We start from the raw sequence: 922746 nt of genomic DNA, 5'->3' as shown, positions 1-922746 counted from the left end.
CGCGGGCTCACGGGTGAGAAGCGTTCCTACTCTAAGGACCGTTACTTCCAGGCGGATGTGCGCAGCGAGGACAAGCTGGTGCCGGAAGGTGTGGAGGGCCGCGTGCCGTTCCGCGGTGACATTGATGCCATCGTTCACCAGATTGTCGGCGGCCTGCGTGCCTCCATGGGCTACACCGGTTCCGCCACCTTGGCCGAGCTGAAGACCAAGCAGTTTGTCCAAATCACCGCTGCGGGCCTTAAGGAATCTCACCCGCACCACCTTCAGCAGATCGTCGAAGCTCCGAACTACCGTTAAGGACTCATCATGCGCGACTACGTAGAAATTGGCGTCGGCCGCGAGGCACGCCGCACTTATGACCTCAGCCAGGTGTCCCTGGTGCCCACCCGTCGTACGCGTTCCTCCAAGGACGTGGACACCTCGTGGAATATTGACGCCTACACCTTCGACGTTCCGTTCGTCTCGGCGCCGACTGATGCTCTTGCCACTCCCGAGTTCGTCATTGAGATGGGCAAGCAGGGCGGTCTCGGTGTCATCAACGCAGAGGGCCTGTGGGGCCGCCACGAGGACTTGGAGGGCGCGATTGCTCGCGTGACGGAGAACTTCGGCGACCTGTCGACGCTGCAGGAACTGCATGCCGCACCCCTCAATGAAGAGCTGCTGGCCGAGCGCATCGCGCAGGTGCGCGATTCCGGCGTCACCGTGGCCGTGCGCGTGTCCCCGCAGCATGCCCGCGAGCTCGCCCCGGTGGTCATCAAGGCCGGTGCAGAGCTGTTGTTCATCCACGGCACGCTGATTTCCGCCGAGCACGTGCAAACCGGCGGCGAGCCGCTTAACCTCAAGGAGTTCATCGGTTCGCTGGATACCCCGGTGATTGCTGGTGGCGTGGCCGATTACACCACGGCCCTGCACCTTATGCGCGCGGGCGCGGCCGGCATCATCGTCGGCTCCGGCGTGAACACTAACCCGGAGACGCTCGGCATTGATATCCCGATGGCGACCACCATCGCGGACGTTGCGGCCGCTCGCCGCGACTACCTGGATGAAACCGGGGGCCGCTACGTGCATGTGCTTGCCGACGGCGACATCCACACCTCCGCGGACATCGCCAAGGCCATTGCTTGTGGCGCCGATGGCGTCGTGCTGGGCCCGGTCCTCGCGCGTGCGGCGGAGGCAGGCGGTAAGGGCTGGTACTGGCCGTCGACGGCCGGCCACCCGCGTTTCCCGCGCGGCGTCATCGAGCCGGTTGGCGTGGCTGGCACCCTCCTCGGCGCTGCCGACGACGAGGATGTCCCCGCGGGATCGCCGTCCCTCGAGGTCGTCGTGCATGGCCCATCCAATGAGCCACTGGGTGAGCTCAACCTCGTCGGTGGCCTCAAGCGCGCCATGGCCAAGTGCGGCTACACGGACCTGAAGTCCTTCCAGAAGGTGGGCCTGGCCGTCCGTTAGTTCTGCGGGCGGCGGAAGCGCCACGGGGCTCGCGGGCGCAGTGCAATTGTGCGCAAAATGATGCGCCCGCGCGCCGGCACCATCGTTTGGACAACCGATGCCAACACCACCAAGGCAATGGCCGTGAGCTTTAGCGCGGTCACGCCCTGGGATAGGAGGAGCCAGCCGAAGAAGGCAGCGAACACCGGATCGAGGGCGATGAGGATGGAAAACACATTGGGGGCAAGGCGCTTGAGAGCGATGAACTCGAGTGAGTAGGGGATAAGTGATGCCAGCACGCCCGTTCCCAACGCCACGAACAGCAACGGGCCCACGAGCTCAATGGTTACCGCGGGGCCTAGCGGAACTACCTCGATGCCCGCGTAGAAGAAGCCATTCATCAACCCCCAATGACACACCAAACAGCGCAGCCGAAATCCACTTTTCCCGGTTCCACGTATGCACCTTGGGGCGCGCGATGAGCAACAGGATTGCCGAGGCCATCAGCAAACGCATCGACGCCGTTCCCCACGTGCCCGCATGAGGAAAGAGCTAGATGGCTAGGCTCGCGCCCAGCTGCAGCGAGATGCATGAGCCAATGACGCACAGGATAGCGAGCGGGTTGGTCATGCGGGCTATTGTCCTACATTCCCTCGACATTCACTGCGAAAGGGGCACTGCGTTAAACTGGTGGCCGTGACTACCCCAAATACAACCCCGCGTCCTGTCCTCGTGGTGGACTTTGGCGCCCAGTACGCGCAGCTCATCGCCCGCCGCGTGCGTGAGGCCAACATCTACTCCGAGGTTGTCCCCAACTCTGCGTCGGTAGAAGACATCAAAGCCAAAAACCCGGCTGCGCTGATTCTTTCCGGCGGGCCGTCTTCGGTGTATGCCGACGGCGCCCCGGAGCTCAAGCCGGAGCTGCTCGAGCTCGGCATTCCGGTCTTTGGTATCTGCTACGGCTTCCAGTCCATGACTCGCGTCCTCGGCGGCACGGTGGCCGCCACTGGTGCTCGCGAGTATGGCCGCACGGACATGACCGTGTCCGGCGGCGTGCTGCATAAGGGCTTGGAGGAAACCCACAAGGTGTGGATGTCCCACGGCGATTCGGTCTCTGAAGCTCCGGAGGGCTTTGAGGTGACTGCCTCTTCCGATGGTGCGCCTGTGGCCGCTATGGAGTGCTTGTCCAAGAAGATGGCAGGTGTGCAGTACCACCCGGAGGTCCTGCACTCGCCGCACGGCCAGGAGGTACTCACCCGCTTCCTTACTGAGGTGGCTGGTCTGGAGCAGAACTGGACTGCTGAGAACATTGCGGAGCGCCTCATTGAGGATGTGCGCGAGCAGATTGGTGAGGACGGCCGCGCGATTTGTGGCCTGTCTGGTGGTGTGGATTCCGCCGTGGCCGCCGCGCTGGTGCAGCGCGCTATTGGTGACCGCTTGACCTGTGTCTTCGTCGACCACGGCTTGCTGCGCGCGGGCGAGCGTGAGCAGGTGGAGAAGGACTTCGTGGCGTCGACTGGCGCGAAGCTCATCACCGCTGATGAGCGCGAGGCTTTCCTTTCCAAGCTGGCTGGTGTGACCGAGCCGGAGGCTAAGCGTAAGGCCATCGGTGCGGAGTTCATCCGTTCCTTCGAGCGCGCCGTCGACCAGGCGCTGGACGGCCAGGACGCTGCCTTCCTGGTGCAGGGCACGCTCTACCCGGATGTGGTGGAGTCTGGTGGCGGTGACGGTACCGCGAACATTAAGTCCCACCACAACGTGGGCGGCCTGCCTGACGACGTCGAGTTCGAGCTCGTCGAGCCGCTTCGCCTGCTTTTCAAGGACGAGGTCCGTGCGGTGGGCCGTGAACTGGGCTTGCCGGAAGAAATCGTGGCACGCCAGCCTTTCCCGGGCCCGGGCCTGGGCATCCGCATCATTGGTGAGGTCACCGAGGAGCGTCTTGAGACCTTGCGTCAGGCGGACCTCATTGCGCGTACTGAGCTGACCAACGCTGGCCTGGATGGCGAGATTTGGCAGTGCCCGGTGGTGCTGCTTGCCGACGTCCGCTCGGTCGGCGTCCAAGGCGATGGCCGCACCTACGGCCACCCAATCGTCCTGCGCCCGGTGTCTTCCGAGGATGCGATGACCGCGGACTGGACCCGCCTGCCGTACGACGTGTTGGAGAAGATCTCCACCCGTATTACCAACGAGGTCAAGGATGTTAACCGAGTCGTGCTCGACGTGACGTCGAAGCCGCCGGGAACGATCGAGTGGGAGTAAACGCGTGGGGATAAAAATCCCTCGCAGATGTGCGCGGCCGTGCCCTAATGACTCAAGGGCGCGGCCGCGCTGTGCATTGTGCGCGGCGGTGGTTGCTGGGCGGTTTAGGGAATGATGGTGGGCGGGCCGCTGATCATGTCGTTGTAGAGCGCGATGTCACCACTAATCGGCACGAGCTGGTCGCCGTGGATCTGGAGCTGAACGGTAGCGCGCTCCGTGATCCCTTCTGCCGTGGTGCCGCCGCGGCGGCCGAAGGTGGCTTGGAGGGTGTCGTCGCTTAGCACCTGCACATTCTCGATGCTGGCTGCCGTCACGCCGGTGTTGGCCAATGGGGTCGAACCCGACCAGACGATGAGGCCTTGGGCAATCGACGAACCGAGCCCGCCTGGCCCGTTGAGGTTGCCGTATGTACCGCTCAGCACGGAGTAGCTGATAGGTGCGCAGGGATTGTAGCCGCCATCGGTCACGGTGAAATAGAGTCGGGGCACGACGTCGCTGCGCAAAGCGGTGGCTCCCTCAGCGCCGAGGCCATAGCGCGTGTGGAAGTAAGCGTTTTCGGTGGCGCAGGTGTCTGTCGTGCCGGCATGTGCCCCGCCGGGGTTGAAGGCAACGGCGGCGGCAGGGGAGCAGGCGGCGAGTGCCGCGCAGCCGAGGATACAGGGAAGAATCAGGGAATATTTCATGACCCGAACGCTAGCAACAGGCCGTATTCAGTCGGAAGGGGATGATTCCCCAGCGCTCCAATAACGCATTAATTCCAGCCCGGTGAAGGCGAAGAAATAGCCCTCTGAACGGGTCTTTTAGAGTGGCGCGCACGTGTAGCCGCGCACCGAGGACTATTCCTCAGTGGGCGGCTGGTCGGAGGCTTGGACACGCGGTGCGCCGGCAAAACCCGCCGGTGATCCGGCGCGGGGAACGAGAATTAACCCGGCGGCGGATCGGGCGGGCGAGGGCTAGCCGAACCACCAGGCGGTGCGGACGAGCGCGGCGGGTGCGCGGGGCTGGGAATAGGAACGGGTGGGCCCGCCCACGGCGGCAGGTAATGCACGCGGCCGTCGATGCGGTCGAGGCGCCCGCGACCAGTTGGGTGCTGCGGGTCATCGTCGTTGACCGCATTGTGATACGCGCACAGCGGCACCATATTGGCCATGTTGGTCGGCCCGCCGTCTTGGAAGCGGATGAGGTGATGAATCTGTGAATCCTCAGCAGGCGCATTGCAACCAGGCCACGCGCACGTAGGATGTTCCGCCGATAAAGCAAGACGCTGCTTCGGGCTGGCGAAGCGGCTGGCCATGTAGAGGTTGACGGGGCCGTGGTGGGGATGGATAAGGGTGATGAGGCCGACGTCGGCAAGCTTTTCGCGCACAAACTCCGCACCGGTCATCGTGGCACCGTTGGTCAGCTGCAGCTCAATCTCCTCACCATCGCCGTCAATGATGCGGTCCATCTCATCGAGACGCACGATGACGTTGGATTGGAGCTTCTGACCCGAGCCGCCCCCGCCGCGGAACACGGTATGCGCCGCGGTGAGCAAGTCCTTATCGGTCGTCTTGAGCACGGCCAGCAGCTTGGAGATGTTCAGCGAGCTATCCGTGATGCTCAGCGTGTGGTTGCGGCCTTCCCGGCGCGTCACGCGCACGCCCGGGGCGGGGTCCTTGGGCGGGCGCCATTCCTTGAGCTTCGCCTTCGCCACCATGGCGATCTTCTCCCGCGGAGTGGCGGCCAGTAGTTGGCGCAGCTCCCAGGCCTTGCGTGCCTTGAGTCGAGAACAGTAACGCTCGATATCAAGGAGCGTGAACACATCGTGGCGCGTGCGGCGCGCTTTGCGCTGCCGGGAGCGGAACATGGTGTCGCCGAAGTACACCTCGTGCAGGTTGAGAAGCTTCGCCGCGAAGTCGGGCTGCGCGCCCATCTGAACCAGTTGCGCGCGCGTGACACCGGCGCACTGCTCGACCACGTCGAGCCCATGCGCTAGTGCCTGAATGTAACCCCCCAGTTGCATAGGCCACAGCCTAAACCAGGTCGTGTGATCGCGCTACTTGAGCGAAGAAATCGCAGTACACAGCTTATCGACGTCCCCCTCCTCCGTCGACCACGCCGTACAGAAACGCACCACGCGCTTGTCCTCATGTTCGCCGAAGAATTCGCACACAAAGTCTTTCTTGAGCTGGTCTTCCTGCTCGCGGGTAAGAAGTGCAAACTGCTGGTTGGTGGGGGAGTCTAAGAGCATGTCGATGCCGGCGGCGCGGAAAGCCTCCGCGATGCGTTGGGCCTGAGCATTGGCGCGGGCGCAGATCTGCTCGTAGAGCGTTGCCGGAGCTGCAGCCTCAGCGGGCGTGCTGAAGAGGGCGGAGAACTGTGCGCCGAGCAGCCAACCCTTGGCTAGGAGACCGCCGTGTTGTTTCATGGCGTGGCGGAAGCGCGGTGCACCTGCGGGTAAGACGATGGCCTCGCCGAAGAGGGCACCGCATTTGGTGCCGCCGATGGTGAAGACGTCGACAAGCGCGGCAAGATCCGGCAGGGTGACATCCGCGGCAGAAAGGCCGTAGCCGAGGCGGGCGCCGTCGACAAACAGGCGCAACTCGCACTCGTCACACACCTCGCGCAGGGCCACGAGCTCCGCGCGGGTATAGGTGGTGCCGTATTCGGTGGGCTGCGTGATGTAGACCAGCGCGGGTTCGGGCATATGTTCCTCAATCCCGGAGGCGCGGTACTCCTCCACGCACGCGCGGACCTGCGCGGCGGTGATTTTCCCCAGCTGGTTCGGCAGGGTTATGACCTTGTGGCCGGAGTGTTCGATGGCGCCCGTCTCGTGCGTGGCGATGTGCCCGCTATCGGCCGAGATGACAGCCTCCCAGGGGCGCAGATGGTAGGCGATAATCGTGGCGTTGGCCTGGGTGCCGCCGACCATGAAGTGCACCTCGGCATCCGGCGCCTGGCAGGCGGCGCGCAGGGTATCGGCGGCCGCGGCGCACAGCTCATCGGCCCCATAGCCGGAATGCACGCCGTCCGCCTCCGCGATGGTTTCCAGAACGCGGGGGTGGGCTGAGCGGTGGTAGTCGTTTCCGAAGTGAATCATGCGGGCAAGTTTAGCCGGTGACGGTGAGCTCGCCGATGCCCTCGTCGATGTGGATATCCAGCAGTGCATCATCGTCATGGCGGTCGGTGCAATTGCTTTCGCCCAAGCCGCCGTCGCAGGTGAGCGATACCGGGACGTCCTTCGGGAGGATGACCTCCACGGTGCCGATGCCGATATCGATGGTGACGTCGTGTTTGTCTTTCAGGTCGTGCAGCTGGCTCAAGTCCACCGTTGAGGTGCCGATACCCAGGTCATAGTATTCCTCGAGCTCCTCTGCGCTGGTAGGGGCGATGTGCTGAGAACCGACATTGAAGCGGGCGCGGAACCCGGACTCATCGCCGTCGACTTCTGACTGGAAGGAGACCCCGAGGAAGGCAACCGTCAGGGCGACTCCCACAGCACCAAGAGCAATCGCGGCCTCAGCCCACTGCGAACCACGCTTCTTTGTCGGTTCTTCCCGCGGGCCCGGCTCCGGCAGGTCCCAAGCTTCAGGTACCACGCCGAGCGGATCCCAGGACGGCGGGGTGGTGCGGCCGGGCGGGAAGGGGTGGCCTTCCGCAGGGCTATAACTGTTGAGGTTAACGGGCTCCTCACGCACCGGCTGCTCAGCGGCTAATAGCCCGCCGGGCGGCAGCGGCTCGCGGTGGTGAAGGGCGTACCAGGCTAGGGCACACAGCCCGAAGGTTAGCGTGGCAGAGGGAAGACCGGCGAAGTATTGCTCGCTCAGGAATAACGGGCCGGAGCCTAAAGTGAGAAGGACTCCGATAATCAGCATCCAGCCGAGCTCCTGCTCCTCCTTGGCGCCATCTTTGCCTAAGGCCGCATCGAGCGGACAGTAGGGCGAGCCATAGCGCGGCATGATTGCCCAGGCAGCGAGGTAGGCGGCGATGCCACCGCCGAAGGCGAGTGCTGCGACCACAAAAGCCACGCGCACGAGCGTGGGGTCAATCTGGTAGCGCACCGCGATGCCTTCGCAGACACCGGCGATGTGCGCGTCGCCGCCCTGTTTCTTGGGAAGGCGGACGGGGCGGGTCGTCCACATCTGGTTGAGTGTGTTGTTCTTCGTCATACTTTTATGGTGCCGTGCGGGGCCTCGCGGCGGTATCGGTAATCGCCCTGATTTTTCCACCTCGGGGTTGTCCCTGATGTGCATGCGAGGTTCGCCGTGCAACGATAGTTGGTATGACTTCGCCCTATGTGCCCGCAGAAAACGCGGCGCCTTATCCCGTGATGTCGCGGCCCCAGTCCGATCGCGTGGTCGCCGGCGTGGCTGCGGGGCTCGCCCAGCATCTGCAGGTTCCGGTTCTCTACGTACGCATCGCTCTTACCGTGCTGACGGTGATGGGCGGGGTGGGCGCGATGGTCTATGCCGGGTTGTGGATGTCCACGCCTGCGCTTGACGACGGCCCCTCCTCCCGCAACCCTTCCTCCCTCCTGCTGGTGTTCTTAGCGCTGGTAGGAGGGGTAATCGGGGTGTTGGGGGTATCGGGGGCGTCGCCAAGCGCATTGGTGCCGTTGGCTGCTGTGGGCGTCGGCGCGGTCTTGGCGTGGCTAGCTTACGACCGTGGCTTGAATACGCCGGTGGGCATGGTGAGCGTTGTGGCTGGTGCCGCGTTGGTCATCGTGGGCGTTGTGGTGGCGGCGGTGACGTGGGAGAGCGGATCCGGCTCAGCGATTGTGGCCACGGCGCTGACGCTGGTGGGTTTTGGCGCGCTGGTGGTGCCGCTGGTGCTCAAGCTGTGGCGGTCGTTGTCGCAGGAGCAAGCGGCGAAGGCGGTGTCGGAGGAACGCACGGAGATTGCCGCCCGTCTGCACGATTCGGTGCTGCAGACACTGGCACTCATCCAAAAGCGCGCGGAGGACCCGCGCGAGGTGACGCGTTTGGCGCGTGCCCAAGAACGCGAACTGCGGGCCTGGCTTTTCGACGCCCCTTCGTCCGCCCCCACCACCTGTTTTGGTGCTCTCGACGCGGCATGCGGGGAGGTGGAGGACCTTTTCGACCTGCGGGTCTCCCCGGTGACGGTGGGAGAGGACGCGGAACTGACGGAGTCCGCCAAGCTTGCGATCCAGGCAGCGCGCGAGGCGATGGTGAATGCCGGCAAGCACGCGGGCGTGGACACCGTGGACGTGTATGCGGAGCTGTTGGCCGGCGAGTTGAGCATTTTTGTCCGTGACCGTGGGGTAGGTTTCGAGGTGGAGGACATTCCCGCTGATAGGCACGGCATTCGTGATAGTATTCGCGCGCGCGTAGAAGGTGCTGGTGGGCGTGTGAGAATTTCCTCGACTCCGGGGGAAGGCACCGAGGTGGAGCTCACGGTAGCGTTATGAGCATGGTGAAGGTGTTTCTGGTTGATGATCACTCTGTCTTCCGCGCTGGCGTGCGCGCGGAGCTGGCGGAGTCCCCGGAGATTGAAATCGTCGGGGATGCGGGGACCGTTGCGGAGGCGCTGGAGGGGATTGCGCGTACCTCGCCGGACGTGGTGCTTCTCGACGTTCACATGCCCGACGGCGGCGGCCTCGCCGTCATGAACGCGACGGCGCAGCAGTCGTCGCGGCCGGTGTTTCTGGCGCTGAGCGTGTCGGATGCGGCAGAAGATGTCATTGCGCTAATTCGAGCGGGCGCGCGCGGCTATGTCACCAAGAATATTTCCGGCCCCGACCTAGCCCAAGCGATAGCGCAGGTCAACAGTGGAGATGCGTATTTCTCGCCGCGCCTAGCAGGTTTTGTCCTCGATGCTTTTGCCTCCGGCGCGCCCGCACCGGAGCCGGAGGAAGGTCATGACCCAGTGGTGGATGCGCTCACGAGGCGGGAGCTGGAGGTCTTAAGGCTGCTTGCGCGCGGCTATACGTACCGCGAGATTGGCAAGCAGTTGTTTATCTCTGTCAAGACCGTGGAGACGCACGCCTCCAACATTTTGCGCAAGACCCAGCAGTCTAACCGCCACCAGCTCACTCGCTGGGCTACCTCGCGCGATTTGGCTTAAGTCGCGCTAGGCGTAGGCGAGCTTGCGAGAGCCGTCCACGTGCGGGAACAGCAGGAACGCGGCCCCGAAGACTAGTGTCCACACTAGGGCGCTGCCCCAGGCTGGTAGAGCGATAAGTGGGGCAGCCATGATGGCGAGCCACAGCACCATGAGCGGTAGCAGCTGTGCCACGGAGGGCAGCAGGGAGACGTTGTGGTCCTCGGCGAACTCGCGCATGCGCTGGCGGTAGGGGTGCAAGAATACCAGCGCGCAGGCTGCCAGGATCAAGACCAGACTGAGCCCGAGCGCTAGGCCGAAGTGGATACGGCTCGTGCCCACCGCCACGGCGGCACCAGCCAGCAGCGAGGCGCCGAGGCGTACCCACAGTGGAGTGGGGATGGGGGTGGTGTGCGTGCGGAGGGGGTTCATGGCGCCTAACGCTACCAGTGCAATTGCGCGTGTCCGGTGAGAGGTTCATAATAGGAGCTATGAATCAAACAGGTGTTCGCGTCGCGGGTGGCTCACGGGCCGACCAGATCGCGGCTTTGCGCGCCCAGATTCAACGTCTGGAAACGCCAGACGTGGCAGCGGATGTCCAGCCAGATGTGGACATACTTACCGTCCCCGAAAGTCTATCTGCGCTGCTCCCAAGTGGTGGACTGCCCCGAAAGCGGGCCACCGCGTGCGCCGCATGTGCGGCCTTAGTGGTGGAGCTTGTCTCCCATGTTAGCGCGGCGGGCGGACATGTGGGCATCGTAGGCTGGCCGGACCTCTTACTCGCACAGGTGGCCGAGGAAGGGGATGTCTCCCGGGTCATCGTTGTGCCCGATCCGGGAGCCGAGCCGTGGGCGGTCACCGGGGTGTTGTGTGAGGGGCTGGACCTCGTCGTGCACAAAGGTCTCGGCGAGCTCAGCCCCACGCGAGCACGGCCGGTTCTGGCCAAGGTGCGCGGCGGACAAGCGGCACTGCTGACCGTCGGTGCACGGCTCCCGGGTACGGTCACGGAGATTGGCGCAGACGTCGTGGCGGTGCGCGGCGTAGGCCGCGGCAGCGGGCGTATCAGGGGAGTGGACATTGAGGTGCGGGTGGCGTCGAAAAGCGCACGCCCGCGCCGAGGGGTGCTCACCTGCGGTGAACGGGCTGAGCGCCCACGCCTGGAGGTGGTATGAGAGTCGCGGCCCTGTGGTTCCCGGATTGGCCTATCCAGGCGCTGCAGGACGCTGATAGGGCAGCGTGTGTGATTGCCTCCCAGCACCACGTGGCGGTGTGCAACGCGGCGGCGCGCCGGGCCGGAGTGCGCCGCGGGATGCGCGTGCGCCAGGCCCAGGCAGTGCTGCCGGACGTGCGAGTGGAGGAGGCTAACCCGGACCGCGATGGTGCGGTCTTCGCTGAGATTGCTGCCGGGCTCGATGCGGTGGCGTCCTCAGTGGAGGTCCTGCGCCCGGGCCTAGTCATTGTGGATGCGGGTGCTGCGGGGCGTTTCCACGGAAGTGAGGATAGGGCAGTGGAGATGCTTGTCGACGCCTCCTCGAGATCCCACCTCGACGCCACCGTCGGCGTTGCTGACGAGATCGCTACCGCGCTCATTGCCGCGCGCCACGAGAACCTCGGAGCGGTGGTACCGGCTGGTGGATCGCGGGAATTTCTGTCAGAGCAACCAGTGGGAGTACTCGCCGCGGAGGTGGCGTTGGGCTGTCCGCCTGAGACGGTCCATACCGTGCAGCGCCTCGGTGTGCGTACGTTGGGAGAGCTCGCGGGTTTGCCGCTGCGCCAGGTCACCACGCGCTTCGGGGAAGCCGGGCGGCGCTGTCACGCGGTGGCCTCGGCAGCGCCCGATCGGCGCGTGGCGCCGGAGCTTGCCCGCCCCGATCTGGGCGTGGAGCAGACCTTTGAGGAACCGCTCGAGCGCGTGGACGCGGCGGCCTTCGCTGCGCGCCAGCTGGCAGCACGCCTGCACGCGGTGCTGGATCGCGCGAGCCTTATCTGCATGCGTCTGCGCGTCATTGCCGAATTCGAGGGCGGTACGCGCCTCGAGCGCATCTGGCGCACGCAGGAAGCGCTGAGCGAGGCCGCCACGGCAGACCGCGTGCGCTGGCAGCTCGATGGGTGGCTGAGTAGTGCGCGGGCGGGCGAAGGTGGGGGCGTCGAGAAGCTTGTGCTGGAACCGGTGGAGGTCGCCCCACCTGGGGATAGTGTGCTGTGGGGCGCGGGTGAATCGACGGAGCAGGCCAAGCGGGTCATCGCGCGCGTGCAGTCGCAGCTCGGCGTGGACCGCGTGCTGCAGCCGCGCCCGGCGGCGGGCCGCGGGGTGGCTGAGCGTATCGAGCTGATTCCCTACGGCGAGCAGCGCGACCCTGCCCCGGAGGGCACGTGGCCCGGGCGCATCCCCGCGCCGCTGCCGGCAAGCCTGGCGCACCCCGCCGCGCGCATCCGGCTTATTGACTCTTCCGCCCGCGACATCATCGTCACCGCCGAGGCCCTCCTCTCCGGTGAACCTGCGGGCCTAGGGTGGGGGCGCCACCGCTACCGCGTGACCGGGTGGGCCGGACCTTGGCCAGTAGATACCGGCTGGTGGGATCCGAACGAGGCGCAGCGCTGCGCGCGCCTGCAAGTCGTGGGCGAAAACGACAACGGCCAGCGCGCCTGGCTCCTCGTGTGGGCAGGCGGGCGCTGGTCGGTGGAGGCGACGTATACCTAGTTCTGGATATCGATAACCAGACGCGTTGGTGCCTTGAGTACCTGGACGGAGTAGGGGTGGCGCCCGGCAAGGCCGATGACGAACTGCGAACGGGCCTCAAAGGTGCCGCCGTTGACCACTTGGGTCACTATGCCGCCAGCGCCCTTGACCGTGCCGATGTTCGGGTCTTCCATATCGAGCTGGAAAGGATACGCCGTGCCATCAATGCTGACGTTCAGCGCCGTGGTTCCCTCATAAGAAATCGGGTTGCCCGAGCCCTGCTGGGCGGGGGAGTCGGTGTAGTCAATAAACCAGCCCGGTGAGCCATTGCCGGTGAACTCGAAGACGACGCGGTCAAAACCGTCGTGTTTGCCCACGCGCACATCCGTGACCACCAGCTCGGACGGCACTGGTGGGCGGAGGGTTTTCATCTCCAGGTTGGCGTCACCCAGTGGGGTCAGCCCAGCGGGCGCCGTGGCGTTCTGAGCGGGAGCGGCGGTCGAGGTGGACACGCCGGACAAAGTGGCGTCGACGGTAGCGGTCGGCGCGGAGGTGTCGTCGGAGGAAGCGGAGCAGCCCTGCAGCACGAGCGCACTCGAGGCGACGAGTGCCGCCACGGAGGTGGCTGCGCGCGAGAGAGTGTGTTTCGGCATAACTTCGAGCGTAGCCGCCCAAGACGGAATTCTTGGAACCGAAGTGAACATCGTAACCACATTGTTGTGAAAGAAGTGATGACAGTTAAACTGGCGCCATGACCTTCTGCTCCGATATCCAGGTAGAACCCTTGGCTGGTACCGCTAAGCAAGAATCCGTCTATGTCCTCTTCGAGTGGCCCGCGGCGTGGTCCCGAGATGTGCTCGACGGCCACACTTTTGGCCCCGGCCTGACGGAGAAAATCAAGGCCAAGCTTAAGGGCGTAGCCGGCCTGCAGCTCATCCGCCGTCCAGGCCGCGCTGGGCGCGAGCGCGGTACGGGGCATTTCCGCTGCTTCGTGGTCTGGGCCCGCGAGGGCCTTGTGCAGGACTACATTCTCAACGGCCCAGAGGACATTCTGGACCTTGACTTGGAGAATCCGCGCGGCACGTGCTTGCCGTTGGTATTGGTGTGTACTCACGCCAAGCGCGATGCCTGCTGCGCGGTGAAGGGGCGTCCGCTGGCCGCCTCGCTCGCCTGTGAATACGAGGAGACCGTATGGGAGACCTCGCACACTAAGGGCCACCGCTTCGCGCCTTCGGTGTTGCTCATGCCGTGGGGCTACTCCTTCGGACGCCTCAACGTGGAGGCAGGCCGCGAGCTTGTGGGCAAGGCGTTGCGCGGCGAGTATTTCTACCCGGCTAACCGCGGCTCGGGGTTGAATACGCCGAAGGGCCAGGTGGCAGAACTCGCCGTGGCGCGCGAGCTTCTCGACGCCTCCGAGAACCTCCACTACGGCGACCTCCACGTCGCCGCGGCGGATGAGCCCGCGGCGGAGAAAACCGCGGCGGGGGAGAGCGTCACGGTGCGGCATACAGATGGCCGCGCGTGGGTAGTGGAACTCGAAGAAAAAGAGGCCTCCGGCGTCGTCTCCTCATGTGGAGACGAGCCCAAGACCTCTCGCTTTTATACCGCGCGTCGCGTCTTGCGGCGCGGTTAGCGGCGCATAATCTTCGCCGAGAGCCAGTTGCCGAAGAACTGGGCTGCCTGGACCAGCACGATGATGATGAGGGTAGCCACCACGGTGACTTCCCACTCGAAGGCGCGGTAGCCGTAGACGATGGCGAAGTCACCCAAGCCACCGCCGCCAACGTAGCCGGCCATGGCGGACATATCGACGATGCCGATGAACAGGAAGGTGTAGCCCAGCACCAGCGGGCCCAGCGCTTCCGGAATGATGACCGTAGTGATGATCTTCCACGGCGAGGCGCCCATGGAGCGGGCTGCTTCAATCACGCCCGGGTCGAGCGCCACGAGGTTCTGCTCCACGATGCGCGCCACCGCGAAGGTAGCCGCAATGACCATGACGAACGTGGCGGGTTCGCGGCCGATGGAACTTCCCAAGACCGCCACCGTGAGCGGCTGGACGAAGGCCAGCAAAATGATGAACGGAATCGGGCGAACGAAGTTCACCAGGATATTGATGATGAAGTAGATGACTTTGTTCTGCAGGATTCCGCCTGGGCGGGTGGTGTAGAGCAGGATGCCGAGAACCAAGCCGATGATGCCCGCAAGCACCATGGTGGTGGCGACCATGATGAGGGTGTCCTTGATGGCGTCGACAAGCGTGCCACTTAGACGGCTCCAGTTGGCCTCCGCGAGGTAGGTGACGTTCATCGTTGAATCTCCTCAATGTCGGTGGTGCGCTGCATGTGCGCGTAGAACTCTTCGATAGCAGCATCCGGGCCGTTGAGGCGCACGGTGATCTTGCCAAAGGAATGCTTCTGCAACGTCGTAATACCGCCGTGGACCACGGCAATGGACACGCCCTTGTCCGCGAGTTTGCCGGCGGCGCCGAAGAAGCCGGAGTTTTCGGTTAGGTTGATGGTGAACAGGCGGCCCTCGTGGGCGAGAAGGTCATCGGCCTCGACCACGTCCGGGGTATTGCGCAGCGAGGTGGCCACGAACTTTTCTGCCACGCTGGTCTGCGGATTGGAGAAGACCTCGTAGACGCTGCCGTCCTCAATGACGCGGCCATTTTCCATAACGACGACCTTGTCGGCGATGGAACGCACGACGTCCATCTCGTGGGTAATGACCACGATGGTGATGCCGAGGTCGCGGTTGACCTTGCGCAGTAGGTCGAGGACCTCGTGCGTGGTGGTCGGGTCGAGGGCTGAGGTGGCCTCATCCGCCAGCAGCAGGGAAGGGTTGTTGGCCAAAGCGCGGGCGATGCCGACGCGCTGCTTCTGGCCACCGGAGAGCTGCTCCGGGTAGTTATTGCCCTTGTCCGCCAGTCCGACGAATTCCAAAAGCTCCTGAACGCGCTTCTTACGCTCCTGCTTCTCGACGCCCTGCAGCTTCAACGGGTACTCAATATTGCCCGCCGCGGTGCGCGAGGACATGAGGTTGAACTGCTGGAAAATCATGCCGATGTTGCGGCGCAGACCGCGCAGCTGCTTTTCGGGCATGCCGACGACATCGGTGCCGTCGAGAAGCAGCTCTCCCGACGTTGGGGTATCGAGGCCGTTGATCATGCGCACCAGCGTGGACTTGCCGGCACCCGAGAAGCCGATGATGCCGACAATCTCGCCGGACTCGACGGTCAGTGAGACGTTATCGAGTGCTTTCGTAGTGGTCTTTTTGTTTGTGAAGACTTTGGTGATGTTGCGGAACTCAATCCGGGTGCCTCGAGGGGCGCCAGTGTGGTCAATCACGTGAGGTGTCCTTGTGGGGGGTTATGTGAATCGTGTGTAACGGCCAAATCCCCCGGCCACACACTGAAGCGTGAACGCGGGGGGACATGTGGAGTAGCGGGGGCTTAGGCTTCCTCTTCGAGGCGGTCCAGAATCTCCTGCAGCTCTTCCTGCGGGCGGTCCACAGCCACGGCGGTGTCGCCGGAGGACTTCAGGACAGCTTCGGTGACCTTCGGGTCCTTCCACAGCTTGGCCAGCTCGTGGAGGGTCTCGTTGTCAGCGTCCTCTGCACGCACGGCCCAGACGTTGATGTACGGCTCTGCCTCGGTGGAGTTCGGGTCATCCTCTGCCACAGCGGACTTCGGGTCGATGCCCGCGCGCTCCAGGAAGGAGTTGTTGATGACAGCCGGCTTGCCCTCGCCGTACGCTGCCGGGGTCTGTGCGGCGTCCACCGGGGTGACGGTGACCTTGGACTTCTTCTCGTCGATATCGAGCGGAGTCGGGATCAGCGGGCTGTCCTCCTTAAGAGTGACCAGGCCCTCCTGGGCCAGCAGGCCGATAGCACGGCCCTGGTTCGTGGAGTCATTCGGGATGGCCACTTCCTGGTCCTCAATGCCAGAGAGGTCCTTGTGGTCCTTCCAGTAGATGGCCAACGGGTAGATCTCGGTGGAGGCGAGCGGGACGAGGTCGGTGCCGTTGCCCTGGTTGTACTTGGCCAAGAACTGCAGGTGCTGGAACTTGTTGGCGGTCAGCTGACCCTGATCCAGAGCCTGGTTCGGGGTGTTGTAGTCCGCGAAGTTCTCCAGCTTCACGTCGTAGCCGGCCTCCTTGGCCAGGTCCTGGAAGACAGCCCACTCTTCCATGTTGGCATCGGTAGTGCCGATGGTGATGGTGGAGTCCTTGGTAATTTCTTCGCCGCCGCCTTTGGCTTCAGAGTCCGAGGAATCGGAGGAGCAGGCGACCAGGCCGGTAGCGGCGATGACAGCTGCCGAGGTGGCAGCAAGTACGCGACGGATGCTCATGATGGGTCTTAGTGTCCCTTCTTGGTTGTGCGGCACGTGGTGAGGTACCGCAGGTGATTACACTGCTCGAAAAACTAGCAACGATTGAACCGCTTTGTCTATTCCGATAATTGTTCAACGAAAACCTTGACGGGAATGCGTGTTCGAATATAAGGTGTGGGGCTATGAGGTTCAATGGGGGTGCAGCGCTACCGTGGTCCCGCGTCGAGCGGATCTTGTCTGGCCGCCCAGGCCCCATTCCCGTATCGGTGGAGCATCTGCCGGACGCTACGGACACCCCGAAGGCGGGGTACTCTGCCGTGCCCTTTGCGGAGCTGCATGCGGTGAGTTCCTATAGCTTCCTGCAAGGGGCCTCTGAGCCGGAGGAGCTTGTGGCGCGGGCGGTCGAGCTGGGGTTGCAGGGAATGGCGCTGGTAGATAGGGATGGCTTCTATGGGCTCATGAAGTTTGCAGAGGCTGCCGCGAAGGTCGGCCTCCCTGCTGTTTTGGGCGCGGAACTGAGCCTCGAACCGGCGCCGTTAACCGTGCTGGCGCGCACTCCGGAGGGGTACCGGCGTTTGTCGCGGCTCATCTCCCGCGCACGTATGGAGGCGGGGGAGAAAGACGCGGTGTCCTATCCGCCGTTGGCGGATATTGCGGCGGAGTTGCAGGAGCATTGTTTCTTTCTTGTGGGGTGGGAATGGGCAGAGAAGTTCGACTATCTGAGCGAAAGAATTAAAATAGACAGCATGGTTTTGGAGTACTCCTGTACCCAAATTCCGGAGGACGTTGACCACCACGCGCTGCTGGATTCCTGCCCGGTTCCGCGCGCTATCGCCACGGCCCGCCCGGCTGCCGCCACACGGGAACACGCGCGGTTGGCTGGGGCCAAACAAGCCTTGTCCCGGCGCCTCGCGCTTGCCGACGCCTCCCCCAACTCCCACCCCATGGGCTCGTCCTGGCTGCGCTCTGGGGAGCAGATGGCGCAGCTATTTCCAGACCGTCCAGAACTTATCGCGGAAACCGTCCGAGTGCTGGAGGAGTGCAGCTTCACCTGGGAAGCCCTAGCGCCCAACCTGCCGGATTTTGACGTGCCGGAGGGGCATACCGAGATGTCCTGGTTGGAGCACCTCACCTTCGAACGTGCGAAAGCGCGCTACGCCACGCGGCCTAAGGAGATTAGGGAGCGGGCGTGGGAGCAGATGAGGTATGAGTTGGGCGTCGTGAAGCAGCTCGGTTTTCCGGGCTACTTCCTTATCGTGTGTGACTTCGTGGATTTTTGTCGGCGGGAGAATATCCTGTGTCAAGGGCGTGGTTCGGCGGCAAACTCCGCAGTGTGTTTCGCGCTGGGGATTACGAACGCGGAGCCGATTTCCGCGGGTCTTCTCTTTGAGCGCTTCTTGTCCCCGGATCGCGATGGCCCGCCGGATATCGACATCGATATTGAATCAGGCCGCCGTGAGGAGGTCATTCAGTACGTCTATGCCAAGCATGGCCGCGAGCGTGCCGCGCAGGTGGCTAACGTGATTACGTATCGCCGCAAAGGTGCACTGCGGGATGCTGCGCGGGCGTTGGGCTATCCGCAAGGCTCGGCCGATGCGTGGTCGAAAGGTGTGGCGCCTGCGCCTAGCGACGTCGAATCCTTAGCCGAGCAGTTCCTCGGTCAACCGCGCCACCTGGGCATTCACTCCGGCGGCATGGTGCTGTGTGACCGGCCGATTGCGGATGTTGTGCCCGTGGAATGGGCGCGCATGGAGAACCGGTCGGTGCTGCAGTGGGATAAGGACGATTGCGCCGCAGCCGGGCTGGTGAAGTTCGACATGTTGGGGTTGGGCATGCTCGAGGCCCTGCACCACATGATGGACTTGGTGGAGGAAACCACTGGCCGGGAGGTCAACCTGTGGGAGCTGGACCTAGCGGACCCGGAAGTCTATGACATGCTCTGCCGCGCGGATGCGGTGGGTGTGTTCCAAGTGGAATCGCGCGCGCAGCTCAATACGCTGCCAAGACTCAAGCCGCGGGTCTTCTTCGACCTCGTCGTGGAAGTAGCGCTCATTCGCCCCGGACCTATTCAGGGCGGGTCGGTGCACCCTTACCTGCGCCGCCGCGATGGCATAGAAGCGGTTGAGTATGACCATCCGGTGTTGGAAAAGTCCTTAGGCAAGACGCTGGGCATCCCACTCTTTCAGGAGCAACTCATGCAGATCGCTGTCGATGCCGCTGGTTTCAGCGGCGCGGAGGCTGATGATTTGCGGCGCGCGATGGGCTCGAAGCGTTCGCCGGCCAAGATGGCAGCACTCAAACAGCGTTTCTACGACGGATTGCAGGAGACCAACGGGATTACCGGGGAGGTCGCGGACAAGTTGTGGACCAAGATTGTCGCCTTCGCCGCCTATGGTTTCCCGGAGTCGCACTCGCAGTCTTTTGCCTCCTTGGTGTACTTTTCGGCGTGGTTTAAGCGCTATTATCCGGCGCAGTTTTGCGTGGGTCTGTTGCGCGCGCAGCCGATGGGTTTCTATTCGCCGCAGTCACTTATCCAGGATGCGCGCCGCCACGGCGTGGAGGTGCTGCCGGCCACTGTCAACGATTCAGGCCGCGAGGCCCGCGCCGTGGTGGGCGAGGACGGCGAGGTTCGCATCCGCTTAGGCCTCAACCTCATCAAAGGCTTGGGGGATAAGGCTGCCGACCGCATTGAGGCGGCCGCGCCGTTTGCCGACGTCCCCGATCTCTCCCGCCGCGCCGACCTCACCGTCGATCACGTGGAGGCCCTCGCGGTGGCGGGGGCCTTGGAGGTCTTTGGGGTGAATCGTCGCCAAGCGCTGTGGCAGGCCGGTGTGGCCGCGACGGAACAGGCAGGGATGCTGCCAGGGCTTTCTGCTATCGAGGCGCCGTCTTTGCCGGGAATGAGTGCTTTCGAGCTCATGGCGGCGGACGTGGCAAGTACCGGCGTGACCCACAACCAGCAGCCCATGGAGCAGGTCCGTGGGGCGCTGCGTGCTCGTGGTGTCCTGTCGGCGGCGGACCTGCCGACCGTGGAGGACGGCACCCGCGTGCGCATCGCCGGAGTGGTCACGCACCGCCAGCGCCCCCAGACCGCAGCTGGTGTGGTGTTCTTTGGCTTGGAGGATGAGACCGGGCTGATGAACGTGATGGTCTCGCCCGGCCTGTGGGCTCGGGATAAGGTGACGGCTCGGGCGGCTCCTGCGCTCATCGTGCGTGGAATCGTGCAGAACGCCTCCGGCGCGGTCACCGTTGCCGCTGACCAGCTTGAGCCGCTGGCCTTCGGCGAGGCACTCTCGCGCGGCTCGCGGGATTTCCGCTAGGGGTGCTTATTCCTTTGAGATGAGCTCGTCGCGGTTCATTTTTCCGGCCAGGGAACGTGCCACGGAGAAGGGCACCCACACCATGAGCAGCAGGATGATCTTGAGGTAGAGCTGGGATACAAACACGCCGTCCATCATGGGCATGGTCCGCGCGCCCCAGGCGATAAGGCCTGTGACTGGCAGCAAGATAACGAGTGCAGCGAGGGAGAACTTGAGGCCGTCGTCGCGGGCCTCGAGGTGCTGCTGCATCTCGTATTCATCAAGTTCTGTCCTGGGCAGGTCAGCGGCACCTATCGCTCCTCGCAGGCGGGCGGTCAGTAGTCCGGTGAGCAGCGTTCCTAGGCAGGCCACCATGAGTGAGGTGAAGGAGTCCCAGAACTGCAGGGGGAGGGACAGGATGATGAGGCAGGAGGAGAGATCGGCCAGGGTGATGTAGCGCTTGCGGGTCTTAACGGAATCGGGAATAGAGGCGGACATGTGCGGGCTAGTCCTTTCGGTAGATTTCGGAGGACATGGGGGTGAATTCGGTCCGGGAGAACACGGCTTCCACGGGCAGATTAAAGACTTTGCAGATGTTGAAGGCGAGGTCCAAGCTGGGGGAGTGGTCGCCGCGCTCGAGTGCGCCGATGGTTTGGGGGTTGACCCCGATGGCGTCGGCAAGCTGTGCGCGCGTCATGTCCCGTTCAACGCGGAGCACGCGGACCCGGTTAAAGAGTGGGCGGGTAGGTTTTTTCTTTGGGGACATGCATCACAGTGTTGTATAAACCCAACGACTTGTCAAGAGTTTGTGTTAGTGTGTTGGCATGAACCCCGTATCCCCGTCACTCACGAAAGCCCGCTACATTACGAATTTAAGCTGGGATGTTATCCTCGCCGCCCTCGCTGCCGCGGCAGCGTATTTCTGGTGGGACTGGCTCTATTGGGTTGCCGGCGCGCTCGTTGTGTGGGCGCTCTACGAACTGTGGCTCATCCCCGCACAGGTCAAGAACTTAGGCTGGCAGGAAACCGCCGACGAACTCCTCGTCACCCGCGGCAAAATCTGGCACACCTTCACCGTCGTTCCTTATGGCCGTATCCAGTTTGTCGACGTCACGGCCGGCCCCGTGGAGCGGGCGATGGGGCTGAAGAAGGTGAAGCTGCACACGGCGTCGCCCAGCAGCGACGCCACCATCCCCGGCCTGGTTGCCGCGGACGCCGATGCCCTGCGCGAACGCCTCGCCATCAAGGCCCGCGAGAGGATGAGTGGACTGTGAAGGATCGCGCGCTTATCGACGCCGACGGCTATACCCGCGTCCACCGCCTCACCCCCCTGCTGCGCTTTTGGTCGCTGATTCTGGCGCTGCTCGCCATCTTTGTTCTCAATATCAACGCCTCGATGATCGAGGACGTTGTGTCCTACCTGCAGGGCGGACATCTGGGCGAAGTGGGCCGCGGCACTCTGCTGGCAATCGGTGGTTTTGTGCTGGTGTGTGCCGTGATCTGGCTGGTGTCCGGAGTGTGGTGGCGCAAGTTGGGGTACAAACTCACCGATGATGAAGTCGCGCTGCGTCACGGCGTGATTTCAACGTCTTTTCGCTCTGCGCGCTATGAGCGCATCCAGGCCGTGGATGTCGTTGAATCCATCATCGCCCGCCTGTTGGGGCTGGCCACGGTCCGAGTGGAAACCGCTGGCGGTAACGCCTCTGTAATCAAGATTGAGTACCTCACCAAGGCGAAGGCGGAGGAGTTGCGCGCTGAGCTGCTGCGCCGCACGAACGGTGGACAGGTTGAGCAGCCAGAACAGGCAGTGGAAGAGGAATCAGAACCGGCTCTTATTCCGGAGATTCCCATTCTGCGCACCATCGCTGCGGAAGCACTGCGCCTGCCGACGCTAATTACCGCACTCATCATCGGCGGCTTGCTCTTCGTCCCCGGCATGTGGACCGCATTGTTGCCCATCATCGTGGGCTTTGTGGGCCGTGTGTGGAGCCTGGTGGACTCCTCGTGGACCTTCACCGCGCTTCACGACGCCCCCTCCCACGCCCTCAACATCTCCTACGGCCTGGCTGACCGCCGCCGCCAGACCATCCGCATTGGCCGCATCCACGGCGTGCGGGTAAGCCAGCCTTTCCTGTGGCGGCGCCTCGGCTGGTATGAGGTGCACGTGTCCGTCGCCGGCTATGGCACTAAGGGCGGCGGCAAACAGTCCGGCTCGACGCGCATCCTGCCCGTGGGTACCCGTGAACAGGCGCTGGAGTTGCTGGCGCTCATCTCGGACCTGGATCGCGCGCAGATCGAGGACTATGCCCGGCCCGAGGGCCACACGCAGCCCACGTATACCTCGCCACGCCGGGCGCGGTGGGTCAGCCCCATCGACCGCAAGCAGCAGTCGGTAACGCTGGTGGATTCGCCTGAGCCTGTCACCATCGTGCATCGAGGCCGCATCAACCGCCGCGTCATGGTGATTGGCACCCCGCACATTCAGGAGCTCACGCTCAAGGTGGGGCCGCTGAGCCATCTTGCGGGCGTGCGTACCGTGCGCTTCGACCTCGTGGCGGGGCCAGTCAGGATGGCGGGTCAGGACCTCACGCCTGCCGACGCCTCCGAGCTCCTCACCCGCCTGCGCACCCGCCGCCTTCCGGTTCTGGAGGGCCCGCTTAACGGCCCGTTGGGCGGCGAAGCTTAAGCAACACCGGACCGCGGGAGCTGCTGGGGCCCGCGCATGCAGACGCCGCCGAGCAGGACCCGCAGCCGCCCGCTGGGCACGAGCCCAGCGGCTCCATGTCCAGCACCCCGCTGGCGGTGAGATGGTCCAGGATGAGGTCCACCGTGCCAGGTTCCAGCCCCGTCTCCGTGGCGATGGCTGCCCGCGAGCGCACGCCAGATTCGATGGCTTCCTGCACGGCCTGGATGGGGGAGGTGGGCATTAGATAAACACCTTCAGAATCTGGAAGGCGCCCACTGCCAGTAGCCATGCGGTGGCCAGCTGAATGCCGAAGCCAAAGAGCGTCCAGCGCCAGCCGATCTCGCGGCGCTGCGCGGCAATCGTGGCCACGCAGGGAGTGTAGGCCAGCAGGAAGAGCATGTAGGCCCACACCGCCGCCAAGGTATGCCCGCCGGAAGCCTGCTCGAAATCTTCACGCACGTGGTCGCTGAGTGCACTGTGGGATTGTTCTTCGGCAGAGGCGTCGGTGACGTCGTCGACGGCGTAGGTTTGCGCCCACGTCGAAATCAGCGCCTCCTTGGCCACGAAACCAGTGACCAACGGGCCGGCCAAGGACCAGGAATCGAAACCAGCCGGGGCAAAGGCTGGGGCGATAGTGCGCGAGACCGCGCCATAGGCAGAATCCTCCGGGGCCGGGGGCTCGCCCCAGGTAGTGTCGTGGGCGGCCGCGCCGACCGGAATGGCCATGAGCAGCCACACCACAACCACGGTGCTCACGATGATGCCGCCCGCGGTCTGCAGGAAGCCCTTCAAACGCGTCCACATCACACTCAGCGCTAGGCGCACCGTGGGCAGCTGATACGTCGGCAGATCAATAACGAGCGCTTCTTCCGGAACCGCACGCCACAGAGTCTTTCGGAGCGCCAACCCTACGAGCACGAGCAGCGCGATGGAGATGACGTACATAAGAAACACCACGCTGCCAGCATGTTCCGGGAAGAACGTGGCCGAGAGCATGACGAAGACCACCAAGCGCGCCGAACACGAGGTAAATGGGATAAGCAGCGCAGTCATGATGCGGTGCCGCGGGCTGCCGAGTACGCGCGTGGCCGAAATCGCCGGCACGTTGCAACCAAAGCCGACGACGATGGGGATAAACGCCTTGCCCGGCAAGCCGATGGCCCGCATCAGACGATCCGTGACCACCGCCGCACGCGCCATGTAGCCGGAATCCTCTAACACCGCCAAGCACAAAAACATGAGTGCCATAAGCGGGGCAAAGGTGAGGACCATGCCGACGCCGCCAATGAGGCCGTCGACAAGCAAGCCCGTAATGAGCGGGTGACCCAGACCGATAGCCCCGAGCCCCGCCCGCGCCCAGTCGCTCAAGGGGCCAGACACCAGCGCCTCCAAGCCATCCTGGAGGGGAGCTGCCACCGTCGTTGTGATTTGGAAGACCAGCCACATCACGGCCAGAAACAGCAGTGGCCCCACCACCGGGTGGAGGGCCACCGCATCGAGGCGGTGGGACAGGGGTGTGGCATGCTCGACCTCGCTTACTGAGGCCTTCGCCGCCGCATCCAGCTCCGCAAAGCGCCCCTCCAGGCCAGTGTCCTCGCGCAACTGCATGGGCGCAGACGCCAAAGACTCGAGCACGACCTCGCGCAGCTTCTCGACGCCCTCCCGCTTACGCCCATCCACAACCACCACCGGGATGGAGGTGGCCTCGGCCAGCGCGGTGGCGTCGACGACCTGCCCCTGGTTGAGCGCTACATCCGTCTTCGTCAACGCGATGATGAGGCGGTAGGGCTGTTCCGCTAGCTGGAGCGCCACGTTGAGACCGCGGGCCACGGCGGTGGCGTCGACGACCACAACGACGGCGTCGGGGCGCTCATCCTCCGCGCACTCGATGAGCATAGCGCGGGTCAGTGCCTCATCCGGGCTGAGCGGATCGAGCGAATAGGTGCCGGGGAAATCGATGAGATCGGCGGTGCGATCGCCCAGTTTCCACGCGCCGCGGCTGACCTCAACCGTGGTGCCCGGCCAGTTGCCGGTTTGCGCCTTCGCGCCGGTCAGTGCATTAAAGAGCGTGGACTTTCCGGAGTTAGGGGAGCCGACGAGAGCGAGGATAGGCGCGCCGGCAGGGGCAAGCGCGCCGCCCGGATCGCCGTGGCAGCTCGGGGAAGAGGCCATGGCTAGACCTCGATAGCTTTGAGCGTTGCCTTATCGATGGCATAGCGGCAGCTGCCCACCGACACAACACGTGCGCCGCCGGCTACGCGCGGACCCATGGTCAACGTAGCGCCGGGACGGATTCCCAGCTCCCCGAGACGTACTGCCAAAGCAGCGTCGCACGTGCAGGAAATACATTCTTTACCCAAGGTAACGGTGCATCCCATGGGGATGGCGTCGGCAGTTTGCCGTGGGCACCCAGACAACATATCGGTCGGCTCTCTTCCTATCCTGTTTACCCATATAGGGTACCCTAAGCAAAGATAGGCAGGTCTAGTCTTTGGGGTGAGAATCTTAGGTGATCCTCACCACGCGGCGCGTGGTGTTGAACTAGTTAGTCCAGCTGGTCACCTGACGCAGCATCTGGCGATTCTTCAAGCGCGAGCGGCCGAGCTTGCGCGACATTCGGTCCAAGATGCGGATGGCCTCCGTAATGTGCGGGCCCTTGTTGAGCATGACGCATTCCGCACGCAGCGCATAGCCGGCATCGGTGATTTCGGCACGCGAGGGAAGGCCGGTCTTCGCCAAGGTCTCCAGCACCTGTGTGGCCATGATGACGGGGATGTGCGCTGCCTCCGCGAGCTTCATGATGCGCCCCGGAACCTGCACCATGCGCTCAAAGCCCAGCTCCACGGCGAGGTCACCGCGAGCAATCATGATGCCGAATTTCTCGTGGCGCATGCCCTCCAACAGTACGGCGCCCAGCTGCTGGTACGCCGGGACCGTTTCGATCTTGAGCACAATTCCCAACTCACGCACGCGCTGCGCCAGCTCCTCCGACTCCTGCTCAGCAGCGATCTCCTCCACCGTGTCATAGAGGAAGGCCACATCGGAAGGTGTGCGGATAAAAGATACGGCCGCGATGTCGCAGTGCGTGGCCACAAAACGCAATGCCGCAATGTCCTCCTCAGTTAGGCTCGGCAGCGGAACCTCGGTATCAGGCAGGTTGATGCCCTTATACGCCGCCAAGTTCGTGCCGGTGGGCCCTGCATGGTCGATGGTGATGACAGCCTCGCGCTCTGCTTCGTTGTCCCGAATCTCGGTAACGCGGCCGGAGATGGCGCCGTCATCGAAAATAACGGCATGTCCCACCTCGAGCGCGGTGACCACCTCCGGGAGAGTACAACCAATCGTTGTCACCTCGCCCTCCACAATCCGCGCGGGCTCCTGCGAGGTGCTCAAGACCAGCTCGTCTCCGCGATGCAGGCGAATCTTCTGCTCAAGGGCCGGAACCCCGCGCACCTGCGTCGTCGCCGTTCCATGGCTAAAGACCGTGCCCTCAGCCAGATAGCAATTGCGCTCGCCGCGCAGCACGGCAACGCCGTCCTCGACAGACTCCACGGTGAAGCTACGCGAACGGCCGCGTGCCTCAGCAAACCGCACCTCATCGCCCGGCTCCAGCGCAGCTACCCACTCGGTGTCTACTTCGAGTGCTACAGCCGGACGCGCCGCGCTTGCCGACGCCCCTCTCGCCACCTCCTGAGCTTCCTCGGCCCGGGAGACGTCGGAAAGCACCAGCGTCGGGTAGGTCAGAGGCTCGCCCGCAGCGGTGCGCTCGCCGCGCACACGGACAACCTGCGGCCCCGGCTCAATGGCACCGGTGCGCACCTTGGGGCCTGCAATATCGCAGGAAATGAGAATCTCGCGCCCCACCTCCTCGGCGGCGCGGTGGACGTTCTCAACCATCTTTTCCCACGCAGCTTCGCCATCGTGGGCGCAATTGATGCGGGCCAGCTCCATACCGGCGCGGGCAAAGTCCAACACGAGGTCATAGTCCTCCGCCGCCTCAGAAGGAAGGGTCACCATGATGCGGGCATGCGTGCCGTCCTGTGTGGGGCCGAGAAGTGCCTGCGTGTTGGCGTCGAGGATGTCATCGGCATCGGCATACGCCGAGGCGATGGCCTGCATCGGGTAGGTGGGGGCTTTACCGTCGAAAGCATCAAGCACGTTGCGCGCCGCATGGAGGCGCTCCAGCACCGCCGGCTCCGGATGGCTCAAGCTCGTCGCGCCCAACGCACTGAGGCCTTCTTGCAGCTCCACGGCGTCTTGGGAGCGCAGTGCCATGTAGCGCACCAGGTTCACCGCGCCGGGCCGGTGAGTGGGCGCGACCTGGGCAATCTGCTCGGCGTACTCGTTCGCGGCGTTCTCAACGCGCAGGGTGAGGGAATCAAGAAGTGGGCGCAAGTTCGACATGGTGCTCCTTCGTCGTGGCTGTCACCCACATTGTGCCGCGACTTCCTAGACCGCGCCACGGAAGCCGAGCTGGCGCCAGGCCTCATACACGGCTGTCGACGCCGCGTTAGACAGATTCATCGAGCGCCGCGCCGGCATCATGGGAATGCGCACGCGTTCGGTGACGCGCGGGTGGAAGGCGTGCTCCTCCGGCAGGCCGGTGGGTTCGGTGCCGAAGAGAAGGACATCACCTTCCTGGTACTCGACGTCCGTGAACCACTTATCCGTGTGGGTAGTAAAGGCGAAGACCCGCGCGCCGGGAAGAGCGTCCATGCAAGCATCGAAGTCTTTGTGGATTGTCAGGTCCGCCAGGTCATGGTAGTCCAAACCTGCGCGCTTGAGGTGCTTGTCCTCGAAGTTGAAGCCCAGCGGCTCAATGAGGTGCAGGCTCGCGCCCGTGACGGCGGCGGTGCGGATGGCGTTGCCGGTATTGGTGGGGATCACGGGGTTGTCGAAGACGATGTGCAGGCGGCTCATAGGCATCAGTCTAGGATGGTGGGCATGAGCGCTACCAAACTAGATGGCAACCTGTACCGCGACGAGATTTTTGAGGACCTGGCCCAGCGCGTGGCCGCCCTCAAGGAGAAGGGGATTACTCCGGGGCTAGCCACGGTCCTGGTGGGCGATGACCCAGGGTCTCATTCCTATGTGAAGATGAAGCACCGCGATTGCGAGAAACTCGGTATTAATTCGATTCGCAAGGACTTGCCTGGCGACGTTACCCAGGAAGAACTCGAGCGCGTCATCGAAGAGCTCAACCATGACAATGCCTGCACCGGCTACATCGTGCAACTGCCATTGCCGAAGCACTTGGATGAAAACCGTGTGCTCGAGCTCATCGACCCGGCCAAGGACGCCGATGGTTTGCACCCGATTAACCTGGGCAAGCTGGTCCTCAACGAGGACGCCCCGCTGCCATGCACGCCAAACGGCTGCATCCACCTGCTGCGCCGCTTCGGTGTGGAGCTTAACGGTGCAAAGGTGGTCGTCATCGGCCGCGGCGTGACCGTGGGCCGCCCGATTGGTCTGATGCTTACCCGCCGTAGCGAGAATTCCACGGTCACGCTGTGTCACACCGGCACCAAGGATCTTGCCGCGGAGACCCGTGCGGCCGATGTCATCATTGCTGCGGCCGGCAAGGCACACATGCTCACCGCCGATATGGTCAAGGAAGGTGCCGCGGTTCTCGACGTCGGCGTCTCCCGCGTCGGCGGACAACTCGCCGGTGACGTCGCCGAGGACGTGTGGGACAAGGCCGGTTTCGTCTCCCCGAACCCGGGTGGCGTGGGCCCGCTGACGCGTGCGTTCCTGGTGAGCAACATCGTCGAGCGCGCTGAGAAGCTGGCCGCGCAATAAAGCCGCAGATGACTACGCAGGGTCCACGGGAGGGGCGTCGAGAAGCGCCGGCAGCGCCGCCGGTGTCCTTGTCGAACCCACACGACGCGCACCTGAAGCCTTCGGCATTGCCGCCCGTTCTCCAGTGGCTAGCCATCGGCCTGTTCGTGGTGGCGGTTGTGGTGTCGGGTTTTTATGCCGTGTTCGAGCACTGGCGGCGCGCCACGATGTTGCTGGGAGGGGCACTCCTGTGGCTCACCGTGGTGCGCCTGACCTGTGATTCCTCACGCGTTGGCGTGCTGGCGGTGCGCTCGCGGCGCTTCGATGCCTGTTTTACCGGCATCTTAGGTGCGGCGATGGTGTTCATGGCCTTGTCCATCGACGCGCTTGGATCGTGACGCGTTTGGCTCCTGGAAAGAACCAACCGGCTTCTTAAATGAAATACTCGTCGCCCACGTAGGCCGGTCCCACATCAAGGCCATTCGGAGCTGACAGCAACAGGAAGTTGCGCAGGATGCGGTTCATCTGGCGGGTTTCGGTGAGGAAGGCATCGTGGCCCACGGGGGAGACAATTTTGGCCATGGCTAGCAGCTGGTTGACGTTGCGGGAGATGTGCTCCTGTTGGTGATAGGGATAAAGGATGTCCGTGTCTACGCCCACGACCATGGTCGGCACTTGGGAGGCGGCCAAGGCCTTGATGAGCCCACCGCGCCCGCGGCCGACGTCGTGGCGGTTGAGTGCTTCCGTCAGTGTGACATAGGAACCAGCATCAAACCGTTCCGTGAGCTTTTTCCCCTGGTAATCCAGGTAGGAGTTCACCGCAAAACGCTGATTGAGCTGGCGGTGCGGGCCTAAGGGGTTTTCGCCTTGCTGGGCGGAGGCACCAAAGCGCTCATCGATTTCCTGCTCGCCGCGATACGTCAGATGCGCGATGCGGCGCGCGGCCGCCAAACCATCGCGAGGAGTCTTGTCCGTGAGGTAGTAATTGCCACCATGCCAGAAGGGGTCGCGCTCGATGGCGGAAATCTGCGCCGATTGGATGCCAATCTGCCAGCCGGACGCCCGGGCCGATACCGCAATCACGCACACCGCGGACACACTGTCTGGGTGCATGAGGCTCCACTCCAGCGTGCGCGCTCCTCCCATCGAGCCGCCGATGACCGCATGGACGCGGGAAATGCCGAGCTCCTGCAGGCACGCGTACTCGGCCTCCACCAAGTCCCGAATGGACAGCGCCGGGAAGCGCCCTCCCCACGGCTGGCCATCCGGGTGCAGGCTGCTCGGCCCGGTGGAGCCGTTGCAGCCGCCCAGCGCATTGGTCGCGATGACGCACCAGCGCGTGGTGTCCAGGGCCTTGCCGGGGCCGACCAGGTCGGACCACCAGTCCGCCACGTTGGAATCACCGGTCAGCGCGTGCTCAACCACAATGACGTTGTTGACGCCGTTCGGGTCGCCGGCGAAAGCGCCCCAGCGTTGGTAGGCCAGGGAGGCGTCGGCAAGCACGGCGCCGGCTTCGGTGGTGAAGTCGCCGATGGGGACGTGGGCGAGCTCGCCTTCGGGCGCGAGTTTCGGAATCGGGCTAGCCAATGGCCTCGAACCCACGCTCGAGGTCGGCGATGATGTCGTTGACATCCTCGATGCCCACCGACAGGCGCACCGTGGCCTGGGTAATACCCGCGGCCTTGAGCGCAGCTTCGTCGGACTGGGAGTGCGTGGTGGTGGCCGGGTGCACGACCAGCGAGCGGGTATCGCCGATGTTGGCCAGGTTGGAGTGCAGCTTCAGTGCATCGATGAACGCCCAGGCCTCCTCGCGGCCGCCGTCGATGTCGAAGGAAAGCACGGAGCCGGTGTAGGCGTACCCCAGCTTCTCCTTGACCTGCTTGTACGGGGAGGAGTCCAGGCCGGCGTAGTTGACCTTCGTGACTTTGGCGTGGGACTCCAGGTACTCAGCCACGGTCTGGGCGTTGGCATTGTGCTTATCGACGCGCAACTGCAACGTCTCAATACCATTCAGCGTCAGCCATGCATTGAAGGGGGAGATGGCAGCGCCCGTATCGCGGAGCAAGCCCGCGCGCGCCTTGATGGCGAAGGCCGGTGCGCCCAGATCGGCGTACTTGAGGCCGTGGTAGGCCTCGTCCGGGGTGACGAAGTAGGGGAAGACCGGCTCGCCGTCGCGGGTGACGGTCCAGTCGAAGGAACCGCCGTCGATAATCGCGCCGCCGATGGCGGAACCGTTGCCGGTGTAGAACTTCGTGGTGGAGACTACGACGATGTCCGCGCCCAGCTCCAGCGGGCGGGCCAGCGCGCCGGTAGCGATGGTGTTGTCCACGATGAGCGGGACCTGGTTCTTGTGTGCCACCTCCGCGATGGCAGGGATGTCGAGGACATCGGCGACCGGGTTGCCGAAGGTCTCGCCGTAAAAAGCCTTGGTGTTTGGCTGGACGGTGTCCTGCCAGGAGGCCGGGTCGTCGGGGTTCTCGACGAGGGTGACGTCGATGCCCAGGCGCTTCAACGTCACGGTAAACAGCGTGGAGGTGCCGCCGTAGAGGCGCGGGGAGGTGACGATGTGGTCGCCGGCGGAGGCGAGGTTCAGGATGGCCGCGGTCTCGGCGGCCTGGCCGGAGGCGAAAGCAACGGCGGCGACGCCGCCCTCGAGCGACGCCAACCGGGCCTCCAGGGCATCCTGTGTGGGGTTGGTCAGGCGGGTATAAATCGGGCCGGCATCCGAGAGGTTAAAGCGATTAGCGGCATGTTCGGCGTTGTTGAAGACATAAGACGTGGTCTGGTAAATCGGCACGTTGCGTGCGTTGGTGGAGCCGTCCAGGTTCTGGCCGGCGTGGAGGGCGCGGGTGGCAAAAGACCATTCGCCCACTGCGGAATTATCGTATTTGGTGCTCATGTGTGGCAACGGTAGACCAAGCGGTTCAGTGTCGTTAGTGGTTTTCCGGAAACTGCAGGCAAGCCCGAGAATAAAAATAGACCGAGCGGTTGGTTGATTATCGTCTAACCGTAGTCGATGCCCCAACGAGGTTGATAGATGTTGTCCAGTTTCGTGGTCGGATAAGCACGTAGGCGATAAAATCTAGAAAACCGGAGGAGCGTCTTTATGGTGTCTACTGTTGATCGCGGAGTGTTGCTGATACATAGGTTCGTGGTCGGCTTGGCAGTCATAGTGTCCTGCGGAGCGGCACTTGCCGCGTGGAGCGCAATGAGTCTTCTCTGGCTGCTGCTGGGTTTGGGGGTGGCTATCTCTAGTATTCGTCCACGTGCTTCCATAGCGATTGTTTTTGCTCTGTTTCTTATCCTTAACGCTCAAGGGCTCAATGGATACGCGTTGAACGCGGTCAGTGCATTGTTCATTTGTTGCTTAGCTGTTCTCGGTTTTGTGCGAACGGGGCTTGTAGGAATATTTCTCGTTGGATATGTTCCGCTGGTGTTTGTTCTTTTTCCTTCCTGGGCAGAACCAGGAGAACCATTTTCTACGTCCCTTTTTGCGGCGTCAACAACAGTGATGGGAATTGCTGGGCTCTTATGGGTACTAGGATTTGGCTTGCAGGCAACGGTGAAACGAAGCACCGATGTCCGGCGTGAACAAGAGGAATCACTGCGGGAGTACTTGCATGACAATGTGGGTAATCCATTAAGCATTGCCACGTTGGGTGCGCAATTGGCGGCAGCTCAGCATGGTGATTCGGGGCAGTTAAATCTTGTTATGCAGGAAGTTCAACGGGCTGCTGAGGCATTATCACATGTCGCAAGCCAAGCGGGGAAAGGCCGTAGACGCACTGTTCGAGGCGCGGCGATGGAATGGGCTGACAAGATGCAAGCATGTGGATTGTCCCCGTCAGTGTCGGTGGAGAGTAGCGCGGGAATTTCTGAAGTGCACAAAGCAGTTCTTCTCAGAGCAATGGATGAGCTGTGCTCTAACGTGATAAGGAATTCCGAAAAGGGAGCCGTAGTTTCACTCAGGCTTGAATCGAATCGGTCGACCCATGCTTTAACTGTCTCTAACGAGCTTTCATCATTGGGGCACCCTGCGGGTGTCAGTGGGATGGGAATTGGCTTAGACAATCTCGAAAAGGTTGTACGCGCGCACGGCGGAACAATGGTAGTGAAGAGGGAAGCACATCAATGGGTCAGTGAGATCCGGCTTGAACATGAAGAAAGCGGTGAAATCGGGTATGGGAATATCACTGCTTATCGTGGAAGATGAAAAGAAGTACGCTGCGCTTCTCCAGTCGATTTTTTGGAACCACCCCGATATTTCACATGTAGAGACAGTCCATGATGCTGAGACTGCCGCCGAAAAGCTGAGGGAGTCAACCTACGACGTTGTGCTTACAGATTTTCGCCTTCCAGGGGCTGATGGCTTTGAATTGATGTGCTCTCAAGACAGGAGCGAGAAGGCGCCTCCGTTCGTCGTAATGACCTCCTTTGACACCGATGAAGCGCTGCTTGAAAGCTATTCACTTGGGGCAATGGGATATGTTCCCAAGACGGCTGGCCCCGAAGCTTTCGTTTCTAGCGTTGTTAATGCGGCTGTGGGTAAAAAGACCATCGAGGCCGATGTGGCACAGCGGATTCTTGCGAACAGTTTTGGCTCACCGAGAGTGCAACATACTCAAAAAATGGTTCGACGATTAAAAACCGAAGATCAGAGGGTTCTACGCCTGCTGGTAGAGGGGCACTCAAACTCCGAAATTGCTCATCAGCTCCACTACGCGGAATCAACGATTAAACAAAAGGTACGCGTGCTGTTCGATCACTTTGGTGTGACCTCGAGAACCAAACTTATTGCCCGGCTCCAGGGTGTCCCTCTTGGACTTTTGCGCTGAGAGTTTGGGATTCTTGGTCCCGAAGCGGCAGTGGGTGGGACCCTTGTTCTGATTTAGGGCCTTTTCCTATTTTTCTTCCTCCGGCTGAGGTAATCAAGACCTTCTGCCGAATTGCCTACTTTCGTCGGTGAAAGGACGAAAACTCTTGCAGGGAGTTAATGGCGCCACAGATACTGTGCATGTCAGTTAATGAGTAAGTAATTACAAAGGAGGGTGACAATGCTAGGTCTGCTTTTCGGAGTTTTGCCACTATGCGCTGTACTCGGGCTGACATGGTTCGTTGTGGCTAATTCAAAGGAGTTTGTGCTCCGAGTCCCCTGGATTGGAGCCTTAGCAGGGCTAGGGATTGCCTTGTGGATTGTATTTGCTCCCGAATCCGTGAGTGGCTCTTGGTGGGAATACCTAGTGCCGCTTTTCCTTGTGGTGATTGCGGCTTTGGTGGGTGCAATACGTCGTCCTTCTTTGGCGCATTCTTTGGTCGAAACTTGCGCGGTTTCGGCAGTGGTTGTAGTAGGGCTCGTCATTTATTCGCTGGCTGACAAAGGCGATGGGACCGGATTGGACGCGGTGGCCTTTGTTCTTTATTGGTTCGCCATTTACCTGCCAGGCACTTTGGCCGGTACCCTTCTCGGCGGGCTTGCCAGCCGCCGGCGAGCCTAAACTTGGCTACACCGGAATGGGCTCGCCGAGCGCGGGGCGCTGATAGCCGGTCACACCGGCGCGCTGGAGCATGCCGTCGGTGATGTGCTTGCCGACGTCGGAAAGCACAGCGTCATGGATGGGGACCGTAAGGCGCGCGCCGATGCGTATGGCGTAATCCGCGGCGTCCGCCCCGCGCACCCACGGCCCCGCGATGGGGAGCAGCAGAACCTCAACCGTGCGCCCCTCGGGGACACACCACTGATCACCCGGGTGGAGGACACCGCCAAAGAAATAACCTAGGTTTTCTGGGCGCGGGATGTTCGGGTGGATTTCCTCGTGGAGGCCGCCCAGAGCCTGAATCTCAAGGCCCAGAACCGTAAACGCCTCACCCGCATGCACGACGGTGCCGGAGCCGAGGGCGTCGATAGCCTCCTGCGTTCCCCACACCGGCAGGTCGCTAGCGCGCACGGCATCGACGTCGAGGTGGTCTCCATGCGCGTGCGTGAGCAGCACCGCTTTGGCGTCCTCGAGACAGCTCAAGTCGGAGAAGGGGCCGGGGTCGATGACGATGCGTCCCTGGGGCGCCTCGACGGCCACTGTGGATTGTCCATGCAGCGAAATCTTCATGAGCCCCACGCTAGCCAAAAGTAAAGGAATACAGCGAGAGCCCTTCGCTGACTTCCAGCTCGATGGTTTCGGTGTGGTTTTCGGGGTCGCGGACGAGATCCACCGTGCCGTCCTCGGTGATGTCGAAGGTGCGAACCGAACCATCGGCGCGATGCAGGCGGATTGTCCCGCGCCCGGACGTGACCAGCTGTACCCATGCGGCGTGGTAGTTGAGGCGCAGGCGTGCGTTGGGGCCGGCAGTAATAGGTTGGTCAGCCAGCGTCCACGTGCCACCCAGCGAATACTGTTCCAGCAGAGGATTGCCCAGGGCGAACTGGTGGGTTCCGTTGCGATAATCGGCATGGGCGAAAAATTGCGCGCGAGCGGTGCCGAGGTAGGTCTCCGGCGAGCGCGGCGCGCTGTGAGCATCTGCGGCGGCCTCAATCGGTGCGGGCAACTCGACGGAAGGGTCGCGCTCGATGAGAAGCTCACGAATGAGGCGCTCGGTCTCGGCGTAGTCACCTTCGCCATGGTGGGAGTGGCGCAGCATGCCGTGCTTATCGACGACATAATGCGCCGGCCAGTACCGATTCTCAAAGTTCTTCCACGTGGCGAAGTCGTTGTCCTGGGCCACCGGATACTCGATTCCCTGTTCGCGGGCCGCTCGGCGCACGTTGTCGGCCTCGTGCTCGAAGGCGTACTCCGGCGCGTGGATGCCGATAATGTCGAAGCCGTAGTCCTTGTAGTGCGCATAAAGCTTGGTCAGGTGAGTGTTGTTGCGCTGGCAGTTGATGCAAGCGTAGGCCCAAAAATCGATGAGCGTGACCTTGCCGGAGGTGCGCGGATCGACGGGCGCATCCGTGTTGAACCAGCCGGTCAACCCCGCAAATTCAGGGACAGGGGTTCCTTCCGCAGAGAGGGCCGCTTGCTCAACCGGGGCAGCGTCGACGTTAATGCTGGGGAGTTTCTGTTGCAGCCAGGCGGGTGCGCCCAGGGAGATAGCGCCGGCCATAGCGATCACCACAATTCCCGCAGTGATGCGCACCCCGCGCTGGTGGGAGCGGAAAGCATCGACGCGTTTGCCCACCTCGTTGCCGCCTAGGGCGAAAGCTAGCAGCGGGATCGCCACGCCGAGGGCGAAGGAGAGGCAGAGGGTGAGGATGTGGGCGTCGACAGTCCCGGTGGCACCCGCCACTGAGATTGCGGCCAATACCGGGCCCGCGCAGGGAACGAAGACCACGCCCATAGTTAGGCCGACGATGAAGCCGCCCTTGTCGCGGGCTTTGGCCTGTAAGCTGCCGGCTTTCGGGAGTTTCTGAAAAGGCCACTCCAGGATTTCCTGTACGCGGGGAAACACCATTCCTAGGCCCACGAGGACCAGCAGCGCGATTCCTACTTTCCACACAAAATCGGCGGGCAGGCCAAGCGCGTTGAGCAATGTTGTGGCAAACAGCGTGACGAGGCTAAAGCTCGTCACCAACCCGCCCACGACTTGCCATGGCCGCCACCGTGAGCCGCCGCTGACTGCGAGGACCAAGGGTAAGACGGGCAGGATGCAGGGCGAAATGCCGGTAATCAGACCACCGGTAAACCCGATGAAGAGCGTTGATAACATGCTGTACTCCTTCGCTGTGAGTGCGGTGTGGGTATGCAACCAGTTCGGAGCGCAAGCAATAAACGGATTGCCACAAACTTTTTTTAAATCCGTCCAATCCGCATCGCGGGGTGGCTCCGAATGGTGAGTTACAGGGCCCCGGAAAGGCCGGGCCCGAACGCTTGAAAAGGAGCACCGAAATGAAGAAGCTTGTTACCACCGCCGCTGCACTTGCCATTGCAGCCAATGGGCTGGTTGCCTGCAACGACAAGAAGGACGAGGTGGACATGATGCCCAGCTCCGAGATGATGGCCCCCAGCTCGGACGCCATGATGTCGGATTCCATGAAGAGCGAAGAAATGAGCAAGTAAAACTGCCATGCCCGCCCCGCTGCTGGAGGTAAGCTCTACACCTGTGCCTGCGATGTCACCAGATGAACATGCACGGCTGAACCACCTTTTGGTTCAGACCGCTGCCGCAGACAAGCATGCCTTCAGCGCGCTATACGACGCCCTCGCGCCCACCGTCTACAGCGTGTGCCTGAGCGTTCTGCGCAATCCCGCCTTGGCAGAGGAAGTCGCCCAAGACGTTTTCGTTGAAGTGGGGACCTCCGCGGTGAAATTCGATCCGCAGAGAGGGAATGCGCGGTCGTGGGTGGGCAGGTTGGCGCATGGGAGGGCCGTCGATAAGCTGCGTAGCCACGTTGCCACAGTACAACGCGATGACCGCGACGCGATGCTCACCCAGGCCACCTTTGCTGAGACGCTTGAAGATGAAGCCCTCGGAAACGTCGAAGCGCAGCAGCTGCGCCAGGCCATCGACAAGATCGGGGAACCGCATTCCACCGCGGTGGCCCTCGCGTTTTTCGATGGCTTGACGCATGCCGAACTGGCAGAATCAACGGGAGTACCGCTGGGTACTGCGAAGACGCGCGTGCGCGACGGCATTAGGAAGCTAAAAGCGATTCTCGGAAAGGAGGGATGATGAGCAACACGCATGAGTTTTCGGATGAGACTTTCGATGATTTCCTCGATTCCCTCCCCGAGGTCGAACCGCCGGCGCGGATGAAAGATGCCGTCTTTGCGAACATCGACGCTACTGGTGATGCCGAGGTTGTGGAGCTTCCCCGCCGCCGCTGGCGGGCTTTCGTGGCAGTGCCAGCGGCCGCGGCAGTGCTCGTGGTGGGCGTGGTGGCCGCGCCGCAGCTTCTGCAGTTGGGCCAGCCCGATGCAGCGGATAGCGCGCGAGTAGAACCCGAATCGCCGGGCGAGAAATCGATGCACGACATCATGGGTGCAGAGGATCTCATGCAGGGCAATGCTGATGCTTCGGGCGCGCAACTGGATATTGTTTCTTCGGCGTCGATGGCGAAATCCGGCGCGATGGTGGATGGCCAGCCGCATCTCGCTGACGGCATGGGTGCCCAGGTGTGGGCCGTCAGCGCCGACGGTGAGATGGCCTCAGCAGGGGTTATCGGCCAGGACCCACACGATGGGGTGTGGATGCCCTTTGAAGGGGCGGCGGTCAAAGTCATGGTCACCGAGGAACCTGCGGGTGGCAGCGAGCAACCCACCGGTCGTACCCTCGCCACCGTTACCTTGGCCAGCGCTGGCTAGGACTCAGTCCGTAAGCGCCTGCTTCACCAACTCCAGCGCGGCGGCGAGTTCGACATCGCTTAAATGCCCGAAACCCAAAACCACGCCCTCCTCGACGGCCACGCCGCCCCAGTAGTCGCTGAGTGGGGTGAGCGTGAGACCCAAGTCGGCCGCGCGCTTGACGACGCCCTCCTCACACAACAACACCGCATGGAGCCCACCATGGATGGGCAGGAGGGTGGCGGGGGTATCCTCCAGCGCGGCGCGGACGAGGTCACGCCGGCGCTTGTACGCGCGGCGCATCCGGCCGGTATGCCTCCGTAGCGCGCCGCTGGCTAGATAGTTCGCCAAGGCTGCTTGGGGGATAGCTCCCACCGGCTGGCCAAAAACCTCCCGCACCTGATCCACCGCCGAGCGCAAGCCCGGTGGCACCACGAGGTAGCCACACGCAATCGACGGCGAAATCACCGAGGAAAAAGTACCCAGCAGCACCGTGTGCTCCGGGGCGAGCGCCGCCAGCGCTGGAAGCGGCTGGCCGACGTAGCGCAGCTCGGAATCGAAGTCATCTTCGATGATGAGCACATTATTGGCTCGCGCCCATTCCACGAGCTCCGCGCGCCGGGCTGCCGGCAGGGAGCCGCCATAGGGGTGCTGGTGGGACGGCGTGACGATGAGAACGTCGAGGTCCACGGTGGGGACGGTGACGCCGTGCGCGTCGGTGGGGACGTCGATAAGCACGTGGCCCAAAGCCTGGGGAACGCGGCGCAAACTGGGATAGCCCGGCGATTCCACGCCCACGCGAAGCTGGCCGCCCAGCGCGCGCAACAGCACCGACAACCCGTCGCGGGCGCCAGCGGTGATGACGACATACGCCGGGTCGACGGTGAGCCCACGCATGTGGCGCAGGTGAGTGGCCACCTCGCGGGGCAGGTCGCCGGAAGGATCCACGGCGGCTTTGCGCCACGCCGCCCTCCATTCGGGGGTGATGATTCCGGCCGTATCGGGCAAACCGGGAGTCAACTCCACGCGCGGTGGGGTGGGGGTGGACCGCGGCGCAGGAGCAGGCTGCGAGGCGCGCCCGTGCGGCAAGTGCGGATTGATGACGGTGCCCGAGCCAACTTCCGCGGTGAGGTAGCCCTCGGCGGTGAGCTGCTCGTAGGCGGTGACCACGCTGCCTCGGGAAATTCCCAAATCCCGGGCCAAGGAGCGCGTCGACGGAACCTGCTCACCGGGCAGCAGAATTCCGGCGGCAACTTGGGTGCGGAGGGCTTCGGCAATCTGCACTGGGAGCGCGCGCGTATCAGACGGGTCGAGGCGTAGGGACACCCACCCATCATAAGTGGTCTAATCCAACACTCGGAAAATGGCTCTTGTCTTGGACCAATTTTTGAGGCCATGATGTGAGCTATGACTGAACAGAAGAATGAACAGGGACGTGCCACCACGCGCGTCAAGCGTGGACTGGCCGATATGCTCAAGGGTGGCGTCATCATGGACGTTGTCACCCCGGAGCAGGCACGAATTGCGGAGGACGCGGGTGCGTCCGCCGTCATGGCGCTCGAGCGCGTGCCGGCCGATATCCGCGCCCAGGGTGGCGTGGCCCGTATGTCTGACCCGGATCTCATCGAGGGCATCGTTAACGCCGTTGACATCCCGGTGATGGCGAAGGCCCGCATCGGCCACTTCGTGGAGGCGCAGATTCTGGGAGAGCTGGGCGTGGACTTCATCGACGAGTCCGAGGTGCTTAGCCCGGCCGACTACGTCAACCACATCAACAAGTGGGACTTCGACGTGCCGTTCGTCTGTGGCGCTACCAACCTGGGTGAGGCTCTGCGCCGCATCACCGAGGGCGCGGCGATGATCCGTTCCAAGGGTGAGGCCGGTACTGGCGACGTCTCCGAAGCTGTCAAGCACCTGCGCACCATCAAGGGTGAAATTGCACGCCTTCAGAACCTGGACCGCGACGAGCTCTACGTGGCGGCCAAGGAACTACAGGCGCCATATGACCTCGTTGCCGAGGTGGCAGAGACCGGCAAGCTGCCGGTCGTGCTGTTCGTCGCCGGTGGCGTGGCCACGCCTGCCGACGCCGCCCTTGTCCGCCAAATGGGCGCCGAAGGCGTCTTCGTCGGCTCCGGCATCTTCAAGTCCGGTGAACCTGCCAAGCGCGCGGAGGCCATCGTCAAGGCAGCCACCCTCTATGACCAGCCGGCCGAGCTAGCCAAGATTTCCCGCGGCCTCGGCGAGGCCATGGTGGGCATCAACGTCAACGACGTCCCCGCCCCGCACCGCCTGGCTGAACGCGGATGGTAACAACGGTCGGCGTCCTGGCGCTGCAGGGAGGCGTCGAGGAGCACCTGCGCATCCTTGACGTGCTCGGCGTGGCGACGCGCCGGGTGCGCCTGCCCCAGGACCTCGACGGACTCGACGGCATCATTTTGCCCGGCGGCGAATCGAGCGCGATTGACAAGCTGGCACGCTCTTGTGGCGTCGCTGAGCCGCTGCGCCAGACTGAGTTACCGGTGCTCGCCACGTGTGCGGGCCTTATCTACAGCGCCCGCGAACTGGAGAACCCCGCACCGGGACAGCAGATGCTCGCGCTTATCGACGTCACCGTGCGCCGCAACGCCTTCGGCAACCAGCGCTTCTCGGAGGAGCGCACCGTGCCCGTCGCGATAGGCATGGAGACGCTCGAGGTGGAAGCGAGCTTCATCCGTGCCCCCATCGTTACCCGAGTGGGCGAAGGCGTGGAAGTTATCGCTACCGTGCCGCGGGAAGTTGGCGAAGCGGTGGTGGGCGTGCGGCAAGGCGCCGTCACTGCGCTGAGCTTTCACCCGGAGGAAAACGGGGACTCCCGCCTCCATGCCGCGTGGTTGGCGTCGCTCTAGGCGGAGGCGGCTAATTTAGCTGTTTAACTATCGCTCGATAGTGGTCTGGGCTACATTGAAGGCTAAACGCTGAATAGATCACGTCCAGAAAGGCCCGCTGTGAGCACACCCGCCCCAGAACAAGTCCGCGAAGATATCCGCCTTCTTGGCCGAGTGCTGGGCAGGGTCATCGACCAACAGGAAGGCGAAGACGTCTTCGACCTCGTCGAATCTACCCGCCGCATGGCCTTCGACGTCGCCCACGGCGATGCCAAGCCGGAAGACCTTGTTGCCATCTTCCGCGACCTCGACATCACCAAAGTCAACCTCGTGGCCCGCGCCTTTAGCTACTTCGCGCTCATTGCCAACCTTGCGGAGGACTTAGAAGACGAGTCTGTTGATGCACCGGTGTCGCTGCGCAAGACCTTCGCCAAGCTTAAAGCCGAGGGCGTCGCGCCTGCCGACGCCTCCTCCATCATCCGCGGCGCCCACGTCGCTCCCGTGCTCACCGCACACCCCACCGAAACCCGCCGCCGTACCGTCTTCGATACTCAGACGCGCATCAAAGACCTACTCAAGGAATCGCACCGCGGCGGCGACATGGCGGCGATCGAAAAAGAGATGTACCTGCGCATGACGCTGTTGTGGCAGACCGCGCTTATCCGCATCGCGCGCCCCACCTTGGAAGACGAGGTGGACGTTGGCTTGCGCTACTACAAGCTTTCCCTGCTCGACCAGGTCCCCGCCCTCAATCGCGCCATCCGCCATGCCATGCGCGAGACCTTTGGCCAGCAGCTGCCGGATTCCCCGGTCGTGCGCCCGGGCTCTTGGATCGGCGGCGACCATGACGGCAACCCCTATGTCACCGAGCACACCCTCACCTACGCCACCCGCAAGGCTGCGAAAACGGTATTGCGCTACTACGAAGAGCAGCTGGCCGAGTTGGAGCGCGAGCTTTCCCTCTCCGACCGCTACTCCTCCAGCTCCAAGGAACTGGGCGCGCTTGCCGACGCCGCAAATAACACCGAAGAATCCCGCGTCGACGAACCATACCGCCGCGCCATTTACGGTATCCGGCACCGTGTGAAGGCAACGCTGCAGGAGGTGAAGGGTGAGAAGAGGGGGACGTCGGCAAGCGCGTATGCCTCGCCGGAAGAACTCAAGCGTGACTTGGACGTGATCGACCGTTCGCTGCGCCAGTTCAATGACGACATCATCGCCGATGACCGCCTCGCACGTTTGCGCTCTGCCGTGACGACCTTTGGCTTCCACCTCTATTCGCTGGATATGCGCCAGAATTCGGAGTCCTTCGAGAACGTGCTGACGGAGATTTTCGCGGAAGCGAGCATCGTCGACGAGTATCGCGCGCTCGGCGAGGAGGAGAAAATCGAGCTGCTGGTGAAGGAACTGCAGACCAATCGCCCGCTGTTGTTCCCCGATGCGGAATTTGGCGAGGACACCGCCAAGGAGCTGGGGATCTTCCGAGCGGCCGCGCGGGCGGTGCGGGATTTGGGGCCGGAGTCGGTGTCGCACTGCATTATCTCCATGACGGGAACGGTCTCCGATATTTTGGAGCCGATGGTGCTGCTCAAGGAAGTAGGGCTGAAACAGGTGGACGTGGTGCCGCTGTTTGAAACCATCGAGGACTTGAAGGCCGGTGCGGGAATTCTGGAGAAGCTGTGGGCAGTGCCGGTGTATCGCGAGCACCTGCGCTCGCGTGGTGACATCCAGGAGGTCATGCTGGGCTACTCCGATTCCAACAAGGATGGCGGCTACCTGCAGGCCAACTGGGCGCTGTACGACGCCGAGCTTGACTTGGTGGAGCTGTGTCAACGCTTCGGTATTGGACTGCGCCTCGCGCATGGCCGGGGTGGGGCGGTTGGTCGCGGTGGCGGCCCGACCTATGATGCGATTCTGGCGCAGCCGAAGGGCGCGGTGTCGGGTTCGGTGCGTATTACCGAGCAGGGAGAGGTCATCTCCGCAAAGTACGGAGCGCCGGAAACTGCGCGCCGCCACTTGGAGGCGTTTGTTTCTGGTGCGTTGGAGGCCTCGTTGCTCGATACCGAGCCGATCGCGGACCCCGAGCGCGCCTACGACATCATGCGCGAGCTGGCTGCGTTGAGTGGTACGGCGTACCGCCAGCTTGTCGACGTCCCCGGCTTCATCTCCTACTTCACCCAATCCACGCCCCTGCACGAGATTGGCGAGCTCAACCTCGGCTCGCGCCCGACCTCACGCAAGCAGACCACCGCGATTTCAGACCTGCGCGCGATTCCGTGGGTGCTGTCGTGGTCGCAATCCCGTACCAACATCCCGGGCTGGTTCGGTGTGGGCAGCGCGGTGACGTCCTGGGTACAGCAATCCTCCAGAGGATCGACAGCCGAAGAGGGGGCAGCAGGAGTGGGGCAGGCCGGCGACGGAGAAGCAACAGCCACTGGAGACGTGGAGGCGCGCTGGGAGGAGCTGCGCGAGCTTTATCGCACGTGGCCTTTCTTCCGCTCCGTGTTTTCTAACATGGCCCAGGTGATGGCGAAGGCGGAGATGCAGTTGGCGCGCCTCTACGCCAACCTGGTCGATGATAAAGCCACCGCCGACCGCATCTTTACCCTCATCTCGGAGGAATTCGAGCGCACCCGCGAGGTCTATCTTAAGGTCACGTGCAACGCGGACTTGGTTAGTGAGAACCAGCGCCAGGCACGCTCGCTCAAGCGCCGTTATCCATACCTGCTTCCGCTCAATGCCGTGCAGCTGGAGCTGCTGCGCCGTTACCGTCAGGGCGATGACCAGTTCCTCGTGTCCAAGACCATCCAGGTCACCATGAACGGCCTCGCCACAGCGCTGCGCAGCGCAGGCTAATCAGCCCCCCAATTTGTCCAAACCCAGAGTAAACACGCGCAGGCCAATCGCGCCCGAATTCATCAAGCGCGCCGAAGCCCCCGCGAGGAAGGCTACCAAGCGGGGTGTCAGCAAGAGAAGCGTGGTGGTGGGCGAGCAACAGCAGACAGCGGTGCTGGTTGAAGGCGCTGGTGCTAGTTGAAAGGGCTGGTGAAGACTGGGGAGGCGTCGTAAGGCGGCAGCCATGCGGTGCGCCCACCGATGCGATCCATTCGGCCCCGTGAGGGCGGGGCATCGGGGTCATCGTCGTTGACGCCGTTGTGATACGGGCACAGCGGCACCAAGTTGAGGATGTTGGTCGGCCCGCCGCGGGCCCAGGCTTTGATGTGGTGGATCTGGCACTTCTCAAAAGGAACCTTGCAGCCCTTCCAGGCACAGCACGGATTCTCCGCGGCCAGCGCGAGGCGCTGCTTTGAGGTGGCAAAACGCTGGGAGCGGAAGACATCGAGCGGACCGTGCTCGCGGCTGACCGCCACGATGATGCCCTTGTCCAGCATGGTGCGTTCCACCAGCTGCGCGCCGGTCATCGTCGCGCCATCGGTAGTGCGGACAATGAATTCTTCACCATCTTTGTCTGTATTGCCCTTGAGCAGCTCGGCGTAGTCATCGAGCTGTAGGACTGCCATGGCAGTTACCTGAGTCTTCACGCCGCCGCCCTCAAGGTTTTCCAGGAAGCTTGCGCCGGGGCGGTCTTGGTCGATGCCCTTGAAGACGTCGGTAAGCTCCAGCGAATCCGCCGTCACCGTGAGCGTGGCCAGTCCGTTGTCGTGCTGGGTGAGCTTGGCGCGCTCGGCATACGTGCGAGGCTTACGCATCTCGCGCAGGCGCTTGCGGGCGACATTCTCCACCAGCTCCGCGCTGGTCTGGCACAGCTCTACGCGCAGGTCCCACGCTTTATTGTGGTCCCGGACCTTGGACACGAAGCTTTCGATGAGCTGCAAAGTAACCAATCCGTGGCCTCGACGGCGGGCGGATTCCGCGGCGGTGCGCTGCTTCCGGGTGGAGGTCGTGTGCCCGAAGTAGGTGTGGTGAAGGGAGAGGAGGAGGGAGGCGTCGGCAGGCGTAGCACCAAAAGACACGAGGTCGGATTCAGACAGGCCCGCGCACTCGGCCACCAGGTCAATGGCCCGGCCGAGTGCGGCGAAGAATGTCTGTAATCTCATGCCCCGCAGCCTAAAAGCACCCCATCCTGCCGCCAAGCCCCGGTCTAGCCATCCGACGAAATCTGTGGATAACTAGTCGGGACTCGGCTTGAGGCGCGCGGCATTAGGCGCCGAGCTCTTGGTGTGTGCTCGTCAGCGTTCTGCGCGGGTCAGGCTTCGTGGGTACTAGGCGCCGGCGAGGCCGCGGCGCTTGAGCAGCGGAGCGACGTCCTTGTCGCGGCCGCGGAACTCGCGGTAGGCCTCCGTGAAGTCGCGGGACGCGCCCTTCGACAGGATGAGATCGCGGAACCTCTGGCCGGCCGCGCGCGCAGCTTCGGCGGATTCCTCCGCTGTCGAGTCCGCAGCACCTTGCTCCTTGAACCACTCGAAACCATCGGCATCGAGGGCCTCGGCCCACAGATAGGAGTAGTAGCCCGCGGAGTAGCCACCGGCGAAGATGTGATTAAAGTACGTCGAGCGGTAGCGCGGCGCGATGAGCGGGTTATCCAAGCCAGCAGCGCGCAGGGCTTCGGCCTCAAATTCGGCGACGGCCTCCGGGGTGGTCTCGAGCTCGGCGGCATCGGCGGCGCTGAGAGAATGCCACGCCAAGTCGATGATGGATGCTCCCAAGTACTCCGAGGTGGCGAAACCCTGGCCGAATTCGGAGGCGGCGGTGATGGCGTCGAGAAGTTCGTCCGGGATGGGCTCGCCGGTGTCGACGTGGTGCGCATACTCCTTGACGAGAGACCTATCCAGCGCCCAGTTCTCGTTGATTTGCGACGGGAATTCCACCCAATCGCGCGGTACGTTGGTGCCGGCGAAGGTGGGGTAGTAGACGTCGGAAAGCAGGCCGTGCAGGGCGTGACCGAATTCGTGGAAGACGGTGCGGACCTCGTCCATGCTCAGCAGGGGCTGCGAGCCGTCGGCGGGTTTGGTGATGCCCATGACGTTGACGATGACCGGCTTGCGCTTCAGCAGGCGGGATTGGCCCACGAACTCGCTCATCCACGCGCCGCCGCGCTTGGTGGGGCGCCCAAAGTAGTCGGTGAGGAGGAGACCGATCCCTTTGTCCCCGTGATTGACGTCTCCGTCAATCACCTCCCACACGCGGACCCCCTCCGCGTAGCCCTCGAGGTCATCGCGCGGGGTCACGGTGATGCCGTAGAGGCGTTCGGCGGCGGCAAACACGCCCTTTTCCAGAACCTGGTCTAGCGGGAAGTATTTGCGCAGCTCGGCCTCGTCGAGGGAGAAGTCGCGGGCACGGACCTTGGATTCCCAGTAGGGCCAGTCGGCGGCGGTGAAGCCTTGGCCGTTGAGCTCAGCCTCTTCAGCGAGGAGTTTCTGCTCACCGGCGGCATTGGCCGCGGCGGCGGGGGCGAGGTCGAAGAGCATGGAGCGGGCGGCGTCGGCAGTCGCGGCGGTTTCCTCGGCGATGACGTAGTCGGCATGCGTGGCGTAGCCCAGCAGCTCGGCGCGTTCGGCGCGGAGTTGGACGGCCTCGATGAGCCCCGGGATGTTGTTCTCGGAGCCCCTGCTTGCCGACGCCCCGTACAACCTCGCCCTCGCATCCTCCCGCACCAGGCGGCTCAGCTCCGACTGCACGGTCGGCAACTCCAACGGGATGACAAAACCGTCGCGGCCTAATGCTTCGGCATCGACCTTGGCGGAGGCGATGCGCTCGGCGGGCAGGCCCTCGAGTTCCTCTTCGGTGAAGGAGACCGCGCGCTCGCGGGTAGACGCCATGAGGTTGCGGCCGAATTCCTCCGACAAAGCAGAGAGGCGCTGGTTGATTTCGGACAGGCGGGCCTTGCCATCCGCGTCGAGGTCAGCGCCTTTGCGCTTAAAAGTGCGCAGGAGGTGGTCGTGAAGGCGCTGGCCTTCCGCGTCGTCGGCAGGCGGTGTGGCCTCCTTGAGGCGCGCGTAGAGCACCTCGTTCTGGTACATCGCGTCGTAGTGCGCGGACAGGCGCGGGTAAATCTCCGCGGCGATGTCCTCCATCTCATCGGTGACGTCCGTGCCGGAGAGGTTGCCAAAGACAGCCATGACGCGGTCGAGGTCCTGGCCGGAGCGCTCGAGTGCCTCCACAGTGTTGCCCCAGGTGGGGTCGGCGGGGTTGTCGGTGATGGCGGCGATTTCGGCGTCGTGAAGCGCTAGCGCCTTGTCAAAAGCGGGGCGGTAGTGCTCGACGGTGATGTCCGCAAACCGCGGCAGCTGGTACGGCAGCGTGGAGGGAGTGAGTAGTGGGTTAGTCATAGGAAACTACCGTACCTATGCGCCCTGCTCTATGTGATGGCTTTCACTAGATCCTTCTGACGTGTCGCGCGCTTGCGGTGGATGAGGATGACGTCGAGAACCAGGAACGCCGCTAGCGTGATTCCCAGAAGCGGCAGGAAGACGCCCACGGTGGCGGCGAACAGCGCGCCCAATCCCGTCGTGGCCCACGAGAAGTGAGTGGTTGGCAGGAAACGCGGGCGGCGCTTCCACCACATGTAGTACCCCAGCACCACGAGGGCGGCGGTGGCGAGGCCCAGTGCGAGCAGCGCAATCTGCAGTGGTAGCCCGAACATGATGCCCATGTGTAGGTAGATACCCCAGCTGCTGAGCTTGCTAAACAGCGGCAGGCTGGAGAAAGGCTGGCGGTCGATGACCTCGCCGGTAGCGCCGTCTACGGAGACCGCATCGGAGGTGGTGCGCCATTCCACCCAGCGTTCGCTGACCTGCCAAGCGGAGTGGGCGTCCTCCGGCGGGTACAGGCGAAGTGGGCCGGTCAGTCCCTCGGCGCGGCCGGTGGCGAGGACGCGCTCGGCCTCGGCAGCCACGCTCACGCTTGGCGACGCCCCGACGGCCCCACCGTGCTCATGTCCTTCATGCCCGGTGTGCTCATGCGTTTCAGCGGTGGTGCCGGGGAGGGCAGTTTCGATGGGAGTGGCCTTCCAGTGCATGCGCTCGACTAGAGAATTGACGTTGTCGCCGGCCAGGCCCGACCAGGTGATGCCGGTGGCAGACAGCCCCAGCAGACCAATGAAAACCCACGCGCCGATGGTGGAATGCAGACGGGTAGCTTTCCAGCGTGCGGAGCGCTTGGGCTGGCGTTGCGTGGTGTTGGCGCTTGACATGCTCTTGGGGCGGCGGCGAATCCACCACATGTACAGGCCACCGCAGGCCATGACCCACAGCCAGGAGGCAGCTAACTCCGAGTAGAGCTCGCCGACCTTGCCCAGGTGGAAGCTTTCGTGCAGGGAGGAAATCCAGCGGCGCAGCGGCATCTCACCTAGACCGGAGTAAGTGGGGTAGTCCCCGATGACCTTGGCGCTTGCGGGGTCGATGAAGACGGTGCGCTGGAGGCTCTCATCGATGCTGTCATCGGACACCAGAACGCGCGTGGAATCCGTCGGTGTCGTGGCTGGCCACACCTGCGTGACCGGCATGTCTGGGTGCTCGTGCTGTGCGGCCTGGATTTGTTCCTCCAAGCTCACTGGGTGCTCGACCGCCGGAACGGTCATGACGTCGCGGTACACCACCTTCTCCAGGGAAGGCGCCACGGCATAAAGACAGCCGGTCAGGGCCGCGATGAGGATGAAGGGGCCGACGAACATGCCGCCATAAAAGTGAATGCGCTGAATAAAAGATCGCAGAGCCGTCCGACTCATATGTAGTGCTCTTTCGGGGGTCTAGGGGTAGAGGGCCTCTGCTGAACGTTCGCGGGACGCTCAGTAGGGGCGATGGACAGGCGCTGATATCAACTGCACTAGTAGTCGGAGGCGATGGTTTCTCGGTTCCCGAAAATTGAAAAACTTTTTACCTAACTGAGGTTCTCGGTGTTCAAAGGATGAAAACGCGCGAAGTAAGGCGCGAGAAGCAAGAAACAGTCAAGAAAAAGTTCTCGCAGCTCAACGGGTAAAAATAGCGCCCGAATCTGTGGTTTCGGGTCGGTTTTCGGCTAATGAAGCAAGAAAAGACCGCCTCGAACTCCAGGGAGGAGACGAAGCGGTCTTTTGTTAAGCGCCTAGCGCCGAATTACTTCTTCAGGCCATCAATGATGTCGTTGAAGGCAGCAACCGGGCGCATGGTTTGGTTAAGCTTCTCCTCGTTCGGGGCGTAGTAGCCGCCGAGGTCGACGGGGGAACCCTGGACGTCGAGAAGCGCCTGCTCAATCTCGCCAGCCTTGGCCTCGAGAGCCTCAGCGACCGGCTTGAAGGCCTCGGCCAGCTCGGCGTCGTCGGTCTGTGCAGCCAGCTCCTTGGCCCAGTTGAGGGTCAGGAAGAAGTGGGAGCCGCGGTTGTCGTTCTCGCCCACCTTGCGGGACGGGGACTTGCCCTCATCCAGCAGGGTCTCGGTGGCCTTGTCCAGGGCAGCGGCCAGGACGCCAGCCTTGGCATTGCCGTTGGTGTTGTGCTCGTGGCGGAAGGACTCAGCCAGGGCTAGGAACTCGCCGAGGGAATCCCAGCGCAGGTGGTTCTCCTCCTGGACCTGCTGGACGTGCTTCGGGGCGGAGCCGCCGGCACCGGTCTCGAACAGGCCGCCGCCAGCCATGAGCGGAACCACGGACAGCATCTTTGCGGAGGTGCCCAGCTCGAGGATGGGGAAGAGGTCGGTGTTGTAGTCACGCAGCACGTTGCCGGTCACGGAGATGGTGTCCTCGCCCTTGCGGATGCGCTCGACGGAGATCTTGGTCGCGGTGACCGGGTCCTCGATGGAGATGTCGAGGCCCTCGGTATCGTGATCCTCAAGGTACTTCTTGACCAACTCGATGAGGTTGGCGTCGTGGCCGCGCTCCGGGTCGAGCCAGAAGATAGCCTTCATGCCGGACAGGCGGGCACGGTTGACGGCCAGCTTGACCCAGTCCTGGATCGGGGCGTCCTTGGTCTGGCAGGCGCGCCAGATGTCGCCAGCTTCCACGTCGTGGGAGATGAGGGCCTCGCCCTGGGAGTTGCGAACCTCAACGGTGCCCGCAGCCGGGATCTTGAAGGTCTTGTTGTGGGAACCGTACTCCTCAGCCTTCTGCGCCATGAGGCCGACGTTCGGGACGGTACCCATGGTGGTCGGGTCGTATGCGCCGTTAGCCTTGCAGTCCTCAATAACCGCCTGGTAGACGCCAGCGTAGGAGGAATCCGGGATGACGGCGAGGGTGTCCTGCTCCTCGTCGTTCTTGTTCCACATGTGGCCGGAGGTGCGGATCATGGCCGGCATGGAGGCGTCGATAATGACGTCAGACGGAACGTGAAGGTTGGTAATACCCTTGTGGGAATTGACCATGGCGAGGTCAGGGCCGTCGACAAGCGCGGCGTCGAAAGCAGCCTTGATCTCAGCACCGTTCTCCAGCTTGTCCAGGCCCTCGTAGATAGCGCCCAGGCCGTTCTCGCCGTTGAGGCCAGCGGCCTCGAGCTCCTCGCCGTACTTCTCAAAGACGTCAGCGAAGAAAGCGCGCACGACGTGGCCGAAGATGATGGGGTCAGAGACCTTCATCATGGTGGCCTTGAGGTGAGCGGAGAAGAGAACGCCCTCTTCCTTGGCGCGGGCAACCTGTGCCTTGAGGAACTCATCGAGTGCCTTGGCGGACATGAAGGTGCCGTCGATAACCTCGCCCTTGAGCACCGGCAGCTTCTCCAGCAGGGTCTGCTCGCCCTCGGCGGTCTTCAGAACGATGGAGAGGGTGTCCTCCTCCGGCATGATGACGGACTTCTCGTTGTGGCGGAAGTCGTTAGCGTCCATGGTGGCCACGTTGGTCTTGGAATCAGCAGACCACGCGCCCATCTTGTGCGGGTTCTTCTTAGCAAAGTTCTTGACCGCAATCGGGGCGCGGCGGTCGGAGTTGCCCTCACGCAGAACCGGGTTCACAGCGGAGCCCTTGACGGCGTCATACTTTTCCTGAGCCTCTTCGTACTCCGGGAGATCAAAGCCAGCAGCCTGCAGCTCAGCAATGGCCTTCTTCAGCTGCACGAGGGACGCGGAGATATTCGGCAGCTTGATGATGTTAGCTTCAGGGGTCTTCGCCAGCTGGCCAAGCTCAGCCAGGGCGTCGGAGACCTTCTTGTCACCAAGGCGCTCCGGGAACTGGGCCAGGATGCGACCGGCCAGGGAAATGTCGCGGGTCTCTACCTCAATACCTGCGGTGGAAGCGAAGGCCTCCACAACCGGCTTGAAAGAGTAGGTCGCCAGCAGCGGCGCCTCGTCGGTGCGGGTCCAGATAATCTTAGCCATGGTTCTCCTCGATTAGTTGAAAACTGTTCAACCTAACAGGATACCTGTCTTGTTATCGCCGCGTGGCGGCCCCCGTGTGACACGTGCCACCTGTGGGGGAGGTGTGTTGACTTGGCGCAACCTGCCCGTCTGAGCTTACGGGCCCCGCAAGGGAAGTACTAAGGTCTGCCCACGTGAACCCGATGAAGCCAGCTACCCGCATCAAGCGCCGCCCTGTCCCACGCCAAACAGAGATTTCCCGATCGCGCCGCACCATCGTCATGATTGCCATGGCGCTGGGCGCTTTCGCCATCGGCACGACGGAATTTACGTCGATGGGCCTCTTGCCGCTCATCTCGGATGACTTCGGCATTACGGAAGATGCGGCGTCGGTAGTCATCTCCGTCTACGCGCTCGGCGTCGTCGTAGGCGCGCCGGTCATTGCGGCACTTACGGGCAAGCTTCCGCGCCGCCGCCTGATTATCCTGCTCATTGGCTTCTTGCTCGTGGGTAACCTGCTCACAGCCCTGGCCCCGAATTACGGAGTCCTCCTCGCGGCCCGCTTCATCGCGGGTCTGCCGCACGGCGCATATTTTTCCGTAGCAAATCTGGCGGCAGTGTCCATGGCGCCTCCTGGACGGCAGGGGTTTGCCATGTCGATGGTAGGCATGGGCCTGTCCGTTGCCACCGTGATTGGTGTGCCAGCAGCCCAGGCGCTGGGCCAAGAGTTGGGTTGGCATGCAGCGTACTTCTTAGTCGTGGCCATTGCTGGGCTGACGATGGTGCTGCTCTTTTTCCTCTTCCCGCACATGACGCGTATGCCGCAAACGGATATGTTTACTGAGCTTGGCGCGCTGAAAAACAGCCAGGTGCTTCTCACCGTGTTCCTCGGCACCGTGGGCTTCGGCGGAATGTTTGCCGTCTATACCTACATCACGTGGACTATGACGGAGGTCGCCGGCATGGACCCGAGCCACACGTGGCTTGTACTCATGGCGTATGGCATCGGCATGACCACCGGCAACGTCGCCGGCGGTGCGCTGGCGGACCGCAACCTGGAATTCGGCATCATTTTTGCGCTCATCTGCATGGTCGGTGTGTCCGTGACCTTCTACTTCGTGGCGCACAACGCGTGGGCGGGCACGATTGTCTTCGGCGTCTTGGCCTTCTTTGGCTCCATCCTCGTGCCGTCGCTGCAGCTGCGCCTAGTCAACGTGGCGGGGGATGCGCAGACTCTCGCGGCGGCGTTGAACCAGTCTGCTCTCAACATCGCGAATGCGGCCGGTGCTGCGATTGGCGGCGTGGTCGTGGGCGCGGGCTATTCCTATAATTCCACCGCGCTGGCGGGTGCTGCTTTGGCCGTGTCTGGCATTCTTACCTGGTTTGTCACCATGTGGGACAAACGTCGCCTGGGCCCTTCCGTAAAGATCATCGAACACCGTTAGACTGACCGGCATGAGTTTCACCATCGCCTCCGTTAACGTCAATGGCATCCGCGCGGCCTGCAAACAGCGCAATGACGACAACCCCGGTATGAATGCGTGGCTGGAGACTACGCCTGCCGACGTCGTCCTCATGCAGGAGGTGCGCGCCAACCCCGAGCAGACTCAGAAGGCCCTGGCCCCGGCTCTGGAGGCCGGATGGAACTTGGTCCAGGCCGAATCCGCCGCGAAGGGTCGTGCGGGCGTGGGCATCCTATCGAAGCATGCGCTTGGCGACGTCTCCGTGGGCTTCGGCTCCTTCGCCGAATCCGGCCGCTTCATCGCCGCCACGGTGGAAGGTGTGCGCGTTGCTTCTCTGTACCTGCCTTCCGGTGATGTGAATTCCCCGAAGCAGGACGAAAAGTACCTCTTCTTGGATGAGTTTTCGGAAGTTTTAGACGACATGGCTGCGGCTTACCCAGAAGCCGTTATTGGCGGCGACTGGAACATCTGCCACCGCGCCCAGGACTTGAAGAACAACAAGGCTAACGAGAAGAAGTCCGGCCACCTGCCGGAGGAGCGCGCCTTCATGGACCGCGTCTTTGGCGCCTTCCCGGATGCCGAACCACAGGCCAAGAAAGGGCTCGGGGACTGGCTCGGCGTGGTGGACTATGACACGAAGACCGCCTGGGAGGCGGCGGCGGACCCGCAGTGGTTTGACGTCGCCAGGCGCCTGCACCCGGAGGCGGAGGGGCCTTACACGTGGTGGACCTACCGCGGCCAAGCCTTCAACAACGATGCAGGCTGGCGCATTGACTATCAGGCCGCCACGAAGGCCATGCTGGAGCGCGCGCAGCGCACCTGGGTGGAAAAGGCGCCGACGGTGGAGCAGCGCTGGTCTGACCATTCCCCGCTTCTCGTCGAGTATAAGTAGCCGAATACAAGTAGTGGTACGATGAGTCCGAATTAACGTCCTTTCTATTTCGCAGGAGATCTTCATGACCCGCGCACTCATCTACTTCGTCCTCGGCGCCATTCTGCTTGCCCTGGGTATCTGGTGGTGGACCATTGTTGGCCCGTCCTTCGCCTTCCTTGGACCGATTGTCCTCCAGGGCGTCGGTGGTGCATTCATGGTGGCCGGTTTCGCGGTCATGATGGACGTTATTAGCCCGACTTCCCGCAAGATTTAAGGCCCACAGCGCCGCGCGGAGGCGGCGGCAGAGTAGAGTGGTCAACCATGACTGACTCCACTTCTGCATCGTCCTCCGCATCCCGAGTCCTCTCGGGAATCCAGCCCACGGCTGATTCCTACCACTTGGGCAATTACCTCGGAGCTCTCAAGCAGTGGATTGACCTGCAGGAGAGCTACGAGGCTTTTTATTTTATCCCGGACCTGCACGCCATCACGGTGGAGCAGAACCCGGAGGAGCTGCGTCACCGCACTATCGCGGGTGCCGCCCAGCTCATCGCCTTGGGTATTGACCCGGCGAAATCTACCCTCTTTGTGCAGTCCCACGTGCCCGCGCATGCGGAGCTGACCTGGGTGCTGCAGTGCCTGACCGGTTTCGGTGAGGCCTCGCGCATGACCCAATTCAAGGACAAGTCCTCTAAGCAGGGCCAAGACCGCACCACGGTGGGCCTGTTTACCTACCCCATGCTCATGGCCGCCGATATTCTTCTGTACTCCCCGCACTACGTGCCGGTGGGGGAGGACCAGCGCCAGCACCTCGAGCTCACCCGCAACCTGGCGGAGCGCTTCAACAATAAATACGGCGAGGTCTTCCGCATTCCGGAGCCCTTCATTCCGGAAGGCTCGGCCAAGATTTATGACCTGCAGGAGCCGACCTCCAAGATGTCGAAGTCAGGCGCGAACCCGAAGGGCATTGTCAATCTTCTTGACGCCCCCAAGACCTCCGCCAAGCGAATCAAGTCCGCCGTGACCGATGACCTCGGTGTGGTGGCTTTTGACCGCGAGAAGCAGCCGGGCGTGTCCAACCTGCTGGCTATTCAGTCTGCGCTGACGGGCGAGAGCATTGATGCCCTCGTGGAGAAGTACGCCGGCCAAGGTTATGGCCACCTCAAGGTCGATACGGCCGAAGCCCTAGAGGCGTTTACCACTCCGCTTAAGGCACGCTACGACGAGCTCATGGAAGACCGCGGCGAGCTCGAGCGCATTTTGGCCGAGGGTGCTGCGCGCGCGACGGAGATTGCTGCGCCACTCGTGGACAAGGTTTACGAGGCGGTGGGCTTCCTCCCCGCACGTCGCGGCTGAGTTGGTTAGCATATGAGGGACGTTTAATAGACAACATAAAAGGGGTGTGCCCGTGGCACCAACGACACGCACTGATGAGAAGAAGACCGATGAATACGGTATCGAGCGCGCGCATGCCGATGAACCGGGTGCGGTAGACAAGGTCCGTGAGAAGTCTGGCTTCATCGACCACATTATGAAGATGCTGGACCGCTACGGCAGCCAAGGCGGCAACCAGTTTGCCGCGGGTATTACCTACTTCTCGGTTCTGGCTATCTTCCCGATTTTCATGCTCGTTGTCGCCGGTGCGGCTACGGTGCTGGCCAACCGCCCAGACTTGATGCAGCAGCTGGAAGAGCAGATTGCCAACTCTGTTTCTGGTGATCTTGGTGATTCCATTACTGAGCTGCTGAAGACGGCCATCGATCAGCGCGGTGCCATGTACGGCATCGGTGGTCTGACCACCCTGTGGTCCGGCTTGGGCTGGATGAACAACCTGCGTATTGGCATTTCCGCCATGTGGATGCAGGATCCCAATGACGCTCCGGGCAACTTTGTGACCAAGAAGCTCAGTGACCTGCTGGGTCTTATCGGCCTGCTTCTTGCTTTGGTGGTTGCGTTCGGCGTTACCGCGGCTGGTTCTTCTGGTCTGACCCAGAAGGTCTTCGAATGGGTAGGCATTGAAGCCTTCCCCGGCATGGATGCGGTGCTTGTTGTGGCAGGTATTGTCATTGGTCTCATCGCGAACTTCCTTGTCTTCTGGTGGATGGTGGCCTTCCTGCCGCGCACCAAGGTGCCGACCAAATCTGGCCTGAAAGGTGCGCTTATCGGCGCTGTGATCTTTGAGGTCCTGAAGCAGCTGTCCACCGTCATCATGTCTTCGGCGACAGGCAACCCGGCGGGCGCGGTCTTTGGACCGGTCATCGTCCTCATGGTTGTCATGTACCTGGTGTGGCGCGTTGTGCTCTATGTATCTGCTTGGACCGCCACCACCGAGGAATCCCTTGAGTTGCTCGAGCCGCCTGTCCCAGCTCAGGCAGTCATCCGCGTTCGCAACGAAATCAAGAAGGGCCCGAACACGGGCGTGACCCTGGGCGCAGGTGCTGCACTGGGTGCGGTCGCTGCCGGCGCTGTCGCCCTGTTCCGTCGAAAGTAGGCTCGTGCTTCCCGAAACCCCTGCACCGAATCTGTATACCCACTTCACCCTTGAGCCACAGGCGACGTCGAACGAACTAGGCGAGCAGCTCGCGGCAGCCGATACCAACCTCGAGGACATCGGCTACATTCCCGAGGACGTCGAGCGCCAGGAGATAGCGGTGGCCGCCCGCATTCTGTGCGAGCCTTCGTCCCGCGCCATCTACGATCAGGGATTGGGCAGCGGGCGCCAGCCGACGTGGCGCCAACTGGAAGAGTTCGCGGAAACCGGGCGCTGGCGCACAGAAGCTCCGAGTACAGACGCTTCGAGTACACAAGCTTCCAGCGCAGAAAGCTTTAGCCCCGAATCTCAGCCGGTTTCTGTCGACCCCAGCCCGGCTCCGTTTCAGGACTCCCAGCGCGCTACCCCCGGCAACCGCGTGCTCATGGCAATTCTCGATTACATCATTGCAGCCGTCGTCGTCTCAGCCGTCGTGAGCTTTGGCCTCTCTGATCCCAATGCGCACGCCGCCCTCGTGATGGGGGCATCCAGCCTGTTTACCGTGGCCTACTACCTTGTCTCCGAGGTCTACCTCGGTGCCACGCCAGCAAAGCTGATCGCTGGTTACACCGTCCGTGACGTGACAACGCACAAGAATCTCAGCTGGCAGCAGAGCATTAAGCGCAACTGGTGGCGCGTGGCCTCCCTCATACCGCTCGTTGGGCCGGCCGTGACTATCCTTGGCGCGCTTTACGTGGTCACCACCATTGGCCCCAAGAACGCGCTGCGCGGCCAGCACGACATCATGGCTAACGCCGAAGTAGTGAAAAAGTAGCCACGACCACCACGAGCAGGGCAACGAGCCCCGCCACCATCCAACCGATCCAGCCCTGCGAGTCCTCGAACGATGAGGATGAGCGGGGCTGAGTCGTTTCTGGGGCCTCGGTAGGGGTAGGCGGAGTGGGCGTCGGAACGACTGTCGTTTCCTCAGCCGCCTGCGCTGAGAAATCCTCCAGCTGGCCTACGCCATGTCCGGGGGTGACGGTGGAGGATTCGTCGAGAAGCATCTGCGCCTGCTCCCAGGCCCTAAAGCCGTGCTCGACGGTGGTGTCCAGGATGACGGCCTGGAGGCGGCGCCCGTCGCGATCAATGGCACCGACGAAGGTGTGCTGCGCGTCCTCGGTATAGCCGGTCTTGCCGCCGATGCCATCGGGATCATTGAGATAAAGCCCGTTGTCATTCCAGAGCTCGTAGCCGGGCATCTCGCCCCAGCCGGGAAAATCCACATGTTCGGTATCGACAATGCGCGCAAAGGTGTCATTGGCAAAAGCCTCGCGATAGATGAGTGAGATATCCGCGGCAGACGTGGACATTCCCGCCGCATCGAGCCCTGAATAGCTCGCTGCGACAGTCGAGCGCGTGCCAATCTCGCGAGCCTTCTCATTCACCTTGCGCAGGGTGTCCTCGTCACCACCCAGCGCGGTTGCCAGAGCATGCGCGGCATCGTTGCCTGAGGCCATGAGCAGGCCCTGCAACAGTTGCTCCACCGTGTACGTACCCTCCGGCCCAATGCCAACGGCGGAACCTTCAACAGAAGCGTCTTCCATCGTGGCGGTAATGCGCTGGTCCAACGGGAGCTCCTCAATCACCACGAGCGCCAGCAGGGCCTTGATGATTGAGGCTGGGCGGTAGCGCCCATTGGGGTCCTTCATCGCGATGATCTCACCCGAGTCAAGGTCACTGACCATCCAGGCTGAGGCCACAACGTCTTTGTTGACCTTAAAACCACGCGGCGCCGTAACCCCGCAGGCGGCGCCGTCCACCGGCGGCAGGGGAGTAGGCGTGGCCTGGCCGGGGGCGAGCTCCTCAGAGGTCGTGCTCGGCTCAGCTGGGACGAGCGAGTGCGGGCAGGAATCAGTATCGGGTGCCGTGGTACGTGTGGGCAAAGACGATGATGTCTCGTCGGATTCCTCCGCGTACGCCGGTGGGGTGATGAGCAGCGTGAGGGTAGCGATAAGCGCGGAGACATGTTTCATAACGTGCTTAATCCTAGACCCCGCCCTAGGATGAACCCCATGCATGACGCACCTTTGATTAGCCCCGAAAACAAGGACTCTGGAGCCGAAATTTTCGCCTCCCTGCCCAAGGTCACGCTGCTCGTACCGCTGCCGGCGGATGCTTCCACCCCGGAGGAGCTGCGCGCGGCCACTCGCTCTGTGGTGCAGGCGCTTGTCGACGACCACGTGGTCTACGCCGAACTCCGCCTCCCCGCCGACTCGTTCCCCTTCTCACGCGATGAGGCCCTGGCGGCAGCCGCTCAAGGTCTTGAGGTGCCGGGGATCGATGCGCGACTGGTTGTGCACGGAGAAGCATCCGAGCATGCGGCGGGCGTAGTCCTGAGTGATCTCACGAAGGCCCCGGCGCTGCGCGAGGAGTTCATTCCGTGGGAGTTCGATGCTGCGTCTTATGACGACGCGGTGGCTGCCGTGCGTGCGGGTGCCACCCGCCTTGTTCACGCGACGGATCTCATTGATGATTTCAGCGCTGACCTTGATGGTGTTCGCCCGGGAAAGGCGTCAGCATGGGTACGTGATCGCCGCATTGCTCTGACTTTCGCGCCCCTTGAGGAGCTTCCGGCCGAGGAGCTCGCCGACCACCCCCTGCCGCTTTTGCAGCAGCTCGGCTTCACCTGCACCGTGGCGGGCAACAAGCTCAGCGATGTCTTCGTGGCACTCAGTGAGGCCTTTGGTTACGGCCTGGAGGAGTTCTTCGACCTGACCATCAAGGCTATCGAGAACTCCTTCGCCAGCGAGGAGGACCGTCAGCGCCTCATCGAAGAGGAAATCCTGCCCGCATATGAAGACCTCGCGGACCCGGAGTTTGCTGAAGACGCTGACGTTGCAGACGACGAAGAAGACCTCTCCGCCACTGACTAGGCGCTGATTAACGAGGCGCTCATTAGAAGCGCGAGAAGCGCTTGGTCAGCATCTCTTCCAAGCCCTTCCAGGACTCCGCATGCTCGGTGTAGGGCTTGGACGGCACATAGCCCGCATGCTCGGTGGAACCCAGCATGTAGCCCAGGTAGTCCTGGAAGCGCGGGTTCTGCAGCATGTAGGAGTTGATGGAATCATCGCCAGCCCAGTCGGCGGCATCGGCGCAGATTTCATAGCAGCGGCCCATCTGGTCGCTATCAACAGACTCGGGACCCTTCTCAATGTCACGGACAATACCGTTGAAGGTGTACTGGTTATCCGGGTGTACGGTGACCTCGAGCTCGCCCGCATTGGCTGCAGCAACTACTTCTTCCCAGGTGGAGACCTTCGCTAGGTCGTGGTCATCGTTTTCCATGATCCAGCGGGTGAGCACCTTGGAGGTAGGGAAGGTGAAGATTTCGCCCCACTTACCCAAGAAGACCGGCTTGCCATCCAAGTAGGTGCGCAGGGTATAGACCGACTTCTGGTTAGCGGTGATCTTGACCGGGTCAATACCGGCAGCAGCCCACGGGGAGCTGTCATACGGGTCAGCTGCCTCAGCGGCGGCCTTGCGCTCTTCTTCGGCCTTCTTGCGGGCCTCGGCAGCAGCTTCTGTGGCCGCGGAGATGCGGGTAGCAGCGTCTGCCGTGGCATCGTCAGCAAAGTCAGCGGAGGGCACGATCTTGACTACCTTGTCGAGGTCCTCAATAACCTCGCGCCAATTCGCGAGAACGACGCTGCCCACGCCAGACCACTCGTTCATACCTGCATCGCCGGCGTAATGATCCGCTCCGCGCGCAGGGTTGCGCAGGATAGAGTGCGAGGCAAAGAAAATAACCGTGTGCTCTGCGGCGGAGACCTCAGCGAGAGCATGCGCAATCTCCAAACAGCGAGCAACCGAGGATACGTTCTCGTGGCTGGGGCGGCCAGCCAGGTACTTCGGCATTCCGACGAGGTCATAGACGTGCTTCTTGTCCGGCACGACTCGGTCCGCAGCCTGGGAGTTAAAGACTTCCCACTTGGGGTGGTCAAGCAGGTCATGTTTCTTGTCTGATTCGAGGAAGCACAGCATGTCGGCTTCGGTGTGGAACAACAAGACAGACTCATCATCGCCAAGGAAGGCCTGCCATTCGGAACCATTCTGACGCCACTTCGGCGCCCACAGGGTATAGAAATCGCCCTCAGACAAAGAGAGCTGGACGGGGACAATCGCGCGTGTGTTCATGGGGAAACAGTCTACCCTGTGGGCCTCCAGAAGCCTTTGAAAGCCATCCCCATGTTGTTGGTGCGCAATGGCCCAGTCTGTACCGGGCTTCCCGCTTCAACGATTTGTCCGTCGCCGGAGTACATGGCGACGTGCCCGTCCCACACCACGAGGTCACCTGGCTGTAGCTCTTCGGCGCTGACTTGCCGGCCCACTGTCTGACTTTCCGCGGTTCGGGGCAGCTCCACTCCGGCTTGCCGCCATGCCCACTGCGTCAGCCCCGAACAATCGAAGCTCCCGTTGCCCGTTCCTCCCCATCCATAGGGTGTTCCCACCTGCGATAGGGCTGCCTGTGCTGCGGCCTGTCCCTGCTCGGAATCGCCTTCGACTGCAGGTTCCCGAAGTGCATGCCGAGCCACAGCGACATCAGTGCTGTCTTGGCGGCCGCGCACGGCAGGCTGAACCGCACGTTGGCCGATGGGCACTAGGGGAGCGGCTGCCTGGAGTAGTTCCCCAGCAAGGCGTTTAATGCGCACCATGGCTTTGCCTATGTACTCCATGGCCAGAGCCTGCAGCGCGGAACGCGCAGCGGCCTGCGCTGCTGGGTTCGGGATAAGTAATCCAAGGGTGAGCGGAAGGCCACGCTGTAACAGCTCGAATCCAAGCCCCACGAGATCCCGAATTGTTGCCGAAATCAAACTCCGCGCAGAGCCCAGTGCCGAACGCACGGTGGAGATGTCCTCGGCGGCCTGGCGGGAGACGTCGAAAAGCGCCTGCGGGTCTCCATGCGCAATCTCCGCCAAGGGGCCCGCAGCAGTGAGATCCGGAACGGTGGGCAATCCCACATTAGGCAGCTGTGCTGGCTGCATGCGAGCGATCTGGGCAATAGCTGATTCCAACATCACAGACCCCCACACGCGCTGGCGAGCGCATGATCGGCATCCTCAGCCTCACGCGCCATGAGGAAACTTGACTCCGCCACCGCAGCGGCATCAGCCCTAACCTGGGTAAGCCGAGCAGACAGGTTCTCTAAGGCTGCATCGAGTGCACTCGTAAAACCCTGTAGGACGGGGTCATTCGGCAACACAGGAGGGGGAGTAGGGGAGCCTTGAGAGGCCTCAACAAGCTCGTGCGCCAAGCGACGCGTGTATTCGGTATCAATGGCAAAGGTATCGAAGTCAGTCATGTCCTATTAGACTGCCCAACCTGCCAATCGGTTCCCGCCCAACTCTTATAGAGTGGTGGTCATGGATATCCACGTTGTAGACCACCCCCTCGCCACATCCCGCCTCACGCTTATGCGCGATGCCCGCAGCGACAACGCCGCTTTTCGCGCTGCCCTGCGTGACCTCGGCGCCATGCTTGTCTACGAGGCAGCCCGCGACCTCCCCGTTGAGCATTTCGACTGCACGACTCCCGTTGCTACTGCAGACGGCACGCGCCTGCAGGACCCGCCGATTGTCGTGCCCATCATTCGCGCTGGCCTGGGCATGGTCGACCCCGCCCTGTCGATGATTCCTGATGCCCAAGTGGGCTTCATCGGCATGGCGCGCGATGAGACGACGCACCAGCCAGTCCCGTACCTTGAGGCCTTGCCGGAGGATCTCAGCGGTCGCAGCGTTTTCGTCGTGGACCCCATGCTCGCCACGGGCGGCTCCCTTCTGCACTCCCTCAAGTTGTTGGCAGACCGCGGTGCCACCGATATCACCGCCATTTGCATGGTTTCCGCGCAGCCGGGTGTGGATGCCCTCGCTAACTCTGGCCTGCCGGTTCGTCTCGTGACTGCGGCCATCGATCCCGAACTCAACGACGATGCCTACATCGTTCCTGGCTTGGGTGATGCCGGCGACCGTCTCTACGGTCCGCGCAATATCGACCTTTAACAGGTGCCTTGGGAAACTGCAGACCACTCAGTATCTCTAGTGTCTGACCTGCCCGGCTAACTGAACCGCATGGTCTAGTTGTAGACTCTTCCCCATAGAAAACCATGGAGGAGGAAGCAGTGATCTCAGATTATGTGAGTGAGTGGTTCACCAACCACCGCGCAGAGGTCATCGCGTGGCGCCGTCATATTCACCGCCACCCGGAAACCTCCAATAATGAGGTGGAAACCACTCGCTTCCTCGCCCGCACCCTGCGTGAGTATGGCCTGGAGCCGCAGCTCTTTCCTGAGACAGGACTCATGGTGGACATCGGTCCTGACACGGAACTTGGCCGTTTGGCATTCCGTGCGGACATCGATGCTCTTCCGGTTACTGAGGTCACCGGGCTCGAGTACACCTCTGAAGTGCCCGGTGTCATGCATGCGTGTGGCCATGACATTCACACCACCATCGCGCTGGCCACTGCCTGTGCACTGGCCGACTTTCACCGCGAGCACCCCCTTTACTTTGGCATCCGCGTGATTTTCCAGCCCGCCGAGGAAGTGTGGGTCGGCGGTGCCACTGATGTCATTGAATGGGGCGCACTCGAAGGTGTGAACTCGATTTTCGCCGTCCATGTTGAGCCCAAGCTTCGCGTCGGACGCATTGGCGTTCGGGCGGGCGCTATCACCTCAGCTACCGATGTGGTTGAAATCAACGTGACGGGCCCTGGTGGTCACACGTCGCGCCCACACTTGTCGGCGGACGTCGTCTATGCGCTGGGCAAGCTTCTGACCGATTTGCCGGGGCTGTTGTCGCGCCGCGTTGACCCCCGTACCGGTACGGTGCTGGTCTTTGGTCAGGTCAATTCAGGATATGCGCCGAATGCCATTCCGGAGACCGGCACTGTGTCTGGCACCATGCGCACCGCCGACATTGGCATCTGGCGTGAGATGCAGACTCTGTTCTCTGAGCTCGTGGAGCAGGTTCTGGCGCCGTTGGGCGTTGAGCACGAGTTGGTCTACCACCGAGGGGTTCCGCCGGTGCTGAACGACGACGTCTCAACCGCCCTCCTCGCCAGTGCCGCCCAAGCAATTGATCCGCAAGCAGTGGTCCAGGCACCGCAGTCCTCAGGCGGTGAGGATTTCTCCTGGTACCTCGAAAAGGTTCCCGGCTCCATGGCCCGTCTGGGCTGCTGGTCTGGCGAAGGTGAGCAGCACGATCTCCACATGGGTGATTTGGCTCCAGACGAACGTGCAATCGGCGTAGGTGTCAAGCTCTTTGGGTCGGTGGCGGAACAGTTCGCCAACGTGGAGGATTAGGGCTTTAAGCATTACACTGTGACACGGATTTCCCAGAATTTAATTTAAGGAGCGACATTGTCACAGGAAGCCCCCCGCATCGTAATCATTGGTGGAGGCCCCGCTGGCTACGAGGCCGCGACTGCCGGCGCCAAGTACGGCGCACATATTACGTTGGTTGAGGAACAGGGCCCTGGTGGCTCCTCCGTTCTTTTGGACTGCGTTCCCTCGAAGTCCTTTATTGCAGGTGCCAACATCCGCACCGACTTCCGCCGCGCTGATGACATGGGCCTTGACAACCAGCTCAGCTCCCTGAAACTGAACCTGCAGGCGCTCAACGGCCGTGTGCAGGCGCTGGCGGCTAATCAGTCCCGCGACGTGCGCGCGGGCTTGGAAAAGATTGGTGTCACGGTTATCGATGGCCGTGCGGCCTTCTCCGAGGACCAGCACGGAGTGAAGGGTGCCGCCCACAAGGTCGATGTCACCCATAAGGATGGCACCACCGAAACCCTTGAGGCGGACCTTGTCCTCGTTGCCACCGGTGCCACCCCACGCATTCTGCCGGGCGCGCAGCCGGATGGCGAGCGCATCCTGACCTGGCAGCAGGTCTACGACCTCAAGGAGGAACCGGAGCACCTCATCGTGGTCGGTTCCGGTGTGACCGGTGCGGAGTTCGTGTCCGCCTTCGCGGAGATGGGCGTGCGCGTGACCATGGTGGCGTCCCGCGACCGCATTCTGCCGCACGATGACGCCGATGCTGCCGACGTCCTCGAGACTGTCCTGGCCGAGCGTGGCGTGGAACTGGAGAAGAACTGCCGCGTGGAGACCGTCTCCCGTACTGAAGACGGCAACGTTGTGGTCAAGACCCAGGACGGCCGCGAAATCCACGGCTCCCACGTCATCATGTCCATCGGTTCCATCCCGAATACCAAGGACCTAGGCCTTGAGCACGTCGGCGTGGCCACCACGAAGTCCGGCCACATCGAGGTGGACCGCGTCTCCCGCACCAACGTTGCAGGCATTTACGCCGCTGGTGACTGCTCCGACCTCTTCCCACTGGCTTCCGTTGCCGCGATGCAGGGCCGTATCGCCATGTACCACTCCCTGGGTGAGGGCGTGTCCCCGCTGCGTCTGAAGACCGTCGCCACCGCCGTGTTTACCCGGCCGGAGATTGCCGCTGTGGGCTTTACCCAGGCTGAGATTGAGGCCGGCGAGGTGGCTGCCCGCACCGTCATGATGCCGCTGAACACCAACCCGCGCGCCAAGATGCGCTCTCTGCAGCACGGCTTTGTCAAGCTCTTCTGCCGTGCGACCTCCGGCCGCGTCATCGGCGGCGTGATTGTTGCTCCGACTGCCTCCGAGCTCATCCTGCCCGTCGCGGTTGCCGTGACCAACCAGCTCACCGTGAACCAGCTGGCGGATTCCTTCGCGGTTTATCCGTCCCTGTCCGGCACTATCACTGAGGCAGCTCGCCGCCTGGTTGCCCACGACGACCTAGAGTAGAACCTCCTACTTCTCGGTTTAGAAGCCCAGTGTGCTTACCGCATGCTGGGCTTCTTCCATAGTGAACTTCTCGCCGTACTCGCTGGTGAGTTGCTCGAGCAGTGCTGGGCCCGACATCGGCATCATCTCTTGGTAGCTGTTCGCTGCTTCAACGGCCTCGGCCATCCAGTCACCGTTTACTGTGTCAACGGCGTACTGAGCCTGCTCTGGAGTAAAGCTGTCGCCATACTCAGAGGTGAGCTGGTCATATAGCTTGGCTTTAGAAAAGGCGGCGAAGTCGAGATAGTTTTCTGCGGACTCGAGAGCTTCAGCATTCCAGTCCACGTCGAGCTGATCGATCGAGTACTGTGCCGCCTCGGGGGAGAATTGCGAGCCGTAGTCGCTCGTGAGCTGGTTATACAACTTAGCTTCGGAAAAGGCTGAAAAATCCAGATAGCGCTTCGCTGCGCGTAGCGCATTCGTGTAATCCTGTGGCACGGCTTCGTCATTGTTGCCAGCGCCGGCATCATTGCCCGAAGTTGAGTCCAGTTCAGCTGCGGCGTTAGTGATATCAACCGTCGGGGTGCTGAGTTCAGCGTCCAGCGATTCGGTAGCCGTGATGCTGGAGCGTGGTTCCGGTGCGGCGGTGTTTGAGGAATCGCCATCAGAACCTGCGTTGAGAGCGGCGCTGCCAAGTACGAATACTGCGAGTGCACCCGCACCCCATTTGAGGCAGCCGCCCTTCTTCTTTTTCTTCGGCGCTGGCTGCGTCGGTGCTGGCTGCTCTGGAGTTGGTTCCGAAGGGAACTGCGGAGCTGCATAAGGGTTGGACATGAGAGAAAACCTCCTGCGTTAGAGAGACAGAGGCTCGGTGCGGTGCCGAACGAGTCCTATCTTGGCAAGCCCTCTGGACATGGCCGCAGGAAATTCGAAAGCCTAGGCGAAAAGGCGTACTAGGAGGTGGCGTAGGCAGAATCGGGAGAGACGTTGAGGTCGAGGCTGACAGGTCTGCCTGCCTGCGGGAAAGCGCGCTGCGGGCAGGCAGGGCGTGGGCATGCGGCGCAGCCGGGGCCGATGGGAGTGGCCTCGGACGGGGAGTGGTTCAGGGCGTCGGCATAGACGACGCGATCGGCTTGAGAGATATCGCAGCCGAGGCCCACAACGAATTCTTTGCGCGGGGTACCCCACGCTTGTGCTTGGCCTTGAACGAAGCGCGCGATCCAGAGGTAGGTGTGGTCGTCTGGCATGGAGGCCACTTGGCGTGTGATGCGGTTAGGGGTTTCGAAAGCGCGGTGCACAACCCACAGGGGGCAGGATCCACCGCTGCGGGCAAAGTGGAAGGCGGTGGAGGATTGGCGCTTGGAGATGTTGCCCGCGCGGTCGGTGCGGATGAAGGAGAAGGGGACACCGCGGTGGCCGGGGCGCTGTAGCGTCGATAAGCGCTGCGCGGTGGTCTCGAAACCGGTGCCGAAGGCGTTGGCGATGACATCAATGTCGTAGCGCGTCTCTTCCGCGGTGGCGAGGAACTGGGTATAGGGCATGGTCACGGCGGCGGCGAAGTATTGGGCAAGGCCGAGTGTGCCGATGGCTTGGGCTTCCTCACCGGGGAGCTCGGCAACGAGTTCGGCGCAATGCTCGGGGTAGGCCAACAAGCAGTATTGGAGCGCCATTTCAAAGACAAGCTGGGCTTCGGAAAGACCCGCCCGCAGGTGTAGCTCGCGGTTACGGAATGTGCGGCGGCGTGGGGACGGGGAGGAGAATCGTGTGCTGACACCGAACTCCTCCTGCAGAAGGGAGGCGAGGCGGCCACGGCGCAGGACGCGGTCGCCGAGGAGTTCCGATAGTTCCTCGGCGGCGACGTCGAGACTATGAACGTAGTTGTGGGCGTCGTAGAAGAAGTCACGGACTGCCTCGAAGGGGCCGGTTTCCGCGGGGGTGTGCGCGGCGGCGTCGACAAGCCGGGGCAGCAGTTCGGGGAAACGTCCGCTGAGGTCGGTAAGCGTTGCCTCGGGTGCTTCGGGGAAGAGCTGACGTAGTTCGGCGAGGGCGCGCAAGTCGCGGTCGCCGGCGAAATAGGTGGAGTCAATGTCGAAGCGCTGCGTGAGCTGCATGAGAACAGTGACGGTGAGAGGGCGCTGATCGTTTTCCAGTTGATTGAGATAGCTCGTGGACAGGCCAAGTTGCTTGGCCATGGCCGCTTGAGTGAGTCCACGTTCCTTGCGTAGCGCGTGGATTCTCGCCCCCGCGTAGTGCTTCGTCATCTCTCGAATCCTCCAAAAATGCTACGTGAACTGGGGTGTCCACAATGTTCGCGAATAACGCAAAGACTTGCAACAGATTTCCACAGTTTACACATGTGGCGGGCCGCACGTTCGGATAATTAGTGTGATGGCTATCGCAGTCGCAGTTATTGCCTAGGAGGAGAACACGTTGATTAACCACGAAGTACGGACCCACAAGTCCGCGGAGGATTTCCCCATCGAGGAGCACCTCGCACACAAGATTGCCAAGGTCGCCACTGATCCGGTCGAGGTCCCGGCTGAGACCACCGAGATGATCATCAACCGCATCATCGACAACGCCTCTGTTGCTGTGGCCTCTGCTACGCGCCGTCCTGTGACCTCGGCGCGAGTGATTGCGCAGGCCCATGAGACGTCGGAAAGCGGCGCCACCATCTTCGGCGTTGACGGTACCTACTCCGCCGAGTGGGCAGCGCTGGCCAACGGCACTGCCGTGCGCGAGCTGGACTACCACGACACCTTCCTTGCTGCGGATTACTCCCACCCGGGCGATAACATCCCGCCGATTCTCGCCGTGGCTCAGCACAAGGGCCTGACCGGCAAGGACCTCATCCGCGGCTTGGCCACCGGCTACGAAATCCAGGTCAACCTGGTCAAGGGTATCTGCCTGCACGAGTGGAAGATTGACCACGTGGCACACCTTGGTCCGTCCGTCGCCGCGGGTATCGGCACCATGTTGAACCTCGACGTCGACACCATCTACCAGGCCATCGGCCAGGCACTGCACACCACCACCGCCACCCGCCAGTCCCGCAAGGGCCTGATTTCCTCCTGGAAAGCCTACGCCCCAGCCTTCGCCGGCAAGATGGCCATCGAGGCAGTGGACCGCTCCATGCGCGGCGAAGGTGCCCCGGCCCCGATTTGGGAAGGCGAAGACGGCTTCATCGCCTGGATGCTCCACTCCCCGGAGCGCACCTACACCGTCCCACTGCCGGCCGAAGGTGAAGAAAAGCGCGCCATCCTGGACACCTACACTAAGGAGCACTCCGCGGAGTACCAGGCGCAGGCCCCAATTGATATGGCCTTTGCCCTCAAGAAGACCCTGGCGGAGAAGGGCCTGAAGACCGAGGACATCGAGTCCATCGTCCTCCACACTTCGCACCACACGCACTACGTCATCGGCACCGGCGCCAATGACCCGCAGAAGATGGATCCGAACGCCTCCCGCGAGACCCTGGACCACTCCATCATGTACATCTTCGCCGTGGCCCTGCAGGATGGCGAGTGGGATTACGAGACCTCCTACTCGGACGAGCGCAAGCACCGCCAGGACACCATCGATTTGTGGCACAAGATTTCCACCGTCGAGGACCCGGAGTGGACCCGCCGCTACCACTCCAACGACTTGGAGGAGAAGGCATTCGGCGGCAAGGCTGTCATCACCTTCAAGGACGGCACCGTGATTGAGGATGAACGTGCAGTGGCCGACGCCCACCCGCTCGGCGCCCGCCCCTTCGGCCGCGAGGAGTACATCAACAAGTTCAAGAAGCTCGCCGCCGGCAAGGTCTCGGAGGAAGAGCAGGAGCGCTTCCTTGCCGCGGTACAGGACCTGGAGAATCTCACCGACCTCAACGAGCTCAACGTTCGCCTCACCGACGAAGCACTCGCCACCGCACCAGAAACCCCGAAGGGACTGTTCTAAATGGCTGGTCTGTTTGGTTCCACCATCAGCAACGCAGAAAAGCGCAAGAATTTCCGCGAGGCGCTGAACGCGCCGGGAATCACCACCCTGCCGGGAGCGTTTAACCCGCTCACCGCGCGCCTTATCCAGGACCTTGGTGGCTTCGGCGGCGTGTACGTCTCCGGCGCGGTGTTGGCCAATGACTTGGGCCTGCCGGATATCGGCCTGACCACTCTCACCGAGGTGGCGCAGCGCGCCGGGCACATCGCTCGTGCCACGGACTTGCCGGTGCTTGTCGACGCCGACACTGGCTTCGGCGAACCCATGTCCGCCGCCCGCACGGTTGCCGCGCTGGAGGACGCTGGCCTGGCCGGCTGCCACCTAGAAGACCAGGTCAATCCGAAGCGCTGCGGCCACCTCGATGGCAAGGAAGTGGTGCCGACGGATCTCATGGTTCGCCGCATCACCGCCGCCGTCAACGAGCGCCGCGATGAGAACTTCATCATCTGTGCCCGCACGGATGCCGCCGGTATCCACGGCATTGATGACGCTATCGAACGCGCCAAGGCCTACGCCGACGCTGGCGCAGACCTCATCTTTACCGAGGCCCTGTACTCACCCGAGGACTTTGAGAAGTTCCGCGCCGCCGTGGATACCCCGCTGCTGGCCAACATGACAGAGTTTGGCAAGACCGAGCTGCTGTCGGCTAAGCGCATCGAAGACTTGGGCTATAACGCCGTCATCTGGCCGGTGTCCACCCTGCGCGTGGCCATGGGCGCTACCGAAGAATTCCTCCGCGACATGCAGGAAACCGGACTGCAATCCGAGGAGTGGCTCGAGCGCATGCAGCACCGCTCCCGCCTCTATGAGCTGGTGCGCTACGACGAGTACAACGCCTTTGACCAGAGCGTGTTCACGTACTCGAAGGACACCTACAAGCCCACTTTTGATTAATACCCCATAACTGCAAAGGAGAAATACCATGTCTGAGACCCCAGAGATCCGCAAGGGCCTGTACGGCGTTGTCGTTGATGAGACCGCCATTTCCAAGGTCGTCCCGGAGACCAACTCCCTGACCTACCGCGGCTACCCGGTCCAGGAGCTCGCCCGCTACTGCTCGTTCGAGGAAGTGGCGTACCTGCTGTGGAACGGCGAGCTGCCGAACCAAGGTGAGCTCGTGCGCTTCTCCGCTCGTGAGAAGGCACTGCGCCACCTAGACCGCCACCTCATTGATCTCATCACCTCCATGCCGAAGTCCTGCCACCCGATGGACGTTCTGCGCACGGCAGTCTCCTTCATTGGTTCCCAGGACCCGGAGGAGTACACCAAGGACTCCGAGCACATCCGCCGCACCGCGCTGGAGCTCATGGCGAAGCTGCCGACCATCGTCGCACTCGATATCCGCCGCCGTCGCGGTGAGGGCTACATCGAGCCTTCCCGCAAGAAGGGCTTTGCGGAAAACTTCCTGTGGATGGTCTTTGGTGAGGAGGAAGGTTCCCCGGCACTGTCGCGCTCCGATATTGAGGCCTTCGATAAGTCCCTCATCCTCTACGCTGAGCACTCCTTCAACGCCTCCACCTTCGCCGGCCGCGTGGTGACCTCGACGATGTCGGATACCTACTCCGCCGTCACTGCCGCCATCGGCGCTCTGAAGGGCCCGCTGCATGGAGGTGCCAACGAGGCCGTGATGAAGAACTTCCTCGAGATTGGTGACCCTGCCAAGGCCGAGGAGTGGACGCTCAACAAGCTCAAGAACAAGGAGCTTGTCATGGGCTTCGGCCACCGCGTGTACAAGAACGGTGACTCCCGCGTTCCGACCATGGAGGCAGCCTTCCGCGAGCTGGCCAAGGACCACGGCCAGGAGCAGTGGGTGGAGATGTACGAAATCATGGCCAAGACCATGTACGAGAACACCTCCATCAAGATCCAGCCAAACCTGGACTTCCCGGCTGGCCCTGCGTACCACATCCTGGGCTTCGACATTGAGTTCTTCACCCCGATCTTCGTGATGGCCCGCATCACCGGCTGGACCGCACACATCGTGGAGCAGAACGAGAACAACTCCCTCATCCGCCCGCTGTCTGCCTACAACGGCAAGGAGCAGCGCTCCGTGCCGCCGAAGGAAATCTAGTTAGCGGTTGCGCTTGACGACGGGCGCTGTAAGTAGCGAAGGCATGTCATACCAACGCCACTTGCAGCGCCCAGTGCTATTGCGCCCGCGGCAACAAGAAGAGCCTTCCAATCGATGGCAAAGGTGAGTCCATCTCCCATTGCGTAAACCATTCCGGCGAGTGGGAGGATTCCAGCGAGACAGCCGGCAATGATCGCAGTACATGCCAGTGTGGCCGTCGTGAGCACAACAATTTTTAAATGCCAGGAAGAATCGAGGCCCAATACTCTGAAGGTGGTCTGGATTGCTTCGGTAGCGCGAGCAAGTTGGCGCGAGAAAACAAAGGTTACGGCTAACGCGCTGAGCAGCGCGGCCGCCAAGCTGATATAGAATGCCCGCGGTGTCGAAGAGGTTTGAACCAGCGGCAGTAAAACGAGCTCGTGGGGGATATGGGCTTGTGCAGCGCTATCAAGAAAGCGCTTTTCTTCGTCTTCTTTGAGCCCCGTAAAGACCCACTGTGTCCCACGTGCCGGTGCGTTGAGTTTCTGCGCCGTGGATTCGAGGATAAACCCTCCAGCTAGTTTCTCCCAGTGAGGTCCAAAATCCGTGCTCAGCGCTGGAAGTGATGTAGGGTCCGAGTTTCCGCTTGTGCCGATTGAAACGTGCTCATGGTTGATGAATCGGTTATCGCGGACCAAAGCTCCCGTCTTAAGAACAACTTTTTCATGGTCCGTGAGCTCTCGGCCTAAGAGCTGCTCTACGTCATGAACGGATTCGACGGTCAGTACGCCAAAGGTTCCCGACATCTCCGTGGGCATGTCTAGCGTGGCCTGGACATAAGAGACTCGAACTGGGGCGGGAACGCCCAACGCGTGGGCTACGTGCTGAACGGATTCAGCACGTGTGGAAAGCCCGTTATCTGTTTTCTCTAGAATGTGTGCCTGGTTAGGGGCAATCGTTGACGTCAAACTGTCATTCTCACTGGCTGTGAAACTGGCTGACATCGAACTGCTAAACACGGCGGTTCCCATGCACAGGACCAACAACGTCAGACCCGTGCCAATAAGCTGTCGGTGCTTCTCTGCAAATCTCAGGGCCACGCCTGCTGGAGTGTAGGGCCGGCTGGTTCGCGGACAGCGTGCGAGAAGAAGGGAAAAGACGATGCACAATGCCACGGTTGGCAATGGCGCCCAAGTTTCGAACACGTCTGGCCCCAGCAGTGCTGAAGCGACCGTAAAGAGGGCGGCCACAAGGACAATAGCAATAGCACTCCAACGCAAGAATGATGCCGATAGGCCCGGCAGCGGGATGTCTTTCCAGAACGGATGCGGCTGGGTCGACGGCGCGGTGGCAATACCGCCAATCAGGAGTGCTGCTAGCGAGCTAGCGAGAAGAAGCACTAACCATTTCCACGGAATGAGGACTCCAGGATCAGGCAACCCTGCAAGTCCCGAAATGAAAGGGCGCACGCATTGCGCCAGGCCTGCACCTACAACGAGGCCTACGACGGAGTACATCAGGGCTGAACGAAGCAGGGTGGATGTGCTGGACTTCCACAACAGGAAGGGCGAGATTCCTAGCTCGAAGAACCGCCGGTTCAACGGGTGAAGAACTAGGTACGTGACTCGCCACAAAAAGAGGATCAAAGCACACGGTATGACAATGGCGAACAGGCCGAAGAAGAAAGAATAGCTATCGGCGAACCCTGAAGGCGGCGTGGCGAGCAGGCTTTCGCGGGTGAGGAGTGAGGTCGAGAAAGCGTCGTCAAGCGCGGCGCGATCAACGAGGTTTGTAGTTTCGAGCTGACGGCTAATGAAGTCGGTGAGCTCGGCAGGAGTCGTTCCTTCGGAACCGAACGCAATCGGCCGGACCGAAGCGGAGGTCATGGAATAAGCGTCGGCGTCGATGGTGTTCCATGTTCCCGATGCGCCGTACACCGCTTTCTCCTGGCTGTGGAAGGAATTCGATACAACGCCAACGATGCGGAGCGGTAGCGTGCCGTTGAATGCAGTTGTGTTCTCTCCGAGGCTAAGGTTAACGTCCTCAGTGACGATTACTTCCCCGGGGGCGCTTGGCCAATGGCCCTGAACCAATGCCAACCCAAAATCGGGAGCTTGCTCTTCCCAGTGAGACTCCTTGTAGACAAGGGAAGCTGATGGATTGCTATCGACATAGAGATCGTAAGTCTCGAGTTGGGTAGTAAAGCCCCTCTCTGGGGAATCAAGTTGCGGCAGCGTCTGTTCAACCACGCCCGCCCGCGTGTACACAGGCACGTCCACCCGCACGGCGTTGTTTCCCAATTCTGACTGCGCCTTCTGCTGCGGGGACAATGTCATGAAGAGATCAGCCGATACAGCAAATGCGAATAATCCTAAGCACACTGCGATTGCTGCTGCGCCGAAACGATACCGTTTCGACGAATGCACGACTTTCGTGATTAGTTCATTGAGCATGTGGGGCTGCTTTCCCAAGCTGGCCGTCGATCAGCGTGTAGGCCGTGCCGCAATAGTCCAACATGATGGGGTCGTGGCTGGTCGCTATCACGGTTGTGCCGGTTGATGCGAGCTTTTTGAATAGTTGAAAAATGCCATGGGAGTTCTCGGAATCGAGCGCAGCAGACGGCTCATCAGCCAAGAGAATTCGCCGGTTTCCAGACAGTGCTCGGGCGATTCCTACTCTTTGGCACTGGCCGCGCGACATCTCTGCGGGAAATCGTTGAGCGAGTTCTGCAAGTCCTACTTGGGCTAATGCCTCGGAAGCCTTATCGTGCGCCGTCGTCTCATCGACACCCGCTGCGGCAAGCACAAGCATGACATTTTCGAGCGCGGTGAGTTCGTTCATTAATAGGTCGTCTTGGTGGACGAAGCCGATTGTGTTGCGGCGCAAGGCGAGTAGTTCCTTGGGAGCAGCGGTGGATACACAGGTATCGAAGACCGAGATCGAGCCTTCATCGATAGGTAGAAGACCTGCAACCGCGCGCAGGAGAGTGGTTTTGCCGGAGCCGCTCTTTCCTGAAATGCCGAGAAACTCGCCTTCATCAACCTCGAGGCTTGTGCCTTTGAGAACATGCGTGCGCTGGGCACCTTCGCCCAAATACTTGTGGACGTTAGAAATAGTGACTGAATTCATGAGCTCTTTACAGTAGGGAAGCCCGCGCCATGCTCGTTGGCCGAGGCTCGGGTGGGAACAGGAATGGCTGGTGGCGAGAACGCAACCTACAGTTGGTATCCATCACCACTGCGGGTCCTTCGGAAATGGAGGATGAGGTTGGTTTATGTACTTTATCGAAATATTGCAACCCTGAAGAAGGCATGTCAAGAGGTTTATATCTTTTTGAAAGGGAAGTAATTTCCGCTCGCTTCGGTTCTGAAGTGATGTGGGTTGGGGTGTCAATGGCGTGCAAAGCGAGTCTAGGAAGAAACTAAACAATTTCTGTTGACCTATATGTCGAATTCCGCCTCACGTGAGTACGAAGGGCACTACTCTGAGATCTGTATCGTGCTTATCTGAAAGGATTACTCCCAGTGTCTGATACCGCCCACAAATCCTTCTCCAAGGTCTTGGTGGCAAACCGCGGCGAAATTGCCGTGCGTGCTTTCCGTGCGGCCTTCGAGGTTGGTGCCAAGACGGTCGCCATTTACCCTAAGGAAGACCGCAACTCCTTCCACCGCGCGTTCGCTAATGAGGCAGTGCGCATCGGTACCGAAGGCCAGCCGGTCAAGGCTTACCTGGACATCAATGAGGTGATTCGCGCTGCCAAGAAGTCCGGTGCGGATGCCATTTACCCAGGCTATGGCTTCCTCTCTGAGCGTGCGGATCTGGCCCGCGCATGCCGCGACAACGGCATAAAGTTTATAGGCCCCACCGCTGAGACCCTGGACCTGACCGGTGACAAGGCTGCCGCTGTGGCTGCAGCTGAGGAGGCGGGTCTGCCGACTCTGAAGGACTCGAAGCCTTCGACGGACGTCGACAAGCTGGCGGAATACTCCAAGGACTTTGAGTTCCCCGTCTTCGTAAAGGCCGTTGCCGGCGGTGGCGGCCGCGGTATGCGCTTCATTGAGAACGAGGCGGAGCTGAAGACCAAGTGTGCGGAGGCTTCCCGCGAGGCGGAGGCCGCTTTCGGTGATGGCAACGTCTACCTTGAGACCGCGGTGATTCGCCCGCAGCACATTGAGGTGCAGATTCTGGCTGACTCCCAGGGCAACGTCATGCACCTGTATGAGCGTGACTGCTCCGTGCAGCGTCGCCACCAGAAGGTCGTGGAGATTGCCCCGGCACCGACGCTGGACCCGGAGCTGCGAGACCGCATCTGTGCGGACGCCGTGAAGTTCTGTGAGCACATCAACTACGAAGGCGCCGGTACCGTTGAGTTCCTCGTTGATGAGAAGGGCAACCACGTCTTCATCGAAATGAACCCGCGCGTGCAGGTCGAGCACACCGTGACCGAGGAGGTCACGGGCGTGGACATTGTGAAGTCCCAGATGCAGATTGCCGCGGGCTTTTCCCTAGACGAGCTGGGGCTCAAGCAGGAAGACATCCACATCAACGGCGCGGCCCTGCAGTGCCGTATCACTACTGAGGATCCTTCCAACGGTTTCCGTCCGGATACCGGTACGCTGACCCAGTACCGTTCGCCGGGCGGCGCGGGCGTGCGTCTCGACGGCGCAACGGCCGTCGGTGCGGAGATTTCCCCGAACTTCGACTCCCTGCTGGTGAAGATGACCTGCCGTGGTGCCACCTTCGAGCAGGCGGTATCCCGCGCCCAGCGTGCGCTTAACGAGTTCACCGTGGCCGGCGTGGCCACCAACATTGGCTTCCTGCGCGCACTGCTGCGCGAGCCGGACTTCGTCAACACCCGCGTGGACACCAGCTTCATTCCGGAGCACCCGGATCTGCTCAAGGCTCCGCCGGCCGTGGATGAGTCTGGCCGCATCATCGACTACATCGCTGACGTGACCGTCAACAAGCCGAACGGTGAGCGCCCGACCACCCTGCGCCCCTTCGATAAGCTGCCGGATCTGGACTTTAACTCCGAGCTGCCGCGCGGTTCCCGCGATGAATTGCTGGAGCTCGGCCCGAAGAAGTGGGCAGAAAAGATCCGTAAGCAGGATGCTCTGGCGGTCACCGATACCACCTTCCGCGATGCTCACCAGTCCCTGCTGGCCACCCGCGTGCGCGGTACCGCTCTGGTCACGGCTGCTGAGGCCGTAGCCCGCATGACCCCGGAGCTCTACTCCGTCGAGGCTTGGGGCGGTGCCACCTACGACGTGGCTATGCGCTTCCTCAAGGAAGACCCGTGGGTCCGCCTGGACCTGCTGCGTGAGGCCATGCCGAACCAGAACATCCAGATGCTGCTGCGCGGCCGCAACACCGTGGGCTACTCGCCCTACTCCAATGATGTCTGCAATGGCTTCGTCCAGGAAGCAGCCAAGTCCGGCGTGGATGTCTTCCGCATCTTCGACGCGCTGAACGACGTTACCCAGATGCGCCCGGCTATCGACGCCGTCCTGGAGACCAACACCACCGTGGCCGAGGTTGCCATGGCTTACTCCGGCGACATGTGCTCCCCGGATGAGAAGCTCTACACGCTGGATTACTACCTCAAGCTGGCCGAGGAGATCGTCAACACCGGCGCCCACGTCTTGGCCATCAAGGACATGGCGGGTCTGCTGCGTCCGGAGTCCGCATCCAAGCTGGTCATGGCCCTGCGCAAGGAGTTCGACCTGCCGGTGCACGTGCACACGCACGATACCGCTGGTGGCCAGCTGGCCACCTACTACGCGGCAGCGCTTTCTGGTGCCGACATTGTCGACGGTGCCTCCGCACCGTTGGCAGGCACCACCTCCCAGCCTTCACTGTCCGCCATCATCGCGGCGTTCTCGAACTCCTCGCGTGATACCGGTATCTCCCTCAAGGCAGTCTCCGACCTAGAGCCGTACTGGGAGGCAGTGCGCCAGCTCTACCACCCGTTCGAGAAGGGTATTCCGGGACCGACCGGCCGCGTCTACCGCCACGAGATTCCGGGCGGCCAGCTGTCCAACCTGCGTGCGCAGGCTACCGCGCTGGGCTTGGAGGACCGCTTCGAGATCATCGAGGACACCTACGCAGCGGTGAACGAGATGCTCGGCCGCCCGACCAAGGTGACCCCGTCCTCCAAGGTGGTCGGTGACCTCGCCCTGCACCTCGTGGGCGCTGGCGTGGATCCGGCTGACTTTGAGGCTAATCCCACCAAGTACGACATTCCGGATTCCGTCATCGCCTTCCTACGTGGTGAGCTTGGTACGCCTCCGGGTGGCTGGCCGCCGCTGCGCGACAAGGTCCTCGAGGGCCGCGCGCCTGGCGACGTCACCGTGAAGCCAGTTCCGGAAGAAGAGAAGGCTCATCTAGCCTCGGATGATTCCACCGAGCGCCGCGCTTCCCTTAACCGCCTTCTTTTCCCGAAGCAGTTCGAGGAGTTCAACGAGTTCCGCCGCACCTTTGGCAATACCGAGGCGCTGACGGATACTGTCTTCTTCTACGGTCTGGAAGAAGGAAAAGACTACATCGTTCACTACTTCCCGGAGGGCTCCACCGACCGCGCGGATCTTAAGCCCGTCACCTTGCGTCTTGACGCGATGGGCGAGCCGGACGAGAAGGGCATCCGCAACGTGGTGCTCAACGTCAACGGCCAGATCCGCCCGCTCAAGGTGCGCGACAACAACGTCGAGTCCACCGTTGCCACCGTGGAGAAGGCTGACCCGTCCAACGATGGCCACGTGGCCGCACCGTTCGCTGGAGTGGTCAACCCGACCGCCAAGCCTGGCGACGAGGTCAAGGCCGGCGACCAGATCGCCGTCATCGAGGCCATGAAGATGGAAGCCTCCATCTCTGCCACCAAGGATGGCACCATCGAGCGCGTCGCCATCGGCGCCGCCACCAAGGTTGAGGGCGGCGACCTCATCGCCGTTATCAGCTAGAAGAGCCGCTAAACCCTCCTGCTTAGATAGAGCATCTAAACAGGAGGGTTTACTTTCTGTATTTAAGGGGCTAGGTCTTGTCCGGCGAGGAACGCAAGGCCATCGACCCACTGGACGTGGCCTGTCGGCGGTGGAAATCGGTCTAGTGTGATGAGTATGCAGCGTGAGCCAGCAGGAGTATGCGCGAAAGGGGCTAATTCGCGTTCCAGAGTAGATGGTTCTGAGGTGGCGTAAGCTACCTGCACGTAAAAGGTGTCATCCCCACGAGTTGCGATGAAATCTATTTCCCCGTCTGGGACTGAGCCAGTGGACACCTCATAATCTCGGCGAAGAAGCTCGAGAAACACCATATTCTCAAGGTCGTGGCCTAGGTTGAAATCACGGGAACCAAGTACGGCATTACGTAATCCTGGATCCACGAAGTAGTACTTACCGTTGCTTCGCAGCCATTGTTTTCCCTTCGTATCACGGCTACGACAGCGGTATAGCAGGTGGGCGTCCTCCATCAACTCGAGGTAGCGGTCGATGGTTTCAGAGGAGCTAGCGTATCCATCTGCTTTAAGGACTCCCCGGATTCGGCGGGTGGATAGTTCTGAACCAGAATTATCGAAGATGAACTGAGCAAGCCGTAGGAACGTTGATGTATCACGGATTTGGCCACGAAGAGCGATGTCTCGGGTAAAAATTGAATCGAAAAGTGCCCGATTGAAATCTGAGGCAACTCCGACATCGTTTGCCAACACACTTGCAGGGAACCCGCCGATTCGCATCCACGCCGAAAAGTCTTCGGCAGTCGGAATCGTTGGCGGTGATTTTTCACGATGGGCGAAGGCAGCGAACTCGCTCAATGACAAGGGGAGCATTCGAAGCTCTATGTAGCGGCCGGCAAGATATGTAAGGGATTCGCCAGCAAACATCGAGGCATTCGAACCAGTGAGAGTGATTTCGAGCTCATCATTGAGTCTTAGCGAGTTAATGATTCGTGCCCAGTCTTCGAGCTCTTGCACTTCGTCGACATGGAGATAACGAAGCCCTTGGCCTAGGGCTTCCTCGACGAAAGTGTGAAAGGCATGCGGCTCACGGAGCCGATCATTACGTGCGTCCTCAAAATTGATGACGAGAATGTCCTCGGCAGGCACTCCCGAGTTGAGTAGATCCTGTCGATATAAGGAAAGCAGTGCGGACTTTCCGCAGCGACGTACGCCCGTGACTATACGGACAAGGTCGCGATCCTCGATCGCGTGCAATTTTGCAAGATAGTTCGGGCGAGGAATGAGGTCAGACATAGTGTCGAGTATAGTCGACACTTTTAGAAGAAACCGAGGAAGTGTCGAGTATAGTCGACACCTTTTGTCGGCTTGCGTACTAGAAGCGCTTGAGCATCACGTGGGCATCCGGGCGGCCGGGGACATCGATGTCGACGAAGCCTTCGGATTCATACAGCTTGCGAGCGCTGGTGTTCTCCGGCTCAATCCACAGCGATACAGCGGGAGCCTCCTGTGCCTCGGCGAGATCGCAGGTGTTGCGCAGGAGGCGTCGCCCAGCGCCTAGGCCCCTGTAACGGGACTCCACGGCAAGAAAGAGCTCGGGGATTTCCTCCGGATCTAGCTCGGTGGCCCACTGGGATTCATCAAAGGGATCCGCTTCCGGATTGCCGGTGTAGGCAGCACCCTTAGCCTCGGTGGTGTAATAGCGCAGCCACGCACCGCCGACGGGGACACGGTGGCTGGAAACGGCGATGACGCCGCCGTCGACATGGGGCGACCATTCATCGACGTACAGCCCAACGTCAGGCGTGTGGAAATCCCCGATATGGGCGTCCTCGTCACCGAGGACATCGGCGAGGAAAAGGAGGCGGGAGAGGTAGGTACGGTCGTGCTCCTTGGCCAACCGTACGCCGAACTCGGAATCGTTAACGCTCATGCCTTCCGAGGCTACTTGATCTCGGAATTTAGGAAATCACTGAGCGGTTCGAGTGGTGGTGGCGTATTCCACTGGCTATCCTGACGCGCCATTTCTGCATCCCCCCCGGAGTGAAAAATCAGCACCCCGGTAAGTAGTATTCAGCGGGTCAGTAACCCGGAGCAGCGCTCCACCGGGGTATCACGTACAAAGAGTACGTAACGTTGCCGACTGAAGCAAGGTTATTGCAGTGCTCCCTGGCCGCAAGGAAGCATCGGCAAATTACTTGATCTCCAGAATCGGCTCGCCTTTGTTGATCTGCGTGCCGGTGGACACCTTGAGGTCAGTCACGGTACCGGACTTGTGGGCCTTGACGGGGTTTTCCATCTTCATGGCCTCGAGGACGACGACGACCTCACCCTCCTCGACTTCCTGGCCCTCTTCGACGGCGACCTTGATGACGCTGCCCTGCATCGGCGCGGTCACGGCGTCGCCGGACACGTTTGCCGCCGCGCCCTTCCCGCGACGCTTCTTCGACTTCTTGCGCTTGTTGCCCCCACCCAAGAGCAGGTTACCCGGCAGGGCCACCTCGATGCGGCGGCCTCCGACCTCGACGACGAACTTCTGGGAGGCATCCTGTTCCTCGTCTTCGGGAACGTCGGCGGTGTCGGTGTACTCGGGCAGCTCGTTGACCCACTCTTCCTCGATCCACTTGGTGTAGACCGTGAAGTTGCCGTCCTCGGCGGTGAAGGCAGGATCGGTAAGGATTGCCTGGTGGAAGGGGATAACCGTGGGCAGGCCCTCGATACGATACTCAGACAGGGCGCGGCGGGCACGCTCAATGGCGGTGGCGCGGTCCGGGCCCCAAACGATGAGCTTGGCCAGCATGGAATCGAACTGGCCGCCAATGACGGAACCTTCACGCACGCCGGAGTCCATACGAACACCGGGGCCAGAAGGCTCGGAGTAGGAGACGATGGTTCCGGGGGCCGGCATGAAGCCCGCGGCGGCGTCTTCGCCGTTAATGCGGAATTCGATGGCGTGGCCGTGCGGTGCCGGGTCCTCGGAGATAGAGAGCTCACGGCCCTCGGCGATGCGGAACTGCTCGCGAACCAGATCGAAGCCGGTGGTTTCCTCGGTAACGGGGTGTTCCACCTGGAGGCGTGTGTTGACCTCAAGGAAGGAGATGAGACCGTCAGAGCCGACGAGGTACTCCACGGTGCCCGCGCCGTAGTAGCCGGCCTCGCGGCAGATGCGCTTTGCTGACTCGTGGATGGAGGCGCGTTGCTCATCGGTGAGGAAGGGGGCAGGGGCTTCTTCGACGAGCTTCTGGAAGCGGCGCTGTAAGGAGCAGTCGCGGGTTCCCATAACGACGACGTTGCCGTGCTGGTCAGCCAAGACCTGTGCCTCAACGTGGCGGGCCTTATCCAGGTAGCGCTCCACAAAGCACTCGCCGCGGCCGAAAGCGGTGACGGCTTCACGTGTGGCGGACTCGTAGAGGTCCTTGATCTCCTCGCGGGTGTGGGCCACCTTCATGCCGCGGCCACCGCCGCCGAAGGCGGCCTTGATGGCAACGGGGAGGCCGTGCTCATCAGCGAAGGCCTCGACCTCCTCCGCGCTGGCAACGGGATCCTTGGTGCCCGGGGCCATAGGGGCATCGGCACGCTCGGCGATGTGGCGGGCGGTGACCTTGTCACCCAACTCCGCAATGGATTTCGGCGACGGGCCAATCCAGATCAGGCCGGCATCGATGACCGCTTGGGCAAAGTCGGCGTTCTCAGAGAGGAAGCCATAGCCGGGGTGGATGGCGTCGGCGCCGGACTTGGAGGCGGCGTCGAGAAGCTTGGTGAAGTCGAGGTACGACTCTGCGGAGTTCTGGCCGCCGAGGGCAAAGGCTTCGTCGGCAAGCGTGACGAATGGGGCATCGGCGTCAGGCTCTGCGTAGACGGCTACGGATGCAATGCCCGCGTCGCGGGCCGCACGGATAATGCGGACCGCAATCTCACCGCGGTTGGCCACGAGGACCTTGGTGATGTTCTTGGTTTCAACTGCCACGGCAGGAACCCTCCTCCATGATTTCTGATAGGACTGCGTACTATTCTTGCACACCAAAACATGAGGATACCGTCACATCTTGGTTTCGTGTCAAAAAATAAACCCGCACCGGTAAAGATGCGGGTTCATTTCGGCGTGTTGTTAGCGCTCAACCGGCATACGCACCATGTTGCCCCACTCGGCCCAGGAACCGTCGTAGACGCGCGGGTTGTCGAAGCCAAGCAGGTATTTAAGGACAAACCACGTGTGGGCCGCCTGGGCGCCAACGTGGGAGTAGAGGATGGTCTCGGTCGCTGGCTCGAGCTCGCCGTAGTTGACCTTGAGCTCGCTGAGCGCGCGGAAGCAACCGTTGGGGTAGACCGCACGGTCCCATTCGAGGTTTGCTGCACCAGGGATGTGGCCGTAGGTCATCGTGGTGCCGTAGGGTGACTCGCCATTGCCGGATTCGCGGGTAGCTTCGCCGCAGAATTCCTCTGGGCTGCGGGTATCTACCAACGTGGCTTCTGAGGAGCGCAGTTCGTCAACGAAGACGCGTGCGGAATCGTCGCGGGTGACCTCGGGGTAGGAGGAGGTGGTGGGCTCGGGCACCATGAAAGAGGTATCGCGTTCTTCAGACATCCAGGCGTCACGTCCGCCGTCCAGTAGCCGGACGTCCGGGTGGCCGTATAGTTCGAAGACCCACAGGGCGAAGGCGGCCCACCAGTTGGACTTATCGCCGTACAGGACGACGGTGTCGTCGCGCTCGATGCCCTTGGAGCGAAGAAGCTCGGCGAAAGCTTCTTCATCGATGATGTCTCGCGTGGTGCTATCGAGCAGTTCCGTCTGGAAATTAATACGGATGGCGGTTGGGATGTGGCCAATGTCGTAGAGGAGAGAATCCTCATCGACTTCGACGACGCGTAGGCCATTGACGCCCAGACGCGCGGATAGCCACGGGGCGGAAACGAGACGCTCGGGGTGCGCGTACTCCTGGAAAGGGGGATTCGGGTCGAACTCGGCCACGGTCCACCTACCTTTCTCGTTGCGAGGGGGACGGTCGTTTCAACCTTAGCGTGCTTCGCACATAAGTGGTCACTTAAGAGAAACTTTTGTGGTGTTGGATACATTTAGCTAGTGACATTTTCCACGGTGCAGGCACTGGTTATAACAAGAGCGCTGGTCAGGGGCTTTGCGGGGCGGATGAGCACGCCTTTTAGTGAAAAATGCTTGTTCAGCGCGCGACGCAAACCTGGGTTATTTTAAGAGGTGACCCCCACATAAGTACCCAACGAAAGGGAATCGCTGTGCATAAGGCAATCGTCGTCTTCGAGGTTGAGGGCGGATCCGACAAGCAGATCAACGGCCACCGCAAGGACACCATGCCCATCGTCGACAGCATCAAGGATGCTGGCTGGCACGCAGAGGTAGTTTTCTACCGCCCCGAGTGGTCTGAGCAGCTCTTCGAGTACGTCTCTGAGAACTTCGATGCCTACATTTCCCGCGTCAACCCGGGCAACATTCCGGGCGGCGAGAAGGGCTACTTCGACCTGCTCACCAAGCTGTCTGAGGCCGGCCTGGTTGGCATGTCCACGCCGTACGAGATGATGGCTTACGGCGCTAAGGACGCCTTGGTTAAGCTCAACGACACCGACCTTGTGCCGTCCGACACCGCTGCCTACTACGACGTCGAGTCCTTCCACAACACGTTCCCGACCTCCCTGTCCTACGGCGAGCGCGTGCTCAAGCAGAACCGTGGTTCAACTGGCTCCGGCATCTGGCGTGTGCGCCTGGCTGACGAAAAGCTGGCCGAGTCCGTCGAGCCGGGCACCGCACTGCCGCTCGACACCAAGATCAAGTGCACCGAGGCTGTGGACAACCACACCGAGGAGCGCGAGCTTGGCGAATTCATGGACTTCTGCGACCAGTACATCATCGGTGACAACGGCATGCTCGTGGATATGCGCTTCATGCCACGCATCGTTGAAGGCGAGATCCGCATCCTTCTCGTTGGCCCGGACCCAGTCTTCGTGGTGCACAAGAAGCCGGCTGAGGGCGGCGACGCCTTCTCCGCCACCCTGTTCTCTGGTGCCAAGTACACCTACCAGAAGCCGGAGGAGTGGCAGGAGCTCGTCGACATGTTCGCTGAGGTCCGACCGGTCATCGCTGAGAAGCTCGGCGGCGACAACATCCCGCTGATTTGGACCGCAGACTTCATGCTGGCTGACGGCGAGAACGGCGAGGACACCTACGTCCTTGGTGAAATCAACTGCTCCTGCGTGGGCTTTACCTCTGAGCTTGACATGGGCATCCAGGAGAAGGTGGCCGCTGAAGCCATCAAGCGCGTTGAGGCCAAGCACGCCTAAGCGTTCATCCGTGAATCCCTCGCCTTCGGCGGGGGATTTTCTTGTTTTGGGGCTTAGGGTGGATTCCAGCGTTGTGGGGCGCGTTCCCCAATGAGCGCTGCCAGTGAGCCGGATCTCAGGTACCTTCGGAGAAGTAAGAATTACACGAATGTGTACAGCTCTGCGATTTTCTCTGTGAAAGGACAACCGAGCGATGACTAACCCCAACCAGTTCGGCGAGAACGGCGACAACAACGATCCTTCCAACCAGGGTTTTGGTGGCGGCTTCGGCAGCGGCTTTGGCTCTGATTTCAACCCGAGCAATCCGGCGCCGGACCATTCCGCTGAGGGCTCCGCCGCAGCAGAGAACGGTTCCGCCACCGACAATTCCCAGCAGGGTTTCGGTGAAGGCTTTGGCAGTGGCTACGGCAATGACAATGCTGCTGCTGGTTGGGGCTACCCGGGTGCTCAGTCCAACTCCAACTCTGGCTTTGGTTGGGGCGGACAGGCTGGGTACGGCGATTACTCCCAGACTCCGTCTGAGCCTGCACAGACCAATGAGCCTGCTGATTCCGCTGCATCTGCGGATTCTGACTCCTCGTTCTCTGCGTCTTCCTCCTCTTCGGTGTCCGCCTCGTCTGATTCTGCGTTCGCCTCAGAGACTGCAGCACGTGACTCGGCTTCTTCCGACGCAGGAGCGTCTTTTGGTGATTCCGGTTCTGCTGTACCAGCTTCCGAGTCTTATGGGTCGGCTCAGGGCGCTTCCTACGACTCTTCCCAGGGCTTCGGTGCGGAGTCTTCCTCCAGCAATGCCGAAGGTGCCGCCAACTCCTCGAACGCTGACTACTCTGCACGTTCCGCTGACTATGGCTCGTCCAACCAGAGCTTTGGCGCTCAGAACGCAAGCTTCGGCAGCTCTTCGGCCTCCGGTCAGGGCTATGGCTTCGGCGGCCAGCAGCAGACGGAGAGCTTCGGTGCTCAAGCCTCTCAGGATTTCCAGGCAGCCCAGTCGTTTGAGTCCGCACAGGGCGAGCAAGCCAACCAGAACGCAGGTTTCGGCGGCTTTTCCCAGCAGCAGGGCTTTGCCGCACAGAACAACGGCTTTGGTGACGCGCAGAACAACGGATTCGGTGAGCAGCCGCAGAACCAAGGCTTTGGTGACCAGAACTCTGGCTTTGGCCAGCAGGACCAGAACCAGGGCTTTGCCGTACAGAACAATGGATTCGGTGAGCAGTCACAGAACCAGGGCTTCGGCGACCAGAACTCGCCATTCGCCGCCCCGGCACCGCAGCAGAACAATCAGTCCGCCGGTTCCTCTAGCAAGGGCTCTGGCTTCTTCAGCGCGCTGTTTGATTTCTCCTTCAAGGACTTCATCACCCTGAAGTTCGCTTCTGTCATTTACATTCTCGCCGTGGCTTTTGGTGCCTTCCTATGGGCAATCGCTCTAATCGGCGCTCTCATTTCATTCTCTAACGGCTTTGGAAGTGGTTTCGCTGCGCTGTTGGGAGCCGTCATCGTCGGTGGTATCGCCTTCCTCCTTTACATCATTCAAATCCGCTTGGTCTTGGAGTTCTTCGCGGCCAACATCCGTACCGCGCAGAACACCAGTGAGCTTGTAGCCAAGGCAGAAAACGATGACAAGGAGTAAATCCTTCGCACGGTACTGACTCCGATAACAGCAATCCCCGCGACCTCGAATGTGTGAGGGCCGCGGGGATTTTTTGCTAACAGTGTGCGTGCCGAGGGTGAACCGCAGTCGCCATAAAAGGTTTCAGTCAGAAGGTTTAGGTGAGATGGTTAGCTTGGGGGCAAATAAACCATCTGCGGTCTTCTAGAAGGTTTACTTGCCCCCAAGTAAGCTTTCTGAGTCGAGCCGTTTGAGTAGAACCATGTGTAGGGCGGGGGAAACGGTGCTGAGGGAGTGAAAGCGCCGCTGGGTGGGAAAGGTAATTAGTCCAGCAAGGTTGCGACGCACTCGGGGTCGGCATCGGAGAGCATCTGGCGGATGCGGTCATACTCTGCATCTTCGCCGATAGCCTTCGCGGCGTGGCCAAGAGCAGCGATGGCACGCAGCACGCCTTGGTTGGGCTCGTGGGAGAAGGGGACTGGGCCCCAGCCCTTCCAACCATTGCCGCGCAGGCGGTCGAGGCTACGGTGGTAGCCGGTGCGCGCGTAGGCGTAGGCGGTGATGAAGTCAGTGGGCTCAGCGCCCTTGTGCTTATCCAATTCTTGCTCCGCCAGCAGTGCCCACAGCAGTGGAGAGTCTGGGTGGGCGACGATTCCCGCGGTGAGATCGGAAGTGCTGTCAGCACCCGGATCGGCGGGCAGCTTGATGGGTTTTGGGGCGAGCATGTCTTTCATTTCCATGCCGCCCCACTGTAGCCCTGTGGCGTCACGACCACCACAGGGGGCGAAACTAGAAGGATTCGCCTGACACCGGGGCTAAGCCCAGAAGTCAGAAACGTTGAGCCCAAAGGAATACAGAGCGCGGCGCAGCACCGGCAGCGAAAGCCCGATAACGGAGGAAGGATCGCCCTCAATGCGGTCGATGAACCAGCCGCCGAGGGCCTCCAAAGTGAAGGCGCCGGCGCATTCCAGCGGCTCGCCAGTGCGGGCATAGGCCTCAATATCGGTGTCCGTGGCCTGGGCAAAGCGGACCGTCGTGCGCGAGGCCTCGACGAAGCGCTTTTCGCCGTGGAGCACGCAATGCCCGGTGATGAGCTCCGCAGCGCGACCGGCCTGCGCGTGCCAGCGCTCTACGGTGGCCTCGGGGGTGTGGGGTTTGCCTTGGAGGGAGCCGTCGAGAAGCAGCATGGAATCCCCGCCCACCACGACGTCCTCGGGATAGTTGGGGGAGATGGCCTCCGCCTTCGCAGTGGCCAAGGCGCAGACGATCTCGGCGGGCTCAGCACCCGCAAGGCGCTCTTCGATGGCCCGCTCATCCACGTCGGCCGGGGCGATGACGGGCTCCACGCCGGCGCTGCGCAGGATCGACAGGCGGGACGGGGATTGGGAAGCGAGGACGAGGCGCATGCGCTTAGTAGTAGCGGACGTTGCGGAAGGCCGACGGGTTGAACACATCGCCCGGCTGGCCCCACAGGTTGCGCTCGGAGCGGGTATCGGCGGCCTTGGCGCGCGCCTCAGAATCGAGCTGGGTGAGCACCGTGGACAGTGCCGCGACCTCGGCGTCAGTAGGGTTGCCGCGCAGGACGGTAAACAGGGAATCAGACATGGATACCTCTACAAAACGATATTGCCGTGCTTCTTCGGCAGAGTCGGGACAATCTTGCGGTCCAGCAGGCGCAGACCCTCAATGAGGGAACCACGAGTGGCTGCTGGGGTAATAACAGAATCGACGAGGCCGCGCTCAGCTGCCTGGTAGGGAGTCAGGTAATCGGCGGCGTCGTCTTCACTCAGCTCCAGCTCAGCGGCCAGCGCAGGGCCGTCGGCTACGGAAATCTCTGCTGTTGGCCACGCATAGGACAGGTCGGCGCCTAGGTCCTTGGAACCGAATGCGATGTAGCCGGTGCCGTGGGCGCGGCGCACGATGACGCTAATTTTGCCCACGCTGGCGGCGGAGTAGGCATGCACGAGCTTGGCCAGGGCGGCATTCTCCACCTCGAGGGCGGGGGAGTCCACGAACTCGATGATGGGGGTGTTGAAGGCATCGCACAGGCGGATAAATCGTGCTGCCTTGGCGGCGGCTGCGGCATCGAGGGTGTCGCGGTTGGCAATGATGCCCATCGTGCGGCCCTCAATGCGGCCGAAACCGGTGAAGACGCCGCTCACCTGAGAGGTGAGTTCGAAGACATCCTCGCAGGTCGCGGTGACAACATCGGCAAGGTCCACGGTGCCGTCGTCGGCCACGAGGCTATCGAGTTCGCGGTCAGCGTCGCTGATGTTGGCCTCGACCGAACCGGAGACGATGGTGGCCTCGGCACGGGGAGCAGCAGCACGGTTATTGGAGGGCAGGTAGGAGAGCACGCGCTTGGCGACGTCCACCTCATGCTCGCCCTCCGCCTGCAGGTCACCGTCGGGAGCAATGACGACATCGGAGAGTGCAGCGATAAGCGAGGCATCCTTCGAGTCCGCGTAGACCGCGGTGACCTGCGGGATGAGGCCGGACGCAGTGGTGGCGCGGGCGAGGATGCGCGCCTGCATGGCGGAAGAAATAATGCCCTCCTGGGCACGCGGCTTATCACCGGCGACCAGTGCGACGATGGGCACGCCGGTCTTAATGGCCAGGTCATAGAGTTTGGTGACCTTTTCGCCGTAGACCTCGCCCATGGTGCCGTCGAAAAGCGAGGCGTCCTGAGCATAAGCGCAGACCTTGCGCCCATCGACGGTGCCGAAACCAGTGATGACGCCGTCGGTGTAGGGGCGGTTGTGCTCGCGGCCGAAGTCGGTGGAGCGGTGGCGTGCCAGCGCGTCAGTCTCCACGAAGGAGCCGGCGTCAAAGAGCGCTTCGATGGCGCTGCGGGCAGCGGGAACCTCTCCCTGCGGCGCGCGGGACTCGGTGAGCTTGGCGCCCAGGTCCTCGATCTTGCCAGCGGTCGTCTTCAAGTCAGTCATGAAACACTAGTGTAATACAGCGCAGCCGTGCGCTTTAAGGCGTGCTGTTTACAGCGGAATGTTGCCATGCTTGCGGGATGGGCGCGGGACATTCTTATCGGCGAAGAAGCGCAGATTCTTGGCGATGGTACTGCGGGTTTCGGAGGGGAGAATGACGGCGTCGATAAGCCCACGCTCCGCTGCTTTATACGGATTGAGCATGTGGTCTTCGTATTCGCGCTCGAAAGACTTGGTGAGCTCCGCTACGTCGAGGCCCTTCTCGTGGGCGGCTTTGATCTCCTTGCGATAGATGAAACCCACGGCGCCGGCGGCACCCATGACCGCAATCTGGGCGGTGGGCCATGCTAGGTTGACGTCAGCGCCAAGGCCCTTGGAACCCATCACGCAGTAGGCGCCGCCGTAGGCCTTGCGCAGGGTGACGGTGATTTTGGGAACGGTGGCTTCGGCATAGGCGTAGAGCAGCTTGGCGCCGCGGCGCAGGATGCCGTCGTGTTCCTGATCGGCGCCGGGGAGGAAACCGGGGACGTCGACGAGCATGATGATGGGGATGTTGAAGGCATCGCAGGTACGCACGAAGCGCGCGGCCTTTTCAGAAGAATCGATGTCGAGGCAGCCAGCAAAGACCTGGGGCTGGTTGGCAACGAAACCAACAGTGCGGCCCTCGATGCGGCCGAAGGCGGTGACCACGTTATCTGCGCGATCGGCCTGGATCTCCAGGAAATCGCCGTCATCGGTGAGAGCCTCGATGACCTCCTTGACGTCATAGGGCTGGTTGGGGGAATCCGGGATGATGCTATCCAGCACGAGGTCATCGACGGTTTCTTCGCCGAGCTCTTCGTAGGGTTCTGCCGGGGTCAGCTGCCGGTTATTGGAAGGCAGGTAGGTCAGTAGATCGTGGACCCAGTCCAAGGCTTCTTCATCGCTGGCCGCGGTGTAATGCGAGGTGCCGGACTTGTGCATGTGGACGCCCGCGCCGCCGAGTTCTTCCTGGCTGACTTCCTCGCCAGTGACGGTCTTGATGACATCGGGGCCGGTGACGAACATCTTGGACTTCTTGTCCACCATGACCACGAAGTCCGTGAGGGCAGGGGAGTAGGCGTTGCCGCCGGCGCAAGCACCCATGATGACGGAGATCTGCGGGACGACGCCGGAGGCCATGACGTTCTGGTAGAAGGTCTTGGCAATCCAATCCAGGGAGACAGCGCCGTCTTGGATGCGTGCACCCGCGCCCTCGTAGAGGCCGATAAGCGGGCGGCCGGTGGTGATGGACAGCTCCATGATCTTGATCATCTTCTCGCCATAGACCTCGCCGAGCGCGCCGCCGAAGACGGTTCCGTCTTGGGAGAAGATGCAGACCTCGCGGCCGTCGATGGTGCCCCAGCCGGTGACGATGCCATCGGTCAGCGGGCGCTTCTTGCCCATGCCGAAGTCCGTGGTGTGGTGCACAGCGAGCATGTCCGTCTCCACGAAGGAGCCTTCATCGAGGAGGTAGTCCAAGCGCTCGCGAGCAGTAAGGCGGCCTTGTGCGTGGACCTTTTCGTGAGCTTTCTCGCCCATGGGTTGGGCCGCTGCTTCACGACGCCTCTTCAATTCAGCAATCTTGCCTGCGGTGGTGTCGGCGCTGAGGGAGTCCAGCTCTGACAAATGTGAGGAAATAGTCATGTTCGGCAGTGTAGAGAGGTTTTGGATAGGAATGTATAGCGGCGCGCGGGTGATTTCCCTCACAATTCACGTTTGTGCAGGTAAACCGTAGTGAAAAATATGAGGAAATCCTCGCGATTGGCGTGTTGGGGACATGCCTTCACAGTCTAGTGGGCGCGAAATGCACGCTGCGTAGGGTGGTCGCATAAGAAAACCCCGCCTATGGCTGGGCGGGGTTGGGTGTAGGGATCTAGGCAAGCCAGCCGAAGCTGTGGAGGAAGAGTTCTACCTCGGCAAGGTCGCCTTCCGTGGGGAAGTTGCCTGTGAGGACGGCATAAGACTCTTCGATGTCGGTGCGGGTGGCTGGGATGAGGTCGTGCTTGAGCAGGTCCTCGGCGATGTGTGTCACCAGGGGTGCTGGCTGCACGGGGTCAAGGTTGATTCCGGTGGCGCTTTTGACTGTATTGGTAATGGCGGAAAGGAATCCGTTCAGGGTATTCATTTTCCCACCTCTCTATTCTCTTGTAGTGATGATGCGACTGTCCACATCATTGGGTTGAACCAACTATATAGCCACTAAGGAGAAAAGTCCGCATTTTGTTCACCCTGAGTTAACTTTTGGGTAACCTGACGTGCGGGGTGAGGTAGGGCACAGTTCTCGTTTTAGACCTCGACCGGAAGCCAGGCATAGCCATATGGTCCGAGCTCCACCGGACCAAGGTCCACTGCTTCGTCGGTGAAGTTATGCAGACAAAGCAATCCCCCGCGTTGGAACCCCAGCACGCCCTTGTGACCAGTCTCCACGGCCTCGAAAGGGGCGGTGCCCAACTCTGGGTGCGCCTTGCGCTGCTGGATGAGTCCGCGCAGGCGGTGGAGAAGTGAGCCCTCATCCTCAAGCTGTTCCGCCACGGACACGCCTACTCCACCCACAATCGGACGACGTGGATGGGAGGAGGAAGTAAAACCAGCGCCCTCGCCGGGCTCCCACTGCATAGGAGTACGCACGGCGTCACGGTCCGGAAGCTCCGAGGCATCATTCATGCCAATCTCATCGCCGTAATACAGGAAAGGCGCACCAGGCAGCGTCATGAGCAGGGAGTAGAAGAGCTCGATCTTGCGGTAATCATTGCCCAACAGGGGTGCCAAGCGTCGCGCGATGCCCACGTGGGCACGCATCTGATCATCGGGCAGGTAGTGCTCGTACATGAGGGCGCGCTGGTCCTCGTCGACCATCTCCAGCGTCAGCTCATCATGGTTGCGCAGGAAGGTTCCCCACTGACAGCCCTGGGGTAGTTCCGGTAGCTCCGCCATGATGTCGTAGACCGGCGTGGCATCGCCCAGCGCGAGCGCCTGATACAACCGCGGCATGACCGGGAAGTTGAACACCATGTGGAAGCGATTGCCCGTGCCGTAGAACTCCATGGTGTCTTCTGGGGGCTGATTCGCCTCGGCGAGGATAACAGCCTCTGGGTAGTTCTCTTCCAGGAAAGTACGGATCTTCTCCACGAAGTCCACGGTCTCCGGTAGGGACTCGCCGCCCAGGCCATCGCGTTCATAGAGGTATGCAATCGCATCGAGCCGGAAAGCATCCACACCTTTGTCCAGCCAGAAGGAGAGGACTTTAAAGATTTCCTCGTGGACCTTCGGGTTGTCGTAATTAAGGTCCGGCTGGTGGGAGTAGAAGCGGTGGAAATAGTATTGCTTGCGCTCCGGATCCCATGCCCAGTTCGAGGTTTCCGTATCGGTAAAGATGATGCGGATCTCCGGGTAGCGCAGCGGATCATCGCCCCACACGTAGTAATCGCCATAGGGGCCTTCCGGATCGGTACGGGAAGCCTGGAACCACGGGTGGTCAGTAGACGTGTGGTTGAAAGCCAAATCCGTCATGAGGCGCATGCCGCGGGCGTGAAGCTCGGCAACGAGCTCGTCAAAGTCCTCCATGGTGCCGTAATCCGGGTGGATGGCGTAGTAGTCAGCGATGTCATAGCCATCATCGCGCAACGGGGAGGCATAGAACGGGGAGAGCCACAGGCAGTCCACACCGAGCCACTTGAGGTAATCCAGTTTTTCAATAACTCCGCGCAGCGTGCCAACGCCTTCGCCGCGGGTGTCCTTGTACGAGCCCACGAGGGCCTGGTAGAAAATGGCGTTATCGTGCCAGGTCATCGGAGATCCTTCCGTTTAGCCCGCCAGAGCAGGTACTCCGCCAGCATGAGCGCGCCGGCAAGGAGCCCCGGCCAGATGGCGGGGGAGGGGTGAAAAAGATTGAGGACTGCTTGCAGGAACGCTAGGGCGGCGAAGAAACCGACGAAGCCTAGCGCAGTATCCCACAGCAGTTCGCGCCGCATTAGGCCTTGACACCTCCGGCGGTGAGGCCGGCAACGATGCGGTGCTGGAAAATGAGAACCATGATGATGAGCGGAATCGTCACCAGCGCGCCGGCTGCCATCGTGGCGGCGTAGGGGTACTCGAAGGCCGAGGGGCCGGAGAAGCGCGCGATGGCCACGGTCACCGGCTCAGTGGCGGTGGTGGACAACTGCTTGGCCAGCATGAACTCGTTCCAGGTTGTGATGAAGGCGATGATGGCGGTGGTAAACAGTGCCGGTGCGGCCAAGGGTAGGAGCACGAGGCGGAAGGCCTGGCTTCGCGACGCCCCATCGACTCTCGCCGCTTCCTCCAACTCCCACGGCAGCTGGCGGAAGAAACTCAGCAAGGTGTAGACGGTGAGCGGCAGCGCAAAGGAGATGTTCGGAATGATCATCGCGCGGTAGGTGCCAATCCACTCAAGGTTGCCAAAAAGCTGGAAAAGCGGGGTAACGAGCGCGATAGCGGGGAACATCGAGGCCGCCAGGATGATGCCCGTGACGATTCCCTTGCCAGGGAAGTCATAGCGGGCCAGCGCATAAGCGGTAAACACGCCGATGAGTACGGCCACTGCGGTCGTGGCCAGGGAGATGATCAGAGAGTTGCCCAACGCATTGAGGAAGTCGTTGCCCTTATCCGTGGCCAGAGCGTCGCGGAAGTTGTCCAGGGTTACGTGCGTAGGCCACGGGGTGGTGTCAAAGGTATGGGCTTTATCGCGAAGCGCTGTGACAACCATCCAGTAGAAGGGGGCTAGGCCCCAGAACATGATGAAGAGGATGCCAAGGTAGTGGCCGAATTTTTTCATGCTGCAGGCTCCTTGTCCTTCTTAGTGCGTTTGTCACGTGCCGCACCGCCGACGTCCGCGCCCAAGAAGCGCACGAGGATGAAGGCCACGGTGAAGATGAGCAAGAAGATCAGCGTGGACAGTGCGGAGGCGGAGTTGAAGTTTCCTTGGCGCATATCTTCCACCACCAGCTGGGAAATCGTGGCGGTGGGCGAGTTGGAGGACGCCGAGATCATGATGACCGGCAGGTCGTACATGCGCAGTGCATCAAGCGTGCGGAAGAGAATAGCTACCATGAGCGCCGGCTTCACGAGTGGCAGGGTGATGGTGAAGAAAGTTTGGATACGGGAGGCGCCGTCGACGCGCGCGGCGTCGTACACATCACGCGGAATCATCTGCAGACCGGCCAAGATAAGCAGGGCCATAAATGGTGCGGTCTTCCACACGTCTGCGATGATGACCGCAAGGCGCGCATAAAACGGGTCCGTGGTCCACGCGATGCGCTCACCGATGAGCGAGTTGATGATGCCATCCGGAGCGAACATAAACTGCCACAGCTTTGCCGTAACCGCCGTCGGAATAGCCCACGGAATGAGCACCGCAGCACGAACGAGGCCACGGCCGCGATACTCGCCGTTCATGACCAGCGCCATGACCATGCCGAGGATGGTTTCCAGAGCCACGGTCACGACGGTGAAGAAAAGCGTAATCTTCACCGCCGGCCAGAAGTCCGTCGCAATAACGCCGTCGGGACACCTGGCGGCCTGGCCCGTAGCGGACATGCACCTGTTGGTAATCCAGTAGAGGTAGTTCTCTAGGCCCGCAAACGAGCCTTCCTCGAATACGCCCGTGGTGGGGTTGAGCCGCTTATTGCCTTGGAAGGACAACATGACAGCTCGCACGATGGGATAGCCAATCACCACGGCCAGCGCAATGAGCGCGGGCGCGATGAGGCCGGCTGCCTGCAGATACTGCTTGCGCGAATCCGCAGTACGCGTTCTACCAGCCATGCGGTGCCTGCCTTTCTACAGTGTGAAAGTTGTAGGGGGTGAAAGTTGTCAGGATATTAGGGGACAGTTGTGAAAATCATAGCGGGTGCTCCGGACATCGGTGTTATGCACGCAGTAGCCGCTACTTTGTAGCTCGGGTTGGCCAAGATCAACGAAGGGGGCGCGGGCAAGTCTCGGTGGACTTACTCGCGCCCCATACTCGCGGGGAGGATTAACCCTGCGACGCTGCCTCGATGGCTGCCTTCATGTCCTTCGTAGCGTCATCGACAGACTTGCCAGCGGTCAGTGCTGCGTAGGCGTTGTCCTGCACGGCCTTGGAAATGGCGGTGTAGAACGGGGAGACCGGACGCGGAGCGGCGTTCTCCAGGGACTCCTTCAGAGCCGGGAGGTATGGGAACTCCTCGACCAGGGATTCATCATCGTAGATGGAAGCCAGGACCGGCGGGAAGGATGCCTCAGCGAAGGACTTCTGGTTCTCTTCGTTGATGATGAACTTGATGAAGTCCAAGGCAGTGGCCTTGTTTTCCGAGTTGATGTTGATGCCGTTGTTGTAGCCACCCAGGGTGGATACACCGACGCCGTCCTTGCCCACCAGTGGCTGAACCTCGAACTTGATGCCCTTGTCCTCAGCGTTGGTGTACATGTACGGCCAGTTAATGGCGAAGGCGGTCTTGCCCTCGGTGAAGGCGAGGTTCGTCTCCTCCTCCGTTGTGGCGGTGGAGTCCTTGGAGATGGTGCCGTCCTCGTAGGCGTCGACAAGCGCCTGCAGGCCTTCCTTGGCCTCGTCGGAGTCGACGGTGACATTGCCCTCGTCATCCAGGATGGAGCCGCCCCAGCCCTCGATGAAGCCGGCGGTGTTCACGGTGAGGCCCTCGTACTGCTTGAGCTGGGTGGTCAGGCAGGCAGCATCGTCCTTGATGGCTTCACAGGCAGACGCGATGTCCGCGAACTTCTCCGGAGCCTTGTCAACGAGGTCGGTATTGCGGAAGAGCAGCTGGCCGTTGGTGTTCTGCGGCAGCGCGTAGAGGGTGCCGTTGTAGGTGGCGGACTCGACGGTGGGCTCCAGCAGGTCGGAGGTGTCCACCTCGAGGTCACCGGTCAGTGGCGCCAGCCACTGGTTAGCGGCGAAGTCAGCGGTCCACACCACATCGAGCGCCATGACATCGTAGTCAGAGTTGCCTGCCTGCAGGGACTGCACCAGGGTCTCACGCTGAGCGTCGGCCTCGCCAGCGAGCTCCTTGAGCTCGACCTTCTCGTCCGGGTGCTCGGCGTTCCACGCTTCGATAATGGGGGTGATCTTGTCGGTATCGTTCTTGCCCATGGCAAAGGTGATGGGCCCGCGGCCGTCCGTGTCCTTGGTGGCGGCGTCCGAGCCAGCGTCGGAGGAGGAGTCATCGCTGGACGAGCATCCGGCCAAGGTCAGCGCGAGTGCAGCTGTGGTGGCAATGACACCGCGACGAACCGTACACAGGGAGCTGGGAAGAAACGGCTTCTTCATGGAATATTCACCTTTCGGAAAACTTCTGGTGACTTCAAAATAAGGGATCAGGTCCACAGTGCATGTGGTTTTGGCGTTAATCTCACTAGAAACGGGGGTGAAACTACCCCCTATTAGCCGTGGGTGCGCTCGTTAGTCGTTAATGCGCTCACCGGTCTCCGGATCGAAGCGGTGCGCCTCGCGGGGATTGAAGGTCAGCACGACGTCGTCGCCGCGCTGGGGCGCCTCGCCCTGCGCCCGGGCTACGAAGCGCTGTTCGCCCACGGTGACATACACGAAGGACTCGGCGCCGAGCTCTTCCACGAAGTCCACGACACCCTGGAAGCCCAGCGGGCCCTTGTTGATGAACATCTTCTCCGGGCGCACGCCGATGCGGCCGCCGTTGTAGTCGAAGATATTCATGGCCGGGGAACCGATGAAACCCGCGACGAACTCGTTCGCCGGTGCGTCGTACAGCTCGCGTGGAGGGGCTACCTGCTGGAGCACGCCATCCTTGAGTACGGCAACGCGATCTCCCATCGTCATAGCTTCCACCTGGTCATGGGTGACGTAGATGGTGGTGGTGCCTAGGCGCTGCTGGAGGCTTGCCAGCTCCGCGCGGGTCTGCACGCGCAGCTTGGCGTCGAGGTTGGACAGCGGCTCATCCATGAGGAATGCCTTCGGCTCGCGCACGATGGCACGGCCCATGGCCACGCGCTGGCGCTGACCGCCGGAAAGGTCTTTGGGCTTGCGCTTGAGATAGTCGGTCAGCCCCAAGGTCTTGGCGGCTTCTTCCACCTTGGCCTTGATTTCTGCCTTCGGGCGCTTGGCCAACTTGAGGGCGAAGCCCATGTTCTCTGCTACAGTGAGGTGTGGGTAGAGCGCGTAGTTCTGGAAGACCATCGCGATGTCGCGCTCGCCCGGCTCGAGGCCGGTGACGTCTGTGTCGTCGATAAGAATGCGACCGCTGGAGATCGGCTCCAAACCAGCCAGTGCGCGCAGGGTGGTGGACTTACCGCAACCGGAGGGGCCGACGAGGACTAGGAACTCGCCATCTGCAATCTCGAGATTGAGGTCCTTGACCGTGGGGTTCTCGGCACGGGGATAGGTGATGCCGACGTTCTCAAATGTGACCTTTGCCATGCAGTAACCCTAACACTCGTTACTGACACTCAGCTGCAGTGAGGTGCTCGACAGCAGCGAGTAGGATCGGTCACCATGACTGCTCTTGATCTGGACCGTATCCGTGAAGCCGTGGCGGATGACTTCGCCGTCATTGAGTACACCGAGTCCACTGGCTCGACCAATACCGACCTCATGCAGGCAGACAAGGTGGCTGATGGCACTGTCCTGCTAGCCAATGAGCAACTCGCCGGCAAGGGCCGTTTGGGCCGTCACTGGGTCAGCCCGGCCGGCTCGCAGCTTATTTTCTCCGTGCTTATCCTCCCGGATTCGCTGGATCATTTAGGAACCCTGCCGCTGGCCGCGGGCCTGGCTGTGACCGATTCCGTCGAAGGAGCGGTACTCAAGTGGCCCAATGATGTCCACATTGACGGCAAGAAGCTGTGCGGCATCCTCGCCGAGGCCGGCCCAGTGGGCGAGGCTTTCAAGTCCGCGCCGAAGACGGAGGTCTCCAAGGCGGAAGTGAATAAGGCGGAAATCAACAAGACCGAGGTAGCGCCGAAGACCCAAGCGGCGAACCCGCCGTCCGCGCGCGTCGTCGTGGGGATGGGCATCAACGTCACCTTGACTCGCGAAGAGCTGCCTATTGAGGCCGCGACCTCTTTGGCGCTTGAGGGGCGGGATACTGACCGCACCGAACTCGCCATCACCGTGCTGAAGAACCTGCGCTGCCGCATCAACCAGTGGGAACAACAGGATCCGCAGCTCATGGCAGATTACCGCAAGGTCTGCTCTTCGATTGGCCAAGAAGTGCGCCTCGAAGCCCCGACCGGTGATGTTACCGGCACTGTTGAAGGCGTGGCTGATGATGGCCGCATCAATGTTGGTGGCGAATACTATTCCGCCGGCGATGTCATCCACCTGCGGCCCGCTGCACAGTAGCTTTTGAGCTTTTGTCGGGAGGGGGAGCGTCGTTAAGCACGCGCCCCTCTCTATCAGGCATCCGCTAAAAGGCATATCTCAAAGGGCGTTTTCATCCCTGAAAACGCCATATGGAGACCCCGCAAGGCGTTTTTAGAGGCAAAGATGCCCGTTGACTGATGCCGTCTAGAAGATGCCGTTTAGAAGGCGCTCTCTGCACCACCATGAACTGAGTGCCGCTTAGTCGGGTTGCGTGAGCAGGTGGGTATCATGTGCCCATGAACCTCATGGAGATGGGACGCGGCGAAGTGGCCCGCGCGGATATGACAGCGCCGTTTCGCACGCTGCTCTTCCCGTTTCTCGAGCTCGTCGTGGTCACCGGCGTGTGCTGGATTGCCATCGGCTGGTGCGATTACAACGGCATTGACTTGGCACTTCGCAATGGCCTTGTTGCCCTGTGGGCGCTGCTGGCGGTGTGGCGCTTTATCGTTCCTCTCATCAAAGCGCGCCGCAAGCGCTTCATCGTGACCAACCTGCGCGTCATCGCCCGCGAGGGCAAGCGCGTCGACTCGATTCCGCTAAGCGATATTCGCGGGGCTCGCCGACGCCGCGGCGGCATTTCACTCGCGCTGCATGGCTATGAGCGGCCGATGTACTTTCCGGCCATCCCCAAGGCCAAGCGCGTTGAGGATATCCTCAACGAACAGCCGGTCTGGGGCTAGTTCTTAATCTCAGTCGTGTGTAGCTGGGAATCGAGATCTTCCGGTGCCAGGTTCGCTGAGCGGAACTCGTGGGTCAGCGGCAGGCGCAGCTCCAAATCGGTTCCCGGGCACAGCTCAATCGTGGCTTCATCCACGGTGTAGTCCAGCACATGGCCGCCGGACGTACGCTCAGCGTCAATGAAGTGAACGTGGCAGCCTGGTACCGAAATGCCCTTCTCAAAGACCGGGGTACGGAAGCCGCCGATGATGCCATCGACGTCGCTAAAACGGAGCTCCTTATCGCCGCCGACCGCCTGGGTCAGAGGCGGATAGGGCTTGGATTGCTTGACCACCGTGCGGGTCACCACGGAGCTGAAACGGCCGGTGATGCGAACCGCATACATGTAATTGGCCGAGGGCTCCAGATCATCAATGAAGGAGGACAGCTCCTCGCGCTTGAGACCCTTGGGCGCGGCCACCTTAATGCGGGGTACGAAATTGGTGGCGACGGCGAAAGGGGTGCCCTGGTCAAGGTCGGCGACGGTTGCGGTGCCATCACCGCGCAGCTGGTAGCAGATGCCGTCGAGGATGATCATCTCCCCGTCCAGCGCATCGAAGGTGCCGATGCCGAAATTGCCCTTACCCAAAAGCTCACCAATGGTCATTTCGCCGTCGTAAATACCGTCCAACAGGGCGGTCATGAGCGAGTTTTGGAAGATGGTATGCCGGACAATCATGGCCCCAAGGCTAGTATTGAAGGAGTGAGTGAACAACACAAACCAACCGTTACTGTTTTTGGAGATGGCCAGCTTGCGCGCATGATGCAGCCGGCCGCGGCTGAGCTCGACATCCATCTGCGCCTCCTGGCATCCGAGCCGGGCAAGTCCGCCGCGCAGGTCATTCCCGACGTCGTTCTTGGTGATTACCACGACTATGACGTTCTGGTTAAGGCCGCAGAGGGCGCAGACGCGGTGACCTTTGAACACGAGCATGTACCGACGGAGCATGTGCGCGCGCTTATCGACGCCTCCTACAACGTCCAGCCCCAGCCTTCCGCACTCCTCTACGCGCAGGACAAGCTGCTCATGCGTCAGAAGCTTTCTGAATTGGGCGCCCCGGTGCCGCGCTTTGCCGCTATCGAGTCGGTGGAGGATGCGCGAGAGTTCGCCGCGCTTGTCGACGGGCACGTGTGCCTCAAAGCCCGCCGCGGCGGTTACGACGGCCACGGCGTATGGTTCCCCTCTGCGGAGGAGCTAGAACCGCTAGTAGAGGAGCTTCTCGTCGCGGATACTCCGCTCATGGCGGAAGAGAAAGTTGATCTGACTCGCGAGCTGTCCGTTCTTGTGGCTCGCCGCCCCTCCGGTGAGGTCAAAGCCTGGCCGGTCACCGAGTCCGTGCAGCGCGATGGCATCTGCGCCGAGGCCTTCGCGCCCGCTCCGGACCTCTCTCCTGAGCTTGCTGAGCACGCCATGCAGGTGGGTATCAAGGTAGCTACTGAACTCGGCGTGACCGGTGTGTTGGCCGTCGAGCTCTTTGCCTTCGCTGCCGAGCAAGACGCCGGTTCCATCATCGCTTCTGCCTCCGGCGCTCCGGGGCCGCACATCCATGAGGATATTGCCGTCAACGAGCTGGCCATGCGCCCGCACAACACCGGACACTGGACCCAGGATGGTTGCGTGACCTCGCAGTTTGAGCAGCACCTACGGGCCGTGCTGGACCTGCCGCTGGGCTCCACTGAGCCGCTGGCTCCGGTGACAGTCATGGCCAACGTCCTCGGCGCAGAAAAGGATCCAGCCATGCCGATGCCCGACCGCGTCCGCGAAGTCATGGAGCGCTACCCAGAGGCCAAGGTCCACCTCTACGGCAAGGACCACCAGACCGGCCGCAAGATTGGTCACGTTAATGTCATCGGCGAGGATGTCGCTGACACGCGCCGCATTGCCGCCGATGCTGCCCATTACCTCGTCCACGCTCAGTGGGCGGAGGATTCCAACGCTTAAAGGAGAGATGTCATGGAACCGCTTGTTGGCCTGATCATGGGGTCTGATTCGGATTGGCCTACCGTCAAGCCGGCCGCCGAGGTGCTCGCCGAATTCGGTGTGCCGTTCGAGGTCGGTGTGGTCAGCGCTCACCGCACCCCGGAGAAGATGCTGGCCTATGCCAAGTCCGCGCATGAACGCGGGCTGAAGGCCATCATCGCCTGCGCTGGTGGTGCCGCACACCTGCCGGGAATGGTGGCCGCGGCTACGCCGCTTCCGGTCATCGGTATTCCGCGCGCACTCAAGGATCTCGATGGTCTTGATTCTCTACTCTCCATCGTGCAGATGCCGGGCGGAGTGCCGGTAGCTACGGTGTCCATCGGCGGCGCGAAAAACGCCGGCCTGCTTGCCGTGCGTATCCTTTCCGCCGGTGATCCCGCGTTGGTGGAGAAGATGGCTGAGTACCAGGAAAACATGGCCGCTGAGGTGGAGAAGAAGGACGCGAACCTGCGTTCCCAGCTTCTGGGGGAGTAGTTAGCTAGGTAGCTCGGTGTCCCGGTCGGGGTAGGAGGCCTGCGCGCCCGCGCCGGTCACGGCGAAAGCCCCGACCCGGGCAGCATAGCGCGCCGCCTCCACCAGCGAATCGCCCTTCAGAAGTCGCGCGCACAGCGCGCCGGCGAAGGCATCGCCCGCGCCCGTGGTATCCACCGCAGTGACCTGCGGGGAGGGGACTGCCACGAGGGAAGTCCCCTCGGCGACGAGCGCCCCCTTCGCGCCCAGCGTGAGAACCACCGAGGCAAAGCCAGCCTCCCTTAAACGCTGCGCCAACTGTGCTGGCGCGCCTTCACCGCTCAACCCCAGCTGTTCCAAGATGAGACCGGCCTCGTGTTCATTGGCCAGCAGCGGATCTGCCTTCAGCAGTGCATCCCTGTCCACCTTCACAACGGGCGCCAAGTTGATCACCACCCGGCTCGTCGCGAGCTCGACGGCCTTGGCAAAGCCATCAGCGGGAATTTCTCCCTGGAGGAGAACCAGCTCCGATTCGGTGATGGGGGAGGAGTGGGCGGTGACGAAGGGGGCGTCGACAAGCGCATTGGCTCCCGGCACCACGATGATGGTGTTTTCGCCCTGCCCATCCACAGTGATGACGGCGAGGCCCGTGACCTCGTCGGTGCGGGCAACATGTTCAAGGTTCACGCCGCTGGCCTCAAGGTAGCGCATGGCGGGCGCCGCATAAGCGTCGCTGCCCACCGCGCCCACAAAGGTGACCGGCGCGCCCAGCAGTGCGGCCGCCACCGCCTGGTTAGCTCCTTTGCCACCCGCAGTAATCTCACCGCCGTGGCCCAACAATGTTTCGCCCGGCTTCGGATGCCGTGCGGTGTGGACCACGAGGTCAGCGTTGATGGACCCGACTACGCACATGCTCATGCAGACCAGTATGCACGTTAAGCTAAATGGCATGCAGTTTCCGGTTCTAGTGTTGGGCGCGCGCGTGGTGGATGGCCAGCCGGGATCGCTGCTGCGCAGCCGCCTTGACCGCGCGGTGGTGGCTGCCCGCGTGATGCCGGAGGAACCGGTCATCGTCTCCGGCTTCGGGGAAGCGGACGCCATGGCGCGCTACCTCATTGAGCGGGGAGTGAACGCGGGGCGCATCGTCGTTGAGCCGGTAGCGACCAGCACGAATGAAAACCTTGAGCGTGCCCATGTGCTGTGTCCTGACTACACCTATTTTCGCGTCGTGACGAATGATTTTCACGTTCTACGCACGCGGATGTGGGCATGGCATCTGGGGATTCGGGTTCACGTGCATGGCGTTCGTACCCCAGCAAAGGATCGCGCCTGGAATTATCTTCGCGAGGTCGTGGCCACACCCCATTCGCTGCTGCGCATCGTGTGGCGTCGGGTGGTTGCTTGGAAGCCGGCTTCGGCTCTGCGCAGCTAGCAGCTCTGCGCAGCTAGCCGCTCCGTGTAGATGGTCCCTCAACTTTGGTTTCTTTACCCTGTAAAGGGACCATGTGTGGCCTTTAAACCGACCCCAAGTGGTCCCTTTGCAGGGTAAAGGGACCGGACTACAGGGACCATCTGTGCAGAAGCTCAAGGCTGAGGCACAGACAGAGCTGGGACGAAAGGCTAGGTGCCGATGATTACCAGAAGAATCGCGATGAACCAGATGACAAACCAGTGGCGCTTTTGCGGGGTAGTTGGGTTGGTCTTCTGTTCCAGCGCCTTGATGAAGTACCACGCTCCGGGCAAACCGAAGCCGACACCGAAGAGTACGTCGCCACTGGTCAGGGCGGCAAAGCCTATCAAGAACGAGAACAGACTCAGCACGCCCTTGAAGATGGAGAAGCGGTGAACCCTGCCGCCCGTTGATTGCTGTTCGTGCTCGGGAGAATGAACCGGTGCATAGTCCGGCAATGGGGCCGGAGCGTTGGCGCGCTGAGGCTCGGCAAAAGACTGGGCGAAAGGGTCGGCAGCAGGATCTACGGAAGGGATTGTAGAAGGCTCCGCGAAAGGACTAGCCCCGCGGCCACGGAAAGGTTCGGCCGACTCCTCGAAGGGGTTTGAGTCAAAGGGATTGGTCATATGAATAACCCTAGGCCACAGGTGGTCGCAGCCCCGAATCAAAGCTTGGACAGCGCCTTGCTAATTCCTTCCATGAGCGTAGGCTGCGATTGCTTTCGTGGATGCGCAATGGCACGCAGACCCATGTATGCAATCTGGTCGGCAGCTCGGTTGAGCGGGTCACCGGCATGGCCCATCACGCGGCGAATCGTGACATCGCAGATGCCGTCAATGTCGTTCCAGGCCTGCTGGAAGCGCGAACGCGACCCCGCTGACAAGCCGCGCCACACGCCCCGTGAGCGCATGGCCTTCGAACCTTTCGTCCGGATCTGCTGCACCGCGTCCAACGCGGCGACGGAGTCGGATTCAATGATCGCCTTCGTGGCGTTGACCTTGAGCAGGTATTTCAGTGCCAAGGTGAGGGATTCGAGCTCCAACTCGTCGGTACTCGCGGAGGTTTCGCGGGTACGCAAGCGGTAGTCGCCATTGCCCGCCACGAAGCACATTGAGCCTTTAAATACGGTATCCGAGGAGGCATCGGTCGCGATGCGCACCGTGGTGCCCTTCGGCCAGGATGAGGCTTTAGAGAAGTTCGGCCACCAGCGTGCTGTGGGGGTTTCTACCTTTACGACCTCCTTCGTGCGGGGCGCCTCGCCTTCCTTTTTGGCGCGGCGCGCGGTAATGCCGGCTTCTTTGCGCCGTACGGAGCTCGCGCTTCGCGACGCCCTATTCTCCTCCGCAAAGCTTCCCGTCACCGTATAGCCACGCTCTTCGAGCGCGGCGCGCAATGCAGTTTGCCGGCGTCCCGTGACAATCCACTTCCGCCCTCGAATGTTCTTGGTGGCTTTCTCTAGCTCGCGGACAGCGACCTCTACGATGTCGCCGGTGCGGATTTGGCCCTTGCGCACGAAGCGGGTCTTTTTCGTGTTGACGGCGATGACCCAGCCGTCGATAGTCCCGTCCTCTGCGGAGTCCCAGCGCTCGTCCCACAGCGCGATCGCCACGTGCACCGGCGCCGAGACCATGTCTGCGGTGATCTTGCGGGTGCCGTACGTCCGCGACTGATTTCCCGTGAGGGCAGAGAGCTCGAGTGGTTCCATAGCCCTTCTAGTAAACCATTAGAGAAGTTCTGTGTAACGCTGGGCTATCAGTTGCCACATACCTAGTGAGCCCATCAGTAATCTGGAGATTTTTAGTGTCTGTTCTAACTTTGCCTGGTTCGCGGAAGCGGGAATTTTCCCGTCTCTTCCGCGAGCATTACCCGGCGGTGTTGGCCTATCTGCGCCGCCGTGTCCCACCGAGCCATGCCGAAGAGCTGGCTGCTGACGTCTTCGAGCGTGCCTGGGCCGGCTTCGATTCGATGCGCGGCACGCCCCTGCCCTGGTTGTATGGCATCGCCCGCAATGTCATGCGCGAGTTCTACCGCACCCGTAGGGAAACGGAGAACCTCGACGATCATGAGCTGGAATCCTATGCCGGCTATGACGCCGTCGACTTAAGCCTCGATATCAGCGAAGCTTTCCTGCGCCTTCCCTATGCCGACCAGGAAATACTGACCCTCCATGCCTGGGAGGGGCTCGACCACCCGGAGATCGCCGAGGTCCTGGGCATTTCCCGCAACAACGTCCGCGTGCGCCTGCACCGCGCTCGTACTCATCTATCTGAACTCACAGGAGAAACCGATGCCTAACTCTCTCGACCAGCTACGTCAGGCAAACCCCGTTCCAGACGCCGCGCTTTCCGACGATTCCCTCAAGCACTCCGAAGCCACCCTCGCCCGCATCACCAAGGGGCGCCCGACATGGACCTACGCTGCGGCCGGCGTGGCGGTCCTCGCGTTGGTCGGCGGAGCGTTCCCACTGCTGAATAACTCGGAGCCGGTGGCCTCGGCTTCGGAGATTTTGACCCAGGCTGGCGAGGCCGCCGGTGCGCAGCCGGATGCCGTAGATAAAGGTGTTACGGCCAAGGAGTACATGAAGCGCGTCGATACCCTCGGCGATGCCACCGCGATTACCGAATATGCGGTGGATGCGGGTGGTGCCGTGGAGGTCTCCTCGCAGGGAGAGGTCCCGGGCTTTGACCCGCAGCCTTCGGTGAACCCAGAGGACCTCGTCATCGCGACCGACCGTGCGCAGCTGGAAAAGCTTGCGGATACCTTCCCCAACCGCGCCCTCGGTGCGCTGGAATTGCTGCTCCAGCCTGGACTGAGCAGTGAACAGCAGAAGATCACCTACGACATTCTGGCGGATACCGACGGCAACGATGTGGGCAGCGTCGAAGGCGAAGGTGACGACGAACTTGTCACCGTGATTCGTGATGCTGATAAGGTCTCCTTCTCCGTCCTCCCTGCCAGCGGCCAGCTGGTGCGCGTGGTGGGGCTGGTAGGCCCAGACGTGGAAACCACCGTGGATGCCACGGCCATTCTTGACTGCGTCTCCGTCACAGGCTTGGAGGGCCCGGACCGCATCTCGCTGGCATGCGCTGACAATAACTACCTGGTTAACCAGCTGGAATGGAAGAACTGGGGAGCCGATTCCGCGGAGGCTGACGGCGTGGCCATCGAGAATGACTGCGACCCCAACTGTGCGGAGGGTAAGTTCAATGAGGAGAGGGTAAAGGTGGTCGTCGATAAGCGCGAGGCGTGTGGCTACCACGCTGAGGTCTACTCCCGCGTCCGCGTGCAGTACCCCGATGGCCGTGAGGAGGAACAGCCGATTGGCTGCGCTCCCTAAGTAAGTTGGCGCAAGGCGAACTGGCCGTACATATCCCCTAAAGCCTCGGCGGTGAACTCACCGTCGGGGTTAAACCATTGGGCCACACCGATGCCCATATCGATGAGCGACCAGCAGGCGATTTTCAAGTTTTCGGCGCGGAAGTCGCCGTCGTTGACGATGGCCATCCAGCGCGCGACATAGTCGCGGCGTAGCTGCAGGACGACTGACTTGTGTGGTTCTTCGAGGTTGGTGAGCTCGTTGTTGACCACGCGGACGCGCCGGGCGTGAGTGGCGTGGTAGATGACGTGGGCTTTCATGGTGGCGACGAGCTTCTCGCGTGGGTCTTTCAAGCCCGCGAGTCCGGCAGCGTTAGCGCGGAGGAGGTCCTCCATGGCGGTAATGGTGACCTCGGCGAGGAGTTCTTGCTTGGAGGAGAAGTGATTGTAGAGGCTGGAGGCCCGCATGCCGACGGCCCTAGCGATGTCCTCCATGCCCGTGGCGTGGTAGCCGCGCTGGTCGAAGAGGTCGAGCGCGGCGGCGGCGATTTGGGCGCGACGTTTTTGGTTGGCCACGGTGGGGCGTCCTCCTGTTCTAGCTAATGGTGGTTAGTGTACAGGGCAACTGCTTGACAGGTGTCGAGATTCACGTCACAATTGTGGCTAATCGCCATTCGTATTACCTGGAGAAGCAACCATGTCCCACAACCTCTTTGAGCGCACCACTGACTTCCTCGGCGTCTTCGACGACCTCTCTGAGGCCGATGCTGCTGGCTGGAAACGTGCTGCTCAATTCCGCGAGTACTCCGACCCGGTGATCAACAAGTACTGGCAAGCTTCTGAGTATCCGCTGGACCTGGTGGAGCGTTTGGGTTCCTTGGATGTGATGACTGATGGCCTGGCTGTGGAAGGCCACGAGCAGATGTCCACGCTTGGTGCTGGCCTAACACTTATGGAGATCACTCGTGCGGATGCCTCGATGGGCACCGTGATTGCGGTCCAGGCGGGGTTGGCTATGCGCTCTATTGCCATGTTGGGCTCGGCGGAACAGAAGGCTTCGTACTTGCCGCAGATGGCTGACTGCTCGCTGCTCGGCGCATTCGGCCTGACCGAGCCCGCGCACGGTTCGGACTCCATCGCACTCGAGACGACCGCGGTTCGCGATGGCGACGAGTGGGTTCTCAACGGCGAGAAGAAGTGGATTGGCAACGGTGCCTCTGGCGGCATCACCATCATCTACGCCCGTATGGAAGACGGCAACGTCAGCGGCTTCATCGTCCCGCAGGAAACCCCCGGCTACTCCGCCACCGTGATTGAGGGCAAGCTTTCTCTGCGTGCGATCCACCAGGCACACATCACGCTGACCGATTGCCGCATTCCTGCCGCCAACCAACTTCCGGGCTGCCGCAGCTTCAAGGATGTCTCCCGCGTCCTGACCTCCACCCGTATCGGCGTGTCCTGGATGGCGCTCGGCTCTGCGGTGGCTTGCTACGAGATTGCCCGCTCCTATGTGCTCGAACGCGTTCAATTCGGCCGTGAACTGGCCAAAGCCCAAATCATCCAGCAGCGCCTTGCCAACATGGTCTTGGATCTCAGCCAAATGATGCTCACCTGCCGCGAGGTCTCCCAGCGCGAGGAAGCTGGCACCTTGGCCCCGGAGCAAGCCTCGGCGGCCAAACTCCACAACACGCGTGCCGCGCGGCGCATCGCCGCTGACGCCCGCGACATGCTCGGTGGAGTCGGCATCCTGCTGGAAAACGATATCGCTCGCCACTTCGCGGACATTGAGGCCATGCACACCTACGAGGGCACCGACACTGTGCAGTCCCTCATCATGGGCAAGAAGATTACGGGCTTCTCGGCCTATAAGTAACCAGCCGGCCGGGGATGTGGAAAGGCTTGCTTGGTGGTCCTTCTAGTTTGGTCCTCTTACTTTGGTCCCTTTGCCCTCGATCGGCGCCTGCCTTTGAGTTGTGAACATCCCCCTGTTTGACGTGGTTGTTACTTTACGCGCTCGATGTCTCGGGCGCTAGGGGTTTGCCGTTGTTGATTTCTACCGTTTTAGGTGGTGGCTTGTAGACGGATTTCCGGGGTCTGGGTCTGCGGTGCGGGTGCGTCGCGTAGTAGACGGTTTCCTTTGCTCGGCGATGTTCAAGGATGTCACGCCACGTGCCTGAATACACTTCACTAGGTGTGTATCCATTCAGCCCGCTGTGGCGGTCACGGTTATTGTATTCGTCGATAATCCTGCCGATGACTTTCTGCGCATGCTGGATATCATCATAGGTTTCTAACGCATAGCGGTGATGCTTGATTGTGCGATGTGATGACTCTTCAAATGGGTTGTCATTCGAAACATTCGGCCGAATTAATGACAGCTGCACGCCGTGTTCATCCAGCATGTCCTTCATCATGTGTGAGGTCATGACTTTGCCGTTGTCGGTGTGTACGACTTCAACGCTGTGACCGTTGAGCTCCTGGTCAGCAATGACTTGTTCAATCAGGCGTGTAGCGATGGTCTTTTCCTGCCGGTGTTGGACAGTCCATCCCACAACCTTGCGCGAGTACAAATCCAACGCTGTGTAAAGATGAAAGCCTTTAGCTGGCATGTACTATATATGATAGGTGCTGTTGCAAAGTTGGGCGGAGAGCCGAGACGACCCAGTTTCTCATTTCCTGATGGCCGCTGCGTGCTGGCGTTCTCAGGCCGTCTCGAAGACCCGGTTGACGATCACCGCGTCCGGATTGGGGTGCCCATAAGCAAACATCGTGCCCTGACCTTTCCGTAATGAATGCATCGCTTCCATCCCTTTCAACGTCCGGTAGGCGGAAATTCGGTTTTTGAACGCCCCCTTCGGTCCCAGGATTCTTTTAAGTCGGCCATGATCTCCCTCGAGAACGTTGTTCAGGTATTTCACCTGCCGGTGCTCCACCGTCTGAGGGCAGATTCCCTCCGCCTTCAGCTCGGATATTGCCTTGGCCAGAGCTGGTGCCTTGTCGGTGTTGATGACCCGCGGGGACCCGGCTGTCGTATTCGATCGTAGCGTCTTGGCTAGGAAACGCTTGGCCGCAGCCACATTCCGTTTTGGTGAGAGGTAGAAGTCTAAGGTCTGCCCACCGGCGGTAATAGCCCGGTAGAGATAGCACCACGTGCCGCCGACCCGGATATAGGTCTCATCCACCCGCCAGGACCGGGCCTGCCAGTCGGGTACCTGCCGGTACCAGCGAGTGTGCTTATCCAGCTCAGGGGCGTATTTCTGCACCCAGCGGTAGATCGTGGTGTGATCGACTGGCACACCCCGCTCGGTCATCATTTCTTCGAGGTCGCGGTAGCTCACGCCGTAGCGGCAGTACCACCGCACCGCCCACAGGATGATGTCACGGGGGAAATGCCGACCGGAGAAGATGCCCATGGCTCTGATTATTTCACGTCGGTCTTTCTACTGCCCCAACTTTGCAACAGCACCGGCCACCGTTGCGTGAACAACGTTGATGGCGTTCGGCGAGCCGAGCGACTTGCAGAGAATGTCCTGGACGCCAGCGCACTCCAGCACCGGGCGGGCTGCGCCACCGGCGATAACACCGGTACCTGGTGCAGCCGGACGCAGCATGACGACGCCTGCTGCGGCCTCGCCCTGCACCGGGTGGGTGATGGTGCCGTTGATCATCGGGACACGGAAGAAGTTCTTGCGAGCTTCCTCGGCACCCTTCTGGATAGCAGCCGGGACTTCCTTGGCCTTGCCGTAGCCGACACCGACCATGCCCTGGCCGTCACCCACGATCACCAGAGCGGTGAAGCTGAAGCGACGACCACCCTTGACGACCTTGGACACACGGTTGATGGTGACGACGCGCTCGATGTACTGGTTGCGCTCGTCCTGCTGGTTGTTGCGACGATCGTTACGGCCACCGCGGTCGTTGCGGCCGCCGCGCTCGTTGCGATCGTTGCGGTTGTTATCGGCGGAGCGTCCGCCGTTACGGTCACGTTCCGACATCACGCGTTCCTTCCGTTGGAGTTCATGGTGTTGGTGGTCATTAGAACTTCAGACCACCTTCGCGGGCGGCGTCAGCCAGAGCGGCGACGCGGCCGTGGTACTGGTAGCCAGCGCGGTCGAAGACGACTGCCTCGATGCCAGCTTCCTTCGCACGCTGTGCGATCAGTTCGCCAACCTTGGCGCCACGTGCCTTCTTGTCGCCCTCGACTCCACGGACCTCTGCTTCGAGGGTGGACGCAGCGCACAGGGTGTGACCGACGGTGTCGTCGATGACCTGAACGTGCATGTGACGAGAGGTACGGTGCACAACGAGACGTGGAGTCTCTGGGGTGCCGGACAGGGTCTTGCGGATACGGAAGTGGCGACGTGCGCGAGCGTTTCGACGGCGGGTGGAGATGTCCTTGCCCACCGGCAAACGCTGGCCTTCCTTGTTCGTTGCGTTGTTGCTCATTACTTACCCGTCTTTCCATCCTTGCGACGGACCTGCTCGCCTTCGTAACGGATGCCCTTACCCTTGTATGGGTCATCCTTCCGCAGACGGCGGATGTTAGCGGCGATCTGTCCAACCTGCTGCTTGTTGATGCCTTCGATGGAGAACTTGGTGTTTCCGTCGACGGCAAACTTGATGCCCTCAGGCGCCTCAATCAGGACTGGGTGAGAGTAGCCCAGTGCGAACTCCAGGTTCTGGCCCTTGAGCTGCACACGGTAACCCACACCGAAGATTTCCATCTTGATGGTGTAGCCAGTAGTAACGCCCACGACCATGTTGTTGATCAGGGAGCGGGACAGGCCGTGCAGGGAACGGTTCTTGCGGCGGTCATCGGGGCGGGAGACGACGAGTTCTTCGCCTTCCTGAGCCACGGTGATTGGTGCCGGAATCTCTTCAGCCAGGGTGCCCTTAGGACCCTTGACTTCAACGTTCTGGCCGTTGATGGTGACGGTGACGCCAGAGGGGACGGTCACCGGTGCCTTGCCAATACGAGACATGGTTAAACCTCCTCTTACCAGACGTAGGCGAGGACTTCTCCGCCCACGCCCTTGTTGTTGGCCTCACGGTCAGTCAGCAGACCCTGGGACGTGGAGATAATAGCCACGCCCAGGCCACCGAGAACCTTTGGCAGATTAGTGGACTTTGCGTAAACGCGCAGACCCGGCTTGGAAACACGACGCACGCCAGCGATGGAACGCTCGCGAGATGGGCCGTACTTCAGGTTAAGCTCCAGGGTCTTGCCGACGGTCTCGTCGTTAACGGAGTAGTCGGCGATGTAGCCTTCCTGCTTCAAGATTTCGGCGATGTTGGCCTTGATCTTGGAGGATGGCATAGACACGGTGTCGTGGAACGCATTGTTTGCGTTGCGCACTCGTGACAACATGTCCGCAATCGGATCAGTCATGGTCATGTGAAGTGACCTGTTGCCTTTTTCGTTACGGTTCCCGTGCTCACCCTTGATGAATCGCGTGTACCGCACGATCGCTGGCTACTCACGCTCCGCCTAACTCAGTAGTTAGGGGTGCTCGCTGCCTTTATCCGTGCGGCCGCTTCGGGCGAGGGGCCTGTAACAAAGTGGATGTACAGTTTTTCTCCCTTGTAGCGGGAGACTCTTTCCGCAGGTCATGTGGCATTCCCGGGATTTTGACGCGTTAGCGTCGAAAAAAAGAACATGGGGGTACCTACCTACGGCAAGACCTGACTAGCCTAGCAACCAGCTAAAACATGTCCAAATCCCTGCTCAGAAGCATAGAGCTGAGGTGTAGGGTCGGCGCCATTCAGGGCCGACCGACCTCACTAGCCGCACCTGCTGGCTCACACACTCACCTGCACAGCTCCACAATCCCTCCTTGTAGTACTTTGATTAGGCTTACCTTGTTCATATAAGCTTGCTCCCGTTAAGATCATGGACTTTCACGCGTCAAGGAGGGATGCATGGCTATCTCTACCCCGCATGCGCAATCCCCTTCTCAATCACACCTGGGGTCTCGCGCGGACGCTACTGCGGACGCTTCTGCCAGCGCTCCATCAGGTAAAATCCCGCGTCGCCTCGTCGGCCTCGGCGTCCTTTTCCTCCTATTGCTCGCCAGCATCGTTGCCAGCATCGTGTTTGGATCACGGCAGATCCCTTTTGGAGAAGTGTCCGCCGTGTTCCGCGATCTCGGCACGGCGTTCGGCCACGCGGAGGGGCTGAATGTGGATCAGCGCGTGATCGTCGAGCTCCGCATTCCCCGCACCCTGTTGGGCCTAGTCGCCGGTGCTGCCCTTGGCGCCTCCGGTGCATTGATCCAAGGGCACACGCGCAACCCTCTCGCGGACACGGGCATTCTCGGCATCAACTACGGTGCGTCCCTGGCCGTGGTTGCCAGCTTCTCCTTGCTGGGTGTGACGTCCGTGTGGGCTACCAGCATGTGGGCGTTCGGTGGGGCCATCGCTGCTACTGCGTTGGTGTTTAGTTTGGCGTCCATAGGAGGAGGACAGGCCAATCCAATGACGCTGGTCCTCGGCGGCGCGGCTTTGTCCGCGGTCCTCAGCGCCATCATCAGCGGTTTTATCCTCACTGACGATGCCAATCTGGATCGCATGCGCTTCTGGACCGTCGGCTCCATCGCGGGCCGGGATCTCACCGTGTTCTACGGCGTGCTGCCGTTTATCCTGGTGGGCCTCCTGCTGGCGTTCATCACGGCACCGCAGCTAAACCTCCTGAATCTGGGCGATGACATCGCCTCCGGACTGGGCATCAACACCCAGCGCGCCCGCCTGATTGGCATGGCTCTGATCGCACTGCTGGCCGGTGCCGCGACAGCTGCCGCCGGCCCCATCACCTTCATCGGCCTGGTGGTCCCGCACCTCGTGCGCGCCATCACGGGCCCTGATTACCGCTGGATCCTCCCTTACTCTGCCCTGACGGGTGCGGTGATGATGCTGTTCGCAGACGTGGTGGGCCGTCTGATCGCTCGTCCGGGCGAGTTGCAAGTAGGCATCATCCTCGCGTTCGTGGGCGCGCCGTTCTTCATCGCCCTTATTTATCGACGCCGGGTGGTGGCCATTTAATGAGTTCCCTCCTTGCCCGCCCTACCTCTTCCACTATCCCTGGGCGCCCGCCATTCCGCGTGGGCTCATTTTCTGTGGTCTGGCGCCCTCGCGCGTTGACGGTGTCTCTATTGCTGCTCGTGGCGATCGTCTTGCTAGCGGCGGTCTCCATCGGCCTGGGTGACTATCCTGTGTCCCCGGCTCGTGTGCTGGAGGTGCTGTTCACCGGCCAGGGCACCCGCATTGAGCGTCTGGTGGTTTTGGATTGGCGCATGCCTCGTGCGCTGACGGCCATTCTGGTGGGCTGTGCGCTGGGATTATCCGGAGCCCTCACTCAGTCCGTGACTCGCAATGCGCTGGCCAGCCCGGATATCTTGGGCTTCACTACGGGCGCGTCCGCGGCCGCGGTCACCGTCATCACTCTGGGTGGTGGCGCTGGTGGTTTCCTCGGCTGGCTCAGCAGCATCGGCATTCCCTTGGCCGCGGTGCTTGGTGCGGCTGTCACCGCAACGGTGATGTGGGCTCTGGCGTGGAGGAGATCGACTGATTCCTTCCGGCTAGTGCTGTTCGGCATCATCATCTCTGCTCTGTTGACCTCGTATATCAACTTCCTGATGATCCGCACGGAGTTGCGCGATGCCGCGGCCGCGCAGTTCTGGCTTACTGGCTCCCTGAGCACTGCGGACTGGTCCAAGATGTGGCCCATCGCCATTGTTGTGTTGGTGTTTACACCGCTGCTGGCCTGGATTGGTCACCAACTTTTAGCCACCTTGCTGGGCTCGGATACTGCACGGGCTTTGGGACAAAACGTCCAGGGTGTGCAGGTGCTTCTGCTCGCCGCTGCCGTGGCTTTGGCAGCAGTGGCGGTCTCGGCCGCTGGCCCCATCGGGTTCGTCGCCTTCGTGGCCCCACAGGTGGCGCTGCGCTTGTGCAACTGCTCTGCACCACCGCTTCTGGCCTCTGCGCTGACCGGCGCTGCGCTACTCCTGCTGGCAGATATCAGCACCCAAACTCTTCTGCCCGTAGAGCTGCCGGTGGGCATTCTCACCTCGGCAATCGGCGGTGCGTTCCTTATTTATTTGCTGGTCCAACGGAATAGGTCAACCACGGCATGAGAAAAGATCCCACCCTGGAAGTTAGCAGTGCCGCGAACAAAGAAGGACACATGACTCAGAAGCACAGCATGAGCGCACGCGGCCTCGCCGTGGGCTACGGCGACCGGACGGTCATCGAAGGCTTGGACGTGGACTTTCCTCGCGGGCAGATCACCACAATCATCGGCCCCAATGGCTGCGGCAAATCCACGTTGTTGCGAGCCATGTCTCGTCTCCTTCCGGCGAATGAGGGCGAAGTGCTGTTAGACGGCGCCGATATCTCATCCATCAGGCGCAAGGACCTCGCACGGACCATCAGCGTGCTGCCACAAACCCCTACCGCCCCGGAGGGACTCAACGTGGCTGATCTCGTCTCGCGCGGTCGGCACCCACACCAATCGTGGATCCGTCAGTGGTCGTCCACGGACGAAGCCGAGGTGCACAAGGCGCTGGAAATGACTGGCTCGATGGGGCTGGCGGAGCGCACCCTGGATTCTCTGTCCGGAGGGCAGCGGCAGCGTGTGTGGATCTCCATGGTTCTTGCGCAGAACACGGACATCCTGTTCCTGGACGAGCCCACCACCTACCTGGATCTGGCCACGTCGGTAGAGATTTTGGAGCTGGTGCAGCGTCTACGCCGAGAGCTGGATCGGACTGTGGTGATGGTGCTGCACGATCTCAACTTGGCTGTACGCTACAGCGATAATCTCGTGGTGATGAAGGATGGACAGGTCCTCGCCACCGGGCGTCCCAGCGAGGTCATTACCCCAGAGCTACTGCTCGAGGCGTTTGCCCTCAACGCGCTAGTCATCGAGGATCCTGTCACCGGCGGTCCGCTGATCGTCCCCAAGTGACGATCAGGGCTTAGTCCTCCATCAGCTCCTGGGCGGGAGTCTTCTTGGACTTCCGCCAGTTGATCATCGCGGAAATCACCACCGGAGTCACAGACACCAGCACGATGACGATGGCGATCATGTCGATGCGATCCGCAATGCCCGGGATATCCCCCAGCAGCACGCCAATGCCGACCATGCTGACAATCCACAGCACTGCACCCGTGACGTTCCATCCCACGAACTTCTTGTACGGCATCTCCGCGGTACCAGCGGCCACGGGAATGTAGGTACGCACGATCGGGATGAAGCGCCCCAGTACCAGAGCCAACGGCCCGTACTTCAGGAAGAAAGCCTCGGCTTGTTCGAGGTGCTCGGTTATGAGGATCTTGGCGTCGGGCTTAAACAACTTGCGGCCAAAGCGGTGGCCGAGCCAGAAACCTACCTGGTCGCCCAAGAACGCCGCGACGATGGCCACGCCCACCAGAATCGGAACGTTCAAGCCCAGCTGATCGCGCAAGATTGCCGCGGTGACCAGCATGGAATCGCCGGGGAGGAACGGGAAGAGCACGCCGGATTCAATAAAGATAATCAGCGCAATGCCGCCGAGCGCCCAGCCGCCAAAGTTCTGGAGCAGGGTGGTGGCGTCCATGAGGTCGCTTAAGTGCACAGGGAATCCCTTCTAGAAAACAACTGGTCTATTCTTACCCCGGTTTCTGACCGGAATACAGGCAGCTCGCCCCTAGCGTGCATCCGTTATCCCCATGAGTGCCCGTCCCCTAGCCAGCAACAGCAAAACCGCCCCAGCACGTTCATGCGGGGCGGTTCGGCAGTTGATTCAGACTACTTCGTGGCGTCTGCCAACGGCTGCTCGATCTTGTCCAGCAGGTAGTTCAGGCTCAGCACGGTCTGCCATCCGAAGGCCTTTTCCAGGTCGCCTTCCAGGTAGACACTGTGTCCGTCCTTCACGGCGGGCAGCTTGCCCACGATCGGATCCTCGGTCACAGAAGCCTTGCTCTGCTTCGGAGAGTAAGACAGTTGATCCCACACCAGCACGTCAGAGTTGATCTGGTCTGCGTTTTCCTTGGAGACCTCACCGTAGAACTTGTCCTTGGTGATGCCCGCGTAGGCCGGGTTGATCTTGAATCCCAGCTCGGTGAAGAAGCGGCTACGCGGATCGCCCTCGGCAAAGACAGCCAGGCTCTCGTCGGAGACAGTGGCCACGCCGAGTTCCTTTTCGGCCCATTCTGGGTGGCGGCCCTTGAGCTCTGCGAACTTCTCCTTGACCTGCTCCACCTGGCGCTTTGCCTCTTCAGGCTTGCCCACGGCCTGCCCGATCTCTTCCGTGGTCACGTCCCATGGTTGCTGTAGTTCTTCGTATTCGCCCTTTTGTACGACGACAGGGGCGATCTCAGACAGCTTCTTGTACGTGTCTTCATCGATGTCCGAGTACACGGCCACGATGAGGTCTGGATTGTCCTTGGCGATGGCTTCCGCGTTGACTTCTGTGTCCTTGTCGATCCGAGGAGTGTCGCCCTCGATCTTGTCATTGGACCAGTTGCCCGCAGCCTGACCATCCGGGGTCATTCCGTCCCAGTACTTCACGGAGACAGGAGTAACTCCCAGCGCCAGCAGTGCGTCCTGATCCGTGTAGCCCAAGGAGACCACGCGCTGCGGGGCTTCCTTGATTTCGGTGGAGCCGTAGCGGTGCTCGATGGTGGTGGGGAATGCGCCCTGCTCGGCGTTGACTGCCTGGGAGTCCCCGGAATTTCCGGACTGGTCATCAGTCGAGCAAGCGGTCAGTGCCGCGCCCAAGGTCAGCACAGCAGCGGTGCTAACGAGAATCTTCTTGAGTGTCATTTTTCTCCGTTGTTACTGGTGACGGATTTCCGCGCGAGGCGTGGCCCGTACACAAAAGGGAAAGGTCAAACCTTTGGTTGGATATATCCAGCCCTATGTCCAAAGAATTCGGTGGCGGTCAGTTCCGAGTTGTCGTCGAGACGAACACGATCCAGAACAATCGCCGGCGCCGGCACGTTGGCACGGGGCGATCCACAGACCACCGCGATTCCTCCCTCGTGAGGGATGGTGACTCGGCCGGGGGTTCCGCCGAAGCGGCCCTGCGAGACGTGCGCGGAAAGCACGCGGACGCGCTGGCCTCGGAATTCAAAGTAAGCATTGGGGTACGGGTCGGACTGCGCCCTGACCAGCAAGGCGATATCTTCCGCAGGTTGGGTGAAATCTATGCGAGATTCCTGCTCGCCGCGCTTGTGGAAGTACGTAGCGCGGGTGGGATCTTGAGGTTGCGCAGTGGCGGTGCCTTGGGCGACGTCACTCAATGCGCGTTCCACGAGGGGCTCGATGAGGTCGATGGTCTTGGCCACGAGATCCGTGGTGGTGTCCTGCGGACCCACGGGGATCGCGCGCTGGGCAACGATGGGTCCGCCGTCCAGCACTTCATCCATCTCGTGCACAGTGACGCCCACGTGAGTTTCCCGGTTCAACAGCGCCCACAGGATGGGCGAAAATCCGGCGTACTCGGGCAGGAGACCATCGTGGACATTCAATGCGCCGTGCTTGGCCAGGCTGAAAACCTCGGGAGGAAGCCAGGTTCGCCAATTGTTGGCCACGATGATGTCTGGTGCAGCATCGCGCAACGCCTCAATGACGTCTTGACCCACGCGCTCAGTGACACACACCTGGAGCTCATGTTCGCTGGCGAGCTCCTCAACGGAGTCTGCCCACATTTGCTCATAAGGGTGATCGCTGGCAGGGTGCGTAACTACCAAAACTACTTCATGACCAGCATTGATGACCGCAGACAACGTCCGGTGTCCCCACGACTGATAGCCGAAAACAGCAACTCGCATGCAGGGGATGTTAGCTTAGGTTTACCTATGTAGTCAATGATGAAAGTGGCGCAATTTTCATGCCAGACTCCCCGGACGTGACCACCCTTCACCGAATCTCGGTGCCCGCGGATGCGGAAGCCCTCGTTTTCCCGGACCCCTACCGCTCGAACGTCGAGCTCACCGAATCGATGTCCACCGTCGATGTGCGCATCCCGGCGCACTCAGCAGTGACCTATAGCTTTCAATCCGGCGAGCTGAAATATCCCGATCCACATAACGCACACGGCGCAGGCCCACAGGCGAGCCTATTGAGCGGCGATTCTGTGGACCAGACACTCTGGCCGCCTCGCTCCCCAGAAGTCATCGCGGACTTGCCCGGCGCACGCCTGTCCATCGACCGGAAGGTATTCGGCAGGCGCTGCACCGCGCGCCTCGATGACCGCGGTGCGGATACCACCGTGGTGTTTTTGGATGGCGATGACTGGATCCATCTGCATGACCTCACGGGCGCACTGGACCGGGCAGTCACGGCAGGGCTTATCCCCCAGATCAACCGCGTCTTCCTGCCGGCAGCCAAAGACCGCAGCGAGGAGTACACCCTATTGTTACGCCGGTATGCGGCAGAGTGTTTCCTGTAAAATAGGGCCGTTCCTAGCATTGTTTTACACGTGTCTAGCGGGGTCTAGGTCTTATGTCTACAGAAAAGTGGTGAGTGTGATGTTGCCGTCGGATTGACACGAATCAAGGCCATCTTCGATGATGAGCACGGGCTTTATGGTGCTAAACGCATCGCTGCAAGCCTCAACGACGATACGGACTTTCCTCCGATCAATCACAAGAAGGTCGCACGCATCATGAAATCCATGGGCCTGAAAGGCTTTACTAAACGGCGTCGGTGCATCACCACCAGGCGCAAGCCTGGCCACCGCGTCATGCCAGATTTAGTAGGCCGCAAATTCACCGCTGATAAGCCGAACCAGGTCTATGTAGGCGATATCACCTACCTGCCGTGTAAGGGAGGCAAGAACATGTACCTTGCCACAGTCATCGACGTCTACTCGCGCAAACTCGTCGGACATGCACTCGCCGATCACATGCGGGTATCGCTGGTTATCGAGGCTTTGTCTCATGCCAGCAAGGTTCGCGGAAGCCTTAAAGGGGCAATTTTCCATTCTGATCATGGCAGTGTGTACACCTCACAAGCATTTAGGGACCACTGCGCCCAGCTTGGTGTACGCCAATCCATGGGCGCGGTGGGTACAAGTGCTGATAATGCCCTAGCAGAATCGTTTAACGCCGCCTTAAAGCGTGAAGTTCTGCGTGATCGGAAAGTCTTTGACAATCCCGTCGTCTGCCGTCAGGAAGTCTTCCGGTGGTGCATGCGCTACAACACGCGCAGACGGCACTCCTGGTGCAACCTTCTAGCCCCTGATGCCTTCGAAGCGCTCACATCAGCTACACTGACCCAAGCAGCATAGCTAACCCCCGACGTGTCTACTTTCCGGGGGTCAGGCCCTGCCGCTGGTCAGCACACGCACATGCAAAGAGCATCCCTGAATACGGCAACAAAGCAACGAAAATGGTGACTTTCACCCCCGGTGTGCTTGAAGGGTCGTACAGGCGCATTTTCGTACCTGCCCAATCCACCTGCATCGTATGCCCTGGTGCATGGGTGATCCGGGCGGTCAGCCCGGCCGCGTCGACATGGGAGGCAACCAGTTGGCGGAACCGGTCGTAGCTGTAGTGACGCTGGCCCGGCTGGGCCAGCGTTGTGGTGTAGCGAGCCCACAATACTTACAATGTTAGCTTCACACGTCTTGTGCGTGCTTTGACGACCGCGTCAAAGTCAATCGGGACGAACGTGCCTTGCCCGCTACTGCGCTTATCTACGAAAATCGCGTCCAACTCGTTATTGATGGGCATGTGAAATATGACGGAATCACCTACGGCAAACCGGTGGATGAGGTCATCCGGGCGGAGCGGCAGCGTGAAAAGCATATCCAGAATCTAGGCTTTGTTGTCTTGCGGTATTCCCCGAGCGAATTGCTTTATGAAAGACCACGAGTGGTCAGTGAGGTGCGGGCAGCGCTCAAGGCTGTGAGGTCGCACCGTAGCGCATAGTGGTGGGGTGGAAAGCGAGCCTCATCAAGCACCGCCGAGTTTAGATGGTCCTTCTACTTTGGTTTCTTAGCGCTGATAAGGGACCATCTCCACACCAAAAACCTCATACAAATGGTCCCTTTGCTGAGTAAAGGGACCAGAGTAAGGGGACCATTTGCGATGAGGTTGGCGCAGGCTAGTTGTTGAGCGGCTTGCGGGTCGCAGCCATGTGCTTGGCGCGCTCCACGTTGGCGGGTAGGAGGACTAGCGGCACGTCGTACTCCACTTCGCGCTCGCAGAACTCAGTGAAGCTCAGTGAGCCGGAGCCGGTGTACATCTCGGCGAGCTTGGCCACGATGACGTGGTCATTCTCGGTGGTGCCCTCGATAGGCCAATCGCGGTCGAGGGCGGGGGAGCCGGAGTACATCTCAATCTGCTCATCGGCCGGCGGGGTGTAGGAGCCGGCCAGGGTGGCGGCCTCCTCCATAGCGCGGGCGAGGACGTGGTCGTAGGACATGAGAACGACATCGTCGGAGGAGAGGAAACCGGCCTTCTGGGCCTCAAAAGCCGAGGAGAAGTTGCGGGCGGAGGCAACGAAGTCGAAGGCCTTCTGGTGGTAGTCCGAGATACCGGCCGCCTTGAGGCGCTCCAGCGAGGAGATGGTGCCGGTCCAGCCGGGGTAGAGGCCGACGGTGCGCTCGGGGAAGCCGAGGCGGGTATCGGCGTGGGCGACGATGCGGTCGCAGGCCAGAGCGGTTTCGAAGCCGCCGCCCAGGGCTACGCCGCGCACGGCCGCGACGACCGGAACCGGGGCGAACTTGAGGGCGCGAAGGGTAGTGGAGCCGTCCGAAAGGAGGGATTCCACGAGCGACGCGTCGCCAGACTCACCAGCGGAAGCGATAGAGCCCAAGTCAGCGCCCGCGCAGAAGACCGGCTTGTCGTTGCCGATGACCAGCGCGATGAGGTTCTCCGAGGTAACAGCGCCCAGAGCAGCACGGATGACTTCGAGGGCGGGCGTTGGCAGGGAGTTCATCGGCGTGTGCAGGTCAATGATGCCGATGCGGCCAGCCGGGGTGGAGACCGCGTGGACAGCGCCCGCCTCCTGAGACACGATGGTCTCTGCATCCAAGGAAGCCAGGGTGACAACGCCCTCGCGCGGAGTGAGCTCCTGACGCGAACCGGTCGAGGAGAGCACCGAGCCCTTGCCGTAAAAACCGCCCGCCGAAGCCGCGGCGGAGACCAAGGCCGGGACGTTGGAGCCGTAGGCGGAGGCGACGTGGTCGATCCCGATGGCGTCGGCAAGCGCGAAGATGCCCTTCTTCCAGCCGAAACCAAGAGTAAGGCCCTCGTCGATGAGGCCCACGTGGTCCGCAATGTCAGGTGCGACCTCGCAGCAGTACGCCAGCGTGTCGAGGAAGACGGCGCGGGCAAAACGGCCGCCGGGGGAGTCGGTCTCCATGACCTCGCGGGGATCCTTGAGGCCCACGACAGGATCGGTGGGCTGAGTGCGGGGCACGTACTCGTAAGAGGAGTTGATGACCTCGTCACGGCCGCGATAGAAGCCACCGTCACCGGTGCGGCCGGTCAGACCGCGGGAAACGAGACCCTCGATGAAGGAATCATCGCCAAGCGGAACGTCCAGGAGCGGATCGCCCTCGGGGAGGGCCGTCTCCAGAGACGTCCAAATGGGCTTAACCAGCTGGAGGCCGATGTAATCGAGCAGCCCGAAAATACCGGTGCGCGGAATGCCGAAGGCGCGGCCGAAGGAGGCGTCGGCAAGCTCGTAGCTCACGTCGAACTCGCGGGCGCGTGCCACACCGGCGGCCATCCAGTAGCAGCCCACGCGGTTGGCAATGAAACCCGGGGTGTCGCGGCATTCGAGCGCAATCTTGCCCAGGGTTTGCTCGATGGTCGTGCGCAGCGTGGCTTCCGTAGATCCGGAGGCGATGAGCTCTACCAGGCGCATGACCTTCGGAGGATTGAAGAAGTGCGTGATGGCGAACTTCTCGCGGCGAGCCTCCGGCACGCCCTCGAGGAGGGAGGCCAGCGGCAGGGTCGAGGTATTGGAGCTCAACAGAGCGTCCGCAGACAAATAAGGCTCGATGGCCTCGTAGAGCGAGTGCTTGGCGCCGAGGTCCTCGAAGATGGCCTCGATGACCCACTCGCGGTCCTCCAACAGCGCGTAGTCATCGCTGGCGCGCACGCGCTCGGCGAACTCCGGCAGGTGGAAGCCCTTGCGTTTGAGCTGGATATCGACGCCCTTCTGAGCGCCCTCCACATTCTGGTCAAGCAAGACCACGTCCATGCCTGCGGACGCGCAGAGTGCTGCGATGCCAGAACCCATAGAACCTGCGCCGATAACGGCTACCTTGGTGATGCTCATTTACTTCGCTCCATTCTCAATAATCATGGCGATTCCCTGACCGCCGCCGATGCACATGGTGACCAGGCCATAGCGCTTGCCCTGGTGGCGCAGCGCATAAGCCAGCTTGGTCAGCAGGATGACGCCCGTCGCACCAACCGGGTGGCCGTGCGCGACGGCACCGCCGTAGATGTTCGTCTTGGCCGGGTCGAAGCCCAGCTCGTCTTGGACAGCAATGGCTTGGGCGGCGAAGGCCTCGTTGGACTCGATGAGGTCGATATCCTCCAAGCTCAGGCCTGCTTTCTCTAGGGCCTTCGGGACTGCGGCGATGGGGCCGATCCCCATGCGCGTCGGGTCCACTCCCGCGATGGACCAAGACACAATCTTCGCCAGCGGGTCCAGGCCACGCTTATCCACTTCCTCCGCAGTAGCCAGCACCGCGGCCGCCGCACCATCGTTGATGCCGGAGGCGTTGCCGGCGGTAACGGTTCCGTCCTTAACAAAGACCGGCGTGAGCTTCGCCAGCTTCTCGACGTCCGTCTCCCGCACGCCCTCATCAAAGTCCAGCTCGCCGACCGGGACGATTTCCTCTGAATGCACGCCCTCCCCGCGGGCCTTGGCGGCGCGCTCCTGCGATTCAGCAGAGAACTCGTCCTGGCGCTCACGGGAAATGTTGTTATCCGCAGCGACGTTTTCTGCGGTGACGCCCATGTGGCCGGTGCCGAAGGGGCAGGAGAGTGCGCCGGTGAGCCAGTCGTAGAGCTTGCCGTCACCCATGCGCTTGCCAAAGCGCGCGCCTTCGACGGAGTAGGGCGCGTTGCTCATGGATTCCACGCCGACGGCAAGGGCCAGGGAGCCGTCGCCGGACTGCAGCAGCTGCGCCGCGCTGATGACGGCCTGGACACCGGAACCGCAGAGGCGGTTCACGCCCATGGCGGTCGAAGAGTCCGGCATACCGACGTTCTTAGCGATGGACCGCGAGAGGTAGAGATCCTTCGGCACGACGGGCATGACGTTGGAGGCCACGGCAGTATCGAGGTCGGCACCAGAAAGCCCCGAACGCTCAATAGCTGCTTCGGCGGCAAGTGAGCCGAGTTCGGTAAGCGAAAGGCGGGCGAGGCTGCCTCCAAATTTGCCGATAGGCAGGCGCGCAGCTCCTGCAATGTAGATGTCCTGAGTCATGGGGTCCTCCACACGTTAAGCGAATGGCTATTAGTTAACTCAGTATCCTAGGTCACTTTTTTACATCGTGCAACGATCTGTCACGTTCGGGGTGCGGGTGTACCCAATCACCAAGTTGTTTACAGATTGTTGAACAACCCTTATGCTTTGACCATTCAATAATGCGACCTGCGTCACGAAAGGTTCTCTCTAGTGAGCTCTGAATCAACCACCCCCTCCGCAGTTCCGGCCTCTGACCAGACACCTCAACAGGCTCAACCGCCCAAGGGTATTGGCGCCATGGCCGGTGCCATGTTCCTCATGGCTACCTCGGCCATTGGCCCGGGCTTTTTGACCCAGACCTCGGTCTTTACCGTCCAGATGGGCGCGGCCTTCGCGTTCGCCATTGCGTTGTCGATCATCGTGGACATCGCCATTCAGCTCAATGTCTGGCGCGTGCTGGCCATTTCCGGAATGCGCGCCAATGAGCTGGGAAACACCGTTCTTCCCGGCTTAGGCTGGTTCCTCGCCGTGCTTGTCTTTATCGGCGGCATGGTCTTCAACATCGGCAACATCGCTGGTTCGGCCTTGGGCCTCAATGCCATGATCGGCATCGAGGCGCGCTGGGGTGGCGTGATTGCTGCGGCGATCGCTGTCTTTATCTTCCTGTCTAAGCGAGCCGGCGTGGCCCTAGACCGCATCGTCGCGGCCCTCGGCGCGGTGATGATTCTCCTCATGCTTTACGTAGCCATTGTCTCCCAGCCCCCGGTAGGTGAGGCCCTGAAGAACACCGTCATGCCGGAGAGCATCGACTTCTTCGTCATCACCACCCTCATCGGCGGCACGGTCGGTGGCTACATCACCTTTGCCGGCGCGCACCGCCTCATCGATTCCGGCCTCTCCGGCCCGGAGAACGTTGGCGCGATTACGCGAACCTCCGTCCTCGGCATCATCGTCACCGGCATCATGCGCGTGCTGCTCTTCCTCGCGGTCCTGGGTGTCGTAGCTACGGGCGTTGCCCTGTCTGAGGACAACACGGCTGCCGACGCCTTCCGCCACGCTGCCGGCGAGTTCGGACTCCGCGCCTTCGGCGTCGTCCTTTTCGCCGCCGGCTTGTCTTCCGTCATCGGCGCGTCCTACACCTCGATTACCTTCGTGACTACCCAGAAGGTCAGCCCGCGGACCCGCAACTTCCTCACTGTCGGCTTCATCGTGGTGTGCACAATCCTCTTCGTGATTCTCAACTCCGCCCCGCAGAAGCTGCTCATCTTCGCCGGCGCCTTCAACGGCATCATCCTGCCCATCGCCTTCGCCATGGTCATGTGGGTTGCCTTCCGCCGCCACGACCTGACCCACGGTGTCAAGCAGCCGATGTGGTTGCTCATCGCCGGCGTGCTGGCCCTGGGACTGGAAATTGTTATCGGCGTCAAGTCTATTTCTGGAATCGTTGAACTATGGGCATAATGCACAGCCCAGCCGAGGTTCGTGCCTTCGCCCGCTCGCACGACATGACCACCACCGCTGGTCACGCACGTGGATATATGCAGGCCAACCTCATCGCCCTGCCCCGCGAGTACGCCTTCGACTTCCTCCTCTTTGCCCAGCGCAACCCCAAGCCATGCCCCATCGTCGGCGTGTTTGAGGCAGGGGAGTTCACGTCCGACCTCATCCCTGGCGGGGACATCCGCACCGACATCCCCGCCTACAACATCTACGAAGACGGCCAGCTTACGCACACGCTTAACGACGCCACGCCTTTCTACTCCCCCGACACCGTCTCCTTCCTCATCGGTTGTTCGTTCACCTTCGAGAACGCCCTTCTGGAGAACGGAATCTCCATCGCTCACATCGACCAAGGTCGAAACGTGCCGATGTATCGCACCTCTATCACCACCACCCCAGCCGGGGTCTTCTCCGGACCGATGGTCGTGTCCATGCGCCCGATCCCCGCGAACCAGGTTTCTGATGCTGTTCGCATTACATCTCGCTATCCGGCCGTCCACGGCGCCCCAGTCCATGTCGGCGACCCCGCCGCCATAGGCATCGACGACCTTTCCCAACCGGACTTTGGCGAAGCCATCGACATCCCCGAGGGCACCATCCCCGTCTTCTGGGCGTGCGGAGTGACCCCGCAGGCCATCGTCATGAACTCGCGGCCCAGCCTCGCCATCACACATGCGCCGGGCAAGATGCTGGTCACTGACATCCCGGACCGCAACTACCTTATCCCTTAATACAGGAGCGGAGACATCGCCTGGAGACAAGACCGAAGTAGGCGCATCTGGCGAGATGCTCACACTGAGTGCGATGAAAGAAGAGTGTCTTATAGAGGAAGCCAAAATCTCGTGCGCATAAATTCCCCGAGTAGGGGTGCTGGGCACCGGTAGCATAAAGAGTAAGAGGACCACATCAAATATGCGGTGCGATCCCTCGAGCACCCTGAACGTTATCGATTATTAAAGGAAGTAGACATGGGGAAAAAAGGGCGAGCGAAAGCAGAACGCGCTAGAAAAGTACAGTATGGTGTCAGCGACCTGCCGATTCAGCCCAGAGGCGACATGGCTATCGAGTCGTTGGATAAGCTCGAGCTGACTAACTACTACAAAGGTTTGTCCGAATTTATCCGAGGCTGCGTGACGCCGATGACGTTGGCAGTCCAAGGCGCCTGGGGGTCCGGAAAAACATCTGCGTTAAATAGCATTATGGACTCTCTAAAATCGGATTACCGAGAAAAAATTGACGTCGTTTATATCAACACGTGGCAATATTCGCTCTTTAATGCCGATGAAACACTCGTTTTTTCGGTGCTTCAACGAATTGTTGATACGTTCCAGTCCGAGGTTAGGGAATCCTCGAAGCCCTGGGAGAATCCACTTTCTGATTATGATCAGCTGGTGGAGGGAATTAAACAGACGGTGACGAAATTAGCTCGCTTTAGCTTTATCACATTAGGGGCGACGCAGGGCGTAGATCTGACTAATTACGTACAGTCAGGGGAAGTGAGGGCAAACTCTGACGAACTCTTAGATTTAAAGCAGCGCTTTAGTACTCTTGTAGAGAAGTACTGCGAAAAGCAGGGCAAAGAAAAAATCGTATTCTTTGTCGATGATCTAGACCGTCTCAAGCCGGAACTTGCAGTTGAATTGCTGGAAGTATTCAAAGTACTTCTTGATGTAAGTAACACTGTATTTGTGCTCGCTATTGACTTCGACATTGTGAAGCTCGGAATTAGCCAGAGGTACTTTCATGAAGCAGGTGAAGACGTTTCGAGCGAATGGAAAGCGCGTTCTTTTTTCGATAAAATCGTCCAAGTTCCGTTTAATATGCCGACAGCCGCTTATAATCCGGCCGAACTTATTCGAGAGCAGCTCGATACGGAAGTATCTCAGGATAGCGCGTTACTAAACCGCTATACCAAAGCGGTGCATCTATCTGTGGGTGTTAACCCGCGTGCAATCAAACGATTGTTTAATGCATATGCGTTGACGCGGATTATCACGTCTTCCCATCGCCGCGTATCCGAGGACTCCGATCATCTCTATCGTATTTTCCTTTTGATTGCGATGGAAATTGCTTATCCTAAGGCTTATCAGGAACTGACACTCGCTGCTACGACTTTTAGCCGCTTTAAAGAAGAGGCAACTGAAAACATTGCCGCGAAGGACGCGCAAGCTAGCGTGGAGCGAATACTTCTCATCAATGAAGAAAATGTCTTGAGTGACAGTGACTACCTCCGTTGGGATATTCGCCCCGATGATCTGAGCAAATTCACTAACTTCCTTTACCTTTTGAAGAGAGAGTTCGAGGATGATGACGAGGTTTCTGTTCAGTGGGACCTTCTGAAAGACACTCTGGAATACACGGTTGTTACCTCTGTTAATGTAGACCAAGCTTCGACTGGTGAAAGCAACGTGGATGAAGGATCTACAACTGGGAAACTCATTTACCAAGGTTTATATAAAGGGCTAGGTCATCCTAAGCCCCCAATCCTGCTTTTCCAAGATTCACTGAATAGTTTAATCCAGGAGAGGAGGAATGAGGACGCAAATGCGTTTAGACGCGGAGCTATTATTGCTCCCATTGGTTATCTTGAGCAGCCTGACTATTCGGCGTACATGGCCAATAGTGTCGAAGAACTAGAGGGGCTAAAGACGCGCAGTCGTCCGAAGTTTCTTTCGCTAAGGCAAAACAAAACTTCTCTCCAGATTGGATTCGGTTCGAGGAAAAATATTGACTTGGATGAAGAGTCCGAGGATAAGACAGCCCACGGCCCAGTCCCAGTAGAGGAACTTCTCCAATTTTTTGGGTCCGAGTGGTGGGATATCATTCGAAAACTGGAAGCTGATGAGAATATTCCCAGGCTCACTGACGCATCCAGCCGTAAGGTCGAATTCGGATTCACGCTCGAGAGCGCGGTCAATCCAATCCTGATAAAAGGCATTAGTTCGCAAGAACATGTGAATTGGGTTATTCCGTATATCGAGAGCATTTACGATTCTGTTCTGGATAACTCTCCTTTCTGAGCCGAACATCTGTCGAACGTTTCTCCAGTACACCTAGGAATGACTTGACTCGTCCAGTTTCAATAGGGACTGTGACGGATTTCGTGAGTGAGAGCTAGAGAACGCGGAGAATGGAGTCCATCGCGCGCATAAGGTCCGCTCGGCATGCATCTGCGGCGGCATCGCGCTCACCTCGGGCGATGAGGTGCGCTAGTTCGATGTTTGGCTGCACGTGGTTATCGTGGATCTGCGGGTAGCGCTCAAGTGTCAACAAGAAGGTTAAGCGCATTCTCGCGAGCAGGTGGGACATCGTGCGTTCGAGTGTTGAAGAGCCAAGCCCCGCGACCAGCTGCTGGTGGAAGCGCTGGTTGAGGAGGGGAAGGGGGGCGTCGCTAAGCACGGCGGATTCCGTGAGGCGAACGAGCTCGCCCGGGTCTGGGAACGTAGCGTAGCGCGCCGCAGCAGGTTCGATGGCGGCACGCGCGAGGTACAGGTCACGCACGAAATCTTCGTCCGGGGTCGCGATGAAGACGCCGCGGTGCGGGATGCGCTCGACGATGCGCTCCGCCGCCAACATGGCGAAGGACTCCCGCAGGGTGTTGCGGGAGCAGTCGAAGCGCTCGGACGCGCGGACCTCGTTGAGCTGCTGGCCGGGCATGTATTCGCCCTCGGAGATGGCGGCGCGCAGCGCGGCGGCGACGGAATCTGCAAGCATGCGACTTACAGTAGCCTGTCGGCTAGCTGATGGTGGCGATCACCGCGCCCGGCTCGAGTCGCGCGCCTTCCTTGGCCACGAGCGAGACCGTGCCCGCGGCCGGAGCCTTGACGGCGGATTCCATTTTCATGGCCTCGATGGTCGCGATGGCCTGGCCTTCCTCGACCTTGTCGCCCTCGGCGACGTTCCACGCCACAAGGTTGGCCTCGTACGGGCAGGTCACGTCGTTTCCTCCGGTACCGGAGCCTGCGCTTGCCGACGCCCCCGCCGCCTGCACCGCCGGCGCACCCGCCGCCAAGAGGTCGGAAGGGAAGCCCACACTGACGATCTTGCCGTCGATTTCCAGGGCTACACGCGTGCGCTTGGCATAGATGGCCTCGACGGGCGCGACGTGGCTCGTGGCCTCTGCAGACGGGCGGTAGTTGTGGTCGAGCCAGTCGGTGTAGATGCCGGCCGTGGCTTCGGGATCCCCATGGTCCACGAGGACCTGCGAGGCCACCATGTCGCGGTGGAACGGTAGCACGGTGCGCACGCCTTCAATGTCGAATTCCTTCAACGCCTGCTTGGCGCGGTTCAGGGCAATCTCGCGGGTGGGTCCCCACACCAGTAGTTTCGCGACGAGCGAGTCATAGTACGGCGGCACAATAGACCCGGAGCGCACGCCGGAATCGACGCGAATGCCGGGGCCCGTCGGCGGCTCGAAGCGCACGACCGTGCCCGGACACGGCGCGAAGCCGTTGAGGATGTCTTCGGCGTTGATGCGGAACTCGAAGGCGTGGCCGTTCGACTGCGGATCGCCATCGAAGGAGAGGGGTTCGCCGGAAGCGATGCGGAACTGCTCCGCAATAATGTCCACGCCGGTCACCATCTCGGTCACGGGGTGCTCCACCTGCACACGGGTATTGACCTCAAGGAAGGAAATGGTGCCGTCTTCGGAGACGATGTACTCCACCGTGCCGGCACCGGTGTAACCCACCTTCGCGCAGATGGCGCGGGCGCCTTCGTGGATGCCGTGGCGTTGGTCGTCGGATAGCGCGGGCGCGGGGGCTTCCTCGATGAGCTTTTGGAAGCGGCGCTGCGTGGAGCAATCGCGGGTGCCCAGGACGGCGACGTTGCCGTGGGTATCGGCCAAAATCTGTGCCTCCACGTGGCGCGGGTGGGTGAGGAACTTCTCCACGTAGCATTCTGCGCGGCCGAAGGCCTCCTTGGCCTCGCGGCCAGCGGAGTTGAAGGCTGCCTCGATGTCCTCGAGATTCTCCACCACCTTGAGGCCGCGGCCGCCACCACCGTAGGCGGCCTTAATGGCGATGGGCAGGCCGTGCTCCTCAGCGAAGGCGCGGGCTTCCTGCCAGTCATCGATGGGATCGGAGGTACCTGGGGCCAGCGGGGCACCGACCTCCTCAGCCACGCGTCGCGCAGCAATTTTGTCACCGAGCAGCTCGATGGACTCAGGCGATGGGCCAATCCACGTCAGGCCAGCCTCGGCCACGGTGCGGGCAAAGTCAGCGTTCTCCGAGAGGAAGCCGTAGCCCGGGTGGATGGCATCGGCACCGGCGCGCACGGCGATATCGAGGAGTGCTGGGACGTTCATGTAGGTATCCGCTGCGGTGTTGCCGGGCAGTGCATAGGCTTCGTCAGCCACCTGGGTATGCAGGGCGCCGGCATCGGCCTCCGAGTAGATGGCGACGGAACGAATGCCCAGGTCGCGGGCGGTACGGGCGATACGGACGGCGATCTCGCCGCGGTTAGCAATAAGGACTGCAGAAATCATGGTTAACCTTCTGGATGTTTAAGCGAGTTCAAAGCGGACCGTAGCCCCCGGCGGGAGCTGTGCGGCAATATCAATATCTTCTTCGAGGACGGTAGCAATGACCGGATAACCACCGGTGACGGCGTGGTCGCGGAGGAAAATAACCGGCTCGCCACTCGGCGGAACCTGGACGGAACCGGCCACCATGCCCTCCGACGGCAGTTCGCCTTCGCGGGAGCGCTGCAGGCCGCTGTCATCCGAAGGGCCCAACAGGCGCACTCCCACGCGGTTGGACTGTGAGGTCACCGTCCACTCGGTGGACACGAAAACGTTGAGGCTATCGGGCGTGAACCAGTCATCGCGCGGTCCCAGCACGCAGCGCAGGACGCCCTGAGTTTGGCCCTGCGCACCGGAACCCACACGCAGCGGATTGGCCAGCTGCGCATCGGTCATGGCGGTGGAGCGGGGGAGGACACCGATGACGTCGCCAAGCCGCACGGGTTGAGGTCCCAGCCCGGAAAGGACATCCGTGGACGCCGAACCTAGCTCCGCATCCGCCACAATGCCGCCGCGGATGGCGATGTAATTGCGCAGGCCCACCGTGGCCGGTTCCACCGTCACCGTGGACCCTGCCGTAACGAGGACCGGGCGGGCGAGGGCCACTGGCATATCGTCCAGCAGGACGCGGGACTGGGCGCCGGTGACGCACATGACGGCGTCGGTCAGCGCGCGGAGGCGAATGCCGCCGATGTTCTCCAGCACCGTCGCCCCGCGCGGATTGCCCACGGCCACATTCGCCGTGGCTGCGGCGGCCTGGTCTGCTGCGCCGGATGGTGTGACACCCAGATTGCCGCGGCCCGGGCGGCCTTGGTCCTGGAACAGCGTGAGCAAGCCAGCATCAAGGACCTCCATGCGGGGCAAGCGCGCCGGGGTACGGCGACCAAACGGCGTGGTCGACACGACATCCGGCAGCGAGCTCACCGCGCGATAGCGCACGCGGTCACCCGGCTGCACGAGCGCGGGTGGCTGGGCATCGGACTCCCACATGGGGGTCGTCGTGGTGCCCAGCAGCTGCCAGCCGCCAGGGGAGACGCGCGGGTACACCGCGGAGAAACCACCAGCAATGCCCACCGCGCCGGCCGGAACCGCGGTGCGCGGAGTAGCGCGGCGCTCGATGTTGAAGTTCTGTGCTGGGTCCGCTGGAGTGCAATATGTAAAGCCGGGCGCGAAGCCACCAAATGCCGCGAGCCACTCCGTCGACGTGTGCCACTCAATGAGCCCCTCACGAGACATGCCCACGAGTTCGGCGGCCTCATCCAGATCCTCGCCGTCGTACAGCACATCAATCTCCACCAGGCGCGGATCCTCGCCCGTATGCGCGGTGGGGCGGAAATCCTGCAACCTCTCGGCGGCCGCTGCAGCAGAGTTCGGGGTGGCAAAGGTTAACAGCAGGGTGGTCGCAGCCGCGATGGCGTCGACTTGGTCCTTGAGTGGATGGGCATCGAGCGCCGTATGCCACGCCATGACCTGGGACAAATCCTCCAGCTCAATGAGCAGCGCGCGGGTTCCCACAGGGTGGATATGCATTAGACAACGCTCCGAATCTCAATACCGCGCGCCTTCAGCTCCTCCACGACGCCGCGCAGAAGTGCTACCGCACCGGGCGAATCTCCATGCGTGCATACCGACTGCGCATCCACGTTGAGGACGGTGCCGTCGATGGCCGTGATGGATCCGGTTTCGGCAACGTCGAGCACGCGCTTGACGACGTCCCCCTCATCACCCATCACCGCATTCGCCTCTCGCCGCGAGACGAGCGTGCCATCGGGGTTGTAATTGCGGTCCGCGAAGGCCTCGCGGATGACGGTGAGGCCTTTCTTCTCTGCGATATCGACAGCCACGCCGCCTGGCAGGAGCATGACCGGCAGATCGCCGAAGGCCTTAATGCCGTCGATGACCGCATGTGCTTGGGCTTCGTGGTGAACGATGGCGTTGTACATCGCGCCATGTGGCTTAACGTAGGCGACCTTCGTGCCGTTGGCCTGGGCCAAAGCCTGCAGGGCGCCGATTTGGTAGGTGACCTCATCTGCCAGCTCAGCCGGGTTGTAATCAATGAAACGACGGCCGAAAGCAGCCGGATCGTTGTAGCCCACGTGCGCGCCAACCGTCACATCCGCCTCAGCGGCTGCTTTCAGCGTTCCTGCGATGGAGTGCGGGTCACCTGCATGGAAGCCAGTGGCCACGTTGGCGGAAGAGACCAGCTGGAGCATGGCCGCATCGTCGGCGACGGGGTTGCCCGCGGTGGTCTCGCCGAGGTCGGCGTTGAGGTCTATGTGCAGCGCGCTCATGGTTCTCCCTAAATCCCAAATTGTTGAACAATCTTAGGGTGTTTAGTGTAGCCCGCGTCACGTAGGTTTGTGAAGTGTGTCCCTCATTTGCGTGAAGATGGGGGAGTGACCTGCGCCGTCCGAGGTGCACCAAAGGCTCTCACTGTGGTGTTTCGTCGAGAGGTGTGCCCGCTGTGCCGCCGCCACTTCGCTGATGGTTCTCGTCACAAGATGTCACTCGTCAGGTTTGCCTGGCCCAAATGAACCGTATGAAGCGACCTAGATGCTCTCCATCTTTGCCATGTCGAGAGAAGAAGACGCCCGCTCCGCACGGACAGTGTGCGGGAGCGGGCGGGGAGTATCAGCCGCTAACTTTTAAAAAGGAAGCTTGATGTTGAGAGCGTCCTTGACGAACGGGAAGGCAGCTGCGATGGCAGCGAGTACGCCGCCGACGATTGCAAAGATGCCCAGCGTGGAAGGCTTGCCGTCCTCGGAAGACAGTGCGTCCTTAAAGGAGCTCTTCTTGTCCTTGTTCTGGTCGCCCTTGTCCTTGCCAGCATCAGCGTCGCCCTTGTCCTTGCCAGCATCAGCGTCGCCGTCGCCCTTGCCGGCATCAGCGTCGCCCTTGTCCTTGCCGGCATCAGCGTCGCCTTTGTCCTTGCCAGCATCAGCGTCGCCGTCGCCCTTGCCGGCATCAGCGTCATCATCCTCGCGCTTGTCACTTTCGGAACCGCTGTCGTTGTTGCCAGTCCCCCAATCGTCGAGGTCGATAGGCTCAGAAGAACACACGTCGGCCCCGTCCTTAGCCATCTGGAAAACGTCGGCGCGGTTCAGTGTGACATTTTCATCGTCGGTGGCCTGCCACAGGAATTCGGAGACCTTCTTGAAAGTGTGCTCCTTGCCTTCAACGGAGGCGGTGAACTCAGCAGACGGGGAGCCGCAGTCATTGGCGGAAGCGACAGCAGTGCCGGAAAGGGCGAGGGAACCAGTCAAGGTAGCGGCTAGCAGGCCGCGAGAGAAGGTAGACATAAAAACTCCAAGGATAGGTAGTAGGTGAAAAAGATCGTGAAAGGTGGATTGAACCTTTCCGTTAACCGATATCGGTTGGCTTCGGAGTGTAACCCAGTTCCCACGCCGGTGATTGGTGTTTGGCGAAAAACCCGCGATTTTTGGGACTGCTCCCCATGAACTCACAAAGGCACCCCCAATCCACGCGATGGTGGTGGGGGTGCCTACGCCTATCAACGTCCCTCAGGACGCTCAAGCTTCAGTAATTAGAATGGAAGCTTGATGTTCAGAGCCTGGGCAGCGGCCGGAACAGCAGCAGCGATTGCGCCAAGAACGCCGACGACGATGGCGGCGATGCCCAAGCCGGTCGGCTTGCCTTCCTCGGAGGACAGCTTGGCCTTGAAGTCGTCGAAGGAGCTCTTCTCCTTCTTGCCTTCATTGTCCTTGCCCGGCTTGTTCTCGCCCTTACCTGGCTTGTTCTCGCCGGTCGGCTTGGTTTCGCCGGTTGGCTTGTTCTCGCCGGTTGGCTTGTTCTCGCCGGTCGGCTTGGTTTCGCCGGTTGGCTTGGTTTCGCCGGTTGGCTTGGTTTCGCCGGTTGGCTTGTTCTCGCCGGTCGGCTTGGTTTCGCCGGTCGGCTTCTCATCGTTGCCCTCGGCAGGGGCATTGATGGGGACAATCGGGTCCTTGCTGTTCTCGCCCTCGGTTTCGTCGGCGTCCTCGGCGCCAGTCTCGCCCTCGGTGTCGTTCTCGCCGGCCGTTACTACGGCGTCAACGAGGTCGTTGCCGTTGAGCTCGGTGTTCTCCTCGGCAGAGGCAGCTGCAACGCCGGCCATGGTCAGGGAGCTGGCCAGAGCGGCAGCGGTGAGGTTGCGGGAAATGCGCTTCATATTTCTTCTCCTAGGGAATTCGGGGACGTTGTATGAAAATTCGATGCCGACGTCAGTGGGCGTAACCGCGTACTGAAATCGACTTCACACATGCTAACGAAGGTCGGCAAAGTATTGGCCAAGCTGTGAACAGTTATATGGGTATTCCACGGCAGCTACCAAGGGCTTGTCAGTGAGCAGTAATGTTCGCTGTCGCCGTTATGGTGCTACGAAAAAGTAAAAATGTCTGCATGATAGTGGTGCGGTCGGGGAGATGGTGTGGGGAAGGCGCCGAGGGTGTTGACAGGCTTTATGTAGGAAATGTGCGAATGGCTCCGACGTCGGAAGTGGGTTTAATGGGTGAAATGCGACATATTGAGATGTGATTATGAGACAATTCACACACCTGCACCCCCCTAAGGAGAACTCATGCAATGGACAAAAGTAGGTGCGAGCCTCGCCGTAGTTGTCGCAGTAGCTGGCCTGACTGCCTGCGGAGGAGACGGTTCCGGTGGCGCGGCGGATGTTGATTTCATCAGTACCAACTCCACCGAACCCCAAAAGCCGCTCATCCCCGCGGACACCAGCGATGTGCCGGGAGCAACGCTCATTGACCTCATCTACTCAGGACTCGTGTACTTCGATGAGAACGGCGAGGTTCACAATGATCAGGCAGAAAGCATTGAGAAGACCGATGACGTGACCTACAAGGTCACGCTCAAGGAGGATGCGGTGTTTTCCGACGGCTCCCCGGTGCGAGCCCAGGACTACGTCGACACATGGAACAACGCGGTAGAAAACAGCATGCTCTCTGCCTATTTCTTCGAACCCATCAAGGGCTATAAAGAAGGAGCAGCGAGCATGGAGGGGCTCAAGGTTGTCGATGAGAAGACGTTCACCATTGAGCTCGAAGAACCCACGTCGGACTTTGAGACCCGTTTGGGCTATTCCGTTTTCTTTCCCATGCACGAATCCGCCTTTGATGACATCGACGCCTACGGCCAAAACCCGGTGGGAAGTGGTCCCTATAAGCTGCAGGAATGGAACCACAACCAGAATGTGATCCTGGTCCCCAACGAGAAGTATGAAGGTGACCGCAAGGCGCAGAACGATGGCCTGAACTTCGTCTTCTATGCCGATGCCAGCGCAGCATATGCGGATCTACTCTCGGGGAATCTGGATGTTTTGGACTCGGTTCCGTCCTCGGCCATGGCCAATTTTGAAACGGACCTTGGCGAGCGTGCGGTGAATGAACCTGCTGCTATCTTTCAGTCCATCACTATTCCCGCAGGGGATGAGAACTTTAGCGGGGAGGCGGGGGTGTTGCGTCGACAAGCACTGTCCATGGCCATTGACCGCGACGAGATTACCCAGACCATTTTCCAAGGGACGAACACTCCAGCGGTGGACTTCACATCGCCCGTGCTTAACGACGGCGCCACGGACATCCCCGGCAACGACGTCCTGACCTATAACCCGGACAAGGCTCGTGAGCTGTGGGCCAAGGCGGAAGAGATGAAACCGTTTGAGGGGCCGTTTACCGTGGCGTATAACTCCGATGGCAGCCACAAGGAGTGGGTCGATGCCGTCGTGAATTTTATCCGGAACACCCTTGATATCGATGCACAGCCAGCGCCGTATCCGGATTTCAAATCGCTGCGCGATGAAGTGACAAACAAGACGATCGAGGGCGCCTTCCGCACCGGCTGGCAGTCGGTGTATCCGTCGCCGTCGAGCTTCTTGGAGCCGCTGTATGCCACAGGAGCCGCGACTAACGACGCCGACTATTCCAACCCCGAGTTTGATTCGCTTCTGAAGAAGGCTGCTGCGGCATCCAACGAAGATGAAAGTGTTGAGCGGGTCAATGATGCCCAAGCAGTACTCATGCAGGACCTTCCGGCAATCCCGCTGTGGTACACCAACTCCACCGGTGGCTACTCCGAACGTGTCGACAACGTGATCTTCACGTGGAAATCGAAGCCGCTGTACTACAAGGTGACGTTGAAGTAGAACGCCATACGCCCCGCTACGCGAAAAGCGTTCCTCAACGATTAGTGCTGAGGAGCGCTTTGGCGTGAGCGTTAGCAGCTGTTAGAAAGGCAGCTTGATGCCCAGGGACTTTGCCACGCTCGGAGCGACAGCGGCGATAGCACCCACCACGCCGAGGACAGCTGCGATGATGGCAGCAATGCCCAGGTCGGTCGGCTCGCCATCGGCGGAGCTCAGTTCCTCATCGAAGGAGCTGGATTCTGGAGTTGGGGTCTCAATCTGAGAGGGGGTCTCGGAGGGTGTTGACGGAGCTTCGGGTGCCGGGGTCTCCGAGGTCGTGGTCTCCGTCGTCGTTGTGGTGGTGGTGGAGGTCGGCGGGTTGTTGATGATGGATTCCTGGATTTGTGCTGCAGCCTCATCCTGAACACCGCAGGCCTGAGTATCAGCCTTGGTGATCTCCATGACCTCAGCGCGGTTGAGGGTTAGTTCCTCGTTGTCAGCAGCGCGCCACAGGCCGAAGGATTCCTGCGTGAAGGTGTGCTCTTCTTCGTCGATGGTGGTGGTGAACTCTGCGGCCGGTGCCCAGCAGAAGTTGATCTTGGTATCAGTCTCCTGAGTAGCCTCTTCATCAGCGGAAGCGATGGTGGTGCCGGCCAAGACGAGGCAACCGGTCAGAGCGGTAGTGGCGAGAGTGAGCGAAGTCTTCTTCATATTCTTCTCCTGGGAATAACAGCGATAGCCGCTGGGAAAATGAGACGATTTTAGATTAGCTGATACAGATGTGAATGGTGTGCTCAATGGCGGCTTGTTGTGCTCTGAGCGCCGAGGTGTCATCAAAAACACACAAACCGCATGCCACCGCTCCCGATAAAAGGGGGATGGCATGCGGTGCTCCCGCGGCTTAGCGCAGAAGTTGGCGCGTGAGTGTTTTAGATGAAGAGCTTACGGCGAGCAACGAAGGCGCCGGCAGCAATCATGGCTGCGATAGCCAGTGCAGCGAGGCCGCGAGCCACGGTGTTGGAGCCGGTCTCGGCGGAGATACCACGGGACTGCGCCTGGCCAGCAGATTCAGCCTGGCCCTGGGCCTTGTCGGCGGTGCTGTCAGCAATCTTGCCGCCCTGGGCGATGACCTCGTCCTTGTTGGCTTCGAGAAGCTGTGCGGACTCAGCCTTCTCCTCAGCGGTAGGAGCGTCCTTCTGGGCTGCCTCCTGAGACTTGACGTAGGTCTTGCCGTCCTTTGCGAGGTACCAGGTCACGCCACCGATAACGAGGGCTGCCGGAAGGGCGAGCCATGCCAGCTTGGTGGTGTCAAACTCAGATTCGGACTCAGATCCGTCAGCGATTGGGTAGTCAACCGAGGACGGCGCAGCTGGCTCGTCGCCGGGGACGCGATCGGAGGCGTCAACATCCGGAAGGAAGGTCTTAGTGGTGGAGGGGGCATCTTCCTCGTTGTCTTCCGGCTGAAGAGCAGCCAAGGCTTCGTCCACTTTGGAGGAGTCGAGCAGCGAGTCGTCGGTGGCAGACTTATAGGTGCCATCATCCTGCTTGTAGTAGGTAGTGCCTTCAACTACCAGCTCAGCCGGTGCAGGAACCTGTGCGGAAGCAACGGCGGTGCCGCCGAGAGCGAGGGCGCCGGAAAGAGTCACTGCGGTCAGTGTGCGGGTCATACGCTTCATGAGCGGGATTCTCCTTTGTGAGGTCTGCGAGAGGGAAAGTAATTCACTCCAGTCACAATAGTCGCAACTTTCACATCTGTCACGGGTCTTGTGCAAGTTCTCCTTCTTCAATAAGTGTTGCTGTCAGTAACAAGGAGCGCATTCACTGGAGGTTTGACGTGCTTAAGAAGCGACGTATGGCCTGCTCAGTTGGGAATGATGCGCTGAAGCACGATGAATGGATGCCCTGTTTTTCGTAGAAATTGAAGCTGAGAGAAATCCCCCTGGTTGGGGCTATAACATTGCTGCTCGCAAAGGAGATTAAGGATTAGTGAGCAGCTTCCGGCGCGTTGGTTACGCCTTCAAACTGCCAGCCCACGACCGCATTGCGCACGGCAGAAGCCAGCGGATTGGCCGGCTGGATGCAGCTGATGGTGAGTAGGCGGCCAGGCTTGGCATCCGCGCCCCAAATGCTTTCATCTTGCTCAAGGCCTTCCTTGGATGGGTCATGCAGATCTGTGGCGGTGTACACCAGCCACTGTTCGCCAGAGTTCTGTGTGCGCAGGAACAACTTGTCGCCCACGGAGGCCTTGTGCGTATCGGCGCGACCGTCGTAGAGGTTATTGAACACCGCTGGCACGCCCGCGCCGGTGTGCCCGGCAATGACGACGATGTCCGGCGAGTCCGTGCCGGGAAGCGCGTAAGGCTTATCGTCCGCAGTGTAAGTGCAGGCCTTATTCATCGAATCCGGGTTGATCTTATTGTCCTTGACCCGGCAGGAACCTTCCTCGAATTCTGCGCGCACATCAATCGCGGGGATGTACATCTCCAACGCGGGGGAGGGCTCGATGACGGCAGCGGGCTCCGCCACCACTTCTGTCGGCTGAGGCGCCGGTGCATCTGATTCCTTATTCAGGTTGAGCGCGGCGACGATACCGACAAAAACAAGCGCCAGAATAAGGAGCACCCCCATCCCGCGGCGACTGCTGGGCTTGCGGTGACGCGGCGCTTGGCGACGTCCCCCAGTTCCCCTCCTGGCCTCGCCTGACGCCGTACGGGCGGGCGCCTTACGAGCGGGTGTTGACGGGGAAGCGGACCGCCGGGACGAGGCCGACGTAGTCGGGGTAGAAGGGGAAGAAGCTATGCGCGTGTGGTCGGGACGCCGACGCGGCCGGTAGGGTGCGCGCTGCGTGGCAGGGTCCTCGCGGTCTTGGGAAGAACGGGCGCGACGGCGGGCGCGTTCCTTGTGAAGATCAATGCGGATCCCCTCTTCCGGCAGGCGGTAGTCGTCGCGCCGCGCCGAGTAGCGAGAATCCATGGGCAAGCTCCTGATAGTGAGGTGATTAAAGAAATAGGGTACTACTTCGTAGCAAGCTGATAACGCAGCGCATACGTGATGAGCCAGTGGGTAGACATGAAGTCGCTGTCGATAAGCTGAGGCTCCGCGCTAGCCGCCAGCGCCTGGGCGCGCGGTAGGGCGGAATCATCGAAATGCTCGGCGAGTTCAACAAGCATCCACGCCCTCGACAGCGCTAGGCCGTAGAGGTGGGCTAGGCGGCCATCGGTGGGGTCGAGGACTTCCGGGATCGTTGTCAGAAAGTCCAGTGCTTCGGCGCGGTGAGGAAGGAAGCCATCGAACCACTCGTCGAAATCCGGTAGCACGCGGGACATGAGTAGTGCTTCTGACAACCCGTTGGATAAGAAGTCGTGCCCGGAAAGCTCCCACTCGAGCGGATAGTTACGGTCATTACCGAACAGTCGAACTGCAGCTTCGCGCACCGAATTTGCCAGTGAATCCACCCCGAGTTTCTCTGCTGCTTCGAGGATGAGGAAGAGGTTGAAAGCGGTATTGGAATGCATGCCGTGGCGCACCGGTTGGTTAAGTGACGCGAGCCAGCTTTGGCAATGCTGCGCGGTCAGCGCAACGAGCTTATCCATCGCATCGCTGGGCCGGACCGACGCTAACTGGAGCAGCCACGCGCGCCCATAAGGCATTTCATAGCCCGGATGCTGCGTAAGGTACTCATGTTCCACGGCGAGGGCGTTGGGGCTGAGGCGTTCGTCGAGAAGCGCGGCAAGTTCGGCCGGGGACTCTGGGCCGAGAGTTGTGTCCAGAAGCACCCCTGAATACTGCATATGGACACTGGAATGCCAGTCGAAACACCCATAGAAACTCGGGTGCAGCTCCCGCGGGCGCACGTGGCAATCATCGGCGGACGCGCTCGTATGGTGCATGGCGGCGGGGAACTCGCGCTCGAGGACGCCCACAATCCCGCTTGCCCACGCACTAGCCATGGTCTCAAACTCTGTCATGAATCAAGTATGACAGAGACCCCGGACATCTATTGTGACCTGTAGTTTCCTTGGTTGTTCGCTACAGGGAAAGTGCAGCCTTCAACTGCGGGAGGAAAAACTCTGCTGCCTTAACAAGCCCAGCCACCGTCGCGGTGACGAGAGCAACGACGCCGCCGGCCGCAAGCAGTGAGAGACGCTTTTCCTTCGCATCAATCTGTTCAAGTTCGCGCTCGTTCTCCTCACGCAGCGCGTCTTTGACGTTGATATCCATGTTGAACTCGCCCCACGCCTGGGAGGCGAGCCGGTACTCCTCTTCGGCTGCTTTTATCTCTTCCGCTGACGCGCCGGAATTCTTCAATTCTTCTAGCCTGAGGCGGGCGTCTTCAGCCTCCTGCCACATTTCTTTGGCCCGGGCTTCATCTTCTTCAGATGGCTTGTACTCGTCGGTCTCGTCTGCCTTGCTGCTGAAAGCGCTGAAGCAGTCCTCGTGAAAGCATCGAGAGGACTCTACGTTGAGCTCCTGTGCGGTCGCAGTAGGAACCGCTACGAGGCCTGCGGCGATGACTGCTGCCATTCCAAGGCCGGGGCGACGATGCCACGAATTCATAGACGTCTCCTTCAATGGGGAAAGTAGGGAAGTGGCTTTACTGTATCGCGGGACGTGTCGGAGCGCTGAGAAATGGGAGGGTTCTGTTAGTCAATAACCCATTCGTTCCTGACTGTATATCCAGTATTCGGGTGGTATCTATCAGAGTAATCGAACGTGTGAGCGGTCGTGTGAGTTTTTGTCTTAGTCTCTTTCTAGTGTGTAAAGCAGACATCTGAAGCGTTGGGGAATCGGTTCATTGTGGGACGCAAGGGTGTCTAAAGCACAGGATGCAGTTCACAGAAACGGACTGCTGCACAATTCACGAGGGGGAGCCATGAGGTTCTTAGAACAAAAGCCGATAACTTTTAGTAGAGGGCAGATACATCGAATAGGCAGTGCGCTGCGAAATGGAGAGGAGATTGATGAGGAGAGGTTCGGGCTATTCCTAGATCAGCAATCGGCGCTTTGTGATGTGGTGGTTCGCGAAGCAGGTAAGACGATGGCAGGTCTTGAGAATCCACTGGAGCTGGCTTCAAACTCTTTCGTCGAGCCTGACTCCGACACTTATTTTTTAGGTTCACGTGTAAAGACGAGGGATACCCTTGTAGAAAAGCTACGCCGCATGCCCAGTTTTCCATTGGAGAACATTCAAGATGTTTCCGGGGTGCGAATGGATTTTGATGTGACTTTGACTGAACAGACAGTTCTAGCGCACCTCCTTTCTAAGTCCCTAAAAGCGGCTGGTGCGAAGAGAATTGAGATCCGCGACATGCGCGATGAACCGCATTCAGGCTATCGAGCTGTTCATTTGCATGTGATTTCGGAGGCGGGCCGTGCGGAGTTTCAATTGCGCACGGCACTTCAGTCTCAATGGGCGAACCTTTATGAAATGGCTGGAGACTTGTACGGAAGAGAAATTCGATACCTCGAGTTCGGAGGAGAAATTCCTGCAGAATTTGAAACTGAGACCCGTGTTTTGCATGAACTATCAGAAGTTGTCAACAGGGTGGAAAGGCTCGTTGATATTCTTACTGAACCTTTTGAACGCGGCGGAACTGTTGGAACCACTCAAAATGAAGCACGTCAACTGCGGCGGCGCATGTATAGGATGCTAGATAAACTGATGCGTGAATTCGAGGAACGTCGAATTCATCGTGACATGGAAGGAGAATAGTTCGATGCCGGCCTATCTCATCAAATATCACCGCCCGACGGGAGCGCTCGAAGTCACCGAGTACGAATCCCTGATTGAAGGAACCCGCGCTCGTCATGAATTGGATCAAGTGAATAAGGATCCTGATGTCGAGATCGTTGCTATTGGTGCTAAGAACTTGGAATCCGTCCGGCATACGCATGCGCGTTACTTCTTCCGTGAGAAAACCGCGCCGCCGTACCCTTTTGTGGCTTAAGTCCGGTCGCTCTGAATAATGCAGCGAGAAGAGATTAGCTGCGCAGGATCTTCTCCATGGCCTTGCCTTTGGCGAGCTCGTCAACGAGCTTGTCCATGTAGCGGATGTTTTGCATCAGCGGGTCCTCGATTTCTTGGACCTTGTACCCGCAAATGCTCCCGGTGATAAGTGAGCAGGACGGGTTGAGATGTGGTGCCTGTTCGAAGAATTCCTCGAGGGTGACCTTCTCCTCTCGTGCCCGCTCCAAGCCCTCAACTGAATAGCCAGTGAGCCAAGAGATAACTTCGTGGAGCTCGCTGACGGTCCTGTCTTTGCGCTCTACTTTGTTGACGTAGTGCGGGTAGATGTCGGCGAAGGGCACGGAAAAGATGCGGTGGGACATAGGGCGCAGTGTATCTTTCATCGCTGGTTTAGCCGTGCCACAGCGTGGAAATGGGCATTGCCCATAGGTTTTCGCCCATGGGTAGGACGTCTTTGCCCGTATACAGGACGATTCCTGCGCGGAAGGAAGCGCCTGCAACCTGCTGAAGGTAGCGCAGGCCGGCAAAGTCTTTCGGCTGGATCGACATTGCGGCTTTGACCTCGATGCCAACAATGTCCCGGGAGCGTGATTCCAATACGAGGTCCACTTCCTTGCCAGTGGACATACGAAAGTGGAAGAGGCGATAGTCAATCGAGGACCATGCCTTCTGCTTCAAGAGCTCGTTGGCGACGAAAGCTTCGCAGATACCTCCAGTAATCGTGCTGGAGGTATTCATCTCCAAAGCCTCTGGATCGAGTCCTGCAAGGCTTGTAGCAAGTGCGGTATCCGAAAGAAAGACCTTGGGCTTAGAAATAGCCCGCTTCTCTAGATTGGTTCCCCAAGACGGCAACTGGTTGAGCAAGAATACGTCACTCAATGCAGTCACATAGGTAGGGACCGAGCGTTGAGGAATATCGAGCGCGCGCCCAATGTGTGCCGCTACAAGCTCGGCAGTTCCTTGTGCTGCCAACTTGTTGAGAAGATTGTTTAAACGGTCAGGGAATTGAATGCCGTAGAGCTCGGCGGCATCTTTCGATAACACACGTTCAATGTAGGCGTCGAACCAGCGGTGCTGTCGCCGCCGGCTAGCGTCTCTGAGCCCTGGGAAACTTGGTGTGCAGAAGAGCTGAAAGTAGTCGCTCCGGGAAGGGGTAAAGGCGGGATTTAGCCCTGAATCACCTAATGACCACACTCGGCCAGCAAAGTCATCGTAGATGCCCAAGCGTTCACCCACGCTAAGGCCGTGAAGACGAATTGTTTCTGCACGGCCAGCGAGAGACTCTTCAGCTCCTGTGAGACTGAGGAGATTGGAGGAACCAGTGAGGACAAAGCGTCCGGGTCGTCGATCTTCCTCTAGTGCGCCTTTGATGGCACGAAAGAGCTCGGGCGCGCGTTGAATTTCATCAATGGCTAGTGTCCCCTCGGGGAACTGCCTGACAAACCCATCTGGGTCCGCTTGTGCAGATGCCAGCGAAGCGCTCTCATCAAGGTTAAAGAATCTATGCTCTCTATCTTCGAGCAATTGATGAACGAGGGTGCTCTTTCCCACCTGGCGTGCGCCAGAAATAGTCAGCACAGGCGTATCCGACAGGATTTCCTCCGCAAGATCTTGTGCGTTTCTATGTAGAAAAGAATCAGTCATGACACTCAATCTACCTGCGATGTTGCGGTTCTGCAAGGCTCTCGTTGCCGTTCTGCAAAGAACTCATTGCCATTCTACAATGCCAGCGTTGCCGTTCTGCAAGAGTTCCGTTGCCGTTCTGCAAGGCTCTCGTTGCCGTTTTATCACGCCGTAAAACGCCAAAAAGAGGGCACCCGCGGCCGTCGTAAAGCGGCGCGAGGGTGCCCTCTGTGGTGGGGCTCAGGGAGGTGAGCTAGTTCAGTTAGTTCCAGACGGGGGCGTCGCCAAGTTGCAGCTCGGAGTAGCGCGCCTCCGGAACCGTGGCGGAGTAGGGCTTGCCCACGGGCTCCCATTCTTGGTCGGAGTTGCAGCGCACGTCCTGGCCGTCCGTGTCGAGCATGGTGAAGCCCCACACCAGCTTGCCCTGGGAGTTGGCCGGCAGCTCGTAGGGGCCGACTTTTTGGTTGAGCTTCCAGTGCTGCTCGTTGACGTAGGTGAAACCGTAGGTCTGGGTCAGCACCTTGGCTAGCTCGCCCACGCCCTTGATGGAGCCAGAAACTTCGATGGTCTGCGTGCGGGCCTGAGTCACGGTGTGGCTGACCGGTACGGGTTCATCGTTGCGGTTGGCCACGCTCGTGGCGTCGGTTTGCTTAAACCAGCGGCGAGTAGTGGTGACGTAGGTGCCGTTCTCACCGGGCGTAGAGCAGTGCGTGCCCGGCTTGTGGTCCTCGTTCCAGCGCTGGGGCAGCTCGAAGTCCCCGCCGAAGTCCGCGGCGTGGGCAACGGGAGCGACCGCTAGCAGGCTCAGTGCGGCAAAGGTGCTCGCGATGGACTTCTTCAGCACGCCTTAACCCCAATCGTTGTTATCGCGCGTGGAGACCTCAATGTGGCGTTCCTTCGGCAGGGTAGCGGTGAAGGTCTCGCCGTTAGGCTGCCAGGTGTTATCGGAACCGCAGATGGTCTTCTGACCTTCAAAGTCGGAGACAACCCAGCCGGCACGCAGCACGGCGGTCTTACCCGGGGCGATGTTGTACGGGCCGACCTGTTCGCCGACCTCGTAGGACTGGGAGTCGGTGTAGCTGGAGGAGAAGGTGAAGTTGATCAGATCCAGCAGCTTGAAGTCAACGCCGGCGGAAACGTTCCAGGTCTTGGTCTTGGTTTCCTTGATGGAGCGAGTAACCGGAAGCGGCTCGTCGTTGTAGTTGGACACGGTCCAGGAGCCAGCAGAACCGTCGAAGTAGGTGCGCTTGATGTTCACGGTCTGGCCGGTGTCACCCGGGTTGGCGCAGTGCTCACCGATGGTCGTCGGGTTGGCCGGGCCTAGGTCGCGTGCCGGCAGGGCGTTAGCGGCCGGTGCGAGGATGAGGCCGGAAGCAACGGCCAGAGCAGCGGTGGTGGAAGCAATCTTGGTCTTGAACATGTGGGTCTTTCTCCTTGAGATGGTGAGGTTCGATTAGTAGATGGTCTGGGTAGGAACCGGAAGGTCGCGGTACTCGTCTGGGGTAACGTCTTCAGTGCGGGTGGAGCCGTCCTTGCTCGTGATGGTGGCCTCAGCCCAGAAGCCGCTGGGAGCGGTGGTCTGCTTGTAGTTGGAGGTCAGGCTGTACTTTCCGTCCTTACCGCAGTGGATCTCGCGGTAGTTGATGCGGGTCATGGTGGTGCCGTACTCCACGCGGACTCGCTCGCCCGGGGCGAGGTCGATGTGCTCGAGCTCAGTTCCCACCGGCATGTAGGCGCGCTTGACCGCACCGACGGATTCCAGCCAGCCCTTCGGGATGTCACCCCGGTTGCCACGCCAGTTGGTGTAGGGGGAGTGCTCCGCGCCCACGACGAAGTCCGTGACTGGTGCGTACTCGTAGTCGCCCTTGGACCAGTTGAGGAAGTCAGTGGAGTAGCCCGGCTTGCGGAACGTCGGGGTCACTGCGGTGATGTCCAGCGGGTACCAGGAGCTATCGCGGCCCTCGCAGGTCTCGCCCTCCTGAGGCCAGGACGGATCGCGCTGCAGCTCCTCAGACGGCTGCATGATTTCGTCCTTCTTCGGGTCCGCAATCTTCTCCAGGCTCGGGCCGGACACGGAGGTGTAGTTGCCCTCAATGGGCTTGGAGTTCGCACCCGGGGAGCGGGAGGGAATCTCCATGGCCAGGTCCGAAATGGAACCGTCTGCCTTGATGATGTAGGCAAAGGCATAGCGCTCAGCCGGGCCCTTGCCGCGGATGACGTTGGCGCCCGGCATGTTCTCTAGGCGGTCGTCGTTGCAACCGACGAACATGGAGATGAAGTCCTTTTCCACCACGCCATACTCCACGCGGAAAGATTCACCCGGCTTGAGCGTGATGGGGCCAAAGGTCTCTTTATCGTGCCAACCATTGCTCAGTTTCAATCCGATGTCGGACTTGGCCGTGGTGTCCCATCCGGAGGGCATAGCAGCCTTGGAGTTGGCCTCAATCTTGTGGTTGGTGCCAGTTTCCACGGAGGCGGTGTACGGCACCTCCTGGTTGGTGGTGTTCTTAAACTGCAGGGTGCCGTCGCTGACGTAGCGACGTCCCGTCTCAGCGAAGCGCCACTCCGGGGTGGCGTTGTCTTCGCCGGCTGCACTGCAGCTCTTGTAGAGGTTCGTGATGGGGTAAGCCTGCGGCATGGGCGGAATGTTAGCCGCCTGTGCTGCGGGCGCGATGATGGCCGCGCTCGCCATCGCGGCTGTAGCCGCCAGTGGCGCGAGTGCGCGGAGTCCCTTGATATGCACCTGGATACCGTCCTTAAAGAAACTTAAAGAATAATGGGTAACTTCTTGAAACCTGGGACAATCTTAAGTGTCGGAAACTTACGCCTCAATAAAAAGGGAAAAATATTTTGTACACCTGCAAGAAAGTTAGCAATGTTAAGCGCCTGGAGACCAGCGTTTTGACCGTTCGTGCACCATCGTTTGATTAACCCTGTTTGGAGGTGTTGACATTCCGGCTTTTCAATCGAAGGTGCTGGCAGCGAGCTTAAAGTTGAATGTGTACTGCTGGGGTTGTGCGCTACTGGCCGTCGCGCCCACGTCCACATTCCTCACCCTTGGGGTAGCGAACGCGCGGCCGCCACCTCGGTAAGGCCTACGCCGCGCTTGCCGACGTCCCCCTCATCCCCACCATCACCCCTTCCGCATGCCGAAAGGAGCGTCCGGTGAGGAGTGTGAAAATATGTTCCCAGGAGGCTTTAGTAATCCACGGCATCCCGAATGATGGGACACGTCATGCAGTGCCCGCCACCGCGACCTCGGCCGAGCTCTGCTGAGCCAATTTCCACGACCTCTACGCCCGCAGCACGCAGCTTCTTGTTGGTGCGCTTGTTACGGTCATAGGCCACCACTACGCCTGGCTCAATGGCCACGACGTTGTTGGCATCGTCCCACTGCTCGCGCGCAGCGGTGTAGGCATCGCCGCCCGTCTCGATGACTTCGAATGCTCCAATGCCAAGCGCCTGAGCGACAACGTTGAGGAACGATTCGGTGGGAAGCTCGACGTCGAAAGGCGCCGTGCTCGTTGAAGGGCGCAACACGATGGGGCGAATGGTGTCAACGACCTTGGGGTAGGCCGTCACCTTATCTGCATCCAGAAAGGTGAAGACGGTGTCGAGGTGCATCGATGCGCGATCCTTGGCCATGGCAGCGATGATGATCTGGGTGGCCGCTTCTTCCTCGAAGAGACGCATGGCCAATCGGCTAACTCCCTGCCACGTGGTGCGCTCACCCATGCCGACGAGCACAATGCCCTTACCAATCGGCATGATGTCACCGCCTTCAAGCGCGGCCAAACCCTGGTCTTCGTCAGTATTGCCGTACCAGAACTTGAAATCTGCGTTGGCGAACCGCGGATGGAAGTTGTAGATAGCGCGAGTCAGCAGCGTTTCCTGGTGCCGTGCCGGCATACGCATGGGGTTAAGGGACACACCGCCGTAAATCCACGCCGAATTATCGCGCGCGAACTGCGTATTGGGCAGCGGACGCAACGCAAACGCGGTTGGGCCGTATACCGCGCGCATCGTATCAGTGATGCCGTGGCCTAGGCCCTCGGGAATCTCAGCAAAGGGCACACCGCCGATGAGTAGCTCCGCGAGCTTTTTCGTGGGCAGCTCCTCGAACCAGTGGCGCAGCTCGCCACCAATTCCAGCACCGACGTTTCTATCCAGGAGCTTGTAATCCAGGATGAAATCGCGCCCACCTTCCGTGTCGAGGGTTTCCTCCAGGAGCGTGTGCATGTCCAGAACATCGACATCATGCTCACGCAGCTTGGCGACGAACTCCTCATGGTGCCTCTTAGCCTCATCAACCCACAGAACGTCATCGAAGAGCAGGTCTTTGCAGTTGCTCGGTGTCAGCCGCTCGTGTGCGAGCCCCGGCGCACACACCATCACTTGGCGGAGCTTGCCTGCCTCGGACCAGACGCCTGGTGGGGGAGTTGTCATGTTTGAACCTTTCTCTGCGCGCGGTGAACCGTGTCAGCAACTTGTGTAGTGAGAGGTAGCACCGCGAGAGGTGATTGTGAACTAGATGACAATTCTAAGATAAGTTTGAACCTTTTCAAGCTCCTGGCAGTGAGGAAAAGACCACGTAGGCGCAGGTTTTGCGGCGGCTTGCATACTATTATCCGCGTTTATTCACACGGCTATGGCGTGCGCGTGGTGCGGTTTCACGCCACGCTTGCCGACGTCCATCCCTCCACCACTGCGACAACACCGACGCCGAAGGGCATCGTGTCCTAGCCGGAGGCTGGATGAATAAATGCGGAGGGGATGAAACTCTACGCGAATAGTAGAAAAGGGAAGATTTCTCATGATCTCCTACGACCCTTTGCCCGAATCCAACCCAAAGAGCTTTGAAGTCTTGTGAAGTTTATGAATTTTGTGAATTCTTTGAAGTTTATGAAGAGCTTTGAAGTTTGAAGAAGGGGCCGCGCCGCTTTTGATGAGAAGTGGCAGCGCGGCCCCAGAGTGATAGGGAGGAAGGTAGGTTTTCTGCCTTCCTTGTAGGAGCATTTTTGACAATAGAGATGGGGTCGGACAACGGTGAGATTGATTCGAACATGCGGGTCAAACATCTCACTCGGTTTAAGAAACGAAACGTCGTTGAGGATTAAGTCAGCGCTGCTCTATTATCTAGGAACAGGGGGCGGTTAGTAAGCATTTAGACTTCCAAAATTCATCTCGATTTTCCCCTTATGTCTGAACTCCTCCAACCAGGCAAGACAAAATTCCTCTATGCGTAATCGTCATATCCTTCTTGCTTTGGCCTCCCTCTTCTCTCTTAACGCAGCAAATGCCGTTGCAGCTGAGGCTGTTCCCACTGATCGGGCTGTGGCTTCTGGGGACGTCGTCTACTTCCAAGACATGAAGGAGTTTGAACCGCGTTCGTGGGACGATGGAAGCCACCAGGGTGGTATCGCTTACTTGGCAACTGCACTCGACACTCTCCGGGAAAAAGAAGGCGATCCCATCGTTGCTTTCGGTGGGGAACTGGCCGCTGGAAGCCTATTCGGCTCGGTATTTCGCGGTGAGCCTTTTGTAGAGGCCTTTAATGAGCTTGGTGTGGACGTCGGTAATTTTGGCAACCATGACTTTGATTACGGCTTAGACCACACACGCAGCCTTATTAAAAAGGCTGAGTTTCCGTGGATTTCCAGCAATCTGACTACCCAGAATGGTGAACCGGTCAGTGAGGATGGAACCACCTTTATCGCCAAGTCTGGAGAACTTACCGTCGGGTTTGTGTCCCTTACTGCAGACCTTGATCGGACCGTAGCTGCCAAGGAAGTTATTACGGGGGATTTTGTTGAATCAGCGCGCGCCGGGGTCAACAGACTTCAAGTAGAAGACGTGGATGCAATCATTCTGCTGAGTCAGATTTCAAAAGAAGACACCACTCTGGTGATGGAAGAAATTCCCGAGCTTGCAGCAGCGCTGCGCGAAGAAAACGAGGCACAATCACCAGAAGAAGTAACCTACACCTCCGATAAACGCCCGATTGTTGCCCCGCGCGCTGATTACGGGACGCTGGTTCACCTTGACATTACTGTTGACCGTTCCACGCAGGAGCGCACAGTGAAGGTCGTGAATCATCCGGTCAATCCATCGCTCACCGCTAACGAAAAGTGGAAGGCTCGCTCCCAGGAACTTTATGGGGAGTTAGACCGCCAACTGGGTGAGAAACTCGGTACTGCGACTCAGCCCTTATCAAAGGCAGAACTCGGGCCTCTGGTAGCGGATGCGTACCGCGAACACTTTGATACAAAGCTTGGATGGCAGAACGGCGGCGGCCAGCGTGCCGACATGAAAGAGGGGACCCTGACCCGTCGCGATGCGCAGTCGGTGCTTCCTTTTGGTAACTCACCAATCGCGATTCAAGCAACCGGTGCTCAGATCAAGGATGCGTTGGAGAAAGGAATCGAATCCAATCCGGAAGGTGGGAACGGCTTTCCACGAACTGCTGGATTCACGTTTGAGTATGACATGTCGGCGCCATTTGGTGATCGTGTCACGGCGATAAAGCTCGATGACGGTACTCCTATGGAAATGCAGTCCACCTACTTGTTGCGCGGGGGTATCTAGTAACACCGTGGTGACTATCCAGTAACGGGATGGTGAGTATCGAGTAACACTTTGGGAGAAGATTCTTCTGACCGCGTGACAAAAGGGCTCGCGGCATAATCAGAGGAGTCCGATCGTGACTGATTACCGGGCCGTGATGGATCTTGTCTTACAAGGCTGGTCCGTCCGTCAAATCTGCTCGACTGTGCGTTGCTCGCATACCACAGTTCAAAAGGCCCGCCAGGCAATGGCGGCACACCAGATCGCAACCGATGAACAACTCGCCGGTATCACCGACGAAGAAATGGCCACATGGTTTGTTGATGGTCGAAGTCTTGCCCAAGGAGATTTCGTGCCCATCGACTTCGACGCGGTGGCTAAAGCACGCACCGGCCGAAACAAAGTCACTCTCCAAGTCTTGTGGGGTCGCTACACCACCCAACCTGCTCGTCCGTCTCAGCGTTACTACAGCTACGAGCGGTTCCGCCAGCTTGTCGCCGAACACGTTGATGCCACAGGACTTACCGCACGCATTACGCATATCCCGGCACACACTATGCAAGTCGACTGGGCCGGTACCACGATGCGGCTGTTTGACCCGATTGATGCCCGGGGTACAAAAGTCAGTATTTTCGTGGCGTCACTGCCATATTCGGGAATGCTGTTTGCCTGTGCTTGCCCGAACCAGCGGCAAGCGGCGTGGCTGTGGGCACATATCCAAGCGTTTGAATACTTCGGTGGCGTTGCTGAAGTCATTGTGCCTGATAATGCTTCGACAGCGTCACACGCAATTGGTGCTGCTGACCGCAACCGGCAGGTTAATTCCACCTACGAGGAATTCCTCGAGCATTACAACACTGCCGCGCTGCCTGCTCGTGCTCGGCGTCCGAAGGACAAGGCGAACGTGGAAGCGGCTGTCAAGATCATCACCCAAAAAGTCATCCATACCCTCCACGGGCATCAATGCGTTGGGCTTGATGAACTCAATGCACGCATCCGCAGCCTAGTTGACGATATCAATGACGCGGTCCCGTTTCGTGGCACCTACACCAGCAGAAGAATGCTCTTTAATGAGTTTGAACGTGATGTGCTTGGCCAACTTCCCACAACACCGTGGCAGCATACCGAATGGAAACGTGCGAAAGTCGCCCCCAACTTCCACATCACCGTCAATACTGCTCACTATTCGGTGCCCTACCAGCTCGTCGGCCGGACTGTCGATGTACGTATCACTGGCAACGAAGTTACTGTCTTTGACGCTGGGCAGCGTGTTGCCACCCACCGGCTTGCCCAAGCCCGGGGGATCTATGTCACTGACGTGGATCATATTCCTGCCAACATGGCTGATACCACAGGGCTGTGGACCAGTGACTACTTCTACCGTGAAGCGGCCAAGATCGGGCCAGCGACCCAGAAAGTCATCGCAGAACTCATCAGCGCAAAGGCAATCCCTGCCCAGGCGTATCAGTCGTGTCGAAACGTACTAAATATGGGCAAGCACGCCAACAAGGCGATTTTGGAACAAGCCTGTGCCCGCTTGATCGCACCTGATGGCGCAAGGAGGGCCGTGTCGTATACCGCGGTGAAAAACATGATGGCTGCGGTACGCAAAGACCAATCCACCCGCCCGACAGGCCATGATCTTGCGCCAACAACACCGCCTGAAACACCACCAGCAGTTCACGCACGTGATACCCGCGGCGCGTATCTGGGTGGGTCTGCCCAGTTCAGCATGGAAAACCTTAGGAAGAAAGGACCTTCGAAGTCATGACACAGCCACAACCAGCATCAGCATCAGCACGCTTTCTAGATGAATCGGTCCTGCCGATCTTTACCGATCTGCGAATGACGGCCTTCGGGCGAACCGTGATTGATATTGCCGCAGATCCTGTCTTCGACTCGTGGAGTTTTTCCGACAAGGTGCTCTACGCACTCGATAAAGAAGTCGCGGCCAAGCGTGAGAGACGAGTCAACAAATTACTCAAAGCATCCCGATCGCCAAATCTCGATGCATGTATCGAAGACATCACCTACGCGCCCAGCCGCAACCTCAACAAAGAGCAAATCACCAGACTCGCTCACTGCCAATGGTGTCAAAAAGCGCAAAGCATTGTCATCCTCGGCAAATCATCCGTCGGCAAAACCTACCTGGCCCAAGCACTGCTTACCGCCGCGTGCAGAAACGACTACTCCGCCCGTTTCTTCCGCACAGACACACTAGCCAACCAGCTAATGGTGCTACGCCATAATGACACAGCACGCATGGAGTTTCTTCAAGACCTGCACCTGGCAGACGTCCTCGTTCTTGACGACTTCCTAACAACCCCGATTGATGCTGCCACAGCACACCAGCTGCTCAATATTCTTGCCGAACGCGAACACCGGGGATCAACGATCGTGACCTCCCAGTTCACGCCCGATGAGTGGTACAAATCCATCCCGGACGCTGTCATCGCCGAGTCAATCCTGAATCGACTCGTCGTTGGCGCTGAGATCATCACACTGGAAGGACCCAACATGCGCCTAGAAGCCAACGCAGAATAGTTGCTCATAGTCAACGCCCGGGTGTTACTCAATACTCACCCGGGCGTTACTGCTTGCTCACCACGGCGTTACTAAATCCGTGGTCCTAACACCTACTCGCTAGCTATTAGCAACTACGTGGTGAATGGTGGCGACAAGGTCGATTCATTCGTCGATGCGCCTGTGACTTCTGAGGGCACGGCAATCGACGTGGATGTCTTCTCCGAGTACATCAAGCGGCACGGTGAACTTTCACCTTTGCAGACTCCTGAAAAGCCAAACGGTCCAGCAAACGGTGGAAAGGCAGAAGAATCGTCGATTGGCTCTTCGCATGCAGTGGCCATTGCCATCGGGGTGATTGCTGCACTGGCGGGTACTTTCGTCGCGTTTACTCCCAAGTCTGTACTGGATGGGATTGTTCGCTATCTGAAGACCTTCTTGCCGGGCTCGTGGCAACTAAATCTTCCTTCGGATCACTTCCCCTTGCAGGGACTGCATCAAAAACTAGGGCATTTCAGTTTTACGGAGTCATTCCCACGTATCAAAAGAGTGGCTGAGCTGCGAGTGTCCAGATATTTTTTATCAGCCTAGTCGGTAGACCTCATAGTCATCCGGCACTCCTGCGCCGGGGATGTGTTGAAGTCCGAGCTTCAAGGCTAGGGCAATCGACGCCTCGTTGGTGGGATCGATGATGGCAACGACGGGGAGCTGTGGGAAACGCTCACGCGCACTGGTAATCGCAGCGGTCGCGGCCTCCTTGGCATAGCCCTGGCCCTGCGATTCAGGTGCGAAGCGGTAGTAGAGGTTGAGTACCTCTTCACCGGCCTCTTTGCTATGTCGCACACCAACAAATCCTATGGTCGTGCCATCGAGCGTCGATACCACGTAGTAACCCAACTGCTTATCGCGCCAATTGGCTTGCCATGCGCGTGCCAGCTCCGTGGCTTCCTCCCTGGTCTTCATGGCAAGTTCAGGGCGGTGATCGTAGGTGCGGGCGTCCGAGTGAATGGCAAAGATGGCGTCAATATCGGCATCCGTCGGTACCGCAAGGTTGAGTCGCGGAGTGCTTAGGGAATAAGTGTCATTCATTGTCGGTCCTGACGTCGAAAGCTACGGTCTGCCAAGGTTACCCAAAATGGAAACGCGTGGTGCAGTCGTTCTTGCCCGAAGGCTGCGCTGCTGCGCCGGTCGGCAAGGAACCGATGCTGCTTCAGACCTCTGATGGGGGTTCGTCTGCTACCTGGCCTGGTTCTACCTGGCCTGGTTCCTCAAGGGCTTCTTCCTCGAAGAATGACGAGTCTTCCACGGCATTTCCTTCGCTGACATCGCGCTGAACCGTCTTCTTCAGAGCACCCTCAATGAGTGTGCAAATCGACTCTCGTCGAAGCTCGAAGAAAGCATCAAAGTTGTCCTGGCGCAGTGCTTCGGGCGAAATGAGGTGTCCGCGGAGAACACCGTCCACGCCATCGGCATCGAAGCCAGATTCGTTCTCAACCTTGGTCAGGTATGCCGATGGTGCGACGCCACCGATGACACGGTTCGTGCGTGCGCTTAGTGTCGTTTTATTGACGATTGACTCGCGGCGCTCGTTATCAATTCCGTTTTTCTTGCACCAGTCCTGAGGGAAAATATGGTGAATGTCCACGGCCATGTCCCTGTACTGGAATGCTCCGAATTGTTTTCCCTCGACCCAGTCTGTTGAGCCCTGTGCCATGATGAGTGCTGCGATGCCCTTGTAGGCAGCGGCATTGCGGGTGCGCAAAGAATGAAGGCGGGATTCAGCGAAGGTAGCGTCCTGCACGGTTCGTGGGGCGGAAGTTTCTTCACCCATCGCCCAAGCAGGTACCCCTTCGAGGTCACGTACGAAGCGCGTCTCAATGGCAGCGCCATAGAGCTCGCCCAAGACTCCACTCCAGAACCACTGCGTGATCTTTTCTTTCACGTGGTGTTTGTCTGCTTCCTTGCCAAGAACAACAGCAATGGCAGCAAGCGGAACCAATTGCTTCGGGTAGGGGACATCCCTGAACCGATAGATGTGCAGATCTGCGAGGAAGCCTGCCGCCCAGATGAATCCTTGACGCAGGGCGTCGCGCCAAGTGAGGTAGTCGTTCAACTCAAGCTTTAGAACGTCTTCTCTCTTGGCAGACAGGCCGACTTTGCGGCTTACCGAGGAATGCTTGCTTCGCTCAAGAGTCGTCAGCATGGTGATTGCTTGGAGGAAGTCAGTGTTCTCTACCTTGTGGAGGACATCGTGTTCTTTCCACAGCGCCTTAGTCTCCACCCAGTCATCGTTGAGGCGGAAATCGCGCTGGTACTTGTCGTAATACTCCGCATCGCCTGCAAACACTGCTGTGAGGAGCTCAAAAACGTTGAGCGGAAGTCCACCCACGTTGACCTTTTCGAAGACAGTGGCCACCGCTGCCTTGTCCGTCTCCTTGTCCAGCTCAATTGCGGGAATCTTGTATTCGTTGATCTGACGGATAATCCCATCGCTGAATGCAGTCATGAGCTCGGTGTTACCCAACTTGCCGAACCATTCGAAAAGACCCATCTGATCAAGGAGCAGCGAAACAGGGATGTAGCCTGCTTCGTGTTGCTTTTCCATGCTGCTGAGATCGAGAACAATATCGCGGTTAAAATTGGTTCGAATAACTCCATCAGCTGGCACGGAGATCACTGCTTCATCTAGCTCGAAGGGATCTTCAATAGACTTTTGGATATTGATGAAGTACCTACGGTCGAGGCGCTTGCCACGTGAGTCTTTGGTGTGAACTACGCCGTTGCCTTTGAGAGCTTGGGTGAGAGATGTCAGTCGTTGCTGGCCGTCGAGAAGCAAGAACTTGGGCTCGGAAGTGGCAGTAGCCTCGGTGCTTTCGATGGGGCGTGGCTTGAACCTGACAGAGGAGTTACCAGTTTCTAACAACATGATGATGCCCAGCGGATGTCCACGGAAGATGGTGATGAGAAGCTGGCGGACGCGCTCGTCCTCCCACTTGTACTTTCGCTGGAAATCGGGGAGCTGAATCTCCCCATTCTCGGTAGAACGCATCAGTGCCGATAGTTGGTGCATGTTGGTGTTGAAACCCATCGGTGCCTCCTCTGTGGTGAACAGTCATTTCTAGCATGCCTCAAAGCCTTTGATGTTAAAGAGAATTCGGGGCATTTGTTGCAGCACTACAGCTCGGAACTGTGCGTGCACGATACTGTAGGCATGTTTGCGCAGGTGCTTACCGACGAGGCCTTGCAGCGGGAGCGGGCGTTGCTTTACGTGGCGGCCCCGCGTGCGCGCGACGTGCTCGTGGTGAGTGTGGTGGTGGAGGCTTCAGAGTTATTGCCTGGGTAAGTCAGTCGGGTTTCTTCTTTCGCTTCCTTTCGCCAGAAGGAACTGCATCACAATCGCAGGAGACGTATGATGTCTTATGACTCAAGTGTGAAGGTGAGTAGGAAGGTTTCCAAACATGACTGCAAGCACACAGCTTCTGCGCGGTGTGGTGCCACCGCTGCTAACTCCGTTTAATGAGGACTATTCTGTTGACACTGATACCCTCAAGCGCCAGGCTGAACGCCTTATTAAGGCTGGCGTTCATGGTCTGTTTGTTCTCGGCTCTTCGGGTGAGGTTGCTTTCCTCACTCGAGAGCAGCGCAAGGAAGTCATCGCAACGGTGGTGGAACAGGCTAAAGGGCGCGTTCCGGTCATTGCCGGAGTGATTGATATGACGGCTCCGCGAGTCATTGAGCATATTGAAGATGCCGTCGCGCTCGGGGTGCAAGGGCTAGTTGCTACAGCACCTTTTTATGTTCGTACTCATGATGTAGAAATTGCAGAGCACTTCCGACTTCTTCATGAAGCCGCGCCAGAGACTCCCATCTACGCGTACAACATTCCGGTCAGCGTTCACTCCGTGCTGGATATTGTTACTCTCATTTCCCTTGCCAAGGAAGGCATTATCGCTGGCGTCAAGGATTCCGGCGGCAATGATGGATACACGCGTGCCTTGATTAGTGCTCGTAACAAGGCTGGGGTGACAGACTTTGTGGTCTTGACCGGCTCGGAAACTACGGTCGACTTTGCTTACCTGGCAGGTGCCGATGGCGTGGTACCTGGTCTGGGTAACGTGGACCCAGTTTCCTACGTGAAGCTGCATGAGCTCTTGGTTGACGGGGCGTATGCAGAGGCTGCGGAATTGCAGTCTAAGATTTGTGACCTTTTCACCATCGTTGGTGTTGGTGACGGCACGCGCATGGGCGGAAGCTCGCAGGGCCTCGGCAGTTTTAAGGCAGCGCTTCACCACCTGGGTGTCTTCCCGTCGGGGCTCATGTCCCGTCCGCATGTCGCTCTGAACGATGAGGAGCTGGCCAAGATTCATGAGATCGTCGATGCCGCTCACGTGATCGAGCCCTAATTCCCCTGAACTACGACGAAACGAGTGAAGAGTGACTAGTACGCTTGCGCTTGATGTCGGTGCAACAAAGATTGGTTGGGGCTTCGTGTCTGATGAAGACCCAATGCAGGCAGTAGCGCTGGGAAAGATGCCTACCCAGCCAGGCGGGGCTTCGCCACAGGAGCAGATCAAGAAGGCCATTCAGTTGGCGTTGGAGGAATCGGGCATTGCTCCGGCGAGAATCGGCATTGGCTCGCCAGGAGTGATTCAGGCGCCTGAGGGACTCGTCACCTACAACGGGGACACTATCAAGAATTGGGCTGGTACCAATCTTCGAGCGGTCGCGAAAGAGGTAGTTGACCTCCCGTGTGCTGTTCATAACGATGTGCGAGTCTGGGCGTACGGAGAGCTAATGCTCGGAGCCGCGAAAGATTTTCAGTCAGGCAGAGTTCTGTACCTTTCGTTGGGAACTGGAGTCGGCGGGGCAGTGAGTGATAACGGGAGTCTGCTCAGTGGACCTACCGGATCAGCCGGAGAGTTTTCGGAGCTATTGTGCGCTGATTTCCGGGGCTTTGCGGACCGCGCCGAGAACATTATGAGCGGCAATAGCCTGGCTGCGTATTACGAAGAATTTTCTACGAACCCGGCGAGCGAGCGGGTGCAGTGGAAGGAACGGGCCCAGTTAGCGCTTCCCCTCGAAAAGGTCGTGGAAAGAATGAACCAGGGAGATGAGCTCGCTTCCCGGATTATTCGAGGGAATTCCTATGGCCTTGGCCGCGCGGTGGCTGGTCTTGTTTCAGGGCTCGATCTCGACGCCGTTGTCTTAGGCGGCGGTGTGTGCCAGATTGGGGCCGCTGTCGAAGAACCATTCCGTCAGGCCATAGAGGATTTCGCGTTGAAGCCGAATCGCTCCATTGCAGTTCAGGTTACTGAATCCCCGGCGACAGCCCCGTTAGTAGGCGCAGCGGCTTTTGCTCGAGATAACGCTTTTTAGCACTGTTTATCTGCGATATATCCAGAGGAGGACTCAGGCATATGTTTAGGTATAAGAGTAGTGAACTGGCGGACCGCCGAGAAGAAGTTCACGACATGATTCGAAACTCGGTGATTGTCTCGGTGCAAGCGCCAGATGGTCACCCAATGCGCGATACCCACACCTTGACGCATGTCGCTCGTGCGTGTGTTGAGGGCGGAAGCCGCGCAATCCGGTGTGGCGGGTATGGCGGCATTGAGGATGTCGAGGCAATCGCAGCCGCAGTAGATGTACCAGTTTTCGGTCTGACAAAGGAGGGGAGTGAGGGGGTTTATATCACCCCTACCGTTGAGTCCGTACGCCAATTGGCTGAGGCGGGTGCAGCTGTTATCTGTGCGGATGCTACGGATCGCCCTCGGCCTGATGGCTCAAGCTTTTCCGACCTTGTCGCGGAGTGTCACCGACTTAATGTTCTGTCGATGGCTGACTGTTCTACCCCGGAAGAAATGCAGCGTGCCCACCAAGCGGGGGCGGATATCATTTCAACGACGCTGGCAGGCTATACAGAGTTCCGGACCAAGACCGAAGGCCCGGATCTTGAATGCTTGGCAGAGGCGCGACGGCTTTGTGGTGAGGATGCTTTTGTGATCGGCGAAGGCAGGTTTGCCTCGCGCGATGATGTGGCTGCAGGAAAGCGCGCCGGCGCCGACGCAATCATCATTGGCACTGCCATTACAGATCCTGCGTGGATTACGCGGAGCTTTAATAGCTGACGCGGACTGTCACAGCGAAGTCAGTAGGGGCTCGTAATGCCTGAGCACAGACTCTTGGTACTTCTTGAGGTCATTGTTCTGTAGTGCATCGATGATGTCTTGATGTGCGCGAACTGTTCTGCTTAAGTCCTGGGGTTCTTCCAATTTGCGGAGTGGAATGACGTTCATGTGCACTTGCCAGAAGGCATCATTGAGCTCACGGATAATCGGGTTATCTACTTCGGAAAGCAGAACCTGATGAAACTCCCGATCCTCCTCGGCAAAGTTGAGACCTTGCTCCCGCTTGACTGACATCTTTTCAACGATGGCGTTCAACTGATCTAGCTTGGAGGGATCGGGATCGGTAGTGATTTCTTGCCCGATAGCAAGATCAATTGCCTGCCGGATCTCCACCACATTACGTAGTGTTTCAAGGTTGTCATCATCGTCGAGAGTCGCTCGAAAGATGAGGCCTTGAACTAGGGCTTTGAGTGAGGTGTCAGAGACAAACGTTCCTGTTCCGTGCCTGACTTCGACGATATCTAACGTCGTTAGGATTCTGATGGCTTCTCGGACAGAAGAGCGAGAGAAACCGAGTTCCTCACAGAGCTCTGATTCGGTTGGCAAAGTGTCCCCAGGCTTGAGTGCGTTGTCCTGGATGAATTTCTTGATGCCCTCTACAGCCTGCTGTGTGGTTGAGGCAGGGCGATGTTCGGCTTCACTGAATCCCCACGTTCCGGTGTGCACTGGCTGTTCCCTCATTTCTGTTCCATGCATCTTAAGTTTCCCACCTCAGCTCGGTTTACAGAAAACGAGCGCTACTGGGGGAGGAGTCCTTCACTCTGACGATCAGGGGGTAGACGGCTTTATCGTAAATCCCTTCACACATCAGACGTCTGATGTATTGTATCTTTTAACATGCTTTGTTGCACAGACGAATCGGAGAGTGACTTATCTCTCTATATGGAAAGCCCTGAAGGGAAGGTCAAATGCAATCGTTCGGAACGCTTAACTGGATAGTTCTGCTCCTCTACCTCCTCGGAATGCTTCTTGTCGGCGCTTATTTTGCGCGTAGGGCCGGCAGTGATCAGGACGAATTCTTCAAAGCGGGTGGCAGGATTCCTGGTTGGGCGGCAGGATTTTCTATCTATGCCACGACGCTGTCTGCCATCACATTCATGTCGACGCCGGAAAAGGCATATCTGACTGACTGGGCCTACTCGGCTGGTAACCTCGCTATTTTTGCCATTGTTCCAATTTTGATTGGTTACTATGTTCCGTTCTTCAGGAAGCTGGATGTCACGACGGCATACGAATACCTTGAGGAGAGATTCTCCGTAGTCCTCCGAGTTCTTGGCTCGCTCCTCTTCGTTCTGTATCACGTTGGGCGCATCGCCATCGTTATCTATTTGCCAACATTGGCGATTACGGCGGTGGCAGATATCAATCCGCTGGTCGTCGCTGCATTTGTAGGAGTTCTTTGTGTTGTGTACACCTTCCTGGGAGGTATGGAAGGCGTGATTTGGTCTGATGTGATTCAGGGCATCCTGCTATTGGCTGGCGCTGCAACGGTAGTGCTGACGGCCATGGCCATGACTCCCGACGGATTTAGCGGTGCGGTGGTTAACGCTGCTGAAGAAGGAAAGTTCTACTCAGCGGACAACTTCACCACGAATGCAGTCTTCTCCTCGATACCATTCATCTTTATCGGAAATGTACTGAACAGCTTGCACCAATACACCTCTTCTCAGGACGTCGTTCAGCGCTACCAAACTACTCCTACGATTCAAGCGACGAAGAAGTCCCTCATCGTCAACGGAATTCTGGCGCTGATAACTATTCCGTTGTTCTACGGGATGGGAACGGCTTTGTATAACTTCTACGAAGCGAAGGGTGGTCTGCCTGAAGGAGTCAACACTTCTGCCGTAGTGCCGTATTTCATTCTTTCGGAGCTGCCTGCAGGCATTGCCGGACTCTTGATTGCTGCCATCTTGGCGGCTGCGCAATCGACAATTTCCTCTTCGCTCAACTCGATTTCCGCCTGCGTTGTCGTGGATATCTATAACCGCTTCTCCCCTAAGGAAGCGTCGGTTACTTTTTCTCGCCTAGTCATCATTGCTGCCGGAACCTTCGGGTTGGCCGTCGCGCTGTATCTCATCATCACCAACCAGTCGGACCTGTGGGACCTATTCCTCGCGATTACCGGTCTTTTTGGAGTTCCGCTCACTGCGGTATTTGTCTTGGGTATTTTTACGAAGTCCGCAAATTCCCATGGCGTTCTCATCGGGCTCCTTTGCGGAGCGATTGCTGCGTACTTCGCTGGAAAGCTGGACCAAGGCCCATTCTTGGTCTCGATTGTCGCCTTCGTAGGAACTCTCGTTATCGGATACCTGGCATCCTTCATCTTCAGGAAATCTGACCAGCACGACATCACGGGCTTGACTATTTACGGAAAGGACCTTGAATACACGCGGCGCAGCGTCAATCAAATACCCGTTTCGCAAAGTGAGTAAGCAATACGAATAGGCTGCCGCTAGGCTTGGTTTGCGTGTACACCGAAAGCAAGTGAAGGAAGCACAGTGACCACACACCCGATATCGAGGTTGACTACAACTCCGTCGATTCGATACTGGATGTAATCGGCCGATGCTTACGTGTGGACCGCAAGCTGAATCAGCGTAAACCGTGGGATGGCTTTGTGGTCGTGTCCGGTTACGAGAAGGGGCACTCGGCGCGCGAGGCATGGCGGGTCGTCGGTAACAAGACGCGGATCACCACGGTGTCCTCGCTCAACCCAGCGTTTAACCGTACGCTGATCGCACGGTTGCGAGAGCTCACCGCCGATCCGGAACGTGGTGAGTGGCAGACGTGGATCGCGCGGTACGATCTCGCCTCCGATAGCTTCGACCACACATTCCTTTGACCCGGAGAGGACGAAGGCTTTGACGTCCTCGGCTATGACACCCCGATGTCCACGATCGAAACCCTGAACCCGGCCTTTCACGCCGAATAATCGCGACCACGGTATTCGGTTCCAACATTGGTATCACTCCCGCAACGCTGACCCGTCTAGGGTGCTTGACGACTGAGTAGAAATATCATGCGAGCGTTACTACGGGGTCTCCGTATGAAGCGCTACACTCTGTCGGTTCTTGAATTCATGCTTGTGGGCGCCTTGGCCGGTTGGGGGTCTAAACCAAACAAGCGGGAGCCGCGGTGGAGGATTTAAGAGCTAAATAGAAAAAGGCTTCTTCGTGGACTTTTGTTGCCCGCGAAGAAGCCAACTACTAGAAGATTAAGATGCTCTTTCGGAAAGAATTAGCGAAGAGAGCCTGTGTGGCTCAATCTCAAAAGGCCATTCCGGTAGTGAACCATTCGGTGCCCAAGCGATGACCCACGATTCCCGTTCGCGGGCTGAGCTTCCGCCATGGCCGCCTTCGTCGACATGTCCGTGATCGGTGGTGACAACGACGAGCCAGTCTTCGCCGTGTTCAGTAGCGCGTTGTTCGACTGCCGAAGCGAGACGACCTACATGCTCATCAACGGATTTGATGGCGCCACGGTACTCATTTCCCATGAGTCCGTACACGTGTCCAGCGTCGTCAACACTGCAGCAGTACATAAACCCAACATCAAAAGACCCACCATGCACTGCCGCTAGGGTAAAGTCCGCTACTTCTGCATCGATGCGTTCGTAGCCGTATGTTTCACCGTCACGAACAATCACTCGGTGAAGTCCGGCGTACTGTTGTTCAACTCGGGGATGAATGATCGGCCCGAGGCCGCTGGGATCTACCAGAACGGGCCATCCAGCTGCGGCAAAGGTCCGCGTTGACTGATTCTGGTAAAAAGCTTGAGACAGGAAATCAGGACAGTTCCATGTCCTTCCACCAACACAGCTGTTGTCTTTCAGCCCGTGCTCCGCATGAGTAGAGCCGGTAAGAATGCTTGCCCAGCCAGGGGCAGAAATCGTGGGGACTTCCATTTGCATTGAATGCCAGCTTCCTTCTGCGGCCAGCTTCTGAAGGGTGGGGCCAACTCCCGACTCGGCAGCAATGTCCCAGCGAACGCCGTCTAAACCAATCAGTAGAATTCGTCGATTTGAATCGCCGGTATCTGGAGTTGTGCTGTTTCCTGGATTACGCATTCGCGTTCCTTTCTTTGACGAAAGCCTTGGCCTCGGCTACCTCATCGGGGGAGGCAAAATCCACAACAGCATCGTGTCGCAAGGTCTCCAGGCTCACCTGACTGCCGGTTGGGAGCTTACTGGCTTCGCGGTCCGACATATCAACGCGAATCACTGTGCTGCCAGGACCTGCGAGCATCACAGAGGTAAAAATTCCACGGAGTTGCTTATTGAGAATCCGGTAGCTCCCTTTGGCGTCAGGGAGAACACGTAGGTCTTCAGGGCGAATAAGGCATGTCAGGGTGTCCCCGTCGCGTGCATCAATTTCAGTGTTCGCAACATCCACACGTGTGCCGAGGACATCGACGGAACCTGCGTTGTACTCGCCGCAAATGCGGTTGACGACACCAACGAATTGAGAAATAAAAGGTGAACGGGGGTGATGATACAACTCAGAAGGGGAGCCGATTTGTTCGATAACGCCATTGTTCATCACGCCAATACGATCAGCCATCACGAGGGCCTCTTCCTGGTCGTGAGTAACAAGGAGGGTCGAAATACCTTCTGAGAGTTGGATACGCCGAATCTCATCGCGCAACTGGGTACGTACCTTCGCATCGAGAGCGGACAAAGGCTCATCGAGTAGCAGAAGCTGCGGTTCGATCGCTAAGGCGCGGGCTAGCGCGACACGCTGTTGCTGACCGCCTGACATCTGTCCGGGAAATTTGGTCGTATGTTCTGATAGCCCGACGAGTTCCAACAATTCACCTGCACGATTGCGTCGTTCGCGCTTGCTGCGACCTTTGATTTTAAGTCCGTATGCGACATTGTCTATTGCATCGAGGTGCGGGAACAGCGAATAAGCTTGGAAGACAATTCCCATGTTTCGCCGACGAGTAGGAAGGTAGGAGATCTCGTTGCCATCGATGCAGACTGAACCTTGATCGGCGTGTTCAAGACCGGCAAGGATCTTAAGCGTGGTCGACTTTCCGCATCCGGAAGGGCCCAACAGTGCAACAAGTTCGGCTTTGCCAATTTCCAGATTGAGGTTGTCAAGCACAGTCTTTGAACCGTACTGCTTAGTGATGTTTTTGAGTTCTACGTGAGAAGAATTCACTTTACTTTTCCTTTCGGGCGGAATCGATTTTTGCAATCGCGGAGATGGATGCCATCAATGCCCAAGTAATGAGAATTGTGATGAACGATAGCGCGGCAATACCTCGGGGATTGGTTCGGGATACCTCCACGATGAACACTGGGAAGGTGTAATGCAGAAGAAGAGAGGCGATTGCGAACTCGCCCAAAGTCATCGCAATGGAAAGGAGCGAAGCCGAAAGCATCGATACTCGAAGGTTGGGGAGTACGACGTTGAACAAGGTCTGCGTCGACGTTGCCCCGAGCGACGATGATGCAGCAAACATGGTTTTTAGATCCAATGCTTTAACACCGGCATCGATTGCTCGATAGCACAATGGCAGTGCCACGATCACGTACAAAGGAACCAATGACCATTTCGAGACCAGGAAAGAGGGTGCAACCGCGCGGTAGAATTCCGACACTCCCGACACCAGTGCCACTGCTGGAATAACGAGAGGAAGAACTGACAGAAACTCAGCTACGCGCGCCAACCGAGGCGATTTCAGATTCAAGAAGACAATCGTTGGGACTAATAGGATGAGCATCAGCAGAGTTGTCGCTACGGCAAGCAAAAGTGTGTCTATAACCGCGGATACTGCACGAGGGTTGTCAAAAGCGGAGATCAAAGGTTCGAAGGTAAAACCTTCGCCGGGGCGCGTGAACCCGAAGACTGCAGCAGCAATCCATGGGCCGAAAAAGAAAACCAGAGCAATGACGAAAATGGTGGTCACTACCCAGTTGATGTTCTGCCCGTTGGGCTTGGATGCTTTGATATTTTGGGCTGTGTCTGCGGTAGGTGAGGCTGCTGTGGCTAGTTGCTGAGCCATTTATCGCTCCTTCGTGTAAGTAGAAGACGCAACCCCATTGCAACGACAATGATGATCATCATCCATGTCACAAGTGCGGCTGCGAGCCCTGGGTTCAACAAGACGTTTCCGCTAATGAGGAAACCGATAATAATTGGAATGAGGTTTAACGAACCTCCTGAAAGTGCATATGCCGTGGCATAAGCTGCGAAGGCATTAGCAAAAAGGAGAAGCAGCGAACCCACAATTGGTGGCCACAGTACTGGTAGCGCAACATCACGGAGATACTGAGTGTTGGTAGCTCCGAGCGAGGACGCAGCATCGAACCATTCCTGCTTCAACGCGCTCATGGACGGGAGCATGAGGACAGTCATCAATGGAATCTGGAAGTACAGATAAACCAGAGCGACACCGGTGAAGTCCGTGATGGAGAAAATTTCACTGAAGCTCGGGAAAAATTTTTGGATGAAACCGGTGAGCAGCCCCTGAGCACCAAATAAGGCAGTAAACGCATAAGCTAATTGGACTCCACCTGATTGTGCGGCTAAGCCGGAAAAGCTGTTTACCAAATTGGCAAGCCAACTTGGACCAGCTTTTCTAGAGGTCAACGCCCAAGCAATAATGAGGCCAAAGAATCCGCCCACAATCGTCGTGAGAAGCGACAAATTTATTGTCAGAATAAAAGCGTCGCGGTAGGTTGGCCCTATCGCTTCAACCATCGTTTCCGTTGATGGTTGTCCTGTCGCGTCTTTGAACGCCGTGATGAGATTAGCGATAATGGGAACGATCAGGAACGCAGCTACGAACGCGAAGTACGGAAGAGCGCCCAATAGGGTCGTCAAGCTAATCCCACTGAAGCGTTGCCTCTCAGGTTTGTGGGTGTCCTGATTGGGTTCTTTCGAATGGGGCGTTTCCAGTGCCATTAGTACTTAACTTTCTGGGCCCACTGCGTAGCGATTACTGAATTCGCTTTGTCTCCTTGAGCAGAGTTCGGGAGCTTGACCTTCTTCACGATCTCCGGATCAGGGAGAGTTGCAAGAGCGTCGTCAGAGAGTTTTCCTGCTTCAGAAAGCTCGGTAAAGCGGGCTGGTACCGCACCGCCTAGAGCGTATTGCTCAGAACCTTCGTCAGAAGTCAGCCAGTCTATCCAGAGGCGAGCAGCATTCGGGTGAGGTGATTCGATGGTGCACGGCTGTGCGTAATAGTTGCCAAAAACACCGTCTTCAGGAACGAGCATTTCGAAGTCAACGCCATCCTTGACCAACTGATCTTGTACACCGATCCAGTTGTAGTTCCAGTCAAAGATAACGGAGGCTTCTCCAGTAGTCATACCTGGAGCCGGATCTAGAATTGGAACGAGGTGGCCCATCTCCGCAAGCTCGGCAAAGAAGTCGATGCCGGGTTGAATATCGTCCAAAGATCCGCCATTTGCTAGAGCCGCAGCGAAGACAGTTGCAATTGAGGATGCACCTTGGCGTGGATCGCCTGGCAGAGCGATTTTTCCCTTGTACTGTGGATCCTTGAGATCCTGGAACGTGGTGGGAACGTCGACGTTCTTCTTGTTAACACCGAAGGTGAGTACACCGTAGTAGGCACCCACCCACATGCCATCTTTGTCCTTGAGGTTTTCAGGGATGGAGTCCCAGTTAGACGGCTTATAAGGCTCGATGAGCTTTTGGTTAATCGCCGGGGTTGTGAATGAATAGCCGATGTCAAGGATATCCGGCTGGGTTGCCTGGCCACGTAGGTTCTTTACAGCTTCAAGCTCTTCTGCAGAGGAAGCGTCAGGTGAGTCTACCTTGATCATGACACCATACTTCTCTTCGAATTTCTGGAAGTGGCCCTCGTAGTTTGCCCATGTTTCGGGGTAAGCAATGAGACGAACCTCCCCCTCCTCTTGGGCGAGTTTGATGATCTCGTCAATATTGCTTCCGATGTTGCGGTTGGCAGAAGAATTGGAACCGTTGCCGCCACATGCTGTGATAGTTGTGCCGGTTACAGCAAGGCCTGCACCGAGGCCGAGTGCTTGGAGGACGGTGCGTCGGGACAGTGTGCTGGACATTTTGGAATCCTTTCGAGTCCGGATTGAGCTAGAGGATCTTTTCTGGACATTGGAAAGTCTGGCACCTGATTCTTTCTCATAGGTTCCGCAGAGGTTAACTCTAGTGGAAGATAATTTAATACCTTTAAGGTAGTGTTCCTGTCCTTTTGATGGCTTGCTTATCCTGATTGTCGCAAGACCGAAAATGGATGCTGATAGGAGCGAAGATGCCTTTTGTAGAGCGAGTACGTGAAGCTTCAGGTGTAATCTTTGATTTCAACGGAACGTTGAGTGATGATGAAGCTGTTCTGGAAAAGTCTTATAGTCTGGCTCTAAATGATCTAGATCTTGAACCATTAAAGTATGGCGAGTATGAATCATTGCTTGGCTTGAGCGACGTTGATATCTCGCGTCGTCTAGTTGATGCTCGAGGAGCTTCTTGCGATGTTGAAGAGCTCCTTCAAGCTTTGGCCGCAAGGTACTCAGCACTGAGCCACGGGGCAGAATTGATAGCGCCTAGCACTGTGGAATTGGTCAAAACGCTTCAGAGTGAAGGCAAAAAGGTAGGCATCGTTACTGGTACGTCAAGGCAACTCCTCGAACCTGTCTTGAAAGAAAACGGGTTAGATAGCCTTATCCCAAACTCAGTGACAATCGAAGACGTAACCGCTGGGAAACCAGATCCCCAGGGATTCTTGTTGGGCGCAAAATACTTAAAGGTTTCGCCCGAATCTGTGGTCGTCTTCGAGGATTCCGTCGCTGGCGTCAGAGCTGCACTTAGGGCCCAGATGTGTTCAGTTGCCGTAGGAGCTAATACCGCTGCGGCTGCTATTGCCGACTTTGCGTTTGATTCGATGGGTAGAGCTGCCGAGCAATATCTATGCGCCGGGTAGAGGCTTTGTTACGACTTCTACCTGGGCCAAGTCGCAACGCAGAACATCGAGCGAGAACTCTATCGGAGCGTCATTGGAGGTAAAGGTTGTCCTTTTGATTCTTAGTATCGGTTGGTCCGGCCGCATTTGAAGTTTCTTTTGCTCCCATGAAGTAGCGCGTGCAGGAACAATTGTCTCTCTTTTGTGGGTGGGTTTGATTTTGTAGCGGTTGGTCAAAAGCTCGTAAAGGGAACCCGTCAGGTCTTGGTCTAAGAGATCGGGTGCGACCGCAACTGGAAAGTACGAGTCTTCAATGAGCATTGGAACTCCGCTGACTTTGCGTAGTCTTACTAGGCGAAAGACTTGTGCCCGAGACTCGACCTTCAATGCATCTGCAATTTCAGAGTTCGCAGAGACTAAGTCGGTCACCAAGACTTGAGATTCAACAGTTCTCCCACGTTCCCTAAGCTGAGGAAGAAAGCCCTCCATCCGATTGATCTCGACTGTAGGTGGTGTGGATTTGATGAAAGTCCCGCCACCACGGCCACGCCGGCGCTCAATAAGATCCTCTGCTTCTAGGATGTCTAGGGCTCGGCGAAGTGTGATCCTTGAAGCCTCGAATTGGTGGGAAAGCGAGCGTTCCGATGGGAGTGCGTTTCCGGGGGTCAATTCGCCGCTAGTAATTCGAGAACGAAGCTCATCGGCAATATGAAGGTAAAGATGCGTCTGGCGGTCGAGGCTGTACACGGGCACTACCTTACCTGCTGGATGGAAATGGAAATTACGGATACAGCACTGAACTAGCGCGAGACTATCTGAAGTTCTTCTCTACTTTCTAGGTGGTCGATAAAAGTCTATTTCAGTCCCACAATCTGGTTACGGCAACCCCATTTTCATCATTCCTAATTGCTTACTTTTACGTGGCGGCCTCGCGTGCCCGTGACGTGCTTCTGGTGAGCGTGGTCGGGGAGGCTTCGGAATTGCTGCCGGTCCAAGAATCGAGCAGCCTGCGCGACCTGTTTCCGACGTGACCGGTCTATAGGACAGGTGCCATTAGAGAGTCCGAATTAGGTCTTCGCACCTTCTGTAGAGCTCTTCGAAAGAGGGACAGCCTTTGAGATAGCGAACATTGGTGATGTTTTGCAACCAAGTTGAACGATCCCGTTCAAAGCGGTCCCGGCGATTCCGTTTTCCTCCGCGATGTTCGGCCCATTTACTATGGATTTCGAAGAGTCGTTCCTTAGCTGAGCAATGCTCAATGGTCTTGTATGGAACCAGATCTGGTGAATCCATCCCCGGGATAGTGCTTCGAAACTCGGGGTGATGGAGAGCCCACAGGATCCAGGCTTCGGTTTCTTTAACTGGGATGACAGGGATCACCGGGGCATCTGTGGCGGTGTCGATACTGGCTTGGTTCGCAGCATCCTGGATTTCCTTTAGGCGGTCATCGGCACCGGCATTGTCGGCATCGCGGTGAACAAAAACAACATGAGGTTGGACTTGTTTGAGGAGATTGTTCAAACCACCGAGCACAGTCTTATCTCCACTGGGGTAAGGGGCAGTTTCAACCCGTGAATTGAGATCGCATCCGACAGACAAGAGGGTTGCCTCTAGGATCGATTGCAGGCCATCGTCACTGGAACCTTCGCGGAGGAGCTGCGCGTAGATATATGGCTCAGCCATTAAGCCACCTCGTACGGGCGTTTCAGAGACACGGTGAGGATTTCATCGACGGCAGTAGTGATGACTGCAGGGGTCGTGGGATCCTTAGTACGCCAATTCTTCCGGCTTTGAACTGGAAGTAGCCGAAGTGAGTTGTCTCGTCGACGGCCTTCGGCCACCAGCAACTCATCCCATTTCTTCTGGTGCAAGGAAAGATAGGCAGGGGAGTGAGAGTTAACAATCATTTGCTGCAGGGGATTTTCCTCCCCAACTTCTTCAGAAGGGTCTACCGCAAGTTCATGCAGCAACTCATACATTGCGTGGAGCTTATCGGGGTAGATTCCGTTTTCGGGCTCTTCGAAACACAGGACATCGCGTGCAGTGGGATCGATGGCAAGCAATCCCAATGCAATGAACCGGAGGGTTCCGTCGGAAAGTGCACGTGCAGGGAGCAAAGGAGCGTTGCCAATTTGAGCTTGCAAGGTAATCAGCTGACGTGAGTTGTCGATATCAAGGTCGAGCTTGCGAACATCGACGAGATCCAACAGCGTGTCTTCGAGCTGAACCGTGGCCTGAGAACCCATGACTTGGGAAAGTCGCGCCAATGTAGCTGGAAGATTGGAGCCGCGTTCATCGATTTCAGTTGGTCCGTTCATCGCGCTGGGTGAGCGCATAGCACTGGGCTCAAGACCGAGCAGTTTCCACGAACTCAGTTCCAAACAGGCAGCGTAAATCGCTGAGTAGTCTGAATTTCGCCCAAAGGCGTAAAGCACCGTGTTACCTGCTTCGCTGAGCGGACTGCGTGGATTCCTACCTCGTTGTCCGGACGTTGCTTCGATGAAACCGTCATCAGTTGGCCGTATGAAGGGCTTCGTGGAACCTTTACCTTTGATAGCGGTTTTCCTGAATTTGTCGCTTGCCCAGCCTAGTCGTGCTTTGGCGTCACCCTTTGTGAGTGGGGCGAGCCTCTCCCGCTCTAAGTGAATTTTTCGAACGATCTGACCTAGATTGCCGGTTTCCTCGATGAGCTTGATGTCGAGCTCATACCGAAGATAAGTCGTTGTGACATCAACCTCCTGCCCAAAATCGTCGTAAAACGCCGGCGGAACAATCATTTCCGCTGCGAAGCTGATGCGATTATCGTCGCTTCCAAAAATTTCACCAATGTCTCCGCGAAGACCACGAAGACTGACGGCTGCGTCATTGAGCTTCGAACTGGCGGTGGAGCCGAAGAAGGAAATGGCATCGAAGATGTTGGACTTTCCAACAGCATTCGGGCCGACGATGCACGTGTAGGGGCCAAAATCCACACTGAAATCCTTGAGGTTTTTGAAACCATCTACTTCGAGTCGCGTGAGCATAGGTTCACTATAACGTGGTTGCAGATAGTGAGCGCCGAAGTTGCACATCCCAATGGTGCTGCGCATTGCTTCATTTTGTTTGAGCGCGAAGTGAAGAATGAACCCTACTTTGTAGTTGACTACTGTGGTTGTGAATCTGCCGAACGTGAAAGGAAACCGGACCATGCCTGAGCAGCAACCTAAACGCCGCCCGCGTTATGCGCAGATTGTGGATGCGCTGCGCTCGGACATCGACAAGCAGGTGTTCCCTGTGGGCAGTTACCTGCCGTCGGAGGCGGCGTTGGCGGAGCGCTTTGGAGTCGCGCCAGGCACTATGCGTCAGGCCCTGAAGGTGCTTGTGGAGGAAGGCGTGCTCAGCGCGCGGCGCGGGGCGAAGAAGATTGTGCTGCGTGCGCCGCGGAGTTCGTCAGAGTTTGGGGAGTTTCGTAGCTTTGCACAGTGGGCGTATAGCCAGGGCAAGGAACCTGGGGGAGAGGTTCTGTCACAGTCTTGGGTGAAGGCTAGTGAGTTGGACGCTCGGTTGCTGCGCGTGGAGGAAGGCGCACCGGTGCTCAATGTAGTGCGCGTGCGCACGCTTGACGGTGTGCCGGTGATGCTGGAGCATACGCACTACCCGCAGAGTATCGGTGTGCTGGTGGCAGATTTGCCTAAAGATACGCCGTCGGTGACCAACGTCCTCCGAGCAGAAGAGGATGTTGAGTTCGTTGCGGCGGACCACGTATTTGGCGTGGGGGCCGTGACAGAAGCGGAGGCTGCGGCCTTGCAAGCGGTGGAAGGCACACCGCTGCTCGTCCATCGACGCGTGAGTCGTGACCGCTTTGGCACGCCACTGGAGCGGTCGGAGGATAAGTATTTGCCTAATTCGGTGTCTTTGGCGGTGTCGAATACGGAGGCAAGCAACTCGTTGAACTGGACGTCTGACCAGCGCTTCGATTTGTAGCTCTGAGGGCTGTTTCGGGTGTGCTGATGGGGGTCAGCGAAAGTGGGGAAGGGGTGTTAAACCGGGGGATCTGTTTTGTTGGTCAAATCTGCACGTGGAGTTAACCCGCCGTTCATGAGGTGCTGATTACCTAGTCGTTGGAAAGTTCACTAGTGAGGTTTTTAAACCTCGGCACAGAAAGCATCTATTCTCATGTTCAAGAAGTCACTTCGCACCATTCTCGCCGTTCCGCTGACCGCACTCACTGTCGTCACCATGACCGCCTGTTCCTCCGCTGGAGAGAGCGAAGAAAGCACCAACTGGCGTGAAGCCACCACTCTGGAAGAGGGTGGCGGAATGGATGCCCTCATCAAGGCCGCACAGGCCGAGGGTGAGTTCAACACTATGGGCCTCTACGAGGATTGGGCCAACTATGGTGAGCTGCTCAAGGTCTTCGGTGAGAAGTACGACATCAAGATCAACAACGACGTTTCCTCGGGTGCTTCCCAGGACCTCATCAACGCCGTCAAGAACCGCAAGGGACAGGACAACTCCCTTGATTACCTGGATACCGGCGTGGGTTTTGCCGAGCAGGCCTCCAAGGACGGTCTGCTGGCTGAGTACGCTCCGGAGACTGTCGGTGACATCGACAAGGACAAGCAATCCGCAGAAGGCACCTGGTACAACCACCTTGGTGGCAACATGGCTATCGGCTGTGATGCGTCCCAGGTTGAGGTCTGCCCGGAAGACTGGGATGACCTGCTGAAGCCGGAATACAAGGGCAAGGTAGCGATGGCTGGTGACCCGACCTCTGGTGAGGCCGGTTTCATGACCGTCATGGCTGCATCCTTGGGCAACGGTGGTTCTCTGGATGATGTTCAGCCGGGTATCGATTTCTTTGGTGAGTTGAAGAAGGCCGGTAACTTCCTGCCGGTAGCAGCCTCCGCTGGAACCATCGAAACCAACGAAACCCCAATTGTCATCAACTGGGACTACCTGCTGGCCCAGATGGCTCGTGACCTTGAGCCGTCCGGCGTGGATCTGCAAATTGCCCTGCCGGAGAAGACCGTCTCCTCCTACTACGCAGCCTCCATTAACGATGATGCCCCGCACCCAGCCGTTGCCCGTCTGTGGTTCGAATTCCTCTTCTCCGATGAGGGGCAGAACCTACTGCTTGAGGGCTTTGTGAAGCCGGTTCGCCTGCAGTCCATGATTGATGCCGGAACCGTTAACAAGGAAGCTCTCGACGCTTTGCCGGAAGGCTCCCGCAAGGATTACCCGCAGCCGTCACTGGAGCAGCGCGATGAGCTGCACCCGGTCATGGTTGAAGGCTGGGGAAAGGTCATGGGCTAGTCCATGACTGCAAAGACTGATACAGCGCACGCGGCCCCCGTGGGAAAAGCCAAAAAGGCTTCCACCTCGAAGGCCGCATGGGCCACGATGCTGCCACTCGGTATCATCCTTACCCTCTTTTTTGTCGTGCCGATTGTGGGCATGGCGATTACCTCGTTGCAAAGCGGTTCCGATGGTTCGTGGACCATGGAGAACTACCAAGCCATGACACAGGGCAACCGACTGCGCGCCATGTGGAACTCAGTTCTAGTGTCTCTGATTTCCTCGCTCGTAGCGCTGGTTATCGGTCTCATCGTGGCGTGGTGTATCACCCACATCAAGTCCCAGACGCTGGACTCAGTCACCGCGGTGGTGTCCTCGGTGCTGTCGAACTCTGGTGGCGCACCGCTGGCCTTCTCCTTCATCGTGCTAGCCGGTAACACCGGCTACCTCATCTCGCTGCTCGTGGCGGTAGACAAGGGGTTCTCCCTGTACTCCATCAAAGGCTTGGTCCTCATGTACCAGTACTTCCTTATCCCCACCGTGGTGCTGCTCATCCTTCCATCCATCAAAGCGATGCGTGCTGCGTGGAAGGAAGCGAACACCTCCCTGGGCGGTTCTGCACTGACCTTTTGGAAACGTGTGGGCCTGCCTATCCTGGCACCAACTATCCTTGGCGTGTGGATCCTGGAGTTCGGCGCGGCTTTCGCCACGCATGCCTCGGCAGCAGTACTCATCGGTACGGGTACTTTCCCGCTCATCGTGCTGCAGATTGCCGCGGAGATGGGCGCCTCTGCCACCAGTGGTGGTGAGCACATTGCTATGGCTATGGGTCTGACCACCACCGTTATCGCAATTATCACCCTCGTGGCTTTCAACGCCCTGCAGAAAAGGAGCGCACGATGGCTCAAGTAAGCCCTAAAACCGGCAAAGCTCTGGCCTGGATTCCGGTGGCGCTGCTTGGCGTCTTCATTGTAGCGCCCCAGCTGGCCATGATCCTCTATGCCTTCTTTGCCAACGGTCAGTTCACCCTCTCCGGGTTCCAAGGTCTGTTTGATGATTCCGCCTTTTACTCTTCGCTGGGTCTGTCAGTAATCATTGCGGTCACTACCGTGGTGGTCCTCGTTATGACCTTGGTGCCGGCCGTTGTCGCCGTGCACCTATGGGCGCCAAAGCTCAGCGGAACCCTGTCTATCCTGTGCACCCTCCCACTGGTCATCCCAGCCATTGCTCTAGTGGCGGGTCTGCTACAGATCCTGCGTACTATGTCTGCGACCGGCCGGGGTACCCCACTTAACGCCTTGTCGATGACGCTGCAGAACAATGATTTTCCCATCGCGCTCATCGGCACCTACGTGGTGCTGTGCCTACCGTTTACCTACCGCTCAATTAACGCTGCGTTGAGTTCGATTCCTCTGAAGGTGTTCTTTGAGGCGTCGTCAAGCCTCGGCGCCGGCACATGGAAAACACTGTTCTCCATCGTGCTGCCAAACATCCGTGGCTCCATCTTGTTCTCCGCATTCTTTGCCTTTGCACTGGGCTTCGCGGAGTACACCGTGGCCTCCGTGATGTCCGTGCGGACCTTGCCGGTGTACATGACCACGCTGTCGGCCACTAACTTCCGTGCATCCATTGCACTATCCATTCTGTCCAACTTCATCACGTGGGGACTGCTTGCACTGGCTATGGTGACCGCCGAGCGTGCGGGAAAGAAATCCGCGCGCAACGCACGCCGCTCGAAGGCCTCCGAGAAAGCAGAAACCCTCGACACAGCCGCCGCCGTTGCGACACCTGCGACGTCTCCTGCACAGTCCGCATCATGACAAGGAAAGATGACATGACTACACCAACGACAAAAGCCAGCGTTAAGAACGCGGACAACCGCGTCCACAGCCCGGCTCCCATCGCACCGAAGTCTGAGCCGCTGTCCGTGAGCTTTCAGGGCATCAACAAGTCCTACACCGCCAACGGCCCGCTTGTGCTCAAGGATATGAACCTCGACATCAAGGCCGGTGAGCTGCTCACCGTGCTGGGACCATCCGGCTGCGGTAAGACCACAACGCTGCGCATCCTTGCTGGTTTCGAAGCGCCGAACTCCGGCGACGTTCTGGTGGGTGGAAAATCCATCGTGCGTACCCCTGCAAATAAGCGCAACATGGGCATGGTATTCCAGTCCTATTCGTTGTTCCCCAACCTCACCGTGGCGGAAAACATTGAGTACGGTCTGCGTATTCGCAAGATGGACAAGGCAGCCTCGCACCGTCGTTCAGCCGAACTGCTCGAGGTTTGTGGCCTACCAGGTTTTGGTGACCGCTACCCAGATCAGCTCTCAGGTGGTCAGCAGCAGCGCGTGGCCCTGGCCCGTGCGTTGGCCATTGAGCCGCAGGTGCTGCTCCTAGACGAACCTCTCTCCGCACTTGACGCCACCGTGCGTTCCCAGCTGCGTGATGAGATTCGCCGTGTACAGCAAACAATGGGTACCACCACGCTGTTCATTACTCACGATCAAGCAGAGGCTCTCGTCATCGCGGACCGCGTGGCTGTCATGAACGGCGGAATTGTGGAGCAGCATGCCGCACCGGTAGAGCTGTACTCCCGTCCTGCCTCGCCCTTCGTGGCGCGCTTCGTGGGAACAATTAATGAATTTGCGGTGCCGAAGGCATGGACGAGCGCAGACGACCTGCCACTGAGCATGGACCCAGACAAGGGAGATGACATTGTCTTCATCCGCCCGGAGGCTCTGCAGCTCACTGAGGACGAGAAGTCCGATGCGATCGTCACCGATCACGCCTACATGGGTGATCACATCCGTGTATCCGTGAAGCATCCTTATGCCCGTGGCGGACACTGGACCGTTCAGATCCCATCCCGCGAGGCCTCTGAGACGCCGGTAGGTGCACGCGTGACACTGGGGCTTATTGACGACGTCGCGCTTCGCCTCCCCGCCTCCGAGGTCACCGATTAATGACGGAGCTTACTTGTTCTGCCGTGGTCTTTGACTGCGATGGAACACTTATTGATTCCGAGCGTGTTTGGCTCGATTTAATGACCCGACTCCTTGAAGAGCGTCACCTTCGTGTTGAGGACGTAGGTAGCCTGCGGGGTATCACCGCCGCCGAGGCTGCGGAACGTCTTGCTGTCTCCACAAGCTCGCGCCGCGACGAGTGTGAAGAGGAGATTGGCCGCCGCTATAGTACTGCGCTCGCCTCTATTACTGAGCCCATGCCTGGGGTTCTGGAGCTGCTCACAGCACTGGACGGCGTGATCCCCATCGCGGTGGCCACGAATGGGTGTCGAGTGGATGTGGAAGCGATGTTGGGCCGGGTGGGCGTCGCCAAGCATGTGCCCCATATGTTCACCATCGATGATGTGGAGTGTGGCAAGCCCGAGCCGGATCTATATATCAATGCCTGCGCCGCGATGGGACACAGTCCTGAGACAGTTGTGGCTTTTGAGGACTCCGCTGTGGGTGCTCGCGCTGCGTTTGCAGCCGGGTGCCGTGTCGTGGGCCTAGGCCCGGACGTGCCTTCTGAACTCATCGTTGCTCGGGCTGCGAGTCTCGCCGCCGTGGGCTTTGATGCTGCTCGACGCACTTTCACCCTGTAGAGAAAAGAGGAGATAAGATGTTTAGCTTGCAAACGTGGAACCTGTGGTGGGGCGGCACAAAAGTTGATGACGGACACCGCAAAATGGTGGAGATTGTGCGCAACCACGGCGCCGATATTATTTGCACTCAGGAGTGCTACAAGGATTGCGCCCGCGCGGTTTTCGAAGAAATCGGCCACCACCACGCGCAGCAAGACTTTGATTGCGCGGTGTCCACTGCCTTCGACGTGGAGCTGCTTGAGACCCCGACCGCGCCCTACGCTACGGCAGCATGGGTAGCGATACCTGCTGCATCGGGAGAGCCGCGCCGGGTACTGGTGTGGTCTGTGCACTTGGCACCGTGGGACTACGGGCCTTACGCCGCACTGAAGGGCGAAGACCCGACGGTAATTAATACGCAGCCGGAGGAACGCCAGCGACAGGAACAGATTGCAGAGATACTGAAACTGACTGCCCAGTTAAGTGACTCCTCCACGCCTGTCATTATCGCTGGTGATTTCAACAGCCCTGCCACTATGGACTGGACGCAGCGCAGTGATAGGCCGGATTACCAGTGGCTTCCTACGGATGCGCCTCTCAAGGCTGGCTTTACCGATGCCTACCGAGCTATCTACCCCGATGCCGCTACGGTGTGGGGTGATACGTGGTCTCCCATCGAGCCGCTGGACAAGGAACCGCGTGACCGCATCGATTTCATCTTTGTGAAGAACCTGGTGGTCTGTGGGGCTCTTACCCGCGGCGCCCTCGTGGAGAGGGAGGAGGGCTACTCAGAGCCTGAGCTCGGTAGCGTCTCCCGATCTTTTGCTCCCATTGGTACCTCCGCTCAGCTCATCCCGAACCAGTCCGGCAACGAGTATCCGAGTGACCACAACATTGTGGAGGTACAGCTCGACTTCGTGGATTAACACCGCGATGGCACCGAGGTAAAACGTGATCAAATTGACCGTGTGGAGATGCCGCCAGAGTGGCGTGGCGGCAGCGGTCGGCCGAGGGGTGTTCTTGATAAACGTGCGGTGCGTAATTATCGCCGTTTAGCGGCCGAAGTTCTGCACAGCGTACAGCTTGCCTTCGGGGGTGGTGGCCAAGCCGATACCCACGGACTTGGCGCGCGGGTCAAGCAGGTTCTTGCGGTGGCCCGGGGAGTCCATCCACAGCTGTACCAGGCGGGCATCGCTGTAGTCGGTCCATGCCTGGAGGACGTTCTCGCCACCAGCCGGAAGATTGGCAGGGTAGTGGGTCCAGTAGTTCGGGCGGTGGCGGGTGACGCCATCGTGGCTGAGGGTGTTGGCCCAGTCCTGTGCCAGGTTGGTTAGGTTGGCATCAACGCGCAGCGGAGCGAGGCCATTAGCCTTGCGGTGTGCATTAGTTTGATTAATGAGACCCTGGACGCTGGCGGAGGTGGACGGAGCCTGCGCAACCGGGCCAGCAGCGGCTGGGGTGGCGAAGCCGAAAGAGGCCGGATTGAAGGCGCCGAAGGAACTACCAGCCTGAGCAGGGGCGTTAATGGAACCTGCGAAGAGTGCGGCGGCTGCTGCGACCGGGGCAATGATCTTCGTGGCGGTGCGTCCAAGCTGAAGGCGGAACATTGTGGTTCCCCTTTCTATATCGGGCCTCAAGCGGCGGTATGAATCTCGCGTGGCGTGCGGTTGTTTCCACCTAAAATTAAAGCTCGCGATGTCTTGGAAATGCTAGCTGACCAGCGCCGTTAAGGATTACACTTAGGTTTGCGGCGCTTCTCCACCTGGTTCTAAGGGTTTATTGACTTTCGGGCTCTTTTTGCCTAGATTTGCATAGTTTGATTCAGAAACTAGGGCGAGTGGGGGTGCGGATCGGGGGTGGCTGCTCAGGGTCACAGTCGCGCATCCTGGGGCTTTAGTTGATGACGGGTCAACTATGTCTAAAACCTTGGGTGTTTCTATGGAAAATTATGGATTCTTCCTGGGAATGGATAGTTTGCACTTATGCGTGGCGGTTGAGGGAAGGGCGACGCCTTCACACACAGCGCCACTGTGGACGCAGTGCGGGGCATAGCTCGGCCACTGGATACAAGCAGCTGTTAGGCTCAAGCAGCATGGGACTCTTTGATGCGCCACTGCTTTTCGACGGCGGCCTCGGAACCCTTCTCGAAGCCCAGGGGTACGACATTTCAGGCCCGTTGTGGTCAGCGCGAGTGCTGCGTGAGAACCCCGCGCTTATCAAATCAGCCCATGCTGCGTTCTTCGCCGCTGGCGCCCAGGTGGCCACCGCAGCCTCCTATCAAGTCACCTTCGATGTTCTTGGCGAGGAGGCGGAGGCCCTTCTACGCCGCAGTGTTGAGGTGGCTCGTGGGGTGGTTCGGGAGGTCGTCGCTAAGCGCAGTGCTCATCCTCACCTGCTGGTCGCCGCATCCATTGGCCCCTATGGTGCGGGTCCGGGCAAGGGTACCGATTATGACGGGGCCTACGACCTCAACCGCAGTGAACTGCAGCGCTGGCATGCCCGCAGAGTAACGGTGCTCGCGGATACGGACGCGGATTTCCTCCTTGCAGAAACCATCCCCAACGTTGATGAAGTCGCAGCCCTGCTGGAACTTCTCTCGGATCAACCCAAGCCCTTTGCGCTGAGCATTACCGGTGCTATTGCTGCTGACCCGGCGAAGCTATCGCGCGTTATCGAATTGGCTCGACACGTACCACGGTTGGGTGCCGTGGGCGTGAATTGCGTGAGTCCGTCGCAGGCACTTGCGGTGGTGAATAGGCTTCGTGCAGGGACAGATAAGCCGCTAATGGCTTGTCCCAACAGTGGTGAGTCCTGGGATTACGGTGCTCATGACTGGGGGCCGGCTCCTGCCGAGACGATGAGCCTGCCCGAGGTTGCGGTGGAACTGCGCGCGGCTGGGGTTAACTTGCTGGGTGGTTGTTGCCGCGTGGGTCCTGCGGGGATTCGGCGGATACGCGAAGCTCTCTTTGTAGACAGCAAATAGCAAACGCTGAGACAATCCCTATGCCGTGGGGATACAGTATTCCTATGAAGAAGATTTCCCTCTATGCCGCAAGTGCTGCGTTGATCGTGGCGTCCCTTTCCATGCCAGTGGCCAACGCTGAGCTAACCCAGACTGAGCGGGACCAATTCCGCACAGATCCCGTCGGGGCGATTGCCTGGCAGGCTATCAAGGGCTCCTCGGAATACGTGCGCGCCGATGGCAACATCATGATGGCCGCGTCTTTCTTCTCCATGACGAGGCCGGGGCAGGACATCGGCCTGCCTGCGCTGCAGAACTGCGCTGAGCGTGTGGGCTCGTCCTCCCCGGAGGGCGGCGTGCGCTACGTGGCGGCCGCACTGTGTGCAACCTTTGACCCGAACGCTCGTGGCGAAGTGCAACGCGGCGACTTTGGCTACGCGCCACTGCGCTAAGCGCGCAGCGTTATAGCGCGCTACGTCAGGTAGCGCGCGGCATTCTTAAGGAGGATTGATGCGCAAGCACGTCGTGGTTATGGGAGTCTCGAGCTGTGGCAAGTCTACGGTCGGGGAGTTGCTAGCACAACGCACTGGCCTGCCCTTTCGGGATGGGGACGATATGCACCCGGCGGCGAACATCGAGAAAATGGCCTCTGGTCAGGCGCTCAATGACCTCGACCGGCAACCCTGGCTCGAGTCGATCGGGCGCTTCCTTGCGGAGCACGAGAATGGAGCCATCGTCGGTTGCTCTGCGCTCAAGCATTCTTACCGCGAGATCATTCGCGCCGCAGCGCCGGATACAGTTTTTGTGCATTTGCACGGATCTTACGAGTTGCTCAAGGAGCGCATGAGCCATCGCGTTGGGCACTTCATGCCAGTGTCCTTGCTTGATTCGCAATTCGAAACGCTGGAGGAACTGCGGCCAGAGGAAGCAGGGCTGGTGCTGGATGTCAGCGCCGCGCCGGAGGACCTTTCTGCCGCAGCGGCACAATACCTCCAGAGCTAGCTGTAGCTGCGACACTGTCCCGCATGATGTTGAGGCATCGCGGGGCCGCCCTTCGCGCTCACACAACTCCACCCCGCCCTTCGCGCTCACCGAGAGTGTCCGGAGGCTGCCGCGCGGGTTGCCGGTGAGCGCGAAGGGAGGTGTCCGCCAGGGGACCTGCTCTGATCTGACTTGAGTCACATTAGTGCCGAACACAACTACCCAGACGCTGAACCCGCAGACTGCATTGTCAAGGGTGGCTGGGTCTTCGGCACTTGATAGTGAGTTAAGTCGGGCTCGTGCTACGTGCCCGCACCCTTCGCGCTCACCGTGAGCGTCAGGAGGCTGCCCCGCGGGCTGCCGGTGAGCGCGAAGGGAGGTGAGCGCGAAGGGAGGTGAGCGCGAAGGGAGGTGAGCGCGAAGGGAGGTGAGCGCGAAGGGAGGTGAGCGCGAAGGGAGGTGAGCGCGAAGGGAGGTGAGCGCGAAGGGAGGTGAGCGCGAAGGGAGGTGAGCGCGCTAACTACACCGGATTAAGAAGGACTACAGCAAGGCGGCGGCGCCGTAGAAGATGAGGACAATGCCGAAGCCGATTGAGGAAATCAGCGCCTGGTTTACCGTCCAAGTCCGCAGAGTGGTCGATACGTCCATGCCCATGAGCCGGCCGACAAGCCAGAAGCCCGAGTCATTGACGTGGCTGCCAAAGACGGAACCAGCTGCGGTGGCAAGAGTGATGAGGACCAGCTGAATTTCGCTGAAACCGCCGGCCTCCACGGCAGGCACCATGAGCGCCGCGGCGGTGGTGAGGGCAACGGTGGCTGAGCCCTGCGCCAGGCGCAGGGCCACCGCAATGAGATAGCAGGCCAGGATGACCGGGATACCGAGGCCGGACATAGAATCCGCCAGCGCATCACCGATACCGCTAGTGCGCAGCACCCCACCAAACATGCCGCCGGCGCCGGTAATGAGGATGACGGAACAAATGGGGCCGAGCGCAGACTCCACTGTCTTTTCAATTGCGCTCTTGCCCTCGCCGCGGCGCAGACCCAGCACGGTCATCGCCACCAGAGTGGTAATCAGCAGTGCGATCGGGGTCTGGCCCAAGAAGATAAAGAAGCGCACCCACGTAGCAGAAGGATCGACAGCACCAGCCGTGCCCAGAGTGGTCAACCCGGTATTGCCAAAGATAAGCACCATCGGGATGAGCAGAACACTGATAACTGAGGCAGGGGAGGCCGGGCGATCCGGCAGTTCGGCATCGCTGACAAGCGCACCGGTCACCGTTTCTTCAAGACGGAAAGGGTATTTCTTTCCTAGGTGGAGACCGAAGCGGTAGCCGGAGAGATACCACGTGGGCAGTGCAACGAGGAGACCGAAGATGAGGATGAGGCCGATATCTGCGCTGAAGAACCCACCGGCCGCCACAGGCCCCGGGTGCGGCGGCACGAAGACGTGCATAACGGAGAAAGCGCCGGCGGCGGGGATGCCGTAGGCCAAGACTGGGCCATCCAGGCGCCTGGCGACGGCAAAGATAACCGGCAGCATTACCATGAGACCCGCGTCGAAGAAGATGGGGAAGCCCATGATGAGGGAGGCTACGCCCAGCGCTAGGGGTGCTTTGTTTTCGCCGAAGAGTTTCACGAGGGCGTCGGCAAGCGTTTTGGCTCCACCGGAGGTCTCTGCCAAGCGCCCGATCATGGCGCCCAAGCCCACCAGCAAAGCCACAGAACCCAAGGTCGAGCCGAAGCCACTCGTCATGGTGGGAACCACGCCGTCCAGCGGGATGCCAGCGGCGAGGGCAGTCAATGCGGAGACAGTGACGAGGGTGACGAAGGCGTGCACCTTGAAGTGGATGACGAGGATGAGGATGACGGCGATGGCCGCCACCGCAATTCCTAACAGTGGTCCGGTGCCCAATGTGGGCTCCCAAGTATCCATAACATTCATAAGCACTGACTTTAGTTCGACAGCGTGCGGTGTTCTAGAAGTTCACTGGTGGGGAACCTCACGAGAGGAGGGGGTGACGAGGGGTGCGTCGGCAAGCTCAGCGGACGCGCTACTCCACCCCGAGTACTGGGCCCACCGTGGCCCACGTGATGGCCAGCTCACGACGGAACAGGCCCCATGTGTGCCGTCCTGCCGGAAGCTCGTAGTAGTCAAGGTCGACGCCGGCGGCGGTGGCTTGCTTGGCGTAGTGGGCACTGCACCAATAGTCCAACCTTTCGTTGAGACCCAGTGCGGGTAGCGGTGAGTCCTCAATATCGACGTCAAAGTCTGCCGGACCACCGCGGGAGGCGATGACAAAGGACTTCCGGCCCTTTTGCTGATCGAGGTTGAGAACCGGTGAGTGCTGTGCCCAAGCCGGATCCCACGGCGCGCCGAAGGAGCGAGCCGGGTCCGTGCCGTAGTACGCCGCGCTGACCCACGCGAATCCCTGCGCGAGAACACCCGTGGTCGAGGGGCAGCCGGAAAAGGAACCAGCTACTTTGAACCGCGGATCAAAGGTGGCCAATTCCAATGCCGGGCCACCAGAGTTGCTGAGGCCGGCGATGCCGTCACGGCCGGTGCCATGAAACTCAGCGTCGATGAGCTGGGGGAGCTCTTTGGTCAGGTAGGTGGCCCACTTGTATTTTCCGTGGGTGTCGTGAGGCTGAGCCCAATCCGACATCATCGAGCCATAAGCACCGCGTGGCGATACGACGTTTACGTGCTTGTCGCGGAAGAACTCGGCGGCGCCGCCTCCATCCCACCACAGTGCGTCCTCACCGCCGCCCGCGCCACCGAGCAGGTAATAGGTCGGGCGGGGCTGTGTATTCTCCACTCCTCCCGGCGGGAGAATGATGTCATTGGTGATGACACGGTCCATGGCCGGTGAATAGGCCTTAAGTTCCCACACGTTGTCGTGGATTTGCCGTAGTTCGCGCAGCTGTGCCGGTGCTGTGGTTGCTGGCGGGCGAGTGGCTTCCGGTGGCACGACGGGAATTCTTAATTGCTGAAGCACGTGTCCCCATGTGGCGAAGACGTTCTCGCTGAAGAGGACTGGCGCCAACGGGCCCAACGCGATGGGATCGAACGCAGAGGCGTACTGATCGATATTGGCGATATCGCTGCTCATCGTATCTGGTGCCTGTGCATGTGCCGGTTGCACGTGGGTGGGGGAGAGGATCAACCCCACCGCAAGGAGGCCCGCTAGTGCGGTGCGAGTAAAATGCATTTGTTCACAATAGCCAATGTAGGTTGCACAGCGAAAATAGTATGTGCGTTGCGGTTCTTGACGCTAAGAGCTCGGTGGCGTTTTAAGAGGGAGCCATAAACAGAAAGCAACCCCGACCGTGCGGTCGGGGTTGCTCACTCTCTCATTACCGGACTAAGCGCCGGCGGGCTGCACACTCTCTGCTGCAGGGTGAGGCTGAGGAAGGGGCTGTTTTAGAACAGGCCCTCAGCCTTCTTGCCGGTGTCCTTCACGGTGATCTCGCGGGAGTCAACGTTCTGGTCGTTGTCGCTGGAGTCGTCACCCTTCAGGCGGGAAATCTGGGTGACCTCGATGTAGTTCTTGATGCGGCCTTCCTTGGTGTTGCCGTCGCCGAAGTCCAGGTTGGCAACGCGAGCGGAATCGCCAGCGTTAATCGGGTTGGCCAGGGTGACCTCGAAGGAACGGGTGGAGGTCTTCTCGTTGAAGCCCAGGTCACGGATGTGAGCACCGTTGGAGGAACGCGGGGTGATGAGGCGGTCAACGCCCTTCGGGCCCTCAGCGGTCTTCACGTCAACGCGGTACTGAACAGCCGGGAAGTCGCCGTAGTAGCGCTCGGTACCGACGTTCTCCAGGCGGAGAGCAACGGTGCCGGCGAAACCAGCGTGCTTAGCGCCAGAGGTGGTCAGAACCGGCTTGAGATCGAGCTTCTTCTGAGCCTCGGTAGCCTCGCCCTTGTCAACCTTGTCCTGAAGCTTCTTGTCAGCTTCCTCTTCCTTCTTGCCCTCGGCCTCGGAGACAACCTTCTCCTTCGGAGCAACCTCGTTGTCCTTCAGAACCTCTGCGTCAGCCTCCGGGGACTTCTCCTCCTCAACAACCTTCGGGTCGTTGACGTCGGTGGTGTTCTGAGCGTTCTTGTTCGGAGCGTAGGAGTCAGCGATGTCGTCGTAGAGCTTGACGCGAACTTCGTTCTTCATCGGCTGCATAGCGGACCAGAAGGTCGGGGTGGACCAGGTGCCGTTCGGCTTGCAGTACTGCTGGGTACCGGTCATGTTCAGAACGCGGAAGCCGTAGGTAGCCTCACCGGTGTGGTTCGGCGGAACGTCGTACGGGCCGATGGACTGGCCAGCCTCCCAGGACAGGGAGTAGGAAGCGGAAGCGCCGAGCTTGGTGGCAATCTGGTGGGAGACGCCGAAGGAGCCCTCAGCGCCCTTGCCGGAGCCCTTGCCGCCCATGTTCATGGAGGTGGTCTCGGTGCGGTCACCGTTGACGGACAGGGTGATGGACTGGGACTTGGACAGGTCCTGCTGCAGCGGGATGTCCTTCTTGGTCTGGTTGGTGGTGGAGATGGTGCCAGCCGGCATGAAGTTGTCGGTCACCTTGTAGACCACGGTGCGGTGGTCCTCCCACGGGTTACATACCGGACGCGGGTTGAGGACGTTGGCCTTCATGTGGTCGGAACCGTGGGAAGTGTGAACGATGGGGAGCTTGGCGTTGACAGCCGGGGTCTCCGGGTAGGACTCGGTGTGGGTTGCTGCGGATGCAGCCGGTGCGATGAGGGCGGTGCCTGCAATCGCGAGGCCGGCCACGAGGCCAGCGGTACGACGACGCATGGTCATGATTGTTCTCCTGGATGAAAATGCTTGAAAATGTTTGGGGCAATGTGGTGACGCACTGTGGTTGCGCTGTGCTGCGCTGTATCGCTCAGTGCGTGACGTGAAGCCACTCTAAGGGGACTTTCAGGATCCCGCATCCTGAGGATTGTTAATATTTTTGGGATGAAAAGCAAATTTCGATAGGGTGACACGCAGGTGAACAATTGACTAAGAAAATTGCGTTTACCTTGGTCTTGTTATCTAGACCGTATTCTGGGAAAACGTCTTCTTGACCGTTCGGACATCAACTAAAGTTTGACCCATTCAGGGGGTAAAAATCGTTCAACAAGAGCGGCTAGGAAGTTACTTTTCGTGTCGCAAGGTGCAAGCAAAATTGTAGAATTTGACGCTCTCTGCTTAAAACATGCTGAAGTTAACGGCGTCTAGTCCTCTTCGATTTCCGGATCCTCAGCGCGCGCTTGCTCAAAAACCTCAGCTGCTGCGCGCAGGTTGATAGCGCCAATGAGAATCCCCACCACGATGTCCGGCCAGGGACTTACCCACACCATCATGAGAAGACCCGCGCCGATGATGAGGATGTTGGCGGCCACGTCATTGCGGGCCGCGAGCCACGCGCCGCGCGTCAGGGCACCTCCATGGCGTAGCTGGATGAGCAATACCGCGCACACGAGGTTGATGATCATGGCCGCGATGGCGGTGCCCGACAAAGCAAGCGGCTCGGGCACGGCGCCGTTGATGATTTTCCATATCGCCATGCCAAACGACGCCAACGCAGGAATCAGAATCAGTCCTGCAAGGCCATAGCTCGCTTTTCGACGTCCCTCCATCGACCACCTCAATGCCGCGAGCACGAGCGCGTTGATGAGAAAGTCTTCGAGGAAGTCAGCTGCGTCAGCAAACAGCGACGCTGAGCCGATAATGCAGGCGATGATGAACTCGCCAAAGAAGCCGATGAGGTTTAGTGCTGCAACCCACGCGACGATGCGGCGGGCGCGCTGATCCAAGGTGGACGAAGAGAGCTCTTGAGACACAGCTCTCGAGCCTACTTGGCCAGCCCGCGCGACCTAACGGTGGCCCCTCGATCTAGTCCGCCTTCGCAGGTGGCGCTGCGCGAAAGAGGCAGAGAAGCGTCAGCGCCGCGCCTTTGGGTTGGGTGACGTCGAGGCAGGTGGCGGTAGTCACGTGGTGGAGGCGGTTGATAACCGTGTTGCGGTGGCAGTGGAGGGCCTCGGCGGTGTCTTTGATGGAGCCGGTGTCGAGGTAGGTCGTGAGGGTGTCGTAGACCGGAGGGTTGGTGCTGCGCAGTGTCGCGATGGCTTCCGTGACCTGGGTGACAGGGCTTCCCTCGAAGCTGGCGATGGCATCGCCGGCCACGGCCCAGAGGAGATCGGATGCGTCGATGAGTCGGGGGAGTGTGCCGGCAGCGGCGAAGAGGCGTGGGGCTTGGCGGGCGGCGGCGCGGACGCCGCCCAGGCCCTGCACGGAGGGGAAGCGTACGCCGGGGATTGCTGCAAGCTCGTTGCGGTTTTCCGTGGCCCCTGCGGGTGTTTCCGCAGTCCAAAAGGCCACGAACATGCCGCGTGTGCCGTGGCCAAAGGTGGTGCCGGAGGCGATGGGGGCGTCGAGAAGCGCGCGTAATTCCACCGCGGCGGTGGGGTGTGCGATGACGACGTGGAAGTGGGTATCTGCGTCCGTGTCGAGGGCGCGGGCGATCTCAGTGACGCCGAGTGGGTCAAGGTCGTCGGCGGCGAGAAGGCGCTCCAAGTGGCGCGCATGGGCCAAGCGCACGTCGTGCTGGCCGCGGGCCTCTTCCACGCGGTAGGCATCGCGCACCATGAGGTTGTACAACGTCACAACGGAATGTAGGTGGGCCACGTGTTCAATGAGGGTGGATTGATCCGTACCGGCGGCGGCGCGCAGGCGGGTCCAGAGGATGTCGAAGTCGAGCTGGATGGCGTCGATAAGCGAGGCCAACTCCACTCCCTGCCGTGCGCGCCGCCGGCCCAGATTCTGCGCGTGGGTACGCAATTCTGACTTGTCCATGGTGCCCACCAGCACTTCTGTGATTCGTGCGAAAACCTCGAAGGCTGTCAGCCGCAGCTCATCCTCGCTTACAAGCGAATCGCCATAGCGGCCAGTCGCGGTGAAAGCGGCAAGGAAGTCCTCCACCAAACGGGGGATATCGCTATGAACCTCCGTGACAATCTCACGCCACCGCTCCTCGTGCATATGCACAACCTTACACCGCTGGGGATAGGACAACGCCCTGCCCTTGCGGCATGCGTCACGGCGCACATTAATATGTGGTGAACAGCACAAGGAGGTCTCATGATTACGCTCATCGATAACGCCCACATTCTTACCCAGGACCCAGCCCGCCCAGTGGCGAGTGCCGTGGCTTTTGCTCACGGCCGAATCCTCGCGCTGGATGATGCTGCACGCGCCCTCCCCGCGGATACGACGTGGGATGCCGGCGGGCGAACCCTGACCCCGGGATTTAATGATGCGCACTCGCACACCGTGTGGTTTGGGCAAACACTGCTCGAAGTAGACCTCTCCCAGGCCGCCACCCCTGACGACGTCTACTCTGCCCTCACCAGCGCCGAGCCCAACCCGGATGGCTGGATCATTGCCTCTGGGTTTAGGCCGTCGGGGCTGGATACTCCGGTAACCATTGCGGGGCTGGACCGCGCCACGGACGGCAAGCCGTTGCTCATCAAACACAACTCTGGACATGCCTACACTGTTAATACTGCAGCCTTGCGCGCAGCGGGCATTGACCCGGCCGACCCGCCAGAGGTGGAGGGCGGTGAGTTTGTCCGCGATGAAGAAGGAAACTGCACCGGACTCGTCGATGAAAACGCCATGCGGCTCATCCAGAACGTCACACTTCCGGAATCGGGCGAGGAGATTGCGCGCGCCTTGGAGCTGGCCACGCGCCGCTACCTTGAGCGCGGGCTTACCTCAGTGACAGATGCGGGCGTGGCCGGCGGCTGGATCGGACATAGCCCCCGTGAAATCGCGGCCTACCAGAACGCCACGCTGCATACGCGCATGCAGATCATGGTGACCATGGATGTCCTCCACAAGATTGAGGGCCATGAATCGGATGGGCCCGGATGGGGACTCGATGGTGGTTTACGCACCGGCTTTGGTGATGAATGGCTACAGATTGGCCCTGTCAAGATGTTCAGTGATGGCTCCATCCTCGGCACCACCGCTGCGCTGACGGAAGAGTATGCCTGCTGCCAGCACCACGGCTACTTCCAGGGAGATCCTGAGCAGATGCGCGAGCGCGCCCTCAAGGCTGCGGCTTCTGGCTGGTCCCTGGCGATTCATGCCATCGGGGATGCGGCCGTGGACTTTGCGATTGAGACCCTAGAGATGGCCGTGGAGAAAAATGGCATTCCGGCTATGCCGCACCGCATTGAGCACGGCGGTATTGTGCGCCCAGATCAGATTGAGCGCCTGCGCGGCCAACCCATCGTGGTGGTGCCGCAGCCGCTGTTTATCTCGACATTTGGTGATGCGATGGCAAAGGCGCTGGGACCGAAACGCGCGGCATGGAGCTATCCGGGCAAGCGGCTTCTCGCCGCCGACCTCATCCTCCCCGGCAGCTCCGATCAACCCGTGGCTCCCGGCGTGCCGCTCGACGTTATGAAAGCAGCCATCGAACGCCGCACTGAGACGGGCCAGGACTTTGGTCCTGCCGACCGGCTTACGCCTGCGGAAGCGCTCTATGCCTACACCGCCGGTTCCGCTGCAGCAACAGGCTGGGCAGGCCGAAAAGGCCAGGTTATTCCAGGACAGCTTGCGGATTTTGTGCTGCTGTCCGCCGACCCACTGACGACTGATCTATCCACCATCGACGTGGCCGCCACCATCGTGGGCGGCGAGCTGCGCTACGGAAGCTTCTAAGGAGAAAAGCGATGCGAGCAACCACTGATGAACAGTTTCTAGCCGATTTCCAGGCCATGTCCGCCAACGGTGCTACCCCCGGTGGCGGCGTGGAGCGCCAGGCCGCCAGCGAGGGCGACAACCTCAACCGTGCCTGGTTCCACGAGGTCCTCGAATCTCTCGGCGCGCGCGTGATCTACGACGAGATTGGCAACCAATACGGGCTCTTCGAACTCAACTCCGGCGCTGAGTTTGTCGGCTTAGGCTCGCACCTGGATTCCCAGCCTTTGGCCGGCCGCTTCGACGGCGCCTATGGTGTGCTTGCGGCAGCGCATGCAGCAGGCCGCGTGGCCCAGTCGGGTGTGGACGCGCGCTACAACCTTGCGGTCATCAACTGGTTCAATGAGGAAGGCTCACGCTTCGCGCCGTCCATGATGGGCAGTTCTGTTTTCACCGGAACGCTCGCGCTTGCCGACGCCCACTCAGTCACCGACCTCGCCGGCGTCACCGTCGCCGAAGCGCAGGAGGCCGCAGGCTGGGCTCCGCGCGGCGAGGCGCCCACTCTGGCCTCCTATGCGGAGATCCATGTCGAGCAAGGCAAAGAATTAGAAGCCAACGGCAACACCATCGGATTGGTCACTGCCACGTGGGGAGCAAAGAAGTTCCAAGCGGTGGTCTCCGGCGAACAAGGCCATACCGGCTCTACCCTCATGGCTGATAGGAAAGACGCCCTTTTTGGTGCTTCCCTCATTATCGCGGAGGTGGAGCGTCTTACCCACGAATTCCCGGAGGGTCAGTTGCAGGCTTCGGTCTCCCAGCTCACACTGGAACCGAACTCACCGGTAACCATTGCCCGCGAGGTGCGCTTTAACATCGACGTGCGCTCACCCTCCACGGAGGTGCTCGATGCTGCCTTCGAGCGCTTGCAAGAGATCATTTCTGCTGCGGAGCAAGAATCCCGCACTTCGGTAGAGCTGACCCCGACCCACGAGTGGGCTCTGAACCCTTACCCGGCCGATGGTGTGGCGCTGGCGCGTGACGTTGTTGAAGAGCGTGGCTACCCCTACCAGGAGATCTATACGGTGGCCGGCCATGACTCGACCAACCTTAAGGAGATGGTGCCAACGGTGATGCTTTTCATCCCGTCTGTTGACGGCATCTCTCATAATGAGAAGGAGTTCACCACTGAGGCCGACTGCCTAGCGGGCCTCGACGTGTTTACTCATGTGGCGCAGCGCCTGGTCACCACCGGGTGCGGGGAAGAGTAAGCCAACCGTAACGAGAGCTGGGAGAACTAATCGTCATCTTTCCAGTTCTCGTAACCGAAAGCGGTCAGCGCGATCTCAAAGCCGCGCTTCATCGCTTCCAGCTCTTCTTCACTGACCTCATAGGTGCGCAGACGCGCTGGGCCGGTGAGCGGCACGTGAAGCAGGAAGTGACGGCCCTCTTCGGTGATAGCGCACAGACGGCGGCGAAGGTCTGCGGGGTCATCGACAATAGAAATAAGGTCATCGCGCACCAACCGCTTCACCGCCTGGCCAATGGTGGCCGGCTGCCAACCCAACTCCTTACGCAGCTGCAAAATCGGGATGGGGCCCTTCTTATCGATGAGCCGGAGAAGATTGAGATGGGAACCGGAGATGCCGTATTCACGGCGTGCTTCCGCATCAAACCGCGCGCGGGCTCGCTCTAGCCTGCGCCATTCAGCAATAGTCTCCGAAACCTTTTCGTTATCAGCCACGCGACTAAGCGTATGAGTTGGAGGATGGTGGCCGCAACCGGATTTCCATAAGGAATTTCAATAGGCGCTCTATCTCGTAGAGGGTGTTTCCCTGACTCTCCGCTACCTCTCCGGCATAGTGACTACCGCACGATGGGGGTAGCCCACGAAATCTTTTCAGAATTTTTCGACGCGACATTGTCAGTCAGTGGTGCTAAACAAAAATGCCAGATAGCCACGAATTTTCTATGGTTCCACGCGCGTAGGTTGAGCATTCTTTCTTTTTCGCTCACGGGGGTATAAAGCGAAATTTCTACGAAGCGACAGATGAATGTGACTATCGTTAGCTTCGGTCAAATCTTGGCTCCCTAGTATTCGAATCCCTATAGGAGATACTCATGAAGATTTCGCGCACCCTTGCTGCAGCTGCCCTGTCCGGCGCCCTCGTTCTTGGTGGCACCACTGCGGCTTTCGCCGCAAACGACGGCGTTTCACTGGCTGACACCTTGGTCTACAACGGTGTGACCTACTACAAGAACTCTGAGGGAAACTACGTCCCTGCTGCTAATTCGGGTTTAACGGACAAGGCAGATAAGCCTGTCGGGACCATCTCAAAGGCGGATATGGAGAAATACGTCGAAAGCGGCGAGGCCAAGGCTCCTGAGTCTGCAGAGGGGGAGTCCGAGTCTGAGGAGACCTCCGAGGAGACCACCGAGTCGAAGGAAACCACCTCCGAGAAGACCACCGAGGCGAAGGCATCCGAGAGCGCTTCCGCTACTAAGTCCTCTGAGGCTTCTTCTTCTGCAAGCACCACCAAGTCTTCCGATGCTTCTTCGTCTGCAAGCACCACCAAGTCCTCTGAGGCTTCTTCGTCTGCAAGCACCACCAAGTCCTCTGAGCCCTCTGAGAGCGCTTCCGCAACCACTACTCCTTCTTCTTCCAAGTCTGCTGAGCCGACCCCGACTAATGAGCCAGGTGACAAGAAGAGCTCCGCTCGCGATGCTCTGTCCTCCAAGGACGGCAAGCCGACCCCGCTGGCTATCTTCGGCATCGTTGCCGGCGTTCTGGCCGCTGTAGCTGCTGCCTTCCCGGTAATCGCCAAGACCCTGAACCTGAACATCAAGCTCCCTTTCTAAAATAGGAAGCTCCTAGGTTCATAGGTTCCTAGGTTCCTGCGCCCCTGCCTCATTGAACTGAGGCGGGGGCTTTTGCTTTTGCCGATCTTGGGGCCCGACGTGAAGGGCGAAGGGTGGGTTGCCTGAAGCAAAACTTCAGCGCCCGGGCCGCACGCTAAGGGGGCCACGAGCGCTGAAGTCTCTCTATCTCTCTCTGTGTGCGTTCTCTCCAACGCACGAAACTCAGTATGCAACTTTTTTATTAAAAATGCTCGTTCGTGGCCGGGATGGGTAGAGCGTGTGAGCTGTGTGTTCCCTGCAAGTGAACGATTGTGCAGGTAAGGGCTATTGAGGCTGCGGGGCATAAGGATGGGGAGTTGTCCCCGGGGTTAGGAACGGGGGTAAGGCAGACCTAAGGTAATCTCGGGAGCCATGAGAATAGGAATCATCGGCGCTGGTATTTCCGGTCTTGCACTAGGGGCAGCCCTTCACCGCCACGGTATAGACGTGCAAATTTACGAACGTCACCCGCGAGTTCGCAGCGGCGGCGCCGGCATCACCCTCGCCCCGAACGGCCTAGCCGCTCTCGATGCTCTAGGTATTGGGGCGGGCTTCCGTGAACTCCAAGAAAACCAAGTCCCCTTACAGGGTGGATTGCGTAGGCCGCAGGGAAACTGGCTAACGAACATCCCGGCCGAGATTACCAAGGCCTCACTTGCGCTCGATCGATCCGAGCTCCACGCGCTGCTCTTAGAGGATATTCCCGGGGCGCGTATTCACACGTCCGCCGATTCCGTGCACGTTGACGCGGGCTCCGGCGTCGTCAGCTTCGCCGACGGCTCACAGGAACAGTTCGACGTGTTGATTGGGGCAGACGGGATCCGCAGCTCGGTACGCCGCAGCTGCTTCAACGACCCCGGAATCAGCTACGCAGGCTACAACGCGTGGCGGGCAATCAGCGAAGCCCCAGCTCTGAACGTTGGCTTCGAAACCTGGGGCGTGGGCGCTCGATTCGGAGCCGTCCCGCTTCACAACGGTCGCGTCTACTGGTTCGCTGTCCTCTCCGGGCCGGAAGCTCAGCCAAGCGAGACCGGCCTGAGCCAGTTGAGGGACGCCTTCGGTCAGTGGCATGAACCCATTCCTGCCTTGCTTCACTCGACGCCGGAGGAGTCGATCCAGTACCTGCCGATCCAGGAGTTGGCGTCTCCCCTGCCGAGTTACCACACCGGCAAGGTGGTGCTGGTGGGCGATGCGGCCCACGCAATGACCCCGAACCTCGGGCAGGGGGCATGCCAGGGTCTTGAGGATGCCGCAGTTCTTGCCGCGCTTCTTCAGAACGGCAATGTGGATTTCGGGGCTTACGACGAGCACCGTCTCCGCCGAAGCCAGAACATTGCGCGTCGATCCGGGCTCGTTGGGCGCACTGTTCACACCGGAGGTGCTCGGATAGCAGCAGCGCGCAATTGGGTGCTCCAACGTATGCCGGATGCAGCTACTAACCGACAAGTGCAGGCGGTTACCAGCTGGGAAATGCCCGCGTTGTAGAGCAATTGTAGGCTGAGCCAGGTTTAGAAGTCATCGATGATGAGCTTCTTCATCTGCATCATGTAGGCGAACGCGTCGGGTCGCAGCAGAAGCTCTTCCGCGGTGGCAAGGATCATTGCAGCGACTATCGACCATGTCATCGCCCAACGCGTGATACGCCGCTACTCCATCGCGCAGCCTCGCACTGATGCTGGGCGCACCATCTACACACTTGCGCTGAAACTGACCCAGAGCACCACCTCGGACGAAGCAGCAGTATGGGGGTGCACAACTGCACGAACTCTCCACGATCTACCGTTCCTGGATGGACGAGAAAACGACACAGATTTGGCCCTTAACCCGAAAACGTCGACGAGCCCCCAAGGAATAGGGGGCTCGTCGGCGTCTCTATCAAGTCCCTCCGTGTATCGGCTTAAGCCGCCCTCCGGAGGGGGAGGGGTTCTCTCTCTCGCATGCGCTCTCTCAAACGCACAACAATGAGTATGGCGGGCCGTGCTGGCATCGCCATGGACTCAGCCTGGCAATCGTCTGTGCGTCTTTTCTAGTCGAACTTTGCTGGGCGCTTCTCCAAGAAAGCCATGACACCTTCCTTGTGCCCGGCAGAGGCCATCTGAGCGTACTGCGTGGGCTCTTCCCACGTCAGCTGCTCGTCCAGCTGTCTTAGCGCAGTGCGGTTGATGGCCTCCTTAGCCTTGGTCAGAGCATCGCGCGGGGCAATGTGCAGGCGCTCTACTACCTTCAGTGCGGCTTCCAGGGCTTGACCTTGGGGCGCGCGCTTAGCGACGATCCCTGCGTCCGCAGCCTCCTCGACCCCCAGCTTGTCCTGCAGCAGGGACAGCGCGAGCGCGCGGTGGCGGCCCAGTGAGGCCAAAGCAGTGAGGCTGACACCGCCGTCGGGGATGAGGCCAATCTTGCCGAAAGGCAGCGTGAAATAGGATTCCTCGCCGGCCACGATGAGATCGCAGGCAAAGGCCAGCGAGGCGCCGGCGCCGGCGGCAGCGCCTTCGACGGCGGCGATGACGGGCACCTCAGCGGCCTGGATCTCAGAGATGAGGGCGTTGAGCTGCGGCAGCATCGTCGACTCAGCCGGGTTGGGGGTCTCGTCCGACTGCTGTGCTGCAGCCGCGGCCTGGGCCGCCGCCACGATGTCCGCGCCTGCACAGAAGGCAGTCTCATCACCGGTGATGATGAGGGCGCGGATGGAGGGGTCCTGTGAGGCGTCGGAAAGCGCGGCGGAGAGTGCTACGCAGTGTTCCTTGGCAATGGCATTGCGGCGCGAGGAGTTGTTGATCTGGGCAATGAGGGTAGAACCTTCACGGCGGGTCAGGATGGCTTCGGTCATGGGTTAGTCCTTAACAAGCGTGGTGAGAGAGGAGATGATGCGCTCGGCGTCGGCAGTGATGCGGGAGACGATGTCGGCACACGAGGCGACGTCGTGGATGAGGCCCTGTGAGGTGCCACAGGTCCACACGCCGGCATCTAGGTCACCGGTTTCGTAGACTGCGCGGCCGCGCTTGCCGGCGACGAGATGGCGGATATCGCCAAACTCTGCGCCCTGGGCCAGGCGCTCGGCTACCTCATCACTGACGGCGTTCTTAGCCACACGGGTGGAATTGCGCAGCTCGCGGAGAATGAGTTGGGTATCGAGCTCGGAGCGCTCCACGATGGCCTGCTTGACGTTCTCGTGCACAGGCGCTTCCGTGGAGGCAACGAAGCGGGTGCCCATGTTGATGCCCTCGGCGCCCAAGGCGAGCGCGGCAGCCAAACCGCGGCCATCAGCAAAGCCGCCGGAGGCGATGATGGGGATATCCAGCTGGTCTGCAGCCGCCGGAATGAGGACGAGGCCCGGGATGTCATCTTCGCCGGGGTGTCCGGCACATTCGAAGCCATCGATGCTGACGATGTCGACGCCGACCTTCTGGGCGCTGAGCGCATGGCGCACCGAGGTGCACTTGTGAATAACGGTGACGCCCGCGTCCTTGAAGGCTGGCATATGGTCCTTCGGATTATTGCCGGCGGTTTCGGCAATCTTTATACCTTCTTCAATGATGACGTCGCGGTATTCCGCGTAAGGCGGCGGAGTAATCGCCGGCAGCATGGTGAGGTTGACGCCGAAAGGTTTGTCGGTGAGTTCGCGGGCGCGGCGAATCTCCTGACGCAGATCTTCTGGGGTGGGCTGGGTCAGTGCGGTGATGACGCCGAGGCCGCCGGCATTGGATACTGCGGCGGCGAGCTCGGCGCGGCCGACCCACTGCATGCCGCCTTGGACGATAGGGTGTTCGATGCCGAGCATTTCAGTGACACGGGTAGAAATCAAGGCTAACTCCTTAGGTGAATGGTTATTCGGTATAATGGGCGCTCATGCGCTCTTTGAGGTCTTCGGGGAGGGGTACGGGGCGGCGCCGTGAGACGTCGATAAGCACCAGCGTCGCCGTGGCGAACACGCAGGACGTCCCGTCCTGGATGAGCTCGTGGGAGACCTGGTAGGACGTAGTGCCAATGCGCGAGACCCACACGCGCGCCTCGATGGAATCGGTGTAGGTGAGCTCGGCGTCATAGACCACCTCGAGGGAACGGACCACGTGAGCGTAGGTATCCGTGGAGAAAGGCCCGGTGAGATCCTTTGCGGCGCGAACGCGGGCTTCCTCGATGAGGGTGACCATTGTGGCGTTGTTGACGTGGGCATTCGCGTCCTGGTCGGACCACCTCAGGGCGAGGGTGACCGGTATGGCGTTGTCGGGGGCGCGCATTGATCCTCCTTGAAAGGTAAAGTGTTGCGTATCACTATACAGACGAATTGTGGTTCGTAACGCCGGTTTGGAGGAAAGCGTGATGACAACGGATCTGCTGGGCATTGAATCCCTGTTGACGGATGAGGAAAAGGCCACGCGCGATCGTGTCGCTGCACTGGTGGATGAGCACATCCGCCCGCACGTGGCGCAGTGGTACGAAGACGCCGTTCTGCCAGAATCCATCTTCCCAGTGCTCGCGGAGGCCGGACTGTTTGGTATGCACCTTAACGGCTATGGTTGCGCCGGGCGCTCCGCGGTGGAGTATGGGCTGGCCATGCAGGAATTGGAAGCCGGCGATTCGGGCCTGCGCACGGTGGTCTCCGTGCAGGGGTCGCTGGCGATGTCCGCCATTTATAAGCACGGCTCGGAAGCTCAAAAGCAGGAGTGGCTTCCCAGAATGGCCTCGGGCGACGTGATTGGTTGCTTTGGGCTAACGGAGCCGACCGCGGGTTCGGACCCGGCAGGTATGGCGACGGTGGCGCGCTACCGCTCAGGCGAGTGGGTACTCGATGGCGCCAAGCGCTGGATTGGCCTGGCGAGCGTGGCCAAAGTGGCCATCATCTGGGCCAAGGTTGCTGAGGAGGATGCTGCCGCTGCCGGCGTGGAGCCCGGCGTGCGCGGCTTTATCGTGCCGACGTCCATCCCTGGGTTTGCAGCGACTCCCATCACGAACAAGCTGTCCATGCGCGCGTCCATTCAGTGCGATATTGCGCTGGACGGTGTTGCACTGCCTGGCGACGCGCTGCTGCCCAAGCACTCGGGGCTGAAGGGGCCGTTCATGTGTCTCAACGAGGCGCGTTTCGGCATCAGCTTTGGTGCTTTGGGTGCAGCGCGCGACTCCTTGGAGGTGGCATTGAAGTACGCCAAGGAGCGCACGCAGTTTGACCGCTCCTTGGCGTCCTTCCAGCTCACGCAGAAGAAGCTCGTTGACATGGCAGTGGAGCTCAACAAGGGCCAGCTTCTCGCTCTTCAGCTTGGTCGCGCCAAGGACGCTGGCACGTTGGAGCCTTATCAGATTTCCGTGGGCAAGCTGGCCAATTGCCGCACGGCCATCGAGATTTGCCGTGAGGCCCGCACCATCCTCGGTGGCAACGGCATCACCACGGACTACTCGCCGCTGCGCCACGCCGCCAACTTGGAATCAGTGCGCACCTATGAGGGCACGGATGAGATCCACACACTCATCCTGGGCCGCGTGCTGACGGGGGAGCAGGCGTTTAGTTAAGTACGCATCCTGGATGTGAGTGTTCTGGACTGAGTTTCTAAGAGTCAAGACTGAGCAAAAGCAGCTCCGCGCGGGTGACCGGGTTGCTGAGATCCACGCCGCAGAGTTGCTCTATCTTGTCCAAGCGGGCGCGCACGGTGTGCCGGTGAACGCCGAGCTCTGAAGCGGCGGTGGCCAAGTTGGCATTACCCACGAGGAAGGAACGCAGGGTGGCGCACAGGTCTGTGTTGTGCTGCGCATCGTGCTCGGTGAGACGGCTGACCGTCGCCGCGCGCCGAGCAGCGAGGGCCTCGGGGACTCCGGGTTCTGCCAGCCAGGTGGGGGCAGCTGAATCGAAGGCCTCCACAGCACCGAGGGGCAGGCTGCGCGCGTGGCTCTGGAGTGAGGACAACAGCGTCGGTGTCAACGCCTGCCATTGAATGTGCTGCAGGATGGACGTTCGGAGGAAGCGCGTATGTTTCCCACTTAAGTTCGGGTTCGCGGTGCCCGGGGGAAGGACGATAAGCGCCGAATCGTGCTCCGGGCGGATAAGGCTGAGTGGTTCGGCCTTTCCAATCTCGCTTAAAGCCCGTGCGAGGCGGGAAGGGGACGGTGCCGTGAGAAACAGAACATCCACGAGGTTATGGCTATCGACCATATGAAAGGCTGCCTGCAGGGCGGGGGAGTCAATGCCGGCAAGTTGGGTGTCAATCGCTAGCGCCCCGAGGATCGTGTGCGCAGTGGTGTCGGGGTGATCCAAAAGCAGGCTGGCCAGGCCCGCTAGGTGCCGGATCAGCGCGCGCGAGTAAGAATCAAACTTCTCCACGCGCGTTACCGCGAGAGTCCATCGCCGTCCTGCCGAGCCGAAGATGCTGGTGATGGTGGCGCCAGTGCTTGTCGACGTACCCGTTCCCCGCCCTGTCTGCTCCGCGGCCCCCACTGCGGCGTCGGCTGCGCTGAGCTGGCCGCGATCGCTGCGGGTAACTACCGCCCCGGAGGAACTGGCCACGGCTACCGCGGCGCCGAGTTCTTTACTGGCTTGCACGACGAGTGCCCCGATGCTCACGGCCGCGGCTTGATTGAGGCGCTCCTGCTGGCGGTGGAATGCAAACTGCGCGTTGTTGTCTAGGCGGGCCTGTTCTTGAGCCACGGCCGTGGTGATGGACACGAAACGGGTGGCGCGCGGGACCTCAAAGAGGGCGAGATTGTGGTGGGAGCAGGCGTGAATAAGTTCCGTGGGGACCTTGTCAAAGGCCAGCCCGGTACCGAAGCCGATGCCCTGCACGCCGGCCGCGGCAAGGGCTGCACCGTAGCGCTCGAACCCTTTCGTGTCATCCTGAAAGGCAAGTCCCAAAGTAAGCATGAGCGCGCCGGGGGAGGTGAATTCAGTAGGGTCCGCGAGTTCGGAGGCGTGGATCGTGTTGAACGTGGCGCTAGCGGTGACGATGCTTCGCAGGTTTAAAGAGCGCTGGTTGAGCAGCCAGCGGAAGGAAATCTCACGCATGATGGACAGACTACACAGTTGAATGGAGAAAATTTATACACTTTGTCCATATCGCGCAGAGGGTGGTGGAGGCCACACTAAAGGGCACACTATTCATCCGAGCACAAAAGGAAGACAATGCAGGAACTTCAGTACCACATTGAGCAGTCCCGCCACCTGGGCCAGCAGGTCCCTGGCCCGAAGAGCGCCGCCCTGGATGAGCGCCGCAAGAACGCCCTCCCTGCGGGCATGGCGCCGTCGCTTCCGGGCTACGTGGTGGATGCCGATGGCGGCATTCTTGCCGACGCCGACGGCAACCGCTTCATCGACCTCGCCTCCGGTATTGCCGTGACTTCCGCTGGTGCATCCAACCCAGCTGTCGTCGCTGCTGTCCAGGAGGCGGTAGCGCACTTCACCCACACCTCCTTCACCATTTCCCCGTACGAGTCTTATGTGGCCGTGGCAGAAAAGCTCAACGAGGTCACCCCGGGCGATCATCCGAAGAAGACCGCGCTGTTCAACTCCGGCGCGGAGGCCGTGGAGAACGCAGTAAAGATTGCCCGTAACTACACCGGCAAACGCGGCGTTGTGGTCATGGACCGCGCCTTCCACGGCCGCACGAACCTGACCATGGCGATGACCGCTAAGCAGTCGCCCTACAAGAACGGCTTTGGTCCCTTTGCTCCGGAAATCTACCGCGCGCCGATGTCCTACCCCTTGCGCGATGGCCTGAGCGGCGCTGAGGCTGCCAAGAAGACCATCACCATGATCGAGCAGGAGGTTGGCGCGACCAACCTGGCCTGTGTTGTTGCTGAGCCGATTCAGGGCGAGGGCGGCTTTGTCGTCCCAGCTGAGGGCTACCTTGCAGCAATCCAGAAGTGGTGCAACGACAATGACGTCGTCTTCATCGTCGACGAGATCCAGGCGGGCATGATGCGCACCGGTACCTGGTTTGCCTCCGACCATGAGGGCATCGTTCCAGATATGGTGACTATCGCTAAGGGTATTGCCTCCGGCATGCCGCTGTCCGCAGTGACCGGTCGCGCGGAAATCATGGATGCCCCGCAGCCAGGTGGCCTGGGAGGTACCTACACCGGTAACCCGGTGGCCTGTGCTGCTGCACTGGCAACCTTCAAGGAATTCGAGGAGAAGGACTTCGGTGCGCGCGCCCAGAACCTCGAGAAGATTGCCCGCGAGGAGCTGGAACCCATCCTGGGCGATGAGCGCGTGGCCGAGTTCCGCGGCCGCGGCGCCATGCTGGCCCTCGAATTTGTCACCGCAGAGGGCGAGCCAGACTCCGAGCTCGTCCACAAGATTGCAGATGCCGCAAAGGCAGAGGGCGTCCTCATCCTCACCTGCGGCCTTGACCACAACGTCATCCGCTTCCTGCCTTCTCTGGCCATCCCGGAGGATCTGTGGCGCGAGGCCCTGCAGGTAGTGGTCAAGCAGTTCAACGAGTACAAGTAAGTCCGGGCTGCAGCCAAAAGGGTAGAAGCAAATGACAAACTTTGATTACTCGCAGGTTTCTGAGCTGTTGGGTTCTCTGCCAACTGGCCTTTGGCTGGAGGGCAAGAACGTCGCAGCCACTGGCGGCGCCACTTTCGAGGTCCTCGACCCAGCAACGGAAGAAGTCATTGCCAACGTTGCAGATGGCACCTCCGCTGACTGGATGCGCGCGCTGGAGCTTGCCGACGCCGCGCAAAAGGAGTGGGCAGCTTTTGCGCCGCGTACCCGCTCCATCATCCTCACTGACATCTTCAACGCCATTATTGAGCGCAAGGAAGACTTCGCTCGCGTGATGACCCTGGAGATGGGAAAGCCCTACGCGGAAGCACTGGGTGAGGTGGCCTACGGCGCTGAGTACATGCGCTGGTTCGCGGAAGAAGCCGTGCGCATTCCGGGCCGCTACTCCCAGTCCCCGGCAGGCAATGGTTCCATTACCGTCTCCCACACCCCGGTGGGCCCAGTGCTGGCAATCACCCCGTGGAACTTCCCGCTGGCCATGGCCACCCGCAAGATTGCCCCGGCCTTCGCCGCTGGCTGCCCGGTCGTGGTCAAGCCCGCTGCGGAAACCCCGTTGACCATGCTGCTGTTGGGTGAGGTCATCGCAGAGGTATTCGCTCGCCACGAGGTGCCGGCTGGTGTGTTCTCCATCGTGACCACCACGCAGTCGAGCGCGCTGTCCTCCGAGCTCATGGCGGATCCGCGCCTGCGCAAGGTGACGTTTACCGGCTCGACCGGCGTGGGCAAGATTCTGGTGCGCCAGTCTGCCGATAATCTGCAGCGGACCTCCATGGAGCTCGGTGGCAACGCCCCGTTCCTGGTCCACGAGGACGCAAACCTCGACCTAGTGCTTGACTGTGCAATGCAGGCGAAGATGCGCAACGGCGGCGAGGCCTGCATTGCGGCCAACCGCTTCATCGTGCACGAGGCAGTGGCTGAGGAGTTCACAGAGCGCCTGACGGAGAAGATGGCTGCTATCCAGGCAGGCCATGGTTTGGAAGAAGACACCACCCTCGGCCCTCTGATTAGTGCGAAGCAACGCGACGGAGTGGCTCAGTTGGTCGAGCGCGCGCTTGAGCAGGGGGCCACCGCCACCACCGGCGGCGAGCGCCCGGATGGTGCCGGCTTCTTTTATCCAGCGACCGTTCTGGCGAACGTGCCTGACGACGCCGAGATTCTGCGCCAGGAGATCTTCGGGCCGGTAGCCACCGTGACCACCTTCTCCACCTTGGAGGAAGGAGTCGCCAAGGCTAACGACACCGAGTTCGGTTTGGCAGCCTATGCCTTCACCGAGAACTTCCACACCGCGGAGTACCTCGCGCACGCGCTGGAGGCAGGCATGGTGGGAATCAATCGCTCTGCTATCTCTGACGCTGCCGCTCCATTCGGTGGCATCAAGGAATCAGGCTTCGGCCGCGAAGGCGGCGCTGAGGGCATCGAGGAGTACATCTCCGTGCGCTACATCGCTAAGCCTTAGCGCTAACCAGCAAGCCTCAGCGAGCTGATTTTTCACAGGCATTGCCCCTCGGCGCCCTCACTTTTTGCAGAAAAAGGGCCCTATAAATGCAGAGCATAGAGAAATAAAACGAACCTTGCGGGAAGAGAGCTCTGAACGCCTAATCAATTTAGTGTGATTAAAGTCATATACTTTCCAGTGGCTGCTCGGCTAGGGATTGTTACTGTTATTGGGCAAGGGTTTTCCCAGAGATTTTGAAAGTTTTTGCCAAGGAGCTCGGTACGTCTACATAACATCCCGAGTAATTCGATCTCTATGCGAATAGTCAGCCTCCTCACGTACCTTGTTGTCGCTCTGTCTGTTCTACAGCCGCGACAACACCTGAATTAGAGAAAGTATTGGTCATGTCAAAGATATCTTTCCGGCCACCTCGTTCTGTAACTGCACTCAGCGGGCTTGATTTAAGCGGCCGCTGGCGCATGCTCACTGCCTCAGGCATGGCTGCTGCGCTAGTTATGGGCGGGGTCGTTGTTGTACCCAACCTCCTCGATAATGAGCCTGCAGCCCAGGCGGTGACCGCAGCGCCAGGTTCCTCCGAAGAAACCGCCATAAACACCACGGTTCCCGCGGGAAGCACCCGCTCCGTGAACGGCTTCGTGGGCCTGCAGACCGGCGGCACCATGCAATCGAACCTGAACGATCCAAACGTTGCGCCCATGTCTGGCGTGAAAGTCTTTGCCCAGTGGTTCGAAAAGGACGGCACGGCGTCGCCAATTTATACCACCACCACCGGCGCCGATGGTCAGTTCCACATCGGCATGACCTCCTTTACTGACGCCAAGGGTGTCCGACGCAACTTCGACGCAGACCCCAACTTGCCGGAGGGGGAGAAGCTCCGCGTCTGGTCCATTAATCCGGATACCTCACAGTACAACCTGCTCTACTCCTATGGTCAAGAGCAGATCATGCCGGAAGGCAACATCGCCAACACCGAGGCCGGCACTACCCAGTCCGTGGGGTCTGATACCTATAACGACATCAAGATCGCTTACTCGCCCATCGCTAACAACAACGTGATGCACAACCTGGCCGAAGCTGCTACCAACGATCCCGTGGGCTCTTATGGCCAATACTCCGGTACCGTCTTCTGGAACCAAACCAACGCCGCCGCCGGCGCCCTCTTGTGGCAGAACTACCAGTCCGTCAACGGTATCGACTCCGTGGCTCCAGACGTCACTGTGTATGGCTCCTACCTTTCTGATTACGCGCTTTCGCGCATCTACGATCCCGCAACCATGGCCGCCATCGGTTACAAGGGCCGCGTGCGCGATTCCAACTGGAGTACCCAGCAAGAACTCGCGCTGCAGCAGTGGATTAAGCAGCGGATGGCAGCGGAAGGCCAGCAGAAGTGGATTGCAGAGACCGTCAAGGCGGTAACAGACGCCAACGGTAGGTACACGCTGCAGTTCCGCGGTACCTGGGGAAATAGCTGGGACGATCGCGGTATTTTGTCCAAGGACTATACCTGGCACAACCTGGCTGATTCCGCCGAGGCAGGTTCTTGGGCCAACGGCAACATGAAGTCGAAGCACGTCAACGACGAGTGGATGTTCTTCTCAATGCAGGACATGCCGGGCATTTCCGTGAACACGCCGTTTAACTACAACGGTTACACCGGCAACACCACCAGCAACTTAACCTCCGCCGGCACCTTGGCCGGATGGCCATCTATCTGGGGCGGTACGCTGGATTACGCCACCAACATCAACTTTGCGCTGTACCCGGGCAACCTGAAGTTTGACGTCACCCCGTATGACTCTTTCTCCAACTTCGCTACAGCGGGTCAAGCCATCGAGACCACCACGACGGGCCTGCAGTACGACAAAATCGGTAACACGCGTTATCAGATCGCGTGGTTCGACGAGGCTGGCAATGAACTGACCCAGTACACCTGCCCGCCGGTAGCGCCGGACGCGAGTGGCAGGCTTCCTTCCTGCGGTTTTGTCACCGACCCTAACTTGAAGAAGACCACCACTTACACCGCACGCTTGTTTGCGGTCTCGCCCTCTGGCGTGCGCGATGGCCTGGCGATAACGCAGGATTCCTTCACCGTTAAGCCACTGCCGACGTCCGGGCGCTACGAGCCCACCTATGGTTCTACAACCGTGGCTCAAAGCAGCATTGGTTCCGTTGCGGCGCCGCTTTTCGACGACTCGACTACCGCAACAACCGTTGAAACCCTGCCGGCACCAGCCGGTACCACCTTCAAGCTGGCGGATGGCGCCCCAACGTGGGTAAAGATTGATGACCAAGGCACCATCACCGCCACACCGGGCACCGATGTTGCGCTGGAAGATTACACCGTCCCGGTCATTGTCACCTACGCCGATGGCTCGACCGACCTCGTCAATGCCAAGGTCACGGTCATTGACGGCATCCCGCCGGAGATTGCGCAGATCGATTCGCAGAACCTAGAGCTGGGCAAAGACATCGCGCCGATTCAGGTTAAGCCGACAGATAACGTCGGTGTGACCAGCGTTGAGGTCAGTGGCCTGCCAGATGGCGTCACCTATGATCCTGCGACCGGAACCATTAGTGGTACTCCGTCGGCCACCGGGGCGTCGACAGTTAACGTCCGCGTCACCGATGCCGCCGGAAATGTCACCGAAACTGCATTCAGTATCAGCGTCGTGGATTCTTCCGCGCCGGTTCTCACCAGCCCGGATGCCACCGTCCCAGAGGATAAGCCTGCTTCGATTCCGATCAAGGTGGACGATCCTAAAGCCACCGTCACCGTGGAAGGTGATATCCCGCCGGGCATGACCTGGAACGAGCAAAACGGTGCCCTCGAAGGTACCCCAACCGAACCGGGCATCTACACGGTCGCCGTATCGGCCACCGATCCCCAGGGCAATAACTCTGTATCCAACCTGGTCGTTACTGTTACCGACACCAAGGCGCCGACCATTGCCAAGATCAATGACGCCACCGCAGAGGCCGGTCAACCGATCACCGCAATTCCAGTAGACGTCACCGATAACTTCGACAAGTCCGTCAGCAACGTTGTAGTCGCGGGCCTGCCACCAGAAGTGACCTATAACCCGGAGACCCACAAGATCGAAGGAATCCCGCAGGCACCGGGGGAGTACCCAATTACGGTGACTGCGACCGATGCCGCCGGCAATACCTCGACCCAGGAATTCCTTCTCAAGGTAGTCGACACCACCGCGCCGAAGGTGGACGATATCGCTGATGTGAGCGTGGAAAACGGCACCGCCTTGGAGCCGATCCACGTGACCAGCAATGAGCCGAATTCTAAGTTCAGCGCGTCCGGGCTACCAGAAGGCGTCAGTATCGATCCCACCACGGGCATCATCTCTGGTACACCAAAGACTGAAGTCACGAGCCCAGATGGCAAGAACTTCCCGGTCACCGTCAAGGTAACTGATCCTTATGGAAACGTCACCGAGAAGACTTTTAACATCACGGTCACCGATACCGTTGCCCCGGCTCTGCGCCCGCTTCGCGACGTCTCGGTTCCTGAAGATCAGCCGCTCAACCTGGAGCCTGTTACCAGCCCGGATCCAACCGCGAAGATCACCGTTACCGGCTTGCCCGAGGGCGTGACCTTTGATAGCGAAACGGGGCTCGTCACGGGCACCCCAACCGCTCCGGGGCGCTACCTCGTTACCGTTACCGCCACCGACCCAGCCGGTAATTCCACGAGCGAGACCGTTGTCTTGCTCGTGGGCGATGCCACCGCGCCTACCTTCGATGATCCGGAGGATCAGACGATTAACCAGGGGAAGCCCATCAAAGATATCGATCTGATGAGCCTAAACCCGGCCGACAACTCCACCGCACCGCAGGATCTCGCCTGGACCGTCACCGGCCTGCCCGAGGGTGTGACCTACGATCCCGCGACCAAGAAAATCTCCGGCACCCCGAAGGAAACCGGCTCTTCCGTAGTAACCGTCACGGTTTCCGATGCTGCGGGCAATACAACGACTCAGACCTTCGTCATTGCAGTTAACGATGCAACGGCGCCTGGCATCACTCCGGTGGACAATGTCAGCGTCCCGGAGGGTGATAAAATCACTGAGATTCCGGTCGCTACCGATGATCCAGACGCGAAGATTGAAGTCACGGGCCTGCCTGAGGGCTTGAGCTACAACCCGGGAACCAAGCAGATCGAGGGCACCCCGACTAAGCCGGGTACCTATGATGTCGTTATTGCGGCAACTGATGCAGCGGGCAACGTGTCCCACGAACCGTTTACCATCACCGTCGAAGACAAGACCGCCCCAGTCATCGATCCGATTGAGAAGCAGGATATCGCTCTGAACGAGACGATTGAGCCGGTCGTGGTCTCGGTAAATGATCCGGATGCCACCGTCCAGGTTGATCCGGAGACCCTGCCGAAGGGGGTTAGCTTCGACCCCGCGACCAACACCTTTACCGGCCGCCCAGAGAAGCCGGGAACCTACACCATTAAGGTCACGGCTACCGATGCCGCCGGCAATACCTCGGAGCCCGTTGATTTTGTCATCACCGTCTCCGATAAGACCGCGCCGCAAATCGCGCCGATTTCGGATCCTACCGTTCCCGCGGATTCCCCGATTACGCCAATTGAGATTACCGCTGAGGACAACGTTGCGGTGACCTCCTTGACAGTCACTGGCTTGCCTGAGGGTTTGAGCTATAACCCCAATACCAAGCAGATTGAGGGCACCCCGACTAAGCCGGGAAGCTACCCAGTGACGATCACCGCTAAGGACGACGCTGGCAATACCACCGAAGAAGTCATCAACATCAACGTCAATGACGCCGGTGCACCAGTCATCCAGCCGCTGCCCGATAGCACGGTCGCTGCGGGAACTGAGGCCGACCCGATTCCAGTGCGCGTAGATGATCCTTCTGCGAAGGTAACGGTCGAAGGTCTACCTGATGGCATGACTTTTGACCCAGAGACGGGACTAATCACCGGTACCCCGACCAAGCCGGGCACCTACACCGTGACCGTGACCGCGGTCGACGAAGCGGGCAACAAGGCTATCGATACCTCGACCATCACCGTCACCGATGCCCAGGGGCCAAAGCTGGACGAGATCAGTGACCAAACCGTTGCTGCCGGCAGCGCCATTAAGGATATCGTTGTCAAGGCGGATGACCCCGATGCCAAGATTTCCGTAGTCGGCCTGCCAGAGGGCGTTCAGTATGACGCCGCTACCAACACGATTTCCGGCACGCCAACCACCGCGGGCACCTACCCAGTGCGCGTCCTGGCAACCGATGCAGCCGGAAACACCTCCTACGTTGACTTCACCATCACGGTCAGCGATTCCACTGCTCCGGAGGTCGCGCCCATCGCCGATCAAGAGGTAAAGAAGGGCGATGCCATCGCTCCTGTCAAGGTAGTCAGCGACGATCCGAGCGACACCGTGACGGTCATCGGCCTGCCTGCTGGTCTCAGCTTCGACCCAGAAACCCGGACCATCTCTGGCACGCCAACCACCGCTGGTGAGCACCCCGTGACCGTGGTTGTCACCGATGCCGCGGGCAACAAGACCGAAAAGTCCTTCACCATCACCGTCGTCGACCCTGGAGCGCCGGTTCTGGAACCAATTTCGGATCAGGAGGTGCCGCTGGGGAAGGCGATTGAGGAGGTTCAGCCAACCGTGACGGATCCGTCGATTTCTACGACGATCACCGTGACCGGGCTGCCGGACGGCGTTACTTACGACGCCGCTACCAATACGATTTCGGGTACTCCAACCCGCGCGGGGGACTTCCCCGTCGTGGTCACCGTAAAGGCCACTGACGCCAACGGTAAGTCTTCCGTCGAGAAGTTCACGATCCACGTGGTCGATTCTGGGGCGCCTTCCTTAGACGGCGTCGCCGATCGGACCGTCAAGGAAGACACCGAGCTTGACCCGATTCATATCACCTCGGATGACCCGCAGGCTACCCTGACCGTGACTGGCTTGCCTTATGGCGTTCGGTTCCTCCCGTCCACGGGCGAGATTTCCGGCGTGCCAACTACTCCGGGCACCTATAAAGTGACGGTGACCGCCACCGATGCGGCAGGCAATACTACCGAGAAGCAGCTGACCATCACCGTAAAGGATGCAACCGGTCCGCAGGTGGATCCGATTGCAGATCAGGCTGTCGATGCCGATACGCCGATTGAAACGATTCGGGTCTCTTCTGATTCGGACACGGATAAGGTAACGGCCTCCGGTCTGCCGGATGGCGTGAAGCTTGAGACCGTTGACGGCGTTGCCACCATCACCGGCACCCCGACCAAGCCGGGCACCTACGAGGTCACCGTGACGGTCACCGATGCCAACGGCAATGCCACCGACGAAACCTTCACCATCGTGGTCCGTGAGCCGGCCGATACCACCGCGCCGAAGCTTGACCCGATTTCGGATCAGACCGTGAAGCTGGGCGAAGACGTCACTGAAGTCACCGTTCACAGCGATGACCCAGCAGCAACGCTGAGCGCAACCGGCCTGCCTACTGGCGTCAAATTTGACCCAGCTACCGGCACCATCAGCGGCAAGCCGAGCGCCTTTGGCCGCAGCGAGGTTACTATTACGGCAACCAACGCCGCTGGCAACAAGGCAACCACTACGTTCATCATCGACGTCGTAGCAGCCCATCCGACCGATCCGACCGACCCGACGGATCCGACCGACCCGACCGACCCGACCGACCCGACGGATCCGACCGACCCGACCGACCCGACGGATGCGACCGACCCAACCCCGGATGATCCGGTCACGGCACCGGTGATTGCACCTATCGCTGACGTGAATGTTGAAACCAATAGGACGTTGATGCCAATCAACGTCGTGGTTGATAAAAAGGATGCAGACGTCACCGTCTCCGGCCTGCCGGATGGCGTGACCTATGATCCGGCCACCGGCCAGATTTCTGGCAAGCCAACCAAGGCTGGCGACTACACCGTGACTGTTAAAGCAACGGTGAATGGCGTATCTTCGACCAGCGAATTCCATATCGTGGTCAAGGATCCGCAGCAACCGCTAGCAGACGCAAATAACCCGGCCTACCCGCCGGTAGACGTCGCGCCGGGCAGCGAGGTCAAGGTCCCACAAACCGGCGATACGGTACTTCCTGAGGGCGCTAAGTTCTCCACCACGGATCTGAACGCGAGCGTTGACCCAGTAACGGGTGAACTGACCGTCAAGGTCCCGGAGAATGCAACCCCGGGTGAGACCATCACCATTCCGGTGACCGTGACTTATCCAGACGGCTCTACTGAAGAGGTAGAAGTTGTTGTCACGGTTGTTGAGCCGGCGTCTGCCGACGTCACGGATTACAAACCTGCTTATTCCGAACCCGTAGAGGTTGCATCCGGTGAGACTGGTTCTGCTGAAGTTCGGTACGGTTCTGATGATGCTCCGAGCGGCACGACCTATAAGATTCCTGCTGATTGGGCCGGCCAAGGTGGTTGGAACGTAAGTATCGATGAAGCCACCGGCAAGCTGACGGTTATCGCGCCGAAGGCAGGGACGGCAACTCCGGATGATCTCGAACTCGTTGTTCCGGTAGTCATCACCTACCCGGATGGGGCAGTGGCTGACACCATTGCGGCAACGTTCACCTTGGATACCTCCGGCGATACTCCGGAAACCCCGGATGCACCGTCTTGGAACGATGCGGAGGCCCCGGCTGGTGGCGCCGTGAAGGTTCCAAATGTCGGCGGCAAGGTACCGGCAGGTGCCAACGTCGATAAGACCACCGGCCCAGGTACCGCGACCTTGGAAGAGAACGGCGATGTCATCGTCACCATCAATCGAGACGCCAAGTCAGGCGATACCGTAACCGTCATCGTCCGCGATGACTCCGGCAAGGAAATCGGCAGCATCACCGTGACCGTCACCGAGCCGACGGATCCGACCGACCCGACGGACCCAACGGATCCGACCGACCCGACGGACCCGACCGACCCGACGGACCCGACCGATCCGACGGACCCAACGGATCCGACCGACCCGACGGATCCGACCGACCCGACGGATCCGACCGACCCGACCGACCCAACGGACCCGACCGACCCGACGGACCCGACCGACCCGACGGATCCGACCGACCCAACCCCGGATGCACCGTCTTGGAACGATGCGAAGGCCCCGGCTGGTGGCGCCGTGAAGGTTCCAAATGTCGGCGGCAAGGTACCGGCAGGTGCCAACGTCGATAAGACCACCGGCCCAGGTACCGCGACCTTGGAAGAGAACGGCGATGTCATCGTCACCATCAAGCCAGACGCCAAGCCAGGCGATACCGTAACCGTCATCGTCCGCGATGACTCCGGCAAGGAAATCGACAGCATCACCGTGACCGTCACCGAGCCGAACACCGACCCAGGTACTGATCCGGGTACTGACCCCGGCAAGAACCCAGGCAGCTCGGATGGGTCTTCTGATGGTTCCTCCGACGGTTCCTCCAACGGTTCTTCCAGCGTTGACCTGGGTCGTTGTATCCCAGCTGGCCTGGCTGTAGGCCTGCCGCTGCTGTTCCTGATTCCGGTTGGCATGGCTTCCCAGCTCAATGTTCCGGGTCTGTCCCCGTTCATCGAGCAGATTTCCGGCCAGATTGACAAGGCCAACATCGAACTGCAGAAGCAGCTGGGTGTCTACAACCCGGCTATTGCTAAGCAGGTTGCTGGCATCAACGCTCAGTTCGGTAAGTACGGCGAGTCAGCTGGCAAGGTTGCTGGCGGTGTCGCTCTGGTTGCCGCTGGTGCACTGGCTATCGGCCTGCTGGCAGATGCTTGCTCCCCGAAGAACTCCTCTTCCTCCAACGGTTCTTCTGACGATGCTTCCGATGGTTCCTCCAACGGTGGTTCCAGCAAGTAATCTCTCGCTGAGAAATTTCCCTACGAGCAGCCGAAGCTACTGCTTAAGGCAGCCGGTTAATCCCGGTTGCCACTAGCTTCACCACCAAGCGAAACGCCCGTCTTCTATTTCTTTCCAAGTAGAAGGCGGGCGTTTGGTGATCCCGCGGCCTTCGCTGTTGCCTGCGGCGGGTTAAGGGTCAAAAGGGGATGCGGACGAAATCTTGGAGGATTTCCCGTATGACTAATGTGCGATACACGGATACCCAGCGGCTCAAGGCATTAGAGGTATTCGACAGAACACAATCTGCTACCAAAACCGTTCGTGAGTTGGGCTACCCAGGCCGTTGGACACTCCATCGATGGATCAGAGAGCGTGATGAACCCCCAGCTGCCCCCATTCGGCGTACGACCTTAAAGCGCTACCAGCTTGCGACAAAGCTCAAAGCCGTTGAGCTCTTCACCGCCGGTATGTCTCCTGACGCCATCGCATCTGAGCTTTCGTTGAACTCGAAAATGAGCGTCTATGCTTGGGCCCAACGATTCCGCGAAGAAGGAAAGTGGGGCTTGATGAGCGCAACTGAACGCAAACGCTCTGCCGGCATTGTCACTCGTAAAGCCTTTGAGAAATCGCTTCCAGATGATGTGGCTGAACTCAAGAAGCTGGCAGCACGCCTATCAGCGGAAAAGGCGGTGTTAGAGAAAGAACTGGAAGAATTAAAAAAGACGACAGCATCGACCCAGCCAACTTCAGTAACAAGTTCAAAGCCATTGTGGGGCCTGAAACAGGGGCGATAACTTTGGCAGATAGGACAGTTGCGGCCTCAACTCGGTTCTAGAGCTACTGGGCTTCGGGCTTATGTGGAAAACGTGAAAGGCTGGGCCACTCCCGTATCAAGGAGTGGCCCAGCCTTTGGCGTGCAACCTAGGTTATGGCTTAGAAGATGCCGTGGCTATGAAGCGCCTCATTATCGGAGGGGACCTCAGAAATGGCATCCCACATTTCGACGAGCTTGCCGTCTTCAACGCGCCACAGCTCGCAGTAGGAGTGGCGCGCACCAGCGATGCTTCCTTCGGAATGCGTCAGAACGAACTGTCCCTGCGCAATCGTGCGGTGGATGCGCTCGTACTCCAGTCCTTCGCCGTCCTCCTTCAGCTTGGTGAGGAAATCGACGCAGTTTTGGGCGCCGTCGGCGATATCGGGGGAGTGCTGGGCAAACTGATCATCGCGTGTGTTGTCGATGAAGCCGGAGTAGTCACTGCCGATGAGCGAGCGCTCGAAGAATTTGATGACGAACTTACGGTTCTCCTCGGTAAGGCTCTCATCTCCCACATCGGTGGTGCCATCGAGCTGCGTGCGGCCGCTTTCATTCGGCTCTGCCTTAGGAACGAGGTTGTCCCAGTGCTCGACAATTTTGTCACCTTCGACGCGATAAATGTCGAAGCCGACGAAGGGCTCATCTTCGATACCGTCAAAACGACCGTGCAGTGCGACGAGGTTGTTTGCTTCATCGGCAATCACTCGGGCGTTGGTGTACTTTAATCCCTCGCCCAGATCCGTGACGAACTTCTTAAGGCCTTCTGCATCGTTAGCGATGAGGGGAGAGTGCTCCACGAAGTTATCGGCGAAGTGCTTGTCTAGGACGGAGGTATCGTGGCCGTCGAAAAGCGCGGTGTGTACCTCGAGGACAAAGTTTCCTAGTGAAGTCATGGAATCTCCTTAGTTGGCCACAAAGTAGGTGCGCTTGTTGACGAACTCATCCATGCCGTAGGGGCCCAGCTCGCGGCCATAGCCGGAGTTCTTGACGCCACCGAACGGCACCTCGGCGCCCTCAGCCGCGTAGGTGTTGACGTTGGACATGCCAACCTCCAAGCGCTGAGCAACCTTTTCTGCTCGCTCGACGTCCTTGGAGAAGACGCAACCACCGAGACCGTACTGGGTATCGTTGGCCAGCTTCAGTGCCTCTTCATCGCTGCTGACCTTGTATACGGTGGCGACGGGGCCGAAGAGCTCCTCGTAGTAGATGTCCGAGCCAACAGGGACGTCACTCAGCACGGCGGGGCTGAAGTAGGAGGACTTCTCATCAACGAGCTCACCGCCGACGTGAAGGGTGGCACCGGCTGCCACGGCGCGGTCGATCTGATCCTTGAGGTTCTCCGCAGCGCCGCGTGAGGACAGTGGGGTGTAGACGGTCTCGGAAGCCTCTTGCGGTGTGCCCGGCTTCATGGCCTTAGCCAGCTCAACCAGCTCTGCAAGGAACTCGTCATAGATGTCATCCATGACGATGAGGCGCTTGTTGGAGTTACAAGCCTGACCGGTGTTGTAGATGCGGGTTTCCCACGCATCCTTAGCTGCTTGTTTGACGTCATCCGTGTCGAGCACGATGTAAGGATCGGAACCGCCCAGCTCCAGTACGGCCTTCTTGAGGTTCTTCGCGGCGATAGCACCCACCGCGGCACCGGCGCGCTCGGAACCGGTGAGCGAAACACCACGCAGCCCCTTGTGCTCGATGATCTTCTCTACCTGCTCGTGGGTTGCGAAAAGGTTGGTATAGACGCCCTTGGGTACGCCGGCATCATCCATGATCTTCTGGATGGCGAGTGCGGAGCGCGGGCAAATCTCTGCGTGCTTCAGGATGATGGTGTTGCCCAACATGAGGTTGGGGGCGGCGAAACGCGCTACCTGGTAGTAGGGGAAATTCCACGGCATGATGCCAAGCAAGACGCCAATGGGGAGGCGCTGGATATAGCCCTTTCCATCCATTTCCACCGGGATTTCCTCATCGGCGGCGAACTTCGGGCCGTTATCTGCGTAGTAGCCAAAGATGGCACTGCTGAACTCGGCCTCCTCAAGGCCCTCGGAGATCGGCTTTCCCATTTCGGTAGCAATGATTTCTGCCAACTCGTCCTTGCGCTCTTCGAAAAGCTCAGCAACGCGGGTAACTACTTTGGCGCGCTCCTCAATAGGGGTCTCGCGCCAGCTGAGGAATGCCTCGTGTGCGGTATCTACAGCGGCAAGGGCTTCCTGCTCGGTGACGTGGTCAAAGGTTTCGAGCACCTCGCCAGTTGCAGGGTTTTCTACGCGAATTCCGGACATTGTTCATCCTCCAGTTTGTAGTGTGCGTATAAGAACACCTCCCATTATGCGGACGGTTGTGATGTAGGGCAACAATTATTCAATCTATGGAGCGCATCTCAATTTCAAGATGGTTTTAGCGAGAGTTGTTGCGGAAACCCTAGCTAGCCCCTCCAGGGCTCAATGCCCGCGCGCCGCCAGGCCTCCAAGAACTGGGTGGTCTCGTCCTCATCGGTGATGGACACGCGCACGCCCTCGTCGAGGTAGCGGCGGATGACCACGCCTTCATCGAGCATCTTCGTTTCCACCTCCGCGGCATCCGCGCGCGGCAGCCACACAAAGTTTCCGTAGGACTTCTCAGCACCCAGCTCCGCGCAGACGCGGTCGCGTTGTGCTTTGGTGATCTCGACGGCGTCGGCAAGCTCGTCGTGGCGCTTGAGCACCTCCACGGCGGCGGTTTCCGCCATGGCGGTCACCGTCAGCGGCAGGGACAGCAGCCGCAGCGCGTTGATGATCTCTTCGCCTGCCACCGCGTAGCCCACGCGCATGCCGGCCAAACCCCACGCCTTGGAGAAGGTGCGCACGCCGAGCAGGTTGGGGTAGCGCTGGTATTCCTCCACTGAATCCGGGGTATCGGGGGCGTCGTTGTACTCCCAATATGCTTCATCCAACAGCACGACGACATCCTTGGGCACCCGGTCCATGAAGGCGCGGAATTCACCGCACGTGATGACCGTGCCCGTCGGATTATTGGGGTTGCACAGGATGATGAGCTTGGTCTTCTCCGTCAGCGCGCCGAGCACCGCTTCCAGATCGACGCGGTAATCCTCCGTGAGCGGAACCAGAACCGGCTCCGCGCCGGCCATGCGCACGTAGAGGGGATAGGCCTCAAAGCTGCGCCAGGGCACGATCACCTCATCGCCGGTGTGGCAGGACGCCAAGATGGTGGCCTGCAGGATGGGCGTGGACCCCGCGGAGACGAAGATATTATCCGCCGGCACGCCCAGGTAGTTGCACAGAGCGTTGGTGAGCTCCGGGGAGCCCGGCTGTTGGTAACGGTTGGTGGTGCGGGCGGCGTCGGCAACCGCGGCGATGATGTCCTCCGCAGGAGGGAAGGGGACCTCATTGGAGGAGAGCTTGAGCGCGTTGGGGAAGTCCTTGCCCACCTTGTATTCGGGGAAGCTCGAGAGATCATTGCGAAGCATAATCACGTCCTTTCTAAATCAGATCCCAGATGGTCACGGCCATAATCAGCAGGCCCATGCCGAAGACGAAGTAGTTCCAGGGGTCGTTACGGAATTTCTTGTAGACGTCCAGTTTCTTGAACATGTAGACCGGCACGATGTAGACGATGAACGCCACGAACACGCCGGAGACCACGGAAATCATGGAAATGATTGATGGGTTGAAGACTGCCACGAGGGTGGTGCCCACGAAGGCGATGAGGTAGATGATGTTGAGAAGACTGCGGTGCGAAATCTTCTCTGCCAGCTGTGGCGCGGCGGTCTTGAGCAGGTACTCCGTGCCCTCTTCGGTGCCGAGCATGTGGCCGAAGTAGGAGGACACGATGGCGCAGATAACGACGATGGGCGCCATATACGCCATGAACGGTGTGCCGGTGACGTTGGCGAAGTAGGAGAGCACCGGAATGTTTTGTTCCAGCGCCTCATTCATGCCGTCCGCGCCCAAGGCAAGGACGCAGGACCACACGAAGAACATGGTGAACACCACGAGGAGGATGGCGGTGTAGAGCTCCGTGCGGGAGACGCGCTTTTCGGTCTTCTCGCCGTACTGCGGCTGCATATCGATGGCGAACTGAGACAGCGCCGCCATGTGGGAGAAGGAGAAGACCAGCACCGGCAGGATGAGGAAGATGCCTTTCAGCATCTGGCCCCAGCCATCGGCGCCGTCGTCGAAGTGGATAAAGCTCTGGAGATCCCAGCGCGGGATGAGGTACAAGGAGGTCACCGCCAGCGCGATGATGAGAGGGTAGACCAGCACCTGAGCCAGCCAGATCATGGGCTTGCGGCCGATGGCAAATCCACCGGTCATGATGCCAACGCAGATCGTGGCGAGCAGCCAGCGATTCAGCGAAGGGCCGCCGAGCTGGTTCACAATGAAGCTGTCCACGGCGTTGGTGATGGAGACACCATAAATAAGCACGGTGGAAAAGACCGTAATCCAATACAACAGGGCGAAGATGACTCCAGAGCCTTTACCTAGGTACTGGGTGACCAGCTCGAGGATGTCCTTGCCGTGGTTTTCCTTTGGGGCGCCGGCCACGATGCGCGCGTAGGTGCGGTGGGAGAAGTACACCAGCGGCAGGATGAAGACGGTGGCGAAGACCAGCGGCCAGAAGCCGAAGCCACCGGCGTTGAGCGGCAGGAAGAGGATACCAGCACCCACGGCGGTGCCGAAGAGGGTAATGATCCACGAGGCAGTAGAGGCAGCGGGGCGCTGCTTGGCCACGACATCATCACCGACGAGGTGCTCACCTTCTTTCAGCTCGCTGGCGGGCACGGACGATGTTGTCGGGGGATTGTGTGTGGTGCTCATGGTGAGCCTCCTCTATTCGATGGGCAGGGAGTGGTCTTGGTCTGTGATGACGTTGATGAGTGCGGGGATACCTTCTTTCTGGATGGCGGCTAGCGCACGGGCGACGGCCTCCGGTGCTTGAGAATCATCGGTGACGAGTTCGCCGTGAGCACCGAAGCCGCGGGCGACGGCCGCGAAGTCGGGGTTGACCAACTGCGTGCCGGAGACGCGATCGGGGAAGTGCTTCTTCTGGTGATCGCGAATGGTTCCGAATTCGCCGTTGGACATGACGATGATGAGGAAGGGGGCACCGTACTGAAGTGCGGTGGCGAGCTCTTGGCCGTTCATGAGGTATTCGCCATCGCCAGCAATGGTGACCACGGTGCGCTCGGGGAACTGTAGTTTGGTGGCTACCGCGGCTGGAACGGAGTAGCCCATGGAGCCATTGCGCACGCTGAACTGCGAGGGATAGATCGTCGAGCGCAAGAACTGTTGCGCCCAGATGCAGTGGTTGCCAGCGCCGAAGGTGTAGAGGGAATCCTTAGGCAGCTGCTCATGGAGCGCTGCGAGGATGGCCTCCATGTGGGCGGTGCCGTCCTTGCCGGGGCGGTAGTCTGCCGGCTCGGGGAGGGTGGCGAACTCAAGATGGTTGGCGTGGGCGGTGTCGAACCACTCGCCGCGCTTCTCTTCGCCCTCTACGTTCAGGCGTTCCAGGGCGTTCGCAAAGGCAACGGGGCTCGCCACGATGTGCTCTTCGAGGGCCACTGAGTGGCCGCGCAAGCTGGTATCGGGGTTGATGGCGATGTTGCGTGCCTGCGGGGACTGGCGCAGGGTGTAGCCGTCGGTGGGGACATCACCAAGAACGGCACCGACTTCGATGACGAGCGAGGCATCGTCGAGGAGCTGCGCCGCGCGCGGATCGCGTCCATAGCCCAACCAGCCAGCATTGGCGGGGGAGTTGAAAGGTACTCGGTCAGCCGCGCGGAAGTCCTGGATGATAGGAATACGGTGCTCTTCGGCGAAGCGAGCGATCTTTTCCGCGGCCTCCGGGGTCCAGCGCGGACCGCCGGCAAAAATTAACGGACGCTCTGCTTGGCTGAGTTCGCGAGAGAGGAGATCCAGGTGATCGTCGGAAAGCGCGCCCTCGGACACCGGGATGGGTGGGTGGATGGTGCCGGTGAACTCGCGGTGCAGGATGTCCTCGGGCAGGCCTACGATGACGGGGCCGGGGCGGCCCTGCTGTGCCTGGAAGAAAGCCTCGGCCACGACGCGGGAGGCGCGCGACGGGTCATCGAGGACGAAGACCTGCTTGGCCTGGGTGCCGAACCAGGCCTTGGGGTCAAATTCCTGGAAGGACTCGCGGTCGCGGTCGGCGTGGGGGATAAGTCCCACGAAGAGGACGAGCGGGGTGGCATCCTGCCAGGCGGTGTGGATGCCCACGAAGGCGTTGGCCGCGCCGGGGCCGCGGGTCACCATGGCAACGCCAGGCTGGCCCGTAGCCTTGCCGTGTGCCTCCGCCATGTAGGAGGCGCCGCCTTCCTGGCGGGTAACGATGGCCTCAACGGGGCTGTCATAAAGCCCATCGAGGACGGGCAAGAAGCTTTCACCGGGAACGAGGAATGCGCGGCTCACGCCGTGGGCGGCGAGGGATTCGGCAATGGCGGCGCCGACGTGTGACATGGAGGACCTCCCTGGAGTTGTTGTGGTGGTGGTCTCATTATTCTTTGGTGATGTCATGTTGTCTAATGCCTGGAAAGTTGGAAACCTATGCCTTGAAGGCATGAAGCGTGCTAAAAGTAGGGGAATGGACATGGTGAAAGCCACATACTTTCTCGCGCTCGCGGACGCCGGCACGGTGACCGCAGCCGCGGCACGCCTTGGAATAACCCAGCCGGCGCTGAGCCGGCAACTGCGGCGCTTTGAGAAGGAACTCGACTTGGAGCTTTTCGTGCGGGCTGGGTCCTCACTAGCACTGAGCGATGCAGCACACGCCCTCATCCCGACCTGCCGCCGTCTCCTCGCTGAATCCGCGCGTGCTGGGCGGTCGGTGGAGGCCCTGCGATCTGGGCATGTCGCCGCACTGCGGGTAGCGGCGACGCCAACAACAATCTCCACCTTGCTCGCACCGTTCATTGAGGCAGCCGGTTCCTCTATTCCCTTGCTCACCACGTTTCCGGTGTCGCACTACGATGTGTTCGCCGCATTGGAAGGCACCGCCGACCTGGTCATTGCTCCCATTCCGCCGGGGCCTGATGTGACCTCACTGCCACTGGGATCTGTTCCCGTTCGGGCTTGGGTCCCGCCAAGCCATCCTCTGGCATTGGAGTGCGCGGGTTCGACCAGCGTGGAGGTGGCCCGCTTGCTGCACGAGCGCCTCGCTTTGCCGTCGCGCAGTAGTGTTTCTCGTGGAGTGCTTGATTCCTTTATTGGAAGGGCAGGCTTGAGCCTCGGCTTTCACGTCGAGTGCGATGACACCGCAACCTTGAGTGCCTTAGCCCGCTCAGGCCAGGCCGTGGCCCTGATGACAGAGCTGCAGCCGGCGCGGCTGGTCGGCTTCGACGTAGTTGACGGCGGAAAGGCTCTGGGTGGGGTGCCACTGGTGGCGGCCTGGTCGCCAGGACACTATGCGGGGAAGGAGATTGCGCAGATTGCCCGGCGGTTTCGCAGTTTTATTGAGGGCTCTCTTCGCTAGAGCTGTTTTCTTGGCGCTGGGCGGTGCACTCCTAGTGTGCGGTGGATACAACTGCCCTTGTTGCCAAAGATCTGGCTGGATCTTGAGGCAGAGGCGGTAACTTTGGCAGGAAAGGCAGTTGCTCTGCGCTCAGCGGTGCGCCGTGTTAGCTTGGGGCCGAGCTATCCGGGGGGATGACATGAAACACGGCATTGTGCGCGGCTTATCTAAAGGTGCGCTTGCAACTCGGGTGCGCCGAGGAGAGATTACGCGTCTTGCCAAGGGGCTCTACGTATGGGGCAGGCCCGAGGCATTAGAACTATTGAAGCTGTTACAGGAGCACCGGCCATTCCTTAAGGCGACAGGTACAACGGCTGCTCAGGTACTCCTTGGCGAGACTGTCACTTTTCCACTGAAGCTCGCCAGTGTGGAGAGAATGCCGACATCAACCTTCTATGTGCACTCGCGGGTGAGTGTCGAAAGCTTTGTTACCTTGTCTGGGATCCGGGTCCTTAATCCTCTTGTCGCAATGAAGAAAGTTAGTCCTGAACTGGGAATTCGCGTTTTTGAGTCCATCTATTCCTCAAAGGCCGGGCGGGCGCGCCTGGATAATCACCGCGAAGCACTCAAGGTCACCCCTGTTGCAAGTCAACGGATGCTGGAGCAGGCCGCTTTGTTCACGGACTCTGGTGCGGAGGTCAAGGTGGCCAAGGGATTGAAAAGGCGTGGGCTCAAGGTTGAGTGCAACGTTGTTATCGGCCATTACACCTGGGACATTGTGCTCCCAGAGCTCAAAGTTGCAGTAGAAATCAACGGGATGAAATTTCATTCCCAGCAAGAGGCATGGCTGCGGGACCACTGGAAAAACAACGAAGGTGTACTGATTGGGTGGCTAACGCTGCGCTACACAGGTCATTGCGTGGCGCACCACCTGGACTATGTCATCGACCAGATAGCCAATGCCAGGAATCCGGATTTTGAGAAGCGCTATTTCAAGTTCATCGGCTTCTGGCACGAGGGAGTGTTGCCGCCCAAACCAAAGCCCTGGGAGTACAGCGAGCACTTGGGGTATCTTCCGCCGGACTTGCCTGAACCTCCCGACTTCCCACAGCCACCTAACTGCCCTAGTTGACGAAGTTATTGCCAGATCTTGAACCGGAGGCGGTGTTTTTGGCAGATCGGGCAGTGTGGAGCGTGATCCTGGCATTTGAGCCCGACAGCAGGGTGCGGACGCTAGGTTGCAACGATCCCCTCAACAATGAGCGCCAAGGCCGCGCTGATGGCCACCACTCGCACGATGCGGTTGAGTACCTTGGCGTTGATGAAGCGGTTGAGGTAGCTGGCGGCGATGAGCCCCACGATGGCCACCGGCAGGTAGGCTGCGGCGGCAGTGAGCTGCAGGCCGGTAATTTGCCCGCTTAACCCCAAGATGGCTAGTGAGATGGTGCATCCGATGATGAACGTGCCCGACAGGGTGCCGCGCACGCGGGCGGGGTCATAGCCTTTAAGCACTAGTGCTATGGGCGGGCCACCGATGGAAGTCGAAGTGCCCAGGAATCCGGAAGCAACGCCGGCCACCGCAAGGTTGGTCGTGGTGCGCTTGGGTGACCAGCCGAGGCTGGACAAGGTCATGGCGAAGATGACGGCGCAACCGATGAAAATGGACAGCCCGCGGTGGGACAGGGAGGCAATGGCCCATGCGCCGGCGAGTGAACCAGGGATGCGCGCGATGGAGGAAATAGCCACGATGTCCCAGGACACCGCGGTGCGGGCTTTGAGCATGGTGGTCGTGGAGATGACGAAAGCCAGTAGGAGAATGAGCGTGGGGACTAGCTCCGGTTTGATGAGCGCCAAGATAGGGGTGGCGATGGTGCCCAGCCCAAATCCGATGGTGCCCTGGCAGATTGTGCCCACGAGGATGAGCACACCGATGAAGACGTAGAGCCAGCTGAACATTGCGCCACTATCTCACGGCGCCGCCTAGGCGCGGACGGTGACCTTCTCGTTGTCCGCGATCTCCTCCAAACGGTCCGCCGAGCACAGGCCCGCCACAATGACGGCGGAGCCGCCCGCAGCGAGCGGTTCCAGTACCGAACGCTGGAAAGAGGCAGTATCGCTCCACCCTGGGGACAGCACGCGCTCAGCGCCTAAGTCGGCGGGGAAAAGCTCCGGTAATGGCGTAGTGGTGCCGTAGAAGTGATCGCCGTAGAAGCGAACCGTTGGGCCGAAGTCAATGGTGCCGACGGGCAGCTCACCACCGCTTTCCACGACGCCGCGCCCGAAGGGGTCCTGGGTTACGAGTACGGTATCGGCGCCGGAGATTCTGGAGCCTTCGCTAAAGGCCTCGGGGGAGGTGAACACCACGGCAATCTCGTCGGCGGGCGGCTGCATGGCAGCCGCCCCATCGGTGACGTCGAAGGGGACTCCGGCAGCGAGTGCGCCGAGGGCGATGACGGCTGCCTGCCAGGAGACCGGAAGGTCGATGAGAATGCGGGAGTCCGAGTCTGGCTCAAGATCGAGCTCCTCCAGCAGCATGTTGGCAATCTTGGAGGTCCAGTTCTCCAGCGTTTGCGCCGAGAAGTCCATGCGCGTGCCGTCGGCCTCGTTATAGACGCTCAGGCGCGGTGCGGAGGCATCGGCGGACAGGAGATGCTGAAGGAGTTCCATGTCCGCCCATCGTAGGTGGCGGGCACGAAGCCCGCCACGGGGTCTTTAGTTCACGCAGCGCGGGCCGTCGCCACCGGCGTCAATTTCCGGCGCCACCTCAGCAGTGCCAAAGTCATCGCCTGGGGTACCTACCTGCTGGTCCTCGGCCACCTGGTTCGATTCCGCTTCAGCTTCTTGCTCCATGGCGGAGTCATCCTTTGGGCCCGCGTAATCATCGGTAGCGACGACGATGAAAGTATCCGGTTCAAGCTCCTCGTTCGCGGTGACCGGCAATCCACCGAGCTGCTCAGCCAGGGCGAGGGCACGCTCGTCGTTGGCATCCGCAGCCACGACCTGGGATTCGGCGTAGATACCGGACTGCGCATTGGCCGTGCGCTCGACGGTATAGCCCACGTTCTTGAGCCATGTGCCAATGCCACCGGCCATGCCGTCAATCGTGCCAGCGTTGAGCACGTGGAGATTGAGGCCCTCAGCCACGGGTTTCTCACCGTCATTGGCGGCCTCGTCCGTGGCAGCTTCCTCGGATTTTTTGTCGTCTTCCGCAGCTTCTTGGGACTTAGCCAGATCATCCATAAAGCGATGCACCTCGGCCGCGTCGATGGTAACGACAGACTCGCCGTAATCGCCGGTGCCAGAAATAGAGGTCACCGGGATCGTCGTAAAGGTGACGTTGCCGCCGGCCAGACCCGCGAGCTGGGTTACGAAGCCCATGATGTCCCAGTCGTTGTCAATGACGACGGAACGCTCGACTGCATCGGCAATCTTATTGAGCTTGGCGGGCGAGGTCAGAGTGTCAGAATCCAGGACCTTCGATGTCAAGGAGGCCATGTAGGCCTGCTGGCGCACGATACGGTCGAGGTCGCCGCGCGGGAGCTCGTAGCGCTGGCGTACGAAAGACAGGCCTTCAGCTCCCTGCAGGGTTTGGCGGCCCTTCGGGAACTTCGCGCCGGACATCGGGTCGTCCACATCGTCGTTGAGGCAGACGTCGACGCCCCCGACGGCGTCGGTAAGCAGCACGAAGCCCAGCAGGCCCACCTCGGCATAATGATCGACGCTGACGTCAGTGAGGGTGCGCACCATGGAAATTAGGCCGGCGCGGCCAGCCTCAGTACTGGCCTTCTCCATCTCCTTTTCCGTATGCGGCGGCTTCTTCCCCAAGGCCTCCGCCTCGGCATTCTCCTGCTGCAGCTCCTCCATCTTCGCGGACTTGTGCAGCGCAAAGACAGCGTTGATTTTGGTGTTGCCAAATTCGCTGTCGTGCACATACGTATCACGCGGGATGGACACGGCCGTGGCACGGGAGCCGTCGTTCGGAATGCGGATGACCATGATGGTGTCCGTATTCTCCTCGCCCTCATCCACGCCGGCATGCAGGTCCGCAAGCTCCTGCTCAGATAGGGGATTGCCCTTGGCGTCGGTGCGGGAATCCTTGCCCACGAGCAGGATATCCACAGCACCATCAATGCCTTTGTCCTTGAATCCACCATCGTTGCCCAGGGCCAAATTGGACGCTGAAGAGATGTCATTGCCCAACTTGCCCACGGTGAAGTAGCCCACGCCGGAGAGCACGAGGACCACGGCGGAAAGGAAAGCTACGAGGGCCTTCACCGGCGTGGAGCCGTGCTGGGTAGCGGGCGCGGACTGCGACGGCGCGGCCTGGATATGGCGGGCGGCGCGCGGGGAGTTCGGGGAAGTCACGGCAATAGTTTAAGGGAGTAGGTGCCGAAAACGTGAAGCAGTGTCGCGTGCGCGTGCGCGCGTCGCCGTTGGGTACGCTCGATGCCATCGTGAAAGAATTACGCAAACCCCTGGCAGTGGTCACGGTGACGTTCTCCCCGGGCCGCTACCTTAGTGACTTTTTATCCTCGCTGTGCTTGGCGACGTCCCACCCAACCCTCACCATCCTCGCCGACAATGGCTCCACGGATGGTGTGCCCGAAGCCGCCGCGCGGGATCATGAGGACGTGGAATTCCTCGATACTGGAGGAAACAGTGGCTATGGTGCTGGCATGAACGCGGGCGCACGTTTTGCGCGTACACGGGGAGTGGATGAAGAGTTCTTCCTCATTGCTAACCCGGATGTGACGTTTAGTGAGGGCTCCTTAGACGAGCTCATCGCCTGCGCACGCCGCCATCCTCAGGCTGCGGCGGTGGGCCCGCGCATCGTGGAGCCGGATGGCACGAACTACCCCTCGGCACGTGCGGTGCCGACGCTGAGCACTGGAATTGGCCACGCGTTTTTCGGAACGGTGTGGCCTTCCAACCCGTGGTCGAAGGCCTACCGCAATGATGCGGACATGAGCAGCGAGCGTACAGCTGGATGGCTCTCTGGCTCCTGTCTCTTGGTGCGCTGGGACGCTTTCGATGCCATTGGTGGCTTTGATGAGCGCTACTTCATGTATATGGAAGACGTGGACTTGGGTGATCGCTTCACTCGGGCCGGGTGGAGCAATATTTTCTGCCCGTCGGCGGTCATTACGCACGCCAAAGGCCATTCGACGAAGGCGCACCGCGGCGCGATGCTACGAGCGCACCATGACTCCGCCTACCGTTTCCAGGCAGATCGGTACCCGCATTGGTTCGAGGCGCCCCTCCGCGCAGCGCTGTGGCTGGGATTGCGGTTACGTGGGCTGGCTTTGAGCGCGTGCCGTGACGGTTCCTAGGGCTCGTGGCCTATACACTAACGGTAACTTATCTGTGAGAGTTTAAGGATCGATATGACTGAATCAGCACCCCAGTGGGGATCGACGGCCGATGCCGTCATTCTGGTGGGAGGCCGCGGCACCCGCCTGCGCCCGCTGACGATTGGCACGCCGAAGCCCATGCTGCCGACGGCCAACTACCCCTTCCTCCAGCACCTTCTGGCCCGTATCAAGGAGGCCGGAATCGAGCACGTTGTGCTCTCCACGTCCTTTAAGGCTGAGGTCTTTGAGGAGTACTTCGGCGATGGCTCCGATATGGGCCTGGAGATTGAGTACGTGGTGGAGGAGACCGCGCTGGGCACCGGTGGTGGTATCCGCAACGTCTACGACAAGCTGCGCCACGACACCGTCATGGTGTTCAACGGCGACGTGCTCTCCGGCATGGACTTGAACGGCATCCTCGATACACACCACTCGAAGCAGGCCGACGTCACGATGCATCTGCTGAACGTGGCGGACCCGCGCGCGTTTGGTTGCGTTCCTACAGACTCCAATGGGCGAGTAACGGCCTTCTTGGAGAAGACCGAGGATCCGCCGACGAACCAGATTAACGCCGGCTGCTACGTGTTCAAGCGGGAGGTTATTGAGACCATCCCGGCTGATCGCGTGGTCTCCGTTGAGCGTGAGACTTTCCCGCAGCTCCTGGAGTCCGGTCACCTGGTCGTGGGCCACGTGGACAACTCCTACTGGCGCGATATGGGCCGCCCGGATGACTTCGTGCGCGGTTCTTCTGATCTAGTGCGCGGCATTGCGCACTCGCCGCTGCTGACCGGTCGCACCGGTGAGTCTGTGGTGGATGAATCCGCCGGCATTGCGGGTGGCGTGCTGTTGCTCTCTGGCACGGCTGTGGGGCGTGGCTCGGTCATCGGCGCGGGTTCGCGCCTTGATGGCACCGTGGTCTTCGATGGGGTGACCATTGAGCCGGGCGCCATCATTAGCAATTCCATCATCGCTTCGGGTGCGCACATCGGAGCTAATGCGCACATCGATAACTGCGTCATCGGTGAAGGCGCGACGATTGGTGCGCGCTGCGAGCTGCAGGGTGGCATGCGTGTCTTCCCAGGTGTGACCCTTCCGGATGCGGGAGTGCGCTTCAGTTCAGATGCCTAAGCGCAAAGCTGTAGCTAGCGCTTAGACGTACCTACGCAACGATTTCAAGCCTCGGCGCTGGGAAAATACCTTCCCAGCGCCTCTTTTTGCCGTGACGGATGGTTTTAGTGGTGCGGTTGAGATCCACGAGATCTGCGCGGGTGGGTGGCGACACGCCGGAGAAACCTTGGAATTGTTCACAGGGTAGGGGGTAGCCACTACATGTAGTACCCCCGATGTTCACCCCCATGGCTGGGGTGTTGTGACTGATGTGAAAGTTGAGGATCGTGTGCAGCGTTTTTGCCGGGATTGCGGAAAAATGACTCCCGACAGGTTGACGATATTTAGTGATCCGGTGTGAAATGACATCAGTGTAATCAACGGCACGGCGGGCACGGCACCGAGAACAACATTCGGTGTAGGGTCGGTGCCACCGACTTGAAGAGAGAAACGACCTCGGAGAAAGGAAGCGGCGTGGACAATACGACGAATAACAGCGCTATTCTCCGTGGCGGTGCTGCTGCAGAGATGTCGCTCGATGAACTCTTTGGTGCCGTCGAGCAGGAGTGGCAAGATCAGGCGCTGTGCGCCCAGACGGATCCGGAAGCCTTCTTCCCGGAAAAGGGAGGCTCAACGCGTGAGGCTAAACGCATTTGCCAGGCCTGCGCCGTGCGTGATGAATGCCTCGAATATGCGCTTGAGCACGATGAGCGCTTTGGAATCTGGGGTGGACTGTCAGACCGTGAGCGCCGCCGATTAAAACGTGAAATCGGTTAGCGCAGCGGATCTGGTAGTGCAGCATCTCCCTCTCCCCCGTCATACTTTGCTTCCCGCAGGGTGTGGCGGGGGAGAGTTGTGTTTTACCAGCTAAAACGCGGATCAATATCTTCTGGATCCACATTGAGGTAATTGGCCACAAGTGCGGTGAGCACAGTGGACAGCAATTCTTCGCGCTCCCGGGCTGAGCGCACGCGCTCCTCCACTGGCATGCGGAAGATGACAAGGCGGGCGCGGGTCGGTTGCCCCGCTGAATCGACTCCGGCAGGCACGATGCGCCCCAAGGGGACGGGACCGTCCGCAATGATCTCATCCGGCATGACTGTCATGTCCGCGGACAGGCGCATGCGGGGTACGGTGTCGACGGCTAGGTCTAGGCCAGCGAGCTGATCGGCGAAAGCGTTTTGGATGGGCGCGTAGGCTTCGAGTACAGCCATGTCGAAGCGCTCAGCGCTGCTGCGGTATCGGGGAATTGCATGGGGGAGTAGCGGCCCGCGAGCGCCGCGGCCATGACGGTGGCGGGCCGGGCGGATGTGGGGGCGGGGCGTGTTCATGCGGCTTAGTTTAAGGCGCGGTGGCGATGCTCGGGCAGGGGGCGCGCCGTGTAGGACTATCGAAATCTCAAGTTTGGGTTTAGACTTGGGGCCGTGAATAGCTCCCGCCGTTGCTCCCGCCCCGGCTGCGGCCGTCCCGCCGTGGCTACGTTGACCTATGCTTACGCCCAGCAAACCGCCGTTGTGGGCCCACTGTCTGAAGATACTGATCCCCATGCATGGGACCTGTGCGAGAAGCACAGCGAGCGCATCACTGCGCCCCAAGGGTGGGAGATGGTCCGTGTGGATCGCATCGAGCTCGATGAGGATGATGACCTCACCGCTCTGGCTGAGGCCGTGCGCGAGGCTGGCCGCGTGACCACCGGGCTTGTCGACGACTCCACGACCGGCTCCGGAGCTGACCCCATCGACTACTCCGCCACCTTCGACGGCGCGGATCCACGCAACTCCAACCATCCGGTCTTTCGCACCCGGCGAGTCCACGACGCCCGCCAACGCCGCCGCGCGCACCTGACGGTGGTGCCAGACGCCGACTAGCGCTCGGCGCGTGCCTCGTAGGTTTCCTTATCCACCGTGTTTCCCAGCGCAGAGGTGCCAGAGGACATGAGTATGCTGTAGGGCTATGCGAACTCGTGAACAGCTCAATGCAGTGATCAAGGCTTATGACGTCCGTGGCGTTGTGGGCGAGGACATCGACGAAACCTTCGTGCGGGATAACGGCGCAGCTTATGCGGCCATCCTGCGCGGCGAAGGCGAGAAAACCCTGGCGGTGGGCCATGACATGCGCCCGTCTTCCCCGCAGCTGGCAGCAGCCTTCGCCGAAGGTGCTGCGGCACAAGGCGTGAACGTCATTATGCTGGGCCTGACCTCTACCGATGAGCTCTACTTTGCTGCTGGTGACCTCAACTGCGCGGGTGCCATGTTTACCGCCTCCCACAACCCGGCGAAGTACAACGGCATCAAACTCTGCCGGGCCGGGGCTGTGCCGGTAGGCCAAGAGACCGGTCTGGAGCAGATCAAGGACATGCTCATCGACGGCACCCCGGCCTACGACGGCGAGCCGGGTACCATCACCGAGCGTGAGGTGCTGGGAGACTATGCCGCCTTCCTGCGTGGCTTGGTGCCGCTGGAGGGCTCCCGCCCACTCGTCGTGGCTGTCGACGCTGCCAACGGCATGGGCGGACACACCGTCCCGGCGGTCTTTGAGGGCCTGCCTTTCGACGTCCGCGATCTTTACTTTGAGCTGGACGGCACCTTCCCGAATCACGAGGCTAATCCGCTCGATCCGAAGAACCTGGTGGATCTGCAAAAGTTCACCGTGGAGCAGAAGGCGGATATCGGCCTTGCCTTCGATGGCGATGCCGACCGTTGCTTCGTGGTGGATGAGAAGGGCCAGCCGGTCTCGCCGTCCGCCATCTGCGCCCTGGTGGCGGAGCGCTACTTGGACAAGTTCCCGGGCTCCACGGTGATCCATAACCTGATTACCTCGAAGACCGTTCCGGAGCTCATCGCGGAGAAGGGCGGCAAGGCCGTGCGCACCCGCGTCGGCCACTCCTTCATCAAGGCTCAGATGGCCAAGGAGAAGGCGGTCTTTGGAGGCGAGCACTCCGCGCACTACTACTTCCAGGAATTCTGGAATGCCGATTCTGGCATGCTCGCGGCTATGCACGTGCTCGCCGCTCTGGGTGAGCAGGACAAGCCGTTGAGCGAGCTTATGGCGCAGTACTCGCGCTACGAGGCCTCGGGTGAAATCAACTCCACCGTGGAGGATCAGAAGGCCACGACGCAGCGCGTACTGGATGAGCTGGCGGACAAGATTGAGTCCGTCGACGAGCTGGATGGTGTGACCGTGCAGCTCAAGGGTACCGATGCGTGGTTCAACGTGCGTGCCTCCAACACCGAGCCGCTGCTGCGCCTCAATGTTGAAGCAAAGACCGCCGACGAGGTGCAGGCCATCGTCGACGAGGTCCTCGCCATCATCCGCGCCTAGCGTGAGGGCGTATGTCGTCACGCTAGGCCCTTGAGGCACGGCCTTCACACGCAGTACTTGAGACAAGAACTGCCCTAACTGACGATCTTCTCCGCGTTAATTGTGGCGGAGGCGAGAGTTTCGTCAGATAGGGCAGTTTTAGTTCAGGAGGCCTTGCCGTTGGCGGCGAGGAACTGCCGTCGGGGCTGTGGGCCCAGCCTTGAGACAGCAGCCTAGTCGCGCGAGTGGGTGACCATCTCTTCCCACTCGACAAACTTCTTGCGCTCGCGGCCCTCGGCCTCACCCAGGGCACGCTCGGCGGCGTCGAGCTTCTTCCAGCCCTCCCAGGTCAGGTGCTCCAGGCCCTTGGACTTGAAGAGCTCGACGATGTCCTCCTCGCGGTCGTGGGAGAGGTTGCCCGCTTCGGCGTCGTCAAGCAACATGCCGATGGTCTCCGTGGCGTCGGACTTGGTGTTTCCGATGAGCCCCACCGGACCGCGCTTGATCCAACCGGTGGTGTAGAGGCCCGGCACGATGGTGCCGTCGAGATCGACGACGTGGCCGCCGTCGTTGTTGATGACGTTCTTCTGCGTGTTGAAAGGCACGCCTTCGATGGCATCGGAGCGGTAGCCCACGGCCAGGTAGACGGCCTGCGCCGGCCACTCGGTGAACTTACCGGTGCCGGAGACGGAGCCATCGCCGTTGAGTGCGGTGCGCTCGGTCTTCACGGCAGTAACCTTGCCGTTTTCGCCGATGAACTCAACCGGCTGCTCGAAGAGGTGAATCTGCAGGGTGTGCGGGGCATCCTTGGGCTCGCGGATGGCGTAGCCCTCCAGGGTCTGGCACACCAAGTCGCAGGACTTGGCCTCTTCGCGAGCCTTGAGGGAGGCTTCGTCGTAGTCGATGTCCTCTGGGTCCACGACCACGTTGATGGTCGGGGAGTGGTCGAGCTCCTTGAGCTCCAGGGGGGTGAACTTGGCCTGCGCCGGACCGCGGCGGCCGAAGACGCGCACGGTGGTGGCCTGGTTCTTAGCCAGGGACTCGTAGACGTTATCGGGGATCTCGGTGGCTTCCTTAAGCTCGTCGCCAGTCTTGGCCAGGATGCGGGCCACGTCCAGGCCCACGTTGCCCACGCCAATCACAGCGACGTCGGTGGCGGAGAGGTCCCAGGAACGCTCGAAGCGCGGGTTGCCGTCGTAGAAGCCGACGAACTCGCCTGCGCCATGCACGCCCTCGAGGTCGGAGCCAGGGATGGTCATACCCAAGTCGCCGACGGCGCCGGTAGCGAAGACGATAGCGTCGTAGTACTCCTCGAGCTCGGCGACAGTAACATCGCGGCCCACAGTGATGTTGGACAGCAGACGGATCTGTTCGGAATCAAGCACGCGGTGCAGGGAGTTGACAATGCCCTTAATGCGCGGGTGGTCCGGCGCCACGCCGTAGCGGATGAGGCCAAACGGTGCGGGCATCTGCTCGATGAGATCGATCTGAACGTTGCCGCCGGTTTTCTTCACCAGGATGTCGGATGCGTAAATGCCGGCTGGGCCGGCGCCGATGACGGCTACTTTCAGGGGCTGCTGAGTCATGGATGACCTTTCGGAGTGTTGTACTAACTATCGAAAGCTTAGTTCTTTAACAAGTGTGGGCTTTATTGAACCGGCTTGTCTGCTGTAGGGCAACTATGCCTAATTACATTCGGAGATCATTGTGGCATAGACGCAGCGTGCTTTGCATATTGCTCAGAAAATAAAAAAGACTGCTTTGTCTGTTTCTCCTAGACCGGTAGGTTTTCACTAACCGACGAAAGGCAGCAGACTATGACCACCGCCACACAGCGGCCCGCGCGCACGAAGAAGCCGGAAGGCCAGTGGAAGATTGACGGAACCTCCCCGCTCAACGCAGACGAGGAGATTAAGCAGGCGGATGACGCCCTCGCGGTACGCCAGCGCGTCATTGATCTCTACTCCAAGCAGGGATTTTCCTCCATCCCACCCGAGGACCTTGCTCCACGCTTTAAATGGTTGGGCCTGTACACCCAGCGCAATCAGAACTTAGGCGGCGAGATGACCTCCAAGCTCTCTAACGCCGAGCTGCAGGACGAATACTTTATGATGCGCGTGCGCTTCGATGGCGGCTGCGCCGATCCCGCCAAGCTGCGCGCGGTTGGTGAGATTTCGCGCGACTATGCGCGCTCTACCGCGGACTTTACGGACCGTCAAAACATCCAGTTGCATTGGATTCAGATTGAAGATGTTCCCGCCATCTGGGAGAAACTGCGCTCCGTAGGATTGGATACCTTCCTAGGCTGTGGTGATGTGCCCCGCGTCATCCTTGGCTCACCGGTAGCAGGAGTGGCTGCCGACGAGATTATTGATGCGACTCCGGCCATCGAGGAAATCAAGAATGATTACCTCCTGCGCGATGAATTCCACAACCTTCCACGAAAGTTTAAATCCGCCATCTCCGGAAACGCCCGCCAGGACGTGACCCATGAGATTCAGGATGTTGCCTTCGTAGGCACAACTCATCCCGAGTACGGTCCTGGCTTCGACTGCTTTGTGGGCGGCGGCCTTTCCACCAACCCGATGCTGTCCCAATCCCTCGGTGCGTGGATTCCGCTCGAGCGGGTGCCGGAGGTCTGGGCTGGAGTAGCCCGCATCTTCCGCGACTACGGCTTCCGCCGCAACCGCAACCGTGCGCGCCTGAAGTTCCTCGTGGCGCAGTGGGGCATTGAGAAGTTCCGTCAGGTCCTCGAAGAGGAGTACCTGGACGAGCCGCTTCTCGACGGCCTCCCGCTCCCCGTCGCTCCCGGCAACCGTGACCACGTCGGCGTGCATCGCCAGCAGGACGGCAAGTTCTACGTTGGCGTAAAGCCCACCGTGGGCCACGCGACAGGCGAACAGCTCATTGCCATCGCGGACGTAGCGGAGAAATTTGGCATTACCCGCATCCGCACGACCCCGATGAAGGAGCTGCTCTTCCTCGACGTGGAGGAAAAAGACATTCCAGAGCTCTCTCGTGCGCTTGATGAGACGGGACTGTACTCCCAGCCCTCTGAGTTCCGCCGCGGCGTCATCTCCTGCACCGGCCTAGAGTTCTGCAAGCTCGCGCACGTGACCACCAAGGCTCGTGCCATCGAGCTCGTGGACATCTTGGAGGACACCTTGGGTGTTCTCGATGTTCCACTCTCTATCGCTCTCAACGGTTGCCCCAATGCGTGTGCTCGCTCGCAGGTGGCTGACATTGGTCTTAAGGGCCAGATTGTCACTGATGCGGACGGCAACCGCGTGGAAGGTTTCCAGGTCCACTTGGGCGGCGCGCTGGGTCTCTCCCCGGACTGGGGCCGCAAGCTGCGCGGTCACAAGGTCGTGGCCGACGAGGTGCCGGAGTACGTCATCCGCCTGGTGAACAAGTACAAGGAGCAGCGCGACGACGGTGAAGAGTTCCGCCACTGGGTCCTGCGCGCAGACGAGGAGGACCTGCAGTGAATTTCCGCCGCGAGCCCAACCCCAACCGCAACCACCCGGCGTATTGCCCCTACTGCGCCGGCACCGACCTTTTTCCGGATGAGGAAGACGATTTTGCCTGGAAGTGCCAGGAATGCCTCCGCATTTTCTCCTTGCGTTTCCACGGCCAGGACGACGCCCCGGTAGCTCCCGCGCCGGCAGTGTCCGCCAACGAAGCGCTCAAGCGTTCCCTAGCTCGACGCGGTCATTCCACCGCGCCGCAGGCCTAACTGTTGACCGAGGAAAGCCATCATGACCGCACTCATTACGTTGTCGCACGGCTCGCGTCACCCCGCAGCCGCACCACACGTGGAGGCCCTGACCCGTGCCGCCGGCAAACTCGCCGGCGTTCCGGCTTTGGCCGCGCACCTCGAATTCAACGAACCGGCCCTGGAGGCCGCAGCACAGGAGATGGCTCAGCGCGGAGTACGCGATGCAGTTGTTGTTCCGCTGCTCTTTACTGAGGGCTATCACCAGCGCGTCGACGTGCCCGCCGCGATTGATAGTGCCGCGGCGTCGTCCGGCTTGACTCTGCGCCGAGCATGCGGGTTCGGCACTGGTGAGGACATGGCCCAGCTTCTCGCCGCGCGGGTTCCTGCCGGTGCCGATAAGGTAGTGGTTTACTCCGTTGGTTCCTCCGACGAACAGGCTAATGCCGCTGTCGCGGGTCTTGCTCGTCGCGTAGGTGAGCTCACCGGATGTGAGGCTGAAGCCGCCTATGCCACGCGAGACGCGCGAGACGCTCACGCGTCTCGCGGGAAAAGTCGAAATCGCGGTGCCAGTTCTCAAAGTGAAGTGGTCGTGCCGCTCTTCGTCAGCCCTGGTTTGTTGCTCGACCGCCTTGCTCCCCATTCCGACAATCCATCGACCCCACAGCACCGAAAGATGCTGCCACCGTTAGGGGAGGCCCTAGCGGGCATCGTGTCCCAACGTTTCCAGGAGGTGGCTCATGCGTAGCCTCATTCTCATCGCCCTTGCGGGTGCCGCTGCACAGCTCGTTGATGGCGGCATCGGCATGGGCTTTGGAGTCACCTCCACGACCATCTTGCTCCTTGCGGGCCTCGGCCCAGCAACGGCGTCGGCCGTAGTCCACACCTCGGAGTTGGGAACGACCCTCGTCTCCGGTATCAGCCACTGGCGTTTCGGCAACGTGCACTGGCCAACGGTGCTCAAGCTCGGTGTCCCAGGCGCGATCTCAGCGTTCGTGGGCGCGACAGTTCTGTCCAACCTCTCCCTGGAATCCGCAGTGCCGGTCACCTCCACCATCCTCCTTATCTTGGGCATTAACCTGGTGTGGCGTTTCTCCCGTCTTCGCCCGAAGAAGACCTCCACCTCGCGACCGCACTCCACCCCATTCCTTACCGGACTAGGTATTGTCGGCGGCTTCGTGGATGCCTCCGGTGGCGGCGGCTGGGGCCCAATCTCCACGTCGACGCTCATGGCGGTTGGGCGTGAACAGCCGCGACGCATCGTCGGCACGGTGAATACTGCGGAATTCCTCGTGACTTTCGGTGCTACCGCCGGATTCATCGTGGGCTTGTGGCATGAGATTGTTGCCAATGCGGCAGCAGTGGTGGCGCTTCTTATCGGTGGCATGATCACTGCACCTATCGCGGCGTGGCTGATTTCCCGCATTAACCCCACGCTGCTGGGCGGCTTCGTCGGTACAGCTATCGTCACCCTCAACGTGCCCAAAGCCGTGGGCTGGGCGCTGCCGCACGGCGTTGTCGTGGGCCTGCAAATCGCCGCACTGGTGCTAGGCGTCTCCCTGACCGTCTGGGCCAACCGCCGCCGCAAGCGCCACGAGCGCGAAGAGAACTACGAGGGCCACCCCTCGAGCCCAACGCGTGGTGGCAGCCGCGTCGTGAGTTCCTCGGAGCCGAATGGCTCCGCCGCTAGCTCTGAGGATACGGCAGAAACAGCCCGCGTCGGGGCGTCGGCCGCGAGCTCGGATTAGAGTCCGGCGACCTCGCCGATAACGATGACGGCCGGCGGTGCCACGGAATGAGCCTCCATCGTGGTGCCGAGCTCGGCCAGCTCACACCTGAAAGCACGTTCCTCAGCTAGTGAGCCTTCTTGGATGATGTGGACGGGGGTGTGGGGGCTTAAGGAGGCGTCGATAAGCGCCGTGGCAATAGCTGCAGCGTTTTTCACACCCATGATGACCGAGAGCGTCGCCCCGGAGCGGGCAAGAGCTGCCCAATCCACCAAGGATTTCGGATGGCCCGGCGGGAGATGGCCAGAGACCACCGTGAAAGCATGCACCATGCCGCGGTGCGTGATGGGAGTGCCCGCCAGCGCTGGCACCGCCACGGCGGAGGTTACCCCGGGGATGACTTCCACGGGAACGCCGGCCTCCGTAAGCGCGGTCAGCTCCTCGAAGCCGCGGCCAAAGACATAAGGATCGCCGCCTTTAAGACGGACCACTCGGCGGCCCGCCTGGGCGTGTTCGATGAGGATTTCGTTGATTCGCTCCTGCGCAACCTGCTTGCGGTAGGGGATCTTGGAGACGTCGATAAGCTCCTTGGCGTCAACATCGCACAGCTTGTCCAACTGTGCAGTGGGGCCGAGGTGATCGGCCACAATGACGTCCGCAGCCTGTAGAGCTTGCATGCCGCGCACCGTAATGAGGTCCCACGCGCCCGGGCCGCCGCCAACGAGGACTACCGGATGAATGCTCATGGTCCCTCATCCTAGCTATGCTCGAGCTCATGACATCCTATGACCCCGAAACCGTGCGCTTCTTCGACGTTGCCCACGAAGGTGCCCAAGCCCGCGTCGTAGCCTCCGCCGTGCCAGACCTTGCCCGGTTATTGAGCGGCATGCGTCCGCGTTCCCTCGTCATCCTCGCTGCGGACCAGATATCCCGGGCCGCTGCGCACGTGGCAATGGGGCTTGCAGAACCTGCAGACGTGCCCATTGCGGTTAGCGAATCGTTGCCACGTTTCGTCGGCGCACTCGACGTGGTCGTCGTGGCGGGGGAGAGCCCGTGGGCAGAACGCGCGTTGCACGACGCTGCTCGGCGCGGCGCCACCACCATTCTCCTCAACGAGGCGGAGGATGCTCCTGACAACACCGTGGTGATAGACCAACTGCCCACGGTGGAAGGAGTCTCCCCAGTCCGGGCTATCGTGGCACTACATGCGGTACAGGCGGTGCTGAGCGAAGACCCCGAGCTGGTTGCGCGCCGTCTGGAGGACGTGGCGGAGGCCGTGGATCGAGAAATCGAAGCACTCTCCCCGCAGCGCGATTCCACCACGAACCCAGGCCGTGCGCTGCGTGAGTTTGCTGAGGGCGGCCGCGTTGTCCACAGTAGTGGTCCGGACCCCTATGCCTTCTCTGAGGAGCGAACGCGCGTGCATCTAGGTGCGCTCGTTGCCCGCATGGCAGGCGCTATCTGGGCAACGCATGGGCTGGGCGGCTCGGTCGTGGATGCGGAAGGCCTAGGGCCGATTTTGGAGGACGCGCCGACTGACATCTTCCACGACCCCTTTGAAGACGGGGAGCCTTTGGTACCCTTGAAAATTGTTTTATGGGGACAGGAAGAGGCGAACCTGCCCCATTCATTCGCTGCGGCGAGCGCCGACCCCTCCAGTGGGGATCTGGCCGGCGCGCTGCAGTTGATTACGCGGAGTTACGCCGCGACCGCCTATGACGTGAAATAGAGGATATCGATGAAGCTGCTCGAGAGCGCTGCCCGCAACTATTCCTGGGGTTCGCGCACACTGATTCCTGCCCTCCTGGGAGAACCTGAAACGCAGAGCCCCGTGGCGGAGCTGTGGTTTGGCGCGCACCCGGCGGACCCGTCCACAGTGGATGGTGAGCGCCTCGATGACATCATTGCCGCCGACCCAGCGAACCAGGTAGGCGCACGTGTGGCGGGTGAGTACGGGGAGAATCTTCCCTTCCTGTTGAAGATTCTTGCCGCGGCTGAGCCGCTCTCTTTGCAGGCGCACCCGTCGAAGGCGCAGGCGGAGGAAGGTTTTGCGCGTGAAAACGCAGCAGGCATTGAGCTGACTGCCTCCAACCGCAACTACAAGGACGACAACCATAAACCTGAGCTCATCGTGGCGCTGACAGAGTTCTACGCCATGGCAGGTTTCCGTCCTTTGGAGCAGACTCGCCGTCTCTTCACCGCCCTCGAGTGTCCGGAGCTCGATCACTACGTCAGCATGCTCGCGGATGAGCCGGAGGCAGAAGGCGATAATCTGCGCGCGTTGTTCACCACGTGGATTACCATCCCGGGCGCTAAGCGCAAAGAGCTTATCGCCGCCGTCGTGGCCGCCGGTGAGCGCCTCCGCGACCAAGGCGCAGGCGAAGAGTGGATGGGCATGGTCATGGGGACCGTGGCTAAGCTCAACGAGCAGTACCCGGGTGATATCGGCGTCCTCGGCGCGCTGCTCCTCAATCACATCGTGCTGCAGCCAGGCGAAGCGGTCTACCTCAATGCCGGTGAATTGCATGCTTACGTCTCCGGCCTCGGCGTGGAGATCATGGCCAACTCCGACAACGTGCTGCGTGGCGGTCTGACTCCAAAGTTTGTGGACGTTCCGGAGCTGGTCAAGGTTCTTACCTACTCCGCCGCGAAGGACCCGCGCGTGCCACAGGTAGATAAATCAACTCAGAGCAACGTCCACGGCGCTCAGGCATGGTCCTATCCGGTGCCGATTGAGGAGTTCGCTCTGGATCGTGTGGAACTAACCGGTGAGGAATCCGTGGACGTTGATTTTGACGGCCCCGTTATCGTGCTGTGCACCTCCGGCGCCGTTGACGTCAACAACGAGCGCGATGAGAGTGTTGCGCTCAGCGCCGGCCATGCCGCTTGGATTCCTGCCGGCGACCCAGTTGCCACTGTGCGTGCTGCGGAGAACGGCGCTGCGCAGGTGTTCATCGCCCGCGTATAAACACGGCGATTAAGCGCGGAGATTACTCAAAAGCTGCGGCGGCGACATTAGGCGCGGCCCGACAGCCCTGACAGTTCTTCCGGGGAGGAGGGCAGTTCCGGTGCTGCTGGAGCCTCGGCCTTCACGGGAGCTTTGTCCGCACCTGAGTCCGTTCGCGCACCTTCCGGTTCTGTGGACGCAATCCTGACGGATGGTTCCTCGTTCGCCGGCTGTTCCGCAGTGAGGGCGTCTGCTGCGGGGTCCTTCGCGGCAGGCTCAGTCGGTTCTGGCTGCTCAGCAGCAGCAGGTTCTTCGGCTGCCGGGGCACCGTCGGTAGGCGCAGCGGGTGTGGGTGCCTCATTCGTGCGGGAAGCGTCCTGCTCACGCTGGCGATCCAGCTCAGCGAGCTTGTCAGCAATCTCCTGCTGCCGTTGTGCCTCTGGGCCCCTTTCCTGCTCGGCGGTCGGTTCCTTGAACCTCACATCGGTGCGCGGCTCTTCCTGAGGCTTTGGGGCCTCCTGAGCTAGGCCCGCTGGCTGCGTGTCCTGAGAGTTTGCCGGGGCATTCGGGGCGTGGGTGTGCTCCGGTGCAGTGGACGCCTGGGGCTCAGCTCTGTCAGATTCAGTGTTGTTATCCTGTTGGGCATCCTGCGGAGACGCAGTGCGTGGCGCGGGCTGTTTGGTGGGCTCAGTGCCCGGGGTGCCGGTGGTGGTGGAACCCGGGGCCGGTGTACCAGGCGAAGAAGTAGTAGTAGCAGCAGGAGCAGAAGACTCCGGTGAGGTGTTATCCGGTGAAGTGTTAGGTGCCTGCGGATTATTCGGATCCTGGGGTTGCACGGTGCCCTGTGGTTGCTGATTCTGCAGTGACGAGACGTTATCAGGGCGATAGACAGCCGTGGGTTGAGCTGGTTCCGTGCGGTCCAAGACAGCGTTTGGTGCCAAGTAAGGATCTTCCGCGGGGGCTGCAATCGTTTCCTGCGACGTCTTCGGCTGCGAGGCTGAGGACGTGGTGGTGTAGGAGTGCTCAGAAGAGGAAGTCTGCGGCGCCGAAGAACCGGATTCAGCCGTGGCTGCCGAAGGTTCAGGGGCAACGGAATTTGGGGCACTTGTCCGCCACACCACCATGCCGATGGCTACGGCAAGGAGGAGACCGGCCGCAATAAAGGCGAGCACTCGGCGTGGGGTGCTGGTCATCCTGAGTCTCCTTTCCGCGCACAAGGTCACAAGTCGATAACAACGATAGCATGAAACCTGGTGTACCCACGGTTTCACCTTATAATCCCTGCTCGCACACAGGCTTCTGACAGAAATATGTAGGTGGACAAGTGTCCGCCCGTGCAGAGTAGCTGCATAGTAGTGCTTTACCGTGGCCCTCGACACGGAGCGACAGAGACCTGCGTGGCACTGTCTAAAGAATGGTAAAAAGTGGGTAAGAGACCTCACCTAGCGTCGCGGTGCCGTCGTGGCGCCTACGACCCCACAGTTTCAGATTTCAGCATCAGGCATTAGGCAATAAGGAGAAACCAATGAGCTCATGGGATGAAGATATCTTCACTGACGAGGCTAACGTCGAGTTTCTTGACGAGCTGTCAGATCTCGAAGACGAAGAGATTGTGGCTGCAGTCGATGACGCCTGCGCGCTGGCGGTATCCGGTGAAGACCAGACCGAAGAAGAACAGCGCAACGCGCTGGCTGCCGCCACCATCGCTGCCATCTGGGCAGGCGCTCCCTTCAGCGCTGGTGAAGTAGTGGAGGATTACCCCTTCATTCGTGACCTCGCAGGCTCTGGGAGTGAAAACCTCCACGAGCATGCTTTGGAACTGCTTGAAGGGGTCGAGGAAGATTACGATCTCGAAGCCTTCATTGAGGCGCTGTCCTAGGCATCCGTTGTTGAGGTCCGCATGCGTCTGTGCGGACCCTACGTTCTTAAGAGTTTTCACTCAAAGGGTTTTCACTCAGCATGCTGATTAGTATTGAGGGTATTGACGGCGCCGGAAAAAACACCGTCACTCAACGCCTGCGGAAGGAACTTGACTGCGACGTCTCAGTCTTGAGTTTCCCGCGTTATGAGGAGTCCATTCACGCGCAGCTAGCGCAGCAGGCGCTGTACGGAAAGATGGGTGATCTCATAGATTCCGCCTACGGCATGGCCACGTTGTTTGCGCTTGACCGCTGTGGTGCCAAAGAGCAGTTGCTCGCTGCCGCCGAAGACACGGGTTCTCTACTCATCCTTGACCGCTACGTGGCCTCCAACGCTGCGTACACGGCTGCCCGACTGAGCGAAGAATCCGTCGTAGACTGGATTTATGAGCTGGAGTTTGAGCGCTTTGGCTTGCCGGTTCCGCAGCTGCAGATTTTCCTCGATACCGACGTTGCCGTCGCTGGGCAGCGTGCCGTGTCCCGCGCTGCTGACGACGAATGCCGCAGCCGAGACCGTTACGAGCGCGATGCCGGGCTGCAGGCCCGCACAGCGGCAGCCTACCGGCGCCTCGCGCAGCAGGCGTGGGCAGGACGGTGGATCGCCACCGCGGATGCCGATATGATTATTCAATCTGTCAAGGACCTCGTAGGAGAACAGTAAAGTGGCACCGAAAATCTTGGTCGTGGATGATGACCCGGCAATTGCCGAAATGCTCACCATCGTGCTCGAAGCCGAAGGATTGGAACCTATCGCCGTTAATGACGGCAACGAGGCCATCCCGGCTTTCCACCACCATGACCCAGACCTGATTTTGCTGGACCTCATGCTGCCGGGCATGAATGGTGTGGATATCTGCCGTGCCATCCGTACCGAGTCGTCCGTGCCGATTGTCATGCTCACCGCGAAGACGGACACCGTTGACGTCGTACTGGGCTTGGAATCGGGCGCAGATGATTACATCACCAAGCCCTTCAAGCCGAAGGAGCTCATTGCCCGTATCCGCGCGCGTTTGCGCCGCTCGGATTCCTCCTCTGGTGAGATGATTGAGGTAGGGGACTTGCTTATCGACGTCCCCGAACACACCGTCACCCGCAAGAGCGGCGAGGAAATTTCCTTGACCCCGCTGGAGTTTGATCTCCTGCTGGAGATGGCTCGTAAACCTGGCCAGGTTCACACCCGTGAAGCTTTGCTGGAGTCCGTGTGGGGCTACCGCCATGCCTCCGATACTCGCCTTGTCAACGTGCACGTGCAGCGCCTACGCGCGAAGATCGAGCACGACCCAGAGGACCCGCGCATTGTGCTCACCGTGCGTGGCGTGGGCTATAAGACCGGCAAAGTTGGCGAGTAAAGGACAGCCGTTATTTTTGATGGGATGAGGCGAGTCAGGGATGGCGTCGTCGAGCGCTGGCGTACATCTCTGCAGACACGCGTCATCGGCATGATGCTCGTGGCCTCCGCAGTGGTCATGCTGATTTTGGCGTACGCGCTTGTGTCGGTGTTGACGCAGCAGCTGGTGAGCCAAAAGGAAGAGACTGCTCTGCAGGAGCTCGAACGTGCGCGCGTGGCCGTGGAACAGCAGATTGATGCTACGGGTACCGCAAACTCGACGCAGGTGCGCATCAACTCAGCGCGCGCAGCCTTGGGGCAGATGTCGGCGCAACAAAACGATGCCCAAGCGGTCTACGAACCTGTTGTTGTGGTGGACAATCCTGACGGCACCGCTACAACCTCGCCGGAGGGCTACCGCGTCCCAGAAGGAATGCGCGAGCTCGTAGGCCAAGGGCAAATTGTGCAGCAGTACGCCACCGTGGACCAACAATCAGGCGCGACCTATAACGCGCTGATGGTCGGCACGCCCATCGAGTGTGACATCCCGAATACGCAGGTCTACCTCGTGTTGTCGATGGAGTCAGAGGAATCCACGATGGCACTGATGCGCGGGTTGCTCTCTGCCGCCGGTGTGGTCGTCGTGGTGTTGCTCGTGGGTATTGCGTGGCTGGCTACTCAGCAGGTTATTACCCCGATTCGTTCTGCCTCTCGCATTGCGCAGCGCCTTGCCGCCGGTCACCTGCGTGAGCGCATGGTGGTCAACTCCGATGATGAGATGGGCCGCCTTGCGTCCTCCTTCAACGACATGGCAGACAAACTCTCCAAGCAGATTGCGCAGCTGGAGGAATACGGAGATTTGCAGCGTCAGTTCACCTCGGATGTGTCCCATGAGCTGCGCACGCCGTTGACCACAGTGCGTATGGCCGCCGATGTCATTGCTGCTGATGCCGATGATTTTAACCCCTACACCAAACGTTCGGCGGAGTTGCTCATCAAGGAGCTGGATCGTTTTGAAGAGCTCTTGGCAGACCTGCTGGAGATTTCGCGTCACGATGCCGGCGTAGCTGATCTGTCCACCGCGTCCATTGACATCCGTTCCTGCATTGATTCGGCGTTGAGCCAAGTGGAGCACTTAGCAGATGAGCTCGGTGTTGAGGTCCGTGTCAACGCACCAGCGGAGCCGGTGGCAGTGGAGTGCGATTCGCGCCGTGTTGAGCGAGTTTTGCGCAACCTCTTTGCCAATGCCATCGACCACTCTGAGGGCAATCCCGTCACGGTGGATGTCGCCACGACTGACGACGCCGTCGGAATCGCCGTTACCGACTCCGGCGTCGGCCTCAAGGAAGGCCAGGAGGAGCTTGTCTTTAACCGTTTCTGGCGCGCGGACTCGTCACGCAAGCGCCATTCGGGCGGTACCGGCCTCGGCCTAGCTATTGCGCGTGAGGACGCTATGTTGCACGGCGGCACTCTCGACGCCATCGGCTACTTTGGGGTGGGCTCGCGCTTCCGCCTCATTCTTCCGCGCACCCCAGGCCAATCCATAGAGTCCGAACCTATTGCCTTGGAAGTACCGGGAGCACCGCGTCCGACGGCCGTGGAAGCTGAAGAACAGGCTGCGCTGCCCTATGGCTTGAGCGCTAGTGGCATAGCCACTGACAGCTTGTCTGGGGCAGAAAGGGCCGGCCGTGGCGAGCACACAGTCGGCGAGAACACTGTCACTGTAGGCGCAGATTTCTCGCCTCACGACGAGCCCGACGAGAGCACTAAGGCCACGGGTGACGACGCTGGAATTGTCTGGCCCTCGGAACGCCAGTCTCGCTCTAAAATCATGGAGGGCGAGACGCCGTTTAACCAGGAGAACGTGCCCGATTTCGATGAGGAGGCCCAGCGATGATCCCCGCCCGTCGTACCTTGGCGGTACTCAGCTGTGTGTCGCTGACTGCACTCGTGGGATGTTCGACGCTGCCCAACAATACCGATCCCCAGGTTATTGGTACATTCGTCCCGCACGAGCGGGCAGAGGATGCCATTGTGGAGCCACGCACTGATAGCGACCCAGACCTGCTCATCCGTGACTTCTACTCCGCCGCTGCTATCCCGGCAGGCAACTATGCCGCTGCGCGTACCTTTTTGGCCTCTGATATTGCGAATACCTGGGATCCCACCAATACCGTCTTGGTTGTCGATTCCATTGACCTCGTGACGTCCAAGATGGAAGACGGTGCGCTGGAGTATTCGGTCCGCGGCAACATTATTGGTCGCCTCGCGGACGGCGGCGCCTATGTGCCCGATAACTCGCGTATTGAGGCGACCGTCCGCCTGCGCCAATTCGATGGTCAGTGGCGCATTACGGATCTTCCCACCGGTGCCGTTATCGAGCGCACGGAGTTACGCAACCGCTACCGCCCGCAGTCCTTGTATTTTTACGACGTCACCCAACGCATGCTCGTGGCTGACCGGCGGTGGCTCTACACCGGCAGGGATTCCATCGCTGCCGAATTGGTGACGTTGCTGCTACAGGGCCCTTCCTCCGATATTGCCCCCGCTATTTCCTCCCTAGTACCTAAGGACGCCACGTTCCTCGGCCTCAATGAGGGGGTCTATGAGTTCAGCGGCATGTCAGGGATGTCGCAAGAGGAACGCCTGAAGTTCGCGGCCCAGTTGGTGTGGACACTCAATAACGCGGAGGTGGCCAGCACCGTGCGGGCCACGATCGATGGCAGCCCATTGGTTGATGGCATGGAAGAGATGACCATCGATGACTTTGCGGAGTTTAACCCTGAGGTGGCAGCGCAATCGGTGGCAAAGCTCTACGCAGTCAACGATGGCTCTTTGCTCGATGTCGCCTCGGACGGGCCCGTGGAGCTTTCCGGCCCGACGGGACAGATCCATGACATCCAGTCTGCTGACATCTCCGACGAAGGTGTCGTGGCTGCAGTGCGCAAGCGCTCCAAGGACGAGTCTCAACTGTCGATGGGAGAGATTGGCCAGGAATTCGGTGATTCCGTCACCGGGTCAACGCTCGCTCGCCCCACCTTCGAGGTAGGCGGTCAAGTGGCCTGGACCGTCGTCGACGGCGAGCACGTTGTTCGCGTGACGCGTTCGCCAGCCACGGGTGAACTCAGTACTTCGGAAGTCGATACCTCTGCCTTGGACGCTATCGATGGCGAGATTTCCGTTATCCGCTTGTCAATTACGGGCGCGCGTATCGCCATGATTATTGATGGCAGCATTTACACCGGTGTCGTTGCCCGAGCCACCTCCGGTGAGCGGCGCATCGTTAACGTCCACCAAGTGGGTCCTGAGCTCACCGGTTCGGCACTGTCCGCGGAGTGGCAGTCTGATGGTTCGCTACTGGTCGGAACCTCTTCCTCCAACTCGCCAGTATGGCGTGTGGAGCAAGATGGTTCCGCAGCTACGACGCTGCCGACCGGTAACATCACCGCTCCTGTGGTTGCGGTGGCGGCGTCGCCATCGACTCTGTATGTCACGGATGCCCACGCCCTCCTCCAGTTGCCGGCAGGTGGCTCGGAGAGCTCCTACTGGCGCGAGGTTGATGGTCTGCGCGGCGTGCGTTCTTCTCCCATCATTCCGCGCTAAAGTCCAGCCCTCTGCGCGCCGCCGTGGCCGCGGCTAGAGTAGGCAGCATGCCGAAACAGTGGGGGATAGGGGAGCTTGCGGCCTCACTCGTGGAGTTGATTCTGCCGCGCCCTTGCGCTGGCTGCGGTGATGAGACTGAGGCCGGTGGGGTGCTGTGCCCGCGCTGCCAGGAACATCTTCGCGAGGTGCCGCGCCGAGTTGAGCGCCCCATCCCACTGGGGTTTCCTACGTGGGCCTTGGGCCCCTATTCCGATACCCGCCGCGGCGTGATCATCGCGATGAAAGAGCGCGGTAACCACGCGGTGCGTGGGCACATGGGTGCCGTGGTGGCGGCTGGTATTGAGTATTTGCGTGCGCGTGGCGATATTCCCGAGACAGCATTGCTCGTCCCGGCGCCGACTCGCGCGTCCTCGGCACGTTCCCGCGGTGGTGATCCGGTTACTGCGCTGTGTGAGTCGGCAGTGTCGCGGCTTCCCGGTTGGCGCACACTCCAAGCACTGGCTACGTCGGAATCGAGCGCGGATCAGTCGGAACTGACGGCAGGTGAGCGTGCGGATAATATGCGCGCGGCAGTGCTTCTTCGGCCCTGCGCGCAGCAGCTTACGGGACAATCGGTGGTGCTTGTCGACGATGTCGTGACCACCGGTGCTACCTTGCGCGCGAGCGCCGCGCGAATAAGGGCCGTCGGGGGTGACGTGGTTGGCGCGATTGTGCTGGCAGATGCCTAGCTAGGCGCACTGGCCGGAGCGTGAAGAGGGGGCCGGTCGATCCGTTGGTTATGACCAGTGGTAGCATGAGGGGTGTCACAGGGAAGCGGATGAGAAGCCCTCATCACAGGCCTTCTCAAGGTCCGCAGAATGTGCGTCATTCAGTCCCCACGAGTAAAGGGAGGCATTTACATGTCCCAGCAGACCAACGCTCAAATCACCATCACGGGCCGTAACGTGGAAGTTCCGGAACACTTCCAGGAGCGCGTCGCCGGTAAGCTGGCCAAGATTGAGCGCCTTGATCCGACTCTGACGTTCTTCCATGTAGAGCTGATGCACGAGCCGAACCCGCGCCGCGAGTCCGAGGCTGAGCGCCTGCAGATCACTGCCACCGGTAAGGGCCATATCGCTCGTGCGGAGGCTAAGGAAGACTCCTTCTACGCTGCCCTCGAGACGGCCCTGAGCAAGATGGAGCGCTCCCTGCGCAAGGTCAAGGTCCGCCGCGAGAACGTCAAGTCCGGCCACCGCGCCCAGAAGGGTACCGGCGAGATTGCCGCCGAGATGGTTGCTGAGGCTGAGGCGGCCAAGCTCACCAAGGAAGATCGCTACATCGATCCGTACGCAGAGACCGTCGAAGATGTCCGCCCGGGCCAGATCGTGCGCTTCAAGGAGCACCCGGCCACCCCGATGTCTGTCGATGATGCCCTCAGCGAGATGGAGCTGGTGGGCCACGATTTCTACCTTTTCGTCAATGTGGAGAACAATAAGCCGTCTGTGGTCTACCGCCGCCATGCCTACGACTACGGTCTCATCTCTCTGACTGAGGAGAACGAAGAGAGCTAAGCTCTCGCGCCTTCCCGTCTAGTTGCGTAAGTCAAGCGCATACTGGTCGCCGAAGAGCCAAAGGCCCTCGCTGCACTGTGGACTGTGCGGCGAGGGCCTTCTTACTCTGTACTGATAGGCGGATTCCTAGAGGGAGAATTGGCTCGATAGGCGGACTTCTTGCTCGGCCACGATTTGGAGTGGAATCAGCGCGATAGCTAGCGGGGCGACGATGAGCAAATCCGTGCCGAAGTTTTCGGTTGGATGCGTATTAGGGGCGTGAGAGCTTTTAGCGATTTCTAATGCTCCGGTCATAATGGTGCTATAGAGCCACATGGCACTTCCGCCTTGTGGGGTATCGTCTTCGGCAGCAAAGGCGGCAGGGGCGGTGAGCGTGCTGACCGCCAGGGCGGTGGAGGTGGCTGCGGCTACGGCAAACCTGGAAAGCTTCATGGTTTAGTCCTTTTCGTGTAGGGCGTGGAGTGGACATTCCTCGGGGCGAAGCGAGAGGAGCAAGATGAACATCGTTCACCTTTGTTAAGGAAATCGTTGTCCTCCACGGGATCGTTAACAGGGGGAACTGAGTGAACGTCGAACTCGCGGTGGAGTGGGGCAGTGTAGAGAGACTTTGGGCTAGCCCTGCAGCGAGGCTTAAACCCTAGTGAGTACAATGGCGACGAGTTAACTATATTGTCGCGACAAGAAGGACTATCTAGACGTGTTTGGACTTTCCAAGCTGCTCCGCGCCGGTGAGGGACGCACCGTAAAGCGCCTAGCCAAGATGGCTGATGATGTTATTGCCCTCGAGGATGATTTTGCCAAGCTCTCCGACGATGAGCTGAAGGCGAAGACGGAGGAGTTTAAGGAGCGCCTGAGCAAGGGCGAGAAGCTCAACGACATTCTGCTTGAGGCTTTTGCAACCGTGCGTGAGGCTGCCTGGCGCGTGCTGGATCAGAAGCACTACAAGGTGCAGATCATGGGCGGTGCTGCCCTGCACTTCGGCAATGTTGCTGAGATGCGCACCGGTGAGGGTAAGACCCTGACCTCACTGCTGCCGGCCTACCTCAATGCGCTTGAGGGCAAGGGTGTGCACATCGTGACCGTTAACGACTACCTGGCTAAGCGTGACGCGGAGATGATGGGCCGTGTGCACCGCTGGCTTGGTCTCTCCGTTGGCGTCATTCTTTCCGAGATGCGCCCGCCGGAGCGTAAAGAGGCCTATGCGTGCGATATCACCTACGGTACTAACAACGAGTTGGGCTTTGACTATCTGCGCGACAACATGGTCCGCTCGCTCGATGACACCGTACAGCGCGGCCACCACTACTGCATCGTCGATGAGGTGGACTCCATTCTTATCGATGAGGCCCGTACCCCGCTCATCATTTCCGGCCCAGTCGATGGTTCCTCCCAGTTCTACAGCGTCTTCTCCCAGTTGGCGCCGAAGATGCGTGAAGGCATCCACTACGAGGTAGACCATAAGAAGCGCACCATCGGTGTGTTGGAAGAGGGTGTCGAGTTCGTAGAGGATCAGCTCGGTATTGATAACCTCTACGCCCCGGAGCACTCGCAGTTGGTGTCTTACCTCAACAACGCGCTGAAGGCTAAGGAGCTCTTTACCCGCGATAAGGACTACATCGTCCGCAACGGCGAGGTCATGATTGTGGATGGCTTCACTGGCCGTGTCCTGGCTGGTCGCCGTTATAACGAGGGCATGCACCAGGCCATCGAGGCCAAGGAGCAAGTGGAGATCAAAAACGAGAACCAGACGCTGGCAACCGTCACCCTCCAGAACTACTTCCGTCTCTACGACAAGATTTCCGGCATGACCGGTACCGCTGAAACCGAGGCTGCCGAGCTGCACTCCATCTACGGCCTCGATGTGGTGCCGATTCCGACGAACAAGCCGAACCAGCGTATCGACCACTCCGACCGCATTTACAAGACTCAGGAGGCGAAGTTCGCCGCCGTGGTCGATGACATCTCTGAACATGTCGAGGCGGGCCAGCCGGTGCTGGTGGGTACTACGTCTGTGGAGCGTTCCGAGTACCTCTCCCAGCTGCTGAGCAAGCGCGGCATCAAGCACTCGGTGCTCAACGCGAAGCACCACGAACAAGAAGGCCAGATCGTTGCTCGCGCTGGTCGCCCCGGCACCGTGACGGTGGCTACCAACATGGCCGGCCGTGGTACCGATATTGTGCTCGGTGGTAACCCCGAAGTCATCCTCGACGAGAAGCTGCGCGAGCGCGGACTAGATCCCTTCGAGGACGAGGAGAAGTACCAGGAGGCGTGGGACGCCGAGATCGACGCGGAGAAGGAGCGCTCCAAGAAGCTTGGCGATGAGGTTCGTGAAGCCGGTGGTCTGTACGTCCTGGGTACCGAGCGCCACGAGTCTCGCCGTATCGACAACCAGCTGCGTGGTCGTTCCGGCCGTCAGGGTGACCCCGGTGAGACCCGTTTCTACCTCTCCATGCGCGATGAACTCATGGTGCGCTTCGTCGGCCAGTCCATGGAAAACATGATGAACCGCCTCAACGTGCCGGATGATGTTCCGATCGAGGCCAAGATGGTCTCTAACTCCATTAAGGGTGCGCAGGCGCAGGTGGAGAACCAGAACTTTGAGATGCGTAAGAACGTGCTCAAGTACGACGAGGTGCTCAACGAGCAGCGCAAGGTCGTCTACGCTACCCGTCACGACATTCTCGATGCCGGTGACATCAAGGACAACATCCGCTCCATGATCGATGACACCGTCTCTGCTTATGTATCCGGAGCGACGGCTACCGGCTATGTCGAGGATTGGAACCTCGATGAGCTGTGGAATGCGCTCGAATCCCTCTATGGTCCGACTATGTCGCACGAGTCGCTCGTCGACGGCACCGAGTATGGCTCCGCCGGTGAGCTTTCTGCGGAGCAGCTCCGTGACGCCTTGCTTGCCGACGCCAACTCGGAGTACGACAAGCTGGAAGACTCCGTCACCGCCATCGGCGGCGAGAGCCAGATGCGCAACACTGAGCGCATGATCATCCTCCCGATCATCGACCAGAAGTGGCGCGAACACCTCTACGAGATGGACTACCTCAAGGAAGGTATCGGTCTGCGTGCCATGGCACAGCGCGATCCTCTGGTGGAGTACCAGAAGGAAGGCGGCGAGATGTTCAACGCCATGAACGACGGTGTGAAGGAAGAAACTGTGCGCCAGCTGTTTATGTTGCGCAAGCAGTTCAAGGCTCAGGAAGAGGCTAATGCCGCTGAATCCGGCGAGGCTTAAAACCAAGCACACAACATCCTGAAAAGACGCTGCGGGGTCGGCTCCCCGTGGCGTGTTTTCATTGGAGGCACTTAGCTTTATACTGTCAGAATATTATTCGTTTCGTGTCTCGGAGGTTCTCATCATCATGCGCCGCTTCTCTATGCGAGTAGGTTTGTCCGTCTTTGCCTCCGCCACCCTGCTGGGCGGCGGCGCAGTTGCCTCCGCCTTTGAGGTAGCACCGGAAGAGCAATGCCAGCTGTCTTCCGTGCTCAGCTCTGAGGAGGGCTCCGGTGCTGAGGGGTCTGAGAGCCCGGCTGGCCTGAGCTCTCAGCACTCAGTTGCCACCGAGTGCGGTGCTTTTGCCGACGCCCCAGCAGTCGCGGGCTCTTCCGACCCCGTAGCAGGTGCCGCTACCCACGCCACCATGTTCGGGGGAATCAGCTTGGCGCTTATTAGCGCCTCCGCCGCCTTCGCAGGAATTGACTGGACCCCGATCCTTATCAAGCTGGGTTCCTGGTTCTAAGCGGACTTACAGTGGGGTTCGGGGGCCACTGTCAGCATGCGAAATGAACGTAAGTGCCGGCCGGACGCGGAGCCGGTAAAAGCGCGCTGCTGGCCGCCAATAACGGCGGAACCGAAGTATTCACCATTGGCCCGCGCATGCAAACTGCTGAGCGCGATGCGCCCGCGGCTCCTATCGGCGGGCTGAGCCTTCTTCCACGCCCGAATGTGCGTGGAGATTTCTGGCGCAAAACGTGCGCTGTCGAGATGGCTTAACGGCCGCAGGGATGCCGCAACCTCCACTACGATGACGACCAAACCGCGGATCTCCTCACGCGTCGCGAGGTCAGCGGCGGTAGGTTCGCTTTCATAGCGAATGCGCTGTGGAGCGGCGTAGAGCTGCAGATGGCTCATTCCGGGGATGGGGATGTACACAAGAGCTAACCTTCCCAGCGGTGAGCGGCGCAGACAGGGGAGAGGAGAGCTGGACGCCTCTTCATTGTGCCACGCTGACAGCCTTGGCTGCTAGCTCGCTGCAGGACGCGGGTGGTAGGAGCGTTCACACTGTAGGTTCGCTATACTTTCGGACGATATACACAGCTCAACGTGAAGGGTGAAGGATAGAAATTATGCGTGGACTCATCGTTGATTTTGTAGGTGTGCTGGACGGCACCGAGGAAGACGTCAAGCGCTGGCGTGCACTGTTTGCCGCTGCCAAGTCGAATGGTGTGGCCACCGCTATTCTCTCCAACGATCCGGGCGGCCCAGGCGCTGAGCACATTCGCGAATGGGAATACCGCGGCATCGTCGACGCCGTAGTCCTCTCCGGCGAGATCGGTGCCGAAAAACCGGATCGTGCCGCCTTCCAGGCAGCTGCCGATGCTATCGATCTGCCTATTAATGACTGCGTCATGGTGGATGATTCCATCGTGAATGTGCGCGCCGCTGTGGAAAATGGCATGGTCGGTATGCTCTACACGGTCTTTGACCGCACCAGCGTTGAGGTCCAGGCCGTCTTCGACATTGAAGGTGAGTTCTAAGTGTCCTCAGACGTGCGTGTCTTCTTGCCCGCCACGTTCGCTATGCTCAGCGAGCTGGAGGAAACCGGTCAGCTCGCTGCGCGCAGTGGATGGGGATTTATGGTGACTCCGGCGCTGCGGGAGTTCTATACCGAAGGCGGAGATGAAGAGGAGATTGCTTATTCGGCCTTCCTTGAAGCCTCCATGGCCTCTCTGCGCCTGCTGGCCATTGGTGATGAGGAGAAATTCCCGCATCGCCGCGTTGTGATCTCGGTGGATGTCGATGAGTCTGTCATTACCCCGAAGCCAGATATGGGCGAGCCCGTAGTGGCACTGAACCCGGCCATCATCACCAAGGACAACCTGCAGGCGATTCACGTCGACATCGAGGAATCCGAAGCAGCTACAGCAAAGGCCATTGAGGCCATTGATAACGCCGACTTGGGCGATGAGGACGCTGAGCTCGCCGTTGGTGATGCCCTGGATAATTTCATGGCGTTCTACGACCCGACGGAGCTACCGTTCCTCGTCGAGCTGCTCTAAACTCAACTCTATTCCACTATCCGTCCTATAAAGCCCTGCCCAGCAGGGCTTTATCCTCTAAGGAGTTACCTCCCCCTATGAAGGCATCCCGTCTTTCTGCCCTGATTACCGCTGCCGCATTGTCCACCGCTGCCCTTGGCACCCCTGCCGCCGGCGCGCAAGAAGCAGCCGCGTCCGTTGAGAAGGCAGTTGACACGTCGCACAGCAGCACCAACACCACTGCATCCGGTACGGACAAGCAGGACCCGAGTAATGCTGAGCAGTCCACTACGCCGTGGCTGCGCATCGTAGAAGGCTCTTCCCAAGGGCCAGCCGGTGTGATCATCGCGATTCTTTTCGGCATCATTAGCGTCGGCATGGCCATCTACCAGCAATTTGGGGAGTACCTCCCCAAGCTGGGCTAATTGTTGATAGTCTGCTTAGGTAAAACTCAGCTCGATCGAAAGGCTCTCACCAATGTCTTCCTCCCGTCTTCGCCGTGTGGTGGCTACCTCGACCTTGTCCGTCGCGCTTGTGGCTGGCAGTGTCGTTGCCCCGACTGCCGGTGCAGTGACCACCTCCATCAAGAACGATAAGTGCACCATCACTTTGAGTGAGAAGGAGTCGACCGACCTATCCAACGCCGAGTCCAAGGACAACGATGTGGATTCTGGTCTGCTCAAGGATGACTACGAGATTCTTCCGAAGGATGCCGAGGCGCGTGCGCGTGCTGTCCAGAACCAGTCCGATGAGCTGTACCGTGACCTCGCAGACTTCGAGACTGATGCCGAGCTTGGTGACGAAGACGCTGTAAAGCGCGCCAAGAACAACATCAAGGTAGCCGAGACCTTCCGCGACATTGCACCGGAGTATGTCAAGGCGCTCAACGCGTGTGCGAAGAAGGAAGAGTTCAACAAGAAGAAGGACTCGGACGGCGACAATACTTCTTCCAACATCGATAAGGGCGGTGCCATCATCCTTGGCGTGAGCGGTGCTCTCACCGTCATCCTGATGGCTCTGCGCGCTGCTGGCCCATTCCTCAAGACGGTTCTGCCGCCGCAGCTGGCAGACATGATTCCGGCTTAAGACTCTGGCTAGGCGGCTGAAGGCTAGGCCCAGTCCACGTTAGTGCGCAGGGCCGCCAGCAAGCCGCGGACGGCGTCGCGGCGGCGAGCTGAGGCGGTGCCGTCCGCGATGTTGAGGTCCAAGCCGCACTCGGGGTCTGCTGGGGGACCGGCGTGGGTGCAGCCACGGGGGCAATCCTCGATGGCCTCCGCGAGGTCTTCGAACACCTCGATGACGTTTTCCGCATCGATGTGAGCCAAGCCGAAGGAGCGGATGCCGGGGGTATCAATGATCCAACCGCCGTGTGGCGTATCTCCAGAGGCAGGCAGGCGCAGAGCGACTGACTGCGTCGAGGTGTGGCGGCCTTTGCCCACAGCAGAGACCTCACCTGTCTCTCGGTGGGCATCGGGGACAAGGCGGTTGACCAAGGTGGATTTGCCCACACCGGAGTGCCCGATAAGGGCAGTCACGTGGCCGTCGATAGCCTGGCAGACCTCTGTGAGGTCATCATCCACGCCGGCCTCCACGACGGTGACATTCAAGTCCTCAAACTCCTTGGCAAAAGGAGCGGGATCGGTGAGATCTGTCTTGGTCAGGCACAAAACCGGGTGAATATTGCCGGCGAAGGCGGCGATGAGCGCGCGCTCCACAAAACCAGAGCGCGGTGGCGGGTCCGCCACGGCAGACACAATGAGGAGCCGGTCGGCATTGGCCACGACGATTCGCTCGTAGGCATCGGTATCGTCGGCGGTGCGGCGCAGGACGGAGGTGCGCTCCTCCAATTTCACGATGCGTGCGAGCGTGTCTTTCTTACCCGAGGTATCGCCCACGACGCCGACCCGGTCACCGACCTCGACGGGAGTGCGGCCCATCTCTCGTGCGCGCATCGCGGTGACGACGGGACCATCATTATCGAGGGCCACGCCCCAGCGGCCGCGGTCCTTGGTGATGACCATGCCGAATTTGGCGTCCTTGTGCTGGGGGCGGTCTTTGGTGCGGGGGCGAGAGCCTTTGCCTGGGCGGATGCGAACATCGGACTCGTCATAACTGCGTGCGCGTCTAGCCACGAACCATGGCCTCCCACATTTCGGCAAAGCCGGGCAGAGTCTTTGAGGTGCATTCGATGTCATCGACCTCTACGCCCTCGACGACCAGTCCGATAATCGCACCAGCGGTGGCCATACGGTGGTCCGCGTAGGCACGCCACGTCCCGCCATGAAGTGGGGCAGGGGTGATGCGGAGGCCGTCGTCAAGCTCGGTGACGTTGCCTCCCAGACCGTTAATCTCCGCCGCGAGGGCCGCCAGGCGGTCCGTCTCGTGGCCACGCAGGTGCGCGATCCCCGTCAGCGTGGACGGGGTCGATGCCAGCGCACACAGCGCTGCGACGGTCGGGGTGAGCTCTCCGATATCACCCATATCCAGGTCAACTCCCCGCAGGCCAGCGGCACCTTCCGCTGGGCCGGTCACCGTGAGGTGCGGTTCCTTACGGGGAGCCTGCGGGACGTATTCGACGGTGGCGCCCATCTGTTCCAGGATGCCGCGGAAAGCATCGCCTGGTTGCGTGGTGTCCTCCGGCCAGTTCGGAATGCTCATGCTGCCGCCAGCAACGGCCGCAGCAGCGAGGAAGGGCGTGGCATTGGAGAGATCGGGCTCGATGTGCCACTCACGGCCCTTGATGGGCCCTGGATGGACGACCCACTTATTTTCTGCCGCGAAAGCATAAACGTCGGCCTCGCGCAGCATGGCAATAGTCATCGCAATGTGCGGCTGGGAGGGGACAGGGCCTCCCTTATGGTGCACGACGAGACCATTGCGGTAGCGCGCAGCAGCTAAGAGGAGGCCAGACACGAACTGGGAGGATGAGGAAGCGTCGATCGTAACCTCGTATACATCCGGCACATCGCGCGGCGTGATGCGTAGTGGCAAACTATCGCCTTCGACGTCGACGCCAATCTCACGAAGTGCCGCAGTCATGGTGGACATGGGGCGCTTGCGGGCGTAGGGGTCACCGTCGATAAGCACCGGCCCATCCGCCAAGGCAGCTACCGGCGGCAGGAAACGCATAATGGTGCCGGCCAGGCCACAATCTACCTGCGCGCCGTGCAGCGGGCGCGGTGTTACGCGCAGGTGCGGTCCCCACTCAGAGATGCCCACGCCCATGGCCGTGAGGGCTTTCTTCATGAGGTCAGTATCACGAGAGACGAGCGGGTTGTAGATGATGGAGGGGGAGTCCGCCAACGCGGCAAGGATGAGGGCGCGGTTGGTCATCGACTTCGAACCAGGGATCTCCTGCGTCCACGACAGGGGACCGGCGGGTTGTGGCGCACTCCAGAAATCAGACATGTAGTCCATAATAGGGGGCATGTGTGGAAGATTTGTACTGTTTACCGAGTCCCTCCTCGACGAGGTCGGTGAGTGGGAATCTATCACGGAGGTCCACGCGCCCGAGGGCTTGCCGCCCGCACGCTACAACATTGCCCCGACCCAGCCGGTAGCCATCGTCCGTGTTGAGGACACCACCGCGCGCGTCGAACCAGCGCGGTGGGGACTCCTCCCTCACTGGAAGAAGGACCTGGATGGGCCACCGCTGTTCAATGCACGCGCTGAGACGGTGGCGAAGAAGCCCTCCTTTCGTGATGCCTTCAAGGCCCAACGCTGCGTTATCCCCTTGGATGGCTACTACGAATGGAAAGCAGGCGATAACCCGAAGGCGAAGAAACAGCCCTTTTACGTCACCGGTCCCGAGGGGCTGCTGTGGGCAGCGGGATTGTGGGCCACGGGCGTGGACAGGTTATCGGCCACGATGGTGACCACTGAGGCTACCGAGGAAATGGCGTGGCTGCACCACCGTTTGCCCAAGTTCCTGCGCAGGGAAGAGATTGCGCCGTGGCTCGCCGGGGAAGCCTTGCTCGAACCGAGCTCGGTGGAAGGTTTCAACGCTCGCCCGGCGGATCCGGCGGTGGGTAACGTCCGCAATGACTATCCGGAGCTGATTGCCGAACAACCGCCGAGTACCTTGTTTTAAAACGAGCACCTTGTTTTAAAAGCTGTGTAGCGTGCCTGAGGCAGGATGCCTATTCGGCTAGGAGGTCGGCGAAGGAGACGTCGAGGACCTGGGAGAAATCTTCGGCGTTCATTTCGATGTCGAGGCCTCGCTTGCCGCCGGAGAAAAAGATGGTATCCCACAGCACCGCTGTTTCATCGATGACTGTGGGGAGGACGTGTTTGTGGCCGAGGGGTGAAATACCGCCGGGGATGTAGCCGGAAGACTTAGAAGCATCGGCAGGATCGGCCATAGAGGCTTTGGAGGCGCCGAAGGCAGCGGCGGCCTTCTTGAGACTGAGTTGGTGGGTTACTGGAAGGACACACACGGCGAGCTGGCGCTTGGGACCTTTACCGGCGGTGAGATCGATGACAAGAGTCTTGAATATGCGTTCCGGCTCGACATCGAGAGCCTTCATAGCCGCATCACCGAAGTGGTCGCTGCCACCGTCGAAGGTGGTGACGCGGTGCTCAACACCAGCCTCCTCCAAGAGCTTGAGGGCGGGGGTAGCTGCATGCGGGGTCTTCTTAGCCATAGGAACCACCCTAGTGCCGGGCGCTAGGATAGTTTCTATGGCCACAGACACGACGAGCGCGAGCGAAACCTCAGAAAAGCAGCGCGAACAGCAGAGGCTGTTTGAGGAACAAGCCCTGCCGTTGCTGGACCAGCTCTACGGTGGTGCAATGCGCCTGACCCGCAATCCGCAGGACGCAGAGGATTTGATCCAAGAGACCTACTTGAAGGCTTACAGCAATTTCGGCTCCTTCAAGCAAGGCACCAACCTCAAGGCCTGGCTCTACCGCATTATGACGAATACGTATATCAACTCCTACCGCAAGGCGAAGCGCCGGCCGACGGAGTCGTTGGCAGATGAGCTCAGTGATTTCCAGCTGTACACTACTGCGGGACACGATTCGACCGGCCTAGAATCCGCCGAGGTGGAAGCGTTGAAACAGATGCCCGACTCGGAAATCTCTGACGCCATGAACGACCTTCCCGAGGATTACCGCATGGTGGTCTACTACGCGGATGTGGTGGGTCTGGCGTACAAGGAGATCGCTGAGGTGATGGATACCCCGTTGGGTACGGTGATGAGCCGATTGCACCGTGGAAGAAAACTACTCCGCACTGCGTTGAAGGACGTGGCACGAGAAAAAGGCATTGGCCGCGACCACCCAGATATGAATTCAAAGACGGAGGAGAAGTAATGGAACGCGCAACAGGACGTAACTGCGGTGCGTGCAACTCTCCGGAGGTAAATGCACTCTTTCGGGAGCTGCTCGATGAATCGACGAGCTATGCACGGGCGCTCGCCATTCGCGAGCACATCGCGCAGTGCGACGTGTGCCAGGAGCGCTTGGAAAGCGAAGAAGTGGTGAGGGCTCTTGTTCGCAAGTGCTGTAGTGGTCAAGCCGCACCGCAGTCCTTGCGTCGGCGGATTTCTGTGCAGATTACGCGCACTGAAATTACGTGGGGATAAGGGGGATAATCCTCCGCGGCTTTCTGTGGATACAGCAAAGGCCCGTTCCCGCCGTGTATGCACGGTAATGGGGAACGGGCCTTAAATGCTGACGTTATGCGTTAGGACGCTTGCCGTGGTTAGCGGACTTCTTACGGCGATCCTTGCGCTTACGGCCACGCTTGCTCATCGCGTACTCCTTCTGTTAAGGGTAAATGAACTTATTTAACTGTAGCGGCAGGGTATGCCGAAGTGGAAATCGGGGGAGTGTTTAAGCAGACACGCGGGCGCGGCTGCGGCTGCGGTTACGACGCTTGATAGCGCGGCGTTCCTCCTCCGACAGGCCGCCCCAGACGCCGGCGTCCTGGCCGGACTCGAGGGCCCACTTGAGGCAAGAGGAAGCAACCGGGCAGCGGTTGCAGACCAGCTTGGCCTTTGCGATCTGAGTAAGTGCAGGGCCGGAGTTACCGACTGGGAAGAACAGCTCTGGGTCTTCGTCGCGGCAAACGGCTTCGTGGCGCCAATCCATGATTGAAATCTCCTAACAAAATTGTGACAGCAGTGGATCACTAAGAACAGTTCACAGCGGTAAGCACAGCAGGAAACTGCCCCGAGTGTTGAAGGGGGAAGGTGGACCGGTCTGCGGTCAGTGGGACCCTGTCTCGAGGTAGGGTCAGCGTCGCCGCCGCCATGATTCACCTTGTGTTTACTCGGATTTTCCTCCGAGTTTCGAACTGGTTTAACAGCTCGTTGTTTTTGCTACCTGAGAATAATGACATGTTTACTCCAAGTCCGCTAGGGGTAAACGCCAAAAAGTGGTCAACGTCACTAAAATAAACGCTCATCTTTACACTTACGCTTCCGTCGGTGCGCTGTAAGAATCCTGTCAAAAAGTCTTCTACCTGCAATATTATCTTTTCTGAGGTGAGTGTGGTGACCTGGATCCCGTCAAATCCATTTATGAGGATTTGCCCCCGTTATCGGCCCACCGGTTCAGTGAACGCCGCGGAAAGAAGAGGAAGTAGACAGGAGAAGTAGACTAAGCAGACGTGACTAAGAAGAAGAAAAACACTGGCAATTCGACGTCCTCCCGAAAGACCTCTCAAGCGGAGTCAAAGTCTGCGCCGAAAGAGGCCACGATTGCGAGCCCGCCGCGCTCGGTTGTCGTGTCTGCTGGCATTGCTGTGATTCAATCCGTCGCGGTCATCATTTTTGGCATCTTCCTTATTGTCCGCGAAGTAACTGGTGCTGAGAATGCCTCGATGGTCTCTGATTCCGGTGCAGCTGGCTACGTGGGGTTGGGCACGGCCATCTTCCTCTTCATCGTCTTCGGCTTCGTCATTGTGGCGTCTCGGGCCTTTGTGAAGGGGCGGCGCTGGGGGCGCGGTGCCATTGTCCTCGTTGAGTTCATTTTGGCAGCGATGGCGTTCCAAATGTTTAGCGGTGGATCCCCGGTCCTGGGGGCTGTGACCTTGGCCAGCGCGGCCGTTGTGCTCTACCTTCTCATGGCGGTGCCAGAAACGGCGCAGTGGGCCGAGCGGAACTTTTAAGGATTCGCTTGAAGTAGATGCCCGTCAGCGACGGCGGTGGTCCTAAGGCTAATCGGCCTTAAGCGCCACAGCCGTGTCGCCCCGCTGCTCAATAATCACTGTTCCTGAGAGCGTGAGCGAAATTGGGCCGGTATAACCTTCACGGTCCACAGGGATGGTGCGCTCGGTCTGACCGCTCGACCAGTTCACCACGTCGATGCCCTCCTCGGTGGGGACGAGGAGGCGTTCATCAAGGGCGATGCCGGTGCCCACGGCGTTATCCAGTACGTGGTCTACCTTCAACTCAGTCGGGGTGAACAAGTAGAGGCGCTCACCATCGAACCACGTCATGTGGTGGGGAAGGTCAGCGATGACCGGTGCAAAGGGCGAGGCTGAATCAATAATGGCCTGGGACGGTTCGACGTCCGTGGTGGATAGCTGCTCGCCGTCGAAATTGTAGGAGACAATGCGCGGTGAACCTGTGGGCAGGTAGACCGCGGCGGCTTCCTGACCAACGGCGACCAGACGCGCGCCCGGATCAGTAATCTCAATCTCTTTGGTAATTTCCGGCTTACGCGAGTCCTCCGGGGTAGCCTCCTGAATGCGCAGCCACGTCGACGTGGGGGAATCTGGGCAAGACTCGGTAACGGCGAGCGTTTCGGTACGCGTCAGAGCAGAGGAAATGGCACAGTCCTCGTGAGGCTGCATATTGGGTTCCTGCTTGGCGTCCACATCACCGTATTCCACCGTGCGGACCAGGTCTGAACGCCAGAGTTCGATGCGCTCGGTAGAGACAGTACCTACTCGGTCATTCGAGGAAATAGGGACAACCTCATCGGGGCTGCGTGCACTGCGGGTATCGGAGTACTCACCGGTTGCAGCGTCAATCGCTACGACATCACCGCAACCAACATTGGTGTGATAGGACGCCACGATCTTGTTCCACGCCGTGCCAAGTGAGCACAGGTCGGCATCACGGCGCTGATACGTCCACACCGTGTCACCTGCGGAATTAGTGGCGGTTAGGGTATCGCCCTCGTGTGCCACCACGAGCCCCTTTGACGACACTGCCCGCGTTTGGCCCGGCACCAAGGTATTAGGCAGTGAGAAGGACTTCGACAAGGCAGACGGGATGGAGGAGAGAGTTTCTGGGTCAGTATCGACGGACGATTCGACGGCTGGGGTGAGTTCCGCTTTGTGAATCGGGGCAGTGACAAACGCGCCGCCAACGGCAATGGCGCACACCGCGCTGATGACGCCCACAGCCGTCCAATCCGCCTTGGAGGAGCGCAGAATCGGGGCTTTCTGTGAAGCCTTCGCGGCCTTCTTCTCCGGCTGCGCGGAGCTATTCTCCTGTGCCTCCGAGTTCATCGGCGTCCTCCTTGGCGGGTTGAGCGTGTACGGGTGCGGGTGCGGGTGCGGCGGGATGCACGCGCGGAATCAGCGGCAGTGCGATGTTTCGAACTGGATCGGCGCGGTGCGCCCAACACCTTGGTGGGTGGTCCGACGGATTCTTCAACGTCTTCGGGAATATTGAGGGCTGCGGCAAGCTCCGGTGAGGTGCTAAACCACTGGGGCGGTTCCGGCTGATCCAAATCGAGCTCATCGTTGATAATGTGCCATTTGCTCAGTTCATCGTAGCCCACGAGGGTGACAGCAGTTCCAGTGTGTCCTGCACGACCGGTACGGCCGATGCGGTGCACGAACGTCATAGGATCATCGGGGACCTGGTGGTTGATTACGTGCGTGACGTCATCGACGTCGATACCGCGCGCAGCCACGTCGGTAGCCACAAGAATGTCCACGGTGCCCTCGCGGAAAGCGGTAAGGGAGCGCTCGCGTGCAGACTGATCCATATCGCCATGGACCGCGCCCACGTTGAAACCTCGCTGTGCCAGTTCCTCCGCTACGGAAGCTGCCGCGCGTTTGGTGCGGGTAAAGATAATGGTTCTTCCGCGTCCTTCGGCCTGCAGAATGCGACTCAACACCGCAACCTTATCCATGCGGTGAGCCTGGAAGGTGATCTTGCTGGTGGAGGAGTGAGTGTGCTGATCATCACCGGATTCGGCACGGATATGAACCGGTTTGGTGAGGAAGGTGCGCGCCAGCGTGACGATTGGCCCCGGCATCGTGGCGGAGAAGAGCATGGTCTGGTGTGGGTTTCCGTGCAGAAGAGTGAGAATCTTCTCGATATCCGGCAAAAATCCCAAGTCCAGCATTTCATCTGCTTCATCAAGGACGAGGACACTGACCTTGTCGAAGCTCAGGTGCTTCTTCTGGCACAAATCAAGAAGGCGTCCAGGCGTGCCCACGACAACATCCGCGCCGGCTTTGATCTGTTTAATCTGTTCCTCGTACGGCCTGCCACCACAGAGCGTGATCACACTGAGCGGCAAGTGCGCGGCGGCCACCTCGAGGTCACCGCTGACCTGGATCGCTAGCTCGCGCGTTGGGGCGATAACCAGCGCTCGGGGAGTGCCATCGAGTTCTGGGATATCGGCATCATCAAAGACCCGATCCAGCAGTGGGACGCCAAAGCCATAGGTCTTGCCCATACCGGTGCGGGCTTGACCAATGAGGTCCTGACCGCTGAGCGCGATGGGAAGAGTCAGTTCTTGGATGGCAAAAGTATGCGTGATTCCACGCGCAGCCAAGGCATCGCAGATTTCTGCCGCGACTCCTAGTGCGGCAAAGGTGGGCGATTCGCTGGTGTTCCCGCGGTGATCGCGGGAAGCGTTCGAGGATTTCGGGGAATGCACACCTTGATAGTAGAGGACGTAGCTATAGTGGGGCCATTAGAGCGCCGGAGCACGGGTGCTAAAACGCGCCCCTTCGGCAGGACGTTGAAGAATTATCGAAGGAGCATGCACAGCATGGACATTAAGTTTGGATTCGCCGATACCGCACGCGAGCTGGTTATTCACGCTGAAGGTGAGCAGGAGGAGCTGACTAAGACGATCAATGGTGCTTTGGCGGACAACTCCACTCTCGAACTAGAAGACTCTAAGGGGCGTAAGTTCATTGTGCGGACGGACCGCGTCGTCTACGTCGAAATCGGCACTGCCCGCGCCCATACCGTGGGATTCGCGGGTTAAGTACGCACGAGCTTCGCCAGCGGGTAGCCTAAATGGCCATGGACAATCCCGCGCACAGTGATCAGCGCCCTCAGCAGCATTCTCAGCACGCCTCAGCGCTGACGCGTTTTGCACGCGACTATGGCTGGTGGCGGGTGGTGGCAATTCCCGTCATGGTTGTCATCACGGTCTGGGTTCTCGTTGACGTGCTCCGCTCGCCGTCAGCAGAGTCGCCTGAACCGACGGCAGGGGAGGAGCAAGCAACGAGTAGTGTTGTTGCCACTACATCCGCACGGAAGGGGCCCGACCCGGCAAATGCCAGCGCTATTGCTGCTGCTAAGGATGAGCTTCCCGCAGGCGGGACCTTCACTGAGCAGGGCGAGGAAACCTACCGTGACGCCGGCCCATCGACGATGCATGCTGGCAAGGGCGGTGCACAAACCATCCGGTTTTCAGTCGAGATTGAAGATGGCGTGGATACTTCCACTTATGGGGGCGACAGTGCAGTTGTCGCGCTTGTCGACGCCACCCTGGCCGACCCCCGTGGGTGGACCGGCGCTGGGAATTACGAATTCATCCACGTGAAAGCGGATGACAACCCAGATACTCACATTCGCCTCACGTCACTAGGCACGACTGCAAAGCTGTGCGGCGCGCAGTTGCAATCAGAGACTTCCTGCCACACGACAATTACGGGCGAATCAGCGGTGTATCTCAATGAATCGCGCTGGGTACGCGGCGCAGTTCCCTTTGAAGGTGATCTAGGAAACTACCGCCAGTACCTCATCAACCACGAGTTCGGCCACGCTATCGGCTATGCCTCCCACCAGCCGTGCGGTGGCGATGGCAAATTGGCTCCGGTCATGATGCAGCAAACACTGAGCCTGAACAATGCTGAGCTTTATGCCAAGGATTCGGAAGAGGTTTATCCGGACGAGGATGTGACGTGTGAGCCAAATCCGTGGCCTTATCCCATCTCAGCCGACCACGATCACGCTAAGCCGGAATAGCTCTACGAGAAAGACGAAGACGTACTTATGCCGCTGCCGCCCGAACCTGTTCTAGCTAGCTTTAACGCTGAAACCCGACCCCGCCGTGTAACGGGCGAGCTGATGGGGTCTGCCTGGGATAATGGCATCCTCGTTGGGGATGTTATTTTTGCTGAGGCCCGCGAATGGTCAGGATGGTCTGCCAAAGTGCGTGACAAGCTCAGTGTCCCAGGGGTGCGGATTGCTCGTCCCGTACTGACCACTGATGGCCGCTACACGGCCGCCGGCTGGAAGGCTACGCAGTTCGTGCCCGGCCAGGTACGTGGGCGAATTGATGAAGCGGTGCAGGTGGCGCTGCGGCTCGATAGCGCCCTTGCGACTGCGCCACTGCCGAGCTTGGGTCAGCGTGACGATATCTTTGCCCGTGCCGAACGCGCCGCGTGGGAGGAGACAGGCGAGGCCTATTCCGACGAGGAGCTTTCCGAGCTTCCCCTGGCGACTGCGCACATGGACGTGCTGGGTACCACGGTTTTCTCTGGGGCGAACCCGCCAGCACTGACGGATATCGTCCCTTCCGCGGCACCGCGCCCACAGGGCTGGTCTGCGGCATTAGCGATGGTGGACGGGTTGATTGCGGATGCCGTCGATGCGGACATCTGTACTCGCTTCGAATCAATTCCTGGTGTCCACCAGCTCTTGTTACGTGCAGTGGCCTATCGACGATACGTGAACGTACTGCACCCGAACTCCAAATCGACCGTTCGTTCGAACATTGAAAAGGTGGAAGAGACCCTCGTGTCCGCCGCATCTGACAGACTATAAGGCGTGAATTACAGCAGTCAGTCCACCGTCCGCGCCGGCGTTAGCCTTCCTCCCTCGCCCGACGTTCGCCTAATTCCCCGAACTCGGAGCGCCATCCAGCGCTCCTGGGACGTGCCGCTGCCAAAGGAAGGCACGTGGCGTGTCCTGGGCACTGCGGGTTCAGGGGTGTCGAGCCTGCTTATCGATGTTGTCTTAGACCAACTCACCAGCGGTGCTGATGCCTCTGGAATTCTCGTTGTAGCGCCGTCGAAGGAGTCGGGCTCGTTGCTGCGGCAGGAACTGGCTGAGCATCTCGAGGACTATGCAGCACAGGCTTCCATGGTGCGCTCCGTGCACTCCTTGGCTTTCGCGTTGCTGCGCCGCGGCAGTGAGGAGGAGCTGCGCCTGATTACCGGTGCGGAGCAGGACGTTGTCATCCGGGAACTACTGGCGGGCCACGCGGCGGATGGCCGTGGTTCGTGGCCCGCGGAGGTGCGCCCGGCTCTGGAGTACGTTGGCTTCGCACGGCAGTTGCGCGACTTGCTGCTGCGCGCGATTGAACGCGGGCTTGGTCCAGGAGACTTGGAGGAACTTGGGGCCCGTTACCAACGTCCCATGTGGTCTGCCGCGGGTGACTTCCTCCGTGAGTACGAGCGCACCCGGGCCCTTGCTGGTTCGCATTCTTACTCTGCGGCGGAACTTGTCAGCCAAGTCCTCCTTCGACCTGAGTTACTCCAGGATCACCCATGGCACACCATCGTGGTGGATGATGCCCAACTGCTCGACCCCACCTCCGGCCGGCTCATTGCTGAGCTGGCCAAGACCGCTCGGCTCACTGTGGTTGGTGGCGACCCAGATCAGGCAGTCTTTGCTTTCCGCGGCGCCAATTCTGAATTCCTCACCTCGTGGGAGGCAGAAAACGAACTGCGCTTGGTAGCCCCGCACCGCAGGCCATCACCTGCTTGCGTCAGCGTTGTCGACTCCCGTGGAACCCTGCGTGATGTTCTGGCTAATACGGCCCGCCGCCGCCACCTGGAGGACGGGGTGAATTGGCGCGACATTGCAATTATTGTGCGCTCCACAGGAGATATTGGCCCAGCCCGAAGGACCTTGCTGGCGGCCGGCGTACCGGTGCATATCAATCCAACGGATGTGATTCTTGCAGAACAGCGTTTGGTTAAGGCCGTAATGCTGGCGTTGCGTGCACTGGAAACCGACCTTGACCCGGTGGAACTTGAGGACCTCATTACTGGCCCCGTGGGCGGTGCTGATCCGGTTACCTTGCGCCGACTTATCCGCGGCTTGCGCCGTTGGAAGCCGGAGCAGCGTGGCATGGACACCTTGCGTGAGTTGCTTGAGGGCGATGTGCCGGACTTCGACAACATGCTTACGGAGCGCGAGGAAGCCATTCTTGCCCGTATCCGCGGCGTCCTGTCTGCGGGGCGCGAGGTTCTGCGGGCAGGAGCTGCGGTGGAGGAAATCCTCTGGGAGGTGTGGCAGGCTACGGGGCTCGATACCCGCCTCCAAGCCGCGGCCCTGCGCGGAGGTGCTGCCGGTTCTCAAGCGGACCGAGATCTTGATGCCATGATGGCCCTTTTCGATGCCGCTGGTGACTATGCCGAACGCCGTCCTTCCGCATCTTTGGAATCTTTCATCCTCCACATCACCGAGCAAGAGCTGCCCACCGGCGTGCGTGATCGCCGCTCGGCTCTGCCAGATGCCGTGGAGATTCTCACCGCGCATGGAGCGGTGGGACGAGAATGGGACACGGTTATTGTCGCGGGAGTCCAGGAAGGTACCTGGCCCTCAGTGGGGGAGACCGGTTCCCTCTTCGGGCAGGAGGACCTGATTGACTTGCTGGATCGTGACATCACTCCTGGCACTCCGGTAAGCCATGTATCTGGGCGTTTGGCGGAAGAACGCCGCCTCTTCCACGTGGCTACAACCCGTCACCGCCACCGTTTGTTGGTTGTCGCGGTGGATTCTCCAGAGAGTGATGAAGTAGAAGAACCGTCGCGCTTTATTGAGGAGTTTCTGTCTGCCGGTGGTGTGGATGTACCTGGTGCACAGGCGCGCCGGGAGGCCAGTCAGCGGTGGGCACGTCAAACACTGCCACGCGAGTTAGGCCTTGAGCTTCCGGATCCGGGGCCAGTGACCGTACGCGGTGGTGCCGGCATTGATGAGGAGCTGGATCCGCTTGAGGTCTCAGTGCTCTCGGTCCCTTCCTTCGTGGCACAACTGCGTCGCTGTGCCACCGATCCAGAGTCTGGCGAGGCCGAGCGTTCTCAGGCAGTTCGGCAGCTTGCCCGTCTCGCAGAGGCCGGTGTTCCAGGCGCACACCCGGATCAGTGGTGGGCTGCGCGCTCGGTGGCGTCCGAGCATCCGCTGTCTGGTTCTCACAGCTTGTCTCCCTCCCGGGTGGAGGCACTCAGAGCCTGTCCACTAAACGCAGTGTTGGGCAATCTTGCTGAAGAAGAGACAACGAATATCAACCTTGTACGTGGCAACCTTGCCCATGCCTTCCTCGAAGCTTTAGGTCGTGGTGTTGAACCAGGTACTGCGAAGAAACTCGTGATAGAAGCCTTCGCTTCGATGCTCGACGGCCCCTTGTGGCGCCGCGATGCCGAGCTTGCTGATTTCGAGCGGCTCATCGATCGCACCCATAGCTGGTTGCTGTCCACCACGTTGGAACCGGTCGGTGTCGAAGTCCGTGTCTCCGTCGACGTTTCCCCGGATGTGACTATCCGCGGGTATATCGATCGACTCATGAAAGAGGGCGATGAGTACGCCGTAATCGATCTCAAGACAGGCTCGCAGGCAGCAACGAAGGAAGCTGCACGAGACAACACCCAGCTGTTGACCTATCAGTTAGCCCTTGCCCACGGAGAACTCGTCATGGAGGACTCTGCAGATGAGGAACAAGTAAAGGCAATTCGCACCGGCGAAGGTGTGCCCCGTGCCACGAGCCGGCTGGTGTATCCACGTACCTCAGCAGCAAGTGTGACGGAACGTGAACAAACAGCTAAGCCACCGGAGGAACTCGACGAGTTTGCAGCACAGCTACCAGCCCTCGTCGCAGAGCTGCGGGGGCCGGGTCTTACTGCCCGTGAGAACGACGGCTGTGATCGTTGCCCCATCCGCTCCATCTGCCCTGTCATGAACGAAGGAGGTCTGGTGACCAATGCCTAATCACCCTCAGAACCCCACTCACCACTTCAGTCCTGAGGAACTGGCTACTGCCCTAGGCAAGCCTTTCCCTCCTACCGATGAACAAGCTGCCGTCATCGAAGGTCCACTTGGACCGAAGCTAGTCGTTGCCGGTGCTGGCGCGGGCAAGACTGAGACGATGGCCTCACGCGTCGTGTCCCTAGTAGCCAACGGTCTTGTGCGTCCTGAACAGGTTCTCGGTTTGACCTTCACTCGTAAAGCGGCACAGCAGCTCGAGCAGCGTATTCGCCGTCAGTTGTTGACCTTGCGCTCTTCAGGCATCCTTCGCCCCGGTAGTCCTGCCGCCGAAGCCGTGGAGAATATCGTGCCAAAGGTGTCCACCTATGACTCCTACGCAGGTGACCTTGTCCGTGAATACGGGCTCCTCATGCCGGTGGAGCCGAGTGCACGCATCATTACGGAGGCTGAACGCTACGCCATTGCTCATGAAGTAGTGAGTAACTATGCCGGTTCCTTGAGCACTGATCACGCAGTGGCAACGGTGGCTGCCACCCTTTTGAACCTCGCGCAGACCATGGATGGCGAACTTAAGGATCCAGCTTCCTTGCGTGAGCACGAGGAGATTTTCCGCAAGACTGCGGAGGACCTTGAGAAGACTCGCAAGAATGGCAAGGAATTCAGCGACAAGGTGCAGAGCTACCTGGACACGCAGCGTCTTCGTTTGGAATACCTGCCTCTTGTGGAAGCTCTCAAGAAGGAGCAAGCTGAGCGAGGAGTCATAACTTTTGGTGAGCAGATGTCTATTGCTGCGACCTTGGCGAAGAACTTCCCACTCTTGGGCGAGCAGCAAAGCGCGCGCTATCGCGTCGTGATGCTCGACGAATACCAAGACACCTCCCACGCGCAACGTATTTTGCTGCGCTCTCTTTTCGGCGGGCCACGTGAGGGGCTATCGGTGACCGCAGTGGGTGACCCCATGCAGTCGATTTATGGGTGGCGTGGGGCCACCGCGGAAAACCTTGCGGCTTTTGTCACCGACTTCCCACAACCGGATGGTTCGGATGCGCCGAAGGACCAGCTCACCACCTCGTGGCGCAATCCCTCCTCGGCGCTCGAGCTGGCTAATGATGTGGCTGCGAAGCTTTTCTCTGAAAGCCCAGGGGAGCGCCCCGTTGATGAGCTTTCGCCCAAGCCGACTGCACCGGCAGGAACCGTCGAGTTGGGCTACTTTGCCACGGAAACAGAAGAACGAACCTTCATTGCGGAACACTTGCGCGAGCTTTATGAAGCCACTCCCGAAGGCGAGGAGTTTAGTGCGGCAGTGTTGGTGCGCACCAACAAACAATCACCTCTCATCGCGGCAGCCCTCGATGAGGTTGGTGTTCCGAATGAGATTTTTGGAGTCGGTGGCCTCCTGTGGCGCCCCGAAATTCAAGACCTCGTCGCAGTCGCGACGTTGCTGGTCCGTCCCCAGGACACCACAGCAGCTTTGCGCATGCTCACCGGGCCGATGTGTGGCCTAGGCATCTCCGATATTCAGGCCCTCCACTCACGTCAGCGCAATTTGGCCGGTACTACTGATGGCCGCCTGCGGTGGGAAGGGGGCGACCCGCTGGAGTACCTCACTGCTCAGGTGGAATCCATCACTGCTGAAGGGCCCGACCAAGTGTTGGGGCTCGCGGACGCCCTTGCTGATCTAGGCGAACGTGATCGCTACAGCGCTGAAGGCCTCGAGCGAATGGAGGAGGTCGCTGCCAAGCTGCGTTACCTGCGCACATATTCACTGGGCAAATCGTTGAATGACATTTTTGCTGACATTGAGCTCGTCTTTGGTGTGCGCACTGAGGTTCTCGCTGCCGGAAAGCCGGGAGGAGCAACGCACCTCGATGCCTTTGCTGACCTTGTAGCCGGTTTCCATGGAGATAGTTTGACCGCGTTGCTGGATTACTTCGAGCTGGCCAAGGAAAAGGAGGACGGACTCGCCTTGGGCGAGGTGCCGGTTGTACGCAACCGCGTACAGATTATGACCGTGCACAAAGCTAAGGGCCTGGAATGGGAGCACGTGTGCGTGGCACATGCAGACTCCTCGAGCTACAAAGCTCAGGCAGAGACCTTCCTTACGAAGATTGAGAAGGCGCCTGGCGATGATGACTACATCGAACTGCCCGATGATGCGGTGAAGCGCTCGGAGTTTGGTAAGGCTTGTGAGGCGTTCAAGGAGCTTGACCGTGAATTCCAAGCAGAGGAAGCAGCGCGTCTTTTCTACGTAGCGATGACACGCACAGAGTCCACGCTGACAGTGACGGGCTCCGGTACGAACAAGGCCAAGGGAAAGAGCAGGAAGGGCCCGTACTCTTATCTACAGTTGTTGGCAGATAAGCACCCAGAACTTGTCGTTCACTGGGAGGTACCGGACCTCCCCGTCGAGGCTGAGGAAGGCACGGAGCGTGAAGCTTACTTCCCATCGCTGACTCCACAGCCCCGGGCGGTTGATGCCGCCGCTGCGGTTCGCGCCGCGATGAAGGGGCTTCCAGCATTGCGAGATGGCGAGACCTTCGAGCTGTGGGAGCAGGAGGCCAGCGCGCTTATTGAGGAGCACAAGGCGCTGCACGCTCCAGTTGTCGATGTAGAGCTTCCGAGTGAGTTGACGGCCTCCGACATGGTGGCCATGTCAGCTGACCCGATTCAGTTCGCACGCCGTCAGCGTCGCCCCATTCCCTTCAAGCCGAATTCCTACGCCAAGCGCGGTACCGCCTTCCACGCCTGGCTCGAAGACCGCTTCGGCGCACCAGCGCTCTTGGGTGAAGATGAGCTACCAGGCTCCCACGATGAGCCCGACCACGACCTCGAATCCCTCAAGGAAGCGTTCTTGGCTTCCGAGTGGGCTCAGCGTACCCCAGCACATGTTGAGGCACCTTTTGAAATCACCATCGGTGATTCCGTCGTGCGTGGTCGCATGGATGCGGTATTCCAGCAGCCCGACGGAACTTGGCTCATCGTGGATTGGAAGACGGGCCGGCGCCCTCAGGGCTCTGCGCTGACCTCTGCGCAAATCCAGCTTGCTGTCTATGCAGAAGCATGGCGCCGTATCCACGACGTCGACTCTGTCCGAGCAGCCTTCTTCTACGTCCAAGAAAACTTCCTGCTAGAGCCGGAGAACTTGCCTACTGGCGCTCGCCTTGCTGAGCTTGTGGACTCTGCAGTTTCCACCCCGCCCGGGTTAAGTCTAAGGTAGTCTCACGGTACATTCGCTCCGTTTAAGGGAGGTTGGCGCTTAGTGGCCAAGCATTTAGGCAAACGCTTGACATCGCGTTTTTTGCCGCAGATTGAGTTAACCTCGCAGCCTGACCATGCGTTGATTGACGTCATTACTCTCCCGCGTACGGAGAGCACCAACCCGTGGAAGCAGCTGGCACGCCGCGTCCTGTGGGCTTTCGGCCTTCTCGTCCTCGTCACTATCGTCGTCTACTTTGACGGCGATGGATACAGCGAGGACCTGTCGCTGCTCGATGCTGCCTATTATTCGGCGGTCTCGCTGACCACAGTGGGCTATGGTGACATTGTTCCCGTTACTCCGCAGGCACGTTTCCTCAACCTCGCCGTTGTTACCCCGGCCCGTCTGCTCTTCCTTGTTTTGTTGGTTGGAGCGACCTTGTCGGTGCTCACTGACCGAGCCCGTCGCACATTTGAAATCCAGAATTGGAGAAAGCAATTGCGTAACCACACTGTCGTTATCGGCTATGGCACGAAGGGCGCCGGTGCGGTGGCGGCTCTTATCGCGGATGATGTTCCTGCCTCCCAGATCGTGGTCGTCGATACCAACCGCGCCGCACTGGCTAATGCTGAACACCACGGTCTGGTGACCATCTATGGTTCCGGTACCAAGCAGGATGTTTTGCGCATCGCCGGTGTGCAAAATGCCTCATCCGTTGTTGTGACTCCATCCACGGACGATACTGCCGTGCTGTGTACGCTTTCCGTGCGCGAGCTCAACCCCAAGGCCAAGGTGGTGGCTTCAGTCCGAGAATCCGAGAACCGCCACCTTCTCTTGCAATCGGGTGCAGACTCAGTGGTGACCTCTGCTGAGACCGCGGGCCGTCTGCTAGGTCTTGCCACCGTCACACCGACGGTGGTGGAAATGATGGAAGATTTGCTCTCCCCGAACGAGGGCTTCTCCGTCGCCGAGCGCGCTGTGCGCGAGTTTGAGGTTGGTTCTAACCCGCGTCACCTTGCAGATATTGTGCTCGCGGTCCTGCGCAATAATGAGCTGCACCGCGTTGATACCGCCGATGCCTATGCGCTCAAGCCGGGTGACCGCCTGCTCTACATCAAGCACGAAGTGAACCAATCCATCGACGATACCGATGAGGACGAGGACGACGACAAGTAATGTTCCTGCCAGTCACCGAGACCGGCCGCATCCCAGTTGATGCCGAAGGCCAGCCTGTCCTCGTGGCAGAACCTGCCGGTGACATTCTTGTTGAAGCTGGCGCTGTTTACGCCTTCCTGCTGGATACAGCGATTGCTGAGAAGCTCGGCACGTTGCAGGATGCCTCGTTCTTCAACGGCCAGAGTGACATCCTCAAAGCTGTACATGTGATCCGGAATCGTCGTGAAGCGCGCTTCGATCCGCGCACGGGCGAGGAATTGCAATACCCCGCTCCCGGCGTGGTAGGGCGCGCTGGAGATCGTTATGTCTTTCCCCGTCTTGACCCAGCGGTGATCGGCATTATTCACCACCCAGAGTCGGAGCGTATTCTTCTGGCGCGCAACCGCCACCGCCCAGAATTCTTTTCTCTCATTGCTGGCTACGTAGAGCCGGGCGAAACCCTCGAGGACGCCATGGTGCGTGAAGCGCTCGAGGAAACCGGTCGTCGTCTGCATACCGTGCGGTACTGGGGTTCCCAGCCGTGGCCGCCAAGTGGGTCCCTTATGGTGGGCTTTTCTGCCGTCACGGAGGATGTCGAGGCCGTGTGCGATACTGACGAAGAGCTCGCAGAAGTACGGTGGGTGTCCCGCGGTGACCTGCCGAGCATGACCATTGCCCGTAAGGGCTCAATTGCACACACGATGATTATGGAGTGGTTCCACGGTGATGAGACCGGATCTGTCCCTGCTCGATGAGGACCAGCGTGCCGCCGCTACGGCGCCGCGCGGCCCTGTGTGCATCTTGGCGGGCGCCGGAACGGGTAAAACCCGAACGATTACCTACCGCATCGCCCACATGGTGGACCAGGGCTTTGTTAATCCCCAGCGAGTCCTCGCTGTCACCTTCACCACCCGTGCGGCAAGTGAGATGCGCGAGCGGCTTAACCAGATGGGAGTGGGGGGAGTGCAGGCGCAAACCTTCCACGCCGCCGCCCGCCGGCAGCTGAAGTATTTTTGGCCGCAAGTAGCGGGGGACTTGCCGTGGCAGCTCATTGATAACAAATTCAGCCTTGTCGGACGCGCAGTCCGCTCATTAGGCCTCGACAATACCAAGGACACTATTCGTGATTTCCTGGGGGAAATCGAGTGGGCCAAATCATCGCTCATTGGCCCCGAGGGCTATCCGGGTGTCATCGAGAGCACAGACCGCGAGGCCCCGGGTGATGCGCAGGCCGTCGCCGAGGTCTTCCGCCGCTATGAGGACATGAAATCCACTCCGGATCTCATGTACCTCGATTTCGATGACCTCCTCATGCACATTGCCGGGGCCATTGAGAATGTGCCATCGGTTGCGGAAGTATTCCGTGAGCAGTACCGCACGTTTGTCGTGGATGAGTACCAGGATGTCACACCGCTGCAGCAGCGTGTCCTTGAAGCCTGGCTGGGGGACCGTGATGACCTCACGGTCGTGGGTGATGCCAACCAGACCATTTACTCCTTCAACGGCGCTTCACCGGAGTACCTGTTGGACTTTTCTCGCACCTATCCGCAGGCCACCATGATTAAATTGCAGCGAGATTACCGCTCCACCCCGCAGGTCACGCAGTTGGCTAATGAGGTCATTGCAAAGGCCACCGGACGTGCCGCCGGTACCCGGCTGGAGCTGCAAGGCATGCGCGAGCCCGGTCCAGAGCCCACCTTTAAGGCTTATGAATCCGAGGAGGTAGAAGCCAAGGAAGTCGCGGGGCAGGTGCTGACCTTGCTTAACCAGGGCGTGAAAGCTTCTGAGATTGCCATCCTCTATCGGATCAACGCGCAGTCGGAACAGTTTGAGCAGGCGCTGGCGGATGCCGGAGTGGTCTACCAAGTCCGCGGCGGTGAAGGTTTCTTCCGGCGCCCCGAAATCCTAGAGGCTATCCGTGTGCTTATCGCCGCATCGCGTCGTGATGACCTCCCGGATGATCCGGTTGCCGTTGCCCGCGCGGCTTTCGTGGAGCTGGGATTGACGGCTACGGAACCACAGGGTGCTCAGGCACGCGAGAGATGGCAGTCACTAAGCGCACTCGTGGATCTCATTGCCCAGATTGTGGAGGACCACGAGGGCATTGATCTCAACGGCGTGCTGGGAGAGCTGCACCGCCGCTCAGAAAACAAGCACAACCCCACCATGGAGGGGGTTACCTTGGCTACCATTCACGCTGCTAAGGGCTTGGAATGGGATGCGGTCTTCCTCGTCGGTCTCACGGAAAAGCTGTTGCCCATTAACCACGCCATCAAAGCTGGCGATGAGCAGGTGGAAGAGGAACGCCGCCTGTTCTACGTGGGCATTACTCGTGCCCGCGAGCACCTGGCCCTGTCGTGGGCGTTAGCAAAGACCACCGGTTCGCGGGCATCGCGCGAGCGGACCCGTTTCCTCGACGGCCTCGTGCCGAGCATCGAGGAAAGCGAGTCGAGCAATCGCCGTTATCGCCCGCGGCGCTGCAGGGTGTGCTCCAGCGAGCTCACCAGCCCTGCAGAAAAGGTGTTGGGCCGCCACGAATGGTGCGAGTACGAAGGGGATGAGGATGTCTTCAACGCGCTGAGGTCGTGGCGTTCCTCGGTGGCGAAGGACTCTAAAGTACCTGCGTACGTAGTCTTTTCTGACGCCACTTTGCAGGCCATCTCGGAGGCGCTTCCCGCCACGGAAGCGGAACTGCTCGATGTCTCAGGCGTCGGCCCGACGAAATTGGAGCGCTACGGCGCGGAAGTTCTGCAGATCATCGCTTCAACACGTTAAGCGCTCTTACGCGTATAACCAGCAATCAGGAGGCCTTAGCCCGAACAGTATGGGCAGCGTGGATGCTCCAGAACGAAGCGATGTTGGTCCATGCCGTAGGGATCAATCTCCCTGAGCTCCCCGGCTAGAGGCCGTGCTTGCGGAGCCCCAGGTGGGGAGGGGCGGCCCATGAGGCGGCGGATGGTGACCACCGCGTGCATGACAACTGCGGTGCGCACGATGGGATCCCCTGGCCGTGCGGCCGCATCAGCCCGTTGTGCCACCTCATGCCATTGCGCATCAGCATCAATACGGTGCAGGTGCGCACACATGGGGCAGGGGCCTGCACCATTGACACGTACCGGACCAATAATGCCCCGGGCGTCCAACATGGATACCGGCAGCCACGTCGCTGTGCTCCGGTGGAGTGCCCGTGCCCAGTCCACGGCACCACCGAGCATGTCTACCGCCACGATTGGAAGGTAGCCCGCCACGTTGTCGATGTAATCAGCGGCTGATTCGGTGTGGAGGGGAGTGCGGGGCTGGAAGTGGTCACCCAGAAGTGCGTCGCGAAGCTCATCGGCTAACACCGAGTTTCCAAGCACCGCGATGCGTTGGAGTCGCGGTTCCGGCCACAAGATGTGGTAGCTAATGAGGTCGTCGACAAGACTGCGCGCAGCAGCAGGTGATAGCCCCGTACGGGCAATCAAATTCTCAATCGTTTGCCTGGTCAGCGGCGTCCGAAGCCGGTTGAGGACACTCGCCAATTGTGGATGTGCTTCTAGCACCCCGACGCGCGTGGCGTCCATTCCGCATTGCACCATTCCCGGCTCGCGTTCGAGAACGACCACGTCCGGCGCCAGCGTATAGGCTTGTGCTGCCATATTTTCTTCCCCCCCGTCGCGCGGCATCCCTCCTAGCCGCGGTGGGTCTCTATTGCACCACAGGTAGAATGCCCTGTCATGTCGAGTCACCCCGAAGTCCGTGTCATTCGCTCAGCCCGGCGCCGGCGCACCGTCCAGGCCCGCAGCGTCGATGGTGTGCTGGAAGTCCGCATCCCGGCGTGGATGTCGGCGGCGGAGGAGGAGAAGGCTGTAGCGGACATCGTGGGGAAGGCGCGGAAGAAGCACTCTTCGGCGCAGCTTTCCGACGCCTCCCTCCAAGCCCGCGCCCGCTCCCTTAATGCGCGTTTTCTCGACGGCCGCGCGACAGTGGGATCCATTCGCTGGGTAAGCAATCAAAAATCCCGTTGGGGCAGTTGCACTACCTCAACGGGAGATATTCGCATTTCGGACCGGCTGCAGGACGTTCCCGAGTACGTTCTCGACGCGGTCATTATCCACGAGCTGACCCACACCTTCATTTCCGGTCATGGCCCGGAGTTTTGGGAATGGGCAGATCGTGCGCCCAAGGCGGAGCGCGCCAAGGGCTATTTGGAGGCCTATCAGCGCTTCCGCTAGTCGCGGGAGTCCTTACCGTCAGCGTCGTCTTCGTCCGTGTCCTCCGCAGAGTCCTTCCCAGAGTCCTCCGCAGTGTCCTCGGTCTGCTGCTTGAGCATTTCCTCCAGCTTGGAGAATTCCTCTTCAAAACCTTCGTCGGTGCTGTCATCGAGCAGGCCATCAATGAAGGAGGCAGGGTTGTCGATGTGCTCCGCAGTCGGCAGCAGGTCTGGGTGATCCCACGCGGAATCGCGCTTGTCTGGGCCCACGGCCACGGTGGCGCGACGCCACAGCTCCGCGGCAGCCTCCACCTTCGGGGCATTGAGCTCAATGCCGACGACCTGGGAGAAGGCCTTTTCCGCAGAACCGCCGGTGGAGCGGCGGTGTGCCCATGCCTCATTCATCGCCTTCGTCGACGGAATGCGCTCACTCAGGGCCTCGGTAACCACGTGCTCGACCCAGCCTTCGACGAGCGCCAGAAGGGTTTCCAGACGGGACGCGGCACCGGCGTTGCGCGAGGTGATGCGCGGGGAGAGGTCCATGCCCTGCAGCTTGCCCATCGCATCCTGAATAGCCTGCGGGTCACCGGATTCTAGGTTGAGCTCGCGGGTCGCTTCCTCAATGTGGGAGGTGTCAATGACGAGGCCCATGGCGTACTCCTCGACGGAGGACACGAGGCGCTCCACCAACCACGGCACGTGCTTGAACAGGCGCTGACGGGCGGCCTCACGGGCGCCGATGTAGACGAGCACCTCCTGTCCGGGAACGTTGAGGTTACGGGCGATGGCCTGAATATTGTGCGGCAGGAGCGCCGTGGTGCCAGCGGGGGAGACCGGCAGTCCGAAGTCGGAACCGGTCAGTGCCTGCGAGGCGAGATCACCAAGAGCATGGCCCAGTTTCATGCCGAAGTTCATGCCGGACATCGAATTCATCATTGAGGTCAGGGGGCCCATCATGTCGCGGGCCTCCTCCGGCAAAGACTCAAGCTGCGCGTTGTTCATGTGTTCCGCCACGGGGGTCACCATGCGCTGCCACATCGGGAGGGTTTCCTCGAGCCACTGAGCGGAGTTCCACGCGGTCACGGTACCCGAGGCCGTGGGAAGGTAGGTGGCGTCATCAAGCCACAGCTCGGCAAGGCGTACCGATTCTTGGACGGCGGTGCGGTCTTTATCATTGACCTCTTTATCACCGGAGATCTGCTGCAGGGCAATGCGCTTGGCCAAGTCATAGTTGACCGGGCCGGCGCCTTCCGGGGAGTTCATGGAGGAACCCATACCGGATAGCATCTGACCAAATTGATTGAGAAGATCGCCTAGGCCACCGCCACCGCCAGCGCCACCCGCGCTGAAGCCGAAGGCGCCGAACGGGTTCTGGTCGCGACGATCCTTGTCGTCGTCATCATCGTTGTTGGGGAAGGAAAAACCGAATCCGTTGCTCATGCGCCCCAATCTACCGGTTCCCAGGTCATGGATTCTAGGTCTTCGGCAACGCTGAGAGCGAACAGACCATCAGACGTTGTAGGCTGTTTCTCCGTGAATCAACAGCAGAACCTTCGAACTCGCCGCCTCCGTACCCTGACCTGGGGAGCGATTCCGGTGGTGCTTACGGGAGCTCTGCTCAGCGTGGACCACATCCCGGGGACGGACATTACTCTGACGGTTCCGTATGCCGCAGAAGGCCCGGGGCCTGTTGTGGACACGCTCGGTGAGCTAGAGGGAATGCAGGTCGTCGACGTGGAAGCGCCGGAGACGTACCAGCCCACCGGCCAGCTCAACATGACAACGGTATCGGTGCGCACCAACATGACGATGGCGCAGGCGCTGGGGCGTTGGCTGTTTACTGATGACACTCTCGTACCTATCGAAAACATCATCCCGCAGGGCAAGACCGACGAGGAGGTACAGGAGGCGAACCAGCAGGCCTTTACCCAGTCTGAGTCAGCTGCCACTGTGGCCGCCATGGACTACCTCAACAAACCCGTGCGTATCGAGGTGGCACAGGTGCTTGACGACGCCCCCGCGGCCGCCACGCTTCACGACGGCGACATCATCACCGCCGTCAATTCCGAACCCGTTACCGAACCCGGCGAGGTCCAAGAGAAAATCCGAGGACTGGCTCCCGGCGATGACGTCACGCTCGACATCACCCGCGACGGTAAGGACCGCACCGAGAAGGTCACTCTCGGCGCCCACCCGGAGGACAAGGGCATTCCGCTCCTTGGCATCCTCATGACGTCGGTTCCCACCGAAGACATCACGGTGGATTACAACCTGCAGGACATCGGTGGCCCTTCGGCGGGCATGATGTTTACCTTGGCGGTCATCGACAAACTTTCCACCGAAGACCTCACGGGCGGCACGACGGTTGCTGGCACGGGCACCATCGGTGAAGATGGAAAGGTCGGCCCTATCGGCGGAATTGTCCATAAAGTTCGTGCCTCCCGGGATGCGGGCGCACAGCTCTTCCTCTCCCCAGCAGAAAACTGTGCCGAGGCCATCAGTCGCGATACCGGTGACATGGTGGTAGCCAAGGTGCATACTCTCGACGACGCCATCACAGCCATGCACGACTTTGCTGCCGGCGACGAGGTCGAGACGTGCGCGAAATAATCGCACGCGGCCTGCCTGACCGCGCGCGGTGAGACTAGACGAGGCCTAGTTCCTTCAGGCGCTCCTCCGGATCGTCCTGGTCGGTGGAAATCATCTGCTGCATGATGAGACCTTCATCGTTATCCACGACGGTAAGGATGGCAGTGTTGCCCAACATGGACCAGCCCACGACGCGGTTGCCGCTGTCCTCCACGACGCGCGAGCTGCGCAGTTCCGTGAGCACCTGGGTGGTCTGGGAAGCCTTGGCCTTGGACTTGAAGAACTGGAACTGGCCCACCTTGGATCCAGAGCAATTGAAAGAATCCGTCACACCGTTCGGGTCGCAGCGATCAAACTCCTCAAAGATCTCCTCGGGAACCAAGCCGCCGAAAATTGCATAGGCTTTGTCCACCGAAGCCTCGAACTTCCCGTCCGATGCCGAGCTTGGCTCAGCGGATTCGGACTCGTCCGCGTCATCGGAGCTGGATTCAGACTCCGAGGCCGGTGCGGACTCCGAGTCCTTGGCGGACGTGGTTTCTTCCGCAGAGCTGGTCTCGCTCTCTTCTTCAGATGTCGAGGTAGCGGCCGCGGAGCTGGGCTCCTCTGAATCTGTTGACGCAACAGGCGAGGTAGCCGGCGACGGCTCGGGGGTTTCCTTATTCCCACATGCGCTCAACAGCGCGCCGGCGGCGAGCACGGCTGAGGCAGCGGCGGTGAGGCGGGTGGTCAAACGCACGGTGGGGTGGCTCCTCTACAAAGCGGTACTGCTGAATAACTCGATAATGCTTAATGCTATCTGCCCAGTTTAGACGATTAAATAAGCTCGTCTGGATCCTGCTCTAAACCGTAGCGCAGGGCAGCGATGACGCCCGGTGCTACGTTTGGCCCTCCGCGCAGTTGAATGTCGTCCTCGGCGAAGGGGCCAGCTGCTTCCAGCTCTTCCTCCGTGGGGCGCAGCTGCAGGAGGGTAAGCTCAGCGCCGTCCGAGCCGTCCTCGCCTACGCCGTCGCGGAGGACACCGGAGAAGAGGCGGGCGGGGTGGGCGTCGCTAAGCGCGGCGTCCTCCGTGTCTTTAAACATGATTTCCTGTGCCAGGATGACTCCGGCAATCTCGCGTGGCCATGCCAGGCGAGCTACGTATTCTGCTAAGTGCTCCGACCCTGGCTCAATGCCTTCCGGTAGCTCTTGGACGACAAGGGTAAGCGGCGACTCTTCATCCACATCACCCAACTGGGCAGCGAATAACTCGGTAGGTACGAGCGCAAACAGAGTAGGTGGGGCATCCCAGCCCTCGGCGTGAATGAAGTCGACGGCCTCGCGCATCGCCTTGTTGAGCGCGCGGTTGACAGCTGGCTGGGAATTGGGTTGGGAACTCATAAGCGTCCTTGTTCGTTGACGGGGTTAGTGCTTCTCTAGACTAGAAGCTTGATACCTCTATGTTCGCACGAGACCTGATTGGAGCTGGAGTTGGCTTCCGGACTGAACCGACCCACCGCCCCGATGAAACGTCCTCCCAGAGCACTGTCTTGGGTCGTCGCTATCATCGCTGTCCTCTTGTTCATCGGCCCCATGTTCGTGGGCTTCTACACGGACTGGAAGTGGTTCGGTGCGATTGATTACCGCGGGGTCTTCACCAAGACCCTGATCACTCGGATCGTGCTTTTCCTTGTCTTCGGACTCGTTGCCGCCGCTATCACCTACGTCGCCGGGCTACTGGTATGGCGTGGCCGTGGTGGTTCGCTGGATATGGCTGATCTCAACTCGCCGGTCTACCAGTACCGCAAGTCCATTGAGCGCACCATGGGGGTCTTCCTCAAGACCATCCCGCTGCTTATCGGTGTCGTCTCCGGTTTGCTGGGCCAGGCCAACTGGCGCACAGTCATGCTCTTCCTCAACTCGCATGACTTCGGATTTACTGACCCGCAGTTCCACCACGACTTGGGCTTCTACGCCTTCCGCCTGCCTGTATGGTCCATGCTGGTCAACGCTTTCTCAATGCTGTTTGCAGTGTGCTTCCTCATCGCGCTGGTGGGTCACTACATCCTGGGCGGAATCCGTATTGGTAACCGTGCGGCTGGTGTCCGCGGTTCGCTGTCGAAACCCGCGCGTACCCAGCTGGCTGTGACCGCCGGTATCTGGATGCTGCTGCAGGTGGCTGGCTACTGGCTGGAGCGCTACCAGCTGCTCTACAACCAGCACTCGCTGTTCACCGGTGGTTCTTATACCGATATCAATGCCTACCTGCCGGCAAAAATCATCCTCATGATCATCGGCATCTTTGTGGCGGTAGCAATCTTCTCTGCTGTGGTGATTAAGGACCTGCGCATCCCTGGTCTTGCCGTGGTGCTCATGGTGCTGTCCGCACTTGTCATTGGTCAGGGTTGGCCACTCATCATGGAGCGCTTCTCCGTTAACCCGAACCGCCAGGCTAAAGAAGCTGAATCCATCTCCCGCAATATCGAGTCCACCCGCTTTGCGTACGGGCTTACTGAGGACAAGGTGACCTACGAGGAGAACTGGGGAGCAGGAGACGTTTCCGATGACAAGGTGGGTTCAGATGACTCCACCATCTCAAACCTCCGCCTGCTGGACCCAGACATTCTGGCGCCGACGTTTACTCAGATGCAGCAGCTAAAGAACTTCTATGGCTTCCCGGAGACTCTGGCGATGGACCGCTACGAGATTGACGGCGAAATCCGTGACTTCGTGGTGGCCGCCCGCGAGTTGGATCCCAACGAGCTGCAGGAGAACCAGCAGAACTGGATTAACCGCCACACCGTGTATACCCACGGCAACGGCTTTATCGCCGCGCAAGCCAACAAGGTGGATGAGGTGGCCCGCGATGCAGGCTCTGCTCGTGGTGGTTTCCCCATCTTCACGGTGGCTGACCTGCAGACTCAGTCCGGCAAGGACGCTGAAGGCGAGGGTGAGACCCAAAACGCTGAAGAATCCTTGGGCATCAAGGTGGACGAGCCGCGTATCTACTATGGTCCGGTGATTGCGAGTGCACGTGATGGCATGGATTACGCCATCGTGGGCAAGACCGGTGACCAGCCGGTGGAGTATGACACCGATACCTCCACCTACACCTATGACGGTAAAGGCGGCGTTGATATTGGCAATATCGTTGACCGCACAGCCTTTGCCCTGAAGTATCAAGAGCTGAACTTCCTGCTGTCGGAACGCGTCGGTTCCGAATCCAAGCTTCTCTATGACCGTGACCCGCGTGAGCGCGTGGAGAAGGTCGCCCCGTGGCTGACGACGGATTCCTCCACCTACCCGGCAGTCATCGATGGCCGCATCAAGTGGATTGTGGATGGTTACACCACCCTGGATTCCCTCCCGTATTCGCAGCGCACCTCGCTGACGGAGACCACCCAGGATACCCAGAACCCGACGGGCACGACGCAGCGCTTGGTCAATGATCAGGTGGGCTACATTCGTAACTCGGTGAAGGCGACTGTCGACGCCTACGATGGCACCGTTGACCTCTACGAGTTCGACACCGAAGACCCCGTGCTCAAGGCTTGGGAGGGTGTGTTCCCGGGCGTCGTCAAGCCAGAGTCGGAGATTTCCGACGAGCTGCGCCAGCACCTGCGCTATCCGGAGGACATGTTCAAGGTGCAGCGCAACCTGCTGGCCAAGTACCACGTGGATGACCCGGGCGTCTTCTTCAACAACGACGCCTTCTGGTCCGTCCCGGAGGACCCGACCGCCGGCGAGTCCCAGGGCTTGAACCAGCCGCCGTACTACGTGCTGGCTTCTGACCCGGAGACCACTAAGCCGAGCTTCCAGCTCATCACCTCCTACCGTGGTCTAAACCGTCAGTTCCTCTCCGCGCACATGGCGGTGTCTTCTGACCCGGAGACCTACGGTGACATCACCGTGCGCGTGCTGCCGACGAACACCCAAACCCAGGGCCCGAAGCAGGCGCAGGATGCCATGATGTCCTCTGACCAGGTGGCTCGTGACCGCACGCTGTGGCAGGGCTCGAATGACCTGAAGAACGGTAACCTGCTGGCACTGCCGGTGGGCGGAGGAGAGATCCTCTACCTTGAGCCGATTTACTCGCAGCGTAAGGGCCAGGAATCCGCATTCCCGAAGCTGCTGCGCGTGCTGGTGTCCTACAAGGGCCGCGTGGGCTATGCCCCGACGATTGGTGAGGCCCTGGAGCAGGTCGGCATCGACCCGAAGGCAGCCCAAGACATCACGGAGATCGAGGGCGACTCGGGTGAGAAGACCGACAAGGATGACAAGGAGAAGTCCGACGGTGACCAGAAGGACGCCAAGGATGACAAGGATTCTGAGGCATCCGGACCGGCTTCCGCTCCGAAGGCATCCAACGAAGGTGAGGCCATCGACGCCATCAACAAGGCCCTCGACGGTGTGGACAAGGCCAAGGGCGGCTCCTTCGAGGAGTACGGCAAGGCCCTAGACGAGCTGGACAAGGCAGTGGAGGACTACCGCTCGCTGCAGTCCCAGTAAGTCGAAACCAGCGCCGGGAATCAAGCCTGGCGCCTCAGCGTAAGATGGCGCCTGCCCAGGGGATTTGGGTAGGCGCCATGGTGTCTGTATAGTTACATGAGTCGCCAGCGCACGGGACAGTGTGCAGAGCGCTTGATGTTTGGAAGTACATCTCGACGCGGGGTGGAGCAGCTCGGTAGCTCGCTGGGCTCATAACCCAGAGGTCGTCGGTTCGAATCCGGCCCCCGCTACCAACTTCCGAGACCCACCAGTCCCTTCGGCTGGTGGGTCTTCTCGTTTGCTGTCCTCGGACCGCTCGGCCCGAAGGCCGACTCCAAGGCTAGACCTTACCGTCACCGTAAATAAGCCCCGAAATCTTTTGCAGGTTCGGGGCACTATTTACCGTGAACGACGATCGTCGTGAGCGCGGCTAGGCTTAAGGGACATTTCAGCAAGGCACCACCGTTGTCTAGGGGGTGATTAGAACAGTCTGATGTAGATCCCGAAAATCGAGTTGAGCATGTGCTGAATGTTATCGCGAAGTGGGCTGTTCGGGGCCAGGGCAGCCGCGCCGCCGGCGACGACTAGTGCACTGATTGCACCGAGCAGGAATCCAATTACGCCGCCGCGCGAAGACATGCAATCCTCGTCCGAGGAGCTCTCAGAAGAGTGCGCCGAGCTTCCCGACGACCCCGAGGAAATCTCCTCGCAAGACACCCGCTCCTTAGACGGTTCCTCAGAGGGGCGTGGTTTCTGCTCGGACGGTTCCTGCGGCTTACCAGCCACAGTAGAGGTAATCGTGGTGGGCACTACCTTGGTCTCGGTCCGTGTGCCACCGGGGACCACGACCGTGGAGGTAAGCGTCGTTGGAACCTCCTTGGTAATCACCTTGGTCCCACCGTCTCCCTTAACAGTGGAAGTGACGGTAGTGGGAACGGCTGTGGTCTCTACTTTAGTTGTGCCTGGCTCTTTTACAGTGGACGTGACTGTAGTGGGAACTACTCTGGTCTCGACCTCGGCCGGTGCAGGCTCCTTCACAGTGGACGTGATCGTCGTGGGCACGTCCTTGGTTTCTGTCTTTACTTCGGTGGTCGGGACCGTCGTCGTGATGACTTTGGTCGTCTTCTCTGCGGGGAGAGTAGTGGTTACCGTGGTGGGAACCTCTTTGGTTTCGGTGGTGGTGATGTTCGTAGGGACCACAGTCGTGACGACCTCAGTGGTCGTGGCAGGTGCTGGAGTGGTGGGCTCCTCGTCACGAGGTTCAGGGATAGCGCGGTCATTGTTGTTGATGGTGACCTTATCCACCAGATACGGATTGTTGGCGTTGTAGGTGCGGAAGGTGAGGGTCTCACCGGTCACATCGACGACCATGTAGTCCTCGTCGTAGTCCTGGCGCCAGAACGCAGTGGAATCGTGCACTAGCGCTGGATCCATGTTCTCCATGCGGGCATTGGGGTACTTTTTGCCGTCTTCGCCCTGGAAATCATAGAACTTACCGCCACCGGCGGAGCTGGTGGTGATGTAAAGGACCTCGCCGTCGTTGGGGTCGAGGACGTCGCCACGCTTGCCCGGGGTTTCAACTGGGGTAAGGCCGTCCATGAGGTGGGTTCGGGTGTAGATGTGGTCATGGCCGCTGAGGACAACATCCACATCTAGATCTGACATTACGGGAGCTAGTTTTTCGCGGAGGGCGGTGACGTCAGTATCCGTGTAGTGGGTTCCCTGAGAGAAGAAGGAGTGGTGCATGCCTACGATGACCCAGTCGTTAAAGGCGCCACGGTTCTCAATGGTCTTACGTAGAAACTCCGCATGGCGATCAATATCGGCTTCGCTATGGGCGTTAGTGTCCAAACCGATGAATAGGACGTTGTTGCGCTCGAAGTAGAAGTTACGCAGATCTGAATCCTGATTCGGGTTGATGAAGTGCTCGTCGTAGTGCTTCATCGCCAAGTCTGACGGGTAGGTCTCGTGGTTACCTGGAATCGCATTTGTAGGGTAGTTGCGGATGGCAGGTGCAGAGAAAAAGCCGTCATACTGCGCCACGGTGGAGCCCCAGCCTTCGACCTGATCGCCCAAGGACCAAATCATGTTGGCGTCCGGGTAGTCTGCAGTGGCATTCTTGATAGTGGTGTTCCACTGATCCGTCTGCCCCTTTATATCTGTATCGACGCCGATCTGGGCGTCGGCAACGGTGATGAAGCGCCAGTCTTCCCCGAAGCTACCGGTGTTGAAGGTTTCTTCCGCAGACCAACCGCCTTCATCCGAACCAACACGGTACGTGTACTCGGTATTTTCTTTTAGCCCGGTCGCGGTGGCGTTGTTGGAGACATACGCCACGGCACCGGCATCCTTTTCCTGGGCATCGAAGGTCTGCGTGCCCTCCGGCCCGGTGATTTCGAGAACTTCCTTATCGGCTGGGCCCTTGGTGCGCCAAGACACGATCACAGAGCTCTCATCGGTTCCTGGCTGGAGCACCATGCGGAACGTCGGATCAGTCTGTGCTGAAGCTTCAAACGGTACGCCAACTTGTGCGGTGAACGTGAGCGCGGCTGCAGTGACGACGGCTACGCCTGCTGGTGCCGGAGAAAAACGGAAAAGTTTCATTATTGTCTTGTTATGCCTTTGTGTGAGAAATCTTAAGGGAGCTGTCCGTCAGCAGGGAACTCCGCCGAGAAAACGGAGAGTCGAAGATGACTTCCATACAGAAACACGCACAGATGAATCCTTGGTTAATCGGAGTAAAAATCTAGAGAAAGTCCCCTACAATGGGGGTTGCAACGGGTTTGTATGTGTTGAAGGCACCTTTTTGATGGGCTTAGGTTAAGCTTCATGTCCCACGAATTTGGGTCCATGAACGGGCCGTCACACTTGAGCAATTTCTCAGCTAATTCTTCAACTCCGTCTCGTATCAATCGTCGTACAGCACTGCGCTGGGGTGCTGCCAGCGCTACCACCGCAGCTGCTGGATTTGGCCTAGCTTCTGCCGCAGCGCAACGCACCGAAACAGGAACCGCACCGCTGGATACCTACAACCAGGATTCCGACGCACAACTCCCGTTCCTCCATGGCGTCGCTTCGGGTGATCCTCTACCCACGTCAGTGGTGCTGTGGACACGCGTCACCCCGGACAGAGATTGCCTGCCGGGGTCCGGAATGGGCGAGGACGTCGATGTCGACTGGGAAATCGCGACCGACGAGTCCATGAACTCCGTGGTAGCTCAAGGCAGGGTCACTGCGTCCGTTGATCACGATCACACCGTCCATGTCGATCCTTTTGGGCTCGCCCCTGATACCGAGTACTTCTACCGCTTCCGAGTAGCATCCGGCCCGCACGAAGGAGCAGTGTCCCCGGTTGGCCGAACGAAGACTGCTCCGGCGGTTGATGCTGAGGTGGAAAGTCTTACCTTCGCTGTGGCATCCTGCGCTAACTACGAGTCCGGATTCTTTAATGCTTATAAGGACATGGCGGAGCGCGGCCGCTCAGGAGAGATCGACTTCGTGGTCTTCCTCGGTGACTACATCTACGAGTATCCCACCGGTGAATATGCTGGTAAGAGCGGAGTTGCCCGCCCGCACCACCCAGTGTGGGAAATCGTCACTCTCGAGGATTACCGCATCCGCTATGGCCGTTACCGCACGGATGCGCACCTCCAAGCAGCGCATGCAGCAGCACCGTGGGTCGTGGTGTGGGATGACCATGAGACCGCCAATAACTCGTGGCGCGAGGGAGCGGAAAACCATACCCCGGGGTTTGTGGAAGGTGAATGGACAAGGCGTTGGAACGATGCGCTGCAGGCCTACTACGAATGGATGCCGCTGCGCCAAAAGCAGCTGAGTGAGGGTGGAAAACTCTACCGCAATCTGCGCTTCGGATCCCTGATGGAACTTACCATGATGGACCTTCGTACCTACCGTGACCAAGAGACCACCTCCGCCAACTTTGGCGATCCGAACCGAACCATCGTGGGCGATGAACAGCTGCAGTGGCTGCGCGACACCATCTCGATGTCGGACGCGACGTGGATGGTGATGGGCAACTCCGTGATGATGGCCCCGATGCGCATCATGACTTTTCCGGGCAACGACGCAGCGAACGAGGGCCTGCGCTTCGTCAAGGGAAATACCTCAGGTTTCGCTGTCAACTCTGACCAGTGGGATGGCTACACCGCGGATAGGGACCGCCTTCTCGAAGCCCTTGAGGCGCGTGAGGGAAATTCTTTGTTTATCACCGGTGACATTCACTCTGAATGGGCCAACGACATCTATCGCGGTGAGAACCGCGTGGCGTGTGAGATGGTGACCACGTCGATTTCGGCGCCGAACATCGACGAAATCCTCACCACTTACACTGGCATCTACCATGCAGAAGACAATTCCACGTCCCTGCTTATTGAGGATGCCATTAAGAGCGCCAACCCGTGGGTCAAGCACTTGGATTACGACTCTCATGGCTATGCCGTTGCCAACCTGTTCCCGGGACGAGTTGACATGAACTATTATCGCGTCTCTGACGTCGAAGACCCCGACGCTTCGGTGGCCTTGGCCGTGACAAAGACATGGACCCCTGAGGGCGGCTTTGACTCCTAATACCCGATCCGGGTGGGCGCCGTGGAGTGGTTAGCGGTTCAAGCTTCGAATAACCACAACCAGAGCAATGATGAGCCCGAGTAGGACTAACAATCCCAGACCACCGATGAGAGGAAGAGGGATAGCAGAGAACAAAGAAGAGTCATCTTTGCTCTGTGCCTGGTTATCGGCGTTGTCTCGTGTAGCTGGCTCCGGTGCCTCTGAGGGTTTCTCGGTCTCAACCTTGACAGGAGCAAAGGTTGGTTCCGGGACGGGATCGCCGAAGGCGTCCACCACGAGGTCATAGGTCAGCACCGGCAGTTGGGTGTTTTCGTCGATTTCTTGGTCGCTGAGGAATTGTTCATAGTTGACGGCGATATATTGCTCGCCGCCTTTCCATACGCGAACATTGTCCGGCCACCCAGAACCTTCGTTGCTAGAGCCACCATAACGGTTGGCAAAGAGGATCGGCGCTGGATAACTGAAGTCTTGGCTGCTGTCTTTCTGGACGGTCGCACGGTATCCTTCCATGCGAATCTCACTGCGCGCGTCGGTATAGGCAGTCAGAACAAGTCCATCACCAGCTCCAGAGTGCTCGAAATCTTCTGCCTCCTCAACCATGGATACCTTGCCCGCAAGTTGCTGGCCGTGCTCGACAGGGATTCGATAAAAGTGAGTTTCACCGGGGACGATCTGTGCTCGTACGGGTTGCTTCGGAGAAAGCTCGCTGGCATCGGTGAACCACGTACCGGGAGTAACCTCAGTGGGCTCTCCGGAGGCTGCAACGGGACCTGCTTCAGTCTTGTCTTCGGCTGCGTCGGGTTGACCCTGCAGGTCGGGTTTGCCGAAGCGAGTGATGGTTACTTCTGTACTGAGCTCTTCATCCTGCTTCCAGTCGCCGGAGCGATTAATGCTGAAGACCAGGTCTTCGGTGGGACAGCCGTTCTCACCACCTGCAACGCTGTATAACGTCGCAGTCTGATACTGGTTCACAGAGGAGTCGGTGGAATTAACTGCGTCGAGCTCACAAGACAGTTCTTGGGTGTCTATTGCAATGTGGAGATACTCACCACGGCGGAAGTTGTTGATGCTTGGTTCCTGCGCGGTGGTGGCGCTGATGACTACGTGCTCCCCTTCGGCCAGTGGCGTTGAGAAATAGTGAGCGGATTCATCCCGAGACTGTGAGCCTTCTTTAGGGCGAAGAGTGGTGGAAAAGGCCTCTACGTCACGGTCTACCTTGGCCGGGGAACCTTCGGTTTCGCCGCCTTCGATCTCCTCCAAGTCTGACTCGTAGGCGTTGTAAGCGCGCGGGGCGGCGCGGCGTAGTTCTTTGGCCAAGCTATCGGCGTCGGAAGCATCGGCGTAGGTGCCGCCGGTGGCGTCGGCAATGCACTGCAGTTCCTGTTGAGCCTCGGGCTCAACGTTGAAGCCCACCGTGTTAATGACGAGATCGATACCTTGTTCCTTAAGCTCCTTGGCTACGTCACACACTGGTGGCGGGGTGCAGGTGGCAACGCCGTCGGAGACCAAAATAATGCTGCGCTGGCCTTCCTTTGGCAGTTCGGCCGCGGCTTTTCGCAGGGACTCACCGATGGGGGTGAAGCCGCGGGGTTGCAAGCCGTCCATGTGGGCAATCATCTTCTCAGAGTTGCCCGCCTCGGGTGGTGTGACCACGGTGATGTCTTGGCAGCCAGCTGCCTCATCCTCAGGAGCCTCGCCAGTATTGCCGCCATAGGTGACAAGTCCCAGTGGGGCGTCGTCGCCGGCTTCTGTGATGAAGGTACGGGCGGCCTCTTTGGCAGCATCGATGCGGGTCTGGCCGCCGGCGTCGTTGGTGATCATGGAACCAGAGGAATCGAAGACCACCATGGTGGGGGCCATGGTAGTGGCGCTTGAGGGAGCACTCGACGTGGATGGAGAAGGGGATTCTGCCGTCTTATCGTCGGCGACGGCTACCGGAAAGAGTCCGGCTACAGAGGCGATAACGGTTGCGGCAAGGAAAGCAAGTGCCGCGGTGACTCGTGAGTTTGGTGAGAAGCGAGGCGGTGTGTTCATGTGAGTCAAGTTACATGCAGGGAGAAAGCTTTGCTGCCGAATAGAGGGCGCAAGGGGAGTGGCCCCCACTTTTAGTCATCCAACGCCCGCAGATAGAAGCACCGGATCAGTGCGCGCCGGGGAATATCGAGCAGCGGGCGTAGGAAGGTAAGGCGGGCGGGCTGGGAGGAGGCGTCGACAAGCAGCAGCGTGCGCCCATCCCGCAGGCGCTCTAGTGTGAAGGTTTCTTCGCCGCGCTCGATGTGGCCGGGGAGGGTGCCGTAGGTAAAGCCGCAGCGGCCTGGCTCCCTAAATACTTCCACCACTCGGCAGCGAAACTCCCAAGGCCCAAACCCCATGCTGACCTCTGCGCCTTCCTCCACGGCGTCATGAGTAGCGCGCACGCGGAAGGGGCCGCTGCGCTGCAGGCCCCAGCGGAAGAGCTTGTCTGCCGCGGCGTCGAAATCGGCATCGATGATGCGGGACATGTGCAGCTGTGGGAAGCCCTCAGTTGAAGAGTACGACAGTGGCTCAAGCATGGGATTTAGCCTAGTCAAAGCACCGTCAGGTGATGCTTTGACGAAGTAAAATAGGGTGTATGCAGGAGAAACGACAACGTCTGATCGTCCCTGACTTAGCGCGCGGTACGGCTCTATTGGGGATTGCCATGGCGAACGCCGTGCAAAGCTGGATTGTGAACGAGTGGTCCGTGGGGCCAAGCTCCTCCGTGGGCGGTGTGCGCCCCGATAGCACCTTCGACGTCGTGGCGGCGGTGTTTACCGGCATGTTTGTGCGAGTGCGTGGACTGCCCATGTTCTGCATGCTGGCGGGATTCGGTATTGGTCTTATTGCGGCCAGCCTGCATCGCAAGGGCTACACCGTGAAGGAATCCCGCCGCGTGCTCATCCGCCGCTACGGCTTGTTGGCAGTGTTTGGTCTGGTACATGGCTTCCTGCTGTTCAATCAAGACATCATGCTGGTCTATGGCCTCATGGCCCTCGCAATGGCCTGGTGCTTGACGCTCTCGACACGTACGCTTCGGCGCATCGCCTACTGGTTCTTCGGCGGCTATGCGGTTTTCGCCGGTTCGGGTGCGGTGGCTGCTTACTTTGGCTACTTGAATCTTCTGCCCAGTTCGCGGCCGATGACCAGGGAGCTTGTCACCTTCGGTGATTTCTTTGCCCGCAACGTGCGCGGTGAGGTCGCTGCTTTGGGACAGATCCCCTTGATGTTTTTTGGGCTGACCGGTGTTTTCCTCATCGGGTACATCTGGGCGCGGGAGGGCGTGCTGGCCAGCGTTTCTGCGCACCGTCGCACCCTAGTCACCTGGGTTGTCATTGCAGGCGTGATCATCGTCTTTATTGGGCTGCCGTGGGGTCTAGCTGCTGCTGGTGTTGTGCCAACCGAACTGGAACCGGTCTTCTTCATGCTGAACCAAGCCTTTGGCTTTCTCACTGGTCCGGGCATTCTGGCTGTACTGGCACTGCTCACGGAGAAACTCAACAACCGTGTTCCCAGGTGGGCCTATGCTTTTGTAGCGCTGGGCAAGCGTTCAATGTCGGGCTACATTGCGCAGTCGATCTTATTCATTGTCCTGGTTACCCCAGCTGGTTTGGGGCTAGGTGCGGATGCCTCGGTGAGTGGCAAGCTCGGAATCGGTCTGCTGGTCTTTGTCCTGACGCTGCTTCTTGCCGCTTTGCTTGAGGCTTGGGGCAAACCTGGCCCGTTCGAGTGGGCACATCGCCGGTTGGCGTACGGTCCAACGGGCCGCATCGAACCCAAATCAGCACCTGCACCGGCCTGACGTTGGTTTAAATGGCTGGTTCCTCGTGCAGGAGCCAGTCGCACAGTTGCTCCTGCGCGCGGACGACGCCTCCGGGGTAGCTTTCTTCGAGCTCCACCTTGACGCCATCAAAGATCCGTTCAGCGATAAGTTCGGCGCGCTGCCTACTGAGCTGCCCCCGCAGCTCATCTAGCGGCACCTTGAGCTCCGTGTACGGGCTCGGCCGGAAGTACCACGACCTCATGTCGTCGGCGTAGACGACGATAATCGTCTTCGTCATCTGCGATTCCAGCACAACATTTCCAAATACCAGTGACGTCAGCGTCTTCGATTCCATGCCCGCGATTGTAGGCCTGCGTAATGGAATATACGAGGCCTCATTTTTGAGGGACGAAGCACTTAGGATCTTAAGTGGCGGTGACGGGTTGGACGGAGAGGTAGTTTGCCTCGCCAGCGCAGCCCTGGAGGCCTTCGACGCGGACGAAGGCACTGGCGGTTTCGCCAGGTGGGTACACGCGGAGACCATCGGCGGGTTGTGGCTGGCAGGTGGCGGGATCTATCACGTCGACGACAGTCATCTTGAGGCCCGCACGAGCAGATTTGCCGGGTTCTAGGGTTACTGTCGCACTGGGGAGGCTGGTTTCGCGCTCAGCAGCTGCGCCTAGTTGCGTGCCATCGTCATTGGTCACTGCGGACACACCGGGAAATCCGGTGAGAGTGCACGGAGCGTTGGAGGTGTTGGTGAAGACGATATCAGCCAAGCGTGAACCGGCTGCGCCCTGCTCATTGTTGAGGCTGATGTCGAGCTGCGCTGTAGCGCAGGCGCCGTCCTCGGTGCTGGCTGGAACTGTTTCAGCTGTGTCCTCCTGCGTCGCCTTAGACGACGAAGCATCCGAGGCAGGACTGTCTGCTGACGCAAGCGGTGTGGACACGGCATCAGTGTCATCGGAAGCCTGCGGAGTGGCGTGGCTTTCGGGGCTCGGGGAGGGAGAAACGGGGGCGGGGGAGACGTCGGAAAGCGGGGCGTCCGTGCTGTCATCGGTGCTGCAGCCGGTCAACACGAGGGCAAGGGAACCGGCGGCGAGAACGGGGAGTAGTCGCTGCGTAGTCATGGGGTGGAGTCTAGGGTTTAGGAGGTTAGAGATCCTGCAAGGCGGGGAATACTCTCTCCTTGAGTAATGGCGCGATATCGACGTCCGGAGCGGCGGGATCGACCCATGCTAGCTCGGCAATCTCCTTGTCAGGGTGTGCAACAGAGATTTCTTCTTCGTAGACATACACGTGCGCGTGGATAGTCTGTGGGGCGTCGTTAGCGGCTGGGGAGATATAGGTGGCAAGCCGGCGCAGCTTGGACATATCGACCACCGCGCGTATGGCTTCGTGGGCAATGAGCTGGGCCGCGCGGGCGGGATTGAGGGTGCTGTCAATGGAGCCGAAAGGCAGGACGAATTCTGGGGTGGACGTAGCGCGAATGACAAGAACTCGGCCGTGAGTATCACGCAGGACAATGGCGACAATTTCCGAAATGTCTGCAGCTGATGATGGCGAGGTGGGGTTCTCAGACATACCTCCATTGTAGGTCTGGGCGGGGGTAGGGGGACTGTGGTGAAAGAAAAGAGGGGGCACCCGAAAGCTGTCAGTAATGTAACGGGTTGGACACAGTCCCACGCGGTTGAAACACACGCCACAGTGGGCGTGCCATCATGGGTAGGTCTTATAGACCAATACGAGAAGAAGTGAAAGAGGAATTGCGTAATGCGAAAAATCCCGCACCTTAAGAAAGTCCTTGTGGGCTCGGCTTTCGCAGGTGCGTTTTTCCTGGGCAACCCGGCGGCCGGCGCCCAGGAACTTCCCACCATCCCGGAGCTAGATTCGGCGGGCATCGTGGACCAGGTGCGAGCGGATTTGGCGTCTGTGGGTATTGAGACCAAGCCGGTAGACGCCGAGCTTACCGACGCCATCGATACCGCCGTCAACGGCGCCGCCGCTCAAGCAGCACAAGACGCTTCCGCAGCAGCGGCGTCCGCACAGAATTTTCCAGTGGCACGCGAGGTCGTAGACCAAGCGCAGATGCCGGTTTTCCCGGAGGCTCCTACCTACACCGGTGCTGACGCCATCACGGGCGACCCGCTGACCAACCCGGAGCCGATTGGGCTGTTGCAGGAGGCTACGCAGCCGGACTTCGTGCCGCAGGGCACGGATCCGAACTACGTGTGGAAGAACGACTCGTTCTCCAAACTAGCTGCAGGCAAGCCGCAGGCAGATTACGTGCTGCACCGTGTACCTGGTTCCTTCTACGATGCACCGCAGATCCCCGAGGAATCCAACACTGCGATGACCGAGGGCAAGTCCCTGTACGGCCCGGGCACCCCGCTGTATATCAGCGAGGACACGATGTGCACGCTGACTGCAGCAGGTACCGATGCCCAAGGCCGCAAAGTTGGCATCACCGCTGGCCACTGCGGCAACGTGGGTGATCCTGTGTCGTCGGCGGACTCCTGGCAGGTTGGCCCTACCGGCACCCTGGTGACTAAGAACACCTACCTGGACTACTCGGTTATTGAGTTTGGTTCCAAGGCTGAGGTAACCCGCAGCTACAACGGCGTGACCGCCTACGGTGTCGGCGGCGCGGCACAGCCGGGTGAGGTTGCCTGCAAGCGTGGCGTCGCCACTGGTACCACCTGCGGTATGACCTTCCAGCACGGCAAGGAGATCTCCGTGAACCAGGTCTGCGCCATGGTGGGGGATTCCGGTGCACCAGTTTTCCGTGATGGTCGCATCGTCGGTTCCGTCTCCCGTGGACTGTTCCCGGGACTGCCGTCCTGCCGTACTCCGTGGCAAGGAGCGCTGCACAACCCGACGGTCGTCTCCAACACCGATGCCATTGTTGCGGATCTGAACCGCCGCGGTGAGGTGGGTTCTGGATTCACGCTTCCGGAGAACTAGAAGTACGTTTCTAACAAATATGGCCCCAGATCTTTAAAGATCTGGGGCCATATTTGATCGAAGTGACCTACGCGGCGCGGCTCGCAGGGGAGCGAAGCCGGCGTGTGGCGTTGGGGCGCCGCGCGGCGTTAGGACAGAGCGGCGAGGGTGGCGTCGTGCAAAGTGCCGTTGGTGACCAGTGCCGAGCCGCCGTGGGGTCCGTCCTCGCCGCGAACGTTGGTGAAACGGCCGCCGGCCTCGGTGACAAGGAGAGCCGGAGCTGCTAGATCCCAGAGGGAAACCTCAGGCTCGGCAGCGATGTCGACTGCACCTTCGGCTACCAGGCAGTAGTTCCAGAAGTCTCCGTAGCCGCGCAGGCGCCAGACCTTGTCGGTCAGGGAAATGAAGGTGTCGCGGTGAAGCCCCCACCCGGCCAGGGAGCTCATGGCCAAGGAAGCATCCTCGAGATTGGCCACCTCGGAGACGCGCAGACGTTTCGGCTCGCCGCCGAAAACGCGGTAGGCGCCGCCGCCCTTGGCGGCGTACCAGCGTCGGCGCAAAGCGGGGGCGGAAATGACGGAGACGACGGGTTCACCGTCTTCGAGGAGAGCGATAAGCGTGGCCCAGACAGGGACGCCACGAACGAAGTTCTTGGTTCCGTCGATAGGGTCGATGACCCACTGGCGGCCCTCGTAGCAGGCTTCGCCGCCGAACTCTTCGCCCAAAACTTCATCGCGCGGGCGGGAACGCTTGAGCGCATCACGGATGGCCTTTTCGCAGGCTAAGTCCGCATCCGAAACCGGAGTCATGTCCGGCTTTTCCTTCACGGATAGGTCAGCAGCCTCAAAGCGGTGCATGGTGACAGCATCCGCGTGGCCCGCCATTTCCAAGGCTAAGCCGAGGTCTTCTTTGTACTTACCCACGGAGCCATTCCTCCATCTGATCGACTACCTGTTTATTACCCGCGATACACCATTCCACACCGCCGGCTTCAACCTTGCGCGCCGCGCCGCCGGCAGCGATGACCAGCGCTTGGCCCGGATACCAATCCCAGTCTTTGACGGAATGCTGCATCCATGCGCCCCACGTGCCATCCGCCACTGAGGACAGATCAACCGAGCCAGCGCCCAGCATGCGCACGGTAGCGAAGTGCGGGGCAACCTTCTCCCACGCTGCAGAAATCTTGGGATCGGTGATGCAGGAAGGATGGAGGTAAGTCGAGAGGCACAGGTCCTCCGCGGGGGCATCGGCCAGCGGGGTGACTTCCTTGCTATCCAGGGTGGTGGGGAAATCACGGCCACCAAACCAGGTGTAGCCCATGGCGGGGCGGTGGACGGCGCCAAGGATGACCCCGTTGGCGTCGATAAGCGCAAGTGCGGAGCACCAGTAGTCGAAACCGGAGGCAAAGTTGAAGGTGCCGTCGACGGGATCGATAACCCAGGTGCGGCCGGACTTCGATTCGCGGTTGGCGCCTTCTTCGCCCACGATGCCATCCTCGCCGCGCAGGGCCTCGAGGACGCCGGCGACGAAGCGCTCGGCAGCGAAGTCAGCGTCGGTGACAACATCCGAACGGTCGGTCTTCTGGGATACGTCTACGCCCTGCTCACGCAGGCGCCAGGCTAGGCGGCCGGCGTTGTAGACAAGCGCCTGGGCAAGGTGGGCATCGGTATCGTCCGCATGGGCGACGATGAAGGTCTTGATGATGGCATCGATCATCTCGGTGAGGCTTGGCTGGTCACTCATGCCGCCTATTGTCGCGCTAAATGCGGCCGATGGCTAATCAGAGAGTGAGAATAAGTAGAGTAGGGGGCTATGCGTCCGGAACAAACAGCACGACTTGAGGAACTCAGCGCCACCTTGACCTCGATTGAGAAGGTCATGGACCCGGAGGCGGTGTCCGAGCGCGTGCGTGAGCTCGAGGCCCAGGCAGGGGACCCGTCGCTGTGGGACGACCCCGACCACGCCCAGAAGGTGACCTCAGCCCTTTCGGCGGAACAGGCAAAGCTGCGCAAACTGACCTCCCTGCGGGGAAGGATCGAGGATCTGCCCGTCATGTCTGAGCTGGCGGAAGAAGAAGGCGATGAGGCCTCCCAGGAGTTGGTGGATACCGAGCTGAAGGAGCTGGGCGCCGCCATCGAATCACTCGAGATCACCACCATGCTCTCCGGCGAGTATGACGAGCGTGAGGCTGTCATCAACATTCGCTCCGGCGCCGGTGGCGTCGATGCTGCGGACTGGGCGGAAATGCTCATGCGCATGTACACCCGCTGGGCGGAGAAAAATGGCCACAAGGTAGATGTGTACGACATCTCCTATGCCGAGGAAGCCGGCATCAAGTCTGCCACTTTCGTGGTGCATGGTGAATACATGTACGGCCAGCTCTCCGTGGAACAGGGCGCGCACCGCCTCGTGCGCATCTCGCCCTTTGATAACCAGGGGCGCCGCCAGACCTCCTTCGCTGAAGTCGAGGTGCTGCCAGTGGTGGAGCAAACAGACTCCATCGAGGTACCGGATTCGGAGGTGCGCGTGGATGTGTATCGCTCGTCGGGGCCAGGTGGGCAGTCGGTGAATACGACGGACTCGGCAGTGCGCTTGACACACATCCCGACCGGCATCGTGGTGACCTGTCAGAACGAGAAGTCCCAGATCCAGAACAAGGCTTCTGCTATGCGCGTGCTGCAGGCCAAGTTGCTGGAGCGCAAGCGCCAGGAGGAGCGCGCGGAGCTCGATGCGCTGGGCGCGGGCGGCAATGCGTCCTGGGGAAACCAGATGCGCTCCTATGTGTTGCACCCGTATCAGATGGTCAAGGATCTGCGCACAAACTTCGAGGTCGGTGACCCGTCCAAGGTGCTGGATGGCGATATTGACGGCTTCTTGGAGGCAGGTATTAGGTGGCGCATGGAGGGCAACGAGGCCTAGGCTTCAGTGACAATTGTTGCTACTGTTGCTTAAGTGATCACTTTTGAGAATGTGTCCAAGGTCTATCCGACCTCCACGAGGCCCGCGTTGGACAATGTGTCTTTTGACATAGACGACGGCGAATTCGTCTTCCTCATCGGCCCCTCGGGCTCCGGAAAGTCCACCTTTCTGCAGCTCATGGTGCGTGAGACAAACGTGAGCTCCGGTGATATTCATTTCGGGGACTTCCACGTCAACGCGCTGAAGGGCCGCCAGATTAACCAGCTGCGCCAGTCCATCGGCTATGTCTTCCAAGATTTCCGCCTGCTGCCCAAGCTCAATGTCTACGACAACGTAGCGTTTGCCCTACAGGTCATTGGCAAGAAGAAGTCGCGCATTGCGAAGCAGGTTCCGGAGGTGCTCGACATGGTGGGCCTGGGCGCCAAGCAGCACCGCATGCCGCACGAGCTGTCCGGCGGTGAGCAGCAGCGCGTGGCCGTTGCGCGTGCCTTTGTGAACCGTCCCAAGCTGCTGCTTGCCGACGAACCCACGGGCAACCTCGATCCCGCCACTGCTGCGGAAATCATGGCCTTGCTCACCAAAATCAATCGCCGCGGAACCACCGTGGTGATGTCGACGCATAACGCGCGCGCGGTCAACGACGCCCGCCAGCGCGTCATCGAGCTGCACAACGGCACGCTCGTGCGCGATGAGAAGAACGCGATGTACGGGGAGGCGCTCTAGATGAACTTAGGCTTTGTTTTTCGGGAGGCCTTCAAGGGGCTCGGCCGCAACATCACCATGACCATCGCTATGGTGATCACCACGGCAATTTCGGTGGCACTGGTGGTCGCCGGCGTGCTCGTGGCCCAAATGACTAAGGACACCAAAGACATCTACCTTGAGCAGGTAGAGGTCATGGTGCAGCTCAACGAGGACATCTCCACCAACGATCCGGAGTGCAAGGACGCTGCCTGCGCTGGGCTGAAGAAAAAGCTGGAGGCAGACGATGAGATTGAATCCGTGGGCTATCGCAGCCAGAAAGAATCCTACGATCGCTTCGTTGAGCTGTTCAAGGAAACCGACCCCGTCATGGTGGAGGAAACATCACCGGACGCGCTGCCCGCAGCCTTCCACGTGCGGCTGAAGGACCCGACGGACACCGCGCCTATCGACGCCATCGCGGATGACCCCGCCGTTACCGACGTCATCGACCAGCAGGAAGATGTGCGCAGCGCCGCAGGCAACCTGGATGCGATCCGCAATGCCACCTTTATCCTCGCCGGGGTGGTGGCGCTGGCGGCCATCATGCTCATCGCCAACATGGTGCAGATTGCCGCCTTCCAGCGCCAACGCGAAACCGCCATCATGCGCATGGTGGGAGCATCGCGCTGGATCACACACGCACCGTTCATCGTTGAGGCCATCTTGGGTGCGCTTGGCGGCGTCATCCTCGCCGGTGCCGGCAGCATCTTGGGCAAGAACCTGGTCATCGACCCGGCACTCAAGGACCTGTACCAGAAGCAACTCTTGGCACCCGTGACCTCGTCCGATGTGTGGACGGTGCTGCCTCTCGTCGGCATTGTGGCGCTGGTTCTGGCGGCGCTCACAGCTCAGGTCACTATGCGTGCCTACGTTCGGACCTAAGCCCGCATACGCGATGTGGTTTTTGCCTGGCTGTGGCGTAATATAGTCCGAACTATGGCGAAGAAGGCAAAGAAGAAAAAAGGGGCAGTGGCCGATAACAATTCGACACTGGCCACCAACCGACGTGCCCGCCACGACTACACCATCCTCGACACCTTGGAATGCGGCATGGTGCTCGTGGGCACCGAGATCAAGTCGATGCGCGAAGGCAAGATTTCCCTAGCGGATGCCTTCGCCACTATCGACGACGGCGAGGTCTACATCCGTAACCTCCACATCCCGGAGTATTCCCAAGGCTCGTGGACGAATCACTCGCCCAAGCGCACCCGCAAGCTGCTGCTGCATCGCCGTGAGATTGACAAGCTCATGGGTCAGGTGCGCGATGGAAACAAGACGCTCATCCCCCTCAAGGTCTATCTCAAGAACGGTCGCGCCAAGTGCGAGCTGGGACTGGCCAAGGGTAAGCAGGATTACGACAAGCGCGAGGCCATCAAACGCCGCGACCAAGACCGCGATATCACCCGTGAGCTGGGCCGCCGCGTGAAGGGCATCAACGCCTAAGCTGCGAACGTCTAGCCTGGGTGCCATGATTTATACGGCCAAGGTTCATGACGTTATTCACGGTGATGAGGAGCTGCATGGGGAAGCGGTGCTCGTCGATAAGCTCTGGCCCCGCGGCGTGGCCAAAGAGCGCCTCGATTACGACCACTGGTTCAAACACGTGGCTCCCAGCGTAGAACTACGTAAGTGGTGGGGACACGATGCTGACAGCTTTGAAGAGTTCGCGCGGCGCTACCGTGCGGAGCTCGATGACAACGACAATGAGGAGCTGAAGCAGTTGCGCCAGTTTGCCGCGGCTGGCGACGTCACCCTCCTCTTCGCCGCCAAAGACCGCGAGGTGAACCACGCCGTCGTGCTCAAGGCGTGGCTCGACGAGCGCTAGACGAAAAGTCCCCAAACGGCGGCGCCCACAGCGATGAGGCCCGTGACGACAACGAACACGTTGCTCGGGCGGCCGCGGAACTGCTTGAGAGCATCAATTCGGTGGATGGCGTACATCGGCAACAGGTACAGGATCGAGGCGATGAAGGGGCCACCGATGGCCTCAATGAGGCTAAGAATCGATGGATCGATGATGGCAACGACCCACGCTGAGACAAAGATGATGCCATGCATGATGGAGGTCAACTGCTTTTCTGACAGCTTCTTCGTGGCACGAGGAGCTGCGGTGCGCAGGAGATAGTTACCGCCCTCGGTCGCGCCCAACACGTGGCCAAAGTAGGAGGAGATGATGGCCACCATCGCGACGATGGGGGAGATGAAGGCCAAGACCGGCACTCCGGTGACGTTGGCCAGGTAGGAGAGAACCGGCAGGTTCTGCTCGCGGGCCTCAGCCAGACCATCTGCGCCGAGGGTGAGCGTGCACGACCACACGAAGAACATGGTGAAGATGGTGAGTAGAATCGCTGTGAGCGCCAGTGCGCGCGAGGCATTTTCGGAGCTCTTCTCTCGGCCGTGTGCAGCGACCATAGCGAGGGAGAACTGCGAAATCGCCGGGGAGTGGTTAAAGGAGAAGACCAGCACCGGAATGATAAGAGCCACCGCGCCGACGACGCGCCAGTCATTGTTGCCCACCTCCATGAAGGAGGCGATATCCCAGCGTGGGATGAGATAAATAGACAGCGCGCCGAGGCAGAAAATCAGCGGGTAGACCAAGAACTGCGTGACGGTGAGCACGATGCGCTGGCCAAAGGCGAAGACGATGGTCATCACGCCCACCAGCAGGAAGGACAGCAGAGGACGGGAAATGGTGGGGCCATCCAGCTGATTGACGATGAAGCTGTTGACCGTGTTCGTAATAGATACGCCATAAATCAGCACGATGGGGAAAATCGCGCAAAAGTACACCACCGAAATGATAAGACCCGCGGTCTTGCCAAAGTAGTCCGTAACCACGGCGGTGATGTCCTCACCCTGGCGGGGCGACACACAAATCATGCGTGCGAGTCCGCGGTGGGAGAAGTACGTCATCGGGCCGATGAGAATGGTGGCCACCAGCAGTGGCCAAAAGCCGAAGCTGCCGGCATTGATGGGCAGAAACAGGATGCCGGCACCCACGGCGGTGCCGAAGAGCGAAATCGCCCATTCAGTGTTGCTGGCTTGTTTCTGGTCGGTGTGTACGGAGGCAGAGTTCTCGGTCGTTGAGCTCACTTCGCTACCTTTAACTGCTTTGACGGATGTGACTCACACACCTTAGCAACGTTGAATTTATTTCAGGTCACAAGGCGGGGTTGCATAGGGACTGTGGGGTGGATTGCTTGCGGGAATAGGCTTCAATGCACTAGCGTTGTACGAACCGTAGGGGAAGCGTGAGCTTCCTTTACAGCGCTTTTCACAGCAATGTTTCCGCACCACTGCGGACAAGGGGTCGACTTGGTTTCGACTTCGTACATTGAGCCAGGGGAAGCGTGCCGGTGCAGGCTAGAGACCACCGTTAAGCGTCGTAGCAACCAATAAACGCAGAGAAGAACTCTCAGCGTGACTACGCCCTCGCTGCCTAATTCCAGCGACGCGTGTCTGTCAGCCTAGGTTTGGTTCCTGACCTAGATCCTGGCATCGACTAGGGAACTTGCCTGACCGGTTTGTTGTTCGGCCGGTTGGGGACTTTTAGAGCAACTGGGCCCATCATCCGGAGCGTGTTTGCCCGAGCCGGAGGGCCGAGTAGAGATCCTGTGCAGACTGCGCACGGAGAAGCCCTGGCAAGATGACGAAGGACCCGGGTTCAATTCCCGGCGGCTCCACCGTGAAGCCCCAGCTAGATAGCGTTCTAGCTGGGGTTTCTTTTCGTTTATGGGATGTGGTGAGGGGAGGCCGCTTTAGTTCAGCTCTTCTCGGCACTGTTCCTTGGTCTTGCCGGAGTCGAGGCAGTTTGCCCAGTCAATTTGCCCCTGTACCCATGGGCTAGGCTTGCGCGGCTGTTGCTGTTCTGGCGTGGGCGGAACGCCTGCGTTTGCTTCGTCTTCGAGGTGCTGCTCACCACCCATGGTGTCGAAACACCATTGGGAATAGGAGACGGTGCCGTCAGACCAGCGTGCTGACCCTGGGGTGCCCTCGAGGCATTCCACAACGACGGGTTCTGCGGGGGCCTGCTCGACCGCGGGAGCCTCAGCTATTGGATTATCAGCTTGTGGGGAAGCCATGGTGGGATCGGGCTGTTTGGCCTCCGGCTTTGTGGTCTCTGTCGTGCTTGTGTGCTCCGCGCTCGAGGACGCATCGGACGTCTCAGGTGAAGATGACGCCGCGCTGCTCGGTGGGGTTGGAGCAGGCTCGGTGTTGGAGTTGCACCCAGCTACGGCGATAGCAAGTGCGGTAAGCGCGATGGTGAGCTTCTTCATGCTGATGTCCTTTCAGGAGGGAACTGCTAAATCTCGAGGTTTGGTGAGCGTCGTCGGATTTGTGTGCGGCAGTGGTTATGCCAGTCAGGTTAGCCATAACCGCCACGGCAACTGTTCCTCACGGGGAATGGTCATCGTCGGATATAGTATTGCTGCATGACTTTTGAGCCACAACGCGTCACTGTTGTCTTGTTCGAGGGCTTTGAGCTTCTCGACGTCTTCGGGCCCGTCCAACTGCTTCAAGCCGTCCCTGACGTCATCGTGGATTTCGCTGGGCCCACGGGCGAGCCAGTTGCTAGCTCTCAAGGCGTGGAAGTGGTGCCGACAATTTCTTATGAGCAGATTGAGCAGACTGACATCATTCTTGTCCCAGGCGGCAAAGGAACCCGGCAGCTCGTAACGAACAAATCTTTTCTGGCGTGGATTCGTGGCGTGGGCTCGCAAGCGCCTGTGGTTGCCGCCGTGTGCACGGGTTCTGCGGTCCTAGCGGCGGCGGGGCTCTTGGAGGGCTATGCCGCAACGAGCAACAAACGCGCGTTTGCGTGGGCGAGCTCCTTTGGCAAGAAGGTGGCTTGGCAGCCGGAAGCACGGTGGGTACACGACCGAAATCGATGGACTTCCTCAGGTGTTGCGGCTGGGATGGATATGGCGGTCGCGCTCATTGCGCATCTCAGCTCTGAAGATGTGGCGATGGCTGCTGCCAACTTTGCAGAGTATGAGCCGCACCGCGACAGCGCGTGGGATCCTTTCGCGCGACTTTATGGGCTGGCGTCGTCGAACGGCGACGATGCTGAGTGAGGGGGGCGTCGTGGCTCTCGGGCAGATTCTGTGACGCTCACGGTAGATAAGGGGCTAAAACCGGCGATTTTCTTGCCGCTATCTACCGTGACCGTAGCGGGGGAGAGAAGGCTTGTAATGGGGTAGGGGCCGGAAAAGCGGACTAAGGCAAGTCGGAGAAAAATGTGACGTGGGCCCGAATTATTTGTTACTTGAGTTACATTCCCGTGGTAGCCTTTTCCCAACAGTGTGACGTGGAGCACTGGGACTGACCCCTACGACAGGAGTACCCATGAACAGCCCGACCAACGCAGCGCCACAAGGCGGCGCTGGTACCGCGGAGAAGCCCAAGGCGAATTCCGTCAAGGCAGAGCAGAACAAGAGCCCACAGCCTAGCGGGGGAATGCTGGACAAGTTCCTCAACGGTGTGGAATACATCGGCAACAAACTGCCGGAGCCCTTCACCATCTTCTTAATCCTCTTCCTGATTACGGGCGTGCTGTCTACCATCATGGCGAAGATGGGCGTGGAGATTAAGATTCCAGGCTCAGATGAAATCCAACCGGTTAAGGGCCTATTCACCGGTGAGGGGCTGACGTGGTTCACCACGACGATGGGTGAGAATTACATCAACTTCCCGCCGCTGGTCACGGTGCTGCCTATCATGTTGGCCGTGGGTGTGGCGGAGCGCTCCGGCATGCTTTCTGCTCTTATCCGCAAGCTGTTCGGTTCGGCGAAGCCGTGGCTGCTTCCGTACGCCGTCGGCGTTATCGGCGTGACCGCCTCCGTCATGGCGGATGCAGCCTTCGTTATCGTCCCACCGCTGGCTGCCATGGTCTTTAAGGCTGCTGGCCGCCACCCCGTTGCCGGCCTTATTGGTGGTTTCGCCGCTGTGGGCGCAGGTTATTCGACGGCACTGGTGCCCACCTCGCTGGATGCCCTGTTCGCTGGAATTACGACAGCGGTCATGGACACGTTGCCGAACACGGAGTTCGCTCCCGTCAACGCGATGTCGAATTACTACTTCAACGTGGCCTCTTCCATCGTTTTGGGTGTGCTTGCCGGTTTCATCATCGACAAGGTGATCGAGCCGCGCATGTGGCAGCAGGAGGTTCCTACTGAGGAGGATATCGATCCCGAGGACGCCGCTGAGCGTGGTGATCGTGACGAGAACGGTGAAGAGCTGACCGCCGAGCTGCGCCCAGCTGAGTCCAAGGGCCTCATCTGGTCCGGTGTTGCCACAGTTATTCTCACTGCCGTCATCCTCTTCGCGGTCCTTCTGCCAGAATCCCCCTGGCGTAATGAGGAGGGCAGCTTCTTGCCCAAATCGCCGCTGCTGAACTCCATCGTTTTCATTGTCTTTGCCTACTTCTTGGTGCTCGGTGTGGTCTACGGCCGGGTTGTCGGCACAGTCAAGGGGATCACTGACGTCGTCAATATGATGATCGGCGCACTCAAGGACATGATGAGCTTCCTTATTCTGGCGTTCATCTTGGGCCAGTTTGTGGCGCTGTTTGCGTGGACCGGCATCGGTACTTTCACCGCGGTCAAAGGTGCGGCCTTCCTTGAATCCATCGGTCTTACCGGCTTCCCGGCCATCTTCGCCTTCATCGCGCTGGCCTCCTGCCTGAACCTGCTGATCATTTCCGGTTCCTCCATGTGGACGCTCATGGCGGCGGTCTTCGTGCCCATGTTTGCGCTGCTCGGTTACGAGCCGGCCTTCATCCAGGGCGCGTTCCGCGTGGGTGACTCGGCAACCCAGATCATTACCCCGCTCAACCCGTACATGATTGTTATGCTGGGCTTCCTCCAGCGCTATGAACGCGAGGCAGGCTTGGGAACGCTGATGTCGCGCCTCGTGCCCTTCGTGGTCCCATTCTTTACCGCGTGGGCGATCTTGCTGGCCATCTGGTTCTACGTGGATCTCCCACTGGGCCCAGGCAACAACGTCATGATTGGTTAAAAGTATGGATCAACGCAACAATCCATCGACAGCGTATCTGGAGGCGATGGAGGAGGGCGTCGCCAAGCGCGTGGCGTCTGCAGCACCACCGGAAAAACAGGGAGAGGACTACCCAGGCCAAGCGAAGCTCTGGGATGTGGTGGCCGCTCGCGCCGAGGCGCTGCGGGAGAAGGCCGCGCACATCGTCGCGGACCTGCACGCTCACCCTGAAACGGCCTTCGAAGAACATCGCTCCATGGCGGTGCTCGCGGACCTCGTTGAAGAGCATGGCTTCTCTACGCGCCGCGGGGTCTACGGTGTGGAGACCACGTTCGAAGCTTCCTGGCAGAGTGCAGATTTCGACCCTGAACGGCATCCCACTGTGGCCATCCTTGCGGAATACGATGCTCTGCCCCAGATTGGGCACGCGTGCGGGCATAACGTCATCGCCGCAGCGGGCGTTACTGGATTCTTGGCGGCTACTGCCGTGCTGGACGACGCCCCTCCCATGTCCGGCCGCATCCTCCTCCAGGGGACTCCAGCGGAGGAAGGCCATTCCGGCAAGGAATACATGATCCGCGGCGGCAGCCTCGAATGGGTCGATGCCGCGGTGATGATCCATGGCTTTGGCTATGACATCGGTGCGCATGCCTGGGTGGGCCGCCGCATTCTGCACGTTATTTATCGCGGCGTGGCCGCGCACGCCAGCTCCCAACCCTTCATGGGGCGCAACGCCCTTGATGCTGCGAGCCTGGCCTACCAGGGGATTGGACTGATGCGGCAGCAAATGCCGCCCTCGGATCGCGTGCACGCCATCATGGGCGGTGGCGATCGGCCTTCCATCATTCCGAGCGAGGCGGATATGACTATTTACGTGCGCTCGTTAGGGACGCGCACACTCATGGATCTGTCCGCCAGGGTGGAAGACATCGTCCGGGGCGCTGCACTCATGGCCGGTGTCGAGGTGGAAGTCGACTGGGATGAGCACCCGATGACCCTGCCCGTGCGCAACAACGCGGCGCTGGTGGAGCGGTGGTCGGCCACGCAGGCGCGCCGCGGACGCACCGCACTGCCCGCTGGGACAGTGCCGGATACGGTGGCTGCCTCGACTGACTTTGGCAATGTCTCTCACCTCGTGCCCGGTCTGCATCCGATGGTGAAGGTATCGCCAACTGACGTGGCTCTCCACACGGAGGACTTTGCGCGCTGGGCGGCTACTCCGCAAGCGGTGGATGCGGCCGTCGACTCGGCGGCGGGATTAGCGCAGGTAGCGCTAGATTTTTTGGCGGATAAAGAGTTCCGCCGGGCGGCGCGAGAGGAGTTCGATAGGCAAGGGCCTGTGGCGGTTAGCGATCTGCTTGCAGAGAAGGGGGAGGGCTAAGCGTAAATAATTTGTTCTAAAGGCATGTCATGGGCTATCGCGCGGCGGTCTGCTACCCCCGTCATGAATTAGGAAACATAAGCGTGCTTGAAAGGTAAACCTTACTTGGGTTAGGTTAGGCGCTGTATTTATTTGCCAACTGTGGTTAGCCACACCTAATATGCAAGGAAGCTATGTTTAACCTTTCTCGCCGTGCCTCGCGCACGACCGCCGCCAAAGTTGCCGCCACTCTCTCGGTCGCAGCGCTTGCTCTCACCGGCTGCTCCTCCAGCCAGTCTGAGGAGACCGCTGAGCCGACCGAATCCGCGGCGGCAGGCACCTCCACCATCACCCTGGAGGATAACTTCGGCTCGAAGGAAGTTACCCTCCCGGTGGAGAACCCTGCGGTGACGGATAACCGCGCCTTCTCTATCCTGGCGCAATGGGATATTGACCTTGCTGCCGCACCGCTGACGCTGGTGCCGAAGTCCTTGCGTGATACTTACAACAAGGACACGGTCGAGGTTGACTTGGGCACCCATAAGGAACCGGACCTTGAAGGTCTGGTAGCTGCAGAGCCGGACGTCGTGTGGAATGGCCAGCGCTTCGAGCAGCACCAAGAGGATATTGAGAAGCTGCTTGAGGATGTCCCGGTGCTTGACTTCGAGCCGCGCGATGACGAAGACTTTTTCGACGAGCTCAAGCGCCACACTGAAGCCCTGGGCCAGGTTTTCGGCCACGAAGAGGACGCCGCGAAGCTCATTGAGGACTTCGACGCCGCTGCTGAGCGTGCTAAGAAGGCCTACAACCCAGAGCAGAAGGTCATGGCTGTGAACACCTCCGGCGGTGAAATCGGCTACATCGCTCCCGGTATCGGGCGCGTGTATGGCCCGGTCTTTGAGCTGCTTGGCCTGACCCCGGCCCTGGAAGTGTCCAACGCCTCCGATGACCACGAGGGTGACGATATCTCCGTTGAGGCCATTGCCGAGTCCAACCCGGATTGGATCCTCGTTATGGACCGTGACTCCGCTATCTCCAAGGAAGGCCAGGATGTCACCCCGGGCGAGAAGCTGGTCAAGGACAACGCGGCGCTCAAGAACGTTACCGCTGTGAAGGAAGGCAACGTTTACGTGGCGCCGAATGACACCTACATTGATGAGTCCATCATTACCTACACCGAGATCTTGAACGCGCTTGCCGACGCCTTCGAGAAGGCCAACGCCTAAACAACTCTCTCGGCAGTCAAGGAGGAGACTAAGCCGTGACGGTGAAGAGCAGCGCTGCGGCCGAGCACTCAGCTGTCAGTCCGCGTAACTCCCGCGGACCTGTGCTGACCTGGAAGCTAGGCCTCGGCGTGCTCGGCGTCATCGCGCTGCTCCTCCTTTCCCTCATGGTGGGGGAGTACAGCATCCTCGATAATGAGGACGGCTGGTCCATGTTCTTCACCACCCGCATACCGCGAACCGTGGCGCTCGTCTTGGCGGGCGCCGCGATGGCGATGAGCGGCTTGGTGATGCAGCTGCTGACCCAGAACCGATTCGTGGAACCCACGACGACAGGAACCACCGAGTGGGCAGGATTGGGTCTGCTCTTTTCGCTTATCCTTTTCCCGCACTCATCCGTGCTGGTGAAGATGGTCATTTCGGTTTTCTTTGCATTCGTGGGAACCATGGTTTTCTTCGCGTTTCTGCGTCGCGTAGCGCTGCGCTCCTCACTCATTGTGCCGATTATCGGCATTATGTTGGGAGCTGTCGTTAGCGCAGTGTCTTCCTACGTGGCGCTAGCGACGGATACCTTGCAGCAGCTCGGAATCTGGTTCATGGGATCCTTTACCTCTGTCTATGAGGGGCAATACGAGGTCCTGTGGATCGTGCTGTTGGTTTTGGTGGCGGTATATTTCTACGCTGACAAGCTCACCGTCGCAGGTTTGGGGGAGGACATTGCCACCAATATCGGTCTGAAATACCAGCGGATGATCCTGGTGGGAACCGGGCTTATCGCGGTGGCGACGGGTGTTGTCACCGTCGTCGTTGGTTCCCTGCCGTTCCTTGGGCTCATCGTTCCCAACGCAGTGAGCATGTTGCGCGGTGATGACTTGCGATCTAATCTCCCGTGGGTCTGCCTGCTCGGCATCGCCACGGTGACCTTGTGTGACCTCATTGGCCGCACTATTATCTCCCCGTTTGAGATGCCCGTATCAGTCATCCTGGGTGTTGTCGGTGCTTTCGTATTCGTCGTCTTGATCGTGAGGTCGACCAAGTGAGTGTAAGTATCTCTATCCCTGCGACGAAGAAACCTGTGCAAACGTCACGTGCCCGGCGAAACGTGGGTAGCTTCCAGTCTGCTGCTGCGGCGCGAAAGTACTGGATTCTCCTGGGGGTACTGGTTGTCGCCGGTCTGGCTTTCGCCTTTGGACTTTTGGCCTATGACAACCCCATGGAGTTTGGCACCCGCAAATGGTGGCTCATTGCGCGCCGCCGCGCTGATGCAGTGACCGCCATGGCGATTGTTGCGGTGTGCCAGGCAGTAGCCACCGTGGCCTTCCATACGGTGACCAATAACCGCATCTTGACGCCCTCCATCATGGGCTTTGAGTCCCTTTATGTGGCGATTAATACTGCCACCATTTTCTTCCTGGGCGCTGCTGGGTTGACGCAATCCCGCAACGTGGGCATGTTCCTTGTTCAACTCGTACTCATGGTAGGGCTGTCGCTGATTCTGTACTCGTGGCTGCTCACCAGCCGCCGCAACAATATGCATGCGATGTTGCTGGTGGGCATCATCATCGGCGGTGGTTTGGGCTCGTTGTCTACCTTTATGCAGCGCATGCTCACGCCGAGTGAGTTCGACGTGCTCACCGCGCGTCTCTTTGGCTCAGTCAATAACGCCGAAACTGAGTACTATCCCATTGCTATTCCGCTCGTTATTGCGGTCACGGCGTTGATGTTCTTTAACTCGCGCCGCCTCAACGTGCTGGCCCTAGGCCGTGATGCCGCCACGAATTTGGGCGTGAACCACAAGATCAATGCCATCTATACGTTGATTTTGGTCTCCATTCTTATGGCGACGAGCACCGCGCTCGTTGGGCCCATGACCTTCCTCGGCTTCCTCGTGGCCACCTTGGCCTACCAGGCAGCGGAGACCTACGACCACCGCTATCTCTTCCCGATGGCCATGGCCACCGCCTTTGCTGTGCTCACCTGTGCCTACTTCCTCATGCAGCACGTCTTCTATGCCCAGGGCGTGGTGTCCATCATCATTGAGCTGGTGGGTGGCAGCGTCTTCCTCTTTGTCGTTCTGCGAAAGGGCAAGCTGTGATCAAGCTTTCCAAGGTCTCGAAGGCCTATTCCGGCGAGACCACCATCGGCCCCGTCGATCTGGAGATCCCCACCGGAGGTATCACCGCTCTTATCGGGCCGAACGGTGCGGGCAAGTCCACGATGCTCACCATGATTGGCAGGCTTCTCGACGCCGATGAGGGCACCATTGAGGTCGCCGGTTACGACGTCTCCTCCACAAAGTCTGAGGATTTGGCCAAGATCCTGTCTATCCTGCGCCAAGAGAATCACTTCATTACCAAGCTCACCGTGCGCCAGCTCGTCAGCTTCGGTCGCTTCCCCTATTCCAAGGGCCGCCTGACAGCCGAGGACGAAGACATAGTCTCGCGCTACATTGACTTCTTCCACCTTGGTGAACTGGAAAACCGCTACCTCGATGAACTTTCCGGTGGTCAGCGTCAGCGCGCATACGTGGCAATGGTGCTGTGCCAGGAGACGGACTACGTGCTTCTCGACGAACCCCTCAACAACCTCGACATCTCCCATTCCGTCGAGATGATGAAACATCTACGCAGGGCCGCCAAGGAATTTGGCCGCACCATCATCATTGTTTTGCACGACATCAACTTCGCTGCACGCTACGCCGACTACATTTGCGCCGCTAAGGACGGCAACATCGTGGCCTTCGGCGGGCCAGATGAGATTATGCGGGATGACATCCTCACCCCGATCTTCGAAACGCCTATCACAGTGATCGATGGTCCGGATGGGCTTTTAGCCTGTTACCACTAGAAAGTCCGAAAACTCATCGCCTGGAGTGCTGTGAAAAATGCGCACTAGCCAGGCGATTTGTTGTTTGTTGGGGGTGTGCGTATATTAATTCGAGTCGCCGCGAGGTAGCCGTTTGGTTAACTGGTGGTAGATGTTGGGACAATGTTTGTTCGGCGGGTTTGACTTTGGTTGGGCTTGTTGGGTAATGTTGTTCGGGCCGCTTGCGAGAGGTTAACGTTTGGTTAATTTTCTTGTGGTGTGCGGATGATGTGTGAGAACTCAATAGTGTGCCAATGTACTTTTTTGTGTTGGTTGATTGTAATCATTGTTGGCCGTGATGCATTGTATGTGTGTTGCGGTTGGTGTATGCCGGATGGCGCTTTTTCAAGCGGCGTCATTGTAAATAACAGTAAGTTGTTTGGGCGTATTGATGAAATCTTCTGACTAGGCCAGCCCTTCTTTTTGTGCCCCGTCGGGTTGGGGGTTGGTTGAAGTTTTTTTCTTTATGTAATTTTTGGATTTGCCAGTTCAGGCAGCATCGTTGTGGTGTTGTTTGTGTTGGTTTGTCTTTTTTGTCTAGGTTTGGGCTTTTCACGGCCTTTTTGTGGAGAGTTTGATCCTGGCTCAGGACGAACGCTGGCGGCGTGCTTAACACATGCAAGTCGAACGGAAAGGCCAGTGCTTGCACTGGTGCTCGAGTGGCGAACGGGTGAGTAACACGTGGGTGATCTGCCTTGCACTCTGGGATAAGCTTGGGAAACTGGGTCTAATACCGGATAGGAACCGTCTTTAGTGTGGTGGTTGGAAAGTTTTTCGGTGCAAGATGAGCTCGCGGCCTATCAGCTTGTTGGTGGGGTAATGGCCTACCAAGGCGTCGACGGGTAGCCGGCCTGAGAGGGTGTACGGCCACATTGGGACTGAGATACGGCCCAGACTCCTACGGGAGGCAGCAGTGGGGAATATTGCACAATGGGCGGAAGCCTGATGCAGCGACGCCGCGTGGGGGATGACGGCCTTCGGGTTGTAAACTCCTTTCGACAGGGACGAAGCGCAAGTGACGGTACCTGTATAAGAAGCACCGGCTAACTACGTGCCAGCAGCCGCGGTAATACGTAGGGTGCGAGCGTTGTCCGGAATTACTGGGCGTAAAGAGCTCGTAGGTGGTTTGTCGCGTCGTCTGTGAAATTCCGGGGCTTAACTCCGGGCGTGCAGGCGATACGGGCATAACTTGAGTGCTGTAGGGGAGACTGGAATTCCTGGTGTAGCGGTGAAATGCGCAGATATCAGGAGGAACACCGATGGCGAAGGCAGGTCTCTGGGCAGTTACTGACGCTGAGGAGCGAAAGCATGGGTAGCGAACAGGATTAGATACCCTGGTAGTCCATGCCGTAAACGGTGGGCGCTAGGTGTAGGGGGCTTCCACGTCTTCTGTGCCGTAGCTAACGCATTAAGCGCCCCGCCTGGGGAGTACGGCCGCAAGGCTAAAACTCAAAGGAATTGACGGGGGCCCGCACAAGCGGCGGAGCATGTGGATTAATTCGATGCAACGCGAAGAACCTTACCTGGGCTTGACATACACCAGATCGCTGCAGAGATGTAGTTTCCCTTGTGGTTGGTGTACAGGTGGTGCATGGTTGTCGTCAGCTCGTGTCGTGAGATGTTGGGTTAAGTCCCGCAACGAGCGCAACCCTTGTCTTATGTTGCCAGCATTTGGTTGGGGACTCATGAGAGACTGCCGGGGTTAACTCGGAGGAAGGTGGGGATGACGTCAAATCATCATGCCCCTTATGTCCAGGGCTTCACACATGCTACAATGGTCGGTACAACGCGCAGCGACACTGTGAGGTGGAGCGAATCGCTGAAAGCCGGTCTTAGTTCGGATTGGGGTCTGCAACTCGACCCCATGAAGTCGGAGTCGCTAGTAATCGTAGATCAGCAATGCTGCGGTGAATACGTTCCCGGGCCTTGTACACACCGCCCGTCACGTCATGAAAGTTGGTAACACCCGAAGCCAGTGGCTCAAACTTGTTAGGGAGCTGTCTAAGGTGGGATCGGCGATTGGGACGAAGTCGTAACAAGGTACCCGTACCGGAAGGTGCGGGTGGATCACCTCCTTTCTAAGGAGCATTAATTAAGACACCAGTTGGTGTTGATAGCACATGGGTTTGTTTCATGTGTGTGGTGGTTGAGTAAACAAAAGTTTTGCTGCCACCGTGTTTGAATCGGGTGGAGATACACCTTAACCAAGCTTTTTAATCTTCCAACACGTAATTTTTGTTGAAGTACTTTGGTGCATTGTTGGGTGTCTGGGGCATTATCCCCTGGATGTCAACCCATGCTGGTAGCACACTGTCGATGGCTTTTGCTTGGTGGTTGTGTTGTTGGTGTGGGGTGTTGTGTGAGAACTGTATAGTGGACGCGAGCATTAAACCATGTGCTTGCCATCTTTTTTTGTTGGTGGTGGGTGTCATGGTTTGTGTGATTTCTGTTCTTTTGTGTTTTGTGTAGTTCACGCCGACATGCGTTTGTGTGTTGGTTGTGTGTTCGTTATTTAGGGCGCATGGTGGATGCCTTGGCATGCTGAGCCGATGAAGGACGTGTAAGGCTGCGTTAAGCCTCGGGGAGTTGTCAATAAAGCGTTGATCCGAGGATGTCCGAATGGGGAAACCTGGCACCTGTTATGGGGTGTTACCCTTCAGTGAATTCATAGCTGTTGTGGGGGTTTACGCGGGGAAGTGAAACATCTCAGTACCCGTAGGAGGAGAAAATAAAATATGATTCTGCTAGTAGTGGCGAACGAACGTGGATGAGGCTAAACCGTGTGCATGTGATACTTGGTAGGGGTTGTGTGTGCGGTGTTGTGGGCCCCAATGTGAATCAGCTACCACTGGTTTGCTTGTGTGTTGTTGTTAGGTGAAGTGGTGTGGAAACGCCCGCCAAAGAGGGTGATAGTCCCGTAGTTGAAGGCTTCAATGCATGGGTTGTTGGGTTGCCCGAGTAGCAGCGGGCTCGTGGAATCTGCTGTGAATCTGCCGGGACCACCCGGTAAGCCTAAATACTTAGTGTGACCGATAGTGTATTTAGTACCGTGAGGGAATGGTGAAAAGTACCCCGGGAGGGGAGTGAAATAGTTCCTGAAACCATGTGCTTACAATCCGTCAGAGCACCGTGTGTGTGATGGCGTGCCTTTTGAAGAATGAGCCTGCGAGTCAGCGGCATGTCGCGAGGTTAACCCGTGTGGGGTAGCCGTAGGGAAACCGAATCCTAATGTGGTGTTTAGTGGCATGTCCTGGACCCGAAGCGGGGTGATCTACCCATGGCCAGTGTGAAGCAATTGTAAGAGGTTGTGGAGGCGCGAACCCACGTAGGTTGAAAACTGCGGGGATGAGCTGTGGGTAGGGGTGAAAGGCCAATCAAACTCCGTGATAGCTGGTTCTCCCCGAAATGCATTTAGGTGCAGCGTCGCATGAGCTTGGTGGAGGTAGAGCTACTGGTTGGTTGAGCGGGACTACAATCTTAGCAATGTCAGCCAAACTCCGAATGCCATCAATTGTGTTGTGCGGCAGTGAGACTGTGGGGGATAAGCTTCATAGTCGAGAGGGAAACAGCCCAGATCGCCGGTTAAGGCCCCTAAGGGTGTGCTAAGTGGAAAAGGATGTGGGATCGCGAAGACAGCCAGGAGGTTGGCTTAGAAGCAGCCATCCTTGAAAGAGTGCGTAATAGCTCACTGGTCGAGTGGTCCTGCGCCGACAATGTAGTGGGGCTCAAGCACACCGCCGAAGCCGCGGCAATACTTTGTATTGGGTAGGGGAGCGTCGTGCACGTGTGGAAGCGTTACCGTAAGGAGGCGTGGAGTGTGTGCGAGTGAGAATGCAGGCATGAGTAACGAATTGGAAGGTGAGAATCCTTCCCGCCGGATGACTAAGGGTTCCTGGGTCAAGTTCGTCTTCCCAGGGTGAGTCGGGACCTAAGGCGAGGCCGACAGGCGTAGTCGATGGACAACCAGTTGATATTCTGGTACCCGTATATCCGCGCCCATGATAAAGCACTGATACTAACCACCGCGGAAATAATTGATGCACTCTTTGAGTGCGTTGGTTGTTGATGTCGTGGGGCCTGAAGTGTGGTTCAAGCAATGGGGTGACACAGTGTAGTAGCCATGCCGCTTAGTGGATTGTTGGTGTAAGCGTGTGAGGTGGTGTGTAGGCAAATCCGCACACCGTAGAACCTGAGGCGTGATGCGTAGCCCAATTGGGGTGAAGTTGGTGATCTAGTACTGTCGAGAAAAGCCTCTAGCGATGTGGATGTATGGCCCGTACCCTAAACCGACACAGGTGGTCAGGTTGAAAATACTAAGGCGTTCGGGTGAACTGTGGTTAAGGAACTCGGCAAAATGCCCCCGTAACTTCGGAAGAAGGGGGACCACACGACTTAAGCCAACCTTGCGTTGGTGGTGGGTTGTGGGGTCGCAGAGAATAGAGGGAAGCGACTGTTTATCAAAAACACAGGTCCATGCGAAGACGTGAAGTTGATGTATATGGACTGACGCCTGCCCGGTGCTGGAAGGTTAAGAGGACCGGTTAGTAGTCTTTTGGCTGCGAAGCTGAGAATTTAAGCCCCAGTAAACGGCGGTGGTAACTATAACCATCCTAAGGTAGCGAAATTCCTTGTCGGGTAAGTTCCGACCTGCACGAATGGCGTAACGACTTCTCTGCTGTCTCAACCACAGGCCCGGTGAAATTGCACTACGAGTAAAGATGCTCGTTACGCGCGGCAGGACGAAAAGACCCCGGGACCTTCACTATAGCTTGGTATTGGTGTTCGGTTCGGTTTGTGTAGGATAGGTGGGAGACTTTGAAGCGTGCACGCCAGTGTGTGTGGAGTCGTTGTTGAAATACCACTCTGATCGGATTGGATATCTAACCTTGGCCCATGATCTGGGTTGGGGACAGTGCCTGGTGGGTAGTTTAACTGGGGCGGTTGCCTCCCAAAATGTAACGGAGGCGCCCAAAGGTTCCCTCAGCCTGGTTGGCAATCAGGTATCGAGTGTAAGTGCACAAGGGAGCTTGACTGTGAGACAGACATGTCGAACAGGGACGAAAGTCGGGACTAGTGATCCGGCACCTACTTGTGGATGTGGTGTCGCTCAACGGATAAAAGGTACCCCGGGGATAACAGGCTGATCTTCCCCAAGAGTCCATATCGACGGGATGGTTTGGCACCTCGATGTCGGCTCGTCGCATCCTGGGGCTGGAGTAGGTCCCAAGGGTTGGGCTGTTCGCCCATTAAAGCGGCACGCGAGCTGGGTTCAGAACGTCGTGAGACAGTTCGGTCTCTATCCGCCGCGCGCGTTGAAACTTGAAGAAGGCTGTCCCTAGTACGAGAGGACCGGGACGGACGTACCTCTAGTGTGCCAGTTGTTCCGCCAGGAGCATCGCTGGTTGGCTACGTACGGAAGGGATAACCGCTGAAAGCATCTAAGCGGGAAGCCTGTTTTAAGATGAGGTTTCATTTGAGGTCCCCTACAGACGATGGGGTTGATAGGCCAGACCTGGAAGCACCGCAAGGTGTGAAGGCTACTGGTACTAATAGACCAAAACAAACACACCAAACCCAACCAGGGTATTGGAGAACAAACAAACACCAAGACAAAAAATCACTGTTGCTCGCGTCCACTACACAGTATCTGACACAACACCAGCAACCAGAGTATGCTCTAAGTGTTTGTCGGTGGCCTATAGCAGCAGGGAAACGCCCGGACCCATTCCGAACCCGGAAGCTAAGCCTGCTAACGCTGATGGTACTGCAACCGGGAGGTTGTGGGAGAGTAAGAAACCGCCGACACCAAACAACAACAAACAACTCAATACACAACAAGGGGTCCTAGACAACGCCATGTCTAGGACCCCTTTCTTTTTTGTTTTCACCAGCATCATCGGGTCAAGGGTCAAAATGTGTGTTTGGTTCGGCGTGTCGCTGGGGCTAGATTTGGCCTTTTCGGACGCCGATTGAATGGGTGTAGTTGGTGTCGATAGCGTTGTCGTAGAGGGCTGGTCGTCCTGTTTCGTGGTCGGCTTGGTTCTCGTTGTGGGTCAGGGTTTGTACTTTGGCGAGTTGGTCCTGGCCCCATTTGGACTGTCTGGCGATTTCTACGGGGTCGTCGGGCAGTTCTGTTTTTTAGATACAGCCACCACTCCAGCATTCGTCGTTGGTGTTCTCCGCGTCTTGCGCGGTGTGTGCGTGCTAGTAGTTTCAGCTGGGAGTTGATTCCGCCTTCAAGGCTGTTGGTGGTGGCCTTGATCCGGTGTGCGTCAAGGACTCCATCGGGTGGGTTGAGGTAGACAAACAGCAGGTTGCTGCGCCAGAGGCGGTTGAGGCTGTTGTAGGCTGACCCCAATCTGAGTGTTCCCGATACTGCCCAGGAGCAGCGAGCCCATATAACTACTTGTTCAAGCCGGTTAGAATCCAAGCACTACCCGGATTATCCAGAGAAAAGCTGAGAGCAACTGTCGTTGACTCCATGATTAAAGAAGACGGACTTGATGGAGAACACAGATCGAGAGCCTGTCGAGAGAACCTCACCCATTGTTCGCTGTCGCCCTTTCCTCTAAGAAAGAGGAAGTTTTCGTGATCGGAGAAGCCGTGTTCTGGAACAGGGGGATCATCAGCCATAAGTGTTTCTTTGACTGTTTGATACGGAGTGTATGGGCACACGAGCGAAAACTCAGTCCACTCTGGTCCGTAGAGTTCCTCCAGTGTGATGGACTCAGTAACGGGGAATGCATGTCCCGATCGTCCTAGGGACGCGAGATGAGAAGCCAATGGGTCATCAAAACTACAAGAGGAGAGTGATAGGGAGACAATACTAGTGAACCCTATCCGTGCCATCATGCGTCTCATTAACATAACCGCCTTCTCGTGCCTATCCTAGGAAAGTGTAGATAGCAGTCCAATGTTAGCCCAGAGGGCGCACTGGTTCAGAGCAGAAGCTTCGTCGCCACTACTTGCGAAAGCAAATCCAAGAAATCGACCTTGGGCATTGTTATACAGGTCCATGCTGGTCTCATCCGCTGGCCCCTGAGCGACAGTTTCGTGGTTAGTAGCAATGCGTTCAGCTGCATCTGCACCGATTCTCATCGTCATCAGGGCATTCCACGAGCAGTGCCGAAAAGCATCGCCCTTTCCATTGTGGAGTGATGTGGCGCCAGGAAACCGGTTCTGCGCTTCCATACTCGCGGTTGTGGCTGCCTGATTGGCGATGCCGCATGATATTACATCGACCAGCGCGATGCAGGACAGCATTTCAAGGCCCTGGATATATATCCGGTAGGGGTCCGACTGGGCGGTCGCAAAAGGCGCTACCTGAGGATTGATGTCAGTGACCCTGGCACGTTCAACTGCAGCAATGATTGCGCGTTGTTCATTAGCTGACAGGGATGCGAAGTAACCGTACGGGTCGGCGGACTCGTTCATCACCTTGATCTCGTCTTGAACATTCATGATGTCCTCATCTGTGACATCACTGGTGTCTACGCGAATTTCAGCGTCTAAGTCAATTGTTGATGCGGGCAAGGGGGTAAGATTCCCCAGGTTTTGGGCAGCAGCACTTGGTGAAATGATTAAACCAAATGCGAGCTAGCGCAACACCCACCCAAAAGCCCCGGCACACCACCACCAGCAGGTCTGCACTTCCACGTCTGGCCAGATAGAAGCACAGCGAAAGCCCGCAAAGGGGACCAGGCTGGATACCAAGTGCCCACTAAGCAAAGGCCAGGCCCGTTCCGTTGACGGGAGTTATCGCTGCCGGACTGAATCGGTCCTACGCGGGCAGAGTCCTGGGATACTTCGTCACAGTCATTGGACGCTTCTCTGAAGGAATGACAAAACAGCCGCAGTGCTTAGGCACTGGGCGTATCGTTCGTGAGACGCCGGACTGCTTCGCGGATGACCTCGGGGCGCTTGCAAAAGGCGAAGCGTACTTTGTTCTTCCACGGCTCAGGATTGTCCGTGAAGGCGGCCAGCGGGATGGCGGCAACTCCCTTGGTTTCTGGTAGCTGCATGCAAAAGTCCACGCCGGTCATGCCGGTGGGGGAGACGTCGGCGACGACGTAATAGGTCCCGCCGGTGTCGTGGACGTGGAACCCTAGCTGTTCAAGACCTTCCACCAGGATGGTGCGGCATTCTGCGAGCTCAGACACCATGCCGTCCAGCCATTCTCGTTCGTAGCGCAGAGCGTGCGCTACGGCCGGCTGAAACGGCGTGGTGGAGACGAAGGTGGTGAATTGCTTGGCTTTGATGATGCCGTCGAGAAGCTTAGGTTCCGCAATGGCCCAGCCGGTCTTCCATCCAGTGCAGTTGAAGGATTTGGCCGCAGAAGACACCGTAACGGTGCGCGAGCTCATGCCCGGCAGGGAGGCGATGCTGACGTGCTCTGCGTTGCCGAAGGTGAGGTTCTCGTAGACTTCATCGGCCAAGACGATGAGGTCCTTCTCCACGCAGAGCTCGGCGAGCTCGGTAAGTGCTTCGCGGGAGAAGACTGAGCCGGTTGGGTTGTGCGGGGTATTGATGATGACCATGGCGGTCTTGTCCGTGATAGCGGCACGTACTGCAGCAACGTCTATGTCCCAGCTGTTGCCGGAGGCTTTGAGGGGGACGGGGATCCGGGTGGCGTCGGCAAGCGCGACGGCGGCGATGTAGGCATCGTAGTAGGGCTCAAGGATGATGACTTCCTGGCCCGGCTCCACGAGGCCCAGCACCGTGGCTGTGATGGCTTCGGTAGCTCCTGCGGTGATCACGACGTGGTCCTGAGGTACGGAGTAGGTCTCCGCGATGGCAGAGACAAGCTCCGGTACTCCGCGCAGGGGAGCGTACTGATTGTTGCCGCTCGCAATGTTCTCCTGGGCAATCTCCAGCATGCGCTGCGGGCCATCACTATCGGGGAAACCTTGGCCCAAATTCACCGCGTCATTCTCCACGGCAAGTGCGGTCATGGTGGCGAAGATAGTCTCGCCGAATTCTTGCAGCCTGTGAACTGTCATTTAGAGCACCAGAAGATCGTACTTTGTAGCTTTCACATCGGTTAGACGCTTACGGGCGCGCTCGAGGCGCTGCCACTGATCCTCCGGAATGGACTTGCGGGCAATCGTCACGGTCTCCGCGTCCGGGGTGCCCCAGGCAATGGGCATCGGAGTAATCTGCTGCCAGTGTTCTTTGTCGCTGGAGCTGCGCTGGCCAGAGACCGCGGCAACCGGCACCTTCGTGCCGACCGTGCGCTTGATGCCGGGAATGTTGCTGACGGTACGCAGACAAGCGCCCCAGCGCGGGGGGAGTTTGGGATCGACGTTGGTGTTTACCAAGGCGAGAAGAACCATGTCACGCTCATTGACCTCTGCTACCACCGCGGGTGCGAGAGGGTAGGAGTCATAGAGCTTTTGCGCCGAACCGATCTGACGGGAGGCCAGCACACCAATAACGGCGCAGAAAATACCGAAGAGTACCATGCCCAAGCCTACGGTGATGCGCCAGGTGGCATCAATCCCGAAGTACAGCGCAATGCCTCCAATGATGAGCAGCAGTCCCATAACCAGACCGGAATTGCGCAGGCGCGAAGAATCGCGCAGGAGCTCGTTGTTCTGCTTGGCAAAGTCCTCGTGGACATCAAACTTGAAGATCTTCATTTGGCTACAAGTCTACTGCGTCCACCAGCCGGTAGGCATAGCCTTGCTCCGCTAAAAAGCGCTGGCGGTGCATCGCGTACTCCGCATCGAGTGATTCACGGGCCACGAGTGTGTAAAACGTCGCTTCCTGGCCATCCTTTTTGGGGCGCAGCAGGCGGCCCAGGCGTTGGGCCTCTTCCTGCCGGGAGCCGAAGGTTCCTGAGACCTGGATGGCCAGGGCTGCTTCGGGCAGGTCGATGGAGAAGTTCGCTACCTTGGAGACGACGAGCGTGGTGAGTTCGCCCTCGCGAAACTGTTGGAAGAGTTTTTCACGTTTGGCGGTCGAAGTCTTGCCATCGATGACGGGCGCGCCTAAGTGCTGGCCCAGCTCCTCAAGCTGGTCCACGTAGGCGCCGATGATGAGTGCCTGTTGGCCTTCATGTTTCTTCAGCAGTGTGTCCACAGCGTGGAGCTTTGCGCTTGCCGACGCCGCAATTCTGTACCTATCCCGCGACTCTGCTGTGGCATAGAGCATGCGCGCTTCCTGCGTCATGTCCACGCGCACCTCAACGCAGTCTGCGGTGGCGATATAGCCGGCGGATTCCAATTCCTTCCACGGTGCGTCATAGCGTTTGGGTCCGATGAGGGAAAAGACATCACCTTCGCGGCCGTCCTCGCGCACGAGGGTAGCGGTCAAACCTAGGCGGCGGCGCGATTGGAGGTCGGAGGTCATGCGGAAGACAGGGGCCGGGAGCAGGTGGACTTCGTCGTAGATAATGAGGCCCCAGTCGTGAGAATCGAAGAGCTCAAGTGCTCGGTATTCGCCTTTGGTCTTGCGGGTAACCACCTGGTAGGTGGCGATGGTAATAGGTTTGATTTCTTTCTTCTCGCCGGAATACTCACCGATCTCATTCGGGGTGAGACTGGTACGGCGCAGCAGCTCATCGCGCCACTGGCGCCCAGCCACGGTGTTGGTGACGAGGATGAGGGTGGTGGCCTGGGCCTTGGCCATGGCGGCTGCGCCGACGATGGTTTTGCCCGCACCGCACGGCAGAACCACGATGCCGGAGCCGCCGGCCCAGAAGGACTCGGCGGCGTACTGCTGATAATCGCGAAGCTGCCAGTCCACTTCCTCCGTGCTCAGAGCTATGGGATGGGATTCGCCATCGACGTAGCCGGCGCGGTCATCTGCCGGCCACTTGGCTTTGAGAAGCTCTTGTTTTAACCGACCGCGCGCAGAAGGCGGCACGGCGATGGAGTTGTCATCGATGCGTTGGCCCAAAAGCTCGCCCACCTTCTTGTGGCGCGTGAGCTCTTCCAGAATAGCGGGTTCGTCCGATTCGAGGATGAGGCCGTAGGCCGGGTGGGCAAGCAGCCGGACGCGGCCGTAACGTGACATGGTCTCGGCGACGTCGATAAGCAGTGCCTGCGGGACTGGGAAACGGGAGAAGTTCTCCAATACATCGACAACTTGCTCCGCATCATGGCCGGCGGCGCGCGCATTCCACAAGGCCAGCGGGGTAATCCGGTAGGTGTGGATGTGTTCTGGCGCGCGCTCCAGCTCAGCAAAAGGCGCAAGCGCTGCTCGGGCCTGACTGGCCTGCGGGTGATCGACCTCCAGCAGGACTGTCTTATCCGACTGAACAATGAGCGGTCCGGACATAGTGTGGGAACGAGTCCTTTCTGGTCGGTTTTAATCGTCGCTGGCGAAGCGGACGGTGGAAATGCGGTGCACGGGGAATCGCACGGGCTTGCCCTCGGCGCCGAGGGCATCGATGTAGCCGCCTTCGACGGACAGCGGCTTCACCGTGACGGTACGGATGCTGCCGCCCTTATCGGCATAGGAAATCACGATATCAGCGTGGAAACGCGCGGCCGCACGGGCCAATGTGAGGGGATCCGGTTCTTCCTCGTCCTTCGGGGCAGGGCTCTGCGCGGACTTTTTCAACGTCTGCACGGCCTGGTCCACCGAGAACGGTTCGTGCGCGCGTGTCTGCTTGCGCGGCGTAGGCAGAAGGTAGGGTTCCGGGGCAGCAGTAAGCGAGGCGCCGGATTCATCCTCTGGGGAGGGAGAAAGGCCCTTGTTGCGGAGCTTCTCTAGCAGCTCGCCGACGCGCAGCTGCGAGACCGCCACGGTGGGCGCGAGCAGGCGCAGCCCCGGAACGGAGGCAACGGCGAGCTCGAGCAGCGCCGGGTCCTCGCTGCGTAGGTAGGACAGAGCAGGCCCGCTGCGGAGTGTGCCGTGGCGCTTGGCGACGTCCCCGATGGCGAACTGAAGCGCCTGTGGCACGCCCGTGGGCGAATGCTGCTTGAGGAAGTCCGTCATTTCTTCTGCGGTAAGTCCATGGTCCATGCCGCGCCGAATGGTGGATTCGCTGATGCGGTACACGCTGGCCAGACCTGGCGATTCGAGGTCCGCCAACGAGGCCAGTGTGCGGTGCGTGGCGGGTTCTAGCGGCCCCGGTACGAGAACGGTGAGATCTTGCTGGATGATGAACTCGGAGATGGTATCGGGGACGAGGTGGGCGGCGGTGGAGGCGTCGAGAAGCACCTGCGTAGCCTTGCCCAGAGCGACCGCACCAATCCATTCGGCCTCGGCGCGCAGCTTCTCAATGGTGCGGTTGCGGGTATGGCTGGCAAAAAGCGGGGAGCGGAAACGCAGGTCTTCCCAGAATTCCTCCTCGGTGAGTGCGACACCGGAGTGAGCATAGACGTCGAGGACGAATTTTCGGAAATGGCGCAGGCGGCGCACGTGGGTATCTTCCTCCAGCGCGCGGGTGCCTTCCCAGCTCGCCCAAGGTGAATCGCGCCAGGCCTCCAACAGAATGCGCCATTTCTCCCCAAGGCCGGCCTCGAGCCAATCCTGGGAGCCGGTGGTGGGCGCCAGAAAATGACCCTCGAGGCCGTCTGGCTCGCCGCGGTAGAGCAGCCGCGCGTGATAGCCCAGACCGATAAGCTGCGCGACGTCCTCTTTATCTAGGTCTAGCTCCTTCGCCAGCTGGGTAAGCGAGCGCACTCCTACGGAGGAGTCCTTGAGAAGGGATACTGGATGTGCTCCGAGAATCTCGATGAGCTGCTCCATGTTACGCACCACCCCCAGGCCGGCGGCTGCTCCGGCCTCATCCGCCTTTGAATCCGGCTCCGGGGTGCCGGCGCGTCCTGACGGCGTGGTGGGAATAGGTGGGGTGGCGTCTCCTGCCAGTGCACGGGCAAGTGCGCGCGGAAGGCGCACTGAGTGCGTATTGATGCGCTCGAGAAAGCCCTTGGCTAAGAGCCGCTTGGTGGGGTCATCAGAGTTGATATCCGGCTCAGTGTCAGTGGTGTATCCCACGCCCTCGCCGGCGGCCAAGGTCTCAAGGAGGCGGCGCTCGTCCTTGCTGAGCGCTTCGATGTCCTCTGCTTCGAAGCTTTCTTGGTTGAGCAGCGACCAGCCGGTAGGAAGCGAGCCCATCACTGCGGTGACGATGCGTACCTGCGGGGCATTGCCGAAGACCAGCCCGAGCTCTTTGAGCTGCTGCGTGACAATCGGATTGGTGTCCTCCACCATGCCCACCTCGCCGCCGCGCTGTGCAATGTCCTCCAAGGCCGCGAGCTGTTCTGCGTTGCTCGCGGACAGTGCATCCACCACGTACATGGGCAGCGTTAGACGGGTGGCCAATGTATCGAAATTCTCCGGCGTCGGTGCCACGACATCGCTGCGGCGCGCCAACAGCGCCCGCAGGTCCTCCTCGGGCAGCTGGCTGAGCCACTCGCGGTAGCTGTCGGTGATGCGGGCACGGCTTTTAGGAGAGGTCATGATGGACCCCAAGCTTAGTGCTTCGATGAACGGCAAGACGGGACCGGTCTGAGGCTCCGGAGAGCACTGCACCGATGTGGACGTTGATTGAGGCGCTAGCAGGCCATTGTGATTGTGCAGTAATTCTTGTACGGTTATTGTGCAAGAATTGCTGCACAATCTCTGGAGGCTTGATGTCACCTCGCGTTTACCGCCATCCGAGTACCGACGAAATCACTTTGGTTGGGGTGTTTGCCGCCTTGAGTGACCCGACGCGGCTGGAAATGATCCGACGGCTGGCAGACGGGGAGGAACATGACAGTCTGGAGCTGGCGGACGATCTGCCCCGGTCGACGCTGACGTATCACACACGCATGTTGCGGGAGGCAGGGGTGACGTGGACTCGGAGTGCGGGTCGCGCGTGTTTGATCCGGTTGCGGCGAGAAGACCTGGACCAGCTATTTCCGGGAGTGCTTGCAACGGCAATCGCCAACGCAGATTGCGGGGTGGATAAGCCATGATGCATCGGCTATGGCCATTCGTGCTAGGTAGCGTAGCGCTCGGCCTGGATGCATACGTTGTAGCGGGTCTCCTGCCTTTCATCGCAGAATCTCTTGATGCTAAGGAAGCCACGGTCGGACTGGGTGTTGCGGCTTTCACGGGCTCCTACGCGATCGTGGGGCCCTTACTGGCAGGACGAGCTGGGCAGAAGTCACGGGGCAGCCTTCTCGCTTCCTTGCTGGTATTTACTGTGGCGAACTTGGCTACGGCGCTTTCGCCTACAGTGGGGTTCTTTCTGGTCGCTCGTGTGGTGGCTGGCGCAGCAGCAGGTGTTTACTCGCCGCTGTCGTCCGCAGTCGCCGCCGAACTCGCGGGACAGGAACGTCGAGGGCGCGCTGTGGCGCTGGTGCTTGCCGGATTGGCGGTCGGCACCGTGTTCGGAGTCCCTGTCGGTTTGGCGCTGGCGCAGCGATGCGGCTGGCGCGCCGCGATGTTGTTGATCGTGGTCATCGGTGGTGCAGCGCTGGCAGGCATCGCGCTGCGTGGCGGGGAATTGCCAGCAATTCCAGCCTCAGTCCCCGCTGAACGGCTGCGGTCCATAACGCGTCCAAAAAATCTACTTACAGTCACCGTGACTCTACTGACAGGCGTCGCTTCTCTGGGTCTCTACACCTACCTGGCTGTCGTACTTTCCGCGGGAAGTCTCGCATCGCACCAGAACATGGCGATTTGGATGTGGGGTCTCGGCGGGGCGGTTGGGGCATTAGGAATCGGGTGGCTCGTGGACAGGTGTGACCCCCTTCGCTTGAGTGCTGTCATTCTTGCTGCCCTTGCATGTGCACTTGCCGGTATGACCCAAAGTGAGATTCCAGGAATACTGGTGGTTAGTTTGTTCATTTGGGGGTTGTGTGGTTGGGCGTCTCTCGCGCCTCAGCAGCATGTGCTGCTTCAGGCGAATCCCACCGATGGTGCTACGGCTGTGGCTGCGAATGCTTCGGCCAACTACCTGGGCTCAGCACTGGGGGCGACCATCGGTTCACTGTTAGTCGCTGCGCATGTGGCGCCGACTGTTCTGTGTGGTTCCGCCTCGGCCGTAGCCGTACTTGCATTGCTCTGCCAGCTTGCTCGACAGCGCATGGGTTTCAAGGCGTAGATATATGCATCTCAACGCCGTGGGGCGGAGGCTGATTCGAGCGATCAAGCAGTTCAACGCTTACGGTGTCACGGTCGGGGCTCGGTTTCGGGGGCCGATGAAAGCGTTGCAACGAGAGTCATTTCTTTATGGGGGAGGGGTGGGGCACTCGTTGCCCCGTTGAGTTACATTTTGCCGCGGGGTTTGGAATAATGAGAGGCATGTCGAACGAGAACAAGGGCCACATTTCCCCGGCTTGGCCTAAGAACAGCCCCCGCGAGCACGCCATTACTGAGATCTCCGCACCGTTTGCTGGCGCATCCAGCCCGTTTGGTGACGATCTGATTCTGCCGATGCCGGCAGAGAAGCTGAACTACGTTCACCCGTACACCCGCATTAACCGCTAAGCGGGCGCGCGGGTGCTACGCACCCCGGCATATGATGTGGCCGCGCTTTACGCGGCCTAGTAAGCCCCTCCGAGAATGTTCTCCTCGGTGGGGCTATACGTGTTTGTACTGAAAGTGTGCGGCGAAAGCGATTGTGCCGCACCTAAACAGCACGGGCTTGGGCCTTAAAACCGTCGAGCAACGTATCGATAAGGCTGACCTGGAGCTTCGAAAAGTACCCTGCGTCTATCGGCGCGCCGGGCAGTGGGCGGGTGATGAGGCCGATGCCGATGTGGAGTTCGAGTGGGGTGAGCGACTCGGGGTAGAGTTGTGCGCGTTGAGCGGGCTCGAGAATGGACTGGTAAATCGACTCAAGTTCTGTGGTGCGATGGGTGACGATCTTCTGCACGTCTTCGTCTGAGAACGTGGCCGCATTCACCTCGGCTGCCGCTGCCTGAACAACCGCAGCGAAGTTAAGGTTGGCGATGCGATGAATGGTGTCGCGCCACGTGCCCTCTGGGTTTTCGTCAAAGCTCTGTAGGTGGCTGTCAATTTCTTCCTTGATTCGTGCTACTTCGGCGCTACTGACAGCGTCAATGAGGGAAAGCCGTTCGGGGAAGTGGCGTGAGACTGTGGCGACGCCCACGCCGGCCTTCTTGGCGATTGCGCGCATGGACATGCCTGGTCCTTCGCTAATGAGCAGTTGCCGCATTGCGGCAACAATGGCTTGCTTGTTTTCTGTTGCATCTTGTCTCACAAATTGCATCATAGCAAATGGAACACTATGCTCCACTTTGTAAGTGAAACACTGTGATCCATTTTGGAGGGTGGAGAATGCCAAACGCGATACCTCAGGAAAAGAAAAAGCCGTCTGCTGTTGCGAAGTCGATTGCAGCGATCGTTGGAATTCCCATTGTCATTGGTCTTATGCTGTGGGCATTCCTAGCGCCAACCTTCGCTTCGGGGCCCGCAGGCGTTCCAATTGCGCTGTCTGCGCCGGAACCCATGCAGGACAGCATTGTGCAGAAAATTGAAGAAGGGGCAGGTGAGGACGCCCCGGAAATCGTCGTCAAGCACGGCGAAGAAGAAGTACGTGATGCGGTTCTCAATCGTGAGGCTGTGGGAGGATTGGTCCTTGCGCCAGAGGGGGCGAAGGCGTTTACGGCCTCCGGAAATGGTGCCCCCTATGTAGCGCTTATCGACGGCATTGCGAGCCAGCTTGAGGCCCAAGGTATGTCCGTGGAAAAGGAAGATATCGCGCCCACGACTACTGATGACCCGCAAACCAGCGGAATTGCGCTGCTTGGACTGCCGTTGGCATTTGGTGGTGTCATTTCCGCTGTGATTGCGACCTTTGGGTTCCGTGGCAAGAAGTGGACAAAGCTGGGAGTCCTGTGTGGCATTGCAGTGCTGGGTGCGCTCGTCGCCACGTGGATGCTGCACTCGGTTTATGGAACTCTGGGCGGCAGCTTTGTTGCTGAGTGGGCGGCCATTGCATCGGGTATTCTTGCAACGTCCCTGTTTACCGCAGGGCTTGCAGGCCTCATCGGTGCCGCGGGTATTGGTATCGGAGCGATCCTGACCATCTTCCTGTCTAACCCTCTCTCCGGTCTGGCCACAGGACCGTGGCTCTTGCCGGCAGGGTGGTCGACGCTGGGGCAGTGGATGCCGATTGGCGCAACCGGCTTCCTCGTTCGATCACTGTCCTTCTTTGATGGCCAGGGAAGCGGCAGCGCATGGTGGGTACTCGCACTGTGGATTGTGGTCGGACTGGTGCTGTTGGTCTTTGACCGTTCCAAGTCGAAGCCTGTGGTTGCAGAGGTGGCTGAATAAACAAAGGAACACGAAAGGGGGCCGACCGGATAGTGTCCGGTCGGCCCCCTTCAGTGTCTGCGCTGTTGTGAGCGCTAAGTCTTTTTAGGACTCCTGGGCGGCGGCGATGATGCTCAGGAACTGTGCCAGCGGGTCGATGACGTGGCGATTTGCGGAGTAGAACGCATCGTAGTCGTGGCGGTTAGCCTTGTACTGCTCGGTGAAGGATGCCGGGATGGTCAGGCCGTACTGGGTAGCGGTGTCCTCAACCAGGGTGTAGAGGGCGTCAACGGCCAGCTCGTCGGTCGGCTGCTCCTCGGCAGCTTCCTTCACGACCTCCGGTGCGTCAGCCGGAGCCTTCGGTGCGGTCTCTTCCTTAGCCGGAGCCGGGGTTGCGGCCGGTGCCGGAGCAGCGCTGACGTTGCGCGGGGTCGGAGCGGAGTTCAGGCCCAGGCTTGCGGAGCACGCCGGCCATGCGCCCCAGCCCTGCTGTGCCAGGGTGCGCTCAGCAACAGCGATCTGCTGCTCGCGGGTGGCCAGGTTAGCGGTCGGAGCGAACTCGCCGCCGCCGTATGCCTGCCAGGTCTGAGCGTTGAACTGCAGGCCGCCGTGGTAGCCGTTGCCGGTGTTGATGGCCCAGTTGCCGCCGGACTCGCACTGTGCGAGGCGGTCCCAGTCAGAATCCGGGGCAGCGGCAGCGTTCGGAGCCATGATGGCTGCGGCGGCGCCCACTGCAACGGTGGAAGCGGCGAACTTGGTAGCGATGGACTTGTTCTTAGCGGAGTGGCGTCCCATTAAAGTATTCCTTCTCTAGGTTGTCTCTTGCTTTCTCGCGCCCAGATGATGCCCAGTCCGGCAAATGTTTATGTGAAAGATGTTCATTTTCATGCACATCATCGTTGGCCGCTGTGTGGAAGCCCGGACTGTGTCTGGGGCGAGACTTCCACGGCCGGCGGCCGAAGTGCCTGAGGGAAACAGTAGCGGTTTATAACGAATCAGTCACGTTAAATGACTCAAAACGGTAACAAGAGCCGTGATATAAGCCTGTTTCCCCAGCTCGCGCACTTAATGTTAGGTATGTCACACATGTAACGGGTGTGGTGGTTGGGTCGATACCTAACGTGGGTTTCTTCGGTGGGGGCGCTAAGGGTTAGAATGAGTCTCTTTATTAGTTCCACCGGACAGTTCCTGTGCGCGGCCTGACAAACCTCAACCGAGCTTCGCCGCGCCTCCTCACCCCGGAAGTTGAACGCTCATGGGCTACGTGCCCCCGGCAGCGCTTAAACTTCTATAGAGGAGAGACGGAAAGAAAGTGAGTGAAGAACCATGCCTATCGGCAAAGTGAAGTGGTATGACGCCGACAAGGGGTTCGGCTTTGTGAGCAACCCCGGCGATGAAGACGTCTACGTGGGCCGCAACGTGCTGCCAAAGGGCGTTGATGAGCTATTCCAAGGCCAGCGCATCGAGTTCGACTTCGCCGCTGGTCGCCGCGGCCCGCAGGCCCTGCGCGTCAAGGTGCTCGACGCACCGCGCCGCCGCACTCCGGCCCGCAAGCCGGAGGAGCTGTCGAGCATGCTTTCCGACGTCATGACGTTGCTCGAGACCCAGGTCCAGCCGGTCTTAAGTCAGGGCCGCTACCCAGAGCGTAAGACGGGCCGCCAGGTGGCGGAGATTCTGCGTGCTATTGCGAAGGACTTGGATAGCTAGGGGCTCAAAGTCTTAGGCCCGTAACTGAAAAGTGCCCTAACTGACGAAAGTCTGGCTGATTTCTGAATGATCAGGCCTACTTTTGGCAGTTAGGGCACTTTTGTTTGTTCGGAAGGGAATGCTGCAGCGCGGCTACTTGTCTGTAGGAGCTTCTGCGGGTGTCTCTGCATCACCGGTGGCCTTGGATTCCTTGAGCTCCTCCTCTGTCATCGTGGATATCGACCACACCGTGTGCATCGGGGTTTCCTCGCCGTTGGCATCGTGGCCAATCATGAGGGTGGAAATCTCCACCACCATCAGCTGTGGGCGCTCGCCCGTGGAGGCTGCGATGGGATCGACGGAGCCGGGGATCTTCAGCGAGGTGGTCTCGTTGGCGCCGTGAGAGGTGCTGTCATTGGCGGCTGGGTCATCGTAAATCGAGAGCACGGACCACTCATGGTTGGAAATAGCCTCGGGGATCTCCAGTTCAAGAGTGTCATCGGGGCCTACCGTGAGGTTAGGAACCTCGCCTTCTTGGCATTCGGTGCCGGGCTCGCAGATGCTGTACGGCGAAACCTCCACGGTCTCATCACCCACCGAGGCAGTGATGGTGACATCCTGCGGCTCGGGGCCGGGGCGGTCATTCCACCATTTCTGGAATAGCACTACTGCCACGACGATCACCGCTACGGCGATAATGAGCGCCAGAAACTGCAGCAGTGACTTCTTCCTTGCTTGCTTCACGGTTGCCATGGCTGAGAATCCTACTCGAAGCGCACCCGGTACAAGTCATCCCAGAGCTTGCCGGTGATCCAAAACTCGTCAGTACCTGGGATATGGGCAATACCGTTGAGTACAGCATTAGGGTCGTCATAGGGGCGGTGGTTGAGGTTAGCGGTGTCGATCACTGCGGTGACCTCGCCGGTCTCAGGATCAATGCGCAGGATGTCCTCGCTCATCCACACATTGGCATAGACCTGCCCGTCAACGCATTCGAGCTCATTGAGGTTGTCCACGGGAGAACCTTCCAAGGTAACCGTGGTGCGGGAGCCACGTTCCTCAAAGGTCTCAGGGTCGAGGTGGCGCAACTCGGCGGAACCATCGGACATGATGAGTTCGGAACCGGCGTTGCACAGGCCCCATCCTTCGCCGTCGTAATCGGCGTGGTTGAGCTCAGCAAACGTGGTGGAATCGCGCAGAATGGCCGTGCCGGATTTCCATGTCAGCTGCCAAATACCGGCATCGGTTTGGGTAATGCCCTCGCCGAAGTGGGAGTTGTTCAGCGCAATCTCTTCCAACGGGTTGAGCGATCCCGGCCGCACACGCAGAAGCCTGGATTTGCCGTAGAGGCCGGTGCCGATGAGTAGGTTGCCATCAGGGTCTACTTCCAAACCCTGGGTAAAGGTGTGGGGGAGAAGCGGGACGGTGTCGAGGACAGCTACCCCTAGGCGTTCGGCCTCAGACGCGCTAGCGGAAGCATCCTGGGAGAGGGCCTGCGTACTCGGCGCAGTCTCCTCGCTTTCGGGGCTCGACGAGCAGGAGGAGAGGGATGCGAGAAGGGCCGTCGCGGAGAGTGCAGCGGCAACAAAGCGGGGCGCGAAGATGCGGGAAGAGAGGGCCATGTCTGTCATTGTGCACTATGGTGACGGCCGTGATGGATAATAGGAGGGTGACTCGCAAGAAAAAGATGCATTCCCCGCTCCTCGATTCCGCCGCAGTCGACCTAGCGCGCCGGGCTGTGGAAGAGGTGGGTGAGGGGGACGTCGGCAAGCACCGCGGCGTCGCCGGAGTCGGCCGCAACGTGGCTACCCACCGCTTTGAAGCGCACGTCCCTGGCTACCCTGGCTGGGAGTGGCATGCTGTTGTCGCCTGCGCTGAAGGGTCGCGCACGCCGACGGTCAACGAGGTGGCACTCGTCCCCGGTGGCCAGGCTCTTCAAGCCCCGGAGTGGGTTCCCTATTCCGAGCGGCTGCGCCCAGGTGACCTTGGCCCGGGGGACCTGATGCCGCCCGCGCTTGACGACGACCGACTCAACGACGGAGAGCTTTCTGAGACCGGTCTCAAGGAGGCTAAGGAGCGCTGGCGTAAGAAGTACGGGCCGAATTCGGAGATGGCCGCCCAGGCGCAGCTGCAGTGCAAAACGTGCGCTTTCTTTTTGAAGCTTCTGCCCAATTTTGGTGTGTGTGCCAATGAATACTCTGCGGATGGAAAAGTGGTGCATGCCACCTATGGATGTGGCGCGCATTCGGGTACGACCATCCGTGAAGAGAGATCGGAGCAGGAACGGCCCTTTGACGACGAGAAACCAATTTTCTAAAGAGCTCGTTACCTCCCGCTCGCAGCGATGATGCAGCGAGCAGGTTTTGCGTTTTAGTGGTCAGGTGGAGCACCCTTAGCAGGTAAAACTTCATTTCTCTAGATAGAAGGGGCGCTCTCTCACGATGAACGCAGCTATCGATCGCTATTTCAAGGTCACGGAACGTGGCTCCACTATCGGCACCGAGGTGCGTGCCGGTGTGGTCTCGTTCTTTGCGATGGCCTACATCATTCTCCTCAACCCTCTCATTCTGGGCACCTCGGAAGACTCCGCCGGCACTACTCTCGGCATCCCCCGGGTGGCTGCCGCTACCGCTCTCGTGGCCGGTGTCATGACCATTGCTTTCGGTGTTATTGCTCGCTACCCGTTCGCCATGGCGGCGGGCCTGGGCATGAACACCTTCGTGGCCGTGACCATGGTGTCCCTCAACGGCCTGGAATGGCGTGAGGCCATGGGCCTTGTCGTTATTGAAGGCATCATCATTGTCATGTTGGCCATCTCCGGTTTCCGCCAGGCCGTCTTTGACGCCATCCCGGCCTCCATGAAGGCGGCGATGGGTGTCGGTATCGGCATGTTCATCGCGCTCATCGGATTCGTGGACGGCCACTTTGTCACGCGTGTTCCGGATGCGGCGATGACGACGGTTCCAGTGGGACTCGGCGTTAACGGCTCCATTTCTACCTGGCCGGCCTTCGTTTTCATCGTGGGACTGATTCTCTCTGGTTTCTTTGTCATCCGCCAGGTGCGCGGTGGCCTTTTCATTGGCATCGTCATCACCACCGTCATCGCCATGATCATCCAGGCTCTCACGGGTAGTGAGGGCTGGGGCATGGCTACGCCGGAAATCCCGAGCTCCCTCGGCGGCATTCCGGATCTGTCGATCGTGGGCCAGGTCGATCCCATTGGTGCGTTCACCAAGCTCGGCGTGGTCTCTACCGTGCTGCTGATCTTCACCCTGCTGCTCACCAACTTCTTCGATGCCATGGGCACCATGAATGGTCTGGGCAAGCAGGCCAACCTCGTCGATGAGAACGGTAACCTGCCGGACATGAGGACCGCGCTGGTCGTCGAAGGCGTGGGTGCCGTGGCCGGTGGTGCCGGTTCGGTGTCCTCCAACACGGTCTTTGCGGATTCTGCTGCCGGTATCGGCGATGGTGCCCGTACTGGCCTGGCCAACGTCGTCACCGGTGTGATCTTCCTGCTGGCCATGTTCCTCACCCCGCTCTATGAAATTGTGCCGATTGAGGCTGCCGCACCGGTGCTCGTGATCGTGGGCGTCATGATGGCCGCGCAGCTGAAGGACATCGCCTGGACCCGTATGGAGGAGGCCATCCCGGCCTTCCTCACCATCGTGGTCATGCCCTTTACCTATTCCATTGCCAACGGTATCGGCGTGGGCTTCATTGCTTATGCGCTCATGGCTACCTTTGCCGGCAAGGCCAAGAAGGTCCACTGGATCATGTGGTTGGTGGCTGCGCTCTTCGTGGTCTACTTCGCCATGGGGCCGATTACCGCAGCGCTGGCCTAAGGGCCGATTCACGCGAACCCACCGCTAAACTGGGGCCCATGCGTTTTATCATCGATGACCCTGCAGACCCTCGCTTGGACGATATCCGCGATTTGAAACATGCGGATAAGTCCGGCGAGGGTTTCGTCTTTGGTGAAGGCCCCTTGTGCGTGGAGCGCCTGCTGGCCTCGCGCTTTCCGGTGCGCTGCATCATTGGTTTTGAGGCCAAGCTCGATACTTTCCTTGAATCACATGATGTAGGTGACATTCCCGTCTATCAGGTCACCCGCCACACCTTGGGGGAGGTCACCGGCTTCGATATGCACCGCGGCCTAGTGGCTGCCGCTGACCGCGCTGAAGCGTGGAGCGTAGATGAGGTCATCGACGGCGCCCGCACGCTCGCCATCATGGAAGGCGTGGGTGACCATGAGAATATTGGCTCGCTCTTCCGCAATGCAGCCGGAATGGAGGTCGACGGTATCCTGCTCGGCTCCGGCGCTGCGGACCCGTTGTACCGCCGTTCGGTGCGCGTCTCCATGGGGCACGTGTTGCGCCTTCCTTGGGCACGCTTCGAGGGCGGCTTCACCACCTGGCAGCGCGGGCTGGACAAGCTGCGCGACAAGGGCTTTAAGCTCGTTTCACTGACCCCGCACCCGGACGCCGTCCACATTGCGGAGGCCCTTGATGGCGCTGAGAAGGTAGCACTCCTCGTCGGCGCGGAGGGCCCAGGCTTGACCGAACATGCGATGAAGGCCACCGACGTGCGCGCCCGCATCCCTATGGCAGAGGGGACGGATTCACTCAACGTGGCAACGTCCGCGGCGATTGCCTTCTACGAGCGCCAGCGTTCCCAGAGGGCCCGGGACGTCGAGACTGCGTAACGGCGCATGAGCCCGCCCAAATGCTTGGCGGTGCGCACGATTTCCTCACCGGTGGATTCTGGCTCGAGGTCGTGCTCCTCGTAGTCGTCATAGTCATGGAGCCCGAGCTTAGCCACGGAGGTCGTCGCCACCTCGGCCACGCTACGCCGTGGGGGAGGGGTATCGACTTTTGGCTCGGGGCGGCCGTCGGTGGCATAGCCCACCACGTCCACGTCGGGGCCATCCTCGCCGACCTCGATGCCGAGCCAGTAGGCCTGGGCGGCTTCGGTAATGCTCTGCGGCTCGAAGGGCAGCGCGATGCCGCCAACCGGCTCATCCTTTTCACCTGCCCAGTAGGGCGCCTCGAAGGTTTCCGGCAGGCCGTGATCCTCATACAAGTTAAGGCGCGTTCCACATAGGGAGCGGCGCAGGCGCGCGCCTGTCCAGTGCGCAAATCCTGCGTAGCCGGTGTCCTTGTTCGAGGCAAAGGCATAGATTTCGTGGGCCGGTACGGCCTCGCGGAGCGACCGGGAGAGCTGCGAGAGGGTGAGCTGATCATCACGGATGATGGTCTGCACCACGGTCACGCCGGGGTAGCCGCCGATGTAGAACTCGCTCGTGCCGGGTTCGGCGGAGCGGTTCAGTGGGAACTGTCCAATAGGAGTGACAGGGAGTGCCGGGTTGAGCTGTGCTAGAAATTTTCGGCCGAAGCCGCGATCGGCCTTAGGCTCACCGCGCAGGACCTCGGCAGGGTCGGACGCAGTGACGTACCAGAGAGTGAGAACGGCGCTTTGGGTATCCACGGTGTGTTACCTGAATTTACTCGCGGGGGCGCTTCGTGTTGGCACGAACGCCGAGCAGAACATCCTCCCAGTGCGGGGTGACAGCCTTGCGGCGGCGCTTCGTCGGTTTTGGCTCCGGGTCAGGATTCTGCAGAAAGTCCTCGTCCACGGCGGAGTCCTTGTCCTGCGCGGCGTCAGGTTCTGCTGCCGATGCCGGAGCATTCTTCTCGCTCGTGCCGCGTGAAGCATCATCCTCGGCATCCGCAGCTGGTTCCTCGCCACCACGCGGCGACGGGAGCACCGAGGGCTCCGCATAGTGATCCTCGGACTCGGCATCGGAAGCGCTGCCGGAGTACACAGACAAATCCGTCACGCTCGGGTCACCGGCGCGAGCAGACTCAATATCGTCGCGCTGCTCTGCGTACTGTTCGCGGCCATCAATGGCTTCGTCGTAGCGCTCGCCGCGTCCCACCGAGGTCAGCGAGCGAACCGGCTGCACAAAGTCAGGGTCGGTCAGGTCCGCAGCCACGGAGTTGCGCGCCTCCACGGTAGCCGGGGAGGTCATGGTCTGCTTAAAGGTCCACTCCGCCTCATTAGAGGAAAGTCCGGCCTTCCACGTGATGCGCAGAATCCAGGGTTCGCCCTGGTGGCGGTACGCATCCCACGTGGACTCAGAGAGGGAATGCCCGCGTGCGGCGAAGGCCGTGGCGAGGATTTCCCACAAGGTAAGCTTGGCCGGTCCATCCTCGCGGATGGGGTGGGCTTGCTTGGCGACGTCCGCAATCCGCGCCCTTTCCAGCAACACCGGATGGGCAAAAGGCTCGATACGTGATTCGGGGACGCCGAGCTCTTCTGCGATGTCGGCAGCGGAGGCACCCGCGCGGATGCGTGCCTGAATCTCGTTTGGGCGCAGACTGATGGGCTGCGACGAGGCAGCCGAGGCTTCCGCTTCCTGGGTCTTGTACGAGGAGGGCATGACCGTGTGAAGGCCAGTGGAGTGTTCCTGTGTGGATGCCTGCGCCTCGGCATTATCCGCCCCAGCTTCGGTAGCGGATTGATTCGCGTCCTGGTCTGCTGCGGTGTCGGCGGACTCAGGGGAGTCTACAGCGCTGGTGGAACTGGCAGGCGCGAGCAGCTCACGAAGCTCGTCGGTGACTTCGAGGAAGAACTCCTCGCCATCCTCTGCTCGAAGGACGAGTGAGGTGTCAGTTGAGTCGCTGGGTGCGAGGAAAATCTCGCGCATGGTGGCGCTCCTTAGCCTGGTAGCGGACATGTGATGAAGTCCACTTTACCCAGAACATGCCCCAAACTCCGGCAAGAGCGCGGGGCATGTTGAGTGTCTCAACAATTCGTTGCAGCAGAAGTTGCTGTGCGGAGCAACAGGTAGCGAGCGAAGGCTAGCGGTTATCTAGCACGTAGTCGATGGACTTGGTGAGCTTCGTGATGTCCTCGGCATCGATGGCCGGGAACATGCCCACCCGGAGCTGATTGCGGCCGAGCTTGCGGTAGGGCTCGACGTCGAGAATGCCGTTGGCACGCAGGGTTGCGGCTACGGCGGCGGCATCGACAGATTCATCGAAGTCAATGGTGCCGACCACGAGCGAACGAGCGGACGGCTCCGCCACGAACGGTGTGGTCTCCGCGCGGGACTCGGCCCAGGTGTAGAGGATGGTGGAGTTGTCCGTGGTGCGCTTCACCATGCCGTCGAGGCCACCGTTGGCGTTCATCCATTGGACTTGGTTGTCCAGCATGAGCAACGTCGCCACCGCCGGGGTGTTGTACGTCTGGTTCTTGCGGGAGTTATCTACCGCGGTCTGCAGGTTGAGGAATGCTGGGATGAAACGGTCCGAGGCGTTGATTTTCTCGATGCGCTCAATGGCCGCCGGAGACATAGCCGCCAGCCACAGGCCTCCGTCGGAAGCGAAGCACTTCTGCGGGGAGAAGTAGTACACGTCTGCTTCAGCCATATCAACCGGCAGGCCGCCAGCGCCCGAGGTGGCGTCGACAACGACGAGCTGGTCAGTATTGTCCGGGTGGGGACGGGTCACCGGCACCATGGCGCCAGTCGACGTCTCGTTGTGTGCCCACGCAATGACATCCGCGCCGTCGGCATCGGCAGTCGTGGGGTCTGGGGCAGTGCCGACCTCAGCATCCGTAACGAGAGGAGTGTCGAGCCAGGGCGCTTTGTCAGCGGCTTTGGCAAACTTTGAGGAGAATTCGCCGAAGCTCAAATGTGCGGACTTGTTCTCAATCAGTCCGAAGGTAGCTGCATCCCAGAATGCCGTAGCACCGCCGAGGGAAAGGACGATCTCGTAGCCTTCCGGCAGGGAGAAAAGATCACAAAGGCCTTCACGAATGGAGCCGACCAGATCCTTGACTGCCGGCTGGCGGTGGGACGTGCCGATAATGGAGTCGGCGCCGTCGGTAATTGCCTCAATTTGGGCGGGGCGGACTTTAGAGGGGCCGCAGCCAAAACGACCGTCGTGGGGAAGGAGATCTGCTGGCAGGACGAGTTCTGTGTTGCTCATGTGGGCAGTCTAGCCCATTTTCATTCGCCCACTAGATATTTTGCCAGGATTGCCAATGTTGGCAGAGTCACAAATTTTGCTAAAGTGTGAAGAGGTTTAATTAGGTCGCGTCGGCGTGAGTCGGCGTTACATATTGAGAAAGGAAAGCTCGTGGCTTCTGACGCTAACAAGGTCGTACTGCACTACCCCGGCGGCGAATACGAGATGGACATCAAGCAGTCCACCGAAGGTGACTCTGGCTTCGATATTGGCAAGCTCCGCAACGAAACTGGACTGGTGACCTTCGACCCGGGTTATGCAGCTACCGGTTCGACCGAGTCCAAGATTACGTTCATTAACGGTGAGGAAGGCATCCTTCGCCACCGCGGTTATGACATTGCTGACTTGGCGGAGAACGCTTCCTTCAACGAGGTGTCTTACCTGCTTATTAAGGGCCACCTTCCCACCGAGGATGAGCTGTCCAAGTTCAACCTGGAAATTCGTCACCACACCCTGCTGGATGAGGACTTCAAGGCTGCGTTCAACATCTTCCCGCGTAATGCGCACCCGATGGCGGTTCTGGCTTCCTCCCTTAACATTCTCTCTGCTTACTACCAGGACCAGCTCGACCCGTTGGACCCGGAGCAGCTGGACAAGGCCACCGTTCGCCTTCTGGCTAAGGTGCCGATGTTGGCCGCTTATGCTTACCGTGCATCCCAGGGTAAGCCCTACATGTACCCGGATAACAGGCTCAACGCGCGCGAGAACTTCCTGCGCATGATGTTTGGTTACCCGACTGAGGAGTACGAGGTTGACCCGGTCGTGGCCAAGGCTCTGGACAAGCTCCTTATCCTCCACGCCGACCACGAGCAGAACTGCTCCACCTCCACCGTCCGCATGATTGGTTCCGCACAGGCCAACCTGTTCGTGGCCATCGCCGGTGGTATCAACGCCCTGTCTGGCCCGCTGCATGGCGGCGCTAACCAGGCGGTTCTGGAGATGCTCGAGGATATCCAGAACAACCACGATGGTGACGCTACCGACTTCATGAACCGCGTGAAGAACAAGGAAAAGGGCGTTCGCCTCATGGGCTTCGGTCACCGCGTGTACAAGAACTACGACCCACGCGCTGCCATCGTCAAGGAGACCGCACACGAGATTCTCGAGCACCTTGGTGGCGATCCGATGCTGGATCTGGCTATGAAGCTCGAGGATATTGCGCTGAACGACGACTACTTCGTCTCCCGCAAGCTGTACCCGAACGTCGACTTCTACACCGGCCTGATCTACCGCGCTATGGGCTTCCCGACGGACTTCTTCACCGTTCTCTTCGCCATCGGCCGTCTGCCGGGCTGGATCGCTCAGTACCGCGAGCAGCTTGAGCTCAACACCAAGATCAACCGCCCGCGCCAGATCTACACCGGCGAAACCCTGCGCAAGGTCACCCCGCGTAGCGAGCGCTAAACGGCGGTCTTCTACAGGCCACGCGTGCGCGGTGTAGGACCCCATACGCTGCACTTCTAGGGCCGAGCCACCCGTCACCCCTTATACTAGGAGCGATGTGGCTCGGCCTGACGTGCATGTGGCCACCAAAGAATAAAGATTTATCCAAGGAGGAGAACCCCCAATGGACAAGCCCGTAATCGAGCCGGCCACCGAGCCCGCTCCCCAAGACCTTGTCATTGAAGACATTGTGGTGGGTGACGGTGCCGAGGCCCAGCCGGGCGGCTTCGTTGAGGTCCACTACGTAGGCGTTGACTACGAGACGAACCAGGAGTTCGATTCTTCCTGGGGCCGCGGTCAGTCGATTGAGTTCCCGCTGACCGGCCTTATCGCAGGCTGGCAGGAAGGCATTCCGGGCATGAAGGTAGGTGGCCGCCGCAAGCTGGTCATCCCGCCGGAGAAGGCCTATGGCCCGGCAGGTGGCGCGCACCCGCTGTCTGGCCGCACGCTGACCTTCGTTATTGATCTCATTCGCGCCTAACGGCCGTTGGCGCAGCGCTTGCCCCACTTCGCTGTCCTCCGCACTCTTGGATTAAGGAATCTAGGATTGGAGGATAACGAGGTGGGGTCTTTGATTTGCTTCTGCCACTGGATTCCAGCTGAGCGCGCGCACGCGGCATATGGTGTCCCGATTTCTCATCGCGGCCCCACGACAGCGCAGAGTGGGGCACAATGGATGCTATGAGTGTCCCACAAACCACGTTCAATGATGACCGCGAGATGCCGCTGCTGGGTCTCGGAACCTACAAGTTGCGCGGTGAGGATCTCACCCGCTCCGTGCGCGAGGCGATCGACCTAGGCTACCGCCACTTCGATACCGCAACCCTTTACGAGAACGAAGAGGAGTTGGGGCAGGCGCTTGCCAGCGCCATGAAGGCCGGCGATGTCACTCGTGACGAGCTGTTCATCACCAGCAAGGTGTGGCACGACCACCACGGTAAAGGCAAGGTCGACCAAGCTTTCCGCGAGTCCTTGGACAAGCTGCAGCTGGACTACCTTGACTTATACCTCATTCACTGGCCGTGGCCGCAAGGCGGGCTCTATGTCGAGACTTTCGAAGAGATTGCGCGCCTCCAAGGCATGGGGCAGATTGCCTCTATTGGCGTGGCGAATTTTTATGAGGAGACTCTCCAAGAGCTCATTGCCAAGACAGGAATTGTTCCCGTTCTGAACCAGGTGGAACTACACCCAGGGTTCACTCAGCCGGAGCTGCGTGCGTTCCATGACAGCCAGGGCATCGTTACCGAGGCGTGGTCGCCGCTGGCCCGCGGCGTCATCCTCAACAACCCTGAGGTCGTATCCGTGGCCGAGAAGCATGAGATTACACCCGGCCAAGTTGCGTTGGCATACCTGATGGAGAAGGGGATCTCTGTCATTCCGAAGTCCAGCCGCCGTGAGCGCCTCGAAGAGAACTTCGCTGCCGCCGCGGTTGAACTGGATCAGGAGGACATCGCGGTGATCGACTCCCTCGATGGCAAGGAAGGCTTTGGCCGCATGTTCAAGGATCCGCGAGAATTCCCTGGCGCCGAATAGGGCAGCAATGGAGGGATTGGCGTAGCCCGTCTTTCTTCACTATTTCCAATTCGTTCCTGTCCGCTCGCGGTTGTCGTGAGGTAGGCAAGAAGGATTGAGCTGAGTGAAATGGGACGGGCTTTTTCCTATGCCTTGGGGTAGAGGAAGATGTGGGAAGTTCCTTCACAGACTACGAAGAAAACACCCGATTTCCTGCTAACTTTCGGTTAGCAAAATTAGATTTTGGGACATGGGGGATTTGCGGGGGTGTTATGATGCCTGTTAAAACCGCACGTCAAAACGGTTATTGGGGGTAGAGAAGCTAAACTGAGACAACTTTTCTTGGCAGGATTTACAACCTTGCATGACGTGTTCGGTAACTTACTAGGCAGGACAAAACGTGACTGAGGACACTATCTCTCGTCTCTCACATCGGTTTGTGCAGAAATGACCCCTACTAAGGAGAGCGACATGACTGACGCACCTGCTTCGCTTGACTCACGCCGCGAACCCACGCCGCAGGAGTTCATCGAGATGCGCGAAAGCCCGCAGTTTGCCAAGCTGCGCGGTACGTACCGCAAATTCACCTTCCCTATGACCGTGGCCTTCTTCCTCTGGTACGTGCTCTACGTGCTGGCGGCCGTGTTTGCCCCGGAGTTCATGGGAACCGAAATTGGTGGCGGCTGGAACGTAGGGCTTGTCTTCGGCTTGGCCCAGTTTGTGACCACCTTCGTCATCACGTACATCTACGTTAATTACGCCAACAAGAACATCGAGCCGCAGGCAGCGGCCATTCGCCAGGAATTGGAGAGCTAAACAATGCAGACCTTTACTTTGGCCGCAGCGGAATCCTCCGCCGGCAATCCGATTCTGAACATCGCCGTCTTCGCCGCATTCTTGGTTGTCACCATGTACGTGGTGCTTCGTGCCGGTAAGTCCACCAAGGAAGCTTCTGACTTCTACACCGGGGGCGGTAGCTTTTCCGGCCGCCAGAATGGCTTGGCTATCTCCGGTGACTACCTCTCCGCCGCGTCCTTCCTGGGTATCGTGGGTGCCGTCGCGCTCAATGGCTACGATGGCTTCCTTTACTCGGTGGGCTTCTTCGTTGCTTGGCTCGTTGCCCTCATGCTCGTGGCGGAGCCGATGCGTAACGTCGGCCGCTTCACCATGGCAGACGTGTTGTCCTTCCGCCTGAAGCAGCGCCCGGTCCGCGTGGCCGCAGCTATTTCGACGCTGTTCGTCTCGCTGTTCTACCTCATTGCACAGATGGCCGGTGCAGGTTCCCTCGTGGCTGTGCTGCTCAACATTCACGAGTTCAAGTGGCAGGCCGTTGTGGTCGGCATCGTGGGCATCCTCATGATCGTCTACGTCCTTGTCGGTGGTATGAAGGGCACGACTTATGTGCAGATGATTAAGGCCGTGCTCCTGGTTACCGGCGTGGTCATCATGTGCATCCTCACCTTCGTCATGATCAAGGGTGGCTTCAACACGCTGTTTAGCTCGGCCGTTGACATGCACGCGAGCTCCGCTGTCATCCAGGAAAAGGGCTACGAGGCCTCCCAGATTATGGAGCCGGGCCTGAAGTACGGCAAGAACCTCACCACCAAGCTTGACTTCATCTCCCTGGGTATCGCTCTCGTGCTGGGTGTTGGTGGTCTGCCGCACGTCCTGATGCGCTTCTACACCGTGCCGACCGCAACTGAGGCCCGCCGTTCCGTTACCTGGGCCATCGTCATCATTGGTGCTTTCTACCTCATGACCCTGGTTCTGGGCTACGGCGCTGCGGCCCTGGTTGGCCCAGACCGCATTCTCGCTGCACCGGGTGGTGCTAACTCTGCAGCTCCGCTGCTGGCGCTGGAAATTGGTGGCTCCGTCTTCATGGCGGTTATCTCCGCGGTCGCCTTCGCTACCGTGCTGGCGGTTGTTGCTGGCCTCGCCATTACCGCCTCGGCCTCCATCGCGCACGATATCTACCACTCGGTCATTCGCAACGGTGAGTCCACCGAGGCAGAGCAGGTCCGCGTCTCCCAGATCACCGTGGTTATCCTGGGCATCGCATCCATCATCCTGGGCATCCTCGCCATGACCCAGAACGTGGCCTTCCTGGTGTCCCTGGCCTTCGCCGTTGCGGCCTCCGCCAACCTGCCGACCATCCTCTACTCCCTGTACTGGCGCCGCTTCAACACTGCAGGTGCTGTGGCATCGATGTACACCGGCGTTATCTCCTGCCTGGTGCTCATCTTCCTGTCCCCGGCAGTGTCTGGCACCCCCACCTCGATGTTCCCCAACGCTGACTGGTCCATCTTCCCGCTGTCCTCCCCGGGTCTTGTGACCATTCCGCTGGCCTTCTTCGCCGGTTGGATCGTCTCCATCATGACTCCGCCGGATAACCTTGAAGAGCTCTCCGCTGAGATGGAGGTTCGCTCTCTCACTGGTGTGGGCGTTGAGGCTCCGGTTGACCACTAAAGGTCACCTGGATCAGTACTTTTAAGGGCTCAGCAGGTAAACTCACACGTCGTGTTTTACTCGCAGCCTTTACACAGGGCGGTATCAGCACGAGCTGGTGCCGCCCTTCTGGCGTGCGCACTTGGCGCATCGGCTCTCAGCGCCTGTACTCCGCCTAATGAACAGGACGCAGACTCCTCGCGTGCAACGAGCTCCGCTCCCGCTACACCGGCGCCCATCTCTCACCGGAAGGGAGCTTCACAGCTGGCGGCAGTCGACGATAAAGTGGGGCAGATCCTCAAGGGCGATGATAAGAAGGCGATAACGTACTACCGCATCGAAACCGGTATGCACATGGGCTCGCCCACTGAGCACACGCCGCGCTACGCGCTGAGCCTAATCAAGCTCTATATCGCCACCTACGTCATCGAGCATGGCTCTTTTGAAGACAAGTACGTGGCGCTGGACATGATCGCTGACTCTTCAGATGAGAGCGCAGGAGATCTTTTCCAGAAGTACCCTCGGTCCATAGACTCCATTGCCAAGGAGTACGGGCTGACTTCTACCAGCGCTGGGAAGGACTGGGGACACTCCAAGACGTCGACTTATGACGTCGTGCGCTTCATTGTCCAGCTCATGGAGGATGACCCGACCCACCCAGTGCTCGTGGCCATGGCCCACGCCGATGAGGTGTCTGCCGATGGGTACCAGCAGGATTATGGCACTGCTGTGCTTAGCGACGTCGTCGGCACGAAGTGGGGATGGTCTGACAGCAAGGACCGGCACTCCTCAGTCTCCTTTAGCGAGAACTTCGTTGTCGCGGCCTCTATCGAGGGTTCTGCCGACGAGCTGACCTCCTACGTCCGCAAAGAAATCACCGGTAAGAACCTAGTGAAGGGAAATAACCTCAACAAGGAAGCCTTGGCGAATCCGCAAGCCTTGTCCGCTACGCCCACACCTTCAAGCATCACGACGTCGCCCAGCACGACGTCCTCCGACATGCAGACGACGTCGGGATCAACGTCAACGACAGCGACAAAGGCGACGTCGACAGTCACGTCAACGTCGCCTGCAGCAGAAAAGAAGTAGGGAAGCGCTAGCCCATTGCTTTGCGTACGGTGTTGAGAACATCGATGGCACCGCGCACCTGGTCATTGCTCACCGAGGAGCCAGCAATGGTGATGCCATTGCCATCCACGCTGGAGCCGCGGCCGGTGGGGTCGGGGAGGGAAATGTTGGGCAGCGGGGCGTCGTTCGGCACTGCAGGAATGTCTTTGAGCTTCGGGCGTGAGGCAGCACCCTCACCCGGTGTCCACTGACCCCAGTCGCGGGCGTACACGGTGTTGATATCACAGGTGATGCCGTCAATGGTGGCCTGCGTCTTGGCCTTCTGGTGGATTGTGGTGCGCGGATGAATCCTGCCACCGGAGCCCCAATCGTGCATCCAGAAGAACTCACCAATGCCATCGGCAACGCACCAGTCGATGACGTTGTAGTTGCCATATACGCCGGTCTGGTAACCCGCGGCAGTCAGCGCTGCGGAGAAGGCCTTGAGGTAGGGGCGAATCTGCTTCTCATACTGTGCACGGGTGGGATTGTCATCGATGGCGATGTAAATCGGGCGGCCGGTCGGTCCGCCCGCGGCCTTATGGATAGCGATGGCCTGTGGCGCGTGGACACCGGCGCCGGCTGCACCATTGAGCCAGTCAGCGGTCTCGGCGCGACCAAACTGGTAGATGGAGGCGGTCTTAAGGCCCGCTGCGGCATTGGCCTTGGTCTCTGCCAAGGTTACGGGTTTGCCCTTCATCCATTGTGCGTCCGGGCGGCGTTGGGACACGTAGCGAATGGCGCCGAGGTGTCCGGCTGCCTTGATGGCGCTGGCCGAAGGAACGCCAGCGGAGAAATCAATGATCGTGCCGAGGGCCGGGCCCACGGCGAGGGCAGCAGGGGCCTGGCTGCCAACGGCACCAGCGGCTAGCGCAATGGCGCTGGCCTTGAATAGGGAACGACGGGACAGGGACACGGTTTTCTCCTCAAGGGGGATTGTGGATGACGGCGGCGACTGGTGTAGAAGGCTGTCGCGCGTCACTACAGTTGACGGTGAAAGTAGTATCTGCAATCACTGTAGTCACATTGGTTTAAAAATGCACCACGCGTAAGGGGAAATATGGCCTTTGTGATGCGCCACGCTTGGAGTGATGCTGACATTGCGCGGCTGCTTGATGACTACGAGGAGCTGGGCTTAAGCTTCCCTCGTACGGAAGGTGACGGTGGTGGGGTTCTCCACCGTGCGGGAGACGGTGCAGTCTTTCTCGTGGGAAATGCGGACCAGGCGCTCAATCATGGACTGTGCCTGGCGGCCGGCATCGGTGTCGGGGAAGCGGAGGGAGAACTCCACGTTGATGTCGCTCAGCCGTGAGGCACCGTCTTCGTTGATGCGGGTACCGTCCACGTGGACGTCGAAAAGCTCTGGTTCTGCGCGCCGGGAGGTGACCACGTCGACGTCGACCGCCGAGCAGCCCGCTACTGCGGCCAGGAGTAGCTCCACCGGGCTCAAAAGGCCCTCACCGGTTCCAAACTCGAGGCTTGCCCCGTCAGCATTGGTTGCGCGGTAATGGCCCGTATCTACGCGGGTGACATCGACTCCGTATTTTTTGGTGACTTCGCTCATGCCCGCCATCCTAGTGGCCGTTCGCAATTTAAAAAGAAATTAATATTGCGGCCACATGGGTGCAAACTGCGCAACATATCCTGTTCTTCGTCTCTTTCAATTCAATAAATCCACCCCCCTCACTCGTATAGGAAGAACTATGACTACTCGCCGCTTTCTCGGCACTTTGCTCACCGTTTCGGTGGCCGGAACCTTCTTGGTTGCTCCTGCTTCTGCTGATGAACCAAAGGAGGGCATGGGCTCGCGCTTCACCATCGGCGTGCTGCCGGATACCCAGTTCTACTCTCGTTACTCCACCCCGGAGACCGGCAACCTGGCCCAGGCGCGCTACGGCAGCGAGCCCTACGCCGCGCAGACCGAATGGCTGGTGAAGAACCAGAAGGCCCTCAACATGGACTTCGCTACCCACCTTGGTGACGTAGTGGACCAGCCGGACGTCGACGGCGAGTGGAAGGTCGCTGACAAGGCCATGAAGGTCCTCGATGATTCCGACCTGAACTACTCCATCCTGCCGGGCAACCACGACATGATTGAGGATGCCTCGGCGCACCCCTACAACCGCTACTTCAGCGCCGAGCGTGCCAAGGCCGCCAACCCGGATACCTTCCAGGAGCGCCACACCGCAGTTAACAACGACTCCGAGTACCACATTTTTGAGGCTGAAGGCCAGAAGTACCTGGTCTTGGCGCTGGCCTGGCGCGCGGATGACGAAGCGCTCGAGTGGGCCCAGGGCGTTCTCGACGCGCACCCAGACCTGCCGGTCATCCTCACCAGCCACGAGGTTCTCAACATCGATGGTGCTGGTGAAGTCTTCTATTCCGATGACTACGGCCAGGGTCTGTGGGACAAGTTCATTAAGAAGAATGACCAGATCTTCCTCACCATGGGCGGCCACCACCACGGCGCGGGCTACCGCGTGGACAAGAACGATGCTGGACACGATGTCGTAGGCATCCTGCAGGACTACCAGATGGCTTACCAGGGCGGCAACGGCCTGCTCGGTGTGCTTGAGTTCGATCTTTCCGGCAATGAGCTGGAGATGACCGCCCTGTCCCCGTGGGTCGCGCAGAAGCCGGCTAAGGAGCTCACGCAGTTCGACAAGCTCATCCTCGACGGCAAGGGTGATAGCTACCACGTGCCGCTCAACTTCAAGGAGCGCTTCGCTGACTTCGCTCCGGAGTGGACCATCGGCGATGAGAACGACGCCGATTTGGGTAAGAAGGCCCGCGACATCGTTGAGGAAGGCTACACCCCGTACACCATTCCGGAAGACCAGCTTCCGGAGGGCCCGAACGACTTCGTAAAGTCTGACAACACCGTCTTCCACTGGCGTCCGGGCCAGACCAAGAACAAGGACGGCAAGCAGCTTAGCGACGGCGACGTGGCCACCGAAGGCGCCATCATCCCTGATGCCTTTGGTGCCGACGGTGCTGGCGACCTCGTTCGCGAGGGTGGTCCTTCCAACACGGGTGAGCGCATCACCTACACCAAGGACCACCACCCGCTGTCTTCTGATTCTGGTTCCCTCTACTGGTCCGATCCGGCTGGCCAGGCCGCAATGGCGGAGTTCCGCTCTAAGGAGGGCGCTGAAATCAACAAGGTCGATACCTCCGAGGGCTACACCTTTGAGTCCTTCGTGAAGATTCCGAAGGATTTCAACGGCTCTGAGCACGGCTGGGGCAGTGCGCTTTCCCGTGACTCCAGCATCGCCGAGCTTGTCGACGGCTCCGACGACACCGACCCCACCGTCATGTTCGGCATCTCCAACCTGCGTGAGCTGCGCTGGTGGGCAGAGCCTAAGGAAGGCGAAGGCTCCACCGTCTGGTCCCACGAGGTGCCCACCGATGAGTGGATGCACATCGCCGTAGTCAACAAGCCGGATTCCGACACCGTTGAGATGTTCATTAACGGCGCACCCATCCTGCGCAACGCCAAGGGCGCTGAGGGCTTACTCCCGCGCGACCTGCAGTGGGTCATGGGCGCTGGCTTTGATAACCGCAAGCCGCAGGACCCGTGGTACGGCTGGATTGGTGAGACCCGCCTGACCCAGGGCGTTCTCGACTCCGACGAGTGGCTCACCGCCCGCCCTGCCGTGAAGGAAGAAGAGCCTTCCTCTTCCGCGACCACCTCCCCGTCTGAGTCGACTACCGAGCCGAGCAAGCCTTCTAAGCCGACCAACACGAAGGAGCCTTCCGCCAGTGATATCGGCCAGGCCTTCTTCGCAGGCTCCAGCCGCGGTGCGAAGATTATCCTCCCCATCGTCGCCGTCATCGCAGCCGTCGGCGGCGCCGCCTACGCCCTTATCCCGACCATCAACCAACTCTTCGGCCTCAACATCCCGCAGCCGAAGCTGCCGAAGATTCCGGGCCTGAACTAGCGCTCAGCCCACGAACCTCCGTCCCTCGTCTCACACTGAGGCGGGGGATTTTCTATTGCGTTGGCACTTTTAGCGGCGGCCTCTATTTGTTAGAAACATCGTTTTGTTCCAACGGCTTCGCTGTGTGGCCAACAGCGATCTAGTTATGGACAAACCATTCTGGAATGAGTAGTATGAAACTCATGGGACGGCCTCGTAAATTCAATGAAAGAGAAGTTCTTGCCGGCGCGATCACTCTATTTGGCACGAACGGATTCACTGCAGTCTCAGTGGATGATGTGGTGAATCAACTGGGACTTAACCGGTCCAGCTTCTACAACCTTTATGGCTCAAAGCATGGATTGTTTCGTGCTGCGGCAGAAACCGTGTGTGCTGAAGCTGAAGGTGGCCGCGTATCGGACGCTGCAAAGGACTTCGTGGTGGTGGCACTGGTTGAGGTGGCGCCAGTCAGTAAAGATTTACGCGAGCTTATTCAGCGAGCTTGTGAACTGTGCTTCGACAGTTCAGAAGCGCTAGGGAAGCACGTGCTGGCCCGTGCACAAGGAACCGAACACTAAGGAGAACCATCATGAACAACAAACTCACTCTGACAGATGCTGAGCTCATCGTCGAACCCCTCGGGCTAGACAAGCTTTGGTCTCTGACCGGCAGCATCACGATTCCGTGGGAGCATGTGCGCGGCGCTACTCATGACCCCGGCATGAAGCACGAACCAAAAGGTTTCCGTGCGCCGGGGCTGCGAAGTGGACAGAAGCTAGCGGGCACCTTCCACGCGGATGGTGGCCGACAATTCTGGAACGTCAGCGGCTATGAGAATGCCGTTGTCATCGAGCTTAAAGACGAGCACTTCGATCGGCTTATCGTGTCCTTGGAGAAACCGACTGAATGTGCAGCGCGCATCAACGAGAAAGCGCAAGCTGTCTGAGTCTGACGTGTCCGAGCGCCAATACTCGATGTCATCTACTGTAAGTAGTAGGTGAAAACTGCGGGCGAACTTTCGTCCACTAGTTACCGTGAATGACACGTTTATGCTGAACGGATCTCGGTTCTGGAGTTAAAGTGACCCAAGTCTTGTCCTATCTACTCGGACGGAACAAAACCTGGGACACCTCAGTCCTTGGATGTTGAGGGTTTGGCTGGTGCGTCGGCCGGCGGGGTCGGTGAGCCAGTCGGTGGGGGTTGGTGCAACTGTTGGAGGATGATAACCAACTCTATTTGTAGACCTCGGCTAAGTGTTAAGCGTTTTGCCGTTGTTGCCAGATACCAGAAAGTTGGGTTTCGGAGTAGGCGAATTCGGGGTCGATGCTGGTGACGGCGTGGGTGAGTCCGGACCTGACCCCTGTTAGGTAGACACCTGATATCCAGCCCGGTTGGGTTGGGAAGAAAGGTAATCTACCACCATGCCTAGGTATTCCGAACAGTTCAAACGTGATGCTGTGGCCCTCTACGAAAACAATGAGGACCTCTCACTCCACGCGGCTTCAGCAGAGCTTGGAGTCAATCGTTCCTCACTTTATTCCTGGCTTAAGCAGTACGGCACTGGCAAACGTGCCCGCACGAAGACCATGCGCGACAAGGCCCAAGCGACGACTGATTCTGAACGGATCCGCCAGCTAGAAAAAGAAGTCTCGAAGCTACGTGAAGAACGCGACATCCTACGCAAGGCCGCGAAATATTTTGCCGAAGAGACACGCTGGTAATCCGCTTCCAGTTTGTCTATGACCACCGAACCGAATACTCGGCTCACACGGATGTGCCACGTGTTAAAGCTCAATCGCTCCTCGTTCTACAAATGGGCCAACACTCGCGAAAAACGCAGGTTAAAGATATGTTCTGATGCTCTTATTGGTGCACGAATCAAGACCATCTTCGATGATGAGCACGGGCTTTATGGTGCAAAACGCATTGCTGCAAGCCTTAAAGCCGATACGGACTTTCCTCCGATCAATCACAAGAAGGTCGCACGCATCATGAAATCCATGGGGCTGAAAGGCTTTACTAAGCGGCGTCGGTGTATCACCACCAGGCGCAAGCCTGGCCACCGCGTCATGCCAGATCTCGTAGGCCGTAAATTCACAGCTGACAGGCCGAACCACGTTTACGTAGGCGATATCACCTACCTGCCGTGTAAGGGCGGCAAGAACATGTACCTGGCCACGGTCATTGATGCCTACTCTCGCAAACTCGTCGGACATGCACTCGCAGATCACATGCGGGTATCGCTGGTTATCGAAGCTTTGTCTCATGCCAGGAAAGTCCGCGGAAGCCTTAAAGGGGCAATTTTCCATTCTGATCATGGCAGTGTGTACACCTCACAGGCTTTTGGGGACCACTGCGCCCAGCTTGGTGTGCGCCAATCCATGGGAGCAGTGGGAACGAGTGCCGATAATGCCCTGGCAGAATCATTTAACGCCACCTTAAAGCGTGAAGTCCTGCGTGATCGGAAAGTCTTTGACAATCCCATCGTCTGCCGCCAAGAAGTCTTCCGATGGTGCATGCGCTACAACACGCGCAGACGGCACTCCTGGTGTAACCTTCTAGCCCCCGATGACTTCGAAGCACTCACATCAGCTACACTGACCCAAGCAGCATAGCTAACCCCCGACGTGTCTACTTTCCGGGGGTCAGGCCCTCCCGTGGTGCTTACCGTTGGAATGCAAATTTCACATGGCATTTTGACGGTGCTGGGCAAGGAATCCAACGAGATTTCTGGCATTGCAGGTTTGAGCCACACCTTTATCACGGTGGGGCTGACGGTCTTTCTCGTGAATTTGGGCCGGGCCATCAAGGAACCAGATGCAGGCAGCGCCAATGCTTCGGTGAACGCCTAACTATGAGCGAGCGCAGCGCTCAAGAACGCTCAAGAAAACGTCACGGAGCCTACTCGCCGCGATTGGATAAGCCTGGCGGTTCTTTCCGTCGGACTGGGCGTCATTGTTCTAGATGGCACTATCGTCGGCGTGGCATTGCCCTCGAACATCACTGACCTGCAGCTCAACCTGACGCAGGCGCAGTGGGTCAACAGCCTCTATGCGGTGCTACTGGCGGAGCTGCTCTGCGACGGGGCAGGATTGCGGATACCTGGGGACGCAAGCGAGCCTTCCTCACCGGCCTGACAATATTCGTGGCAGGCAGCGTATTGGCGGGATTTCCTACCTCGGCCGCCACGTGGATCTCCGCGCGCGCAGTACAAGCAATCGGTGCTGCGTTCATCATGCCTTCCACGCTTTCCACGGGTAAACCGTATTCCGCGGCAAATACCGCGCAGCAGCCTTTGGTGTGTGGGGCGCGGTGATTTCCGGTGCGGCAGCGGTCGGACCGCTTGCCGGTGGTGCACTGACGGAATGGGTGTCCTGGTATTCGCGATTATCGAGGACCCGACCTAGGCTGGTGGGAGCCCCAATCCTCATTCAGCTTCTTTGGCTGGACCTGGTTCGAAAACGCGGCTATTTCACCGGTTCCGCTAGGGCGCACGATTTCGGCCGTGGGCTTCGCGCTGTTAATCAGGTCGGAAAAGCACCGCGAGCGGGGTCACCGCTCGGCGCTGTTGCATCTTGAATTGTTTTCTTATTCCACGTTCTCGTGGGGCAATATCACCACTGGTGCGGTAGCAATCGGCGAGTTTGCCATCATCTTCGTGTTGCCGCTGTACCTGATTAATACGTTGGACCTCTGCACGATGTTGTCTGGCCTGGTGCTGGCAGCCATGGCAATCGGTGCATTCTTCTCCGTTGCAGCAGCCCCCACGTCGCGGCACGGTACGGGGCGCCTGGCACCGTGCTCATTGGGCTCGGCTTGGAAGCCGTCGGCGTCCTTATCCTCGTCCTGCTTATGGGGCTGGATACGAATGGTTGGATCATCGCCGCGCCGCTGACCCTGTACGGCTTGGGCCTGGGGTTCGCCTCCGCGCAGCTGACTGGCACGATGCTGCGGGATACTCCCGTCGATGACTCCGGGCAAGCCTCCGCAACGCAAACCACCGTGCGCCTGGGGCAGTGGTCGCTCGTAGCCGCTACCGCATTCTTCGCTCTGAGCTTTGTCGGTGCACTTAGGGCGCTCCGTGCTGCGGGGGAGAAGGGGGCCCGCAAACAACGCCGATCTCGGTGCCCGCGTTAATCGCGTCCCGAACTGATTTTCCACCCGCGTGCTGCTTTGCGTTGCTGCCAGAAGTGACGGTAGATACCGGGGACATCGGAAAGCTCAGAATGCGTGCCCAGCTGGCTGACTTGCCCGTGTTCATCCAAGACTACGATTTGATCAGCAGATTTGATTGTATCCAGCTTATGGGCGATGACAATAAAAGTAGATTGCTCCCGTAGCTCGTCCATCGCAGCAAGAATGTTTGCCTCATTTTCTGCATCGAGCGCGGAGGTAGCCTCATCAAAGAGTACAATCGGCGCTTGCTTGAGAAGCGCGCGAGCTACAGATACGCGCTGGCGTTCACCACCGGATAGAAGCCGCCCGCCTTCACCAACAGGAGTATGCCACCCTAGGCGGTTGGCAATAGAAGTCACGCCTGAAAGATCAGCTGCGCGGAAGACTTCCTCATCGGAGGCGTCGGGACGACCAACGCGGATATTAGCGATTAACGAGTCGTCGAAGAGGTAGACGTCCTGAAAGACCATGGACAGTCTGGACATTAACTGTTCGGTTCCAAGCTCGCGGATATCTACGCCGTCAACCATCACCGCCCCGGAATCTACATCCCAGAATCGCGAAATAAGGCGCGCAATTGTGGTCTTTCCGGAGCCAGAAGGACCGACAATGGCGGTAACGGTGCCTGATCGAGCATGGAAAGCGACATCTACCAATACTGGTTTATCGCCGTATCCAAACGTGACATTACGCAGCTCTACATTTCCCGAACCATCGCCTGGGCGCGGAGTAGTGGGTTCTGGCAGGGAAGGAGCATCCGTGATGAGCTCAGTTTCTGCGAGCGCGATACGACCGGCGTCTAAACCGACGAAAGAAGAACCCAGCTGCTCAAGCGTGCGGGTAAACCTCAAGCTGATTCCGATGATCGCAATTGTTTCTAGTGGCGATAGGGCGCCTTCAACGGCAAGATCCGCGGAGACCATAATGAGAGCCACGATGAAGATCTGCACTACTATGCCGTTGAGTAGCAAAGCTAATGTGGATACCCATAGCTCGCGTATTCGTGCTTTATGGTCGATTTCTAGCGCTTGCTCTAGTGGCGCAAAAACTTGTGATTGTCCTGCCGCGCGCAGGGCTGGTTGACGGTTAGCAAATTCTACGATGCGCTGGGAGAGCTCTTTACTCGGCCCCAGTGTGCGGTTCGATGCTTTCTCACGAATCCATGCAGCCAACTGCATCACCACGAGCGCCAATGGTGCGATGATAAGAAGGATCAAGCCCAGCTTCGGGTTCCAGAAACACGCTCCTACTAACAAGGTGACAAGTGCCGCGCTATCGCGGTATATCGTTCCTTGAACATGCGCAATGGTCTCGGACGCCACCATAAAGCGATCTGAAACGAGGCGAGATAGGCCGCCGGTATTAGCCGGTACGAACCAGCCGAGCGGTAGCGTTGCTAATTTATCGCCCACAGTCGTGTGCGCGGTTCGGATGAAATCCAAGGCCGTGTGGTAAGAGGCCAGGGTTGCGAAAAATCGTAGCGCAAAAGCTACGAGCGCAATTGCCAAAAGCGTCCACATCCATGGTGCGATTGTCGTATCCCCATCGAGTGTCTTTGTAAGTGGCACGAGCGTGAGAACGGCGAGGCCGTCAAGCACGCCAACGATAAGCGATAGACAAGCATACCTTTTATTTAGCTTATGGCCTACAGGACCTTGCAGCTTTTTGACACTGCGAGTGAGTAGCGGATCACGAAGACGCGAACTAGCAGGCGTAGTGGCATTAGACATGAGAATAATCCTTCATAGGCTTGAGGCAGATTATTTGGTCTGCTCCTTGGATGGACTCCGGCTTGTGGGCGATGACTAAGACGGTCTTGCCTCTGACGAGTGTGGCTAGAGCTGCTTGAATTTCTGCTTCGCAGTCAGGATCAGTTGCCGCAGTAGCTTCATCCAGGATCAAGATTGGGGCATTGGTAATAATTGCCCGGGCAATAGAAATGCGTTGCTGTTGTCCACCGGATAAAGAGATGTCCTCGCCAACAACGGTGTCGAGCCCAGCCGGTAAAGCGCGAATATCAGCAGCTATGTGCGCAGCCTCTGCGGCTTGCCAGATCTCTTCATCGCGGGCTTCTGGGCGTGCAAGGCGAATGTTTTCCCGAATACTCATACGCAGTAAGTGAGGATCTTGTAAGACGAAAGCCACAGTGCGGTACAAACTGTCGAAAGTGAGATCACGGATATCCACGTTGTTGATAGTGATTGTGCCCGAATCTGGATCCTGGAAACGCGCCAGCATCGTTGCTGCTGTGGATTTGCCAGACCCGGAGGGGCCAATCAATGCCGTGACAGTGCCTGCGTTTAGTTGCGCAGAAAAGTCTTGGAGGACTGGTGTGTCTGGGGCGTAGCTAAAGCTGACCTTATGGAACTCCACCTCCATGTCTTGACTACTGGCATCGAGGCTCTTTTGGCCTTCTTTCACGTGGGAAATTGTCATGACTTCATCAAGGCGCAACGCCGCATTGCCAGCGAGCTGGTAAGACCACATCATTTGGCCGACGGTTTGAATCGTGCCCGGTATCACCAGCGCAATTAACGTTGTTGCGATGACTTCAGCGACCGTGACATAGTCACCAGCTATCAGCAGGGAACCGGCTCCTACATTGATAAGGATGAGGACAGGAACCGCCACCACAGACTCTGAGATTGCGGAAACACGCAGAAGCGGACGTACCCACTCGTAATAGAATTCCGCGAATTTTTGGGTAGCTTCGCGATATCGAGCGTGGGCTTTGCCAACGGTGCCGAAAGCCTTGACGACGGAAATACCTTCGGAGAACTCCACCGCAGTCGCAGAGACCTCACCCAGATAATTATCCATTTCCGCAGTTTTTGTGCCCATATCTTTCATTGAATACGCTTGGATTGCTAGGAAAATGGGCACAGTGGCAATAGAAAGTAGACCAAGGCGCCAATCCAAGATAAAGGCATAAACCAGAAGCGCGAGGGGCGTAAAGATCGCGGCTACCTTCTCTACAGGAGCGTGGGCTGTCAGGGTGTGCAGAGTTAGCGTATCGTCCTCGACGGCTTTGCGGACTTTGCCGGAATTAGTCTGGCTAAACCACGAGAGTGGTGCTTTCGCAATAGCGGTAATAATTCGGCGCCGGTTAATCCCCACCAGCTTTGCATCAGCGAAGTGGGTGATCACAAGGGCAAGGAAATAGAAGAATAGCTGGCCCAAAAATGCAGCAAGTAGCCATTTCACAATGGACGCGACGTCATCAGTATTGCCGTCGATTAGAGCATTTCCCAGTGCCACCAACGCGACGTAGGGTGCTACGGCGAGTACCGAGGATATAAGCGCGAGAAACTGTGCGAAGTAGATGGTTGTTTGCACTGGGGCCAGTAGCTTTCTTAGAGCGACCTGCCCGGCTTTTAGTTTTGCGCGAGCCTCTTCTTCCGGTGACGCACCGTGTGATTCTGGTGCGTGGGTTCCGCTTGATTCTGTGGAACTTTGTTTTACTTCAGACATTACTTTCTCAATTCTTGTTGATGTCAGTCATATCGATGATTCTGGTGACTGATTCTTGGATGAATTCGTGGTCATGGGTGATGACGATGACCACTGCTCCGCTTGCTGCAAGAGATCGAAGGAGCGCAGAGATGGATTGCAGTTGGCGCCAGCCCACGCCAGAGGTAGGTTCATCGAAGATGTAGACCTCTGCTTGCTTGGCTTGGGCTGAAGCTATGGCTAAGCGTTGCCGTTGCCCACCGGACAGAGACTGCGGATGCCGTTGGGCCATTCCTGCCAGATCGAGGCGATGGAGAATCTCATTGACATCGATATGGTCCCGCTTCTTCTTTGCCAGTCCGAGCGTTACTTCTTCTTCGGTGGTGGCTGCGAATAACTGGCGGCCAACATCTTGCATCACCATGTACGCGGTACGTCTGCGGGCAGCCGCTCCTACTCGTTTGCTGTTCAAACGAAGACTACCGCCGCGTTTGGGAGAAGCAAGACCACAAATGATCCTGGCGAGGGTGGTTTTTCCAGCGCCGTTGGGCCCGATTAAGGCGGTGACTTCGCCGCTGGGGAAAAATACGTGGTCAATGTTTAGCACCTCATGCGTGCCATAAGAAAAACAGATGTTGCTTAACTCGAGTCCGCTCCGCTGGGGATCGGCGTTTTCGAGCGTGGGTGGTACCGGCACGCTCGCGGGCAGGGGAACGTGGTGTAAGCTGCGTAGCCCCAATTGTTTGCGTTCGGGTTCGTCTAAGGCATAAAACTCCTGAGCGTGGAAACTCCGCGTTATTTTTCCCTGAGTCAAGTAAATAACTTGGTCAGCGATATCTTTTAAGAAAAAGAGGCGGTGATCAGCGATAATGATCGTTGTGCCTAATTCCTTCAAGCGGTGTAGCGCGCGTGCAAGAATATCGATGCTTTCCATGGAGAGATTGGACGTGGGTTCATCGAGAAGCACGAGACTGCCCGGGGACACAAGCGCGCATGCGCATGCCACGTTTTGTAACTGTCCACCGGATAATTCTTTGAATCGCCGGCCCCGAAGATCGTTAATGCCTAGTAGCTCGACCGCTGATTGAATCCTCGACTCAATTTCTGTGGGATCCACACCAAGGTTTTCTAGCCCGAAGGCCAATTCTGCATTGACGCTTTCAGTGAAAAATTGTGTCCTTGGATTCTGGAATACTGAGGCGCTGAACTCGATGGCTCGGGACAGCGGTTCTTCCGCAGGGTTAAAAGCCTGGTCATCCTTTATAATAGTGATGGCGCCTAGTAGCTCTCCTGGATTGAAATGGGGGATGAGTCCGTTGATCAACTTGAGTACCGTGGACTTTCCCGATCCGGAATCACCGGTAATCAGTAGACACTGTCCTGGAGAGACAGAAAAAGACACATCAGATACACCTTGAATGCCTGGCCGAGCGCCCAATGGATATGTAAAAGAAGCGTTGTGGGCGTTTACACTGGTTGCGATACTGCGTTCGTTCATAAGTGGACCTCCGTGGGAAGCCAGACAGAGGCAACAATGAGGCCCAACCCAGCTAGTGCAGTTGCATCGACAAGCTTGAAGGAAAGATCGGCGGTAGTGGTTGGGCGTGTGGGGCCTCCCAATCCGCGGACAAGAGCAGAGGCAGCGAGCTCATCACCAGCGCGGACGACGGCGCCTAATAGGGGGATGATCAGCATCGCGGACGATTGTGTGGGCTGTGTGATCCAGCTTTTTACTCCAAGCTGGAGACCCCGAAGGACCATGGCATCGCGGATCGCTTTGGCTTCTGCCACGATTATCGGCAAAACGCGCAGGAAAACCGCCGGTGGAATGGTGGCCCAGCCTGGTAAACGCAGGTCCCGCAGTGCTGAGGTCAACGTGGATGGTGTGAGAGTGAGCAAGCCGAATGCGCCGATGGACATGCTGATGACAAAACGGCTTAGCCACGAAAAAATTGCCGCTGAAAAAGCGAAAAATGTGGAGCCAGGAAGCTGTAATAGGCCCCAATACCCTAGATAGGATAATGCAAAAGCGAACAGGCAAATAAGACCATAGTGTGGCTTTACTGTAGCTAGTGCGATGGAGCTGAAGGCGATAGAAATCAGCAGTGTCGGTAGGTGGCCGTGGCTGAGAGCTGCCGCATTGATTACTAGAACAGAAAGCAGCACGGTTCGTGGATCGATCGAAGATCGACGAAGCACGCCCTGTTTTTGCAGGCTCACAGGAGACCAGCGCTTTCAAAGTGTTTGCGGCTGACGCGAACTCCGACCTTTCCTCCGATAAAGCCGACGATGAGCGCACAAATGGCCAGTACTCCAATGGTCCATGGCTGGAAGATATCCGACATAGCATCGGCGTATTCTTGACCCATTTGGTCTGCGATATCGACGTAGTATGAGTCCGTATCCAGAATTAGCGGGATAAAAGGCAAAGAAATCCAGACACAGAAGATGCCGTAGGCAATAGGGAAGGACTTGGCAATACTGAGGTGGCTTTTTGTAATAATCAAATCTGCGATAAACCCAAGAATTATGCTTCCCAGCAAGGTCCAGAAGTAGTGTCCGGTGAGCATGAATGCTAATCCGTTAATACCACCGACGAGGGTGAAAGCACCCATTTTGGACGTGCGGACGGCATAAAGCGCTAGCACTATTCCGTTTGCGATTGCCGCGATAAACCATCCAACAAACATGAATTGTGGTCCTGCGAATCCAATCATTCCGCTTATAAAGGTGATTACAAAGTAAAGTGCAGCAAAGATGCCAGCGTTGATGAGATCTCTGGTGTTTAAACGTGCCGTCGACCCACTGGATGAGCTTGTACTCCGTGCGGGCGTAGAGGACTGTTTGGTCATAGTAAACCTCGATTCATGAAAATCAGGCAAGGTAAGGCTTGCCTAATACATATAACACTGTTTATAAACTATTTCTAGTTTTGATCTGAAGGTTCACCCTTAATGGGGGCGAATGCAGATAAGCGGACATCAAACCAGAGCACGACTGCCGACTACGCGCCGGCCAAGTAGGCACGAACGGCAAGACAACCCTGCGACGGGGCGACAAACTACGCCGCCTCTACATCGGACGCCGATGGGGCGGAGAACCCATCACCATGGTCTGCGTCGACAACCACGTCGACATCAAAATAACCGCCACCGGGGCACAAATCGCCGCCTACACACTCACCGAAGAAAAGATCTATTACAACAAGAAAGACAACGAACTCAACCCCCAACGGGGCAACTAAAAACTAAAAATCTCGAGACACCACCGGAACGATGTCTCGAGACTTCACAGCGTGCCCCAGAGAAGATTCGAACTTCCGACACCGGCTTTAGGAGAGCCGTGCTCTATCCCCTGAGCTACTGGGGCAGGGGGGTGCGTTGCGCACCTAGGTAAGACTAGCAGCCCTGCTTAGGGCGGCGGTAAACGCGTGGCCTTTGGTCGCGCTGGCTGCGGGGGCTTATTCGCCGGCCAGCTCCGCGTACTTGGCGCGGACCTCGCTAGCAGCGGGATTGGTGGCGTGGGTGCCGTCGGAGTAGAGGACGGTGGGCACGATGCGGTTGCCGTCGTTGACGGACTCGATCCAAGCGTTGATATCTTCGGTGCCTTCCGCTTCGGCGTCGACGAGCGCGTGCGGAGTCTCAGTGCGATTGAGGGCGGAAATCAGGCGTTGACAGAACGGGCACCAGTCGGCGTAGAAGATGGTGACGTGTTCGGTGGTTTCCGGGGCAATAGCCATTAAGCAGCAGCCTTTCGGTCGTAGGTAAGGAAGCGGTATTTCATGGGCAGCTCGCTCGGCGGCTGCCCGGGGATGGTGAGGTGTCCGGACTGTGAGGTCAGCCAGTCGCTATCGGCAGAGAGACTGAACTCCTCCGGTACGGAGGGGGCATGCACGGCATCGTCGCCGTAGGCGTCGCCGACCTGCACACCCATGAGGGTGAGCTCGATGGTATCGACGCGGTCGAGGGCGGAGTTGTAGAGTTGGCCGCCGCCGATAATCCAGGCGTCGCCAGGCGTGGCGTCGAGTGCCGCGTCGAGGTTATCCACCACGGTGGCACCCGCAGACCACTCGCCGGGTTCATGGCTGGACAGCACGATGTTCTCCCGGCCCGGCAGCGGGCGAAACTTGGGGTTGAGGGACTCCCACGTCTTGCGGCCCATGATGACGGGCGCTCCCATGGTGACCTCTTTGAAGTGCTTGAGGTCCTCCGGCACGTGCCAGGGCATCACGGCACCGTCACCGATGACCCCGTCGAGGGACTGGGCCCAGATTGCGCCCAGCATTAGACGGACACCTGTGCCTTGATGGTGGGGTGGGGGTCGTAGCCGATGACCTCGAAATCCTCGAAGTCGTAGTCAAAGAGGCTCGCGGCCTTGTGGAGCTTGAGCTGCGGGTATTCGCGCGGCTCACGGGAGAGTTGTTCCTTGACCTGCTCGATGTGGTCGTTGTAGATGTGGCAATCCCCGCCGGTCCAGATGAGCTCGCCCACCTCTAAACCTGCTTGCTGGGCAAACATGTGGGTCAGCGCGGCATAGGACGCCAAGTTGAAGGGAACGCCGAGGAACATGTCTGCGGAGCGCTGGTAGACCTGCATGGAGAGTTTGCCGTTAGCTACATAGAGCTGGAAAAGCAGGTGGCAGGGCATGAGCGCCATCTTGTCCAGCTCAGAGACGTTCCACGCGGAGACCAGGTTGCGGCGCGAATCCGGGTTGTTCTTCAGTGTGTCGAGTGCGACCTGAATCTGATCGATGTGCTGGCCATCCGGCGTGGGCCAGGAGCGCCATTGCACGCCATAGACGGGGCCCAGCTCGCCGTCCTCATCGGCCCACTCGTTCCAGATACGGACTTTGTTCTCCTGCAGCCACTTCACGTTGGACTCGCCGCGCAGGAACCACAGCAGCTCACCAATCACGCCGTGGAAATAAACCTTCTTGGTGGTGAGCAGCGGAAAAGACTCCGCCAGGTCGTAGCGCAGCTGGGCGCCGAACAGGGAGCGGGTGCCGGTGCCGGTGCGGTCGCCTTTGGGTGTGCCTTCTTCGAGGACGCGGCGGAGAAGATCCTCATATGGTGTTGTGAGGGCTGAAGAAGCGGTGGGAGTGTCACTCATGATGTCCAAGTGTAGAACGTTGGAGAAATCTTAGGTAGAGCGGTAGGGGTACTGGTGATGAGATTTGTTATTTCGATAGCTGGGCTTGATAAATAGCCTCTAGAGCTTCGTCGGTTGGGGTCGCCTGCCATGAGGACGTGGCGCCGGTAAGAATTGAGGGACGGTCCCACAGGTATCTCATTTCTTTCAGTCCTCGGAGGTCCGTGCTGGCAACGCCAGCTACTTTCAGCATCCATGGGTGAATAGTGATGGGGGAGTGTTGGCACCCGGCACGTCGAGCAAATTCAGCTTGAGTCAGAGCGGGAGCGCAAGGTGTGGAAATTATTGGGGGTGTTGAATCATCTAAAAGTGCGTCTGCCAACGCTCGTGCAAAGTCTGGAAGATACGTGACCGAGTGTTTAGCGTGTGCGTTAAAAAGAGCAAGGGGACGCTTCTTCCCAATGATGAGCTGATGGTAAACGCATCCGGGGCCGGCATCTGGTCCGTACAGATCGGCCGCTATTACCGAGGTAGTGCGCGAGGGGGAGGCTAAGCGGTTCTCGATTAGGGTCGCTCGAACACCGGGTTTTCCATTGCGAGATCGGGTGAGGGGAGTATCAGGCGAAATCACCTCGTAAGTCTGGTCGAACCCATACATCGATTCGGGAAAGACGACGGGGATGCCCCGTTGGGTGGCTACCTTCAGCACGGTTTCTTCAGCTGGAATGAGTAGGTCGCGCCACTTTTGTGCGTCATATGGGGCGTGGATGCAGTGGGCAATGCCGTCGATCTGGTCTGGGTAGGCGTCACTGTGTGTTGCGTCGCCCTTCTTGAAATCAACGTTTTCACTGGTGGCGAATCGGGGCTGTCGCCGCGTCATGATTGTGCATGTGTGCCCTCTTTTTGCGAGTTCACGTGATAGTGCACGGCCAACGGGGCCCGCGCCGGTGATGAGAAAGTGCATTGAGTGTCCTCTACTCTTATTAGTGACTGGTGCTCTCTAAGGTTATAGGTGCACTCGGCTGCCGTCAAGAGCAGTGCTCTCTTTTGTGTTGATATAGTTTTCATATGTCGATGACACCAAGAGCGCGTGCTCGCGAAGAGACGATGTCGCGCATTGTTGAGCTCGGACGAAAGCAGCTTGATGCAGGTGGCCCAGAAGCCTTGAATCTGCGTGCAATTGCTCGTGATTTGGGGATAGTTTCTTCGGGTATCTACCGCTATGTGCCCGACAGGGCCCACCTATTAACGATGCTGATTATCGATGCGTTTGAAGCGCTCGATGGCGCCGTTGCCCAAGGAGTGGGTACGGCTACTGGGACGCGAGCTAAATTCGTGAGCCTTGTGGCCGCTATGAGGATGTGGGCTTTGAAATTTCCTCAAAGGTGGGCGCTTATTTACGGCACGCCCATCATTGGATACGAAGCGCCCGCCTCAGAAACAACGGGTGCGGGTACAAAAGTTAGTCGGCGACTAGCCGTTTTGTTAACTGAGACCTCGGTTAAAGAGTTAGAACCGCGTTCCTCTCAGCTCTCGCAAGACCTTGCTGCGGCATCTGATGAGCTTGATGTGGAACTTCCCGCTGACGTCATGGAAAAGGCGCTTGAGGCGTGGATACAGATAATTGGCGTGATTAATGCCGAGGTTTTCGGTTACCTCGGCAAAGATACACTAAATGACTACCACGAGTTTCATGCTCGAATGGTTTCTCGTCTTGCAGACGAGTTGGGACTTTGACTTAGCGGCGCTGCGTAGGAGGGGAACGCCGCACAAGAAACCTAGTACCCGCCGTTGGCCTCCGCGTAGGCGGCGGCGTGTTCGAGGATGTCGTCAGCCAGCTCGGGGCGGCAGACCAGTAGGTCGGGGATGAAGGTGTCCTCGTTGTTGAACTTGATAGAGGAGCCATCCAGGCGCGAGCAATGCAGGCCCGCGGCCAAGGCAACGCCTACCGGGGCGGCCTGGTCCCATTCGTACTGGCCTCCGGCGTGAATGTAGGCGTCATAGTCACCCAACAGGACGTGGATGGCTTTCGCACCAGCGGAGCCCACTCCAACAGTGTCAAAGCCCATCTTCTCAGCGATGTAGTCCGCCACCTTCGGCGGACGATTACGGGAAACCACGATCTTCTTCGACAGCGGGCCGGTCACCGCGCGCACATCGGAGGACTTAAAGGTGACACCCATATCCGGCATGCCTACTGCTGCGTGGGTGGGGACGCCGTTTTCTACCAGCGCGATGTGGACGGCCCAGTCCTGGCGGCCGGTAGCGAACTCCTTGGTGCCGTCGAGCGGGTCCACGATCCACACGCGCTCCTTCTTCAGACGGCTCAAGTCATCGGAGGCCTCTTCAGACAGAACCCCGTCTTGTGGGCGGTGCTGCTCGAGGACGCGGGCGATCCATTCCTGAGCGGCTTCATCGCCGGCATCACCCAGCGCCAAGCCACGCAGCAGGCCACCGTTGCGCACGCCTTTGAGGATCTCACCGCAGCCATCGGCGAGGGAATTAGTTAGACGGGAATCAGAAATCTCAACGGTCATGCTGCCCAGATTACCGCGCGCGCTACAGTAGGGCATGCCCAAAAACGTTCTGGCGAAGTTCCGCCCGCAGGTAGCCGGTTGGTTCGCGGACGTTTTCGCTTCCCCCACCCCCGTTCAGGAGGAAGCCTGGCAGGCCATTTCCGCAGGTGACAATGCACTCGTGGTGGCACCGACTGGCTCTGGTAAGACGCTCGCGGCGTTTCTGTGGGCGCTGAATTCTTTGGTGGAGCGCGAGGGCCAGACCGCGCTGCCACTGAGCAATGAACCAGCCCGTGAAGGTGCCCACGATGGCGTGCGGGTTCTCTACATTTCCCCGCTCAAAGCACTGGGCGTGGACGTGGAGAATAACCTGCGCGCCCCGCTCAACGGTATTGCGCGGACCGCCGAGCGCCTTGGCCTAGATGTACCGGATATCACTGTGGGAGTACGCTCCGGCGATACCCCGCAAGCCGAACGCGCCCGCCAGGTGCGCAAGCCACCGGACATCCTTATCACCACGCCGGAATCGGCCTATCTTATGCTCACCTCCAAGGCTGCGGGAATCTTGAAGACCGTGGACACCGTCATCATCGATGAGATCCACGCGCTCGCCGGCACCAAACGCGGCGTGCACTTGGCCCTGACTTTGGAGCGCCTCGGGCTTATCGCGGGTGAGTTCCAGCGCATTGGGCTGTCGGCTACGGTGCGTCCGCTGAGTGCTGTTGCCAACTTCTTGGGCGGTGACCGTCCCGTGGATATCATCGCCCCGCCTGCCAAGAAGCGCTGGCAGCTCGACGTCCACGTGCCGGTCGAGGACATGTCGGACCTGCCCACCCCGGAGCAGGGCTCGCCCATCGGGGAAGCTACTGTCGACGACCCCCTTGGCATCACCGCAGGCCCTCAAGACACGTTGCGCCTACACTCGCAACGCGGGGAAGAGAGCGGGCCAGGAGACTCCGCTCTGCCCACAGCGAAATCCATCTGGCCCTTCATCGAAGAAGAGCTTTACACTGAAATCATGGAGCAGCGCTCCACCCTTGTCTTCGTCAACTCGCGGCGGACTGCCGAGCGGCTTACCAGCCGACTCAACGAGCTCTATGCTCAGGAGCACGATCCGGAGTCCTTGAGCCCGGCCACCCGGCGCGACCCAGCTCAGCTGATGAAGCAGGTCGACGTCGCCGGTAAAGCCCCTGCCGTCATTGCCCGCGCGCACCACGGTTCGGTGTCCAAGGATGAGCGTGCGCTGACGGAGACCATGCTCAAGGAAGGCACGCTCAAGGCCGTGGTGGCCACGAGCTCGCTGGAACTGGGCATCGACATGGGGGCGGTGGAGCTAGTGGTGCAGGTGGAATCGCCGCCCTCGGTGGCTTCCGGCCTGCAGCGTGTGGGCCGCGCCGGGCACTCCGTCGGCGCGGTCTCTCACGGCTCCTTCTATCCCAAGCACCGCGCGGACCTGGTGCAATCAGCACTCACCGTCGCCCGCATGGAGGAGGGCCTCATTGAGGAGATGCGCGCCCCGCGCAACCCGTTGGATGTCTTGGCACAGCAGACGGTGGCGGCGGTGGTGGCGTCGGCAAGCGCGGGCACGCGCGAGGGACTCGACGCCGACACGTGGTATGACACCGTACGCCGTGCCTGGCCCTATAAGGACCTAGCGCGCGAGGTCTTCGACTCCGTGCTGGACCTGGTCAGTGGTGTGTACCCCTCGACGGACTTTGCGGAGCTCAAACCCCGGGTGGTCTATGACCGCGTGACAGGCATCCTCACTCCGCGCCCCGGCGCGCAGCGCGTGGCGGTGACCAACGGCGGCACCATTCCGGACCGCGGCATGTTCGGTGTCTTCCTCGTGGGAACTGGTGAAGCCGGTTCTGCGCCGCGCCGCGTGGGCGAGCTCGATGAGGAGATGGTTTATGAGTCCCGCGTAGGCGATATCTTCACCCTCGGCGCAACGAGCTGGCGCGTGGAGGAGATTACGCGTGACCAGGTGCTCGTAACACCCGCGCCGGGACACACAGGCCGATTACCGTTCTGGAACGGCGACCAGGCCGGGCGGCCTTATGAGTTGGGCAAGGCGTTGGGGGCGTTTCGTCGTGAAGCATATGCGGACCCGTCCATCGTGCGCGACGCTGACGAGCTCGCCCGCCGCAACATCGCGGCCTACTTGCAGGAACAGAACGAGGCTACCGGGCTCATCCCGGATGAGAAGACGCTGCTGTTGGAGCGTTTCACGGATGAGCTGGGGGATTGGCGCGTGTTGTTGCACACCCCGTTCGGCCGGCCGGTGAATGCGGCGTGGGCGCTGGCGGTGGGACAGCGCGTGGCGGAGCGCACCGGGATGGACGCCCAGGCCGTGGCGGGCGATGACGGCATCGTGCTGCGCTTGCCGCAGGGGGAGGCGGATCCGGAGGCCTCGCTGTTCTTGTTTGATGCTGATGAGATAGCGGACATCGTCACCGAGCAGGTGGGAAACTCCGCGCTTTTTGCTTCCCGGTTTAGGGAGTGCGCGGCGCGAGCGCTGCTTTTGCCGCGGCGTAACCCGGGCAAGCGCGCGCCTTTGTGGCAGCAGCGCCAGCGTGCGGAGCAGCTTCTCGACGTCGCCCGCAACTACCCCTCTTTCCCCATCATCCTGGAGACCGTGCGCGAGTGCGTGCAGGATGTCTACGATCTGCCAGCGCTCACGGAGGTCATGCGGGAGTTGGCACACCGTCGCATTCGCATTGCGGAGGTCACTACGGAGCAGCCCTCGCCGTTCGCATCTTCGCTGCTGTTTAACTACACCGGCGCGTTCATGTATGAGGGGGATTCGCCGCTGGCGGAAAAGCGCGCGGCGGCCTTGGCCCTGGACCCGGCGCTGTTGGCGAAGCTGTTGGGCACGGTGGAGCTGCGCGAGCTTCTCGACGCCGACGTTATCGCCGAAGTCCACGCCCAGCTGCAGCGCACCACCCCGGAGCGCCAGGCGCGCACGACGGAGGAGGTCGCGGACTTGCTGCGTGTGCTCGGCCCCATCCCGGTGGAGGAGTTCGGCGCGCACGCCACGGTGCCATTGAGTGCACTCGATGCGCTCGGTTCGCGCATTATGCGGGTGCGTATCAACGGGTGCGAACACGTGGCGCAATCATTGGATGCGCCGCTGCTTCGCGACGGCCTGGGTATTCCCGTCCCGCCCGGCATCCCCGCCCAGCAGGCCACGATTACCGACGCCGTGGATCAGCTTGTCAGCCGCTGGGCGCGCACGCGCGGTCCGTTTGTGGCGCGCGATGTGCAGGACGCCTTTGGCCTCTCGGCCGCGCTGGCGCACTCGACGCTGAAGGGGCTGGATTCCATCCTGGCCGGGCACTACCGGCAGGGCGTGGAGGAGCAGGAATACTGCGCTGCGGAGGTGCTCAAGGTCATCCGCTCGCGCTCGCTGGCGGCAGCCCGTGCGGCCACGCAGCCGGTCTCGCCCGCGGCTTTCGGGCGTTTCCTGCCGGACTGGCAGCAGGTGGCCGCAGTGGGCCGGCGACCAGTGCTGCGCGGGGTGGACGGCGTCTTCGCCGTCATTGAGCAGCTAGCGGGGGTGCGCCTGCCGGCCTCGGCGTGGGAGAGCCTCATCCTGCCGGCGCGGGTAGGGGATTATTCGCCGACGATGCTCGATGAGCTCACCGCCAGCGGCGAGGTCCTCATCGTGGGCGCGGGCAAGGCCGGCTCCAACGACCCGTGGATCATGCTGTTGCCGGTGGATTATGCCGCACAGCTCGCCCCGCAGGTCTCTGCGGAGGAAGCGGGCTTGTCCCTGCTGCAAACGCAGCTGCTGGAGGCTTTGCAGGGCGGCGGCAGCTACCTCATCTCCGATATCCAACCGCAGCTTAGCGGCACGCCCGAGGAGGTCCGGGAGGCGCTCTGGGGACTGGTGGAGGCAGGCTTGGTTAGCCCTGATTCCTTCGCACCCATCCGAGCCCACTTGGCCGCAGGCGGCCGAGCCGGACGCGCCGCACACCGTGCACGGCGCCGGCCTACCCGCTCCCGGTTGCGCATGGGGCGCACGTCCTTTGCGCAAGCACACAATGCTTCCGGTACACCGACCGCGCCCGACGTGGTGGGACGCTGGTCGCTGTCTGTTCCAGCCGCCACGGACGCAACCTCGCGTTCCATCGCGCACGGCGAGGCCTGGCTGGACCGTTATGGCGTGCTTACCCGCGGTTCTGTGGTGGCCGAGGATGTCCTGGGCGGTTTCGCCTTGGCCTACAAGGTGCTCTCCGGCTTCGAGGAGTCCGGCAAGGCGATGCGCGGCTACGTCATTGAAGGACTGGGTGCCGCGCAGTTCTCCACGCCAGCGGTCATCGACCGCCTTCGCGGGCTGGCAGATTCGCCCGATGTCACCGGCTGGCCGTCCGGTACCCGCGAGCCGCAGACCTATGTGTTGGCCGCGACCGACCCGGCCAACCCGTATGGTGCTGCGCTATCCTGGCCGCCCTCCGACGGCCCCGACTCCGCCCGGCCTACCCGTGCTGCCGGCGCCTTGGTGGTGCTTATGGACGGCCTGCCCGTCGCCCATCTGACCCGCGGCGGCAAGACGCTCACGACCTTCCTGACAGCACTGCCGGAAGGCATCGAGCGCGCTGAGGTATTGACTGCGATTCTTAACGGCCTCAACGAACTTGTGGCTTCTGGACGGCTAAGCAAGCTCGTGATTGAAAAAGCCAACGGCCGCTCCATCTTCGAAACTGAGCTCGCCGGCGAACTGCGCGCCCTGGGCGCCGCGCTGACCCCGAAGGGAGTGCGCATGAGCGGCTCCGCACACACTTCTTCTTCCAGCCGTGCAGGACAGCACGGCGAACCTGGAGAGGACGCGCGCTCCGCCGAGCCGCACCGTCCCCTGCTCCGAGGCGGGCGCCGCGCTGTGGACGCCATAGAGGAGCTGACTTTCGACGACCCCGAGGACTCCTCTGAGCCTAACGACCCACCATCTGCGCCCAGCAGTCCCGTCGGCTTCCGCCCGCGTCGACGCCGACGCTGATTGCTCTTCATCGGCGTTTCGCCTGTGTCGGCGAATTATTCGCCGCCGAGATTTAGAACACTCTCCGCCTCCTTGGCATTCGGTGTGGGAAAGGACGCACCGGTAGAGTAGGCACCCGTTCGGTGAGGAGGTTCTACTGTGCCAGAGGGTGATTCCGTTCTGCAGCTGTCCAACCGTCTGCAGTTCATGGAAGACCGGCGCGTGACCTATTCATCCCTGCGCGTGCCCCGCTATGCCACCGTGCGCTTTGACGGGCTAGTGTGCGAGGAAGTCTGGCCTTATGGCAAACACCTCTTCATGGATTTTGGTGGCGAGCTCATCCTGCATACCCACCTTAAGATGGAGGGCACGTGGGCCATCCACTACGCCGGGGACCGCTGGCGCAAGCCGGGCCACAGCGCGCGCGTGGTGCTGCAGTTAGAGAACTCCCCGCGCGACATCGAGTTGGTGGGGCACTGGCTAGGGCTGGTCGAGGTTTTCCCCGCCCGCGAGTTTGAGCAGCGCATGGCGCACCTGGGCCCCGACATCCTCGCGCCGGAGTGGTCAGAAGGAGGCTTTGAGGAGGCCGTGCGCCGCATCGAGTCCCGCCCTGAGCGCAGCATCGGTGCGGCCCTCCTGGACCAGCGCAACGTGGCGGGCTTGGGCAACGAGTACCGCGCCGAAATCTGCTTCTTGGCCGGCGTTCATCCAGCGACGCCGGTAGCGCTTGTCGACGTTCCCCATATCCTCACCCTCTCCCGCCGCCTCATCTGGGCCAACCGGGACTCGCCGGTACGCGTGACCACCGGTGTGAAGCGGGCAGGGGAGACGACGTATGTCTTCGGGCGCAACCGTCAGCGTTGCCGGCGCTGCGGCACACTCATTGAGAAGGCCATGCTGGGCGGAGTGGATGCCGGCGGTGACGAAGGTGAGTTGGAACGTGTGATCTGGTGGTGCCCACACTGCCAGCCGCGCCGCTAGGCTGGGATGTATGAAGATCATTTTTAACATCATCTGGTTGGCAACTGGTGGCCTTGTCCTTGCACTGGGCTACTTCCTCCTTGGCATCCTGGCCTGCATCCCCATCGTGACCATCCCTGCGGGCGTGGCCTCGATGCGCATGGCGAACTTCGCGCTGTGGCCTTTCGGGCGCTCCGTCATTCAGCCGGTCAAGGGTACTGGTGGCATGTCGCGGTTCTCCAACGTTGTCTGGTTCCTGGTCGCTGGCCTGTGGCTAGCCATCGGTCACGTCACCACCGCAGCGGCCCAGGCCGTGACTATCGTGGGCCTTCCGGTTGCCTGGGCCAACCTGAAGATGATCCCGGTGACGTGCTTCCCGTTCGGCCGCAAGATCGTCGATTCTGATGAGATCCCCTTCGGCTGGGAGTCGATGATCAAGCTCTAAAATTTTCTCTCCGGTTGCGGGGTTTCCTGGGGTGTTTTAGGGTTCTGGGTCATGGGGGATTTAGAGACCTATTTCTCCTACCGCAACTCGGGGATCACGTTGGTGGAGCAAGCGGTAGGAGGCGAGAAACGTTTACGCACACTCGGCGCTTCGCTAGCTGATGCCACCGAACTGGCACGCTTAAACCACGTCTACTTCGGCACCACGAAATTCACGGGCAAACAACGCCAAGCCCGCCACCGGGCCGCAGAGCAAGGCCACGACTTAGCCACGCTCAGTCTGATTGAGTCCTACACCAAGAAGCTGAAAAATCAGCTGCATGCCTGGAACCTACGCCTCAAGCTTGTCGACACCCCAGCACCAAACATCCCAGCCGTAGCAGCCAAGCGCTTAAAAGAACTCAAGCCTAAACATGTGCCGAAACCTGGGGTGCGCATGACCTACCGCTCGGAAGGCCCGCATTCACTCACCATTACCGATGACCCCATGACCGTCACCGAGATGCGCGGCGTTCTAGAATCTCTCAACCAGGACAATCTGTTGGAGGCAGCCAAGCACGTCTTCTTCAACAAGTCCCACGGCGGAACCAAACCCGCCGTATTCACCAGCGTGGTGGTGACCTTAGACAAGCTCGACAAGATTATCTCCGGCGACGGGGATGACATCATCCTCGAGCTCACCAACGGTGGCCGGATGACCGGCACGCAGTTTTTGAACTACAAGTTTGCTGAGATCGGCTACGTCACCCTCATCCACCCCACCATCGGGCCGGTGTGGCTGCACCGCATGAAACGCCTCGCCGGGTTTGAGCAGCGCATCATGGCCAGTGCCGAGCACCCGACCTGCGCCAGGAAAGGCTGTAACAAACCGGCTGATTATGCCCACGTGCATCACCTGGTGCCGTGGAAAGCAGGCGGTACCACCGACCCGCCGAATCTGACCATGTTGTGTGCCTACCACAACGGTATTAACGATGATGACCCGGAGAAACCCACCGGTGCCGGCTACGTCTTCCGATTACGCGGAGAGGTGGACTACATCCCGCCCTGGGGAGAACCAATCACTGCCCAGGCGGCTTACCAACAAGCCCAGAACAACCTCCCCCGGCCAGGCTAACCCCATTACGTTGTTAGCAGTTCCGCTTGAAGGAGCCCAGGATTCGTACTCCTAGCCCCATGCTGGGGCAGGCTATGTTTATCTGCGTTCCTTCTGCCTTGTGGCAGCGGAACTAGTCGCTGGCTTCGGTATGGCTTGTTTTCGTCCCTGTCTGAAAATGATCCGGGGGGTGATGCCGCCGAAGGCAGTGACATACTCCAGACTGCTAATAGGAACCTGACCCACACAGGATGTGTGAGGTCTCAAGTAATGTGGATGCCAGCGTGAAGTATGTCCGACCACCAGCGATGAAATAAGTCTCATACTCGTTCAATTCGCTAGGAGGTCTGGCATGACCTACGACTATGTCATCGGCATGGACGTTGGCAAATACTTTCACCACGCTTGCGTCTTAGATATCGACGGCGCCCAAGTGCTATCAAAGCGTATCAACCAAAACGAAAAATCCCTGCGCACACTCTTTTCAACGTTTAGCGCAAACGACCACAAGGTCCTTGTCGTCGTGGACCAGCCCAATAACATTGGGCGACTAACTGTCGCGGTTGCCCAAGATATCGGAATCGATGTGCGCTACCTTCCAGGTTTGGCTATGCGTCAACTCTCACGTATCCACGCTGGTAATGCCAAAACTGATATCCGGGATGCATATATCATCGCCCACGCTGCAAAGAACCTTCCGGAATCCCTCCGCAGTGTCGACCGCGTCGAAGAAGCCTTTCTCCAGTTGAAAGTCCTCAACGGCATCGACGAAGACTTAGCGCGCTCCTACACCAGGCTCATCAATCAGATTCGAAGTGCACTAGTTGGCTGCTACCCGCAATTCGAGCAAGCCCTTCGCGGCCAGGTGATCCACCGCAAATGGGTTCTGCACCTACTTGCACGCTACGGCGGGCCGACCAAGATAAAGCGCCTCGGAAAAGCCAAAGCAGCTGCCTTCGCTCGACGCTATAAGGCACGCAATCCCGAGCCCGTCATCGATGCCATATTCGCTGCCATCTCTGAGCAAACAGTCGCCATTGCTGGTGCACAATATGCCGAAATGGGCGTAGCAATGTCGGCGAAGGACGCGCTTTTAAAGCTCGAGCACCGCAAACAAATCGAGCAGGAAGTCATCGAGCTCATCAACGACATCCCCCACACTCAAATCCTGCTATCCATGCCAGGAATCGGGCCGAAGACGGCTGCCCAAATTCTCATGACCGCGGGCGACATGTCCGACTTCCCGACAGCTGCGCACCTAGCCTCTTACGCTGGCTTATCACCCCGAACGAATCAGTCCGGAACCTCAATCATGTCGAACTCACTGAACAGAGCTGGCAATAAAAAATTAAAGAACGCCCTATGGCAATCATCTTTTGCATCCATCAGATTCCACGAGCGTTCACGGCAATTCTATGAACGAAAGCGCCGTGAAGGCAAGAGACACAACGCTGCAGTCGTAGCACTAGCCCGCAGACGGCTCAACGTCCTATACGCCATGATGAGCAACCACGAGTACTACCGCGATCCCGACCAATCACAGGAAGTCAAAGCAGCCTAAACCCCAAGAACCAAACAGCCGACTGGGAAACCCCAGTCGGCTAACAGCCATGCCAGAAAACAACACGGCCAAACAACCCCGGCTGAAAAATCAACCCCGGCTAATCCACCCGCGAGGTTGACAAACTATATAGGAACACCCCCCAAGCACCACACCGCCCACGCGGACGCCCCCACAAGGCCTCCGCGGCGGTGGCGATCCCACACGTCGATTGCCCGTTAAAAACGGGTGACCCCCCGACCGTTCGGCCGGGGGGGAGACGTCGCCAAGCAGTGCTTAACGGTGGCTGCGGTACCAGCCAATCAGGGCATCCGTGGAACCATCGCCGGATGCGGCCTCCTCCTTGCCGGAGACAGCCGGTGCCAGGTCATTGGCCTGCTGCTTGCCCAGCTCCACGCCCCACTGGTCGAAGGAGTTGACGTCCCAGATGATGCCCTGGGTGAACACGATGTGCTCGTAGAGCGCAATGAGCGCGCCAAGGGTCTGCGGGGTGAGCTCCTCCGCCAGAATGGTGGTGGTGGGGCGGTTGCCCGGCATGACCTTGTGCGGAACGTGGGCTTCGTCCACACCCTCGGCGGCGATTTCTTCCGCAGTCTTACCGAAGGCCAGGACCTTGGTCTGTGCGAAGAAGTTGCCCATGAGCAGGTCATGCATCGAGCCGGTGCCGTCCGCAGTGGGGAAGTCTTCCTTCGGGCGGGCAAAGCCGATGAAGTCCGCCGGGATGAGCTGGGTGCCCTGGTGCATGAGCTGGAAGAAGGCGTGCTGGCCATTGGTGCCTGGCTCGCCCCAGTAAATCTCGCCGGTACCGGCGCTGACTGCGGTGCCATCACGGCGAACGGACTTGCCGTTGGATTCCATGGTCAGCTGCTGCAGGTAGGCCGGGAAGCGGCCGAGGTCCTCGGAGTAGGGCAGAACCGCGTGGGTCTGCGCGCCGAAGAAGTTGGAGTACCACACGCCGAGCAGGCCCATGAGCACCGGAACGTTCTTCTCCAGAGGCGCGGTGCGGAAGTGCTCATCCATGGCGTGGAAACCCTCGAGGAAGCGCATGAAGTCCAACGGGCCGATGGTGCACATCAGGGACAGGCCGATGGCGGAATCGACGGAGTAGCGCCCGCCCACCCAGTTCCAGAAACCGAACATGTTCTGGGTATCGATGCCGAACTCGGCGACCTTCTCCGCGTTGGTCGAGACTGCAACGAAGTGCTTAGCGACGGCCGACTCATCACCATCAAACTGCTCGATGAGCCAGCGGCGCGCGGCATGAGCATTGGCCAGGGTTTCCTGGGTGGTGAAAGTCTTGGAGGCCACGATAAAGAGGGTGGAGCCGGCGTCGAGGCCGTCGAGAGTCGCGGCGAGATCCGACGGGTCAACGTTGGAGACGAACTCTGCGCTGATGCCCGCTACCTCGTAGGAGCGCAGGGCCTTGGCGGCCATGGCTGGCCCCAGGTCAGAGCCACCGATGCCGATGTTGACGACCTTCTTGATGGTGTGGCCTGTATACCCCAGCCACGCGCCGGAGCGCAAAGCGGTGGCGAAGTCGCGCATGCGGCCGAGCACCTCGTGGACATCAGCAGCAACGTCCTGGCCGTCAACGCTCAAGTCCTTCTCCACAGGCAAGCGAAGCGCGGTGTGCAGCACAGCGCGGTCCTCAGTGTTGTTGAGGTGCTCGCCGGCGAACATGGCATCGCGGCGCCCTTCGACGTCCGCGGCGCGGGCGAGGTCCACGAGCTTGGACACGACGTCCTCATCGATGAGGTTCTTCGACAGATCCACATGTAGGCCCGCGGCGTCGAAGGAGTAGTCGGTGGCGCGGGAAGGAGAGCTGGCGAAGAGCTCGCGCAAATTGAGGTCCTTCTTGCTCTCAAAAAGAGAGGTGAGCGCGGCCCATTGTGGCTGTGCGGTGATGTCCATTGCAAAAGCCTTTCTGGCAGGTAGCAGACAGGAAACTTACTGTTTCCACCGTAGTCCAGAACGTGCGATGCTGCTGGGGGAGTTAGATGTAGAGGGTAAGACCAAAATGCTGCATTGTGTTGCCAATTTCCATGGCGCCGGCTTCCTGATTATTGGGCTCATCAACGACGTATGACATGACGCCCACGGCGTAGAGCTCGTTATCGATGACGGCGTAGACGGGGCCGCCGCTGTCTCCACGGTCGCTGTCGTTACCGAAGGCAAACAACCCTTGGTCAGCATCTCGCCCAAGATAGTTACCACAAGAAACCCCTCGCGTGGAGCCAGCGCGGCAGATGGTGGGGTGTGCCAGGTCGACTTCGTCAAGGCTCATCCATCCGATCAACGGTGCGTTGAGAGCCGGGGATGTGGATACCTTGGCTGCAGGATTAGATACTTCGATTAGGCCGATATCGGCGGAGTTAATGTGTTCGGTGTTGGTGTTGCGCGCCTCTAGGACCATCTCACCAATTTTGACGCGGTTTCCGGCGCTGTCGTTGTAATAGAACGTATCGCCTTTATCGCCGCAGTGGCCTGCGGTGAGAATGAAGAGGCGCTGGCCGTCGCCCGCAAAATGGCCTGCGGAACAGCGTCCGCTATTTTCGAGGTTGTAGATTGCAACACCCGGGGTCAGCACTCCTGCCGTCATGAAGTATTCGGCCGCTTCCGGCTGGGCTAGGTCAACGCGCGGCTCTGGACGCTCGGCTTGGGGAATTTCGGTGGTGTTATCCCACAGCGCGTCGCCATCGAGGACCTTGTCCGAGCCTTTCTCCGAGGCCTGCGTATCGGGGTGCTGCTCATTATCAGGGGCGCCGCCGCCCTCCAGACCGGCGCCTGCACCCGGAAGGTTCAGCGTAGTCGTGGTAATCGTTGCGACCGTGGAAGAAGAACTGCCGCAGGCGCTGAGCACGACAGCGGAGGTGATGGCGAGGAGAGAAGCCGCGAGGCGGGAGGGAAGGCGCATGCCGTGAGCTTAGCGCATGCTGAACGCCTCTGTTCTCAGTTGGGGAGCAGTCCGCGGCTGTCCACGGGCACACCGAAAAGTTTGAGTGTGTGACGACACAGTTGGCGGGGTGGCGGACTCCCCACAGTGGCCTCAAACGCAGGGCTGATTCCTAGGAATAGACCTTGAGCCCGAAGTGATTCATGATGTGACCTAATTCCATAGCCATCGTAATCCGGTTATCTGTGGTCAGAGAGCCGGAGTAGATACCCACGGGGTAGTACTGACCATCAATGAGCGCATAGACTGCCCCGCCACTATCACCGAAATAGCCGTCGTTTCCGAAGAAGAAGGCACCGATCTCTGGTTTCGCAGTGAGGTAATTGCCGCAGGAGTACCCGCGGGTAGCACCAATGCGACAGATGGTTGGCTTTATCCGATCGACTTGTTCGAGGGACAACCAACCATTGACCTTGCCCTTGAGCGCTGGTGTCGCGGAGTACTGCGCGGCGGGGTTGGTGATCTGGATGAGGCCGATGTCGGGTGAAGAGATATAACCGTCCCGGTTGGTGTTGCGGGTCTCTACGGTCATCTGGCCGAAGAACACGGGGTTGCCCGCGCGGTCACGGTAGTAGAAGCGGTGACCGGGATTGCCGCAATGCCCAGCGGTGACAACAAAGACGTTGTGCCCATCGCCCACAATATGACCTGCAGAGCATTTCTTCTGTTCGTCGTGGTTGTAGATTGCAGATCCAGGCTCGACGCGTCCAGCGTTGGTGAAGTACTGAGCAGCATTCCGGTCGGAGACATAAATCTCCGGCTGCAGGTTTCCTGGAAGCGTGATGCTGCCATCCCCTGTGGGAGCAATGGCATCAGCGAGGCCACCTATATCAAGCTGCGATGACCCTGAGCTGAGCTGCGCCAAGCCCATCTGGGCCTGTGCTGCAGGAGCCCAGAGGCTCACAGCGATGGCAGCTGCGGTGACTGTAGAGAGAATGCGAGAGAGAATTTTCATGGTTGAGTGGTCCTGTTCGGCGGGTCTAGCCCAGCTTGCCGCGACCTAATCGGAGCAGAGCGGAGGCAATGGAGGGGCCTTCCTCACCGAGCTCATCACGGAACTCGTTGAGAATGGCGATCTCGCGGGTATGAACTAGGCGCGTACCGCCGGAGCTCATGCGAGTCTTACCTATTGTGCGCGAAATATCGGTGCGGCGCTTGATAGCGTCAAGAATGACGCGGTCAAGCCGGTTGATTTCTTCGCGGTAGCGTTGAATCTCGGCATCGCTCAACGGATCGTCCGTACCGGACGGCATACGGATGTCAAGCCCGTTATCGACCACGTTGGGGTTGTGGTGCTCTGGTTTTAGGCTCGCGGAGGAAGAATCAGCATGTGAAGCGCTCATGGCATCAGATTCTGCCACCCCGCCAAACAAAAAGGAATCGCTTCTGTTGGTTCCGTGGTTGGTGCAGGTGGCATGTGGTTTAAGGGGAATGTCTGGCGGGGCTAGTAGGTTGGAGAGCATTATGAACAACGAATCTCCTTTTAGCCCTCGTCCCTCCGCGCCACAGTCCTCTTCACCGTTTAGCCCTGCCCCTGCGGAACCTGCTGCCGACGATGCCTTGTTTGGTCTGCCGCCGGAGCCACCAATGGAGCCGGAACCGGAACCAGAAGAGCCGGAAAGGGGCGTTGACCCCTTGCTGGAAGGACTCAACCCACAGCAGGCAGAAGCCGTTACCCATTCGGGCTCGCCGCTGCTTATTGTTGCCGGTGCGGGATCTGGAAAGACGGCAGTGTTGACGCGACGCATCGCCTTTCTTATGCGCTCGCGCGGGGTAGCTCCTTGGCAGATTCTCGCCATCACCTTTACCAACAAGGCAGCTGCAGAGATGAAGGAGCGCGTCGGCCAGCTCGTTGGCCCAGTGGCTGAGCGCATGTGGGTGTCTACGTTCCACTCCATTTGTGTACGCATCTTGCGCAACAATGCGCAGCTCGTGCCGGGGCTGAATACGAACTTCACTATTTATGACGGTGATGATGCACGTCGGCTGCTCACCATGATTGCCAAAGACATGCAGCTGGACCTTAAGAAGTACTCTGCTCGCGTTCTGGCTAATCAGATTTCGAACCGCAAGAATGAACTTATCTCCCCGGAAGAGGCGCGTGCGGAAGCGGAGAAGACGAAGAATCCCTTCGAACTCACCGTGGCGAAGGTTTTCGAAGAGTACCAGCGCCGCCTGCGTGCAGCGAACTCACTGGATTTTGATGACCTCATTGGTGAGGTTGTGCGCATCTTCAATCAGCACCCACAGGTGGTGGAGTTTTACCGTCGCCGCTTCAAGCATGTGCTTATCGACGAATACCAGGACACCAACCACGCGCAGTACGCACTCGTATCTGCCTTGGTGGGCAGGGGAGAGCTTCCCCACGATGCTCCTGAATTGTGCGTGGTGGGTGACTCGGACCAGTCTATTTATGCCTTCCGTGGAGCCACGATCCGTAATATCCAAGAATTCGAGCGCGACTACCCGCAAGCGCACACGATTCTTCTGGAACAAAATTACCGCTCGACCCAAACCATTTTGAACGCAGCGAATGCTGTCATTGCCAAGAATGAGGGCCGCCGCAAGAAGAATCTGTGGACGGCACACGGCGAAGGCGAGCAGATTGTGGGCTACGTGGCTGACAACGAGCACGATGAAGCACGCTATATCGCCTCGGAGATCGATTCTCTTGCGGACAAGGGGAAGTCCTATTCCGATATCGCGATCATGTACCGCACGAATAATGCCTCCCGTGCGCTTGAGGATGTGTTCGTGCGTTCCGGCATTCCCTACAAGGTGGTAGGCGGAACACGCTTCTATGAACGCCGCGAGATTCGAGACCTCGTGGCTTACCTGCGCATTATGGATAACCCGGATGACACGGTGAGTCTGCGCCGCATCATCAACGTGCCTAAGCGCGCCATCGGTGACAAAGCCCAAGCACAGATTGCTCTCCACGCGGAGAACCTAGGCATCAGCTTCGGTGCTGCTCTGCGGGACGCTGCGGACGGACAAGTCGCTGGGCTGGGAACACGCGCAGTTAATGCGGTGAGCAAATTTAACGAGATGATGGACGGCGTGCGTGAACAGCTGCCCGGCATGACCAATGAGGTTACCGGCCAGCCAGACCTAGGAGAGCTGCTGAATGCACTGCTTGATGCCACCGGCTACCGCGCCGAACTGGAAAACTCTAACGACCCGCAGGACGGGGCCCGTCTGGATAACCTCAACGAGTTGGTGTCCGTAGCTCGTGAATTCAGCTCAGAGGCAGCCAACCAGATGGCGTTTACCGGCGCGGATGCACAAGAGACTCCTGAGCTTGCGGAGGGCGAAGCCGCGCCGGGTTCGTTGCAGGCCTTCCTTGAAAAAGTCTCGCTCGTGGCAGACGCGGACCAGATTCCGGACCACGAATCCGGAGTCGTCACACTGATGACTCTGCACACCGCAAAGGGCCTTGAATTCCCAGTGGTATTCCTTACCGGCTGGGAGGACGGCCAGTTCCCGCACATGCGCTCTTTAGGTGACCCGAAAGAGCTCAGTGAGGAACGCCGCCTTGCCTACGTGGGTATTACCCGCGCTCGGGAGCAGCTCTACCTCACGCGCGCGATTCTTCGTTCGTCGTGGGGTAACCCAGTGACGAACCCGGCCAGTCGCTTCCTCGCCGAGGTCCCGGAGGACCTCATCGACTGGCGCCGTGAAGAACCAGACAGCTCTCTGTCCAGCGCGTGGGGTGGAGATGACTCTTACTACTATGGACGCAGCTTTGGCTCGGACAGCGGGTTTTTCCGCTCCCGAGGACGAGGCGGCCAAGGCGGCTCGGGCTCGCGAGGCGCTACGTCTTCCCCTTCGCAGCGCACGCGCAGGCCAGCTTCGGCCACATCAATGCCGAAGAATAACCATCTCAATTTAGTTGTAGGGGACCGCGTCAACCACGCGAAGTACGGGCTGGGCACGGTCATCGAGGCCTCCGGAACCGGTGCGCGCGCAACGGTTACCGTGGACTTCGGTTCAGCGGGCAAAGTCCGCCTCATGCTCATCGGCGGTGTGCCGATGGAAAAGCTCTAAACGAGCTTCTAGATGAGGATGCCGCGCTCGGCGAACCACTCCACTGGGTCAACGGCTGCGCCGCCGCCTGGGTGAACCTCGAAGTGCAGGTGCGGGCCGGTGGAGTGGCCCTCGTTGCCGATGACAGAAATTTGGTCGCCGGCTTCCACGCGGTCGCCCACGTTGACCAGGAGCTGGTCGCTGGGCATGTGGCCGTAGACCGTGATGGTTCCGTCATCGTGCTGAATGCGAATCCAGTTGCCAAAGCCCTGGGCTGCGCCAGAGGAAATGACCTCGCCGTCCATGACGGCGTAGATCGGGGTGCCGATGGGGTTCGCCACATCGATACCGTTGTGGAAGGTACCCCAGCGTGGGCCGAAGCCAGAGGTGAACGTGCCGGACGTCGGGAACACCACGGTGTTGCCATCCGCATCCTCGCCGCGCATAGGGGTGAGGCCGGAGTGATCGCCATCGGGGGCGAATGCCTCTGCGAGTCCAGGAATGCTAGATGGGTCGAGAACGATGTCGTATCCGCTCTCGGTGGCATTGACGGTAGGGACGGATGCGCCGTTCATAGCGCTGGCCGTTGAGGTGAGCAGTCCCGTGACAGCCTTGAAGAGGTCTACTTTGGACTCTTCGTTGATGTCCGCCTCGACAGTCCCCTTGGAGGAGCCATCGGAAACGTCCACGCTCGCTGCGGGTTCGGCGGCGAACGCCGGTGCTGCAACGGTCGCGGTCGCGCTTGCGGCCACGGCGGCGAGTGCGCAGAGGGTGCGCTTCATAACTTCACGTCCTTTTGTGCTGCTCTGGCTTGCTGTATCGGTGTCTCTCAGCGAGGTAGTCCTCGCACAGAATCATGTGAGTGATGGGATGCGGCCATAACAGCCGCTGTGTGCCGCGCGGCCAGCGACACGCCAACGCTGAAGCGTTGATGTGTGAGCCCGTGTGGCAACGAGATACAAACTATCCTGGGCAGACCCCCTGCGCAATGGGAGAAATTGCAGGTAAACACAGGGATTGTTCGAAAAACTATCGAACAGCCCTGCATGTTACGCGTGTGACGGGAGTGAAAATTGTTACAAGGGTAAAGTAAAGGTTTAAAGAATGGGGGTGGGTGATGGGGGTGTCATCACGGCGAAAGCCCCGGCTACCTGATGGTGAGCCAGGGCAGAGGAGGAGAACCTTCGCGCGACCGTGAAGGCCACGCTGGAGCCTCTATGTCAGCGATCTACTTTCGCTGCGGTCGCGGGCGGTAAGTGCTGCCCCCTCGCGCGTTCGGTTCACGGCAGCAGCAAGTGCGGCAGCCACCAGCGGTACGAGGAGTACGGCGAGGAAGGACCACCAGTCTGGCACGAAGTAATCCTGCCCGCGCAGCGCATAGGGCGGCGGATCAAGTAGGTAGCGCGGGTTATCGGAGAAGACATACGTGCCAATGTGGCCAGCCAGCACACCGAAGAGCATGCTTGCCGTGGCCACCAGCCAGGTCTGCCACGCTGACACCCGTGACATGAGCCCCGGGTCAGCGCCGATGGACTGGAACACATTATTTTCCTGGCGCATGCTTGTCGCGGCATTGGCGATGATGAGCGCTAGAACCACCAAGCACACTACACCCATGCCGAGGGCCGGGTAGAAGCGAACGTCCTCCACGGGGCTCGAAGCCCAGGCGAGGTAGTACTGGGACTGGGAGGCTTGGGCGGCGGCGTCGTTAAGCTCCTCGCGCGTCGTGTCGTCTGGATCCTGGTTTAACGCAATAGCGCGACCCACATACATTGGCTCCATTCCCAAGGCCTCGCCTGCCTGCGGGCTGATGAGCACGATGTCACGTGCCATGGTCGGCAAAGCCTCGGCGATGGGCAGGTCGGCAGAACGTGTGTCGCTCTTTGCGGTGGCAGAATAATCCTTGTACGTATCCACGGTCACCGTGCCTTCAGTGTGCGCGCCGACATGAGAATTGTGGGCAAGGACAATGCCACCGGCATCGAGCGTGCGGGCGGCAGCCTGGCGGTCCTGGTCGGTATCGAACTGCCACAGGTCCAGCTGCGAAGAGTCAGCCTGGATGAGGCGGGTATCAGAGACCAACGAGTTGCTGACGAACAATGTCATCATCTCGTGCGCACACTCTTCGCGCGCTTCCTCTGATTCATCGGTACGGCGCCCCTGCGAGTCGATGAACACGGCCCTCTCAACCGGCACGGTGATATCAACCTGCTCGCACACAAAATCAAACTCGGTGCTGAGGTCGTAGACCTCTCGTTCTTCTTCACTCCAGAAGTAACCCTCATGGGAAGGGTACGTGTAATAGGGGTGAATGGAGCCTGGGGCGGTGTTGATGACGGCGTCGGCAGCCGCGCGCTCCGCCTCGTTTGATTCCTCCACAGGATCGCCGTACGTTCCACTCTGGATGAGCGCCGAGGTCCTCGGCATGATGATCTGCTCTTCGGCGCGGTGCTTGGCGGCCGCGGTCATGGTGGACACGCCGAGCACTGTTGCCACGAAAGAGACAGCAACAATAGCGATGGCTGTCGGCAACGCATGCATGCTGCGGCGGGTCAGACTGCGGCCAGCAAGACGCAGCGCCAAAGGCCCTCGCCGGGCAATCTTCGAGCAAAGGAAAACTAGTGCGGGGGCGGAGCCGGCGATGGCGATCATGCCGAAGAGCACGATGAGGGCGGAAAACGTCCTGCCAAACGGGGTGAAGCTGAGGAGTAACAGGAGCGGCAACGCCACAGGGCCGATGGCCATCCACGGCCGGAAGCGCAGCAGACGGTCGGGAGCGCCGCCCTGAATAGCCGCGGCCAAGGCGCTGCGTTGAGCCAGCCACGCCGGGACGATGGACACCACCACTGATCCCACGACTGCGACGAGCCAGGCAACGAGGCACTCAGCCCATGGCAGATGAACGGGGAAGTCCGGGTACCGCGCCGTCCACGCCAGCCATCCGCCACCCAGTCCCAGGGTCAAGCCGATCGTGGCGCCTAAAACGCCCATGAAGAAACCGTAGGCCATAACCGCCAACATGATGTGGCGCGGCATCGCTCCTTGACTGGACATAAGCGCGTACAGGCGTGTGTTGCGCCCCATGGCGAGTGTGAATACAGGAGCAAGGAGGAACAAAATGAGGAGGCCAGCGATGATATAGACACTGGCGAAGAACACGAAGAATACGACGGTTTCCAGTACTTCCGCAGGGGTGGGTGTTCTTCCCTGGTCTGGGAGTGATTCGCCTAGTTCGGGGCCCCACAGGTCGAGCCCCTGCTGCGCGGCGGCGTCCTCCATTTCAGAGGTGAGCTGGACATCGCCGTTGATGGCCCACGTCGATCTGGCAGATGTGTGATCCGGGGGATCTCCTAAGGCAGGGGCGGTGACGAAATCGAAGTTGTCTGGCCCGATGGCGGCTACGGTGGCGTGGTGCTCGCCGTCGATGGACCGCCCCAGGAACGTCACGGTATCGCCCACGGCGGCATCGAGCTCGCGGGCAGAGCTGCGGGATAGGACGATCTCGTTCGGCCCAAGCCCCAGCTTGTCGACGACTTCCCTCGCCTTCTCCGGTGGATTCTCCGCATCAAACTGCACCAGCCAGGAACTGGTTGACTGGTCGCCTAAGAGCACTGACGTGTTGGCGAAGCTAGTGATAGGTGAGACGGTTGTTCCTTCGGGGAGGATCTCAGCTGCGAGCTCGGGAACATCAGCGTTGGTGGTCTCCTTCTGGTCGCTGCGGACCTGGATGCTGCGATCGGGTGACAGAAGGAAAGTATTGAATGTGGAAGACGCCTCGAACAAGGAGAATCCCACCACGAGCGCAACCGGCAAAGCAATGAGGATGACCGCCGCGAACGTGCGCCACGGGTGACGCCAGAGGTCACGTCGTGTTGGGCGGGTGGCAGCATTAATGGCTGACATGTTAACGCGCCTCCTCGCCGGTGAGGCGGCCATCGCGAACCATGACAACGCGGTCTGCCCAGCCGGCGAAGCGTGGCTCGTGTGTGACCAGAAGCCCGGATGCACCGGCGTCAATGCGAGAGCGCAGGACCTTCATGATGTCCTCACTCGTTGCGGTATCGAGGGCGCCGGTCGGCTCATCAGCGAGCAGCACCTTGCGTGGGCCGATGAGCGCGCGAGCGATGGCGACGCGCTGCGCTTGGCCACCAGAGATCTCCTCGGGGAAGCGGTCGATGGTGCCGTCAAGGCCGACCTCACTGAGTGCTTCCTCAGCTGCTTCGCGGCATTGCGCAGGATTGAGGCCGTCCAGTTCTAGGGGAAGGGCGACATTCTCGCCGACAGTGAGCGAGGAGACCAGGTTGAAGTGCTGGAATACGAGGCCCAGATGGCGGCGGCGGGCAAGCGCGGCCTTGGATTTGGAGAGTTGGGAGGCATCGGCGCCGTCGAGAAGCACGCGGCCCGATGTCGGCGGCTGAAGCAGGCCAGCGACATTGAGCAGCGTGGACTTACCGGAACCAGACGGTCCCATTACGGCGACGAGTTCGCCGGGGGACAGTTGGAGGTTTACTGAATCCAGGGCAGTGACCTGGCGGGCACCGCTGCCAAAGACGCAGGTGATGTTCTCGAGTTCGAGCGGGTAGGGAGTGTTCCGGGATGCTGGCACTGATTCTGGGGTCATTTCGGGGCCTCCTCTGAAGACGTGGGGGCGGATGGGTTGGTGAGGGATTCCACGCGGTCGAGCCAGCGTGAGAGGGATTCCAGGTCGAAAATTTGCCGTTCAACAGCGAGGCGTTGAGCGCTGCGTTCGGCGGGAAGTTCAGCGGCCTGACGGTTGAGCTCGCGGAGTTGGCGAACGGTGGCGAAGCGCTGGGCGTCTAGCACGGCGATGACGTCGACGTCTGAACGGCGAGCCGCAAGCGTGACTTTGAGAACGAGTTCGTCGCGCTCGATGCTGTCCTTGTGGGTTGTGGATGTCCACCATTCGGCAAGCTCGGTGCGCCCGGCGTCGGTAATGGCATAGCTCGTGGCGCGGCGCCCAGTGGGCCCGGTGAGTTCACCATCGGTGGCGATGAGACCATCGCGCTCGAGGCGGCTCAAGGTCTGTGCTACCTGGCCCATGTTGAGTGGCCACAGGCCATCGAAGGAATCAGCAAAGCGGGTTTTGATGTGGCTGGCTGTAGCAGGTTCCTCGCTGAGAAGGGCGAGGACGGAGTGTTTAACGGACATGGTCACCTCCTGGCGGAGATGTGGAGAAAAGTTGGTGCATACCCGGTAAGTTACCCGGTAACCTTCGGTGCGGTCAAGGGTTTGGGGCAAGACGGGGGTAAAAGGTTAAAACGCCGAACGGCGGCCCAAGGCATGTCTGCCCGGAGCCGCCGTTCGGCGTAGTGGAAGGTCTATGAAGCGTTCAAAGATTTAGGAGATGTTGACGCCGCGCTCTGCGAGCCACGGGATGGGGTCTACAGCGCCTTCACCGGTGGGGTGAATTTCGAAGTGGAGGTGGGAGCCGGTGGAGAATCCCAGGGAGCCCATGCCAGCAATCTTCTGGCCGGCGTGGACGCGCTCGCCCACGGCAACATCGAGGGTCTGCATGTGGCCGTAGACGCTCATGGAGCCATCATCGTGCTTGATGCGAATCCACTGACCGTAGCCGGAGGCCGGGCCGGAATCGATAACGGTGCCGTCCATGACAGACAGGATGGGGGTACCTACGGCGTTAGCGATATCGATGCCGGAGTGGAAAGAACCCCAGCGCGGGCCGAAGCCGGAGGTGAAGACACCTTCTGCCGGGCGGGCAACGGACGGAGCGCGGTTTGCCTCATCGGCAGCAGCGCGGGCATCAGCGGCCTGGATGGCCTTATCGAGCTGAGCGGCCAGATCGGATACCGGCTTGGACTCAGCAATTGCAAGAATCTGTGGGGCAGCATCCTGGATGGAGGCCTGTGCGTCCTTCAACGGATCGGTATCTGCCTGCAGGGTGTAGTCGATGGACTGGGTCTTGGTCTCCTCAGTTCCGCTCGACTGGATGGTGCCGGCGGCTGCACCACCTACGCCAGCGGTGGATACGGCACCAGCGGCGACGGTGACGACTGCAATGCGTCCCTTCGCGGTCTGCGAGGTGGTGATCTTGCGGTGGCGACCTGCGCTCCGCTGAGTCTTGCTTCGCATGAACTCTACTTCCGTCTTCATTCACTATCGTCCGCCCGGCGCAAACGTTACGTTCTCTGCCGGTTGGTTACCCGATTGTGACCTTCCTGTTACCAACGGAATGTAACAGTAGCGTCTCAGGAAAGCGAGGGCAACCCGGTTTGCGGTTTTTCTTGTTTATGTGCCGTAAATCCTAACAGTAATGGTACTGGAGGTGATCTGTGTGAATACTGTGGTGACTAAGCGGGGGTAGTGCAATCGATTTTGCACTTATCTTAGAGTTTAAATCTCAAGGCTGAAAATTTGCAGTCGCCGCTGGGGCTTGTGCCCTACTTTTCACGTGTCAGCTGCAGCTTATTAATCATTTGGGTCTAGCCTCGCCGCGCCACCCCCGACGGGGGAGGGGAGCGTGGCAAAGTGGACGCCAATGAATAAGAACACGAGTCCCCAGTCACGGTCGGCGACGCGGCCGCGCACCCAGGTGCGTGGACATGGTCAGGATAGTGAGCGAACCGAGCGCCCCACCCGCCGCGATCGCCGCGCGCCTGCTCAGCGAATTAAAGGGGTGGAGTCCGCTAAGGCTAAGGCGCGCCGCGCCCAGGGGCCCACCACGCTGCGGGAGCGTATCCGTCGCATGCTCATGGTGGTCGCCGTCCCCAACCTGGTGGTCGTGTTGGGCATCATCGTCGTGGTCATTGCCGCGCTGTTGCTCACGAGCTCGCCCTCGGCGTGGTTTAACACCATCGTTGCGGAAGCCTGGATGGTCTTTAACCTCGCTCCTATTCGGGCGGGGGGAATTGACCTTGGTTTCTTGCCGGGATTACCTGCGGTACTGCTGGCGTGGTTGGTAGGACGTCGGGTGCGCGTAGCTATTAAAGACAAGGTCAGTATCAATGACCTCCTCGTGCTGACTGCCTGCGTCTTCCTGGTTCCTTTAGCGTTGACCTGCCTTGCGTGGCTCATGCTGTGGGACGCGGGCAAGGCCTATGATGTCTCCCCGCCGGCCCTGTACGTTGTGCTGCCCCGCATGCTGTTGCTCCATGCGGCTGCTCTAATTGGCGGTATGGGGACTCGCCTGTGGAAGGCTCTGGCCAAGCGCAGTGGGGTGCCGCGCGTGCTTGTCGACGCCTCCCGGATCGGCCTCAGCTACCTCGGCTACTTGGCCATCGTGAGCCTGGTCCTCGTTCTTGTTTTGTGGGCAGTGGGCTGGCAACGCCAAGCTGAGATGCTGGCGGAGTATCCGGTCCTTGACTCGGTAGGTACGGCTGGCCTGGTTTTGCTCAGCATTCTCTATATGCCTAACGCCGTTATTGCTGCCGCGTCCGTGCTGAGTGGCTCCGAGCTACACGTTGGGCCGGACACGAGTGTCAGCTTGTTCAGCAGCCATATGGTGCCGCTGCCTCCGCTGCCACTGGCTGCGGCAGTACCGCCGAGTATTAGCTCCTGGGCGGTTGCTCTCTTTGTGCTTCCCGCAATTGTTGCCGGCGTAGCTTTTGCACGGCGCCGAGCGCTGGTGAATTTCCAGGTGGCCTTGGTCGCTGCCGTCGTTGCCGCTGTCGCTGCTTTCGCTGCGATCTACGGCACCTCTGGTGCACTCGGTGTCTACGGCTATACCGGACCTGAGCTATGGACGGCCGTAGGGCTTAGTGCCTTGTGGTGCCTCGTCGTCGGTGCTGGCTTCGCCGCCGCCAATGCGCTCTTGTCCTGGCGCGCTCGCCGTAGTAGCGAAGGCGACGTCGAGGCCGCTGCGGACACTGAGAAGACAGCTGCGGACGCAGAGAAGGCAGCTGTGGACGCAGAGAAGGCAGCTGTGGACAACGAGAAGGCAGCTGCGGACGCAGAGAAAACAGAGGGCACCCGGCCTGCGAATGCCGTGCCGGTCTCAGCACTGCTCGGCGTCAACTCCGAGAGCCCGGAGGACTCGGACGTCATCGACGCTGAGGTGGACGACACTGATGAGGGGGATGAGGGGGACGTCGCCAAGCACGTGCCCGCAGACCCTGATCGTGATGAGGGCGCCTCCCAGGGTTAAGTAATTCTCTGTTTGCTCCCCGCAGGCGCTAGGCTGGAGCGCGTGACTACACCACGCCAGCCCGCTGCTTCTGCCCGTCTCAATGTCGTCGTTCTGGTCTCTGGAACCGGCTCTTTGCTGCAGGCCATCCTCCATGGTCAGGACGAACACTATGCCGTGGCGAAAGTTATCGCGGACGTGCCTTGTCAGGGCATCGAGCGTGCACAGGCAGCGGGAATCGCCACCGAAGTCGTGGAGATGGGTGAGGATCGCGCCGAATGGAATAGACGTCTGGTTGATGCAGTAGATGCTGCACAGCCAGACGTTGTTGTTTCTGCGGGCTTCATGAAGATCCTGGGCAAGGATTTTCTGGACCGCTTTGAAGGGCGCACCATCAATACTCACCCGGCACTCCTGCCAGCCTTCAAAGGGGCGCATGGCGTGCGCGATGCGCTGGCCTACGGTGCCAAGGTCACAGGCTCGACCGTCCACTTTGTAGATGCCGGCGTCGATACGGGCGCCATCATCGCCCAAGAACCCGTGCGGGTGCTGCCGGAGGATGATGAGGCCAGCCTGCACGAGCGCATCAAGGTGGTCGAAAGAGAACTCATTGTCACTGTCCTGCGTGCTATCCGCGTACAAGACGCAGCACTGACTATTGAGCTTTAACAATCGCTGCAACAAACGCAAGGAAGGCTAGAGTCCCCACACCATGAGCGAGGATCGTAAGAACATCAAACGCGCACTTATTAGCGTGTACGACAAGACCGGTTTGGAGGACCTTGCCCAGGCCCTCGACAAGGCCGGCGTGGAGATTGTCTCCACCGGTTCCACCGCGAAGAAAATTGCGGATCTGGGCATCGAGGTCACCCCCGTGGAAAAGCTCACCGGTTTCCCCGAGTGTCTGGAGGGCCGCGTGAAGACCCTGCATCCGCGCGTGCATGCGGGCATCTTGGCGGATACCCGCAAGGAAGACCACCTCAACCAGCTTTCCGAGCTGGAGGTAGAGCCCTTCCAACTCGTCGTGGTCAACCTGTATCCCTTCCGCGAGACCGTAGCTTCCGGCGCTGACTTCGATGGCTGCGTGGAGCAGATCGATATCGGCGGACCGTCCATGGTGCGCGCGGCTGCCAAGAACCACCCTTCTGTTGCTGTGGTCGTGGACCCAGCTCGCTACGGCGAGGTGGGTGACGCGGTGGCCAACGGCGGCTTTACCCTAGAGCAGCGCCGCGGTCTGGCTCGGGATGCCTTCCTACACACCGCTGATTACGACGCCGCGGTGTCCGCGTGGTTCGTGGACCAGCTCAGCGAAGAAGCAGAGACCACCCCGCTGCGCTACGGCGAGAACTCCCACCAAAAGGCGACCGTAACCCGCATTGGCACCACCGGTTTGGCCAATGCGAAGCAGTTCAACGGCAAGGAGATGAGCTACAACAACTACCAGGATGCCGACGCCGCCTGGCGCGCCGCCTGGGACCACGAGCGCCCCTGCGTGGCCATTATCAAGCACGCCAACCCCTGCGGCATCGCCGTGTCTGAGGAATCCATCGCGGCCGCTCACCGCGCTGCCCACGCCTGTGATCCGATGTCTGCTTTCGGTGGTGTTATCGCCGTCAACCGCGAGGTCACCGTGGAGATGGCCGAGCAGGTCAAAGACATTTTCACCGAGGTCATCGTGGCGCCGTCCTATGAAGAAGGCGCCATCGAGGTTCTTAAGGCCAAGAAGAACCTGCGCGTGCTGCAGGCAGAGCACGAAGCACCGGAGGAAGAAGTTAAATTCATCTCCGGCGGCATGCTCACCCAGGAGCCGGATACCTACCAGGCCGAGGGCGATAACCCGGCCAACTGGACCTTGGCTGCTGGTGAGGCGCTCAACGAGTCCGACTTGGCACAGCTTGAGTTTGCATGGCGCTCGGTTCGCGCGGTGAAGTCCAACGCCATTCTGCTAGCTAAGGACAACGCCACCGTGGGCGTGGGCATGGGCCAAGTCAACCGCGTGGACTCTGCCAAGCTGGCAGTCGAGCGCGCCAACACGCTGGCTGACGGTGCTAACCGCACCGAGGGTTCCTTCGCCGCCTCCGATGCCTTCTTCCCGTTTGCCGATGGCCTAGAGGTGCTTCTCGACGCCGGCGTGAAGGCCGTTGTTCAGCCGGGTGGTTCCATCCGCGACGAAGAGGTCATTGAGGCCGCTCAGAAGGCTGGCGTAACCATGTACTTCACCGGAACCCGTCACTTCTTCCACTAGAGCTTTGACGGTGGCGTCACTGCGCGTTCAGTGAGGCCACCGCAAAGCCGGTATTGTCGACGGGATTTCCGTCTTTATCTTTGTACGTAAAGGTAAACCGAAACTCTTGATGTTCGCCGACATGGATGGGCATTTCCAGGGCCTCATCCACGGGAACATCGAAGGCTGCGAGCTCAGTGCCGTCGCTACCGGTGACAGTCACGTTGGCGCTGGCGACATCCGTGTTGTCGCGGTCATCGATAAAACCAAAGACAGCATTGAGCTGGCTTTGGCCTTGAGCCAGATGAATATCGGCGATATTAGTGCTGCCCGAGCGGGACACATAGGAATCCGGGAACAGCGTACGAGCAATGACTGCGTTCTCCTCGGCGAGGTCGGTTGAAATGCCGTCGTGCGCACCTATGGGGGTCCCTGCGACAACGGCAGTTGTCGTCGGTTCTGCGGATGCGCCCGCTTGCTCACTTCCGGAGGAGTCACGTCCCCAGATAAACCAGGCGCCGACTCCCAATACAATGGCGAGGACCACCAGAATCGCGATGAGCGCTGCTATTGCGCCACTAAACTTTCCCTTGCCCTTCGGGGAAGGCGGGGCGGAGTACGGCGTTGCTTGTGGGGGCTGCGGTTGCTGCGGGGGTTGCGGCTGTTGCGCTTGGCCCGGGTAGTGGGATTGCCCTGGCGGTGGGGTAGGCGCGCCTCCGAAGGCCGGCTGAGACTGGGCGCCACCGCTTCCGGCAGGGGAGCCTGGATGAGGGCCCTGATACGAGTTCGGTGCTTGCGGGCGGCTGCCGAACGGCGGTGGTGTACCGAAACCGCCGGGCGTGCCGGGGTTATTGGTGCCGCCACCTGACTGGCCAAAGCCAGGGCGGGGAGCGCCAAATCCGGAGTGAGCCCCGGAGTGTCCTGGTGGTGTACCTGAAGGTCCAGGAGAAAAAGTCATGGGTACGCGAAAGCCTTTCCACAAGTGAGGGAAGTGTCTCTAACAATGTAAACCGTAGTGCGCAGAGGGCGCGGGCGTCTCGGCAGATTCGAGGGATACTCCCCGTCGGTTTGGGACTGGGCTAGAAGATTAATCACTATAGTCGGGTCAACACTGTGCAAAGATGGAAGACACCGTATATGCAGTAGCGGCAGGCGCTACAGACACTGTAGAAACGGAGGCTCCGGTGACTGACTCAGAACACAACCACGGTTTCGGCACGCCCCAACCGCAGGGACACGGCGGTCAACCGAACCAGAACCGCAAGGACACGCACCCGGATACCGTGGACTTTCAATCCCCGTTGTCCCAGGAGCGCCACTACTCCAATCCTTTCGCAACGCCAGCTGACCAACAGCCCACTCAGCACTTTTCCTCCCCGCAGGCACAGGCAGGACAGCCAAACCAGCAGGGACACCGGGGCCAGCAGAACCAGCAGGGCTGGGCTGGCAACCAAGGACAGCAAGATCAGTGGGGCAACCAACAGCAACCGGCCGGCGGTTACAACGCCGCGTACCCGCAGCAGGCAGCTGCCCACTCGGGGTCCTCTAACGGCGGAAAAATCATTCTCATCGCCGTCCTTATCTTGGCCGTGCTGCTCGTCATCGCCGCGCTGGCCTACCTCTTCTTCTTTAAGAACTCCACTACCGGAAACCAGGCCCAGCCGCCGCTGACCACTGAGGCACAGGTGTCTGAGGAGACCACGGGCGCCGACGAAGAAGCAACCTCCGCTGCAGAGACTACGACCTCCGAGGAAGAGACCACCAGCGCTGAACCGGAAAAGCGTCCCGAACACCCAGCGCTTCCCGACGGCGCGCAGCCAGTCAACGATGCTGCACGCAACAATGAGCCAGGCGGCGATTTCAACAACGTATACCGCGGCTCCGCTGTGACTTCGGAACCTTTTGCCAACATCGTGCGGGATGAGTACGTGAAGCACTACGTGGATACTAAGGAGCTCAACGCAACGATCAACGCCTACAGTCCGATAACCAAGCAGACCTACACAGTGGACTGCTCTGACAACGGCAAGTTTGTCACCTGCAAAGGCGGCAATAACGCGATTGTGTATATCGTCTAATGCGCCGCATCTATCGAATCCGCACCGCCGCGCTCGCCACAGCGACCGCCCTGTCGGTCGCACTGCTGAGTGCCTGCACTATTGGTGAAGTCTCCGGTAACAACGAGGCCGAGACCGCGTCCCAGGGCACCGAAGAAGAATCGGTACCGCAGCCCACGCTGCCTGAATCCGCACCTGCACCCGCACCCGCTACCACGGAGGACTTGCCCGTGATTGAGGCCACCGACCCGCAGGAAGCCCTGGAGTCCATCGCTGCGGACAACCCCGGAACGGGCATCGCCGTGGCGGGTGGGGGAACAGTATTCGCGGCTGGCATGACGGATCCCGTTGCCGCCTGGTCTACCGCGAAGGTCCCCCTCGCTATCGCCGCTGAGCGCGCCGGGGTAGCGGAAGACAGCACCGTCACCCAGGCAATTACGTACTCCGACAATGCCGCGGCTGACTCGTTATGGGAAGCCCTTGGCGGTGGGCAGGATGCTGCACGGGCTACACAAGAGGTCAGCGGCACAACCTCAGTGCCAGCCACCCCGCCACGCCCGGGGTTTAGCGCCGTTGGTCAGACACAGTGGACAGTAGCGCAGCAGGCAGAGTTCGTGGCATCCCTGGGCTGTATGGACGGCGCGGAGCCGGTTCTCGCCGCAATGGCCCAGCCCGATCCTGCCCAGAGGTACGGCCTGGGCACCCTAGAAGGCGCGGTCAAGAAAGGCGGCTGGGGCCCGGCCGAAGATGGATCCTATGAAGCTCGGCAGATGGGCCTTGTTACCCTTGGCGGCCACACCGTGGCTGTGGCCATCTACGCCAGCGCAGACTCCGGAGACTACGGCGATGCCCAACAGATGCTTACGCGCCTCGCTACCCAGCTCGAGTCGGCTGAGGTTGAGTGGCCGGCGGCTGGCTGTCAGCAGGGAGCGGTGTAGCTGCACGGGTGCTAGTCCCTTGGCTCAAGGGCGGTTTTACTTCGGCCAGTAGACGTCGAAGTCGCCGGACTTGCCATCAATGTCGTAGTGCCCGCCACGGATGGTGAGCACCGAACCGGTATCGGCACCACTCGTGGGATCGAGAATCGCCACGCTAAAGTCGGTCCCCTCGCCCTTCGCTGGGCCGAAGGCAGCACCACTGGACCAGATGCCGCGATAGAAAAGCGAATCCTTACCTTCGCAGATAACAATGTGCGAATCATCGTCCGCGCTGGCGGCGGCGAAGACCATTTCTTCGCCTTGCTGGCAGCGTGCCTCGGGGACATCAGACCACCCAGCAGCAGTCAGCCCAGGAGGCACGTCGGCAACACCAGCGGATTCCTGCGGTGCCTCCCCGGAAGCGCTAGGCTGGCCGCTTTCACCGTTATCTCCGGTATCAGCGCCGGACTCGGTTTCTGACTCCATCGTCATCGGAGCAGTGGCAGAAGCCTGCTCACTTGTTGGTACCTCCTGGCTGGTGGATCGCACGTCATTCCAAATAATGATGCCAGAGATCGTCAGCGCGATGAGGATGGCAATGGCACAGATAATTGGCACGTTGTTCCGCTGCTCAGAGGGAGCCGAAGCAGGGAGAGCAGAAGCCGGGCTTGGGCTAGGGCGCTCGGAAAAAGAGTTGTTGCCAAATCCTGGGGTGGTCATAGGGTCCTTGGAAAGACGATTGAGAACAACAGAAATCATAATCGTTGTGTACGAACCGCCATTATCCGAGGGGGAGTACCCTCCATTCGGGGGAGACGCGACACGGCAACATCATGAGACCTAATGCATATGGTGCAATGGTGCGGTGACTAGTTCCTATTTCGTTGAGTGGCTTACCCAGCATAAGCGCTACACCACGGTGTACCTGCTGGGTGAAGGCGGCATGGGTCAAGTCTTTCACGCGACGGATCCAGACCTCTCCCGTGAGCTTGCGGTCAAGGTGCTGCTGGACGACGTCCGCGATGAAGCCTCCCGCGCTCGTTTCCACAACGAGATGAAGGCGCTTACCCGCATTGGCAGCCACCCTGGCGTTGTCCAGTTCTATTCCAAAGAATCAACGCCACGCGGCGACGATGTCATGGTCATGGCGTTTATTGACGGTGGAACGCTGGCGCATGCAATCAAGGATCGCGCTCGAACTGGTCGAGGATTCACAGTGAAGGAAGTCGTGTATTTCCTGACGCCGATTGCCTCAGCCTTGGATTATATGCACCATGAGTTGCATCCCGGGTGGGTACATCGCGATGTTAAGCCCGCGAATATCCTGCTCAGGAAAAATCCCGGTAGTCTTCCGCCGGCTGTCCTCTCAGATTTTGGCATCAGTATCGAGGAAGGGCAGTCACGCCTGACCAAGATTGGCCACATCGTGGGCACAGAGAAGTACTTAGCGCCAGAGAATAAAGGTCATGCCTACGGTGATGATGATTTGTCGGCGCGTGCTGACGACTACTCTTTAGCGCTCATCGCCTTCGAAATGCTCACGCTCCATCACCTCAAGGACACGATGCCACGCAGCGAGTGGCGTGGTGAGCGCCGCCTTCCGGAGCTATCGAGTGCGGCCTTTTCTGATGTACTTGCCCCCGACACCGCCGCAGTGGTTAGTCAGGTGCAGGAGGTGCTCAGCAAAGCTCTCGATAGTGTTCCGATGCAGCGCTACGCCACGGCGGAGGAGTTCATCCAGGCATTGGAGAAGATATCCAACCCTTCTTCGTCTGCCGTACCGCAGAAATCGGGCACGGGACATCAAGAACAGACCGTGGAACAAGCATCCCATCTGGCCCCCACCCAAAAGTGGCCAGAGCCCCCGCGGCCTACTGAGAACATGCGGCCTACTGGGTTCGTGGCACCCTCGAATCCCATTTCCACCACGTCGCATGTGCGGCCATCAACTCCTGTGACTCCGCCAACGTCCGTAGCCCAGAATCAGTCAGGGGTTCCTTCGGCGCTGAGCTCGCCGCCGAAGAAAGATAACAGCAACGCGCTTATTATCACTGCGACCGTCGTGGTTATCATTCTTATTTTCCTGGTGACCTGGGCTATCGTGGCATAACCCGACGGTGGCCTAGAAGCCGAGCAGAAGTTCCCGCTACACTGAAGGACAATTTTTGCGGTACAACGTTCGCGTTGTGCCGGGAGTGTCGTCAACGGAGGTGACTATGAACACGCAACAGACACCCCAGCCGCAGTCGGCGGCACGGGGCCCAAGACTGCGTATCGATGACCTGATCGGCAGCGTGAGGATTGTCGCGCCAGGAGAAGAAGTTATCGTCGGCCGCGCAGGTGATTTCCGCGTGGGTGAGGGAGACCTTACCCTCCACCGCCACCTCTTCCAACTGTGGTACGGCGGGCAAGGATGGATGATCAGCAACATTGGTAGCCACATCCCATTGCGCATTGAATTACGCGGAGTGAAGGGATTCTCCCGTATCGATCTTGGTCCGCGATCTGTGGCTGCAGTTCCACCAGGACCTTCCCGAATCACGTTTGAGACTCCGGAATGCCCCTATGAACTGTACATTGACGTCGAGAACAGCAATGTTACGCGGCGTACGAGGCGCGAGCAGGAGCTGGAGGAGGAGCGCACCCGTACCCGGCATGTGCCCAATGATGAGCAGGAAGAGCTGTTGCGCCAGCTTGCCAGCTATCTGAAAAAGCCAGGCTCGTCGGATGCCGATATTCCGTCAGTGCGCGAGATCGCGGATGCCCTCGAATGGACTGAGAAGAAGACGAATCACAAGATGGATCGACTCGTCGACAGCCTGAAAGCCGACGGCGAGAAAGTCTACAAGCCCTACAAGACGTTCCTAGCGCACTACGCCATCCGCCACGGACGCTAAAAACTATCCTAAGGCTGTTGGGAGGCCTCGCTAGCGCGCGGCCTTCTTACGGTCCGCGGCGGCTGCAGCGGCTGCCGAGATGGAGTCGTTGCGGTTCTTGAGCAGCTCCAGGGTCGTGGCTTCTGCATTGTCCGGGGGAGTGGTGCCGAGGACGGCCAAGGCGGCGTCGGCAAGCATGGCGGATTGCTCCGGCACGCGCTGCGCGGCGTCAAACGGTGCAGTGCCATCGTTGGGGCGCATCTCAATCACTGACAGTGCGATGTGGAACGGCAGCTCGATGCGCGGGTCATCCGTGCCGACAATGCCGGCAGCGGCGGAGCGGAAATGCTCCTTCAAGCGGTCACGTTGCACGTGGTACTCACCAAAGTCCGGGGAGTTAGCCACCGGGAGCTGGTAGAGACGGCCCACATTCCACGCAGATGTCAGCAGCAGACGGGACTCCGCGGCAACGAGGGACCACAAGCGCTGCGCTGGTGCTGCATCGGAGGCAGCGAGCTCCTCTGCCAGTTCGAGCGAGGGCTCAATCGTGGAGTTGAGAAGGGTAAGGAAAATATCCGTCTTGGACGGGAAGTGATAGTACAGCGAAGCCTGACGGATACCCACGGCATCGGCGATCTGGTGCGTGGAAGTCGTGGCGAAACCCTGTGTCGTGAACAGCTCGGATGAGGCGTCGAGGATTTCTTCGCGCGCAGTGTTGCCTCGACGGCGCGGGCTATTCTTACGCGGCCTGCCAACGGTACCTGCCATCAGGCGGACTCCCTTCGGTGAGCGTCACTCATTAAATATTTTCAGCTTAACTATCGTACTCCCTAGAGCGGGAAGCGTTGAATTCACTACCCAGACGTAGTGCCTACCACCCTACCGTGCCGTGCCACGATGGATTCCACAGTTGCAGAAACTGTGCGGCACGCGGAACCATAGGCAGTGCGATCCAACGGGGGAAGGTCACCAAGGGCGACGCTGTGCTTGTCGACGCCCTCGTACCAGCGCCCCAACTCCAGCGCCATGCCCGTGCCCCACGCCAAACTCAGGCCCTCGGCCTCACTGGCGGTGAGCAGTTCGCGCTCGACACCGATGGCTAGGCGGTCTGGGGTCGGGCGCGGGGCCGGGGCAGCCCAGCGCGCAATAGCTGAGACGGGTGCCAGCAACGAGGTGCGGATGGCGACGTCTGCGGTGCGGTCAGGCAACCCATCAACGAGAGTAAGCGGGGCAGGGCGCTTCGCCAAGGCATCGGCGTACAGTTCTTCTTCACCACCATGGCCCACGGGCAGTCCGGCATCGGCCCGGGCGGACGTGGTGTCCGCCACCGCAGAACACCGCAGGCCGGCGTCAGTCACGACGCTTTCGAGTTGCTTATCCTCACCGAGCCACGTGATGCGCATGGAAGGAAGCAGGTCGCCGCGGGCAGCTGGCCCGGTCAGACGTACTGGGCTGGAGAGGCCCGGAGAGCGTACGAGATCCGTTACGATGCGGGAAAACCAGGCTGCGAGTTCGAGGCTATCGGCGCGGTGCGCTGTGGCATTGCGCAGGAGATCCTGTGCCTCTTCCAGAAGGCCGCGGGCATGCGCGGGGGAGTGGCAGTGGGCAGCAAGCTCGCTTAGATCAGTCAACGACTCGTGCAGCGACATAAGGTTCAAAGCCCCTTTCGGTCAGGGTGATTCTTGTTCTTCAATGTAGCAGTACGAGAGGCACAAGCAGCGCGGTGGGTGCCTAGAGCTAACCGGGGGGTGGCGGTGGCAACGAAAAGAAGGCGAAAGGGGAGGGGAAACGACAATCGCCGCCTCAGCTCCTCAAAATGAGGAACGAGGCGGCGATTGAGAAGCTCTTTTGTCCTGTCCTAGTGAGTCACGAGTACAGCGGCAAAAGTGCGCTGTTGAAACCAGCTAGTGTTTAGCGGGACGTGAACGGCAGGAGAGCCATTTCGCGTGCGTTCTTGACGGCAGTAGCAACCTGACGCTGCTGCTGCGGGGTCAGACCGGTGACGCGACGGGAGCGGATCTTGCCACGATCGGAGATGAACAGACGCAGGGTCTTGATCTCCTTGTAGTCAACCTGCTCGATGCCTTCGGCCTTGAGCGGGTTCTTCTTCGGGCGACGGGTCTGCTCCATACGGAACTTCTTGTGATTATTACGCTTGACAGCCATTGTGTGGTTACCCCTTTACCAGCTGGACTTGCGAACGCCCGGCAGCTCACCACGGTGAGCCATGCCGCGCATACGGACACGGGACAGACCGAACTTACGGAGGTAACCGCGCGGACGTCCATCAGCGGAGTCGCGGTTACGGACGCGGACGCGGGCGGCGTCACGCGGCTGACGGTTCAGCTCGAACTGCGCCTCGAGGCGCTCGTCGTCCGGGGTGTTCGGGTTCTTGATGATTGCCTTGAGCTCAGCGCGACGCTCCGCGTAGCGGGCGACGATTTCCTTGCGCTGCTCGTTCTTGGCGATCTTAGACTTCTTAGCCATAGATTATCGCTCCTCGCGGAATTCGACGTGCTTGCGGACAATCGGATCGAACTTCTTGAGCGTGATGCGATCCGGGTTGTTGCGCTTGTTCTTGCGGGTCACGTAGGTGTAGCCGGTGCCCGCGGTGGACTTCAGTTTGATGATTGGACGGATATCATTACGTGCCATCGTTAAATCTTCTCCCCACGTGCGCGAATCTTGGCCACGACGGACTCAATGCCGTCACGGTCGATGATCTTCATGCCCTTGGTGGAAACATTCAGGGTGATGGTACGGCCCTCGGAGGGCAGGTAGTACCGACGACGCTGCACGTTGGGGTTCCAACGGCGCGAGGTGCGGCGGTGCGAGTGCGAGACCTGCTTGCCGAATTCCGGCTTGCGGCCCGTTACCTGGCAAATAGCCGACATGGGTCTTCTTTCTCCTAGCCGCCCACATCGAAAGCGACTAACGGAGTGCCTTAGCCGCGGTGAGGCGCGGCGCTCGAAAAGTGAGGTTGAGCAGGAGGCATAATTCCGTTGAACACCAGTTGATGAGGGCGTAAAACGATTACTTTGACAACAGCAAGGGGAAATCTTACATGCCAGGAAGCTCAGAACCTAATCGCTGATTCGTGACCCAGAGATGCGCGCTGGGGAAACGGAGGCAACACGCCATTATAAAGGTAGGGGAGTGGTGCCGCCTTCTGCCGATTTAGGTTTTAGGGTCGGTGGCCTGTAGGATATTGCGAGTTGTCGGCGCGAGCCGCACAGTTTGTAAGAATTGAGACCCAACTCGGGCACGATCCTTACGCGCACAGTTAATCTTCGTAATCTGCGCCAGTTCAGCAATACGCATCATGGGCCGGCCTAGAACCTAGTGATTGTGTGGAGAGAAGGAACCGACCCGTAGTTCAACCCTGAGGGAATCGACATATGAAGAAAGATATCCACCCGGATTACCACCCGGTGGTCTTCAAGGACGCCGGTACCGGCCACTCCTTCCTGACCAAGTCCACCGCTACCTCCGACCGCACCGTTGAGTGGGAAGACGGCAACGAGTACCCGCTCATCGTCGTTGACGTGACCGCTGAGTCCCACCCGTTCTGGACCGGTGCACAGCGCGTTATGGATACCGCTGGTCGTGTTGAGAAGTTCAACCAGCGCTTCGGCGCAATGGCTCGCCGTAAGAAGAAGAACGCGTAAGGAGGATAGGAAAAGATGGCAACTCCTAAGTTTAAGAAGTCCCGCGCGAATACCCACTCTCGCCGTTCCCAGTGGAAGGCTGACAACGTCGCCCTCCAGGAAGTCACCATCGACGGCCAGACTGTGCGCATTCCGCGTCGCCTGGTGAAGGCTGCCAAGCTCGGCCTCATCGACGTCGAGCAGTTCTAAGGTATTAAGTGCCTGTCTAAGGTATTAAGCCGGCTGCGAGAACAGCATCCCCGAATCATTCATCTTGAGTGAATGCTTCGGGGATTTTTGCTTCTTTTACTCGTCTTTCCTCTCCTGTCAGCGGTGTTAACATCCGTGCAATGTCCGTGCAACGCATGAGGTTGGTGACTTTTCCCTTAAGGGGGGATATAAGGGGGCGAAAAAATTCTGCTCGCTTCGTGAAAATGCCCTTCGTAAGTCATAATTGGCTATATGAAGATTCTAGTCGTGGATGATGAGCAAGCCGTACGCGAATCGCTTCGCCGATCCCTGAAGTTCAATGGCTACGATGTAGCGTTGGCTGCTGATGGTGTGCAGGCTGTTGAGGCAGTGCACCGTGATAACCCTGAATTGCTCATCCTCGACGTCATGATGCCAAACATGGACGGCCTTGAGGTCTGCCGCACCCTGCGTAGTGAAGGGTGGGATCGCCCTATCCTCGTGCTGACTGCTCGTGATGGCGTGTCTGACCGTGTTGCTGGCCTTGACGCGGGCGCTGACGATTACCTGCCCAAGCCCTTCGCGCTGGAGGAGCTTCTTGCTCGCGTGCGTTCCCTGGTCCGCCGTGCGGCAGCTGACTCCATTGGGTCCAAGCAGCCGGCCGAGACTCAGCTGAGCTTCGAGGACCTTAAGCTCGATGCTGATACCCGTGAGGTAACCCGCGGCGATCGTCAGATTTCTCTGACCCGTACGGAGTTCGCTCTGCTGCACCTGTTGATGGAGAATCCGCGCAAGGTGCTGTCCCGAAACACCATCCTCGAAGAGGTGTGGGGCTACGATTTCCCGACGTCAGGCAATGCGCTGGAAGTCTACATTGGCTATCTGCGTAAGAAGACCGAGGAAGATGGCGAACCCCGACTCATTCATACCGTGCGTGGCGTGGGCTACGTCATGAGGGAGGCCACCGCGTGATTCTCCGAAGGCCCGCGCCTCCCGCGGTGCCTTCTGAAGCTTCAACGGCTACCACCGAGGTAGCCATGACACCTCGCCGACGTGGGTGGGCTTCACGGGCGCCACTGCGATGGCGCCTTTCTCTCGTTACTGGTGTCGTCGTGGCCGTTTCCGTGGCGGTCATGACGTTGGTGACCTACTGGTTAGTAGCGGTGTCGATGACCGCCAGCGTCGACAAGCACATGGCTCAGCAGGCGGACGTGTTGATCCGTCAGGCCCAAGACCCGAGCTTTGTTAACAACATTGACCAAGAGATCGCGTCCTTCAAGTTCTACAATCCAGACACTCGTGTCTCTATCTCCCCAGCGTCGGAAACCTTTGCGTATGGTGATGCGCTGCCGGTTGGCGGCGATTTCAAGCGCGACGGTGACACTACGGAAACCTCCATCCGCACGGTCGGTGGCGAGCGCGTCTTGGCCAGGTCCCATGATGGTGGGGCCACGGTGGTGGTGGCGCAGGATTTGGGGCCTACCGAAGAGCTTATTGCTGCCGTTGGTTCCGCCTTGCTCATGATCGTGGCGTTCGGCGTCCTGCTGTCTATTTTTGCGGGCATGGTGGTGTCGAAGACCGGTATGCAGCCGATCGCCCGCCTCAAGCGGGCCGCAGATTACGTCACCCAGACTAATGATCTGCGCCCGATTGAAGTTGTGAGCAACGATGAGATGGCGCAGCTGACGGTGTCCTTCAACCGAATGCTCAGTGCCCTCCAGCACGCACGTGTGCAGCAGTCCCAGTTCGTTGCGGACGCCGGTCACGAGCTGAAGACTCCGCTAACCTCGATGCGCACGAACATCGAATTGCTCATGATGCTGAATAAGTCTGGTGGCGGTTTCGGTATTAGTGAAGAGGATCGCCGTGACCTTGAAGAAGACGTCATGGCGCAGATGTCAGAGCTTTCCACGCTTATTGGTGACCTTGTTGACCTTGCCCGTGAGGATGCAACGGAGAAGGAGCCAGAACCAGTCGAACTTCATGAGGTTCTGGAAAATTCCCTCAACCGTGCTCGTCGTCGCCGCCCAGACGTTGACTTCCGTGTGCGCTTTATCCCGTGGGGGCTCGACGGTGACCCCTTCGCCTTGGGGCGCGCCACCCTCAACCTCATGGACAATGCTGCCAAATGGTCGCCGCCCACCGGCACGGTGCGTGTATCCATGCGCCAGGTGGCGGAGGATAAGGTGTGTCTGCGAGTTGATGACTCCGGTCCGGGTATTGCTCCGGAGGAGCGCGAGAAGGTCTTTGAGCGCTTTTATCGCTCCGCGGAGGCTCGTTCGATGCCGGGCTCCGGCTTGGGCTTGGCCATCGTCAAGGCCGTCGTTGAGCGACACAATGGCGTCATCACCATCAAGGAATCTGCTGATGGCGGCACACGTATGGAGGTCATTTTGCCCGGCTATCCGGTCGAGGGCGATGCCATGGTGGACGGCCTTGAAGAACAGCCCAATGATTTTCCGGCAGCGAGCCCTGCTGACCGCGGTAAAATCTTCGCGGAGCGCTGGTTCAACCAGGGCTAGTTTGAGCGTTCCACCCCAGTTCAGTACATACAGGAAACGTTCAGCATCTCGTAGCAGAATGACAGTACTGCTACAGAACGACGCCAGCACGGTAAGGCACACTAGAGAGCATGAACATGAGGAACTCGAACATGGATCACTCGCAGGATCCCCGCCGCACGCACGCGGGAAGCGAGTCTACTGGTTGGAACCAGCCCCGTACTGATGCTCAAGGCTCACAAGGTTCCAACGGTTTCGGCAACCGTCCCAGCGACGGGCCCCACATGAATCAAGGCGCGACGGGAGCTCCGTCCTCGCCCGCATTCCGCGCCGCCCAGGCCCCGTACGGTGGTCAAACCTCGGCTCACAACCAGGGTCCGGTTAGCGGTGCGGCCTCTGGCTTTGGCGGACAGCGCCCTCAGAACCAGCAGCCCTATCGTGGCCGCGGATTCGGTACTTCTCAGCCGGCGGCTCAGAACCAGCAAACATTCGGGAACCAGCAGGCACCCGGTGTGCACCTTGTACCGAATGAGCAGAACGAAAAGCCGAAGCGCAAAGTGGGGTTAGGAACTGCACTGGCGATGATGCTCGTGGGGGCGGTGGCACTCGGAGGCGTTACCGGCGCTGTCGTAGGCGCGATGGGTAATAATGGCGACTCCACCTCGACTGTCAACGAGGTCCTGCAAAATAAGCCGGTGGCCAACAGTACTGGCAAGGAACCTGCAGCAGGGTCGGTGGAGGACGTCGCATCGAAGGTGCTTCCGGCGGTGGTGTCTATCTTCAGTATCACCCGTTCCGGCGGTGCTGAAGGTTCCGGATCCATCATTTCTCCAGACGGCTATGTTCTGACCAACCACCACGTCGTAGCCGGTGCTGACCAAGGTGGACGTCTCGAGGTCACGATGAATGACGGTTCTCGTCATTCCGCTACCTTTGTGGCGTCGGATGCCACGACGGACGTTGCTGTCATCAAGATTGATGACGCTACGGATCTTCCTTTCCTGGAGTTTGGTGACTCCGAATCGGCAGCTGTAGGGCAGGAAGTTGTGGCCGTGGGCTCCCCGCTGGGCCTCAACGCAACGGTGACGTCCGGTATCGTCTCGGCGAAGAACCGGCCGGTGCGTGCCTCACAGGAGGGTGGTGAGTCATCGCTTATCGACGCTATCCAGACCGACGCCGCGGTTAATCCCGGTAACTCAGGTGGTCCTTTGGTGGACATGGAAGGCAACATCATCGGTATGAATTCGATGATTGCTTCGCTGTCGAGTGGTACAGGTTCAGAAGGCGGTTCAATTGGTCTGGGCTTTGCTATCCCGTCGAACTTTGCTAAGCGCATGGCCGATGAGCTCATCAACAACGGCAAGGTGAAGCACCCCACCTTGGGTGTAAAGGTACGTGCGCAAAGCGATGTCTACGGAGCCGAAATCGTTGACGTTGACCGCGATAGTCCCGCGGATAAGGCAGGGCTGAAGGCTGGCGATATTGTCACTCGTGTCGATGACCGCCTCATTGAGAGTTCTGATTCGCTCATCGCGGCTACGCGTTCCCAAGAATTTGGAGCGACTGTCACTCTTGAGGTGACGAGGCCAGATAGCGAAGATTCGCGACAGGTAGAGGTAACGCTGGCGAGCGAGTAAGTTTACAAATATCCACGCGGCCTAGAAGCCTCTGTGTCTCTAGGCCGCGCAGCGACCGCCAGACGCACGATCTAGAGACAACACAGCGACAACATCGAGACGACACTGAGATGACGATGGGCCTTCGGCCTTAAGGAGACACCGCCTTGGCAGAGAAAACCGACACCACAGACTTGTTGGGACGCGACGCTTCGCACGAGCTGGATGACGTCAACGAACCCGATGATGCGTTCCTGTTCGCCAGCGAACAGGAACAGAGCGTGCAGGCCCCGCGCCGTGCGCTAGTCGTCATCGTTACGGATCACCCGGATGACTCCGCACAGGATACTTCGCGCCTTGCAGGTGAGCTGCTGGTGGAAGCCGGCTTCACCGTCGATGGCGCGGTGATAGTTCGCTCGAAGAAGTCTAAGATCCGCCAGGCCATTGAAACTGGTGTTGTCGGCGGCGTGGATCTTGTTCTCACGATTGGCGGTACCGGCGTGGGCCCTCGCGATAAAACTCCGGAGGCGACCCGTGCGGTGCTGGATCAAATGGTTCCCGGTGTTGCTCAGGCACTGCGTTCCTCCGGCCAAGCCTGTGGAGCAGTGGATGCGTGCACGTCCCGCGGTATTTCTGGTGTGTCTGGCTCCACCGTGATCGTGAATGTGGCTTCCTCTCGCGCCGCTGTGCGTGACGGCATGGCCACGCTGACTCCGCTGGTGCACCACCTCGTCGACCAGCTCCAGAAGTCAAGCGTCTAATGGACCATTCTGAACAGCGCCCTGCGCGCCGTCGCCGCCGCGCGCAGCGCCCGTCCACTGCGGAGAATTATGACCGCAGTTTTGATGCTCCCAGCCTAAATGCTCGAAGCACCGAGCACACCGGGGGAGAAGATGAGCTACGCAGCGTCTCCTTTGACGAGGCTGCAGCTGTTGGCGGCGACGACGAGCCCACCGGCGAAGCTTTTTACCGCGAAAATATGCCACCTCACTTCGGCTCGACGCAGTAGGGAAGTAGAGGGGCCAGAGGAACGAACAGGACAAGAGGCACAAGTGCCACATACCTATTCGCAAAAGGCCGAAGGCCGCCCCAGAAAACGAAAGAAGGCCAGCCCTTTCTCCGCGAAAGGGCTGGCCTTACAGCAAGCGTGAACGCTTGTGAACAGCCGAACCTACTTGGTCGTCGTGTTGGTGGTGCCACCATTCTCAGCAGCGAGAAGGTCGCGGATTTCGGCTAGGAGCTGCTCGGAGGTCGGGGCAGCTTCCTCCGGGTCCACGCCCTGGCGGCGCTTAGCGCGCTCGGTCAGTGCGTTAATCGGCGCAACGATGCCGAAGTAGACCACAGCGGCGATGATGAGGAAGTTGATGGCGGCGGTAATCACTGCGCCGAAGTCGAGGAAGGTATCCGGGTTGTCAGTGATAGCGAATCCGAGAGCGCCAACGTCCGCAGAACCAAAAGAGTTGATGAGCGGCTGGATGAGGTGATCCGTCACGGCGGTGACAATTGCGGTGAAGGCAGAACCGATGATGACTGCTACGGCGAGTTCGATGACGTTGCCGCGCATGATGAAATCTTTAAAGCCCTTGAGCATAGGAATGTCCTTATCTGCTATAGCCTCGCGACTTACTGCGGCGCGGTCGAACGCAGGGCGATCGGTGCGGCAGTAGGAAAACTCTAGAGAAAGAGGCGAGGCTGAGTGGAAAATTACTGTGATGAGAGGCCACGTGGCGGCGCGGTGCCGTCAGCAGCGTCTGCGCTGTTGGGCTGTGGCGCCTAGGGTGGACAGAGATACCGTAGTCCGTTTGTGGTGATACCGGCAAGATGTAGAGACAGCGTTGCGCCTAAACGAGCCGACTATCACAGTTGTGGTCAGCTGTGTGCCCGGTCGCCCACAATGACGACCGTAAGCGGCTGGGCCAGGGAGGCTGCCGCGACGGCTTCTGCGGCATCTGCCGGGAGCGCAACGAGCAATGTGCGTCCCCTCGCACCGTCATCAGTTGTGCCTACGGAGATTACACGCGCACCGCTAGCGATAGTTGGACCATGTACGGCAGAGAACTCGACATCTAGTGCTTCTGCCTCACCTGTGCTGCTGCCACCAACGATGTTGACCGTATCGCCATGGTGCAGATTCGAAGCTATCTCAGGTTCAGCCAACGTGAGTGGGATGAGATGGGCATCTTCCATACCGAAATCTGCGATGAGATCTGAGCTCAGCAGGCGCGTCGTCGTGAGGATTTCTCCTGGGCTGGCGGAGGCCAGGAGCACTCGGCCCACCACGTCTTCCGGGTTGCTGCCCACAGCGGTGGCAGGAAGCAGGGAGGAAGGGACGCGGGCTAGGGAGACATCATCGCGTGTGAGTTTCTCACCCGCGCTGACCTCTCGAGCCATGACAACGGTATGGGGATGCTCACGTGTCGAGGCCACAGCGCTGAGACCAGCGGCCACGAGCAAAACGCAGGCCAGTACGCGGCGCAGGAGAACGCTGCGCCGGTGCCCCGGTGTGCGTAGAAGCTGGAGAAAGTCCATGCCTTCTTAGACTGGGCCTAGGTTCAGTCGGTTCCCAGAGTGCTATTCCCAGAGCTCTATAACCAACGCATCTCGCGCTCAGTAAGAATGCCGTCCACGGGGCGATCGTGCTCTTCACAAGGCACCTCGCGAACTTCTGTGGAGTGCACGAGCGCGACAACCGGCGGGTGCCCCGTTGGCAGTGGGCTAAGGGCTCTGTCGTAATAGCCGGCGCCTTTACCCAGCCGCATACCGGAGGGGCTCACAGCCATAGCTGGGGCCAGAATGAGGTCCAGTGTTGCCAGGATCGAACTCGAGTGGCGCTCGCCGATGGGCTCCGCAATACCTAGCGCGCCAGGGCGCATGGAGTGTGGGCCGTCGTACAGTGACCACAGTAACTGGCCCTGTGGAGCGGAAATAGGCAGATACACCTGCGCGCAGGCTGCCTGGACAGTGTCCACAAACGCCGAACCGCCAGGCTCCGTTCCCAGTGGATAGTAAGCAGCCACCTTCATTTCGGGAGTCAACAGGGAACGTACCCCTCTACACCAGGCTTGATTATCCTCCTCGCGCTGCTCGGCACTCCGTGTGCGTCGAGCGTGGAGAAGTTGGGCTCTGAGAGCATCCTTAGTGGAAGTTGTCATGGATATAAATCATAGAATGGTCGCGTAGCGCAGCGCAGTGACGCGGTGGACGCATTGTAAACTGGAATCTATGGCTATTGCACATGAGGATTCCTCGACAGGGATCGCCACGGTTGTTGTCCCCGCTGCCGGCATGGGCACCCGCTTTCTGCCCGCCACAAAAACTGTGCCGAAGGAGCTGCTCCCCGTCGTAGATACGCCGGGTATTGAGCTGATCGCGGAGGAAGCCGCGTCCGTCGGCGCCCAGCGCCTGGCTGTGATCACCGCGCCGAACAAACAGGAAGTGATGCGTCACTTCGAGGAGTTTCCTGAACTCGTCGATACTCTTGATTCCCGCGGCAAAGACGAACAGGTAGGCAAGGTTAAGCGCGCCTCCCAGCTAATCCACCCCATTTCCGTCCCTCAGGAGAAGCCACTGGGATTGGGGCACGCGGTGGGGCTGGCAGAATCCGTTTTGGGTGATGACGAGGAGTACTTCGCCGTCATGTTGCCGGATGACATTGTTCTCCCCGCCACCGTAATGGGGGAGATGGCGCGCGTGCGTGCTGCACTAGGCGGCAGCGTGCTGTGTGCTTTCGAGGTCTCCCGTGAAGAGACGTTTAACTATGGCGTCTTTGATGTGGAGGACACCAATGTCCCGGGTGTGAAAAAGGTCGTCGGCATGGTGGAAAAGCCCGACCCGGAGGACGCACCGTCTAATCTCGTGGCAACTGGCCGCTATCTGCTCGACCGTCAGATTTTTGATGCTTTGCGCCGAATTAAACCTGGTAAGGGCGGCGAATTGCAGCTCACTGATGCCATTGAGCTGCTCATCACCGAGGGGCACCCGGTTCATGTCGTCGTACACCAAGGTAAGCGCCATGACTTGGGTAACCCGGGTGGTTATATCCCAGCTAACGTCGATTTTGGTCTGCGTGATCATAAGTACGGTCCGGCACTGTACAAGGCGATTAAGCAGATCATGGATGAATATGAGGCAGAGAACGGCCTCAAGGGTTAGCCTCTGCGCATTATGATCTAGTTCATCCCTGAAGAGCCCACAACAAAGGTAGGCGGTTTATGCGTTCGGTCGATGACCAGATGGCATTTGTTCTTGATGCAGCGGTGACCCCGGAACCGGTGCGCATCGCTATCGCGAATGCTCTGGGTCTCAAGTGTGCCGAGGAGGTGCAGGCCAACCAGCCATTGCCGGGTTTTCCGCAGGCAGCGATTGACGGTTACGCTGTCCGTGCCGTCGACGTCGGTGGTGAAAGGGCGCTCAAAGCTCGCTCACGACAGTCCGAAGAGGACGTCGATGGCTCTGCTGCGGAGCCGGAAGTCGAGCGTTCCCTTCCGGTGGTGGGCGAGGTACCCGCAGGCTCCCGTCAGCCGCTTCGCTTGCAGCCTAAGCAGGCGGTTCGTGTCTATACAGGTGCGCCGTTGCCGACTCTCGCTGACGCCGTCCTTCCCCTTGAATGGTCAGATCGCGGCCGCAAGCGCGTCACCGCGCACCGTCCAGTGCGTTCGGGCGATTTCGTGCGCCGTGTGGGTGATGATATCCAGCCCGGCGATGTCGCGGTATCTTCAGGAACGATCCTGGGACCAGCGCAGATTGGATTGCTCGCGGCAGTGGGCCGTTCCAAGGTTCTGGCTTATCCGCGCCCGCGCGTGACCATCGTGTCCTACGGCAAAGAGCTTGTTGACATTGATCGCGAACCCGGTCTTGGGCAGGTGTTTGACGTCAACTCCTACTCCTTGGCGGCGGCCGCTAAGGAAGCAGGTGCCGACGTACAGCGCGTGGGTATCGCGGCCGGTGAACCGCGCCGCGTGCGCGAAGCACTGGAGACTTATCTGGCGCGTAGTGAAGTCCTAGTTATTTCAGGGGCCGTGGGCGGTGCCGGTGCGGAGGAGATCCGTGAGGTCCTTGATGAGCTTGGTGATGTCGATACCTCTCGCGTCGCAATGCACCCAGGCTCAGTTCAGGGCTTTGGGCTCTTGGGTGAGGAGCGCATTCCGACGTTCCTGTTGCCATCGAACCCGGTGTCGGCTCTCGTCATCTTTGAAGTCTTTGTTCGCCCACTCATCAAGCTGTCACTGGGCAAACGCTCTGGTCAGCGCCGCGTGGTGCGAGCACGAGTACTCAACCATGTGGAATCCCGTCCCGGCCGCCGCGGGTTTATTCGTGCGCGCCTCATGCGCGATGCAGAAACGTCCGACTACCTGGTGGAAGGTCTCGGCGGCGCCTCGGGTGCACCAGCCCACTTGCTTGCGGGTTTGTCCGAGGCCAACGCCATGATTCGCATTCCTGAGGATGTGACGGAGATTCGTCCGGGCGATGTCGTCGACGTCATGTTCTTAACCCAACGCAGCTAGGGCCATGCTCGATCCCTTTGGAACCGCCGCCGGACGGCTGTCGAGACCTGCCAGCGGTGCGGTCAATCCTGACCACCCCGGCTGGCCGGAGGCTACACCTTCGCTAAGAATGCGGGGCACCGCGGCTTTCCCTCAAGGCCTGAACGTGCGGCTGCGCCCATTGTTGCGCAGTGACGGTAGTGCGTGGCGTCAGCAGCGCATTGAGGACCGTGATTTTCTCAAACCCGTGGAGCCGACGCTGCCGACGGAGTGGGCCTCCGCGCATTCCCAGTCCGCTTGGTGGAACCATTTGATGTTCCTGCGCGAATCGGCGCGTTCAGGGACCGTCGTTCCCCTCGTCATTGAGGTCGATGGGCAGTTTCGTGGCCAACTGACCTTAGGCAATATCCAGCACGGTGGTGTCAGTGAATGCTGGATTGGCTACTGGGTACATTCGGGTGTGCATCGCGCAGGCATCGCTACCGCCGCCTGCGCCCTGGGGGTGGATCATGCCTTTTACCGCGTTGGCTTGCACCGCGTTACTGCGACGTACCTTCCAGAAAATCCTGCCTCCGGCAAAGTGCTGCACAATAACGGCTTCCGGGATGAAGGTTTCCTGCGCCGCAATCTTCATATCGATGGCGCGTGGCGTGATCATCACTTCTTGGCGCTTAACCGGGAGGACTTTGCGTCCAGTGCAGTGGAGCGTCTGCAGGCGGCCGGCCGAGTTGTCTAAAGCTTAACTACCTCTGCTTTCACATAAGTCACAACCTTGTAATTTTGCGGCCGACAATGCCCGAAATGAGCCCGTGGGCGGCTAGAGTGGGGGCCTAGTTGTACTCCCTTTTCGTCGACCCTGGAAAGTGGGACCCTCCTCATGATGACCACTGTGCCCATCATTCTCGTCATTGTGGTGTGGCTTTTCATTCTCGCGCCCTGGTTGCTACGCTCCCAGCGCCCAATGAGCCACACCGGTGAGGCATTTGAAGAGACGCGTGTGCTTTTTGAGGGGGACTCCGGTTCGGTTCTTGGGCGCCGCAAGCCGCGACTTGGTAAGGACGACGTGCGTCCGAGCAGTTACAGTTCGGCCGACGACGCAGACGCTGATTACGAACTGGTTATTGCTGATGATCCCGCTGCGGATAGCTCCCGCTCCGCGGAATCCTCCCGTGGGGAAGCGGAGGATGCTGATACTGTTGCGGCGACTATCGACGGCGAAGTGGTCGAAGCAGCCACGGAGTTTGAGGACGGCATCGATAGCGACGCTGGCACAGACGGTGCGGAAAATGCTCAGGCGGTGCCTGCCAGCGCTGCGCAGGCTGACGCGAAAGCCGACTTAGAAGATGAGGACGATGACGACGATGACGACGACGTGATCGTGGATGAGGAGCGCGCAGAAGACGCAGAGGGCGTGGAGAATGCCACCGGCCGCACTGATGCTTCCGCGGCTGAGGTCTTCACGGTTCCGGTTAATGCTTCCGTGGCTGAGGACGCTTATGAGCACGATGAAACCTACACCTCACCGGTGGACCTTCTGTACCCAGGAGCGATCGATGCGCCGGAGTACTCAGACGTGGCCGACGGCGCCAACGCTGCGGCCGGTTCTAACGGCTCTGAGGGAGCTGGAGAATCGGACGCCGCCGAGTCTAGAGTTGCCCTACCCGTGAGCGAGACCATCACGGCAGACTCGGACGCTGACAAGCGGATGACCAGTGACTCCGATACTGAACTCTCCGCGGAAGAACTTGCTTTCGCACAACGCCGGCTCGGACGCGGCGGTTGGGACCCTGTCAAGGAGAAGGAGGCCTCAGCAACTCGTTATCAGCGCCGTCAGCGCACGCTCATTGGCTTGGCCATCGCCGTGGTAGCCACTGTGTGCCTCGGCATCGTGGTGGGCGGATGGACGTGGTGGTTCGCCGGCATTACTGGTGCCATCACCACTATCTACCTGGTGGCCCTGCGCTCCCAGGTGCGCCGCGAGCAGGAGCTGCTGCGTCGCCGTGTTTACCACTTGCGCCGCGCACGCCTTGGCGTGCGGAACGCGGACAACCCCGCTGAGTCCCTGCCGCCGAACCTTCGCCGACCGGGCGCACTCGTCTTGGAAATCGACGATGAAAGCCCCGATTTCGACTACCTGCCGGTCTATGACGAGGACGATAGCGATGGCGGTTTTGACGGCCCCCACAGCTCACCACGTCAACGCCGTGATGACCTCGCCGCGCGCCGCGTGGGTTAACTCCCAAGGACTAGCCTGCCCTTAATCCTCTACCACGTCTGGTACCTGAGGCGACTCGGGCATCTCTGAGGAGGCTAGTTAAGCCGGCCAGATTCCGGAGGTCCCTCGACGGTGCGAGCCCACGAGGTGGGCATCGACCATACCGATGGCCTCCATGAGCGAAAAGCAGATCACAGGGCCGACAAATTTGAAGCCAGCTTTCTTGAGAGCCTTGGACATGTCTTGAGCTTCCTGCGTGTACTTGGGGATATCTTCCTCCCGTTCGGGGGCGATGGTCTCCTCCGGGAGGAAGCTCCATATAAACTCATCGAGCCCGCCTTCCTCGCGCAAGGCCACCGTAGCCCTGGCGTTGGTGAGCACGGCGGTAATCTTCAGCCGATTACGTATAATTCGCTCATTCTCCATGAGACGTTCAACTTCCTCATCACCAAAGCTGGCGAGTAAATCCGCATCAAATCCCACAAAAGCTTCCCGAAAAGCCTCGCGCTTGCGCAACACGAGCTCCCAGCTCAATCCAGCTTGAAAGCCCTCGAGGCAGAGGCGCTCCAGCAACCCCGATTCCTCGTGGATGGGCATGCCCCATTCCGTGTCGTAATAGTGCTTGAGCAGCGGTGAAGCCACTGCCCAAGCGGGGCGGCCGAGGCCGTCTTCGCCGTAAACAAGTCCCGTATCGTTCGTCATCTCAGGTGTGGGTGGTGTCATCTCTGTAACAGTCATACCTTATTAGACTGCGCGGGCAGCTCAGCGGTTCCCGCTGGTGTGCTCGCGAATGTGGCGTTGTTCATGCTTCAGGAGGAAGGTCTTGATATCTGGGCCACCGCGATAGGCGCCAATATGGCCGTCCGCGCGCACCACCCGGTGACAGGGAACCACGATGGGCAGCGGGTTGGTGGCGCAGGCACTGCCCGCTGCCCGAACCGCACCGGCGCTTCCCGCTGCCTGGGCTAGCTGGGCATACGTCCAGCGCCCGCCATAGGGAATTCTTTGTAGTACGTGCTGGGCACGGCTGCGGAAGGTGAGTGGGGGAGTGGGGACGTCGAGAAGCAGCTCGAAACTCTTGCGACTGCCCGCGAAGTACTCGGCGAGCTGCCGGGAGGCGTCGCTTAGCACCGTCAATGCTGTGTCCTCATTCTGATCGTCGTGGGCAAGCTCGACGTTCGTGACGCGAGTGGCTTTCGTGGCTTCGCTGAGGTCAGGTTCCTCGGTGCGAAAGTAGACGTGGGACAAGCCCTCAACGCTTGCGACGAGGGTAAGTGGGCCAACGGGCGAATCCACGCTAAGCCAAGCGCGCATGGTGTGGGGAGTCCTTTCGTGGGGCAGTGGGCATCCAGGGTAGTCTATGAAGCATGAATCGACCCGCCGTTCGCGATGCCGCACTGCTCATCCTCCGCGCAGTGCTGGGAATCATCTTTGTGGCACACGGCGTGGACAAAATGTTCTTTACCGGCATGGATGAAACCACCGGCCAATTCTCTGCACTGGGAATTCCGCAACCGCAACTGTCGGCCTACTTGGCCAGCATCGCGGAAATGATTGGTGGAGCGGCCCTTGTCGTGGGATTGCTCACCACGTTTGTTGCAGGTGCATTGGCTCTTCTTATGGCCTGTGCCCTGTATTTTGTGCACTTGGGCAATGGACTCTTTAGTGCGGATGGCGGCATCGAGTATCCGTTGGTCCTCATCGTGTCCCTGCTCATGATCGTCGTGTTCGGTTCCGGCCGCGCCAGCGTAGATGGAGTGTTAAGCCGTGCTGACGCATGAGCAAGTGCAGGCGGCTATCTCCGCACAGCTTGATGGTGAAGTCCCCCAACTATCGCCGGACGTCATTGAGGCGCATGTTTCTGGGTGCGCGGAGTGTGCCGCATTCCGCGATAAGGCCGCCTCGTTGTCACGTTCGTTGAGTCAGGTGGAACCGGCGGGGGCACCTCCGCGAGATTTGTCTGAGGTCATCCTCGCCGGCGTAGAACCAGAATGGCAGCGCGCCTCCAGCGCTCGTCAGGCATCGCTGACGCTGGCGCGGGTGAGTCTTGGTGTTCTTTCCGCTGTTTTCCTCGTATGGGCCATCGTGGTCGTCGTGAGTGCTGCCGGCTTGACCACCTCTGGTACCGAGGGAACCCTCGCGGAAGGAGCGGATCCGGAACGTGCCCGCCTGCTTATGGACGCAGCCGCTCTGCGTTTCGGTTTGGCTAGTGGATTAGGCTTTGCCGCATGGCGTCCAGCATCGGCGCCTGGCCTGTTGCCGGTGGTGTGCACCATGTTTGCCTTCCTCTTCGGATTTACCATGCGCGACTTCGCATTGGGCACCGTGGGCGCTGGCCAGATCTACATTCTCATCGCTACTGGTTTGGCTGCTGCCGGACTTGGCTGGGCGTGGGCTGCAGACCGAGGCTTTGTGTTGCGCGATGTGTACCGCGCGCTTACTGCGAGCCCCCGCTAGGGACTAGGTCCACGACGGTAGCCACATCATCGAGTGATACCAGGACTCGGGAATCATGAATCCGTAGAGGATAGGGGAGAAGTACGCGAACATGGCTACCACCAGCGCGGCGTAGCACACTGTGAGGAAGGTGCCCAGGGGGACCGCGGAGCCAAAGAGCGACGTAATCCACGGCCATGTGAGCTCGCGTCCACGACCAATCATTTGCCCCAAAGCGAGGGCGATAAGCACGATGACAAAGGGGATAAAAGCCGTGGCATAGAAGAAGTACATCTGGCGGTCAAAAACCATGAGCCACGGCAAGAAACCGGCTGCCGCGCCCACGAGTGGAATAAGGAAAGCTCGGTTGCGGCGCACGAGGAGCGACCACAGGCCCCACAGCACAGCGGGGATCACCAGCCACCAAATGGCGGGAGTACCAAAGAGGAACAGCATCTTGCGGCACTCGCCACCTCCCCGGCAGGTGAGGTCGGTGGAGGAGTAATAGAGAATGGGGCGCGCTGCCACCAGCCAGGCCCACGGCTTGGAGTCCCATGGGTGGCTGTGGCCGCCTGAGGATGTCAGTGAGGCGTGAAACTCCAATACTGAGGAGTGGTAGTAGAACCAGCCGGCAATCGGCTCTGGGAGGTGTAGGAGCCAAGAGCCCTCTTCGATGGTGCCGTCGACTTTGGCATGGCGGTATACAGCAGTCTCATCAGCAAACCACGCGCGCCATGACCACGCGTAGAGCGCCACGGGCACAGCAACGAGGGAAGCTAGTGCCGCCGGAGTATCGCGAATCAGAGTGCCGACGACATAGCGGCGAACGCCGTAGAGACGGCGTAGGGCCAGATCGGAAAAGACGCTCATGAGGCCGAAGAACATGATGTAGTACAGGCCAGACCACTTTATTGACAGGGTAAGGCCCAAGAAAACGCCGGCGGTGAAGCGCCACCAGCGGAAACCAAAACGCGGACCGAAGTCGGACGTTCCCATCGTCCCGGTGATGAATGCAGTGTGGAGGCGCTCACGCATCTGCTGGTGGTCGCGAGCTAGGGCCCACGCAGCGGCGACGACAAAGAAGACCTGGAAGATATCGAGCATGCCGAACTTTGAGGACACCAGCAGCACACCATCGCACACTGCTAGGAGACCCGCCAGGAAACCTACCTGCCAGGAACCAGAGAGACGGCGAGCCAGAGCCATGGTGAGCAGCACGGTGCCGACGCCGAAGAGGGCGGTCATGAACCGCCAGCCCATAGGGGTATAGCCAAAGACTGATTCGGAGAGCGCCACAATTTGCTTGGCGAGAGGCGGGTGCACCACAAGGCCGTATCCGGGGTTGGATTCGATGCCGCCCAAAAAGAGGTTATGCCAGCTGGTGACCATGTCCCAGGCTTGGGGAACGTAGTGCTTCTCATCGAAGACCGGGGTTCCTTCAGAGACTGGCGCCCGCAGGCCCGCGAAACGCGTGATGAACGCCAGCACGGCGATGATGGCCGTGCTGATGGTGTCCGAGCGGGTCCACACGTAGTGACGGGGTGCGGGCGGTGCCGGGCGGGTATAACGACCGGACACATCCTTGCGGTCCTGTCGGACGGGTCGGGCGATGGGCTCTGCGATACTCACTCGGAAGAGTTTAGCGTGCGTGTGCCATGCTGGGGAGTATGAGTCTTCAGCTTGAACCTTTGCCGCGCGGTGTCATTCTCGCCGCGACTCCTCTGGGCAATCCCGGTGATGCGTCCGCACGCCTCATTCAGGCGTTGGGCCACGCCGATATCATTGCCGCGGAAGATACCCGCCGCGTGCGCAATCTGGCCGCTGCCTTAGGGGCGGAGATCCGCGGCAAGGTGGTCTCCAATTTTGACCATAACGAGGCGGAACGCTCCCGCATGCTCGTGGACGCTGCCCGCACGGGTACGGTCCTCGTCGTCTCAGACGCCGGCATGCCGCTCGTGTCCGACCCTGGCCACTCCATTGTGGATGCTGCAGTGGAGGCGGGTGTTCCGGTCACCTGCTTCCCCGGACCTTCGGCAGTGCCTACTGCCTTGGCGCTCTCAGGCCTGGGTGTCGGGCACTTCCTTTTCGATGCCTTCCCTCCACGCAAACCTGGCCCCCGCAAGGCGTGGTTGGAGTCTTTGGTAGGTGAGCGCCGCGCGATTGCCTTCTTTGAGTCGCCACACCGCCTGGCGCAGACGCTTGCCGACGCCTCCTTAATCCTCGGCACCGAACGCCGCGCTGCCGTATGCCGCGAGCTGACTAAAACCTACGAAGAGGTCAAGCGCGGCACTTTGGGTGAGTTGGCGGAGTGGGCCGAAGAGAATGCGCGGGGCGAAATCACCGTGGTTATCGAAGGCGGCACGGCCGAACCGGCCTCGCTGGACGAGCTCGTAGCGCAGGTTCGCACCGAGGTCGACCGCGGTGTACGCGCCAAGGATGCGTGCAAGCAGGCGGCCGCCGGTACTGAGTGGTCAAACCGCGAACTGTATGACGCCTATCTTTCCGCCCGTGGTGAGCAGAAGCCGTAGGTGTGGGATTATCTAGCATCGACGGATGGTGGTGAGCACAGTCTCTTTTACGCCAATTGTTATCGCTTCGTTATAGATCCCGCCTGTGTTCACTCAGTGTGGTGGCCTAAAATGCGCCGTCATCTGCACAGTCGCGGGTGGTTGACGGCCCGGGATGGGGAAGGGGAGGCGTCGAAAAGCACAGGCCATGGCGCCCATTCCAGGCATATCTGCGGTCTACAGTGCATTTTTACGCAGTTCGCAGGTTGACTAGTTGGTGGGATAACACCAAGGTCTGAAGCTATGACAGACTCGACCAATGCAGACAAGCTAAAGGACACGGAGGTGTCGTCGGCCGTCCCAAGCGGAGCTAGCTCCCCGAACGCGGCGGATGGATACCATACCGTTGACGAGCGCCTCGAGGCTGCCTCGGCCACGAGCCAGCTCCAGGACATGCTCACCAACAAGTCCTTCAACCCAGACGACCACACGGTTCCGGCAGAAGAGAAGGACACGGCGGAGGAGGACTTTGGCCCCGGCGGTATTGACTCGCCAATCGATTGGACCATTGTGAGCTTCGCCGGCATCCTCGTCGCCGCGTTCGTGGCATGGGGACTTGCTGCACCGGATAACTTCGGTACTTTCGCCAGCAACGCGCTGAGCTTCGTGGTCAACAACTTTGGTTGGGCTTACGTGCTCTTCGGCACCATTTTCGTCGTCTTCGTGCTCTTCATCGCATTGTCGAAGTTCGGCACCATTCGCTTGGGTGAGATTAACGAAGAGCCCGAGTTCACCACGGTGTCGTGGATTGCCATGATGTTCGCCGCCGGTATGGGCATTGGTCTGATGTTCTATGGTGCGTCCGAGCCACTCAACTACTTCAAGAACGGCGTTCCCGGTCATGGTGAACATGAAGTCGGTACGGCCATGGCCACTGCTATGTTCCACTGGACGCTGCACCCATGGGCGGTCTACGCCATCGTCGGCCTGGCCATTGCGTACTCGACGTTCCGCATCGGCCGCAAGCAGCTGCTGAGCCAGACCTTTGTGCCGCTCATCGGTCAGCGCAATGCTGACGGTGCCGTGGGCAAGATCATTGACATCCTGGCCATCTTCGCCACTGTCTTCGGTACCGCCTGCTCCCTGGGTCTCGGCGCTACCCAGATCCAGGCGGGCCTTGAGGCATCCGGTCTCATTGAGAATCCGTCCCAGAGCGTGGTCATTGGCATCGTGCTCGTGCTGACCCTAGCCTTCATCCTGTCCGCGATGTCCGGCGTGGGCAAGGGCATTCAGTACCTTTCTAACGCCAACATGGTCCTGGCTGCCCTGCTGGCCATCTTCGTGTTCATCCTGGGCCCCACGGTGACGATCCTCAACCAGATCCCTGGCTCTATTGGTAACTACTTGGCCAACTTCACCGAGATGATCGCTCGCACCGCCGAGTCCAACAACGGTACTGCTGGTGAGTGGCTGTCCACGTGGACCATCTTCTACTGGGCATGGTGGGTCTCTTGGTCTCCGTTCGTTGGTATGTTCCTGGCCCGCATTTCCCGCGGCCGCTCCGTACGCGAATTCTGCATCGGTGTGCTCCTCGTACCGGCTGGTGTGTCCACCGTGTGGTTCGCCATCTTTGGCGGTACCGCCATCCACATGGAACAAAACGGCAACTCCATCTCGGGTGACTCGGCGGAGCAGGAGCTGTTTAATCTTCTGCAGAACCTCCCTGGTGGCTTCATCGCTGGCATTGTCGCCGCAATCCTACTGGCAACGTTCTTCATCACATCGGCAGACTCCGCGTCGACCGTCATGGGTTCCATGTCCCAGTCTGGTGCGACCACCGCTAAGCCGTGGCTGTCCGCCGTCTGGGGTGTGCTCACCGCTGCGGTTGGCCTGACCTTGTTGCTCTCTAGCGAGGATTCACTGTCCAACCTGCAGAATGTCACCATCGTGGCAGCCTTGCCCTTCCTTTTCATCGTCGTTGGCCTCATGTTTGCTATCTACAAGGACCTGAGCAATGACGTCATCTACCAGGAGTACCGCGAATCCCAGGCCTTCCAGCGCAAGCTGGCCCGCGAGCGTCGTCTGCACCGCGAGTTCCAGCGCGCACAGGCCTACAAGGAGCGTCGCCGCCAGCAGAAGCAGAAGCACTAACGTTTAAAACGCTGGCGAAGAGTCGCTCGTCAAGCGCCTCACCGCGCCCTCTTTTTACACCCCCTCACTGCACGTACGGTGAGGGGGTGTTCGATAGAGTAGAGGGCATGACTGAGACAGTTGTCGTTAATGTTGCTTGGCCTTATGCCAACGGACCCCGCCACATCGGACACGTGGCGGGCTTCGGCGTTCCTTCTGATGTGTTTGCCCGTTTCCAACGAATGCGCGGCAATGATGTTCTCATGGTCTCCGGTACGGATGAGCACGGCACCCCGCTGCTCGTTCAAGCCGATAAAGAAGGCGTGACCGTCCGCGAGCTAGCGGACCGCTACAACCGTCAGATTGTCACCGATCTGGCTGGGCTCGGCCTGTCTTATGACCTGTTTACCCGCACCACCACGCGCAACCACTACGCGGTAGTGCAGGAGCTGTTCAAGGGACTGTATGAGAACGGCTACATGATTAAGGAAACCACCAAGGGTGCCATTTCACCTTCCACCGGCCGTACTTTGCCGGACCGCTACATTGAAGGCACCTGTCCCATTTGCGGCGCCGACGGTGCCCGCGGTGATCAGTGCGATGAGTGCGGCAACCAGCTGGATCCGGTGGACCTCATCAACCCGGTGTCCAAGATTAACGGCGAAACGCCGGAATTCATTGAGACCGAGCACTTCCTGCTCGACCTTCCCTCCGTTAAGGACGCGCTTGAAAAGTGGCTCAAGACCCGTGAGGATTGGCGCCCGAATGTACTGAAGTTCTCCCTCAACCTGCTGGAGGATATGCGCCCGCGCACCATGACCCGCGATATTGACTGGGGTATCCCGATTCCGGTTGAGGGCTGGCAGGATAACGGCGCGAAGAAGCTATATGTCTGGTTTGATGCCGTCATCGGCTACTTGTCCTCCTCCATTGAGTGGGCCTACCGCACCGGCAACCCGGATGCGTGGAAGCAGTACTGGCAGAACCCGGAGGCTCGCCACTACTACTTCCAGGGCAAGGACAACATCACCTTCCACTCCCAGATTTGGCCGGCTGAGCTGTTGGGCTACGCCGGCAAGGGCTCCAAGGGCGGGGAGGAGCACACCTATGGTGAGCTGAACCTGCCCACGGAGATCGTGTCCTCGGAGTACCTGACTATGTCGGGCTCCAAGTTCTCCTCCTCCAAGGGTGTGGTCATTTATGTCAAGGACTTCCTCAAGGAGTTTGGTCCAGACGCCTTGCGCTACTTCATCTCGGTGGCTGGACCTGAAAACAATGACACCGACTTCACCTGGGATGAGTTCGTCCGCCGTATCAACAATGAGCTGGCGAATGGCTGGGGCAACCTGGTCAACCGCACTGTGTCCATGGCGTTCAAGAACTTCGGCGAAGTACCGGCACCGGCCGCTTTGGAACAGGCCGATAAGGATATTTTGGCGCTGTCTGAGGAGACCTTCGCCACCGCCGCGGAATTCCTTGAGCAGTCCAAGTTCAAGCAGGCTATGACTGCCATCATGCACGTTGTGGGTGAGGCCAATGCCTACGTTGCCGCCATGGAACCCTGGAAGCTGGCCAAGGATGAGACCCAGCGCGAGCGTCTGGCCACCGTCCTGTGGACGGCACTGCAGGTAGTGTCTGACTGCAACGTCATGCTCACACCGTTCCTGCCGTTTACTGCGCAGAAGGTGCACGAGACCCTAGGCCGCGAGGGCGAGTGGGCCGCGCAGCCACGTGTTGAGGACGTCGTTGACGATATTCCGGTTGAGCTCGTCGGCGTGAATCTCCCACCGGAGAACCACCCATACCCGATCATCACGGGTGACTACACAGGCCAGCAGGCAGTGTGGCAGCGCATCGACGTCACCCCCGGCACGGTGCTGCAGAAGCCGAAGCCACTCGTGGCCAAACTCGACCCTGAGCTCGGTGAAACCGGCCCGGAATGGGCCCCGGTCCAGAAGTAGTTCTCGTGGGTCAGGCGTTCCGGCGCACTCTTGCGCCTGCCTTGCTCTTTACCGTCGTGTGCCTCACTGCGGTAAATTTGCGATCCGGCATTGCATCAGTAGCGCCGGTTTTAGGGCAAATCCAAGACTACTTTGGCATTAGTTCCGGCGCAGCCGGTCTTCTTACCGCGCTGCCTGGATTGTGCTTTGCCGTGATGGGCCTAGCTGCCGTTCCTATTGCGCGCCGCGTGGGGTTAAGCCGGACTTTGGCAGCCGGAACGCTCTCGCTCGTTGTGGGGTTGGCGCTGCGCCCGTGGGTAGGTAGTTTCTCGCTGTTCGTCGCGCTCACCTTGTGCGTGGTGGCGGGGATTGCGTTGGCGAATATCCTGCTTCCGGCGTGGATTAAACAGCACGGCTCTGGCCGCACGCTGGTAGCGCTCATGACGACGTACACCACGATGCTGGGCGTCTCCAGCGCGTTGGGACCACTGTCGGCGGTGACGCAGCAGACTTGGCAAGGGGCATTGTGGGTATGGTGCCTGCCGGCAGTCGCTCAGCTTATCGCGTGGAGCGTGGTGCTGCCGCGCGCGGGACGCGATGTGGCACTCGGTGCGGTCGACGGTGCTGGCGCCCCACGCCCCATGTACACCTCGCCGACTGCTGTGGCGATGCTCTTCTTCTTTGGCCTGCAGTCCACCATGGCCTATGTCCAGATGGGTTGGCTGCCCCGCATGCTCGTGGACAAAGGCGTGGGGGAGAACACCGCGAGCGTGGCCTTAGCCATTATCGGTGTGTTCAATATTGTCGGCGGCGTGGTCATGCCGTGGCTCATTTCGCGGCTGGACCGGTTGGCACCTGTGCCCGTGGTGCTTGCCCTGTGTACGTGTGCAGGATGGGCCGGTGTGCTGCTGGCTGCCGACGCCGCCCCGCTAGCCTGGGCATCCCTCATGGGAATTGGCGGCATGTGCTTCCCCTTGGCACTGGCTCTTCTCACCGCCCGTACGCGCAGCGCGTTGACCACTGCGCGCTTGTCTGGCTTCGTTCAGCCCGGCGGCTACATCCTCGCGGGGCTCGTGCCGTTGCTTGTTGGCGTCGTGCGCGGCGCCACCGGCAACTGGACTGCCGTGCTTATCGGCCTCATGGTCCTCTCACTATGCATGCTGGTGGCAGGCCTGCGCGCGACGGCGCGGGTCTATATTGACGACGAGCTCGTGTCCTAGACGGCGCGCCACATCGCCGCGATGCACTCTGTATTCACTTCTTAAGGTGCCATCACGCCGCTGGCGGCACCGCACTAGGAACGGTCGAAGTCGCGCTGCAAGTGAACCAAGCCGAGGCGCACGCCGTCCTTAGTGTGGATGTTGGGCATGCGGCCGGTTTCTACGAAGCCGAACTTCTTGTGCAGGGCAATGGACGCCTCGTTGGTATCCACGATGTAGGTGATCATGGTCTGGACGTAGTCGTTGTCCTGCGCGTGATCCATGAGCGTGGCCATGAGCTCACTGCCCACGCCTTTGCCGCGTGCGGATTCAGCAATGTAGACGGAGTCCTCCGCAGTGCCGTAATAGATGGCGGGAGTAACGAACTGGAAGTACGCGGCCCAGCCGACGATTTCGTCGTCGTCCACGGCGACGAAAACGGGATAGTCGTCTTTCTCCATCTGTGCCAGCCACTGCTTGCGGTCCTCGACGGACTCCTGCCAGGTCACCAGGTTGGCCGCCGGCGTTGCGGCGGAAGCGGCGTTGTAGATGGTGGCGATGGAGGGGGCGTCGTCAAGCACTGCGGGGCGAACGTGCATACGGGTAATCCTTAAACCATGAGTTGCAAGTGGGCAAGGTCTAACCATTGCCCAGCTTTGCGGCTGACTTCTTTTAGAGTTACTACAGTGGCAAAGCCGAAGTTCTCATGCAACTTGATGGATGCGACGTCGCCCCGCCACGAGGAGTACCACTTTCCCAGCCGGGCCTTCGGAGCGAGGTGGGGGTGTGGTAGAGCGCCCAGCCCAACGTAGAGTGGCGGTCACTGCGGGGGACATCGGCGTTTACCGCTTCACCGATTAACCTGCGCGCAAGACTACACTCGCAGCCATGTCTAAAAAGAAGCCACGCCCCACGCCCGTGCCCGCCGAAGGTTTGAGCCAGCTTATCGACGCCCACACGCACCTCGCCTCCTGCCGCGACGCTGACGTCGACCTCGTTTCCCGCGCTCGTGCCGCTGGAGTTGAGCGCATCGTCACCGTAGGTGATGGTCTGGCAGAAGCGGAGAAGGCGCTGGCCGCGGCGCACGAGTTCGACAACGTGTACGCCGCGTGCGCGATTCACCCGACAAAGGCGCACGAACTAGATGAAGCTGCCCGCGCACGGCTGAGTGAGATGGCCGCGGACCCGCGCTGCGTGGCCATCGGTGAAACCGGCCTTGATACCTACTGGATCCACCACGAGCCGGAGCGCACTGCGCCGCTTGGCGTCCAGGAAGAAGCGCTGCGCTGGCATGCGGAGCTGGCGGCGAAGGTAGGAAAGACGCTCATGATCCACAACCGTGAGGCCGATGAGGACCTGATGCGAGTACTAGGGGAGTGTGCGGAGGCGCCGAAGGTGATGCTGCACTGTTTCTCCTCTCCGCTGGAGGTGGCCAAGGAAGCTCTTGAGCGCGGCTATGTGTTGTCCTTTGCCGGCAACGTGACCTTCAAACGCAACGAAGAGATGCGCCAAGCCGCGGCACTTGCGCCGGCGGGTCAGCTGCTTATTGAGACCGACGCGCCGTACATGACGCCAGAGCCTTTCCGCGGTGCGCGCAATGAGCCGTCGCTTATTGGCCACACTTATACCTGCATTGCTGAGGCGCGTGGTCAGGCCGTGGAAGAGTTGGCAGCTGAAGTGAAGGAAACCTTCGCGAGCGTCTTTGGAATCTAGCTACCTACCCGAGGTGTGACGATCTTCACTCCTTGAAAACCTGCTGCTCAGAGGTGGCGGGCGTGTTTGCTGTGACGAGTGTGCCGCCAGTGGTCGCGGCGTGTGAGGGCTTCTCGATCGTTACGCGCTGTTACCGTATTGTTATCCAAAGTTAGCCCGGTATCGATGTTGCCGGGGCGCGCATTCTGTCGCGCAGAATCAGCTGCCGGGCGGATGTCTGGCACGAAATACTGCAGAGACGAGTAGAGGTTTATGTCCCCGAAGAAGCAGATAAAGCGTATTAACAACTCCCGCTCCCTGCCGCTGCGTATGGCTACCGGCGGTGTCCTGGGCACCCTGGCTGTCGGCGGTGTTGTTGCTGTTGGCGCCCAGAAAGATGTCACCCTCGACATCAACGGTGAGACGACTACTCTGGCCACCTTTGCTGGTGACGTTAACAGCGCTTTGGAGGCCGCAGGCGTCGACGTGGCAGGCGATGACCTCGTCTACCCAGCGCTGTCCGAGGAGCTCGCTGATGGTGACTCCATCACGGTCCGTACTGCCAAGCCAGTAGCTGTGACCATTGATGGCGTGGAAACGCAGCTGTCCTCCACCGACCTCACCATTTCCGATCTGCTCGGTGGCCTCGACGGCATCGTGCCTGGCGCCGCGGTAACCTCCGGGTCGAAGACCGTTGAGGATGATGAGGTGGTGACCGAAGGTATGAACATCGAGGTAGTCTCCCCGAAGATTGTGAAGGTCTCCGATGCCGGCTCGGTCTCCTACGCCAGCATCGCTGCCAAGACCGTGGAGGACGCCCTCGAAGCTCGCGGCATCACCGTGGATAAGGATGACCGTGTCAGCCCCGCTCTGGATACCCCGGTCACCGCTGGCATGAGTATTACCGTGGACCGCGTTGAGGTCTCAGAGGAAGAGAAGACTGAAGACTTCGATGCTCCGGCTGACTACTTTGATGATCCGGAGCTTGAGGAAGGTTCCGAAGAGGTCCGCGAAGAGGGAACTCCAGGCTCGCGCACCGTGACCCGCAAGATCGTCAAGGTTAACGGTAAAGAAGAATCCAACGACGTCATCAAGGAAGACGTCCACACCGAGCCCGTAGCTGCACGTATTGCCCGCGGCACCAAGCCGAAGTCCACTGCCCCCGCCGTAGCTGAAGGTTCCGTCTGGGATGCTCTCGCACAGTGTGAGGCTACCGGTAACTGGTCTATCAACACCGGTAACGGTTTCTCCGGCGGCCTGCAGTTCACCCCGTCTACCTGGGCTGCCTTCGGCGGTAACGAGTACGCACCGCAGGCATGGCAGGCCACCCGTGAGCAGCAGATTGCCGTGGCTCAGAAGGTCCAGGCTGCTCAGGGCTGGGGCGCATGGCCTGCCTGCACCGCAAAACTCGGCCTGCGCTAAAATCTCGGCGCGCCGCGTATTAGTCTGGCAGACATGACACAACCCCACCTGCTGGGTCCAGTGGAGATCCGCGAGCTCGCTGCCGAGCTGGACGTCACCCCGACGAAGAAGCTGGGCCAGAACTTCCTCCATGACCCCAACACGATCCGGCGCATCGTTGCCTCCGCGGACCTTTCAGCTGAGGACCGCGTAGTGGAGGTTGGCCCGGGCCTCGGTTCGTTGACGCTGGGCCTGCTGGGGGAAGTCGCACACGTCACCGCAGTAGAGATTGATCCGCGCTTGGCTGCGAAGCTGCCGGAGACGGTGGCCCAGCGTGCTCCGGAGCAGGCAGATCGCCTCACCGTGGTGGAAAAAGACGCCCTTACCCTGGACAAAGGCGAGTTGGGCGAGCCCACAGCGCTCGTGGCCAACCTGCCCTATAACGTGGCCGTTCCAGTGCTGCTGCACGTGCTGGAGTTGTACCCTACAATCCGCCGTGTCCTCGTCATGGTCCAGCTGGAAGTGGCTGAGCGTCTCGCGGCTGCGCCGGGAAGCAAGGTCTACGGCGTGCCGAGTGTGAAGGCAGCCTTCTATGGGCCCGTGCGCCAAGCCGGCACAATTGGCAAAAACGTCTTCTGGCCCGCTCCTAAGATCGAGTCCGGTCTCGTGCGCATTGACTGCACGCGTCCCTATGACGAGGGACTGCGACCGCAGCTCTTCGCGCTTGTCGACGCCGCCTTTGCCCAACGCCGCAAGACTCTTCGGGCCGCGCTGGCCGGCCACTACGGCACCGCCGCAGCTGCCGAAGAAGCACTGCACGCAGCCGGTATCGATCCGCGCCTGCGCGGTGAGAAACTCGGCGTGGAGGACTTTGTCCGATTGGCGGGCGTATCATGAGCCAGCCACTCGCGCCGTCCTCACAGTTGTGGCAGGCCCGCGCACACGCCAAAGTCAATCTGCATCTTGGCGTCGGTGAAGCCCGCGAGGATGGATTTCATGAGCTAGCCACGGTTTTTCAGGCTCTTGAGGTGCATGACATCGTCAGCTATCGCTGGTCAGAAGACACCACGGTGGAGGTCACCGGCCGCCACGCACAAGGCGTGCCCGCCACGACAGATAACCTGGCTTGGCGTGCTGTGGAGCTGGTCGCCCAACGCCTCATGCTCCCAGCGACGGGCATCCTAACTATGGAGAAAAACATCCCTGCGGCGGGTGGCATGGCCGGCGGTTCGGCCGACGCCGCCGCAGCCTTGCTCCTTGCCAACCATGCATTAAGCACTGAATTCTCCCGAGAACCTGTAACCGAGGAGAAGCTTTTTGAACTCGCAGCGGAACTAGGCTCCGATGTTCCCTTCACGCTCCTGGGAGGTACTGCCTTGGGCCGGGGACGCGGCGAACTGCTTACTTCGATGATGTCGCGTGGTCGCTACATCTGGGCCATCATCACCAATGCCGAGGGACTCTCCACCCCAACGGTCTTCCACAAACTCGATGAGCTTCGTGCAGCTGGCCGCGGAAGCTCCCCGCACCTCGATACCGAAGCGGTTGGCCAAGCCCTTATTAGCGGCAACCCACGTGAACTTGCCGCAGCCATGCACAATGATCTCCAACCGGCCGCGCTGTCCTTGCGACCAGACTTGCGCAAAATCCTTGAGACCGGCGAAGCCGCTGGTGCTCTGAAAGGGATTGTCTCTGGCTCTGGCCCGACCTGTGCTTTCCTCTGTGAGGATGAGGAGACAGCCGTTGAAGTCGTGGCTCAGGTCTGTGCCGATAACCGCGGCACCCGCGGCCTGGTGACAACCGGCCCAGCTAGCGGCGCCACGCTGGTCTAAGCATCCGGCTAAAGGCGAATTGGAGGGGAGGCGCTACAGAACCGCCATTTCGACGGGTTTCATCTCTAGCGGAATGCGCTGTGGTTCCTTGTCTCCGAGCAGATCGACGATGACAAGCTCCTCTTTAGCGGCGTCCGTGATGTAGGCATAGCCATTGGCCGACTTCAAGATAGGTCCTGGCAGCTGCCATTCCTCATTTTCCTTCCACGGAGCAATAGCTTCGATCTTTTTCGTTACCTCGCCGGAGTCAGGGTCAATAATGTTGAGCTTGCCGTCGGTGGTGAGAACCAGTGCCTCCCCAAGTGGGCCGCGGGCCAAGGAGCGGAACCAATAAGATTCTCCGAGCTCGACTTTCTGGGCGGAGTAATCCTCGGTATTGATAAGAGCCACGGAGGTCGGGCGCTCGAACTCAGCGTCCTTTTCCGTCTTGTTGTCTGCCAAGATGACGTTGGACTCCTCGGAGCCGGCAGAGTTGCCTGAGCGCTGATAGCCGTCCTTGCCGGCATAGGCAGAAACATCCACTTTGTGGAAGTCACTGCCGTCGAAGACCACCGGTCCGTCTTCACATCCGAAGAAAAGCGTGCCGTTTCCGGCGGCTGCTTCGCCGTGTACGCCGGGGCATTCGGTAGTTTCTGCCAGGACTTTGCCGGACTTGTCTACGTGCTGAATGGTGTGGCGCTCGTCTTCAGTGCCCTTGGTGATGACCACCGAGCCATCCTTGAGCGGTACGGCCACGCCGTGATGAGCTGCACCAGTCTCAACGGTGTTGACCGGCTTGGCGTCCGCATTGCCTATCTCCTCCGTCGCGTAGATTTTCGCCACGCCGTCACCATCGGAGAAGAGCGCGGTAAAGCCGTCATGATGCACCACGTGCCCAGCATGAGGGGCGTCCACGGAAACGTCGCCAAGCTTCGGCTCCGCCGTGTAATAGTGCTTGTGGTCTCCGTGTGGTTTGGTGATGCGCCCAGTATCGAAGGTGAGGAAACTATCGCCCTTGGTCACCATGACATGGCGGTTATCGCCGGCATCGTTGAGGCGCAGGAAGGCCTTCATGTCTTCGCTGCCAATCACCTCGCCGCTCTCGGCATCGATAGTGGTGAGACCATCTTTGTGGGAAAGCACAATGCGCGTGGGTAGCTGCGCTACCTCGGTCTCACCTTCAGCGGACTCGAACCCATCGTGGCTGTGCTCTGAGCCAGCGGCCGTGGGCTCAGTGCTGTGTGGGGAAGCGCTCTCTTGGTCAGAGGCGGAGCAGGACGTGATGGCAAGTGTGGCTGCGGATAGTGCAGCGCACAGGGGTAGGGTGTGGTTCTTCATAGAGAACGACACTATTGAAAGCGAAAATCACATTCAATAAGTTTTGTGGTGCGGGGGTAATCGTAGCGAGGCACTAAGATAGATCCTCGTTATGGCGAACCTCATCAACCTCGAAAACGTAACCAAATCTTTTGGTCTCAAGACCCTTCTCAACGGGGTCTCCCTGGGTGTCCAAACCGGCGACCGGATTGGCATCGTCGGTGTCAACGGTGGCGGAAAGACGACACTGCTGGAGGTCCTTACCGGCATCGAGCCGCCGGACTCGGGCCGCGTATCTCATAACTCGGACTTGCGTATGGCTGTGGTGACGCAGCGTTTTGAGGTCGACGAGTCGCTCACCATTTCCCAGGTCATTATCGAGCCGCTGGGTTTGGAGACTTTCGAGTGGGCCTCCAATGCCAAGGTGCGCGATGTCTTGGGCGGACTGGGAATTGTTGACCTCGGCCTCGACACGCAGGTGGGTTCACTATCTGGTGGTGAGCGCCGACGCGTCAACCTGGCCGCAGCGCTCGTGCAGGATCTCGACGCCGTGGTGCTCGACGAGCCCACCAACCACCTGGACGTGGAAGGTGTGCAGTGGCTGGCCAATCATCTGCTGTCCCGCAAACTGGCGGTTATCGTCGTGACGCACGACCGCTGGTTCCTCGACACCGTGGCCACTACGACCTGGGAGGTGCACGACGGTGTTGTTGATGCCTATGAAGGCGGTTACAACGACTGGACTTTCGCCCGAGCTGAACGTGCCCGCCAGGCCGATGCTATCGAGCAGCGCCGTCAGAACTTAGCGCGTAAGGAGCTGGCGTGGTTGCGCCGCGGTGCACCTGCCCGCACGTCCAAACCGCGCTACCGCATTGAGGCCGCCGAGGCGATTATTGCGGACGTCCCAGCGCCGCGCGACAAGGTCGAGCTCATGGCCTTCTCCAAGCAGCGCCAGGGCCGAGTCGTTATTGAACTCGAGGATGCGAAAATCACGACGCCGGATGGCCGCACGCTGGTAGATCACCTCACGTGGAGGCTGGCTCCAGGCGAGCGCATTGGCCTCGTCGGCGTCAACGGCTCAGGCAAGACCACGCTGCTGCGCGCCCTCGCCGGCGAGGTGGAACTGGCAGCCGGCAAGCGCATTGAGGGCAAGACAGTGCGCCTGGGCTGGCTGCGTCAAGAGCTCGATGATTTGGATCCGGAGCGCAGGCTTCTCGACGCCGTCGAGGACGTCGCCACCTATGTCCAGTTGGGCAAGAAGGAGCTGTCTGCCTCCCAGTTGGCCGAACGTCTAGGCTTTTCGGCCAAGCGCCAGCGCACTCCGGTAGGCGACCTCTCTGGTGGTGAGCGCCGCCGACTGCAACTGACTCGTGTTCTCATGGCAGAACCAAACGTGCTGCTTCTCGACGAGCCCACGAACGACCTCGATATCGACACCCTCCAGGAACTGGAGTCCCTCCTGGATTCCTGGCCGGGCACCATGGTGGTCATTTCGCACGACCGCTACCTCATTGAGCGCATTGCGGATAACACCTATGCCTTGTTTGGGGATGGCAAGCTCACCAACCTGCCGGGCGGAATCGAGGAGTACCTGCGCCGCCGCCAGCAGATGGAGGCGGCTGCTTCCCGCGGCGTTATTGACCTTGGTGAGAAGTCCACGCCGACTGGCTCAGACACAGGTGGTGCCTCGACTGATGCGACTGTGTCTGAGAACGCAGCCCCAGTCAAGCGCTTGAGCTCTCAAGAAGAACGCGAGCTGACTAAGAAGATGAACGCGCTGGAGCGCAAAATGGCCAAGCTCGATGAGAAGACTTCACAGCTCAACGAGAAGATGGCCGATGCAGCCGAGAAGATGGCCTCCGGCGACGGCGACTCCGCAGAGCTCTCCCGGCTGGATTCTGAGCTCAAGGCTGTAGCCGCCGAGCGCGAAGAGTTAGAGATGGAATGGCTGGAGCTAGGGGAGCAGCTCGAGGGATAGAGACGGAAGCGGAAAGAGCGGGTTTAGCCGAAAAGCGCGGCAATGCCGAGCATGGCGGGTAAAGAGAGGAACGTGGTGAGGAAAACCGTATCGCGCGCGACGGTTTCTCCCACCTGGTAGGTGGCGGCGTAGTTGTAGACATTCTGCGCGGTCGGAAGCGCCGCCAAAATCAGCGCCGCGTAGAGCTCGTTGCCGCTGAGCCCGAAGGTTAAACCTGCGACGAGGGCGATGGCCGGCATGCCAATGAGCTTGAGTGCCGTTGCCACGATGGTGGGCAGGCGATCGTTGTTGAGCAACGAATCACCCTTCAGGGAAGCACCGAAGCTCATGAGGATCATGGGGATGGAGGCTCCTCCAAGGATTTCCATTGGGGCCATGATGACATCCGGTACCGTCCACCCGACAGCAGACACGATGAATCCCAAGACGGCAGCGATGACTACGGGTGCGGTAACACCTGACATCACCGAACTTATGACTGAGCACAGATTCGTTCCCTGCGCATTGAGACCAGCGATAATAAAAGGTGAGAGCACCGCCATCTGCAGCACCAACGCGGGCACGACGAAAGTGGCATCACCGATGACGTAGGTGGCGATGGGCAGGCCAATGTTGACGGAATTGTAGTAGCTCGAAGCCGCCGCACCCGCCATGGTTTCCGCGCCGCTGCGGCGAAAGAAGAACATGCTCAGAAGGCCGTAGACGCCCATTGTCGCCACCGACGCGACAGCGATAACTGCCACAACGGGCGAGGCAGATGCTGAGGTATCGGACTGCGCCACGCTGGAGAAAATCAGTGCGGGCGTTGCCGCCCAGAAAGCGACACGGTTGAACTGCAAGCGGGCTTCGCCTTTGCCGATGACACCTTTGTGTGCCAGTACGAAGCCCACAGCGATAACCACGAAGATAATCGCAAAGCCCGTTAGGACATCTAGCACTAGTGATCAACCTCTCGGACGCGTTCTAGGAGGCGTCATAGATTTCAGAAACAACGCCTTGGAGCATAACAATGCCATATCGAATGTCCTGTGGGACTGCGAGGTTAGTTCACACAGGAAGCGATTGTATGGCACGGTAGAGGACATGAATGCATTCCGTCGTGTTTCCCGTCTGTCTACCACCGCTGCCCTGACCGCAGTGTTGGCTGTTTCCGGCGCTTCCGCTGCGCAGGCGCAAGATATTAATCAGCTGTCCTCTCAGGCGACTGAGCAGATTAACTCCCTCCAGATTGAGCTGCCTGCTCAGGCTTATGACTTGGCCGAGCAGTACAACGTTAAGTTGCCGCCGTTCGTGAAGACACCGACCCCGTCCGTGGCGAACGAGCTCGTAGGTGCTACCCATTCTCACCTGCTGAAGCAGGGGCACCACGCTGATGACAACGCGAAGAAGATCGCTCAGGAGTGGGCTGACCAGGCGGCTGCCGGCAAGGTTACCTTCCATGACAACGCAGGTGACGGCCTGACCCACTTGGAGGAAGGCAGCGGCAATATTTACAAGCTCACCGAGTCTGAGGCTAAGGACCGCGTGAAGTGGCTCAACCGCGATGTTCCGGTTACCAAGACTGATGGCACCGGCTTCGGCGTTGCCCAGGCCTTCGACGGCAAGTACGTCTATGTGGCGGAGTACTTCTTCAACAAGTAATTCACCACGAGCCTTATTCTCCGGCCCTGCTTTACTATGGCGTGAATAAACCGCTATGGGCAGGGCCTTCTGCACGTTTTCAGGGAGATAGTTACAGTGGGGCCCATGGTTTTGATCAACGTACAGTTCCACGTCAAGCCCGAGTACGCCGAGACCTTCCTCGATGAGATCGACTGGTACACCAAGGCCTGCCAGGCTGAGCCCGGCTGCATCGACTTCAAGTGGTTCCGCGATCCGGAAGACAAACAGCGCTTCCTCCTGCTCGAGTCCTACAAGGATGGCACCGACGTTGACCACGTCAACACCGAGCACTTCAAGCGTTCCTGCGAGGAGCTCCCGAAGTACCTGGTTGAGACCCCGGACATCATCAATACCCACATTGATGGAAAAACTGAGTGGGACAAGATGAGCGAGTTCTCCGTCGACTAAGACGCTGCCTCAGACTCATTGAGGCCCATCACGGAGAAAAGCGCCGCTTTCGAGCGGCGCTTTTCAGCATTTCAAGGGCATAAGGCAGGTCTAACTCCGCTGAGGGTGGGTCAAGCTTCGCACGCGGTCTCGAGAGACGTGTCGCCGTTGGCGTACTGCTCAAGGGTCTCTTCAAAGGATTCGGCGTAGAGGTTCGCGCCTTCGGGCAGTGGATGCACGCCGTCGTCGTACATCAGCGCAGGGTTCTCTTGGGCAGTGCCGCACCAATCCGCCAGGTACACGTTCTCGCGCTGCGATGCTGCTTGCACGATCTCTGAGCGTGCTTGGCCCATCCAATCACGGTCGCCATAGGGCACAGCGAAGACCACGGTGCGCTCAGGGCCCACAATGTCGAGCAACTCATCCAAGCGTCCCGCATCTGCAGCGCCATTGGTTCCGAGCCCCAAGAAGACCGTTGAGCGCAGTTGCCCAGAATCCTTCAGAGCGCGCAGCGAATCAATGGCCTCAGAGTATTGGCGGGAGACTGCAGCATCAATGAGGATGCCTGGGAATCGCTCCGTGAGGGCTTCGGAAGACGCGAGCATGACGGAATCACCCAACGCAGTAATCTCTGCTCCGGTGGGCAGGGAGCGCTTCTCCTTCGGCTTGTCAGTAGGCTGAGCAGGCGCTGACGCTGCCGCCTGCTCATTGGCTTGCGCCATGCGCTCCAGTTCGCGCTCGAGCTCCGTTTTATCCTCAGAGGTCGCCACACCATAGACCACGCCAAGGGCAGAGAGCACAACGAGTGCTGGCACAACTGGCCACATGGCTTTGCCAAAGCCCACTTTTATCTCATGCAAACTGGGGCGGGCAGCCCAGTAATCGTGCCACGTCTTGACATAGCCGCCGCGGCGGAAGGGGTTCTCTACAAATTGGTACGTCACTTCCGCCAGAACGAAAGATAGCGGCAGGGCGAGAATGCCTAGTGCCCACGACGGCGCGTCGGATACGGCGACGAGAATCATGATGATGGGCCAGTGCCACAAGTACAGCGAGAAGGAACGCTGTCCCAGCCATCGCATGACGCGGGTACCGAAGAACCACGTCAGGGGGCCGGTTTCGCGCACCACTGCCCAGATCATCGCGGCGCCCAGCACGCTGGTGAGGACGAGGCCTCCGCGGTAGGTGAACTCGCGGTCCGCACCCATCCACACCAGCTGTGCAAGGTAGGCGAGCAAAGCAAGGGTTCCAACGGTACTGGCAAGGACGCCTTTGCTTGTCGACGCCCACGAGTCCGCCCCAGCCTCTTTCGACGTCGAGGTGAGCATGAAGGACAAAAGTGCACCGACCAGTAGGCCGAAGGCGTGGGTATCAGTGCCGTAGTACACGCGGGTGGGATCGTCGCCCGGTGCGAAGAGGAAAGCCATGGCCAGGGCAGACGCCGTCGCAAGCACCAGTGCCACCGCGATGGGCAGGCGTGTGGGCTTACGGCGCGAAACAGCGAAGACGCCTGTCATGAGCAGCGGCCAGATGAGGTAGAACTGCTCCTCCACCGCGAGCGACCAATAATGGGCAAAGACCTGCACTTCGTTGGGCGCGAAGTAGGTTTGGCTGGTGGCGATCTGAGTCCAGTTGTTGACGAAGAACAGGGTGCCGAGGAATTGCTCTCGGATACCAACAGCAAGGTCACCCCCAATGGCCGAAACCACCGCGGTACACAGACACAGAACCACAAGCGCGGCGGGAAGAATTCGCCGAAAGCGCCTTATCCAAAAATCTGTGAGGCTAATGCGCCCAGTAACGTTGAATTCGCGAATCAACAGTGACGTGATGAGGAATCCAGAGAGGACAAAGAACATGTCCACGCCCAGGTAGCCGCCGGGCAGCAGATCACCGAAGAAGTGGTAAATCACCACGGCTACCACTGCAAGGCCGCGCAGACCATCAAGCCCCGGAACTTGGCGCAAGCGGGCGCGCCGCTGCTGCTTGACGGTAGCTGATTCTTTCGGCACCGCCAGCACGTCGGTAGTACCGTCGTCAGCGTGCACACGGGCAGTAGCACGGCGCTGTTCGCGAGTAGCTTTGGTGGGCTTGAGTTGCCTTTCAGTAGGCGTCCCGACGGGTTGAGAGCGGCGTGCTAGTGCACGTGAAATCTCCGCGTCGGGTGCTTCCTTAGCCGGTTGCGGTTCGGGAAGTGCTGTTGCTTCCTTCGCAGTTGCTGCAGGCGTTGCCGTGTCCTTCGCTGCAGCGGACTGAGCTTTAGTAGGGGATTCGGCAGTGACAGGGCGCTGGGGTGTGACCGCCCGCGGGATGTGGCGGCGTCGGCGGGGTTTATTGTCCTCAGCCTCCTCGCGGGCCTTGGTGAGCTGTGCCTTCCGCACGGCGGAGGCCTTCGGGAGGGAGGCTGCGTTCAGCTCAAGTGAGGAATTATCGCTGCGCTGCGGGCGCCTGCGTTTCGGCGCAGGCGATAGCTTTGACGCGGACTTCGGCTCCGGCGCAGACTCTGCCTTCGGCGCCGACTTAGCCTTTGGCGCCGTCACTGTCGTCGGCACGGCCGGCGGGGGAGAGACAGGGGAAGAAGCAGTGGACTTTGAGGGACTTGAGGAAGACTTCTCGCGCTTCGTCGATCCAGACAACATCGACCGCAGAAAATTCTTCACGACAACACTCCGCACGTGGGGATCAGAGGGCTAGGGAACCCGAGTAATCCTACTCCGGAGAAGTGCCTGAACCAGGCAGGTTTCCTGGGAGCGTGTTAAGAGCTCAGAAGCTTACGCAACACCACGCTGACCCCGTTGTCTGTGTTAGCGGGTGCGACGATGTCCGCGACCTCTTTGAGTTGTGGGTGAGCATTCTCCATGGCCACAGCTGTGCCCGCAGCCCGAAGCATCTCTAGATCGTTGAGGTAATCGCCGAAGGCCGCGGTGGCGGCGATGGGAACCTCGGAGAGTTCGGCGAGCTTGGTTAATGCGGCGCCCTTATCCACCCCGCGGGCCATGACATCGAGCCATACCTTGCCGGAGACAGCGACGTTATCGTCCGGGACTGCTTGACGGATCGGTCCGTAGACATACGCTTCCGAGCCTGACTCGCAAAAGATAGCGATTTTGATGATGTCGGAGTTAGAGATGGCGGAAAGCTCCGGCACCCAGGTGACTGCCTTGTAGTATTTAGACAACTCAGCGCGAGCGGCGTCCGATACGTCGTCGGCCACGAAGGCAGTCTCCGGAGTACACAGCACCGTGGTGTGTGGTTCGGTGATGGAATCAGCCGCAGCGCGGGCGGCGCGCACTGTTTCCTCCGCAATGGGGAAGGTGGCGATGATGTCCCCGCCGTGCATGACCACCGAGCCATTTTCCGCGATGAAGGTGTCAATGTCAGGGAACATGTCCTTGAGCGTGGCCAGCTGACGGCCTGACGCCGGTACCAGCTCGCAGTGGCGCTCAGCGGCCAGTTTCTGAAGCTCAGAGAAATCAGCGGGAAGCTGGCCGTGGGTATCAAGGAGCGTGCCATCCATGTCGAGGGCAACAAGCTGTGGGAGCACGAAAAGTTACACCGTTTCTGTGGTCTGGTTTGTAGGCTCGGGCACCTCAAAAATGTGGTGGCCGAAAAATGTGTGATATGGAACACTGGTGCGTATGACTACGACTGATCCAGTACTCGTTTCCGTCCGCAACCATACCGGAGTCCTCGAACTCAATCGCCCTAAGGCATTGAACTCGCTGACCCCCGACATGATTGACATCATTCGCCGTTCCCTTGAGGAGTGGGCCAAGGACGACACTATCGAACAGGTCCTGATTCACTCTGCGAGTGAGAAAGCATTCTGCGCCGGCGGTGACGTCCGCCATGCCCGCGAAGGAATAGCGGAGGGCAAGCTCGAAGACGTCGATGCCTTCTTTGCCTCCGAGTACCTCACTAACGGTGATATCGCTGAGTTCCCTAAGCCCTATATTGCCGTGATTGATGGTGTCGTTATGGGCGGTGGCCTTGGTATTTCCCTCCACGGCTCGCACCGCGTGGTGACAGAACGTGCCTTTGCTTCGATGCCGGAGATGAACATTGGTTACGTCACGGATGTAGGCGTGGCTTATGCCGCACAGCGCATGGTGGGCACCCGTGGTGTGGCATCGCCTGGATTGGCTAAGTTCTGGGGCATTTCGGGCTACCGCATGTATGCCGCCGACATGTTGTGGACCGGCGTGGCGACCCACGTGGTGAAGGACGCTTCTGAGCTGATCGAGGCAGCAATCGACCGCGGCATTGATGCCGCCCTTGCGGACCTCGCCTTGCCTGCACCACAGGATCCGGCACCGCTGGAGCAGGTGGCGAAAGATTTGGAAGAGACCTTTGCGCTGCCGACGTGGAAGGAAATTTCTGCTGAATTGGAGACACGCCCCCAAATTGCGGGAGAAGTGAAACGACTCATGGCGGGCGCCTGCCCGGCAGCGATTATTGCGGCCAATGAGCTCTTTGAAGCCGAGGCGAGGTTGGATGATATCCGCGAAGCGCTCCTGTTAGAGCTCAAGCTCGGCATGCACATGTACCGTCGCCCGGATTTCTCCGAGGGCGTGCGCGCAGTCCTCGTTGATAAGACCCAGGACGCGAAGTTCGACCCCGCCACGACCCAGGAGGTCGATCCGGAGGAGTTCCGCGCGATCCTCAACGTTTAAGGAAAAGCTAGAAACCGCGCTGGCGCTGGTACGCGGCGCGGGCGCGCTGCTCGTCTACGCCCGGGGGAACCGCCACGTTGAGCGTGGCCTGCGTGGCGGCCGGGGATGGCGCAGGAAGGCGGAAGGCGGGGGCGTCGGAAAGCGCGAGGCCCAGACGGCCGTCCGGAAGGTGTACCGGCAACAGGGTCCACAGGCCCAGAATAGGCATAGCTAGTTGCGGCAAACGTGCCTGCCGGGCATCCGCAATAGGAAGCCGTGCGCGAAGGAGCTCCGGCACGGCGCGGTCATAAGCGAAGCGCCTCAGATTGCCTGCCGCCTGCGCAGACATGGAGGAGGCGAGTTCGTCAGCCCATGCCCACGTAAAAGTACCGGCAGACTCATCCAGGGTGGCAATCAGGTGTGCTGGAACAGTCAACGAACCGTGCGCTGTGCTCACCAGCGTGCGGGAGGTCCCGGGATCCAGTTCGGCCCTCAAGTTGGGGAAGCGGGCATCGAGGAAAAAGTTGTGCTCAGTGGCAAGGAAGTGAGCATCCGCAAGGATATCCCGCGCGCGAAGTCCCACCTGGCCATTCATTTGGGGAAGGGCAACGATGCGAGAACCCTCAAACTGTGCGAGCGCTTCCGGGTTATTGTCGGGCACATTCATATAGGAAGCGAGCTCAGTGGTGGCGATACGCTCGTCCACGCCGCCTTCGATATCCCCGCTCTTTTCCAGACCAGCGAGCACGGCGCTGGCGGGGTTCGGGTCAAGCTCTGTGAAGTCCACCGCTACGAGTGCTTCAGCATCGCCCTGCGGAACGCGGACGACGGGGCGATCACCTACAAGACGGCGCGCTAGGCCCTTGAGTAGAGCCGTATCGGGCTGGGGGCCGTGGAACTCAGGAAGATCAGCCTGCTGCGCCAAGCCGGTGGCCCAGTGGAACTGGCCATCCTGCATGGACGCTAAGCGCAGACCGTCAAAGTCATGAACGCCGCTGCTGGTGGTGAAACGCACCGTAGCGCGCTGGTCATGCTCAGACTGGTCGGACTCGACGGGGACGAAGTTGACCTCCACATCCGTGATGGGGCCGAGGCGACGGGCAAAGGCGGCGTCGATGCCGGCCTGAATAAACGCGCCGGCGGAGTACAGGTTTCTCGCTGAATCCATGCGTGCTCCTTGACTAGTACGGTTTAGTCCCTGCGGTAGGGGTGTTCAATGGCTTCCTCATAGGCCGTAAGAAGGGCTTGGGTGGATTCTACCCAGGAATACTTCTCCGCCTCGCGTCGGGCGGCTGCCCCCATCTCGGATCGCTGCGAAGGATCACGGAGAAGGCTCACAGCGGCGTCAGCCCACGCTGCGTCGTCAGCATCGGCGTCAATGAGATGGCCGGTGACTCCTTCCTCAATAACAAAGGGGATTCCGCCGGCGCGCGTTCCGATAACGGGAACACCCGACGCGAAGGACTCCAATGCCACGAGACCCAGGGTTTCTGTAGCGGAAGGGAAGAGGAAGACATCACCGACCGCGAAGGCGGCAGCAAGCTCTTCACCGGAAAGGTAGCCGGTAAAGACGGTGTAGGAGGGGTCGAAGCCTTCCTTGAGCTCGTCCAAGAAGGGGCCGTCGCCGACGATGGCGAGGCGGGCGTCGCTAAGCTCAGTGCGCACCAACTGCATGACGTGGTCGAGGCGCTCTAAGTCTTTTTCTTTGGAAACTCGGCCGATGTAAGTCAGCAGTGGCGCATCGGGGTTTCCGCCGGTGAGACGCTCCCGCATCGCCACGGTGGCCCGGGAAGGCTGATACGTTTCCGTATCCACGGCCTTGGGCCATAGCTTTACGTTGCGAATCCCCATGTCACCAGCCTTGTCCACCATGGGACCGGAGGTGCACAGGTTAACTGCTGCCTGGTTGTGCAGGTACTTAAGCGCGGCCTCTGTCAGCGGGCGAGTCCAGCCAATGCCCAGGGCATCGACGTACTCGGGCACGTTGGTGTGGAAGCTGGCCACGAGCGGAACAGCGTCTCGCTGCGCGGCAAAGACGCCGAGTGCCGCGGTCCAAATTGGGTTGACCGCGTGGATGACATCGGGGTCAAAATCCCGGATCTCTTTAAAGAACTTCCACGAGGGCAAGCCAAACTTGATTTCTGGGTAGACCCACAGCGACAAGCTGGGAATGCGGGTGACCTCGAAACCTGCATACGTGGCAGGTGCCTTGCCCGTGGCGAAGATGCGGACCTCGTGGCCCATCGCCGCCAACTGGTCCAGCGTGCGGGTAATGCGGGTGACCACGCCGTCGATTTTGGGCAGGAAAACCTCAGTAACAATCGCGATGCGCATGGAAGGAATGCTTATGCCTGTGCGGTGTCGGTAGCGTCGCTCGCCACGGAGTCAGGAACGCCGGCCTGCTGCTGCTTGGTCCACAGGGATTGCGCTGGAATCTTGGAGCGGTCCACGCGCTCGGCGTACTTGCGGGCCACCTCTTCAACCTCATGGAGCAGGCCTTCCGACAAGGTGGTCGGCTTTAGGCCGAGCTCGAGGAAGGTGTCATTGGTGACGTGAAGTTCATTTTCTGCAGACTCCTTGCGCGGGTTCGGTACGTAAGCTACCTCGGCACCGGAGATTTTCGCCAGCAGCTCCGCCAAGTCGCGCACGCGGTGGGTTTCGGTCATCTGGTTGATGATCTTGACGCGCTCGCCACGAGCGGGTGGATTATTCAGTGCCAGCTCAATGCAGCGCACCATGTCGCGGATATGGATAAAGGCGCGGGTCTGGCCACCAGTTCCGTGCACGGTCAGCGGGTAACCAATACCTGCCTGGATGAGGAAGCGGTTGAGTACTGTGCCGTAATCACCGTCGTAGTCAAAGCGGTTGATCAGGCGTTCATCCTTCTGGGTCTGCTCGGTGTGCGTGCCCCAAATGATGCCCTGGTGGAGGTCGGTAATGCGCAGCTCATCGTTCTTGGCGTAGTAGGCAAAGAGGTGCTGGTCCAGTACCTTCGTCATGTGGTAGACCGAGCCCGGATTGGAGGGGTAGAGGATCTGCTGCTCGACGATGCCGTTCTCACCAGCATCGACCTGCACATCCAGGTAGCCCTCCGGAATCTTCATGCCTGCGGTGCCGTAGCCGTACACGCCCATGGTGCCCAAGTGTGCGACGTGGATATCCTGCTCAGATTCCACGATGGCGGCAAGCAGGTTATGGGTAGCGTTGATGTTGTTATCCACCGTGTAGCGCTTGGTGCGTGAATTCTTCATGGAATAAGGAGCAGCGCGCTGCTCAGCGAAGTGGACAACGGCATCTGGGCGCTCCGTGGTGAGGAACTCCAGCAGGCCGTCATAGTCCTGAGCTACGTCGAGGTTGCAGAATCCAATGGTCTTGCCGGAGACCTCAGTCCATGCGGTCAAGCGCTCTTCGATGGACACGATGGGAGTGAGCGATTCTGCGCCGAGTTCCTCATCGATAGCGCGGCGGGAAAGGTTGTCCACGATGATGACCTCGTGGCCCTGATCGGAGAGATAAAGTGAGGCTGGCCAGCCGCAAAAACCATCGCCGCCGAGAATCGCTACCTTCATGTTTTCTCTCTCCACATCATGATTGGGGGCATTACCTATGGTGCCGCCGTCGACGGAGAACCCGGCGCGGCGGCACACACTTTTATCCACCTTACCGTTGACAGCGTTCACGCGGAGGGCATGCTGGGTAAACAGTGAGTGAATGTTTCCTAAGGCTGCACGATGACGTAGCAGGGAGACGACTGCTAGTAAACTAGCCCGCATGCTTGAAGCCGTGCTCAATGCCTTCGCCGATTCTGTCAACGCCCTGCTTATCGGCATCCTCGTGGCCATTGGCATCATGCTTCCGCGAAGTAGTTACCGCAAGATTGCTGCGCTTGTCATCGTCGGCGATTGGTTCGGTGTGCTCACCGCTGCCGCCGTGGTCATGTTCGTTTTCGTGGGGATTCAAGACAAAGTGGCCGCCGCCTTGGAGTCTCCGGTGATTGGCTGGGGCCTCATCGTCATAGGCGTGGGCCTCGGTGTGCTGGCGTGGCGCTCGAAGGGCGAGCCCAACGATATGGTTCAAAAGCTCCTCGGCCCGCTGCGTACGCCCTCGCCTAAGACCGTTGCGGTGGGCTTCCTTATGGGAGTCATCCAGTCGCTGACCTCCGTGCCCTTCTTCTATGGCCTCATGCACCTAGCAGCCGGGGATTTCAGTAATACCGTGAAATATGGCGGCCTTTTCTTCTATGCCAGCTTCGCGCTTTCCTTGCCTACCGTGTGCGGGCTCTTCATTGCGCTCGTGCGTGCCAAACCTCATTCCTGGGCTGGTCGGGCTTTCGCGTGGGCGCGGGAGAACTCAGCCGCCGTTGCGCTGTGGAGCGGCTATGGCGTGGCTGCCTTCTTGGTAATTATGGGGCTCGTCGCTCTGCTCTAGCACTTTAGCCTTGAGAACGTTCGATTAGGGGTTTAGCTCGCGGCCTTAGCTTGCGGAGTGGAACTGCCCTAGTTGCCAAAGATCTGGTCAGATCCCGCGGCGAGTTCAAGAGTTTTGGCAACAACGGCAGTTTGAAACAGTCTTGGCGCTAGTCGTAGAGGACTTCGTCGAGGGGGAGGGCGTCGCCAAGCAGCGCCTGATTCTTAGCAATGTCGACGTAGCGCGCGGCGTGCGGGATGAAGGCGGCGGATTCCTCCGAGCTCAACTCACGGCGCACCTTGGCGGGTACCCCAGCAGCTAGGGTGCCGGCGGGAATATTCTGGCCTTCCAGCACCACCGCGCCGGCGGCGACGAGAGAGCCTGGGCCCACGGTGGAGCCCGAGAGTAGGGATGCCTTCATCCCAACGAGCGTGCCCGCGCCCACGTGCGTGCCATGGAGCATGGCCATGTGTCCTACGGTGACGTCATCCTCGAGCACACAAGGTTTAGTTGCTTCAACGTGGATGACGCAGTTGTCCTGGATATTGGCGCGCGCCCCAAGGCGGATGGAACCGACGTCCCCGCGTAGCACGCTGCCATAGAACACAGAAGAATCTGGCCCGATGGTGACATCACCAATGATGGTGGCATTCGGTGCAATCCAGGCGCTGCGGTGAATACGCGGGGTCTTGCCTTGGAACGGGAGGATGAGCATGTTTTAGACTCCTTCAATCGCTATGGCCAGGGCCGTTGAGATTTCATAATCTCCAGGCTCCGGGCTGAGGGTTTTAAGAAGATCGAGCTCATCAGGCGAGAGCGGGATAACCCAGCCCTTCTTCGGATCATGCACTGGGCGTTCCTGCGCAGTCGTGGGGGACAGGTACACGGTAGTGTGTGGACCGCGCAGTTGGACGGCTTCGCCAGCACGAGCCACTTCTGCCAGCACCTTAGCGCCGGATGGGGACGTCTCCACGATGATGAGTCCGTCCGCCGTGTGCACGGCAAGGCGGTCCAGCTCTACCTCAACGGCATGCGGATCGGGGGAGGCCAAACGCGCGCCGGGGGAGCTGACAAGATTCTTCAGTGCGGAAAAGAGACCCATGGCGCGATCCTAGCCTGCGGGTACCATCGGGCACTGTGATTGACGCGAAAGATACAGCACTCGTCATTGAAGGTGGCGGCATGCGCAATTCCTATACTGCGGCATGCATCGTCAAACTACTTCAGGAGGAGGTGGAATTCGGCTGGGTCGGTGGTGTTTCCGCAGGCTCGTCGCACACCGTTAATTTCCTCTCCCGCGACGTGATTCGCTCCGAAGAATCCTTCGTAGACTTTGCCAAGAACCCCAGCTTCGGTGGTCTAGGTTCTCTACTGCGCGGCAATGGTTATTTCAACGCCGAATACATCTATGAGAAGTCGGCCGACAAAGATATGCCCTTCGATTGGGAGACCTTTGAAGCCAATCCAGCACAAATGTGTATTTCGGCTGCTCGAGCCGACACTGGGGAAAGCGTCTATTGGGGACGTGAGGATGTCGCGACCCTAGATGATCTCATGGTGCGCGTGCGAGCTTCTTCGACGCTGCCACTCATCATGCCGATGCGTGTCATCGATGGCGCACCTTATGTGGACGGGGCCATGGGTGAATCTGGCGGCATCCTCATTGAACAGGCCGAAAAAGCGGGGTTTGAGAAGTTTCTTTTTCTCGGCTCCAAGCCACGCGGCTATGTGCGCCCCAAAGTCAGCCGTCCCACGGCGCTGAGCCGCTTCTTCCGCAAGTACCCAGCCGTGGCAGAAGCTATGATCGAGCGTCCACCGAAGTACAACCGCTCCAAAGACCGTCTCCTTGAATTGGAAAAGGAAGGACGCGCCCAGCTCTTCTTCCCAGAAGATATGCAAGTGACGTCTACCGAACACGATGTGGCTAAGCTACGCTCCAATTTTGAGGCGGGCCGCGCACAGACGTATGCGGAGTGGCCGGCATGGAGGGAATTCCTCACCGCCTAGCCACGTGGAAGTGCCTGCTGTTAGTGATCACCGCGGGCCCACGGGTGTGAAACGTACCTCGTTTGCGGCCGTAGCAACATCCTGGAAAAGCCGATGCGCTGCAAGGATGCGGTTAACGGGTGATTGCAGGAAACGCCTTTCACATGGCTTTTTCTGTGCAGTTTCCTAGAATGACAGACCGTGTTGGCACTATTTGATGGAAATATTTGGCTGAGCATCTTTTTCATTGCTCTGCTCGGCACATTGTTTGGCATGATTCCCTTCGGCCCGCTGCGCTTTGGCGCGGCGGGAACGTTGTTCGTCGGTTTGGCTTTCGGCGCCTTTATTGAGCTCGATGGCGCAATCCTCAGCAGCTTGCAGGAAATGGGCCTTGGTCTCTTTATCTACATGCAGGGTTTGTCTGCCGGTGAGCGATTCTTTAAGGGATTCTCTGAACAGCTCAAGCACATGATCACCGCGGCGATCGCCGTGATTGCGGCCGCGGCTGTAGCGCTGCTTGCCGGCGGATGGCTTGGGTTGTCACCTTTGGCTTCGGTCGGCGTCTTCTCGGGTGCGACGACCTCGACGGCGTCGCTGGCGGTTGCTCAGCAGCAGACGGGCGAAGAGCTACCAGCTGTGGGTTATTCCCTGGGGTATCCGGTCGGCGTTGCGGTGGCCATTCTGCTTGTGGCGATGCTGTTGAAGCAGTCCTGGCCGGGGTCGAAAGACAAGGACAATTCTGCGGAGGAAATCTTTCGCTCCCGTACTATTCGCGTGACGAAGAACATCACCTACGACGAGCTACTGGAACGTTTCGAGGACCAGTTCGTCATCGCCACGATTCGCCGCGGGAATACGAGAACTGTGGCCGGTGACCACCCGGAGATTCGCAAAGGCGATATCCTTCGCGTCCTCGTAACGAAGGCGAAGAAACATGAGCTTACGGCCGCCCTGGGTAAGCGTCAGCCGCAGGTGCCCTTCATAGACAAGCGTCTCGTCATTGAAAACGTCGTGGTGTCGAACTCGGACATTGCAGGCCGCACCATCGAGGAACTTGATCTGTTTAAACGCTACGGTGGCCGCATCATCCGCATCCACCGCGGCGATGAAGAGTTCCTCGCCAGCTTTGACACGCACCTCGACTCTGGTGACCGTGTCGACATCATTGTTGACCAGGACCGTCTGGGCGATATCCGTAATTATTTCGGTAATTCGGTACAGGGCTACTCGCAGCTGAACTGGACCGCAGTAGCTGGCGGCCTGTTCTTGGGCTATCTCTTGGCACTCGTTGTTGTTCCGATGCCGGGCGGTGCGTCCTTCGAACTGGGCTTCGCGCTCGGCCCACTGATTACTGGTCTCATTCTGGGTGCACTACACCGCACGCGACGCGTGCCGTGGAAGGTTCCGGCCTCCATCAACACCGCCTTCCAGCAGTGGGGCCTCGTCATCTTTTTGGCCTCTGTGGGCCTTGCTTCCAGTGATGCGTTCCTCTCCACCGCATTCTCGTGGATGGGGGTGAAGTGCATGCTGCTGGCTGCCATCGTCACTGTGGTTGCCATCGCAATCTTCGCTGTGGCGAACCGCTTCCTTGGGCAGTCGGAGACCCGCACCGCCGGTGGTATCTCCGGTATATTCGGCCAGCCAGCCGTGGTCAACTACGCCACGGGAATGAGCTCTGACTCCCGCATCATGACCGGCTACGCAGCCACGATCGTGGTGGCGCAGATAGTCAAGATTGCGGTTATCCCCATCATGCTGACTTTCTAGTCAGCAACCAGCCATCTAATCCGCCACGAGCGTTTCGATGGTGAGTTCCGGGTGCTCCTTCTCAATGAAGGCCAGCTTCCACTTATCGCCAAACAGGGCGATGAGCTCGCCGTCGGTGCGGGTGAAGATCTCTACGCCGCGCTGGCGGCCCAGCTCTGGTGCGGACTCGGCGTCGGTGCGGCGTGCTACGGAGTAGGGGATGGGTTCGGTGACGGTTGGCACGTTGTATTCGACTTCCATGCGGGCCTGCATGACCTCGAACTGCATGGGGCCGACGGCGGCCATGACGGGGGCGGCGTCACCGCGGGTATCGTTGCGCAAGATTTGGACGACGCCTTCGGCCGCAAGCTGGTCCAAGCCTTTGCGGAAGGCTTTGTAGTCGCCCAAAGACTTGGCGCGCAGAATCTGGAATGACTCAGGGGCAAACTGCGGCATGGGCTTGAACTGGACCTTCTTGCCCGTATAGATGGTGTCACCCGGTGCCAGGGAACCGGCGTTAACCAAGCCCACGATGTCACCCGGGAAGGCGGAGTCCACGGTGTCGCGGGTACGGCCAAAGACCGTCAAGGCGTATTTCGTGGAGAAGCTGCGGCCGGACTGGGCATGGTTGACCTGCATGCCACGCTCAAACTCGCCGGAGACGACGCGCATGAAAGCCAGGTTATCGCGGTGCTTGCGGTCCATGCCTGCCTGCACCTTGAAGATGACGCCGGAGAATTCATCAGTAACCTCACGAACCTCATCGATGGCAGCTGCACCACCGGAGCCGGCAGCTTCAATGGCCTGAGGATCTGAATCGCGCGAGCGCGGAGCCGGGGCAATGGCGCACAGCGTATCGAGGATCTGGTGAACACCGAAGTTGAGCATGGCGGAAGCGAAAATGAGCGGGGAGGTCACGCACTGTTCAAAGAGCTCTTGGTCGTGCAGGGCGCCGTCGGCGGCCAGCAATTCGGCTTCCTCCACGGCCGTTTCCCAGGCGTCTTCTTCCTTCTCCGCGGCTGCATCAGGCGCGTAGTGTTCCTCTGGGGCAATGGTGGAGCCACCTGCCGTGCGCAGGAAGTGGATGTACTCGTCGGCCTCACCATCATCATTGATGTGGGCGAGACCGCGGAAGTCACCGGCAATGCCGACCGGCCAGTACAGCGGGGTGGGCTGCAGCTGGATTTCGTTGACGATTTCGTCGACAAGCTCCAGCGGCTCACGGCCCACGCGGTCCCACTTGTTGATCACCGTAACAATCGGCAGGCCACGGGCCTTACACACGCGGAAGAGCTTGAGGGTCTGTGGCTCGAGGCCCTTGGCGGCGTCGATAAGCATCACAGCAGCATCCACTGCCGTGAGCACGCGGTACGTATCCTCTGAGAAGTCCGCGTGGCCCGGGGTATCGACGAGGTTGATCATGTAGGGCTCGCCCTCATGGCCCTCCGGAGCGTACTCAAACTGCAGGGCCGAGGACGCGACGGAAATACCGCGGTCCTTTTCCATTTCCATCCAGTCAGACACCGTGGACTTGCGGTTGCCCTTACCGTGCACCGCGCCGGCCTCATTAATGACGTGGGCATGCAGTGCCAGCGCCTCCGTCAGCGTGGACTTACCAGCATCCGGGTGGGCGATGACGGCGAATGTGCGGCGGCGGGAAGCTTCGGAGGCAATACTCATGCGGGTTAGTTTAGCCGCTGGGTGCTACCACTCCACATCGAGCTGGCGGCCCAGATCATCAAAGATGCGACGCGCTACTGAGAGCTTCTTTGCAATTGGGCGCCGCAGTCCTGGCTTGCGCTTGTTGTTGTAGTACTCGCCGGATTCGAAATGGATGCCTGGGGTGCCGGTGAGGAAGAAAGCGAGATTCTCGCCACCCTGATCAGCCGTGCCGAAGCGCTGGCCCAGAGCACTGGAATACAGCGTGCTCGTCTTGCTCGTCGAGGTTTTCGCAAAACTGGTCTTGAGCACGCCCGGATGGAAGGCCACGGCGGTCAGCCCATGGGAGTCGAAGTAGCGGGTAAGCAGAATATCGCCGAGCTTGGCATTGCCATAGGCGCGCTCCGCGGTGAATTTCTCAAAAGTGTTCGGGTCACCAGGATCAAAGGAGGACATGAGCATGTTTGCTACCGAGGCGGTCTGCACTACCGTCGCGTCGTTGTCTCGCAAGATATCACGCAACAGGGACGTCAGCAGGAAAGGAGCCACAACGTTGACCTGCCACGTCCGCTCAAAACCATCGGCCGTGGCAAAGGGACCATCAAAAATGCCGCCAGCATTGTTGCCCAAGGCATGGATGTTCTCGTACTGGCGTAGCTCCTCCGCGAGGCGACGTACCTGACCCAAAGATTCAAAATCCGCCACGTGATAGTTAGCATCGATTTCCTCAGCCACGGCCTGTGTTTTCTGCGGGTTGCGGCCAACGAGCACGAGCGTGTCCTGTGGGTGACGCTTGTGCAGAATGCGGGCGGCGGAGGCCCCCACTCCGTCTGAGGCGCCAGTAATGACGATGGTCCGTGGATCCAGGTTCGATGAGAAGGCGTGGCTCATACTTCGATAGTCTAGGGCGATCCACGCGGACGCGCGGGTTTACTTTCCGCGCGAATGGATCTCGTTCTGTGCCTTGTTCATTCCCTCGGACACAATGAGGCGCGCGGCTTCCGCAGCGGTGGCGATGGAGCTTTCGAAGGCCGGGGAGGCGTCGACAGGCGCGAGCACCCAATCCGGAATGGAGCTACCTTTGGGCGGGCGGCCAATGCCCACGCGCACACGTAGATAGTCGCGGGTTCCCAGGCGTTCAGTCAGCGATTTCAGACCGTTGTGGCCATTCTCATTGCCGCCTTTCTTGATGCGCACGCTGCCAGCGGGCAAATCGAGCTCATCGTGGATGACAATAATGCGCTCCGCCGGCACCCCTAGTTGTGCAGCCAGGGGCGCAATGGGGTCCCCGGAAAGATTCATGTACGTGTGCGATCGCACGGCCAGAACCTGCGTGCCGTCGACGTCAACGGGCGCGGCGCTGAGCTTGTGTCCCGTGACCGGCTCAAGCACATCACCTGCATCAGCAAGGAGATCATCAACTGCCATGTAGCCCACGTTGTGGCGCGTCGACGCATACTTCGCGCCAGGATTGCCCAAGCCCACGATAAGCCACTCAGCGCTGAGCGCAGCGGGGTCCAGCCCAGCAGCCGGTTGCGGCGACGGTGCAGCGCTGTTGCCGAAAAGGCGGGCAAAGAAGTCACGGATGGAGGACACAACTACTCCCTTCTAGGAAGTTCTTTATTCTGGGACCATGAGTAAGCTTCTTGAGACTATCACTTGCCCGGTTCTACCTGCCCCGATGGCCGGTGGGCCCACCACGCCGGCTCTGGTCCGCGCGGCCGCAGCCGCCGGTTCTTTTAGTGCATTAGGGCTGGGCAGTGCGTCCGTTGAAACTGCCCGGGCAGCCATTAAGGACTGCGCCGGCACGCGCTTTGGTGTCAACCTCTTTTGCCCACAACGCGAGCTCACCGCCACTGAACGGGCTGCCGCGGAAGCCCTCGCAGCAGAAGAAAATGCCGTGCTTGGCGACGTCCCCCTCACCTTCGGCTGGCAGGAGAAACTTACCGCCGCGCTGGACGGCGGGGCAGCAGTGTTGTGGTCCATGTTCGGCGTCTTCAGCGACGCCGAAGTTCAGCGCATCCACTCCTCCGGCGCGGAAGCGTGGACCACGGTAACCACTCCGGAGGAAGCTCTCGTCGCCGCTGCCCGCGGCGTCGACGTGTTGTGCGTGCAGGGCCCAGAAGCCGGTGGGCACCGCGGCGTGTGGGACCCAGCTGCTGAACCAGATCAGCGCCCGTTGGCCGAACTGGTAGCCGCCGTTCACCAGGTTACGGAACGTCCACTTATAGCTGCAGGAGGTGTGCGCACCGCTGCGGATGTTGCTGAAGCCCTCTCTTGGCCTGGCGTGGCTGCGGTCAGCTGCGGCTCGGCTTTCCTGCTGAGTGACGAAGCTGGTACAAGCGAACACAACCGTGCGTTGCTTCGACGTGGTGGGCCCACCGTGTCCACACGTGCGTTTTCAGGGCGCTACGCCCGGGGACTCGAAACGGAGTACACCCGTACCCATCCCGACCTGCCCTTGGTGTATCCCTATCTCAACGCGTTGTTGAAGCCGCGCCGCGCCCGCCATGACGAGGAGGTCGGATACTGCCTCGTCGGGACCGCCGTAGAGAAACTGGGCGGGGGTAGTGTGGCGCAAATCCTCGCGCAACTATGCCCAAACGGACATCTTTAACAGTTAATATTTACGGTTGGATAGAGAAGTACACCCCTCTTTGAGAAGTAAAGGATACAGAGCACGTGACTGCAAACGCGCATATTGGGCACGAGGACTGGAACGAACGTCTGGAGCTGGCCCAGGAGATGATCCCGCTCATCCACCAGCTGCACCGCAATAACAACGTCGTGACCTCCATTTACGGTCGCATGCTTATCGGCGTGACCGATATTGACATCATCAAGGCTCACCGTTACGCCCGCCGCATTGCTGAGCGTGAGCTCTCCACCGCTGAGACTCTGCCCATCCTCAAGGAACTGTGCACGATGAACCTGGGCACCGCCTCGATTGACCTGGGCCGCTTGGTCATGGGCTTTGAGGAGTCTGGTTCCGATAATCTGCGGAACTACCTGGAGGAGACCTTGGTCGACCTCGTCGGTGCAGGCGTGGATAAGGAATCCACTGACGTCGTGCTCTACGGCTTCGGCCGCATTGGCCGCCTGCTGGCCCGCATCCTTATTGCCCGCGAAGCTGCCTACGGCGGCGTGCGCCTGCGCGCCATCGTTGTTCGCAAGAAGGGCGACATTGACATTCTCAAGCGCGCCTCCCTCCTGCGCCGCGATTCGGTCCACGGTGCCTTCAACGGCTCCATTGCTGTGGATGAGGAGAATGAGGTCATCTGGGCCAATGGCACCAAGATTCAGATGATTTACGCCAACAACCCGGCAGAAATCGATTACACCCAGTACGGTATCGACAATGCCATTGTCGTCGACAACACCGGTGTCTGGCGTGACCGCGACGGCCTATCCCAGCACCTGCAGTCCAAGGGTGTGGCTCGCGTGCTGCTTACTGCCCCGGGCAAGGGTGACCTCAAGAACATCGTGTACGGCATCAACCAGGGGGACATCGAGGAGTCTGACCAGATTCTCTCCGCCGCATCCTGCACCACCAACGGCATTACCCCGGTGCTCAAGGTCATCAATGACCGCTACGGTGTGGTTCACGGCCACGTGGAAACCGCGCACTCCTTTACCAATGACCAGAACCTCATCGACAACTTCCACAAGGGTGATCGCCGCGGCCGCGCAGCGGGCCTGAACATGGTCCTCACCGAAACCGGTGCGGCCAAGGCCGTGTCTAAGGCCCTGCCGGAGTTCGAGGGCAAGCTCACCGGCAACGCCATCCGTGTTCCTACCCCGGACGTGTCCATGGCTGTGCTCAACCTGGAGCTGGAAAAGGAAGTCGACCGCGACGAGGTCAACGACTTCCTGCGCAATGTTTCTCTGCACTCTGACTTGCGCCAGCAGATTTCCTACGTTGCTTCCCCTGAGGTTGTGTCCTCCGACTTCGTCGGCTCTACCCACGCTGGTGTCGTTGATGGTCTGGCGACCATCGCCTCCGGCAAGCACCTCGTGCTCTACGTCTGGTACGACAACGAGTTCGGCTACTCCAACCAGGTCATCCGCATTGTAGAGGACATCGCCGGTGCTCGCCCGGTGGTGTACCCGAAGCGCGTTGACGTCTCTGAGCTCTAAACGCTAGAAATACGAACACCGCCCGCGCTGCATGGCGCGGGCGGTGTTGCTGTTTTAGGGTCCTGCTCGGTCTGCGACCTAGCTTTGCCAGGATGCTTCAAACGCGCAACTGCCCGATCTGCCAAAAGTACGGGCCAAGATCGAAAAATCTAGACTGCTTTTGTCAGATTCGTCAGTTTTAGCGGGGAGACAGCGCACGCGTGTGGAGCAGACGCCGTGCAAGCAAAACGGCAATCACACAGAGCACCGCAGTCAGGGCCACAGCGATGGCATAACGCATAGGTGAGAGCGCAATCAAGGGCCAAGCCGGGAAGGCAAGGAGCCAGAGGCCGGTTTCTGCCAAGACATCGCCGCCTAACGTGATGGAGACGATCGTGCCTACGATGGTGAGGGCGATAGCACTCACAATGCCGAGGCGAATCATCAGAATGAGTGACACAGCCGCGATGACAAAGCCCACCCCAACTGAAAGGGGGAATGCCGAAATCTGGGCAGTGACATCGCTACCTGCGAGTGCACTGGCCAGGTAAGCGGCAGCGCATACCGCCACGATGATGCACAGGAACCAGAGGAGAATCCCGGATGCGCCGAACCGTGTTTCCATATGTACCAACGGCCATGATCCAGCTACACGGGGCCAAACGAGGACCGGCAAGATACCTGTGCCGACCGGTAGCAGAAAGAAGTGAAAGAAGCCTTCGACGTAGTTAGCGGGATAAAGCAGTGCTACGAAACCGAGCGTGAAAACGCTGAGCAACAGGCAAGAGAACACCGCTGGGCTAAAAGCCGCATGGTGCAGCCCCAACAATGTGGACCACGGCGAGGACTGCGCTGCGGCACGGGAATGCTCCGTTGGTTTCCATGGTTGGGCTTCTTCCACGGTGGCATTAGTTCGCGTCACCGTAGACTGTGTGAAGGCGAAACGCAGCGGGAATACTGGCCGGTATCGACGCGGCGTGTAGACCGCGGCTAATGACCCAAGCACGGCGAGGATGACACACAATATGAGAGCTGGAAATGGACTGCTGGTCAATAGTGGGTCGTTTGGCTCAAGGGGCACCGAGTTCTGATGAATACGCAGTGCGGGCAGAAGAAGCCGTTGCGGCCATGCTGGTAGAAAGGCCCACCACCTGCCTGTTTCGACAGTGCTCGGAAGAATGCTGACAAGCTGCCACAGAACCGCTGCCACGAGTGCTAATGCGAAGCCCAGTCGACGGGTACAGGCCGCGGAAAGTCCGGCAATGCCAAGCGCGCCAAGGAAGGAGCAGAGCCCAGCTACGAGGATAAGTTCATGATTCTCGCGCCCCTGGGCAGCGACAACGAACCAGGAAACACCAAAGTTCAGAATATGGAAGACCGCAAGGCTGACAATGACGACGATAAAGCGGGCAGCATTCTCGAGACGCGGGTTGAGGTTTCTCCATTGCGTTCCGCCGCTGCGAGTGATGGTCTCGCGGCGTTCTGGAATGGCAGCGAACAGCCCAATAAGAGGGGCATACATTCCGGTAACAAACAAGGACTGCCAAGCCAAGACGCCCGTGGCATCAGTGTGTGCTGAGGCCATTGATGAGAAAATGATTGTCATGATGACCAGCGGTAGTGCCAGCAAAGGCAACCACTGTAAGGTACTTCCGCGGCTGCGTAGTAGTTCTGCAGAAAGGTAACTCGGGCGAGGTGCTGTGGTGTGCTTAGTCACGTGATTCCCCTTCCCGAGAGATAGATGCTTGGGAGGCACGGCTCGGTGACGTGAGCCGGAAGAATTCCTCTTCCAACTGGCCACGGGGTGCTAGCTCGTGTAGGGAACCGGAATATCGAATCGTGCCCTCGGCCAAGACCGTGATGTCATGTGCAAGATGCAGAACTTCACCAAGCTGGTGGGAGCTGACGATAACGGTGTGCCCAGCCGCGGCCAGTTGCTGTAGCAGCTTTCGCAATTCCATGATGCCTTGGGGATCGAGGCCATTCTGAGGCTCATCAAGGACAAGAATCTCTGGATCACCGAGGAGTGCTTGTGCCAAAGCCAAGCGTGCTTTCATACCGGTGGAAAAGGATTTCGCCTTCTTGGCGCCAACGCCGCGGAGCCCAGCGATGGAGAGGACGCGGTCAATCTCAGAGTCAGGAAGCCCCAGCAGCCGGGCATGAACACGAAGATTTGCCTCGGCGGACAGATGGCCATAAAAAGCCGGTCCGTTGACTGAAGCACCAATCTGGCGAAGCACATCGCGTGTCCATGGTTGGCCAGCCACGCTCATGGAGCCAGAGTCAGCCGGCACGAGGCCTAAAAGAATGGAAAAGAGTGTTGATTTTCCTGCCCCGTTGCGTCCGAGGAGCGCATGCACGCGGCCAGGAGTGATACGGAAAGAGAGGCCATCGAGGACTCGTTGCTGACCAAAAGTCTTCGTGATGTTCTCAAAAGAGATGTCGCAATTCATAGGTTGCAGTATCGCCGGGGTGCACCATAAAGTAATCCGACTGCATGATGGTTTTCAGCGGGGAGATCTCCTACCGTGGTAGGAGATTAGGCAACCCCAGCGCGTTGGGCTAAGAGAACGAGGGCCACGCGGTCGCGTGCGGCGAGCTTCGACATGAGCGCGGAGACATGTGTTTTTACCGTGGTTTCCGCGATGACCATGTCGGAGGCTATCTCCGCATTCGTAGCACCACGGGCTAGCAATGAGAGTACTTCCATTTCGCGCCGCGTTACCAGGCTGAGTCCTTGGCGTTCCTGGGCGCTGAGGCTATCGTGCGTGAGCGCGGAGCGATAGGCCTCGAGCACAGGGCCGGTAACCTCGGCGGCCAATACCGATTCCCCCTGCGCCACATTGCGTACGGCGGTCACGAGAACCTCTGGGTCGGCATCCTTCAATAGGAAGCCGTTGGCACCAGTGGAGATGGACTGCGCTACGAGCTCTTCATCGTTAAAGGTGGTGAGCATGATGATGCGGCACTCTGGCTTTCGCTCGAGTATGGCTTGAGCCGCCGAAATGCCGTCCATGCCGGGCATGCGAATGTCGAGGATAGCCACATCGATGTGGTGAGCGAGTGCAGATTTTACGGCTTCCGCTCCCGAGGTAGCGGTAGCCGTTACTTCGATGTCTTCTTGCGCAGTGAGGATAGTAGACAGTGCTGAGAGCAGCATTGCTTGATCATCGGCCAACAAGACGCGGATTCTAGAGCTGCTGTGCGGCATTTTTGGTGTCCTTCATGGGTATTTGTGCGTGCAGGTTAAAGACATGAGCATCGCCGGAATAGTCGAGGCGACCGCCAAGGGAACGAGCACGTTCTCCTATCCCCACTAGGCCTACGCCGCTGCCCGAAACGTTGCTCGGTGAGGGGTGTTGATTGGTGGAGGTGAGGGTGAGCGAGGGGGCGTCGTCAAGCGCAAGCTCAACCGTGACATGCGTGCCGACGCCCTGATGGCGCAGGGCATTCGTCAATCCCTCCGTGATGATGCGCACCAGTGCCATCTGAACCAACGACGGTACGGCAAATGAAGCGGGGAGGTTTGCATCGATCTTCAGCCCTGCAACGCGGAAGCCTTCGAGGATTCCCTCGATGTGCTCGAGTTGTTGAGCAGGCTCCAGCGACGTGGGACCAGGCGAGCGTAAAGCAGCGACAATTCCCCGAACCTCGCCCAATGCGGAATCTGCGTTCTCCCGGATTGACAGAAGTGCGTCCTCAGCCGCGCCGGAATCCGATGTCGCTGCAACGATGCCCGCATTAGCCTGAACCTTAATCAGGGTGAGGGAATGGGCGAGGACATCGTGTAGCTCCCGCGCAATGAGGAGGCGTTCTTCTTCTTGTGCCTGGTGGAAGCGCTCGCGGGCCAGTGCCTCTCGTTGGCGATCACGGTCGAAATAGCGGGCAGCAATGAAGTATGTGCTTCCCAGTACCGCCCAGTGAGCCACAACCATAGCGAGGAAGTGGGTGTCCACCTCATAGCGGAGAAGATAGGATTCAACATCGATCCGCCACATGAAGGGGGAGATGAAGGTTCCGAGCGCGGTGATGAGGAGGATCGCCCGAGGAAGTAGCCTGTGGTTTATGTACCGCGAGGTGGTGTACACGGCCATCGGGGCGGTCAACGCCCAAGGCGGCAAGCCGCTATTAGCAGGAAGCTGGCTCATCCACGTGACTGCCCAGGCTGAAAGAAGAACTAAAAAGCCTGCCGCACTTAGGACTGGCTTCGAGCGCCACACGAGGAAGAACGGTATGAACAGCAGGGACAAGAGAGCTTCGATAACCTCTACTGTTCCGGCGGAGGAAGCCGCCAAGGCACAATAAAAGGCCGCTACGAGCCCCGCGACTCCTGAGAGTAGTGCGTCCCCCAAACGCACCGAGGTCAGGAAGGCGCGCGCGGTGCGGGAAAAGCTCATAGACGGCCATGGTAGTACATGCAGAGAGTACTACTTCTTCTTTTTGTCCTTCTTTGACTTGTTTTTCTTGCCCTGCTTCTTGCCGTCACCGTTGACCTTGGCACGCTCCAAGTCGGCAGCGACATCCGGAACGTAGGCAAAGTCGTTGCGCGGCGGGCGGACGTATTCGGCTTCGAGCTCAGGTCGGTTCGGGATCTCAGGTACGTCCTGCTCCACGTGCTGGTAGGGAACCGTCTTGAGGATGTGGTTGATCACGTTGATTCGTGAGCGCTTCTTGTCCTCAGACTCCACGGTGTACCACGGTGCGGATGGGGTATCCGTGTGGACGAACATCTCATCCTTGGCCCGGGAGTAGTCCTCCCACCGAGTGATGGACTGCAAGTCCATGGGGGAGAGCTTCCAGCGGCGCAGCGGGTCGTTACGGCGAGACTTGAAACGAGCGATCTGTTCTTCATCGGACACCGAGAACCAGTACTTCAGCAGGATAATGCCATCCTCGATGAGCATGTGCTCGAGCTGCGGTGCCTGGTGGAGGAAGCGCACGTACTCCTGCTGGGTGCAAAAGCCCATGACGCGTTCTACACCGGCGCGGTTGTACCAGGAACGGTCGAAGATGACGATCTCACCTGCGGTGGGCAGCTTTTCAATGTAGCGCTGGAAGTACCACTGACCGGATTCACGGTCGGTGGGCTTGGGCAGGGCCTCAATTCGGCAGGTACGCGGATTGAGGTACTGCGTAATACGCTTGATAGCGGAACCCTTACCAGCGGCATCGCGGCCTTCCATGATGATGACCACGCGGGCGCCGGTCTCAACCACCCATTGCTGCATTTCGACGAGCTCAGCCTGGAGGCGCTTGAGCTCCTCCTCATAAGCTTGCTTGTCGAGCTTCGGAGGTTTGGAGGGAGACTTCTTTGTTGAACTCATACCCTTAAATGTACCCCTTAGCTGGGAAAATACCTAAACGCGGGGAGCTTAGTCGACCTCGTGCTCGAGCACCGCGCCAGTGGCAGCGTCGACATCGTACTCATACTCCTGGCCGTTGGACGTGAACTCAATTTCCCAGTGCGGGCCCTTGCCGTCGTCACCGTCGTCGAATTCAACCTCCTTTTCGGTGACGGTGCTGGCGTCTACGCCGGCATGGGCATAAGTGGCAGCCAAAGCATCGTCACCGGTGAGTGAGTCAGCGGTTTCTGCCTGCTGGTTGTCGCGGTCGTCACGGTCATCGTCGTCCTGCTCGACCACCGTCGTCGCCAGAGTTTCAGTAACGGTCACCATCGGAGGAAGAGTCGTTGCGGGAGCTGGGTCTGCCTCCTTGTCTGAAGAACATGCGACCAGTGCTGCAGATACAGACGCTGCAATGCCGGCGGCGAGGACACGGGAGAGAAGAGTCATAAAAAGGCTCATCCTTTTTGGTTGGGGAAATGTGCTTCCCTACAGTAGCGATGCGTCGAGTAGCTCGCAGAATTAATAAAAGGTCTAGTACGTGGCGCAGGTGCAACCATCGCCGCAGCCGTTGGTGGGCGGTTCCCCAAAACGCGTGGTGTTTTCAATCGGGCCCAGCCCGTCGATGCTGATGCGTGTCACGGAACCGTCACCGAGCATCGCATCCGCACCGCGTGCAAACCCCACGCCTTCCGGAGTGCCGGTGGCAATGACATCACCGGGGTTGAGCGGATAGAGGGACGAGTAGAAGGCGATGAGCTCAGCCACGGAGAAGATGAGGTCATCGGTGTTGTCGTCTTGGCGCACGTCGCCGTCGACAGTCGTGGTCAGCCGCGCGCCGCGGCCCGGTGCCCATTCATCAGCCGTGGTGAGCCACGGTCCGAAGCCGGCGGTGCGGTAAAAGGACTTACCAGCGTGAAACTGCGAGGTAGCGCGTTGATAGACGCGCAGTGTGTAATCGTTCATGATGGCGTAGCCGGCAACGTGGTCCAGCGCATCGTTTACTTTCACGCGGTGTGCGCGGGTCCCGATCACCACGGCGAGTTCGCCTTCGTAATCCAGCTTCTTCGTGGCAAAGTCGGGCACATACACATCGTCGTAGGGGCCAGTGAGTGCCTCTGGAAACTTGATGAATAGCGTGGGCTGGGTCGGAAGGTCACGGCCCATTTCCCGCGCATGCTTGGCGTAGTTCACGCCCACGCAGATGATTTTTCCCGGGTTCGGAATGACGGGGGCAAGGTCGGCGGCGTCAAAAACCACGGGCTCTCCTGAAAGCTGTGCTGCCTTGCGCCAGTCTGGGCTAGCGAGCAGGGCGCCGACGTCCTCGTAGTCCAACTCCGTGCCCACATTCGGGCCGTCGATGCGGATTGCGCAGGTGCCAAAACTGGTGCGGAGAGTAGCGAGCTTCATAGCCGCTAGTCTAACGCGCGAAGAATCTCATCCACCGCGTCGGCACACATGATGGGCACGTCCTGGGCCTCCTGTTTGCTCCACGGTTTGAGTACGAACGAGGCCGGATCCATGCGTCCAGGCGGGCGCCCAATACCCACGGAAAGACGCCGATAGTCCTTCGTGCCCAAAGATTTCGTCGTAGAACGCAGACCATTGTGGCCATGGTCCCCGCCGCCGAGGCGCAACTTGATCTGGCCAAAGTCCAGCTCGAGTTCATCGTGTACCACAATGATGTGTGCAGGGGAGACGTTGAAGTACTGCGCGAGGGCCTTGATGGGCCCGCCGGAGAGATTCATGAAGCTGCGCGGTTTCGCGACGATCACCTTGGTGTCCCCACGCCGTGCCTCGGCGATATCCGTATTCGTCTTTTTATGAACGGAAAAGGAAGCGAACAGCTCGTGGGCCAGTTCATCAGCCACGTCAAAACCGATGTTATGGCGGGTGCCGGCGTACTTCGGACCGGGGTTGCCCAGCCCCACGACGAGGAAAGAAGAAGTAGTCACGCTGCCTATTCTAAACAGCGCGTGGGCGAAAACGGCGAACCGCGCCTGCCTCCCATAAGCAGGGAAGCGGGCGCGGTGCGCTAGCTAGGTGAGGGGATGGAGGATTTACTCCTCGTCCTTCTTCTCCTCGGAAGCCTCAGCGCCTTCCTCGGAGTCGGCGCCAGCCTCAGCGCCGCCTTCCTCAGCAGCCTCAGCGGCAGCCTCGACGTCCTCATCAACCTCCGGCTCGGAGATGGAGACGATGACGGTGTCTTCCTCGGCCACGAGGGTGGTGCCCTCCGGCAGGGTGATGTCGCCAGCGGTGACCACGGTGCCATCCTCGAGACCCTCGATGGACACGACGATTTCTTCCGGAATGTTGAGTACGTCGGACTCGACGAGGAGGACGTCGGCATCCTGGATGAACATGAGGCCCGGGGCCGGCTCGCCCTCAATGGTGAGCGGAACCTCAACCTCAACCTTCTCGCCACGCTTAATGGAGAGCAGGTCGATGTGGTCGATGTCGAAGGTCAGGACGTTCTGGTCGATGTGCTTGACCATGACCAGGTGCTGCTCGCCCTCGAGCTCCAGCTCGAACACAGCGTTGACACCGTTGGCACGGATCAGAGCGGTCAGCTCGAGGCGGTCGACCGAGAAGTGCAGAACGTCAACGGCGTGGCCGTAGACAACACCCGGAACGCGGCCGGCTACGCGCAGGCGACGGGCAAAGCCCTTGCCAAATTCAGAGCGGACTTCACCTTTGAGTACGGGGCGCTCAGAAGCCATAAGTAAATCTCCTTAAAGTATCGTTGTGCGGCAAGGGCTGATGAAGGACCGTGTAGATACGACAAAAGCCTGCCGATGGACGTCTTGGACGAGTCATCGCAGGCTTAATTCTAGATTCACTGCTTAACTTGTGCTATCGCGTCGATAACGGATTTCTCCCTCGCCGAGACGCACAAGATTTTAACAGCAGCGCTGTCGTCGAACCAAATTTAGTGGGTTTCGAAGAGCGTGGTCACAGAACCGTTCTCGAAGATCTCGTGAATGGTGCGCGCCAGCAGTGGGGCAATGGACAGCACCGTGAGGTTGTCCCAGCCCTCGGTGGACTGCGGCAGGGTGTCGGTGGTGATGACTTCCTCAGCGCCGCACTGCGAGAGGCGTTCGCGGGCCGGATCGGAGAAGACACCGTGGGTGCAGGCAATGATGACGGACTTAGCGCCAGCCTCCTTGAGGACGCGAACCGCGCCGGCGATGGTGCCGCCGGTGTCAATCATGTCGTCGAGAAGCACGCAGTCCTTGCCCTCGACGTCACCCACCACGCGGTTGGAGACGGTCTTGTTGGCCTCGGTGGTGGAACGGGTCTTGTGGACGAAGGACAGCGGGGCGTCACCCAGCTCGTGTGCCCACTTCTCTGCCACCTTGACGCGGCCGGCATCGGGGGAAACCACCGCGAGGTTATCCAGCGAGTAGTTCTTCTTGATGTGGTCCGTCAAGATCGGCATGGCGTGCATGTGATCGACCGGGCCGTCGAAGAAGCCCTGAATCTGGTCAGTGTGCAGGTCCACGGACACAATGCGGTCAGCACCAGCAGCAGCCAGCAGGTCAGCAACGAGGCGAGCGGAAATGGGCTCGCGGCCAAGGTGCTTCTTGTCCTGGCGGGCATAAGGGTAGAACGGCAGGATGGCGGTAATACGCTTGGCGGAGCCGCGCTTGAGCGCATCAATCATGATGAGCTGCTCCACAAGCCACTTGTTGAGCGGTTGGGAGTGGGACTGCATCACGAAACAGTCGGCACCACGTACCGACTCCTCGAAGCGGATGAAGATTTCGCCGTTGGCGAAGTCGCGGGCGGTGGTCGGAACCAGTTCAGTCTTGAGCTCCTTGGCCACAGCTTCTGCCAACGCCGGGTGCGCACGCCCGGTGAAGAGCTTCATGTTCTTGCTGCTGCCGGTAACCTTGCCAGTCATCAGAAAATATCCCTTTACGTGTTGTTAGTTAGTGGTCTGGTCATCAGCCGGAGCGTCCTGAGCCTGTGCCGCGGCCTCAGCCGCTGGCGTGCCCGGGCGCTTCTTCTGGACCCAGCCCTCGATGTTGCGCTGCTTGCCGCCGGAGACGGCGAGTGCTCCTGGGGGAACGTCGTCCTTAATCACTGTACCCGCCCCAGAGTAGGCACCGTCACCCACGGTGACAGGAGCGATAAACATGGTGTCGGAGCCCGTGCGTACGTGGCTGCCAATGGTGGTGTGGTGCTTATTGACTCCGTCGTAGTTTACGAAGACAGAGGAGGCACCGATGTTGGAGTAGTCACCGACGGTGGCATCACCGATGTAGGTCAGGTGCGGGACCTTGGTGCCGCGGCCGATCTGTGCCTTCTTGGCTTCTACGAAGCCGCCCAGCTTGCCCTCCTGGCCCACGATGACACCGGGGCGGATGTAGGTGAAGGGACCGACCGTGGCGTCCGTACCAATAACGGAGTCAAAGCCATGCGTGCGCACTACACTTGCGCCGGCACCAACCTGCATGTTCGTCAAGGTGGTATCGGGGCCCACTTCGGCGCCATCGGCGATGGTGGTCGCGCCCCACAGCTGGGTGTTGGGGTGAATAGTGACATCCTGGCCAATGGTGACGTTTACCCCAATCCAGGTGGTCTCCGGGTCAACGATGGTGGCGCCGCCACGCATAGCCTTTTCCACCATGCGGCGGTTGAGCAGGCGGCCGGCTGCAGCCAGCTGTACGCGGTCGTTGACACCAGAAAGCTCATCGGGATCACTAGCCACGTGAGCACCAACGCGGTGGCCAGCCTCGCGGGCAATCTCCAGGACGTCGGTGATGTAAAGCTCGCCCTGGGCGTTATCGGAATTGAGCTTCGTCAACGCGTCACGAAGCACGGCGCCATCAAACGCGAACACTCCAGAGTTCACCTCGCGCACCGCGCGCTGCTCCTCGGAGGCATCCTTCTGTTCCACGATGGCGGTCACGGAGTCATCCTCAGCGCGCAGGACTCGGCCGTAGCCAGTCGGATCCTCCAAAGTCATGGACAGCACAGTCACGGCATTGCCCTGGCTGGTGTGGGTCTCATGCAACTCGCGGAGAGTGTCCGGGCGCAGGAGCGGAACGTCACCGTTGGTGACGATAACGGTGCCGGTGAAATCGGGCAGTGCGCTCAGACCACACTGCACAGCATGGCCGGTACCGTTCTGTTCCTCCTGGACGGCCTGGGATACCTCGCAGTCGAGCTCCTCAGCAATGGAATCGACGGCGGGGGAGACCTGGTCACGTTGGTGGCCCACGACGACCACGAGGTGTTCCGGGTTCACCCCGGCGGCGGCATGGAGAGCATGGCCGAGCAGTGACCGCCCGCCAATCTCATGCAAAGTCTTCTGGGTTGAGGATTTCATGCGGGTACCCGCGCCGGCAGCAAGGACGATGGCGGCGCAGTCGGTTGTTTCAGCCACGAGTGTGTGCGTCTCCTGTGTTTGGGGTGTCAGGACTTACTGCGATTCATCATAACGCGCCCGCGCTACTTTCCGTGAGATACCTCCGGAAGAGCGCGAGCTCGCCATGCACCGAGCACACCCACGATAGCGAGGAAGAGGATAGCCGCGGACGGGCCCGCCAGCGCTATGACTGCTGAGATGCCACCGACGATGAGGAGAATGACACCCATCATCGTGTTTGCAGCACCGACATAGCGGGTGCGCTTGTCCTCACCGGCCATGTCCACCACATACGTCTTACGGGCCACGCGAATACCGGCGTGCGCCAAGTTTACCAGGAAGAATCCGACGGGCAGAGCCCACGCGCTTATCGACGCCGGCGCCCACGCCGCGCAGGCCACAATCGCCAGCAGAATCACCGCGGCACATCCCGCGGCCCAGGACATGACCAGGCGGGAAGACTTATCTGAGAGGACACCCGATACGCGCCCACCCACCAGGCTGGCTAAACCGGAGGCGAGGACGAAGCCACCGAGTCCGCTTAGTGCTTGGGAGCCGACGCTGTGGGAGAGCACGACAATAAAGGACGTCGACAACGCTGAAACCAACAGCAGTGCACGGACGTTGACGAAGCTGCGGAAGCGGGCGTCCTGGGTGTAGAGCTGCCACGTGTCCTTCCACCAGCTGGTGTTCATGCCCTGCTGGGCGGTGTTGTCTGGCACGGGTTCCTCAATGGTGCGAAAGACCGCTGCGGCCATAAACCACGTGGCCGCACCAATGGCCAAGAGAACGGCGAGCCCCCAGCGCGGCAGCTCACCAAGGAAGGCCAAGATTCCACCCGTGATGAGCGTGACCGCACCACCTAGCTGCGTTGCGCGGCCGGTGACCAGGCCGCGGCTGCCCTTCGAAATGGTGCGGCCTTGCACGTCTTTGCCGGTGAGAGAACACAGTGCGCGCAGAAGCGCGAGTACCGCCAGGGCGAGGCAGACGACGAGGCCGAGGAGGGGGCCGTCGAGAAGCACCGCGGCCGCCGCAATGACCGCCGCACACACGCCCTGGCCCACCGAGCCCAGCAGCCATAGGCGCTTGCGTGCTGGATGCGAGGTGACCCACGGGGTAAGCGCGGCCTGCGGAAGCATCGAACCGGACTCCCGTAACGGCACGAGGAGGCCGGTGAAAAATCCCGGTACCCCGGCAGCGCTAAAGAGCCAGGGCAGGACGGTCTTTCCAGACAAGAGCTGATCGCCGACTCCCTGCAAGCCGCTGGACCACACAAACTTCCGGGCATTCGAGGATTCTTTCGCGGGGAGAGACATGACTGTGATCTTAAGCCCGGCTTAGCCAATGCAAGGGCTAAGGCGTGCCTGACCACCTATTCTGGGATGCATGTCTGTCTCTGTGTCTCGTCGCGTCTTTGTCCAGGGAACTGTCCTCACCATCGCTGGTGCCTCCGTCGCCGGGCTTAGTGCCTGCTCCACGTCGTCTGACCAACCCGCGCCGCTCGGCTACGACGGCGAACCCCGCGCACTTCCCATCCCGCCCGTGGAAGAGGGCACGATGGAAGGCGACACCCGAGTCTTCAAGCTCACGGCCCAAGACGGCCACTCGGAGGTACTTCCCGGAAAGGACCGCACTCGGACATGGGGCTTCAACGGGCCCTTCCTAGGGCCGACACTGCGTGCCCGCCGTGGGGATAAAATCCGTGCTGAAATCACTAATGACCTCATTGAAATGACCACGGTGCACTGGCACGGCATGCAGCTTCCGGCGTACTCCGATGGCGGCCCGCACTCGCCGGTTCAGGTCGGTGAAACGTGGAAGCCGGAGTGGGACATCATCCAGCCTGCCGCTACGGTGTGGTACCACCCGCACCCGCACCTGGCGACGGCCACGCATGCCTACCGCGGTTTGGCAGGAATGTTCATCATTGACGATGACGTCTCTGACGGCCTCGACTTGCCGCACGAGTATGGCGTGGACGATATCCCCGTGGTCATCATGGATGCCAAGTTCACCGAGGATGACCAGTTCGATGAGAAAAGCGACAACACCCTGGGGCTCCTCGGTACGACGCCGCTGGTCAACGGTATTACTAACGCCCGCTTTGAGGCCACGACGCGCCGGGTTCGCCTGCGCCTGCTCAACGGTGCCTCCATGCGCTTTTACACGCTGGAGGTAGGGGAAAAGCCCTTCCACGTGATTGCGACGGACGCCGGGCTTCTCGACGCCCCCGTGGAAGTCGACTCCCTCCTCCTCGGCCCCGGCGAGCGTGCCGAGGTCATCGTGGACCTGGAGCCTGGCAAGGATATCCAGCTGCGCTCGGTTCCCCGCAAGGACAACTTTGGTGTTCCTACTGACGATAACGCCGCTGACTTCGGCTTCCGGGATTCCTTTGACTTACTCACCATCGTGGGGCCGGAGGAGTCTGCGCCGACACCTCCAGCGCTGCCGACTGAGTTGGATCCTGCTGCGGGACAAACCCCGTCTACCGAGGGCCTGACTGAACGCGAGTTCATCCTTAACACCTTCATGATTAACGGTGAGCAGATGGACATGGCCCGCGTCGATACCGTCATCGACGAGGACGCACGGGAACTGTGGACCGTCACCAACGAAAATTCCGACTGGCCGCACAACTTCCACATCCACAACGCCCGCTTCAAAGTCGTGGACTGGGACGGCGATGAGAAGATGAACGTCTTTAACTCCGGCTGGAAGGACATTGTCAACCTCCCGCCGAAGGCCACCGCCCGCCTGCTGGTGGAGTTTGGCCACTTCCCGGACAAGACCATCCCGTACATGTACCACTGCCACATGCTGCTGCATGAGGACCAAGGCATGATGGGGCAGTACGTCATTGTGGACAAAGGCGAGAAACCCGACGTGCGCGTGAAACCGGGCGCCCTTGTCTTTGACAAGGACGCTGCCGGCCATGCCGGACACGCCAGCCAGGTTGTGGACTCTTCGCGTAGTCCGTATGCGTCGCCGGAGGCTAGCTCGTAACGCGGTGAAAGCCATTGGAGAACTCTAGGGCTCAGACTAGGGGGCGTCGAGTGCCCACACTCTCCGAGGAACAGATCTCGTTACACGACGCTAAGGGCTGCCTGACATAGACCATCCGGGATAGTCAGGGTTGATTGCGCCTAGCACTGAGAGCATGTCATTGAGTCGACGGTTGACATTTGTCGATAGAAGGTTCTCTTGGTGGGAGACACGGTTTCTCAAGTGCGTTATTCTTTCGAACTTTCTCCCAATATCTTCGCGGGAGGTATCCAGAGCGGGTACCTGCGCAAATGCCTTGTGAAGGCATTCACTCCACAACACTTTTGCGCTCTCATGGTGCACGGGCAGGGCTTCACCAAGCAGAGTCGACCAGTTTCCGAGCGTGAACTGTGAAACCACATCATCATGCGTGAAGGATGCATTTCTTCGTGCGTGACCGACTTTCCGTCTTCGAGATTCTTGCTGTGCCCGCTTACGTGCTTGGGTCATAGGACGACGCAATATACGGTAGAGCAAGCCTGCAGTTTTTCCCTCAAAGGACCACTCTCTGTGGCCACAGATTTTGTAGTTCCACTCACGAAGAGTTATGTCAATTGCGTTACGGGTGAGTACTTCGAAGTGAGAAAGCTGATAATGGAGAGCACTGGAGAGTTGGGCGTTCCATCGGTAGAGCGAAACCGCCCTTTCGACGTCACCGTCGGCCTCACGTAAGTATGTGGCAAACCGCGCCGCGCCGAGCATTACTTCAAGATCATCTTTAGGTTCCAAATTTGTGTGCTACCCTCCCTAGTGAGAGCGTCAACGTAGGTTGGCGCATTATCCCCCACGACCCCAAGCTTAGCGCTTGGGGTCGTTGCTTTCCTCAAATGTGCGACCCCCAATAGAGGCCTCGGAGCCTTATCCGTACGCTAGGGTCAGTAAATGTGATTCAGGACATCGACCCGCTCATCCAATCCCTGTACCAAGTCTTTGACCTCATCGGAGTGGTACTCAACGGCATCATTGGCGGCACGATTGCGCGCCGCAGGGAATTCGACATCATTGGCTTTGTCTTCCTCGCGCTCTTTTCGGCGCTGGCGGGCGGCATGATCCGTGACATGCTCATTGCTAGTGGCCCAGCCGCGGCGATCTCCGATCCGCTGTATCTCACGCTCGCGTGCGTAGGCGCTCTCATTGCGTTCTTGATAGACCTGAAAGGCAAGGCGTGGGAAATTTTCCGTGAGCACGCGGATGCTGTCATTTTGGGAGTGTGGTGCACGACTGGCTGTGTTAAGGCACTGGCGTATGGGATGCCGTTTATCGCCTGCGTTTTCTTAGGCGTCCTGACCGCAGTAGGAGGTGGCATGGTGCGCGATGTTGCCTCCGGAATGATTCCTTCAGTCTTTGGCGGAAGCCCGCTCTATGCAGTGCCAGCAGTGCTTACTGGAATCGTGATGGCGTCTTTCGCGCACTTCGACAAGTTCGCCCTCGGCATGATTATTTCGCCCTTTGTTGGATGCGGCTTGGCCATCCTGGCCTACTGGCGTGGATGGGTACTTCCGCGAGCTGGCACCGCTTCCTTGAATTCCACCGCCACACAGGTGGTAGCGATGGCGAAGAAAGCTGAGCTCAAGGGCTTTCGCCGTGGGCGTAGAAAACAGAAAAAGCTTCCCCACCAGGACTCGAACCTAGAATGACGGTACCAAAAACCGTAGTGTTGCCGATTACACCATGGGGAAACAGCGCACACGTTATGAGCGCTGGAGGACATGTTACCTGACGGGGGTCGAGAGTCCTAAACACCTCCCCGCTTTCTCTGTGAGTGCGGGTCATGTCCGGTGGGGGAGATACAGTAGAAGCATGGTTCGACAAAGGATGACCGGCCGTGAGCGCCGTGAACAGTTGATTTCCATTGGCCGGGCGGCCTTCGCGGAGCTTGGCTTCGATGGCGCCAGCGTAGAGGAGATCGCCGCGCGCGCAGGTGTGTCCAAGCCGGTGGTGTACGAGCACTTCGGTGGCAAGGAAGGCCTCTACGCGGTGGTCATCGACCGCGAGCTGGTGGCCTTGGAAAAGGTGGTCACTGAGTCCTTGCAGGAGGGCTCCTGGCGCGAGCGCATTGAGCGCGGCGTGGTGGCGCTGTTGACCTATGTGGAAGAGGAGACTGATGGCTTCCTCATCCTAGTGCGTGATTCCAAACCCGGTGATGAGCGTAGTTTCTCCACGCTGCTGAACACCGCAGTGAACCAGATTGCCCACATTTTGGGAGAGGCTTTTGAACACCGTGGGCTCGACCCCGAGCTTGCTGTGCTCTACGGCCAGGCGTTGGTGGGCATGGTGGCTACCACGGCCCAATGGTGGCTGGATGAGCGCGAGCCTTCCCGCGAGACTGTTGCCGCGCATATCGTGAACTTGTGCTGGAATGGCCTGGCTGGAATGGAAGCTGCACCGAAGTTGAAGGGAGATGAGTAGGTGGCAACTCCGATGCTGGGAGGGCTGCTCAAGGTAGCCGCCTCCGATCCCAAACTAAAAGGCCTTGCCGCCCAGGTAGGTACGCAATCTCTACACATCACGGGCATCGATCAGGCCCGTCCCTGGGCTATTGGCACCTTGGCCCACCATGCGCCCGTCCTCGTTGTGGCAGCGTCGGGACGCGAGGCCGAGGATCTCAGTGCGGAGCTCACCGCGTTGTTGGGAGACAAGGTTGCGTACTTCCCCGCGTGGGAAACGCTCCCGCATGAGAGGCTCTCGCCGGCACCGGACATCGTCGGTAAGCGCGCCCAAGTTCTTGATCTAGTTGGTGCGGGCAAGGCCCAGGTTGTGGTGACCTCAGCGCGCGGCTACTGCCAGCCCATCCTCAGCAAGGTGGAGGGGCGCGCACCGATTTTCCTCAAAGAAGAGGAGGAACACGAGTTTTCTCATATCGTCTCTGAACTGGAGTTTCGCGCGTATAAGCACGTAGACATGGTGGCTAAGCGCGGCGAGTACGCTACGCGCGGCGGCATCCTCGATATTTTCCCCACGACGTCCGACTATCCGGTGCGTGTCGAGTTTTGGGGCGATGAGATTACGGATATCCGCCAGTTCTCCGTGGCAGATCAGCGAGCTATTCAGGAGATTGAGGTCGGGGAAGTCGCCATCTACCCTGCGCGCGAGCTTCCCATCACCAACGAGGTGGCCGCACGGGCTCGTGACCTAGCGCAGAAGTTTGGCGGCAATGCGGCACTGGCTGAGCTGCTTACCAAGGTAGGTGAGCACATCCCGGCCGAAGGTATGGAGGCATTGCTCGCCGTGCTTGCCGACGAACCCTTTGTCACCCTCCCCGAACTCCTCCCCACCGGAACGCACGTGCTCCTCGTGGCACCGGAGAAGATCCGCACCCGTGTCGCGGATTTGGAATCCACGGATGCCGAGTTCCTTGCTGCCGGTTGGGAGGCTGCCGCCATGGGCGCAGATGGCCCACTGGCTGCGGAGGGGCTGGACACCGAGGCGTCGAGTTACCGCTCCTATGAATCTCTAGAGGCCACGTGCACGCAGATTGAGGCTCCCCTGTGGACTTTTGCGCCCCCAGGCATGTTTGCGGCTGCGGAATCGGAGACCCTGCCGCTCGACTACGAACCTGGCCCCACACCGCGCGGCGATATCGAGCAGATCGATGCCATGATGGCGCAGCTGCTGGCCCACACCACCGCGGGCGGACGGGCAGCCTTCATCGCCCCTGCCCAGGGTGCTATCAAGCGCATGGTGGAGCGGTTTGCTGAAAAGGGGATTCCCACCAAGGTCGCTACTCCTGGATGGGAACCTAGCCCAGGTGAGGTCACGCTCTATCAAGCGCTGAGTCATGCTGGCCTAGTCTTCCCCAAGGTACGCAAGCTCAAAGACGCTGAAGCGCTTCCGCTCGTCGTGGTCACAGAAACGGACCTGACGGGTAACCGCGTGGGCGATATTGCGGGCGCTAAACGTCGCCCAGCAAAGCGCCGAAACCGCGTCGATCCGCTGGCACTTAAGCAGGGCGACTACGTGGTGCATGAAACACATGGCATCGGCAAGTTCCTCAAGATGGCCGAGCGCACCATCCAGTCTGGTGACGAGACCTCGCGCCGCGAATACATTGTCCTCGAGTACGCAGCTTCCAAGCGCGGCCAGCCTGCCGACCAGCTCTGGGTACCCATGGACTCGTTGGACCTGCTGAGCAAGTACACGGGCGGAGAAGCGCCAACGCTGTCTAAAATGGGCGGCTCGGATTGGAAGAACACCAAGAAGAAGGCGCGCGCTGCCGTACGCGAGATCGCTGGCGAGCTGGTAGAACTCTACGCCAAGCGCCAAGCCGCACCCGGTCACCAATTTGGGCCCGATACGCCTTGGCAGGCGGAGATGGAGGATAACTTTCCCTTCGTCGAAACCGAAGACCAGATGCTGGCTATTGATGCGGTCAAGGAAGACATGGAATCCTCAGTGCCGATGGACCGAGTCGTCGTCGGCGATGTGGGTTATGGCAAGACTGAGGTGGCGGTGCGCGCTGCCTTCAAGGCAGTCCAAGACGGCAAGCAGGTCGCAGTGCTTGTACCGACTACGCTGCTGGCCCAGCAGCACGCCGATACGTTCCGCGAGCGCATGCAAGGTTTCCCCGTCGACATTGAGGTGCTCTCGCGTTTTACCTCGGCCAAGGAATCCAAGGAGATTCTGGCAGGCTTGGCAGATGGTTCCGTGGACATTGTCATCGGTACTCACCGTCTGCTTCAAACGGGCGTGCAGTGGAAGAACTTAGGCCTCATCGTGGTGGATGAGGAGCAACGCTTCGGCGTGGAGCACAAGGAACACATCAAGGCGCTCAAGGCCAGCGTGGACGTGCTCACCATGTCCGCAACTCCGATTCCGCGCACCTTGGAGATGTCGATGGCGGGCATCCGCGAGATGTCCACCATCTTGACGCCACCGGAGGACCGCCATCCGGTCTTGACCTATGTGGGCGCCTATGAAGATAAGCAGGTTGCTGCTGCAATCCGCCGCGAGTTACTGCGTGACGGTCAGGTCTTCTTCATCCACAACAAGGTTGCAGACATTGAGAAGAAGGCCCGTGAGCTGCGTGATCTCGTGCCAGAAGCCCGCATCGTGGTGGCCCACGGCCAGATGAACGAGGAAGTTCTTGAGCAGACCGTCCAGGGCTTCTGGGACCGTGAGTTCGACGTGCTCGTCTGTACCACCATCGTGGAAACCGGCCTGGACATCGCTAATGCGAATACCCTCATCGTGGAAAACGCCCATCACATGGGTCTGTCCCAGCTGCACCAGCTGCGCGGGCGCGTGGGCCGCTCCCGCGAGCGCGGCTACGCCTACTTCCTCTACCCGAAGGGCGCTACGCTCACTGAAACCTCCTACGACCGCCTGGCCACTATTGCCCAGAACAACGACTTGGGCGCAGGTATGGCCGTGGCCATGAAGGACCTGGAGATGCGAGGAGCCGGCAACGTGCTCGGTGCTGAGCAATCCGGCCACATCGCTGGGGTGGGCTTTGATCTCTACGTCCGCCTCGTGGGCGAGGCCGTGGAGACCTTCAAGGCGCTTGCTAGGGGAGAAGCCCCGATAGTCACGGACGAGGGGCCGAAGGAGATCCGTATCGACTTGCCTGTCGACGCCCACATTCCAGAAAGCTACATCAACTCCGAGCGCCTGCGCCTCGAGGTCTACCGCAAGCTCGCAGCCTCCAAGGACAATGCGGACCTCCAGAACACCGTGGAGGAGATGGAGGACCGCTATGGTCCCGTCCCGGAGCCGGTGCAACGCCTTCTGGCTGTGGCCCGCTTGCGCCACCAAGCGCGCCGGGCTGGTGTCGCCGACATTACGGTGCAGGGAACCCGCATCAAGGTCCACCCGGTGGAGCTCGCGGATTCCAAGCAAGTGCGCCTCAAGCGCCTCTTCCCAGGCTCCAACTACCGTGCGGCCGCCAAGGCTATCCAGCTCAACTTCCCCAAGGCCGGACGCAACGTCACAGACCCCAAGTTGCGTGACGTTGAACTTCTCCAGTGGATGGCAGATTTCCTAGCATCGATGTTTGAACTCGAGCGAGTCGACGTCAGCGGTGCTAAGACTAAGAAGAATGTCATTAGCGTAGGAGAAAAGTAATGGATGCCACCAACAGCCCTAGTATGAAGCCGCGCTCTAACTCACGAATAGCTCTGTTGGTGGTGTGGATTGTCGCGGCGCTGGTGAGCATTCCTGCGGTGTTGGCGCTGAAGTTTGTGAGCGGGAATGCAGGCTGGTACGCCGTCATGCTGATGTTGGGTGGGGTGGTGCCCCTAGGAGTATGGATGCTCCTGGGGTTTATCCCGCTGTTTATTCTCAGGGACTACGACAGCAACCTGGTGTGGGCATGGGCGGGGCTGGCTATGGTCTTCATCGGATTTATCATCGGCGGCGCCAACCTTCCGGACTTTGGCGATACTGGCCCTGCCGGTGTCCCCGCCTGGTGGCGTGGCAACGAGGACGCAGCCACGATGACCGGCATGCTATTTCTCGGCATCAGTGCTGTTGGCCACGTGCTGTGGCTGGTGAGCTGCATTGTTTATGCGGTGAAGTCTCACCGCCAACAGCCCCCAGTTCTTTAGAGAACGAGTGCGCCGGTGCTCAGTCCCCACACAGCAGCAATGGCGCCGATAATCACGATCGCCACCACACACCACTCGAAGGTATTGAACACGCGCTCCTTCTTGTACAGGCGAGTAGCCACGTACGGGATCAGGCTCGGAAGCACGGCAAGCGCGCCGAGGAGCACGTAGACCGGATCGGCGGCGTAGATGAGCCACAGGGAGTAGATGAAGGCGACGAGGCCGATGAAAAAGTGGCGTCGATTACTGCGGCGTCCTACCTCAGGCCCGGAGAGATCAAACTTCACACCAGCATGCGGGTGGGTCAGCCCCTTGCCACGCACGGTGAGAAGAACCAAATACAACGAGGAGAAGATGTAGGGAAGGAGGTACATGATGGTGGCCAGCTGCACCATGGCATTATAGGAGGTCTCGTTGAGGAAGAAGACGATGACAAAGAGCTGAATCGCCAGGGTGGAAATTAGCTGCGCTACCCACGGTGCGCCGGCAACGTTGACGGTGCCAATCTTGCGGGGGATGAGGCCGTCGATAGCCATGAGGACAATCGGCTCCGCGCACAGCATCTGCCAGGACACATACGCGCCCAGGACGGACAGGCACAGGCCAAGGGAGATGAGCGCGCCGCCCCATGGTCCCACTACGGCGGTGAGGACAGAGGCCATAGAGTTATCCGGCAGTGCTGCCAGCTCTTCCTGAGTAAGCACGCCGAAGCTCAAGGTGGAGACGGACACGAGAAGCGCGAGAACGCTGACAAAGCCGATCACTGTAGCGCGGCCAACGTCCCTGCGGGTGCGGGCCTGCTTGGAGTACACCGAAGCACCCTCCACACCGATAAAGACCCACACAGTAAAGAGCATGATGCCTTGTACCTGCTCAAAAACGGACTTGTCGGAGCGCTCGCCCCAGAAGTCCAGAGTGAATTTATCCCAGCTAAACCCCACGAACAGGACGATGACGACGAAGGCAAGGATGGGCACGATCTTGGCCACCGAGGTCACCATATTCATGATGGCTGCTTGCTTAATACCGCGGGCCAGAACTGCAAAGATGCCCCACGACAATAGCGACACCGCGATGGCGGAGGCCCACTGGTGATCAGCATCGAAGAAGGGCACGTAATGGCCGATGGTATTGAAAAACAAGGTGCCGTAGCCCACCTGCGCCATGACGGAACCAAGCCAGTATCCCCAACCGGACGTAAAGCCAATGAAGTCACCCAAGCCGGCGCGGACGTAGGAGTACACACCGGAGTCGAGGTGTGGCTTGCGGTGGGCAAGAATCTGGAAAACGAATGCTACAGAGAGCATACCGACGCCCGCGATGAGCCATCCCAGCAGCATGGCGCCGGGTCCGGCCACGGAGGCAATATTTTGCGGCAGAGAGAAGATGCCGGCGCCCACCGTGGAACCGATGATGAGCGCTACAAGCGTCCACAGCGTCACGGAGTGCGTGCGCGGCGATTCGGTGAGTGTTGAAGAGGTCATTGGTCAAAAGTACCCCTTAAGGCGGGTTTATGCGCAACTGGTGCGATTATCCGCGCAGGCCGAGTCCTATACTCGGTGCTTATGACTGTGCTCTTGCTCGATCCGCGTTGGCCCACGATGATTCCTCTGGAAGCCCATGGAAAGCTGCTTGGACCTGCAGTTTTCACCGACGAAGTGCCGGTAAAGGTGCGTTGGAACTTCGACGAGTTACTGTGCGGTGAGGATCCAGAAGGCAAAGGTGTGCTAGTAAGCACGAATGCGTCTGACCCCGAGGTGCGGGCGCTTCTCGACGACTCCCATGACCTCATCCTCGCTCCTTCCCTCGACGACCCTCTGTGGCAGGCGCGGGAGGTCATGTCGAAGGCTCGCAGCATTGGTGAGTGGGAGCGCAATCAAACCCATGACACCCTATTGCCTTACCTGGCTGAGGAATCTGCGGAGTTTGCTGACGCGGTAAAGGATGGCGCGTCTGACGCCGAGCTTCTCAAAGAACTAGGAGACGTTTTTCTCCAAGTTCTTTTTCACGCGGAGATCGCCGCGCGGAGAGGCGCTTTCACCTTGGATGATGTGGCAGCGTCCTTTGTAAACAAAATGCGCTCCCGCGCGCCCTACCTGTTCGACGGCACAGAGGACGTCGTCGGGGTAGAGGAGCAGGAGCGCCTGTGGGCTGAGGGGAAAGCCCGCGAGAGCCGTTAAGTGAGCTTCTAGCTCTTCTTCAGAACGGAGGACAGCAGCGGGGCGTAGTCCGCAATCTTGGAGGACAGGCCGGTGCCGCCGGTGGCGAGGGTGTCTTCCTTGACGATCTTGCATTCGAGGGCACGGTCAGCGGTCTGGCCGGCGTACTTCACAGCGACGAGCGCCAGCGGGCCGAGGTCCTCAGAACCACCGAGGGCGGTGAGGTTCTTGGACAGCTGGTTGCGGGTGGTGTTTTCAGTGAGCAGATCGCCCTCGGTGGTCTTATCAATGAGGGTCAGGGTGTTGCGCAGGGTGTCGCAGTCAGCGGTCTGGATTCCCTGGGAGAGGAAGCCGCCAAGCTCCTCGAGGGAAGCAGCGGATGCGGTGGCAGGAACAGCAGCACCGAGGGTGACAACAGCGGCAGCGGTGGCGGCAATACGGCGGATGGACATGGGTCTCCTTGAATTACGAATAGAACAGCACTTTTCCCGGCTCGGCGAGCCGTTCAATGGCGTAGTGTAGCGCACAATGTTACGCATGGGAACACTGTGACATAATTTTTACCATTCTGTGTCGGTCCGGGCTGACCGTAAAGGTGCGCTGTAGTATCCCTGCCTATGACCATGGGGCTGAGGAGAGTTGGGGGCTGCGGCCTCGGCATTGTCTTGGCCATCATTCTCATCATTTCCCTCGTGGGTTGGAGCTTGTCCTTTCTGGACAAACCTTCGCCCTTCCGTCAGCTTGAGCCTGTACCCGAGGACTTACCGCCAATTGGTGGGGCAGAGGTGCCAGCGATTGACGTGGAGGCCCCTGGGCGTACCTCCGACAAATTGACGTGGTGGTCGGATCAACTGAAGGACTCCACAAGCATTCCCGAACAGGCCCTGCGCGCCTATGGCAACGCCGAACTTATTGCGAAGGCGGCTTGGCCCAATTGTCACCTGCGCTGGAACACTCTTGCTGGCATCGGATGGGTAGAAACCCGCCATGGCACGTATAACGGCAATGTGTTTCATCGGTCTTCTCTGGATGAGAATGGCTATCCTGACCCGCCCATTGTGGGCATTCCCCTGGACGGGACTAATGACACCACGCTGGTGCCAGACAGTGATGGTGGAGCGATTGATGGCGATGCCGAATTTGATCGCGCGGTAGGCCCCATGCAGTTCATCGCTTCGTCCTGGGATCATCTGGGGCGCGATGCTAACGGCGATGGTGTGGCGGACCCCAATAATATCGACGACGCCGCCCTCGGCGCCGCCGCCCTGTTGTGCTTTGGTGATCGGGACCTGTCTACCCCGGAAGGGTGGCGCTCGGCGATTCTCAACTACAACCAATCCGAGGATTATTTGCGTAAAGTGGCGGGTGCTGCCAATTCTTACGCGATCGAGCAGCCGGCAACCTCCTAGATCTTTGTCACGTTGTCCGGTTATGCCCGACATGTTCCGAACTTTCCTGGAACAATGGGCAGCAGGTGATTTGGGAGTCCTCCCGAAGCACAAAACCACACTCAATTTGGTTCTATTAGGAGTGAAAGCAGCATGGCTGACATCATCCACGTAATGGCACGCGAAATCCTTGATTCCCGCGGTAACCCGACTGTTGAGGCTGAGGTTTTCCTCGACGACGGTGCACGCGGCGTCGCCGGCGTTCCGTCTGGCGCATCCACCGGTGTTCACGAGGCACACGAGCTGCGTGACGGCGGTGAGCGCTACTTGGGCAAGGGTGTGCTCAAGGCAGTTGAAAACGTCAACGAAGAAATCACCGACGAGATCGCTGGCTTCGAGGCTGATGACCAGCGTCTCATCGACGAAGCGCTCATCAAGCTTGACGGTACGGAGAACAAGTCTCGCCTCGGTGCTAACGCTATCCTCGGCGTTTCCATCGCTGTAGCCAAGGCTGCCGCTGAGTCCGCCGGCCTGCCGCTCTACCGCTACATTGGTGGTCCGAACGCTCACGTCCTGCCTGTTCCGATGATGAACATCCTCAACGGTGGCTCCCACGCGGACTCCGGCGTTGACGTCCAGGAGTTCATGATTGCTCCGATCGGCGCGGAGTCCTTCGGCGAGGCACTGCGTGAAGGTGCCGAGGTTTACCATGCCCTCAAGTCCGTCATCAAGGACAAGGGCCTGTCCACCGGCCTGGGTGACGAGGGTGGTTTCGCGCCGTCTGTGGAGTCCACCAAGGCCGCACTCGACCTCATCGTTGAGGCCATCAAGAAGGCTGGCTTCGAGCCGGGCAAGGACATTGCCCTGGCACTGGACGTGGCTTCCTCCGAGTTCTACAAGGATGGCAAGTACCACTTCGAGGGCGGCGAGCACACCGCTGAGGAGATGGCCAAGGTCTACGAGGACCTCATCGCCAACTACCCGATCGTCTCCATCGAGGACCCGCTGCAGGAGGATGACTGGGAGGGCTACACCAAGCTCACCGAGACCATCGGTGACAAGGTCCAGATCGTTGGCGATGACTTCTTCGTCACCAACCCGGCACGTCTCCAGGAGGGCATCGACAAGAAGGCAGCTAACGCCCTGCTCGTGAAGGTCAATCAGATTGGTACCCTCACCGAAACCTTCGATGCCGTTGAACTGGCTCACCGCAACGGCTACCGCACCATGATGTCTCACCGCTCCGGTGAAACCGAGGACACCACCATTGCTGACCTTGCCGTTGCCCTGAACTGTGGCCAGATCAAGACCGGTGCTCCGGCTCGTTCCGAGCGCGTTGCCAAGTACAACCAGCTTCTGCGCATCGAGCAGGAACTGGGCAGCGCCGCCGTTTACGCCGGCCGCTCCGCATTCCCGCGCTTCCAGGGTTAATCACCTCCCCCGAAGCTCGATTGTGCCCCGTGATTGTGGGCCACGTTTAAAGGCGTCACAGGAAACTGTGGCGCCTTTGGCGTGACACCTGTTATTTTTGTGACTCCCACGCGCGCCGTCCCGAACCCTGGCGGTTGATAGCTAGACTTACTCTCCGATGGCACGCACTACCCCTACCCGCACGAAGCGCCGGAACACTGTTCCGGTCCACACGCGTGCCCGCGACGCCCACACAACCCCGAAGCGCCCGAAGAAGCCCAAGGGCCTCGATATCCTCGGGGTAGGCGTCATCATCGCGGTGGTACTCGTCGTCTTGCTCACCATCGCCGTGCCACTGCGCAACTACTACAACGGCCAGTCCGAAATTGCCCGCCTGGAAAGCTCCATCGCAGCCAAGCAGGAACGCAAGGACAAGCTCTTGGCGGAAATCGATAAGTATCGTTCGGACGAGTACATCAAACAAGAAGCCCGCCGCCGCTTCGGCGTCATGGACGAAGGTGAAACCGCCTTCCGAATCATGGATCCGCGCATGGATTCAGGGGACACTGTGACCTCAGAGCACCGCGAAGACATTGACGAGCGTGAGTGGTACACCGTGCTCTGGGATTCCGTTGCTGAAGAGGCGGAGACGGCCCCAGCAGCAGCCGATCGTCCTACTGAATAGGACTCATCCCAGTCGCCGTGCCACAATGGTTGCCATGACCGTGACCGATGCTGATCTTGACGTTGTCCGCGAACAACTTGGCCGCACTCCGCGCGGCGTCGTAGACATTGCTTACCGCACCCCCGACGGAGCGCCCGCAGTGATTAAAACTGCGCCAAAGCTTCCCGACGGCACCCCGTTCCCCACTCTCTACTACCTCACCGACCCGCGCCTGACGGCCGAAGCGTCGCGCCTTGAGGTCGCCCACGTCATGAAGTGGATGGAACAGCGCCTGGCAGAAGATGAGGCGCTGCGGAAGGACTATCTGGCCGCTCACGAGCACTACCTTGCCACCCGCAACGAGATGGAAGATCTCGGTACGCAATTCTCCGGCGGTGGTATGCCAGATCGCGTGAAGTGCCTCCACGTACTGATTGCATATGCCTTGGCCGAAGGTCCCGACCGCGTACGTTTCGGCACGGAAGCCGTCGCAATGGCAGCAGAACACGGTAAACTCCGTGGCAGCGCCATTCCGGAAGAGTGGCCTACCGTGGGGGACTTGGGCATCGATATGGCCCAATTTGATTTTTCTAACGCCGGTTAACAGAAAGGCTTGACCTATGACTCGCGTCGCTGCTGTCGACTGCGGAACCAACTCCATCCGTCTACTCATCAGTGAGATTCAGGGCGATGGCAAGATTCGGGACATTTCCCGCACGATGGAAATTGTTCGCCTTGGTCAAGGCGTCGATGCTACCGGCGAGTTCGCTCCGGAGGCCCTCGCGCGTACCCGCGCCGCCTTGGAGGAGTACGTCAAGCAGATGAAGTTCGAAAAGGTTGAGCGCGTGCGCATGGTGGCTACCTCGGCCACGCGTGATGCCAAGAACCACCGCGATTTCTTCGACATGACGGCGGAGCTTCTCGGCCAAATTCAGCCGGGGGCTCGCGCGGAAATTATCTCCGGTGAGGAGGAAGCCCTGTTGTCTTTTACCGGCGCTGTGGCGGACCTCAGCTCGGAGAAGGGGCCTTATTGCGTCATTGACTTGGGTGGAGGCTCCACCGAGTTCGTCGTCGGCACGATCGACGGTGAGATCCTCGGCTCTCACTCCGCTCAGATGGGCTGTGTCCGTCTCACCGAACGCATGATGCGCAGTGATCCGCCTACTGAAGCAGAAATCGAGATCGCCACTGATTACGTCGCTGAGCGCATGGCCGACGTGGAGAGAATCGTACCCATCGACAAAGCCGTCACCTTCGTCGGCTGCGCCGGAACCTTCACCACGTTGTCTGCCCTTGCCCAAGGCATGGAGCGCTATGACGCCGATTCCATCCACGGTTCCGAGCTGCGTTTCGACGCTCTGCGCGTGCTGACCCGTCAAATGATAGGTCTGTCCTCGGACGTCCGTGCCCTCAATCCGGTCATTCACCCAGGCCGTGCTGACGTCATTGGCGGTGGATGCGTAGCCGTCGAGGGCATCATGACCATGATTGAGCGCAACAGCAGCGCCCGCTCCTTCTTTATCAGTGAGAAGGATATTCTCGACGGAATTATCGCCGGCCTCGCCGCAGCCTGACCCAATAACTAGTCTGCGAGCACCCGTGCCCTAAAATAGGTGGGCACGGTTTGGCCCCCATAGCCCAATCGGCAGAGGCAGTCGACTTAAAATCGATTCAGTGTGGGTTCGAGTCCCACTGGGGGCACTGTGAAGTCTCGAGACATCGTTCCGGTCGGTGTCTCGAGATTTTCGTTTTCGGAGCCGAGGCCGACATTCATGCTTGAGGCCACATTCACGGTAGATAAGGGCCAGAAATTTGAAATTTTTCGCCCTTATTCACCGTGAATGACAGTGACAGGTGCGCGCGACCTAGTTCCGACCTCAGTTGTTGTTCATAGGTTGAGACACACTTCTAGAACTGCTCCTGAAAGCGCTTGAAGCAGCAGAGCTGGGCCTCACACGGGCCTATTTCCAGCAGTCGTCACTTCGGTGTGGATAGCCGCAGAGGATCGATGTCTCGAGACATCGCTTTTCGTCGTGCCTGGGCAGTCTTGGCTTTAGGGTTTCTACCAAATCGATGTGGTGAGACATCTGGGCTGGTTAGACCGGAACGATCTCATGAGACATGCGGAACGATGTCTCCGAACCAGACACCACGGGAGCACCATGACCAGCGGAAACGCGGTCAAGAGTGTCCATTTAATAGTGCTGAGCTATACGTTGCTATCAGTGCAGGCTATGAGGTGTGTGGCCAGGTGCGGTAGGGGAGGCGTCGACAAGCGCAGTGCTTCGCGACGCCTCTCTTTAAGAATATTTTGCAAAGTTTGGGATTTTTGGGAACTTCCTAGCAATCGAGTGCGTTGGAACTAGTGAGAACATGATCATGGCGGCCCTTATGGGGCCGTCTTTATTGAGAAAGACTGTGAAAGGAATCGGGATTCACGTGCGTTCTAGCAACCCCGTCATGAGTTCCCTCTCATCCAGCCAAACCCAGAACCAGACTCAGAGCAATCCGTTTGGTCAGAACGACAACCCGTTTAACGAGGCCACCCGTAGTGCCGACCGCCCGCTGACCGTTGATGACGTGGTGACCAAGACTGGTATCACCTTGGCCGTCATCATTGTGATGGCTGTCCTTAACTTCTGCATTGCTGCGCTGTTTAACCCAGTCGTAACGATGGGGCTGACCTTGGTTGGTGCTATCGGAGGTTTGATTACCGTCCTGGTGTCGACGTTTGGCAAGAAGTTCGGTTCTGCCGCCGTGACTCTGATTTACGCCGCATTTGAGGGCCTCTTTGTTGGTGGCTTTTCGTACATCGTTGCCGGTGGATCTCTAGACAATTCGGGTGGTATGGCACTCGCCGACCTAGGTGAGATCGGCGTGGGCATTGGCCAGGCCATTATGGGTACGGTCGGTGTCTTCATCGGCATGCTCATGGTCTACAAGACCGGTGCAGTGAAGGTGACCCCGAAGTTCAACAAGATTATGTTCGGACTCATTGCCGGTGTTGCCGTCTTGGCATTGGGAAACTTCCTGGGCGCTATTTTCTTCGGCTTCAACCCGCTGCGTGACGGCGGTGCGATTGCCATTATTTTCTCCTTGGTTTGCATCGTCCTGGCATCCCTGTCCTTTATGACCGACTTCGACCAGGCTGACCGACTCATTCGTCAGGGTGCTCCGGCACAGTACGCCTGGGGTATCGCCCTTGGCTTGGCCGTGACCCTGGTCTGGCTTTACACCGAGATTCTGCGTCTGCTGAGCTACTTCAGGGACTAGCTCTTACTTATCGCCTTACGTGGCCGGCGGCTGGCACCTTAAATGGTGCTGGCCGCCGGTTTCTTTTGTGGTTTTGTCACATTGTTGTGTGGGGTGTTTGATAATTTGCCGTCTATATGTGGTGTTGGCGAGAGTGTGTTCGAATGGGTGTCTTGTTTTGGTCTAGTCGTGGTGGTGTATTTAGGGGTGTGGTGTGGTGTCGGGGTGGTTGGGTAGTGTGATGGATAGAAAGCATGTTCGTATTTTCTAGTCTTTAGGGGTGGGTCATTTATGGTGGCAACCACAACAACAACTACTTCTTCTTCTTCTTCTTCTTCTGTTCCGGTGGCGTATTTTTCTCATTCGAATCCTGATGATCCGGTGTGTGTTGCGGGGATGTTTCTGCGGCGTGTGGAGTACGAGTTTTGGTTACATAATCTTCCGGCTTTGGAGGCTGATTCTGATAGTGAGGTGATGAAGCTTTCGGTCAAGACTGCCAAGACGGCCAGGCAGGTGGCGAAGAATGTGATGGGGGTTGGACCTCACTGATCGGCCAGCCCTCCTCGACGACGAGGCGGGCGACCTTGAGTCGGTGGCGAGGTGTAAGAGCGGCGCTCGCGTGCGTCGTCATCGGACCGGATCCCACTGGAAGCGCCACCGGCCGACGAGAGCAGCGACAGCGAGTACAACGCACAGAAGAAACACCGGCATGATCATGGAGGCTAGTGGGTCGCCGTCCCACGCGTGTTGAGCGGCGTCGACGAACCAACGGACGGGTGAGTACTTAACGATCTGCTGAATCGCCGACGGCATCGCCGCCAATGGCGTAAAGGCTCCGGATGTGAGCATGAGCAGGATCATGAGCACGTTCCCTATGCCCGTAGCGGCAGTGGCGGACGGATAGAGCGCCGCAAGCGCGCAACCCACTGCGAGGAAGGTGCTGAGCCCGATGAGGCACACGGCCAGGACACCTGGGACGTGGCTAGGCATGGGCACCCCGAAAACCCCGATCCCAATCGCCAAAGCGGTGAGCATGCCCGCAATACCTACGACGAAGTGCACGGTGAGGCTCGCTGCGATGAAGGTGGAACGACGCAGCGGCGTAAGACTCAGGCGTCGGAGTGCGCCCGTGTCACGAAGGGTCAGCATCGCCACGGGCACCTGGAGGACCCCGGTCATGGCGAGAACAAGAGAGGCGAAGGCGGGCAGGGTCGCATCGAGGAATCCCCGTCCACCGAACTCCGGTCGCGGATCGTTACCGAAGATCACACCCAAGGCCAGCACCAAAACCGGCGCGAAACCGAAAGAGAAGAACAGGCCTACAGGGTCGCGGCGCTGGGAGCGCCATAGGGCTTTGAGAAGGGCTCGATATGCGTTCATGCCGCCTGCTCCTCGGTGGTGATGTGTCGACCGGTGAGGGCCAGGAAGACGTCTTCAAGGCCGGGGGTCGTCGTGCTCATGCTCGTTACGGTGATGCGGTGTGCCTCCAGTGCAGCAAGGACGCCCTGCAGCCCGTCCGCAGCGCCGCGGATGGTCAGTTCCCGTCCCTCTGTTCGAGCGCTGGTCACGCCAGGAACTCCGTTGAGGTCGAACTCTTTGCTAGGTGACGCCGACAGGATAAGCTTCGCCGTGGTGTCACCGGCATGTTGCTGGATGAGGGAAGGCACTGTGTCCAAAGCAACCAACCGGCCGTGGTCGATGATGGCTACACGGTCGCATAGCCGTTCGGCCTCCTCCATGTAGTGGGTTGTGAGAACGACCGTTGCACCGCTATCGCGGACGTGCTCGACGGTGTCCCACATGTTTCGACGTGACTGAGGATCGAGAGCGGTAGTGAGCTCGTCCAAGAAAGCGAGCTGGGGACGGTTGATCAAGGCGAGGGCGACGAACACTCGTTGACGCTCCCCACCCGAGAGCCTGTCAACGCGGGCGTTGGCCTTGTCCTTGATCCCCAGATCCTTCAGCAGTTCGCGCCAAGGCCGCGGACGCTCGTAGAAGGCGGAGTAGAGCTCGAGGGCGTCCTGCACAGTGAGGCGAGGTGGCAGGGCCGCGCTTTGCAGCTGGACCCCAATTTGCTGAGCCAACGAGTGCTGGTCCTTGATGGGGTCGCAGCCGAGCACCTCGACGTGCCCAGACGAGGGGCGGTCCAGTCCTTCCAGGCAGTTCAACAGGGTCGTCTTACCAGCACCATTCGGGCCCACGACCCCGAAGATCTCTCCTTCGCGGACATTGAAGGAGACGTCTTCGAGGGCAGTGAAGCTGCCGAAGTTGCGGCTGACAGCCGCACAGCTCACGACGTTCTTCATTCCTCATCACCCTCTGAGTCCACGGGGGTCTGATGGCCAGGCATCGCCTGCATGACGATCTGATCGAGCGTCTCCTGGCGCATCAAAGCGATCCCTTGGTTCGCGTCAGCGAGCAGGAGCAGGGTGTCGCCCGGGTGGATGTCGAAGAGCTCCCGCGCGCCCTTGGGGATGACGATCTGCCCCTTGGGGCCGACCTTGACTGTCGCGGCGTACTTGCCCGGTGGGGGCGTTTGATCCATGTCCATGCTGACCTCCTGGTTGGTGCCACAAGTATAACAAGTATAACAAGTGGCATCAACCAGGAGGCGACCTCATGGCACGTAGTCGATTAACGTGTCCGGTGAGTACAGCTAGTCATGCTTTCCCCTTTCGTCGTCTGCACTGGATGGTGTTAAAGCTGTTAGGACCACGGATTTAGTAACGCCGTGGTGAGCAAGCAGTAACGCCCGGGTGAGTATTGAGTAACACCCGGGCGTTGACTATGAGCAACTATTCTGCGTTGGCTTCTAGGCGCATGTTGGGTCCTTCCAGTGTGATGATCTCAGCGCCAACGACGAGTCGATTCAGGATTGACTCGGCGATGACAGCGTCCGGGATGGATTTGTACCACTCATCGGGCGTGAACTGGGAGGTCACGATCGTTGATCCCCGGTGTTCGCGTTCGGCAAGAATATTGAGCAGCTGGTGTGCTGTGGCAGCATCAATCGGGGTTGTTAGGAAGTCGTCAAGAACGAGGACGTCTGCCAGGTGCAGGTCTTGAAGAAACTCCATGCGTGCTGTGTCATTATGGCGTAGCACCATTAGCTGGTTGGCTAGTGTGTCTGTGCGGAAGAAACGGGCGGAGTAGTCGTTTCTGCACGCGGCGGTAAGCAGTGCTTGGGCCAGGTAGGTTTTGCCGACGGATGATTTGCCGAGGATGACAATGCTTTGCGCTTTTTGACACCATTGGCAGTGAGCGAGTCTGGTGATTTGCTCTTTGTTGAGGTTGCGGCTGGGCGCGTAGGTGATGTCTTCGATACATGCATCGAGATTTGGCGATCGGGATGCTTTGAGTAATTTGTTGACTCGTCTCTCACGCTTGGCCGCGACTTCTTTATCGAGTGCGTAGAGCACCTTGTCGGAAAAACTCCACGAGTCGAAGACAGGATCTGCGGCAATATCAATCACGGTTCGCCCGAAGGCCGTCATTCGCAGATCGGTAAAGATCGGCAGGACCGATTCATCTAGAAAGCGTGCTGATGCTGATGCTGGTTGTGGCTGTGTCATGACTTCGAAGGTCCTTTCTTCCTAAGGTTTTCCATGCTGAACTGGGCAGACCCACCCAGATACGCGCCGCGGGTATCACGTGCGTGAACTGCTGGTGGTGTTTCAGGCGGTGTTGTTGGCGCAAGATCATGGCCTGTCGGGCGGGTGGATTGGTCTTTGCGTACCGCAGCCATCATGTTTTTCACCGCGGTATACGACACGGCCCTCCTTGCGCCATCAGGTGCGATCAAGCGGGCACAGGCTTGTTCCAAAATCGCCTTGTTGGCGTGCTTGCCCATATTTAGTACGTTTCGACACGACTGATACGCCTGGGCAGGGATTGCCTTTGCGCTGATGAGTTCTGCGATGACTTTCTGGGTCGCTGGCCCGATCTTGGCCGCTTCACGGTAGAAGTAGTCACTGGTCCACAGCCCTGTGGTATCAGCCATGTTGGCAGGAATATGATCCACGTCAGTGACATAGATCCCCCGGGCTTGGGCAAGCCGGTGGGTGGCAACACGCTGCCCAGCGTCAAAGACAGTAACTTCGTTGCCAGTGATACGTACATCGACAGTCCGGCCGACGAGCTGGTAGGGCACCGAATAGTGAGCAGTATTGACGGTGATGTGGAAGTTGGGGGCGACTTTCGCACGTTTCCATTCGGTATGCTGCCACGGTGTTGTGGGAAGTTGGCCAAGCACATCACGTTCAAACTCATTAAAGAGCATTCTTCTGCTGGTGTAGGTGCCACGAAACGGGACCGCGTCATTGATATCGTCAACTAGGCTGCGGATGCGTGCATTGAGTTCATCAAGCCCAACGCATTGATGCCCGTGGAGGGTATGGATGACTTTTTGGGTGATGATCTTGACAGCCGCTTCCACGTTCGCCTTGTCCTTCGGACGCCGAGCACGAGCAGGCAGCGCGGCAGTGTTGTAATGCTCGAGGAATTCCTCGTAGGTGGAATTAACCTGCCGGTTGCGGTCAGCAGCACCAATTGCGTGTGACGCTGTCGAAGCATTATCAGGCACAATGACTTCAGCAACGCCACCGAAGTATTCAAACGCTTGGATATGTGCCCACAGCCACGCCGCTTGCCGCTGGTTCGGGCAAGCACAGGCAAACAGCATTCCCGAATATGGCAGTGACGCCACGAAAATACTGACTTTTGTACCCCGGGCATCAATCGGGTCAAACAGCCGCATCGTGGTACCGGCCCAGTCGACTTGCATAGTGTGTGCCGGGATATGCGTAATGCGTGCGGTAAGTCCTGTGGCATCAACGTGTTCGGCGACAAGCTGGCGGAACCGCTCGTAGCTGTAGTAACGCTGAGACGGACGAGCAGGTTGGGTGGTGTAGCGACCCCACAAGACTTGGAGAGTGACTTTGTTTCGGCCGGTGCGTGCTTTAGCCACCGCGTCGAAGTCGATGGGCACGAAATCTCCTTGGGCAAGACTTCGACCATCAACAAACCATGTGGCCATTTCTTCGTCGGTGATACCGGCGAGTTGTTCATCGGTTGCGATCTGGTGTGCCGCCATTGCCTGGCGGGCCTTTTGAACTGTGGTATGCGAGCAACGCACAGTCGAGCAGATTTGACGGACGGACCAGCCTTGTAAGACAAGATCCATCACGGCCCGGTAATCAGTCACGATCGGACTCCTCTGATTATGCCGCGAGCCCTTTTGTCACGCGGTCAGAAGAATCTTCTCCCAAAGTGTTACTCGATACTCACCATCCCGTTACTGGATAGTCACCACGGTGTTACTAGATACCCCCGCGCAACAAAAGCTGGTAGCCACGTGTTAGCCCTTTCGCATTGGCGGTAGGCGTAGGGGTTACCGTAGCTACCCGTCGAGACATGCCCCGTTGGGCGTATGTCGATCTGTTCTATTGAGCAGGCATCACCTGGGCGGGGTTGCGCAGATTTACCCACACGGCAACGTAGGCAGAGATACAGCCCACCCCAGCTCGTTACGCCACGCGCACGTATCGGCAAAAGGTTTTTCTCTTCCACTGCCTCGCGGCTGGGCAACCGTATATTGCTAACGGTGTGACCCCCTCTGGATCGGCAGGAGGCCGTTCTCGCGGAGAGATCGTAAATGGCGCTTGACAGTGGCTTCTGGCAGTCCCGTCTCGCGCATGATTTCGCAGCGTGTGGGAACCTTTCCGGTATCGGCGAAGACCTCACCAACAACCAGTTGCACACGTGCACGCGTTGTTTGATCCTGGATCTTCTTCTGCCGGAGGGTATTCTTCATTGTGGCGCGCTGGGTCTGGGCGTATTCACCGTCTGGATCGGTTTGCCAGCGTTCTGAAGCTTTCTTGCCGCCTTTGCGTCCCATTGTGGCGAGGGCTTTGCGCTCAGAGCTTGTTGCGCTTCCTGGGGCGGATGCGCTCGTGTATGAGCTGCGCTTGGACTGTGTGACATAGCCGCGCACGCGGCGGGCCATGGTTTGGCGGTCGCGCATGGGCGGCATTTCGTTGTCGCGGCCGTCTGCTCCAAAGCGTTGAGCGGTGTTGTAGGCGTGTTCGTAGGCGTCGATGATCGCAGCGTCGGTCCATGCATTGTCCTGCTACACGTAGCCCACCCTCCCCGCCTATGTGTGGTTCGAATTGTGCTCTCGGTGAGGAGGCCAAATAGGGCTAAAGCCTGAAACGGGTTTGATGTATCGTGCCGCCTCAAATCGACCAATCTTGTACGCTTCCATCGCCTTGCGTGGAGAGAGAACTCGCCGCATTAAAATTGATTTGCTGCTGATGCCTAATCTCCGGCGAATGATCAATCGGCCCACCTGCACTGTTGTAAATGGTGAGTTGGACGTAGCTATTAATCTCCTGCCTCAACGAAGCATTCCGCGACTCCACTGGTTCCCCTGCCTTCTCTTCGCCGTTTAGCCCATCAATCGCAGTCGTCAGCCTTAAGGCATGGACCCGTATCGACGAAACCATTGATTCAATGGCGGTAGACGGAACTTGGATTTCGGCCTCGTTCAATTCGAGCATGTGAAATCCCGACGCCTTGCTCTCTGACAGCATCTGACGGTAACGGTAAATCCATACATCTGGAAGTGGAATACGGCTACCTTGCGGCGATCTTGACATGCCTTCGAGTGCTACCAATGGCTGACGGAACGATAGACCACTTTCGGGTATTCGTAGCTCGGCGGGAACGTCGTACGGTTGTAATAGGCGGTGACGCGAGGGATAACCTACGGGTCCGTCAAATGTGAGGCGAATAGTCGGATTGGATAGAATGCGGTAACTGGGAACGGGTTCGTCGTCTCCGTACCCAGACAGCTCTTTATCGATCCATTGCTTTAGTTCCAGAGTCCCGAATCGGCTCGCGAGGACGTATAGAGCACTTAGCCCATCTGATAAAGGTCGCTCGGAGTCTACTAAATACTCCAATGCTTGGTCAGCAGAGATTATGGGGAGAACCCTTTCGTTTAAAATGTGTCAAGTGCGGCTTGGCCGGCTATCGGTGCAATCGCTGAAAGCACTTCCGGGCTGAAGAATTTTTCATTAATCCAACCGGCGACTTTACTAATTGCTCTCTTTGGCCCTGTGGTCATCTCGATTGTTTCAAGCTCCTTGGCTTCGGCTTCGTAGCCATTGTCGCTGAGAATGTTCTTAATCTCGTCGAGGTGGGAATTCATGTCCTGATGCACCGAGATTGTGTTGTTGTCGCCTTGCGTATTCTGAGCAAAGCCAAAGTTGTAGTTTGTCTGTTGATTCATAATTGCTCCCGCTATGGCTCGTTCTGCAAGGACTCTGGTGCTGGTATCTGTTTCGGCAAAATCCTCGCCCAACGGTGTGATCTTGAAGGTTCCAACGTCGCCTGGCATTTGACCAAAAAGGTCGAGTAACTTATGACGACCGAGCCAACCTAAGATCTCTTGGAGCTGAGGTAGCTCTGGGTCCGGGAGGGCTTTGCGAAGATCCGATGTGTGTTGGAAATCGGACCCCAAGCTGTGAATCGTCTTGAGCACGGCATCCCTCTGATCAAATGTATCCACAAAGCGATTTTAGCTTAACATCGGCCGATGGAGTTCTGACTTTTGATGAGGTGAGAACAAGGGAGCTTATTCTTGGGGGCGGTCACGGCGGGACTGCCGGGGGTGGCGTCGCACACACCGTGACCTAACCCCAAGCCTCATCGGGGGTGTGATGTGCCGGCCTGGATGTGTCAGTTGGATCATCGGATTAATTATGCCGAGGGTGGGCCAACGCATCCGGATAATCTGGTGTGTTTGTGCCAGCGTCATCACAATATGAAGACCGAAGGCAGAGCCTTTTATATTTTGGATCCGGTTACCGGTGATGTGGTGTGGCTATTGGCTGATGGCAGTTGGGTGACAACACAAGCCACAGGCCCGCTTGCACCGTCGATGCGCAGGTGGGCTCGTAGTGTTGCGGAGGATGTTATGGCACATAGGGCAAAGATGCATGAGGATGCCAAAGCATTAAAGGTGGAGCTAGAGAACGGTGAAATCGTGGAAGTCTTCGACATGACCGACCCGGCAGACCGCGACAACACCAGCGGTGGCGATATTCCCTTTTAGAGGGCTACGGCGGTGAGGCTGGCTTGTTCGTCGAACTAAACGACGGTGATGAAGCGGGTAGAAACCCGGCGGAATGCTGAGACTTAGGCATCGGCGCTTTTCCTATCGTCGTTAGAAACGACGACGCCGGCGGCACGATTGTCTGCCCCAGTACAAAGCTTCATCGTCGCCATAGACGACGGAACTGTGCGGTGTGATTGCCTGTCGCAACAATGAGTTTCTTTTGTCGTCGCAGACGACGAGGTGGGGTGAGCGTATTTTGGGGAAGGGAGCACGAATCGTCGTTCCACACGACGACAGGCACAGGTGTGTGGCTCAGAGTGAGTCGTGGTTTCCCAATCGGCGATACTCAGGCTGACATTCGCTTGTCGCCTAGTCGTGGCGGCAGAGTTCTTCCGTTTCGTCGAAAACTCCGACGAGTAGAAGGACGGCCCGTATGGATACCGAATTGGATATTTCTAAGCTGATTAGTGGTCGCTTAAGTGGACGCGCAGGGAATTTGGCCTTTCTTTTTAGTGAACATTTTCGATAGTTTTCTTGGCGTAAATCGCGCATCTGCTAGCCGCTGCCCGTGTATGACATTCCATGCGGTAAGCCTCCAATTGGAAAAATTGTTGGCCTAGAATCCTTACCGAAAAATCCCAGGTCAACTACTTTCATTATTGTAATTCGGGTGTACCCGCTCCAGAATTTTTAAATTAGATTCACCTAATTCCTTAAGCGATAAGGTTGTCTGCGTCACAGTGTCTGGCCAGTATCTATTTGTCAAACTTCTAATAGTATTTATTGATAAATCTTGTCAGTTGAGCAAATTCTTAAGTGATTCATAGATTTCGCCGAGACAGCCCGTGATTTTTCGTGCATCCTTGTTTCCGAAGCCGCTCACGGAGCTCGCTCTGGGAGGTGGCTTCAAAAGTTAGAGAGATTGGTTGAGAAGGGAAACCATGAAGCGAATCGGGGGCCTTGTGTTGGTGACGGCTTGTATGGGGGTGCTATCGAGCTGTGCATCATTGCAGGGTCTGAGTGTTCGTTCTCATGGCGACAGTAACGGGGGCTCTCACGATTTCTCTGACGTTAGGGGCGGCGGTGGCTCAGTGGACTCGGGGGTCGCTGATGCCACCGCCATGGGGGAAAGGCAGGGCGAGAGTGCTAGTAGGGAGGAAGTCTTTGGAGGCGGGGTGCTGCCACCGCTCGGGGACTTCGATCGAAGTGCGCCCGGCTTTAGAGTCTTTGACCCATGTACTGAGATTCCTAGTGAGGTATTTTCGGATTTAGGGGTTGAAATGACTTCGGGGCCGCTACGTGAAAGTGGGTATAGGTCTTGTCAGTTCTCGGTGCAATCGAGAACTATGGGGTCTCGGGCTTACTTGGTGCTTGAATCTCAAGATTACACCCTTGAACAAATTCAAGAATTATATCCAGGTAAATACTCGGGGCTTGTGGGGATACCGGGGGAAATTTACACCGCGGAAGACACGTTCATTCGGGGAGTTACATGCAGTTCTTATGTGCAAACAGTTCAAGGGCTCATTTCTGTCTCCTGGACTGAGTCTACTGCCGCAGTTTCGATGCGCGATAAGTGTCAATCATCCGCTGATTTCTTATCTAAATTGATTTAAAAGGGAGTTTAAAATGTTTATAGACCAAGAAAATGTAGATCAAAGATCTAGCGACATCACAAGGTTGGGCCGAAGAGCTGAAAAGGCGTCAATGGGAATCCATAGCCCACTTGACGGGGGATTTTCTACAGTTACGGGCCTAAGTGAAGTCGGTGCGATCCACCAGCGTGTGTTGGCGACGGATCCGGGGTCGGCGCGAAATTCGCTTGACGGATTTAGGAGTCAGGTCGCATGGCTAGGGGACACACTTCAAACCGAGCTAGCGGGCTTCGAATCGCAGGATGAATTGAATAGCCGTGGGCTCGATGTCGCGGATGCCGGAGGCGGCGGTGGGGCAGAGGCCATGCCCATCGTGGAGCAACCGGACCCTGGATATAGTCCGTTTGGGTTCACGATGCCGGTAGTGGACCCAGGGGCTTCGATTATGGGGTTGGCTTCAGATTTGTTCACTACGAGATTCTGGGACGTCTCAGAGGCGCAAGCGCGCTGGAGGGCGTTGAGCACGGAAGTGGGGGACATTGTTCAGGGGCTGCACGCCTCGGCGGCGTCGTTGGAGTCGGAGAATGACAGCGAACCAACGACGAGAGCGGCAGCGAAAATCCGCGAGGTAGCGCAAGCTGGTACACACTTCATTGCAAATTCCGAGGTAATGCAGCAGAAGCTCTTCGGCTTGCAAGCCCGCATTATGAGTACCCAGGCGGAGGCGGTGGCGCTTGCCTTCGAGGTGATGGCTATCCCGGAGCCTGCTACGCGCGCAGCAGCGGAAAGGGCAGCGTTGCTTCATATGCAGGGGCTGCTGCAAGAGGGGGTTGTTATGGCTATGCCGTACCAACACGCGCTCATGGATGCAGCCCCGCCGAGTGGTGGGGGCGATGTGAACACGGAATTCGGTGCGGTGGCTGGGGATGGAACCCAGTACAACACCGACGGAGTTACGTGGCCAAAGCAGATTGCGGAGGCTATTGAGAGCGGCGAGGTTGGTCCGGGATCTTTTGACGCTGCGACTGGACAGATGAAGGGGCTCTCGGAACTGGGAATGGATGCCGCAGAGATTGCGCAGTTCCAGTCAGATTTGCGCAACCGTGGGCGCAGTATCTTGAGCGAGCTAGGGTTCGGTGATGCGCTTGAGCCAATCGACGCCTCCCAAATGAACACGTCCGCAGCCACCGCAGGGGTTAGTTCCGTGAATCCTATGGGTGGCGTTCAGGTGGCAAACGGACAAGCTCTGTCGGCCGCCGGATTAGGTAGTGGCGCGGGTGCGGGAGCATCCGGCATGGGAGCCTTGGGGCTGCCGGGAGGCCGTGGCAGTACAGCGGGTGCGCTGACAGGCGGTATGCCGAGGGGCATGAACAACGGACTGAATAGAGCGCTTGGTCGTATTCCTGAAAACCCGTTGACGTCGGCAGCGGGCCTTGGGGGAGCGTCTGCCACCTCACCGCAGACCGGAACGCACCCCGTCCTCGGCGGACTACCGGGAGCGGCGGCGTCTGGCGGGGCGAGGGACGGAAGGGCGTCGCCAAGCGCGGGCGGTGCTGGTGGATCCGTCACCGGCCCTATCGGGGGCGCGGTTGGAGGAGCCGGAAACAACGGTGCCGGAGTGGCAGCCAAGTCCGGGGCGCACGTAGCGAAGGGCGCTGCTGGCCTCCGCATGATGCCCATGATGGGCGGCGCGGCCCGTGGAGGAGAGAATGAAAAGCGGATCAAATCCGTGACCACGCAGGTTGAGCGAGATCCCAACAAACGTGACCTGCTGGGAGAATCGCCGGCGGTGCTTCCGGGCGTGATTGGGGAATGGGCCCGAGACGGGGACTAAGACCGGAGGACCAAAACGCGAAAAGTGGCACCACAACAATCGTGGTGCCGCTTCGTCGTGAAGCTAGTTGGTTACAACTTCGGAGCCAGTCGCAGGGGCAACCTCGGTGGCAACCTCGGTCACGGTTTCGGTTGCGGTTTCCACGGAAGCACCGGCGCCCGGAGCCTCACCTTCGAAGGTGGCAGCGGTGTCGACCTTTTCATCGGAATCCTGCTGGCTCGGCGGGTGGCAAGCGGCGAGAGTAAGACCAGCGGTGACGGCCAGACCGGCAGCGGCGAAACGAGTGAACTTCTTCATGGGTAGAACTCTTTCTCAGAAAAACGGTGATGTAGAGCAGTATAAGTTAGGACTGGCGCGGCGTGGCGGCCTTAGCAGAATCATACGGTGCTGCAGAGACCACGGTGACCGACAACGTCTTGCCGTTCGGAGCGGTGTACTCGCGGGTCTCGCCCTCGGCAGCACCCAGCAAAGCGGCGCCCAGTGGGGACTGCTCGGAGTAGGTTTCCAGATCCTTGTTGTCGGAGGCAGCAGCGCGGGTACCGATGAGGAAGGTCTCGCGGTCGTCCTTATCGCCGTTGTAGTAGACGTGAACAACGGAACCGATGTGGGCCACGCCCTCCTGAACGGCGGTGCGCTCGGTGGTGGAGTTAGCCAGAACCTCAGAAATCTGCTTGATGCGGGCCTCTTCCTGGTCCTGCATCTCACGCGCGGCATCGTAACCGGCGTTCTCCTTAAGGTCACCCTCCTCGCGGCGCTCGTTAATCTCGGCAGCGACGACCGGGCGGTGGTCAATGAGGGCCTGCAGTTCGGCCTCGAGCTTGGCCTTGGTTTCCGGGGTGATGTACTGCTTCTGCTGCTCAGCCATGGTGCAACCTTCCGTTTACGGATAATCTCTCAAAAGAATGGGCGCAAAAGTGCAGGTGGCACGGCCCATTCAGAACGCTCAACATACTAGCATAGCTGGGCTTTTAGCTATCTGTTGCCTCACCCGTGAATTCGACAGAATCCATGGTGTCGATGTCCAAGTAGGAAGGGATTGCGCCGGAGCAGCCGTAGGCGCCGCCAGCTACCGCGCGGTGGTTCGTAGGAACGTCGATAGCCACGCGCTGGGCTTCCTCACCGCCAGCGGGGACGGCGATTTCGCGGCGGCCGACCTCGGCCTTGGAGTAATCGAAGGCCTGGACAATGCAGTATGCGGGTTCTTCCACGCGGTTGCGGGTAATGTCGACCCAAACTCGTGCGGTGTCGTCAGAAATAATCTCGTGCGAGACATAGGAAATATTCGCATTGACCTTTTGCTGAGTACGGAAATACTGCACGCCGAAGACAACCATGGCAATGAAGGCAGCCAAGAAGACGAGGACGATGGCGCGGTTCGTCCACGAGCCCGTGCTCTTAGTAGAAGAGCCATAACGGGACTGGGAACGGGAGGCAGGACGAGCGGAACCAGCGGATGACATGAATCTGATTCTATCCAACCTTCGGCCAGAACAAACTATCCACTAGACTGGGCCATTGTTTAAGACGACGGTAAAGGGAGATGTATCACCTAGTGAGTACTAAGCGCCTGCTAGCTATCCACGCGCACCCGGACGATGAATCTTCGAAAGGTGCCGCCACCACCGCCAAGTACGCCGCCGAAGGCGCAGAGGTCCTCGTAGTGACCTGTACCGGTGGTGAGCGAGGGGACATCATTAACCCTGCCATGGAACGCCCCGGGGTACTGGAAAACATGGGCAGCATCCGTCGTGAGGAGATGGCCGAGGCTGCCGCAGCATTGGGCGTCCAGCACACGTGGCTGGGACACATTGACTCCGGTTTGCCGGGTAACCCGCTAGCGCCCAACATTAAGGACCTGCTCCCTGAAGGTTGCTTCGCCCTCATGGACGACGATGATGTGGCGCAAGAACTGGTGAAGATCATTCGCGAGTTCAAACCACAGGTCATCATCACCTATGACGAGAATGGCGGGTACCCCCACCCAGACCACCTTATGGTGTATCGCTCCTCCATGATTGCGTGGGACAAGGCTGGGGATGAGTCCTATCACCCCGAGCTTGGTCAGGCCTGGGAGCCTCAGAAGCTGTACTACAGCCACGGGTTCGTGTACCAGCGCATGAAGATCTTCCACGATTTGCTGCTAGAGGAAGGCAAGGTGAGCCCCTACGAGCCTATGTTGGCGCGCTGGGACACAACGTTTGGTGACATTATGGCGCGCGTGACCACCCAGGTGGAGTGCGCGGACTACTTCCAGAACCGTGAGGACGCTCTTCGCGCGCATGCCACTCAGATTGATCCCGCAGGAGCATTCTTGGCGACGCCCGTGGAGGTCCAACAACAGCACTGGCCTACGGAAGAATTTGAGTTGGCTAAGACGCGGGTATCCACGGAGCTGCCCGAAAATGATTTATTTGCAGGAATCCCGGAAGTAGGGGAGTCTTAGAAGCATGAACGCTTTGTACTTCGCGGCACACGACGTCGCCCTTCTAGCCCAAGGCGCGCAAAGCGGGCCGGTGGGGCCGGAGTTTGGTAAGGCGTCTCCCATCGGCCTGTTGATCCTTGCGCTGATGGGCGTCGCAGTGCTGTTTGCCGGTTGGAACTTCCACCGCCGCTACTCCCGTTTCCGCCGCCGCACCATGTTTGCGGAGGACCATGGCATTGATCCTTTCGATGATGAGGCTGTTGACGCCGCTATGAAGGAAGCGGGCATCCTCGATACCAGTAAGAAGTCCATCTTCTAACGCGGAGGGCGAGACCGTGACATTCCTCAGCCAAGCGCTTTACCCCCTGTATGAAGCGCGCCTGACGCGAGAGATTAAGGGCAAGCCGCAACCACGGCACGTGGCCATCATGGCGGACGGCAACCGCCGATGGGCGCGGGAGGCCGGGTTCACGGACATTAGCCACGGTCACCGCCAAGGCGCGCGGAAAATCAGTGAAATGATCTCGTGGTGCGATGGCACCGACATTGAAGTCGTGACCATCTACCTGCTGTCCACTGAGAACCTCAAGCGCAGCCAGCAGGAAGTACAGCTGCTTTTCGACATCATCTCTGATGTAGTCACGCACCTGTCACAGGGTGAGCTGGATTGTCAGATTCGCCTGGTGGGGCATCTGGATTTGCTTCCAGAAAAGGTCACCGAGAAGATGCGCTGTGCCGCTGCAGCTACGGAAGACCACAAAGGCGTCATCGTCAATATTGCGGTGGGTTATGGAGGGCGTCAGGAGATCGTCGACGCTGTCCAGAGCCTCATTCGCAGCGAAGCGCAGAAGGGGTTGAGCGCTGAAGCGATTGCGGAGAACGTGACCGCGGAGGCCATCACCAGCAACCTGTATACCAAGGGCCTTCCGGACCCTGACCTGGTTATTCGCACGTCGGGCGAGCAGCGCTTGTCGGGCTTTTTGCTGTGGCAGGCTGCTTACTCTGAGATCTGGTTTACGGATACCTACTGGCCGGCTTTCAGACGCGTGGATTTCCTGCGCGCATTGCGAGATTATTCACAGCGCTCGCGCCGTTTTGGACGCTAGCTGCCGAATCTAAAGTTTGCGCATACGGACTCGGTCCACCAAATGGTGAGAACCTTTGCGTAGCACGAGGGACGCGCGCACGCGCGTCGGCAGGATGTTCTCCATGAGGTTGGGCAGGTTAATGGACTGCCAAATCTCACGGGCTTGCTCGTATGCTTCCTCATCGGTCATATCGGCGAAGGACGCGAAGTGCGCACCCGGCTCGCGGAAAGCCGTGTGGCGAAGCTTGAGGAATCGCTCGATATACCAGCGCTCAATATCGTCCACGCGGGCGTCCACGTAGACGGAAAAGTCGAACAGATCAGAAACCATGAGCGTGGGGCCGGTTTGGAGAACGTTGAGGCCCTCCAAGATGAGGATGTCTGGTTGGTGGACTTCTTGGTATTCACCCGGAACGATGTCATAGGACACGTGTGAGTACAAAGGTGCCTTCACCAGTGGTATTCCGGATTTCACGTCGGTGACAAAGCGCATCAGTGCGCGGCGGTCATAGGACTCGGGATAACCTTTGCGCTGCATGAGGCCGTGCTCTTTGAGGTAAGCGGTGGGGTAGAGGAAGCCATCGGTGGTGACAAGGTCCACCTTGGGGTGGGAATCCCAGCGCTGCAGCAGCACTTGGAGAAGACGCGCCGTGGTGGATTTGCCTACGGCCACCGAACCGGCCACCCCAATGACGAAAGGTACGTGGGTAGGTGGGTTGCCTAAAAAGGCCTCGGTGGAGGCAGTGAGTTCTTGGCGGGCCTTGACCTGCATGTGGATAAGGCGAGACAACGGCAGGTACACCTCGGCGACCTCCGTGAGATCGATGCGATCATTAAGGCCGCGGAGTTTCTGAACCTCAGTCTCTGTCAGCACCTGCGGCATGGATTTACGCAGGGCGCGCCATGTATCACGGTCAAAGTCGAGGTACGGGCTCCCGTCGGTCATTCGCGCCATGCCGACCATTGTTCCATTCGCCCGACCAGTGCGTGCAATCAGTGGGAAGGAAAAATCCCCCGCGCGGGGGAGGTCGGCGTTAGGATGTAGAACTAGCTTCGGCGACTTTCCACAGGACCATCTTTGAGAAGGGACTCTACGTTTCTATGACCACTTCGAATTCTGCTGACGTGCGCTACCAAGAGATGCGCGAGCTCGACCCAGAGGTCTTCGGCGCCATCACTGGTGAGATTGCTCGCCAGCGCGACACCCTGGAGATGATCGCTTCCGAGAACTTTGTTCCGCGTGCGGTCCTGCAGGCCCAAGGCTCTGTTCTCACCAACAAGTACGCAGAGGGTTACCCAGGGCGTCGTTACTACGGTGGCTGTGAGCACGTGGACATCGTTGAGGATCTGGCTCGCGATCGTGCCAAGTCCCTCTTCGGTGCCGAGTTTGCCAACGTTCAGCCCCACTCCGGTGCCCAGGCTAATGCCGCGGTTCTGGGTTCCCTGATTAACCCGGGCGACAAGATCATGGGTCTGTCCCTCGCCCATGGTGGCCACCTTACCCACGGCATGAAGCTCAACTTCTCCGGCAAGCTGTACGAAGTCGCTGCCTATGAGGTGGACCCCGAGACCATGCGCTTGGACATGGACAAGGTCCGTGAGCAGGCACTGGCCGAAAAGCCGCAGGTCATCATCGCTGGTTGGTCTGCTTACCCGCGCACCATTGACTTCGAGGCTTTCCGCTCCATCGCTGATGAGGTTGGCGCCTACCTGTGGACGGATATGGCCCACTTTGCTGGCCTCGTAGCCGCCGGCCTGCACCCCTCCCCGGTCCCGCACTCTGACGTTGTGTCCTCCACCGTGCACAAGACCCTCGGCGGCCCGCGCTCCGGCCTCATCCTGGCCAAGCAGGACTTTGCTAAGAAGATCAACTCCAACGTCTTCCCAGGCCAGCAGGGTGGTCCGCTCATGCACGTGATTGCGGCGAAGGCCATCGCGCTGAAGATCGCTGCTACTGAGGAGTTCAAGGAGCGTCAGCAGCGCACCATCGAAGGCGCACAGATTCTGGCAGAGCGCCTCACCGCTGAGGATTGCACCAAGGCCGGCGTGGACGTGCTTACTGGTGGCACCGACGTGCACTTGGTCCTTGCGGACCTGCGCAACTCTGAACTCGACGGCCAGCAGGCCGAGGATCTCCTCCACGAGGTAGGTATCACCGTCAACCGCAACGCTGTGCCGAATGATCCGCGCCCGCCGATGGTCACCTCTGGCCTGCGAATCGGTACTCCGGCCCTGGCTACCCGTGGCCTGGATACCGCGGCCTTCACCGAGGTTGCCGATGTTATCGGTACGGCACTGGCTAACGGTAAGAACGCGGACGTCGCCTCTCTGCGCGCCCGCGTTGAAAAGGTCGCCGCAGACTTCCCGCTGTATGACGGCCTTGAGGAATGGAAGCTGGTTTAAGCCTCGCTACTCTTTTCCGAGCGCTCCTCAGCGTGTGCCTTACGAGCGGCTTCCAGCCATTCGGGCATTGCGCTGAGGAGTTCTTTGATCTCTGCGGTGGTGAGCGGGCGATCCATGTCGTTCTTCTTCAGCGCGGTTACGGAGATGCCCAGCTTTTGCGCCACGACTGGGCGCGGATGGGGGCCTTCGCGGCGTAGTGTAGCGAGCCACTCGGGTGGGTTCTCTTGAAGCTCACGCAGCTCCGCGTGTGTTACAGCATTAGCCTGAAAGTCTTCCGGGGCGGCGGGCAGGTAAATACCCAGCTTCTTGGCCGCAGTCTGCGCGCGCATGGCAGTGCCGGAAGGCTCGGTCGCATTGGTATGTGGGGTATCAGTCACGCTCACCACGGTAGCAGCACCGTAGGATGAGATGCATGCTCCGCCTTGTCTTTTCCACTGGTACCGAACCCGGCAAATGGTTTCGCCGCTACCGTGATATGCATTCTGCAGAGTCCCTTGTCACGCTCGACTCAGATGATGCCACAGCTGTGCTTTTGGCAGGTGACGCACATGTGGCGCTTACTCGTCTGCCCGATCCGCGCATCGATGAGAGCTTCCATATTGTCCGTCTCTACGAGGAAGCACCGGGCATCGCAGTGCCCAAAGACTCCGTCTACGCTGAGGTAGGGGAGGACCTCGACCCTGAGGATGTCGCTGAGGAAATTGTGAATTACAGAATTGGGGCTGACGCGCTTGTCGACGTCCCCTCGGTCCGCACCGCACTCCAAGTCGTCGCCGCCAACGTGGGAATCGTGGTGGCGCCACGTCCGCTGCTTAAAGTGCTGAGCAAGAAACAAGTAGTTGCGCTCGGCTTTAATGACCCCTCCGTTCCCCTGACGGAAATCGGACTCGTCTGGCGCAAGGCTGACGACAGCGATGAGATCCAAGACTTCGTGGGCGTGGCAAAGGGAAGAACAAGGAATACCTCTCGCAACAACGTTGAAAAACGCAGCGCACGCGACAAAGCAAAGGCCAAGCAAGCACGCAGGAAGGCCCAAGGAGCTTCGAAAATAAAACCGTTACCGAAAAGATATAGGGGCTCTCAGCAGCGGAAACGTAAATAATTCTGTAATTTTGTTGTCAAATCACCGGATGGGTGGTGGCTAAAAAAATTTTGCGAACCTACGGTGGAGTCCGTTCTCAACAAACGTTCATGAGAAAGGAATAAACAATGAAGAAGATGACCCGTCGTTTCGCTGCTGGTATCGCTGCTGCCACCCTGTCCCTGGGTGTTGTAGCTTGCTCCGACGCTGAGGATGCTGCAAAGGAGGCTGGCGACGCTGCCCAGTCCGCAGCTGCCGACGCCACCGACGCTGCCGGCTCCGCTGCCAACGACGCTAAGGATTCCGTAAAGGGCTCCAAGGATAAGGACGCTGACGCTTCTGACTCCGCAGATTCTTCCGATTCCGCAGATTCTTCTGACTCCGCAGACGCTTCTGATTCTGCTGATTCCTCCGAGTCTTCTGACTCCGAGGGCGGCAAGGAGTCCATCGAGACCGCTAACGGTGAGGTTGAGGTTCCGGCCGACTTCGCCAAGGCTATTAAGGACAAGGCTGCCGAGTGGGGCGATCCGCAGTCCGTCGAGACCTCTGACAACGGCAGCATCGCTACCTTCGCCAAGGACAAGCTGCTCGCCTTCAGCGAGGATGCTGGCTCCCAGCCGGTTATCGGCAAGATCGCTGAGACCTGGGCTGAAGAGGGCGGCCTGGACAGCGAGATCGGCCTGCCTACCGCACCGGAGAAGGCCGAGGGTAACGGCTGGATTCAGGAGTTCACCAACGGCACCATTTCCTGGATGAAGGGTGCTTCCGGCGAGTACGAGGCCACCATCGACTAAGAACCTCGTAGATAAGGCTTCGCCTTAGAACCTTTTCCCCGGCGCTCATGCCACCCCACGTTGACTCGTGGGAATGGTGTGACGCCGGGGATTGTCGTTTTAATACTGTTCATCTTGCACCCATGTAATTTCAACCTTCGGCCTCTAGCTTGGGCAGTGTCCGGAGCTTTCCATAGGGCTTCCGGATAGTTCACATCACACCCGCTTCACCACGCCGTCCCAGGTCGATGAGTTGGGTCGGCACCACAAGGGAGAACCCTGACGCCATGACCAATCCTTCCGTCCTCACTGAGCAGTCGAATGAGGCCACCGTGGCCACTAAGACGTACGTCATTGATACCTCTGTCCTCCTCTCCGATCCGTGGGCGCTACGCAAGTTCGCCGAGCACGATGTGGTTCTGCCCATCGTCGTTATTTCAGAGCTGGAAGGAAAACGTCATCACCCGGAGCTTGGCTGGTTCGCCCGCCAAGCTCTTCGCTTTTTGGAGGACCTTCGCGCCACCTACGATGCACTGGACCAGCCGGTTCCAGTGAGCGCCGAAGGCGGTACGCTGCGCGTGGAGCTCAACCACCAAGACCAGTCCCTACTTCCTGCAGCCTTCCGTGGCCCGGAGGGGGATCACCGCATCCTCGCCTGCGCGCTTAATCTGCAGCACGAGGGCAAGGATACTGTCCTCGTCACCAAGGATGTCCCGCTGCGCGTTAAGGCCGGTGCTGTGGGCCTGCAGGCAGACGAGTACCACGCCCAGGACGTCGTGCTGACCGGCTACACCGGCATGGCCACGGTTCATACCACCGCAGACGTTATCGATGAGTTGTACAGCGAGGGCGAGGTGCTTATCGACGGATCAGTGACCACCGCCGGAACCCGCATCGAGGACCTTCCGGTGCATTGCGGCGTCACGCTGCAAGCAGGAGCACAATCTGCGTTAGGTCGCATGACTGCTGAAGGTGCCGTGCGCCTCGTGCGCGGCGATGCCAACGTGTTCGGCCTGCAGGGCCGTTCCGCTGAGCAGCGAGTGGCACTCGATCTGCTGCTTGATCCCACGGTTGGCATCATGTCCATCGGCGGCCGTGCTGGTACCGGTAAGTCGGCTCTGGCGTTGTGCGCGGGTCTTGAGGCTGTGCTGGAGCGCGGTGAGCACCGCCGCATCGTGGTCTTCCGTCCGATGTATGCGGTCGGTGGCCAGTCCCTGGGCTACCTTCCGGGCTCTGAGAGCGAGAAGATGAACCCGTGGGCGCAGGCGGTGTACGACACCCTCGAAGGCCTTGTATCCGAAAACGTCATGGATGAGGTCCAGGACCGCGGCCTCCTTGAAGTGCTTCCGCTGACCCACATCCGTGGCCGCAGCCTTCACGATTCTTTCGTCATCGTTGATGAGGCCCAGTCCCTTGAGCGCAACGTTCTTCTCACTGTGCTTTCCCGACTCGGCCGCGGTTCGCGCGTTGTGCTGACGCACGACGTCGCGCAGCGCGACAACCTGCGTGTGGGCCGGCACGATGGTGTGCAGGCAGTCATCGAAAAGCTGAAGGGACACGAACTGTTTGCGCACGTCACCCTGCAGCGTTCGGAGCGTTCGGCCATTGCGGAGCTCGTCACCGATCTGCTCGAAGGTGAGAATTAGCGCGTTCGCAGGTGGCGATCATCGCTACGTGTAGCTTGGCAGAATTGTAGTACGCCCAGTAATAATGGTGGCCATGAGCGAAAACGCGAAAGACAAAAAGAAGGATTTCCGCATCCGCCCGTTCACTGCAGCGGACTACCCACAGATGCGTGAAATCTACGAGCAGGGCCTCAACACTGGCCACGCCACCTATGAGACCCGCTCGTTGACCTTCGAGGAGTTTAAGAACGTCAAGATTATGTCCTCGGTCTTCGTCGCCGTTGAGGCAGAAGATGACTCGAAGGTGCTCGGCTGGGTCTGCGCCGCACAGGCCTCCACCCGCACCGTGTTCCACGGTGTGGTGGAGGACTCCATCTACTTGAGCGAGGAAGCCCAGGGACGAGGCATCGGCGGCGCCTTGTTGGACCGACTCATCGAGGTGTGCCGTGACCTCCACAAGTGGGCTATCCACTCGTGGATCTTCCCGGAGAACGCAGGTTCTGCTGGCCTCCACAAGTCTCGCGGCTTCGTGAAGGTGGGAACCTACTCTCACATGGCAAAGATGACCTACGGTGACCTCGCTGGTCAGTGGCGTGACACCGATGTCTACGAGTTGCTCCTGCCGAAGCCGGAGGAAAAGAGAGCAGAAATCGCCGATAAGCGGAAGTAGGCGCCACTAAGCTAGGGGATGTATTTATTCCTCTAGTTTCCGTGGGTGAACCATGTCTCTCCGCACATCTGTCCTTTCCCTTACTACCGCCGCAGCCGTGACGGTCGGTGCCTTCGCCGCACCTGTCGCCACGGCTGCGGATTTTCCGTCTGCAGGCTCGGTTCCTGTAGCTGAGCTCGACGTTAATTATCCCGATGGTGTGCTTGGTTATGTCTTCGCTGAGCCCGTCATGGAGTCCGAGATCGACCTGATGGTGCGCCAGATTCGGGCCATCCGAGCTCGAGCCTGGGATGCGAATCTCTCCATTGGGAATGTACCGCTACGTGACCTCGCGCAACGTGAGGGGCTTGATTCCCGTGAAGAGTACGTTAACTCTATTTCCTGGAGTCGCGGACTCGAGCACGCTGCGCTGCAGAGAGCAGCCGAGGAAAACCTTGGTCCCGAGTTGGATCACCATCGTGTGCCGGGGGTCGACTGCTGGAATGTCACCGATGCCTTCAAAAGCGCCGAAAATGTTAACTACAAGGGCGCTGATCAGGCAATTGAAGGTTGGGCCGAGGAATGGTCGAACAAACTCAGCGGTCACGGGGAAACTGGTCACCTAGACAACATGATTTCCCCGAAGAACCGATTTTTTGCAGTTGCTGAAGTTGGCACAGCTACTGCCGGAGAGTTTTCCTTCAAAGATTTCGAAGATGTGGAAAGGAACCGCACGTCAACGCGCTTAGATAAGGGGCGGTATGCTTTCCCGATTGCCGTTCCCCCCAGCGAAATTGACAATGCTGAACTGTTCTTCACCGGAGGCATCGCACCGGGTGCCTCGGGTGGATTGGGGCTCCGGATCGAAGGTTACAATGGTGCGCTTTTGGGGATCCCGGCGGCGTCGCCAAGCTCCAGCGATCCGGAGGTCCTCGACGTCAACGAAGACGGTACCTACGAGGCCAAATCGGAAGGTACCGCAACCATCACGTTTAATACGTATGAGCTGCGCAACGGTCAGCCGCAGGTGTCGGATAACCAAGTGACCAAGACGGTGACTGTGCGCAAAAATTCCTTGGGTGGGAAGTTGAGCTCCGGCGGAATGAATGCTGGGACCATTGTCGGCATCATTTCTGGTGTGCTCGCACTTATCGGTGTAGCGACCCAGGTTGCTCGTCAGCTAGGAATTCTGCGCTAAGCCCCAACATGAAAAATCCTCGCTCCATGATGGTGGAGCGAGGATTTCCTTTTAGGGAGGGGCTCGTTAGGAAATGGTCTCCTTGAGGTGCTCCTCGCGCACCGGAAGGATGAGCAGGAGCGCGATGATGGCCATCGGCACCATGAGGAGAATCACCGGAGTAAGGCCGTCGTTATAGGCGTTGAGAATGACGTCCTTAATTGGCTCCGGCATCTGGGCAACGAGGGCGGGGGTGAGGTTGGAGGAACCACCTTCGGCGCCCGCGAACTTCTCAGCGAAGGGCTTGCCGGCCGCACCCATAGACTTGATGGCGGCAGGCATGTTAGCGGCCAACTCATCCTTCATGTTGTGGATGAAGAGGGAGCCCACCAGCGAAGCACCGATGGCAGAACCAATCTGGCGGAAGAAGTTGTTTGCCGCAGTCGCGGTTCCGACGAGTGCGATGGGGAAGGAGTTCTGGACAATGAGGACCAGAACCTGCATGACAAATCCCAGACCGATGCCGAAGACGAGGAATTCTGCGCCAAGCTGAACCAGAGAGGTATCCGCAGTCAGCGTGGACATCCAGAACAACGTGCCGGCGGTGATGGCTAGGCCGATGATGGGGTAGCGCTTGTAGTGGCCGGTCCGGGCAATGATGAAGCCAACGCCCGTGGAGGTCGCGATCATGCCCGCCATCATCGGGATCATCATGAGACCCGCCTTAGTCGGGGTCAGAGTGTGGACCATTTGCAGGTAGGTCGGCATATATCCCAGCACACCGAACATAGCCAAGCCCAGGACCATGCCGGCAGCGGTAGTCAGAACCATGTTGCGGTTCTTGAACAGCTGGACCGGGATGAGCGGCTCCTTGGCCTTGGACTCCACAAAGACGGTGATGATAGAGCCGATGACCACGGTAATGCCAAGCCCAATGATGATCGGATCGGACCACTCGTACTGAGTTCCGCCCCACGTCGTCATGAGGATGAGGGATGCGGTGGTGATCGCAATGAAGATTGCGCCGAGGAGATCAAACTTGCGCAAGTCTGCATCGCCGACGCGTAGGTGGAGAACCAAGGTGCAGACCGTGATGGCGAGCAAACCCAGTGGGATGTTCATCCACATGCCCCAGCGCCAGCCAGGGCCGTCCGTGAACCAACCACCCAACACCGGTCCAAGGACGGAGGATAGGCCGAATACGCCACCCATGATGCCCATGAACTTGCCGCGCTCACGGGAAGTGGTGACCTCCGCAATGATGGATTGGGAGGAGATCATCATGAAACCGGCGCCAAAGCCCTGCACGGCGCGGCCGATAATGAGCAGATTCATGGTGTCGGCGAAGCCACCGAGCGTGGAACCGATGACAAAGATGGCGATGCCACCAATGTAGAGCCACTTGCGGCCCATCATGTCACCGAGCTTGCCGGAAATCGGCATGGCAATCGTCATCATCACCAAGAAAGCGGAGATGACCCAGCTCATGTGGTCCACGCCGCCAAGTTCACCCACGATGGTGGGAAGGGCAGTGGCGAAAATCATCTGGCCCAGGGAACTCATCAGCATGGTGAGCACTAGGGCAGAGAAAACGAGGGCAAGGTTGTTCTCGGGCTTGTTATTGTCGGCCGGAGAGGCCGGCTGAGCCGCGGTATCTACCATGTCAGTCCTTTCGAAAAATCGTTAATGAGTGTGAGCGCAGATTCAAAGCGTTGCTCAAAGGGGATGTCGCAGCTGAAATCCGGCGATGCTGTGGCTAACCAGAAGGCTTCCCTCATCGCGGAGGCAATGAGAATGGCCTCCGTCTCAGCCGTGACTGAGGGCATGAGTTGCAAATCAGGATCCTGATGTAGCCGTTCTGTGATGAGCCCTAGGATCTCGTTGGACTTGGCTCGCTTTCGGCTGAGCGACGCCGCCGCGGCGTCAGCGTCACCGGAAATCCGGCGGCGGCGTTCCGTAATCACGTTATCGACGTGTTGGCCAACGAGGTGGTCCTTGACAAGGTCAACTACCAGCCTGAAGACGCTATCCGTGGGGGTGTTGAGGAATGTGCTCTTCTGTTCTTCCGTAAATTCGTGGCTCGGTGCCCCGAGTACGGCGGAATCCTTGGAATCGAAATAGTTGAAAAAGGTGCGCCGAGAAATCCCCGCTGCGTCACAGATTTCCTCAACGGTCACGTCGGCGAATCCACGCTCGTCCACTAAGCGGGTAGCGGCGTCTTCGATTCGCAGGCGCGTCTTGAGGCGCTTCTGCTCGCGTAATGACAGTTCTTCTTGCACAGAGTGCAACACTACACCCAGTGTAAGTTTGCACCAAGTGCAATGTTGGTGATGTTTGGAAAAATGTATTAAAGCTATGGCATGGGTCACCATAGGTGGTGGAGGTGGGCGGTGAAAACGACGAAACCGCCCTCCCGAAGGAGGGCGGCAGGGCCGTGAGCGGGCGGGACTTTTAGAAGTCGTCGCGGTCGCGGTTGGTCATGGTAAGAACGTTGAGACGCTCGTCAAGCTCTTCCTCGGTGAGGTTTTCACCGTCAACGAAGCCAAGGTCGATGACTGCCTCGCGAACAGTGATCTTCTCGTGCAGTGCGTGCTTGGCGGCCTTAGCGGCGTTCTCGTAGCCAATCTTGGAGTTCAGCGGCGTCACGATGGAGGTGGAAGACTCCGCGAACTTCTTCATGCGCTCCTCGTTAGCCTCAATGCCGTCGATGCACTTCTCAGCGAAGACACGGGAGACGTTTGCCAGCAGACGGGAAGACTCGAGGACGTTGCGGGCCATCATCGGGATGTAGACGTTTAGCTCGAACTGGCCGTTGGAGCCACCGAAAGCTACAGCTGCGTCATTGCCGATTACCTGGCTGACCACCATGGTGGCAGCCTCACACAGAACCGGGTTGACCTTGCCCGGCATGATGGAGGAACCCGGTTGCAGATCCTTGAGGTGAATCTCAGCCAGACCGGTCAGCGGGCCGGAACCCATGAGGCGGATGTCGTTAGCAATCTTGTTGAGGGAGATAGCCACGGTGCGCATTGCGCCGGAGAACTCCACGAGGGCATCGCGCGCGGCCTGAGCCTCGAAGTGGTTCTTGGCCTCAGACAGCTCCTTTACACCGGTGAGCTTAACGAGCTCCTCGGTGACCTTGCCGCCGAAGTCAGCGGAGGTGTTCAGGCCCGTACCGGTAGCGGTGCCACCGATAGCCAGCTCGCCCAAACGCGGCAGGGTCGCTTCGACGCGCTCGATGCCAAGCTCAATCTGGCGTGCGTAGCCGCCGAACTCCTGGCCCAAGGTAACCGGGGTGGCGTCCATGAGGTGAGTACGGCCAGACTTCACCACGTCGGCGAACTCCTTAGCCTTTGCCACGAGGGACTCGTGCAGGACCTTGAGGCCTGGGATGAGGTCATTGACAGCAGCTTCGGTAGCAGCCACGTGGGTGGCAGTGGGGAAGGTGTCATTGGAGGACTGGCCCATATTCACGTGGTCATTCGGGTGAATCTCCACGCCGTTGTTGTGGGCGATGGAGGCGATGACCTCGTTGGTGTTCATGTTGGAGGAGGTGCCGGAACCGGTCTGGAAGACGTCGATGGGGAAAGCCTCATCGTGCTTGCCCTCAGCAATTTCAGTAGCAGCAGCGATGATGGCATCTGCCTTCTCGGCATCCAGCTTGCCGGAATCCTTGTTCACCTGAGCACACGCGGCCTTGAGGAGACCAAGCGCGCGAATCTGAGCGGACTCAAGGCCGCGGCCAGAGATTGGGAAATTCTCCACTGCACGCTGGGTCTGGGCGCGCCACAGGGCGTCGACCGGAACCTTGACCTCGCCCATGGTGTCGTGCTCAATGCGGTATTCAGTCATGAAGTCACCTTTTCTTGTGAAGTGAAATGAGTTGGGGATTTAGTGTGTGCCGTGGCACGGCATTGACCGCTACCGTAGCACTGTTATGAGGTCAGTGGACTAGCTTTCATCATCGTGTGGATTGGTGTAGTCCACAACGGAGTATTCCTGCAGCTTGGCCAGCTTATGGATGGAGTCCACGTAGCGGATGGTTCCGGACTTGGAACGCATGACGAGGGAGCGGGTAGTCGCTCCATTCTTGCGGTAGGACACACCACGCAGCATGTCGCCGTTGGTGACACCAGTAGCGGCGAAGTAGCAGTTCTCAGAGGAGACGAGGTCATTGGTGGTGAGCACGCGGTCGAGGTCGTGGCCAGCCTGGCGAGCCTTTTCCGCTTCCGCTTCATCCTTCGGCCACAGCTTGCCCTGGATTTCGCCACCCATGCACTTCATGGCGCAGGCGGTGATGATGCCTTCCGGGGTTCCGCCAATGCCCATCATGAGGTCAATAGAGTTGCTGTCCTGGCAGGTAGCGATGGCGCCAGCCACGTCACCGTCCATGATGAGACGGACCTTCGCGCCGGCCTCGCGGATCTCCTTGATGAGCTGTTCGTGACGCGGGCGGTCGAGCACCACAACGGTCAAGTCAGACGGGCGAATGCCCTTAGCCTTAGCTACGGACTTCACGTTCCAGGCAACGGACTCGTTGATGTCAATGGAACCGACGGCATCCGGGCCCACCGCAATCTTCTGCATGTAGAAGACAGCGGACGGGTCATACATGGTGCCGCGCTCAGCAGCGGCGATGACCGAGATGGCGTTCGGGCGGCCCTCAGCCATGAGACGGGTGCCGTCTACTGGGTCCACGGCGATGTCCATTTCAGCGCCCGTGCCGGTGCCGACCTGTTCGCCGTTGAAGAGCATCGGGGCTTCGTCCTTTTCGCCCTCACCAATGACAACGACACCGTTCATTTCAACGGAGTTGATGAGCTTGCGCATGGCATCCACCGCCGCGCCATCGCCTTCATTCTTCTGTCCACGGCCAACCCAGCGACCTGAAGCCAACGCAGCAGCCTCGGTGACGCGCACCAGCTCCATGGCTAGGTTGCGGTCGGGGATATAAGACGTGTTATCGGACATGTGTGATTGGTCCCTTTCTTTTCAGGTGGCTCAGCTCGGGGTGGGGGAAATACCCGGCATACGTTTTCTATTCTTCCACTTTTGTGGTGAATCCAAGCCCGAATGCCTCCCCCAGATGTGGGATTGGGGGTGATTGGGGTCGTAACCGCAGGTAGACAGCCGGTGTCGCGTTTGCGGGAGGCGGCGTGCGATACTAGGCGGGTGGCTGCTGAAGAGAAACCAAAAATTTTCGAGGGTGCGCGTGACATCACCTTGAGTGTCGGCGTCATTCTCATCATGATGTTCGCCGCGGTGGGTGCCACGGGCCTGTGTTCGATTAACCCGGAAAAATCGGGGCCGGTGCAGGATGTTGATGCTAAGACCTTCCTGGAGATGGAAGCACGCGGAAATGGAGCCGTTATCCGTGAACCAGTGTTGCCGGAAGGGTGGCAGCCCAATGCAGCGCGCCGCAAGCAGATGGGCGCTGAAACTGGCTCCGTGGTGAGCTGGCTGACCCCACATGAAGGCTACATCGAATCGGCGCAGACACAGCTGGCGCTTGGCGACGTCCCCTCGGCCTACGACTCCCACTACCGTGCCCACTCCGAGCACCGAGAGGTAGCAGGCCACGACGTCGAAATCCTGAGCAGCGATGATAAGGACGTTCGCCCCCTCTGGATTACCGATTTGGGCGATGCCCGCCTAGTACTGACAGGCTCAGCCTCGGACGCAGATTATGAAACAGCCTTGACCGCCTTCGCTAAGGCGGAGCCGCTCAAGATTGCCGAAGACGGCAGCGTCATCAGCGGAACGTAACGCGCTGGAGTGTGCCGTTCCAATCCACGTCGACACTGTCGCCGACGGTCTGGTTAAGAGATTCTTGGTCGAGACCACTCAGGCGCGTCTTGGCTAGGTAGACATCGACCTTTTCGTGCTGTGACTTGCCGGGGAAGAGAGTAATCTCAGTGAGCTTGTCCTGGGCAAAGCGCAGAACAATCGAGCCCGAAAAGTAGCTGATCTCCTCGCCGTGGGCGGTATGCGGGGTGCCGAAAAATTCCTCGGCGAGGTGGCGGGGGTCACCGAACATCAAGGAACCTGCTCCACCAGACTTGGAGACGAAATCGACACGTTCACCCGGGTATCCGTAAATCTTCATTTACGCTTCCTCTACTTGTACGTCTTCTTGGTCGTCGTTCTTACGTAGTGCTTCCTCTACGCGCTTGGAGGCGCCATCTAGGTGTGCCTCGCAGGCTTTGGCTAGAGCCTCACCACGTTCCCAGTACTTCAGGGACTCATCGAGGCCCATCTGGCCCAGCTCTAGAATCTTCACGGTTTCAATAAGCTCATCACGAGCTTGCTCGTAGCTCAGTTCCGCAACGGGAGGGAATGCGTCCTGGCCGGGTTGTCCGGTGCCAATGGTGTCAGTCATGGTGGTTCCTATCTGTTTCTTGTGCGTCGTGTGTGCGTATTTCGTCTGTGTTCAGTGTAGGGAGCTCAGTCTGCCGGCTGAGAAGCCATCGCCGCGGCGGTGATGGAGCCATCGCCCACGCGGATGCGCAACTGCGAGCCCGGAGGTGATTGCTTATAACTCGTGACCACATCGGGCCCACTCCCGTCGCGCGGGACGACCTGCACGATGGCATAGCCGCGCTCGAGTGTGGCCGAGGGGCCTAAAGCAGAAACCCGAGCGCGCAGCGACGCTACCTGGTTGCTTTCCCGATCTAAGTGGTGCGTGATGACGCGTCGGATGAGCGACACGTGATGCTCCAGCTCGTCGCGACGGGCGTTAATCGGGACCATAGGGTCTGCCAGAACCGGACGCGAGCGGATATTCTCCAGTCCTCGGCGCTCGCGCTCGACCCATCCGCGGAGTGCAGCCGCCATCCGGGAGCGGGCTTCATCAATGAGCGCGTATTCCTCGGCTGCGGAAGGGACGACGCGCTTTGCAGCATCGGTCGGGGTAGCAGCGCGGAGATCGGCGACGTCATCAAGCACGGGGTGGTCCGGCTCGTGACCGATAGCTGACACCACCGGAGTGCGGGCCTCAGCGACTGCACGCTGGAGGGCTTCCTCAGAAAAGGGGAGAAGGTCTTCGACTGAGCCGCCACCGCGGGCAATGATAATGACATCGACCTCCGGGTTGGCGTCGAGAGTCCGCAGCGCATCCACGACCTGTGTCACGGCGGTAGCACCTTGCACCGCTGTGTTGATGACCTCGAACTGTACGGCCGGCCAGCGGTCCTGCGCCACGGAAAGGACATCACGCTCGGCATGCGAACCACGCCCAGTAATGAGGCCGATCTTCTTCGGCAAGTAGGGAAGAGGCAGCTTGCGAGAAGGATCGCACAAACCTTCCTGGCGGAGGCGCTGACGCAGCATCTCCACGCGGGCGAGAAGATCGCCGATGCCCACGTGGCGAATGTCGGTGACCCACAGTGAGAAGCTGCCGCGACCGGCATAAAAAGCCGGCTTACCGTAGACCACAACGCGGTCTCCATCTTTGAGCGGTGACGGGGAGTTGCGGATAAGCGAGGTATTGCACGTGAGCTGTACGGACTTCTCCTGCTCCACATCACGCAGCGTGATGTAGGACAGCTTCCATGTCGGTTTCATGTTGAGCTGGGTAATCTGGCCCTCGACCCATAGAAAGCCGAGACGCTCAATCCAGCCTTTAACTTGGTCATTGACCTTGCCAACGGGCCACGGTGCCTCCGCGGAATTAGCCGGTTGGTTCACGCGTAGTCCTTCCTTCGTGCTGTGTTCTGCGTACAGTCTAGGAGGTGCCTCGGACATTCACTGCCAGCGGGCAGCGATGCTGGGGAGGGAACTACAGTATGCGGCGGTTTTTCGATACTCTTGGTGCCATGACTGAAACTGCCAAGAAGGTGCTCCTGGCGGCTCCACGCGGCTACTGTGCCGGTGTCGACCGTGCAGTTGAGACTGTGGAAAAGGCGCTGGAGAAGTACGGCGCGCCCATCTACGTGCGTAAGCAAATTGTGCACAACCGCTTTGTTGTGGAATCGCTAGCCAAGCGTGGCGTCGTCTTTGTCGAGGAAGCCTCCGAGGCTCCCGAAGGCGCGCACCTAGTCTTCTCTGCCCACGGCATTGCCCCAAGCGTGCGTAAAGAAGCACAAGAGCGCAAGCAGCTGACGTTGGACGCCACGTGCCCGCTGGTAACCAAGGTTCACAAGGAGGCACAGCGCTTCGAGCGCGACGGCTACCACATTCTCCTCGTGGGCCACGAGGGGCATGAAGAGGTGGAAGGCACCGCTGGTGAGGCGCCGGACGTAACGCACTTGGTGGATGGCATCGAGGGCGTCGATAAGCTGCCAGACTTCCTCCAGAACGAGAAGCTGATCTGGCTTTCCCAGACCACTTTGTCGGTGGATGAGACCATCGAGATTGTCAATAAGCTGCGCGAGCGTTTCCCGCACTTGGAGAACCCGCCGTCAGACGATATTTGCTACGCCACCCAGAACCGCCAGGAGTCGGTTAAGGCGATTGCCCCGAAGTGCGACCTGATGATCGTCGTGGGCTCCCAGAACTCGTCGAACTCCAAGCGCCTCGTTGAGGTAGCGCTGGAAGCCGGCTCGACGGCGTCCTACCTCGTGGACTTCGCCTCCGAAATTGAGGAGGCATGGCTCGACGGCGTCAACACCGTGGGCGTGACGTGTGGTGCCTCTGTTCCGGAGCTGCTCGTGCGTGAGGTTCTCGAGTTCCTTGATCAGCGTGGTTACAGCGATGTAGAGCAGGTAACGACCTCGACGGAGACCATTACCTTCTCCCTGCCTCGCGATCTTCGTCCGGCGCGTACTGGGCGCTAATTCTCTGCGTTAGTCTTCGTACAGGTTCTCGTCGAGTTTCTGCTGAGGGCGCCTCTGTGTGCGGCGCGCTTTCTCTGCGGATTCGGCCGCGGCGCGGAGGAAGTCCTCGCGCTCATCCGTGTCGGGGGAGGCTTGGCGGCGCTTTTCGCGCTCCTCTGCTTGGCGGCGCCGGCGTTCCTCGCGGTTACGTTCACGAACGCGGGTGTTCTCACGTGCCACTAGCTCTGCCACGGAGAGGCGCTCAGAGCGGTTGCGCTGGTCCGCGGCAATGTCCGCGCGGCGCTTCTGTAGGGCCTCAGCTTCGCGGCTCTTAGCGTGGTTGTTGCTGCGCCATGCACGCAACACTGCGAGAAGCGCACACGCCAGCACCGTCACGATGAGGACGGGAAAGTGCTGGACCAGGGGGAACGCAGAGGTCAGTAGCGCCGTCTTAGAAAACGGCGACGCACCTTCCGGCAACGCGGCGGTGGAGGTGATGAAACCAGCACCGACGGTGCCGACCGCATAAAGTAGCGGCAAGCTGATGACCGTCATGTACAGGCCGCGGGTCTCCACGAGCCACGTGACGGCGAGCGAACCAAGACCAAAAATCAGCGCAAAGGGCAGGCCGACGCGGCCCAGCACGCCGGAGACTGCCATGGACACGAGGACCACGACGAGCGCTACAAGAAGCGCTCGAACGGTGGGCATCCCGCGGCGGGGTGGGCGGCGACGATTTTTGGCAACTGACACGCCGAGACAGTTTACCGGGATCGGTGCCTGAAACGTTAGTCATTGTGGGCGCGCCGCGGCCATGACTCGACGCTGCGCGGTTCTCGGGGCTGGCGATCTACGCGGGCGGGGATGTCCATCTCCTTGAGCCGGCGGGCGGTGACACCGACGCGGGAATCCAGGCTGACCAGACTAGCGTTATAGGCTTCGACGGCGCGTTCCAGACCACGTCCCACCTTGTCATAGTGCTCGTTGAGCGTATTGAGCCGTGTATACAGCTCGCGCCCCAAACGTTGGACTTCTCGAGCTTTGTCGGAAATCTCCTCGTGCTGCCAGCTCACCGCCACAGTGCGCAACAGCGCAAAAAGCGTGCTGGGAGTAGCGATGACAATGTTGTGCTCGAAGGCGAACTCGAGCAATTCGGTATCAACTGCCAACGCCGCATCCACGAACGCGTCCGCGGGGACGAAAAGGACGACGAACTGAGGAGTGGGAGAGAAGGCCTCAACGTAGTCTTTGCCCGACAGTGCTTGGACGTGCGCGCGCATGAGGTGGGCATGGCGACGAAGAAACCCTGTGCGATCCTCAGGGTCTTCGCTGTCCATAGCGTCGAGGTAGGCACTGAGCGGAACTTTGGCATCGACGACGATGCTCCGACCGCCGGCCAGGTGAATAACCAGGTCGGGGCGCACAGCTGCGCCGTTGATATAGGCGGTGACCTGGGAATCGAAGTCCACATGCTTGCGCATGCCGCCGAGCTCGACGACGCGCTCCAGCTGCATCTCTCCCCAACGTCCGCGAACATTCGGCGAGCGCAATGCGCCAACGAGTTTGTCGGTGCGGTCCGACAAGCGCGTAGAGGTGCGAGTAACTGCCTGGACCTGGCTGCTGAGTGCTGCAAGCGAGCTGGCACGGTCTTCTTCAATCTCTTGGAGCTGCAGCCCGAGTCGGTCCATAGCCTTCTCCAGCGGTGCGATTTCCGCTTGGCGGCGCTGTGATTCCTGCAGGGCGCGGTGCTCTTCAGAGGGCTGGGAGGACTGCGTGGAGTAGGCGCGGGCCAGCCAGCCCAGAACAGTACCAATGATGAGGCCAAGGAAAAGGAGCAGCACGGGAAGAGTGGACGTCATGCCTGACATCATGGCATGCGCCGCGGACATGGACCGCTAGTCTTTATCCTTCGACTGCAACATCTGTTCGAGCGCCCCAATAGCGCGTTTGATTCCAGCGCGGGCGCCACTTTCTCTATCGCTGAGGTCCGCGTCGACATCGACCTTGCGGTCCAGCGGGCTGGTGCCGTCGGTCGCTACATCATCCGCAGCACCCTCGGGCGCAACATGGTCAGGGATGGACAGCCATTTCTCCCGTTTGCGGTCGCCTTGCTCTTGGGTATAGCGCCCGATAAGGAATCCAGCCACCGTGGAGAACTGTAGGTCTCCTGCAGTGCGCTCGCCGGATTGGAGCATCATCATGTCCTGGAAGTAACGGTAGACCACCGCGATGGTAGCCGCGGCCGGAACAGCGAGGAAGCCTCCAACGAGGCCGAAGAGAGCAGAACCCACGGTGACCGAAATGAGCACGATAACCGGGTGCAGGTTCATGGCCTTGGACTGTAACCACGGGGAGAGGACATTTCCTTCGAGCTGCTGGACCAATAGGACAAGACCGAGCACGAGAAGTGCTTTGGTGAATCCCAAGGACACCAGCGCGATGGTCACGGAGAGCGCACCGGCCACAATCGCGCCGACAAACGGGATAAACCCTGCAATAAACGTGATGATCGCTAGGGCCATGGCCAAAGGAACACCAATGAGCGCAAGCCCGAGACCGATAAAGACAGCATCAACGGCGGAGACCACCGCCTGCGCGCGCACGAAACCGCCAAGCGTTGTCCAGACACGGGTGAGCAATTCAGTGAGGTGCCAGCCAGTACGGCGGCCGGTAGCATCACGCAACCAGGGCAGGAAGTTGTGGCCATCCTTGAGGAAGAAGAAGGTAAGCACCACGATGATGAACAACGTCACCACGATGGACGTTGCCGTACCGATACCGGTAAACACGGAACCCGCGATGGAACCGGCTTGGCGCTGCAGCCACAAGGCAACTTCGTCGATATAGACACCGATTTCATCCGGGTCAAGGTTGAGCGGCGGACCCTGGGCCCACAGCTGCAGGCGTTGAATACCTTCGACCGTCTGTAGGTACAGCGTCTGGGATTGCCGTGCGAAGTCGGGCGCGATGAACACAAAAAGTGAACCAACGGCAGTAAAAGACACCAAAATCGTGATCGCTGCCGCCAGCGCTGAGGGCAACCCTTTTCGCCGAAGAGCGCTCGCCACGGGAGCCAGCACGGTGCAAATGATCAGCGCGATGAGCACGGGCAAGATGCCGCGCCAAAAATTACCCAGCATCCGGAAGGAGGCATAAAGGAAAAGCCCGATGATAAACAGTCGCAGCGCCCACAGTGAGGCAGACTTGATGACCTCACCGACCACCACTGAGCGGTCCACTTGGTTGCCTGGGGGGTGTGGGGAGACGTCGTCCAGCGTGGCGGCGTCGACAGAGTCGTCGAAGCGGCCGCCGAGCGCTGCCTCCGCAGCGGCGAGCTCGGGGGAGGAGTGCTGAGGGGTTGACTGATCGGAACTCACCCCACCATCTTGCCTTAAAAGATCCGGGGTGCGTTAGGATTGGCCCCGTGAGTCTTACACTAGGAATCGTCGGCCTGCCCAACGTGGGCAAGTCCACGTTGTTTAATGCCCTGACCCGTTCTGACATTCTGGCTGCGAACTACCCGTTCGCCACCATCGAGCCGAATGTTGGCCTCGTTGAGCTTCCTGATTCCCGCCTGAACCGCCTCGCGGAGATCTTTAGCTCCGAGCGTATCCTTCCGGCCACCGTGTCTTTCGTGGATATCGCCGGCATCGTCGAAGGCGCGTCCAAGGGTGAAGGTATGGGTAATGCCTTCTTGGCCAACATCCGTGAGGCAGACGCCATATGCCAGGTGGTGCGTGCCTTCGCCGATGAAAACGTGATCCACGTTGATGGTGAAGTTAACCCGGCGCATGACATTTCTGTCATCAATACCGAGCTCATCCTGGCGGACCTCCAGACCATTGAGAAGGCCTTGCCGCGTCTGGAGAAGGAGGCCAAGAAGAATAAGGAACTGACGGAGACTGTCGAGGAGACCAAGAAGGCTCAGGCCATCCTGGAGGATGACCGCACCCTCTTCGCTGCTTCCAAGAGCAACGAGATCGACCTGTCTCTCCTGCGCGAGCTCCACCTCATGACTGCGAAGCCTTTCCTCTATGTCTTCAACTCGGATGAGGCCGTGCTCACCGATGACGCCAAAAAGGAGGAGCTGCGCCAGCTCGTCGCCCCTGCGGAGTGCGTCTTCCTCGACGCCCAGACGGAGACCGAGCTTCTTGAGCTCGACGAGGCAGAGGCGATGGAGCTGCTGGAGTCTGTAGGCCAAGAGGAGCCTGGCTTGGCGACGTTGGCCAAGGCCGGTTTCGCGACTCTCGGCCTGCAGACCTACCTGACTGCCGGCCCGAAGGAAGCCCGCGCATGGACCATCAAGCAGGGTTCTGCCGCACCTCAAGCAGCTGGCGTCATCCACACCGACTTTGAGAAGAAGTTCATCAAGGCTGAAATCGTGTCCTTCGATGACCTTGATGCCGCTGGCTCTATGACTGAGGCCCGCAATGCCGGCAAGGTCCGCCAAGAGGGCAAGGAATACATCATGCAGGATGGCGACGTCTGCGACTTCAAGATTGGTGGTTAGCTAGCCTTCCATCGCGGATTGCAGAACCGAGAGAACGGTGCGCCGAGCTTCGACATTCTCGAGGTGTGAATCCACGAGCGTGACGAGCGCCTCGAGGATAAGAAGAAAGGCGACACGTGAGGCATCCGCGAGTTCCGCACGAAAGGTTCCATCGGGGGAGGGAATAACCAGCGTGTAGGCGGAAAGCTCCGCCAGCGGCGAAGAGGTAAACGAGGTTAGCGCGATGATGGTCGCTCCCGTCTTTTCAGCCGCGGTGGCGGCGTTGAGCGTGAGCGTGGTAGCCCCAGAGCCGGAGATAACAAGACACACGCACTCGGAATCGAGTTGCGTTGCCGCAATGTGCTGTCCCATGGCTTCGCCCACAAACTCCGCTGGGCGCCCAATGCTGCTTAGCCGTAGCGCCGTGGTCTGCGCGAGAGGCGCGGATAGACCGTTGCCTACGACAAGGACGCGCTTCGCGCCTGACAATGCGGCAACCGTGGACGAAAGCTCTTGTTCATCGAGGAGTGCCGTCAGCCCCCGAAGATAATTGCTGAAGGAGGCAATTTCGGCGGACATGCGGCCGACGTGGGTGGAGTCGGCGTCGGGAAGCGGTTGTGGCCGCTGAGCGATCTCCTGGGTGAGAGCTACACGCAGGTGTTGATAGCCGTCGTAGCCCAGTGCTTTCGCTGTGCGGATGACTGAAGTGCGGGAGGTACCGACCCTAGCCGCGAGCTGATCCGCCGTGGCGTGGAGGACAAAGTCCATGTCCTCCAAAATGGCTTGGGCCACGCGCTGCTCGATGGGCTGCAAGCTAGGCATGCGCGTAGTGATGTGTGCGGAAGGTGGGGCAGTATCGGTCATAGGGTCTGGGGTTTTGGTTTAGGTGTACTTAGCTGCCACGATCCGGCGGCGAATGGCACCGGAGATGGCGTCGATGGACATGGTGATGACAATGACGACTATAAGCAGCACGCCCACGACGTCCCACTGTCGGTACTGCGTATAGCCGGTGAGCATGTCGCCGATACCACCCACTCCAATGAGGCCGAGGACGGCGGACGTACGTACGTTGATCTCAAAGCGATAGAGCGCCAGGGATGCTAATTCAGGCTGGACGATTGGCCACGTTCCCCAACGCACCATTTCTGCGAGGGTGCCGCCAGAGGCTTTGACGGCCTCAGCCGGGCCGGTCGGCGCGGTTTCGATGGCCTCATAGGTCCACTTGGCATGTGTACCAATGCCGCCGATCGCCAAGGCGAGCGCACCAGTAAAAGGAGTGAGTCCAGTGACTGTCAGGATGATGATGGCGATGATGATCTCCGGGACCGCGCGGATGATGGCGAAGAGTGCGCGCAGCGGCAGGCATACCCAGCCCGGGGAGACAGTGTTCGCGGCGAGGACGCCGAGGATCGTAGAAAGCACTACGCCAAGAAGCGCGCCGATCCACGCCATGGCCACGGAGCGCCACGTCTGGAGGAGTGCTTCACCAAGCTTGGACCAGTCCGGGTTCGAGAACATGAGCACGAGGTAGTGCCAGATGTTGGCGGGGAGCTCTTTGAGCGCGGACAAGTTGACATCGATATAGCCGAAAGACAGCGCAAGGATGACCAAAATTCCGGCCCACGCAGCCCCGACACCCCAGCTGTGGGAACGTGAAGGTAGCGCGGATGGTGCAGTTGCTGGAAGTGCAGTGCTCATCGCAACCTCTTTCGCAGGTTGACGGATACGACCTCGAGGGCGATGACGACGACGAGCAGCTCCAGCACGATGGCGGAAAGCGCATCGTAGCGGTAGAAGCCGCGGACCTCATCGATGAGCAAGCCAATGCCACCCGCGCCCACGAGTCCCAATACCGCGGAGATACGGACGTTGAGTTCGAGAGAGTAAATGACCTGGCTGGCAAAGGCAGGCCAGGTTTGTGGGAGAGCAGTCACGCGATTGATCTGATTCTGCGTACCACCAGCCGCGCGGCCGGCTTCCATGTAGGAGTCATCAGCGGAGTCGATCGCTTCAGAGACGAGCTTGACCACGATGCCGACGTCGAAAAGCACCAGCGTAATAATGCCCGGGAGGGCACCCACACCGAGCATGGCGACGAGAATGGTGGCGTACACGAGATCGGGCACCGCGCGGATAACGTTGACGATACCGCGCACGAGCGTGCGCCACGGCGTCGACGGATTCGTCGGGCGCGCAGCCCACAACGACAGCGGAAGGGCGATCACCGCGGAGATGGCGGCACCCACCACGGCCATGGCTAGGGTTTCGAGCAGAGGCTCCCACGTGCGCGGAAGGATCGACCAATCTGGGGTGAACATCTGCGCGAGCCTGTCGGCACCGTTGCGCCAGTTGCGTGCGATTTGGCCTAGGTTGATGTCAATTCCGCCCCAGGCGGGGATGCACGTGGCGATGGTCAGCGCGATGAACGCGGCGAGCCCACCGAGAATGCCGGGCCAGTTGCGCTGACGAGGAGGAAGCACGGCTGTCATACTGTGCTCCCTTGGCTCCCCAGCTGGTCCTCCTCGCGGATCCGGCGGCCATAAATGGCCTCGAAATCCTCCACGGTGGACCCCTGGGTGGGGCCATCGAAGACGATCTTGCCGTGGCGAATTCCGATGATGCGGGTCGCGTAGTCCTGGGCCAAGTCCACAAGGTGCAGGTTCACCAATGTGGTGAGGTCACGCTCGGTATTGATGCGGCGTAGATCCTTCATGACGGAGTGCGCGGTAGGCGGGTCGAGGGACGCCACGGGTTCATCGGCCAACATAATGGCCGGCTTCTGGGAGAGGGCGCGGGCAATGGCCACGCGCTGCTTTTGGCCGCCAGACAAGGCGCCGGCCTTGTTCCACGCTTTGTCGAGGATGCCCACGGATTCCAACGCCTCGGCGATAACCGCTTTGTCCTCCGACGTGGAGATGCCCAGCAACGTGCGCCAGCCAGGGTTGTGGGAGAAGCGGCCAACGAGCACGTTGGCGAACACACTCGCGCGATCTGCCAGGTTGAACTCCTGGAAAATCATGCCGATGCGGCCACGAAGCTTACGTAGCTGGGAGCCTTTCGCGGCGGAGATCTCGTGGGGGCCAACGAAGATTTTTCCTGACGTCGGCTTAACGAGCCCGTTTATGCTGCGGATGAACGTGGACTTACCGGAACCCGAGAGACCGACGATGGCGACGAATTCACCGGGGGCGATGTCCACGGAGACGTCGTCAAGCGCCAGCGTTCCGTTGGGGTAGCGCACCGAGACATTCTCGAACCGAATGCCCCACGCCTTCTCCTCCGTCATGGGGGAACCTTTCTGAGTGGGAAATGGGCAGTGGAGGAGCGTGAACCTACTGCGCGAAGCGCTCGTTGACCTTGCGCGCCATGTCGATGGACTCCTTCTTAGCCGGAACCCAGTCGGTGATATCGAAGATGGCGGACATCGTGTCTGGGTCGACCTCAGAGAAACCATCCATGAGGTCGGTGATTTCCTTGCGGCGCTCTTCTGGGACATCGTCCGAAATGACGACGCCGCCGTTGGGGTACATGTCGGTGTATCCGAAGACGACGAGCTTCTCAGCCAGGTCAGGAGCCTCGGACGAGTCGATGGTGGAGCGTGCGTCCCAGAAGCTAAAGCCCACCTCAGCGTCGCCGTTGTAGACAGCCATGATGGAAGCATCGTTGGAGGTTACCGGGACCTTCTTGAGGCTATCGACGTCGATACCCTGGGACTCCATCGCCATGACCGGCAGCTGGTAGCCGGCCGGGGAGGTGGCACCGAGCATAGCGACGGTGGTCTCACCATCGATCTTCTTCAGTGCCTCGAGGCCCTTCGGCCCCTGGCCCTTGTTCTCGTCTGCGGTGGCGGTGCCGTTGCAGTAGAGGTACTCGGCGCCGCTGGCAGCGTAGGTGGACTTGACTGGCTCATCTTCGCAGTACTTGTCCGGGTTGTTGGTGACGAACTGGCCGGCGTAGGAATCTGCACCGAAGCGCTCGTCCTGCAGCACAGCGTGGGCGTCGTACATGTCTTCAGCGGAGGCCAGCTGTGCAGCGGAGGCGATGGCGATGTCTGCTTGGCCGGAGCCGATGGCCTCGACGGCAGCCTGGTAATCCTTGGTCACGACACCCTCGACCTCCACGCCGAGCTCCTCAGAGAGGTAATCGGTCAGCGGCTTCGCGGTGGTCACCAGGTCATTGACCTTCTCGTTTGGGATGAGCGCGAGGGTGAGCTTCTCATCGGAGCCCTTGGCAGAATCGGAACCGTTATCGGAGTCGGAAGAGCAGGCGGTGAGGGAGAGGGACAAGGTAAGTGCGGTGGCGGCAAGAGCGGTGAAACGGCGCATAATGAATGTCTTTCTGTGCGTGTGGGTTAAAGAGCGGAGGTCAGTTCGGGAAAGATGTCGGTGACGCGGGTGACGCGCCACGTCGGGTCAGCTTCAGGGGAGGTTGCGAAGGGGGAGTTAACGAGCACGGTGCGTCCGCCTACGGCGGCCACGGGTGCGAGGTCGAACTCCCAAATATCGCCGAAGGAGATGAGGTGAGTCGGATCCGTGTCGGCGAGATCGGTGTCGAGGATGCGGGTCAGTCCTTCGGGTTTGCCCACTCTGGTGTAGACGGTGTCGAAGGACCTGTCGAGGCCCAGTGTGTGAAGGGCAGCGCTGAGGCCAATCTCTGGAGAGTTAGTCGCCAGTATGGCGCGGCCGGGGTAGGAAGCAAGGAATTCGGCAAGCCCCTCAGGGGCGGTGATACCGGTGTCGGCGAGGTTCTCCCGGGAAGCCAGATATGCCTCCTGGCAGGTCTCTTCCGGCACGTTGAGTTCAGCGGCGAGAGTGCGGACGAGGTGGTAACCGTCGCGTGCTGATCCGACGTTATCGGAGTTCAGCAGCGCTTCGGCGTCTTGAGCAATGGATGGGTGCCCGGCTTTCTCTGCAATAAGGTGCGCATAGGCCAGCACGGGACCGTGGCCAAGGCTGACGGTCCCGTCAAAATCGAAGAGAAGGACTGGGCGAGTTATGTCTGTGGACATAAAGTACAAACTAACGGCGGTTTATGTACTTCGCGACCGCACGCGGTAAACATTCAGTGAACAGTGCGTGCACATCTGGCTTTGGTACCCTAAGGGGCTGTAAAAATCTCTTCTCGAAGGCTGACATTATGTCTCTTCCCACCGAGCAGTTACTGCTCGAACGCTTTATGAAGCTCTCCATCGCTACCGCAGTGGCCACGATCGTGCTCAAGATTGTCGCTGCTGCGGTGACGGGATCGGTGGGCTTTCTTTCCGACGCCCTCGAATCTGGTGTGAACCTCGTCGCCGCCGTTGTAGGTTTTGTGGCTATTAGGATTGCGGCAAAGCCGGCAGACTCAAACCACCAGTTCGGCCACGGCAAGGCCGAATATGTTTCCGCGCTGGTGGAGGGTGCAATGATCTTCGTCGCTGCGGCGATGATTATCTATACGGCCATTCGCCGACTTCTGGAGCCGCAGCCGCTGGAGCAGCCTGGGCTCGGACTTTTACTATCGCTCGTGGCCTCCCTGCTGAACCTGGGCGTGGGCCTTCTGCTTGTGCGCGCGGGAAAACAACACCGTTCGGCCACCTTGCAAGCAGATGGAAAGCACTTGCTTACCGACGTCTGGACGTCCGTCGGCGTTATCGTCGGTATTGGAGCGGTGGCGTTGACAGGCTGGCTGTGGCTGGACCCGATCATCGCCTTTGCCGTGGGCCTCAATATTTTGTGGACTGGCTACAAGTTGCTCAAAGAATCGTTGAGCTCCCTGTTGTCGGAGTCCTTGCCCAAGAAAGAACACGCGCAGCTCGACGCCCTCCTCAACGAGCTGGAGGAGCACCATGACGTGGAATTTACTTCGCGGCGCACCGTTGCTTCGGGCCGCAACCGCTTGGTGTATCTCACGATGGATGTTCCCGGCCAGTGGACGGTGCTGCACTCGCACACCATCGCCGACCGCATCGAAGACGCCATCGACGAGCTTTTCCCTGGCGCCGAGGTGTTCATCCACGTTGAACCTGCAGGAACGGTTCATCGCCGGATTCTGCGCATGCCGTAATGCTTGCAGCTAGCGCAGGCTGGCCACGCCGCGTCCGCCTTCCATTACCCACGGCCAACTCAGACCGTTCTTGGTGAGGACATTGACGCGGATCTCATCGGGGACAATCCAGTCCTTGTTGGCGTAGCCCAGCAAGTATTCGTCGAACGCAGGCAGCTCGAGTCGTAGTTCTAGGGCAGTACGGATGTCCTCCGCAGAAACATCTTCCTGCCAGGTGGCCATCCAAAAGTCTTGGCCATCGTGGCGAGTGCGTCGAGCGTCTGCCGACTTCAAAGCTGTGGTGGCTTGAGTCTTGCTGAGCTTTGACCACGCTTGGAGGTCTTCTACCGAGACCGGACCATGACCTGAGATATACCGTTGACCAAGTTCGTGAAGGGGATGCGCGGGCTCGTGTTGGGCAACGGGAAGCGCATCAACGTGAAGAAAGGTTTCCTGGTTGCCGTCCTTGGGGCCTTGGACGAGGTCACCTGCCCCGCCGAAGGCACGCAGTAAGTGGGAGCCGCGACCTTCTGTGGGATCCACGCCCGTCTCGGCGAAAAGCTCATAGACCTGCGCGCGGGTTAATGGTGTGGTGACTGCGCTGTGGAGGGCCTCTGAGCACGCTTCAACCATCTCTTCGCTGAGCCCTAGACTGGGGCGCCGAGACTTCTGGCTTGCGGCGATGCGTGGATAGAGGAGACAGGACATCCAGCGGACGTCGGCAGCCGGCATGAAGTGCAACGTCCCTCGCTGGGGCCAGCAGCGCACCACGCAGTAGCTTTCTATCTCTTTCAGAACCTTGTCATCGTCACACCCGGCGCGCAGGGAAAGTGCACGAACACCAGCGTCGTAGGTCTGCCCCTGTAGAGCAAGGAGATGCTCAGCGACGTCCAGCGCCGAGGCGAGCGATGGCCGCGCGGCCGATGGCGCTAGCCCTTGGGCAATGAGCCGGCGCGCTAGGAGTTCATCACGGGATAGCTCGTGCATGGTTTCTCCTTTAAAGCCGGAAGGTCTTCATCAGCTGCATACCCGTGGAAACGAGGGCACGGAAGCGCTCCGGTGAGATGTACTCCGAGGGCGCAAGCGGGTGCAGGCGCTGCTCGGCCACGGTGCGCTCGTTGGCCCACAGGCGCATACCAGTGATGCCATGACGGTGGTTCAGACCTGATTCCTTCACTCCACCGCCGGGTGCCGCAATGGAACCATAGGCGGCGGCGAAGCCTTCGTTGATGTTGACCATGCCGGCTTCAAGCTGAGAAGCGACCTTCCACGCGCGACGGGAATTCCCTGACCAGACGGAGGCGGACAGACCATAGGTGGTGTCGTTCGCTTGCTGGATGGCTTCGGCATCAGAGCTGACCGGATAGACAGCGAGCACTGGGCCGAAGGTCTCCGCGGCATAGAGGTCCATGTCTGGGGTCACACCAGTCAGCACGGTGGGCTCGTAGAAGAAGGGCCCAAGATCTGGGCGGTGTTGGCCACCCGTAACCACGGTGGCGCCCTTGTCAACGGCGTCCTGTACATGGGCTTGTACCGCGTCGAGCTGGCGCTGCGAGGTGAGCGAGCCGATGGTGGCGGCATCGGAGAAGGCTGCGCCCAGAACGTGCTCCTCCAGCGCGTTCTTTAGTTCTGAGAGGAACTCCTCGAAGATGCTCTCGTGTACATAGGCCCGTTCGGCGGACATACAGAGCTGGCCAGACGAGGAGAATGCGGTGCGCACGGCGCCCTGGGCGGTGGGCTTAAGGGGGGCGTCGTCAAGCACCAGCATCGGGTTCTTGCCGCCTAACTCCAGCATGGTGGGGATGAGGCGCCCCGCAGCCTGGGTAGCGATGGATTTGCCTGCCTTCGTCGAGCCAGTGAAGGACAGTCCATCGACGAGGGGTATGAGGGCATCGCCCACGTCCGCACCGTTTCCAGGAACCAGCTGCCAGGCCGCCTCCGGCAGACCTGCCTCAATAGCCAGGCGCCTGAGCAGAATAGCTGTCAGAGTGGTCTGAGAATCCGGCTTGTGCACCACAGCGTTGCCCGCGGAGAGCGCGGCCAGCACGTCGCCGACGCCGAGGGAAAGCGGATAATTCCACGGCGAGATAAGCCCCACCACGCCCAGCGGGTAGTGCTGGGTGCGCGTCTTGGTTAGCACTGGAAGCGCGCCCGGATGTCGGTCCGCGCCGAAGGCCTTGCGAATGTTGACCGCGTAGAAGCGCGCACAGTTATACAGATCCATCAGCTCGTCATAGGCATGGGAGCGGGACTTGCCGTTCTCTGCCTGAATGAGGTCGAGGATGAGTTCCTCGTTCTCGTGGACGAGGTCGTGCAGACGCAAGAGGATGGCAGCCCGATTGCCTTGGCCCACGCCGGCGCGGGCATACTCGACGGCCCGTTCCACGTCGTGCGCGGTAGCGGTAGGGAAGCTGAAAAGGTCCTCGCCAGTAAAAGGAGTGTGGGCGTGGTGCTCCTCACCGGTGCCGCGGACATCGCGGGCGGGGTTGGTATCAAGGAAATTCTGGACACGCTGGGGGAGACGAGTCTGGGTGAAGGTTTTCATGGTGACCATTGTCTCAAAAATATTTCGGATCGCTACACGATCTTCGAGATTTGTCTCACAAACCTAAATGGGAGTGGTTAGGATAACTCTATGGCAATCCTTTCCACCATCCCCAGACAGGACGTTCGCTCAGCGATAGAACGCCTCGTGCGGTCTGGCGAACGCTCGGCGCCTTGTGGAGTCATTGACCTTGAGGCGTTTGATTTCAATGCTCAGCAGATGCCGACCCGCTCCGGGGGACTGCCTATTCGCGTTGCCTCCAAATCAGTACGCAGCGTCGCGGCCCTGCGTCGCGCGCTTTCACACGAGGGCTACCAGGGAATCCTGGCCTACTCGGTGCCCGAAGCACTTCACCTCGTCGCAGAAGGTTTCAGGGATATCGTCGTGGCCTACCCGAGCGTCAATCGCAAGGCTCTGCGTGAACTTGCTGCCTCCGACACCGCGCGTGAGGCTGTCACGGTCATGGTGGACAGTGTCGAGCTTCTGGAACTGCTTCCTGGCCCTGTGAAAGTGGCCATTGACATCGATTGCACGCTCCACCTGCCGGGTGCCGTTGTGGGCCCGCGCCGCTCGCCCATACGGGAACCGGAACAGGTCACGGAACTTGCTCGGGACATCATTCGACGTGGTCATCGGCTGGTAGGACTCATGGCCTATGAAGGGCAGGTGGCATCCGTTGCGGATGGCTTGCCTGGCCCGGTGGGAGCGGTGAAGCGCTGGCTGCGCACGCGCTCCATGTCAGACCTAGCCCCTCGCCGCCGTGCCTGCGTGGAGGCAGCGCGGGCGGTTGCGGATATCGAATTCGTCAACGGTGGCGGCACCGGCAGCCTCCAGGAATCGGCAGCCGAGGGAACGCTTACTGAGCTTGCTGCAGGTTCGGGCTTCTACACGCCGGCGATCTTTGATGACTTCACAGGCATCAACCATAAAGCGGCAGCGTTCTTCGTCTGCCAGGTCTCCCGCGTTCCCGCGCCGGGCTGGGCCACGGTCAACTCCGGCGGCTGGATTGCCTCCGGGCCACCCGCGAAGGATCGCGTTCCGGTTCCAGTGTGGCCAACAGGGCTGAGCTACTCCAGCACCGAAGGCGCCGGGGAGGTACAGACGCCTCTTCGAGGCGTGGATATGAACGTCGAGGACCTGGTGTGGTTCCGCCACGCCAAGGCCGGAGAAATGACAGAAAACGTCGGCCACCTTCTAGCCGTCGGACCTGACGGCGTTGATGTCTGGGACACCTATAGAGGACAAGGATGGACACTGCGATGACCACATTTACTAACTGGGCGGGCTCGGTCACGACGAAACCCGCGGAATACCTCCAGCCCACGCGTATTGATGAGATTCCAGACATCATTACTCGTTCCCGCAGCGTGCGTGCAGTGGGTGCCGGTCACTCCTTCACGCCTATCGCGGCAGGGGAGGAGACGATGCTCAATCTGGATCACGTGAGTGGGCTGGTGGGCGTCGATAAGCAGCGCAAGCGCGTTCGTTTCCTGGCGGGTACTCGGTTACGTGATGTCCCAGCCCTTCTGCGTCCCTATGGGTTGGCGCTGGCCAATCAGGGCGATGTGGACCCGCAATCGCTGGCAGGTGCGATTTCGACCTCGACCCACGGCACCGGCATTAATTACACGGGCTTTGCGGGGACAGTCACTGGACTGACGCTTATCGACGCCTCCGGCAACACCCGCACCTACTCCATCGACGAAGACCCAGAACTCCTTCGCCTCGTAGTCGTCAGCGTGGGCGCGCTCGGCGTGGTTGTCGAAGTCGAGATGCAATGTGTGGATGCCTTCGACCTGCTGGCAGAAGAGTCAGGTATTGCCTTTGATGAGTTAATGGATAATTGGGAGGAGCTCTCCCGGGGCGTCGATCACTTCGAGTCCTACTGGTTCCCGCACACCGACCGCGCAATGGTCAAGGCCAACACGCGCCTCGAACCGAATGGGGAGCGCCGCTCACGTCTCAAAGCGCTTATCGACGACGAGCTCATCGGCAACGGCGCCTTCGCCGCAGCCTTGGCGCTGGGCCGTCTCATTCCGGGGACTATCCCGACGCTCAACAAGTTCGCCACCTCGGTCATCTCGAATAACCGTTACCGTTCCGCCGCCCACGACGTCTTCGTCAGCCCGCGCCGGGTTCGTTTTCACGAAATGGAGTATGCAGTGCCGCTTGCCGACGGCCCCGCGACCGTCCGCGAAATCCGCCGCTTCATCGACGAGCAGGATTGGCTCATCGGATTTCCAATGGAGCTGCGTACGACGGCCGCGGATGACGTTGCCCTGTCGACAGCATCGGGCCGCGAATCGATGTACATTGCCTTCCACATTCCACGCGCGCTCAACCCGCAGGATTACATGCCCAAGCTGGAGCCTATTCTCCGCGCAGCCGGTGGGCGCCCGCACTGGGGCAAAATGAACTCCCTGTCCCGAAACGATTTTGCTCAACTTTATACAAGATTTGATGAGTTCTGCGAGCTGCGTGAAAAGATGGACCCAGAGTGGAAATTTGGCTCTGCGTACCTGCGGAAACTGTTCGGATAGGGGCGTCGTCAAGCACGGCATAGATGCAAGGTGGGATTCGAAAGTATCTCTGATCTTTGGTAGCGTGTGGAAGTCTTAATTCCATAACGCTGTCGAAGAAGGTGTCTCAAACGTCCTCTGAATCCCGGTCCCTCATTACGCCGACATTCGTGTTTGCGTGGTTGGTAAATTTCGCCCAGTTTACGGTCTTCTATCTGCTCGTGACCATCATGGCGCTTTATGCCGTCGAGCAGTTCCAGGCTTCGGATACGGCGGGCGGGTTTGCCTCAAGCGCCTTCGTGGTGGGGGCGACGATTGCTCGCCTCTTTTCGGGCTACATTGTGGATGCTGTTGGGCGGAAGCGATCGCTGGTCATCTCCCTCATCGTGGTAGCTGTGGCGATGGCGCTGTATTTCCCGGCCCAGTCTCTGCCTCTGTTGTTTGCTGTCCGCATCTTGCACGGCTTCGGATATGCGGTGGCGTCGACGGCTGTGATGGCGGTGGCGCAATCGGTTATCCCGGACCATCGCCGCGCTGAGGGAACCGGATACTTCGCCTTGGGCACGACGCTGGCTACAGCTTTTGGTCCGGCGGCAGGCCTAGCGATTGTCCACAATGCTGGCTATAACACCGTGTTTCTCGTGGCGCTGACGCTCACGGTAGTCGCTCTGGGGCTGGGGCTCATCGTCAAGGCGCCCGCGCAGGAGCACCGTAGTGTCTCCTTCTCGTTGGGGAATATTATGCACCCAGCAGTGGCACCTTTTGGCGTGTTCATTCTTCTGGTCGGTGTTGCCTATACGGGAATTATTACCTTCCTGAATGGTTATTCCTCTCACGCTGGCCTGGAGAAGGGCGCTAGCTACTTCTTCTTGGCTTATGCGGTGGTGAGCCTCATTCTGCGATTTGTGTTGGGCAAGCTGCAAGATCGCCGCGGTGACAACATCATCATCTACTCATCACTGATCTTCTTCATTGCCGGCCTGGCTGTCCTTGCCTCAGCTAGTGCTGATTGGCAGATTATTGCTGCGGGCGCCTTGGTGGGTATCGGATACGGCTCTATCCTTCCGGCGGGCCAGGCTATCGCGGTACGTCTGGTGCCGATGCACGAGATGGGTGCGGGGATTTCGACCTTCTTCCTGCTGCTGGACGTCGGTATTGGTTTCGGTCCGATTCTGTTGGGTCAGGTTATCTCCGCGACAGGTTACTCCGTCATGTACTGGTTGCTGGCAGGCTTGATGCTGGTGGCTTCGGTGGTGTACTTCATTGTTCACGGACGCAAGGACATTGCGCGCGGTGACGTGCGGTACGAATAGATTCCTTGATGGCCTCACAGCGTAATTTTGCTCATTGGCCTTTAACTGTTGGTGCCGAACATCCAGGCGAAACGTTCGGGCACTACCCCCGTTTATAGTAACGACTTGACTTGAAATTACCAGTGGGTCTAGCCATCCATGGTGTTTGGCGCTAGAATCATGGTTAGAACATTTCTTCTAATACATGTCTATCTCGGGGAAACCATGACCACCGTTACGCGTCCGCCAACTTTTTTCTTTTCCACTACCAACCCCAACAATCCACACGCCATAGCACGCTGCAAAGCCCGCCGAGCCACCTACGAGACCTGGGTCGGGGCGATGCCCAGCCTTGAAGCCGATATCGACACCACCGCCTTATCCCTAGTGGCTGCCTGGTCGCTACCGGAAGGCCACATCAAATCAGGTCTGCGCGCTATCTACCGTCTTGATAGCCTGCCGAAAGTCAAAGCCATACAAGATGCCCACTGTTTGCTGGACATTGAATCCTTGATCGCTATCGACCAACCCCTCTCAGCACTAACGGCGTTGACTGCTGAAACCTTGGACTTCATCGACTCGATCCTGGCTGATTTTTTCACCCCTACCAAGCCGAATCAGGCTTTTCCTACCCGCAGTCAAATCAGGCGCAAAGTCCGCGACCTGTGCAAAACCCTGGATGATTCCATTGCTTTTCGCGATACCCGCCCCAAAGACGCTTACCGCTTTTCTTCTAACGGCACTTCCGCCTGGCTTGAACTGCAGTGTGATGAAGACACGGGCATTAAAATCGATGCCTTCATCCATAAAACCGCCGCACAAGAAGGCATCACCATCACCGATGCAATCAAGAAGCTTCTTAGCGGTGAAATCACCCCACCGGCCACCGTGGTCTTACACACCTACCAAGCCTGCGATATTGAGAATGCACCAACCTTCATTGAAGGTTTTGGTTGGCGGGCTGAGTCCATGCCGCATGACAAGACCCGGGACTTAACCGGTGATATAGCCGAAGCGGACGGCTACCAACCAGGAATCATCATGCGCAAATTTGTCGAAGGCCGTGACGGTACTTGTCGGGTCGGCGGATGTGGCAAACCAGCCTTCCACTCCCAGTTGGATCACCGGCATAACTGGGCCGAAGGAGGGCCTACTCATCCAAAGAACCTGGCGTGTTTATGCCAAGGGCATCACAACATGAAAACTGATGGCACCCTGAAATACTTGCTGGATCCCTATAGTGGGGATGTTATCTGGCTTTTCGCCGACGGTACGTGGACAATCACCGAAGCCGACGGGCCTCTAGCACCAAAGCAAAAGCGCTGGGCACAAACAGTCGCCCAACATGTCACCGCCACGAGGAAACGAGTGCGCGAAGAAGCTCAACGTCTCAAACAGGAACTCGACGATTACTACGCAGAACAAGCCAAGGCCGAGGCCGACACTGATGCTGGCACCGACGACATCCCCTTCTAAGCTATTCGTCGTCTGAGACGACGGAAGCGAAGAGAACGCCTCCGCCGGTGATAATTGCAGCGGCAACGGGGTAATACGCCGGGGCCAGTTGGTTGTCGGTCTTATCAATGAGCCAAGTGGCGATCATCGGTGCGGTACCGCCAAACACTGCGTTTGCCGTGTTGAAGGTGAGCGCAAAGCCAGAAAGACGAACATGGGTGGGGAACTGTTCAGAGAGGAACGAGGGGAGGACGCCGTCGTTAAGCGCAAGTACGCCGCCGAGACACACTTGAATGATGATGACAAGGAGAATCCCGGCACCGTCGAGGAGCATGAATGCTGGGACGATGAAGACCCCATGAAAAGTGCAGCGCACAGCATGGTGGTGCGGCGGCCCAAGCGGTCTGATAGCAGGTGTTTCCGCCATGCCCAACTCTTGGGAGAGGTAGATAGGCAGATAAGTCAGGATGACATAGAAGCCGATGGCGTTGAAAACCGCGCCCGAGAAGGCAATAGCCAGGGCCTTAGGGTACTTGATGACCTCGCGAAGAGGGGATTCCTCCGTGTCATCTTGGTTCTCAAAGCGGGAAGACTCATCGGCGTTGCGGCGAATCCACAGGCCATAAAGTCCGAGAGGGAGGGCGATGAGGAAGGGGACGCGCCAACCCCAGGAGATGAGGGCATCGTCGTCGAGCACGCCGGTGAGTGAAACTGCGATGAGGGAGCCCAGTAGCAGGCCGGATGCCGTGGCGGATGGAACGATTGCGGCGTAGATTCCCCGCTTATGCGTCGTCACTTTCGTTTAAGCGTTTACGCTTTCACGGTCGTTTTCGTCGTCGTTCATGATGCTGGAGACACCATTTTCGGCAGCGTCCCACGTGGCCTGGTCCTGGATGCCGGCGCGCTTAGCCACAATGGTGGCGCACAGGGACTGGCCGGTGACGTTGACGGCGGTGCGGCCCATATCGATGATGGGCTCGATGGCGAGCAGTAGGCCAACACCGGCGAGCGGGAGGCCCAGGGTGGAAAGAGTCAGCGTGAGCATCACAGTCGCGCCCGTGGTACCCGCGGTAGCGGCGGAACCGATGACGGAGACGAAAATGATGAGAAGGTACTGGGTCAAGGAAAGATCGATGCCGTAGAACTGGGCAATGAAGATTGCCGCGATGGCCGGGTAGACGGAGGCACAGCCATCCATTTTGGTCGTCGCACCCAGTGGGATGGCGAAGGAGGCGTACTCGCGCGGCACGCCCATAGCTTTCTCAGTGAAGCGTTCGGTGACTGGCATGACACCCATGGAGGAGCGGGTGACAAAGCCGAGGGAGAAGACCGGCCAAACACGCTTGTAGAAGCCGATGACTGGAATGCGGTTAAAAAGGAGTACAGCGGGGTACACCACGACGATTACCAGGGCAAGGCCCACGTACATTGCCAGAACAAACTTGCCCAGGGAGCTCATCGCGTCCCAGCCGTAGGTCGCCACGGCCTTACCGATGAGGGCCGCGGTGCCGATCGGGGCAAGGCGAATGATCCACCACAGGACCACCTGGATGACCTTGAGGAAGGATTCGGTAAAGCGCAGGAAAGGATCGGCGGCCGTGCCGGCCTTCACAGCAGCGATACCCAGCGCTAGGGAAATGACGAGGAGCTGGAGGGCACCAAAGCCCAAGGAAACAGAGTCGTCGCTCAAGGATGCAGAGAGCCCGAAGAAATTGGAGGGGACGAGCTGCTGAAGGAAAGCGGTCCAGGAACCGACGTGGGAAGGATCGGCGGCAGTGGAGGCGTCGACAGTCGTGCCCACACCCGGCTTCATCACGAGCGCTACTAGGATGCCGGCTAGAACCGAGAAGAAGGCAGTGATGGCGAACCATACGAGGGTGGAGATTGCGAGCGAAGCAGCGTTGGTGACCTTGCGCAGGTTGGCAACCGAGGTAACCACCGCGGCGAAGATGAGCGGCGGAACCATCACCTTGAGCAGCTGGACGTAGGCGCCGCCGATGCCGGAGAGGGTATCGGAGAGCCAAGAGGATTCCATGCCGGAGGCAATGAAGCCGAGGATGAGGCCAATGATGAGGCCGGCGATGACCTGGGCGCCAAAGCCGGTGGCCCAAGAGGGCAGCGTGCGGGAAGAAGTGTTAGACACGAGAAATTCCTTCTAAACAGCGTTGTATAGAAAAGACCAATTGGTTCGCATATTACGAACAGATCGGTTCGCTAGAGATATCAACACAGTACGCTGGATGTAAATTCCCACGCAACTTAAGGAATGCGTTTAGTCCAGGCATCGGTGAGGAATTTTGTGTCGACGAGGCGGTGGGCGTCGGCAAGCGTGGCGTCGGAAAGATCGGCGTCGACGGCGCCATAGCGAGTGGCGAACTCGCGCGCCATCGTGTCGATAATCTCCTTGCGTGGCACGCCGGTCTGTCGGCGCAGTGGATCGACGCGCTTCTTTGCGCTGGCCAAACCCTTGGATGAGACCTTGACTTTGCCGATGCGCAAGACCTCCAGCATCTTGTTTGCATCGATGTCGTAGCTCATCGTTGTGTGGTGCAGCACCGCACCTTGGCGCCGCTTCTGGGCTGCGCCACCAATCTTGCCGCCGTCCGACGTGATGTCATTGATCGGCACATACCACGCATTTACTCCAAGCTTGCTCAGTGCGGCGAGCACCCATTGGTCCAGGTATTCATAGCTGGCCTCGTAGGAATAGCCGGCCACGAGAGACTCCGGAGCGTACAGGGAATAAGTCACGCAGTTGCCGCCCTCCATAAACATGGCGCCACCGCCGGAGATGCGGCGCACGGGGATGATGCCGTGCTTGTCGACGCCTTCCTGGTCCAGCTCGTTGGAATAGGACTGGTATGAACCGAACACGACGGCCTTGTCTTCCCATTCCCAGAAGCGCAAGGTAGGGCCGCGCTTTCCTGCGGCTACCTCGTTGAGAAGGACCTCGTCGAGCGCGACATTGACTGGAGTGGGGAGAACGCCGGGACGCAGAATTTCCCACGAATGGTCGGTGAAATCGGTGCCGCCGGACAGTGCTCGCTTGACGGTCGTGGCGAGGTGCCGGGTGTTAAAACCGTGCAGGGCGACGGGTTCGTCGACGCGTTGCAGGGCGGCGTCGAGGCGGGATTGAATGTCGGCCGTACTTGAGGCGGTGGTGAGGCCGACAAGGGCTGGGCTGAGGGCGTCGTAGGCTTCTTCGGGCTCAAGGAAGAAGTCTCCAGAGATTGTGGCATTGCTAATGGTGTTGTCGGAGTCCACGTCGATATCGACGACGATGAGTTTGCCGCCGGGGACCTTGAGTTCAAAGTGTCTATTTGTGCTCATGGTGTTCAGAGTACCTAGAGGGGTAAAAGTGCACGCGTGGAAATAGACCTTTAACTCCATTTTGCGAGCGCGGGGGTACCGATGATTTGTTGATACTTCCTGTGAAGGGGGTAGAAGTTTGTGTGGAAAATGGACATTGTTGCAATGGAGGCGGAAGTGCACGTTGCCTTGCCGTCATGTGGTGCAGCGATGCCCTGTCGCTTCGTTTTCGACCGAGGGGTGTATAAAACGGGCCACTATGGTGCATAAATGAGTATGTTACCTAATCGTTATAGGTTGTGTGACCTGCGATAAGCGCGTGGAAACTGGTTAATTTGGGTCGCGGAGGTGGCGAGTTGTTGATTTGTCCGTATCGTGGAGAGCAGAGCAAACGAAATAGCAAATCGCTACCCCTTCCAACCTTAGATTCGGGGGTGGCGATCGGCTCGGCACGTTTGCCACCGATAGATAGACCATTTGTAGAAAGGTTTAAAGAACAATGGGCAAGAACATCAAGGATCTTTTCGACGCAACCGCATACGACAAGGCTGGCGAGAAGCTTGGTTCCGTCAAGGAGGTCTTCGTTGATGAGCAGACCGGTCAGCCGACCTTCGTTGAGGTCAACCACGGCCTGTTCGGCATGAACTCCAGCCTGGTTCCGCTCCGCGGCCACGACTTCAACGGTGATGAGCTCAAGCTGGCTTTCTCCAAGGACCGCATTGAGGGTGCTCCGGACTTCGACTCCGATAAGCCGCTGACCCCGGAGGCTCAGGCCGATATCTTTAAGCACTACAACCTGGAAAACGCACAGGACGTCACCACCTACCGCGATGAGCGCGCTGGCACCACCACCGGTGCAGGCGCTGCTGGTGCTGGCGTTGCAGGTGCTGGCGTTGCCGGTGCTGGCGCTCACGCCAACGATGAGACCGTGACCACCGAGCGCACCGCAACCACCGACCGCGCTGCTGCCACCGACACCACCGCTGGTCACAACCTGACCGACAACGACAACGAGCTCATCCGTTCCGAGGAGCGCCTGGACGTCAACAAGGAGCGCGTAGCTACCGGCGAGGCACGTCTGCGCAAGTACGTCGTGACCGACACCGAGACCGTTGAGGTTCCGGTTGAGCGCGAAGAGGTTCGCGTCGAGCGCACCCCGATCTCCGAGGCTGACGCCGCTAACTTCAACGGCACCATCGGTGACAACGACACCGCAGAGGCTTCCGTCACCCTGCACGAGGAGCGCGTGAACGTTGACAAGAAGACCGTTCCGGTTGAGAAGGTCAACCTGTCCAAGGAGACCATCCAGGACACCGAGACCCACACCGAGGAGCTGCGCAAGGAGCAGATCGACACCGAGGGTATCACCGACGTCCGCAAGTAAATCGGGATAAAGAAAAGGGCTTGAAGCTTAAGGGCTTCAGGCCCTTTTGGTGTTTGTAGAGGCCGTCTAGCAAATCGAGGCGGAAGGAAGTAGGTTTGAGGGTATGTCTCGATTTAGTCCGCTGAACTGGCCAGTCGTGCGCCAGATCCGCAACAAGGATGCCTTCGGTCGCGACTTGTCGACCCAGTCGGCACACAGCGAGGATCTTCGCGGCCGCACTGTCGACGCAGACCGCGTGGTGCAGTCGGTATGCCCCTACTGCGCGGTGGGCTGCTCCCAGCGCGTTTACGTCAAGGATGACCGCGTCATTCAGATTGAGGGTGACCCGGATTCCCCGATTTCCCGCGGCCGTTTGTGCCCGAAGGGCTCTGCTTCTGAGCAGCTGATTAACTCCTCTTCCCGCGTCACCACGATTAAATACCGCGCGCCCTATGCCACCGAGTGGCAGGAGCTCGATGAAGAGACCGCGATGAACATGATCGCGGATCGTTTTGTGGAATCGCGGAAGAGGCATTGGGAAGACGTCGATAAGCAAGGGCGTCCCCTCAACCGCACCATGGGCATTGCCGGATTGGGCGGTGCGACGCTGGACAATGAGGAGAATTACCTCATTAAGAAGCTGTTTACGGCAACCGGCGCGATTCAGGTCGAGAACCAGGCGCGCATATGACACTCCGCTACCGTTCCTAGTTTAGGAACGTCGTTTGGCCGTGGCGGCGCAACCCAACCGCTGCAGGATATGGCGAATGCGGACTGCATCGTCATCGAGGGTTCTAACATGGCGGAATGCCACCCCGTGGGTTTCCAGTGGGTCGTTGAAGCCAAGAAGCGTGGTGCACGTATTATCCACGTGGATCCGCGCTACACGCGCACGTCTGCGTTTGCGAACCGCCACATTGGTATTCGCGGTGGCACGGACGTGGTACTGCTTGGTGCAATCATCAAGTATGTGCTGGACAATGACCTGTATTTCCACGATTACGTGGTGAATTACACGAATGCGGCGTCCATTATTTCCTCCGATTTCCAAGACACGGAAGACCTCGAGGGTCTGTTCTCTGGTTATGACTCGGAGACGGGCAAGTATGTTACGGATTCGTGGCAGTATGTGCAGAAACCCGAGGGCTCCTCATGGAACGTGGAGAAGGACCCGACTCTTCAGGATCCGAACACTGTCTTCCAGATTCTGAAGCGTCACTACTCGCGCTATACCCCGGAGATGGTGGAAGAAACCTGCGGTATTTCGCAGGAGGATTTCCACTACTTGGCTAACTCCATCGCGGAGAATTCCACCCCGGAACGCACTACCTGTTTTGCCTACGCACTGGGCTTTACCCAGCACACCTTGGGCGCTCAGTTCATCCGCACGGCGGCAATTTTGCAGCTGCTAATGGGCAACATTGGCCGCCCGGGTTCGGGCATCATGGCGCTGCGTGGACACGCCTCGATTCAGGGATCGACGGATATTCCAACGCTGTTTAACTCGCTGCCGGGCTACCTTCCGATGCCGCACGTGGACCAAGCAAACTGGAGCGAGTACCTCGATTCCTTCCGCAAGGACGACCAGAAGGGCTTCTGGCAGATAGGTGAGAACTATGCCGTGTCCTTGATGAAGTCCTACTGGGGTGACGCCGCCACTGAAGAGAACGAGTGGGGCTTTAACTTGATGCCGCGCTTGTCTGGTGCGCATTCGACGTACGAGACACTTCTCGCCATGCTGCGCCAGGAGGTGGAGGGCTACATCGTCTTTGGACAGAACCCTGCTGTGGCACAGTCCAACGGTGGTATGCAGCGTCGCGGCCTCGCTTCGTTGAAGTGGTTGGTCGTGCGTGACTTCCAGGAGATCGAGACCGCATCCTTCTGGAAGGACTCCCCGGAAATCAAGAACGGCGAGCTTAAGACCGAGGACATTGGAACTGAGGTCTTCCTGATGCCGGCGGCCACCCACGTGGAGAAGTCCGGTACCTTCACCCAGACTCAGCGCATGGTGCAGTGGCGCTTCCAGGCGACGCCGCCTCCAGGCCAAGCACGCAGTGAGGCGTGGTTCTTCTACCACTTGGGCAAGAAGATTAGGGAGCGCCTCGCGGATTCCACCGATCCGCGCGATCTGCCGATTAAGGCAGTGACGTGGGATTACACAGAGGACGAGCATGGCGACCCGAGCTCGGATGAGATCCTGCGTGAAATCAACGGCTACTACCTTGATGGGCCGAAGAAGGGGCAGCTCTTGCCGGCCTTCACAGAGATGCGTGCCGACGGCTCGACGTCTGGCGGATGCTGGATTTACACCGGCGTGTACAAGGATGGCATCAACCATGCCGCGAAGAAGGTTCCGGGCTCCGAGCAGAACGAAGTTGCACTCGACTGGGGCTGGGTCTGGCCGGCTAATCGCCGCATCCTGTACAACCGTGCCTCCGCGAAGCCGGATGGAACTCCGTGGTCGGAGCGCAAAAAGTACGTGTGGTGGGATGAAACCCAAGGCACGTGGGTCGGTGACGACGTGCCGGACTTCCCAGCCACGAAGCGTCCAGACTATGTTGCACCCGTGGATGCCGTGGGCCCAGATGCCCTCGACGGTGATGATCCGTTCATCATGCAGGCAGACGGCTTGGGTTGGCTCTTTGCGCCAAAGGGATTGTCCGATGGTCCGCTGCCGACTCACTACGAGCCGCAGGAATCCCCGGTCACGAACGCTCTGTACAAGCAGCAGCAATCGCCAACTCGCCTGACCATTAAACGTGAGGACAACCTCTCACGCCCAGAGCCAGGGGAGCATGGCGCAGATGTGTTCCCGTTTGTGTTCTCCACGTACCGTCTGACGGAGATGTACACCTCGGGTGCGATGTCGCGCCGCCTGCCGTTCTTGGCGGAGCTGCAGCCAGGTTTGTTCTGCGAGGTGGATAAGGACTTGGCAGCAAAACGTGGTTTGGTCAACGGCGAGTGGGCCACCATCGTGTCGCCGCGTGGCGTCATTGAAGCCCAGGTGCTGGTGACTGACCGCATGGAGATGCTCACCATTAACGGTGAGGAGTTCCACCAGATTGGTCTGCCGTATCACTACGGCGAATCGGAGACTACCGATGTGGCTGGCGACGGCGCTAATGACCTGTTGGGCCTAACTTTGGAGCCGAATGTGTTCATTCAGAACTCCAAGGTCGGTGCCTGCGATATTCAGCCGGGACGTCGCCCACGTGGAGAAGCACGTGTCAAGCTATTGCGGGAGTACCAGGAAAGGGCCAACCTGACTGTGGAGTCGGGCAACCAGGTTCTCGATGTGAGTGATGAATTCACCACCGAAGGACAGGCAACGGAGGACAACACAGGTGATGATTCCACCGCAGGCAACGTTGCTGATTACGAAGGCAAGGAGGGTTAGACACCGTGGCTAATGCATTAACGGAAAAAGCCGACAAGCACGGCTACGAGTCCTACCAGCGTATGGCCTTCTTTACCGATACCTCCATTTGTATTGGATGTAAGGCCTGCGAGGTGGCGTGTAAAGAGTGGAACCGCAACCCGGTTGAGGGTTATGCGGTGACCGGTAACTCTTATGACAACACCGGTTCCTTAGGCGCAAACACGTGGCGTCACGTGGCGTTTGTTGAGCAAAACAACGAGCGCATTGAACAGGCACGCGAGGAAGGCCGCCAGCTCATCTCGCTGGGTATGCCGACGACGCAGGTACCGACGACGCCACCGGATACCGATGACTTCCGCTGGCTCATGTCCTCTGATGTGTGCAAGCACTGCACCAATGCCGGCTGCCTGGATGTCTGTCCGACGGGTGCGTTGTTCCGTTCGGAGTTCGGCACCGTCGTGGTCCAAGATGACGTGTGTAATGGCTGCGGTACCTGTGTGGCTGGCTGCCCCTTTGGCGTGATTGAGCGCCGCGATGATGGTGGCGTCACGCTGAAAGCAGATAAGACGGCCACGGCAGACTACGAAGTTCCTGACCACGCGGGCGTGAATGTGTTGGCCAAGCTCAAGCAGCTCAAGCCGCAGGGCCCAGACCACGTGCCGGGACAGACCATGCCTATTAAGAACCTCGGCGTGGCCCAAAAATGCACCATGTGCTACGACCGCCTCAAGATTGGTGAGCAGCCCGCCTGCGCGAAGACGTGTCCTACGGATTCCATCCAGTTCGGACCCTATGAGGAGATGCTTGCCGCAGCGCAGGAACGCGTTCGCGTGTTGCACGAGCAAGGGCTTACTGAGGCACGTCTGTATGGAGCGAATAGCGAGGATGGCGTCGGCGGTACCGGTTCCATTTTCCTGCTGCTGGATTCGCCGGAGGTCTATGGTCTGCCGCCGGATCCGCGCGTGCCCACGGCAGACTTGCCGCAGATGTACAAGACCGCGGTGAAAGCCATCGGAGGAATGGCACTCGCCGTAGCAGGAGCATTCGTGTTGGGAGGCCGCAAGTGAGCGAATTTGATGAGTACCGCCCGCCGCAAGAGCCACGTCGCTTTCGCGGCAAAAAAGGTACTAAGAAACGCAAACGGGTAGGTGCTGGCGCCCAGGACGGCTCCAAAGAACAGCGTATGGCGGAGGACTTCGAGTTCACTTCCTACTACGGCAAACCCGTGGTCAAGGCTCCGCCGTGGGAGTGGCCGATTGGTGGCTACCTCTTCCTTGGTGGCCTCGCAGGCGGTTCAGCTCTGTTGGCTACTGGTGCGCAGGTCACGGGTAATAAGGAATTGCGGCGTTCGACGAGGCTGACGGCCTTTTCGGCGGCGTCGGTAGGCTCGGTGTTCTTGATTCTGGACTTGGGCCGCCCGGAGCGCCTCCTCAACATGTTCCGTGTGTTTAAGGTGACCTCACCGATGTCTATCGGCTCGTGGATTCTGGGGAGTTTCGCCTCGGCTGCCGCGCTCCCCGCGGTTGTGGAAGCTGATGAGCTGGTTGGAGGGGTGCTTCCTGCTAAGATTCGGGGTCTCCTCGACAAGGCAGCTGCTCCGGCTGGCGTGGTGGCCGGAGTATTCGGTGGTCCGCTGGCCGGATACACCGCCGTCTTGCTGGCGAATACCTCGAATCCGACGTGGAACGATGCGAAGAAGCACCTGCCGTATGTGTTCGTATCCTCGGCGTCGGCAGCCGCATCAGGAGCCGCCATGGTTCTCACCCCAGTAGAGAGCGCAGCGCCCGCACGTGCTCTTGGCATGACGGCCGCTGCGAGTGACCTGGTGGCCACCCGCATTATGGAAAACAACATGGAGCCCGAGCCCAAGCGCCCGCTGCATGAGGGAATTCCAGGAAAGCTCATGAAGGCCTCCGAGGCGCTCATTGCAGCCGGCGGCGTGGGATCCGCAGTAGCGGCACTGACAAAATCGCGGGCGGTATCGGTAGCTTCGGGTCTGGCGCTAATGGCGGGCTCCGCCTGCACACGTTTTGGCGTGCTTAACGCTGGACTGGAAGCGGTGAAGGATCCGTCGACGACCATCGGGCCGCAGAAGCGCCGCGCGGAGGCCCGCCGCAGGGCAGAGGGCCTGAAGCGCTCGACGGTGACTAGCGGATAGTAATCCCGGAGCCTTCCACGGTGCGGCCGATGACCGGGTAACCGGGAACCTCGCCGATGACGAGCAGGCCGCCCGAGGTCTGGGCGTCGGCGAGGAAAACGAGGTTCTCCTCGCTGAGCTCGGTATCGAGGTGGGGGCGTACCCACTCCAGGTTGCGGCGCGAGCCGCCCGGGATGAACCCTTCTGCAAGGGCTTCCTTCGCGCCCTCAATGGCAGGAACAGCGGAGAAGTCTAGCTCCGCACCGATTCCGGAGGCGCGGCACATCTTGTAGAGGTGCCCCAACAGTCCGAAGCCGGTGACGTCGGTGGCGGCACGTACCCCGGCTGCTACCGCGGCAGCGGCCGCATCGCGGTTCAGCGTGGTCATAGAGTCCACCGCGGCCTGGGAGACCTCGCCGGTGGCCTTGTGTTTATTGTTGAGGATGCCCACGCCAATCGGCTTGGTCAGCGTGATGGGAAGCCCGGCCTCGGCGGCGTCGTTGCGCAAGATTTTGTCCGGGTGGACGATGCCCGTGGCCGCCAAACCATAGGTGGGTTCCGGAGCAGTGATGGAGTGACCACCGGTGATGGAGATGCCGGCTTGAGATGCCACGTCCATTCCACCGCGCAGGACCTCGCGCAAAATGTCGAGGCCAAGCACCTCGCGCGGCCAACCCACGAGGTTGATGGCGGTAATGGGGGTGCCGCCCATGGCGTAGACGTCGGACAGCGCGTTGGCAGCGGCGACGCGGCCCCAGTCATACGGATCGTTGAGCATCGGCGTGAAGAAGTCCGCGGTAGAGATGACCGCGAGTCCGTCGTCGATGCGCACGGCGGAGGCATCGTCGCCGTCGTCAAGCCCCACCAACACGTTGGGGTCCGCGGTGCCCACGAGTCCCTCAACGGCAGACTCGAGTTCGCCCGGGGGGATCTTGCATGCACAGCCGCCACCGGCGGCAAAGGACGTTAGTTTAATGTCAGTCATAAGTACTACTTTAGCCCCGTGTAAGGTGAGCAGGCGGAGGCGTACGTGTCCTGGTGGGCGCCCCGGTCTTCAAAACCGGTGAGGCCGAGCATCTCGGTCTGGCAGGTTCGATTCCTGTCCGTCTCCGCCATCCGTGCTGCTAGGAGGACCCATGACGACAGACCCCCGCCGCTTCATCCCGAAGATGGATGCGATCCTCCAGTATCCGGCAGTGCAGGCAGCGCACGAGCGCGTGGCTCCGTACAGGGTTCGTGCGGTTATTGACGCTGTGCTTGACGACGTCCGCTCTGCCTCCCTCGCGCCCTCCCAGATTGAGGAGGAGCTGGCGGCGAGGCTAGAGGATGTACGGCCCTATTCACTGAGTCCGGTCATTAATGCCACGGGCGTTATCGTCCACACGAACTTGGGTCGCGCCCCTATGCCACCGGCAGCGGTGGATGCACTCGTGGCGGCGGCGTCTTACACAGATGTCGAAATGGATCTGGACAGTGGGCTGCGCTCCAGAAACAGGGGCCGCGCAGCTACTGAGGCGGTACTGGCCGCGTGCCCTGGCGCGGAGGACGCGCTCGTAGTGAACAACGGTGCGTCCGCGTTGCTGTTGGCCACGGCGGCGCTGGCGCCCGGCAAAGAGGTCATTATCTCGCGCGGGGAGCTCATCGAGATCGGCGCGGGCTTCCGCCTGCCGGAGCTCATCGAATCCACGGCTACGCGGCTGCGCGAGGTAGGTGCAACGAACCGAACACACCTGGCTGATTATGAGCGCGCCTTGGGGGAGAACACGGGCGCGATTCTCAAGGTGCATCCGTCGAACTTTCTCATCAGCGGCTTTACCTCTTCGGTGCCTGTGGCGCAGTTGCGTCAACTGACGGACTTGCCGCTTATTGCGGATATCGGTTCGGGACTACTCACGCCGGATGAGGTGCTTCCCGACGAACCCTCCGCGAGCGAGGCCCTGCGCAATGGCGCCGACGTGGTGCTTTTCTCTGGGGACAAGCTGCTCGGAGGCCCGCAGGCAGGCGTGCTCGTAGGGACGAAGGAGGCCATTGCTGCCTGCAAGAAACACCCGCTGGCACGGGCGGTGCGTATTGACAAGCTACGCCTCAATGCCTTGGAAGCGGCTATTTCTACCTCGACCAACGCGGTGCACGAGGCGCTGCATATTTCTGCCGAGCGCCACAAGGAGCGCACTGCGAGGATTGCCGCCGCGGTCGGGGCAGACGTCGTCGAGCACGACGGGCGCGTAGGCGGCGGCGGTGCCCCAGAGATGCCGTTGCCTGGCTGGGCCGTGGCGTTGCCGGAAGAGCTGGCTGCGCCGCTGCGCCTGGGGGCCACACCTGTGGTGGCACGCGTGAGCCAAGGGCACTGCCTCATAGACGTGCGGTGCGTGCCAGAGAGCCAGGATGCGGAGCTCATTGCTGCGATTCAGGCGGTGATGTAGGTGTTTGTCGTCGCCACTGCAGGCCACGTGGATCACGGAAAATCCAGCTTGGTGAAGGCGCTGACCGGCATGGAACCGGATCGGTGGGACGAGGAACAGCGTCGCGGGCTCACGATTGACTTAGGCTTTGTGTGGACCAAGCTGGACTCCGGCGCGGACGTGGCCTTTGTGGACGTGCCGGGCCACGAGAAGTTCCTGGGGAACATGCTCGCCGGGGTGGGGCCGGCCCCCGTGGTGCTGTTCGTCGTCGCTGCCGACGAAGGCTGGCAGGCGCAGTCCACCGACCATCGCGATGCGCTGCGGGCACTCGGCGTGCAGCATGGCATCGTGGCGCTGACCCGTGCCGATAAGGCGGATAAGACGCGCCGAGCAGAGGTTGCAACACAGGTCCGGGCAGAGCTGGCTGGCACACAGCTGGCTGATGCCCCCGTGATTGAGGTGTCGGCGAAGACGAGGGAGGGCGTCGATAAGCTACGTGCGTCTTTGGATGCTCTTCTTTCTGGCATGCCAGCGCCTGATAAGGACGCCCGGGTGCGGCTTTGGGTAGACCGTGCGTTTAGTGTCAAAGGCGCTGGCACAGTGGTGACTGGAACGCTGGCGGCGGGCACGATAGCGGTGGGCGATGAGCTCATGCTGCGCGATCGAAAGGTCGCGGTCCGAGGGCTGCAGAGTGAGAATGCTTCCGTGTCCTCAGCGGGGCCGGTCTCCCGCGTGGCGGTGAACCTTCGCGGGGTAGATGCAGACGAGATTCATCGCGGTGATGCATTGCTCAGTCCTGGTGCATGGCGCGTTCTTGAGACGGTGGATGTACGGCGCACGTTTGGTACTGATATGGCGGAGCTGCCTCGAAACCTCGTGGTCCACACTGGCACTGCTGGTGTCGGCGCGCGGTTGCGCCCGCTGGGAGGCGACTTTGCTCGACTGACTCTCGAGGAGCCGCTGCCGCTTACTCTGCTCGATAGGTTTGTCGTGCGTAGCCCCGGTGGGCGGCATGTGGTGGCCGGAGTAGAGGTTGCGGACGTGCACCCAGCTCCGCTTACTCGGCGCGGGGACGCGAAGAAACGTGCAGAGCAGTTGGCGCAGGTAATTCCGCAGGATCCGGCTGACTGGCTGAAGCGCAGCGGCTACGACCGCGTGGACAACCTCATCCGCGACGGGTTTTCCATATCGGAGCGGCCAGCAGGAATCATCGAGTTTCGGGATTGGTGGATCTCCGCTGGCCAGGTTTCCCTCTGGAAACAGGAGTTGCTGCGTGCGGTGACGGAGCATTCAGAGGCCAACCCGCTTGCACCGGGGCTGCCGCGGCCAGCTGCCATGGATGCGTTGCAGCTCACTGAACCCGCACTCCTGGGACTAGCGGTGGCTGCGGCTAAGGTCGAATCGGTCGACGGCGTGCTCCGACTGCCTGGTCAGAGTGTGGATTTGGGGCCTGCTGAAAAAGGCGTGGCCGAGCTCGAGCGGCGCTTGCGCGATGATTGTTTTGCAGCACCGGAGGCTGAAGACCTCAAAGACCTAGGTCTGGGAGCCAAAGAGCTTGCCGCAGCCGAGCGCGCCGGGCGTTTGCTCCGACTGCACGGGGGAGTGGTGTTGTTACCCTCCGCGCCCCGTGAAGCACAGACTGTGGTTGCCAAGCTGGAGCAGCCTTTTACGCTTTCGGCTGCGCGCAAAGCGTTGGGGACGACGCGCCGGGTTGCTATCCCGCTGCTAGAACACCTTGATTCGATTGGGGTGACTCGCTTGGTGGACGGGCAGCGGACGGTGCTCTAGGTGCTGGTGGGTGGCTGCTTAGCAGTAGGGCGCGGTGCTAGGAGCAAAGGAACCAATATAGGGGAACCATTTGTGGGGCGGTTTTGGAGAAAGCCCAGGTCGAAGCGTAAGGAGAAGTGCATAAGGTACTTGTTAAAAGGTGCCTTTGGTCTGCCACAGCCATGAGGGGATGCCTTCAAAGTTAAGAGAGCACTCTAGGCTTGAGTGTCTGAAAACTTAACGGATATCGTTATTGACGGATTCCGTTATGTTTTGTAGATTGAGGACATGATCCAGTCGTTTGCTAACCGAGACACCGAGCTTGTCTGGTTGCGCCAAGCGTCACCCCGGATTGATTCGAGAATCCACAAGACTGCAAATAGAAAACTTCATCAGCTTGATGCAGCAGTTTCCCTGCAATCGCTGCGTGTTCCGCCGGGGAACCGATTGGAAGCTTTAAAAGGTGATCGAAAGGGGATGTACAGCATTCGAGTCAATCAACAATGGAGGATTACTTTTCGCTGGACCGAAGCGGGCCCGGCGGATGTGGCAATAGAGGATTATCACTAAGGAGCGGCATGAGTACCAAGTTGTATCCACCTATTCATCCTGGAGAAGTGCTCAACGAAGACTTCATTAAGGCATTTGGGATTACCCAGCATAAGTTAGCTATGGCCATTGGAGTCCCACCGCGCAGGATTAACGAGATCGTCCACGGCAAGCGCGGAATTACAGCAGACACTGCGCTGCGCTTAGGAAGGTATTTCGGGGTAGAACCGCAGTTCTGGGTGAACTTGCAAGGACGATACGAGCTCGAACTAGCAGAGGATTCAATAGCTGAAGAAGTTAGCAGTATTGAGCCGCTCGAAGTGGCCTGAGTGCAAGATTCAGTAACGCGAACGGTTCGACTGCACGCGGCCGCCGGAGTGTGAGTGAACGGAACGTCGGCTGCCGACATCGGGGTCGTCGCTTCCCCATGAATCTTCAGCCCATATTGCAAAATCACGATCGGCGTATCGCTTCTGGCGAGTGGCTATATGCTCCATCCGACGATTGTAGCGACGCTTTGAGGCTTCAATGCGCTCGGACTCGGTTTGTGTTGAAGGCTGACTGTTACCGTTGTTGCGCTTCTTGTTGCCCATTGTGTGACTCCTGAACGCTAGAGTGGCTGCATGTATGTGATGGGTAACTCTACATTAGCTAGCGGGACATTGTCTTGAACTCGAGACGGACAGGCAAAGGCACCAAAGTAGGGGAACCATTTGTGGGGCGGTTTTGGAGAAAGCCCAGGTCGAAGCGTAAGGAGAAGTGCATAAGGTACTTGTTAAAAGGTGCTTTTGCCCCCTTGGTGGTAGGCGAGCGGTGGCGGGGAAGCTGTGGCAGGAGGGCGCTAAGAGTTCGGGGAGATGAAGGTGCGCGGGCCGGTGGGAAGCGGGGATGCGAGAGGGGCAGCTGAGGCGGTGACGTCCCAGTCGGCGGTGAGGTCGAGAACAGGCGGAATGGCGGGGTGATCCGGCGAAAGCGGCAGCGGGGGAAGCGCGGGGGAAAAGAGCTCGCTGAGATCGAGGGGCAGGTCGACGGCAATGCGGCCGGCAGCGGCATAAGCGCGGGCAGTGAGCGTTGCGCCGGAAGAGGTGGCAGCCTCGAAGGCGGCGGCGAGGGCGGGGGAGTCGCTCAGCGATGTGCATGGGCCAAGGACGAGGTCACCGCAGGTAGCGAGCACGGTGCCGTCGAGGACGACGAGGGACACAATGAGCTGTTGGGTGCCCATCTCGCAGAGCTGGTGGGCGGTGAGTTGGCCGGCGGAGACGTCGATAAGCACGCCGTGCCCGCCGGCCATCAAGGCAGTGCCTTCCGGCTGGTTATTCGCGGGAATCATCCAGGGATCGAGGCCGAGGGCGACTGCCACGTCGACGGCGCCGTCGATAATCTCGACCGTCGCATGCGTCGACGGCGTCAGCCCGGCCGCGCGCAGACGGGCGAGTGACGGATACTCCGCGGACTCCTCGCCATCGAGAGCTCCCAAGAAACCAAAAGGCGAGCGGATGCGCCAGCCGCGGGTGGCGGGGTCGGGGATGAGGGAGACGTCGACAAGCACAGGCTCCGATGCCAACCCCGGGATGCTCAACGCGGTGCCGAGACTGACGTGGTCGAGGACCGCCACGTGCTCAACACCGAAGTAAGAGGGGGCCAGCGGGTACAGCGCCATGGTTGTGCGAAGTCACCTCGTGTTGTTGGGGGAAGGGTGGACTGTATCAATCTTACGCAGAGGGGGAATCATCTCTGTGGCGACGTCCACGGACGACGACTCAAAAGCGCTATAGTTTCCCACTATGGATCTAGCCACCGTCGCTTTCGCATTCGGCCTCGTGCTTTTTTCTGGCTTGTCGACGTCCATCGGGGGCGCGCTGGCCGTCGGAAAGCGCGAGCCAGGCCCGGGGTTCATGGCGACTGCCCTGGGCCTGTCTGCGGGAGTGATGCTTTACGTGTCCTTTATGGAGATTCTCCCGGAAGGCATCGCCAAGCTGGGGGAGGCCTCCGGAACCGAAAAAACGGCCACCTGGCTGGGGGTCATCGCGTTCTTTGTCGGTATTGCCGTCATCGCCATCATTGACCGTGCCGTGCCGGAGGAAATCAACCCGCACGAGCCGGCGACGACGGAGGAAGACGCACGCCGCAGGAGACTCATGAAGACAGGTGTCTTCACCGCCTTTGCGCTGGCGCTGCACAACTTCCCCGAGGGTTTTGCTACGTTCCTCTCCGGCTTGGAGGCCCCTGAAATTGCGATCCCGATCGCCGTGGCCATTGCCATTCACAATATTCCGGAGGGCATTGCCGTAGCAGTACCTCTGCGCGCGGCGACGGGCTCGCGGAAGAAAGCCTTCTGGTGGGCCACCATTTCGGGTCTCGCGGAGCCTGTCGGTGCGCTCATTGGCTTTGCTATTCTCATGCCCTTTATTGGGCCGGCGACCATGGGATTGAGCTTCGCCGCCATTGCCGGCATCATGGTCTTCATCTCCCTCGATGAGCTCCTGCCCACCGCGGAGGAGACCGGCAAGCATCACTTCGCCATTTACGGGCTGATTGCCGGCATGGCCATCATGGCGGTATCGCTGATGTTGTTTATGTAGGCGCTACTTCACGCGCTCAGCGGTGGCCTTGACCGCCATGATGACGGTGGCCACGACTGTGCCCAGAATGAGGCCGAAGACCATGGACATGCCGGTATCCGCCAGCCAGGTCAGCGCTCCGTTGCTGATGTTCTCGGTGACGCTGTGAATGAAGCCGTAAGGCTGCTCCGCGCCGAATTCATGCAGACCCTTGATGACGATGTGGCCACCGACCCACAGCATCGCCGCGGTACCGATGACACCGATGATGTCGAGGACCACGGGCATACCTTTGACCAAGGCGGTGCCAAGAGCGGACTCCCCGTTGTTGCGCTCAAGGAGGCCCATGCCGATGTCATCCATTTTCACTAGGACAGCGACCGCGCCATAAACGCCGAGAGTCAGGATGATGCCCACAACGATGAGGGACGCCAGTCGCATCCAGAAGGGCTGGTCGATGACTTCGTTGAGCGAGATGACCATGATTTCCGCGGAGAGAATAAGGTCGGTCGTAATAGCGGAGCGCACCAGGGAATCTTCGGCGTCGGCGCCTTTCTCCCGGACAGGTTTCTTTTCTTCCTCACCGCGGTGGAAGAGGAAGTGAATAATCTTTTCCGCGCCCTCGAAGCAGAGGTAGGTGCCGCCGCACATGAGAATCGGGGTGAGGGCCCACGGAGCGATCCAAGAGAGGATCAGCGCGATGGGCAGAATGATGATGAGCTTGTTGATGAGCGAGCCCTTGGTGATGCGCCAAATCATGGGCAGCTCTCGCTGCGGTTTCACACCATCAACGAACTGCGGGGTCACGGCTGCATCGTCGACGACCACACCGACGGATTTCATGGAGGTCTTGCCGGCTAGTGCCGCCACGTCATCGACGCTGGAGGCGGCGGATCGGGCGATGAGGGCGACGTCGTCAAGCAGGGCGAACAGGCCACCGGCCATGGCTTACATCCTTTTGAGGTAGGGAGAAGAGTGCTTTCCTTAGGCTACTCGGCGGGGACGAGTTCCACATTGTCAGCCCACGTGAGATCCATCCCCAACGTACGCAGCCAGTCCATGGCGTCATCGCCATAGCGCGTAATACCCTCTACGGCCGTGAGAGTGCGTTCCATGGCGCGCTCGGCCTCTTCGGCGCTGATGAGGCCCGTGGAGGTGGCGGCGGCGAGTTCGTCGATATCGAGCACGTCGACCGGTTCGCCGGAGGTGGAGACCAGGTCAACATAGAGATCACGGGTGGTCCACACGTCACCCTCAACGTCGATATCGGCGACATCGAAGTAGAAATCCTGCTCCACGTCGACGCCCTCGCGGAAGTGGAAGATGCTGGCGCGCAGGCCCAACTCCGGCAGAAGCCACGACTCGAGGTAGCCAAAGCGCGGGTGGTTGGCGCCGCGGGCCATGTAGAGACCGAAATCGGTGACGCGGTAGGTGTCTACCTCCCGCACAAACCCTTTGGGGTCAACGTTGGTGTTGGCCGCCGTATTAAAGGTCTCTTGCTTGACTGGATGTAGCTCAGTACTCATTAGTTCACCTCGAGGAAGGCCGCGGTGGGTGGGAAGGTACACGAGGAATCAGCAGTGTTGACGGAGCCAGACAGGATCGCCACGACCGTTCCTTTGCCGGTGCTGGCGCGGCCAGAAACAGTCGTGGGGCCATCGGCGTTGATGCCGTTGTTGAACAGCGGAGTGGTGCCAAACTGGAACGTATCCAGGTTGAACCACTGGACGTTCATTGCGCCCTGCTGCTCAGCTGCGGTGGGCGTGCCCAAGGCGGTGAAGAGGAAGACGGTTTCGCCTTCCCCGGCGCCGGGAGCGGGGATATCGGTAGGGCCGGGCACAGCGATGGCCGAACCGACCGAATCGCCCTGCCCGCCGATGCACTGCGCGGAGACCGTAGGCCAGTAGAACTGACGGAAGGCGGGGTTGTTGCCCTCCGGCATGGCCACGCCACCTTCGCCGTCCTCACCAGCAGTGAAATTGAGGGCGGTGAGGATAGCGCTACGGGCATCCTGGGGGATCCATGGCTGTGCGGCGAAAGCGCGGACGCGTTCCTGAGTCTCCGGGGTGGGGCGGCCGAGGCTGTCCAGCGGATTGCTGCTGTGGGCGGCAGTGGCCAGGGAGGAGAGATCGGGTGCATCAGCATGCGCAGGGGTGACGCTGAGCAGGCCCAGCATCACAGCAGCCGTCATTCCGGCAAGGCCGCGATGGGCGGCGCTGCCGGTGGAGTGCTGTTCGTCGAGAGCCATGGACATCCTTGTGTAGAAGACGGCGCGCGCAAACAACATTAGTCACACGCGCCACAACAGTATCTGCTGTCACAATATTCACTTTTTTGGCGTAGTCAACTCGAAACGAGCTCTACTGTGGGGTATGTCGGCACTCGATATGAATTCGTTACACAAGGAACGCGATGCTGCATGGATGTGGTGGAGCGAGTATATTTAAGGGCCGTTCACACCGCTAACGCATCATGCTTGAAGGAGCACCCCACACGTGAGTAATACTGAGTTCCGTAACGTAGCCATCGTCGCACACGTTGACCACGGTAAAACCACCCTCGTCAACGGCATGCTGGAACAGTCCGGCGCTTTCGGCGACCATGGCGAACACTCGGATCGCGTCATGGACTCCAATGATCAGGAGCGCGAGCGTGGCATCACCATTCTGGCGAAGAACACCGCCATTCACCGCAAGGGCCTAGGCAAGGACGGCGGGGATCTCATCATCAACGTCATCGATACCCCGGGTCACGCCGACTTCGGCGGCGAGGTCGAGCGCGGTATTTCCATGGTGGACGGCGTCGTGCTGCTTGTCGACGCCTCCGAAGGCCCCCTCCCGCAGACCCGCTTCGTCCTCACCAAGGCGCTTGAGGCGAAGCTGCCAGTGATCATTTGTGTCAACAAGACCGATCGCCCGGATGCCCGCATCGACGAAGTGGTGACCGAGGCCCAGGACCTCTTGCTGGAAATCGCCGCCGGTCTGGAAGACGAGGAAGCCGCTGCCGCCGCAGAGGAGCTTTTGGATCTGCCGGTTCTCTACGCTTCCGGCCGCGAGGGCAAGGCTTCCACCGAGAACCCGGGTGACGGCAACGTCCCGAACGCCGAGGACCTGCAGGCGCTTTTCGACGTCATCTACGACGTCCTGCCCGAGCCCTCTGCGTCGGTCGACGGCCCGCTCCAGGCACACGTGACCAACCTGGACTCCGATGACTTCCTGGGCCGTATCGCTCTGCTGCGCATCTACTCCGGCACCATCAAGAAGGGCCAGCAGGTGGCCTGGATTCACTACGATGACGAAGGCGAGATGCACACTAAGACCGTCAAGGTGGCAGAGCTTTTGCGCACCGTCGGCTTCCAGCGCCAGCCCGATACCGAGGCTATCGCGGGTGACATCGTGGCTATCTCCGGCATCTCCGACATTATGATCGGTGACACCATCGCTGACGTGGAGAACCCTGAGCCGCTGCCGCGCATCAAGGTTGATGAGCCGGCCATCTCCATGACCATTGGTGTTAATACCTCCCCAATGGCTGGCCAGGGCGGCGGCGACAAGCTCACTGCACGTATGGTCAAGGCCCGTCTGGACCAGGAGCTCATCGGTAACGTGTCCATCAAGGTGCTGCCGACCGACCGCCCAGATGCCTGGGAGGTGCAGGGTCGCGGCGAGATGGCCCTCTCCGTGCTTATTGAGAACATGCGCCGCGAAGGCTTCGAGCTCACCGTGGGCAAGCCGCAGGTGGTCACCCAGGTCATCGACGGCAAGACTATGGAGCCTTACGAGATGCTCACCATCGATTCCCCCTCGGAGCACCAGGGTGCAATCACCCAGCTGCTGGCTGGCCGCAAGGGCCAGATGCAGTCCATGGACGTGCGCGAGGGTGACTGGGTCCGCATGGTCTTCCGCATCCCAGCCCGTGGCCTGATTGGTTTCCGTACGCAGTTCCTGACTGAGACCCGCGGCGCAGGTATTGCCAACTCCATTTCCGACGGCCTGGACGTCTGGGCTGGTGAAATCAAGGCTCGCCCAACTGGTTCGCTCGTGGCTGACCGCTCCGGCCAGATCACCGCCTACGCACTGCAGCAGCTGGCCGACCGCGGCGACTTCTTCGTCGAGCCGGGTATGGAGGCCTACGAGGGCATGGTCGTTGGTGCCAACAACCGTGATGAGGATATGGACATCAACATCACGAAGGAAAAGAAGCTCACCAACATGCGCTCCGCCACCGCGGATGCCACCGTCACTTTGGCTAAGGCGAAGACCCTGTCTCTCGATGAGGCGCTTGAGTTCTGTGGCAATGACGAGTGCGTCGAGGTTGGCCCGAAGGTGCTGCGCGTGCGCAAGGTCGAACTCTCCGCGACCGACCGCAAGCGTGCCGCTGCTCGCGCGAAGCAGCTCAACAAGTAAAGCGTTGAAGGTGTGGTGGCGTGGTCCGTTTCTCCCGATTGCTGGCTGCGTGTGTGCTGGTCAGTGGGTTGAGTGCTTGCCAGGCTAATCCTGGACCACCGCCCGTCGTGGAGGCGGACGAGCAGAGTGCGTCGCCCACCGAGTCGACTACGGAAAGCCCCACTCCAGAGGAGGATCCGGAGGAGGATGTGCTGCCTGAGCGCAGCACCGTGGCCATCGGCGTAGACCCACTGCGCGGCGGCCTTAATCCGCACCTCATCGCACATAACTCGGAGTTGGTGAGCCAGATTGCGGAGCTCGTCCTTCCCTCCGCCTTCCACGGCGATGAGATGGATACGGACGTGCTGGAATCGGCAGAGGAGATCGATGCCCCAGGCACCATCGCCATGCGCGTGCGCTACACCATTGCCGGGCCCGCGCAATGGTCGGACGGCACACCGATTAGCGGGTCGGATTTCCACTACCTGTGGTCACAGATCACCCGTACACCCGGGGCCAATTCGGCGTCGGGGTACCAGGCGATCTCGGCGGTGAGGACGTCGGGTAGCGGCCGCGTTGTCACAGTGGACTTTGAGCGCCGCGTCGAGGACTGGCACAGGCTTTTTGCCCATTTGCTGCCCTCTCACTTGTTGGTGGACAAGGAGTTTTCTTCTGTTCTCTCGGAGGGCATTCCGGCCTCTGCTGGGCGCTACATGGTGGCCGGCATGGACCGCAGCCGCGGCGTCATCACGCTGAATCGCAATGACCGCTTCTGGGGTGAGGACCCTGCGACCATTGACGTCATCCAGCTCCGCGCCCTTCGGGATACCACCCAGGCTGTTAATATGCTGCGCTCGCACCAGATTGGGTTTGCGGACTTTACCCCGCAGCAGACCAGTCTGGAGAGCTTGAGCTTGCTCAACAACGTCAACACTGGGGTAGTAACACGCTCACGCCAATTGCGCGTGCACATGTCCACTCTCGAGGAGGCTCTGCCGGAAGAAGCCCAACGCCGCGCGCTGGCCTCTCTGCTCAACACTGAGCAGATCGCGCGCCTGGCCACGGGCCGCTCCTCCAATTTAGAGCCCGGCCACAATCCTTTTAGCGACCCCGTCGAGCTCTTCCCGCTACGCGAGCGCGCCGGGCGCAAGCCACTGCGCATCGCCGTCGATCCCCTCAGCCCCACTGCGTTGGCAGCAGCCAACACCATCGCGGACGTGCTGCAGTCGAAGGCTATCGACGTCGAAATTGTCTCCGAACGCCTCAGCACCATCACCACGGAGCTGCTTCCCGCCGGCAAGGTGGACGTGGTCTTGGCCTGGGACGAGAATGGTAAAGATTCGTTGAGCATGGCGGATTTTTTCACCTGTGCGACGTCGAGCAGCCCCGCAGGCGAGCTCAACGGCTTCTGCCCCGAGCAGGCCGAGGAAACCGCGGCGAAAATCCTCGATGGTTCCCTCGACTCCTTGGCGGCCCAGGAGCGGGTGAAGCAGCTTAATGCGGAGCACGTGCTTTTTGTCCCTCTGCTGAATGAAGTGCGAATTCACGCCTTGGGCAAAGGTATCGTGGGGCCCGGACAAAGCATTGAGGACTGGGATTCTGGCCTCGTTAGCGCACCGCAGTGGAGGAAAGATGATGACTAAAGATCTCACCGGTTACCGTGTTGTAGCCGTGCATGCACACCCGGATGACGAGGTGCTCTTCACCGGTGGCACCCTAGCGGATATGGCTGCTCGCGGCGCCGACGTCACCGTCATTACCGCAACGTTGGGCGAGGAAGGCGAGGTTATTGGTAAGACCTACCAGGGACTGGCGGAAAGCGATCGCCTCGGAGGCTTCCGCGCTTGGGAGCTGAAACGTTCTCTCGACGCTTTGGGGGTTCGCGGCATCCAGCTCGGCGGGTTCGGACACTTCCGCGATTCGGGCATGGCGGGCTCACCCGCGCACGAGAACCCGCAGGCGCTGGTCAACCGCGTCGATGAGGCAACTGACGTGCTCAAGGCTCACCTGCAGCGTTTGCAGCCGCACGCCGTGCTTACCTATGGCCCCGATGGTGGCTATGGCCACCCGGATCACATCGCGGTGCACCGCGCGGTGCATGCGGCCGCGGCGCCCGAGCAGCGCATCTGGTGGGCCATTTTCGAGCGCGCTGCCCACTACCGCGCGCTGGAGTCCATCACTCCGCCGGAGGGCTGGAGCCTGCCGGCCAAGGCCTACCTGGATAACTTCACCACCGAAGGTTTCGACGTGGCCTATGCGCTTGCCGACGTCCCCCTAGCCTCCAAGCGCGCCGCCATGCTCGCCCACGCCACGCAAATTTGGCTGGCCGATGGTTCGCTCAACCCCGTCAACCCACATGCAGCCCAGGCTGGACTCAGCAACCCCGCTGAAGTACCCGCCGCCTATGCACTCTCCAACCTGTTCACCATGCCGCTTCTGCGCCACGAGTATTACCAGCTGGGCCAAGGCGCACCGCAGGATTCCTTGTTGGGGGAGAAGTGAGGGAAGGCGCCATCCGCACTGATTTCTCTCGCGGCGAGCAAATAGGTGGCCTCGTATGGCTGGTGTTGGGAGCGCTGTGCTCGCTGACCCTCGAGGTGGTGTACCTCACCGCACGCGTGCCGTGGTTCGACGGAACCAGCGTTCCTTTCCCCATCACCGTCCTTATCGCCTTCTGGTTCAATGGGGTGCTCACGCGCACAGCGCGGCTGTGGAGTGAGAATCCCTACATCGCGGGGTTGCCGGGATTCGCGTGGGCGGGTGGATTCTTCGCATTCCTGCTGGGAGGAGCCATCGGTGATGGTTCCTTGCTGGCCAATAATATTCTTAGCCTGCTCCTGTTGACGGCGGGAATCGCGGGTAGCGTTTGGCCATTTTTTAAGCCGGAGTAGCATACTGTTATTCGTAGAAAACCCGTGACACACAGGAGTTTGAACCCCTTATGACTTACACCATCGCGCAGCCTTGCGTCGACGTGATGGACCGCGGCTGCGTTGAAGAGTGCCCGGTCGACTGCATCTACGAGGGCAAGCGCATGCTCTACATCCACCCGGACGAGTGCGTGGACTGTGGCGCCTGCGAGCCTGCTTGCCCGGTCGAAGCCATTTTCTACGAGGACGATGTTCCGGATGAGTGGCTCGACTACAACGACGCCAACGCTGCCTTCTTCGATGATCTTGGTTCCCCGGGCGGCGCGGCTGCGCTTGGGCCGCAGGACTTCGACGTCCCAATGATTGCCGCACTCCCGCCCCAGAACCAGGAGTAGACCATGAGCCGCACGCCGCTCGGAGATACTCTTCCGGATTTCCCCTGGAACTCCTTGGCCGATGCCAAGAAGAAGGCCCAGGCCCATCCGGACGGAATTGTGGATCTCTCTGTAGGCAACCCAGTTGATCCGGTCGCGCCCGGTGTGCAGCTAGCTCTTTCTTCCGTAGCGGAAGCTCCTGGCTACCCACAGACGCAGGGCACCCCGGAGCTGCGGGAGGCCATCGCGAAGGCTTTGGAACGCCGCTACCACATGCAGGTGGACGCGGTCCTGCCGGTCATCGGCACCAAGGAAGCCATCGCCTGGCTGCCCACCTTGCTGGGCATGCGCGGCCAGACCGTGGCCTTCCCCTCGGTGGCATACCCCACCTACGAGGTCGGTGCCCTTCTTGCCGGCGCTACGCCTCTTCGCGCGGATGAGGACTTCGAGGATGCCTCGCTCGTGTTCATCAATTCGCCGTCGAATCCGACGGGCAAGGTGTTGGGCGTCGACAAGCTGCGCGAGATCGTCGCCTGGGCGCGCGCGAACAATGCCATCGTGGCCTCCGACGAGTGCTACATGAGCCTCGGCTGGGATGACGCGAACCCGCCCGTATCCATTCTCGACCCGCGGGTCACCGACGGCGATAACACCGGGCTCATCGCTATGCATTCGCTGTCCAAGTCCGCGAACATGGCCTCCTACCGCGCCGGTTTCTTTGCCGGCGATAACGCGCTCATCGCGGAGCTGCTGGAACTGCGTAAGCACGCAGGGCTCATCGTTCCGGGCCCGATTCAGGCCGCCATGGTCGCCGCGCTTGACGACGACCCCTCCGAAGCCCTCCAACGCCAGCGCTACGCCGCCCGCCGCGCCAAGCTCATGCGCGCGCTGACCGACGCTAACTTCACCATCGAGCACTCAGAAGCCGGCATGTACCTGTGGGCTACGCGTGGTGAGAATTGCCGCGCAACCGTCGATTGGCTGGCAGAACGCGGCATCCTCGTGGCTCCCGGTGACTTTTATGGACCCGCCGGCGAGCAGTACGTGCGCATTGGCTTGAACGGCACTGATGAGCGCATCGCCGCAGCGGTCGCACGGTTGGCTGCGTAAGTGGCCTTTCGCCCTCCAGCGCGGGAGGGGATTAGCCCGCGCAAGGTGATGCTCACCGGCATCGTGCCTGTTTCTCCTACCTACTGGGCGGGGGAGGCGGGCGATTCCGCGTTTTCACCTGGGACTCGCTTGGAGCCGGGCACTCCATTGCCAGGGCCCACGTTGGCGTGGTATCACCCGTCCATCCCGTGTGAAGAGCCCATTCCCTTTGACTACCGGGTGGTGTATGAGGACGGGGACCTGATAGTCGTCGATAAGCCGCACTTTGTGCCCACGACGTCGAATGGGCGCATCGTGCGCGAGGCCCTGCAGACTCGCCTGCGTGTGGATTTCGGGGAGGACGAGATTGTGCCGCTGCACCGTCTGGATAGGCTGACTGCCGGGCTGGTGTTGTGCTCGCGCAATCCTCGCACTCGGTCTTGTTATCAGCGTCTTTTTCAGGAGCGAGCGGTGGTGAAGCATTACCAAGCTCGGGTGGCAGCGCCCTTCTCGTTCGACAGCACGGTGCGGCTGGGCATGCGGCGTGTGCGTGGTGAGCGCCAAGTGCGCGTGGATCCTTCCGGTACTCTTACGGAGACTCGCCTGCGTGCCCAAGGCACGCTTGTCGACGTCTGGCCGCTCACCGGCCATACCCACCAGATTCGCGTGGTTCTCAATCACCTGGGCCATCCGATCGTGGGCGATGATACCTATCCCGTGGACCGCGGGCTGGCCCTTTATGATTTCTCTTCGCCTTTGCAGCTTGCGCACGTCGCGATGAGCTTTCCTGACCCCATAAGTGGCCGTGAGCGTGTGTTTAAGCGCGTGCACGGCGAGCGTTTTTAATTTGCGCGAGGCGAGGGACTAAACTCGTACGAAGTTTTATTCATCAATATTGAGCATTCTGCATGAAGGGTGGGTCCATGGCGGACTTGAGCTTTGCTCGCTTTGCCTCGAACCTCGGCCAGTTCATCAAGTTCGGACTGGTAGGCGGTTCGGGCACGCTGGTTAACATTGCGACCTCCATCGTGGCCGCGAAATGCGGCTTGGCCTGGTTCGGCGCCACCCCGCATGATGCGATGTTTAACCTCTTTGGCACCCAGTTCCACGTGCGCTGGTTCATGCTCTTTTCCACCATTGCCTTTCTTGTGGCTAATACGTGGAACTACCAGCTCAATCGCATGTGGACATTCAAGTCCGTGAACAAGGTGTCGTGGTTGCGCGGATTCTTGCCGTTCCTCATCACTGGTATCGGCGCCTACCTAGTCACCCTCGCCGTCCAGTACCTGCTGATGAATCCGACCTCGCCGCTGCAGCTTCCGCCTCATATCTTCGACGACACCACCGGCTTCCGCACGATGTACTACTGGGCGAACGCCATTTCCATCGTCGTGGCCATGCCCATCAATTTTGTGTTCAACAAGCTGTGGACCTTCCGCTCGACGCCCAAGAAGCCGGTCGTGGTGCACGAAACTGAGCCCGCTTAAGCGTCGTTGTGGCTTGAGGCTACGTGCTTCCTGCCTCGCCACCCTTCGCGCTCACCAGCGTCCGCTCGCGGGGTCTTTCTGCTTCTCCGGTGCGAAGGGCAAATTCTTCGCCTACTGACCCCGTCGCGCTCACGGGAAACGCCCCTTCCGCGAGATTCTTAGTTTCAGTGAGCGCGAAGGGCATGCAGCACCAGAAGGGGAGCCAGCAAAAGAACAGCATCCAACCCCCTTGGCGCTCACAGGGATGAGAAAACAGCAACACCCGCCTTCCGCGGTGAGCGCGAAGGGCGGGCCGGAAAATGAAAGCAGTTAGTCCTCGAGTTCGGCATCGAGGCGGGCTTGGTCGCGACGATGCTGGCGACGTCGAATGAAGGGCGTCAGGATCACCACGGTCATAACACCAGTCACGGCGCCAATGAGATAAGAGGCCGGGGCAGGCTTGTAGGCGTTACACGCAATGCCGGCGAACATAACGATGAGCGGTACGAGGTACAAGACCATCACAGTCCAATTACGGCTGACGAGTGGTGTGGCGACGCGACGGCGCAGCCACACCGTACCAATGGTATTTCCGATAACCGTGGGCACAAGCACGAGAAGGCAGAGCATGCTCATCTGACCTGGGAGCACCCACGCGAGAATGGCAGCGACGACGAGTTCGAGAAACTGGATGAGGGGCGCAGCAATGGTGCACGCCTTGTAGAAGGTTTCGCGCTCGTATTCGTCGTGTGATGCACGTTCGATTTCTCGAAGTGAGTAGTTGGCAATTGCATTAATCATGTTGATCTTCTCCAAATATTTCTTCGACGGTTTTTCCAAGTTCGCGGCAGATGTCTAGGGCGAGATGCACTGAAGGGGAATAGTTGCCGCGTTCAATGTTCGCGATGGTCTGGCGGGAGACGCCTGCTCTTTCGGCGAGTTCAGCCTGTGACAGCTCGAGCCAACGCCGCCATTTGCGGACCATGTTGGGGTTGTCGGGCATCGAACCTCCTTTACGGTGTGTCGCGCTTACATGACTCAGTGTAAAGAATAATTGACACTAAGGCAACCGTTGTAGGCATAAATGCCACATCCAATAGGGCTGCGTCACGCACGAGGGCAGTTGCGGTTTTCGACCTTTGAGCAGCTCAAGCGCCGCTTTAATGAGGTCGAGTGCATCATCGAGGTGGTAGCGGATATCGTCGGCAGTAAAGCGCAAAACTGTGTAGCCATGAGCGACAGCCGCATTTTGTTTCGACCGATCAGCCTGAAATACCTCACTGCTTTTGTGGTACTGCCAGCCATCAACTTCGATGATGAGTTTGTCAATGAGGAAGTCGAAGCGGTACCCCGCGATGAGCACATTATGCTCCGGGTAAATCCCTTTCGCCCGCAAACTTCGGCTGAGCTCCTGCTCCGACCGGCTATCCGTGCCTATCGGGGTGTTCCGAATCGCCTCCTTTAGCCTGCGCGGCACCCGCCGCATCCTCTGCTGGTCTTTCTCTAAGCGCCCAGGCCCGTCCTTGCCGCGATAATGCTTCTCCAACAAGGGGCCACTTGCACCAGCTATACGGCGCGCCGACCACAGCGCCTCGACAACGGGCAGGCCTCCCACCTTGGTTGTAGCGCGAAGCCGCGAATGCGTCACGCGAAACGTCTTCCCTTTAAGAGTTCGCGGCCCCTCTGCTTCCAGGGGAAATGTCAGCTGTCGCCCGAGGTAAATCTCCTGCGCAGTCTTGCCCGTGAAATGAACGTGGCTCAACCCATGCACCAAAGCCCGCGCGACCGCCAGCGGCGTCCACTCGTCGGTGTAAATCCCCCGATGCACACGGAAGAGCGTGCGCTCGCGAAGCTTCCGCTTGATGGCCTCTTTGCCGAGTCCCTGTTCGCGTAGTTCTGCAGTAGTCCATGTTCCCATAGGACCGAAAATAAGCAGTGCTTAGCGACGTCCCCACCACCCCAACCTCAGCCTGTGGAGAACTTGCTCTCGCGAGCGGCCCCCAGGGCTCGATTGGTGTTCTCCTGTGGATAACTTCCCTTCGCGCTCACCGACGAGTGGCGGAATGTGGTAGTGGAGGCCGGTTGTGAGCGCGAAGGGCTGAGGGCAGGCCAGCTCGCCGCGCCTACCACCCCTCGCGCCGCCCCCAACCTTTCGCACCGACTCGTTGCCAACGGCCTTACACCCTTCGCATCGCCCCACCAATGAACACCACCCTTTGCGCTCACCGAAATCAAGTTTCGACAACATGTGGCGCTTACGGTGAGCGCGAAGGGAGGGTAAGGGGCGCGGGGTGGTGCGGGATTAGCTCACAACGCCCTTTGCGCTCACGGGGCGAGTTGAAGTGGCGCTCTGGTGGTCGATGGTGAGCGCGAAGGGAGGGTAAGAGGCGCGGGGTGGTGCGGGATTAGCTCACAACGCCCTTTGCGCTCACGGGGCGGGTTGAAGTGGCGCTCTGGTGGTCGATGGTGAGCGCGAAGGGAGGGTAAGACGCGCGGATTGGGGAGGGGAAGGGGAGAGAACGGCAGGGGGAGAGGAGAGTTGGGGAGAGAACGGCAGTGAAAGTGGTAATAGGAGAGAGAAGAGAGGAGCAGGGTAGCTAGCGGGCTTCTAGCTCGGCGGCGGTAGGCAGCGGGAGACGAGCCGTGGGGGCGATGCCGCGGGCCTTGGCGTTGATAACGCCTGCGATGGCGAGCACCGCGAACATGGAGGCGGCGGAGAGGAGTTGGATGCGGGCGGAGGCGTCGGTAAGCATGAGCACTGCAATGGCAGCAAAGAGTGCCAGGGCGAACCACGTGAGGTAAGGGTAGGCCCACATGCGCACCGGCAGCGGGTGAATGGCCTCGAGCTGGCGACGAAGGCGCAGCTGGCTCACGGCGATGAAGACCCACACGATGAGCAACGACGCGCCGGCTGCGTTGAGCATGAAGGACAAAAGCCAGCCGGTATCGGCGTAATTGAGCACGACCATGACCACGGACAGCGCCACGGAGAGAGCAATGGCGGCCGTGGGCACGCCGCGGCGGTCAGTCGAAGCGAAAAGCTTGGGAGCCTCACCGCGGGAAGCCAGCGAATGCATCATGCGGGAGGAGGCGTAAATCTGTGCGTTAAAGGCGGAGAGCAGCGCGAGGACGATGACAACCTCCATGATGACCGCAGCACCTGGGATGCCGGCGCGGTCGAGCACCATGGTGAAGGGCGATTCGGCAGCGGACTGCGCGGAGCCCAACGAGGAGTAAGGCAGGAGGAAGGTGATGACGAGGACGGACCCGAGGTAGAACACCGAAATGCGCGTAATTGTGGTGCGCACAGCGTTGACGAGGGACTTCTCGGGGTCCTCGGACTCGGCAGCTGCGATGGCGACGACCTCGATGCCGCCGAATGCGAAAGCCACAGCAAGCAGGCCGGCAGCGACGCCGCCGAGGCCATTAGGCATGAAGCCGTCTTCGAGGAAGACCGACGTGCCGATGAAGGAGTGGCCGGGCAGGAGGCCGAAGACGAGGAGCGCGCCAATGATGAGGAAGAGGACAATGACGGCGACCTTGATGAAGGCGAACCAGTACTCGAACTCGCCAAACATGCGCACGCGCAGCAGGTTAATGAGGCCGAAGAGCGCGACGCAGATGGCGGCAGGGATCCACGGTGGGCAGTCGAACCACGCGCCGATAAAACCTGCGGCACCGGTGATTTCGGCACCGAGGACTGCGACGGTGGCGAGCCAATAAATCCAGCCTTGGGTAAAGCCTGCCCAGCGGCCGATGCCGTGTTCCGCGTATTCGGAGAAAGAGCCGGAGGCGGGGATGACCGTGCCCATTTCACCAAGCATCTGCATGACGAGGATAGCAAGGAAACCAGCGATGAGATAGGCCAACAAAACAGCTGGGCCGGCGGCGGAAATGCCCACACCGGTACCCAGGAAAAGGCCCGCGCCAATGGTGGAGCCTAGGCCCATCATGGTGAGATGGCGGACCTTCAGGCCGCTGCCGAGAGAGCGAGTAGAGGAATCATTTTGAGCAGTCACCTTTAGCATTGTAGGCAGCTGCCTAGGTGTTTGGGTAAAAAAGGGGCGCCTAAACGGTGCTTTTTCGTTGGGAATAAGGAGCACGACGTCTAGGCGCGAAAGCGCAGGATCACGAAAGGCCCCGCAGAACGGGGCCTTAAGGCAGCAAAGCCTAGTTCTTGTGCAGGTCCTCGTTGAGGGCCACAGCATCGGACTTCCAGTCCACGGCCTCGACGGCGCCGGTGGTAGAGTTGCGGCGCAGCAGCACGCCCGAGACGCCAGAGAGCTGAGAACCCTTGACGGTCTCGCCCTCGGCAACGTCAAGCGCCTGAGCAATCTTGCCGAAGACGGCGATCTTGGTGCCGGCGGTGACGTAGAGGCCGGCTTCGACAACGGAGTCGTCGCCAAGCGAAATGCCAATGCCGGAGTTAGCGCCGAGCAGGCAGCGCTCACCGATGGAGATGACCTCCTTGCCGCCGCCGGACAGGGTACCCATGATGGAGGCACCGCCACCGATATCGGAGCCATCGCCCACGACGACGCCCGCAGAAATACGGCCTTCGACCATGGAAGCGCCCAGGGTGCCAGCGTTGAAGTTCACAAAGCCCTCGTGCATTACCGTGGTGCCCTCAGCGAGGTGAGCGCCCAAGCGGACACGGTCGGCGTCACCAATGCGCACGCCGGACGGGACAACGTAGTCCACCATGCGCGGGAACTTGTCCACGGAGTAGACCACGACCGGGCCGCGGGAGGCGAGGCGGCCGCGGACCATCTGGAAATCAGCAACCGCGCAGGGGCCGTAGTTGGTCCACACCACGTTGGCCAGCTTGCCAAAGATGCCATCGACGTTCAGGCCGTGAGGCTTGACTGCGCGGTGGGAAAGCAGGTGGAGGCGCAGGTAGGCGTCGTAGGTATCGGCGGGGGCCTCGTTGAGATCCTTGATGGAGGTTTCCACAGCGATGCGGGCCACGCCGCGCTCTTCATCCGGACCAACGAGTTCGGCGAACTGCTGCGGGGTGTCTTCCAAGCGCTTGGTGCCGCTGGCGTCTACAGGGGTATCGAGGTGAACTGCTGGGAACCAGACGTCCAAGACGGTGCCGTCGTGGGTAATGGTTGCCAGGCCACGTGCGGAAGCAGTAGTCATAGCGTCACACCCTAGCAGCTACGCGCCTGAGTGTCGCTTCTTCCTACCCGGTAGTAGGTAGAAGATAACAATGAGCCCGGCCGTGAGGATGAGGACGGCGATGACTTGGTTGCGGGCGGAGGCGTCGAAAAGCATGAGCAACGTCAAGCCGACAAGGGCCAGGACGGTCAGCCACGGCAGCCACGGGTAGCCCGGAACGCGCAGCGTGGTGAGTTCACCATTGGCCTTGAGCTGCGGATGCAACTTGATGTAGGAGGCCACGATGAAGCACCAGATCACCAACAGGCAACCGCCCACAGCGTTAAAAAGGAAGGCAAGCAGCCCTGGCGGATTCCAATACTGCAGTACCACCGATGCGAAGGCGAAGATGATGGACAGCAGCACCGCGAAGACGGGGGAGCCGGAGGTGTTGGTCTTTAAAAAGACGTGGTGGGCGCTGTGGTCCTTGGCCATGTCGTAGACCAAACGGGACGTGGCGTAAATCTGTGCGTTGAACGCAGAGAGCAGCGCGAGGGCGATAACAACCTCCATAAAGCCGGCGGCAAAAGGAATCTGTGCTGCGGCCAAAACAAGGGTGAAGGGCGAATCCGCAGCCACGTCAGCATCCTGGATGGAGCTGAAAGGCAGAGCCATCGTGATGACGAGGATGGAGCCGATGTAGAAGACCATGATGCGCACGATGATGGCGCGGACCGCCGTGGCCACGTTGTGGGCGGGGTCCTCGGATTCGGCCGCGGCAATCGTCACCAGCTCAATTCCGCCGAAAGCAAAGGCCACAGCCAGCAATCCAGCAGCAAATCCCGGCCCGCCGTTGGGCAGGAAATTCTCCGTAAAGTTGTGGCCGGCCACGGAGAGGTCCATACCGGGCAGGATGCCCAGAGCCATGAGCACACCGACGCCGAGAAAGGCCACGATGGTGGCTACCTTGATAATGGCGAACCAGAATTCAAACTCGCCAAAGCCGCCCACGGCCGCAAAATTGACCACCGCAAAGAAGACCACGGCGACCAGGGCCGGAATCCACGGATCCACGCCAAACCAGTTGGAGATGATGGCCGCGGCGCCGGTGATTTCAGCGCCCATGACCATGACGAGCATGAACCAATAAATCCAGCCCAGGGTAAAACGCGCCCACGGGCCAAAAGCTTGGCCCGCGTAGGTGGAGAACGCTCCGAGGGAGGGGCGGGCAGCGGCCATTTCTCCGAGCATCCACATCACCAAGGCGATGAGGGCGCCCGCTACTGCATAGGAGACGAGGATAGACGTGCCGGAGACCTGGATTCCCAGTCCTACGCCGAGAAACAGCCCCGCACCCACCGCCGAGCCGAGGCCCATCATGGTGAGGTGTCGGGTTTTGAGTTGTGTGGCCGCAGCCATGTGAGATCACCTTCAACAACGTTGATTATTTGCAACGGGAAGTACTTTACGCAATGCACTAACTGACGGGGAACGCTAGCATGGCGGGTTGTGACTTTAAATCTCTTCGCCGACCCCATTGAGCTCACCAAGGCATTGGTGGATATCCCCAGTCCCTCTCACCACGAGGAGGTTATTGCCGCTGCCGTCGAGGAGGCACTGCGCGGCTTGGACCAGAGCAAAGTCGAGGTCGAGCGCTATGGCAATACTGTCTGTGCCCGCACGAACCGCGGCCTGAAGACCCGCGTCGTGCTCGCTGGGCACATCGACACCGTGCCGCTGGCCGATAACGTGCCTCACTCCATGTCTGAAGATGGCACCACCATGTATGGCTGCGGCACCGTGGACATGAAGTCCGGCATGGCCGTCTACCTCAACGCGTTTGCGCAGCTCTATGACGCAGAGGAGCTTAAGCACGATCTCACCGTCATCGCCTACGAGGGCGAGGAGGTGGCCACCGAGTTCAACGGCTTGGGCCATCTGCAAAAGGATCACCCGGAGTGGCTGCAGGGAGACCTCGCGCTGCTGGGCGAACCTTCCGGCGCCATGATCGAGGCCGGTTGCCAGGGCACCATTCGCCTGCGCGTGACAGCACAGGGCACCCGAGCGCACTCGGCCCGTGCGTGGCTGGGCTCCAATGCCGCCCACACCTTGGCCCCTGTGATGATGAACGTGGCCAACTACCAGCCGCGCGAGGTGGAGATTGATGGCTGCACCTACAAGGAAGGCCTCAATATCGTGCACCTCGAATCCGGCGTGGCTACCAACACGATTCCGGATGAAGCCTGGATGTTCGTCAATTTCCGCTTTGCCCCGGACCGCACCGCGGAGGAAGCGTTGGCGCATATGAAGGAGGTCATCGGCGAGCACGAGAACGTCAGCATCGAGGTCGATGACATCGCCAGTGCCGCCCTGCCGGGCCTGGGACAGCCGGCGGCACGTGCGCTTGTCGACGCCGTCGGGGGCAACGTCCGCGCCAAGTACGGCTGGACCGACGTCGCCCGCTTCTCCGAGATGGGGACCCCAGCCGTTAACTTCGGCCCCGGCGATCCGGGCTTTGCTCATAAGAAGGACGAACAAGTCCTCGTTGAGCAGATTACCGAGGTTTCTCACGCTCTCTTGAACTACCTGAAGGGATAATTCACCATGACCCCTGAGCAAATCCGCACTCTCCGCGGCCCACTGCTCGTCCGCACCGCCGGCGAGCAATCCTCCACCTTCGACCAGCGCCTTCTGCAGTCCGGCGCGGATCACGAATGGCAGCATGCTGATCCGTGGCGCGTCCTGCGCATCCAGGGCGAGTTCGTGGATGGTTTCGATGCTCTGGCCAAGCTTCCGAAGGCCGTGACCGTCTTTGGCTCCGCGCGGTCGCGCGAGGAGGATCCGATCTACCGGCTTGGTGTGACCGTCGGCAAGCGCTTGGCGGAGGCCCAGTACGCCGTCATCACTGGTGGAGGTCCCGGCGTTATGGAAGCGGCCAATCGCGGTGCGCACGAGGCCGGTGGGCTCTCTGTGGGCCTGGGCATCGAGTTGCCCCACGAGCAGGGCCTTAACCCATACGTCGATCTGGGCTTAAACTTCCGATACTTCTTCGCGCGCAAGACCATGTTCCTCAAATACTCCCAGGCCTTCATCTGCTTGCCCGGCGGCATGGGCACGATGGATGAATTCTTCGAGGTCATGTGTATGGTTCAGACCGGCAAGGTCACCAACTATCCCATCGTGCTGATGGGCACCGACTACTGGTCGGGCCTGGTGGAATGGATGAAGCGCACGCTGGCGGATGGAGGTTTTATTAACCCGGAGGACCTGGATCTTTTCCTCGTGACCGACGATCCGGATGAAGCCCTGGCCCACATCGTGGCGGCGCACAAGGTGATGTCGGATAAGCGCATCCGGGAGCAGGAGGACAAGTGAGCCCCCAGCGTGGTCTGGCCCAGGTCATGGCGATTGTGAACCGCACGCCGGATTCCTTTTATGACAAGGGCGCTACCTTCGAGCTGGACCCCGCAGTGGAGCGAGGGGAGCAGGCGCTTGCCGACGGCGCCTCCATCATCGACATCGGCGGAGTCAAGGCCGGGCCGGGAGAACATGTCGACGCGACCGAGGAAATCGAGCGCGTCGTGCCTACCATCGCGGAGTTGCATCGCCGCCACCCGGAGGCGCTGATTTCGGTGGACACGTGGCGCGCAGAGGTGGCCGAAGCCGCGATTGCGGCCGGCGCCGGTCTGGTCAATGACACGTGGGCAGGCTGGGACCCAGAGCTCATCGAGGTCGCCGGCGACAAGAAGGTGGGCTACGTGTGCTCCCATACCGGTGGAGTGGTACCGCGTACCCGCCCGCATCGCGTGCACTTCGATGATGTGGTGGCTGACGTTATCGCAGAAACCACGCGGCTGGCCGAGCGAGCCGCAAGCCTCGGGTGCCCGGAGGAACTGACCTTCATCGACCCCACGCATGACTTTGGCAAGAACACCTTTCACGGCTTAGAGCTGTTGCGCCGTATCGACGAGGTTGTCGCCACCGGATGGCCGGTGCTCATGGCCTTGTCCAACAAGGATTTTGTGGGCGAGACCCTCGACCGCGCCGTGGACCAACGCGTGGCGGGCACGCTGGCGGCGACGGCGTGGTCGGCTGCGCGCGGCGTGGCCGCCTTCCGCGTACACGAAGTGGGGCCGACACTCGACGTCATCCGCATGACCGCTGCCATCCAGGGCGAGATGCAGCCCTTGGCGACGACCCGCGGGTTGGCATGAAAGTTTCCGTCATTATCCCCGCGCTCAACGAGGAGTGCACCGTGGCGCACGTCGTGCGCGCATGCCTAGCCGATGAACCCCACGAGGTGCTCGTTATTGATGCGGACTCGTACGATGAGACTTCGGCTGAAGCACAGGCGGCCGGGGCACGGGTGCACAATTGGCGGGAGGTCCTGCCCGAGGAGCCACGACCCGGGAAGGGTGAGTCCCTCTGGCGCGGAGTAGCCGCTGCTCAGGGCGACATTGTCGTGTTCATCGATGCCGACCTCGAATCCGCCGCTCCCGGCATGGTCTCCGCGCTCGCCGAGCCTTTCGTCGATCCGCACGTCCAGATGGTCAAGGCACGCTACCAGCGCAGCTTTCACGGAAGCCCCACCGGTGGCGGCCGTGTGACAGAGCTGACGGCTAAGCCGCTGCTGCGGCAGTTCTTCCCGGAGCTCGCACACATTGACCAGCCTCTCGGCGGCGAATACGCCTTAAGGCGCGCGGCCGCCATGGAGCTGCCGTTCGTGGATGGGTACGGGGTGGAAGCGGGGCTGCTGGTGGACGTCGCCAAGCGCTATGGCCCCTATGCCCTCGCCGAGGTGGACCTGGGCACCCGCGCACACCGCAACCGCCCACTGGAAGAGCTAGCGCCGATGGCAGACGTGGTGGCGCGCACGATCCTTTCGCGCGCCGGCGTCATTGGGGCGGTGCCGCAGCGACCACCACTGATGGGTAGGATTTAGCCCATGATGTCCTGGATCTTGCTCATCGTTGTCCTCATATCGCTCATCATCATCGGTTCGTGGGCGTGGGGTAGCATTGTCGGCCGCGGCACCGTCATGGATACTCCAGACGAAGCCGTCGATGTTGACGCCGAAAATCTCCGCGCCCTGGAGGAAGGCCGCTTCGATGACCTGCGCTTTGATGTGGTTCCGCGCGGCTACCGCCAAGACCAGGTGGACGCGCTCATTGCGGCTGCGGAACGCCGTCTGACTGCACCGCACGGCTCGTCTGCTGTGCCGGCTGGTGCGAACGTGCCGCTTGAGTCTGAAAAAGGGCTAGACTAGAAGGACGTTATAACAATAGTCGAAGGAGACTCACTATGGCAGCGATGAAGCCCCGTACGACCGGCGGAGAGATGGAAGCGGTAGAGGAGTCCCGCAAGATCGTCATGCGCATTCCTTCTGACGGGGGTGGCCGCATTGTCATCGAGCTCAGCAAAGAAGAAGCAGCGCAGCTCGGTTCACTCCTCGTCGCAGTTTCTAGCTAGTCTAGGAACATGCTTTCACATATCGTCGATATTCTGGCCGATCCCGCCGATGGCAGCGCCCTCCAGTGCGCGGATGATTGTTCCCGCCTCGTCTCGGAGACCGGCCATTCCTATGATGTGGCCAAGCAGGGCTATGTCACGCTGGCGGCCGGTGCTGGACTGAAGCACCAGGGTGATGATGCCTCCATGGTGACGGCGCGTGAAACCTACCTAGCCATGGGACACTTTGCGCCCTTCGTGGAGGCAGTTACCGGCGCTGTGCAGGATGCCCTGGAGACCCAGGACGAGGCCAACCATGCCGCGGGTCTGGACGAACATACCACTCCCACCCTCCTCGAGGTGGGCGCCGGAACCGGCTACTATCTAGCCCATACCCTGGACTCCATTGAAGGCGCAAGGGGAGTCGGGCTCGACATTTCCACGCATGCTGCCAAGCATTTGGCCAAGTCCCATGAGCGCGTCGGCGCCGTGGTAGCGGATGTGTGGGAGCGCCTGCCTATTCGCGATCACTCGATTCACGCCATCTCCGTGGTCTTCGCTCCGCGCAATCCCGCGGAATTCCAGCGAGTCCTAGCTCCCGGCGGCGAGGTCATCGTGCTGACCCCGCAGGCAGGCCACCTGGATGAGCTGCGCGAGCCGCTTGGCATCCTAGGCGTGGAAGAAGGAAAGGTGGAGCGCCTCTACGCCCAGGCGGAGGGCTTCCTTGAGCAGGCCGCTGAGCCCGTGGATATTTCTTTCCCTATTATCTTGGACAAGGCGTCCATTGCAGCCCAGGTGGGCATGAGCCCGTCGGCGCGCCACATTAGCCCAGAGGAGCTAGCAGAGCGCATGGCCGCCTTGCCGCAGTCTCTGACCGTGACGGCACACGCGCGCCTGGACCGCTTCCGTTCGGCGTCCTAAACGCCGAACGGCCGAATCCCGCTAGGAGCGCTTGGATCCCTTGCGGTTCCAGGACTGCTCAATAACGGCCTCACCCTCCGTGTTGACCTCGATGGCGGAGCAGCCGCCCTCAAAGTAGACGCGGGAGCTCATGGCAACGAGGCCACCGTCGACGAAGACCTCCACGCTCGCACCATCCTGAATGATGGTGAGCGTGTCGGAATCTCCCTCCGCCAGTGGGGCCACGGCCGGAGCGGAATCCTTGAAGTAGTGATCGAAGGCCTTGGACATTGAACGGTCCACGCTGATTTCGTCACCAGTGTGGCGAATCACGACGGCTGGCTCACCGGAGCCATCAAGCAGCGTCACGGTAACGCTGGAGTTTTCCGGAACCTCGAGAACGCCGGTCCAGGACTGCGCGTAGTCAGACAGCTTGACCGCATCCGGCAAACCCTGGGCCGGGGTCTGGTAGAGCACCCCGCCTTGGAGCGTCACCGCACGAGGCAACGACAGGCTGTTCGCCCAGCCCTCGGCTTCCCATGTTGGGTGCTTGGACGCATCATCACCGCGACCATTGCCGTTGAGCAGTCCCAGAATGACAGCGCGGTCATAGCGGCGCTCCTGGGCAATCGTGCCTGTCGTAGTGTTGGTGTTGCGCGGACGGGAGAAATCGTGGCCGAAGTCCACGCGTTGGAAACCCTTGGCCACGGTGAACTCGGTGCCGTCGAGGCGCCCCACGATGTAGCCGGACACGTCACGGCCGGCGCGCTCCAAAGTGACGAAGAGGACGTCGTAGATTTCTCCGTCTACTTCGTCGCGCAGGCGCACCAGACGCGGCGACACCACCGGCGGGATGGGGGAGGTGGCCGGGACTTCGCCCTCATTAAACCCTGGGTCACCGTTGAAACTCAGCCTGCCCAGCAGGGACCAGGACTCTCCATTAGGGCTCTCGAGGATGACCGGGACGGGGGCATCGGCATCACCGGTCAGGGCTAGCATGAGCCAGCCATCGTGGCCTTCCTCGCGATCCTCCTTGGCCCAATCAGGCACCACAGACGGCGAGCGGAAGCGGTCAAAGTCAGTATGAGCTCCTACAGCTTCCCCGAAGCGGACCACGCCCGGGTCCAAGGCAGTCGGGTCATCAGAGACGACACATTCGTCGGCATAGTCGGTATAGCGTGCCAAACGCACGCTGGTGCCCACGGACGTTACGGATGTGAAATACAAGTTGAGAGCATCCTGACCTTCCGCCACGGAGCCAGCGCGCAGGGAAAGCTCACCGCCGACGGGGGCTAGGACATCATCGCAGTCCAGCCACGCGAACGGCGTTTCTTCGGAGAAGGTGTGTCCCCAGCGGGCCGGTTGGCCGGGCTCGGGGCGGTATTGGTGGAACAAGTGCCACGTATCACCATCGCGGACGATGCCGGCGGGCGCATCGAGGATACCGCTATCGGGGACGAAATGAATTTCTGGTCGGTGTTGTTGGGGTTGCGTCACGGCAGTCCTTCCTACATCAACGAGCGGTAAATGTCCACGGTCTGCTGCGCGATGGTGGCCCAGGAGAACTCACGAATTGCGCGTTCACGGCCGACAGTGCCGAAGCGTTGCGCCAGCTCAGCGTCCGCAGCCACACGGTTGACCGCAGCGGCAATATCAGCCTCAAACGAGGCTTCATCGGCAGCGTCAAAGTGCACCAGGACACCGGTCTCGCCGTCGACGACGACCTCCGGAATGCCGCCGACATCAGAGGCCACAACGGCCGTGCCACAGGCCATAGCCTCCAGGTTGACAATGCCCAGCGGCTCGTAAATGGAGGGACACACGAACACATCCGCGCCGGAGTACACCTGTTTAATTTCTTCGCGGGAGAGCATCTCCTTGACCCAAAACACGCCATCGCGCTGCGCACGTAGCTCGTCGACGAGGGCCTCAGTCTCTGCGGCAATTTCCGGGGTATCCGGAGCGCCCGCACAGAGCACGAGCTGGATATCCTCATCGAAGCTCTGCGCGGCTTTAAGGAGGTGCTTCACGCCCTTCTGCCGGGTAATACGGCCCACGAAGGCAGCGATGGGGCGCTGCTTGTCGACGCCCAACCTATCCAGCACCGGCGCCTCTCCCGGTTGCCAGATCTCAGTGTCGATGCCGTTAAGGACGACGTGGACCTTGTCGGCAGAAATACGCGGGTAGGCCTCGAGGATGGACTCTTTCATGCCGACTGAGACCGCAATGACGGCGTCGGCGTATTCCATGGCATTCTTCTCTGACCACGAGGAGATCTCATAGCCTCCGCCGAGCTGTTCCCGCTTCCACGGGCGGTGCGGTTCCAAGGAGTGTGCGGTGACAACGTGTGGGATGCCATAGAGGCGGCCGGCAAGGTGGCCACCCAAACCGGTGTACCAGGTGTGGGAGTGGGCCACGTCGATGTCGGACGCTGCGTTAGCCATGCGCAGACCCGTGGACAGGGTTTGGAGTGCGGCATTGGCCTCAGTGTCCTTCAGTTCAGGGTCGACTCCATGCACAAAGACGTCCTCTTCATCGCGCGGGGACCCCATGCAGTGAACAGAAACGTCAATGATGTCACGCATAAATCGGGTCAGCTCCGCAACGTGAACACCCGCTCCGCCGTAGATCTCCGGCGGGTACTCCTTAGAAAAAATTCCGGCTCTCATACCCTCCCAGAATACGGATCTTCCCCAGTGTGCGCAGAAGGACAGGAGAAGGGCGGGAGATGGGCAGACGTGATTCTGCGCGACCCCGATGGCGGGGGTGAAAACCTGCATCTTTTCCCTGCAGAATGTGGAAAAACTCGTTAGATTGGGTGACGTGAGAAGCCTTCCTAACGTCCTTGCCATTGTCCTCGCCGGCGGCGAGGGAAAGCGCCTCTTCCCCCTGACGGAAGACCGCGCTAAGCCCGCTGTTCCCTTCGGTGGTTCCTACCGCCTCGTTGACTTCGTGTTGTCCAACCTCGTCAACGCCGGTTTCTTGAAGATTGCCGTGCTGACTCAGTACAAGTCCCACTCCTTGGACCGCCATATTTCCCAGGCGTGGAACTTGTCGGGTCCGACTCCTCAGTTCATCGCGTCCGTCCCGGCGCAGCAGCGCCGCGGTAAGCGCTGGTACAACGGTTCGGCCGATGCCATCCTGCAGTCGTTGAACCTCATCTATGACGAGAAGCCCGATTACGTCATCGTCTTCGGCGCGGACCACGTCTACCGCATGGATCCGGCGCAGATGGTGGAGGAGCACATCGCTACCGGTCTGGACTGCTCTGTCGCGGGTATTCGTGTTCCGCGCTCGGAAGCGACCGCCTTCGGCTGTATCCAGGCAGACGGCATGGGCACCATCACGTCCTTCGTGGAGAAACCTGCTGACCCGCCAGCTACTCCGGATGACCCGAACATGACTTATGCGTCGATGGGCAACTACGTCTTCACCACCGAGGCCCTCATTGAGGCCCTCCTGCAGGATGAGAAGAATGAGGAATCTGCCCACGATATGGGTGGTGACATCATCCCGTACTTCGTGGATCGCCAGCAGGCGCACGTCTATGACTTCATGTCCAATGAGGTACCCGGCTCCACGGACCGTGACCATGGTTACTGGCGTGATGTCGGTACCATCGATTCCTTCTATGAGGCGCATATGGACATGATTTCCGTGCACCCCATTTTCAATCTGTACAACCGCTCATGGCCAATTCATTCCACGGATGATTCCAACTTCCCGCCGGCCAAGTTCGTGCAGAACGGTATTGCCCAGTCCTCGATGGTGGCCCCTGGCTGCATTGTCTCCGGTGGTACTGTGCGCAACTCGGTGCTGGCTTCCGACGTTCACGTGGCCGACGGTGCGACGGTCGAAGGAGCCGTCATTCTCCCCGGCGTGCGCATCGGCCGCGGTGCCGTGGTGCGCCGCGCCATCTTGGACAAGAACGTCGTCGTGAGCGACGGCGCCATTATCGGTGTGGACCGTGAGCGCGATGAGCAGCGCTTCAAGGTTTCCGATGGCGGCGTGGTTGTCGTGGGCAAGAACGAGAAGGTTTAACTCAGTCCACACCACGACCCCAGACCGGAACCAGCTCCCGATTAAGACCAAAGGGAGGGCGCAAGGACAACAATCCCGGCCTCTTCACCCCACGCAAGGGGGGTGTTCCTATATAGTTTGTCAACCTCGCGGGTGGATTAGCCGGGGTTGATTTTTCAGCCGGGGTTGTTTGGCCGTGTTGTTTTCTGGCATGGCTGTTAGCCGACTGGGGTTTCCCAGTCGGCTGTTTGGTTCTTGGGGTTTAGGCTGCTTTGACTTCCTGTGATTGGTCGGGATCGCGGTAGTACTCGTGGTTGCTCATCATGGCGTATAGGACGTTGAGCCGTCTGCGGGCTAGTGCTACGACTGCAGCGTTGTGTCTCTTGCCTTCACGGCGCTTTCGTTCATAGAATTGCCGTGAACGCTCGTGGAATCTGATGGATGCAAAAGATGATTGCCATAGGGCGTTCTTTAATTTTTTATTGCCAGCTCTGTTCAGTGAGTTCGACATGATTGAGGTTCCGGACTGATTCGTTCGGGGTGATAAGCCAGCGTAAGAGGCTAGGTGCGCAGCTGTCGGGAAGTCGGACATGTCGCCCGCGGTCATGAGAATTTGGGCAGCCGTCTTCGGCCCGATTCCTGGCATGGATAGCAGGATTTGAGTGTGGGGGATGTCGTTGATGAGCTCGATGACTTCCTGCTCGATTTGTTTGCGGTGCTCGAGCTTTAAAAGCGCGTCCTTCGCCGACATTGCTACGCCCATTTCGGCATATTGTGCACCAGCAATGGCGACTGTTTGCTCAGAGATGGCAGCGAATATGGCATCGATGACGGGCTCGGGATTGCGTGCCTTATAGCGTCGAGCGAAGGCAGCTGCTTTGGCTTTTCCGAGGCGCTTTATCTTGGTCGGCCCGCCGTAGCGTGCAAGTAGGTGCAGAACCCATTTGCGGTGGATCACCTGGCCGCGAAGGGCTTGCTCGAATTGCGGGTAGCAGCCAACTAGTGCACTTCGAATCTGATTGATGAGCCTGGTGTAGGAGCGCGCTAAGTCTTCGTCGATGCCGTTGAGGACTTTCAACTGGAGAAAGGCTTCTTCGACGCGGTCGACACTGCGGAGGGATTCCGGAAGGTTCTTTGCAGCGTGGGCGATGATATATGCATCCCGGATATCAGTTTTGGCATTACCAGCGTGGATACGTGAGAGTTGACGCATAGCCAAACCTGGAAGGTAGCGCACATCGATTCCGATATCTTGGGCAACCGCGACAGTTAGTCGCCCAATGTTATTGGGCTGGTCCACGACGACAAGGACCTTGTGGTCGTTTGCGCTAAACGTTGAAAAGAGTGTGCGCAGGGATTTTTCGTTTTGGTTGATACGCTTTGATAGCACTTGGGCGCCGTCGATATCTAAGACGCAAGCGTGGTGAAAGTATTTGCCAACGTCCATGCCGATGACATAGTCGTAGGTCATGCCAGACCTCCTAGCGAATTGAACGAGTATGAGACTTATTTCATCGCTGGTGGTCGGACATACTTCACGCTGGCATCCACATTACTTGAGACCTCACACATCCTGTGTGGGTCAGGTTCCTATTAGCAGTCTGGAGTATGTCACTGCCTTCGGCGGCATCACCCCCCGGATCATTTTCAGACAGGGACGAAAACAAGCCATACCGAAGCCAGCGACTAGTTCCGCTGCCACAAGGCAGAAGGAACGCAGATAAACATAGCCTGCCCCAGCATGGGGCTAGGAGTACGAATCCTGGGCTCCTTCAAGCGGAACTGCTAACAACGTAATGGGAGGAGAGCCGGGATATTTATTCGCCTTGGTGAATTAGAGCTTGGTCACGAGGGTGAGCCCCGCACCATAAGGCAGGCGCGTGACGGCCGCGCCTTCGAGGGAACGCGCGATTTCGTCGGCCTCACGGGCAGCGGCGGTGTCGCGGTCAGTGCGCGAGCTATCAGCCACGGTGCCATCCAGCAGCGAGTTCGCGAGCACCAACGTGCCGTGCTGGTATAGGAGAGGCCAAGCGGCCTTCACCAGCGCGGGCATGTCGAGGGCAGGTACCTCGGCGTAGATGACCTGGTAGGTGTCGTTGGCCAAACGCCCCATGATGTCGAGCGGACGCGAGGGCAGGAAGCGCCCGCGGCTAGAGGAGTAGCCGGCATCGCGGAAGGTCTGCTTTGCGCTGGCTTGGTGCTCAGCTTCCGGATCAATACAGGTGAGAATGCCGTTCTCCGACATTCCGGCGAGAAGGTAGAGGCCCACTACCGAGGCCGCCGGGGTAATCGCTACCGCCTGGGGGCGCGACGTCGTTCCAGAGGAGACTGCCGCCAGGGTGCTCAGTAGCTGTCCGGTGGATTCATCCGGAACCGGCAGTCCGTATTCCTCTGCGTGGGCGCGGGCGCTGGCGAGCGCTTCCGATACCTCGCTGGTGGATTCGATGAAAGATCGCAGTGCGTCATAAGCCGTAGTAGTCACAGTGAAAACCATAGTGAAAGGACCGTGGATGTGGGACAAGAATCGCTCAGGATGCAGTGCCTTATGTGACGCGAGTAGCGCATGAAACCCGTGGTATGGATTCACAGGGTGCTCACAGTACTGTGGCTGGAGTTTCCGTGCTGTCTATAGAATGATGATCCTCATGACAAAGAAGCAGCGCGAGAATGTACCCCCGCTCAGCTCTGAAGAACAGATCAGCACCGTCGAAGAGCACACTGCTGAAGCTGAAGAGCTTACGGGTACTGCCGCGTTCGATGCCGGTGAAGCCGATATGCCCTCGTGGGGCGAGCTCGTGGCTGAGCATGCTGATGGCGTCTACCGCTTGGCGTACCGCCTCTCCGGTAACCAACACGATGCCGAAGACCTGACGCAGGAAACCTTCATGCGCGTCTTCCGCTCTCTGGATAAGTACCAGGCAGGTACTTTCCAGGGCTGGCTGCACCGCATCACCACCAACCTCTTCCTCGATATGGTGCGCCACCGCTCCAAGATTCGCATGGAGGCCCTGCCGGAGGATTACGAGCGCGTGCCGGGCACCGACATGACACCGGAGCAGGCCTACTCGGTAGCCAACTTGGACCCGGCGCTGCAGTCGGCGCTGGATAACTTGGCTCCGGACTTCCGCGTTGCCGTGGTTCTCTGTGATGTCGTGGGCATGAGCTATGACGAGATTGCCGAAACCCTCGGCGTAAAGATGGGTACTGTGCGCTCCCGCATTCACCGTGGCCGCTCCCAGCTACGTGCCGCACTGGAGAAGGAGGCACAGACCAACGCGGACACCCGCAGCCTCCTGCGTACGCGCTAAAGCTAGACTTGGCCAACAACTAGCCCCTCGGCAGAGGGGCTGCCCAAAGATTGAGGACGAAAGGAGAACGTTTCGTGGAGTCGCTAAATGACAAGCCCCACGAGCGTTCCCTTTCCTTGCCCGGCATCTTTACGGAGGCACAGGCCAAGGTTCGTGACAAAGCTAAGGCTCGCGCACAGCGCGCGGACACCATCGGGCACTTGGGTCCAGAAGCCATCGTGGCCTTCGTGGATGGGGAAATGCCCGCCAAGTACGCTCACCGCGTCCGCGTCCACCTCGTGCACTGTGCCGAGTGCCGCGCCGAAATCCACCACCAGCGCAACGCCTCCGAGTGGGTACGTGAATGCAGCGTGGAATCGCACGTGCGGGCCCCGGAATCCCTCATGGCCAAACTGGCCGGCATCGCTCACCAGGGAGCGGGTCCAGGTCCTGATGCGGAGGAACCTGCCTGCCAGCCGCGCCAGGATTTCTTGGACAAAGTGGAGATGGTGATGCGCGCTATTAAGCACAATCAGCGCGGCTGAGCCGGAGGGAGTGCTTATACTCTGTGAGCGCGGCATGCTCGTCCCAGATTCGACCGGCAAAGTGGTTAAGATAGTTTCGTGTTTTCCTCAATCGGTTGGCTGGAGATCATCACCATTGTTCTCCTCGGCCTCGTCATCATTGGTCCGGAGCGCCTCCCCGGCGTGATTATGGACGTGCGCGCGGCCATCTACGCGGCGCGCAAGGCCATTAACAATGCCAAAGCGGAACTCAATGGTGAGATGAACGGATTGGGTGCGGAATTCGATGACCTCCGCGTTCCCCTCAGCCAGGCGGCGGAATGGACGCGCTTGGGTCCGCGTGGCGTCATCACTAAGGCGCTTTTCGACGGCGACGATTCCGCCTGGGATGATTTCAACCCCAAGAAGATGGCTGAGGACATTAAGCACAGCACGGACCCTGCGCAGAAGGACATGCCGTCTCCTGCGGCCCAGACCGGGCAGGCGCCACAGCAGACCGGTGGGCCACAGCCAGCGGCGCAGGAGCAACACGAGCAGCACGCACAGCAACCTGGCCGCCCGACCTTTGATTACTCCCAGATTTACGCCGACCCCAACGCCAGCGCCCCTGAGACAGAGCAACCCCCGCGCGGCGGGAATACATCCACCGGCGAGGGCAGCGTCCCCTGGGAAGACGTCACGTAACCGTGACGGTTTAACTTTTAAGGGGACGGACTAGCTTTTACGGGTCACACCGAGGCCAAGCTTCTTACCCACGAGGGAATCAGAGCGCACGGCGATCGAGTCTGCGACGGAGTTGATGGCCTGGGTGGCAGGGGACTCAGGGACCTTGAGGACGATGGGCGTTCCCTCGTCACCGGCTGCGCGTAGGGCAGGGTCCAGTGGGATGGAGGCCATCAGCGGAACGTCGTGGCCCAACAGCACGCTGAGACGCTCGGCGACGACCTGTCCGCCGCCCTCACCGAAAATGTCCATGGTGGAGCCATCCGGCATGACCATGGCACCCATGTTCTCAATGACGCCGGCGACGCGCTGGCGCGTCTGCTGAGAAATGGAACCGGCACGCTCGGCTACCTCAGCAGCCGCAGCCTGCGGGGTAGTGACGATGAGCAGCTCGGCATTCGGGATGAGCTGGGCTACGGACAGTGCGACGTCGCCAGTACCCGGCGGCAGGTCGAGGAGGAGCACGTCCAAGTCACCCCAGAAGACATCTGCGAGGAATTGCTGGAGCGCGCGGTGCAGCATCGGCCCGCGCCAGACGACGGGTGCATTGCCCTCCACGAATTGCCCAATGGAGATGTACTTGATGCCGTGGGAGATGGGTGGGAGTAGCATTTCGTCGTCAAGCACAGTGGGGCCCGCCGTAGAGCCGAGCAGGCTGGGGACGGAGTGGCCATAAATATCGGCGTCCACAATGCCGACCTTGAGGCCCTTCTCCACGAGAGCAGCCGCCAGATTCACCGTGACGGAGGACTTGCCCACACCACCTTTGCCGGATGCTACGGCGAATACGCGCGTGGTGGATTCCGGCTTGGCAAAAGGAATCTCTGGCTCGGCCTGCCCGCCGCGCAGCTTCTGCTTGAGCTCTTGGCGTTGTTTATCGCTCATCGGGGTCATCGAAATGGAAATCTCACCCACGCCGTCTAACTCAGCGACGGCGGCGCGAGTGTTGGATTCGATGGTGCTCTTCATCGGGCAGCCGGCGATGGTGAGATACAGCTCGATGTCCACATCCGCACCGTTGACAGTCACGGACTTCACCATGCCGAGCTCAGTGATAGGACGGCCGATTTCAGGGTCGTCGACGCGCTCAAGCGCGGAACGAACAGCAGTTTCAGTAATTGCGCTAGTCATAACTCGCACCAGTCTAGTCATCCTCCATTGAGGAGAGCCACACCGCATGAGGGCTACGGGGTGTGTAAGATTCAGCCAGACGCTGCAGCTAAGCGCTGTGGCCAGTTAGTTGTGACATGTTGTACTTGATGTCCTGCGCCTTGTCCGGTCAAAAAGAAAGAATGCGCCAGATTTTGATTCCCCGCCTTGCTGAACGTTCCCGAACTTTCTCCCGCGTTGTTGGGGTGGCAATGGTGGGGATCGTGGGGGCGTCGATAAGCGCTTGCTCCGAGTATGAACCCAAGCCTGACCCGCAACCTTTTGCGTCCTCGCCCATCACCATCATGATTGACCCAACGTCCCACAAACAGCGCGTGCTGGCGGAGATCTACCGCCAGACATTGCTTGACGAAGGACGTGCGGTCACCGTTTCCCAGGATCCCATGGTGGTGCGGCGAGGTAATGGACATTCTGGCGGCGTGAGCCGCACCGGCAACTTCTTTGTTGGTTGCACGGGTGAATTCTTGAACGCTTTCAACCCAGCGGAGGCCCGCGCGATATCGAAGGACTACGTGGCTGCCCAAGATAAGGGCACAAAGGACGTAGATTTTTTGGAGCGCGCACACATCGCGCTCATGGCGTCGATGCCGCCAGAGCTGTCCGTCGTGGAACCCGCCAGTGCACAAGGCTGCCCGAACGCCGCACCGGAGCTGCCGCAAAACTACGTTGTGGTGTACCAAGACGGCCTGTTCAATCGAGACGAGAAGTTGGAAGTGGCTTCCTTCACCAAGTTCCTTACCGCGCAGGACCTCGACGAGGTAGTGCAGGACGTTAAGGATTCCGAGGATTTTGAGTCGACCGTACGTGCCTGGATGGAGGCGAACCTCCAACACAACCTCAACGAGGAAGGTGACTCCAATTCTTCCGGCGGATCAGATTTGGTTCACGACGAAAAATAGACGTCCAGTCGGGCCGGGAAATGTGGAGAAATTAATGCAATGCTATCGGTTGGAGTTTTTCAAAAATAGCTGGTTAGCCTAAAAAAATGTTGTGTTCCTTAGGGGGAGTCGGTAGAGTTTTTTAAATGTTGCTCTGCCTACTCCCGTTAATTCTCTCGAGCAGCTGTGGGGAAACTGTATAACATGCCCCCGTTACTGCTCTGTTCTCACTGGAGTGAGGCAGAATTTTGCATAGGAAAGGACAAAAAGCAATGAATGCACAACGTAGTGGTTCGGCTCAGCGTCGTACTTCCCGCAGGGGAGTGGCCACTCTCTCTGCCATCACTCTCGCGCTTAGTGGTCTCAGCATCACTTCTTTTAACTCGGTGGCCCCAGAGGCTTCCGCTGAATCGTTTACCGGCGGCATCCGTGATAAGTCCGGCGCGGTTGAGAAGGACGCGCAGCAGGCGTCCGACCTGCCGGCGGGTTCGTGTGTTGTTGACAGCGGTGAGCCGAGCGGAAGTCAGGCAGGTTTCAGCTGGAACACCCTGGAGCCAGGTTCGAGCACCCCCTCGAAAACCCTGTGGGGTCTGAGTGTCTCCTTTGATAACTCGAAGGACCGCACGTTCGCCGATTGGTACTTTTCCAATTCGGGGAACCTTAAGAACTTTTTGGATGCCGGCCAGGTGGCTTCCATGGAGGCCGGCCAGACCTTTATCGATAAAGATGTCACCCACAAGGCCGACGAAATCATCGGCATTACTGCTAGTGGTCGCGATCTACGAAACGTGAATCTTTACGCAGAGCTGACCGATGAGAAAGTCAAGCAGTTCGCTTCGGCCTCTGCCGATAACCCTGTGCGTTACGCCTGGCAAAGCAAATACAAGCAGGGCAATCCTGACGGGCCGTATGCCACCAAGGGGGGGCAGCGCTACTTTTGGCGCTACTGTAAACCCCTGGCCGAGCGAAAACATTGAATGTAACCCGATCACGGTGTCGTGGGAGAATCGGGAGAAGCTGGTCATTAGACCAGGTGAGGAGCTCAAGGTCGGCGAGATCTACGTTCCGAAGGTGCAAAACGGCGGCACGGACGATTCCATGTCCCGCATGGTCGTGGAGGCTTACGACGCCCAGGGTAACTTCATCGGCACGAGTGACACCGACGCTTCTGGTGGTGGTAAGTCGAGCGTACGTATTGATCAGACTACCGGCGAGATCTTCTACACCATGCCGGAGTACAAGGGCACGGACCTGAGCGACCAGCAGGGCATGCGCTTCAGCGTGCTCGCCAAGCCTCGCAGCGTCGACCAGCTTCAGGCTGCGGTTGAAAACAACAATGGCGGTGTAGGCACTGCGTTTGAAAGCTCGAACTCGCTGGATCGCTACAACAAGGCAAACGTTATTGGAAACCACCAGTGGAGCTTCGACGACACCCAATTCCACGACCCCAAGTATGCCCCCGACCAGCAGTCAGTCATTTCCGGCGTAGACAAGGCCACTAAAACACCGGTAACCGGACGTCAGACTCTGACTTTTAAGCAGGTTGGTGACAAGATTGCCGATCTGAAGAAGAAACGCGAGGACGGCGGCGTTGAGGCCGAAGTCAAGCTTGATGACAGCTATGTCTACGAGGGTTGGGATGCCAAGATGGATCCCGAAACTTATGATGTCACCGTCACGACACCCGAAAACCCGCGTCCTGGCACCTTTGCTCAACCCCGCGTTATCGTTACCTATTCGAATGGCTCGAAGGATATTATCCCGCTGCTCGCTGTCGTTGATCCGAACAATACTCAGGTAACGGAAGTGGTAGCTAGGGGAACCGTTGAAGGCCCCGCGGGCAAAGTGCTTGTTTCTGAGCTTGATTTGAAGCCCGTTCTGAAAGGACATAAGGTAGTCGCGCCAAAGTCCTATGACGTTGACAAAGAGTCCGTACCGGAGGGCTGGAGAGTAGCTGTCGATGATGACGGCACCGTGAAAGTCAAGGCTATATCACCGGAAGCAGCTGCGAATAACACCAAGATAGTCCCGAGGGTTATTGCAACCTACCCCGACGGGACGACCGATGTGGTTGATGTTCCCTTCCAGATTGTCAACGCGATAAAGGTACCGGACTACACTGCGGTATCTGGGCAAGTAAGCCAGACGGTCAAACTTAAGCCTGTCTTGCCGGAAATCGGCTTAGGTGGCAGCGCCGACGATGAGAAACCCAACCGTTATACCTTCCCCGACGGCTCCTTCGAGTACAAGCTCGGTGATTGGACCGTCACCATCGACGAGAAAACCGGTGAGCTGAGTTCGACGATTCCGGAGACGGCTCTGCCTGGCGCACGACTGACTGTGCCGGTGAAGGCATACTACGCCACTGGTGCCACCCCGCAGGTGGTGACCGGCACCATCAACGTTATTGGTGACGGTACTGGCAAGGACTTCGCGTCTTACCCTGCGCAGGTGACGAAGGCAGGGGAGAAGGTGTCTTCGGATATCGATACGAAGCTGCCTGATCCGAAGCTTGCTAAGTACAAGTTGCCTGATAACTTGCCGAAGGACTGGAAGTTCTCCGTCGACGAGAAGGGCACGGTTACCGCAATCCCGGATGCGACTGTGCAGAACGGAACGACTGTCACCGTTCCGGTAGAAGTAACCTACCCAGACGGTTCCACCGCTACTGTTCCGGCAGAATTCACGGTCATCGATGCCTACGCGCGTACGAATGACCCTATTTACCCGACGGTCACTGGCCGACCAGGCGACTTGGCTGTGAGCCAGGTGGATCGTACGCGCCTGCACGATGCTGCGGAACCCCGTTTCTCCATCATCACGGATCCGAATGATCCGGACTATATTGAACCTCCGCGTAACTTGAAGTGGGAAGATGTAAAGATTGACCCGGTTACGGGTGTGATCACTACAAAGATTAGCAAGCGTGCTTTACCAGGAACTTCCGCGGATATTCCGGTTCGTGTCACGTACAAGGACAATTCGACAGATAAGACTATCGCGACCGTGGTTGTCGTGGCCGAGCAACGTCAGGTCTATGAGGCGCAGTACATGCTGCAGACCACGACGCCGGGTGGCAAAGTTACGTCCGAGATTACGGATGAGACAAAGATCCCTGAAGAAGACCTAACCAAGGATGAATCGAAGCGCTACCAAGTGCCCGACGACGTCGATGGGTGGGCGGTCAGCGTCGATAAAGACGGTGTCGTTACCGCTACCGCACCTGCGGACGCCCGACCTGGCGACGGTGTAAGCGTCCCCGTCACCGTCAAATACAGGGATGGCTCTACTGACACTGTCTATGCGCCGTTCAAGGTGAAGGAGAACCAGAAGGACATCAACGAGCCTTCCTACCCGGTCGAATCCACCAAGCCGGACACCGAGGTGAAGCGTCCTGTCACACGTGACGGTGCACCGGACGGCACGACATTCTCCTTTGGTATGGATGGCGATAAGCCTAAAACCGAGGACACCGTCGATGGATGGACCTACAAGATCGATCCGAAAACGGGTGAGGTTTCCGTAACCCCGCCCGCTGGCTCTAAGCCGGGCGACAAGCACGTACACAACGTCACGGTGACCTACCCTGATGGCTCGACCGATGAGACTCCAGTCACCACTGTGGTGAATTTGACTCAGAACTTTGAGGTTGATCCAACCTACCCGCCAGAGACCACTTTCCCTGGTGAGACGGTTACGGCACCGCTTACTATTGATTTGCCCAACGGCATCACCGTGGCCGAGAAGGATCCATATAAGATCACCCCGGCAGATGGCTACACGGCGACCGATAAACCCAACGAGTTCGGAAACCCGACGTACACGGTCGCGACGGCCAACGGTGACTGGCTCGTGGGCTTGGACAAAAAGGGCAACGTAATTGCAACCGCACCGGAGGGCGCGAAGCCGGGTGATTCTATCAAGGTTCCGGTCACGGTGACCTACTCCGATGGTTCCACCGATCGGATTTATGCACCGATCAACATCCAGGATGCCCCGACTCGTGAGGTGCCGTTCGATGTTGAGTACAAGTTCGATGACACCGTCCCGCAGGGCACCTACAGGGTCGAAACCGAAGGTGTTCCGGGTACAGAGGTACAGGACCGTAAGGGCAATTGGTCGCAGACCAAGGCGCCGGTCAATGAGGTCGTCGTTATTGGTACCAAGCCTGCAAAGGCTACCGATGAAATGACATGGAAGATGTCTACCGGTTTCGACACCATCATGCGTCCGAACCCGGCACTCAAGCCAGGCGAGGTGGAGGTCGTTCAGGAGGGTGAAGCTGGTGAACGCACCATCACTGCGAAGTTCGACGCCACCCTCGAGCCGGGCGGTGTTCCGACGGTAAAGACCACGTCGGATACCGTGACCAAGGACCCGAAGCCACGCATCGTGGAGTACGGTCCGCGCCTTGAGGATCAGGTACTGACCTTCACCCAGACGAACCGCGTTCCGTTCGAGACTGAGGTTAAGTACGACCCGAACCTGAAGGCTGGCGAGCAGGTCATTGAGCAGAAGGGTGAAGAAGGCGTAGACACCGTTACAACGAAGCAAAAGCTCGTTGACGGCAAGCCTTCCGGCGAGCCGACCGTGACGACTGAGCGCACCAAGGAACCAGTTGCGGCTGAAATTCGTGTGGGCACTAAGACCACTGGTGAAACCACCAAGACGGTTGCGGCTGACGTTCCGTTCGGCGTGAAGGTCGAGTTTGACCCGAACATGCCGGCTGGTACGTCTAAGACTGTCACCGAGGGCAAGCCGGGCAAGAAGACCATCACAGTGACCCAGAAGGTCACCAACTCCCAGCCGGATGGCGAAGCCACTGTAGAGGAGAAGGTCACCGAACAGCCGGTGGACCAGGTCATCAAGGTCGGCACTAAGCCTTCCGAGGCATCTGAAAAGGTCACGTGGACCGCTCAGGTTCCGTTTGAGGTCGAGACCCGTCCGAACCCGGAGCTGAAGCCGGGTGAAATTAAGGTTTTCCAGAAGGGTGTTCCGGGTGAGAAGACCTACACCGCAGATTTCTCTGCTAAGGGCGACCAAGCATCCGTGACTCCGGAGGAGAAGCAGACTAAGGATCCGGTCAAGGAGATCATCGAATACGGTCCGAAGGCTGAGGACACCTCCGTGGTGACCAAGACTGAGAAGCCGGTTTCATTCGAGACCGAGATCGTCTTCGATGACTCGCTGGAAGAGGGCGAGCAGGTCGTCGACCAGCAGGGTGAGCTGGGTACTGAAGTAGTCACCTCTACCCAGAAGATCGTGGATGGTAAGCCTTCCGGCGAGCCTGAGGTGACCACTGAGCGCACCAAGGAACCGAAGAAGCAGATCATTCGCGTTGGTACCAAGACCACAGGAAAGAACACTGAGGCCGTTGAGACTGAAGTTCCTTTCGATGTGAAGGTTGTCTACGACCCGAACCTGAAGCCTGGCGAATCCAAGGTCACTCAGGAAGGTAAGCCCGGCAAGAAGAAAGTGACGATTGAACGTGACATCGTCAACTCCAAGCCAGGGGATCCGAAGATCACTGAAGAGATCATCGAGAAGCCTGTTGAGAAGGTCGTCACTGTCGGTACGAAGCCAGCCGAGGCCACCAATAAGGCAACGTGGACTGCACCGCTGCCTTATGACACGATCGTGCGTCCGAACTCGGACTTGAAGCCGGGAGAGATCAAGACTGTCCAGAGCGGTGAATACGGTGAGAAGGAATTCACTGCTGACTTCACTGCGAAGGACAACACTTCCTCGGTTAACACCACCGAGAAGGTAACGAAGCAACCAGTTCAGCAGATCATTGAGTATGGTCCAGGCGCCGATGACTCTGAGGTTGTGACCAAGACCGAGAAGCCGGTGCCGTTCGCGACTGAGATTGTTTTTGATGATTCGCTGAAGGCGGGCGAGCAGGTCGTCGATCAGCAGGGTGAGAACGGTATCGAGGTGGAAACCTCTACCCAGAAGATCGTGGATGGCGAGCCTTCCGGCGAGCCGACCGTGACCACTGAGCGCACCAAGGAACCGACCAACGCGGTCATTCGCGTAGGCACCAAGACTGAGGGTACGTACACCACCGAGTCCGAGGTTGCGGTTCCGTTCGAGACCGAGATTCAGTTCGACGATTCTCTGCCGGCTGGTACTCAGGAGACTGTCCAAGAGGGCAAGCCGGGTAAGGATAAGGTCACCACGACCCAGACCATCGAAAATTCGAAGGTCACGGGTACCACGACCGAAACCAAGCGCGTTGATGAGCCGGTCAAGAAGATCATCAAGGTCGGCACCAAGGGTGATACCACCTCCAAGTCTGTGGAGTGGACCGAGAGCATCCCATTCGAGGTCGAGGTTCGCGAGAACCCGGATCTCAAGGCCGGTGAGACCAAGGTTGTCCAGGAGGGCAAGCCGGGCGAGGTCAAGCACACTGTCACGGTGACCTCCGACAATGGAGAAATCACGACGGATGACTCCACCGCGACCGTTACTGAGCCGACCAAGCACATCATCGAGGTCGGTACTGCACCGACTCAGACTGAGCTGACTGACAAGCACACCGAGCAGCTTCCGTTCGACACTCTGATTGAGGTTGACCCGAACCTCGAGGCCGGCAAGGTTATTGAGGATCGGGCAGGTTCCTTCGGTGAGAAGGAAGTTACCAAGGTGTGGAAGCTTGAAGACGGCAAGGCCGTCGGTGACCCAGAGACCTCCGAGAAGGTCACTAAGGAACCGACGTCGCGCAAGCTGCGCATCGGTAGCAAGGTTGTCACGGAGACTGAAAAGGTCACCGAAACCACCAACACCACCACGACTGTGACCGAGAAGGAACAGGTTCCGGCACCGGAGATTGAGCGTTCCTTCTTTGGCGCTCAGCTGGTCAAGCCTGGTCAGTCCGAGTCTCAGGACGCGAAGAACCACACGGACGGCAACACCTACGAGGTGCCGTCGGACGTTGATGGTTGGAGCTTCTCTGTGGACGAGAACGGCAGGGTAACGGCAACTGCACCGTCGACGGCCGAGTCCGGCGACTACATCGAGGTACCTGTGACGGTTACCCCGGAGAACGGCAAGCCATATGTGACCAACGCGGTGTTCATCGTCAAGGAAGAAGAGCCGATTGCTCCGGAACCGAATGACCCCGAGATAATTCAGGCACCGACCTACAACCCGGACGTCATCAAGGCTGGTGACACCAAGACGGTTGGCATCAACTACGGCCACGCCGGGGGCAACACGTACGAACTGGGTGAAATCCCGGATGGTTGGACCGTAAACATTGATGAAACCACCGGCGAGCTGACGGTTACCCCGCCGGCTGATACCCCGAGCGGCACCATCAAGGAGATTCCGGTCAAAGTCACGACGAAGGACGGCGACGTCTTTAACGTGAAGACCGTCATCGGCGTTATCAGCGACAACTGTGGTTGCGAGCCGGTTGAGCCGAATGAACCAACCGACGAGCCGACTGAGGAACCGGAGGAACCGACAGCCAAGCCGGAGGAACCGACAGCCAAGCCGGAAGAGCCGACAGCCAAGCCGGAGGAACCGACAGCCAAGCCGGAGGAACCGACAGCCAAGCCGGAGGAACCGACAGCCAAGCCGGAGGAACCGACAGCCAAGCCGGAGGAACCGACAGTCAAGCCCGAGGAACCGACAGTCAAGCCGGAGGAACCGACAGTCAAGCCGGAAGAGCCGACGACCGTAACGGTTACTGAGACGGTTGATCCTTCTAACCCGACACCGAGCGAGGAGCCAAAGGACCCGGAGCCGACCGAAGAGCAGCCAACGGGTGATGCCTCGACGACGACTGTCACGGTTACGGAAACCAAGGAGCCGTCCACGCCGAGTGAACCGACGCCGTCTGACGACCCGAAGGAACCGGAGCTGAAGCCGACGGTCACTGTGACGGTAACTGAGGATCCGTCTAAGCCGACCCCGACCGACGAGACCACGTCGACAGAGCCGACCACAGACAATCCGAAGCCGTCTGATGAGAATCCGACTGTGACGGTTACCGTGACTGAGGATCCATCCAAGCCGAGCCCGACCGACGACACCACGCCGGCCGAGCCGACTGCGGATGAGACCCCGTCCGAGGATCCGACCACTCCGGTGGAGCCGACTGAACCGACCGACCCGACTGATCCGGATACTCCGGTTGAGCCTTCCGACCCGACTGATCCGAACGAGCCGTCTGAGCCGGACACTCCGGCCGACCCGAACGAACCTCGTATTCCGGAGGTCGGCAGTCTGTGGCCGATCCTCATTCCGCTGGTCCTGGTACCTGCAGTCATCGGTCACTTCATCAATCAGCCGGGAGCTCCGGCTCCGAAGCTGCCTGGTCTGCCGCTGAAGCCGCAGAAGCCGGAGGACGTCATTAAGGACCTTCAGCCAAAGGCTCCGGGCGAGGCAGAACAGCCTAAGCCGCAGGCACCGGTGGAGAATGAGCAACCTAAGCCGCAGGACCCGCAGGCGCCGATGGAGAACGATCGGTCAAATAATGTTGAATCCAAGGATGTTGAGCCGAGCCAGAGCGACAACACCAGCCGCTACACTGGCAAGTCTCCGAGCACCACGGATTCCAAGAAGAGCACCAACTCTGGCTTCCTGGCTAACACTGGTGCGAATGTCCTGGGTCTGCTAGCCGCAGGTCTGGCACTCATTGCCGGTGCCGCACTGCTGCTGCGCCCTAGTCGCCGCCGCAAGGAGTCCTAGAACTACCTAGGACCCTGGGGCCAAATTGGCACCCTAGGCCACGGCTACTGAGGCCGTGAAGGAAACGCCCGAGCACAACGCTCGGGCGTTTCTTGTTTTGTCTATTTGGCACTCTGGTTACCGAGGTGATGCTAGTACTTCTAGCTGTGTGGAGTGGTGACGAGGTTGCGGCTGGGAAGCCACCAGTTCATCCCAGTTCCGGTGGATAGGGCGGCACGAGAACCTTCTGAGACTTTGATGTAGCTTCCGCGCAACGTTGAGAGCGTAAAAAGGAGCACGATAGGCGGCGAAACGAGGTCGGTTGGAGGGCTATCGTGCCCTTTTTTCGCTGTCGGGGGAGGAGAGAGAACGGGCCGAAGAAGGACTCGTAGGTTCCAACCGAGGCAGAAGGCATAGCAAAGGCCCCGGCCGCCACTACTCGGGGAGAGGTGGCAAGGCCGGGGCCTTGGGCGTGGAAGAGCCTAGACGCTGTTAGATGTCGAATGCCTCTTCCAGCAGGTTCTTCTGCTCAATCTGGTGAACCTTCGCGTTACCGGTTGCAGTCGAGGACTGCGAGCGGCGGGAAACGCGGACCAGCTCCGGCATATCCGGGATAAGCTCACGCAGGTGCTCGTTGTAGAACGGCCACGGGCCCTGGTTGGCCGGCTCGTCCTGAACAAAGCGAACCTGCTCAGCGTTCGGGTAAGACTCGAAGGCCTCACGCAGGCGGTTGAACGGAATCGGGTGGAGCATCTCCACGCGCACGATGGCGATGTCATCGCGGCCATCGGCTTCCTTCTTCTTGGCCAGCTCCCAGTAGAGCTTGCCGGAAACCAGCATGATGGTCTTGACCTTGTCGGCGTCGCCCACCTTCTTACCGTTGATGTCGAAGAAGTTCGGGTCGTTGATAACGGACTGGAACTTGGTGACCTCGGTGAAGTCGGACACGGAGGAGGTTGCAGCCTTGTTACGCAGCATGGACTTCGGGGTGAAGACAACCAGCGGGCGCTTCATCTCACCGAGAGCCTGGCGGCGCAGCAGGTGGAAGTGGTTAGCCGGGGTGGACGGCTGAGCCACCGTCATGGAGCCCTCAGCACACAGCTGCAGGAAGCGCTCGATGCGGGCGGAGGAGTGGTCCGGGCCCTGGCCCTCGTAGCCGTGCGGCAGCAGCAGGATCAGGCTGGAGAGCTGGCCCCACTTGGCCTCACCGGAAGAGACGTACTCATCGATGATGGTTTGGGCACCGTTGGCGAAGTCACCGAACTGTGCTTCCCAGGCCACGACGGCATCCGGGTTACCCACGGTGTAGCCGTACTCAAAGCCCATGCCAGCGAACTCGGTCAGTGCCGAGTTGTACACCATGAACTTACCGCCATTGCCCTTGGACGTAGCCAGGTGAGCAACCGGGTTGTACTCTTCACCGGTGGCTGGGTCGAAGGCCACAGCGTGGCGCTGGGTGAAGGTGCCGCGGCGGGAATCCTCACCGGCCAGGCGGACAACCTTGCCGGAGTTTGCCAGGGAGCCGAAGGCGATGAGCTCGCCCCAACCCCAGTCGATGCCGCCTTCACGAGCGGACTTCTGGCGCTCCTTGGCAACCTTGCCCACACGCTTGTGGTACTCAAAGCCCTCCGGCGGGGTGCCGTAGGCATCGCCGATTTCGGCCATCTCCTCGGCGGTGATGGAGGTATCCAGACCGCGGGTGAGATCCTGGGAGGAAGTAATACCGGTCTGCTCCTTCGGGCCGGCCTTCTCCGCTTCCTTATGCTCAGCGAAGACGGACTCCATCTGGTCATGGAAGTCACGTGCAGCTGCCTCTGCTTCTTCATCAGACAGGTCACCGCGGCCGATGAGCTCCTCGGTGTAGCGCTCACGGACGGACTTGTGGTTGTCAATGATGTCGTAGAGTCGCGGCTGTGTCATGGACGGATCATCAGCCTCGTTGTGGCCGCGCAGGCGGTAGCACACGAGGTCAATGAAGACGTCCTTGCCAAAGCGGCGGCGGTACTCAGTGGCGAGCTTACCTACCCAAACAACTGCCTCCGGGTTGTCGCCATTGACGTGGAAGACCGGGCAGTCGAAGCCCTTGGCCAAGTCGGTGGCGTAGTGCGTGGATCGGCCGGAATCCGGGGTAGTGGTGAAGCCCACCTGGTTGTTGACCACAACGTGGACCGTACCGCCGGTGGTGTAGCCACGCAGCTGGGACAGGTTGATGGTCTCCTGCACCACGCCGAGGCCGGTGAAGGAAGCATCGCCGTGGAGCATGATCGGGACAACGGTGTGGCCCTCCGGGCCCTTGTCCAGGATGTCCTGCTTAGCGCGGGCAATACCTTCCATGACCGGGTCGACGGCCTCGAGGTGAGACGGGTTTGCGGCCAGTGTGACCTTGATTTCCCCATCGCCGAACATCTGCAGGTGCTCGCCCTCAGCTCCGAGGTGGTACTTCACGTCGCCAGAGCCGCCAAGCTGGCCGCCCTTGTAGTTGCCATCGAACTCACCGAAGATATCGGCCAGCGGCTTGCCCACGATGTTGAAGAGCACGTTGAGGCGGCCGCGGTGCGGCATACCGATGACAACTTCGTCGAGGTCCTGGCCGGCGGCAGTGTCCACGATGGAGTCCAGCAGCGCGATGAGTGACTCAGCGCCTTCCAGGGAGAAGCGCTTCTGGCCCACGTACTTGGTCTGCAGGAAGTTCTCGAAAGCCTCCGCAGCGTTGACCTTCTGCAGGATGTACTTCTGCTCGGAGTTGGTCGGCTTCGGCATGCCGGCCTCAATCTGCTCCTGCAGCCAGCTGCGCTCATCGCGGTCCAGGATGTGGGTGTACTCGGAGCCCACCTTGAGGGTGTAGGCGGAGCGGAGGCGGGTAACCACCTCACGCAGCGTCATGGTCTCCTTGCCGCCGAATCCGCCCACGTTGAAGGTGCGGTCCAGATCCCAAATGGTCAGGCCGTGAGTAGCCAGGTCGAGGTCGCGGTGGTCCGGCCACGGCAGGCCCGGCTGCTTCCAACCTAGCGGGTTGATGTCAGCCAGCAGGTGGCCGCGGGAGCGGTAGGCCTCGATGTACTGCATAACGCGCGTGTTCTTATCGACGCCTGTGTTAGGCACGTCAGCAGCCCAGCGGAAGGGCTGGTAGGGAACACCCAGGGACTCGAAGAGCTCGTCCCAGAAGGCGTCGTCAAGAATGAGCTGGCCAGTGGTGCGCAGGAACTCACCGGACTCCGCGCCCTGAATAACGCGGTGGTCGTAGGTGGAGGTCAAGGTAACCAGGCGGCCCACGCCCAAGTCAGCCAAACGGTCGGCGGAGGTGCCGGCGAACTCAGCCGGGTAGTCCATGGAACCGACACCAATGATGGAGCCGGAGCCCTTGGTCAGGCGAGCGATGGAGTGGCGGGTACCAATGCCGCCCGGGTTGGTGAGGTTAATGGTGACGCCGGAGAAGTCATCCATCGTCAGCTTGTTCTTGCGGGAACGGTCAACGATGTCCTGGTAGGCATCGATGAACTCGGCAAAAGTCTTGTTCTCTGCTTCCTTAATGGCGGCAACCACGAGGGCGCGGGAGCCATCCTTCTGCGGAAGGTCAATGGCCAGGCCCAGGTTGACGTGCTCCGGCTGAACCACGGTGGGTTTGCCGTCCTGAATCTCGTAACGCACGTTCATGTCCGGGTGGATCTGAACGGCCTTAACAAGGGCGTAACCCAGGATGTGGGTAAAGGAGATCTTGCCGCCGCGGGTGCGCTTGAGGTGATCGTTGATCATTGCGCGGTTTTCCCACATGAGCTTGACCGGGATGTCGCGGACGGTCGTAGCGGTGGGGATCTCCAGGGATTCGTCCATGTTCTTGGCAATAGCCTTGAACATGCCCTTGAGCACGCGGGAGCCGGGCTCCGGGGCGTCCTTGATGCGGTCGAGCGGGGACTCCGACTTCTTCGGATCTGCCTTCGCCTTCGTTGCCGAAGACTTCGAGTCGCTCGGTGCCTTAGCGCCAGGAGCAGCAGGGGACTTCTCTGCAGGCTTAGGAGCGGAGCTTTCCTTCTTTTCTGCCGGCTTCTGTGCCGGGGCAGAAGCCGTGGAGCCAGAGGCCTTAGCGGAGGCCTTGGGCTGTGCGGCCTGCTTGGGAGCCCCGTTAGCCTCAAAGTAGTCACGCCACTCCTTATCTACGGAGTTTGGGTCCTTTGAGTACTGCTGGAACTGTTCGTCAATCAGCCACGCGTTCGGGCCGTAGATGCTCGATTTGCTCACGGCAGGTGTTCGCCTCTTTCTGTGCTTTAAAGTTTGTCTTTAATCGACTGTAGTAGGCCATTCCATGGGTACGAAAGGCACCCGGAAAGGTGTCTCCCCATATGATACGGCCCACGTAAGTTTGCTCACTACCCTGGGGCGCGTTTCCCGTGTTTATTCCCCCTGCAGGGGGGAGAGCTGGGTGCCCGCATGGTTAATAACTTGGCGGGCAATTTTACGGTTGGCAGTCGTTCCCAGTACTGCGCCTACCCCCATCGGCAAGAGTTTGGACAGCCATGCCCACTTCACTTTCTTACGGGCTTGCTTCAAAAAGAGCTTGGTCAGTCGGCCGTTGATGCCGCTCAGGGTCGGCCCGGAGAAACGGGAAAGGGTAGCAGCTGACTTCATGCCGGAGAGCGTGGTGACGTCACCAAGCATGGTGTCCACCAAAGCACTGCCCTGGGAACCGGTAAGAACCACGAGAACGAGCGCTCGGCGGCGCTCTTCATCACGGATGTCGTCGCCACGCAGGTGCGCCGAGGCCAGGATGTACCATGCAGCAGCCTCAAGGAAGACGAGGGATTCTGCACCTACTGCAGCCGCACCGGAGACCAGCCCGATGCCGGGGATGGCGGCCGAGGCGCCTGCGGCCGCACCGGTGCCCGAGACAATGTTGAGGAAGTGCTTGTCAATGAGCTCCTGCAGTTCCTCAGGAGATGCGTCCTTATTCTTCTTCTTTAGACGGTCGACATAGCCGATGATGATGGAGGATTGCACCGACACCACCTTGTTGATGGCCGCCAGAAATCCTTGACTAATGCGGTTGCTTTCGTCCACCTCGAGCTTTTCCACCTCGGTCGGAGCGTCCTTTTCCTTCTGTCCAATTCCAAGCATGTTCTTCACCTGATTTCGTCTACATTGTTAACGGTATGTTCACTACCGTATCGAAAAAGCTGTTCCCAGCGCAGAGTCAGGCTGGGGGATTAGTCTAGGGGCCATGAGCGAGTACGAGCCTTTCCCGCCGCGCGAGGTAAGCGCGGCTGCGGCCCGCCTGCTTGCTGAGTCGTTACACGCCCGCGCCCGTGCCGCTCAGGAAGCAGCGCGGATGGCGTTGGCGGATGAGATTACGGTTCTCACGTCCTCTGGGTGGGTACGCGGCAGCATCGAGGAGGACTTGCGCCCGGACCGGCCACTGTCGACGCCAGTACGTTCGTGGCGCGGCATTCCTTTTGGGGCCGATACCGCGGGGGAGTACCGCTTCCGCGAACCGCGCCCAGCGCCGGCATGGCAGGGGATTCGGAACTGCCGTGAGTTCGGCGATGTGGCCCCGCAGCCCGTCTACTCGTGGACGGACCGCATCGAAGGCACGGAAGATTGCTTGACTCTCGATATCGTCCGACCACACACCGAACATGACGCCGCTCCCAACACGGAGAAACTACCCGTTGTTGTCTACCTGCATGGCGGCAGTTTCATCGTGGGGTCCTCGCACATGCTCATGCTGCGCGGCTTTGAATTCGCCGCGCAGATGGGTGTGGTCTATGTGTCCGTCAACTTCCGCTTAGGTGCGCTGGGCTACCTCGACGTGCGCAGTTTGGGTGGGGAGGCCTGCGCTAATCCCGCAGTGGCGGACCAAGTCCTTGCTTTGGATTGGGTTCGCGACAACATCGCTGCCTTCGGCGGAGACCCGAATAACGTGACTCTGATGGGCGAATCCGCGGGTGGCGCAGCGGTGCTGACCCTCATGGCGGTGCCCCGCGCGGAGGGCCTTTTTCACCGTGCCATTGCGCAGTCGCCGCCGATTGGCATGATTCATTCCCGGGCACAGTCGATGTTCTGGGCGCGCGAGCTCGTGGACAAGATGGCCCTGCCGCGTGATACCACGGCGGATGATTTGCGCCGCGAGGACTTTGCGGACCTGGTGCGCTCGGGGCAATCCATGATGTGGCGCGCAGGCGAGTTGCTTTACCTGAACTCCTGCTACGCGCCCACTGTGGATGGTGAACTCATTCCGCAGCATCCGATTGAGGCTTTCGAGGACGGTGCCCAACACCCGGTGCCGCTGCTCATCGGTACCAATTCCGGTGAGGCGAGCTTTGGAAAGTTCCTCTATCAACGCCAACGCTCCCGCGAACGTGCGGCCTTGCGGCTGTTGGCGTCCTTCGACCCGGAGAGTACACCGGACGTCGTTGCGGCCTACGGCGGGGCGGTCTCGCGCAGTGACTTCGGGGACTTGCTGACCGACGCCCTCTTTTGGGCCCCCACCGTCCGCGTCGCCTCCGAACATGCTCGCCGGTACCCCACGTGGATGTATCGTTTCGACTTCGCGCCGGCAGCGTTGCGCTGGCTGGGGTTGGGGGCGATGCATTCGATGGAGCTGTCGAATATCTTCGGCGATCCCGGTGCGTCACGCGTGTCCTTTTTGACCACCATGGGCAAGTCCTCCGATATGGAGGAGGTCACTGAGAATATGCAGGCCCAATGGAGCGCGTTCATCAATGGTGGCGCTCCGCGTGAGGATTGGCCGCGGTACCGGGCTCCGCAGCGAGAGACGATGATTTTTGATGTGCGGCCTCATATCGAAGAGGCGCCGATGGAGACGCGCCGCCAGGCCTGGGAGTCCTATGACATGTTGGAGTGGGGAACCGGACGCCCGGAGATCCTGAAGCTTCTGGGTTTCATGCCCGATGACCACGATCGCGGGTAGGATGTGTGGGGCCTTGGTAGCAGCCGGGGTGACACTGCCACATGGACGGATGTTGATCACATGAGCTTTTTTGAAGATATTGCTTCTGCGCTGGACGGGGAAGGTATTGAGTCCCGCGTCAATGACGATGTGATGTTCGTGCCCATCACCTCTGACTTGGAGATCCAGTTTGTAGAAATTGACCCGATTCTCCCTGCCGCCAACGTCTACATCGCCGCCGCGGACGTGGATGAGGATGATGAGGATTTCGAGGCCGTCTTGGTCTCCGTTGCGTTCTCTGTGGAGGACGCAGTGGAAGCGGTGTCGCGTCATATCGCTACCGACCAAGTGGTCACTGTGCTTCGTGACCTTCTTGAGGGCACCGATGAGCGCATTGCTGAACTGGAGTTTCTCCAGGATGAGTTCAACCCTAATCTTGTCGTGGCGGAGGTCGCTAACGATTCCGAGCTGCGCGTGCTCGTGGAGACTATTGACGGCATACCCAGCGCCGTGGTGCGTTTCCTCTCCTTCGACTTCGACGAGGAGGAGCTCGACGATCTTGAAGATGAGGCCATCAGTGAGCTCTGGGATAACGACGCCGTGGAGGACCTGGGGGAGGAAGAGCGCGTGGCGCTTTTCGACGCCGGCGAGTTCGACGACACCACCCTCGCTCCCATCATCGAGGTTCCCGCCGAGGCGCTCGAGCTTGGCACCTACACTGATTTTGATCGCCTCTTCGACGTCCTGAGCTTGGTCTCTGACCAGGCCCTGGATTGGGAATCCCAGCTGGTCAGCGTGGAGGACCCCGACTTTGACGAGCCGGACGTCTATGACATCTTCGGTGCCGACGACGGTGAGGACGAAGATGACGTTCTCTACGATGACAGCGATATCGACGATGACGACAATGATGACGTTGACAACATTGACCACGAGGACAGCGACAGCCAAGATTAGTCGCCTCCTCGGCATGGGCACGCTAGGATAATCGGGTATATTTGTTGAACTCGATGAGGAGCAGCCAGGGTCTATGCCGGTTAATATGGCTTTTCGCGGTCACCGCATCTGCGTTCTTCTCGGCCTAGCCTGTGCTGTGGTGGCGTGGGGCCTCACCCTCACCCCGGGCTTCAAGAATGTTGAAGGGACCTTTGATTCCCTCCTCCCGACAACGGTGTGGGGCTTGAGCCTTTTGAGCGTCCTGCTCTTCTTTGGCTCCCAGCGCGGACTCTGGCGCAGCCCTGCGCTCATTAACGCCCTTCTTGCCGCCGTGGTGGACATAGTGGGCTCGACGTTGTTCTTCGAACTCAGCATCCCGCTCTACATGGACACCGCAGGAATAGTGTTCGTCGCGATGATTTATGGCCCGGTTCTCGGCATGGGAACAGCGGTTTTGTCGTTGACCTTAAGAACCGTGGTCAGTCCCTGGGAGCTTGCGTATCTGCCCAATGTGCTGATTTTGGCCATAATGGTGGGCTGGCTCGCACGCCGTGGTGCGTTCAAACGCATGATTTCCACTCTGTTTACAGGTTATGGAATCGGCATCGTTGCGGCACTCGTGTCCTTGGCGTCGACCTTGTTCGCGCTGGAACAGAATCTGCCGCGCGGCGCCCGCGAGCTCGCCAACTTTTTTCAGTTGGTCACCCATGACGAGACCACGGCGACTTTACTGCAAGTACTGACCTCTGACCCGCTTGATAAGGCTTTCACCGTCGTGCTGGTGTGCGTGTTTATCCGCTTCGTGCCGAAGCCCGTGCGTAATTCGTTCGACCGCCCAGAAACTCAGTCGGCCGTGGCCCGTGTGCTGACAGAGGATCGCTTCAGTCTTTCCTTGGATGAAGATCCTCCCCGCAACTTTGTCGGCCGACTGCAACGCTACCTGTAGAGGACCACGGCTTAAGCAGCTTGGCTGAAGCCCTCGAAGAGCGATAGAGGAGAGCGGACTGGAGTGTAGGAGCTATCGACGAGCCAGACGAAGGTCGCGGCGCTACTGCTTGAAATCTCATGTACTGCCGTGACTAAGTTCGCAGGAACGAGCGCGCGGACCCACGCTTCCGCAATCGCAGGGGATACAAGCTGGCCAGTAGGGGAAGTAATGCGAACGGTAATGAGGTAGGACGGGACTCGCTTTTCCCCGAAGCCAAGCACACGAGCTTTCACCCGTTCCCCTACCCGGTGACGAGACACAGTCAGCGTCAGCGGTGGGGTAGCTTCTCCTTCCTCGTCTCGGAGGGGTACTGAGGGAAGAGACTTTGACGGTGGCCGCCATTGCGGTGTGGGACGTGCCAGTGAGCGCGGATGGCGAATGATGCTCTCCACGGAGTTCAGAGTGTCGGCGTGATGAAAGAGGATGTCAGCGGTGAGTTCTCCAGCAACAATGCTGGACGGGGTGGAGTGTGGAACCGTGGTACGAAAGCTGTAGTAATTCTTCATGGCATTCACAGTAGAAAACCGTGCGGACATAGGAACCAGTGAGTCGAACGTGTGTTCGAATATTTGGTGGGATAGGATACAGTTGGTGTCGCTATGAGTAAGGGCGTTACACAAGAACTGAAGATTCCGCGGGAGATCTGGGTGATGGTCACCGCGGGCTTCATCATCGCATTGGGCTATGGGCTGATAGCGCCCCTACTTCCGCAGTTCATCGTCAGCTTTGATGTGTCGATGGCGGCCGCGGGCCTTGTCGTCTCCATTTTCTCCGCTAGCCGCCTCGTCTTCGCACCCAGCGCTGGCCGCCTCATCGACCGCGTGGGCACGCGCGGCGTCTACCTGACCGGGTTGTTAACCGTTGCGATTACAACAGGTCTTGTGGGTATTGCCCAGGAGTATTGGCACATCGTGGTGCTGCGTGCCATCGCGGGTATTGGCTCCACCATGTTCACTGTGGCAGCCATGGCGCTCATCGTGAAGCTCTCACCACCCCCGATTCGTGGTCGCTGCTCGGCAACGTATGCCACCTCTTTTCTGCTGGGTAACGTCATCGGCCCGCTCGTTGGCGCCAGTTTGTCCTTCCTTGGCTTTCGGTGGCCATTCTTCATCTACGGGCTAGGCGTGGCGCTCGCAGCACTCGTTGTCTGGGTTCTGATGCCGGCCGTCGACACGGATGCTGAACGCCAGCACCGACTTCCGCCGATGAAGCTGCGGGAGGCCTGGGGTGATACCGCCTACCGCGCGGTGCTGACCTCGAACTTCGCCCAGGGATGGATCAACATGGGCGTGCGTGTCGCAGTCCTTCCACTGTTTGCGGCGTCCATCTTCCACAATGGTGGCCAGGCCTCAGGCATTGCCCTGGCGGTCTTCGCGGCGGGCAATGCGGTTGTGCTGCAGTTCTCTGGTTCCTGGTCTGACCGCATTGGGCGTCGTCCACTTATTCTCGCGGGCCTTGTGGGCTCGGCACTGTTCGTCGGAACGCTGGGCTTGGCGACGTCCGTGTGGGCCCTCCTCGTCCTCTCCGCTTTTGCCGGTGCCTCCTCAGGGTTGATTGTGCCGTCGCAGCAGGCTGCCATCGCCGATGTGGTGGGCCTGAAACGTTCTGGTGGGCAGGTGCTTTCTACCTTCCAGATGGCTGGTGACTTTGGTCAGATCCTGGGCCCCATCGTAATTGGATTCCTTGCGGATAGATTCGGCTTTGGGGTGGCCTTCGGTATGTGTGCCATTGTGGCAGCTGGTGGTGTCCTTGCGTGGAGCTTCGGGCGCGACACCTTGCAGGATAAGAAAATTATGTTGCAGGGGCTTCGTCGTAGGTATAAATAGACGCTGCACAGCACTACTTTTGCCGCAACGCTGCGAAAGCTGAGTCCACCCTTAAAAAAAATTTTGTTAAACTTGTGGTGTGAATTTTCAACAAAGGGTGGAGCGCCACCGGGCATCACTGAGTCGGGCAGACGAGGCGGTCGTCGATGTGATTCTCAGCCGACCGCAAGAAGCAGCCCTGTGGCGCGGCGAAGACGTTGCCGCCAAAGCCGGTGTCCATGGCTCTGCTGTGACCCGCACCGCCAAGAAGCTTGGGTACAAAGGTTATCTGGAGCTGCGCCAAGAATTGCGCAGGATGCATGACCAGTACCTTGCTGCTGAGCACTCCAACGGTCGTCGTGCATTCCGCAATGAAGCGGGACAGACAGTGCTGGGGCAGCTGGTGTCTAAGGAGATGGATTCGCTGTCCGCGGCGTCGGGAAGCGTAGACCAGCACTCTATTAACAGAGCAGCGGATTTGGTGATGAATGCCCGCGATATCTACATCTACGGCCGCGGCAACTCCATTCCTCTGTGTGATCAGACTGAGCGCCGCTTTCGCCGCCTGGGACGGTCTGTCCATGACCTTTCCGGTGAGACGGACCATGACATGGCTGAACAGCTGCTCCGCATGGGGGAGCCAGACCTTCTTGTGGTCTTTGCCTTCCGCCGTTCCACGCGGCCGCTACGTCAGTTGCTGAACTATGCTGAGGCGGTCAATTGCAAGGTCCTGCTCATTACTGATGACCTTCGCGTTGTTCACCCAGTACCTGTCGTAACTTTGGCCGCCCCGCGTGGCGATGAAGGAACCTTTACCACCTTGTCGGTTCCTATGCTCATGTTGAATGCCATTGTGCTGTCGATTCAGCGGCGATACGAGCATGATGTTGCCCCGTTCCAGCAGAAGCTGAAGAATATTCTCGAAGGCTTCGAGACTTAACGCGTGGTACGTGCTCGCTTGCTGCAGGCGGCCCAGCGTGGGGAGTGGCCCAATGCAGCCTTGAAGTCACGCTCGCGATAACGCGTGAAGCCATAGGTAGAAGCCTCGAAACCGGTATTCGGGCGGCTCCATCGCTTTTGGCTACGATCGCTGGCGGCTGTCATGCCACTCCTCCGTATGTTGCTCAATTGGTGTGCGCTTAGTTGACACTAATCGTCTAAGAAAATATTAGGTTAGCCCAAGGTGTTAGTCAATTCCACGCTATGAGAGCCTTTCATTTGGGGGTGAGGTTCTCAATAAAACCAAACATAACTGCGTGGCTTAATCTTGATTGAACCCGAATATCTGCAATCTTTGATGCATTAGGGGGTAGGGATATGTGTGAGAGTGGCCGTACTTGCTCAACCGTTGGTTCCTGAAATTTCTTACATAAAGTGAGTTAATTGTTGCATTTGTATATCTAGGGGCCTGGAGGGGTACTAGACCAAAAGCGGGAAATAGGGCCTAGGCGACAGTCCGTCCTGCTGCATACAACTTCTTAGGCATGTCGCGACGTAGGCTCCATTCGAATTGGATGGGCTTTTCGCCGCGGTGCGTTACATAGTCAACGTTGCCGAGGAAGGTGTACGCTGCGGCGGTATCCACCCTATTCTTCTTGGTGAAGCGAGTAGCGATGATGATGTGTCCGCCGAGCTTTTGATGTTCAATGTAGCGCTTGGCCATCGCCGATTTCAGAGTGGTCGTGGATTGGGACTCCCAGTGAAGCCGATCCGGAGATAGGGGGTAGTCGCGGTAATTCGTTGAAGCACTTACATTCTCATCTTTCTGGAAAGTCACCAAGAAGAGATCAGTGTTCGAGGTGTCGAAGCGTTTGACTCCTTCGCGAGGAAGGTTGGCGAGCTTTTTGAGCGGGCCTTCGTCCAAAGCGCCGACAAGCTCAGCAAGGCTATAGTCTGCATGCGTCTCAAGCACGCTGTGAGAAGACTGCTGGGGAATCACGCGGGATGCTTCAAGCGCAATCTGCATGACTTGATTGACTTCGTTGACGAATGCGGGATGGGAACGCACGGTATCGAGCGCTTCATCCAGAGAAGCCGGGATGGCTGTATTGGAATTCGCCCATAGTGCCAGAACGAGCATCGTGGCGTAGCGCTTTTCACGCTCAGTCATGTCTTGTTCTGAGGGCCCGTCCGCTTCCATGAGTCGGCTGTAGGCTGCTACGCGGTCAGGGTCATTGATGTGGAGGAGTACTCGGATACGGCTCAGGAGGAAGGCTTCTTCGCAGTCCTCATCGGACGCAGGTAGAAGCTTTTCATCGCGAAGGAGGGTAGTCCAGGAGATTCCTTTCCTGCGGTAGATGTCCTCTAAAGGAATGTTGGACTCGCGAAGAAAAGCTGCAAGGTCAATAGTTCCGTGTTCGCTAATCTGTGAGCGGATCTTTTTGACAGAGTTTCTTGCCAGGCGCTTGACGTTGGCCAAAACGCGGTCTGTCGTCATACGATCCAACGTGATGTTGGAGCCCGGTGGCGCAGTGGGGAAGCCTTGCTCGACTTCTTTGATGAAGCTCTTGCCGCGGGCAGCGGTCAGTACCTTGAAGCGTTCTTCGAAGTCGAATTCTTCGTGCTGGAGTCCGAGAAAATCGAACACGATACATGCGTCTTTACCCTGGTTAAGGCGCAGTCCGCGGCCCAGCTGCTGAACAAAAAGAACCGGGCTCTGAGTTGGGCGTAAGAGAAGGAGAGTGTTGATGGAAGGAATGTCGACACCCTCGTTGAAAATGTCGACCGCAAAGATGATCTTGATGTCGCCATCGCGCAGCTGTGCAATAGCTCTTCTGCGTTCCTCAGTACTTTGCTTGCTGCTTACCGCTAAAGCAGGAATACCAAAAGCATTGAATTGTTCCGACATGTATTCGGCGTGGGCGATCGAAACACAAAAACCGAGGGCCTTCATCTCGGAGAGCTCGAAGATTCGGCGTTTGAGCTCGTTGATGATGAATCGGGTGCGCTTTTCTCCAGCCTTAATATAAAACTCGCTGAGCTCTGTCTTGTTGTAGTCTTTCTTTCCTCGGTTCCACGTCAGGCTCGTCAGATCGGTATCGTCATCGACCCCGTAATAATGCAAAGGTGCGAGTAGCTGTAGGCGCAGCGCATCCCAGAGGCGTAGTTCATGGGCCACGCGGTAGTCGAAAAATTTCTGGACGTTTTCGCCATCTCCGCGCTCGGGCGTTGCCGTGAGTCCGAGGAGCTCTTGAGGGTGGACGTAATCGAGAATCTTTCGGTAGGTCGTGGCCTCTGCGTGGTGGAACTCATCGATCACGATGACGTCGAAGTGGCCAGGAGCTATGCGTGTCAGGCGATCGCCGTGGAGGGATTGAATGCTTGCGAAGACGTGGTCCCAGCGGCGAGGCTCCTCGCCTCCAACAAGCAGTTCACCGAAGTCGGAGCTTTGGAGTACCTCCCGGTACGCGCGCTGAGCTTGTTGGAGGATCTCCCTGCGGTGAGCCACAAACAGAAGACGTGGACGGCGCCCAAACTCCGCACAGAGTTGGCGATAGTCTAAGGCTGCGACGACGGTCTTACCAGTGCCGGTAGCCGCAATCAGCAGGTTTTTGTGTCGGCCGTGCACTGCTCGTTCCGAATGCAATGCCTCAAGCATCTCTTGCTGGTAGGGGTAGGGCTCGACACGCAGACCCGATAGCTCGAGCTTCTCGTCCTGTTTCGCTTCAAGGAACTTTGCGCCGCGAAGTGCCTCTTGCAAGCGCTCGTAATCACGCTCCGGGTCGAAGTGCTTGAAGTGATTGTCGTGCCAATAGCTGTCGAAAGTCTTGATGAACTTCTCGATGATCTCCGGAGTAGTAGAGCGGGAGCCGCGAACGTTCCACTCCCAGCCGTCGACAAGCGCAGAACGGGACAGGTTAGAACTGCCGATGAAGGCGGTATCGAATCCAGACTCGCGGCGGAAGAGCCACGCCTTTGCATGCAAACGGGTGGTCTTGTGCTCGTAGCAGATACGGACTTCAGCGTTGTAGTCCTCGACAAGGCGGCGTACAGCAGCGGCTTCAGTCGCACCACAATACGTTGAGGTGATGACTCGAAGGGGGATCTGGTGATCGCGTAGGTACTCCAGTTCATCACTAATGGCCGAAATTCCGGAGTTCTTGATGAATGCACAGAGCAGATCGACGGAATCGGCAGTACGAATCTCGCGGGCAATCTCCACCGACATGTTGGTGTCGTCCACGCTATTGGTGAAAAGTGCGCTGGAGTTCAGAGAAACTTCGGGCAAGACAGGCGGTTCAGTGAGCTCAGACCTGTACATGGCATAAAGCAACTGTTCAGCTGATACTTTCTCGTCCGCGCCAAGGTGCTGTGCGAGGTTGTTGATGAGAGCGACGCGTTCTTCCGGCTTTTTAATCTCGAGGAGCCGTTGCTCAATGACCCGTGCGAAGTGTTGGGATACCGCCGTGGCGAATCTGGGGTCGACATCCTTAGTGGTAGCTTCGGTAATTCCGGAAGCCGCGGTGGGAATGGCTCGCTGGGTCTCCTTGATTCGCTCGTGAATACGGGCGGTGATGGGGGTTTCGTAAATACCGAAAGGCAGCAGATCGTGAGGGGTCATAGGCGGGAGGAGATGAGCTCAACAGCGGGGATGTCAGCGGGAGCCCAGTCGAGCTCTTGGGCTTCGGCGGCGGTGACCCACCGGGTGGCGTCATGGTCGGTGAGTACGAGGTCACCGGATTGGATGGTGCACAGGAAGGTGGTGAGCTCGATGGTAGCGAACTCATAAGTGTGGACCGTCGTGGTGACTTTGTCACCGACAGTCGCTGTAAGGGAAAGTTCTTCTGCCAACTCGCGTGCTAAGGCATCCTGTGGAGTCTCGCCCGGCTCGATCTTTCCACCGGGGAATTCCCACATGCCGGCCAGGGATTTTCCCGGGGCCTTGCGGCACGCTAAGACTCGGTCACCATCAACGAAGATGGCGCCGACAACACGAATTGGAGAACTCATGGGACCAGTATGCCGGCTGGCCCGAATCTTAGCCAGAAAGCGCGGCTTGTGTTTAGTCCGAAACCGCAGAAAAGTGCGCGGTCACGATGTCGTCGATAAGCCGGGCGGCGAGCTTGGCGGTGCGGTTGTCGAGGTCGAAGGAGGGGTTGAGCTCGACGACGTCGACAAGCGCGAGGCGTCCCGTGGCGGCGATGGAAACGGCGAGTTCACGGATGATGGGAAGGTCAACGCCGAGTCCTGCAGGTGCAGAAACGCCTGGGGCTTGAGCGGCGGGGAGGACATCCAGGTCAATGGAGAGATGGATGGGGGCTGTGCCGGCGCAGAGCTGCTCGGCGTGGGCACGGAGCTGCTCCACGTTCATGGTGAGGAGTTCCTCGTCGAGGGAGATGGTGACACCGAGATCGGCGGCTTCGTCGAAGAGAACCTTGGTGTTGTTGGGGCGGGAAATGCCCAGGACGGTGTAGTCGAAATCGGGGCGGCCAACGAGTTCAGAAATCTGCTTGAACGGCGTGCCCGAGGTAGGCACGTCTGCGGTACGCAGATCGAAGTGGGCATCGAGGTTGATGATCTTCAGCGGGCCCTTCGCACGGAAGGCACCGCGGTGGGAACCGAAGGCTGTTTCATGACCGCCGCCCAAGATGATGGGAAGGTGGCCAGCAGCGGATAGGGCTTCCACGGACGTGGAGAGGCGCTCGTGGGCGCCCTCCAAGTCGGTGTCTTGGGTGGTGATCGTGCCGGCGTCGTAAAGCACATGCTCATGGTGCACCGCAAGGGAACCTAGGGCGTTGCGCAGTGCCTCCGGGCCCGCGGCCGCGCCGGGGCGGCCATGGTTGCGCTCAACTCCCTCGTCGGAGGCGAAGCCCAGCAGTGCTACGCCGGGCTGCGCCTGTGGGTTGTCCACGTCGAGGGGGCGAATCACGCTGTGCCACCGCGCGTGCTCCGGGCCGGGGCCATCGGAGCGGCCAGACCACTCGGGTGCAGGGGAGTAAGCGGGGGCATCAACGCTGTTCATGGTTATCCTTTCGGGACGGAGCTGAGTTCGGTGTACGCAGCGGCGTGATTGCGCCGGCCGGTGAGGTAGAAGACGGCGGTCATAAGGATAATGAAGCCAATGCCTACCGCGAGGGCCGGACGGTACTGCGGCTGCCATGCCATGATGCCAAAAGTAAACGTGATGAAGGCGATGGCGAAGTATTGTCCCCACGGCCAGAAGGGAACCGTGTAGGCCAGGCTGGCGCGTTCCTGCGGCGACATCTTCTTACGGGAAGCCACGTGGGCGAGCAGGATCATGAGCCAGACATAGATGGTGGCGAACGTGGCCAGGGAGGCGATGACCTCGAAGACGTTGTCGGGGATAAAGGCGTTGAGGGCCGTGCCGATGACCATGACGATGAGCAAAATGACCATGGTTATCACCGGTACGCCGCGTGTTTTCTTGGCCATGACCTTGGGAGCAAGGTTGTGGTGTGCCAGGCCGGTGAGCACGTTGCCGGCACCGAAGAGATCGGCATTGATGGCGGAGACAGCAGCGGTGATGACCACGACGTTGAGTGCGGCTGCCGCCCACGTGACGCCCAGTGTGGAGAAAATTTGGACGAAGGGGCTTTCCTCACCAGTGATGGTTCGCCAGGGGTTAATCATGAGGATGACCAGGATGGCCAGCACATAGAACAGCAGGATGCGCACAGGGATGGTGTTGACGGCTTTGGGGACGGACTTCTCCGGTTCCTCGGCCTCCGCACTGGCCACGCCCACAATTTCTGTGCCGCCGAAGGCGAAGAGAACGAGGATGAAGGAGGCGATCATGCCGGAGGGGCCGTTGGGGAAGAAACCACCGTCATTGACTAAGTTGGCAGGGCCGGTGGTCTCCGCGGTGGAGAGGCCGAAGACCAAGACGGCTACGCCGCCGATTATCATCGCGACGACCGCGCCGACTTTGACGATGGTGAAGGCGAACTCTAGCTCGCCGAAGGCTTTGACCGTGGCGAGGTTCGCGCCGCCGACGAGGAGCAAGGTGGCGGCTACCCAGACCCACTGTGGTGAGCCAGGGAACCAGAACTGCATATAGACGCCGATGGCGGTGAGGTCCGCTAAGGCCACGATGACCATCTCGAAGGCGAACATCCAGCCGGTAATATAGCCCGCCCAGGGGCCCAGGAAGGCGCGGGCATATTCGGCGAAGGAGCCGGTGACGGGGTGGTGAACGGACATTTCTCCGAGTGCGCGCAGGAGGAAGTACACCACGGCGCCACCGAGGAGGTAGACCAGCAGCACGGAGGGGCCGGCAGCTTGGATGGCGCTGGCGGAGCCGTAGAACAAGCCGGTGCCGATGGCGGAGCCGAGTGCGATGAAGTGCAGGTGACGGTGCTTAAGGCCTCTGCGCTGGGTGGTGGTCTCGGGCACGGTGGCCGTCCTCCTCCTTCGTGAAGAATGCGAGTGAAAAATGCGTCTGAGAGCTACTTTCCTCTAGTTACCGCGTGGGGTCAATTCAATGAAATTCAGCCAGGTGACATGTCTTTCACTAGATGTCCGGGGGTGATCTAAGTGACATTTAAGAAAGTTGTGGTTAGTATCTTTGTGACCCGCGTGTGGCTGTTGCGTGGGCATGGTTGGCGTTTCATCCCGCACTGTGCGTCGTTGGAACGCGCGTTGTTGGTCCGCCTGCCGTGCTAGAGACGTGTAATTTGTCGCCCATACCGTGAGGTAAAAAATGAAGAACGAAGACGCCCTTGTTGACGCCTTCTACGAGCCCGAAGAGGCCACGCCCACCAAGAAGGGGCTGTGGCGGCTGTTTGTCTACAGCGCCATCGGAGCTTTCGTTTTCTTTTTCCCCGTCAGCTACGGCGGGAAGAAGTCGATTCCGCTTGACCATATGGTCACCATCATCCGTACACACGCGGAGGCTGTGGTGCCGTGGATCATCTTGGCGCTGGCCGTCTATGGCACTGTGCGCAGCATTGTGAATAAGAACTGGCGGGAAGGTGCCCTGCAGGCGGTGTTCACCGTGCTCAACGTCGTGGGCATGGTGGTGTCCTTCCTTATGGTGTTAGGAACACTGCCTGGTGTGTTGGGCAACGAGGATATTGTTCCCTTCCTGTGGAACTCCATCGCCACGCCCGTAGGGCTCATCGTTCCCATTGGCGGTGCCTTCCTTGGCCTGCTCATTGGTTATGGTCTGCTGGAGTTTGTAGGCGTGTTCATGCAGCCCATCATGCGGCCCCTGTGGCGCACGCCGGGGCGCTCCGCCATCGATGCCGTTGCCTCCTTCGTGGGTTCCTACTCGTTGGGCATTCTCATTACTGACCGCGTGTACCAGCGTGGCGGCTACACGGCGCGTGAGGCCTCCATCATCGCGACGGGTTTCTCCACGGTGTCTGCAGCTTTTATGGTCATCGTGGCCAAGCAGCTGGACTTGATGGGCATGTGGGGAATCTATTTTGCCGTGTCCCTGGTGGTGACGTTCCTCGTTACCGCTATCACCGTGTGGATTCCGCCGCTGAGCACCATTCCCAACGAGTATGTTTCCGGCGTAACGCCGGATCCGGAGAAGCCGGTCAAAGGCAACTACTTCAAGGCAGCGTGGAGGGAAGCGCTGTTGCAGCTCGACCGCGCACCGTCGTTGGGCGCTGCCATCTGGGAGAACCTGCGCGATGGCGTGCGCATGGCCGCAGCCATTGTTCCCTCCATCATGTCGGTCGGCCTCATCGGCCTGCTGCTGGCTAAATTCACGCCGCTCTTCGATTGGTTGGGCTATGTGTTCTACCCCTTCGCGTGGATTGTGCAGCTCCCAGAGCCCGAACTAGCAGGTAAAGCTGCAGCGATGGGAATTGCGGAAATGTTCTTGCCGGCCACCATGGTGGCGGATTCCCCCAGCCTGACGCTGAAATTCGTCATCGGCGTGGTAGCGGTGTCTGCCATCATCTTCTTCTCTGCACTGGTGCCGTGCATTCTGGCCACCAAGATTCCTATCAAGCTCTGGCACCTGGTCGTTATCTGGTTCGAGCGCGTGGTCCTCACCATCATCATTGCCACGCCGATTGCTTTCCTCGTGACCTAGCTAAACTGTCGCGCTATGAGTAACTCCCGCGTTCCGGCCGCGCGCAATGCGCTGGAAGTCCTCCGGCTGCTATCCACCATTGATGTCCCCATTTCCGCGGCGCGGATCCGCAGCGAGTTGGACCTGCCACGCTCATCTACCTATCACCTTCTCAAAGAGATGGTGGACGCGGGATTTGTGGTGCACCTGCCGGAGAACCAAACCTATGGATTGGGCCTTGCGGCCTACTCCATGGCGGCTGCCTATGCCACGCAGCAGCCCCTCGTTCGGGCAACGCAGGGGCATCTGGAACGCATTGCTAGCAAGGTAGATGGCTCCGGTCACCTGTCGCGCCTAGCGGGGTCGGAGATCCTGTACCTCAATGAGGTCCGAGCGCCAAAGGCTATGTCCTTGGTGACGGAAAGGGGAGTGCGCCTCCAAGCACAGCGCACCGCCTCGGGGCGAGCGATGCTCGCGGTGCTTCCGGAAGCCGAATGGCGTGCGGCCTATTCGGCTGGGGCGCTTAGCTTTGGAGAGTTTAAGACCATACTGCGTGACGTTCGGGAGCGAGGCTGGGCTGAAGAGGTTGAGGTGGTCGCCCGCGGGCAGGCCTCGGTTGGGGTGGCGATTGTTGACCATGTAGGCAGGCCCGCAGCAGCACTGGCGGTGACCTATCCAGTAGGTACTGCCGACGCCTCCGCAGTGGCCCACGAGCTTAAAGCCGCCGCCGCGCAGGTGGCGAAGCGGATGTATGGCCGGCGTTAAGCTGCGTTAACCCGTGCACGGACACTGCGCGGAGGTGTAGCAGGTGTGCGAGCCGAGGTGGCTGTTGTACTATGAGCGCAACGCGTGAGGCTGTAGCGCGTATCACTATATTCTGAAAACTTGTGAAAGCACATACGTATGTGTGACCGCAAATACATTGTGCTGTGTGTCTGTATACTCCGAGCTTTTGGTCACCCTTGGCGGCCATTGGCAGGGTATTTGGTGCGCAGCGATACGTGAAGGAGCCTTTAATGCCTAATTCTTATCCCTCCACCGTGACCGTGGGCATCGGTGCCCTGAGCATTGAGGAGGTCGTGGCCGTTGCGCGTTATGTCGCGAAGGTAGAGATTTCCCAGGAAGCGCTGGAAGGTATTGCCTCCACGCGCGACCGTGTAGAAGAGCTTGCCCAGGACCCGACGCCGGTTTACGGAATCTCCACTGGTTTTGGTGCGCTGGCGCGCCGCCACATCCCGGAGGAGATGCGCGCGCAGCTGCAGCTGTCCCTGGTGCGCTCCCATGCCGCAGGTACTGGTCCGGAGGTAGAGACCGAAGTTATTCGCGCTCTTATGCTTCTGCGTTTGTCTACCTTGTGTACCGGCCGCACCGGCGTGCGTCCGGTCGTAGCAGAAACCTATGCGGCAGTGCTTAATGCCAACATTCATCCGGTGGTTCGTGAGTATGGTTCCCTGGGCTGCTCCGGTGACCTGGCTCCGCTCGCGCACTGTGCCCTGGCGCTGTTGGGTGAAGGCGAGGTGCGCGTCGACGGCGGCGACATTACGCCCGCTGGTGAGGCCCTCGCGGCAGCCGGTATCGAGCCACTGCAGCTTCGTGAGAAGGAAGGCTTGGCCCTTATCAACGGCACCGATGGTATGCTGGGTCAGCTCTGCCTCGCTATCACTGACCTGCGTGAGTTGGCCAAGACGGCTGACATCGCCACCGCGATGACGGTGGAGGGATTGCTGGGCACCCTAGTGGTCTTCGCCGACGATCTGCAACAGCTGCGCCCGCACCCGGGTCAGGCCGATGCTGCTGCCAACATTCTCACCGTGGCCGAGGGCTCTGCGATTCTGGAGGCTGCCCTCGAGGAATTCAAGAAGAATCAGGTGCAGGATGCCTACTCGGTGCGCTGTGCTCCGCAGGTAGCCGGCGGTTTCCGCGATACCTTGGCGCATACCGCGCTGGTAGCTGAACGTGAGCTTGCCGCCGCCGTCGATAACCCGGTGGTGGCGAAGGACGGCCGCGTAGTCTCCAACGGCAACTTCCACGGCGCGCCGGTGGCCTACGTGCTGGACTTCCTGGCGATTGTGGTGGCTGACCTGGCCTCTATCTCTGAGCGTCGAACGGACCGTTTCCTCGACGTTGCCCGCAACCGCGGCCTTCATGCCTTCCTGGCCGATGACCCAGGCGTAGATTCTGGCCACATGATTGCGCAGTATGCGCAGGCGGGCATCGTCTCTGAGCTCAAACGCTTGGCTACCCCGTCCTCGGCGGATTCGATTCCGTCTTCGGCAATGCAGGAAGACCACGTGTCCATGGGGTGGTCTGGTGCGCGCAAGCTGCGCAAGGCTGTCGACGGCCTGCAGCGTGTGCTTGCCATCGAGATTCTGACTGCCGCCCGCGCTATCGATATGCGCGAGGGTGAGCCGGCCAAGGGGACTGGCGCGGTTATCGCCGCCCTCCGCAAGACCGTGCAGGGCCCGGGCACAGATCGCTACTTGAGCCCGGAGATTGAGGAGACCGTGCGCCTAGTCAAGGAAGGCGCGCTCGTGGCTGCGGTGGAGGAGGTCGTCGGCTCGCTGCGCTAAGCGCCACCCCGGCCCCCGTGGTCATGCTAGGTTCCGCACGGTCCATGGGGGCCTTTTCTGTGCGCACCGCCCCCAAGCACCGGTCGCTCGACAGTCTGGCATATGAGACAGGTGGATAAAATGTGGCCTGGAAGATAGGCGTGGGTCACAGTACCTTGTCCTGTGTGACGCCAACCAAGCCTTCAGGGACAGCCCCGGGAAACCGGCCTGGGGCTTGGGAGGGCGTCGAGAAGCACGAGCGAAAGGAAGTCATGTCTGAACCCCGCGAAGTACGCGCCCCGCGCGGAACTGAACTCACTGCCAAGTCGTGGCAGACCGAAGCCCCGCTGCGCATGCTCATGAACAACCTTGATCCTGAGGTTGCTGAGCGCCCCGAGGACCTCGTCGTCTACGGCGGCACTGGGCGTGCTGCCCGCAGCTGGGAAGCCTTCGATGCCATCGTGGAGTCTCTCAAGGACCTCGAGTCCGACGAGACCCTCTTGGTGCAGTCCGGCAAGCCGGTGGGTATCTGGAAGACCAACGAGTGGGCACCGCGCGTGCTCATTGCGAATTCCAACCTGGTTGGTGACTGGGCCAACTGGGAGCACTTCCGCCAGCTCGAGGATGAGGGCTTGATGATGTACGGCCAGATGACGGCCGGCTCCTGGATTTACATTGCGACCCAGGGCATCCTGCAGGGAACCTTTGAGACCTTCGCGGCCGTGGCCAAGAAGCGCTTCAATGGCACGCTCGCCGGCACCTTCACCCTGACCGGCGGCTGCGGCGGCATGGGCGGCGCACAGCCGCTGTCCGTCACCCTTAACGGCGGTGCCTGTCTCATCGTGGATGTGGACGAGACCCGTCTGAAGCGCCGCCAGCACAAGCGCTACCTCGATGAGGTCGTCACCGACCTGGATGAGGCGCTCAAGCTGGTGCTGGACGCCAAGGAGAACAAGAAGCCGCTGTCCGTCGGTCTAGTGGGCAACGCCGCCGAGGTCTTCCCGGAGGTGCTGCGTCGTCAGCGCGCCGGCGAGTTCACCGTGGATATCGTCACGGACCAGACCTCCGCGCACGACCCGCTGAGCTACCTGCCCACCGAAATCACGGTGGAGGATTGGCACAACGAGGCCAAGGCGGATCCGACCACCTTCACCAAGAAGGCTCGCGAGGCCATGGCCGCCCAGGTCCAGGCCATGGTGGAATTCCAGGACGAGGGCGCTGAGGTCTTCGACTACGGCAACTCCATCCGCGACGAGGCCCGCAAGGCCGGCTACCAGCGCGCCTTCGAGTTCCCGGGCTTCGTCCCGGCCTACATCCGCCCGCTCTTCTGCGAGGGTCTCGGACCTTTCCGCTGGGCAGCACTTTCCGGCGACCCGGAGGACATCAAGGTCACCGACCAGGCGCTCAAGGAGCTCTTCCCGGACAACGAGCACCTGCACAACTGGCTCGATGCCGCCGAGGAGTACGTGGAGTTCGAGGGCCTGCCCGCACGTATTTGCTGGCTGGGCTACAACGAGCGCCACAAGGCCGGCCTGCTCTTCAACGACTTGGTCAAGGAAGGCAAGATCAAGGCTCCGATCGTCATCGGCCGTGACCACCTGGACTCCGGCTCGGTGGCCTCCCCGTACCGCGAGACCGAGGCCATGCTCGATGGCACCGATGCCGTGGCCGACTGGCCGCTGCTCAACGCCATGACCGCTGTCTCCTCCGGTGCCACCTGGGTTTCCATCCACCACGGCGGTGGCGTGGGCATGGGCCGCTCCATCCACGCCGGTCAGGTCACCGTGGCCGATGGCACCGAGCTGGCCGCCGCCAAGCTGCGCGCGGTGCTCACCAACGACCCGGGCATGGGCGTTATCCGCCACGTGGATTCCGGTTACACTCGCGCCAAGGAAGTCGCCGACGAGCGCGGCGTGCGTATCCCGATGGAATTCAAGGCCCGCGACTAGACACGAGAGGAAAAGAAGATCATGTCCACCCTGTTTACTGGAATCTCAGAGCTGCGTACGGTGTCGGAGGCCGGCACGCTTGCCGACGCCGCCCTTATCGCCAACACCGAAGGCACCATCGCCTGGATCGGGCCGGCGTCCGAGGCGCCGGCCGCGGACGAGAAGGTTGACCTTGGCGGGCGCGCAGTTCTGCCGGGCTGGGTGGATTCCCATACGCACATGATCTTCGACGGCGACCGCTCCGCTGAGTTCGAAGCCCGCATGGCGGGTGAGTCTTACCAAGCCGGCGGCATCGCCGTAACCATGGATGCCACCCGCTCGGCGGGGGAGGAGCGTCTGGAAAAGCTCCTCGTGGAACGCATTGCGGCCGCACACCGTGGCGGTACGACGACCTTGGAGACGAAGACCGGCTATGGCCTCAACACTGAGTCCGAGATTGAGGCCGCTCGGGTAGCCGCCCGCCACGTCGATGACGTCACCTTCCTCGGCGCGCACCTCGTGCCGCCGGGAGCGGAAGCGGAAACCTACCTCGATGAGGTCGTCGGCCCGATGCTCGATGGTGTCGCCGAACACGTGCAGTGGATCGACGTCTTCTGTGAGCGCGGCGCCTTTGACGAGGAGCAGTCGCGCCGCGTGCTGGAGGCAGGCAAAGCCCGCGGACTCGGCGTGCGCGTGCATGGCAACCAACTCGGTGAGGGTCCTGGTGTGGCGCTCGCCGTGGAGTTGGGCGCGGCCTCCGTGGATCACGTCAACTACCTCAGCGATGCTGATATCGAGGCGCTGGCCTCCTCCGAGACGGTGGCCACGCTGTTGCCGGCCTGTGATCTGTCGACCCGCGAGCCACTGGCCCCGGGGCGCAAGCTTCTCGATGCCGGCGCGACCGTCGCCATCGCCTCCAACCTCAACCCCGGCACGTCGTACACGTCCTCGATGAACTTCTGTGTGACCACAGCTGTGCTCCAGCAGCATCTCACCCTCGACGAGGCCATTGCCGCCGGCACGCGGGGTGGTGCGACCGCGCTGCGTCGCCAGGATGGTGGTGAAGGTAAGGACGCGCAGGGCCGTCCAGCCAAGGGCTCGTTAGTGGTCGGCGCTGCTGCGGACCTCCATGTCCTCGATGCCCCGAGCGCTATCCACTTGGCCTACCGGCCGGGCATGCCGATGACGTTCAAGACCTTCGTGGGCGGTCGCGAGGTCTAGCCCCGTGGGCAAAGGCACCATATGAGGGGCACCTTATGAAGAAAACCGTATACGTCGACCTGGGGTTTAGGTGTCGAAGGCGGTAAAAGGTGCCTTTAGTATGGTGCCTTTGGTCTTTCGGGACCTGCGTACTCTAGGGATTGGGTAAGGCCCACGAGGGAGTGGGGAGCAGCATGGGGGTAGCGGCAGGCTGCGGGGAGGAATAGATAATCTCACCGCAGTGCCGTACTCTGGTCTAAGCAATGAGCATTACCGATAACGCCACCGGCGGCGTCAACGAGCCGGAAGAATTCAATAAGTCGGAATCTCAGGAAAACTCGCAAGGTGGCGAAGCGCAGGACGCTTCGCAGGCTTCTAGCCAGGACACCGGGGCTGCGAATAACCCTGAGGACACCGGCGCTGAAGAAACTTCAGCCAACGACAACTCCCAGGGTTTTGCGCACCTCGGTCTGCCTGATGACGTTCAGGAAGCCGTAGCTAAGGTGGGCTTTACCAAGCCATCCCCAATTCAGGAAGAAACCATCCCGATCCTCATGGAGGGCCGCGACGTCGTCGGCCTCGCCCAGACGGGTACAGGTAAGACCGCAGCCTTCGCGCTGCCGGTTCTCTCCCAGATCGATACCAAGGCCCGCTACCCGCAGGCACTCGTTCTCGCGCCCACGCGCGAGCTGGCCCTCCAGGTCGCGGACTCCTTCCAGTCCTTCGCCGACCACTTGGGCCGCATCGACGTCCTGCCCATCTACGGCGGCCAGGCCTATGGCATTCAGCTCTCCGGGCTGCGCCGCGGTGCCCAGATCATCGTCGGCACCCCAGGCCGCGTCATCGACCACCTGGAGAAGGGTTCCCTGGACATCTCCCAGCTGCGCTTCCTCGTCCTCGATGAGGCGGACGAGATGCTCAACATGGGCTTCCAGGAAGACGTCGAGCGCATTCTTGAGGACACCCCGGAAGACAAGCAGGTTGCACTCTTCTCGGCCACCATGCCGAATTCGATTCGCCGCCTGTCCAAGCAGTACCTCAACAACCCGGCCGAGGTCACTGTGAAGTCGGAGCGCCGCACGAATGACAACATCACGCAGCGCTTCCTGCTGACCCCGCACCGCCACAAGATGGATGCGTTTACCCGCATCCTCGAGGTCATTGATTACGACGCCATCATCGTCTTCTGTCGCACCAAGCACGCGACGGAGGACGTGGCCGACAGCCTCAAGGAGGCCGGCTACAACGCTGCCGCTATTAACGGCGATATCGCTCAGCAACAGCGTGAGCGCACCGTGGACCAGCTCAAGGATGGCCGCCTGGACATTCTCGTGGCGACCGACGTCGCCGCGCGTGGCCTCGACGTGGACCGCATTACCCACGTGGTCAACTACGACATTCCGAATGACACCGAGTCCTATGTGCACCGTATCGGCCGTACCGGCCGTGCTGGCCGCACGGGCGAGGCCATCCTGTTCGTCACCCCGCGTGAGCGCCGCATGCTGCGCTCCATTGAGCGCGTGACCAACGCCCGCTTGGAGGAGATGGACCTTCCGACCGCGGATGAGGTCAACACCAAGCGCAAGGAGAAGTTCTTCGCTTCCATCGGCGCCTCGCAGGAGGACAAGCAGTTCGAGTTCTTCCGCGACATGGTGCGCGAATACTCCGCCGCTGAAAATGTGGCGATGGACGATATCGCTGCGGCCTTGGCCGTGCAGCTACAGGGCGGGACGGAGTTCCTGCTCAAGGAGCGCCCAATGACCAAGAAGGATCGTCGCGAGCGCGAACGCTTCGACCGCGATGACCGCGGGCGTGACCGCGGCCGTGACCGCGACCGCGGTGGCCGTGGACGAGATCGTGACCGAGGCCCGCGCCGCCCAGACGGCGACTTCGAAACCTACCGTCTGGACGTGGGCAAGCGCCAGAACGTGCGCCCAGGCGCCATCGTTGGTGCGCTGGCTAACGAAGGTGGTTTGACCTCCAAGGACTTCGGCCGAATCACCATTGCGGTGGGCCATACCCTGGTGGATTTGCCGAAGAATCTGGACCCGGCTGTTCTGGACCGTCTCAAGGACACCCGCATTTCCGGCCAGCTGATCAAGATCCAGAAGGATACTGGCCGCCCGCCGCGCCGTAACTTCGATGATGATCGTGGCGGCCGCGGTGGACGTGGCGGCCGTGGTGGTTATCGCGACCGCGACCGCGGTGGACGTGGCGGCCGCGGAGGTTGGCGCGACTAAGTAACTGTCGGCGCTAGTGCACGTGCTCGTGCCGACACAGAAAACCTCCCGAACTTGCGAAAGTCTTAGCCCAGATAGGATTTCTGAGCAGACTTTCGTGAGTTCGGGAGGTTGTGCGTTTTCGGTGTGCTGTCCTGGGACTCTAAAAGTGAGTTACACGTACATCAGGATGGCGCAGACAACCCACAGCAGGTTGAAGATACCGGAGAACATAGCCAGTTGCTTCTTCAGCTTGGCCACATCGGCGCTGCCCGGGCCAGCAATCGCAGCCATAGCCTTGTTCTGCTTCGGGATAACCACGACGAGCAGAATGACCCAGGCAATAACGGAGAGCAGAAGGGCAATGTGGAACTGGACCTGGGACTTATAGGCGTCAAGGTCAGTAAGGAAGACAGCTAGTCCGATTACCGGAACGATGGCAGAGATGTAGCCATACGTCGAGGTGATCTTGTTGAGGATGCCCGCTGCGCCAGCAGCGGACGCATCGCCAGCAGCGGCCTTTTCAAGTTGGCCGGGGAAGGCAGAAGTGGAGACACACACGGTACCGACCAACAAAATGGCGGCGAAGGCGTGGAGGAAGATGAGCAAGCTAGTCATGAGGAGAAGTCTTTACCTTTCTGGTCATGGGTTTCCCTGCGAAAGTCTAACGACGCTCCGTGATGAAATCGAATCGACACTGATGGCGCATTGCCTCGTAGTCACGGGCGGGGAGCGGTAGCTCATACTTCCGCGCAACGGCAGCGAGCCTGCGTGAATAGTCACAGCGATCCGCTGGTGGAAGCCAGTCACCAGGCAATGAATCTGACTTTGCTTGGTTAAGAGTTCGGGCGGTGGCAACAAGGTTGAGCGGGTCGTTAGCAAACGCTAGCTTGTACTCTCTTGTCCACGTCGATGCACCGAGGTCCCATGCCGCGGAGAGCGGAAAGACGTGGTCCACTTCAACGCGGTCCGGGGCAGGGCCGCTGGAGTATGGGTCATAAAGAATGCCGTTAATGGTTTGGGTGTCCTTGATGGCCTCGCGTGTGCCGGGCAGCCAACCACCAAAGTCAGCTCGTTCATAACCCGGCGTTGATACGCGTGCCGGGACTGTGGCCACTCCTAGGTTGGGGCCGGGGAAGAAGTGGTATCCGGCATAGGTGAGTGTGGCTAGGGAAAGGAGGCCGAAATAGGCCGTACGCAGGTCCATGACCATTTAGACTGTGTGCAACGTTGAGAGGTTCCCTGTAGAGAGATGTCGAGAAGCGTGGAGATGAAGGGAAGGTGTGCGGGGGATTAATAAAACTTGACACAATCAAATGAAGGTTAATAATAAACATGACCTTTCTTAGAAAGAGTCAAAACTTATCGCACCTGCTGACACTGCTTAAAGAAAGGAAATGCAGTGAAATCGTCCCTTCCCATTCTTACTGTGGCATGTCTCGTTGCCGCATCAAGCCCTGTTGCCTTAGCGCAGGATGTCGCGCCAGAACTGCCAGAATCCGCTCTCGCTGAGGAAGCCCTTAAAGATCCCGTAGCAACGAAGAGCCCGGAGCAATCCGGTGATATTGAGGATGCTGCGGAGGAGTTGAAGAACTACTCCACGGCACCGGAACCTGGTATGAACAACCCGGTCGGAGATGAATACTCGGCCTTCTACCACGATTCCGTTGATGTGGAGTCGTCCACCCCCGGCCAACTTTTCCGTTCCGAGCCTGTTCGCAACCCGTCGAACACCCTCGGAATTACCAATATTGGACCGTACAAGGCCCAGCGAATCCTGTATTCCTCTACCAACCGCACTGGAAAAAAGACTGCTGTTAGCGGCATTGTTATTGAGCCCAAAGCTGCGTGGGTGGGGCCCGGCCCGCGCCCAGTTGTAGCATTCGCTCCGGGAACGCAGGGAGTGGCAGACCGATGCGCGCCGTCGCGCAAGATCGCTGAAGGTGTGGGGGACTACGAGCAGTTCTTCTTTGAGCAATATCTGAAGAAGGGCTATGCGGTTGTGGTCACAGACTATGAAGGTCTTGGGACCCCAGGTATGCACACCTACATGGATCGAATCTCTCAGGCGCATGCCGTCTTGGATAGTGCGCGTGCAGCACAGCAGCTTAGCGGTTGGGATATTGCTGCCGATAACCCCGTGTTCATCAACGGTTACTCGCAGGGCGGTGGGGCAGCGGCATCAGCAGCGGAGCTCTATGACGATTACGCGCCTGAACTTAACGTCAAACTAGCTACCATTGGCGCTGCGCCCGCCGACCTGACGTTGCTGCCGCCGGCGCTCGACGGCACGTTGTACTTCCTGTTTGAATCCTATGCGTTGCTGGGGCTGAGTGACTCCTATGGGGAAGACCTTTATTCCCACCTCAATGAGAAGGGCGCTGAAATCCTTAAACGCGCCACCAACACCTGCACCTTGGGGCTCACAAGCTTTGCAGGAACTACTATTGAGCAGATCAGCAATGAGGAGAAGGATGTTGACCAGTTCATTGCTTCTGCGCCATACGACCGTATCCTCGCGGACCAGCACATCGGTTACGATGCCCCGTCGATCCCAGTGGTAGTCACGCATGGCCGCGGCGATGACGTGATTCCATTCTCGACCGCTGAGCAGTTGGTTAACCAATGGACTTCGCGCGGCGCGAACGTGACGTTCATCCCGAATGATGCACGTTCACATGTTGCTGGCACCGTCCCACACATTACTGAGTCAGTCAAAGCTATTGAAGCGGCGTTGTCTTAAAAGTTCTTGCGCATAAGACAAACCCCTCGCCGAAGCTTCGTGATGAATTAGCTCAGCGAGGGGCTTGAAAAGAAATGGGATAGGGGGTCAGCGTTTAGCTTTGCACCTGTTCCGCAGCCTCCTCGAAGTCGAGGTTCTTGTTGTTCTCGACGAGCTTGGCCAGACGGGAGGCCTCCTCGAACTCGTGGGTGACCTTCGCATCCGGGGCCTTGGTGGCCAGGGAAACACCGACGGCCACGAGCAGAGCGGAGATGAAGCCCGGAACCAGCTCGTAGAGGGTATCGCCCAGCGGGCTCATGCCCCAGCCAATGGCCACGATGGCACCGGTGAGCATACCGGCGATAGCACCAGTGGAGTTCAGGCGCTTCCAGTACAGCGACAGAAGGACGATCGGGCCGAAGGCAGAGCCGAAGCCGGCCCAGGCGAAGCCGACCAGACCCAGAATCGAGTCGGATGGGTTGATGGCCAGCACGGCAGCGATGATGGCGATGGCCACGACAGCGGTACGGGACAGGTTAATCAGGACGTCCTGGCTCGGCTTCTTCTTCGCAAAGATGAGGTAGAGGTCCTCAATCAAGGAGGTGGAAACAACCAACATCTGGGAGGACATGGTGGACATGATGGCTGCCAGAACCGCAGTCAGGACCAGACCGGCAAATAGCGGGTGGAACATAACCTGTGCCATGTCCAGGAAGATGGTCTCATAGTTCTCCTGGTCAGTGATGGAGTGACCAGTCTGAGTGAAGAAGACGGTACCGGACAGTGCCACGAAGATAGCACCAATCAGGGAGATACCCATCCAGCTGACGCCGTAGAAACGGCCCGCGCGGGCATCGGAAGGCTTACGCAGCGCCATGAAGCGGACGATGATGTGCGGCTGGCCAAAGTAGCCCAAGCCCCACGCCAAGTTACCGATGATGACGGCAGCGGAAACGCCGGAGAACAGGGAGAAGTAATTCGGGTTCTCAATAACGCCACCGGTGGCGTAGGGGTTCTCAGCAGCGAAGCTGAAGATCTCGCCAGGATTGTCCAGTGCGAAGAGCACCATAATCGGCACGATGATGAGGGAAGCGAACATGAGCAGGCCCTGGACGGTATCGGTATAGGACACCGCGAGGAAGCCACCGACGAAGGTGTAGAACACCGTCACGGCAGCCACAACGAGCATGCCGACCATGTAGTCGCCGCCGAAGCTGGACTCGAAGTAGCGACCACCGGCGACCATGCCGGAGGACACGTAGAAGGTGAAGAAGAAGATAATAATGGCCGCAGCGATAATGCGCAGCATGCGCGACTTATCGTGCAGACGGTTCTCGAAGAAGGACGGCACGGTAATCGAGTTGCCGGCAATTTCAGAGTAGGAGCGCAGGCGCGGCGCAACCCACTTCCAGTTCGCCCAAGCGCCGGCAAGAAGACCGATGGCCATCCAGAGCTCGGACATACCGGTGAGGAACAGGGCGCCAGGCAGGCCCATGAGAAGCCAGCCGGACATATCGGACGCACCGGCGGACAGTGCGGCTACGAACGGGTGAAGCCCGCGGCCGGCTAGAACATAGTCGTCGTATTCATCCGTCTGCTTGTAGCTCCAGAAGCCGATGGCGGCCATGGCAAGCAGATAGATGATCATCGCAACGACGTACCAAGTGGAGTCTTGCACTGATCTCTCCTTGAGATTGAGATTAAGAGTAGGACGCATTCACGCTAACGAGGTAAACGGTCCTGCCCAACTGAAAATCGGCAAGGCGACCAGTATTTGGTTACCTTGGTCACAGCTTAATGTACGGTCTTACTGGCGTAACGCCGAAATGTAACGAGACTATAACGATTGGGTATTGCGGCAGCATTTGGGAACTTTCTGCACCCAGTGCCCCCAGATGGTGTGCTGCTAAACTGGCCGTTATGGCTTCTTACCTGCTGCATGGCCTCTGGCTGCCCGTCTCTGGCCTGAGTCTGTGGATCGAACAGGTCGAAGGACACAAAATCGTCATGCCCTCCACCGTTCCGGAGGGCACCTTCCCCGATGTTGTCGACACCATCTTGGGGAAGAAGACGTTCCGCAACCGAGCGCGGGTGTCGCTGCGCACGCCGAAGGGAAAAGACGTCTCCCTGATGGTGCCCATGGCCATGTTCGCACCGGATGAGGCTGTTGAGACCCTGGCCAAGTTGGAATACCTCGATACCGACAGCCAAGCGGTGACAGCAGAACAGCGCGCGACCATTGCCCCAGACCTCCTGTGGCTCATCCGCGCGTATCGCGGTCTTTACCGTTTTGTCCGAGCCGGACGGGTGACTATTCGCCTGTCCTATCAAGCAGGCGAGTGGTACCCCATGTGGCAGCTCGCCTCCGGACTGGGAGAGCGCAGCTGGCTGGCGGAGATGCTCGCCGCAGCACCTGGCATTCTGACGATTAATAACCGCGCGCTGTCAGATGATTTAGCTGATGAGCTCACTCACTGGATTGCCTATACCCAGCTGCGTTCGCAGATTGATGCTCCACGTGCAGCACCTTGGCATGATTTCGCCCTCTCACTGCTGAAGACCTCACCAGTGAAGAAGGGCCGCGCCCAGCTGCTTCGCGGGCTCAATGAGTGGAAGGACTCCATCACGTCGGTGGACCTGCAATTGGTCTTCCTCGTCGAAGAGCCTCAGGAGGATGAGGATCCAGAAGAGACCACGTGGCCCATCCGCGTGCTCGTACGCTCCGGCACCGATTCACCGCGCCCGGTGAAGCAGGAGCAGTTGGACCGCGGGAGTGTCGAGAAGCTTCGCGATGCCCGCCGCCACGCCTTTGACGTGGCCCCGCGTCTGAAATACAACTCGGGGGCGCCCTCACCCTACGCCGGTGACTGGGACGTGTATCTGACGACCGAACAGCTCGTGGAGTTTGTCACCCACGATGCTGCAGCCCTGCGCAAGGCCGGTTTCACCGTCATGCTTCCGAAGTCGTGGTCACATATGGAGACCAAGGCCAAGTTGGAGACCGTCGAGGTGCACGACCCGGCTGAAGGTTCCACCAAGGCGCATATCGGCATGGAGAAACTCGTCAACTATGACTGGAAGCTCTCCGTCGGTGACACGCAGCTGACCGACGCCGAAATGGAGGAGCTGGTTAAGTCCAAGTCCGGCCTCATCAAGTTGCGCGGTGAGTGGGTTATGGCGGATACCCAGGCGCTTAACAAGATTCAGCAGTACATGCGTGAGCTTGCCGATACCGCCCGCAGGCGAGCCCTCAAAGAACTCGAGCAGCTCGCAAAAACCGCCGAAATGGCCCGCCAGCTAGAGCAACCCGGCTGGGAGGAGCTCGTCGCTGAAGTAGAGCGCCGCCGCAAGGAATTCAACGAAGGCGAAGAAGATAACGTCGTTTCCATTGCGGACCTGCGCGAGATGGCGCTCAAGTCGATGGCGGAGGATCCCATCGCCTTTACCGGCTCCCAGTGGCACACCTCGCTGCTCGGAGGCCTCGAGACCACTGCTCCGGACCGCGTGGATATCCCAGATACCGTCCACGCGGAGCTGCGCGATTACCAGCGCCGCGGCGTGGACTGGCTCTACTGGATGTCCCAGAACAATATTGGAGCAGTGCTTGCCGACGACATGGGGTTGGGCAAAACCCTCCAACTACTGTCGCTGCTGGCCGTCGAAAAGGCGGCGTGGGCGAAAGCCCACGCCGCGGGAGATACGGAAGCCCACGCCGCGGAGGATAAGGACGCCACGGCGTGGAACCCCACGCTGGTTGTCGCCCCCACCTCCGTCGTGGGCAACTGGGCCCGTGAGGCCGCGCGCTTCGTGCCGAGCTTCAAAGTCGTGGTCCAGCACGGCACCGGCAGGCTCAAAGGCGAGAAACTTGTGGAGGCGGCGCAGAATGCTGACGTCGTCATTACCTCCTACGGCACCGTGGCCCGTGACTTCCTCACCTTGAGCAAGGTGGATTGGGACCGCGTTGTGCTCGATGAGGCCCAAGCCATCAAAAATGCGGCAACGCGTTCCTCCAAAGCGGTGCGCTCTATCCCGTCGCGCCACCGCGTGGCGCTGACCGGTACGCCGATTGAGAACCGCTTGTCAGAGATGCGCTCCATCCTGGACTACTGCAACCCCGGCATCCTCGGCTCGGCGTCGTTTTTCCGCAACCACTTTTCCAAATCCATCGAACGCGAAGGCAACGAGGAAATGGCCGAGCGCCTGCGCCTTCTCACCGCGCCGTTTATCCTGCGTCGGCTGAAGACGGACCCAAACATCATCGATGACCTGCCTGACAAATCCGAGCAGATCATCACCGTGCGCATGACCGACGAGCAAGCAGCGCTATATAAGGCACTCGTTGCTGACGTGGAACAAGCCCTAGGCAAAAAGGAGGGCATGTCGCGCCGCGGGCTCGTGCTGGCCTCGCTCACGCGTATCAAACAGATTTGTAACCACCCGGCCCACTTCCTTGGTGACGGCAGCGCAGTCACCATCAAGGGCAAGCACCGCTCCGGCAAAGTGGAAGAGCTCATGCGCATTGTGGACCAGGCGATTGAATCCCGCGAGCGCGTGCTCATCTTTACCCAATACAAGGCCTTCGGCGATATTCTCCAGCCTTATCTATCCGACCAGTTGGGCACTGACATTCCCTTCCTTCACGGCGGAGTGAGCAAGAACAAACGTGACCAGATGGTGCAGGATTTCCAAGCCGATGACGGAGCTCCCGTCATGCTGCTCTCGCTCAAGGCGGGAGGTACGGGGTTGAACCTCACTGCGGCGTCGATTGTCGTGCATATGGACCGCTGGTGGAACCCGGCCGTGGAGAACCAGGCTACCGACCGCGCCTTTCGCATTGGCCAGGAGCGCAACGTACAAGTCTACAAGATGATTACCGCCGGCACGCTGGAGGAATCCATCCAAGACATCCTCGACGGCAAGACGCAGCTCGCCGGCGCCGTGGTGGGCGAGGGCGAAGGCTGGCTCACGGAACTAACTCCGGAGCAGCTGGCAGATCTCATGAGCTACAAGGGACAGGAGAACTAGATGGCACCGGCACGCCCCAGCGATGACAACGTCATTTACGCTAACTTTGGCACCCGCAAGCGCGTCAGCACCCCAGAGGAAGTGCACCGTGTCGACCGCGTGCGCACCATGCAGCCGGCAGCCACGCGGGTGGTGAACTTTGTCAACGGGCATACGGACTCTGGGCGCATCAGCCGCGGCCGCCAATACGCCGCCGAAGGTCACGTCGTGGGCCTTGACGTGCGCAACGGGGCGGTCCACGGCAAGGTTGCCGGCTCCCAGAACGAGCCTTTCGCGGTGCTCATCCAGGTCCCGTACCGCAACAACGAGGACATCGGCCGTTTGTCGGAGATGTTTGCGCGTACCCCCAACTCCGTGGCGAAGGCGAGGGAGGGCCTGCTTGCCGACGACGCCCTTGACATCCTCTTCGCCGAGTTCGCCGACGACCTGCGTTTTTCCTGCACTTGTCCGGACTCAGAATATGTGTGCAAGCACGTCGTGGCTGTCGCGGACCGCCTAGCTGCTCGTATGGATGCCGATCCGTCGGTCATTTTCGCCCTGCGCGGGCTCGATTTCGCGCGTGTGGAGCAATCCGTTATGGAGCAGGCCAAGGCGGCCTCCGAGGATTCCTATAGCGGCGTGGAGATGGACCCTGAAGAGCGCAATGCTCTGTTCTGGGAAGGGCGCGAACTGCCACCGCTTCCCGAACCTAAGTACGCACCCGCAGTGGATGATTCTGACCCTGACCTGCTGCGCCGTGCCATGCGTGCGGTGAGCCATACGAACATAGATGTGCTTCGCGCAGTCTCCGATGTCGATGACCTTTACTACCATCTGACGCATTAAAATTGTCGTCTCCGCGACCCGTGAGGAGTAAGAATTCATGGCCGCTGTCACGTTCATCCATACCTCCGACTTTCAGCTGGGGATGACCCGCTGGTTTCTTTCCCCCGCAGCGCAATCGCGCTTCGATGATGACCGGGAGGAGGCGGTAGCGCGTCTCGGTGAGCTAGCCAGCGAAACGGGTGCCGAATTCATCGTGGTGGCTGGTGACGTGTTTGAACATAACTCCCTCAACAAGTCCACGTTGCTGCGCGCAAAGGAGGTCTTTAAGAACTTGCCCGTGCCCGTCTACCTGTTGCCAGGCAACCACGACCCACTCGTGGCGGACTCCATTTTCTTTCACTCCTTTGCGGAAAACGTCCACGTTATTGCAGATTCCGAGCCCATCGAGGTACGCCCAGGGGTAGAAATCGTCGGCGCGCCCTACCTGTCGAAACGCGCGAATTACGACCTCGTGCGCCGTGCACTGGAGCCCTTGGAGCCATTCGATAAGGTAGCGGGCGGGATTGCCCGCATCGCGGTGGGCCACGGCCAAGTGGAATCCCGCGCAGGTGAATCTGCTGATACCGATGCAGACACCATTGACTTGGCATTCGTGGAGCGCTGCCTCGACGAAGGAATTATTGATTACCTGGCGCTCGGGGATACTCACTCCACGGCCTCTCTTGGCCGCACCGGCAAGGTGTGGTTCTCCGGTAGCCCGGAAACCACGGCCTTCGATGATCGCGAGCGCGATTCCGGTAATGCGTTGGTGGTGACGGTTGAGGGTGAGCGGGTGGACGTCGCCAAGCACAGCGTTGGACGTTGGCACTTCCGCGCCATCGATGCCGACCTTAACTCAATGGAGGAGGTCGAGCGCTTCTTGTCGGAGCTGGATGAGCTGCCTGGAAAGACGCGCACTGCGGTGAAGTACAGCCTGCGCGGAACGCTGGGCCTGAACGCTCAAGCACGGCTAGAGCAGGGCCTTGCGGATCTGGAAGAGGTCTTTGCCTCCCTGAAACCACGTGAGCGGACGATGGACCTGCACCTTGCTCCGTCAGAGGAGGAATTGGGCGAGCTGAGTGTGAGTGGCTATGCCGCCGATGCACTGACAGAACTGCTGGAGGATCTGGACAACCCCACCGCCCGTGATGCCGCCAACCTGCTGTTTCGTCTCAGCGCGAAGGGAGCCTAAGCCATGATGCAACTGCATTCTGTTGAACTGACAAATGTCCGCGCTGTGGAACGCCTTGTGGTCAAAGATTTGCCGGAGACTGGTGTTGTGGTGATTGGCGGCCCAAATGAGGCCGGCAAGTCCACGTTCGTGGAGGCCATCGACTTTGTTCTGACGGAAAAGCACACGGCGGGATCGAAGAAGATTAAGGCGCTCAAACCCGTGGGCCGTGACGTAGCGCCCGAGGTCACGCTGGAAGCGACCGTGGGCCCTTATCGCTTCCGGAGCCACAAGAGGTGGTTGAAAAAGCGCGCCTCGGAATTGCAGGTGTTGTCTCCGCGCCCCGGGCAATGGACAGGTGCTGAGGCCGATAATGAGCTCGACCGCATCTTGAGCGAGCACCTTGACCGCGCTCTGCTCGATGCGCTGTTTGTGCGCCAGGATGACCAGAATGAGGGTATCGCTGCAGTAGGTATTCCGTCTCTGACTGCCGCACTGGAAGAAGAAACCGGGTCGAGCGCTGTGGCTGAGGATTCCGAGCTACTCACGCGCATCGAAACTGAGTACACGCAGTACTACACCGCCAAGACGGATAAACCGGCAGGGGAGTACAAGGCTGCTATTGCGGCTTTAGAGGAAGCGGAGGACGCCCATGCCTCTGCTGAAGCCGCCCTGCGCGAGCTCGATGGCGTGGTGGAGCGCTACGAGGCTGCGGAGCTTAAGCAGAGTGAAGCTGAGGCCGCCCTGCCTGCTGCCGAAGAGGACTGCGCTCGCCTCGATGCAGAACTTGTCGCGGCACGCGCGGCGCAGGAGAAGGTGAGTGCTCAAGAGGCTGCCGTGACCCGCGCTGCGGAGGCTGTGACGCGTGCCCAGGAGGATGCCAAGCGCCGACAGACCCTCGTGGAGGAGCACTCCCTCGCGGTCAAGGCCGCTGTGCGCGCTGCGACGGTTCTAGCGCAGGCAACCGAACGCGCGGAGAACGAGGCGAATGCACGGGCGAAACTTGAAGAAGAACGCGCTGAGCTACAACAGCGCTATGACGCAGTGCGTGAGGAGCGCCAGCGAGCTTGCCGTGCCCAGCAGCGCGCGGAGCACGAAGCACTGGGTACACGACTTGAAACGCTGGACACTCTTGAGGAGACCCTAGCGGCTCGCCGCCGTGAACTGGCCGCAGCACCCGCCATTGCGAGCCTTGACGCTCTGGAAGAAGCCGAGCGTGAGGTTAGCATTCAGAAACGTCTTCGTGCGGCCGCTGCCGCGAAGCTGTATGTCACCGGCTCGGGTGAGATCACGGTGGATGGTGAGGCTTTGGCTCTCACATCCGGTAAAGAGACCCCGGTTGAGCTGCACGATGGAACGATGGTGCGCATCGGCGAAGTCACTGCCCGCTATGCCGCCGCTGCCGGCGAATCCGGAGTGGACGGAGTCGAGAAAGCCCAAGCAGAGCTAGCCCGCCTTCTGGACAACGCCGGCTGCGAGACAGTCGAGGAAGCTCGCGCTGCCCATGAGAAGCACGAGCAGCTTGCTACAGCGCTAGACAGCGCTTCCCGTGAGCTGGTTGCTGCCTTGGGTGGTGATGATTTGGGCGAGCTTCGTGCACGCTTTGAGGCTAGTGCCATCGAAGAACTGGAGACTGCCGATGAAAATGACGACGAGCCACGTGAGCTCGCCGTTGTGGAGAAGGAAGAAGAAGAGCTGCGCTCTCAGCTCGACGAGCTGGACCGTGCGTTGGCTCCCTACCGCGAGAATAAAGCTGGGGCAGCCCTCGACGTTGCTCAAGTCCGCGCCGACGAAGCCGAATCGCAGCGTGACCTCAAGGCCCAGACCCTTGAGTCTGCCCGCAAACAGCTGAGTGACGACGACGTTCGCGCCGCCATAGAAAAAGCCCGCTCAGCACAGGCTAACGAGGAAGCCGTCCTTAAAGAGATGTCGGGCGTGGATGTTGCCACCGCAGAAACCTTGGCACAAGGCGCACGAACGCACGTCGAGTCGCTCAAAGCGGCTGTGTCTGATGCCAACGGCGAGAAACGTGAGCTTACTGGCCGCATTGAGATGCACTCCGGTGCGGCCGAAGCACGAGAAAGAGCCGCTGCCGAGCTGGAGATAGCCCGCGAACGCCACGCCGCCACCGAACGCCGGGCTGAGGCCGCCCGTTATCTACGCATGCTTATGCTGCGCCACCGCGATGCCGCCCGCCAGCGCTATGCGGAGCCGTTCGTCACGGCACTCAATGGTTTGGCGCGCACCGTCTTTGGCAGCGACGTGGATTTCCACCTGTCAGAAGAACTTAAGGTAGAGACGCGCAGCCGCAATGGTGACACCGTGGATTTTGAGGGCCTTTCCGGTGGTGCCAAGGAGCAGTTGGGGATTCTGACGCGGTTTGCCATCGCGCAGCTCGTCTCTGGGGACTCCGTGCCCATCATTATTGATGATGCATTGGGGTCCACCGATTCTTCCCGTCTGCAGCTCATGGCAGCGCTTTTCACTAAGGCGGGAAAGAGTTCCCAGGTCATTGTGTTGACCTGCATGCCTCAGCGTTATTCCTGGGTTGGTGGGCGTACCGAGTTGAGCATGGAAAAATTAAAAGGGCTGTAACTCCAAAGTGTAGGGTTGTTGTCATGACTGCGGAAACTCGATGGCTCAACGAAGAAGAACAAGACCTGTGGCGTCACCTCTTGGCCTGCATCCGCAAGATCAACCGCGGCATGGAGGAGACCCTCTTGGCTTGCGGAGATATCTCCATGTCTGAGTACTCCGTGCTCGTGTCCCTCTCTGAAGCCCCGAACCACCGCCTGCGTCTGCGTGAACTGTGCTCGGAGCTGGAGTGGGATCGCTCCCGCGCCTCGCACCAAATCACGCGGATGGAAAAACGTGGTCTCGTGACCAAAGAAAAATGCGAAGGCGATGCCAGGGGAGTCGAGGTCGTTATCACGCGACTCGGCTTTAAGCGGCTTCGAGCATCCGTACCGGAACACGTGGAGTCCGTTCGCCGCATGGTCTTTGACCACCTCGATTCCGCAGATGCCCCAGCGCTCCTGCGGTTTTGTGAGGGCGTGTTAGCAGAGAATAACTTGCCCGGTTATAAGGACTTCGTCCCCGACGAGCTCCTGCGCGGAAGTCGCTCTTAAGATCGAGCGATTCACGGGTACAGTGGGCCCAGACCGCATTCTCACCAGGAGGTGTATCCCCACATCATGATGGGACAAGAACTATTCGAGCACCCGAAACGCCAATACGCTCAGTACCGCATTGAAGCGCTGGAGGAGTTGAGCGCGCAGGTGGGCCCAGTGGAGGACGTTGACGAGCTTAGCGATGAACAGGCCGCGGCTTTAGAGCAGGCTCTGGAACAGCATCCAGAAAGCGCTGTGACCTTCGATGAGCTTTCACAGCAATGGATTGTTGGCGCTGAAGATGACATCAATCGCATGTTCCACGACCGCGAAGAATTCATCGAGGCGTTGGAGAATAACGAGGATCCTGGGGTCTAGCTCACACACGGTGTCAAACTTCTGACGGATAGCCGCTGAAAATCTGCGTATAACTACGGCCGGTACTGTATAACCTGCTAACATACTCTGTGTTAATGGGCGAGCGTCCCTCAGCTGTGAGGGAGAAGACTCCAGCATGAGCTCCTCGGAGAGGGAGCTAAGTGAAAGGATTGAACATGATCAACCAGCGCGATTTGGCTCAGGAAGAGCGCGAGGCTGCCGCACGCGACAAGGCTGACGGTTGGGTATCCGTCTTCGTTCAGTGGATTCCCTTGATGCTCATCTCCGTGGTTATTCTGACCGCCCTTTTCTTCGGTATGTACTACATCGAGCACGGTACCTTGGACATCACGCAGGAGATCGTGAACCCGTTCATCACTCAGTAACGCGAACGGACGCGCGGACGCTGTAAAGCCTCCGCAGCCCGTGGTGCAGTAGCCACGGCACCAACAAAGCCCCGGCAGCTCAATCGCAGAAGCTGCTGGGGCTTTTTCATACCCGTTTGCCATGCGGCCATGCCGCTAGCACGCTGGCTAATCGATGGGAGCCACGCGAACACGGTTACCGTCGGGATCAGCAACGACAAACGTTGTGCCGAAGACATCCTCGTGCGGTTCTTCAAGGACCTCTACGCCTGTGGCCGTCCAGTTGTTGTAAACCTTAAGTACTTCGTCCTTGTCCACATTGAGGCAGACTTCCGAGGTGCGCGTCGGGGCAGAGGAGAGTGCTTGGCTCTCGCCGCTCCACACAGCGAGTGAAACGCCATCGCCTAGGGCGAAGGTGACGTAGCGGGGTGAGGTGAAGTCAACCGTGAGTCCAAGATGCTGTGAATAGAACTCAACGGATTTCTCGACGTTGCTGGCATAAACAATGAAGACGATTTCACGGTTCGACATGCGTAAAATTTTACCTATGAACGACGATCTCCGCATTCGACAAGATTGAAGAAACCGACTCCGGTGATGCTCCACGAGGTTGGAACGCTTCTAACTACCCTTGAGAACCATGAGTGACAACGTCTATGTGCGCTTTCTCAATGGCCCGCTCCAGTGGCTCGGTATCGTCGTTGGCCTCGCAGTTGTGACAGCGCTTTTGCCAACAATGGTTAATTCCACGTGGGTAGCTATCCTTTTTGGCGCATTGGTTATCGTGGCAACGTTGGCCTGTATTGTGATGCGGGTGAAGATCGTCGTGAGCGACGACGGCGTGACGGCTTCCGTCTTGGGCTTGTTTTCAAAGACGATTTCCCTCAAGGACATCACCGGTGTCAGCGTCGGTCCGGAGACAGGACTGAAAGAAGGCGCGGGTCCACGCGTGGTCGATGGTTCATCGGCCTATATCGTTTCCGGGCCCACCGTGTGTATCGAGCAAGGAGCCTCCTCTTTTATCGCCTCAGCCAAGAACCCAGAGGAGGTTGTTGCAGACATTCAGGCGCGCCTTGCGCGTGCGGCTTAGGCGAAAAGGACGTTAGCGAGGATGGTTCTCCTCATAAGGTTTGTTTGGGCCCAAACGAACCATAGGAGGAGGGGAGGAAGGTGCGTGTGCCCCCCGGGAACCTTGTGAGTAGTGCCTTATGACTGGAACCATCTTGATGTGGTGTTAGGGGGTGTGACGGCTATGGGAAGGCACCGGGCTTATGCATCAAACAGCATGAAAAAGTGCCCCTGACAGTGTCCGGTTCGGAGACATCGTTTCGCATGTCTCATGAGACTGTTCCGGTAGAAAGCCCTGAAGCCACAACTGCCCAGACACGACGAAAAGCGATGTCTCGAGACGTCGATCCTCTGAGGCTTTCCACACCGAAGTGACGACTGCCAAAAATCCGCTCGTGTGAGGCCCAGCTCGGTTGCTTTTAGCGCTTTCAGGAGCAGTTCTAGGAGTGTGTCTCAAACTATGAACGACAACTGAGGTCGGAACTAGGTCTCAGTTATCGTGCATACGGGCACGATCTTGGGCCGCACAGTTGCCTGTACTGAGGAGTATCCGTGACATTGCGGCTAGCCGATTTCCGAGCTCTAGTCCACAGCCCCGGGGTCTCACACACCTGTCACTTTCATTCACGGTAGATAGTGGCTAAAAATTACAGATTTCTGGCCCTTATCTACCGTGAACGTCCCTTAAGCCTAAGCCTGAATTTCGGGGCCGGCTCCGAAAACGAAAAGTCTCGAGACACCGACCGGAACGATGTCTCGAGACTTCACACAGTGCCCCTGACAGGACTCGAACCTGCGACCTTCGGTACCGGAAACCGATGCTCTAATCCGCTGAGCTACAAGGGCATCGCTGGCGAAATGCCAACGATGCGATTCTAGCGCATAGGGGTGAGCGCCTAGAAATTGGCTCGCGCAGTGAGCGGTCCTTCAGGGGGCGCGGCTGGTGGGGTGGTGCGGTGAGGTGTTTACTGCTCGAAATAGCCGGGGGCGTCGGTGGTGCTGACGCGCCCGGTGCGCAAGTATCTCATGACGATGTCATCGACGGCGTCGTTGCCGGTGGCGAACTGGCCGTGGCCAGGGCCATGCACGGTGATGACGTGGGAGCGCATGGCATCTGACATGCCGCGGAAATCGCTATACGGCGTGAGTGGGTCGCCGGTGGCTTGGAGTTGTAGGGGCGGGGTGGTGAGGCGGGAGCCGTCGAGAAGCACAGGCGCCGTTATAGGTTCACGCCCGCCGCAGAACTGTCCAGAGCGGAATTGGTTGTTCTGCACCGTGAATGGATCTTTGGTGACGAAAGCGTCCCGCATAAACGCCGCGCCATAACCGAATTCATGGGCCGAGTAGGTCTCATTGCAGAGAACGAGGTTCGTGGTAAAACCTTGTGCACGGGCGGCAGTGTCGGTGGGGAGGGAGACTGTGGGGTCAGAATCACCGAAGTCAATGGTCTCGATTCCGGCGATATGATGGGCGGCCTTCTCCCAAGACGCGGGCTAAGGCAGGACTGATGCGGTGATGTACAGCGTTGGGGAGTCGGACTGGCTGGCACCAAGGTTTCGGAGTTGGTCGAAGAGATTCTCCAGCTGCACGCGCAATGGGCCCGTTAGTGTCATGACCTCGGCGCCGCGATGACCGGTAAAGGCCAGGGGAGCAGGCAGGTCTTCGGTGCTAGCAGCAGGCGGATGTGCAGTGGGGCGCACACCGGATTCGGTGGCAACCTTGTCTGCCCAGCGCTCATATGCCTGCAGGGGAGTTGTGCCCATGTGGTACGTGGCGTCGTTCGCTGCGATGTAGCCGAAGAAGTCAGCGAGAGCCCGTGTGGTGCCGCGTTGCTGGCTGGCGGCCTGACGGTTCAGCGACGCAGACGGGGTGTAGCCGGAATCGAGGACGACGCGGTCGGTGTGTTCCGGAAAGAACGTAGCGTAGGCGGAAGCGACCACGGTGCCGTAGGAGACGCCAGAGGCAATGATCTTTTCCGTCCCTAGAGCTGCGCGGACTTGCTCCCAATCGCGGGCGACGTTGACCGTGGTCATGGAATCGGCATAACCAGGGTAGGACTGCTCGCAGGCATCGCGCATGAGCTGGCCAAAACGCGTGAGTTGAGCCGTGCCCTCGGCGCCGTCGATAACGGAGCTGTCACAGTCAAGTGGAGTTGAAAAGCGCAGTCCGCGGGGCTGTACACCCACTATGTCGTAGTGTGTGGTGAGTTCCTCGGGCCAGAGAAAACTGGAGACTGCCGCTAAGGCATCACCGCCGGGGCCACCAGGATTGATGAAGATTGTGCCGCGGGACTCCGCTGCGGCGGGACGGCGCACGAATCCGACCTGGATGCTGCCGCGTTCGGGGGCATCGTAGAAGGTAGGCACGGTGATGTGACCGCACTCGGCGCCAGGTGCATCGACGTCGACGGGGCACGCTACCCAATCGATGGTTGGGGTGCCTGCGGGCGCTGGGGTTGGTGAAGGGCCAGCAACGCTGTGAGGTGCGGCAGTGGCTAGTGGGCTGGCTATGAGCCCCACGCAGCCTAGTAGTGCGGCAGCAAGCGTGGCGATCACCGCGTGAGCTGAGCCGAAAACGTGAGAAAGGCGCATAACAGAACTCCTTGCCGGTCTGGCTACAGTTCTATTTTATGCGCCTTGAGCAGTGCTTTTCTCAGGTTTGACCTCTGCGTGCGAGGCTATGTGCAACCTCACACGCTGGTGGAAAGCTTTACTGGTTCTGGGGCTGCTCGGCCTTGGGCTGGTCGAAGAAGCCCGGGGCATCGGCGGTGTTTACCTCACCGGTGCGCAGGTAGTTAACCACAATGTTGTCAACGGCCTGGTTGCCAACGGCGAAGTGGCCGTGGCCGGGGCCATGGACGGTGACCACGCGGGACTGCATCGGGTCCGACAGTCCACGGAAGTGAGCGTACGGGGTCTGCGGGTCACCGGTGGACTGAATCTGCAGTGGCTTGGTCTGCAGGTTTGCACCGCTGACTGCTACCGGCTTGGTGATGGGCGCGCGGCCGCCGCAGCCAGAGCCGGAGGAGTACAGGGAGTTGAACAAGGTGAACGGGTCCAGGGTGAAGTAGTTCGACCACAGGAAGGCCGGGATCTTGGTCGGATCCGACGGCGCAGTGTTCTCATTGCACATGATGATGTTCTGCATGCTCGTCGCATTCAGAATGGCCTGTTGAGCCTGCTTCGGGTCCTGCGGGCCTTCCTTGGCTGCTTCTTCAAAGTTGATGGGCTCAATGCCGGCAATGTGCTTAGCTAGGGTCTCCCATGCCTCTGGACGGGGCAGAAGCTCACGGGTGGTGTTCAGCGTCGGAGAGGTCACCTGTAGTGCCTGCGGGTTGCGAGCCCTGCCTGCCAAGTGCTCTGCCTGCACGCGCAGCTGGCCGGTAGCGGTCATAATGTTTGCGCCTGGCTGGCCAGCGAACTCAAGGCCCGGTGGGAGGTCACCAATCTGTGCATCCGGCGGGAGGACGGTGGGGCGCACGCCGGCCTCGGCAGCAACAACCTGGGACCAGCGCTCATACGCCTTCAACGGAGTTTTACCAGCGTGGTAGGTGGCGTCATTCTTCGCCATGTAGGTGAAGAAATCTTCCAGGGCGTTTTCGTAGCCCGCCTGTTGGGAGGCGAAGATTCCGTTCCAGGCCATGTTCGGATTCATGCCGGAATCGAGCACCATCTTGTCGGTGTGCTGCGGGAACAAGGTGGCGTAGGTCGAGCCCAGAAAGGTGCCGTAAGACAGGCCAGCGATGTTGATGCGCTCCTCGCCGAGTGCCTGGCGCACGACCTCCCAGTCGCGGGCGGTGTTTTCGGTGGTGATGGAATTGGTGTAGCCAGGGGTGTTCTTCTCACAATCCTGGCGGGTAATGGCGCCAATCTGCGTCAGCGCAACGATTGGGTTATCACCCGGGTTGCTTGCCGTGCAGTTGACGGGCGCAGATTCGCGCAAGCCACGCGGCTGCACGCCGATAATGTCGAACTCCTGCTCAATTTCTTTCGGCCATGCGGCGTTGTTGACCCAGCCATAAGCGTCACCGTTCGGACCACCCGGGTTGGTGAACAGGCTGCCCTTGCGCGCACCCGTTGCCTTCAGGCGGATAAAACCAACCTCAATGGTGCCCTTGTCCGGTGCATCGTAGTAGGTCGGCGCAGTCACGTGACCACACTCGGCGCGCTCGTGGTCGACGCCCTCCGGGCATTCTCCCCAGGTGATGGTGGGTTGGTCAGCGTGGGCAACAGTGGGGGCGGCTACTAGGCCGGCAGCGAGAGCTACTGGGCCTAGAACCGAGCCCAGAACGCGAGAAAGGCGCATAGAACAAGGCTCCTAAAACGGTGAGTAGGTACTCGCCTCATCCTATGCGCCATGGGTGATGCATGACAGCTAAGTCGGCATGGAGGAGGGGGAGTGGCTACCCCCGTTTACCTCACTACTTAACAATCACCACAATGAGATCACGCGGACCGTGGACACCCTCCACGCGGCTGAGCTCAATATCGGACGTCGCCGACGGGCCGGAAATCCACGTAGCCGGGCGCTCCGGGTTCATGCGGGAGACAACCTCCGGGATGCCGTACACGATCTGGTCGTCACGCACGATGCAGATGTGGCGGTCCGGAACCAAGGTCAGGGCACGGCGGCCACAGAGTTCGTTGGACTCCAGGACGATGGTGCCGGTCTGTGCCGAGGTGACGTGGGACTCGGTAAGCACCGCGTCAACGTCGTTCAGCTCGCGCGGATCCTTGGCATTGTCATCCGGGACGGTAGTGCCCTCGAAACCATTGAGCAGGCCGGTATCGATACCGGGTGCGTAGGTGACGGTGGAGCAGCCACGGTCCTTCAGGATGTCCAGGATGGTGGAATTCAGCCCAGCCTCATCGGTGACGTGGACGTCAGCCTTGTAGTCCTCGAGGCGGTCAACGAGCATGTCGCGCAGTTCATCGGCGTTAAGCGTGCCCTCACGCTGGTACTCACGTCGAACCTCGACGTGGTCCGGCAATCCGGCCTGCTTCTGAGCAGAAGAGATACGCTTCAGAATCTCTTCCTTGGCGGCGCTGTTCTTGATGGTCACTTGATGCCCTCCTTCTTGGCTTGGGCGAGGAGTTCTTGGGCTTCGTCAGAGTTGAACCACTGACGGAAGGACTTCTTCGGCGGAACGGCGGTATCGCGTACATCGGACCAACCGGACATGAACAGCGGCAGCTTGTCGATGACACCGTTGAAACCACCAAGGACGCGACCCAGAGCCACCATGTGGGTGACCTGGTTCCATATCTTCGGGTTGGTCCACAGCAGCTGCGGAACCTTGAAGATCTTCTCCTCGATCGGCGGGGTCGCGTTGGTGACCTTCTGGTGGCGGTTTTCCAGAATCACCTGGGAAAGCGGGATGCGTACCGGGCAGACCTCGTCGCAACGGCCACACAGCGAGCAGGCATAGGGCAAGCTTGCCGACGGATCGTTGTGGTCCTTCATGCCCGTCAATTGCGGCGTCAGGGAGATACCAATCGGGCCCGGGTAGACGGAGCCGTAGGCGTGGCCACCGGCGCGCTCGTAGACCGGGCAGACGTTGAGGCAGGCGGAGCAGCGGATGCACTTGAGCGCCTGGCTGCCCACCGGAGAAGACAGGGCAGCGGTGCGGCCATTGTCCAGGAGAACCAGGTGGAAGTTCTGCGGGCCGTCACCTTCGGTCACGCCGGACCACATCGAGGTGTACGGGTTCATGCGCTCAGCGGTGGAGGAGCGTGGCAGCAGCTGAAGGAATACCTCAAGATCCTGGAACGTCGGAACGAGCTTCTCAATACCCATGACGGTGATGAGGGTCTCCGGCAGGGTCAGGCACATACGGCCGTTGCCTTCGGACTCCACGATGTTGATGGTTCCGGTCTCGGCCACACCAAAGTTTGCACCGGAGATGGCAACCTTGGCCTTCATGAACTGCTCGCGCAGGAACTGGCGGGAGGCCTCAGCCAGCTCAGCCGGCTCGGCTTTGAGGGAGTCATCAGTATTCGGCATCTTGTTGACGAAGATGTCACGGATTTCCGCACGGTTGCGGTGAATAGCCGGGACCAGAATGTGGGACGGCTTATCCTCACCCAGCTGGACGATGAGCTCCGCCAGGTCGGTCTCGCGGGCGTGGATGCCGGCTTCTTCGAGGTGCTCGTTGAGCGCGATTTCCTGGGTAGCCATGGACTTGACCTTGACCACGTCGGTCTCGCCGGTCTCCCTAATGAGCCCCTCGATGATCTCGTTGGCTTCCTTGGCATCACGTGCCCAGTGCACGATGCCGCCGCGCTTGGTCACCTGTTCCTCAAACTGGAGGAGGAGCTCGCTCATGCGGGCACCGACGTCCTCCTTGAGGGCGGAGCCAGCGTCGCGCAGCTGCTCCCAGTCCGGTGTCTCATCGACAGCGCCCTGGCGCTTGTTACGAATGGAGGTGGTGGCGTGGTGCAGGTTGCGGCGCTGGGTAGCATTGTTAAGACCAACGTGTGCCAGCGGCACAAAAGCCTTGGAACCGCGCAGGTTGCCGTAACCTTCGGGCGCGCGCGGCGGGGTGGTGTCGAGGAAGGAAGTCATTAGAGCATCTTCTCCTTAGAGTAGGCCGCGGACTCTGGGGTCCACGGGTGTTCCTTGGTGGAGGCGAGGATCTCAGCCAAGTGAATGGCGCGCACGCCAGCACGCTGACGTGACAGGGCACCACCGATGTTCATGAGACAGGAAGAGTCACCACCGGTGACGAACTCCGCATCAGTTTCGCGGACGTGGCGGGTCTTGTCACCGACCATGGCCGCGGAAACCTCAGCGTTCTTAAGGGCGAAGGTACCGCCGAAGCCGCAGCATTCTTCCTTGTTGGGAAGCTCCACCAAGTCGATTCCCTCAACTTCCTGCAGTAGCTGGTAGGGGCGGTCACCAAGCTTGAGGAAGCGCAGGCCGTGGCAGGAAGGGTGGTAGGTCACGCGGTGCGGGAAGAATGCGCCCACGTTGGTCACGCCGGCGACGTCCACGAGGAACTCCGGCAGATCCAGGGTCTTTTCTGAGGTCTTCTTAGCGCCATCGACATCAGCGGCGGTGCCGAAGCGGTTCGCAATCATGGTGTGCTGCTCACGCACTGCACCCACGCAGGAGCCGGAGGCGGAAACCACGTAATCGATGGACGGATCAGCAAAGGCGTCCGCATAGGAGCGGATCATGCCTAGCGTTTCCTTCTGGTAACCGGTGTTGATGTGCATCTGACCGCAGCAGGTCTGCTCTTCGGGGAAGACCACGTCATAGCCTAGACGGGACAGGACGAGGGCCGTGGCCTTGTGCGCATCGGGGAACAGAGAGTCACCGATACAGGTGGAAAACAATGCTATTCGCATTAGTGTTGCGCTCCTTATCTGCCCCACGCGTCCGCTGCCGTCTCCATGGAGAGAGTCTGTACATGGTAGACAGCGGTGCGCAGAACATGTGCCTACAGGTATAGGCAGAATTCTACCGTGGAAAATCATTTTTCTCGACACGAAAAGTTCCCACTACCTGGCACTTTAACGCAACATTAATGTTGTGAATTTCTTACGTGCATAGATGCTGACACATCAGCCGCCGAGCAGTATGGACTGCTCAGCGGCTGGAGGAGGGCATACGCCCGAATACGGGGGCATACCTTCTGCGGAGGCGCGGGGAGCGCCGACCATTTTCTACGGAACGAGGACGCGGTTCTACGGAACGAGGAAGCCCAGAACGTTGGTCATGAGGAAGACGATGATGCAGACCACGGCAAGGAAGGCTACGGAGTAGCCCACGACGGCCTTGAAGATGCGGGACTCCTCGCCTTCCATCTTCACTGCGGTAGCGGCAATGGCCAGGGACTGCGGGGAAATCATCTTGCCCACAACACCACCGGAGGTGTTGGCTGCCAGCATGAGATCCGGGTTGACGCCAATACGCTCGGCGGCGGTGACCTGCAGGTTGGCAAAGAGCGCATTGGCGGAGGTATCGGAGCCTGTCACGGCGGTACCAATCCAACCCAGGACCGGGGAGAAGAGTGCGAAGATGCCACCGACGGATGCTACGAACTGACCAATGGAGATGGTCTGGCCCGAGTAGTTCATGGTGTACGCCAGCGCCAGAACCAAGATGATGGTCAGTGCGGAGAACTTCATGCGGTTGATAACTTCGCCGAACTTCGTCAGCGGTGCGGAGGCTTCCAGCGTGTAGCGGCCGTTCTCGTTAAAGGCCATGTAGATGATGGCCACGATGATGCCGGAGATGAGAAGCAAGGTGCCCGGGTTGCCCAAGACGTTGAACTTGAAGGCGGTGTCCATGGCATTGCCGTCGGCGTCGATAATGGTGCCGTCGAGAAGCGGCCACGGGATGTTGAGCTGGATGAAACCGAAGATGGCAGGCCATGCGGTGGCCACAGCGAAGACGGCGGTGACAACCGCGTAGGGCAGCAGGGCCATCCAGATGCGGCGGCCGTTAAGATCGGACACCTCTTCCTGGGCGGGCAGCTCCATGCGCTCACGCAGGCTGTCGACGCCCTTGGGCTTCCAGACACGCAGGAAGAGGAAGCCCGCGCCCAGGGAGACAATGCAGGCCACGACGTTGGTGAGCTGGTAGGCGAAGAACGTGGCGGCGGCCCACTGCGCGATGGCGAAGGACACACCGATGACCGCGGCGGCGGGGCCGGCTTCCTTGACGCCACGCATGCCGTCGAGGATGAAAAGGATGAAGAAGGGCACGACCGCTGCGATGAGCAGCACCTGCAAGGAGATGAGGCTTGCGATGTCCGCGGTCTGCTCGGCGGTACGGCCGCCGACGGAACCGGCGGTGGTCACCGGAATGCCGACGGCGCCGAAAGCAACCGGAGCGGTATTGGCAATGAGTACGGTGGTCGCAGCCTTGAGGGGTTTTACGCCCAGCGCCAGAATCATCGTGGCGGTAATAGCCACCGGTGCACCGAAGCCGGCGAGGGCCTCCAGCAGGCCACCGAAGCAGAAAGCAATGAGGATGGCCTGGATACGGATATCGCCATCGCCCAAGAGGTCAAAGGTCTTACGTAGGTCCTCGAAGCGGCCGGAGGAGACGGTCACTTCGTAGAACCAGATGGCGGTGATGATGACCCAGACGATGGGGAAGAGGCCGAAGAGGCCGCCGCGCAGTGCGGAGTTCAAAGCCATGCCGGTGGGCATGCCAAGTCCAAAGATGGCGATGAGCAGGGCCGCCAGAAGCGCGACTGCGCCGGAGGTGTGCGCGCGGGCCTTCAGGCCCAAGAGCATGATGAAGAACGCAATGAGCGGCAGGGTGGAGACCGCTGCGGTCAAACCTACGCTGCCGGCAATGGCGTCAGTAGTGATGTTGAATGTAGTCATAAAGCTCAATTCACGGTCTTTCTCGCACACCCGTGGCGCGCCCACAAGAGTTATTGAGCGGTCAAAAGGAGACGGTGCGAGACGATGGAACGATACAGTTAGCGTGTTTAGCGTAGAACCTCACACCCTAATGTGCCGCATTATTCACCTGATGGGGGTGAGTGAGCTTGTTAACGTTTGGGCGTCCCGAGTACGCGAGCAGCCTGATCGTGCCTCCCAGCGGCAAGGACGATAGACTTTGGCCCTATGAATCCTGAAGATCTTTCCGCCCTGATCAAAGAGACCGCTGCGGCCGTCCTTACCGAGCATGAGCTGGACGCCTCCGTCCTGCCGGAGACCGTGACCGTCGAGCGCCCGCGTAACCCGGAGCACGGTGACTACGCCACGAACCTGGCCCTCCAGGTGGCCAAGAAGGCCGGTGCCCAGCCCCGCGAGCTGGCGCAGTGGTTGGCAGATGCCCTCGCCGGCAACGATGCCATCGATGAAGCCTCCATCGCAGGCCCGGGATTCCTCAACATTCGCCTTGCCGCCGCAGCGCAGGGCGCTATTGTGGCCCAGGTCCTCAACGGCGGTGCAGACTTCGGTAGCAACACCACCTACCAGGGCACGAAGATCAACCTGGAGTTCGTCTCCGCGAACCCGACTGGCCCGATCCACCTGGGTGGTACCCGCTGGGCCGCCGTGGGTGACTCGCTCGGCCGCGTGCTCGAAGCCTCCGGCGCGGAGGTTACCCGCGAGTACTACTTCAACGACCACGGCGGACAGATCGACCGCTTTGCGCGTTCGCTGGTGGCCGCCGCCAAGGGCGAACCCACCCCGGAGGACGGTTACGGCGGCGATTACATTAAGGAAATCGCGCAGGGCGTGCTCGAGCAGAACCCGGACGCCCTCGACGGCAGCGATGCCGAGGTACAGGAAGCCTTCCGCTCGGCGGGCGTGGAGATGATGTTCGCCCAAATTAAGGAGTCCCTCCACGAATTCGGCGTGGACTTCGACGTCTACTTCCACGAGAATTCCCTCTTCGAGTCCGGCGCGGTGGAGAAGTCCATCCAGAAGCTCAAGGACAACGGCAAACTCTACGAGTCCGAGGGCGCATGGTGGCTGAAGTCCACCGAGTACGGCGACGACAAGGACCGCGTGGTTATTAAGTCCGATGGCAATGCCGCCTACATCGCCGGTGATATCGCCTACGTGGCCGATAAGTTCGACCGCGGACACGACCTGGCCATCTACATGCTGGGCGCGGACCATCACGGCTACATCGCTCGCTTGCGTGCATCCGCCCAGGCTCTCGGGTACGACCCGGAGGCCGTCGAGGTCCTCATCGGCCAGATGGTTAACCTGGTCCGCGATGGCCAAGCGGTCAAGATGTCCAAGCGTGCGGGCACTGTCATTACCCTCGATGATCTTGTTGAAGCCATCGGCGTCGACGGTGCGCGCTACTCCCTGGTGCGCTCCTCCGTCGACTCCAGCCTGGACATCGACTTGGGCCTGTGGGCATCCCAGTCGGCGGATAACCCGGTCTACTACGTGCAGTACGGCCACGCCCGCATTTGTTCCATCCTGCGTAAGGCAGCAGAGCTGGGCTTCGACACCGCCGCGCTTGCCGACGCCCCCCTCGACCTCCTTACCCACGACAAGGAAGGCGATCTCATCCGCACTCTGGGCGAGTTCCCCGAGGTGGTCGCTACCGCAGCGACCTTGCGCGAGCCGCACCGCATCGCGCGCTACGCCGAGGATCTGGCAGCCGTCTTCCACCGCTTCTATGACCAGTGCCAGGTGCTGCCGAAGGCTGATGAAGAGACCGAGCCGATTCACTCCGCGCGCCTCGCCCTGGCCAACGCCACCCGCCAGGTCATGGCCAATGCCTTGACCATGGTGGGGGTCAGCGCACCGGAGAAGATGTAAGACAAGGTATCGATGACTGACTTCAATTCCCTTCCGGCCCACGTGTGGCCGCGTAACGCTGCTCGAGATTCGGATGGCGTGGTCTCGATTGGTGGCGTTTCTCTAACCGAGCTGGCTGAAGAATACGGCACTCCGCTCTACGTTTTCGATGAGCAAGACTTCCGCTCGCGCTGTAAGGATATGGCCCAAGCCTTCGGCGGCCCCGACCACGTGCACTACGCTTCCAAGGCCTTCATCACCAAGCGCATCGTGCGCTGGGTAGATGAGGAGGGCCTGTGCCTCGACGTGGCTTCCCTTAACGAAGCCAAGCTGGCGCTAGCCGCGAACTTCCCACCCGAGCGCATGACCGCGCACGGCAACAACAAGGAAGACGAATACTTGCAGCTGTGTGTGAACGAGGGGATCGGGCATGTGGTGCTGGATAACGCGGAGGAGCTCTCGCGTCTCAACAGCATTGCCGCAGCCGCCGGACGCGTCCAGCCGGTCATGATCCGCGTCAAACCCGGTATCGACGCCCACACGCACGAATTCATCGCCACCGCCCACGAGGACCAGAAGTTCGGCATTTCCCTGTCCACCGGCGCCGCCTTCGAGGTTGCTCGCACGGTGTTGGAATCCGCCAATCTTAAGCTGGTGGGCCTGCACTGCCACGTCGGTTCCTCGGTGTTCAACGCCGACGGCTTCAAGCTGGCTGCCGAGCGCGTGCTCAGCCTGTACAAGCGCATTCACTCCGAGCTCGGCGTTGCCCTCGAAGAGCTGGACTTGGGCGGCGGCTTCGGCATTCCTTATATGGAATATGAGGAGGCCCTCGACGTCGCCACCCTGGCTAAAGACCTCCTCGACGCCGTGCAGCGCACCGCTACTGAACTCGGTATCAAGCCGCCGTTCGTGCTGGTGGAACCCGGCCGCTCTCTGGTGGGTGCCTCCGCGGTCACCGTCTACCGCGTGGGCACGGTCAAGGATGTGGAGACCGGCAAGGCGGATCTGCCGATGCGCCGCTACCTGTCCGTGGACGGCGGCATGTCGGACAACATCCGGCCGGCACTGTATGGCTCGGACTACGACGTGCGCGTGGTCAACCGCCGCACCCAGGGCGAGCCAGTGGACTCGCGTATCGTGGGCTTCCACTGTGAATCCGGTGACATTCTGGTCAATGAGCGCCGTTTCCCCTCGGACATCACCACCGGCGATCTCCTCGCCTTCGCCACCACCGGCGCCTATCAGTACATGATGGCCTCGCGCTATAACGGCGCTCTGCGCCCAGCGGTAGTCTCCGTGCGTGACGGCAAAGCTTCACTCATGCTGCGCCGGGAAACAGTGGAGGACTTGCTGGCGTTGGACGTCGATTAGCGCGGCGTTGGCACAGCTCACCGCATTTTATTCAGGATGACATGGCCGGTCGCGCGGCGTGCAGGCCATTCCGCGTAGAAATAGACAGCTCGTTCTGTATAGTGATGGGCTAGCACGTAACAACCATTCGCAATTTCAACAAAGGGACACCATGACGACGAACCGTAGCAAGAAGCCCGAAGGCGAGCCTGTAGGAATCGCACTGCTTGGCTTTGGCACCGTGGGCGCCGAGGTTTTCCGCCTCGTGCAAGAAAACGCTGATGCTTTTGCGCACCGTATCGGCGGCCCCGTGGAGATCCGCGGCGTGGCCGTGCACAACAAGAATAAATTGCGCCCGGGCGTGCCGGCGGAGCTGCTGACCGACGACGCCAAGGCGCTCGTCCTGCGCGATGATATCGACCTCGTCGTCGAGGTGATCGGCGGCATTGATTTCCCGCGCGAGCTCGTCCTCGCCGCCCTCAACGCCGGCAAGTCCGTGGTCACCGCCAACAAGGCTCTCGTGGCCGCGCACGCGGATGAGCTGGCGGAGGCTGCCGACCACGCAGACGTCGACCTTTACTTTGAGGCCGCCGTGGCCGCCGCCATCCCGGTGGTGGGCATGCTGCGCCGCTCTCTGGCCGGTGACAAGATCCAGCGCATCTCCGGAATCGTCAACGGCACCACCAACTTCATCCTGGACGCTATGGAGTCCACTGGTGCCTCCTATGAGGATGCACTGGCTGAGGCGACCCGCCTGGGCTACGCCGAGGCCGATCCCACCGCTGACGTGGAGGGCCACGACGCCGCCTCGAAGGCTGCCATCTTGGCATCCCTGGGCTTCTACACCCGCCTGACCTTCGACGATGTCTACTGCGAGGGTATTTCGAAGATCACCGCCGATGACATCACGGCCGCCAACCAGGCTGGCTACTCCATCAAGTTGCTGGCCATCTGCGAGCGCCTTGTGGATGAGGAGACCGGTGCGGAATCCGTCAACGCCCGTGTCCACCCGACGTTGGTTCCGAAGGATCACCCACTGGCTTCGGTCAGCCAGTCCTACAACGCTATCTTCGTTGAGGCAGAGGCCGCTGGCTCACTGATGTTCTATGGCAACGGCGCTGGCGGTAACCCGACCGCCTCTGCTGTGCTGGGTGATGTCATCGGCGCGGCACGCAACATCGTCCACGGCGGCCGTGCGCCGGGGGAGAATACCTACGCCAACCTGCCCATCGCTGAGTTTGGTGAGGTGGAGACCCGCTACCACGTGGACATGGAGGTGGATGACCGCACCGGCGTGCTGTCAGTCATCTCCGGCGTTTTTGCCCGCCATGGTGTTTCCCTGCGCACCGTGCGCCAGGAAGATGGCGAGGAGACCGCTCGCCTTATCGTGGTCACCCACGCGGCTAAGGAAGCGGTGCTTGAGGATATCGTCGCCGCTCTTGGCGAGCTCGATGAGGTCAAGGCCGTTCACTCCGTCATCCGCCTAGGCGTATAAAGCTGAGGCCGCGACAATGAGCATCGATATCGAAGTTGGTACCAAAGTCACCGTCCAGGTCCCGGCCTCCTCGGCCAACCTGGGTCCCGGTTACGACACCCTCGGCATCGCGCTGAGCCTCTACGACACCGTGGAAGTAGAGGTCACTAGCTCCGGCTTGGAGGTGGAGATCTTTGGCGAGGGCGCAGATGATTTGCCTCGCGACGGCTCCCACCTGGTAGTCAAGGCCATCCGTTCAGCGCTTCAGGCTGCCGACGTCGAGGTCTCCGGCCTGCGCGTGGTGTGCACGAATAACATCCCGCAGTCCCGCGGCTTGGGCTCCTCGGCGTCTGCCGCAGTGGCTGGCGTGGCCGCGGGCAATGGCCTGGCCGGTTTCCCGCTTTCCGCGGAGCAGGTTGTCCAGCTCTCCTCGGCCTTCGAGGGACACCCTGATAACGCCGCGGCCTCCGTTCTGGGCAATGCCGTGGTCTCGTGGACCACGGTGCCTGTCGACGGCCGCTCGCTACCGGAATACCGCGCCGCTACTCTCGACGTCCACGAATCCATCAAGGCCACGGCCTTGGTCCCAGACTTCCACGCCTCAACGCAGGCAGTGCGCCGCGTGCTTCCCTCGCACGTCACGCATGCCGACGCAGCCTTCAACGTCTCCCGCACCGCGGTCAACGTGGCAGCGCTGACCGCCTACCCAGAGCTGCTGTGGGAGGGCACCCGCGACCGCCTGCACCAGCCTTATCGCGCGGACGTGTTGCCTGTAACCGCGGAGTGGGTCAACCGCCTGCGCAACCGCGGCTACGCGGCTTACCTCTCCGGTGCGGGTCCTACCATCATGGTCCTCCACACGGAGCCCATTGAAGAGTCCATCTTGGATGAAGCCCGAAAGCAAGGCCTTCGTGTCCTCGAGCTGGAGGTCGCTGGACCAGTGAGTGTCGAGCGCGGTTAAAACCTTCGAGCGCGGTGTCAAACGGCACCGCGCTTTCTCGTGGCTAGCTCGCCGTCTTGACGTTGACCCGGCAGACCCCGTTGCCGGACTGCGGTATGAGTGTGAGGTGGAGGCGCCCGCCAGCCTCTACGGCTGCTTGCTCAAGGTAGCCATCGTGAATGGCGCAGACAAAGGGGGAGGGGCGGATACCCGCGGTGACAAACGGGCACGCGTGAAGCTCTAGGTCTGTCTCGCCCGTCTGGTTGAACCTATCGATGGATGTCACCGGATCAAAGCCCATATCGCGCATGGCGCGATACAGCGGAGCGAGAGCATCAGCCTTATTGACAGTCTTGTCGGCGGTGGCCTGTGCCCAGCGGCGACCAATCTCTCGTGCCTGCTCAGAGGCGAAGTCATCAAGCTGGTCCTTATCCGCCAGCATTTCTGCGAGGACGCTGATGAGGGACACATACTCCTCTGCCACGGAGCGATTGTCAGGGATGCGCACCTGGAAGATGAGGGAGGGGCGCCCGCGGCCTTGGGCCGGGGCGGTGATGACGCGGACGGCACCGGCATTCACTAGCTCGTCGAGGTGACCACGCGCGGTGTTGACGTGCATCCCCATCGCGTCCGCGACGTCCGCTGCTTTCGCCCCTTGGGGATATTCCTGCAGGGCTTTGAGTACTTCTCGTTGCTTGGGGGAGAGATGAAGCGACTCGGGAAAAAGCTCCGTGGAGGAACGGGGAGTATGCGTAGACATCGGCAGATGGCTCCTTCAGACGGTTCTAGTGGGGATCCTACAACTCGGAGATCCATTTTCTATAATTTTTACCGATTTTTTCGTGGGATAATGCTCACTACGTGCGCTAACTCAGAGGACTACATGCGGGGATATACCGATACCGCGTCATGATCGAGGCGGCAGCGCACCGAGGCGCCCGGCGCGGGCTCGCCCGCAACCCCACTGACACGCACGCGTTGGGGACCGGTTTGAGCGAGCACGATGCCGCCGCCTACTGCGGCAACTACCTGCAGGGAGAGCTCGCCAGCCGCATCTGCGTAGAGCGCGGTGGGTGGGAAGGCTAACCACGCAGACCCGTCATCCACGTCGGGGGCGGGGAGAGCAATCTCACCAGCGGTGCAGACTCCATCTGCCACGGTTCCTTCAAGAAGGTTAAGACCCGCGAGTGAGGCCACGAAGGCGTTGGGAGGCTGGGCGAGCAGGTCCTGTGCGTAGCCCTGAGCAGTGATGGAACCGCCTTCCATGACGAGGATGTCGGTGGCCAGGGCGCTGATGTCGTGGAGGTTGTGCGTGACCAGCGCGGTCGTGCGGTCGGGCGCTGCGACCGAGAGGAGGTGGCGCCATCGGGCGGCTGACTCGACATCCATAGCAGCGAAAGGTTCGTCGAGTACAAGGACCTCTGGGCGGGCAGCGAGCGCGCGTAGTAGGGCCACCTGGGCTGCTTGCCCGCCGGATAGTTCGCGCACGTGGTTCAAATTCTCTAGCCCGGCATGGCCCAGGAGCTCTTCTGTGCGTGCATCGTCCTTGGTCACCATGGACAGTGCTTGTCGTACCGTCGCGGTGGGCGGAAGACCGGGGTTCTGGGTGAGCATCACCACGCGGTCTGCGGAGACCGTGGCGCCCCGAAGGCGACCGGAAAGGAAACGCATGAGGGTGGTCTTACCAGCACCGTTAGGGCCCACCACGGCGGTGATTGCCCCTCCTCGGAAGGTCACGTCGTGGGGGCCCGCGACGAGGCCCACCTCTCGTGGACTCTGCACAGGTGCCGTGAGCGCGCGGAGGGCCTCAGTGTTCATAGGGGAGAGTGTGCGGGCGACTGGCTCACGGTGCCGGCGGAGCAGGGAGGGCACGCCTGCTGCGGCTAGGAGGAGAACTGCCAGCGTGATGAGGATGGCGGAAAGTGCATAGGCGGTGTCGGCGCTGACCTCGCGTTCGAGGTAGATGCCGCTGGACATTGTGCGGGTGATCCCAGGCATCGAGCCCGCGAAGGTGATGGTGGTGCCGAATTCACCGAGGGAGCGCGCACAGGCCAAGGCGGCGCCTGTGAGGACAGCTGGGGCAATGGCGGGCGCGGTGATGTGGCGCAGAATCTCGCCTGGGCGCATGCCGACGCCACGCGCGCTCGCCACAACCTCATGATCAAGCTGCCGCAGGGCGGAATCGACGGCCACGACCACGAAGGGCAGGGTGACGAAGATATGTGCTACCACCACGCCCGCGAAAGCGAAGGCCACGCGAATCTCAGCGGCTTCGAGCAGGGGGCCCAAAAGGCCGCGTCGCCCCAATAGGGCGGTGAGGGCCAAACCACCCACCACCGGCGGCAGCGCCAGTGGCAGATAGACCACCAGCCGCACGAGGTGCGCAGTGCGGTGCAGCTGCTGTAGCCACAGCGCCAAGCAGGTTCCGAGAAGAGTGGAGAGAATCGTGGCGAGCGCAGCTGAGCTCAGCGTGATGCGAAGGAGGTCTTGAGTGGCTGGCGCGCGGAGAGTCTCCGGGAGTTGTCCCCAGGGGACGCGGAGCCCTAATGCCAGGATGGGGGCAACGATGTAGACGGCGGCGAGGGCGCCGACAGCAACTACCGCCCACGGTACGCGGGGGTGTTGTTCACGCAGATCAAGAGAGGTGTTCATTTAGTCAACCGGGGTAAAGCCATACTTTTGCCACTCGGCGTCAAAGCCATCGTCTAGAAGATCCAAGACCGCTTGTGCTTCATCGCGGCGAGGTGAGGCGGCCACTACGGCGCCGAGGATTTCGTTGGGGAAGTCTTCGGCGCCATCAATGGGGATGGCTTCCACATCATCGCTGGAGGTGGCGTCGGTGGCGTAGACCATACCGGCATCGGCTTCCCCGGAGGCCACTTTGCCGAGGACGTTGGCGACTTGGGATTCCAGGGAATAAGGCTCTACGTTGAGCCCCTTGGCTGCAAGAATCTTCGCCGACAATGCACCGCAGGGTACTTGGGCATCACAGAGGACGAGGCGCGTGGAGGCATCAATGTCCTCGATAGACTCCAGTCCGGCGGGGTTGCCCCTGGGCACCACCATGACCATCGTGTTGGTAGCCAGTACCTCTGGTTTGTCGACATCGCCGTGTGATACGGCTCTATCCATCGTGGCCGCAGAAGCGGTGATGAGGAGGTCGGCCGGGGCGCCGTCGTAAAGCTGCTGCACCAACCCCGAGGAACCACCGTTGTTGATAGCCAGCTCAATGTCGGTGTGCGCAGCCAAGTCGTCGTTGATAAGACGCGTCGAGGATGCTGCGAATATCGAAAGCGGCTTATCCACTGGCTGCGCGGTGCACCCAGCAAGGCTGAGCGCGGCGGCGAGGATGGGGAGGATAAAACGGCGCATGCCCGCTTACTTTACGCGGTGCGTGTGAACTTAATGTGGACGTCCTCCGGTTCCTTCTTGAGGTACTCCAGCTCGAAGCGTTCTTCGCGTTGCTCGATTTCTGTAAGTAGCGGCAGCGGATCGTGTGGGGCAATAAGGATCATGGCTTCGCCGACGTTGAGTGTTCCCAGCGCGCCGTGGATGGCGCCGTGGCGGACGGCGTGGGGAATCTCTGAGGCGTTGAGGGTGGGGAGGCTGGTGCCCTTGGAGGAGTCGAAGATTGGCAGGTTCATGGTTGTGGTCCTTTCCGTCACACGCGGCGGCACGCGTTGCCGCTCACGATGCCAATTTACTACGATTAAAGCCGTGAAAAAAGATGTGAACCTGTTCGATGTCTCCCTTGCCGCTCGCCGGCGTTGGCATACCACAGTTTTCGCGTTGGTCGCCTTCTGGATTCTCGCGGGCATCGGGCTCACCATCGCCGGTTCCCTTGGAGCCCCGTTGGTGTGGTGGGATCTCATCCACCCCTTCACCATTGGTGCGCTCACCACCGCCATCGTGGTCTTTTCCACGCACTTTACTGAAGCACTTACCCGCACCCCGGCGACGAACTACCGCGGTGTTTCCACGCGCGTGGCCGCCATCCAACTCGGGCTGGTGCTCCTCCTTGTCGACCGCGCGGGCTACGACTGGGGCGCGCTTGCCGACGCCTCCTCCGTCCTCCTCATCTTCACCCTCACATGGCACGCGTGGGCGCTGTGGCAGAAGCTGCGCGGCTCGCTGTCCGGTTCCTTCGCGCTCACCGTGCCCTTCTATCTGGCGGCGGCGGGTTTCATGGTGAGCGCGATCGGCGTTGTTTTCCTTGCCGCCCACGGCGTGGGCAACTATTCATTGCTCGTTGCTGCGCACTCGCGCGGGATGGTGTGGGGCTTCGCTCTGCTCACCATCCTGGGAACCGTGGTGACCTTGCTGCCCACGCTGACCCGCACGCCGATTTCGCCCACCGCACGTTCTCGCTGTACCCGCGCGCTCATCGTGCACTGCGCTGGGCTGGCTTTGGCCATGGGGCTAGAGGCCGCAGGGCTGACCCGCGCCGCCGGTGTAGCCCAGCTGCTTGTGGTCGTAGCGGGGGTTCTCATCATCCAGCCCGTGCTCGCGGGTGCGCTGGCCGGCAGGATGTCCACGGCGAGCATGTCCGCCATGGCGGGGCTGGTGTGGATGCTGGCCCTCTGCGCGGGCGATGCCGTTGCCAGCGCTGTAGGCGCCTATCCCCGCGCCGTCACGCTGCTGCTCATGCCCGCCTTTGTCGGCGCAGGGTTGTTGCAGCTGGTCACGGGTGTCTTTCACCACATGCTGCCCATCCTGGCGCGCGCCCGGCGCACCGAGCGTGCTGGCTACCTGCGCCTGGGGTTGATCAACGTGGGTGGCTTGGCTTGCCTGCTGGGGATTCCGGGGGTGCACGCTGCCGGGCTTATCATGATGGGGCTAGGCCTTATCGCTGCCGTCGCGGTCTTAGTCTGGGCCGTGGTTTCTACCAAAGGAGATGTTCATGTCTAGCGCGCCTGCTCAGGCCCCTGAGACAAAGAAGTGGGCCGCATGGCTCATCATTATTCTCGCGCTCGTCGCGGTGATTGGGTTGGCGGTGATGAATTCCACGGTGGCACAGCGCGGCGCCACCTCAGCCGCGCCTGCCGACGCCACCACGATCGACGTTTCCGTCGACGGCATGGCCTTCGTTCCCGCCTCGGTGGACATCCCAGCCGGTACTCACCTCGTTGTGAATTTCACGAACACCGGTGACCAAGTTCATGACCTAACGATCGGTGGGGCAGAGACCAGCCGAGTGGAGCCGGGCGAGAGTGCTGTGCTGGATGTCGGTGTTGTCACCGAATCCGTCGAGGGGTACTGCACCATCGCAGGGCACAAAATGCAGGGCATGACCTTTATGGTCAACGTGACCGATGACCCGGCAGCGGGTGAGAAGTCAACAACGGGCCATCATCATGCCGTTGCCGCTCCCGCGAACGTGCCTTCCCTGGCTGAGCGCATGGCGCCGCGTGAGGATTTCGAGGCCTTTGACCCAGTGCTGAAGCCTGCGAAAGGCACAGTCCACGAGGAAACGTGGACCATGACGGAGGAGGAAGTCGAGGTCGCCCCTGGCGTGCGCCAGACGCGCTGGCTGTTCAACGGACAAGCGCCCGGCCCCACCCTGCGCGGCACGGTGGGCGATACCTTCCGCATCACCATTAAGAACGAAGGTTCCATGGGTCACTCTGTCGACTTCCACGCCGGTGAGGTCAGCCCGAATAACACAATGAAGACCATCCAGCCGGGCGAATCCCTCACCTATGAGTTCGTGGCGCACCGCGCCGGTGCGTGGATGTATCACTGCTCGACCATGCCCATGAGCCTGCACATTGCCAACGGCATGGCCGGAGCCGTCATCATTGACCCGAAGGGCGAGGATTCGCTTTCCGACGTCGACGCGGAATACCTCCTCACCTCCGCCGAAGTTTTCCTCGCCGCAGAGGGCAGCGAGGCTGAAGGCGCGGACCCGCAGCGCGTGAGCGATGGCTCCTATGACCTCACCGCCTTCAACTACTATCCCAATCAATACGACGACGGCCTCGCCCCACTGCATGCGAAGGTGGGCGATACGGTGCGCATTTGGCTGGTGAACCTAGGCCCGGACCTGCCGCTGAGCTTCCACGTGGTGGGAGAAATCTTTGACACCGTCTATAAGGAAGGCGGCTACCTTCTCAAGGGAGCTAAAGACTCGGGTTCCCAGGCCGTTGACCTTCTTCCCGCGCAGGGCGGGTTCGTGGAGATGACCTTTAACGAACCCGGCACCTACTCCTTTGTTAACCACATCATGACCAATGCGGAGAAGGGGCAGCATGGCCAGATCATTGTCGAGTAGCTTGGCGGGCCTGCCTGCGAGCGCGCAGTTCATCGACGGTATCGATGTCGCGCACGGCCTCCGTTCCCGTAACGTGCACAACGTTCTCGGCTAGGCGCAGCAGACGCATCACGGGCTGATTGCGCGGATCGCCAAGCTCACCCAGGGCTTTCTGCAGCGCTTCGGTACGCCAGAGTGCGCAGAGAGGCTGCAGATGGCCGTCGAGAGTAGCGACGGCGACGTCAGCGCCCGATTCCTCGAGTGCCCCGGCCAAGGCTGGCAGCATCTGTGGGGAATCGGGAGCGTCGACCGCCAAGACGGCCGTGGTGCGTAGAGAGAGGCCCGAAAGCGCTGCATGGCCTGCCGCAATACCTGCGACTGGCCCGCCGAAGAGAGGAGACTCACAGACCTGGGGCATGCCGAGCCGGTAGGGCGAGACCACTGCGGTGGGCATGCCGTAGGGAAGTTGGCGTAGAAGGCGGTCGATGAGGCGCTCACCGGCAAGGATGACGCTGGCCTTGTCCACGCCGCCCATCCGCGTGCCGCGCCCACCGGCCAAGACGATGACGCCGTGCATGGCTAGACTTCCTGCGCGCCGGGCAACTCGCGGGACCAGTCACCGGAGCGCCCGCCGGACTTGGCGGTGATGCCGCAGCGCCGAATGTAGGCGGAGCGATCCACTCCCTTGACCATGTCAATGAGCGCTAGGGCAGCAACGTTGACGGCGGTGAGCGCTTCCATTTCGACGCCGGTGCGGTCGGCGGTGCGCACGGTGGCCTCGATGAACACATGGTCCTCGCGCACCTCGATGTCCACGGCGCAGCCATGTACGCCAATGGTGTGGGCCAGCGGCAAGAGATCTGGGACCTTCTTGGCAGCGGCAATACCGGCCACGCGGGCCACGGCGAGCACATCGCCCTTGGGGACGGTGCCCTCGCGCAGCGCGGTGAGAACCTCCGGGGAGCAAGCCACTTCACCTTGGGCGGTGGCGGTGCGCACGGTGGGATTCTTCTCCGTCACATCCACCATGTAGGCGGAGCCGGCGTCGTTGAGATGAGTGAACTTCATGGTGTCAGGATTCCTTTGATTAGTAGGGATACACGGTGAGCGTGTCGCCGGGGGCGATGGACTCGGTAATGAGCACGAAGCCCTGCGTGCCCGGCAGAGCGCCGACGTGGTGGCTGCGCATCATGGGGCCGGGCGGCGGGGAGGCAGTGACCGTGCCGTCGAACTTGAGCTGGCAGGGCTGGATGCGCGGGTGCTGCGCGGCCCGGAATTCACCGCCGGCGACGGCGGTAATCGCCGGCCGGTCGCGCGGTCCAGTCGGGCGCGGCAGACCGCGCAGAGAGCGCAGCACCGGGGTGAGGTAGAGATGCGCGGAGACAAAGGCCGCGACGGGGTTTCCCGGCAGACACACCACGGGAACGCCGTCCCACACTGCGTGGCCCTGCGGCGCGCCGGGGCGCTGGTCCACGTGACCAAACCAGGAGTGCTCGCCATGCTGGCTGAGCACGGTATGCACCACGTCGAAAGCACCAGCGGATACACCGCCGGTGGTAACGATTAGATCGCACCCGCCGTCGGACTGCACCACGGAGTCGAGAACTCGGCGCAGCTCGGTGGGGTCATCGCCGCAGCACAGCCGGGTGATGCTAACAGGCCCCGTGGCGGCGATAAGAGCCTCAAGCATCGGTCCATTGGAATCGGGCAGGAGGCCGCTGAGCAGTTCCTCACCCGTGGCGATAACGGCAACGCGCGGGATGCGGTGCACCTGCGCCGTGCTGATCCCGGCGGAGAGGAGGGTGGCTAACAAGGGAGCGTCGATAAGCGTGGCGGGGCCGGCAATCTCCTGGCCAAGAGCAATATGGGAGCCGCGGCGGCGAATGTGGCTTCGGGGCGGTAAGCGGTGGATGGTGACGGTCTCCGGCAGGGGACCCGGGCCAGCGGACACGTCGGTATCCTCCACCGGGATGACAAGGCCCTCACAACCATCGGGCACCGCAGCGCCCGTCATGATGCGCACGGCCGTACCGGGCGCGGGACTGATCGCGGGAGCCCCGGCGGGGACATCGCCGATGACCTGCAGCGAGCAGGGCGCCTCGAGGGGTGGGGTCAGGAAGCCATCCATGGCGGAATTGTCCTGGGGTGGCACCGCAATCTGGGCCGTGACAGCATCGGCAAGGACGCGGCCTGCCTGCACCGCTGCGGTCTCGGCCGGTACGGCGCGGATGAGCGCGTGAAGGCGCGCGAAATAGTCCTCGATGCTCGTGCCGTGGCCAGTGCTTGTCATTGCACCTAATCTAGCCGCCGATGGCGGACATGGGGCGATCGGGCTGGAGGAAACCCTCATCATTTACACCGTGGCCAGGAAGTTTCCGCCACATCTCGCCGGCCCACGCAACCGCCAGCTCCTCATCGCTGGCACCGTCACGCATCAGATCACGCAGGGAGGTCTCCGAATTTCCAAACAGGCAATTGCGCACTGCGCCATCAGTAGTCAGGCGCGTGCGGTCGCAGTTGCCGCAAAAGGGGCGGGTAACAGAAGCGATGACGCCGATGCGCCCTGGTGGGGTGGAGCCATCGCGGGAGGTAGCCTCCCACAGCGCGGCAGGGGCCGAGCCGCGGGGTTCTTCTGCTGGTGTGAGCTCGAACTCCTCGCGCAGGCGAGCAAGAATCTCCTCGGCCGTGACCATGCGGGAGCGTTCCCACTCCTCACGAGGGCCTAGGGGCATTTGCTCAATAAAGCGCAGTTCAGCGCCGTGCTCCAGACTAAAGCGAGCCAGCGGAACGATGGCGGATTCATTAATTCCCGGCATGATAACGGCATTGATTTTCACCGGGGCCATATCGGCGGCAAGGGCAGCGTCGATGGAGGCAAGCACGTCCGGCAGGCGGTCGCGCCGGGTAAGCCGAGCGTAAAGCTCGCGGTCAAGGGTATCGAGGGAAATGTTGACGCGGTCCAGCCCGGCGCGCTGGAGCCCTTCAAGCCGCTTGTCCAACCCTAAACCGTTGGTGGTCAGCGCAGTGGAGGGAGCGATACCCTCATCGGTACGCAGAGAGGAAGTAGCGGCGATGATCTTCTCCAAGGAGTTACGCAGGAGTGGCTCACCACCGGTGAAACGTACCTGGCGGATGCCGAGCTTCTCCACGGCGAGGCGGATGAGGCGGATGGTTTCGTCGTCGCTAAGCGTCTGTTCGGTCGGCATCCACTCAAAGCCCTCGGCCGGCATACAATAGGTGCAGCGCAGATTGCAGCGGTCCGTCAAAGACACACGCAGGTCGCGGGCCTGGCGGCCGTAGCGGTCCAGGAGCGCGCGGTGGCCATCAGGACTAGGCCCCGGCAAGTCAGCGGGAAAGCTGGCCGCACCGGGGATACGGGGCAGGGGCAGTGGGGTGGAATCGGACATTGCTCGCTACTGTAGCCCGAAGTGCGCTGAATTAATAGGCAGCGGATTTACTCCTCGGCGTCGAGGCGCTGCGATTCACCCGGGCCCTTCAGACGGATGATGTTGTAGTCACCTTCAGCTAGGTGAGCACGCAGGTCCTTCTTATCGAACTTGCCCACGGAGGTCTTATCGATGGACTTCACAAAGGTCCAGTACTCCGGCAGCATCCAGGAAGGCAGCTCAGAGCGCATAGCATCGCGCAGACGCTCGGCGGTTTCAATGGTGGGGGAAATCCCCGCTGCCAGCACCGTGACCGCCAGTGGGCGCTCAACCCATTGTTTATCCGGGTAGCCAATAACGGCGCATTCGAGCACCGCCGGGTTGGCCATGATGAGGTTTTCCAGCTGGACTGAATAGATCCACTCGCCACCAGAGCGGATGACATCGCGGGCGCGGTCCTCCACGGTGAGGAAGCCCTCCTCGTTGACGAAGCCGACATCACCGGTGCGCAGCCATCCATCCGCAGTGAACTTGGACTCGGCGTCCTCGACGTTCTTGCCGCGAAACTCGTGGGCGGCACCGCCGTCTTCGGAGGTGGGCGAGTGATAGTAGGAACCAGTAACGAGGTTTCCACGCACCTGAATCTCGCCGGCGTTGCGGTCGGTGGTGTTGACCACGTGGCCATCATTGACCACGCGGTATTCCAGGGAGGCGGGGAAGCGTCCTTGAGAAATGCGGTAGGCCCAGCGCGCCTCACCGGAGGCACCTGAAGGTGGACGCGCCACGCTGCCCACCGTGGTGGTTTCCGCCATGCCCCAGACGTGTACGACGTCGACGCCGTAGCGCTCTTCCCACATCTTGATGAGCTGCGGCGGCACCGGCGAGCCACCGGCAAAAATCTCGGTCAGCGTCATACGCTCCGGTGGGTGTTTGAGGTAATGCACAAAGAGCTGAATCCAAATCGTGGGCACGCCATGCGCCACGCGCGGGGAGGTCGCAGCGATGATTTTGGCCAGGGTGGCGGGGGAGACGTCGGCGTCGGGAAGCACGAGCGGCGTGCCCGTCATCCATGCCGCAAAAGGAACGCCCCAGCTCAGCACGTGATAGATGGGAATGCAGCACAGGAAGGTCTCTCCGTGCGTCACACACAGCGAATCGGAGGCGCGCAGCTGCATGCCCTCAAGATATAGCGCGCGGTGCGAATAGAGCACGCCTTTGGGTGCGCCTGTGGTGCCGGTGGAATAACACAGAGCGGCTGCGGTGTGCTCATCCAAGGTGGGCCAGTCGTAGACCGTCGAGCGGCCATCGAGCAGCTCCTCGTAGCTGTAGACTTCGATGCCCTGGGGCATGGGAACAGTAAGCTTATCGACGTCCGTGAAGACCACCGCGCGCACGCACCCCACCCCTTTGAGGACGTTCGCGAGCTGCTGGCCAAGGCGCCCATCGGCAACAATAACCTGTACTTCCGCATGGTTGACGATGTGCCGAATCTGGTCATTCATCAGCTGCTTGTTGAGCGGCGTAAACACCGCGCCTTTGCAGGCCGTGCCAAAGAGGACTTCGAGGTGCTCCGCGCAATTCCACATGAAGGACCCCACGCGCTCATCCCCGGTAACCCCCAACGTGTCGTGCAGCGCATGCGCGAAAGCGGCAGCGCGTGCGCCGATGTCGGCGAAGGTGGTTTCCTCGCGCTCATTGCCCGGATCGTCACTATGCCACGTGATGACCTGGGTTTGGCCGTGGACGGAGGAACCGTACTCCAGGATGCGCGTCAGGGACAGGGGGATATCCTGCATGGTGGAGAGCATGCGTACCACTTTAGCCGTGTCAGTGTGAGCGCGGTGGAAGGATGCGGTATAGTTATCCGCGACTGGCGGGGAGGCCTTCCCCGCACCTTCCGAGCATCCTCCACGGTGTGCACTCGTGAGACTGCACACGACGGTGAAGGGGAGTAGACATACGCTCGCAGTCGCCTCTTAAAACATCTCCCATCAGTGACCCACGGCTTTAGTTCTTTTCCGCGCCGCGGGGGCGCGTCTACGAGGGGAGAGCCACACAAACCCACCGCCCACGGGGATCGCGGTTGCGTGAACTCGCTGGTGGCGGCGGACCACTTCAATTACACACTGGCTTCCAACGCCCACGCGTGGGCTGCACCGCTTGATTGCGGCCTGGCCATGTTGGTGCTCGTTGGTGAAGCGACGAAAGGATATCCGTGAGCGATACGGACAAGACCGCAGCACAGGACTTGGCGTCCCTGAAGCTGCCGGAACTGCGCAAGCTTGCAGCGGAGCGCGGACTCCGCGGCGTTTCCGGACTGCGCAAGGGGGACCTCATTACTGCTCTGACCACTGGCCAGGTTCCGGTGCGTGCCGCGAAGGCGAGCACACAGGCTGCCGACGCCCCGAAGGCTCCGAAGGCAGAGGACAAGACCGAGGAGAAAGCCTCCACGCCGCGCCGCGCAGCGCGCAAGGCTTCCCGCCCGGCTGGCTCCGCCGAGGAGAAGAACCATGATGCCCAGAAGGGCGCGAAGAGCAGCCCTGAACAGAGTTCCGATCAGGGCTCCGCTCAGGGTTCTGAGCATGGCGACAACGACGCGGACAAGGGCGGCAAGAACGACGAGCAGCGCTACGAGTCGCGCTCCCAAGCCCGCCGCGCCCGCCGCAACCGTGCCCGCCGCCAGGAGCGCGAGGCACGCGAAGAGGCTAAGGCTTCCGGCCACGATGGCCAGAACAACGGCCAGGACAACTCCGCCAACCAGGGCGGCAACCAGGGCGGCAATAATAACGACGGCCAGGGCAAGTCGGAGGACAACCAGGGCCGTCAGGACAATGGTGGCGGCAACAATAACGGTGGTAACAACCGTCGTGACAACAACCGCCACGATGATGACAACAACCATGGCGGTGGCGGACGTCGCAACCGTCGCAACCGTCGCAACCGCCGCGGCCGTGACCGCGATGGCGGCGGCAATGGTGGCAACGACCTGCAGATCCGCGAGGGCGATGAGGTGCAGATCGTTGGCGGCATCCTGGAGGTTGTGGACAACAACGTAGCCTTCCTGCGCACCACGGGCTACCGCGCAGCGAGCTCCGATGTCTTTGTCAACAACAACCTCGTGCGCCGCCTGGGCCTGCGCTCCGGCGATGCGCTGACGGGCAAGGTCAAGGTTTCTGGCCCGACCCACACGCACGGCAACGGCCGCAACCGCCGCAAGTACAACCAGCTGGTGGAGGTCGACACCGTCAATGGTCTCGATCCGTCGAGCGCCAAGGAGCGTCCGGACTTCGCCAAGCTCACCCCGCTCTACCCGAACCAGCGTCTGCGCCTAGAGACGGATCCGAAGATCCTCACGACCCGCGTCATTGACCTCATCATGCCGATTGGTAAGGGCCAGCGCGCGCTCATCGTCTCCCCGCCGAAGGCCGGTAAGACGACGATTCTGCAGAACATCGCCAACGCGATTGCTGCCAACAACCCGGAGTGCTACCTCATGGTCGTCCTCGTTGACGAGCGCCCCGAAGAGGTCACTGACATGCAGCGCAGCGTCAAGGGTGAGGTCATTGCCTCTACCTTCGACCGCCCGCCGTCAGAGCACACCTCCGTGGCAGAGCTGGCCATCGAGCGCGCCAAGCGCCTGGTGGAGCAGGGCAAGGACGTCGTCGTCCTGCTCGACTCCATTACCCGCCTGGGCCGCGCCTACAACAACTCCTCGCCGGCCTCCGGCCGCATCCTCTCCGGTGGTGTGGACTCCAACGCCCTCTACCCGCCGAAGCGTTTCCTCGGTGCTGCCCGCAACATCGAAAACGGCGGCTCGCTGACCATCATCGCTACCGCGATGGTGGAGACCGGCTCTACTGGTGACACCGTCATCTTCGAAGAGTTCAAGGGCACCGGCAACGCTGAACTGAAGCTGGACCGCGCCATTTCTGAGCGCCGTATCTTCCCGGCTGTGGACGTCAACCCGTCCGGTACCCGCAAGGACGAGCTCCTGCTCGTCCCGGAGGAAGCGCGCATCATGACGAAGCTGCGCCGTATCCTCTCCGGCCTGGACTCCTTCGCCGCCATCGACCTGCTCATCAAGCAGCTCAAGAAGACCCGCTCCAACGGTGAGTTCCTCATGCAGGTGGCGTCCTCTGCGCCCATGGCGGCAGACACCGACGAGGAGGACTACAAGTAATGTCGAACCAGGTTTCCCTCGTTGACGATATTGTCTCCGAGTACCAGGGCATCGAAATGCAGATGGCTGACCCCGAGGTAGCCGGTGATCAGTCCCAGTTCCGCAAGCTCTCTAAGCGCTATGCCGAGCTGCGCCCCATCGTCGCCGTCAACGACGAGCTGGTGCAGGCTCGCCAGGACCTAGCCGATGCCAAGGAGATGGCCTATGAGGACCACGAGTTCCAGCCCGAGGTAGATCGCCTCGAGCCGCTCGTCGTGGAGCTGGAAGAAAAGCTCGCCGACCTGCTCGCCCCGCGCGATGAGCAGGACTCCGAGGACATCATCATGGAGATTAAGGCCGGTGCCGGTGGTGAAGAGGCAGCCCTCTTCGCCGGCGATTTGGCCCGCATGTATGAGCGCTTTGCCGATAAGGCCGGCTTCCAGTGGGAGGTTCTGGGCCTTAACGAGTCGGATCTGGGCGGCGTGAAGGACATGTCCATCTCCTTCAAGTCCAAGACCCCGTCCCGCGACGGCGCCTGGAGCGTGTTCAAGTTTGAAGGCGGCGTGCACCGCGTGCAGCGAATCCCGGTAACGGAGTCCCAGGGCCGCATCCAGACCTCTGCTGCCGGCGTCCTGGTCTACCCAGAGCCGGAAGAGGTGGAGGCCGTCAACATCGATGACAAGGATATCCGCGTCGACGTGTACCGTTCTTCCGGTAAGGGCGGTCAGGGTGTTAACACCACTGACTCCGCCGTGCGTATTACCCACCTGCCGACTGGCCTGGTGGTGACGTGTCAGAAGGAGCGTTCCCAGATCCAGAACAAGGCGCGTGCCCTGCAGGTGCTGCAGGCTCGCCTCGACCAGATGGAACGCGAGGCCCGCGAGGCCGAAGCCGGCGAACAGCGCGCCTCCCAGGTGCGCACTATGGACCGTTCCGAGCGCATCCGCACCTATAACTGGCCGGAGAACCGTATTACCGATCACCGCATTGGTTACAAGGCCAACAACTTGGACGCGGTGCTCAACGGCGATATGCACGAACTTATTGAGGCTCTCCAGGCCCAGGAGCGTGCCGAGCGCCTTGAGGCTGAGGGCTAGGGCATAAGGCTAGGACGAGATACGGTGACGTTTCACACCTATCAGGAGGCGCTTCGCGATGCTGCGGGGCGCCTTCGCGCTGCCGGCGTCCCCTCACCCGAGTGGGACGCACGTGTGCTTGCCGCGCACCTCATCCACTGCGGTCACATGGACATTCCCATGGGGCAGGAGCCCATCCCGGGCTTCGACGTGGCCTATGGGGCGCTGGTGGGACGTCGTCAAGCGCGAGAGCCCCTCCAACACATCCTGGGCCACGCGTGGTTTGGTCCGCTCGAACTCGAGGTGGGGCCTGGCGTGTTCATTCCGCGCCCAGAGACGGAGGTCCTTGCCGACTATGCCGTCGGAATTCTTAAGAATTCCGACGCGGAGGACAGTCGCGTCGTTGACCTGTGTACGGGGTCCGGGGCGCTGGCGCTCTATGTCGCGCACTACTTGCCGCGGGCACAGGTGTGGGGCGTGGAGCTTTCCGACGCCTCCCTGGCCTACGCCCAGCGCAACGCCGCACGTTATGCCCCTGAACTTCAGTTGGTCCAAGGTGATGTGACAGACCCACAGGTCCTTTCCGAGTTGCACGGCACCGTGGACCTCGTGCTCACAAACCCGCCCTACGTGCCCGAAACCCCTAACCTGGAGCCGGAGGTGTACCAAGACCCCCACGAGGCCGTCTTTGGAGGGGTGGACGGGATGGACACAATCACCGCCATGATTCCCACCATCGCGCGCCTGTTGCGCCCAGGTGGGCGGGTAGGCCTTGAGCACGATGATGAGACTTCCCACCAAGTCCAGGAAGCATTCCGCGCACATGGCGGATTCGAGCAGGTAGATATACTTCGTGACCTCACAGGTACCGCGCGGTTTGTGACGGCAGTGTGCGGAGTACAGTAGATTGGTCAAGGATTGGCCAACCAGCCTACGCACAATGAGCGTGGCATAAAGGAGAATCACACCGATGCAGGGACAGATTTTTAACTGCGCGGATGCAGCCGAGCGCGAAGAAGGCATGGAGCTTGCAGTCAAGGCCGCTAAGTCTGGGCGTCTCGTGGTCATGCCTACCGATACCCTTTACGGGCTGGGCTGTGATGCCTTCGATAATGACGCTGTGGCCAGTCTCCTCGCCACCAAACATCGCGGGCCCGATATGCCGGTACCGGTGCTGGTGGGCTCGTGGGATACCGTCAAGGGCCTCGTGGCACGGTTGGATGACACCGCCCAGAACCTCATCGAGGCGTTCTGGCCGGGAGGGCTGTCGATCGTCGTCGAACAGGCTCCGTCGCTGCCCTGGAACCTGGGGGATACGCGTGGCACGGTGATGCTGCGTATGCCGCTTCACCCCATCGCCATTGAGCTGTTGCGCGAGGTCGGCCCCATGGCTGTCTCCTCAGCGAATATCTCCGGCCACCAGCCACCGACGACCGCCATCGCTGCCAAGCAGCAGCTGGGCAAAGCCGTAACGGTCTACCTCGATGGTGGGGAAGCAGAGATTGGCAAGCCCTCGACTATCATCGATCTCTCTGGCCCGCACCCATATCTGCTGCGCGAGGGAGCATTGACGGCTGAAGAGATCGCTGACGTTATTGGCGTGACCCCAGAATCCCTGCGCACGCGCCCGAAGGCACAGAACTAAGGAGCGCGCACCGTGGCAGGAACAGGCGTGCCGCTGCGCGAATTGGCCTTGGTCATCTTCGTCGCGGCTGCATTTACGTATCTCAGCACCGGTCTGGTGCGTACTTTTCTCGTGCGCACGGGCCGAGTAGCGGAGATTCGCCTGCGCGATAGCCACTCGCAACCTACTCCGCAGTTGGGCGGCGTGGCCATGTTTACCGGCTTTGCCGCGGCAGTCTATCTGGCGGGCCAGCTTCCAGCCTTGACTCGCGGCTTTATGCCCGTGACCCCGGAGATGAACGCTGTGCTCTGGTCGGCTGCGGCCATTGTGCTGGTCGGTGTGGTGGATGACCTGATAGAGCTGAGTGCGATAGTCAAACTTGTGGGCCAACTGGTCGCCGCTGCGCTCATGAGCGGTTTGGGCCTGACGTGGACGTTGCTCTTTCTGCCGTTTGGTGATGGAACTACGGTCACCCTCGACCAAGTCCAGAGCACACTCTTGACTACGTTCTTTGCGGTGCTTCTCATCAACGCGATCAACTTCGTTGACGGCCTGGACGGTTTGGCCGCTGGCCTCGGCATGATTGCTGGTGGCGCTATCCTCATCTTTTCGCTCACAGTGCTCCATGACCAAGGTGGGGCAGTGTCGGCGTACCCGCCGGCGATCATTGCTGCCGCACTCGTGGGAATGTGCGCCGGCTTCTTGCCGCATAACTTCGAGCCTTCACGCATCTTTATGGGCGATAGCGGCGCGATGCTCATCGGCTTGCTGCTGGCGGCCGCATCCACCTCAGCTTCAGGCAAAATCAACATGTCACTGTATGGAACGGTGGACATGGTAGCGCTCATGTCACCGCTGATTGTGGTCATCGCAGCGGTCTTTATTCCAGTCCTGGACCTTGTCTGGGCGGTCATTCGTCGTGTCTCCCAGGGGCGCTCGCCCTTCGCGGCAGACAAGGCGCATATCCATCACCGCTTGCTGTCGTTGGGGCATACCCACCGCCGTACGGTGCTGGTGCTCTATCTCTGGGTCTCAGCGGTGGCGTTTGGCGCGGTGTCTTTTTCCATCGTTCCCGCGCCGGTGGCTGCGGTTCTTGCCGTGCTGGCCCTTGCCGGCGCCTTCGTTGTTACCCTCATCCCGCTGCGCCAAGGCAAGATTGGGCGCACGTCTCGACCGACCAGCGTGGTGCTCGAATCGGATCCCTCCTGAGGTAGGGTAAGGGGCTGTGACTGAATCAACGAGCTCTGACCAGCTATCGCCGTACGATGATCACCGCCGCCCGCTGAAACGCGCACTGCGCCTCGGGGCGATGGGCCTCGTGGTGGTGACCATTGCTTCCCTCGCTATTTGGGGCGGTGTCCGTGGCACGCCGGGTCTTCTGGGCGTGCTGGTCGGCGCAGCCATCGGCGGTGGCTTCGTGCTTTTCACGGCAGCCTCGGTGCTGTTGACTGCACGCACGACGCCATCTACGACCATGGCCGTGGTCCTTGGCGGTTGGCTGCTCAAGGTGGTCATCCTCATCATGTTCCTGCTGCTGATTAAGGACTTGGAGTTCTACGACACCATGGCGCTTTTCGTTACCGTTATCTGTGCGCTGGCGGTCACCCTTGGAACTGAGGTATGGGGAGTCGTGACCTCCAACGTGACGTACGTGTCCTAGCACAGCGGGACAATTGTCCCGACCACCATGTTCACCGCCCTTACTGGATCCCCCAGGAGGGTGGCTTTTGCATTTGTTCGTGTGGCACTGCGGGCACCCGTAGTTACCCCCGTCGAGGTGGGAAAACAGGGGTATGTGACCAAGTCCACTGACTGGGGTTTTGGCAGAATGCGGGCGTTTTAGGTCTATCCGTGAGGGTGGGGTAGCGAGTTGCTTGAGGCACGGTGCCCCCACGTGCGAAAACTTGTCATCAAACTGATACCATTCACTTCGGGTTACCGCGGGTTAGTGTCATGCTAGCCCGATACAGTGCGGTTTATCCTTGTCTTGTTCACGCTGATGTGCGACGGAGTCCGTGAGCAAGGCAAAGAGCTGAAGACGTCCATCGCACCACATAGCCTTCGACAAGCTGTGTGGCCCGAACACGGGAGAGAACGCTGAGCGTTACAACATTGGCCATGAAGGGTAGCTTTCACGCACCCGAACTGGATCCAGAATTTTTCCCGGGGCACGTAACCGATGACGGTGAAGTCGTCGACCTTTTGTTTGCTGACTTCGCCAACGGTTGGTTCGCTTTGGATCGCATCATGCTGGTTCGCCTGTTCATGGCAGCCATTTTGGTGCTCCTTTTTGTTGTCGCCTTTAAGAACCCCAAGTTGGTTCCTAAAGGATTGCAGAACGTAGGCGAGCACGCGATTGACTTCGTGCGAATTCACATCGCAGAAGACATCTTGGGCAAGAAGGAAGGGCGCCGTTTCCTTCCGATTTTGGCCTCTATCTTCTTCGGCGTTTTGTTCTGGAACGTAGCAACTATTGTTCCGGGCCTGAACATCTCTCCGAACGCCCGTATTGGTATGCCGATCGTGTTGGCCATCGTGGCGTACATCGCCATGATCTATGCCGGCGCGAAGCGCTTCGGTTTCGGCAAGTTTGTCAAGTCCTCGGTGGTTATTCCTAACCTTCCGCCGTGGCTGCACGTTCTTGTTGTGCCGATTGAGGCATTCTCTACGTTCGTTATGCGCCCAGTCACGCTGGCACTTCGTCTGATGGCGAACTTCCTGGCTGGTCACCTCATTTTGGTCCTGTTGTACTCGGCAACGAACTTCTTTTTCTTCCAGTTCAACGCCTGGACTGCATTGAGTGGCCTGACGCTGGTCGCAGCGGTTCTGTTCACGATCTACGAGATTATCGTCATCTTCCTGCAGGCATACATCTTTGCCCTGCTGACGGCGGTATACATCGAATTGTCGCTGCATGCAGACTCGCACTAACAACAACGCGAACCTCGCGGTTAACTAAATATCCCCAGAATCCATCCTCACTGCCCCCGCGGACTAGCCCGCGGGAGAAACTTTGAAAGGGAACGACTTTCATCATGAACGAAATCATTCTTGCTCAGGACGCTGCTGAGTCCACCCTCAAGGGCCTCGGCGCCATCGGCTACGGCATCGCAACCATCGGCCCGGGTCTGGGCATCGGTATCCTCGTCGGCAAGACCGTCGAGGGCATGGCCCGCCAGCCGGAGATGGCTGGTCAGCTGCGTACCACCATGTTCCTGGGTATCGCCTTCGTTGAGGCCCTCGCCCTCATCGGCCTCGTTGCAGGCTTCCTGTTCTAAAGAGCGCTTTACACAAGTAAATCGAACTTTAAGAACGGAGCCCCATGAACAACGTCATTTACTACCTTGCAGCGGAAGGAAGTGAGCACCTGCCGCTGGAGAGCGGCAACTCCATCCTTCTGCCCAAGATGTACGACTTGGTCTGGTCTCTCATTCCGTTCGCCGTCATCCTGCTGATTTTCTGGAAGTTTGTTCTTCCGGCATACAGCAAGATGTTGCAGGAGCGTGAAGACCGGATCGAGGGTGGCCTTAAGCGTGCGGAGGCTCAGCAGGCCGAAGCAAAGGCCGCTTTGGAAAAGTACAACGCTCAGCTCGCTGACGCTCGAGCAGAGGCTGCTGAGATCCGTGAGCAGGCGCGTGAGCGCGGCAAGCTGATCGAGGCAGAGGCTAAGGAAGCTGCAGAAGAAGAGTCTCGTCGCATTCTTGCCGCTGGCGAGAAGCAGCTGGAAGCTTCCCGCGCACAGGTCGTGTCTGAGCTGCGTTCCGACATCGGACAGAACTCCATCAACTTGGCAGAGAAGCTTCTCGGCGGCGAACTTTCCGACGCCACGAAGCAGTCCTCCACCATTGATAGCTTCCTGTCCGAGCTCGACACTGTGGCACCGGCCGGAAAGTAGGCAACTATGAAGGCAGCTAGCCGCGAAGCACTCGCTACCGTTGAGTCCAAACTGGATGGTTTTCTTTCCGGCGACAACTCGGTAGCTACTGCTACCCAGGCAGGCCAGGACCTCTTTGAGGTTGTCCGCGTCCTCGACGGTGACCGCGAACTGCGCGTTGCCCTGACCGATGATGCGGTCTCCTCTGAGGAGCGTAAGTCCCTGGTCCAGAAGCTTTTCGGCGGCAAGATTTCCCAGGTAGCACAGCAGGTGCTCGAGGAAGCCGCCGCCGCACAGTGGTCCTCCCCGCGTGATATCGCCCGCGGCCTCGTGAAGCTTGGCCGCCGCGCTCTTCTGCGTGGCGCTGAGTCCGAGGGCAAGCTGGGCCAGGTTGAAGACGAGCTCTTCTCCCTGTCGCGCGTGCTGGACCGCGAAGGCGAACTGACCCAGCTGCTTTCAGACCGTACTGCGACGTCCGACCGCAAGGTTGGACTGCTGGCAAGCGTGCTCTACGGCAAGGTCACTATGGTCACTGAGGCGCTCGCGCTGCAGGCCATTGGCCGCCCGGAGCAGAACCCGATTGATGATATTGCCGCACTGGCAGACTCCGCAGCCGAGCTGCAGGGCCGCTCTATTGCGCGCGTGACGTCGGCGGGTGAGCTAAACGATAGCCAGCGGGCAGCACTCGCTGAAAAGCTGGGCAAAATTTATGGTCGTGCGATGTCCATCCACTCTGAGGTTGACACCAGCCTCCTCGGTGGTATGACCATCCGCGTTGGCGACGAAGTCATTGATGGTTCGACGGCAGGCAAGATTTCCCGCCTTCGTGCTGTGATGGCATAAGCCGAAACGACAGAAACGATTAAGTAATTGCTGGAAGATACTACCGAGAGCAGGAAGAACATGGCGGAGCTGACGATCTCCTCCGACGAGATCCGTAGCGCGATTGCGAACTACACCTCGAGCTACTCCGCGGAGGCCTCCCGTGAGGAGGTCGGCGTGGTCATTTCGGCAGCTGACGGTATTGCGCAGGTTTCGGGCCTGCCGTCCGTCATGGCGAATGAGCTGCTCGAGTTCCCAGGCGGCGTCATCGGCGTCGCTCAGAACCTTGACACCAACTCCATCGGTGTCGTGGTCTTGGGCAACTTCGAGTCCCTTAAGGAAGGCGACGAGGTCAAGAGGACCGGCGAAGTCCTCTCCATCCCTGTGGGCGAGGAATTCCTCGGCCGCGTTATTAACCCACTGGGCCAGCCGATTGACGGCATGGGCCCGATCACCGCTGAAGAGGACCGCGTCCTCGAGTTGCAGGCACCGTCCGTGCTGCAGCGTCAGCCGGTGGAAGAGCCGATGCAGACCGGCATCAAGGCAATTGACGCCATGACCCCGATTGGTCGTGGTCAGCGTCAGTTGATCATTGGTGACCGTAAGACGGGTAAGACCGCCGTCTGTATCGACACCATCCTGAACCAGAAGGCTAACTGGGAGTCTGGCGACAAGAACAAGCAGGTCCGCTGCATCTACGTCGCCATCGGCCAGAAGGGCTCCACCATTGCTGGTGTGCGCCACACCCTGGAGCAGCACGGCGCCCTGGAGTACACCACCATCGTGGCGGCCCCGGCATCTGACGCCGCCGGCTTCAAGTGGCTGGCACCGTTCTCCGGTGCTGCTCTGGGTCAGCACTGGATGTACCAGGGCAACCACGTCCTGATCATTTACGATGATCTGACCAAGCAGGCTGAGGCCTACCGTGCGATTTCCCTTCTGCTGCGTCGCCCACCGGGCCGCGAGGCATACCCGGGTGACGTCTTCTACCTCCACTCCCGTCTGCTGGAGCGTGCTGCAAAGCTCTCCGACGACATGGGTGCAGGTTCCATGACCGCACTGCCGATCATCGAGACGAAGGCGAACGACGTCTCCGCCTTCATTCCGACCAACGTTATTTCTATTACCGACGGCCAGGTCTTCCTGGAGTCCGACCTGTTCAACCAGGGCGTCCGTCCGGCTATTAACGTCGGTGTGTCCGTCTCCCGTGTTGGTGGTGCCGCACAGACCAAGGGCATGAAGAAGGTTGCCGGTAACCTCCGTCTGGAGCTCGCTGCCTACCGTGACCTGCAGGCCTTCGCGGCCTTTGCGTCCGACCTCGACTCTGCTTCCAAGGCTCAGCTGGAGCGCGGTGAGCGCCTCGTTGAGCTGCTCAAGCAGTCCGAGTCCTCCCCTCAGCCTGTCGAGTACCAGATGGTTTCCATCTTCCTCGCCGACCAGGGCATCTTCGACGTCGTTCCCGTCGAGGACGTACGTCGCTTCGAGAAGGAGCTGCACGATCACCTCAACTCTGCAACCCCGCAGGTGTTCGAGCAGATTCAGGGCGGCACCGCTCTGACCGACGAGTCCAAGGATGCACTTGTTGCAGCAGCCAAGGACTTCACTCCGTCCTTCCGCACCTCTGAGGGCCATAACCTCGGCACTGAGGCTCCGGTGGATCCGCTCGACGCTGAGGAGATCAACAAGTCCGAGCTCAGCGTCTCCCGCAAGACGGCCAAGTAGAGTTTCGCACGCTCTAAGAATTAACCGTCTAGAAAGAGAAGGGAGGAGCGAAAACCATGGCTAATCTTCGTGAACTGCGCGACCGCATCAGGTCCGTCAATTCCACTAAGAAGATCACCAAGGCACAGGAGCTCATTGCTACCTCGCGCATTACCAAGGCTCAGGCCAGGGTAGAGGCGTCGCAGCCTTATGCGCACGAGCTGTCCAACGTGTTGAACAAGCTCGCCGCACACACATCCCTGGATCACCCGATGCTCCGTGAGCGTGAAGATGGCAAGGTCGCTGCAATCCTCGTGGTCTCCTCTGACCGCGGTATGTGCGGTGGCTACAACAACAACGTCTTCAAGAAGGCGGCCGAACTCGAGGCTTTGCTGAAGAGCGAAGGTTACGAGACCGTCCGCTACGTCACGGGTAACAAGGGCGTTGGCTTCTACAAGTTCCGTGAAGCCGAGGTCGCAGGCAGCTGGACCGGATTCTCGCAGGATCCGACCTGGAAGGCGACGCATGACGTGCGCCGCCACATCATCGACGGCTTCATTGCCGGTTCGAAGGGCCAGGCTAAGACCCGCGCAGGAATCAACCTCGAGGGCGACACCGTTCGCGGTTTCGACCAGGTACACGTCGTGTACACCGAGTTTGAGTCCATGCTGACCCAGACGGCGCGTGTGCAGCAGCTGCTGCCGGTGGTACCGGTTATTGAGGAAGAGGACTTCGACATGGGCGAGTCCGCGCTTTCCGACGCCTCGTCGGCCAATCAGGTCACCCCTGATTACGACTTCGAGCCGGATGCGGACACCCTCATGGAAGCACTGCTCCCGCAGTACGTGTCCCGTCTCCTGTTTGCGATGTTCTTGGAGGCTTCAGCCTCCGAGTCCGCTGCACGCCGTACCGCAATGAAGTCTGCAACTGATAACGCGACCGAGCTGGTCAAGGACCTCTCTCGCGTGGCCAACCAGGCACGTCAGGCGCAGATTACCCAAGAAATCACAGAGATCGTCGGTGGCGCTGGGGCGCTCGCCGAAAGCGCAGAAAGTGACTAGATTATGACTACAGCTCTGCAAGAGCAGAACACACAGTCGTCGGCTACCGCCGGCCGTGTGGTGCGTGTCATCGGTCCGGTCGTCGACGTGGAGTTTCCGCGTGGCGGGCTGCCGGCACTGTACAACGCACTGACCGTCGAGGTGACCCTCGAGGCTGTTGCAAAGACCGTCACCCTTGAGGTCGCTCAGCACCTCGGTGACAACCTCGTCCGTGCCGTGTCCATGGCTCCGACCGACGGCCTCGTCCGTGGCGCTGCCGTGACCGACACCGGCAAGCCGATTTCCGTCCCGGTGGGCGATGTGGTCAAGGGCCACGTCTTCAACGCCCTCGGTGACTGCCTTGACCAGCCGGGTCTGGGCCGCGATGGCGAGCAGTGGGGCATCCACCGCGAGCCGCCGGCATTCGACCAGCTGGAAGGTAAGACCGAGATCCTCGAGACCGGCATTAAGGTCATTGACCTTCTCACCCCGTACGTCAAGGGCGGCAAGATTGGCCTCTTTGGTGGTGCCGGTGTGGGCAAGACCGTTCTTATCCAGGAGATGATTACTCGTATCGCACGCGAGTTCTCCGGTACCTCCGTCTTCGCCGGCGTCGGCGAGCGTACCCGTGAGGGCACCGACCTCTTCCTCGAGATGGAAGAGATGGGCGTTCTCCAGGACACCGCCCTCGTGTTCGGCCAGATGGACGAGCCGCCGGGAGTCCGTATGCGCGTGGCTCTGTCCGGTCTGACCATGGCGGAGTACTTCCGCGATGTCCAGAACCAGGACGTGCTGCTGTTCATCGACAACATCTTCCGTTTCACCCAGGCAGGTTCTGAGGTATCCACGCTGCTCGGCCGTATGCCGTCCGCCGTGGGTTACCAGCCGACTCTGGCTGATGAGATGGGTGTGCTGCAGGAGCGTATTACCTCCACCAAGGGTAAGTCCATTACCTCCCTGCAGGCCGTCTACGTGCCGGCCGATGACTACACCGACCCGGCTCCGGCTACCACCTTCGCCCACCTCGATGCCACCACTGAGCTGGACCGTTCCATTGCTTCTAAGGGTATTTACCCGGCAGTGAACCCGCTGACCTCTACCTCTCGTATTCTGGAGCCGTCCATCGTGGGCGAGCGCCACTACGAGGTGGCACAGCGTGTCATCGGCATCCTGCAAAAGAACAAGGAGCTCCAGGACATCATCGCCATCCTCGGTATGGACGAGCTGTCTGAGGAGGATAAGGTCACCGTTCAGCGAGCACGTCGTATCGAGCGCTTCCTGGGCCAGAACTTCTTCGTCGCAGAGAAGTTCACGGGCCTGCCGGGCTCCTATGTGCCGCTGGCTGACACCATCGACGCTTTCGAGCGCATCTGCAACGGCGAATTCGACCACTACCCGGAGCAGGCCTTCAACGGTCTGGGTGGCCTGGACGACGTCGAGGCTGCGTACAAGAAGCTGAGCGAGAAGAAGTAGGGAGAGGCACATGGCTGACATCACCGCCGAATTGGTTTCCGTCGAGCGCCTGCTGTGGACCGGCAAGGCCACCATGGTGACGGCTGAGACCACCGAGGGTGAGATCGGCGTGCTTCCTGGCCACGAGCCTATGGTTGGTCAGCTGATCAACAATGGCGTTGTGACCATCCACCCAGCGGACGGCGAGCGCCGCGTCGCTGCCGTCCAGGGTGGCTTCCTCTCCGTATCCGAGAACAAGATCACCGTCCTCGCGGATTGGGCCATCTGGGCCCGCGAGGTCGATGAGGCCCAGGCTCAGGAAGACCTGAAGTCTGAGGATGAGTTGACGAGGTCCCGCGGTGAAGCTGCATTGCGCGCCGTGCGCCGCTTCAACAGCTAACGGATTAGCGGAGAGGGGAGAGAACGGGCAGCAATGACCGCCCTTCCCACTCTGGCTTGAAAAGAACCCCCTGTACCTCTTTCCACTAGGAGGTACAGGGGGTTTGCCATACCCACACAAACTGGCATTGCAATGTTGCTAGGCGGTACAATCGTTGAAACATATCGCATTGCCGTAAAGGACTGTTTGTCATGAATTCTCAGGTGCTGCAGGGGCTACTCTTCGTCCTTCTCCTGATTATTCTGGCTGTCATCATCCTTGCCGCAGTGCGCTTTTTTACGCTGCGCTCGCGCGGCACCACGGTGCTCCTGCGCGTTCTGCCGGCCAAAGATTCCCATTCGTGGCGTCATGGGCTGGTGCGCTACAACGGCGAATATATGGAGTACTTTAAGCTTCGCTCCGTTCTTCCCCGCGCCAATATGCGGTTCAATCGCCTCGACATCACCTTGAACGGAATCCGTTCGCTGGATGATGACGAGGCTTCTTTTATGCCCGCTAGCGACCAGGTTATGGGGATCAGCGTCCATGGCAAGGACTATGAGATTGCCTCCGATGCGCACGGCATCATGGCCCTAAATGCCTGGGTGGAAGCAGCACCGTCGAAGCGCAAAGAGAAGCTGAACTATCACCAGATGCGCCAGCGTGCCACCCGCTTTCCAAAGAAATAGCCCCCACCCGTTAGGGTAGAGGGCATGCGTGTAGTCATCGCCCGTTGCTCTGTAGATTACGTAGGCCGCCTCGACGCCCACCTGCCCGTGGCGGACCGCCTCATCCTTATCAAGGCCGATGGCTCGGTGTCTGTGCATGCAGACGACCGTGCCTACAAGCCCTTGAACTGGATGACTCCTCCGTGCTCCCTGGAGGAGTCAGAGATTACGGATGTCGATGGCGAGGATACCGGCGAGAAACTGTGGTTGGTGGAGAACCCGAAAGGCGAACAACTCCGTATCACCATCGCAGAAGTGCACCAAGACATCGAGATGGACTTGGGCGAAGACCCAGGCCTCGTCAAGGACGGTGTCGAAGCACACCTGCAAGAGCTGTTGGCGGAACACATTGAAACGCTAGGGGAGAAGTACTCGCTTGTCCGCCGCGAGTATCCCACGGCGATTGGCCCAGTGGACATCATGGCGAAGAACTCCGAGAACGAGTTCGTGGCCGTCGAAGTCAAGCGCCGCGGTGGTATCGATGGCGTCGAGCAGCTTACGCGTTACCTGGAACTGCTTAACCGCGATGACCTGCTAGCACCGGTACATGGCGTGTTCGCGGCGCAGGAAATCAAGCCCCAAGCCCGGACTCTCGCCGAAGATCGCGGGATCCGCTGCGTGGTGCTCGATTACCAGGAGCTGCGCGGAATCGAGTCCAACGAGCTGCGGCTGTTCTAATGCCACGCCGAAACCGAAGAATCCGGGAGGAGCCCCGCTTCTTGCCGCGGGATGGCGGAGCGTTGCTCGGCTCGCAGACCGTTCCCGGGCCGAGCTGGACGAATGGGGAGCCCTTTATCATGCGGCACATCGGCAGTTCGGCGGCGAAGAAGTTCTACGTATGCCCCAGCTGCAACCAGAACATCCCGCCCGGGGTAGCGCACATTGTGGCGTGGCCGCGCGATAGCGGCAGACAAGGCGATGACCGCAGGCACTGGCACCGCCACTGTTGGGAGCGGCGGTAGACTAGCGGGCATGATTGTTGCCTTTTCTGTAGCCCCGACCATCGTGGGTGATGAGAGCGCCGAGATGTCTGACGCCGTGGCGGAGGCCGTGCGCGTGGTCCGTGCTTCCGGCCTACCCAACGAGACCAATGCGATGTTCACCCTCATCGAAGGTGAGTGGGACGAAGTCTTTGCGGTGATTAAGGAGGCCACCGACGCTGTCCGTGCAGTCTCTCCGCGCACGAGCCTGGTCATTAAGGCCGATATTCGCGAAGGCGTCACCGGGCAGATAACCCAGAAAGTAGAATCCGTTAACCGTTACTTGGAGGAAAATCAGTGACCGGACCGTACGTTGGCGGCGCCCTCGATTTGGGAGCCATTAAACAGCAGGCAGAGGCCAAGGCGAAAGCGCAGGAGCAGGGCGGTCGAGCCGGTGCACCTTCCCCGACAGGTGTGCAGCCCTTCTTTGAGGTCACAGAACAGAACTTCGAGAATGACCTCGTGCGTCGCTCCGCTGAGGTACCCGTCATCGCGCTTATCGGTTCCCCGCGTTCCCCAGCCTCGGAGCAGTTGAAGAAGGACTTCGAGGAGATGGCCGCGGCCGGCGGCTTAAAGTTCATCGTGGGCTACATCAACGCCGATGTGGTGCCGCAGGTCGCGCAGGTCTTTGGTGTACAGAACCTGCCCACCACCGTGGCGATTGCCGCCGGCCAGCCGGTCACCAACTTTGAAGGTAGCCAGCCCCGAGAGAACCTGGAGCAGTGGGTAGCGGCGATCGTCGAGAAGCTCGGCCCTCAGCTGCGCGGCCTGCAGGATACTGGTGCTGAGCAGCCCCAAACGGAGGAAGCATCCGACCCGCGCCTGCTCGTGGCAGAGGACGCCCTGAATGCTGGCGATTTCGACGCCGCTATTGCTGCTTACGATGAGGTGCTTGCCGCCGAGCCTGACAATGCCGAAATCAAGCAGGCGCGTGCCACCACCGTGGTGCTCAAGCGCCTCAAAGCATCCGCGAAGGACGGCGATCCCATTGCGGAAGCTGCGGAGAATCCGCAGGACGTGGATAAGCAGCTCGCGGCCGCTGATGCCCACATTGTCGCCGGGACTCCGGACGTTGCCTTTAGCCGGCTTATCGACGCCATGAAGGTAACCGCCGGTGATGACAAAGCACGTTTGAAAGACCGTCTGCTTGAGCTGTTTGCCCTCTATGATTCCAGTGATCCGCGCTTGCTCGCGGCCCGCACGCAGCTCGCTAGCGCGCTGTATTAGTACCTAGTCTCGCTGTCTGGCCGTCAACCTTTTTCTGGTTGGCGAGTTTCGTCGTCTCGACGTTTGCCTCCACTAGCTGTGGGATCGCCGATGTGCCCGCTGACCGTGGTGTGGTTGGCGGGTTGCAGCGTCTCGGCGTGGGTGCGAAGCTTCAGTTCGCACCCGGCGGGTCGGGTGGTTGCCCTGTGGCTTGTTCAGCTGCTTTCTCAGAAGCGAGTCGGGCTGTGGCTTCTTGGTATTCGGGCATGGCGGTAATTGGCACACCCCAGGGCGGGATGTAGCTCACCCCGGTGTTCAGCCGGAACATGTAACCACGCCCAGTGGGGCGTTTAGGGTCATCATCGTTAATACCGTTGTGGTAGGCGCACAGGAAGGTGAGGTTTTTAAGGTTGGTAAAACCTCCTGCCTGCCAGGGGATGAGGTGGTGGACTTCGCAGTAATCAGCGGGTTTGTTGCAGCCGGGCCTAGAGCAGGTTTGGAATTCAGCTGCCAGGCTGATGCGTTGTTTCCAGCTGGCATGCCGCTGAATCCTATAAGAGTTAACAGGTCCTTCCAAAGGGTGGATGAGGGTGGCGTAGCCAATCTCAGCAAACTTGTAGGCCAAAAAGTCTGCCCCGCTCATGCGCCCGCCGTTGGTGAGGTTAAGTTCGATTTCCTCCCCATCACCATTAATAATTTGGTCGAGTTCGTTGAGGGTGACAACGACTTGGGCATGTACGGCGGGTTTGGTGCCAATACCGCCGGTGACAATGACGGTGCGGGCAGCATCAAGCAGGTTTGTTTTATTAACGGATTCTAGGGTTCCGCGGATATCGGCGATGACAGTCGGGGCGTCGGTGATGGTGATGGAGTTCGGTCCCTTAGAGCGGTAGGTGAAGCGTACTCCGGGTTTGGCGGTGCGCTTGGACTGAAGTTCTTTTAGGCGTGTGGTGGCAACCTGGCGGATTTTGTGGGCGGGGGTGCCGGCAAGCTTGATGCGTAGGTTCCAGGCATCGAGGTCTTTTTTCACGCGTGCGGTGTAGGACTCAATCAGGGTGAGAATGCTAAGGCTATGTTTGTGTGCCACCGCGGCGGCACGTGCTTTGCGTTGTTTGCCGGTAAAGCGGGTGTGCCCGAAGTAGGTGCGGTGAAGGTGGGCAAGTTCTGTGGCATCGGCTGGGTCGGCGCCGAGCGCGCGGAGCTCATCGGGTGAGCTGGATGCTTGTTCCACTAGCGCGATCCCCGAGTTGCGGTAGTGGAAGTAGGTTTCTAATACCCCCATGGCCACAGAGACTAAAACAGGCCCACCAACCCCGCAACCGGAGCAGCGAAAAGTTTCCCAAAGCTCCTCGGGTGTGAATTGAGTAATGCTACATTCTAAAAAGTGTTGTAACGCACATCTCAGTGTTGCTCTGACAGAAGGAATCTCATGCGCACATCTCGCACTCTCCGAACCGCTACCGCACTGTTGGGCACAGTGGCACTCACTGTGCCACTGGCCGCGTGTGGCGGGAGCTCGCAAGAGGCGGCTGCCGGTGGTGATGCCATCGTCCGCGTCCCCGGTACCGAGCCCCAGCAGGGGCTTATCCCCGCTATGACGAATGAGAACGGCGGCGGGCGCGTCGTCGATATGCTCTACTCCGGCCTCATCTACTACGACGCTGACGGTGAGGTCCACAATGAGATGGCGGAGTCCATCGACAAAGAAGGGGAGAAGACCTACAAGGTCACCCTTAAGCCGGACATCACCTTCTCTGACGGCACGCCGGTTACGGCCGCGACATTCGTCGATACGTGGAATTATGCGGTGGCGAACGAGCAGCTTAACGAGAGCTTCTTTTCCTCCATCAAAGGCTACGGCGAAGGTGTGGAGGAGATGGAGGGCCTCAAGGTCCTCGATGACCGCACCTTCACCATCGAACTGACCCAGCCGGAGAGTGACTTCCCGTCGCGCCTGGGCTATAACGCCTACTTCCCGCTGCCGCCGGAAGCCCTCGAGGATCCGCAGGGCTTTGGTGAGAACCCAGTGTCTAATGGCCCGTACCGGCTCAAGGAATGGAACCACAACCAGAACATTGTTCTGGAGCCGAACCCAGAGTACGGCGGGGAGCGCACGCCGAAGAACGATGGCCTCGAGTTCGTCTTCTACGCTGACAGCGGAGCCTCCTACATGGATCTGCTCTCCAATAATCTCGATGTGCTGGAGGCAATCCCGTCCTCGGCATTCGGCAACTACGAGCAGGACTTGGGCGAGCGCCAGGAAACGAAGCCGGCTGCTACCTACCTAGAGATGTCCATTCACGTGGACACCCCGCACTTTAGTGGGGAAGAGGGCGCTCTACGTCGACGCGCGGTGTCGATGGCTATCAACCGCGAGGAAATCGCGAAGACCATCTTCCACGGCACCCGCACACCAGCCCGCGAGTTCACCTCCCCGGTGCTGCAGGGCTATAGCGACAGCCTGCCAGGCTCGGAGAATCTGGACTTTAACCCCGAGGAGGCCAAGAAGCTGTGGGCCGAGGCCGACAAGAAGTACGGTGCCTTTGAAGACACCTTCCCCATCAACTACAACACTGATGGCGATAACAAGGATTGGGCCGATGCCGTGGCCAATAGCATCAGCAACACCTTGGGCATCCGAGCCGTGGGTAACCCTTATCCGGACTTTAAGTCCTTCCGTGAGGCCTACCGCGCTGAGCGCATGGACGGTGCCTACCGCACCGCCTGGTTCGCGGACTATCCATCGATGGGTAATTTCTTGGGCCCGAACTTCACCACTGGTGTGGCCTCCAATGACTCGAAGTACTCCAACCCGGAGTTCGATGAGCTCATCGTCAAGGCCAATGGCGCTAATTCCCCGGAGGAAGCCGCCAAGCTCTACAACCAGGCCCAGGAACTGCTCCTGCGTGACCTTCCTGCCATTCCGCTTTTCTCCCCGAACGTCGTCGGCGGCTGGTCTGAGAACGTCAGCAACGTGACCTTCAACTGGAAGTCCTTGCCGGTTTACTACGAGATTGAGAAAACCGTTCAGTAATCATCGTCTACAGTACGGAGGTATGACCTCCGTACTTTTTCTCTGTAACACCAATCGCGGCAAATCTCAGATGGCGGCCGCTCTAGCTAAGAAGCACGCTCCGGACTGGGATATCTATTCCGCTGGCGTGCAGACCACCGAGCAGCACCGTGAGCAGGGCGTAAATGCCGAGGCGCAGGCCTCACTGGCCAAGATTGGTGCCGATATGTCGGGAACGCCGACGCTTATCGACGAATCCCTAGCCTCCTCCGTCGACCACGTCATCGTCGTCGGGGATGCCGACTATGACGGAGTGGCTGAGCGTTGGGAGATTGAAGATCCGTCCCTGCGCGGCATGGAGGGCGAGGAGCGTATGGATGCGCTGCGCGATGACATTGATGCTCGCGTAAGAGCTTTCCTTGATGCTCACGCGTAGGACTGAAACTGAAACTGCCTGATCTGCCAAAAGTAGGGGCTGGAATTCGATCCCAGCGGTGATCTTTGGCAGATCGGGCAGTTGTCTCTCTCAGGCCTTGCTTGCGACGAGCGTGAGCACGTGCCGAACCAGGCTCGGCGCTAGGCCACTCAGCTTAGCCGCGGAAGGCATACCACTGCACTGAATTAGCCGGCAGGTGCAGGTGGAGGTGGTTGCCTTCCGAGTGAACATGATGGGCTAGGTCGTTGCCGGCGCCTTGGTAGACGGCGTCGTCGGTGTTGATGACCAGCTCCCACTCGCCATCGCGCGGCACCCAGAGGTCATAGTTGGGCACGGAGCTGCCGGAGAAGTTGCACACCGCCAACAGCGCGGAGCCGTCCTTGCCGTAGCGCACATAGCCCAACATGTTGTTGTCGGAGTCATCCGCCTTGACCCACTGGAAGCCGTCCTGGGTGAAGTCCTGCGACCACAGGGCTGGGTGTTGCTTGTACACCACGTTGAGATCACGCACCAGGCGCTTGATGCCGTGGTGCCATTCGTTGCCCCAGCCTTCTAGGTTGGACCAGTCCACGGAGTTGCCCTCAGACCACTCGGTGGTCTGACCGAACTCCTGGCCCATAAACATCAACTGCTTGCCGGGATGGGAGAACATGTATCCGTAAAGGGCACGCAGGCCCGCGGCCTTGTTCCAATCATCGCCCGGCATACGCTCCCACAGGGAGCCCTTGCCGTGGACGACCTCATCGTGGCTAAACGGCAGCACGTAGCGCTCGGAGTAGGCATAGACCATGGAGAACGTCAGCTCACCGTGGTGGTAGCGGCGGTGGATGGGCTCGTGCTTGAAGTATTCCAGGGTGTCGTTCATCCAGCCCATGTTCCACTTCAGGTTAAAGCCGAGGCCGCCTTCGTGAGTCGGCGCGGTAACACCTGGCCAGGAGGTGGATTCCTCCGCAATGGTGAGAACACCCGGGTGGGTTCGGTGGAGGGTGGCATTAGTTTCCTGGAGGAATTGGACTGCCTCAAGGTTTTCGCGGCCGCCGTAGATGTTGGGCAGCCATTCGTCGCGGGAGTAGTCCAAATAGAGCATGGAAGCTACCGCGTCGACACGCAGGCCGTCGATGTGGAATTCCTCCGCCCAGTAAAGCGCATTGGCCACGAGGAAGTTGCGGACCTCGTTGCGGCCGAAGTCGAAGACGTAGGTGCCCCAGTCTGCCTGCTCGCCGCGGCGCGGGTCGGGGTGCTCGTACAGCGCCTGGCCGTCGAAGCGGCCGAGTGCCCATTCATCCTTGGGGAAGTGGGCGGGGACCCAGTCGATGATGACGCCGATGCCGGCCGTGTGCAGGTCATTGATGAGCGCGCGCAGCTCGTCCGGGGCGCCCCAGCGGGCAGACGGAGCGTAGTAGCCCGACACCTGGTATCCCCAGGAACCGCCGAAGGGGTGCTCGGCCACGGGCAGCATTTCCACGTGGGTAAAGCCGTGCTCGAGCAAGTAGGGGATGAGTTCCTCGCGGAGGCTGTTGTAGTTGGCGCCGATCTTCCAAGAGCCGACGTGCAGCTCATAGATGCTCATCGGCACATCGAGGTCATCGTTGCGCTGCGACATCCATTCCTCATCAGTCCACGCGAAGTCGGACTGCGTTACTACCGAGGCCGTCTCCGGCGGGGCAATGGTGCGCTTGGCCAGGGGATCGGCCTTATCGATGCGCGGCGAATTCTTGCCATGTACGGCGAACTTATAGCGCTCGCCTTCACCAACGCCCGGGATAAAGACCTCCCAGATACCGGTGGAGCCCAGGCTGCGCATGGGGAACTGAGTAGGGTTCCAACCGCAAAAGTCACCGACAACGGCTACACCTTCTGCATTCGGGGCCCACACGGCAAAAGCGGTACCGGTGACTTCGCCCATGTCGGTGGTGTAGGTCTTCAGATTGGCGCCGAGCACGTCCCACAGGCGCTCATGGCGGCCCTCACCAATGAGATGCTGGTCCAAGGTGCCCAGGGTGGGCAGGAAGTGGTAGCCATCGGCCACCTCAACTGCAGGCTGACCAGGGTAGGTGATGCGCAGGCGGTAGTCGGATTCAACCGCCAGCGGCGCCTCCCAGATGTCATCGCCGACCTGGGTCATGGCGATGGTCTCTTCCGCGGTGACGAGCTCGACGGCTTCGGCACCGGGGCGGCGGGTGCGGACGGTTCCTTGATGCCACCCATAAAAATCATGGGGAGCATGGTGGCGGCAGGAATTGAGACGTTCACGATCGGTGGCCGGGATGTTCATAATGACCAAATTACCTAACTCTCGTCACCCGCGCGGGCCAAAAGACAACTAGGGGCGGTAGTCCTCCACACGGCGCCAGGCCAGCTGCTCCTGCAGGTCATGGTCGGCAGGAGGCAGGATGAAGACATGGGCGACGTCGCGAAGCGGCTCGAGGCGCACAAAGTTGCGGTCGGACCACTCGTAGGCCGAGCCACTAATAGCATCCTGGACGGTGAAGTGATCCCCCGGGTGGCGGCCCACGGCGGGCAGATCCAGGTAGACCGTCGCCTCCTGCGCATTGCGCGGATCGAGATTCACTACGATCAAAACCACGTTGCCGGTCGCGGCATCCGCCTTGGAGTAGGCGATGATGGCCTCGTTATCTGTGTTGTGGAAGCGCAGCGTACGCAGCTGCTGCAGTGCCGGATTCTCACGGCGGATGAGGTTGAGCAGGCGGATATAGGATTCCAGGGAGTCACCGGACTTGATGGCTGCCTGGAAGTCACGGGGTCGCAGCTCGTACTTCTCCGAATCGAGGTACTCCTCGCTGCCCGGCTTCACGGCCTGGTGCTCGTAGAGCTCGAAACCGGAATAGACACCCCACAGCGGGGAAAGCGTGGCCGCCAACGTAGCGCGGATGGCAAACATGGCGCGCCCGCCGGTCTGGAGAGACTCGTGGAGAATGTCCGGGGTATTGACAAAGAGGTTGGGGCGGCAAATATCGGCCTGCTCCACATGCATCTGTGCGAACTTCGTCAGATCATATTTGGAGGTCTGCCACGTGAAGTAGGTATAGGACTGCGTAAAGCCGGCCTTAGCCAGACCGAAGAGGCGCGGGGCGCGGGTAAAGGCCTCAGACAGGAAGATGACCTCTGGGTGGGTCACATGCACCTTGGAAATAAGCCAGTTCCAGAAGTTGGTGGGCTTGGTATGTGGGTTGTCCACGCGGAAGGTGGTGACACCGGCTTCGACCCAAATCATGACGATGCGATAAATCTCCGCGTAGATGGCGTCCGGGTCGTTATCGAAGTTCAGCGGGTAGATGTCCTGGTATTTCTTGGGTGGGTTTTCGGCGTAGGCAATGGTGCCGTCGGCAAGCACGGTGAAAAACTCCGGATTGCTCTTGGCCCACGGATGATCTGGGGAGGCCTGGAGCGCCAGGTCGAGGGCGACTTCGAGGCCCAATTCCTCGGCCTTCTTCACCAAGGCCTTGAAGTCCTCCATCGTGCCCAGTTCCGGGTGAGTGGTGGAATGATCCTGGATGGCCCACGGTGAGCCGACATCGCCGGGCTCAGCTACAACGGAGTTGTTCTTGCCCTTGCGGTGCACCTCACCAATGGGGTGAATCGGCGGGAAGTACACGGTGTCAAAGCCCATGGCCGCCACGCGCTCAAGTGCCTGCGCGGTGGTCTCAAAGGTGCCATGCACCGGGTTGCCCTCGGCGTCCCACCCACCCGTGGAGCGCGGGAAGAGCTCATACCAAGAGTTAAACAGCGCATCGCGGCGATCCACCAAGACTTCGTGGATGTCACCTTCCACGAGGAGGTGGCGCAGTGGGTGGTGGTGCAGAATCTCAGCGACCTCATCAGAAAGCGCGGTACGCACGCGCTTATCGACGTCCCCCTGCTCGTCCCGCAGCGCCTTCGATGCCTTAAACAGCAGCTCAGCCTTCTCGCTCGGGCTTTGAAGTGCGGCTTCTTCAAAGAGCTCCGCGCCATGGAGAAGATCGTTGTTGAGCTCGCGTGCCGACTGGCCGGCTTCCATCTTCTTGGTGACGGCATTTCGCCACGTGGCCATGGGATCAGACCAGGCATCGACGCGGAAGAACCAGCGGCCCGGGGTAGCAGGGGTAAAGACACCATGGACGCGATCCTGGTTATCCGGATCCACTGTCATCGTGACGGAGGAGGTGGAGGGGGATTCGGTGTTCCATACCGACAGGGTTGCGGCAACGGCGTCGTGGCCCTCGCGCCATACCAATGCGGTGACGGGGATAACCTCGCCGACTACGGCTTTCGAGGCTACGTTTCCAGAAAGAGAAGGGCGGACATCGTCGATACCAAGGCGTTGAGTCATGCCCATAGAATAATGCAGCTGTGCCAGTTTCACCGGGGAAGACTGTGTCAGTTACACCGGCGACGGAAAATATCGGCCACAATGGGGGACTGTGAACACTCCTGAGCAAACTGGCGATATGAACCTAGAGAACCAGCCCACCGATGAGGACTGGCTCATCGACTTCCGCGGCGTCGAGCTGCGCCGCGGCGGCAATACCCTCGTCGGCCCCGTTGACTGGCAGGTTGAGCTCGATGAGCGGTGGGTCATCATCGGCCCGAATGGTGCGGGCAAAACCTCGCTCGTGCGCATGGCCGCTGCCGAGGAATTCCCGTCTGCCGGCGTGGCCTACCTCATGGGCGAGCGCATCGGAAAGACCGATATGCGCGATCTCCGCGCGGCCATCGGCATCTCCTCAGCCGCCGTGCAGCACCGCATCCCCGATGGCGAACGCGTCGATGACCTCGTGATCTCCGCCGGCTATGCCGTCCTGGGCCGCTGGCGCGAGGACTACCAGGACATGGACTTCTCCCGTGCCGATGACATCTTGGCCCAGGTCGGCGCTTCCCACCTAGCCAAGCGCACGTGGGGAACGCTGTCCGAAGGTGAAAAGAAGCGCGTCATCTTAGCCCGCGCGCTCATGTCTAATCCGGAGCTTCTCATCCTGGATGAACCTTCCGCAGGCATGGACTTGGGTGGCCGCGAGGACCTCGTGGGTTACCTGGGTGATTTGGCCTTGGACCCGGATGCCCCCGCCATCGTCATGATTACTCACCACGTCGAGGAAATCCCTTACGGATTTACGCATGCGATGATCCTGGATGAGGGTAGAGTCGTGGCCAAAGGACTCATCAATACGGTGCTCACATCGGAGAACCTTTCCACTGCCTTCCACCAGCCCATCCAGGTGGACCGAATCGGGGAGAGGTACTTCGCCCGCCGTATTCGATAAGCCACCCAAGCCCTTGACAGCAGCCCTTGATAGCGCGTGCGCGATATCAATAACACGGAAAGTTGCATGAGCCAGCCCGATCACGACGCCCTGGATGCCATCGATAGTGGCGACACCACCGGCTTCAACGGCGCGCGCTTGGCCGCAACCGTCCTCCTGCTGCGCGATAGCCCCGACGGCATCCAGGTGTGGATTCAAGAACGCGTCCACACCATGCGCAATTACCCCGGGCACGTGGTCTTTCCCGGCGGGGGAGTAGACCCCCGCGATTTCCCACCCCGCTCCTGGGATTCCGGCGAGCTATGGGCTGGGCGCTCGGTAGTCTCCATGGCGCGGCGCATGGGCGTAACGAAGTACAAGGCCCATGCTCTCGTCTTCGCCGCCGCACGCGAGCTCTTCGAAGAATCCGGCACGCTGCTGGCCATCCGGGACGACGGCATCGTCTCCGATGCCTCCCGCTATCACCGCGAGCGCGAACTGTTGGAAACTCACGCCATCTCGTTCACAGAGTTCCTGTCCCACAACGGCATGCGCGTGGATGCCGACATGTTCCTGCCGTGGTCGCGCTGGGCCGGGGAAGTCAAGAACCAGTGGTTCGACACTTTCTTCTTCATTGGCGTGTTGCCAGAAGGCCAAGAACCCGATGGCGATACCGGTGAGGCCGACGATGCCGGATGGTTCGACCCACAGCTCGTCCTCGACGGCTGGCGCGCCGGGCTCGTACGCCTCGCCATCCCCACCTGGGCGCAGCTCAAGCGCCTAGCTTCCTATCGCAGCGTGCAGGAGGTCATGGATGACGCCTCTTTCTCCGACCTGCGCCCCATCATCGGTGACCCCGAAGACGATGAACGCTACCGCGAATTCTTCACCACCTTTCCCGTAAACCGCATCTAGAAAACACACCATGAGCTATACCCTCGACGAGGTCGCCTTCCTGCGTGACAACGCCGCCACTATCGACGCTGCTGCCGCAGACCTGGAGGGGACGAAGAAGGGGCACCTGAGGGACGTCGCCAAGCTCCAGGCGCAGTTTGGGGACTATGGGCGCGCGGTGGCCGAGTTGCTGAACTCCCGGCGCTCCGGCAAACTGCCACAGGACTGGCTCATGGACCATGATTCGGCACAACAGGCCACGCCGCCGGCAGTCGCTCAGTACCGCGCGCAGTTTCTTAAAGCACGCGGCGTCGACCTCGTCCACGACCTCACCTGCTCCATCGGCACGGAGGGGCAGGCCTTTGCGCCCGGCACATATGTGGGCAGTGACCTCGACGCCTCCCGCGTGGCCATGGCGCAGCACAACATTGAGCACCCGGTCTTCCGTGCCGATGCGCTTACCACCACAACCACCGCCCGGGTCTGCATCGCCGACCCCGCCCGCCGCCAAGGTGGAAAACGCATCACCCGCCTCGACCAACTCCTGCCGCCACCGGCGGACCTGCTAGCGACCCACGGCGAGATGGCTATCAAATGCGCGCCCGGCATCGACCACTCCGAATGGGAAGGTCTAGCCTGCGTGGCCAGCCTCGACGGCGGGGTCAAAGAGACCTGCCTGTACACACCGGGACTCGGCACGGGGAAGCGGGCGGTTATCCTCAGCACCAAGCCCGACGGCGTGACCAAGGACGTCATCGACGATGACGTCGCCGAGCACGAGCTTCCCGACGCCGGCCCCATCGGCCGCTTCCTCATCGACCCCGACGGCGCCATCGTGCGCGCCGGGCTGGTGCGATACTACGCCGCGCGGGAAGGGCTGCACCAGCTGGACCCGCGCATTGCCTACCTTACCGGTGAGCGCCTGCCGGAGGGCACCTCTGGATTTGAATTCATCGAGATGGTGCCCATGAGGAAGCTCAAGGCGGCCATGGCCGCACACGATGTGGGCTCCCTGGAGATCTTGGTACGCGGGCAAGAAGTGGACCCGGACCAGCTGCGCAAGAAGCTCAAGCTCAAGGGCTCGACGGCCAAGACGCTCGTGGTCACCCGCATTGGGGCCAAAGGAGTCGCGGTGCTGTGCGGACCGCGAGTAGTATCGACCGAAGGTAATTACGCACCCTAATAGTTTCAAAATTTACGGAAGGGGAAGTGCCCACATGCCAGTCATTGTGGCTCTGGTTAAGCACGTACCGGATACGTGGTCAACGAAGACCCTCGAGGCGGACCACACCTTGGACCGCACCTCGGTGGATAACGTCATCGATGAGGTTAACGAGTACTCCGTCGAACAGGCACTGCGCCTGCGCGACGACAATGCCGATGCCGGCTATGAGGTCGTCGCACTCACCATGGGCCCGGCCGCTGCCGATGAAGCCCTGCGCAAGGCCCTGGCCATGGGCGCGGACCACGCCGTGCACGTGGTCGACGACGCCCTCGCCGGCGCCGACGCCCTGGCTACTGCCTGGGTTCTCAACGCCGCCATCAACCAGGTGGCAGAAAAGTTCGGCGAAGTCCAGGTCATCACCCTGGGCAATAACTCCTCCGACGCCTCCACTGGCCTTGTTGCTGGCCTCCTGGCCGAGTACCGCCAGCTGCCCGCGCTCACGGAGCTCAAGGCCGCCTCCCTCGCGGGTGCCACCGCCACCGGCACTCGCGAGGATGCCCACGGCCACTGGGAGCTTGAGGCTAATCTCCCAGCCCTCCTGTCCTTTACTGACAAGGCCGATAAGCCGCGTTTCCCCAACTTCAAGGGCCTGATGGCCGCCAAGAAGGCTGAGGTCACCACCCTCGCCGTGGCCGACCTCGGCATTGATGGCGTGCCGTCCACCACCACGGTCACCGCCTCCGTGCAGCGCCCAGCCCGCACCGCCGGTGAGGTCATCACTGATCCTGATCCGGCCGTGGCTGCCGCCAAGGTCGCAGATTTCCTGGCCGCCAAGAATCTCATCGAGGGTTAAAGGAGAAAAGATATGTCTCACGTTTATGTCCTAGTTGAGCACGAAGCAGACCAGCTCAGCCCCGTGACCGGCGAGCTCATCACCGCCGCCCGCGCACTTGGCACCGTCTCCGCCGTTGTTGTTGCCAAGGATGCCGCCACCGCCGCCTCCTTCGATGCCGAGTTGGGCAACTTCGGTGCAGCCCAGGTAGTTCAGGCCACCGCCGCCGACTATGAGCAGCGCATCGTCACCCCGGAGGTTGACGCCCTCCACGCCTTGGCCGCCAATAACCCGGCGCCCATCGTGCTGGCCTCCACCCCGACCAACAACGAGATCGCCGGCCGCCTCGCCGCCCGCCTCGGCTCCGGCGCTTTGGTCAACGTCGACGGCATCAATGCTGACGGCAGCGCACACCACACCATCTTTGGCGGCTCCTACGAGACCTCCTCCACGGCTACCGGCTCTGTGGTCTACACCCTGCGCCCGGGAACCGTCACCGCGGAACCGCAGCCGGTCACCGCAGCTCCTGCTCCTTTTGAGCTGCCTGCCGCCACCGCGAAGGACGTCACCGTCACCTCCTTCACCCCGGCGGAGAAGACCGCCCGTCCGGAGCTAACCTCCGCCAAGGTCGTTGTGGCCGGCGGCCGCGGCGTGGGCGATAAGTTCGCCGATGTGGTGGAGCCGCTTGCCGACGCCCTCGGTGCCGCCGTCGGTGCCACCCGCGACGCTGTGGACGAGGGTTTCTACGACCCCGCCTTCCAGATCGGTCAGACCGGCGCAACCGTGTCCCCGAAGCTCTACATCGGCCTCGGCATTTCCGGTGCTATTCAGCACACCTCCGGCATGCAGACCTCGGAGACCATCGTCGTTGTCAACCAGGACCAGGACGAGCCTTTCTTCCAGATCGCCGACTTGGGCGTGGTGGGTGACCTCCATGAGATCGCCCCGGCACTCGCCGCGGAGTTGACCAAGCGCAAGGAGGCCGGCAACTAATGCCGCTCTACCTCGATTACGCAGCCACCCAGCCCATGCGTCAAAGCGCCATCGACGCATGGACGAAGGCAGCCAGTTCCCTCAACCCGGGCGCGTCCTATGCCTCGGGGCGCAAGGCGCGCTCCGTGCTGGACGACGCCCGCGAGACCGTCGCCGAGCTGCTCGGCTGCGAACCCATCGAGGTCATCTTCACCTCCTCCGGCACGGAGGCGGACAACATCGCCATTCAAGGCCTTTTCCGCGCTGCGCAGTCGGCTTCGCCCGAAGCAGCGCAGCGCATCGTTTCGACCCCCATCGAGCACCCTGCCGTACTCGAAACCGTGGAGAAGCTCCACGCTGAGCACGGTGCGACCGTTGACCTGCTTCCGGTTGATTCCACCGGCCACGTCAGTGACCTCGTAGCCCTGGATACCCCGGCCGCACTAGCTACCTGCATGTGGGCCAACAATGAGACCGGCGCCATTCAGCCGGTCGCGGATATTACTCAGCGCGCCGCCGCACACAACACCCCGGTGCACATCGACGCCGTACAGGTCGCCGGCAAGCTGCCCATCAACTTCCACGAGCTGGGTGCCACCACACTCGCGGCCAGCGCTCACAAGTTCGGCGGTCCCCGCGGCATCGGCCTGCTGCTCGCACGCCGTACCCCAGCGCCGCTGCCACTAGCCTTCGGCGGCGGCCAAGAGCGCGGCATCCGCCCCGGCACCGTGGATGTGGCCAGCGCCAGCGCACTTGCTGCGGCCCTGCGTGAATCCGTCGCGGAAATGGAGCAGGAGGACACCCGCCTGACTACACTCCGCGACAAGCTCAAGGCCGGCATCGAATCCAGCATCGACAACGTCATCATTAACTCTGCCGAGCCCACCTTGGCTTCTCACCTGCACGTGTCCTTCCCTGGCACGGACGGCGACAGCCTCATCATGCTTCTCGACGCCGCCGGCATCGAAGCCTCCGCCGGCTCTGCCTGCCACGCGGGCGTTAACCGCATGTCCCACGTGCTCGAAGCCATGGGCATTGACGAAGAACACGGCCGCGGCAGCCTGCGCTTCAGCTTGGGACGAATGACCACTGAAGAGGACATCGACGCCGTCCTGGCAGAACTCCCAGAGATCATTCGCCGCGCGCGGTCGGTGTAAACACAACAGCTCCCGGCCAGTACCGACGCCCAAAGACAAAGGCGAGCAAATGCGTTTCGCAATCTTCGGTGTTGTGCCACGGAGCCGATAGCCCATCAGGCACAATGTTGTCATGTCGAAGTTCTCTGAGGTCCTAGAACAGCTGCGTGAAAACCAACCAAAGGCCAAATATGGCATTGCCTTTGAGAAGCTGATGGTCAACTATTTCAAGACCGACCCGACCTTGAAGAACCAATTCGATGAGGTCTGCCGCTGGACGGATTGGCGCTACAACGGTGGTAAGGCAGATACCGGCATTGACCTGGTGGCTCGCCGCGTGGATGACGGCACGTGGACCGCCATCCAGTGCAAGTTCTATGACTCCAAGGCGCGCATCCAGAAGTCCCACCTGGATTCTTTCTTCGAGGCTTCCGGGCATTCTTTTGACACTGAAGAAGGCCGCCAGCACTTTGGCAGCCGCTTGATTATCTCCACCACGGATCACTGGTCCTCCCACGCGGAGGATGCCCTAGCCAACCAGATTATTCCGACCAGCCGCATTGGCATCTCCGCGATTGCGGAGTCACCCATTAACTGGGATGTGGCTTTCCCTGGCTCGGAAGTCCGCGATAAGACCATCCAGATCAACCTCTCCCAACGTGAAACTTTTGAGCCCCGCCCGCACCAGCAGGCGGCAATTGACAAAGCCATCGAAGGGTTTAAGACCCATGACCGCGGCAAGCTCATCATGGCGTGCGGTACCGGCAAAACCTTTACCGCCCTGCGCCTCGCGGAGCGCGTCGCTGAGGACAACGGCGGCAAGGCCCGCATCCTCTTCCTCGTGCCGTCTATTTCCTTGCTCTCCCAAACCCTGAAGGAGTGGACCGCCCAGGGCCGCCTCGACATGCGCGCCTTCGCGGTGTGCTCCGATAGCAAGGTCTCCAAGAAGGCCGAGGATATCGCTGTTTATGACCTTGAGGTTCCCGTTTCTACTGAGGGCAAGGACATCACCACACGCTTTGAATCCGGCAAGCGGGCCAAGGGCCTCAACATCGTCTTCTCTACCTATCAGTCCATCCAGGCGGTGCATGAGGCCCAGCAGGTGGGCCTCGATGATTTCGATCTCGTCATCTGCGATGAGGCCCACCGCACCACCGGCATCACCTTGGCCGGTGAGGACGCCAGCAACTTCGTCCGCGTCCACGATGCCGACTACATCAAGGCTTCCAAGCGCCTTTACATGACGGCTACCCCGCGCCTCTACGACGAAGCCGTCAAGGGCAAAGCCGAAGAACACTCCGCGGAACTGGCCTCCATGGATGATGAAGCTATCTACGGCCCGGAGTTCTACCGCCTTGGCTTCGGTGAGGCCGTGGATAAGGGGCTGCTCACGGACTACAAGGTGCTTGTCATGACCGTGGATGAATCCGTGGCCGCCCAAGCTATGGCCCACAGTGAGAACAACCAGGTCAACCTTTCTCTGGCGTCTGCCATGATTGGCGCCTGGAACGGCCTGGCCAAGCGCTCCGGCGAATTGCAAGGCAAGAAGGGCGGTTTCGACGAGGACGCCCAGCCCATGCAGCGCGCGGTGGCTTTTGCCAAGGACATCAAGACCTCCCAACTCATTGCGGAGACTTACCCCTCACTCATCGGCACCCACCAAGAACTGCTCAAAGAAAAGGCAGTGCTTAACGACGTCTCCCTGACCAACGTCGACCTTAACGTCGCCGCCCAGCACGTCGACGGCGGCATGAACGCCATGGAACGCGGCACGAGGCTGTCCTGGCTGGAATCCCCAGCAGGGGAGCACGAGTCCCGCATGCTCACCAATGCGCGCTGCCTTTCTGAGGGCGTTGACGTCCCAGCCCTGGATGCCGTCATCTTCTTCAACCCCCGTAACTCCATGGTGGACGTGGTCCAGTCCGTCGGCCGCGTCATGCGTAAGTCTGAGGGCAAGGACTACGGCTACATCATCCTGCCCGTCGCCGTAGCCAGCAACGTCTCCCCAGCAGAAGCACTCAATGACAACCAGCGCTTCAAGGTTGTCTGGCAAATCCTCAACGCGCTGCGCGCCCACGATGACCGCTTCAACGCGAAGATTAATTCCATCGCCCTTAACGGCAGTAAAGAACCAGACCTTCCCATCATCCCAATTCCGGTCAATCCGATTCCCGATGATCCGAACGCCAGCAAAAACGCAGAAGAAGATCCGCGGGAGAAGCTCAATGCCAGCGATGCGAATACTGGCGGCGGCGATATTGACGAGGAGGAGCGACGCAGAGATCTCGCTAAGCAGATGGCATTGTTCCCGCTGGAACAGTGGCAAGAAGCCATCTACACCAAGCTGGTGGACAAAGTCGGCACCCGCACCTACTGGGAGGACTGGGCAGACGACGTCGCCACCATTGCGGAGAACCAAATCACCCGCATCAAAGCTCTTCTCGATGGCGCCGATGGAACCCTTCGCACGGAATTCGACACCTTCGTCGAAGGCCTGCGCAATAACCTCAACGATGGCATCAGCGAAGAAGACGCCATCTCGATGCTCTCGCAGCACCTAATTACGGCACCGGTCTTCAACGCGCTCTTTGAGAACCATGACTTCATCACCCATAACCCCGTGGCCCAGGTTATGGAGAAGATGGTCAAGGCATTGTCCAAGGCGAACCTCGATACCGAAACCGAGTCCCTGGAGAAGTTCTACGAGTCCGTCCGCGTCCGCGCCTCTGAGGTGAACTCCGCCTCCGGCAAGCAGCAGGTCATCAAGGAGCTCTACGAGCGGTTCTTCCGCAAGGCCTTCAAGAAGCAATCAGAAGCCCTTGGCATCGTCTACACCCCAGTCGAAATTGTCGACTTCATCCTGCGCGCCGCCGACGATGTATCCAAGAAGCACTTCGGTAAGGGACTTACCGACGAGGGCGTGTGCATCCTCGACCCCTTCGCCGGCACCTCCACCTTTACGGTTCGCCTCCTGCAGTCCGGCCTCATCAAGCCGGAAGACCTGGCCCGCAAGTACGCCAACGAACTCTTCGCCACCGAGATCACGTTGTTGGCCTACTACGTCTCTGCCGTCAACATTGAGACCACCTACAACGCGCTGCGTGAAGAGGCAGCCCTGCGCAATGGCGAACCAGCACCCGAGTACGTGCCATTCACCAACATCGCGTTAGCGGATACCTTCCAAATCCACGAGGAAGGCGACATCCCGGACCTCAACATCTTCCGCGAGAACAACGAGACCATCGAGCGCCAGAAGAAGGCACCAATCAACGTGGTGATTGGCAACCCGCCGTATTCAGCAGGGCAGAAGTCCGCGAATGACCTCAACGCGAACCTGAAATATCCGAGCTTGGACAGGCGCATTGCGGAGACGTACGCGGAGAAATCCACAGCGCAGAGAAAAGGTTCTTTATACGACTCATATCTCCGCGCATTTCGCTGGGCTACGGACCGTATCGGTGACCAAGGCGTCGTCGCGTTTGTCTCCAATGGCGGATGGATCGACGGCAACACGGGTGACGGTGTGCGTTTATCGATGGGCCAGGATTTCGCAGACGTTTATGTTTTTAATCTTAGGGGCAATGCACGTACGGCGGGCAAGCAACGCCAAAGAGAGGCTGGCAACGTCTTTCGCGACGGCGGCCGTACAACTATCGCAATAATGATCGGTGTAAAAGATTATGTTAAGTCCGGTTTCGAACTACATTACAAAGATATTGGTGATTACCTTTCGACACGAGAGAAACTTCAAATTGTCGAAAAGGCGAGTATTGAACAAATCGATTGGAAGTCAATTACACCTAATAAGCATGGTGACTGGCTGAACCAGCGTACAATGCAATTCGACACTTGGCCGGTTATTGGCGAGAAAAAAGACGAGTTGATCAGGTTTTTCAGGCACTACTCTGCAGGACTGAAGACATCCCGGGATGCATGGTGTTACAACTACTCTGCGATCCAGCTGTTGAGTAATACGAAGCAAGCGGCTAACTACTACAACTCTGTAGCAGAAGTGGCTCAGAAAATGGCGATATCGCGCCAGAAGCTCTCCTTTGAAGAACTTAAGGGGGAACTCGACCCTTCTAAATTCTCATGGGATCGTGTAAACCGACGGCAGGTTCTTCAGGGTAAAACTATCCGTATTGATAAATCTAAATACAGGCGGTCAATTTACAGGCCGTTTATGGGGCAGTTTTGTTACTTCGACGAGGATCGTCAGCTTAGCAACGACACATATCAACTCCCATCAATGTTCCCAACTCCAGAACACCGGAATATCGGGTTCTATCAGGTCGGGAATGGTTCTGCTGTTCCTTTTTCTGTCGTGGCCACAAATTTGCTGCCTGACCTACATGTCACTGGTGCAGGATCGGGTGGCCAATTCTTCCCCCGCTTCACCTGGGCCGCCGCCGAAGCCGACGACGGAGGGCTGTTTGGTGAGGGGAGCGTCGCCAAGCAGGGCGAGGCCAGCATCTATGGCAAGGTGGGTGAGGTCGTTGACGGCTATGTGCGCGTGGACAACATTACTGATGAGATTAAGGCTCTCTACCGCGATGCGTTGGGTACTGACATCACGGGTGATGACATCTTCCACTTTGTCTACGGCAAGCTGCATGACCCCGGCTACCGGACGAAGTATGCGGCTGACTTGAAGAAGATGCTGCCGCATATTGAGACGCCTTCGTCGCGTGTGGAGTTCGACAAGTTCGCTGCGGCTGGCCAAGAGTTGATGGACCTGCACGTGAGCTACGAGGACGTGGAGCCATGGCCGCTGGACATTCAGGTCAAGGGTGATGAGTCGGATCGTGAGACCTGGCGTGTGCTCAAGATGAAGTGGGCTAAGCGCAAGAACCCGGAGACGGGCAAGAACGTCAATGACGTGACCAAACTGATCTACAACAAGCGCGTGACCATATCCGGTATTCCGGAAGAGGCCGACGAGTACATGTTGGGTTCGCGCTCAGCTGTCGCTTGGCTGATTGACCGTTACCAGGTCAAGAAAGATAAGGCCTCTGGCATCGTCAACGACCCGAATGATTGGGCAGACGAGGTGGGCAACCCGCGCTACATCGTGGACCTGATTGGCAAAGTCGTGCGCGTGGCGATGGAGACAGTGCGAATCGTGGATGGGCTGGGTTCCGAATAGCGATGCAATAAGCTGGGCCACGGTCTTCGTGGCGGCGGCGCATCCTGCCCTGGATTCCTGGATGAGCTGAGTCCGCAAGTTTGGGTGGGGCGTCGCCAAGCACAGCGTGCTAGTCAGAGCTGGGGAGTTGTCACCGAGAGTCGGGTCCTAAGACAAAAGGTCCGGTCCGAAGTACGCGACAACGGGAATCAACGACGCTACCGAAAGCACGATTGCGATGATGGCTTTTCGTTTGCCTTTAGGCGAGTCAGTGTTGAGTGACGCGATGGCGATGAAGGCAAAGAATGGTGCGAGAAAAAGCGCTGCAAAACTCAGCCCGATCAAGGTGAATATGCCGAGGAAGCCGAAGAAGTAGGACGCGGCATCATCGCCGCCCGATGCGGCGCTGTCTGCAAAAATCAAGGAGAGTAACCCCAGCGGCCACCCACCCAGAAGGATAGCGGAGCCCCTCAGCGCGAGGTTCTCGTTAAGAAATCCTTTGACGTCGCGGCGTGAGGGAAGTTCCGTTTCCTGGGACTCTGGGGGTGCGTCGGGGTCGTTGGGAAGGTGTGGGTCGATGGAGGGGTGGTCCATGGCGCTGTCCTTCTTTGAGGTCGTTATCGCCTGCTGGGGTGGTGGCGATGTGAAGCGCAGTTTAGCAGCGGTTGCTGTTGCTGGGGCGAGTGATAGGAGTCGTGTTAAATGTGTGGCATAAGAGTTGAATGTTTCGCGTGTTGCTTCAGTGGTTAGTGTTAAAGAGGAGGTAGTGTGGCGCGCATGAGCCATGCACGTCGCCTTGTTACCGCCGCCGTTACCGCAGTAGCGGCCGTTGCTTTATCCGTTTCCACTGCTGTTGCCATCCCGTCCTACGCGCCTTCCGGTGTGGATGTCTCCGGCAATAACCACATGTCCCTGCGCGGAATCGATTGGGATGCCGTGAAGTCCGATGGCCAGTCCTATGCCTTTGTTAAGGCCACAGAAGGTATCGGGTTTGTAAATTCCCACTTCGTGCGTGACGCCAACGCCGCAGCTGCTGCTGGGCTCAAGGTTGGCGCATACCACTATGCCCGCCCGGCAGGGGATGCCAAGCAGCAGGCGGCCAGCTTTGCCTCCCAGATCGCGCTGGTCCCGACGCAGACCCTTCCGCCGGTGCTCGACATCGAGGTGGACGAGGGGTTGAATGCCGACCAGCTTGCTGAGTGGATTGATACCTTCATGACGGAGGTAAGGTCCCTGACAGGCCGCACGCCGATGCTGTACACCTACAAGTACTTCTGGATGGGCCAGATGGGTAACACCACGCGCTTCTCCGAGTACCCGTTGTGGTTGGCGGCCTACCAGGACACCGCGCCAGACCCGGTCGGCGGCTGGGACAAGCTGGCCTTCTGGCAGCGCTCGGGTTCTGGGCGAGTGGCCGGCATTGAGACGGACGTTGACCTGAACCTCTTTAACGGTACTGAGGCTCAGCTGCATTCCTTCTCCGGTGGCAATTACATTGACTTTGGTGGCATCTTGGATGACCTGGTCATTCCGGGGGTGGACCTTGGTGATGACGCCGGCGTACTGATTGCCGGAATCCTGGCGCTGGCAGCAGGTGCGGCGGCCGTTCCTGCCGTGGCCGATGCCGCGAAGGATGCGGGTCTAGACGTGGATCCGACCGGGCTTGTGAAGCAGGCAGAGAAGCTGCTCAACACTGGCGCTATTAGCACCGACGACCTCAAGGACCTGGCACACAACGACGCTACCGTCGGCGACCTGGCAATCTTCTTGGATAACGCGCAGCACCTGCAGGACTTTGATGCCAACAACGTCAGCGAGCAGGACGTAGAGTATGCCAGCCGTGCCGCCCGCAGTGTTGGTCACGCCGCGGGTGTGGACATCCCGGCATTTGATTCCAAGCAGGTGGCGGACCTGCTCAAGAGCCTCCGCTAAGTCTCTTTAGGGCTTGAGTGTCCTTAACTCTCCGCGCCCTCCGGGGCGTCGTGATGTGGGCTCGCGCCGGTAAAGAAGCGGCGGGTCCAGGATTCGTCGCGGAAGTGTGCGGGCACCGCACCAGAGAGTAGCGGCTTGGCTAGGGCGGCGGCTTCGGGGGAGCCGTCGGCAGGTAGCTCGGTATCTGAGCCGATGAGAATGATGTTGCCGTAGCGCCGGCCCTTAAGCATGGGAGGGTCGGCGATAACCGCGAGGTGAGCAAAGGCCTCCGCCATTCCGGCTAGCTCCGCCTTCGCGCCTTGGAGATCGGAGTGGTCGCCGCAGTTAGCCACGTAGAGGCCACCGGGGCTTAGCGTGGCATGGGCGTGCTGGAAGAACTCCGTGGTGGTTAGCGGTTCTGGCGTGACGGCACCGGCGAAAACATCGCGGATGATGACGTCAAAGCGGTACGGCGGGAACCCTTCGGTGACGGCCCGTGCCTCGCCGGCGCGGATTTTCACACGGGGCGCAGAGGGGATATCGGCCAGCTCACGGATGAGCTCGGCCAGCTTGGCGTCGAGCTCGACCACCGTGTTGTGGGAATCCGGCCAGAGGTCAGCGAAGTAGCGGGGGAGAGAACAGCCACCGCCGCCCAAGTGGAGTAGGCGTTTGCCGGGCGCGAGATTCTCCACCGCGGCAGCGATCCAGCGCATGTACTCGAACTCCAGGGTGCGTGGCTCATCGGGGATGAGGTGGGAGGAGGGCACACCGTTGATATTGAGGATGAAGGCGCCGTCGCGGAAAGGATCCGGCTCGACGACGAGCTCGCCGGTGGATATCTCATAGGTTCCTGCGATGGAGTTGGTGGTGTTGCGCTTTCTGCCCATAGTGCCTTTTAGCTTAGGGAATAGGCTGCGTGGTTTGCGTGTTGGGGTATGAGGTACACCGCGACTAGCCTTGGTGGACAACCAAGCAACGAGAAGGGGAGAGCATGCGAGTATTGGTAGCCATGTCCGGCGGCGTCGATTCCTCCGTGGCGGCCGCACGCGCAGTGGAGGCGGGCCACGACGTCATTGGCGTGCATCTGGCCCTGCACAAGGATGCGCAGCAGACCCGTGAGAAGGCACGCGGATGCTGTTCCCTAGAGGATTCCGCCGATGCCCGTCGTGTGTGCGACAAGCTCGGCATTCCCTTCTATGTGTGGGACTTCTCCGAGGAGTTTAAGGAAGCCGTCATCGGGGATTTCGTGGACTCCTACGCCCGCGGCGAAACCCCGAATCCGTGCTTGCGCTGCAATGAGAAGATTAAGTTCGCAGCGCTGCTGCGCAAGGGCATGGCGCTGGGCTTTGACGCAGTCGCCACGGGCCACTATGCCACCATCGACTCCGATGGCTACATGCGCCGCTCCCTGGATGAGAACAAGGACCAGTCCTATGTGCTGGGCGTTATCACCAAGGAGGAGCTGGAACACTGCTTCTTCCCGATTGGCGATACCCCGAAGCCGCAGATTCGCGAGGAAGCGAAGCGCTACGGATTCTCTACTGCGTCCAAGCCTGATTCTTATGACATTTGCTTCATCCCAGACGGCAATACCCAGGCTTTCCTGGGCCGTTCCATCGGGCTGCGTCCGGGGATGATCGTGGATACCGAGGGCAATGAGCTCAAGGAACACGACGGCGCATGGAACTACACCATCGGTCAGCGCAAGGGCTTGGACATTAAGACGCCGACTGCCGACGGCTCCCCGCGCTACGTCACCGACATCGACGCGGCCACCGGCACCGTGACCGTCGGATCGCGCGCAGACCTGGCCGTGACCCGCATTGAGGCCGACCGCCTGAAGTACTTGCACCCGGCGATGAATGGTGACTTCGACTGCGAGGTGCAGGTGCGTGCCCACGGTTCTGTCGTGCCCTGCCGCGCTCAAGTTGACCGCGAGGGCGACCGGATGACACTAGAGCTGACCGAACCACTGTCCGGTGTAGCCCGCGGCCAGGCCGCGGTGCTCTACTTGCCGAGCCCGGATGAACTGGGAGATATCGTGCTCGGTTCCGGCACCATTTGCGGGACTGGGTAGTTTTAGCGAAGGACGCAGTCAGCAATGAGGCGGTCGAGGGCTCGAATATCGACCTTGGGGCCGACGTTGATTTTGATGTGGCCAGCACGCGTCCACAATTCGAGCTCGGCGTTGACATCTAGAAGCTTTCCAGCGTTTTCTGTCGACCACATATTAATCGCAGAATATGGGAGCGAATAGACTTCTACCTTTTTGCCTGTAAGTCCTTGGGAATCCCGGACGATCAGGCGATGAGTGGTGAAGACTGCTGCATCCCGGACCGTTTTGAAAGCACAGACTGGTTTCTCGTTCGCAGTCAGAAGAGCTGGTATATCTTCAGGTATCTCGCACGGGGAGTAAAAGGTCCATCCAGTAAATTGTTCCAAAGGCATGAAAAGTCCTTTCTGTGTGACGATTGCCTTCCTGAAGGTGGGATTATAGGGGAAACGTAGGAGGAGATGAGATGACGGGATTCGCACTGGGGCCTATGCCCGGTACCTCCATGGCGGAGGCCGCGGACATCATCATGGGGGAGACCGAGCTTCCCGCCATCCCGCAGCTGCCCGAGCGTGGGTTGGGCTCTGATCCGGTGGGCCGCACGGCCAGCATGCTGGAGGCTATTTCCATTGACCGCGGCCCGCGTGCGTGGCGCATGACGGCGCGCCCGCAGCTTCTCACGCGCCGCACGTGGGACCGCTTGGAGCGCGACCTCGACGAGGTCCAAGAGGTCTGGGGTGAGACTGTTCCCCAGGTTAAGGTGCAGGCACTTGGCCCCTGGTCGCTCGCGGCGAGCATTGAGCTTTCCGACGGCCACCGTGTCCTCACCGATCGCGGCGCCTTCAACGAGCTGGCCGAGTCTCTGCTTCATGGTGTCCACACCCACGCCGCGGATGTCGCGCGCCGCTTCCACGGGGAGGTCGTCGTCCAACTCGACGAGCCCCTGCTTGCCGACGTTGTGGCCGGGCGCATTCCTGGCACCACCGACTTCGACACCATTCCCGCCGACCCCGATGAGGTCGCGCTCGACCTCCTGCAGTCCTTCGAAGCGGATTACCTGCACGCCCCGCCGCTGTGGTCAGTGGCACCTGCAGCTACCACTTTCCTCACGGATTTCCGTGGTCTAGAGACCCCGCGTCACCTTGACGGTTTGGGAGAGCACTTAAGCGCTGTCCACCGCATCGGTCTAGGCATGAAGGGTTCCGATGCCCGTGCGGAGGCCATCGAGCTGGCCCGCCACCTCGATCGCATCGGCATGCCACGCGAGCTGCTCGTCGATCATTTCGACGTCTACCCGGTCAAGGCTTCCGCTAGAACCCTGCGCTCGGTATCCGAGACCGCCGATATTCTTATTCGCGACGCCGGTGACCTTTAACCCTGCTTCTAATCGACTCGTCCCAGGCTGTCGGTAGAGGTGAAGTAGGCCTCCATATACGGGATGACGAATTGGAGCTGGCCGTGGGCGGTGGGTTCGATCAGGTCGGCGTCGATAAGCCTTTGGCGTGTGGCAGACAGCGAGCGCACCGTCCGATCCTGGTGCGCGGCGATGTTCTTGATTTCCGCCGTGCCGTCCTCCATGACCGCGCTCATCGCTTCGAGGAAGAGACGCTGCGCCGGCGGGAGCGCCAGAGTAGCGGGCTGGTGGACCTGGGCGCCTAGAACCGAGATCGCCTCGGCTGATACTGCTGCGACGTCGCGTTCCTCGATGCGACTGCCACCCTCTCGTTGCGCTTTACCCCAGGCTAGTGAGCCCACCAGCTGCACAAGGTAGGGGTAACCGCGGGACAGCCGAACCGCGGCCGCTACGGCGTCGTCGGTAAACTCCAGTCCGGACTGTGCTGCCGTCTGTGTAAAAGCTACCTCGGCATTCGCGGGGGAGAGCGGTCCCAGAACAAATTTCTGTGCGCGGCGCAGGAAGGTCACGCCAGGCAAGTCCAGCAGGCGGTTAACGCCCTGCGGCAGACCAGCGGCAACAATGGCGACGTCGAGCTCATCGCGCACGAGGTCCTGGTAGGTCACGGCCAGGGAAGTGAGGTGGTCTGCGTCCGCATCCTGTACCTCGTCGATGGTGAGCAGTGCGCCTGTGCCTTTGAGTAGCGCTAAAAGCTCGCGCAGGCGAGTGTTGAGCGTGGGTTTAAAGGCCTCTTCCGTGTTGTGCTGAATGCCGATGGTTGCCAGACCGCCAACACCGACGCGGTTGACCTTGTGCTTGTCTGCCGGGGCTAGCTTGTCCATGATGCGCGGGATGGTGGTGTCCACGAGTTCTTCCACCATGGAGCTGCGCCCCGAGGCCCGAAGCGTGATCCACCCGCGGCTAGAGGCGATATCTTCCAGCTCGTTGAGGAGCACCGTCTTACCGATTCCGCGGGCGCCGCTAATGATGAGCGAGCGGCCTGGGCTGCCTGGTTGGGAGTCAAGCGCAGCCCGGAAAGTGTCGAGCACTGCTGTGCGGCCGACCCAAAAGAGTGGTGGAACGCCGAACGTGGGGCGAAAAGGATTCTCGTGCGGGGACATGGTCACCATCGTAGCGCAATGGGAGATTTGGGAGACTTTTCAAAGTGTGGAGATTTGGGAGACTTTTGTCTCCCAAGTGGATTTAGGCGTCCCGCACCGCTCGAATAGCACCGACGACGTCGAAATCACCGTCAATAGCAATAGGCTCTCGATGGGTGAGCTCAGTGATCTTTTCCTGAACACTTCGACGCTGTGAGAAATCAGGGCGTGAAGCTGTGGTTGTCAGGAGATCGCGTAGGTAGTCTTCCAAGGAAGCTCCGGCAGCGTCAGCGCGCTTCTGAAGGGTGGCAATTACGGTGGGGGTGACGTCATGGATGTGAACGGTGTGGCGAGCGGGAGTTGTCATAGCGTCAGTGTACGGGGTCTTAGCTTCTCGGCGTGGGCTTCGCGCCTGCCGCCCGCCAAGCCACCGCGCCAGCGTACACAGCGCATGCGGCGACGATGCCATACCACCAGGCGAAGTGGAGGCCTGAATTCCAGGGTAGGGTATATCCGATAAAGACTAGGACGAGGGCCGTAATTGCTACAGAAATGGCGCGATAGACCGTCTTTCCTGAGGTGGTGAATGCCTTCCATGCGGACCATAAAAGAGCGGCAATGATAACAATCATGCTGATGGTGAGGAACACGGTTTCTCCTTAAGATGCGAGCTCGTCGAATAGTGCTTGGGCTAGGTCTTCGGTTCCGACGGGGGAATCGTTGTTAGCGAAGGCAGCGCGTTTGGTGTCCGGATCGATGATGAGCATTGTGGAATAGCCATAGGTGCCGCCGTTGTGCCAGAAACCTGGGCCGTCTTCGTTAGGAACCCAGCCGTACTCTGTATCGCCGTTATCCATAAACCACTCGGCGAACTTGGTCATGTCACTTGCCGTGGAGCGGATGGCGCCCGCGGGTGCGGAGCCTTCCATCTCCCAGGGCTCGGCGTGGTGGCCGGTGTTGGTAAGTCCTTGTGGGGCGTCGCCGGGCACGGAGCCTGGCGTCATGAGGTAGGTTTCGGTCATTTCTGCAGGCTCGAAGATGCGTTCTTTGAGCATCTGCTCATAAGGCTGCCCGGCAACGGTCTCCACTACGTGGCCCAGGAGCCCATAGCCAAGATTGGAATAGGATTCTTCGCCGCGGTTCTTCAGCTCGGCGTTCGTGGCGGCAGCCATGATGTCCTCTACGGTCTCGCCTTCATAGGGGTTCGAACCGGTGACACCCGAGGCGAGACTGCTGAGGAGGTCCGTGCTCGCCAGTCGCGGTAGACCCGAGGTGTGGTCGAGCAGTTCCCTCACGGTGACGTCAGCGACGGGCGCATCGCCGACGTCGAGGACTTCGCCCACAGTGGTATCAGGGTTCAACTTTCCTTCGTCGACGAGCTGGCGGGCCAGTTCGCCGGTGAACATCTTGGTCACGGAGCCGATTTCGACCTCTGTGTGCTCGTCGCTGCCCAGTCCCGCGAAGGTGGCCTTGCCGTCCTGGAGGGTAAACGCGGTGAGGTTGTGGAAACCAGACTCGGAGTGCTTTTCCAGCTGGGTTGCTAGGGCTTCGTCGCCAGTTTTGTCTTGTGCCAGAGCAATTCTTTGTGGTCCTACAACGAGGAGGACGGCGGCAACAGCAATGAAGGTGATGATAGCTAGGGCAATCTTGGATGCGACACGGTTGTTCATTAGTGGTCCTCACTTGCAGTGATGATGGTGAGAAGGGGGATAACTCGGGCGGGGCGGATGGCATATTCGCCGCCGGACTTGGTGGTCCAACCGGTGTGGGTGAGTGCGCTTAAGTGGTGATAGGCGGTGCCGGTGGAGGAGACGATGTTTTCTTCGACAAGCTCAGCGGCAGTTGCGGGTGCGGCGAGCAGGCGGCGAAGGATCTCACCGCGGATGGGGTGTGCAAGGGCGGAAAGGCGTTCGAGGTTGTCTGTCCACTCTTCGTCGCTGACGAAGTGAGTGGGGCGTTGCCATTGGTAGGCATAAGTGCGCTTGCCGACGTTGATGTTTCCTCCGAAGATGACGGAGCCATCGGGAAGCTGATCGTTGGGCGCGAGGGCGTCAACGAGCCAGTAGGCCGAATCTTCTGTGGTTGGTTGGGTGGCGGCCGGTGAAACGGGGTCGGTGTTTTCGGCGCTGGCGCGTCCCTCAAGCGCGGCGACGCGCGCTTCAAGTTCGGCAAGGCGTGCTTCGACTGTTGTTTCCATGTTTTCTAGAATGCCAGAACTCTAGAAAACTGGCAAGGGTTAATGGGAAAAGGGGCCCTGGAGTTAAGAGATCATCGGCCACGCGGTGGAGACATCCGAGGCATCGCGCCCGCGGCCCTCCAGGTACTTCTTGAAGGATTCGCGGTCCTTGTACCACTCCACGGCCTGATACTCCATGAGCTCGTTGGTATCCATCTGGGCTAGCTCGGGGAAGTGTTGACGCACCTGCTTCCAAGCCACGCGGGCGGCCGCAAGGGCGTCGGCAGTCGCCTCATGCGCGTTGCTCAACTCCACGCCGTAGTGTGCGGACACCTCTCCCAAGGTGCGCTTGCCTTTGCGCCACTTGTCTTTGACGCGGTCGATGACGAAAGGATCGAACACCGGACCGTTCACCGTGAAGTCCCCGGTCAACGCGCGTAGCACGGATAGGTCGTAGGCGGCGTTGTAGACAATGAGGGTCAGACCATCGTCCCAGGCCTGATAGATGGAGTTGACCGTCTCCTTGAGTACGTCCTCATGCGGTCGGCCCTCGGCACGAGCCTTCTCCGTGGTGATGCCGTGAACCTTAGCGGCTTCCTCCGGGATCTCCACGCCTGGGTCAGCGAGCATCTCCTGGCTATTCACGTCGCGCCCATCGATGCGCACCAAGGCAGAGGTGACGATGCGGGCTTCTTTAGGGTTCACGGAGGTGGTCTCGAGGTCGAAGGAGAGCATGCGGGTGGCGTCGAAGTTCATGGACAACACTCTAGCGCCCGGCTCGGACACACACCGTGAAAGTGTTGCAGAATGACGGACGAACTACTGCAGAATGACGGACGAAGTCTTGCAGAATGACCAACCGCAGGTCACAGGCATGTCCGTGGGCCCCGCTACACTGGTTAACCGTGAGTGATGCAGTAGATATCCAACGCGAATGGTCCGAGCTTGCCCAGGAAGTGCGCAAGCACCGCGAGCTGTACTACAACGGTGAGCCGGCGATTCCGGACGCGGACTTTGACGCACTCTTTCAGCGTTTGCTGGCGCTGGAAGCAGAGCACCCGGAGCTTCAGACCCCGGATTCGCCTACCCAGCAGGTGGGCGCCGCCCCGGAAGGCGCTGTCGACATCGAGCACCTTGAGCGCCTGTACAGCTTGGACAACGTCTTTAGTGCTGATGAGTTGCAAGACTGGCTGGACCGGACTCCTGCGGAGGCCTACCTCACCGAGCTGAAGATTGACGGCTTGTCTATCGATTTGGTCTACCGTGACGGCAAGCTCGCCACGGCCGCCACTCGAGGTGATGGTCGCGTCGGCGAGGACATCACTGCCAATGCGCGCGTCATTCCTGATATCCCGCAGGAGCTGACCGGAACGGAAGAATACCCGGTGCCGTCATTGGTGGAGGTCCGCGGCGAGGTGTACATGCGCCCAGATGAGTTTGAGGAGATCAACTCTGCGCGTCGTGAAGCCGGCAAACCTACGTTTGCCAACCCGCGTAATGCAGCCGCGGGTGGACTGCGCATGAAAGACCCGGAGGACGTCAAGAAGCGCCGCCTCCACATGGTCTGCCACGGCATTGGCGCGCGTGAGGGGTTCCAGCCCACCTCGCAGCATGACGCCTACCGTGCTCTCGAAGCTTGGGGATTCCCAGTCTCGCCGTACACAAAGCGCGTAAACACGGCTAAGGAAGTCCAGGAGCAGGTCGCTCACTGGGCGGAGCACCGGCACGATGCCTACTTCGAAATGGATGGCCTCGTGGTCAAGGTCGATGACCTGGCCAGCCAGCGTGCGCTGGGAGCAACCTCACGCGCGCCGCGGTGGGCTATCGCCTACAAGTACCCGCCGGAAGAGGTTACAACGAAGCTCCTCAACATTGAGGTGGGAGTCGGCCGCACGGGCCGCGTGACGCCTTTTGCGATTATGGAGCCGGTGTTTGTCTCAGGCTCGACAGTTTCCATGGCTACCTTGCACAACCAGTTCGAAGTCAAGAACAAGAATGTGCTCATTGGGGACACCATCATCATTCGCAAGGCCGGAGAGATTATCCCGGAGGTCCTTGGTCCGGTGCTGGACAAGCGCGATGGTAGTGAGACCGAGTGGATTTTCCCAGAGAACTGTCCTGCCTGTGGCACGAAGCTCGCTCCGCAGAAGGAAGGCGACCAGGACTGGCGCTGCCCGAATACACGCAGCTGTCCCGCGCAGCTCGCAGCGCGCCTTGAGTACTTGGCTTCTCGCAAGGCGCTCGACATTGGTGAGCTAGGGGAAAAGGCCGCGGCAGATCTCATTGCTTCCGGCGTGCTCAAGGACGAGGCGGATCTTTTTGACCTCGATGAGGAAGCGCTGCTCAAGTCTTCTATGTACACGACGAAGAGCGGCAAGCTTAATGCCTCCGGCAAGAAGCTGTTGGAGAACCTCAAGACTGCGCGTGAGACTGACTTTTGGCGCGTGCTCGTGGCGTTGTCCATCCGCCATGTAGGCCCCATCGCGGCACGAGCACTCGCTACGCGTTTCGGATCGATGGAGGCGCTGCGTGAAGCCTCAGTTGAGGAGCTTGCCGATACCGACGGAGTTGGCGGCATCATTGCAGAATCCTTCAAGGCTTGGTTCGAGGTGGACTGGCACGACAACATCGTCCAGAAATGGAGCGCAGCGGGCGTAACGATGGCGGATGAAGTCAGTGACAAACCCGAACAAACCCTGGAGGGCCTCACCGTCGTGGTCACCGGGACTCTAGAAAACTTCACCCGTGATTCTGCCAAGGAAGCCATCATTACCCGTGGCGGCAAGGCCTCTGGGTCAGTATCAAAGAAAACCAACTACGTCGTCGTGGGCGAGAATGCTGGCTCCAAAGAACAAAAGGCTCGTGACCTGGGATTGACCATCCTCGATGAGGCCGGCTTCGAGCGCCTGTTGGAGACCGGAGAGGCATGAAGCTAGCTGCCTGTGACCTTGACGGCACCATCTACTTCGACGGGCACATGCCGGAAGATGTTCCCGCAGCCATTGCAGAATGGCGAGCTGCGGGCAACCTTGCCGTAGTGGCCACAGGCAAATCTCCCTATGCGATGCGGCGGGCGCTGGAGCCTTTCGACATCGATTTCGACTACTACCTCTTGTGCAACGGCACGGTCATCCTCGACGGTGAACAGCGGCTGCTCTATGAAAACCACGTCCCGCCGGAGGCTGTGCGTGCCGTCTACGAGTATGTGCGTGACATTCCTGACTTAGACCTTTACTGCACGCGTCTCGACGGTCCCGACGGACACCTTGTGCGAAACGTCAATGGAGTACACAACCCCATCATCACGGACCCGGTTCCGGTTCCATCTATTGCGATTGAGCAGGAAGTCTTTCCCCTTGTTGCGGCGTGGACGCCGGGGAACACAGACCTACAACATGACATTGCGTCGTGGGTAACGGAACGGTTCGACGTTGGTACAGCACTGAATCGCAACTTCTTCGACATCACTCCGCCCGGGCATGACAAGGGCTTTGCCTTGACATGGTTGATGGATTACCTCGCACTTGACCGAGCGGAAACAGAGGTCATCACATTGGGCGATGGTCACAATGACCTGCCCATGCATGCGCTTGCCGACGTCCCCCTCACCTTCCCCTGGGCACATTCCACCGTCCGCGAGGCCTGTCATGTAATCGTAGACTCCGCCGTGGAGGGGCTACTAAGGTATTCATCATGAAGATCGCGGCTCTGGATATGGACGGCACTGTCTACGTCGATGAGAACATCACGGAGTCGGTCAAGGAAGCGATTGCCACGTGGCGCGCGTCCGGCAATCTCGCTGTTTCCGCCACCGGTAAGTCCATTGCTAACGCCCGCGGTACGCTCGAGCCCTTTGGTGTGGAGCTGGATTACCACGTGCTGTACAACGGCACGGTTCTCACTGAGGGGGATTACACGGTCCTGCACGAAGAGCACCTCGCTGCTGACACTGTCATAGCCATCGCAGAACGTTTTACCGGCAGGGCTCTCAATATCTACACCACCGGCTTGACTGGGGCTGACCAAATTGTGTGGGACGGCCTGTCTGGCCGCGAGTCATCGATGGTGACAGGGGCGCAGGTGGCGGACCTGGAGGTCGCCGCCAAGCGCGACACCACACTGATGTCCTTGTGGATTCCTGGTGATGCCGCGCTGCGACAGGAGGTGGACGAGTGGGTTCGTGCGAATTGTGACGTCGAGTCATCTTTCAACTGCGACTTCTACGACATTATGCCGCCAGGCCATAACAAGGGGGAAGGCTTGACGCGGCTTCTGAGCAGCCTTGGCTATGAGGAATCCGAGCTCTACACCTTCGGCGATAGCTTCAACGATCTCTCCATGCATGCCGTGGCCACAGAGTCCTTTAGCTTCCCGCACGGAGAAATTAGCGGACACGTCGACCACATTGTGCCGGACGTCGCCGCGGGGTTGAATGGCCTCCTAGCACGCTCCTAGCTCAGGTGCTCCTAGCTTAGGAAAGCGCCCAAAATAGCGCCCAAGTCACCGAGATGTTCGACTTCTGATGCGAGGTAGTCCGGACCGCCCACGCGGCCCATCACCACAACGTACTTGGTGCCGACGAGGGGAGCGGCGGCTAGTGCAGAATCGAGCAGCGCCCATGACTCTGGAATCCACGTGTCTTTCTCCGGATGGAGGATGCGGGCGGAGTCGATGCTGAGATCGGTTGGGATCGTGCCATCGTCGGCAGGCGCGGCGTCGGAGGACGCAATCCGCTTGATGGGGTCTTCATTAGTGATTACGACGGCCCACGTTGATGTCAGCGCCTTGGGGATTGCCGCGCAGACTTCCTCCATTGCGGCTTTGACATTGCGGCGCGAGGCCACGGTGGCGAGCAAACGGATCTGGCCTCGGCGATCGACGCGCCCGCTAAATGGGCGGATAGAATCAATCTCCACGCCGTCTACTGTCTGCGCAGCAGTAATAATCTCATCAGCCATGGTGGTCTTCGGCAGATCTAGGACAATGTCATCCATAACGGTGCCGTCGGGGAAGTTCTCCACGATGTCCACAGAGCGAATATCGGCCTCAATCTCTCCGAGGGCATTGGCTAAAAGGCCTAGGCTGCCAGGGGTATCGGGGAGAAGGACACGGACGAGGTACGACATATGTTTCTTTCTCTGGGCAGGTTTGTGAAGGAGAATTAATAGGTTAACCTAACGTGATCTATGGTACACAAGCGTCCGAATAGTATTCAATAACCTTGGTGGTGTACATGCGCCCGGAGTGGTGGTGGCGACGGCGAACGCGTGCAGTACCATGGGTGCTTAGCTATTAACCGTCTCGATGAATAAAAGGATGGAGTTCGCGTGTCTGATATTTCGCGTGACGAGGTCGCGCACCTGGCAAAGCTGTCGCGACTGGCCCTGAGCGAGGAAGAACTGAAGCAGTTCGCTGCACAGATCGACGAAATCGTGGACTCGGTGTCCGCGGTTGGCAAGGTCAAGGCTGAAGGTGTGGAGCCGATGTCACACCCGCACTCCGTACATGCTCCAATGCGTGAGGACGTTATCGTGCGCACCCTCACCGCCGAGCAAGCACTGGACCAGGCGCCGGCATCTGAAGATGACCGCTTCATGGTTCCGCAGATTCTGGGTGGAGGAGACGAATAAGATGGCACAGTTTATTGCGCCCACTGAGGGCCTTACTTCTCTGACCGCTGCTGAGCTGGCGCAGAAGATCCACTCTCGCGAGCTGACCTCCCGTGAGGTTACCCAGGCTTTCCTGGATCGTATTGCAGAAACCAACGATGAGCTCAACGCGTTCCTGCACGTCGGTGCCGAGGAAGCACTGGCGGCTGCCGACGCCGTCGATAAATCCCTCGACGCTGGCGAAGCGCCCGCTTCCGCCTTGGCGGGCGTGCCGCTGGCGCTCAAGGATCTTCTCGTCACGACGGACGCTCCGACGACCGCTGCCTCCAAGATGCTGGAAGGCTGGGTCTCGCCTTACGACGCCACCCTGGTAACCAAGCTGCGCGAGGCAGGTATCCCGATCCTGGGCAAGACCAACCTCGACGAGTTTGCCATGGGCTCCTCGAATGAGAACTCCGCTTACGGCCCAGCTCACAACCCCTACGACACTGAGCGCACCCCGGGCGGCTCCGGCGGTGGCACCGCTGCGGCACTTGCCTCGGGCCAGGCCCCGCTGGGCATCGGTACTGACACTGGTGGCTCGATCCGCCAGCCCGCTGCACTGACCAACACCGTGGGCGTGAAGCCGACCTACGGCACCGTGTCCCGCTACGGCCTTATCGCTGCTGCTAGTTCTCTGGATCAGGCTGGCCCGACGGCTCGTACGGTCCTCGACACTGCGCTGCTGCACGAAATCATCGCCGGCCACGATTCCTTCGATGCGACCTCTGTGGACAAGCCGGTCGCTCCGGCCGTTGAGGCCGCTAAGGAAGGCGCAAACGGCGACCTCTCTGGTGTGAAGGTCGGACTCATCAAGCAGTTTGAGCGTGACGGCTGGCAGCCGGGTGTGATGGAGGCCTACCATGCCGCCGTTGAGCAGTTGAAGTCCCAGGGTGCTGAAATCGTTGAGGTTGACTGCCCGCACTTCGATGACGCTCTCGCTGCTTACTACCTCATCATGCCGTGTGAAGTCTCTTCCAACCTGGCCCGCTTTGATGGCATGCGTTATGGCCTCCGCGTGGGCGATGACGGCACGCACTCTGCTGAGGAGGTCATGTCGCTGTCTCGCGCGGAGGGCTTTGGACCTGAGGTCAAGCGCCGCATCATGTTGGGTACGTATGCGCTGTCTGTTGGCTACTACGACGCCTACTACTTGCAGGCACAGCGCGTGCGCACCCTCATCGCTCAGGACTTTGAGCGTGCTTTCGAACAAGTTGATGTTCTTGTTTCCCCAACCACCCCAACCACGGCCTTCAAGCTGGGGGAGAAGGTTGAGGATCCGATGGAGATGTACAACTTCGACCTCTGCACCCTGCCACTGAACCTTGCTGGCGTGTGTGGCATGTCCGTACCGTCTGGTTTGGCATCCGACACCAACCTGCCGACCGGCCTGCAGATCATGGCCCCCGCCTTCCAGGACGACCGCCTGTACAAGGTAGGCGCTGCCTACGAAGCCGGCCGTAAGTAACGCACTCCAAACTACGCCGAGCATCTCCTAACAGCCGCCAGACCTACCTCTGGCGGCTTTCGCTTTACCTACGGCCTCCTTCACTTCGGAACCGAGCGCATTTCACCCGACGCATCGCCTCGTCGTTTCACACGACGGGACCATTTTTGAGGTTTGGGCTTTTGAGCGAGTTTTTGGTTTGTCTTCGTCGTTTCATTCGACGACCGAGGTTGTGCGGGGGTGAGTTATGGGTTCGTCGTTTGATTCGACGGCCGGGGGTTTAGAAGGGGATGTCGTCGGTGGTGTCGGTGTTTTCGCCGGTTTGGGCCGCGGTTTCGGCTTCTGCTGTTTTGGTTTCTTTTGTTTGGGTTTGTTGTTGGTGGTAGTCGTCGAGGGCTTGTTTGAGTCTTTGGGCTTGTTCTCTTATGCGTGTGCGGGTGGTGGTGATGTGTTGGCCTACTGTTTGGGCCCAGCGTTTTTGTTTAGGTGCTAGTGGGGTTGCCCGCAAATCGTGGACACGTAGTGGAGCTACCTAGTGGTTAGGCAGCTATTTCTTTTCTACTGGTGGTTGGACCAATGTGGTTTTCGAAGTCGACGGGGCTGACCATTCCGAGTGCAGAGTGCCGGCGCCGGCGGTTGTAGACGACTTCCATCCAGTAGGCAACGGCCTTGCGTGCAGCATCACGGGTAGGCCATCGCTGCCGGTCGTAGAATTCAGTCTTTAGCGTCGACCAGAACGACTCGGCCATCGCGTTATCGAAGCACACACCAGTACGCCCCACAGACTGAGCAATGCCCAGTCTGCTGCACACCTTCCAGAGTTTCTCGCTGGTGAATTGGGTTCCGCGGTCAGCGTGAAACACCAGCCCATCAGGAACATCACCGCGTAGCGTGTGCGCCATCCGCAGGGCCCGTTCGACCAGGTATGTGTCTTGAACGCTATCCATAGCCCAACCCAGTACCCTGCGGGAATGGTCATCGCGGGCTGCACATAAGTACAACCAGCCTTCAGCAGTGCGCAGGTAGGTAATATCTGACATCCACACCTGTATCAAACATGCGCTTGACCAGGTCATCAAGCGTGGACTTACGCTTAGCTTGAATGGTTGTCACCGGGACAAAGGCCCGCGGTGAAATCCCTTCAATGCCCATCATTCGCATCCGCTTAGCCACAGTCTTGCGATTCAATGTGATCTGGTAGCGCTCGGTAAGTTCTGCGGTGATCCGCGGAGCACCATAAACCTCATCGGAGTCTTTCCAAATCCGGTGAATCTTGCAATCAACATTATCGTAAAATGCTGCCCGATCATCTTCGCCGGATAGTCGCTTCTGCTGCGTATGGGCCCATTTGTAGTATCCAGACCGAGACACTTTTAATAGTCGTGCCATGCGCTTGATGCTGTAGTTTGCCTTGCTCTGGCTGCATTAGTTCGAACTTTTCTGCTCGCGTTGCCTCAACGCGAAGAAGGCTGTCGCTTTTGACAAAAACTCGTTATCCATCTTGGCTTCAGCCAGCTCACGGCGCAGACGAGCATTCTCAGCACGAAGATCAGCCTCACTCATCCCATCCGAGGCTCCTCGGCGTTCACGCTCGAGTTTGACCCACCGGCCTAAAAGCCCGGCGGAAACACCAATCTCCTTAGCTACATGAGCGATCGGGCGCTCTGACTCGATTACCAGGTTCGCAGCTTCACGCCGGTACTCCGGCGTGTACTTCTTGCGCTGTTGACTCACAATGAACATCCTCTCCTACGGACACAAGATCCGTACAAATAGGGTGTCCACTAAACGAGGGTAACCTCACTAGGGGTCCTTCTGGTTCGGTGATGCACCAGGTGCCGTTTTGAAATAGCCAGATGATATCCCCGCTATTTGGGTCCAGAAGGTAGTGAAGAGTGCCATCAGTTTTCATGTTGTGATGCTTCTGGCACAAACACGCCAAGTTACTGGGGTGAGTGGCACCACCATCGGCATAGTTGTGCCGGTGGTCAAGCTGAGTGTGGTGGGCTGGTTCAGTGCATCCGTTGATGCGGCAGGTGCCGTCTCTGCCTTCGACTTCTTTGCGCATTCCCACACCAGGGCGATAAGAATCAGTTTCCTCACTAGGTTTTGTCAGGTCGCGTTTCTTATCGTGTGGCATGGGGGTGGCTTTCCACCCAAAGCCCTCAACATAGGTTGGTGCGTTGTCAACATCGCAGGCTCTATAAGTATTGAGGATAACGGTTGCCGGTGGGGTGATTTCACCGCTGAGAAGTTTCTTTACGGCCTCGGTAAGGCTTAGGCCTTCGTGGGCGGCGGTTTTGCGGATGAAGGCATCGAGTTTGATGCCGGTGTTCTCATCGACTCTAAGTTCAAGCCACGTTGTAGTGCCGTTGGAGTAGAACGTGTAGGTGTCTTTCGGGCGGGTGTCCCGATAGGCGATGGTGTCATCGAGTGCTTTGCATAAGTCGCGGACTTTGCGGCGAATTTGGGCGCGGGTAGGAAAGGCCTGGTTGGGTTTGGTGGGGGTGAAATAGTCTGCCAGCATGCCATCAATGAGCGCCAGTGTGGCAGTAGTAGGCCCGGCAAGGGCTGACATGGGTTGGTCAATAGCGATAAGGGATTCGATATCAAGCACATAGTGCTCTTCTTGCAAGGCCTTGACTTTCGGCAGGGTATCCAGGCGGTGGAGGGCTCTGAGTCCTGCTTTGATGTGTCCTTCGGTTAGTGCCCAGGTGTTGACGAGGCTGAGTGCTGTGGTGTCGATATCGTCTTCAAGTTGGGGTTTGCCACTAAGCCAGGCCTGGTAGGTGGCTTTTCTGGCAATGCTGCGGGCAACAGCGTGTGGGTTATGAGGGTTGGTAATACTAAAGAAGGCGTCCGGCAGGATGGTGGTGGTGGTGCTCATTGGCGTATCCCCGAAAATGATCTAGTTAGAAGAAGTGTTCTAAGCCCAATCCTAGTGTCAACGCATTTCGAGGTCTATAGCCTGCGGGGATAAACTTCACAAATCAAGAAGCATGGGGGTGTCAAGCGGTGCTTTAGGTTGTGTGTTCGACTCTTGCCGAGCTGGGGATATAGGTTCTACTCATGCACCACAACGGGGGTAGATGCCGGACTGGCTGAGGGGGCTTACTCCCTTGCTTAGGATTGGCCAGTGTCTTGTGGCCTAAACGGGGGTGGGGACTAAAAAATAATTTTTTGAGTACTTTCCATTTGCGTAGATGTGTATTAGAGTGAACTTAGTGATTGCATCTGCTGGGTGCGGATCACACTGTGAGAGAGACAAATAAAACGCCCGCGAGCACCATTCCCTAAATGGGTGCACGCTGGGCGTTTTATTGGGTGTGGTCTTAGTGGGCGTCGGAAAACGCGTAGGCGGCACCGGCACTCGCGGCGGTGACAGCGAGGACAGAAGGCCAGGCGCCGATCTTCTTGGCCAAGGGGTGTGAAAGGCCGAACGCACCTGCGTACAGTGCGGTCAATCCCGCAGTGGTCGCTGGGTTCGTCTTACTCCACCAGCTGCGGCCAGCCCATGCACCCGCGGCGGCGAGGACAACGCCACCGAGCGGGCGAATTCCAGTTTCCCTGGCGGTAAGCCATCCGCCGATGAGTCCCAGAGCTACGGTAGTGGCAGTTGAAACGTCCTGTGGTTTCTTAATGTCAATCATTCCCATGCCGCCCAGTGTAGGCCGGTGTCCGTGGCGGTGGCTAGACTTCGCTGCATGACTGAACCCGTTGCGCTTCCACCTGAAAGCCAAGCTTGGCGTGCTATGGCCGCGCTGTCTTTGGGATTTTTTATTTCTCTGTTGGACCAGACAATGATTGCCGTTGCGCTTCCCGACGTCCTCCGGGAGTTCAACGCTGGAGTCAATCAGGTGCTGTGGGTGTCTGCTATCTACTTGCTGGCTGTTGTAGTGCCCTTGCTGTTTACCGGCAGGCTCGGGGATATTTACGGACAAAAACGTATGTTCCAGCTCGGCGTAGGTCTCTTTGGCATCGGAGCTCTCCTGTGCGCGCTAGCGCCTAACGTGGAGTTTCTCATTGCTGCTCGCGCGGTTCAGGGCTTCGGGGCTTCCATTCAGATGCCGCAAACTATGGCGGTGATTAATCGGGTCTTTGCCCGTGAGCGGCGCGGTCGTGCGCTGGGAGTCTGGGGCATTGTGGGTTCGGTAGCGTCCTTGGCAGGACCTCTGTTGGGTGGATTCGTTGTTGCGGTCTTTGGCTGGCAGGCAGTCTTCTGGGTTCACGTCCCCTTCGTTATCGCGGCTATTCTTCTTGCAGCGCTGTGGGTACCGTCCCTGCCAACGACGGCAAGGAAGATTGATTACGTTTCAGTGGCGGCGTCATTTGTTGCGCTGAGCTGTCTTGTCTTTGCCGTCCAACAGGGCCCAGAGACAGGCTGGCCGTGGTGGATCTGGGTGCTCCTTGGCGTAGGTCTCGTCGGAATCGCGTTCTTCGTCCGACTGCAAAAGCGCAGCCGCGAACCACTGATTCCACTCGAGCTCTTCGCAGACCGTAACTATTCCGCGGGCTCGGTCGCAATCGTGGCGATGGGATTTATGGCAGCGTCGATGATGATTCCCATCATGATGTGGCTGCAGGGCTCGCAAGGGCTATCCGCACGGGATGCGGGCCTCGTGGTGACACCTATGGCGCTAGTGTCGTTGTGCGTATCACCCCTGGCAGGGATCCTTGCGGACAAGCTGGATCCACGTCGACTGGCAGCTACCGGCTTTGGAATTCTTATCGCGACATTTTTCGCCTTGTGGTTTCTCATGCGTGCTGATGTCACTCCGTGGTGGTTGGCCCTTCCATGCGCGGCGTTGGGGGCAGGGCAGTCCTTTATTTGGGGCTCTAATGCAGCCACTACCATGCGAGACATCGAGCCACAGCTCATGGGAGCAGCATCGGGCGTGTACAACACGTCGCGTCAAGTAGGCTCCGTCATTGGCGTCGCGGCGGTCTCAGCCGTGATGCAGGTGGCCGGCGCTGCGAATTCCCTCATCATCATTGTGATGATGCTGGCAGTAGGGTGGGGCGCGTCACTCTTCTTCCGAGACACCCTGCATGCGGTTACGGAACCTGCACAGCTATAGGGAAGGGGGTAGATTGGGACTCATGCGTCTTGCTGTACTGACATCCGGTGGTGATTGCCCCGGTCTAAATGCTGTTATCCGCGCGGTCGTTCGCACCGCATCTAACGAATTTGGCGATACGGTCGTCGGCTACGAGGACGGCTGGGTTGGTCTCATGGAGGACCGTCGTCGTGACCTTTATGATGATGCAGAGATTGACCGCATTCTTCTACGCGGTGGCACCATCCTCGGTACGGGCCGCCTGCACCCAGACAAGTTCAAGGCGGGTCTGGATACCATCAAGGCAAATATGGCCGACGCCGAAGTTGACGCGCTCATCGCCATCGGCGGTGAGGGAACCCTCAAGGGCGCCAAGTGGCTTTCTGACAACGGCATACCGGTCGTTGGCGTGCCGAAGACTATTGACAACGATGTCAACGCTACGGACTATACCTTCGGCTTCGACACCGCGGTCTCCGTAGCAACCGACGCCATCGATCGTCTTCACACTACGGCGGAGTCCCACGACCGTATTCTCATCGTTGAGGTCATGGGCCGTCACGTGGGCTGGATTGCGCTGCATGCAGGTATGGCCGGCGGTGCACACTACACGGTGATTCCTGAGGTGCCGTTTGATATTGCCGATATCACTAAGGCCATGGAACGCCGTTTCCAGATGGGGGAGAAGTACGGCATCGTCTGCGTCGCAGAAGGTGCCCTTCCCAAGGAAGGCACGATGGACTTCGAAGAGGGCGGTGTGGACCAGTTTGGTCACCAGACCTTCAACGGTATTGGCCAAGTCATCGGCGATGAGATTAAGAAGCGCACGGGCTATGACGTGCGTACCACGGTCCTTGGCCACATCCAGCGCGGTGGTACGCCGACAGCCTATGACCGCGTCCTCGCTACCCGCTACGGCACCCACGCTGCACGCGCGGCTCACAACGGCAAGTCTGGAATGTGTGTGGCCCTGCACGGAGAGAATATTGATTTGGTGCCGCTCGAAGAGGCCGTCGGCAAGCTCAAGGTGGTCCCAGAAAAGCGCTACGCCAACGCGCAGGCCCTGTTCGGTTAAAGGACGCGTAGAACCACGTTTTAAAGGAAGTAATGACGAGCGTCCTCGCTTATTTTGCTGATCAACCCGTCCTGTTGGTCTTTCTGCTCATTGGTGTCGGTATGGCCCTCGGCGGCATCAAGACCAAGGGCATCAGCCTCGGCGCGGCAGCCGTGCTCTTTTTGGGCATCGCCTTTTCGGCAACGGCCTCGGCAGCTGGAGTGGAAGCATCGGTGCCGCCGATTCTGGGCATGTTCGGCCTCGTGTTGTTTGCCTTCGGAATTGGTAACAATTCCGGAGTGTCCTTCTTCAAATCCCTGAAGACGGCCACGGGGCCAGTGTTGTCCATGATTGCCGTGTTCCTCGTCGCTGCAATCGCCGCGTGGGGCTTGGGAACATTCGTCTTTGAGCTTCCCCTCGCCACGATTGCTGGCACGTTTGCCGGTGCCGTGACGAATACCCCGGCACTGGCAGCGGCGTCGGAAGCCACGGGCGATCCTGGTGCTGCGACCGTGGGTTATGCGGTTTCCTACCTTTTTGGTGTCATCGGCATGCTGGTGGCGACAGTCGTCGTGCTTCGGGATGCCGGCAATGACGACGACACCCTTTCACCGGTGACCCGCCAGCACATGCAGCTGCAGCGTGAAACGTCGATCGCCGAAATTGCGGACATTGGCAATGGGGAAATCCAGGTCACTCGTCTGCGTCGCGTCGGCAGCAATGACATTGTTATCCCCAAGTACTTTGATGTACTGCATCCAGGAGACGTCGTGACGCTGGTGGGCGCACCGGAGGACCTTGACAACATTATTGAGCGCTCCGGACGTGAGTCCCCACAGATTCTCAACGACGACCGCCATGACCTTGATTTCCGCCGCATCACCATTTCTGAGCACAATCTAGCCGGACAGACCATCGCGGAACTCAATAACCAACTTTCTGATAGATGGGGAGCACGCATCTCCCGTGTCCGCCGAGCAGACAATGACCAGGTAGCTATCCCCGAGCACATCGTGGAACTGGGCGACCGCGTGCGTGTGGTCGGCCGCCAGAGTGCTATGCGGGAAATTTCTAAGTTTCTAGGTGATTCTTCCCAGGGATTGACCGACATCAACCCTGTTTCCCTTGGCTTGGGCCTTGCTTTGGGTATTTTTCTGGGCCACATCGACATTCCGATTCCGGGCGGATCTTCTTTCAATCTGGGTGCTGCGGCAGGAGTGCTCATCGTGGCACTTGTGATGGCGCGCATCGGACGCATTGGTAGCACGGTGACCGCTTTGCCGCACTCCGCAAACACCATCTTGGCGGAGCTGGGATTATTGCTCTTCTTGGCTCAGGCAGGCACGAATGCCGGTAGCGAGATTGCCAGCGCCTTTACCAGCGGTTCATGGTGGAAGATTCTTCTGCTCGGCGTTATTGTCACCAGCATTGTGGCGACAGGGTATGCCTTTGTCCTGCGGAGGTTCTTGCACGTTGGAGCCACCAAGACTGCCGGCGCACTGGCAGGTGCGCAAACGCAGCCGGCAGTGCTGGCCTTTGTCAACAATCGCACCAATACTGACCAGCGCGTAGCACTGGGCTACGCCATGGTGTACCCGGCGGCAATGATTGCCAAGATTCTCGTCACGCATGGCCTCACCGTCTTGGGCTAGCCGGTTGCGCATGGAGTCGCGTTGACATACTAAGATGGCACGCATGACTGCTGCGATGTATGACCTGATGGACTATGACGAGGTCCTAGAAAAGTTCGAACCCGTTATGGGCATGGAAGTCCACGTGGAGCTCAACACGGAGACCAAGATGTTCTCCACCTCGCCCACGAACTTCAACGCAGCCCCCAACTCCAACGTTGACCCGGTGTCCCTGGGCCTGCCCGGTGCCCTTCCTGTGGTCAACTCCAAAGGCGTGGAAGGCGCTATCAAGATTGGCCTCGCGCTGAACTGCTCCATCGCGGAGTCATCGCGCTTTGCCCGCAAGAACTACTTCTACCCGGACCAGCCGAAGAACTACCAGATTTCCCAGTACGATGAGCCCATCGCGTACGACGGTTACTTGGACGTTGTCTTGGACGACGGCACTGAGTGGCGCGTAGAGATTGAGCGCGCCCACATGGAGGAAGACACCGGCAAGCTCACCCACCTGGGCGGAGCGGATGGTCGCATCCACGGTGCCACCTCTTCGCTGGTGGATTGCAACCGTGCGGGTATTCCTCTCATTGAGATCGTGACGAAGCCGATTATCGGCGCGGGCGGGCGCGCTCCAGAGGTAGCCCGCGCTTATGTGTCCGCATTGCGCGAGCTCGTAGCGGCCTTGGGCGTGTCCGATGCCCGCATGGACCAGGGATCGATGCGCGTGGACTCCAACGTGTCGCTGCGCCCGGTGGGTCAAGAGGAGTTCGGTACCCGCACCGAAACCAAGAACATCAACTCGCTGCGCTCGGTAGAGCAGGCGGTTCGTTTCGAGATGCAGCGCCAGGCGCAGGTGCTTGTCGACGGCGGAGAGATCGTCCAGGAAACACGCCACTACCAGGAAACGGACGGCTCCACGTCGAAGGGCCGCCCGAAAGAGACGGCGGAAGATTACCGTTACTTCAATGATCCTGACCTGCCGCCGGTCATCGTGTCCCGCGAGTGGGTTGAGGAGATCCGCCAGACCCTGCCGGAGATGCCGTGGATTCGCCGCGCTCGTATCCAGGAAGAGTGGGGGCTCAAGGATGAGGAAATGCGTGACCTGGTCAACGCAGGCGCACTTGACCTCATCATCGAAACCGTGGAAGCCGGCACCTCTCCGGATGAGGCGCGCTCCTGGTGGGTTTCTTACCTCACCGGTAAGGCCAACGAGGCAGGCGTAGACCTTACCGCACTCAACATCACCCCAGCCCAGGTTGCCCGCGTGGTCGAGCTGGTCAAGGAAGGCAAGCTCACCACCAAGCTGGCCCGCCAAGCGGTCGACGGTGTACTGGAAGGTGAGGGTGACGTCGATGAGGTCGTCGCCAAGCGTGGCCTTGAAGTCGTGCGCGATGATGGTGCCATTGAAAAGGCCGTCGATGAGGCGCTGGCTGCCAATCCCGACATCGTGGAGAAGTACAAGGCCGGCAACAAGAAGGTCACCGGTGCTATCGTCGGCGCCGTCATGAAGGCTACCCAGGGCAAGGCGGACCCGGGTCAGGTCAACCAGCTCATCGCTAAGAAACTCTCCTAGTTGGTAAAAATTTCCATTATGCGAGGTCAGGCGCCTGCGGGGTACCGTGGGCGCCATGACTACTAGAGCGAAAGCACTGCAGAAAACCGGCCCAAACGAACCCTACAAGGTCGTAACGATTGAGCGCCGCGACCCGCGCGCCGATGACGTCGTCATCGACATTAAGGCAGCCGGTATCTGCCACTCGGATATTCACACCATCCGCAACGAGTGGGGCGAGGCGCACTTTCCCCTCACCGTTGGCCATGAGATTGCCGGCGTGGTGTCCGCCGTGGGGGAGAACGTCACCAAATTCCAGGTCGGTGACCGCGTTGGTGTCGGCTGTATGGTCAATTCCTGCGGCGAGTGCGAGCAGTGCCAGGCCGGGATGGAGCAAAACTGCTTAAACGGCAACGTCGGCACGTATAACTCTCAGGACGTCGACGGCACGATTACGCAGGGCGGCTACGCCGAGAAGGTCGTCGTAAACGAGAACTTCGTCCTCCGCATCCCAGATTCCCTTGACTTTGATGTAGCGGCGCCGCTGCTGTGCGCTGGTATCACCACCTACTCGCCGCTGGCTCGCTGGGACGTCAAGGAAGGCCAGAAGGTCGCCATCGTCGGACTTGGTGGACTGGGTCACATGGGCGTGCAGATCGCTGCCGCGAAGGGCGCGGATGTCACCGTGATCTCCCGTACCACGCGCAAGGCTGAGGATGCCAAGAAGCTAGGGGCTACCCGCCTTCTAGCAACCACGGAGGAAGAGGACTTCTTTAGGAACCACCGCGGCGAGTTTGACCTCATCCTGTCCACCATCTCCGCTGAGTATGACCTGGAGGACTACTTGCGTCTGCTCAAGCCGCGCGGCATCATGTCCGTCGTCGGCCTGCCTCCGGAAGCACTCTCTTTGCGCATTAACCGTCTCGTCGGCGGCGGCAAGGTGCTCACCGGCAACAACATCGGTGGAATTGCAGAAACCCAGGAAATGCTGGACTTCTGCGCGGAGCATAACCTCGGCGCAGTCATCGAGAAGGTCAGCGTCGATGAGGTGGACGCCGCCTATGACCGCGTCGTGGCCGGTGACGTCAAGTTCCGCTTCGTCATTGATACTGCGACGTTTGCGGAACACCAAGGATAGAAGGGCTTTGTGACCTAGAACGGAGATAGCGGTGATATTGCTCATTGGTGAAAGTAATTTGGAGTAATATCTCGGCCGACGCACCTACATTTTCTTTTCTTTGGGGCGTACCGTGGACATAAGTCGTGCGCCATGCTTCTGACGGGAGCCGTGGCGCGTTTTTATTCCTTCACACTCAGAAAAGAAGATGGATATACGTGTCGTATAAAAACGTTGCGGGCATTGCCCTGTCCTTTATCGGCCTGCTTGTTGGAGCAGGCTTCGCTACGGGCCAGGAAGTTGTCCAGTATTTCACGTCCTTTGGAATCAACGGAATCTGGGGCATTGTGGTTGCCGGCCTTGTTATGACACTGGCCGGAACGGTGTTCCTTCAGCTGGGCAGCTACTTCCATGCCAGTGAACACAATCAGGTGTTCCGGAACATTACCCACCCGATCATCTCGCGCATTCTCGACGTTGCCGTAATTCTTACTCTCTTCGCGGTGGGCTTCGTCATGTTGGCTGGCGCGGGTTCCAACATGCAGCAGCAATTTGGCTGGCCAGCGTGGATCGGCTCACTGCTAATGCTCGTCCTCGTCCTGGTGACCGGCATGATGGACGTGGACAAGGTCTCCCGTGTCATCGGCCTGCTGACCCCGTCGATCATCATTGCGGTGCTGTTTGTGGGCGTCTACACCTTGATGCACATGCCGGAGAACGTCTCCGCTGCCATCGACGCCTCCGCTGCCATCGAATCGCCGATTCCGAACTGGCTGGTGTCCGCGCTCAACTACAACGGCCTAGCCCTCATTCTGGCCGTGTCAATGTCACTGGTCATCGGCGGCGATAACATTAGTCCGCGCGAAGCCGGGTGGGGCGGCATCGTAGGTGGCGCGGTCTATGCCGTGCTCATGGGTATCGCCGGCTTCTCCTTGCTCATGAACGCGGAGGCCGTTGGAGATTCTGACATCCCGATGCTCACCTTGGTCGATGGGATTCACCCGACTCTCGGCCTCATCATGGCCGTCATCATCTACCTGATGATCTTTAACACGGCTATCGGCATGTTCTATGCGCTGGGCAAGCGCCTATCGTCCGGCAACGAGTCGAAGTACCACATCATTTTTATCGCCGGCTGCCTTGCCGGTTTCGCGGTATCCTTCGCTGGCTTCAAGGCGCTCATGCAGTATGTCTATCCAGTACTGGGGTACATGGGAATCGTCCTCGTGGCCATTCTGGTCTTTGGGTGGCTGCGTTCCTTGGGCCAGATTAAGGACGAAGGCCTGCGTCGTGAGCGCATTCGCGCGCTGCTGCACCTCAAGCTGCACCCGGATGAGGCCTACGATGCCGAGCGCTACGACGACGAGATTGGTCAGCAGATTGCGGACTCCAACATGGATGATGAAGCGTTGTACGAGGATCTTGTCACGGAGGTCGTAGACGAGTTGCACGGTGACGATGACGTGGACTTCGACAAAGAGAAGTGGGAGGAAAGCCGCAATGACCACACCTACTACACCGAGCGCGACGGCGTGGAGCAAGATCGCAGCGAGGAAGAAATCAAGGAGTGGGTCGAGGAGACCGGTGCCGTCGGCGACCCCGCTGAGGACGAGCCTGTAGAGGGCCGCCCCGCTCAGAATTAGTGGAGCAGCAGCTTTGCCGTTAGTGCAATCATGACGCAGCCGATGACGATGTTAACGATGCGCCACGTCGCCGGCTTCGCAAGCACGTTGGAGAGCTTGTAGGCACCAAAGCCGAGGGAGGGGAACCAGACGGCACTGGCGAGTACGGCACCGGCGGCGAAGATCCAGCGCTGCTCGCCGTATTGGTTGGCAATGCCGCCGAGCATGACCAGTGCATCAACATAGGCCAGGGGATTAAGCCACGTCAGCGCCATTGCCGCCATGACTGGTTTAACCCAGGATTTAGAGCGCACGCGAGGGCGAATCTTCGTCAGAACCGAGCTATACGGCGCATCGCTCTTGCCGCCGTTGGCGTCGACCGACGCGGCGACGGGTTCGGTTTTCTCGACGACAAGCGCCTCTTGCTCCTTCTTAAAGGCATCGCGGAAGCACGTGAAGCCAAAGTAAATGAGGTAGGCCGCGCCGAGGTACTTCACCACGGTCAGCGCGGTGGGGAAGCGCTCCACCAGAAAGCCCACACCAGCGGTGCCGGCGTTGATCAGGACGACGTCGGACAGCAAACAAGCAAGCAGAATCGCACCGACATGATCGCGTTTGATGCCCATCTTGATGATGTAGGCGTTCTGCGGTCCAATGGCGATGATGAGGGAGAGTCCCAGCGCAAATCCTGCGAGCAATACTGACATGGCATCCAGTGTGCGGAAGATTGCACATGAAGTCCAGTTAAGTGTTCTACAGCTGGTTTAAAATAGCTTCATGAACCCACTGCATACTGAAACTTTGCTGGCCATCGTCGATGAGGGCTCCTTCGAGGCGGCCGCAAGCGTGTTGGGAATCACTCCTTCTGCCGTGAGTCAGCGCATCAAAGCGCTGGAGATTTCGACCGGACGCATCCTGCTGCGCCGAGGAAATCCCGTCACTGTGACTGAAGCCGGCGAGATCGTCGCCCAGGCTGCGCGGCGTATGGCTCTCGTCCAAGCGGAGGCTGATGCCCGCCTTACTGAACGCCTATCCCGCGTGCCGCTGACCGTAGCTATCAATTCCGATTCGCTGGCTACCTGGTTTCGGCCAGTGATCCAACGCACTGCGGAGAGGGGCGAGGCGGCCCTGCGCATCCGCATTGAGGATGAGGCCCGCACGTTGGCCATGTTGCGCCGCGGCGACGTGCTGGGCGCGGTCACACGCGAGCAAACCCCGGTCTCCGGGTGCGAATCTACGTACCTGGGCACCATGCGCTACTTTGCCGTCGCTGCACCAAGCCTGGCGGAGGGTTTCGAAGACTGGGATACCCTGCCCATCGTGGGCTTCGGTCCGAACGATGCCACCTTGGACGACGCCATGCGCGAGCGTTTCATCGACTCCCACGTCCTGCGCGCACGGGTCTCACAGATCCCCTCGTCCGAGTCATATGTCGAGGCAGTGCGCTTTGGTTTGGGATGGGGCCTGGTGCCGCGGTTGCAGGCGCAGCCTCTGTTGGACGCGGGGGAGCTGGTGCTTCTCGACGATTTCCCGCTCGACATCGACCTCTATTGGCAGCGATGGCGCCTCGAATCTGAGGTGCTAGCCGACCTCACCGGTGACGTCCTTGCCGCTGGCCGGGCAGTTTTAGCTACACGCCGCGCCGATCAGGATGCACCATAAGGACCGTGCACTGGCTTAAGTTGGAGGCATGAGCGATAAGACTCCTGATAAAGCAACCGACATCGACGATGACATCCCTACCTACAACTCTGGCGCTAACTCCGTAAAGGCGAGCAAGCGCGACGCGGCGGAGACCGCCACTGACACCACCGCTAGCACCACCACTGACGCAGTGGCTGATACGGCTGCTGCTGAGGAGCCGAAGAAGAGCCGCCTCTTCCAGCGTGCTGGCCGCGCTGAGCCGACGGTTATTAAGCCAAAGCCAGCGGACGCCGCCTCGACCGACCCTGCACCTACGGCTGATCCTGCTGCTGAGGCCAAGACCGAAACCTTTGAGAGTGCCTCTCGTGACACTCGCGACTCCCTGTCTTTTGATAGCTCCGCTGCAGATACTGAGACCTCCGCTTTTCCGCGAGCAGAAGCCACTGCAGAGCCTTCAGCTGAGACGTACGATGACGTGCCCAGTACCGTCGCTGTGGCTGACCCGGCTATCGAGTCCGATTCAGAGACCAAGGTGACCGCGGAGGAGCCTCAGCGAGCTCGCCGCGGCACCATCGACTTCGGCCTGCTCTTCGTGCGCTTGGCGTTGGGTATATACCTGCTCGTCGCCGGTGCGTCTACCTTCTTCAAGCTGGGCGGCAATGAGGGCCTGTCGGGTCTTGAGAACGAGTACGGCGAGTACACCATGGCGGCTGCCTTGGCCATCGGTGTGCCGACCGTCCAGCTCATCGCCGGTGCCTTCCTGCTGCTTGGTTTGGTTACCCCACTGGCCGCGATGTTCGGCCTGATTGTGACCGGTTTCGAGGCCATCCACGGACTCAACACCTCGGGTGATGGCCTCGATATCTTTGCGTGGGACGAAAGCGTTTGGCTGGGCCTCGTGCTGTTTGCCATCGCGGTCGCTTTGCAGTTTACCGGCCCGGGGTTCATCTCCTTGGACTTCAACCGATCCTGGACCCGCCGCCCGCTGGCCACGTCCTGGATTTTCGTTGTTATTGGCGTCGCGGCACTCGTCGCTATCTGGTGGTTCGGAACTGGAGTTAATCCGCTGAGTTAAGCGCCCTCTTGTTATTTTCCATTTCGTAAAGTAAGTTGATTTCCGGATTGGAAAACAACGCGGTGGAAGCCGCGAAAGGGGAGTCTTCGTCATGGCGGATCAGGATGTCCGGGAAGCGCTCGCATTTGCGGAAGAGCAACACGCGGCCGCGGCCAAGCGGCCGCCCGTTTGGTTGACTCTGCTTGCGGCGGTGGCCTACGGAGCTTGGTTTGCCTATATGTGGATCAAGGATGATGTCCACCCGCTCGTCCTCGTGGGTGGGCTTCTGCTTGTTCTCGGTCTTTTGATAGGTCTGGCTGTGTTTTACCGCTCGGGGGTTCGGGATTCGATGCGCCAGAAGGTGGATCCTCATGCTTCCCGTAGCGTTACGTGGCGCTACTACGCAGGATTAGGATTTTTGTTTTTACCGGCGCTCTTCAATCCCTTCGTTGAAGGTCACCTCGTTGCCTCGTGCATCGCGGGTGTGCTGTGCGCCATGGCGGTCTTTTGGACGCTACACACCGGTGCGCTGGACAGGATGCCGCGATGAGTGGCCTCGACCCTGTTATTCACCCGCTCAACCGCTTCAAAATCTGTGCCACGCTCAATGCCTTCGGAGCCACGCAGGGCGGGGAGGTAAACCGAGAGATGAAGTTCGCCAAGTTACGTGACCGCACGGAGCTTTCCGATGCCTCCCTGTCCAAGCAACTCGGAGCTCTGGAAAAAGCCGGCTACGTGACTCGCTTCCGCGAGTACGGCACCAGCCGCGCCAAGGACTCGGTGTGGGTGGCCTTGACGGCAGAAGGCAAGCGAGCCTTCGACGGTCACCTAGCAGCGCTCAAGGCTCTAGCCGAGGGCTGAGATCTGAATCGTGCTAATGAATGAGGTGCCCAAGTTGCCAGAGTTTTCCCTCGCGCGGCAATGACGGCGCATAACTTTGGCAGGTAGGGCAGTGTGCACCCCGAATCTGCGCTTGGCTTAGCTGGTAGGAGTCGCAGCGAGTGCAGCATGAGGTTCGTCTGCTTGGGTTTCCTTAACCTTGAGGCAGATGGCGTAGAGCGCCCACGCCAGCAGTGCGAGCCACACGAAGTCATCGACCAGGAATTTCTGATAGAGCGGCATTGTGTGAACATCGATGGCATCGCCGAACCACCATTTGGCTGGGACGGTGACGAGCATCCCTACCCAGGCAACGAGAACTGCCAACAGGCTGCCGACCACCCAGGTGGACCGGCGCCAAGTCCACGCGCGGTACATCATCACCGGCACGATGAGGGAGAGCCAGACCCAGTGGTGCGACCACGAGACGGGGGAGATGAGCAGCATGACGGTGGCGGTGGTGAGGTGGGCGTCGACAAGCAGCCCCTGCTTTACCTGCGCCACAATGAGTGCTGAGCCAACACCGATGACCGCGAGCGCTGCGACCAGCCACAGCACGTTGATGAGTGTGCCGTGATTGTCCATGGCCTCCTGTGACGTAAAGAGGCGCTGGATGACGCCTTTGAGGGAGGAATTGGACTGATAGGCCGTGCCCACGCCGAAGTCCCCACCGGAGCCCATGTCGAGCAGCTTTGACGTGAAGAATTCTACGAAGGCATCCCAGCGGTAGGCAGCGGCTAGCAACGTGGCGACAACCGCGGAGATGAAAGCAGTAAGAATCGGCTTCCACTCGCGGCGCAGCAAAAAGTACAGCAGCATGGCCAGCGGCGTAATTTTGATGGCCGCTGCACAACCGATGAGCCAGCCTTGGGGCAGCCAACGCTTGCGCGGCACGAGGTCAAAAACAACCAACGCCATGATGACGATATTGATCTGGGCAAAGCCATTGTTGAGGCGAATGGGCTCGAAGAACATCGTGGCCGCCCAGACCAGCGCCACAACCGGCAGTAGAGGCTTTACTTTCAGCGCGCGGAAGATGGCGTATAGGCAGGCCAGCACGAGGGCGTCCGAGAGGACGATCATGATGTTGCCCGCCATATCATCGCTCATCCAGTCAAAGGCCGTGAGAGGCACCATGACGAGCGCGCCGAAGGGTGGGTAGATAAAAGGGAGCGCTAGATCACCGGCGTACATGGGCTCCGAATAGACCGAGCGGCCCTCCATAAAGGCGCGCACGCCCTCGCGGTAAATGATCATGTCCACTGGGAAGTCCGTGTGGAGGACGTGGCGGATGACGCCGACCAGGCCCACGATGAGCCCGGCGGCGGTCAGGAGTGTGCGCCTTGCGGCGTTAGTGGCGAATTTCATCGCCACATACTCTAATTGACGTGAATATCCACCACGCGCACCGCACCACGATCCGCTGACGTGGCCATGTTGGCATAGGCGCGCAGAGCCTTGGTGACTGGGCGGTTGCGGTCCTTTGGTGTCCAGGGCTTCTCACGCTGCTCTTCGGCGGCGCGGCGGCGCGCGAGTACGTCCTCATCCACGTCCAAGGTGAGCTGGCGCTCGCGGATGTTGATGGTGATGGGGTCGCCATTTTCCACCAAGCCAATGAGACCGCCATGCGCAGCTTCGGGGGAAATGTGGCCGATGGAGAGGCCAGAGGTGCCTCCGGAGAAGCGGCCATCCGTAATCAAGGCGCAGGCCTTGCCTAACCCGGAGCCCTTGAGGAAGGATGTCGGGTGGAGCATCTCCTGCATGCCGGGGCCACCCGCGGGGCCCTCGTAGCGGATGACGATGACATCGCCCGGCTGTACTTCCTTCTTCAGGATGATGGAGACGGCTTCTTCCTGGGACTCGACAACGCGTGCCGGGCCCGTGAAGGTCCAGAGGTCTTCTTCGACGCCGGCTGCCTTGACGATGGCCCCGTTGGGTGCCAAGTTGCCGCGCAGTACGACGAGGCCGCCATCAGAGGAGAAGGCATGCTCGGCATCGTGGATGCAGCCATTAACTGTATCCGTGTCGAGTTCATCCCAGCGGTTGGATTGGGAGAAGGGCTCGGTCGTTCGCACGCCGCCAGGGGCGGCCAGGAAGAGCTCGCGGGCAGCGTCGGTAGCCTTGCCACCGCGGATATCCCAGTCGTCGAGCCATTCCTCGGCGTTGTCATAGAGAGCCGTATGTACCTTGAGGTTGAGGTGGCCAGCGCGGCGCAGCTCGCCCAAGATGGCGGGGATACCGCCGGCGCGGTGTACGTCCTCGATGTGGTACGTGCCGTTGGGGGCCACCTTGGACAGGCAGGGCACGCGGTAGGAGATGTCGTTGATGTCCTCGAGAGTGAAGTCCACCTCGCCCTCCTGCGCCGCAGCGAGGGTGTGGAGGATGGTGTTGGTGGAACCACCCATGGCCATATCAAGGGCCATGGCGTTGGTGAAGGCCTCCTTGGTGGCGATGGAGCGTGGGAGGACGGAGTCGTCCTCCTCGCCGTAGTAGCGCTGGCACATGTCAACAATGGTGTGGCCCGCCTGTTCAAAGAGGCGACGGCGGAAGGCGTGGGTGGCCAGGGTGGTGCCGTTGCCGGGCAGTGCCAAGCCGAGCGCCTCGGTGAGGCAGTTCATGGAGTTGGCAGTGAACATGCCGGAGCAGGAACCACAGGTGGGGCAGGCGGATTCCTCCACCTGGGCCAGTCCCTCATCGGAGACGGCCTCGCTGGCCGACGCCGTGATGGCCGTAATCAGATCTGTCGGTGCATGCGCCACGCCATCGACGACGACGGCTTTGCCGGCCTCCATCGGGCCGCCGGAGACGAAGATGGTGGGGATGTTGAGACGCAGCGCAGCGTTGAGCATGCCCGGGGTGATCTTGTCGCAGTTGGAGATACACACGAGGGCGTCGGCAGTATGCGCGTTAGCCATGTATTCGATGGAATCGGAGATAATCTCTCGCGAGGGCAGGGAATAGAGCATGCCGCTGTGGCCCATGGCAATGCCATCGTCAACGGCGATGGTGTTGAACTCCTTGGGCACGCCACCCGCTTCGCGCACGGCGTCGGCCACAATGTCACCAACGTTCTTCAGGTGGACGTGGCCGGGCACGAACTGAGTATAGGAGTTGGCAATGGCGACGATCGGCTTGCCAAAATCGGTGTCCTTGGTGCCGGTGGCTCGCCAGAGAGCGCGGGCACCAGATGCCTGGCGGCCAACGGTGGTGACCTTAGAGCGCAGCGGGTACATAGTTATTCCTTCAGTTCGGGGTGTGCTTCGAGGTAGTCGGCGTATTCCTCCTTAGTGAGGAGGACTTGCTGGCCGTCGCGGTGGACAATGACGACTTTGTCGTCGGCGGCGTTGCGTCCCGCGGTGAGAGCATCGGGGATACGGCCCTGGGACGCCTTGGCCAAACGCGGCAGCGAGTTAAAGGTCACGCCGGGGAGGTTGAGATTCTCGCCATCGGTTGTCCGGGCATAGGCACGCGAACGCTGGAAGCCGATTCCTGCGAAGTCCTTCCACGCGATGTCCTTGGGGCCGCGGAAACCGTACCTGATGTGGAGGCCGTGAGAATCCACCGTGGTGCGCGAGCGTAGGACCCACCAGAAACCAAGTATGGGGAAAATGAGAATCCAGAACAGGTACTTTGGTGCCCAGCCGATGCTCAGCAGCGCGATGGCGGCGAGTAACCCAATGCCGAGGAGGTGTTCGCGGGTGGGCTTAAAGGTTTCGGCCGGGGAGTGGTCGGCGCGGGAAGATGCGTTCTGCGGGTGTGAGGACGTCATAGTGGGTCATCGTAATTGACAGTGTGGTGCTGTGGCGAACCGCCCCACCTGTGAAATCCCGCAAAATGAGAAAACGATCCCAAAAATGGGGGTAATTGCCTGCGGTGGCTTTTCTATCAGTGTATAGTTTGTCGCATGATCATTATTCGACTTCACCTCGTAGTACCCGGGCGGCGCGAGCCGTAACGAGTCCACAGTGACGTCGACCTGCAGCGCCCCCGCCACCTTCACACCCAGAAGGACAGACGGGGGCGTTAGTTATAGGCAATGGTCTCTCCGATATCCACCCCATAGAAGGAGCACACCTACCGTGACAGCTTCCACTCCGCCACATCAGGCGCCCGAGCGCATCACGGGCGCACACACCATCGTTCGCACACTTGAAGACCTTGGCACGGAACTCGTGTTTGGTATTCCGGGCGGCGCCGTGCTTCCGCTCTATGACGCGCTCTTCGAATCGACGAAGCTGCGCCACGTGCTTACCCGCCACGAGCAAGGCGCTGGCCACGCAGCCGAGGGCTATGCTCAGGCCTCCGGAAAGGTGGGCGTCATGATTGCCACCTCGGGCCCAGGTGCTACCAACTTGGTGACGCCGCTTGCCGACGCCAACCTGGACTCCGTCCCCGTCGTTGCGATTACCGGTCAGGTAGGTAGCTCGTTGCTGGGAACCGATGCTTTCCAGGAAGCCGATATCCGCGGTGTGACGATGCCGATTACGAAGCACAACTTCATCGTCACCGATGCGGCCGACATCCCGGCGGCCATTTCAGCTGCCTTCCATCTGGCCTCGACTGGGCGCCCTGGCCCGGTTTTGGTGGACATCCCCAAGGACGTCCAAAATGCCTATATGGAATACACAGGTCCACAAATGATGGACCTGCCGGGGTACAAGCCCACCACGACGCCGCACCCACGCCAGATTTCGCAGGCGGTGAAGCGAATCGCCCGCGCGAAGAAGCCAGTGCTCTACATTGGCGGAGGCGTTATTAAGGCCGGTGCCTCCCGCGAGCTGCGCGAGTTTGCTGAGCTGACCGGAATTCCCGTGGTCACCACCCTCATGGCCCTAGGTTCCTTCCCAGATTCACACCCGCTGCACATGGGTATGCCGGGTATGCACGGAACCGTGCCGGCAGTAGCGGCGCTCCAGCGCTCCGACCTCATTATCGCTATCGGTGCGCGCTTCGATGACCGCGTTACTGGTGATACGGAGACGTTTGCTCCGCATGCTGAGGTGATTCACGCTGACATCGATCCTGCCGAGGTAGGCAAGATCCGGGAGGTGTCCATTCCGATCGTGGGCGATGCCCGCGAGGTGCTGCTTAGCCTGACTAAGGCCTATAACAATGACAGTGAGATTTCTGCACCGCAGATTGATGCGTGGATGGAGTACCTCACTGACATGCAGCGCCGCTTCCCATGCGGTTTCGAGCCGACGCCAGATGGGCTGCTCAACCCGCAACAGGTTATTGCCAAGCTTAGTGAGATTGTCGGGCCGGAGGCCATCTACTGTGCCGGCGTGGGCCAGCACCAGATGTGGTCCGCACAGTTCTTGGATTTCGAGCACCCACGGAGCTGGATTAACTCTGGCGGTGCCGGAACCATGGGTTATGCCGTGCCGGCAGCGCTGGGCGCGAAGGCGGCCTTGCCTGAGCGGGAAGTCTGGGCCATTGACGGTGACGGTTGCTTCCAGATGACCAACCAGGAGCTCACCACCGCAGCGGTCGAAGGTTTCCCCATCAAGGTGGCGGTTATTAACAACGGAAACTTGGGCATGGTGCGCCAGTGGCAGACGCTGTTCTATGACAACAAGTACTCCCACACCAAGCTGCGCGAGCGCGATGAATACGTGCCCGATTTTGTGAAGCTGGGTGAGGCTCTGGGGTGCGTGGCGATTCGCGTCACCACCGAAGAGGAGATCGCGCCCGCCATCGAGTGTGCCCGCCAGATTAATGACCGTCCGGTAGTCATAGACTTCATCGTGGGCCAGGATGCTCAGGTGTGGCCGATGATTGGTGGTGGTGCCTCGAACGAGGAAATCCAGTACGCGTTGGGCCTGCGCCCACTATTTGATGAAAACGAGTCCGCGGCCGAGGAACCGGCCGAGATCCACGAATCCCTCGAGGAGGCCTAAGCACAATGGCGAAAGACGACATCACCCGCCACACACTGTCCGTACTGGTCGAGGATATCGAGGGCATCATCTCCCGCGTGACCGGTATGTTTACCCGCCGCGGCTACAACCTTATCTCCCTGGTTTCTGCCAAGACGGAGACCGAAGGGATTAACCGCCTCACCATCGTGGTGGATGCCTCGGAGGTGGTCACCGAACAGGTGACGAAGCAGCTCAACAAGATTGTGCCCGTCCTCAAGGTTGTGGAGCTGGAGGAGGAGAGCACGATTGCGCGCAGCATCATGCTGGTGAAGGTTACTGCGGACAACGAGAATCGCCCCCAGGTGGTCGACGCGGTCAACATCTTCCGCGCCCGCATCGTGGACGTAGCTCCGGAATCCGTGGTCATTGAAGCAACCGGTACGCCTGGCAAGCTACGCGCGCTTCTCGACGTCCTCGAGCCCTTCGGCATCCGCGAGCTGGTGCAGTCTGGCCACGTGGCGCTGGCCCGTGGCCCGAAGGCAATGGCGCCATCTAAATAACAAATCTCACAATATGGACACAGCGTCCTACAATGTGATACAACTTCACTAGAGCGATGTCCTACACAAGTATCAGTAAAGGAACACAGAATCATGGCTATTGAAACTCTCTACGACGACGACGCCGACCTGTCCATCATTCAGGGCCGCAAGGTGGCCGTCATTGGCTACGGCTCCCAGGGCCACGCCCACGCGATGAACCTGCGCGATTCCGGTGTTGAGGTTGCCATCGGTCTGCGCGAAGGCTCCAAGTCCCGCGCAAAGGCAGAAGAAGCTGGCTTCACGGTTCTCACCAACGCCGAGGCTGCCAAGTGGGCCGATGTCATCATGCTCTTGGCTCCCGATACCTCCCAGGCATCCATCTTCACCAACGACATCGAGCCGAACCTGGAGGAGGGCAATGCCCTGTTCTTCGGCCATGGCCTCAACATTCACTTCGGCCTGATCAAGCCAGCTGAGAACATCACCATCGGTATGGTCGCTCCGAAGGGGCCAGGCCACTTGGTCCGACGCCAATTCGTCGACGGCAAGGGCGTTCCTTGCCTCATCGCTACCGAGCAGGACCCGAAGGGTGAGGGTCGTGAGCTGACCCTGTCCTACGCGGCCGCTATCGGTGGCGCTCGTGCCGGTGTCATTCCGACCACCTTCAAGGACGAGACTGAGACCGACCTGTTCGGTGAGCAGGCAGTCCTGTGTGGTGGTGTGGAGTACCTCATCATGAACGGTTTCGAGGTCCTCACCGAGGCCGGCTACGAGCCGGAGATGGCCTACTTCGAGGTTTGCCACGAGCTGAAGCTCATCGTTGACCTCATCGTTGAGGGCGGCATCCAGAACATGAACTACTCCTGCTCTGATACCGCTGAGTTTGGTGGCTACCTCTCCGGCCCGCGCGTTATCGATGAGTCCGTTAAGGAGCGCATGAAGGACGTCCTGACCGACATTCAAGATGGCACCTTCGTCAAGCGCCTCGTCGCCAACGTGGAAGGTGGCAACAAGGAGCTTGAGGAGTTGCGCGAGAAGGTAAACAACCACCCGATCGAAAAGACCGGCTCCCAGCTGCGCGACCTCATGAGCTGGGTAAAGAATCCTTTGAACGATACGGTCTAAATTTCCCTGCTAGGGGCGCCGCTTTCCTCCGCGCCCCGGTCGACGATCCCACATGGATCACACAAAAAGTTCCCCCGGCTATTTCGGCCGGGGGATTGCTTGCGTTTTGTGGGTTATGCGAGCTCGGTCTCGGCCCAGTCCGCGGCGGCGCGCGCGCCCTCGAATAGGGCGTGAAGGAAGTTGATTGCGGTTCCGCCTTCATCGTCGACTTCCATGCATTCATCGATGAGGTTGGCGATTGCCTGAGCTGCGTTATGGTCGATTTCGTAGCCGTAACGGCTCATTTCCTCGGCCATGACCTGAATGATGGATTCGGTTTCAGGGTAGGTGTCCAGGGTCATTGTGGGGTTCCTTTCTCCCGGTCTCTTTTGCTTACACCTTAAGTATACCAAAATAGGGGAAAGTGTCAACACCACATTACACAATTTATTCACCAATTGCGTGAAGCGGGACCGCTGCCGACTTAAGCTCTGAACCGATCGCCGAGCTAATCGCCCCGGCTACCCGCTCCCGCGCGCCCTCAACCACATGCGTATAAACCGCCAGCGTTGTCGCCGCCGATGAATGTCCCAATACCTGCGCCACGTCCTGAATCGGAACACCCGCCGTAATCAACTGTGACGCGAAATAATGCCGCAGCGCGTGAAAGTGAACATTCGGCGCCCCTACCGCTTCCGCAACCCGGCGAACTTTTACCGCCGCGCGCGAATGAATGATCGGCCGCCCGGTCGCGGAGATGAAAAGATACTCATTTCCTTCCCGCCCGTCGGTATGCCGATGAAGTAGCGCGGTAACGCCCGCGGCGATTGGAATATCTCGGCGACTCCCGGTGGTCTTAAGCTCTACGCGGCGGCGTGGTTCCTCTTTCCCGAGCTGCTTCCTGATTCGGATAATTCCGGCCTCATAGTCGATTTCGGAAACCAAAAGGCCGGCCAGCTCCGATATTCGCGCGCCCGTGAACGCGGCGAGCGTTAGCATGTCTGCAAGTACTGGATCGGGCCGTAAATGATTGGTGCGCGGCTTGCCGCCCTTCCGCTTCACTTCCGTGTACTTGACCCCGCCGGCGCGTAGTCCTTTGGCCACGGCATGAATCTGCGCGGCGGTGGGAATGAGGTCCGGCTCGAGGGCGTCATTTCGTTTCGGAAGGACAACGGGGTTGCGCGGAATCATTCCTTCCGCAACTGCCCACTTCATCGCGGAATTAAGATGCCTCATGGCATTGCGCGCGGTGGTTTCGCTTACTCCGCGGTCTTTGCGGTCTATCCATGTCCGCCCGGTGCGTAGTTGCGCCCCCCACTTTTGAACGTCCGCTGCGGTGAGCTCATGGGCTTTATAGTCTGCGATTGGTGGAAGATTCTTATTGAGGGTGTATTCGTACTGGATGAGGCTCGCTGAGCGCAGCGGCCGGTGGTAAAGCCATTGCGTGAAAACGTCTTTAACGGTGAGCTTTTGCATCTCACTAGGCAGATAGTTCCCGCGGGCGGCGGCGCTGATTTGGTCCGCCTCCCACTGGACCGCCTCGCCGCGGGTATCGAAACTTTTAGAGTGCTGTTTCCCGCCGGGGTCGCGCCAGCGCGCGATCCATCGTTCTTTTCCTTTGGGCGATAGGCGTTTGTGGACGCTCATGTGTTATAGTCCTTTGTGGGTTCTTTGCTCTTTTGCTTACACTTTTGGGCGGTTCCCAGCCCCGCGTACTCGAATACACGCGGGGCTTTTTTGCGCTTTACATCTGATTGACCGGGGTGTTGTCCTCGAGGGCGGTCTTTGTTTCGCCCCGGATTTCCTCGCATATTTTTAGCCGGTAGAGAATTTCGTCGGTTAAGTCCTGGTCCCCCGCCTGCCGCAGCGCGGATAGCGGGGTAGGCGCTGCACTCCACTTTGACTGCATGAAGCCTAAAGCGACGAGCGCGTCAATCGGGTTGGCGTTGTAGGCCTCGGCAATTTTGATAATCGTGTCCGCGGGAAGTTCATTGTTTTTCATGTGGCGGCCGAGCGTGGCGTCGGATATTCCGGCCCGCTCGGAAATCTTGCGGTTGGAGTCGCCGTTAGTCACCTTCCGCAGCCATTGTTCCTGGTTCATGGAGCCCAGTTTATATACCCGACCGGGGGTGCGTCAAAATGACGCGGTGCTCTCTACCTGCAGCAATTGAAAAATGTGGTGTGCCGGTGCCAATAATTATTATTGGTGCGTTAGAATGATGCACTGTAGCAATTTGAAGCAAAAGGAGCCCTCGTGATTCGCCTTGATCCTGAAGCCCTCGACCGCGCCCGCCAGGTCTTAGGTGCTTCGTCCGACTACGCATTGGCGGAAGCCCTCGGCCGCACCCCGGCGTGCGTTAGCAATTGGCGTCGCGGGCGGAACGCCCCCGGATTGCAGGATTTAGTGAGGCTGCAAAAGATAACCGGGATTCCATACGGGAAATTGCTACTGATTCCTGAATCTGTCTAAAGCGTGCTCGGCCCCTGCCGCGATGGGGAATGGGTAGGGCCGAGCGCAACAAAATTCAATAGTGAAAAGTATCCCCGCGCTGGTGCGCAATAGGTGAGGTTCGATTCCTCGCCGGTGGAGCCGGGAGGCATGTCAAATCGGTATGAAGTTCCCTCTTTCTGAGGCCGTCAAGCGCCCTCATGACCCCTATCCCGCCGACGGGCGAGGGGTAGCTGCATGTCTCCCTTGTAAGTTTCCGCGGCCTGACCCCCAATAGGGCCGCGGGAAATCGAAAAAGTTCCCCCGGTGGTTTCTGCAAATTTCGACCGGGGGAACGAGCTAGCCCCCTTTTTGGAAAGAGGACACATTGAATACTAGCAAACTGCCCCGCACCTATACGGTGCCTGAAACCGCGGAGATCCTCGGAATCTCCGCCCGCTCCCTGTACCGATACGTCCAGAACGGCGATGCCGACGACCTCGGCCCCGTAAAAGTCAAGATGAACGGCCGCGCCCGCGTGGGCTTCCTGAAGTCGCGCGTGGACGCGGTAACCGGAATGGGAGGTGCCGCGTAATGCACTGGAAGGACTACGCCCTCGGCGCCGCGTTCGGAGCCCCGGTCCTAATCGGACTCCTGCTAGCCGCCGGAGGCCTGGTATGAATCGCGATTTTCAGGATTGGAGGAGTCTCACAACTGCGGAGACGCGCTGTGATATGGCGATATTGAATCTTTCTGCAATCGCGGATGAAGTCGATTTTTGTAGAACTCTGATCGCTTCCGCGGGTATCCCCAAAAAGACGTCTTTGCTGTATTCGTTGGATTCCGTCGACGGGATCCTGCTCGCCATTAAGCAGGAACTGGAATCAATATTCAACAAAACGCGTGAAGCGCGCTTAAAGCGTCAAGCGAAAATCTTTGATGCGCTGGAGGGAAACGAATGATGAACGATGAATCCAACCGCGCCTTTTCGTTAGCGGAAGTTCGTCAATTCATGAATTGGTGCGACATTGTACAACAGTGCATATCGCAACTCGATAACTTTACCGTCTCTAAGCATGGCCCTTTGTGGATAGGAAGAAAACTCGATGAAGCCTGGGAAAAGATTGACGAGTGCTTCGAATGGGCTTCCATCTATGAATTTGAATTGCTGGAGGAGTCCGAATGAATGATCGGGAAAAGTATGAATTTGCGATGAGGCATTGCCTGATTCGAGCTTCTGATGCTAAGGCGTTTGAAAAGATTCTAGAACTGGTCTGTTACCACCTTGAGGATCTGCGATTGTCTCTAGATTTAGCTCGTGGGAACAGGGAACGTAAGGCTGTTGCCTGGGCGACCCTAGAGCGCCTCGGTAGCGATATGGATTCCCTAAAGCTTGAAGTTGAAGAGGCGCGCGTCAAACTGAAAGACCTTTCCGACAAAATGAATGAAAAGTCTGCGAACTACGCGAAAGAGATCTCATGATTGCCGACTTGATTCCTTATATCGTGCTCGGCGTCTTTTTGGGGATTCCCGGCGTGATGGTTGGCGTCATATCTAAGAAGGTTTCCCGCCTGGAGGCGGAAGTGGAATCCGCGTGGGATGTTCTCCGCGGAATGAGCTCCGCGTTGCGGTCTTTATCCTCCGCCCTGTCTGAAGAGGGGAAGCCGTCTATCCCCGATGATTTCCCCGGAACCGTAGAAATGAACTTCATTCACAAGTACGGGGACCCGGAGCCATGACATGCCCCTTGCCTGTGAAGCGGCCTAAATGGCCGGACGTCGCTATCGAATATCGCCATTTCCGCGCGTGCGGAATGAGTGAATATGGGGCGCTTGCCCGCCTCGGCGCGGTCTATGGAATTGACCCGGAAACTGTGCGCAAATACGTCTTTCGTCAAATGAGAAGGGAAATGAATCGTGACCAAAATATTTGAACACCCGCCCGCCGTCGGCTCGGCGGAATGGTCGCGGATGATCACCGCGTCAAAAGTCCCCGGAATCCTCGGCGTCTCCCGGTGGACCTCCCAGTTCGCCGCCTGGCATGAATTGGCCGGGAATGTTGATCACCCGCCGATGAATGCCGACCGCGCGGCGTGGGGTCATATCGCTGAAGAATCATTGGCGAAATGGTGGATTCACAATAACCCCGGCTGGCATCTCAACGTGGCCCGCCGCGGCCGCGCGGAACTTGCCTATACAAACGATGATTTGCCGTTCCCCAATATGGCAACAATTGATAGGCGCGCGATGAACCGGAAATTCGGCACTACCAGCCCGGAACGCTTCCACATCATTGAATGTAAGACCGCTATGTCGATGAACGATTGGGGCCGGCCTAATGAAGAGGATTCCATTCCCTACGACTACCTGGTTCAGGTGAACTTCCAGCAGGGCGTGTCTGGAATCCATAAAGCCGCCATCGTAGTGCTCGGCCCGACCGGGGTACCGGAAATCCATAACGTGCCCTGGGACCCGGAACTTTTCGACATCGTAGTGGGGAAACTAGCGGAAGCCTATGAAGCTATCCGAGCCGGTGATTTCCCGCCGCTGGATGAATCGAAAGCTACCTATGACGCTGTGCGCGGAATGCACCCGGAAATCGATAGGGACGGCCGGGTGGAAATCGACCGTGAAACCGCGCTGCGGTGGCTGGATACCGCCGAGGCGGAAAAGGAAGCAAAGAGCGCGGTAATCGGCGTGAAGTCCGAGGCCGCGCAGCTCATGGGATCGGCCCGAATTGCGGAATACCGCGGCGTGAAAATTGCCGACCGGCGTTCCCGAATGGGGTCCACCCCGCAGGTGTATTTCAACCGTTCCGCCGATTTAGGAGAATAATTATGTCTAGTAAATGCATTGTTCGCATGCGGTTCAATATCGATATTGCCGACGAGGTGCTCGGCCTGGTCCTGAACGAAAAAGGTCAGTTCGATTTCGACCGGATCATTCCTGCGCCCGCGGTGCGGGATACGGAAGGAAAGAAAAGCCCGATCGTTCAGGGGTGGGAATTGTTCCGCCGAGGTGTGTGGGGAAATGCTTTCTGCACAACTGTCATCGAGCCCGATAGGAAGGCCGGCCGTAATTGGGCGGAGGTCTCATTCCTCACGGAAGGGTACTATCCCGGGCCGGTCATGGCGGAAATCTCGCGCCTATTTTCGGAATACCCAATAGCGGTGTGCTACGCCGACGAGTCGATTGAACTCAATTACGGCGGGGCGATGTACCTGTTTGGGGGCCAGTCTGTCCCGGCCCCTATTTTCCTTGCGGAAGAATGCCGCGGCCTCGGATACCCGGACGGGTGGAGTGCTAATTGGCGTTGTCTTGTAGTCAACGATGACGAGCTTGCTGCTGTATTCCCCGGCGATGATCCATTTCCGAAAGCTGAACATCATTCCGCGGCGTATGACCCGTTTCTCATTTTGCCCGGATTCCCCCAGCTGATTAACGACGAGCCCGATATTAACGAGTTCTGGCTCGAATCATCCCTATAGGAAGGAAACCTTTTCAATGTCTGATATTGAACGCTATGAGCCGTCCGATTCCGAGATTTCGGCGGTGAAGAATGAATTTCGTAATACCGCGGTTGATGCTATCGACCGGGAACTGGAAGTGATCCAAAAGGCTAGTGAAGTCGTGCCCGTGCTCATTCGCGGCCGTATGGTGCCGGAGGCCTATCTTCCTGATTTTTCGCCGCGGAAGAATGCCCCGGCCCAGGGTGAGGACGCGGCCATTGCGAAAGCGCTAGCCGCCGCCGTGTACGGCGCGAATTTGGGTTTCGGCGTGTCCACCTCGCTGCAGAACGTGTTTGTTGTGAAGGGCGCCCCCTCCATTTACGCGCGTACGGCTGTGTCCCTCGTGCTAGCACAAGGCCACGAGGTGTGGGTAGAGGAATCCTCCGCCGAGCGGGTAGTAGTAAGCGGCCGTCGCCGCGGTTCCTCGGCGGTGTTTACCTCAACGTGGGATATTAAGCGCGCGAAAGATGCGGGCTTTACCTCGAACACGAAATACGCGACCCAACCGGAAGAGATGCTGTACGCGAAAGCGGCTATGGAAGTCTGCCGCCGTATGGCCGCGGATGTTCTGAATGCCATTCCGTATTCCTCGGAAGAGCTCGAGCTGGAAGGCCCGGCGCCGATTAAGGCGCAGGCCCGTCGGATGGATAGCGGCCGCGGTAACGCCGGGCTGAAGGCCGCTCTTGCCAACTCCACTAGCCATGTTTCGGAAGAATCGGCGGCGGAATCCGCGGAACCGGCGCAGCTGGAATCCCAACCGGCCCCGGCCGAGGAGCTCTCCGATGATGACGCCGCGCTACTCGCCGACCTGAAGGAAACCCTGAACGGCTATACCGGGAAAGCGGATGTGGAAAAGCTCATGGCCGATTTGCAAAAGGAAGGCGCCCCGGAAGCGTTCCTACAGGCCGGCCGTGACCGGTGGCGCGAAATCGATAAGGGGAATGCTCAATGATTGATTACGAATACCGCGCTGGGCGTTTAGTTTCCGGCCCGGAACTGCGCTACACGGCCGGGGGAACGCCGGTGGTGAACCTCACCCTGATCCAATCAAATCGATACCTCGACCGGGATTCCGGGGAGTGGAAGGAAGCCGCCCGCGCCGTGATTGATGTGTCCCTGTGGGATAAAGAACGGCGCGATAAAGACCCGGTTCCGTGGACCAGGTGGGCTAATACTCACCTGAAGGTAGGGGATTTAGTGGTGGTGCATGGGCGTATGAACCAGCGCCGCTGGCAGACCCGTGATGGGGAAAACCGCTATAAGACGGAGTTCATCGCCGACAAGGTGTTTACCGCTTTGTCCAATCTGGAATCCGATTCCGGTGGCGGCGCGGTTAATGGTGAACCGCCGTTCTAAACCGCAATGTGCAACCAGTCTTTGTCCCCTATCTCTACGGCGTTTCCGTTCATGCCGTCGGAGGTGGGGGACCAGTTTTATCTACCTCTGGAAGGAATTGATGATGCCCCGGATTCGGTCGATTAAGCCGGAGTTCTGGTCCTCGCCGTCTGTTACGTCTATGTCGCCCTGGGCGCGGCTGCTGTATATCGCTATGTGGAATTGGGCGGATGATGCCGGGCGGGGGACGTATAACCCGCGCGAATTGTTGGGTTTTGCGTTCCCAAACGATGAAGAAATATCAGTAGCGGAATTTCGGCGCATATGCGCGGAAGTTCGGCGCGTATGCGCGGTAGATTTTTACGACGTTGGCGGAAGGCATTATTACGCGATTCCGAACTGGAAGCGTCACCAATCTAAGAATGCTCGGATGAGCGGCTCGAAATACCCCGCCCCGGAGGACGGCCTTCCCTTCGACCCTGAAAAGATGCAGGTCATTGGGGAAGATGCGGAAAGTAGCGGAATTTCGGCGCATATGCGCGGAAGTTCGGCGCATAGTCGCGGAAGCTCGGCGCGCATGCGCGGAATTTCCTCCACTGGAACAGGGGAACAGGGGAACAGGGGAGAGGGGGTTAAGGAGATCAGTAACGGTACTAGTTATCCACAGGCTGTGGATAAAACGACCCCCCCTGAAAATTCCCCAGACCAACCGCCCACGCCTAACGGCGGGCGGCCGGTCTGCAAGAAACACGCCGCGCTTCCCGATGATGAAATTCCCCCGTGCGGCGCCTGCGAACGATTACGTAAAGCCGCCGAGACCCACGCCCGGGCCGAGGAGAGCACCCAGCGCGCCTTACGCCGCGCCGCCATCGATGCCTGCCGCCGCTGCGATGACAACGGGATTGCCCGCGAGGGCTCTGTCGCGGTGCGCTGCACTCACGAAACCGAAACCAACCAGCCGCCCTTTTGAAACTTCATGGAAGGAAACCAAATGAACAACAATCTGCACAACCTCCTAGCGCGCCTCACGCTGCGTGCTAACCGGGGTGAACTAAACCCCCGGGAACGCGCCGCCCTTGACCGCGCGATAGAACGCTACCGCGGGGAGCGCCCCGCAACCCGCCATAACCGCCCGTTCTTCTTCTACCGTTAGGAAACCAAAAATGTTCCGCATGACAACCAAAGAATTCGAGCCGCTACTCACCCCAGCAGGAACACCGTTCCTCGCAACCGTCTACGGCGGCCTGCCCCAGCTGGTAGTCCGCAGCCCACACCTCGGCGACCTTGAAGCCTGGTACCACCTCAACGGGGCGGAATGGGTACGCGCCGATGATGAAGATGTGAACATCATCGCCAGTTTCGTCCCCGTGCCGCTGATTGACGTCGATGAATGCGAGTGCGATTGCGGGCTCTGCGATGACGAATGATCCAATCATGGCCGTCTTTGTTCCCGGTATCCCCCGCCCGCAGGGCTCGAAAAGCTACCTGGGCGCCGGCCGTATGCGGGAATCCTCCCAATACCTGCCCGGGTGGCGGAAGCTGGTAGCAACCCGGGCGCGTGCTGCATACGGGCGCCGCGACCCAATCGATGAACCCGTGTTGCTGGATGTGGTGTTTGTCCTCCCGGCGCGGAAGAACGAGCCCGAGCCCGGCGGCTGGCATACCGTCACCCCGGATTTGGATAAACTCCTCCGCGCCGTAGGTGACGCGCTAACGCAGGCGGGTGTACTCCTAGACGACGCCAGAGTAGCGGCCATACGCGCCGCTAAGCGACGAACACGGCTAAATGAACCCCCGGGTGCCCACATCCATATTGATTCGCTTAAACGGCCACACAGCGCCTCATAGGAGAAACCATGACCCCCGACACACTCCACGCCATCGCCACAACCCAAGGAAAACACCAATGACTAACCCAACCCGCCAAGAAATCATCAACGCACACGAAGCGCTAAATAGCCTTTTAAAGCTTGCGTCTGGTACGTCCACTGCGTCCGCCATATTCAACTGGGAAACCGTCCGTGCCGCCCTCCCGCCGAAGCCCCGCCCCACCATGGCCGACGTGGAATGGGACGACGATGAGCACTACCTCGCAGAAGCGGAACAGAACATGTACGGCAACGTCATCATGCTGGGCGTGGACGATGACAACATGAACATGATTGCGTTTCTTGTGCCGCCGGAGTTTGGCACAGGAATTGATGCAGCCTTCCGCCAAACCCTTACCCCGACTGGCAGGCGCTACACCCTCACAGAGGTGCAGGAATGAACCCCGACACACTCCACGCCATCGCCACAACCCTCCGCCGCGCCTATGCCGAACTGGAAGCTGCTAAGCACGCCGCCGGGAAAATCCGTGATGAAAGAACCATGCGCCCCGGCGGCCGTCTCGGCCCCGCCAGCCCCGGCCGCCCCCGCCCCGTCGAGCTCTGCATGGAACTAGAACTCCGCCTGTACGACTTCGTCTGCGATGCCAAAAGATTCATCACCCCCCGCCGCTCATTCCACAAGAACTGGCCCGAACTCATGGACTGGATCCTCTTCAACTCCGAGGCCCTGGCCGAGCTCGATGTAGCCGACGACCTCGCCGATGAACTCCGCTGGCAACGCAACCAAATCAACCGGCTACTCTACCCAACCCCACCCCGCCTCAACCGGCCCGAGCCCTGGCGCCCCGCCCGCCACGTCATCGCCCTACTCCGCGGACAAGGACACCGCATAACCGCCGACCAACTCCGCAAACTCGCATCACGCGGCCTCATAAACTCCGAAACCAACGGAAGGCTAAACCTCTACCGAACCAGCGAAATACTCGAATACCTCCAAACCACCCCACCAGAAAGAAACGCCGCTGACCAGTAATAACCCAACGTTGTCCGCTCATGTGCTATACTTCGTGGCCGTGGCCCCCGTGCGCCCCGGAAACACGCATAGCCCCGGGACAACGTACGGGGGTTTATCCATACCTCAACCCCGGGGAGGTGCCATGGCCGACAAATGGACCGGAAACGCCGCCGTCAAACTCCGACGCGAATACATGGAAGAATGCCGCGCGCTCGGCGCCGCCTGCTGGCTCTGCAACCAGCCAATCAACTACGACGCCCCGGCCGGCACCCCCAACTCCTTCGAGCCCGACCATGCCCTCCCGCGCGCCGATTACCCCGAGCTCGCACTCGACCCCGACAACCTGCGCCCCTCTCACGCCTCATGCAACCGCTCACGCGGGAAAAAAGACCGGCCGCTGCCACTCGGCCGCCGCAGCCTCCCACAATGGGCCTAAACGCCGCGCCACGGCGGGTAGGGGCCTTCAAATCACTAGCTCGGAAGGCCGCGGAAAAGGAGCGGGGAGGGGGCTTCCTCTCTCCCCGCGCGCCAGACCGCCCCCCGGTCGCGCGCGTGCGCGCGTGCGCGCGCGTAGACAAAACCCCGGAAGGAGCTCCGCCCGTTGAATGCCCCAATAGCCGCCGTGATTGGCCCCCGATTGTGCGATTCCGCTGCGTATTGCACCGAAAAAGGCCTATCGCACCGCGTGGCGGTCTCCCGCGTGTCGGTAAAACGCGGCGTACTGAACCGCCTTCCTGATTCCGCGCGGGTTATCGTGCTCGATGGGGTAGAGCTGGAAGGTCTTTCCCGGTTCAACGTGGAGCGCGCCGATTCCTCACCCGGCTATCGCGATAGCTCGGCAAGCGCAGCAGGATATAAAAGGTTGGGGGGATAAGTTTCAATGAGCCGCGTGAACGCAATTGCTTATGAGCGCTTTGGCGTGGATGAACTGCTGCTTTTCGACGGGAATCCGCGGCGCGGTGATGTGGCCCGAATTTCGGAATCTTTGCGGGCGCGCGGTCAATATAAACCGATTGTGGTCAATCGCGGAACGGAAACCGGCCGGCCGCTGGAAGTGTTGGCCGGTAATCACACGCTGATGGCGGCGCGGTCTATCGGGTGGGAAGAAATCGACTGCGCGGTGATTGATGTTGATGATGATACGGCTAAGGCCATTGTCGCTTCCGATAACCGATTAGCTGACCTCGGCGGTTACGATGACGAGGCCCTGGCTGCGCTGCTGTCTGATTTGGAATCGCTGGATGGAACGGGCTATACGGATTCCGATTTGAACGAAATTCTGAAAGCGCAAGAACAACCCGAGGAACTCACGGATAGGGATGAAGCCCCCTCGGTTCCTGACAAGGCACCTATTTCCGCGCCGGGTGATGTGTGGGAGCTCGGCCCGCACCGCGTGTGGTGTGGCGATTCAACAAATATCGAGGGTGTCTTAGAAAATTTGTTGTTTGATGGGCTCGCGGATTGCGTGTGGACCGACCCGCCTTATGGCGTGTCCTACTCGTCTAACGCGCGGCATGCCGGGGACGGCTACCAAACTAACCGGGCTAATCATTCGATTATGAACGATGGGGAGGAAGGCCTCGCCGAGCTACTGCATGGCGCGTTTACTACTTTGGTGGCCGCGGCTAAACCGGGCGCGCCGGTGTACGTGGCGCATGCCGATGCAAAACGCCTGGTATTTGAAACCGCGTTTCGGGAGGCCGGTCTGCTGTTTCGCCAGAACTTGATTTGGGTGAAGAACAACCACGCGATTAGTCGCGCGGATTATCAATACAAACATGAGGCGATTCTTTTTGGTGAAGCCCCGAAATTTGGTGATGAAGCCGAAACCCCAGCGGAAGATGAAACCAATACCGACGAGGTGGATACCACCGCCCCCTACAAGGAAGGCCACGGCCCGGTGCTGTACGGTTTCGCGCCGGGCGGCGCGGGCCGCCTCGGCCGGGGTGGCCCCCGGTGGTTTGGCAATAATGCCCAGTTCACAACACTGGAATTTGCTATGCCGCGCTCCAATGATGTTCACCCTACGATGAAGCCGGTTGATTTGGTGCTGCGCATGCTGAACAACTCATGCCCGCCGGGTGGTGTGGTCCTGGACCTGTTTGGTGGTTCCGGCTCGACCCTGATTGCTGCGCACCACCGCGGGGCGCAGGCCCGCCTGGTGGAACTGGATCCGCGGTATGTTGATGTGATTTGTCGCCGCTGGCAAGAACATACCGGCGCGGTTCCTCGGCGTGATGGGGAGGAGGTTGATTTCCTTGCATGAAATTAGTGATGTGGAACGCGCGGTAAACCTGCGCGTGGCCGGTGTGTCTTACGCGGATATTGCCGACCGTCTCGGCGTTGATGTGATTGAAGCCGAGGACATGGTCGCCGGCTATCTGTCTGCCATGAGCTCGGAATCACCTGATATTCGTATCCGTCTTGAACTGTCCCGGCTGGATTCTTTGCTGAAGGCGATTTGGAAGCAGGCCGCCCGTGGTGACTCTACCGCTGTAGGGCAGGCCCTGAAGATTACCGGCCAGCGCGCGACCCTGCTGTCGAAACTCGGCGATAACCCGTTGGAATCCGGCGTTAGTACTGAACTCGACGGCTCCGTTTCTGAAGAAATGGCGCGATTGTGGAAGCCGGCTGATTTGAAACAGGGGGAATAATGTCTATCTCTGAAGATTACTCATTGCCGGCCTTCGCAGCCCGGTCTATTGCTGCGCGTGGTGATGTTGTTACCGAGGCGGACTCTGCCATGGTGCAGGTTGCTTTGTTAGTCGCTTACCAGCTGGAAAAAGAATTTCTGGCCGGTGGTGAACGCGCTACTAAAGCGGTGTACATGGTTCCGCATTTCAAGAACCTCATGACTGATTTTGGTTGCCTTCCGGCTGCGCGTGCCGAGCTCGATGCTCTATTGAAGCGGTTGAAGGAAACCGGTTCCGAGCCGGGCCCTGAAGATAAGGCGGTGAAGAACGAAATTGCCGCGCGCCGGGCCCGTCTCCGTGGCCGGGGCGCTTAAAGGTAGGACCGAGCCGCGTATTTTCACCCCGCCGCTGGTAGAGCTCACCCCGGAAACCTCTTTGGGTTTCGCGGTGATTGAATTCGCCGAGACGGTGCTCGGCCTGGAGCTTAGGCCGTGGCAAAAGTGGTTGTTTATCCATGCGCTTGAGCTGGATATGACAACGGTTCCGGGGTCTGATTCCTTCGACCCGGATACGCCGCCGGCGCGCTATTACGATTACCGGTTTAGGCAGGTGTGCGTGCTGGTTGCCCGCCAGAACGGTAAAACGCTGTTGATGTGCGTGCTCGGCCTGTGGCGGTTGTTCTACGACGGGGCTTCCGAAATGATTTCAACCGCCCAAAATCTCACGGTGGCGGAAACCACATTGGACGATGCTTTCAACCTGGCTCGGTCTCACCCTGAAATGGCGGAATACCTGCCCTACCGGATGGAGCGCGGGAAGTGGGTTCCCTACATGCGCACCGCTAACGGCTCGCACCGCATTGAACTTGCCTCTGTGCCCCCTGATTTGGAGCATGTGCTCGATGCGGCGGGAAGTATGCCCGCCTGGTACGTCGTTGCCAACAACGGCGGCGGCCGCTCCTACTCCGTGGACCTGGCGCTACTCGACGAGCTGCGCGAACATACCGACGAGGCCATGTGGGAAGCGATCGAGCCAACTACCTCGGAGCGCCCCCGGAACCAGATTTGGTCCTTTAGTAACGCCGGTACCGCCCGCTCTGTGGTGCTGCGCCGTATTAGGAACGTTGCTCTGAAGGCGATTAACGCCGGAGATACCGATGATGAACGCCTCTTTTTGGCGGAATGGTCTGCCGAGCCCGACCGCTCCATCTTCGATAGGGAAGGGTGGGCGGAAGCTAACCCGTCTCTGGGGTACGGCGTGCGTACGGAATCGGACATGCTGGCTAAAGCGAAAGCGGCGGTTGACCCGGAAGATGAAAACTCCTCCCCGGATGGATTCCGTACGGAATACCTGTGTCAATGGGTGGAATCGTTGGAGCCGGGAAAGATTGGGGAGGACCTGTGGGCCTCTTTGGAATCCCCGGTGGAAATCGACCCGGAAGAAACGCCGGTGTACGTCGGTATCGATGTCGCGGTGGAAGCCCGCGCGGCTCATGTCGCGGTGGCTTTCGAGCGCCCGGATGGTCATTGGCATGTGGAAGTAGTTGCCTCCCGCGCGGGTATCGCGTGGGTTGCTGAATGGCTGGAGGCCCGCCGCCAGGTGGGTTTCGACGGGCGTGTCGGTATGCAGATTCGCGGCGCGCCCTCGGCGGCGTTGGCCCCGTTGCTGGAAGATGCCGAGATTGAAATTGTGCCATGGCAGGGGTCGGAAATGAGCGGTTCTGTCCTGGGATACCTGAACGCTATCCGCGCCGGTGAGGTGCATCACTCCGGCCGGGCGGAAGGGGAGGAAGCTTCCCCGACCCTGCTGGAAGCCGCGGCGGTAGGTGTGCGCGATAGGAAGGCCGGCGATGTCTTTATCTGGGATAGGGATAAATCGGTAGGCGATTCAACTCCGTTCATCGCTACGAATATCGCGTGGTGGCTTGGTCACCATAAGGAAGAAGAATTTATCTCTGCTTATTCCGGCGACGGCTGGATTGATGAAGATGAAGCGGATGAAGAACTCTCCGAGGACCTGGACGCGGGAATGATTATTTTCTGATAGGAGGCCGTATGGGCATTCTGGATAAATTAACCGGGTGGCGGCGCCCCCCGGCGGAAGAACCGCGTAACTATGCCCTCGATAACGGGATTAACCTCAATGAATTCTGGGACTTCCATATTGATCACATGTCGGTGGAGGAGCTGTATCGTACTCAACCGCATTTGCGTACGGTAACCAGCTTCATCGCCCGTATGGTGTCATCCGTGTCCCTGCATGTCTACCGGCGGGAAGCCGACGGCGGGCGGGTACGCGTGTATGACACTGCGCTCGCTCAATTGCTGAAGCAATCCTCCCGGTCGCTGCTCATGTCCGATTTGCTTACCAACACCGTGATGGACCTCTGCCTGTACGACGAGTGGATTTGGTACGTCGATGTAGATGAATCGTGGGGCGCTCGATGGTCCATTTACCCGATTCCTCAACGGTGGGTCAAGAAGCGTTATTTTGATGACCCGTGGACTTTTAAGGGCATTACCCTAAACGATGAACGCGGCCGGGAAATCTACCTCCCCGCGGAACGTCTGATCCGTCATTCCGGTTATGACCCGACTACTTTACAGTGCGGCGTGTCCCCAATCCTCGCTCTGAAGGACGTCCTGAAGCAAAATAGGGCCCGCGCGGAATACCAGGCCCAGCTGTGGGATAGGGGACCGCGTATGGCCGGATTCATCGAGCGGCCGCTGGATGCGAAATGGGACCATAAGGACCGCCAGCGGTTTAAGTCTGATTTGCGTGCCCAATTCGCCGCCGGTGGTTCCGGCGCGGGTGGAATCGCCCTACTGGAGGACGGGATGAAGTTCTCCCCTCATCACCTGAAGGCGTCCGATGAGCAGGTGGTAGAACAAACGAAACTGTCTCTGGAAACCGTGGCGCAGGTCTATCACATTAACCCGACCATGGTGGGCATTCTGGATAACGCGAACTATTCCAACGTGAAGGAATTCCGCCAGTCCCTCTACGGTGATTCCCTGCTGCCAATCATGAAGGGTATCGAGGAAGCGCTGAATGCCTTCCTGCTGCCAATGATGAAGGTGGAAACCGACGAGTACTACGTGGAATTCAATATGGGCGAGCGGCTGCGTGCCCGCTTTGAAGAGCAGGCCGCGGTTACCTCCCAGGCGATTGGCGCGCCGTGGATGACCGTGAATGAAGGCCGCGCGATGAACAACCTTCCAAAGATTGACGGTGGCGATGAACTTGCCCGCCCGCTGAATACGGAATTCGGTTCGAGCAGCCCGGAAGCGGAAGGGGATAGCGAATGATTGAGCTAGTGTCCTGGGGCTCCCAATACGGGACCGCGCCGGTAGGTCACGCCGCTTTCGACCTCACGGTGCTACCGCCACCCCCGCCGGTAGTTGCCAGCGGCTGCGGCCTAGACGAGCCGGTGCAGCGCTACTACCTTTCCGACCCCGTGGTTCAACAATGGGCGACGACGATCGCCTTCCTCGGCCTGGAGCTGGAACGAAACCATGAATCCCCGCTCATGGTGTTCATCTGCAAGGAAGGCCGCCACCGCTCCGTGGCCATGGCGGAATACGTAGGGGAACTTTTACGGCTCGGCGGCTCGAAAAATACTATTAGGCACCTTTGCCTAGGAGGTGATCAACGATGACTATTCATGTAGTCATGGGCCCGCCGTGCTCTGGCAAATCAACGTTTGTCAAGAAAAAGGCCGGGGTAGGCAACCCCCGCTTTGATGTAGACGAGGTGTACTCATGCATGGCGGGGCAAGAACTTCACCATGAAAAACCGCCAGCCATTACGGATGTGGTTTCCGCCATGCGGCGTGGCCTCTACGGGTGGCTGCTGGATCCGGAAACTCGGCCCGTTGGTGATGTGTGGTTGATCCACGGTAACCCGCCAGCTTCAACGATCGCCGGGTTTAAGGCGGTAGGCGCAGAATTCCATCTCATTGACCCCGGGCTGGAAGTGTGCCTAGCCCGCTGCGAGGAGGAAGACCGCCCGGAAGGAACGGAAGAACGAATTAGGGGCTGGTACGACAACCCGCCGGTAATTCCCGACGATGAAAAGGAAGGTGAAGCCGTGCACAAAGATTTCACGGTCGATTTAAAGGCCACGCCCCCCGGCGACTCCGCGGATGAAGCCCCGGAAGGCTACATCTCCGCTTACGCCGCCGTATTTAACAATGTTGATTCATACGGTGACGTCATTCGCCGCGGCGCTTTTGAGGAAACGCTGAAGGAATGGGAAGAATCCGGAAACAATATCCCGCTGTTGTACGGCCATGATTTCGCGGATCCTTTCTCAAATATCGGCGTGGTTACCTCTGCGGTGGAAGATGATCACGGCCTGAAGATTGAGGCGGTCTTGGACCTCGACAACGAAAAGGCGGCGCAGGTTCATCGCCTGATTAAGGAACGCCGTCTATCTCAGATGAGCTTTGCGTTCCGCGTGCTGGATGCTGCGGAATCCATCGTGGATGACGAGCATGTCTTTGAGCTGAAGCGCTTGAAGCTCTATGAGGTGTCCGTCGTGCCGATTGGTGCGAATGAACAAACCGAAATTTTGTCCGTTAAGAATGCCTCCGAGATGCTGTCGACCGCTGTGAAGCAGGCCGGGAAGTTGTCCGAGGCGGAACGTGCGCACCTGGCGCGCGCGTGCAAGACGGCGGTCGATGAACTCAATGGCGCCCCTGGCGTCGATGAAACGGCGGAAAAGGAAGAAACCAACCGAGCCCGTGCCCGCGCCCGCGCGGTAAAGGCTCACCTGATGCTTATGGAGGCATGCTATGAAGACGATTGCTGAACTGAAGGCCGAGCGCGATAAGCTCCGTGCCGAATTTAAGGAGATGGCCTTTTGGGGCGACTCCATGTCCGAGGCGGAATACAACTCCGCTAAGGAAAAGATGGCCGAGCTGGAAGAAAAGAACGCGGAAATTGCGGATCGCGTCGAGCGCGACAAGACGATGAAGGCCCTGAAGCAGTTCGGTCTCGGCGCTGATTCCGGTGATCCGTCCCCGACGGGTGAAACCGATGAATCTACCCTCGGCGGTCATTTCGTGAAGTCCGCCGCCGCCGAGCTGAAGGCTTTCCGCCCGGGTAAGACGATTTCCTACCAGGCCCCGGAATTTAAGGCGGCCTCCGACCCGTCTCTTACCGGCGGCCAGGGCCAGGGCGTTATCGATGGATACGCCACCGAGTGGTCTCGCGCGATTGTTAACCAGCGCCGCGAGCGCCTGGTAGCCGCTGACCTCATGGGTTCCGCGCGTCTTACCCAGCCGGTCATTAAGTACCTGGTGGAAAAGCTTAACCGCATTGCGGAAGGCGGCCCTAAGGCTGTCGCCGAGGGTGCTAAGAAGCCCTATGTCCGCTACTCCCCGCTGGACCTGGTAACCGAGTCCCCGGCTAAGATTGCGGCGCTCACTAAGATCTCCGACGAGATGCTGGAAGACCTCCCGTTCATCGCGGATTACATTAATAACCAGCTCGTCTATGACCTCTCTGTCGCGGAAGAGGACGCCCTCCTCAACGGTGACGGCCAGGGCTCCAACCTCACGGGCCTTTTCAATCGTGAAGGCATTCAGTCTCACGATATTTCCGGCGACCCGTTCGACGGTCTGCTGGAAGCTATCGATATGGTCGCGCTGGCTACCCCTCTTACCGCCGACGGCATCATGCTTAACCCGGCGGATTACCAGCAGCTGCGCAAGAAGAAGGACAATAACGGCCAGTACCTTGCCGGCGGCCCGTTCCAGGGCCAGTACGGCAACAACGGTATTTTGCTGTCCCCGGCCGTGTGGGGCCTGAACGTGGTTTCCACCCCGGCGGTGCAGCAGGGTACCTACATGGTGGGCGCCTTCCGCCAGGGCGCTACTATCCTTCGCCGCGGTGGCCTGCGCGTGGATTCCACAAACACCAACGTGGACGATTTCGAGAACAACCTCGTCACCCTGCGCGCCGAGGAGCGTCTCGGCCTCATGGTTCCGCGCCCGGCTGCATTCGTCACGGGTAAGATTTCCGGCGCCGGCGCTGCCGCCGATACCGGAGCGGCTGCCTAATGGGCACCCCGCGTGAACTGCGCCCCTATAGCGTTCCGGTAGGAAGCGGGCTGGAGTTCACCCTCATGCTCTCCCCGGAAACCGCCGCCCGCCACTACCCGGACGCCCGGGAAGTGAAAGTGGCGCCGGTGGAAGTAAAGGCGGATAAGCCGCGCCGCGGCCGCCCCCGGAAGAACCGCGCTGCATCTGACTAGGCACCTATCGGAGGAAGGGGGTCCGTGATGGAACTCGAGCACGGCGTTAAATCGTCCGATCCGCAGGTTCCTCAGGAGGCCATTGACCGGGCTGTATCTACGTTGCGCCAGCTGTGCGGGTGGCATATTTTCCCGGTCATCGATGAAGAACTGGCAATCCTGGTTCCCGGTGACGGCCAGGTGATCCTTCCCACGAAACGCCTTGTGGAAGTGGAATCCCTGCATGTGGATTCCCGCCCGGTAGATGTGTCCGCCCTTACCTATGATGAGGCCGGTATCGTCTACGTTCCCGGGCTAAAGCCCCGCCGGGACGGGGTTCCGCGGAAGGTTGAGGCGAAAATACGCCATGGTTTCGATCATCCCGTGGATGTTATCGGCGTGGTGAAGGCCATGGCGGCGCGGTCCTGCCAACCTCAATCGTCTTATACCGTGGGCCGGATTTCGCTCGGCGCCCCGGGCGCTGCGACCCCGCAGTCAACGGAATGGCGATTGGTCGATTTCTATAAGTTGGGGGCGCGGCCATGACCGGGGGCCTGATTTTTAACCAGCGCCTGGAGCTGAAGTCCCCGCGGGAAGTCGACAGCGTGTATTCCTCCGAGCCGGTACTGGATTGGGATAACCCGGAATGGAAGGAAGTCCCTTTTCAAGTATCGGTTCAATTCGGCGGAACCTCGGAGGGTGATGCTGACCGCCCCCAGGTGGTTACGTCATACGTACTCATTACCCCGCCGGGCACTGATATTCCGGAACTCTCGGCGGAGAGCGTGATACGTGTCGGCGGGGTAATGGAGCTAGCGGTAGTCGGTGAGCCCGCCCGGTGGCCCGACCCGTGGAACGCCGGGGTAGTGCATCATCTGGAAGCTGATTTGGAGGTAGTCGATGGCTAATTATCCGGATTGGCAAATGAAGATGTGGGATTCCCTTAACCGGGATAAAAAGCTGCAGGCCGCGGTTATCGACCGCGCTCATAAGACGGCGCGGCGCGCTACCCAACTTTCCCGGGAATCCGGCGGGACCGCTAACTATTCCGTGACCTCTGGTATCCGCCCCGGGGGCCGTTTCTACGCTTCCGTGGTGTCCGATAATGGTGCGGAAGAGCAGGGAACGGAAGAGGTTCCGCGTACTAATGCGCTACGGCGGGCGGTGCGCGGTGGATAATTTCGCACTCCTCGTCACGGCGCTAGGGGAAAATTTTCCCTACCCGGTGCATGTGGACCTACCGCATAAATTCGAGCTGAAAGAACTTCCTACGATTGGCCTTTTTTCGGCCGGACCAGCGGAACGCCGCCCGGGGCTAAACGTCCTCGGCGTGGATGTGGAAGATATTGATCTCCATTTTTTCGTGAGCCCGGAAATGATGCGCAGCGGTGAGGCGATGAAGCGCGCCGCTATTCTGCGAATTTTCTTAGCTCGGGTGCGTGCCGATTCGACGCGGGTGCTGGATGTTACCCGCCCGGAAATCATGCTCGATCGTAATCCGCGGGTGAAGCGGATAGGCCTCACGGTCTCTATTGCTTCACCTATCGATGAATCCAATTTCCTGTAGGAGGAATTTCTCATGGCCATTGCAACCCCTAAGGTCGACCTTACTGCCCCTAACTACTCCACCCAGCTGCTGAACCTCGGCGTGACCGGGCGCCTCATGTACGCCCCGCCGGGTACCAAAATGCCTGAAAACATGGGCGATTACGAGAAGCCCTTTGTTGATTTTGGTTGGATTGCCGATTCCGGTATTTCCGAGTCCCTGAATGAAGAGCGCAACGATTGGACCCCGTGGCAGGCTCAGAACTCCCAGCGCTCTCAGGTCGCGTCTCAGGAGTGCACCTTCCAGGCGACCGTGTGGTCTATCGGCGGCCTGGCTAACGCCCTGTACTACGGTGTGGCCGCGGAAGATATGGAATTCGATTCCGCTTCCGGTGTCGTGTCCTTCGAGCAGGGTAAGGAACTTCCGGAAGAATTCCAGTTCCGCCTCGGTATCGACGTCATCGATGGTAAGAAGGCGCGTCGCTTCCTGCTTCCGGCGGCGTCTGTCTCCGAGCGTGGTGAAATTACCTACACTAAGACCGATTTGGTGGGGTATCAGTTCACTTTCAAGACCAATCTTGATAACGAGCTCGGCTACTCTATCCGCCGTGAATTCCTTGAAGGTTGGAAGCCGGGCCAGGCTGGCTCCACCCTGGAGGCGGATAATTCCGGCCGTAACCCGGGCGATTGGTCTAACCCGCCGGCTTCCGGCGGTAGCGCTGGTGGCGAGGAGTCCCCGCGCCCTGGCGCTGGAACCACCCCGGAACGCGAAACCTCCGAGGGCTAAAAAATGGGGTCGCCGTTCGTGGGTCGCGGCGGCCCCTACCCTTTTAGACCCACAACCCTTTTGACCCACCCCTTTTTCACAACTTAGGAGGTTGTCTACCATGGCAGCTACTAACCTTGATGCCCTTTTGGCTAAGCGTCGTGAAGTCGTTGGCGATGCTCATACCTTCCCGGTGGAATTCGCCGGTACCACCTTCCATTTCATCGCCCCCGAGCTGGCTTCCGCGGAATGGAACGACCGCCATACCGAGCTGCGTGAAGATGCCGCCGACGGGATTATTTTCGGCGATACGCTCCGCGCGGAAATGACCGACCTGATCCTCGGCGATGAAGCCGAGGCCTTCATCGAAAAGGCCAATGAGGCCGGTGTGGATCCCCTCTCCATGATTGGCTGGGCTATGCAGGACCATGCTGAACATGTGGGAAAAACCCAGTCCCGCCAGAGCTCCAATCGTTCCCAGAGGCGTGCGAGGCAGCGTTAAGCGCTACCTACGGCGGGGACCCGGTCGCTGATTGGCTGCGCGGTGATATTACTTCCCGCCGGCTGCGCGTACTCATTGAAGGCCTTCCCGATGACTCGGCGCTTCATCGCGCCTATCGGGACGGGAATGATTGGTCATCACTCCATGGCCTGCTGTGGATATTGGTGCAGGGCCTCCCGCGGTCTGAAATGCTGCTCGCTAGGCAGCTTTCTAAGGAGCAGGCTCGCGGCCTGCGCTTCCCCCGGGTGAAGCCCTACCCGTGGAGCGAGGACAAGGATAAGCAACAATTCGGGCGCGTGGATGAAGGCGATGAAGCCGCGGCCCTTGAATACCTACAAGGACTTTCACCTGATTAAACCCGCTGAACCTTAGGAGGTCTTACCATGGCCCGCGACGCTCAATACGTGCCGATCCTTCCGTCTTTTGATGGATTCTTTAAGGAAGTCGGTAAAGGCGCGGAAAAGGGCGGCGCGCAGGCTGGTAAGACTTTCGCTGATTCTATGGCGCGTGAAGTCAAAAAGGCGGAAGGCGCGGTAGAAAAGGCGACCCTGCAGGTGGAGCGGGCGCGGGTGCGCCAGGCTAACGCGGCGGATACGGCTACGGTCGCGAGCGCGAAATTGGCCGAGGTCATGGAAAAGGAAAATGCTAAGGCCTCCGAAATTGCTAAGGCCCGCACTGACCTGGCTAAAGCGCAGCGCGATGAAGAATTGAATACTAAGGCGCTGGAAGCGGCTAATGTGAAGCTGCAGCGCGCTCAAACTGACTTAACGAAAAAGACGCAAGAGGCGGAAGATGCTACCGGCGATTTCGCTAAAGCGCAGGCCGCGGCGGGGGATTCCTCCGACGGCCTGATTGCCGGTCTGGATAAGACCAAACTGGCATTCGCCGCGGTATCCGGTGCGATTGCCGCGGTAGGTGGCGCCCTTTACGGAATCGGAACGACGTTCGATGATGCGTGGGATACGATCCGTGTTGGTACCGGCGCTTCCGGCGAGGCGCTGGAAGGCCTGAAGGATACTGCGCGGAATGTGGCGGCCGAGGTACCGGCTTCCATCGAGGATATTGGTACCGCCGTGGCGGATATCAATACCCGTCTTGGGTTGACCGGGGAGCCGCTGGAAAAGTTCGCGTCTCAAATGATCCAGCTGGAAAATTTGGGGGTCGATGCCGATATTAACGCCGTTTCCCAGGCCCTGAACGGTTTCGGGGTGGAAGCGGAAAATATGCCCGACGCCCTGGACGAGCTCTTCCAGGTGTCCCAGGCTACCGGTCTTAGCGTTACCGAACTGTCTAACTCGGCCGTGAAGGCCGGCCCGGCGCTGCGCGAATTTGGTTTCTCCCTCGGCGATTCCGCCGCCCTTGCCGGCCAATTGGATAAGGCCGGTATTAACGCTGATGGCACCATGCAGCGCATGCAGCGCGCCCTCGCTGAATTTGCTAAGGAAGGCCGTGATGCACCTTCCGCTTTCAAGGAAACGATTGAACAAATTGATGAACTGGTAGCTTCCGGCCAGTCCATCGAGGCTATCGATATGGCCAGCGGTCTTTTCGGTACGCGCGGTGCTGCGCAATTCGTCGACGCGGTTAAGACCGGAACGTTGTCCGTGGATGATTTCATGGCCGCCACGGGCGCTACCGAGGACACGATCCTCGGCGTGGCGGAAGAAACCATGGACTTCGCGGAACAATGGCAACTTTTCAAGAACCGTGCCCTGCTGGCGATTGAGCCGGTATCGGAAGCGGTCTTTAATTTGGCGGGCGGCGCTATGGAAACCGCCGCGGATAAGCTTGAAGTCATTGCCGAGTGGATGACCTCTACCCTGATTCCGGCGGTATCCTCATTCGTCGATTGGGTAGACCGCTCCGCGGGTGCTATCGCCGCGGCCGCGGTGCCGGTGGGTATTCTCGCCGGCGCGTATGGCGCCCTGGTGCTGCAGCAAAAGATCGCGACCGCCGGTGGTTTCCTGCAGTGGCTCATGAAGCTTACGGCGGTGGAAAAGGCGCATGCCGCGGTGACAAAGGGTGTTGCCGCGGCGCAGGCCGCGCTGAATACCGTGATGAACGCTAACCCAATCTTCCTTGTGGTGACCGCAGTTACCGCCCTGGTGGCGGGCCTTGCCATATTCTTCACTAAGACCGAAACCGGGCGGGAAATTTGGGGAAACTTTACCGACGCTCTTACCTCCGGTTGGGAAAAGTTTACCGGCGTGTTTAAGTCCAGCATCGATTGGATTAGCGACGCGTTTACCGGCCTGAAGGCGCTGATTGTCGATGGTGATTTTACCGGCGCTTTGGCTAGTGCTTTCGGTCTGGAAGAGGACTCCCCGGTAGTTGGCTTCCTGCTCGGCGTGCGTGATGCCTTCATCACGGTATGGGATGCGGGTAAGGCAGCTTTGGGGTGGATTGCTAACGCCCTGAAAGTTACTTTCGCTGTAGTAGGAACCGCGGCTATCTATCCGTTCATCGTGGGGTGGAATGTGCTTTCAACCGCGATCCAGTTCGCGTGGAGCAATATCTTTAAGCCGGTCTTTAACGGTATCGGTTCCCTGATTTCCGGCCTGTGGAATAACGTCCTGAAGCCTATCGGCGGTCTGATTAAGTCCGGTTGGGACCTGCTGGTAGGCGCTATCCAGACCGGTGCGTCTATCGTGACGGATGTTATTTTCCCGGCTATTGGTGCCGCGGCTTCCTGGCTGTGGGACAACGCCCTCGGCCCGTATTTTGATAACATTCGCGCCGGTTTCGACCTGCTAGTCAACGGCCTGGTTGCCGGGGCGGAATGGATTCAAAATAGCGTGTGGAATCCAATCGTGGCCGGGGCGACCTGGCTGTGGGACAACGGCCTGCAACCCGTATTCTCCAGGATTGTCGACGGCTGGAACTGGGTCGGTAACGCGCTCGGCGAAATGGGGGAATGGATTCGTACTAACGTCATTGATGCTTTCGCCGCCTCCGCTTCCTGGCTATGGGAAGAGGGAATCTCCCCGGTACTGGAATGGATTTCTAGCAAGTGGGACTGGATGACCTCGATGCTGAATGACGGTTTCGTCTTTGTTCGCGATACCGTCTTTGCCGGTCTGAAGCTCGCTTTGGACTCCGTTAAGGCAGCGTTCGACGTGGCGGTCGATGGTATCGGTAAAGCGTGGGATATGATTCGGGATCTGACCCGCCGACCTGTGGAATTCGTGGTGAATACCGTCTACAACAACGGTATTCGTAAGGCGTGGAACGCGGTCGGCAAGTTGGTCGGTCTGGATGAACTTCCCGAGTATAGATTCGCCACGGGCGGTATCCTCCCGGGCTATACCCCGGGCCGGGATGTGTATGATTTCATCGAACCGAATACCGGTATGCGTATCGGCCTGTCCGGTGGTGAGCCGATCCTCCGCCCGGAGGCCGGCCGTGTCCTGGGTTCCGGTTGGGTTGATGGGATTAACTCCGCCGCCCGAATTGGTGGCGTGAAGGGTGTCCGCGACTTCCTGTACGGGCCCGATTCCGGGAAGCTCGGCGGTTTCGCCGCCGGTGGTGTGGTCGGCTCGATTGTTGATTGGGTACACAAGTACTACCCGATGATGACGATTACCTCTACCTTTAGAAATTCCAACGATAATCACGGGCGTGGCCTGGCTGTGGATTTCTCAAACTCTACGGATTCCACCCCGCAGATGCGCTCGGCGGCACAAAACCTCTTCGATAACTACGGTAAGGGCCTGCTAGAGCTCATTCACTCCCCGTTCAACCACAACGTGAAGAACGGGCAGGATAAGGGCGACGGGTTCGGATGGTACGGCGCTTCCATCATGAACCAGCACCGTAATCACGTTCACGTGGCCTCCCCGCAGCCCCTCGGCGATCCTAAGACCATGGTCGAGATGGTGTGGGATGGGGCGCAGGCGGTGTTTGCCTCCCTGCGTGACCGCGTTTCCGGACTGTTTAACCCGATTATTAACGCCGTTAAGGAAAAGGTGGATTCCTTTAAGGCCCCCGGAATCATTGGCGAGCTACCCGGCGCCATGTTTGGTTCCCTCTGGGGTGCGGCTAAGGACTTCATTCTGGGTAAGGCGGATGAATCCGATAACTATGGCGGGCCCGGCGGTACTTCGGGAAATGTGGAATCGTGGCGCGAAATGGCTATGGCGGCGATGCGCCGTAACGGCTTTAACGCCGATGACCCGGCGCAGGTCAACGCCATGCTGAAGCAAATCATGTCGGAGTCCAGCGGTATCCCGGACCGGGCGCAGGAAATCGTGGATATTAACGGCACTGGTGAATCCGCGGGCCTTGGTCTGCTGCAGATTATCCCGGGAACGTTCGCCGACTTCCGCGATCCTTCCTTGCCGAATGATCGCCGTGACCCGTGGGCTAACATGAACGCCGCGCTGCGCTACTACAAGAGCAAGTATGGAACCGACCTCACAACCATGTGGGGTCACGGCCATGGCTACGCGCTCGGCGGTATCCTCCCGGCGCTGACACGCCTGTACGACCGGGGCGGCTGGCTTCCTCATGGTGCCATGGCGCTGAATCTGTCCGGCCGGCCGGAGCCGGTGCTTACCGATGACCATTGGGACCGCGTGTCCGATCTCATTAGGCAGATTGGCGAAATGGTGCCCCAGCTGAAGGCCACCACGGATGTGATTGCCGATAACCTCACCCCGGCTATGCGGGAGCTGGCCGAGGCGTGGACGGGTGAAACCGATGGGGCGCGGGTGCATCTGTCGCGCTTGATTGGTGAAGATAACGCGCGGGCGGCCTCTTGGTCCGCGGCGTGGGCTGGGACGGCTTCCGTGAAGGAGCTTTTCGATACCTTCACGAAACTGCCCGGTCTGGATACCTACACCCGTGTATTCGCCGGGATTGTGGACGGTCATGATGCGGTGCTGCAAAAGTACGCCGAGCATGACAAGGCCCTGAAGAATATCGCCGATAAGGAAGAGGCTTTGGCTGAGGCGCGGAAGGCGCTGAAGGAAGCGGAATCCGGGGCGATTGAGCTGGATAAGAACGATAAGCGCAAGTTGGCCGACGCTGAAGAAAAGTTGTCTAAGGCCCGAAAAGACGGTAAGCCCGAAAAGATTGCTGAAGCGGAAAAGAAATTGGCGGAAGTCCGCGAGGATATTGCGGATAAGCAGGCGAATTCGGAAGAAAAGAAGAAGGAGGCCATTAAGGCGGCACAAGAAAAGGTGTTGGCCGCCGAGCTCGACCTGTCTGATGCGCGTGGCGCTGCTGCCGATATTGCTAAGGCCGCGGGCCAGGCACAAATCGCTTTGGCGATTGAGGTTGCCAACGTCGTCTTTGATGTCATCGATACGCTGATTACCAACTTCACGGCGGCCCGCACCGCGGTGTGGGGCGGAGTTGTTGAAATGATGGGTTCCGTACGTGAACTTACGGAACTCATTGCGAAACAGCGGGAGGCCGTGGTGGGCCTGACGCTGGACTTCGTTGCTGCGCAAATCGATGTTCGGGAAGCCGCCCGCCAGACGCGGTTTACCCAAATCGCCGGGGCAGAAGCAACCCTGAAGGCAGCGCGGGGTGTGGCGGAAGCGCAGGCCGCGTTCGATGAACAGCGCCGTAAGGACATGAAGTCCAATATCGGTGCCTATACCGATTTGTCTTTGGCTACCGATCGTTGGCGCTGGAATGTGAAGGAAGATACCGACGCGGCGCTGGACAACATGTCCGAGTGGTCGGATGAAACCATGGCCGCGTATGAAGCTCTGCAGGCCGCTCATGTCGGTATGCAAATTGAAGAGCTGAAGGCGCAGGAAGCCAATTTGGATGCGGTTCATTCGCAGCATATGGCGGTCCTTGACCTCGCTGATACTTCCCGCAATATGCAGAAGGCAATGCAAAAGTTGGCGGTCCTGTCTCAGGAAGCTTTCGGTTTCGACCAGGTAGGCGCTACGGTAGGTGAGCGCTACGCGAAATTGGCGCGTGAAAACGCGGAAATTGAAGCGAAAAAGGCGCAGGTGTCCACCTGGCTTAATCCTGCGAATTGGTTCAACGGCTACTATAAGAACGCTAACCGCCGCCAGGAACAAATTCGTAAGGAAATGGACGAGCTGGCAGCCCGTGATGATTTCCAGGGTGTCGCCATGACCGATAAGGAAATTCGGAAGATGACCGCCGGGGCGGGCTTCATGGGCCTGTTTGGTGGTGCGGGTGATATTGATGACCTGATCAACTATTCCCAGCTCGGCGATGCGGCGCGCTCTCTGGATAGGGCGCAGTGGGAAACCGACCTCATTGATTTGAAGGATTCTCAGCATGAGCTGAACTCCACTATTGAGCGTGGTACCGCGGAGCTGGCATACCGCAACCAAAAGGGTGAATTGGCTGACCGTATCCGGGCTAAGGAACTGGAGCGCGATTCGCATTCCAATTGGTCCGAATATTGGCGTGCCACTAACGACGAGGTGCGCGCGGCGATTGCCGATATTGCTACCTACCAGGGCGATACAGCTAAAAGCTTGAAGGCTATCGCGGATAAAAAGTCCACCCTTGTGTTCCAAATTCCGGAAGGTAAGGACGCTCTGTCCGTCCGCGAGCTGGAAGAAATACAGGAGGCGATGCGTAAGCAAAACGCTGATATTGAACTGCGATTGGAAAAGATGGAAAACCCGCGGCTCGGCGGCGCCGCTGTATCTGGAAGGGTGAGGGCATAACGTGTTCTACGAATTGGATCTAGTGTCCCCAACGGGTGAGACCTTCAACCTCATTGCCGACGGCGCTCCCGGCCCTATCGGGGTGGAGACCGGTACGGTGGAAGGCCTTACCGGCTCCTTCGAGGACCACCCGGTGCAGGCGGTTGGTGTGCCGGGCCAAATCATCGATTTTAGGGACCGCGTGATTACGCCAATGACCGGCAGTCTCGGCGTTGTTGTGCAGTCCCCGGAAGATTGGCATGATTTCCGCCGGGCGTGGTCAACGTGGGAATACTCATGGTTGGTGCTGTCGATTGGTGGGGCGCGGTACCGGTTGGCGGTGCGCCTCCCGGCGGCGTTCAAATTCCCGGCGGCGATTCCGAAAAGCGGCGACCGGGTGAAGGTTGATGTGATTGCCGATTCTCCCGGCGTGTGGACGGTGCCGCTATCCGGCGAGGGCACTGTCACAGTGACGAATTACGGTGATGTTCCCATATGGCCAGAAATCGTGTGGGAAGGCGCCGGAGGTGACGTCATCCTGCCTTCCGGCGCTAGTTTCACCCTCCCCGCGGTTAACGAGGAGCACCGCGTGCCGTTAGCGCGTAGCAATTCCGGCCGTATCTTCCGCGGCGATGAATACGACCGTATTCTCACCCGGAAGGCCGGGGCAGTAGGCGAAAGCGTGCCCCGGGGTGAAGAACGCGACTTTACCGTTCCCCCGGGCGCGCGCCTCGAGTGGGAAATCGGGGTATTCGATCCGTTTGAAAAGGAACTGTGATGCAACTCCCTGATTGGCGGAATCACATTAGGCAGGCTGTAGAAGATGACGGTTTCTGGGTAGGTATCGCCAACGAAAACGGCGAGCCCTTCATGGAAGTACCGCCCTTCGAGTCGCTGAAGTTCCCGCGTAACCGAATGGCGGTATCGGAATTCGAGCTCACCCTTCATGCCCCGGCGGATACTCCGATTAAAGATGAGCTGATTGCCGACGGTATCGGGGTGCAAGATGAGGCCGGCCGCCTGGTGCCGGCTAAAGGCCCGACCCGAATGTTGATAGTGGAAGTTCCGGGGCGGCCGCGCCTGGCATATTTCATTACGCATGCCACGATTTCCGGGGCGGCGGCCCCGGATACGTTGGTGATCAAGGGCGTTGATGCGGTGGATTGTCTAGCCTTTTGGCCGGGGCCGTCTATTCCGTTGGAAGTGCAAAACGCGCGCTTTCAAACTTTCCGGGAAGATGCTTCCGGTATTACGTATAAGACTCCGCGGAAGCTGGCTAGGGCACCGTTCGCCGCCGCGGCAGATGGGTACACCATGCGTGGGCGTGCGCGGTCTGTCATCCGGGATTTCGTCGATGATTCCCTGAAGAGTGTGAACCGCCTTATGGGGTGGGAAGGCGATGAGCACGCCGTGGTGGATTACGGCGGAAGTGCTGATTCCTCGGCGGAAATTTATCTAAGAACCTCCGACGATTACGTGCTGGATACTATCGCCGCGCCGCTGAAGAACGCCGGCCTGTATCTACGGGTGGACATGTGGTGGCCGGGAGATGATCCGGTAGTGGTGCGCGGCGGTGGTACGAAATCATGGCCGCGCCCCATGCTGATTATCCGCATTGATGAAATGAAGGAGGCTACCTAATGGCGCTTCACCCTCTCATTGCCGACGGCGGCGAGGTCACGATCCTGCGCTCCCTGGCCGCGTACTCTTTCGGAACGTGGAATGTTACGTGGCCTGATTCCATACCGGAGGATGAACGCCCCTCGGCCGGCGATGACCGGAAGTTTGGGTATTTCGCCGATTTCGACCGCGCCCCGGGCCGTATGGGGCGCCGTTTCGTCCGCAACGACGTGAACATCACGGCGCGGGAATTCAACGATTGGGGTTCCCCGATCCCTGATTCCGGGGTGTCCAATGTGGAGGAAGTACTGGATGCGGCGATTAATAGGACCGCGGGTGAAGCGGTACTCGAGCGGGAAATTGATAACGCGGGCCTTGGTGGCCTGGAGCCCTATGTCGATTTCGACGTTGGCGATATCGTTTCTATTGCTTTCTGGAATAAGGTCTTTTTCCTGCCCGTTACTGAAATCGCTTTGGAATCCTCGGTAGGGGCGGCGCGCCGGTATCGGGTGCGGGTGGGTAATTCCCCAATCTTCGATGATGATGCAAGGAATCGGGATAATTCGGAGCTTGCCCGCATGATTGCCGATGAACGGCGCGAGCGGCGGAACAGCGAAAGAACCGAGGCTAAACGCCGGCAGGAAGCGCTGGATGAAGAAGCGAAAGCTCGGCGGAAAGCGCTGAGTGAAGAGGCGGAAGCTCGGCGTGAAGCGCTGGAAGCGGAAGCCCGGAAGCGTGCTGACGCTCTAGTGGAAGAATCACGGGCTCGTCGTCAAGCTCTTGAGCAGGAAGCAACTAACCGCAACAATGCGATTGACAAAGCGGTTTCGGGGGAGGCGGAAGCGCGTAAAAAGGCGTTGGAATTCACCAATAAAGACGTGGAAAAGGTTGTTCAATTCCTGCGCGGTACGAGCTCCGCCCCGGATGACCTTGTGCGCTCCCTATCGTCCATTAACTCCCAGCTGGCTAACCAGGGCAAAAGCTCGGCGAGTGGCCTGGTGCCGGCGTATCTGAACCTCAATACGGAATTGTGGAAAGCGCAAAAGGAAATCGATGAAGCGCAAACCAAATTGGCGTTAGCGAATAGGCGGGCTATCAACTCGCTGGAATTGTCGCGAAAGATTCATGGTAACGCTTTGCGGTGGAATAAGGCGCAGCGCGTGCGTATCTATCACCATGAAGGCCGTGAGCCGGTTATTCACGATGAATACCTTCAAACCGACGCCGGCGAGGGGTGGTTTAGGGTGGTTGCCCGCGGCTCATGGCTAGGGCGGGTGAATGTGCAAGTTGAGCTGAAGTCCATGGTTTCCGGTGACTCGGCCGTTGATATGTACACGTTCGATGTCACGGATACCTCTAAGCGGGAGGAAAAGTTCACGCGCGGTGCGCTGCAGATGAAGGTCACGAGGGCGCATATTCAAATCGCCCCATACGTGGGTAATGAGCCCGCGGAATACGTGTTTGCGGCGCGTGATACAAACCGGTTCCATACCGCTGATTATCCGTCTGGTATGGAAGGCGGGATTATCCAATACAGCGCCGGGCACGTCGGTCTTTACACGTGGCGTGGCCGTGGTTACCGCTTTGATAAGCCGGTTTCCTTTAAGGGAACGGAGGGCCGGTGGTGGGACGCCTCGGATGTGGGGTCTGTCATTCCGCCGGCGGAATATCGGAATGGTCTCGGCGTGGTGCTCGTGCGGCCCGCGGGGTATAAGGACTACCCCGAGGGTGAAGTGTTTACCTTTACGGAAGGATTCTAAGGAGGCCGTGTCATGGCTCGGATTACTGGAACGTTGAAATATGTCACGACCCGACCGGAAGATGTGAAGCGTGCATCTGTGCGCGCGCCGCGCGCTCGTGAGCATGATGGGGCGGTGATCACGACCTCAACGGATTACGTTGATGTGGTTGATGGTCGCTTGGAGTTTGATGCCGCCCCGGGCCCGGTGGTGGTGACTCTGTTGCGGGCGCGGGGGCCGGTGGAAGTCCTGGAGATGATTGTTCCCGAGGGCGGCGGTTCTTTGGCGGCGGCGGTTGGTGCGGCGGAATTGGCGGATTCCGCAACCCGGTCACAGCTGGAGCGGTTGGCGTCGGACGCGCTGGAAGCGGTGCGGGAATCTAAGGAGGCAGCTTCCTCGGCTAAGACCAGCCTAGGGGAGTTAAAGTCGCTGGAATCTAACGCCGAGGGGCTTTTGAACTCGGCGGCGGCGGCGGCTTCCCGCGCGGAACAAATTGTGGGCTCGACCTCATGGAACAAAGATGTTTTGACGGTGAATGGTCAATCTTCCCCGCCGCTTACCGGCCCTAAAGGTGACCCGGGTGATAAGGGCGATCGGGGCCCTAAGGGTCCTCCGGGCGATAAAGGCGAGCCGGGCCGTGATGGTGTCGATGGCACCGTGAAGTTCGAGGAACTTACCGAACAACAACTGGAAGCGCTGCGGGGTGCTGCGGGCGTGGTGGTGTCGGAAACCGAGCCCGAAAATAAGAACGTGGTGTGGATCGACCCGTCGGGCGAAACCTACCGCCCTATCTCGAATTATGTCGCGGTGCTCTCTGACGAGGAAGCGCTGGCCATGTCCGGGAAGGTCCCGCCGGGAACATGTGTGCATGTGGTCACAAACGATAATCGCTACTGGGAGGAATCATAATGCGGTTGATGGTGCCCGATGGGAAGGGCGGTTTCGAGGAAATAACGGTGCTGCGCGGTGCGCGTGGTCTGCCGGGGGAACAGGGGAAGCCCGGCCCGCCGGGGGAGCCTGGTAAGAAAGGTGACCCTGGTAAACCCGGTGAGCCGGGTAAGAAGGGTGATCCCGGTCCGCCCGGTGACCCCGGTAAAAAAGGTGACCCGGGTGATAAGGGCGAGCCGGGCCCGCCAGGAACAACAACGTGGGCTGGGCTGAATGACAAGCCAAGGGTGTTTCCCCCGGAGTCCCACAAGCACTCCATAGCGGACTTGAAGGATTTTCCGCGTATTACCACGGGTGCCTATGAGGGTGATGTGGTCAAGCGAGGCACAAAAGGTCACATTTCTGTCCCTACTGAAGATCCCACTGAGCGGTATTACGCAACGTCTAAGGCCTATGTGGATGATGCTGTCACGGGTGCGAACATGGGGCTTACAGGAATTATTAACCTAAAGTTTGAAAGAAACGCCTCAAGATTTACTGGGTCTGAATGGTGTGTTCCTATTGAGTCCGCTGTGGTTAGGTCTAAGCCTCACTTGACGATCGAACAAAACGGTCCGGATTATGTTTACATGAAAAGATCGTTTGGCAACAAAAGTACATACTTGGTTTTGCTGAATGATTTCCCGACCGGGGTTACCGAAAAGTTTAGATTAGCGATTTCGCGCAGTAACAATAAGACTTCATCTAAGCATTCGTCGGACTTTCTTTGTTTTGGGCCAGTACCGGTGTTGAAATCTCCCACAGATTCGTTTGCTTTCCATGTGGTAACCCCCGCATCTAGCTCAAGCGATGTACCACCAACTGTAATCCTTACACTCGCTGTTCTGGAGTTTTAGGAGGAACAATGGCTTTGAAGTTAGTTAAACCTGGCCCGGTGACACGCCGGGGTGTGGTGCAGCCTGGTAGTGGCTGGGTGAACGTGACGGGTGCCGATCCGAACAACCTTGATAATCCGTATTGGTTTGGGCATTCCGGTCATTGTCTTATGACTGTTACGGCGTGGAACGTGGACGGGCTTCGGGTACTTGAGTGGGGGAAGGATCGGTTTTTGGAATCTCGCTTTCCGGGGGCTGCTCATTCCATTTCGGGCGTGCTGGATTTAAGCCAGCGTTCCGCTGTGGTGCGTGTTTTGAACCCAACCGATAAAGCGGAAATCGTTATCAACTGGGTTCCTCTCTCTCTCTCTCTCTCTTCGTAGCCTCTGCCGCCGCGTGGCTAAGGCGGTGGCAGCATGGCGCTGAGACTAGTGAAGGCCGGGCAGAACACCGCACTGGTGGAGACCGCGTTAGTGCCTTCCCCACGCTCATGGGGAACATGGAAGGACGATCTTCCTGTGTGGGCGCGGTTGGAACGCGGAGGCGAAATGATCGCTGTACAAGGCCGATTTCGGGTAGAAGTCATCACGGGGCAATCACTGATGTACGAGAACTCAAAAAACATAGGCACCCTAGGCCCTGGCGTGCGTATATTGTCGGGAGAAATCGCGATGTACTGCATGAGCCCAAACCTGATTACACAGGTGGTACTGACCAGGCTATAACCCCCGTGGGGGGTGGGCGCTAATGGCTTTGCGGCGTATCTACCCCGAGGTGCTGACGGCTTCCGGTGAGGGTTGGGCGGCGCGGAAAACCGGGAATTTGGTTGAGCTTCGTCTTGAAGGTCTGGAATCGCAGCAGGTGATGCCTGCCGAATACGCCCCCACGAAGATGACCTATGTTCCGGTATCGGCTCAATCGACAACGAATTTGTATACCCCGCGTGTGGCGCTAAACCCGTCCGGCTACATCACCCCACAAGGGTATTCCGGTAAAGCGTGGGCGGTGATTGTGTACACGAATTGATTTTAAGGAGGTACATGATGCAGGTTATTGATTTTTCGGCCGGGGTTCCCTCTGGCCGGTCTGTGAAGGCCGCGGGCTATGGCGGGGCGGTGCGCTATATTTCACCACCTCGCGATCCGTGGATGAAGGGGAAGATGATTAGCCGCGCCGAGGTGGCGGATTATGAGGCCGCCGGCCTGGACCTCGCTTTCGTTTGGCAATACGGCGGGGCTAGCAATCCGGATTCCATGCGCGGCTACGCCGGCGGGAAGAAGGACGCGGAATCTGCTAAGGCAGCTTTGGACACCCTCGGCCGTTCCGGGTGGCCGGTGTTTTTCGCCGTCGATTTCGATATTTCCCTAAATCAGTGGAATTCGACCGCGGTGGAATACTTCCGGGCGGCCGTTGATGTGCTCGGCCGGAGCCGGGTAGGTATCTACGGTCATTCCCGCGTGATTGCGTGGGCGGCGGAAGATGGGGTAGTCGCCGACCTCGGCGGCGGTCGTGTGCTTGGCTGGCAGACCCCCGCGTGGTCTCAGGGTGCGCGCTCCCCGGAAGCCGTGCTGTACCAGGGAGTTGCGAACACCCCGGGCCCCGACGGGGTGAAGATTGATATTAACGACGTGCTGCATGATTATTGGGGCCAGGCCCCGGCTTCCTCCGCCCGGCGCGGGAAGTCGGTTCCGCGGGCAGTGGTCCGCGTCGACGAGGAAGTGTGGCTAAATAAGCACTTCAACCGGGGGCGTGGTGGCCAAAAAATTCGGCGTATCACCCGCCACCATATGGGCGGGATTGGTAATGCCCATGATTGTTATAGGTGGTGGCAAACCAGGCGGGCCTCGGCGCACTTCGCGGTGCAAGGAAACCGCGTAGGGCAGCTAGTGCGGGTGGAGGATACCGCGTGGGGAAATAATGATTCCTCTAATGCTTCCTCCATCATCATCGAACATTCTAATTCAGGCGGTCCTGAGCAAGATTGGCCTATTGCGGAAGCAACGATTAAGCGGGGTGCGCAGTTGGCGGCGGAATTGTGCGCGGTGCATGGGCTCGGCCGCCCTGAATACGGGGTGAACATTGATGATCACCGTGATCATTCGGCGACCGCATGCCCCTATCACCTGGCTAGCGGCGAAAAATACCACCAGCTGTGGATGAATGAAGCCCAGCGCTGGTACGACCTGATTACTCAACCACAGGAGGATTCCTTCATGCCCGCCTTGAACGATAATGAGCAGCGTGAGCTGCTGCGATTGGTGAAAAAGCTCAGTCATGAAATTTCCGATCCGTTTGACTCCCGATACGATTTGGAACGGCTGCGCCGGGGTGAAATCGGGGAGGGCGAGGTCTTTTCCGATACGGCGATTGGCTACGCCCTGGAGGCGGATCGGAAGCTGGAAGATATGCACGCGAACATGCTTCCGTTCATCGCGGAGACGCTTTCGGATATTTCGGTGGCGCTGCGAAAGATTGTTTCCGTGCAGGAAGCGCTGAACGTGAAGGTGGGGGGACGTCATGAATAATCGTGATGCGATTGCGACGGCGGTGGCCTCTGTCCTGGCTAGGCAGTCCTTTGTGCTGCAGCGGAAGGAAACTTTCATCACGGTGGCGGTGGCCGTGGTGTGGGTAGGGTCGACGCTGATAGAGCAGCTTACTTCCGCCCCGGATTGGTTCGCGGTGGTGGTGGGCTGTGCTACCAGCCTAGCGGCGGCCCTTGTGATTGCTCTTACTAAAGGCGCTATTCCGCCTTCCGCGCTTCCCCGTATTCTGGACTCCTACGACATGGAAGTTGGTAAAACTGTGGATGTGGGGCCCGGGGTGGCGGAGGCGGTTGGCGCCCCGGACGCGGAGCCCGTTCCCGCGGCTAGTATCCTTCCGCCCGATTCCTCCCGCGCCCCTCGGCATGCCGCCGAGCGCCGGTTTAGCCTGTACGGATAAACGGGGCGGGTGGAAGAATGAGCCGAAATTGGATTAGCTCGGACGCCGTTGGGGTGTTCATTATCGGTATGGCGGCGCTCATGCGCGGTATTTCGTACATGCCGTTTGTGGTGAATCCGGAACGCCGCCCAGCTCATTTGCTTGAGCATATCGCCCCACCTGATATGTGGGCGTGGCCGTGGCTGTTTAGCGGTGTGCTGTGCCTGGCTGCGGTATTCTTTCCCCGGCTAACTCCCGCCGCGGTCGGTTCGGGTATTGGTCTGCACTTCCTGTGGTCCGTGTCCTTCCTGGCTATGGGAGGCCGTGGTTGGGTTACCTCAATCGGCTACGGGGCGGTGACCGCGCTTGCCTTGTGGGCGTTTTCGCGTGGCCGTCTGCAATACTCCGCGGAGGTCCCGGTCCTTAAGGGGGATTGATGCATATGGACGGCGAGCTTACGGGCCTGATTGGTACGGTGGCGGCCGCGGTGCTCGGCGTGATTGGTGCGCGATTAACCGCGCGGGCTAGCGTAGACGCGAAAAAGGTGGAAGCCGCTGCCCCTGATTGGGATTCGTTCACGGATAAAATCATGCAGCGGTTGGATTCCCAACAGAATGAAATTGATGCTTTGCGGTCGCGGGTGGAAACGCTGCAGTCTACGGTGGAACAAACTCGGCGGAAGTACTGGGCGGCGATTGGTGGTTTGCGGCGTATCGCGCGGAATTCGGAGGATGTGCTGAAGATTGCGCGTCTCCCCCCGGATGTTCACGATGACGTGGTGAACGGCTAGAGCCCCCGGTGGCGGCGGGGTGTATCTCGTTAGGCAGCTATTGTAATTTTTGGCCCCGTTTCCCGGTTAGGCTCCCCGGGCGGCGGGGCCGCCTTTTCGCGTTTTAGGGGTGAAAGAAAAAATCCCCGCTAACGCGGGGAAAGTTTGAGCTACAGCGCGATGCGTGAACATCGACAACGGCTCACCCCAGCTAATGCGGGGACGCTATGTAGCTTAGTTCATCGTTGCGCTGCGTGCAAGATTAATCGAGCGCGTGGCGTTCAACGAGGGTCCAGAAATCGATATCTTCCTTGATGCGGAAGCCGGAGCGGTTGGCTTCGATTTCGCCTTTATTGTTGAATTCATCGTGCCAGGTGATCATTTCGTCGGCGATTGCCTCAATATCGAAATTGGTGGCTTCCTCTCCGAGCGGCTCGATGATTTCGCGGTGGATTGCTTCATCTCGGCGGCTGTACAGGGTCATTTCGGGTTCCTTTCTCCCGGTCTCTTTTGCTTACACCTTGAGTATACCTCATGAGCCCTAAAAGTGTCAACACGTGATTACAGAATTATTCTTCCTCAACTTCCTTAATCACTGAATGAATGTACGGGCGGGCCAGGCCCGTTATCCGGGCGACCTCGGACTTCATCATTCCCGCCTCAACCGCCGCCCGAATCTCTGCATGCCACTCGTCGCGCGCGCGCTCGACCGCTTCCTGTGCAAGTTTGTACCGCATGCCGGCGAGGTCTAACTTCCGTCGCATTCCATCGCGATCCATCGTTTCCCGGCGCATGCGCCGCAGCTCTGTGCTATCCGGATCGGTGAGGAAGTCCGCGGGCGGGTAGATAATGAACTCTTGTACGTACCGCTGGAAATCGCGGCCTTCCTCCCGCGCCCGGGCGGCGAGTTTCCTCATGAGCTCTGCCCCGGTGGCGTGCGATATGGCTATTTTTACTACCCCGTTGCTGGTGGTCGCTGTCCACCTATCCGGGGCGCGATCCGGATCCATTGCCAAAATATGACCCGGAATCGGCGGGGTGAGCCCGCAGTAGGCGGATAGTAGGGAGGCGAGCTCTTCGCGGGTGATTACCTGATTCATCGTTTCTCCATTCTTTCGGCACATCGCTGCGCGGCTTCCTCGGCCTCATTGAAAAGTTCCTCGATCGTGTCCGTATCGAGGTGGTCCTTAAGGAGGGATCGTAGGTATCCGAGGGCGTAAGAGTCGGCGTTCATGGCGGTTCCTTAGCTGTAGATTTCGGCGGTGATTTCCTCGGCCACCTCGGCGGCCTCTTGTGCGCCGCGGGCGAGGTTGCGTAGAAATTCGGCGGTGCAGTCTAGGTTTCCTTCGTTGATGCGGTGGTCGGTCTTTACGTAGGTATCGAGGAAGGTTTCGAGCGCGGTGCGGAATTCGTCGGCGGCGCGGGTGTTGGTGTTGGGGATGTTGGCGAATACGAAATCTGCAAGTTCGGCGGTCTCTGCGTGGTTCATGGTGGGTCCTTAGGCGGGGGTGATTTGGTCGAGGGTGAGGATTGCGGCGGCTCCGAAATGTTCTCCGTCGCGGATGTATGCCCATGATTCGCCGCAGTCGGCGAGGTCATCGCCGTTTACTTCGAGGGGTGCGCCGGCGGGAACCGTTACGGTGCCGTGGTCATTGGTGAATTCGGTTTCCTCGGCGAGGTATCCGTGAAGAATCATTTTTCTTTCCTCTCTCTTGCTTACGTGTTTATTATAACCCGACTTCTCTAAAAGTGTCAAGTCCGCATTACGGAAATATTAGGTAGTGTGGTGAAGGTCTCATTAGTGTTCTAACGGGCGACTTCCGGGGGTTCAGGGCGGCGCAGGATCCCACATGGATCCCACTTCCCGGCTGTCATACGTGGCGTTGCTGGCATTCCTGGCACTAGTGGCACAACTCTGACCAGCGCGTATTCGGTTCCCGCTGGTAGGCGTTTCGTGCTGAACTTATGAGCTGGGTCAAAAACCCATTGGACGCTACTGCCTAAGGACGAGTCAACCTCTGGTTGATGACACTCTGCCGCCCCTAGTGCTCGCGACTTCTCCATAGTCGGGCACGAGGGGCGGTTTCGGGTTGCCATGTAAGATTCGCTCATAAACGGGCACGATCTCACATCTGCGAGTAGGCTCAGAACCATGGGTTACACCACGCCAAGCTATGACCTTTCTGACCTCTTTGCTCGCATTGACCGCGGGGATATCCAGCTTCCAGATTTCCAGCGTGCCTACTCCTGGGACGAAGACCGTATCCGCTCTCTCATCGTGACCGTCCTGCGCGGCTATCCGCTGGGCGCCTTCTTGGCGCTGGATACTCGCAACGAGACGATGCGTTTCCGCCCCCGCCCGCTCGCGGGCGCGCCGGATACCGGAGTGAACCCAGGCCTTCTTCTCCTGGATGGTCAGCAGCGCCTCACCTCGCTTTACCACTGCTTCCGCGGCGATGGTTACGTGGACACGACGGACTTTCGCTCCAAGAAAGTCTCCCGCAAGTTCTACGTCGATCTACGCACGGCCACGAGCGAGGACATCATGCCGGATGAGGCTGTCTTTGCGGTGAACCAGCATGGCGAGCTGAAGTCTCACTTTGCGCCAGAGATTGAGGGCTCGCTGGCAAACCGCGAGGCTGCTATTGATGCTTGCTGCATCCCCGTTTCAGCGCTGCTGAGCGAAGAAGGCACGAGCATGCTCTTCGAGTTGGCCGCTGCCGATAATGGTGTGAATCGCGATGTTGTCGCAGCCTTTAACAACCGCATTTTGCGCCCGCTTTCGGGTTATGACGTGCCCATGATTCGCCTGTCCCGTGAGACTGCCCAAGCAGGCATTGGCTCGATCTTTGCCCAAGTGAACTCCGCTGGTTTGCAGATGGACGTCTTTGACCTCCTTACCGCGGTTTTCGCGTCCGAGGATCCGGATTTCCACTTGGCGGAGCATTGGGGGGACGTCGAGAAGCAACTGCGTGCATTCCCGGCACTCGACGGTATTGGTCGCAATGAGTTCCTCTCCGCAGTGTCCCTGCTGGTCTCGGGCAAGAAAGGCACAGCTGGCGGGCAGCGCGAGGATATCCTGCAGCTTTCCCTGGCTGAGTACCGCGCTGCTTCGTCGACACTCGTCATTACCTTCCGTGAGGTTGCGGAATTCCTGGCTGAGCGTTGCATCCTCTCCCTGGACCAGGTGCCATACAACGAGCAGATTATCCCGCTCGCGGTTATCCTGGCTCGCCTCGCCGAGCGGACAGGTGTGCTCTCCACGCAGGATTCGTGGGACCGCCTCAACCAATGGTTCTGGAGCGGTGTCTTTGGTGAACTCTATGGCTCTTCGGCCGTCAAGCTGCGCGCCGCACGTGATGTTGACGAGGTCACCGCATGGGTAGCAGGGGAGACCGAGCTCGTGCCCCAAACGGTGCGCGATGCTTCCTTCCGTGAATCGCGTCTTTTATCCGTCAGCGAGAATGACGGCGTGTGGCATGGTCTTTATGCGCTGCTTATGGCGCGCGGTGCGAAGGATTGGCGCACCGGCCAGCCCTTCAACCGCCACACCTTTGAGGACCTCAAACCCGGCTTCTTCCCGATCTTCCCGCTATCGTGGTGCCGGCGTCATGGAGTAAGCGCCGTGTTGGCCAACTCTGTGCTCAACCGCACTCCGATGGGCAAACGCACCGAAGTTGTCCTCGATGGCCACTCGCCGGAGCGCTACCTTCCGCGCGTGCAGTCCAAGTCCATCATGGAAGATGCCGAGTTCGATAGCGTGCTGGCCTCCCATGAGCTGCAACCGGAGCTGCTGACATCCAAGAGTGCGTATCAGTTCTTTGCCGATCGCCGCGAACGTTTCGTGGGCATCGTAGAATATGCCTTGAATAAGGCCGTCATTCGTGACGTCGATGAAGCCAACCTGTCTGGTGGTGAGGAGGGCCCGCAGGCTTTTGCACACTAAAGCACTAGTGGTGGCGCTCGCAGTGGGATGTCTCGCTGCGAGCGCTTCTAGCTGTTCGTCCCTGGGCCGGGGCGAACAGCTTGTTACCCAGGACATTACGGCAGTGCCTGACGCTGAGATTGACCTTGCTCGTGCAAGCGAAGAGAACCGTCTGCGGCTGATTGATCCCGCCTTCGCTGATATGGTTGCCGTCCTCGACGACCCCTGGGGTTTGAAATCCGCACGGCTTTTCTTTAAAAACACCAATGCGCTTATCTTGGCTGAGAACACAGACGCCGCGGCTTTGCGTGCAGCAACGCTGAGTGTGTCCCAGCGCGTTCCCATGGTGACGTATGACGAATCCATTCGGGGCAAGATTTCGGAACTGGCGTCGGATTTGGGGGTCAAGCAAATCCTCGTGGTGGGTAATGTCCCTTGGGCTAGTCAATCGGGCCTCCAGGAGGTCATCCATGACCCAGGCAATACGAAAGCTTTAGGGGAGTACACGGCCTTTCAATTCACCTCAAAGGTCGTGAAAGATCCAAGCCGCATGGTGGATAACATTGCACATTTGGATTCCTCCGCGAAAGTTGAGCTCAAGGCGGCTTGGGAGCCTTTGCCGCAGTACATGACAAAGGAAAAGATGCCAGCGATCCCTGCTGAAGCACGGCGCGATGCACAAATGGCCCCCGTCATCGTTGCCACCGTGGACAGTCCTGTGGCTAACGTGGTGAACGCAAACGCGTACGGCGGTACGGTTATGGTCATGCCGGATCCTGATCCGTCTGCGACGAAGGTCGGGGCGGCGATGACCGCGGGGCTTGCAGATGGGCCCATCGTGGCGCTCGGGCCGGAATTCGGTTCAGTGACAGAATTCACGCATAAAATAGATCAGGGTTGGAAAGAATAAACTACACTTCACGGCATCCACTCATCAGCCTAGTGAAGGAAGTTATGTCGAAGCCGGTCGTACTTATTGCCGATAAGCTTGCAGAATCCACCGTCTCCGCATTGGGAGACACCGTAGAGGTCCGTTGGGTCGATGGCCCAAACCGCGAGGAGCTTCTCGCAGCGGTCCCGGACGCCGATGCGCTTCTCGTGCGTTCTGCCACGACCGTCGATGAAGAAGTTCTTAGTGCCGCTGGCAAGTTGAAGATCGTGGGCCGTGCCGGTGTTGGTCTGGATAACGTCGATATCCCAGCTGCCACTGAGCGCGGCGTCATGGTAGTCAATGCGCCGACGTCAAATATTCACTCCGCGTGTGAGCAGGCCATCGCTTTGCTGTTGGCTACTGCCCGCCAGGTTCCGGCCGCTGATCAGTCCCTGCGTCAGGGCGAGTGGAAGCGCTCTTCTTTCAAGGGCGTGGAAGTTTTTGGCAAGACCATTGGTATCGTCGGCTTCGGCCACATTGGCCAGTTGTTTGCCCAGCGTCTGCTGGCTTTCGAAACTACCGTCATTGCACACGATCCATACGCGAACCCGGCCCGTGCCGCCGCACTTGGTGTGGAACTGGTGAGCCTAGAGGAGCTCATGGCGCGCGCTGACTTCGTTACTATCCACCTGCCCAAGACTCCGGAAACTACCGGTATGTTTGACGCGGAGCTCCTAGCCAAGGCTAAGAAGGGGCAGATCATCATCAACGCTGCCCGCGGTGGCCTCGTGGATGAAGCAGCCCTGGCAGAGTCCATCAAGTCGGGCCATCACCGCGGTGCTGGTTTCGACGTGTATGCCACCGAGCCGTGCACGGATTCCCCGCTCTTTGAGCTCCCGCAAGTGACCGTGTCCCCGCACTTAGGTGCTTCCACCGTGGAAGCCCAAGACCGTGCTGGTACTGACGTGGCCGAGTCTGTGCTCAAAGCACTCGCTGGTGAGTTTGTGGCGGATGCCGTTAACGTGGAAGGCGGCAAGGTAGGCGAGGAGGTCGCTGGATGGCTGGACCTTACCCGCAAGCTTGGACTCGTTGCCGGCAGCCTCTTGGGCTCCGCTCCTGTGGCAGTTGAGGTGGAAGCTTGCGGCGAGCTTGCGAACGAAGACGTCTCCGCGTTGGGCCTGTCAGCGGTGCGTGGCCTGTTTTCCGGTGTGGTCACGGAATCCGTGACCTTCGTTAACGCCATGCAAATCGCGGAGAGTCGCGGCGTCGACGTGGAGGTCAAGACGAACGTCGAGTCGAAGGGCCACCGCTCGTCCGTCGTCGTAAAGATTATCGGCTCTGGCGGTGAAGTGTCACAGCTGACCGGTGCGCTCATTGGTATTGATGGCGTTGAGAAGATCGTACGCATCAACGGCCGCGGCGTGGACATGCGCGCAACGGGCCGCAACCTTTTCTTCTCTTACAAGGATGCCCCGGGCGCTCTTGGCACGGTGGGCACCAAGCTGGGAGCGGCCGGCATCAACATTGTTGCTGCGGCGCTGACCCAAGGTAAGAAGGTTGATGATGCGGTACTCATCCTCCGCGTCGAGCGCGAGGTTCCGGAAGAACTCATCGAAGAAATCAACGCTGCGCTGGGCGCTAGCTGCCGTCAAATCGACTTCGGCGCTTAAGACGTTGTCGCAACGCGCCGTTCGCGCTGTCTGCGGTACATGCGGTTGAGTGATTTCACCGTCTGGTAGCCGGTGCCGTGGTATTCTCACATGTATCCAACAGGTGAGAAAGGAATCCCGCAAAATGAAATTGGCAGTGATTGGTGGCGACGGTATCGGCCCCGAGGTAACCGCGGAGGCGCTTAAGGTTCTTCGCGCCGTGCGCGACGACATTGAGGTTACCGACTACGACCTCGGCGCTCGTCGCTATCTGCGCAATGGCGAGCTTCTCACCGAGGAGGATTTGGCCTCCTTGCGCAAGCACGATGCCATCTTGCTCGGCGCTATCGGCGCCCCTGGTGAGGTTCCGCCGGGTGTGCTGGAGCGCGGCCTTTTGCTGAAGATGCGCTTCGCTCTGGACCACCACGTGAACCTGCGCCCGTCCAAGCTTTATCCTACGGCCACCTCGCCGCTAGCGAACCCGGGCGACATCGACTTCGTCGTTGTGCGTGAGGGCACTGAGGGCCTGTACTGCGGCAACGGCGGTACCCTCCGTGAAGGCACGGAGCACGAGGTGGCCTCGGAGGTTTCTCAGAACACCCGCTTTGGTGTGGAGCGAGTTGTGCGCGACGCCTTCGATCGCGCCATGACGCGCCGCAAGCACGTCACCCTCGTGCACAAGACCAATGTTTTGGTCAATGCTGGTGGCTTGTGGCAGCGCACCGTCGATGAGGTTGCTCGGGATTACCCTGAGGTGACGGTGGACTATAACCACATTGATGCCGCCACTATCTACATGGTGACTGACCCGGCACGCTACGACGTCATTGTTACCGATAACCTCTTCGGCGATATCCTCACTGACCTCGCTGGTGCTGTCACCGGTGGCATTGGACTGGCAGCCTCGGGCAACATTGACGCCTCCGGCACCAACCCGTCCATGTTCGAACCTGTCCATGGTTCTGCTCCCGATATCGCGGGCCAGGGTATTGCCGATCCCACCGCCGCCATCCTGTCTGCGGCTATGTTGCTGCGTCATCTTGGCGATGAAGACAATGCGGCGCGTGTGGAAGAAGCAGTCGCGCAGGATGTCTCCTCCCGGGGCGATGAGCCGGTGCGCACTGTTGAGATTGGTGACCGAATCGCCTCCGCACTGGCATCCTAACCCTGTAGTCTTGGCGCATGAGCGTCGAATTAGACGAGGTAGTAAGCTTCCTCGCCCAGCACGAGCCCTTCTCCCACCTGCCGGAGGAGGAGCTCGCCGCCCTGTCCACCCAGCTCAGCAGCGTGTACTTGCGCCGAGGGGAGAGACCTGTTCATCGTGGGGAAACTAACGACAAGCTTCACATCATCCGTACGGGCGCCATCGATGTGCTCGGTGAGGGGGAGGTCTTGCTGGACCGCCGCGAGGCTGGACTGACCTTTGGGTATTCCACTCTGCAGGGCGAGCCACTCTCCGCCTATGACATGGTCGCGGTGGAGGACAGCCTCATCTTTACCCTGCCGCAGGAGGCTTTCAGCACGCTTGCCCAGCGCAATCCGGATATCGCGCGCTTCTTCTCAGCGCAGTCACGCCAGGTGCGCGCAGCAGCGCGGGAGCTTGCCGACGCCGCCCCGACCGACGTCCTCCGCACCCCTCTTGGCGAACTGACCCGTACCGATGTCCTGACGTCTTCAGCGGATACCACGATCGAGGACGCTGCCCGACTTATGACTGAGCGCGCGGTCTCCTCATTGCTGGTAACCCGCGCGGACAACCAGCTCGAGGGTATCGTTACTGACCGTGACCTGCGCTCACGCGTGCTGGCAGCCGGACTCGATCCGGCACAGCCAGTAGGGGAAATTATGACCCCGAACCCGCTCACCGTTTCCACGGAGGCGCCCGCCATGGAAGCTCTGCTCCACATGGCGGAGCGCGGCATCCATCATCTTCCGGTGGTTGATGAAGGCCGCCTTCACGGCATTGTTACCCAGTCCGATGTGACGCGGTTGCTTCACAACGATCCTGTCTATCTGGCTGCGGATCTGTCACGTCGCAGCAGCCAGCAGGAACTTACCGGTGCGTTTACTGAGGCCACACGTCTGGCAGGACGTTTCGTGGAACGAGGATCCACCCCTGCGGAGGCATCCAGCTTGGTGACCCTCGCTGCGGATGCCGTGGCGCGCCGCCTGTGCACCTTAGCTGAGGAGGAACTGGGTCCGCCGCCGGTGGAGTATGCTTTCGTGGCCGTGGGGTCTCAAGGCCGCCGCGAGATGGCTCTGGCCTCTGATCAGGATAACGCCCTCGTCCTTGCGGATGATTACGACGCTTCTGTTCACGGTGAGTACTTTGCTGCGCTGAGCACCTTTGTGTGCGAAGGCCTCGCTGACGCTGGCCAAGTCTTGTGCCCTGGTGACATGATGGCCATGACGCCCGAATGGCGCATGACGTGCTCGGAATGGACCGAGACCTTCCGCCGATGGATTCGTGACCCACAGCCGGATGCTTTGCTCAACGCACAAATCTTCTTCGACTTCCGCGTCCTCTATGGCAACGAGCGCCTTGGTCGCCTCGTCCACAATGCTGCCGTGGACATGGGTAAGGGGGCGACCCGGTTGCATGCCCACCTGGCTAGTTTGGCTGCGCGACGCGAGCCACCACTGACATTCTTCCGCGGTCTCGTCGTCGAGCGCGACGGTGATTATGCCAATACTCTCGACATCAAGAAGGGCGGTACGGCGGGCATCGTGCAGATGGGGAGGCTTTTTGCCTTGGCGTCTGGCTCGCCTGTAGTGGATACGCGGCAGCGTCTCCGTGAAGCTGCGGGTGATGCGGTGAGCCGCCAGGGAGCCCAAGAGCTTGTCGACGCCTTCGACTTTCTCCGCGCCCTATCCTTTCAGCACCAAGCCCGCCAATTGCGCGAAGGCGTTCCGCCGGACTACCACATCGATCCAAAGAGCCTCGGCCGCCTTGAGCGCGAGCGCCTGCGTGATGCTTTCCGCGCCATCAAGTCAATGCAGAATGCACTGGCCACCAAGTACCCGGTGAGGAGCATCTAGATGTGGGGGAGATGGAGCCGAACGCGACGCCGCGCTGACTGGGGAGCGCCGGCCTCCTCGACCCCAGTTGAAGATCTGGCTCTGCTTGCAGTGGATATGGAGACCACAAGTCTCGAACCCCGCACAGGCGACATCGTTTCCATCGGCTGGGTGCCGGTCAATGGCGGAATAATCGACCTCTCCGGTGCCGGGTATTTCATCGTTCGTGGCGCCCAGGTAGGGGAGGATGCCCACGTGCATATGCTGACCCAAGACATGGTGGACGGTGGCATTGAATTGGAGGAGGCGGCAACACACCTGCGGCAAGCGCTGGAGGGCCGCGCGCTCCTTGCACACTTTGCACACCTCGAAGTGGGGTTTATTGAGACGCTGTCCCAGCGGGTCTTTGGTGAGCGCCCGCAGCTGGCCGTCGTTGACACGTTTGCCTTAGAACGACGCCACATGGAGCGCATGGGAACCTACCCGCGCGGAGAAGATCTGCGCCTTGCGCGCGTGCGCCAACGCTATGGCCTGCCGCGATATGGCAGCCACAATGCGCTGAGTGATGCACTCGCCTGCGCTGAGCTGTATGTAGCCCAGCGAGGTAACACCCGCGCTGTCACACTTCGGGAGGTGGCACTGCGTTAGCTTTTCTCCCTAGACGCGAAACATTAACAGGATTTACACCATAGCCTCGATGCGGTGTGAATGATCCTCGCGAGTAGTATGTCCGTTATGCGTTTAGGACGAATTGCCCATACTGAAGGAATCTGTTTCGCCATCATTGATGGTCCAGCTGATGCCCCACTGGAGCAGCTAGTTGCCAAGGAGATCGCTGGTACACCGTTTACCCCGCCCGAGCCCACCGGCCGCGAGTGGCCTCTCAGTGAGGTTCGCCTCTTGGCTCCGACCCTGCCCACGAAGGTTGTGGCCTTGGGTCGTAACTATGCCGACCACGTGGCGGAGGTCTTCAAGGAGTCTGCGGAGCATCTGCCGCCGACCATCTTCATCAAGCCTTCCACCGCTGTCATTGGGCCGGGCGCACCAATTAAGATTCCGGAATTCGCCACCAATGTGGAGTTTGAAGGCGAGCTCGCTGTCGTGATTTCTAAGGTGTCGAAGAACATCGACCCAGAGAACTGGCGCGATCACGTCGTGGGCTACACCATCTGCAACGATGTCTCTTCCCGTGACCTGCAGTTTAAGGACGGTCAGTGGGCACGTGCCAAGGGCATTGACACCTTCTGCCCGCTCGGCCCGTGGATTGAGACGGACTTGGATTGCATCAACCTGGATGATCAGAAGATTAATGCCTACCTGACTCACGATGGCAAGCGTGAGCAGAAGCAGGATTCCAACACGGACCAGATGATCGTGAAGATGGGCGGCATCATCGCCGAAATTTCCCAGTCCTACACCTTGTTGCCGGGCGACGTCATCACGACGGGTTCGCCCGCAGGTACCGCGCCGATGGTTCCGGGCGACACGATTGAAATTGAGATTCCGGGAGTGGGCAGCCTCACTAACCCGATTACCCGCGCGTAGCGCTATAGATTGAGCGCGCGCAGGATGGTGCGCAGCTTCGCCGTGGTTTCTTGGAGTTCAGCCTCGGGATCGGAATCCACGACGATGCCGCCGCCGGCCCATGCGCGTGCCGAGAGACCATCGCCAGCGACCTCCGCGCAGCGGATGGCCACCATGTACTCGCCATCGCCGGAGCTATCGCACCATCCCACCGCGCCGGCATAGAAGCCACGGTCAGTCTCAGCGGTTTCAATCAGCGCCTGCGCGGCCTCGGTCGGCGTGCCGCAAATGGCAGGGGTGGGGTAGACAAGCTCGGCCAGCTCTAGTGCTGTGATGCTGGGATCATTGAGCGTTCCCGCGATCGGGGTACCCAGGTGCCACATCTCGTTGGTGGAGGTGAGCTGCGGTGAGCTAGGCGCATCGAGGCTCTCACACAGCGGCTGCAGGATGCGGCGTATGTGGTCGACCACAAAGGCGTGTTCGCGCAGATCCTTGGCGGAATTATGGAGGTCTTGACCGGCTACGATGTCGCGTGCGCGGTCAGCGTGACGCGGAGCAGAACCCGCGAGGGGGAAGGCCGTTACCGTCGAGCCTTGCTTCTTGATGAGCACCTCCGGGGAGGAACCCACCAGCATTGCGCCTGGGCGTCCTGCAGGGCTGAGGTCGGCGATGAATCCATCGCGGTGCGAGGACAAATCGATAAGGCGTGCCGCCACGAACAGCGGATCCACGGGGGTTAAGAACTCGATATCGACCGCGCGTGCCAGCACGACCTTATCCAGTTTGGACGCTTCAATCGTGGCGATGGCTGCTTCAATGCGGCGCAGGTGTTCTTCGGGTTCCGGATCGAATCCGGTAACGCGAGCTTCGAGCGCGCCACTACGGTAGTAGGCATGCGGCTCCAGCGGACCATCTTCGCGGATGATGCTCTCGGGCACGGTAAGTGCTGCAGCCTCTCCCTTGTGAAAAGGAAGGGCGCCGACAACCATTTCTGCCTCACCACTGCGCAGTGCGGACACAGCGGCATCTACTTCGTCAAAGGTGGCTACCGATCCTTGGGTACGCACAGACCCCGTCGCACGGGACAGGAGGAAATCTGGGGCGGTGGAGGGTCTGTGAACACACATGAGGAACAATTCTAGTTCTTTTAACTGTTCCTGCTAAAACGAGATCGGCAGCTATATTTGCGAAGCCTTGGTTGCGAAGCTAGTCACGACGACGAGGCCGGAAGAACTGCACTGCGATAAACAGCCCGATTCCCAGCAAAAGAGCAAGCGCTCCCATACCGGCGAGGAACCCCGCCCAGAAGCCCACCATCGGTGCGCCATAGCTCATAGCCTGGATGTTTTCAGCCTGTGGCATGGTATCGCTGTCTTCTGCAGCTGCGCGGTTTTGTGCCGGCTGGGAGTCGCGAGCAGTCTTCTTATCGTCGTCCTTGGGGTTGCGTTCAGAGCGGTCGCGTTGTGCGGAATCTCTCTGTGCCCTTTCTTTGTGGGCTGGTGCGTTGCGCTGTGTTTCCTGGCGCTGTGATGCTGGACGGGGAGCGGCATTGCTGTCCTGCCTCCGGACAGAATTCCCCTTATTGTCCGACTTTTCTTCCTGCGTCGCCTTGTTCTCTTGCTGCGTAGGTTCCTTGGCCTTGGAGCGCTCCGAGTCGCGAGACTCTCGGCTCCGGCGCGATTCACGCGGAGCTTTCGACTCTGACGGGGAGCCGCCGGTGAGGAAGGCATCGGCTTCCTTGAAGGTCTTGTCCATCGTCTTGTCTAACTGGGCAATAGCCTTCGACGTGTCGTTGATGTCCTTAGCCAGCTGCTGCGGGCGGCTTTTGGCGTTACCGGAACCTGAGCCCTCTGTGCTTCCTGCGGTCGAACCCCAGTCCAGCTGACAGAGCTCGGAAGAATCTGCTCCGTCGACCAGGAAGGGCACTTCGATAGAGTGCTCAGAGCCGTCATTGAGCGTGAAGGTGAAGGTTACCGCATAGGCGCCTGGCTCGGTAAAGACGATGCCGGTATGGCTGTGGAAGTGGTCAGGATAGTCCCAGCTCGCATCAGGATTCTCCGAGTCAAACAACACTGTCGGTGCACCGCCCAGCGCGTTTTGGAAACCCACCACGCGCCCACCCTCAGGCCCACTGTGCAGGGTCATCGACAGCGTTGCATCCCGTGCGGTGTCCTCGTCGATGTAACTGGTGTTGAATCCCAGCCAGGGAATGTCCGGGTCTTGAGTTTGAGGAATCTGCCATCCGCGGGAGGGAATGTCCGCGCCGGCGGAATCTTCGAAGGCTGCGTTCGATCCCACTTCGACGTAGAAATCGCCCGAGGAATAGTCACGCCCGGATTCATCGTCGCGGGCAACGAAGTCTAGATCACCGCTATTGCCTATAAGCGCCAAGTCTTGGTGCCCACGGGTAAAGGCGTGCTGCGAATCGGCATCGCACGTGGAGTTGTCTTCGGCAGAGTCAGCCGCCCAGGCCAGTGGGGAAGCAGCAACGCAGAGCGGAGTTGCGAGCGTCAAGGCCGCGGCGGTGGTGAGGGTCAATGGGCGGATGATGAAGCGGTTCATGCGGACAGGGACTCCTTAGCTTGAGGGGTTAGAGCAGTAGCGCGGCGGGAACTCAGGAAGGGAGACGCTACCCATGCCACGAGGAAGCAGGCGGTGAGCAGCAAAACGATGGTGGCTCCGGCGGGAAGGTCAATGGCCCAGGCCAGGTAGATTCCGATAAAACTGCCCAGTGAACCAATGAGCGCAGAGCTCAGCATCATCGTTCCTAGTGAGTCGCAGAGCAGCCGTGCAGTCGCTGCCGGCGTAATGAGCAATGCGAGAACGAGGATGTTGCCAATCGTTCCGACCGAAATCACTACCGCGCCCGTCACGCACAGGTAGAGCACGATATCCAGAGCGAAGACCGGCAGTCCCATGGCGCGAGCGGTCTCTTTGTCCAAGCACGTCGCGGTGAGCTGTGGGCCGAGAAGGACGATGACACCCACGATGAGCACGGTGACAACTAGTGCCGTGTAGAGGTCCGTGCGGGATACACCGGTCAGTGAGCCGAAAAGGAAGCTGGTCAGGGATGCCGTATAGCCTTCCACACGGGAGATGATCACCATGCCGAGTGCAAAGGACGCGGCAAAGAAAATGCCGATGACCGAATCTTCCCGCACTGTGCGGCGCTGTGAAAAGCATGCAATCAGTAGGGCCACCGTACAGCCAGCCACGGCACCGCCTATAAGGACAGAACCTTGGAGCACGAAGGCTATGGCCAGCCCTGGGAAGACAGCGTGGGAGACTGCGTCCCCGATAAACGCCATGCCGCGCAGCACGACATAGCATCCCACCACGCCACACACGATGGCAGCAAGGATGGAGATACCCACCGCGCGGGCTAGGAAGTCCAAGTTCGGGTTGACGAGGTCTTGGAAGAACTCGAACAGTGAAATGTCGATCATGCTGCCACCCCAATCGCGGACAACAGCGGCGACGAGGTCGACACACCGAAGGTATCGCTCCAGGGCTGTGGACGCAGGCGAAGTTCCTCCGCGGGACCGTCGGCCACAATGCCCCGGTTAAAGAGCACAAGGCGTGAGCAGGAGTGGGCCGCCTCAGAGAGATTGTGCGTAGACATGACCACGCTGGTGCCCTGCGCGGTGAGCTCGTCAAAGAGGTACAACAGCTCTTCGGTGTTGGGGGCGTCGAGGCCGGTAAAAGGTTCGTCGAGAAGCAGCACGTCCGGTTCGGTGGCCAGGGCACGCGCGATGAGGACGCGCTGGCGCTGGCCGCCGGAAAGCTGCGCGATGGGGCGGCGTGCTAAATCTTGTAGGTTGGTGAGTTCAATCGCGCGGCGCGCTGCCTCCTTGTCCGCACGGCGGGGTCGGCGCAGCCACCCCACGAGCCCCGTGCGGCCGCTGAGCACGGCTTTAGCCACGGTAATGGGAAAGTCCCACTCCACGTCATGGCGTTGGGGCACGTAGCCCAGCGAGGTGGTGACGTCAATCGTGCCAGTAGAAGGGATAAGGCCCAAGACAGCGCGCAACAGTGTGGTCTTACCGGCGCCATTGGGGCCCAGCAGCCCGATAAACTCACCTGGGTTCACGGTCAGGCAGGCATCGTCGATAACGCGGCGGCCCGCCAGAGTGACGCTTAAGTCTTCTACGGAAATGAGGGGACTAGTCACGTCGGCCACCCTTCGTGCGTGCGGCGGCGATGAGAGCAGCTACGAGCACAAGCACACCAAGGCCGGCAAGGGCCCATACCCACACTGGGACGGCACCGGGGGAGGAAGATTCGTTCGCATTCATGGCCGCAGCAGAGTCATCCCACTCGGTGGCCTGTGCTTCAGCCACGTCGGTGTCGTTGCCCACCGCGAACGTCAATGTGGCCTCCGCCGAGACCTCAGAACCAGCGCTATCACCAGAGCCCTCGCCCGTCATGCGTACTCGCACTTGGTGGATACCGGACTCGGTGAATACCCAGTTGGCGTGGGTATGCGTGCCCAAGTCCACCCAGAACCCTTCGGTAGCGGCGTCGGCGGTGGACCACAGCAGCTGCGGTGGTTCAAAGCCGCCATTTTGTAGGAAGAGGGAGAAATCACCTGGCCCTTGGTGTCCGATGAACTCCATGGTGAGGCCTCGGTCAACGTTCTCGTTGAGCGACGGCGCTTGCGTATTCCACCCCAGCCACGGAACGTCGGCTTGTTCGGTCTGGGGAACTACCCAGACGTGAGAACCTGGGTCTGCGCCAACAAAGGAAAAGGCCTCGTCCTCCGGCAGAGTAAGTTGGGCATCGTCGCTGACATCAAAGACAACGTCATCGAGTTCGCGCCAGACTGGCTTCTCGGCCGAATCATCGCGGGCTAGAAAGTTCGCCTGCCCGTCAATGACCTGCAGACCTAGATCCACGTGGCCGTGGTCGATAGTGGTCTCGGTACCGGGTGCAGCGACGTCTTCGTCGGCGCTGACAACCTGCGCCAGATCTCCAGCCCAGGCGGCGGATGGGGCAATCGCTAGGCATGCAGCGGTTAGCGTTGCTGCCAGCGCTGTCATGAGACGCGGGGCATAGCGTGAACGGGTAACGGTAATGGTCATTTCTTATTTCCTTTATGAGAGACAGCGGTTGAGTGACTCGGCGTTAAATCGCATGAGGTCGAGGTAAGTGGGGACAGCGTCATCGAGAGTGTCGCCGTAAATGGGGCACACCGCAATCCCTAGGGAGTGCGCGGCTTCTCTGATGACATCGGCGCTGGCCTGTTGCGTGGGCTCGATGAAGACAGCGGGCAGCTGTAGGTTCTCCAAGGTTCGGCGCAAGGCAATGACGTCGCGCGGTGAAGGCTCGATGGCGGGGTTCGGGGTGACAAATCCGGCGATGTCAATGCCATAGCCTTGCTCGAGGTAGGCGTAGCCGTGGTGTGGGGTCACCAAGTGACGGCGGCGCTCAGGAATAGCAGTCAGAAGGTCACGGACATAAGAGTCCGTCTCTCGCAGCTTCTCGGCATATTCTTGGGCCCGGGCGCGGTAGTCGGCGCCATGCGAAGGATCCGCCAGGGCGAGTTGGTCGGCGATGACCTCGGCATAGGCAATGACATTTTTGGCGTTGTGCCACAGGTGTGGGTCGACTTCACCATGAATGTGTTTGCCCAGCACTGCTTGGGGGAGCAGGTAGGTCTCGCCGCCGGGCCGACCGAGGAAGCGGTAGGAGGGATCCGGGGGAATTTCTTGCAAGGTCGAGGACGGGACACTGAGTGCTGTGGTGGCGGGGTCAAAGCGTTCACCCTGATCTTCAAGGCCCAGCTTGCCTGTGCCCAAGTCCGCGGTGATGTCGACGTGGCCCTCACTCAGTGAGTGCATCCCCTCCGGTGGCGTAACGCCAACGGCGACCGTGATGACTTGTGATGCCGAGTCCGTTGCGCCGAAGGTCAGGCGGTAAATGCCGGGCTTGCTAAATGCCCATGAGACATGGGTATGAGCGTTGGCCGGCAGCGTGGTGGAATCCTCGCGCTCGCTGACACCATCGGCCGTGTTGAATAACGCTTCTGGGGTACCGAAAGTGGAGACCACGTAGGCGGCCACATCACCGGGACCTGTGGCGTCGAGGAGCTGCATTGTGACACTGTTGCGCCCGGCAGGTGCGTTGCGCACGCGCAGACCCAGCCAGATGGCATCCAGTGCCACATTTTCCACCAGCGGCACGAGCGTGGCGCCGCGCGTCGACGCTTGGTCCGCTACCTCCGTCACGGGAACGTCGGAGGATTCGTTCATGGATTTCATGAGGTTCTGCGGCTCCAGGAGCAGGCCGTTGGACAGCAAAACATCGGCGGTGGCGATATCCCTGACGGTGCGCAGGCTCGGCTCGAAGGTGTGTGGGTCCTTGCCTGCAGGAATCAGCGTGGTCACCTGGGCGTCGGGTCCGGCGATGTGCTTGGCGACGTCCCCCAGAATCGGCGTCGTCGCCACCACCTTCATGCCCCCATCGGAAGCATTATCGCCGGCAGCGGTGCTCGCGCAGCTGGTAAGTACTGCTGCCACTGTGGTTAGCGTGATGAGCAGAGCTCCGCGGCGCGCTGCTCGTAGAGTTGCCAAGGGCATCAGTCGCGGCCCCTCGCCAAGGCTAGACGTGCTACAGCCAGGCCGAGAACCAGCATTCCGAGGCCCAGGATTCCGATACCCCACGGCAGGAGGCTCTGTCCGCTGTCGTAGTAGCCAGTGGCGGCCACGGTGTCGACATTCTCAGCAGAAGGACTCGTGTCTGCAGTGCGCTCAGCTCTGCGCTCCTTGCGATCCTTTCGATCAGTGCGCTCTTTCCGGTTCGACCTGTCTTTGTCTTCCTTAGGCTTATGAGTGCCTTTGGCACTCGCTGCTGCAGGACCAGTGGCCACGCCGGGGGCGCTGCCAGAACTCACGTGGGATTCGCCACCGGCATCAGAAGGGGACTGGGGGTTGGGGGAGGCGTCGCCAAGCACAGCGTCGTCACGGTCACCAGTGTCATCAGTGTCACCGGTGTCGTCAGTACTGTGCTCAGCGTCATCCGCATCCTGCGGTGCCATCTCGCCGTCACCGACGTCCCACGTGTAGGTCACCTGGTTGCTGGCATCGCCATTAGACACTGCCTGAACCGTCATGGTGTAGATACCAGGATCCGTAAACGCCCAGTTGACGTGGCGGTGCGCCGGGTAAGCCTGGTTGATGACATCACCGCTGACTAGGTCCAGTGCGCCTTCCTCCGTAACCGGCTGAATGTCGCCGAAGCCAGCGGTTTCGAAGACGAAGATATCTCCAGGTCCGGTGACCTCAACGAACTCGAGGTCAACTTCCTTGTACCCTGCGGACTGCGCTGGCTGGGTATCCCATCCCGGCCACAGAAGCGAGCTGTCCTGGGTCTGCGGCAGGTAGTAGGTGGGAATTTCGATGCCGTCGATACGCTCAGTGGCGTCGTTCCATGCTTCCTCGGTGACCTTGAGGGTGACATCGTTGCCGGGGTGGACAACACCACTGCCGGTGATGTCCTCCTTTAAGGACAACGTGAGTTCGCCATCCGGGGCGGTGACGTAGAAAGCATCGACGTGGCCGGAATCGAAAACCTCGCCGTCAGCATGGGCCGCGGGCACCGGGACGCCCATGAGCACGAGGGCTAGAGAAGCCGTCGTCGCCATGGAGGCGGCAGCTGTGCGGTGAGAGATAAAGCTCACTGTGAAACTCCTTTTCTAGCGGCCAAAGAGGCCATTTAGGCGGGCCGAGATGTCTTGGCGGTGGTCGTTATAGAAGTTGAGGAAGCCCTGGAACACGATGGCCAGGACGACGGGAAGCACAAGGCCCCACAGTCCCTGGAGCTTCGGCTTCGAAGACTTCAAATCTTTTGAGGAAGCGTCAGGCTTGCTCGAGTTTTCTGGCTTCGTGCCGTCACTTGTGGAGCCGCCTTGGCCCTTGGAACCGCCCTCGTCTTTGGAGCCGTCCTCGCCCTTCGCGCTCACACAGTCCTTAATCGCGGCGTCGCCAGCGGCCACGGTGAGCGCCTGGGGTGCAGATGTGATGTCCTTGCCGTCCTTCGTGGTGGCGGTGTAGGTGATCTCGAGCTTGTAGATGCCCGGCTTGGTGAACGCCCAGTTGGTGTGCGTATGAGAAGCGAAGGTGGTCTCAATGGAATAGTCACCTTCGGCGGAATTCACCAGTGGGGTAAAGGACTTGCCAAGGCCCTCGGTAGTAAAGAGACCAACATTGCCACCTTCCGGCATGTCGGTGGGCTTGATGTTGAGCGTCACAGTGCCGTCTTTGTAATCGTCATAATTCAGGCTCTGGGTGTTGTAGCCAGGCCAGATGATGCCTTGCTCTTGAGTCTGCGGCAGCAGGTAGAACTTGTCCTCGCCCAAGTAATCAAACTCCTTGCCCTTGAGAACCTCTGGGCGCGCACGCAAAGCGTTGTCGTGGATGGCAAGGACGACGTCATCGAGCGGGCGCTCAACGGTCTTCTTGTCCACAATGGCGGTTTCATCCTTGAGACGCGCGGCGAAGGAGTCGCCGTCACGGGCTGCTGTGATGTCGACGTGGCCGTGGTCCAGAATCTTCTTGTTTGCGCAGACTCCGCTGCGGGGGCTGGAACCAGGTGTGGCATTTCCCTTGTCACCCGGTGTCGTTTCCGGAGCGGTGGATTCCTTGCCGAGTTCACCGGTAGCTTCGTAGTTTTGACCGAAGTCAAACGAATCCGTCAGGGTAACGGAGCCGGAATTCTGCGTCACCGTCGGGTGCGGGAGGATATCGAGCCGAACCTTGTTGCCGTTGAAGTTCTTGTCGGCGCCAACGACAAACTCGGCGCGGCCGCCCGTGATGACACCGTCGAAAGGAATGTCGGCGTAGTCGCTGTCCCCGCTGAAGAATCCTCCGTGGACATAACCGTCGAGCTTCTTATCGGCAGCCTCAACGATGATGCGCGTAGCATCATCACCTTCAGGAACAGCGCGAGCGGTGATACTCGGATCTGACACGGAGATTTCCTCACCGGAGGAAAGCTCGCGAGGGTTGGAGGTCTCAGTCCAAGAATCGGCGGATTTCTTGGATGATGTGCTGAGCTTCGCGCCCTCGGCGTAGTCGAGCTCCTCAGATACCCAGCGAGGTGAGTCGTCCTCCGGGGTGTAGACGGCTTGGATCTTTGAGGCCTCGGGGCCGAGGAACTCATCAAAGTGAGCTTTGCCGTCAGTGACGGGGAGGTCGGTGAGGAAGTAGCCGTCGATAAGCAGTGTCAGGGTACCGTTCGTGCCGCCGGAGAAGTCGATGGAGGAGAGGTTCTCATCGCCATCCTTCTCCTTGTCCTTCTTCGGAGCGATGGTGAGCTGGTAATCCTTGGCGGAGGCGTCACCGCTCGATGCCGCGTCAAAGCGCTCGCGCAAAGACGGCGTGGCTTCTTTGAGCGGGCGTTCGCCGCCGACCTGGATAGACGTGGTGACCGGCTCGGAGGCAATGAGCTTGCCATTCTTGTCTCGGGCGGTGGTTCGGTAGGTGAGCTCGTAGCGGCCGGGCTTGGAAAAGACCGTGTAATTGTGAGTGTGCGTGCCGCTGGTCAGCCATGCGGAATGCGGGGCACCTTCAGTGGTGCCAAAGAAGCGCTGCAGGCCGCCAGGGCCGGGGTAGTAGCCAAACATTTCGACCTCGCCTGGGCCATCGACGCTGAGAAGGTCGAGAGAGGCGATATTGTCGCGGAAGTCGTCGACGGGCAGCTCAGTGTCCGCACCGAAACCCATCCAGACCGGATCGAGGGTGCCGTTCACGCTAGCGGGGGCCATGTAGTAGGTCTTTCCAGCCTGACCTGTGAAGGAAAGGGCAGGATCCTCGGGGACAGTGAACTGGTATTGGTTCTTGCCGTTTTGGCCCCAGCCTTTGCCTACCCATGCCACAGTCTCGTCGAGTGCATGATCAGCATCCGTCGAGTGAGACTTTAAAGTGAGGGAATTGTTCTCCCAGAACGACTTCGGTGAGTCGATGTGGGTTTGTGTGGCCACGTGCTTGCCGTCGTCAGGGCCAGCGAGCGCAGGTGCGGGGGAGGCAAGGAGGGTGGCGCAGGTAAGAAGCGCCACAGTGCGGAGTCGTGCCACGGTGGAGTGAAACCTTTCTTGAGTTCTAGTGGGAGATTTTCACTATAAGTAATGATTATCATTCTCTATAGTGTTGTTGGAAAATCCCTGCATGCAATTAGTGGAAACTGCTTTCATCTACCCCCAAGTGGGGCGGGCGGTGCACGACAGATGGGCTGAACTACGATGGGGAACATGACTGAGAAAACTTCCGACGTCCGCGTACGTTTCTGCCCTTCACCGACTGGCACGCCCCACGTGGGCATGGTCCGCACGGCCCTGTTCAACTGGGCTTATGCCCGGCACACCGGGGGCAAGCTCATCTTCCGCATCGAGGACACTGATGCCGCTCGCGACTCCGAGGAGTCCTACCAGGCCATCATTGACTCCCTGACCTGGCTCGGCTTGGGTTGGGACGAAGGTGTCAACGTTGGTGGCCCTGATGAGCCCTACCGCCAGTCCCAACGTATGGATATCTACGCCGATGTCCTGCAGAAGCTCAAGGATGGCGGATACGTCTACCCGGCATACTCCACCAACGAGGAGGTCCAGGAGCGCCACAAGGCGGCCGGCCGCGACCCGCAGCTGGGCTACGACAACTTTGACCGCGACCTCACCCAGGAGCAGATTGATGTTTTTGAGGCGGAAGGGCGCAAACCGGTGTGGCGCCTGCGCATGCCGGATAAGGATTGGTCCTGGACGGACCTGGTTCGCGGCGACATGACCTTCAAGTCGGAGACCCAGCCGGACTATGTCGTGGCCCGCTCCAATGGTGCCCCGCTCTACACCTTGGTTAACCCGGTTGATGACGCGCTGATGGGCGTGACCCACGTCCTGCGCGGTGAGGATCTGTTGTCTTCCACGCCGCGCCAGCTTGCCCTCTATGAGGCACTCATCGAACTGGGGATTGCTAAGCAGACCCCGGAGTTTGGCCACCTGCCTTTCGTGATGGGTGAGGGCAACAAGAAGCTCTCCAAGCGCGATCCGCAGTCCAATCTGTTCAATCACCGCGACAACGGCATTATCCCGGAGGGCATGCTCAATTACCTGTCCCTTCTGGGCTGGTCGCTGTCTGCGGATCAGGATATCTTCTCGGTGGATGAGCTCATTGCCAACTTCGATGTGCACGACGTGCTGGGTAACCCGGCCCGCTTCGACCAGAAGAAGTTGGAGGCCATCAACGCCGATCATATTCGTCTGCTTAAGCCGGAAGATTTTGCGCAGCGCCTTCGCGAGTACCTGAGCGAGTACACCGACTTCCCGGCAGATTACCCGGGGGAGAAGTTCGCTTTCATCGCAGACCTGGTGCAGACCCGCATCAAGACCCTTTCGGATGCCTATGGCCTCATGTCCTTCCTCACCACTCCGGATGCGGAGTTGAAGCTCGATGAGAAGGCCGCGAAGAAGAATCTCAAGGATGACGCCGTGCAGCCGCTCGAGGTCTCTATTGCCAAGCTGGAAGAGCTCGGGGAGTGGAAGACTGAGGAGATTGAGAAGGTTCTCTCCGCCGCGCTTATCGACGACCTCGGGCTCAAACCCCGCAAGGCCTACGGTGCCCTGCGTGTAGCCATCTCCGGTCAGCAGGTTTCCCCTCCGCTGTTTGAGTCCATGGAGCTGCTGGGCAAGGAGTCCACCTTGGCGCGCCTCAAGGCGGCTTTGGCCGTTACGCCGTGGAGTGCTGAGTAACAGCACGGAAGCAGTCTCACAGGGCTGTAATTTCGGGGCGCTAGGGTTGTGGCCCAGCGCCCCGAAAATCACTTCTAGCCTGGCGATTTGTGTGGATTGGTAGTGCTGGATATAGTTATAAACCGTTGCAGCGAGCGGCGAGGGGAAATTCCCAAGCACGTTCACCGCAATAATGGCCTATGGTGTAATTGGCAACACAACGGTTTCTGGTACCGTCATTCTAGGTTCGAGTCCTGGTAGGCCAGCAGTGAAAACTGTACAAAGCACTACGGTGCTTTGTGAACAGTGGTCACAGTTCTATGCCCCGTTCGTCTAGCGGCCTAGGACGCCGGCCTCTCACGCCGGTAACACGGGTTCAAATCCCGTACGGGGTACCACGTAGGGTGGCAAGCATGTAGTGCTTGTCACTTTTTCTTTTTCTGCTTTAGTATCGGCTTCATGCACTTCTACATCGTTCATGGCTATCAGGCCAGCCCCGAGAGTCACTGGTTTCCGTGGTTAGAGCAGCAGTTGACCGCCGATGGTCACAGGGTTAATACCATTGCGCTGCCGAACCCACATCAACCGAAGATCGACGAGTGGGGAGAGTCTATACGCAGAGAAATCGGTCGTCCGGACTCCGATACCTGCATTATCACGCATAGCCTGGGTGGCATCGCGGCGCTGCACCATCTCACGGCACAGGGAGGCGAGTGGGAACTTCCCGGGCTCTTTATCGTCTCTGGGTTCGTGGAAAAGCTTCGCGTTATTCCAGAACTCGACGAGTTCATTGGCCAAGCACATGTCGACCTGCCTGCTATCAAGCCCCACATTGCTCATTCAGAGGTCTTCCTGTCCACTAACGATATCCTCGTGGACCCAGACTTAACGCAGCAGCTTGCCGACGCCCTCTCGGCCACCCCCATCACCATCCACGATGCGGGGCATTTCCTCGAAAGCGATGGCTATACCGAATTTCCACAGTTGGAGGAGCGCCTCACGCAGTGGCTGCGCGGTCTATAGGCCCTTGGTCATTGCTTTGAGTGCCTCCACGTGCTGTGTGTAGGCCCGAGTCCCTGCCTCAGTAAGCGTGACCCACACGGTATCCTTCGCGCGCGTGGAGCCGTACTCGCGCGTACGGCTTACGTACCCGTTGTTCTCGAGATGCTTCAACTGCTTCGACAGCGTATCGGCGGGAAGTTCCGTGAGGTCAGCAAGCAGACTGTACTTCATCTGAAGGCCGGCAGTTGCGCCTGCGGAGAATAGCGTGGCGCAGATTTTGAGCCGATTAATGGGATGGATAATCGGATCCAGTTCGGCTGGACGGTGCGTAGATTCCTTAGGCATTGACGCCCTTTACGGCGGCATTACGGTTCTCATACAGCATCCACGCCGTTGCCGCAGAGACAATTGCGCCGCAGACCACCATCCACGGCCATGAGTCCGGAGTTGGGGTGGTGGACATGATCATTGCACCGGGCAGCAGTACCCGTGACCAGGTCGCACGGTCGTTACTTGGCCCCATATTCGGATCGGGGCGCACGAATGGGTTCGCAATCTTGTCCTTGAGGAGATAGCCCAGAATAAAGGTCGGTACGAGAACTGCGAGGCCGTACCACCAGGACGCCTTAGTCACCGCGAGGCCACATCCGATGCCGAGCGCGACAAGCGCAACCGCCCACGGACTTTGAGTCCAGGCGGTGCGTTTCTGGGCTTCCTCAATGACTTTAAGATCATCGTTCATTGTTCATCTCACTTGCTTGGTTCATTTCACTTACTTGCCACTAGTGCAATACTAACGCTTGCAACTCATGCAAGTAAAGGCCTGAAGCGTTGATAAAGCATTGGAAAACTGTGGGAAAGAATGAGGGGGCGCTCTTGACTAAAGCGGGAAGTGGTCTTGTCGTGCCCCATACCGGTGAGGGGAGAACCTAGGGTCTTGGGGTGCGAAATTAAACACCAGGGGGCAAACCGGTGTCCAATTGGTCTAAGTGCTTCCGGTGTGCGTGCGCTGGGCTTACACTGCAGGTACAGGACATTTCCGGAAGAAAGGAGAGCGGATGGCGGAAGCTGAAAATCATCACTATCGCCGACGCGACTCTAGCAGATAGTACAAGGCGGCATCGCCATAATCCATAACTTCTTAAAGCCAACACTCGAGCGAAGTAGGAGCCTTGCACCACATGCTGTTAGCGCACGTGTCCTCCCGAACCTCCAGCGTTGCACACTAGTGTTCCGGCCTTAGCTGCCCACGGTAAGCCAGCGGAATAACCACTGATTCGATCCGTACCCAGGCCGAGAGAATTCAAGTAGTCACCGCAGCCACAACAGGGCAACGAGGTTCGGGATTTTATCTGTTTAAAAGTACTTTTACCTGCCGATTTGTGCAATCTTTCGGAGATCCTATAGTGTTTAGCAGGTCCGCAACGGACAGCTAAACGAGCCCCGTTCGTCTAGCGGCCTAGGACGCCGGCCTCTCACGCCGGTAACACGGGTTCAAATCCCGTACGGGGTACAACGAAAAGCGCTAAGCCATTCACGTGGCTTAGCGCTTTGTTGCTTTCCCGGCTTCTAGGGTTCTAGACAATCATGATTTCGGCGTTGTTGCCGCCGGTACAGCGGATGATCTCGTGGTCGTCGGTCCTGCAGGCAAGGTCGTAAGTTTGATGGGTCACCGGACTGGTGACGGAAATCTGTGGTGGAACGTATCCGCGAAGGTCTTCCAAAGAGCTGATAGTAAGACTCATGAGGTGGCCAGCGGTCGAGCGGGCAAAATCGCAGCTGGTATTTGGTCCTGCCAGGACGTAGGTGATGTTGTAGCCATCACCTGTCTGGCACATCGTGGCAGGGGTGCCAAAGACGTCGACCTTGGCGCCGTTAATCTGGTTCTCTGGAAGTTGCTCGTGTATGTGGTTGAGGGAACCTATACGTGCGGATTCAATCGTCTTCCTGCTTCCAGGTGGCATGACATAGTGTCCGGGCTCTACTCCCTGGAGGTGTGGAGGTGTCGTCTGTGGGGCCTGCTGCTGGGCTGCTTGGGGTTGTTGTGCGCCCTGCTGCTGCGCAGCTTGCGGTTGAGCGCCTGCTTGTCCTTCTGGCGCGGAGCCACCAGGAATGGTGGGTTCGGGGCCTGCAGGTACCTCGACGTGGGAATCGTCGTTAAGCGGCTTGAAAGCTGGGTAGGTGTTCTTGAATGATGGCTCTGCTGCCTCGGAGGTGGCTGGGGCAGTGGCTGGGGTGGCGGTCTCAGTGGTGGTAGAGGAGCAGCCAGTTGCGAGGAGGCCCGCGGTGGCTACGGCGGTCAGTGCCGTGAGGAATCGGCGTGCGGAGGAAGGGGTCTGTGAGGAAGTCATGGCCCCACACTAACGCCTGCCTAGCCATATGGTGTGGGAAAACGGGGAACGCTGCCCTGCTCAGCGGAGTGCTGTGGCGGGGCAGCGGGGGAAAAGTGACTGGGATTTAGTGATCGTCCCAGTGTCCGTCGTGGGCGGCGTGGCGGTGGCCATCGTGCAGGTAGTCCACGTGATCGCCGTGCGGGATAGCGACGTGGCCGCAGCCCTCGCCGTGCTCGTGGTCGTGATCCTCGTGAATGTGGTGCTCGGCCGTCTCGCACTCATCCCAGTGGCCCTCGTGTTCGCGGTGGATGTGGCCGTCGTGAACGTAGTCGATGTGATCGCCGTGCGGGAAAGCGACGTGGCCGCAGCCTTCACCGTGGGTGTGGGCGTGCTCTTCGTGGATGGTGTGGGTCATGACTTCTCCTTAGTGAGCCCGTGTGTTTTCAGTCTGTTTTCATTTAAGTGCTTTTTCATTAGGATTTCAATAGTGGGGGTAGTGGGGGTGCTACAGTAAATGCATGACGACGAAACTCACGCGTAGCCTGATGGCCGCTGCCGGCACTTTTGCTGTGTCAATTTCGGTATTGATTGCACCAGTTGCTACTGCTGATGCCACAGTTCGGATCGCGCAGGGGCAGAAGATCATCACCTCGGACGGCGCGGAATGCAGTGTCGGCTATGTTGAGCCAACTCGCGCTTGGACTTCGGCCCATTGTGGGCTCGATGGTGGGCAGGTTTATACCGATTCCGGTCAGCACGTAGGTACGTTGCGATGGTTTAAGCCGTCTGGCGCTGCAAGCCACGACTTGGCCTATATCCAATTTGCAGGTGGAACTTCTTCCGGGGGAAATCCACTGACGGGCGACGGGATGGCACCCCCACCCGGGGAGGGTGTCAACGTGTGTATGGATGGCCGCTACGCAGGACGCCACTGTGGGCCGACCGTGCGTGGTCCAGGAGTGTTTCCAGGGATGCACTACGCCGCAGGTTTTTCGCTTTCCCCTGGGGATAGTGGCGGGCCAGTGTCTATTGAAGGTCGCCCCGGAGTGGTGGGGATCTATCAGGGCATTACCGTGGTCAACCGCAATGGTCAGGACATGACCTTCTCTAACTATGCCCGCATGCCGCATGCGGATGAGCTCGCGCGATTGCCTCACCAAGGCTATGTGCCGCGTCGTCCGAATCGTGAACCAGCCAATGTGGTGCGATCGGTCCAGGAACGGGGAGAGGCCTTCTCATCTACGAGTAGTAAGGGCCCCGAAGGGCTGCGCGGACTTGCTGCTTACTTCGGCTTGAGTATGTAGGAGGACCTTCGGGCTCACTTAGGCGCTATCAGTGGAGAGTGCGTCGGTGAGGCGCTTGGCGGCGTCGACCAGCACGGGCGCAAACTTCTCCGCCGGGGAGGGGCGAAAGCGATCTGCTGAGCCTGACACGGAGAGGACGGCAATAAACGTCCCCGCGCCATCGAAGACGGGAGCAGACACGGAGGCGAGGTTAGACTCGCGCTCTTCGATGGATTCTGAATATCCATTCTCGCGTGCGAGCTCAACATCGCGCTCGCTGAAGAGGGCGTCGGCCACATGGGCGTCCCCAAACGCGGCGAAGATGCGTGCTGCCGAGCCAGAAGTGAGGGGTAGCTGGCGGCCAACGGGGACTACGTTGTGCAGGCCAAACTCCGGCTCGCGCGTGGCGATGCAGGTGCGTGTTGTGCCAGAGAGCTCGTAGAGTTGGACGGATTCACCGGTGGCCTCGAGGAGTTCCTCCATGATAGGGCCTGCGGTTTCGATGATGCGGTCTCGGTTTCCCGGCAGGGCAGGGCCCGCGCCCCACTTGCCGTCGGCGGTGCGGGTGAGGATGCGGTGTGCTTCCAGTGCGGTCGCCAGACGGTGGGCGGTGGCTCGTGGTAAACCTGTGGTCTCGCAGAGCTCGTTGAGTGTGGAGGGGTGGTTGGTTGCGGCCATCATGATTGCGACGGCGCGATCCAACACCTTTATTCCTGATACTGCGCTATACTCTCCCATACAATGAAATTTACGTCCCATTAATTGAGATTTCAAGTGGAGAGGCTTATGACTGAGAAACTGACACTGGCAGAGAAGGTGTGGCGTGACCACATCGTGCGCAAGGGCGAGAATGGGGAGCCAGATCTCCTCTTTATCGATTTCCAGCTCCTGCATGAAGTTACCAGCCCGCAGGCCTTTGATGGGTTGCGCCTGGCTGGACGCACGATGCGTCACCCAGAGCTGCACCTAGCCACCGAAGATCATAACGTTCCTACTGTGGGTATCAAGACCGGTAACCTGCTGGAGATTAAGGACGAGGTATCCCGTACCCAGGTCTCCACGCTGCGCAAGAACTGCGAGGAGTTTGGCTTACGACTGCATGCGATGGGTGACGAACAGCAGGGTATCGTGCACACCGTTGGCCCGCAGCTCGGTATTACCCAACCTGGCATGACCATCGTGTGCGGTGACTCTCACACCTCAACACACGGCGCGTTCGGCTCCATCGCGATGGGTATTGGTACCTCTGAAGTCGAACACGTCATGGCTACCCAGACGCTGTCACTGAAGCCTTTTAAGACCATGGCCATCGAGGTCTCCGGTGAGCTGGCTGAAGGAGTAACTGCCAAGGACTTGATTCTTGCCATTATTGCCCAGATCGGCACCGGCGGCGGCCAAGGCCACATTATTGAGTACCGCGGCGAGGCTATTCGAAAGATGTCGATGGAAGCTCGCATGACCATCTGCAACATGTCTATTGAGGCTGGCGCCCGTGCCGGAATGGTGGCACCAGATGAGACCACGTTTGAGTACGTCAAAGGCCGTGAGTTTGCCCCGAAGGGTAAAGACTGGGACGCTGCCGTGGAGTACTGGAAGACGCTGCCGACTGATGAAGGCGCTGAGTTCGATACCGTCGTGGAGATCGACGGCTCCGCGCTGACCCCGTTCGTTACCTGGGGAACTAACCCGGGGCAGGGCCTGCCGTTGAGCGCCTCAGTGCCGGATCCGGATTCCTTCGGCGATGAAGGTGAGAAGGCGGCGACCGAGAAGGCTCTGGCCTACATGGATCTCACTCCGGGCACTCCGCTGCGAGACATCCAGATCGACACCGTATTCCTCGGTTCCTGCACCAACGCGCGCATCGAGGACTTGCGCGCAGCCGCCGACGTGGTTAAGGGTCGAAGCATTGCGGCCAATACTCGCATGATGGTTGTGCCTTCCTCTGCTGTAGTTAAGGCCCAAGCTGAAGAAGAAGGTCTGAACAAGATCTTCACCGACTTTGGAGCGGAGTGGCGTACGGCTGGCTGTTCGATGTGTCTGGGCATGAACCCGGACCAGTTGAAACCGGGGGAACGGTCGGCGTCGACAAGCAACCGCAACTTCGAAGGCCGACAGGGCCCTGGCGGGCGTACCCATCTCGTGTCGCCAGCTGTTGCAGCAGCCACCGCGGTTCTGGGACACCTGGCGTCACCGGCAGACATCGACGCCTAAGCGGGGTCGAGGAAGTACAAAGAAGAAACGGAGAAGCAGAAGACAATGGACAAGTTTGTAAACCACACCGGCGTTGGTGTTCCGCTGCGCGCTTCGAACGTGGATACAGATCAGATTATTCCGGCTCGCTACCTCAAGTCCGTCAAGCGTACGGGTTTTGCTGAGGGGCTGTTCTCAAATTGGCGCTCGGATGAGAACTTTGTGCTCAACCAGCCACAATTCAAGGATGGTTCAGTCCTCTTCGCCGGTCCAGATTTCGGCACGGGCTCCTCCCGCGAGCACGCAGTCTGGGCGCTGGCGGAGTACGGTTTCAAGGCCGTATTCTCCTCGCGCTTTGCTGATATCTTCCGCGGCAACTCCGGCAAAGCCGGGCTGTTGACCGGTTTGATGGCACAGGAGGATATTGAGCTTATTTGGAAGCAGTTGGAAGCCGGTGAAACTCAGGTGAGCGTTGATCTTGAGGCACGCACCGTGACCGTGGGCAGCAACAGCTATACGTTCGACATCGATGACTACACTCGTTGGCGCCTCATGGAAGGCCTCGACGATATTGGCCTTACCCTGCGTAACGAGGCGGACATTGAAGCTTTCGAAGCTGGCCGTCTCTCGTTCAAGCCGAAAGTTGGCGCACAATAATGGTCGGCATCGCGTGAGAATGTGTAAATATCGTTAACCCCTTCTGAGGTAGGAAAGGGGTGGTATTCCCCGTCTCATATGGCACCCCTAACAGGGTGCCGTTAGTGTTTTCCGCATGACCAACCCTTTTGATAGCAATAGAGACCCGTCCAGCGATCAGCACGGCGGAAACAACGGCCCGAACAGCTCTGGAACCTATGGGTCCGGCAACGAGGCCTCCAATGGTGGAAATACCTATGGCTCCTATGGGTCCGACCAGAGTAGCTTTGGCAACAACGGCTACGGCGGAACTTCGTACGGGGAGAACTCCTACGGTGCCAGCCAGGGTATGTACGGTCAGGAGTACCAGGATCCCAACGGATACGGTCAGGGATACCAGCAGCAAGATGGCTATGGCGCAGGCTACCAACAGCAAGGTGGCTATGGCGCGGGTTACCAGCAGCAAGGTGGCCTGACCGTCTCGCCGGTCGACGCCATGGATTCCATCGGTCAGGCGTTCAAGGGCTATTTCAAGCAGCCTATGCCTGGTGCTTTGGCTGTTTTAACTTACTACGCAATCGTGGCCCTTGGTGCTTTTCTGCTCATTATGGTCCTGAGCTTAGGTGCTGCGTCTACTTCCGCGACGTCGTATGACCCAGCGACTGACACCTTTTCCGACGGCGGCGCTGCGGGCCTTGGGGCATTGAGCATTCTCGCTATGGTCGTTGTTTACCTCTTGATGATTCTTCTCAATGCTTGGATGTATGCCGGCTGCGTCTCCGCCTCATGCAAGATTGCTAATGGGCAAAATGTCTCTTTCGGCGACTACTTTAAGGGTGGCAACGTCAAGGGTATTTTCGGTGTGCATATCTGCTACATCATTGCCGTTATTATCGGTACCTTTACCATCGTTCTGGGCATCGTGGCGGCCGTGCTTTTCTGGGCGGCACCGGTGATCAAAGCTGAAGACCCCGAAAAGAGCATTGGTGAGTGCTTCAAAGAATCGAAGAACCTTGTCGTGAATAACTTCGGTCAAATGTTCCTTTTCTACCTCGTGTTCACGATCTTGGTGAACTTGTTCATGTTGATTCCCATTGTTGGAATACTCTGTGCTCCTCCGCTCATGAGCTTGGGACATGTCCTTTTCTTGCGCACCGTGCGCAAGCGTCCGGCCATGCGCTGGGCCTAGTATCTGGATTGTGTGACAGGGGCGTGCGTCAAAGACGGCGCCCCTTTCGTCGTGGGCGGAATGACTTCACCTGCGTTGTGTGGGGAATAGACCCCTGTTATTGCCGAGATGGAGGGCACTTCAGCGCGCCGACACCGAAACTCCCTATAGACTCCAGTGCATGACCAACCCATATGAAGGATTTGACGGGCCATCCGGGTACGCCGGGAATGGCGGATTCGGAGGCTCCTCCAGCCCCAACATGGGGCCACACATCTGGTTATGGAGCGCAGGGAGGAGGGGTGCCGCCCTACTCAGGGCACGGTGGCCCCTATCAGCCGGGGCCCTATGGGGGTGGAAACTACTCGGGCTCCTATGGGAACCACTTCAACGCAACCGGCCCGTATCAACAAGGGCCATGGCCGCAGCAGCCCCCAGTGATGATGGGGGTGCCGCAGGCAGAGCCCGGTTATATTATTGGGCAATCTTTTAAAGCCTTTGGGGATGCTGCTGCGGAGTGGATCGTTGGTGTCCTTGCCCATCTGGGCATACTTACTGCAGTCTATTTTGCGGTCAATTTTGCCATGATGGCGGTGTCCTTCATCGGCGCCATTGTTATGGGCAGCTTTTCCTCAACCGCGGCCTCTGAGCCTTTGAATTTTGCGGGCGTCGTCGCCTTGCTGCTGACGTTCGGCGCAATCTTTGGTTGCGTGTTTGCCTGCATGTTGTGGATGCAGGCAAACTTTTGCCATGCCGCCAATAAGGCGATGGACGGTGAAAAACTCACTTTCGGAGACTTCTTTCAGTTCAAATCCGTCGCTGGTCTGATGAAGGTCTTTCTGTGCGTTGGACTTATTGTCACCGTGGGCTTTGTGCTCATCATCCCCGGCATTATTGCGATGGTGCTGTTCTGGGCAGCACCGGTCATTAAGGCCAAAGAACCCTCCCTTTCTGTGGGGCAGTGCCTGAGCCTGTCCCAACAGATGGTGCGCCAGAACTTCGGTACCTCCTTGGGCATTGTCGTTCTGCTCGGGTTGATACAGTTCGCCTTCTCGCTGATGCCGTTGATCGGCTTCATCCCCGCCTTTCCCATTACAGCGTTGGGTTACGCGATTGCCGCTCGTGCCTTCTCACAGCAGCAGTGCAGGCTGTGGCCATAATCGTGAGGGCGGCGGAGGCATGAGCCAAAAGACGGAATGCCTCCCCGTGAGTAACCCTTCCAGCGAGTAGTTAGCGAACTGGTGTGATGTCTAGCGACTTTTTGGACACGGAGTCCAGGATGTTTTTGGACGGGATGTCTAGTGGCTTTTTGGACGTTTGCGGCGGTGGAATAGCCGAATGGCTATTCCATTGCATAAGCGTAGAAAGGTCGCAGATTTCGATCCCGTTCGTGACGGCAAGACGGTCACACAGTTTTGCAAAGAATTAGGAATCTCGCGGCAGACGTACCACAACATCAAAAGCCGGATAGCGCAGAAGGGTCGCGCAGGTATTGTGCCTGATTCGACTGCCCCGAAGAATCCGATTAAGAAATTTAACGAGGCCGATAAAATCGCAGTCGTCCACGCCAGGCAGGAGTTGATGGAGCAAGGCTTGGATTATGGGCCTTGGTCGATCTACTACTTCTTGTTTGACACTGTAGGCCCAGATTCCACACCGTCGCGTTCTACAATCGCCTCGTGGCTTCATGAGCTGGGATTTGTTGATGCCAATGCCCGCAAACGCCCCCGCAGCTCCTATAAGCGCTTCGCCCGTGATCTCGTCGGTGAACTCTGGCAAATCGATGGACTGGTCTACCGCCTCTTTGACCATGCCCACACACATGTCACGATTTACCAGATTATCGATGATGCCAGCAGATTCGATGTCGGAACCACAGCGTTCGCTCTGCCAGAAAACGGTACTGATTCCCGCGCCGCACTGGCCGCAGCGTTCGCCGCCTACGGCAAACCTCAAGAAATCCTTTCCGACAATGGCGATGCGTTCGCCACCTATCACCGTGGTTTTCTCTCTGCTACTGAAACTTGGCTCGCTAGCCAAGGTGTACTTGCTATTGCTGGTTTCGCCCCGACAACCCAGGGAAAAGACGAACGCTCTCACCGCACGTTGACCCAGTTCCTCGATGCACGCCACCCAGTCAGCCTTGCTGAGGTCAACACCTACCTGGCCGAATATCGCCAGGTCTACAACGAACGACGACGGCACCAATCACTGCTGGTCGGCAAAATGCACATCACACCACGCCAGGCCTTCGATACCTTCCCCAAGGCACCATCACCTACACATCCACTCGATCCCGAGCAGGTCTGGGCCCGCGTAGTCGCTTATAACCAAGCGCACAATCCACAAGCTGTATCCGAAATGCTAAACGGCCCCGCGGAAGCGGCAACTTCACACGAGGCCTGCACCGATGACATGGCAGCTTTGCAAGGCATACCTCCCACCGATACCCCCACACTAACGGCGCCGACAACAAATTCAACAAACCATTGGGGTATCCCAGACCAGCTCTGCGTAAGCAAAGACGGCGTTGTACGCGTGTGCGGCTTCGGTCTCTACATTGGTCTGAGGTTTAAAAACCGCAGACTCTACTCCACAGTCACAGCCGAAAACGTTGCGGAGTTCTACACGGCCCATGACGGTGAATTCCTCTTCAGCGTGCCACTGCCGATCACGTTGAGCCACAGACCACCAGGTGGCCAGATCAACATCAACCTCGTTGAAGGAATGAAACACCGCCAACCACCGCGGATGAACCCGAAACTATCCAAACCCCGGCCGAAACGCAGGCCACAACCATAAACCGCTAGAAGTGTCCAAGACCTCCATGGATTCCGTGTCCAAAAAGACACCGGACTCCATGTCCAAAAACCCTATGGACATAACATAGTTAGCGAACTGGTAGTGGGCTAGCTAGGTAGTCCGCGCCGGTGAGCTCGCCATCGTTGAAGGACAGAACCCAGACCGAGGCTTTCTTAAACTTCAGCTCCTCAATCGGAGTGGTGATGAACTTCGGGGCGTAGGACTCGATGATGCCGGGGATGGTGAGTCCCTGGCTGACAATGACGGGGACTCCGCCGCCGTCGACGACGCGCTGAAAAGCCGCGCGCGCGACATCGGGATTGGCATCAAATACTTCATCGCCGAAGGCCTTGTTGATGGCAATGTCCATCCCCAGCTCATCAGCAAGCGGAGCAGCAGTCTGCTGACAGCGCTGCGGAAGGGCGCAGTAGATGGCCGTGGGATGATACGGGGTAAGCATAGGCACGAGCATCTCTGCTTGGCGGAGGCCCTTCTTATCGAGCGGGCGCAAGTTATCGTCGCCCTCCCAGGAACGGCGCTGATGGGCATGGGCATGGCGAACGTAGAGCACGCGCGTCGTGGGTGCCAAGCGCAGGCGCTTCTGAGCTTTAGCAAGGACCTGCGTGTCCACTTCGTAGGAGAGTAGTTCGCAGGCTTCATCAATCTTCATCCAACGCAGCTCATCGGTCTCATCGTTGGGAGTGTAGGTGCCCTCCAGTACGCGAGCCATCCAGTAGTACACCACCTTTGTACGGCCTTGGACCGGGTAGGCTACCTTGCCAATGAGCTTGCCCAGACGCACCGTGTAACCCGTCTCCTCAAGGATTTCGCGCGCTGCTGTTGTGGGAAGAGACTCGCCCGGGTCAACCTTTCCCTTGGGCAAGGACCAGTCGTCATACCGCGGGCGGTGAATGAGGGCGACCTCCGGATCTTGCGGATCGCCACGCCACAAAACGGCACCGGCAGCGAGAGTGGTGCGCTTGAACTCATCGGCCGGATCCTCAGGAACCTCCTGGTGACGGCCGGAAATAAACACCTCCGACTGAACGTCCTTGTCCGTTTCGTGCATGTTTTTTGCCTTGGGCATGCTGCTCCTTCAAACGCCGGTGTTTTTCGCGTATTCCATTTTCCTCCACTGACTACAATGATGCAGTCTTACGCGCCGAACGTGCTCTAAAGCGGACCGTGCTTTAATGGTGAAAACCGACAAACCTGTTCTAAAAGTGAGGTAGCACATGGTTAATGTGGCTGTCATGGGAGCTGGATCGTGGGGAACCACGCTGGCCAAAGTCTTTGCGGACGCCGGGAACGAGGTCCGTCTGTGGGCACGCCGTGAGGAGCTGGCCGCAGCTATTAATACCCGCCACGAGAATCCTGACTACTTGCCGGACCTGCCACTGCCCGAGAGCATCGAGGCAACGACGGATCCCGCACAGGCATTGAGCGGTGCGTCCATTGTGATTTTCGGCGTGCCTTCCCAGACCTTGCGTAGCAACCTGACAACCTGGGCGCCCAAGTTGCCTAAAGACGCCACGCTGGTCTCCATCTCCAAGGGTGTGGAGAAGGAAACGCTGAACCTGATGAGTGAGGTCATCGCCGACGCCGCAGGCGTAGAAGAAGACCGTATCGCCGTACTCTCTGGGCCGAACCTGGCCAAAGAGGTGGCCCAGGAGCAACCAGCCGCTACCGTTATTGCCTGTACCGACGAGAACCGTGCACAGGAAGTCCAGCACGCGGCCGCAGCGCCGTACTTCCGCCCTTATACGAACACCGATGTCATCGGTGCAGAAATCGGCGGTGCCTGCAAGAACGTCATCGCCCTCGCCTGCGGTATGGCCTCCGGCAAAGGATTGGGCAATAACACCATGGCCACCATCATCACCCGCGGCTTGGCAGAGATAACGCGCCTTGGCGTGGAGCTGGGAGCAGATCCCTTTACGTTCTCCGGGCTGGCTGGAATGGGTGACCTTGTGGCCACGTGTAGCTCGACGCTCTCGCGTAACCGCACCTTCGGCTACCGCCTGGGCCAGGGCGGGACATTGGAGGAAGCCAAGGCGGCCACTAACGGTCAGGTAGCGGAAGGCGTGATTTCCTCTGACTCGATTTTCCGCCTTGCGCAGCGCGCGGGTGTCGAGATGCCGATTACCCAGGCCGTCTATGGCGTGTGCCATCGAGGGGTCAGTGTGGACGACATGATCGTGGCTCTGATGGGTCGCACCAAGAAGGCAGAGTAAAGCCGAGTAAAGTTGCCGGGTATGACTGAAGCGAAACCTGTGCGCGTGGCCGTTGTGTACGGTGGGCGCAGCTCCGAGCACTCGGTGTCCTGCATTTCTGCTGGTGCCATCATGGAGCACCTCGATCCGGCGAAGTATGACGTTGTGCCCATCGGTATTACCCGTGAAGGTACGTGGACCCAGGGCACTCGTGAGGGGCTTGAGACTGTCAACGGACGCATGCCGGAGGTCGAGCTCCACGATGAGCTTGCGCTGTCTCTTAATCCGGCCACCCGTGGTCGCATCCACAATGTCACCCGCCACGAGCATTACACCGAGGTCGATGTCATCGTGCCGGTCCTTCACGGGCCTTTCGGCGAGGACGGCACGGTGCAGGGCCTCTTCGAGCTTTCGGGCATTCCCTACGTGGGTGCCGGAGTGTTGGCTTCGGCCGTAGGTATGGACAAGGAATTCACCAAGAAACTCCTCGTGGCTGAGGGCTTGCCCGTGGCACCGCAGGTGGTACTTACTGGAGAAACGGCGCTGGACGACGTCCAAAAAGACCGCCTCGGCCTTCCCGTCTTTGTGAAGCCAGCACGTGGTGGTTCCTCCATCGGGGTCTCCAAGGTCTCGGCCTGGGAGGATTTTGAGGCAGCTGTGAAGCTGGCCTACGAATCTGACGATAAGGTGCTCGTGGAGCCTGAAATCTGCGGCGCCGAAGTCGAAGTCGGCGTACTTGAGCACCCGGATGGAACCCTTCAAGCGTCCGTCCCGGCCAAGCTATTGGGGACCACCGAGTCCGAGGAAGGCTTCTATGGCTTCGATGCGAAGTACCTCGATGAAGGTGTCTCCGCTGAAATTCCCGCGCCACTGAGCGAGGAACTTACCTCCGAAATCCGCGAGCGCGCTATTGAGGCCTTCCGCGCGCTAGGTGCGGCAGGTCTGTCCCGCGTAGATTTCTTCATCACCGAAGACACCTACTACATCAACGAGGTCAATACCTTCCCGGGCTTCACCCCGATTTCAATGTACCCGCAAGTGTTCGCCGCAGGCGGTGTGAGCTATGCGGAGCTTCTCGATACGCTGATTCGCACTGCGCTGTCGCGCGGTTGATGCCCCGCGCCTAGCTTTGCTCCGGCGTGGCCTTGGCAAGGGCGTCGCTAAGCCGCACCAGTGCTGAGTTCGCCGCATCCTGCGGAGCAGAAAGTGCGAGGTCTTCGGCGCGTCCCAAGGCGAACCAGGTGCCGGCCGTCGTGCCCTCGCCCAAGGTTGTGTCCTCAAACCACGGCACTTCGTTGACTTGCTGCAGCTGCGCACCGGCAGCGTAATTCTCTGGGGCGGCTACACCACAGCGCACGACGATCTCCTCGCGGCCCGGCGCGCTAAAGACCCACGTGTTGTCATCGCCCACGTCCTCGCGGCGTGTGTAGCCCTCCGCGAGAGATTCTGGCAGTGCCGCCTCAAGGTCCGGGCACATGGAATCCGGACCGGACGCAAGCTTCGACAGCGGGGCAGGGTTTGGCTGTAGGGATTCCTGGGGGAGGGACGAGAGGGCGTCGTCAAGCCCCTGCGGTGCCTTGTCACCTGTGGTCGTCACCGCGATAGCAGGGCTGCGCTTAGTGGTGTACCAGGTGGTGAGATGAGAACCTGGGGTGGCGTCGATGACCTGCAGCCAGGCCTCACCGTCGACGTCAGTGGTTTGTGAATACTCAGTGTATTGCTGCGGCAGGTCCACGCCGCACCGAAGAGTAACGCGCTCCTCGGAGGAGCTCGACCACGCGGCAGCGCCAGCTGGTGCGGGCTCGGCGAGCTCGGCACGAGGGTGGCCCAGAAGCTCGTCAGGAAGTGCTTCCACTAGCTGCGCACACTCGGGGGAGTCTGCAGCCTCAAAAGGCGTAGGAGGCAAGGCTACCGGCTGCTGCGCGGCGTTGGTGAAGACGAGCTTGGCGCCCAACAACACCGCAAACACCATGGCGATGGCTAGCCCGAGTGAGACGTAGATGGCGGTGCGGTTAAATTGGGTATCCATAGGGGCATATCCTAACCCCCGAAGCCAGAAAATTGAGAAGGAGGCGAATGGTTTGTCGCACACGCTCGAGCAAGCCGGGGAAAGGCATGTCATTCATGAGATCGTTGCCGCTGCGCCCAGCGCTCTTAACGGTGACGACGCGGCAGTGCTGTACCCAGCAGCACCCAACTCCCGCACTGTGGCGTCTACGGACATGATGGTCGAAGGCCGCCACTTCCGCCGCGACTGGTCCACAGCCTCGGAGGTGGGCCAGAAGGCGATTGTGCGCAATTTTGCCGATATTGAAGCCATGGGTGCGCGCCCCACTGCTGCCCTCCTCGCCATTGCGGCTCCTGGAGACACACCGGTGAGTTTTGTGCGCGGCATTGCGCAGGGAATTGCCGAGCGCTGCGCAGTGTATAACGCCGAGCTCGTCGGAGGTGATCTCACCCGCAGTGATCACTTCGTGCTCAACGTCACGGCGCTTGGTTCGCTAGGCGGCAGTGGCGCACCGTTGACCTTGGATAAGGCGCGCGCAGGTCAAACCCTCGTGGCACACGGCAAGATTGGATACTCTGCCGCCGGTTTGGCCTTGCTCGAGCGTTTCGGTCGGGCACTGCCGCAGGAACTAGAAGATCTGTGGCCGCTTGTCGACGCCCACTGCACCCCCACCCTCACCCCGGGGCGAGGCGTCATTGCGCGCGCTACCGGTTCGACCGCAATGACGGATAACTCTGATGGGCTGGTGCGCGATGTAGGACTGATGGCGCAGCGTTCGTCGGTGCACATCGACTTGGACCCGGCAGCTATTGCGCCTGACCCTCTTCTGGCTGCTGCCGGCGCGGTGCTGGACGTGGACCCATGGGAGTGGGTTCTCACCGGCGGTGAGGACCACACGTTGCTGGCCACGACGTGCAAGGCCGCTCCTTCTGGCTTCCGAAAAATAGGTACGGTCCTGCGTGGAACAGGCGTTACCGTGGGGGGCGATGAACCTCATTATAGCGGTGGTTGGGAGAGCTTTGCATGATTGATACCTCGCGTATCCACTATTCCTGGATGCCTCACATCCGTGAGGCGCTGGAGGAGAACCTTCCGAGCATTGAACAGCGCATTGGACAAAGTTATCTGCCTCCGGCTGAGGATGTTTTCGCGGCATTGTCTCTGCCAGCTGAGGAGGTCCGCGTACTCATCGTGGGCCAAGACCCGTATCCCACCCCGGGGCATGCGATGGGCCTGTCTTTCTCCACGAGACCAGGTGTGGCCGCGCCTCGTTCTTTGACGAATATCTACACTGAGCTCCACAACGACCTAGGGATTCAAGGCCGCGAGGACGGGGACCTACGCGCCTGGTTCAACCAGGGTGTGCTGTTGCTCAACCGAGTTCTCACCGTGGCGCCTGGTCAGGCAGGATCGCACCGACGCATTGGCTGGGAGCCGATCACGGAAGCCGCTATTCGGGCGCTGGCGGGCCGTGACATTGTCGCCATCCTGTGGGGACGCGATGCACAAAGCTGCCAAGCTTTTCTTCCTGACACCGAGTGCATTACCTCATCGCATCCTTCACCGTTGTCAGCACGGCGCGGATTCTTCGGTTCGAAGCCCTTCTCCCGCGCCAATGCCGCCCTTGAGGCCCGCGGCGTCACGCCCGTGGACTGGCGCTTGTAAACTAGCCCACATGTCGTATCCCGCCGAGTTGGACGCGCGCGGCCTGCATGCCTGGGCAGCGCGCACCGTGGAGGAACTCACACGCCGTCGCGCAGAGATTAACGCGCTCAACGTGTTTCCCGTCCCCGATTCCGATACCGGATCCAACATGGCACACACCATGGAGGCCGCCCTGGCGGAGGCGGATAAAGGCGAGATGGACGTGGCCGAGGCGCTGGCGCTGGGATCCGTGCGGGGAGCGCGTGGCAACTCAGGCATGGTGCTCTCGCAGGTTTTGCGCGGCGTAGCAGAGGCGACGACGGAGTCGCGAGTGGATGGCGTTGTCCTAGCCGCCGCCCTCACGCACGCCGTCGACCTCGTCGACCGCGCCCTCGCGGCTCCCGTGGAAGGCACCATCATTACCGTGTTGCGCGCTGCCAGTGACGCTGCGCGCGCTGCGGCTGAGAAGTCCGGTGCGCAGCTGCACGACATTCTTGTCTCGGCACTCGATGCTGCCCGGCGCGCACTTGCTGAAACCCCCTCGCAGCTGCCGGCTCTGCGCGAAGCGGGCGTCGTGGACGCCGGCGGTGCGGGGCTGGTGATCTTGTTGGAGTGTTTGCTGGCCCAGGTCACCGGCGAGGAACCGGATGTGCAGCCACTGAAATCCGGTGAGTGCAAGAACAGCCCGCGGCCCGGTTCCGAGACGGCTGGGACGGAGTTGCCTGGATCCGAGATCGAAGCCATTTTCTTCTATGAAGGCGATTTGGATGTGCTCCAAGAAAACTTGAGCTCCATGGGCAATAGCCTCGTCATTGCGCGCGCAACCGATGAATCTGCGAGCGTGCATATCCACAGTGCCGACGCCGGGGCGGTCATCGAAAGGGCCTATGCGCTGGGCAAGGTCAGTGACGTGAGGCTGGAAGCGCTACCGGCGGTAGAAAAGGCGGCGGAGGACACCGCAGGGGAGTCAGCGCGACGGATCTTCGCTGCCGTACCAGACGGTGCGGTCAGGGAGCTTTTTGAGAAGGTCGGGGTGCAGGTGGTCGAACCTGGCGTCACAGTGGACGAAGCTGTTGCGGGCGATCTTTTCCTGACCAATGGGTACGGAGGCGATGCGGGGAAAGCTAGCGTCATTCCCGCCGATTCTCTGGTAGCGGGCCTAGCGGCGATGTCCGTCTATGAGCCGAATAACCCGGATACTGCTGAGGTAGTAGCTGTCATGGGAGATGCGGCACGGTCCATGCGTGTGGGGCATCCAGCGGAAGAAACCGTGGACGCAGTCGAACAGGCTTCTCGGTCGCTGTTAGCCCATGGCGGTGAACAAGTCACCGTGCTCACAGCCCTCGAGGTGTCCGATGAGGAACTCGCTCACAGCCTGGGAGTGGACGTGGTCGTTGTACGCGTGCCGGGCACGTGCACTGAGATTGGAGTGGAATAGACCGTGCTGGGGTGGCAGGATGACCGCAAACTCACTGACGTACTAGAGAAGAAGGATGCGGCGGCGCTTAAAAAAGCCTTCGGCTACACCACCTGCGGTGAGTTGCTCAGTCACTACCCGCGCGACTACATCCGCCACAACAAAGAGGTCGGCCTGGGTGGTGCCGAGGAAGGCGACCAAGTCACTATTACCGGCGTTATCCAGGACGTTCGCACTCGCCACACCTCCAAGACCGTGGTCTTCACCTTGTACATGGATAGCGGGATCCAGGCGGCGTTCTTCAACGCCTACTTTGTCCAGCGCATTCTCCGCAGCGGCATGCGCATTATGCTCTCCGGAAAGCTGAAGTATTTCCGCGGTATACCAAGCCTTCAGCACCCAGATTTTCTCATTTTGGACCCCGGCAGCCTCCAGGATTCGATGTGGGATAAGGCTGCCGGAAAAGGCAGTGGTTCGCTAAAGAAGCTCGCGCAGTTTGGTTCGCTTGATACCTTCCTGAAGCGCGAATGGATCCCGGTGTACCCAGCCAGTGGATCGGCAACGTCGTGGTATGTCATGGGCGCAATCCATAAAGTGCTGGAGCAGACTCCGCCGATTCCAGAACCATTGGATTACCGCATGATGGTGACCTTGGATCAGGCAGTACGCGAGATTCACGAACCTGGACCGACTGGGCCGGAACGAGCGATTCAGCGCCTTAAGTACAACGAGGCCCTGTCCATTGGTCTGGTGATGGCGCTGCGCCAACGCGATGTCAAAGCGCGTACTGCCACCCCGATGCCGGCCATTATTGACGGCTACCGTGATGAGCTGCTGTCGGAGCTTCCATTCCAGCTGACGGATGGGCAACGCCGCGTGATAGGAGAGATCGATGCCGACCTCTCCGGCACCGTCCCGATGATGCGCCTGCTGCAAGGCGAGGTCGGATCAGGCAAAACGCTCGTTGCCACGTGCGCGATGCTTCAGGCAGTGGATGCTGGAAAACAGTCAGCGCTGTTGGCGCCAACGGAGGTGCTGGCGGTGCAGCATGGGACGTCGATAAGCGCCAGCGTTCCCGAAGGGGTAACCGTTACTGTGCTGACCGGGTCGATGAAGACTGCGGAGAAGCGCCAGGCTCTGTTGGAGATTGTGTCGGGCGAGGCTGACATCGTCATTGGTACGCACGCCATCATTCAAGACACCGTCGAGTTTTTCGATCTAGGCCTGGTTATTGTGGACGAACAGCACCGATTTGGCGTGGAGCAGCGCGATAGCCTGCGTACCAAAACCAGGGAGGGCACCAGCCCTCATCTCCTCGTGATGACGGCTACGCCTATTCCGCGCACAATTGCTATGACCGTCTTTGGTGACTTGGCAGTCTCCACGCTCAAGGAGCTGCCCGGTGGACGCAAACCTATCCTGTCGGCGGTGGTTCCCGAGTGGAAACCCGAGTGGGTCCGTCGTGCCATAGAGCGCATCCGTGAAGAGGTAGAAAAAGGCCACCAGGCCTATATCGTGTGCCCACGCATCGAAGGTGATGGCGGGGTCGAGCAGCTGTCCGTGCAGCTGCGTAACCTGCCCTTCCGTGGGCTGAGTGTAGAAATGCTCCACGGCAAGATGCCAGATAAGGACGAAGTCATGGCGAGCTTTGCGCGCGGCGACATCGATATTCTTGTGTCCACGACCGTCATTGAGGTCGGCGTTGACGTTCCTAACGCTACGGTCATGCTGATTCGTGAGTCAGAAAACTTCGGTGTTTCCCAGCTTCACCAGCTGCGCGGCCGCGTGGGGCGTGGCGGCAATGCATCAGTCTGCCTGCTGCACACCACCGCTTTGCCAGACTCAAAGTCCTATCGGCGTGTGGCGGCCATCGCAGATACGCCTTCCGGCTTTGACTTAGCCGAGCTCGACCTCAAGCAGCGCCATGAAGGAGACATCCTGGGCACGTTGCAATCTGGCACCAAGCGCACGCTTAAGTTGCTGGACTTGAGCAACGACCGAGAGATCGTAGAGCGCACCCACGCCGACGCCGCGGCGTTGGTCGAGCGCAACCCTGAGCTGGCAGAAGAACTGACGCACAACCTCACTGCGGACGAGCAAGACTTTCTGGAGAAGAACTAAACCGAGCCGGACTTGAGGGGAGACGTCTCGCCAATGAGCCCAAGGGCGATAGGGTAGAGGCCATGACGAGAATCATCGCTGGGGAAGCCCGCGGACGCAGCATCAAGGTGCCCGAGTCGGGGACGAGGCCGACGTCCGACCGTGCCCGTGAGGGTCTTTTTTCTTCATTAGACGTGCGCTGGGGATTTAATGATTCCCGCGTGCTTGACTTGTTTGCCGGTTCCGGTGCGCTGGGGTTGGAGGCGGCGAGTCGCGGTGCCGAAGAAGTGGTGCTGGTGGAACACAACCCTGCCGCGGTCAAGGTGATTCGCCACAACATTGGCGTGGTCAAGCACCCCCGAGTCGAGGTACGGGAGATGAAAGCCTCGACCTACTTGGCCACCGCACCACGCGGCTACTTCGACATCGTTCTTGCGGATCCGCCCTACGAGTTCGACGACGTTGATGGCTTGCTCGAAGCCATCGAACCTGTGCTGGATGATGACGCGATTGTGGTGATCGAACGCCACGTCGATACACCCCAGACGGAGTGGCCGGAAGGGTTTGAACCCACCGGACAGAAGCTCAAGAAGCGTACGTTTGGTATCGCACGCTTTGACATGGCCATTTATCACCGAAGCGAGGAGATCTAAGCACTATGCCAACCCACGCAGTTTGCCCTGGTTCCTTTGATCCCATCACGCTGGGACACGTTGATGTGTTCAAACGTGCGGCTGACCTCTTTGACAAGGTCACCGTGCTCGTCACCGCGAACCCGGATAAACCCTCTGGCTTGTTCAACGTGGAGGAACGCGTCGACTTCATCCGCCACACTGTCTCGCCGGAGATTGAGGTGGACTGGTGGGGAGGCCTGCTCGTGGACTACACCAGCGCTCATGGAGTCGATACCCTCGTTAAGGGTCTGCGCTCCTCACTGGACTATGAGTACGAGCTGCCCATGGCCCAGATGAACCGCCGCTTGTCCGGGATTGACACTGTCTTCCTTCTCACGGATGAAAAATACGGCTACATTTCCTCCTCGTTGTGCAAGCAGGTAGCGAAATACGGCGGCGATGTGACGGGCATGTTCCCTGAACACGTGGCTAAAGCCGTGATGGAGCGCTACCGGGATCAGCAGCAGTGACCGTACTGGTCATCCCCCTCGCTATCCTTCTCATCGTCGCTGTGGGCTCGTGCTTACAGCGCGTGTCCGGCATGGGGTTGGGGCTTATTGGTGGCCCCATTCTGACCCTTATGTTGGGGCCGGTGGAAGGCATCATGGTCACCAACGTGCTGGCCTGCCTTAATGCGGTCCTCACGACGTATTCCATGCGCAAGGACGTCGATTGGGGTAAATGGGCGCGCATCGCCCCTTTCATGGTGTTGGGCTCTATCCCGGCAGCCCTGCTCATTGCGCGGATTGATACAGCCATGCTGCTTGTCCTCGTCGGTGGTGCGCTCCTCACCGCACTGGGTGTGGTGTCCTTTGGCCGGCACTTCGTTCCCGAGCTGCATGGCACGGGTCCGGCGGTGTCCGCCGGAATTCTAGGCGGCTTCACCAATACTTTGGCTGGCGTGGCAGGCCCCGTCATCACCGTTTATGCCCAAGCAGCGCGCTGGCCGCAGGCAGTTTATGCAGCTACGCTTCAGCCCTGCTTTTTCGTCGGCGGGCTGTTCTCGGTACTCACGAAGTACTTTCTAGGTGCTGGCGGCTTTGAGGGCTTGCACTGGCTGGTATGGCCCTTCGGCATCATTGGAATGTTTATCGGCATCCAGGTGGGCACGAAGATTGCGGGGCGGGTGTCCCGTGAGTTCGCACGTAAGCTCTCCCTGACCGTGGCGAGCCTTGGCTCCCTGAGCGCACTGATTCGTGGACTCATGACGCTAGGAGCCTAGGGAGGCTTCTGTAGGCTGGTCGCCATGGCTAAATTCAAGATTGAAGACGCACTCAACCTACGCGCGGGCAAAAACTTCCAGATCGACTCGGTAGATCCCTCGAGCACCCCGGGTTTTGACGGGGATAAAGACGAGCTTGATGCGCGGTTTTCCAAGTACGATGATGAGCTCTACGAGCTGCAAGAACGTCTCTTTGCCAACGGGCGTGCGTACGGTGAGGATGCCCCGGCCGCACTCATCGTCCTGCAAGGCATGGACACCTCCGGTAAAGGTGGTGCCATCCGCCACGTCTTTAACACTTTTGACCCGCAAGGGACGACGACTGTCGGCTTTGGTAAGCCCACCGAGGAAGAACTGGAGCATGACTTCCTCTGGCGCATCCGCAAACATGATCCGAAGCCAGGGCAGATTGTGGCCTTCGACCGCTCGCACTATGAGGACGTGCTTATCCAGCGCGTACATGAGTGGGTAGATGAGGAGGAAGTTGATCGCCGTATCGAAGCCATTCGTGACTATGAGTTAGAACTAACGGCTCAAGGCGTGAAGGTGATCAAGATTTTCCTGCACATCTCCAAGGAAGCCCAGAAGGAGAATCTGCTTGAACGTACAGAGCGCGAAGATAAGTTCTGGAAGTACGATCCTTCAGACGTTGAGGAACGCGCATATTGGGACCAGTACATGGAGGCGTACCAGGACGCGATTCAGCGTACTGATGAGAATTACGCCCCCTGGTATGTCATCCCCACTGACAATAAGAAGTATGCCCGCATGGCGCTCAAGTTCCTCATCGTGGATCTCCTGCGCCACCTGCATCTGGAGTGGCCAGCGCCCGACTTCGATCCAGAGGTCGAGCGCGAGCGCATTGAGAACGCCGATTAGGCACGGTTTCTCTGCTCTGCCGATTTATTAACCTGACAGCGGTTTAGTCGTCACTGTCTGCGAGCTCGCGGGCGGTGGCGTTAAACGTATCTAGGACGGACAGCAGTGCCTCCTGGGCGTTAATGATGGCCACGTTGAGGGCATGGAAAAGCTGGTCCTCGCTCAAGCCCGCGGTGGTGACGAAGCAGGCGTCGCCCCGCAGTTCAATGCTGTCTTCATCGATGCCAACGAGCGCACGGCCGTCGAAAGCACCCGAGTTGAACTCGTTGCACAATACATGGAAGAGGGAAACAACGTCTGCGCCAAGCTGAGTGGGCAGAACGCATTCCAGGCGTACAAGGCCTTCCTCGACGGTTATGACCCAATCCAGGTCATTGAGTCGAGCGACAGCGGTGGTGTCATCCTCGGGGTAAGCGGTAGCTGCCATGTCGAGTTGCGCGCCATTGAGCAGGCTGAGGACGCGATCGCGGGTGACCGCCGGCAGGGGAGAGCCAGACAAAATCTCGTAGGGATCAGCACTCACGATTAGTCCTCTGCTTCCTGTTCTTGGGTGTCATTCCACGTCACTGCCTGTGGGAAACGCTCGGCCACGATCTCAAAAATCTCGGCAAAGCTCGCCAGGGAGCTGAGCAAAAAGTGGCCGAGTTGCGTCAAGGACAGGCCTTCTCCGACAGCCATGGCGCGGTTGGCGCACAACTGGACCTCGGCGCCATCTGATGGCCCTTCTGGACCGTCTGCGACGAAGTAGCTCAACGTTGGCGCAACGCTGGCCCAGTTGAGTTCAGCGACGGTGGCCGCAACCTCTTCTTCCGCGGATTCTGGGAGGGTACCTTCCCACGTAGCGAATGCACTGAGAGTATCGCCTTCCTCATTGAGGTCACAGTGCACTGCAATGTGGGGGATACCAGTCTGGAGCACGCGGTGGGAGGTGGTTCCAGCCTCATCACCGGCATTACTGGCATCGTCATCGAGAGATTGATCGTCGGTCTCATCGGCGTGGGAATCCGCAACGCCAGTGGGGCGGGGAGCTTCGATGATGGCATAGTCGGCGTCGATAAGCTCGCACAGCTGCGCGAGCCTATCGATGCTTACCGGTTCAACAGCGTGGAGGTCGGTCACTGCTCCGCGCCTTCAGGGTTGCCTTCGCCGGCCTGTGCGGCGGATTCGGAACCGAGCTTGGCCATCTCCTCAGCGGCAGCAACCATGGCGTTTTGGGCGTTGATAACGCCATCCACAGAGGCGCGCAGAGCAGAAGCTAGCTGCTCGTCATTCATGCCGGCGGCGCAGGGGATATCGGACTCAGTGCGCACCAGCAGCATGCCGTCGAAGTCCGTGATGACCGCGCTGGCACCCATGGCCACCGAGTTGATCTGGTTGGCGGCCAAGAAAAGCCCGGCGTCTGCCTTGGCATACTCGGCGTCCGTCGGCACGTCGCAGCGCACGATGGCCACGCTGTCGAGCACAGCGAACATGCACGGTAGGCCGTTGAGGTTGGCGGTGGCGGCGTCGGTGCGGCCGGTGACCGGTTCGAGCTCAATGTCGAAGGTCTTCATCGCGGTGATGATGCGATCGAGGGTGACGTCGGGCAAGGCATGAGGATCCTGAGCCGGCTTAGTCATGGTTGTGCTCCTTCCAGGTCACAAGCTGCGGGTAGTGCTGTTCAATCCACTCGAAGGACTGCAGGATGGCATCCAAGGTGGACATCACGAAGGCGCCCAGCTGATTACGGGAAGCGCCATGCGTCGTGTCGAGTTCCCGGGCACCGGACACCGCCAAGGCATTGTCGGGGGCCTCGAAGAAACGGAACGTCGGCGTGAAGTGGTCCTGGTTCCACGAGTTGATGTGCATGAGCAGGTTCGGCGCCTCGGAGGAAGGTACCGAGCCACGCCAGACGGAGTCCACGATAAGGGAGGAGCCGACGAGCTGGAAAGCAATGGCCGCGTTGGAGAAACCCGTGCGCAGTAGCTTAACGGTGCCTTGATTCTCAGTCTGCTGCTCTTCCATGCGGTACTCCAAACCTTCGGAATCGAAGATTTCCGCAATACGCTCGAGCGTTACGTCCTCCACTGGGGTATCGGGCAGCAGGACGCGCTCCTGCGCGCCGCCCTGGTTAGTAGCGTCAGTCAATTCTTTGTCTCACTCACTTCGCTTGGTTAACAACCACATTTTTCTTTACGCCCCGACCCTACCGGAGCCAGGTTGGCCGGGTACGTCCTAGGGGGTCTGGAAGAGCTCCTCGCCGCCCAGCTCGTGCGCCAGAGCTTGGCTCACCTCGGGATAGCGGAAAACATGGCCCAATTCTTCCAATTTGGCGGGGACTACCCTCTGGTTGGCTAGTGCCAATTCTCGGGCGCCTTCTTTGCCAAGGAGCAGGGCGGGGCCCAGGCTAGGGATAGGAATAACGGTGGGGCGGTGCAGTCTACGACCCAAAGCGTCGACATAGTCGCGATTGTGAACCGGGGTGGGGGAAACAGCGTTAATGGGTCCTTCCCACTGCGGGTCGAGGGCGGCGCGAACATACATGTCCTGAAGATCATCCTGGGCCACCCAGCTGTACCAGATGTCCCCCTTGCCAAACGCGCCGCCGAGGCCGGTAGAAAACACCGCACGCAGCAGTGGGAGCATGCCGCCGTTTCCTGATTGCACAATGCCTGTGCGCATATTCACCAAGCGCTTACCGGCTTCCCGCACTGGCGCGCAGGCCTTTTCCCATGCTTCGACAACATCGGCGAGGAAACCTTCACCGCGCTCAGAGTTCTCGGTAAGTTCTTCATCGCCGCGGTCAGGGCCATAGAAACCTATGGCGGAGGCGCACACCATCGCGCGCACAGAATCCGTAGTGGCGGCAAGGCGAGCGAGCAAGTGGGTTGGTCCGACGCGGGAATCCCGAATAGCGTCCTTGTGAGAGGAGTTGAAGCGCCCGAAGATGGGCTCGCCGGCGAGGTGAATGAGGACGTCGACGCCCTCAAGGAGATCCTTGGCGGGAAGTTGAGGACGCCACAGACGCTCGCCGGCTGCTGGGGTGGAACGAACCAGCGGGATGACGGTGTGGCCCAGTGTGCTTAGCTGCGCGGACACTGCCTTTCCCACCGTGCCGTGCGAGCCAGTAAGAGCCACCGTTAACGGGGTGTCATTCAACCCGCCCAGGCGCTGCTTGAAACGGAAATCCTCCACGAGCTGATGCTGGCGGTAGGCAAACATGGACTCAATCACTGCGGTGGGGATGCGGGTATCCACCTTGTCCGTAATGAGCGTGCCCTCGGGGTGGTCCGCAAAGAGGTGCTCGTGGCGCCAATGGGCTACTGCGCGGAACGGCGCGTTGATGCACACGTCTCGGAAGGACTTCTGTGGCTGGTATCCAGCTAAGTCATGGCGCGCAACCCACTTCAGGCCGCCCGGCAGTCCCAACACTGAGGTGCCAGTGGCCAGAGTTTGCGCTTGTTGCAGAGGGGTCATGAATCCAAACGGTGCGTTGAGCCTTGTCAGCGCTCCGGGGCGCTCGTGCCATTGCCACACCTCCTCGCGCGGTGCTGGAACAACGTGCTGGGTGGTGAAACTCACTGTGTAAAGACCTGCCTCACGGTGATTGGGGGTAAGAAAGCTCAGCGCGAGCCTTCAAAAGAGCAAGGGAAAAGTGCTATGGTTAGTGCTGGCTTTCAAGCATAGACAGTCTAAGTAACCCTTGTCCGACATCCTTTAAAGACCGCACTGTGAGGCGGGGAAGGAGGTCACGATGAGTGAAACCGACATTCACGCGGAGTCCAATGAGCTATTGAACTCGTCCGACGTCGCGCGTACCGTCGCACGCATCGCGCACCAGATCATTGAAAAAACTGCGCTTGATTCGAGTGATTCTCCTCGGGTCGTGCTCTTGGGCATTCCCTCTGGTGGCGTGCCGCTAGCACAGCGCCTCGCTGACAAGATTGAGGAATTCTCTGGGGTGGAGGTTCCCTGGGGTTCCCTTGATATCACCTTGTACCGTGATGACCTGTATTCGCGCCCGCATCGCGCGCTTAAGCCCACCACGGTGCCCGATGGCGGCATCAATGGCGCCACCGTCATTCTCGTGGATGATGTGCTCTATTCTGGCCGCACCATTCGCGCTGCGCTCGATGCCCTCGCAGATATTGGCCGTCCCGATATCATTCAGCTCGCCGTCCTCGTGGACCGCGGCCACCGCCAGGTTCCTATCCGCGCTGATTATGTGGGCAAGAACATCCCCACCGCGCGTGATGAGGACGTCACCGTCTACAACGCCGACATCGACGGTCGCGATGCCGTCGTGCTCACTCGCTCTACCGCATCGGCCGAGCCCGGCAAGGAGGACTAAATGAAACACCTCATTAATATCGCTGATTTGAGCGCTGCTGAAATCTTGGCCCTCATGGATGAGGCGGACCGCTTCCGTGAAGCGCTCAACGGCCGCGAGGTCAAGAAGCTTCCGACCCTGCGCGGCCGCACCGTGTTCACTTTGTTCTACGAGAATTCCACGCGCACGCGTTCTTCCTTTGAAACTGCCGGCAAATGGATGTCCGCAGACGTTATTAATCTCTCCGCGTCCAGCTCGTCAGTCAAGAAGGGCGAATCACTCAAGGACACGGGCTTGACGCTGACCTCTATTGGTGCTGATGCGATCATCATCCGTCATCCTTCTTCGGGTGCAGCACAGCAGCTGGCCAGCTGGGTAGCCCCAGGAGGCCAGGGACCGAGTGTTATCAATGCCGGTGACGGGGCGCACCAGCACCCAACGCAGGCGCTTCTCGACGCCACCACGATGCGCCAACGCCTAGGCCTTGACACCGAACGTTCCGGCTCTGGTACCGGCTTTGAAGGACTGAAGGTCACCATCGTGGGTGACTGCCTGCACTCTCGCGTGGTGCGCTCGAACGTGGATTTGTTAACCACCTTGGGTGCTGACGTCACCTTGGTAGCGCCACCCACCTTGCTGCCCTTCGGAGTGGAGAACTGGCCGGTACGGGTATCCCACGATTTCGATGCTGAGGTTCCCACCTCGGATGTGGTCATGATGCTGCGCGTTCAAGCCGAGCGCATGAATGGTGGCTTCTTTCCTTCGCACCGCGAATACGCGACGCTGTATGGCTTGTCCAAGGACCGTGCCGCGGCAATGAAGAAGGACGCCATCATCATGCACCCAGGCCCCATGGTCCGCGGCATGGAAATTAACTACGCCGTCGCAGACTTCGCTAACTCGGCTGTGCTCCAGCAGGTCAACAACGGCGTCCACGTGCGCATGGCTACTTTGTTTACCCTGCTTACTAATGGCGAGAACGCCGGAATCTAGACGAGGAGATACCTAGATATGACTGCTTATCCCGACACCGGCGTGCTCTCCGCCCCAGCGGCGGGCACCCTTCTCATCACCAACGTGCGTCCCTACGGTGAGGGCGAACCCACGGACGTCCTCATCAAAGACGGCGTTATCGCCTCGATCGGTGCTGGGGCCGACGCGGCGGGGGCCACGGGCAATGAGTCCGGCAACACCACCCCAGACCGCACCATTGACGCTGGCGGCAACGTCCTGTTGCCGGGTCTGGTAGACATGCACGTCCACCTCCGCGAGCCTGGTCGCGAGGACACTGAAACCATTGAGACCGGCTCCCGTGCTGCTGCCAAAGGTGGTTTCACAGCAGTATTCACCATGGCGAATACCACTCCGGTGACTGACCAGCCGATTATCGCCGAGTCCGTATGGGCAAAGTCCCAGAAGCTGGGCCTGTGCGATGTCCACCCGGTCGGCTCCATCACCAAAGGCCTCGAAGGTAAGACGCTCACGGAGTTTGGCATGATGGCCCGCTCCGATGCCAAGGTGCGTATGTTCTCCGATGACGGCAAGTGCGTTGAGGACCCGCAGCTTATGCGCCGTGCGCTGGAATACGCCAAGGGCCTCGATGTCCTCTTGGCCCAGCATGCTGAGGATCACCGGATGACTCAAGGGGCCTGCGCCAATGAAAGTGAGGTCGCCGCGCGTTTGGGCCTGCGTGGCTGGCCGCGCGTGGCTGAGGAGTCCATCGTCGCGCGCGACGCACTCCTTGCTCGTGACTACGGCAACCGCATGCACATCTGCCATGCTTCGACGAAGGGAACCGTGGAGCTGCTCAAGTGGGCGAAGGAGCAGGATATCCCGCTGACTGCGGAGGTTACTCCGCATCACCTGCTCATGACGGATGACAAACTGGTGTCCTATGACGGTGTCTTTCGTGTCAACCCGCCGCTGCGTGAGGAGAGCGATACGTTAGCGCTACGCCAAGCTTTGCTGGACGGGCTTATCGACGTCGTGGCTACCGACCACGCCCCGCACGGCAACGAGGATAAGTGCGTGGAGTTTGAAAACGCCAAGCCCGGAATGTTGGGCTTGGAGTCCTCCCTGGCCGTCATCGCCAAGCTTTTTGTTGCCACCGGTTTGGCGGATTGGCGCTTCGTCGCCCGCGTCATGTCCGAGCGCCCGGCCGAAATTACCCGCCTGCCCGGCCACGGTCGCCCCATTGCTGAAGGCGAGCCGGCCAACCTCACCATCGTCGATCCGGAGCACCCGTGGGTCTCTGACTCCACGCGCTTGGCTTCTAAGTCCGAGAACAACCCTTACGAGGGCGAGGAATTTGGCGTACGCGTTACGCACACCATCCTGCGCGGAGCGGTGACCTACGACCTCACCGCCGAATAAACGGGACAATAAATAAAGACACCACGAGCAACCAACGCTTTCTATTCGAAAGGCCACCACACACCGTGACTTCCACAGAGACTTCTACTGCAACCTCGACCAGTGAGGCGCGTTCCGGCACGAAACCTATTCCAGCCATCCTGGTTTTGGCTGATGGCCGTACCTTCCGCGGCTTCGGCTTCGGTGCTACCGGCACTACCTTGGGAGAGGCCGTGTTTACCACTGCCATGACCGGCTACCAGGAAACGATGACGGATCCGTCTTACCACCGCCAGATTGTGGTGACCGCCGCACCGCAGATCGGTAACACCGGCTGGAATGATGAAGACAACGAGTCCCATGACAACCAGATATGGGTCGCTGGCCTCGTGATACGTGACCTTTCCCGCCGCGTTTCCAACTGGCGCGCGGAGCGATCCCTGCCGGAGGAAATGGAGAAGCAGGGCATCATCGGCATCGGCGGTATCGATACCCGCACTCTGGTCCGCCACCTGCGCAATCACGGCTCTATCAAGGCCGGTATCTTCTCCGGTGAAGCAGCAGAGCGGGACGTCGAGGAGCTGCTCGACGAGGTCAAGAACCAGGCCTCCATGGCGGGGCTTGACCTCTCCGAAGAAGTAACCACCGACAAGCCGTACACGATTGAGGCAGTCGGGGAGAAGCGCTTCACCGTCGTGGCCTATGACATGGGTATCAAGACCGCGACGCCGAACAACTTTGCGCAGCGGGGTATCGAGACCATCGTGGTACCTGCAAATACCCCGTTCGAGGAGATCAAGCAATACAACCCAGATGGCGTCTTCGTTTCCAATGGCCCAGGCGATCCAGCGACCGCAGACGTCATGGTGGGTATCGTCCGCGACATCCTTGCAGCCGAGTACCCGTTCTTTGGTATCTGCTTTGGAAACCAGATCCTCGGCCGTGCGCTGGGCATGGACACGTACAAGTTGAAGTTTGGCCACCGCGGCATCAATGTACCGGTGCGCAACCAGCTCACTGGCAAGATCGACATCACCTCCCAGAACCATGGCTTTGCTCTAGCCAGCCCGTCCGGCAAGGAAGACCCCGCCGGCGAGGAGTTCGATACCGACTTCGGTCCGGCAGTGGTTTCCCACACGTGCCTCAACGACAACACCATCGAAGGCGTTGCCCTCAAGAACGGCATGGCTTACTCCGTGCAGTATCACCCCGAATCTGCCGCCGGTCCGCACGATGCGAACTCGCTCTTTGACCAGTTCATCGAGCTCATGGCCGAGAAGTCCCCGAACAAGTAAACCGCAACCAGGAAAAGGAAGAAGAAACTTATGCCAAAGCGCAACGACATCAATCACGTCCTGGTTATCGGCTCCGGTCCGATTGTCATCGGTCAGGCTTGTGAGTTCGATTACTCCGGTACCCAGGCCTGCCGTGTCCTCAAGGAGGAGGGCCTGCGCGTAACGCTGGTTAACTCCAATCCGGCCACCATCATGACGGACCCCGAGTTCGCCGACCACACCTATGTCGAGCCCATCGAGCCTGAATTCATTGAAAAGATCCTCCTCAAAGAAAAGGAGGAAGGCCACCCCATCGACGCTGTTCTGGCAACGCTAGGTGGCCAGACCGCCCTCAACGCCGCGGTCCAGTTGGACCGCCTGGGCATCCTGAAGAAGTACGACATCGAGCTCATCGGTGCCGATATTGACGCGATCGAGCGCGGCGAGGACCGCCAGAAATTCAAGGACATTGTTGCCTCCATCGGCGGTGAATCCGCTCGCTCCCGCGTATGCCACACGATGGAAGAGGTCCATGAGACCGTAGCGGAACTCGGACTGCCGGTAGTGGTGCGCCCGTCTTTCACCATGGGGGGCTTGGGTTCCGGTCTTGCTTTCAACGAAGAAGACCTCGAGCGCATTGCTGGTGGCGGCTTGGCAGCGTCCCCGGAAGCCAATGTTCTTATCGAAGAGTCCATCCTGGGGTGGAAGGAATTCGAGCTAGAGCTCATGCGAGACGGCGACGATAATGTGGTGGTCATCGCTTCCATCGAAAACGTCGACGCGCTTGGCGTTCACACTGGTGACTCCGTGACCGTGGCCCCGGCCCTGACCTTGACGGACCGCGAGTACCAGAAGATGCGTGACCAGGGTATTGCCATTATCCGCGAGGTTGGCGTTGATACCGGCGGCTGCAACATCCAGTTTGCTGTGAACCCGGATGACGGCCGCATCATCACCATTGAGATGAACCCGCGTGTATCCCGTTCCTCCGCGCTGGCCTCCAAGGCCACCGGTTTCCCCATCGCCAAGCTGGCCGCCAAGCTGGCCATCGGCTACACCCTTGATGAGGTTCGCAACGACATTACCGGCGTGACGCCGGCTGCCTTCGAGCCGACGCTGGACTACGTCATTGTCAAGGCCCCGCGCTTTGCCTTTGAGAAATTCCCGGGTGCTGACGACACCTTGACCACGACGATGAAGTCCGTGGGCGAGGCCATGGGCATTGGCCGCAACTACATCTCGGGCCTCAACAAGGTCATGCGCTCCCTGGAGGGCAAGCCTGCCGGATTCTGGACCCAGCCGGACGAGTACTTCGCCGGCGAGCGCGCAACCGATCTTGACGCTGTGCTCAAGGATCTGGAACGCCCGACTGAAGGCCGCATGTACGATATCGAGCTGGCCTTCCGTCTAGGGGCCACCGTGGAACAGCTGTATGAACACTCGAACGTTGACCCCTGGTTCCTCGCGGAGCTTGAGGCACTCGTTCAGTTCCGCACCGAACTCGTTGAGGCACCGGTGCTCGATGCTGAGCTCCTGCGCCGCGCTAAGGTCTTCGGCCTGTCTGATGCCCAGATTGCCGCGCTGCGTCCGGAGTTCGCTGGCGAAGACGGCGTACGTTCCCTGCGCTGGTCCCTGGGGATTCGTCCGGTCTACAAGACGGTCGATACTTGTGCTGGTGAGTTCGAAGCTCAGACCCCGTACCACTACAGCACCTATGAGCTGGATCCCGACGCCGAATCCGAGGTCCGCCCGAGCGCGGACGGGTCCAAGGGAAAGGTCATCATCTTGGGCTCTGGTCCAAACCGCATCGGCCAGGGCATCGAGTTTGACTACTCTTGCGTCCACGCCGCACTGGAGCTCTCCCGTGAGGGCTACGAGACCGTCATGGTCAACTGCAATCCGGAGACGGTTTCTACGGACTATGACACCGCCGATCGCCTCTACTTCGAGCCGCTGACCTTCGAGGACGTCATGGAGGTCTACCACGCAGAAGCCCAGTCCGGAGAGGTTGCCGGTGTCATCGTTCAGCTGGGTGGCCAGACTCCGCTGGGGCTGGCAGAGCGCCTCACCGCTGCCGGTGTCCCGGTCGTCGGTACCTCCGCTGCCGCCATTGACTTGGCAGAAGACCGTGGTGAGTTCGGCAAGGTCCTTGCGGAAGCTGAGCTTCCAGCCCCAGCGTTTGGTACCGCAACGTCCTTCGACGAGGCACGCCAGGTTGCCGCAGGTATCGGCTACCCGGTGCTGGTCCGCCCGTCCTACGTCTTGGGCGGCCGCGGAATGGAGATTGTCTATGACGAGGACTCCCTGCGCGACTACATTGAGCGCGCAACTGAAATCACCGCGGATCACCCGGTACTGGTGGACCGCTTCCTCGACAACGCTATTGAGATCGACGTCGATGCACTCTGCGATGGCGAGGAAGTCTACCTTGGCGGCGTGATGGAGCACATTGAGGAAGCCGGTATTCACTCCGGTGACTCGTCGTGTGCACTTCCGCCGATGACACTCGGCCCGCAGGATATTGACAAGGTGCGTGAGTCCACGCGCCGCCTTGCTCACGGAATCGGCGTCAAGGGCCTCATGAACGTTCAGTACGCACTGAAGGACGACACCCTCTACGTCATCGAAGCCAACCCGCGTGCTTCTCGCACGGTGCCGTTCGTGTCTAAGGCTACGGGCGTACCGCTGGCCAAGGCCGCTGCACGCGTCATGCTTGGTGATTCTATTGCACAGCTGCGGGAGGACGGCATTATCCCGTCTAGTTACGACGGTGGCTCCCTTCCGCTCGAGCACCCGATCGCGGTAAAGGAAGCGGTTCTACCGTTCAACCGTTTCCGTCGCCCGGATGGCCGCCTGCTGGATACTTTGCTGTCTCCAGAGATGAAGTCCACTGGTGAGGTCATGGGTCTGGCCGATAACTTCGGCGCTGCCTACGCCAAGGGCGAGATGGCCGCGTTCGGTGAACTGCCGACCGAAGGAACCGTCTTCGTGTCTGTGGCTAACCGCGATAAGCGCACACTTATTTTCCCGATTCAACGCTTGGCCTACATGGGCTACACCATCGTGGCTACTGACGGTACTGCGCAGATGCTGCGCCGCAATGGCGTGGAGTGCGAGGTAGCTACCAAGGTGTCTGAGGCTGGGGACGGCCAGGAGTCCATCGTTGATGCCATCCTTGGCGGCAAAGTTGACCTCATCCTTAACACGCCAGCTGGCTCCGCAGGCGCTCGCCACGATGGCTACGACATTCGTGCCGCTGCAGTGTCTGTCGGCGTGCCGCTCGTGACCACTGTTCAGGGCGTGACCGCAGCAGTGCAGGGTATCGAGGCCCTGCGTCGAGGCGACCTGAAAGTTCGCGCACTCCAGGAGCTTGAGCATGCCCCAGCCAACTAAATCTACGGTGACCTTCGGCGAGAAAGCCGTTGCCGCTGGCCGCGAGCGTGGACGGCTGTGCGTCGGCATTGACCCGCACCCGCACCTGCTTGAGGCCTGGGGATTGTCTGCTGACGTTGACGGTCTTCGTACCTTCACCATGACCTGTGTGGAAGCCTTCGTGGATACCGCTGCCATGGTCAAGCCGCAGGTAGCTTTCTTCGAGCGCTGTGGCTCCCAGGGCTTCGCGGTGCTGGAGGAAGCTTTGGCTGCTTTGCGTGAGGGCGGTTGCCTCAGCCTGGCCGATGCCAAGCGTGGCGATATCGGCTCCACTATGGCTGGTTATGCCGAAGCGTGGCTGGGGGAGGACTCCCCGTTGCGTGCAGATGCGGTGACCGTCTCCCCGTACCTCGGCGTCGGTGCACTCAGCCCGGTCTTTGATGTGGCCGAGCATTCGGGTCGGGGAGTGTTTGTCCTAGCGGCAACGTCCAACCCAGAAGCGAAGGCCCTGCAATCGTTGAGCGTCGAAGGCCGTAGCGTAGCCCAGCGCGTCGTTGATGAGCTGGCAGAACGCAACGCAGCGGTGGCCACTCAAGGCGACGGTAATGAGCCGAGCGTCGGTGCACTGGGCGTCGTTGTAGGGGCAACGCTCGACACTCCGCCAGAGTTAGACCAATTGAACGGTCCGGTTCTTTTGCCGGGCGTGGGTGCTCAGGGAGCTACGCCTGCAGATGTTCAAGCGCTGACCAAGGCAGCGCCGGAGTTAGGCTTTGCCAACGTGTCACGCGCAATTCTTTCGTGCGGCCCGAAGGTCGATGACCTGCGGAAAGCGGTAATAGAGACGGCGGCAGAGTTCCGAGATTAAGTTAACGGCGTGCCCAATTAACGAGCGCGCCGTTTACCTGGTATTTTGTTTAAGGCATGTGCGTTGACGTGCAGGAACCTTTAAAAGAAGGGGACCGGGTTACGTCATCGCGTACAGACCAGTGCTAGGATTGCCAGAAGTCGGTTCGTGGAGGTAGCAAAAGCTATCTCCCGCTGGGGAAATCATGCCCCTGAGGACCGAGATTCTGGTGCCAGCCATCAGATGAAAATGTTCACACTAATGAAATCGGAGGAAACCCGTGGCCCTTCCCAAGTTGACTGATGAGCAGCGCAAGGAAGCTCTCGCAAAGGCCGCTGAGGCCCGCAAGGCACGTGCTGAGCTCAAGGCTGCGCTGAAGCGCGGCGAGACCAACCTGCAGGACGTTCTGGAGAAGGCTGAGACCGATGAGATCATCGGCAAGACAAAGGTCTCCGCTCTCCTCGAGGCCCTGCCGAAGGTGGGCAAGGTCAAGGCTAAGGAAATCATGGAGGACCTGGAGATTGCTCAGACCCGCCGCCTGCGTGGTCTGGGTGACCGTCAGCGTCGCGCCCTGCTCGAGCGTTTCGGCTACGGCGAGTAAATAGCGCAATGGCTGACGAAACTGCACGCGGACGCCTGGTTGTTCTGGCCGGGCCGTCTGCAGTGGGTAAGTCCACTGTGGTTTCGCGCCTGCGCGACGATGTCGACAACCTCTACTTCAGCGTCTCTATGACGACGCGCCAACCCCGTCCTGGCGAGACCGACGGGGTTGACTATTTCTTCGTCACCCCGGAGGACTTCCAGGAACGTATCGACGCCGGAGACATGCTCGAATGGGCAGAAATCCACGGCGGCTTGCAGCGTTCCGGCACGCCGGCACAGCCGGTCCAGGAAGCCTTGCAGGCTGGCCGTCCGGTGTTGGTGGAGGTTGATCTTGCAGGCGCCCGCAACGTCAAGGCGGCGATGCCGGAGGCAGAAACCGTGTTTCTTGCCCCACCCTCATGGGATGTTCTCGTTGAGCGCCTGACCGGGCGGGGAACGGAACCCCAGGATGTCATCGACCGCAGACTGCAGACTGCAGAGACGGAGCTTGCCGCGCAAAAGGAGTTCGACCACGTCGTAGTCAACAATGAACTCGATGAGGCCGTAACTGCTATTAGTGCTATCCTGCGTGGATAGACCAAGATTTTGACCATCTACCAACAGTAAAGGTGCATGTGACCAACGTGACCACACCTGCTAATTCTGAGGCCGTAAAGCCTGAGCCAGTTTTCGATCCGCCAACGGGTATTACTGACCCGCCGATTGATGAGCTGCTGGATAAGGTCTCTTCTAAGTACGCACTGGTGATCTTCGCCGCGAAGCGAGCGCGTCAGATTAACAGCTACTACCAGGAACAAGACGAAGGCGTCTTCGAGTTCGTTGGACCGCTGGTGACCCCGGAGCCGGGTGAGAAGCCGCTGTCCATCGCCCTGCGTGAGATCGAGGCCGGTCTCCTCGACCACGAGGAAGGCAACTAGGCTCTACGCGGGTTAACGCGTCGACTGACTGTGTCTCGTGGCTTCCGGGCCTGCCGGGCCGGGGGATTGACCGCCGGGCGATTGAACACAGTGAATTGTCTTCGATACCCACCCATGCATCTTGAAGGAAGCATGGGTGGGTTTCCTGCGTCTTGGGTAACATCGTCCGGGTGAAGGACGTACAGGAAACCCCAGACATGACCAGTGCCCACCGTCGCATCCTTGTCGGTGTGGCCGGCGGCATCGCCGCATACAAAGCCTGCCACCTCATTCGTGACTTCAAAGAGCAAGGCGATGATGTTCGCGTCATACCTACTGAATCTGCCCTGAATTTTGTCGGCGCGGCCACCTTCGAGGCTCTATCAGGCAACCCGGTCTCGACTTCTGTGTTTGATGCGGTGGATGAAGTTCAGCATGTGGCTTTGGGCCAGCAAGCAGATGCCGTCGTTATCGCGCCAGCAACGGCGGATCTCATTGCACGGCTAGCCTGTGGCCGTGCGGATGATTTGCTCACTGCATCCGTACTCGTGGCGACATGCCCGGTCATCGTAGTTCCCGCGATGCATACTGAGATGTGGCTGAATCCGGCAACACAAGACAACGTGGCAACGCTGCGCCGCCGTGGGATTACCGTTATGGAACCCGCACACGGACGTCTTACTGGTAAGGACACTGGTGCTGGACGGCTTCCGGAGCCGAACCAGATCGCCGAATTTGCACGTACCGTCATGGACGGCCATCAGGTTCCTTTCGACTGGCAAGGCCGCAAGGTTGTCGTTTCCGCCGGTGGCACCCAGGAGAATCTGGATCCAGTACGGTTCCTTGGTAACCGTTCATCGGGCCGCCAAGGCTTTGCATTAGCGGAGATTGCCGCACAGCGCGGGGCTGATGTCACAATCGTTGCGGGAGCTACTGAGGATCTTCCGGTTCCCTCCGGTGCCGACGTAGTACGCGTGACCTCAACACGCGATATGGAGGCTGCCATGAACGAGCATTCCGCAGATGCCGATATCGTCATTATGGCCGCCGCGGTAGCGGACTATCGCCCAGCACACGTGGCCGATTCCAAGATGAAAAAAGGTGCTGCTGACGAGGATTTGGCGCGACTCGAGCTCGTGGAGAACCCAGATATCCTCAAAGGCCTCGTGAAGCGACGCGACAGTGGAGAAATCAACAAAGACGCCGTCATTGTAGGCTTCGCTGCCGAGACCGGCGATGACAACACAAGCGTTCTTGAGTACGCCCAGCAGAAGTTTCACCGGAAGGGCTGCGATGTCCTTATGGCCAATGAAGTGGGCGAAGGCAAGGTCTTTGGACAACCCACTAGCGCGGGGTGGATCCTTCGGCGCAATGCTGAGCCGGTAGTGGTGGAGCACGGCAGCAAACAAGTAGTGGCGGCGCAGATTCTTGATGCAGTGAATGAAATACTTCCGGTGTAGCGGTCATTCTTGCAGCTGTAGACCGCTTGGTCTACGATGGGCTGGTGTCAACGCGCCGCTACTTCACGCTGGGATCTACGTACCAGCCTCTCAACCCATCTCACGGCGCGCGGAACTAGCTTAAGGACAATGTGTGACTGAATCAGCTACCCAGGCAGTACGCCTCTTCACCAGCGAATCCGTGACAGAAGGTCATCCGGATAAGATTTGTGATGCGATCTCGGACGCCATTCTTGACGCCCTACTGGAGGTCGACCCCGATGCCCACGTCGCCGTCGAAACGATGGTGACCACGGGCCAGGTCCATGTCGTGGGCGAGGTCCGCACCTCCGGCTATGTCGAAATCCCTCAGATTGTTCGCAAGACTCTCGTGGACATCGGATTCACCTCGTCTGATGTGGGCTTCGATGGCCGTACCTGCGGCGTCAACGTCGCCATCGGTGAGCAGTCTCAGGAGATCGGCGCCGGTGTGGATGCCTCCACCGAAGTTCGTTCCGGTGACTATGAGGATGATGACCAGTACGGTGCCGGCGATCAAGGCCTCATGTTCGGCTATGCCACTAACGAGACGCCTGAGTTTATGCCGCTGCCGATTTCCACCGCTCACCGCCTATCCCGCCGTCTGACCCAGGTGCGTAAGGAAGGAATTATTCCCTCCCTGCGTCCCGATGGCAAAACTCAGGTGACCTTTGCCTACGACGAGGACGATGTACCGACCCGTCTGGAAACCATTGTGATCTCTACCCAACACGATCCGGACGTTACGCAGGAATGGCTCACTGAACAGCTGCGTACGCACGTGGTGGAATGGGTTATAGATGATGCCGAGTTGGGCAAGTACTACACCGATGACACCGAACTGCTCATCAACCCGTCTGGTTCCTTCATCTTGGGTGGTCCCATGGGCGACGCTGGACTAACTGGCCGCAAGATCATCGTCGATACCTATGGCGGCATGGCCCGCCACGGCGGCGGCGCGTTCTCCGGCAAGGACCCAAGCAAGGTGGACCGTTCTGCTGCCTACGCAATGCGCTGGGTGGCTAAGAACATCGTGGCGGCCGGTCTTGCTGACCGCGCCGAAGTTCAGGTGGCCTATGCCATCGGTCGTGCGAAGCCGGTAGGCCTCTACGTCGAGACTTTTGGCACGGCTAAGAACGGGTTGACCGACGGAGCCATTCAGGCCGCTGTCAACAAGGTCTTTGACCTTCGACCGGCTGTCATCATCCGCGATTTGGACCTGCTGCGCCCGCTCTACAGTGCGACTGCCGCCTACGGCCACTTCGGCCGAACCGACGTCGACCTGCCGTGGGAGGACACCTCCCGCGCTGAAGATCTACGCCGCGCTGCCGGCCTGTAGAATCGGGCACTATGCCCAAGAAGACACCCGCCGCCCATCAACCGGTCGGGCGGGTGTTGCCTTTGTTGGGGGTAGCACACCTGGACCGTACCTTTGATTACCTCATTGATGAGGCAGATTCAGAGGCAGCGCAACCGGGTGTTCGCGTGCGCATCCGCTTTAACGGGCGGCTGGTTGACGCCATCCTTCTCGCCCGCGGTAGTGATTCAGAATTTGAGGGATCGCTGCGCTATATTGACCGAGTCATTTCGCCGTACGCGGTATATACGCCCGTCATGTCAGCATTAGTGGATTCTCTAGCAGCCCGTTATGGCGGGGTGCGTTCTGACATTATTCGTACGGCTATTCCGGCACGTCATGCGAAGGCGGAAGAAGCCGATCTTGAGACGCCGTGGGAAGAGTTAGGCAGCATTGAGCACCCAGATCTTTCTGCGTGGTCACGGTATGAATATGGTGAGTCCTTCGTTGACTCGGTTCTAGCTGGGCACATCGCTCGTGCTGCCTGGCAAATAGCGCCTGGCGCAGATTGGGCTGAAGCACTCGCAGCTCTCGGCACCAGCGTGGCGATCAAGGGCGGGGGAGTGCTCATGGTCGTTCCTGACCAGCGCGACCTCGACCGGTTGGAAAAGGCCTTCCGTCAGTATGTCTCCGCCAAGCAGGTTACTGTGCTTGCTCACAGCACTGGCCCCCAGGCGCGCTATCGGCGCTACCTTTCTGCGCTGACTGGTCAATCCCGCATTGTCATTGGAACGCGTTCGGCGGCTTTTGCTCCTGTCAAAGACTTACAGCTTGCGGTCATCCTCAATGATGGTGACGATAACCTCGTGGATAACCTTAAGCCCTACGTCCATGCTCGCGAGGTACTCAGTACGCGTTCTGCGCACGAAGGCTGCAGCTTCATTGTGGCTGGTCATTCGCGTACCGCTGAGGTTCAGCTCTTAGTGGAGTCTGGGTGGGCCCACAACCTCGTCCCCACAGAAGAGGCGCTTAAAGCCTCCCGCCCTGACATCGTCCCGGTAGGTGCCTTCGGAGTACAACTCGCTAGGCACATGCAGGGAGGAACCACCTCGGTTTCTGGTCCAGCTTTCCAGGCCACGCGAGCTGCCCTCGACCGTGGCGAGCCTGTCCTCGTTCAAGTGCCGCGTAAAGGTTACGCACCAATCCTTGCCTGCGGGCAGTGCTCTTCCCCGGCGCGCTGCCGGCACTGCAACGGCCCGCTGGGTCTTCCCGCCGCCGGAAGTACCAACTCCCAGTCGGCGTCTTTGCCTACCTGCCGTTGGTGTGGGCGAGTGGACACACACTATCGCTGTTCCGAGTGCGGCTCACCGCGTCTGCGCGCCATCGTGCTGGGGTCCGAGCGCACAGCGGAGGAGCTAGGCCGCGCCTTCCCCCAGACTCGTATTATTCTGTCGGGTGGTTCGAAGGTGGTCGATGAGATCCCACAAGGGCCGGCTCTCGTTATTGCAACACCCGGTGCGGAACCTTATGTGGCGGACAACGGTCATTATGGTGCAGCATTACTCGTGGAGACTGGTGCGCTATTGGGCCGCCAGGATCTGCGCGCAACGGAAGATACCCTGGCTAAGTGGGCTGCCGCGGCGAGTCTCGTCTGCCCAGCGGAAGCTGGTGGTGTGGTCATTGTGGCGGCTGACGAACAGCTACCACTCGTGGGCTTCTTTATGAACTGGGACATGGTGGGTGCTGCTGCCGCAGAGTTGCATGCACGTCGGGAGGTGCGTTTCCCACCCGCAGTGCATATGGCAGCTATCGACGGCGCTGATGCTTCCTTGGCTTCCTTCCTTGAGCTGGTAGAGCTCCCGGAACATGCTGAGCTTCTCGGCCCCGTGCCCTTGCCGCCTGGTGTGAGTCTGCCGGGCGACTATGACCGCGAGCGCGGCGGCGAGCCTCAGCGCTTGCTCTTGCGCACCCCTCTAGGGCCGCGTTCGGAACTTGGAGTGAGGTTGCGTACCGCGAACGCGGTGCGCAGTGCACGCAAAGATGTGTTGCCGCTACGTATCGCCGTCGATCCCATCAACATTGGTTAGGCAGCACGCACGAGGGGTACCTCGTCGGCGCGGATGGTGCGCGGTGAACTATTGTCGGTCAAGAACATCCCAACGACGAGGAGTACTCACCATGACTGTGCGCGAGGTTCGCCTATATGGCGATCCCGTCCTGAATACCCGTGCCGAGGAGATTACCGAGTTCGGGCCATCCCTCGAGCGCCTCGCTCAAGACATGCTTGAGACGATGGAGGATGCCGGTGGAGTGGGCCTTGCTGCTAACCAAATTGGCCTGACCAAGCGCATCTTTGTCTTCGATTGCTCGCATTATCAAGATGGGCTTCGTGGGGCCATTGTCAATCCAGAATGGGACGCCATAGGTGAGGATACCCAGCTAGGAACCGAGGGCTGTTTGTCCATCCCGGGCATCTCGCAGCCAACTGAGCGCTACAACACGGTCCGAGTGCGCGGCTTCGATCCCTCAGGACGGCCCTTGGCGATGGTGGCGTCAGGCCTTATGGCGCGGTGTATTCAGCACGAGACCGATCACCTTGACGGCGTGCTTTTCCTGCAGCGCTTGAGCAGTGAGCTACGGAAGGAATCTATGAAGACCATCCGAGAATCAGACTGGTTTAACGCGTAATACACAACCGCATTCGCGAACCAAATACGTTTACTAGAAAGGTACGAGTCTTACAGTGCGCATCATTTTCGCCGGAACCCCCGAGCCAGCCGTTGTGGCGCTGGAGAAGCTCATTGCTTCCCGTCACGAGGTCGCTGCCGTCATTACCCGCCCAGATGCCCGCCGCGGTCGTGGACGCACGCTCCATCCGAGTCCGGTCAAGGCTCTGGCGGAGAAACATGGCATTGAGGTGCTGACACCAACCACGCTGAAGCCGGGGACCGAGGACGGCGATGCCCTTCGCGCACGTCTCGCCGAGCTTTCTCCCGAGGCTATCCCCGTTGTGGCCTATGGCAACCTCATTACTGAAGACCTTCTCCAAGTTCCAGCCCACGGTTGGGTTAATCTGCACTTCTCCCTGCTACCCGCATGGCGCGGCGCGGCCCCGGTACAGGCCTCCATTGCTGCCGGCGATGAGGTCACTGGCGCTACCACCTTCCGCATCGACAAGGGGCTTGATACCGGTGACATCCTTGCCACCTTGGAGGAGCGCATCCAGCCCACCGATACCGCAGATGATTTGCTCACACGCCTTGCCTACGCAGGGGCGGACCTTCTCGTGGAGACGATGGATGGCCTCGAGGACGGCAGCATTTCCCCGAAGCCGCAGGAAGGGGAAGCGACGTACGCGCACAAGATTGCTACTGAGGATGCCCGGATTGAGTGGGCAGCGCCTGCCGACGTCATCGACCGCCACATCCGCGCTCACACTCCAGGTCCAGGTGCATGGACGCTGCTGGGCGAGTCCCGCCTTAAGGTCGGCCCTATCAGCCTGGCTGATGGTGAATCGGGCGCGTCTGCGTTGCGCCCAGGCGAGGTCCGAGTAGGAAAAAAGGAGGTCCTCGTCGGCACGGGCAGCACCGCAGTGCGCCTGGGACAGATTCAGCCACCAGGAAAGAAGATGATGAACGCCGCCGATTGGGGCAGGGGATTGAGCAGCCAGATGGCCAAGGATGAACAGGATGAGGTGACCTTCTCGTGAGCGGAGGCTTCAGATCTCGCAGCAAGTCCGGTGACCCCGCTGATCGCGGACAGAAGAACCACGACAAAAAGCGTCGTGGAGGCACGCAAAAGCGTGCCTCCACGCGCCACAACAATCGAGGCACCGCTGCGGGGCGCCGAAATGATCGCGTTCGCCCCACAGACTCGCTGATTCAAGCCGCGCGCCGCAGCGGTGTCGATGTCCCGCGCGCGGTGGCATTCGACGTGCTGCGTCGCGTGGCTGCCGATGACGCCTTTGCCAACCTCACACTGCCCAAGGCGCTCAGCGCGAACAAACTCACTGGACGCGATGCGGCGTTTGCTACAGAACTTACCTACGGGACCCTGCGTACCGAAGGCGTACTCGATGCAGTTATCGCTCAGTGTGCTTCCCGGGGGCTCGATGCGATGGCGCCGGAGGTGCTGACTGCGCTTCGTTTGGGTACGTACCAGGTGCTCTATACCCGTGTAGAGGCGCATGCTGCAGTCGATACCACCGTGCGCCTCGTCGAGGCAGCTGGCCACGAGAAGGCCAAAGGTTTTGCCAATGGCATCATGCGCACCATCACGCGCACTCCGGCAGAAGAGTGGCTGGAACAGCTGACACCAAGTGGCGAGATTGCAGCGCGTGCCTTCCGCCACGCCCACCCCGAGTGGATTGCCCACTCTTTCGCGCGAGCTTTAGGTGACTCGGAGGAGTTGGAGAAAGCGCTTGAGGCTGATTCCCAGCGGCCCATCGTGCACCTCGTAGCACGTCCAGGGGAGATAACGGCAGAAGAGCTCGCGCTCATGACCGGCTGTGAGGAAGGCCAGTATTCGCCGTACGCGGTGTATTTGGAACACGGTGACCCCGGTTCCCTGGAACCCGTGCGCCAAGGCATGGCGGCGGTACAGGATGAAGGTTCGCAGCTTATTGCACGCGCAGTCACGGAAGCTCCCTTGATTGGTGATGACACCGGCCGTTGGCTGGATCTCTGTGCCGGACCAGGTGGCAAGGCTGCGCTCATGGGGGCGATTGCCCGAATCGACAGCGCTACTGTCGACGCCATCGAGGTCTCCCCGCACCGAGCAAAGCTCGTCGAAAAGACCGCGAGGGATCTACCGGTGCGGGTGCATACGGCCGATGGCCGCTCGCCCGGCCTCGAGCCAGGGTATGACCGCGTTCTTGTCGACGCCCCCTGTTCCGGTCTCGGAGCCCTGCGTCGCCGACCAGAAGCTCGATGGCGCAAGTCTGAGTCCGATATTAAGGACCTCACCTCACTGCAGGCAGAGCTTCTCGAATCTGCACTCAACCTGGTTCGCCCGGGCGGCGTTGTGGTCTATTCGACGTGTTCGCCAGACCTGCGCGAAACCCGCGAGATTGTCGACGCGGCCGTCGCCCAGCATGGCGAGGGGGCAGCGTTGCGCATTGAAGAGCTCGATGCGCGCCAGCTTTTGCCGAACATGGGCAATGTGGGCAGCGAACTGTCCGCACAGTTGTGGCCCCATCGCCATGGCACAGACGCCATGTTTTTCGCAGTCCTTCGTCGACTCGCGGACTAGAAAGGACGAAGGGACTAGGCTATGTGACATGTCTGCAGAAAAGTCTGGTCCCATCATCGCCCCGTCCATTCTGGCCGCCGACTTTACCCAACTCGGTGAGGAAGTCCGCGCAGTAGCCAACGCGGACTGGATCCACGTTGACATTATGGATGGTCATTTTGTCCCCAATTTGTCTTTCGGCCCGGACATCACCGCCACCGTGGACGGCATCACGACGCAAACCCTCGACGTGCACCTCATGATTGAGGAGCCAGAGAAGTGGGTCGAGACCTATGCCAAGGTCGGCGCTGATTGCATCATCTTTCACGTTGAGGCTGTCGCCGACAAAGACGCGGCTTTAACGCTTGCACAGAAGATTCGGGACCTTGGCGTGCGTGCAGGATTCTCCATCAAACCTGGCACCCCGATTGAACCGTGGTTGGATTCTTTGGAGCACTTCGACGAGGTTCTCGTCATGTCCGTGGAGCCGGGCTTTGGCGGTCAAAGCTTTATGCCTGAGCAACTCGATAAGGTCCGTACGCTGCGCCGGGCCATTGATGAGCGCGGTCTTGATGTTCTCATTGAGATCGACGGTGGCATTTCTGCCGAAACCATCCGCCAGTCCGCAGAAGCCGGATGTGATGCCTTTGTGGCGGGATCTGCCATTTACAAGCAAGCGGATAAGGCCGCTGCTGTCGATGAGCTGCGCCGCCTAGCCACGCTGTAACCAGAGCTTTGATTGAGAATGCAGTGCGCCTGGCCATGACAGCCGGCGCCCAAGCACGAGGCACCACCAGCCCCAATCCACCTGTCGGAGCGGTCATTGTGGATGCCGCCGGTGAAATTGCCGGCGTGGGCCACACGCAGCCGCCCGGCGGCCCCCATGCGGAGATTATGGCGCTCACGGCGGCAGGGGAGAAGGCCCGCGGCGGGACCGCCGTGGTGACGTTGGAGCCCTGCAACCACACCGGGCGTACGGGCCCGTGCGCGCAGGCGCTTATCGACGCCTCCCTGGGCAGTGTGTACTTCCTCCATCCTGATCCCACTCCCAAGGCAAGGGGCGGTGCCGCCGCACTAGCAGCGGCCGGTATCACCGTCGGCACGGTTGAGGCGCCCGCAGGGGTCGAGGATGTGCTCATTCCCTGGCTCACTGCGATGGAGCTGGGCCGGCCACATGTCACGCTGAAGTTTGCTCAAAGCCTCGACGGCTTTACCGCTGCTGTTGATGGCACAAGCCAGTGGATTACGGGTGCTCGGGCCCGCGAACACGTCCATATCGATCGCACTCGGCGCGATGCCATCCTCATCGGTACCGGCACGGCGTTGGCCGATAACCCTTCGCTCACCGCGCGCTACCCGGACGGTGGATTGCGGGATAACCAGCCGCGGCGTGTCGTGGTGGGACGTAGGGACGTCGCCAAGCACGGCGCTCACAACCTCGCACGTCTAGGTTTCGAGCAATACGCCACGCCTCAGGCAGCTCTGGCTGAACTGTACGCCAGTGGTGCCCGTGACGTCCTCGTGGAAGGCGGAGCCGGACTTGCTTCCAGCATGCTGGAGCTCGGGTACGTCGACTCGATCCAGGCCTACCTGGGCAACGTCATCCTCGGTGAAGGCACTGGTGTGCTTAAGCACGCGGCCGCATCGACGCTGGCAGAAGCGCCGCGCTGGTGCCGTCACTCGGTCAAGGTATTAGGCGATGACGTGCTTATTGAATATCAGAGGAAAGGATAGAGACTCGGTGTTTACAGGACTTGTAGAAGAAATTGGTCGCGTGGAAAGCGTGGAGCACCAGGGCGATGCCGTGCGTCTCGGCATTGCTGCGGCGGTGGTTTTAGACGACGCCCAGCTTGGTGATTCTATCGCGGTCAACGGTGTGTGCCTGACCGTAGCGGAACTTGGCGAGGGCACCTTTATCGCCGATGTCATGCAGGAATCCTTGGATCGCAGTTCACTGGGAGAACTAGAAACTGGCTCGGCGGTCAACCTCGAGCGCGCGGTTCTACCCACAACGCGCCTTGGCGGACACATTGTGCAAGGGCACGTGGATGGAACGGCACAGTTGCTTTCTCGAACCCCATCAGAGAATTGGGAAGTTCTGCGCTTCAGCCTCCCGCAGGATCTAGCGCACTACGTGGTGGAGAAAGGTTCCATTGCTGTGCAAGGCACCTCGCTGACTGTCTCGGCAGTGGGAAAGGTCTACTTCGAGGTCTCACTCATCCCGACCACTCTGCGCGATACTGTATTCGGTTCCCTGGAGCCTGGGGCAACAGTAAACCTGGAAGTTGACGTGGTCGCTAAGTATGTGGAGAAGATGGTTTACCCCAACGGCACTGCGCATTCTGCTGAGGGATAGAGTTAATCCTTATGACCGCCGCAGATTCAACCTTCACTCTAGATAGCGTCGACCAAGCCATCGCGGACATCGCGGCCGGCAAAGCTGTCATCGTCGTGGACAACGAGGACCGCGAGAACGAGGGTGACCTCATCTTTGCCGCTGAGTTGGCTACTCCAGAACTCGTGGCCTTCATGGTGCGCTATAGCTCCGGCTATATTTGCGCACCACTCCTGCCGGAGGAATGTGAGCGGCTCAACCTGCCGCCGATGATGGCCGTGAACCAAGACGTGCGTCATACCGCTTACACGGTGACGGTGGACCTAGCCAACGGTTCCACGGGCATTTCTGCCACCTCGCGCTGCGAGACGATTCGTGCGTTGGCGGACCCTACCTCGGAACCTGCAGACTTTACCCGGCCCGGACACGTGGTTCCTCTCGCAGCACGCCCCAACGGTGTGCTTGAGCGCGATGGTCATACCGAGGCATCCATCGACCTGGCCCGCCTCGCAGGGCTGCGACCCGCAGGTGTTTTGTGTGAGATCGTGTCCGAAGAGGATCCGACCGATATGGCGCGTTCCCCGGAGCTGCGTCGCTTCGCCGATAAGCACGGCCTGACGATGATTTCCATTGAGCAGCTTATTGACTGGCGTCGCCACCACGAGCAGCACGTCACCCGCCAGGTAGAAACTCGCCTGCCCACTGAGCACGGCGAGTTCAGGGCGGTGGGTTACCGGAATGACGTCGACAAGCACGAGCACATAGCACTCATTGTCGGTGACCTCGACGATTACGCCGGTGCCACCGATGTGCCGGTGCGTGTGCACTCGGAGTGTCTTACTGGCGATGTTTTCGGTTCCCAGCGCTGCGATTGCGGTCCACAGCTGCAGGAATCCCTGCGTGCGGTGCAGGAGGCAGGACGGGGCATTGTTATCTACCTGCGCGGCCAAGAAGGGCGCGGCATTGGGCTCATCAACAAGCTCAAGGCCTATAGCCTGCAGGACGGCGGTTTGGATACCGTCGACGCCAACGTCGAGCAAGGCCTGCCGGAAGACGCCCGCGAATACTCCGTGGCCGGACAGATCCTGCGGGATCTCGGCGTTTCTTCAGTGAACCTGCTCACCAACAATCCGCACAAGGGCGAAGGCCTGCAGGGCTTTGGCATTGATGCCTCTGCACGCACCGCTTTGGCTACCCCGGCGACGGAAGACAACATCGCCTACCTGCGCACCAAGCGCGACCGTATGGGCCACGACCTGCCACAGGTGGCAGAGTGGGACAAGAAGCACTCTTAAACGTTCACGACTTCAAGGTTCACAAAGGAGCACACAATGAGCAAAGACGGCCTTCCTACTCCAAAGAATGTCTCCGGTGAGGGCATCCGCGTGGCTGTGGTGACGGCGACGTGGAACGAGGAAATCTGTGATCAGCTGCACCGCCGCGCTATTGAGACCGCTGAAGAAGCCGGCGCGGAAATCACCGCTGTGCGCGTCGTCGGCGCGTTGGAGCTGCCCGTGGTGGTCCAAGCTGCGGCACGCACGCACGATGCCGTCGTTGCGCTCGGATGCGTTGTCCGCGGTGGGACCCCGCACTTTGATTACGTGTGTGACTCGGTAACGCAGGGCCTCACACGCATTGCTCTCGATGAGTCGACGCCGGTAGGCAACGGCGTGCTCACCGTTAACGAGTATGACCAAGCCGTCGACCGCGCAGGTTTTGAAAGCTCCGCCGAAGACAAGGGCGCGGAATCCATGCACGCAGCTTTAGAAACCGTGCACACCTTGCGTACACTAAACGAGTCGACCCCGCAGTAGCCCGCAGTAAGTAGGCCACGCGGCGCTTGCTGTCACAAGCCGTGACAAGATACGTCGAGAAGCGGGAGTGATACATGGATGGAGGACTCGATGACGGACCCACAGGTTCCTTCGGAGAAGCAGCCGCTCGCTGCTCGCCCCGAACTGAGCGATGAGCAGGTGTTGGCCTATACCAGTGCCGATCCCTTTGCGAAGACGTCGACGAAGCCCTGGGAATACGAGGCCCGTTCACCTTTCCTTCGTAAGGTAGCGATCGTCTGGGTCATCCTTGTCATGGCGGCGCACCTCTTCATGGGCTTCACCGTCGGCTTGTCTTTTACCGGTGCCAGCGTGACCACCATTGATAAGTTTGCTTTCCCTGGCGTCGGCGTGCTGATTTCTGTGCTGTCCTGGTTCGCCCTTACCCGTCCGCGCCTCCGCGCCAATTCTGACGGAGTGGAGGTTCGCAACATTGTGGGTACGCGTTTTTACCCCTGGCAGGTGATTTATGGCCTGTCCTTCCCGGAAGGTTCGCGCATGGCTCGCATCGAGCTGCCGGACTTCGAGTACGTTCCGGTGTGGGCGCTGCAATCCGGCGATAAGACTGACGTGATTCCGAAGGTGCGTTCCTTCCGCGACCTTGAAGCCCGCTACATGCCGCAGGATGACTAGTGGCTGATCCCACGACCTACCGCCCGGCTCCTGGAAGCATTCCTACGGACCCGGGCGTCTATAAATTCCGGGATGAGAACCGCCGCGTTGTCTACGTGGGCAAGGCAAAGAACCTCCGTGCACGGTTGTCCAACTACTTTCAGGACATCACGCAACTACATCCGCGGACCCGCCAGATGGTTTTAACCGCTGCGTCGGTGGAATGGACCGTGGTGGCCAGCGAAGTGGAAGCACTCCAGCTGGAGTACACGTGGATTAAGCGCTTCGATCCGCGGTTCAATGTCATGTACCGCGATGATAAGACCTACCCCATGCTCGCGGTTTCGGTGGGAGAGACCATCCCACGCGCGTTCTTCTACCGTGGCCCGCGCCGCAAAGGCGTACGCTATTTCGGCCCGTATTCACATGCGTGGGCGGTGCGGGAGTCGCTCGATCTTCTTACCCGCGTCTTCCCCATGCGCACGTGTGCCAAAGGCGTGTACAACCGCCACGAGCGCCTAGGCAGGCCGTGTTTGTTGGGGTACATCGGCAAGTGCGACGCGCCCTGCATTGGCCGGGTCAGCCCTGAAGAACACCGCGAGACGGTGAACCAACTCATGAGCTTCATGAACGGCAACACCGCGCCCGTGCGCAAGCGGTTGACGCACGAGATGGAGGAAGCCTCGGAAAACCTAGAGTTCGAGCTGGCCGCACGGCTTCGTGATGACTTGGGAGCGATTGACAAGCTCATGGAACAGCAGGCCGTGGTGCTCTCTGATGGCACTGACGCCGACCTCATTGCGTTTTGTTCGGATGAGCTTGAAGCCGCGGTGCAGATTTTCCATGTGCGTGCCGGCCGCATTCGCGGCCAGCGCGGGTGGGTCGTAGAGCGATCAGGCGATCAGGCCACAACGGAGCCCATCGAGGAAGGCAAACCGGATCCCGGCCTGCCGGCACTTATCCAGAATTTCCTTGTGCAGTTCTATTCCGATGCCGTTGACAGGCAGCGCCAAGAAGCCGCTGAGGACGCGAAACTGGAGCGCAGAGGAGTGGACCAAGAGTCCCACACCGAAATGCATCGCGGCAACCCTATACCGCGTGAAATCCTGGTGCAGGTCCCGCCGGAGGAGGCCGAGCAAGTCACGATCGTTTTGGAAGAATTACGCGGCGCCCACGTAGACCTGCGTGTCCCGCAGCGCGGCGATAAGCGCGCACTCATGGAGACCGTGGAGCGCAATGCCAAGGAACAGCTGCGTCAGCACAAGCTCAAACGCGTAGGCGACCTCACCGCACGGTCGGCAGCATTGCAGGAACTGCAGGAGGCCTTGGGAATGGACTCCGCACCGCTGCGCATCGAATGTACGGATATCTCACACATCCAAGGCACCGACGTGGTGGCTTCTCTCGTTGTTTTCGAAGATGGACTCCCACGCAAGTCGGATTACCGCCGGTACCGCATCAAAGAAGCCGCCGGTGATGGACACTCGAATGACGTAGCCTCCATTGCCGAGGTCACTCGACGCCGTTTTAAACACCACCACGATGACAAACGTGCCGTGCCTGATGAGGAGCTGGAGAACTCCACATTTGCTGAGGAACGCGTGCGTGAGGAATCCGCCAGCACGTCGACCCGCAGCATCTATCCTCCACAACTCTTTATCGTCGATGGTGGCGCGCCCCAGGTTGCTGCTGCCCAGGCGGTCTTTGATGATCTGGGGATTGTCGATGTCACCCTGATTGGCTTGGCTAAGCGTCTGGAGGAGATTTGGGTTCCCGGTGACGATGAACCAGTCATTCTTCCACGTAGTTCACAGGCGCTATTCCTCCTTCAGCACCTGCGTGATGAGGCACACCGCGTGGCTATTACCTATCACCGTCAGCAGCGCTCAAAGCGGATGCGGACATCGGTGCTTGACTCCATACCGGGCTTGGGACCGCAACGCCGCACTGACTTAGTTAAACACTTCGGATCCGTGAAAAACCTCAAGGAAGCCAGCGTGGAGGATATCGCTGAGGTCAAGGGTTTTGGCCCGAAGCTCGCGCAGACGGTGTACGACCACTTGCAGAAGTCCTAGATATCTCTAGATATCTACTGGGCCGCTCATCGCTCCGCACGAAGTTGCACCTCCGTCACGGTATCGTTGCCGTATTCACACCGAATCTTCAGGTGAGGTGGTAAGAATAGAGGCCATGACGTTGTTTGATTCCCCGCCCATTTTGGTGACCGGCATGTCCGGTGGAGGCTTAACCTCGGCAGCCAAGGTGTTGGAGGATAAAGGCTACTACGTGGCCCACAACATTCCGCCGAAGGCCATCGTTGACCTGCTGAAACTTTGTGCACGCCCCGACTCGCCCGTGACCAAAATCGCGGCGGTGACGGATGTGCGCTCCCGCATGTTCCCGGGTTCCCTTCCGGAGACACTCGACGAGCTGGCAGCACTGGATATGAAACCCACGCTGCTCTTCCTCGATGCACGCGATGATGTCCTTATCCGCCGTTTTGATTCGGTGCGTCGAACGCACCCGCTCCAGGATGGTGAGACCCTCAAGGCAGGTATCCAGCGTGAGCGCGTGGCGGTTCAAGACATCCGGAACCGTGCGGACATCATCATCGATACGACCAATCTGTCCATCCATGATCTGCGCCGAGCCATCGAGGCATCGTTCGGCGAGATGGGGCATGAACGCCAGCACGTAACGCTTGAGTCTTTCGGCTTCAAGCATGGCTCACCGCGTGATGCCGATCTCGTCGTGGATGTGCGGTTCCTTCCCAATCCTTATTGGGTTCCGGAACTGCGCGGCTACCGGGGTACGGACGAGCCGGTGGCTGACTATGTGTTGTCACGTGACGCGGCGCAGCCTTTCATCCAGAACTTCATTAACATGCTTGATTCGATGCTTACTGGCTACCGTCATGAAGGAAAGAACTTCATCACGGTAGGCATTGGGTGTACCGGTGGTCACCACCGCTCCGTTGCAATTACTGAAGAAATCGCACGCAGACTGCGCGAGCGCGGTGACATCGACGTCAGCACGCTGCACCGCGACATCAATCGCGATTAATTTCACTCTCTCTCACACATCTCACATCGAAAGCCGGTACTTACGTGACCCCAGCTCCTTCCCATATGGCCAGCCTTGGCGGTGGCCATGGTCTTTACCAAACCCTGTTGGCAGCTCGCCGCACAGGCGCCGAGGCAATCTCTGCCATCGTGACAGTGGCGGATGACGGCGGTTCTTCCGGTCGGCTTCGCCGTGAACTCGACATCATTCCACCCGGGGACCTGCGCATGGCATTAGCAGCGCTGTCGAGCGATTCCGAGCAAGGTCAGCTGTGGGCGACTACCTTGCAGCACCGTTTCGGCGGCAATGGTGCCATGGCTGGCCACGCCGTGGGCAACCTTCTTATCGCCGGTTTGAGTGACGTGCTAGGCGATTTTCAGGCCGCGCTAGATGCCGTAGCTAAGCTCACAGACTCCGCCGGGCGCGTGCTTCCGTCCGTCAACCTTCCGCTCAATATTGAAGCGGATGTAGCCGGGCTTGACGACGACCCCCGCGTCATGCGCTCCGTTCGCGGTCAGGTCGCCGTTGCCTCGACGGTGGGGCAGGTACGCCGCGTGCGCATCATCCCGGAACGTCCGGATGCAAACCAAGCAACGCTCGATGCTCTACATGAGGCGGACATGATCACGTTGGGGCCTGGGTCGTGGTTTAGCTCTGTCTTGCCCCACGTTCTGGTTCCGGACATCGTGGAAGCCATTACCTCCTCTGACGCGTTGCGCGTTGTCGTGCTGAATCTGTCGGCCGAGCCAGGGGAGACCCAAGGTTTTTCTGCTGAGCGTCACCTTCACGTACTGGCACAACATGCTCCGAATCTGCGTGTCGACCGCGTCATCGTCGACAGTGAAAGCCTGCCGAATGAATCCGAGCGCGTGTTTGTCCAACGTGCTGCAAGCGTCTTGGGCGCAACGGCAGTCTTCCGCGACGTGTGCCAGATCGATGACAACGGGCAGATCCTTAATAAGCATTGTCCGGATAAGCTTGCTGCGGTGTTTAACGAGCTCTATAACGAGTACGTTGGCGAGGCTGAATAGCCGCGGCGTGGACTAACTATTAGGTCCGGCAGCACGGTGCGGTAGGCCCCTGTCGTGCGCGTGTGCACGACTCGCACGTTAAACTATGGGGCACTCACAGCCGCATGGCGGCATCAACAGTCGAAAGGGGAGACACGAGGTGTCTGCGTCATTGACCAATCAGGTCAAGGAGGAGCTAACGGCGGTTTCCGTACCGCGACAGTCTGCCCGCGCGGCAGAAGTTGCCGCTATCTTGAGGTTCGCCGGTGAGCTACACGTTACTGGCGAGCGCGTGACCTATGACGTCGAGCTGGAGTCGAGCAAGGTGGCCGACCGCCTCGTCACCGCTCTTGATGAGCTGTATTCCATCACCGCCACGACGAACTTGGCGGGCCCTGCGTCCTCGTCAAAAAAGAACCGCATTCAGGTGCGGATTACGTCTGGGGCGAAGGAACTGACCCGCCGTCTCGGCCTCGTGACGCGTTCTGGCCACCCAGTAGTGGGCCTGCCACCGCAGGTAATCTCCGGCTCGATCGCAGACAATGAGGCTGCGTGGCGTGGAGCATTCTTGGCTCAGGGCTCTCTTACTGAGCCGGGCCGTTCTTCGGCTCTGGAAGTTACTTGCCCCTGCCAAGAGGCAGCACTGGCGCTTGTGGGTTGTGCTCGTCGCCTGGGAGTGTCGGCTAAGACGAAGGAAACTCGCGGTGCGGACCGTGTCGTGGTGCGTGACGGCGACGCTATCGGCGCACTGTTGACCCGTATGGGCGCGCAAGAAACGCGCTTGACATGGGAGAAGAAGCGTATTCAACGCGAAGCTCATGACACGTCCCGTCGTCTCGACAACTTTGACGATGCCAACCTGCGTCGCTCGGCACGTGCGGCTGTCACTGCGGCTGCCCGTGTAGAGCGTGCAATGGTGATTTTGGGCGATGACGTGCCTGAGCACCTAGCGGATGCAGGCCGTTTGCGCGTTCAGCACCGTGAAGCCTCCCTGGAAGAGCTAGGCCGCCTAGCAGACCCGCCGATGACCAAAGACGCGGTTGCAGGCCGTATTCGACGACTGCTGTCCATGGCGGATAAACGCGCGAAAGAGCTAGGGGTCCCCGACACAACGAAGTCCGTAACCGAGGACCTTTTCAACGATGCCTAAGGAATGTTAATGCCCGTTCGGACATTAGTCTGACGGATTTTTGAGAAGCCACCCTGAATGTATGTCTGGGTGGTTTCACTAGTTTTTGGTTGGGTGACATATCCCACTATGAGTCAACACTATGCAACATAACCCCACACGAACGGTCATATCTGCAGGTGTAACGGATTATACGTTCCCCGAGCTCCCAAAAGCAGCTCCACCGGTGTACGCCTCTTTTGGACGCGCTGCTTGAGCGGTGGCTGAGGGAGCTACGGACCTGTGCGAAGGTCAGAAACCGTGGGTAGTATCGGCCGTGTTGGGAAAACCGTCGACGTCACGAGAGAGTGGCCGCCTATCGGAAGTCCCCACGCAGAACTTCACTCGATTATTTGAGGAGACATTACAGTGACCATTCGCGTAGGCATCAACGGCTTTGGCCGCATCGGCCGTAACTTCTTCCGTGCAGTTGCACAGGGCAACAACGACCTTCAGGTCGTCGCCGTCAACGACTTGACCGATAACGCTACTCTGGCAAACCTGCTCAAGTATGACTCCGTTCTCGGTCGCTTCGATGGCGAGATTGAGCACGACGATGAGTCCATCACCGTTAACGGTCACCGTGTTGCAGTGTCCGCTGAGCGTGACCCGAAGAACCTGAACTGGGCTGAGCACAACGTTGACATCGTCATCGAGTCCACCGGTTTCTTCACTGATGGTGAAGCAGCAAAGGCACACCTCGAGTCTGGTGCCAAGAAGGTCATCATCTCTGCACCAGGCAAGAACGTGGATGCTACCTTCGTCTACGGTGTCAACTCTGATGAGTACGATGCTGACAACCACAACGTCATCTCGGCAGCATCCTGCACCACCAACTGCCTCGCTCCGATGGCTAAGGTTCTGCACGAGAAGTTCGGCATCGAAAAGGGCCTGATGACCACCATCCACGCTTACACCGGCGATCAACGCATCCAGGATGCCCCTCACCGTGACCTGCGCCGTGCTCGCGCTGCAGCCGTGAACATGGTTCCGACCTCCACCGGTGCAGCCAAGGCTGTCTCCCTCGTTCTCCCGGAGCTGGAAGGCAAGCTCGACGGCTACGCTATGCGCGTACCGACCATCACCGGTTCCGCTACCGACCTGACCTTCCAGGCTTCGCGCGACGTTACTGTCGAGGAAATCAATGCTGCTATCAAGGAGGCTGCTACCGGCGAGTTCGGTGAGACCCTGGGCTACACCGAGGACCCGATTGTCTCCACCGATATCATCACTGACCCGCACGGCTGCATCTTCGATGCTGGCATGACCAAGGTGTCCAACGGCAACTTCGTCAAGGTACTTGGCTGGTACGACAACGAGTGGGGCTACACTTCCCAGCTGGTTCGTGTCACCTCCCTGGTGGCTTCCAAGCTCTAAAGCTTCGGCGCCTTTAGATGACCACAGTGATAGCGCTGTGACTACTCCGGCCCATGCGCCACGCCCTTTCTATCGTGGCGTGCGCTGGGCCGGTCGTCGTCTGTGGGGGTGACGAGGATGCACCCTCCCACACTTCTTAACTGAATACCTCTAACCTTTAGCTTGAACATTGACCATTAAAGGAGAACACCATGGCTTTCAAGACTTTGGATGACTTGCTCGCGGAAGGCGTCGAGGGCCGTCACGTCCTCGTCCGCTCGGATTTCAACGTCCCATTGGATGATGAAGGAAACATCACTGACTCCGGCCGCATCACCGCGTCTCTGCCCACCATCAAGGCTCTCGTAGAGGGCGGCGCCAAGGTAATCCTGTCCGCTCACCTTGGTCGACCGAAGGGTGAGGCCAACCCGAAGTACTCCCTGGCGCCAGTTGCTGAGGCGTTGTCCGAAGCCCTCGACCAGTACGTGGCGCTCGCTGGCGATGTCAGCGGTGAGGACGCTCACGAGCGCGCCAACGGCCTCAACGATGGCGATGTACTCCTGCTGGAGAACGTTCGCTTCGACGCTCGTGAAACCTCTAAGGATGAGGCAGAACGCGGCGCCTTCGCCGATGAACTCGTTGCTCTAGCCGCCGACAACGGTGCTTTCGTTTCCGACGGTTTCGGCGTTGTTCACCGCGCTCAGGCTTCCGTGTACGACGTGGCCAAGCGCCTTCCTGCCTACGCCGGAAAGCTCGTTCAGAAGGAAGTAGAGACCCTTGCTGCTGTAGCTAAGGAGCCGGAGCACCCTTACGTCGTCGTTCTCGGCGGCGCCAAGGTTTCCGACAAGCTCGGCGTCATTGAGGCACTAGCTGGCAAGGCCGACAAGGTCATCATCGGCGGCGGCATGTGTTACACCCTTCTGGCAGCACAGGGCTACAACGTACAGAACTCCCTGCTGCAGGAAGACCAGATTGACAATTGCAAGGATCTGCTCGAGCGCTTCGGCGACAAGATTGTCTTGCCAGTCGACCTCGTTGCTGCCACCGAGTTCAATGCAGAGGCCGAGAACAAGGTCGTCGCCCTGGATGGCATTCCGGAGGGCTGGATGTCCCTCGACATTGGACCAGAGTCCGTGAAGAAGTTCGACGAGGTCATCGCCACCTCCAAGACTGTCTTCTGGAATGGCCCCATGGGCGTCTTCGAGATGGAGGCTTTCTCTAAGGGCACCGCTGGCGTGGCACAGTCCATCATCGATGCCACCGAGAAGAATGGTTCCTTCACCGTCGTCGGTGGCGGCGACTCCGCCGCCTCCGTCCGCCTGTTGGGGCTGGACGAGGATGGCTTCTCCCACATTTCCACCGGTGGTGGGGCATCCCTCGAGTTCCTTGAAGGTAAGGAACTGCCAGGCGTCAAGGTCCTCGAGTCCTAATCCACTACGTTTAAGCGCAACCTGTAGAAAGGCACATCATGGCACGCACTCCACTTATCGCCGGCAACTGGAAGATGAATCTCGACCACAAGGAAGCCATCGGCTCCCTGCAGAAGTTTGCCTTCGCACTGCCGAAGGACTACTACGAGAAGGTCGACGTAGCCTTTATGGTTCCGTTCACCGATATCCGTACCGTGCAGACCCTTGTCGATGGGGACGACCTCAAGTTCACCTATGGTTCCCAGGACATCTCCAAGCACGAGTCCGGCGCCTATACCGGTGAAGTCTCTGGCAAGATGCTCTCTGCTCTGGGCTGCTCGTGGGCCGTCGTTGGCCACTCTGAGCGCCGCCAATACCACGGCGAGACCGACAAGCTCGTAGCTGAGAAAGCTGCCGCCGCACTGGCCAATGGCATCAGCCCTATTGTCTGCGTAGGCGAGCCACTTGACGTTCGCGAAAAGGGCACTCACGTTGATTACGTGGTAACGCAGACCCGAAACTCGCTGGAAGGCCTGTCCGCCGACGACCTAGCCAAGACTGTAATCGCCTACGAGCCAGTTTGGGCCATCGGTACCGGCAAGGTGGCCTCTGCTGATGACGCCCAGGAGGTGTGCGCGGCTATCCGTGACCTCGTCCGCGAGCTTGGTGGCGATGAGGTCGCTGAGAGCATCCGCATTCTCTACGGCGGCTCCGTCAAGGTTGACTCCGTTGCTGAGATCGTGGGCAAGCCGGACGTTGATGGCGGTCTGGTTGGCGGCGCATCGCTCAAGGGCGAGGAGTTTGCCAAGCTGGCAGCCAACGCAGCCTCGGATGCCTAAGCACTGACGCACTCACGCAGCAGCGCCAAACAGCTGCACTAGCGTTAAGCGGGTCGGAATGGTTTCCGGCCCGCTTTATGGTGTAGCATCGAGGAATATCCTGCGCTGGCTGGATGCTTCAGGCACCTCGAGTAGTGCCGTCTTGATGCCGCGCAACCATTAGCAAACGTCTTAACCGTGTAAACAAGGAACTATTTCATGATCTTGGCACTGGAAATCATCCTGGTGATTGCCGCAATCCTTATGTCCATCTTCGTGCTGTTGCACAAGGGCAAGGGCGGCGGCCTGTCGAGCCTTTTCGGCGGCGGTGTGCAGTCCAACCTTTCTGGTTCCACCGTGGTGGAGAAGAACCTTGATCGCTACACCGTGGTCATGGTCATTATCTGGCTCGCCTGCATCGTGGCACTGAACCTGCTTCAGGCATACAGCTAGAACGTTCACCATCCCGCGCGCCATGTGCACGCGGGCGGCACAGCGACACAACGCCGCGATCCCCTCTAAGAGAAGGTGGGGTCGCGGCGTTTGTCTCTATCGTGAGAGCCCCCCAGGCGCGGCTACTTTCTTGCACAAGCCTCAGTATGCCAAGCTTTAGAGCTCCGTGGCAGCGCTGTCAGCGAGGAAGAGAACCGTTTCCTCAGTACCGTGGGCACCGGCAGCGGGCCAGTCCTCAGCAGCGGCACCGGCGACGAGATGCGCGGCGGCCTCTGCCTTTTCTTCTCCGGCAACGAGGAACCAGACGCGTTGCGAACGGTTGATGGCAGGATACGTTAGCGTGACACGCTCAGCTGGCGGCTTGGGCGAGTCATGGACTGCGAAGGCAAAGTCCTTGTCTTCATACACAGCCTCTGCGTGCGGGAATATCGAATTAATGTGGCCTTCTCCGCCCATGCCGAGCAGGTGGAGGTCAAATCCTTCTGGGGCAAATTCGCGAATCTCGCCCTCATAGGCCTGCGCTGCGTGCTCCATCGATATAGCGCCGAGATCGTAGCCATGGATGTGATGTTCAGGAATACCCACGTGGCTGAGGAGTGCTTCCCGGGCTTGGCCTTCGTTGGAATCCGGGTCCGTGGCGGGCACATTGCGCTCATCACCAAAGAAAACGTGAACGCGCGTCCAATCCACCGCAAGAGCAGGGAAATCGGGTCCCTGCGTCTTTGCGGCCTGGTCCAAGCGCGCTAGCTCGCGAAGGAGACCAATCCCTGCGCCGCCACCGGTGAGCACTACGCGAGCGACGCCGTCTTTATGCAAGCCACCGCCCGGGGCCTGGACTGCCGCGATCACATCAACAAACGCGAGGGCGGCGGAGGATATGAGCTCGTCTACATCGCTGACGCGGTGAAGAGTAACCATGGTGCAGAGCGATCCTTCGTGAAAACTATCGAGGTTCAGTTTCTTTATTGCTTCTCACTGTAGTCTACGTTCGCCAAAGCGCGGAGAGCATGGGCGTATGTCCTGTCTGCGTCCAGATGGCGAAGCTCCTCTGACAGCACCTCAGCTTCCGAGCGAACCGCTAGGCTCACGAGTGATTCCGGTGAGCCCGGTACGGTGACCCTGACGGTTTCGGCGTCGACGACCGTAATGCTGACATCCGCAGTTGGTCGGCGGAACACCAGGGAAGTAATCGGGAACGTCGTGCCGTCATACTCAGCGACCGTGCGGTGGACGGGGACGGAGAGGGCGTCGAGAAGCCAGCCGGCGGCAAAGTCCACGGCCGCGTGGTTGTGCGCACCGGCAATCTCCACCGAGGTTACGTGCTCGTGCGGATGCCTGTCCAGCGCGGAGGCAACAATGCCGCGCCACAAAGTGATGGCGCCCCAAGACATATCGGAGTCTCCCGGCTTATACCCCGACGACAACAAGTGAAGGTCGTATTGATCGACGCCATCGCCGTGGGCCACGTTGGTGATGCGGCGCTGCGCCAACGTACCAATCGGAACCGAAGCCGGGGACTGAGGACAGGCCGTAGGCCACCACGCCACGATAGGCGTATCGGGCAACAGCAGGGGAGTCACGACTGCCTCTGCTTGGTCGGCCAATGCGCCGTGGAGATGCATAACTACGATTTCGGATGCGCCGGCCTCACCACCAACGCGTAGCTCGGCATCGAGGCGCGTCTTGTCAGCAGGGTTGCCGCGCGCAATGACAATCACGCGGGAGGGGTGCTCATGAGAGGCATCGCGGACAGAATCCAGCAGGTTGTCGAGGTCGTCGCCCTCCTGGGTCATGACGATGAGGGTGAGGACGCGACCTGTGGTGAGCGTGTAGTGCTCTTGCATCTCGACGAGTTTCTGGGAAATCTTGCGCGTCGTCGTATCAGGCAAAGGGATAATCATGGTGCTTTACTCCTCAGGACCTACGGACGGCGCCAGGAGTGACCCTGACGGCGCACCATTCTATTAGCGGACTCGGGCCCCCACGTTCCCGCACGATACTGTTCGGGCTGGCCGATGCCAGACCAGTACTCGATGATGGGGTCCAGGATGGACCACGACAACTCCACCTCACGGTTGGTGGGGAAGAGCGAGGACTCGTCCAATAGGGCATCGAGGATGAGGCGTTCATAAGCCTCAGGGGACTCCTCCGTAAAGGCGGAGGCGTAAGCAAAGTCCATGTTGACATCACGGACTTCCATAGTGGAACCCGGAACCTTGGAACCGAAGCGCATCGTCACACCTTCATCCGGCTGCACACGGATAACCACGGCGTTCTGGTCGAGTGCCTCGGCCTGACCTTGGTCAAAAGGTTGGTGCGGAGCAGTTTTGAACACGAGGGCAATCTCGGTCACACGGCGGCCCAAACGCTTGCCCGTGCGCAGGTAGAAGGGGACTCCAGCCCACCGGCGTGAATTTACCTTGAGGGTGCAGGCGGCGTAGGTCTCGGTCGTGGATTCAGGGTCGAAGCCCTCTTCTTCACGCAAGCCCTTGACATAGACCGACCCTTGCCAACCGGCCGAGTATTGACCGCGGGCAGTGGTCTTGTTAAGCGGATGCACCGCTTGGGTGGCCTCCAGAACCTTGATTTTTTCGGCCTGTAGAGCTGCTGGGGCGAAGGAGGAAGGCTCCTCCATGGCCACAAGTGCGAGCAACTGCAGCAGGTGATTCTGAATGACGTCGCGCGCAGCGCCAATACCGTCGTAGTAGCCGGCACGTCCACCAAGCCCGATGTCCTCTGCCATCGTGATCTGGACGTGGTCGATGTAGTGGGCATTCCACATCGGTTCAAAAATCTGGTTGGCAAAGCGCAGTGCCAAGATGTTCTGCACGGTTTCCTTGCCTAGGTAGTGGTCGATACGGAAAACCGAGGATTCTGGAAAAACGGCGTTCACGATTTCGTTGAGCTCACGGGCCGAAGCTTGATCGTGACCGAAAGGTTTTTCAATGATGACGCGGCGCCACGCGCTTTCCGTGCTATCGGCCATGCCGACGCGCTCGAGCTGGTGGCAAATATCGGAGAAGAACTCTGGTGGGACGGACAAATAGTACGCCCAGTTACCACCCGTGCCTCGGGAGGTGTTGAGTTCGGAGAGACGTGCCGATAGCTTGTCGAAGCCGGCATCATCGAAGTTGCCTTGGACGAACTCGATACCCTTGGCCAGGTGCTCCCAGACGTGCTCGTTGAAGGTCGTGCGGGCGCCTGCTTCGGCAGCCTCGCGAACGTAGGCGCAGAAGGCTTCCTTGGCCCAGTCGCGGCGGCCGTAGCCCACGAGGGTAAAGCCGGCCGGCAACAGACCGCGGTTGGCCAGATCGTAGATGGCCGGCAGGAGCTTCTTGCGTGCCAAGTCACCGGTCACGCCGAAAATCACCATGCCAGAGGGTCCAGCAATGCGCGGAAGACGCTTGTCCTTCGCGTTGCGCAACGGGTTGACCCACGCGCTGGTAGTGCTCACTAAGTGTCCTTTCGGTCTGTGTGAGGTAAGTCCAACAGCCCAGCATAGCGATACGCGCCCCACCAACGATAGTTGCCTGCGTGCTGGTGGGGCGCGTGGTGCGGCTGAACCCTAAAGAGATGCTCAGCCGAGGGGCATTACCGGCTGCGGAGGGAGTCTGCGAAGGTGCGGGTTAAGCCAAACGATCAGCCATCGAGGCGAGGAGCTCTTCCCAGGCAGTAACGAACTTGTCCACGCCTTCCTGCTCCAGTACAGAGAAGACATCGGCGAAGTCAATGCCAACTGCTTCAAGTTGCGAAAAGACCTCTTCTGCCTGTGCACCGGCGCCACTGAGCGTATCGCCGTGAAGGTTTCCTTGCTCAAGGACAGCGTCGATAGTCTTCTCCGGCATGGTGTTCACCGTGTTCGGGCCTGCCAGTTCAGAGACATACAGGGTGGCGGGGTATTCGGGGTTCTTCACACCAGTCGATGCCCATAGGGGACGCTGTACCTGCGCGCCTTCCGGAAGGCCAGAATCGGCGCCAAACTCCTTGGTGAACAGTGCGTAGGCACGCTGAGCGTTGGCCACACCAGCCTTACCGCGAAGCGTCAGTGCCTCATCACTACCCAGCAATTCGAGGCGCTTGTCCACCTCAGTGTCAAGGCGAGACACGAAGAAGGATGCTACGGAATGGATAGCGGAGACGTCCTTACCGGCTTTCGCCGCACGTGCAATGCCCTCCTTGTAGGCGGCAATGACCTCGGAGTAGCGCTCCACCGAGAAAATCAGAGTGACGTTGACGGAGATACCTTCAGCCAGGGCATCAACGATGGCCGGAAGGGAACCTTCCGTGGCGGGAATCTTGATCATGAGGTTGGGGCGATCCACCTGTGCCCACAGTTCACGGGCCTGGGCCAACGTGGCCTCAGCATCAGCGGAGATGCGCGGATCCACCTCGATGGACACCCGACCATCGCGGCCTCCGGTCTCTTCGAAGATCTCCGAAAACAAATCGCAAGCATTGCGAACATCGTCGATAGCGAGGGAGTAGACAGCTTCATCAGCAGAGGCTCCCTTGTCCTTCAGAGCTGCGATGTCTGTGTCGTAGGAGGCTCCGGAGGACATAGCAGAGGCGAAGATAGCCGGGTTCGTGGTGACACCCACGATGGACTTAGAGGTGAGAAGCTCGCGGAGATTACCCGAGTCGAGGCGCTCGCGCGACAAATCATCGAGCCATGTTGAAGTGCCGAGTTCAGCGAGATCATCGATATATGTCATGGTGAGTGCAGAATCCTTTCGTAGCCGGCGGTGAAATGCCGTGGTGGAGGGCTTAAAGAAGCGTGGGCTAGTTGGCTTGGGCGGCGCCGAGGGCGTCACGGGCGGCGTCGACAACAGCCTCGGCGGTGAAACCAAACTTTTCGAAAAGCTCACCGGCTGGGGCAGAGGCACCGAAGTGCTCCAGTGAAACCGTGCGGCCGAAGGAACCGGTGTACTTGTGCCAGGGCATCGACACACCCGCCTCGACGGACACGCGGGCAAGGACGGAGGAAGGAAGGACCGATTCGCGATACTCGGTGTCCTGCTCGTCAAACCACTCCAGGCACGGAGCAGAGACAACGCGTGTAGCCGTGCCCTCAGACTCGAGCTGTTTGGCGGCCTCAACGGCCAGCTGCACCTCGGAGCCAGTGGCCAGCAGGATGACATCCGGGGTCTCCTTCGAAGCCTCGACGAGGATGTAGGCGCCGCGGCGAACACCATCGGCAGCCTTCTCCTTGGTGCCCTCGAGAACCGGGAGATTCTGACGAGAGAGGGCTAGGCCCTTCGGTGCAGCCTTGTATTCCATCGCCGCGGCCCATGCCTGGGCAGTTTCGTTGGCATCTGCCGGACGGATGACGGAGAGGTTCGGGATAGCGCGCAGTGCAGCGAGGGTCTCCACGGGCTGGTGGGTAGGGCCGTCTTCACCCAGGCCGATCGAGTCGTGGGTCCATACGTAGTAGGTGTCAGTGGACATGAGCGCACCGAGACGCACGGCTGGGTACTGGTACTCGGAGAAAATAAGGAAGGTACCGCCGTAGACGCGGGTATTGCCGTGCAGCGCGATACCGTTCATGATCGCGGACATAGCGTGCTCGCGGATACCGAAATGCAGGTTGCGGCCGTATGGCTGCGCAGACCACGCGTTTGTGGTGATGGATTCCGGACCGAAGGAATCAGCGCCCTTGATCACAGTGTTGTTGGAGCCTGCAAGGTCGGCGGAGCCGCCCCACATCTCCGGCAGGGATGCTGCCAGCGCCTGGATAGCGGCCTCAGATGCCTTACGAGTTGCCAGCGATTCTCCGGCCTCCCAGGAGGGGAGATCCGCAGCGAAGTCCTCCGGAAGTTCCCGGGCCTGGAGGCGGTCGAAGAGCTTCTTCTCCTCCGGGTTGGCTGCGGCCCACTCGTCGAACTTCTTCTGCCACTCAGCGTGCTTCTCGGCACCGCGCTCGGCGAGCTTGCGGGTATGCGCCAGAACGTCCTCATCGATGTGGAAATGCTGCTCGGGATCGAAGCCAAGGACCTCCTTGGTGGCAGCGACCTCGTCTTCACCCAAGGCAGCACCGTGGACACCGCCGGTGTTCATCTTGTTGGGCGCTGGGTAGCCGATGACTGTCTTGACGCGAATAAAGGATGGGCGGGAGGTTTCGGCGCGGGCGGCTTCAGCGGCAGCTTCGAGAGCCGCTACGTCTTCGCCGGATTCCACGGTCTGCACGTGCCAGCCATAAGCCTCGTAGCGCTTAACCACGTCCTCGTTAAAGGCAATATTCGTATCGTCCTCAATGGAGATGCGGTTGTCATCCCAAAAGACGATGAGGTTGCCCAGCTGCTGGGTGCCTGCGAGGGACGATGCTTCAGCGGTGACGCCTTCCTGCAGGTCACCGTCGGAGGCGATGACGTAGATGAAGTGATCGAAAGGAGACTCGCCGGCGGGAGCGGAGCCATCGAAAAGCCCGCGCTCCTTGCGCGCTGCCATGGCCATACCTACTGAGGAAGCAAGACCTTGGCCCAACGGGCCGGTGGTTATCTCCACACCGTCAGTGTGGTGGACTTCCGGGTGTCCCGGGGTCTTGGAACCCCACGTGCGCAGCGCCTGGAGATCTTCCATCTCGAGGCCGAAGCCGCCCAGGAAGAGCTGGATGTACTGCGTCAGGGAAGAGTGGCCCACGGACAGTACGAAGCGGTCGCGGCCTGCCCAGTGCACATCGGCTGGGTCGTGGTTGAGGACGCGCTGGTACAACGTGTAGGCCAGCGGAGCCAGCGACATCGCAGTACCCGGGTGGCCCGAGCCGCAGTTTTGGACAGCGTCTGCAGCCAAAACACGCACGGTGTCCACAGCGCGGGTATCAAGATCAGTCCAGTCTGAGGGATAGCGACGCTGGACCATAGCCTGCAGTTCTGGGGACAACTTCTCGTGCGACACGGCGAAAACCTCACTTCGCTTCTGGAAACAGATATACCGCTCATCAGTCTAGGCGGTTTTGGTCTCGCTGCGCCGAATTATAGAAACCGGGTTCTGAGCGGTAGGGTGGCATGGTTGAGGCTAGCGTCTGTGTGTTCAAGCTCAGTGGATGCGTGGGAACTTTTCAGAGCGCGTAGCCGACCACTACAAAGACCCATAACTCAGACGCTGGTGTAGCCGGATTTACGGAGGACTGTTCCTTGGAGACCATCAAGGCCTATTTTGCGCTAACGAAGCCGAGGATCATTGAGCTCCTCCTCGTTGCGGCAATCCCGGCGATGCTCCAGGCTCAGCGCGGATTTGAGGCTGTGTCCTCGAACTTCTGGCTCATTATTTCCACCATCTTCGGCGGCTGGATGGGTGCGGCCGCGGCCCACACATTTAACAATGTCGTGGACTATGAAATCGATCAGAAGATGCAGCGCACCCGTGCACGCCCACTCGTGCGCGCCACCATTTCGCGTCGTAATGCCGCGATCTTTGCGTGGATCATGCTGGCGCTGTCTGTCTTCTGGCTGGGCGTTTTGGCTCATTCTTGGCTCGCAGCCTTCTTCGTGCTGCTTACCAATTTCTTCTACGTGTTTGTCTACACCAAGTTCCTCAAGATGAGGAACTCGCAAAATATTGTGTGGGGTGGTCTTGCTGGCTGTATGCCGGCCATGGTGGGCTGGGCCGTCATCCGCGATAATGCGCCGGCGGGGGAGCCGGACCGCTGGTGGCAGGCTATTGTTCTTTTCCTCATCATCTTCTTCTGGACGCCGCCGCACACGTGGGCGCTCGCCATGAAGTACAAGGAGGATTACCGCAAGGCAGGCGTACCCATGCTGCCGGTTGTGGCCCCAGAGTCTGAAGTCACCCGCCAGATCGTCTGGTACACGGTAGGCACGGTGATAGTCACCCTGCTCATCATTCCGGCGGCGTCGTGGATTTACCTCGTCGCTGCGGTGGCCTCGGGAGCGGTCTTTCTGTGGATGGCTATACGCCTTCACCAAGGAGTCAAACAGGGCGCCAAGGTTAAGCCCATGCGCCTGTTCATCTACTCCAACAACTACCTCTCGGTACTGTTTATCGGCTTGTCTGTCGACGCCGTGGTGGGCTGGGAGCCCATCGGTCGAATGCTCGGCTGGTCCGCGGCACTCTTTTAGCCGCGGTCGAGCCAAACGGCGTTAACGGCTAGTCCTCGCGTACGCGGAGGACAATCGAGCCAGTTGTCTTGCGTTCCTGCAAGTCGCGGTGCGCTTGCTCAGCCTCCGCGAGTGGGTACTCGGCAGAGATGCGGAAGTGGAGGTCCCCGTCAACTACTGCCTGGACAACCGCCTGTGCGCGCATCTGGAACTCGCCCTCCTGTGCCGTCCACGCACCAAGGGAAGGACGGGTGAGGAAGATGGAGCCGTGCTTGTTAAGCAATTGCGGATCCATTGGGGGAACCGGGCCGCTGGCAGCGCCGAAGAGGGCCACGGTACCGCGGGGGCGGACAACCTCTAGGGACTCGTTAAACGTATCTTTACCCACGCCGTCGTAGACCACGTCGACGCCCCGCCCACCGTTAAAGCGGCGCACTTGCTCAGCTAGTCCTTCGCTGTAGAGGAAAACCTCGTCAGCCCCAGCCTCGTAGGCGAGCTTCTTCTTTTCCTCCGTGGAGACTACCGAGTACACGGTCGCACCTAACGAAGCGGCCATCTGGGTGAGGATGAGACCCACGCCGCCGGCACCGGCCGTGATGAGGCAAGAAGCGCCTTCATCGAGCTGGTAGACGCCGTGGCTGAGGTAGTGGGCAGTCATTCCCTGTAGCAGCATGGAGCCGGCAACGGTTGAGGGGATCTCGTCTGGTACGGCGACGACACGATCACGGGGCACGCATACCTGCTCCGCATAGGAGCCAAAGGCATGATCCCAGGCCACCATGGTGCCCTCAGCAATCTCGCCCTTGGGATCGTGGACGACTCGTCCCGTGCCTTCAAGACCTAGGATAAACGGGGTGGAGGCGTTGTAAATGCCCTCGCGATAGTACGTATCGATATAGTTGACGCCGGCCACCGAGACATCGACAAGCAATTGCTCCTCCGTCGGCGCGGGATTGTCCACCTCGGCATAGGTGAGGACCTCAGGTCCTCCGGTCGTGGTTACCTGAATTGCATGCATATACCTAGGCTAAACGACATCACGGTGACAGCGCAGCAAAAAGGCGCCGCCTCCGTCATTAGGGGAGACAGCGCCTGTGCGTCTAGCGGTTCAGCGCACTTAGTGTGCAGGGCTACTCGGCGGACGTGGCCCTCTCTGTGCCGAGAATTCGGCGTTGGCCATGAGCCCACAGCAACGCAGTACATGCGGTGACGACAGAGGACATGCCGACGTGGAAGGGCACGGTCCAGCGTGGGATGTGCAGGTAGAACTGGATTACACCAATGGCCCACTGCACAATGATGCAGAGGATGAGCACCCAGCCGGCCTTTTTAGCGGCCTTCGGCGCATTGGAACGGTGTAAGAGGAACACTACGACCAAGGTCAGAGCCAAGTACACGTACATGCAGATGGCGTGAATGACCGCCATACCGTAGGTATCGACGCCGAGGCGTCCCTCCATGCCGACGCCAGCATCACCTGAGTGCGTGCCAGAACCTGTCACAAAGGTGCCGGTGAGCAGGACAAGAGACAAGGCTACGGTGGCAACAACCGCGAGGATACGAATAGCAGCAGGGAAGAGGCGGGTAGGTGTACCCTCGTCAGGTTCTGCGATGCGCGAGTACAGCAAGGCGGCGATCCACACCAGGGCCATGGACGGGAGGAAGTGGATTGCTACAGACCACCACGAGAGTTTGAGAATGACCGAGAGCGCACCGATGAGCGCCTGCACCGCGATGCCGAAGAGCCCCAACCAGGCATAGACCTTGAGCTCTTTCCGCCGCTTGGCCTTGTGCATCGCCACGATGGTGGCCACAGCGGCAGCGGCCACAACAAAGGTGAGGAGCCGGTTACCAAACTCGATAATCTGGTGGACTAGAGGAGCCGCGCCTTTCATCGGAACCAACGAACCGGGGTGGCAGTTGGGCCAGGTCACGCAACCCAGGCCGGAGCCGGTGACGCGAACGATGGAACCGGTGACCGTGATGCCACCTTGGCAAAGCAGGAGGATCAGGGCGAGGATGCGCTGCATCTTTACCGAGGGGCCGATCTGGCCACCGGATACCTGAGCGGATGATGGGGGCGAGGATATATTGGCGGTACTCACAGCTTATAACCCTACCGCTCGGGCGTGCCCGGAACTAATACCATGAGCCCAGCCACGCTACCTGGGGAGAAAAGTCACACTTAGCCGTCGAAGCGGAACCATCGCACCGCGGCAACCGACGCCACCACTGCCCAGCCCGCAAGGACCAGAAGCTCGAATCCAGGGAAGGACCCGTTCAACGCGGTATCGAGGCCAGCTGCCATAGCAACGGTGGGTACAAGGGTAAGCAGACCGTTATCACCTAAGCCCTGGGAGAACATGACCCATCCCACGGTGCCGAGGAGGATGAACCAGATGAGGTTAGACACTGCCAGGACCACCTCAGAACTTAAGGTGCCACCGAGGAGCAGGCCTAGCGCTGTAAAAGCCGCGACACCCAGTACGAGAGCAACAATGCCCACGGCAATTCCTCCCACGTCTACGCGCAGGCCCAAAAACGCTGCTGTTGTGCCGAGAACGAGAACCTGGAGGACGACCATGGAGAGCACAGCGATGATTTTGCCCACGATAATGGCCCACGCAGGAACGCCAGAGGCACCTGTGCGTTTAAGGGCCCCGTAGCGGCGATCAAAGGCGAGGGAGATTGCCTGGCCGGTAAACCCGGACGAGGTTGCGGCAACAGCGAGCACCATGGGAAAAATCTCAGCGATTCCGTGACCGGTAGTTCCCTCTAGCCGGTGGGCGCCGATGAGGATGGCGAGTGGAATGATGATGCTGAGCAGCTGCTGCTCTCCATGGCGCAGCATGAGCTTCGACTCGATAGCGCCTTGGGCGCGAGCCATCGACGCCACGCCGACGCGCTGCGGCTGAGGAGTAAAAGTACCGGGTGTGAAAGTGCTCATTGTGTAATCTCCGTGAAGCATTCCGAGAAGGTGATGCACCAAAGGGGGGTGAGTGGCTAGCTGCGCATCTCCCGACCGGTAAGGTCAAGGAACACGTCTTCCAAATTGCGGTGCGATGTTTCAAGGCGGCGCACGAGGACATCTTGCCGGGCCAATTCCGCGGTGACAGCAGCGATAGTCTCCGGCTGAGCGGGCGCACTCAGCCGGTAGTGCAGCGGGCGGACCGTCTCGACGTTCATACCAGCCGAGCGGAGGCTTTCGATGTCCACGGGGCTAGCGGTGCTGAAGCTCACCTGTGAGGTCTCCGTGGAGGCCATAAGGTCCGAGGTGGTTCCACTGGCCACGAGTTTGCCGTGGTCAATGATGACCACATGATCTGACAATGACTCCGCTTCATCCATGAGGTGCGTGGTCAATACAACGGTCACGCCATCAGCGCGCAAGGCGCGGATAAGATCCCACACGGCAAGCCGCGACTGGGCATCCATGCCGGCGGTCGGTTCATCGAGGAACACCAGCTCTGGGCGCCCAATAATGGCAAGTGCTAGGGACAGCCGCTGTTGTTGACCGCCGGAGAGACGCCGGTAGGTGTTGGTGGCGACACCATCTAGGCCGAGAGCATCCAGCAGCCAGTCCGGGTCCAGGGGATTCTGGTTATATGAAGCACTGAGTTTGAGCATCTCGTGCACCTTGATTCCTGAATAGGAACCGCCGCCTTGCAGCATGATGCCGATGCGGGAGCGCACGGCATCCGGGTGCCGGGAAGGGTCGAGACCAAGGACCTCGATTCTGCCTGATGTGGGCTTTGTAAACCCCTCACACATGTCGATGGTGGTGGTTTTACCGGCTCCATTGGGGCCCAGCAAGCAGAGAATCTCGCCGCGATTGACGCGGAAGCTCAACCCGTCCACCGCATTCACGTCACCATAGGTCTTGACGACGTTATCCAGGGCCAGCGCTGTTGTATTCACGAAGGCCTAGTGTAGGACACGGACACCGGCCCTGCGTAACGCAACCCACCCCACTGCAGCGAGAGCCACAAAAGTGAGAAGTGCGGAGAGATAGATAACGAAGACGGTCCCCGGAGGAAGACCCAAACCGCGAGGCAGCACGATGAAACTCATCACGCCGGAATAGAGAATGACCGCCATCCTGAAGAATCGCCGGTTTGCCCATGCAGCTAGCGGCAGAATTGCCCACAGGATGTACCACGGCTGGACGACCGGGAAGAAAACGACGAGGACGAACGTAGATACACCCAGACCGCCCACTGGGTGGATTGCGCCGCGGTAGACAGCGAAAAGCATGCGGACCATAAAACCGGTGGCGATGATCACGCCCACGGTGCGGGTGACGGTGAGAATGGCCTCAGTATGATCGCCAAGCCCCAGCACCATGCCGAGGAAGCCAGCGCCTACTCCTACCGACGTCGTCGTAGACAACCAGGAGCGAATCGTTGCTGCACCACCCTGGCCAAAGACCCAACCGATGTCGATGCCGGTAATCACGGTGACGAGCGCAATCGAGACGGCCAGAATGACGAGCTGCACGACGACGGCGGTGAGTACAGCGCGTAGGGGAGAGGCGCCGTGCTTATCGACGAGCCTCTTGGCCCAGGCCATACCGACAAAGCCTAATCCAATGAACCCAGTGACTTTCACCATTCCAGCGCAGGAAATAAACACACCGGAGGCGAGAAACAGAAGCCATGCGTGCCAGCGCGCGGCGTGTTCCTCGGTGACCGCCCGCAAACCCAGCTCGAGGCCAACGAGCGCGAGCCCCAACATGAAAGCCTCATTGTGGATTCCACCAACGAGATGAAGGATGGTCAGCGGATTCAGGATGCCCAGCCACAACGCGGCTTCGGGGGAAACGCGGCAGCGCACCGCCAAGCGGGCAGTGGCCCACCCAGCGGCAATGATGCCCAGCAAGGAGAGGACGCGGTGGAGGATGACACCCCAAATAATGGAATCACTGGTCGACCAACTCACCACGGCGGCCAAACCTAAAGCGACGGGTCCATAGGGCGAGGGAGAGTTCGCCCAAATGAAAGGCACGGAGCGGGCAAGGTCGTTATCGGCACCGAGCAATTCGACAGGGCCAGCCGAGTAAGGGTCGAGGCCGCGGATCACAATCGAGCCATTGGCCAGGTAGGAGTAAATGTCCTGAGTAAAAAGGGGAGCGGTGACGATAAGCGGCAGCACCCAGCCCAGCCACGTGCGCCACATCTGGCTTTGAGTGACCACGTGCGGGGAGTGGCTAAATCGCTTCTCCCGTCCATACTTTTCAGAAGAGGACTGCTGCCGAGGGAGCGGAAGGCGCAAGGGCGCGCCTACGAGGGGAGCCATGCAGACCCACGCCAGCACCATGAAGGCCACACCAATAAAGACGAGGGCCGACGCCGACTGCAACATACGGGACATGAGCGAACCGAAGGGCAGGGACTCATAAGGGTTGCCAACTACCGGCAGTGCACCGGCACCAAGACCCCCAAGTCCGATGAGCAAGGAGCCGATGGTGCCCAGCCACCTTAAGGTGAACAGAGTCCGGAGGTGGGCTATGGTGCGCCGGTGGACGTCGCCAAGCGCTGGCCCGTGACCCGCACGCGGTGTGTCCGGAGCATCCTCGTGGAGGAGGGCCGAGCGGGAACCGGCGAGACCCATGCGCGGTAATTCATCGCGCACGCCCCATACGACGCGCCTGAACCTCCCCGATCGGGTGTAGTGACGCTCCTCATTCATGAGTGTCTACCTTAGTCGCTCGGCCCGCAGGCGACACGCACCTCCCGATAGGGACGCAGAGGTGGAAATCGGGAATAAATTAAGGAACACTAGTGTTGTCTAATCTGAGTTACGTTCCCTAGGGCACACTTAAGGAGGTGCACGCCATGACGAAGGAGACTCGCTCCACCGAGGGTGATACCCGCCGCCATGTCATGCTGCTGCTTCTTAAGGACGGCCCCGTGACGGCGTCGTACCTAGGTGAACGCCTCGGTCTCTCGGCCGCTGGCATCCGCCGGCACTTAGACATTCTGGTAGAAGAAGGATTCACTGAGGTGGTGCATCGCCGCCCGCCAGCCCGCCCCGGGCACTCGGTTGGCCGTGGTCGCCCCGCCAAGCACTTTCGCCTCACAGACCAAGGCCGCGCGCAATTCGGCCACGCCTATGACGAACTAGCAGCCGAAGCTCTCGCAGCACTGCGTGAAGCTGGAGGGCCAGAGGCCGTGCGGCGCTTCGCCAAGGCTCGTTTCGAGCGCCTCGTAGAAGACGTCGCACCTCTGGTCAACGAAGATGAATCGGTTCCAGAGGTAGCACGCCAGCTTGCTGAGGCTCTTGATGCGCACGGTTACGCTGCCACGGTCACGTCCGTGGGTAACGGCGTGCAGATTTGCCAGCACCACTGCCCGGTGGCCCATGTGGCCGCCGAGCACCCGGAGCTGTGTGAGGCTGAACAGGAAGTTTTCTCTGCCCTTTTAGGAAAACATGTGCAACCCCTGGCCTCCATTGCGGACGGCCACGGAATTTGCACCACAAACATCCCCTTAACGCCCGTGCCGCCCTCTGGGGCGGAGCGGCAGGAACGCTAATCGACGAGAAAGGAGCGGGCTTTGACACAGGCACAACCAGCACCAGGGCTTGAAACCAAGATGAGCGATGACGAGATCATCTCCTCCATCGGCGGCTATGAGTATGGCTGGCACGATTCCGACGAAGCCGGCCAAGCAGCACACCGCGGATTGAGCGAGGACGTCGTTCGCGACATTTCGAAGAAGAAGAATGAGCCCGCGTGGATGCTCGAGTCGCGCCTCAAGGCACTGCGTGTGTTCAATAAGAAGCCGGTTCCGACGTGGGGCCCGGATCTGTCTGCGATCGACTTCGACAACATTAAGTACTTTGTTCGTTCTACCGAGAAGCAGGCCCAGACCTGGGATGACCTTCCGGAGGATATTAAGGAAACCTACGACAAGCTGGGTATCCCGGACGCTGAGAAGAAGCGTCTGGTCTCCGGCGTTGCTGCTCAGTACGAGTCCGAGGTGGTTTACCACAAGATTCGTGAGGATCTTGAGGAGCAGGGCGTCATCTTCGTCGATACCGACACGGCCGTGCAGGAGTACCCGGAGATTCTCCAAGAGTACTTCGGCACCGTGATTCCAGCTGGCGATAACAAGTTCTCTGCGCTGAACAATGCCTGCTGGTCCGGTGGCTCTTTCGTGTACGTCCCGAAGGGCGTACACGTGGACATCCCGTTGCAGGCCTACTTCCGTATTAATACCGAGAACATGGGTCAGTTCGAGCGAACCCTGATCGTCGTTGAAGAGGGTGCCTACGTTCACTACATCGAGGGCTGCACCGCTCCGATCTATAACTCGGACTCCCTGCACACGGGTGTTATTGAGATCGTCGTGAAGAAGGGCGGCCGCTGCCGCTACACCACGATTCAGAACTGGTCCACCAACGTCTACAACCTGGTGACCCAGCGCGCCAAGGTGGAAGAGGGCGGCACCATGGAGTGGGTCGATGGCAACATCGGCTCCAAGGTCACCATGAAGTACCCGTCCTGCTGGCTCACCGGCGAGCACGCCAAGGGTGAGGTTCTTTCCTTGGCCTTTGCAGGCGAAAACCAAGTTCAAGACACCGGCTCCAAGATGATCCATATGGCGCCGAACACCTCCTCCAACATCGTGTCGAAGTCCGTCGCCCGCAATGGTGGCCGTGCCGCCTACCGCGGTTTGGTGCAGGTCAACAACAACGCTTCCAACTCCACCGCGAACGTCGAGTGTGACGCTTTGCTCGTGGATAATGACTCGCGTTCGGATACCTACCCGTACAACGACATCCGCAACGATCACGTCACCTTGGGCCACGAGGCAACCGTTTCTCAGGTCTCTGAGGAGCAGCTCTTTTACCTCATGTCCCGCGGCATCGCCGAGGAAGAGGCAATGGCCATGATCGTGCGCGGCTTCGTCGAGCCGATTGCCAAGGAGCTCCCGATGGAATACGCCTTGGAGCTCAACCGTCTTATCGAGCTGCAGATGGAAGGATCGGTGGGCTAAGTGGTAGCTTCCAACGAATTTAACCCAGCTGACGTCACCAAGGGTGACCAGTTCACCTCGTTCAACGTGGAGGACTTCCCAGTCCCGCACGGCCGCGATGAGGTGTGGCGCTTCATTGCCCTGCGTAACCTGCGTGGTCTGCACAACGGCGAGTTCGCCCCGGCGACCGCACAGAAGATTGACGTCACAGCCCCAGAGGGCGTGACCTCTGAAACCGTGGCAGCTGACGATTCCCGTCTTGGCACTGCAGGTGCTCCGGCTGACCGTGTTGCCGCACAAGCTTGGACCTCGATGCCAGAGGCTCAGGTGGTTAGCGTTGCTGCGGAAGCCCAGCTGGACAAGCCGGTGGAGATCACCATCACCGGCGCAGGTGAGGGAGTGACCTCCTTTGGTGCTACCTCTATCCACGTCGGCCACCACGCCGAGGCCACTATCGTGCTGCGCTACGTCGGCTCCGGCACCCACGCGGACAACGTGGAGTTCGTGCTTGAGGATGGCGCACAGGTCACCGTCGTCGTCGACGCCGACTGGGAGGACGACGCCGTCCACCTGTCCCACCAGATTGCCAAGGTTGGCCGCGATGCCGTACTGCGCCACAACACCGCTATCTTTGGCGGCGAGATTGTGCGTCTCGTCCCACGCGTGGTCTTTGATGGACCCGGTGGCGATGCCGAGCTGCTGGGCGTCTACTTCGCTGATGCCGGCCAGTACTTTGAGAACCGCCTGCTCGTCGACCACGACGTCCCGAACTGCCGCTCCCGCGTGTTCTATAAGGGCGCTCTGCAGGGCGCGACCGCTGCGGAGAAGGAAGAGGCGGGCTCTGCTTCGCGAACCCCAGAGGCACGTACCTGCTGGGTCGGTGACGTACTCATCCGCAAAGACGCCAACAACACCGATACCTATGAGACGAACAACAACCTGATCCTCACCGAAGGTGCGCGTGCTGACGCCATCCCGAACCTGGAGATCCAGACCGGTGAGATCGTTGGTGCTGGCCACGCTGCCACCGTGGGCCGCTTCGACGACCTCGAGCTGTTCTACCTCATGTCCCGCGGCATCCCAGCCGCCGAGGCTCGTCGCCTCATCATCCGCGGCTTCTTCTCTGAAGTCATCTCCCGCATCCCAGTCGAGTCCCTGCGCGAGGATCTGGAATCCCGCGTCGTCGACGAGCTCGCCAAGATCAACGCTTAAAACTCCCCGAAAGCAGGTACCAACTCCATGTCTACTCTGGAAATCAAGAACCTCCACGCACAGGTGCTCCCTAACGAGGAGGACGGCGAGGCCAAGGAGATTCTCAAGGGCGTCAACCTCACCATCAACTCCGGTGAGACCCACGCCGTGATGGGCCCGAACGGCTCCGGTAAGTCCACCCTGTCCTATGTCATTGCCGGTCACCCGAAGTACGAGGTCACCGAAGGTGAAGTGCTTCTCGACGGCGAAAACCTCCTCGAGATGGAAGTTGACGAGCGCGCCCGTGCTGGTCTCTTTCTCGCCATGCAGTACCCGACCGAGGTCCCGGGCGTGAAGATGTCGCAGTTCATGCGCTCTGCCGTGACCGCCATCCGCGGCGAGGCTCCGAAGCTGCGCGAGTGGAATAAGGAACTGACCGAAGCCCGCGAGAAGCTGGCTATCGACAAGTCCTTTGCTCACCGCTCCGTCAACGAGGGCTTCTCTGGTGGTGAGAAGAAGCGCCACGAGGTTATGCAGCTGGACATTCTCAAGCCGAAGTTCGCAGTCATGGACGAGACCGACTCCGGCCTGGACGTCGACGCCCTGCGCGTCGTGTCTGAGGGCATCAATCGCTACCAGGATGAGACCAACGGCGGCATCCTCCTCATTACGCACTACAAGCGCATCCTCAACTACGTCACTCCGGACTTCGTTCACGTCTTCGCTGATGGACAGATCATCAAGACCGGTGGCGCAGAGCTGGCTGACCAGCTTGAGGCTGACGGCTACGAGCAGTTCCTCAACTAAGCCACATACAGACCAGGAGTCGTGCGAGAAAGTCGCGCGATCAGTCGAAGAACCGAGCAGAAGGACCCATGTCTGAACTAGACGTAACTGCGATCAGGGAGCAATTCCCCACCCTTTCGCGCACTGTCCGCGATGGTAAGCCCCTGGTGTACCTGGATTCGGGAGCGACCTCGCAACGTCCGCTGCCGGTGTGGAAGGCCGAGGAAGCATTTGTCCTCGGTACCAACGCGCCGGTGCACCGCGGCTCTTACCAGCTGGCGGAGGAGGCTGATGATGCCTACGAGTCCGCTCGCCAGGCAATCGCTGCCTTTGTTGGCGCCGACCGGGATGAGATTGCTTTCACCAAGAACGCCACCGAGGCGCTCAATGAGGTTGCCTACACGCTCAGTGATGAACGTGCGGGAGAGCTCTATGTTGGTGAGGGCGATACCGTTGTGGTCACCGAGCTCGAGCACCATGCCAACCTTGTGCCGTGGCAGGAGCTGTGCCAACGTACCGGTGCCACGCTGAAGTGGTACTCCATGACTGAGGATGGCCGCATTGACCTCGATTCACTTGAGCTCGATGAGTCCGTTAAGGTCGTGGCTTTTACCCATCAATCCAACGTCACAGGCGCAGTGGCCCCGGTGCAGGAGTTGGTGCGGCGCGCTCGTGCCGTTGGTGCCTTGGTTGTCTTGGATGCCTGCCAGTCCGTTCCCCACATGCCTGTGGACTTCCATGCGCTGGACGTCGACTTCGCGGCGTTCTCTGGGCACAAGATGTGTGGGCCCACCGGTATCGGCGTGCTCTATGGCAAGGCTGAGCTTCTGTCGCAGCTTCCACCTTTCCTCACGGGTGGTTCCATGATTGAGGTCGTGAAGATGGACAGCACCACCTTTGCGAAGCCGCCTACCCGCTTCGAGGCTGGTACCCAGATGACCAGCCAGGTGGTTGGGCTTGGTGCGGCTGTGAAGTACCTCAGTGAGATCGGCATGGACGCCATCCACGCCCACGAGAAAAAGCTCACCGCTTATGCCTTGGAGAAGCTCACCCAAATTCCGGGTGTGCGGATCATCGGACCCGACAACACCGAAGATCGTGGGGGAGCGGTATCCTTCGTCGTGGAGGGAATCCATCCCCATGACTTGGGCCAGGTTCTCGACTCCCACGGCGTATCCATTCGCACTGGCCACCACTGCGCGTGGCCGCTGCATCGCGCGTGCAAGGCTAATTCGACCGCACGCGCTAGCTTCTACCTGTACAACACTGAGGACGAGGTCGACGCCCTTGTAGAGGCGGTGCGGGCAGCCCGTGCCTTCTTTGGAGTGAGCGAATGAACCTAGATTCCATGTACCAGGACGTCATCCTGGATCACTACAAGAACCCGAAATTCTCCGGCTTGCGCGAAGGCCAGGCAGAGGTCCACCACGTTAACCCTTCCTGCGGTGATGAGATCACCTTGCGCGTGAAGCTCTCTGCCGATGGAAAAACGGTGGAGGACGTCTCCTACGACGCCGAGGGCTGCTCCATCTCGCAGGCCTCGACCTCCGTTATGGCGGAGGAAATCGTGGGAATCCCTCTCGACGAAGCTAACGACAAGTTGGCCGAGTTCGAAAAGATGGTGACCTCGCGCGGTGAAGTTGAGGGTGACGATGAGATCATCGGGGATGGCATCGCCTTTGCCGGAGTGGCCAAGTTCCCCGCCCGTGTGAAATGCGCTCTTCTGGGGTGGAAGGCTTTCCAGGCCGCCACCATGGAAGCACTCAACGAATTGGAGAAATAGATGGCAGAAAACACTGAGACCACGGGTCCTACCGACCCGTACCAGGACCAGAACGCATCCTTCGACGGCGGTGCTGTTAAACCTGAGCAGACTGAAGAGCAGATTGCTAAGGTCTTCGACATTACTGAGTATCTCCGCGACGTTATCGACCCAGAGCTTGGCATCAACATCGTTGATCTGGGCTTGGTCTACGACGTCTGGCTCGATGACATCGACGGCAAGAACACCTGCGTCATTAACATGACGCTGACCTCTCCTGCCTGTCCGCTTACCGATGTCATTGGCGAGCAGATTGAGGATGTCATCGTGGGCAACAAGCTCGCCGAGGCCGTCCAGCTCAACTGGGTCTGGATGCCGCCGTGGGGCCCGAACATGATTACTGAGGAGGGCCGCGAGATGCTCCAGGCCCTCGGCTTCGCAGTCTAGTTTCGGTTGCAAGCCCCCATTACCGTCAGTCCGAGATACATGAGGTCTTCACAACATGACCTTCAGTGCTCGTGGGCTGGCGGTTTCTTTTTCATACTGTGCGGTGCTTGAAAAGCTTTGAACCATACCGCTATGACGAAGCAGGTAAGGACGCAGGATCCAAGGTGGTGGAGATGATCTCTACAGCTTCCTCCTTGGATGTGGCGGATTGAAGACGAGCACGGAAATCATCCTTCATAATCGCCCGCGCCAGCTTGGAAAGCAGCTTGAGATGCTGCTTGCCGGCGTCCTCAGGCACAGCAATGAGGAAGACCATCGTCGTGGGATCCTCACCATCCGCCCACGTAATGCCTTCGGGAAGACGAGCAAAAGCCAAAGTCGGGACGTTCACCCCCGATGTACGGGCATGAGGGATGGCCACGCCATGACCCACCCCGGTAGAGTGCTTCGACTCCCGCTCCAGGGCTGCTTTGGTGACCCCAGAAGGATCAGAAAGCCGGGGAGAGATAAGCGTGACTAAAGAGTTGATGATCTCGTCGCGGTCATTGCCCAGGTTGTGGTCGAGGCTTACCGTCTCGGCAGAGAGCAGAGGTTGGTCTTGGGCCGATGCTTCTGACACATCCTCCTTAGCAATGCCCGCTGCGTCCTGATCATCCTGGCTCGCAGCTTTGCTCTGGGCCCTTCCATGTCGGGTAAGTCCAATCAACAGAAGCATGACAGAAGCACAGACGACGACGCCAAAGAGCAGTGCGATGAAGAAGCCCACGATGTTGTCAACAGCCCCAAGTACCGCGACGATGGGACCTCCATGCATGACATGGTCAGTGACACCAAGCACACCTGCCAGGGCTCCTGCTACCGCACCGCCGATGACGTTTGCCGGAATGACTTGGAGCGGGCGTGCAGCCGCAAGAGGGATAGCTCCTTCGGTGATGCCGAAGAACCCCATGAAGAGCGCGGCGATACCGGCGTCCTTCTCTGCTTTAGTGAACCAAGCACGGCGGACTAGGGTGGCAACACCCACCGCAAGGGGCGGTACGGCAATAGCGGTAGCCGCCATACCCATCGGAGCCGCATTACCGGCGGCAATCATGCCACCGCCGAACAGGAAGGCAGTTTTGTTGAAGGGCCCGCCCATGTCGAAAGCGATCATCGCGCCGATAACCAGACCGAGGACAATGACAGAGGAACCTTCCATCCCCGCGAGGTACTCGGTCATGGCTTCAAAGGCGCCGGCTACCGGAGCACCGACGAAGTAGATAAAGATGAGCCCCACGATAAGCGTGGTGAAGATCGGAATCACGATGATCGGCCAGATCGGGGCGATGTACTTATTAACAGGAATCTTTTTGATTCCTAGGGCTACGTAGCCGGACAGGATGCCTGTGACGATGCCTCCCAGGAAACCAGCTCCAGCTTCTGAGCCATAGAGTGAGCCGGTCGTAGCGATAAGACCAGTGATGAGTCCTGGCGCCAAGCCAGGGCGGTCCGCAATGCCGACAGCAATATAGCCGGAAAGAATCGGCACCATGAGAGAAAAAGCCAAGCCGCCAAGCTCATTCAGAGTGTTCCAGAAAGAGTCTTCAGGGATAGCTAGGCCTTCGGGCGTGGGAGTGCCTCCGATTGAGAGTGCTACCGCAATGAGGAGACCACCGGTCACCACGAACGGAATCATATGGGAAACACCATTCATTAGCGCTTTGTAGAGCGTCTCTCCCACGGCACGAACCCCAGTGGCGCTCCCGGAGGTTTCGTCGCTCTGATTCCCTTGCGGCTCGTCGCTCAAGGTCTTTCCTTCCCACTTCGCCGCTGACAGAGCGCGGGTGAGAAGCTCCTTTGGCTGCTTGATAGCTTCATCAACGCCAGCGGCTGCCAGGCGCTTTCCATGGAAGCGGTCCTTGGCAATCACGGTGTCGGCGCCAATCACGATTGCATCGGCTTCGTCGATGTCTTTCGAGCCAAAGGTACCTTCGACACCAATTGAACCGTGTGTCTCAATCTTGATGCGGTAACCAAGTTCAGCGGCAGCAGCTTCCAGGTTTTCAGCGGCCATGTAGGTGTGAGCGATTCCGGTCGGACATGCGGTAATCGCGAGGATCAACGGTGATCTCGATGTGTCTGATGTGCTCATGACGCCAATGTAGTCACATCGACTTTCATGCATGAGTGAAACGCGCCGAACAGGAGTCAGGTTTTCCAGGATGCTCTACACTCCAGATCCCCCAGATACATGCTGCAGGTGCCCTGCCGCGGGTTCGGGTTTAACTACCCTGGTTGCTAGACTGTTTCGACGTGATTGTGACCAATGATTTCGAGGTGCGCGTGGGCGCACGCACGCTTCTCGACGCCCCCGGCCAGCACCTACGCGTGCAACCGGGCGACCGCATCGGCCTGGTCGGGCGCAATGGCGCGGGCAAGACCACGACGATGCGCATTCTGGCGGGGGAGACCGAGCCCTATGGCGGCTCGGTGACGCGCTCGGGGCCCATTGGTTACCTACCGCAGGATTCCCGAGAGGGCAATATTGAGCAGACCGCGCGTGAGCGCGTGCTCTCCGCCCGCGGCTTAGACGACATCAAGCGCCGCATGGCAAAGCAACAAGAGCTGATGGAAACCGCCACGGACGAGAAGTTCCGTGACAAAGCCATTCGTAAGTTTTCCCGCTTGGAGGAGGAGTACCACGCTTTAGGCGGGTATGAGGCGGACTCCGAGTGCGCGCAGATCTGCGACAACCTGGGTCTTCCGCAGCGTGTCCTTGACCAGCAGCTCAAGACGCTGTCCGGTGGTCAGCGGCGCCGCGTGGAGCTCGCGCAGATTCTTTTCGCAGCGTCGGCTGGCTCGGGCAAGTCCCAGACCACGCTGCTTCTCGACGAGCCCACGAACCACCTCGATGCGGACTCTATCACCTGGCTGCGCGGCTTCTTATCCAAGCACGAAGGCGGACTCGTGATGATTTCCCACGACGTCGACCTGCTGGAGGACGTGTGCAACAAGGTCTGGTTCCTTGATGCCGTGCGCGCCGAAGCAGACGTCTACAACATGGGCTTTAAGAAGTACCTTGACGCCCGCGCCACCGATGAGGCACGTCGCCGCCGCGAGCGCGCGAATGCGGAGAAGAAGGCCGCAGCGTTGCACAAGCAAGCCGCCAAGTTGGGAGCGAAGGCTACGAAGGCCGCCGCCGCCAAGCAGATGCTGCACCGTGCTGAGCGTATGATGAACGAGCTGGATGACGTCCGCGTGGCCGATAAGGTTGCCCACATCAAATTCCCGGAACCCGCTCCCTGCGGCAAGACTCCGATGAACGCCAAGGGCCTGACCAAGATGTATGGCTCTCTTGAGGTCTTCGCTGGCGTTGATTTGGCCATCGACAAGGGCTCCCGCGTGGTTGTGCTGGGCTACAACGGTGCCGGCAAGACAACCCTTCTTAAGCTTCTGGCGGGCGTAGAGCGCACCGATGGCGAAGGTGGCATAGTCTCTGGCCACGGCCTGCGCATCGGATACTTTGCCCAGGAACACGACAACATCGACCCCGACAAGACTGTCTGGGAGAACACCATCGAGGCCTGCCCGGATGCCGGCCAACAGGATCTGCGCGGTCTGCTCGGCGCCTTCATGTTCTCCGGAGACAAGCTGGAGCAACCCGCCGGCACGCTCTCCGGTGGTGAGAAGACCCGATTGTCGCTGGCAACGCTGGTGTCCTCACGAGCTAATGTGCTGCTTCTCGACGAGCCCACAAACAACCTCGACCCACAGTCTCGCGAGCAGGTGCTCGATGCCCTGGGGACCTACACCGGCGCCGTGGTCTTGGTTACCCACGACCCGGGGGCGGTCAAGGCCCTCAACCCGGAGCGCGTCATCATCATGCCAGACGGCGATGAAGACTTGTGGAACGACGAGTACATGGAAATCGTGGAGCTAGCCTAAAGACTAATTCTCAGATATGCCTCTGTCCTGGTTCTATATCTTGGGCTAGACTCGAGCTCACAATCACACACCGCTCAAGACTCTTCTCTTGGGTCCTTCCGCTTCCCACGCAAAGGGTCTAGAAGTGGTCAGATCCCGACGTGCTGCCGCAGGAGAGGAAGAAGTCATGAGCACCGCCGATAGCCTCGGTTCTGTCATCGAACCGCTACTCACCGGTTTAGTGAGCAAACGGCCTGAAGTCCGCGTGGACTGGGCCTACACCGAATTGAAAGAGGGCATTGAGTCAGGTCAGTGGGATGACCATCTTGATCAGATTCGTGAACGCCTTAACGGTTACCTGCGTACAGACAAGGTGTGGACTAAGGCGTTGTCCGCCAGGTTGCTGAATGTCCTCGCGGCGGCAGGCCACTTCCACTACGAGGACTACCTCGCCTTCCGCGCGTGGTATGTCACAGAGGACGACACACGTGGCATTGTCAAGGACATCGGTCCTATCATGGCCGTCGGTTACGGCGCCGACTACGTAGAAACGTGTGTGCGCATGGGAAGGATCCCGGCCGTCGAAGGCGCAGCAATTATTTCGTGCCGTCTTCGCGCCCCCGGAGGAGTGTGGCATGACGATGAGAGTTTGCGCCTAGCGCGCGCCGCCTGCACCACGATAGCCAAGAGCACTTCACCCCATATCCTCGAAATTTGGACCGAACGGCTGAGTACCACTGTGCTCACCGAAGGTATTCGCAACAACAACCGTGCCGTAGTTGAAAACTTCGCCCACTTTCTCACGGCCACAGCCACGATGCTCCGCAGTGAACCCGAGAAGTGGGGCATTGATGCTGAACGTGCGAAGCTAGCACTGCCGATGATTGCGGAGCTTGAGGAGCAACTACGCAACGCCAGCGATTACCGAGAAGAAGCGCCATAAAAGCGCACCTTCGTTACCTCCTTGGGGAGAGCGCGCTGCCATGGGTAGCGGTTCCAGCTGGGCCACCTACAATGAGTTCACCTTTGCTTATAACAACCGCTGATTCGGATGTACGGTCTGCCCGCCTGCATGGGACAAAGCTAAGCCCTCACATAGTGTGAGGGTCAAGTGCTTGGTGAAAATTAATCCGAATTGGTGAGGACTTAGTTTCGGAACCCGTGCACCGGCGCGGGGATAAAGCCACCGCGGTTAATAAAGGTCGCGTTTCCGACTTCGTTGACGGGGATGACCGGAGCGTAGCCCAGAAGGCCGCCGAAGTTGACCTCGTCGCCAGCCTTGGTGCCAGGCGCGGGGATGACGCGCACTGCGGTGGTCTTATGGTTCATCACACCAATGGCGGCCTCATCAGCAATCATGCCGGCGATGGTTTCTGCAGAAGTATCGCCCGGGATGGCGATCATGTCCAAGCCCACCGAACAGATAGAGGTCATGGCCTCCAGTTTGTCGATGGAGATAGCGCCAGAGCGCACCGCATCGATCATGCCCTTGTCCTCAGAAACCGGGATGAAGGAACCGGACAGGCCGCCCACGCGGGAACAGGCCATCATGCCGCCCTTCTTGACGGCGTCGTTAAGCAGCGCCAGTGCTGCCGTGGTGCCGTGCGTGCCCACCTGATCCAGGCCCATGTGCTCCAGAATGTGTGCGACGGAGTCACCCAGCTCCGCGGTGGGAGCGAGGGAGAGGTCGATGATGCCGAAGGGAACACCGAGGCGCTCAGAAGCCATTTCACCCACGAGCTGTCCGGCGCGGGTGACCTTGAAGGCGGCTTTCTTGACCTCTTCGGCTACCTCATTGAGGGTGGCTCCCTTCAGGGAACCGAGGGCGCGATCGACCACACCGGGTCCGGATACGCCGACGGAAACGACGCAGTCCGGCTCCTCGATGCCGTGGAAGGCGCCGGCCATGAAGGGGTTATCGCCGACGGAGTTGGAGAAGATCACGAGCTTGGCGCAGCCGATGGCGCTACGGTCCTTGGTAAGCTCGGCTGCCTCCTTGATGATTCGTCCCATCTGCGCGGCCGCATTCATGTTGATGCCGGCGCGGGAGGAGGCGATGTTGACCGAGGAGCACACCAGGTTCGTCTCTGCCAGGGCTTCCGGGATGGAACGGATGAGTGCCTTTTCGGCGGCGGTAGCGCCCTTTTCAACGAGCGCAGAGTAGCCACCAACGAAGTCGACGCCAGTGGCGGCTGCCGCACGGTCCAGCGCGCGGGCGACGTCCACGGGGTTTCCGTCGACGCCGGCCACGATGAGCGCGATAGGGGTCACGGAGATGCGCTTGTTGACGATCGGGATGCCGAGCTCGGCCTCGATTCCCTCGCACACCTCAACCAGTTGCGCGGCGCGGGAGGTCACGAGGTCATAGACGGCTTCAGCCGTGGCTTCCATGGTGGGTCGCGTGCAGCCAAGGAGCGAAATGCCCATGGTCACGGTGCGGATGTCGAGACGGTACTTCTCGATCATCTCGATGGTGTCGAGAATACTGACAGTATTGAAGCGATTAAGCATGACTCGTTATCTTTCCTAGATCTCATTCATGGCGGTGAACAGCGCTTCCGACTGCACGCGAATGGACTGTTGGGTAGATTCACCCACGGAATTCATTCGGTCCTGAATTTCGCGGATGCTCACCTCATTCTCATCGAAGTCAACCCTCAGGATCATGGTGAAAAAGCCCGACATAAGAGTCTGCGACACATCCACGATGTTGACGTTGAGCTCAGCAAGGGCAGTAGACACGGACGCGATGATGCCGGTGCGATCGGCACCGGTGACAGTCATGATGGCAATCATGATCTCATTGTATCCCGCGCGTTTCTAACACTGCCCAGGGGTCATGCAGTGTGCCAGGAAGGCGCGTACGGTGGCGGACATGACTGATACGACAACTAACGCGCGTAAGAAAGTTCTCTACATTGGCGGCCACGGCAAGGTGGGATTGCTGGCGGCGCCGAAGCTTGTCGACGCCAACGTAGATGTCCACTCCCTTATCCGTAATCCCAACCAGGTTCCTGATATCGAGGCGAGTGGGGCAACCCCGGTACTGCGCGATCTCACTGAGATTTCCGAGGAACAGTGGGCTGAACTCCTCGGTGATTATGACGTCGTCGTTTGGGGCGCTGGCAACGGTGGTCGCGCTGGCGCTGACGTAACCTGGGCCGTGGACCGCGATGCCGCGCTCGCATCGATTGCGGGTCTGGAGAAGCTTGCTGCCGACGGTAAGAACACTCCGGCCTACATCATGATTTCCTACATGGGTGCCACGACGAATACCACCGATCCCGCGGACGAGAAGTGGTATGCCTACGTGGAGTCCAAGAAGGCAGTGGACAATAAGCTCAACTCCACTGACCTGAATTATCTCATCCTCGGCCCAGCTGCTCTCACTGAGGAGCCAGCTCGGGGTATTACCGTCCTCGAGGAGAATTCGCAGCGTAGTTCTGATATGAAGACGTCGCGAGATCTAGTCGCCGACGTTGTCACCGAAGTGGCCACGCGCGAGACACTGCCGTCCTCTCCGCTGGAGTTCATCGACGGCGACGGCAGTGTTAAGGATATTTAGCGCACCCAATTCTTCGCTGCGAAGGAGAGAACTGCTTCTACCTGCTGCTTAGTGAGCCCGAGCCCAAACTGGGGCTCCGGGTTGGGGACGGACACACGGTATCCAGCCACGTCCCAGCCATTATTGTGGGCGAAGTCTACGGTTGCTGTCTGTGGGCTGTCGGCTACAGCGAAGTTTTTCGCCTTTAGCCACGCTGGGTCCCTATTAGTGAACTGGCTTGAAGTCACCCTGTTCATGCTCCCATCTGGCTGCAACATCAGAAGCGGTGCGGTGTAGTAGTGCGTCACTGTGTCGCCGTCATCCTCCTGACGCACGTGGGCTAGCTCGCCGATGAGGACTGGCCGGTATTCAACCCATCCGTTCTTCCATGTGTTATCCATGCCTTTCACCATGCGGTTCAACGATTTTTTACCGCGAACAGAACCGACGACGAGGAATACTGTCAGTGCGACAAAAATGAGAAGGCTGATGAGAATGATGGGTCCTGCTGCTTTCGTTTCCGAGTACACCGCAAAGGCGGCTGCAGCTATCGCGAGGCCTATGACAAGGACGGTAATGACGAGTATTCCGCTGATGAGTCCAGTGGAATGCTTTTCCAGCAGGGCGCGTCCCGGGCTGGGGCCGGCGCCATCGATGATTTCGCGGATACCACTGCGATCTATATGTGGATTAGGCTGGGATACATCGGCTGTAGACTGTTGAGCTGCAAGAGTTCTCGGCACATGCGGCGAAAGCTTCAACTTGGTGCGTGGCAACGTGATGGGGGACTCAGTCATAGTTCGCACAGTAACTGACAAACCAGCACACGCAGTGCGGGATGGGGAGCTTCGCCGAGGAGACCCGGAGGGTTCGCTCCGGTTGCTAAGCATGTAGCGCAGCATTGAGGCCTGCCCGCACCTGATTTTTGGTGAGTCGATGCGCGAAACCGGCTTCATTCAGCGGCTTGGTAGCGATGTGGCCTGCTAGGTACCAACCGTTTACTCGTTCAAACTTCGCATCCTCTTCATCGTCGACCAGCGCGATGCCCATCTGAGAAAATTCCATTGGCGTGTGATTGTCGAGAAAGACCTCGGTAGTGATATCAAAGCTCGAGCCATCGCGGGAGAACAGTCGCGCTCTAGCCTGGTAGCAATATTCTGTCGGATCATATTCATGTTTGACGGTGCCAGTGTTCCAGATTTCTCCTATTAGCGCTGGGTAATACTCGAGCCACCCGTTCTGCGCGGCCAAGCGAACCCGTTGCGCACCCCAAGTGTTGCGGCGCACTGATTGCCCGAGGTCGACCATTCCCGCAATGAACGCGGCGGCAAAGAACAATTTGGTAGCCCAGGAAAACACCGGGTGGCTGATGAAATCATTCTCCATGATCAGGGCAATGGCCGAGGCTCCGAGCACCAGCGAAAGGATGGTACGCCCCAGCAATGACTTTTTGTTGAGAGCTGAGTTTCCTGGGAAGGGACCGGTTGCGTACACAGCTCGCGCCACCACGGGGGTTGCGGGTGCCGGGTTAGGCGAGGACACGGACCGCTTGCTTTTCGGGATAATTCGGTCAGAATAAAAAAGGCTCTGGAAGTCGAATGGTGCGAGTACATCCTGGGACATGCGATCTACTTCACCCATTTATTTTCGGCGAAAGTCAAGACAGCCTCCACTTGCTCCTTGCTGAGGCCGTGTTGCAGCACGGGCGTGGGGTTGGGATCGTCAGCTCGGTATGCCACGACGTGCCAACCGTTGTTGTGGTTGAAATCCACCGTGGCAACCAGTGGGCCATCCGCCACGGTGAATCCACGCATTTTCAACCAATTGGGATTCCCGCTCCTGAATTCAGCGCTGTGCGCTTTCGGCATCGAGCCATCCGGCTGAAGAACGAGTAGTGGAGCTTTGTAGAAATGATCTGTTGAGTCGTCACTCCTCCTACGCCGATGCAACACCAATTCCCCGATGAGTGCCGGCCGGTATTCGATCCATCCGTTTTTCCAAGCAGCGGCCATGCGCTTAGCTCTCTGCCTTTCACTGCGCACGAGGAAGATGGCAAGCCACAAAAATAAGACAGCTAACACCACGGTAATGGGAAGGCCGTATAGGAGACCGTTGTCAATCCCCTCCTGACTTCCACCCAACAAAAGGGTGACGAACCCGATACCGGATGCGAGAACAGCGGCGATTACGCCGAAGAAACCAAAGACGAAGCCAAAGAGCGTATCGTGGACGCTAGCGCGCCCTGGGGGCAGGCCGGTGGAGTCAATGGCCTCCCTGATACCGCTGCGGTCGATCTCTTGCCTTGGCTGAGAATCATGGGTTTCGGATTCCTTGGGAGCGAGGGATTCCGGGAACTTACCGGAGATTTTTAGCTTCGTACGCGGGAACCGGATGGGAGAGTGAGTCATACCGCACAGGTTAGCGGTAGTGAAACCCTGTGGGCCATGAACAACAGGCCTTGAGGGGAGCAATACCCGTCAATACTGCGTGCGAGACTTGGCACCTAGTGGGCTATGTAATCCATCGCTGTTCGGCAAAGCGGAGAATGGCATCGATTTGCTTGGTGGATAATCCACAAGGGATCTCTGCTCCAGAGTCCTGGCTATCCGTACGGTATGCGGCTACGGTCCACCCATTGTTGCGAGTGGAATCAACCGTTGCTGCGCGGGAAGCCTCTGACAGGGCAGCGCCCCGTGACTTTAGTGCGTTTGGATAGTTGGCACGGAACTCGCCGGACGTTGCGTTCGACAATGAGCCGTCTGGCTGAAGAATTTGCAGCGGCGCGGAGTAATAGAAATGGGTCCTCTCATTCTTTTCCGAGCCTTCGGTCTTGCTGCGCAAGTAAACAAGCTCACCGATAAGCGCGGGCCGGTATTCAATCCAGCCGTTTCGCCACGCTGTACGAAGACGCCGAGCACTGCCAATCGCTGTGAAGACGTTCCACACGCCGAGCCCCACAAAGACTAGGCCAAAGAGGCAGCCGAACACTGGGATCAAAGCAAATGGATCGAAACCAGAATGGGGGCTGTTCCGGGGCCCAAGACCACTAGTGAGGAAAGAAAACGTCACGCTACTAGTGATCAGACCAACGAGAGCTATTGGGATCCAGATGGCGACGTCACCGAACTTGAGACGCCCGGGTTGAGGCCCAGCGTCCTCTATGACCTCACGTATACCCGACGTATCGACGTGCGGGTTTGGTTGTGCATCGTGGGCGCGAGCTTGCACAGGGACAAGCCTTGCCTGGTCGCCTGAGTAGATGTCGAGCTTCGCACGAGGAAGGCGCAGGGGAGTGTGGTCCATGCCTCACAGTGTAGCGAGGGCTAGCGGTCCATCAGGCTGACCATAAAGGGACACAATTCCGGAATTAGTGAGCACGCGTTCCACGGATTGTCTGTTCAACCAAGGAAAGAACCTGCTCCAAGTTCGACGTGTCACCAAGTGCGAGGCGGTTAATGAACCCATCCATGAACGTTTCTAGATAGGTCACCAAGGTGTCGATGGAGACGTCATCGCGGAGGCGGCCCTTTTCAGCATTGGATTCCAAACGGGCGCGCACGGCCTTGTCGAGGACTTGCTGCTCTTCGCGCCAGCGAGCGGCAAAGGAAGGATCGGTGCGCAGCATTGAAGTCACCTCAAGGCGGGTGGCGAGCCATTCGTGGCGTTCCGGGTGGCGGAGCATTTCGCTCATCACCTCGACCAGACCGTTGTTTGCCACAACCTCCGCCTCCCGGGCGGCATCCTCCCGAGCCAGCGCGAGGAAGAGCGATTCCTTATCCCCGAAGTGGTGGAAGATGGCGCCTCGCGACTTTCCGGTGGCCTCTTCCAATCGGCGGACTGTCGCGCCTTCATAGCCATACTCGGCAAAGCATTTTCTCGCACCGACGAGGATGTCGTTACGGCGGCGGTTGAGCTCGGAATCGCTCATAATCGGCATGGCTGGACAATCTCCTTGGAAGGAAGCGCGGCACACATGTGCCGCAACGATAGTGGGTACGGGAGAGGAATCGAGTAGGGGAGTTTGACCCAATAGTTAATAGCTACTTGGGGCGTGGAAAGCTTTGTGGATAAAGAAAGGCCAGCCAGCACTCATCTCGTTGCTAGCTGGCCTTCCGCTGAGCTATGCAGAGCCCACCTCGTGGGCTCTCAAAGCGGCTTGAGCCTTCTTAGGCCTTGACCATCTGGCGCAGCACGTACTGCAGAATGCCGCCGTGGCGGTAGTAGTCGGCCTCACCAGGCGTGTCGATGCGAACCTTGGCGTCGAACTCGACGGTCTCGCCGGACTCCTTGGTTGCGGTCACGTGAACCGACTGTGGAATTCCGCCCTCGTTGAGAGCTGCAATGCCATCGATGTCGAAGGTCTCGGTACCGTCCAAGCCCAGGGACTCGTGAGACTCGCCCTCCGGGAACTGCAGCGGGATAACGCCCATACCGATGAGGTTCGAGCGGTGGATACGCTCGAAGGACTCGGTAATAACGGCCTTCACGCCCAGCAGATTGGTGCCCTTGGCAGCCCAGTCACGGGAAGAACCGGTGCCGTATTCCTTGCCGGCCAGGACGACCAGCGGGATGTCAGCGGCCTTGTAGTTCTCGCAAGCATCGAAGATGAAGGCCTGCGGTGCGCCCTCCTGGGTGAAGTCGCGGGTGTAGCCACCGGCAACGTCCACCAGCTGGTTCTGCAGGCGGATGTTGGCGAAGGTACCGCGCATCATGACCTCGTGGTTACCACGACGGGAACCCAGGGAGTTGTAGTCCTGGCGCTCCACACCATTCTCATCCAGGTACTGAGCAGCAGGGGTGCCCGGCTTAATGGAGGAGGCAGGGGAGATGTGGTCAGTGGTAACGGAGTCACCGAGCTTAGCCAGGACGCGAGCACCCTTGATGTCCGCAACCGGCTCCGGCTCAGTCGGCATACCGTCGAAGTACGGAGCCTTGCGGATGTAGGTGGAATCCTCGTTCCACTCGAAGGTTTCACCCTCCGGTACATCCAGGTTGCGCCATGCGTCGTCACCCTTGAATACGTCGGCGTAGTCAGCCTCATACAGCTCGCGGGAGATTGCCTGCTGGATGGTGTCCTCAATCTCCTGCGGGGAAGGCCAGATGTCCTTGAGGAAGACATCGTTGCCGTCCTGGTCCTGACCCAGCGGCTGGGTTTCGAAGTCGAAGTCCATGGTGCCGGCAATAGCGTATGCAATAACCATGATTGGGGAGGCCAAGTAGTTCATCTTGACGTCCGGGGAAATGCGGCCCTCAAAGTTGCGGTTACCGGACAGCACTGCGGTAGCAGCCAGGTCGTGCTCGTTGATGGCGTTGGAGATTTCCTCCGGCAGTGGGCCGGAGTTACCAATACAGGTGGTGCAGCCGAAGCCAGAGAGGTAGAAGCCGAGAGCCTCGAGGTCCTTCCACAGGTCTGCGCGCTGGAAGTAGCCGTCAACAACCTGGGAACCCGGAGCACAAATGGTCTTGACCCAAGGCTTGGACTTCAGGCCCTTTTCAGCCGCCTTGCGGGCAATGAGGCCAGCGCCCACCATGACGGACGGGTTGGAGGTGTTGGTGCAGGACGTGATGGAAGCAATGGCGACCATGCCGTGGTCCAAGGTGTACTCGCCACCGTTCGCGGAGGTGACGGTCACCGGGTTGGACTGACGGCCGGAGCTACCCTTAGCTGCGGACTCGCCCTCACCTGCGCGGGACTTGTTCAGGCCACCGGTAACGTCAACGAGGGAGTTCTCGTCGCCGCCCTCAGCGGTCATACGCTTTGCCTCAATGGTGGACTCATCTGCGACAACGTCACCGGAAGCGTAGGTCGGCAGATCCTTACGGAACTGCTCCTTTGCCTCAGAAAGAAGGATGCGGTCCTGCGGGCGCTTCGGGCCAGCGATGGAAGGCTTAACGGTGGACAGATCCAGCTCGAGGTACTCGGAGTACTTAGCCTCCGGAGCATCCTGCTCCAGCCACATGCCCTGAGCCTTGGCGTATGCCTCGACGCGGTCGATCTGCTCCTGCGGGCGACCGGTGAGCTCGAGGTACTTGATAGTCTCCTCGTCGATCGGGAAGATCGCAGCGGTGGAGCCGAATTCCGGAGACATGTTACCAATGGTGGCGCGGTTAGCCAGCGGAACAGACTTCACACCGTTGCCGTAGAACTCAACAAACTTCTGAACCACGCCGTGCTCACGGAGCATCTCGGTGATGGTCAGAACAACGTCGGTAGCCGTCACGCCGGTCGGGATCTCGCCGGTGAGCTTGAAGCCGACGACGCGCGGGATAAGCATGGAGACCGGCTGGCCCAGCATGGCTGCCTCAGCCTCAATGCCGCCAACGCCCCAGCCCAAAATGCCGAGGCCGTTCTCCATGGTGGTGTGGGAGTCGGTACCGATACAGGTATCCGGGTAAGCAACGCCCTCGTTGTCGAAGACGACGCGAGACAGGTACTCGATGTTGACCTGGTGGACAATACCGGTTCCCGGAGGAACAACGCGGAAGTTAGAGAAGTTCTCGGCACCCCAACGCAGGAACTGGTAACGCTCCTGGTTGCGCTCGTACTCGATTTCGACGTTCTTCTCCAGAGCCTCGGAGGAACCGAAAGCCTCAACAATAACGGAGTGGTCGATAACCATCTCTGCCGGGTTGAGCGGGTTCACCTGCTCCGGCTTGCCGCCGAGAGTTGCAATGGCCTCACGCATGGTAGCGAGGTCGACCACACAGGGAACGCCGGTGAAATCCTGCATGAGGACACGAGCCGGGGTGAACTGGATCTCGGTGTCCGGCTCTGCGGACGGATCCCAGTTCGCCAAAGCGTTAATGTGATCCTTGGTTACGTTCTTGCCATCCTCGTAGCGCAGCTGGTTCTCAGCTAGCACCTTGAGGGAGTACGGCAGCTTCTCCAGGCCCTCAACCGCATTGATGTCGAAGTAGTCATAGGATTTACCGTTGACATCTAGGGTCTTCTTGGCGCCGAAGGAGTTCAGGCTTTCAGTCACAGGGAGCTCCATTCCTTGCTTTTCGCTTGTAGGTTGTCGAACACTTATTAAAGGTCCATCGAGCTCATCGAGGCCGTGCCGACGTCCGGGGACTGTGGCACATCGACGTTCTCAGAACGCGAAGGTTCCTTATCCATTGTAGAGGTTGGAACCCGCGGTTGGTGCCACTATAACAGTACGAGCGTTCTGTTTCATCCATTTCGGGGGGTACCGGCGCGTCACCCGCCCTAAACCTGTCGTTGCGGGCTTAGGCTCGAGACTGCAGAACAGTAAGGAGTACTCCATGATCCCGGATGGCGTAGATGTCGATAACATCGCCGAACAGCTTTCGGACGATGGTGTTGCCTTCTCCAACCCAGAGCTTGCGCTTGACGACGCCCTCCAGGAGCCCATCGCCGCCTCCCTGCAACCCGACCACGGGGTAGCGGTTGTCGACGTTTTTCCGGAGAAGATTCCAGATCTGCGGGACCTTGCCACCACTCTTCAAGAGAGGACTGGCCTAGACACTGTCATCCTTCAGGCGCCTATGAAGGTGTCGGTTGTGAGCGATTCCTACGATCGTGCGGCGATTGAAGCAGCCGAGGATTCCCTGCCGGTAGGTCTCGATCAGGTCACACTTGTTCATGATTTCTACGCTACGGCGGATGGTTTCTCAGTCCCGTGGGGCCCCATCCTTGGAATATTTTTCTGCCTCGCAGTGTTGGCTGCCTACTCCGCAGTCCGCTCTGCGTCTCGACGCACGCCCGAATCCAATCCGGCCGCTGCCGTCGTAGATGCCACACGAGGCTAGTCGGGGCACAAGTAGAGCCACTCGGAAGCGGCGTGAGATTCCTTTACACGAAGGCCTCCGCCACTCCCACATAGCGACACCAAGCTCGCCAGAGAAGGGTAGGGAAGTGGTAAATGTCAACCACTAACCCTTTACTTTGGCCGCGGGGGAGTGGTTGAGGCGGGAAATGCGATCTCCTCCTCGGTCTCGTCAACGCCTCCTCAAAGGTTCTAAGCTGGTGACGCGAAAGCCTCGACTCTAGGGGGTGGATGACTCTGAGAGAGGGAGCTTTCAGTTGTCTAGACGTGGCCCCCAGGTGCCGATGCAATCCTGCGGCACGTGGGGTGCTCTGCCGTGAAAAGTGGGTGTCACCAAAGAAGTGTGCGACAAGGGTGAAGCCTTGTCGCCAAGCGTGTAGTTGATTGGTGATAGAGCCTTGCGCACGGGTGCTACCCACTACCGGATTACCGTTGTCTAGTTGGCTGCGCCTTGCCCCAAGCGGCGCGCGTTACGCGTTAGTGATTAAAGTCACAATCACACCTTGGTAACAAAATAGTTGCAGGTTAGATGCTCCTGTAACGCTCTGTGGTTGAACTTAACTCATGTGAAAAATGAGGAAAGTGTGCGACATGGCATGTCGGTGACGTATGGTTCACGTATCGACTCACGGGTTGACTCTTGCTCCATGTGTTCATGGGCCAAGCCTTGACTCTCAACAGAGACGACGCACGGGTATGTGGGGAAGCACGCCACGAGCGATAACGGCAGTTGAGGATCACCGCCTGGCGGATGAGCGCCGCCTTTCTAAGCGCGCAGCAGCTTGATGAACTTTGTGCTGTCGGTACCAGTGTTCGACTTTTCATCACAAAGACACCTACCTTCCGAGTGGGAGAGGCTCGCTTACGCGACATATGCACTCTGTGGATAGAGTGCTGCACATTCTCGTCCTGTCGGTTCCCGGTTGGGTGCCAGCCATGTCGATGCCCGCTGCTCCTAGATGGTGCGGACACCGACTGTATGCGCGGGGCGCCTGGCGAGGAGGAACCTCACAGCGCGATGTTCTCCGCGTTGCGTGTGCCCCTTCGCGATCGGGACCCGAACGAGCATGGAACACTTTGCTCAATGTGCGTGGTCCTGGATGTGCGCAGGTGTACACCCGCGATAGGTTAATGACAGCCCCCGCCAATGACAGGACCTCTCACGAGTCCGCCTCTCTAGGATGAGGCCCCACTCATTCTTTGCGCATGCCTATTACGTGCTGCCTCTATGACGGCTAGAGCTCGTATGCGCAAGGAAAGATCCCCGTATCCGCTACATAGGAAATTCCTCCACTCACACGCCGTGACGCAAGGGCAGAGGAGGATGCATAAATGTGCCCTCCTACGTGGTTGACGGCATCGGGGCTCGGTAGGCGTTGAGGAGACTATTCTCGTGGCCACCACTTCATCATTCGGCTTCCGTCGTCTAAAAGCAGTGTGCGCTGCTATTGCGACGACCGCCGCCTTGTCTACAGTTTCATCTCTAACGCCAGCAGTAGCGGCGGAACCAGAGCAGCTTAACGTTAAGGAGCTGCTTTCCTCTGACAATCCCTCCATTGCGGACCTCGCCGGGGCCATTGCCCAGATCGAGGAACGAATCGCAGAAGCCGAAGCCACCATCGGTTCGCAACGCGAGGCAGTGAACCGGGCTCTCGTCGATCTCAACGATGCCCGGACAAGAGCCGAGCAGGCGCGTCGTGGTACCACCACGGCACGTCAGCAGCTCGACACTGCTGAGGATGAGGTGGCGCAGGCTCAGGCGAAACTCGACGATATTTCGCGCTCGGCTTACCGCCGTGCCAACACCTCCGACGCCGTATCCCAGGCAGCGGGCAAAAACGCTCGCGCCGACATGCTCGAGCGTCAGTCCTTCCTCCGCTCTCAGTCCGATAAACAGCAGGATGTCCTCACCCGGCTGGAGCAGGAGCGCACGCAAAAGGCCAACAAGGAATCTCAGCTGCGCAAGACTCAAGAGCTTGCCGAGCAGCGTGAGAACCAGGCGTCCGAAGCGGAAGCGTCCGCACGCCAGATGCTCGCTGAATCGGAGTCAACCATTGAGGATTCGACCGCGGAACGCACGGACCTTCTCACTCAGCTAGAGGAGCTGCACAAGGCGCTAGATAAAGCTAAAGGGGTTGACGAGTCCGATGAATCAAGCCTGGAAACTGGATCTAACGTCCAGTCTCACAGCTTGACCAAGGAGGATTTGCCAACTTCTGAACGCTCCAAGCCCTCCGCAGAAGAACTGCCGGAGGCGGAAGAACCGTCCGCAGTATCGGAGGCAGAAACCTCTGACACTACAACCTCTGGCGCTGCGTCCGTCCAGGGCCCCTCTGCAGAGGAAGCACGCAATCGTTCGCTGCAGGCTCAGCGTACTTCTCCGACGATGTCTCCGGAGGAGATGAAGGAACTCTCTAGCGCCGCCGATACACTCTCTTCCGACCCTAATGTGAAAGAGCTTTCCTCTAAGAGTGAGGATCGACGCAACACCAGCGGTGGCAGCTCTCTCGACTCTCGCTCCATTGATCCAGAAACCATTGCCTTGGGGATTGGTGTTGTCGGCACCGTGGCATCAATGGTGGCAGCCTCTCAACCTGGCCACAGTAATAGTCTGACTGCAGAGGAAATCGATGCCTTGGCGCAGGGTTCCTCGAAGCTGTTCGCCCTCCAGGGCGAAGACTCTGCGACGTCGACACACACTGCATCCCAGGACTCCTCCACAACGTCGACGTCTACTATTACGTCTGACGTTCTCGACGATGACGATGAAGACGGGGATGCCCTCGCCTCAGATCTGTCTGGTTTGTTGGAAGACCTCGAAACGACCGACAGTGTTACCGATAAGGCTACATCGAAGCTGGGCGGTGCATCCCGTGAGGCTCAAATTGAGACCGTCATTGAACGCGCCACCTCTCAGGTCGGTGTTCCATATGCGTGGGGTGGCGGTGACGCCAACGGCCCGACTCAGGGTATCCGCGATGGAGGCGTTGCAGACTCTCACGGCGATTACAACAAGGTTGGTTTCGACTGTTCTGGTCTTGTTCTCTACGCCTTTGCGGGTGTGGGCATCTCTTTGCCGCACTACACGGGATACCAGTATCAGAAGGGCGAGAAAATTTCGACCAGTGACATCGAACGCGGTGACCTGATTTTCTATGGCCCAAGTGGTAACCAGCATGTCGCGATCTATTTGGGTGATGGCACTATGGTTGAGGCTCCGCAGTCTGGCCAGAACGTCAGTATCACCCCGGTCCGTCAAGCCGGAATGGCTCCGTATGCCGTGCGACTAATCTAGGTAAGCGCATTGCTAAACTGGGCCGTATGACTGAAACACAGCGTATTGCCCCCGGTGCTGGTTTAAGCACTGGCCGGGTACCCTCCACTTTTGACGCCCTCCTCGTTCTTTCTTTCGGTGGCCCGGAAGGAAACGAGGAGGTCGTTCCGTTTCTGGAGAACGTCACCCGCGGCCGCGGCATCCCGCGCGAACGTCTGGAAGTAGTTGGCGAGCACTATTTCCACTTTGATGGCGTAAGCCCCCTCAATGCTTTGAACCGCGAGATCATTGACAACCTCGAAGCAGAACTGAAAGAACGCGGACATAATCTACCGATTTACTTCGGTAACCGTAACTGGTACCCTTTCGGCACCGAGGCAGTAGAGCAGATGGCTGCTGATGGAATCCGTAACGTCGCGGTTTTCGCGACCTCAGCGTGGGGCGGCTACAGTGCCTGCCGTCAATACGACGAGGACATTGTCAAGCTGCGTGACTACGCCAAGGACAAGGGCCTGCCGGAGATTACCTTCACCAAGTTGCGCCAGTTCTTTGATCACCCGAAGTTTGTTGAGGAGATGGCAGAGGCCATCCGTGAAGCTTATGCGGAGGTACCGGAGGACAAACTGCCGAAAACCCGTATGCTGTTCACCGCTCATTCTGTTCCCTCAGCGCACGACGCCGTCGGTGGCTCGGAAGGCGACAAGCACATTTACTCACGTCAAGTCGCCGAGGCTTCACGTCTCGTCGCTGAGGCCGCTGGAATTAGCGAGTATGACCTAGTGTGGCAGTCCCGTTCCGGTAACCCAGCTACCCCGTGGCTCGAGCCGGACATTGTTGACCACACCACGCAGATTCACACTAATGATGGGGTTGAGGCAGTTGTTGTATGTCCAATCGGCTTCATTTCTGATCATATGGAAGTCATTTGGGACCTCGACTCTGAGCTTAAACAAGCAGCTGATGAGATGGGTGTGAGCGTGTATCGCACACGGACGGCGGGCCCATCGCAGCGCTTTGCCTCATTGGTCATTGATCTTGTTGATGAGCTGGAACAAGGAGCTGAGCCAGCTTCCCTGGGAAACGTCACGGTTCAAGGCTGTACCGTTAACGGTGCTCCGTGCGCCGAGGGCTGCTGCGATATCTGGTCGCTGAAGAAGTCGCACTAGCGGGCAAAATCGCTGAGCGCGTAGGCCACCCCGGCCATGCGCGCTTGGCGGATGTGTCGCCACAACCGGAGTAATTGCGGATCGAGACTGTGGTCTTGAATGCGGTCCGTCACGGTTTCGATGATGGCGGCGACGCGGTCGGCGCGCGCGAAAAGCTTCGCGGCGCGGGCCGGAACAGAAGACGGCAAGCCCGGGGTGTCGTAAAAGTCACTGAGGGTTCCCACCGTGAGTCGCGGATTCGGGAGAACATCATTTCTATACCCGGTGGCCTCAATGAGCATCGCCGATTCAGTGGTGGCTTGACTCAGGAGCGCATCGGCATCGCCTGGACTTAGCCACGCAGGGGCAGGCAGGGGGTCTGTCTCCTCGATGAGTGTCCAGATAGTTGCGCCGTCAGCATAACTGGGGATCAGAATCAGATGCCTATCGCGATCATTGGTACGCACCACAATGGCGCCGGCAGAGTTTTCAGCGGCCGCGCGAGCGGACTCCGAGCCGGCAGGAAGGGCTGGTGCTTCGCCAGGACCTGACAGAATGAGGCGCACAAGCGGTTCGCGCTCACCGCGAGCGATGATGTCGGCCGATTCGCGGCGCAGGTGAGCGAGAACGGTAACGAAGGGACTACCCTCGGGCCCAAACTGTTCACCGCCCAACTCCGTAGTGGCATCGAGGAAGTCATCGGTGGATTCGTGACCCCACAGCCATGCACCCAGCCACACGGCGACGTTTTGAACAGGGGACCAGACCTCGGCGCGCATATTCATGGCTGGCCAGTGTAGACGATAGGGTTAATCCCCATGAGCACCAATCCCCGAGACCCCTATGGCGGCGATATTTTCGCCGGACACGCACGCACACAAAAACCGCACTACCCTGAGGTTCCTGCCGAGCCAGGCATGGTGGTGGAAGTCCGAGGAGATGACTTTGTTGGCGCTGTGATGGACGTCGACAAGACTGCATGGGGCCCGGTGGTCCGGCTCGAAGATCGTCATGGAGTGGAACGAGTCTTCAACCTAGTCAAGGGCGGCTTTCTGCTGGAAGGTCAGCCTGTCACCCTGACTCGCTATGTAGAAAAGCAAGCGCCGCGCAAATCTAATTCGGGTTCGCGCCGCGTAGACAATATCGAGGCTAAGGTGGCTGCACCTTCCCGCATCTGGGTGGAAGGTATCCACGATGCCGCGATTGTGGAAAAGGTCTGGGGCCATGACTTGCGGGTGGAAGGCGTGGTCGTGGAATATCTTGAAGGACTCGACAACTTAGAGGAGCGCCTTGCTCAGTTCCAGCCGGGGCCGGGGCGTCGCGTGGGCGTGTTAGCTGACCACTTGGTGGAAGGATCTAAGGAAACGCGCCTCACACAGACGGTGGGTGAGCACGTCTTGGTGACGGGGCATCCTTTCATCGACATCTGGGCCGCAGTAAAACCCGAGCGCCTCGGTTTTCGCTCCTGGCCAGAGGTTCCTTACGGCGAAGACTGGAAGACGGGTACCTGTGCTCGTCTTGGATGGTCCGATCCCAAGGAAGGGTGGAGCCGTGTGTACAACGCGGTCAATTCCTTCCGCGACCTCGATTCAACACTCATCGGGTCCGTGGAACGCCTCGTGGATTTCGTTACCACGCCGGAGTTGACGAAGGAAGACCTTCTGTAGAGATAGGGGCACTGCCTAGCTCGTCGAGTTAGCGCGCTCGATGAGGTTGACCGCGAGTTGCCACCCAGCAGTTTCGGCCGCCCAGCCAGCAGCTTGGAGGCGCTGCGACATGGCCTGCTTGGAAATGCCGAGCTCTTCGGCGGCCTCGTTTTGATTGAGGCCGCCTCGCACGAGTGATGTAGCTTCGCGGCCCTCCATTGTGCGCTTGTTCAGGACGAACCCAAGGAGCGCAAAAGTGGCGGCAATGTCGTTGGCTTCCGCCGCGCGGCCACGGCGATCGACCTTCGCATAGACGTGGCCCGCGCGGGCCGAGCCCTTCACGGCTGCTGTAGCGACGGCGCGAGTTTCTTTGTCGCTAGCATCGTCTCCGGGAATAACACCGATGCCAATAGCCCAATCACCATCAGCCAGCAAGGCCATCACCACGTCACAGACCGAGGAAGCCGAGTAGGCCACCGCACAGATGTCTTCCACGCCGAGTACTTCAAACTCCCCGATGCCCTCCAAAGTAGATAGGGCAGCGGCGGAACGCTGCACCAATTCGGCTCGGCGCACCGAACGGCCGCGGTAACGGGCATGGACTGCTAGCACTGTGAGAGACTCCTTCCGGCAAGAAACAAGCCCAAGTCTACTCCTTGTGCTTGACCTGAGCGCTCATGGAGGGGCGAGCTGGTAGCCGCGTGTCGAGCACCAAGCCAGTCACCCCCAGCGCAGTAGCTACCAAGAGCGCAACAATCGTTAGGGGATCAGCATGCCCCGTCAGGGCATCACCAAAAAACACCCCAATCGCCGTAGTAGGAATGGATCCAAAAAGTGTTGCAAGAGCAAAGTGTGAGACGGGAATAGGAGTAAGCGCCGCGACATAATTTACTAAGCAAAAGGGAACTCCTGCGACGAGGCGAAGCGAGGCAATGGCCAACCAGCCACGTCGCTCCAGGCGGGTATTGATCGTGAAGACCGCTGGATGGCTCAAGTGAGGGCGTATCCACTCGCCCAGGAGACTACGAACAACGATAAGTGACAGCGTGGCGGACATCGTTAGGGCCACGAGCGACACTCCAAGTCCCAGCCACGGACCAAAGAAGAGTCCAGCGGCAACTGTCCACACGGTGCGCGGGATGGGGAATTGCGTGAAGAGGACGTAAGCGGCGGTGAAGGCCACGACAAACCATGGGCCGAGATGTTCCGACCACTGGCGTAGGGCGGCGGTATCGGGGACGTCGACAAGCGCGGCCGCTACCACCAGTGCCGCGCAGCCGACTCCTACGAGGAGCCAACGCCGCCATGACCAAGCGCGCATGCTGCTCCACGCGGCACCTCCTAGTGACTTTAGGAAGTCACCTGCGTTGCGAATCCACCCTGAGCCCATGAGGAATAACCCTAGCGCTGTTCGTCCCGTAGCCAATATCTGGGCTGGTAACTGGCAGTTTCCTGTGGTATTGGAAATAGGTTGCTGGGGTAGCCGCTTTCGATTCGTCTTCTCGGTCGAATCAGGAGGATACTGATACGAGTGTGCGCGCACGGTGCGCACCGTATCGCTAGGAGAACCTCCGTGGACTTTCTACACAACCTAACGTCCTATATGGACGCGGCCACCTTGCTTGAGGCCTTCGGCCCCTGGGTAGTCGCCGGTCTGGCCGTCGTCGTCTTTATCGAATCTGGCGTACTGTTCCCATTCCTGCCCGGCGACTCTCTCCTTGTCATGGCCGCGACCTTGCGTCACGAATTGCATGTGTCTATTTGGGCCCTCCTTTTTGTTGGAATGGCTGCCGCAATTCTTGGTGACCAAGTGGGTTTTTGGATTGGGCACCGCTTCGGCCGCGGCCTCTTTAAGCGGGACGCAAAGGTACTCAAGTTGGAATACCTGCGCTCAGCCGAGGATTTCTTCCGCAAGCATGGTCCTCTCGCGCTGGTCTTGGGCCGTTTCGTGCCCATCGTGCGCACCTATATCCCGGTTGCCGCTGGCACGGCCAACATGCCCTACAAGAACTTTGTGGGCTGGAATGTCGGCGGGGCAGTGACCTGGGTGGCGTCTATGAACCTGATTGGCGTCTTCTTGGGCAGCATCCCAGGCATCGCTGATTCCATCGACAAAATCATGATTCTCATCGTGCTGATATCCGTAGCGCCGATTGTGATCAAGGGCCTACATAGCTATTACACGGGCAAGAAGAAGGCCACCGTAGTAGAAGAAACAAGCCCGCGGGCCTAAAAGCCCACCACAAGGTGTGGCTTTTAGAGGTCAACGTAGCGCGCATACTCGCCACGCAGGCGAGCGTGAGTGACGTAGATAGGCTCATTATCCACAGCCGTCTTAAACTCCTCCGTAAGCCCTGCCATAACAGCGTCACGGGCGTCTCCATGCGTGGCGTGGAAGCTCATCACCTCGCCGTCCACGACTTCCTCACCGCGGCGCTTGACGACGACATACTCGGAGCCCTCGGGAGCGTCGATAACCTTGCGCTGGGCGGTGAACGGGTCGAGGTACGTAAAGGTCGCCGTCATATAGAACTCCTTGATGGGCGCGTGGAAAGGGGATAAGAGCGCACGTGGCGCATGTCACGGCTCCCACTGTACCGGCAAACATAAACCCCGCGCCTTACTGGAGCTCTTGTGTCTCAGTAAAGGGCGGGGCTGATGTGTGCCCGAGGGGGTGTCTGGTTCGGAGACATCGATCCTCTGTGGTTTCTCCACACCGAAGTGACGGCTGCTGAAAATAAGTCCGTGTGAGGCCCAGCTCTGCTGCTTCTAGCGCTTTCAGGAGCAGTTCTAGAGGTGTGTCCTCAACCTATGAACGACAACTGAGGTCGGAACTAGGTCTCGCACACCTGTCACTGTCGTTCACGGTAGATAAGGGCGAAAAATTTCAAACTTCTGGCCCTTGTCTACCGTGAATGTGGTTTTTAGCCTAAATGTCGGCTCTGAAAACGAAAAATCTCGAGACACCGACCGGAACGATGTCTCGAGATTTCACAGTGTGCCCGAGGGGGGACTTGAACCCCCACGTCCGTTAATAGGACACTAGCACCTCAAGCTAGCGCGTCTGCCATTCCGCCACCCGGGCTAGGGTGTTTGTTCAGCCTCTCGGCTGGGCACTCGAATACTGTATCCCGATTGGCCTGCAGTACACAAATCGCGACGTCATCCCGCATTTTTCTACGTCCCATTGCGTGCAAAAACACACCGATGAAAGTTGATGGTGAGCAAATCTTCTGCGGACAAAAGTTCTGTCCAGTAGAAAGGAAGTATGACTAGCAACACATCTGACAGGACTGCAACTACCACGCCGAGCTATGCTGCGGACTCTCGCTTCCCGGGGCCGGATCCTTACGCCCCGCTGGGGGAGGTAGCGGCGTTCACCGTGACCTCTACCGATATCGAAGAAGGCGCGGAGATCGCTGAGAAGTTCCGTGCGCCGGAGAATGTTTCCCCGCGGCTGGCGTGGACTGATGTACCCGAAGGGACGAAATCCTTTGCTGTGACGTGTTTCGACCCAGACGCACCGACGGGTTCCGGATTTTGGCACTGGGCTGTCTTCAATATCCCTGCGGATGTGCGTGAGCTCCCTACGGGGGCAGGATCCGCTGAGGACCTGGGACTTGAGGGCGTTGTCAGCCTGCGCGGTGACTCCGGCCAGCGTGTCTATTATGGCCCCCAGCCGCCTGCTGGCCATGCCCCGCACCGCTACCTTTTCGCCGTCCATGCCGTGGACGTTGAAAAGCTCGATATTGACCCTGACGCCACGCCTACCGTGCTGGGTTTCAATCTTTTCTTCCACACGTTGGGCCGCGCGGTTACTTGGGGCTGGTACGAGGCTCACTAGTTCGCCCCCGTTACACTCAGAAGAATGACTAATCATCCCGAAACCGACGGAGTAGCTATCCCTGCCGGACTACGAGTAGGTGGGGCATTTACCTTGCTGGCCGCCGTGCTAGCACTCTTCGGGCTGGTCTCCATCTTTACCGACGGATGGGGAGCTACTTTTGAGTGGACATGGCGGCGTCTCGCCATCGTGGGCGCAGCGCTTCTCGTCGGCGCATTCAGCACTCAACGGCGCGACCAGCGGGGCAGCCGCGAACAAATCATCGCGCTCGTGCTTGCCCTCGTCCTTATCGTGGCGAGCCGCGCTCTACCGAGCACGGTTCTCACCACGATGGGGCAATACGTGGTCTTCCTCTACGCCGTGGGCGCAGGTTTGTGTGCGGCGGTCATTCGCCGCACGGTGCATTAATCAATCCATCCCAAGCCGGACCCCACGGCCTCGGAAATATTCCGTAGACCGTGGTTGCGCAGCTGGAGCGCAATGCCACGGTGAATATCGCAAATCCAGTCTGGGCCGCCGTAAATCATGCCGGTATAACCTTGCAGCAAGGAAGCGCCAGCGGTGATCCGCTCCCAGGCTTCTTCAGGGGTGGAAATACCGCCCACGGAGATGAGAACGAGCTCATCACCCACGCGGGCATTGAGGCGCTTGAGCACCTCTAGAGAACGCGCAGCGACCGGAGGGCCCGACACACCGCCGGCGCCCATCGCCGCTACTTTATCAGCCGGTGTGCAAAGGCCCTCACGAGAAATCGTCGTGTTGGTCGCCACGATGCCAGCAAGGCCCACCTCGACAGCCATATCAGCCACTGCATCTATATCTTCGTCCGACAAATCCGGCGCAATCTTCACCAAAACAGGGCGGGACGTGGATTCCACGACTGCCTCCATAATCGGGCGCAACGACTCCACCGCCTGCAAGTCACGCAAGCCAGGGGTGTTAGGGGAAGAGACATTGACCACCACAAAATCAACCAGATCCCCGAGGAGCGACGCGCACTGGCGGTAATCGTCCACAGCGTGCTCAGACGTGGTCACTTTGTTCTTGCCAATATTAATGCCGATGACGTCGTTGTAGCGGCGCTTGCGCAGGTTACGCGCGGCATGGAGCGCTCCCTCATTGTTGAAGCCCATGCGGTTGAGGATGGCCTTGTCCGGTTTGAGTCGGAATAGGCGGGGAGCCGGGTTTCCTGGCTGTGCCTTTGGCGTAATAGTGCCCAACTCCGCGTAGCCGAAGCCCATCGGAGCCCACACATCGGGGGAGGAGGCATTCTTGTCGAAACCAGCAGCAAGGCCCAACGGGCGGGGGAACCGAACACCGAAGACTTCCTGTTCCAGCATGGGATCAGTGACTGGCAGCACCTTCGCCAACAACCGGTTAGCGGGGCCAACTGCCTGCAGGCCAGCAAGGCCCATGGTGATAATGCCGTGGATGCGCTCTGGGCTCAGCCGAAACATTCCCTTAAGAGCAACCTGATATGCGGCGTGGCGAGCGCGGTCGAGCGCGGAATACTGCATGAATAATCCTTCTAGTCCATAGTGGCAGGGGGAAAGCGAGTAGTGGATTGGGATAGCGGAGAACAGCGCCTCAGAGGCTAGGAGCCGTCTAGCTCCGGATCGTTGATGAACTGCAGCCCGTCACCGTTAGCGGAAGCGGCGACCACTGTGCCGTCGTCAAGCACGGCGATATTCTGCGCGCCTGCTACCGTTTCAACGCTTCCGGTGAGTTCCGGAACTCCGGAGGAGACGGTGTAGGCATGAAGCAGATTGTTATCTGTGGTGGTAACCCACGCCAACTCCCGTTCATTGTCCCAAGCTACAGCCCAGGGCGTGCCCTCCGTGTTGCCGAATTGGTGGAGACGGATAACGTCGCTCGCGGTGTAGATGGCCACACGTTTGCCCACGGTATCCGAAGCCACCACCACCGCTCCGTCACCGCCGGCAATCTGACCGACGCCCTGGCCCACGCGCAGTCGACCGCCGGCGCGGTCTTTTTCCCAGTCCAAGGATTGGATTGTGGAGTCTTTGCGCAGTACGCGGACGACGCCATCTGCACCATCCGGATTAGGGACGGAAATAAGCTGGTCACTGCCAGCTTCCACCTTGATGGTGCCAGTCCTCTCGGCGTCCTTGTAAACGCCCACAGTCGTCGAATCCGCCGAGCCCACGAAGATCTCACCAGTAGAGGTCTCGGCAGCGACCGTTACGGGTGTCTCCTCATCCACGGCAAGCTCCTGCGGAGAAGCTGGCTTCTGTGCGTCTATGAGAAGAACTGTGTCGCCGCAAGCTAGGACGAAATGCGAAGGAGACGCGGTGAGGTCTCCGCAGTGCTTATCGATGTCCACTCGGGTTGCCTCATCTGCCTCGAAGTCAGCTTGCGTGCCTATAGTGAGTGCATCTGCTGTGCGGACTGCAAGAACGTCACCCAGCGCAGCGGTGTCAGTGACCTTGTCGAAATCCACGACCTTCCCGGCTGCGTTCTGCGTAGCGGGGGAGTCGGCGGGCTCTGCTTGGCCGTAAACGGCCGAGTCGGGATCTCCTCCTATTCCCACCGTGGGATCACATGCTGCGAGGGCAGACGTGCTGGTGAGAAGGGCACAAGAAAGCAAAACTCCACGCATTTTCACGATTTCTCATCCTAGCAGCCAGCGTGGTGCAAACCGGAAGCCGCAAGCGCGACGAGTAGGCTGTCGCGAGTGACTACAACAGCTGCTTCTGACGCCATGACATGGATGCAGGTCATTGTCCTGTCCCTTGTCCAAGGCCTCACCGAATTTTTGCCCGTCAGCTCTTCTGGCCACCTGCGTATCGTCTCTACGCTCTTCTGGGGGCAGGACGCAGGTGCTTCCTTTACCGCCGTCATTCAGCTCGGGACCGAGCTAGCCGTCATCGTGTATTTCGCCGGCATGATTTGGCAGATCCTCAAGGGCTGGTTCATGGGCCTTGCCAACAAGGACAAGCGCGGCCAGGACTACCGCATGGGGTGGATGGTGATCGTTGGCTCTATTCCTATTGGCATCCTGGGTGTTCTTGGCAAAGACTTGATTCGTGACAACCTGCGCAATCTGTGGATCACGGCTTCTATGTTGGTGCTTTTTTCATTCGTTTTTATCCTGGCTGAACGCATGGGTAAGAAGACTCGCAGCTTTGAGGAACTGACCATGCGCGATGCCATCGTTATGGGCTTGTGTCAGTGCCTTGCGCTGATCCCCGGTGTATCTCGCTCCGGCGGTACGATCTCCGGCGGCCTCTTTCTGGGCCTCGACCGTGAGGTAGCTACTCGTTTCAGCTTCCTTCTGGCTATTCCGGCGGTGATGGCTTCAGGGCTCTTTTCGCTGGGGGACGCCTTCGGCCCCACCGTTGGTCAGTCCGCCACCGGTATGCAACTGCTCGTGGGGACAGGTATTGCCTTCATCGTGGGCTACGCCTCCATCGCGTGGTTGCTGAAGTTTGTGGGCAACCACTCCTTCGAGTGGTTCGCTGCTTACCGCATTCCCGTCGGCATTATCGTCATGATCTTGCTGGCACTGGGAGTGCTCGTGCCCTAGCATTCCTCCCAAGGCACGGTGTGATGGCCGCGGTCGTGTCATCAGAGTGGGGCGCGCGTTAGGATTGTGGGCATGCAATCTTGGCCTACACCGCACGTCGACTCTGTCCCCGGCACTCCCGTCCCGCTTCACCTTTATGATTCGGCCGATGAGGTTGTCTCAAAGGTAGACATCAACGGTGATACCGCCAGCATGTATGTCTGTGGCATCACGCCGTACGACTCCACTCACTTAGGCCATGCGGCAACATACCTCACCTTCGACCTGATTTATCGCCAGCTGCTGGACAACGGCTATAAGGTCAACTACGCGCAGAACATCACTGACGTCGACGACCCACTTTTTGAAAGGGCTGAGCGCGACGGTGTGGACTGGCGCGAGCTGGGCACGTCCCAAATTAATCTCTTCCGCTCCGATATGGAGCTACTTTCCGTGATTCCACCGCAGCATTTTATCGGTGCGATGGAAGCTATTGATGAGATTACGGTGATGGTGCAGAAGCTTCTCGACGTCGACGCGGCCTACACCGTCGATGATCCGGAATATCCCGATGTCTACGCGTCGATCGAGGCCACGGATAACTTTGGCTATGAGTCGAACTATTCCCGTGAGCAGATGGAGACGTTCTTTGCTGAGCGTGGCGGTGACCCAGATCGCCCTGGCAAGCGTGATCCACTCGATGCTCTGATTTGGCGCGCACACCGTGAAGGTGAACCCGCCTGGGACTCTCCCTTCGGTCCTGGCCGCCCGGGTTGGCACATTGAGTGCTCGGCTATTGCCACCAACCGCCTTGGCTCCACCTTCACGATTCAGGGCGGCGGCTCTGATTTGAAGTTCCCGCATCATGAGTTCTCTGCAGCCCATGCAGAAGCTGCGCTCCAGGTCGAACGTATGGCACAGGTCTACGTCCACTCCGGCATGATTGGACTTGAGGGAACGAAGATGTCGAAGTCCTTGGGAAACCTCGTCTTCGTGCACAAGCTGGTCGAGGCTGGCGTGGACCCCTCAGCGATCCGTCTCGGTGTCTATGCCGGCCACTACCGCGGTGACCGTGATTGGTCTGATGACGTGCTGGCTACCGCTCAGGAGCGTTTGTCGCACTGGCGTGCTGCTGCAAAAAGCCCTGGCCAGGTTGAGTCCCTGCAAGCAGTAATCCAGGATGTGCGAGCAGCGTTGGCTGACGATCTCGACACCCCACGCGCGCTTGAAAACCTTGACGCTTGGGCCACTGAGGCGCTGCGCAGAGACGCTGATTCCACCGAGGAAAGCACCGCCGAAGCGGCTGCTCTCATCCGCACAGCAATAAATTCTCTGTTGGGCGTGCGCCTCTAGAGATCTTCAGGCATTATCTAGCTCATGAGCATTCGCGCAGAATTCCAGCCCACCGTTGATGAGTTCATTTCTAACCTTCAATCCTTCGCCACCGGCGATTACCTCAAGGAGGATGAGAAGGAGTTCTGGGAGGCACCTTTCGATGCCGCCGTCCTCCCGGAACTGAAGGAGATTATCGAGGAGTTCCTCGATAATCTGGACAAGCTTCCAGACGACCCAGAAGGGCCGATTCTGAGCGCTGCCGTGAAACCCTCGGTGGAGAAGCTCGGTGCCTTCAACCGTAAGAATGCCGATGCTGTCTTGGAGCCAGAGGAGAAGGAAGAGCTGACCGAGCTTATTCACTCTGCCTCGGCTGCCACAGGCGCCGACGATGAGGCCCTCTCGCAGCTTCCGGAGCTAGACTTCTAATTGACTGTGCAGATTCGTCGACCATCCGCAATCTTCTGGGATATGGATGGCACACTCACCAATTCCGAGCCATTGTGGGAAGAGGCCACGTTTCATCTCTCAGAGAGCTTGGGACGCCGCCTCACGCCAACTGAGCGTCTTGCCACTGTGGGCGCGACCTTTGAGGACACGCTGGATATCTGCGCCGATAAAGCTGGCGTGACTTTGCAACCGGGCGATACGGAGCGCTACCGCACGCTCATGTTTGACTACGTTAAATCGCTGTTTGCTCAACACCTCGAAATTTTCCCTGGCGTTCCTGAGCTGCTCAGCGAACTCAAGGAACACGGCATGCCGATGATGGTGACGACCAATACAGAACGCTATGTGGCGGATTCTGCTATTGAGGCGCTGGGCCGCGGCTACTTTGTGGACACCATTTGCGGTGACGAGGTCCCTCATGGCAAACCTGCTCCGGACATGTATGCCGAGGCCGCTCGCCGCCTTGGCCTAGAACCAGGGGAGTGCCTAGTCTTTGAGGATTCTGCTGCCGGAATGCGTGCGGCTGTCGACGCCGGCTGCGCCGTCATCGCTCTTCCTGAAGGTGACCACGTTGATGTTCCTGCGGAGGCAACAGAGATTTCCCACCTGCATTCTGCGCGGCACCTTGTAGGTGCTACTGCCGACGATGTGTATTCCTGGTTCACCCGGATCCTGCGCTAACGCTGAGCAGTGTTCGGCGGTATCAATTTCAGCCAGAGGGCAGAATTCTATGCAGCGGTGTGGAAGAATATGCACCTGTGAAGAATTTTGAGAGCCTGTTTGAGGAACTGTCCCAGAAAATCACCGAGAGGCCTGAGGGCTCCGGCACCGTGGAGGCCTATGACAAAGGTATTCACCATCTGGGCAAGAAGATCATCGAAGAGGCTGGCGAAGTATGGATCGCCGCGGAATACCAGTCTGATGAGGAACTAGCTGAGGAAATGTCGCAGCTGCTGTATTGGCTGCAGGTCATGGCCCATAAGCGCGGCCTGAAGCTCGAAGACATCTACCGCTACCTCTAGAGAAAGCCGCATTCATGATCAAAATTGCTGTTCCCAACAAGGGTTCCCTTTCCGAGTCTGCTCTCGAAATCCTCAAAGAGGCCGGGTACAAAGGCCGCGGACACAACAAATCCCTCAACGTCGTTGATGAGGCGAACGGCGTTGAATTCTTCTTCCTGCGTCCTAAGGATATCGCCATCTACGTTGCTCAAGGCGTGCTTGACCTCGGTATTACGGGCCGGGACCTTGCCCAAGACTCTCGCGCCAAATTCGACGAGGTGCTCAACCTTGGGTTTGGAGCATCCACGTTCCGTTATGCCGCGCCCGCAGGCGAGGAGTGGACTGTGGACAAGCTGCAAGGCAAGCGCATTGCCACCTCGTACCCCAACGTTGTGCGTGACCACCTGGCAACCAACGGCATTGAGGCGGAGGTTATTCGCCTTGACGGTGCGGTCGAAATTTCCATCCACCTAGGGGTAGCCGATGTCATCGCGGACGTTGTCTCCACGGGAGCCACGCTGCGACAGCAGGGCCTTGCACCTTTCGGTGATCCCATCGTGGCGTCGGAAGCAGTTGTCATCAAACGCGCGGGGGAGGAACTGACAGATGAAGAAAACGTTGTGCTCGGCCGCATTCGAGGCATCCTCAACGCACGTCACTACGTCATGCTCGACTACAACGTGGCCGAAAAGGATCTCCCGGACGTCGAAGCCGTCACGCCCGGCTTAACGGGTCCAACAATTTCCCCGTTGGCACGTGAAGGATGGGTAGCAGTCCGCGTCATGGTTCCCCGCAAGCTGGCAAACCAGGTCATGGACAGTCTTTCTGAGCTTGGAGCGGAAGCAATTCTTGCGTCAGATCTCCGTATTGCCCGATTTTAGGGGCAGATGCCAAACATTTTATTCGCGCTCCTGGCTACGATGAAGGGTGACCACCGTCGTTCTTCGATTTATATGCAAGGAGTCAGCCATCATGGCAAAGTCCACTAAGAAGGATGCTCAGACCGAGACCAAGGCCGCCAAGTCTGAGGTTGAGGAGAAGGCTACTAACAAGGCGCCTAAGGCTACGAGCACCAAAAAGACTCGTACTGAGACCGACCTCCTCGGCTCCATGGAGGTTCCCAACGACGCGTACTACGGCGTCCACACGCTGCGCGCAATTGAGAACTTCCAGATTTCCTACGTGACCATCAACACCATTCCGGACTTCATCCGCGGCATGGTTCAGGTCAAGAAGGCCACTGCAATGGCCAACCGCCGCCTTCACGTTCTGCCTAAGAAGAAGGCAGAGGCCATCATTTGGGCGTGTGATGAGATCTTGGAGAAGGGCCGCTGCATGGATCAGTTCCCGCTGGATGTCTTCCAGGGTGGCGCTGGTACTTCGCTCAACATGAACACCAATGAGGTCGTGGCCAACCTGGCGCTTGAGCACCTCGGTGAGGAAAAGGGCGCCTACGACATCATTAACCCGAATGATGACGTCAACATGTCTCAGTCCACCAATGATGCGTACCCGACCGGCTTCCGCCTCGGCCTGTACTACGCTATGGAGGACCTCATCGAGCGAATCGATGCCCTGCAGGCTGCTTTCCATGCCAAGGGCAACGACTTCTGCGACATCCTGAAGATGGGCCGTACCCAGCTGCAGGACGCTGTCCCGATGACCCTCGGTGACGAGTTCAAGGCTTTCGCTCACAACCTTGCTGAGGAGCAGGCCATCCTGCGCGATTCCCAGAAACGTCTGCTCGAGATCAACCTGGGTGCTACCGCCATCGGTACCGGTGTGAATACGCCAGCTGGCTACCGCCACCAGGTCACCGCCGCTCTGTCTGAGGTCACTGGTCTGGAAATCAAGACCGCCCGCGATCTCATCGAGGCCACCTCTGACTGCGGTGCCTACGTGCTTCTGCACTCCACGATCAAGCGTGCCGCCATGAAGCTGGCCAAGATCTGTAATGACCTGCGTCTTCTGTCTTCCGGTCCGCGCGCTGGCCTGGCAGAGATCAACCTTCCGCCGCGTCAGGCTGGTTCCTCCATCATGCCGGGTAAGGTCAACCCGGTTATCCCAGAGGTTGTGAACCAGGTCTGCTTCAAGATCTTTGGTAACGACCACGTCGTCACCATGGCTGCTGAGGCTGGCCAGCTCCAGCTCAACGTCATGGAGCCGGTTATCGGCGAGGCGCTCTTCCAGTCCATCCGCATTATGGGCAATGCCGTGGATACCCTGCGCGAGAAGTGCGTTGAGGGTATTACCGCCAATGCGGACGTCTGCCGTGCCTACGTCGAGAACTCCATCGGTATCGTCACCTACCTGAACCCGTTCATCGGCCACCACAATGGTGACCTCATTGCCAAGGAGTCCCTCGAGACCGGCAAGGGCGTCAAGGAACTGGTTTTGGAGAAGGGCCTTCTCGACGAAGAAACCCTCAACCGTGTGCTGTCTGTTGAGAACCTCATGCACCCAGAGTTCCGCGGTCAGCTGTACATTGACGAATAAATCGTCGTAATGACGCCCGCACGTGCAGGCGTCAAAGTGTGCTACTTCAACGCCCGCACCGCCACTGTTGGCGGGTGCGGGCGCTGATTCCTTTCTCCGATGTTTGGGAAAAGAGAAACCTCGCTACGGGTGTGTAACCTGACTTAGGTCTTGGGTGGGTGAGCATCGTGACTCTTGGCACTGATACCTGGTGGTTTTCGGCGGTGAGGTGGGATTGTTCCGCACTAAATTGACCTAAGGCAGGAGGGCGTTTTGTAAAAGGCATCTGGCAAAGGGCATCTTTGGGTCTAAAAACGCCATCTGCAATGAGTAAATGGCGTTTTCAGCCGTGAAAACGCCTTATGACTGATGCCTTTTGTCAGGCGCCTTTCGTAAGATGCTTCCAGCATGTCGATGGAGGGATGCAGACGTTGCGCATTGCGAGGGGAGCGAAGAGGTAATCCGTTTGGGAAGAGACGTGCAGTGCTCTACGGAAACGGTCATTGTGGCCTGACTTAGGTCTTGGGTGGGTGAGCAACGTGACTCTTGACACTGCTACCTGGTGGTTTTCGGCGGTGGGGTGGGATTGTTTCGCACTAAATTGGCCTAAGTCCGGGCCTCCTTACGGGTGTGTAAGTGGACACAATCGGGCTTAAGTCCGCATCTTTTCGCTCAAATGGGGCAGAATAAAAACAGTCAGTTGTCGTGCTTGACCCCACAGGCATCGGGTAGGGCGCGACTTACCCTCTTGTCCCGCAGCACTGCTGCGAATATTGGAGTCACACATGGTTGTTGTGCACATTCTCATTGTCCTAGCGGCGATTTACCTGGGTGCTCGAATCGGTTCCATCGGAATCGGTATGGCTGGTGGCCTGGGCGTCTTGATTCTCGGCCTTACCGGAGTTCCGATTACGCGCGAGGACATTCCTTTCGACGTCATCGGCATCATCATGACTGTTATTGCCGCCATCGCTGCCATGCAGCGCGCTGGCGGTATGGATTACTTGGTTTATCTCGCCGAGAAATTCCTCCGCAAGAATCCCAAACGAATCACTTTCTATGCCCCGATTGTTACCTGGCTCATGACGGTGCTTGCCGGTACGGGCCACACCGCCTTTTCTACCCTCCCGGTCATTGTTGAGGTGGCCAAGGAAGGAAAGGTACGCCCCTCTCGTCCGTTGTCCATCTCCGTGGTCGCTTCGCAGATGGCGATTTGCGCCTCACCGATTTCTGCTGCAGTCGTCCTGTTGGCATCATTGCTTGAGCCGATGGGTGTGGGCTACCTCCAGATTTTGGCTGTCCTTATTCCAGCTACGTTCCTCGCCATCTTCCCGGCAGCATGGGTAGCCAACCGTGCGGGTGTCGAGTTGGAGGATGATCCCGTATACCAGCAGCGTAAGGAGCAGGGTCTGGTCAAGCTTCCGCAAGGAGCGTCCAACTACAGCCCGAGCCAGGGCGCGAAGTCTTCCGTCATCATCTTCCTCGTGGCCATTGTCATCGTCATGCTGTGGGCTACGCTGACCTCGTCGCAGGTTGGACTCATTGAGGAACCGACTTTGCCACGTAATGAGGCCATTATGACGGTGATGCTCACCGCAGCAACCCTGATCGTGATGCTGACTAAGGTGCCGGCTGGCGATGTTCTCAATACCCCGGTGTTCAAATCCGGTATGTCCGCATGTATCTGCGTGTTGGGTGTTGCCTGGCTGGGCACCTCCCTGATTAACCACTACATGGAAGATATTCAGGAGCTCTCCGGAGAGATCATCGCATCGGCTCCATGGCTGCTGGCTGTCGTTCTCTTCTTTGCTGCGGCTCTGCTGTACTCGCAGGCAGCCACCACCAAGGCCCTTATGCCGGCCGCATTGGCACTTGGTGTCAACCCGCTGACCGCTGTAGCCGCTTTCCCAGCGGTGTCCGCACTGTTCATCCTGCCGACTTATCCGACTCTGCTGGCAGCAGTGGAGATGGACGATACCGGTTCGACACGCATCGGCAAGGCAGTCTTCAACCACCCATTTATCGTTCCGGGTGTGCTGAACATCGTGCTGTCGATTGTCCTCTGCTACCTCTTCGGCGCCGTCCTTATCTAGCCAGCCATTATTTAGCCAGCGCACGCTAAAAATCGGGCTCTCACCGCGCTAAACTGGTGGGCATGAGTACTCAACCTTCAGACGTTGACATTGCCCAAGCCCACCACCTGGAGCCCATCACTGAGATTGCCTCCCGTGCTGGTATCCCCGAATCAGCATTGATTCCCTTTGGCCGTACGAAAGCCAAAGTGGATATCACCCACATTGAGGACATGCCCGCTAAAGGAAAGCTTGTTCTCGTAACGGGGGTGTCGCCGACTCCGGCCGGTGAAGGTAAATCGACGGTCCTCATTGGCCTCACCGATGCCCTCGCCGCACTTGGTAAGAAAGCTATCGTCGCTCTCCGTGAGCCTTCCCAGGGACCAGTCATGGGCATCAAAGGTGGCGCTGCCGGTGGTGGCTACTCGCAGGTAGTTCCTATGGAGGACATCAACCTCCACTTCACCGGTGATTTTCACGCTATCGCCGCAGCCACCAATACGCTGGCCGCCATCATTGATAACCACATCCATCAAGGCAATACGCTCAACATCGATCCGCGTCGCGTGACATGGCAGCGTTGTGTCGATGTCAATGACCGCGCCTTGCGCAACGTCATCACTGGGTTGGGTGGACCTGCCCACGGCGTACCAGGAGAGACCAGCTTCACCATCACGGCAGCCTCGGAAATCATGGCAATTTTGGGTCTCGCTACGGACCTCGCCGATCTGAAGAAGCGCCTGGGTGACATCACGGTGGGCTACACTTACGACCACAAGCCAGTAACCGCTCGCGACTTGGATGCCGAGGGTGCCCTGACTGCGCTTATGCGGGACGCGCTTAACCCTAACCTGGTACAGACCTTGGCCGGAACCCCGGCTTTTGTTCATGGTGGCCCCTTCGCCAACATCGCCCATGGTTGCAATACTCTGCTCGCGACCCAAACTGCGATGCGCTTTGGTGACATCGTCCTCACTGAAGCTGGCTTTGGTGCTGACCTCGGCGGCGAAAAGTTCATGGATATCAAAGCCCGCTTTGGTGATCTTGATGTAGCCGGCGCCGTGGTCGTAGCCACGATTCGTTCGCAGAAGTACAACGGTGGCCAGCCGCGCGAGGAACTCACCACAGAGAACCTTGACGCCTTGAAGAAGGGGGTGGTCAACCTCGAGCGCCATGTCGAAAACCTCCGCAGCTTTGGGCTTACTCCAGTTGTTGCCCTCAACCTCTTTGGCAGCGATACCGACGCGGAGCGTGACTTCATGCGCCAGTGGGCCAAGGAATTTGGCGTTGCTCTGGAAGAAGCCGAAGTTTGGGCCAAGGGCGGCCAGGGTGCGACACAACTTGCACAGCTGCTGCTTGAGAATCTCACTGAGGGCGGTTCGAAGCAGCTCTATGATCCTGAAGAGGGCATCGAGGCATCGATCCAGACCGTCGCCACCACGATCTACCGCGCTGAGAGTGTTGAATACTCATCGAAGGCTCTCAAGGATCTGAAATACATCAAGGATAACGGCTGGGAAAAGTACCCAGTCGTGATCTCCAAGACGCAGTACTCCTTCTCCGACGATCCGAGCCAGCTCGGTGCTCCCGAGGGACATACCCTGCATGTCCGCGAACTCCAGCCGCGCACTGGTGCCGGCTTCATCGTGGCATTGACGGGTGATGTGATGACCATGCCGGGCTTGCCTAAGAAGCCAGCAGCGAACAACATCGATGTTGCTGCAGACGGTACAATTTCCGGCCTGTTTTAGGTGTAAGCCCGATATGGTCGGGGTGTTCAAAAGCTAGTAGAACGGTTACTCGGCCGTTCTACTCCGGCCCACCCTTCTACTCCGGCCAGCCGGGGTACTCAGGTGGCGTTCCGCCGAAGGCTGGGCACAGGTCTTGAAACGAGCACCAGCCGCACAGTTTCGAGGTCTTGGGGCGAAAATCGCCAGCTTTGCCATCGCCTTCGATCTTGGCCCAGAGCTCGCCCAAGTCACGCTCGAAGTATGCGAGCTCCTCAGGACCTGGCGTAAGGAACATTGAGTCCAGCACCTTGAGGTACATCAAGCGCAACTGCGCCGGAATCGTCCCCATCAGCCGCCAATACACGAGTGCATAGAAACGCATCTGGAATTGCGCATCGTGTGAATACCGGGGGAGAGGCTTCTTTCCGGTCTTGTAGTCCACCACGCGCACTTCTCCGGTGGGTGCGACATCAACGCGATCAATAAAGCCGCGGACGGGCACACCGTTGGGCAAAACCGTATCCACGTACATCTCGCACTCGTAGGCGTCGAAGCCCTGGGGGTTCTCCATCTGGAAATAACCCTTGACCAGTTCACGTGCCTCGATGAAGAAGTCGAGTTCTTCCTCAGCAGGGACGAGGTCCCGCAGATCCGGGTCCGCCTCAACCATCGTGGCCCATTCGGGCTTAATCATTTTTACTGCGGCCGGGTAATCACGCTCCTCGCGTGGGAGCTTATGCATGTTTTCCAAAACAGCATGAACCAGTGTGCCTTTGACCTGCGCCTTCGTCTTAGGCTCAGGAAGCTTGTCAATAGCCCTGAAGCGGTAAAGCAATGGGCACTGGTTGTAATCGGACGCGCGGGAAGGGGAGAGGGCTAGTCGTTTCGGCATGATGCTGCCTAGCCTAGCGCATGGCCTCGGAGAACCCTGCTGCACATACTTGGGCCCACATACTTGGGGACGTACAGCTGCCAACCGTGGCAAGCTAGAAGGTATGACTACGACGGATACCACGAAAGCGTTTCTCGATTTCATCGCTGCTAGCCCCTCCTCTTACCACGCTGCTGAAGAAGTAGCGCGCCAGCTGACGGAGGCGGGATTTAGCCGCCAGGAGGAAAACGAGGAGTGGTCAGCCGAACCAGGTGGACACGTCATGGTGCGGGGAGGCGCAGTCATGGCGTGGTATGTACCGGAAGGGGCTAGCCCGGAGTCCGGATTCCGCATCATCGGTTCTCATACCGACTCCCCAGGCCTTGCCCTTAAGCCCACTCCGGACTTCGATTCCGCTGGGTGGCAACAGGTAGCTGTGGAAGTCTATGGCGGCGTTTTGTTGCACAGTTGGTTTGATCGCGAGCTCACCGTGGGCGGCCAAGTTTTGACCAAGGATGGTTCCCGCCACCTCGTCAACACTGGTCCGCTCCTGCGCCTGCCTTCGCTGGCCATCCACCTCTACCGCAAGGATGAATTCAAGCCGGAGCGTCAACGCCACATGCAGCCGGTACTCTCCGTAGGTACGCCAGAGACCTCCGTGATGGGCGTGATCGGCAACCAACTCGGCGTTGAACCCGATGACATTGCCTCCTTCAATCTCATTACTGCGGATGCCCACCGTGGGGAGGTCTTCGGCGCGGGGGAGAAGCTCATCGCTGCCGGGCGTATGGATAATCTATCCTCCGTTCATGCCTCGCTGCGGGCGATGGTTGGAGTGGCGTCGTCAAGCACAGCGCCTAACAACCAGGACATTCTGGTGATGGCCGCATTTGACCACGAAGAGGTTGGCTCCTCCTCCCGTTATGGTGCCGGCGGTCCCATCCTGGGAGACGTGCTCACGCGTACCGCGCGTGCGCTCGGCGCGAACGAGGAACAGCGTTTCCAGATGTTCGCCCGCTCCAGCTGCGTATCAGCGGATGCAGCGCACTCGGTGCACCCAAACTATGCTGAAAAGCACGATCCTACGCATCATCCAATCATCGGCCAAGGTCCCGTGACCAAGATAAACGGCAACCAGCGTTATGCCTCCGATGCTGTCACGGTGAATCTCTGGGAGGATGCCTGCCGCAGCGCAAGTGTTCCGTACCAGCGCTTCGTAGGCAATAATGACGTGCCGTGTGGCTCCACTATCGGCCCCATCTCTGCTACCCGTCTGGGCATCCCCACGGTGGATGTCGGTGTGCCGATGCTGTCGATGCATTCCGCCCGCGAGCTTGTGGGCGAACGTGACCAACTATGGCTCGGCCAGGCTCTTGAGGCATACTTGGTGGGTTAACCCGGACATCCCCTCATTTGTGAAAGGCCCTCACCGCTATGGCTTATTCTGGTCCCTTCAGCTACGGCGACCGCGTGCAGCTCACCGACGCTAAGCGCCGTCACTACACCATCGTCCTCGAAGAGGGAGGCCAGTTCCACTCGCACAAGGGCATCATCAATCACGATGACATCGTGGGGCTCGATGAAGGCTCTGTCATCGACTCCACTTTAGGTAGCTCTTTTCTGCTCTTCCGCCACCTCATGGTGGATCACGTGCTCTCCATGCCGCGTGGCGCAGCAGTGATTTACCCCAAGGACTCCGCACAGATCTTGGTCGAAGGCGATATTTTCATGGGTGCCCGGGTGCTTGAGGCAGGTGCCGGTTCCGGTGCGTTGTCCATGACGTTGCTGCGAGCCGTGGGCCCACAGGGCCACGTGTACTCCTACGAAGTCCGCGATGATCACCTCGAATACGCAGTGGACAACGTTAAGGAATACTTCGGCGAGCAGCCCGAGTGGTGGAGCCCGCGTTTGGGGGACTTGGCCGACGTCAACGTCGAGGATCTAGGAGGGCCAGTCGATCGCGTCATTCTCGACATGCTCGAGCCATGGGAGCACCTAGAAAAGGTACGTGACATCCTCATTCCGGGTGGCGTGTTCATGACCTATGTGGCCACCGTGCCTCAGCTCATGAAGGTGATGGAAGGTATCCGTGAGCTTAAGTGCTTTACCGAACCCAAGGCGTGGGAGTCCCTGGTGCGCGAGTGGAAGGTGGAGGGCCTAGCTACGCGCCCAGAGCACCGCATGAACGCCCACACTGCCTTCCTGATTTGGACGCGCCGGCTTGCCGACGGCGTCACGCCGCCCCGCCCGCAGCGCCGCGCACGAAAGTAGGGGGTAAGGGCCTGCCCGCGCGCTAGGGTGGATCCTATGAACGATGCCACCAACGCCTCCGAGCACACCCAGTTGCGCCGGCAGATTGATCAACTCTCTGAGCGCAACACTAAGCTCGCCGCCTTGTTAAAGGATGCGCGCGTCAAGCTGCAGCAGCTACTTGCTGAAGTTGACGCTTTGGCGGAACCTGCCTCCACGTATGGAGTCTTCCTAGGCTATTCCGGCCGGCCGCACGATTCGCGTCGCGATGCCGAGGTGTATACCAATGGCCGCGTCATGCGCGTGAAGATTTCACCCAACCTTGAGCCTGGCTCGTTAAAGGTGGGCCAGCAGGTGCGCTTGGGCGAAGGTTTTGTTGTGGTGGAAGCCTGTGAGCCGGTCAACACGGGATCGCTAGCCACGCTTCACGAGCGCCTCGGCACCGACCGTGCGGTCATCACCAACTCCGCAGGGGAGGAGCAGGTCGTTGTGCTCGCCGCGCACCTGCGGGACGAGGTTCGCGCGGGCGATACCCTCCTCATCGAGCCCAAGTCCGCCGTCGCGGCCGAACGCGTGCACAAGACTGAGGTGGCGCAGCTGACCCTCGAGGAAGTTCCAGACGTTTCCTACGATGACATCGGCGGTCTGGATGAGCAGATTTCCCAGATTCGGGATTCTGTGGAGCTGCCTTTCCTGCACCCAGACCTCTACCGGCAGTACGATCTCCAGCCGCCCAAAGGCGTGCTGCTCTATGGTCCTCCCGGGTGCGGCAAGACTCTCATCGCTAAGGCTGTGGCGCATTCTCTGTCCAGTTCTCTGGGAGCAACTGCCCCGAGCTACTTCCTCAACGTCAAGGGCCCGGAGCTGCTCAACAAGTATGTTGGCGAAACCGAGCGTCGCATACGCCTGATCTTTGAACGCGCCCGCGAGTTGGCCTCTGAGCCTTCCGAAGACGGCAGCCTACGCCCAGTGATCATCTTCTTCGATGAGATGGAATCCATTTTCCGCACTCGCGGCTCAGGCGTGTCCTCCGATATGGAAACCACAGTTGTCCCACAGCTGCTTACGGAGCTCGACGGCGTGGAAAAGCTCAACAACGTCATCGTCATTGGTGCGACCAACCGTGAAGAGCTCATTGATCCGGCAATTATGCGCCCAGGGCGCCTCGATATCAAGATTCGCATCAATCGTCCCACCAAAGACGGTGCGCGCGAGATCTTTGCGCGCCACTTTCCAGAAACGGTGCCGCACGAGGGCGATCTCGCGACGCTCATCGACACCGCCGTCGACGATCTCTACGCAGACCGCCCCTTCGTTCGGCTGCTCTACGCCAATGCGGAGCCGCGCGTGCTGCATTACCGCGATTTCGTCTCCGGAGCGATGATTGCCAATATCGTCTCTCGCGCGAAGAAGCTTGCCCTCAAAGAAGCACTCCGCTCAGCCGACGGAACTGACCCTGGAATTACCGCACAACACCTCCACGAGGCCATCGCCGCGGAACAGGCTGAATCCGAGTACGTGCCGACCTCCGCCACACCGGAAGAATGGGCCAAGATCGTCGCCGGAACCTCTGCCGGCGCACACGTCACCGGCGTCGAAGTGATGGGAGCATAACGATGAGCCGTATCAACCGAGTCATGGGGACTGAAACCGAGTACGGTATTGCTACCCCGTCAAACCCAGCATTGTCTCCCATCGTGACCTCGACGCATGCCGTCGTGGCTTATGCCGCGCTGCACACTGGGGCACGTTCGCGCTGGGATTTCCGCGAGGAACACCCGCTGCGCGATAGCCGAGGGTTTGATCTCAAGCGCTATCACACCGTTCCCGTCGTAGATCCGAATGCGATCGGCGTCGCCAACGTCGTCACCGCCAATGGCGCACGTTTCTATGTCGATCATGCGCACCCGGAGTACTCCTCGCCAGAATGCACGAACGCGTGGGATGCCATGCTGTACGACGCCGCCGGGGACCTCATCCTGCGCCGCGCTGCAGACGCCGTCAACGAGCTCACAGCCCAGGGCACCTCGGTCCTCGCACACCACGACCCGTGCCCGCCGTTGAAGTTCTACAAGAACAACGTCGACGGCAAAGGTGCATCCTATGGCAGCCACGAGAACTACCAGTACTCCCGTGGCACCGATTTTGAGGACATTGCCCAGGGCCTGATTCCCTTCTTCGTAACTCGCCAGGTAGTGACGGGCGCCGGCCGCATGGGCTTAGGCCCCGATGGCGATGAACCCGGATTCCAGATTTCCCAGCGCGCGGACTATATCGAAACCGAGATTTCCTTGGAAACCACGCTTAACCGCGGCATTATCAATACGCGCGACGAACCCCATGCGGTCGCGGAGGACTTTGGCCGCCTCCACGTCATCATTGGTGACGCCAACATGTCTCAGACCTCGAACCTCCTCAAGCTCGGCATGACCTCGCTGGTGCTCGACGCTATCGAGGACGGCGTCGACTTTAGTGACCTGCGCTTGGCCGAGCCCGTGGCGGAAGTTCAGCGCGTGAGCCGCGACCTCACCTTAAGCCATGAGCTGGTGCTTCGCGACGGCCGCCGCCTCACCGCCCTCGACATCCTCAGTGTTTACCGCGAACGTGTCACCGCCACCACAAAGGAAGACGAGAAGGTCCTCGCTGCCTGGGACGAGGTTGTGAGTCTTCTTGCAGACAACCCCTTGAAAGCGGCACACCTGCTGGATTGGGTAGCCAAGTACCGCCTTATTAAGGGCTACCTCGACCGTGGTGTCGCCCCTGAAGATCCCAAGCTTGCGCTCATCGATCTTCAGTACACCGACATCGATCCCGCCAAATCCCTCCACCACGCTCTCGTGCGCAAGGGACAGATGCGTACCCTCGTCAGTGAGGAGGAGCTTATCCATGCGGCAGAGAATCCACCGAGTGATACCCGCGCTTACCTGCGTGGGCGCGCCACCCAGAAGTTTGGTGAGGATGTCCTCGCTGCCTCCTGGCAATCGCTGACGTTTCGCGTGGGCGAATCCAGCGGGCCCGAATCCGGCGCTGCCCATGTTCCCCTCGATGTGACCACGCAGTTAGGGAGGGGAGACGTCGGCACATTACTCGAATCCAGCACGCACGCGAAAGAACTCGTGGAGGGATTGCGCCAGCTCGGCGTGCCCATCGAGTACCCTACGATGTATTAGAGCGCATGTTTTAAGCAGCGTGATCTCGCTTTGTAGCTCACGAAAGGAGCCTTCACCATGAGCGGTAAGCAATCTCAGATTAACGCCGGCGGCGGCAACAACTCCGGTGATAACGCCGAGGAATTCGACGCCGGCCAGGTCAGCATCAACAGCGCTGGTACCGATGACCTCCTCGATGAGATCGATGGCCTGCTGGAATCCAACGCCGAAGAGTTTGTGCGCTCTTATGTGCAAAAGGGCGGCGAATAAAGGTGGAGAAGACCGCCGATACTGCGCCTGTATACGCTCGGCGCATCATGGGCATTGAAACCGAGTACGGTATCACCACCTCTACGGCTTCCGGGCAGCGGGTTTTGTCACCCGATGAGATTGCCCGCTTGCTTTTTCGCCCCGTGGTAGCGGAGTATTCTTCCTCAAATATTTTCGCCCCCAACGCGTCGCGCCTCTATCTCGATGTGGGTTCTCACCCAGAGGTTGCTACAGCAGAGTGCGATAGCTTGAGCCAGCTCATTGCCTACGAGCGCGCGGGTGATGTGATGGTGGACCATCTAGCTCGACAAGCAGAAGAGGCTCTCGCCGCACAAGGCGAGGAACGCGCAGTCTACCTGTTCAAAAACAATGTGGATTCTGCTGGTAACTCCTACGGCTGCCACGAGAATTACCTCATTGGCCGCCACGTTGTGCTCAAGGACTTGGGCCAGGCATTGCTACCGTTCCTCATTACTCGCCAACTCATCTGTGGTGCTGGAATGATCCAGAGGGCTAAGGGCGATGAACCAGCGCGCTTCGTGCTGTCTCAGCGCGCCGACCAGGTGTGGGAAGGCGTGTCCTCGGCGACGACTCGCTCGCGGCCCATCATCAATACGCGCGACGAGCCGCACGGCGATTCCAAGCTCTACCGACGTATGCACGTCATCGTGGGTGACTCGAACATGGCGGAACCTACTATGGCGCTCAAAGTAGGCTCCGCGCTGCTGATGCTGGAAATGCTTGAGGCAGGCTTCGACGTACCGCAGTACTCGGTCCAGGATCCTATCCACCACATTCGCGCGATTGCCCTCGATCCCACGGGGAACACGCTCCTGCCGCTGGCCGATGACTCCACGATTACCGCCCTGGAAGTCCAGCAGACCTTGTGCTCCGCTGCCGCGCGCTGGCTCGAGCACCGCGACGATGCTGGCACCCCTACTGCGGAAATGGCCCGCGTCGTTGACCTGTGGCAGCGCACCCTTACAGCAATCGAGACTCAGGACTTTTCTGGTATCGACCGTGAGATTGATTGGGTTATCAAGCGCAGTCTTCTCGAGCGCTACCGCACCCGTCTGGGAGGGGAGTGGGACCATCCAAAGCTGGCCCAGATCGATCTGACGTACCACGATATTCGCCCCGGCCGTGGCCTCTATAGTGTGTTGGAGCAGCGAGGGATGGTCAAGCGCTGGATTGATGATGCTGCCATTTCTCCTGCCGTTGAGGAACCGCCGCAGACGACACGTGCCAAGCTGCGCGGAGACTTCCTCGCCACCGCGCGTGAGCTCAATGCGGCCATCACGGTGGATTGGACGCGTATGAAGGTCAACCGCCCAGAGCCCATGACGGAGGAGTTTTCTGACCCCTTCGTGTCCGCGGACCCGCGCTTGGATGGATTGTTAGACTACATGCGTTCGCATCACAGCGTCACCACGCCGTTTTAAGTCTGAAGGAGCCTAGCACTACTATGCCGCCGTCCACTGACCGCGCAGCCACCCGGGCTGCTGCACGGGACATGGCTGTTGAAAGACTTACCAACCTCACCTTTGCACTCCATGGCGTCGCCCACCAGGGAGGTGTCCCAGACCGCAGCGCAGCATGGATTCGCAGCCATGTCGAGGGCTACCAAGGCAAGAGCGACGAGGCGTTTAGCAAGTTGCTTTCCCGCGATATCCGCACGCTGCAACGCGCCGGTGTTCCGGTGGTGCATTCTAGTGGCGCTGAGGGTCCTCTGTATCGGCTCAACCCTGAGGACTACCAGCTACCGCCGGTCGATTTCACTCCCGAGGAAGCCATGGTCCTTGGCGTGGCCGGTGGAATTGGTACTCCGGGTGGCCTCAGTGACTTCAGTTTGTCTGCATGGACCAAGATTGCTGCTTCGGGTGCGTCCCGTGATCTTTCTGGAGCGCCCGTCTACACGGCCGTCAATGACATGACGAAGCTCAGCCCGGAGTTGGTCAAGGCTGTCCTCACTGCGGTCCGCGCTGGCGTGCGTATCTCCTTTGACTATTACGCCACTCCTTCCTCCGAGCCTGTACGCCGACTCATGGATCCTTGGGGACTGGTCAATCACCGTGACCGCGTCTACCTCGTGGGCTGGGACGCTGACCGCGAGGCACCGCGCACCTTTCGCGCCACGCGGATAGACAATGTGCGCCGTTCCCGCCAGGGAGCCACGCACCTCGAGCAGAGTGCGCCTTTGCAAGACCTCGTCATTGCAGCGCTGCAGCGGGGTGAGACCGTCACTGCGCTCCTTGAGGTACCGCAGGGCCAGGCCGTCGAATTAGTGGAGGCCGGAGAGCGCCGCCCAGATGGGCAAGTCGAGCTTCACGACGTCGACCGTGATTGGCTCATCCGCACCGCCGCGGGCTATGCGCCGGACGTGGTTGTCCTCGAGCCTGAGGACGTCTGCTCCGACATCCTGGCCTTACTTCGCAGTGCTAGCGAGGAGGAAGTCCATGGCTGATCAGTCTCGCAAGCTGCAGGCGCTTGTGCGCTCTCTCAACCTCATCCCATATCTGCGTAACCATCCGGGACTGAGCCCTATGGAAGCTGCAGAAGACCTCGGTATGACGCCCGTGGAGCTTAAAGACGCCATCGATAGGCTCTTTTGCTCCGGTGTGGGGCGCAATACTGAAGACCTCATTGATTTAAGCTTCAGCTACCGCGATGGTATTGAAATCTACAATGATCAGGGCTTAACCCAAGCGTTGCGCCTTACGCCGACGGAAGCCGGCGCACTGCTGCTCACCCTCGAATCCTTGGAAGCTATGCCGGGGCTTGTCGACGTCTCCGCGGTCCATTCCGCGGCCTCCAAGTTGCGCGCCATCATGGACGACAAGACCGCCGCCATCTATGATTCCCTGGCAACAACAGACCCCGCGGAATCTGAAGTACAGGCGGCGCTTGCGAGAGCCGTCGACAAGCGCCAGCAGGTGCGTTTTACCTACTGGAGCATGTCCTCTAATCGAACCACGGAACGAACCGTTCACCCAGCCCGTATCTTCATCGTGGATGGTGAACCTTATCTGGCGGCGTGGGATGACTCAGCAGGGGAGCACCGCACGTTCCGACTTGACCGCATGCACAATGTTGAGGTCCTCGATGCTGCCGCGACCCCTCACGTGAGGGAGTTGGACTTTAACCCCGATTCTCCCTTTGGTCTAGATCACACTCTCACCGCGCAGATTGAGATTCACCAAGAGTTCACCTGGCTAGCCGAGCACTATGACATCACTCTTGGCGAAGAGTTAGGAAATGGCCTCATAGCTGCAACGATGCCGGTCGGATCGGAAGACTGGTTTAGCCGTTTTGCCCTCGGTCAGGGTGATAGATTGCGTGTTGTGGGGCCTGAGAAACTGGTTGAGACGATTTCGCAGCATAGAAATCGCGCTATGGAGCGTTATACTCAACACCCAGAATAAGAGCTCTCTGCGTGCGCTCGTTGTGAGGAACAATCTTCCTTTACAGCGCGCACCACCAACTACGAAAGAAGGGGCAACCCCATGACCGTGGGACCTTTGGAAATCGGCCTTGTCGTCCTCGTAATTGTGCTGCTGTTTGGCGCTAAAAAGCTTCCTGAGCTGGCCCGTTCTCTCGGCCGCTCCATGCGCATCTTCAAGTCCGAGGTCAAAGAGATGAAGGACGAGAACAACACCACTAACGAGCAGGGCCAGATCGCTGCATCGAAGAAGAACGACGAGGACTTCTGGAATAGCCCGGAGATGCAGCCGCGCTCCACCAAACCGGTCGACGGCACGCAGAACTAGAACGCACAGAACTAGACGCGGCCCACCCACCACTAACAACAACTTTCTGCCTGAGAGGGGAGGACGTGTGCCTTGAGCACTATGAGCACACCACCAACTGCTAAGAAAACGTCTCGCAGGCAGACATGGACCTCCAAGCTTCGGCGCAAACCGAAGAACCCGACTGGGGAGATGACCCTGGTTCAGCACCTGCAGGAACTGCGCAGGCGTATCGTCATCTCTTTGCTTGCCCTCGTCGTGGGCACCATTGTGGGTTTCATCTGGTATCAGAACGCACCGTTTAATATCGCGCCGCTCGGCGAGATCCTCCGTGGGCCGTATTGTTCATTGCCTGAAGAAAGCCGTGTGTCCTTCTCTGCCGATGGCGAATGCCGCCTTTTGGCCACCAGTCCCTTTGAGATGCTCTTGCTTCGCCTCAAAGTAGGTGCACTGGCCGGTGCAGTGCTGTCCTCACCTGTGTGGTTGTACCAAATTTGGGCTTTCATCGTCCCCGGCCTGCACAAGAACGAACGCCGCTTTACTTTCTTCTTCGTCTTCTCAGCAGTCGTATTGTTCGTCCTTGGTGCTGTGCTGGCGTACTTCATCCTCTCCGTCGGCCTTGAGTTCCTCATGGGCATGGGTGAAGAGTTCCAGACTGCTGCGCTGACCGGCGAGCGGTATTTCTATTTCCTGCTGGCGCTGCTCATGATTTTCGGCGTGAGTTTTGAAATCCCATTGCTCATCGTGTGCCTCAATATGGTCGGCGTCTTGGAGTACCAGCATGTCAAGGACAAGCGCCGAATTATCATCGTCGCGATTATGATTTTCGCCGCGGTGGTCACACCTGGTCAAGAGCCTTTCTCCATGTTGGTTCTGGCCTTGGCACTGGTCTTGCTTGTAGAGATCGCCTTCCAGTTCTGCCGAATCAACGACAAGCGCCGAAACCGTACGCGCCCCGAGTGGATGGACCTCGACGATGAGACGGCCTCTCCGCTGGGAGAAGGTCCAGGTGGCATTGAGGCACCTACTCCAGTAGAAGCCCCGACGAGTGTCACGGCTTCTCCGACTCCATCTAAGGCCACTCCGCCGAGCACCCATACACGTACTCAGCCGCCCCAGGGTGGGTTCTTCGACGACGTTCTCTAGAATTGCCGCTTCCCACCTCTTATTGGGTAAGCGACTCACTGCGCCGGACGTCCATTAGGCAGGTACCCTGGGTGCTTATGACACTGACGCATCTGGATGAGTTTACCCGCGCCCTGCCGTACTCCCTGGATGACTTCCAGGTCGAAGGCTGCCAGGCCGTCGAGGACGGACATGGCGTCTTGGTCTGTGCGCCAACGGGTGCGGGCAAGACCATCGTGGGTGAGTTTGCCGTGTCCCTAGCGTTGAGCCAGGGAACACGTTGTTTCTACACAACCCCGATTAAGGCTCTGAGTAACCAGAAGTACCACGATCTGGTCGAGGCACACGGCGAAGACGCCGTCGGCCTGCTCACTGGTGACGTTTCCATCAACTCCTCCGCGGATATCTTGGTGATGACCACTGAGGTCCTGCGCAACATGATTTATGCCGGCTCTGGTGCGCTCGACCGGCTGACTCACGTGGTGATGGATGAAATCCATTTCCTTGCAGACGCCTCCCGTGGCGCCGTGTGGGAAGAGGTCATCCTCAACCTTGATGAGCACGTTTCCATCATTGGTCTTTCCGCAACCGTGTCCAACTCAGAAGAATTCGGTCGCTGGCTTAGCACCGTGCGTGGAGATACGACCGTCATCGTCTCAGAGAAGCGCCCAGTCCCACTAGATCAATGGATGATGGTAGGTCGTAAGATTTACCCGCTCTTCGAGCCGGATTCCGGCGGACAGGTCAACACCGAACTGGCGCGCCGCATTGAGCGGCTAGAGTCGGGGGAGCGCACGTCCGATCACGGCAACGAACGCTACGAGTACAAACGTGCCAACTTCCGTTCTCGTGCACGCCACAAGGGCGGCGACAGGCGCAGCGGAGCGCCCCGCGCCCAGGACCGCTACCGCCCGCTCGGACGCCCAGAGGTGCTTAAAGAGCTGCAGGCCATGAACATGCTGCCGGCCATTACTTTTATCTTCTCCCGAGCTGGCTGCGATGGTGCCCTGTACCAGTGCTTACGTTCCCGAATGGTTCTGACCACGCCGGAGGAAGCCACCGAAATCAAAGCCATCGTAGATAGAGGCGTGGAAGGAATCCCGGAAGAAGACCTACAGGTTTTGGACTTCAATCGTTGGCGTGAAGCGCTATCCCGTGGGTTCGCCGCCCACCATGCAGGTATGCTGCCGGCGTTCCGGCACATCGTGGAGGAGCTTTTCGTCAAAGGTTTGGTCAGGGCAGTCTTTGCTACTGAGACCCTCGCACTCGGCATTAATATGCCAGCGCGCACAGTGGTGCTGGAGAAGCTCATCAAATTCAACGGTGAAGCTCACGTGGATCTCACACCGGGACAGTACACGCAGCTCACTGGGCGCGCGGGTCGCCGTGGCATCGATACACAGGGCAATGCCGTTGTCCAATGGGCGCCAGCGATGGATCCCCAAGCCGTCGCCGGGCTTGCCTCAACACGTACCTACCCGCTCATTTCCACCTTTGAACCGGGCTACAACATGGCGATTAACTTGCTCGGCATGCTCGGCTTTGATGAATCTCTCCGCCTGCTGGAGAAATCTTTCGCTCAGTTCCAAGCAGACGGTTCCGTGGTGGAGGAGACCCGTGAGATTGAACGTGCGGAGCACCGCGTGCGCGAACTACGAGCGCAGCTTGAGGACGCCATCTCCCACTTGGCGCCGCCTACCACCGACGGCGACGATGCCGCCGAGGTCCTCATGGACTATATGCGCCTGCGCCGTGCGCTGTCTGAGGAAGAGAAGGCCGCCCAAGCCAATAAGAAGCACGAGCGCCGCAAAGAAGTCGCTGCGGTCCTTGCGCGCCTCCAGGTAGGGGAGGTTATCGCCATCGCCACGCGCAAGCGCCCCACCTTAGCAGTCGTTGTTACTCCCGCTAATCAAACCACTGATCCCCGACCGTGGGTCACCACCGAATCGGGATGGTCCGGGCGAATTGACGCCGAAGGTATCGAGAACCCGCCCATCACCGTGGGCCACATGAAGCTGCCGCGCGCAGCGCAGAAGAATCCGCGTCGCCACACCAAGTACGTTCAGGATGCCTTCAAGCGGGACTTTTATAAACGGCCGAAGAAGATGCGCACGGAACCACGAAACCGTCCAAATAAAAAGGTGGGGGAGCTGCGCGATGCCATTCGCCAGCATCCAGTCCACCATTGGCCGGCTACTGACCGCGAGCAGCTGGCTGGAGTAGCTCAGAAGCTCGCTCGACGCGAGCGGGACTTGGAGAAACTCGAAACCAAGGTCGAACGCGCCACGGATACCTTGGGACGGACCTTTGAACGCATCGTCGACCTTCTCGCTGAGATGGATTACGTCGAGTTTGAGGGCTACGGTGACGACCGCGAGCCCGTCATCACCGATGAAGGCGAGCGCCTTGCCAAGATTCACTCCGAGTCGGATCTCCTCGTTGCGCAATGCCTCAAGAGAGGTATCTGGAATGACCTAGACCCAGCTGAACTGGCTGGCGTGGCCTCCCTCTGTGTCTTTGAAAACCGCAAGGCTACACGCGGTGAGGCGAGCGCAGCTACCGATCCCATGGCGGATGCGATGGAGGCTACGTGGCGGATTTATACCGAACTTGTTGCTGATGAAAAGCGGCATAACCTGCCCCAAACTCGTGAGCCGGAACCTGCTTTTGCGCTCGCCATTCACCAGTGGACCGCAGGTGCACCGTTGGCCTACTGCATGGCCGCCGCCAACGAAGCGGGCGCTGAACTTACCCCGGGTGACTTCGTGCGGTGGTGCCGCCAGGTGGTGGACCTGCTCCAACAAATAGCCAAGACCGGCTACGAGGACGAAATTCGCCGCAATGCCCGGCGCGCCATAGACGCCATTCAGCGAGGAGTGGTGGCTATCGGCGCTTAAGGTCCGCGGCCGCCGCGATGAGTGCTCGGCGGTGGGGTGCAATCAGCGCCAAGGTAGCGATGCGCAGGTTCTTGCCCAAAGGATTGAGGATGAGAGCTTGGGTGCCTACGACCTCGTCATTGAGGAATGCTGGGCCACCTGAATCACCTTTCACAGCCGGAAGTGTGTTAAACACCATGCCGGCGGGCGAGACCGTCGTGCGAAAGTCCACCGACCAAACGCGGAAGAAGGGCATAAGAAAGAGTCCTTGACGCAGCTGTGCGCGACGCGCCTTGCCCCCGAATCCCCACGTAGAAATCGGATCACGGAACGATGGGGTCTGTGCAGCAATTCCAGGCACGTCGCGAGCAGGAGCTGGCGAATCGAGCGCACACAGCGCCATATCGGTGCCGTCGATGGTGCGCACAGCTTTCAGCCGCCGGTTAAAGCCACCACTTACCTTGTACATGTCACCCTCTTCGAGGTTGTCACGGAAGAAGTGCGCGCAGGTCAGGACCAGTTCAGCGCGGTGCTGAGTTCGTGGCTCAAGTGAGGAGTCCACTAATACACCCGAGCAGTACCCGTTGCGGGTGCGGATTTTCACGACAGCGGGATGAGTTTTCACGTGCTCTAGCCTATCGAGGAAGCGCACAGTTCGGCACTCGGTACGGCCCAGCACGGCGGGTAAGCTGGCGGCCATGACTGATTACGCTTCCCGTCTTTCGCGCGCGCGTGAGGCAGTGGCCGCACACGGCATTAACGTGGCTCTCTTGGGCACTGGCGCTGAATTCGCTTATCTCACTGGCTCCTGGGTGTCTTCCCATGAACGGCTAACGTGCTTAGTGGTGCGCCCCGATGCTGAGCCGGTAATCGTGGCTCCGAGTACCGATATTGAGTCCCTCCAGGGCGTCGACGCCGAGCTTCGCGGTTGGAAAGACGGTGAGGATCCGTATGCGCTGGCCCTGGAAGGGCTTAGCCCGCACCATGTAGCGTTAGGGTCGACGCTGACGGCTGATCACGTGCTGCGCTTCCAGGCTCTGCTCGACCGGGCATCCTATGTTTTAGCCACACAAGCCCTCTCTGAGCTCTTTACTCGCAAAGATGCCGAAGAGATTGATCAGCTCCGCAAGGCGGCGCACGCAATTGATGCGGTCCACATCGAGGTGCCTCGTCTCCTGCAGCCAGGCCGCACAGAGGCTGAGGTAGCAGAGGATCTTCGTGAGCTCATACTGCGCGAACACAGCGCGGTTGACTTCATCATCGTCGGTTCCGGTGCCAACGGTGCGAACCCGCACTACGACTTCGGTGACCGCGTGCTGTCTGCCGGCGATCCCGTTGTGGTGGATATTGGTGGCACTTTGCCATCTGGTTACCATTCCGATTGCACGAGGACGTATGTCGTCGGTGGTGATGTCGCCGCAGCACCGGCCGAGTTCCGTGAGGCTTATGCAGTGCTGGAGAACGCGCAGGCGGCTGGACGTGCTGCGGCACGCCCCGGCGTAAGTGCGCAAGACATCGACCGTGTGACCCGCCAGGTCATTGAGGAAGCCG

Annotated in this window: 854 protein-coding genes, 9 tRNA genes, 3 rRNA genes, 1 other RNA gene and 10 pseudogenes (2 of these 877 cut by a window edge); 502 read left to right on the top strand and 375 right to left on the bottom strand. The window is 59.7% G+C overall.

From position 1 onward, the window contains the following. Together guaB and I6J72_RS08990 are read left to right on the top strand one after the other, a co-directional pair. A protein-coding gene (gene guaB / locus I6J72_RS08995) for an IMP dehydrogenase (RefSeq protein WP_204098946.1) crosses the window boundary here: on the top strand, positions 1-297 show its end. The gene continues 1218 nt to the left of window position 1, outside the view; only the last 297 of its 1515 coding nucleotides appear in the window; its start codon lies off the left edge, out of view; it ends in the stop codon at positions 295-297. 9 nt (positions 298-306) lie between these two features. Further along, entirely contained in the window at positions 307-1449 is a 1143-nt protein-coding gene (locus I6J72_RS08990) for a GuaB3 family IMP dehydrogenase-related protein (protein ID WP_204098945.1), read from the top strand. Here I6J72_RS08990 and I6J72_RS08985 read toward each other — a convergent pair. Beyond that, positions 1446-2058 (bottom strand): annotated as a pseudogene (locus tag I6J72_RS08985) (DMT family transporter). The gene I6J72_RS08990 and the pseudogene I6J72_RS08985 overlap by 4 nt on opposite strands. 66 nt (positions 2059-2124) lie before the next feature. Between I6J72_RS08985 and guaA the strand changes: the two are divergent. After that, on the top strand, positions 2125-3687 hold the full coding sequence (gene guaA / locus I6J72_RS08980; RefSeq protein WP_204098944.1) for a glutamine-hydrolyzing GMP synthase: 1563 nt from the start codon (positions 2125-2127) through the stop codon (positions 3685-3687). A gap of 104 nt (positions 3688-3791) precedes the next feature. On the opposite strand, the gene I6J72_RS08975 is transcribed toward guaA, so the two are convergent. The 4 genes from I6J72_RS08975 to I6J72_RS08960 form a co-directional block, all read right to left on the bottom strand. Continuing rightward, on the bottom strand, positions 3792-4370 hold the full coding sequence (locus I6J72_RS08975; protein WP_204098943.1) for a hypothetical protein: 579 nt from the start codon (positions 4368-4370) through the stop codon (positions 3792-3794). A 239-nt stretch (positions 4371-4609) separates the two neighbouring features. Beyond that, entirely contained in the window at positions 4610-5689 is a 1080-nt protein-coding gene (locus I6J72_RS08970; RefSeq protein ID WP_204098942.1) for an HNH endonuclease signature motif containing protein, read from the bottom strand. A 33-nt stretch (positions 5690-5722) separates the two neighbouring features. Continuing rightward, positions 5723-6766 (bottom strand): low specificity L-threonine aldolase, encoded by a 1044-nt coding sequence (locus tag I6J72_RS08965; protein ID WP_204098941.1) that lies wholly within the window; start codon positions 6764-6766, stop codon positions 5723-5725. A 10-nt stretch (positions 6767-6776) separates the two neighbouring features. After that, positions 6777-7835 carry a PspC domain-containing protein gene (locus I6J72_RS08960; RefSeq protein ID WP_115021198.1) on the bottom strand — a complete coding sequence of 353 codons (1059 nt, stop codon included), beginning with the start codon at positions 7833-7835 and terminating at the stop codon, positions 6777-6779. A gap of 113 nt (positions 7836-7948) precedes the next feature. Between I6J72_RS08960 and I6J72_RS08955 the strand changes: the two genes are divergently transcribed. Then, a complete protein-coding gene (locus I6J72_RS08955) occupies positions 7949-9094 on the top strand; it encodes an ATP-binding protein (protein WP_204098940.1) in 1146 nt (381 codons plus the stop codon). Between the two features lie 2 nt (positions 9095-9096). Continuing rightward, a complete protein-coding gene (locus I6J72_RS08950) occupies positions 9097-9750 on the top strand; it encodes a response regulator transcription factor (protein WP_204098939.1) in 654 nt (217 codons plus the stop codon). A 6-nt stretch (positions 9751-9756) separates the two neighbouring features. Here I6J72_RS08950 and I6J72_RS08945 read toward each other — a convergent pair whose 3' ends face one another. Next, positions 9757-10158 carry a hypothetical protein gene (locus I6J72_RS08945; protein ID WP_204098938.1) on the bottom strand — a complete coding sequence of 134 codons (402 nt, stop codon included), beginning with the start codon at positions 10156-10158 and terminating at the stop codon, positions 9757-9759. Positions 10159-10217: 59 nt separating this feature from the next. On the opposite strand from I6J72_RS08945, the gene I6J72_RS08940 reads away from it, so the two are divergent. Next, positions 10218-10898, top strand: coding sequence for a hypothetical protein (locus I6J72_RS08940; protein WP_204098937.1), 681 nt, complete (start codon positions 10218-10220; stop codon positions 10896-10898). Then, complete coding sequence (locus I6J72_RS08935) at positions 10895-12427, top strand: DNA polymerase Y family protein (protein WP_204098936.1); 1533 nt, start codon at positions 10895-10897, stop codon at positions 12425-12427. Before I6J72_RS08940 ends, I6J72_RS08935 begins: the two co-directional genes overlap by 4 nt. On the opposite strand, the gene I6J72_RS08930 is transcribed toward I6J72_RS08935, so the two are convergent. Further along, positions 12424-13059: a hypothetical protein gene (locus I6J72_RS08930; RefSeq protein ID WP_204098935.1), complete on the bottom strand. Its 636-nt coding sequence runs from the start codon at positions 13057-13059 to the stop codon at positions 12424-12426. The genes I6J72_RS08935 and I6J72_RS08930 overlap by 4 nt on opposite strands. A 98-nt stretch (positions 13060-13157) precedes the next feature. Between I6J72_RS08930 and I6J72_RS08925 the strand changes: the two genes are divergently transcribed. Further along, positions 13158-14039, top strand: coding sequence for a sucrase ferredoxin (locus tag I6J72_RS08925; RefSeq protein WP_204098934.1), 882 nt, complete (start codon positions 13158-13160; stop codon positions 14037-14039). Here the strand turns inward: I6J72_RS08925 and I6J72_RS08920 are convergent. The 3 genes from I6J72_RS08920 to I6J72_RS08910 form a co-directional block, all read right to left on the bottom strand. After that, positions 14036-14716: a methionine ABC transporter permease gene (locus I6J72_RS08920; RefSeq protein ID WP_115021206.1), complete on the bottom strand. Its 681-nt coding sequence runs from the start codon at positions 14714-14716 to the stop codon at positions 14036-14038. The genes I6J72_RS08925 and I6J72_RS08920 overlap by 4 nt on opposite strands. Beyond that, complete coding sequence (locus tag I6J72_RS08915) at positions 14713-15753, bottom strand: methionine ABC transporter ATP-binding protein (protein WP_370552170.1); 1041 nt, start codon at positions 15751-15753, stop codon at positions 14713-14715. Before I6J72_RS08915 ends, I6J72_RS08920 begins: the two co-directional genes overlap by 4 nt. Positions 15754-15860: 107 nt before the next feature. Next, on the bottom strand, positions 15861-16757 hold the full coding sequence (locus tag I6J72_RS08910; protein ID WP_204098932.1) for a MetQ/NlpA family ABC transporter substrate-binding protein: 897 nt from the start codon (positions 16755-16757) through the stop codon (positions 15861-15863). 164 nt (positions 16758-16921) lie between these two features. Between I6J72_RS08910 and I6J72_RS08905 the strand changes: the two genes are divergently transcribed. Continuing rightward, positions 16922-20059, top strand: coding sequence for an error-prone DNA polymerase (locus tag I6J72_RS08905; protein ID WP_204098931.1), 3138 nt, complete (start codon positions 16922-16924; stop codon positions 20057-20059). Positions 20060-20065: 6 nt separating this feature from the next. Here I6J72_RS08905 and I6J72_RS08900 read toward each other — a convergent pair whose 3' ends face one another. Beyond that, positions 20066-20536, bottom strand: coding sequence for a hypothetical protein (locus tag I6J72_RS08900; RefSeq protein ID WP_204098930.1), 471 nt, complete (start codon positions 20534-20536; stop codon positions 20066-20068). A gap of 7 nt (positions 20537-20543) precedes the next feature. After that, the gene (locus I6J72_RS08895) at positions 20544-20804 is read right to left on the bottom strand and encodes a helix-turn-helix transcriptional regulator (RefSeq protein ID WP_102234235.1); all 261 of its coding nucleotides are present in this window, start codon (positions 20802-20804) and stop codon (positions 20544-20546) included. A 58-nt stretch (positions 20805-20862) separates the two neighbouring features. Here I6J72_RS08895 and I6J72_RS08890 point away from each other — a divergent pair, with 58 nt between their 5' ends. Together I6J72_RS08890 and I6J72_RS08885 are read left to right on the top strand one after the other, a co-directional pair. Further along, positions 20863-21312, top strand: coding sequence for a PH domain-containing protein (locus I6J72_RS08890; protein ID WP_115021212.1), 450 nt, complete (start codon positions 20863-20865; stop codon positions 21310-21312). Next, the gene (locus I6J72_RS08885) at positions 21309-22724 is read left to right on the top strand and encodes a PH domain-containing protein (protein ID WP_204098929.1); all 1416 of its coding nucleotides are present in this window, start codon (positions 21309-21311) and stop codon (positions 22722-22724) included. The genes I6J72_RS08890 and I6J72_RS08885 overlap by 4 nt, the downstream gene beginning before the upstream one ends. Here I6J72_RS08885 and I6J72_RS08880 read toward each other — a convergent pair. The 5 genes from I6J72_RS08880 to I6J72_RS08860 form a co-directional block, all read right to left on the bottom strand. Continuing rightward, positions 22696-22965, bottom strand: coding sequence for a FeoC-like transcriptional regulator (locus I6J72_RS08880; protein WP_204098928.1), 270 nt, complete (start codon positions 22963-22965; stop codon positions 22696-22698). The genes I6J72_RS08885 and I6J72_RS08880 overlap by 29 nt on opposite strands. After that, the gene (gene feoB, locus I6J72_RS08875; RefSeq protein ID WP_204098927.1) at positions 22965-24896 is read right to left on the bottom strand and encodes a ferrous iron transport protein B; all 1932 of its coding nucleotides are present in this window, start codon (positions 24894-24896) and stop codon (positions 22965-22967) included. The genes I6J72_RS08880 and feoB overlap by 1 nt, the downstream gene beginning before the upstream one ends. A gap of 2 nt (positions 24897-24898) precedes the next feature. Continuing rightward, the gene (locus I6J72_RS08870; protein ID WP_204098926.1) at positions 24899-25144 is read right to left on the bottom strand and encodes a FeoA family protein; all 246 of its coding nucleotides are present in this window, start codon (positions 25142-25144) and stop codon (positions 24899-24901) included. A 121-nt stretch (positions 25145-25265) separates the two neighbouring features. Then, the gene (locus I6J72_RS08865) at positions 25266-27128 is read right to left on the bottom strand and encodes a pyruvate kinase (protein WP_204098925.1); all 1863 of its coding nucleotides are present in this window, start codon (positions 27126-27128) and stop codon (positions 25266-25268) included. 45 nt (positions 27129-27173) lie between these two features. After that, positions 27174-27644, bottom strand: coding sequence for a tRNA (cytidine(34)-2'-O)-methyltransferase (locus I6J72_RS08860; protein ID WP_204098924.1), 471 nt, complete (start codon positions 27642-27644; stop codon positions 27174-27176). Positions 27645-27668: 24 nt separating this feature from the next. On the opposite strand from I6J72_RS08860, the gene I6J72_RS08855 reads away from it, so the two are divergent. Then, a complete protein-coding gene (locus I6J72_RS08855; protein WP_204098923.1) occupies positions 27669-28523 on the top strand; it encodes a bifunctional methylenetetrahydrofolate dehydrogenase/methenyltetrahydrofolate cyclohydrolase in 855 nt (284 codons plus the stop codon). 62 nt (positions 28524-28585) lie between these two features. After that, entirely contained in the window at positions 28586-28900 is a 315-nt protein-coding gene (locus I6J72_RS08850; RefSeq protein WP_370552169.1) for a DUF3017 domain-containing protein, read from the top strand. A gap of 34 nt (positions 28901-28934) precedes the next feature. Here the strand turns inward: I6J72_RS08850 and I6J72_RS08845 are convergent, their stop codons facing one another. After that, positions 28935-30134 carry a homoserine O-acetyltransferase gene (locus tag I6J72_RS08845; protein WP_239107295.1) on the bottom strand — a complete coding sequence of 400 codons (1200 nt, stop codon included), beginning with the start codon at positions 30132-30134 and terminating at the stop codon, positions 28935-28937. Beyond that, positions 30082-31401 (bottom strand): O-acetylhomoserine/O-acetylserine sulfhydrylase, encoded by a 1320-nt coding sequence (locus I6J72_RS08840; protein WP_204098921.1) that lies wholly within the window; start codon positions 31399-31401, stop codon positions 30082-30084. Before I6J72_RS08840 ends, I6J72_RS08845 begins: the two co-directional genes overlap by 53 nt. A gap of 207 nt (positions 31402-31608) precedes the next feature. Here I6J72_RS08840 and I6J72_RS08835 point away from each other — a divergent pair, with 207 nt between their 5' ends. The 3 genes from I6J72_RS08835 (at position 31609) to I6J72_RS08825 (ending at position 33997) form a co-directional block, all read left to right on the top strand. Beyond that, positions 31609-32715, top strand: coding sequence for a hypothetical protein (locus I6J72_RS08835; protein WP_204098920.1), 1107 nt, complete (start codon positions 31609-31611; stop codon positions 32713-32715). Continuing rightward, positions 32660-33337 carry a response regulator transcription factor gene (locus tag I6J72_RS08830; RefSeq protein ID WP_039673897.1) on the top strand — a complete coding sequence of 226 codons (678 nt, stop codon included), beginning with the start codon at positions 32660-32662 and terminating at the stop codon, positions 33335-33337. Before I6J72_RS08835 ends, I6J72_RS08830 begins: the two co-directional genes overlap by 56 nt. 405 nt (positions 33338-33742) lie before the next feature. Then, the gene (locus I6J72_RS08825; protein ID WP_141754639.1) at positions 33743-33997 is read left to right on the top strand and encodes a hypothetical protein; all 255 of its coding nucleotides are present in this window, start codon (positions 33743-33745) and stop codon (positions 33995-33997) included. 6 nt (positions 33998-34003) lie between these two features. Here I6J72_RS08825 and I6J72_RS08820 read toward each other — a convergent pair whose 3' ends face one another. Next, positions 34004-34606 carry an MBL fold metallo-hydrolase gene (locus I6J72_RS08820; protein ID WP_070673670.1) on the bottom strand — a complete coding sequence of 201 codons (603 nt, stop codon included), beginning with the start codon at positions 34604-34606 and terminating at the stop codon, positions 34004-34006. Between the two features lie 10 nt (positions 34607-34616). Continuing rightward, a complete protein-coding gene (locus I6J72_RS08815) occupies positions 34617-36200 on the bottom strand; it encodes a cytochrome c biogenesis protein CcdA (protein ID WP_204098918.1) in 1584 nt (527 codons plus the stop codon). A 179-nt stretch (positions 36201-36379) separates the two neighbouring features. Here I6J72_RS08815 and I6J72_RS08810 point away from each other — a divergent pair, with 179 nt between their 5' ends. From I6J72_RS08810 to I6J72_RS08800, 3 genes are read left to right on the top strand one after another with little or no spacing between them, the layout of a single operon-like run. Beyond that, on the top strand, positions 36380-36550 hold the full coding sequence (locus tag I6J72_RS08810) for a hypothetical protein (protein WP_204098917.1): 171 nt from the start codon (positions 36380-36382) through the stop codon (positions 36548-36550). Between the two features lie 7 nt (positions 36551-36557). Next, entirely contained in the window at positions 36558-37163 is a 606-nt protein-coding gene (locus tag I6J72_RS08805; protein WP_204098916.1) for a sigma-70 family RNA polymerase sigma factor, read from the top strand. Beyond that, on the top strand, positions 37163-37795 hold the full coding sequence (locus tag I6J72_RS08800; RefSeq protein ID WP_204098915.1) for an anti-sigma factor: 633 nt from the start codon (positions 37163-37165) through the stop codon (positions 37793-37795). The genes I6J72_RS08805 and I6J72_RS08800 overlap by 1 nt, the downstream gene beginning before the upstream one ends. Positions 37796-37798: 3 nt before the next feature. Here I6J72_RS08800 and I6J72_RS08795 read toward each other — a convergent pair whose 3' ends face one another. After that, on the bottom strand, positions 37799-39100 hold the full coding sequence (locus I6J72_RS08795; protein ID WP_204098914.1) for a PLP-dependent aminotransferase family protein: 1302 nt from the start codon (positions 39098-39100) through the stop codon (positions 37799-37801). A gap of 81 nt (positions 39101-39181) precedes the next feature. Between I6J72_RS08795 and pdxS the strand changes: the two genes are divergently transcribed. From pdxS to ppc, 3 genes are all read left to right on the top strand, one after another. Next, positions 39182-40084 carry a pyridoxal 5'-phosphate synthase lyase subunit PdxS gene (gene pdxS, locus I6J72_RS08790; RefSeq protein WP_039673915.1) on the top strand — a complete coding sequence of 301 codons (903 nt, stop codon included), beginning with the start codon at positions 39182-39184 and terminating at the stop codon, positions 40082-40084. Further along, positions 40078-40659 carry a pyridoxal 5'-phosphate synthase glutaminase subunit PdxT gene (gene pdxT / locus I6J72_RS08785; protein WP_204098913.1) on the top strand — a complete coding sequence of 194 codons (582 nt, stop codon included), beginning with the start codon at positions 40078-40080 and terminating at the stop codon, positions 40657-40659. The genes pdxS and pdxT overlap by 7 nt, the downstream gene beginning before the upstream one ends. Positions 40660-40758: 99 nt before the next feature. Next, positions 40759-43494: a phosphoenolpyruvate carboxylase gene (gene ppc / locus I6J72_RS08780; protein WP_204098912.1), complete on the top strand. Its 2736-nt coding sequence runs from the start codon at positions 40759-40761 to the stop codon at positions 43492-43494. A gap of 173 nt (positions 43495-43667) precedes the next feature. Here ppc and I6J72_RS08775 read toward each other — a convergent pair whose 3' ends face one another. The 4 genes from I6J72_RS08775 to I6J72_RS08760 all read right to left on the bottom strand — a co-directional run bounded on the left by I6J72_RS08775 (position 43668) and on the right by I6J72_RS08760 (position 50876). After that, positions 43668-44696 (bottom strand): HNH endonuclease signature motif containing protein, encoded by a 1029-nt coding sequence (locus tag I6J72_RS08775; protein ID WP_204098911.1) that lies wholly within the window; start codon positions 44694-44696, stop codon positions 43668-43670. 165 nt (positions 44697-44861) lie between these two features. After that, entirely contained in the window at positions 44862-46928 is a 2067-nt protein-coding gene (locus tag I6J72_RS08770) for a M3 family metallopeptidase (RefSeq protein WP_204098910.1), read from the bottom strand. A gap of 29 nt (positions 46929-46957) precedes the next feature. Further along, positions 46958-48325, bottom strand: a complete 1368-nt coding sequence (locus tag I6J72_RS08765; RefSeq protein WP_204098909.1) for a PepSY domain-containing protein — start codon at positions 48323-48325, stop codon at positions 46958-46960. 367 nt (positions 48326-48692) lie between these two features. Continuing rightward, a complete protein-coding gene (locus I6J72_RS08760; protein WP_204098908.1) occupies positions 48693-50876 on the bottom strand; it encodes an NADP-dependent isocitrate dehydrogenase in 2184 nt (727 codons plus the stop codon). A 182-nt stretch (positions 50877-51058) separates the two neighbouring features. Between I6J72_RS08760 and I6J72_RS08755 the strand changes: the two genes are divergently transcribed. The 6 genes from I6J72_RS08755 to I6J72_RS08730 all read left to right on the top strand — a co-directional run bounded on the left by I6J72_RS08755 (position 51059) and on the right by I6J72_RS08730 (position 56497). Next, entirely contained in the window at positions 51059-52300 is a 1242-nt protein-coding gene (locus tag I6J72_RS08755; protein ID WP_204100492.1) for an MFS transporter, read from the top strand. A 10-nt stretch (positions 52301-52310) separates the two neighbouring features. Continuing rightward, positions 52311-53210 carry an exodeoxyribonuclease III gene (locus tag I6J72_RS08750; RefSeq protein WP_204098907.1) on the top strand — a complete coding sequence of 300 codons (900 nt, stop codon included), beginning with the start codon at positions 52311-52313 and terminating at the stop codon, positions 53208-53210. A 64-nt stretch (positions 53211-53274) separates the two neighbouring features. Further along, positions 53275-53466, top strand: a complete 192-nt coding sequence (locus I6J72_RS08745; protein WP_115021234.1) for a hypothetical protein — start codon at positions 53275-53277, stop codon at positions 53464-53466. Positions 53467-53513: 47 nt separating this feature from the next. Next, the gene (gene trpS, locus I6J72_RS08740) at positions 53514-54548 is read left to right on the top strand and encodes a tryptophan--tRNA ligase (RefSeq protein ID WP_039673932.1); all 1035 of its coding nucleotides are present in this window, start codon (positions 53514-53516) and stop codon (positions 54546-54548) included. Positions 54549-54600: 52 nt separating this feature from the next. Continuing rightward, positions 54601-55683: a YhjD/YihY/BrkB family envelope integrity protein gene (locus I6J72_RS08735; protein ID WP_204098906.1), complete on the top strand. Its 1083-nt coding sequence runs from the start codon at positions 54601-54603 to the stop codon at positions 55681-55683. A 4-nt stretch (positions 55684-55687) separates the two neighbouring features. Then, a complete protein-coding gene (locus I6J72_RS08730; RefSeq protein WP_204098905.1) occupies positions 55688-56497 on the top strand; it encodes an RDD family protein in 810 nt (269 codons plus the stop codon). Here the strand turns inward: I6J72_RS08730 and I6J72_RS08725 are convergent. Further along, complete coding sequence (locus I6J72_RS08725; RefSeq protein WP_204098904.1) at positions 56472-57698, bottom strand: D-alanyl-D-alanine carboxypeptidase family protein; 1227 nt, start codon at positions 57696-57698, stop codon at positions 56472-56474. The two genes, I6J72_RS08730 and I6J72_RS08725, sit on opposite strands and share 26 nt — an antisense overlap. Before the next feature lie 39 nt (positions 57699-57737). On the opposite strand from I6J72_RS08725, the gene I6J72_RS08720 reads away from it, so the two are divergent. Beyond that, positions 57738-58598, top strand: coding sequence for an adenosine deaminase (locus tag I6J72_RS08720; RefSeq protein WP_204098903.1), 861 nt, complete (start codon positions 57738-57740; stop codon positions 58596-58598). Between the two features lie 22 nt (positions 58599-58620). Here I6J72_RS08720 and I6J72_RS08715 read toward each other — a convergent pair whose 3' ends face one another. The 3 genes from I6J72_RS08715 to I6J72_RS08705 are packed head-to-tail and all read right to left on the bottom strand — an operon-like array spanning position 58621 to position 61024. Then, positions 58621-59859 (bottom strand): hypothetical protein, encoded by a 1239-nt coding sequence (locus I6J72_RS08715; protein WP_204098902.1) that lies wholly within the window; start codon positions 59857-59859, stop codon positions 58621-58623. An 11-nt stretch (positions 59860-59870) separates the two neighbouring features. Then, on the bottom strand, positions 59871-60740 hold the full coding sequence (locus I6J72_RS08710; RefSeq protein ID WP_204098901.1) for a C40 family peptidase: 870 nt from the start codon (positions 60738-60740) through the stop codon (positions 59871-59873). Then, positions 60740-61024, bottom strand: coding sequence for a hypothetical protein (locus tag I6J72_RS08705; protein ID WP_204098900.1), 285 nt, complete (start codon positions 61022-61024; stop codon positions 60740-60742). The genes I6J72_RS08710 and I6J72_RS08705 overlap by 1 nt, the downstream gene beginning before the upstream one ends. A gap of 61 nt (positions 61025-61085) precedes the next feature. Here I6J72_RS08705 and upp point away from each other — a divergent pair, with 61 nt between their 5' ends. From upp to I6J72_RS08690, 3 genes are all read left to right on the top strand, one after another. Next, positions 61086-61721 (top strand): uracil phosphoribosyltransferase, encoded by a 636-nt coding sequence (gene upp, locus I6J72_RS08700; RefSeq protein WP_039673948.1) that lies wholly within the window; start codon positions 61086-61088, stop codon positions 61719-61721. A 104-nt stretch (positions 61722-61825) separates the two neighbouring features. Next, on the top strand, positions 61826-63022 hold the full coding sequence (locus tag I6J72_RS08695) for an amidohydrolase (RefSeq protein ID WP_370552136.1): 1197 nt from the start codon (positions 61826-61828) through the stop codon (positions 63020-63022). Between the two features lie 57 nt (positions 63023-63079). Continuing rightward, complete coding sequence (locus I6J72_RS08690; RefSeq protein WP_070673627.1) at positions 63080-64504, top strand: NAD(P)H-quinone dehydrogenase; 1425 nt, start codon at positions 63080-63082, stop codon at positions 64502-64504. 18 nt (positions 64505-64522) lie between these two features. On the opposite strand, the gene I6J72_RS08685 is transcribed toward I6J72_RS08690, so the two are convergent. Then, positions 64523-65317: an Ltp family lipoprotein gene (locus I6J72_RS08685; RefSeq protein ID WP_070673628.1), complete on the bottom strand. Its 795-nt coding sequence runs from the start codon at positions 65315-65317 to the stop codon at positions 64523-64525. 119 nt (positions 65318-65436) lie between these two features. Continuing rightward, a complete protein-coding gene (locus I6J72_RS08680) occupies positions 65437-66744 on the bottom strand; it encodes a short-chain fatty acyl-CoA regulator family protein (protein ID WP_070673629.1) in 1308 nt (435 codons plus the stop codon). 169 nt (positions 66745-66913) lie between these two features. Here I6J72_RS08680 and prpD point away from each other — a divergent pair, with 169 nt between their 5' ends. Genes prpD through I6J72_RS08665 form a run of 3 tightly spaced genes read left to right on the top strand, consistent with a single transcriptional unit; the run spans position 66914 to position 70535 of the window. Further along, positions 66914-68425: a 2-methylcitrate dehydratase PrpD gene (prpD, locus tag I6J72_RS08675; RefSeq protein WP_204098898.1), complete on the top strand. Its 1512-nt coding sequence runs from the start codon at positions 66914-66916 to the stop codon at positions 68423-68425. After that, positions 68426-69358, top strand: a complete 933-nt coding sequence (gene prpB, locus I6J72_RS08670) for a methylisocitrate lyase (protein WP_070821393.1) — start codon at positions 68426-68428, stop codon at positions 69356-69358. A 28-nt stretch (positions 69359-69386) separates the two neighbouring features. Next, positions 69387-70535, top strand: a complete 1149-nt coding sequence (locus tag I6J72_RS08665; protein ID WP_204098897.1) for a bifunctional 2-methylcitrate synthase/citrate synthase — start codon at positions 69387-69389, stop codon at positions 70533-70535. Here the strand turns inward: I6J72_RS08665 and I6J72_RS08660 are convergent. Both I6J72_RS08660 and I6J72_RS08655 read right to left on the bottom strand, forming a co-directional pair. Further along, entirely contained in the window at positions 70532-72967 is a 2436-nt protein-coding gene (locus I6J72_RS08660) for a hypothetical protein (RefSeq protein ID WP_204098896.1), read from the bottom strand. The two genes, I6J72_RS08665 and I6J72_RS08660, sit on opposite strands and share 4 nt — an antisense overlap. Next, a complete protein-coding gene (locus I6J72_RS08655; RefSeq protein WP_204098895.1) occupies positions 72957-73643 on the bottom strand; it encodes an ABC transporter ATP-binding protein in 687 nt (228 codons plus the stop codon). Before I6J72_RS08655 ends, I6J72_RS08660 begins: the two co-directional genes overlap by 11 nt. 395 nt (positions 73644-74038) lie before the next feature. Here I6J72_RS08655 and I6J72_RS08650 point away from each other — a divergent pair, with 395 nt between their 5' ends. Beyond that, positions 74039-77470, top strand: coding sequence for a pyruvate carboxylase (locus I6J72_RS08650; RefSeq protein WP_204098894.1), 3432 nt, complete (start codon positions 74039-74041; stop codon positions 77468-77470). 62 nt (positions 77471-77532) lie between these two features. Here I6J72_RS08650 and I6J72_RS08645 read toward each other — a convergent pair whose 3' ends face one another. The 4 genes from I6J72_RS08645 to I6J72_RS08630 form a co-directional block, all read right to left on the bottom strand. After that, the gene (locus I6J72_RS08645; RefSeq protein ID WP_204098893.1) at positions 77533-78756 is read right to left on the bottom strand and encodes an ATP-binding protein; all 1224 of its coding nucleotides are present in this window, start codon (positions 78754-78756) and stop codon (positions 77533-77535) included. 79 nt (positions 78757-78835) lie between these two features. After that, the gene (locus I6J72_RS08640; RefSeq protein ID WP_204098892.1) at positions 78836-79393 is read right to left on the bottom strand and encodes an N-acetyltransferase; all 558 of its coding nucleotides are present in this window, start codon (positions 79391-79393) and stop codon (positions 78836-78838) included. A 261-nt stretch (positions 79394-79654) separates the two neighbouring features. Then, on the bottom strand, positions 79655-81427 hold the full coding sequence (locus I6J72_RS08635; protein ID WP_204098891.1) for a biotin carboxylase N-terminal domain-containing protein: 1773 nt from the start codon (positions 81425-81427) through the stop codon (positions 79655-79657). Between the two features lie 141 nt (positions 81428-81568). Then, complete coding sequence (locus I6J72_RS08630; RefSeq protein WP_204098890.1) at positions 81569-82429, bottom strand: sulfurtransferase; 861 nt, start codon at positions 82427-82429, stop codon at positions 81569-81571. A gap of 281 nt (positions 82430-82710) precedes the next feature. On the opposite strand from I6J72_RS08630, the gene I6J72_RS08625 reads away from it, so the two are divergent. Together I6J72_RS08625 and I6J72_RS08620 are read left to right on the top strand one after the other, a co-directional pair. Further along, a complete protein-coding gene (locus tag I6J72_RS08625) occupies positions 82711-83769 on the top strand; it encodes a Cj0069 family protein (protein WP_039673975.1) in 1059 nt (352 codons plus the stop codon). Between the two features lie 193 nt (positions 83770-83962). Continuing rightward, entirely contained in the window at positions 83963-85396 is a 1434-nt protein-coding gene (locus I6J72_RS08620) for a DUF4282 domain-containing protein (RefSeq protein WP_204098889.1), read from the top strand. 302 nt (positions 85397-85698) lie between these two features. Here the strand turns inward: I6J72_RS08620 and I6J72_RS08615 are convergent, their stop codons facing one another. From I6J72_RS08615 to I6J72_RS08560, 12 genes are all read right to left on the bottom strand, one after another. After that, the gene (locus tag I6J72_RS08615; protein WP_204098888.1) at positions 85699-86115 is read right to left on the bottom strand and encodes a DUF3151 domain-containing protein; all 417 of its coding nucleotides are present in this window, start codon (positions 86113-86115) and stop codon (positions 85699-85701) included. Positions 86116-86190: 75 nt separating this feature from the next. After that, the gene (locus tag I6J72_RS08610; RefSeq protein ID WP_204098887.1) at positions 86191-86781 is read right to left on the bottom strand and encodes a nucleoside triphosphate pyrophosphatase; all 591 of its coding nucleotides are present in this window, start codon (positions 86779-86781) and stop codon (positions 86191-86193) included. Positions 86782-86785: 4 nt separating this feature from the next. Then, positions 86786-86980, bottom strand: a complete 195-nt coding sequence (locus I6J72_RS08605; protein WP_039673984.1) for an acyl-CoA carboxylase subunit epsilon — start codon at positions 86978-86980, stop codon at positions 86786-86788. 8 nt (positions 86981-86988) lie between these two features. Then, a complete protein-coding gene (locus I6J72_RS08600) occupies positions 86989-88320 on the bottom strand; it encodes a carboxyl transferase domain-containing protein (RefSeq protein WP_204098886.1) in 1332 nt (443 codons plus the stop codon). A gap of 48 nt (positions 88321-88368) precedes the next feature. Further along, positions 88369-89982: an acyl-CoA carboxylase subunit beta gene (locus tag I6J72_RS08595; protein WP_204098885.1), complete on the bottom strand. Its 1614-nt coding sequence runs from the start codon at positions 89980-89982 to the stop codon at positions 88369-88371. Positions 89983-90211: 229 nt separating this feature from the next. Next, positions 90212-90463: a hypothetical protein gene (locus I6J72_RS08590; protein WP_204098884.1), complete on the bottom strand. Its 252-nt coding sequence runs from the start codon at positions 90461-90463 to the stop codon at positions 90212-90214. A 161-nt stretch (positions 90464-90624) separates the two neighbouring features. Next, the gene (locus I6J72_RS08585; RefSeq protein WP_204098883.1) at positions 90625-92127 is read right to left on the bottom strand and encodes an alpha-amylase family protein; all 1503 of its coding nucleotides are present in this window, start codon (positions 92125-92127) and stop codon (positions 90625-90627) included. Continuing rightward, a complete protein-coding gene (locus tag I6J72_RS08580) occupies positions 92124-92309 on the bottom strand; it encodes a hypothetical protein (RefSeq protein WP_204098882.1) in 186 nt (61 codons plus the stop codon). Before I6J72_RS08580 ends, I6J72_RS08585 begins: the two co-directional genes overlap by 4 nt. After that, positions 92309-93130 carry a carbohydrate ABC transporter permease gene (locus tag I6J72_RS08575; protein WP_115021259.1) on the bottom strand — a complete coding sequence of 274 codons (822 nt, stop codon included), beginning with the start codon at positions 93128-93130 and terminating at the stop codon, positions 92309-92311. Before I6J72_RS08575 ends, I6J72_RS08580 begins: the two co-directional genes overlap by 1 nt. Continuing rightward, positions 93127-94119: a carbohydrate ABC transporter permease gene (locus I6J72_RS08570; RefSeq protein ID WP_204098881.1), complete on the bottom strand. Its 993-nt coding sequence runs from the start codon at positions 94117-94119 to the stop codon at positions 93127-93129. Before I6J72_RS08570 ends, I6J72_RS08575 begins: the two co-directional genes overlap by 4 nt. Positions 94120-94330: 211 nt before the next feature. Next, the gene (locus tag I6J72_RS08565) at positions 94331-95617 is read right to left on the bottom strand and encodes an ABC transporter substrate-binding protein (protein ID WP_204098880.1); all 1287 of its coding nucleotides are present in this window, start codon (positions 95615-95617) and stop codon (positions 94331-94333) included. 132 nt (positions 95618-95749) lie between these two features. Then, positions 95750-96739, bottom strand: coding sequence for an ABC transporter ATP-binding protein (locus I6J72_RS08560; protein WP_070673647.1), 990 nt, complete (start codon positions 96737-96739; stop codon positions 95750-95752). A 75-nt stretch (positions 96740-96814) separates the two neighbouring features. Between I6J72_RS08560 and I6J72_RS08555 the strand changes: the two genes are divergently transcribed. Then, on the top strand, positions 96815-97660 hold the full coding sequence (locus I6J72_RS08555) for a biotin--[acetyl-CoA-carboxylase] ligase (RefSeq protein ID WP_204098879.1): 846 nt from the start codon (positions 96815-96817) through the stop codon (positions 97658-97660). A 257-nt stretch (positions 97661-97917) separates the two neighbouring features. Further along, entirely contained in the window at positions 97918-98361 is a 444-nt protein-coding gene (locus I6J72_RS08550) for a hypothetical protein (RefSeq protein WP_070673649.1), read from the top strand. Here the strand turns inward: I6J72_RS08550 and budA are convergent. Continuing rightward, positions 98358-99077 carry an acetolactate decarboxylase gene (gene budA, locus I6J72_RS08545; RefSeq protein ID WP_070673650.1) on the bottom strand — a complete coding sequence of 240 codons (720 nt, stop codon included), beginning with the start codon at positions 99075-99077 and terminating at the stop codon, positions 98358-98360. The genes I6J72_RS08550 and budA overlap by 4 nt on opposite strands. On the opposite strand from budA, the gene I6J72_RS08540 reads away from it, so the two are divergent. Then, the gene (locus I6J72_RS08540) at positions 99063-100340 is read left to right on the top strand and encodes a 5-(carboxyamino)imidazole ribonucleotide synthase (protein ID WP_070673651.1); all 1278 of its coding nucleotides are present in this window, start codon (positions 99063-99065) and stop codon (positions 100338-100340) included. The genes budA and I6J72_RS08540 overlap by 15 nt on opposite strands. A 12-nt stretch (positions 100341-100352) precedes the next feature. Beyond that, a complete protein-coding gene (gene purE, locus I6J72_RS08535; protein ID WP_070673652.1) occupies positions 100353-100853 on the top strand; it encodes a 5-(carboxyamino)imidazole ribonucleotide mutase in 501 nt (166 codons plus the stop codon). Here purE and I6J72_RS08530 read toward each other — a convergent pair whose 3' ends face one another. Beyond that, positions 100854-101747, bottom strand: coding sequence for a ribokinase (locus I6J72_RS08530; protein ID WP_070673653.1), 894 nt, complete (start codon positions 101745-101747; stop codon positions 100854-100856). A 31-nt stretch (positions 101748-101778) separates the two neighbouring features. Between I6J72_RS08530 and I6J72_RS08525 the strand changes: the two genes are divergently transcribed. Then, on the top strand, positions 101779-102261 hold the full coding sequence (locus I6J72_RS08525; RefSeq protein ID WP_239107292.1) for a YdcF family protein: 483 nt from the start codon (positions 101779-101781) through the stop codon (positions 102259-102261). A gap of 188 nt (positions 102262-102449) precedes the next feature. On the opposite strand, the gene I6J72_RS08520 is transcribed toward I6J72_RS08525, so the two are convergent. Continuing rightward, positions 102450-102905 (bottom strand): hypothetical protein, encoded by a 456-nt coding sequence (locus I6J72_RS08520; RefSeq protein WP_204098878.1) that lies wholly within the window; start codon positions 102903-102905, stop codon positions 102450-102452. Positions 102906-102943: 38 nt separating this feature from the next. After that, positions 102944-103984: a ribonuclease HI gene (locus I6J72_RS08515; RefSeq protein ID WP_204098877.1), complete on the bottom strand. Its 1041-nt coding sequence runs from the start codon at positions 103982-103984 to the stop codon at positions 102944-102946. A gap of 95 nt (positions 103985-104079) precedes the next feature. Between I6J72_RS08515 and I6J72_RS08510 the strand changes: the two genes are divergently transcribed. Continuing rightward, on the top strand, positions 104080-104574 hold the full coding sequence (locus I6J72_RS08510) for an RNA polymerase sigma factor (protein WP_115021271.1): 495 nt from the start codon (positions 104080-104082) through the stop codon (positions 104572-104574). Beyond that, complete coding sequence (locus I6J72_RS08505; protein ID WP_204098876.1) at positions 104567-105616, top strand: hypothetical protein; 1050 nt, start codon at positions 104567-104569, stop codon at positions 105614-105616. The genes I6J72_RS08510 and I6J72_RS08505 overlap by 8 nt, the downstream gene beginning before the upstream one ends. Here I6J72_RS08505 and I6J72_RS08500 read toward each other — a convergent pair. Then, complete coding sequence (locus I6J72_RS08500) at positions 105613-106170, bottom strand: TetR/AcrR family transcriptional regulator (protein ID WP_204098875.1); 558 nt, start codon at positions 106168-106170, stop codon at positions 105613-105615. The genes I6J72_RS08505 and I6J72_RS08500 overlap by 4 nt on opposite strands. Before the next feature lie 121 nt (positions 106171-106291). On the opposite strand from I6J72_RS08500, the gene I6J72_RS08495 reads away from it, so the two are divergent. Continuing rightward, positions 106292-107467, top strand: coding sequence for an acyl-CoA dehydrogenase family protein (locus tag I6J72_RS08495; protein WP_204098874.1), 1176 nt, complete (start codon positions 106292-106294; stop codon positions 107465-107467). Positions 107468-107600: 133 nt separating this feature from the next. On the opposite strand, the gene I6J72_RS08490 is transcribed toward I6J72_RS08495, so the two are convergent. From I6J72_RS08490 to rpsH, 6 genes and pseudogenes are all read right to left on the bottom strand, one after another. Beyond that, positions 107601-108203: a DDE-type integrase/transposase/recombinase gene (locus tag I6J72_RS08490; protein WP_070523112.1), complete on the bottom strand. Its 603-nt coding sequence runs from the start codon at positions 108201-108203 to the stop codon at positions 107601-107603. Between the two features lie 93 nt (positions 108204-108296). Then, complete coding sequence (locus tag I6J72_RS08485) at positions 108297-109007, bottom strand: IS6 family transposase (RefSeq protein WP_005326899.1); 711 nt, start codon at positions 109005-109007, stop codon at positions 108297-108299. Positions 109008-109058: 51 nt separating this feature from the next. Next, positions 109059-109589 (bottom strand): annotated as a pseudogene (gene rpsE, locus I6J72_RS08480) (30S ribosomal protein S5); the annotation flags it as partial. 40 nt (positions 109590-109629) lie between these two features. Further along, positions 109630-110040, bottom strand: coding sequence for a 50S ribosomal protein L18 (rplR, locus tag I6J72_RS08475; RefSeq protein WP_035004242.1), 411 nt, complete (start codon positions 110038-110040; stop codon positions 109630-109632). Then, positions 110040-110576 (bottom strand): 50S ribosomal protein L6, encoded by a 537-nt coding sequence (gene rplF / locus I6J72_RS08470; RefSeq protein WP_035004244.1) that lies wholly within the window; start codon positions 110574-110576, stop codon positions 110040-110042. Before rplF ends, rplR begins: the two co-directional genes overlap by 1 nt. 14 nt (positions 110577-110590) lie before the next feature. Further along, a complete protein-coding gene (rpsH, locus tag I6J72_RS08465; RefSeq protein ID WP_034986964.1) occupies positions 110591-110989 on the bottom strand; it encodes a 30S ribosomal protein S8 in 399 nt (132 codons plus the stop codon). A gap of 524 nt (positions 110990-111513) precedes the next feature. Here rpsH and I6J72_RS08460 point away from each other — a divergent pair. Genes I6J72_RS08460 through I6J72_RS08450 form a run of 3 tightly spaced genes read left to right on the top strand, consistent with a single transcriptional unit; the run spans position 111514 to position 114559 of the window. Then, positions 111514-112632 carry an iron ABC transporter permease gene (locus I6J72_RS08460; protein WP_005325331.1) on the top strand — a complete coding sequence of 373 codons (1119 nt, stop codon included), beginning with the start codon at positions 111514-111516 and terminating at the stop codon, positions 112630-112632. Continuing rightward, positions 112632-113726 (top strand): iron chelate uptake ABC transporter family permease subunit, encoded by a 1095-nt coding sequence (locus tag I6J72_RS08455; RefSeq protein ID WP_005325330.1) that lies wholly within the window; start codon positions 112632-112634, stop codon positions 113724-113726. Before I6J72_RS08460 ends, I6J72_RS08455 begins: the two co-directional genes overlap by 1 nt. A 50-nt stretch (positions 113727-113776) precedes the next feature. After that, on the top strand, positions 113777-114559 hold the full coding sequence (locus tag I6J72_RS08450; RefSeq protein WP_019176090.1) for an ABC transporter ATP-binding protein: 783 nt from the start codon (positions 113777-113779) through the stop codon (positions 114557-114559). A gap of 10 nt (positions 114560-114569) precedes the next feature. Here the strand turns inward: I6J72_RS08450 and I6J72_RS08445 are convergent, their stop codons facing one another. The 3 genes from I6J72_RS08445 to I6J72_RS08435 form a co-directional block, all read right to left on the bottom strand. Next, positions 114570-115208: a DedA family protein gene (locus I6J72_RS08445; RefSeq protein WP_005325329.1), complete on the bottom strand. Its 639-nt coding sequence runs from the start codon at positions 115206-115208 to the stop codon at positions 114570-114572. 173 nt (positions 115209-115381) lie between these two features. After that, positions 115382-116398: an iron-siderophore ABC transporter substrate-binding protein gene (locus I6J72_RS08440; protein ID WP_005291893.1), complete on the bottom strand. Its 1017-nt coding sequence runs from the start codon at positions 116396-116398 to the stop codon at positions 115382-115384. A 65-nt stretch (positions 116399-116463) separates the two neighbouring features. Continuing rightward, positions 116464-117408: a methionyl-tRNA formyltransferase gene (locus I6J72_RS08435; RefSeq protein ID WP_005325328.1), complete on the bottom strand. Its 945-nt coding sequence runs from the start codon at positions 117406-117408 to the stop codon at positions 116464-116466. Positions 117409-117485: 77 nt separating this feature from the next. On the opposite strand from I6J72_RS08435, the gene I6J72_RS08430 reads away from it, so the two are divergent. Together I6J72_RS08430 and I6J72_RS08425 are read left to right on the top strand one after the other, a co-directional pair. After that, complete coding sequence (locus I6J72_RS08430) at positions 117486-118028, top strand: hypothetical protein (RefSeq protein ID WP_239107288.1); 543 nt, start codon at positions 117486-117488, stop codon at positions 118026-118028. A 99-nt stretch (positions 118029-118127) separates the two neighbouring features. Next, a pseudogene (locus tag I6J72_RS08425) lies at positions 118128-118868 on the top strand (IS3 family transposase); the annotation flags it as partial. Positions 118869-118884: 16 nt separating this feature from the next. On the opposite strand, the gene I6J72_RS08420 reads toward I6J72_RS08425, so the two are convergent. From I6J72_RS08420 to I6J72_RS08410, 3 genes are all read right to left on the bottom strand, one after another. Then, entirely contained in the window at positions 118885-119181 is a 297-nt protein-coding gene (locus tag I6J72_RS08420) for a hypothetical protein (protein WP_239107286.1), read from the bottom strand. Positions 119182-119686: 505 nt separating this feature from the next. Beyond that, positions 119687-121873: a 3-hydroxyacyl-CoA dehydrogenase/enoyl-CoA hydratase family protein gene (locus I6J72_RS13225; protein ID WP_204098872.1), complete on the bottom strand. Its 2187-nt coding sequence runs from the start codon at positions 121871-121873 to the stop codon at positions 119687-119689. Then, on the bottom strand, positions 121874-123034 hold the full coding sequence (locus I6J72_RS08410; protein WP_204098871.1) for an acetyl-CoA C-acyltransferase: 1161 nt from the start codon (positions 123032-123034) through the stop codon (positions 121874-121876). Between the two features lie 279 nt (positions 123035-123313). Here I6J72_RS08410 and I6J72_RS08405 point away from each other — a divergent pair, with 279 nt between their 5' ends. The 3 genes from I6J72_RS08405 (at position 123314) to I6J72_RS08395 (ending at position 127536) form a co-directional block, all read left to right on the top strand. Continuing rightward, positions 123314-124477: an NRAMP family divalent metal transporter gene (locus I6J72_RS08405; protein ID WP_204100489.1), complete on the top strand. Its 1164-nt coding sequence runs from the start codon at positions 123314-123316 to the stop codon at positions 124475-124477. Then, a complete protein-coding gene (locus I6J72_RS08400; protein WP_204098870.1) occupies positions 124468-125247 on the top strand; it encodes a putative hydro-lyase in 780 nt (259 codons plus the stop codon). The genes I6J72_RS08405 and I6J72_RS08400 overlap by 10 nt, the downstream gene beginning before the upstream one ends. Before the next feature lie 186 nt (positions 125248-125433). After that, on the top strand, positions 125434-127536 hold the full coding sequence (locus I6J72_RS08395) for a P-loop NTPase fold protein (protein ID WP_204098869.1): 2103 nt from the start codon (positions 125434-125436) through the stop codon (positions 127534-127536). 94 nt (positions 127537-127630) lie between these two features. Here I6J72_RS08395 and I6J72_RS08390 read toward each other — a convergent pair whose 3' ends face one another. From I6J72_RS08390 to I6J72_RS08365, 6 genes are all read right to left on the bottom strand, one after another. Continuing rightward, entirely contained in the window at positions 127631-128230 is a 600-nt protein-coding gene (locus tag I6J72_RS08390; RefSeq protein ID WP_204098868.1) for a GntR family transcriptional regulator, read from the bottom strand. Positions 128231-128252: 22 nt separating this feature from the next. Further along, positions 128253-130001, bottom strand: coding sequence for a biotin carboxylase N-terminal domain-containing protein (locus I6J72_RS08385; RefSeq protein ID WP_204098867.1), 1749 nt, complete (start codon positions 129999-130001; stop codon positions 128253-128255). An 18-nt stretch (positions 130002-130019) separates the two neighbouring features. Continuing rightward, a complete protein-coding gene (locus I6J72_RS08380; protein ID WP_204098866.1) occupies positions 130020-131567 on the bottom strand; it encodes a 5-oxoprolinase/urea amidolyase family protein in 1548 nt (515 codons plus the stop codon). Then, positions 131567-132328: a LamB/YcsF family protein gene (locus I6J72_RS08375; RefSeq protein ID WP_204098865.1), complete on the bottom strand. Its 762-nt coding sequence runs from the start codon at positions 132326-132328 to the stop codon at positions 131567-131569. The genes I6J72_RS08380 and I6J72_RS08375 overlap by 1 nt, the downstream gene beginning before the upstream one ends. A 354-nt stretch (positions 132329-132682) precedes the next feature. After that, on the bottom strand, positions 132683-133336 hold the full coding sequence (locus I6J72_RS08370) for a hypothetical protein (protein WP_204098864.1): 654 nt from the start codon (positions 133334-133336) through the stop codon (positions 132683-132685). 245 nt (positions 133337-133581) lie between these two features. Then, positions 133582-134202, bottom strand: coding sequence for a hypothetical protein (locus tag I6J72_RS08365; RefSeq protein WP_204098863.1), 621 nt, complete (start codon positions 134200-134202; stop codon positions 133582-133584). Positions 134203-134610: 408 nt separating this feature from the next. Between I6J72_RS08365 and I6J72_RS08360 the strand changes: the two genes are divergently transcribed. Then, the gene (locus I6J72_RS08360; protein WP_204098862.1) at positions 134611-136191 is read left to right on the top strand and encodes an ABC transporter substrate-binding protein; all 1581 of its coding nucleotides are present in this window, start codon (positions 134611-134613) and stop codon (positions 136189-136191) included. Between the two features lie 81 nt (positions 136192-136272). On the opposite strand, the gene I6J72_RS08355 is transcribed toward I6J72_RS08360, so the two are convergent. From I6J72_RS08355 to I6J72_RS08335, 5 genes are all read right to left on the bottom strand, one after another. Beyond that, positions 136273-136881: a hypothetical protein gene (locus tag I6J72_RS08355; RefSeq protein ID WP_204098861.1), complete on the bottom strand. Its 609-nt coding sequence runs from the start codon at positions 136879-136881 to the stop codon at positions 136273-136275. A 218-nt stretch (positions 136882-137099) separates the two neighbouring features. Next, positions 137100-137846: a hypothetical protein gene (locus I6J72_RS08350; RefSeq protein WP_070669709.1), complete on the bottom strand. Its 747-nt coding sequence runs from the start codon at positions 137844-137846 to the stop codon at positions 137100-137102. 307 nt (positions 137847-138153) lie between these two features. Further along, the gene (locus I6J72_RS08345; RefSeq protein WP_239107282.1) at positions 138154-139143 is read right to left on the bottom strand and encodes a hypothetical protein; all 990 of its coding nucleotides are present in this window, start codon (positions 139141-139143) and stop codon (positions 138154-138156) included. A 41-nt stretch (positions 139144-139184) separates the two neighbouring features. Beyond that, on the bottom strand, positions 139185-140138 hold the full coding sequence (locus I6J72_RS08340) for a DUF2891 family protein (protein WP_204098860.1): 954 nt from the start codon (positions 140136-140138) through the stop codon (positions 139185-139187). A gap of 61 nt (positions 140139-140199) precedes the next feature. Next, positions 140200-140727 carry a hypothetical protein gene (locus I6J72_RS08335; protein WP_070669710.1) on the bottom strand — a complete coding sequence of 176 codons (528 nt, stop codon included), beginning with the start codon at positions 140725-140727 and terminating at the stop codon, positions 140200-140202. Between the two features lie 316 nt (positions 140728-141043). Between I6J72_RS08335 and I6J72_RS08330 the strand changes: the two genes are divergently transcribed. Further along, positions 141044-141883: a hypothetical protein gene (locus I6J72_RS08330; RefSeq protein WP_070669711.1), complete on the top strand. Its 840-nt coding sequence runs from the start codon at positions 141044-141046 to the stop codon at positions 141881-141883. A 4-nt stretch (positions 141884-141887) separates the two neighbouring features. Next, complete coding sequence (locus I6J72_RS08325) at positions 141888-142118, top strand: hypothetical protein (protein ID WP_070669712.1); 231 nt, start codon at positions 141888-141890, stop codon at positions 142116-142118. 34 nt (positions 142119-142152) lie between these two features. Here I6J72_RS08325 and I6J72_RS08320 read toward each other — a convergent pair whose 3' ends face one another. The 6 genes from I6J72_RS08320 to I6J72_RS08295 all read right to left on the bottom strand — a co-directional run bounded on the left by I6J72_RS08320 (position 142153) and on the right by I6J72_RS08295 (position 148207). Next, positions 142153-142500, bottom strand: a complete 348-nt coding sequence (locus I6J72_RS08320; protein ID WP_204098859.1) for a DUF2200 domain-containing protein — start codon at positions 142498-142500, stop codon at positions 142153-142155. A 28-nt stretch (positions 142501-142528) separates the two neighbouring features. Continuing rightward, positions 142529-143782: an ATP-binding protein gene (locus I6J72_RS08315; protein ID WP_204098858.1), complete on the bottom strand. Its 1254-nt coding sequence runs from the start codon at positions 143780-143782 to the stop codon at positions 142529-142531. Positions 143783-144023: 241 nt separating this feature from the next. After that, on the bottom strand, positions 144024-144605 hold the full coding sequence (locus I6J72_RS08310) for a hypothetical protein (RefSeq protein WP_204098857.1): 582 nt from the start codon (positions 144603-144605) through the stop codon (positions 144024-144026). A gap of 3 nt (positions 144606-144608) precedes the next feature. Beyond that, complete coding sequence (locus I6J72_RS08305) at positions 144609-145181, bottom strand: hypothetical protein (protein WP_070669715.1); 573 nt, start codon at positions 145179-145181, stop codon at positions 144609-144611. A gap of 33 nt (positions 145182-145214) precedes the next feature. Beyond that, positions 145215-146453 carry a hypothetical protein gene (locus tag I6J72_RS08300; RefSeq protein ID WP_204100487.1) on the bottom strand — a complete coding sequence of 413 codons (1239 nt, stop codon included), beginning with the start codon at positions 146451-146453 and terminating at the stop codon, positions 145215-145217. Positions 146454-146959: 506 nt separating this feature from the next. Continuing rightward, positions 146960-148207: an arginine deiminase gene (locus tag I6J72_RS08295; protein WP_204098856.1), complete on the bottom strand. Its 1248-nt coding sequence runs from the start codon at positions 148205-148207 to the stop codon at positions 146960-146962. A 168-nt stretch (positions 148208-148375) separates the two neighbouring features. Here I6J72_RS08295 and I6J72_RS13210 point away from each other — a divergent pair, with 168 nt between their 5' ends. From I6J72_RS13210 to I6J72_RS08275, 5 genes are all read left to right on the top strand, one after another. Next, complete coding sequence (locus tag I6J72_RS13210) at positions 148376-148504, top strand: hypothetical protein (protein WP_255562218.1); 129 nt, start codon at positions 148376-148378, stop codon at positions 148502-148504. 495 nt (positions 148505-148999) lie between these two features. Beyond that, entirely contained in the window at positions 149000-150346 is a 1347-nt protein-coding gene (locus I6J72_RS08290) for a bifunctional UDP-sugar hydrolase/5'-nucleotidase (protein WP_204098855.1), read from the top strand. Between the two features lie 115 nt (positions 150347-150461). Then, complete coding sequence (istA, locus tag I6J72_RS08285) at positions 150462-152096, top strand: IS21 family transposase (RefSeq protein WP_204098642.1); 1635 nt, start codon at positions 150462-150464, stop codon at positions 152094-152096. Continuing rightward, positions 152093-152869: an ATP-binding protein gene (locus tag I6J72_RS08280; protein ID WP_204098643.1), complete on the top strand. Its 777-nt coding sequence runs from the start codon at positions 152093-152095 to the stop codon at positions 152867-152869. The genes istA (I6J72_RS08285) and I6J72_RS08280 overlap by 4 nt, the downstream gene beginning before the upstream one ends. Positions 152870-152989: 120 nt before the next feature. After that, positions 152990-153439, top strand: a complete 450-nt coding sequence (locus I6J72_RS08275) for a hypothetical protein (protein WP_204098854.1) — start codon at positions 152990-152992, stop codon at positions 153437-153439. Here the strand turns inward: I6J72_RS08275 and I6J72_RS08270 are convergent. Next, the gene (locus I6J72_RS08270; protein WP_204098853.1) at positions 153431-153937 is read right to left on the bottom strand and encodes a GNAT family N-acetyltransferase; all 507 of its coding nucleotides are present in this window, start codon (positions 153935-153937) and stop codon (positions 153431-153433) included. The genes I6J72_RS08275 and I6J72_RS08270 overlap by 9 nt on opposite strands. Positions 153938-154058: 121 nt before the next feature. Beyond that, complete coding sequence (locus I6J72_RS08265) at positions 154059-155936, bottom strand: DUF262 domain-containing protein (protein ID WP_204098852.1); 1878 nt, start codon at positions 155934-155936, stop codon at positions 154059-154061. Positions 155937-156041: 105 nt separating this feature from the next. Here I6J72_RS08265 and I6J72_RS08260 point away from each other — a divergent pair, with 105 nt between their 5' ends. From I6J72_RS08260 to I6J72_RS08245, 4 genes are all read left to right on the top strand, one after another. After that, positions 156042-156191: a hypothetical protein gene (locus I6J72_RS08260; RefSeq protein WP_204100535.1), complete on the top strand. Its 150-nt coding sequence runs from the start codon at positions 156042-156044 to the stop codon at positions 156189-156191. A 115-nt stretch (positions 156192-156306) separates the two neighbouring features. After that, positions 156307-157251 carry a dihydrodipicolinate synthase family protein gene (locus tag I6J72_RS08255; protein ID WP_204098851.1) on the top strand — a complete coding sequence of 315 codons (945 nt, stop codon included), beginning with the start codon at positions 156307-156309 and terminating at the stop codon, positions 157249-157251. Between the two features lie 31 nt (positions 157252-157282). Beyond that, positions 157283-158224 (top strand): ROK family protein, encoded by a 942-nt coding sequence (locus I6J72_RS08250; protein ID WP_204098850.1) that lies wholly within the window; start codon positions 157283-157285, stop codon positions 158222-158224. 95 nt (positions 158225-158319) lie between these two features. Then, positions 158320-158976, top strand: coding sequence for an N-acetylmannosamine-6-phosphate 2-epimerase (locus I6J72_RS08245; RefSeq protein WP_370552168.1), 657 nt, complete (start codon positions 158320-158322; stop codon positions 158974-158976). 9 nt (positions 158977-158985) lie between these two features. Here the strand turns inward: I6J72_RS08245 and I6J72_RS08240 are convergent, their stop codons facing one another. Continuing rightward, positions 158986-159732: a FadR/GntR family transcriptional regulator gene (locus I6J72_RS08240; protein ID WP_239107278.1), complete on the bottom strand. Its 747-nt coding sequence runs from the start codon at positions 159730-159732 to the stop codon at positions 158986-158988. A gap of 212 nt (positions 159733-159944) precedes the next feature. On the opposite strand from I6J72_RS08240, the gene I6J72_RS08235 reads away from it, so the two are divergent. Together I6J72_RS08235 and I6J72_RS08230 are read left to right on the top strand one after the other, a co-directional pair. After that, on the top strand, positions 159945-161468 hold the full coding sequence (locus I6J72_RS08235; protein ID WP_204098848.1) for a sodium:solute symporter: 1524 nt from the start codon (positions 159945-159947) through the stop codon (positions 161466-161468). 143 nt (positions 161469-161611) lie between these two features. Next, positions 161612-161878, top strand: a complete 267-nt coding sequence (locus tag I6J72_RS08230; protein WP_204098847.1) for a hypothetical protein — start codon at positions 161612-161614, stop codon at positions 161876-161878. A gap of 372 nt (positions 161879-162250) precedes the next feature. Here the strand turns inward: I6J72_RS08230 and I6J72_RS08225 are convergent, their stop codons facing one another. The 5 genes from I6J72_RS08225 to I6J72_RS08205 are packed head-to-tail and all read right to left on the bottom strand — an operon-like array spanning position 162251 to position 167086. Next, a complete protein-coding gene (locus I6J72_RS08225) occupies positions 162251-163102 on the bottom strand; it encodes an alkaline phosphatase family protein (protein ID WP_083311915.1) in 852 nt (283 codons plus the stop codon). Beyond that, on the bottom strand, positions 163095-164198 hold the full coding sequence (locus I6J72_RS08220) for an ABC transporter ATP-binding protein (RefSeq protein ID WP_204098846.1): 1104 nt from the start codon (positions 164196-164198) through the stop codon (positions 163095-163097). The genes I6J72_RS08225 and I6J72_RS08220 overlap by 8 nt, the downstream gene beginning before the upstream one ends. Before the next feature lies 1 nt (position 164199). After that, positions 164200-165045, bottom strand: a complete 846-nt coding sequence (locus tag I6J72_RS08215; RefSeq protein WP_204098845.1) for an ABC transporter permease — start codon at positions 165043-165045, stop codon at positions 164200-164202. Continuing rightward, positions 165030-165947 carry an ABC transporter permease subunit gene (locus tag I6J72_RS08210; protein ID WP_204098844.1) on the bottom strand — a complete coding sequence of 306 codons (918 nt, stop codon included), beginning with the start codon at positions 165945-165947 and terminating at the stop codon, positions 165030-165032. The genes I6J72_RS08215 and I6J72_RS08210 overlap by 16 nt, the downstream gene beginning before the upstream one ends. Further along, complete coding sequence (locus I6J72_RS08205; protein ID WP_204098843.1) at positions 165947-167086, bottom strand: ABC transporter substrate-binding protein; 1140 nt, start codon at positions 167084-167086, stop codon at positions 165947-165949. The genes I6J72_RS08210 and I6J72_RS08205 overlap by 1 nt, the downstream gene beginning before the upstream one ends. Positions 167087-167292: 206 nt before the next feature. Between I6J72_RS08205 and I6J72_RS08200 the strand changes: the two genes are divergently transcribed. After that, positions 167293-167958 carry an HAD family phosphatase gene (locus tag I6J72_RS08200; RefSeq protein ID WP_204098842.1) on the top strand — a complete coding sequence of 222 codons (666 nt, stop codon included), beginning with the start codon at positions 167293-167295 and terminating at the stop codon, positions 167956-167958. Here the strand turns inward: I6J72_RS08200 and I6J72_RS08195 are convergent. The 3 genes from I6J72_RS08195 to I6J72_RS08185 all read right to left on the bottom strand — a co-directional run bounded on the left by I6J72_RS08195 (position 167944) and on the right by I6J72_RS08185 (position 171026). After that, a complete protein-coding gene (locus tag I6J72_RS08195; RefSeq protein ID WP_204098841.1) occupies positions 167944-168684 on the bottom strand; it encodes a GntR family transcriptional regulator in 741 nt (246 codons plus the stop codon). The two genes, I6J72_RS08200 and I6J72_RS08195, sit on opposite strands and share 15 nt — an antisense overlap. Before the next feature lie 306 nt (positions 168685-168990). After that, positions 168991-169620: a hypothetical protein gene (locus tag I6J72_RS08190; protein WP_204098840.1), complete on the bottom strand. Its 630-nt coding sequence runs from the start codon at positions 169618-169620 to the stop codon at positions 168991-168993. Beyond that, positions 169620-171026, bottom strand: coding sequence for an AAA family ATPase (locus I6J72_RS08185; RefSeq protein WP_204098839.1), 1407 nt, complete (start codon positions 171024-171026; stop codon positions 169620-169622). Before I6J72_RS08185 ends, I6J72_RS08190 begins: the two co-directional genes overlap by 1 nt. Before the next feature lie 97 nt (positions 171027-171123). Here I6J72_RS08185 and I6J72_RS08180 point away from each other — a divergent pair, with 97 nt between their 5' ends. The 7 genes from I6J72_RS08180 (at position 171124) to I6J72_RS08150 (ending at position 177722) form a co-directional block, all read left to right on the top strand. Then, positions 171124-171900 carry a GntR family transcriptional regulator gene (locus I6J72_RS08180; protein ID WP_204098838.1) on the top strand — a complete coding sequence of 259 codons (777 nt, stop codon included), beginning with the start codon at positions 171124-171126 and terminating at the stop codon, positions 171898-171900. Between the two features lie 192 nt (positions 171901-172092). Continuing rightward, complete coding sequence (locus tag I6J72_RS08175) at positions 172093-173232, top strand: extracellular solute-binding protein (protein ID WP_204098837.1); 1140 nt, start codon at positions 172093-172095, stop codon at positions 173230-173232. 3 nt (positions 173233-173235) lie between these two features. After that, positions 173236-174126, top strand: coding sequence for an ABC transporter permease subunit (locus tag I6J72_RS08170; RefSeq protein ID WP_204098836.1), 891 nt, complete (start codon positions 173236-173238; stop codon positions 174124-174126). Beyond that, entirely contained in the window at positions 174114-175034 is a 921-nt protein-coding gene (locus tag I6J72_RS08165; RefSeq protein ID WP_204098835.1) for an ABC transporter permease, read from the top strand. Before I6J72_RS08170 ends, I6J72_RS08165 begins: the two co-directional genes overlap by 13 nt. 14 nt (positions 175035-175048) lie before the next feature. After that, positions 175049-176176 carry an ABC transporter ATP-binding protein gene (locus I6J72_RS08160; protein WP_204098834.1) on the top strand — a complete coding sequence of 376 codons (1128 nt, stop codon included), beginning with the start codon at positions 175049-175051 and terminating at the stop codon, positions 176174-176176. Positions 176177-176256: 80 nt separating this feature from the next. Then, complete coding sequence (locus I6J72_RS08155; RefSeq protein WP_239107276.1) at positions 176257-176817, top strand: HAD family phosphatase; 561 nt, start codon at positions 176257-176259, stop codon at positions 176815-176817. Positions 176818-176834: 17 nt separating this feature from the next. Beyond that, entirely contained in the window at positions 176835-177722 is an 888-nt protein-coding gene (locus tag I6J72_RS08150; protein ID WP_204098832.1) for an endonuclease/exonuclease/phosphatase family protein, read from the top strand. Between the two features lie 126 nt (positions 177723-177848). Here the strand turns inward: I6J72_RS08150 and I6J72_RS08145 are convergent, their stop codons facing one another. Continuing rightward, complete coding sequence (locus I6J72_RS08145; RefSeq protein WP_204098831.1) at positions 177849-178403, bottom strand: CAP domain-containing protein; 555 nt, start codon at positions 178401-178403, stop codon at positions 177849-177851. Between the two features lie 485 nt (positions 178404-178888). Here I6J72_RS08145 and mmuM point away from each other — a divergent pair, with 485 nt between their 5' ends. Genes mmuM through I6J72_RS08130 form a run of 3 tightly spaced genes read left to right on the top strand, consistent with a single transcriptional unit; the run spans position 178889 to position 180760 of the window. Further along, the gene (gene mmuM / locus I6J72_RS08140) at positions 178889-179779 is read left to right on the top strand and encodes a homocysteine S-methyltransferase (protein ID WP_204098830.1); all 891 of its coding nucleotides are present in this window, start codon (positions 178889-178891) and stop codon (positions 179777-179779) included. A 44-nt stretch (positions 179780-179823) separates the two neighbouring features. After that, a complete protein-coding gene (locus tag I6J72_RS08135) occupies positions 179824-180210 on the top strand; it encodes a hypothetical protein (RefSeq protein WP_204098829.1) in 387 nt (128 codons plus the stop codon). A 58-nt stretch (positions 180211-180268) separates the two neighbouring features. Next, entirely contained in the window at positions 180269-180760 is a 492-nt protein-coding gene (locus tag I6J72_RS08130; protein WP_204098828.1) for a gluconokinase, read from the top strand. A 519-nt stretch (positions 180761-181279) separates the two neighbouring features. On the opposite strand, the gene I6J72_RS08125 is transcribed toward I6J72_RS08130, so the two are convergent. The 5 genes from I6J72_RS08125 to I6J72_RS08105 all read right to left on the bottom strand — a co-directional run bounded on the left by I6J72_RS08125 (position 181280) and on the right by I6J72_RS08105 (position 187771). Continuing rightward, positions 181280-182674, bottom strand: a complete 1395-nt coding sequence (locus I6J72_RS08125; RefSeq protein WP_204100485.1) for a GntP family permease — start codon at positions 182672-182674, stop codon at positions 181280-181282. Between the two features lie 118 nt (positions 182675-182792). Then, positions 182793-183950 carry an alpha/beta hydrolase family protein gene (locus tag I6J72_RS08120; RefSeq protein WP_204098827.1) on the bottom strand — a complete coding sequence of 386 codons (1158 nt, stop codon included), beginning with the start codon at positions 183948-183950 and terminating at the stop codon, positions 182793-182795. Between the two features lie 212 nt (positions 183951-184162). Beyond that, on the bottom strand, positions 184163-185545 hold the full coding sequence (locus I6J72_RS08115) for a hypothetical protein (protein WP_204098826.1): 1383 nt from the start codon (positions 185543-185545) through the stop codon (positions 184163-184165). Positions 185546-185964: 419 nt separating this feature from the next. Continuing rightward, on the bottom strand, positions 185965-186573 hold the full coding sequence (locus I6J72_RS08110) for a cation transporter (protein WP_204098825.1): 609 nt from the start codon (positions 186571-186573) through the stop codon (positions 185965-185967). A 52-nt stretch (positions 186574-186625) separates the two neighbouring features. Then, positions 186626-187771, bottom strand: coding sequence for a helix-turn-helix domain-containing protein (locus I6J72_RS08105; RefSeq protein ID WP_204098824.1), 1146 nt, complete (start codon positions 187769-187771; stop codon positions 186626-186628). A gap of 99 nt (positions 187772-187870) precedes the next feature. Between I6J72_RS08105 and I6J72_RS08100 the strand changes: the two genes are divergently transcribed. Both I6J72_RS08100 and I6J72_RS08095 read left to right on the top strand, forming a co-directional pair. Further along, positions 187871-189460: an amidohydrolase gene (locus I6J72_RS08100; RefSeq protein WP_204098823.1), complete on the top strand. Its 1590-nt coding sequence runs from the start codon at positions 187871-187873 to the stop codon at positions 189458-189460. 11 nt (positions 189461-189471) lie between these two features. After that, positions 189472-190707 carry a M20 family metallo-hydrolase gene (locus tag I6J72_RS08095; RefSeq protein WP_204098822.1) on the top strand — a complete coding sequence of 412 codons (1236 nt, stop codon included), beginning with the start codon at positions 189472-189474 and terminating at the stop codon, positions 190705-190707. Positions 190708-190733: 26 nt separating this feature from the next. Here the strand turns inward: I6J72_RS08095 and I6J72_RS08090 are convergent, their stop codons facing one another. Next, positions 190734-191180, bottom strand: a complete 447-nt coding sequence (locus I6J72_RS08090) for a MarR family winged helix-turn-helix transcriptional regulator (protein ID WP_204098821.1) — start codon at positions 191178-191180, stop codon at positions 190734-190736. 377 nt (positions 191181-191557) lie between these two features. On the opposite strand from I6J72_RS08090, the gene I6J72_RS08085 reads away from it, so the two are divergent. The 3 genes and pseudogenes from I6J72_RS08085 to I6J72_RS08075 form a co-directional block, all read left to right on the top strand. Next, positions 191558-192295 carry a hypothetical protein gene (locus I6J72_RS08085; RefSeq protein ID WP_204098820.1) on the top strand — a complete coding sequence of 246 codons (738 nt, stop codon included), beginning with the start codon at positions 191558-191560 and terminating at the stop codon, positions 192293-192295. A 411-nt stretch (positions 192296-192706) separates the two neighbouring features. Further along, the gene (locus tag I6J72_RS08080; RefSeq protein WP_204098819.1) at positions 192707-193819 is read left to right on the top strand and encodes an FAD-dependent monooxygenase; all 1113 of its coding nucleotides are present in this window, start codon (positions 192707-192709) and stop codon (positions 193817-193819) included. Between the two features lie 135 nt (positions 193820-193954). Next, a pseudogene (locus I6J72_RS08075) lies at positions 193955-194159 on the top strand (IS256 family transposase); the annotation flags it as partial. A 201-nt stretch (positions 194160-194360) separates the two neighbouring features. Here the strand turns inward: I6J72_RS08075 and I6J72_RS08070 are convergent. From I6J72_RS08070 to I6J72_RS08060, 3 genes are read right to left on the bottom strand one after another with little or no spacing between them, the layout of a single operon-like run. After that, on the bottom strand, positions 194361-195161 hold the full coding sequence (locus I6J72_RS08070) for an enoyl-CoA hydratase-related protein (protein ID WP_204098818.1): 801 nt from the start codon (positions 195159-195161) through the stop codon (positions 194361-194363). 3 nt (positions 195162-195164) lie between these two features. Next, on the bottom strand, positions 195165-196136 hold the full coding sequence (locus tag I6J72_RS08065; RefSeq protein WP_204098817.1) for a nitronate monooxygenase family protein: 972 nt from the start codon (positions 196134-196136) through the stop codon (positions 195165-195167). A 22-nt stretch (positions 196137-196158) separates the two neighbouring features. Beyond that, on the bottom strand, positions 196159-196569 hold the full coding sequence (locus tag I6J72_RS08060; RefSeq protein WP_204098816.1) for a thioesterase family protein: 411 nt from the start codon (positions 196567-196569) through the stop codon (positions 196159-196161). An 82-nt stretch (positions 196570-196651) separates the two neighbouring features. On the opposite strand from I6J72_RS08060, the gene I6J72_RS08055 reads away from it, so the two are divergent. Further along, positions 196652-197836, top strand: coding sequence for an acyl-CoA dehydrogenase family protein (locus tag I6J72_RS08055; protein ID WP_204098815.1), 1185 nt, complete (start codon positions 196652-196654; stop codon positions 197834-197836). A gap of 37 nt (positions 197837-197873) precedes the next feature. On the opposite strand, the gene I6J72_RS08050 is transcribed toward I6J72_RS08055, so the two are convergent. Beyond that, positions 197874-199319: a PucR family transcriptional regulator gene (locus I6J72_RS08050; RefSeq protein ID WP_204098814.1), complete on the bottom strand. Its 1446-nt coding sequence runs from the start codon at positions 199317-199319 to the stop codon at positions 197874-197876. Between the two features lie 117 nt (positions 199320-199436). Here I6J72_RS08050 and gabT point away from each other — a divergent pair, with 117 nt between their 5' ends. The 4 genes from gabT (at position 199437) to I6J72_RS08030 (ending at position 211918) form a co-directional block, all read left to right on the top strand. Further along, positions 199437-200765, top strand: coding sequence for a 4-aminobutyrate--2-oxoglutarate transaminase (gene gabT, locus I6J72_RS08045; RefSeq protein ID WP_204098813.1), 1329 nt, complete (start codon positions 199437-199439; stop codon positions 200763-200765). A gap of 31 nt (positions 200766-200796) precedes the next feature. After that, complete coding sequence (locus I6J72_RS08040) at positions 200797-202278, top strand: NAD-dependent succinate-semialdehyde dehydrogenase (protein WP_204098812.1); 1482 nt, start codon at positions 200797-200799, stop codon at positions 202276-202278. A 458-nt stretch (positions 202279-202736) separates the two neighbouring features. Beyond that, entirely contained in the window at positions 202737-211142 is an 8406-nt protein-coding gene (locus I6J72_RS08035) for a putative Ig domain-containing protein (protein ID WP_204098811.1), read from the top strand. A 218-nt stretch (positions 211143-211360) separates the two neighbouring features. Further along, positions 211361-211918 carry a transposase gene (locus I6J72_RS08030; protein ID WP_239107274.1) on the top strand — a complete coding sequence of 186 codons (558 nt, stop codon included), beginning with the start codon at positions 211361-211363 and terminating at the stop codon, positions 211916-211918. A gap of 139 nt (positions 211919-212057) precedes the next feature. On the opposite strand, the gene I6J72_RS08025 is transcribed toward I6J72_RS08030, so the two are convergent. The 5 genes from I6J72_RS08025 to I6J72_RS08005 form a co-directional block, all read right to left on the bottom strand. After that, on the bottom strand, positions 212058-212831 hold the full coding sequence (locus I6J72_RS08025) for a nuclear transport factor 2 family protein (protein WP_204098810.1): 774 nt from the start codon (positions 212829-212831) through the stop codon (positions 212058-212060). A 9-nt stretch (positions 212832-212840) separates the two neighbouring features. After that, on the bottom strand, positions 212841-214217 hold the full coding sequence (locus tag I6J72_RS08020; protein WP_204098809.1) for an NAD-dependent succinate-semialdehyde dehydrogenase: 1377 nt from the start codon (positions 214215-214217) through the stop codon (positions 212841-212843). A gap of 143 nt (positions 214218-214360) precedes the next feature. Then, positions 214361-215401 carry a histidinol-phosphate transaminase gene (locus I6J72_RS08015; protein ID WP_204098808.1) on the bottom strand — a complete coding sequence of 347 codons (1041 nt, stop codon included), beginning with the start codon at positions 215399-215401 and terminating at the stop codon, positions 214361-214363. Positions 215402-215414: 13 nt separating this feature from the next. Next, positions 215415-216752 carry an aromatic amino acid transport family protein gene (locus I6J72_RS08010; RefSeq protein WP_204098807.1) on the bottom strand — a complete coding sequence of 446 codons (1338 nt, stop codon included), beginning with the start codon at positions 216750-216752 and terminating at the stop codon, positions 215415-215417. A gap of 12 nt (positions 216753-216764) precedes the next feature. After that, positions 216765-218411, bottom strand: coding sequence for a thiamine pyrophosphate-dependent enzyme (locus I6J72_RS08005; protein ID WP_204098806.1), 1647 nt, complete (start codon positions 218409-218411; stop codon positions 216765-216767). Positions 218412-218541: 130 nt separating this feature from the next. On the opposite strand from I6J72_RS08005, the gene I6J72_RS08000 reads away from it, so the two are divergent. Next, positions 218542-219423, top strand: coding sequence for a LysR family transcriptional regulator (locus I6J72_RS08000; protein ID WP_239107271.1), 882 nt, complete (start codon positions 218542-218544; stop codon positions 219421-219423). A 178-nt stretch (positions 219424-219601) separates the two neighbouring features. Next, entirely contained in the window at positions 219602-220534 is a 933-nt protein-coding gene (locus tag I6J72_RS07995) for a type IV toxin-antitoxin system AbiEi family antitoxin domain-containing protein (RefSeq protein WP_115021349.1), read from the top strand. Between the two features lie 101 nt (positions 220535-220635). Here I6J72_RS07995 and I6J72_RS07990 read toward each other — a convergent pair whose 3' ends face one another. The 3 genes from I6J72_RS07990 to I6J72_RS07980 are packed head-to-tail and all read right to left on the bottom strand — an operon-like array spanning position 220636 to position 223767. Next, positions 220636-221358, bottom strand: a complete 723-nt coding sequence (locus tag I6J72_RS07990; protein WP_204098805.1) for a sulfite exporter TauE/SafE family protein — start codon at positions 221356-221358, stop codon at positions 220636-220638. Between the two features lie 24 nt (positions 221359-221382). Beyond that, positions 221383-222069, bottom strand: a complete 687-nt coding sequence (locus I6J72_RS07985; RefSeq protein ID WP_204098804.1) for a TIGR03089 family protein — start codon at positions 222067-222069, stop codon at positions 221383-221385. Positions 222070-222114: 45 nt separating this feature from the next. Continuing rightward, positions 222115-223767, bottom strand: a complete 1653-nt coding sequence (locus I6J72_RS07980) for an LCP family protein (protein WP_204098803.1) — start codon at positions 223765-223767, stop codon at positions 222115-222117. Positions 223768-223820: 53 nt separating this feature from the next. On the opposite strand from I6J72_RS07980, the gene I6J72_RS07975 reads away from it, so the two are divergent. Together I6J72_RS07975 and I6J72_RS07970 are read left to right on the top strand one after the other, a co-directional pair. Beyond that, positions 223821-224732: a glycosyltransferase family 2 protein gene (locus I6J72_RS07975; RefSeq protein ID WP_204100483.1), complete on the top strand. Its 912-nt coding sequence runs from the start codon at positions 223821-223823 to the stop codon at positions 224730-224732. A gap of 54 nt (positions 224733-224786) precedes the next feature. Beyond that, entirely contained in the window at positions 224787-225881 is a 1095-nt protein-coding gene (locus tag I6J72_RS07970) for a sugar phosphate nucleotidyltransferase (RefSeq protein WP_204098802.1), read from the top strand. A gap of 31 nt (positions 225882-225912) precedes the next feature. On the opposite strand, the gene I6J72_RS13205 is transcribed toward I6J72_RS07970, so the two are convergent. Next, a complete protein-coding gene (locus I6J72_RS13205) occupies positions 225913-226035 on the bottom strand; it encodes a hypothetical protein (RefSeq protein ID WP_255562215.1) in 123 nt (40 codons plus the stop codon). A 353-nt stretch (positions 226036-226388) separates the two neighbouring features. On the opposite strand from I6J72_RS13205, the gene I6J72_RS07965 reads away from it, so the two are divergent. Next, the gene (locus I6J72_RS07965) at positions 226389-226637 is read left to right on the top strand and encodes a WhiB family transcriptional regulator (protein WP_005528147.1); all 249 of its coding nucleotides are present in this window, start codon (positions 226389-226391) and stop codon (positions 226635-226637) included. An 83-nt stretch (positions 226638-226720) separates the two neighbouring features. Here the strand turns inward: I6J72_RS07965 and I6J72_RS07960 are convergent, their stop codons facing one another. Further along, entirely contained in the window at positions 226721-227191 is a 471-nt protein-coding gene (locus I6J72_RS07960) for a metallopeptidase family protein (protein WP_204098801.1), read from the bottom strand. Positions 227192-227284: 93 nt separating this feature from the next. Here I6J72_RS07960 and I6J72_RS07955 point away from each other — a divergent pair, with 93 nt between their 5' ends. Beyond that, positions 227285-227728 (top strand): DUF3499 domain-containing protein, encoded by a 444-nt coding sequence (locus I6J72_RS07955; protein ID WP_082013898.1) that lies wholly within the window; start codon positions 227285-227287, stop codon positions 227726-227728. 85 nt (positions 227729-227813) lie between these two features. Continuing rightward, on the top strand, positions 227814-229181 hold the full coding sequence (locus I6J72_RS07950; RefSeq protein ID WP_204098800.1) for a phosphomannomutase/phosphoglucomutase: 1368 nt from the start codon (positions 227814-227816) through the stop codon (positions 229179-229181). A gap of 212 nt (positions 229182-229393) precedes the next feature. Here I6J72_RS07950 and I6J72_RS07945 read toward each other — a convergent pair whose 3' ends face one another. Next, positions 229394-230746 (bottom strand): FAD-dependent oxidoreductase, encoded by a 1353-nt coding sequence (locus tag I6J72_RS07945; RefSeq protein ID WP_204098799.1) that lies wholly within the window; start codon positions 230744-230746, stop codon positions 229394-229396. Positions 230747-230977: 231 nt separating this feature from the next. Here I6J72_RS07945 and I6J72_RS07940 point away from each other — a divergent pair, with 231 nt between their 5' ends. Genes I6J72_RS07940 through I6J72_RS07925 form a run of 4 tightly spaced genes read left to right on the top strand, consistent with a single transcriptional unit; the run spans position 230978 to position 234623 of the window. Beyond that, a complete protein-coding gene (locus tag I6J72_RS07940; RefSeq protein ID WP_204098798.1) occupies positions 230978-232648 on the top strand; it encodes a nitrite/sulfite reductase in 1671 nt (556 codons plus the stop codon). After that, positions 232645-232896: a hypothetical protein gene (locus I6J72_RS07935; RefSeq protein WP_204098797.1), complete on the top strand. Its 252-nt coding sequence runs from the start codon at positions 232645-232647 to the stop codon at positions 232894-232896. Before I6J72_RS07940 ends, I6J72_RS07935 begins: the two co-directional genes overlap by 4 nt. A gap of 22 nt (positions 232897-232918) precedes the next feature. Beyond that, positions 232919-233623, top strand: a complete 705-nt coding sequence (locus I6J72_RS07930; protein WP_204098796.1) for a sirohydrochlorin chelatase — start codon at positions 232919-232921, stop codon at positions 233621-233623. Then, positions 233616-234623 (top strand): sulfite exporter TauE/SafE family protein, encoded by a 1008-nt coding sequence (locus tag I6J72_RS07925; protein WP_204098795.1) that lies wholly within the window; start codon positions 233616-233618, stop codon positions 234621-234623. Before I6J72_RS07930 ends, I6J72_RS07925 begins: the two co-directional genes overlap by 8 nt. Here I6J72_RS07925 and cobA read toward each other — a convergent pair. Next, entirely contained in the window at positions 234620-235348 is a 729-nt protein-coding gene (gene cobA / locus I6J72_RS07920) for a uroporphyrinogen-III C-methyltransferase (RefSeq protein ID WP_204098794.1), read from the bottom strand. The genes I6J72_RS07925 and cobA overlap by 4 nt on opposite strands. 29 nt (positions 235349-235377) lie before the next feature. Between cobA and I6J72_RS07915 the strand changes: the two genes are divergently transcribed. Both I6J72_RS07915 and manA read left to right on the top strand, forming a co-directional pair. Continuing rightward, positions 235378-236331: an exopolyphosphatase gene (locus I6J72_RS07915; protein ID WP_239107269.1), complete on the top strand. Its 954-nt coding sequence runs from the start codon at positions 235378-235380 to the stop codon at positions 236329-236331. Between the two features lie 9 nt (positions 236332-236340). Next, on the top strand, positions 236341-237570 hold the full coding sequence (gene manA / locus I6J72_RS07910; RefSeq protein WP_204098792.1) for a mannose-6-phosphate isomerase, class I: 1230 nt from the start codon (positions 236341-236343) through the stop codon (positions 237568-237570). A gap of 47 nt (positions 237571-237617) precedes the next feature. Here manA and I6J72_RS07905 read toward each other — a convergent pair whose 3' ends face one another. Next, positions 237618-238742, bottom strand: coding sequence for a DNA-directed RNA polymerase II (locus I6J72_RS07905; RefSeq protein ID WP_204098791.1), 1125 nt, complete (start codon positions 238740-238742; stop codon positions 237618-237620). 332 nt (positions 238743-239074) lie between these two features. Between I6J72_RS07905 and I6J72_RS07900 the strand changes: the two genes are divergently transcribed. From I6J72_RS07900 to hpf, 7 genes are all read left to right on the top strand, one after another. Beyond that, positions 239075-239428 carry a DUF4259 domain-containing protein gene (locus tag I6J72_RS07900; protein ID WP_115021364.1) on the top strand — a complete coding sequence of 118 codons (354 nt, stop codon included), beginning with the start codon at positions 239075-239077 and terminating at the stop codon, positions 239426-239428. An 80-nt stretch (positions 239429-239508) separates the two neighbouring features. Further along, positions 239509-240129, top strand: a complete 621-nt coding sequence (locus I6J72_RS07895; RefSeq protein WP_115021365.1) for a dTMP kinase — start codon at positions 239509-239511, stop codon at positions 240127-240129. Between the two features lies 1 nt (position 240130). Further along, entirely contained in the window at positions 240131-240817 is a 687-nt protein-coding gene (gene mtrA / locus I6J72_RS07890; RefSeq protein WP_115021366.1) for an MtrAB system response regulator MtrA, read from the top strand. A gap of 24 nt (positions 240818-240841) precedes the next feature. After that, positions 240842-242692, top strand: a complete 1851-nt coding sequence (mtrB, locus tag I6J72_RS07885; protein WP_239107267.1) for an MtrAB system histidine kinase MtrB — start codon at positions 240842-240844, stop codon at positions 242690-242692. Continuing rightward, entirely contained in the window at positions 242689-244398 is a 1710-nt protein-coding gene (gene lpqB, locus I6J72_RS07880) for an MtrAB system accessory lipoprotein LpqB (protein ID WP_204098790.1), read from the top strand. Before mtrB ends, lpqB begins: the two co-directional genes overlap by 4 nt. A 47-nt stretch (positions 244399-244445) precedes the next feature. Further along, entirely contained in the window at positions 244446-245126 is a 681-nt protein-coding gene (locus I6J72_RS07875) for a ComF family protein (protein WP_204098789.1), read from the top strand. Between the two features lie 171 nt (positions 245127-245297). Next, positions 245298-245948, top strand: coding sequence for a ribosome hibernation-promoting factor, HPF/YfiA family (gene hpf / locus I6J72_RS07870; RefSeq protein WP_115021371.1), 651 nt, complete (start codon positions 245298-245300; stop codon positions 245946-245948). Between the two features lie 126 nt (positions 245949-246074). On the opposite strand, the gene I6J72_RS07865 is transcribed toward hpf, so the two are convergent. Next, the gene (locus tag I6J72_RS07865) at positions 246075-246380 is read right to left on the bottom strand and encodes a hypothetical protein (protein ID WP_115021372.1); all 306 of its coding nucleotides are present in this window, start codon (positions 246378-246380) and stop codon (positions 246075-246077) included. Between the two features lie 265 nt (positions 246381-246645). On the opposite strand from I6J72_RS07865, the gene secA reads away from it, so the two are divergent. Together secA and I6J72_RS07855 are read left to right on the top strand one after the other, a co-directional pair. Next, positions 246646-249198, top strand: coding sequence for a preprotein translocase subunit SecA (gene secA / locus I6J72_RS07860; protein WP_070672828.1), 2553 nt, complete (start codon positions 246646-246648; stop codon positions 249196-249198). A gap of 127 nt (positions 249199-249325) precedes the next feature. Beyond that, positions 249326-249703, top strand: coding sequence for a hypothetical protein (locus I6J72_RS07855; protein ID WP_204098788.1), 378 nt, complete (start codon positions 249326-249328; stop codon positions 249701-249703). On the opposite strand, the gene I6J72_RS07850 is transcribed toward I6J72_RS07855, so the two are convergent. Next, positions 249700-250116 (bottom strand): hypothetical protein, encoded by a 417-nt coding sequence (locus I6J72_RS07850; protein WP_204098787.1) that lies wholly within the window; start codon positions 250114-250116, stop codon positions 249700-249702. The genes I6J72_RS07855 and I6J72_RS07850 overlap by 4 nt on opposite strands. Before the next feature lie 194 nt (positions 250117-250310). On the opposite strand from I6J72_RS07850, the gene I6J72_RS07845 reads away from it, so the two are divergent. From I6J72_RS07845 to I6J72_RS07830, 4 genes are all read left to right on the top strand, one after another. Then, positions 250311-250721, top strand: coding sequence for an HAD-IA family hydrolase (locus tag I6J72_RS07845; RefSeq protein WP_039674214.1), 411 nt, complete (start codon positions 250311-250313; stop codon positions 250719-250721). A 12-nt stretch (positions 250722-250733) separates the two neighbouring features. Beyond that, on the top strand, positions 250734-251243 hold the full coding sequence (locus I6J72_RS07840) for a hypothetical protein (protein ID WP_039674388.1): 510 nt from the start codon (positions 250734-250736) through the stop codon (positions 251241-251243). 77 nt (positions 251244-251320) lie between these two features. Then, positions 251321-251647 (top strand): hypothetical protein, encoded by a 327-nt coding sequence (locus I6J72_RS07835; RefSeq protein ID WP_204098786.1) that lies wholly within the window; start codon positions 251321-251323, stop codon positions 251645-251647. A gap of 52 nt (positions 251648-251699) precedes the next feature. Next, complete coding sequence (locus tag I6J72_RS07830; protein WP_204098785.1) at positions 251700-252308, top strand: hypothetical protein; 609 nt, start codon at positions 251700-251702, stop codon at positions 252306-252308. 23 nt (positions 252309-252331) lie between these two features. On the opposite strand, the gene rsgA is transcribed toward I6J72_RS07830, so the two are convergent. Further along, complete coding sequence (gene rsgA / locus I6J72_RS07825; RefSeq protein ID WP_204098784.1) at positions 252332-253354, bottom strand: ribosome small subunit-dependent GTPase A; 1023 nt, start codon at positions 253352-253354, stop codon at positions 252332-252334. Then, positions 253347-254651, bottom strand: a complete 1305-nt coding sequence (aroA, locus tag I6J72_RS07820) for a 3-phosphoshikimate 1-carboxyvinyltransferase (protein ID WP_204098783.1) — start codon at positions 254649-254651, stop codon at positions 253347-253349. Before aroA ends, rsgA begins: the two co-directional genes overlap by 8 nt. On the opposite strand from aroA, the gene I6J72_RS07815 reads away from it, so the two are divergent. Further along, positions 254650-255312, top strand: coding sequence for an SOS response-associated peptidase (locus I6J72_RS07815; protein ID WP_204098782.1), 663 nt, complete (start codon positions 254650-254652; stop codon positions 255310-255312). The genes aroA and I6J72_RS07815 overlap by 2 nt on opposite strands. Positions 255313-255361: 49 nt before the next feature. Here the strand turns inward: I6J72_RS07815 and ybaK are convergent, their stop codons facing one another. Continuing rightward, positions 255362-255865 carry a Cys-tRNA(Pro) deacylase gene (ybaK, locus tag I6J72_RS07810; protein ID WP_204098781.1) on the bottom strand — a complete coding sequence of 168 codons (504 nt, stop codon included), beginning with the start codon at positions 255863-255865 and terminating at the stop codon, positions 255362-255364. A 37-nt stretch (positions 255866-255902) separates the two neighbouring features. Here ybaK and I6J72_RS07805 point away from each other — a divergent pair, with 37 nt between their 5' ends. Both I6J72_RS07805 and rsrA read left to right on the top strand, forming a co-directional pair. Next, on the top strand, positions 255903-256538 hold the full coding sequence (locus tag I6J72_RS07805; protein ID WP_204098780.1) for a sigma-70 family RNA polymerase sigma factor: 636 nt from the start codon (positions 255903-255905) through the stop codon (positions 256536-256538). Then, a complete protein-coding gene (rsrA, locus tag I6J72_RS07800; RefSeq protein WP_115021383.1) occupies positions 256538-256810 on the top strand; it encodes a mycothiol system anti-sigma-R factor in 273 nt (90 codons plus the stop codon). Before I6J72_RS07805 ends, rsrA begins: the two co-directional genes overlap by 1 nt. 94 nt (positions 256811-256904) lie before the next feature. Here rsrA and I6J72_RS13250 read toward each other — a convergent pair whose 3' ends face one another. Then, positions 256905-256979, bottom strand: coding sequence for a 50S ribosomal protein bL37 (locus tag I6J72_RS13250; RefSeq protein ID WP_012714902.1), 75 nt, complete (start codon positions 256977-256979; stop codon positions 256905-256907). An 81-nt stretch (positions 256980-257060) separates the two neighbouring features. Further along, a complete protein-coding gene (locus I6J72_RS07795; protein WP_070672799.1) occupies positions 257061-257318 on the bottom strand; it encodes a WhiB family transcriptional regulator in 258 nt (85 codons plus the stop codon). Between the two features lie 520 nt (positions 257319-257838). On the opposite strand from I6J72_RS07795, the gene I6J72_RS07790 reads away from it, so the two are divergent. Further along, positions 257839-258339, top strand: coding sequence for a hypothetical protein (locus I6J72_RS07790; protein WP_204098779.1), 501 nt, complete (start codon positions 257839-257841; stop codon positions 258337-258339). A 48-nt stretch (positions 258340-258387) separates the two neighbouring features. On the opposite strand, the gene I6J72_RS07785 is transcribed toward I6J72_RS07790, so the two are convergent. Together I6J72_RS07785 and I6J72_RS07780 are read right to left on the bottom strand one after the other, a co-directional pair. Then, complete coding sequence (locus tag I6J72_RS07785) at positions 258388-259689, bottom strand: hypothetical protein (RefSeq protein ID WP_239107265.1); 1302 nt, start codon at positions 259687-259689, stop codon at positions 258388-258390. Next, positions 259686-261077, bottom strand: coding sequence for a DEAD/DEAH box helicase (locus I6J72_RS07780; RefSeq protein WP_204098778.1), 1392 nt, complete (start codon positions 261075-261077; stop codon positions 259686-259688). The genes I6J72_RS07785 and I6J72_RS07780 overlap by 4 nt, the downstream gene beginning before the upstream one ends. A gap of 114 nt (positions 261078-261191) precedes the next feature. Here I6J72_RS07780 and I6J72_RS07775 point away from each other — a divergent pair, with 114 nt between their 5' ends. From I6J72_RS07775 to I6J72_RS07740, 8 genes are read left to right on the top strand one after another with little or no spacing between them, the layout of a single operon-like run. Then, the gene (locus I6J72_RS07775; protein ID WP_115021387.1) at positions 261192-261413 is read left to right on the top strand and encodes a DUF3107 domain-containing protein; all 222 of its coding nucleotides are present in this window, start codon (positions 261192-261194) and stop codon (positions 261411-261413) included. Positions 261414-261451: 38 nt separating this feature from the next. Beyond that, positions 261452-262402, top strand: a complete 951-nt coding sequence (locus tag I6J72_RS07770; RefSeq protein ID WP_239107263.1) for a DUF3152 domain-containing protein — start codon at positions 261452-261454, stop codon at positions 262400-262402. Between the two features lie 27 nt (positions 262403-262429). Then, positions 262430-263203 (top strand): hypothetical protein, encoded by a 774-nt coding sequence (locus tag I6J72_RS07765; RefSeq protein ID WP_204098777.1) that lies wholly within the window; start codon positions 262430-262432, stop codon positions 263201-263203. Between the two features lie 3 nt (positions 263204-263206). Further along, positions 263207-266371 (top strand): ATP-dependent DNA helicase, encoded by a 3165-nt coding sequence (locus I6J72_RS07760; RefSeq protein ID WP_239107261.1) that lies wholly within the window; start codon positions 263207-263209, stop codon positions 266369-266371. Continuing rightward, positions 266364-269585: an ATP-dependent helicase gene (locus I6J72_RS07755; RefSeq protein ID WP_204098776.1), complete on the top strand. Its 3222-nt coding sequence runs from the start codon at positions 266364-266366 to the stop codon at positions 269583-269585. Before I6J72_RS07760 ends, I6J72_RS07755 begins: the two co-directional genes overlap by 8 nt. A 42-nt stretch (positions 269586-269627) precedes the next feature. After that, complete coding sequence (locus tag I6J72_RS07750; RefSeq protein WP_115021391.1) at positions 269628-270740, top strand: TrkA family potassium uptake protein; 1113 nt, start codon at positions 269628-269630, stop codon at positions 270738-270740. Beyond that, positions 270740-271474, top strand: coding sequence for an NAD(+) diphosphatase (locus tag I6J72_RS07745; RefSeq protein WP_204098775.1), 735 nt, complete (start codon positions 270740-270742; stop codon positions 271472-271474). Before I6J72_RS07750 ends, I6J72_RS07745 begins: the two co-directional genes overlap by 1 nt. Continuing rightward, positions 271443-273494 carry an ATP-dependent DNA helicase UvrD2 gene (locus I6J72_RS07740; protein WP_304505306.1) on the top strand — a complete coding sequence of 684 codons (2052 nt, stop codon included), beginning with the start codon at positions 271443-271445 and terminating at the stop codon, positions 273492-273494. Before I6J72_RS07745 ends, I6J72_RS07740 begins: the two co-directional genes overlap by 32 nt. A 35-nt stretch (positions 273495-273529) precedes the next feature. On the opposite strand, the gene I6J72_RS07735 is transcribed toward I6J72_RS07740, so the two are convergent. Beyond that, positions 273530-274357: a TOMM precursor leader peptide-binding protein gene (locus tag I6J72_RS07735; protein ID WP_204098774.1), complete on the bottom strand. Its 828-nt coding sequence runs from the start codon at positions 274355-274357 to the stop codon at positions 273530-273532. A 78-nt stretch (positions 274358-274435) separates the two neighbouring features. On the opposite strand from I6J72_RS07735, the gene I6J72_RS07730 reads away from it, so the two are divergent. Beyond that, complete coding sequence (locus I6J72_RS07730) at positions 274436-274933, top strand: M48 family metallopeptidase (RefSeq protein ID WP_204098773.1); 498 nt, start codon at positions 274436-274438, stop codon at positions 274931-274933. Here I6J72_RS07730 and I6J72_RS07725 read toward each other — a convergent pair. Further along, positions 274930-276351, bottom strand: a complete 1422-nt coding sequence (locus I6J72_RS07725; RefSeq protein ID WP_204098772.1) for a zinc-dependent metalloprotease — start codon at positions 276349-276351, stop codon at positions 274930-274932. The two genes, I6J72_RS07730 and I6J72_RS07725, sit on opposite strands and share 4 nt — an antisense overlap. Before the next feature lie 93 nt (positions 276352-276444). Between I6J72_RS07725 and I6J72_RS07720 the strand changes: the two genes are divergently transcribed. Next, positions 276445-277521: a PDZ domain-containing protein gene (locus tag I6J72_RS07720; protein ID WP_239107260.1), complete on the top strand. Its 1077-nt coding sequence runs from the start codon at positions 276445-276447 to the stop codon at positions 277519-277521. A 34-nt stretch (positions 277522-277555) separates the two neighbouring features. On the opposite strand, the gene I6J72_RS07715 is transcribed toward I6J72_RS07720, so the two are convergent. Together I6J72_RS07715 and I6J72_RS07710 are read right to left on the bottom strand one after the other, a co-directional pair. Further along, positions 277556-278236, bottom strand: a complete 681-nt coding sequence (locus I6J72_RS07715) for a beta-N-acetylglucosaminidase (RefSeq protein WP_204098770.1) — start codon at positions 278234-278236, stop codon at positions 277556-277558. Positions 278237-278313: 77 nt separating this feature from the next. Continuing rightward, complete coding sequence (locus I6J72_RS07710) at positions 278314-278877, bottom strand: PPA1309 family protein (RefSeq protein WP_204098769.1); 564 nt, start codon at positions 278875-278877, stop codon at positions 278314-278316. A 123-nt stretch (positions 278878-279000) separates the two neighbouring features. Between I6J72_RS07710 and I6J72_RS07705 the strand changes: the two genes are divergently transcribed. Together I6J72_RS07705 and I6J72_RS07700 are read left to right on the top strand one after the other, a co-directional pair. Beyond that, entirely contained in the window at positions 279001-281985 is a 2985-nt protein-coding gene (locus I6J72_RS07705; protein ID WP_204098768.1) for a UPF0182 family protein, read from the top strand. A gap of 156 nt (positions 281986-282141) precedes the next feature. Further along, positions 282142-282218 (top strand) — tRNA-Met (locus tag I6J72_RS07700). A gap of 226 nt (positions 282219-282444) precedes the next feature. Here I6J72_RS07700 and I6J72_RS07695 read toward each other — a convergent pair. Further along, positions 282445-284568 carry a metallophosphoesterase family protein gene (locus I6J72_RS07695; RefSeq protein WP_204098767.1) on the bottom strand — a complete coding sequence of 708 codons (2124 nt, stop codon included), beginning with the start codon at positions 284566-284568 and terminating at the stop codon, positions 282445-282447. 225 nt (positions 284569-284793) lie between these two features. Here I6J72_RS07695 and I6J72_RS07690 point away from each other — a divergent pair, with 225 nt between their 5' ends. Beyond that, positions 284794-286551 carry an alkaline phosphatase gene (locus tag I6J72_RS07690; RefSeq protein ID WP_239107258.1) on the top strand — a complete coding sequence of 586 codons (1758 nt, stop codon included), beginning with the start codon at positions 284794-284796 and terminating at the stop codon, positions 286549-286551. Positions 286552-286581: 30 nt separating this feature from the next. On the opposite strand, the gene I6J72_RS07685 is transcribed toward I6J72_RS07690, so the two are convergent. After that, positions 286582-288585, bottom strand: a complete 2004-nt coding sequence (locus tag I6J72_RS07685) for a VWA domain-containing protein (protein ID WP_239107255.1) — start codon at positions 288583-288585, stop codon at positions 286582-286584. Between the two features lie 71 nt (positions 288586-288656). After that, positions 288657-289103, bottom strand: coding sequence for a DUF1990 domain-containing protein (locus I6J72_RS07680; protein WP_204098766.1), 447 nt, complete (start codon positions 289101-289103; stop codon positions 288657-288659). A gap of 59 nt (positions 289104-289162) precedes the next feature. Between I6J72_RS07680 and I6J72_RS07675 the strand changes: the two genes are divergently transcribed. Then, the gene (locus tag I6J72_RS07675) at positions 289163-290368 is read left to right on the top strand and encodes a DUF418 domain-containing protein (protein ID WP_204098765.1); all 1206 of its coding nucleotides are present in this window, start codon (positions 289163-289165) and stop codon (positions 290366-290368) included. Positions 290369-290375: 7 nt separating this feature from the next. On the opposite strand, the gene I6J72_RS07670 is transcribed toward I6J72_RS07675, so the two are convergent. The 3 genes from I6J72_RS07670 to I6J72_RS07660 form a co-directional block, all read right to left on the bottom strand. Continuing rightward, on the bottom strand, positions 290376-290684 hold the full coding sequence (locus I6J72_RS07670) for a hypothetical protein (RefSeq protein WP_204098764.1): 309 nt from the start codon (positions 290682-290684) through the stop codon (positions 290376-290378). 70 nt (positions 290685-290754) lie between these two features. Further along, positions 290755-291459, bottom strand: a complete 705-nt coding sequence (locus I6J72_RS07665; RefSeq protein WP_204098763.1) for a DUF4232 domain-containing protein — start codon at positions 291457-291459, stop codon at positions 290755-290757. Positions 291460-291484: 25 nt separating this feature from the next. Continuing rightward, positions 291485-291913: an NUDIX domain-containing protein gene (locus I6J72_RS07660; RefSeq protein WP_039674290.1), complete on the bottom strand. Its 429-nt coding sequence runs from the start codon at positions 291911-291913 to the stop codon at positions 291485-291487. Positions 291914-292102: 189 nt separating this feature from the next. On the opposite strand from I6J72_RS07660, the gene I6J72_RS07655 reads away from it, so the two are divergent. Then, entirely contained in the window at positions 292103-293293 is a 1191-nt protein-coding gene (locus I6J72_RS07655) for a S1 family peptidase (protein ID WP_204098762.1), read from the top strand. 128 nt (positions 293294-293421) lie between these two features. Here the strand turns inward: I6J72_RS07655 and hisN are convergent, their stop codons facing one another. Both hisN and I6J72_RS07645 read right to left on the bottom strand, forming a co-directional pair. After that, complete coding sequence (hisN, locus tag I6J72_RS07650) at positions 293422-294195, bottom strand: histidinol-phosphatase (protein WP_204098761.1); 774 nt, start codon at positions 294193-294195, stop codon at positions 293422-293424. After that, positions 294188-295015, bottom strand: a complete 828-nt coding sequence (locus tag I6J72_RS07645; RefSeq protein ID WP_204098760.1) for an inositol monophosphatase family protein — start codon at positions 295013-295015, stop codon at positions 294188-294190. The genes hisN and I6J72_RS07645 overlap by 8 nt, the downstream gene beginning before the upstream one ends. Before the next feature lie 69 nt (positions 295016-295084). Here I6J72_RS07645 and prfB point away from each other — a divergent pair, with 69 nt between their 5' ends. Genes prfB through I6J72_RS07620 form a run of 5 tightly spaced genes read left to right on the top strand, consistent with a single transcriptional unit; the run spans position 295085 to position 298760 of the window. After that, positions 295085-296191, top strand: coding sequence for a peptide chain release factor 2 (gene prfB, locus I6J72_RS07640; RefSeq protein ID WP_204098759.1), 1107 nt, complete (start codon positions 295085-295087; stop codon positions 296189-296191). Between the two features lie 33 nt (positions 296192-296224). Next, the gene (gene ftsE / locus I6J72_RS07635) at positions 296225-296914 is read left to right on the top strand and encodes a cell division ATP-binding protein FtsE (protein ID WP_070672598.1); all 690 of its coding nucleotides are present in this window, start codon (positions 296225-296227) and stop codon (positions 296912-296914) included. Then, positions 296915-297817, top strand: a complete 903-nt coding sequence (gene ftsX, locus I6J72_RS07630; protein WP_204098758.1) for a permease-like cell division protein FtsX — start codon at positions 296915-296917, stop codon at positions 297815-297817. A 54-nt stretch (positions 297818-297871) separates the two neighbouring features. Further along, positions 297872-298378, top strand: coding sequence for an SsrA-binding protein SmpB (smpB, locus tag I6J72_RS07625; RefSeq protein WP_070672593.1), 507 nt, complete (start codon positions 297872-297874; stop codon positions 298376-298378). Positions 298379-298403: 25 nt separating this feature from the next. Continuing rightward, complete coding sequence (locus I6J72_RS07620) at positions 298404-298760, top strand: DUF488 domain-containing protein (RefSeq protein ID WP_204098757.1); 357 nt, start codon at positions 298404-298406, stop codon at positions 298758-298760. On the opposite strand, the gene I6J72_RS07615 is transcribed toward I6J72_RS07620, so the two are convergent. Next, complete coding sequence (locus I6J72_RS07615; protein WP_204098756.1) at positions 298757-300028, bottom strand: septum formation initiator; 1272 nt, start codon at positions 300026-300028, stop codon at positions 298757-298759. The genes I6J72_RS07620 and I6J72_RS07615 overlap by 4 nt on opposite strands. 213 nt (positions 300029-300241) lie before the next feature. Here I6J72_RS07615 and ssrA point away from each other — a divergent pair. Then, positions 300242-300621, top strand: a transfer-messenger RNA (tmRNA) gene (ssrA, locus tag I6J72_RS07610). Between the two features lie 72 nt (positions 300622-300693). Here ssrA and I6J72_RS07605 read toward each other — a convergent pair. Next, the gene (locus tag I6J72_RS07605) at positions 300694-301212 is read right to left on the bottom strand and encodes a hypothetical protein (RefSeq protein ID WP_204100534.1); all 519 of its coding nucleotides are present in this window, start codon (positions 301210-301212) and stop codon (positions 300694-300696) included. Positions 301213-301368: 156 nt separating this feature from the next. On the opposite strand from I6J72_RS07605, the gene I6J72_RS07600 reads away from it, so the two are divergent. The 10 genes from I6J72_RS07600 to rrf all read left to right on the top strand — a co-directional run bounded on the left by I6J72_RS07600 (position 301369) and on the right by rrf (position 315184). Further along, on the top strand, positions 301369-302010 hold the full coding sequence (locus I6J72_RS07600; RefSeq protein WP_204098755.1) for a DJ-1/PfpI family protein: 642 nt from the start codon (positions 301369-301371) through the stop codon (positions 302008-302010). A 271-nt stretch (positions 302011-302281) separates the two neighbouring features. After that, positions 302282-303952 (top strand): AbgT family transporter, encoded by a 1671-nt coding sequence (locus tag I6J72_RS07595; protein ID WP_204098754.1) that lies wholly within the window; start codon positions 302282-302284, stop codon positions 303950-303952. Positions 303953-303956: 4 nt separating this feature from the next. Further along, the gene (locus tag I6J72_RS07590) at positions 303957-305312 is read left to right on the top strand and encodes a M20 family metallopeptidase (RefSeq protein WP_204098753.1); all 1356 of its coding nucleotides are present in this window, start codon (positions 303957-303959) and stop codon (positions 305310-305312) included. Positions 305313-305485: 173 nt separating this feature from the next. Next, positions 305486-306517, top strand: coding sequence for a siderophore ABC transporter substrate-binding protein (locus tag I6J72_RS07585; protein WP_204098752.1), 1032 nt, complete (start codon positions 305486-305488; stop codon positions 306515-306517). 41 nt (positions 306518-306558) lie between these two features. Then, the gene (locus I6J72_RS07580; RefSeq protein ID WP_370552167.1) at positions 306559-307554 is read left to right on the top strand and encodes an iron chelate uptake ABC transporter family permease subunit; all 996 of its coding nucleotides are present in this window, start codon (positions 306559-306561) and stop codon (positions 307552-307554) included. Positions 307555-307589: 35 nt separating this feature from the next. Then, entirely contained in the window at positions 307590-308609 is a 1020-nt protein-coding gene (locus tag I6J72_RS07575; protein WP_204098750.1) for an iron chelate uptake ABC transporter family permease subunit, read from the top strand. Next, positions 308606-309361 carry an ABC transporter ATP-binding protein gene (locus I6J72_RS07570; protein ID WP_204098749.1) on the top strand — a complete coding sequence of 252 codons (756 nt, stop codon included), beginning with the start codon at positions 308606-308608 and terminating at the stop codon, positions 309359-309361. The genes I6J72_RS07575 and I6J72_RS07570 overlap by 4 nt, the downstream gene beginning before the upstream one ends. 580 nt (positions 309362-309941) lie before the next feature. Beyond that, positions 309942-311457, top strand: a 16S ribosomal RNA gene (locus tag I6J72_RS07565). Between the two features lie 423 nt (positions 311458-311880). Continuing rightward, a 23S ribosomal RNA gene (locus I6J72_RS07560) occupies positions 311881-314948 on the top strand. Positions 314949-315066: 118 nt separating this feature from the next. Next, positions 315067-315184: ribosomal RNA gene (gene rrf / locus I6J72_RS07555) — 5S ribosomal RNA — on the top strand. The 16S, 23S and 5S rRNA genes sit together here, the layout of an rRNA operon. A gap of 138 nt (positions 315185-315322) precedes the next feature. On the opposite strand, the pseudogene I6J72_RS07550 reads toward rrf, so the two are convergent. From I6J72_RS07550 to I6J72_RS07525, 6 genes and pseudogenes are all read right to left on the bottom strand, one after another. Next, positions 315323-315740 (bottom strand): annotated as a pseudogene (locus I6J72_RS07550) (IS256 family transposase); the annotation flags it as partial. A gap of 527 nt (positions 315741-316267) precedes the next feature. Then, entirely contained in the window at positions 316268-316912 is a 645-nt protein-coding gene (locus I6J72_RS13145; RefSeq protein ID WP_239107253.1) for a hypothetical protein, read from the bottom strand. A gap of 326 nt (positions 316913-317238) precedes the next feature. Continuing rightward, a complete protein-coding gene (locus I6J72_RS07540) occupies positions 317239-318378 on the bottom strand; it encodes an aminotransferase class I/II-fold pyridoxal phosphate-dependent enzyme (RefSeq protein ID WP_204098748.1) in 1140 nt (379 codons plus the stop codon). After that, positions 318379-319017: a DUF3239 domain-containing protein gene (locus I6J72_RS07535; protein ID WP_204098747.1), complete on the bottom strand. Its 639-nt coding sequence runs from the start codon at positions 319015-319017 to the stop codon at positions 318379-318381. A gap of 4 nt (positions 319018-319021) precedes the next feature. Next, positions 319022-320659 (bottom strand): DNA repair helicase XPB, encoded by a 1638-nt coding sequence (locus I6J72_RS07530; RefSeq protein WP_204098746.1) that lies wholly within the window; start codon positions 320657-320659, stop codon positions 319022-319024. A 30-nt stretch (positions 320660-320689) separates the two neighbouring features. Continuing rightward, positions 320690-322792 (bottom strand): helicase-associated domain-containing protein, encoded by a 2103-nt coding sequence (locus I6J72_RS07525; protein WP_204098745.1) that lies wholly within the window; start codon positions 322790-322792, stop codon positions 320690-320692. A gap of 74 nt (positions 322793-322866) precedes the next feature. Between I6J72_RS07525 and I6J72_RS13245 the strand changes: the two genes are divergently transcribed. The 3 genes from I6J72_RS13245 to I6J72_RS07510 all read left to right on the top strand — a co-directional run bounded on the left by I6J72_RS13245 (position 322867) and on the right by I6J72_RS07510 (position 324811). Then, a complete protein-coding gene (locus tag I6J72_RS13245) occupies positions 322867-323292 on the top strand; it encodes an ArsR/SmtB family transcription factor (protein ID WP_370552135.1) in 426 nt (141 codons plus the stop codon). Then, on the top strand, positions 323289-324425 hold the full coding sequence (locus tag I6J72_RS07515) for an MFS transporter (RefSeq protein WP_204098744.1): 1137 nt from the start codon (positions 323289-323291) through the stop codon (positions 324423-324425). The genes I6J72_RS13245 and I6J72_RS07515 overlap by 4 nt, the downstream gene beginning before the upstream one ends. 200 nt (positions 324426-324625) lie before the next feature. After that, a complete protein-coding gene (locus tag I6J72_RS07510; protein WP_042529958.1) occupies positions 324626-324811 on the top strand; it encodes a hypothetical protein in 186 nt (61 codons plus the stop codon). Positions 324812-324953: 142 nt separating this feature from the next. Here I6J72_RS07510 and I6J72_RS07505 read toward each other — a convergent pair whose 3' ends face one another. After that, positions 324954-325556 (bottom strand): TetR/AcrR family transcriptional regulator, encoded by a 603-nt coding sequence (locus tag I6J72_RS07505; RefSeq protein WP_239107567.1) that lies wholly within the window; start codon positions 325554-325556, stop codon positions 324954-324956. Positions 325557-325624: 68 nt separating this feature from the next. Here I6J72_RS07505 and I6J72_RS07500 point away from each other — a divergent pair, with 68 nt between their 5' ends. Further along, positions 325625-326623, top strand: coding sequence for an ABC transporter permease (locus I6J72_RS07500; protein ID WP_204098742.1), 999 nt, complete (start codon positions 325625-325627; stop codon positions 326621-326623). An 84-nt stretch (positions 326624-326707) separates the two neighbouring features. Here I6J72_RS07500 and I6J72_RS07495 read toward each other — a convergent pair whose 3' ends face one another. Next, a complete protein-coding gene (locus tag I6J72_RS07495; RefSeq protein ID WP_115021431.1) occupies positions 326708-327397 on the bottom strand; it encodes a resuscitation-promoting factor Rpf1 domain-containing protein in 690 nt (229 codons plus the stop codon). Between the two features lie 531 nt (positions 327398-327928). Between I6J72_RS07495 and I6J72_RS07490 the strand changes: the two genes are divergently transcribed. Beyond that, positions 327929-328309, top strand: a complete 381-nt coding sequence (locus tag I6J72_RS07490) for a cold-shock protein (RefSeq protein ID WP_039674441.1) — start codon at positions 327929-327931, stop codon at positions 328307-328309. A gap of 132 nt (positions 328310-328441) precedes the next feature. On the opposite strand, the gene I6J72_RS07485 is transcribed toward I6J72_RS07490, so the two are convergent. After that, on the bottom strand, positions 328442-329041 hold the full coding sequence (locus tag I6J72_RS07485) for a DUF2771 domain-containing protein (protein ID WP_204098741.1): 600 nt from the start codon (positions 329039-329041) through the stop codon (positions 328442-328444). 11 nt (positions 329042-329052) lie between these two features. Further along, a complete protein-coding gene (locus I6J72_RS07480) occupies positions 329053-329919 on the bottom strand; it encodes a glutaminyl-peptide cyclotransferase (protein ID WP_370552134.1) in 867 nt (288 codons plus the stop codon). A 56-nt stretch (positions 329920-329975) separates the two neighbouring features. On the opposite strand from I6J72_RS07480, the gene I6J72_RS07475 reads away from it, so the two are divergent. From I6J72_RS07475 to I6J72_RS07465, 3 genes are all read left to right on the top strand, one after another. Then, positions 329976-330605: a DUF3027 domain-containing protein gene (locus I6J72_RS07475; RefSeq protein ID WP_370552166.1), complete on the top strand. Its 630-nt coding sequence runs from the start codon at positions 329976-329978 to the stop codon at positions 330603-330605. Between the two features lie 124 nt (positions 330606-330729). After that, positions 330730-332133 carry an NCS2 family permease gene (locus tag I6J72_RS07470; RefSeq protein ID WP_204098738.1) on the top strand — a complete coding sequence of 468 codons (1404 nt, stop codon included), beginning with the start codon at positions 330730-330732 and terminating at the stop codon, positions 332131-332133. 38 nt (positions 332134-332171) lie between these two features. Further along, entirely contained in the window at positions 332172-332993 is an 822-nt protein-coding gene (locus I6J72_RS07465; protein ID WP_204098737.1) for an RNA methyltransferase, read from the top strand. Here I6J72_RS07465 and I6J72_RS07460 read toward each other — a convergent pair. The 3 genes from I6J72_RS07460 to serC all read right to left on the bottom strand — a co-directional run bounded on the left by I6J72_RS07460 (position 332945) and on the right by serC (position 336282). Continuing rightward, positions 332945-333775 carry a hypothetical protein gene (locus I6J72_RS07460; protein WP_204098736.1) on the bottom strand — a complete coding sequence of 277 codons (831 nt, stop codon included), beginning with the start codon at positions 333773-333775 and terminating at the stop codon, positions 332945-332947. The genes I6J72_RS07465 and I6J72_RS07460 overlap by 49 nt on opposite strands. A gap of 16 nt (positions 333776-333791) precedes the next feature. After that, positions 333792-334997 (bottom strand): septation protein SepH, encoded by a 1206-nt coding sequence (gene sepH, locus I6J72_RS07455; RefSeq protein ID WP_204098735.1) that lies wholly within the window; start codon positions 334995-334997, stop codon positions 333792-333794. A gap of 154 nt (positions 334998-335151) precedes the next feature. Further along, positions 335152-336282 carry a phosphoserine transaminase gene (gene serC / locus I6J72_RS07450; RefSeq protein WP_204098734.1) on the bottom strand — a complete coding sequence of 377 codons (1131 nt, stop codon included), beginning with the start codon at positions 336280-336282 and terminating at the stop codon, positions 335152-335154. 150 nt (positions 336283-336432) lie between these two features. On the opposite strand from serC, the gene I6J72_RS07445 reads away from it, so the two are divergent. From I6J72_RS07445 to I6J72_RS07420, 6 genes are all read left to right on the top strand, one after another. After that, positions 336433-337725 carry a citrate synthase gene (locus tag I6J72_RS07445; RefSeq protein ID WP_204098733.1) on the top strand — a complete coding sequence of 431 codons (1293 nt, stop codon included), beginning with the start codon at positions 336433-336435 and terminating at the stop codon, positions 337723-337725. A 163-nt stretch (positions 337726-337888) separates the two neighbouring features. Beyond that, the gene (locus tag I6J72_RS07440) at positions 337889-338245 is read left to right on the top strand and encodes an FKBP-type peptidyl-prolyl cis-trans isomerase (protein ID WP_039674461.1); all 357 of its coding nucleotides are present in this window, start codon (positions 337889-337891) and stop codon (positions 338243-338245) included. 191 nt (positions 338246-338436) lie between these two features. Next, entirely contained in the window at positions 338437-339297 is an 861-nt protein-coding gene (locus tag I6J72_RS07435) for an aldo/keto reductase (RefSeq protein WP_204098732.1), read from the top strand. Between the two features lie 450 nt (positions 339298-339747). Continuing rightward, the gene (locus tag I6J72_RS07430) at positions 339748-340092 is read left to right on the top strand and encodes a DUF485 domain-containing protein (protein ID WP_204098731.1); all 345 of its coding nucleotides are present in this window, start codon (positions 339748-339750) and stop codon (positions 340090-340092) included. 3 nt (positions 340093-340095) lie between these two features. Beyond that, complete coding sequence (locus I6J72_RS07425; protein ID WP_115021442.1) at positions 340096-341742, top strand: cation acetate symporter; 1647 nt, start codon at positions 340096-340098, stop codon at positions 341740-341742. Between the two features lie 264 nt (positions 341743-342006). After that, complete coding sequence (locus tag I6J72_RS07420) at positions 342007-342810, top strand: hypothetical protein (RefSeq protein ID WP_239107251.1); 804 nt, start codon at positions 342007-342009, stop codon at positions 342808-342810. A gap of 7 nt (positions 342811-342817) precedes the next feature. On the opposite strand, the gene I6J72_RS07415 is transcribed toward I6J72_RS07420, so the two are convergent. Both I6J72_RS07415 and I6J72_RS07410 read right to left on the bottom strand, forming a co-directional pair. Continuing rightward, positions 342818-343744: a DUF1906 domain-containing protein gene (locus tag I6J72_RS07415; RefSeq protein ID WP_204098729.1), complete on the bottom strand. Its 927-nt coding sequence runs from the start codon at positions 343742-343744 to the stop codon at positions 342818-342820. 219 nt (positions 343745-343963) lie between these two features. Next, the gene (locus I6J72_RS07410) at positions 343964-344392 is read right to left on the bottom strand and encodes an OsmC family protein (RefSeq protein WP_204098728.1); all 429 of its coding nucleotides are present in this window, start codon (positions 344390-344392) and stop codon (positions 343964-343966) included. Between the two features lie 139 nt (positions 344393-344531). Between I6J72_RS07410 and I6J72_RS07405 the strand changes: the two genes are divergently transcribed. The 8 genes and pseudogenes from I6J72_RS07405 to I6J72_RS07375 all read left to right on the top strand — a co-directional run bounded on the left by I6J72_RS07405 (position 344532) and on the right by I6J72_RS07375 (position 350885). Next, complete coding sequence (locus I6J72_RS07405; protein ID WP_204098727.1) at positions 344532-346769, top strand: LamG-like jellyroll fold domain-containing protein; 2238 nt, start codon at positions 344532-344534, stop codon at positions 346767-346769. Positions 346770-346951: 182 nt separating this feature from the next. Continuing rightward, positions 346952-347326, top strand: a complete 375-nt coding sequence (locus tag I6J72_RS07400) for a TetR/AcrR family transcriptional regulator (protein WP_239107250.1) — start codon at positions 346952-346954, stop codon at positions 347324-347326. An 11-nt stretch (positions 347327-347337) separates the two neighbouring features. Continuing rightward, complete coding sequence (locus tag I6J72_RS07395) at positions 347338-347694, top strand: hypothetical protein (protein WP_204098725.1); 357 nt, start codon at positions 347338-347340, stop codon at positions 347692-347694. A gap of 475 nt (positions 347695-348169) precedes the next feature. Further along, positions 348170-349363 (top strand): annotated as a pseudogene (locus I6J72_RS07390) (IS3 family transposase). Between the two features lie 60 nt (positions 349364-349423). Beyond that, a complete protein-coding gene (locus tag I6J72_RS07385; RefSeq protein WP_239107247.1) occupies positions 349424-349600 on the top strand; it encodes a DUF2871 family protein in 177 nt (58 codons plus the stop codon). Between the two features lie 129 nt (positions 349601-349729). Continuing rightward, positions 349730-349885: a hypothetical protein gene (locus I6J72_RS13140; protein WP_239107245.1), complete on the top strand. Its 156-nt coding sequence runs from the start codon at positions 349730-349732 to the stop codon at positions 349883-349885. Further along, entirely contained in the window at positions 349825-350064 is a 240-nt protein-coding gene (locus tag I6J72_RS13220; RefSeq protein WP_304505311.1) for an MFS transporter, read from the top strand. Before I6J72_RS13140 ends, I6J72_RS13220 begins: the two co-directional genes overlap by 61 nt. 482 nt (positions 350065-350546) lie before the next feature. Continuing rightward, on the top strand, positions 350547-350885 hold the full coding sequence (locus I6J72_RS07375; protein ID WP_239107243.1) for a hypothetical protein: 339 nt from the start codon (positions 350547-350549) through the stop codon (positions 350883-350885). Here I6J72_RS07375 and I6J72_RS07370 read toward each other — a convergent pair. From I6J72_RS07370 to I6J72_RS07350, 5 genes are read right to left on the bottom strand one after another with little or no spacing between them, the layout of a single operon-like run. Continuing rightward, entirely contained in the window at positions 350882-352654 is a 1773-nt protein-coding gene (locus I6J72_RS07370) for an ABC transporter ATP-binding protein (protein ID WP_204098724.1), read from the bottom strand. The genes I6J72_RS07375 and I6J72_RS07370 overlap by 4 nt on opposite strands. Next, complete coding sequence (locus I6J72_RS07365) at positions 352647-354395, bottom strand: ABC transporter ATP-binding protein (protein WP_204098723.1); 1749 nt, start codon at positions 354393-354395, stop codon at positions 352647-352649. The genes I6J72_RS07370 and I6J72_RS07365 overlap by 8 nt, the downstream gene beginning before the upstream one ends. Positions 354396-354402: 7 nt before the next feature. Then, a complete protein-coding gene (locus I6J72_RS07360; protein WP_049147404.1) occupies positions 354403-355872 on the bottom strand; it encodes an ABC transporter ATP-binding protein in 1470 nt (489 codons plus the stop codon). After that, positions 355869-356540, bottom strand: a complete 672-nt coding sequence (locus I6J72_RS07355) for an energy-coupling factor transporter transmembrane protein EcfT (protein WP_239107565.1) — start codon at positions 356538-356540, stop codon at positions 355869-355871. The genes I6J72_RS07360 and I6J72_RS07355 overlap by 4 nt, the downstream gene beginning before the upstream one ends. 50 nt (positions 356541-356590) lie before the next feature. After that, entirely contained in the window at positions 356591-357226 is a 636-nt protein-coding gene (locus tag I6J72_RS07350) for an MptD family putative ECF transporter S component (RefSeq protein WP_204098721.1), read from the bottom strand. 140 nt (positions 357227-357366) lie between these two features. Between I6J72_RS07350 and I6J72_RS07345 the strand changes: the two are divergent. Next, positions 357367-357618, top strand: a pseudogene (locus I6J72_RS07345) (IS481 family transposase); the annotation flags it as partial. A 52-nt stretch (positions 357619-357670) separates the two neighbouring features. Here I6J72_RS07345 and I6J72_RS07340 read toward each other — a convergent pair. From I6J72_RS07340 to I6J72_RS07320, 5 genes are all read right to left on the bottom strand, one after another. Then, a tRNA-Arg gene (locus I6J72_RS07340) sits at positions 357671-357743 on the bottom strand. A gap of 91 nt (positions 357744-357834) precedes the next feature. Next, positions 357835-358113: a glutaredoxin domain-containing protein gene (locus I6J72_RS07335; protein ID WP_070672429.1), complete on the bottom strand. Its 279-nt coding sequence runs from the start codon at positions 358111-358113 to the stop codon at positions 357835-357837. Beyond that, a complete protein-coding gene (locus I6J72_RS07330; protein ID WP_204098720.1) occupies positions 358113-358658 on the bottom strand; it encodes a dihydrofolate reductase in 546 nt (181 codons plus the stop codon). The genes I6J72_RS07335 and I6J72_RS07330 overlap by 1 nt, the downstream gene beginning before the upstream one ends. Beyond that, positions 358658-359482 carry a thymidylate synthase gene (locus tag I6J72_RS07325; RefSeq protein ID WP_204098719.1) on the bottom strand — a complete coding sequence of 275 codons (825 nt, stop codon included), beginning with the start codon at positions 359480-359482 and terminating at the stop codon, positions 358658-358660. The genes I6J72_RS07330 and I6J72_RS07325 overlap by 1 nt, the downstream gene beginning before the upstream one ends. Positions 359483-359549: 67 nt before the next feature. After that, the gene (locus tag I6J72_RS07320; protein WP_204098718.1) at positions 359550-360425 is read right to left on the bottom strand and encodes an NAD-dependent epimerase/dehydratase family protein; all 876 of its coding nucleotides are present in this window, start codon (positions 360423-360425) and stop codon (positions 359550-359552) included. A 104-nt stretch (positions 360426-360529) separates the two neighbouring features. Between I6J72_RS07320 and I6J72_RS07315 the strand changes: the two genes are divergently transcribed. After that, positions 360530-361198 (top strand): TetR/AcrR family transcriptional regulator, encoded by a 669-nt coding sequence (locus tag I6J72_RS07315; RefSeq protein WP_204098717.1) that lies wholly within the window; start codon positions 360530-360532, stop codon positions 361196-361198. 41 nt (positions 361199-361239) lie between these two features. Here the strand turns inward: I6J72_RS07315 and I6J72_RS07310 are convergent, their stop codons facing one another. Next, a complete protein-coding gene (locus I6J72_RS07310) occupies positions 361240-361998 on the bottom strand; it encodes a 3'(2'),5'-bisphosphate nucleotidase CysQ (RefSeq protein WP_204098716.1) in 759 nt (252 codons plus the stop codon). 34 nt (positions 361999-362032) lie between these two features. Here I6J72_RS07310 and I6J72_RS07305 point away from each other — a divergent pair, with 34 nt between their 5' ends. From I6J72_RS07305 to I6J72_RS07285, 5 genes are all read left to right on the top strand, one after another. Beyond that, positions 362033-366973: a DEAD/DEAH box helicase gene (locus tag I6J72_RS07305; protein ID WP_204098715.1), complete on the top strand. Its 4941-nt coding sequence runs from the start codon at positions 362033-362035 to the stop codon at positions 366971-366973. 138 nt (positions 366974-367111) lie between these two features. Beyond that, on the top strand, positions 367112-367933 hold the full coding sequence (locus tag I6J72_RS07300; protein WP_204098714.1) for an Fpg/Nei family DNA glycosylase: 822 nt from the start codon (positions 367112-367114) through the stop codon (positions 367931-367933). 10 nt (positions 367934-367943) lie between these two features. Next, a complete protein-coding gene (locus I6J72_RS07295) occupies positions 367944-368357 on the top strand; it encodes a YccF domain-containing protein (RefSeq protein WP_070672447.1) in 414 nt (137 codons plus the stop codon). Positions 368358-368408: 51 nt separating this feature from the next. Next, the gene (locus tag I6J72_RS07290; RefSeq protein ID WP_204098713.1) at positions 368409-369473 is read left to right on the top strand and encodes an HNH endonuclease signature motif containing protein; all 1065 of its coding nucleotides are present in this window, start codon (positions 368409-368411) and stop codon (positions 369471-369473) included. A 331-nt stretch (positions 369474-369804) separates the two neighbouring features. Beyond that, on the top strand, positions 369805-371013 hold the full coding sequence (locus I6J72_RS07285) for an IS110 family transposase (RefSeq protein ID WP_070672735.1): 1209 nt from the start codon (positions 369805-369807) through the stop codon (positions 371011-371013). 276 nt (positions 371014-371289) lie between these two features. Here I6J72_RS07285 and pgi read toward each other — a convergent pair whose 3' ends face one another. The 4 genes from pgi to I6J72_RS07265 all read right to left on the bottom strand — a co-directional run bounded on the left by pgi (position 371290) and on the right by I6J72_RS07265 (position 375309). Continuing rightward, positions 371290-372924, bottom strand: coding sequence for a glucose-6-phosphate isomerase (gene pgi / locus I6J72_RS07280; RefSeq protein ID WP_204098712.1), 1635 nt, complete (start codon positions 372922-372924; stop codon positions 371290-371292). Between the two features lie 82 nt (positions 372925-373006). Further along, positions 373007-373927 (bottom strand): trypsin-like serine protease, encoded by a 921-nt coding sequence (locus tag I6J72_RS07275; protein WP_070672456.1) that lies wholly within the window; start codon positions 373925-373927, stop codon positions 373007-373009. A 151-nt stretch (positions 373928-374078) separates the two neighbouring features. After that, positions 374079-374921, bottom strand: a complete 843-nt coding sequence (locus I6J72_RS07270) for a hypothetical protein (protein WP_204098711.1) — start codon at positions 374919-374921, stop codon at positions 374079-374081. A gap of 25 nt (positions 374922-374946) precedes the next feature. Further along, positions 374947-375309, bottom strand: coding sequence for a chorismate mutase (locus I6J72_RS07265; RefSeq protein ID WP_204098710.1), 363 nt, complete (start codon positions 375307-375309; stop codon positions 374947-374949). 121 nt (positions 375310-375430) lie between these two features. Between I6J72_RS07265 and pcrA the strand changes: the two genes are divergently transcribed. After that, positions 375431-378013, top strand: a complete 2583-nt coding sequence (gene pcrA / locus I6J72_RS07260; protein ID WP_204098709.1) for a DNA helicase PcrA — start codon at positions 375431-375433, stop codon at positions 378011-378013. Between the two features lie 8 nt (positions 378014-378021). Here pcrA and I6J72_RS07255 read toward each other — a convergent pair whose 3' ends face one another. The 5 genes from I6J72_RS07255 to I6J72_RS07235 form a co-directional block, all read right to left on the bottom strand. Continuing rightward, positions 378022-378774 carry a M23 family metallopeptidase gene (locus I6J72_RS07255; RefSeq protein ID WP_204098708.1) on the bottom strand — a complete coding sequence of 251 codons (753 nt, stop codon included), beginning with the start codon at positions 378772-378774 and terminating at the stop codon, positions 378022-378024. A gap of 433 nt (positions 378775-379207) precedes the next feature. Continuing rightward, entirely contained in the window at positions 379208-381895 is a 2688-nt protein-coding gene (locus I6J72_RS07250; protein ID WP_204098707.1) for an ABC transporter permease, read from the bottom strand. Position 381896: 1 nt separating this feature from the next. Next, positions 381897-382613 carry an ABC transporter ATP-binding protein gene (locus I6J72_RS07245; RefSeq protein WP_204098706.1) on the bottom strand — a complete coding sequence of 239 codons (717 nt, stop codon included), beginning with the start codon at positions 382611-382613 and terminating at the stop codon, positions 381897-381899. After that, entirely contained in the window at positions 382610-383161 is a 552-nt protein-coding gene (locus I6J72_RS07240; protein ID WP_204098705.1) for a PadR family transcriptional regulator, read from the bottom strand. The genes I6J72_RS07245 and I6J72_RS07240 overlap by 4 nt, the downstream gene beginning before the upstream one ends. A gap of 189 nt (positions 383162-383350) precedes the next feature. Continuing rightward, positions 383351-384103 carry a M23 family metallopeptidase gene (locus I6J72_RS07235; protein ID WP_115024248.1) on the bottom strand — a complete coding sequence of 251 codons (753 nt, stop codon included), beginning with the start codon at positions 384101-384103 and terminating at the stop codon, positions 383351-383353. A 406-nt stretch (positions 384104-384509) separates the two neighbouring features. Here I6J72_RS07235 and I6J72_RS07230 point away from each other — a divergent pair, with 406 nt between their 5' ends. From I6J72_RS07230 to purH, 3 genes are read left to right on the top strand one after another with little or no spacing between them, the layout of a single operon-like run. After that, complete coding sequence (locus tag I6J72_RS07230) at positions 384510-386114, top strand: DUF6350 family protein (RefSeq protein WP_204098704.1); 1605 nt, start codon at positions 384510-384512, stop codon at positions 386112-386114. A gap of 42 nt (positions 386115-386156) precedes the next feature. Continuing rightward, on the top strand, positions 386157-386762 hold the full coding sequence (gene purN / locus I6J72_RS07225; protein WP_204098703.1) for a phosphoribosylglycinamide formyltransferase: 606 nt from the start codon (positions 386157-386159) through the stop codon (positions 386760-386762). Positions 386763-386805: 43 nt separating this feature from the next. After that, positions 386806-388338: a bifunctional phosphoribosylaminoimidazolecarboxamide formyltransferase/IMP cyclohydrolase gene (gene purH / locus I6J72_RS07220; protein WP_204098702.1), complete on the top strand. Its 1533-nt coding sequence runs from the start codon at positions 386806-386808 to the stop codon at positions 388336-388338. A 16-nt stretch (positions 388339-388354) separates the two neighbouring features. On the opposite strand, the gene I6J72_RS07215 is transcribed toward purH, so the two are convergent. Further along, positions 388355-389275 (bottom strand): hypothetical protein, encoded by a 921-nt coding sequence (locus I6J72_RS07215; protein ID WP_204098701.1) that lies wholly within the window; start codon positions 389273-389275, stop codon positions 388355-388357. A 226-nt stretch (positions 389276-389501) separates the two neighbouring features. Between I6J72_RS07215 and I6J72_RS07210 the strand changes: the two genes are divergently transcribed. Both I6J72_RS07210 and I6J72_RS07205 read left to right on the top strand, forming a co-directional pair. Further along, entirely contained in the window at positions 389502-390395 is an 894-nt protein-coding gene (locus I6J72_RS07210) for a hypothetical protein (protein ID WP_204098700.1), read from the top strand. Then, complete coding sequence (locus I6J72_RS07205) at positions 390395-391312, top strand: hypothetical protein (protein ID WP_239107241.1); 918 nt, start codon at positions 390395-390397, stop codon at positions 391310-391312. Before I6J72_RS07210 ends, I6J72_RS07205 begins: the two co-directional genes overlap by 1 nt. A 36-nt stretch (positions 391313-391348) precedes the next feature. Here the strand turns inward: I6J72_RS07205 and I6J72_RS07200 are convergent, their stop codons facing one another. Continuing rightward, positions 391349-392050, bottom strand: coding sequence for a hypothetical protein (locus I6J72_RS07200; protein WP_239107239.1), 702 nt, complete (start codon positions 392048-392050; stop codon positions 391349-391351). Positions 392051-392156: 106 nt separating this feature from the next. Here I6J72_RS07200 and I6J72_RS07195 point away from each other — a divergent pair, with 106 nt between their 5' ends. Continuing rightward, a complete protein-coding gene (locus tag I6J72_RS07195) occupies positions 392157-393401 on the top strand; it encodes a serine/threonine-protein kinase (RefSeq protein ID WP_204098699.1) in 1245 nt (414 codons plus the stop codon). A 106-nt stretch (positions 393402-393507) separates the two neighbouring features. After that, positions 393508-394188: a DNA-binding response regulator gene (locus I6J72_RS07190; RefSeq protein WP_239107237.1), complete on the top strand. Its 681-nt coding sequence runs from the start codon at positions 393508-393510 to the stop codon at positions 394186-394188. Between the two features lie 30 nt (positions 394189-394218). Here I6J72_RS07190 and I6J72_RS07185 read toward each other — a convergent pair whose 3' ends face one another. From I6J72_RS07185 to rpmB, 6 genes are all read right to left on the bottom strand, one after another. After that, entirely contained in the window at positions 394219-394935 is a 717-nt protein-coding gene (locus I6J72_RS07185; RefSeq protein WP_115021468.1) for a TetR/AcrR family transcriptional regulator, read from the bottom strand. 86 nt (positions 394936-395021) lie between these two features. Then, complete coding sequence (locus tag I6J72_RS07180) at positions 395022-395816, bottom strand: hypothetical protein (RefSeq protein ID WP_204098697.1); 795 nt, start codon at positions 395814-395816, stop codon at positions 395022-395024. A gap of 262 nt (positions 395817-396078) precedes the next feature. After that, the gene (rpsR, locus tag I6J72_RS07175) at positions 396079-396333 is read right to left on the bottom strand and encodes a 30S ribosomal protein S18 (RefSeq protein ID WP_039674516.1); all 255 of its coding nucleotides are present in this window, start codon (positions 396331-396333) and stop codon (positions 396079-396081) included. A gap of 15 nt (positions 396334-396348) precedes the next feature. Then, complete coding sequence (gene rpsN, locus I6J72_RS07170; RefSeq protein WP_039674518.1) at positions 396349-396654, bottom strand: 30S ribosomal protein S14; 306 nt, start codon at positions 396652-396654, stop codon at positions 396349-396351. Positions 396655-396657: 3 nt separating this feature from the next. Continuing rightward, positions 396658-396822: a 50S ribosomal protein L33 gene (gene rpmG, locus I6J72_RS07165; protein ID WP_010187624.1), complete on the bottom strand. Its 165-nt coding sequence runs from the start codon at positions 396820-396822 to the stop codon at positions 396658-396660. A 2-nt stretch (positions 396823-396824) separates the two neighbouring features. Further along, positions 396825-397061: a 50S ribosomal protein L28 gene (gene rpmB, locus I6J72_RS07160; RefSeq protein WP_005279911.1), complete on the bottom strand. Its 237-nt coding sequence runs from the start codon at positions 397059-397061 to the stop codon at positions 396825-396827. A gap of 504 nt (positions 397062-397565) precedes the next feature. On the opposite strand from rpmB, the gene I6J72_RS07155 reads away from it, so the two are divergent. The 7 genes from I6J72_RS07155 to I6J72_RS07125 all read left to right on the top strand — a co-directional run bounded on the left by I6J72_RS07155 (position 397566) and on the right by I6J72_RS07125 (position 403129). Beyond that, entirely contained in the window at positions 397566-397835 is a 270-nt protein-coding gene (locus tag I6J72_RS07155) for a type B 50S ribosomal protein L31 (protein ID WP_005530151.1), read from the top strand. A 15-nt stretch (positions 397836-397850) separates the two neighbouring features. Next, entirely contained in the window at positions 397851-398024 is a 174-nt protein-coding gene (gene rpmF / locus I6J72_RS07150) for a 50S ribosomal protein L32 (protein ID WP_039674524.1), read from the top strand. A gap of 252 nt (positions 398025-398276) precedes the next feature. Next, complete coding sequence (locus tag I6J72_RS07145) at positions 398277-398975, top strand: response regulator transcription factor (protein WP_039674526.1); 699 nt, start codon at positions 398277-398279, stop codon at positions 398973-398975. A 65-nt stretch (positions 398976-399040) separates the two neighbouring features. Beyond that, on the top strand, positions 399041-400525 hold the full coding sequence (locus tag I6J72_RS07140; RefSeq protein WP_239107236.1) for a HAMP domain-containing sensor histidine kinase: 1485 nt from the start codon (positions 399041-399043) through the stop codon (positions 400523-400525). Between the two features lie 110 nt (positions 400526-400635). Beyond that, a complete protein-coding gene (locus I6J72_RS07135; RefSeq protein ID WP_115021471.1) occupies positions 400636-402141 on the top strand; it encodes a S1C family serine protease in 1506 nt (501 codons plus the stop codon). Between the two features lie 146 nt (positions 402142-402287). Continuing rightward, positions 402288-402881, top strand: a complete 594-nt coding sequence (locus tag I6J72_RS07130; protein ID WP_115021472.1) for a molybdenum cofactor biosynthesis protein B — start codon at positions 402288-402290, stop codon at positions 402879-402881. Then, complete coding sequence (locus I6J72_RS07125; RefSeq protein ID WP_204098695.1) at positions 402881-403129, top strand: hypothetical protein; 249 nt, start codon at positions 402881-402883, stop codon at positions 403127-403129. The genes I6J72_RS07130 and I6J72_RS07125 overlap by 1 nt, the downstream gene beginning before the upstream one ends. A gap of 162 nt (positions 403130-403291) precedes the next feature. On the opposite strand, the gene mscL is transcribed toward I6J72_RS07125, so the two are convergent. From mscL to I6J72_RS07110, 3 genes are all read right to left on the bottom strand, one after another. Next, positions 403292-403711, bottom strand: a complete 420-nt coding sequence (mscL, locus tag I6J72_RS07120; RefSeq protein WP_115021474.1) for a large-conductance mechanosensitive channel protein MscL — start codon at positions 403709-403711, stop codon at positions 403292-403294. A 278-nt stretch (positions 403712-403989) separates the two neighbouring features. Beyond that, on the bottom strand, positions 403990-404649 hold the full coding sequence (locus I6J72_RS07115) for an SAF domain-containing protein (protein ID WP_115021475.1): 660 nt from the start codon (positions 404647-404649) through the stop codon (positions 403990-403992). Positions 404650-404705: 56 nt separating this feature from the next. Next, the gene (locus I6J72_RS07110; RefSeq protein ID WP_204098694.1) at positions 404706-405272 is read right to left on the bottom strand and encodes a 5-formyltetrahydrofolate cyclo-ligase; all 567 of its coding nucleotides are present in this window, start codon (positions 405270-405272) and stop codon (positions 404706-404708) included. A gap of 70 nt (positions 405273-405342) precedes the next feature. On the opposite strand from I6J72_RS07110, the gene I6J72_RS07105 reads away from it, so the two are divergent. From I6J72_RS07105 to glpR, 4 genes are all read left to right on the top strand, one after another. After that, positions 405343-406272, top strand: coding sequence for a UTP--glucose-1-phosphate uridylyltransferase (locus I6J72_RS07105; protein WP_204098693.1), 930 nt, complete (start codon positions 405343-405345; stop codon positions 406270-406272). A 59-nt stretch (positions 406273-406331) separates the two neighbouring features. Further along, positions 406332-407624, top strand: a complete 1293-nt coding sequence (glp, locus tag I6J72_RS07100; RefSeq protein ID WP_204098692.1) for a gephyrin-like molybdotransferase Glp — start codon at positions 406332-406334, stop codon at positions 407622-407624. Positions 407625-407628: 4 nt separating this feature from the next. Beyond that, positions 407629-408339: a GNAT family N-acetyltransferase gene (locus I6J72_RS07095; protein WP_204098691.1), complete on the top strand. Its 711-nt coding sequence runs from the start codon at positions 407629-407631 to the stop codon at positions 408337-408339. A gap of 141 nt (positions 408340-408480) precedes the next feature. After that, a complete protein-coding gene (gene glpR, locus I6J72_RS07090) occupies positions 408481-409839 on the top strand; it encodes a gephyrin-like molybdotransferase receptor GlpR (protein WP_204098690.1) in 1359 nt (452 codons plus the stop codon). Between the two features lie 78 nt (positions 409840-409917). On the opposite strand, the gene I6J72_RS07085 is transcribed toward glpR, so the two are convergent. Both I6J72_RS07085 and I6J72_RS07080 read right to left on the bottom strand, forming a co-directional pair. Then, complete coding sequence (locus tag I6J72_RS07085) at positions 409918-410556, bottom strand: DNA-3-methyladenine glycosylase I (RefSeq protein ID WP_239107234.1); 639 nt, start codon at positions 410554-410556, stop codon at positions 409918-409920. A gap of 24 nt (positions 410557-410580) precedes the next feature. Next, positions 410581-411132 carry a methylated-DNA--[protein]-cysteine S-methyltransferase gene (locus I6J72_RS07080; protein ID WP_204098689.1) on the bottom strand — a complete coding sequence of 184 codons (552 nt, stop codon included), beginning with the start codon at positions 411130-411132 and terminating at the stop codon, positions 410581-410583. A gap of 53 nt (positions 411133-411185) precedes the next feature. On the opposite strand from I6J72_RS07080, the gene I6J72_RS07075 reads away from it, so the two are divergent. Beyond that, a complete protein-coding gene (locus I6J72_RS07075) occupies positions 411186-411599 on the top strand; it encodes a DoxX family protein (protein WP_039674551.1) in 414 nt (137 codons plus the stop codon). Continuing rightward, on the top strand, positions 411586-412275 hold the full coding sequence (locus I6J72_RS07070) for a zf-HC2 domain-containing protein (RefSeq protein WP_204098688.1): 690 nt from the start codon (positions 411586-411588) through the stop codon (positions 412273-412275). The genes I6J72_RS07075 and I6J72_RS07070 overlap by 14 nt, the downstream gene beginning before the upstream one ends. A 3-nt stretch (positions 412276-412278) precedes the next feature. Here the strand turns inward: I6J72_RS07070 and I6J72_RS07065 are convergent, their stop codons facing one another. After that, on the bottom strand, positions 412279-413865 hold the full coding sequence (locus I6J72_RS07065; RefSeq protein WP_204100474.1) for a dolichyl-phosphate-mannose--protein mannosyltransferase: 1587 nt from the start codon (positions 413863-413865) through the stop codon (positions 412279-412281). Positions 413866-413921: 56 nt separating this feature from the next. On the opposite strand from I6J72_RS07065, the gene rsmI reads away from it, so the two are divergent. The 4 genes from rsmI to I6J72_RS07045 all read left to right on the top strand — a co-directional run bounded on the left by rsmI (position 413922) and on the right by I6J72_RS07045 (position 420051). Continuing rightward, positions 413922-414782, top strand: a complete 861-nt coding sequence (gene rsmI, locus I6J72_RS07060; protein ID WP_204098687.1) for a 16S rRNA (cytidine(1402)-2'-O)-methyltransferase — start codon at positions 413922-413924, stop codon at positions 414780-414782. A gap of 282 nt (positions 414783-415064) precedes the next feature. Further along, positions 415065-416912, top strand: a complete 1848-nt coding sequence (locus I6J72_RS07055) for a BCCT family transporter (RefSeq protein ID WP_204098686.1) — start codon at positions 415065-415067, stop codon at positions 416910-416912. 107 nt (positions 416913-417019) lie between these two features. After that, positions 417020-418852, top strand: a complete 1833-nt coding sequence (gene metG, locus I6J72_RS07050; protein ID WP_204098685.1) for a methionine--tRNA ligase — start codon at positions 417020-417022, stop codon at positions 418850-418852. A 5-nt stretch (positions 418853-418857) separates the two neighbouring features. Next, entirely contained in the window at positions 418858-420051 is a 1194-nt protein-coding gene (locus tag I6J72_RS07045) for an MFS transporter (RefSeq protein WP_204098684.1), read from the top strand. Positions 420052-420125: 74 nt separating this feature from the next. On the opposite strand, the gene I6J72_RS07040 is transcribed toward I6J72_RS07045, so the two are convergent. Then, positions 420126-420629 (bottom strand): GNAT family N-acetyltransferase, encoded by a 504-nt coding sequence (locus tag I6J72_RS07040; RefSeq protein WP_070671598.1) that lies wholly within the window; start codon positions 420627-420629, stop codon positions 420126-420128. Between the two features lie 289 nt (positions 420630-420918). Here I6J72_RS07040 and I6J72_RS07035 point away from each other — a divergent pair, with 289 nt between their 5' ends. The 4 genes from I6J72_RS07035 (at position 420919) to I6J72_RS07020 (ending at position 424955) form a co-directional block, all read left to right on the top strand. After that, complete coding sequence (locus tag I6J72_RS07035; protein ID WP_204098683.1) at positions 420919-421743, top strand: TatD family hydrolase; 825 nt, start codon at positions 420919-420921, stop codon at positions 421741-421743. 252 nt (positions 421744-421995) lie between these two features. Next, positions 421996-423144, top strand: a complete 1149-nt coding sequence (locus I6J72_RS07030) for a resuscitation-promoting factor (protein WP_204098682.1) — start codon at positions 421996-421998, stop codon at positions 423142-423144. Between the two features lie 33 nt (positions 423145-423177). Next, positions 423178-424020, top strand: a complete 843-nt coding sequence (gene rsmA, locus I6J72_RS07025; RefSeq protein WP_204098681.1) for a 16S rRNA (adenine(1518)-N(6)/adenine(1519)-N(6))-dimethyltransferase RsmA — start codon at positions 423178-423180, stop codon at positions 424018-424020. Beyond that, a complete protein-coding gene (locus tag I6J72_RS07020) occupies positions 424017-424955 on the top strand; it encodes a 4-(cytidine 5'-diphospho)-2-C-methyl-D-erythritol kinase (RefSeq protein ID WP_204098680.1) in 939 nt (312 codons plus the stop codon). The genes rsmA and I6J72_RS07020 overlap by 4 nt, the downstream gene beginning before the upstream one ends. 33 nt (positions 424956-424988) lie before the next feature. On the opposite strand, the gene I6J72_RS07015 is transcribed toward I6J72_RS07020, so the two are convergent. Beyond that, positions 424989-426272 carry a hypothetical protein gene (locus I6J72_RS07015; protein ID WP_204098679.1) on the bottom strand — a complete coding sequence of 428 codons (1284 nt, stop codon included), beginning with the start codon at positions 426270-426272 and terminating at the stop codon, positions 424989-424991. 91 nt (positions 426273-426363) lie between these two features. Here I6J72_RS07015 and I6J72_RS07010 point away from each other — a divergent pair, with 91 nt between their 5' ends. Beyond that, entirely contained in the window at positions 426364-428229 is a 1866-nt protein-coding gene (locus tag I6J72_RS07010; protein ID WP_204098678.1) for an ABC-F family ATP-binding cassette domain-containing protein, read from the top strand. Positions 428230-428252: 23 nt separating this feature from the next. On the opposite strand, the gene I6J72_RS07005 is transcribed toward I6J72_RS07010, so the two are convergent. Then, a complete protein-coding gene (locus tag I6J72_RS07005) occupies positions 428253-429167 on the bottom strand; it encodes an AEC family transporter (protein ID WP_204098677.1) in 915 nt (304 codons plus the stop codon). Positions 429168-429312: 145 nt separating this feature from the next. On the opposite strand from I6J72_RS07005, the gene I6J72_RS07000 reads away from it, so the two are divergent. Continuing rightward, positions 429313-429870, top strand: a complete 558-nt coding sequence (locus tag I6J72_RS07000) for a hypothetical protein (protein WP_239107231.1) — start codon at positions 429313-429315, stop codon at positions 429868-429870. 105 nt (positions 429871-429975) lie between these two features. After that, on the top strand, positions 429976-430299 hold the full coding sequence (locus tag I6J72_RS06995; protein ID WP_204098676.1) for a putative quinol monooxygenase: 324 nt from the start codon (positions 429976-429978) through the stop codon (positions 430297-430299). A 110-nt stretch (positions 430300-430409) separates the two neighbouring features. Here the strand turns inward: I6J72_RS06995 and I6J72_RS06990 are convergent, their stop codons facing one another. Beyond that, positions 430410-432659: an acyltransferase family protein gene (locus I6J72_RS06990; RefSeq protein ID WP_239107229.1), complete on the bottom strand. Its 2250-nt coding sequence runs from the start codon at positions 432657-432659 to the stop codon at positions 430410-430412. Between I6J72_RS06990 and I6J72_RS13135 the strand changes: the two genes are divergently transcribed. Beyond that, positions 432637-432972 (top strand): hypothetical protein, encoded by a 336-nt coding sequence (locus I6J72_RS13135; RefSeq protein ID WP_239107227.1) that lies wholly within the window; start codon positions 432637-432639, stop codon positions 432970-432972. The two genes, I6J72_RS06990 and I6J72_RS13135, sit on opposite strands and share 23 nt — an antisense overlap. A gap of 61 nt (positions 432973-433033) precedes the next feature. On the opposite strand, the gene I6J72_RS06985 is transcribed toward I6J72_RS13135, so the two are convergent. Beyond that, the gene (locus I6J72_RS06985; RefSeq protein WP_370552133.1) at positions 433034-433822 is read right to left on the bottom strand and encodes an HAD family hydrolase; all 789 of its coding nucleotides are present in this window, start codon (positions 433820-433822) and stop codon (positions 433034-433036) included. A 94-nt stretch (positions 433823-433916) separates the two neighbouring features. Between I6J72_RS06985 and I6J72_RS06980 the strand changes: the two genes are divergently transcribed. Beyond that, a complete protein-coding gene (locus I6J72_RS06980; RefSeq protein WP_204098675.1) occupies positions 433917-434951 on the top strand; it encodes a 3-hydroxyisobutyryl-CoA hydrolase in 1035 nt (344 codons plus the stop codon). 7 nt (positions 434952-434958) lie between these two features. Here the strand turns inward: I6J72_RS06980 and I6J72_RS06975 are convergent, their stop codons facing one another. From I6J72_RS06975 to I6J72_RS06965, 3 genes are read right to left on the bottom strand one after another with little or no spacing between them, the layout of a single operon-like run. Further along, positions 434959-436098, bottom strand: a complete 1140-nt coding sequence (locus tag I6J72_RS06975; protein WP_204098674.1) for a DUF6882 domain-containing protein — start codon at positions 436096-436098, stop codon at positions 434959-434961. A gap of 23 nt (positions 436099-436121) precedes the next feature. Then, positions 436122-437264: a glycosyltransferase family 1 protein gene (locus I6J72_RS06970; protein WP_204098673.1), complete on the bottom strand. Its 1143-nt coding sequence runs from the start codon at positions 437262-437264 to the stop codon at positions 436122-436124. 11 nt (positions 437265-437275) lie between these two features. Continuing rightward, positions 437276-438499: an NAD-dependent epimerase/dehydratase family protein gene (locus I6J72_RS06965; RefSeq protein ID WP_204100471.1), complete on the bottom strand. Its 1224-nt coding sequence runs from the start codon at positions 438497-438499 to the stop codon at positions 437276-437278. Positions 438500-438701: 202 nt separating this feature from the next. Here I6J72_RS06965 and I6J72_RS06960 point away from each other — a divergent pair, with 202 nt between their 5' ends. Beyond that, positions 438702-439358, top strand: a complete 657-nt coding sequence (locus I6J72_RS06960; RefSeq protein WP_204098672.1) for a hypothetical protein — start codon at positions 438702-438704, stop codon at positions 439356-439358. 148 nt (positions 439359-439506) lie between these two features. Here I6J72_RS06960 and I6J72_RS06955 read toward each other — a convergent pair whose 3' ends face one another. Together I6J72_RS06955 and I6J72_RS06950 are read right to left on the bottom strand one after the other, a co-directional pair. Then, complete coding sequence (locus tag I6J72_RS06955) at positions 439507-440052, bottom strand: gamma carbonic anhydrase family protein (RefSeq protein WP_204098671.1); 546 nt, start codon at positions 440050-440052, stop codon at positions 439507-439509. Positions 440053-440055: 3 nt separating this feature from the next. Then, the gene (locus tag I6J72_RS06950; protein WP_204098670.1) at positions 440056-440439 is read right to left on the bottom strand and encodes a hypothetical protein; all 384 of its coding nucleotides are present in this window, start codon (positions 440437-440439) and stop codon (positions 440056-440058) included. 35 nt (positions 440440-440474) lie between these two features. Between I6J72_RS06950 and I6J72_RS06945 the strand changes: the two genes are divergently transcribed. Beyond that, a complete protein-coding gene (locus I6J72_RS06945; protein ID WP_204098669.1) occupies positions 440475-441344 on the top strand; it encodes a patatin family protein in 870 nt (289 codons plus the stop codon). Between the two features lie 180 nt (positions 441345-441524). Beyond that, positions 441525-443090, top strand: coding sequence for a TrkA C-terminal domain-containing protein (locus tag I6J72_RS06940; RefSeq protein ID WP_115021506.1), 1566 nt, complete (start codon positions 441525-441527; stop codon positions 443088-443090). A gap of 15 nt (positions 443091-443105) precedes the next feature. On the opposite strand, the gene I6J72_RS06935 is transcribed toward I6J72_RS06940, so the two are convergent. From I6J72_RS06935 to pth (I6J72_RS06925), 3 genes are read right to left on the bottom strand one after another with little or no spacing between them, the layout of a single operon-like run. Further along, positions 443106-444749 carry a peptide chain release factor 3 gene (locus I6J72_RS06935; protein ID WP_204098668.1) on the bottom strand — a complete coding sequence of 548 codons (1644 nt, stop codon included), beginning with the start codon at positions 444747-444749 and terminating at the stop codon, positions 443106-443108. Positions 444750-444773: 24 nt separating this feature from the next. Then, complete coding sequence (locus I6J72_RS06930; protein ID WP_204098667.1) at positions 444774-445619, bottom strand: SDR family NAD(P)-dependent oxidoreductase; 846 nt, start codon at positions 445617-445619, stop codon at positions 444774-444776. Positions 445620-445658: 39 nt separating this feature from the next. Next, the gene (pth, locus tag I6J72_RS06925; protein ID WP_204098666.1) at positions 445659-446324 is read right to left on the bottom strand and encodes an aminoacyl-tRNA hydrolase; all 666 of its coding nucleotides are present in this window, start codon (positions 446322-446324) and stop codon (positions 445659-445661) included. A 37-nt stretch (positions 446325-446361) separates the two neighbouring features. Between pth (I6J72_RS06925) and I6J72_RS06920 the strand changes: the two genes are divergently transcribed. Both I6J72_RS06920 and I6J72_RS06915 read left to right on the top strand, forming a co-directional pair. Next, complete coding sequence (locus I6J72_RS06920; RefSeq protein ID WP_204098665.1) at positions 446362-447345, top strand: nitronate monooxygenase; 984 nt, start codon at positions 446362-446364, stop codon at positions 447343-447345. A gap of 65 nt (positions 447346-447410) precedes the next feature. Beyond that, positions 447411-448865: a glyceraldehyde-3-phosphate dehydrogenase gene (locus tag I6J72_RS06915; RefSeq protein ID WP_204098664.1), complete on the top strand. Its 1455-nt coding sequence runs from the start codon at positions 447411-447413 to the stop codon at positions 448863-448865. Between the two features lie 178 nt (positions 448866-449043). Here I6J72_RS06915 and I6J72_RS06910 read toward each other — a convergent pair whose 3' ends face one another. The 12 genes from I6J72_RS06910 to I6J72_RS06855 form a co-directional block, all read right to left on the bottom strand. After that, positions 449044-450429 carry a hypothetical protein gene (locus I6J72_RS06910; RefSeq protein WP_239107226.1) on the bottom strand — a complete coding sequence of 462 codons (1386 nt, stop codon included), beginning with the start codon at positions 450427-450429 and terminating at the stop codon, positions 449044-449046. Positions 450430-450553: 124 nt separating this feature from the next. Beyond that, complete coding sequence (locus I6J72_RS06905; protein ID WP_039674612.1) at positions 450554-451297, bottom strand: ATP-binding cassette domain-containing protein; 744 nt, start codon at positions 451295-451297, stop codon at positions 450554-450556. An 86-nt stretch (positions 451298-451383) separates the two neighbouring features. Continuing rightward, positions 451384-452055, bottom strand: a complete 672-nt coding sequence (locus tag I6J72_RS06900) for a response regulator transcription factor (protein ID WP_204098662.1) — start codon at positions 452053-452055, stop codon at positions 451384-451386. Continuing rightward, entirely contained in the window at positions 452036-453241 is a 1206-nt protein-coding gene (locus I6J72_RS06895) for a sensor histidine kinase (protein ID WP_204098661.1), read from the bottom strand. The genes I6J72_RS06900 and I6J72_RS06895 overlap by 20 nt, the downstream gene beginning before the upstream one ends. Before the next feature lie 30 nt (positions 453242-453271). Continuing rightward, complete coding sequence (gene ppk2 / locus I6J72_RS06890; protein ID WP_204098660.1) at positions 453272-454168, bottom strand: polyphosphate kinase 2; 897 nt, start codon at positions 454166-454168, stop codon at positions 453272-453274. A gap of 48 nt (positions 454169-454216) precedes the next feature. After that, positions 454217-454636 carry a PepSY domain-containing protein gene (locus I6J72_RS06885; protein WP_239107225.1) on the bottom strand — a complete coding sequence of 140 codons (420 nt, stop codon included), beginning with the start codon at positions 454634-454636 and terminating at the stop codon, positions 454217-454219. Between the two features lie 84 nt (positions 454637-454720). After that, positions 454721-455596 (bottom strand): fumarylacetoacetate hydrolase family protein, encoded by an 876-nt coding sequence (locus I6J72_RS06880; protein WP_204098659.1) that lies wholly within the window; start codon positions 455594-455596, stop codon positions 454721-454723. 5 nt (positions 455597-455601) lie between these two features. Next, entirely contained in the window at positions 455602-456141 is a 540-nt protein-coding gene (pth, locus tag I6J72_RS06875; protein ID WP_204098658.1) for an aminoacyl-tRNA hydrolase, read from the bottom strand. A gap of 105 nt (positions 456142-456246) precedes the next feature. Beyond that, the gene (locus I6J72_RS06870; protein ID WP_204098657.1) at positions 456247-456906 is read right to left on the bottom strand and encodes a 50S ribosomal protein L25/general stress protein Ctc; all 660 of its coding nucleotides are present in this window, start codon (positions 456904-456906) and stop codon (positions 456247-456249) included. 209 nt (positions 456907-457115) lie between these two features. After that, positions 457116-458090, bottom strand: a complete 975-nt coding sequence (locus tag I6J72_RS06865; RefSeq protein ID WP_070671664.1) for a ribose-phosphate diphosphokinase — start codon at positions 458088-458090, stop codon at positions 457116-457118. A 24-nt stretch (positions 458091-458114) separates the two neighbouring features. Then, on the bottom strand, positions 458115-459578 hold the full coding sequence (gene glmU / locus I6J72_RS06860) for a bifunctional UDP-N-acetylglucosamine diphosphorylase/glucosamine-1-phosphate N-acetyltransferase GlmU (RefSeq protein ID WP_115021518.1): 1464 nt from the start codon (positions 459576-459578) through the stop codon (positions 458115-458117). A 65-nt stretch (positions 459579-459643) separates the two neighbouring features. Further along, a complete protein-coding gene (locus I6J72_RS06855; RefSeq protein WP_204098656.1) occupies positions 459644-460876 on the bottom strand; it encodes an MFS transporter in 1233 nt (410 codons plus the stop codon). 70 nt (positions 460877-460946) lie between these two features. On the opposite strand from I6J72_RS06855, the gene I6J72_RS06850 reads away from it, so the two are divergent. The 5 genes from I6J72_RS06850 to I6J72_RS06825 all read left to right on the top strand — a co-directional run bounded on the left by I6J72_RS06850 (position 460947) and on the right by I6J72_RS06825 (position 469144). Further along, positions 460947-462563, top strand: coding sequence for a multicopper oxidase family protein (locus I6J72_RS06850; RefSeq protein WP_204098655.1), 1617 nt, complete (start codon positions 460947-460949; stop codon positions 462561-462563). Between the two features lie 926 nt (positions 462564-463489). Then, positions 463490-464239 (top strand): trimeric intracellular cation channel family protein, encoded by a 750-nt coding sequence (locus tag I6J72_RS06840; protein WP_204100468.1) that lies wholly within the window; start codon positions 463490-463492, stop codon positions 464237-464239. Between the two features lie 163 nt (positions 464240-464402). Next, positions 464403-465011: a TetR/AcrR family transcriptional regulator gene (locus I6J72_RS06835; RefSeq protein ID WP_070671674.1), complete on the top strand. Its 609-nt coding sequence runs from the start codon at positions 464403-464405 to the stop codon at positions 465009-465011. Between the two features lie 12 nt (positions 465012-465023). Next, complete coding sequence (mfd, locus tag I6J72_RS06830) at positions 465024-468662, top strand: transcription-repair coupling factor (RefSeq protein WP_204100467.1); 3639 nt, start codon at positions 465024-465026, stop codon at positions 468660-468662. Next, positions 468662-469144 (top strand): hypothetical protein, encoded by a 483-nt coding sequence (locus tag I6J72_RS06825; RefSeq protein WP_115021565.1) that lies wholly within the window; start codon positions 468662-468664, stop codon positions 469142-469144. The genes mfd and I6J72_RS06825 overlap by 1 nt, the downstream gene beginning before the upstream one ends. Here the strand turns inward: I6J72_RS06825 and I6J72_RS06820 are convergent. Then, positions 469141-470628 carry an amino acid permease gene (locus I6J72_RS06820; RefSeq protein ID WP_204098654.1) on the bottom strand — a complete coding sequence of 496 codons (1488 nt, stop codon included), beginning with the start codon at positions 470626-470628 and terminating at the stop codon, positions 469141-469143. The two genes, I6J72_RS06825 and I6J72_RS06820, sit on opposite strands and share 4 nt — an antisense overlap. 81 nt (positions 470629-470709) lie before the next feature. On the opposite strand from I6J72_RS06820, the gene I6J72_RS06815 reads away from it, so the two are divergent. Further along, entirely contained in the window at positions 470710-471324 is a 615-nt protein-coding gene (locus tag I6J72_RS06815) for a MazG nucleotide pyrophosphohydrolase domain-containing protein (RefSeq protein ID WP_204098653.1), read from the top strand. Between the two features lie 8 nt (positions 471325-471332). Here I6J72_RS06815 and I6J72_RS06810 read toward each other — a convergent pair whose 3' ends face one another. Continuing rightward, a complete protein-coding gene (locus I6J72_RS06810; protein ID WP_204098652.1) occupies positions 471333-471755 on the bottom strand; it encodes a hypothetical protein in 423 nt (140 codons plus the stop codon). A 165-nt stretch (positions 471756-471920) separates the two neighbouring features. On the opposite strand from I6J72_RS06810, the gene I6J72_RS06805 reads away from it, so the two are divergent. The 8 genes from I6J72_RS06805 to I6J72_RS06770 all read left to right on the top strand — a co-directional run bounded on the left by I6J72_RS06805 (position 471921) and on the right by I6J72_RS06770 (position 478566). Further along, positions 471921-472712 (top strand): hypothetical protein, encoded by a 792-nt coding sequence (locus tag I6J72_RS06805; RefSeq protein WP_204098651.1) that lies wholly within the window; start codon positions 471921-471923, stop codon positions 472710-472712. Between the two features lie 132 nt (positions 472713-472844). After that, positions 472845-474122 (top strand): phosphopyruvate hydratase, encoded by a 1278-nt coding sequence (eno, locus tag I6J72_RS06800; protein ID WP_204098650.1) that lies wholly within the window; start codon positions 472845-472847, stop codon positions 474120-474122. 157 nt (positions 474123-474279) lie between these two features. Beyond that, the gene (locus I6J72_RS06795; protein WP_204098649.1) at positions 474280-474786 is read left to right on the top strand and encodes a septum formation initiator family protein; all 507 of its coding nucleotides are present in this window, start codon (positions 474280-474282) and stop codon (positions 474784-474786) included. Between the two features lie 34 nt (positions 474787-474820). Beyond that, positions 474821-475369 (top strand): DUF501 domain-containing protein, encoded by a 549-nt coding sequence (locus I6J72_RS06790; RefSeq protein ID WP_204098648.1) that lies wholly within the window; start codon positions 474821-474823, stop codon positions 475367-475369. A 16-nt stretch (positions 475370-475385) separates the two neighbouring features. After that, complete coding sequence (locus tag I6J72_RS06785; RefSeq protein WP_204098647.1) at positions 475386-476339, top strand: Ppx/GppA phosphatase family protein; 954 nt, start codon at positions 475386-475388, stop codon at positions 476337-476339. Positions 476340-476392: 53 nt separating this feature from the next. Continuing rightward, positions 476393-476466: transfer RNA gene (locus I6J72_RS06780), tRNA-Leu, on the top strand. Positions 476467-477204: 738 nt separating this feature from the next. Next, positions 477205-478038, top strand: a complete 834-nt coding sequence (locus tag I6J72_RS06775) for a Bax inhibitor-1/YccA family protein (protein ID WP_204098646.1) — start codon at positions 477205-477207, stop codon at positions 478036-478038. A gap of 270 nt (positions 478039-478308) precedes the next feature. Next, positions 478309-478566 carry a hypothetical protein gene (locus I6J72_RS06770; protein ID WP_204100533.1) on the top strand — a complete coding sequence of 86 codons (258 nt, stop codon included), beginning with the start codon at positions 478309-478311 and terminating at the stop codon, positions 478564-478566. Here I6J72_RS06770 and I6J72_RS13240 read toward each other — a convergent pair. From I6J72_RS13240 to I6J72_RS06730, 9 genes and pseudogenes are all read right to left on the bottom strand, one after another. After that, positions 478514-478648 (bottom strand): annotated as a pseudogene (locus I6J72_RS13240) (IS481 family transposase); the annotation flags it as partial. The gene I6J72_RS06770 and the pseudogene I6J72_RS13240 overlap by 53 nt on opposite strands. After that, positions 478645-479397: an ABC transporter permease gene (locus I6J72_RS06765; RefSeq protein WP_204098645.1), complete on the bottom strand. Its 753-nt coding sequence runs from the start codon at positions 479395-479397 to the stop codon at positions 478645-478647. The pseudogene I6J72_RS13240 and the gene I6J72_RS06765, both read right to left, overlap by 4 nt. After that, positions 479394-480323, bottom strand: coding sequence for an ABC transporter ATP-binding protein (locus tag I6J72_RS06760; protein ID WP_204098644.1), 930 nt, complete (start codon positions 480321-480323; stop codon positions 479394-479396). Before I6J72_RS06760 ends, I6J72_RS06765 begins: the two co-directional genes overlap by 4 nt. Beyond that, on the bottom strand, positions 480320-480568 hold the full coding sequence (locus I6J72_RS06755; RefSeq protein WP_070545069.1) for an AbrB/MazE/SpoVT family DNA-binding domain-containing protein: 249 nt from the start codon (positions 480566-480568) through the stop codon (positions 480320-480322). Before I6J72_RS06755 ends, I6J72_RS06760 begins: the two co-directional genes overlap by 4 nt. Positions 480569-480812: 244 nt before the next feature. Beyond that, complete coding sequence (locus I6J72_RS06750; RefSeq protein WP_204098643.1) at positions 480813-481589, bottom strand: ATP-binding protein; 777 nt, start codon at positions 481587-481589, stop codon at positions 480813-480815. Continuing rightward, the gene (istA, locus tag I6J72_RS06745; RefSeq protein WP_204098642.1) at positions 481586-483220 is read right to left on the bottom strand and encodes an IS21 family transposase; all 1635 of its coding nucleotides are present in this window, start codon (positions 483218-483220) and stop codon (positions 481586-481588) included. The genes I6J72_RS06750 and istA (I6J72_RS06745) overlap by 4 nt, the downstream gene beginning before the upstream one ends. Positions 483221-483613: 393 nt before the next feature. Continuing rightward, on the bottom strand, positions 483614-484039 hold the full coding sequence (locus I6J72_RS13130) for an ArsR family transcriptional regulator (RefSeq protein ID WP_239107223.1): 426 nt from the start codon (positions 484037-484039) through the stop codon (positions 483614-483616). A gap of 211 nt (positions 484040-484250) precedes the next feature. Continuing rightward, positions 484251-484979, bottom strand: coding sequence for a hypothetical protein (locus I6J72_RS06735; RefSeq protein WP_204098641.1), 729 nt, complete (start codon positions 484977-484979; stop codon positions 484251-484253). A gap of 38 nt (positions 484980-485017) precedes the next feature. Then, entirely contained in the window at positions 485018-485587 is a 570-nt protein-coding gene (locus I6J72_RS06730) for a hypothetical protein (RefSeq protein WP_204098640.1), read from the bottom strand. Between the two features lie 165 nt (positions 485588-485752). On the opposite strand from I6J72_RS06730, the pseudogene I6J72_RS13235 reads away from it, so the two are divergent. From I6J72_RS13235 to I6J72_RS06715, 4 genes and pseudogenes are all read left to right on the top strand, one after another. Next, positions 485753-485809, top strand: a pseudogene (locus I6J72_RS13235) (hypothetical protein); the annotation flags it as partial. A 33-nt stretch (positions 485810-485842) separates the two neighbouring features. Beyond that, complete coding sequence (locus I6J72_RS06725; protein WP_239107221.1) at positions 485843-486133, top strand: hypothetical protein; 291 nt, start codon at positions 485843-485845, stop codon at positions 486131-486133. A gap of 944 nt (positions 486134-487077) precedes the next feature. Then, on the top strand, positions 487078-487752 hold the full coding sequence (locus I6J72_RS13230; RefSeq protein WP_370552132.1) for a DUF3558 family protein: 675 nt from the start codon (positions 487078-487080) through the stop codon (positions 487750-487752). Positions 487753-488038: 286 nt separating this feature from the next. Continuing rightward, positions 488039-489565 (top strand): hypothetical protein, encoded by a 1527-nt coding sequence (locus tag I6J72_RS06715; protein WP_370552131.1) that lies wholly within the window; start codon positions 488039-488041, stop codon positions 489563-489565. A 63-nt stretch (positions 489566-489628) separates the two neighbouring features. Here I6J72_RS06715 and I6J72_RS06710 read toward each other — a convergent pair whose 3' ends face one another. From I6J72_RS06710 to I6J72_RS06700, 3 genes are all read right to left on the bottom strand, one after another. Beyond that, entirely contained in the window at positions 489629-489862 is a 234-nt protein-coding gene (locus I6J72_RS06710) for a hypothetical protein (RefSeq protein ID WP_204100532.1), read from the bottom strand. A 46-nt stretch (positions 489863-489908) separates the two neighbouring features. Then, complete coding sequence (greA, locus tag I6J72_RS06705; RefSeq protein ID WP_115021576.1) at positions 489909-490430, bottom strand: transcription elongation factor GreA; 522 nt, start codon at positions 490428-490430, stop codon at positions 489909-489911. A gap of 103 nt (positions 490431-490533) precedes the next feature. Beyond that, positions 490534-491025 (bottom strand): DUF4307 domain-containing protein, encoded by a 492-nt coding sequence (locus tag I6J72_RS06700; protein ID WP_204098637.1) that lies wholly within the window; start codon positions 491023-491025, stop codon positions 490534-490536. 92 nt (positions 491026-491117) lie between these two features. Here I6J72_RS06700 and mca point away from each other — a divergent pair, with 92 nt between their 5' ends. The 3 genes from mca to I6J72_RS06685 are packed head-to-tail and all read left to right on the top strand — an operon-like array spanning position 491118 to position 493093. After that, positions 491118-492008, top strand: a complete 891-nt coding sequence (mca, locus tag I6J72_RS06695; protein WP_204098636.1) for a mycothiol conjugate amidase Mca — start codon at positions 491118-491120, stop codon at positions 492006-492008. A gap of 4 nt (positions 492009-492012) precedes the next feature. Further along, positions 492013-492306: a hypothetical protein gene (locus I6J72_RS06690; protein WP_039674700.1), complete on the top strand. Its 294-nt coding sequence runs from the start codon at positions 492013-492015 to the stop codon at positions 492304-492306. 16 nt (positions 492307-492322) lie between these two features. Beyond that, positions 492323-493093 (top strand): isoprenyl transferase, encoded by a 771-nt coding sequence (locus I6J72_RS06685; RefSeq protein WP_070671957.1) that lies wholly within the window; start codon positions 492323-492325, stop codon positions 493091-493093. Between the two features lie 9 nt (positions 493094-493102). On the opposite strand, the gene coaA is transcribed toward I6J72_RS06685, so the two are convergent. After that, a complete protein-coding gene (coaA, locus tag I6J72_RS06680; protein WP_070671987.1) occupies positions 493103-494029 on the bottom strand; it encodes a type I pantothenate kinase in 927 nt (308 codons plus the stop codon). A gap of 146 nt (positions 494030-494175) precedes the next feature. Between coaA and glyA the strand changes: the two genes are divergently transcribed. Continuing rightward, positions 494176-495477 carry a serine hydroxymethyltransferase gene (gene glyA / locus I6J72_RS06675; RefSeq protein ID WP_070671955.1) on the top strand — a complete coding sequence of 434 codons (1302 nt, stop codon included), beginning with the start codon at positions 494176-494178 and terminating at the stop codon, positions 495475-495477. On the opposite strand, the gene I6J72_RS06670 is transcribed toward glyA, so the two are convergent. After that, on the bottom strand, positions 495474-495806 hold the full coding sequence (locus tag I6J72_RS06670) for a DUF5997 family protein (RefSeq protein ID WP_115024283.1): 333 nt from the start codon (positions 495804-495806) through the stop codon (positions 495474-495476). The genes glyA and I6J72_RS06670 overlap by 4 nt on opposite strands. An 83-nt stretch (positions 495807-495889) precedes the next feature. On the opposite strand from I6J72_RS06670, the gene I6J72_RS06665 reads away from it, so the two are divergent. The 5 genes from I6J72_RS06665 (at position 495890) to I6J72_RS06645 (ending at position 500803) form a co-directional block, all read left to right on the top strand. Further along, the gene (locus I6J72_RS06665; RefSeq protein WP_204098635.1) at positions 495890-496579 is read left to right on the top strand and encodes a LysR family transcriptional regulator substrate-binding protein; all 690 of its coding nucleotides are present in this window, start codon (positions 495890-495892) and stop codon (positions 496577-496579) included. Positions 496580-496686: 107 nt separating this feature from the next. Beyond that, positions 496687-497352: an LGFP repeat-containing protein gene (locus I6J72_RS06660; protein WP_115021580.1), complete on the top strand. Its 666-nt coding sequence runs from the start codon at positions 496687-496689 to the stop codon at positions 497350-497352. 266 nt (positions 497353-497618) lie between these two features. Beyond that, positions 497619-498977 (top strand): PhoH family protein, encoded by a 1359-nt coding sequence (locus tag I6J72_RS06655; RefSeq protein ID WP_115021581.1) that lies wholly within the window; start codon positions 497619-497621, stop codon positions 498975-498977. A 64-nt stretch (positions 498978-499041) separates the two neighbouring features. Then, on the top strand, positions 499042-499626 hold the full coding sequence (locus I6J72_RS06650) for an N-acetyltransferase family protein (protein ID WP_370552130.1): 585 nt from the start codon (positions 499042-499044) through the stop codon (positions 499624-499626). 52 nt (positions 499627-499678) lie between these two features. Beyond that, entirely contained in the window at positions 499679-500803 is a 1125-nt protein-coding gene (locus I6J72_RS06645) for a CAP domain-containing protein (RefSeq protein ID WP_204098633.1), read from the top strand. Positions 500804-500869: 66 nt separating this feature from the next. On the opposite strand, the gene I6J72_RS06640 is transcribed toward I6J72_RS06645, so the two are convergent. The 4 genes from I6J72_RS06640 to glpX form a co-directional block, all read right to left on the bottom strand. Continuing rightward, positions 500870-502444, bottom strand: coding sequence for an MDR family MFS transporter (locus I6J72_RS06640; protein ID WP_204098632.1), 1575 nt, complete (start codon positions 502442-502444; stop codon positions 500870-500872). Then, positions 502438-503073, bottom strand: a complete 636-nt coding sequence (locus tag I6J72_RS06635; RefSeq protein WP_239107219.1) for a TetR/AcrR family transcriptional regulator — start codon at positions 503071-503073, stop codon at positions 502438-502440. Before I6J72_RS06635 ends, I6J72_RS06640 begins: the two co-directional genes overlap by 7 nt. Positions 503074-503233: 160 nt before the next feature. Continuing rightward, a complete protein-coding gene (locus I6J72_RS06630; RefSeq protein ID WP_204098631.1) occupies positions 503234-504634 on the bottom strand; it encodes a class II fumarate hydratase in 1401 nt (466 codons plus the stop codon). Positions 504635-504733: 99 nt separating this feature from the next. Beyond that, positions 504734-505753, bottom strand: coding sequence for a class II fructose-bisphosphatase (gene glpX, locus I6J72_RS06625; protein WP_204098630.1), 1020 nt, complete (start codon positions 505751-505753; stop codon positions 504734-504736). 201 nt (positions 505754-505954) lie between these two features. Between glpX and I6J72_RS06620 the strand changes: the two genes are divergently transcribed. After that, the gene (locus tag I6J72_RS06620; protein WP_204098629.1) at positions 505955-506548 is read left to right on the top strand and encodes a DUF4245 domain-containing protein; all 594 of its coding nucleotides are present in this window, start codon (positions 505955-505957) and stop codon (positions 506546-506548) included. On the opposite strand, the gene I6J72_RS06615 is transcribed toward I6J72_RS06620, so the two are convergent. The 3 genes from I6J72_RS06615 to xseA form a co-directional block, all read right to left on the bottom strand. Beyond that, positions 506535-506888, bottom strand: coding sequence for a hypothetical protein (locus I6J72_RS06615; RefSeq protein ID WP_204098628.1), 354 nt, complete (start codon positions 506886-506888; stop codon positions 506535-506537). The two genes, I6J72_RS06620 and I6J72_RS06615, sit on opposite strands and share 14 nt — an antisense overlap. Next, positions 506889-507161, bottom strand: coding sequence for an exodeoxyribonuclease VII small subunit (locus I6J72_RS06610; RefSeq protein WP_115021590.1), 273 nt, complete (start codon positions 507159-507161; stop codon positions 506889-506891). It abuts the gene before it with no gap. Between the two features lie 65 nt (positions 507162-507226). Continuing rightward, entirely contained in the window at positions 507227-508468 is a 1242-nt protein-coding gene (gene xseA / locus I6J72_RS06605) for an exodeoxyribonuclease VII large subunit (RefSeq protein WP_204098627.1), read from the bottom strand. A 128-nt stretch (positions 508469-508596) separates the two neighbouring features. Here xseA and I6J72_RS06600 point away from each other — a divergent pair, with 128 nt between their 5' ends. Next, positions 508597-509556, top strand: coding sequence for a 4-hydroxy-3-methylbut-2-enyl diphosphate reductase (locus tag I6J72_RS06600; RefSeq protein WP_204098626.1), 960 nt, complete (start codon positions 508597-508599; stop codon positions 509554-509556). 9 nt (positions 509557-509565) lie between these two features. Here the strand turns inward: I6J72_RS06600 and I6J72_RS06595 are convergent, their stop codons facing one another. From I6J72_RS06595 to I6J72_RS06585, 3 genes are read right to left on the bottom strand one after another with little or no spacing between them, the layout of a single operon-like run. Further along, positions 509566-510288, bottom strand: coding sequence for a DUF6542 domain-containing protein (locus tag I6J72_RS06595; protein WP_239107217.1), 723 nt, complete (start codon positions 510286-510288; stop codon positions 509566-509568). Between the two features lie 35 nt (positions 510289-510323). Next, complete coding sequence (locus tag I6J72_RS06590; protein WP_239107215.1) at positions 510324-511424, bottom strand: DNA recombination protein RmuC; 1101 nt, start codon at positions 511422-511424, stop codon at positions 510324-510326. A 6-nt stretch (positions 511425-511430) separates the two neighbouring features. Further along, complete coding sequence (locus I6J72_RS06585) at positions 511431-512912, bottom strand: AI-2E family transporter (protein ID WP_115021593.1); 1482 nt, start codon at positions 512910-512912, stop codon at positions 511431-511433. A gap of 47 nt (positions 512913-512959) precedes the next feature. Between I6J72_RS06585 and ychF the strand changes: the two genes are divergently transcribed. Beyond that, entirely contained in the window at positions 512960-514045 is a 1086-nt protein-coding gene (ychF, locus tag I6J72_RS06580) for a redox-regulated ATPase YchF (protein ID WP_204098625.1), read from the top strand. Here the strand turns inward: ychF and I6J72_RS06575 are convergent, their stop codons facing one another. From I6J72_RS06575 to I6J72_RS06550, 6 genes are read right to left on the bottom strand one after another with little or no spacing between them, the layout of a single operon-like run. Next, on the bottom strand, positions 514046-514846 hold the full coding sequence (locus I6J72_RS06575; RefSeq protein ID WP_204098624.1) for a MurR/RpiR family transcriptional regulator: 801 nt from the start codon (positions 514844-514846) through the stop codon (positions 514046-514048). A gap of 60 nt (positions 514847-514906) precedes the next feature. After that, complete coding sequence (phnE, locus tag I6J72_RS06570) at positions 514907-515725, bottom strand: phosphonate ABC transporter, permease protein PhnE (RefSeq protein WP_204098623.1); 819 nt, start codon at positions 515723-515725, stop codon at positions 514907-514909. Then, positions 515722-516516, bottom strand: coding sequence for a phosphonate ABC transporter, permease protein PhnE (phnE, locus tag I6J72_RS06565; protein WP_204098622.1), 795 nt, complete (start codon positions 516514-516516; stop codon positions 515722-515724). The genes phnE (I6J72_RS06570) and phnE (I6J72_RS06565) overlap by 4 nt, the downstream gene beginning before the upstream one ends. Further along, entirely contained in the window at positions 516513-517313 is an 801-nt protein-coding gene (phnC, locus tag I6J72_RS06560) for a phosphonate ABC transporter ATP-binding protein (protein WP_204098621.1), read from the bottom strand. The genes phnE (I6J72_RS06565) and phnC overlap by 4 nt, the downstream gene beginning before the upstream one ends. Positions 517314-517359: 46 nt before the next feature. Then, positions 517360-518352, bottom strand: coding sequence for a phosphate/phosphite/phosphonate ABC transporter substrate-binding protein (locus I6J72_RS06555; protein WP_115021599.1), 993 nt, complete (start codon positions 518350-518352; stop codon positions 517360-517362). Between the two features lie 26 nt (positions 518353-518378). Continuing rightward, a complete protein-coding gene (locus I6J72_RS06550) occupies positions 518379-519035 on the bottom strand; it encodes an HAD family hydrolase (RefSeq protein WP_204098620.1) in 657 nt (218 codons plus the stop codon). A gap of 128 nt (positions 519036-519163) precedes the next feature. On the opposite strand from I6J72_RS06550, the gene I6J72_RS06545 reads away from it, so the two are divergent. Continuing rightward, positions 519164-520072 carry a cation diffusion facilitator family transporter gene (locus I6J72_RS06545; RefSeq protein ID WP_239107213.1) on the top strand — a complete coding sequence of 303 codons (909 nt, stop codon included), beginning with the start codon at positions 519164-519166 and terminating at the stop codon, positions 520070-520072. Positions 520073-520081: 9 nt separating this feature from the next. Here I6J72_RS06545 and I6J72_RS06540 read toward each other — a convergent pair whose 3' ends face one another. Both I6J72_RS06540 and I6J72_RS06535 read right to left on the bottom strand, forming a co-directional pair. Then, the gene (locus tag I6J72_RS06540; RefSeq protein ID WP_204098619.1) at positions 520082-521038 is read right to left on the bottom strand and encodes a DNA glycosylase AlkZ-like family protein; all 957 of its coding nucleotides are present in this window, start codon (positions 521036-521038) and stop codon (positions 520082-520084) included. Between the two features lie 10 nt (positions 521039-521048). Continuing rightward, on the bottom strand, positions 521049-522596 hold the full coding sequence (locus I6J72_RS06535; protein ID WP_204098618.1) for a succinic semialdehyde dehydrogenase: 1548 nt from the start codon (positions 522594-522596) through the stop codon (positions 521049-521051). A 90-nt stretch (positions 522597-522686) separates the two neighbouring features. Between I6J72_RS06535 and I6J72_RS06530 the strand changes: the two genes are divergently transcribed. The 4 genes from I6J72_RS06530 (at position 522687) to I6J72_RS06515 (ending at position 527883) form a co-directional block, all read left to right on the top strand. Then, positions 522687-523859: an alanine racemase gene (locus I6J72_RS06530; RefSeq protein WP_204098617.1), complete on the top strand. Its 1173-nt coding sequence runs from the start codon at positions 522687-522689 to the stop codon at positions 523857-523859. Continuing rightward, complete coding sequence (locus I6J72_RS06525; RefSeq protein WP_239107211.1) at positions 523856-525136, top strand: D-arabinono-1,4-lactone oxidase; 1281 nt, start codon at positions 523856-523858, stop codon at positions 525134-525136. Before I6J72_RS06530 ends, I6J72_RS06525 begins: the two co-directional genes overlap by 4 nt. Before the next feature lie 101 nt (positions 525137-525237). Continuing rightward, complete coding sequence (locus I6J72_RS06520) at positions 525238-526428, top strand: MFS transporter (protein ID WP_115021605.1); 1191 nt, start codon at positions 525238-525240, stop codon at positions 526426-526428. Between the two features lie 204 nt (positions 526429-526632). After that, the gene (locus tag I6J72_RS06515) at positions 526633-527883 is read left to right on the top strand and encodes an HNH endonuclease signature motif containing protein (protein ID WP_204098615.1); all 1251 of its coding nucleotides are present in this window, start codon (positions 526633-526635) and stop codon (positions 527881-527883) included. A gap of 1 nt (position 527884) precedes the next feature. On the opposite strand, the gene I6J72_RS06510 is transcribed toward I6J72_RS06515, so the two are convergent. The 3 genes from I6J72_RS06510 to I6J72_RS06500 all read right to left on the bottom strand — a co-directional run bounded on the left by I6J72_RS06510 (position 527885) and on the right by I6J72_RS06500 (position 531192). After that, a complete protein-coding gene (locus I6J72_RS06510; protein WP_239107209.1) occupies positions 527885-528658 on the bottom strand; it encodes an MFS transporter in 774 nt (257 codons plus the stop codon). Positions 528659-528664: 6 nt separating this feature from the next. Then, positions 528665-530005 (bottom strand): dicarboxylate/amino acid:cation symporter, encoded by a 1341-nt coding sequence (locus I6J72_RS06505; protein WP_204100379.1) that lies wholly within the window; start codon positions 530003-530005, stop codon positions 528665-528667. A gap of 116 nt (positions 530006-530121) precedes the next feature. Further along, on the bottom strand, positions 530122-531192 hold the full coding sequence (locus tag I6J72_RS06500) for a biotin/lipoate A/B protein ligase family protein (RefSeq protein WP_204100378.1): 1071 nt from the start codon (positions 531190-531192) through the stop codon (positions 530122-530124). A 478-nt stretch (positions 531193-531670) separates the two neighbouring features. On the opposite strand from I6J72_RS06500, the gene I6J72_RS06495 reads away from it, so the two are divergent. The 4 genes from I6J72_RS06495 (at position 531671) to nrfD (ending at position 538071) form a co-directional block, all read left to right on the top strand. Then, the gene (locus I6J72_RS06495) at positions 531671-532555 is read left to right on the top strand and encodes a PRC and DUF2382 domain-containing protein (RefSeq protein ID WP_204100377.1); all 885 of its coding nucleotides are present in this window, start codon (positions 531671-531673) and stop codon (positions 532553-532555) included. 103 nt (positions 532556-532658) lie between these two features. Beyond that, positions 532659-535931 (top strand): formate dehydrogenase-N subunit alpha, encoded by a 3273-nt coding sequence (gene fdnG, locus I6J72_RS06485; RefSeq protein WP_239107538.1) that lies wholly within the window; start codon positions 532659-532661, stop codon positions 535929-535931. 5 nt (positions 535932-535936) lie between these two features. After that, positions 535937-536980: a 4Fe-4S dicluster domain-containing protein gene (locus tag I6J72_RS06480; RefSeq protein ID WP_204100375.1), complete on the top strand. Its 1044-nt coding sequence runs from the start codon at positions 535937-535939 to the stop codon at positions 536978-536980. After that, the gene (nrfD, locus tag I6J72_RS06475; RefSeq protein WP_204100374.1) at positions 536977-538071 is read left to right on the top strand and encodes an NrfD/PsrC family molybdoenzyme membrane anchor subunit; all 1095 of its coding nucleotides are present in this window, start codon (positions 536977-536979) and stop codon (positions 538069-538071) included. The genes I6J72_RS06480 and nrfD overlap by 4 nt, the downstream gene beginning before the upstream one ends. Here the strand turns inward: nrfD and selD are convergent. Further along, positions 538061-539035, bottom strand: coding sequence for a selenide, water dikinase SelD (gene selD, locus I6J72_RS06470; protein WP_204100373.1), 975 nt, complete (start codon positions 539033-539035; stop codon positions 538061-538063). The two genes, nrfD and selD, sit on opposite strands and share 11 nt — an antisense overlap. Before the next feature lie 35 nt (positions 539036-539070). Here selD and I6J72_RS06465 point away from each other — a divergent pair. The 5 genes from I6J72_RS06465 (at position 539071) to I6J72_RS06445 (ending at position 543097) form a co-directional block, all read left to right on the top strand. Next, a tRNA-Sec gene (locus tag I6J72_RS06465) sits at positions 539071-539165 on the top strand. Positions 539166-539186: 21 nt separating this feature from the next. After that, positions 539187-540473: an L-seryl-tRNA(Sec) selenium transferase gene (gene selA, locus I6J72_RS06460; protein WP_204100372.1), complete on the top strand. Its 1287-nt coding sequence runs from the start codon at positions 539187-539189 to the stop codon at positions 540471-540473. Continuing rightward, on the top strand, positions 540474-542240 hold the full coding sequence (selB, locus tag I6J72_RS06455) for a selenocysteine-specific translation elongation factor (protein ID WP_204100371.1): 1767 nt from the start codon (positions 540474-540476) through the stop codon (positions 542238-542240). Between the two features lie 267 nt (positions 542241-542507). After that, positions 542508-542789, top strand: coding sequence for a type II toxin-antitoxin system RelE/ParE family toxin (locus I6J72_RS06450; RefSeq protein WP_082013920.1), 282 nt, complete (start codon positions 542508-542510; stop codon positions 542787-542789). 8 nt (positions 542790-542797) lie between these two features. Beyond that, positions 542798-543097, top strand: a complete 300-nt coding sequence (locus I6J72_RS06445; RefSeq protein WP_070671880.1) for a HigA family addiction module antitoxin — start codon at positions 542798-542800, stop codon at positions 543095-543097. Positions 543098-543106: 9 nt separating this feature from the next. Here I6J72_RS06445 and I6J72_RS06440 read toward each other — a convergent pair whose 3' ends face one another. Both I6J72_RS06440 and I6J72_RS06435 read right to left on the bottom strand, forming a co-directional pair. Then, positions 543107-543361 (bottom strand): hypothetical protein, encoded by a 255-nt coding sequence (locus I6J72_RS06440; protein WP_204100370.1) that lies wholly within the window; start codon positions 543359-543361, stop codon positions 543107-543109. Positions 543362-543609: 248 nt separating this feature from the next. Beyond that, positions 543610-544428: a hypothetical protein gene (locus tag I6J72_RS06435; RefSeq protein WP_204100369.1), complete on the bottom strand. Its 819-nt coding sequence runs from the start codon at positions 544426-544428 to the stop codon at positions 543610-543612. A gap of 124 nt (positions 544429-544552) precedes the next feature. Here I6J72_RS06435 and zupT point away from each other — a divergent pair, with 124 nt between their 5' ends. Continuing rightward, a complete protein-coding gene (gene zupT, locus I6J72_RS06430) occupies positions 544553-545350 on the top strand; it encodes a zinc transporter ZupT (RefSeq protein WP_204100368.1) in 798 nt (265 codons plus the stop codon). Between the two features lie 3 nt (positions 545351-545353). Here the strand turns inward: zupT and I6J72_RS06425 are convergent, their stop codons facing one another. Genes I6J72_RS06425 through I6J72_RS06415 form a run of 3 tightly spaced genes read right to left on the bottom strand, consistent with a single transcriptional unit; the run spans position 545354 to position 547577 of the window. Then, entirely contained in the window at positions 545354-546274 is a 921-nt protein-coding gene (locus I6J72_RS06425; protein ID WP_204100367.1) for a DUF808 domain-containing protein, read from the bottom strand. 44 nt (positions 546275-546318) lie between these two features. Next, positions 546319-546855, bottom strand: a complete 537-nt coding sequence (locus I6J72_RS06420) for a DUF402 domain-containing protein (RefSeq protein ID WP_115021652.1) — start codon at positions 546853-546855, stop codon at positions 546319-546321. Beyond that, positions 546855-547577, bottom strand: coding sequence for a hypothetical protein (locus I6J72_RS06415; RefSeq protein WP_204100366.1), 723 nt, complete (start codon positions 547575-547577; stop codon positions 546855-546857). The genes I6J72_RS06420 and I6J72_RS06415 overlap by 1 nt, the downstream gene beginning before the upstream one ends. A gap of 247 nt (positions 547578-547824) precedes the next feature. Between I6J72_RS06415 and typA the strand changes: the two genes are divergently transcribed. From typA to I6J72_RS06375, 8 genes are all read left to right on the top strand, one after another. Further along, on the top strand, positions 547825-549735 hold the full coding sequence (gene typA, locus I6J72_RS06410) for a translational GTPase TypA (protein WP_115021654.1): 1911 nt from the start codon (positions 547825-547827) through the stop codon (positions 549733-549735). A 20-nt stretch (positions 549736-549755) separates the two neighbouring features. Beyond that, the gene (locus tag I6J72_RS06405) at positions 549756-551357 is read left to right on the top strand and encodes an ABC transporter family substrate-binding protein (protein ID WP_204100365.1); all 1602 of its coding nucleotides are present in this window, start codon (positions 549756-549758) and stop codon (positions 551355-551357) included. Continuing rightward, on the top strand, positions 551347-552216 hold the full coding sequence (locus I6J72_RS06400; RefSeq protein ID WP_204100364.1) for a PIG-L family deacetylase: 870 nt from the start codon (positions 551347-551349) through the stop codon (positions 552214-552216). The genes I6J72_RS06405 and I6J72_RS06400 overlap by 11 nt, the downstream gene beginning before the upstream one ends. After that, a complete protein-coding gene (locus tag I6J72_RS06395; RefSeq protein WP_204100363.1) occupies positions 552213-552605 on the top strand; it encodes a hypothetical protein in 393 nt (130 codons plus the stop codon). Before I6J72_RS06400 ends, I6J72_RS06395 begins: the two co-directional genes overlap by 4 nt. A gap of 50 nt (positions 552606-552655) precedes the next feature. After that, positions 552656-552979: a ferredoxin gene (fdxA, locus tag I6J72_RS06390; protein ID WP_005327491.1), complete on the top strand. Its 324-nt coding sequence runs from the start codon at positions 552656-552658 to the stop codon at positions 552977-552979. A gap of 3 nt (positions 552980-552982) precedes the next feature. After that, complete coding sequence (gene dapC, locus I6J72_RS06385; RefSeq protein ID WP_204100362.1) at positions 552983-554068, top strand: succinyldiaminopimelate transaminase; 1086 nt, start codon at positions 552983-552985, stop codon at positions 554066-554068. Further along, positions 554069-554893 carry a pseudouridine synthase gene (locus I6J72_RS06380; protein ID WP_239107535.1) on the top strand — a complete coding sequence of 275 codons (825 nt, stop codon included), beginning with the start codon at positions 554069-554071 and terminating at the stop codon, positions 554891-554893. 77 nt (positions 554894-554970) lie between these two features. Beyond that, positions 554971-555534, top strand: coding sequence for a GtrA family protein (locus I6J72_RS06375; RefSeq protein WP_204100460.1), 564 nt, complete (start codon positions 554971-554973; stop codon positions 555532-555534). 309 nt (positions 555535-555843) lie between these two features. Here the strand turns inward: I6J72_RS06375 and I6J72_RS06370 are convergent, their stop codons facing one another. From I6J72_RS06370 to I6J72_RS06345, 6 genes are all read right to left on the bottom strand, one after another. Then, a complete protein-coding gene (locus I6J72_RS06370; protein WP_204100361.1) occupies positions 555844-556314 on the bottom strand; it encodes a transcriptional regulator in 471 nt (156 codons plus the stop codon). Then, complete coding sequence (locus I6J72_RS06365) at positions 556307-556516, bottom strand: helix-turn-helix transcriptional regulator (RefSeq protein WP_204100360.1); 210 nt, start codon at positions 556514-556516, stop codon at positions 556307-556309. The genes I6J72_RS06370 and I6J72_RS06365 overlap by 8 nt, the downstream gene beginning before the upstream one ends. A gap of 57 nt (positions 556517-556573) precedes the next feature. Next, entirely contained in the window at positions 556574-557431 is an 858-nt protein-coding gene (locus I6J72_RS06360; protein WP_204100359.1) for a DUF559 domain-containing protein, read from the bottom strand. 679 nt (positions 557432-558110) lie between these two features. Beyond that, a complete protein-coding gene (locus I6J72_RS06355) occupies positions 558111-559541 on the bottom strand; it encodes an amino acid permease (protein WP_204100358.1) in 1431 nt (476 codons plus the stop codon). A gap of 142 nt (positions 559542-559683) precedes the next feature. Then, on the bottom strand, positions 559684-560655 hold the full coding sequence (gene dapD, locus I6J72_RS06350) for a 2,3,4,5-tetrahydropyridine-2,6-dicarboxylate N-succinyltransferase (RefSeq protein WP_204100357.1): 972 nt from the start codon (positions 560653-560655) through the stop codon (positions 559684-559686). Positions 560656-560673: 18 nt separating this feature from the next. Next, on the bottom strand, positions 560674-562032 hold the full coding sequence (locus I6J72_RS06345; protein ID WP_204100356.1) for an amino acid permease: 1359 nt from the start codon (positions 562030-562032) through the stop codon (positions 560674-560676). Positions 562033-562122: 90 nt separating this feature from the next. On the opposite strand from I6J72_RS06345, the gene dapE reads away from it, so the two are divergent. The 7 genes from dapE to I6J72_RS06310 are packed head-to-tail and all read left to right on the top strand — an operon-like array spanning position 562123 to position 566982. After that, complete coding sequence (gene dapE / locus I6J72_RS06340; RefSeq protein ID WP_204100355.1) at positions 562123-563211, top strand: succinyl-diaminopimelate desuccinylase; 1089 nt, start codon at positions 562123-562125, stop codon at positions 563209-563211. Positions 563212-563217: 6 nt separating this feature from the next. Next, on the top strand, positions 563218-563988 hold the full coding sequence (locus tag I6J72_RS06335) for a TIGR00730 family Rossman fold protein (RefSeq protein WP_115021666.1): 771 nt from the start codon (positions 563218-563220) through the stop codon (positions 563986-563988). A gap of 26 nt (positions 563989-564014) precedes the next feature. Then, on the top strand, positions 564015-564827 hold the full coding sequence (folP, locus tag I6J72_RS06330; RefSeq protein WP_181815440.1) for a dihydropteroate synthase: 813 nt from the start codon (positions 564015-564017) through the stop codon (positions 564825-564827). Further along, positions 564824-565555 (top strand): glucosyl-3-phosphoglycerate synthase, encoded by a 732-nt coding sequence (locus I6J72_RS06325; protein ID WP_204100354.1) that lies wholly within the window; start codon positions 564824-564826, stop codon positions 565553-565555. The genes folP and I6J72_RS06325 overlap by 4 nt, the downstream gene beginning before the upstream one ends. Before the next feature lie 3 nt (positions 565556-565558). Then, positions 565559-565879, top strand: a complete 321-nt coding sequence (locus tag I6J72_RS06320) for a cell division protein DivIVA (protein WP_239107533.1) — start codon at positions 565559-565561, stop codon at positions 565877-565879. Positions 565880-565914: 35 nt separating this feature from the next. Beyond that, the gene (locus I6J72_RS06315; protein WP_070671838.1) at positions 565915-566082 is read left to right on the top strand and encodes a DUF3117 domain-containing protein; all 168 of its coding nucleotides are present in this window, start codon (positions 565915-565917) and stop codon (positions 566080-566082) included. A gap of 9 nt (positions 566083-566091) precedes the next feature. Continuing rightward, on the top strand, positions 566092-566982 hold the full coding sequence (locus I6J72_RS06310) for a methyltransferase domain-containing protein (protein WP_204100353.1): 891 nt from the start codon (positions 566092-566094) through the stop codon (positions 566980-566982). A gap of 21 nt (positions 566983-567003) precedes the next feature. On the opposite strand, the gene I6J72_RS06305 is transcribed toward I6J72_RS06310, so the two are convergent. Together I6J72_RS06305 and glgA are read right to left on the bottom strand one after the other, a co-directional pair. Further along, positions 567004-568458, bottom strand: a complete 1455-nt coding sequence (locus I6J72_RS06305) for a GH32 C-terminal domain-containing protein (protein ID WP_204100352.1) — start codon at positions 568456-568458, stop codon at positions 567004-567006. Positions 568459-568469: 11 nt separating this feature from the next. Continuing rightward, complete coding sequence (glgA, locus tag I6J72_RS06300) at positions 568470-569630, bottom strand: glycogen synthase (RefSeq protein WP_204100351.1); 1161 nt, start codon at positions 569628-569630, stop codon at positions 568470-568472. Between the two features lie 154 nt (positions 569631-569784). Here glgA and glgC point away from each other — a divergent pair, with 154 nt between their 5' ends. Continuing rightward, entirely contained in the window at positions 569785-571002 is a 1218-nt protein-coding gene (gene glgC, locus I6J72_RS06295) for a glucose-1-phosphate adenylyltransferase (protein WP_204100350.1), read from the top strand. A gap of 241 nt (positions 571003-571243) precedes the next feature. On the opposite strand, the gene I6J72_RS06290 is transcribed toward glgC, so the two are convergent. Both I6J72_RS06290 and I6J72_RS06285 read right to left on the bottom strand, forming a co-directional pair. Further along, complete coding sequence (locus I6J72_RS06290; protein WP_070672735.1) at positions 571244-572452, bottom strand: IS110 family transposase; 1209 nt, start codon at positions 572450-572452, stop codon at positions 571244-571246. A 363-nt stretch (positions 572453-572815) separates the two neighbouring features. Beyond that, positions 572816-573463 (bottom strand): O-methyltransferase, encoded by a 648-nt coding sequence (locus I6J72_RS06285; protein WP_204100349.1) that lies wholly within the window; start codon positions 573461-573463, stop codon positions 572816-572818. Positions 573464-573626: 163 nt separating this feature from the next. Between I6J72_RS06285 and sigE the strand changes: the two genes are divergently transcribed. The 3 genes from sigE (at position 573627) to I6J72_RS06270 (ending at position 575476) form a co-directional block, all read left to right on the top strand. Beyond that, positions 573627-574289 carry an RNA polymerase sigma factor SigE gene (sigE, locus tag I6J72_RS06280; RefSeq protein ID WP_115021673.1) on the top strand — a complete coding sequence of 221 codons (663 nt, stop codon included), beginning with the start codon at positions 573627-573629 and terminating at the stop codon, positions 574287-574289. 74 nt (positions 574290-574363) lie between these two features. Next, a complete protein-coding gene (locus tag I6J72_RS06275; protein ID WP_204100348.1) occupies positions 574364-574813 on the top strand; it encodes an anti-sigma factor in 450 nt (149 codons plus the stop codon). A gap of 78 nt (positions 574814-574891) precedes the next feature. Then, on the top strand, positions 574892-575476 hold the full coding sequence (locus I6J72_RS06270) for a Sec-independent protein translocase TatB (protein ID WP_204100347.1): 585 nt from the start codon (positions 574892-574894) through the stop codon (positions 575474-575476). Positions 575477-575506: 30 nt separating this feature from the next. Here I6J72_RS06270 and I6J72_RS06265 read toward each other — a convergent pair whose 3' ends face one another. Beyond that, entirely contained in the window at positions 575507-576646 is a 1140-nt protein-coding gene (locus tag I6J72_RS06265) for an Mrp/NBP35 family ATP-binding protein (RefSeq protein ID WP_204100346.1), read from the bottom strand. Positions 576647-576807: 161 nt separating this feature from the next. On the opposite strand from I6J72_RS06265, the gene I6J72_RS06260 reads away from it, so the two are divergent. From I6J72_RS06260 to I6J72_RS06250, 3 genes are all read left to right on the top strand, one after another. Continuing rightward, entirely contained in the window at positions 576808-577584 is a 777-nt protein-coding gene (locus tag I6J72_RS06260) for a hypothetical protein (protein WP_204100345.1), read from the top strand. A 251-nt stretch (positions 577585-577835) separates the two neighbouring features. Beyond that, positions 577836-578540 carry an adhesin domain containing protein gene (locus tag I6J72_RS06255; protein WP_204100344.1) on the top strand — a complete coding sequence of 235 codons (705 nt, stop codon included), beginning with the start codon at positions 577836-577838 and terminating at the stop codon, positions 578538-578540. Between the two features lie 16 nt (positions 578541-578556). Beyond that, entirely contained in the window at positions 578557-586263 is a 7707-nt protein-coding gene (locus I6J72_RS06250; RefSeq protein WP_204100343.1) for a G5 domain-containing protein, read from the top strand. Between the two features lie 471 nt (positions 586264-586734). Here the strand turns inward: I6J72_RS06250 and I6J72_RS06245 are convergent, their stop codons facing one another. Then, positions 586735-590478 (bottom strand): multifunctional oxoglutarate decarboxylase/oxoglutarate dehydrogenase thiamine pyrophosphate-binding subunit/dihydrolipoyllysine-residue succinyltransferase subunit, encoded by a 3744-nt coding sequence (locus tag I6J72_RS06245; protein ID WP_204100342.1) that lies wholly within the window; start codon positions 590476-590478, stop codon positions 586735-586737. A gap of 153 nt (positions 590479-590631) precedes the next feature. After that, entirely contained in the window at positions 590632-591351 is a 720-nt protein-coding gene (locus tag I6J72_RS06240; protein ID WP_204100341.1) for a hypothetical protein, read from the bottom strand. Positions 591352-591454: 103 nt separating this feature from the next. Between I6J72_RS06240 and I6J72_RS06235 the strand changes: the two genes are divergently transcribed. From I6J72_RS06235 to I6J72_RS06225, 3 genes are all read left to right on the top strand, one after another. Beyond that, positions 591455-593164, top strand: coding sequence for a carboxylesterase/lipase family protein (locus I6J72_RS06235; RefSeq protein ID WP_204100340.1), 1710 nt, complete (start codon positions 591455-591457; stop codon positions 593162-593164). Positions 593165-593224: 60 nt separating this feature from the next. Then, positions 593225-594100 carry a DNA primase gene (locus tag I6J72_RS06230; RefSeq protein WP_204100339.1) on the top strand — a complete coding sequence of 292 codons (876 nt, stop codon included), beginning with the start codon at positions 593225-593227 and terminating at the stop codon, positions 594098-594100. Between the two features lie 73 nt (positions 594101-594173). After that, positions 594174-595025, top strand: a complete 852-nt coding sequence (locus tag I6J72_RS06225; protein WP_204100338.1) for a hypothetical protein — start codon at positions 594174-594176, stop codon at positions 595023-595025. 11 nt (positions 595026-595036) lie between these two features. On the opposite strand, the gene I6J72_RS13125 is transcribed toward I6J72_RS06225, so the two are convergent. Next, positions 595037-595573 carry a hypothetical protein gene (locus I6J72_RS13125; protein WP_239107532.1) on the bottom strand — a complete coding sequence of 179 codons (537 nt, stop codon included), beginning with the start codon at positions 595571-595573 and terminating at the stop codon, positions 595037-595039. Between the two features lie 93 nt (positions 595574-595666). On the opposite strand from I6J72_RS13125, the gene I6J72_RS06215 reads away from it, so the two are divergent. Then, positions 595667-596893 carry an MFS transporter gene (locus tag I6J72_RS06215; RefSeq protein WP_204100337.1) on the top strand — a complete coding sequence of 409 codons (1227 nt, stop codon included), beginning with the start codon at positions 595667-595669 and terminating at the stop codon, positions 596891-596893. Between the two features lie 79 nt (positions 596894-596972). Then, positions 596973-597812 (top strand): MurR/RpiR family transcriptional regulator, encoded by an 840-nt coding sequence (locus I6J72_RS06210; RefSeq protein WP_115021685.1) that lies wholly within the window; start codon positions 596973-596975, stop codon positions 597810-597812. Here I6J72_RS06210 and I6J72_RS06205 read toward each other — a convergent pair. The 5 genes from I6J72_RS06205 to I6J72_RS06185 all read right to left on the bottom strand — a co-directional run bounded on the left by I6J72_RS06205 (position 597809) and on the right by I6J72_RS06185 (position 604225). After that, positions 597809-597976 (bottom strand): hypothetical protein, encoded by a 168-nt coding sequence (locus I6J72_RS06205; protein WP_204100336.1) that lies wholly within the window; start codon positions 597974-597976, stop codon positions 597809-597811. The genes I6J72_RS06210 and I6J72_RS06205 overlap by 4 nt on opposite strands. 340 nt (positions 597977-598316) lie before the next feature. Further along, positions 598317-601433 carry a DUF3427 domain-containing protein gene (locus I6J72_RS06200; protein ID WP_204100335.1) on the bottom strand — a complete coding sequence of 1039 codons (3117 nt, stop codon included), beginning with the start codon at positions 601431-601433 and terminating at the stop codon, positions 598317-598319. Continuing rightward, positions 601430-601822, bottom strand: a complete 393-nt coding sequence (locus I6J72_RS06195; protein WP_204100334.1) for a (deoxy)nucleoside triphosphate pyrophosphohydrolase — start codon at positions 601820-601822, stop codon at positions 601430-601432. The genes I6J72_RS06200 and I6J72_RS06195 overlap by 4 nt, the downstream gene beginning before the upstream one ends. Positions 601823-601874: 52 nt before the next feature. Continuing rightward, a complete protein-coding gene (hutG, locus tag I6J72_RS06190; RefSeq protein WP_204100333.1) occupies positions 601875-602834 on the bottom strand; it encodes a formimidoylglutamase in 960 nt (319 codons plus the stop codon). A 2-nt stretch (positions 602835-602836) separates the two neighbouring features. Further along, the gene (locus tag I6J72_RS06185) at positions 602837-604225 is read right to left on the bottom strand and encodes an amino acid permease (protein ID WP_204100332.1); all 1389 of its coding nucleotides are present in this window, start codon (positions 604223-604225) and stop codon (positions 602837-602839) included. Positions 604226-604532: 307 nt separating this feature from the next. On the opposite strand from I6J72_RS06185, the gene I6J72_RS06180 reads away from it, so the two are divergent. The 6 genes from I6J72_RS06180 to I6J72_RS06155 all read left to right on the top strand — a co-directional run bounded on the left by I6J72_RS06180 (position 604533) and on the right by I6J72_RS06155 (position 613775). Beyond that, the gene (locus I6J72_RS06180; RefSeq protein ID WP_204100331.1) at positions 604533-605879 is read left to right on the top strand and encodes a YjiH family protein; all 1347 of its coding nucleotides are present in this window, start codon (positions 604533-604535) and stop codon (positions 605877-605879) included. Between the two features lie 15 nt (positions 605880-605894). After that, on the top strand, positions 605895-606623 hold the full coding sequence (locus tag I6J72_RS06175) for an IclR family transcriptional regulator (protein WP_204100330.1): 729 nt from the start codon (positions 605895-605897) through the stop codon (positions 606621-606623). Between the two features lie 251 nt (positions 606624-606874). Next, positions 606875-608428 (top strand): histidine ammonia-lyase, encoded by a 1554-nt coding sequence (gene hutH / locus I6J72_RS06170; RefSeq protein WP_204100329.1) that lies wholly within the window; start codon positions 606875-606877, stop codon positions 608426-608428. 251 nt (positions 608429-608679) lie between these two features. Next, positions 608680-610356 (top strand): urocanate hydratase, encoded by a 1677-nt coding sequence (locus tag I6J72_RS06165; RefSeq protein WP_039674909.1) that lies wholly within the window; start codon positions 608680-608682, stop codon positions 610354-610356. 21 nt (positions 610357-610377) lie between these two features. Beyond that, positions 610378-611556 (top strand): imidazolonepropionase, encoded by a 1179-nt coding sequence (gene hutI / locus I6J72_RS06160; protein ID WP_204100328.1) that lies wholly within the window; start codon positions 610378-610380, stop codon positions 611554-611556. Between the two features lie 242 nt (positions 611557-611798). After that, positions 611799-613775, top strand: a complete 1977-nt coding sequence (locus I6J72_RS06155) for a DEAD/DEAH box helicase (RefSeq protein WP_204100327.1) — start codon at positions 611799-611801, stop codon at positions 613773-613775. 153 nt (positions 613776-613928) lie between these two features. Here I6J72_RS06155 and I6J72_RS06150 read toward each other — a convergent pair whose 3' ends face one another. Further along, on the bottom strand, positions 613929-614372 hold the full coding sequence (locus tag I6J72_RS06150) for a DUF2269 domain-containing protein (RefSeq protein ID WP_204100326.1): 444 nt from the start codon (positions 614370-614372) through the stop codon (positions 613929-613931). Between the two features lie 46 nt (positions 614373-614418). Beyond that, positions 614419-614961, bottom strand: coding sequence for an HNH endonuclease family protein (locus tag I6J72_RS06145; protein WP_204100325.1), 543 nt, complete (start codon positions 614959-614961; stop codon positions 614419-614421). A gap of 195 nt (positions 614962-615156) precedes the next feature. Here I6J72_RS06145 and I6J72_RS06140 point away from each other — a divergent pair, with 195 nt between their 5' ends. Next, complete coding sequence (locus I6J72_RS06140; protein WP_204100324.1) at positions 615157-616497, top strand: lipase family protein; 1341 nt, start codon at positions 615157-615159, stop codon at positions 616495-616497. Positions 616498-616591: 94 nt separating this feature from the next. Here the strand turns inward: I6J72_RS06140 and putP are convergent, their stop codons facing one another. Next, positions 616592-618154, bottom strand: coding sequence for a sodium/proline symporter PutP (gene putP, locus I6J72_RS06135; protein WP_204100323.1), 1563 nt, complete (start codon positions 618152-618154; stop codon positions 616592-616594). A 242-nt stretch (positions 618155-618396) separates the two neighbouring features. Between putP and I6J72_RS06130 the strand changes: the two genes are divergently transcribed. From I6J72_RS06130 to I6J72_RS06100, 7 genes are all read left to right on the top strand, one after another. Then, positions 618397-621501 (top strand): DEAD/DEAH box helicase, encoded by a 3105-nt coding sequence (locus tag I6J72_RS06130; RefSeq protein ID WP_204100322.1) that lies wholly within the window; start codon positions 618397-618399, stop codon positions 621499-621501. Next, positions 621502-622326 (top strand): SWIM zinc finger family protein, encoded by an 825-nt coding sequence (locus tag I6J72_RS06125; protein WP_204100321.1) that lies wholly within the window; start codon positions 621502-621504, stop codon positions 622324-622326. 37 nt (positions 622327-622363) lie between these two features. Further along, positions 622364-623497: a metallophosphoesterase gene (locus I6J72_RS06120; RefSeq protein ID WP_204100320.1), complete on the top strand. Its 1134-nt coding sequence runs from the start codon at positions 622364-622366 to the stop codon at positions 623495-623497. Between the two features lie 3 nt (positions 623498-623500). Then, the gene (locus tag I6J72_RS06115; RefSeq protein ID WP_204100319.1) at positions 623501-626071 is read left to right on the top strand and encodes an AAA family ATPase; all 2571 of its coding nucleotides are present in this window, start codon (positions 623501-623503) and stop codon (positions 626069-626071) included. Between the two features lie 23 nt (positions 626072-626094). Next, positions 626095-626604 (top strand): MarR family winged helix-turn-helix transcriptional regulator, encoded by a 510-nt coding sequence (locus I6J72_RS06110; RefSeq protein ID WP_039674921.1) that lies wholly within the window; start codon positions 626095-626097, stop codon positions 626602-626604. A 66-nt stretch (positions 626605-626670) separates the two neighbouring features. Continuing rightward, positions 626671-626964, top strand: coding sequence for a molecular chaperone GrpE (locus I6J72_RS06105; protein ID WP_115021704.1), 294 nt, complete (start codon positions 626671-626673; stop codon positions 626962-626964). A 176-nt stretch (positions 626965-627140) separates the two neighbouring features. Next, on the top strand, positions 627141-627350 hold the full coding sequence (locus I6J72_RS06100) for a hypothetical protein (RefSeq protein WP_115021705.1): 210 nt from the start codon (positions 627141-627143) through the stop codon (positions 627348-627350). Between the two features lie 147 nt (positions 627351-627497). On the opposite strand, the gene I6J72_RS06095 is transcribed toward I6J72_RS06100, so the two are convergent. After that, complete coding sequence (locus I6J72_RS06095) at positions 627498-627860, bottom strand: VOC family protein (RefSeq protein ID WP_239107530.1); 363 nt, start codon at positions 627858-627860, stop codon at positions 627498-627500. Positions 627861-627969: 109 nt separating this feature from the next. Here I6J72_RS06095 and I6J72_RS06090 point away from each other — a divergent pair, with 109 nt between their 5' ends. Beyond that, entirely contained in the window at positions 627970-628419 is a 450-nt protein-coding gene (locus tag I6J72_RS06090) for a hypothetical protein (RefSeq protein ID WP_204100317.1), read from the top strand. A 750-nt stretch (positions 628420-629169) separates the two neighbouring features. On the opposite strand, the gene I6J72_RS06085 is transcribed toward I6J72_RS06090, so the two are convergent. The 8 genes from I6J72_RS06085 to I6J72_RS06050 form a co-directional block, all read right to left on the bottom strand. After that, positions 629170-629243 (bottom strand) — tRNA-Arg (locus I6J72_RS06085). 119 nt (positions 629244-629362) lie between these two features. Next, positions 629363-629707, bottom strand: a complete 345-nt coding sequence (locus I6J72_RS06080) for an alpha/beta hydrolase (protein WP_204100316.1) — start codon at positions 629705-629707, stop codon at positions 629363-629365. A gap of 183 nt (positions 629708-629890) precedes the next feature. Then, positions 629891-630988, bottom strand: a complete 1098-nt coding sequence (locus tag I6J72_RS06075) for an alpha/beta fold hydrolase (RefSeq protein ID WP_204100315.1) — start codon at positions 630986-630988, stop codon at positions 629891-629893. A 118-nt stretch (positions 630989-631106) separates the two neighbouring features. Further along, positions 631107-632702: an alpha/beta fold hydrolase gene (locus I6J72_RS06070; protein WP_204100314.1), complete on the bottom strand. Its 1596-nt coding sequence runs from the start codon at positions 632700-632702 to the stop codon at positions 631107-631109. A gap of 115 nt (positions 632703-632817) precedes the next feature. After that, positions 632818-633459 (bottom strand): LUD domain-containing protein, encoded by a 642-nt coding sequence (locus tag I6J72_RS06065; RefSeq protein ID WP_239107529.1) that lies wholly within the window; start codon positions 633457-633459, stop codon positions 632818-632820. Further along, positions 633456-634961 (bottom strand): lactate utilization protein B, encoded by a 1506-nt coding sequence (locus I6J72_RS06060; RefSeq protein ID WP_204100313.1) that lies wholly within the window; start codon positions 634959-634961, stop codon positions 633456-633458. The genes I6J72_RS06065 and I6J72_RS06060 overlap by 4 nt, the downstream gene beginning before the upstream one ends. Continuing rightward, a complete protein-coding gene (locus I6J72_RS06055) occupies positions 634961-635746 on the bottom strand; it encodes a (Fe-S)-binding protein (RefSeq protein ID WP_204100312.1) in 786 nt (261 codons plus the stop codon). The genes I6J72_RS06060 and I6J72_RS06055 overlap by 1 nt, the downstream gene beginning before the upstream one ends. 339 nt (positions 635747-636085) lie before the next feature. Further along, entirely contained in the window at positions 636086-637738 is a 1653-nt protein-coding gene (locus I6J72_RS06050) for an L-lactate permease (protein ID WP_204100311.1), read from the bottom strand. Positions 637739-637984: 246 nt separating this feature from the next. Between I6J72_RS06050 and argS the strand changes: the two genes are divergently transcribed. The 4 genes from argS (at position 637985) to thrB (ending at position 643410) form a co-directional block, all read left to right on the top strand. Then, entirely contained in the window at positions 637985-639646 is a 1662-nt protein-coding gene (argS, locus tag I6J72_RS06045; protein WP_204100310.1) for an arginine--tRNA ligase, read from the top strand. Positions 639647-639658: 12 nt separating this feature from the next. Then, positions 639659-640996 (top strand): diaminopimelate decarboxylase, encoded by a 1338-nt coding sequence (gene lysA, locus I6J72_RS06040; RefSeq protein WP_204100309.1) that lies wholly within the window; start codon positions 639659-639661, stop codon positions 640994-640996. A gap of 151 nt (positions 640997-641147) precedes the next feature. Then, the gene (locus tag I6J72_RS06035; RefSeq protein WP_039674958.1) at positions 641148-642470 is read left to right on the top strand and encodes a homoserine dehydrogenase; all 1323 of its coding nucleotides are present in this window, start codon (positions 641148-641150) and stop codon (positions 642468-642470) included. Between the two features lie 16 nt (positions 642471-642486). Further along, positions 642487-643410 (top strand): homoserine kinase, encoded by a 924-nt coding sequence (gene thrB / locus I6J72_RS06030; protein ID WP_204100308.1) that lies wholly within the window; start codon positions 642487-642489, stop codon positions 643408-643410. A 43-nt stretch (positions 643411-643453) separates the two neighbouring features. Here thrB and I6J72_RS06025 read toward each other — a convergent pair whose 3' ends face one another. From I6J72_RS06025 to I6J72_RS06010, 4 genes are all read right to left on the bottom strand, one after another. Continuing rightward, positions 643454-644149, bottom strand: a complete 696-nt coding sequence (locus tag I6J72_RS06025) for a metalloregulator ArsR/SmtB family transcription factor (RefSeq protein ID WP_204100307.1) — start codon at positions 644147-644149, stop codon at positions 643454-643456. 119 nt (positions 644150-644268) lie between these two features. After that, on the bottom strand, positions 644269-646041 hold the full coding sequence (locus tag I6J72_RS06020) for an ATP-binding cassette domain-containing protein (protein WP_204100306.1): 1773 nt from the start codon (positions 646039-646041) through the stop codon (positions 644269-644271). After that, entirely contained in the window at positions 646042-646761 is a 720-nt protein-coding gene (gene modA, locus I6J72_RS06015; protein WP_204100305.1) for a molybdate ABC transporter substrate-binding protein, read from the bottom strand. 11 nt (positions 646762-646772) lie between these two features. Next, positions 646773-647033: a DUF2249 domain-containing protein gene (locus tag I6J72_RS06010; protein ID WP_039674964.1), complete on the bottom strand. Its 261-nt coding sequence runs from the start codon at positions 647031-647033 to the stop codon at positions 646773-646775. Positions 647034-647118: 85 nt separating this feature from the next. Between I6J72_RS06010 and I6J72_RS06005 the strand changes: the two genes are divergently transcribed. Together I6J72_RS06005 and I6J72_RS06000 are read left to right on the top strand one after the other, a co-directional pair. Continuing rightward, positions 647119-648297 (top strand): beta-carotene 15,15'-monooxygenase, encoded by a 1179-nt coding sequence (locus I6J72_RS06005; protein WP_204100457.1) that lies wholly within the window; start codon positions 647119-647121, stop codon positions 648295-648297. Continuing rightward, positions 648290-649660, top strand: coding sequence for a multicopper oxidase domain-containing protein (locus tag I6J72_RS06000; protein WP_204100304.1), 1371 nt, complete (start codon positions 648290-648292; stop codon positions 649658-649660). Before I6J72_RS06005 ends, I6J72_RS06000 begins: the two co-directional genes overlap by 8 nt. Here I6J72_RS06000 and I6J72_RS05995 read toward each other — a convergent pair. The 5 genes from I6J72_RS05995 to I6J72_RS05975 are packed head-to-tail and all read right to left on the bottom strand — an operon-like array spanning position 649647 to position 654833. Next, positions 649647-650216: a molybdenum cofactor guanylyltransferase gene (locus I6J72_RS05995; protein ID WP_204100303.1), complete on the bottom strand. Its 570-nt coding sequence runs from the start codon at positions 650214-650216 to the stop codon at positions 649647-649649. The genes I6J72_RS06000 and I6J72_RS05995 overlap by 14 nt on opposite strands. Positions 650217-650218: 2 nt before the next feature. After that, entirely contained in the window at positions 650219-650707 is a 489-nt protein-coding gene (gene moaC, locus I6J72_RS05990; RefSeq protein WP_204100302.1) for a cyclic pyranopterin monophosphate synthase MoaC, read from the bottom strand. 19 nt (positions 650708-650726) lie between these two features. Next, positions 650727-651929 (bottom strand): molybdopterin molybdotransferase MoeA, encoded by a 1203-nt coding sequence (locus I6J72_RS05985; RefSeq protein ID WP_204100301.1) that lies wholly within the window; start codon positions 651927-651929, stop codon positions 650727-650729. A 10-nt stretch (positions 651930-651939) separates the two neighbouring features. Further along, positions 651940-653046, bottom strand: coding sequence for a GTP 3',8-cyclase MoaA (gene moaA / locus I6J72_RS05980; RefSeq protein ID WP_204100300.1), 1107 nt, complete (start codon positions 653044-653046; stop codon positions 651940-651942). A gap of 47 nt (positions 653047-653093) precedes the next feature. Further along, positions 653094-654833 (bottom strand): long-chain fatty-acid--CoA ligase, encoded by a 1740-nt coding sequence (locus tag I6J72_RS05975; protein WP_204100299.1) that lies wholly within the window; start codon positions 654831-654833, stop codon positions 653094-653096. A gap of 407 nt (positions 654834-655240) precedes the next feature. Between I6J72_RS05975 and rho the strand changes: the two genes are divergently transcribed. The 19 genes from rho (at position 655241) to I6J72_RS05885 (ending at position 672087) form a co-directional block, all read left to right on the top strand. Next, positions 655241-657205: a transcription termination factor Rho gene (gene rho, locus I6J72_RS05970; protein WP_204100298.1), complete on the top strand. Its 1965-nt coding sequence runs from the start codon at positions 655241-655243 to the stop codon at positions 657203-657205. Continuing rightward, positions 657205-658281 carry a peptide chain release factor 1 gene (gene prfA, locus I6J72_RS05965; RefSeq protein WP_039674978.1) on the top strand — a complete coding sequence of 359 codons (1077 nt, stop codon included), beginning with the start codon at positions 657205-657207 and terminating at the stop codon, positions 658279-658281. The genes rho and prfA overlap by 1 nt, the downstream gene beginning before the upstream one ends. A gap of 24 nt (positions 658282-658305) precedes the next feature. Then, complete coding sequence (gene prmC, locus I6J72_RS05960; protein WP_204100297.1) at positions 658306-659166, top strand: peptide chain release factor N(5)-glutamine methyltransferase; 861 nt, start codon at positions 658306-658308, stop codon at positions 659164-659166. 64 nt (positions 659167-659230) lie between these two features. Then, complete coding sequence (locus I6J72_RS05955) at positions 659231-659905, top strand: L-threonylcarbamoyladenylate synthase (protein WP_204100296.1); 675 nt, start codon at positions 659231-659233, stop codon at positions 659903-659905. 12 nt (positions 659906-659917) lie between these two features. Further along, on the top strand, positions 659918-661093 hold the full coding sequence (locus tag I6J72_RS05950) for an MraY family glycosyltransferase (protein ID WP_204100295.1): 1176 nt from the start codon (positions 659918-659920) through the stop codon (positions 661091-661093). A 16-nt stretch (positions 661094-661109) separates the two neighbouring features. Further along, on the top strand, positions 661110-661544 hold the full coding sequence (locus tag I6J72_RS05945) for a hypothetical protein (RefSeq protein WP_204100294.1): 435 nt from the start codon (positions 661110-661112) through the stop codon (positions 661542-661544). 458 nt (positions 661545-662002) lie between these two features. Further along, the gene (gene atpB / locus I6J72_RS05940; RefSeq protein WP_204100293.1) at positions 662003-662815 is read left to right on the top strand and encodes a F0F1 ATP synthase subunit A; all 813 of its coding nucleotides are present in this window, start codon (positions 662003-662005) and stop codon (positions 662813-662815) included. Between the two features lie 104 nt (positions 662816-662919). Further along, entirely contained in the window at positions 662920-663162 is a 243-nt protein-coding gene (locus tag I6J72_RS05935) for an ATP synthase F0 subunit C (RefSeq protein ID WP_042530472.1), read from the top strand. A gap of 44 nt (positions 663163-663206) precedes the next feature. After that, positions 663207-663779, top strand: a complete 573-nt coding sequence (locus tag I6J72_RS05930; protein ID WP_115021731.1) for a F0F1 ATP synthase subunit B — start codon at positions 663207-663209, stop codon at positions 663777-663779. A 6-nt stretch (positions 663780-663785) separates the two neighbouring features. After that, positions 663786-664601, top strand: coding sequence for a F0F1 ATP synthase subunit delta (locus I6J72_RS05925; protein WP_204100292.1), 816 nt, complete (start codon positions 663786-663788; stop codon positions 664599-664601). Between the two features lie 60 nt (positions 664602-664661). Then, positions 664662-666302, top strand: coding sequence for a F0F1 ATP synthase subunit alpha (atpA, locus tag I6J72_RS05920; RefSeq protein ID WP_039674995.1), 1641 nt, complete (start codon positions 664662-664664; stop codon positions 666300-666302). A 56-nt stretch (positions 666303-666358) separates the two neighbouring features. Next, a complete protein-coding gene (locus I6J72_RS05915) occupies positions 666359-667342 on the top strand; it encodes a F0F1 ATP synthase subunit gamma (protein WP_204100291.1) in 984 nt (327 codons plus the stop codon). A 3-nt stretch (positions 667343-667345) separates the two neighbouring features. Further along, a complete protein-coding gene (gene atpD / locus I6J72_RS05910) occupies positions 667346-668794 on the top strand; it encodes a F0F1 ATP synthase subunit beta (protein ID WP_039674999.1) in 1449 nt (482 codons plus the stop codon). Between the two features lie 10 nt (positions 668795-668804). Beyond that, positions 668805-669173, top strand: a complete 369-nt coding sequence (locus tag I6J72_RS05905) for a F0F1 ATP synthase subunit epsilon (RefSeq protein WP_204100290.1) — start codon at positions 668805-668807, stop codon at positions 669171-669173. 191 nt (positions 669174-669364) lie between these two features. After that, positions 669365-669841 (top strand): DUF2550 domain-containing protein, encoded by a 477-nt coding sequence (locus I6J72_RS05900; protein WP_204100289.1) that lies wholly within the window; start codon positions 669365-669367, stop codon positions 669839-669841. Between the two features lie 24 nt (positions 669842-669865). Next, positions 669866-670558: an endonuclease NucS gene (gene nucS, locus I6J72_RS05895; RefSeq protein WP_204100288.1), complete on the top strand. Its 693-nt coding sequence runs from the start codon at positions 669866-669868 to the stop codon at positions 670556-670558. Continuing rightward, positions 670558-670842 (top strand): hypothetical protein, encoded by a 285-nt coding sequence (locus tag I6J72_RS13120; protein WP_239107521.1) that lies wholly within the window; start codon positions 670558-670560, stop codon positions 670840-670842. The genes nucS and I6J72_RS13120 overlap by 1 nt, the downstream gene beginning before the upstream one ends. Before the next feature lie 10 nt (positions 670843-670852). Then, positions 670853-671161 (top strand): MTH1187 family thiamine-binding protein, encoded by a 309-nt coding sequence (locus tag I6J72_RS05890; RefSeq protein ID WP_115021739.1) that lies wholly within the window; start codon positions 670853-670855, stop codon positions 671159-671161. Continuing rightward, positions 671158-672087, top strand: coding sequence for a tetratricopeptide repeat protein (locus tag I6J72_RS05885; protein ID WP_204100287.1), 930 nt, complete (start codon positions 671158-671160; stop codon positions 672085-672087). Before I6J72_RS05890 ends, I6J72_RS05885 begins: the two co-directional genes overlap by 4 nt. Positions 672088-672238: 151 nt before the next feature. On the opposite strand, the gene I6J72_RS05880 is transcribed toward I6J72_RS05885, so the two are convergent. Then, positions 672239-673348 (bottom strand): HNH endonuclease signature motif containing protein, encoded by a 1110-nt coding sequence (locus I6J72_RS05880; RefSeq protein WP_204100286.1) that lies wholly within the window; start codon positions 673346-673348, stop codon positions 672239-672241. Between the two features lie 147 nt (positions 673349-673495). Between I6J72_RS05880 and I6J72_RS05875 the strand changes: the two genes are divergently transcribed. Beyond that, positions 673496-675100 carry an ABC transporter substrate-binding protein gene (locus tag I6J72_RS05875; RefSeq protein WP_204100285.1) on the top strand — a complete coding sequence of 535 codons (1605 nt, stop codon included), beginning with the start codon at positions 673496-673498 and terminating at the stop codon, positions 675098-675100. Between the two features lie 22 nt (positions 675101-675122). Then, positions 675123-675515, top strand: a complete 393-nt coding sequence (locus tag I6J72_RS05870; protein WP_204100284.1) for a low molecular weight phosphatase family protein — start codon at positions 675123-675125, stop codon at positions 675513-675515. 154 nt (positions 675516-675669) lie between these two features. Here the strand turns inward: I6J72_RS05870 and glgB are convergent, their stop codons facing one another. Then, positions 675670-677790 (bottom strand): 1,4-alpha-glucan branching protein GlgB, encoded by a 2121-nt coding sequence (gene glgB / locus I6J72_RS05865; protein ID WP_204100283.1) that lies wholly within the window; start codon positions 677788-677790, stop codon positions 675670-675672. Between the two features lie 48 nt (positions 677791-677838). Next, positions 677839-679845 (bottom strand): maltotransferase domain-containing protein, encoded by a 2007-nt coding sequence (locus tag I6J72_RS05860; protein WP_204100282.1) that lies wholly within the window; start codon positions 679843-679845, stop codon positions 677839-677841. Between the two features lie 118 nt (positions 679846-679963). Here I6J72_RS05860 and I6J72_RS05855 point away from each other — a divergent pair, with 118 nt between their 5' ends. From I6J72_RS05855 to I6J72_RS05825, 7 genes are all read left to right on the top strand, one after another. Continuing rightward, positions 679964-680776: an ABC transporter ATP-binding protein gene (locus I6J72_RS05855; protein ID WP_204100456.1), complete on the top strand. Its 813-nt coding sequence runs from the start codon at positions 679964-679966 to the stop codon at positions 680774-680776. Between the two features lie 66 nt (positions 680777-680842). Then, on the top strand, positions 680843-681670 hold the full coding sequence (locus tag I6J72_RS05850; protein ID WP_204100281.1) for an NUDIX domain-containing protein: 828 nt from the start codon (positions 680843-680845) through the stop codon (positions 681668-681670). Positions 681671-681680: 10 nt separating this feature from the next. Beyond that, positions 681681-682832 (top strand): SAM-dependent methyltransferase, encoded by a 1152-nt coding sequence (locus tag I6J72_RS05845; RefSeq protein WP_204100280.1) that lies wholly within the window; start codon positions 681681-681683, stop codon positions 682830-682832. Positions 682833-682866: 34 nt separating this feature from the next. Beyond that, positions 682867-683667 (top strand): electron transfer flavoprotein subunit beta/FixA family protein, encoded by an 801-nt coding sequence (locus tag I6J72_RS05840; protein ID WP_204100279.1) that lies wholly within the window; start codon positions 682867-682869, stop codon positions 683665-683667. A gap of 12 nt (positions 683668-683679) precedes the next feature. Beyond that, complete coding sequence (locus I6J72_RS05835; RefSeq protein ID WP_204100278.1) at positions 683680-684639, top strand: electron transfer flavoprotein subunit alpha/FixB family protein; 960 nt, start codon at positions 683680-683682, stop codon at positions 684637-684639. Next, positions 684639-685775 carry a cysteine desulfurase family protein gene (locus I6J72_RS05830; RefSeq protein ID WP_204100277.1) on the top strand — a complete coding sequence of 379 codons (1137 nt, stop codon included), beginning with the start codon at positions 684639-684641 and terminating at the stop codon, positions 685773-685775. Before I6J72_RS05835 ends, I6J72_RS05830 begins: the two co-directional genes overlap by 1 nt. Positions 685776-685887: 112 nt before the next feature. Further along, the gene (locus I6J72_RS05825; RefSeq protein ID WP_204100276.1) at positions 685888-690900 is read left to right on the top strand and encodes a DEAD/DEAH box helicase; all 5013 of its coding nucleotides are present in this window, start codon (positions 685888-685890) and stop codon (positions 690898-690900) included. Positions 690901-691047: 147 nt separating this feature from the next. Here I6J72_RS05825 and I6J72_RS05820 read toward each other — a convergent pair whose 3' ends face one another. Further along, positions 691048-691473 carry a hypothetical protein gene (locus I6J72_RS05820; RefSeq protein ID WP_204100275.1) on the bottom strand — a complete coding sequence of 142 codons (426 nt, stop codon included), beginning with the start codon at positions 691471-691473 and terminating at the stop codon, positions 691048-691050. Between the two features lie 183 nt (positions 691474-691656). Here I6J72_RS05820 and I6J72_RS05815 point away from each other — a divergent pair, with 183 nt between their 5' ends. After that, positions 691657-692811, top strand: a complete 1155-nt coding sequence (locus I6J72_RS05815; protein ID WP_204100274.1) for a glycoside hydrolase family 25 protein — start codon at positions 691657-691659, stop codon at positions 692809-692811. A 23-nt stretch (positions 692812-692834) separates the two neighbouring features. Here the strand turns inward: I6J72_RS05815 and I6J72_RS05810 are convergent, their stop codons facing one another. Next, positions 692835-693677 (bottom strand): spermidine synthase, encoded by an 843-nt coding sequence (locus tag I6J72_RS05810; RefSeq protein ID WP_204100273.1) that lies wholly within the window; start codon positions 693675-693677, stop codon positions 692835-692837. 104 nt (positions 693678-693781) lie between these two features. On the opposite strand from I6J72_RS05810, the gene mnmA reads away from it, so the two are divergent. Further along, on the top strand, positions 693782-694867 hold the full coding sequence (gene mnmA, locus I6J72_RS05805; protein ID WP_204100272.1) for a tRNA 2-thiouridine(34) synthase MnmA: 1086 nt from the start codon (positions 693782-693784) through the stop codon (positions 694865-694867). Positions 694868-694869: 2 nt separating this feature from the next. Here the strand turns inward: mnmA and I6J72_RS05800 are convergent, their stop codons facing one another. Further along, complete coding sequence (locus I6J72_RS05800; protein WP_115021755.1) at positions 694870-695238, bottom strand: PH domain-containing protein; 369 nt, start codon at positions 695236-695238, stop codon at positions 694870-694872. A gap of 71 nt (positions 695239-695309) precedes the next feature. On the opposite strand from I6J72_RS05800, the gene I6J72_RS05795 reads away from it, so the two are divergent. Next, entirely contained in the window at positions 695310-696218 is a 909-nt protein-coding gene (locus I6J72_RS05795; protein WP_204100271.1) for a methionine synthase, read from the top strand. Positions 696219-696226: 8 nt separating this feature from the next. Here I6J72_RS05795 and I6J72_RS05790 read toward each other — a convergent pair whose 3' ends face one another. From I6J72_RS05790 to I6J72_RS05765, 6 genes are all read right to left on the bottom strand, one after another. After that, a complete protein-coding gene (locus I6J72_RS05790; protein ID WP_370552160.1) occupies positions 696227-697357 on the bottom strand; it encodes an AAA family ATPase in 1131 nt (376 codons plus the stop codon). An 82-nt stretch (positions 697358-697439) separates the two neighbouring features. Further along, positions 697440-697703 carry a hypothetical protein gene (locus tag I6J72_RS05785; RefSeq protein WP_147279327.1) on the bottom strand — a complete coding sequence of 88 codons (264 nt, stop codon included), beginning with the start codon at positions 697701-697703 and terminating at the stop codon, positions 697440-697442. Positions 697704-697722: 19 nt separating this feature from the next. Then, on the bottom strand, positions 697723-697986 hold the full coding sequence (locus tag I6J72_RS05780; RefSeq protein ID WP_204100269.1) for a hypothetical protein: 264 nt from the start codon (positions 697984-697986) through the stop codon (positions 697723-697725). Between the two features lie 9 nt (positions 697987-697995). Then, positions 697996-699006 carry a serine hydrolase gene (locus tag I6J72_RS05775; protein WP_204100268.1) on the bottom strand — a complete coding sequence of 337 codons (1011 nt, stop codon included), beginning with the start codon at positions 699004-699006 and terminating at the stop codon, positions 697996-697998. Then, positions 699006-699533, bottom strand: a complete 528-nt coding sequence (locus tag I6J72_RS05770; RefSeq protein ID WP_204100267.1) for a helix-turn-helix transcriptional regulator — start codon at positions 699531-699533, stop codon at positions 699006-699008. Before I6J72_RS05770 ends, I6J72_RS05775 begins: the two co-directional genes overlap by 1 nt. Before the next feature lie 63 nt (positions 699534-699596). Beyond that, complete coding sequence (locus I6J72_RS05765) at positions 699597-700268, bottom strand: 3'-5' exonuclease (protein ID WP_204100266.1); 672 nt, start codon at positions 700266-700268, stop codon at positions 699597-699599. A gap of 149 nt (positions 700269-700417) precedes the next feature. Between I6J72_RS05765 and ligA the strand changes: the two genes are divergently transcribed. Genes ligA through I6J72_RS05750 form a run of 3 tightly spaced genes read left to right on the top strand, consistent with a single transcriptional unit; the run spans position 700418 to position 703967 of the window. Continuing rightward, positions 700418-702442, top strand: a complete 2025-nt coding sequence (gene ligA / locus I6J72_RS05760; RefSeq protein ID WP_204100265.1) for an NAD-dependent DNA ligase LigA — start codon at positions 700418-700420, stop codon at positions 702440-702442. Then, complete coding sequence (locus I6J72_RS05755) at positions 702439-703209, top strand: HAD family hydrolase (RefSeq protein ID WP_204100264.1); 771 nt, start codon at positions 702439-702441, stop codon at positions 703207-703209. Before ligA ends, I6J72_RS05755 begins: the two co-directional genes overlap by 4 nt. Next, on the top strand, positions 703206-703967 hold the full coding sequence (locus tag I6J72_RS05750; protein WP_204100263.1) for an HAD family hydrolase: 762 nt from the start codon (positions 703206-703208) through the stop codon (positions 703965-703967). Before I6J72_RS05755 ends, I6J72_RS05750 begins: the two co-directional genes overlap by 4 nt. 11 nt (positions 703968-703978) lie before the next feature. Here the strand turns inward: I6J72_RS05750 and I6J72_RS05745 are convergent, their stop codons facing one another. Then, positions 703979-704638 (bottom strand): amino acid-binding ACT domain protein, encoded by a 660-nt coding sequence (locus tag I6J72_RS05745; RefSeq protein WP_115021766.1) that lies wholly within the window; start codon positions 704636-704638, stop codon positions 703979-703981. A gap of 201 nt (positions 704639-704839) precedes the next feature. On the opposite strand from I6J72_RS05745, the gene gatC reads away from it, so the two are divergent. Together gatC and gatA are read left to right on the top strand one after the other, a co-directional pair. Then, positions 704840-705142 (top strand): Asp-tRNA(Asn)/Glu-tRNA(Gln) amidotransferase subunit GatC, encoded by a 303-nt coding sequence (gene gatC / locus I6J72_RS05740; RefSeq protein WP_115021767.1) that lies wholly within the window; start codon positions 704840-704842, stop codon positions 705140-705142. Position 705143: 1 nt separating this feature from the next. Continuing rightward, positions 705144-706628, top strand: coding sequence for an Asp-tRNA(Asn)/Glu-tRNA(Gln) amidotransferase subunit GatA (gene gatA / locus I6J72_RS05735; RefSeq protein ID WP_204100262.1), 1485 nt, complete (start codon positions 705144-705146; stop codon positions 706626-706628). A 518-nt stretch (positions 706629-707146) separates the two neighbouring features. On the opposite strand, the pseudogene I6J72_RS05730 reads toward gatA, so the two are convergent. The 3 genes and pseudogenes from I6J72_RS05730 to I6J72_RS05720 form a co-directional block, all read right to left on the bottom strand. Further along, positions 707147-708350 (bottom strand): annotated as a pseudogene (locus I6J72_RS05730) (IS3 family transposase). Next, positions 708298-709494, bottom strand: a complete 1197-nt coding sequence (locus I6J72_RS05725; protein ID WP_239107515.1) for an HNH endonuclease signature motif containing protein — start codon at positions 709492-709494, stop codon at positions 708298-708300. Before I6J72_RS05725 ends, I6J72_RS05730 begins: the two are co-directional and overlap by 53 nt. A 445-nt stretch (positions 709495-709939) precedes the next feature. Then, positions 709940-710263, bottom strand: a complete 324-nt coding sequence (locus I6J72_RS05720) for a hypothetical protein (protein WP_204100261.1) — start codon at positions 710261-710263, stop codon at positions 709940-709942. 48 nt (positions 710264-710311) lie between these two features. On the opposite strand from I6J72_RS05720, the gene I6J72_RS05715 reads away from it, so the two are divergent. The 6 genes from I6J72_RS05715 (at position 710312) to I6J72_RS05690 (ending at position 718658) form a co-directional block, all read left to right on the top strand. Beyond that, complete coding sequence (locus tag I6J72_RS05715) at positions 710312-711685, top strand: DHA2 family efflux MFS transporter permease subunit (protein WP_204100260.1); 1374 nt, start codon at positions 710312-710314, stop codon at positions 711683-711685. Between the two features lie 22 nt (positions 711686-711707). Beyond that, positions 711708-712739 (top strand): ATP-dependent 6-phosphofructokinase, encoded by a 1032-nt coding sequence (locus I6J72_RS05710; protein WP_204100259.1) that lies wholly within the window; start codon positions 711708-711710, stop codon positions 712737-712739. 32 nt (positions 712740-712771) lie between these two features. Further along, positions 712772-714370 carry an aspartate:alanine exchanger family transporter gene (locus I6J72_RS05705; protein ID WP_204100258.1) on the top strand — a complete coding sequence of 533 codons (1599 nt, stop codon included), beginning with the start codon at positions 712772-712774 and terminating at the stop codon, positions 714368-714370. A 43-nt stretch (positions 714371-714413) separates the two neighbouring features. After that, positions 714414-715919, top strand: coding sequence for an Asp-tRNA(Asn)/Glu-tRNA(Gln) amidotransferase subunit GatB (gatB, locus tag I6J72_RS05700; RefSeq protein ID WP_204100257.1), 1506 nt, complete (start codon positions 714414-714416; stop codon positions 715917-715919). Positions 715920-715974: 55 nt separating this feature from the next. Next, entirely contained in the window at positions 715975-717036 is a 1062-nt protein-coding gene (locus I6J72_RS05695) for an NAD(P)-dependent alcohol dehydrogenase (protein WP_204100256.1), read from the top strand. A gap of 197 nt (positions 717037-717233) precedes the next feature. Next, entirely contained in the window at positions 717234-718658 is a 1425-nt protein-coding gene (locus I6J72_RS05690; RefSeq protein ID WP_204100255.1) for a hypothetical protein, read from the top strand. Here I6J72_RS05690 and I6J72_RS05685 read toward each other — a convergent pair. Then, entirely contained in the window at positions 718655-719344 is a 690-nt protein-coding gene (locus I6J72_RS05685) for a LysE/ArgO family amino acid transporter (RefSeq protein WP_204100254.1), read from the bottom strand. The genes I6J72_RS05690 and I6J72_RS05685 overlap by 4 nt on opposite strands. Positions 719345-719414: 70 nt before the next feature. On the opposite strand from I6J72_RS05685, the gene I6J72_RS05680 reads away from it, so the two are divergent. The 4 genes from I6J72_RS05680 (at position 719415) to I6J72_RS05665 (ending at position 722196) form a co-directional block, all read left to right on the top strand. Then, a complete protein-coding gene (locus I6J72_RS05680; protein ID WP_204100253.1) occupies positions 719415-720299 on the top strand; it encodes a LysR family transcriptional regulator ArgP in 885 nt (294 codons plus the stop codon). Between the two features lie 28 nt (positions 720300-720327). Further along, a complete protein-coding gene (locus I6J72_RS05675; protein ID WP_204100252.1) occupies positions 720328-721356 on the top strand; it encodes a DoxX family membrane protein in 1029 nt (342 codons plus the stop codon). Between the two features lie 91 nt (positions 721357-721447). After that, positions 721448-721885 carry a hypothetical protein gene (locus tag I6J72_RS05670; protein WP_204100251.1) on the top strand — a complete coding sequence of 146 codons (438 nt, stop codon included), beginning with the start codon at positions 721448-721450 and terminating at the stop codon, positions 721883-721885. After that, positions 721882-722196, top strand: a complete 315-nt coding sequence (locus I6J72_RS05665) for a transcriptional regulator (RefSeq protein ID WP_204100250.1) — start codon at positions 721882-721884, stop codon at positions 722194-722196. Before I6J72_RS05670 ends, I6J72_RS05665 begins: the two co-directional genes overlap by 4 nt. Before the next feature lie 117 nt (positions 722197-722313). Here the strand turns inward: I6J72_RS05665 and I6J72_RS05660 are convergent, their stop codons facing one another. The 3 genes from I6J72_RS05660 to I6J72_RS05650 are packed head-to-tail and all read right to left on the bottom strand — an operon-like array spanning position 722314 to position 725983. Further along, positions 722314-723582 (bottom strand): glycosyltransferase 87 family protein, encoded by a 1269-nt coding sequence (locus I6J72_RS05660; protein ID WP_204100249.1) that lies wholly within the window; start codon positions 723580-723582, stop codon positions 722314-722316. Positions 723583-723593: 11 nt separating this feature from the next. Beyond that, complete coding sequence (ilvD, locus tag I6J72_RS05655) at positions 723594-725447, bottom strand: dihydroxy-acid dehydratase (RefSeq protein WP_204100248.1); 1854 nt, start codon at positions 725445-725447, stop codon at positions 723594-723596. Between the two features lie 2 nt (positions 725448-725449). Next, entirely contained in the window at positions 725450-725983 is a 534-nt protein-coding gene (locus I6J72_RS05650) for a PH domain-containing protein (RefSeq protein ID WP_204100247.1), read from the bottom strand. A gap of 310 nt (positions 725984-726293) precedes the next feature. Between I6J72_RS05650 and I6J72_RS05645 the strand changes: the two genes are divergently transcribed. The 3 genes from I6J72_RS05645 to ilvC all read left to right on the top strand — a co-directional run bounded on the left by I6J72_RS05645 (position 726294) and on the right by ilvC (position 729742). After that, positions 726294-728114, top strand: a complete 1821-nt coding sequence (locus tag I6J72_RS05645; RefSeq protein WP_204100246.1) for an acetolactate synthase large subunit — start codon at positions 726294-726296, stop codon at positions 728112-728114. A gap of 5 nt (positions 728115-728119) precedes the next feature. Beyond that, positions 728120-728635, top strand: coding sequence for an acetolactate synthase small subunit (gene ilvN, locus I6J72_RS05640; protein ID WP_204100245.1), 516 nt, complete (start codon positions 728120-728122; stop codon positions 728633-728635). A 93-nt stretch (positions 728636-728728) separates the two neighbouring features. Next, entirely contained in the window at positions 728729-729742 is a 1014-nt protein-coding gene (gene ilvC, locus I6J72_RS05635) for a ketol-acid reductoisomerase (protein ID WP_204100242.1), read from the top strand. Between the two features lie 113 nt (positions 729743-729855). Here the strand turns inward: ilvC and I6J72_RS05630 are convergent, their stop codons facing one another. The 3 genes from I6J72_RS05630 to I6J72_RS05620 form a co-directional block, all read right to left on the bottom strand. Further along, positions 729856-730083 (bottom strand): hypothetical protein, encoded by a 228-nt coding sequence (locus I6J72_RS05630; protein WP_204100240.1) that lies wholly within the window; start codon positions 730081-730083, stop codon positions 729856-729858. An 85-nt stretch (positions 730084-730168) separates the two neighbouring features. Further along, positions 730169-731368 carry a site-specific integrase gene (locus tag I6J72_RS05625; protein ID WP_204100238.1) on the bottom strand — a complete coding sequence of 400 codons (1200 nt, stop codon included), beginning with the start codon at positions 731366-731368 and terminating at the stop codon, positions 730169-730171. A 97-nt stretch (positions 731369-731465) separates the two neighbouring features. After that, complete coding sequence (locus I6J72_RS05620) at positions 731466-731822, bottom strand: hypothetical protein (RefSeq protein WP_204100237.1); 357 nt, start codon at positions 731820-731822, stop codon at positions 731466-731468. 153 nt (positions 731823-731975) lie between these two features. On the opposite strand from I6J72_RS05620, the gene I6J72_RS05615 reads away from it, so the two are divergent. The 46 genes from I6J72_RS05615 to I6J72_RS05390 all read left to right on the top strand — a co-directional run bounded on the left by I6J72_RS05615 (position 731976) and on the right by I6J72_RS05390 (position 766994). After that, entirely contained in the window at positions 731976-732191 is a 216-nt protein-coding gene (locus I6J72_RS05615) for a helix-turn-helix domain-containing protein (protein ID WP_204100235.1), read from the top strand. Positions 732192-732537: 346 nt separating this feature from the next. Continuing rightward, positions 732538-732744, top strand: coding sequence for an AlpA family transcriptional regulator (locus I6J72_RS05610; RefSeq protein ID WP_204100233.1), 207 nt, complete (start codon positions 732538-732540; stop codon positions 732742-732744). 82 nt (positions 732745-732826) lie between these two features. Beyond that, positions 732827-733111 (top strand): hypothetical protein, encoded by a 285-nt coding sequence (locus I6J72_RS05605; RefSeq protein ID WP_204100232.1) that lies wholly within the window; start codon positions 732827-732829, stop codon positions 733109-733111. Next, positions 733108-733335 carry a hypothetical protein gene (locus I6J72_RS05600; RefSeq protein WP_204100230.1) on the top strand — a complete coding sequence of 76 codons (228 nt, stop codon included), beginning with the start codon at positions 733108-733110 and terminating at the stop codon, positions 733333-733335. Before I6J72_RS05605 ends, I6J72_RS05600 begins: the two co-directional genes overlap by 4 nt. Next, positions 733332-733631 carry a hypothetical protein gene (locus tag I6J72_RS05595; protein WP_204100228.1) on the top strand — a complete coding sequence of 100 codons (300 nt, stop codon included), beginning with the start codon at positions 733332-733334 and terminating at the stop codon, positions 733629-733631. Before I6J72_RS05600 ends, I6J72_RS05595 begins: the two co-directional genes overlap by 4 nt. Then, complete coding sequence (locus I6J72_RS05590; protein ID WP_204100227.1) at positions 733628-733888, top strand: hypothetical protein; 261 nt, start codon at positions 733628-733630, stop codon at positions 733886-733888. Before I6J72_RS05595 ends, I6J72_RS05590 begins: the two co-directional genes overlap by 4 nt. A 177-nt stretch (positions 733889-734065) precedes the next feature. After that, positions 734066-734983, top strand: a complete 918-nt coding sequence (locus I6J72_RS05585; RefSeq protein WP_204100225.1) for a YqaJ viral recombinase family protein — start codon at positions 734066-734068, stop codon at positions 734981-734983. Positions 734984-734985: 2 nt separating this feature from the next. Then, positions 734986-735636, top strand: a complete 651-nt coding sequence (locus I6J72_RS05580; protein WP_204100224.1) for a hypothetical protein — start codon at positions 734986-734988, stop codon at positions 735634-735636. Positions 735637-735652: 16 nt separating this feature from the next. Then, a complete protein-coding gene (locus I6J72_RS05575; protein ID WP_204100223.1) occupies positions 735653-736609 on the top strand; it encodes a hypothetical protein in 957 nt (318 codons plus the stop codon). Next, a complete protein-coding gene (locus tag I6J72_RS05570) occupies positions 736606-737013 on the top strand; it encodes a single-stranded DNA-binding protein (RefSeq protein ID WP_204100222.1) in 408 nt (135 codons plus the stop codon). Before I6J72_RS05575 ends, I6J72_RS05570 begins: the two co-directional genes overlap by 4 nt. Positions 737014-737113: 100 nt before the next feature. Beyond that, positions 737114-737962, top strand: a complete 849-nt coding sequence (locus tag I6J72_RS05565) for a hypothetical protein (protein WP_204100221.1) — start codon at positions 737114-737116, stop codon at positions 737960-737962. A gap of 21 nt (positions 737963-737983) precedes the next feature. After that, positions 737984-738145 carry a hypothetical protein gene (locus I6J72_RS05560; RefSeq protein WP_181815360.1) on the top strand — a complete coding sequence of 54 codons (162 nt, stop codon included), beginning with the start codon at positions 737984-737986 and terminating at the stop codon, positions 738143-738145. Between the two features lie 19 nt (positions 738146-738164). Beyond that, the gene (locus I6J72_RS05555; RefSeq protein WP_204100220.1) at positions 738165-738419 is read left to right on the top strand and encodes a hypothetical protein; all 255 of its coding nucleotides are present in this window, start codon (positions 738165-738167) and stop codon (positions 738417-738419) included. A 7-nt stretch (positions 738420-738426) separates the two neighbouring features. After that, positions 738427-738840 carry a RusA family crossover junction endodeoxyribonuclease gene (locus I6J72_RS05550; protein WP_204100219.1) on the top strand — a complete coding sequence of 138 codons (414 nt, stop codon included), beginning with the start codon at positions 738427-738429 and terminating at the stop codon, positions 738838-738840. 58 nt (positions 738841-738898) lie between these two features. Next, positions 738899-739261, top strand: coding sequence for a hypothetical protein (locus tag I6J72_RS05545; protein WP_204100218.1), 363 nt, complete (start codon positions 738899-738901; stop codon positions 739259-739261). Beyond that, positions 739258-739854, top strand: coding sequence for a hypothetical protein (locus I6J72_RS05540; RefSeq protein WP_204100217.1), 597 nt, complete (start codon positions 739258-739260; stop codon positions 739852-739854). The genes I6J72_RS05545 and I6J72_RS05540 overlap by 4 nt, the downstream gene beginning before the upstream one ends. 124 nt (positions 739855-739978) lie before the next feature. Further along, a complete protein-coding gene (locus I6J72_RS05535; RefSeq protein WP_204100215.1) occupies positions 739979-740272 on the top strand; it encodes an HNH endonuclease in 294 nt (97 codons plus the stop codon). 165 nt (positions 740273-740437) lie between these two features. Then, a complete protein-coding gene (locus I6J72_RS05530) occupies positions 740438-740710 on the top strand; it encodes a hypothetical protein (protein ID WP_204100214.1) in 273 nt (90 codons plus the stop codon). A 6-nt stretch (positions 740711-740716) separates the two neighbouring features. After that, positions 740717-742102 carry a DNA methyltransferase gene (locus I6J72_RS05525; RefSeq protein WP_204100212.1) on the top strand — a complete coding sequence of 462 codons (1386 nt, stop codon included), beginning with the start codon at positions 740717-740719 and terminating at the stop codon, positions 742100-742102. After that, the gene (locus tag I6J72_RS05520) at positions 742095-742490 is read left to right on the top strand and encodes a hypothetical protein (RefSeq protein ID WP_147279331.1); all 396 of its coding nucleotides are present in this window, start codon (positions 742095-742097) and stop codon (positions 742488-742490) included. The genes I6J72_RS05525 and I6J72_RS05520 overlap by 8 nt, the downstream gene beginning before the upstream one ends. Continuing rightward, complete coding sequence (locus I6J72_RS05515) at positions 742490-742843, top strand: hypothetical protein (RefSeq protein WP_204100210.1); 354 nt, start codon at positions 742490-742492, stop codon at positions 742841-742843. The genes I6J72_RS05520 and I6J72_RS05515 overlap by 1 nt, the downstream gene beginning before the upstream one ends. Beyond that, complete coding sequence (locus tag I6J72_RS05510) at positions 742803-744512, top strand: terminase large subunit (RefSeq protein WP_204100209.1); 1710 nt, start codon at positions 742803-742805, stop codon at positions 744510-744512. The genes I6J72_RS05515 and I6J72_RS05510 overlap by 41 nt, the downstream gene beginning before the upstream one ends. Positions 744513-744523: 11 nt before the next feature. Then, a complete protein-coding gene (locus I6J72_RS05505; RefSeq protein ID WP_204100207.1) occupies positions 744524-745777 on the top strand; it encodes a phage portal protein in 1254 nt (417 codons plus the stop codon). Beyond that, a complete protein-coding gene (locus I6J72_RS05500; protein ID WP_204100206.1) occupies positions 745774-746127 on the top strand; it encodes an RNase adapter RapZ in 354 nt (117 codons plus the stop codon). The genes I6J72_RS05505 and I6J72_RS05500 overlap by 4 nt, the downstream gene beginning before the upstream one ends. Next, a complete protein-coding gene (locus I6J72_RS05495; protein ID WP_204100204.1) occupies positions 746124-747281 on the top strand; it encodes an HK97 family phage prohead protease in 1158 nt (385 codons plus the stop codon). Before I6J72_RS05500 ends, I6J72_RS05495 begins: the two co-directional genes overlap by 4 nt. Further along, on the top strand, positions 747265-748533 hold the full coding sequence (locus I6J72_RS05490) for a phage major capsid protein (protein WP_204100203.1): 1269 nt from the start codon (positions 747265-747267) through the stop codon (positions 748531-748533). The genes I6J72_RS05495 and I6J72_RS05490 overlap by 17 nt, the downstream gene beginning before the upstream one ends. Further along, complete coding sequence (locus I6J72_RS05485; protein WP_115021838.1) at positions 748533-748727, top strand: hypothetical protein; 195 nt, start codon at positions 748533-748535, stop codon at positions 748725-748727. Before I6J72_RS05490 ends, I6J72_RS05485 begins: the two co-directional genes overlap by 1 nt. Positions 748728-748751: 24 nt before the next feature. After that, entirely contained in the window at positions 748752-749252 is a 501-nt protein-coding gene (locus tag I6J72_RS05480; protein WP_204100202.1) for a hypothetical protein, read from the top strand. Then, the gene (locus I6J72_RS05475) at positions 749249-749614 is read left to right on the top strand and encodes a hypothetical protein (RefSeq protein WP_204100201.1); all 366 of its coding nucleotides are present in this window, start codon (positions 749249-749251) and stop codon (positions 749612-749614) included. The genes I6J72_RS05480 and I6J72_RS05475 overlap by 4 nt, the downstream gene beginning before the upstream one ends. Next, entirely contained in the window at positions 749607-749885 is a 279-nt protein-coding gene (locus I6J72_RS05470; protein WP_239107513.1) for a hypothetical protein, read from the top strand. The genes I6J72_RS05475 and I6J72_RS05470 overlap by 8 nt, the downstream gene beginning before the upstream one ends. Further along, positions 749854-750273: a hypothetical protein gene (locus I6J72_RS05465; RefSeq protein ID WP_115021844.1), complete on the top strand. Its 420-nt coding sequence runs from the start codon at positions 749854-749856 to the stop codon at positions 750271-750273. The genes I6J72_RS05470 and I6J72_RS05465 overlap by 32 nt, the downstream gene beginning before the upstream one ends. Before the next feature lie 12 nt (positions 750274-750285). Continuing rightward, on the top strand, positions 750286-751038 hold the full coding sequence (locus I6J72_RS05460; protein WP_204100200.1) for a hypothetical protein: 753 nt from the start codon (positions 750286-750288) through the stop codon (positions 751036-751038). Between the two features lie 100 nt (positions 751039-751138). Beyond that, a complete protein-coding gene (locus tag I6J72_RS05455; RefSeq protein WP_204100198.1) occupies positions 751139-751519 on the top strand; it encodes a hypothetical protein in 381 nt (126 codons plus the stop codon). A 188-nt stretch (positions 751520-751707) separates the two neighbouring features. Then, entirely contained in the window at positions 751708-751875 is a 168-nt protein-coding gene (locus I6J72_RS05450; RefSeq protein ID WP_181815362.1) for a hypothetical protein, read from the top strand. A 27-nt stretch (positions 751876-751902) separates the two neighbouring features. Beyond that, entirely contained in the window at positions 751903-758184 is a 6282-nt protein-coding gene (locus I6J72_RS05445; protein ID WP_204100197.1) for a phage tail tape measure protein, read from the top strand. 1 nt (position 758185) lies between these two features. After that, positions 758186-758941, top strand: coding sequence for a hypothetical protein (locus tag I6J72_RS05440; RefSeq protein ID WP_204100195.1), 756 nt, complete (start codon positions 758186-758188; stop codon positions 758939-758941). Further along, a complete protein-coding gene (locus I6J72_RS05435) occupies positions 758941-759804 on the top strand; it encodes a hypothetical protein (protein WP_204100194.1) in 864 nt (287 codons plus the stop codon). Before I6J72_RS05440 ends, I6J72_RS05435 begins: the two co-directional genes overlap by 1 nt. Beyond that, a complete protein-coding gene (locus I6J72_RS05430) occupies positions 759804-761543 on the top strand; it encodes a hypothetical protein (RefSeq protein ID WP_204100193.1) in 1740 nt (579 codons plus the stop codon). Before I6J72_RS05435 ends, I6J72_RS05430 begins: the two co-directional genes overlap by 1 nt. A 12-nt stretch (positions 761544-761555) precedes the next feature. After that, on the top strand, positions 761556-762431 hold the full coding sequence (locus tag I6J72_RS05425; RefSeq protein ID WP_204100192.1) for a collagen-like protein: 876 nt from the start codon (positions 761556-761558) through the stop codon (positions 762429-762431). Continuing rightward, complete coding sequence (locus I6J72_RS05420; protein ID WP_204100191.1) at positions 762431-763306, top strand: hypothetical protein; 876 nt, start codon at positions 762431-762433, stop codon at positions 763304-763306. The genes I6J72_RS05425 and I6J72_RS05420 overlap by 1 nt, the downstream gene beginning before the upstream one ends. Positions 763307-763314: 8 nt before the next feature. Continuing rightward, positions 763315-763668, top strand: a complete 354-nt coding sequence (locus I6J72_RS05415; protein WP_204100190.1) for a hypothetical protein — start codon at positions 763315-763317, stop codon at positions 763666-763668. A 364-nt stretch (positions 763669-764032) separates the two neighbouring features. Continuing rightward, complete coding sequence (locus tag I6J72_RS05410) at positions 764033-764311, top strand: hypothetical protein (protein ID WP_204100189.1); 279 nt, start codon at positions 764033-764035, stop codon at positions 764309-764311. 14 nt (positions 764312-764325) lie between these two features. Further along, positions 764326-765810, top strand: a complete 1485-nt coding sequence (locus I6J72_RS05405) for a glycoside hydrolase domain-containing protein (protein ID WP_204100187.1) — start codon at positions 764326-764328, stop codon at positions 765808-765810. Next, positions 765803-766225 (top strand): hypothetical protein, encoded by a 423-nt coding sequence (locus I6J72_RS05400; protein WP_204100186.1) that lies wholly within the window; start codon positions 765803-765805, stop codon positions 766223-766225. Before I6J72_RS05405 ends, I6J72_RS05400 begins: the two co-directional genes overlap by 8 nt. Before the next feature lie 17 nt (positions 766226-766242). Next, positions 766243-766641, top strand: coding sequence for a hypothetical protein (locus tag I6J72_RS05395; RefSeq protein WP_204100185.1), 399 nt, complete (start codon positions 766243-766245; stop codon positions 766639-766641). Beyond that, on the top strand, positions 766641-766994 hold the full coding sequence (locus tag I6J72_RS05390) for a hypothetical protein (RefSeq protein ID WP_204100183.1): 354 nt from the start codon (positions 766641-766643) through the stop codon (positions 766992-766994). The genes I6J72_RS05395 and I6J72_RS05390 overlap by 1 nt, the downstream gene beginning before the upstream one ends. A gap of 241 nt (positions 766995-767235) precedes the next feature. Here the strand turns inward: I6J72_RS05390 and I6J72_RS05385 are convergent, their stop codons facing one another. From I6J72_RS05385 to I6J72_RS05365, 5 genes are all read right to left on the bottom strand, one after another. Next, positions 767236-767457, bottom strand: coding sequence for a hypothetical protein (locus I6J72_RS05385; RefSeq protein ID WP_204100182.1), 222 nt, complete (start codon positions 767455-767457; stop codon positions 767236-767238). Positions 767458-767542: 85 nt separating this feature from the next. After that, positions 767543-768073 carry a hypothetical protein gene (locus I6J72_RS05380; RefSeq protein WP_204100181.1) on the bottom strand — a complete coding sequence of 177 codons (531 nt, stop codon included), beginning with the start codon at positions 768071-768073 and terminating at the stop codon, positions 767543-767545. Continuing rightward, positions 768070-768207: a hypothetical protein gene (locus tag I6J72_RS05375; protein WP_204100180.1), complete on the bottom strand. Its 138-nt coding sequence runs from the start codon at positions 768205-768207 to the stop codon at positions 768070-768072. The genes I6J72_RS05380 and I6J72_RS05375 overlap by 4 nt, the downstream gene beginning before the upstream one ends. A 9-nt stretch (positions 768208-768216) precedes the next feature. After that, a complete protein-coding gene (locus tag I6J72_RS05370) occupies positions 768217-768462 on the bottom strand; it encodes a hypothetical protein (protein WP_204100179.1) in 246 nt (81 codons plus the stop codon). A gap of 9 nt (positions 768463-768471) precedes the next feature. Continuing rightward, the gene (locus tag I6J72_RS05365; protein ID WP_204100177.1) at positions 768472-768669 is read right to left on the bottom strand and encodes a hypothetical protein; all 198 of its coding nucleotides are present in this window, start codon (positions 768667-768669) and stop codon (positions 768472-768474) included. Positions 768670-769125: 456 nt separating this feature from the next. Between I6J72_RS05365 and I6J72_RS05360 the strand changes: the two genes are divergently transcribed. From I6J72_RS05360 to I6J72_RS05330, 7 genes are all read left to right on the top strand, one after another. Continuing rightward, positions 769126-770919, top strand: coding sequence for a DUF262 domain-containing protein (locus I6J72_RS05360; RefSeq protein ID WP_204100176.1), 1794 nt, complete (start codon positions 769126-769128; stop codon positions 770917-770919). Between the two features lie 103 nt (positions 770920-771022). After that, a complete protein-coding gene (locus I6J72_RS05355) occupies positions 771023-771808 on the top strand; it encodes a hypothetical protein (RefSeq protein ID WP_239107511.1) in 786 nt (261 codons plus the stop codon). A 44-nt stretch (positions 771809-771852) separates the two neighbouring features. Next, positions 771853-773439 (top strand): phosphoglycerate dehydrogenase, encoded by a 1587-nt coding sequence (gene serA / locus I6J72_RS05350; protein ID WP_204100175.1) that lies wholly within the window; start codon positions 771853-771855, stop codon positions 773437-773439. Positions 773440-773563: 124 nt separating this feature from the next. After that, complete coding sequence (locus I6J72_RS05345; protein ID WP_204100174.1) at positions 773564-774583, top strand: 3-isopropylmalate dehydrogenase; 1020 nt, start codon at positions 773564-773566, stop codon at positions 774581-774583. A 17-nt stretch (positions 774584-774600) separates the two neighbouring features. Then, positions 774601-776457, top strand: a complete 1857-nt coding sequence (locus I6J72_RS05340) for a DUF294 nucleotidyltransferase-like domain-containing protein (RefSeq protein WP_204100173.1) — start codon at positions 774601-774603, stop codon at positions 776455-776457. Beyond that, the gene (locus tag I6J72_RS05335; protein ID WP_204100172.1) at positions 776458-777084 is read left to right on the top strand and encodes an exonuclease domain-containing protein; all 627 of its coding nucleotides are present in this window, start codon (positions 776458-776460) and stop codon (positions 777082-777084) included. Positions 777085-777171: 87 nt separating this feature from the next. Beyond that, positions 777172-777981 carry a fumarylacetoacetate hydrolase family protein gene (locus I6J72_RS05330; protein WP_204100171.1) on the top strand — a complete coding sequence of 270 codons (810 nt, stop codon included), beginning with the start codon at positions 777172-777174 and terminating at the stop codon, positions 777979-777981. Positions 777982-777983: 2 nt separating this feature from the next. Here the strand turns inward: I6J72_RS05330 and I6J72_RS05325 are convergent, their stop codons facing one another. The 8 genes from I6J72_RS05325 to I6J72_RS05290 all read right to left on the bottom strand — a co-directional run bounded on the left by I6J72_RS05325 (position 777984) and on the right by I6J72_RS05290 (position 788032). Further along, complete coding sequence (locus I6J72_RS05325; protein ID WP_070671043.1) at positions 777984-779087, bottom strand: isochorismate synthase MenF; 1104 nt, start codon at positions 779085-779087, stop codon at positions 777984-777986. 79 nt (positions 779088-779166) lie between these two features. Next, a complete protein-coding gene (locus I6J72_RS05320) occupies positions 779167-780522 on the bottom strand; it encodes a choice-of-anchor M domain-containing protein (protein ID WP_204100170.1) in 1356 nt (451 codons plus the stop codon). Next, positions 780519-781406: an anchored repeat-type ABC transporter permease subunit gene (locus tag I6J72_RS05315; RefSeq protein ID WP_204100169.1), complete on the bottom strand. Its 888-nt coding sequence runs from the start codon at positions 781404-781406 to the stop codon at positions 780519-780521. The genes I6J72_RS05320 and I6J72_RS05315 overlap by 4 nt, the downstream gene beginning before the upstream one ends. Continuing rightward, positions 781403-782131, bottom strand: a complete 729-nt coding sequence (locus I6J72_RS05310; protein WP_204100168.1) for an anchored repeat-type ABC transporter ATP-binding subunit — start codon at positions 782129-782131, stop codon at positions 781403-781405. The genes I6J72_RS05315 and I6J72_RS05310 overlap by 4 nt, the downstream gene beginning before the upstream one ends. After that, positions 782124-783041, bottom strand: coding sequence for a choice-of-anchor M domain-containing protein (locus I6J72_RS05305; RefSeq protein ID WP_204100167.1), 918 nt, complete (start codon positions 783039-783041; stop codon positions 782124-782126). The genes I6J72_RS05310 and I6J72_RS05305 overlap by 8 nt, the downstream gene beginning before the upstream one ends. Positions 783042-783053: 12 nt before the next feature. Further along, entirely contained in the window at positions 783054-784538 is a 1485-nt protein-coding gene (locus I6J72_RS05300; protein ID WP_204100166.1) for an anchored repeat ABC transporter, substrate-binding protein, read from the bottom strand. Beyond that, positions 784538-785638 (bottom strand): choice-of-anchor M domain-containing protein, encoded by a 1101-nt coding sequence (locus tag I6J72_RS05295; RefSeq protein ID WP_239107510.1) that lies wholly within the window; start codon positions 785636-785638, stop codon positions 784538-784540. Before I6J72_RS05295 ends, I6J72_RS05300 begins: the two co-directional genes overlap by 1 nt. A gap of 15 nt (positions 785639-785653) precedes the next feature. Beyond that, positions 785654-788032 carry a choice-of-anchor M domain-containing protein gene (locus tag I6J72_RS05290; RefSeq protein WP_204100165.1) on the bottom strand — a complete coding sequence of 793 codons (2379 nt, stop codon included), beginning with the start codon at positions 788030-788032 and terminating at the stop codon, positions 785654-785656. A gap of 165 nt (positions 788033-788197) precedes the next feature. Here I6J72_RS05290 and gltX point away from each other — a divergent pair, with 165 nt between their 5' ends. From gltX to I6J72_RS05270, 4 genes are all read left to right on the top strand, one after another. Further along, complete coding sequence (gene gltX / locus I6J72_RS05285) at positions 788198-789697, top strand: glutamate--tRNA ligase (protein WP_204100164.1); 1500 nt, start codon at positions 788198-788200, stop codon at positions 789695-789697. 173 nt (positions 789698-789870) lie between these two features. Then, positions 789871-789942 (top strand) — tRNA-Gln (locus I6J72_RS05280). 56 nt (positions 789943-789998) lie between these two features. Beyond that, a tRNA-Glu gene (locus tag I6J72_RS05275) sits at positions 789999-790074 on the top strand. A 61-nt stretch (positions 790075-790135) separates the two neighbouring features. After that, positions 790136-790699, top strand: coding sequence for an alpha/beta hydrolase (locus I6J72_RS05270; RefSeq protein WP_204100163.1), 564 nt, complete (start codon positions 790136-790138; stop codon positions 790697-790699). Here the strand turns inward: I6J72_RS05270 and I6J72_RS05265 are convergent. Both I6J72_RS05265 and I6J72_RS05260 read right to left on the bottom strand, forming a co-directional pair. Then, positions 790694-791023, bottom strand: a complete 330-nt coding sequence (locus tag I6J72_RS05265; protein WP_070671058.1) for a transcriptional regulator — start codon at positions 791021-791023, stop codon at positions 790694-790696. The two genes, I6J72_RS05270 and I6J72_RS05265, sit on opposite strands and share 6 nt — an antisense overlap. After that, positions 791016-791420 (bottom strand): hypothetical protein, encoded by a 405-nt coding sequence (locus I6J72_RS05260; protein WP_115021923.1) that lies wholly within the window; start codon positions 791418-791420, stop codon positions 791016-791018. Before I6J72_RS05260 ends, I6J72_RS05265 begins: the two co-directional genes overlap by 8 nt. Before the next feature lie 698 nt (positions 791421-792118). Here I6J72_RS05260 and I6J72_RS05255 point away from each other — a divergent pair. Continuing rightward, positions 792119-792191 (top strand) — tRNA-Glu (locus I6J72_RS05255). A 64-nt stretch (positions 792192-792255) separates the two neighbouring features. On the opposite strand, the gene I6J72_RS05250 is transcribed toward I6J72_RS05255, so the two are convergent. Further along, positions 792256-793029 carry a hypothetical protein gene (locus I6J72_RS05250; RefSeq protein WP_204100162.1) on the bottom strand — a complete coding sequence of 258 codons (774 nt, stop codon included), beginning with the start codon at positions 793027-793029 and terminating at the stop codon, positions 792256-792258. A 106-nt stretch (positions 793030-793135) separates the two neighbouring features. Then, positions 793136-793426 carry a hypothetical protein gene (locus I6J72_RS05245; protein ID WP_039675153.1) on the bottom strand — a complete coding sequence of 97 codons (291 nt, stop codon included), beginning with the start codon at positions 793424-793426 and terminating at the stop codon, positions 793136-793138. A 103-nt stretch (positions 793427-793529) separates the two neighbouring features. Here I6J72_RS05245 and I6J72_RS05240 point away from each other — a divergent pair, with 103 nt between their 5' ends. Then, positions 793530-794315 carry a S1 family peptidase gene (locus tag I6J72_RS05240; RefSeq protein WP_239107507.1) on the top strand — a complete coding sequence of 262 codons (786 nt, stop codon included), beginning with the start codon at positions 793530-793532 and terminating at the stop codon, positions 794313-794315. Positions 794316-794333: 18 nt separating this feature from the next. Here the strand turns inward: I6J72_RS05240 and I6J72_RS05235 are convergent, their stop codons facing one another. Next, positions 794334-795032, bottom strand: a complete 699-nt coding sequence (locus I6J72_RS05235) for an IclR family transcriptional regulator (RefSeq protein WP_115021931.1) — start codon at positions 795030-795032, stop codon at positions 794334-794336. A gap of 48 nt (positions 795033-795080) precedes the next feature. Here I6J72_RS05235 and leuC point away from each other — a divergent pair, with 48 nt between their 5' ends. From leuC to I6J72_RS05210, 5 genes are all read left to right on the top strand, one after another. Continuing rightward, the gene (gene leuC / locus I6J72_RS05230; protein WP_204100161.1) at positions 795081-796505 is read left to right on the top strand and encodes a 3-isopropylmalate dehydratase large subunit; all 1425 of its coding nucleotides are present in this window, start codon (positions 795081-795083) and stop codon (positions 796503-796505) included. Positions 796506-796550: 45 nt separating this feature from the next. Next, positions 796551-797141 (top strand): 3-isopropylmalate dehydratase small subunit, encoded by a 591-nt coding sequence (gene leuD / locus I6J72_RS05225; RefSeq protein WP_204100160.1) that lies wholly within the window; start codon positions 796551-796553, stop codon positions 797139-797141. A 115-nt stretch (positions 797142-797256) separates the two neighbouring features. Next, complete coding sequence (locus I6J72_RS05220) at positions 797257-798309, top strand: hypothetical protein (protein ID WP_204100159.1); 1053 nt, start codon at positions 797257-797259, stop codon at positions 798307-798309. A 416-nt stretch (positions 798310-798725) separates the two neighbouring features. Beyond that, positions 798726-799448: a hypothetical protein gene (locus I6J72_RS05215; protein WP_204100158.1), complete on the top strand. Its 723-nt coding sequence runs from the start codon at positions 798726-798728 to the stop codon at positions 799446-799448. A gap of 178 nt (positions 799449-799626) precedes the next feature. Next, positions 799627-801090, top strand: a complete 1464-nt coding sequence (locus tag I6J72_RS05210) for an integrase core domain-containing protein (protein WP_204099525.1) — start codon at positions 799627-799629, stop codon at positions 801088-801090. Between the two features lie 88 nt (positions 801091-801178). Here I6J72_RS05210 and I6J72_RS05205 read toward each other — a convergent pair whose 3' ends face one another. After that, positions 801179-802177: a bifunctional NUDIX hydrolase/histidine phosphatase family protein gene (locus I6J72_RS05205; RefSeq protein ID WP_239107506.1), complete on the bottom strand. Its 999-nt coding sequence runs from the start codon at positions 802175-802177 to the stop codon at positions 801179-801181. A gap of 148 nt (positions 802178-802325) precedes the next feature. Between I6J72_RS05205 and I6J72_RS05200 the strand changes: the two genes are divergently transcribed. Both I6J72_RS05200 and I6J72_RS05195 read left to right on the top strand, forming a co-directional pair. Continuing rightward, positions 802326-803324 (top strand): NAD(P)H-dependent glycerol-3-phosphate dehydrogenase, encoded by a 999-nt coding sequence (locus I6J72_RS05200; protein ID WP_070671081.1) that lies wholly within the window; start codon positions 802326-802328, stop codon positions 803322-803324. A 21-nt stretch (positions 803325-803345) separates the two neighbouring features. After that, positions 803346-804416 carry a D-alanine--D-alanine ligase family protein gene (locus tag I6J72_RS05195; protein WP_115021941.1) on the top strand — a complete coding sequence of 357 codons (1071 nt, stop codon included), beginning with the start codon at positions 803346-803348 and terminating at the stop codon, positions 804414-804416. A 10-nt stretch (positions 804417-804426) separates the two neighbouring features. Here I6J72_RS05195 and I6J72_RS05190 read toward each other — a convergent pair whose 3' ends face one another. After that, the gene (locus tag I6J72_RS05190; protein ID WP_204100157.1) at positions 804427-805332 is read right to left on the bottom strand and encodes a DUF3515 domain-containing protein; all 906 of its coding nucleotides are present in this window, start codon (positions 805330-805332) and stop codon (positions 804427-804429) included. Here I6J72_RS05190 and I6J72_RS05185 point away from each other — a divergent pair. From I6J72_RS05185 to I6J72_RS05150, 8 genes are all read left to right on the top strand, one after another. Next, positions 805304-806338, top strand: coding sequence for a thiamine-phosphate kinase (locus I6J72_RS05185; RefSeq protein ID WP_204100156.1), 1035 nt, complete (start codon positions 805304-805306; stop codon positions 806336-806338). The genes I6J72_RS05190 and I6J72_RS05185 overlap by 29 nt on opposite strands. Then, positions 806335-806976: a uracil-DNA glycosylase gene (locus I6J72_RS05180; RefSeq protein ID WP_370552159.1), complete on the top strand. Its 642-nt coding sequence runs from the start codon at positions 806335-806337 to the stop codon at positions 806974-806976. The genes I6J72_RS05185 and I6J72_RS05180 overlap by 4 nt, the downstream gene beginning before the upstream one ends. A 10-nt stretch (positions 806977-806986) precedes the next feature. Beyond that, a complete protein-coding gene (locus tag I6J72_RS05175) occupies positions 806987-808393 on the top strand; it encodes a DAK2 domain-containing protein (protein WP_204100155.1) in 1407 nt (468 codons plus the stop codon). Between the two features lie 3 nt (positions 808394-808396). Then, entirely contained in the window at positions 808397-810493 is a 2097-nt protein-coding gene (locus tag I6J72_RS05170) for an ATP-dependent DNA helicase RecG (protein WP_204100154.1), read from the top strand. Positions 810494-810555: 62 nt separating this feature from the next. Continuing rightward, the gene (gene rsmD, locus I6J72_RS05165; protein WP_204100153.1) at positions 810556-811125 is read left to right on the top strand and encodes a 16S rRNA (guanine(966)-N(2))-methyltransferase RsmD; all 570 of its coding nucleotides are present in this window, start codon (positions 810556-810558) and stop codon (positions 811123-811125) included. Positions 811126-811130: 5 nt separating this feature from the next. Next, positions 811131-811616 (top strand): pantetheine-phosphate adenylyltransferase, encoded by a 486-nt coding sequence (coaD, locus tag I6J72_RS05160; RefSeq protein ID WP_204100152.1) that lies wholly within the window; start codon positions 811131-811133, stop codon positions 811614-811616. After that, positions 811613-812368 (top strand): sulfite exporter TauE/SafE family protein, encoded by a 756-nt coding sequence (locus I6J72_RS05155; protein WP_370552158.1) that lies wholly within the window; start codon positions 811613-811615, stop codon positions 812366-812368. Before coaD ends, I6J72_RS05155 begins: the two co-directional genes overlap by 4 nt. A gap of 24 nt (positions 812369-812392) precedes the next feature. Continuing rightward, complete coding sequence (locus I6J72_RS05150; protein ID WP_204100151.1) at positions 812393-813247, top strand: PPK2 family polyphosphate kinase; 855 nt, start codon at positions 812393-812395, stop codon at positions 813245-813247. Positions 813248-813290: 43 nt separating this feature from the next. On the opposite strand, the gene I6J72_RS05145 is transcribed toward I6J72_RS05150, so the two are convergent. The 5 genes from I6J72_RS05145 to I6J72_RS05125 form a co-directional block, all read right to left on the bottom strand. Beyond that, a complete protein-coding gene (locus tag I6J72_RS05145; RefSeq protein WP_239107501.1) occupies positions 813291-813770 on the bottom strand; it encodes a hypothetical protein in 480 nt (159 codons plus the stop codon). Positions 813771-813772: 2 nt separating this feature from the next. Beyond that, complete coding sequence (locus I6J72_RS05140; protein ID WP_204100150.1) at positions 813773-814366, bottom strand: hypothetical protein; 594 nt, start codon at positions 814364-814366, stop codon at positions 813773-813775. Next, positions 814363-814866 carry a YbjN domain-containing protein gene (locus I6J72_RS05135; protein ID WP_204100149.1) on the bottom strand — a complete coding sequence of 168 codons (504 nt, stop codon included), beginning with the start codon at positions 814864-814866 and terminating at the stop codon, positions 814363-814365. The genes I6J72_RS05140 and I6J72_RS05135 overlap by 4 nt, the downstream gene beginning before the upstream one ends. After that, on the bottom strand, positions 814859-815374 hold the full coding sequence (locus I6J72_RS05130) for a YbjN domain-containing protein (protein ID WP_204100148.1): 516 nt from the start codon (positions 815372-815374) through the stop codon (positions 814859-814861). The genes I6J72_RS05135 and I6J72_RS05130 overlap by 8 nt, the downstream gene beginning before the upstream one ends. Before the next feature lie 87 nt (positions 815375-815461). After that, on the bottom strand, positions 815462-816808 hold the full coding sequence (locus I6J72_RS05125) for a TIGR01777 family oxidoreductase (protein ID WP_204100147.1): 1347 nt from the start codon (positions 816806-816808) through the stop codon (positions 815462-815464). A gap of 172 nt (positions 816809-816980) precedes the next feature. On the opposite strand from I6J72_RS05125, the gene pyrR reads away from it, so the two are divergent. From pyrR to secG, 29 genes are all read left to right on the top strand, one after another. Further along, a complete protein-coding gene (gene pyrR / locus I6J72_RS05120; RefSeq protein WP_204100146.1) occupies positions 816981-817577 on the top strand; it encodes a bifunctional pyr operon transcriptional regulator/uracil phosphoribosyltransferase PyrR in 597 nt (198 codons plus the stop codon). Then, complete coding sequence (locus tag I6J72_RS05115) at positions 817578-818549, top strand: aspartate carbamoyltransferase catalytic subunit (RefSeq protein WP_204100145.1); 972 nt, start codon at positions 817578-817580, stop codon at positions 818547-818549. Between the two features lie 18 nt (positions 818550-818567). After that, positions 818568-819929 carry a dihydroorotase gene (locus I6J72_RS05110; protein ID WP_204100144.1) on the top strand — a complete coding sequence of 454 codons (1362 nt, stop codon included), beginning with the start codon at positions 818568-818570 and terminating at the stop codon, positions 819927-819929. A 128-nt stretch (positions 819930-820057) separates the two neighbouring features. Then, complete coding sequence (carA, locus tag I6J72_RS05105) at positions 820058-821203, top strand: glutamine-hydrolyzing carbamoyl-phosphate synthase small subunit (protein WP_204100449.1); 1146 nt, start codon at positions 820058-820060, stop codon at positions 821201-821203. 30 nt (positions 821204-821233) lie between these two features. Further along, positions 821234-824575 (top strand): carbamoyl-phosphate synthase large subunit, encoded by a 3342-nt coding sequence (gene carB / locus I6J72_RS05100; protein WP_204100143.1) that lies wholly within the window; start codon positions 821234-821236, stop codon positions 824573-824575. Then, positions 824559-825419: an orotidine-5'-phosphate decarboxylase gene (pyrF, locus tag I6J72_RS05095; RefSeq protein WP_204100142.1), complete on the top strand. Its 861-nt coding sequence runs from the start codon at positions 824559-824561 to the stop codon at positions 825417-825419. Before carB ends, pyrF begins: the two co-directional genes overlap by 17 nt. Positions 825420-825678: 259 nt before the next feature. Then, a complete protein-coding gene (gene mihF / locus I6J72_RS05090; RefSeq protein ID WP_039675208.1) occupies positions 825679-825999 on the top strand; it encodes an integration host factor, actinobacterial type in 321 nt (106 codons plus the stop codon). Between the two features lie 8 nt (positions 826000-826007). Continuing rightward, positions 826008-826577: a guanylate kinase gene (gene gmk / locus I6J72_RS05085; protein WP_070671123.1), complete on the top strand. Its 570-nt coding sequence runs from the start codon at positions 826008-826010 to the stop codon at positions 826575-826577. A 38-nt stretch (positions 826578-826615) separates the two neighbouring features. Beyond that, entirely contained in the window at positions 826616-826918 is a 303-nt protein-coding gene (gene rpoZ, locus I6J72_RS05080) for a DNA-directed RNA polymerase subunit omega (protein ID WP_039675212.1), read from the top strand. Between the two features lie 197 nt (positions 826919-827115). Then, positions 827116-828357: a bifunctional phosphopantothenoylcysteine decarboxylase/phosphopantothenate--cysteine ligase CoaBC gene (gene coaBC, locus I6J72_RS05075; protein WP_204100448.1), complete on the top strand. Its 1242-nt coding sequence runs from the start codon at positions 827116-827118 to the stop codon at positions 828355-828357. A 133-nt stretch (positions 828358-828490) separates the two neighbouring features. Further along, positions 828491-829714, top strand: coding sequence for a methionine adenosyltransferase (gene metK / locus I6J72_RS05070; RefSeq protein ID WP_115021977.1), 1224 nt, complete (start codon positions 828491-828493; stop codon positions 829712-829714). A gap of 11 nt (positions 829715-829725) precedes the next feature. After that, positions 829726-831759 carry a primosomal protein N' gene (locus I6J72_RS05065; protein ID WP_204100141.1) on the top strand — a complete coding sequence of 678 codons (2034 nt, stop codon included), beginning with the start codon at positions 829726-829728 and terminating at the stop codon, positions 831757-831759. 91 nt (positions 831760-831850) lie between these two features. Next, positions 831851-832360, top strand: coding sequence for a peptide deformylase (def, locus tag I6J72_RS05060; RefSeq protein ID WP_204100140.1), 510 nt, complete (start codon positions 831851-831853; stop codon positions 832358-832360). 55 nt (positions 832361-832415) lie between these two features. Continuing rightward, entirely contained in the window at positions 832416-833381 is a 966-nt protein-coding gene (fmt, locus tag I6J72_RS05055) for a methionyl-tRNA formyltransferase (protein WP_204100139.1), read from the top strand. Further along, positions 833378-834922 carry an RsmB/NOP family class I SAM-dependent RNA methyltransferase gene (locus I6J72_RS05050; RefSeq protein ID WP_370552157.1) on the top strand — a complete coding sequence of 515 codons (1545 nt, stop codon included), beginning with the start codon at positions 833378-833380 and terminating at the stop codon, positions 834920-834922. The genes fmt and I6J72_RS05050 overlap by 4 nt, the downstream gene beginning before the upstream one ends. 28 nt (positions 834923-834950) lie before the next feature. After that, a complete protein-coding gene (rpe, locus tag I6J72_RS05045; RefSeq protein WP_204100138.1) occupies positions 834951-835628 on the top strand; it encodes a ribulose-phosphate 3-epimerase in 678 nt (225 codons plus the stop codon). Between the two features lie 35 nt (positions 835629-835663). Further along, positions 835664-836635, top strand: a complete 972-nt coding sequence (ribD, locus tag I6J72_RS05040; protein WP_204100446.1) for a bifunctional diaminohydroxyphosphoribosylaminopyrimidine deaminase/5-amino-6-(5-phosphoribosylamino)uracil reductase RibD — start codon at positions 835664-835666, stop codon at positions 836633-836635. 7 nt (positions 836636-836642) lie between these two features. After that, positions 836643-837257, top strand: coding sequence for a riboflavin synthase (locus I6J72_RS05035; protein WP_204100137.1), 615 nt, complete (start codon positions 836643-836645; stop codon positions 837255-837257). Between the two features lie 11 nt (positions 837258-837268). Continuing rightward, positions 837269-838531, top strand: coding sequence for a bifunctional 3,4-dihydroxy-2-butanone-4-phosphate synthase/GTP cyclohydrolase II (locus tag I6J72_RS05030; protein ID WP_204100136.1), 1263 nt, complete (start codon positions 837269-837271; stop codon positions 838529-838531). A gap of 36 nt (positions 838532-838567) precedes the next feature. After that, positions 838568-839050, top strand: coding sequence for a 6,7-dimethyl-8-ribityllumazine synthase (gene ribH / locus I6J72_RS05025; protein ID WP_070671144.1), 483 nt, complete (start codon positions 838568-838570; stop codon positions 839048-839050). A 90-nt stretch (positions 839051-839140) separates the two neighbouring features. Next, a complete protein-coding gene (locus tag I6J72_RS05020; RefSeq protein ID WP_204100135.1) occupies positions 839141-839701 on the top strand; it encodes a PH domain-containing protein in 561 nt (186 codons plus the stop codon). Continuing rightward, positions 839701-841755 (top strand): excinuclease ABC subunit UvrC, encoded by a 2055-nt coding sequence (gene uvrC / locus I6J72_RS05015; RefSeq protein WP_204100134.1) that lies wholly within the window; start codon positions 839701-839703, stop codon positions 841753-841755. The genes I6J72_RS05020 and uvrC overlap by 1 nt, the downstream gene beginning before the upstream one ends. 106 nt (positions 841756-841861) lie before the next feature. After that, on the top strand, positions 841862-842743 hold the full coding sequence (rapZ, locus tag I6J72_RS05010; protein ID WP_204100445.1) for an RNase adapter RapZ: 882 nt from the start codon (positions 841862-841864) through the stop codon (positions 842741-842743). A 65-nt stretch (positions 842744-842808) separates the two neighbouring features. Then, positions 842809-843774 carry a uridine diphosphate-N-acetylglucosamine-binding protein YvcK gene (yvcK, locus tag I6J72_RS05005; RefSeq protein WP_204100444.1) on the top strand — a complete coding sequence of 322 codons (966 nt, stop codon included), beginning with the start codon at positions 842809-842811 and terminating at the stop codon, positions 843772-843774. A gap of 139 nt (positions 843775-843913) precedes the next feature. Continuing rightward, on the top strand, positions 843914-844903 hold the full coding sequence (whiA, locus tag I6J72_RS05000; RefSeq protein WP_204100133.1) for a DNA-binding protein WhiA: 990 nt from the start codon (positions 843914-843916) through the stop codon (positions 844901-844903). A 387-nt stretch (positions 844904-845290) separates the two neighbouring features. After that, a complete protein-coding gene (gene gap / locus I6J72_RS04995; RefSeq protein ID WP_115022004.1) occupies positions 845291-846298 on the top strand; it encodes a type I glyceraldehyde-3-phosphate dehydrogenase in 1008 nt (335 codons plus the stop codon). Positions 846299-846489: 191 nt separating this feature from the next. Next, positions 846490-847707 carry a phosphoglycerate kinase gene (gene pgk, locus I6J72_RS04990; RefSeq protein WP_204100132.1) on the top strand — a complete coding sequence of 406 codons (1218 nt, stop codon included), beginning with the start codon at positions 846490-846492 and terminating at the stop codon, positions 847705-847707. A gap of 38 nt (positions 847708-847745) precedes the next feature. Next, positions 847746-848525, top strand: coding sequence for a triose-phosphate isomerase (gene tpiA, locus I6J72_RS04985; protein WP_204100131.1), 780 nt, complete (start codon positions 847746-847748; stop codon positions 848523-848525). A 198-nt stretch (positions 848526-848723) separates the two neighbouring features. After that, complete coding sequence (gene secG, locus I6J72_RS04980; protein WP_039675251.1) at positions 848724-848957, top strand: preprotein translocase subunit SecG; 234 nt, start codon at positions 848724-848726, stop codon at positions 848955-848957. Positions 848958-849113: 156 nt separating this feature from the next. On the opposite strand, the gene pgl is transcribed toward secG, so the two are convergent. The 5 genes from pgl to tkt form a co-directional block, all read right to left on the bottom strand. Further along, positions 849114-849875, bottom strand: a complete 762-nt coding sequence (pgl, locus tag I6J72_RS04975) for a 6-phosphogluconolactonase (RefSeq protein WP_204100130.1) — start codon at positions 849873-849875, stop codon at positions 849114-849116. A 44-nt stretch (positions 849876-849919) separates the two neighbouring features. Continuing rightward, a complete protein-coding gene (locus tag I6J72_RS04970; RefSeq protein ID WP_115022011.1) occupies positions 849920-850858 on the bottom strand; it encodes a glucose-6-phosphate dehydrogenase assembly protein OpcA in 939 nt (312 codons plus the stop codon). A gap of 20 nt (positions 850859-850878) precedes the next feature. After that, positions 850879-852330: a glucose-6-phosphate dehydrogenase gene (zwf, locus tag I6J72_RS04965; protein WP_370552165.1), complete on the bottom strand. Its 1452-nt coding sequence runs from the start codon at positions 852328-852330 to the stop codon at positions 850879-850881. 253 nt (positions 852331-852583) lie between these two features. Next, on the bottom strand, positions 852584-853669 hold the full coding sequence (tal, locus tag I6J72_RS04960) for a transaldolase (protein ID WP_204100128.1): 1086 nt from the start codon (positions 853667-853669) through the stop codon (positions 852584-852586). A 67-nt stretch (positions 853670-853736) separates the two neighbouring features. Then, positions 853737-855812: a transketolase gene (gene tkt, locus I6J72_RS04955; RefSeq protein WP_204100443.1), complete on the bottom strand. Its 2076-nt coding sequence runs from the start codon at positions 855810-855812 to the stop codon at positions 853737-853739. 275 nt (positions 855813-856087) lie between these two features. On the opposite strand from tkt, the gene I6J72_RS04950 reads away from it, so the two are divergent. Further along, positions 856088-857032, top strand: coding sequence for a heme o synthase (locus tag I6J72_RS04950; protein ID WP_204100127.1), 945 nt, complete (start codon positions 856088-856090; stop codon positions 857030-857032). A gap of 28 nt (positions 857033-857060) precedes the next feature. On the opposite strand, the gene I6J72_RS04945 is transcribed toward I6J72_RS04950, so the two are convergent. The 5 genes from I6J72_RS04945 to mptB all read right to left on the bottom strand — a co-directional run bounded on the left by I6J72_RS04945 (position 857061) and on the right by mptB (position 862699). Then, a complete protein-coding gene (locus tag I6J72_RS04945; RefSeq protein WP_204100126.1) occupies positions 857061-858029 on the bottom strand; it encodes a quinone oxidoreductase in 969 nt (322 codons plus the stop codon). 112 nt (positions 858030-858141) lie between these two features. After that, positions 858142-859116 carry a heme A synthase gene (locus I6J72_RS04940; RefSeq protein WP_239107500.1) on the bottom strand — a complete coding sequence of 325 codons (975 nt, stop codon included), beginning with the start codon at positions 859114-859116 and terminating at the stop codon, positions 858142-858144. An 80-nt stretch (positions 859117-859196) separates the two neighbouring features. Next, on the bottom strand, positions 859197-859958 hold the full coding sequence (locus I6J72_RS04935) for an ABC transporter permease (protein WP_204100125.1): 762 nt from the start codon (positions 859956-859958) through the stop codon (positions 859197-859199). 56 nt (positions 859959-860014) lie between these two features. Beyond that, positions 860015-860929: an ABC transporter ATP-binding protein gene (locus I6J72_RS04930; protein WP_204100124.1), complete on the bottom strand. Its 915-nt coding sequence runs from the start codon at positions 860927-860929 to the stop codon at positions 860015-860017. A gap of 6 nt (positions 860930-860935) precedes the next feature. Further along, the gene (gene mptB / locus I6J72_RS04925; protein ID WP_204100123.1) at positions 860936-862699 is read right to left on the bottom strand and encodes a polyprenol phosphomannose-dependent alpha 1,6 mannosyltransferase MptB; all 1764 of its coding nucleotides are present in this window, start codon (positions 862697-862699) and stop codon (positions 860936-860938) included. Positions 862700-862845: 146 nt separating this feature from the next. Here mptB and I6J72_RS04920 point away from each other — a divergent pair, with 146 nt between their 5' ends. The 7 genes from I6J72_RS04920 to I6J72_RS04890 all read left to right on the top strand — a co-directional run bounded on the left by I6J72_RS04920 (position 862846) and on the right by I6J72_RS04890 (position 869176). Further along, complete coding sequence (locus I6J72_RS04920) at positions 862846-863544, top strand: metalloregulator ArsR/SmtB family transcription factor (RefSeq protein WP_204100122.1); 699 nt, start codon at positions 862846-862848, stop codon at positions 863542-863544. A 60-nt stretch (positions 863545-863604) separates the two neighbouring features. Beyond that, positions 863605-865011 (top strand): Fe-S cluster assembly protein SufB, encoded by a 1407-nt coding sequence (gene sufB / locus I6J72_RS04915; RefSeq protein ID WP_204100441.1) that lies wholly within the window; start codon positions 863605-863607, stop codon positions 865009-865011. Beyond that, entirely contained in the window at positions 865012-866202 is a 1191-nt protein-coding gene (gene sufD, locus I6J72_RS04910; RefSeq protein ID WP_204100121.1) for a Fe-S cluster assembly protein SufD, read from the top strand. Positions 866203-866229: 27 nt separating this feature from the next. Next, entirely contained in the window at positions 866230-866988 is a 759-nt protein-coding gene (gene sufC, locus I6J72_RS04905; protein WP_115022034.1) for a Fe-S cluster assembly ATPase SufC, read from the top strand. A gap of 68 nt (positions 866989-867056) precedes the next feature. Next, positions 867057-868304: a cysteine desulfurase gene (locus I6J72_RS04900; RefSeq protein ID WP_204100120.1), complete on the top strand. Its 1248-nt coding sequence runs from the start codon at positions 867057-867059 to the stop codon at positions 868302-868304. Then, positions 868301-868750: a Fe-S cluster assembly sulfur transfer protein SufU gene (gene sufU, locus I6J72_RS04895; protein WP_204100119.1), complete on the top strand. Its 450-nt coding sequence runs from the start codon at positions 868301-868303 to the stop codon at positions 868748-868750. Before I6J72_RS04900 ends, sufU begins: the two co-directional genes overlap by 4 nt. Further along, positions 868751-869176: a metal-sulfur cluster assembly factor gene (locus tag I6J72_RS04890; protein WP_039675284.1), complete on the top strand. Its 426-nt coding sequence runs from the start codon at positions 868751-868753 to the stop codon at positions 869174-869176. A 130-nt stretch (positions 869177-869306) separates the two neighbouring features. On the opposite strand, the gene I6J72_RS04885 is transcribed toward I6J72_RS04890, so the two are convergent. Beyond that, a complete protein-coding gene (locus I6J72_RS04885; protein ID WP_204100118.1) occupies positions 869307-871307 on the bottom strand; it encodes a fructose-specific PTS transporter subunit EIIC in 2001 nt (666 codons plus the stop codon). Positions 871308-871468: 161 nt separating this feature from the next. Here I6J72_RS04885 and I6J72_RS04880 point away from each other — a divergent pair, with 161 nt between their 5' ends. Together I6J72_RS04880 and I6J72_RS04875 are read left to right on the top strand one after the other, a co-directional pair. Then, a complete protein-coding gene (locus tag I6J72_RS04880) occupies positions 871469-873100 on the top strand; it encodes an ABC-F family ATP-binding cassette domain-containing protein (protein WP_204100117.1) in 1632 nt (543 codons plus the stop codon). 166 nt (positions 873101-873266) lie between these two features. Next, positions 873267-874022, top strand: a complete 756-nt coding sequence (locus I6J72_RS04875; protein WP_204100116.1) for a hypothetical protein — start codon at positions 873267-873269, stop codon at positions 874020-874022. A 203-nt stretch (positions 874023-874225) separates the two neighbouring features. Here the strand turns inward: I6J72_RS04875 and I6J72_RS04870 are convergent, their stop codons facing one another. Next, complete coding sequence (locus I6J72_RS04870) at positions 874226-875590, bottom strand: PFL family protein (protein WP_204100115.1); 1365 nt, start codon at positions 875588-875590, stop codon at positions 874226-874228. 15 nt (positions 875591-875605) lie between these two features. Next, positions 875606-875875 carry an ACT domain-containing protein gene (locus I6J72_RS04865; protein ID WP_204100114.1) on the bottom strand — a complete coding sequence of 90 codons (270 nt, stop codon included), beginning with the start codon at positions 875873-875875 and terminating at the stop codon, positions 875606-875608. 79 nt (positions 875876-875954) lie between these two features. Between I6J72_RS04865 and I6J72_RS04860 the strand changes: the two genes are divergently transcribed. Continuing rightward, complete coding sequence (locus I6J72_RS04860; RefSeq protein ID WP_204100113.1) at positions 875955-876644, top strand: NAD(P)-binding oxidoreductase; 690 nt, start codon at positions 875955-875957, stop codon at positions 876642-876644. On the opposite strand, the gene I6J72_RS04855 is transcribed toward I6J72_RS04860, so the two are convergent. From I6J72_RS04855 to can, 6 genes are all read right to left on the bottom strand, one after another. Continuing rightward, positions 876641-877420, bottom strand: coding sequence for a hypothetical protein (locus tag I6J72_RS04855; RefSeq protein ID WP_204100112.1), 780 nt, complete (start codon positions 877418-877420; stop codon positions 876641-876643). The genes I6J72_RS04860 and I6J72_RS04855 overlap by 4 nt on opposite strands. A gap of 85 nt (positions 877421-877505) precedes the next feature. Further along, entirely contained in the window at positions 877506-878246 is a 741-nt protein-coding gene (locus I6J72_RS04850) for a hypothetical protein (RefSeq protein ID WP_204100111.1), read from the bottom strand. A 5-nt stretch (positions 878247-878251) separates the two neighbouring features. Beyond that, positions 878252-879031 (bottom strand): hypothetical protein, encoded by a 780-nt coding sequence (locus tag I6J72_RS04845; protein ID WP_204100110.1) that lies wholly within the window; start codon positions 879029-879031, stop codon positions 878252-878254. Between the two features lie 103 nt (positions 879032-879134). Then, a complete protein-coding gene (locus tag I6J72_RS04840) occupies positions 879135-879926 on the bottom strand; it encodes a hypothetical protein (RefSeq protein WP_204100109.1) in 792 nt (263 codons plus the stop codon). A 64-nt stretch (positions 879927-879990) separates the two neighbouring features. Continuing rightward, on the bottom strand, positions 879991-880560 hold the full coding sequence (locus I6J72_RS04835; protein ID WP_204100108.1) for a TetR/AcrR family transcriptional regulator: 570 nt from the start codon (positions 880558-880560) through the stop codon (positions 879991-879993). 229 nt (positions 880561-880789) lie between these two features. Continuing rightward, complete coding sequence (gene can, locus I6J72_RS04830; RefSeq protein ID WP_204100107.1) at positions 880790-883606, bottom strand: aconitate hydratase; 2817 nt, start codon at positions 883604-883606, stop codon at positions 880790-880792. A 283-nt stretch (positions 883607-883889) separates the two neighbouring features. On the opposite strand from can, the gene I6J72_RS04825 reads away from it, so the two are divergent. The 3 genes from I6J72_RS04825 to I6J72_RS04815 all read left to right on the top strand — a co-directional run bounded on the left by I6J72_RS04825 (position 883890) and on the right by I6J72_RS04815 (position 888853). Further along, positions 883890-884396 carry a DUF6676 family protein gene (locus I6J72_RS04825; protein WP_115022067.1) on the top strand — a complete coding sequence of 169 codons (507 nt, stop codon included), beginning with the start codon at positions 883890-883892 and terminating at the stop codon, positions 884394-884396. Between the two features lie 1410 nt (positions 884397-885806). Continuing rightward, positions 885807-887708, top strand: coding sequence for a DIP1281 family NlpC/P60 protein (locus I6J72_RS04820; protein ID WP_204100106.1), 1902 nt, complete (start codon positions 885807-885809; stop codon positions 887706-887708). 26 nt (positions 887709-887734) lie between these two features. Beyond that, positions 887735-888853: a ferrochelatase gene (locus I6J72_RS04815; RefSeq protein WP_204100105.1), complete on the top strand. Its 1119-nt coding sequence runs from the start codon at positions 887735-887737 to the stop codon at positions 888851-888853. On the opposite strand, the gene I6J72_RS04810 is transcribed toward I6J72_RS04815, so the two are convergent. Beyond that, complete coding sequence (locus I6J72_RS04810) at positions 888850-889617, bottom strand: hypothetical protein (RefSeq protein ID WP_204100104.1); 768 nt, start codon at positions 889615-889617, stop codon at positions 888850-888852. The two genes, I6J72_RS04815 and I6J72_RS04810, sit on opposite strands and share 4 nt — an antisense overlap. Positions 889618-889650: 33 nt before the next feature. On the opposite strand from I6J72_RS04810, the gene I6J72_RS04805 reads away from it, so the two are divergent. Next, positions 889651-890499, top strand: a complete 849-nt coding sequence (locus tag I6J72_RS04805; RefSeq protein WP_204100103.1) for a DUF3097 domain-containing protein — start codon at positions 889651-889653, stop codon at positions 890497-890499. A 15-nt stretch (positions 890500-890514) separates the two neighbouring features. Here the strand turns inward: I6J72_RS04805 and I6J72_RS04800 are convergent, their stop codons facing one another. Together I6J72_RS04800 and I6J72_RS04795 are read right to left on the bottom strand one after the other, a co-directional pair. After that, the gene (locus tag I6J72_RS04800; protein WP_115022079.1) at positions 890515-891090 is read right to left on the bottom strand and encodes a MarR family transcriptional regulator; all 576 of its coding nucleotides are present in this window, start codon (positions 891088-891090) and stop codon (positions 890515-890517) included. Positions 891091-891127: 37 nt separating this feature from the next. Beyond that, positions 891128-891799 carry a TVP38/TMEM64 family protein gene (locus tag I6J72_RS04795; protein WP_239107499.1) on the bottom strand — a complete coding sequence of 224 codons (672 nt, stop codon included), beginning with the start codon at positions 891797-891799 and terminating at the stop codon, positions 891128-891130. Positions 891800-892051: 252 nt separating this feature from the next. On the opposite strand from I6J72_RS04795, the gene I6J72_RS04790 reads away from it, so the two are divergent. Next, a complete protein-coding gene (locus I6J72_RS04790) occupies positions 892052-892711 on the top strand; it encodes a DedA family protein (protein ID WP_370552156.1) in 660 nt (219 codons plus the stop codon). 23 nt (positions 892712-892734) lie between these two features. Here I6J72_RS04790 and I6J72_RS04785 read toward each other — a convergent pair whose 3' ends face one another. Both I6J72_RS04785 and I6J72_RS04780 read right to left on the bottom strand, forming a co-directional pair. Continuing rightward, positions 892735-893004, bottom strand: coding sequence for a hypothetical protein (locus tag I6J72_RS04785; protein ID WP_115022082.1), 270 nt, complete (start codon positions 893002-893004; stop codon positions 892735-892737). 473 nt (positions 893005-893477) lie between these two features. Then, a tRNA-Leu gene (locus tag I6J72_RS04780) sits at positions 893478-893563 on the bottom strand. A 183-nt stretch (positions 893564-893746) separates the two neighbouring features. Here I6J72_RS04780 and I6J72_RS04775 point away from each other — a divergent pair. Next, a complete protein-coding gene (locus I6J72_RS04775) occupies positions 893747-894322 on the top strand; it encodes a YbhB/YbcL family Raf kinase inhibitor-like protein (RefSeq protein ID WP_115022084.1) in 576 nt (191 codons plus the stop codon). Positions 894323-894346: 24 nt separating this feature from the next. Then, a complete protein-coding gene (locus tag I6J72_RS04770; protein ID WP_115022087.1) occupies positions 894347-894730 on the top strand; it encodes a hypothetical protein in 384 nt (127 codons plus the stop codon). On the opposite strand, the gene I6J72_RS04765 is transcribed toward I6J72_RS04770, so the two are convergent. Continuing rightward, positions 894727-895839, bottom strand: coding sequence for a quinone-dependent dihydroorotate dehydrogenase (locus tag I6J72_RS04765; protein ID WP_204100101.1), 1113 nt, complete (start codon positions 895837-895839; stop codon positions 894727-894729). The genes I6J72_RS04770 and I6J72_RS04765 overlap by 4 nt on opposite strands. 77 nt (positions 895840-895916) lie before the next feature. Continuing rightward, a complete protein-coding gene (locus tag I6J72_RS04760) occupies positions 895917-896942 on the bottom strand; it encodes a hypothetical protein (RefSeq protein WP_204100439.1) in 1026 nt (341 codons plus the stop codon). A gap of 102 nt (positions 896943-897044) precedes the next feature. Here I6J72_RS04760 and I6J72_RS04755 point away from each other — a divergent pair, with 102 nt between their 5' ends. The 9 genes from I6J72_RS04755 (at position 897045) to I6J72_RS04715 (ending at position 906929) form a co-directional block, all read left to right on the top strand. Continuing rightward, on the top strand, positions 897045-897869 hold the full coding sequence (locus I6J72_RS04755) for an undecaprenyl-diphosphate phosphatase (protein ID WP_181815449.1): 825 nt from the start codon (positions 897045-897047) through the stop codon (positions 897867-897869). A 72-nt stretch (positions 897870-897941) separates the two neighbouring features. After that, on the top strand, positions 897942-899201 hold the full coding sequence (gene mshC / locus I6J72_RS04750; protein WP_204100100.1) for a cysteine--1-D-myo-inosityl 2-amino-2-deoxy-alpha-D-glucopyranoside ligase: 1260 nt from the start codon (positions 897942-897944) through the stop codon (positions 899199-899201). Between the two features lie 24 nt (positions 899202-899225). Next, the gene (locus I6J72_RS04745) at positions 899226-899609 is read left to right on the top strand and encodes a hypothetical protein (protein ID WP_039675337.1); all 384 of its coding nucleotides are present in this window, start codon (positions 899226-899228) and stop codon (positions 899607-899609) included. A 42-nt stretch (positions 899610-899651) separates the two neighbouring features. Then, a complete protein-coding gene (locus I6J72_RS04740; RefSeq protein WP_204100438.1) occupies positions 899652-900311 on the top strand; it encodes an HAD family phosphatase in 660 nt (219 codons plus the stop codon). 77 nt (positions 900312-900388) lie between these two features. Then, entirely contained in the window at positions 900389-900652 is a 264-nt protein-coding gene (locus I6J72_RS04735) for a phosphoribosyl-ATP diphosphatase (protein WP_115022101.1), read from the top strand. A 14-nt stretch (positions 900653-900666) separates the two neighbouring features. Next, positions 900667-901512 (top strand): ATP phosphoribosyltransferase, encoded by an 846-nt coding sequence (hisG, locus tag I6J72_RS04730; protein ID WP_115022103.1) that lies wholly within the window; start codon positions 900667-900669, stop codon positions 901510-901512. A gap of 91 nt (positions 901513-901603) precedes the next feature. After that, the gene (gene aspA, locus I6J72_RS04725) at positions 901604-903127 is read left to right on the top strand and encodes an aspartate ammonia-lyase (protein WP_115022105.1); all 1524 of its coding nucleotides are present in this window, start codon (positions 901604-901606) and stop codon (positions 903125-903127) included. Positions 903128-903891: 764 nt separating this feature from the next. Next, positions 903892-905199, top strand: coding sequence for an anaerobic C4-dicarboxylate transporter (locus I6J72_RS04720; RefSeq protein ID WP_204100099.1), 1308 nt, complete (start codon positions 903892-903894; stop codon positions 905197-905199). Between the two features lie 62 nt (positions 905200-905261). Then, positions 905262-906929, top strand: coding sequence for a formate--tetrahydrofolate ligase (locus tag I6J72_RS04715; protein ID WP_204100098.1), 1668 nt, complete (start codon positions 905262-905264; stop codon positions 906927-906929). A gap of 76 nt (positions 906930-907005) precedes the next feature. Here I6J72_RS04715 and I6J72_RS04710 read toward each other — a convergent pair whose 3' ends face one another. After that, positions 907006-907800, bottom strand: a complete 795-nt coding sequence (locus I6J72_RS04710; RefSeq protein ID WP_204100097.1) for a RecB family exonuclease — start codon at positions 907798-907800, stop codon at positions 907006-907008. A gap of 103 nt (positions 907801-907903) precedes the next feature. Here I6J72_RS04710 and I6J72_RS04705 point away from each other — a divergent pair, with 103 nt between their 5' ends. The 11 genes from I6J72_RS04705 to I6J72_RS04655 all read left to right on the top strand — a co-directional run bounded on the left by I6J72_RS04705 (position 907904) and on the right by I6J72_RS04655 (position 921216). Then, a complete protein-coding gene (locus I6J72_RS04705) occupies positions 907904-909175 on the top strand; it encodes a M18 family aminopeptidase (protein WP_204100096.1) in 1272 nt (423 codons plus the stop codon). A 38-nt stretch (positions 909176-909213) separates the two neighbouring features. Beyond that, positions 909214-910050 (top strand): tRNA (adenine-N1)-methyltransferase, encoded by an 837-nt coding sequence (locus tag I6J72_RS04700; protein WP_115022114.1) that lies wholly within the window; start codon positions 909214-909216, stop codon positions 910048-910050. A gap of 36 nt (positions 910051-910086) precedes the next feature. Further along, complete coding sequence (gene arc / locus I6J72_RS04695) at positions 910087-911643, top strand: proteasome ATPase (RefSeq protein ID WP_204100095.1); 1557 nt, start codon at positions 910087-910089, stop codon at positions 911641-911643. A gap of 11 nt (positions 911644-911654) precedes the next feature. Then, a complete protein-coding gene (gene dop / locus I6J72_RS04690; RefSeq protein WP_204100437.1) occupies positions 911655-913199 on the top strand; it encodes a depupylase/deamidase Dop in 1545 nt (514 codons plus the stop codon). 57 nt (positions 913200-913256) lie between these two features. Then, the gene (locus I6J72_RS04685) at positions 913257-913448 is read left to right on the top strand and encodes a ubiquitin-like protein Pup (RefSeq protein WP_115022118.1); all 192 of its coding nucleotides are present in this window, start codon (positions 913257-913259) and stop codon (positions 913446-913448) included. Positions 913449-913495: 47 nt separating this feature from the next. After that, complete coding sequence (gene pafA, locus I6J72_RS04680) at positions 913496-914890, top strand: Pup--protein ligase (protein WP_204100436.1); 1395 nt, start codon at positions 913496-913498, stop codon at positions 914888-914890. A gap of 23 nt (positions 914891-914913) precedes the next feature. Beyond that, positions 914914-915912, top strand: coding sequence for a YafY family protein (locus tag I6J72_RS04675; RefSeq protein ID WP_204100094.1), 999 nt, complete (start codon positions 914914-914916; stop codon positions 915910-915912). Beyond that, the gene (locus I6J72_RS04670) at positions 915905-916870 is read left to right on the top strand and encodes a YafY family protein (RefSeq protein WP_204100093.1); all 966 of its coding nucleotides are present in this window, start codon (positions 915905-915907) and stop codon (positions 916868-916870) included. Before I6J72_RS04675 ends, I6J72_RS04670 begins: the two co-directional genes overlap by 8 nt. A gap of 81 nt (positions 916871-916951) precedes the next feature. Beyond that, complete coding sequence (tatA, locus tag I6J72_RS04665) at positions 916952-917215, top strand: Sec-independent protein translocase subunit TatA (RefSeq protein WP_204100092.1); 264 nt, start codon at positions 916952-916954, stop codon at positions 917213-917215. Positions 917216-917287: 72 nt separating this feature from the next. Continuing rightward, on the top strand, positions 917288-918340 hold the full coding sequence (tatC, locus tag I6J72_RS04660) for a twin-arginine translocase subunit TatC (RefSeq protein ID WP_370552155.1): 1053 nt from the start codon (positions 917288-917290) through the stop codon (positions 918338-918340). 77 nt (positions 918341-918417) lie between these two features. Continuing rightward, a complete protein-coding gene (locus I6J72_RS04655; RefSeq protein ID WP_204100091.1) occupies positions 918418-921216 on the top strand; it encodes an RNA helicase in 2799 nt (932 codons plus the stop codon). Here the strand turns inward: I6J72_RS04655 and I6J72_RS04650 are convergent. Continuing rightward, a complete protein-coding gene (locus tag I6J72_RS04650; RefSeq protein WP_239107498.1) occupies positions 921203-921820 on the bottom strand; it encodes a trypsin-like peptidase domain-containing protein in 618 nt (205 codons plus the stop codon). The genes I6J72_RS04655 and I6J72_RS04650 overlap by 14 nt on opposite strands. Positions 921821-921893: 73 nt before the next feature. Between I6J72_RS04650 and I6J72_RS04645 the strand changes: the two genes are divergently transcribed. After that, positions 921894-922746 carry the 5' portion of a Xaa-Pro peptidase family protein gene (locus I6J72_RS04645; protein ID WP_204100090.1) on the top strand. 230 nt of this gene lie beyond the right edge of the window, so the window shows 853 of its 1083 coding nt (coding positions 1-853); it begins with the start codon at positions 921894-921896; the stop codon falls past the right edge of the window.

The sequence above is a fragment of the Corynebacterium sp. FDAARGOS 1242 genome (assembly GCF_016889985.1).
GTDB lineage: Bacteria > Actinomycetota > Actinomycetes > Mycobacteriales > Mycobacteriaceae > Corynebacterium > Corynebacterium minutissimum_B.
The sequence above is the reverse complement of the archived record's forward strand: the minus strand, read 5'-3'. Positions and strand labels throughout refer to the sequence as shown.

Excerpts from the sequence above, each read along its gene's own strand:
- I6J72_RS08990 (WP_204098945.1), top strand. The coding sequence starts at position 307 with ATGCGCGACTACGTAGAAATTGGCGTCGGCCGCGAGGCACGCCGCACT.
- I6J72_RS08975 (WP_204098943.1), bottom strand. The coding sequence starts at position 4,370 with ATGAAATATTCCCTGATTCTTCCCTGTATCCTCGGCTGCGCGGCACTC.
- I6J72_RS08970 (WP_204098942.1), bottom strand. The coding sequence starts at position 5,689 with ATGCAACTGGGGGGTTACATTCAGGCACTAGCGCATGGGCTCGACGTG.
- I6J72_RS08965 (WP_204098941.1), bottom strand. The coding sequence starts at position 6,766 with ATGATTCACTTCGGAAACGACTACCACCGCTCAGCCCACCCCCGCGTT.
- I6J72_RS08960 (WP_115021198.1), bottom strand. The coding sequence starts at position 7,835 with ATGACGAAGAACAACACACTCAACCAGATGTGGACGACCCGCCCCGTC.
- I6J72_RS08955 (WP_204098940.1), top strand. The coding sequence starts at position 7,949 with ATGACTTCGCCCTATGTGCCCGCAGAAAACGCGGCGCCTTATCCCGTG.
- I6J72_RS08950 (WP_204098939.1), top strand. The coding sequence starts at position 9,097 with ATGGTGAAGGTGTTTCTGGTTGATGATCACTCTGTCTTCCGCGCTGGC.
- I6J72_RS08945 (WP_204098938.1), bottom strand. The coding sequence starts at position 10,158 with ATGAACCCCCTCCGCACGCACACCACCCCCATCCCCACTCCACTGTGG.
- I6J72_RS08940 (WP_204098937.1), top strand. The coding sequence starts at position 10,218 with ATGAATCAAACAGGTGTTCGCGTCGCGGGTGGCTCACGGGCCGACCAG.
- I6J72_RS08935 (WP_204098936.1), top strand. The coding sequence starts at position 10,895 with ATGAGAGTCGCGGCCCTGTGGTTCCCGGATTGGCCTATCCAGGCGCTG.
- I6J72_RS08930 (WP_204098935.1), bottom strand. The coding sequence starts at position 13,059 with ATGCCGAAACACACTCTCTCGCGCGCAGCCACCTCCGTGGCGGCACTC.
- I6J72_RS08925 (WP_204098934.1), top strand. The coding sequence starts at position 13,158 with ATGACCTTCTGCTCCGATATCCAGGTAGAACCCTTGGCTGGTACCGCT.
- I6J72_RS08920 (WP_115021206.1), bottom strand. The coding sequence starts at position 14,716 with ATGAACGTCACCTACCTCGCGGAGGCCAACTGGAGCCGTCTAAGTGGC.
- I6J72_RS08910 (WP_204098932.1), bottom strand. The coding sequence starts at position 16,757 with ATGAGCATCCGTCGCGTACTTGCTGCCACCTCGGCAGCTGTCATCGCC.
- I6J72_RS08905 (WP_204098931.1), top strand. The coding sequence starts at position 16,922 with ATGAGGTTCAATGGGGGTGCAGCGCTACCGTGGTCCCGCGTCGAGCGG.
- I6J72_RS08900 (WP_204098930.1), bottom strand. The coding sequence starts at position 20,536 with ATGTCCGCCTCTATTCCCGATTCCGTTAAGACCCGCAAGCGCTACATC.
- I6J72_RS08895 (WP_102234235.1), bottom strand. The coding sequence starts at position 20,804 with ATGTCCCCAAAGAAAAAACCTACCCGCCCACTCTTTAACCGGGTCCGC.
- I6J72_RS08890 (WP_115021212.1), top strand. The coding sequence starts at position 20,863 with ATGAACCCCGTATCCCCGTCACTCACGAAAGCCCGCTACATTACGAAT.
- I6J72_RS08880 (WP_204098928.1), bottom strand. The coding sequence starts at position 22,965 with ATGCCCACCTCCCCCATCCAGGCCGTGCAGGAAGCCATCGAATCTGGC.
- feoB (WP_204098927.1), bottom strand. The coding sequence starts at position 24,896 with ATGGCCTCTTCCCCGAGCTGCCACGGCGATCCGGGCGGCGCGCTTGCC.
- I6J72_RS08870 (WP_204098926.1), bottom strand. The coding sequence starts at position 25,144 with ATGTTGTCTGGGTGCCCACGGCAAACTGCCGACGCCATCCCCATGGGA.
- I6J72_RS08865 (WP_204098925.1), bottom strand. The coding sequence starts at position 27,128 with ATGTCGAACTTGCGCCCACTTCTTGATTCCCTCACCCTGCGCGTTGAG.
- I6J72_RS08860 (WP_204098924.1), bottom strand. The coding sequence starts at position 27,644 with ATGAGCCGCCTGCACATCGTCTTCGACAACCCCGTGATCCCCACCAAT.
- I6J72_RS08855 (WP_204098923.1), top strand. The coding sequence starts at position 27,669 with ATGAGCGCTACCAAACTAGATGGCAACCTGTACCGCGACGAGATTTTT.
- I6J72_RS08845 (WP_239107295.1), bottom strand. The coding sequence starts at position 30,134 with ATGTCAACGACATCATCGCCGACCTCGAGCGTGGGTTCGAGGCCATTG.
- I6J72_RS08840 (WP_204098921.1), bottom strand. The coding sequence starts at position 31,401 with ATGAGCACCAAATACGATAATTCCGCAGTGGGCGAATGGTCTTTTGCC.
- I6J72_RS08835 (WP_204098920.1), top strand. The coding sequence starts at position 31,609 with ATGGTGTCTACTGTTGATCGCGGAGTGTTGCTGATACATAGGTTCGTG.
- I6J72_RS08830 (WP_039673897.1), top strand. The coding sequence starts at position 32,660 with ATGAAGAAAGCGGTGAAATCGGGTATGGGAATATCACTGCTTATCGTG.
- I6J72_RS08820 (WP_070673670.1), bottom strand. The coding sequence starts at position 34,606 with ATGAAGATTTCGCTGCATGGACAATCCACAGTGGCCGTCGAGGCGCCC.
- I6J72_RS08815 (WP_204098918.1), bottom strand. The coding sequence starts at position 36,200 with ATGTTATCAACGCTCTTCATCGGGTTTACCGGTGGTCTGATTACCGGC.
- I6J72_RS08810 (WP_204098917.1), top strand. The coding sequence starts at position 36,380 with ATGAAGAAGCTTGTTACCACCGCCGCTGCACTTGCCATTGCAGCCAAT.
- I6J72_RS08805 (WP_204098916.1), top strand. The coding sequence starts at position 36,558 with ATGCCCGCCCCGCTGCTGGAGGTAAGCTCTACACCTGTGCCTGCGATG.
- I6J72_RS08800 (WP_204098915.1), top strand. The coding sequence starts at position 37,163 with ATGAGCAACACGCATGAGTTTTCGGATGAGACTTTCGATGATTTCCTC.
- pdxS (WP_039673915.1), top strand. The coding sequence starts at position 39,182 with ATGACTGAACAGAAGAATGAACAGGGACGTGCCACCACGCGCGTCAAG.
- pdxT (WP_204098913.1), top strand. The coding sequence starts at position 40,078 with ATGGTAACAACGGTCGGCGTCCTGGCGCTGCAGGGAGGCGTCGAGGAG.
- I6J72_RS08775 (WP_204098911.1), bottom strand. The coding sequence starts at position 44,696 with ATGAGATTACAGACATTCTTCGCCGCACTCGGCCGGGCCATTGACCTG.
- I6J72_RS08770 (WP_204098910.1), bottom strand. The coding sequence starts at position 46,928 with ATGACTAACCCACTACTCACTCCCTCCACGCTGCCGTACCAGCTGCCG.
- I6J72_RS08765 (WP_204098909.1), bottom strand. The coding sequence starts at position 48,325 with ATGAGTCGGACGGCTCTGCGATCTTTTATTCAGCGCATTCACTTTTAT.
- I6J72_RS08760 (WP_204098908.1), bottom strand. The coding sequence starts at position 50,876 with ATGGCTAAGATTATCTGGACCCGCACCGACGAGGCGCCGCTGCTGGCG.
- I6J72_RS08755 (WP_204100492.1), top strand. The coding sequence starts at position 51,059 with ATGAAGCCAGCTACCCGCATCAAGCGCCGCCCTGTCCCACGCCAAACA.
- I6J72_RS08750 (WP_204098907.1), top strand. The coding sequence starts at position 52,311 with ATGAGTTTCACCATCGCCTCCGTTAACGTCAATGGCATCCGCGCGGCC.
- I6J72_RS08745 (WP_115021234.1), top strand. The coding sequence starts at position 53,275 with ATGACCCGCGCACTCATCTACTTCGTCCTCGGCGCCATTCTGCTTGCC.
- trpS (WP_039673932.1), top strand. The coding sequence starts at position 53,514 with ATGACTGACTCCACTTCTGCATCGTCCTCCGCATCCCGAGTCCTCTCG.
- I6J72_RS08725 (WP_204098904.1), bottom strand. The coding sequence starts at position 57,698 with ATGAAACATGTCTCCGCGCTTATCGCTACCCTCACGCTGCTCATCACC.
- I6J72_RS08720 (WP_204098903.1), top strand. The coding sequence starts at position 57,738 with ATGCATGACGCACCTTTGATTAGCCCCGAAAACAAGGACTCTGGAGCC.
- I6J72_RS08715 (WP_204098902.1), bottom strand. The coding sequence starts at position 59,859 with ATGAACACACGCGCGATTGTCCCCGTCCAGCTCTCTTTGTCTGAGGGC.
- I6J72_RS08710 (WP_204098901.1), bottom strand. The coding sequence starts at position 60,740 with ATGTTGGAATCAGCTATTGCCCAGATCGCTCGCATGCAGCCAGCACAG.
- I6J72_RS08705 (WP_204098900.1), bottom strand. The coding sequence starts at position 61,024 with ATGACTGACTTCGATACCTTTGCCATTGATACCGAATACACGCGTCGC.
- upp (WP_039673948.1), top strand. The coding sequence starts at position 61,086 with ATGGATATCCACGTTGTAGACCACCCCCTCGCCACATCCCGCCTCACG.
- I6J72_RS08695 (WP_370552136.1), top strand. The coding sequence starts at position 61,826 with ATGGAGGAGGAAGCAGTGATCTCAGATTATGTGAGTGAGTGGTTCACC.
- I6J72_RS08685 (WP_070673628.1), bottom strand. The coding sequence starts at position 65,317 with ATGTCCAACCCTTATGCAGCTCCGCAGTTCCCTTCGGAACCAACTCCA.
- I6J72_RS08680 (WP_070673629.1), bottom strand. The coding sequence starts at position 66,744 with ATGACGAAGCACTACGCGGGGGCGAGAATCCACGCGCTACGCAAGGAA.
- prpB (WP_070821393.1), top strand. The coding sequence starts at position 68,426 with ATGGCTGGTCTGTTTGGTTCCACCATCAGCAACGCAGAAAAGCGCAAG.
- I6J72_RS08665 (WP_204098897.1), top strand. The coding sequence starts at position 69,387 with ATGTCTGAGACCCCAGAGATCCGCAAGGGCCTGTACGGCGTTGTCGTT.
- I6J72_RS08660 (WP_204098896.1), bottom strand. The coding sequence starts at position 72,967 with ATGCTCAATGAACTAATCACGAAAGTCGTGCATTCGTCGAAACGGTAT.
- I6J72_RS08655 (WP_204098895.1), bottom strand. The coding sequence starts at position 73,643 with ATGAATTCAGTCACTATTTCTAACGTCCACAAGTATTTGGGCGAAGGT.
- I6J72_RS08645 (WP_204098893.1), bottom strand. The coding sequence starts at position 78,756 with ATGTCTGACCTCATTCCTCGCCCGAACTATCTTGCAAAATTGCACGCG.
- I6J72_RS08640 (WP_204098892.1), bottom strand. The coding sequence starts at position 79,393 with ATGAGCGTTAACGATTCCGAGTTCGGCGTACGGTTGGCCAAGGAGCAC.
- I6J72_RS08620 (WP_204098889.1), top strand. The coding sequence starts at position 83,963 with ATGACTAACCCCAACCAGTTCGGCGAGAACGGCGACAACAACGATCCT.
- I6J72_RS08615 (WP_204098888.1), bottom strand. The coding sequence starts at position 86,115 with ATGGAAATGAAAGACATGCTCGCCCCAAAACCCATCAAGCTGCCCGCC.
- I6J72_RS08610 (WP_204098887.1), bottom strand. The coding sequence starts at position 86,781 with ATGCGCCTCGTCCTCGCTTCCCAATCCCCGTCCCGCCTGTCGATCCTG.
- I6J72_RS08605 (WP_039673984.1), bottom strand. The coding sequence starts at position 86,980 with ATGTCTGATTCCCTGTTTACCGTCCTGCGCGGCAACCCTACTGACGCC.
- I6J72_RS08600 (WP_204098886.1), bottom strand. The coding sequence starts at position 88,320 with ATGACTGACTTGAAGACGACCGCTGGCAAGATCGAGGACCTGGGCGCC.
- I6J72_RS08595 (WP_204098885.1), bottom strand. The coding sequence starts at position 89,982 with ATGACTATTTCCTCACATTTGTCAGAGCTGGACTCCCTCAGCGCCGAC.
- I6J72_RS08590 (WP_204098884.1), bottom strand. The coding sequence starts at position 90,463 with ATGAATACCCTGAACGGATTCCTTTCCGCCATTACCAATACAGTCAAA.
- I6J72_RS08585 (WP_204098883.1), bottom strand. The coding sequence starts at position 92,127 with ATGACCTGGCACGATAACGCCATTTTCTACCAGGCCCTCGTGGGCTCG.
- I6J72_RS08580 (WP_204098882.1), bottom strand. The coding sequence starts at position 92,309 with ATGCGGCGCGAACTGCTGTGGGATACTGCGCTAGGCTTCGTCGGTTTC.
- I6J72_RS08575 (WP_115021259.1), bottom strand. The coding sequence starts at position 93,130 with ATGAAAAAATTCGGCCACTACCTTGGCATCCTCTTCATCATGTTCTGG.
- I6J72_RS08570 (WP_204098881.1), bottom strand. The coding sequence starts at position 94,119 with ATGGCTGGTAGAACGCGTACTGCGGATTCGCGCAAGCAGTATCTGCAG.
- I6J72_RS08565 (WP_204098880.1), bottom strand. The coding sequence starts at position 95,617 with ATGAAGAAGCCGTTTCTTCCCAGCTCCCTGTGTACGGTTCGTCGCGGT.
- I6J72_RS08560 (WP_070673647.1), bottom strand. The coding sequence starts at position 96,739 with ATGGCAAAGGTCACATTTGAGAACGTCGGCATCACCTATCCCCGTGCC.
- I6J72_RS08555 (WP_204098879.1), top strand. The coding sequence starts at position 96,815 with ATGACTGCTCTTGATCTGGACCGTATCCGTGAAGCCGTGGCGGATGAC.
- I6J72_RS08550 (WP_070673649.1), top strand. The coding sequence starts at position 97,918 with ATGAACCTCATGGAGATGGGACGCGGCGAAGTGGCCCGCGCGGATATG.
- I6J72_RS08540 (WP_070673651.1), top strand. The coding sequence starts at position 99,063 with ATGCCGGACAATCATGGCCCCAAGGCTAGTATTGAAGGAGTGAGTGAA.
- budA (WP_070673650.1), bottom strand. The coding sequence starts at position 99,077 with ATGATTGTCCGGCATACCATCTTCCAAAACTCGCTCATGACCGCCCTG.
- purE (WP_070673652.1), top strand. The coding sequence starts at position 100,353 with ATGGAACCGCTTGTTGGCCTGATCATGGGGTCTGATTCGGATTGGCCT.
- I6J72_RS08530 (WP_070673653.1), bottom strand. The coding sequence starts at position 101,747 with ATGAGCATGTGCGTAGTCGGGTCCATCAACGCTGACCTCGTGGTCCAC.
- I6J72_RS08525 (WP_239107292.1), top strand. The coding sequence starts at position 101,779 with ATGCAGTTTCCGGTTCTAGTGTTGGGCGCGCGCGTGGTGGATGGCCAG.
- I6J72_RS08520 (WP_204098878.1), bottom strand. The coding sequence starts at position 102,905 with ATGACCAATCCCTTTGACTCAAACCCCTTCGAGGAGTCGGCCGAACCT.
- I6J72_RS08515 (WP_204098877.1), bottom strand. The coding sequence starts at position 103,984 with ATGGAACCACTCGAGCTCTCTGCCCTCACGGGAAATCAGTCGCGGACG.
- I6J72_RS08505 (WP_204098876.1), top strand. The coding sequence starts at position 104,567 with ATGCCTAACTCTCTCGACCAGCTACGTCAGGCAAACCCCGTTCCAGAC.
- I6J72_RS08495 (WP_204098874.1), top strand. The coding sequence starts at position 106,292 with ATGTCCCACAACCTCTTTGAGCGCACCACTGACTTCCTCGGCGTCTTC.
- I6J72_RS08490 (WP_070523112.1), bottom strand. The coding sequence starts at position 108,203 with ATGCCAGCTAAAGGCTTTCATCTTTACACAGCGTTGGATTTGTACTCG.
- I6J72_RS08485 (WP_005326899.1), bottom strand. The coding sequence starts at position 109,007 with ATGGGCATCTTCTCCGGTCGGCATTTCCCCCGTGACATCATCCTGTGG.
- rplR (WP_035004242.1), bottom strand. The coding sequence starts at position 110,040 with ATGAGCAACAACGCAACGAACAAGGAAGGCCAGCGTTTGCCGGTGGGC.
- rplF (WP_035004244.1), bottom strand. The coding sequence starts at position 110,576 with ATGTCTCGTATTGGCAAGGCACCGGTGACCGTCCCCTCTGGCGTCACC.
- rpsH (WP_034986964.1), bottom strand. The coding sequence starts at position 110,989 with ATGACCATGACTGATCCGATTGCGGACATGTTGTCACGAGTGCGCAAC.
- I6J72_RS08460 (WP_005325331.1), top strand. The coding sequence starts at position 111,514 with ATGGCTATCTCTACCCCGCATGCGCAATCCCCTTCTCAATCACACCTG.
- I6J72_RS08455 (WP_005325330.1), top strand. The coding sequence starts at position 112,632 with ATGAGTTCCCTCCTTGCCCGCCCTACCTCTTCCACTATCCCTGGGCGC.
- I6J72_RS08450 (WP_019176090.1), top strand. The coding sequence starts at position 113,777 with ATGACTCAGAAGCACAGCATGAGCGCACGCGGCCTCGCCGTGGGCTAC.
- I6J72_RS08440 (WP_005291893.1), bottom strand. The coding sequence starts at position 116,398 with ATGACACTCAAGAAGATTCTCGTTAGCACCGCTGCTGTGCTGACCTTG.
- I6J72_RS08435 (WP_005325328.1), bottom strand. The coding sequence starts at position 117,408 with ATGCGAGTTGCTGTTTTCGGCTATCAGTCGTGGGGACACCGGACGTTG.
- I6J72_RS13225 (WP_204098872.1), bottom strand. The coding sequence starts at position 121,873 with ATGAGCATCACCAAGGTAGCCGTTATCGGCGCAGGTTCTATGGGTTCT.
- I6J72_RS08410 (WP_204098871.1), bottom strand. The coding sequence starts at position 123,034 with ATGACTCAGGACATCTACATTGCAGGAGCTGCGCGCCTGCCTATCGGC.
- I6J72_RS08405 (WP_204100489.1), top strand. The coding sequence starts at position 123,314 with ATGGCCGGTGCCATGTTCCTCATGGCTACCTCGGCCATTGGCCCGGGC.
- I6J72_RS08400 (WP_204098870.1), top strand. The coding sequence starts at position 124,468 with ATGGGCATAATGCACAGCCCAGCCGAGGTTCGTGCCTTCGCCCGCTCG.
- I6J72_RS08390 (WP_204098868.1), bottom strand. The coding sequence starts at position 128,230 with ATGCTTGCAGATTCCGTCGCCGCCGCGCTGCGCGCCGCCATCTCCGAG.
- I6J72_RS08385 (WP_204098867.1), bottom strand. The coding sequence starts at position 130,001 with ATGATTTCTGCAGTCCTTATTGCTAACCGCGGCGAGATCGCCGTCCGT.
- I6J72_RS08380 (WP_204098866.1), bottom strand. The coding sequence starts at position 131,567 with ATGCATATCCACCCTGTGGGAACCCGCGCGCTGCTCATTGAGCTGGAG.
- I6J72_RS08375 (WP_204098865.1), bottom strand. The coding sequence starts at position 132,328 with ATGAGCGCGCTGCACATAGACCTCAACGCCGACCTCGGCGAGACCACC.
- I6J72_RS08370 (WP_204098864.1), bottom strand. The coding sequence starts at position 133,336 with ATGTCTACCTTCTCTCGCGGCCTGCTAGCCGCTACCTTGACTGGTTCC.
- I6J72_RS08365 (WP_204098863.1), bottom strand. The coding sequence starts at position 134,202 with ATGAAGCGCATTTCCCGCAACCTCACCGCTGCCGCTCTGGCCAGCTCC.
- I6J72_RS08360 (WP_204098862.1), top strand. The coding sequence starts at position 134,611 with ATGCAATGGACAAAAGTAGGTGCGAGCCTCGCCGTAGTTGTCGCAGTA.
- I6J72_RS08355 (WP_204098861.1), bottom strand. The coding sequence starts at position 136,881 with ATGAAGAAGACTTCGCTCACTCTCGCCACTACCGCTCTGACCGGTTGC.
- I6J72_RS08350 (WP_070669709.1), bottom strand. The coding sequence starts at position 137,846 with ATGAAGCGTATGACCCGCACACTGACCGCAGTGACTCTTTCCGGCGCC.
- I6J72_RS08345 (WP_239107282.1), bottom strand. The coding sequence starts at position 139,143 with ATGGATTCTCGCTACTCGGCGCGGCGCGACGACTACCGCCTGCCGGAA.
- I6J72_RS08340 (WP_204098860.1), bottom strand. The coding sequence starts at position 140,138 with ATGACAGAGTTTGAGACCATGGCTAGTGCGTGGGCAAGCGGGATTGTG.
- I6J72_RS08335 (WP_070669710.1), bottom strand. The coding sequence starts at position 140,727 with ATGAATTCGTGGCATCGTCGCCCCGGCCTTGGAATGGCAGCAGTCATC.
- I6J72_RS08330 (WP_070669711.1), top strand. The coding sequence starts at position 141,044 with ATGAGGTTCTTAGAACAAAAGCCGATAACTTTTAGTAGAGGGCAGATA.
- I6J72_RS08325 (WP_070669712.1), top strand. The coding sequence starts at position 141,888 with ATGCCGGCCTATCTCATCAAATATCACCGCCCGACGGGAGCGCTCGAA.
- I6J72_RS08320 (WP_204098859.1), bottom strand. The coding sequence starts at position 142,500 with ATGTCCCACCGCATCTTTTCCGTGCCCTTCGCCGACATCTACCCGCAC.
- I6J72_RS08315 (WP_204098858.1), bottom strand. The coding sequence starts at position 143,782 with ATGACTGATTCTTTTCTACATAGAAACGCACAAGATCTTGCGGAGGAA.
- I6J72_RS08305 (WP_070669715.1), bottom strand. The coding sequence starts at position 145,181 with ATGTTCAAGACCAAGATTGCTTCCACCACCGCTGCTCTGGCCGTTGCT.
- I6J72_RS08300 (WP_204100487.1), bottom strand. The coding sequence starts at position 146,453 with ATGGCGAGCGCGGCCATCATCGCGCCCGCAGCACAGGCGGCTAACATT.
- I6J72_RS08295 (WP_204098856.1), bottom strand. The coding sequence starts at position 148,207 with ATGACAACTCCCCCACCAGGCGTCTGGTCCGAGGCAGGCAAGCTCCGC.
- I6J72_RS08290 (WP_204098855.1), top strand. The coding sequence starts at position 149,000 with ATGCGTAATCGTCATATCCTTCTTGCTTTGGCCTCCCTCTTCTCTCTT.
- I6J72_RS08280 (WP_204098643.1), top strand. The coding sequence starts at position 152,093 with ATGACACAGCCACAACCAGCATCAGCATCAGCACGCTTTCTAGATGAA.
- I6J72_RS08270 (WP_204098853.1), bottom strand. The coding sequence starts at position 153,937 with ATGAATGACACTTATTCCCTAAGCACTCCGCGACTCAACCTTGCGGTA.
- I6J72_RS08265 (WP_204098852.1), bottom strand. The coding sequence starts at position 155,936 with ATGGGTTTCAACACCAACATGCACCAACTATCGGCACTGATGCGTTCT.
- I6J72_RS08255 (WP_204098851.1), top strand. The coding sequence starts at position 156,307 with ATGACTGCAAGCACACAGCTTCTGCGCGGTGTGGTGCCACCGCTGCTA.
- I6J72_RS08245 (WP_370552168.1), top strand. The coding sequence starts at position 158,320 with ATGATTCGAAACTCGGTGATTGTCTCGGTGCAAGCGCCAGATGGTCAC.
- I6J72_RS08240 (WP_239107278.1), bottom strand. The coding sequence starts at position 159,732 with ATGCATGGAACAGAAATGAGGGAACAGCCAGTGCACACCGGAACGTGG.
- I6J72_RS08235 (WP_204098848.1), top strand. The coding sequence starts at position 159,945 with ATGCAATCGTTCGGAACGCTTAACTGGATAGTTCTGCTCCTCTACCTC.
- I6J72_RS08225 (WP_083311915.1), bottom strand. The coding sequence starts at position 163,102 with ATGCGTAATCCAGGAAACAGCACAACTCCAGATACCGGCGATTCAAAT.
- I6J72_RS08215 (WP_204098845.1), bottom strand. The coding sequence starts at position 165,045 with ATGGCTCAGCAACTAGCCACAGCAGCCTCACCTACCGCAGACACAGCC.
- I6J72_RS08210 (WP_204098844.1), bottom strand. The coding sequence starts at position 165,947 with ATGGCACTGGAAACGCCCCATTCGAAAGAACCCAATCAGGACACCCAC.
- I6J72_RS08205 (WP_204098843.1), bottom strand. The coding sequence starts at position 167,086 with ATGTCCAGCACACTGTCCCGACGCACCGTCCTCCAAGCACTCGGCCTC.
- I6J72_RS08200 (WP_204098842.1), top strand. The coding sequence starts at position 167,293 with ATGCCTTTTGTAGAGCGAGTACGTGAAGCTTCAGGTGTAATCTTTGAT.
- I6J72_RS08190 (WP_204098840.1), bottom strand. The coding sequence starts at position 169,620 with ATGGCTGAGCCATATATCTACGCGCAGCTCCTCCGCGAAGGTTCCAGT.
- I6J72_RS08185 (WP_204098839.1), bottom strand. The coding sequence starts at position 171,026 with ATGCGCAGCACCATTGGGATGTGCAACTTCGGCGCTCACTATCTGCAA.
- I6J72_RS08180 (WP_204098838.1), top strand. The coding sequence starts at position 171,124 with ATGCCTGAGCAGCAACCTAAACGCCGCCCGCGTTATGCGCAGATTGTG.
- I6J72_RS08175 (WP_204098837.1), top strand. The coding sequence starts at position 172,093 with ATGTTCAAGAAGTCACTTCGCACCATTCTCGCCGTTCCGCTGACCGCA.
- I6J72_RS08170 (WP_204098836.1), top strand. The coding sequence starts at position 173,236 with ATGACTGCAAAGACTGATACAGCGCACGCGGCCCCCGTGGGAAAAGCC.
- I6J72_RS08165 (WP_204098835.1), top strand. The coding sequence starts at position 174,114 with ATGGCTCAAGTAAGCCCTAAAACCGGCAAAGCTCTGGCCTGGATTCCG.
- I6J72_RS08160 (WP_204098834.1), top strand. The coding sequence starts at position 175,049 with ATGACTACACCAACGACAAAAGCCAGCGTTAAGAACGCGGACAACCGC.
- I6J72_RS08155 (WP_239107276.1), top strand. The coding sequence starts at position 176,257 with ATGACCCGACTCCTTGAAGAGCGTCACCTTCGTGTTGAGGACGTAGGT.
- I6J72_RS08150 (WP_204098832.1), top strand. The coding sequence starts at position 176,835 with ATGTTTAGCTTGCAAACGTGGAACCTGTGGTGGGGCGGCACAAAAGTT.
- I6J72_RS08145 (WP_204098831.1), bottom strand. The coding sequence starts at position 178,403 with ATGTTCCGCCTTCAGCTTGGACGCACCGCCACGAAGATCATTGCCCCG.
- mmuM (WP_204098830.1), top strand. The coding sequence starts at position 178,889 with ATGGGACTCTTTGATGCGCCACTGCTTTTCGACGGCGGCCTCGGAACC.
- I6J72_RS08135 (WP_204098829.1), top strand. The coding sequence starts at position 179,824 with ATGAAGAAGATTTCCCTCTATGCCGCAAGTGCTGCGTTGATCGTGGCG.
- I6J72_RS08130 (WP_204098828.1), top strand. The coding sequence starts at position 180,269 with ATGCGCAAGCACGTCGTGGTTATGGGAGTCTCGAGCTGTGGCAAGTCT.
- I6J72_RS08125 (WP_204100485.1), bottom strand. The coding sequence starts at position 182,674 with ATGGATACTTGGGAGCCCACATTGGGCACCGGACCACTGTTAGGAATT.
- I6J72_RS08120 (WP_204098827.1), bottom strand. The coding sequence starts at position 183,950 with ATGCATTTTACTCGCACCGCACTAGCGGGCCTCCTTGCGGTGGGGTTG.
- I6J72_RS08115 (WP_204098826.1), bottom strand. The coding sequence starts at position 185,545 with ATGACCATGCGTCGTCGTACCGCTGGCCTCGTGGCCGGCCTCGCGATT.
- I6J72_RS08105 (WP_204098824.1), bottom strand. The coding sequence starts at position 187,771 with ATGCACGAGGAGCGGTGGCGTGAGATTGTCACGGAGGTTCATAGCGAT.
- I6J72_RS08100 (WP_204098823.1), top strand. The coding sequence starts at position 187,871 with ATGATTACGCTCATCGATAACGCCCACATTCTTACCCAGGACCCAGCC.
- I6J72_RS08095 (WP_204098822.1), top strand. The coding sequence starts at position 189,472 with ATGCGAGCAACCACTGATGAACAGTTTCTAGCCGATTTCCAGGCCATG.
- I6J72_RS08085 (WP_204098820.1), top strand. The coding sequence starts at position 191,558 with ATGAAGATTTCGCGCACCCTTGCTGCAGCTGCCCTGTCCGGCGCCCTC.
- I6J72_RS08080 (WP_204098819.1), top strand. The coding sequence starts at position 192,707 with ATGAGAATAGGAATCATCGGCGCTGGTATTTCCGGTCTTGCACTAGGG.
- I6J72_RS08070 (WP_204098818.1), bottom strand. The coding sequence starts at position 195,161 with ATGACCGAAGCCATCCTGACCCGCCGTGAAGGTTCTACCCTCATTGCC.
- I6J72_RS08060 (WP_204098816.1), bottom strand. The coding sequence starts at position 196,569 with ATGCGCGCCCCCGACAACGCCATACCGGTCACCCTCGCCCTGAGGTGG.
- I6J72_RS08055 (WP_204098815.1), top strand. The coding sequence starts at position 196,652 with ATGACAACGGATCTGCTGGGCATTGAATCCCTGTTGACGGATGAGGAA.
- I6J72_RS08050 (WP_204098814.1), bottom strand. The coding sequence starts at position 199,319 with ATGCGTGAGATTTCCTTCCGCTGGCTGCTCAACCAGCGCTCTTTAAAC.
- gabT (WP_204098813.1), top strand. The coding sequence starts at position 199,437 with ATGCAGGAACTTCAGTACCACATTGAGCAGTCCCGCCACCTGGGCCAG.
- I6J72_RS08040 (WP_204098812.1), top strand. The coding sequence starts at position 200,797 with ATGACAAACTTTGATTACTCGCAGGTTTCTGAGCTGTTGGGTTCTCTG.
- I6J72_RS08035 (WP_204098811.1), top strand. The coding sequence starts at position 202,737 with ATGCTCACTGCCTCAGGCATGGCTGCTGCGCTAGTTATGGGCGGGGTC.
- I6J72_RS08030 (WP_239107274.1), top strand. The coding sequence starts at position 211,361 with ATGACTAATGTGCGATACACGGATACCCAGCGGCTCAAGGCATTAGAG.
- I6J72_RS08025 (WP_204098810.1), bottom strand. The coding sequence starts at position 212,831 with ATGACTTCACTAGGAAACTTTGTCCTCGAGGTACACACCGCGCTTTTC.
- I6J72_RS08020 (WP_204098809.1), bottom strand. The coding sequence starts at position 214,217 with ATGTCCGGAATTCGCGTAGAAAACCCTGCAACTGGCGAGGTGCTCGAA.
- I6J72_RS08015 (WP_204098808.1), bottom strand. The coding sequence starts at position 215,401 with ATGCTTCGCAATGATCTCTCGAGCTTCCCCGAATACAAGGTGGGCAAG.
- I6J72_RS08010 (WP_204098807.1), bottom strand. The coding sequence starts at position 216,752 with ATGAGCACCACACACAATCCCCCGACAACATCGTCCGTGCCCGCCAGC.
- I6J72_RS08005 (WP_204098806.1), bottom strand. The coding sequence starts at position 218,411 with ATGTCACACGTCGGCGCCGCCATTGCCGAATCCCTCGCCGCCCACGGC.
- I6J72_RS08000 (WP_239107271.1), top strand. The coding sequence starts at position 218,542 with ATGGTGAAAGCCACATACTTTCTCGCGCTCGCGGACGCCGGCACGGTG.
- I6J72_RS07995 (WP_115021349.1), top strand. The coding sequence starts at position 219,602 with ATGAAACACGGCATTGTGCGCGGCTTATCTAAAGGTGCGCTTGCAACT.
- I6J72_RS07990 (WP_204098805.1), bottom strand. The coding sequence starts at position 221,358 with ATGTTCAGCTGGCTCTACGTCTTCATCGGTGTGCTCATCCTCGTGGGC.
- I6J72_RS07985 (WP_204098804.1), bottom strand. The coding sequence starts at position 222,069 with ATGGAACTCCTTCAGCATCTCCTGTCCGCCGATGCCTCCGCACCGCGC.
- I6J72_RS07970 (WP_204098802.1), top strand. The coding sequence starts at position 224,787 with ATGACTGAATCAGCACCCCAGTGGGGATCGACGGCCGATGCCGTCATT.
- I6J72_RS07965 (WP_005528147.1), top strand. The coding sequence starts at position 226,389 with ATGTCGCTCGATGAACTCTTTGGTGCCGTCGAGCAGGAGTGGCAAGAT.
- I6J72_RS07960 (WP_204098801.1), bottom strand. The coding sequence starts at position 227,191 with ATGAACACGCCCCGCCCCCACATCCGCCCGGCCCGCCACCGTCATGGC.
- I6J72_RS07950 (WP_204098800.1), top strand. The coding sequence starts at position 227,814 with ATGCGAACTCGTGAACAGCTCAATGCAGTGATCAAGGCTTATGACGTC.
- I6J72_RS07945 (WP_204098799.1), bottom strand. The coding sequence starts at position 230,746 with ATGACTCAGCAGCCCCTGAAAGTAGCCGTCATCGGCGCCGGCCCAGCC.
- I6J72_RS07940 (WP_204098798.1), top strand. The coding sequence starts at position 230,978 with ATGACCACCGCCACACAGCGGCCCGCGCGCACGAAGAAGCCGGAAGGC.
- I6J72_RS07930 (WP_204098796.1), top strand. The coding sequence starts at position 232,919 with ATGACCGCACTCATTACGTTGTCGCACGGCTCGCGTCACCCCGCAGCC.
- I6J72_RS07925 (WP_204098795.1), top strand. The coding sequence starts at position 233,616 with ATGCGTAGCCTCATTCTCATCGCCCTTGCGGGTGCCGCTGCACAGCTC.
- cobA (WP_204098794.1), bottom strand. The coding sequence starts at position 235,348 with ATGAGCATTCATCCGGTAGTCCTCGTTGGCGGCGGCCCGGGCGCGTGG.
- I6J72_RS07915 (WP_239107269.1), top strand. The coding sequence starts at position 235,378 with ATGACATCCTATGACCCCGAAACCGTGCGCTTCTTCGACGTTGCCCAC.
- manA (WP_204098792.1), top strand. The coding sequence starts at position 236,341 with ATGAAGCTGCTCGAGAGCGCTGCCCGCAACTATTCCTGGGGTTCGCGC.
- I6J72_RS07905 (WP_204098791.1), bottom strand. The coding sequence starts at position 238,742 with ATGACCAGCACCCCACGCCGAGTGCTCGCCTTTATTGCGGCCGGTCTC.
- I6J72_RS07900 (WP_115021364.1), top strand. The coding sequence starts at position 239,075 with ATGAGCTCATGGGATGAAGATATCTTCACTGACGAGGCTAACGTCGAG.
- I6J72_RS07895 (WP_115021365.1), top strand. The coding sequence starts at position 239,509 with ATGCTGATTAGTATTGAGGGTATTGACGGCGCCGGAAAAAACACCGTC.
- mtrB (WP_239107267.1), top strand. The coding sequence starts at position 240,842 with ATGAGGCGAGTCAGGGATGGCGTCGTCGAGCGCTGGCGTACATCTCTG.
- lpqB (WP_204098790.1), top strand. The coding sequence starts at position 242,689 with ATGATCCCCGCCCGTCGTACCTTGGCGGTACTCAGCTGTGTGTCGCTG.
- I6J72_RS07875 (WP_204098789.1), top strand. The coding sequence starts at position 244,446 with ATGCCGAAACAGTGGGGGATAGGGGAGCTTGCGGCCTCACTCGTGGAG.
- hpf (WP_115021371.1), top strand. The coding sequence starts at position 245,298 with ATGTCCCAGCAGACCAACGCTCAAATCACCATCACGGGCCGTAACGTG.
- I6J72_RS07865 (WP_115021372.1), bottom strand. The coding sequence starts at position 246,380 with ATGAAGCTTTCCAGGTTTGCCGTAGCCGCAGCCACCTCCACCGCCCTG.
- I6J72_RS07855 (WP_204098788.1), top strand. The coding sequence starts at position 249,326 with ATGCGCCGCTTCTCTATGCGAGTAGGTTTGTCCGTCTTTGCCTCCGCC.
- I6J72_RS07845 (WP_039674214.1), top strand. The coding sequence starts at position 250,311 with ATGCGTGGACTCATCGTTGATTTTGTAGGTGTGCTGGACGGCACCGAG.
- I6J72_RS07835 (WP_204098786.1), top strand. The coding sequence starts at position 251,321 with ATGAAGGCATCCCGTCTTTCTGCCCTGATTACCGCTGCCGCATTGTCC.
- I6J72_RS07830 (WP_204098785.1), top strand. The coding sequence starts at position 251,700 with ATGTCTTCCTCCCGTCTTCGCCGTGTGGTGGCTACCTCGACCTTGTCC.
- I6J72_RS07815 (WP_204098782.1), top strand. The coding sequence starts at position 254,650 with ATGTGTGGAAGATTTGTACTGTTTACCGAGTCCCTCCTCGACGAGGTC.
- aroA (WP_204098783.1), bottom strand. The coding sequence starts at position 254,651 with ATGCCCCCTATTATGGACTACATGTCTGATTTCTGGAGTGCGCCACAA.
- ybaK (WP_204098781.1), bottom strand. The coding sequence starts at position 255,865 with ATGGCTAAGAAGACCCCGCATGCAGCTACCCCCGCCCTCAAGCTCTTG.
- I6J72_RS07805 (WP_204098780.1), top strand. The coding sequence starts at position 255,903 with ATGGCCACAGACACGACGAGCGCGAGCGAAACCTCAGAAAAGCAGCGC.
- rsrA (WP_115021383.1), top strand. The coding sequence starts at position 256,538 with ATGGAACGCGCAACAGGACGTAACTGCGGTGCGTGCAACTCTCCGGAG.
- I6J72_RS07795 (WP_070672799.1), bottom strand. The coding sequence starts at position 257,318 with ATGGATTGGCGCCACGAAGCCGTTTGCCGCGACGAAGACCCAGAGCTG.
- I6J72_RS07785 (WP_239107265.1), bottom strand. The coding sequence starts at position 259,689 with ATGAACTCGGAGGCACAGGAGAATAGCTCCGCGCAGCCGGAGAAGAAG.
- I6J72_RS07775 (WP_115021387.1), top strand. The coding sequence starts at position 261,192 with ATGGACATTAAGTTTGGATTCGCCGATACCGCACGCGAGCTGGTTATT.
- I6J72_RS07770 (WP_239107263.1), top strand. The coding sequence starts at position 261,452 with ATGGACAATCCCGCGCACAGTGATCAGCGCCCTCAGCAGCATTCTCAG.
- I6J72_RS07765 (WP_204098777.1), top strand. The coding sequence starts at position 262,430 with ATGCCGCTGCCGCCCGAACCTGTTCTAGCTAGCTTTAACGCTGAAACC.
- I6J72_RS07755 (WP_204098776.1), top strand. The coding sequence starts at position 266,364 with ATGCCTAATCACCCTCAGAACCCCACTCACCACTTCAGTCCTGAGGAA.
- I6J72_RS07745 (WP_204098775.1), top strand. The coding sequence starts at position 270,740 with ATGTTCCTGCCAGTCACCGAGACCGGCCGCATCCCAGTTGATGCCGAA.
- I6J72_RS07735 (WP_204098774.1), bottom strand. The coding sequence starts at position 274,357 with ATGGCAGCACAAGCCTATACGCTGGCGCCGGACGTGGTCGTTCTCGAA.
- I6J72_RS07730 (WP_204098773.1), top strand. The coding sequence starts at position 274,436 with ATGTCGAGTCACCCCGAAGTCCGTGTCATTCGCTCAGCCCGGCGCCGG.
- I6J72_RS07725 (WP_204098772.1), bottom strand. The coding sequence starts at position 276,351 with ATGAGCAACGGATTCGGTTTTTCCTTCCCCAACAACGATGATGACGAC.
- I6J72_RS07710 (WP_204098769.1), bottom strand. The coding sequence starts at position 278,877 with ATGAGTTCCCAACCCAATTCCCAGCCAGCTGTCAACCGCGCGCTCAAC.
- I6J72_RS07705 (WP_204098768.1), top strand. The coding sequence starts at position 279,001 with ATGAAACGTCCTCCCAGAGCACTGTCTTGGGTCGTCGCTATCATCGCT.
- I6J72_RS07695 (WP_204098767.1), bottom strand. The coding sequence starts at position 284,568 with ATGAAACTTTTCCGTTTTTCTCCGGCACCAGCAGGCGTAGCCGTCGTC.
- I6J72_RS07690 (WP_239107258.1), top strand. The coding sequence starts at position 284,794 with ATGTCCCACGAATTTGGGTCCATGAACGGGCCGTCACACTTGAGCAAT.
- I6J72_RS07685 (WP_239107255.1), bottom strand. The coding sequence starts at position 288,585 with ATGAACACACCGCCTCGCTTCTCACCAAACTCACGAGTCACCGCGGCA.
- I6J72_RS07680 (WP_204098766.1), bottom strand. The coding sequence starts at position 289,103 with ATGCTTGAGCCACTGTCGTACTCTTCAACTGAGGGCTTCCCACAGCTG.
- I6J72_RS07675 (WP_204098765.1), top strand. The coding sequence starts at position 289,163 with ATGCAGGAGAAACGACAACGTCTGATCGTCCCTGACTTAGCGCGCGGT.
- I6J72_RS07670 (WP_204098764.1), bottom strand. The coding sequence starts at position 290,684 with ATGGAATCGAAGACGCTGACGTCACTGGTATTTGGAAATGTTGTGCTG.
- I6J72_RS07665 (WP_204098763.1), bottom strand. The coding sequence starts at position 291,459 with ATGACTACGCAGCGACTACTCCCCGTTCTCGCCGCCGGTTCCCTTGCC.
- I6J72_RS07660 (WP_039674290.1), bottom strand. The coding sequence starts at position 291,913 with ATGTCTGAGAACCCCACCTCGCCATCATCAGCTGCAGACATTTCGGAA.
- I6J72_RS07655 (WP_204098762.1), top strand. The coding sequence starts at position 292,103 with ATGCGAAAAATCCCGCACCTTAAGAAAGTCCTTGTGGGCTCGGCTTTC.
- I6J72_RS07645 (WP_204098760.1), bottom strand. The coding sequence starts at position 295,015 with ATGAGTGACCAGCCAAGCCTCACCGAGATGATCGATGCCATCATCAAG.
- prfB (WP_204098759.1), top strand. The coding sequence starts at position 295,085 with ATGCGTCCGGAACAAACAGCACGACTTGAGGAACTCAGCGCCACCTTG.
- ftsX (WP_204098758.1), top strand. The coding sequence starts at position 296,915 with ATGAACTTAGGCTTTGTTTTTCGGGAGGCCTTCAAGGGGCTCGGCCGC.
- smpB (WP_070672593.1), top strand. The coding sequence starts at position 297,872 with ATGGCGAAGAAGGCAAAGAAGAAAAAAGGGGCAGTGGCCGATAACAAT.
- I6J72_RS07620 (WP_204098757.1), top strand. The coding sequence starts at position 298,404 with ATGATTTATACGGCCAAGGTTCATGACGTTATTCACGGTGATGAGGAG.
- I6J72_RS07605 (WP_204100534.1), bottom strand. The coding sequence starts at position 301,212 with ATGAAGAAGCTCACCATCGCGCTTACCGCACTTGCTATCGCCGTAGCT.
- I6J72_RS07600 (WP_204098755.1), top strand. The coding sequence starts at position 301,369 with ATGACTTTTGAGCCACAACGCGTCACTGTTGTCTTGTTCGAGGGCTTT.
- I6J72_RS07595 (WP_204098754.1), top strand. The coding sequence starts at position 302,282 with ATGAACAGCCCGACCAACGCAGCGCCACAAGGCGGCGCTGGTACCGCG.
- I6J72_RS07590 (WP_204098753.1), top strand. The coding sequence starts at position 303,957 with ATGGATCAACGCAACAATCCATCGACAGCGTATCTGGAGGCGATGGAG.
- I6J72_RS07585 (WP_204098752.1), top strand. The coding sequence starts at position 305,486 with ATGTTTAACCTTTCTCGCCGTGCCTCGCGCACGACCGCCGCCAAAGTT.
- I6J72_RS07540 (WP_204098748.1), bottom strand. The coding sequence starts at position 318,378 with ATGACAGTTCACAGGCTGCAAGAATTCGGCGAGACTATCTTCGCCACC.
- I6J72_RS07535 (WP_204098747.1), bottom strand. The coding sequence starts at position 319,017 with ATGAAGATCTTCAAGTTTGATGTCCACGAGGACTTTGCCAAGCAGAAC.
- I6J72_RS07530 (WP_204098746.1), bottom strand. The coding sequence starts at position 320,659 with ATGTCCGGACCGCTCATTGTTCAGTCGGATAAGACAGTCCTGCTGGAG.
- I6J72_RS07525 (WP_204098745.1), bottom strand. The coding sequence starts at position 322,792 with ATGACCTCTCCTAAAAGCCGTGCCCGCATCACCGACAGCTACCGCGAG.
- I6J72_RS13245 (WP_370552135.1), top strand. The coding sequence starts at position 322,867 with ATGTGGACGTTGATTGAGGCGCTAGCAGGCCATTGTGATTGTGCAGTA.
- I6J72_RS07515 (WP_204098744.1), top strand. The coding sequence starts at position 323,289 with ATGATGCATCGGCTATGGCCATTCGTGCTAGGTAGCGTAGCGCTCGGC.
- I6J72_RS07510 (WP_042529958.1), top strand. The coding sequence starts at position 324,626 with ATGTCGAACGAGAACAAGGGCCACATTTCCCCGGCTTGGCCTAAGAAC.
- I6J72_RS07505 (WP_239107567.1), bottom strand. The coding sequence starts at position 325,556 with ATGCAATTTGTGAGACAAGATGCAACAGAAAACAAGCAAGCCATTGTT.
- I6J72_RS07500 (WP_204098742.1), top strand. The coding sequence starts at position 325,625 with ATGCCAAACGCGATACCTCAGGAAAAGAAAAAGCCGTCTGCTGTTGCG.
- I6J72_RS07495 (WP_115021431.1), bottom strand. The coding sequence starts at position 327,397 with ATGGGACGCCACTCCGCTAAGAACAAGTCCATCGCTACCAAGTTCGCC.
- I6J72_RS07490 (WP_039674441.1), top strand. The coding sequence starts at position 327,929 with ATGCCTATCGGCAAAGTGAAGTGGTATGACGCCGACAAGGGGTTCGGC.
- I6J72_RS07485 (WP_204098741.1), bottom strand. The coding sequence starts at position 329,041 with ATGGCAACCGTGAAGCAAGCAAGGAAGAAGTCACTGCTGCAGTTTCTG.
- I6J72_RS07480 (WP_370552134.1), bottom strand. The coding sequence starts at position 329,919 with ATGACAGACATGGCCCTCTCTTCCCGCATCTTCGCGCCCCGCTTTGTT.
- I6J72_RS07475 (WP_370552166.1), top strand. The coding sequence starts at position 329,976 with ATGCATTCCCCGCTCCTCGATTCCGCCGCAGTCGACCTAGCGCGCCGG.
- I6J72_RS07470 (WP_204098738.1), top strand. The coding sequence starts at position 330,730 with ATGAACGCAGCTATCGATCGCTATTTCAAGGTCACGGAACGTGGCTCC.
- I6J72_RS07465 (WP_204098737.1), top strand. The coding sequence starts at position 332,172 with ATGCGTTTTATCATCGATGACCCTGCAGACCCTCGCTTGGACGATATC.
- sepH (WP_204098735.1), bottom strand. The coding sequence starts at position 334,997 with ATGCGCGAGATTTTCCTCGCACCCAGCGACTCAACTGACACCTCACTC.
- serC (WP_204098734.1), bottom strand. The coding sequence starts at position 336,282 with ATGAGCAACACAGAACTCGTCCTGCCAGCAGATCTCCTTCCCCACGAC.
- I6J72_RS07440 (WP_039674461.1), top strand. The coding sequence starts at position 337,889 with ATGGACAAGCCCGTAATCGAGCCGGCCACCGAGCCCGCTCCCCAAGAC.
- I6J72_RS07435 (WP_204098732.1), top strand. The coding sequence starts at position 338,437 with ATGGATGCTATGAGTGTCCCACAAACCACGTTCAATGATGACCGCGAG.
- I6J72_RS07430 (WP_204098731.1), top strand. The coding sequence starts at position 339,748 with ATGACTGACGCACCTGCTTCGCTTGACTCACGCCGCGAACCCACGCCG.
- I6J72_RS07425 (WP_115021442.1), top strand. The coding sequence starts at position 340,096 with ATGCAGACCTTTACTTTGGCCGCAGCGGAATCCTCCGCCGGCAATCCG.
- I6J72_RS07410 (WP_204098728.1), bottom strand. The coding sequence starts at position 344,392 with ATGAGCGAAGTCACCAAAAAATACGGAGTCGATGTCACCCGCGTAGAT.
- I6J72_RS07405 (WP_204098727.1), top strand. The coding sequence starts at position 344,532 with ATGACTACTCGCCGCTTTCTCGGCACTTTGCTCACCGTTTCGGTGGCC.
- I6J72_RS07400 (WP_239107250.1), top strand. The coding sequence starts at position 346,952 with ATGGGACGGCCTCGTAAATTCAATGAAAGAGAAGTTCTTGCCGGCGCG.
- I6J72_RS07395 (WP_204098725.1), top strand. The coding sequence starts at position 347,338 with ATGAACAACAAACTCACTCTGACAGATGCTGAGCTCATCGTCGAACCC.
- I6J72_RS07385 (WP_239107247.1), top strand. The coding sequence starts at position 349,424 with ATGCAAATTTCACATGGCATTTTGACGGTGCTGGGCAAGGAATCCAAC.
- I6J72_RS07370 (WP_204098724.1), bottom strand. The coding sequence starts at position 352,654 with ATGTCTAATGCCACTACGCCTGCTAGTTCGCGTCTTCGTGATCCGCTA.
- I6J72_RS07365 (WP_204098723.1), bottom strand. The coding sequence starts at position 354,395 with ATGTCTGAAGTAAAACAAAGTTCCACAGAATCAAGCGGAACCCACGCA.
- I6J72_RS07360 (WP_049147404.1), bottom strand. The coding sequence starts at position 355,872 with ATGAACGAACGCAGTATCGCAACCAGTGTAAACGCCCACAACGCTTCT.
- I6J72_RS07350 (WP_204098721.1), bottom strand. The coding sequence starts at position 357,226 with ATGACCAAACAGTCCTCTACGCCCGCACGGAGTACAAGCTCATCCAGT.
- I6J72_RS07335 (WP_070672429.1), bottom strand. The coding sequence starts at position 358,113 with ATGGCTATTGCCCCGGAAACCACCGAACACGTCACCATCTTCTACGCC.
- I6J72_RS07330 (WP_204098720.1), bottom strand. The coding sequence starts at position 358,658 with ATGCTGGGCGCAATCTGGGCCCAGTCCCTCGACGGGGTCATCGGTGAC.
- I6J72_RS07325 (WP_204098719.1), bottom strand. The coding sequence starts at position 359,482 with ATGAGTGACACTCCCACCGCTTCTTCAGCCCTCACAACACCATATGAG.
- I6J72_RS07320 (WP_204098718.1), bottom strand. The coding sequence starts at position 360,425 with ATGCACTTTCTCATCACCGGCGCGGGCCCCGTTGGCCGTGCACTATCA.
- I6J72_RS07315 (WP_204098717.1), top strand. The coding sequence starts at position 360,530 with ATGTCGATGACACCAAGAGCGCGTGCTCGCGAAGAGACGATGTCGCGC.
- I6J72_RS07310 (WP_204098716.1), bottom strand. The coding sequence starts at position 361,998 with ATGACCGTTGAGATTTCTGATTCCCGTCTAACTAATTCCCTCGCCGAT.
- I6J72_RS07305 (WP_204098715.1), top strand. The coding sequence starts at position 362,033 with ATGCCCAAAAACGTTCTGGCGAAGTTCCGCCCGCAGGTAGCCGGTTGG.
- I6J72_RS07295 (WP_070672447.1), top strand. The coding sequence starts at position 367,944 with ATGAAGATCATTTTTAACATCATCTGGTTGGCAACTGGTGGCCTTGTC.
- I6J72_RS07290 (WP_204098713.1), top strand. The coding sequence starts at position 368,409 with ATGGGGGATTTAGAGACCTATTTCTCCTACCGCAACTCGGGGATCACG.
- I6J72_RS07285 (WP_070672735.1), top strand. The coding sequence starts at position 369,805 with ATGACCTACGACTATGTCATCGGCATGGACGTTGGCAAATACTTTCAC.
- pgi (WP_204098712.1), bottom strand. The coding sequence starts at position 372,924 with ATGGACATCACCGCACAGCCACAATGGGCCGCGCTCACCTCTCTTTTT.
- I6J72_RS07275 (WP_070672456.1), bottom strand. The coding sequence starts at position 373,927 with ATGCGCCTTCCCTCCCGCCTCGCGGCTTCTCTCCTCGCCATCACCTCC.
- I6J72_RS07270 (WP_204098711.1), bottom strand. The coding sequence starts at position 374,921 with ATGAAAATTCTCTCTCGCATTCTCTCTACAGTCACCGCAGCTGCCATC.
- I6J72_RS07265 (WP_204098710.1), bottom strand. The coding sequence starts at position 375,309 with ATGAGCGCTTCACATGCTGATTCTTCCTCCGCGAGCCTAAAACCAGAG.
- pcrA (WP_204098709.1), top strand. The coding sequence starts at position 375,431 with ATGAACAACGAATCTCCTTTTAGCCCTCGTCCCTCCGCGCCACAGTCC.
- I6J72_RS07255 (WP_204098708.1), bottom strand. The coding sequence starts at position 378,774 with ATGAAGCGCACCCTCTGCGCACTCGCCGCCGTGGCCGCAAGCGCGACC.
- I6J72_RS07250 (WP_204098707.1), bottom strand. The coding sequence starts at position 381,895 with ATGTCAGCCATTAATGCTGCCACCCGCCCAACACGACGTGACCTCTGG.
- I6J72_RS07245 (WP_204098706.1), bottom strand. The coding sequence starts at position 382,613 with ATGACCCCAGAATCAGTGCCAGCATCCCGGAACACTCCCTACCCGCTC.
- I6J72_RS07240 (WP_204098705.1), bottom strand. The coding sequence starts at position 383,161 with ATGTCCGTTAAACACTCCGTCCTCGCCCTTCTCAGCGAGGAACCTGCT.
- I6J72_RS07235 (WP_115024248.1), bottom strand. The coding sequence starts at position 384,103 with ATGCGAAGCAAGACTCAGCGGAGCGCAGGTCGCCACCGCAAGATCACC.
- I6J72_RS07230 (WP_204098704.1), top strand. The coding sequence starts at position 384,510 with ATGAATAAGAACACGAGTCCCCAGTCACGGTCGGCGACGCGGCCGCGC.
- purH (WP_204098702.1), top strand. The coding sequence starts at position 386,806 with ATGAGCGAGGATCGTAAGAACATCAAACGCGCACTTATTAGCGTGTAC.
- I6J72_RS07215 (WP_204098701.1), bottom strand. The coding sequence starts at position 389,275 with ATGACTTTTTCTCCTGGACCTTCAGGTACACCACCAGGACACTCCGGG.
- I6J72_RS07205 (WP_239107241.1), top strand. The coding sequence starts at position 390,395 with ATGCGCCGCATCTATCGAATCCGCACCGCCGCGCTCGCCACAGCGACC.
- I6J72_RS07200 (WP_239107239.1), bottom strand. The coding sequence starts at position 392,050 with ATGATTTCTGTTGTTCTCAATCGTCTTTCCAAGGACCCTATGACCACC.
- I6J72_RS07190 (WP_239107237.1), top strand. The coding sequence starts at position 393,508 with ATGAACACGCAACAGACACCCCAGCCGCAGTCGGCGGCACGGGGCCCA.
- I6J72_RS07185 (WP_115021468.1), bottom strand. The coding sequence starts at position 394,935 with ATGGCAGGTACCGTTGGCAGGCCGCGTAAGAATAGCCCGCGCCGTCGA.
- I6J72_RS07180 (WP_204098697.1), bottom strand. The coding sequence starts at position 395,816 with ATGTCGCTGCACGAGTCGTTGACTGATCTAAGCGAGCTTGCTGCCCAC.
- rpsR (WP_039674516.1), bottom strand. The coding sequence starts at position 396,333 with ATGGCTGTCAAGCGTAATAATCACAAGAAGTTCCGTATGGAGCAGACC.
- rpsN (WP_039674518.1), bottom strand. The coding sequence starts at position 396,654 with ATGGCTAAGAAGTCTAAGATCGCCAAGAACGAGCAGCGCAAGGAAATC.
- rpmG (WP_010187624.1), bottom strand. The coding sequence starts at position 396,822 with ATGGCACGTAATGATATCCGTCCAATCATCAAACTGAAGTCCACCGCG.
- rpmB (WP_005279911.1), bottom strand. The coding sequence starts at position 397,061 with ATGTCGGCTATTTGCCAGGTAACGGGCCGCAAGCCGGAATTCGGCAAG.
- I6J72_RS07155 (WP_005530151.1), top strand. The coding sequence starts at position 397,566 with ATGAAGAAAGATATCCACCCGGATTACCACCCGGTGGTCTTCAAGGAC.
- rpmF (WP_039674524.1), top strand. The coding sequence starts at position 397,851 with ATGGCAACTCCTAAGTTTAAGAAGTCCCGCGCGAATACCCACTCTCGC.
- I6J72_RS07145 (WP_039674526.1), top strand. The coding sequence starts at position 398,277 with ATGAAGATTCTAGTCGTGGATGATGAGCAAGCCGTACGCGAATCGCTT.
- I6J72_RS07140 (WP_239107236.1), top strand. The coding sequence starts at position 399,041 with ATGACACCTCGCCGACGTGGGTGGGCTTCACGGGCGCCACTGCGATGG.
- I6J72_RS07135 (WP_115021471.1), top strand. The coding sequence starts at position 400,636 with ATGAACATGAGGAACTCGAACATGGATCACTCGCAGGATCCCCGCCGC.
- I6J72_RS07125 (WP_204098695.1), top strand. The coding sequence starts at position 402,881 with ATGGACCATTCTGAACAGCGCCCTGCGCGCCGTCGCCGCCGCGCGCAG.
- mscL (WP_115021474.1), bottom strand. The coding sequence starts at position 403,711 with ATGCTCAAGGGCTTTAAAGATTTCATCATGCGCGGCAACGTCATCGAA.
- I6J72_RS07115 (WP_115021475.1), bottom strand. The coding sequence starts at position 404,649 with ATGGACTTTCTCCAGCTTCTACGCACACCGGGGCACCGGCGCAGCGTT.
- I6J72_RS07110 (WP_204098694.1), bottom strand. The coding sequence starts at position 405,272 with ATGACAACTTCCACTAAGGATGCTCTCAGAGCCCAACTTCTCCACGCT.
- I6J72_RS07105 (WP_204098693.1), top strand. The coding sequence starts at position 405,343 with ATGGCTATTGCACATGAGGATTCCTCGACAGGGATCGCCACGGTTGTT.
- glp (WP_204098692.1), top strand. The coding sequence starts at position 406,332 with ATGCGTTCGGTCGATGACCAGATGGCATTTGTTCTTGATGCAGCGGTG.
- I6J72_RS07095 (WP_204098691.1), top strand. The coding sequence starts at position 407,629 with ATGCTCGATCCCTTTGGAACCGCCGCCGGACGGCTGTCGAGACCTGCC.
- glpR (WP_204098690.1), top strand. The coding sequence starts at position 408,481 with ATGATGACCACTGTGCCCATCATTCTCGTCATTGTGGTGTGGCTTTTC.
- I6J72_RS07085 (WP_239107234.1), bottom strand. The coding sequence starts at position 410,556 with ATGACTGTTACAGAGATGACACCACCCACACCTGAGATGACGAACGAT.
- I6J72_RS07080 (WP_204098689.1), bottom strand. The coding sequence starts at position 411,132 with ATGCGCGCTTGGCTTAGCGTGGATTCGCCCGTTGGCCCACTTACCCTC.
- I6J72_RS07075 (WP_039674551.1), top strand. The coding sequence starts at position 411,186 with ATGAATCGACCCGCCGTTCGCGATGCCGCACTGCTCATCCTCCGCGCA.
- rsmI (WP_204098687.1), top strand. The coding sequence starts at position 413,922 with ATGAGTCTTCAGCTTGAACCTTTGCCGCGCGGTGTCATTCTCGCCGCG.
- I6J72_RS07055 (WP_204098686.1), top strand. The coding sequence starts at position 415,065 with ATGACAGACTCGACCAATGCAGACAAGCTAAAGGACACGGAGGTGTCG.
- metG (WP_204098685.1), top strand. The coding sequence starts at position 417,020 with ATGACTGAGACAGTTGTCGTTAATGTTGCTTGGCCTTATGCCAACGGA.
- I6J72_RS07040 (WP_070671598.1), bottom strand. The coding sequence starts at position 420,629 with ATGCACGTTCGCCCCGCAGTGCTTGACGACGCCCCCTCCATCGCCACC.
- I6J72_RS07035 (WP_204098683.1), top strand. The coding sequence starts at position 420,919 with ATGTCTAAAAAGAAGCCACGCCCCACGCCCGTGCCCGCCGAAGGTTTG.
- I6J72_RS07030 (WP_204098682.1), top strand. The coding sequence starts at position 421,996 with ATGTCCCCGAAGAAGCAGATAAAGCGTATTAACAACTCCCGCTCCCTG.
- rsmA (WP_204098681.1), top strand. The coding sequence starts at position 423,178 with ATGACACAACCCCACCTGCTGGGTCCAGTGGAGATCCGCGAGCTCGCT.
- I6J72_RS07020 (WP_204098680.1), top strand. The coding sequence starts at position 424,017 with ATGAGCCAGCCACTCGCGCCGTCCTCACAGTTGTGGCAGGCCCGCGCA.
- I6J72_RS07015 (WP_204098679.1), bottom strand. The coding sequence starts at position 426,272 with ATGAAGAACCACACCCTACCCCTGTGCGCTGCACTATCCGCAGCCACA.
- I6J72_RS07010 (WP_204098678.1), top strand. The coding sequence starts at position 426,364 with ATGGCGAACCTCATCAACCTCGAAAACGTAACCAAATCTTTTGGTCTC.
- I6J72_RS07000 (WP_239107231.1), top strand. The coding sequence starts at position 429,313 with ATGAATGCATTCCGTCGTGTTTCCCGTCTGTCTACCACCGCTGCCCTG.
- I6J72_RS06995 (WP_204098676.1), top strand. The coding sequence starts at position 429,976 with ATGGTTTTGATCAACGTACAGTTCCACGTCAAGCCCGAGTACGCCGAG.
- I6J72_RS06980 (WP_204098675.1), top strand. The coding sequence starts at position 433,917 with ATGACTACGACTGATCCAGTACTCGTTTCCGTCCGCAACCATACCGGA.
- I6J72_RS06975 (WP_204098674.1), bottom strand. The coding sequence starts at position 436,098 with ATGGATTCAGCGAGAAACCTGTACTCCGCCGGCGCGTTTATTCAGGCC.
- I6J72_RS06970 (WP_204098673.1), bottom strand. The coding sequence starts at position 437,264 with ATGCGCATCGCGATTGTTACTGAGGTTTTCCTGCCCAAAATCGACGGC.
- I6J72_RS06965 (WP_204100471.1), bottom strand. The coding sequence starts at position 438,499 with ATGAAGGTAGCGATTCTCGGCGGCGATGGTTTTTGCGGCTGGCCAGCC.
- I6J72_RS06960 (WP_204098672.1), top strand. The coding sequence starts at position 438,702 with ATGCTTGAAGCCGTGCTCAATGCCTTCGCCGATTCTGTCAACGCCCTG.
- I6J72_RS06955 (WP_204098671.1), bottom strand. The coding sequence starts at position 440,052 with ATGCTCATCCTCCCGTTCCAAGGCAAGACCCCGCGTATTCACCGCAGC.
- I6J72_RS06950 (WP_204098670.1), bottom strand. The coding sequence starts at position 440,439 with ATGGGTCTCTTTTCCGCACTGAAGAATCTTGTCAGCTCCCCCGGCGCG.
- I6J72_RS06935 (WP_204098668.1), bottom strand. The coding sequence starts at position 444,749 with ATGAGTATTGCCTCCGAAGCTTCCCGCCGCCGCACATTCGCCGTCATC.
- I6J72_RS06930 (WP_204098667.1), bottom strand. The coding sequence starts at position 445,619 with ATGAGCCACGCCTTCTCATCGAACCTGGATCCACGGACCATCGTCATT.
- I6J72_RS06920 (WP_204098665.1), top strand. The coding sequence starts at position 446,362 with ATGAGTAAGCTTCTTGAGACTATCACTTGCCCGGTTCTACCTGCCCCG.
- I6J72_RS06910 (WP_239107226.1), bottom strand. The coding sequence starts at position 450,429 with ATGGCCTCAGCACACACTGATGCCACGGGCGTCTTGGCTTGGCAGTCC.
- I6J72_RS06905 (WP_039674612.1), bottom strand. The coding sequence starts at position 451,297 with ATGAATTGCGACATCTCTTTTGAGAACATCACGAAGACTTTTGGTCAG.
- I6J72_RS06900 (WP_204098662.1), bottom strand. The coding sequence starts at position 452,055 with ATGCCGCACAGCAGCTCTAGAATCCGCGTCTTGTTGGCCGATGATCAA.
- I6J72_RS06895 (WP_204098661.1), bottom strand. The coding sequence starts at position 453,241 with ATGAGCTTTTCCCGCACCGCGCGCGCCTTCCTGACCTCGGTGCGTTTG.
- ppk2 (WP_204098660.1), bottom strand. The coding sequence starts at position 454,168 with ATGAGTTCAACAAAGAAGTCTCCCTCCAAACCTCCGAAGCTCGACAAG.
- I6J72_RS06885 (WP_239107225.1), bottom strand. The coding sequence starts at position 454,636 with ATGACTCTTCTCTCCCGTGTCCTCGCCGCCGGCATTGCAGCGTCTGTA.
- I6J72_RS06880 (WP_204098659.1), bottom strand. The coding sequence starts at position 455,596 with ATGAAGCTCGCTACTCTCCGCACCAGTTTTGGCACCTGCGCAATCCGC.
- I6J72_RS06870 (WP_204098657.1), bottom strand. The coding sequence starts at position 456,906 with ATGGCTTCTGAGCGCCCCGTACTCAAAGGTGAAGTCCGCTCTGAATTT.
- I6J72_RS06865 (WP_070671664.1), bottom strand. The coding sequence starts at position 458,090 with ATGACTGGCAAGGTTACCGGCAGCAGCAAGAACATGAAGCTCTTCACC.
- I6J72_RS06855 (WP_204098656.1), bottom strand. The coding sequence starts at position 460,876 with ATGTCTCTCCCCGCGAAAGAATCCTCGAATGCCCGGAAGTTTGTGTGG.
- I6J72_RS06850 (WP_204098655.1), top strand. The coding sequence starts at position 460,947 with ATGTCTGTCTCTGTGTCTCGTCGCGTCTTTGTCCAGGGAACTGTCCTC.
- I6J72_RS06835 (WP_070671674.1), top strand. The coding sequence starts at position 464,403 with ATGGTTCGACAAAGGATGACCGGCCGTGAGCGCCGTGAACAGTTGATT.
- mfd (WP_204100467.1), top strand. The coding sequence starts at position 465,024 with ATGCTGGGAGGGCTGCTCAAGGTAGCCGCCTCCGATCCCAAACTAAAA.
- I6J72_RS06825 (WP_115021565.1), top strand. The coding sequence starts at position 468,662 with ATGGATGCCACCAACAGCCCTAGTATGAAGCCGCGCTCTAACTCACGA.
- I6J72_RS06820 (WP_204098654.1), bottom strand. The coding sequence starts at position 470,628 with ATGACCTCTTCAACACTCACCGAATCGCCGCGCACGCACTCCGTGACG.
- I6J72_RS06815 (WP_204098653.1), top strand. The coding sequence starts at position 470,710 with ATGACTGTGCTCTTGCTCGATCCGCGTTGGCCCACGATGATTCCTCTG.
- I6J72_RS06810 (WP_204098652.1), bottom strand. The coding sequence starts at position 471,755 with ATGTCCATCCGCCGTATTGCCGCCACCGCTGCCGCTGTTGTCACCCTC.
- I6J72_RS06805 (WP_204098651.1), top strand. The coding sequence starts at position 471,921 with ATGACCATGGGGCTGAGGAGAGTTGGGGGCTGCGGCCTCGGCATTGTC.
- eno (WP_204098650.1), top strand. The coding sequence starts at position 472,845 with ATGGCTGACATCATCCACGTAATGGCACGCGAAATCCTTGATTCCCGC.
- I6J72_RS06795 (WP_204098649.1), top strand. The coding sequence starts at position 474,280 with ATGGCACGCACTACCCCTACCCGCACGAAGCGCCGGAACACTGTTCCG.
- I6J72_RS06790 (WP_204098648.1), top strand. The coding sequence starts at position 474,821 with ATGACCGTGACCGATGCTGATCTTGACGTTGTCCGCGAACAACTTGGC.
- I6J72_RS06785 (WP_204098647.1), top strand. The coding sequence starts at position 475,386 with ATGACTCGCGTCGCTGCTGTCGACTGCGGAACCAACTCCATCCGTCTA.
- I6J72_RS06770 (WP_204100533.1), top strand. The coding sequence starts at position 478,309 with ATGGTGGCAACCACAACAACAACTACTTCTTCTTCTTCTTCTTCTTCT.
- I6J72_RS06765 (WP_204098645.1), bottom strand. The coding sequence starts at position 479,397 with ATGAACGCATATCGAGCCCTTCTCAAAGCCCTATGGCGCTCCCAGCGC.
- I6J72_RS06760 (WP_204098644.1), bottom strand. The coding sequence starts at position 480,323 with ATGAAGAACGTCGTGAGCTGTGCGGCTGTCAGCCGCAACTTCGGCAGC.
- I6J72_RS06755 (WP_070545069.1), bottom strand. The coding sequence starts at position 480,568 with ATGGACATGGATCAAACGCCCCCACCGGGCAAGTACGCCGCGACAGTC.
- I6J72_RS06750 (WP_204098643.1), bottom strand. The coding sequence starts at position 481,589 with ATGACACAGCCACAACCAGCATCAGCATCAGCACGCTTTCTAGATGAA.
- I6J72_RS13130 (WP_239107223.1), bottom strand. The coding sequence starts at position 484,039 with ATGCGCGACCGCCAAACCATGGCCCGCCGCGTGCGCGGCTATGTCACA.
- I6J72_RS06725 (WP_239107221.1), top strand. The coding sequence starts at position 485,843 with ATGAAGACCGAAGGCAGAGCCTTTTATATTTTGGATCCGGTTACCGGT.
- I6J72_RS13230 (WP_370552132.1), top strand. The coding sequence starts at position 487,078 with ATGAAGCGAATCGGGGGCCTTGTGTTGGTGACGGCTTGTATGGGGGTG.
- I6J72_RS06710 (WP_204100532.1), bottom strand. The coding sequence starts at position 489,862 with ATGAAGAAGTTCACTCGTTTCGCCGCTGCCGGTCTGGCCGTCACCGCT.
- greA (WP_115021576.1), bottom strand. The coding sequence starts at position 490,430 with ATGGCTGAGCAGCAGAAGCAGTACATCACCCCGGAAACCAAGGCCAAG.
- I6J72_RS06700 (WP_204098637.1), bottom strand. The coding sequence starts at position 491,025 with ATGTCATCCGCTGGTTCCGCTCGTCCTGCCTCCCGTTCCCAGTCCCGT.
- I6J72_RS06690 (WP_039674700.1), top strand. The coding sequence starts at position 492,013 with ATGAACGCTTTGTACTTCGCGGCACACGACGTCGCCCTTCTAGCCCAA.
- coaA (WP_070671987.1), bottom strand. The coding sequence starts at position 494,029 with ATGGCGCGAATGACCGACGGGAGCCCGTACCTCGACTTTGACCGTGAT.
- glyA (WP_070671955.1), top strand. The coding sequence starts at position 494,176 with ATGACCACTTCGAATTCTGCTGACGTGCGCTACCAAGAGATGCGCGAG.
- I6J72_RS06670 (WP_115024283.1), bottom strand. The coding sequence starts at position 495,806 with ATGCGCGCGCAGACTGCGGCCAAGAAGCTGGGTATTTACCTGCCCGCC.
- I6J72_RS06665 (WP_204098635.1), top strand. The coding sequence starts at position 495,890 with ATGCTCCGCCTTGTCTTTTCCACTGGTACCGAACCCGGCAAATGGTTT.
- I6J72_RS06660 (WP_115021580.1), top strand. The coding sequence starts at position 496,687 with ATGAAGAAGATGACCCGTCGTTTCGCTGCTGGTATCGCTGCTGCCACC.
- I6J72_RS06655 (WP_115021581.1), top strand. The coding sequence starts at position 497,619 with ATGACCAATCCTTCCGTCCTCACTGAGCAGTCGAATGAGGCCACCGTG.
- I6J72_RS06650 (WP_370552130.1), top strand. The coding sequence starts at position 499,042 with ATGGTGGCCATGAGCGAAAACGCGAAAGACAAAAAGAAGGATTTCCGC.
- I6J72_RS06645 (WP_204098633.1), top strand. The coding sequence starts at position 499,679 with ATGTCTCTCCGCACATCTGTCCTTTCCCTTACTACCGCCGCAGCCGTG.
- I6J72_RS06640 (WP_204098632.1), bottom strand. The coding sequence starts at position 502,444 with ATGGTAGATACCGCGGCTCAGCCGGCCTCTCCGGCCGACAATAACAAG.
- I6J72_RS06630 (WP_204098631.1), bottom strand. The coding sequence starts at position 504,634 with ATGACTGAATACCGCATTGAGCACGACACCATGGGCGAGGTCAAGGTT.
- glpX (WP_204098630.1), bottom strand. The coding sequence starts at position 505,753 with ATGTCCGATAACACGTCTTATATCCCCGACCGCAACCTAGCCATGGAG.
- I6J72_RS06615 (WP_204098628.1), bottom strand. The coding sequence starts at position 506,888 with ATGAAGATTTACGGATACCCGGGTGAACGTGTCGATTTCGTCTCCAAG.
- I6J72_RS06610 (WP_115021590.1), bottom strand. The coding sequence starts at position 507,161 with ATGACTGACACCATTGGCACCGGACAACCCGGCCAGGACGCATTCCCT.
- I6J72_RS06600 (WP_204098626.1), top strand. The coding sequence starts at position 508,597 with ATGACTGAAACTGCCAAGAAGGTGCTCCTGGCGGCTCCACGCGGCTAC.
- I6J72_RS06590 (WP_239107215.1), bottom strand. The coding sequence starts at position 511,424 with ATGTCCGCGGCGCATGCCATGATGTCAGGCATGACGTCCACTCTTCCC.
- I6J72_RS06575 (WP_204098624.1), bottom strand. The coding sequence starts at position 514,846 with ATGCCTAGCTTGCAGCCCATCGAGCAGCGCGTGGCCCAAGCCATTTTG.
- phnE (WP_204098623.1), bottom strand. The coding sequence starts at position 515,725 with ATGAGCACTGCACTTCCAGCAACTGCACCATCCGCGCTACCTTCACGT.
- phnE (WP_204098622.1), bottom strand. The coding sequence starts at position 516,516 with ATGACAGCCGTGCTTCCTCCTCGTCAGCGCAACTGGCCCGGCATTCTC.
- phnC (WP_204098621.1), bottom strand. The coding sequence starts at position 517,313 with ATGACGGAGGAGAAGGCGTGGGGCATTCGGTTCGAGAATGTCTCGGTG.
- I6J72_RS06555 (WP_115021599.1), bottom strand. The coding sequence starts at position 518,352 with ATGCGCCGTTTCACCGCTCTTGCCGCCACCGCACTTACCTTGTCCCTC.
- I6J72_RS06550 (WP_204098620.1), bottom strand. The coding sequence starts at position 519,035 with ATGTCCACAGACATAACTCGCCCAGTCCTTCTCTTCGATTTTGACGGG.
- I6J72_RS06545 (WP_239107213.1), top strand. The coding sequence starts at position 519,164 with ATGTCTCTTCCCACCGAGCAGTTACTGCTCGAACGCTTTATGAAGCTC.
- I6J72_RS06540 (WP_204098619.1), bottom strand. The coding sequence starts at position 521,038 with ATGCACGAGCTATCCCGTGATGAACTCCTAGCGCGCCGGCTCATTGCC.
- I6J72_RS06535 (WP_204098618.1), bottom strand. The coding sequence starts at position 522,596 with ATGAAAACCTTCACCCAGACTCGTCTCCCCCAGCGTGTCCAGAATTTC.
- I6J72_RS06530 (WP_204098617.1), top strand. The coding sequence starts at position 522,687 with ATGGCAATCCTTTCCACCATCCCCAGACAGGACGTTCGCTCAGCGATA.
- I6J72_RS06525 (WP_239107211.1), top strand. The coding sequence starts at position 523,856 with ATGACCACATTTACTAACTGGGCGGGCTCGGTCACGACGAAACCCGCG.
- I6J72_RS06515 (WP_204098615.1), top strand. The coding sequence starts at position 526,633 with ATGACCACCGTTACGCGTCCGCCAACTTTTTTCTTTTCCACTACCAAC.
- I6J72_RS06500 (WP_204100378.1), bottom strand. The coding sequence starts at position 531,192 with ATGAGCACAAATAGACACTTTGAACTCAAGGTCCCCGGCGGCAAACTC.
- I6J72_RS06495 (WP_204100377.1), top strand. The coding sequence starts at position 531,671 with ATGGGCAAGAACATCAAGGATCTTTTCGACGCAACCGCATACGACAAG.
- selD (WP_204100373.1), bottom strand. The coding sequence starts at position 539,035 with ATGACTGACATTAAACTAACGTCCTTTGCCGCCGGTGGCGGCTGTGCA.
- selA (WP_204100372.1), top strand. The coding sequence starts at position 539,187 with ATGACGACAGACCCCCGCCGCTTCATCCCGAAGATGGATGCGATCCTC.
- I6J72_RS06450 (WP_082013920.1), top strand. The coding sequence starts at position 542,508 with ATGATCCAGTCGTTTGCTAACCGAGACACCGAGCTTGTCTGGTTGCGC.
- I6J72_RS06445 (WP_070671880.1), top strand. The coding sequence starts at position 542,798 with ATGAGTACCAAGTTGTATCCACCTATTCATCCTGGAGAAGTGCTCAAC.
- I6J72_RS06440 (WP_204100370.1), bottom strand. The coding sequence starts at position 543,361 with ATGGGCAACAAGAAGCGCAACAACGGTAACAGTCAGCCTTCAACACAA.
- I6J72_RS06435 (WP_204100369.1), bottom strand. The coding sequence starts at position 544,428 with ATGGCGCTGTACCCGCTGGCCCCCTCTTACTTCGGTGTTGAGCACGTG.
- zupT (WP_204100368.1), top strand. The coding sequence starts at position 544,553 with ATGGATCTAGCCACCGTCGCTTTCGCATTCGGCCTCGTGCTTTTTTCT.
- I6J72_RS06425 (WP_204100367.1), bottom strand. The coding sequence starts at position 546,274 with ATGGCCGGTGGCCTGTTCGCCCTGCTTGACGACGTCGCCCTCATCGCC.
- I6J72_RS06420 (WP_115021652.1), bottom strand. The coding sequence starts at position 546,855 with ATGAGTACTGAGCTACATCCAGTCAAGCAAGAGACCTTTAATACGGCG.
- I6J72_RS06415 (WP_204100366.1), bottom strand. The coding sequence starts at position 547,577 with ATGGCTCTCGACGAACAGCACTCCACCGGCAGCGCCGCCCATCGCGGC.
- I6J72_RS06400 (WP_204100364.1), top strand. The coding sequence starts at position 551,347 with ATGATGACTAAAGATCTCACCGGTTACCGTGTTGTAGCCGTGCATGCA.
- fdxA (WP_005327491.1), top strand. The coding sequence starts at position 552,656 with ATGACTTACACCATCGCGCAGCCTTGCGTCGACGTGATGGACCGCGGC.
- dapC (WP_204100362.1), top strand. The coding sequence starts at position 552,983 with ATGAGCCGCACGCCGCTCGGAGATACTCTTCCGGATTTCCCCTGGAAC.
- I6J72_RS06375 (WP_204100460.1), top strand. The coding sequence starts at position 554,971 with ATGGCGGACTTGAGCTTTGCTCGCTTTGCCTCGAACCTCGGCCAGTTC.
- I6J72_RS06370 (WP_204100361.1), bottom strand. The coding sequence starts at position 556,314 with ATGATTAATGCAATTGCCAACTACTCACTTCGAGAAATCGAACGTGCA.
- I6J72_RS06365 (WP_204100360.1), bottom strand. The coding sequence starts at position 556,516 with ATGCCCGACAACCCCAACATGGTCCGCAAATGGCGGCGTTGGCTCGAG.
- I6J72_RS06360 (WP_204100359.1), bottom strand. The coding sequence starts at position 557,431 with ATGGGAACATGGACTACTGCAGAACTACGCGAACAGGGACTCGGCAAA.
- I6J72_RS06355 (WP_204100358.1), bottom strand. The coding sequence starts at position 559,541 with ATGCTAAAGGTGACTGCTCAAAATGATTCCTCTACTCGCTCTCTCGGC.
- dapD (WP_204100357.1), bottom strand. The coding sequence starts at position 560,655 with ATGACTACTGCTTCCGCACGTGGCCTGGCAACCATTACCCACGACGGC.
- I6J72_RS06345 (WP_204100356.1), bottom strand. The coding sequence starts at position 562,032 with ATGGCTGCGGCCACACAACTCAAAACCCGACACCTCACCATGATGGGC.
- I6J72_RS06335 (WP_115021666.1), top strand. The coding sequence starts at position 563,218 with ATGACCCCTGAGCAAATCCGCACTCTCCGCGGCCCACTGCTCGTCCGC.
- folP (WP_181815440.1), top strand. The coding sequence starts at position 564,015 with ATGGCGATTGTGAACCGCACGCCGGATTCCTTTTATGACAAGGGCGCT.
- I6J72_RS06325 (WP_204100354.1), top strand. The coding sequence starts at position 564,824 with ATGAAAGTTTCCGTCATTATCCCCGCGCTCAACGAGGAGTGCACCGTG.
- I6J72_RS06320 (WP_239107533.1), top strand. The coding sequence starts at position 565,559 with ATGATGTCCTGGATCTTGCTCATCGTTGTCCTCATATCGCTCATCATC.
- I6J72_RS06315 (WP_070671838.1), top strand. The coding sequence starts at position 565,915 with ATGGCAGCGATGAAGCCCCGTACGACCGGCGGAGAGATGGAAGCGGTA.
- I6J72_RS06310 (WP_204100353.1), top strand. The coding sequence starts at position 566,092 with ATGCTTTCACATATCGTCGATATTCTGGCCGATCCCGCCGATGGCAGC.
- glgA (WP_204100351.1), bottom strand. The coding sequence starts at position 569,630 with ATGAGAGCCGGAATTTTTTCTAAGGAGTACCCGCCGGAGATCTACGGC.
- I6J72_RS06290 (WP_070672735.1), bottom strand. The coding sequence starts at position 572,452 with ATGACCTACGACTATGTCATCGGCATGGACGTTGGCAAATACTTTCAC.
- sigE (WP_115021673.1), top strand. The coding sequence starts at position 573,627 with ATGACAAAGAAGCAGCGCGAGAATGTACCCCCGCTCAGCTCTGAAGAA.
- I6J72_RS06265 (WP_204100346.1), bottom strand. The coding sequence starts at position 576,646 with ATGACTAGCGCAATTACTGAAACTGCTGTTCGTTCCGCGCTTGAGCGC.
- I6J72_RS06260 (WP_204100345.1), top strand. The coding sequence starts at position 576,808 with ATGCGCCAGATTTTGATTCCCCGCCTTGCTGAACGTTCCCGAACTTTC.
- I6J72_RS06255 (WP_204100344.1), top strand. The coding sequence starts at position 577,836 with ATGAATGCACAACGTAGTGGTTCGGCTCAGCGTCGTACTTCCCGCAGG.
- I6J72_RS06240 (WP_204100341.1), bottom strand. The coding sequence starts at position 591,351 with ATGCTTGGAATTGGACAGAAGGAAAAGGACGCTCCGACCGAGGTGGAA.
- I6J72_RS06235 (WP_204100340.1), top strand. The coding sequence starts at position 591,455 with ATGAGCGAGTACGAGCCTTTCCCGCCGCGCGAGGTAAGCGCGGCTGCG.
- I6J72_RS06230 (WP_204100339.1), top strand. The coding sequence starts at position 593,225 with ATGAGCTTTTTTGAAGATATTGCTTCTGCGCTGGACGGGGAAGGTATT.
- I6J72_RS06225 (WP_204100338.1), top strand. The coding sequence starts at position 594,174 with ATGCCGGTTAATATGGCTTTTCGCGGTCACCGCATCTGCGTTCTTCTC.
- I6J72_RS13125 (WP_239107532.1), bottom strand. The coding sequence starts at position 595,573 with ATGAAGAATTACTACAGCTTTCGTACCACGGTTCCACACTCCACCCCG.
- I6J72_RS06215 (WP_204100337.1), top strand. The coding sequence starts at position 595,667 with ATGAGTAAGGGCGTTACACAAGAACTGAAGATTCCGCGGGAGATCTGG.
- I6J72_RS06205 (WP_204100336.1), bottom strand. The coding sequence starts at position 597,976 with ATGACAGCCGCCAGCGATCGTAGCCAAAAGCGATGGAGCCGCCCGAAT.
- I6J72_RS06200 (WP_204100335.1), bottom strand. The coding sequence starts at position 601,433 with ATGACCCCTCACGATCTGCTGCCTTTCGGTATTTACGAAACCCCCATC.
- I6J72_RS06195 (WP_204100334.1), bottom strand. The coding sequence starts at position 601,822 with ATGAGTTCTCCAATTCGTGTTGTCGGCGCCATCTTCGTTGATGGTGAC.
- hutG (WP_204100333.1), bottom strand. The coding sequence starts at position 602,834 with ATGAACAGCGTTGATGCCCCCGCTTACTCCCCTGCACCCGAGTGGTCT.
- I6J72_RS06180 (WP_204100331.1), top strand. The coding sequence starts at position 604,533 with ATGAAGAACGAAGACGCCCTTGTTGACGCCTTCTACGAGCCCGAAGAG.
- I6J72_RS06175 (WP_204100330.1), top strand. The coding sequence starts at position 605,895 with ATGAGTAACTCCCGCGTTCCGGCCGCGCGCAATGCGCTGGAAGTCCTC.
- hutH (WP_204100329.1), top strand. The coding sequence starts at position 606,875 with ATGCCTAATTCTTATCCCTCCACCGTGACCGTGGGCATCGGTGCCCTG.
- I6J72_RS06165 (WP_039674909.1), top strand. The coding sequence starts at position 608,680 with ATGTCTGAACCCCGCGAAGTACGCGCCCCGCGCGGAACTGAACTCACT.
- hutI (WP_204100328.1), top strand. The coding sequence starts at position 610,378 with ATGTCCACCCTGTTTACTGGAATCTCAGAGCTGCGTACGGTGTCGGAG.
- I6J72_RS06155 (WP_204100327.1), top strand. The coding sequence starts at position 611,799 with ATGAGCATTACCGATAACGCCACCGGCGGCGTCAACGAGCCGGAAGAA.
- I6J72_RS06150 (WP_204100326.1), bottom strand. The coding sequence starts at position 614,372 with ATGACTAGCTTGCTCATCTTCCTCCACGCCTTCGCCGCCATTTTGTTG.
- I6J72_RS06145 (WP_204100325.1), bottom strand. The coding sequence starts at position 614,961 with ATGGACCTGCGTACGGCCTATTTCGGCCTCCTTTCCCTAGCCACACTC.
- I6J72_RS06130 (WP_204100322.1), top strand. The coding sequence starts at position 618,397 with ATGGCTTCTTACCTGCTGCATGGCCTCTGGCTGCCCGTCTCTGGCCTG.
- I6J72_RS06125 (WP_204100321.1), top strand. The coding sequence starts at position 621,502 with ATGGCACCGGCACGCCCCAGCGATGACAACGTCATTTACGCTAACTTT.
- I6J72_RS06120 (WP_204100320.1), top strand. The coding sequence starts at position 622,364 with ATGGCCGCTGTCACGTTCATCCATACCTCCGACTTTCAGCTGGGGATG.
- I6J72_RS06115 (WP_204100319.1), top strand. The coding sequence starts at position 623,501 with ATGATGCAACTGCATTCTGTTGAACTGACAAATGTCCGCGCTGTGGAA.
- I6J72_RS06110 (WP_039674921.1), top strand. The coding sequence starts at position 626,095 with ATGACTGCGGAAACTCGATGGCTCAACGAAGAAGAACAAGACCTGTGG.
- I6J72_RS06105 (WP_115021704.1), top strand. The coding sequence starts at position 626,671 with ATGATGGGACAAGAACTATTCGAGCACCCGAAACGCCAATACGCTCAG.
- I6J72_RS06100 (WP_115021705.1), top strand. The coding sequence starts at position 627,141 with ATGATCAACCAGCGCGATTTGGCTCAGGAAGAGCGCGAGGCTGCCGCA.
- I6J72_RS06095 (WP_239107530.1), bottom strand. The coding sequence starts at position 627,860 with ATGTCGAACCGTGAAATCGTCTTCATTGTTTATGCCAGCAACGTCGAG.
- I6J72_RS06090 (WP_204100317.1), top strand. The coding sequence starts at position 627,970 with ATGAGTGACAACGTCTATGTGCGCTTTCTCAATGGCCCGCTCCAGTGG.
- I6J72_RS06080 (WP_204100316.1), bottom strand. The coding sequence starts at position 629,707 with ATGCGGGACGCTTTCGTCACCAAAGATCCATTCACGGTGCAGAACAAC.
- I6J72_RS06075 (WP_204100315.1), bottom strand. The coding sequence starts at position 630,988 with ATGCGCCTTTCTCACGTTTTCGGCTCAGCTCACGCGGTGATCGCCACG.
- I6J72_RS06070 (WP_204100314.1), bottom strand. The coding sequence starts at position 632,702 with ATGCGCCTTTCTCGCGTTCTGGGCTCGGTTCTAGGCCCAGTAGCTCTC.
- I6J72_RS06060 (WP_204100313.1), bottom strand. The coding sequence starts at position 634,961 with ATGACTTCCTTCCTCGACACCACCCCGCCGCGCGCGCCCGAAGGTTAC.
- I6J72_RS06055 (WP_204100312.1), bottom strand. The coding sequence starts at position 635,746 with ATGCGAATAGCATTGTTTTCCACCTGTATCGGTGACTCTCTGTTCCCC.
- I6J72_RS06050 (WP_204100311.1), bottom strand. The coding sequence starts at position 637,738 with ATGACTACATTCAACATCACTACTGACGCCATTGCCGGCAGCGTAGGT.
- argS (WP_204100310.1), top strand. The coding sequence starts at position 637,985 with ATGAATCCTGAAGATCTTTCCGCCCTGATCAAAGAGACCGCTGCGGCC.
- lysA (WP_204100309.1), top strand. The coding sequence starts at position 639,659 with ATGACTGACTTCAATTCCCTTCCGGCCCACGTGTGGCCGCGTAACGCT.
- I6J72_RS06035 (WP_039674958.1), top strand. The coding sequence starts at position 641,148 with ATGACGACGAACCGTAGCAAGAAGCCCGAAGGCGAGCCTGTAGGAATC.
- thrB (WP_204100308.1), top strand. The coding sequence starts at position 642,487 with ATGAGCATCGATATCGAAGTTGGTACCAAAGTCACCGTCCAGGTCCCG.
- I6J72_RS06025 (WP_204100307.1), bottom strand. The coding sequence starts at position 644,149 with ATGTCTACGCATACTCCCCGTTCCTCCACGGAGCTTTTTCCCGAGTCG.
- I6J72_RS06020 (WP_204100306.1), bottom strand. The coding sequence starts at position 646,041 with ATGAACACCTCTCTTGATCTGCGTGAACAACACCCCCGCGTACCGTGG.
- modA (WP_204100305.1), bottom strand. The coding sequence starts at position 646,761 with ATGCGCCGTTTTATCCTCCCCATCCTCGCCGCCGCGCTCAGCCTTGCT.
- I6J72_RS06010 (WP_039674964.1), bottom strand. The coding sequence starts at position 647,033 with ATGAACCTGCCAATCTTCGACTCCTCCAAGGGCACCAGCCTCCCCACC.
- I6J72_RS06000 (WP_204100304.1), top strand. The coding sequence starts at position 648,290 with ATGTCTAGCGCGCCTGCTCAGGCCCCTGAGACAAAGAAGTGGGCCGCA.
- I6J72_RS05995 (WP_204100303.1), bottom strand. The coding sequence starts at position 650,216 with ATGCACGGCGTCATCGTCTTGGCCGGTGGGCGCGGCACGCGGATGGGC.
- moaC (WP_204100302.1), bottom strand. The coding sequence starts at position 650,707 with ATGAAGTTCACTCATCTCAACGACGCCGGCTCCGCCTACATGGTGGAT.
- I6J72_RS05985 (WP_204100301.1), bottom strand. The coding sequence starts at position 651,929 with ATGACAAGCACTGGCCACGGCACGAGCATCGAGGACTATTTCGCGCGC.
- moaA (WP_204100300.1), bottom strand. The coding sequence starts at position 653,046 with ATGTCCGATTCCACCCCACTGCCCCTGCCCCGTATCCCCGGTGCGGCC.
- I6J72_RS05975 (WP_204100299.1), bottom strand. The coding sequence starts at position 654,833 with ATGCTCTCCACCATGCAGGATATCCCCCTGTCCCTGACGCGCATCCTG.
- prfA (WP_039674978.1), top strand. The coding sequence starts at position 657,205 with ATGTCGAACCAGGTTTCCCTCGTTGACGATATTGTCTCCGAGTACCAG.
- I6J72_RS05955 (WP_204100296.1), top strand. The coding sequence starts at position 659,231 with ATGCAGGGACAGATTTTTAACTGCGCGGATGCAGCCGAGCGCGAAGAA.
- atpB (WP_204100293.1), top strand. The coding sequence starts at position 662,003 with ATGAAGGGTAGCTTTCACGCACCCGAACTGGATCCAGAATTTTTCCCG.
- I6J72_RS05935 (WP_042530472.1), top strand. The coding sequence starts at position 662,920 with ATGAACGAAATCATTCTTGCTCAGGACGCTGCTGAGTCCACCCTCAAG.
- I6J72_RS05930 (WP_115021731.1), top strand. The coding sequence starts at position 663,207 with ATGAACAACGTCATTTACTACCTTGCAGCGGAAGGAAGTGAGCACCTG.
- I6J72_RS05925 (WP_204100292.1), top strand. The coding sequence starts at position 663,786 with ATGAAGGCAGCTAGCCGCGAAGCACTCGCTACCGTTGAGTCCAAACTG.
- atpA (WP_039674995.1), top strand. The coding sequence starts at position 664,662 with ATGGCGGAGCTGACGATCTCCTCCGACGAGATCCGTAGCGCGATTGCG.
- I6J72_RS05915 (WP_204100291.1), top strand. The coding sequence starts at position 666,359 with ATGGCTAATCTTCGTGAACTGCGCGACCGCATCAGGTCCGTCAATTCC.
- atpD (WP_039674999.1), top strand. The coding sequence starts at position 667,346 with ATGACTACAGCTCTGCAAGAGCAGAACACACAGTCGTCGGCTACCGCC.
- I6J72_RS05905 (WP_204100290.1), top strand. The coding sequence starts at position 668,805 with ATGGCTGACATCACCGCCGAATTGGTTTCCGTCGAGCGCCTGCTGTGG.
- I6J72_RS05900 (WP_204100289.1), top strand. The coding sequence starts at position 669,365 with ATGAATTCTCAGGTGCTGCAGGGGCTACTCTTCGTCCTTCTCCTGATT.
- nucS (WP_204100288.1), top strand. The coding sequence starts at position 669,866 with ATGCGTGTAGTCATCGCCCGTTGCTCTGTAGATTACGTAGGCCGCCTC.
- I6J72_RS13120 (WP_239107521.1), top strand. The coding sequence starts at position 670,558 with ATGCCACGCCGAAACCGAAGAATCCGGGAGGAGCCCCGCTTCTTGCCG.
- I6J72_RS05890 (WP_115021739.1), top strand. The coding sequence starts at position 670,853 with ATGATTGTTGCCTTTTCTGTAGCCCCGACCATCGTGGGTGATGAGAGC.
- I6J72_RS05880 (WP_204100286.1), bottom strand. The coding sequence starts at position 673,348 with ATGGGGGTATTAGAAACCTACTTCCACTACCGCAACTCGGGGATCGCG.
- I6J72_RS05875 (WP_204100285.1), top strand. The coding sequence starts at position 673,496 with ATGCGCACATCTCGCACTCTCCGAACCGCTACCGCACTGTTGGGCACA.
- I6J72_RS05870 (WP_204100284.1), top strand. The coding sequence starts at position 675,123 with ATGACCTCCGTACTTTTTCTCTGTAACACCAATCGCGGCAAATCTCAG.
- glgB (WP_204100283.1), bottom strand. The coding sequence starts at position 677,790 with ATGAACATCCCGGCCACCGATCGTGAACGTCTCAATTCCTGCCGCCAC.
- I6J72_RS05860 (WP_204100282.1), bottom strand. The coding sequence starts at position 679,845 with ATGACTCAACGCCTTGGTATCGACGATGTCCGCCCTTCTCTTTCTGGA.
- I6J72_RS05855 (WP_204100456.1), top strand. The coding sequence starts at position 679,964 with ATGAACCTAGAGAACCAGCCCACCGATGAGGACTGGCTCATCGACTTC.
- I6J72_RS05850 (WP_204100281.1), top strand. The coding sequence starts at position 680,843 with ATGAGCCAGCCCGATCACGACGCCCTGGATGCCATCGATAGTGGCGAC.
- I6J72_RS05845 (WP_204100280.1), top strand. The coding sequence starts at position 681,681 with ATGAGCTATACCCTCGACGAGGTCGCCTTCCTGCGTGACAACGCCGCC.
- I6J72_RS05840 (WP_204100279.1), top strand. The coding sequence starts at position 682,867 with ATGCCAGTCATTGTGGCTCTGGTTAAGCACGTACCGGATACGTGGTCA.
- I6J72_RS05835 (WP_204100278.1), top strand. The coding sequence starts at position 683,680 with ATGTCTCACGTTTATGTCCTAGTTGAGCACGAAGCAGACCAGCTCAGC.
- I6J72_RS05830 (WP_204100277.1), top strand. The coding sequence starts at position 684,639 with ATGCCGCTCTACCTCGATTACGCAGCCACCCAGCCCATGCGTCAAAGC.
- I6J72_RS05825 (WP_204100276.1), top strand. The coding sequence starts at position 685,888 with ATGTCGAAGTTCTCTGAGGTCCTAGAACAGCTGCGTGAAAACCAACCA.
- I6J72_RS05820 (WP_204100275.1), bottom strand. The coding sequence starts at position 691,473 with ATGGACCACCCCTCCATCGACCCACACCTTCCCAACGACCCCGACGCA.
- I6J72_RS05815 (WP_204100274.1), top strand. The coding sequence starts at position 691,657 with ATGAGCCATGCACGTCGCCTTGTTACCGCCGCCGTTACCGCAGTAGCG.
- I6J72_RS05810 (WP_204100273.1), bottom strand. The coding sequence starts at position 693,677 with ATGGGCAGAAAGCGCAACACCACCAACTCCATCGCAGGAACCTATGAG.
- mnmA (WP_204100272.1), top strand. The coding sequence starts at position 693,782 with ATGCGAGTATTGGTAGCCATGTCCGGCGGCGTCGATTCCTCCGTGGCG.
- I6J72_RS05800 (WP_115021755.1), bottom strand. The coding sequence starts at position 695,238 with ATGCCTTTGGAACAATTTACTGGATGGACCTTTTACTCCCCGTGCGAG.
- I6J72_RS05795 (WP_204100271.1), top strand. The coding sequence starts at position 695,310 with ATGACGGGATTCGCACTGGGGCCTATGCCCGGTACCTCCATGGCGGAG.
- I6J72_RS05790 (WP_370552160.1), bottom strand. The coding sequence starts at position 697,357 with ATGTCCCCGCACGAGAATCCTTTTCGCCCCACGTTCGGCGTTCCACCA.
- I6J72_RS05785 (WP_147279327.1), bottom strand. The coding sequence starts at position 697,703 with ATGACAACTCCCGCTCGCCACACCGTTCACATCCATGACGTCACCCCC.
- I6J72_RS05775 (WP_204100268.1), bottom strand. The coding sequence starts at position 699,006 with ATGAACAACCGTGTCGCATCCAAGATTGCCCTAGCTATCATCACCTTC.
- I6J72_RS05770 (WP_204100267.1), bottom strand. The coding sequence starts at position 699,533 with ATGGAAACAACAGTCGAAGCACGCCTTGCCGAACTTGAAGCGCGCGTC.
- I6J72_RS05765 (WP_204100266.1), bottom strand. The coding sequence starts at position 700,268 with ATGAACTTCGACGCCACCCGCATGCTCTCCTTCGACCTCGAGACCACC.
- I6J72_RS05755 (WP_204100264.1), top strand. The coding sequence starts at position 702,439 with ATGAAGCTAGCTGCCTGTGACCTTGACGGCACCATCTACTTCGACGGG.
- I6J72_RS05750 (WP_204100263.1), top strand. The coding sequence starts at position 703,206 with ATGAAGATCGCGGCTCTGGATATGGACGGCACTGTCTACGTCGATGAG.
- I6J72_RS05745 (WP_115021766.1), bottom strand. The coding sequence starts at position 704,638 with ATGTCGTACCTCGTCCGTGTCCTTCTCCCCGATACCCCTGGCAGCCTA.
- gatA (WP_204100262.1), top strand. The coding sequence starts at position 705,144 with ATGGCACAGTTTATTGCGCCCACTGAGGGCCTTACTTCTCTGACCGCT.
- I6J72_RS05725 (WP_239107515.1), bottom strand. The coding sequence starts at position 709,494 with ATGAGCACCACCACCACCATCCTGCCGGACGCCTTCTTTAGTATTACC.
- I6J72_RS05720 (WP_204100261.1), bottom strand. The coding sequence starts at position 710,263 with ATGGGAATGATTGACATTAAGAAACCACAGGACGTTTCAACTGCCACT.
- I6J72_RS05715 (WP_204100260.1), top strand. The coding sequence starts at position 710,312 with ATGACTGAACCCGTTGCGCTTCCACCTGAAAGCCAAGCTTGGCGTGCT.
- I6J72_RS05710 (WP_204100259.1), top strand. The coding sequence starts at position 711,708 with ATGCGTCTTGCTGTACTGACATCCGGTGGTGATTGCCCCGGTCTAAAT.
- I6J72_RS05705 (WP_204100258.1), top strand. The coding sequence starts at position 712,772 with ATGACGAGCGTCCTCGCTTATTTTGCTGATCAACCCGTCCTGTTGGTC.
- gatB (WP_204100257.1), top strand. The coding sequence starts at position 714,414 with ATGACTGCTGCGATGTATGACCTGATGGACTATGACGAGGTCCTAGAA.
- I6J72_RS05695 (WP_204100256.1), top strand. The coding sequence starts at position 715,975 with ATGACTACTAGAGCGAAAGCACTGCAGAAAACCGGCCCAAACGAACCC.
- I6J72_RS05685 (WP_204100254.1), bottom strand. The coding sequence starts at position 719,344 with ATGTCAGTATTGCTCGCAGGATTTGCGCTGGGACTCTCCCTCATCATC.
- I6J72_RS05680 (WP_204100253.1), top strand. The coding sequence starts at position 719,415 with ATGAACCCACTGCATACTGAAACTTTGCTGGCCATCGTCGATGAGGGC.
- I6J72_RS05675 (WP_204100252.1), top strand. The coding sequence starts at position 720,328 with ATGAGCGATAAGACTCCTGATAAAGCAACCGACATCGACGATGACATC.
- I6J72_RS05670 (WP_204100251.1), top strand. The coding sequence starts at position 721,448 with ATGGCGGATCAGGATGTCCGGGAAGCGCTCGCATTTGCGGAAGAGCAA.
- I6J72_RS05665 (WP_204100250.1), top strand. The coding sequence starts at position 721,882 with ATGAGTGGCCTCGACCCTGTTATTCACCCGCTCAACCGCTTCAAAATC.
- I6J72_RS05660 (WP_204100249.1), bottom strand. The coding sequence starts at position 723,582 with ATGAAATTCGCCACTAACGCCGCAAGGCGCACACTCCTGACCGCCGCC.
- ilvD (WP_204100248.1), bottom strand. The coding sequence starts at position 725,447 with ATGTACCCGCTGCGCTCTAAGGTCACCACCGTTGGCCGCCAGGCATCT.
- I6J72_RS05650 (WP_204100247.1), bottom strand. The coding sequence starts at position 725,983 with ATGACGTCCTCACACCCGCAGAACGCATCTTCCCGCGCCGACCACTCC.
- ilvN (WP_204100245.1), top strand. The coding sequence starts at position 728,120 with ATGGCGAAAGACGACATCACCCGCCACACACTGTCCGTACTGGTCGAG.
- ilvC (WP_204100242.1), top strand. The coding sequence starts at position 728,729 with ATGGCTATTGAAACTCTCTACGACGACGACGCCGACCTGTCCATCATT.
- I6J72_RS05630 (WP_204100240.1), bottom strand. The coding sequence starts at position 730,083 with ATGACCCTGGACACCTACCCTGAAACCGAATCCATCATTCAGGTCATG.
- I6J72_RS05625 (WP_204100238.1), bottom strand. The coding sequence starts at position 731,368 with ATGAGCGTCCACAAACGCCTATCGCCCAAAGGAAAAGAACGATGGATC.
- I6J72_RS05620 (WP_204100237.1), bottom strand. The coding sequence starts at position 731,822 with ATGAACCAGGAACAATGGCTGCGGAAGGTGACTAACGGCGACTCCAAC.
- I6J72_RS05605 (WP_204100232.1), top strand. The coding sequence starts at position 732,827 with ATGAATCGCGATTTTCAGGATTGGAGGAGTCTCACAACTGCGGAGACG.
- I6J72_RS05600 (WP_204100230.1), top strand. The coding sequence starts at position 733,108 with ATGATGAACGATGAATCCAACCGCGCCTTTTCGTTAGCGGAAGTTCGT.
- I6J72_RS05595 (WP_204100228.1), top strand. The coding sequence starts at position 733,332 with ATGAATGATCGGGAAAAGTATGAATTTGCGATGAGGCATTGCCTGATT.
- I6J72_RS05590 (WP_204100227.1), top strand. The coding sequence starts at position 733,628 with ATGATTGCCGACTTGATTCCTTATATCGTGCTCGGCGTCTTTTTGGGG.
- I6J72_RS05580 (WP_204100224.1), top strand. The coding sequence starts at position 734,986 with ATGTCTAGTAAATGCATTGTTCGCATGCGGTTCAATATCGATATTGCC.
- I6J72_RS05575 (WP_204100223.1), top strand. The coding sequence starts at position 735,653 with ATGTCTGATATTGAACGCTATGAGCCGTCCGATTCCGAGATTTCGGCG.
- I6J72_RS05570 (WP_204100222.1), top strand. The coding sequence starts at position 736,606 with ATGATTGATTACGAATACCGCGCTGGGCGTTTAGTTTCCGGCCCGGAA.
- I6J72_RS05565 (WP_204100221.1), top strand. The coding sequence starts at position 737,114 with ATGATGCCCCGGATTCGGTCGATTAAGCCGGAGTTCTGGTCCTCGCCG.
- I6J72_RS05560 (WP_181815360.1), top strand. The coding sequence starts at position 737,984 with ATGAACAACAATCTGCACAACCTCCTAGCGCGCCTCACGCTGCGTGCT.
- I6J72_RS05555 (WP_204100220.1), top strand. The coding sequence starts at position 738,165 with ATGACAACCAAAGAATTCGAGCCGCTACTCACCCCAGCAGGAACACCG.
- I6J72_RS05550 (WP_204100219.1), top strand. The coding sequence starts at position 738,427 with ATGGCCGTCTTTGTTCCCGGTATCCCCCGCCCGCAGGGCTCGAAAAGC.
- I6J72_RS05545 (WP_204100218.1), top strand. The coding sequence starts at position 738,899 with ATGACTAACCCAACCCGCCAAGAAATCATCAACGCACACGAAGCGCTA.
- I6J72_RS05540 (WP_204100217.1), top strand. The coding sequence starts at position 739,258 with ATGAACCCCGACACACTCCACGCCATCGCCACAACCCTCCGCCGCGCC.
- I6J72_RS05535 (WP_204100215.1), top strand. The coding sequence starts at position 739,979 with ATGGCCGACAAATGGACCGGAAACGCCGCCGTCAAACTCCGACGCGAA.
- I6J72_RS05525 (WP_204100212.1), top strand. The coding sequence starts at position 740,717 with ATGAGCCGCGTGAACGCAATTGCTTATGAGCGCTTTGGCGTGGATGAA.
- I6J72_RS05515 (WP_204100210.1), top strand. The coding sequence starts at position 742,490 with ATGTCTATCTCTGAAGATTACTCATTGCCGGCCTTCGCAGCCCGGTCT.
- I6J72_RS05505 (WP_204100207.1), top strand. The coding sequence starts at position 744,524 with ATGGGCATTCTGGATAAATTAACCGGGTGGCGGCGCCCCCCGGCGGAA.
- I6J72_RS05500 (WP_204100206.1), top strand. The coding sequence starts at position 745,774 with ATGATTGAGCTAGTGTCCTGGGGCTCCCAATACGGGACCGCGCCGGTA.
- I6J72_RS05495 (WP_204100204.1), top strand. The coding sequence starts at position 746,124 with ATGACTATTCATGTAGTCATGGGCCCGCCGTGCTCTGGCAAATCAACG.
- I6J72_RS05490 (WP_204100203.1), top strand. The coding sequence starts at position 747,265 with ATGAAGACGATTGCTGAACTGAAGGCCGAGCGCGATAAGCTCCGTGCC.
- I6J72_RS05485 (WP_115021838.1), top strand. The coding sequence starts at position 748,533 with ATGGGCACCCCGCGTGAACTGCGCCCCTATAGCGTTCCGGTAGGAAGC.
- I6J72_RS05475 (WP_204100201.1), top strand. The coding sequence starts at position 749,249 with ATGACCGGGGGCCTGATTTTTAACCAGCGCCTGGAGCTGAAGTCCCCG.
- I6J72_RS05470 (WP_239107513.1), top strand. The coding sequence starts at position 749,607 with ATGGCTAATTATCCGGATTGGCAAATGAAGATGTGGGATTCCCTTAAC.
- I6J72_RS05465 (WP_115021844.1), top strand. The coding sequence starts at position 749,854 with ATGCGCTACGGCGGGCGGTGCGCGGTGGATAATTTCGCACTCCTCGTC.
- I6J72_RS05460 (WP_204100200.1), top strand. The coding sequence starts at position 750,286 with ATGGCCATTGCAACCCCTAAGGTCGACCTTACTGCCCCTAACTACTCC.
- I6J72_RS05455 (WP_204100198.1), top strand. The coding sequence starts at position 751,139 with ATGGCAGCTACTAACCTTGATGCCCTTTTGGCTAAGCGTCGTGAAGTC.
- I6J72_RS05450 (WP_181815362.1), top strand. The coding sequence starts at position 751,708 with ATGCTGCTCGCTAGGCAGCTTTCTAAGGAGCAGGCTCGCGGCCTGCGC.
- I6J72_RS05445 (WP_204100197.1), top strand. The coding sequence starts at position 751,903 with ATGGCCCGCGACGCTCAATACGTGCCGATCCTTCCGTCTTTTGATGGA.
- I6J72_RS05435 (WP_204100194.1), top strand. The coding sequence starts at position 758,941 with ATGCAACTCCCTGATTGGCGGAATCACATTAGGCAGGCTGTAGAAGAT.
- I6J72_RS05430 (WP_204100193.1), top strand. The coding sequence starts at position 759,804 with ATGGCGCTTCACCCTCTCATTGCCGACGGCGGCGAGGTCACGATCCTG.
- I6J72_RS05425 (WP_204100192.1), top strand. The coding sequence starts at position 761,556 with ATGGCTCGGATTACTGGAACGTTGAAATATGTCACGACCCGACCGGAA.
- I6J72_RS05420 (WP_204100191.1), top strand. The coding sequence starts at position 762,431 with ATGCGGTTGATGGTGCCCGATGGGAAGGGCGGTTTCGAGGAAATAACG.
- I6J72_RS05415 (WP_204100190.1), top strand. The coding sequence starts at position 763,315 with ATGGCTTTGAAGTTAGTTAAACCTGGCCCGGTGACACGCCGGGGTGTG.
- I6J72_RS05410 (WP_204100189.1), top strand. The coding sequence starts at position 764,033 with ATGGCTTTGCGGCGTATCTACCCCGAGGTGCTGACGGCTTCCGGTGAG.
- I6J72_RS05405 (WP_204100187.1), top strand. The coding sequence starts at position 764,326 with ATGATGCAGGTTATTGATTTTTCGGCCGGGGTTCCCTCTGGCCGGTCT.
- I6J72_RS05400 (WP_204100186.1), top strand. The coding sequence starts at position 765,803 with ATGAATAATCGTGATGCGATTGCGACGGCGGTGGCCTCTGTCCTGGCT.
- I6J72_RS05395 (WP_204100185.1), top strand. The coding sequence starts at position 766,243 with ATGAGCCGAAATTGGATTAGCTCGGACGCCGTTGGGGTGTTCATTATC.
- I6J72_RS05390 (WP_204100183.1), top strand. The coding sequence starts at position 766,641 with ATGCATATGGACGGCGAGCTTACGGGCCTGATTGGTACGGTGGCGGCC.
- I6J72_RS05385 (WP_204100182.1), bottom strand. The coding sequence starts at position 767,457 with ATGACCCTGTACAGCCGCCGAGATGAAGCAATCCACCGCGAAATCATC.
- I6J72_RS05380 (WP_204100181.1), bottom strand. The coding sequence starts at position 768,073 with ATGAATCAGGTAATCACCCGCGAAGAGCTCGCCTCCCTACTATCCGCC.
- I6J72_RS05375 (WP_204100180.1), bottom strand. The coding sequence starts at position 768,207 with ATGAACGCCGACTCTTACGCCCTCGGATACCTACGATCCCTCCTTAAG.
- I6J72_RS05370 (WP_204100179.1), bottom strand. The coding sequence starts at position 768,462 with ATGAACCACGCAGAGACCGCCGAACTTGCAGATTTCGTATTCGCCAAC.
- I6J72_RS05365 (WP_204100177.1), bottom strand. The coding sequence starts at position 768,669 with ATGATTCTTCACGGATACCTCGCCGAGGAAACCGAATTCACCAATGAC.
- I6J72_RS05360 (WP_204100176.1), top strand. The coding sequence starts at position 769,126 with ATGGGTTACACCACGCCAAGCTATGACCTTTCTGACCTCTTTGCTCGC.
- serA (WP_204100175.1), top strand. The coding sequence starts at position 771,853 with ATGTCGAAGCCGGTCGTACTTATTGCCGATAAGCTTGCAGAATCCACC.
- I6J72_RS05345 (WP_204100174.1), top strand. The coding sequence starts at position 773,564 with ATGAAATTGGCAGTGATTGGTGGCGACGGTATCGGCCCCGAGGTAACC.
- I6J72_RS05340 (WP_204100173.1), top strand. The coding sequence starts at position 774,601 with ATGAGCGTCGAATTAGACGAGGTAGTAAGCTTCCTCGCCCAGCACGAG.
- I6J72_RS05335 (WP_204100172.1), top strand. The coding sequence starts at position 776,458 with ATGTGGGGGAGATGGAGCCGAACGCGACGCCGCGCTGACTGGGGAGCG.
- I6J72_RS05330 (WP_204100171.1), top strand. The coding sequence starts at position 777,172 with ATGCGTTTAGGACGAATTGCCCATACTGAAGGAATCTGTTTCGCCATC.
- I6J72_RS05325 (WP_070671043.1), bottom strand. The coding sequence starts at position 779,087 with ATGTGTGTTCACAGACCCTCCACCGCCCCAGATTTCCTCCTGTCCCGT.
- I6J72_RS05320 (WP_204100170.1), bottom strand. The coding sequence starts at position 780,522 with ATGAACCGCTTCATCATCCGCCCATTGACCCTCACCACCGCCGCGGCC.
- I6J72_RS05315 (WP_204100169.1), bottom strand. The coding sequence starts at position 781,406 with ATGATCGACATTTCACTGTTCGAGTTCTTCCAAGACCTCGTCAACCCG.
- I6J72_RS05305 (WP_204100167.1), bottom strand. The coding sequence starts at position 783,041 with ATGACCATTACCGTTACCCGTTCACGCTATGCCCCGCGTCTCATGACA.
- I6J72_RS05300 (WP_204100166.1), bottom strand. The coding sequence starts at position 784,538 with ATGCCCTTGGCAACTCTACGAGCAGCGCGCCGCGGAGCTCTGCTCATC.
- gltX (WP_204100164.1), top strand. The coding sequence starts at position 788,198 with ATGGGGAACATGACTGAGAAAACTTCCGACGTCCGCGTACGTTTCTGC.
- I6J72_RS05270 (WP_204100163.1), top strand. The coding sequence starts at position 790,136 with ATGCACTTCTACATCGTTCATGGCTATCAGGCCAGCCCCGAGAGTCAC.
- I6J72_RS05265 (WP_070671058.1), bottom strand. The coding sequence starts at position 791,023 with ATGCCTAAGGAATCTACGCACCGTCCAGCCGAACTGGATCCGATTATC.
- I6J72_RS05260 (WP_115021923.1), bottom strand. The coding sequence starts at position 791,420 with ATGAACGATGATCTTAAAGTCATTGAGGAAGCCCAGAAACGCACCGCC.
- I6J72_RS05250 (WP_204100162.1), bottom strand. The coding sequence starts at position 793,029 with ATGACTTCCTCACAGACCCCTTCCTCCGCACGCCGATTCCTCACGGCA.
- I6J72_RS05245 (WP_039675153.1), bottom strand. The coding sequence starts at position 793,426 with ATGACCCACACCATCCACGAAGAGCACGCCCACACCCACGGTGAAGGC.
- I6J72_RS05240 (WP_239107507.1), top strand. The coding sequence starts at position 793,530 with ATGACGACGAAACTCACGCGTAGCCTGATGGCCGCTGCCGGCACTTTT.
- I6J72_RS05235 (WP_115021931.1), bottom strand. The coding sequence starts at position 795,032 with ATGGGAGAGTATAGCGCAGTATCAGGAATAAAGGTGTTGGATCGCGCC.
- leuC (WP_204100161.1), top strand. The coding sequence starts at position 795,081 with ATGACTGAGAAACTGACACTGGCAGAGAAGGTGTGGCGTGACCACATC.
- leuD (WP_204100160.1), top strand. The coding sequence starts at position 796,551 with ATGGACAAGTTTGTAAACCACACCGGCGTTGGTGTTCCGCTGCGCGCT.
- I6J72_RS05220 (WP_204100159.1), top strand. The coding sequence starts at position 797,257 with ATGACCAACCCTTTTGATAGCAATAGAGACCCGTCCAGCGATCAGCAC.
- I6J72_RS05210 (WP_204099525.1), top strand. The coding sequence starts at position 799,627 with ATGGCTATTCCATTGCATAAGCGTAGAAAGGTCGCAGATTTCGATCCC.
- I6J72_RS05205 (WP_239107506.1), bottom strand. The coding sequence starts at position 802,177 with ATGCCCAAGGCAAAAAACATGCACGAAACGGACAAGGACGTTCAGTCG.
- I6J72_RS05200 (WP_070671081.1), top strand. The coding sequence starts at position 802,326 with ATGGTTAATGTGGCTGTCATGGGAGCTGGATCGTGGGGAACCACGCTG.
- I6J72_RS05195 (WP_115021941.1), top strand. The coding sequence starts at position 803,346 with ATGACTGAAGCGAAACCTGTGCGCGTGGCCGTTGTGTACGGTGGGCGC.
- I6J72_RS05185 (WP_204100156.1), top strand. The coding sequence starts at position 805,304 with ATGGCGGTGCGGTTAAATTGGGTATCCATAGGGGCATATCCTAACCCC.
- I6J72_RS05190 (WP_204100157.1), bottom strand. The coding sequence starts at position 805,332 with ATGGATACCCAATTTAACCGCACCGCCATCTACGTCTCACTCGGGCTA.
- I6J72_RS05180 (WP_370552159.1), top strand. The coding sequence starts at position 806,335 with ATGATTGATACCTCGCGTATCCACTATTCCTGGATGCCTCACATCCGT.
- I6J72_RS05175 (WP_204100155.1), top strand. The coding sequence starts at position 806,987 with ATGTCGTATCCCGCCGAGTTGGACGCGCGCGGCCTGCATGCCTGGGCA.
- rsmD (WP_204100153.1), top strand. The coding sequence starts at position 810,556 with ATGACGAGAATCATCGCTGGGGAAGCCCGCGGACGCAGCATCAAGGTG.
- coaD (WP_204100152.1), top strand. The coding sequence starts at position 811,131 with ATGCCAACCCACGCAGTTTGCCCTGGTTCCTTTGATCCCATCACGCTG.
- I6J72_RS05150 (WP_204100151.1), top strand. The coding sequence starts at position 812,393 with ATGGCTAAATTCAAGATTGAAGACGCACTCAACCTACGCGCGGGCAAA.
- I6J72_RS05135 (WP_204100149.1), bottom strand. The coding sequence starts at position 814,866 with ATGACTAAGCCGGCTCAGGATCCTCATGCCTTGCCCGACGTCACCCTC.
- pyrR (WP_204100146.1), top strand. The coding sequence starts at position 816,981 with ATGAGTGAAACCGACATTCACGCGGAGTCCAATGAGCTATTGAACTCG.
- I6J72_RS05115 (WP_204100145.1), top strand. The coding sequence starts at position 817,578 with ATGAAACACCTCATTAATATCGCTGATTTGAGCGCTGCTGAAATCTTG.
- I6J72_RS05110 (WP_204100144.1), top strand. The coding sequence starts at position 818,568 with ATGACTGCTTATCCCGACACCGGCGTGCTCTCCGCCCCAGCGGCGGGC.
- carB (WP_204100143.1), top strand. The coding sequence starts at position 821,234 with ATGCCAAAGCGCAACGACATCAATCACGTCCTGGTTATCGGCTCCGGT.
- pyrF (WP_204100142.1), top strand. The coding sequence starts at position 824,559 with ATGCCCCAGCCAACTAAATCTACGGTGACCTTCGGCGAGAAAGCCGTT.
- gmk (WP_070671123.1), top strand. The coding sequence starts at position 826,008 with ATGGCTGACGAAACTGCACGCGGACGCCTGGTTGTTCTGGCCGGGCCG.
- coaBC (WP_204100448.1), top strand. The coding sequence starts at position 827,116 with ATGACCAGTGCCCACCGTCGCATCCTTGTCGGTGTGGCCGGCGGCATC.
- I6J72_RS05065 (WP_204100141.1), top strand. The coding sequence starts at position 829,726 with ATGCCCAAGAAGACACCCGCCGCCCATCAACCGGTCGGGCGGGTGTTG.
- def (WP_204100140.1), top strand. The coding sequence starts at position 831,851 with ATGACTGTGCGCGAGGTTCGCCTATATGGCGATCCCGTCCTGAATACC.
- rpe (WP_204100138.1), top strand. The coding sequence starts at position 834,951 with ATGTCTGCAGAAAAGTCTGGTCCCATCATCGCCCCGTCCATTCTGGCC.
- ribD (WP_204100446.1), top strand. The coding sequence starts at position 835,664 with ATGACAGCCGGCGCCCAAGCACGAGGCACCACCAGCCCCAATCCACCT.
- I6J72_RS05030 (WP_204100136.1), top strand. The coding sequence starts at position 837,269 with ATGACCGCCGCAGATTCAACCTTCACTCTAGATAGCGTCGACCAAGCC.
- ribH (WP_070671144.1), top strand. The coding sequence starts at position 838,568 with ATGAGCAAAGACGGCCTTCCTACTCCAAAGAATGTCTCCGGTGAGGGC.
- I6J72_RS05020 (WP_204100135.1), top strand. The coding sequence starts at position 839,141 with ATGACGGACCCACAGGTTCCTTCGGAGAAGCAGCCGCTCGCTGCTCGC.
- yvcK (WP_204100444.1), top strand. The coding sequence starts at position 842,809 with ATGGCCAGCCTTGGCGGTGGCCATGGTCTTTACCAAACCCTGTTGGCA.
- pgk (WP_204100132.1), top strand. The coding sequence starts at position 846,490 with ATGGCTTTCAAGACTTTGGATGACTTGCTCGCGGAAGGCGTCGAGGGC.
- tpiA (WP_204100131.1), top strand. The coding sequence starts at position 847,746 with ATGGCACGCACTCCACTTATCGCCGGCAACTGGAAGATGAATCTCGAC.
- secG (WP_039675251.1), top strand. The coding sequence starts at position 848,724 with ATGATCTTGGCACTGGAAATCATCCTGGTGATTGCCGCAATCCTTATG.
- pgl (WP_204100130.1), bottom strand. The coding sequence starts at position 849,875 with ATGGTTACTCTTCACCGCGTCAGCGATGTAGACGAGCTCATATCCTCC.
- I6J72_RS04970 (WP_115022011.1), bottom strand. The coding sequence starts at position 850,858 with ATGATTATCCCTTTGCCTGATACGACGACGCGCAAGATTTCCCAGAAA.
- zwf (WP_370552165.1), bottom strand. The coding sequence starts at position 852,330 with ATGGTGATTTTCGGCGTGACCGGTGACTTGGCACGCAAGAAGCTCCTG.
- tal (WP_204100128.1), bottom strand. The coding sequence starts at position 853,669 with ATGACATATATCGATGATCTCGCTGAACTCGGCACTTCAACATGGCTC.
- tkt (WP_204100443.1), bottom strand. The coding sequence starts at position 855,812 with ATGGTCCAGCGTCGCTATCCCTCAGACTGGACTGATCTTGATACCCGC.
- I6J72_RS04945 (WP_204100126.1), bottom strand. The coding sequence starts at position 858,029 with ATGCATGCAATTCAGGTAACCACGACCGGAGGACCTGAGGTCCTCACC.
- I6J72_RS04935 (WP_204100125.1), bottom strand. The coding sequence starts at position 859,958 with ATGAGCACTTTCACACCCGGTACTTTTACTCCTCAGCCGCAGCGCGTC.
- mptB (WP_204100123.1), bottom strand. The coding sequence starts at position 862,699 with ATGAATGAGGAGCGTCACTACACCCGATCGGGGAGGTTCAGGCGCGTC.
- I6J72_RS04920 (WP_204100122.1), top strand. The coding sequence starts at position 862,846 with ATGACGAAGGAGACTCGCTCCACCGAGGGTGATACCCGCCGCCATGTC.
- sufB (WP_204100441.1), top strand. The coding sequence starts at position 863,605 with ATGAGCGATGACGAGATCATCTCCTCCATCGGCGGCTATGAGTATGGC.
- sufC (WP_115022034.1), top strand. The coding sequence starts at position 866,230 with ATGTCTACTCTGGAAATCAAGAACCTCCACGCACAGGTGCTCCCTAAC.
- I6J72_RS04900 (WP_204100120.1), top strand. The coding sequence starts at position 867,057 with ATGTCTGAACTAGACGTAACTGCGATCAGGGAGCAATTCCCCACCCTT.
- sufU (WP_204100119.1), top strand. The coding sequence starts at position 868,301 with ATGAACCTAGATTCCATGTACCAGGACGTCATCCTGGATCACTACAAG.
- I6J72_RS04890 (WP_039675284.1), top strand. The coding sequence starts at position 868,751 with ATGGCAGAAAACACTGAGACCACGGGTCCTACCGACCCGTACCAGGAC.
- I6J72_RS04885 (WP_204100118.1), bottom strand. The coding sequence starts at position 871,307 with ATGAGCACATCAGACACATCGAGATCACCGTTGATCCTCGCGATTACC.
- I6J72_RS04875 (WP_204100116.1), top strand. The coding sequence starts at position 873,267 with ATGAGCACCGCCGATAGCCTCGGTTCTGTCATCGAACCGCTACTCACC.
- I6J72_RS04870 (WP_204100115.1), bottom strand. The coding sequence starts at position 875,590 with ATGCTTAATCGCTTCAATACTGTCAGTATTCTCGACACCATCGAGATG.
- I6J72_RS04865 (WP_204100114.1), bottom strand. The coding sequence starts at position 875,875 with ATGATTGCCATCATGACTGTCACCGGTGCCGATCGCACCGGCATCATC.
- I6J72_RS04860 (WP_204100113.1), top strand. The coding sequence starts at position 875,955 with ATGACTGATACGACAACTAACGCGCGTAAGAAAGTTCTCTACATTGGC.
- I6J72_RS04855 (WP_204100112.1), bottom strand. The coding sequence starts at position 877,420 with ATGACTGAGTCCCCCATCACGTTGCCACGCACCAAGTTGAAGCTTTCG.
- I6J72_RS04850 (WP_204100111.1), bottom strand. The coding sequence starts at position 878,246 with ATGTCCCAGGATGTACTCGCACCATTCGACTTCCAGAGCCTTTTTTAT.
- I6J72_RS04845 (WP_204100110.1), bottom strand. The coding sequence starts at position 879,031 with ATGACTCACTCTCCCATCCGGTTCCCGCGTACGAAGCTAAAAATCTCC.
- I6J72_RS04840 (WP_204100109.1), bottom strand. The coding sequence starts at position 879,926 with ATGGACCACACTCCCCTGCGCCTTCCTCGTGCGAAGCTCGACATCTAC.
- I6J72_RS04835 (WP_204100108.1), bottom strand. The coding sequence starts at position 880,560 with ATGCCGATTATGAGCGATTCCGAGCTCAACCGCCGCCGTAACGACATC.
- I6J72_RS04825 (WP_115022067.1), top strand. The coding sequence starts at position 883,890 with ATGATCCCGGATGGCGTAGATGTCGATAACATCGCCGAACAGCTTTCG.
- I6J72_RS04815 (WP_204100105.1), top strand. The coding sequence starts at position 887,735 with ATGACTGAAACACAGCGTATTGCCCCCGGTGCTGGTTTAAGCACTGGC.
- I6J72_RS04810 (WP_204100104.1), bottom strand. The coding sequence starts at position 889,617 with ATGAATATGCGCGCCGAGGTCTGGTCCCCTGTTCAAAACGTCGCCGTG.
- I6J72_RS04805 (WP_204100103.1), top strand. The coding sequence starts at position 889,651 with ATGAGCACCAATCCCCGAGACCCCTATGGCGGCGATATTTTCGCCGGA.
- I6J72_RS04795 (WP_239107499.1), bottom strand. The coding sequence starts at position 891,799 with ATGCGCGCTTGGTCATGGCGGCGTTGGCTCCTCGTAGGAGTCGGCTGC.
- I6J72_RS04785 (WP_115022082.1), bottom strand. The coding sequence starts at position 893,004 with ATGACGGCGACCTTTACGTACCTCGACCCGTTCACCGCCCAGCGCAAG.
- I6J72_RS04775 (WP_115022084.1), top strand. The coding sequence starts at position 893,747 with ATGACTAGCAACACATCTGACAGGACTGCAACTACCACGCCGAGCTAT.
- I6J72_RS04770 (WP_115022087.1), top strand. The coding sequence starts at position 894,347 with ATGACTAATCATCCCGAAACCGACGGAGTAGCTATCCCTGCCGGACTA.
- I6J72_RS04765 (WP_204100101.1), bottom strand. The coding sequence starts at position 895,839 with ATGCAGTATTCCGCGCTCGACCGCGCTCGCCACGCCGCATATCAGGTT.
- I6J72_RS04760 (WP_204100439.1), bottom strand. The coding sequence starts at position 896,942 with ATGCGTGGAGTTTTGCTTTCTTGTGCCCTTCTCACCAGCACGTCTGCC.
- I6J72_RS04755 (WP_181815449.1), top strand. The coding sequence starts at position 897,045 with ATGACATGGATGCAGGTCATTGTCCTGTCCCTTGTCCAAGGCCTCACC.
- mshC (WP_204100100.1), top strand. The coding sequence starts at position 897,942 with ATGCAATCTTGGCCTACACCGCACGTCGACTCTGTCCCCGGCACTCCC.
- I6J72_RS04745 (WP_039675337.1), top strand. The coding sequence starts at position 899,226 with ATGAGCATTCGCGCAGAATTCCAGCCCACCGTTGATGAGTTCATTTCT.
- I6J72_RS04740 (WP_204100438.1), top strand. The coding sequence starts at position 899,652 with ATGGATGGCACACTCACCAATTCCGAGCCATTGTGGGAAGAGGCCACG.
- hisG (WP_115022103.1), top strand. The coding sequence starts at position 900,667 with ATGATCAAAATTGCTGTTCCCAACAAGGGTTCCCTTTCCGAGTCTGCT.
- aspA (WP_115022105.1), top strand. The coding sequence starts at position 901,604 with ATGGCAAAGTCCACTAAGAAGGATGCTCAGACCGAGACCAAGGCCGCC.
- I6J72_RS04720 (WP_204100099.1), top strand. The coding sequence starts at position 903,892 with ATGGTTGTTGTGCACATTCTCATTGTCCTAGCGGCGATTTACCTGGGT.
- I6J72_RS04715 (WP_204100098.1), top strand. The coding sequence starts at position 905,262 with ATGAGTACTCAACCTTCAGACGTTGACATTGCCCAAGCCCACCACCTG.
- I6J72_RS04710 (WP_204100097.1), bottom strand. The coding sequence starts at position 907,800 with ATGCCGAAACGACTAGCCCTCTCCCCTTCCCGCGCGTCCGATTACAAC.
- I6J72_RS04705 (WP_204100096.1), top strand. The coding sequence starts at position 907,904 with ATGACTACGACGGATACCACGAAAGCGTTTCTCGATTTCATCGCTGCT.
- I6J72_RS04700 (WP_115022114.1), top strand. The coding sequence starts at position 909,214 with ATGGCTTATTCTGGTCCCTTCAGCTACGGCGACCGCGTGCAGCTCACC.
- arc (WP_204100095.1), top strand. The coding sequence starts at position 910,087 with ATGAACGATGCCACCAACGCCTCCGAGCACACCCAGTTGCGCCGGCAG.
- I6J72_RS04685 (WP_115022118.1), top strand. The coding sequence starts at position 913,257 with ATGAGCGGTAAGCAATCTCAGATTAACGCCGGCGGCGGCAACAACTCC.
- pafA (WP_204100436.1), top strand. The coding sequence starts at position 913,496 with ATGGGCATTGAAACCGAGTACGGTATCACCACCTCTACGGCTTCCGGG.
- I6J72_RS04675 (WP_204100094.1), top strand. The coding sequence starts at position 914,914 with ATGCCGCCGTCCACTGACCGCGCAGCCACCCGGGCTGCTGCACGGGAC.
- I6J72_RS04670 (WP_204100093.1), top strand. The coding sequence starts at position 915,905 with ATGGCTGATCAGTCTCGCAAGCTGCAGGCGCTTGTGCGCTCTCTCAAC.
- tatA (WP_204100092.1), top strand. The coding sequence starts at position 916,952 with ATGACCGTGGGACCTTTGGAAATCGGCCTTGTCGTCCTCGTAATTGTG.
- I6J72_RS04655 (WP_204100091.1), top strand. The coding sequence starts at position 918,418 with ATGACACTGACGCATCTGGATGAGTTTACCCGCGCCCTGCCGTACTCC.